Annotated in this window: 358 protein-coding genes, 25 tRNA genes, 3 rRNA genes, 2 other RNA genes and 13 pseudogenes (2 of these 401 running past the window's edge); 208 read left to right on the top strand and 193 right to left on the bottom strand. The window is 37.3% G+C overall.

What is annotated here, in order from left to right:
- The 14 genes and pseudogenes from ftsA to metG all read right to left on the bottom strand — a co-directional run.
- Nucleotides 1–1236, bottom strand: the 5' portion of a protein-coding gene (gene ftsA / locus HBA_RS02725; RefSeq protein WP_097032483.1) for a cell division protein FtsA. The gene continues 21 nt to the left of window position 1, outside the view; the window shows 1236 of its 1257 coding nt (coding positions 1–1236); it begins with the start codon at nucleotides 1234–1236; the stop codon falls past the left edge of the window.
- A gap of 29 nt (nucleotides 1237–1265) precedes the next feature.
- The gene (gene ftsQ / locus HBA_RS02720; protein ID WP_097032482.1) at nucleotides 1266–2072 is read right to left on the bottom strand and encodes a cell division protein FtsQ; all 807 of its coding nucleotides are present in this window, start codon (nucleotides 2070–2072) and stop codon (nucleotides 1266–1268) included.
- Nucleotides 2073–2128: 56 nt separating this feature from the next.
- Nucleotides 2129–3607, bottom strand: coding sequence for a UDP-N-acetylmuramate--L-alanine ligase (gene murC, locus HBA_RS02715; RefSeq protein WP_097032481.1), 1479 nt, complete (start codon nucleotides 3605–3607; stop codon nucleotides 2129–2131).
- Between the two features lie 58 nt (nucleotides 3608–3665).
- Nucleotides 3666–4748 (bottom strand): undecaprenyldiphospho-muramoylpentapeptide beta-N-acetylglucosaminyltransferase, encoded by a 1083-nt coding sequence (gene murG / locus HBA_RS02710; protein ID WP_097032480.1) that lies wholly within the window; start codon nucleotides 4746–4748, stop codon nucleotides 3666–3668.
- On the bottom strand, nucleotides 4724–5953 hold the full coding sequence (gene ftsW / locus HBA_RS02705) for a cell division protein FtsW (protein ID WP_097032479.1): 1230 nt from the start codon (nucleotides 5951–5953) through the stop codon (nucleotides 4724–4726). The genes murG and ftsW overlap by 25 nt, the downstream gene beginning before the upstream one ends.
- On the bottom strand, nucleotides 5953–7266 hold the full coding sequence (gene murD / locus HBA_RS02700; protein WP_097032478.1) for a UDP-N-acetylmuramoyl-L-alanine--D-glutamate ligase: 1314 nt from the start codon (nucleotides 7264–7266) through the stop codon (nucleotides 5953–5955). The genes ftsW and murD overlap by 1 nt, the downstream gene beginning before the upstream one ends.
- A gap of 2 nt (nucleotides 7267–7268) precedes the next feature.
- A complete protein-coding gene (gene mraY, locus HBA_RS02695) occupies nucleotides 7269–8351 on the bottom strand; it encodes a phospho-N-acetylmuramoyl-pentapeptide-transferase (protein WP_097032477.1) in 1083 nt (360 codons plus the stop codon).
- Entirely contained in the window at nucleotides 8345–9712 is a 1368-nt protein-coding gene (murF, locus tag HBA_RS02690) for a UDP-N-acetylmuramoyl-tripeptide--D-alanyl-D-alanine ligase (protein ID WP_097032476.1), read from the bottom strand. Before murF ends, mraY begins: the two co-directional genes overlap by 7 nt.
- Nucleotides 9709–11196: a UDP-N-acetylmuramoyl-L-alanyl-D-glutamate--2,6-diaminopimelate ligase gene (gene murE / locus HBA_RS02685; protein WP_097032475.1), complete on the bottom strand. Its 1488-nt coding sequence runs from the start codon at nucleotides 11194–11196 to the stop codon at nucleotides 9709–9711. Before murE ends, murF begins: the two co-directional genes overlap by 4 nt.
- Nucleotides 11183–12952, bottom strand: a complete 1770-nt coding sequence (gene ftsI, locus HBA_RS02680) for a peptidoglycan glycosyltransferase FtsI (RefSeq protein WP_097032474.1) — start codon at nucleotides 12950–12952, stop codon at nucleotides 11183–11185. The genes murE and ftsI overlap by 14 nt, the downstream gene beginning before the upstream one ends.
- A gap of 25 nt (nucleotides 12953–12977) precedes the next feature.
- Nucleotides 12978–13298: a cell division protein FtsL gene (gene ftsL / locus HBA_RS02675; RefSeq protein ID WP_097032473.1), complete on the bottom strand. Its 321-nt coding sequence runs from the start codon at nucleotides 13296–13298 to the stop codon at nucleotides 12978–12980.
- The gene (gene rsmH, locus HBA_RS02670; RefSeq protein WP_097032472.1) at nucleotides 13298–14242 is read right to left on the bottom strand and encodes a 16S rRNA (cytosine(1402)-N(4))-methyltransferase RsmH; all 945 of its coding nucleotides are present in this window, start codon (nucleotides 14240–14242) and stop codon (nucleotides 13298–13300) included. The genes ftsL and rsmH overlap by 1 nt, the downstream gene beginning before the upstream one ends.
- 4269 nt (nucleotides 14243–18511) lie before the next feature.
- On the bottom strand, nucleotides 18512–19174 hold the full coding sequence (folE, locus tag HBA_RS02665) for a GTP cyclohydrolase I FolE (RefSeq protein ID WP_097032471.1): 663 nt from the start codon (nucleotides 19172–19174) through the stop codon (nucleotides 18512–18514).
- Between the two features lie 2734 nt (nucleotides 19175–21908).
- Nucleotides 21909–23567 (bottom strand): annotated as a pseudogene (gene metG / locus HBA_RS02660) (methionine--tRNA ligase); the annotation flags it as partial.
- A gap of 2111 nt (nucleotides 23568–25678) precedes the next feature.
- Here metG and dcd point away from each other — a divergent pair.
- Entirely contained in the window at nucleotides 25679–26260 is a 582-nt protein-coding gene (dcd, locus tag HBA_RS02655; protein WP_097032470.1) for a dCTP deaminase, read from the top strand.
- Nucleotides 26261–31778: 5518 nt separating this feature from the next.
- A complete protein-coding gene (gndA, locus tag HBA_RS02650) occupies nucleotides 31779–33185 on the top strand; it encodes an NADP-dependent phosphogluconate dehydrogenase (RefSeq protein WP_097032469.1) in 1407 nt (468 codons plus the stop codon).
- A 1965-nt stretch (nucleotides 33186–35150) separates the two neighbouring features.
- On the opposite strand, the gene sbcB is transcribed toward gndA, so the two are convergent.
- Nucleotides 35151–36572 (bottom strand): exodeoxyribonuclease I, encoded by a 1422-nt coding sequence (gene sbcB, locus HBA_RS02645; protein WP_097032468.1) that lies wholly within the window; start codon nucleotides 36570–36572, stop codon nucleotides 35151–35153.
- A gap of 1599 nt (nucleotides 36573–38171) precedes the next feature.
- The gene (locus HBA_RS02640; protein ID WP_097032467.1) at nucleotides 38172–39467 is read right to left on the bottom strand and encodes an NCS2 family permease; all 1296 of its coding nucleotides are present in this window, start codon (nucleotides 39465–39467) and stop codon (nucleotides 38172–38174) included.
- Nucleotides 39468–45251: 5784 nt separating this feature from the next.
- Here HBA_RS02640 and HBA_RS02635 point away from each other — a divergent pair.
- On the top strand, nucleotides 45252–46556 hold the full coding sequence (locus HBA_RS02635) for an NAD(P)/FAD-dependent oxidoreductase (protein WP_097032466.1): 1305 nt from the start codon (nucleotides 45252–45254) through the stop codon (nucleotides 46554–46556).
- 791 nt (nucleotides 46557–47347) lie between these two features.
- On the opposite strand, the gene mfd is transcribed toward HBA_RS02635, so the two are convergent.
- Nucleotides 47348–50791, bottom strand: coding sequence for a transcription-repair coupling factor (gene mfd / locus HBA_RS02630; protein WP_097032465.1), 3444 nt, complete (start codon nucleotides 50789–50791; stop codon nucleotides 47348–47350).
- 208 nt (nucleotides 50792–50999) lie between these two features.
- Here mfd and lolC point away from each other — a divergent pair, with 208 nt between their 5' ends.
- Genes lolC through lolE form a run of 3 tightly spaced genes read left to right on the top strand, consistent with a single transcriptional unit; the run spans nucleotide 51000 to nucleotide 54125 of the window.
- Nucleotides 51000–52205 carry a lipoprotein-releasing ABC transporter permease subunit LolC gene (gene lolC / locus HBA_RS02625; protein ID WP_097032464.1) on the top strand — a complete coding sequence of 402 codons (1206 nt, stop codon included), beginning with the start codon at nucleotides 51000–51002 and terminating at the stop codon, nucleotides 52203–52205.
- Entirely contained in the window at nucleotides 52198–52887 is a 690-nt protein-coding gene (lolD, locus tag HBA_RS02620) for a lipoprotein-releasing ABC transporter ATP-binding protein LolD (RefSeq protein ID WP_097032463.1), read from the top strand. The genes lolC and lolD overlap by 8 nt, the downstream gene beginning before the upstream one ends.
- Nucleotides 52884–54125 carry a lipoprotein-releasing ABC transporter permease subunit LolE gene (gene lolE, locus HBA_RS02615; protein WP_097032462.1) on the top strand — a complete coding sequence of 414 codons (1242 nt, stop codon included), beginning with the start codon at nucleotides 52884–52886 and terminating at the stop codon, nucleotides 54123–54125. Before lolD ends, lolE begins: the two co-directional genes overlap by 4 nt.
- Nucleotides 54126–56251: 2126 nt before the next feature.
- Here the strand turns inward: lolE and HBA_RS02610 are convergent.
- The 5 genes from HBA_RS02610 to smpB form a co-directional block, all read right to left on the bottom strand.
- Nucleotides 56252–56509 carry a hypothetical protein gene (locus HBA_RS02610; RefSeq protein ID WP_097032461.1) on the bottom strand — a complete coding sequence of 86 codons (258 nt, stop codon included), beginning with the start codon at nucleotides 56507–56509 and terminating at the stop codon, nucleotides 56252–56254.
- Between the two features lie 505 nt (nucleotides 56510–57014).
- Entirely contained in the window at nucleotides 57015–58385 is a 1371-nt protein-coding gene (purB, locus tag HBA_RS02605) for an adenylosuccinate lyase (RefSeq protein WP_097032460.1), read from the bottom strand.
- A gap of 889 nt (nucleotides 58386–59274) precedes the next feature.
- A complete protein-coding gene (gene mnmA / locus HBA_RS02600; RefSeq protein WP_457920921.1) occupies nucleotides 59275–60399 on the bottom strand; it encodes a tRNA 2-thiouridine(34) synthase MnmA in 1125 nt (374 codons plus the stop codon).
- An 11497-nt stretch (nucleotides 60400–71896) separates the two neighbouring features.
- Nucleotides 71897–72277, bottom strand: a transfer-messenger RNA (tmRNA) gene (gene ssrA / locus HBA_RS02595).
- 39 nt (nucleotides 72278–72316) lie between these two features.
- Nucleotides 72317–72799 carry an SsrA-binding protein SmpB gene (gene smpB / locus HBA_RS02590; RefSeq protein WP_097032458.1) on the bottom strand — a complete coding sequence of 161 codons (483 nt, stop codon included), beginning with the start codon at nucleotides 72797–72799 and terminating at the stop codon, nucleotides 72317–72319.
- Nucleotides 72800–72948: 149 nt separating this feature from the next.
- On the opposite strand from smpB, the pseudogene HBA_RS02585 reads away from it, so the two are divergent.
- Nucleotides 72949–73382, top strand: a pseudogene (locus tag HBA_RS02585) (SRPBCC family protein).
- Between the two features lie 363 nt (nucleotides 73383–73745).
- Here HBA_RS02585 and bamE read toward each other — a convergent pair.
- On the bottom strand, nucleotides 73746–74102 hold the full coding sequence (gene bamE / locus HBA_RS02580; protein WP_097032457.1) for an outer membrane protein assembly factor BamE: 357 nt from the start codon (nucleotides 74100–74102) through the stop codon (nucleotides 73746–73748).
- A gap of 1145 nt (nucleotides 74103–75247) precedes the next feature.
- Nucleotides 75248–76174 (bottom strand): NAD(+) kinase, encoded by a 927-nt coding sequence (gene nadK / locus HBA_RS02575; RefSeq protein WP_097032456.1) that lies wholly within the window; start codon nucleotides 76172–76174, stop codon nucleotides 75248–75250.
- 74 nt (nucleotides 76175–76248) lie between these two features.
- Here nadK and grpE point away from each other — a divergent pair, with 74 nt between their 5' ends.
- Entirely contained in the window at nucleotides 76249–76839 is a 591-nt protein-coding gene (gene grpE / locus HBA_RS02570) for a nucleotide exchange factor GrpE (protein ID WP_457920941.1), read from the top strand.
- A gap of 347 nt (nucleotides 76840–77186) precedes the next feature.
- Here grpE and ung read toward each other — a convergent pair whose 3' ends face one another.
- Both ung and nadB read right to left on the bottom strand, forming a co-directional pair.
- Nucleotides 77187–77873, bottom strand: a complete 687-nt coding sequence (ung, locus tag HBA_RS02565; RefSeq protein ID WP_097032454.1) for a uracil-DNA glycosylase — start codon at nucleotides 77871–77873, stop codon at nucleotides 77187–77189.
- A gap of 1940 nt (nucleotides 77874–79813) precedes the next feature.
- Nucleotides 79814–81415 (bottom strand): L-aspartate oxidase, encoded by a 1602-nt coding sequence (gene nadB / locus HBA_RS02560; RefSeq protein WP_097032628.1) that lies wholly within the window; start codon nucleotides 81413–81415, stop codon nucleotides 79814–79816.
- 2161 nt (nucleotides 81416–83576) lie between these two features.
- Between nadB and lepA the strand changes: the two genes are divergently transcribed.
- From lepA to glyA, 10 genes are all read left to right on the top strand, one after another.
- Nucleotides 83577–85376, top strand: coding sequence for a translation elongation factor 4 (lepA, locus tag HBA_RS02555; RefSeq protein ID WP_097032453.1), 1800 nt, complete (start codon nucleotides 83577–83579; stop codon nucleotides 85374–85376).
- Nucleotides 85377–85391: 15 nt separating this feature from the next.
- Entirely contained in the window at nucleotides 85392–86390 is a 999-nt protein-coding gene (gene lepB, locus HBA_RS02550; RefSeq protein ID WP_097032452.1) for a signal peptidase I, read from the top strand.
- A gap of 185 nt (nucleotides 86391–86575) precedes the next feature.
- Nucleotides 86576–87256 (top strand): ribonuclease III, encoded by a 681-nt coding sequence (gene rnc / locus HBA_RS02545; RefSeq protein ID WP_097032451.1) that lies wholly within the window; start codon nucleotides 86576–86578, stop codon nucleotides 87254–87256.
- Nucleotides 87253–88158, top strand: coding sequence for a GTPase Era (era, locus tag HBA_RS02540; RefSeq protein WP_097032450.1), 906 nt, complete (start codon nucleotides 87253–87255; stop codon nucleotides 88156–88158). The genes rnc and era overlap by 4 nt, the downstream gene beginning before the upstream one ends.
- A gap of 534 nt (nucleotides 88159–88692) precedes the next feature.
- Nucleotides 88693–89424, top strand: coding sequence for a pyridoxine 5'-phosphate synthase (gene pdxJ / locus HBA_RS02535; RefSeq protein ID WP_097032449.1), 732 nt, complete (start codon nucleotides 88693–88695; stop codon nucleotides 89422–89424).
- Nucleotides 89424–89804, top strand: a complete 381-nt coding sequence (gene acpS, locus HBA_RS02530; protein WP_097032448.1) for a holo-ACP synthase — start codon at nucleotides 89424–89426, stop codon at nucleotides 89802–89804. Before pdxJ ends, acpS begins: the two co-directional genes overlap by 1 nt.
- Before the next feature lie 3427 nt (nucleotides 89805–93231).
- The gene (yfhb, locus tag HBA_RS02525) at nucleotides 93232–93870 is read left to right on the top strand and encodes a phosphatidylglycerophosphatase C (protein ID WP_097032447.1); all 639 of its coding nucleotides are present in this window, start codon (nucleotides 93232–93234) and stop codon (nucleotides 93868–93870) included.
- A gap of 67 nt (nucleotides 93871–93937) precedes the next feature.
- Nucleotides 93938–94432 (top strand): tRNA adenosine(34) deaminase TadA, encoded by a 495-nt coding sequence (tadA, locus tag HBA_RS02520; RefSeq protein ID WP_097032446.1) that lies wholly within the window; start codon nucleotides 93938–93940, stop codon nucleotides 94430–94432.
- Nucleotides 94433–95531: 1099 nt separating this feature from the next.
- Nucleotides 95532–99416 carry a phosphoribosylformylglycinamidine synthase gene (gene purL / locus HBA_RS02515; protein ID WP_457920920.1) on the top strand — a complete coding sequence of 1295 codons (3885 nt, stop codon included), beginning with the start codon at nucleotides 95532–95534 and terminating at the stop codon, nucleotides 99414–99416.
- Nucleotides 99417–103475: 4059 nt separating this feature from the next.
- The gene (glyA, locus tag HBA_RS02510) at nucleotides 103476–104729 is read left to right on the top strand and encodes a serine hydroxymethyltransferase (protein WP_097032444.1); all 1254 of its coding nucleotides are present in this window, start codon (nucleotides 103476–103478) and stop codon (nucleotides 104727–104729) included.
- A gap of 1591 nt (nucleotides 104730–106320) precedes the next feature.
- Here glyA and suhB read toward each other — a convergent pair.
- Nucleotides 106321–107121, bottom strand: a complete 801-nt coding sequence (gene suhB / locus HBA_RS02505) for an inositol-1-monophosphatase (RefSeq protein ID WP_097032627.1) — start codon at nucleotides 107119–107121, stop codon at nucleotides 106321–106323.
- Nucleotides 107122–108389: 1268 nt separating this feature from the next.
- On the opposite strand from suhB, the gene HBA_RS02500 reads away from it, so the two are divergent.
- The 7 genes from HBA_RS02500 to der all read left to right on the top strand — a co-directional run bounded on the left by HBA_RS02500 (nucleotide 108390) and on the right by der (nucleotide 119414).
- A complete protein-coding gene (locus tag HBA_RS02500; protein WP_097032443.1) occupies nucleotides 108390–109559 on the top strand; it encodes an IscS subfamily cysteine desulfurase in 1170 nt (389 codons plus the stop codon).
- A gap of 1730 nt (nucleotides 109560–111289) precedes the next feature.
- Nucleotides 111290–111724: a nucleoside-diphosphate kinase gene (gene ndk / locus HBA_RS02495; protein WP_097032442.1), complete on the top strand. Its 435-nt coding sequence runs from the start codon at nucleotides 111290–111292 to the stop codon at nucleotides 111722–111724.
- A gap of 183 nt (nucleotides 111725–111907) precedes the next feature.
- Complete coding sequence (locus tag HBA_RS02490) at nucleotides 111908–113059, top strand: bifunctional tRNA (adenosine(37)-C2)-methyltransferase TrmG/ribosomal RNA large subunit methyltransferase RlmN (protein WP_097032626.1); 1152 nt, start codon at nucleotides 111908–111910, stop codon at nucleotides 113057–113059.
- Nucleotides 113060–113582: 523 nt separating this feature from the next.
- Nucleotides 113583–114488 carry a cytoskeleton protein RodZ gene (rodZ, locus tag HBA_RS02485; RefSeq protein ID WP_097032441.1) on the top strand — a complete coding sequence of 302 codons (906 nt, stop codon included), beginning with the start codon at nucleotides 113583–113585 and terminating at the stop codon, nucleotides 114486–114488.
- 40 nt (nucleotides 114489–114528) lie between these two features.
- Complete coding sequence (gene ispG, locus HBA_RS02480) at nucleotides 114529–115650, top strand: flavodoxin-dependent (E)-4-hydroxy-3-methylbut-2-enyl-diphosphate synthase (RefSeq protein WP_097032440.1); 1122 nt, start codon at nucleotides 114529–114531, stop codon at nucleotides 115648–115650.
- 19 nt (nucleotides 115651–115669) lie between these two features.
- The gene (gene hisS / locus HBA_RS02475) at nucleotides 115670–116944 is read left to right on the top strand and encodes a histidine--tRNA ligase (RefSeq protein WP_097032439.1); all 1275 of its coding nucleotides are present in this window, start codon (nucleotides 115670–115672) and stop codon (nucleotides 116942–116944) included.
- Nucleotides 116945–117953: 1009 nt separating this feature from the next.
- Nucleotides 117954–119414 (top strand): ribosome biogenesis GTPase Der, encoded by a 1461-nt coding sequence (der, locus tag HBA_RS02470; RefSeq protein WP_097032438.1) that lies wholly within the window; start codon nucleotides 117954–117956, stop codon nucleotides 119412–119414.
- Between the two features lie 5676 nt (nucleotides 119415–125090).
- Here the strand turns inward: der and folK are convergent.
- From folK to sfsA, 4 genes are all read right to left on the bottom strand, one after another.
- Nucleotides 125091–125597, bottom strand: a complete 507-nt coding sequence (gene folK, locus HBA_RS02465) for a 2-amino-4-hydroxy-6-hydroxymethyldihydropteridine diphosphokinase (RefSeq protein WP_097032437.1) — start codon at nucleotides 125595–125597, stop codon at nucleotides 125091–125093.
- Nucleotides 125597–127000, bottom strand: coding sequence for a polynucleotide adenylyltransferase PcnB (pcnB, locus tag HBA_RS02460; RefSeq protein WP_097032625.1), 1404 nt, complete (start codon nucleotides 126998–127000; stop codon nucleotides 125597–125599). The genes folK and pcnB overlap by 1 nt, the downstream gene beginning before the upstream one ends.
- Before the next feature lie 781 nt (nucleotides 127001–127781).
- Nucleotides 127782–128237, bottom strand: a complete 456-nt coding sequence (dksA, locus tag HBA_RS02455; RefSeq protein ID WP_097032436.1) for an RNA polymerase-binding protein DksA — start codon at nucleotides 128235–128237, stop codon at nucleotides 127782–127784.
- 228 nt (nucleotides 128238–128465) lie between these two features.
- Complete coding sequence (sfsA, locus tag HBA_RS02450; RefSeq protein WP_097032435.1) at nucleotides 128466–129173, bottom strand: DNA/RNA nuclease SfsA; 708 nt, start codon at nucleotides 129171–129173, stop codon at nucleotides 128466–128468.
- A gap of 1058 nt (nucleotides 129174–130231) precedes the next feature.
- Here sfsA and mrcB point away from each other — a divergent pair.
- Together mrcB and asnS are read left to right on the top strand one after the other, a co-directional pair.
- Nucleotides 130232–132523, top strand: a pseudogene (mrcB, locus tag HBA_RS02445) (bifunctional glycosyl transferase/transpeptidase); the annotation flags it as partial.
- Nucleotides 132524–135134: 2611 nt separating this feature from the next.
- A complete protein-coding gene (gene asnS, locus HBA_RS02440) occupies nucleotides 135135–136535 on the top strand; it encodes an asparagine--tRNA ligase (protein ID WP_097032433.1) in 1401 nt (466 codons plus the stop codon).
- Nucleotides 136536–139059: 2524 nt separating this feature from the next.
- Here asnS and HBA_RS02435 read toward each other — a convergent pair.
- Nucleotides 139060–139701 carry an MBL fold metallo-hydrolase gene (locus tag HBA_RS02435; RefSeq protein ID WP_097032432.1) on the bottom strand — a complete coding sequence of 214 codons (642 nt, stop codon included), beginning with the start codon at nucleotides 139699–139701 and terminating at the stop codon, nucleotides 139060–139062.
- A gap of 7944 nt (nucleotides 139702–147645) precedes the next feature.
- Here HBA_RS02435 and aceE point away from each other — a divergent pair.
- From aceE to lpdA, 3 genes are all read left to right on the top strand, one after another.
- Nucleotides 147646–150312 (top strand): pyruvate dehydrogenase (acetyl-transferring), homodimeric type, encoded by a 2667-nt coding sequence (gene aceE / locus HBA_RS02425; RefSeq protein ID WP_097032430.1) that lies wholly within the window; start codon nucleotides 147646–147648, stop codon nucleotides 150310–150312.
- Nucleotides 150313–150328: 16 nt separating this feature from the next.
- Nucleotides 150329–151609, top strand: a complete 1281-nt coding sequence (gene aceF, locus HBA_RS02420; protein WP_097032429.1) for a dihydrolipoyllysine-residue acetyltransferase — start codon at nucleotides 150329–150331, stop codon at nucleotides 151607–151609.
- A gap of 183 nt (nucleotides 151610–151792) precedes the next feature.
- Nucleotides 151793–153226: a dihydrolipoyl dehydrogenase gene (lpdA, locus tag HBA_RS02415; protein WP_097032624.1), complete on the top strand. Its 1434-nt coding sequence runs from the start codon at nucleotides 151793–151795 to the stop codon at nucleotides 153224–153226.
- Between the two features lie 1837 nt (nucleotides 153227–155063).
- Here lpdA and HBA_RS02410 read toward each other — a convergent pair.
- The 4 genes from HBA_RS02410 to alaS all read right to left on the bottom strand — a co-directional run bounded on the left by HBA_RS02410 (nucleotide 155064) and on the right by alaS (nucleotide 158500).
- Nucleotides 155064–155140: transfer RNA gene (locus HBA_RS02410), tRNA-Arg, on the bottom strand.
- A gap of 19 nt (nucleotides 155141–155159) precedes the next feature.
- Nucleotides 155160–155251, bottom strand: a tRNA-Ser gene (locus tag HBA_RS02405).
- Nucleotides 155252–155498: 247 nt separating this feature from the next.
- On the bottom strand, nucleotides 155499–155669 hold the full coding sequence (csrA, locus tag HBA_RS02400; RefSeq protein ID WP_097032428.1) for a carbon storage regulator CsrA: 171 nt from the start codon (nucleotides 155667–155669) through the stop codon (nucleotides 155499–155501).
- A 203-nt stretch (nucleotides 155670–155872) separates the two neighbouring features.
- Complete coding sequence (gene alaS / locus HBA_RS02395; protein ID WP_097032427.1) at nucleotides 155873–158500, bottom strand: alanine--tRNA ligase; 2628 nt, start codon at nucleotides 158498–158500, stop codon at nucleotides 155873–155875.
- Between the two features lie 4248 nt (nucleotides 158501–162748).
- Between alaS and relA the strand changes: the two are divergent.
- From relA to nlpD, 9 genes and pseudogenes are all read left to right on the top strand, one after another.
- Nucleotides 162749–165002: pseudogene (relA, locus tag HBA_RS02390) on the top strand (GTP diphosphokinase).
- 432 nt (nucleotides 165003–165434) lie between these two features.
- Nucleotides 165435–167075 (top strand): CTP synthase, encoded by a 1641-nt coding sequence (locus HBA_RS02385; RefSeq protein ID WP_097032426.1) that lies wholly within the window; start codon nucleotides 165435–165437, stop codon nucleotides 167073–167075.
- An 80-nt stretch (nucleotides 167076–167155) separates the two neighbouring features.
- Nucleotides 167156–168457, top strand: a complete 1302-nt coding sequence (gene eno / locus HBA_RS02380) for a phosphopyruvate hydratase (RefSeq protein ID WP_097032425.1) — start codon at nucleotides 167156–167158, stop codon at nucleotides 168455–168457.
- Between the two features lie 1157 nt (nucleotides 168458–169614).
- A complete protein-coding gene (locus tag HBA_RS03520; RefSeq protein WP_157774258.1) occupies nucleotides 169615–169788 on the top strand; it encodes a hypothetical protein in 174 nt (57 codons plus the stop codon).
- A 1063-nt stretch (nucleotides 169789–170851) separates the two neighbouring features.
- Nucleotides 170852–171151 (top strand): cell division protein FtsB, encoded by a 300-nt coding sequence (gene ftsB, locus HBA_RS02375; RefSeq protein ID WP_097032424.1) that lies wholly within the window; start codon nucleotides 170852–170854, stop codon nucleotides 171149–171151.
- Between the two features lie 7 nt (nucleotides 171152–171158).
- The gene (gene ispD, locus HBA_RS02370) at nucleotides 171159–171878 is read left to right on the top strand and encodes a 2-C-methyl-D-erythritol 4-phosphate cytidylyltransferase (protein WP_097032423.1); all 720 of its coding nucleotides are present in this window, start codon (nucleotides 171159–171161) and stop codon (nucleotides 171876–171878) included.
- Nucleotides 171879–171880: 2 nt separating this feature from the next.
- Nucleotides 171881–172354, top strand: coding sequence for a 2-C-methyl-D-erythritol 2,4-cyclodiphosphate synthase (gene ispF, locus HBA_RS02365; protein ID WP_097032422.1), 474 nt, complete (start codon nucleotides 171881–171883; stop codon nucleotides 172352–172354).
- Between the two features lie 1189 nt (nucleotides 172355–173543).
- Complete coding sequence (gene surE, locus HBA_RS02360) at nucleotides 173544–174314, top strand: 5'/3'-nucleotidase SurE (RefSeq protein ID WP_097032421.1); 771 nt, start codon at nucleotides 173544–173546, stop codon at nucleotides 174312–174314.
- 846 nt (nucleotides 174315–175160) lie between these two features.
- A complete protein-coding gene (gene nlpD, locus HBA_RS02355; protein ID WP_097032420.1) occupies nucleotides 175161–176228 on the top strand; it encodes a murein hydrolase activator NlpD in 1068 nt (355 codons plus the stop codon).
- A 1182-nt stretch (nucleotides 176229–177410) separates the two neighbouring features.
- On the opposite strand, the gene bamD is transcribed toward nlpD, so the two are convergent.
- The gene (bamD, locus tag HBA_RS02350) at nucleotides 177411–178190 is read right to left on the bottom strand and encodes an outer membrane protein assembly factor BamD (RefSeq protein WP_097032623.1); all 780 of its coding nucleotides are present in this window, start codon (nucleotides 178188–178190) and stop codon (nucleotides 177411–177413) included.
- Nucleotides 178191–178323: 133 nt separating this feature from the next.
- Between bamD and rluD the strand changes: the two genes are divergently transcribed.
- The 4 genes from rluD (at nucleotide 178324) to HBA_RS02330 (ending at nucleotide 185457) form a co-directional block, all read left to right on the top strand.
- Nucleotides 178324–179289 carry a 23S rRNA pseudouridine(1911/1915/1917) synthase RluD gene (gene rluD / locus HBA_RS02345; protein ID WP_097032419.1) on the top strand — a complete coding sequence of 322 codons (966 nt, stop codon included), beginning with the start codon at nucleotides 178324–178326 and terminating at the stop codon, nucleotides 179287–179289.
- Between the two features lie 819 nt (nucleotides 179290–180108).
- A complete protein-coding gene (clpB, locus tag HBA_RS02340) occupies nucleotides 180109–182682 on the top strand; it encodes an ATP-dependent chaperone ClpB (protein ID WP_097032418.1) in 2574 nt (857 codons plus the stop codon).
- Between the two features lie 2617 nt (nucleotides 182683–185299).
- A tRNA-Asp gene (locus tag HBA_RS02335) sits at nucleotides 185300–185376 on the top strand.
- A gap of 8 nt (nucleotides 185377–185384) precedes the next feature.
- Nucleotides 185385–185457: transfer RNA gene (locus HBA_RS02330), tRNA-Trp, on the top strand.
- An 855-nt stretch (nucleotides 185458–186312) separates the two neighbouring features.
- On the opposite strand, the gene HBA_RS02325 is transcribed toward HBA_RS02330, so the two are convergent.
- From HBA_RS02325 to HBA_RS02310, 4 genes are all read right to left on the bottom strand, one after another.
- A tRNA-Pro gene (locus HBA_RS02325) sits at nucleotides 186313–186386 on the bottom strand.
- A 69-nt stretch (nucleotides 186387–186455) separates the two neighbouring features.
- Nucleotides 186456–186539: transfer RNA gene (locus HBA_RS02320), tRNA-Leu, on the bottom strand.
- Nucleotides 186540–186570: 31 nt separating this feature from the next.
- A tRNA-His gene (locus tag HBA_RS02315) sits at nucleotides 186571–186643 on the bottom strand.
- A 67-nt stretch (nucleotides 186644–186710) separates the two neighbouring features.
- Nucleotides 186711–186784, bottom strand: a tRNA-Arg gene (locus tag HBA_RS02310).
- Nucleotides 186785–187568: 784 nt separating this feature from the next.
- Between HBA_RS02310 and HBA_RS03510 the strand changes: the two genes are divergently transcribed.
- The 13 genes and pseudogenes from HBA_RS03510 to HBA_RS03500 all read left to right on the top strand — a co-directional run bounded on the left by HBA_RS03510 (nucleotide 187569) and on the right by HBA_RS03500 (nucleotide 208990).
- Complete coding sequence (locus tag HBA_RS03510) at nucleotides 187569–187715, top strand: hypothetical protein (protein ID WP_157774257.1); 147 nt, start codon at nucleotides 187569–187571, stop codon at nucleotides 187713–187715.
- Between the two features lie 169 nt (nucleotides 187716–187884).
- Nucleotides 187885–188367, top strand: coding sequence for a tRNA (adenosine(37)-N6)-threonylcarbamoyltransferase complex ATPase subunit type 1 TsaE (tsaE, locus tag HBA_RS02305; RefSeq protein ID WP_097032417.1), 483 nt, complete (start codon nucleotides 187885–187887; stop codon nucleotides 188365–188367).
- Nucleotides 188364–189692 (top strand): annotated as a pseudogene (gene amiB, locus HBA_RS02300) (N-acetylmuramoyl-L-alanine amidase AmiB); the annotation flags it as partial. The gene tsaE and the pseudogene amiB, both read left to right, overlap by 4 nt.
- A 199-nt stretch (nucleotides 189693–189891) precedes the next feature.
- The gene (gene mutL, locus HBA_RS02295) at nucleotides 189892–191622 is read left to right on the top strand and encodes a DNA mismatch repair endonuclease MutL (protein WP_097032415.1); all 1731 of its coding nucleotides are present in this window, start codon (nucleotides 189892–189894) and stop codon (nucleotides 191620–191622) included.
- Complete coding sequence (gene miaA / locus HBA_RS02290) at nucleotides 191615–192556, top strand: tRNA (adenosine(37)-N6)-dimethylallyltransferase MiaA (protein ID WP_097032414.1); 942 nt, start codon at nucleotides 191615–191617, stop codon at nucleotides 192554–192556. The genes mutL and miaA overlap by 8 nt, the downstream gene beginning before the upstream one ends.
- A 1178-nt stretch (nucleotides 192557–193734) precedes the next feature.
- Complete coding sequence (locus tag HBA_RS02285; protein WP_157774256.1) at nucleotides 193735–193998, top strand: hypothetical protein; 264 nt, start codon at nucleotides 193735–193737, stop codon at nucleotides 193996–193998.
- Between the two features lie 191 nt (nucleotides 193999–194189).
- Nucleotides 194190–195419: an FtsH protease activity modulator HflK gene (gene hflK / locus HBA_RS02280; protein ID WP_097032412.1), complete on the top strand. Its 1230-nt coding sequence runs from the start codon at nucleotides 194190–194192 to the stop codon at nucleotides 195417–195419.
- Between the two features lie 31 nt (nucleotides 195420–195450).
- Complete coding sequence (gene hflC, locus HBA_RS02275) at nucleotides 195451–196500, top strand: protease modulator HflC (protein WP_097032411.1); 1050 nt, start codon at nucleotides 195451–195453, stop codon at nucleotides 196498–196500.
- A gap of 2743 nt (nucleotides 196501–199243) precedes the next feature.
- Nucleotides 199244–200326, top strand: coding sequence for a 3-deoxy-7-phosphoheptulonate synthase (locus HBA_RS02270; protein WP_097032410.1), 1083 nt, complete (start codon nucleotides 199244–199246; stop codon nucleotides 200324–200326).
- On the top strand, nucleotides 200320–201438 hold the full coding sequence (gene tyrA / locus HBA_RS02265) for a bifunctional chorismate mutase/prephenate dehydrogenase (protein WP_097032409.1): 1119 nt from the start codon (nucleotides 200320–200322) through the stop codon (nucleotides 201436–201438). Before HBA_RS02270 ends, tyrA begins: the two co-directional genes overlap by 7 nt.
- A 907-nt stretch (nucleotides 201439–202345) precedes the next feature.
- A pseudogene (gene groEL, locus HBA_RS03505) lies at nucleotides 202346–203506 on the top strand (chaperonin GroEL); the annotation flags it as partial.
- A gap of 2774 nt (nucleotides 203507–206280) precedes the next feature.
- Entirely contained in the window at nucleotides 206281–207258 is a 978-nt protein-coding gene (gene epmA, locus HBA_RS02240) for an elongation factor P--(R)-beta-lysine ligase (RefSeq protein WP_097032405.1), read from the top strand.
- Nucleotides 207259–208813: 1555 nt separating this feature from the next.
- Nucleotides 208814–208990, top strand: a complete 177-nt coding sequence (locus tag HBA_RS03500) for a hypothetical protein (RefSeq protein ID WP_157774255.1) — start codon at nucleotides 208814–208816, stop codon at nucleotides 208988–208990.
- Nucleotides 208991–209366: 376 nt separating this feature from the next.
- Here HBA_RS03500 and asd read toward each other — a convergent pair whose 3' ends face one another.
- Nucleotides 209367–210254 carry an archaetidylserine decarboxylase gene (gene asd, locus HBA_RS02235; RefSeq protein WP_097032404.1) on the bottom strand — a complete coding sequence of 296 codons (888 nt, stop codon included), beginning with the start codon at nucleotides 210252–210254 and terminating at the stop codon, nucleotides 209367–209369.
- 1218 nt (nucleotides 210255–211472) lie between these two features.
- On the opposite strand from asd, the gene orn (HBA_RS02230) reads away from it, so the two are divergent.
- Nucleotides 211473–212018 carry an oligoribonuclease gene (gene orn, locus HBA_RS02230; protein WP_097032403.1) on the top strand — a complete coding sequence of 182 codons (546 nt, stop codon included), beginning with the start codon at nucleotides 211473–211475 and terminating at the stop codon, nucleotides 212016–212018.
- Between the two features lie 145 nt (nucleotides 212019–212163).
- Nucleotides 212164–212238 (top strand) — tRNA-Gly (locus HBA_RS02225).
- 1162 nt (nucleotides 212239–213400) lie between these two features.
- Here HBA_RS02225 and HBA_RS02220 read toward each other — a convergent pair.
- Nucleotides 213401–213475: transfer RNA gene (locus HBA_RS02220), tRNA-Gly, on the bottom strand.
- Between the two features lie 145 nt (nucleotides 213476–213620).
- Complete coding sequence (gene orn / locus HBA_RS02215) at nucleotides 213621–214166, bottom strand: oligoribonuclease (RefSeq protein WP_097032403.1); 546 nt, start codon at nucleotides 214164–214166, stop codon at nucleotides 213621–213623.
- 1326 nt (nucleotides 214167–215492) lie between these two features.
- Between orn (HBA_RS02215) and HBA_RS03495 the strand changes: the two genes are divergently transcribed.
- Together HBA_RS03495 and mscM are read left to right on the top strand one after the other, a co-directional pair.
- A complete protein-coding gene (locus HBA_RS03495; protein ID WP_157774254.1) occupies nucleotides 215493–215660 on the top strand; it encodes a hypothetical protein in 168 nt (55 codons plus the stop codon).
- A 600-nt stretch (nucleotides 215661–216260) separates the two neighbouring features.
- Nucleotides 216261–219584, top strand: coding sequence for a miniconductance mechanosensitive channel MscM (mscM, locus tag HBA_RS02210; protein WP_097032402.1), 3324 nt, complete (start codon nucleotides 216261–216263; stop codon nucleotides 219582–219584).
- 1891 nt (nucleotides 219585–221475) lie between these two features.
- On the opposite strand, the gene efp is transcribed toward mscM, so the two are convergent.
- On the bottom strand, nucleotides 221476–222045 hold the full coding sequence (gene efp, locus HBA_RS02205; RefSeq protein WP_097032401.1) for an elongation factor P: 570 nt from the start codon (nucleotides 222043–222045) through the stop codon (nucleotides 221476–221478).
- Between the two features lie 51 nt (nucleotides 222046–222096).
- Between efp and epmB the strand changes: the two genes are divergently transcribed.
- Nucleotides 222097–223101, top strand: coding sequence for an EF-P beta-lysylation protein EpmB (gene epmB, locus HBA_RS02200; RefSeq protein ID WP_097032400.1), 1005 nt, complete (start codon nucleotides 222097–222099; stop codon nucleotides 223099–223101).
- A 294-nt stretch (nucleotides 223102–223395) separates the two neighbouring features.
- Here epmB and groL (HBA_RS02195) read toward each other — a convergent pair whose 3' ends face one another.
- The 3 genes from groL (HBA_RS02195) to HBA_RS03490 all read right to left on the bottom strand — a co-directional run bounded on the left by groL (HBA_RS02195) (nucleotide 223396) and on the right by HBA_RS03490 (nucleotide 226172).
- Nucleotides 223396–225024 (bottom strand): chaperonin GroEL, encoded by a 1629-nt coding sequence (gene groL, locus HBA_RS02195; protein WP_097032399.1) that lies wholly within the window; start codon nucleotides 225022–225024, stop codon nucleotides 223396–223398.
- A gap of 47 nt (nucleotides 225025–225071) precedes the next feature.
- Nucleotides 225072–225362, bottom strand: coding sequence for a co-chaperone GroES (locus HBA_RS02190; RefSeq protein ID WP_097032398.1), 291 nt, complete (start codon nucleotides 225360–225362; stop codon nucleotides 225072–225074).
- Between the two features lie 672 nt (nucleotides 225363–226034).
- The gene (locus tag HBA_RS03490) at nucleotides 226035–226172 is read right to left on the bottom strand and encodes a hypothetical protein (RefSeq protein ID WP_157774253.1); all 138 of its coding nucleotides are present in this window, start codon (nucleotides 226170–226172) and stop codon (nucleotides 226035–226037) included.
- 51 nt (nucleotides 226173–226223) lie between these two features.
- Between HBA_RS03490 and HBA_RS02180 the strand changes: the two genes are divergently transcribed.
- Together HBA_RS02180 and groL (HBA_RS02175) are read left to right on the top strand one after the other, a co-directional pair.
- Entirely contained in the window at nucleotides 226224–226514 is a 291-nt protein-coding gene (locus tag HBA_RS02180) for a co-chaperone GroES (RefSeq protein ID WP_097032396.1), read from the top strand.
- Between the two features lie 47 nt (nucleotides 226515–226561).
- Nucleotides 226562–228193, top strand: a complete 1632-nt coding sequence (gene groL / locus HBA_RS02175) for a chaperonin GroEL (protein ID WP_097032395.1) — start codon at nucleotides 226562–226564, stop codon at nucleotides 228191–228193.
- Nucleotides 228194–229227: 1034 nt separating this feature from the next.
- Here the strand turns inward: groL (HBA_RS02175) and HBA_RS02170 are convergent.
- Nucleotides 229228–229839 carry an undecaprenyl-diphosphatase gene (locus HBA_RS02170; RefSeq protein WP_157774252.1) on the bottom strand — a complete coding sequence of 204 codons (612 nt, stop codon included), beginning with the start codon at nucleotides 229837–229839 and terminating at the stop codon, nucleotides 229228–229230.
- Nucleotides 229840–229973: 134 nt separating this feature from the next.
- Here HBA_RS02170 and HBA_RS03615 point away from each other — a divergent pair, with 134 nt between their 5' ends.
- From HBA_RS03615 to HBA_RS02120, 11 genes are all read left to right on the top strand, one after another.
- Nucleotides 229974–230099, top strand: coding sequence for a hypothetical protein (locus HBA_RS03615; protein WP_457920919.1), 126 nt, complete (start codon nucleotides 229974–229976; stop codon nucleotides 230097–230099).
- Nucleotides 230100–232339: 2240 nt separating this feature from the next.
- Entirely contained in the window at nucleotides 232340–233269 is a 930-nt protein-coding gene (gene prmB / locus HBA_RS02165; RefSeq protein ID WP_097032622.1) for a 50S ribosomal protein L3 N(5)-glutamine methyltransferase, read from the top strand.
- Between the two features lie 82 nt (nucleotides 233270–233351).
- Nucleotides 233352–234437 (top strand): chorismate synthase, encoded by a 1086-nt coding sequence (gene aroC / locus HBA_RS02160; RefSeq protein ID WP_097032393.1) that lies wholly within the window; start codon nucleotides 233352–233354, stop codon nucleotides 234435–234437.
- A 1475-nt stretch (nucleotides 234438–235912) separates the two neighbouring features.
- Entirely contained in the window at nucleotides 235913–237124 is a 1212-nt protein-coding gene (fabB, locus tag HBA_RS02155) for a beta-ketoacyl-ACP synthase I (protein ID WP_097032392.1), read from the top strand.
- A 1783-nt stretch (nucleotides 237125–238907) separates the two neighbouring features.
- Complete coding sequence (locus HBA_RS02150) at nucleotides 238908–240041, top strand: DUF3410 domain-containing protein (protein WP_097032391.1); 1134 nt, start codon at nucleotides 238908–238910, stop codon at nucleotides 240039–240041.
- Nucleotides 240042–241251: 1210 nt separating this feature from the next.
- On the top strand, nucleotides 241252–242070 hold the full coding sequence (gene truA / locus HBA_RS02145; RefSeq protein ID WP_097032390.1) for a tRNA pseudouridine(38-40) synthase TruA: 819 nt from the start codon (nucleotides 241252–241254) through the stop codon (nucleotides 242068–242070).
- Between the two features lie 752 nt (nucleotides 242071–242822).
- Complete coding sequence (gene accD, locus HBA_RS02140; RefSeq protein ID WP_097032389.1) at nucleotides 242823–243758, top strand: acetyl-CoA carboxylase, carboxyltransferase subunit beta; 936 nt, start codon at nucleotides 242823–242825, stop codon at nucleotides 243756–243758.
- 79 nt (nucleotides 243759–243837) lie between these two features.
- On the top strand, nucleotides 243838–245115 hold the full coding sequence (gene folC / locus HBA_RS02135; RefSeq protein WP_097032388.1) for a bifunctional tetrahydrofolate synthase/dihydrofolate synthase: 1278 nt from the start codon (nucleotides 243838–243840) through the stop codon (nucleotides 245113–245115).
- Entirely contained in the window at nucleotides 245105–245494 is a 390-nt protein-coding gene (locus HBA_RS02130) for an SPOR domain-containing protein (RefSeq protein ID WP_097032387.1), read from the top strand. The genes folC and HBA_RS02130 overlap by 11 nt, the downstream gene beginning before the upstream one ends.
- A 196-nt stretch (nucleotides 245495–245690) precedes the next feature.
- A complete protein-coding gene (locus HBA_RS02125; protein WP_097032386.1) occupies nucleotides 245691–246170 on the top strand; it encodes a CvpA family protein in 480 nt (159 codons plus the stop codon).
- 1635 nt (nucleotides 246171–247805) lie between these two features.
- Nucleotides 247806–248375 (top strand): UbiX family flavin prenyltransferase, encoded by a 570-nt coding sequence (locus HBA_RS02120; RefSeq protein WP_097032385.1) that lies wholly within the window; start codon nucleotides 247806–247808, stop codon nucleotides 248373–248375.
- A gap of 5844 nt (nucleotides 248376–254219) precedes the next feature.
- On the opposite strand, the gene pta is transcribed toward HBA_RS02120, so the two are convergent.
- The 6 genes from pta to ubiG form a co-directional block, all read right to left on the bottom strand.
- Nucleotides 254220–256355 (bottom strand): phosphate acetyltransferase, encoded by a 2136-nt coding sequence (pta, locus tag HBA_RS02110; protein ID WP_457920940.1) that lies wholly within the window; start codon nucleotides 256353–256355, stop codon nucleotides 254220–254222.
- Between the two features lie 94 nt (nucleotides 256356–256449).
- Nucleotides 256450–257652 (bottom strand): acetate kinase, encoded by a 1203-nt coding sequence (gene ackA / locus HBA_RS02105; protein ID WP_097032383.1) that lies wholly within the window; start codon nucleotides 257650–257652, stop codon nucleotides 256450–256452.
- Between the two features lie 3730 nt (nucleotides 257653–261382).
- A complete protein-coding gene (gene yfaE / locus HBA_RS02100; RefSeq protein WP_097032382.1) occupies nucleotides 261383–261649 on the bottom strand; it encodes a class I ribonucleotide reductase maintenance protein YfaE in 267 nt (88 codons plus the stop codon).
- 1 nt (nucleotide 261650) lies between these two features.
- The gene (nrdB, locus tag HBA_RS02095) at nucleotides 261651–262781 is read right to left on the bottom strand and encodes a class Ia ribonucleoside-diphosphate reductase subunit beta (protein ID WP_097032381.1); all 1131 of its coding nucleotides are present in this window, start codon (nucleotides 262779–262781) and stop codon (nucleotides 261651–261653) included.
- 58 nt (nucleotides 262782–262839) lie between these two features.
- Nucleotides 262840–265122 carry a class 1a ribonucleoside-diphosphate reductase subunit alpha gene (nrdA, locus tag HBA_RS02090; RefSeq protein ID WP_097032380.1) on the bottom strand — a complete coding sequence of 761 codons (2283 nt, stop codon included), beginning with the start codon at nucleotides 265120–265122 and terminating at the stop codon, nucleotides 262840–262842.
- Between the two features lie 430 nt (nucleotides 265123–265552).
- Complete coding sequence (ubiG, locus tag HBA_RS02085) at nucleotides 265553–266257, bottom strand: bifunctional 2-polyprenyl-6-hydroxyphenol methylase/3-demethylubiquinol 3-O-methyltransferase UbiG (RefSeq protein WP_097032620.1); 705 nt, start codon at nucleotides 266255–266257, stop codon at nucleotides 265553–265555.
- Nucleotides 266258–266544: 287 nt separating this feature from the next.
- Between ubiG and gyrA the strand changes: the two are divergent.
- Nucleotides 266545–269088, top strand: a pseudogene (gyrA, locus tag HBA_RS02080) (DNA topoisomerase (ATP-hydrolyzing) subunit A); the annotation flags it as partial.
- A gap of 1576 nt (nucleotides 269089–270664) precedes the next feature.
- On the opposite strand, the gene HBA_RS03610 reads toward gyrA, so the two are convergent.
- Nucleotides 270665–270910, bottom strand: coding sequence for a hypothetical protein (locus tag HBA_RS03610; RefSeq protein WP_457920918.1), 246 nt, complete (start codon nucleotides 270908–270910; stop codon nucleotides 270665–270667).
- A gap of 55 nt (nucleotides 270911–270965) precedes the next feature.
- Nucleotides 270966–271124 carry a hypothetical protein gene (locus HBA_RS03605; protein WP_457920917.1) on the bottom strand — a complete coding sequence of 53 codons (159 nt, stop codon included), beginning with the start codon at nucleotides 271122–271124 and terminating at the stop codon, nucleotides 270966–270968.
- 977 nt (nucleotides 271125–272101) lie between these two features.
- Between HBA_RS03605 and HBA_RS02070 the strand changes: the two genes are divergently transcribed.
- Together HBA_RS02070 and mltC are read left to right on the top strand one after the other, a co-directional pair.
- Nucleotides 272102–272353, top strand: a complete 252-nt coding sequence (locus HBA_RS02070) for an oxidative damage protection protein (RefSeq protein ID WP_097032378.1) — start codon at nucleotides 272102–272104, stop codon at nucleotides 272351–272353.
- 77 nt (nucleotides 272354–272430) lie between these two features.
- On the top strand, nucleotides 272431–273504 hold the full coding sequence (gene mltC / locus HBA_RS02065) for a membrane-bound lytic murein transglycosylase MltC (protein ID WP_097032377.1): 1074 nt from the start codon (nucleotides 272431–272433) through the stop codon (nucleotides 273502–273504).
- A 5813-nt stretch (nucleotides 273505–279317) separates the two neighbouring features.
- On the opposite strand, the gene HBA_RS02060 is transcribed toward mltC, so the two are convergent.
- Both HBA_RS02060 and hdfR read right to left on the bottom strand, forming a co-directional pair.
- Nucleotides 279318–279407 (bottom strand) — tRNA-Ser (locus HBA_RS02060).
- Nucleotides 279408–282752: 3345 nt separating this feature from the next.
- On the bottom strand, nucleotides 282753–283577 hold the full coding sequence (gene hdfR, locus HBA_RS02055; protein WP_097032376.1) for an HTH-type transcriptional regulator HdfR: 825 nt from the start codon (nucleotides 283575–283577) through the stop codon (nucleotides 282753–282755).
- Between the two features lie 120 nt (nucleotides 283578–283697).
- On the opposite strand from hdfR, the gene HBA_RS02050 reads away from it, so the two are divergent.
- Nucleotides 283698–284042 (top strand): MaoP family protein, encoded by a 345-nt coding sequence (locus HBA_RS02050; RefSeq protein WP_097032375.1) that lies wholly within the window; start codon nucleotides 283698–283700, stop codon nucleotides 284040–284042.
- Nucleotides 284043–286533: 2491 nt separating this feature from the next.
- Here the strand turns inward: HBA_RS02050 and HBA_RS02045 are convergent.
- Entirely contained in the window at nucleotides 286534–286713 is a 180-nt protein-coding gene (locus HBA_RS02045; RefSeq protein ID WP_097032374.1) for a hypothetical protein, read from the bottom strand.
- A 1487-nt stretch (nucleotides 286714–288200) separates the two neighbouring features.
- On the opposite strand from HBA_RS02045, the gene trxA reads away from it, so the two are divergent.
- The 4 genes from trxA (at nucleotide 288201) to mutS (ending at nucleotide 297737) form a co-directional block, all read left to right on the top strand.
- Nucleotides 288201–288527, top strand: coding sequence for a thioredoxin TrxA (gene trxA, locus HBA_RS02040; protein ID WP_097032373.1), 327 nt, complete (start codon nucleotides 288201–288203; stop codon nucleotides 288525–288527).
- A gap of 336 nt (nucleotides 288528–288863) precedes the next feature.
- On the top strand, nucleotides 288864–290123 hold the full coding sequence (gene rho / locus HBA_RS02035; protein WP_097032372.1) for a transcription termination factor Rho: 1260 nt from the start codon (nucleotides 288864–288866) through the stop codon (nucleotides 290121–290123).
- 1971 nt (nucleotides 290124–292094) lie between these two features.
- The gene (pitA, locus tag HBA_RS02030) at nucleotides 292095–293648 is read left to right on the top strand and encodes an inorganic phosphate transporter PitA (protein ID WP_097032371.1); all 1554 of its coding nucleotides are present in this window, start codon (nucleotides 292095–292097) and stop codon (nucleotides 293646–293648) included.
- Nucleotides 293649–295157: 1509 nt separating this feature from the next.
- Nucleotides 295158–297737: a DNA mismatch repair protein MutS gene (mutS, locus tag HBA_RS02025; RefSeq protein ID WP_097032619.1), complete on the top strand. Its 2580-nt coding sequence runs from the start codon at nucleotides 295158–295160 to the stop codon at nucleotides 297735–297737.
- Nucleotides 297738–299038: 1301 nt separating this feature from the next.
- On the opposite strand, the gene HBA_RS02020 is transcribed toward mutS, so the two are convergent.
- A complete protein-coding gene (locus tag HBA_RS02020; RefSeq protein WP_097032618.1) occupies nucleotides 299039–299647 on the bottom strand; it encodes a metal-dependent hydrolase in 609 nt (202 codons plus the stop codon).
- Nucleotides 299648–301640: 1993 nt separating this feature from the next.
- Nucleotides 301641–302306: a hexitol phosphatase HxpB gene (hxpB, locus tag HBA_RS02015; RefSeq protein WP_097032370.1), complete on the bottom strand. Its 666-nt coding sequence runs from the start codon at nucleotides 302304–302306 to the stop codon at nucleotides 301641–301643.
- Between the two features lie 2613 nt (nucleotides 302307–304919).
- Between hxpB and thrS the strand changes: the two genes are divergently transcribed.
- From thrS to ihfA, 7 genes are all read left to right on the top strand, one after another.
- Complete coding sequence (gene thrS, locus HBA_RS02010; protein WP_097032369.1) at nucleotides 304920–306848, top strand: threonine--tRNA ligase; 1929 nt, start codon at nucleotides 304920–304922, stop codon at nucleotides 306846–306848.
- Nucleotides 306849–306851: 3 nt separating this feature from the next.
- Complete coding sequence (gene infC / locus HBA_RS02005) at nucleotides 306852–307391, top strand: translation initiation factor IF-3 (protein WP_097032368.1); 540 nt, start codon at nucleotides 306852–306854, stop codon at nucleotides 307389–307391.
- 80 nt (nucleotides 307392–307471) lie between these two features.
- Nucleotides 307472–307669: a 50S ribosomal protein L35 gene (gene rpmI / locus HBA_RS02000; protein ID WP_097032367.1), complete on the top strand. Its 198-nt coding sequence runs from the start codon at nucleotides 307472–307474 to the stop codon at nucleotides 307667–307669.
- Nucleotides 307670–307714: 45 nt separating this feature from the next.
- Entirely contained in the window at nucleotides 307715–308071 is a 357-nt protein-coding gene (gene rplT / locus HBA_RS01995) for a 50S ribosomal protein L20 (RefSeq protein ID WP_097032366.1), read from the top strand.
- A 305-nt stretch (nucleotides 308072–308376) separates the two neighbouring features.
- Entirely contained in the window at nucleotides 308377–309360 is a 984-nt protein-coding gene (pheS, locus tag HBA_RS01990) for a phenylalanine--tRNA ligase subunit alpha (RefSeq protein WP_097032365.1), read from the top strand.
- Nucleotides 309361–309375: 15 nt separating this feature from the next.
- A complete protein-coding gene (gene pheT, locus HBA_RS01985) occupies nucleotides 309376–311766 on the top strand; it encodes a phenylalanine--tRNA ligase subunit beta (protein WP_097032364.1) in 2391 nt (796 codons plus the stop codon).
- A 4-nt stretch (nucleotides 311767–311770) separates the two neighbouring features.
- The gene (gene ihfA, locus HBA_RS01980) at nucleotides 311771–312067 is read left to right on the top strand and encodes an integration host factor subunit alpha (protein ID WP_097032363.1); all 297 of its coding nucleotides are present in this window, start codon (nucleotides 311771–311773) and stop codon (nucleotides 312065–312067) included.
- 5044 nt (nucleotides 312068–317111) lie between these two features.
- On the opposite strand, the gene HBA_RS03485 is transcribed toward ihfA, so the two are convergent.
- Nucleotides 317112–317360: a hypothetical protein gene (locus tag HBA_RS03485; protein ID WP_157774251.1), complete on the bottom strand. Its 249-nt coding sequence runs from the start codon at nucleotides 317358–317360 to the stop codon at nucleotides 317112–317114.
- Between the two features lie 1054 nt (nucleotides 317361–318414).
- Between HBA_RS03485 and sufA the strand changes: the two genes are divergently transcribed.
- From sufA to sufE, 6 genes are all read left to right on the top strand, one after another.
- Nucleotides 318415–318789, top strand: coding sequence for a Fe-S cluster assembly scaffold SufA (gene sufA, locus HBA_RS01975; RefSeq protein WP_097032362.1), 375 nt, complete (start codon nucleotides 318415–318417; stop codon nucleotides 318787–318789).
- Nucleotides 318790–318802: 13 nt separating this feature from the next.
- Nucleotides 318803–320308 (top strand): Fe-S cluster assembly protein SufB, encoded by a 1506-nt coding sequence (sufB, locus tag HBA_RS01970; protein ID WP_097032617.1) that lies wholly within the window; start codon nucleotides 318803–318805, stop codon nucleotides 320306–320308.
- Nucleotides 320309–320373: 65 nt separating this feature from the next.
- A complete protein-coding gene (gene sufC / locus HBA_RS01965) occupies nucleotides 320374–321120 on the top strand; it encodes a Fe-S cluster assembly ATPase SufC (protein ID WP_097032361.1) in 747 nt (248 codons plus the stop codon).
- A complete protein-coding gene (sufD, locus tag HBA_RS01960) occupies nucleotides 321095–322393 on the top strand; it encodes a Fe-S cluster assembly protein SufD (RefSeq protein ID WP_097032360.1) in 1299 nt (432 codons plus the stop codon). The genes sufC and sufD overlap by 26 nt, the downstream gene beginning before the upstream one ends.
- Nucleotides 322377–323600 (top strand): cysteine desulfurase SufS, encoded by a 1224-nt coding sequence (gene sufS / locus HBA_RS01955; RefSeq protein ID WP_097032359.1) that lies wholly within the window; start codon nucleotides 322377–322379, stop codon nucleotides 323598–323600. The genes sufD and sufS overlap by 17 nt, the downstream gene beginning before the upstream one ends.
- 25 nt (nucleotides 323601–323625) lie before the next feature.
- Nucleotides 323626–324042 (top strand): cysteine desulfuration protein SufE, encoded by a 417-nt coding sequence (sufE, locus tag HBA_RS01950; RefSeq protein WP_097032358.1) that lies wholly within the window; start codon nucleotides 323626–323628, stop codon nucleotides 324040–324042.
- A gap of 1865 nt (nucleotides 324043–325907) precedes the next feature.
- Here the strand turns inward: sufE and pykF are convergent.
- Entirely contained in the window at nucleotides 325908–327320 is a 1413-nt protein-coding gene (gene pykF, locus HBA_RS01945) for a pyruvate kinase PykF (protein ID WP_097032357.1), read from the bottom strand.
- Between the two features lie 522 nt (nucleotides 327321–327842).
- Nucleotides 327843–327919 (bottom strand) — tRNA-Val (locus tag HBA_RS01940).
- 2750 nt (nucleotides 327920–330669) lie between these two features.
- Between HBA_RS01940 and HBA_RS01935 the strand changes: the two genes are divergently transcribed.
- Nucleotides 330670–331305: a riboflavin synthase subunit alpha gene (locus tag HBA_RS01935; RefSeq protein ID WP_097032356.1), complete on the top strand. Its 636-nt coding sequence runs from the start codon at nucleotides 330670–330672 to the stop codon at nucleotides 331303–331305.
- A 4336-nt stretch (nucleotides 331306–335641) separates the two neighbouring features.
- A complete protein-coding gene (gene nadE / locus HBA_RS01930; protein WP_097032355.1) occupies nucleotides 335642–336460 on the top strand; it encodes an ammonia-dependent NAD(+) synthetase in 819 nt (272 codons plus the stop codon).
- A gap of 3584 nt (nucleotides 336461–340044) precedes the next feature.
- On the opposite strand, the gene kdsA is transcribed toward nadE, so the two are convergent.
- The 3 genes from kdsA to prfA all read right to left on the bottom strand — a co-directional run bounded on the left by kdsA (nucleotide 340045) and on the right by prfA (nucleotide 343563).
- Nucleotides 340045–340899, bottom strand: a complete 855-nt coding sequence (gene kdsA / locus HBA_RS01925) for a 3-deoxy-8-phosphooctulonate synthase (RefSeq protein ID WP_097032354.1) — start codon at nucleotides 340897–340899, stop codon at nucleotides 340045–340047.
- A 742-nt stretch (nucleotides 340900–341641) separates the two neighbouring features.
- Entirely contained in the window at nucleotides 341642–342481 is an 840-nt protein-coding gene (gene prmC, locus HBA_RS01920) for a peptide chain release factor N(5)-glutamine methyltransferase (protein ID WP_097032353.1), read from the bottom strand.
- Nucleotides 342481–343563 carry a peptide chain release factor 1 gene (prfA, locus tag HBA_RS01915; RefSeq protein ID WP_097032352.1) on the bottom strand — a complete coding sequence of 361 codons (1083 nt, stop codon included), beginning with the start codon at nucleotides 343561–343563 and terminating at the stop codon, nucleotides 342481–342483. Before prfA ends, prmC begins: the two co-directional genes overlap by 1 nt.
- A 1131-nt stretch (nucleotides 343564–344694) precedes the next feature.
- Here prfA and lolB point away from each other — a divergent pair.
- The 7 genes from lolB to dtpA all read left to right on the top strand — a co-directional run bounded on the left by lolB (nucleotide 344695) and on the right by dtpA (nucleotide 358799).
- Nucleotides 344695–345318 carry a lipoprotein insertase outer membrane protein LolB gene (gene lolB, locus HBA_RS01910; RefSeq protein WP_097032351.1) on the top strand — a complete coding sequence of 208 codons (624 nt, stop codon included), beginning with the start codon at nucleotides 344695–344697 and terminating at the stop codon, nucleotides 345316–345318.
- Between the two features lie 5 nt (nucleotides 345319–345323).
- Nucleotides 345324–346184: a 4-(cytidine 5'-diphospho)-2-C-methyl-D-erythritol kinase gene (gene ispE / locus HBA_RS01905; protein ID WP_097032616.1), complete on the top strand. Its 861-nt coding sequence runs from the start codon at nucleotides 345324–345326 to the stop codon at nucleotides 346182–346184.
- Nucleotides 346185–346290: 106 nt separating this feature from the next.
- Complete coding sequence (locus HBA_RS01900; protein WP_157774250.1) at nucleotides 346291–347241, top strand: ribose-phosphate pyrophosphokinase; 951 nt, start codon at nucleotides 346291–346293, stop codon at nucleotides 347239–347241.
- Between the two features lie 655 nt (nucleotides 347242–347896).
- Entirely contained in the window at nucleotides 347897–348472 is a 576-nt protein-coding gene (gene pth / locus HBA_RS01895; RefSeq protein ID WP_097032349.1) for an aminoacyl-tRNA hydrolase, read from the top strand.
- A 125-nt stretch (nucleotides 348473–348597) separates the two neighbouring features.
- Complete coding sequence (gene ychF, locus HBA_RS01890; RefSeq protein WP_097032348.1) at nucleotides 348598–349689, top strand: redox-regulated ATPase YchF; 1092 nt, start codon at nucleotides 348598–348600, stop codon at nucleotides 349687–349689.
- A 6419-nt stretch (nucleotides 349690–356108) separates the two neighbouring features.
- Nucleotides 356109–356747, top strand: a complete 639-nt coding sequence (gene nth / locus HBA_RS01880) for an endonuclease III (protein ID WP_097032346.1) — start codon at nucleotides 356109–356111, stop codon at nucleotides 356745–356747.
- Between the two features lie 570 nt (nucleotides 356748–357317).
- Nucleotides 357318–358799 (top strand): dipeptide/tripeptide permease DtpA, encoded by a 1482-nt coding sequence (dtpA, locus tag HBA_RS01875; RefSeq protein WP_457920916.1) that lies wholly within the window; start codon nucleotides 357318–357320, stop codon nucleotides 358797–358799.
- A gap of 786 nt (nucleotides 358800–359585) precedes the next feature.
- Here dtpA and tyrS read toward each other — a convergent pair.
- From tyrS to slyA, 3 genes are all read right to left on the bottom strand, one after another.
- On the bottom strand, nucleotides 359586–360872 hold the full coding sequence (gene tyrS, locus HBA_RS01870) for a tyrosine--tRNA ligase (protein WP_097032344.1): 1287 nt from the start codon (nucleotides 360870–360872) through the stop codon (nucleotides 359586–359588).
- 148 nt (nucleotides 360873–361020) lie between these two features.
- The gene (pdxH, locus tag HBA_RS01865; protein ID WP_097032343.1) at nucleotides 361021–361671 is read right to left on the bottom strand and encodes a pyridoxamine 5'-phosphate oxidase; all 651 of its coding nucleotides are present in this window, start codon (nucleotides 361669–361671) and stop codon (nucleotides 361021–361023) included.
- A gap of 1714 nt (nucleotides 361672–363385) precedes the next feature.
- On the bottom strand, nucleotides 363386–363820 hold the full coding sequence (gene slyA / locus HBA_RS01860; protein ID WP_097032342.1) for a transcriptional regulator SlyA: 435 nt from the start codon (nucleotides 363818–363820) through the stop codon (nucleotides 363386–363388).
- A gap of 968 nt (nucleotides 363821–364788) precedes the next feature.
- Here slyA and rnt point away from each other — a divergent pair.
- Complete coding sequence (gene rnt, locus HBA_RS01855; protein ID WP_097032341.1) at nucleotides 364789–365493, top strand: ribonuclease T; 705 nt, start codon at nucleotides 364789–364791, stop codon at nucleotides 365491–365493.
- 153 nt (nucleotides 365494–365646) lie between these two features.
- Here rnt and HBA_RS01850 read toward each other — a convergent pair whose 3' ends face one another.
- The 14 genes from HBA_RS01850 to HBA_RS01790 all read right to left on the bottom strand — a co-directional run bounded on the left by HBA_RS01850 (nucleotide 365647) and on the right by HBA_RS01790 (nucleotide 383434).
- Complete coding sequence (locus tag HBA_RS01850) at nucleotides 365647–365991, bottom strand: Grx4 family monothiol glutaredoxin (protein WP_097032340.1); 345 nt, start codon at nucleotides 365989–365991, stop codon at nucleotides 365647–365649.
- Nucleotides 365992–368782: 2791 nt separating this feature from the next.
- Complete coding sequence (locus tag HBA_RS03600; RefSeq protein ID WP_457920915.1) at nucleotides 368783–368917, bottom strand: hypothetical protein; 135 nt, start codon at nucleotides 368915–368917, stop codon at nucleotides 368783–368785.
- Between the two features lie 340 nt (nucleotides 368918–369257).
- Complete coding sequence (gene rpoC, locus HBA_RS01845; RefSeq protein WP_097032339.1) at nucleotides 369258–373478, bottom strand: DNA-directed RNA polymerase subunit beta'; 4221 nt, start codon at nucleotides 373476–373478, stop codon at nucleotides 369258–369260.
- A 93-nt stretch (nucleotides 373479–373571) separates the two neighbouring features.
- Nucleotides 373572–377600 carry a DNA-directed RNA polymerase subunit beta gene (gene rpoB, locus HBA_RS01840; RefSeq protein ID WP_097032338.1) on the bottom strand — a complete coding sequence of 1343 codons (4029 nt, stop codon included), beginning with the start codon at nucleotides 377598–377600 and terminating at the stop codon, nucleotides 373572–373574.
- 321 nt (nucleotides 377601–377921) lie between these two features.
- On the bottom strand, nucleotides 377922–378290 hold the full coding sequence (rplL, locus tag HBA_RS01835; protein WP_097032337.1) for a 50S ribosomal protein L7/L12: 369 nt from the start codon (nucleotides 378288–378290) through the stop codon (nucleotides 377922–377924).
- A 66-nt stretch (nucleotides 378291–378356) separates the two neighbouring features.
- Entirely contained in the window at nucleotides 378357–378854 is a 498-nt protein-coding gene (gene rplJ / locus HBA_RS01830; RefSeq protein ID WP_097032336.1) for a 50S ribosomal protein L10, read from the bottom strand.
- Between the two features lie 301 nt (nucleotides 378855–379155).
- Nucleotides 379156–379860, bottom strand: a complete 705-nt coding sequence (gene rplA, locus HBA_RS01825; protein ID WP_097032335.1) for a 50S ribosomal protein L1 — start codon at nucleotides 379858–379860, stop codon at nucleotides 379156–379158.
- A gap of 7 nt (nucleotides 379861–379867) precedes the next feature.
- Nucleotides 379868–380296 (bottom strand): 50S ribosomal protein L11, encoded by a 429-nt coding sequence (gene rplK / locus HBA_RS01820; RefSeq protein ID WP_097032334.1) that lies wholly within the window; start codon nucleotides 380294–380296, stop codon nucleotides 379868–379870.
- 150 nt (nucleotides 380297–380446) lie between these two features.
- On the bottom strand, nucleotides 380447–381001 hold the full coding sequence (gene nusG / locus HBA_RS01815) for a transcription termination/antitermination protein NusG (protein WP_097032333.1): 555 nt from the start codon (nucleotides 380999–381001) through the stop codon (nucleotides 380447–380449).
- A 1-nt stretch (nucleotide 381002) separates the two neighbouring features.
- The gene (secE, locus tag HBA_RS01810; protein WP_097032332.1) at nucleotides 381003–381386 is read right to left on the bottom strand and encodes a preprotein translocase subunit SecE; all 384 of its coding nucleotides are present in this window, start codon (nucleotides 381384–381386) and stop codon (nucleotides 381003–381005) included.
- Between the two features lie 1543 nt (nucleotides 381387–382929).
- Nucleotides 382930–383005, bottom strand: a tRNA-Thr gene (locus HBA_RS01805).
- A gap of 11 nt (nucleotides 383006–383016) precedes the next feature.
- Nucleotides 383017–383088 (bottom strand) — tRNA-Gly (locus HBA_RS01800).
- A gap of 176 nt (nucleotides 383089–383264) precedes the next feature.
- Nucleotides 383265–383349, bottom strand: a tRNA-Tyr gene (locus HBA_RS01795).
- Between the two features lie 12 nt (nucleotides 383350–383361).
- A tRNA-Thr gene (locus HBA_RS01790) sits at nucleotides 383362–383434 on the bottom strand.
- Between the two features lie 418 nt (nucleotides 383435–383852).
- Between HBA_RS01790 and coaA the strand changes: the two genes are divergently transcribed.
- The gene (coaA, locus tag HBA_RS01785) at nucleotides 383853–384803 is read left to right on the top strand and encodes a type I pantothenate kinase (protein ID WP_097032331.1); all 951 of its coding nucleotides are present in this window, start codon (nucleotides 383853–383855) and stop codon (nucleotides 384801–384803) included.
- A gap of 1108 nt (nucleotides 384804–385911) precedes the next feature.
- On the opposite strand, the gene birA is transcribed toward coaA, so the two are convergent.
- Together birA and murB are read right to left on the bottom strand one after the other, a co-directional pair.
- The gene (gene birA, locus HBA_RS01780) at nucleotides 385912–386877 is read right to left on the bottom strand and encodes a bifunctional biotin--[acetyl-CoA-carboxylase] ligase/biotin operon repressor BirA (protein ID WP_097032330.1); all 966 of its coding nucleotides are present in this window, start codon (nucleotides 386875–386877) and stop codon (nucleotides 385912–385914) included.
- A complete protein-coding gene (gene murB / locus HBA_RS01775; protein WP_097032329.1) occupies nucleotides 386874–387911 on the bottom strand; it encodes a UDP-N-acetylmuramate dehydrogenase in 1038 nt (345 codons plus the stop codon). The genes birA and murB overlap by 4 nt, the downstream gene beginning before the upstream one ends.
- Before the next feature lie 14811 nt (nucleotides 387912–402722).
- On the opposite strand from murB, the gene fabI reads away from it, so the two are divergent.
- The 3 genes from fabI (at nucleotide 402723) to ribA (ending at nucleotide 413311) form a co-directional block, all read left to right on the top strand.
- Nucleotides 402723–403496: an enoyl-ACP reductase FabI gene (gene fabI, locus HBA_RS01765; RefSeq protein ID WP_097032327.1), complete on the top strand. Its 774-nt coding sequence runs from the start codon at nucleotides 402723–402725 to the stop codon at nucleotides 403494–403496.
- Between the two features lie 3255 nt (nucleotides 403497–406751).
- Nucleotides 406752–408689, top strand: coding sequence for an exoribonuclease II (locus HBA_RS01760; protein WP_097032326.1), 1938 nt, complete (start codon nucleotides 406752–406754; stop codon nucleotides 408687–408689).
- A gap of 4022 nt (nucleotides 408690–412711) precedes the next feature.
- Nucleotides 412712–413311, top strand: a complete 600-nt coding sequence (ribA, locus tag HBA_RS01755) for a GTP cyclohydrolase II (protein WP_097032325.1) — start codon at nucleotides 412712–412714, stop codon at nucleotides 413309–413311.
- A 4998-nt stretch (nucleotides 413312–418309) separates the two neighbouring features.
- Here the strand turns inward: ribA and topA are convergent.
- A complete protein-coding gene (topA, locus tag HBA_RS01750; protein WP_097032324.1) occupies nucleotides 418310–420916 on the bottom strand; it encodes a type I DNA topoisomerase in 2607 nt (868 codons plus the stop codon).
- Nucleotides 420917–424288: 3372 nt separating this feature from the next.
- Between topA and HBA_RS01745 the strand changes: the two genes are divergently transcribed.
- The 3 genes from HBA_RS01745 to hns all read left to right on the top strand — a co-directional run bounded on the left by HBA_RS01745 (nucleotide 424289) and on the right by hns (nucleotide 433179).
- The gene (locus tag HBA_RS01745) at nucleotides 424289–425044 is read left to right on the top strand and encodes a YciC family protein (protein ID WP_097032323.1); all 756 of its coding nucleotides are present in this window, start codon (nucleotides 424289–424291) and stop codon (nucleotides 425042–425044) included.
- Between the two features lie 2759 nt (nucleotides 425045–427803).
- Nucleotides 427804–429264, top strand: a complete 1461-nt coding sequence (gene cls / locus HBA_RS01740; protein WP_097032322.1) for a cardiolipin synthase — start codon at nucleotides 427804–427806, stop codon at nucleotides 429262–429264.
- A 3507-nt stretch (nucleotides 429265–432771) separates the two neighbouring features.
- Nucleotides 432772–433179: a histone-like nucleoid-structuring protein H-NS gene (hns, locus tag HBA_RS01735; RefSeq protein WP_097032321.1), complete on the top strand. Its 408-nt coding sequence runs from the start codon at nucleotides 432772–432774 to the stop codon at nucleotides 433177–433179.
- A gap of 2025 nt (nucleotides 433180–435204) precedes the next feature.
- On the opposite strand, the gene HBA_RS01730 is transcribed toward hns, so the two are convergent.
- From HBA_RS01730 to galU, 3 genes are read right to left on the bottom strand one after another with little or no spacing between them, the layout of a single operon-like run.
- On the bottom strand, nucleotides 435205–436212 hold the full coding sequence (locus tag HBA_RS01730; protein WP_097032320.1) for an NAD-dependent epimerase: 1008 nt from the start codon (nucleotides 436210–436212) through the stop codon (nucleotides 435205–435207).
- Nucleotides 436213–436221: 9 nt separating this feature from the next.
- Nucleotides 436222–437565, bottom strand: a complete 1344-nt coding sequence (locus tag HBA_RS01725) for a UDP-glucose dehydrogenase family protein (RefSeq protein ID WP_097032319.1) — start codon at nucleotides 437563–437565, stop codon at nucleotides 436222–436224.
- A gap of 53 nt (nucleotides 437566–437618) precedes the next feature.
- On the bottom strand, nucleotides 437619–438524 hold the full coding sequence (gene galU, locus HBA_RS01720) for a UTP--glucose-1-phosphate uridylyltransferase GalU (protein WP_097032318.1): 906 nt from the start codon (nucleotides 438522–438524) through the stop codon (nucleotides 437619–437621).
- Nucleotides 438525–441447: 2923 nt separating this feature from the next.
- On the opposite strand from galU, the gene xthA reads away from it, so the two are divergent.
- The 5 genes from xthA to HBA_RS01695 all read left to right on the top strand — a co-directional run bounded on the left by xthA (nucleotide 441448) and on the right by HBA_RS01695 (nucleotide 458163).
- Complete coding sequence (gene xthA / locus HBA_RS01710) at nucleotides 441448–442254, top strand: exodeoxyribonuclease III (RefSeq protein ID WP_097032316.1); 807 nt, start codon at nucleotides 441448–441450, stop codon at nucleotides 442252–442254.
- 1801 nt (nucleotides 442255–444055) lie between these two features.
- Complete coding sequence (locus tag HBA_RS03480; RefSeq protein ID WP_157774249.1) at nucleotides 444056–444172, top strand: UBP-type zinc finger domain-containing protein; 117 nt, start codon at nucleotides 444056–444058, stop codon at nucleotides 444170–444172.
- Nucleotides 444173–445044: 872 nt separating this feature from the next.
- The gene (gene sppA, locus HBA_RS01705; protein ID WP_097032315.1) at nucleotides 445045–446898 is read left to right on the top strand and encodes a signal peptide peptidase SppA; all 1854 of its coding nucleotides are present in this window, start codon (nucleotides 445045–445047) and stop codon (nucleotides 446896–446898) included.
- Nucleotides 446899–449605: 2707 nt separating this feature from the next.
- Nucleotides 449606–450613 (top strand): type I glyceraldehyde-3-phosphate dehydrogenase, encoded by a 1008-nt coding sequence (gene gap / locus HBA_RS01700; protein ID WP_097032314.1) that lies wholly within the window; start codon nucleotides 449606–449608, stop codon nucleotides 450611–450613.
- A gap of 5819 nt (nucleotides 450614–456432) precedes the next feature.
- Complete coding sequence (locus HBA_RS01695) at nucleotides 456433–458163, top strand: potassium/proton antiporter (protein WP_097032313.1); 1731 nt, start codon at nucleotides 456433–456435, stop codon at nucleotides 458161–458163.
- 1744 nt (nucleotides 458164–459907) lie between these two features.
- Here HBA_RS01695 and alr read toward each other — a convergent pair.
- Nucleotides 459908–460978, bottom strand: coding sequence for an alanine racemase (alr, locus tag HBA_RS01690; protein ID WP_097032312.1), 1071 nt, complete (start codon nucleotides 460976–460978; stop codon nucleotides 459908–459910).
- A gap of 4077 nt (nucleotides 460979–465055) precedes the next feature.
- Between alr and dsbB the strand changes: the two genes are divergently transcribed.
- From dsbB to minE, 4 genes are all read left to right on the top strand, one after another.
- Nucleotides 465056–465613: a disulfide bond formation protein DsbB gene (gene dsbB / locus HBA_RS01685; RefSeq protein WP_097032311.1), complete on the top strand. Its 558-nt coding sequence runs from the start codon at nucleotides 465056–465058 to the stop codon at nucleotides 465611–465613.
- A 4393-nt stretch (nucleotides 465614–470006) separates the two neighbouring features.
- Entirely contained in the window at nucleotides 470007–470693 is a 687-nt protein-coding gene (gene minC, locus HBA_RS01680) for a septum site-determining protein MinC (RefSeq protein WP_097032310.1), read from the top strand.
- A 21-nt stretch (nucleotides 470694–470714) separates the two neighbouring features.
- Complete coding sequence (gene minD, locus HBA_RS01675) at nucleotides 470715–471527, top strand: septum site-determining protein MinD (RefSeq protein WP_097032309.1); 813 nt, start codon at nucleotides 470715–470717, stop codon at nucleotides 471525–471527.
- 3 nt (nucleotides 471528–471530) lie between these two features.
- On the top strand, nucleotides 471531–471800 hold the full coding sequence (gene minE / locus HBA_RS01670) for a cell division topological specificity factor MinE (protein WP_097032308.1): 270 nt from the start codon (nucleotides 471531–471533) through the stop codon (nucleotides 471798–471800).
- 1536 nt (nucleotides 471801–473336) lie between these two features.
- On the opposite strand, the gene tsaB is transcribed toward minE, so the two are convergent.
- Both tsaB and HBA_RS01660 read right to left on the bottom strand, forming a co-directional pair.
- Nucleotides 473337–474050, bottom strand: coding sequence for a tRNA (adenosine(37)-N6)-threonylcarbamoyltransferase complex dimerization subunit type 1 TsaB (tsaB, locus tag HBA_RS01665; protein WP_097032307.1), 714 nt, complete (start codon nucleotides 474048–474050; stop codon nucleotides 473337–473339).
- Between the two features lie 4693 nt (nucleotides 474051–478743).
- Nucleotides 478744–480285, bottom strand: a complete 1542-nt coding sequence (locus HBA_RS01660; RefSeq protein ID WP_097032306.1) for a TerC family protein — start codon at nucleotides 480283–480285, stop codon at nucleotides 478744–478746.
- 629 nt (nucleotides 480286–480914) lie between these two features.
- Here HBA_RS01660 and manX point away from each other — a divergent pair.
- The 3 genes from manX to HBA_RS01645 are packed head-to-tail and all read left to right on the top strand — an operon-like array spanning nucleotide 480915 to nucleotide 483640.
- Entirely contained in the window at nucleotides 480915–481916 is a 1002-nt protein-coding gene (gene manX / locus HBA_RS01655) for a PTS mannose transporter subunit IIAB (RefSeq protein WP_097032305.1), read from the top strand.
- A 56-nt stretch (nucleotides 481917–481972) separates the two neighbouring features.
- Complete coding sequence (locus HBA_RS01650) at nucleotides 481973–482773, top strand: PTS mannose/fructose/sorbose transporter subunit IIC (RefSeq protein ID WP_097032304.1); 801 nt, start codon at nucleotides 481973–481975, stop codon at nucleotides 482771–482773.
- 15 nt (nucleotides 482774–482788) lie between these two features.
- Nucleotides 482789–483640 (top strand): PTS mannose transporter subunit IID, encoded by an 852-nt coding sequence (locus HBA_RS01645; protein WP_097032303.1) that lies wholly within the window; start codon nucleotides 482789–482791, stop codon nucleotides 483638–483640.
- Between the two features lie 978 nt (nucleotides 483641–484618).
- Here the strand turns inward: HBA_RS01645 and cspE (HBA_RS01640) are convergent.
- From cspE (HBA_RS01640) to rplU, 18 genes are all read right to left on the bottom strand, one after another.
- The gene (gene cspE / locus HBA_RS01640; RefSeq protein ID WP_097032302.1) at nucleotides 484619–484828 is read right to left on the bottom strand and encodes a transcription antiterminator/RNA stability regulator CspE; all 210 of its coding nucleotides are present in this window, start codon (nucleotides 484826–484828) and stop codon (nucleotides 484619–484621) included.
- Nucleotides 484829–491180: 6352 nt separating this feature from the next.
- Nucleotides 491181–491315, bottom strand: a complete 135-nt coding sequence (locus HBA_RS03595) for a hypothetical protein (RefSeq protein WP_457920937.1) — start codon at nucleotides 491313–491315, stop codon at nucleotides 491181–491183.
- Nucleotides 491316–497426: 6111 nt separating this feature from the next.
- On the bottom strand, nucleotides 497427–499190 hold the full coding sequence (locus HBA_RS01635; RefSeq protein ID WP_097032301.1) for a DEAD/DEAH family ATP-dependent RNA helicase: 1764 nt from the start codon (nucleotides 499188–499190) through the stop codon (nucleotides 497427–497429).
- Between the two features lie 1031 nt (nucleotides 499191–500221).
- Complete coding sequence (pnp, locus tag HBA_RS01630) at nucleotides 500222–502339, bottom strand: polyribonucleotide nucleotidyltransferase (protein ID WP_097032300.1); 2118 nt, start codon at nucleotides 502337–502339, stop codon at nucleotides 500222–500224.
- 274 nt (nucleotides 502340–502613) lie between these two features.
- On the bottom strand, nucleotides 502614–502883 hold the full coding sequence (rpsO, locus tag HBA_RS01625) for a 30S ribosomal protein S15 (protein WP_097032299.1): 270 nt from the start codon (nucleotides 502881–502883) through the stop codon (nucleotides 502614–502616).
- Between the two features lie 831 nt (nucleotides 502884–503714).
- Entirely contained in the window at nucleotides 503715–504131 is a 417-nt protein-coding gene (gene rbfA, locus HBA_RS01620) for a 30S ribosome-binding factor RbfA (RefSeq protein WP_097032298.1), read from the bottom strand.
- Between the two features lie 63 nt (nucleotides 504132–504194).
- Nucleotides 504195–506882: a translation initiation factor IF-2 gene (infB, locus tag HBA_RS01615; RefSeq protein ID WP_097032297.1), complete on the bottom strand. Its 2688-nt coding sequence runs from the start codon at nucleotides 506880–506882 to the stop codon at nucleotides 504195–504197.
- A 25-nt stretch (nucleotides 506883–506907) separates the two neighbouring features.
- Nucleotides 506908–508395: a transcription termination factor NusA gene (nusA, locus tag HBA_RS01610; RefSeq protein ID WP_097032296.1), complete on the bottom strand. Its 1488-nt coding sequence runs from the start codon at nucleotides 508393–508395 to the stop codon at nucleotides 506908–506910.
- Between the two features lie 769 nt (nucleotides 508396–509164).
- A tRNA-Leu gene (locus HBA_RS01605) sits at nucleotides 509165–509248 on the bottom strand.
- Nucleotides 509249–509305: 57 nt separating this feature from the next.
- Nucleotides 509306–509641, bottom strand: a complete 336-nt coding sequence (gene secG, locus HBA_RS01600; RefSeq protein WP_097032295.1) for a preprotein translocase subunit SecG — start codon at nucleotides 509639–509641, stop codon at nucleotides 509306–509308.
- A 245-nt stretch (nucleotides 509642–509886) separates the two neighbouring features.
- Nucleotides 509887–511227 carry a phosphoglucosamine mutase gene (gene glmM, locus HBA_RS01595; RefSeq protein ID WP_097032294.1) on the bottom strand — a complete coding sequence of 447 codons (1341 nt, stop codon included), beginning with the start codon at nucleotides 511225–511227 and terminating at the stop codon, nucleotides 509887–509889.
- Nucleotides 511224–512069 carry a dihydropteroate synthase gene (folP, locus tag HBA_RS01590; protein ID WP_097032293.1) on the bottom strand — a complete coding sequence of 282 codons (846 nt, stop codon included), beginning with the start codon at nucleotides 512067–512069 and terminating at the stop codon, nucleotides 511224–511226. The genes glmM and folP overlap by 4 nt, the downstream gene beginning before the upstream one ends.
- A gap of 147 nt (nucleotides 512070–512216) precedes the next feature.
- Nucleotides 512217–514121, bottom strand: coding sequence for an ATP-dependent zinc metalloprotease FtsH (gene ftsH / locus HBA_RS01585; RefSeq protein WP_097032292.1), 1905 nt, complete (start codon nucleotides 514119–514121; stop codon nucleotides 512217–512219).
- Between the two features lie 55 nt (nucleotides 514122–514176).
- Nucleotides 514177–514806 carry a 23S rRNA (uridine(2552)-2'-O)-methyltransferase RlmE gene (rlmE, locus tag HBA_RS01580; protein WP_097032291.1) on the bottom strand — a complete coding sequence of 210 codons (630 nt, stop codon included), beginning with the start codon at nucleotides 514804–514806 and terminating at the stop codon, nucleotides 514177–514179.
- 531 nt (nucleotides 514807–515337) lie between these two features.
- Nucleotides 515338–515814 (bottom strand): transcription elongation factor GreA, encoded by a 477-nt coding sequence (gene greA, locus HBA_RS01575; RefSeq protein WP_097032290.1) that lies wholly within the window; start codon nucleotides 515812–515814, stop codon nucleotides 515338–515340.
- 3148 nt (nucleotides 515815–518962) lie between these two features.
- Nucleotides 518963–520003, bottom strand: coding sequence for an Obg family GTPase CgtA (gene cgtA / locus HBA_RS01570; RefSeq protein ID WP_097032289.1), 1041 nt, complete (start codon nucleotides 520001–520003; stop codon nucleotides 518963–518965).
- 720 nt (nucleotides 520004–520723) lie between these two features.
- On the bottom strand, nucleotides 520724–520981 hold the full coding sequence (rpmA, locus tag HBA_RS01565; protein ID WP_097032288.1) for a 50S ribosomal protein L27: 258 nt from the start codon (nucleotides 520979–520981) through the stop codon (nucleotides 520724–520726).
- Between the two features lie 15 nt (nucleotides 520982–520996).
- Complete coding sequence (gene rplU, locus HBA_RS01560; protein WP_097032287.1) at nucleotides 520997–521308, bottom strand: 50S ribosomal protein L21; 312 nt, start codon at nucleotides 521306–521308, stop codon at nucleotides 520997–520999.
- A 254-nt stretch (nucleotides 521309–521562) separates the two neighbouring features.
- Here rplU and ispB point away from each other — a divergent pair, with 254 nt between their 5' ends.
- Together ispB and ppa are read left to right on the top strand one after the other, a co-directional pair.
- Nucleotides 521563–522534 carry an octaprenyl diphosphate synthase gene (gene ispB / locus HBA_RS01555; RefSeq protein ID WP_097032286.1) on the top strand — a complete coding sequence of 324 codons (972 nt, stop codon included), beginning with the start codon at nucleotides 521563–521565 and terminating at the stop codon, nucleotides 522532–522534.
- A 2673-nt stretch (nucleotides 522535–525207) separates the two neighbouring features.
- Nucleotides 525208–525738, top strand: coding sequence for an inorganic diphosphatase (gene ppa / locus HBA_RS01550; RefSeq protein ID WP_097032285.1), 531 nt, complete (start codon nucleotides 525208–525210; stop codon nucleotides 525736–525738).
- Nucleotides 525739–526131: 393 nt separating this feature from the next.
- On the opposite strand, the gene tamB is transcribed toward ppa, so the two are convergent.
- The 13 genes from tamB to yajC form a co-directional block, all read right to left on the bottom strand.
- Entirely contained in the window at nucleotides 526132–529962 is a 3831-nt protein-coding gene (gene tamB / locus HBA_RS01545) for an autotransporter assembly complex protein TamB (protein WP_097032284.1), read from the bottom strand.
- Nucleotides 529959–531650 (bottom strand): autotransporter assembly complex protein TamA, encoded by a 1692-nt coding sequence (tamA, locus tag HBA_RS01540; RefSeq protein ID WP_457920939.1) that lies wholly within the window; start codon nucleotides 531648–531650, stop codon nucleotides 529959–529961. Before tamA ends, tamB begins: the two co-directional genes overlap by 4 nt.
- 5228 nt (nucleotides 531651–536878) lie before the next feature.
- Nucleotides 536879–537331: a 50S ribosomal protein L9 gene (gene rplI / locus HBA_RS01530; RefSeq protein WP_097032281.1), complete on the bottom strand. Its 453-nt coding sequence runs from the start codon at nucleotides 537329–537331 to the stop codon at nucleotides 536879–536881.
- Nucleotides 537332–537369: 38 nt separating this feature from the next.
- Complete coding sequence (gene rpsR / locus HBA_RS01525) at nucleotides 537370–537597, bottom strand: 30S ribosomal protein S18 (protein WP_097032280.1); 228 nt, start codon at nucleotides 537595–537597, stop codon at nucleotides 537370–537372.
- 4 nt (nucleotides 537598–537601) lie between these two features.
- On the bottom strand, nucleotides 537602–537919 hold the full coding sequence (priB, locus tag HBA_RS01520; protein WP_097032279.1) for a primosomal replication protein N: 318 nt from the start codon (nucleotides 537917–537919) through the stop codon (nucleotides 537602–537604).
- A gap of 15 nt (nucleotides 537920–537934) precedes the next feature.
- The gene (gene rpsF / locus HBA_RS01515) at nucleotides 537935–538324 is read right to left on the bottom strand and encodes a 30S ribosomal protein S6 (protein ID WP_097032278.1); all 390 of its coding nucleotides are present in this window, start codon (nucleotides 538322–538324) and stop codon (nucleotides 537935–537937) included.
- Nucleotides 538325–539049: 725 nt separating this feature from the next.
- Nucleotides 539050–539781 (bottom strand): 23S rRNA (guanosine(2251)-2'-O)-methyltransferase RlmB, encoded by a 732-nt coding sequence (gene rlmB / locus HBA_RS01510; protein ID WP_097032277.1) that lies wholly within the window; start codon nucleotides 539779–539781, stop codon nucleotides 539050–539052.
- Between the two features lie 84 nt (nucleotides 539782–539865).
- Complete coding sequence (gene rnr, locus HBA_RS01505) at nucleotides 539866–542172, bottom strand: ribonuclease R (RefSeq protein WP_097032276.1); 2307 nt, start codon at nucleotides 542170–542172, stop codon at nucleotides 539866–539868.
- A 408-nt stretch (nucleotides 542173–542580) separates the two neighbouring features.
- Nucleotides 542581–543879 (bottom strand): adenylosuccinate synthase, encoded by a 1299-nt coding sequence (locus HBA_RS01500; RefSeq protein WP_097032275.1) that lies wholly within the window; start codon nucleotides 543877–543879, stop codon nucleotides 542581–542583.
- Nucleotides 543880–543996: 117 nt separating this feature from the next.
- A complete protein-coding gene (locus HBA_RS01495; protein ID WP_097032274.1) occupies nucleotides 543997–544182 on the bottom strand; it encodes a DUF2065 domain-containing protein in 186 nt (61 codons plus the stop codon).
- Nucleotides 544183–552604: 8422 nt separating this feature from the next.
- On the bottom strand, nucleotides 552605–553492 hold the full coding sequence (secF, locus tag HBA_RS01490) for a protein translocase subunit SecF (protein ID WP_097032615.1): 888 nt from the start codon (nucleotides 553490–553492) through the stop codon (nucleotides 552605–552607).
- A 72-nt stretch (nucleotides 553493–553564) separates the two neighbouring features.
- On the bottom strand, nucleotides 553565–555412 hold the full coding sequence (gene secD / locus HBA_RS01485) for a protein translocase subunit SecD (RefSeq protein WP_097032273.1): 1848 nt from the start codon (nucleotides 555410–555412) through the stop codon (nucleotides 553565–553567).
- Between the two features lie 26 nt (nucleotides 555413–555438).
- The gene (yajC, locus tag HBA_RS01480) at nucleotides 555439–555771 is read right to left on the bottom strand and encodes a preprotein translocase subunit YajC (protein ID WP_097032272.1); all 333 of its coding nucleotides are present in this window, start codon (nucleotides 555769–555771) and stop codon (nucleotides 555439–555441) included.
- 7816 nt (nucleotides 555772–563587) lie between these two features.
- Here yajC and HBA_RS03475 point away from each other — a divergent pair.
- The 4 genes and pseudogenes from HBA_RS03475 (at nucleotide 563588) to gpsA (ending at nucleotide 565773) form a co-directional block, all read left to right on the top strand.
- A complete protein-coding gene (locus HBA_RS03475) occupies nucleotides 563588–563737 on the top strand; it encodes a rhodanese-like domain-containing protein (RefSeq protein WP_157774248.1) in 150 nt (49 codons plus the stop codon).
- Nucleotides 563738–563828: 91 nt separating this feature from the next.
- Nucleotides 563829–563913, top strand: a pseudogene (locus HBA_RS03590) (rhodanese-like domain-containing protein); the annotation flags it as partial.
- A gap of 393 nt (nucleotides 563914–564306) precedes the next feature.
- Nucleotides 564307–564663, top strand: coding sequence for a protein-export chaperone SecB (locus HBA_RS01475; protein ID WP_457920938.1), 357 nt, complete (start codon nucleotides 564307–564309; stop codon nucleotides 564661–564663).
- 93 nt (nucleotides 564664–564756) lie between these two features.
- Complete coding sequence (gene gpsA, locus HBA_RS01470; RefSeq protein ID WP_457920936.1) at nucleotides 564757–565773, top strand: NAD(P)H-dependent glycerol-3-phosphate dehydrogenase; 1017 nt, start codon at nucleotides 564757–564759, stop codon at nucleotides 565771–565773.
- A 2597-nt stretch (nucleotides 565774–568370) separates the two neighbouring features.
- Here the strand turns inward: gpsA and cpxR are convergent.
- From cpxR to rluC, 15 genes and pseudogenes are all read right to left on the bottom strand, one after another.
- Nucleotides 568371–569070, bottom strand: a pseudogene (cpxR, locus tag HBA_RS01465) (envelope stress response regulator transcription factor CpxR).
- A gap of 6745 nt (nucleotides 569071–575815) precedes the next feature.
- Nucleotides 575816–576511: a phosphotransferase gene (locus HBA_RS01460; protein WP_457920935.1), complete on the bottom strand. Its 696-nt coding sequence runs from the start codon at nucleotides 576509–576511 to the stop codon at nucleotides 575816–575818.
- A 3-nt stretch (nucleotides 576512–576514) separates the two neighbouring features.
- Nucleotides 576515–576685, bottom strand: coding sequence for a hypothetical protein (locus HBA_RS03585; protein WP_457920934.1), 171 nt, complete (start codon nucleotides 576683–576685; stop codon nucleotides 576515–576517).
- Nucleotides 576666–577223: a penicillin-binding protein activator LpoB gene (gene lpoB, locus HBA_RS01455; protein ID WP_097032270.1), complete on the bottom strand. Its 558-nt coding sequence runs from the start codon at nucleotides 577221–577223 to the stop codon at nucleotides 576666–576668. The genes HBA_RS03585 and lpoB overlap by 20 nt, the downstream gene beginning before the upstream one ends.
- Before the next feature lie 260 nt (nucleotides 577224–577483).
- The gene (locus HBA_RS01450) at nucleotides 577484–577831 is read right to left on the bottom strand and encodes an HIT domain-containing protein (RefSeq protein WP_097032269.1); all 348 of its coding nucleotides are present in this window, start codon (nucleotides 577829–577831) and stop codon (nucleotides 577484–577486) included.
- 1805 nt (nucleotides 577832–579636) lie between these two features.
- Nucleotides 579637–580434 (bottom strand): metal-dependent hydrolase, encoded by a 798-nt coding sequence (locus tag HBA_RS01445; RefSeq protein ID WP_097032268.1) that lies wholly within the window; start codon nucleotides 580432–580434, stop codon nucleotides 579637–579639.
- Nucleotides 580435–580456: 22 nt separating this feature from the next.
- The gene (locus tag HBA_RS01440; RefSeq protein WP_097032267.1) at nucleotides 580457–581452 is read right to left on the bottom strand and encodes a DNA polymerase III subunit delta' C-terminal domain-containing protein; all 996 of its coding nucleotides are present in this window, start codon (nucleotides 581450–581452) and stop codon (nucleotides 580457–580459) included.
- Nucleotides 581449–582090 (bottom strand): dTMP kinase, encoded by a 642-nt coding sequence (tmk, locus tag HBA_RS01435; RefSeq protein ID WP_097032266.1) that lies wholly within the window; start codon nucleotides 582088–582090, stop codon nucleotides 581449–581451. The genes HBA_RS01440 and tmk overlap by 4 nt, the downstream gene beginning before the upstream one ends.
- Nucleotides 582091–583716: 1626 nt before the next feature.
- Entirely contained in the window at nucleotides 583717–584958 is a 1242-nt protein-coding gene (gene fabF / locus HBA_RS01430) for a beta-ketoacyl-ACP synthase II (RefSeq protein WP_097032614.1), read from the bottom strand.
- Between the two features lie 79 nt (nucleotides 584959–585037).
- Nucleotides 585038–585274, bottom strand: a complete 237-nt coding sequence (gene acpP / locus HBA_RS01425; protein WP_011410921.1) for an acyl carrier protein — start codon at nucleotides 585272–585274, stop codon at nucleotides 585038–585040.
- 150 nt (nucleotides 585275–585424) lie between these two features.
- A complete protein-coding gene (fabG, locus tag HBA_RS01420) occupies nucleotides 585425–586159 on the bottom strand; it encodes a 3-oxoacyl-ACP reductase FabG (protein ID WP_097032265.1) in 735 nt (244 codons plus the stop codon).
- A 13-nt stretch (nucleotides 586160–586172) separates the two neighbouring features.
- Nucleotides 586173–587102, bottom strand: coding sequence for an ACP S-malonyltransferase (fabD, locus tag HBA_RS01415; RefSeq protein ID WP_097032264.1), 930 nt, complete (start codon nucleotides 587100–587102; stop codon nucleotides 586173–586175).
- Between the two features lie 18 nt (nucleotides 587103–587120).
- Nucleotides 587121–588074, bottom strand: coding sequence for a beta-ketoacyl-ACP synthase III (locus HBA_RS01410; protein WP_097032263.1), 954 nt, complete (start codon nucleotides 588072–588074; stop codon nucleotides 587121–587123).
- A 978-nt stretch (nucleotides 588075–589052) separates the two neighbouring features.
- On the bottom strand, nucleotides 589053–589232 hold the full coding sequence (gene rpmF, locus HBA_RS01405) for a 50S ribosomal protein L32 (protein WP_097032262.1): 180 nt from the start codon (nucleotides 589230–589232) through the stop codon (nucleotides 589053–589055).
- Nucleotides 589233–589942: 710 nt separating this feature from the next.
- On the bottom strand, nucleotides 589943–590911 hold the full coding sequence (gene rluC, locus HBA_RS01400; RefSeq protein ID WP_097032261.1) for a 23S rRNA pseudouridine(955/2504/2580) synthase RluC: 969 nt from the start codon (nucleotides 590909–590911) through the stop codon (nucleotides 589943–589945).
- Nucleotides 590912–591225: 314 nt separating this feature from the next.
- On the opposite strand from rluC, the gene HBA_RS03470 reads away from it, so the two are divergent.
- The 3 genes from HBA_RS03470 (at nucleotide 591226) to HBA_RS03465 (ending at nucleotide 597030) form a co-directional block, all read left to right on the top strand.
- Nucleotides 591226–591396 carry a hypothetical protein gene (locus tag HBA_RS03470; protein WP_157774247.1) on the top strand — a complete coding sequence of 57 codons (171 nt, stop codon included), beginning with the start codon at nucleotides 591226–591228 and terminating at the stop codon, nucleotides 591394–591396.
- A gap of 74 nt (nucleotides 591397–591470) precedes the next feature.
- The gene (rne, locus tag HBA_RS01395) at nucleotides 591471–594689 is read left to right on the top strand and encodes a ribonuclease E (RefSeq protein WP_097032260.1); all 3219 of its coding nucleotides are present in this window, start codon (nucleotides 591471–591473) and stop codon (nucleotides 594687–594689) included.
- A 2182-nt stretch (nucleotides 594690–596871) separates the two neighbouring features.
- On the top strand, nucleotides 596872–597030 hold the full coding sequence (locus HBA_RS03465) for a hypothetical protein (RefSeq protein ID WP_157774246.1): 159 nt from the start codon (nucleotides 596872–596874) through the stop codon (nucleotides 597028–597030).
- A gap of 616 nt (nucleotides 597031–597646) precedes the next feature.
- Here the strand turns inward: HBA_RS03465 and HBA_RS03460 are convergent.
- The 5 genes and pseudogenes from HBA_RS03460 to ftsY all read right to left on the bottom strand — a co-directional run.
- Complete coding sequence (locus tag HBA_RS03460; protein ID WP_157774245.1) at nucleotides 597647–597793, bottom strand: hypothetical protein; 147 nt, start codon at nucleotides 597791–597793, stop codon at nucleotides 597647–597649.
- A gap of 2990 nt (nucleotides 597794–600783) precedes the next feature.
- Nucleotides 600784–600857 (bottom strand) — tRNA-Pro (locus HBA_RS01390).
- Nucleotides 600858–606679: 5822 nt separating this feature from the next.
- Nucleotides 606680–607540, bottom strand: a complete 861-nt coding sequence (gene rpoH / locus HBA_RS01385) for an RNA polymerase sigma factor RpoH (protein ID WP_097032259.1) — start codon at nucleotides 607538–607540, stop codon at nucleotides 606680–606682.
- 601 nt (nucleotides 607541–608141) lie between these two features.
- Complete coding sequence (locus tag HBA_RS01380; protein ID WP_097032258.1) at nucleotides 608142–608399, bottom strand: hypothetical protein; 258 nt, start codon at nucleotides 608397–608399, stop codon at nucleotides 608142–608144.
- 338 nt (nucleotides 608400–608737) lie between these two features.
- Nucleotides 608738–609670 (bottom strand): annotated as a pseudogene (gene ftsY, locus HBA_RS01375) (signal recognition particle-docking protein FtsY); the annotation flags it as partial.
- Nucleotides 609671–610086: 416 nt separating this feature from the next.
- Here ftsY and rsmD point away from each other — a divergent pair.
- Nucleotides 610087–610701: a 16S rRNA (guanine(966)-N(2))-methyltransferase gene (gene rsmD, locus HBA_RS01370; RefSeq protein WP_097032613.1), complete on the top strand. Its 615-nt coding sequence runs from the start codon at nucleotides 610087–610089 to the stop codon at nucleotides 610699–610701.
- Between the two features lie 1512 nt (nucleotides 610702–612213).
- Here the strand turns inward: rsmD and tusA are convergent.
- The 3 genes from tusA to HBA_RS01355 form a co-directional block, all read right to left on the bottom strand.
- A complete protein-coding gene (gene tusA, locus HBA_RS01365) occupies nucleotides 612214–612468 on the bottom strand; it encodes a sulfurtransferase TusA (RefSeq protein WP_097032256.1) in 255 nt (84 codons plus the stop codon).
- Between the two features lie 7151 nt (nucleotides 612469–619619).
- Nucleotides 619620–620747, bottom strand: coding sequence for a D-alanine--D-alanine ligase (gene ddlA / locus HBA_RS01360; RefSeq protein WP_097032255.1), 1128 nt, complete (start codon nucleotides 620745–620747; stop codon nucleotides 619620–619622).
- A gap of 6286 nt (nucleotides 620748–627033) precedes the next feature.
- Complete coding sequence (locus HBA_RS01355; RefSeq protein ID WP_097032254.1) at nucleotides 627034–628140, bottom strand: porin; 1107 nt, start codon at nucleotides 628138–628140, stop codon at nucleotides 627034–627036.
- A gap of 9365 nt (nucleotides 628141–637505) precedes the next feature.
- On the opposite strand from HBA_RS01355, the pseudogene HBA_RS03580 reads away from it, so the two are divergent.
- Nucleotides 637506–637559: pseudogene (locus HBA_RS03580) on the top strand (sortase B protein-sorting domain-containing protein); the annotation flags it as partial.
- 1338 nt (nucleotides 637560–638897) lie between these two features.
- On the opposite strand, the gene lysS reads toward HBA_RS03580, so the two are convergent.
- Nucleotides 638898–640436: a lysine--tRNA ligase gene (gene lysS / locus HBA_RS01345; protein WP_097032253.1), complete on the bottom strand. Its 1539-nt coding sequence runs from the start codon at nucleotides 640434–640436 to the stop codon at nucleotides 638898–638900.
- 9 nt (nucleotides 640437–640445) lie between these two features.
- The gene (gene prfB / locus HBA_RS01340; protein ID WP_097032252.1) at nucleotides 640446–641543 is read right to left on the bottom strand and encodes a peptide chain release factor 2; all 1098 of its coding nucleotides are present in this window, start codon (nucleotides 641541–641543) and stop codon (nucleotides 640446–640448) included.
- A gap of 2908 nt (nucleotides 641544–644451) precedes the next feature.
- Here prfB and ygfZ point away from each other — a divergent pair.
- Nucleotides 644452–645435 (top strand): tRNA-modifying protein YgfZ, encoded by a 984-nt coding sequence (gene ygfZ, locus HBA_RS01335; protein ID WP_097032251.1) that lies wholly within the window; start codon nucleotides 644452–644454, stop codon nucleotides 645433–645435.
- A gap of 1316 nt (nucleotides 645436–646751) precedes the next feature.
- Complete coding sequence (locus tag HBA_RS01330) at nucleotides 646752–646937, top strand: hypothetical protein (protein ID WP_157774244.1); 186 nt, start codon at nucleotides 646752–646754, stop codon at nucleotides 646935–646937.
- Nucleotides 646938–647235: 298 nt separating this feature from the next.
- Here HBA_RS01330 and ubiI read toward each other — a convergent pair whose 3' ends face one another.
- The 8 genes from ubiI to HBA_RS01295 form a co-directional block, all read right to left on the bottom strand.
- The gene (gene ubiI / locus HBA_RS01325) at nucleotides 647236–648453 is read right to left on the bottom strand and encodes an FAD-dependent 2-octaprenylphenol hydroxylase (RefSeq protein WP_097032249.1); all 1218 of its coding nucleotides are present in this window, start codon (nucleotides 648451–648453) and stop codon (nucleotides 647236–647238) included.
- 33 nt (nucleotides 648454–648486) lie between these two features.
- Nucleotides 648487–649665 carry a 2-octaprenyl-6-methoxyphenyl hydroxylase gene (gene ubiH / locus HBA_RS01320; protein ID WP_097032248.1) on the bottom strand — a complete coding sequence of 393 codons (1179 nt, stop codon included), beginning with the start codon at nucleotides 649663–649665 and terminating at the stop codon, nucleotides 648487–648489.
- A 3-nt stretch (nucleotides 649666–649668) separates the two neighbouring features.
- A complete protein-coding gene (locus HBA_RS03455; RefSeq protein ID WP_157774243.1) occupies nucleotides 649669–649842 on the bottom strand; it encodes a hypothetical protein in 174 nt (57 codons plus the stop codon).
- Between the two features lie 259 nt (nucleotides 649843–650101).
- Nucleotides 650102–650329: a hypothetical protein gene (locus HBA_RS01315; RefSeq protein WP_157774242.1), complete on the bottom strand. Its 228-nt coding sequence runs from the start codon at nucleotides 650327–650329 to the stop codon at nucleotides 650102–650104.
- Nucleotides 650330–654073: 3744 nt separating this feature from the next.
- Entirely contained in the window at nucleotides 654074–654730 is a 657-nt protein-coding gene (rpiA, locus tag HBA_RS01310) for a ribose-5-phosphate isomerase RpiA (protein ID WP_097032246.1), read from the bottom strand.
- A 1365-nt stretch (nucleotides 654731–656095) separates the two neighbouring features.
- Nucleotides 656096–656947, bottom strand: coding sequence for a small-conductance mechanosensitive channel MscS (gene mscS / locus HBA_RS01305; protein ID WP_097032245.1), 852 nt, complete (start codon nucleotides 656945–656947; stop codon nucleotides 656096–656098).
- Nucleotides 656948–657296: 349 nt separating this feature from the next.
- A complete protein-coding gene (gene fbaA, locus HBA_RS01300) occupies nucleotides 657297–658373 on the bottom strand; it encodes a class II fructose-bisphosphate aldolase (RefSeq protein ID WP_097032244.1) in 1077 nt (358 codons plus the stop codon).
- 124 nt (nucleotides 658374–658497) lie between these two features.
- Nucleotides 658498–659661 (bottom strand): phosphoglycerate kinase, encoded by a 1164-nt coding sequence (locus HBA_RS01295; RefSeq protein WP_097032243.1) that lies wholly within the window; start codon nucleotides 659659–659661, stop codon nucleotides 658498–658500.
- A 3009-nt stretch (nucleotides 659662–662670) separates the two neighbouring features.
- Between HBA_RS01295 and metK the strand changes: the two genes are divergently transcribed.
- From metK to ruvX, 4 genes are all read left to right on the top strand, one after another.
- Complete coding sequence (metK, locus tag HBA_RS01290; protein WP_097032242.1) at nucleotides 662671–663825, top strand: methionine adenosyltransferase; 1155 nt, start codon at nucleotides 662671–662673, stop codon at nucleotides 663823–663825.
- A 716-nt stretch (nucleotides 663826–664541) separates the two neighbouring features.
- Complete coding sequence (locus HBA_RS01285) at nucleotides 664542–665939, top strand: sugar porter family MFS transporter (protein ID WP_097032241.1); 1398 nt, start codon at nucleotides 664542–664544, stop codon at nucleotides 665937–665939.
- Nucleotides 665940–666793: 854 nt separating this feature from the next.
- The gene (gene gshB, locus HBA_RS01280; RefSeq protein WP_097032240.1) at nucleotides 666794–667753 is read left to right on the top strand and encodes a glutathione synthase; all 960 of its coding nucleotides are present in this window, start codon (nucleotides 666794–666796) and stop codon (nucleotides 667751–667753) included.
- A 556-nt stretch (nucleotides 667754–668309) separates the two neighbouring features.
- Nucleotides 668310–668768: a Holliday junction resolvase RuvX gene (ruvX, locus tag HBA_RS01275; protein ID WP_097032239.1), complete on the top strand. Its 459-nt coding sequence runs from the start codon at nucleotides 668310–668312 to the stop codon at nucleotides 668766–668768.
- A gap of 960 nt (nucleotides 668769–669728) precedes the next feature.
- Here ruvX and tkt read toward each other — a convergent pair.
- The 3 genes from tkt to priA all read right to left on the bottom strand — a co-directional run bounded on the left by tkt (nucleotide 669729) and on the right by priA (nucleotide 677594).
- Nucleotides 669729–671723, bottom strand: coding sequence for a transketolase (gene tkt, locus HBA_RS01270; protein WP_097032238.1), 1995 nt, complete (start codon nucleotides 671721–671723; stop codon nucleotides 669729–669731).
- 1318 nt (nucleotides 671724–673041) lie between these two features.
- Nucleotides 673042–673290 (bottom strand): hypothetical protein, encoded by a 249-nt coding sequence (locus tag HBA_RS01265; protein WP_097032237.1) that lies wholly within the window; start codon nucleotides 673288–673290, stop codon nucleotides 673042–673044.
- 2099 nt (nucleotides 673291–675389) lie between these two features.
- Nucleotides 675390–677594, bottom strand: a complete 2205-nt coding sequence (gene priA / locus HBA_RS01260; RefSeq protein ID WP_097032236.1) for a primosomal protein N' — start codon at nucleotides 677592–677594, stop codon at nucleotides 675390–675392.
- 161 nt (nucleotides 677595–677755) lie between these two features.
- Between priA and rpmE the strand changes: the two genes are divergently transcribed.
- From rpmE to HBA_RS01210, 11 genes are all read left to right on the top strand, one after another.
- Nucleotides 677756–677971, top strand: coding sequence for a 50S ribosomal protein L31 (gene rpmE / locus HBA_RS01255; protein WP_097032235.1), 216 nt, complete (start codon nucleotides 677756–677758; stop codon nucleotides 677969–677971).
- A 2203-nt stretch (nucleotides 677972–680174) separates the two neighbouring features.
- Nucleotides 680175–680303: a hypothetical protein gene (locus HBA_RS03575; protein ID WP_457920933.1), complete on the top strand. Its 129-nt coding sequence runs from the start codon at nucleotides 680175–680177 to the stop codon at nucleotides 680301–680303.
- A 537-nt stretch (nucleotides 680304–680840) separates the two neighbouring features.
- The gene (locus HBA_RS01250; protein WP_097032234.1) at nucleotides 680841–681221 is read left to right on the top strand and encodes a hypothetical protein; all 381 of its coding nucleotides are present in this window, start codon (nucleotides 680841–680843) and stop codon (nucleotides 681219–681221) included.
- A 6944-nt stretch (nucleotides 681222–688165) separates the two neighbouring features.
- Nucleotides 688166–689017, top strand: a complete 852-nt coding sequence (gene murI / locus HBA_RS01245) for a glutamate racemase (RefSeq protein ID WP_097032233.1) — start codon at nucleotides 688166–688168, stop codon at nucleotides 689015–689017.
- A 514-nt stretch (nucleotides 689018–689531) separates the two neighbouring features.
- A 16S ribosomal RNA gene (locus HBA_RS01240) occupies nucleotides 689532–691080 on the top strand.
- Between the two features lie 70 nt (nucleotides 691081–691150).
- Nucleotides 691151–691227 (top strand) — tRNA-Ile (locus HBA_RS01235).
- A 170-nt stretch (nucleotides 691228–691397) separates the two neighbouring features.
- A tRNA-Ala gene (locus HBA_RS01230) sits at nucleotides 691398–691473 on the top strand.
- 343 nt (nucleotides 691474–691816) lie between these two features.
- Nucleotides 691817–694805, top strand: a 23S ribosomal RNA gene (locus tag HBA_RS01225).
- 46 nt (nucleotides 694806–694851) lie between these two features.
- Nucleotides 694852–694967 (top strand): 5S ribosomal RNA (rrf, locus tag HBA_RS01220).
- Together the 16S, 23S and 5S rRNA genes with 2 tRNA genes alongside form the textbook arrangement of a ribosomal RNA operon.
- A gap of 1502 nt (nucleotides 694968–696469) precedes the next feature.
- Nucleotides 696470–696682, top strand: a complete 213-nt coding sequence (gene cspE / locus HBA_RS01215; protein WP_097032232.1) for a transcription antiterminator/RNA stability regulator CspE — start codon at nucleotides 696470–696472, stop codon at nucleotides 696680–696682.
- Between the two features lie 2252 nt (nucleotides 696683–698934).
- Nucleotides 698935–699006, top strand: a tRNA-Arg gene (locus HBA_RS01210).
- Nucleotides 699007–707663: 8657 nt separating this feature from the next.
- On the opposite strand, the gene HBA_RS01205 is transcribed toward HBA_RS01210, so the two are convergent.
- From HBA_RS01205 to rpsU, 4 genes are all read right to left on the bottom strand, one after another.
- Nucleotides 707664–707736, bottom strand: a tRNA-Ile gene (locus HBA_RS01205).
- A gap of 682 nt (nucleotides 707737–708418) precedes the next feature.
- Nucleotides 708419–710257, bottom strand: a complete 1839-nt coding sequence (gene rpoD / locus HBA_RS01200; protein WP_097032612.1) for an RNA polymerase sigma factor RpoD — start codon at nucleotides 710255–710257, stop codon at nucleotides 708419–708421.
- Between the two features lie 140 nt (nucleotides 710258–710397).
- Nucleotides 710398–712161 (bottom strand): DNA primase, encoded by a 1764-nt coding sequence (dnaG, locus tag HBA_RS01195; RefSeq protein ID WP_097032231.1) that lies wholly within the window; start codon nucleotides 712159–712161, stop codon nucleotides 710398–710400.
- Nucleotides 712162–712294: 133 nt separating this feature from the next.
- Entirely contained in the window at nucleotides 712295–712510 is a 216-nt protein-coding gene (gene rpsU, locus HBA_RS01190) for a 30S ribosomal protein S21 (protein ID WP_097032230.1), read from the bottom strand.
- 447 nt (nucleotides 712511–712957) lie between these two features.
- On the opposite strand from rpsU, the gene tsaD reads away from it, so the two are divergent.
- Nucleotides 712958–713977 (top strand): tRNA (adenosine(37)-N6)-threonylcarbamoyltransferase complex transferase subunit TsaD, encoded by a 1020-nt coding sequence (gene tsaD, locus HBA_RS01185; protein WP_097032229.1) that lies wholly within the window; start codon nucleotides 712958–712960, stop codon nucleotides 713975–713977.
- A gap of 22 nt (nucleotides 713978–713999) precedes the next feature.
- Here the strand turns inward: tsaD and plsY are convergent, their stop codons facing one another.
- Entirely contained in the window at nucleotides 714000–714602 is a 603-nt protein-coding gene (plsY, locus tag HBA_RS01180; RefSeq protein ID WP_097032228.1) for a glycerol-3-phosphate 1-O-acyltransferase PlsY, read from the bottom strand.
- A gap of 102 nt (nucleotides 714603–714704) precedes the next feature.
- Between plsY and folB the strand changes: the two genes are divergently transcribed.
- Complete coding sequence (gene folB / locus HBA_RS01175) at nucleotides 714705–715064, top strand: dihydroneopterin aldolase (protein ID WP_097032227.1); 360 nt, start codon at nucleotides 714705–714707, stop codon at nucleotides 715062–715064.
- Between the two features lie 1846 nt (nucleotides 715065–716910).
- Here the strand turns inward: folB and HBA_RS01170 are convergent.
- Nucleotides 716911–718158, bottom strand: a complete 1248-nt coding sequence (locus tag HBA_RS01170) for a multifunctional CCA addition/repair protein (protein WP_097032226.1) — start codon at nucleotides 718156–718158, stop codon at nucleotides 716911–716913.
- A 3476-nt stretch (nucleotides 718159–721634) separates the two neighbouring features.
- On the opposite strand from HBA_RS01170, the gene hldE reads away from it, so the two are divergent.
- Nucleotides 721635–723068, top strand: a complete 1434-nt coding sequence (gene hldE / locus HBA_RS01165) for a bifunctional D-glycero-beta-D-manno-heptose-7-phosphate kinase/D-glycero-beta-D-manno-heptose 1-phosphate adenylyltransferase HldE (protein WP_097032611.1) — start codon at nucleotides 721635–721637, stop codon at nucleotides 723066–723068.
- A gap of 307 nt (nucleotides 723069–723375) precedes the next feature.
- Here hldE and HBA_RS01160 read toward each other — a convergent pair whose 3' ends face one another.
- Nucleotides 723376–723624 carry an accessory factor UbiK family protein gene (locus tag HBA_RS01160; protein WP_097032225.1) on the bottom strand — a complete coding sequence of 83 codons (249 nt, stop codon included), beginning with the start codon at nucleotides 723622–723624 and terminating at the stop codon, nucleotides 723376–723378.
- 408 nt (nucleotides 723625–724032) lie between these two features.
- On the opposite strand from HBA_RS01160, the gene ribB reads away from it, so the two are divergent.
- The 3 genes and pseudogenes from ribB (at nucleotide 724033) to parE (ending at nucleotide 733404) form a co-directional block, all read left to right on the top strand.
- The gene (ribB, locus tag HBA_RS01155; protein WP_097032224.1) at nucleotides 724033–724677 is read left to right on the top strand and encodes a 3,4-dihydroxy-2-butanone-4-phosphate synthase; all 645 of its coding nucleotides are present in this window, start codon (nucleotides 724033–724035) and stop codon (nucleotides 724675–724677) included.
- Nucleotides 724678–729071: 4394 nt separating this feature from the next.
- Nucleotides 729072–729704 (top strand): ADP-ribose diphosphatase, encoded by a 633-nt coding sequence (gene nudF, locus HBA_RS01150; RefSeq protein WP_097032223.1) that lies wholly within the window; start codon nucleotides 729072–729074, stop codon nucleotides 729702–729704.
- A 1839-nt stretch (nucleotides 729705–731543) separates the two neighbouring features.
- Nucleotides 731544–733404, top strand: a pseudogene (gene parE / locus HBA_RS01145) (DNA topoisomerase IV subunit B).
- A gap of 5759 nt (nucleotides 733405–739163) precedes the next feature.
- Here parE and HBA_RS01140 read toward each other — a convergent pair.
- A tRNA-Arg gene (locus HBA_RS01140) sits at nucleotides 739164–739240 on the bottom strand.
- A gap of 178 nt (nucleotides 739241–739418) precedes the next feature.
- Between HBA_RS01140 and folD the strand changes: the two genes are divergently transcribed.
- A complete protein-coding gene (gene folD / locus HBA_RS01135) occupies nucleotides 739419–740276 on the top strand; it encodes a bifunctional methylenetetrahydrofolate dehydrogenase/methenyltetrahydrofolate cyclohydrolase FolD (RefSeq protein WP_097032222.1) in 858 nt (285 codons plus the stop codon).
- Nucleotides 740277–740623: 347 nt separating this feature from the next.
- Here folD and cysS read toward each other — a convergent pair whose 3' ends face one another.
- Entirely contained in the window at nucleotides 740624–742009 is a 1386-nt protein-coding gene (cysS, locus tag HBA_RS01130) for a cysteine--tRNA ligase (RefSeq protein WP_097032221.1), read from the bottom strand.
- Between the two features lie 2081 nt (nucleotides 742010–744090).
- On the opposite strand from cysS, the gene HBA_RS01120 reads away from it, so the two are divergent.
- The gene (locus tag HBA_RS01120) at nucleotides 744091–744813 is read left to right on the top strand and encodes a UDP-2,3-diacylglucosamine diphosphatase (RefSeq protein ID WP_097032219.1); all 723 of its coding nucleotides are present in this window, start codon (nucleotides 744091–744093) and stop codon (nucleotides 744811–744813) included.
- A gap of 3988 nt (nucleotides 744814–748801) precedes the next feature.
- Here the strand turns inward: HBA_RS01120 and rsmC are convergent.
- On the bottom strand, nucleotides 748802–749818 hold the full coding sequence (gene rsmC / locus HBA_RS01115) for a 16S rRNA (guanine(1207)-N(2))-methyltransferase RsmC (protein ID WP_097032218.1): 1017 nt from the start codon (nucleotides 749816–749818) through the stop codon (nucleotides 748802–748804).
- 119 nt (nucleotides 749819–749937) lie between these two features.
- Here rsmC and HBA_RS01110 point away from each other — a divergent pair, with 119 nt between their 5' ends.
- From HBA_RS01110 to nhaA, 8 genes and pseudogenes are all read left to right on the top strand, one after another.
- Complete coding sequence (locus tag HBA_RS01110) at nucleotides 749938–750330, top strand: DNA polymerase III subunit psi (protein WP_097032217.1); 393 nt, start codon at nucleotides 749938–749940, stop codon at nucleotides 750328–750330.
- Between the two features lie 8025 nt (nucleotides 750331–758355).
- The gene (locus tag HBA_RS01100) at nucleotides 758356–759579 is read left to right on the top strand and encodes a phosphopentomutase (protein WP_097032215.1); all 1224 of its coding nucleotides are present in this window, start codon (nucleotides 758356–758358) and stop codon (nucleotides 759577–759579) included.
- 3193 nt (nucleotides 759580–762772) lie between these two features.
- On the top strand, nucleotides 762773–762895 hold the full coding sequence (locus HBA_RS03570) for a hypothetical protein (RefSeq protein ID WP_457920932.1): 123 nt from the start codon (nucleotides 762773–762775) through the stop codon (nucleotides 762893–762895).
- A gap of 4472 nt (nucleotides 762896–767367) precedes the next feature.
- A pseudogene (locus HBA_RS01095) lies at nucleotides 767368–768750 on the top strand (aspartate kinase); the annotation flags it as partial.
- 3865 nt (nucleotides 768751–772615) lie between these two features.
- Entirely contained in the window at nucleotides 772616–773569 is a 954-nt protein-coding gene (gene tal, locus HBA_RS01090) for a transaldolase (protein WP_097032214.1), read from the top strand.
- A 1973-nt stretch (nucleotides 773570–775542) separates the two neighbouring features.
- Nucleotides 775543–777453 carry a molecular chaperone DnaK gene (gene dnaK / locus HBA_RS01085; RefSeq protein ID WP_097032213.1) on the top strand — a complete coding sequence of 637 codons (1911 nt, stop codon included), beginning with the start codon at nucleotides 775543–775545 and terminating at the stop codon, nucleotides 777451–777453.
- 117 nt (nucleotides 777454–777570) lie between these two features.
- The gene (gene dnaJ, locus HBA_RS01080) at nucleotides 777571–778686 is read left to right on the top strand and encodes a molecular chaperone DnaJ (RefSeq protein ID WP_097032212.1); all 1116 of its coding nucleotides are present in this window, start codon (nucleotides 777571–777573) and stop codon (nucleotides 778684–778686) included.
- A gap of 124 nt (nucleotides 778687–778810) precedes the next feature.
- The gene (nhaA, locus tag HBA_RS01075) at nucleotides 778811–780010 is read left to right on the top strand and encodes a Na+/H+ antiporter NhaA (RefSeq protein ID WP_097032211.1); all 1200 of its coding nucleotides are present in this window, start codon (nucleotides 778811–778813) and stop codon (nucleotides 780008–780010) included.
- A 147-nt stretch (nucleotides 780011–780157) separates the two neighbouring features.
- Here the strand turns inward: nhaA and rpsT are convergent, their stop codons facing one another.
- Nucleotides 780158–780421 carry a 30S ribosomal protein S20 gene (rpsT, locus tag HBA_RS01070; protein WP_097032210.1) on the bottom strand — a complete coding sequence of 88 codons (264 nt, stop codon included), beginning with the start codon at nucleotides 780419–780421 and terminating at the stop codon, nucleotides 780158–780160.
- A 580-nt stretch (nucleotides 780422–781001) separates the two neighbouring features.
- On the opposite strand from rpsT, the gene ribF reads away from it, so the two are divergent.
- From ribF to rplS, 11 genes are all read left to right on the top strand, one after another.
- A complete protein-coding gene (gene ribF / locus HBA_RS01065; RefSeq protein WP_097032209.1) occupies nucleotides 781002–781943 on the top strand; it encodes a bifunctional riboflavin kinase/FAD synthetase in 942 nt (313 codons plus the stop codon).
- 34 nt (nucleotides 781944–781977) lie between these two features.
- Complete coding sequence (ileS, locus tag HBA_RS01060; RefSeq protein ID WP_097032610.1) at nucleotides 781978–784794, top strand: isoleucine--tRNA ligase; 2817 nt, start codon at nucleotides 781978–781980, stop codon at nucleotides 784792–784794.
- On the top strand, nucleotides 784794–785291 hold the full coding sequence (lspA, locus tag HBA_RS01055; protein ID WP_097032208.1) for a signal peptidase II: 498 nt from the start codon (nucleotides 784794–784796) through the stop codon (nucleotides 785289–785291). The genes ileS and lspA overlap by 1 nt, the downstream gene beginning before the upstream one ends.
- Before the next feature lie 464 nt (nucleotides 785292–785755).
- Nucleotides 785756–786706: a 4-hydroxy-3-methylbut-2-enyl diphosphate reductase gene (gene ispH, locus HBA_RS01045; protein ID WP_097032206.1), complete on the top strand. Its 951-nt coding sequence runs from the start codon at nucleotides 785756–785758 to the stop codon at nucleotides 786704–786706.
- A gap of 1102 nt (nucleotides 786707–787808) precedes the next feature.
- Nucleotides 787809–788630, top strand: a complete 822-nt coding sequence (dapB, locus tag HBA_RS01040) for a 4-hydroxy-tetrahydrodipicolinate reductase (protein ID WP_097032205.1) — start codon at nucleotides 787809–787811, stop codon at nucleotides 788628–788630.
- 2024 nt (nucleotides 788631–790654) lie between these two features.
- Nucleotides 790655–792223: a glutamate--cysteine ligase gene (gene gshA, locus HBA_RS01035; protein WP_097032204.1), complete on the top strand. Its 1569-nt coding sequence runs from the start codon at nucleotides 790655–790657 to the stop codon at nucleotides 792221–792223.
- Nucleotides 792224–795681: 3458 nt separating this feature from the next.
- Complete coding sequence (ffh, locus tag HBA_RS01030) at nucleotides 795682–797043, top strand: signal recognition particle protein (protein WP_097032203.1); 1362 nt, start codon at nucleotides 795682–795684, stop codon at nucleotides 797041–797043.
- 118 nt (nucleotides 797044–797161) lie between these two features.
- Nucleotides 797162–797404, top strand: coding sequence for a 30S ribosomal protein S16 (rpsP, locus tag HBA_RS01025; RefSeq protein ID WP_097032202.1), 243 nt, complete (start codon nucleotides 797162–797164; stop codon nucleotides 797402–797404).
- Nucleotides 797405–797427: 23 nt separating this feature from the next.
- On the top strand, nucleotides 797428–797985 hold the full coding sequence (gene rimM / locus HBA_RS01020) for a ribosome maturation factor RimM (RefSeq protein WP_097032201.1): 558 nt from the start codon (nucleotides 797428–797430) through the stop codon (nucleotides 797983–797985).
- 38 nt (nucleotides 797986–798023) lie between these two features.
- A complete protein-coding gene (trmD, locus tag HBA_RS01015; RefSeq protein ID WP_097032609.1) occupies nucleotides 798024–798779 on the top strand; it encodes a tRNA (guanosine(37)-N1)-methyltransferase TrmD in 756 nt (251 codons plus the stop codon).
- 68 nt (nucleotides 798780–798847) lie between these two features.
- The gene (rplS, locus tag HBA_RS01010; RefSeq protein WP_097032200.1) at nucleotides 798848–799195 is read left to right on the top strand and encodes a 50S ribosomal protein L19; all 348 of its coding nucleotides are present in this window, start codon (nucleotides 798848–798850) and stop codon (nucleotides 799193–799195) included.
- Nucleotides 799196–803114: 3919 nt separating this feature from the next.
- On the opposite strand, the gene HBA_RS03450 is transcribed toward rplS, so the two are convergent.
- The gene (locus HBA_RS03450; RefSeq protein WP_157774241.1) at nucleotides 803115–803264 is read right to left on the bottom strand and encodes a hypothetical protein; all 150 of its coding nucleotides are present in this window, start codon (nucleotides 803262–803264) and stop codon (nucleotides 803115–803117) included.
- 213 nt (nucleotides 803265–803477) lie between these two features.
- On the opposite strand from HBA_RS03450, the gene folA reads away from it, so the two are divergent.
- The gene (gene folA / locus HBA_RS00995) at nucleotides 803478–804017 is read left to right on the top strand and encodes a type 3 dihydrofolate reductase (RefSeq protein ID WP_097032197.1); all 540 of its coding nucleotides are present in this window, start codon (nucleotides 803478–803480) and stop codon (nucleotides 804015–804017) included.
- Here the strand turns inward: folA and apaH are convergent.
- The 6 genes from apaH to lptD form a co-directional block, all read right to left on the bottom strand.
- Nucleotides 804007–804855, bottom strand: coding sequence for a bis(5'-nucleosyl)-tetraphosphatase (symmetrical) ApaH (gene apaH, locus HBA_RS00990; RefSeq protein ID WP_097032196.1), 849 nt, complete (start codon nucleotides 804853–804855; stop codon nucleotides 804007–804009). The two genes, folA and apaH, sit on opposite strands and share 11 nt — an antisense overlap.
- 2 nt (nucleotides 804856–804857) lie before the next feature.
- Nucleotides 804858–805235 (bottom strand): Co2+/Mg2+ efflux protein ApaG, encoded by a 378-nt coding sequence (gene apaG, locus HBA_RS00985; RefSeq protein ID WP_097032195.1) that lies wholly within the window; start codon nucleotides 805233–805235, stop codon nucleotides 804858–804860.
- A gap of 13 nt (nucleotides 805236–805248) precedes the next feature.
- Entirely contained in the window at nucleotides 805249–806067 is an 819-nt protein-coding gene (rsmA, locus tag HBA_RS00980) for a 16S rRNA (adenine(1518)-N(6)/adenine(1519)-N(6))-dimethyltransferase RsmA (RefSeq protein ID WP_097032194.1), read from the bottom strand.
- A complete protein-coding gene (gene pdxA, locus HBA_RS00975; protein WP_097032193.1) occupies nucleotides 806060–807052 on the bottom strand; it encodes a 4-hydroxythreonine-4-phosphate dehydrogenase PdxA in 993 nt (330 codons plus the stop codon). Before pdxA ends, rsmA begins: the two co-directional genes overlap by 8 nt.
- On the bottom strand, nucleotides 807042–808337 hold the full coding sequence (surA, locus tag HBA_RS00970; RefSeq protein WP_097032192.1) for a peptidylprolyl isomerase SurA: 1296 nt from the start codon (nucleotides 808335–808337) through the stop codon (nucleotides 807042–807044). The genes pdxA and surA overlap by 11 nt, the downstream gene beginning before the upstream one ends.
- A gap of 65 nt (nucleotides 808338–808402) precedes the next feature.
- Entirely contained in the window at nucleotides 808403–810721 is a 2319-nt protein-coding gene (lptD, locus tag HBA_RS00965) for an LPS assembly protein LptD (protein WP_097032191.1), read from the bottom strand.
- Between the two features lie 220 nt (nucleotides 810722–810941).
- On the opposite strand from lptD, the gene djlA reads away from it, so the two are divergent.
- Entirely contained in the window at nucleotides 810942–811766 is an 825-nt protein-coding gene (gene djlA, locus HBA_RS00960) for a co-chaperone DjlA (protein ID WP_097032608.1), read from the top strand.
- Between the two features lie 2101 nt (nucleotides 811767–813867).
- Here the strand turns inward: djlA and HBA_RS00955 are convergent.
- Nucleotides 813868–813943 (bottom strand) — tRNA-Asn (locus HBA_RS00955).
- Between the two features lie 1036 nt (nucleotides 813944–814979).
- Here HBA_RS00955 and HBA_RS00950 point away from each other — a divergent pair.
- Nucleotides 814980–815068 (top strand) — tRNA-Ser (locus tag HBA_RS00950).
- Nucleotides 815069–818535: 3467 nt separating this feature from the next.
- Here HBA_RS00950 and coaE read toward each other — a convergent pair.
- A complete protein-coding gene (gene coaE / locus HBA_RS00945; RefSeq protein ID WP_097032190.1) occupies nucleotides 818536–819141 on the bottom strand; it encodes a dephospho-CoA kinase in 606 nt (201 codons plus the stop codon).
- A 188-nt stretch (nucleotides 819142–819329) separates the two neighbouring features.
- Between coaE and HBA_RS00940 the strand changes: the two genes are divergently transcribed.
- Complete coding sequence (locus HBA_RS00940; RefSeq protein ID WP_097032189.1) at nucleotides 819330–820373, top strand: GMP reductase; 1044 nt, start codon at nucleotides 819330–819332, stop codon at nucleotides 820371–820373.
- 1706 nt (nucleotides 820374–822079) lie between these two features.
- Complete coding sequence (locus tag HBA_RS00935) at nucleotides 822080–822316, top strand: hypothetical protein (protein WP_157774240.1); 237 nt, start codon at nucleotides 822080–822082, stop codon at nucleotides 822314–822316.
- Here HBA_RS00935 and nadC read toward each other — a convergent pair.
- Nucleotides 822313–823206: a carboxylating nicotinate-nucleotide diphosphorylase gene (gene nadC, locus HBA_RS00930; RefSeq protein ID WP_097032187.1), complete on the bottom strand. Its 894-nt coding sequence runs from the start codon at nucleotides 823204–823206 to the stop codon at nucleotides 822313–822315. The genes HBA_RS00935 and nadC overlap by 4 nt on opposite strands.
- A gap of 4578 nt (nucleotides 823207–827784) precedes the next feature.
- Here nadC and rfaC point away from each other — a divergent pair.
- The 5 genes from rfaC (at nucleotide 827785) to coaD (ending at nucleotide 839542) form a co-directional block, all read left to right on the top strand.
- Nucleotides 827785–828753: a lipopolysaccharide heptosyltransferase RfaC gene (rfaC, locus tag HBA_RS00925; RefSeq protein WP_097032186.1), complete on the top strand. Its 969-nt coding sequence runs from the start codon at nucleotides 827785–827787 to the stop codon at nucleotides 828751–828753.
- Nucleotides 828754–835685: 6932 nt separating this feature from the next.
- On the top strand, nucleotides 835686–836813 hold the full coding sequence (locus HBA_RS00915) for a glycosyltransferase family 4 protein (RefSeq protein ID WP_097032185.1): 1128 nt from the start codon (nucleotides 835686–835688) through the stop codon (nucleotides 836811–836813).
- A 191-nt stretch (nucleotides 836814–837004) separates the two neighbouring features.
- Nucleotides 837005–838270 carry a lipid IV(A) 3-deoxy-D-manno-octulosonic acid transferase gene (gene waaA, locus HBA_RS00910; protein WP_097032184.1) on the top strand — a complete coding sequence of 422 codons (1266 nt, stop codon included), beginning with the start codon at nucleotides 837005–837007 and terminating at the stop codon, nucleotides 838268–838270.
- 4 nt (nucleotides 838271–838274) lie between these two features.
- Nucleotides 838275–839054, top strand: a complete 780-nt coding sequence (locus HBA_RS00905) for a glycosyltransferase family 2 protein (protein ID WP_097032183.1) — start codon at nucleotides 838275–838277, stop codon at nucleotides 839052–839054.
- A complete protein-coding gene (gene coaD / locus HBA_RS00900) occupies nucleotides 839054–839542 on the top strand; it encodes a pantetheine-phosphate adenylyltransferase (protein ID WP_097032182.1) in 489 nt (162 codons plus the stop codon). The genes HBA_RS00905 and coaD overlap by 1 nt, the downstream gene beginning before the upstream one ends.
- A gap of 25 nt (nucleotides 839543–839567) precedes the next feature.
- On the opposite strand, the gene mutM is transcribed toward coaD, so the two are convergent.
- From mutM to rpmB, 3 genes are all read right to left on the bottom strand, one after another.
- The gene (gene mutM / locus HBA_RS00895) at nucleotides 839568–840377 is read right to left on the bottom strand and encodes a bifunctional DNA-formamidopyrimidine glycosylase/DNA-(apurinic or apyrimidinic site) lyase (RefSeq protein ID WP_097032181.1); all 810 of its coding nucleotides are present in this window, start codon (nucleotides 840375–840377) and stop codon (nucleotides 839568–839570) included.
- 102 nt (nucleotides 840378–840479) lie between these two features.
- On the bottom strand, nucleotides 840480–840647 hold the full coding sequence (gene rpmG, locus HBA_RS00890) for a 50S ribosomal protein L33 (protein WP_097032180.1): 168 nt from the start codon (nucleotides 840645–840647) through the stop codon (nucleotides 840480–840482).
- Nucleotides 840648–840663: 16 nt separating this feature from the next.
- Nucleotides 840664–840909, bottom strand: coding sequence for a 50S ribosomal protein L28 (gene rpmB / locus HBA_RS00885; protein ID WP_097032179.1), 246 nt, complete (start codon nucleotides 840907–840909; stop codon nucleotides 840664–840666).
- A gap of 2005 nt (nucleotides 840910–842914) precedes the next feature.
- Between rpmB and dut the strand changes: the two genes are divergently transcribed.
- Nucleotides 842915–843367: a dUTP diphosphatase gene (dut, locus tag HBA_RS00880; protein ID WP_097032178.1), complete on the top strand. Its 453-nt coding sequence runs from the start codon at nucleotides 842915–842917 to the stop codon at nucleotides 843365–843367.
- Nucleotides 843368–852035: 8668 nt separating this feature from the next.
- Here the strand turns inward: dut and mreD are convergent.
- The 3 genes from mreD to mreB all read right to left on the bottom strand — a co-directional run bounded on the left by mreD (nucleotide 852036) and on the right by mreB (nucleotide 854916).
- A complete protein-coding gene (gene mreD, locus HBA_RS00870; protein ID WP_097032176.1) occupies nucleotides 852036–852524 on the bottom strand; it encodes a rod shape-determining protein MreD in 489 nt (162 codons plus the stop codon).
- Nucleotides 852524–853774: a rod shape-determining protein MreC gene (gene mreC / locus HBA_RS00865; RefSeq protein ID WP_457920931.1), complete on the bottom strand. Its 1251-nt coding sequence runs from the start codon at nucleotides 853772–853774 to the stop codon at nucleotides 852524–852526. Before mreC ends, mreD begins: the two co-directional genes overlap by 1 nt.
- A 98-nt stretch (nucleotides 853775–853872) precedes the next feature.
- Nucleotides 853873–854916 carry a rod shape-determining protein MreB gene (mreB, locus tag HBA_RS00860; RefSeq protein ID WP_097032175.1) on the bottom strand — a complete coding sequence of 348 codons (1044 nt, stop codon included), beginning with the start codon at nucleotides 854914–854916 and terminating at the stop codon, nucleotides 853873–853875.
- Nucleotides 854917–856992: 2076 nt separating this feature from the next.
- Between mreB and aroQ the strand changes: the two genes are divergently transcribed.
- The 9 genes from aroQ (at nucleotide 856993) to thiL (ending at nucleotide 874815) form a co-directional block, all read left to right on the top strand.
- Complete coding sequence (gene aroQ, locus HBA_RS00855; protein ID WP_097032174.1) at nucleotides 856993–857448, top strand: type II 3-dehydroquinate dehydratase; 456 nt, start codon at nucleotides 856993–856995, stop codon at nucleotides 857446–857448.
- 17 nt (nucleotides 857449–857465) lie between these two features.
- Nucleotides 857466–857930 carry an acetyl-CoA carboxylase biotin carboxyl carrier protein gene (gene accB, locus HBA_RS00850; RefSeq protein WP_097032173.1) on the top strand — a complete coding sequence of 155 codons (465 nt, stop codon included), beginning with the start codon at nucleotides 857466–857468 and terminating at the stop codon, nucleotides 857928–857930.
- 12 nt (nucleotides 857931–857942) lie between these two features.
- Nucleotides 857943–859292 (top strand): acetyl-CoA carboxylase biotin carboxylase subunit, encoded by a 1350-nt coding sequence (accC, locus tag HBA_RS00845; RefSeq protein WP_097032172.1) that lies wholly within the window; start codon nucleotides 857943–857945, stop codon nucleotides 859290–859292.
- A 5801-nt stretch (nucleotides 859293–865093) separates the two neighbouring features.
- Nucleotides 865094–866830 (top strand): AAA family ATPase, encoded by a 1737-nt coding sequence (locus HBA_RS00840; protein WP_097032171.1) that lies wholly within the window; start codon nucleotides 865094–865096, stop codon nucleotides 866828–866830.
- 81 nt (nucleotides 866831–866911) lie between these two features.
- A complete protein-coding gene (gene fabA, locus HBA_RS00835) occupies nucleotides 866912–867430 on the top strand; it encodes a bifunctional 3-hydroxydecanoyl-ACP dehydratase/trans-2-decenoyl-ACP isomerase (RefSeq protein ID WP_097032170.1) in 519 nt (172 codons plus the stop codon).
- Between the two features lie 4199 nt (nucleotides 867431–871629).
- Nucleotides 871630–872766 (top strand): bifunctional diaminohydroxyphosphoribosylaminopyrimidine deaminase/5-amino-6-(5-phosphoribosylamino)uracil reductase RibD, encoded by a 1137-nt coding sequence (ribD, locus tag HBA_RS00830; protein ID WP_097032169.1) that lies wholly within the window; start codon nucleotides 871630–871632, stop codon nucleotides 872764–872766.
- A gap of 86 nt (nucleotides 872767–872852) precedes the next feature.
- Nucleotides 872853–873329, top strand: coding sequence for a 6,7-dimethyl-8-ribityllumazine synthase (gene ribH / locus HBA_RS00825; protein WP_097032168.1), 477 nt, complete (start codon nucleotides 872853–872855; stop codon nucleotides 873327–873329).
- A gap of 13 nt (nucleotides 873330–873342) precedes the next feature.
- Entirely contained in the window at nucleotides 873343–873762 is a 420-nt protein-coding gene (gene nusB, locus HBA_RS00820) for a transcription antitermination factor NusB (protein ID WP_097032167.1), read from the top strand.
- A gap of 84 nt (nucleotides 873763–873846) precedes the next feature.
- The gene (gene thiL, locus HBA_RS00815; protein ID WP_097032166.1) at nucleotides 873847–874815 is read left to right on the top strand and encodes a thiamine-phosphate kinase; all 969 of its coding nucleotides are present in this window, start codon (nucleotides 873847–873849) and stop codon (nucleotides 874813–874815) included.
- A gap of 874 nt (nucleotides 874816–875689) precedes the next feature.
- Here the strand turns inward: thiL and dxs are convergent.
- From dxs to HBA_RS03445, 4 genes are all read right to left on the bottom strand, one after another.
- Nucleotides 875690–877555, bottom strand: a complete 1866-nt coding sequence (dxs, locus tag HBA_RS00810) for a 1-deoxy-D-xylulose-5-phosphate synthase (protein WP_097032165.1) — start codon at nucleotides 877553–877555, stop codon at nucleotides 875690–875692.
- 38 nt (nucleotides 877556–877593) lie between these two features.
- The gene (gene ispA / locus HBA_RS00805; protein WP_097032164.1) at nucleotides 877594–878499 is read right to left on the bottom strand and encodes a (2E,6E)-farnesyl diphosphate synthase; all 906 of its coding nucleotides are present in this window, start codon (nucleotides 878497–878499) and stop codon (nucleotides 877594–877596) included.
- 3539 nt (nucleotides 878500–882038) lie between these two features.
- A complete protein-coding gene (locus HBA_RS00800; RefSeq protein ID WP_097032163.1) occupies nucleotides 882039–883406 on the bottom strand; it encodes an MFS transporter in 1368 nt (455 codons plus the stop codon).
- A gap of 1537 nt (nucleotides 883407–884943) precedes the next feature.
- The gene (locus HBA_RS03445) at nucleotides 884944–885129 is read right to left on the bottom strand and encodes a hypothetical protein (protein ID WP_157774239.1); all 186 of its coding nucleotides are present in this window, start codon (nucleotides 885127–885129) and stop codon (nucleotides 884944–884946) included.
- A gap of 4962 nt (nucleotides 885130–890091) precedes the next feature.
- Between HBA_RS03445 and clpP the strand changes: the two genes are divergently transcribed.
- The 7 genes from clpP to ffs all read left to right on the top strand — a co-directional run bounded on the left by clpP (nucleotide 890092) and on the right by ffs (nucleotide 904713).
- Nucleotides 890092–890715 (top strand): ATP-dependent Clp endopeptidase proteolytic subunit ClpP, encoded by a 624-nt coding sequence (clpP, locus tag HBA_RS00790; RefSeq protein ID WP_097032161.1) that lies wholly within the window; start codon nucleotides 890092–890094, stop codon nucleotides 890713–890715.
- Nucleotides 890716–890869: 154 nt separating this feature from the next.
- Complete coding sequence (gene clpX, locus HBA_RS00785; RefSeq protein ID WP_097032160.1) at nucleotides 890870–892141, top strand: ATP-dependent protease ATP-binding subunit ClpX; 1272 nt, start codon at nucleotides 890870–890872, stop codon at nucleotides 892139–892141.
- Nucleotides 892142–892347: 206 nt separating this feature from the next.
- Nucleotides 892348–894708 carry an endopeptidase La gene (gene lon / locus HBA_RS00780; RefSeq protein WP_457920930.1) on the top strand — a complete coding sequence of 787 codons (2361 nt, stop codon included), beginning with the start codon at nucleotides 892348–892350 and terminating at the stop codon, nucleotides 894706–894708.
- A gap of 94 nt (nucleotides 894709–894802) precedes the next feature.
- Complete coding sequence (locus HBA_RS03440) at nucleotides 894803–894994, top strand: HU family DNA-binding protein (protein ID WP_157774238.1); 192 nt, start codon at nucleotides 894803–894805, stop codon at nucleotides 894992–894994.
- Between the two features lie 3614 nt (nucleotides 894995–898608).
- The gene (locus tag HBA_RS00775; RefSeq protein WP_097032158.1) at nucleotides 898609–900366 is read left to right on the top strand and encodes a SmdA family multidrug ABC transporter permease/ATP-binding protein; all 1758 of its coding nucleotides are present in this window, start codon (nucleotides 898609–898611) and stop codon (nucleotides 900364–900366) included.
- 3 nt (nucleotides 900367–900369) lie between these two features.
- Complete coding sequence (locus tag HBA_RS00770) at nucleotides 900370–902148, top strand: SmdB family multidrug efflux ABC transporter permease/ATP-binding protein (RefSeq protein WP_097032157.1); 1779 nt, start codon at nucleotides 900370–900372, stop codon at nucleotides 902146–902148.
- A gap of 2481 nt (nucleotides 902149–904629) precedes the next feature.
- Nucleotides 904630–904713: signal recognition particle sRNA small type (ffs, locus tag HBA_RS00765), an RNA gene on the top strand.
- A 414-nt stretch (nucleotides 904714–905127) separates the two neighbouring features.
- On the opposite strand, the gene hha is transcribed toward ffs, so the two are convergent.
- Nucleotides 905128–905331 carry a hemolysin expression modulator Hha gene (gene hha / locus HBA_RS00760; protein WP_097032156.1) on the bottom strand — a complete coding sequence of 68 codons (204 nt, stop codon included), beginning with the start codon at nucleotides 905329–905331 and terminating at the stop codon, nucleotides 905128–905130.
- A 15885-nt stretch (nucleotides 905332–921216) separates the two neighbouring features.
- Between hha and mioC the strand changes: the two genes are divergently transcribed.
- Together mioC and mnmG are read left to right on the top strand one after the other, a co-directional pair.
- Complete coding sequence (gene mioC / locus HBA_RS00755; RefSeq protein ID WP_097032155.1) at nucleotides 921217–921666, top strand: FMN-binding protein MioC; 450 nt, start codon at nucleotides 921217–921219, stop codon at nucleotides 921664–921666.
- A 407-nt stretch (nucleotides 921667–922073) separates the two neighbouring features.
- On the top strand, nucleotides 922074–922746 hold the start of the coding sequence (gene mnmG, locus HBA_RS00750) for a tRNA uridine-5-carboxymethylaminomethyl(34) synthesis enzyme MnmG (RefSeq protein WP_097032154.1). Its footprint extends 1226 nt past the window's final position; 673 of the gene's 1899 nt are visible here — the first part of the coding sequence; it begins with the start codon at nucleotides 922074–922076; its stop codon lies beyond the right edge, outside the window.

The following is a 922746-nucleotide window of genomic DNA, read 5'->3' as shown; positions in this document are numbered from 1 at the left end:
GTCACTTAACTTTTTAAACCATGTGCTGACAGACGTTCGTTTTTTGACATCTACTTTGCCGTTTAAATGTGTTTTTTTACCGTAATGCAGTAACCCAACGGTGGTTGAATAATAAGGTTCTTGCGCATAATCGGTAAGACCGGTGATGTTTAACGGATAGCCGATGCGAACCTGAGTGTGAAATACGCGTTGAGCGCATGCCGCCAGACCGTCAATTTGTGCCGCACCGCCAGTCAGCACGATGCCTGCAGCTAAATAATGCTTTAACCCCTGTGCTCGCAGTTGTTCTTGTAACTGTAAAATTTCATTGTTGATCATATTGAGCAGTTCAATATAACGCGGCTCAATGACTTTGGCCAAGGCATGGCGTTGTAGTATACGAGACGGCATCTCTCCTACGCTAGGCATTTCAACACTATCGTCTTTGCTGACTACTTCTCCCAGTGTGCAGCCGTGATGAACCTTAATTGCTTCAGCATCAGTGGGTGGAGTACCAAATGCATAGGCTATATCGCTAGTTACCACGTTGCCAGCGTAGGGAATGACCTTAGTATGACGTAGCGATCCGGCAGTATAGATCGCCATGTCCATGGTGCCGCCGCCTATATCTACGACGCACACGCCTAGCTCACGTTCATCTTCTGTTAATACCGCATAACTTGATGCTAAACCTGCAAAAATTAATTGGTCAACTTTCAGTCCGCAATGCTCAACTGCTTTGATAATGTTTTTTGCCATATCATTATGGCATGTAATTAGGTGAACTTTAGCTTGCATTCGCACGCCGGATAAGCCAACCGGATTCTTTATTCCTTCCTGATAGTCAATTTCGTAATCTTGCGGAATAACATGCAGGATGCGGTGCTCGTCACGCACCCGCACCGATTTAGCAGTGTGCACTACGTTCTCTATGTCTTCCTGTGTGACTTCTTCTTTGGAAATTAGTGCCATACCGATTTCATTCTGACAGCTAATATGTTTACCAGATAAGGCTAGATATACTGACAAGATTTGGCAGTCTGCCATCAATTCCGCTTGATCGATAGCACTCTGTACGCATTTTACTACCGATTCTAAATCGTTAACTCCACCTTTATCCATGCCACGAGATGGGCAACTTCCGACACCGATGATATGCACCACGCCATCAGGCAACACCTCTCCTACTAGAGCGGCCACTTTAGCCGTGCCGATCTCCAGTCCTACTAACAGTTTTCTGTCCGTCGCTTTGATCATTGTTATTTTGCCTGTGCTTGAGTCTGTGGCTACTTACTGTTTTTTGGCTCTATATAGGTCCCCGTTATCCAACCGACGGCCATACCCGAGTCATAGCGTAGGTCTACGTAGTTTATACGCTTATTATCGTTAAAAGCCTGCTGGAAAAGAACCGGACGAATCCCGATAAAGCGCTGTAAGCGCTTAACTTGATCGTCCCGTCCTAGCTCTAACTGGGTATTATCCCTTAAAGTTAATTGCCACGCATGACGGGAGCTCATGTTTACCGCTTTGAGTTGAATTTTGGCGGATATCAAAATATCATTTATCTTACGGTAGCCAGCTAAGACATTTTGTTCACTGCCTTCAGGTCCATAAAGCATCGGCATGGTTTGATTGCCGAGGCGCGCTTCCGGCACATAGAACACTTTGCCGCTATTATCCAGTAGATGTAAATCATTCCAGCGCGCCACCGGCATATATTCTTCTACATGGATTTTTAATTCATTCGGCCACTGTTTACGCACGCTAACCTGTTTAATCCATGGCATGCACTCAATCTGATGTTGAATGATGCTGACGTCTTGCGTTCCAAATGTGTTTGGAATCCCTAACTCTATAATCGCCTGGCGAATATCATTATTGGTGGTATAGTGACGCACTCCGGTTACTACCAGTCGGGACAGCGGTAAACGATAGACGTTTTTTATCCAGACTACAGCTATGAAACCGCTGCATGCGATAATACTAAACATAATTAATAGGCAGATTAGACGCGAGAGCTGATGGCCGATGCTGCGGTACGCAGCATCTTTATCCGTTTTACGATTGCGTACGTTTATCTCCGCTTGTGACATGTCAGCCAGTCGCCTCCTCAAAGACCAGCTGATAATACTGGCAAAAATAGGGCCATTTAATAACCACCATTCCGTCCCTCGTTCGCCTGTGGTTGTAGGCGGCTATCAGCTAATTGACGGGCGATTTTACCTACCGTGCCAGCTCCTTGTATTAGCACTAAATCATTATCTTCTAAGGCCATAGCCAGCGGCGCCATCAGCGCATTAATATCCGGTACTAAAATAGGGACAACCTTGCTGCGCCCGCGTATTGCTCGACACAAAGAGCGACTATCGGCACCGGGTATCGGCGCTTCACCAGCGGGATACACGTCCAACATCAGCAAGACATCTACACTAGATAACACGTTGGCTAGATCTTCGTATAAATCTCGCGTACGCGTATAACGGTGCGGCTGAAATACCATCACCAGCCGCTTTTCCGGCCATCCAGCCCTTGCAGCTTTGATGGTGGCTTTCACCTCGGTAGGGTGATGGCCGTAATCGTCAACCAGCATAACTTCACCCTTTTTACCGTTGACATTGCTCAAATCATAGCGACCCAAATCATCAAATCTCCGTCCTGTCCCCTGGAATTGAAGCAGCGCTTGTAAAATACTCTCATCATTAATGCCTTCTTCTGTTGCCACCGCGATCGCTGCTACTGCATTCAACGCATTGTGTTGGCCTGGCGCGTTAAGTTTCACTCGCAAATTAGACTTATCTTGTCTGGTCAGGGTAAAATTGCCGCACGCACCATTTTGGCGGTAATTAGTAATATGCAAATCAGCATCTTCACTGAAGCCGTAGGTGCTGATTTTTCTCCCGACGCGTGGCAGTAGTTCACGAATTACCGGATCGTCGATACACATGACCGCTCGGCCGTAAAACGGTAAATTATGCAGAAAGTTTATGAATGATTGCTTTAAATTTTCAAAGTTTCCTTGATAAGTATCCATATGATCGGCTTCGATATTGGTTATGATCGCTACCATCGGTTGCAAGTGAAGGAAGGAGGCGTCACTTTCATCTGCCTCTGCAATTAGATAGCGGCTGCAGCCTAAACGGGCATGCACGCCGGCAGCTTTAACCAAACCGCCGTTAATAAAAGTTGGATCCAAACCGGCTTCGGCGTAAATGCTAGCCACCATGGCGGTCGTGGTAGTTTTGCCGTGGGTGCCTGCGATGGCTATACCATGACGAAAACGCATCAATTCCGCTAACATCTCCGCGCGCTGAATAACTGGAATACGCGCTGCTTTGGCCGCTACAACTTCCGGGTTATTTGGTGCAATAGCGCTTGATACCACCACCACACTGGCTGGGCTGATATTTTCTGGTCGGTGATTGAAATATATCTTTGCACCTAAATCAATCAGTTTATTAGTCACCGCGTTCTGCGCCATATCAGATCCGCTAATTTGATAGCCCTCGTTTGCTAGCACTTCCGCGATACCACCCATGCCAGCCCCTCCAATACCGACAAAATGAATTTGCCTGACACGACGCATTTCGGGTATAAAAGTTCGCAGTTTAGATAGTTGTTGTGTATTCACATTGTTATCGCTTAATTAAAAAAACGCTTTAGACGAGATAAATCAAGTTTGTTTGTTCTTATCGCTTTTCAAGCTTAGATGTACTGATTGTTGTCACTATTCTTGCCAACCGCTCCGTTGAATCGGGAATATCTATTGACCTTGCGCGTTGCGCCATGATCAGCAAAGTTGCTCGATTCCAACCGGCTAACACATCACTGACCAGCTCGACGGTAAGGTCTGGCTGTTCGATGATTTTCGCAGCGCCAGCTTGTTCCAGTCGGCGCGCGTTCCAATATTGATGACGATCTTTGTGCATAAAGGGAACAAAGAGTGCTGGTAAACCGACTGCTGAGATTTCACTCACTGTCAGTGCGCCTGAGCGGCATACCACAATATCTGCCCAGGCATATGCGGCGGCTATGTCATCGATAAATTCTACTACCTTGTGTTGCGTTTTATCGATTTCCGAGTATGTCATAGTGACCTCCTCTAACACACCTTTTCCCACCTGATGCCACAGGGACAAGTAGTTTGCCAAACGGCCGGCTACTGCCGGCATAATTTTATTTAGCACTCGTGCTCCTTGACTGCCGCCTATCACTAAAACCCTAAGTGGGCCGTTGCGTTTAAGAAAGCGTTCTTTTGGCGGCGGTAATGATCGTATCCTATCACGCACCGGATTGCCTACCACATCGGCATTGGGGAATGCGCCGGGAAACGCTTGCAGCACTTTATGGGCAATTTTTGCTAGACACCGATTGGTGAGACCGGCGATGCTATTCTGCTCATGAATCAGTACCGGAATACCGCAGCTCCAGGCTGCCAGACCTCCTGGTCCAGAAATATAGCCACCCATACCCAGTACTACATCTGGTCGCCAGGCACGCATAATACGCTGTGCCTGATACCATGCGTGCAATATGCATATTGGTGTTATTAGTTTCGCTTTCATGTCCTTCCTGCGCAGGCCATGAATGCGGATAAAGTCGATGTCAATACCGTGTTTTGGCACTAAACTGGCTTCTATGTGATCAGTGGTGCCGAGCCAGCGCACCTGCCAGCCCTGCGCTATTAAGTGATGGGCAACTGCCAGTCCTGGAAACACATGTCCGCCGGTACCGCCACCCATTACCATTAATCTTCTGTTTCTTCCCACCATCGCTGTTCCTTCGCAAACGCCTGCTCTGTGGCTATGCGCGTCTCAAAATCTACTCTTAACAGCATTACAATAGCTGTCGACATGATTAGAAGGCTTGAGCCGCCATAACTAATTAATGGCAGTGTCAGCCCTTTAGTGGGCAGTATGCCGGTTGCAGCGCCCACGTTGACCATCGCTTGTAAGCTGAACCATATTCCGATGCAAAAGGCCAAGAAACTTGAAAATCGTTGATCTATTTTTAGCGCTTTACGGCCAATCAACATCGCGCGAGCTGCGACTAAAAATACCATAGATAGCGCTATCACTACGCCGAAATAACCCAATTCTTCACCCAAAATAGCGAAAATAAAATCGGTATGAGCTTCCGGCAAATACTCCAATTTTTGTATCGAATTACCTAGTCCTTGTCCCCAAAACTGGCCGCGGCCAAATGCCATCAGTGATTGGGTAAGCTGATAGCCGCTGCCGAAGGGATCATCCCATGGGTTCCAAAACGAGGTAACACGCCGCATACGGTACGGTTCAATAATAATTAGGAGCACCATAGCGACAATTCCTGAACTGATAATCAATAAAAATTGCCACAGTTTAGCACCGGCCAGGAACAACATCGCCGTGGTGGTAATAAACAAAATTACCACGGCTCCGAGGTCTGGTTGGGCCAGTAGCAATACCGCTAGCAGCAGCATAACTCCCATAGGTTTGCAAAAACTCCAGAAGTTAGTTCGCACTTCATCTATCTTGCGGCTTAGATAGCTGGCTAAGTAGCAAAAAAACGTCAACTTCGATAATTCTGACGGCTGAATATGTAGAGGTCCTAGCGCAATCCATCGTGCCGCACCGTTGACAGAACTGCCAACCACTAGCAATATCAGGAGAATTACTAATGTGATAAGCAACATCCCCGAGCTATAGTGCTTCCAAACCGCCATAGGGATGCTAAGCGTTGCTAGCGATAGCAAAAATGCTAAACCGAGGTAAAAAGCATGGCGTTTAGCGAAATAAAACGTGTCGTCAGACATACGAGCCCCTATTGGCATCGATGTAGAAGTAACCATTACAAAACCGATACTGACAAGTCCCAAAGTCAACCATAGCAACGTGCGGTCGTATAACAAACAAGCTGGTTTTAGCGTATGCGATTCGTGCTCACCTAGCATCCACAAATTCAGGCGCGAAATTAGTCCTAAACCAAGGATGTGCATCAACCTACCTCCTGCGCTAATCGCGTAAATATCTCGCCGCGTACTTCAAAGTTTCTAAATTGGTCTAGACTGGCGCAAGCCGGCGACAGCAACACTGTGTCTCCAGCTTTTACCCGAGTACCGATGATACGCATCGCCTGCTCCAGCGTCTTGGTTAGCGTAGCGTCATCAGGACGCAGGGATGCTAATTGCGCGCCATCCTGACCCACACAATACAACCGCACTCGATCTCCCTGCACCAAAGACGCTAACGAAGTGAAATCGGCATATTTACCATCACCGCCAAGCAGTAGATGCAAATCACCTGTCACTTCTAGTCCATTCAGCGCAGCTTGCGTGCTGCCTACGTTGGTTGATTTCGAATCATTAATCCACTGCACGCCATTGCGTTCATGTACTAGCTCAAAGCGATGAGCTAAACCGCAAAATTGCCGCAGCGCTGACAGGCTGGCCGTGTGTGGGATACCTATGGCGTCAGCGAGTGCCAGTGCGGCTAAGGCATTAGTGTAATTATGTCGTCCGCCAACATTCATTTCTGCGCAATCTAACAGTGGTTGGCCACGTGCCATTAACCAATTTTTGCCTGCGATTTGGCTAATGTAATAGTGGCCTTGCTCTACGCCAAAGCTAACGTAGCTTGCGTCATGTCTGCTTGTAGGCAAAGTGAGCACATCGTCAGCGTTAACTACGCACAATGCTGCATTATGATAAATGTTCAGTTTGGCCATTCTGTACTGAGGTAAACCAAGCGGATAGCGATTCATATGATCTTCGCTGATATTTAGGATGGTTGCAGCTGATGCTTTTAGGCTAAAAGTTGTTTCTAGTTGAAAGCTTGATAGCTCCAGCACATACAATTGGTAAGATGCGTTCAGCATCTTTAGCGCCGGGTAGCCGATATTACCTCCAACGCCCACCTGCCAGCCAGCGGCTGCGGCCATATTACCCACCATTCTGGTGACGGTGCTTTTGCCATTTGACCCGGTTATTGCTACCACCGGTGTTGTTGCCTCGCGTGCGAACAGCTCAATATCGCTGACGATTGGTATTTTGCCCACTGCTGCTATCAACGCTGGGTGCGACAAGTGAATACCTGGACTAGCGACGATCAGCGTGGCTTCTAGCAGCCACGCTTCGTTCAGTGATCCTAAGTGGCGCGGTACATCTACGGGTAAATTTTTTAGTCCAGGCGGCGTAAATCTGGTATCCATCACCCGCGGTGTTACGCCGCGGCGACGAAAAAAATCAACACAAGATAAGCCTGTAAGCCCGAGTCCGATAATAACCACCTGTTCGTTATGATATTCTGTCATAATTATCGTACTTTTAACGTAGCCAGTCCGATCAGGACTAGCATTAGCGAAATTATCCAGAAGCGCACGATAATGCGCGGTTCCGGCCAGCCCTTTAATTCATAATGGTGATGAATTGGTGCCATATGGAAGATACGCTGACCACGCAATTTGAATGTTACTACTTGCAAAATTACGGACAGGGTTTCCACCACGAACACTCCGCCCATAATGAGCAGTAAAAATTCCTGGCGCAGCAGCACGGCGATGGTGCCAAGCGTGCCACCTAGTGACAGCGATCCAACGTCTCCCATAAATACCTGTGCTGGGTAGGTATTGAACCACAAAAACCCTAGGCCGGCCCCGACGACTGCAGTGCACACTACCACCAGCTCTCCGGCGAAACGTATGTGGAGAATATGTAAGTAGTTCGCAAAATTTATGTTGCTGGTCGCCCACGCTACTAATGCCAGTCCTGCGGCGATGAATACCGTCGGCATAATAGCCAGACCGTCTAAACCGTCAGTCAGATTGACTGCGTTGCTGGTACCGACTATAACAAGGTAAGCTAAAAACACATACCAGATACCCATTTGTGGCATAATTTCTTTAAAAAACGGCAGAATTAGTTGAGTATCTTGCGTATCTTTTCCCATAGCGAACATAGTAAACGCTACAGCAAGTGCTATAACAGACTGCCATAAGTACTTCCAATGAGCGATTAGCCCATGTGTGTCTTTGCGTACCACCTTGCGATAGTCGTCGATAAATCCCACGATGCCGTAACTAACTAGAACAAACAGCACGCACCAAACATAGGGATTGAACGGGTAGGCCCATATTACTACTGAAATAGTGATTGACGTAAGGATCATCAATCCACCCATTGTAGGTGTACCGTGCTTGTTTAAATGAGATTTCGGTCCGTCATGGCGTACCACTTGCCTAATTTGCAGTTTTCTCAGCCAGATGATCAGGCGAGGTCCCATCCATATTGATAGAAATAACGCGGTAATTAGGCTGATGATGGCGCGGAAAGTTAGATAATACAAGACGTGAAATCCTGAATAAAATTGGACTAAATATTCGGCCAGCCAGATTAACATAGTGCTTTCTCCTTTAATGCTCGCACTACTTGCTCCATTGCTGCACTACGTGAGCCTTTAATTAATATGGTCATGACAGATTGCTTAGATAACAAATGTGCCAGGCGGGCAGTCAGTTTAGCTTTGTCTTGAAAATGCTCGCCCTTGCGGCTGGCCTCACCAATAAGGTTGCTTAGATTGCCGACACTTAATACTTTGTCGATATCGGTTAGGGAGACAGCTTCGCCCACCTGCCAATGATATTCGGCTGCTTTATCCCCTAATTCTGCCATATCTCCCACTACAAGCACCCGGTAGCCCGGCATATCCACTAAAACCTGTATGGATTCGGTCATGGAGCCGACATTGGCGTTGTAGCTATCGTCCAACAGCAGTTGTCTGACGCCTATCGTGATAGGGAATAATCTTCCTGGCACGGCTTTGAACTGAGATAGGCCGGCGGCAACTGCCGGTAGTTCAGCCTTGACAGCTAATGCTAGTGCGCTCGCGGCCAAGGCATTAGCTATATTATTCCTTCCCGGCAGTTGTAGTTGTACTGGGCATGCTCCCTGTGGACTGTGCAGAGTGAAACTAACCCCTTTATGATCGCTCACGATGTCGCTGGCAAAAAAATCTACGTTATTGGTGGCTTGTACGGCAAAACGCCAGACGGCTTTATGCCGCAGCACCTGTTTCCATTGTAGCCAATTATGACTATCGGCGTTAAGGATACCGAGCCCGTTGGCAGGCAAGCCAGTGAATATTTCGCCCTTTGCTCTCGCGACGCCTGACAGAGAACCAAATCCGGCTAGGTGAGCTGTGGAAAGGTTGTTCACCAGCGCAGTTTCCGGCTGCACCAAGGCGGTCGTCCAGGCAATCTCGTCTGGATGATTAGCGCCGAGCTCGATAACCGCGAAATCATGCTCTGATGTCATACGCAGCAACGTTAGCGGTACACCAATATCGTTATTAAAATTACCGTAAGTTGCTAACACCTGCCCGGATTGTCGCAGGATTGTTGCGGTCATCTCCTTAACTGAAGTTTTTCCCGAGGATCCAGTCAGGGCAATGACTCGTGCTGGAACCTGCTGGCGTACCCAAGAGCCTAATTGCCCTAGAGCGTACCTGGTATCGGCTACAATCAGCTGTGACACGTCCAGGGGTATCCGGCGGTTGACTAGCAGTGCCATAGCGCCGGCTGAAACCGCTTGTTCGGTGAACTTATGGGCATCAAATTGTTTTCCTTGCAGAGCGACAAATAAACTATTTTTGGCAATGCTTGGCGCCCTCGAGTCAGTAACGACATCTAGAATAGTGCGATCATTGCCCACTCGTTCGGCGTTAAGTACCGGAGCGATAGTGCTAAGAGTAAATGGGATCATGATGCTCTTATTCCTAGAAGTCGCGCCACGGTGCTACGGTCAGAGTAGTCTAGTCGCTGTTGACCGATAATTTGGTAATCCTCATGGCCTTTACCGGCCACGAGCACCAGATCTGCTGCCGTGGCTTGAATAATAGCGCTAGTGATTGCATCATTGCGGTCAAATATCGCCTGAACACTGCTTACATCTTGTAAGCCGCTCTTAATGTCGTTAATAATGTCCTGCTCTAGTTCGCCGCGCGGGTTATCATTGGTAACAATTATTCGGTCGGCGTATTGTTCAGCGATAGCTCCCATCAGCGGCCGTTTGCCTTTATCACGATCGCCGCCGCAGCCAAATACACACCAAAGTTTACCGCTACAATGTAGCCTGGCCGCCGTCAGCGCTTTTTTCAGCGCGGTTGGGGTATGAGCATAATCTACTAAAACTGTGGGATGGCTTTTGGTGTGAAAGATTTCCATGCGGCCGCAAACTGATTGCAAACGACTAGCGCTATTAAGCAGTTTCGGCAGGGGATAGCCGAGCGCGAGCATAGTCGTCAGGGCCAACAACAGGTTGCTGACATTGAATTCACCGATTAATTTACTGTGTACTATTCCTTCTCCCCAGCTGGATCTAAAGAAAATATCCGCACCACGTGCATGATAGCGAACTTCACTTGCGCTCATCCAGTGTCTCTGGTGTTCAGGAAGTTTAGTGCTGTTGACCGCTACCGTTATCGCTTGTGGCAACTTTTGCATCCAGCGTCGGCCAGTGGCGTCATTGACGTTTAGAATATGTTGATTGACGTCTAGATCGCCGAACAGCCTCCATTTAGCTGCTTCGTACTGTACCATGTTGCCGTGATAATCCAAATGGTCGCGGCTCAAATTGGTAAATATGGCGGCGGAGAAATGCAGGTTTTTGACCCTGTGTTGTACTAGGCCGTGGGATGACACTTCTATTGCCACAAAAGTTGCGCCCTGGTGCTGCAATTGCGATAGCAATTTCTGAATTTCGATTGGTGAGCCGGTAGTAGTGTTGGCTGGATGGGTTTGGCCCATCACGCCATTACCTACGGTTCCCATTACCGCGCTAATCTCGCCCAATAATTGCGCCCATTGCGCTAAAAGATGCGTAGTAGTGGTTTTGCCGTTGGTGCCGGTGACACCAATTAGGTGCAAAGCGCGCGACGGTTGTTGATAAAAGCGCCCAGCTAGTGCAGATAACCGCTCTTGAAGCTTGTGAATGTATATAACCGGCACACCGTGCAGCTCACTGATTTGACCTTCTGTGGTTTCCTCAGCTTGTGCCAAGACGGCGGCAACGCCTTGCGCGATAGCCTGAGGGATATAGTGCCGACCATCCGTTTGATATCCGGTAACGGCCACAAAAAGATCACCAACAGTCGCAGTACGGCTGTCCATCGTCATTTCCCTAAGCATCCGTTCTGGTGCGTCAGACACCCAGGGTGCGAGTAGCTCTCGCAAATTACGATTTGTCACTTATAACCTCTTTTTTGACAATTGTATGTCCAATTCTGCAATTGGTTGTGGTAAGAGCATCGGGCTTTACATTCATAGTACGTAGTACGCCGCCCATGATGGCACCAAATACCGGAGCGGAGACTGTGCCGCCGTAGTATTTGCCACCCTGCGGATCGTTTATCACTACCACCAGCGCAAAGCGTGGATTACTAGCGGGTGCAACTCCGGTGGTATAGGCGATATATTTATTAATATAATTACCTTCTGGACCGACCTTTTTGGCAGTGCCAGTCTTAATAGCGATGCGATAGCCTTTGATCGCGGCTTTAGTACCGCCACCTCCCGGCAGAGCTACGCTTTCCATCATATTTACTACGGTACGCACCAAAGATTTGGGAAACACCTGCTCTCCAGCCACGGGCGGATCTACCCGGGTGATGGAAAGTGGGCGTAAAACGCCCATACTGCCGATTGTTGCGTAAACTCGTGCTAACTGTAACGGCGTTACCATTAGCCCGTATCCGTAAGAAAAAGCAGCTCTTTCCATGTCTGACCACCGTTTTTTATTAAGATAAAAGCCACTGTTTTCTCCTACTAACCCCAAGTTAGTTGCCTTACCCAATCCAAAACGTAAATAAGTTTCTACTAGTGCTGAGGACGGCATTGCTAACGCTAATTTAGATATACCGACGTTACTAGATTTCTGTAAAATGCCTTTTAAGGTCAATTCAGTATAGCGTGCCACATCCTTGATTTGGTGACCACTAATCATGTATGGTAGTGTATTTAGTATACTACTTTCTCTTACGACACCGCGATGCAGCGCGGTCATTACTACCATTGGTTTAACCGTCGAGCCCGGTTCAAAGATATCCGTTATGGCGCGGTTGCGCATCACGTCCATGGTAATTCCAGTCAAATTGTTCGGGTTGTAAGAGGGACTGTTAACCATTGCCAATACTTCACCTGTATTTACATCGACTAATACTGCTGTTCCTGATTCAGCTTTATTGAAAGCTACGGCGTTATTAAGTTCGCGATATGCTAGTGTCTGCAGCCGTTCGTCAATACTTAAAGCTAGATTGTGCGCTACCTGGCTGTCCACCGAAGATATGTCCTCGATAACCTGCCCGAATCGATCTTTGCGCACCGTTCGTTCACCAGGCTGACCTGTCAGCTGGCGATCGAAGCTTTTTTCAATACCCTCAATGCCCTGGTTATCGATATTGGTCACACCAATGAGATGCGCGGTTACCTGACCAGCTGGGTAATAGCGTCGGGATTCTTGGCGCAGGTTAATACCCGGAAGTTTAAGTTTCTCAATATAATCGCTGATAGCAGGATCAACCTGGCGTGCCAAATAAACAAAACGCCCTGTAGGCTTAGAGTTAATTCGTGAGGAAAGCTGATCAAGGGGGATAGCAAGTGCTTCAGACAGGGCTTTCCATCGGCAATTAGTGCTAATACCGCCATGGTCGTTAAGCTCTTTCGGATCTGCCCATATTGCATGGACCGGCACGCTTACTGCCAAGGGACGTCCTTTGCGGTCGCTTATTATGCCGCGGGCGGTGAGAACTTTATGAACTCGTAGCGATCGCATATCCCCTTCACGCACTAGTTTATCGTGGTTGATAACTTGCAAATAAGCCACCCGCAGCATTAGTCCCACAAGCGCTAGCAAGATGCAACCACACAATAAAGCAAAACGCCAGCTGACAAAGTTTATCTGATTTTTTTGGTGTTTTAATTTTATCGTGCGTTCTGTGGCTTTCATGTATAGTTAGCGATTCCTATGTAATTTACGGATGTACCATAAGATTCTCTTGCGACAGATCTACATGCTTTAGTTGCATATTTTCTATTGCTATACGCTCAATGCGGCTGTGATGGCCTAGTGCTTTTTCCTCTAGGATCAAGTTACGCCACTCGATATCTAGCGCATGATTCTCTATAACCATATGTTCACGTTTAGCAGTCAACCGTCTGGTTTGGTGTGTAGTCATTACTACCAAGATAGCCGAGACTAGAACTGTAACAAGCAATAGCAACGGAAGTTTGCCGTAGCGTAATAGATCGCTACCTATTATTCCGATCAGGCTGTGCCGTTTATTTCCTATCATTACGCTAGTTTCTCGGCTAAGCGCAGCACCGCACTACGCGAGCGCGGGTTATTGTTAACTTCACTAGTTGAAGGCTGTATTTTCCCTACTGCTTTCAACTGGCGTCGATCATGTTGCAACGCTGTGATTTGTGCCTCCGTGAGTGGCAAACCAACCTGTACCCGAGGCCCACGGCTGTACTGACGTATAAAATGTTTTACTAACCGATCCTCCAATGAATGGAAACTGATAACCGATAATCTCCCACCGGGAGCCAACACTGTTAGGGCGCTAAACAATGCTCTTTCAATTTCTTCTAACTCGCTATTGACATACATGCGGATCGCCTGGAAACTGCGCGTGGCTGGGTGTTTATGTTTATCATGGAATGGACTGACATCAGCAATTAATCTTGCTAGTTCGCAGGTGCGGGTCATCTTCTGTTGGCGATTTCGTACCACGATGGCTTGAGCGATGCACTTGGCAAATCGTTCTTCGCCAAAAGCCTTCAACACTCCAGCAATTTCTTTGACTGAGGCTTGCGCAAGCCACTGTGCTGCGGGCTGACCGCGCGTGGTATCCATGCGCATGTCCAGCGGTCCATCGCGCATAAACGAAAATCCGCGATTTGGATCGTCCAGCTGCGGTGAAGAGACGCCTAGATCTAGTAATATGCCATTAATCCGACCTAATAGGCCTCTGTCCTTCATGTAATCCGTCATGGCAGAAAATGACCCGTGAATAATAACAAAACGCGGATCATTAATAGTTAGCGCTACTTTAATGGCTTCTGGGTCGCAATCGATTGCAAATAATCGTCCCTGCGCATTTAGTTTTGATAAAATAAGGCGTGAATGCCCGCCGTATCCAAAGGTCCCATCCAAGTAGATACCATCTGGCCGTAGTTTTAGACTCTTCACCGCTTCATTCAGCAATACGGTGGTGTGTAAGTAATTCTCTGACATTTTATTGGAGATAAGTCTTTAACCGGTAGTAGATAATCCGTAGTTTTTCGACATTTTAGTGTCGCTGGCATTCCTAAAGTGTTAGTACAAGACTTTTGTGGGGTTTGAACTCATTAAATTTCTTAAATAATATCACGTTTTGATAGTCCAGCATGGCGCTCGCATGCTTCCCAGCAATAAAAGCCGGCATTGGCGTTATGCCTGATTTTACACCTAATGATAGTAATATCCATTTGCCCAATAATTTTCCAGTTCGCAGAGAGAGGAAAAGAAATAGATATAATTAACAGATAGATACTATACTACTCAAGTAGTACTCAGCAACTACCTGTTGATTCCTCGCGTAGCTTTTCCTAATTAAGGAAAATACGGCTTCAGACCGCACTTTACTGTAAAGGTTCACTAATGTTATGACACGCAACATAAGTCTGCTGACCTATTCTAATCCTGAATTACTATTTCCTTTACAAGCCTTAACAAAAAAAAGAGTGTACGAATGGTGTTAAAACATTGTCAAGCTACTAACATGACTTAAAAGAAATTATTTACAGTGATAATTATGATTTAGTAAAACAGTGCATAATGTATTACAAAAATAAAAAGTATCACTTTTAGCTAGTATTTTACTAGGTTTTCAGGAGCTAGCGTTTTCAAAACGCACGTTCATAAAAAAATCTTGTTGATGCGATGTAACGAGATATTTGCCTTTAATGTGTCAGGCATACCCATGGTATATACCTAATGTTGCCAATCGCTGCTGATACCAGCTGTTTAATTTCCGCAGTGAACTTTGTATCACTGCATTGGCAAATACAAACTATGCTTCCAACAGGAATGATTCTCGTAATTATAAGTGGAGGTGATGATCCCTATTAGTCGCTAGGGTATATCATCCATCCTACTGCTGGCTAATATATAGAATATTTTAGCTTCTGCTAAATATCTTCTGTTTTGTTAGTGGAAGCATTGTGTTTCTCCACCAGGCAATAAATCTTGATCATATAGCACTGCTACAAAGCATCGTAATTACTTAGCTAGCGGATTACTTAATCTGAACAGCAGAAAGAGCAGAATTGAGTGCATATAAACGGTGGTGATTAGATTATTCTTATTTGATATTGCCGTAATTTCTTATCGATAAAATACCAAATTTTTCTCATCAGTAGTTCGCTTGTAGTCATCGGCTAGGTATATTTAGCGTTGTTATTGACGTATCAGTACCTGATTGATTACACTAACTAAATTGCATGCAGTTTATCGTAAATATTTAGCTTTATATTATCCGAAATAACCGAATACGTGTTTTAGCTTTAAACATCAATGACTGGAAGATCATATCGTATTATGATCACATATGCATAGTGCGTTAAAGTTATATTCATTTTTGTGTATGAATATTCAAATAAATCAATGAATTCTACTGATTCAGTTAATGAACTATTTTAATAAAAAGCAATTAAAAGCTATTGAATTTTAACCTTGCAAGTATTAGCGTCACCAAATATTACGGGTAATTTATTGCATGAACTGATCCGTAATGATGTTAAATGAGGTGATAACTTCGACTATTTGCAGTTAACTTTAAGTTAGCACGTAATAACATGCTAACACTATTTTAGGAATAAGCGTAATTTAGTTGCCTGTAAAGATTATTTACCGCAGTGCATTCATAGAGAGAGAAGTATTAGCAATGTTTAGATTACAGTGCTTAAGATCAGTAATAGCAGCATAGAAATATATTCTACTAACTTTTTACCGCATTAGTAACCCTAGCAAAAAGATCAACGAGCTGCTAATATGGCGTATTAGCAGTGAGTACATATTAACCGTTAAATTTATAAATCTTTGTTAGGAACTGTAGCTAAAATAACTAATAAGTTCTATGCAAAAATTATAAATATGCTCAAGCAGCAATAGTTTAAATAGTGTAAATGATATTACTAGCATAACTATAATTAATGAGGAATTATTTTATTTATAACCTGATAATTTATATAAATTTTTAAATGAATTATTTGTTTACCTGTTTTTATTATCCATATTATTGAGAATACATGTAAGGAGCAGATTGCGGTCACAAGTGATTTTCAAAAGTTAAGAAATAACTTACGAGAATTTCTCAATTGTTCTGCGTTCACGTGGCTTAATTATTATTATTCAAGCTAGCCACGAATGAGATGGTGTAATCAACTTGTGTTGAAATGGTTAGCATCAGTTCACAATGTCATTTATTATTTGTAATAGCAATTTTAATTGCTTTAAGAGCAATAAAATTATAAAATGCTAATGCATTCTGTAAAATACCTGCATGCAGCTATGAGGTTTAGTTAATAGTTTATTCATGGTAATAAATGATATAGTCATAATCATGTATTGTTCTAGTATGAACAGAACCTACTCATAGTCAGTTTTTTAGTATAGATAATTTACATGTAAGTTAGTGTTAACATAGATGCTTATCCCCACTGATAAGTCGAAATATATATTTATTATGAATATTAAGTAGTTGTTTACAAAATCTTTGGGAAGTAATAATCTACTATTTTAAAATCAGATTGATTCATGTGCCAACAATGATGATGCTATTATTCGTTAAATACAGAACATTATTAATCTAGAGTAGTTTATAAGTTTCGCTAATGATGACGACGAAAGTAGTTCGAACGCAAAACAAGAATTTAATCAGTGCAAAATATTTAATAAGATACTTTCTTGAATCTAAATTCATACCATATAACCATCTCACTAATCGTAGTTCGTTTAATCAATATTAATGCTATTAGGTAATTGCTTTGATCTGTTAATTTTTAACATGGTTATCGTATTACCTTCTGTAAATCATAATAGGAATAATTATAATATAGTACTGAGACTTAGAAAGTATATTTTGTTGTAAATAATAAATGAATTTATAAATAATTTTCTTTAGTGCCTATTAAATCCTTAATACAATAATTAATCAATTCTTAATTATCTAAATTTATTAACCAAGATGTCAGTAACGAAAAGTTCATTCTTTATTTACTTCGTACGTATGGTATTTTGTTATATATTAAATCGCCGTCACAGATTCAGAGTAAGGCCACATTTATATAGATGCCATAGTAGCCATTGAGAGTGATCGTTGATGTTAATTGATCTTGTTTTCTAGTATTATTAATAAATTAGAAATAAAGTGAACAATAGGAGGTAACAACATTGTCTTTTTAAACAATCAGGAAAATAATTATTTAATCAAATGTTTAATAATTATCATTATAAGTAATTCTGGTATGAATAGTATTATTTGTAGCTAGTTATAAACTATAAGGAATATAAGTTAATTAAATAATAGCGCACAGAAAGATTTTGCACGAGAGTTGGTCAACGGTGTTTTACCGAACATTTCCGATGGAATAAATAACAGATGTTGTTGATCAAAAGTGGTTAAAATTCGCACAGTAAGGTGATATAGACTAGTGTCATTAGCAGACAACTAATTTTCTGAAGAGTTTTTAACCGGTATCTCTCTACCAGGTGAACTTCCAGTCTCGTGGGTACTTGCAACTACTTCTACTGATATATTTATAAATATATCCAGTAAAAATAAACTCAACGTAATTTATCAGTAATGCATCACTGCTTAGTGCATTATCAGAGCCCCGCATAAATTAACATTTTGCATTGACCATCTTGTCAGTTATTGACCTGACTGGCGTCAGTATGCTTTATGTTGTGAACGTTACCTCGTTTTACTAAGCTTTTGATCATCAATTTAAGCTCTTAGCATCAATTTCTAATAATGTTTATGAACGTAGTTGTCGTTATGTGGTAGCTAAAACTAGAAGGCTTCTTGCTCAGCAAGAAGTTTAAGGATAGTAGTATAACCCCTCATAACATATAATTATTATACGATAGTAAGCAAATGGCGCATACTTGTTGATGAGTTAATCAGTTAAATTGTAATGAAGTTATCAGTCCTTAATCCAGTATTATATAGTTTATCCTAGGATAAATAACATGAAAAATTAAATTTTTTACAATGAAAAAATTTCTCGTTGACAATTTTCCTAAACTTTTGACTCAAAATAAGAATACAAAAATATAAAAATTCATTGACGTTATTGAGGATAATTATTTCCAGCATTAAGTAGGATTAAGGTAATCGTTTTGCGAGAGACAAACGGCGTTTATGTTTATCAGCAAAAATGTGCAAGATAGCAATATGTTACGCTTACAATTCAACTACGACATAGGCGCGGTAGTTCAAGATTAATAATAGATTAATTCTTATGATGTGTGCATGATTGCACGTAAAAATTCTTGGCGAGTATTTTGGCTAGATTTAAATAATCCACCGAGCGATGTAGTAGTCGTAGTGCTGGTGGCATCGCGGATACCACGGGCTTTGACGCAATAATGCACGGCTCCGATAGAGACTGCCACATTATTTGTTCCTAGCAACATCTGTAGTGCTACGAGAATCTGCTGTGTCAGCCGTTCCTGCACCTGAGGCCTCTGGGAAAAAAACTGCACAATACGATTAATTTTTGACAATCCTATTACGTAATCTTTAGGGATATAAGATACCGTGGCTTTGCCGTCAATAATAACAAAATGATGTTCGCAAGTGCTGGTTAGTGTAATATTACGTACGGTAACCATTTCATTTACTTGCATCTTGTTTTCGAGGACCGTAATTTTAGGAAAATTAGCGTAATCCAAGCCAGCAAAAACTTCCTTTACGTACAATTTGGCAATACGGTGCGGTGTTTTCGCTAGGCTATCATCGGTTAAATCAAGGTTGAGCAGAGTCATGATTGCAGTCATGTGATCGGCGATCAGACTTTTACGAACTTCGTTATCCAGCACTTTGCCCTGCAGCTGTGTTTCGAGACCACAGGCTAGTAAGGCTTCTCGTACCTGTGAGGCCTCTTTTGTCATCGTAACCATATTTGTATTTCTCTAGCAGGAGATTCCTTCCTACGGGTTTAACCGTAGAATACGTAATATTTTAGTGGGGTGTACGAAGATAATTCAATAAATGTGGTTTATTATAATCGCATTAAGCTAACCTATCCAGGTATATCTAGCAACTATGTTAATGTGTCGGTTATAAGTTAGCGTCAGACCCCGGCTGAACAACGGTAGATAATAAGTGAGAATAGCGAGTAAAATTCTAGTGTTACTGACGGCACTAAATGTCGGCTATACCTATTTAGTTGAATGTGCGCGGGGCAGATAATGCTCGTTGCTGTCATCTGCGATAGGGAGGTCGCTAGCAAAATTACAGGCAATAATCACCAAGGAGTAAGATCTTCATAACCATTTTTAGTGACAACCTTAACGTATGCAAGTATTAAACGCTTACCCCAAAGGGTAGTGTCTATCCGCGTATCGTTTTCATTGCGGAGTAAATAATGACTGATGATAGCAATGAGTGTCACGATGAATATGATTTAGATAAATCCAAAAGGTGTCTGCGCTAACTTAGCAATAGAATTGCAAGCAAGACTTACTAGCAAGTATTTCTATAAAATTCTCACGCCGGGTTTGTTAAATACTGTTATGCTTGTATTTTACTTTTTTAGTAGCTGCACCATGCAAATGTTGAACTCTGCGCTGCTATTGCTTGGTCGAACTAGCCTTTATTTGTGTTACCAAAGTGAATTAATGCTACAGCAAAAAATGTCGCACTTTGGCACACATTATCGACCGCAGAGTCTGCTATGTCACGCTTTTTATATCCTTTTATTCTAGCAAAAAAATCTACAAGCGTGCCTCAGATAATTTTGAGTCATTTTGAATTAAATTAATAAAAATGACAATCTTTATTCCATTTATTAAATGATTACTAACGTATTTAACGTGGCTGAAAACAAAACAATCAAAATATTTTACAATAATTCAAGTAAATAAATGCAATGATATCTTGAACTAACATTTTGTTGCAGATATAATCTTGAATTAACTAATCAGTTAAAAAGCAAGAGCTTTATAATAACACAGCCTGATTGTAGTGATCGAACCACATTATATAGTAAATATTATTTTTACTCTGGTATTGTCAAATACCTATAACAAAAATTTACTTTAATATTAATTACACCCCGTAATAAATAGCGCGGCTAGTATTACTATACAAGAATAATAACTACTAACTTAGTAGTTATTAACAATAAGGTCAATTAAAATCCACAATATTCTAACTTTACATTGCTTAGTAATGTTTTTAGGCGTGCATACGAAATTCAATATGATTTAGTAAAATTTACTATATTGTAATAAGCATATGATTAAGTATAATGCCCACACAACAAAATATTTGCAAAATAATCTATTAAGTTAAATAAAAATAATATTACCATCTGTTAATTATTTCATGAGAGCTCATAGCGCGATATACTTTGCTAAAGTAATATTTCAACATAACGATTATAATCTAATTATTCGTGAAATCATCTTTACCGCTTTATATAAATTAAAGATTAAAAAACACCATGAGGTACTAGTAAATTTATATCGTAAATTATAATCCTAAGATTGCCACTAAGTTCGCCTAAGATGCAACATATAAGCCGTTTTACCCATGACTTAAAAATTTAGAATTTAGCGAAACCTCAACGTTTATTGCTTCCTGAGGGCTTCGGGTTGTCCATATTTACTGATTGACTCTCAACCCCTTTGCAGTTAGCTAAAACAATTTGGATTAGTTAGCTAATTGCTATTGCCCTTGATAATATTACTATGCATTTCAGGTTAACTAGCTAATAAGCAAGGCTTATCATCCTTATCAGGTAAATAAGTAAGTATGATCAGATCGTGAAACGCTCTACAGTAACATACTGCTTCACAAAGCATATCATCATAGTGCACAGAATAGCATCGTTGCGCTTGAAATGTTCTACCAAGATAGACACCGTAGAAAACACATACTATGATAAAATAATATGTACTCCCGTATCAAAAATTATTTTTTGTTTGGATGTTATCTCATGGTGACAAGAATAAAAGTAGCCCAAAACAGCATTGTATTTTAATTTTTTAACGGTTAAATTTAGCATAAGTGCTCTAAGCAATAAATTGTGCAAAACAAAGGATGGTGATTACTTCATAACACGCATCTCCATAATTATTTTGCATTTGCATGCAGAATAATAACGTTTTGGTAAAATAAATAGCAACAGGAAAATAAGGTTATAAAAATAGATTCTATATAGACATTTATAGAAAATGAAGATAGTTTATATGATGAGTAACAATACTAATGCTGACGAAAGTCGACTATTGCATATCCGAAAACGTTTGTGTTGGTTATTTACTAATATTTCGTAAGTTACACATAGGACCCAGATTATAGCAGAAAACATCATGACAGATAATGTGAGTTGCTATCAAATTGCTTTCCAAAAAGACAAAAGCGGCTTTGACACGGCACCAGATTAACCATAATTATCGTTATGGCATTTCTTAATACCGATAAATAGGTGTAGGGTGAGCATATGTAAGATAACATCTTACGGTTTAACTCGCTTAAATTTCAATACATTATCAGATTTTTCCTGCTTTTTAGAGGTGCTTTATAAGCGTAACCTTGTATTCTTACTTTGATTAAATAATTACATTTAATTTGTATCGGCGATAAGAAACTAGGTTTAGATATATTTGGGGTTCATTGTTGTTCTGTTGTCAGCGCCGTTTTCTGGCGCGATTCCTCAATAATTGCATCCACTTGTGATGGTACTATCCGGCTAAATAGTGTCTTAAACGGACTGATGCGATGCGTTACTATTGGCGTTGAAACCGCATCCCAGGTGAGTGTGGTAGCAAGAAAGGCTTCCGCTCGCATTGTCAACGAAGGGATTACCGGTTTCAAATAGGTCATCAGCACTCGAAACATTTGAATACCCATCGAGCAGATGGCTTGTAGATCCCTATCGCGGCCTTTCTCTTTCGCCACTATCCATGGTGCTTGTTCATCAACGTAACGATTGGCTAAATCCGCTAGGGTCATAATTTCGCGTATAGCACGGTTGGTTTCACGGTTACTAAACGCTTCACCAATCGACGTTGCAGCCTTGACGAAGGTTGCATATAACTCTGGGTCAGCTATCGTGGCTGCTAACTCACCGTCAAAGCGTTTATTGATAAGGCCAGCATTGCGTGAAGCCAGATTGACCACTTTATTAACAATATCGGTATTTACTCGTTGTACAAAATCTTCTAAATTTAAGTCGATATCATCTATTCGCGACGATAGTTTAGCAGCATAATAATAACGCAGACAATCCGCATCTAAGTGTGCTAGATAGGTACTTGCCTTGATGAACGTACCGCGAGACTTGGACATCTTAGTGCCATTGACGGTCACATAGCCGTGAACAAATAAATTGGTCGGTTTGCGAAATTGACTGCCTTCTAGAATTGCTGGCCAGAACAGGCTATGAAAATAGATAATATCCTTCCCAATGAAATGATAAATACTAGCTTTGGAATTTAGATCCCAGAACTCGTTAAAGTTAATATGACTATTTTTTTTGCAAAAATTTTTAAAAGAGCTCATATAACCAATAGGCGCATCAAGCCAAACATAGAAATATTTGCCAGGCTGATCCGGTACTTCAAAGCCAAAATAGGGTGCGTCGCGAGTAATGTCCCACTGTTGCAATCCTGACTTGAACCATTCTTGTATTTTATTGGCTACCTGATCTTGTAGTGCGCCGGATCGTGTCCAAGAATATAGCATATCGCTGAATGCGGGCAAATCAAAGAAAAAGTGTTCCGATTCCCGTATTACCGGCGAGGATTCTGACAACGTTGATTTTGGGTTGATAAGATCTGTTGGGTTATAGGTAGCGCAGCAGACTTCACAATTATCACCATATTGATCGTGAGAATGGCATTTTGGACAGGTTCCTTTCACAAAGCGATCAGGTAAAAACATGGCCTTGTCTGGATCAAAGAGTTGGGAAATAATCTTCTTTTTTATATAACCATGTTTTTTGAGGCGCTGATAAATCAGCATGGATAACTCGCGATTATCTTCGCTATGGGTAGAATGGTAATTATCATAGCTTATGCTAAAGCTTGCAAAATCTGACTGGTGCTCTAGATTGATGTTATGAATCATTTCTTGGGGAGTTATACCTAATTGCTGCGCTTTAAGCATAATTGGCGTGCCGTGAGCGTCATCAGCACAGATAAAATAAACCTGATGGCCGCGCATTCGTTGATAACGTACCCAAATATCTGCTTGTATATGCTCTAGCATATGACCAATATGAATAGAACCGTTAGCGTAAGGTAATGCACAGGTTACCAATATTTTTTTTGTTAATTGAGTCATAGTAGGAATTGGCTGTAGTTAATTATTATTAGGGTAGTTTATGGTAAATAATAGTAATACCTTACGTAAGCAAAATGACATGTCAATTAGTCGCCGGTAAGATTTTACAATGTTGTCGCTGGCCGTTTTATACGAATGTACATGATTACTTTTTTTTAAAATAGAACTTACAAAATATAAAATCACTTCTTTTGTTTAACAAAAGCTTGCTGAAGTGTAACTAGAACAAAGCTAATATACTCCCGTCAATCTTACGCTAGCTTTTGGTAGCGGAAGGCAAACGCCCATATTAAAAGTTCTTTAATACGGTTCATGCGGGTGTGATTAATTTAAAAGCGTCCAACATCCTCAGCTTAACATCATATGGTTCCGCTGAGGACCCACGTTCTAGTCACACTAACTTTATCGGCTATTATAGTAACCCAGGATAAAATGATATATGTTTTATCGAGATTTTATGTCAGTGAAGCTGCTATTGCAGCTATAAATTAATGAATTTTAATCGTAGCTAGATTAGCTAATAATATTAAGTAGGAATATATCTCTTGGCGCCACTCAGGAAGGATAGTCGGGAAAGCTTGCGGAACAGTACTAGTAAGTGTTACTGGGATTAGATACTATTGCATTTTAGTCCGTAACTATGAGCGGCAGTGCAATTTAGCTCATGATGAACTGATGTTAATCCGACGGAGATTACTAAAAATATAATCTATAAATTTCACTCTAATAACGGCAATACATATTGATCTGCTGTAAACAAATATGGTTTAGGCGGTCTACTCCACATCCGGAGTAAGACGTATAGCTAACAGGATCCAAGGTATAATTTGCCAGATATTAACCTACGATATATAAATATTAGCTAAATTTCATAAAGGAATAGGTGTGGCTTTAGATTTTATAACCCTCTAACTACAACCATCACTTTAAGGAGAAACGATTACTGCAGCGAAGTAGAACAATACTAAAGATAACTAACAAGCCTATTGGTTATCTACTTTCATTAGTAAAGTCATTACAATGAATTTATCAAAAGGTAATCACACAGTATATGGTAACCAAGAAAGTGAATTAATGCGCACTTATAAATTATCTCATTTAAGGTAGTAATAACCGTTGATTATTGCCAACTATGGACATACCGCTATTTGCATGACAAAGATAGCATCTTTAGTATGAAGGGGTATTAAACTAAGTGGGACAAACGATGACCATTTGAAACATTTCCGGTGGAAGCTTCACTTGGTTCAGAAATTACCATCGGCAGAGTCCTTTTACTCTATATTTGCTGCGTAATTGCTTTTGCACAGTTAAAATATTGCAATTAAGATCAGTGCCCTAACTAAGATAAGATCTTTGATTATAATTGACAGGTTCTGTCAGTGCGTTATTCCAGACTCTGGCGAGTGTTTCCTTACAAAAACGAGTTTATCCCCCAGATAATTTACCAATAGTGGTGTTTATATCCACAATAGCAGTAAACATCTTATCATCTTTCTTTAAGACATTTATAAAACAGATATGATGAAGATCATATTAATATAATTATTATACCAAGACAGGGGATCACAATCAATTGTAGCTATCTGAGCCCTCTAGAGGATATAATAACATGCTGTATATTTAGATGCTAGGGATGGGCTTGCTAATCGAACGGCTGACCTATAGTTAAATGAAGCAGACTCATTTTTTTAAATACTTTTATTTATGGCTTAACCAATTAATTATCTTTCAATTCCTTCTATTATTAACAGATTTAAGCCTGTGCCAGAAAATTCCTGTTTATGTTTTTTTTATTTGATATGCTGCTTAATATTTGCCTTATGCATTATTGTATTACAGGTAGCTGCATTGAACGTTAATGTTCAATAGATTCCGTTATAGAACAATCTCAGCGTACCGTTTATACGAGGTTTTTGCAGTTCATTAAATTATTAAAACAAGATGTTCTCATTATCTTCCAGAGAGGTCGTAAAATTAAATTGCTATCGATACGTGACAAGCAAATATTAGCTAGTTTTTAAATAATTCTCGTGTGGTTATTGACACATAACCGGCTGCTGCCAACGTAACTATACCTACCTGATTCATGCCTTGATGGAGAGAAAATAATGAGATTGTGCGACCGAGATATTGAGATCTTGTTAGATAAAGGACGACTAGATATTACGCCTCGCCCCCCACGAGAAAGGATTAACGGGGTAACGGTAGATGTAAGATTGAGCAATCAGTTTCGGGTATTTCTGGGTCATACCGCAGCGTATATTGATCTAAGTGGGCCAAAAAATGAAGTAGCCTCAGCGCTGGATCGAGTGATGAGCGATGAAATACAATTAACTGATAGCGAAGTTTTTTTTCTGCATCCGGGTGAGCTGGTATTGGCGGCAACCCTGGAATCAGTTACACTTCCTGATGATTTAGTTGGTTGGTTGGACGGACGTTCCTCACTAGCGCGCCTTGGTTTGATGGTACACGTTACCGCACAACGGATCGATCCGGGCTGGCATGGTAGAATAGTACTAGAGTTCTATAATTCAGGTAAGTTGCCATTGGCGTTGCGTCCCGAAATGCTTATAGGTGCTTTAAGCTTTGAACCTTTGAGCGGTCCCGCAGCCCGTCCTTATAACTATCGCGAAAATGCCAAATACCGCAATCAGCAAGGTGCTGTGGCCAGCCGGATCGACAAAGATTAAATTGTCAAGGACCGTTGCCATATCATCGGGCAATAATATAAAAGCACGACATAAGAAGATGATAGACGTTTTTATGCATTACTAATGGAGGGTTGTGGTTGGTTCGACGTTTATGGTGGCGATAATTAATATCAATAATTTCGCAGATACATGATTACTACGTGTGATGGTGTATCGATAAGCAAGCTTGCAAGGAAAAATTTTTGGTATCTCTGGTTGCGCAATTGAGAATTTTTTTGCGGGACATATAACACCTACCATTCACAGTAGGTGGCTTTCGTTTATTAATGCGGAAATATGCGCATGTACGTGGATCTGTATCTTTTGCTTATCAGTTATTGGTAAAATAAGGTTGTATTTAAAGGGACAATTATTAGATTCACGCCAGAGACAGTACAACTAGTTGGCCCGATCATGTACACTGATTGCGCAGTCAGGCAATCTAGAGCCGAAAAGAACCATTATGAGTCTTAGAATATAGATAGATTGCGGATAGCTTACTTATCTAGTAAAATCATGTCAATAAGTGACTTAATTTATGTAATGTACACTACAAATAAAACAGGATTCAGTATAAAAGAATGTATACAATGTGCCGAGCATCTCAGGCTTGAGTAACAAGATATGTCTATCGGACTCAATAGTAGACTAGATTTAATTCAATACCTGCGTGAAATCATAGTTAATATGCGTAATGTAGCTATTGACAGCGTATCTATGGCTTGCTGGAATAACGCATTGACGTAGATATTGTTTTAAGTTAATTATTCTTTTATCAATCAAAGCTTGACGCTTAGTGAATTATATTTGAGCTTTAATGACAGTACTTTGAGTGGACAAAATCAGCTCTCTGTTAAGCAACGAACCGGTGTATTAATTAGATTCCAGTAGTTAGGATAATAAATCCGTATACCTTAGAGGGCGTTAGTAGCGTGTTGCCAGCAATCACGCGCAAGCTCAGAGTCAAAGCGCAGTTACTACAGAACAACCTAATTATAGTTAATAGCTCTTTAATAGATAACGTGCTGCCCCTAACCCTAATAATTTAGCAACCAACTTATCTTAAGTTTTGCCCAGAGCCTAATTTATAATGTCATGGCAATTACCGGTTGCAATGTACAGACGAACAATTACCGTGAATATCTAATCATAAACACTTTTGCCTGCAATCTTTGTGATGAATAGTTTAAATTTGTCTGGTATAATGGATGACAACAGGAAATAACCTCTATTTTATATGTGTTCGCAATTTTTTAGCCCTTATTATCTCGATGCAGCAAAAGGTTGCTTGATCTCAAGCTTTGACTAATCAATTACCTGCGTCAAGGATAATTGAGATACGTAATTTTATGACTATATATTTTACCAGCTATTAATAAAATCAGTTATTATAATGTTAGACAACGCTAAATGAGAGAGCTGAATATTTAGTAGTTAATTTAAATAGAGTTAACGCGCATTAATTGTAATGCAGTATCCGAAGAAATAGCTAATAGCTCTTTAGATCATAATAGACTACGGCTTGACCGTTTAACTGGTAATTCTGAGTTACTTAAGCACCTGGTGATGGTACTCCAAATTTTGGAGCGCTCATTTAATGTGAATTTACAAATCAAAATATTATCGATGTAGAAAGGTATTACGTAGTTAATTAAGATTCTTAATCTTACCTTCATGCCATTGCGAGTTTATTGTGTTTGAGATAGTTTTATTATTAGTTCGATGTAGATCGATTCTTGCGTCAGTGCTTTGAGCATAAAATTAATAAAAGTACAAAAACTAAAAATGTGAAACCAGGGAAAGTAAGTCTTCAAAACATTGGTAACAGTAATGCGATTCAATAATTTAAAAAGTCAAAAAGAAAGCACTATGTTACTTAACGGTTGCTTTTAAGCAGATAAAAGATAACGTATTGCAAAGATTTAAATTATGAATTAATATTCATAGCTAAGTTCAATAGGGTAAAATAATCTTAATAATCTTACTTTGATAGATTAGTGGATATCTATCGGTATAAAGTTCACGATTGACCACGGTTATTTTCGTAAGAAAGATCAGCGTAAGGAATAGTTTTCCCCATATTCAGAATTTCTATGAAAGAAAATCTTGAGTGGGTAATAAAGATAAGCAAGATAACCTATTAAAAGACTATAGGAAATATTTAATATAATAAATGAAATGCTAACTTTTGTTAGTGTTGTAGTTTATAAGATTATATTAAGTTAATTATCATTGTTCGTATGTATTATTAAGTTAGTAACTATATTTGTTAATAGCAGTAATATAAATGAAGAAGATATATATTTATAATATATATTATAAAAGCAAGAACGAGAATCTGTCCGCTTTGCGGAGGTTAAAATGACGAGCAGCACAATGCTTTAAATAATATTTGAATAAAGTTTAAATACGTGTTTTGATGTTGACTTGCATCAGCAAGTCAAGGCAATTATGAATATTAAGGCGTTACGTATCGTTTATATCATTTCAAGTATTAGTACCATAACCTGCTTTGTGATATGCATCAGCTATAGAAAAATTCACCACCGTCTACAAAAGACGGTGATAATTAAATAATTTATTAGTAATAAATTACTATGATATAAATTAATTAGCTATAAGCAAGCTTTAAACCCAGCTTTGCTGATATTAACTTAAAATTGAAAGCAAAATTAAACCTTATCATTGTAGTTAAAATGTAAATAAATTTAATTAGTGTATTAATAATAAAATTATTGCTGTCAAATATAACCGCACAAAATATAAAATAATTGATATTAATATGATATGTAATCAGTTTGAAAAAACATTTCAATTAGTATAAGTAAAATTTTGTGTTTTATAAAACAAAATTGATATTGATATAATTTACTTAGAATTATAAATATGATTAATTAAAAGTAGGCAGGTTAATTCAAGAATTCATAAGAATGTTAAGTAATATGCTATTGACACGAAAGCATACTGTATTAACTAACGTTTGAATTACTTTAATCTAAAATATTTAGATGTTACTTATACATAAGTTATTAGTAATAAAGCAATTTGTTATTCATCTTTAATTTATTAACTATTGTTAATAATAAAATATAGTAGATGTTGGCAATAATTGTAATAGTATTGCCCGTAAGGACTTTCTCTGAAAGCATAAATTATCTACACGCGGTAAAGTTATTACCAAAAGGCTTATGTTTATTTATTGTATGCGATAAAAGCTAGCGCGCAATTGACTTAGTGATAATTTTCATTTTATACTTACTATTGTTGTAATAAATAGCTGTAAAATACAAACAAATTATAGGTATCGTATTATAATTTTGTGTTTATAGCAAACAAATTTAAGGCTATAACTTAAATAAATTGATTTTAAGGTCTTAATTAGTGGTTGCGCCTTAATTATGCCGCCGTGCGTAATAGATTTTAACTATAAGTTACATAAAACAAATATTTTATTATTTAGCAATGACTTGCGATTGTTCAAATGTTTATTAATTTATATGTATTTGTAATTAATCATGTTAATTTCAGTTAATATGTGATAGCAAGTGTTTTGTTTATAAATTATGACAATGACTAAATATATCATATTGCATTGAAAAAACAAAGTAATCGTTAATAAATAAAAAATGAATTTGATATTTTAATCGTAAATTACTGATAAAATGAGGTGCTAGCATAAGCTATAGCGCTGTTGATGCTAAAAAATCTTAAGCAGTATTTACCCCAAAGCAAATGCTGCATAGCATGTTTTTCTTACAAGCAACGTTAATTAAAACGCAATTAAGGAGAGGTTGTATATGCCGAAACTAAAATGTGGTAACATCTGCAGTAGTTTGAAGATGATAAATCGTGGTAAAGGCGAAAGCCGATCGCGTATTAATAAAACAATTCTTCGTTTTGTGCGCAATGCATGGTGACTCCATAGAGTGTCACTCCGGGAGAGGTCGTATGTGAAGTCAGATTCAAGCTGCCTAAAAGCGGTGGAGGCAGCTGTCAGTTGGGGTGTAAACGTACATTGTGGTGTGTAGGATAACAAAATACTAGATTCATATTATTAAGTAGGTTAAGCCCCAGGAACTAAAATGGGCAAGAAAATATGGCTAAAGAAGTCGTAGGAGGCCTTTCATTACGGTAATTAATAGATATAATAAGCTTCGACACTCATTGTTATTGTAACTATTTTATTAAAAGTTTAAATTACTATTTACTTGTTGGTAGTAATTCGGCAATATCTCGATATTTTATGATTATTTTATCTTTACTTATTTAGCTATTATTTAATGGAATTGTTCTGGTACTTACGTAAAGTCATGCTGTTAAGCATGCGGCAGCAGTGGTTTATTACTGCGTAAGACTTTTCGAAAAATGACGAGATATTTTAATGCTATGGTCAAAAAAGTTGATGTTTCTCTTTAATTGCAGTGCGTCTTTGTATTTTGTTTCTAGGAGATGCAGTGGTGCTGCCGATTATAACGTTATGGATCATTAGGTGTGATCCTAGATAAAATCTAATTTATGGTAATCATGGGGTTATGCAACAAATATGTACCGGTGTTGCATAGCGCTTTTATCAGATCGTTGTACAATCAGAGTTAACTATCTTATTTATGTTGCGTGATATTACTTACTGATTTTTAATGCTGCTGGCTAATTCATATTTTCTTTATATTGCGTGAGTTATATATCTGACCGGTATTTTAGTTAGTGACTTTGGTGTGTTCGATTACGTATTATAATCATAGGTAACAAATGGTGAGGTGTTAAATACCTCCCATGATCTGCGGAATAAAATGATTATGCGGTTGTTTGAGTGTGAAACCCTATATTATGAATACCCAATCTGTGCATGCAAAAATTTTCTTAGTGGCATTATGCGTATAATACAATTGTACCTTATTTCAAGGTTGAATATAAATGTAGTATAAAGCTTGAAACTTTATAAGTTAACTATTTCTAGTTTTATGGTACAATTTTAGTAGATTATTATTCAGTTGTGTAATAGTATTCAACTAAGTACGTTATAGCTTCTACGAAGCTATAAGCTACTAGTGCGCACTTAAAAAGCATAGTATTTACAGTTTTCAAATTGGCGGCCTGAAAAATTAGTCAGTTTATATCCTTTAGGAGAGTAATGCACATCAAACTACTTATTAGTTGTGCAATCGGTGTTTCACATACACCTATTATAAATAAGTATCCATCGGTAAACCTTTTTAGGTAGTGATGGTATAAATTAGCATCACATTTAATCGATGTGATGCGTTAATTTTGTTTTTTTATAATTAAAATATGGCGCTATAACAAACAGGTGCGCGAACGTTAAAAAGCATTATTAACGTCAACATGGATAGGTCATAATTATGCTGGTATTTATCTCAAGTTGACGGCCTACTATATAGGCTTGTCGTTACTATTGTAACTAGATTACCCGCAGGATATCTGCTTGGGTTAACATGTAACACATACTACATCTGTTGCCGACTGATGGCGACATGAGTTCATTCTTTGGAGTTGCTTAATGTTTAAACAAGAGATAGGCGTCATCGGAATGGCAGTAATGGGTCGAAACCTAGCGCTAAACATTGAAAGTCGCGGTTACAGTGTATCTATTTTTAACCGGTCTCGTCAGAGAACAGATGAAGTAATCTCTAAAAATCCGATGAAAAAGCTGATTCCCTACTATAGCATGGAAGGTTTCGTTCATTCGCTTAAAAAACCGCGGTTTATTCTTTTGATGGTTAAGGCTGGTGAAGGGACCGATAAAACCATTAAATTGCTAAAGCCCTTTTTGGAAAAGGGCGATATTATCATAGACGGTGGCAATACCTTTTATAAGGATACCATCCGCCGCAACCGCGAGCTATCAAAAGATGGTTTTAATTTTATCGGTGCAGGCTTCTCTGGCGGTGAAGAGGGTGCGCTGAAGGGTCCGTCTATTATGCCCGGCGGACAGAAACACGCCTATGAACTTGTAGCCCCAATCCTAAAAAAAATAGCTGCACGCGCCGACGGTGAAGCTTGTGTGACTTATATTGGTCCTGATGGCGCCGGTCATTATATTAAAATGGTGCATAATGGCATCGAGTACGGTGACATGCAGTTAATTGCCGAAGCTTATGCGCTACTAAAAAATGTGCTATATTTAAGCAATGAAGAGTTGGCCAGCATTTTCAAAAAATGGAATGAAGGCGAGCTAAACAGCTACTTAATTGACATCACAAAAAATATTTTTGTAAAAAAGGATGAGCATGGTCAGTTTCTTGTAGATGTAATTCTCGATGAGGCGACTAATAAAGGAACTGGTAAATGGACCAGTCAGAGCTCGCTGGATTTGGGAGAGCCGCTAAGTCTTATTACCGAATCAGTGTTTGCTCGTTACCTTTCATCTTTAAAACAGCATCGTGTACAGGCATCAAAAGTGCTGACTGGACCACAAACTGAAGAGTTCAGCGGTGATAAAGATAACTTTATTGAAAAAGTCCGCCAAGCACTTTATTTAGGCAAAATAGTTTCTTATGCTCAGGGATTTTCTCAATTAAAAGCAGCTTCAAGTGAAAATCATTGGGATTTAAATTACGGCGAAATCGCAAAAATCTTCCGAGCTGGCTGCATTATTCGGGCGCAATTTTTGCAAAAAATTGCCGATGCTTATGTCCAGGAACCAACTATCGCTAACCTTTTGTTATCACCGTATTTTAAAAAAATTACTGATAACTATCAGCAAGCGTTGCGCTATGTGGTGGCATATGCGGTTCAGCATGGCATCCCGACGCCGACATTCTCTGCTGCTGTCGCTTATTATGATAGTTATCGTTCTGCCGTTTTGCCAGCTAACTTGATTCAAGCTCAGCGTGATTATTTTGGCGCTCATACCTATAAGCGTATCGATAAGGAAGGTGTCTTTCACACGGAATGGACAGCGTAAAATTTACAATAGCTACTTGTAGACATAGTAAGTAATGTAACGGATAAATTCAGTTTAGGGGTTTATTTAGCGGAGTAATTACAAATTACATCAGCCGTTTTGTTCCCTATCTATAACTCATGTAAATGAAAGCTAATCAATTAATATGAAATCGTGATGTTTAAAGTAAGCATCCATGTATATATAGTTAATTTAACTTAAAAGATATTAAACAAAGACAAATTATGTGATAAAGCAACATGTTAAATTAATTTAAAATAAAGTTTTACATCATTAAATTCTAAATAATTAATTAAAACTTTTAATTTTTATAAAACCCCAAGAAAAATTCTTTTATCAACTTAGTTTATCATTATGATTACTGCTAAATTAGGCAGTAATGTCATAATGTTACATAACGATTTTAAATATTACCTTATTTGATATTTTATTAAATAATTTATTTATTAATATCTGATAAAATCATTAATAATGATGCATTATTACTTTATGCAGATAATATGGCTAAACCATAACTCTAAATATTTTAGAGAGGTAAATCAAGGAGTTATATGTAACTTATCTTACTTGTCAATGTAAGACTTTCTACTTAAGATGCTTTATGGCTAAGTTGATTAAGATCAATACAGATGATCTTGTGATACCACTTTTAGTTTTTAGAAAATTTCATACTATAATCGCATAACGTAATTAATAGATTTTATCTATTTTTTATTAAGTTAAGTCTGATAGAGACAATAAAATATGCAGTTATTTGTATATCTAATCAATATATATTAAATGTGTATTTTAATAACCTACAAATCAGCTGTCTGATGTTCAAAGCAAAATTGTAATAATGTATAAATTATTCAATTAGTTGTAGGTAAAGTCTCGCTAAAACATCGCTTGCTAATTATCGATACGCTAATTAGCATTTATTTAGTAAAGGATTTTACCTTATTAATATCTAAGTAAAATGATTAGCACTTTATTTTGATCATCACGATAAGTTAATAATTTTATAGATTTTATCTGTATGAATGTTTTCATCTCAATTAAAAACTTTATCACTAATAAATTAAAATAATAAGTTAATTTTAATTTTACTACTAATAAGTTATAGCGTTTGTAGATAAACCTAACCATGTTAGTTGTAAGTTAGCGTTAAAGCATTTAATAACAAATTATTTTTCTTAGAAGCAAAATGCATGCTATTGCATATCTTTCTATTGTGATAAATAATGATATTAATTATCGTTGCAGTAACTTATCTGTTAGTATTTTTTGTTAAATATCTTAATAAAACAACTATTGTGATATTACATTTCTTCTCATGCTAATGAATAGCATCCTGCTTGCGATTAGCAAGATAATGAAAGTAAAAAGCATTAATTTTTATTAAACATGCCGTTGTTTTGTCTAAAAATGCCATGTAATTTTCATATTTACAAATGCAAAGAGTATGTGTTCGCGTTCTTATGATTTCACTGTATAAGTTCATTGCTTAAATAAACGCAGCATACTAGATGCGGTGATAATTTCACTAATAATTTTATTGCGGGTACTTTTTATATCTGGTAATAGTGCCGCTTTCAATATTTATACGCATAACTTTTAGAAACTGTGGTTATGTAGCGCGGGAAAGCTTTTTAGACAGGTGGTTTTTGTTTTTTTTGCATCACGTGATGCACCTGGCATCTGGTGTTGGCATATAGTATCTATGTACTATAGCACTTTTGCAGTATTATTATGGCTCTTATCGGAAGTATTTTGTACAATTTTAATTTTCAATAAGTAAAGCTTACCATATAGTGATTTTGCTTTATTAACGATATTCTATCTTGCCTGATAGGTATGTGTTGAGAATGTATATCTATTTTATGTGTTTACCGCAATTGCGTTTACGAACTCTATTAGGCGTACAACACTTAGTTTCGTTTAACTATATGCTAGTAAATTAGTGTTTTCATCGCTACTTTGATGTTAAAATATTTGTAAATACTCAAATAGTGCGCGGAGCAGCAGTTTTTTTTGTTCATCCACTTTATATATTTTATACAGTGCCTCTAATTGATGTACATAAGCTTCTATCCGTATATGGGTAAAGTTGGTTTTACGGTGTTTTAACCAACGTAACTGCTCATCTGGATCTAACGTGTAAGGAAAATTACGTGCACGGTAGCGGAATAGTAGTGGCTTCAGGCGGGGATCAAAAAAGCTGATATTTAAAGCCGGCAGATTTTCTGGAAGAGTAGCATGAATAATATTCATTGCGGCGCGATCTTCTTTGCTAAAAAACCCGCTATACAACTGCGCATCTACGTCATTCGACGGCTTAAAAGGTGCGTTTTCAGCAAACAATACCACACATTTTTCCCTGACTTTCGGTCGGTTCCGCAGCCAATTAAGGTTATCTAGACAGCGCTGCCGGTAGATGCCAAGTCGTTCCGCATCTGTCGGTCTCAGGGTGTTTGCGGGTGCTAGTATCGGGCATTTATTCAGATGTATTAATTTCAGCGGTACCGCAGCATCATCGCCAAGTTTGCTGTGCTGTGTATATAGCCTGGTTCGCAGCTCGTCGCTATCCAAATTTTCAAGGACCTTCATATCGCCACTCAGATCGCAGGCGATTAGTGCATTTTTATTGTTGGGATGCCAGGCTAATGGTGCAATCCAGGCGGTATATCCTCGATCGGCATCGAACATACATGAAACATAGACTAGCGGTTTCATGGTCTCAATGTTAATTAGTGTTTTTAATTGATGCTTACCGCGGTGTCGGTAGAGATAATCAAACAGCATCGGTTGTGCCAGTCGCATCAATTTGGCCATTGCTAAAGTCGCGTATACATCGGCTAGGGCGTCATGAGAGTGATCATGTTCAATCCTGTTCGCATTAGTCAAATGTTTTAACCGAAAACTTGGTAACCCCTTATCATTTAATGGCCATGTAATTCCATCAGGTCGTAGAGCATAGCAGGCTCGCAAAACATCTAGCAGGTCCCACCGGGAATTACCTAGCTGCCAGCTCCAACTATAAGGATCGTAAAAGTTACGATAAAATAAGTTTCGACTAACTTCATCATCGAATCTCACATTATTATATCCTATTATACATGTATCTGGCACAGTGAATAATTGGTGAATGCGGCGGGCGAATTCAGCTTCAATAACGCCGTTACGTAACGCCTGTTGTGGTGTAATGCCGGTAATAAGCACCGCCTCCGGATCTGGTAAATAATCGTCTGCCGGGCGACAAAAAAAAACTTCTGGTTTGCTTAGTATTTCGAACTGGCTGTTAACGCGAATACCTGCAAACTGTGCCGGACGATCAAGTGCTGGATGTTTACCAAATGTTTCATAATCGTGAATTAGAAATGTGGGTTGCGCAAGCGGGTCATTCATGACTAGATTAACTCCTTATGGTAGTAATTTGCTACATAAATCATTTATAACTAATTGTTTTATGATAAAAAATCACTTATAGCTATATGCTGATCTTAATGATCAAACAACAAACATTGTTTATGTGCGCCAAGTTCAAGTATATATGATTTGTATCCTTTTACGAGGAGACAAAAGTGTTTATCACCTGATCTTCCACTAAGATAACTTATAATTTGTAATTACTGAAATATTTATAAGCATTTCCACGTCGCAGAAATAATTTCGTTGTATTGTTTTTATGCCTTACGGCATAGATGCCATACCGATCGGCACGATGGGCAATTCAAGTATCACGCCAGACCAATAACAATAGCTGCAGTATCTTCTCGTTTTGCTTTATGGTTTTGGTTAACTTTACAGTCGTAGATAGTGGCCATTGTTAATAACTAAGTATAATACTGTTAAAATAGTCCATAATTATTTCCGGCACAATCTTCCCAAAGATATTGACGATTATGTCTAGCTCCTTATTTAGACGATTCTAGTTTGAGTTCAGGCACTGTCGGTAGAATAGAGATCATAGGGACATCAACTACAGCGCGTATATTTGTACTGTAATTGATGACCCCCACCCCATTAGCTTGAGAGATATGAGCTAGTACGGAGACCAGAGCTCGCCGTTGACTATTCCTCCTATGCTTTTAAATATCTATCCAGTCAAGTCTTTGTTGATTTGCTTGTTTATAATAAAGCATGTGGTGGTTAACGCGCTAATAAATTACCCTTCGTTATTTCATAAAACGTCATATGGTAAAAATATAGGCAATAGCTAAGCTACTACTACATTTATTTCTGCTAAAGACAGGCTCTGCGCGCGGGTTAACATCCCATCTTTTAGCACGTTTGTCGATTCGATGCTTTACAAGAGTTGGAGACATATGGTCGGTTTAGTCTAGACTGCACGATTGTAGATGAAAAGCATTTTGGATATTAAATAAATTAGTTAGTGGCGCAATGAAGGTCAAACTAAATTTAAGTATTTATGTTTCAGGCAAAACATAAATTAAGTAATTGGACATTAATTCCATGTACCATACGTACATATCTTGTACAGCATAGATGAATGATTATTTTCTGGGCAGGCCGCCCATGTATTGTTAAATTGGAGATGTTTGCTCATACGCTGTAGTATTATGCAGCTTTACATGTTACCGTGTGAGCGATTCTTGTGATATCTCTGCTATTATGTGCGTACAACTACATTCTATTTTTAAGCGATGTATATGTCGGATTATGCATTAAGACTTTAAAGTTGCAATTTATAGAGATTTAACTTTCGTCGTCAGATGTATCGGTGCCAAATTGTCATGCCGGCACATAATTTTTACTATGATCAGGTTTTCTAATCCGGCCACGGCAATCGTAAGCCTTATGTAGTCATACAGGAACCTCGCTTATCAAGTGATCAGTCGTTACAAGCTTTGTAGGGCTTATCTTATCCCTAAGCAAAAATACGTTCTACTGAATTTATTAAGTCACCTGTAAAAGATAGAGAGTAATGTCATAACCGCAGTTAATTGATAATGGCTTTTGAGACAGCCCACCCACGACAGCGTTTCAGGTGTGCAGCCAACCTAGCTTGATTATAAACAACATTGATAGTATCATTAGTGTCGCGTTAAGATCACGATAGAGGCCAGTCAACAATTTTACCAACGTCCAGGTAATTATACCAAATGCTATTCCGTTCACAATCGAATAAGTTAATGGCATGGCCAGAGCTGTGATGGTGACTGGAGCTGATACGGTGATATCTTTCCAGTCAATTTCTGCTAGTTCAGAGATCATTAATACCGCTACAAACAACATTGCCGGTGCTGTAGCAAACGCTGGTACGCTTGATGCTAAGGGCGCAAAAAAAAGGCTTAACAAGAACAGTATTCCGACAATAATTGCTGTTAAACCTGTGCGTCCGCCCGCGCTAACGCCTGCTACGGATTCGATATAGCTGGTGGTAGTTGACGTACCTAACAATGAACCAAACAAAGCGGCAGTACTATCGGCTAATAGCGCTTTTCCCATTTTAGGAATTTTCCCTTGTTCATCCACAAGTCCTGCTCGTGTGAGCACACCTATAAGTGTACCGGAATTATCAAACACGTCCACAAACAAAAAAGCAACAATGACGCTTACCAAAGATATATCTAAAGCACTGCAGATATCTAGCTGCAGAAAAGTAGGAACAATAGACGGCGGCATGGAGATAAAACCGCTAAACGAGCTAATGCCGACTGTAATAGACAAAAAAGTAATCGCTAAAATACTAATTAATACCGCACCCGGTACGCGGCGTGCTTCTAACACCACGATGACAATGAAGCACAGTATGGCAAAAAGCGAGTTCGGCCGGGTGAGATCACCAAGGCCGATCAGCGTCGCCGAATTATCGACTACTATGCCGGCATTCTGCAATGCAGTAATAGCCAGAAACAACCCTATACCAGCGGAAATACCTGAACGTAGCGGCAAAGGGATGCTGGTGATCATCCATTCGCGAATTTTTAAAATCGATAGCGTAAATAAAATCATAGCTGATAGAAACACTGATCCTAATGCTATCTGCCAAGTGTACCCCATATGCAAAACCACGGTATAGGTGAAAAAGGTATTCAGCCCCATACCGGGAGCTAGAGCGATCGGATAATTAGCTATCACTCCCATCAATATTGAACCTATCGCCGCCGCGAGACAAGTTGCGACAAACACCGATCCTTTATCCATACCGGTGTATCCCAAAATATTTGGGTTGACAAACAAGATATATGCCATTGCCAAAAAAGTAGTTAAACCCGCGACTATCTCAGTACGTACCGTTGTACGGTGCTCTGTCAATTTAAATAGTTTTTCTAACATTTTTTAATCTCTAAGAAGATATCTGCTTAGTTTAAGCAATCATTATATTACTCTTAGGATATGGGGCAGGATAGAAAAAATCGAAATAATTAATCAGATTCTTTAATTGTCATTTTGGTTACACATATCTTAAAATTAAGATCTATTGTGATAATTTGGTACGGCGTTTTTATTTTTTTGGCGCCAAAGCTCCCTAATAGGTTTAATGATCATACCGAGAGGGTAGTTTGTGCGGCATGATTTAACTTATATGCCGGAGAAACCATATCATATTGCCATGATGCTTCAACGTCGAGCATATCTTGTATCCGAGGTGGAAACCACTGCTGCTTAACCACATGTAAATAAGTGGTTTGTGGTTAATTAGATTAGTGACTACTTGACGATAAATTCTAGCAATACATCGCTTAACCAAGCTTTTGATAAGCTTATTCACCTCTTCATCACCCATCCTATGCTCTGATTATAAGCGTAGAAGGATATTTTGCGCAACTATCTGGCGGTTCCCAGCTTATGTTGTAATTGTGTTTCTTTAGTTTTTATAGATATACAGTTTAGAGTTGCTTTGCATAAGCAAATTGGTAATAGTTGGTCATCTCATCGTAAAATTAAAAATAAATTTTAAATAATTAATAAACAAATAGTTATCGATGATTTTTTGTTTTGATAATTTAGTATACATCGTGTTAGTTTAACCAGTGTTTTGCTGATTAAAACATTCAACTTATTTTTAAGCTCTTGTGTTATTGCTATTAATATATTTTAGCGCAAAACATCTCCATGGTATGTCGTTAATAGACATACTCATAAATAAAAATGTCTACCTGTTATTTTATTGCGGTAACAATCGCGGCATTTGGTTAATTCTGCTTTAAAACTTCATGTTTAATGAAAGACTCATGTATTTATGTGATGCTGGTTTAGGTATCTATATCTCAATTATCGTGAAGTTAGTAGCCAGTAGCGCTATTTCGGCAACAACTCCGACCTTGTTGTAAACACATAATTAAGAAGTTGGTTTATAGAAAAAAATTTTTTTAAAGCGCTTGCAATGATCATTTTCAGTTTTAAATCGTAACTTAAGGTTTGAGATACTTGGAAAGTAAACTACCATAATTTTGAAGATAACAAGTAATAGTTGAAATGCAGGCTGCATCTAATAATATTGTACAGTTAGTCAACTGATTATTATCCTTGGCAAATAATCAAATTTTACGCTGAAGAAGCAAAACTGTATTCGATAGTATCTATAATTTTAATGATATCGCCGTAGATCTCCTGAATAGTAACGTAGAGATATTTTATATTGTCTAATAATTCAATGTATCACCTGGTGTCACAATCTGCTAAACCTCATGCTGAAATACTAATTTCATTGTAGAACTATAATCATCACAACTTGATAGTGTTGAATCCAACATAGAATAAAGTTCCTTCAGCACTACCTTTCAGTCTTTCATGAATTCGTTAGTTATGAGGTTTTCTTCTTATAATGTTTTTATATCTAGTCAATGAAGCTGATGTTTTTATTGCATGTTCCATGCTAAGTTATAAAACAAGTATCCTTAATAGATGCCTTGAGTTTTTTGTACTAGATTACATCAAAACTCTTGTGTTAGTATTTTTTGTATTGCAGGCATAAAAGTTGTTTTGCCTACCCGTTAGCTACTTTAAAATTTAGTTATTACATCGGCTAAAATTTTCAGTTTAGCAGTAACAAATTGTAAATGTTTTTAATTATTCTTTTGCGTTAGGCGGACAAAGTCTAGGTATAAGTATTATGGTGCATTGGGACTAATGATCGTTGTTAATAGTTTTTGAAGCTGCGTGACTTTTGCTTTGCCAGCCGAACAAACGTAGGTTGAACTATATTTACTCAGCTTGCTGTCAAGACTAAAATAGGTACGATACATTGAGCCATCAATTTTAATATTGCGACACGTTGTAATACTCATTTCGTGAGTATTTCTATTGGTAAGCCTTAAGTTTGGTAATAAGGGTTACCTTTATACCACCTTCATTGTCATTGCCATAACGACATTCGATCACACCGCGCAAGACCTATTAAGTAATATAAAACTATTTTCTCCTCATACTGAGCAGTAAATATTGAGTTATACATTATTGCAATAATAGTAGGCCGTGGAAGTGTTAGTGAATTTTATTCCACCGATAGTGTGAGTAGTATAAGGGCGAAAATATCGTATATTAATGGATGTTTTGCCATCTCATTAGTAGTCATGATGATAGTATCGCTAATGTCAATTACATTACTAGTTTTAAACTATTTCGATTTAAATGAAATTTTTTCTACTAATAAGGGAATGATGTTTACTGAAGTGGTTCCGCGGCTACCATGTTAAGTTTAATCTCAGCGTAACATCAATCATTACATTTTTTGCAACTATTTAAATAATTTTTTATTTTCATCCTGAAATCGCTTGTAGGTCAAAAAACTAATGATTTTAGTGGCAAATGACAAAATAATTATTTGTGAAAACCAATTCCGGCTAATTAGGCCGTGCACGTAACTGATAAGTAAATGATAAAGCCGCGTATAAAGTGATAAGTGCGAGGTTAAAATAAGTAAGTTAGGTTAAGATCGCTTAGATAGGTTATCACTTGCACATTTTTATATATTAGACGGCGAAGTAGTCAAGATTGCATATGAATTTAAGCTAGGAATATTATCTTTCCTATGTAAGGTAGGGGTAGAGATTCCAGCGTAAAATAAATGAGGTAAATATTGGGAAGAGACAATACTGCTTATTGCCCTGTGTGCAATAACAAATTATGCACTTTAGATCCTTGATTCAAATTTTCTTTGAATCAGTTAGCTATCTGTTTTATTACATAGTGCTATTTGTTGGTATCATAAAATCACTTTTGCTTCATGTGTGATAACATTTGACTCGGCTACATGGCGTCAAATCCTCTTCAATACTAGGGAGTTAGCAATAACATTTTGTTGATGCCATGCCGAAATTAATTACCTTTAGCATCTGTTGTTTATAGAAAATTAAATCTGTATTTAAAAGTAAAGATAAATTTGACTTTATTAAACGATAATATTTAATAGGATTATACTAACCAAACTTTACTGATTATCGCTCTTAATATTATAACGTCAGATAAGATAATATTGCTGTCATTGTCTCCATAAACACAAGGTTTGTAGCTGCATTCACAACCTGATAATTTCATTATCACTATGTTAATTTTAACAAAAGTCTTTTGGGGAGTCAACCTCGTCACAAATCCGTACAGCATTCGTCCTAAATATAAAATCTTTTGGCTAATTATTATTTTAATCATGTTCTCACTGAGGTTTTTGTAGCTAATGATCAATAATTGCCGGATTATTATAACGGTGAGCATGTCAGTGATGACGTAGGATAATAAATAAAAATATGGCTATATTTTACCGTACGGTAATTGAGCTAACGTCAATAAGTAACTAGAGTTTAGGCAGTTAAGCTCCGGCGCTATAAAAAATTAATGCCCTTTGTTTAGGGCTTAACTTTTATTTGCATATGATGAGGGGTTGATAAAAATGTTAACAGATGGCAAATGGGAAAAACACATGTAGTAAAGAAATCTGCATATCAGAAAGAGAAGCCCCTTCTACCGCCCTAGAGTTGCTTCCCGTGGTTGCCACATCCTATAATAACCATTAAAACATACAACACTATTTATTATATCATTTGTTATATCGTCAGTAATCTTACCGAATAAAGTATTAGTAGAATACTTCTTTCGAATTAATTATACATAAGGTTATCATTAATACTAAAAAAGAAAACATGATGATACAATATAGAAATTAAGTCTTCTTTGGTAATTTCATGATTTAAGTTGTAAGTAATTTACAGAGTATTTTATCACGCATTTTAAAAAGGAAAACTGTTATTAACCTTATGAATTCAAACGAGATAATAAAATAACACTTGCTTGATATAATTATATTAAGTACGACATAAGTCGTCGTCTGTATGTTGCTAGCATACATAAATAAGATATTTTTATATAAAATATAAAATACATCGCATTATGCAATTAAGCTGTCTTGTATAGCTAGTTTACTGTTGATACATTAGGATAAATAAATAACATAATACTTAATATAGGTTTCTGCCGATTTTATCGTACCTTAAATAAGGTAAAAAAATTTTGCCCTATATTAATGCAGCAAATACATTATTGTTGTATTTACGAGTTGTATTAAATATCATACTACCTAGTATATCAACGTAGTTGATATTTAATTGTTTAAGGCTATTCATAAAAATGTTTCACATTAGATATGAATCAAATATACAAACTGCCCGCGTCTTTTTATCTAACATGATCGAAGACGTCTTTTTACTTTTAATTTTACCGCAATAATATTACATGTCTTTAAGTTTGAAAGGGGTACTAACTGCGAGATGACATTCCTAGCAATATTAAAAGGTTCTAGGTGTTGACCTGGACGACTGTGGTAAACTAAAATCTATTATAAGAGCTATTACCGCATAGCGGCTATAAATTTGTCATTAGTTAGAATTGCTATAGTGTCAATGCATAATTATATCAACTAGATAGGGTATGAGGTTAAAAGTGATGGGTATTTAGTCTTCGGTTTTCCCGGTAAGTGGGACGTATAGAAAGCGCTACGGTATTTATTAGGGGTCAGGGATATTTTGGGGGTAAGGTTACCTCCGCTGACGATAAGCGGAATTTTTTCTGCGTGATACTCAGATGGCAAATAACGTTTATCATTAAGTAGAGCAATTGATTGCTATTGACACGTTATGTTAAGCAGTGGACAGATTGATGTTGTCACTGAAGAGGGGATAGTATTATGGGGACACCAAGCCATTGTTCCGCAAAGACAGCGGTATCAGTTTAACATCTTAGGTGCTTATCTTAATAAAAACTATAGCAAATTATTGCTTGATTAAAATTCAAAAAACATTTGCCTTTGTCGACAAGCCTTATAGATCAAAAAATCTTTTATCTAGCATCTGTTGCTAGGTAATTATTGTTATAATTTTAAAAATGCGAACATAGCCCCGTACCGCTTAACTTAACAAAAAAAGATGAGTGTTTATTGCACAGTTGTAATGCGAATGATTCTAATAATCACTCAAAGGTCCTATCTTGTAGTTCATGTATTACGAGTTTCGGCTTATTAGTTATAGCATTAACTATATTTGTGGTGATATACATCACCTTATAAAGAAAAGAAGGAAATTACAGCAATTAACCCAGGAAGATCAGTATGTTATCTTGCTGCTTTTGCTTTATTCAGTATCTGAACTGACCGACTTTGTATGTTATAGACGACTAATAAAATATCTTTTAACCAGAATCTTTTACTAAAAAAAGAAAAATCAGGTAAAATTAATTGATCTTAAGAGGAAAATATGTAGATGTTGCATTACATGCAACATCTGTAGATAATTTTGCGGAAAATACGCGATCGCTATTATCTCTATTATCGCTTCAGGATTATGTATTTAGATACTAAATACATAATCCTGTTATTTTCTTCGTTATATAAAACGATACTGCATCAGTAAACAGGCCATACATTTAAAATATTTCTATATATTGATAGTCAGGCAGTTTTTAAAGCACTCAAGTATAATACCAGTATCGGATAACGAGACTAATCATCATAATAGATTAAAATTTCATGTAAATGAAAAGGTTTTATTTTAACCTAAAAACTCAGGTATATATAATAAAGCGACGTTTTGTTGCAGTTAGTTAAAGATGCGCTACATTAAGGAGGTTGTTATGACCATGGCATTAAAAAAAATTGTCATTGTAGGGGGGGGGGCTGGCGGCCTGGAGCTTGCGACTAACCTGGGACATAAATTAGGACGACATCAGCGCGCTGATGTCACATTAGTAGACCGCGACCATAGCCATTTATGGAAACCACGGTTGCATGAAGTAGCCACAGGTTTGCTTGATGAAGGCTTGGATGCAATTAGTTACATGGGTCATGCCCATCTGCATGATTTCCACTTTCAATTAGGAAATATGATTAACATCGATCGCAAGCAGCAACAAGTCTTACTCGACGAAATTCGGGATGAGCAGGGGGAACTGCTTGTTACAACCCGCCAGCTAGACTATGATATTTTAGTGATAGCGATCGGTAGTACTGCGAACGACTTTGGCACCCCGGGAATAAAGGAACACTGCATACTTCTCGATAATCCGCGTCAAGCGCGGCGTTTCCATAATAAAATGCTTAATCTGTTTCTTAAGTTTTCCGCGAAGGGTGATTCAGAAGAAAAAGTCAATATAGTTATCGTCGGCGGCGGTGCAACCGGTGTGGAATTATCGGCTGAGCTTCATAATGCGGTTCATAAATTGAATAGCTATGGTCTTAAAGTATTAAACAGCCAGGCTTTGAATATCACTTTGGTGGAGGCAGGAGAACGTATTCTGCCGGCGCTATCACAGCGGATCTCTGCCGTTGCGCATCAAGAATTAACGAAGCTTGGAGTCAGGGTCTTAACTAAGACCATAGTCACCAGTGCGGATGATGGCGGTTTGCATACCAAAGATGGCGAGTATATTCAAGCTGAACTCATGGTCTGGGCAGCTGGCATTAAAGCGCCAGACTTCATGAAGGATTTGGCCGGTTTAGAGACTAATCTTATCAATCAATTGGTTGTTAAGTCCACACTGCAAACTACGCGTGATCCGAATATTTTTGCTATTGGTGACTGTGCTTCGTGCGTGATGCCGGATGGGGATTTAGTACCTCCAAGCGCGCAGGCAGCGCATCAAATGGCCGCTCATGCTCACGATAACATTTTAGCGTTACTGCGTGGGAATATGCTAAAGTCTTATACTTATAAAGATCATGGTACTTTGGTGTCATTATCGCGTTTTAACACCATTGGCAGCTTGATGGGAAACTTGATGCGTGGCTCGATGATGATAGAAGGATGCATTGCCCGCGCAGTTTACATTGCGCTATACCGCATGCACCAAATAGAGCTACATGGATATATCAAAACCGGTTTAATTATACTTGTTGGCATTATCAACCGTGTGATCCGTCCGCATCTCAAACTGTACTAACCTAAATAGGTGAAATACCTTTGCGGTTGGCTATGCAATCCGCCTTATTTCGGACGTATTTTAACTTCTTTTTGCAATCAAGATTAAGCTTGTGGTACCGTTAAATCCAGATAGCCACCAGCGAATCTTTGCCATTTACTTCGGAAATATGCTACTTTTTACTATCTTCCACGTTCAAAACATCTTGGCAATATGTCGCTTTTTATTCCCGGGTTTTTGGCGCGTTCTCTGCTTTTTGCGTATTTAAGGATCCGGTAACAACTCAAAGTGTTTAAAGTGCTAGTTGAGTAGATTTTTCTCTTATAATCTTAATTACCTATGAGAAATTTACTGTAAAAAACCTTGAGATTTATTATAGGGCATGCTTATCGTTTTTGGAAAATTTTCTAAAGCTATAGTTATGTTTGTAGTCAAAATTAATTTAGCATTATGCAGTTGTTGACTATAAGTGAATAGTGAATGTTTCTTAGGACGTTTTTCTGTGCATTAATCATTATTAACAAGATGTTGGTATCGCGGCTCGGACGCTCAGCTTTAACTGCGTTCTACTTTTATATTTAAATATACTAACTAAAGTCATTTATAGGACTCCCATCCACAAAACGATGTTTACTACACCGTGTCAGTAAGCGCAGTACTGTAAAACCTACACTATATTATCTTACCGATGCAAGACGAAACAAAATCATCGTGTTAATATTACGAGCAGTATCTTATGAGTGTTACTTAACAATCAATTCAGCAAAATGTATTAGGTTAATTTTTACCCCTTTACCTTAAGGGTTAGGCGCTCACGTATGTCTCTGTAATTTGCTTAGTAGCATGTCAATATAATTTAGCCTAGCCGTGTAATCCGCTGGGGCGCAGCCAAATTTTAAGCGGGTCGGGCCATCGAATCTATAAGTGTCAGCCTCGTGTGTGATAAGATTGATAAGATAAGCGGGATCAACTTGGTTCGTTGCACTGAATTCGATAAATCCCCCTTTATCACTGCCTTCGATGCGCCGGATGCCTAAACGTTGCGCTCGCTGTCTGAGGTGAGCTATCGTCAGTAAATATCTCGCCGATGCGGGCAGCAAACCGAAGCGCTCAATGAGTTCTACCTTCAGGTCTTCGACTTCACGATCAGTAACGGCACTAAAAATACGTTTATATAGTGATAGGCGCATGTTGACATTGGGAATATACTCTTCCGGTAGTAGGGCTGGTATACGCAGATCCACTTCTGTTACTTTATTAGTAAGATGTTCTAAAGATGGTTCATAACCTTCCTTAAGTGCATTTACCGCGCTTTCCAGGAGCTCCATATACAGAGAAAAACCGATGTTTTCTGTTTGACCACTTTGTTCTTCTCCTAGTAGTTCTCCAGCGCCACGGATTTCCAGATCTTGCGTCGCTAAAGCAAAACCGGATCCCAGATTCTCGAGCGAAGTGATGGCTTCTAATCGCTTATAAGCGTCTTTGCTTAACGCTTGTGTTTTCGAAGTTAGTAGATAGGCGTAAGCCAAGTGGTGTGAACGGCCGACACGGCCGCGTAGTTGATGCAGTTGCGCCAATCCAAAATGGTCCGCCCGCTCAATGATGATGGTGTTGGCATTAGCGATGTCTATGCCTGTTTCAATTATGGTAGTACATACTAGTACATTGAATCGTTGCTGGCGAAAATCGTTCATTACTCGTTCTAAATCTCGCTTACGTAGTTGGCCATGTCCGATTACAATGCTCGCTTCTGGCACCAACTTTTTGAGGCGTTCTGCTGTTTTTTCAATATGCTGCACTTCATTGTATAGGTAATATACCTGGCCGCCGCGCAACACTTCTCGCATGATAGCCTCACGAACTATCAACTCATCGTATTCGTGTACAAACGTTTTCACCGACATTCGTCGTGATGGTGGCGTGGCTATAATAGATAAATCTCTCATACCATTCATCGCCATATTCAACGTGCGTGGGATGGGTGTGGCGGTTAGGGTAAGAATATCTATATTTTCACGCATTGCTTTAATGCGTTCCTTGTGGTGCACCCCAAAACGGTACTCCTCGTCAATTACGAGTAGCCCTAAATCATGCCATTTGATATCACTTTTTAGCAGTTTATGGGTACCAATCAAAATATCCACCTTGCCTTCTGCGGTATGTTTGAGAATTTTGTTTTGATCCAGAACACCGCAAGCACGTGAAATCATCTCGATACGTACCGGCCATTTATTAAATCTTTTTCGAAAATTATCAAAGTGTTGCTGTACTAAAAGGGTGGTTGGCACTAGCACAGCTACTTGTTTACGATTTTCAATCGCTATGAAAGCAGCGCGCATCGCGACTTCGGTTTTGCCAAAGCCTACATCGCCACAGACCAGACGGTCCATAGACAATGGTTGACACATGTCACTTAGTACTGCGTTTATTGCTTTAGTCTGGTCTGTGGTAAGTTCAAACGGGAAGTCTTTGCAGAATAATTGATAATTTTCCCGGTTATATCTAAAGGAAAAGCCGTTTTTGGCAGCTCTATGAGCATAAATATCTAAAATCTCCGCCGCCACATCTCGCACCCGCTCAACTGCTTTTTGCCGCGCCCGTGCCCAAGCGTCCCCACCTAGTTTGTGCAATTGCACATTTTCATTAGTGCTGCTAAAATGTCGTCGGATAAGATGCAATGAGGAAACAGGCACGTATAGCTTATCGTTGTTGGCATAGTTGAGAATTAAATACTCGGCCTTGATGCCCCCCGCTTCTAACATTGTCGTTCCGGCGTAGCGACCGACTCCGTGTTCTAGGTGTATGATCGGCTGTCCTTCATGTAGTTCTTCTAATGTATTAATTATGGTATCGGCGTTAATTGTTATGCGACTATCTTGTTGCCGCCAACTAGCTCGTTTTCCTAGCAGATCGTTTTCACAAATTAGCGCCCGTGCGCGCGTTGCATCGATAAAACCGTGTTCGATAGTATCGATGATGAGATAAACACCTTTTTTATCTGCATCATCCAGCCGTCTAATCAGTTTTGGTAGAATATTTACTTGAGTCAGAAGTTGGCTTAAGGTTTTTCGATAATATTCGCTTTCCACTGAAAAAATCACGGAGCCGTCAAAAGTTTCGCAAAATTGGCGCAACTTACTTATAAACTTATTGTGCTGCGCCTTTGCTGCTAAATCAGGCAAAGGACGATAATCCATGTTGTACTGGCCAGCTTTTTCCGGCAGTTTTTGTTTACTAAGTTGCACCCATGGCCAGCGTTTGAGTTTGGCGAATAGATCCTCAACTCTGAGCCATAGTTTTTCTGGCGGTAATAGCGGGCGGCGCATAGGATCCATTTGTCCATTATAAAAGCGCTTAGAAGCATTATGCCACAAACGGTCGGCGCTGTACTTGAGCTCGCCCGTGTTAACCACCAGCGTTTTTATTGGCAGATAGCTAAATATTGTCACCAACGGCTTGCTGAAAAATAGAGGTTGCCAGTATTCGATACCTGCTGGTAGAATACCTTTAATTACTTGTTGGTAAATATGCTCGGTATCGTCGCATACATCAAACTGTTCTCTCCAACGTTTGCAGAAAAGATTTATCCCGGCTTTATCAGTAGGAAATTCATGTGCCGGCATCATATTGATAGAAGTAATTTCCTGCGAGTTGCGCTGAGTGTCTATATCGAAAATATACAAGCTATTGATATAATCACCTGAAAAATCGATGCGATAAGTCCCCGACCCATCCATGAGATAAATATCTAACAGAGCTCCATAAATGGCAAAATCCCCGTGCTCTGTCACCTGATCGACTCGACGGTAACCAATCTGTTCCAATTGGGCACGTACTTTTTCCCGCGGCAAGTATTGACCTTTGGTAATAAAAAGCGTATGGCGGTGCAAAAAAGCATGTGGGCAGACCCGTTGCATCAGCGTATTCACTGACAGTATGATGATCCCACGTGTTAATGTGGGCAGCTGGTATAAGGTTGCAATCCTATCGGAAATATTTTTTTGATCAGGCGAAAATATGTCATACGGGAAGATACCCCAATCAGGCAAAATGAGTACAGGGTGATCGGTGAACTTCTTGATCTCGTTATGTAGCCGTAAAGCGCTTTGCATATCCTTAGTTATTAATAATACTGGTCCTAAATGTCTGTTAACTATGGTGGCACATTCCACGGCGTTGGCTTCTTCGATAAGTTGCCCCAAGATAAGTTTTTGTCCGTATTGGGTTGGTAAAGTATAAGGATTGCATTTTAACATAGCTGATAATAAATCTCTTTCTCACATAACAGTCCGCTGTAACATGGCTTTGCTGTAAAATGCTACGGCGTTTAAGACTATGGCATAAAATATGCGCTTTTCATGAATCAAAGTGGGTTGTTTAAGCGCTTAATAGTTTAATTATGCCACACGACTCTTTACTATTCTTTATTATTTTGCTTTCGCAATCACATCCAGACGAAAATTAATGTATCATTCTGTTGTATTATATATTGGCCTGCGCTATATGCGTGGGCGGGCATCAGACTGCTTCAGATGCTTTATTTCTTGGTTATCAAGTATTGCCATCACTCTTGGCGTGATGGCAATACTGGTAATATTATCAGTTATGAATGGCTTCGAGCGTGAACTTGAGAGCAATATCCTCAGGTTCATGCCACAAGCGCTGTTGACCACCTTTGAGGGGCGGCTTGATCCTGAACGCATCCCATCCTCATTGCTAAAAGTGCTTGAGGGCGTAACGTACGTTGCGCCGCTAACTACTAGCGATGTCGTGCTGCAAAGCGCTCGCAGTGTAGCGGTTGGTGTGATGCTCGGTATCACACCTTGCAGCTATCATGAACCTCTATCACGTTATTTTCTGGATGCCAGAAAAGATGACCTGGTGGCCGGCCAATACCGGGTAATCTTGGGTGATAAACTAGCCGACGCTCTGGGCGTAAAGCACGGCGATGCATTGCGGCTAATAGTGCCCGGAGCTAGTCAATTGACACCGATAGGCCGTATTTCTAGCCAGCGATTGTTTACCCTGGCCGGTACCTTCGCCGCCAACAGCGAAGTCGATGGTTACCAATTGTTGGTTAACCAGCAGGATGCTTCGCGTCTAATGCGCTATCCCGCTGGATATGTTACCGGTTGGCGATTGTGGTTCCAGCAACCTCTAGCAGTAGCTAACTTCAGTGCTCAGATTTTGCCGGATAGTCTAGTGTGGCACGATTGGCGCGAACGCAAGGGAGAATTATTCCAGGCTGTGCGTATGGAAAAAAACATGATGGGCTTGCTATTAAGCCTAATTGTCGTGGTGGCAGCATTTAATATTCTTACTTCACTCGGATTGCTAGTAATGGAAAAACAAGCCGAAGTAGCAATTTTGCAAACTCAGGGACTGACTGGCCGGCAGGTCATGTTGGTGTTTGTTTCTCAAGGGGCTATTGCTGGCATTACTGGTACTTTGCTCGGAACCAGCCTCGGAATTTTATTAGCGATTCAACTAAATAGTCTTATGCCGGCTCTAGGAGTGTTGCTTGACGGAGCCGTCATACCAGTGGTTATCGAACCGTTACAAGTAACGTTTATAGCTCTCTTGGCAATTAACATAGCATTGTTATCCACTATTTATCCTTCCTATCTTGCCGCCGCTGTTAAGCCTGCTGAGGTTTTACGATATGAATGATAATCCTTTATTAAAATGCTCCCAACTCAGCAAATGTTACAAGGAAGGTACTATTTACACTAATATATTATGTAACGTTAGTTTCACGTTGCAGCGTGGTGAAATGATGGCGATTCTTGGAAATTCTGGTTCCGGCAAAAGCACGCTATTACACTTGTTAGGCGGACTAGATAAACCGACCAGTGGCGAGGTGATATTTAAAGGCCAATCGCTGAATAAACTTTCTTCCGCTGCGCGTGCTCAGTTACGAAACCACTGTCTAGGTTTTATTTATCAATTCCATCATTTGTTGTTAGATTTTACTGCGTTAGAAAATGTGGCGATGCCTCTTTTGATTGGCGGAGCTCGCCCAAGACAGGCGCAAGAAACGGCGTGGAAAATGATGGAAGCAGTAGGGATTGAGAAATGCGGCTACCAACGCCCGGCGGAATTATCAGGTGGCGAACGCCAACGGGTGGCTATCGCCCGTGCGTTAGTAAATCACCCTCAGCTAGTTTTGGCTGATGAGCCCACTGGTAATTTAGATCAGCAAAATGCCGACAATATTTTTAAACTATTATGTAAACTAAATATAAACCAGGGTACCGCTTTTGTAATAGTTACCCATGATCTTAAATTGGCAAAGCGGATGCCACGGCAGTTAAAAATGAGCGATGGCGAGTTACGGGAAGCCGTAGAATGAAAATTCCTCTGTCGTTACAAATCGCAATTCGTTTTAGCCGGGGTCGTCAAGGTAGTATAATATCTTTAATGTCAATCATCTCGATCATCGGAATATCGCTAGGGGTAGCGGTGCTAATTATCGGCTTGAGCGCTATGAATGGTTTCGAGCGTGAAGTAAAACACCGTATCTTAGCGGTAGTACCGCATATAGAAATCGAGTCGGTGCATCAGCCATTTACCGACTGGCCTACCATGTTGAAAAGCATTGAACAGGGTCCGGGTATTCTAGCGGTAGCTCCCTATCTGAAATTTACTGGCCTCATAGAGCGCGCTGACAAAGTTAAGGCAGTTCATGTAAAAGGCGTCGACCCAATGCTGGAAATGCGATTGAGTGCGCTGCCAAGCTATGTACAAGGTGACGCGTGGTCGCAGTTTCAAGCTGGTAAACAGCAAATTATCGTCGGTAAGGGCGTTGCCGATACGCTGCATGCCACGTTTGGCGATTGGTTGACGGTGATAATTCCCAACAAAGATTGGAAGATAAAACTGTCACAACCCAAACGTATTCGTTTGCAGATCAGTGGTATTTTGACTTTGAACAGTCAACTGGATCACAGTTTTGCAATGATGCCGCTGGCGGATGCTCAGATCTATTTGCAGCGGAAGGGAGACGTAAGTGGTCTAGCCATTAAGGTCAGCGACGTTTTCAAGGCTCATAAACTGGTGCTCAATACGGAAAAATTTACTAATATCCATGTAAAAATTCGAAGCTGGATAGATAGTTACGGCTATATGTATCGAGATATTCAAATGATACGCACCATTATTTATCTAGCGATGTTGTTGGTGATCGGTGTCGCCTGTTTTAATATCGTCTCCACGCTGTTGATGGCAGTTAAGGCTAAAAGCGCCGCTATAGGAATTTTACGTACTATGGGAGCTAAAAACGGGCTAATCCGTGTTATTTTTATTTTCTACGGGTTATTAGCTGGTTTGATTGGCAGCGTGATCGGTGCGATAGTTGGTGTATTAATGGCACTAAACCTTACTACGCTGGTGAAGAAGATGGAAACATGGTTGGGTTATCGGCTGATGTCCAAGGATATCTACTTTATCGATTTCCTACCGATTGAGCTATCATTGGTAGATATTAGCAGCGTGCTGGTAACGGTGTTGTTGCTCAGTTTACTGGCGAGCGGATATCCGGCGTGGCGCGCTAGTCACATCGATCCAGCCAGGGTATTAAACAGTCAATGAGGCCGCATAAGGAACAAGTGTGCCAGCGCATTTATAGTCGGCTCATCTGTCTGTTCTAGTAAACGTAAAAGATTAAGGTATAAACACCGCACTTTCTATCCCGTATTTTTACTGGAGCTTTGATAGCGTTGCTTAAGATAAAAATTTTTTATGTTCACTGGTGGGATGGTTGCACAAAGTCGAGCATTTGTACATTCCTAACTGAGCTTAAACTATGACATACTAACCGAGTAAAGAATATCGCTGTTCATGCGGATTTTTCCACAATTTTACGTCATTGTAATTGTTTTACAACGATTATTGGTAGTAGTTGTTACAATGTGTAATATAATTATAAAGATAATCGGAATTCTCGTCTATTTAGCGCTGTTTAAACTAGAGTGGATGTTGAGCGATATTTTTGCTGGTAAATCAGAATATCGATAATTTTATGAACGATCTGATAATTAAGGTAGCATTATTTATTATGCATACTCTGTTAGTTACTGAGGTGGCTTGCAGACATATTAGATATATTTTGAGACTTTATCATAGCGTCATCATTAAGAGTGTCCGTTGTAATTGTTGATGCTAGTGTTTCCTGAAAGCATAGCGTACTCATAAAATTTATTTAGCAAAATATCCTTTGATATAGACAAAGTTATCATTCCATAGTTCGCCGATTCTTTTGGATGTGAAGTGTTGCTTTTAGAAACACCTACTTAGTTTTCTGTCTTTTGTACAATGTATTTTGTTTCGTCGCCTGTAATATAGAATTAAATCTAAAATTGAGTCAGGTGTGTAGAACTTATTGTAGGAAAATATTATGATCTTGCCAGCAGTTGTGTATTGTAAGTAAACCACGCGTTTATCAACATCATCATCGATCAGTGTGGCTAAGCTATATATTTTGCTTTTTATACATACAACACTTAAAACAAAGCTTCTCAACGTATCACTATGGTAATAAATAGATCACGCGATTAGCGGGGCAAGGAAGTTAGCAAAAGACGATTTTTATATCGTGCAATACGGTACTCACATGGTGTCTATACCTGAATGAAAGTAGTGTACTTGGGATGCAATTTTGCATAAAAAAAGTTTAACTCTGGCTAAGTAACGGTGAAAATTGCCTACAATAATGTACAATCGAATACTGCCAATGGGGCGTCATCTCTCTGGTAACAACTTTATTATCAACACCTTTAGATTATTATCAAGATAATGCCCGTTACTAAAAGCGCGCAGGCGTTTGCTGGCTATGAAAGCTATCATAGACAAGAAAAAATACATTTATTGTAATAACTTTCGATTATTTGTAGTTTGCAGTGAGTAAGAAGCTAATGATCATTAGCGACGAGATTTTGAAAATAGTTTGTATCCAGGCTGTTATGAACCCTCTCTCAAGAATAGCATATTACAATATGCATCAATATATAAAATTACTCACATAATATAATGCGAGCTATGTAAAAGCTAATGAATTTCAGCTTTGAGCCGGTTATCAAGTTTTTCATGGTGACATCGATAGAGCCCAAATTTTCCTAACATAGTCTGTAATTTTTGATTCTGTTGAATAATTATTATAATTGTCGTGGAAGGGGCATAAGTTAGCTTTGCATACTGTGATAAAAAAGCCTAATGATAAAATATTGTATAGTTAATTTAATAAGTGCTTCTAACTAAAGGCATACACAAGATAATCCAGCGCCTATAGCGAACTAACGGGTTAATGTTGTTCTAGAATAACGCTATGTATGAATAACGCGTTGCGGCTGTTGCCGCAACGCGTGCCTCATATGCGATGAAAGGTGTATTAAAATAACTTCGGTCATCGGGAGAAATTGTGCTGAGATTAGCTTACTCTGTGCCTTCTATAGTGCCGGGTTGCATGGGTATTTGAAATGCCATAGATTTAAAAGCACCTGCTTGATTAAGTTTTTATAGGTCAAACTTACAAGTGAGCGATCAGGTGCAGTAGTGGCTACGTAGTACAAATAGAGCGTTAGAACTATACCGGTTGCACAGTCAATAAAAAGCCTGATGTGCATGGGATTAATTTGAAATAGAGACATAGAGCCTAATTAAAATCAAAACGATATCCCTTACGTTAACTTTGGTTGTTACTTCATCCCAGAGCAATTAGTCTATATTTTCAGACGACCCATGACCAATTTAGATAGTGTAACTATCGCGTTGTAATTCAGCGTTAGGATAAAGATACAACATGAGCGAATCCTTGTTGACGACTTTAATAGTATTAAACTCAAACGCGGCCGAGCATTGATATTAATTTTGTTAATCGTGAGTTCACTGCGCGAAAGACTAATAAGAATAGTTGGCAGTTTGATGATCCGCGATACGAGATCGATGTTACGGCGCATCAACGCCTGTACGCGTGCCATAATTTCTTCCAAATGAAATAGTTTAGTGATGAATAGCCATTGGCGTCTACTTATAGACTTTTAACTTTATTTCCGTCATCCATTACTAGTGAGTACAAATAAGGTAGATTACCTAATTTCGACGCAAGCAGTGAATCATATTAAGACCGTCCTTATCTAGCAAGCCTAGATCGATAATTGTGATATATAGTTGATGTTAATTTAGAAAGTAATAGTAATATATGCTTTAGCGTCCAGCGGTATCCACATTTATGCTATGTTTCACGCATCTGCATTGTTACATATTGATTAATAAAATAATTATCTTTTATTACTGTAATGGACATCGCAGCTCCTGAATAAAATAATTTTAGCAGATTTTGTGGCGCACTCCGTTTTGTCAAACTAGTATCTTTCCATCTAGAAAATAATGTCTTATTCAGACAATATTATTCTTCCAAAGAAGAGCTAAACTCCTCATGGATAAACATAAAATTATGTAGGACACAAGATCCCTATCCTTATTCTATTTTAATTCATCAACCAGCGTTGCTGCGCGTCCAATATAGTTAGCCGGTGTTAGCTTCTTTAATCGTACTTTTTCCTCATGCGGCAGCGGCAAGCTATCGATAAAAGATTTTATGTTTTTAGCAGTTACATGTTTACCTTTGGTGAGTTTTTGAAGCTTTTCGTACGATTTTTTAATACCGTGCCGGCGCATTACTATTTGTATAGGTTCTGCTAGAACTTTCCAATTGCTATTGAGTTCCGTCAATAAATGAACCTGATTAACCTCTAGTGTACTAATTCCTTTAAGTGTAGACTGATAAGCGACAAGTGCATAACCAATACCAATACCTAAGTTGCGCAATAATGTGGAATCAGTCAAATCCCGCTGCCAGCGTGAAACTAGTAGTTTTGCTGATAAATGGTTCATGACAGCATTTGCCATCCCTAGATTTCCTTCCGAATTTTCGAAGTCGATAGGGTTCACCTTGTGTGGCATGGTTGATGATCCTATTTCCCCGGCAAAAGTGCGTTGTTTAAAATAATTTATGGCAATATATCCCCAAATGTCACGGTCGAAATCAATTACAATAGTATTAAACCGTGCAATACAATGGAACATTTCAGCGATATAATCATGCGGCTCTATTTGAGTAGTATATGGATTCCAACAAATACCTAAACCAGTGACGAACTTCTCGCTGAAACTATGCCAGTTTACTTCAGGGTAAGCAACTATGTAGGCATTGTAATTGCCAACTGCACCGTTAATTTTTCCTAAAACTTCTACTTTCTCGAACTGGCAATATTGACGCTTCATGCGATAGACAAAATTAGCCATCTCCTTACCAAGAGTCGAGGGAGTTGCTGGCTGGCCGTGGGTGCGCGAAAGCAGGGGAATATCCCGATATCGTTCAGCAAGTACCATTATGTCGTCGATGATTTTGCGCCAAGCCGGCAGTATAATGGTCGTGCGCGCGGTGGACAACATTAGAGCGATAGAAAGGTTATTGATATCTTCGGAAGTGCAGGCAAAATGGATGAATTCGCTTATTGATTGCAGTATAGGTAGTTTTGCAATTTTTTCTTTTAAAAAATACTCAACTGCTTTTACGTCATGATTGGTGATGCTTTCAATACTTTTGATGCGCTTAGCGTCTTCCATGCTAAAGTTTGCAACGATCTTATCGAGGTAATTATTTGCGTGATCATCAAAGGCTGGCAATTCTTTGATCGCGTCACAGGCTGCTAACTGTTGCAGTAATCGTACTTCTACCTGTACGCGAAATTTCAGAAAACCGAATTCACTAAAAAGAGCTCGCAGCGGGCCAACTTTGTCGCTATAGCGTCCGTCCACTGGTGAAATGGCGGTCAGAGAGGATAATTCCATTGATTATAAAACTCCTAAAAATAAAAAAATTAGCAAGTGGCTGATTTGGATTGTTTGAAAAAATCTTTTAAGACCGAACTTTAGCTAAAGTTACTAACTGCCCTACTATTCTGTTATGGAATAATAAAGCGCCAGCTTGTTAACAGTAAAACGTACTATTTAGTCTGATCATGGGAATGATCAATGCTGATGTTACGTCGGTAACCTAGATGTGCAGTTATATCGTGATGATAATGTTTAAATGGATACTAGTCGCGATACTAATAAGTGTATCCAATAGGAAATTAAAATATCTGGGTTGTGCCGGTTTAGTCTGTTGGATGTAACAACTTAAAGCCCCCTTAAGCATCGAGATTATCGGTTAGGTTGCGTTTTAGCACTATTACCCCAATTTTATAGTACTTCAACTCGGCAAGCTTTTTTACACAACGCCGTATTTAGCACATAAGCAACGCTCCATGCACAAACATATCTAACTGCCTACGTTGTTGCCGCAAAGGCAGGAAGCAAATCAAAAGTCAGCAGACTCTCGAGCAAAAACTCGTAAGGATTATTCGTTGCGTTGACTTTAGTGAAAGAGAGGTATTTCATAAGTCTTGCATTTTAGAATATTTCTATTATCGCCAATTTAATGTTAAAAAAATTTTAGGTCAAGATGATTTCCGTATCTCTTGCCGGAAGTGCAGTTTACCATTTATAATGTTTAGTGAACCAAACTATAGGCGTACTACGTATGCGAAATACGCCATAAATCGCTGTAAAATACATAACATAGGTGTACGCTTTAGTGTTTCAGACCCCTTTTATAAGGATTCTGTGTCTACCGCGCCGATTTACCCCCGGACAGAGGGGCCACTTAGGGTAATAAAGGATCTAGACAATTAGAGATTTAATCAGGCAACGGTTGTCGTGTTTCAATAATCCCGCCGCCTAAGCAACATTCCGCGACATAAAATACTGCTGATTGGCCTGGCGTCACAGCAGCTAGTGGCTGATCGAAGGTAACCTGCAAGCGTTTTCCGTTCTCTTGTGGCGTGACTATACAATTAATATCCGGCTGACGGTAACGAGTTTTCACCGTACAGCGCAGATTATTTGTTAACGGTTCCCGAACGACCCAGTGCAGCTGGTCGGCAATAAAACCGGTAGACATCAGTCGCGGATGCTTGTGACCCTGAGCAACAATCAGTCGATTATTTTCAATATCCTTTTCCACCACATACCAGGGGTCTTTACTGCCGTCTCGGGTACCGCCAATGCCAAGTCCTTTACGCTGACCTAATGTATAGTACATCAAGCCCTGATGGTAGCCTACCTCGAGGCCATCAACTGACATAATGACACCAGGATGTACCGGTAGGTATTGGCCGAGGAAATTGCGGAATTTTCGTTTGCCAATAAAACAGATGCCTGTGGAATCTTTTTTGGTGGAGGTAATCAAACCAAGCTCGGCGGCAATTTGCCGTACTTTTGGTTTAGTTAGTTCCCCTATTGGAAACAGGCAGCGCGCAAGTTGCCCATAGCTCAACGTATAGAGAAAATAGCTCTGATCTTTATCATAATCTAGACCACGCAGCAACTTACTTTTACCGCCTAAGTCGATACGGCGTACATGGTGACCAGTGGAAATAAAGTGGGCACCCATATTCTCTGATGCAAACTCCAAGAAAGCTTTGAATTTAATTTCTTTATTGCACAAAATATCTGGATTATTCGTGCGGCCAGCCTTATATTCAGCAAGAAAGTGCACAAAAACATTATTCCAATATTCAGCGGCAAAATTAACTGTATGTAGGGTGATACCCAAGGTATCACACACCGCCTGTGCATCAGCTAGATCGCTTGCTGCATTGCAATATTCTTCGTTGTCGTCTTCTTCCCAGTTTTTCATGAATAATCCCTCCACTCGATATCCTTGCTGTTGTAGTAACCAGGCGGAAACGGAAGAGTCAACACCGCCGGACATGCCGACGATTACTTTTTTTTTATTTTTATCTGACATGATTTTTCTCAAAAAAATGACTGCGCATACATTGCGCGACGTAATTAATTAAACAACGCGATTTTATAGCAACTCTCTACACCGCACCTTTCATTTTGCTCCCCGGAGCAAATGCAGTTCGTCAGAGTTGTTATACAAACCTTAAGCACCAACCCGTGATTGGACAACAAATAAACCGCGTTTAAGATAGCGAATTATGGGCTATCATGTTATATACACTTGACGGTTTTCTCTTTGTTCAGCTTCATTTGCAAATAAAGTGTAAGATCAAGTATGTTAATATAACTATTCTAGTTTATTTATGTTTTCACAGCATTAAAAGAATATTATTCTTCCATGGAAGAATTTGCTCATTTACTCAATTAAGTAAGTATATTGGAATGCTTGTTGAGTGAATAATATAACACGTCCGATTTTTAATTTAATTTGTTTGTGTGGCTAAGTTTATTTGAGAATGCAATTATCTTTGTCGAAAGCTAGATAAGAAAAGTATATTAGATGATTACGTTACAGTAATAAACCAAGAGATAACTATTACATCTACAATGATAGAGGTATAAAGTTGTAAGTTGCATGTGGAACGTCAATCCTATTTAAGGAGCTTATTTTTGCACGATAAAAAATTAACAAAATCATGCTACTCTGTCTTTAATTCGTAAGTATCAGAGGTATGTTTGATTTTCCCCGGCATGCAACGGGAGTAGAGCTGCCGTATTTGAATAAGTCTGTAAGTGCTTTATGAGATTTTTAATTATTACGCTCGAGTAGATTATCAAAACAAAACGGGCAGTATGCTCACTAGCAAATTAATCAAACAAGTCAAGACATTGTTTTACAGTAAAAATGAATGCACTGAAAATATTGTGACTAAGAAGGTAAGTATTAGCTCGTAGAACAATCCAGGGGGGTCAGACAACACAGGTTATCTGGTATGTGGCTCTTATTAGTTATGTTGTTATGCATTATTGAAACCTACTTATTTACTTATCTATTACTTTTAATGACTATTGCTCACTTTCATTGAGCAGCATATTTGTAAGCATGGTAGGGTAGCAAAAACTGGTTATTGAGACTTTCTAGTTCTTGCATTAGGCATACAGTTCATGTTGATATATTTTAAATATCTACATGCTGAATTTTCTAGTGAAAATATGTATAATTGAAAAGTTAAAAGGAAATAATAGAATGATAAAATAAGTACAATCAAAATTGTTATGATCCCGTGATATTATCGCACACCATAAAATAACTAATCACGAGGTATATCTCGAAAACGATGGGTAACAAGAGAAACATCACTTTGTATCGCTAGCGCCTGGCTAGTCTAGATTTAATCTAAAATTAGTTATCAAGATAATGATGCTTAAATTAATATTGCCTGGAATGGGCAATAATAGTTATTCTTCCAAATCAGCACCTGTATCATATAGTTTATAATTCCATAACAGCCGAGTTGCGCTGTAGCACTTGACTAGTAAGTCAAGTAGTTTAACCCAACGTGGACGTAACACTTGTTAGTTGCATGAAAGCTTGTATCGCTAAGACCATGTAATAAATTGTGACATATATAGTTTTCCCAACTGTTAAAGCAGTTATATTTAATAAATATTAAACAACAACGTAATTAAAGGTGGAATGCTATTTTTACCTAAATCCATGTTTATTTGATTTATTTATATCTAGAAACGATAAAATTAATTCATTGATAACCAATAAGTAACTAAAGATAATCATGGTCATAGTGATAGTACATTAAAATATAACTTGTAATTAACTAAGAGCAACCATAAGGTTTTTAACATATTTATAAGGTTATTCATGTAAAAGTAAAATTAATACAGATAACTAAAATATCTTTCTTAAAGATATATTTTGCTATACGCACGAGTGCCTTTGATATTTTGAGCACTTTTATGGTGGTTAAAAGCCACATACGTTCATTAGCTATATTTTGCAAAATATTAATCAGCGTTGATTTATCAGATTTATAGCCTGTTCATGTATAAAAAGTAACGATGCTGTTGACAAGTTAATTTTGTGATGTGGTATAATAAGTCAACAATAACAGAAAATAAATATTTTGGTATGATAAATATATTCTAATAAATATAGCGATGGTTAGCAGTTAATTATGATTTATTGAGTTATTGATTTAGCTAATTTATTACGGTTATTTTACTACCACCTCGTAACTATGCACTTTGTTACAACAAAAAAAGAAACTAATAATATAATTATAAGTTATTTCTATAAGCAGCAGGTACGCAATAATGCGTGCCACAAATTTCTATATTTATTATAATGACAATAATTATAAACTTAATATATTAATTATATAGCTAAGGATTTTAGTAAATTACTAGTATTTATAAATAAAAATTTTAGTGTATATTACTTTAAGTTAAATCATCTTTAATTAACTTAAAACTATACTTATAGCATTAACATGATTTATTTAATAAATACATTGGACTTGTATCCCGTAAATTTTATTCGTATTGTTTTATGCTTTTAGCAGTTAATTTATTTTTGTTTATTTTAATCATCATAAAGTACAATTAAAGTAATTATTAATTGATCAATAAAGATATCAAAATAAACAATATATTACATATGAGTTAGGATTTTTACAATGTCAGCTAACCATCTATATGTTATAATCAGATAAATAAGATAAAAGTAAAATTTATGAACAAGTTTTAGAGTTGATGACCTATAGCGATATTATTTATAATATCGCTATGGTATTTTATATTACTAATGCAGTAGAAGCTAAAATTAAAATCTAGTTAATATATTTTCTAATTATAGTATGTTACTTAACTGTTGTAATGATAAGGAGGTACACTAGATAATACTACTATTTAACTAAATTTATTATACTTAAGTAATTACTATTAATGATAGTAAGATTGTTATTAAATAGTAAATGGTTTCATGAACCTTAGTTAATTTTAAACTGTATATCCTATGTAGAAGAATATTATGAAATGTGCATGAAATAATGCATTTGAACTAAACTATATATCTTTCTTTGCTAGGAGTTACTATAAAAACCTAATGCTTTAATAAGGTGCAACAATACACATAATATTAAATAATAAATGCAATTTACACCTAGAGATAAATACTTGATACAAAATTATTTTCTCATAAACATACAATATTTAACAATAAACATTGTATAAAGTCACAGCACAACTAAGTTTTTGTGAAATTGATTACTATAGCTTATGGCAATGCATTTCTCATAAATTGATAGAAAAACAAAATACGTTCATATTATATAAATCTCTCTGAGAATCATGGAATATCATGTTTATATTTTATTGCTATATGATTGATTGACATTTAATAATATTAATTTTATGGCTTAATAAGCCAACCTGCAATTCAGGAAATTCATATGCACTTTTAACGTTACGATTGAGATGTTAGTAAATAAACACTTATAAATCGTGAAATAGATATAATTGCACTTTAAGTGCAAACATGTATTCTATACCAAAATTCGGTCCTTAAGTGGTTTTGTATATTGTTGCTTTTACGATAAAATATTGAAAACATAACTACTTTTATCTTAATGAGATTATTAACGATTTTATTAAATATAAAAGCTCTCTGTATCATTTATCGCATTAAAGCCTTATAAATTGTATGGTACATATAAGCATATGTGTATGAATTAGTAAAGGATATGCATTATTTTAACTAAATTAGTATAAATAAGTGAAATAACTCGTAAACTTGTATTTATTAATTTGAATTGTAACATAATTACATTCATTACAATCTATTTTCTCATTGCAAAAATAAAGTTTTATTTATTCTGGCTATGGTCGTGCAATATATTGCAATGAAATACACAAGCATAATTATCTTTACCTTAAAGTACCTAAATAATACATCATTAGTTTTATTAAAATAATATTTATATTCTCCTTACGAACAAACTTTAAGTATACGATAATCTTATAATTTAAGAAGATAATCATATTCATTTACCTATTTAATTATAAATACTTATAGTAAATAACATATCTGGTAAATATCATAAATGGTTATGATTAACGCTATTACGGCAAGGTATATTTTAGTAAGAAACTAAGTATAATCTTGTAGATAGGCTTTCGCCGCAAGTAATCTTTTTTGGCGCTGATTCACTAGCCAATAACATTTAAAATAGCCGCCGATTTTAACTAGATCAAAATCGCAACTCTTGACATTTATAGTTATATTTCTTACTGCTATTGATGGTTATTATAAAGATGAGTACTGATTAAAACTTAATTTAATGAATAATATGCATGTCCATATATTCATGTCAACTAAATTGTACTGCATTGAGGCAGTACAGAAAAAGTTGATATATTGACATTGCTAGACTTGGCTGAAAGCTAATATTTTAAGATGATAACGATAAAATATCATATTTATATAAAAGCGCAAAGAACAACTAGCTAAAATTATTCTGATGGTTTATAGGGATACTCATCTTTACTGATTAACCATGTTGCTTGGCAGGCAACAGAAATTTTCCCTTAATCTTCGTTAAGAATGATTATCACTCTAAATGTCAATGATTTTATTTAGCCAACAACTCTAGATGGTGCATCTATTAAGTTGCATGTAAGCATGGCGTTTACTTAAGTTGGAAATAATAATGACTTTTATTAACCTAATGAGAATTTTCAGCTATGTGTATTTGCAGAGCAGGACGAGCGTCAGCAATCTACATGGTTTACACTCTTTAATTCATCAAAAATTACGTTATCAGAAGGTTAATCAACCGTACGTTTTCGCTCGCAACTTGCGCAAATATCGTCTTTGTTGAGCATCATTAGTACTAATAGGCTAATGATGATGGTGGTAACATATCTCAAACCGGAGATTAAGATTGCTAGTCTATACAATCAATAAGCAATCATAAGCCTCTTATCGATTAAAATATCGTATTTGAGCAGACAGTATTTTAACCCAAAGTTAGGCCAAACGTTTTCTAGTGAGAAAACGTTTGGCCATCATTTTGCCTAACATTCACAAGGATGTAGTCTAAGCCGTATGCCTGACTTAAGCATCGCTCGTCATTTTATTACAGCAAGAAGCAACACGAATGCAATCAGTTGACAACTGCGACCAACTTATCTGATTGCTGCCTGTTTATCATATTGTTAGGAATGATGATCAAGGAAACAATCGGTTAAAACGATTACAATCATTATTGTAGTTTGAAGGTAAATACAACATAACGATGTTTGCAAGTTAGTCAATATGATCACTCAAAGGTATACTGCGCTGCAGACAATGTTATGAGTCAGCAGATATCGCTACCGATAGCGATAATTTCATTAATCAATCTTTTTCACAGGAAAACTAAACACATAAGTTATATTGTGTATCAAAGCGTCTTATTTTAATCACAGTCTCCAGCGATAGGCACTACGCTACCGATCAAAAGAATCCCTGATATGTGTAAATAGCGTCAATAGCATGAGGTGGTAATGTTAGATTTTGTTATAGATTATCGTCAGCTTAAATCAACTCGGTTGTGATAATCATTAGTATTAGTACCTAAATCATAGACGTCATACATTTAAGATGATCACTGAAATCAGAAAATAATATAGAACTTCACGCTGAAAAAGAAGTTAATGGCTTATACACAAACTAATTGTGTATAAGACCTGTTATTGCGTTTTTATCTCTGCAGGTAAAATTATTCTGCGATCACCATCATTAAAAATTATAAAATAAATTAACAGTACTATGTAAATTACTAAGGGGCTAAAATGAACAAAGCCTTTATGAGAAGCGTGACTTGTCATACGTGTTATCTTATAAGGGGAAATTCTTAAAGGGAGTAAAAATGCTAATACCATTTTGCGCTGGGGTGGTGAACAGCGACGCGTCGATCGTCCTATAGAAGTAGGTGATATGCATGTGAAGGTGTTGATAAAAAATATATGGCGCTGACGTTTGTGCCAAATTGACTGATTTATTTTAAGTAACGCATTATTATGTAAATGACAAAGAGTAATTTTAGCATTTTTTATCAACCTGGACAAGGTGATGATTATGTAATTGATAAATACGCGAATCTCTTTGATCGTTCAGATGCGCTGATTAATCATACCGTTGTAAATCATCATAGTTTGTTTATGAACATCAATTATAAAGTAGAGAATAGATTTGTTTAATAGTGTTATACCAAGAATATTTTTATGTCTCGCGCGTAACTTAATTAATGAAAACATAGAGCGCGAGCAAAATCTGATCAATCTAACCAGATGCATAAAGATAACCTCAACCTTACCCCGTAGGGAGAATATATTATTTGCCTCCAATAACCCTGGGAAAGGACATAATCAAATCGCTAGCATTGGAACTTACGCCTTATTGCATTTTAGTGTGCATGCGGTAAGGATTAATGTGATCTATAGTTGCTAATGCAGTGTAGTTATGTTAACAAATACCAGCAATGGATTTATTATAATCCCATACTTATACTCTGTATCCCCCCCCACGTAGGATATACATGTACGCAAAATAACTAAGAGTATAGTTTGTGACATATTAAAGACACCGGAAGCTCATATCACACACCATCCGTCACATGGCCAGGAAACCCTCGTTATCTACGGCGTTTTTATACTAACTTATCCTCAATTGGAGGTATAAATAGCAACTATATAAAGCCACTCAACTCAGTAGGAACTTCGTATGATACCTTCTTTGCCCCGCTATCATGTGCTTACGTAATATTTTCTCTGATACTAATAAACATAAGGTAGAATCGCTATTCTAGGTGATAAAACTCGTGTTCGAGTGCACTTTCCTAGATCAAAAAGCAAGCTCTGATATTGCTGCGTGTGTCGCTTTACCGATTAAATATCCGTTATGCCGCCCCGTCACATATGTATGAAAGCTTTACCCGATTAGCCTTTTATAATATCTTGCATGTAATTCGATTAAGGCGCTAGAAAAGTAGAAAGAATGCTATTGACTACAACCTGCCTGATAGCTTTGGCTGCGCTAAAGTAACTTACTAGTTATGAACTTTATGATATAAGTGCGCTTACTAGCCGCCATCAGTTATTACTGATGTTGATTTTTGCCATGTCAGTTGCATGCAGTATAAGGTAATTGCTGACAAGGCAAACATGTAGAGAGCAAGTGCTGATCACGATGTTGGTGCGGAAAATTGAATTAGAGACAATAAATGATTTGATTAATACTTTATTAGTGCTGTTTTTTTTCGAAAATGCCCCTGCATCTGTTTTATTAATTTTAGCATAAGCTATGGAGTGCCTAGATACCTATCTGGCCTAATCTGGAAAAATATGAAATGAAGCACAAAATACATTAAGTAGAGCGGATGCGAGCTAATCGCAACTCTTATGCTGCCAATGAATCAAAGGGTTAACTGGTATGGCTACAGGAGTGGAGCAGAGAATATACCCTGTTGCTCAACAACTTCAGAGCAGATAATTTATTGACTGGCATCTAATGTTAACCCATATATGATTTGATGTCGTGCGCTGTTCTGTCATTAATGACTTATTAACTGGAAACCGACAGCTAGATAATCTTGTCTTGTGTTGTAAAATATTTTAAATAACCGCATAGCTTAATAGCTAGGTTTGAGGTGGAGATAGTAGATGCAGACAAAAATAAGAGAATGCACAACAGCGAATCATAACATGTATCATTAACGTTTGAAGTCTGTAACATGCTGATGTACTGAAGAAAGATATTGTACTTAAATTCATTAGTTATTTTAGTCTATACGGGTCTTTGATTCCCTGAAAGTATTCAAAATATATTGATATATATAATATATCTCTTATTTCTCCATAAATTTTTTATTAAAAGTAGTATCGCATGCCCGACGTGTTCATACAGTAGCAGGACTTACTGAGCTTTTTATAAAAAACTACTGCAGCACTCCGAATACAGTATTATATCGTTGTAGCTAATTTCGTTCTGACTGTTAAGAGGCAATTATCTGACACCACCGAATTTTGACTTGTTAGCTACATATTTTTCCAAAATGTCATGCATCTAGTCGTAACTAAGAATGGACTATGACGAAAGCTATGTTTAACGTTAAAACCGTCTTTCCTTTAGAGGAAAACATAAACGAGGAATAAACGCTTAACTGACTTCGTTCAAGTTTAGCAAAAGTCTACTCCTATTTTTCTTTGTATAAAAGAAGCTTTGCTAAGTTATATAACTTATAAAAACAGTATGCAGAATAGTAATCGCTCTGCGGCTTAATTGTAGCGTCAATGTTTTTATTATTGAGATTAGTTACCAAGCCGTTGGGTTGCGTAACGTAGCATGCACTCTTACGGGTCAAATTAGTCGACCTATAATATTAGCAGACGTGTTAACTGACGAATATTAGTGTAGTTTTGGTTAATAATATTTTTGTTATGAAGATCCAAACATCAAACATTAGCTGATATACAACCTGGTATTCTTAGTGTTTTATAAATACTGCGGCGTTGGATGGTTATAATGAGGTTTGCAACCTAAATCTATTATTCCTATACCATGAAAATCTTCGATCAAGTTAATGTATGCATCGCTACTTAACCTTCGAAGCGCTGGTCATTCGATTGACATAGACAATCTATGTTCGAAAGCGCATAGTAACTTATTTCTCTTAGGAATCACTTACGTTTGTATTTCAGAATTTGCCCTTATGATAGGTAAATTAATGATTTTCACGCTAGAGTTGCGGTACTCTCGTACCGTTTTTGACTAATGAATGATGTTAAGAGTTTTTTATTAGGTAAGGTAAATTTTCTCGTTCGAGGTTTTGTACATGAAACCGATGTAAGGCATAAACTGCAACATTTATTTCTTTAAGTTCGCTAAGCTTATTGATAAAGCTTGTATTTAGTCATGTGCTTTATGAATTTTCAGCACTGATTTAGTAAATAAACCGTAAATTCTAAGTAACGGGTCAGTGAGATATTTTTCTACTATATAAATTGTGGCAAGAAATTCTCTATGTTTGATTTAGTTAGAAATTGTAATATTGGTTGATGCTGCATATCACTGGTAATAATGTTGATTATAGTTTTTATTAAAATTTTATATGAGTTAACTCATGGCTATTTCTCAAAACCCCGAGGCCGTACCAACTGTTTGGCTTAACGATTGCCCCAGATCACGTTCTTTATTTTTACGGCTATCTAGCTGATAAAGGAGTGCTGTGCGCAAAATATCATCGATACTACACTATGAATAATCTTTGAGAAATATTTAGCGACTAGTTTCTCTTGTGATGAGCACAGAGAAAACCACCGGTAATTTGCTGCTTTAATGTTAAGTCGCAAACATAGTGTAGATCGCGTTGTTTTGAAAAGAAGGTAGTTAAGTATCGCTACTTTATAGAGTAAATAATTACTTATAGACGTAAGTAAAATATAAGACCAGAAATATTTAATTATTAGGATAACATAAAGAATTATTTTGTATTAAAAGGGAAATCAACTAAATATGTAGAAGAAATAAGCATAGCATTCATATTAATTATTATGTCTATAATTATATTAATAGTATTGTTTTGTTGTAAGATTAAATACCTACAATTATTATGTTACAATTCGTGACTTACATAAAAGCTAGGATACTACCTTAACATTAAGGTATATAATTATACCATATGAATATAAATTATTAGATAAATGTATAACAATTTTTTGACGCGTTTAGCCTTAAAAGCTCTATTATATTCGTGTAACACAATGATACTGTAATATTTTATGATATAGCAATTTTGTTTCGACAAAGGCTTTTGTTGCCTTAACTAGTTAACCTTCTGTTTTTATAAGTTTAAAAAAATTTATTTATTTATCTCCTTATTTAAGCAATTACCTTGCCAGCTCATGTGGTTTGTATTATTTCATGTTGTTACTACAACGCCTTTTAATATTTATGATTAATGTAGTAGTTTATTCTTTTGCTGTGTAACTTACAGCAGGAGGATAATAACTCGGTTCTTTGGTTTTATGTGTGCTTTAACAGTGAGCATTCGCCCTGAAAGGGCAACATTACCCAGACTATTGATTGATAAATAAACTCCGCGTTACTGACAAGTAATGCGATTGTTTCATATCTAGATGTCAATAATATCGCTGTCGTTTCAAATCTTAGTGCACTAAAACAATACAAATCAGTTATTAAGAAGCGGAGGTATTTAATATTCTTATTGTTTACGCGCTTGTATTTATGAATCAATATCTGTATATTGCCAGATATTTCATCAAATAACTAATTATCTAACTGATCATATTGATCTCAGGGAATATAGGTTAAAACAAAAGTGATGTTTCTATCATTGCTTTCGTGCCAATTTTAAATCACATTTATTCAGTAGCATAACATGCTATGGATTAAATTCATTAGTTCGAAAAGTATCAGTGAAGATATATATTTCGATATATACTAAAGACCTAACAAAATGCGATTGATTATTGCATTCTGCATATATCGATTGCTAATAAACGTTGAGTGAATTCAACAACAAGAGCATCATATTTTTAGAATATAATTCTTTAGTTTAAATATACTATCTCTTTCTACATCGTTATCAATTTAATTTATTTAATAGTTAATACCGCGCTGTGCACAGTTGCTCTGTTATTAATAATTTAAACTGCATTTTATGCGCGTAATGTTGATTAAGAACCGAGTTAAGAATGCTATCTTAAATAGCAAAAGCAATTATTTTTATTCAGGATAATTATAAATAATTTAAGCGAAATATCATACCCCCAACTTAGTTGGCCAACTTCAGCTTGCCACTACATTTCTGATAATTTTGTTAACTATATTTCATGTGAAAGATTGTGTCTTTGTAACTAAAATTTTACTCTTGCAGCGTTAAAGGCAGTTGATAGCATCTTTGCACAAGCTAGCTTAGTGCGAACTTGTGCGAGCGATCTAGGCGTGTAGTAGATTACTAAGATGTTACTCTAAATTGAGCTCGCTTTTATCGTTTTAATCTTTATCTGAAGGCAAGTTATATTGAAGTTTTTGATTACACCAGCGCAGGCTGGTAATAGTTTTTATCAGATATGATGAACGTTTGGCTGTAATATTTAGCTGTTTTGAATATAATTAGCATATCAAAGGAATTTGTGAGTTATAGTAGCATCTAATAAGATGCTGGCTGCCGGGCGTCAACTGAGTCTGCAAAGTAACTCCGGACATATTCCCCTTTGTGGGTATTTTATTACATCTCTCCGCCCGGCCTTCAGATGTTATTATGCCGCTTGATAGACATCAAAATTGCATAACTTTCTGAGTGCAGTTGGTTTTCTTCACATGTACACAAGATAATTATTCTACGATATATAATCGTGAGGTTATTTATAGTTCATTTAACACTTGATCAATATGTGACGTTTACCAAGATAAGTGGATTTTTGGTCATGAATCAGTAATGAAAACTAATGGCACTTTTGTGTACTTTTCGTTTCTTTTTATCTAAAGCTAGTGGAGCTGGCGGGATTTGAACCCGCGTCCGGAATTTCTACGCTTTTGGTACTACATGCTTAGTCTGATCTTTACATTTATCTGTCAGCTGCGGATAGACACGCGACTAATAGACTAGCCTGATGTGATTTAACGTTTTATCCCCAGGCAGGACATATACGCGATCTCTTCTGTGTTTAATCTCTCTTGATCCCCGTCCTAAGAGCGGAGGCTAGGGAGAGAGAGAATCTTCAGTTTATTAAGCTGATTAGGCTGCTAATGCAGCAGATTCGTATTGCGAGTCGTTTGCAATTATTTTTTTTAGGCTTTTTACGAGGCCAACCTCACCTCGGCATGCACCTTAAGTTTTGTAAGTCCCGTCTAATCCAGAATCAGCCCCAGAATTTCATCATAGCATATTTACAAAGTTTCAACAATGTTATCGTCTGGCGTGCTTCATAATACGCTCCTTATCACGCTGCCATTCACGTTCCTTAATACTTGTACGTTTATGATGTTCTTTTTTACCCTTGGCGCTGCCGATTTTTACTTTTACCCACGCGTTTTTCCAATATAGCGACAGCGCTACAACTGTGTAGTTTTTACGGTTCATATATTCTAATAACAAATAGAGTTCACGTTTCGTTAATAGTAACTTACGGGTTCTTATGGGGTCACAGACCACATGGGAAGACACCACCGGTAGTGGTGGAAATCTAGCGCCGAAAAGATAAGCTTCTCCATCCCTAAGTAACACATAGCTTTCGTTTATGTTTACCCTGCCTGCACGTAGCGATTTTACTTCCCATCCTTGCAGCGAAAGTCCTGCCTCAAACTCTTGTTCAATCAAATACTCGTGTCGGACGCGTTTGTTTTGCGCAATGGTAGTTGAGTTGACTTTGTATGCTTTTTTATTTGTCATAGTGAATAGTATTAGGCAATATAGTCCCTAAAAAAAGTTTCGTTTTTTGGATAAACTTTTGATCATAAACATGACATACGAACGTAACGGTCTTTTTGTCTGATTGGAAAATATTCATGTTATAATAAGTAGGTAAATTAGGAAAGGTGATGCTTCATATTATTCGTTCCGCGCTGGTGCCTTATAGCACAGAGAAAATGTTTACTTTAGTCAATAATATCAGCGCTTATCCGGAATTTCTTCCTGGATGTAACGCTATCCGAGTGCTTAAGCAGAATGGTAGTGCGTTGATCACTGAAATAAATGTATCTAAAGCTGGCATTAGTAAATCATTTACTACTCACAATATGTTTACTATAAACAAAAGCATTGTAATTTGCTTGGTTGAAGGTCCTTTCAGCTACTTTGCCGCCAATTGGTTTTTTATTCCACTTAGCAATGAGGTAAGTAAAGTCGATTTTCATCTCGATTTTGCATTTAAAAATCAATTTATCGAACTGGCTTTTGGAGATGTTTCAAAGAAATGATGAATAGCATAGTCATGGCTTTCACTAGCCGTGTCAAAGAGGTTTACAATACCTAACATATAGTTAAGGTAGTTTACTTTCTGTTAGTTCCTTAATGTTGCTAGTAACTAGCGCTAAAAAAGGAGGGGTAATCTGCAGTAGACAATACGCGCCTTTGGTCTGTTAGTACCGAATCATAACATCGATCTTGACGTTAACAAAATCTACATATTTATTATTAGTTAGTGTTCACTATGAGTTAATACTCTGTGACGATAATCATAGGAGCCAGTATTATCTGGCCGACGCTCAAGTTTTCGCTCAGTAGAAGTAACGTTAGCGCGTGAATTGCATGCAAAATAACTTATCTATCGCTATTTTCCTGCGCGTAGCCAACTGCGCCCCGACCTCTCCGAGATTTTGTCAACTAAGGTTAAAATTTATTTGCTGGCATGAGTATTTTCAAGTATCGACTTGTTGTGTATATTGATTAAAGTATCGCAATTATCAAAAGTCAGAGTCAGTGTTTGCTGTGTGACGGATTCATGACTTGGTTTACGGCGAAAAATGTAATACCAGGTATTTGAGCCGAACGGATCTTTCACCATTGATGTGCCAAGTATGTAGATTACCTGCTGTTTAGTCATACCAGTGTGAATTTTAGAGACGTCAGTAGGAGTTAGATAATTGCCCTGATTAATATCAGGGTGATAAACCGCTCTCTCAAATACAGAGCAGCCAGTAGTAAAAAGAATTAACATAATAACAATAGCAGTAGTTAAAGTCTGATAGTTCATAATACTTACCTTTATTTTGAAGTATATTATAATAAGCCTTGACAATTTTAAGAACTAAAGGAAAGATTATTTTTTTATCATAATGAGAGAAGTGATATTCTTTAGCTGACTGTAGCTGTTAGGTGTTTCCCTGCGCATTTTTAGCAAATCAACTGTAGTAATTTATTACCGCTAGCGCGTCGTTAAGCTCGTCAGGATAAAAGTGTATATTCATGGTTTTGGCTAAAACTGCGTAGTAGCAAAACCTACTCACATGTTGTGAGTAATATGCTCTACTAAATTTGTTAGCATTCTTAAGAAGTCGGTTCTGGCAGAGCCGCTTACTTGCTACAGGTAGCTAATAAATACTAGCGTACTTGCGTAACGCGATAGCACTATAAAAGACAGTTTCAATATTGACTAGTTTGCTCATGACATGTCTCGTAGTGTGCAGCTAGCTTTAAGTAAATTACCATTTTCTTAATTCGCTTAAAACTCTAGTTTTTGTTTGGGTGGCAGTAATTAACTGAGCTACTGCTTGCTAGTAGCTTATATGTTTGACTGATCTGCTTATATCTTATCCTTGATCAGCACTTAATAGTGCGTGCATATAAATACTGCAAAGCAGTTATCTCCTAAAGTTTAGTTCGAAGTCTGTTAGTGGGGCACAAGGTCTCTAGGCAGCTCTGCTTTGATTGTCTGAGTAGGCAGCAGTAGAACGCGAAGCTTATTAACTTGCTTATAATTGATAAAACCGCGCGAGCGGTCATTCTAGCTCACAAAATAATACATCAAACATTCATTTCTGTTAGCAAGGGAATCACCTGCTAGCTAGCAGGTAAAGGAGGAGGCAAACGGAGTGTCGTTAAATAAAGAAACGTACGCAGGTGTTCACTTTTTTTGACGTCTACTGCATTATGACTAGCTTAAGAATAACCGTCACGACTTATACTAGATTATATTTTATTGCAATGCATTCCCTTGCGTTGATCTTAACTGTAGTTATAATCATCCCCGAATTTAAATCAATATTAAACTAGCTCACATATAGCGCAATTAATAGTTGGTTAATTAACCTTACATAGTCGCCTTTTTATATATAAACATAATAATGTATTTAACTAAAGTGTAGCTGAATTTATACAGTAAAAGGTTCTGACCAAAAATCAAAATAATTTTTTTGACCAACCAAGTTTGGTGCTTAACGTATTAAAATATTTATAATGATTTGGATGAATTAAATTAAGATAGTAATTGCTACGACGGATAAAGACTTCCTCTCCCTCCAGAATAGGCAAAGCTATCTGACTATCGCAGCTAATTTTTAGATCTGGCGTCAGTTGGTAAAACTTCAACCGTATCGTGCTATTTCCGTTAATAACCAACGGACGTGAAGATAAAGTATGTGGAAACATAGGTACTATCGCTATAGCGTCCACTAAAGGCGTCAATATTGGTCCGCCGGCGGAAAGGGCATAAGCAGTAGATCCAGTCGGCGTGGCGATGATAAGGCCATCAGAACGTTGGGAAAAAGCGAAGGCATTATCAATGTAAACTTCAAACTCAATCATATATGCTACTTTACCAGGATGCAGAACCACTTCGTTAATAGCGCTACTCATTTGGTTGCATACATCGTCACGGTAAACTTTGGCTTCCAGTAAAAAGCGTTTTTCATTGCTATATTGTCCATCTAGTACTTCTGATAACTGTGCAAGTACCGAATCAGGATCAAGGTCGGTCAGAAAACCAAGATTACCGCGATTAATCCCAATTACCTTGATATCGTATCGTGCCAAAATGCGCGCCGCGCTTAACATGCTGCCATCACCACCAACCACAATTGCTAGATCGGCTTTCTGGCCAATATCAGCTACACTACCGGTTATGGCTTGGTCTAGCGCTAGATCTCTGGCAATCTGATTTTCAATCATAATGCTATATCCTTTCTTGTTCAGCCAATGGTATAACATTTCATGTGTAGCTAACGCATTAGAGTGACGCGGATGACCGACAATTCCGATTGTGTGAAAATTGATACCAATTTTATTGGTGATCCCTAGCTTATTTTTGCAAGTTTCATTATACGTCATCCCTTGAATCCTCTCTATTCATCCCCAATAATAGTTAGAATGAGAATAATACTGAACTGTGGAGAAAACTCATGATAAGTAGTAAAGAACATGACACTGCTGACGAACAAGTTTCACAAGAGAGTGAGATAGAGAAAAAGCAACAGGCGGAAGCAACGCTAGAGTCTGCTGATGTCGTGGATCCACGACATCAGCATATTGTTGAGCTGGAGGCATTGCTTGCTCAAGCCCAACAACGCGAGCGCGATAACTTGCTGCGTGCTAAGGCAGAAATAGAAAATATGCGTCGCCGTAGCGAACAGGATGTCGAAAAGGCACATAAATTTGCGCTAGAACGTTTTTTTGCTGAGCTATTGCCAGTTATTGATAACTTGGAGCGCGCATTGGAAATGTCCGGTAAAATTAACAGTGAACTGGCCTCCACTACTATAAAAGGAATCGAGCTGACGCTCAAATCTTTGCTAGATGCTGTATACAAATTCGGTCTTAATGTGATTGGTGATACGCATGTACCATTTAATCCCGAAATACATCAGGCAATGACAATGCTGGAGTCAGATGAACATGAGCCCAACCAAGTAATTATGGTCATGCAAAAAGGCTACACTCTTAATGGCCGTCTTATCCGTCCTGCGATGGTGACTGTATCACAAGCAAAGCGCTGATGTTTGCTCTTCCGCCGCTGTACGCGGCAGAAGATTGCTACATACAATACATCATTATTGCTCAACAGGCAATGTTAAGTTGTTCTTCAAATACGTTAAAGCCTGCAATTTTGCATCTAAATAACTGCGAGATCCTTGTTTAGGATAGTAACTGATGCGTGTGGGTGTATTAGCTTTTTGCGATGTTTTGATTATGTTAACTTAAATACTTTATACAGATTTCCATCATTTTTTTGTTCTCTTTATGTTGTGCATAATTTGGTAATTTTACTTGGCGAAGTTTTTATCGGGTAAAAATTACCTTTCTGAGCTATTTATCTTTACTTGATATTATTTAGCCTTAGCCGTTAAACCCCCGGCAACCGCGGCGGTATCCAGTCGATAGGCTTTTCGCCTTGCTGTGTCAGTAGGGCATTAGTCTGAGAGAAATGGTTGCAACTGAGAAAACCTCGATGTGCGGACAAGGGAGATGGGTGTGATGTTTTCAGCACATGGTGCCGTGTAGGGTTAATAACCATACCTTTTTTCTGAGCATGGGATCCCCACAATAAAAACACAATTCCTTCACGTTGAGTGTTAAGTACCTTCATAACCTTATCTGTAAAATTTTCCCAACCAAGATTAGCGTGAGAATGTGCTTTTCCTTCTTCTACTGTTAGCACAGTATTGAGTAGAAGAACGCCTTGTTGTGCCCAATTTTTTAAATATCCATGCTGAGGCATAACAAATCCGGAAATGTCGTTAGCTAGTGCTTTATAGATATTAACCAATGAAGGAGGGGGCGTAACGCCTGGTTTCACGGAAAAAGCAAGGCCATGGGCTTGATTGGGACCATGATATGGATCTTGACCGAGGATTACTACTTTCACCGCATGCAATTCCGTGAAACGAAAAGCATTGAATATATCGTTAGTTGATGGATAGATAGTAATTCCCATAGCTCGTTTCCTAGCGATACAGGCCAACATTTCCTGGAAGTAAGGTAAAGTTTTTTCCTGTGCAAGAGTATCACGCCAGGTAAGCATTTGCTTCATGATACACTCCATGAGAGTGACAATATGTACTAAGCTTAACGTTTATTTTTATGAATTAAACGTTACCGTAACTTGCAGTAAAAGCAAGATTTTATCTTGTTTCTTCTAGAATGACCAAAATAATAGCGTTTTATTGTGCCATCCTTACTTATGGTGATATCTAGGTGAAATGTGTTTGCTGGTTAGACAGCTCTTTAGTTAGGTCCTCGAACTGCTATATTAGTGAGTTCACAGCGAGGACAAAAATTGGTTCGCTGGATGTATAATGTTATTGCTTTTTTATCAATTTGATGGCGAGATAAATGGTAGGTAATTAGTTATTTCTATAATTCAACAAATCGCTTATATACATAGCTACTGATATGATTATATTACATAATAACGACGTTGCATATCGCAACTTCCTTGTTGAATAGTTTGGCAAGGACTGCGTGCAGATCAAATTTGTGGAGGATTAATTGATAGTAATTATTTGCTTACCTCTGGTTTCGACACAAATTATAGGCAAACCTAAGCAATATTTATTTATTTTTACACGCTTGTTAGCTTTAATTTTAAATAGACGCACATGCTATGTATGTCTTATAAATATGACAAATAATTAATATGTGATATTATGATTACCAATGGCTTCGCCCGCGCTGTTTGCCTTTATAGGTCTTACTGTTTATCGTTTTGATTAAAAATTTATTTAACATTTAATTCATGAACGATGAAAACACACAATATATAGCATTTGCACGTACCCAAATTTGTTTATAAAAATCCTGAGAATAATAGAATTCCTGCGATTATTTGTCTTGTAAACACATTTAAAAATTAAATCTTTAATTACTTGCATATAGATAGTAAATATTAATAATTAAATTGTAATAAATGATAGAAATTCTGCAGTAACTTCTTTATACAGCTTAGTAGCAAGCAACAATCTTATTAAAAGTAAAATTCTTAGTAGTAAATTATTTGTTATAATATTGTTATAAAATAATAAGTATGAAATAACATTTCACATATTTGTTAAGTAATTATAATTTAACGCACAAATAATTTTATTTATTTTAAGTAAAACATTAATGCATAACTAATACTAAGATAATAATAAATAAATGATGAGATGATTATTCATCGTACTTGTTATTTTGTAAACTACAAGTAGTGAAGTAACATACAGCCAGAAATGCTGTAAGGCTTATTTCTTACAAAATATTACCTAATATTTTCAAGAGATTAAATCATAATTTTGCCGCTTATAGTAAATCTTACTATCCCTGCTTAAAGTTGAGTGCTTTACTAGTAACTAACTTAATAATAAAATACTACCAGCGTGGTAATAATTAAACTTCATCAAATGAAATAAAATTAAAACCGTTAGGAGAAATAAAAGATACTTTATATAAGTATCTAATACTGTGCTGTAACACATTTTAGTACAAAAATTTTGACTGAAGAGGTAATTTTTCATAAACCTTTAGATAAGTAAATTTTTTAAAAAGTTATTGCACAGCACAAAAGTCACAGCAATAAACTGCCATAGTATTTTTATGGAGAACAGCCATAAAGTAAAACTTTATCAAGTTATAAGTGTTAATGTGTTACTAACAAAACGTCTTAGTATTTATGCTAATTAATATGCTATATAGTTTAATAGATACCGCATAAAGTTGACAACTAAATGATAGTAACAAAGTAAGAAACTCATCCCGCACATCTGGTTAAATATATCAGCAATCATGTAATAAAATATAAATAAAACCATTTATAAAAAATCTAGATAATATGCCATTATGGTCATACATTTAGTAAAATATATGTATTAAATATTTAGTTGAATTAATTCTTGCATAAGTCAATAAGTAAAATCATGTAATATTCAAGTATTAAATAACATGTGTTGTAATAATATAAATATTACTTAATTCTTTAATAGATGGGAAAGTATATTAAGGTTGCAGTATAGTTGGTTGTGGATTTGGTAGCATATCAGGGTAATCTAGCGTAAAGTGAAGGCCACGACTTTCCTTGCGCTGTTGTGCGCTTTTGATGATCAGGTAAGCAACTTGCACTAAATTGCGCATTTCTAGTAACTTCTTGGAAGTGCGGAAGTTAGAATAGTATTCGTTGATTTCACTCATTAGCAATTCACTACGATGCAATGCCCGCTCTAGCCGTTTTGTAGTTCGTATGATGCCAACGTAGTTCCACATAAAAAGTCGTAGCTCTTGCCAGTTATGTTGGAGTACGACCTCTTCATCGGAATTGCTAAATCGTCTGTCATTCCAAAGTGGAAGTTGACGAGCTTGGTTGATGTTTGGCAAGCGGCGCAGGATATCTTCCGCGGCAGACCAGCTATACACTAAGCACTCTAATAGCGAATTGGATGCCAGGCGGTTAGCTCCGTGCATACCGGTATAACTTACTTCGCCTATAGCGTATAGGTTTTCCAGATCGGTAAGTCCTTGTTGATCTACCATTACGCCACCGCAAGTATAATGAGCTGCCGGGACAATAGGGATCGGTTGATTAGTTAAATCGATATTCATCGTTAACAGCTTGTTATATATATTTGGAAAATGCTGACGGATAAATGCCTTTGGCTGATGACTTATATCTAGATACATGCAAGCGGCGCCCAGCCGTTTCATTTCATGGTCAATTGCCCGAGCGATGATATCCCGGGGTGCTAATTCCGCGCGTGCATCGAAATCAGGCATGAAACGGCTACCGTCTGACCGGCGCAAATAGGCGCCTTCGCCACGTAACGCTTCGGTTAGCAGAAAGTTGCGTGCCTGGAGGTGGAACAGGCTAGTAGGGTGAAACTGATTAAATTCCAAATTAGCGATACGGCAACCGGCACGCCAAGCCATGGCTATACCGTCGCCGGTAGCGATATCGGGGTTGGTGGTATATTGGTAAACTTTAGATGCGCCGCCTGTGGCAAGCACTACCACTCGCGCACGGCACATCTCTACCTGCTCTGTGAGGCAATTCCAGATGTAGGCTCCTATCACCCGTCTGCCGCCCGACAATCTGAGACTGGTGGATGTAATCAGATCTACGGCGTTGCAGTGTTCCAAAATTTGAATTCCCTGGTGCGATACTACTTTGCTCACTAGAGTTGTTGCTACTGCCCTGCCAGTAGCATCTTCGGCATGCAAAATGCGGCGGCGGCTGTGTCCTCCTTCGCGGTTTAGATGGTAACGATGACCGGACGGCGTCGCCGCTTCTATGTCGAACAGCACGCCTTGATTAATCAGCCACTGCACGCAGTGACGTGCGTTGCTTGTGATAAATTCCACCGCTTTGCGATCGCATAATCCAGCACCGGCTATCAGCGTATCGTCCACATGGAAATCTATACTGTCATTTTCATCAAACACTGCTGCAATTCCGCCCTGAGCATATAGCGTGGAACCCTCGTACAGTGGACCTTTACTCAGTACCATGACGCGGCAATGCTCAGCTAGTCGAAGCGCTAGTGATAAACCAGCTGCACCACTGCCGATAACTAAGACATCCATGATATATTCAGTTGATAATGGCATAGCCAGATTGTGTTTATCCCAATAAAAAATGTGTGATAATGGTAGCATTTAATGCTACCTGACAATACTGCTGATTGCATTTTAATGCGGCTGTATTTTTACGCATGTCTTATTGCCATAATGGTAAATTAATATTACCTTACGCTTTTCACTTTGTTTTTGCGAGAAGTTTACCATGCGATAAACTGGGTGCCGTTTACTTGTATTTATGTGGTGATCTATTGTTCAGTTTGGCCATGTGCTTAAAAATACTTGGTGTGATAAATTTGCAATTTTATTAACTAAAAAATTTAAGCTTGTTTGCTAAATTAATTTAGAAGTTGGCAATACTAATTTTCTGTCGCATTGAATAGATTTGAGGAAATATTGTCTTGCATGAGTGAACAATTGATCGAATCAGGTGATAGTTTAATGAGTTCAGCAAGGTTACTAGAAACTGCTCAATTTATTTAACATCACTTTATTAAAAGCATAAGTGTAAAATGGAGAATTACGCCTCAACAGTATTAGTGGTGTCGAATAGAGTGTAGAAAGCACGCAATAATATTGCAAATTGCCTACTTCATATTAATGTCAATCTGTCAACAATTATACTAAAATCAATACAACTGGCAATGCATTAAAAGAAATATTGAAACATGAAATTTCATATTGCCCAATAAGTTTAAAATAGGTTATGTTAAGCGCTAATGAGCGCGTTACTTAAAAATATGAGTATGGAGATTGCGTTTGCGTGAGAGCTAAATGCATAAGTCATGCAATATTATCTTAATTACCCAAGAGGAGCAGTAGGCTCAATTTTTTTTGGCGCACAGAAATAAAAGCTTAAATAAAATTTAACTCTTAATTTAACGTGAACAACGTTGGCAGAAAAGGTAGACTTCATTTATCAGAGCATGAGTTTTCATGAATAAGTAATTGTTTAACAACAAATGTTTAACCTATTGATCTGGCATGACGTTATGCAATTAGCTGCAGACTACACTTTTTCTATTTCGAGATTATCATCTAAGTAATCGACTCGATTGTTAAAGAGTCAATGCGTATTTATTTTGCTGACTGTGACGGAATCGTATCTAATGCTGAAATACTGGTTTTAACATCTGCAAATAATAAATCAGACTTCGTCAGTTAGTCTGACGAATCCGGCCAACAACGGTCTTTAGTGGATAATAGAAGCCAAAAGATACAAGTGCAGAAATAGTGCAGGCTAATCAATACAATTTTGCAAGAGCAAAATTAGTAACTACCTTAGAGACTGTGCATGCTGCAACTCTTCAATTGAATCAGCAAATAAGATAAGGAGCAGATTCCCGCGTAGGCAGCGGGTAGTAAATCATTATAAACTCAGGCTTAATAATGCATTATATTTGATATAATGTATTCTATTGATAGACAGTTTGCTTTACTATATGTATAAACTAGTACATCTATGTCATTGCTCTCGTAAATGAGTTAGGATAACTATATATTATAAACCGTGAATAATATATACGTATGTTAGTCAGCAAACGAGTAGGTAACTGGCTACGCTACCTACATTCGATATTATATATAAGCAATAATTGAACTAGCGTTTATTGGTAAAAAAAAGAGTATTTTAATCCCTGTCTGATGGTTTATTACTCTTCATAAGAGTTAATTTCTTTTATTTTTTCTTAATTTTTTTTGCATATGCAAATTGTTAGCGTGTATTAAACTTCTAAAAAATTTACATCAAATAGTTAGTATCCATATAGTTGTCCTCTTCTGTGTGAGAGGTTTTTGCGTATTGCCCCGCTCTCGTCCATTAATTCTTTTATATCGTCTAGATTAATCCCATGACAAATTACCGTTACTGGTCGTAATAGCAAAGTGCTTAAGCAGTGCTTCGTTATATCTTGTAACCGCCGATAGCTAGGTTAAATAAAGATGGCTTATTTGAAAAATATTACTCTACCAGATAGTTAGGGTACCTGCGTCAACGACTGCAGACTTAGTCTGGCAACATTATAACGCTTTTACCCTATAGCAAAGAGGTTATAAAAACCTCTCAACGCACGTTGGCTGGCATTAATGAATAGTTCAAAGCATTCTTATGTGTAGACCAGAGCGTGGTAAAATTTCTAGTAGGGGTGATTATCGAGCCGATATAAAGCTATAACTAAGGAAATTTATTAAAATGAATAAGATACGTAACTTCTCTATTATTGCCCACATAGACCACGGCAAATCGACGCTATCTGATCGTTTAATACAGACCTGCGGTAACATGAGCGAGCGTGAAATGACTTCTCAAGTGCTAGATTCGATGGATCTGGAGCGTGAACGTGGCATTACTATTAAAGCTCAAAGCGTCACTCTAAATTATAAAGCTTCTGACGGTCAAATGTATCAATTAAATTTTATCGATACCCCGGGACATGTAGACTTTTCTTATGAAGTTTCCCGTTCGCTAGCAGCGTGCGAAGGTGCTCTGTTAGTTATAGATGCCAAACAAGGGGTTGAGTCCCAAACATTGGCTAATTATCATACCGCTATCGAAATGAATTTGGAAGTAGTGCCAGTTTTGAATAAAATAGACTTGCCTGATGCTGATCCAGATCGTGTCGCACAGGAAATAGAAGATATAATGGGCATTAAAGCTGCCGACATGGTGCGTTGTTCGGCGAAAACTGGCGTAGGCATCTTTGATGTACTTGAAAAAGTAGTAAACAATATTTCGCCACCAAAAGGCGATCCAGCTGCACCGTTGCAGGCGCTGATTATCGACTCTTGGTTTGATAATTATCTTGGTGTGATATCACTCGTGCGCATCAAGAATGGCACCCTGCAAAAAGGTGATAAAATTAAGGTTATGAGTACCAATCAACTATATAATGTGGCCAGATTAGGTATTTTAACACCGAAACGTGTCGACCGAGAGGTGCTTAACTGTGGAGATGTTGGTTGGTTAGTCTGCACAATTAAAAATATTAACGGCGCACCGGTAGGTGATACCTTAACGCTCGCTTGCCAGCCGGCCGATCAAGTGCTACCAGGATTTAAATCAGTTAAGCCGCAAGTATATGCTGGTTTGTTTCCTGTAAACTCAAATGACTATGAGATGTTTCGCGACGCCCTAGGTAAGCTTAGCCTGAACGATGCATCTCTGTTTTATGAGTCCGAACGCTCCACCGTGCTAGGTTTGGGTTTTCGGTGTGGTTTTCTCGGCTTGCTGCATATGGAAATCATCCAAGAACGACTGGAACGTGAATATGATCTTGATCTTATCACTACTGCCCCAACTGTTATTTATGAGGTATTGACCACTGATAACAAAACAGTATACGTTGATAGCCCACCAAAATTGCCACCGCTAAAAAATATTGCTGAACTACGTGAACCTGTTTCCGAATGCCATATGATGTTGCCACTGGCTTATTTAGGTAATGTCATAACCTTATGTATCGAGAAGCGTGGTATGCAAACCAATATGGTTTATCATGGTAATCAAGTCGCACTGACCTATGATATCCCCATGGCCGAAGTAGTACTAGATTTCTTTGATCGTCTGCAATCTACCTCGCGCGGATATGCTTCACTAAATTATAGTTTTAAGCGCTTTCAAAAATCAGATATGGTGCGAATTGATGTGTTAATTAACGGGGCGCGTGTGGATGTGTTGTCATTAATTACTCATCGTGATAACGCACTATATCGCAGCCGCGAATTTGTCAATAAGCTTCAGGAGCTTATTTCTCGCCAGCAGTTTGATATCGTCATTCAGGCCGTAATCAATAACCATGTTATTGCCCGTTCCACGGTAAAGCAGTTACGAAAGAACGTTTTGGCGAAATGCTATGGCGGCGATGTCAGCCGTAAGAAAAAACTGCTACAAAAACAAAAAAAAGGCAAAAAGCGCCTGAAGCAGGTGGGTAATGTTGAGCTTTCACAGGAAGCATTCTTGGCAATTCTACACGTGGATAAAGATAGTAAATAAGTTTAAGGAGATTGCGTGGCTAATGTTTTTACTCTAATTTTGGCAATTGCAACATTTATTACCGGAATATTTTGGCTTGTGGAATGTTTTAAACTGGTGCTATTGCGTTATTGTTTAAGGCAAAAGCGCTGCCAGCAACAACACGCTGATGCCATTACAGTGCGGACTAGGGTAAATTATATCGCTATAGATGTTAGCAGCCATATGCCGACCTTTATAAAGTCTATCGCGTCTTTTTTTCCGATACTACTATTAGTGTTTGTGGTTCGTTCATTTATTTTTGAACCTTTTCAAATTCCTTCAGGATCAATGATCCCAACACTGTTGGTTGGTGATTTTATTTTGGTAAAGAAATTTTCTTATGGCATAAAAGACCCTATTACTCAGACGACATTAATTGAAATCGGTCATCCTAAACGCGGTGACATAGTTGTTTTCAAATATCCCCTCGATCCTAGCCTTTACTATATTAAAAGGGTCGTGGGGCTGCCCGGCGACCGGGTTAGTTACGATCTCGTGAACAAATGCGTAATGGTGCAGCCTAGTTGCGCAAAAGGACAGGAGTACTGCACGATGGCGTTACCCATCACTTATAGTAACTTTGGCCCGAGCGATTTTGTTCAGATCTTTAACTCAACTAGCACCGCCGACGCTAGCAGCGTTTTCCTACAGTTACCACCTAATACGCATGTAGATAACGGCGTTCGCTTGATGCAGCGTAAGGAGTCATTGGATGGAGTAGTGCACCATGTACTGACATTGCCTGGACAAAAAGATCAATTCAGTATTTATTATCAGCAGTTAAGCAGTTCATTAGCTGAGTGGGTGGTGCCACAGGAGGCGTATTTCATGATGGGCGATAACCGCGATAACAGCGCTGATAGTCGTTATTGGGGATTTGTTTCAGAAAGAAATTTAGTGGGTAAAGCGACGGCGATTTGGATGAGCGTTGATAAGCAGGAAAAACGGTGGTTTCCTAACGTACGCTTCAGTCGGATCGGAGGCATTCATTAATGCCTTGTTTAGGGAGGGATTATTTTGCTTACCAATCTTGAGAATACTTCTCAGAGTTTAGTAAAGGTTAGCGACCTTATATGGGCGATACTTAAAACAGAATAGTTGTTTTTAAACAAGCTTACCTCACCTAAAATCATTTTGTCAGCTATGGTATTTCCGCAAGATTTAGTTATTGGTAACGCATGAATTACATATTAGTAAATAAGATACAAAAGAAACTAGGCTACACTTTTCAGCAACACGATCTTTTGTTACAGGCGTTAACGCATCGTAGCGCTAGCAAAAAACACAATGAGCGCCTAGAATTTCTAGGTGATTCTATATTAAACTATGTTATCACTAATGCGCTTTATCAGCGTTTCTCTCACCTAGATGAGGGATACATGAGCCGTATGCGCGCTAAGCTGGTGCGAGGCAATATGCTTGCAAAAATGGCGCAAGAATTTGAGCTAGGTGAATGTTTACGTCTTGGTCCGGGGGAGCTGAAAAGCGGCGGTTTCCGCCGTGAATCCATTTTAGCTAACACAGTAGAAGCTTTGATCGGTGGTGTATTCTTAGACAGCGATATTCATACTGTCGAAAAGCTGATCCTTAGTTGGTACCGAATACGTTTAGATGACATTAATCTCAGCGATAAGCAAAAGGATCCAAAAACCCGGCTCCAGGAATATCTTCAAGAACGCCATTTGCCTCTTCCAATCTATCTAGTAGTGCAAGTGCGCGGAGAAGCTCACAATCAGACATTTACAATACACTGTCAGATCAGCAAACTCATGCATTCAATAGTCGGTAGTGGCTCAAGCCGGCGTAAAGCTGAGCAGGCAGCAGCGGAACAAGCACTTAAACTGTTGGAACTTGAATGAGCAAACATACAACCTATTGTGGGTTTGTGGCTCTTGTAGGCCAGCCAAACGTCGGTAAATCTACGTTACTAAATCAGTTATTAGGTCAAAAAATCTCTATTACTTCATGCAAACCGCAAACTACCCGTCATCTCATTATAGGAATTCATACCGAGGGACCTTACCAGGTTATCTATGTAGATACGCCTGGGTTGCATATTGAAGAGAAACGGGCGATCAATCGTTTTATGAATCGCACCGCCAAAAAGTGCCTTAGTGACATAGAAGTAGTAATTTTTGTGGTTGAAAGTACTCGCTGGACTCCTAACGATGAAATGATTATAAACAAATTGCGCCATGTTAGCTGCCCGGTAGTGCTAGCAATCAATAAAGTGGATAATCTCGCTGAAAAGGAACAGCTATTGCCTCATATTCAGTTTCTTAGCCAGCAAATGAAATTCCATCATATTATTCCTATTTGCGCCGAGAAACGCATAAATCTGGATACTTTGGCGAGTATTGTGAGGAAAAACTTGCCGGAAGCTAAGTATCATTTTCCTGTACATTATATTACCAATCGCTCGCAACGTTTCATGGCATCGGAAATCATCCGTGAAAAGCTTATGCGTTTTCTTGGTCAGGAAATTCCGTATTCCGTTACGGTTAAAATTGAACGATTCGCCATGAATGATCGCGGGTTTTACGATATTCAAGGTATAATTTTGGTGGAGCGCGCCGGCCAGAAAAAAATGATTATCGGAAATAAGGGTAGTAAAATAAAGACTATTAGTATCAAATCTCGACAGAATATCGAAACAATGCTTAAAACTCGGGTCTGCCTAAAACTTTGGGTAAAAGTAAAGGCTGGATGGGGTGATGATGAAAATGCCCTGCGCAGTTTAGGATATATCGACGATTTATAGGAAGAATTTGAAGATTTATTAACGTACTATCTTGTTACAAGATAGTATGCATGATTCTGGATTTTTCACCTAAAATTAATAAAAATATGTTTTAATGCGACCTCTAGCTTAAAGGTATAATATGGCTTGTAGTAGGAAAAGACTTTATCAACGTAGATTCTGTTCCTCACAGCTCTACTATCACAAATCTAATGCTTATAGCTATAGAACAGACATATGTTAACGATCTGCTTTCGTGTCTGGAAGATGACATTGGTTTGCAAATAGACATTCCATAACTTTAGTTACCGAGAGGGGCATGCGTGTTAGTGCACTATTGGTTCTTTATAGCTTCAGCTGACGTGAGTTTGCGTTGCATCCTAGCGTCGTAAGATTTTACCAACTAGTAACCAAAACTAGGGAGGGATTCTGGCTGGCACCGATGATGAAAATCCGCCAAGACAAAACGATAAAGAAAGTGAACAGTAAACTGGCTTAAGCAACAGTTTTGTTTTACAATGTAAGATATTGTAGACAATATGTTAAGGGAAGGTAATGTGTTCATTGCTGTTGGGAGTAAATATCGATCATATTGCAACATTACGCAATACGCGCGGGACGTCATGGCCAGATCCTGTTCAAGCTGCTTTTGTTGCTGAACAAGCCGGTGCAGACGTTATTACCGTGCATCTACGAGAAGACTGCCGACATATTACTAATCGTGATGTCCAGTTATTGCGCAAGACAATTCAAACCAAAATGAATCTAGAAATGGCGGTGACAGATGAGATGTTAAGCATTGCTTGCGCCTTGTTACCACACTGTTGTTGTCTTGTGCCGGAAAATCGACAAGAAGTCACTACTGAAGGTGGACTAAATGTGGTTGGCCAATTAGATACACTGCGCCAGGCAGTGACTCGTCTGAACGATGCCGGGATCCAGGTATCTCTGTTTATAGATGCCGATGAGCGTCAAATAGAGGCTGCATCAGACGTGGGTGCAGCCTACATTGAAATTCATACCGGAACTTATGCTGCTGCCACAGACGATAGATTGCGAGCAGCGGAGTTGGCTCGCATTAGCCAAGGTGCACAGTACGCCGGAACACTGGGCCTAAAGGTTAATGCTGGTCATGGTCTTGATTATCATAATGTGAAACCTGTAGCATCGCTGACACTTATACAGGAGCTGAATATCGGCCACGCTATTATCAGTCGCGCTGTGATGAGTGGCCTGTCAGAAGCAGTAAGAAACATGAAACTCCTGATGCGTGAAGCGCGCGGCTGATGGGAATCATCGGTATTGGTACCGATATCGTCGAGATTAGACGTATTGAATCTATTTTTTCCCGCAGCGGCAACCGCCTTGCGCGCCGGATTCTTAGTCCACATGAATGGCTACATTATAAGCTACACAATCAGCCAGTACGTTTCTTAGCTAAACGTTTCGCTGTCAAAGAGGCAGCATCTAAAGCACTTGGTACTAGCATTCGTAATGGACTGGCTTTTGCACAATTTGAAGTTTTTAATGATGAGCTAGGTAAGCCATTGTTGCGGTTATTTTCCCATGCTGCTGATTTGGCTAGCTTATTAGGTGTTACCGGAATGCACGTCACGTTGGCCGATGAGCGTCATTACGCCTACGCTACAGTAATTTTTGAACGATAATATCCAGCGAGGTACTTCTACACCCAGCCGATAGCACACACTGTCTGGGTGTCACCAAACAAACTTTTGTTACAAGCATATAAATATTTTATCCGATATAAACCGGTAATGATAGCTTCATTATATGAAGTATATCTGCTGGTGCGAGGAAGACTATTAGTAGTCATACCGACTATAATAACCAGATATCCTTTTATAGAGACCGGCATCTATCTAATAATACGCGATATAGTTATATTAATAACTTAATTCGGGCATTTTAGTTCACAATTATTTGCAAGTCATGCAACGTTTAGTAAAAATTCAAGCTATTTAAAATCATAATTAAATAATATAATATGAATATTGTTGTTTATTATCATTTCTCGTTGGCACAAATTGATCGTAACTCGTTAATACATTTCAACTTATTCTATTATATGCTAGTGATAGCAAAGACATGTAAGCTAGTTTTCGCTCCTTAACAGATAATTAAAAAGTTTAGTAGTAAGGAATTACTGCTCATTTAACATATATACTGTACTGACTTAATGACGACAATAAATGGTTCGCTTTCGTTACAATAAAATGCAAAATTACCTACTTTTTATCATCTTTAATGGGTATAAAGTAGATCTTTAATTTATCAGGGCACTAAATGAGTGGGAAAGCAATTTGATAATCCTAACGGCCATATAAACCTCGTCATTATACTGCCTTTATTAAAGGCAACAAGACAGATTGCTGTTTGTTAGCTAACAGAAGAAATTTCCCACCTTATGCTAGCATTTTTTTTGCGGTAATTGATTTCAACTAAGCTTTGTATTGCAAATTTATGAATATTCTTAGTACATTATCATCATCTAGTGAACTCATAATATTCAAAAAGAGAATATTTACACCAAGATCGAAATAACAGAATTTAATACCTATACTATGATTCATTAGTGGTTGCGTGTCCAATATACCGATTTTATCAAGGGGATTCCTGCGGAATCATATAGATATAACTGTGATATAGCGGCAGCATGCCGTCCTGGGATCGTACTCAGCTCCCATACAATGACGGGGACTCATAATACGCATGATGATTACCAATAGTCATTCGTTTACGGATTACAGGAAACAAAATATCTAGTAATGACTTGAAATTGCATGAGATAGTATTATAATTCCATCTAAATTCAGGCTTGATTTTAAATCAGTTACTTTATCGTTAAGTGTGCAGTTTAGTGTTTATTTGAGATTCTGGTGCAACAGCTCTAGAAATAATAAGTTGGTTAACGCTTCTTGCGCTAGAAATATTTGAGGAGATAGTTCAGCTATGTTTAATTTATACTTTGTATAATTACAGAGTGTTAAGTCAGCATGTTGTTTGTAGTTTTTTATTCGTAAAATTATTTATTGCTATTAACAATACCTGCATGCCGTTTTACTCAGCTATTAATACCGAATTTATCAGTTTTTAAGAGAAGTTGAGTACCACCAGTCTAGATGTACTAATTATGATTATATAATAACAATCTGCTTTGAGTTTTGAAGAATATAAATTCTTTATAGATGTTTATTTTTTCTGTTGATATCTCGCATTTCGCTCATGTGCTGCTGTTTTTTACGATTATCAACAAATTTCATTTATAGTTTTTGATGATAGAGTTATAATCATTATTAATAATAAAATACATGTTTTATTGATTAACTCATACGTTATCGAGGCTGGTATTTAGCTTGCAATGACTTTTATTAACATATTGCTTTGCAAGAAATTTCACTATGTTGACTGGCTAACGCTGATCATTTCGACACTTTTATATCCTAAGATGGTGCGATATAGATCGGTATAAAAAGGTGTATCCGTAATAAACTGATAATTGTTTATGCTTTGATGTCATGCGACAATATCAAGAAGACGGAAAAGAACTCTAAAATACAGCGATAACATTTCCTGTCTTGCATAAATCATTAATTATTACTAGTAGTTTTACACTAAACACTTAATGATGAGTATGTGAATTCATGTAGTATCAGTGTAGTAAATATGTTAATTAACCTAAAGGACATTAAATATTTAATATATGCCTAGAATGGTCATTCTGTTTAATTATCATGACAGTCAAGTGTTAAATAAATTAAAATCTCAGTTGACCTGATGCGTGTTGCCAGGTCTTTTATTTATCTAAATTCTAACGTTCCTAACCCGATACTAACGTATACGTGCGTCATCGTATCACATAAGTAACGAAATTAGAAGTATTCACAGACCAAGAGTTACATTAAATCCAGCGTCGCATGACGATTGTGTGCCAACATGATCAGCATTCGCATTATGGTAGAGTAAGACAAAATTTATTCAAATTATGATTATTGATGTGAAGGCCACAAAATGTGTATATTAGGTTTATACTGGTTTTACTGCCTCCTTGATTATCATACAACTAATAAATTTTCTTATACGATCGAAAGTCAGCAATTGATATAAAACTCTGTCCTAATTATGATAAGTTTTATGGCTCTGTTAAGCAGTTTAACCTGTGCTATCAGGAACATTATAGTAAATATAAATGTACCGTTAGTTTTTTAGTGGTTTACAGTTTATCAACGGGATTATAGCTGCTGATTCTGAACGATCATGGTCTTAGAAATATATTTTCTGATTAGCTGTTATATCTTGGCTATGACAAAGTTATAGCCAAGTTAGGGCATTATAGTACTTATGTTCCATGATTTTCCATATGGAAAAAAGCGTATCCCAGAAAAAGATTAGCGCCTCATTTACAGGATTTGATATAGCTGATAGTAAATTCACTGTTGCATAGTAAAATTACTGCCTATTGGGGGAGATAGTCGTACTACATCCTTCGATGGAGAGAAATCTGATGCTCTTATTCATCAAGTAAATCTAGTGAGTAATTAATCGTAGAGTATAGTGATCATCACATTACTATCTAAAAATTCTTTTTTGAAGTGTGGTTACTCGCGATTACCGTCCTGTATCACGGGATAGTTCCCACTTTATGTAGACTTCATTTAGAACTTATGCAATCCCATAGAGTCAATCTTTTGCTACTTTCTTTTGGCCATAAGAAAGGTAGGAAGTTAGGTGTTTCTTTTGCCTGACTGTTAAAATTCGCGATGTGTGGCTAAAAAATGATTAAAACCGTATGGTTCTAGTAGGGACCATCGATATTATTAGCTAGTCTTTAATTTTCGGCATTAAAATTACTTTTGCCCGTTTGTTTCGATGCCTATTCTGGTAAATAGGGGGTAAGGTTATAAATTATCTTAAGGTGGTTACGTTTTATCTTACCTTCAGTTTATCAAGATTATCTGTAGCGCGGACCATCGCCCTCCAAAATAGTATCGAAAATATGTCTAATTAGGTGACCACTATCTTGTTAGGACTTACATTTACATGACTTATATAATTTAACAATTTAGAGGAGTATTTTTGACAAATCTAACTACCCGAAGTGATGTTTTTTTTGATTTAGACGGCACGTTGCATCAACAGAATATGTTCGGTAGCTTTTTGCGCTATTTACTTGCTCACTTGCCGCTAAATATCATGCTAGTAATTCCTGTTTTGCCACTTGTGGCTTTTGGACTGCTGGTAAGGGGGTTCTCGGTACGCTGGCCGATCAGTTTGCTGCTTTGGTCAATTACTTTTGGTCATAAAGAAGCCAGGCTACAAGCATTACAGGTAGAATTTGTAGCGGCTTTCCGACAGCGAATACGGCGTTTTCCACAAGTATTGGCACGCCTAGAAGAATACCTTGCCAGGCAAGATATTCAAGTATGGCTTATTACCGGCTCGCCCGAATCGCTGGTGCAAAAAGTTTACCATGATGCGGCATTCCTGCCTAAAGTACGGCTTATCGGCAGCCGAATACTCAGGTGCTACGGTGGTTGGGTGCTGACCCTGCGCTGTGTAGGATATGCAAAAGTGTCACAGCTGGAGTACGAGCTAAGAATCCCGTTAAAGTTGTATAGCGGTTATAGCGATAGCGTTAACGACAATCCGTTGCTTTATTATTGCAAATACCGCTGGCGGGTAACTCGTAATGGTCAACTTAAGCTACTAGATTGATCTCGCCTATTAAATAATTTCCTATCCAAGTATAATCTGGTTTTGGTCGTCAATACTTGGGGGGCACATGAGAGATCATTGTAGCGATGAATTTTGGATGAGTCAGGCCTTAAAGATGGCTGCACGTGCCGAAGCCGAAGGAGAGGTACCGGTAGGTGCGGTATTAGTGTTGAACAACGAGATTATCGGTAAAGGCTGGAATTGTTCTATCAGTCATCATGATCCTACGGCCCATGCTGAAATCATGGCGCTGCGTCATGGAGGTAAGTGGGTAGGCAATTATCGGTTGCTCAATGCGGCTATTTATGTGACTCTAGAACCGTGTTTGATGTGCGCTGGTGCGATGATCCACGCCAGGATCTGCCATTTAGTGTTTGGTGCTCGTGACGAAAAAAACAGCGCGTCGGGATCGTTGCTAGATGTGCTCAACCATCATAGCAGGAATCATCGGGTTATGCTCACGGGCGGCGTGTTGTCTCAGGCGTGTTCGGCCCAACTAAGGGCCTTTTTTCGATTGCGCAGGGCAAGCGCATTGTCTGACGTTAAAAATGTTGCTATCTGATGCACTTTCTACGTCTTTAGCCAGGTGATTGGTGGATGAACCCCGTTTATAAGCCTCAATAGGTCCGTCTTATTAATGCGTATGATGATATTGCTTTCAGCAATAGGGTGAAACAAGGTAAAGTAAAACGCTTTTGCCTGCCGAGGATGCACTTGTGCATACCTCAAAACATTTTAACACGCAAAATAAAGATCCTTGTTAAGGATGTATCATTGGCAAATGATTTAGTTGATCATTAAGATATGAAAACTCTACGACGTTACCATCACACAAGTAAGAGTTAACATAATCGGCATCTAGGCTGTCAATTGCGTTTTCCTTTTCTTTTTTTATTCAGATAGCGCATAAATTTGATTTCATCGCATAAGATATTTTTAACATGCGTTATAATATTATTAACCCTAAGTAGGGACAATATGTGTCATACACTTACCCCTCGCAACATTTTTCGATAAAGATTAATTAATTAATCATATTGACACTCGCTATCCTAACTTAGGATACAGCTTATTTAACTATTGAAGTTGAGGAATATGCGCTTCACTCAAAAAAAATCTCTAGGGTTATACTAACGATTCTTTAATTTTTAAAGCATAACTGGCCTAGAAGGTAAATTAGTTTCTGTGATAACTACAAATCTAGTATTAAAGATTTATAGTGAATCTATTCAGTAACTCGGTGTAATTATCTAAGTAATCATGTAGCGTATTCAGGTTGTTGCGGACTCTAATCTTCAGTTCGACGTTGTGTTGAGTCGCAAAAGCATTGCGTCAGATCTTAATCTACGCTTGCTTGTTATTTATCAACGTGATAGTAACTTAGGGTGCATGTTAATAATGTTAAAGTAAAAAAATGTCAATAAAGATTTTAATAAATATTAAAACTAATTATGATGTTATGATCATACGCAAAGCAATTCTTACTGTCTTTAACAGTAACATTACTATGGTCCTTCTCTAAACATGAGAAGGTTTGCGTAATCAAGCGTTACCGCATAACAAAATTTACGCTCGTTTCTTCCTGTTGTTTGTTGCATCTTATGAATATTCGTCTTCCCCACCCTGCAATTGGTTAGTTTAAAGACGAGAAACTATTAATTATGGAAATATTTCATGGTTCACCGGCGCTGTCCGCATCTAGCATTAATAAGTTGCTAATTCGCTGTCATAAGGCCTGCTTGCTTGTAGATGATATTTATGTTGAATACATTTATTTCCTTGATTTTAGCGTTTCGTTAGACGAAGAAGCATTAATCCGGTTGCGGCAGATATTGAAATACGGCTCTTCTTTAGCCGAACACCAGTCGTTGAGGCGATTATTGTTGGTGACACCGCGCCCTGGCACGCGGTCTTCCTGGTCGTTAAAAGCTACTGATATTGCCCATAACTGCGGTTTGCACCAGATAAAATGCTTAGAGCGTGGTTTGGCTTATTATGTTAAGGCACCGCAATTAAGTGAGCCTCAGTGGCGACAGCTCACGACCCTATTACACAATAGTATGGTAGAAACCGTGTTCAATCATTTAGAAGAGGCGCAGGCATTATTCGCCCAGTCTACGGTAGTGCCAGTGACGCTGGTGGATGTGATGAGCAAAAAACGAGGTGCGCTGGAGGCAGCTAGTTTGGCTCTAAATCTGGCTTTAGTGCGTGATGAAATAGAATATAGCTTAGTAGCGTTCACCACCTTGGGGTTTAACCCCAGCGATGTTGAATTGTATATATCCTCGAAAGCAAAATTCAAGCATTTCCGACATACAATTTTCAATGCCGCCTGGACGATCGATAAACATTCGCAGGCAAAATCGTTATTTAATATGATTAAAAATACTTTTGATCAGACGCCAGTATTTGTGTTCTCTGCTTATAAAGAAAATGCGGCTGTTATGGAAGGATCGGCGGTAGGGCGTTTTTTTTCTGATGCGCAGACGAGATGTTATGACTACCATCAGGAAGAGGTGCATATTTTGATGAAAGTTGAAATTCACAACCATCTGACTGCTATATCTCCCTGGATCGGTGCGGCCATCGGCTCTGGTGGCGAAATCCGCGATGAAGGCTATACTGGCCGTGGCGCCAAGCAGAAAGCTGGGTTGGTTGGTTTTTCTGTTTCTAATTTATGCATTCCTGGCTTTGAACAGCCGTGGGAAGAAAAATTTGATATTCCAGAGAGAATCGTAAGTGCATTGGATATTATGGTCAACGGACCTCTTGGAAGTGCGTCATTCAATAATAAATTTGGCCGACCTGTGCTGGCTGGCTATTTTCGTACTTATGAAGAGTGCGTTAATAGTCATAACGGCACGGAAGTGCGTGGTTACCATCAACCTATCATGCTGGTCGGTGGCATCGGCAATATCTGCGCGTCGCACGTCCAAAAAGGTAAAGTGCGCATTGGAGCCAAGATTATTGTTTTAGGTAATAGGCGGATGAAGATCAGCCGGGAGGAAGAGGGCGATTCTTTGAAGGTTTCTGAACAGTCAAAATTTCACTTGAATTTTGCCTTGTTTCATCGCGAAAACCCGGAAATAGAACGCTGTTGCCAGGAGGTGATCGACTGTTGCTGGCAACGTGGTAAGGAAAATCCAATTATCTCTATTTATAAAGTGAGCTTTGGTAACGTATATAACGCGATGCTAGAACTAATCAGCGATAGTAGATGCGGCGACCGTTTACAGTCGCTCAAAATCCTCAATAACGACCTGGACATTAGCTCGCTGGAAGCGTGGTTCAATGAGTTCACGGAGAATTATGTGATGGTGGTAGCTCCGAATAAGCTGGTAGAATTTGACGCAATTTGCTGCCGTGAGCGCGCGCCTTATACTGTCATTGGGGAAGTAACACAAGTATTAGGGCTCAATTTAGACGACAATGATTTCAGCGATAGGTCGATTGATTTACCGCCGGACATCCGACTTAGCCAGAAGATAAAAATGCTGCGGGAAGTAGTTAGTTTTCAGTCGGTTGGCAACTTTTTAAACTGCTCCGACATTACACTAACTGAGGCCATAAACCGCGTACTGCATTTACCAGCTGTAGCGGAAAAAACATTTCTTATCACTATTTGTGATCGTAGCGTGACCTGCATGGTAGCGCGCGATCAAATGATTGGACCATGGCAAATACCAGTCGCGGATTGTGCCATCACGACAGCTAGTCTGGATAGTTACTACGGTGAGGTTATGTCCATTGGTGAACGTGCTCCAGTGGCATTATTGAATTTTGCAGCTTCTGCCCGTCTTGCAGTGGGCGAAGCGCTCACAAACCTGGCTGCAACTCACATTGGCGATATTCAGCGTATAAAACTCTCGGCCAACTGGATGGCAGCTTTAGGTCATCCCGGCGAAGATGCCGGTCTCTATCAGGCAGTCCAAGCTGTAAGAGAAGAGCTTTGCCCTGCGCTGGGAATAACTATTACTATGGGAAAAGATTTCATGCCGGAAACGCGCTGGCAGCAAGAGGTGTCTGAGGCAGCAATGATTGCACCTATGTCATTATTCATAACTGCTTTTGCCCGCATAGAAGATGTGCGTGCGACCGTAACGCCGCAATTGCAGCCCACATGCGATAATATGCTATTATTTATTGATTTGGGCAACGGGCGTCAAGCTCTTGGCGGTACCGCTTTGGCACAAGTCTACCGCCAGCTCGGAGATGACACCGCTGACGTGCACAATGTGGGACAGTTAGCCGGCTTTTTTCGCGCCATGCAACAATTAGTGGCGGAAAGAAAGCTTTTAGCTTACCACGACCGCTCTGACGGTGGTTTACTAGTTACATTGACTGAAATGGCGTTTGCCGGTCATTGCGGGATTAATGCTGATATTGGCGCGCTAGGAAATGACGCGTTATCCATACTGTTTAATGAAGAACTAGGCGCCGTTATACAAATTAAAAAATCCGACCTCGACGTGGTAACTCATTGTTTCCATCAAGAAGGACTTGAGGATGTTATCCATTATCTGGGTACGGCTGAGCCTGGAGATCGTTTTATTCTGCATAATGGCGCGCGCCTACTTTACAGCGAAAGTCGCACCACCCTAAGAACCTGTTGGGCAGAAACTAGCTGGCAGATGCAACGATTGCGTGACAATCCTGAATGCTCTGATCAAGAGCATGCGGCTCGTCAGGACGATAACGATCCAGGTCTTACGGTAGCCTTGCGGTTTGATCCTGCGGACGATATCGCCGCGCCTTTTATAGCCAAGGGAGCACGACCAAAAGTCGCAGTGTTGCGGGAACAGGGTGTTAATTCCCATGTGGAGATGGCTGCTGCCTTTCATCGTGCTGGCTTTGAGTCTATCGATGTGCATATGAGCGATCTTCTTGTCGGTATGTTAACGTTGAAGGATTTCCACATGATAGTGGCCTGCGGAGGTTTTTCTTATGGAGATGTGTTGGGCGCGGGTGAAGGTTGGGCAAAGTCGATTTTGTACAACCAGCTAGTGCGCGATGATTTCGAGGCGTTTTTTTATCGGCCGCAAACCCTGGCACTGGGGGTAAGCAATGGGTGTCAGATGATGTCAAATTTACGTGAATTAATTCCCGGAGCGGAATTGTGGCCAAACTTTGTTCGCAATAAATCTGAATGCTTTGAAGCGAGATTTAGCCTGGTAGAAGTTATAAAAAGTCCGTCGCTGTTGTTGCAGGACATGGTCGGTTCTCGTATCCCTATAACTGTTTCTCATGGAGAAGGTCGGGTAGAAATGCGTAACGCGGCGCATTTAGCGGAGATAGAGCATGCGGGTTTGGTATCGCTGCGCTATGTGAACAACTATGGCAAGGTAACGGAAAACTATCCCGCAAACCCTAATGGTTCACCAAATGGCATCACTGCTGTGACCAACGTCAGTGGACGCGTTACCCTGACCATGCCTCACCCTGAACGGGTGTTCCGTACCGTCAGTAATTCTTGGCATCCAGTAAACTGGGGGGAAGATGGGCCTTGGATGCGACTATTCCGTAACGCACGTAAACAACTAGGCTAACCTTGTTGGGGGGTTAGAACCCCCCCCCACCCCTCAACATGTGTCCTCTGCGCGTTTAGGCGCGCAGAGGACACATGTTGAGCATATTGTAATAGCACTCTTATCATGCTATTCCGCATGATAAAGATGATAGGCTGCTTACTTTTGCTTTTCTTGTCATTTATTCTCCAGAATTTAGTGGCGAGATGGTGTTCAATATTTTACTAAAGCGTCTATTTATGGCGCCAAAAGGGAATGTCTTAATTAGTTTTGTATGTATTTAGTAGATGTAACAAGACAATTAGATGAAATAACGTGTAATTAGCAAATTGCTAATAAAATGTGTTATCTAGTACTGTGTCTGATATATCCGACTTAGTCGTTAATTAAACTTGATACGATAGTGCCTTAATAATAGCATTATCTTGATCTATATCTTTTTCATGATTTACAATCAACGAGTACTGCAATTCAACTAATCATTATTTGCTTTTAATAATGATAGGGAGAAACATTGAGTTTTAGACATACTCTATTTATGCAAATAATACCTTACTTATAATAGAGTATATTTGTTCTTTCCAGCTAGGTAAAAGCTTGGAAGTCATAAAGGTCTTATCCGTTACTATGTCAAGACGATGACTGTATAACAAATAGCATCTTTTGTGTTTTTGGTTCGATGTGCTACTTGAGTAACCTGGTAGGGTTCTACTGGTGTGTAGTATACTGTAATTGCTGATGATTTGGCACAGAACAACCCCTGAGTATCAATATAATTTTTCGGGTCCGCACCATCGCTTATAATTGTAAGCGTTGTTGACTATTAGCAAAAACTTCATTATAAACACAGTGTTCTTGAGTAGAAATAAGTGCTGATTCTGCAGATGCTTAGAACGGAAAACCGTATGTAAAATTCAGGATATGTCCTAGCGGATTATTTGACTGAATTAGTAATTTAACTTGTTTAAGGCATGCTTGTGTCATTCATGTTTTAACCATATTTACCATGAATTGAAGACCTAACTAACATTATCTTAGGCAAGGGTTTTGAATGTTTCTTGTGTCAGACAAAGTTTGCTTTCTTTTTCCCGGCCTAGAAAAGAAATTTACGATGATATTGGGTATCATTGCCGCTCACAGGCTACCGGGTTTATAGCTGACTATAAGGTATTCAAAAATGATAATACCTTTTAGTGACTTATTGTATCACACGGTCTAGGATTGAAAAATCCTAGACCGTGTGATGCAATAATTTGCATTTCAGTGCGGGTTGCATTACGGCTAGGAATCTACTAGTTACATTTAAGTATTACATCGTGGCAACAAACCGCCCAATCCTGGCATAAAAACACGATGAAATACAAGCGAATCTAGATTTAGACATGATCAGGATCGTATCCGCTGCTGAATGAGCGGCAAGCTTGCTTTGGTGTGCATCTATTAAGCTGCGGTCTTGTTTTGGATTACTATTCCTATTCTCAAAGAGAATAAGTTAATACATGATTAAAGCAATACGTTAACTGCGATAGATTTACAAAGTTATTTTTGTTTGGTCGGTATCAAATTACGTGAAGCGCTTATGATGTTTGTTTGTGCTGATATATTCTATTCGGCTAGCGGTTAACTGCTAGTTACCTCTTTGCTTAATAAAACGGTAGGTATTACATACTTATTTAATACAGTTAACATTTAATTGCATGCGTAAGTTATGCGATGATATTTAGAAACCTGACTATGGGTTTGTGAATAAACCTGACTGTTATTAGCTAATATTTATGGGGCAAACGCTGGCTAATGGCGCCGTTTCAAGAACACGTAGAAAGATGTAAATATCAGGGTGTATTTGATAGAGTAATTTTTTCAAAAACTTTTCGTGATTTTGCGTCGATATTTACGTGAAACCAAAGGGCATTAAAGGTTTATCAGCGCTTGCTGCGTTTACCACGATGGCTTTCAGGAAAACATTATTCACATTTAACTCTGATAATAGCACTATAATGTAATGTAAATAAAATTAACTGATAAACTCACCCCCGTACCTACCGGTCAGCATCTGGTAAGCAACAAACAAGTTCGTGTTTTACCAAGCGCGCGATCAACTGTTTAAACAGGGCATGCGAAACTAATATCGGCAAGCAATAAATTTTGATTGATATTAGACGTATTATGAGGTCGAGGAAAATAACTAAATTAATACCCCTGCCAAACATGCTCATTTACTACTGGTGGATGCTGATAGCATAATGCTGCAGTTGTGTTATATGAAATTAACCCAAGATAGGTTCACGGCAAAAATCGTGTAAAATTAACTAGAAGTTTACAGCAACTTCGACACAATACAATTTACTAAATAATTAGTAAATTAGCATTATATGGATAAAATGGACTATATCGTGATGTTCAATGCCATATAACAATTGTTTATTTACTTTTACGGTACAGCATTATTATCACCAGATTAACGCGATTGCGAAAGTAGTGTCGGCGACTCAGTGAAAAGATGTGTAATTTCCTAATTAAATTGGTAGACTGTGACCCTCATTTTTTTATTGTTGCTACTAAGCATTTGTGCTGACTCAACTAGTTAGTTGATTCTTCATTTTTTGCGATGTTATTACTGGGTCATACTGCTATCTAGCATACGAAGGTGCGCAACCAAGTACGGCGAGGTATTTTTATAAACGAGGTCAGTTAGCGTGAAAGAGCAATTATAAGACCGCGGATGAGTGGGGGCGCTCTTTATCGACGATAATTAGTAAAATGTCACTATCGTTGCAAATTAACTTATAGTGGGTAATGCAAGATCTCAAGTACGCGCTTATTTGTCAGCCGATTGCGATCTTTTCATATCTCATTTTCGCTCTCATTATGATCTACCGAAAGGTATCGGTAGGAAAGGAGGCGAAGTTTTGCAATAATTTATTTTATTTTTTTGCTTTTGTTATCCGGATATTATCCGCGTTACACTAGCAAATTAATAATATCGCTATGGTATAATATCTTCCTTGCGTATTGTTTACAGATACTTTTGAAGTGGGCTAGTAACCGATGGTTGACTGGTAAATATATACTAACTAGTAAACGTGATAAAGTAACGTAGAGTGTTAACCTTAATACCGATCATTTAGTTATCGCGTTGTGGCTAATGATATCGGAGCAGTACTTGACGATCTACGAAGATATACGTTATTAGCATAAGCTCTAATTTTGCATAACTTATTAAAATAACTTGCAAAATATTACTCAAGATCCATCTATATAAATGTCGCATCCATATAGAATTTTATAACCTATTGTTTTGCTATGCTACTATTCATTGATTTTAAAGATTAATCGGTAATTTCGTACAGTTGGTTTTTCTAATGTGGTATAAAGTAAGTAATAAAAATAATGCAATCATTCAAGCAGTTAATTAATGCAGCCATTCAAACGTCTAAATGAGACTCTGTGCTCAAGGAAGTTACCGTAGTCATCAGCATTGCCGGGATAGTTATAACTATAGTAAAAGGATTTAATCGATAAAAAAGCCATAATCAATTGTAACATGGTAGAGAGTACATGAAGGGTCTTTTCTATCTTAAGCTAACATTACATTGATAATCCAGATGATATCCGTCAACAAATAACTTGACATAATTAGGCATAATAACCAGATCTGACAATACCGCGATGGCGTCAAGTTTTCATCTTTGAATGTCCACTAGGGTAGTATACTGCCATACGAACGAGGATGGATAGACAAGCAATCTGGCCCGATCTGCATGCCTGCCTACGCAAAGTAGGCCGATCGGGCTAGATTGTTATGCAACGCGGGTTTCCATAACTTTTGTATAGCCAATTTAGGCCTCCGCGTGGCTTTAACACAAATAAAATATATGATTTATGGGCGGATACTTAGCACTGAAAATATTTCGTAAAAGCAGTCCGTGGAGGACACGCAATCGATAAAACTGTTTTAAGTAAATTGCTTGCATAAAACTCAGCGATAGGACTTGTAAGAAATAAAACCAATTAAACTTATTATTAGTCATCTCCCATCTAAATTGCTGTAGCAAGTGAACGAATAGTCAGGAGAAACAGATGTTAAAGCGTGATATAAACATTGCAGATTATGATGCCGAATTGTGGCAGGCAATGAAGCAGGAAGTGATACGCCAAGAAGAGCACATTGAACTGATTGCTTCTGAAAACTACACCAGTACTCGTGTTATGGAGGCGCAGGGCTCACAGCTTACCAATAAGTACGCTGAAGGTTATCCCGGCAAGCGTTACTACGGCGGATGTGAATATGTCGACGTGATTGAACAGTTAGCCATCGATCGCGCAAAGGCATTGTTTGACGCTGATTATGCTAATGTACAGCCTCATTCTGGTTCACAGGCTAATTTCGCTGTTTATACAACTTTGTTGCAACCAGGTGATACCATGTTGGGTATGAATTTAGCACACGGCGGTCATTTAACCCATGGCTCTCCAGTCAACTTCTCTGGTAAATTATATAATATCGTGTCTTACGGCATCAATGAGAGCGGCCATATTGATTATGAGCAGTTATCCAAACTAGCAAAAAATCATCAGCCCAAAATGATTATTGGTGGTTTTTCCGCTTATTCTGGCTTTGTAGATTGGGCCAAAATGCGGCAAATTGCTAATAGCATCGGCGCTTATCTGTTTGTGGACATGGCCCACGTGGCGGGCCTTATCGCAGCTAGGGTGTATCCGAACCCTTTACATCACGCGCACGTAGTCACCACTACGACTCATAAAACGCTTGCCGGTCCTCGTGGTGGTTTAATCCTGGCCAAAGGTGGCAGCGAAAAGTTATACAAAAAATTAAACTCTGCCGTCTTTCCAGGTGCACAGGGAGGTCCGTTAATGCATGTAATTGCAGCCAAGGCAGTAGCGCTGAAGGAGGCTATGGAGCCCGCATTTAAAACTTATCAGTTGCAAGTAATCAAAAATGCTAAGGCTATGGTGGATGTCTTTTTGTCGCGAGGATTCAAAGTTGTCTCCGGCGCTACTAACAATCACCTATTCCTGCTAGATTTAGTAAATAAAAACCTAACTGGAATTGAAGCCGATACGGCCCTGGGACTTGCCAATATAACTGTTAATAAAAATAGCGTGCCAAATGATCCTAAAAGCCCGTTAGTTACCTCAGGGATGCGTATCGGTACGCCAGCGGTTACTCGCCGCGGCTTTACCGAACCTGATGTACGTGAATTAGCCGGCTGGATGTGCGATGTACTAGACAATATCAACGACTCTACGATCATTAAACGTACTAAAAATAAAGTGCTCGATATTTGTGCTAGGCACCCCGTGTATACTTGATATCCACATAAGGCATACAGATTAATTATAATTAGAAAAGGGGTAGAATAAAAGGAATTCATAGATTTTGCATAATCAAAAGATTATCTACTACTTGAGATTCAATCTGTTTTTATTTTACTCTGCTTATTGATCAGCTTAAAATTATTATCTACTTTTTCTGTAAATCTGTTTTTGCATTTGTTAATCGCTAAAATAACGCTATCACATCTTGTTATCTTTTGACTGGAACGAATAAGAGGCGTTTATTCTAACGTAATTATTGCTGCTCGGGTACGTTTAGCGGAATAAAATATTTTATTTAACCGCTCTTCGCGAATGACAGCGTTTCATCTTGGTACTTGAATAAAAAACATATTTATTTAACTAAATATTTTAGGAAAACTTTCCACTTAAAGTTACGCGAAACGTTGCCTGTACCTCCTACATCAGTTAGTTTACTTTTGATTCAGCCATAGTATTGCTGCTTACACTGATTTAACGTTGGCGTTTCATTAATCCATTTTATCTTGGAGCACGATTATTTTTTGCAGCATGAAGAATTTTAGCGCTGGACAGTTAATAAGATCTTAATTCCGTAAAGTACGTTACTATATCTAGTGTATCTTTCATGTTTATAACGTTCGCCGTAAGTGATCGGCTTTGTATGCTTAATTCCTTCTTGTAAGTGCTGATAACTACCGCAGTTACGGTGTGCTAGGGTGCCCCAGGATGCTTTATTTTAACTAGGTGCTAAATAGTGTGATATGCATCTGCAATGTTTTGTTCCTGATCACGTTACTGCTATCTACTATGTCGTGTCGACAAACATTAGATAACTATTAACGCAGTAATAAATCACAAAGAATAAGGATCCATGATTACCCTAAAACATCTCCGGTATCGGAGATAGCTGGAAATACTGCAATGTCTATTCATTCCTTTGGAATTTTACTTTTATAATATTATTCCAGTCAAATTTGGTAAATAACAGAAACGGATGTCAGCCCTGAATATCCGTATTAATTGATCTGTCTGTATATTGATTACCCCCTGCTGTTATTCAGTTGCTGAATTGCTTGACTGACTTTAATGCGATAGGGTAATGCAACAGCTTTCCTCTTGTGCGTTCCGTAACTAATATCGTGGAGATGTTCGTGACTAAAGCGTCGTGTTTTATGTAACCTTTCTGGGTTACTATAATACTAGTGCCATTGATGCATAGGAGACTAAACAACAAATACTAACCCTACTTTAGCCAAAATTTTTTTTCAAATTCAATACCAGTAAGATCCTAAAAAAGATGTCGGTCTCTCGATTTTTTATCGGCGACTTTTATCTAACAACTTGTCTGATACGGGAAATACTTAGCATTAACATGGAAAAATTAATTAGCAAAGCGGCTTTGATAATAGTTGAAAAACTAAATAATAAGGCGAAGAAAAAGGATTTATTTTAAGGTATGAAAATGGTAAAAGTGGGGATAAAATCGAAAACAAGAAAGAGTATAAAACAAGACAAAAATATTTTAGAACCTGCTATAAATGTTGAGTCTATGGGGATCAAGAACCGCAGTTGCCGATGTTGTCAGTTCTGGGAAAAGTTTAATTACTTAAACACCTCGCTTTATCTCGTCACGCATAGCAAACAGCATGGCTGCAACAATGCGGGGATTGCCAGCCACAATATTGTTGTAAAACAAGTCATTATGATTGCCTGTGAGATCAGTTACCAGGCCGCCGGCCTCACGCACTAGCAGTTCTCCACTAGCAAACTCCCAGGATTCCAGATCGATTTTCAAAAAACCGTCTACGCGGCCAGAGGCAACATAGGCTAGATCCAGTGCCGCCGAACCAGTGTGACGGAAATCAGTACACTGAACAAACAGTTCATTTATCAAGGCTATATATTTGTTGGCATATTTTTTTTGTTTAAATGGGAATCCGGTAGCTACAATGGTACCATCCAGATTGTTCAATGTACCGACGCGAATACGATATCCGTTTAACTGAGCGCCATTACCTCGAGATGAGGTAAACAGCTCATTGCGCATTGGATCGTAAACCACAGCAACCTCCGCACGACCCTTGATGTGCACAGCTATAGAAACGGCAAAATGTGGGAAACGCTTGATAAAATTAGTGGTCCCATCCAGTGGGATAATAATCCATTGTATGTCATTATCTCCATAATTTATTGCATTTATTCTTTCACCTATAACGATGTGCTTCGGGTAAAACTTGCGGATAATTTCAACAATTAAACGTTCTGCTTTGTGGTCAACGTTCGTTACAAATTTTTCATCGCTTTTCTGCTGTCTTATTTCAATGGTATCAGGGTTTTCATAATGTTTAGCAATTAAATTTCCTGCCATTCGCGCTGCGCGAATGGCGATGTTGAGCATCGGATGCATAGATGGCGCGTCCATTAATATATTAAATAACTATCATATTTTTTAGTATAACAGATCGCAACCAAAAAACTACAGACATGCTATAATTTTGCTTATATTTTCTATGATTGATTAGATGATACTTGGCGATATCCGTATGGTTCTGGTTGACGCTTCTTAATACTAAAAATATTGGCTATACCGCACAAGCCATAACAACCATAAGCTTAAATAATCTCTAATGATTTACAATCTGCTAAATATAACTGATTAACATGCTATCAATTTATCTACTAGCGTTAAAATTATATTATCCGCAAAATTCTACATATTCTTAAATAATTTTAATTATGCCTGGCTAGCCTTTAGACTATCAGCGAATATCAAAGCCTGTTTGCGGACTTTCCTTTTATCTTTGATACCGGAGATATTCAGGGTGAGCAGGGATCCTTAAAAGCGTACAAGATAGTCTTGCATAGGTTACAAGGTTCAGGTAACACCTTATTTTGTCTATGATTGCGTTAGCAGTAAAACCAGGAACTGTATATTTTATGTGAAGATTGTAATCTATATAAAGCATCTGTAAATTTTATAAATGCCCTTTAGAACGTCGGTAGCACTTGTCATAATTATTTATTCATCTTCAACGCCATTAGCTTTTAATAACTAAAACTATTAGGTTTAGGTGTTGGTAACTTCTTCAGCAAGAAATACATACTTGAGATAACCACTTAATTAAAAAGTTGAAGTCTCTCATAAATACTGATATGATTTTTATGAATTAATTTCACAGATATTCTAATTTTAAAACTAATTTTCAAAGTTCTTCATGCGGTTACTAACGTGCATGTTTGCGCCCAACATTTCGGATAGGGTTTAGTCTGTTACTGAAGTTTCAGTGTATTAAACTATTTTCTGGAAACTGCTCCTCTACGCAAGTATGAACTGGTGTCGTATCGGAAAGTGAGTTTGATGAAAGTTATTTACTCAGTCGAAACTATGAGTAAATTGCCAGAGTCGTTATTATTACTCTTTTTGTTTGACTAATATCATCTGTTACAGATATTAGCATGCAATCATAGATCTTCTAAACAACATTATTTTAGACTGGCTAGTCAGCTGGTAAGTTCAGCAATGAAGAAAATCTTAATATTCTTTGATCTTCAAGATAACGATATGTGGCATCCGTTTACTAAAACGGTCTACTGCCGGTAACCATGAATGGTATACCTGCATATTTAAGTATAATAACTGCATCTGTTGTTATTGACACCAGGAGTTTACGCTTTATGAAATTACCGATTTATCTTGATTACTCAGCTACCACGCCGGTTGACCCGCGGGTTGCGGAAAAGATGATGCGGCATCTTACTCTAGATGGGATTTTCGGTAATCCAGCTTCTCGCTCACACCGTTACGGTTGGCAAGCGGAAGAAGCAGTTGATATTGCCCGCAATCACGTCGCGGCACTTATCGGTGCCGATCCACGCGAAATCGTTTTTACTTCTGGTGCTACAGAGTCCGATAATTTAGCCTTAAAAGGGGCTGCTCACGCTAGTCGTACTAAAGGACGCCATATTATTACCGCCGTGACTGAGCATAAATCTGTTATGGATACCTGTAAGCAGTTGGAACAAGAAGGTTTCAGCGTTACCTGGTTAGTACCGTCGGCAACCGGTATCATTACCGCGCAGCAGCTCAACAATGCTCTGCGCGATGATACAATTCTAGTCTCATTGATGCACGTAAATAACGAAACTGGTGTGATTCAAGATATAGCTGCCTTTGGTGCACTGTGTCATGCCCACAGGGCGCTGTTCCATGTAGATGCCACCCAAAGCGTCGGAAAATTGCCCATCGACTTAGCTGCATTGCCGGTGGATCTTATGTCGTTTAGCGGCCATAAAGTTTATGGCCCTAAGGGCATAGGAGCCTTGTTTGTGCGTCGTAAACCCTGGGTGAAGATCGAAGCCCAAATTCACGGCGGCGGTCATGAGCGCGGTATGCGCTCCGGGACGCTGCCAGTGCATCAAATTGTTGGGATCGGGGAAGCTTGTCATATCGCAGCGCAGGAACTATCGAGTGAAATTCCGCGCTTTCGGGCGCTACGTGACCGGTTATGGCATGGACTACAACAAATAGGTGGTGTAACCGTTAATGGCGACCTGCAACAAAGAGTCGCGACGGTGCTGAATGTAAGTTTTCACGATATGGATGGTGAGTCCCTCATCATGGCGCTAAAAGATCTAGCGGTTTCGACGGGATCTGCATGTACTTCTGCTACTCTTGAGTCTTCTTATGTTTTGCGCGCTATGGGTCTTGATAATGAGCTTGCCTACAGCTCTATTCGTTTTTCTTTGGGAAGATTTACCACCCACGATGAAATCGATTACGCCATTAATCATGCCTGTAAAACTATTGTGCGTCTTCGTAATGTCGGCGGCACACGGCGCCGCTAACACGAACTGAATACTGCGTTTTAGTAACTTAACGTTAAGGGTACGTGTCGTATGGCCATTTGTTGCAACGCATACCACGTCTAAGTCACCTCTAGCTATAACTTTTCTTCACGCCAACGAATCCATTCCGTGTCTGAAGGGCGTTACTTGCTAATCTATGTTGAACTTTTGTTAGATGCTGCTAGTGGTTTTCACTATAGTAACCGGTACTACAATACCTATAAGTTAATAAATTGTAAAATTTTTTCTCTTATTTGTTTCAAAAAATTGCGATTGATTACCGCTTTTGCGTCAGGTGATTAAGCCTGTTTATGCTTAGACATGACAAGAGTTAATAGTTAATAACCGCTATCACAGTTAACTTCATGTATTGAAGCGTATTCATGCTAAGTAAATAAATATCGCTCACATTATTTATAGAGTGTGCTGATTTGTTTTAGAATAAAAAGCGTTATCAAGCTTGATAAGCATGACATGTCATATCATAACTGTTAATCTGATTATTAGCTGTTTTTCTTCTACTATTTTACGTACAACCACTAAGGCAATAATTATTATGCCTTTTGTGTAAATGTGATGATGGGCTAGTTGCAGTACTAAAAATTGTTAACAAAGGGGTAAAGTATCTTGACGTCTACAAATGTAAGAATTACAATTTCGCAATTGTTCGTCCGATTTTATCAACAAACCTGATAAGTAGCAACCAGTTCCTTAACGTGAACAGGTTGTGTTTTTAGATTGACCGCTTCAGCCTCTTTTTCTAAATCAAAAATGGGTTAAAGAAATGGTTAGATAGTGCTATAACGCTGTGGGCGTGCGTATGTTGATTAATTTGCTGTTGGTGGCCTTTAGGGCATGGGATATCTTCCTGTTTTAGCTTGTGTGTATCGATCAATAGTTTTAACTAATTGCTGTTCAGGTAGTACTGTAATTGCTTCGTATGACCAATTTATAAAATAATGTGCTGCAAAATAAGCGATAAAATACGTTCATAGCTGACGTATAACTTAGTTCTTAAATTATTAAGGTTGCTAATTATGTTATAGCGCATCGTATTAGCTCTACTTCATTCATAAGAGCTAATATTGCAAGCACCGACTATAAACTATGAAGTCTACAAATTACCCAGAGTTTGTAGCTAAGATAAACCGTAACAAGGCTTTTACCTCCTAGCGTATTTATGCTTTCCCAAGGACTTGGGGGTATATAATATTCCGTTGTTCTGTATTATAGCCCGCCAAGGGCAGATTTAAGTTGCTTAAGATATCAAAAACCGTAGAACAAGCAAGTGAGGTTAAATTCTGTCGCTTTGTTGCAAAACTCAGTGACAAGGTCGCGCTGGTACTAATTAAATTGGTGTTGACATAAACGCGTTAAAAATAGGCCTATGGGATTCTCTAAAAGGTACTGTAGCCATTGTGAGAACTAACGAATAACGAATAGCTCATAATAGGCACATTTTCTGCTGCGTAGAGCACTGTTACTGGCGTGGTCATCTTTGTTTGCCCACCAGATATAATCCGGCTTATGTTGCTGGCTGCAAGGAGCAGAAGGTGCGCTTTTTAGTCAAAAACCACGAAGCGAAGCTATTTGTAGAGTTATTTTAAATTACATGTTATGTTAAAAGGTAAATATAAGTGCTAAGTATGCTCCTTTAATTTGCACTCTTTGTGCCGTGTGGCGTAACAGCGCATTAACATATGACCATAAAAAACAACTTAGGGATGTGTATGGCTATAGAACGTACTTTTTCCATTATTAAGCCAAACGCTGTGGCCAAAAACGTCATCGGTGCCATTATTCATCGCTTTGAAAACAACGGACTGAGCGTGGCTGGTTTAAAAATGCTTCAATTAACCCGTGAGCAGGCAGAAAGATTCTACGAAGAGTATAAAGAAAAACCTTTCTTTAATAGTCTTATGGATTTTATGATTTCCGGTCCGATTGTAGTGCAAGTGCTAGAAGGAGAGGATGCCGTGCACCGAAATCGCGAAATCATGGGCATTACTAATCCTGCACTGGCGCTATCAGGCACCCTGCGCGCTGACTATGCTGACGGGTTAACTGAAAATGCAGTACATGGCTCGGATTCTGTTGAATCCGCCGCACAAGAAATCGCTTATTTCTTCGACGCCGTTGAAGTCTTCAACCGTATTCATTTATAGTTGTCGGATAGCAGAAAAAAGAGGGTTTATTCACATTTTAATCCAAGCCGTTTTGCGCTCAAATTAGTTTTTAATTTTCCCTATATAAAGCGGTTATACGCACTTAAATGGGGCATTTCTTTATTTCTTCTGGATTATAATGTGTAATAATGAGGCCTGAAACAAATGACATTAAAACAAATTATGTCTGAACAATTATCTGTATCAACCATATCTACTTCCTCCATATCAGCGGTACAGCAAAAACTAAATCTGCTTGATATGAATCGCCAGGAGCTGCGTGAGTTTTTCTCTTCGCTAGGAGAAAAACCTTTTCGTGCTGATCAGGTGATGAAGTGGATCTATCATTTTTGCTGCGATGATTTCGATAAGATGACAGACATTAACAAGAATTTGCGATTCAGGCTGAAGGAGCTAGCAGAAATCCGTGCGCCGGAAATATATAAAGAGCAAAGGTCTGCCGATGGAACCATCAAATGGTCCATCCAGGTCGGCCGACAGCAGGTAGAAACGGTCTACATCCCTGAAGCTAATCGCGCAACGTTGTGCGTTTCCTCTCAAGTTGGCTGCGCGCTGCAGTGTACTTTTTGCTATACCGCCCAGCAGGGCTTTAACCGAAATTTGCGGGTGTCGGAAATTGTCGGCCAAGTTTGGCGCGCTACTAAGGTCATCGGTCAGCGGCCGCCTATCACTAACGTAGTTATGATGGGGATGGGAGAGCCTTTGTTGAATATAACTAATGTAGTGCCGGCGATGGAGATCATGCTAGATGATTGCGGCTTCGGTTTATCCAAGCGGCACGTTACTCTATCGACGGCTGGCGTGGTACCGGCACTTGAGAAACTCGGTAATATGATAGACGTCGCGCTGGCAATTTCGCTCCATGCCCCAAACGACTCGATTAGAGACAAGATTATGCCAATTAATCGCAAATACAATATCGACACCTTTTTATCGGAAGTTCGCTGCTATCTGAAAAAGACCAACGCTAATCATGGGCGAGTTACGGTGGAGTACGTAATGCTCGACCACATCAATGATGGCATTGAACATGCACATCAACTAGCAGCATGTTTAAGAGATACTCCTTGCAAGATTAACCTGATTCCCTGGAATTCATTTCCTGGGGCTACTTATGTCTGCAGTTCAAAGAATCGGGTAAAGCGTTTCGCTAACCTACTTATGGGATATGGATTTACAACCATTGTACGTAAAACTCGTGGTGACGATATTACCGCCGCCTGTGGGCAGCTGAAGGGTGTAGTGATCGATCGTACCAAACGTAATTTGCGTGAAAATATGAACAGCAACCTGATAGATGTGCGCGTAGTCTGATGGTCGGCATTTTGTCATGAATGGTTGTGCTATCGGCAGCTAACTAATATGGAGTGGGGGAAAGGTAGCCATTGCCCACAGGGAGACTAAAAGGCTGCATGCGGTGATTATATCATCTAGTTAAGTACCAATCACCATAAGCGGTACCTAAAAGTAACGTGAATAATGTAGGTTTTGGCAGTATGTACCAGATTAATATGAAGTTGCTGTTATATGCTGGAGAACATTGATTATTTTCAAGTTCAGAGCGGGTATACTTTGCTTATACGTGCGCTGAAGTATAAGTCTTAAAATAGGGCATTAAAATCTAAAGCGAATCTCCAATTAATAGTAATTCGGCTTTACAGCGCATAACGGCTACTGGATTTTCACAAAAAACTATTTCCTGCTAGCCAGCGCTGAAAATTTATGGTTGCAAATTCGTTTGCTTGATTAGCCAGATGTTTTCATGACGAACAAAGTTATGATGCACAACCGCTTGATTTCTTTTGCAACACCTCAATAATACTAGCAATTTTAGCTAATGAATACTGAATCTCTTCAAGATCAAATACCAACCTCCACGGGAGGACGCCTGCGTCAAGCCCGTGAAAATATGGGATTAAGCCAACAAGCAATAGCCAAGCGGCTGTGCCTAAAGTTATCCACTGTGCGCGATATAGAAAATGATCATGCCAATCCCAATCTTAATTCGACGTTTCTACGCGGTTATATCCGCTCTTATGCACGACTGGTGCATATTGCTGAAGAAGAATTGATGCCGATGCTTGCTCAGCAAGCGTCGAGAGAAGTATCACAGGTCAGGTTAATGCAAAGTTTTTCGCTAGGAAAAAACCGCAAAAAACGCGATAGCTGGCTGATGGGGTTGACCTGGATTATATTGTTTGTATTGGTTAGCCTAACGGCCGCATGGTGGTGGCAAAACTATCAAGATCAGCAGCAAGATATCGCTAACATGGCTGATCAATCATCTTTTCAGCTATTCCAGGGGAATGATGTAACATTGGTACCGCTTGGTGACAACGATAATAATGTCGGCCAATCGTTTGATAATAATGCTAGTGTTATGCTCTCATCCGGCATTTTCGGTCAAACTGAATACGCTTCGCCGCCAGTGTCGATGGTCATCCCCTCCGCACCGCAGAGCGCTTTATTGCCAGAGGTTTGCGCGGCTGATGCTGATGGTAATATACTAGTGATAAATTTTACTGGCGAATGCTGGCTTGAGGTTTATGACGCCAGCGGTAAGAAATTATTTAGTGGTATTCAGTATAGCGGAGATAGGCTAAATCTTACCGGTTTGACGCCATACAAATTAACAATCGGCGCTCCTGATACAGTACAAGTTCAATATCAAGACAAATCTGTGGATCTGAGCCGATTCATCCGAGCGAATCAGGTTGCGAGATTGACTGTACCTGCTCAGTAATTAAAGAGTCAAGTTAGTTGTCTTGGTTGGAGAAAGATCAATGCATAATTCCGCACACATAAATCGTCGAAAATCTAAACTTATTTACGTCGGTAAAGTACCGGTAGGTAACGGTACACCTATTACAGTACAGTCAATGACTAATACACACACGACAGATATAGCAAAGACAGTAAAGCAAATCAAGGCGTTGGAGCGTGTCGGTGTTGATATTGTGCGAGTATCGGTGCCTACTATGGCCGCTGCTGAAGCCATTAAATTTATCAAACAGCAAGTTACTATTCCTTTGGTGGCGGATATTCATTTTGATTATCGCATTGCTTTGAAAGTAGCCGAATACGGTGTTGATTGCTTGCGAATCAATCCGGGCAATATTGGTAACGAGGGGCGCATCCGTTCAGTAGTAGATTGTGCTCGCGATAAAAATATTCCGATTCGCATCGGCGTCAACTCTGGTTCTCTTGAACGAGATCTGCAAGCCAAATATGGCGAACCTACGCCGGAGGCGCTCCTGGAGTCCGCTATGCGCCATGTTAACATCCTAGATAAACTCAACTTTGACACATTTAAGGTCAGCGTGAAAGCTTCTGATGTATTTCTAGCAGTGCAAGCCTACCGATTGCTGGCATCGCGCATCGATCAACCGCTTCATTTGGGCATCACGGAGGCCGGTAGCGCCCGCAGCGGAACGGTAAAATCAGCCATTGGCCTAGGATTGCTTCTTAGTGAAGGCATCGGAGATACGCTGCGCGTTTCGCTGGCAGCTGATCCGTTAGAGGAAGTAAGAGTAGGTTTCGATATTTTAAAATCGCTGCATATTCGGGCACGCGGTATCAATTTTATCGCCTGCCCAACGTGTTCTCGCCAGGAATTTGATGTTATTGGCACTGTAAACGCCTTGGAACAAAGGTTGGAAAATATAGTCACTCCTATGGATGTATCTATTATTGGCTGCGTGGTGAACGGTCCAGGCGAAGCACTAGCTTCCACGATTGGAGTGACAGGTAGCCATAAAAAAAGCGGTTTTTATGAAGATGGCGTGCGTCAGCGTGAGCGTTTTGATAATGCCCTTATGATCGACCAATTGGAGACCCGCATTCGCGCAAAGGCAGCGATATTGGAAGAGAAAAATCGCATTGCGGTCAATCTAATAAAAAAATAACACGGGTAAAGATTTTGATATGGCAAAAAACATCCAGGCCATTTGCGGTATGAACGACTATTTGCCGAATGAAACGGCATGTTGGCAACGTGTTGAGGAGACGATGAAAAGCGTGCTAGCCAGCTACGGCTATAGAGAGATTCGTTTACCCATCGTCGAGCAAACCCCGTTGTTCCAGCGGGCTATAGGTAAAGTTACAGATGTAATAGAAAAAGAGATGTATAGTTTTATTGATCGTAACGGTGATAGCTTAACCCTGCGGCCAGAAGGCACTGCAGGTTGTGTACGCGCAGGAATTGAACACGGTTTACTATACAACCAAAAACAACGGTTTTGGTATATGGGTCCCATGTTTCGCTATGAGCGTCCGCAAAAAGGACGTTACCGTCAATTCCACCAAATAGGCGCCGAGGTGTTTGGCCAACAGGGGCCGGACGTCGATGCCGAGCTTATTCTTCTTACCGCTCGCTGGTGGCGAGCGCTAGGCGTTAGCCAACACGTATCACTGGTACTCAATTCCATAGGTTCAGTTGCAGCTCGCGCTCGGTATCGTGATGCACTAGTGGCATTTTTAGGCCGATACGAAGACCTTCTGGACGAGGATTGTCGCCGCCGTATGTACACTAATCCCATGCGTCTGCTTGATACCAAAAAACCTGACATCCAGATGCTGCTCAATGATGCCCCGGTTATGATCGATTATCTTGACGAAGATTCCTGCACTCACTTTTCCGATCTATGTGCACTTTTAGATATGGTTGGCATTCCATATACGGTTAATCCGCGTCTAGTGCGCGGACTAGATTACTATAACCGAACTGTTTTTGAGTGGGTTACTACTCGTCTTGGTTCGCAAGGTACCGTTTGTGGTGGCGGTCGTTACGATAACCTGGTGGAACAGTTGGGGGGGCGAGCTACCCCTGCTGTTGGCGTCGCCATAGGGCTAGAGCGACTGGTGCTTCTGGTACAGGCGGTTAACCCACACTTTGCCGCATTACCACACGTTGATGTTTACCTAGTGGTGGCGAGAAATAACTTACAGCCAGCTGCTATGCAACTGGCTGAGCAGTTACGCGACGCGTTACCAGCCCTACGGTTGATGACTAATTACAACGGTGGTAGCTGCAAAAAGCAGTTTGGCCGCGCTAATAAGCATGGTGCTCGCGTTGCGTTGGTTTTAGGAGAAAGTGAGGCAGCACAGCATAAGGTTGTAGTAAAAGATTTGGTGACTGGTAACCAGGAAACGTTGGCACAGAGTGATGTTCCCGCACGGCTGGTATCGATTTTATGTTGATTATAGCATGTGTCTACAAAACTGATAACTAACAGTATGAAGAGCTGCGTTTTTTTCTTTATTGATAAGATAATAAAAAACGCTGACAAAAGATACTTACGGCGAGTGATATGCAGGTAATCATAAGAAACTTATAGTTATAAGAAATATTATCGGTTACGCCGCGCTGTCGAATTTACACCATGAATTTCATTCCATCAGTAATGGAATGAATAATGCTGCAATAGCAGTTAGAGAATTTGATCGATAAATCTTTTTAATCTACCCATTAGCATATTTTACACTCCCCCAGCCGTCATTTTGGCAACCGTCATAGTGGATAGTGATAATGACTATATTAAGCGAAATTATAATCAATTAAGGGATAACTAATTTGGCAACAACTAAATCACACTACCGTGTGATGCAACTAAAATTTCTTATATTAACGATGTGCAAACAACACCTACTGTAATGAATAGCGTTGTTATACTTCTTGAAGTATAACAACAGTCAAACGTTAAATTTGTGCCTACTGGCGCAGTAATATACAACTTGGTAAGTTGGCTCTGTTAGCAATCTTATTCTGGATGGTAGTAGATCACTTAATAGATCAAAACGATCACTATATGATAGCAGATAATTTAGTAGGCCGGGAACGTACCTAATGCCAGAAAAAAACGTTTTGTACTGTGATTTGACATAATTAGAATATTTTATAACAATGAACGTTATAAAATATTCTGACAACTACCTGTTTTCGCATAAATATAGATGACAACTAATCTTTAATTCTGCATAAAGTAGATATCTTTATATTTAATGTCAATCTTTATTTTTGAAGGCAATGAACTTTTTATTTAGAAAAAATGACAAGATATGCGTCATAACCCGCAAGGATGCTATTATCTAGTAACGGTAGTTAGATAAATGCTTTCCGCAACGGCTCCTGATGTTTTCAAGAGACGTATATTTTAAATAATTAAACCTCTTACTATATTATTTGTTCTTTATTTCAAGAGATTGAAAAATGACACCTGTCGTTGCGCTAATCGGTCGCCAGAATGTAGGAAAATCTACTTTATTTAATCGCCTGACGTGCATCCGTGATGCGCTTATGGCAGATATTCCGGGACTAACGCGTGACCGAAAATATGGCCGTGCTGAATGGGAAGGCCATAAATTTATCGTTATCGATACTGGCGGTATTAACGGTATGGAAGAAGGAGTTGAGGTCCATATAGCCAAACAATCCATGATGGCGATTGAAGAGGCTGACATCGTGCTGTTCATAGTGGACGGACGTGCAGGACTGATGGCAGCCGATAAAGATATCGCAATCTATCTGCGGAGACGCCAAAAAACCACAGTAATTGTCGTTAATAAAATCGATGGAATAGATGTAGATAGTGCAGTAGGAGATTTTTATGCTTTGGGTATGAGCGATATTGTACCTATAGCAGCTTTGCACGGGCACGGCATCAGCAATTTACTGAAAAATATTTTGCTACAATTTTTGAGCAATGGCTTGCTGATTAATCATGAAGACACATTAGAATCCTTGCCAGACGATAAAAAAGAGGTGTTAACGCAGGAAGAAAAGCATTTTGAACCTCACTCACTGCCGATAAAGCTAGCTATAGTCGGCCGCCCTAACGTGGGTAAATCCACGCTAATTAACCGCATTCTCGGCGAATATCGAGTAGTGGTGTATAACATGCCTGGCACCACTCGCGACAGCATTTACATTCCGATGGTGCGTGATGAGCGAGAATATATATTGATCGATACTGCCGGTGTACGTAAGTCTAGTATGACTGCAGAAAAAATAGAAAAGTTCTCTATCATAAAAACGCTTCAGGCCATTGAAAATGCCAATGTGGTACTGCTGGTCATTGATGCTCTCGAAGGTATTTCCGATCAGGATTTATCGCTGCTGAATTTTATCGTTAACAACGGACGAGCGTTGGTAATCGTGTTTAATAAATGGGATGGTTTGTCCAAGGATATGCAATCCGAAGTGAAAGAGGTATTGAACCATCGTCTTGATTTTATAAATTTTGCTAGAGTTAATTATATATCTGCAATGAACGGCTATGGTATTAACAGTCTGTTTGAATCAATAAATGAAGCTTACCAATGTGCCACAAAAAGGGTGAGCACGACATTGTTGACTCGAATTATGCGCATGGCAGTGGATGAACATCAACCGCCGCTAGTACGCGGCCGGCGCGTAAAACCTAAATATGCTCATGCTGGCGGTTACAATCCGCCGATTGTGATAATTCATGGTACACAGGTTAAAGCTTTACCGGATAGTTATAAACGCTATCTGATAAACTATTTCCGACGTTCGTTAAAAATTATGGGCACGCCTATCCGTATTCAGTTTCACGAGGCTATTAACCCATTTGTCGGTCGGTGTCGTTCTATAACGCACACTCAGCAACGTAAGTGTAACCACTTAATAAGCCATATTAAGAAAAAATAAATAAACGGGAAACATGGCGCACAAATTCGTGTTTATTTACAAATAATCTAATAGCACAGTGTAATACACTTATACTGTCTCTCTTATAGGTACAAGGATGTTGTGATCAAGCGCACTTTGACCCGTTTGCTTTGTAGCTACTTAAAATATTAACGTCCTATATTTGATAGAATATTTTGCCGTCATGGTCCCCTGACTTCATCGCTATGATCAAGTGATGCTGTCATTTTGACATAACAGTAATATGATTACATTATACAATAGTTCAGCGATATATAACTTATAAGTGGCGCCATACGACCTGTTTGTTCTAGCACAGCATTTCCGCCATAACAAAGCAAATTCAAAATTAGCAGTTCGATAACAATAGATAAGTAAATTCTTATTTTAGTGACATAGAAAATTATGCCACAGTCATCTAAAATAGATAATCAGCCCATGCTGTTTTTTTTCACGTAAGCATTTGCTGAGGTATCCTCCGCGTGGAGACTAACCCATTAGCAAAAACACTGACTCGCTGCAAATTTTTTCACTTTATTTACTGAGTTATTTTTTATTACTTTAAATAAATGATAAAATAGCTTACGAATAGTTTATAAATAGCTTAACTACATAATTAAAGCTGGCATTTAAATAGCAGGAGGAAGGTAGCTATATATCTGATAAACTAAACACTATTACGTTTAATTTATTTATTTTATAGTACCAGCACTCGTGAAATACCTTTAAATTACTAAAGCATAAGTTTTTAAGGTTATCTTGTGTCTTTGCGGTATGCTTCCTAGCACCTTAGGACAGCACTTCATTAATACTTATATTTATTAGTCTCACTGATAGTTGGTTGCCGCGCGATAGCAGCATAAAGAAATATTAGTGATATCAGTTGCTAACTGACTAGTAATAGTCCTGGCAGGATCGTGGTTTATGGCATGATATCGCTTCGCGAAATCAGCGAAGCTATTTGGCCTAAATGATTATCATCTCCTTTTAGGATTTTATAGACTGCTACATTGGGTGTGCTTGAAAATGACGATAGCTAGCATGATCTAGCTATCAGCTTATATAAGCGAGTTAAAACATTTTTTAGGCGATTACTAATAATAGATTTTGTATTTACAAATGTTATTTTCTATCATAAGCGGCGTTTAGTTTCATTTATTATTAATACATTATTATATAATGTATCAAAGATTTATTAAATTTATGCTGCTGGTTTAAACTTTTTTTTGAAATACGGTACAATCGTCTAGTGTAAGCGAATAGATTAATCTATGCTACAGCTAAGTATACTCTGGTAAGTGAGTATACTAGGAAATTAATAATTTATGAAGGTTTAGTTAGAACAGCATGAATGTGGATCCAATACAACTTGTTTTGTTTGATAAAATCTGACATTTATCAATAAACTTACGGGTTGTTTTAGTATATATTTTAAGCAAAATCATATTAAAACAAAAAGTATATTTTTATCAATAAGCAATTATTTACTATAAGTAAATTATATACATTAGTAGTGTATTAACACAAAATTATAATTCATGTATAGATTTTAGTTATTTAACTAAATATTTAAATGTTTATTTAAATTTATTTAAATATTGAATATTAATTCAAAGTATAGCTTACTATTGTAAAATTTACATGATAATTAATTACAATTGCGTTAATAACATTATTTAACTTATAATGATCAATAAAATTGTAATCTTCTCTGTTAAATATGCTTCTCTAATTAGTATTTGTATATGCTTAATTTATTATGTTTATCTTCTAGTAAGTAAGATAACAGTATTTTACTTTACTAATTAAATAGTATAATTATAGTGTACTTTATTATAATAAATTTATAGATGATGTTATTAAAAAGTTAGATATTAAGTTAATATTCATTATGTTAACTATTTATTAATAATAATAGTCACATTTAATAAAATTAATAACTTTAATAGACATTAATTAATAGAATTATAAGTTATATAAAGATTATATCAAAATAAGATGCATAAATGAAAATAGCGCAAACAACTACTGTTAGTAACACCTATATAACACTATGTTTAACAACACAAAAAATATAGACTGATGCTCTTATTTCATGATCTTTATACTAAAAGGCAACTATTATCTTGATAATGAATTTCTTATATCATAAAATATGATAGATATCGCAAATAAAATTCTTCAAGAAACATCGCCTATCCTGCTAATGTCGGCTTAGTTAATGGTTAGATACGCTTATCAGCGATAAGCGTTGTGCAGTTTAAAACTGTGTGTAGATCGTCTATATTACATATAGACATCTTAATATGGATTTAGATTACAAGTATCATGTAGTTACTGCCTGTAGTAACCACAATAAACTTTCAACTTATAGTAGAAATCATTTGAATAAGCATAATGCTTATGGATTTAAATTACCTTAATATAATTAATTATCGTAACGTTATAACTGTGTAACCATCGATGGATCATAATGCTGTCCATCGCACACAGCAAATAACGATGATTTTTATATTTCTGAACAGCTTGGCGTACAGATCATTTCATCAACCATGAAATAATATTTATTCATATTTTAGAAATAGACCATGATAGTCAAGTATCCAAGGTTGTATACTTGCTTAATCATAGTAATATTATTTACAGTATTAGCAATGTTATGGGATGAAGTGTACTCAATAGTAAGCTGTGCACGTACTATAAGTAACAAATATAATATATTATTTATTAATAAACCTCTTGCTCGTGATTGTCAATCATTTTTTATGTAACCGTTGCTGACGTAACTATTTAAAATAACAGCATGTTTAATGTAGCGATATTAATCGTACATTGCATAAATATTTAAATTATTATTGGGTTATTGATGATAATCATCAACATATTTTATTATGATTAATACTCTATCATTTTCTTAATGCGATTGGTTATTATAAGTGATAAATCAGTATCTAAATTAGTTCTGAACACAATTTAAATCAAATAAATTTATTATAAATTACATATGCATTAGAATTTTCAGCAGTTGATCAAGACCTACACAAGAAACCTAAGAACTTGAAGTACATCTATTTAAATTTCAAATACTAGCAATTTCTATACTATGCTTAGTCATAATAGTAGGAGGAAAGTAAATTACACCTGTATTATCAGTGTACTAGTTAATCAAAGAGACTTAAAGTGCAATTATTTTCTACGAAATTTATAAAAACATCTTTAATGTGAAGCATTATTTCAGGTTGGTGTCACAGGTGTTTAATTTTAATCCGCTTTAACCTATTAAAATGATTATGTATTAAGCCTTCCTACCAGGACTTAAAGTGCAAACAGGATACACAAATGCGGATAGAAAAGTATTTGCACCCCTAGCCAGATTTTTCTAGACTTTTTTTTGGAAAAAAAAGCGCACAGAGCGTTCCTTGATGCTTTCAGACAGCATGAAATGCTATTTCATGATAGTCCGCGTGTTTAATGCGCAGAGCCAAACCTATCGCACGGCCGCCATGTCGAACGGCATTACTATATGTTTGAGTTTTCTTTGAGAACTGAACAACCAAGCGGCAACAAGTTTATTTTAACCACCTCTTATCTCAAAGAAATAGCACAGTGCTACCATGTCGGCATATCAACATGCTGCTCATAAAAGCTCACGCTGGTCCTTACCCACGTGTTGTTCATAGCTAGAGCTATGATTGGCGGCTAAGTAATAGATATGATTTGCATCGGTATTTTGTTAATTTGTGGTATAAGTATTCCTTATGCCGTTTTAAGTACCTGCTTGGGTAATATAAATGATGGTGCTGTTGATATTAACGGCTATGCTGTATTCGTTAGCAGGTTTGCTAAATATATATATTTGCCAAAAGTATCAACGATACTAGCATTATCTATACAACAGTCATGATTATGTTGCTTATCTTATAAGATTAATAGGAGTATTTTATTTGACGCCTCTTTATTCTTGCGTGATGTATCGCAGCTCAACTCCGGTTGATTTATGTGACTATTGGTATTTGCTATAGATTTTTTTTGGGACATATTTCAAGTGACGCTGGCTAACTTATGCTTATGGTGTTTTGTGATGAGCAATCATTATGGCGTTTATATCTACCTGGTTGAACGTTTATCTAGCATAGATGGAGCAGATGCACTTAAACAGCCATGTTCGTGGGCAATATTAAAATACCTCCTTATTATCCGGCATTTACACATCTAATAAATGCATATAATCAGCGCTATATCTACGCAAGTGACACAGATGCAGCTCTGCCATTAATCGATATAATGCTATAATTACGTTAGACAAGATAGTGTCAGTATAGAAAAATTAACTGTTATCGACGTTACAAATATCAATTGATTTATACTCTAAGATCTCTAGGCGTTAAAAGAAGGTCCTAAGCAAAAAGGGAAAGAGTCTTTTGCATGGAGATCAAAATGGTTGTCATACTGTACCAGGTACAGCTTACTTTATAACATATTGCGTTACATGAATTCAATTTTCACCATTTATTAAATGAGATTTAATTGTGTATTATTGATGAACTTGGCTTTATATTTAAATAGTTAATAAATAATATGACCGCGGTGCTGGTTATTGACTAGTCAATAACTGTGGGTTTTTGTCATCGCTTGCCATTTACATATCCAGTTTGAGATCAGTTTGCAACCAAGATCCCCAGTATAACGCGCGCCAGCACGCAATGTTGAAATAGCCGTTGCATAAATTGCGGCTAGATCATTAACATCGTGTTCCACGATATTAATACGTCAATAAATTTGGTGTTGTAAGTTTATGTTACACACTAGTTAACGGATAGTCGCTAATTACTGAAAGTTTTTCACCAAAAGATCACATTAAGGTGCATAAGATTAAACAGTTTTTTACAAAAATAGAGTCATAGTGCAATGACTTGGTTGGTTTATATTTCTTATATATTGCTACTAGCTACCGCATATTCACGTCCGTATATAAAGTTTTTTGTTAAGGAGTATATGGCATTACTAGTAATCTTAATACCGATAATTTACATGGTAATGTATGGGTTACACCTTGTTTTATAGCGTTAGGACCTATATATGCTCTTAGCATCTTGGCGATATCTTGTCATCTCATCGGCAAGATTGCGATAAATAAATTAAAATTGAATTTATAACCGCCAAATATATTTAAAACGCTTTTGAGTTTATGACGAGATGTCTGCAAGTTGTGTGTCCGCTTGAAAACGGTTAAGACTGCTAACGGTGGCATATAAAAAGCTAACAAGCCGTCAGCAAGGTAAGAGAATACTTTGCCGGTATACTACACTCAGCTCCGAGTAATCTCAAACTTCGATTATTAATCGTTGTATAGTTACGACTAAGAAATATCACCAATAAAGAAACATTTTTTTGATTCCCTTGTTCAAGGGAACAGTAGAGCAAACGTGACGTGATAGGTGATAATATTAATTAGGAGTATAAACTTCTGTACTGCTGGGGTAGATCACTCTTGATAGCTTAGTAAGCTACTTTGTAAGTATTTACCAGGAACATAGCATTTATCGCACTTAATATGTAAGTATTTTACCAAATCTGTACTGTATGAATAGTATGTGAGATTGATCACAGGCAAAAAGTGGGCGCAGATACGGGGCCGCACGTCACCGCATCCGCTGTGGATAGATAAGTAAGCATTCACTTTTTGTAGTAGCGGTGTTCTTCATCCCAATAAACAAGGCCGTTTAGTGGCACTTGACGCAAATGTTTGGCCAGCGCGATGCCGTCTGGCAACACCAGGTTTGGTGCTAGCTCAGCAAGAGGATACAGTGTGAATTCTCGGTTGTGCATATCGTAATGCGGAACTGTTAAACGTGCCGTAGAAATAATTCGATCGGCGAAAAGCAAAATATCCAAATCTAGCGTACGGGCTCCAAAACGATGCTCCTTGCGGATACGCCCTTGACGCAATTCTATTTTTTGAATGTAATCTAGCAGCGTTTCCGGATCAAGGGTGGTATCCAGTGCAACCACGGCGTTCAGAAAATCTGGTTGATCTTTCGGACCTAGTGGGTAACTGCGGTAGTAGGATGAACAAGCGATAAATCTGGTATATGGTAGGCTCTTAAGAGCCTCAAGAGCTGTGTTTACCTGCTGCAGTGGTGCAGATAAATTGCTACCTAGAGCCATCCAAACGCGCTCCATCAAGCGTTTCCCCGATTATGTGCTCGTTGGCTCGAACGACGCACATGGGTGCTGTGGGCAGACACCTCATTGCAGAGCCTAGTAAGCATATGTTTTTGCTGCGGTGGCGCGGCAGCCTGAAACTCCTCCCACCAGAGGCTAAGCCTCTGCAGGTCGGCATTGTTTTCGACTGCAGCACGCAACGTAAGCAAATCATAGGCAGCGCGAAATTTAGGATGTTCCATCAACTTATGTGCTCGCTTGCCCTGACGACGTGATAGTCTAAGCTGAAGATGCCACATATCTCGCATCAGGGCGGTTAAACGTTTGGGAATTGCCAATGTACGGCAGTGTTCGTCGAGAACATCGTTTATCGCCAGAGAAAAAGCATCAAAATAAGGCAGCTCACTTTCATGGGCTATTTTTTGCGTATGTTCTAACAGAGGGTACCATAGCATTGCGGCGAAAAGGAAGGCCGGATTAATTCGCATATCTTTGCACAAACGCTGATCCGTGCTAGCAAGCACACGTATCACCATCTGTTCCATATGGCTGTCACCATGCTTGGTAAAGTTACGGCTTATCAACGGAAACAGTGGTTGAAATAGCTGGTTTTCGCACAACAGTCGGTAAGTAGTTTCACCATGTCCAGCCTGTAGCAGCTTCAGTGCTTCTTCAAATAACCGCGGCGGGGGAACATCGTTCAATAGCGCGGATAATCGGGGGATGGGTTCAGCAGTTTCGCGACTGATAGTCATGCCCAGTTTGGCAGCAAAGCGTACCGCGCGCAACATCCGTACCGGATCTTCCCGGTAACGGGTTTCCGGATCTCCAATCAGGCGAATGATGCCCGCGTGTAAATCTTTTAGTCCACCAGTATAATCGCGCAGAGTAAAGTCTGCCACGCTGTAATACAAGCTGTTCACTGAGAAATCGCGGCGATGAGCGTCTTCTTCTATGGAGCCAAAAATATTGTCGCGCAGCAACATTCCGTTGTGTCCGGTAAAGGCAGCGCTCATCGCGCCGTTATCTGACTTGAGCACCTCATGATAACCACGGAACGTCGCGACTTCTATAATTTCGGATCCAAACATGACATGAGCCAAACGAAAACGCCGGCCAACAAGTCGACAGTTGCGAAACAGTTTACGCATATTTTCTGGAGTGGCACTGGTCGTAATGTCAAAGTCCTTGGGCTTTTTACCTAGCAGCAAATCGCGAACACTGCCGCCGACTAAATAAGCTTCGTATCCCGCTCTGTTCAAGCGATGAAGCACTTTTAAAGCATTTTCACTAATTTCTTTATGAGAAATGGCGTGCTGGGTGCGCGGTATAATCGTCAAAGGACTTCTATCTTTTGATGTCGCTTCAACGCTTTCATGATTAAGCGCCTTGCGGCAGAAATTAACTACCCTGGTAAAAATAGTGCACCTCAATATTAATAAATAATAGTTACAACGTAAAGCCGCGGCTAATAATAGCTAATTAGACTAAGCTTGAGAATCAGGAGGGTAAAACAGTGCGATGTTAAGCAATCAGCATAATCTCATGCTCAGTTTAACATAAATTAAATGCGCATAGCACGCTATTGTAGCGTGAAGCGACCGACGAGAAATTTTGTTTTGATGTTGCATTCGTGCCGCAAACCACATCAACTAAATGATGAATATTGATATATTCAAGTTTTGAATAACCTAATTAGCGCTCTGTTGTCGCGATGGAATCAAAATTGTGCACTAAATACGGAAGATAAACTCTTCCCATCTATGCTTGTCGCCAGTACTATCTTAAATAGTAATACTTTAGTGTGGTTTTTGAGCTACACCCCGGCACAACAACAGCTGCTAGCACCTTCTAGATAGAAGACTGTAGTAACAACCATCCCATCTCACTTTCAGTCATAATGGTTAAGTAAGCGTAAAAGAATATTGATATCCCCCGGATAATACGCTAACGGGGGAGGCGATATACAACATAATGCGTACGCACAGTAACCACTACAAAAAAGTGCCTGCAAAATATCTACAGAGAGAGAATGATAGAGAACCTAAATAAAGCATTCCAGATGAATACGAGGTAAACTATCTCATATCATAGTGGCAAAATTGGCATTATAGTGAGAATGGTGGTAATTGTGTGGTTAACATGCGATATCATGATTTCCAGTAATAGATACAGCAATGATCCTCTGGTGTTTGTACGTAATTATCCCGTCATTTGCTTTTCGCGAATCTCAGCAAGGGTTTTGCAATCTATACACAAATCGGCAGTTGGACGCGCTTCCAAGCGCCGAATACCTATCTCTACCCCACATGATTCGCAGAATCCAAAAGTATTATCTTCTACTTTCTTGAGAGTTTTCTCAATTTTTTTTATGAGCTTACGTTCACGGTCACGGTTACGCAACTCAAGGCCAAACTCTTCTTCCTGTGCTGCCCGATCTACCAGATCAGGGAAGTTAGCGGCCTCGTCCTGCATATGTAATACGGTACGCCCAACTTCATCTCTGAGTTGATTACGCCATGTATCAAGTATGCGCTTGAAATGCAGAATCTGCGCTGCATTCATGTATTCTTCACTAGGCTTCTGCTGATATGGTTCAACTCCTGCTATAGCGAGAATACTCAATGAAGATGTCTTGCTATTTTTCCTTTCTTGCATGTTTTATTTTCCTTACTAATAAACTAGTAACACGCACTAGCCATCCCTAATCTAAGATAAACAGGAAGCAGCTATAATGTAAATACTAAAATAACAGATAACTTTAAGGTTTGCAATTATTCATAATATCTACTTGACGAGTAGTTTCAAGGAAAGCGTATTTAACGCAACGATAAGGTTTTTTTAACACTGGTACTTTTACGTCATTTAGTGTGTTTTTTGATCTTTTTATGAAATAATTATTGGCAGCGGGGCGTGGATATGCATGCCGTGCCGGGATAACTTACAACCATAGCATAAAACTTCCACACCTATCTGTTTAGCCTGTAATACCAAATCAGCATAGTGACAGTCAATGTGGCGGGCTGTCAATACACGGTCGATACTTGAATTTAGAACGGTGAAAAACAGAATTGCACGACACCCCATTTTTACCATCATCTGTAATTCTCGCAAATGTTTTTGACCTCGTATAGTTACTGCATCAGGAAAATATCCTGACCGATGCTTTAATAATGTCACTGATTTTACTTCAATATAACAATCCTCGCGATCTTTTGCTGATAATAACAAATCTATCCTACTGTTTTCTGCTCCATAGCACACTTCGCTGCGAAGATTCGTGTACCCTCTCAGTTCAGAAATCGTTCCATCACGCAATGCTTCTTTTACCAAGATATTGGCGCGCAGCGCATTAACTCCTATTAATTGACCGCTGGTTGTTTCAGTTATTTCCCAACTATGGGGATAACGACGTTTGCAATTGTTAGAAGTTGAATACCAAACGGTATCTCCCGTGGTAGCGCATCCAGTCATTGCACCTGTGTTAGCGCAATGAACCGTTAAAAATGTCCCATGAGGAGTCACTACATCGGCAAGAAACCGTTTATAACGCTGTATCAGCCTTGCTGGTTTGAGTTCTGGCTTGAATTGCATGAGATTTCCCTTAATGTAAGCCTTTATTTACACAGGTATTTTATTCTCGCATTTAACCTATAGCTAACGTCGCCACGGCGATAGTTATCAAATATTAGTAGCGCCAGAGTTTCCTCGGCTATTTATAGAGGTATTTATCCTAAAATGACCTCGATGGCAACACTACCATCTGTCTTTATCGTTTGTCGTTGCCGCGCAATATATGTATGGGCACTATAGAAAATTATTGTGTTAATCGTGCAAGGGCAACTTGGATTACTTCGTGATGTGTGCAACCTATATTTATTGTTCCAGAACACAACGATGGTATAATGGCTGCCCTAATATATTATTATTCTCCTCGCAGAGATCTTTTGGCATTATTACTTTTTTAGTGCCGTGGTTGATCTACCTAGCTTACTACTTTACAGAGCACTAAGCAGGTTTATACTACACGCTACGCTAGGCAGCGGCAAAACGACTCAAATACCTATAGAGATTTTTCCTGCGAGTTTACAAGCTGTGATTAGTCATGATGCTAAAGCCGCAGTGGTCAGCACGCCTTGGGGTTACCAAGGTAATTTTACCCCTTCCACTATGAAGATATAAGTCTATCGTTACCATATCTTTAAATAGTGTAATCCTAGATGAATTTTACGAGATTTTTTCTGAAGACAGATCTCTTGCTAATGCTAGGTGTGCATCTCGGCAGTAAATTAGTTTTGTTGCTAATATTTTATCCGGGGAGAGTGTCGAGAAGAACCAAGCGTAGGGTTTGCTTAGAACAAAGCACGCGCTACTGATCTATCGATAGGGCATAAAATGTTAATAAAAAATGCAGAGCTTTTCTTTTGTGTATTCGTTTAAAGGTTAAAAACCGTATGCTAGTTTAGCAGCCAGTAGTAAAAAAGTTATTAACGATGTCTGTAGATAGCAATAAATTTCTAAACTTTATGCACGAATGTAATTTCGCAAGACTTCGCGAAAGGTATCACTACGACTTCAGAGGTATGATGATAATGAAAAAGAAAAAGGAGTATTAGATGCCTCAACGTAAAAAATGGGGAGGTGTGGAGCTAAAGAAATACAGACTGTTGTTGGTATTGTTTATTCACATTGCGTTGCTGGTCGTTGTTATTGCCATGTATGGCATGTATTTAGATGTGCAGGTCCGTCAATGTATCGATGGAAAAGTTTGGCAACTGCCGGCAGCAGTATATGGCCGCGTGGCCAGTTTAGAACCTGGGATCTCTTACAGTTGCAGTGACATGGCTACACTGCTAGAAGGCATGCAATACCGACAGGTATGGCGCATTACTCGGCCCGGAGAATTCACCGTAAATGACAATAGCATTGAGCTATTGCGGCGTCCGTTTGATTTCCCGGACGGCAAAGAAGAACAAATCCCCGTCCGCATGACGTTCACTAAAAATCAGCTCGTTGAGATTAAAAACAAAAATACTCAGCGAAATTATGGCTTTTTCCGTCTCGATCCGCAGCTAATAACCATGCTGCAATCGCCTAAAGGCGAGCAACGGTTATTCGTACCGCGCGCTGGTTTCCCTGACCTACTGATTGATACGCTTATAACTACCGAAGATTTACATTTTTACAAGCATGACGGTATCAGTTTTTCCTCCATCGGTCGTGCTTTTCTTGCTAATATAAATGCCGGTCGTGCGGTGCAAGGAGGGAGTACGCTAACGCAGCAATTGGTGAAAAACCTCTTTTTGACCAACAAACGTTCTCTGTGGCGCAAAGCTAATGAAGCCTATATGGCATTAATTGTTGATTACCGTTACAGTAAGGATCGCATCCTGGAGTTATATCTAAACGAAGTGTATCTCGGACAAAACGGTAGCAATCAGATTCGTGGTTTCCCTCTGGCTAGCCTGTATTATTTCGGACGCCCGATAAATGAATTGAGCCTCGATCAGCAAGCAACGCTAGTAGGGATGGTAAAAGGAGCATCGCTCTACAACCCCTGGCGCAATCCAAAGTTAGCGCTGGAGCGCCGTAATCTGGTGCTAAAATTGCTAAATAATAATAAAATCATCGATAGAACACTCTATAACATGTTGAGCGCCCGCTCACTAGGAGTACAGCCATGCGGAGGGGTATTGACTCCGCAGCCGGCTTTCATGCAGATGGTGCGTGAAGAGTTGCAAAGCAAGTTAGGTGATGAAATTAATGAAATGTCTGGCGTCAAAATTTTTACTACTCTGGATCCGTTATCGCAGAATGCGGCAGAAAAAGCAGTGGAAGTAGGTGTAACCGCACTTCGCGTCGAGCGCGGTGTTAATAATCTAGAAGCTGCGATGGTAGTTGTTGATCGCTTTAGTGGCGAGGTGCGCGCTATGGTTGGTGGTGCAGATCCGCAATTCGACGGTTTTAACCGAGCGATGCAGGCGCGTCGCTCGGTTGGCTCGCTGTCAAAACCAGCTACCTACCTGACCGCGTTAAGCGAACCAGATAAATATAGACTTAACACTTGGATTGCCGATGAACCCATTACTATTAAGCAGTCAAACGGCATCATGTGGTCACCCAAAAACTATGATCGGCAATTTCGAGGTAAGGTAATGCTGGTTGAGGCGCTTATTAACTCACTCAACGTACCGACGGTAAACCTAGGCCTATCGGTAGGACTAGATCGTATTATTACCACTTTGGTGAAACTTGGCATACCATCCTCGGTGCTTAATCCGGTCCCCTCAATGTTGCTTGGCTCCATTAGCCTCACACCCATAGAAGTAGCGCAAGAGTTTCAAACCATCGCCAGCGGGGGGAATCATGCCACACTGTCAGCAGTGCGATCGGTAATAGGAGAAGACGGCACCGTGCTGTATCAAAGTTTCCCCCAGGCGGAGCGGGTTGTACCCGCCCAGGCAGCTTATTTAACTCTATATGCGATGCAACAAGTAGTGGCACGAGGGACATCACGTTCGTTATCAGTGAAATTTCCATTTTCACATCTAGCCGCAAAAACTGGGAGCACTAATGATCTGCGTGATAGTTGGTTCGTTGGTATTGATGGTAAAGAAGTGTTTATTGCATGGGTCGGCCGTGATAATAATGATCCGGCCAAGTTGACAGGCGCCAACGGTGCACTGACGCTATATAGCCGTTATCTAGAAAATCAGGCGCCGTTGGCGCTTAACTTAACACCACCTGTAGGTATCAGCCCGATGTACATCGATTATGCCGGTAATTTCGTCTGTAATGACGTTAGTGCAATGCGGACATTGCCGGTGTGGACCGATGATCCACAATTACTATGCCAGATGTCAGCCCAGGTGCAGACACAACTACAACCCGCTTCCTCTTTTCTCTGCGAAGAGTTTAAGCGTGTAAATAATATAGATAAATAACACACCTACAAATTGTGGTAAGCATTTTGCTTAGGCAAGCAAAAACTTCATATTCTACTCAAACACCGATGAACTGTTAATTAGATTGATTAGCTAAACATAAAAGCCTATTTTACTTTACGACTTAATCATTGCTTATCCGAAGAGCAGCTAGACAATCAAATTCTAGAGTATTGTTACCCTTTGTCATTAAGGTTTATATTTACTATATAGTAAATAAAGAATACATCACAAATTCGGAGATTTATTGTACTAGCTTAATAATCATATAAAGTTAAATATTACTGTAATTTTCTATATTTCGGCTTCATATTCTCTCACCTCAATATAAAAACGTTAGCTTGTTTACGATATTATCTAGCACTAATATATTCAAAAAATTAATGAGTCAAGTCTCTTGTACATCGAAATGCTAGTACCGCTGAAATCAACTCGTCGCTTGTTCATTACCAACTATTTAATACGGCGGTTAATTAGCAAGAAATTGCCGTTAGTTAACCATGCATTATTCTAACTCACTTAATATGGCGTTACAGAATAAATAGCCGGACAAAATTGCAACTAACTACCCATGTTTATTAACATAAATGCCAAAATGCTCGGTTTCCTTAATTTTTCAACATGATTTTAAATCATAACATGCACAATGCAATCCTCCTTTTAGCTGAGTATTTATGAAAATGATTTAACATAGTTACGGCATTATATCATTGATTTTCTTCTCTTGATTGATCACTACTTGGCAGTAGTTCCATATTTAGTTGAAAGCAATATGATCGTTCATAGTATATCTTTATAAATTTATTAAGCATCAAGTAGCATATAAATAAATACTAGTTATTAGTAAGTAATTTACAGATATCAGAATATTTTATAACGTATTTACACGTTATGATATTTTAATAATTAAATTTAGTATGTTATTATTTATGCTTACTAAACATAAATCTGCGAGGGGGCGATTCATATTTTGACAATTATAAATACGGTGCATGCATAACCATGCATACAATTAAGTAAGATGCAAATCTTAAGCATGAAGTGATAGCTCAAAACTAATTTTACGCAATACTCGAAAATGACTAATTACGGCTCTTCGCTTACAAACAAAATAGCGCGTAAGTCTAAAACATTTGCTATGTTTGCCAAATGTCGACGATTAAAATAGCTACTTGTTTTAAAAAATATTGTGAATTATAGGACAATATATGCTAGTTGATCGACTCTCATGCGCCATCATTAAAAATAAACATTATAGCACAAACTTAAAACCTAATCGTGTAGCGATGAGGCAGTTTTAAGGCGATCAACGTCTAGATTGCAAAACTATCTAGCATCCGTTAATGACTCTAGAAAGGACACTTAATAATTAATTGAAGATAGAGGGGAGATTCTATCCAGACTCAGCGTCTATTAGATAGTCAAAGAGGTATCCTAAAATTGTGTTTGTTATATATAACTGATCGACTACAATTCATTATGTAGCACGGTTTTTAGCAGTAAAAACTGTGTTTGCAGTTAATCTTTATTATATAAAGATTAGTTAGATATAATAAATGTTTTTACACGCTTTTCTCTATTGATTTTATTTCAGTACCTATACTTAACACTTATGCTTACATATTTTATGTATAGCAGGTTATTTGTTAATACTATTGTGATGTAACAGTTAGGTGAAATTTCGCTACCACTCCGGATGCGCTATTAAGCAGATACTCTGCTGACATCAGAGTGCAATCAGAGATAATTAGTAGTTTGAAATTAAGTGAAGATAAAGTTGTTTACTTTCGTAATATGCTGTTTTCTTAAATCTAAAATTTCAACTAGAGATTTTAGAGACGTTTTAAGTCAATAAAAAGTCACATTTGATGCGATCGCCAAACTAGAGTGAGATTTTTTATATTATAAAAACTAGCAATCGAAAAGTTAACGTATTTCCTCGCTAAAGGCACCTGGTTGGGACGAATACCCGTCAAATTAATTAGGAATCAAGTTGACAGCCTTCATTGCAATGAAGACATTTTCCGCAACTTAAGGTTAGCAGTCATCCACTCTTATTATTGTTTGCATTACTATAGATATTATAATATAATAAATATGGAGTTGAATTAAGTGTCATAAATGGCTAGTTAAATATCAAACTACTTGTTAAAATGATAATATTTTCCGCCAGCCTCTTTTTATGAAAGAGGCTGATTCTCTACAGCGGCGCCTGGCCACGCATTAATCTCTTTTTTGTATTTAGAACAGATTAGTAAAATACAAAAGTGATACTGGTAGCGTAATTTTAAAACATTCTTGAAAATATTTATCAATATAAAGCTTTTTCCACACTTTGCATACGTTTTCGATATTCTTATGGTGGTGAAAGCAAGTTAATATAACGCGCTCTAAGATACGGTTCGTGTTTTGCTTTCCTCATATTTTGCGAAAATATTGAGATAAGGCACTTCCGCTTTGATTTGTTCCCAATTTTCTTTATTGATCTGATCAAGCATAATTATCTCCAGAAGGAAATTGTTTCTTCTTGTGGTCTTGGCGCCACAAGTGACATATTATCGGTTATTGCCTAACCAATTTTTTTATATCTTAATTAACTAAGAGGGTATTTATGAGCGTAGTACCTGTAGTTGATGTACTGCAAGGGAAGATGCCAACTAACAGTGAAATCACTGTACAGGGTTGGGTGCGTACCCGTCGAGATTCTAAGTCCGGACTCTCTTTTCTTTCTGTTTATGACGGTTCTTGCTTGGCTCCCTTACAGGCCGTTATTAATAATTCTCTGCCAAATTATAAGAACGAGATTTTACGCTTAACTACTGGTTGCTCCGTATCGGTAACCGGCCAGGTAGTAGAATCTTTGGGAAGCGGTCAGCGTTACGAAATTCAAGCACAGGACGTTACAGTACTCGGTTGGGTGGACAATCCTAGTACCTACCCCATAGCTGCTAAGCGCCATAGCGTAGAATATCTGCGTGAAGTAGCCCATCTTCGCCCACGTACCAATCTTATTGGTGCTATGTCGCGAGTACGCCACACTCTCGCGCAAGCTATTCATCGTTTTATGGACGAACAGGGTTTTTTTTGGGTGTCCACACCTTTAATAACTGCCTCCAATACTGAAGGTTCTGGCGAAATGTTCCGCGTTTCCACCCTCGATCTGGAAAATATACCACGCGTGTCTGATGGTAAAGTAAATTACGATAAGGATTTCTTTGGTAAAGAGACTTTTTTAACGGTTTCCGGTCAGTTAACGGGTGAAAGTTATGCCTGCGCCTTGTCAAAAATCTATACTTTCGGTCCAACGTTCCGGGCAGAAAATTCTAATACTAACCGCCATCTGGCTGAATTTTGGATGGTCGAGCCAGAAGTGGCATTTGCCACTCTAGAGGATATTGTTAACTTAGCAGCAGCAATGCTAAAATATGTGTTTCAGGCAATATTGAGCGAGCGCATTGACGATATGCAGTTTTTTACTACACGAATCGATAGAGAGGCAATAAATCGTCTAAAACACTTTATTAGTGTCGATTTCGTGCAAGTTGATTACACAGAGGCTATAGACATTCTACAAAGCTGCAACCAAACTTTTGAAAATCCAATTTCTTGGGGAAGTAACTTATTTGCGGAACATGAACGTTATCTAGTAGAAAAATATTTCAAAGCACCTGTGGTTGTAAAAAACTACCCCAAAAATATCAAAGCTTTTTATATGCGAATGAATGATGATGATAAAACTGTCGCTGCTATGGATGTGCTAGCACCTGGCATCGGCGAAATTATCGGCGGTTCACAGCGTGAAGAGCGCTTGGATAAGTTGCATGTACGTTTGAAAGAAATGGGTCTTAACAAAGAAGATTATTGTTGGTATAGCGACTTGCGACGATACGGAACTGTACCGCATTCAGGTTTTGGATTGGGTTTTGAGAGACTCGTAGCTTATGTTACGGGAATACAAAATATTCGGGATGTCATCCCTTTCCCGCGAAGTCCGCGCAATGCCAATTTTTAAGATTATGTATTCGTCTGCTTGATAAAATCAAGCAGACATATTTTCAGCTAAAGCAACTATGCTTTACTTTTGAAGTTAAAGATATCTTTTAAGTTTTGTAAAATTACAGTTAAATATAAAGTTCTAAATAAAATATCATTAAAGCTGCTTATGTTAAACCTAGGTTGAATTAACGGCTTTTGCCGTAAAACATTACATGTAAATATAGTAAAACAAAGATCTCAACAATGTCTCTGAAAGACATTACCTACAACGGTAGTAACTGTAATACTCAGCACAATAATATTAGTAATGATAAATTGAAATTTTACAGAGTAATTATGGGTTAGTAGGTATTAATCTCTTGTGCTACTAAACGCGGTAGGTTCGTGTGTTATTAATAACAGCAATATTTAGATGGTTACGGTCAGAGTTATTTTACCTTACCTACTGATTCAACTGCAATAACGTTTATAGTGCTTAAAACACCAAACCTTACACTATAACAAACTTCAAAAGTTTAACCAAATTACCGATTAGATAACAGGTTTGGGTTAATGGCGATATAAATACCAGACAACAACTTATAAAACAACACCGATGTAAAATCAGGTAATAAATTAATTTGTCGGTATCAGTTCATTCTGCTGCGAACTTAACGATATCGTTGTGTATATCATTATTAGCTGGACTAATATGTCACTAGACACTGGTCGTCACTCTATTAGCGCTAGTGTTATTAGATACCGTAACACCAACTTCTTTATTTAATTGATGACGTTGCTTTCCATATAAATGGAAATATAATAATAATTCGACGATACTTGTTAAGTTAAAGACATATATTGATGATCACCTATTCGCCATCCTTAGTTAGTATTATTTTATCAGTATATAGATTTACTCCAAAAGAACTGATGCGCAAAATGTTTACTTTCACTAAAAGTATCGAAAATTTTAGCAAAGAGTACACAATTTAAAATATAATCTTAATAGATTTTAACTAATCGTTAGTTACTACGAAACTCGTAAGACTACTTGCTTAAGTAACTCAAATTAAAAGGTTTATACCCCTGACGTTGCCGTTGTTTGCTAACAAAATCCGAGTAATTTAATTAGTCAAATAATATTATACCGACTTTAATCTGCATTCTTCCGTCGATTCCAGTTAACAGTACGGTAAAGACATATCAGGTTCTAGCAATGTTAACCTGATCAAAGACTTTAAAGTAAGCGCAACTAAATTCTTTAACAAAAGATTGTTACTAACATTGTTGAATTAAATAAATTATTAACTAATTTTGATGACGAAAACAAGTAATATTTTCGTTTAATCTAACATTTATAATACCTTTTCGACTACCAACAGATAAAATTTTGAATCATGAAGGTAGAATTTGCTCATTACCTTCTTTTATGCCGTTAGAAAGTGAGGTAAATATTTGATAGAAGGATTTAGTAACAAGAGTAGCTGATAGTTTTTTGCATTCTTTAACATTTTGCATACATATCCACATGTTTGTATATGTCCTTAGTAGATTAGTAGTTTAATTTTATGCCAGTAAATATTTTTTAAACTAAATCGCTAAGGCTGCAAAATAAAATTATTAAACACTATTTGTGATCTATAGTGCGCGGTAAGGGCAGAATACACCTTATTTTGTCGCGTATAAAATATTGGTGCTGGCACAGTGTTTTGAGTAATCCATATCTCAGCTGGCCGAACTAGAAAATGTTGAGCTCAGCGTCGTTAGACGCATGCAATTATACTTAATTATAATAATCTTTACCCGTTCATAATATTTTATGTAGCAATATTAAAAAACTTGGCACTGGGACAGAACCAGCACCGTTATTTTATTTTATTATTTTGCCGTAAAAGACCAAAATCCATCATCTATAAGCAGTAAAAGTGGAAAGTGATAACTGTATTGGTATTTTAGAGCTAAATGCTGTTGTTGAATTTCTCTTCTCTTAGTTTACTCCCGCAGTCTAAAAAATTGCAGCATTTTTGTATTTTGTAAATATATCAGTAGGTTATCGTGAGCAGTACCTAATTTAGAGAATTGTGGCTTATATATGAATTAGTCAACGATTGAATGCTGTTATCGCTAGATAATCAGATTACTGATCAAGTCTTATTAGTATTAGCATTAACCATATTATAAGCTACTTACATAATCGGCATGATTTTAATTGACGACGTGCTGCACGTTTGTGAACACAGAATTTGATTCATATACTTTAAACGTTTCGTTCATACACCCTGCAATACAAGTGCTTGGAAAAATTACAGTTTTATTACGGGCAAAATGGTTTTTCCTCCTTGTCATGCTGACCTAGGAATGAGTTCTTAAACTATGTGACCAAATAAATTATTATTAAATAATAAATTCTAATCTAATTAACGTTCCAGAGATGATGAAGAATAACATAGCTGCTCTTTTACAAAGCGATCTTAGCAATGTATTCTGCCGCTAATTGCGACAGTGCCAAGAAATCTATATGCTTTCCTGTTATGTTGTGCATCGACGAACATAATTGTTTAAACGTTCAGTTGTTTTAAGAAAGGGTTAGTACGGCGCTCGTGACCTATAGTTGAAAGGGGGCCATGCCCAGGCAAAAAGGTAATATCATCCGCTAATAGTATAATTTTATTATAAATTGACTGCATAAGCGTTGATAAATCGCCACCTAGAAGGTCGGTACGACCAATGCTACCATTAAACAGCACATCTCCCATTAAAATAAATTTATTTGCTTTATTCAAAAACACTACATGTCCTGGAGAATGTCCGGGACAATGCAGTATGTTAAACAGCAACGTGCCAACGTTCACTGTGTCTCCATCTGTCAGCCATTGATCGGGAATGAATGGCGGGATGTGTTTTACGCCAAACATTTGACACTGCCGGGGCAAACCGGCTAACAACAGCTTATCTTTGCAATGTGGGCCAATAATGGGTACATGATATAATGTAGCTAGCTTTTTAGCGGCACCGACATGATCAAGGTGCCCATGAGTCAGCCATATTTGTCGAATAGTGACACCACGTAGTGCCACTTCTTGGCGCAACCTCAGCGAATCTCCCCCAGGATCTACCAGCACGGCTTCTCTAGTCTGCTCACACCAAACTAATGAACAATTCTGGCAGAATGCCGTTACTGGTATTATGTGATATTTCATACGCTACCCAGCCTGATTTTATACTTAATAATACATTAAAATGAGACTCTCATTAACAAATATTGAGCAACTTTACCAGATATATAGTAGCTTCATGTCAAATATAAAATAAATTACTGTGCCGGGAGGGATAGTAGTATATCCTATTTACACAATGCGGTGTTTGGATCCGCTTTACCTAGTCTTTGATAACTCGGTCTTACCAAGTTTTGCTTTTTTCTAGCAGTAAATTCTTTATTTATATCTACAGTAGCCAAAATAAATTTCACAGGTTTGCTAGTTTGTAACCTGTTAAATAGTTAAAGTTTAGAATAAATTACGCTTATCAGCGCGATAATTACAGAAGAAATAATGTTATAATCTCGGTTTGATTTGATCAGATCGTTCGCATGAAAATATATTTGCAGGATTTTATTAGTATGTGAATTATTAAGGATAAATATTTAAGAACGTGGATGTAACACAAATATAACAAAACGGTGCTAGTAAGTAGCTATAGACAGACGCCGTCCATTTCCGAGTAATATTAACGGAGATCGTAGATAATTAATATGATTTTGGGTGAGTAACATCTTTCAGATCTTTAATAAAATTATGTTGATAATTCAAACGGTAATATTTGCACAATCTCAAAAGTAGATCAGACTGTGGTAATCTGACGCTCCTCATAAATTCACCGCTTTGCGTAGACTAGTTTGCAGCAAACATTTATGCTTGCGGTAATCTCCTGTTTTTCCCACTCCCAATTATGAGTGAAAATAATATTTTTTAATTGTAAACATCTGCATAAAATTGCAGCTTACCGTTGTTCGTGTGATCCAGTACGGATCTAACAGTTAATTAATACATAGGTTATTATTATTTATTTAATAATTGCACTAACGGAAGCATAGCTACAAGTGATATCTAGGATCAATATGTTAGCTAACACTGCCACATTTTACCCGAAACACAACCCGCGCAATGGCCATTACTGCTCCGAACAAATTATGAATTAATTATTAAGTGTGTAATACAAATTAGGTCTCTCCTGAAACATATGTATTAAATTTATAATATCCTAATGCGTTTTTTACTTCTTACCGGCAGTAGCCGGTAAGAAAAATGGTTGGGCTTCACCATATTATAATCAATGCTAGTTAGGTTGACCATGCGGCATCGCTACTGTAATACCCTGGTAATATCGGGTGGTTTTTGTACGATAAATAAACTGATTACGCAGTAGGTTAAATAACTTATCATAACGTAATAGTAAACTAGATAAATGCCATGTCAGGTTGCTGGTTAGCATTATGCTGCTCGACGAGCAACGCATCAGCGGCATTTGCTGCTGTAAGTCAACTGCCGATCATCTGAGAGAATAATACCTTTATTACATGCTCATAATAAATAAGCGAATCATTAAAAGCATCAACTACAATGCCTATTGTAATTGCGGTTATTGAATTATTTTTTAAATAAAGTGCTGTATGTTTAATGCTAGAATAATTATTCTAGCGCACAGATAGGTATTACGTTAATTGAGCGCCGGCGCCGCAAAAATCTTCTGTTATATTCTGAAATTATTAACGCTACAAACTCCGGTGAATTCATTTGATTCTGCACATCTACCGCGGCGGTTAATTTGAAATTATCGTTGTCTAGCGTGAGTATGTACTTTACAATAATTAGTAGTCGCTCTGATAGATAGCAAAGCAATAAATATTATGAACGATGCATGATTCACTGTTCGTTGGTAGTGCTATTGTATATAACTTACTACTTTCCACAATTTATCTTTCGTTATTAATATCATAAAATATTTTATTCATCTATATACAATGAAGGCTAGCCTCCAGAAGGCATTATTTCCGCCAAACTGCTGCTAAGAAAGCAGTTTACGACCGCACGTGGCCTTTTCATGTCGTAGGGAAATTAAGCTATTTAATGAGTTAAATACCATTAAAGAAATGGGGTTGCATATGAGCAGGAAAAGTATATTCTGACGAGCTAACAATCTGGCTTTGTGCGTCCGATACCACAAAGGTAGAATTCTGATAGTGACAAGGTATTGGTCAGCAGCAAGCACATAATCATTTGCAAGATGCAAACCATGCTAATTTTATGATTTCAATCATTACTTGTTATAATAAATAGATTACTTATTATGTTGTACCTTACTTACAGTAATCACATAAAAAGAAATAAGAATTTCTATACAAAACCAAAACGAACTCTAACAGAAAAGTTAATTTTTAACCATTTTAGTTGCGCATTGTTAGTAACAATATAACAATAATATAATTAACCGGTTCTTGACCGAGCTATCCTATAGTTGTCACCTTTTCCTTAGTAGCATTAGCCCAGAGAGGCGGATAGTTACTTTAGTATATCTTTGCCCAGACTGGCGTGGATCATAAATCAAAGGCAAACCTCATCAAACATATTTAAAATATGGTTGAAAACCTGCAGTAATCTTAGAATCGCCTATTTAAATACACGAGATCATATTTATTATATTTATATCTATAATAAACGCGATGTCTGAGAAAAGATTAAATTTATTGCCGAATTCCGCGGCTTTGTCGGTGTGTGTTCGAAAACTAGTGAGACTAACAGCATGATCTTGCACCAATCTAGATGAACTAGTAGTACTACTGTACTGTAGTTTTACACTAAAATTGGTCACCTAAATTATAGAATATTATGCTTATTGCAATTTTAATTCTTAATAGGTGGCACAATAAGCAAAGCGTTAATTGCTAAATTTAAACTTTAATATAACCTCCACCTTACTTACTTGATTATAATCATACTGATGTAAAATACATATTCATTCATGAATGTTAGCCGTTTGACTGTAATTCGAACGTTAAACAAACTAAACACACAAGATCTAGCAATATGTTATATTCATATAACTAGATATTGATTGCAGTGGTTAAAAAAAAGACGATAGCCAGTTGCTCAGGTACAGGTCTACATAATTTAAACTTAGAAACAACTAATTTGCTAAGAAACCTAATTTTCTCGACCGTTAGTTTTCATTAACACAGTATAACTAGATTTGATGTGTCCACGTTAATGCCATCTAAAAGTTATGGGTTTATATGTAGGCAATGATATTGGATTTGTTCTCTCTAATACAATCTTAGTAGATTGCGTGATCTTAGACAACTATTAAAGAGTTATAATTACATCATATAGTTATATTTTAGGGTAGTTAGCAAATATTAGTTAACTACTATATCCTACCTAAATATCTGCGATAAACGCATCGCGCACAAAAGAACGGGTCAGCGCACTTCCATACTTGAAAGTTAACAAGGATCAATATGTTTTCCGAGCAGTTGTAAAGAAATCTTTTTCTAACCGTAGCTACCTTCCCTAAAAGTAACATGCTGACATTGATTATCTCTGGATAAATAACGTCACATTTTCCTGATCGATCTCATATCGATTTAATGGCTTAGTCATTGACTAATCTTTTAGTTAACTCCTAGCAAAACCACAGGAGTGGAAGACTGCTAAATAAATTCTTATGCTACGAGCGTGTTTTACACATCTAGCCGAGTCGCATGAGCTTCGGCACGCTTTTAATTTGGCCGCATTTAATCTTTTTGTACTTTTGAAATTAGCATTAGCCATACAAGTTCTTATCATAAATACCATATGTTGTTTTGCGTATAACACAGTGGCGACTTGTAAATTTATAACCAATGTCGCTAACGTGCAGTCTACCTAATCTTCCATTAGGATATATGTCTTAATTTTATCTGTTAAAGTAAATCCGACCTAGTCGTAGGTGATGATAATATACTAAATATATTCAGAAATATATCCGATATATAACTAGTATGTTCGTTTCTTGTTTACATACCGTCTCGTGACGAAATATGCGACGCACGTCAACGCTTTCCTTAAACAGCGCTCTGAATAGGGCACCAGTCAGGTATCATAGATACCTAAAATACTCGCAAGTTTCATAATAATTACGTTCTAGCTTGTGTAATTTTTGTATTAAACTATATTTGTGCCTCGCAAAATATCGGATCCTTTCAGTTAGTTACGACGATAAATGTTGGTTTAGAACCATATGTAATTTTAATTCCAGTACTCGTTAGCACGTGTTTTTGCGTTCACGTAAGTCGAACCCGACATTGTTTAGCGTCTGCATCGGTTCCTTGAACATATATTGTTCTTGACTTCGTAAGAACTTTATACTGATTAAAATATCGTAAGATAAACTTAGTGGATTTGGGATATAGTACAAGTAATCCCTCATAAGATCACTGGAAGTTTACAAGGTATCGGCAGAGCTAAATATGTCTGTTTATTTTACCCCTAATTCGTAAAGCCTGTTCAAAACAGTTTCTCGGTCGTTTCAAATTTTAGATATTGAAGGATTTCTATAACTAATACAACGTGTTATAGATAACAGCTAAAACTAACACAACTAATTAGCGTAATCTAGTATTTTGATGATAGTAGATAGTAAACGTTTGTTGCTTCACATAAAACGTCTACGATAATGCCAAGTGGCTTTTTAGCTCATTCACTTCTAGTTAAGTTAGGGCTTGCAGCCGTGTTCCCCCCCCCCAACTGTTGTGCTCGTCAGGTGCTACCACCATTTCATTTATTTCTTCGAGCCGGAAAAGTTGTTATACTTTCCTGGTAACGGCTGCTTGTTTCTTACTAGCGGATTGCGGTTGGCACCCGTTGTAACGTTTAACGCATACATATTTTCTGGTAGCATATATTTTGCAGTAACAGGGTTATCAAGTTATAACTCTATGCTAAATAGAAACTATTTAATCAAGCGGGCAGTATTTGCTATGAACAGCACTCTAGAACGATGTCATCATGACACTTTGCTAAAATATAACATTAACAAAAACAATAGATAATAGAGTAAAATGCTTGAACAAAACACCTTCTATCACTTTAATCCTCTTTTTAAAATTCCTATAACAGCAGCCTTTGATAATAACGAGAGTTGATGATTTTATCAGTACCAAATAAAAGACCCCATACAACTATAGCTTGCTATAGAACTCTTTATCGTACGATAACGCTCATAACCACCTGTTTTCGGTGGTGTTGCGATAATGCAACATGGCTTAATTCTGAATTAAGGCGGTAGTGCCGATATGGCAGTTGATTTATCTACATTATCAACTTCGAACATGTTATGAACAAACACATTCAGAAAAGTTCGTGAGGGATCCTTTCTGGTTTATCATCGTCAGTGAGCGGAATCTGCTGCATTTAATTATGGATAATTACTAATGCCGATATCGATAGGCTTAAATCGAGTTAAATAGTGTTTTCCTCAATCATCTGGGAGTTAATTTAGTGAAACCGTTGAGGGCAACATCCTGACACGCACCAAAACCGTTCATAGCGTTGTGGTAGTTACGATTACAGCTTCTCTTGAGTCTGTTAAGACTCCTAATTGAGGAAAACGTAACATAATAAATACCAATTGTCTTTCTCACATTTTGTCATCAAAACTCTAGCTGTTGAGCATATTGGTAGCCGACTGAATAAATTAGAAGAATTAATACTAGTAATATAGTGAGACCTCACTTCCTAGACCTAGAAGTTACCTAGCTTAGGTAAGCTATTAGGAATATTACTCATGATGTGTACCTGAGAGGTACGCATCATGCTGGTAACGCCTCATGCTTATAAAAAGCAACTAATTTCTGTCGAAGTTAGCATTATTTTTTTGCTAGAAGGACGGTAAGTGCCTCTACTTATAGTTGTGTACTTATGCTACAGATAATAATAAAATACACGCATGCCGATTTTGCATATTAATCGCCGTTTCACTTTTCTAATTAGCGATACATGTTGTTTGGATCCCAGGAAATGGTCTGGCATCAACGAACGTTCTACTTTTAGTATGCTAAGTGTAGCACCCAAAAGCTATATTGCCTAGAAGGTATGTTACACATCATTAGTATGTGTTTAATATAAAATTAATGGCAACTCGCTATCCCCGTCCAGACATTGCTTTAGTATTTGTAATAATGCTTATAAATGCGTAACTAACTTGTTTAATACCTCATGGTGGAATATTATATTAACTAGTTTTTCTAGATGCCTTGATGATAAATGCAACTGCATTTCATTGATATCAATAAATAGTACACGATAACTTTATTTCTCAATGCCGTCGGCAGCGTTCAATATAAACTAATTCATTTTAGGAGGCGAGAAAGTAATTGTTATAGCAGATTCTGTAAAGATTGTTTTAACCCCCATAACGTGGTAATATTAGCCTATAATTTTCACTATGCGCAGTTAGTAGTGTCAAAGACAACGTGTCCTTACCAGGAAAAGGTCACGTTGACCAACCTAATAAAATTAATCAGTAAGTAAAAACATAGTTAGTGAAATCTAGATTAACATATAAAGTATTTGATAATTTAAGCCGTAGTCAAAAGCAGCGAAATTGCGTCAGCACTTATAAATTAAGTAACTAAACGATCCGGTAACCGGCTATTATATTACTATCTTGCTATACTCTGATGCCAGATTATGTTAGATATTTGTATAGGTTGTGCAGTTTTTAAAAACAGAGAGTTATTATACTTGTTTGCCTCAAAACAATAAAATGTATATGGCGATTTTATTCCATTTTTATCGGCTAGCAGCGTACTGTTGAATTTACATTATAGAGTATTTTGTTATTATGGTATAAGAACGCTGGATTACGTCTAGCATTGCTTATGTCTACAATTAAAGTTATTGTACGTTGTAATTAACGCGGTTTCATGAGATGTTTCCTGCATAGACTGTTACGCAGGATAAATAATAACGACAAGCATTATATATAATTAATAATGCTCTAGTGTAAAATAGTTTGTCTGCAACCTGTGCTTGATAACAAAAAAAAGGTGGCATGAAAATAACCGAGGTCGACCAGGTCGTATGAGGATTAAATTACTAATATTTGCGTTAAGTTACTCCCAGTTATAAGAAATAAATAGTAATTGTTTCAACCTGGCACGGAACAAGTGTAAAGCTTTTGTAAGAGAAAAACCTAAACTGATGATTTAGATCAAAGCTACAATAGACAAAACATGAATAATTTGTTATTTTTAACATAGTTTAAATGTAATTAGTATTACCAATTGACTCCGTTAACATTTGCCGAGAAAATAAAATGATTTATAGTAAGATCCGTCAATATTAGGTGCATGTAATATAATGAACAAAATTTGGAATATTTAATTCTGTAAGATGCCGGCAGCGCCTAATGAAGATCTCTTCTCGTGTGTGAACTTACTAACCAAATTAACATATTTTGCTTTTATCGCTGCGGAAAAACTATCCTAGCTTGCAAGATCCAAAGCTTGCTGATACGAAAAAAGGAGAGGAAGTTGGCATTTGTTTAACGTAATTTATAGTAAAGCTTGAGTTATTCGCTGCTAGCACTATTTATTAAACATTCTGAATTTAAATATTACCTGTTATCATTCCCGCCATGCCCTTGAAAACATTTAGCACTTATTTTGTGTAGCCGCGGCGCGGTAACGAGTAAGATTTCGATTATTTCCGTAATGCTATAAGACAATTATAGCGCGCAATACAACTACAATCTAGACGCGGTATTCGCCCATGCCATCATGAATTATTAAATTAATGTCACCGATTCTACCCATGATGCATTTTGTGTTGCATCTGACTTACTGCATGAGGCTAATACTGAAAAACAAATATTCGTCAATATTTTCTTGAGTTTCTTTACTAGCGCCAGAAAATAGCTAGTGCTAACAATTGCTTCGATATTCTTAAGCAACGCTTTAGAAAAGTACTTTAGGAATAAAAATTAGGGGGTGTCCACGCGGCAACAGAGCTATGTGGTTTGCCTTCCTATGATCTGATTGTTAGAGTATTAGGAAGAATATGCGTCAACTAAACTAATTTTAAAGAAAGATAGATAAGGAATATCCCATGTCAGAATGTTTATACAATGACGTGGATCCGATCGAAACACGCGAATGGCTGCAAGCGATCGAATCGGTTATCCGTGAAGAAGGTATTGAGCGCGCGCAATTCCTGATTGAACAGGTGTTAAATGAAGTGCGCAAAAACGGGTTAGGCATAGCACAAAATGCTGTGGAGCGTAATTACATCAATACAATTCCAGTCGAGGAGGAACCAAAGTATCCGGGTAACTTGGAATTAGAACGCCGTATCCGTTCCGCTATTCGTTGGAACGCTGTCATAACTGTGCTGCATGCATCTAAGAAAAATTTAGAATTGGGCGGTCACATGGCGTCATTTCAATCTTCCGCCACAATTTATGAAGTATGCTTTAATCACTTTTTTAGAGCGCGCAATGATAAAGATGGTGGTGACATGGTCTATTTCCAGGGCCACATATCCCCTGGTATATATGCCAGAGCCTTCCTTGAAGGACGCCTCAGCGAAGATCAGATGAATAATTTTCGCCAAGAAGTGGACTGCAAAGGCCTCTCGTCTTATCCACATCCTAAACTGATGCCGGAATTCTGGCAGTTCCCAACAGTATCGATGGGTCTCGGACCTATTAACGCGATTTATCAGGCAAAATTTCTTAAATATCTGAATGATCGCACGTTAAAAGACACTAGCAATCAAACTGTGTACGCTTTTTTGGGCGACGGCGAAATGGACGAGCCAGAATCTAAGGGTGCTATAACTATAGCGGCGCGCGAGAAACTGGATAATTTGGTGTTTATCATAAACTGTAACCTACAACGTTTGGATGGTCCGGTAACCGGTAACGGTAAGATCATCAGCGAACTAGAAGGCGTGTTTAGCGGTGCCGGATGGGAAGTGATTAAAGTAGTCTGGGGTAGCCGCTGGGACGAGCTCTTACGCAAAGAAACTTCTGGCAAATTGGTTCAATTAATGAACGAAACTGTCGATGGTGACTACCAGACCTTAAAATCGAAAAATGGCGCCTACGTGCGCAAACACTTCTTCGGGAAATATCCGGAAACCGCTGATTTGGTAAAAGATATGAGCGACGATGAGATATGGTCGCTAAATCGAGGCGGCCACGATCCAAAGAAAATCTATGCTGCTCTACAAAAAGCAAAGAATACTATCGGCAAACCAGTGGTAATTCTTACCCACACGATTAAGGGCTATGGCATGGGTTTGACCGCGGAAGGTATGAATATTGCACATCAGGTAAAAAAAATTAACATTGAAGGGATACGTTACTTCCGCGATCGTTTCAACCTAAGCATTATTACCGACGATAAAATACAATTACTGCCCTATATCACCTTTGATGAAGGATCCGAAGAGCATACGTATTTGCACGAGCGTCGCAAAGCATTGCATGGGTATCTGCCGAGCCGTTTGAATGGCTTTACCAATCCGCTAGAGCTACCTACGCTTGAGGATTTTGCCCCCCTCTTAGGAGAGCAAAAGAAAGAAATATCTACTACTATCGCTTTTGTACGTGTGCTAAACGTAATGCTGAAGAATACATCGATCAAGGATCGATTGGTTCCGATTGTCGCCGACGAAGCTCGTACCTTTGGTATGGAAGGACTGTTCCGCCAAATAGGCATTTATAGCCCTCACGGCCAGCAGTATACTCCACAGGACCGCGAACAGTTATCTTATTACCGAGAAGACAAAAAGGGGCAGATCCTGCAGGAAGGAATCAATGAGCTGGGAGCAGCCTCCTCTTGGCTAGCGGCTGCCACCTCTTATAGCACTAATAATTTCCCGATGATCCCTTTTTACATTTTTTACTCTATGTTTGGGTTTCAGCGTATCGGCGATTTGTGCTGGGCGGCTGGCGATCAGCAAGCACGTGGTTTCCTAATCGGTGGAACCTCTGGGCGGACTACTCTTAACGGTGAAGGGTTGCAGCATGCAGATGGTCATAGCCATATTCATTCGCTAACTATACCGAATTGCATTTCTTACGATCCGGCCTATGCCTATGAAGTCGCAGTTATCATGCATGATTGTTTGATCCGAATGTACGGTGATAAGCCAGAAAATATCTACTGCTATCTGACCACGTTGAACGAAAACTACGCCATGCCGGCTATGCCAAAGGGAGCCGAAGAAGGTATTCGCAAAGGAATCTATAAGCTAGAAACAATAGAAGGAAAAAAAGGCAAAGTGCAGTTGATGGGTTCAGGCGCTATTTTACGCCACGTGCGCGAAGCGGCGAAAATACTGTTAGGAGAATATGAAGTAGGTTCCGATGTTTACAGCGTGACTTCGTTCACCGAACTAGCGCGCGATGGGCAAGATTGCGAGCGCTGGAATATGCTACATCCGACCGAAACGCCGCGTGTGCCGTATGTAGCTACAGTACTGAACGATGCGCCGGCCGTAGCGTCCACTGACTATATGAAACTGTTCGCTGAACAGATCCGCAATTTTATTCCTGCAAGTCAATTCCGCGTTTTGGGCACAGACGGTTTCGGCCGTTCCGATAGCCGTGAAAACTTGCGTTATCACTTTGAAGTAGACGCTAGCTATGTAGTAGTTGCAGCGCTAAGTGAATTAGCCAAACTTGGTGATATCAGCGTAGATTTGGTGGCGCAGGCTATTAAAAAATTCAACATAAATGCTGACAAAGTTAACCCGCGCCTGGCCTAAAGAGGTATAGTAAATCATGGCTATTGAAATCAACGTACCAGATATCGGTGCAGATGAAGTTGAAGTCACAGAAGTTCTAGTCAGCGTAGGCAATAAAGTTAAAACTGAGCAGTCGCTGATTACCCTAGAAGGCGACAAAGCGTCAATAGACGTGCCGGCTCCTTTTGCAGGTACTGTCAAAGAGATCAAAATTAATGTTGGTGACAAGGTCAGCACCGGATCGTTTATTATGGTGTTAGAAGTAGAAGATCATCAGCCTGATGTTGCAACTGGCAAAGACATCGGGGCAAAAACTTCCCCTGCGTTAGCAACCAATGTTAACAAAATAGTTACTTCTCCCGCCTTGTTGCCAGCCCAAAGTAAAGGCGAATTAGCTGATAATGACGCTTACGTGCATGCTACCCCAGTTATTCGACGACTAGCGCGAAAACTTGGCGTCAACTTGTCAAAAGTAAAAGGTACTGGGCGCAAAGGACGCATTTTACGCGAAGATATTCAGGAGTACGTCAAAAATATGGTCAAACGTACCGAAGATGCCGATACTCGTACGTTACCGATCTTGCTGTCGTGGCCGAAGGTAAACTTCAGCGAATTCGGTGATACTAAAGAGGTGGATTTAAGCCGAATACAAAAAATATCTGGCGCTAACTTGCATCGCAACTGGGTGTTGATCCCCCATGTAACCCAGTTCGACGAAGCTGATATAACCGAATTGGAAGTCTTCCGAACACAGCAGAATGCCGAATTCAAAAAGAAACAGCTAGATGTAAAAATCACTTTATTGGTGTTCATTATGAAGGCAGTCGGCAAGGCGTTGGAGGAGTTACCGCGTTTTAACAGCTCGCTGTCCGACAATGTCCAGAAGCTAATTCTAAAACAATACATTAATATTGGAGTAGCAGTAGAAACTCCGAATGGTCTGGTGGTGCCAGTTTTTCGTGATGTGAATAAAAAAGGCATCGTGGAACTATCGCGCGAGCTGACAGAGATCTCAAAAAAGGCACGTGCCGGCAATCTTCCGTTGTCGTATACGCAGGGCGGCTGTTTTACCATTTCTAGTTTGGGTGGCATCGGTGGTACGGCGTTCACTCCTATTATCAATGCCCCGGAAGTAGCAATACTCGGTATATCCAGATCATCAATGAAACAGATTTGGAGGGGTAAAGAGTTCGAGCCACGGCTGATGTTGCCGTTATCATTATCTTATGATCATCGGGTCATTGACGGCGGCGATGGTGCACGCTTTATCAGCTGTATCAATCAGATAACATCTGATATCCGATGCTTAGTAATGTAAGACCCAAGTATGCTCTATCTGCTGGCATGCTTGTTTTTTTTGCAGTGACTTAGACGGCACCAAATTGCCGTCGAAGTCACCTACTAAACGTACGCTATCGTCATATATTTTGTGGTTTATTTTACATTTCTGCAAACTATGCGCGGTGGATATGTCCAGTGGACAAATAATGAAGAGGTCATGATGAGTACTGAAATAAACACTCAGGTAGTAGTACTTGGGGCTGGTCCGGGCGGTTATTCCGCAGCATTTCATTGTGCTGATTTAGGGTTAAAGACCGTGCTGGTAGAACGTTATTCAAACTTAGGTGGCGTTTGTTTAAACGTAGGATGTATCCCCTCCAAGGCTTTGTTGCACGTAGTTAAAGTCATTAAAGAAGCTACAGCGCTCAGCAAAACAGGCATTGTCTTTAGTGCACCACAAATTGATATCAATAACGTACGCGCCTGGAAAGAAAAAGTTGTCAAGCAGTTAACCAGCGGTTTGAGCGATATGGCTAAAGCGCGTAAGGTGCAGGTAGTACACGGTTACGGTAAATTTACTGGTGCCAATACTATGCGAGTAGAAGGAAAAAACAGCACTACAATAGTCAACTTTGACAATGCCATCATTGCTGCAGGATCTTCTCCAATCCAATTACCGTTTATCCCCCATAAAGACTATCGAGTATGGGATTCCACAGATGCGCTTGCCTTGACCTCAGTGCCGCAGCACCTGCTAGTGATGGGTGGAGGGATTATTGGTCTCGAAATGGCCACCGTATATCATCGTCTCGGATCGACAATCGACGTAGTAGAAATGTTTGATCAGGTTATCCCGGTAGTTGATAAGGATGTGGTAAAAGTCTTTACTAAACACATTAGTTCCCATTTTAACCTAATTCTAGAAACTAAAGTTACCGCGGTGGAAGCCAAAGAAGACGGCGTATATGTTAGCATGGAAGGAAAAGAAAAGACGATAAAATCTCAGCGTTATGACGCAATTCTGGTTGCCATTGGTCGCGCGCCAAACGGTAAACTACTAGATGCCTGCCAGGCCGGAGTAAAAGTAGACAATCACGGTTTTATTCGTGTCGACACACAAATGCGCACTAATGTGCCTCACATTTACGCCATCGGCGATATAGTCGGCGAGCCAATGCTCGCGCATAAAAGCATTCATGAGGGCCACATAGCAGCAGAAGTTATCACCGGTAAGAAACACCATTTCGATCCAAAAGTTATTCCATCTATCGCGTATACTGAACCTGAAATAGCTTGGGTTGGTTTGACGGAAAAAAAAGCAAAAGAAGAAGGTATTAACTATGAAGTCGCCACTTTTCCATGGACGGCATCTGGCCGAGCTATTGCTTCCGACTGTCAGCATGGCATTACTAAACTTATTTTTGATAAAAAAAACCACCGGGTGATCGGTGGCGCGGTAGTCGGCGTAAATGGTGGTGAACTACTAGGCGAAATTGGGCTAGCAATTGAAATGGGCTGCGAGGCGGCAGATATTGCACTGACAATTCATGCGCACCCTACGCTCTATGAATCGGTAGGTTTAGCAGCCGAAATTTACGAAGGTACCATTACCGACCTACCTAACGCTAAAGCAAAGAAAAAAAGTAATTTCTAGTGTATTAGAATTAAATAACAATGCAGTAAATATGTTAAAATAAAAATTTTACTTCATTACTAATGTAACATTTATTTTTTGATCTAAAGATCCAGGTTTAAAGGATTTTAATGATCTTTATCTTTTTATGTATTTTATGGATGTGCTTGCACAATATATGCAAGGAAAATCTAATAATAAGATCTCCATCTTATTCACATGAAATAAGATAAACTGCAATCATCGGTGAACTTACGATGCCTATAAGTATGTGCTTGCGCTAAAATAATACTTGTCAAGATGACAGGGTGAACACAATAAATGTTAGTGTGGCTTGAATGCTCTCTGCCATGACGCAGATTACTAATCTCCGTGCTAGCGATAAGAATCTCATTCTTTTTTATTCCATCGCCATTATATAGTTTATAATATCCAGCTAGGTTCCTAAAACCATAGTTGTTCTATAGAGTTAACAAGATAAACAGGTAAGCAATTACTGTAAGAGGCTAGTCTCAGGAGAGAGATTATACTACTCATGTAGTTAAAGTCTTATGCTAACCTGACTTTTGATTATTCAACAAATAAAAAATTACAGCCAACATATAGCATCCTTAAACGGACAAATTGATCTTCAACCAGAATAAAGATCAGCTATTAGCTGATCAGTCCTCGGTAAGAAACCTCTATCTAGAAACGGTAGATAGACAAACCTTCTCAAGGTTGTCATCGATCCACAAATAAATCAAATTTAAGATTATATGTAAAAAAAGAAAATGCAGCATTGAAATGAAAAATAAAACCCTAAAAAAAACTACAGCGCTTTTGATGTTTTACTAATTCAGAAGTTATAGGTAATTAATAAACTTAGTGTATAATCACTAATTTAATTGCTGCGTCAGATTTATCATTTTATCTCAAATGAATCATAATCTATCATGCTTTATTAAAATATGCATGAGTTGGTCAAAAAGCTTGTAAAAAATAACGGTGTCACCACACTGAATTAGTACAGCTATTTTATACAAACACTGATTATAGTAAGGTTTTACTAATGCTAAATCATGAATATAAACAAGCAGGCTATGAATACCTTAAAATACCTGATTTCTCGACCGCCGCAGCAATATTAATAGAGCTTATTATGGTATTTATTGTAACCAAATATTGCTAATACTAAATAGAGAAATGCTAGTCTTACCTATTGGTATTAAATAATTTATTCTCCCATAAACTGATATGATTGAGGGGGATACTTATTTTTAGACTTAGAGTCCAAAATCGTTAAATTTACTTCAGACAAGCTGGGAACTTTATGGGTAGCTTTATAGTGCGTGTTTTTTACAGTCACTCAAGCAAGCTTATACTATATTGTTAAATAACACACGCAAAGGTTATCTAGGTAACTACTATAAAAACAGATAGATGATGCGGTAACCTAAATGCAGAATTAGTACTAGGAATGGGATTTTCTTATTATATTGCAGTAAAATTTGCTACTCCTACCGCGATGATATAAGCAGGTGGCGCATAATGACTTACTTAATCAGTATCAAGAAGGTTTAAGGTTAAGTTAATTAGCTTTAACTGCTCTTATAAAAATTTAAAAATGGGCGGTAACAATACTTGTAAACATTATAAAAGTGAGATGTGACTGACCATGTCGTTTTGGTGCCTTAACAGCAATTTTTTAAAAAAAAACTGACTTTACAATAGTAAAAGAAGAAAAGTAAAGACGATATCGATATATTAACAATAATTATAAAAACCTAACATAAATTAGTAACAACTGTGCAACAGTTGAATATAACCTGAGATTTTTTAAAAAAACAATAAACAAAAACTAATACAGAAAATAAAGTGGTGCATCCGGGAGGATTCGAACCCCCGACCGCTCGGTTCGTAGCCGAGTACTCTATCCAACTGAGCTACGGATGCAATGTAGATGTACAGTAAATGGCGATGAAGGAGGGATTCGAACCCTCGATACAGTTTTTACCATATACTCCCTTAGCAGGGGAGCGCCTTCAACCTCTCGGCCACTTCACCTACACAACGGTACTGTGGACTATCTGCAACTGCGTAACTTGCGTATTATTACTTTCTAGACTTGATAAGTCAAACTTTTTTGCCGATATAGAGAAAAGAGATATTACAATGCCCACGCAACTTATTTTTTATTAACAGAGATACATATCGTTAGAATAACTATTCTTTAATGTCTAGTAAAGAAGCTATTACGCGGAGCAGCGCCTCGTAAAAATAAGGCGCTAAAAGTAGATTAATAAAGAGTCTGTTACAATTTTTCAGCTTGGATACGTTGGTATATTTCTTCGCGGTGCACAGAAATTTCTTTAGGAGCATTAACACCAATACGAACTTGGTTGCCTTTAACGTCTAAAACAGTAACCGTAACCTCATCGCCAATCATGAGGGTTTCACCAATTCGACGAGTCAGAATAAGCATGCTTTGCTCCTTGAAAGATTAAAATAGTCAGATCTTTTAGTTTCCTATTGTTTTCTATCATATACCGCAAAAGATGTAATGCAGTATGCATGTAACTACCTGATAGCCGCACAAGAGCTTTTCATATCCGGTATGAGATTAGTTCGCGATATGGCCGGATGCCATAAAGTTATGTTGTTCGTTACAATAAATTCTTATCCCACCTAGAGCCTTGCGGCTAGCAGTGTATCTACACTTTTCAATGCGATCGGCAAGGACGCAGTATCACCGCCTCCCGCCGAGGCCAGATCGGGGTGTCCGCCTCCTTTCCCTCCAACCTGTTGCGATAGGTGATCAACAATGTCACTTGCTTTGACCCGATTAGTCAAATCTTTGGTTACCCCGGCAATTAGGCTAACTTTACCTCGCACTTCCGTGGCAAGCACGATAACTGCCGATCCCAATTGGTTTTTCAAATCTTTTACCATAATAGACAGCATCTTAGGATCTGCATTTTTCAGATGACATACCAGCACTTTGACACCGCTAATGTAGCGCACATTGCGACCTAGTGTTGCAATTTCCTGCGCAGCCTGTTGGCTTTTTAATTGCTGAAGACTTTTCTCCAATTGACGAGAATGCGCTTGCAGCGCACGCACTTTATCTACTACTGTTTGATTGTTGCCCTTCACCAACTTAGCAACTTGATGCATTTGATCTCTTTGTCGATGAAGCAAAGCCAGCGCCTCTTCGCCGGTAACTGCTTGAATACGACGGATACCAGAGGCAGTACCGGATTCAGAAGTGATACAAAACAAGCCGATATCACCTGTACGACTAGCATGAGTTCCACCGCACAGTTCAATGGAGAAATCACCCATTCTTAACACCCTGACCTGAGTCTCGTATTTTGCATCGAACAACGCCATGGCTCCTTTATTACGGGCGTCCTCTAGCGCCATAATATCTGTATGAATGGGAAGGTTGCGGCGGATCTGCTTATTGACAATATCTTCTACCAAGCGAACCTGTTCAGGTCTCATCGGGTCTTTATAGGAGAAATCAAAACGCAGGACTTTGTTATTGACTAACGATCCCTTTTGTCTAACATGTTCACCAAGCACCTGACGTAAGGCCGCATGTAGCAAATGGGTGGCCGAATGATTGAGGCTAACGCGCATGCGGTGTATTTTATCCACCTTTGCCGCAACTTGTGTGCCCAGTTTCAGTTCACCATATCTGAGTGTGCCAAGGTGGCCTAGCATCTTACCGTATTTCTGTGTATGAGTCACCTCGAATAACCCAGAAGATGATTTTAATACGCCTATATCGCCTACTTGTCCTCCTGATTCGCCATAAAACGGTGTTGCGTCAATTACCACCATTGCTTCGTTATCTTTATAAATAACATCAACAGGTTGGCCATAACGGCATATTGCGGTCACTTGCCCATGATGCTCAAGCTGTTCATAGCCTAAGAAACGGGTTGTTTCAGCTATTAACAACAAATTGTTGTAATCAGAACCAAAACCGCTCAATGCGCGAGCACGTTTGCGCTGTGCAGTCATGGCGTGTTCAAAACCTACTTGATCGATGCGTATGTTGCGTTCCCGGCAAACATCAACGGTTAAATCCAGTGGAAAACCGTAAGTATCGTACAGGCGAAAAGCGGTTTTACCGTCGAGGGTATCACCAGTCATTTTATACAATTCTTCTTCTAGTAAAGATAGGCCGCGCTCCAGCGTGTTAGCGAACTGATCCTCTTCGGCACGTAGTACTTGTTCTACCATATGTTGTTGCTGGTTTAATTGTCTAGCAACGCTACCCATAACCGCGATGAGTGGTGCAACCAACTTATAGAAAAAGGGGGCGTCGACACCCAACATTTTGCCGTGACGAATAGCGCGGCGGATGATGCGGCGTAGAACATAACCTCTGCCCTCATTGGACGGCATGACCCCGTCGCTGACCAAGAAAGAGCAAGAGCGAATATGATCGGCAATAACTTGCAAATACTTGCTGTCAGGATTTCTGGCGCTGGTTACCTGAGCCGTAGCGTCGATCAGTTGTTTAAACAAGTCTATATCATAGTTCGAGTTGACATGTTGCAATACCGATGCAATACGTTCCAACCCCATGCCAGTATCCACTGAGATTTTTGGCAACGGTAACATAGTTCCATCAGATTGACGATTGAATTGCATAAAAACCAAGTTCCAGATCTCGATGTAACGATCACCATCGTTTTCCGAGATGCCCGGAGGACTACCCAAAATATGTTCACCTTGATCGTAAAAAATTTCCGAGCAAGGTCCGCAAGGACCTGTATCGCCCATTTGCCAGAAATTATCTGAGGCATAGGCCCTACCTTTATTATCGCCAATATATATGATGCGCTCGGTTGATACCCCTATCTCTTTAGTCCAAATGTTATAGGTTTCATCATCGGTAGCGTAGACCGTCACCCACAGATTTTCTTTTGGCAGGTTGAACCATTGTTTACTTGTCAAACATTCCCAAGCAAAGCCAATAGCATCATATTTGCAATAGTCACCAAAACTAAAATTCCCCAGCATCTCAAAAAAGGTGTGATGACGCGCAGTATAACCTACTTTCTCCAAATCATTATGCTTGCCGCCAGCGCGTACACATCGCTGCGATGTGGTAGCACGACGATAAGAACGGCTATCTAATCCTAGGAAAACATCCTTGAACTGATTCATACCGGCATTAGTAAACAGCAATGTTGAATCGTTATCAGGCACCAATGAGCTACTTTCCACCACCTGATGTCCTTTGCTATGGAAAAAATCGAGAAACGCTTGACGGATTTCAGCAGTGCTGTTGCTCATGGTTGGTCCGAAATAATGCATAAAGATTAAGTCGTAAATAAAATAGCGCAAAATAATAAGGCACTATAGTAGTATTTAACTTCATAAAAATTATGAAGAAGATTAATTTTCTTTAGTGTAAAGCACAATCACCCATACTATATATTTACAAATTTATTGTATAAATAAATTATACTTTATAGCAAAAGCCAAGTAATAGAAAATAATGCTGTACTTTGATTTTGGTATGCATATTAACAGATAGCGGTTACTTAATTTTTTACTAATATGACGAAGGTCCTATTAAAGTCATTTTGGTGATAATTTTTGCATCAGTTTCATACGAATAATTTGTAGATCATAGTATGATTTACTCAAAAGATTCATATAGCAACAAGCCACACGCTGATCGTAAAACCTATTATAGGCCATAATAGGTAAGCAAATTGTTTATTTTATCTTGTTTTGGCGCGCAATGCAAGTTGGTATTGCGTATAAGCGTGTATTGCTCACGCAAGTAATAGCTCTTGCTATCAACAGCCCCCAGCTTAGATTAATGCAGCAGCTCCGTTGAACTTTTATCGTGGAATAAAAACAGCCTCCAAAGTATAGTTAGGGTATGCAGACCGACTGCGTCAGCAACCTAACGCTACGTAGTTGGGATCGTGCCTCATAGCCAATCTATTAAATCTCTACTTTCACTAGCAACTTCATTATTGATTATTACATTTCTATTAAGATTGTTACCATCGGTTTTGTAGCGCAATATGCGTGCGTATTTTTTATTACTACTAACGATTATAGTAGAATTCCACGAAAAAGCAGGGATTTTTCTTGTTTTGCTAAATTTTATCACAGTAGGCTATTAAGCACCCGTTTTATCTTTTAGTAGCAATTTTGCTTGACTCTCAGATCGACAAGTGCACTGTAACTTATTGATAATTTTCACAGTAAACAATCTAAATTTTGGCTTATTTGAACGGTGTCGTAATTTTATTCTACAATGTGACCCAAGTTTTATTACGCATCATTAAATGCCAGCTCTAACTAGTTTATTACAGCCGGTATTATAGAAAACGATGCGTAAAATTACGCATCAGTAATGCCTCTGTAGTGTTTTGCGGATTATCGAATATGACAACAATCGTTATGAAGATCTATAATTAACGTATTCGTATTTACCAAATTTCCCTGTGGTTTTAGCATCGTCCAGTTCATCATTAGCTATTCAGACAGATTTATATACGAATCGCTGATATTACCTTCAATTTCTGCTTCGACATCCGTATCGCTAATATAATCAACTATGATAACTTTTATCACCCTTGATAAAGTCAAAGCATCCCAGGTTTTCAAATGTTTTGGCCGTTGTTTATTTAGAAATGCAAATGATTATTGATGTCTACGCTGAAATTTTCAACGTAAAAGCATGAAATTGCATTCAGTATCGATAAAAACGCAGATTTTTTGTCCTGCGCATGTTTCTACTGAGATGCTCTGTTGAGCTAAAGTACCTTTACTAGATAATTCCCGACCATAAACCTGCAATGATACAGTACTATCTGCATCTCAGCTGCAGTCATTGCGATATTTAGAGAAAATAACTTATGGATATTTTTTCGATACTCATAGTTTGATCTTTACCTAAACGTAAGATAAAATATTTGCCGATTTTCACTTTGGCTCAGCGCTGTTGCTAATGATTTTGTTTTTTATTAAAAGTCAATGACATTCCTCTCAATCGTGGGGTGATGTTATTATCTTTTACTAACGATATGTAACTAGCTAGATTAAGTATACTGTATAAATATACAGAATCAGGCGTATTACATAAAAGTGCGCAAGAAATGTTGTGAAAGAGAAAGTACTACCTAATAACGCTATGTGCCTCTGTTTCTCTCAAAATGCATAAACCAGAAAATAACTCGTCATCTGAGGTAGCAAAACCGAGCCATAACGCGTGTCTTCCGGTTTTTTTAAACGTACTGCTGACGGGATTGCCCATAACTTATATTACCATCGCTTAGTAGGTAGTGAAGATGAGCATTGCTTCGCAGATCATTTTTGCATCACAGAAAATACTCAACATTTTATGTTGTTCTATAGACCAAAGCGGAAAGTCAAACAAGTCAGTTGTAACTGGTTGCTTTAGGTGATAAATATGAACTCAGGTAAGTGCTAAGCGAGTATGATTATCTGTCGCGTGTTATAATTTTATCTTTAACTTATATAGCTTCATAAGCTCGTATATACACAACTTAGTGTGTAGTAGCTATCAATTTATGCTTATAAGCACTGCATTCCAACTATATTCTATGAGGCTTATCTTGCGTTACGATCTATTCAGAAATAATCATGCCAAATAACTTTAGTATTGTGATTAAGTAACTTTACATTTACCACAACGTGGATGTAGGTTGCAGATAATGAAATTAAAATTTTCTTAACTTTATAACTTTTTATACTAATAAAAATTTATGATTTTATTCGTTTAACAACGAAAGCGATAAATAACGCGGATTTTGATGTGAATCTAAGCCTTATGGTAATTGAAAGCTATGTGTTTAAGGTCAAGTTTATCGAATAGATGTAAAATCGCCTTTGGTTTTATTAGATAGATCGCCGTTCAATAAATTATCCTCACATACTATGAGTGTGATTATGAAATCAGCTACGAAACCAAACGTAATAGATTTAGCCAGGTATTAAGCACACTATTTAATAAAGCGCACACTATAAAGATAATAGCACTATAAAAGATTAATCAGTCAGCGCACTAATTTGCAATTGTGAAATGTCATGCCGTGTTTGTTGAACAACTCCAGAAACTCTAATAAAATTAGCGGGATCGTTAATTAACTGATACTGATGCTTGTTATGGTTTTTAGCAAAGAACAAGCACTAATCATTAATTCCATGTGGAAAAGGGAAGCCTGATTGTGATCAATATCCTCCTTGATCTGCACGCAAATCATTCCTATTTAAGTCATGGATAGGCTATAGAAGAATGGTTTTAGGTTAATGTCGCAAAGATGTTTTTGAAATTTTATGGTGCTATTTTTATTTGCAAATCGGCGCTTGGAAACCAGTAGGGAGAGGATAATACTAATCCTGTTTGCGGCTAATCGGATGCATTTTAGCAAATTGTATTGTGGGTAAGTCTGCATAGGCAAGTCCATGTTCATACACGGGCTCTTGCTGGGTAAACAGTCTGAGATATGTATTACTGAGGATAAGCGCGGCAGTAAGTGAAGTAGTTTGCTGTGCACAATACTCCCAACTTCGGGTCACTTACCGTTGTTGCCCCATTATGGCTTGTGCAACATCTGTCAGTAGAATAAGACAAGGGCATTAATAATATAGTCAACGCATCAAAGCCAAGATAAAGCAGTTGTTTACGCACAAATAGCCGAAAAGTCGATGTTTTGGTGACGCAAATTAAATGCAGTATCTATGATTACCGTCAGCTTACGCGCTACGCTTAAGTAAGGGAATTACATCCTAAAACCTACGAACTTAGTATGAGTTACGATAGGCAAAGTTGTATGCTTTATACGATATTTAAAGCCTGCATGATTTTGCAGCCATCACTAGAGAGTGTCTCATCACACCATTTTGCTATGGTACGGAAAGTTTGGAGTATTCGGTATTTGCCATTATATAAAACTACGATAGCGAAAGGTAAGTAGATAGCGTTCCACTGATGGCGCTTGATAGTGCACGGATTAAATGCCTGTGCTTAGCGAGCTACTATTTATCAGTTCTAGATGCACTAACAATATTTTTTATTCCGCACAACTGCATTCAGATTAATTAAAAGATCAACTAGCATAATGAGTATTCAGTATCTGTATTAGCATCCGGCGCCAGCATTAAGATAGATGCCCCACTGTTAGCTCATGGACAAATAATGTCCATGAGCCATTTAGCAAACAACAAGCATTTTCAAAAAACTCTTGAACATGATGTCGTGCATCATGCAATGAGCCCGTATGTCGCGGGCTGATTTAATCACATATTGCTTGAAGCTGTAAATGAAAGCTTGATTAGCGTGATATTCCATTAGCGGCATATGATTCGCATAACATTGTCTACGTTTTCTAAAACTTGCGTTACTTGTGCCGCGGACAGAAAAAATTTTATTGGCGGCTGGCTATTACAACAATGGGATGCCAGGAGATGCTGGATATATTTCCGCATATCATTAATTTTGAATCGATGATGTTATTTACACAACGTTCCAGCATCTCTGTAAGAGAGGGAGTGTGTATGGTTACGGTAAGAAGTGCACATTTAAACCCGTCAGGCAAATTTGTCGTGGACGACTGGGTGGTCGGTTTTGGCCTTGCTAATCCGCAATCAAGTGAACAGCTGACTACCACTTTGCGCTACTGCGAGCAGCAATGCAAAGACCGTCAAGATGCTACCTTGCTGCTACGGCGCGGTATTGAAATGGTAGAAATTCTGTCCATGATCAGTATGGATAACGATAGTCTGAGTGCTGCACTATTGTTCCCGCTTGCGGATATTGGCGTAGTAGAAGAGACAATGCTAGAGGCATCATTCGGCAAAAGCATCGTTAAATTAGTACGTGGTGTGCGCGATATGAATGCTGGCCGCCGATTAAAAACAACCCATAATGATTCTATGGCTCAAGATCAGGTAGATAATTTACGACGCATGCTGCTAGCTATCGTCGAGGATTTTCGCTGTGTGGTTATAAAGCTCGCCGAACGTATCGCCTATTTACGAGAGATAAAAGATGCGCCAGAAAACGAGCGAGTGCTAGCGGCAACAGAAAGCGCTAATATTTATGCCCCGCTCGCTAATCGCATCGGTATTGGCCAGATTAAGTGGGAATTAGAAGATTTTTGTTTCCGCTACCTACATCCTAATGAATACAAGCGTATCGCTAAGCTGTTGCACGAGCGTCGTATCGACCGCGAACAATATATCGAGTATTTTGTCTCTTCCTTACGTAATACTCTGCAGAAAGAAGGAGTTAAGGCCGAGATCTACGGACGGCCTAAACATATTTATAGTATATGGAGAAAAATGCAGAATAAAGCATTAAAATTTTATGAGTTATTCGATGTACGAGCAGTTCGCGTGGTCGTAGAGAATTTGCAGGACTGCTATACCGCGCTCGGAATTGTGCATATGAAATTTTGCCATTTGCCAGATGAATTTGACGATTACGTCGCAAACCCTAAGTCAAACGGATATCAATCGATCCATACTGTGATATTTGGCCCAAGCGGCAAAACTATGGAAATACAAATTCGCACGCGCCAAATGCATGAATATGCCGAGCTGGGGGTTGCCGCACACTGGAAATATAAAGAGGGGGATACCACTCTAGCCGATATCCGATCTGTTTATAAACAGCGCATTGCCTGGCTGCGACGACTTATTGCTTAAAAGTAAGATATGTTGCATGTTGGCAAAATGATCGACGAAGTACCCCTACAGGTATTTGACCATCGCATATATGTTTCACTGCTAAAAGAGACGTTGTAGATCTAATCCCTAGCTTTACACTACTGAGGTTTGCCTACCATATTCATAAGAAAGTAAGCTACTGCTGCATATATATGCCAAAAATTAGCGGAATATCATTCCGCTTCACTTATCAATTCTGGATGGGAGATTAAGTTAAAATAATCACTAACAATAACCTTACACTAGCCCTGATTAGCTGACTACCAACTTGGTTTATGTCATAACCAACCACGTGCATTTTAAAATTTATCACTTATTTCGCAAGCAGTATAGGGATAAATACATAGCTACCGGGTACCAACTGCTAGAAGATGAGCTAAAATATTTGGCATTAATTTGTGCGAGACAAAAATAGTGCTATTACCGTGTTACAATGTTCAGGCAGTTAATGAATAACTGTTGGCGGCTATTAGTAGCGTCGACGTACGAATTAATCAGATTCGTCAATTACTTGCAGAGAAAGATACATAACCTTATGTTCGGAAGAGGAATGTAAGCTGGTGGTACATTGCCAGCTTCCTCAGAAAATACCGTTTTGCCCATGCAACCGAGGTAACTACCGGGTATTATGGATTTAAAGGTAGTCAACCTAATAAACCATATCGCTAGCTGCTGCTATCTGATACCAGAGAAGGGAGGATATGTCATCGGTTTTATCACCCAACGACGCCGCATTTCCATCCATCGCGATGATTGCGAACATTTAGCAGAGATCTACAGGATAAATGCGCCGTAACGTATTACGGGCATCGTGTGGGAAGATAGTTACTTGTGAGCGGATATTCTCTAGTAATCATAATGACTGAAACAAGCCGCTTAGTACTATTTCGCAAGTATATTGACCATTCTCGCTAAAGAGAAGCTCAATATGCTCGGTGTTGTCAGCCGACACAATGTAAAAAAACTGGCCTCGATTGATATAGAGATCGAAATATATAACCAGCAGGTGCTGAGGCAGGTGTTATTAAAACTAAATAAATTGCCGGAAATCATTGATGCGCGGCAACTACACATTAACTAACTTATCAAATGATACGTTAAGGTATGTTCTATAGATAGAAGAACATTCTTCTATAGTAGAGGTTGTTGTATTAGCTAGTTTATAATCACCTTTGTACACTGCACCCGGTGATTTGTTTTCGCCACTTTCAATAAGAAAACCACAACTTCTAACGCTACTTTTTTCATGTTAAAGCGATGACTAAAGAACAAAAGATTACACGGCTTACGCCACCAAACTAACCTGTAATTACGCAGCAAAAAAAGGATTAGCACCCGATGCTATGTTACGTTGAAATAAATAACAAATTTATTTGTTATAAAATTATTATTGAACAGTTTTCAACTGTCACATAGTAATAAGTGAGCGCATATTTGTGTCGCAATAAGGTTTAGTATATACTTTCTCCTTGTCTTGGTGATTCCGTCTTTACACCTAATTTTCAGGTTTAACATGACAACAAACTATATTTTTGTAACCGGTGGAGTTGTCTCTTCTTTAGGTAAAGGCATTGCCGCAGCTTCTCTGGCTGCTATTCTAGAAGCTAGAGGCCTTAACGTTACAATCATGAAGCTGGACCCTTACATCAATGTAGATCCGGGTACCATTAGTCCTATACAACACGGCGAGGTTTTTGTGACCGAAGACGGCGCTGAAACGGATCTAGACTTGGGGCATTATGAGCGTTTTATACGTACTAAAATGTCACATTATAACAACTTTACCGCCGGTAGCGTCTATGCAGACGTGCTACGCAAAGAGCGTCGAGGAGATTATTTAGGAGCTACTATTCAGGTAATTCCCCATATCACTAACTCCATTAAGGAGCGTATTATCGAATGCGGTGCAGGACATGATGTGGTGCTAGTGGAAATTGGCGGTACGGTTGGAGATATAGAATCATTACCGTTTCTGGAATCTATTCGCCAAATGGCGGTGGAAATAGGACGTAAGCACATCATCTACATGCACTTAACCCTATTACCATATATAGCGATGTCGGGTGAAGTAAAAACAAAACCGACCCAGCATTCGGTGAAAGAGCTGCTATCTATTGGTATCCAGCCTGATGTGTTGATATGCCGTTCTGATCGGACAGTACCCCAAAATGAGCGAGAGAAAATTGCTTTATTCTGCAACTTGCCGGGAAAAGCAGTTTTTTCGCTTAAAGACGTTGACTCAATTTATAAAATCCCGATGCTATTGAAATCTCAAGGGATGGACGATTATATTAGCACATTATTCAATTTCAACTGTCCCGAGGCAGATTTGTCAGAATGGGAACAAGTAATTTACCAACTGTCTAACCCGGTCGGTGAAGTAACCATTGGCATGATCGGCAAATATATCGAGTTACCTGATGCCTATAAGTCGGTTATAGAGGCTCTGAAACACGCTGGAATGCAAAATCGCCTAATGGTAAATATCCGTTTGATCGATTCTCAGGATGTAAAAACTAGGGGTGTGAAAATATTAAAAGATTTGAACGCTATCCTTATTCCAGGTGGCTTTGGTTATCGCGGAGTAGAAGGTAAGGTTTTAGCCGCGCAATACGCACGCGAGCAAAAGATACCATATCTAGGAATCTGCCTGGGCATGCAGGTAGCTTTAATTGAATTTGCTCGCCATGTGGTGGGGATGCAAGATGCCAACTCTACTGAATTTGTGCCAAAGTGTAAGTATCCGGTGGTAGCGCTTATTACCGAATGGTGTAGTAAGAGCGGCAATATTGAAATACGTAGCGAGCAAAGCAATCTAGGCGGCACCATGCGCCTCGGAAGTCAGTCCTGCTATCTAGAGGAAGGCAGCTTAGCGCGGACATTATACGGAGAGGCCATCGTTATAGAACGACACCGCCATCGTTATGAAGTAAATAAGATGATGTTAAAACATCTAGAGATCGCCGGTCTACGTGTCGCCGGTTGGTCAGTAGACAATAATAAGTTAGTGGAAATTATTGAATACCCGGATCATCCATGGTTTGTCGCTAGCCAGTTCCACCCGGAGTTCACTTCAACGCCTCGTGATGGTCATCCATTATTCACGGGATTTATCAAAGCTGCGAACGTTTATAAAAAACAAACTCAGAAGTAAACAAGCAATAGAGTCAAAATGCTATATGGGTTTGCGGGCCTACAGAAATTGTGTTTTAACTTGTACTAAGGAAATAAAAAATGTCTAAAATTGTAAAAATTATTGGCCGTGAAATCATCGATTCACGCGGCAATCCAACGGTAGAAGCAGAAATACACCTGGAAAGTGGTTTCGTTGGGATGGCTGCCGCGCCATCTGGCGCCTCTACTGGTTCACGTGAAGCGCTCGAGCTGCGCGACGGGGACAAATCTCGTTTCCTGGGTAAAGGCGTCACCAAAGCGGTGGGGGCTGTGAACTATCCTATCGCTCAAGCTATCACTGGTCAAGACGCCAAAGATCAAGCAGCGTTGGATAAAACCATGATTGATCTAGACGGTACCGAAAATAAATCCAAATTTGGTGCTAACGCCATTCTGGCTGTGTCTTTAGCTGCCGCCAAAGCTGCCGCCGCATACAAAGGCATGCCTTTGTATGCGCATATTGCTGAGTTGAATGGCACCTCCGGAAAATTTTCTATGCCCTTACCGATGATAAATATCATCAACGGCGGTAAACATGCTAATAACAACGTAGATATTCAGGAGTTCATGATTCAGCCGATCGGAGCGACAACCTTAAAAGAAGCGGTACGTATGGGTTCAGAAGTGTTCCACAACTTGGCAAAGGTTTTAAAAAGCAAAGGCATGAACACCGCTGTCGGTGACGAAGGCGGTTATGCACCAAATCTAGAATCCAACGCTGCTGCTTTTGCAATTATCAAAGAAGCGGTCGAACAATCTGATTACGTGCTTGGTCAGGACATCACTCTGGCTATAGACTGTGCGGCTTCTGAATTATTTGAAGAATCTACAGGCAATTACAACTTGAAAAGTGAAGGTATGATATTTACCTCACAGGAATTTACGCATTACCTAAAAGATCTGAGTCAACAGTATCCAATAGTTTCAATTGAAGATGGTCTGAACGAGTCAGACTGGGCTGGTTTTTCTTACCTAACAAAACTGCTGGGCAAAACAATCCAAGTGGTAGGCGACGATCTATTTGTCACCAATACCAAAATCTTAAAAAAAGGTATCGACCAGGGTATAGCTAACTCGATTCTGATTAAATTGAACCAGATTGGTTCGCTGACTGAAACGCTGGCGGCGATAAATATGGCTAAGGATGCCGGTTATACAACCATCATTTCCCACCGTTCCGGAGAAACTGAAGACGCAACGATTGCAGACCTAGCAGTAGGAACCTCTGCTGGTCAGATCAAAACCGGCTCTATGAGCCGCTCCGATCGCGTTGCAAAATACAACCAGCTTCTTCGTATCGAAGAAGCCCTAGGTGATCGCGCGCAATTTAACGGTCTAAGTGAAGTAAAAAACCAGGTGTAAAATCAGCATCGACTCTAATGCGCTGTTTAGCCTACCTTTTAGTAATCCTGAAAACGTTCTAGTCAGAACCGATAGTTTTTTATTCATAATGAAGATAAACTGCTAGCAATTTTGGGTGGACTGACAATATATAGCTTTATTCTATATAACTCGTTTAATAAACTTATTCCTAACTACCCAGGAATAAGGGGCTACTTATTTAATGAACAGTGATCTTTATTTATCTGTATGAGTGTCCTGCGAAATGCAAGATGAGGCAGATCAGGTAGTTTTTAAGTAGCTATACGGCTAAGGATCGCTGATATTAGCCCTTACCAGTATCACTTAGTGCCGCGATATCGGAATAATAATCGCAAAACAGTAGTGAACTGCCATGAAGGTTATGATAACCGACTTTTATATCTGTGATCTACGCTTTTGAATAACACAGCGTAGGCACTTTTGCATACTCAGCGATTAGCCGCTAAACGACACAGTAACGTACTGTACGCATAACATGCTAATATTATAATTGCATTAATAATTTATCTTAAATAAACTGCATTGCAGGGTAAAAATATCTGCAATTGCAACAGCATTAAATAAATTTAACTGTCTTTTGACTTACAGCAGTAGTTATGACAGCATAAGCATCTTCTTTAACGTTGACAACCTGTAGGTTCAGTGTGAACAGAGGAAATAATTATTAATGTCATATATCGTTCTGTCTCTACCGAGAGAGAACAAATTTATCGTTTGCCCGTAATTTGGTCACCAGTGCTTTTATTTGATACTAGGCATCCTGAGTATTAATGCAAGCAAAGGTGTGCTGGACTAGATCTAACGCTAAAGTTTTAACATCTTGTTGGGGTATAGATCATTTGGTCGTAGCGATTAACAAGATTAATCTAGTATCTTTTAACAACAGTTATTCGAGAGTATCCGCCAAGATTGTCTTTGCTTCATAAATTTACTTGCGTGATGTTATTGGCGCTGTAAGGCGATAAAAGTGGTCACTACAGCTTCTTCTGAACATACTTTCTAACAAATATATGCCGTGATCACGTTTTTTATGTGCTAAAATAACATAGCAGTAATTAACCTGAGTAAGAAACAACCGATGCGCTTACCAGCGCAATATTTAAACTAATCTAAAATTCTCGTAGCTAGTCGGTAACATGGCGACAGGATTAGAGAATAAAAATTCTGTTTTCCAGTCTGATTTTATCGCTATTAATTTAGGAAGTCGACTGATAAATACCAGCAAAAACGCTACTAACGGTATAAAACACTCAGATCAATCTAGTTTAGATTACCGGATACCAGCTAGTGATGAGGTCAGGCTTAATTAATAAAGACTACACGAGCACTCTAACACCAACGGCTTTGTGCGCTAACTGTTGCAAGACGTCTATCGTAAACTACGATGGCACATACGATGAATTTAATTTTGTACTGACATCTATTCAGCACGGTCACTGCCTCTATTGAGGAGCGAGCTATTTTCTGGATAGGTAAATAGTAATCGATAAACTAGGAAATTTGTTTGAGTTATCAAACAAAAACCACTGTGTACTACATTAATTTTTAAAATATCAAGATATAAAATAAACATCAAGGCGCGGTGCTGTGGTGTATCGGTCTTGTATGTTTCTACAAATTCATTCGTAAAAAATAGGAATAGCAAGTGCCACATTAGCTTGCATGAGCACCCATTATTAAACAGCAATAATAGGTCTAAAAAACAGTTTTGCCATGATCTGAAAATCAGCAATGGTAAAAGATGTGAAAATATCCGCTCGAATGGGCTAGGTAACACGGCTGGTATTGAATATTAATCTTATTCTGCTTACCACTTTAATTGCGTCAAAGCAGCAGCGGTGTACGATATGAAACCTACCTTTTGTTTACTTTATCATATCATGCCTCTATAACGCTGTTGGTTGCTTGCATTATACATAATTTAACGCTATTCATCAAAAGTCGGCGCTGAATCGAGTGGTAAATTTACTATCATCGTTAAAGTTAACTTTTATTGATTTGATTTTTAGTTGCACCTATCCTGCAATTTAGCGTTAAATTCCTTGTTTTCTTGTTTTCTTGTTTTCTTATTTCCTTGTTTTAGAGGTAGTTGTTTTATAATGCTATCTGTCTATGTGCATATTACTAGCAACATAGTATAGAATACGACGAGGTCGTGAATTATATTTAACGGCACTGATTTATCTATGGTTTTGCCTATTTTGGCTATAGCATCTATCAACTATCTTTTAGAAAGGCAAGATATTAGGCATTTTATCAGAAAAAATTATCTGCACTGCAAGCAAATGCAGATTTGCAGAGACATTTATCCGATATTATGAAGTTAAAACGCACAATTATGATATAATAGTGTGATAAAAATTAAATGTTAAAATGAATAAACTTACGTTATTATTAGTAATATTACTCAGTTGGCTACAGTATTCGCTATGGTTAGGTAAAAACGGTATGCAAGATTTAGTGCGCATCAAGAGCGATGTTGCGGCAAAAGAAATGAACAACTCGCAACTCAAAGCGAGGAACTCTCAACTTTTTACCGAAATTGATGATTTAATCTATGGGCAAGAAGCTATTGAGGAACGTTCACGCAATGAGCTTGGTATGATTAAGACGGGTGAAACATTTTATCGCCTAGTACCGGAACAGAGAAAACAAATACCAGCCACGCAATAAGTCAATAATGACATTATTCGTAGAACCTGTTTCTGACGTTATCGCCATATTACCGGCAGCTGGAATTGGCAGACGCATGCAAACTACTTTACCCAAACAATACCTCACTATCGGTGATAAAACTATTCTTGAGCACGCTATCGGCGTGCTACTGCGACAATTTTGCATCCGCGAGGCCATCGTGGCAATCAGTCCGACGGATCGTTGGTATCACCAATTACCGGTAGCAACCGATCCGCGAGTAAGCGTAGTCACCGGTGGATCAGAGCGCGTCGACTCAGTCATGGCTGCTATGCGTCACACACGCACAGCATCTTGGGTGTTAGTGCACGATGCCGTGCGTCCCTGTCTGCATCAAAATGATTTGCAACGCCTGCTAGCAATTAAGAATCATACAGATGTAGGTGGGTTACTGGCGTCGCCGGTGCGCGACACAATAAAACGCGCAATGACTAGTACGAGAATTATTGCAAGCACTGTCGAGCGCGAGGATTTATGGCATGCGTTTACGCCTCAGTTGTTTGCGCGAGAACTGCTTAGCAACTGTCTGAAACGGGCTATTGCAGAAGGTGCAGTAGTGACCGATGAAGCCTCGGCAATAGAATATTGTGGCTACGCACCGTTGTTGGTTCCGGGGCGAGCAGACAACATTAAAGTGACTTGCCCGGAAGATTTTGCGTTTGCTCGCTGCTTTTTGTCTCAATTTGCTAATATGGAGAATACATAAATATGCGTATCGGACACGGTTTTGACGTGCACAAGTTTGGCGGTGAAAACCCGCTGATTATTGGCGGTGTGCGCATCCCTTATCCGCAAGGCCTACTCGCACATTCTGATGGAGATATCGCTCTTCACGCGGCTACCGATGCTCTGCTAGGTGCAGCTGCGCTCGGTGATATCGGTAGTTTATTTCCTGATACCGATTCGGCCTATAAAGGTAAAAACAGCCGGCTACTATTGCGCGCAGCGTGGAAATTAATCACAGCTAAGGGTTATCGTCTGGGCAATCTAGATATCACACTTATATTTCAGGAGCCAAAGATAGCACTACATATTCCTCAAATGCGTATGCATATTGCTGAAGATCTTGGCTGCTGCTATATCGATGATATCAATATCAAGGCAACCACAACCGAACTGCTCGGCTTTATCGGCCGCGGCGAAGGTATCGCTTGTGAAGCGGTCGGGCTCCTGATCCGATAGAATATAATAAGATACACCGACTGTTCGGCAATAGTCTTAACTATTTTTTAAAAACCGCAACAACAAATATTTCGTGATACAAATAACTTCACTTCGAGTTCAATGGCTAAAAAGAGCATTTTGTCTAGAGATTTCCATAAAACCTAACGCAGAATACTGCACATTGGGTATGTACAAGCGAAGTTTTGCTGACATTTTCGCTTTTACAGTTAATAGTGGTTTTGTCTGTCTTACCGGCCTCACATGATTACCACTGCGAAGGAAGGGGCATGAGAACACTTAAACTAGCTGAGGCATGCTCTTCACAATGCCCCGACACGGGCTTAAGTTGAAAATTTAGCCTTCGTAAGGCGTAATCTATCTACCTATACTCTAGGTAAAATAAGCGTATTGTAAGTAAGTTAAGAATCGTCCGAATGGCTGCTGTAACTAGTGATACAGAAATATTTTTGCTAGTAGCAGAAAGCTTGATCATAAGGACAATAATCTAAAGATGGCTATGCTGCTCTCTGCAAATAATAAACTGCAATAAATAACAAACTGCAAAAGATCAGCAGCAAAACATACATTTGTACTTTCGCCACCAATTTAGTATTTATTAATTAATATGTTCGAATAGCATTTTGCGCAGTTACAAGGACGTAGTTTATACTGAAACTGCAATATTTTTCCTTAGCCTAAACTGAGGTGGCTAAATTTGTGGAAAATACGACGGAAGCTACTATTTGAGCCAATAGCGCTAATTTAGCTTTGTTGAAAGACAGGTTGCTGCTGAAAATTTTTGTAAGCCTTCTTACCGACAAATTATATCCTATACTAATTGGGGTAAGATTTTTATGCATTGATTTCTAGCCACTACCCTGTTTATATTGCTTATAAACACTTTCTGACAGAACAGTCATCATTATAATTTAACCTTAACGGTTAAGGGATTATCTTAACGTAGTCCACGCATTGACCAAGCAAGACGTACTTAATATGTAACTAAACTTAATTTACTTAACTCTATAAATTGCTGGTTTCACCACTATGATATTTCATGCCATTATTACTTGATATTTACGCTTTAACCTTTACTAATGCCACTGGCTAAAAGTATCGGGACAGGATAGTTTTACGTCTTTTACTCCTAGGGAGTTATGGTGCACATTATAATTTTGTTATTTATAAAATAAAGTCAACAAATACTATGCGCGTACTTTTAAGTAATGATGATGGCATTCATGCACCCGGCATTCAGCAACTTGCAGTCACGTTACGTCAGCTTGCCACCGTGCAAATCGTGGCGCCGGACCGTGACTGCAGCGGCTCGTCTAATTCTCTAACGCTGAATGCGCCGTTGCGCACACAAACTCAACTAAACGGCGATATAGCTATTCTATCCGGTACCCCTACTGATTGCGTCTATCTCGGCGTCAATGCTCTGATGAGTCCCAGACCAGATATTGTTGTATCGGGCATTAACGCCGGTCCAAATCTGGGCGATGACGTGATTTACTCCGGCACTGTTGCAGCCGCAATGGAAGGACGTCATTTGGGCTATCCAGCTCTAGCGGTGTCTCTAAATGGCAACCGTCACTTAGCCACCGCTGTCGACGTTACCTGGCGTCTTTTGTTGGCGATAATTAACACACCGCTGCGTACGGGAAAAATACTTAACATCAATGTTCCAGACCTACCACTATCGTCAATCAAAGGGTGCAAAGTGACCCGCTGTGGTAGCAGATATCCTGCCAGCAAAGTAATTCGCCAAAAAGATCCGCGCGGCCGGGAAATGCTGTGGATCGGACCTCCAGCTGGTTTCCTTGATGAAGGTCCTGGTACCGATTTTGAGGCAGTCAGTCAGGGATATGTCTCACTAACTCCTTTACAAGTAGATCTTACTGCTAACACGGCTATAACCGTGTTGAGCGACTGGCTTCGAAACACCAAGGGTCTCTCCACTACATATGGTAGCTAGCATACGCATGCAAACGATGCTAGCGCCGCTACATCGGCAACGTATTAGCTATATGGAGCGCTTGTTGCAGCAACATATGTAAGCGAGGCTGTACAAACTTTTTATCAACGCGGCATTAGAGCATATAGCCTGCGATAACTCCGCGCTGTTCATCTAACTAGATTTAACTATTTACACGAACCTATATCATGGCGCGTATGACTGAATTGCTAGCACTGCGTCCGGAATCTCGGGTGTTGAAATAGGTACTTGCTTTTGCTATCAGCCTGCTATTCTATCGCATTTGGTTAAGCACGTCTGTTCGTTAAATTGAATCAAAAAATTGTAGGGGTGGTAATATAAGTGCCGACTAAAATTGCTTGATCTACATAATATTCTTCTCCTACTAGCGACTGTGACTAGCTGGAAGTGTGATGGCCGTCGCGTGGGGCTGTGTTACGCGCTATTATCGTTAAAGCCATACTACCTTAATTCCCAACACACTGGTTAATATAGAGCTAAATTATAAGGGCGTGATTGTGTGTTACCTTTCGGCGAAAAGCAGCAACATGTAAACACGGGTAAACCGAAAGTACGGAGAACTTGTAGTTGATACCGTAGAAAAGTCTAATTTTATTACGCTTATGAAAGTATAACTAGCTTAATGCCTTAATATTTCTATAAAATGTATCTAATAAATTGATCTAGTGGTTGTTGCTAACATGAACGAAAATTCAACAATTATCACATAAATAGCTGAAAATATTTTATTACTGTAACCAATATCATTAAATGGATATATAACAACATAATGTTGAGCCTATGTAAAATGATAAATAACCTTGCTGCCATAGGAAAAAATTGAGCATGGTAAGCCAGAAGTGCACATGGTGTCGTATTGTAGTCTGTGCCATGGTGAGTATGGGGCTAGTGGGATGCTCTCAAAATAAAATTAGCGCACCGATAGGCAGTGTCATCGGAAGCCACAGTAGTCAAGATACCATATTTGGGAACGACAGGCGTCTTGACCAACCGCTTAGCGCGACCACTGTAAGTAAAAATGCTCAGGGTCAAATAAATATTTGGCCACAAGGAAATACCTTTTACAATCGGAAATATGACAATATTAAGAAAGGTTTTTATTTCGGCCCGACATATAAAGTAAAACGCGGTGATACATTGTTTTATATAGCCTGGATTACTGGAAATAACTATCAAGATTTAGCGCAAAAGAACAAGATTCCGAAACCTTACATCCTAAATGTAGGTCAAACTTTGCAGATTGAAAATAAAATGACGACGATCACCGTCAAGGATTCTTCGGGAACTAATCTAACATCTAACTCTAATCATGATAATAACAGCGTTGTGGTATTGCCCGCTCATACCTCTCATGCACAATTAATGAAATCGAACATTAATTCTAATAAAAACAATATTATTTCTCAAAAATCAAATAAAAATAATTTAAAAAAAAATTTACCATCGTCTAATGGCACAATGTTGTCAACCGAATGTAATGATGTTACTACAACCGATCGGATTGTAGTAACCAGCACGGCAATAACTAAATGGTATTGGCCTACGAATGGAAAAATTATTGATCACTTTTCTGGTGCAGAAGGCGGCAATAAAGGGGTTGATATCTCCGGTTTCCGAGGACAGCCAATTTGGGCAGCGGCTAACGGCAGAGTAGTTTATGCCGGCAATGCCTTACGCGGGTACGGTAATTTGATCATTATTAAACATGATGATGATTACTTGAGTGCTTACGCCCACAACGATACTTTGTTAGTCCGAGCACAACAAAAAGTTAAAGCAGGACAAAAAATTGCTACCATGGGTAACTCAGGAACCAACACAACCAGATTGCATTTTGAAATTCGTCATAAGGGGAAATCCGTAAACCCGTTGCATTATCTTCCGCAGCAATAAATTTGTAAAATACCTCAACGTTTTGTTTTAGGATCACAAATGCAAAACGATATAATCTAAAATATATTAAAAGTAACAAGTTATATAAAATAGTTAAATACTGAAAATAGGGGTAAACTTTTTGACAAAAAGAATATAATTACATTATAGATAAGTACTTGTTGTTCTTAAAAGACATTCAAGCATGTTATGGATTAACATGGCGCGTCTTACAATATATCTAAAACTCTTAAACTATTATTGCTGTGTTCGGCGAGAACGTCAGCCACCAATTTACGGATGAATAAATCCAGAATTAAATAAACCGAAGACTTCCTGTTTATACTTTAATGACATCGTAGATGATGTATTTCAATGGATACTTTGTCTCCACATTTTTTTATGAGACGGCAAAAATAGCAATTAACTATCTACCACTATACTGCTATTTTTATCTTACCAGTCAACGATCTATCTTGACCTACGTGAATATTAGTTATAATGAAAGAGTTGTTTATGGCACGGGAAGTGCCAGAAGTGCGTTATAAACTTATTAACGAAGATACATTTCATTTAATGAAGCATTCAGCATCATGTTTATTAATTTGGTAAATACAACTAGTTGATAGCTAAGATAGTAGCTATTGCGATAAATACTAAAATATGACACAGATATGCAACTAAGTATTGCGCAATGATTTTTCATTACTAAGATCGTTACATAAGTTTAGCATAACAATGCTGTATTATTTTAGGATTTTATATTCTATTTAAAAGTTGTGTTATCCTTTTCTTAGTTGTGATTTCAATCTGTTATGAGGTTAATTGCAATAATTATTTAGCGAGTTTTTTACGCAGATAGTGATGATAGCATCGGCTAAATTCAGCAATAAATATGAGTAGAAAATAACACTTCCAAATTATATGAATGTTTTAGTTTATAGATAAAATTAAGAGGCATATATTGACATGGGTTGTGCTTACCTCACTATTGGCCATGAGGTATACTCGTAGTTACATTTATTCACACAGAACATTATATAAGTTTTAAAATGCTAAATCTACTAGGGTGCTCTTGTTTAATTAAACGCTTAGCTCTTTTACGAATGAAGGTAGTTATGTCTATTTGCTTATTGGTAGTATAAATTACTGTTGATTTAGTATACAATTCACTATGTATTCTTAACATTGTGCATACTTTTGCTAAAAGCATTTTTGTGTATTTTTATCACTTTTTTGGTATGACAGTAGAAAAGACGGATTAGCTGCAATAATTTTTGTCACTTTCTCCGCTTGGTTAGTTAGTTGCAATTCCCTATAAGCTTTTTCCATATGAGGAAGCGCCATATATGTCGCTTGCGTATCGGGGAAGTCACGTAGCATTTGCTCCACACGATTGACTACTGCAACATAAGCGCCACGTTTGACATAGTGCTTCACCACCGAAAGTTCATATTTGGCTAGTCTATTTTTTAGATAAACCAATCGATTAATTGCATTAGTGGCATACTGGCTTTCCGGATACTGACGCATCAGTTGCATAAAAGAACGAAATGCCTTTCTGGCATATTCAGAATTGCGAGAGGCATGGTCTACGCCAAACAATCCCTGTAATGGACTTTCGTCAAGCGCCATATAATTTAAGCCACGCATGTAGAGTACATAGTCAACGTTAGGATGGGTGGAGTTAAAGCGTAAAAAACGATCAATGTAGACTTGCGACATCAGCAGGTCAGCATATTTGTAATAAGCATAAATTAAGTTAAGTTGAATTTGTTGCCCTCCTGAACCAAACGGATAGAGATTATTAAGCTCCTCTAGCTCCTTGATGGCATCTTTGTAATTGCCATCCTGTAGCTTTTGCTGCGCAGAAGCATATGTTTTGGAAAAGCAAGTATTAGAAATAGCATATTTGTTAATAAAACAAACCGCCAAACCTAAGATCAGTTTGGCGATCGTTACTAGATATTGTATACGCATAATGACATTGTGCCTATCTTCATAGCATTGTTCCAGTAACATGATTCGTTTAGTTTCTAAATCAAAACGGTTATGATGGCACACTTATTAAAATGGCATCGCCATAAAAACTCAACGTGAATAAATATTCATATATATGATACGGTACAAACAAATTAACGGAACGGTGAATGTATCACAACGCGGACAACGTTTAGATCAGACTTTAGCTAAAACGTTTCCTAATTATTCCCGATCGAGGATAAAAGCCTGGATACTTGCCGGTTTAGTAAGGGTGAACGGACATATTACCACAGTGCCTAAAAAAAAAATGCTTGGCGGAGAATTTATAGAAATGCAGATTTCTATAAAAGAGTCTTGCTGGGAAGCACAAGATATTCCGTTAAATATCATTTATGAAGATGACGATATTCTTATTATAAATAAACCCTGTAATCTGTTGGTACATCCTGGCGCCGGCCATGCTGATGGCACCTTATTGAATGCGCTGCTGCATTATTTCCCACCCATTTTGGATGTACCCCGTGCAGGTATCATCCATCGATTGGATAAAGACACTACTGGTCTGATGGTGTTGGCCAAAACTGTGCCGGCACAAATACGCCTGCTGGCTTTAATGCAGGCACGGAAAATTATACGAGAATATGAAGCTATCGCTATAGGCAAGATGACTTATGGTGGTACCGTAGAGCAGCCGATCGCTCGTCACCCCACCAAGCGAATGCGTATGGCAGTAAACCAGATGGGTAAGCCAGCAGTGACCTATTACCGCATTATAGAGCACTTTCGCGCGCATACGCACCTGCGCTTACGTTTGGAGACCGGTCGCACTCATCAGATTCGCGTGCATATGGCTCATATCAATCATGCGCTGGTGGGAGATCCACTTTATGGCACACGTTCGAGACCGACTAAAAACGCTTCAGAATCTTTTAACGAAGTGCTGTGCCGTTTTAATCGCCAGGCTCTGCATGCCACTTTATTACAATTTTACCATCCAATCACCTCGATTAAAATGGAATGGTACGCTCCCCTTCCGCAGGATATGTCTTTGCTGATAACACAGTTGAAAAAAGACAATGAATTATGCCAAAAAAACTAAACAAGTCGTGAAGCAGCTTATTGCCCCACATCTGGTAACCCCCCATTAGGGGCTTGCAGAACGACTTGCGGGGACAGCGTGAGCTACTCGTCCTAAAATTTTTTTTATTTTAGGGGCATGCCGGCAATGATTTTACCTTCAGTGCAGACAATTATCGATGTGTAAAGTAGCTGTTGCATCTTCCCGCAGCGCCGTATTACCTGATTCAGGTATACGGCATAGATGTGGTTTTAGTATGAAATGTCAAAGAGATAAACTCTACGTACGGTGATGCGGGTTACACTAGTACAATATAGGCACCAAGTTTTGTATTATTAATGACCAATGTTTGTTTTCCGGAGCTATTTTCCGATTAATACGAAACGATAAATAGGGTTGCTCATACATGCCGGTTGACGAGGTGATGCATGAATGTACAAAAGCATACGTAGGTAGCATTTCAGGTGCAGTTGGAAAGTATTTTAAATGTTTGCTCATATAAATACTTACTTATCATAGTGTTATGATCAATAGCGTGTTTTGTCTGCAGGGAAAATATAGATATCTCTACCAACTAGCGATTTTAAGTCTGATGATGGTAGAAATATACGACATATATGGCGGTAAGTATTGCACAGTGCAGGCAATAAATACTTTTCTATACCTTACCGAAGGGTGTATATACGCATTGCAACTTTAGTTGCAATAATTTTCTTGATTAAGACAAGAAAGAATGGGTAAGAATAATTCTTTTGCTTATTAGCAATATATAACTTGCATTATAAATAAACTACCTGATTTAATCTTAAAATAGTGATTTTATCAAAAGTGAGAGAAGTTATGCGTCTAGATCGTCTAACTAACCAATTACAGCTTGCTCTAGCCGATGCTCAATCTATGGCGATTCGGCATGATAACCCATGTGTTGAACCTTCACACGTAATGGCGGCCATGTTGAAACAAGAAAATGGCACCGTGCGTCAACTACTACAATCCGCTGGCGTTAATATTTTGCCGTTTATTAGTGCGGTCAATCAGGCTTGCGAACGGCTGCCGCAAGTGGAGTTTAACGGGGTAGATGTACATCCTTCGCAAGATCTGATGCGCGTGTTAAACCTGTGCGACAAGTTAGCACAAAAACGCGCCGATAGTTTTATATCTTCCGAACTCTTTGTTCTAGCATTGCTGGAATCGCGTGGGACGATGGCCGAGCTCATGAAGTCGGCAGGCGTTAATACGGAGTCAATTACTTTGGCAATTGAGAAAATGCGCGGCGGTAATCCTATAAACGATAAAGGAGCAGAAGATCAACGCCAAGCTCTGCAAAAATTCACCATCGATCTCACTGAGCGTGCAGAGCAGGGCAAACTTGACCCCGTGATTGGTCGCGACGAAGAAATTCGCCGTACTATTCAAGTGTTGCAGCGTCGTACCAAAAATAATCCGGTTCTTATCGGTGATCCCGGGGTGGGAAAAACAGCTATTGTCGAGGGGCTAGCTCAGCGTATCGTCAATGGTGAAGTGCCCGAAGGTTTGAAAAAAAACCGGGTGTTATCTCTAGACATGGGATCGCTAGTGGCCGGTGCGAAATACCGCGGTGAATTTGAAGAACGCCTAAAAAGCGTATTGAGCGATTTGTCGAAGCAGGGAGGAAATGTTATTTTGTTTATTGACGAATTGCATACAATGGTGAGCGCTGGCAAGGCGGACGGCGCGATGGATGCCAGCAATATGCTTAAACCTGCGCTAGCCCGCGGCGAACTGCATTGCGTAGGGGCAACGACACTTGATGAATATCGCAAATTTATTGAGAAGGATGCCGCGTTAGAACGGCGGTTTCAAAAAGTTTTGGTTACAGAACCTAACGTAGAGGATACTGTCGCTATTCTGCGCGGCTTGAAAGAACGTTATGAATTGCATCACCATGTGCAGATCACAGATCCGGCTATCGTTGCAGCTGCTGCGCTGTCAAATCGTTATATTGCCGACAGACAACTGCCAGACAAGGCGATTGACCTTATAGATGAAGCTGCAGCCAGCATTCGCATGCAAATAGACTCTAAACCGGAAGAGATAGATCGTCTAGAGCGCCGAATAATTCAATTAAAGCTGGAACAGCAGGCGCTAAAGAAAGAATCAGATGATGCTAGCATCAAACGGCTGGCTATGCTTAATGATGAGTTGACACAAAAAGAACTAGATTATGCTGAACTTGAAGAGGAATGGAAAGCAGAAAAATCTTCTTTATCAGGCACACAGCATTTGAAAGCAGAACTGGAACAAGCAAAGATTTCGATTGAGCAAGCACGGCGCATTGGTGATTTAACAAGGATGTCTGAATTGCAGTACGGTACAATCCCTGCTTTGGAAAAACAACTTGCGGCGGTATCGCAAACAGAAGGCAAAGGTATGCGCTTATTACGCAACCGAGTTACCGACATCGAGATTGCCGAAGTGCTAGCCCGCTGGACGGGCATCCCTGTATCAAGGATGCTAAAAAGCGAGCAGACTAAACTGCTACAAATGGAGCATGATTTGCATCAGTTGGTCATTGGACAGAATGAAGCAGTGGCAGCAGTGTCTAACGCCATACGCCGCAGCAGGGCTGGTCTGGCTGACCCTAATCGACCAATCGGTTCCTTTATGTTTTTAGGTCCAACAGGGGTAGGTAAAACGGAACTATGCAAAGCGCTATCGATGTTTTTGTTCGATAGCAAAAATTCTATGGTTCGTATCGACATGTCCGAATTTATGGAAAAACATTCGGTATCGCGATTGTTAGGCGCTCCTCCTGGCTATATCGGTTATGAAGAAGGGGGGTATTTGACTGAAGCAGTACGCCGCCGTCCTTATTCGGTGATTCTTCTGGATGAAATCGAAAAAGCACATCCGAATATATTTAATATTTTGCTGCAGATATTAGATGACGGTCGTCTGACCGATGGTCAGGGACGTACCGTGGATTTTCGTAATACAGTGATCATCATGACGTCCAACCTAGGGTCGGACGTTATTCAAGAGCGCTTTGGCAAGATGAATTATCAAGAAATGAAAGATATCGTGCTTGAAGTTGTAAGCCACCATTTTAGGCCAGAGTTCCTTAACCGAGTGGACGAAGTCGTTGTCTTTCATCCTTTGAGCCACGAGCATATTGTCAAAATTGCGCAAATTCAGTTGCAGCTGTTGTACCAGCGCTTAAAAGAACGGGGGTATACCGCCAACGCCAGCGCCGAGGTACTAGCGTTGTTGAGTAAATCGGGTTTTGATCCCGTTTATGGCGCACGACCGTTAAAACGCACTATTCAACAAAAGATAGAGAACATGCTTTCGCAGCAGATACTGACTGGTCAATTGGTGCCGGGAAAACCCATTAATCTAGAAGTATGGAAAGATCATATTATTGCTAGTCAGTGATCAACATTAAATTAGTGTTTCAACGGCTAACTACGCTATAACCCAGAGAGAGTTCTATCAAAGAGGTTAACAGTATCGTATATTAGCGATGTTGTTGTACACTGATTATTAATCAAATCGCATGTCGTTTGTATCTAAACTTATAAGTAAAGTGCGTTTGATTGGGAATCAGTCGCTTTCACTGGCTGACATAGCTAGTGAAAGCGACTGATTTTAGTTTAAATTAAGCTCTATTGAGTATAATGAATAGAGTGACAAAATCAAAATATAAGGATTAAATGCTACAGTAAATCACGGCGTTAAAACGATTAAAATAACAGTGTTACAAAATTGTAACGCCTTTACCTAATTATTAAATTGGTGTACCAAGAAAATTTGGTGTTGTAAAACTCTTTGAGTAAAACGTGTTTATTAAAATTAATTTAAAATTAGATAGTATCTGTGATTTGACTTTGATACGATAATATAAGAAATTATAAAAGCATAAGTATTGCTTAACATTACTAAAAATATAATTTTTGATGTGCAGTACAATACGTAAAATATAAATTTTTAGCGAAAGTAATTTTATAAATAGATATTAATGCTCGGACATTAATGTTGCAAAAGATAAAAAACTGTATTCATACGATTCACAGTTTTAAAAACACTGCTTGAGGATCCATGGAAATAAGTTATAAAATAATTAATTTAATATGTAGAAATGGTTTTCCCATTTGTATTAATAAGTAGAGTTAAATAATAACAAGATTACTGCAGAAAAGTCTATAATTAAATTATCTGCCACATCAAAAAAACTTTCTATGATCCCTTGTAGTCTAAATACTTAAAGTTCACATTTAATAAAATTTAAAAACAAAGTAAGTAGTTAAAATCTAATCAAGTGTACTAGCTTTTCTTAGATCTAATGATTAACACAAAACATTTTATCATAATGCAATCGTATCAAGCTTAATCTATGTACGACTAAACTACAACGTGACTTAAGTTGTAGTAATGCGTAATAGCAATGATAAATAAAAATACATGTGTAAAGAATATGTTTTACATAAAATGTGCCTACTTGTAAATAAATGTCAGCAATTTAAATCTTCACCATGTATAGTGTCACTAGCACTATACTAATACAGTAGTTTAGTCATTTAATAAATGACTTTTTTCTAAAAAGTTTATGTCTTTAAGACAATGCAATCCCACATGCGAGTTTTCTAAAACAATTTAAAGAAAATAGGCCAGTGTACTGTTATTCTGTAACAGAAATGATTTTTCAATGAAGTTTTTACGGTCAATCCTGATTTTAGGATGAGCAAACAGTGTGACACGACTAAAAAACTAACTAATAAATAAATACCTCAATGTTATTGAATCAAGTGTCAATACATATATAAGATATATGTATTGACAAGCAACTCCTGATGTAAGGCATTAACTGCAGCGTATCAACCCTAAATTTTAGTGATGTATAACAAATTAAATTTCTTCTGTAAGAAGTTGCATCAGCAAAGCAATGAGAAAATGTCTACATTTACTTGACAATGATTATGATAATTTTAATCATAAAATAAAATTAACAGATACTAAGCTTAGTAATAGCGTTTTTAACGCTATGAACGTTAAGTGGGACCATACCTTAAATCAATACATGTAGTAAAATGAAATAATATCATGAGCACTTAAAGTACTCAGATAAAGAAGCAAAACGATAAAGAAGTTAAACAAGGTATAGTTATAACTTCAGGAGAAGACATACAAATATGTAGACACAAGGTCTTATGTTTCTTAACTAAAAACCAGTCGCACAAACAACAGCTACAACTGTTTACTAAATATATAATACCGCGGACAAACACAAAAGCAAACATAATAAGCCATAGGCTATTCTTAGCCTATGTAATAGTGTATTTATGTATATAACTACAACAAAAGCAGCAAATTTCTTGCCGATTCAGTGTTACTTAACTCGAATGAAGTAATCATGGTTAGGAATTTTTAGAATCCAAGTGCATTAGAGTTTAATGCAACAATAATGTGTACTCGTAGTACATACAGAAAATACGTAAATCTTACTATGCTTGAGACCTACATATTGAGCATTAATGTGTAAAATACATGTACATTTTTGAAGTGTTGATGGCGCCAGTTAAGATGGAATAAAATTTGAAATTTAATTTAGTTAAATGCATTTTATGATGAAAAACGGTTATGTCTGGTTTGCCAATATTGATTGGCAAGTAATGTGCTTGAGGAATTCGATTCTTAACCAAATGTAATAAAGAAGTACAAAGGTTAGCTTACTTATCACTCAGTTTAAAATTTCAAGTGAGTGATAAGTAAGCTGAGTTTAAAGCATAGTAAAACAGCCTGGTGCTAATTTTACGTGAATTTGCTGCTAGTACGAATAAAATTAATGGTTAAAAGCTTGCCTATAGAGGCAAGCAGTATTATATTACTTATATGTATGAGAGTAGAAAACTTGCAAACATATAACATGTCGTATTATTTAATACCGAGACAATAAAAACCTAAACAAGCAAGTAAAACCTCAACTCATGTTAGAATAATTAACAGTAAGAGCTGAACTAGTTAATTTTAATTCTGAGTGTGTAACGATTTTGGGGGTGCGGTAGTTCAGTTGGTTAGAATACCGGCCTGTCACGCCGGGGGTCGCGGGTTCAAGTCCCGTCCGCACCGCCACCTTATTTAGGGGTGTAGTTCAATTGGTAGAGCGCCGGTCTCCAAAACCGGGTGTTGGGAGTTCAAGTCTCTCCACCCCTGCCCCACAAACCATTAATTTTTATTTGTCGATCCCTATTTGTTAACTCCCGATCTTAAACTATTAAATATATTACATAAAAGACTTATCAATAAAATCTAAAGGTCGAAGACGACATGAGTTAAAATTGTACTCACCAAGTGCAAAAACAGCGATCACCGTAATAGTATTGCAACCATACATAATCAGCTTAACTAGCACGCAGAAAATTAATCTTCAAAATAGCAAAACAAAATTCAATGATTTAATCGTAATATCGCCTGCAGAGATAAACTATGGTATAAGCTATCGCAATATTGATTTGATTAAAATTTAAAGGCACTTATCATGATAAGATAAGTGCAAATAAAACTTACATAAGAAAGACTTAGCTGCTTATACTAGCAGGCTGTGTACAATATATAATAAGGTGAGTTACCTTAGCCAAGTTTGAAAGCAAAAGTTGACTTACCAAAGAACTAAACCCCTTAACTAGTACTGGAAAATATGGTAGAGGTATTGTTTCTTACCAATTGCTATCAGTAACTGAATCTTTTCAGAAGTCTAAAATTAGACATGCCTGTCTAATCAAAAGTTTTATGACACAAAAACTACTTTTCCTAAAAGGAGCAGTAGTTTTTCCCGACATAACGAAGAAAAACAACTATAGCACATAACATTCGAGGGGCTCAGAGGTTGCAGAAGATCAATAGAGATTTACTAAAGTAGTGTAACTTACTATATAAGATAGACAAAAATGAAAGATTTACATGATTTTTGATACTCACTATTCTAAATAGTCATAGCCATGATATAGATCAAACAACACATTATTGTGATTTTACCTGAATATAGTTTTTAAGATCCTTGAGAATATTTCGGCGAGAGAGGATTCGAACCTCCGACCCACTGGTCCCAAACCAGTTGCGCTACCAAGCTGCGCTACTCGCCGAGATTACATAGTATAGACCAAGCAGACTTATTGAGGAATGTTAATGGACATGTGATTTTAAAGATATAGTGCGAAGAGAGGGACTTGAACCCTCACGTCTCTTGAGACACTAACACCTGAAGCTAGCGCGTCTACCAATTCCGCCACCTTCGCATGCTCACTAATAACATTAAAATAATTATTGGGTGACTGATGGGATTCGAACCCACGACAACTGGAATCACAATCCAGGGCTCTACCAACTGAGCTACAATCACCATTACTGAATTTTATAGTAAAACTAGGTTTATGGCGTACCATTGTTACGTGCATAAACGCTGCTAGCGTGCCTGTCAGGATTTGAACCTGAGGCCTTTGCCTTCGGAGGGCAACGCTCTATCCAACTGAGCTACAGGCACTGCGCACTATTGCATTCTAGTAATGTATAGATTTATGTAGCAAATGTCTAGCAGTTTTTAACATAAATGATGCGCTTTAATTACTCTGCTATTATTTAAGTTATCAACATACTTTTACCCCAAAAATATTGCCACACCTTGCATGTTTGATTGGCAGCGGGTAAATAACATTTTAGATGTATCCCACATGTTTATTATGGGGCTCTGTGAGACATGTTCGTAAATATGTCTGCATCAGTTATTCCTAACGATTAAAGGTTAAACAAAATGACTTGATCTGAAAATACCACTAAGGTAGCAATCCATTTTAAAACTGTTGCAGCCGGTATTACTCTTCGCGATGTCCCCCGCAAGCATAAAAGCAAATAATTAATACCTGTTGATTTATGAGCGCAAATCATGAGTTTGCCGTCGCAATTAACACTATGCGACGAGAGCCTCATGAAGCTCTAACTACTATATAGACCCTGGATTGACTTGTGAGTGTGCTAATGAATAATATTGCTAATTTAAATATTATACAGTATAGCTTAGAAATTAGCGGAAGTGATGGTAAAAAACCTAGCTTTAAATAAGCAGTTTTGGCAAAATTCGCGGCGCGCTTTAAAAAACTAAGATAAACGATGCATTAAGCCGCATATGCGCTTACCTGACTGGTATTTTATCCTAAAAAAGTCACAAAATTTATTATGTTTCATACTATGTGTAGTTGTTTGTTTGCTGATTAACAACGTCTGAGGCATGAAAATTACCGTTTACTTATGGACTACGTGTATAAAAACTGGTGAGGCACTACTACAGTGTAGTAGTGCTAAAAAATGCAAAAAGTTTGCTAGCCACTGAAGATGACACGGTTGTTATCGAGAATATTAGTAACGTGGACACGGCATTAGGAAAAATAGATTTATTATCCGATATCTTTGGCGGTTGACTTACGCAACAGTTATCGCCGTATGATGCAACTTATATTAGCTTTGCGTATTCAATGACTCACAGCCGACCGAATGACTGCGAGAAAGTAATCTTTAGTATTCCGGCCAATAATTTACTGCTAGCATTATATTTGTTTATTTATTTTAGATTCTTCATAGAAACTATGCATGCAAAAACTTATTATATCTCTTCCCGATGAAACGGCAACTGTAACAGTTGGTACAATATTGGCTTTTGCCTGCCAGAAAGCCCACGTAATTTATTTGTATGGCGATCTGGGTGCTGGTAAAACCACATTGTGCCGTGGTTTGCTTCGTGCTTTAGGCCACCTTGGCAAGGTTAAAAGCCCTACCTACACTTTGGTAGAGCCCTACATATTGCCAAACTGGACAATTTATCATTTTGACCTTTATCGTTTGGCGGATCCGGAGGAACTTGAATTTATGGGTCTTCGAGATTATTTTAATAAAACTTCCATGTGCTTAGTCGAATGGCCAGAGCGCGGGAGAGGTGTCTTGCCATCAGCGGATATTGCCTTGACGCTAACGTATAAAGGGAACGGTCGGCAGATCGAAGCAATAGCCATTAGTGACAACAGCAAGTGCATGCTAACGCAACTACTGATACCTCAGCAAGGAACTCCTTCATGAAGCTAAAGTTCAGGATAATGCTGGCGTTAGCGATGTGCTTGGTCAGAGGAGAAGCAGTGGCGTCGCCGCTCAGCGATATCAATGTTGCGAATAGCGCTTATCAAGCAATAGTTACCCTTAGGTTTAATCAGCAGCCTGGTTACGCTTTTTTCTCGCTACATAATCCAGAACGAGTAGTTATAGACATCTTCCAAAGCAGCCTGATACGGGGGTTGCCGATCTATTTCAGCGGCAAAAATTTGATTAAACGTATTAGAATTAGTACACCAATTAATAAGGATAGTATACGTCTAGTATGCGAATTAACCCGCAAATCTCGAGCGCAGGCTACGATACGGCAGTGGGGCGGACGCTATAATGTAGTGCTAAATGTGAAAAATCAACAGCCGACTACAGTTTCGTCTATTTCAAGCACGCAACCGTCATCAAGATCAATAAAAAAAAACTGTATCAAAAGAATCAAAGTGATGGAAAGCTTTGCCGCGGTTGTAACCCCAGCATCAATATCGACGATTAAGCCGTGCAGACAGTTGCCGGCTAATTCTGAGCCGGTGGTGGTTGCCATAGATGCCGGACATGGTGGTCAGGATGCGGGAGCTACCGGGCCTAACGGCCTGCATGAAAAAAATGTAACTATCGCCATCGCACGTAAGCTAAAAGCGCTGCTTGATAGAGACAGGCTTTTCAAGCCAGTATTGACTCGTGATGGAGATTATTTTATTTCCGTTATAGGCCGTTCTGATAGCGCGCGTAAAAGGGGCGCTAGCGTGTTGGTATCTATTCACGCTAACGCGGCACTTAATCGCAATGCCTGCGGCGCATCAGTTTGGGTGTTGTCTAATCGTCGCGCTAATAACGAAATGACGAACTGGCTTGAGCAGCATGAAAAACAGTCTGAGCTACTCGGAGGTGCAGGCAATTTGTTAGCCAACAATCAGAATGATCCCTACCTCATCCAAGCTGTGCTAGATCTACAGTTCGGGCATTCTCAGCGGGTAGGATACGACATCGCAGTAAAAGTGCTGGGCCAGCTACAAAGAGTATGCATGCTGCATAAACGTCAACCGGAACACGCTAGTCTCGGCATATTACGATCGCCGGATATTCCTTCGTTACTAGTAGAAACTGGTTTCATAAGTAATTCTCGAGAAGAACGTTTGCTCGGTCACAATGCTTACCAAGATAAGATTGCCAACGCCTTGTACCTGGGCCTGCGCGCTTATTTTCTGGCGCATCCGTTGCAAACTGGTTCAAAACTTAAAAATCTTCCGCATAACGTTGGTTCCGCAGCAAACACCGAGACCAACGTAACCCAAAGGCTAGGTCATCGTCTAACATCGATGAGCTGATCTCCAAAGCCTAAGGAGGCGGTCTCCTGAAATAGGGTGAAAGGCTTTCCTTTATAACCGTCAATATAGGTTGTTTCCAGCTTAATCAAGCTGCTAATAATATAGCGCTAAATAAAGAGTTATGCTGAAGAAATATTTATCATATAACCCATTAAAAGCTAGAGGCGTAATCATTATGAGGATTCAAGTGCTACCGCCACAAATTGCCAATCAAATAGCCGCAGGAGAAGTAGTGGAACGACCTGCTGCGGTGGTAAAAGAGCTTATTGAAAATAGTATTGACGCCGGGGCAACTCATATTGAGATCGATGTCGAGCGTGGCGGCACCAAAAGGATACAGGTCCGTGATAATGGCAGTGGTATCGCTAAACAAGAACTAGCCCTAGCGCTAGCTCGTCATGCCACCAGCAAAATTGCTAGCCTAAATGATCTTGAAAGCATCACCAGTATGGGATTTCGCGGGGAAGCGTTAGCCAGCATTAGCGCCGTATCACGTCTGATTTTGACCTCGCGTATCGACACGCAAAGCGAAGCATGGCAAGCATACACGGAGGGGAGTGAACTAGCAGTGATGCTTAAGCCCGCTGCTCATCCAGTCGGAACGACCGTAGAAGTATTTAATCTGTTTTATAATACGCCAGCTAGACGTAAGTTTATGCGCACCGAAAAAACCGAATTCAATCATATTTATGAGGTGCTACGTCGAATCGGGCTGGCCCGATTCGACGTAGCATTTATTTTGCGGCATAATGGCAAAATTGTGCGACAATACCGTACGGCTAGCAAGCAAAGCCAAAATTTGCATAGGCTGGAAAGTGTTTGCGGCTTAGCTTTTGTTAAACACGCCCGGAGCGTATTGTGGAAACATGGCGATCTGGCTATCCACGGATGGCTAGCAGATCCGATTAAGCAAAATCTGCCTGATATGCAATACAGTTATGTTAATCGGCGCGCGATTCGCGATAAACTAATTAATTGCGCTATCCGGCAGGCTTATCAGGAAGTGTTGGGGGTAAAGCAACATCCGGTTTTTGTGCTATTTCTCGAGGTGGAACTTCATCAGGTAGACGTCAATGTACATCCTACCAAACAAGAGGTGCGTTTTCATCAAGCGAGGCTGGTGCATGATTTTATTTATCAAGCAGCAGTAACCGTCCTTCAGCAAATAGTGGCGACGTGCCGGACGATCGGCTTAGATAATACGAAACCACGCATACTAGAGAATCGGCAGGCAGCCGGGCGCAATTGTTTTTCCCTACCTGCTACTAGCGACGAGATATCTACCTTATGTGTAGCGCAACAGATCGAAGGTAGTACCGTGTCTAAAAATTCTCCGGGACAGCCACTTCCCCCCCCTAGTTTTGGTAAAGTACTGACGCTTCTTGCTCCCTACTATGCGCTCATAGAGTCGTCTAGTAGTCTATCGATTCTCTCACTGCCAGTTGCCAAACGCTACCTAACCGAACACCAACTAACGCCTCGTACTGATCAGCTGCACTCACAGCCGCTTCTGATTCCGCTGCGCATGATACTAAGCAATGAAGAAATTGAGGCGCTGAAATACCATCAACTAATGCTGCAAAAAATAGGGATTTTATTACATGCGGATCTTAATCAGGCGATACTAAATGCAGTACCTTTACCATTACGCCAACAAAATTTAAGAAAATTAATTCCAGAGTTGCTAAGATATCTGTACGATAAAACATCAGTGATGCATAATCAAATAGCTTCCTGGTTTGCTAATCGACTTCAGTACGAAGTAGTCGGTTGGAGCCATGCCCGGGTGATACAATTGCTTGCTGAGGTAGAACGTATTTGTCCACAATGGGTAAAATCTCCTCCTGAAAAACTGTTGTTAGCATTGAATATTGAAGACGCTATTAAAACCCTAAACAATGAATAAGCTGCTATCCTCAATCTGTTCTAAGGCCATCTTCCTTATGGGGCCAACTGCATCCGGTAAGACTACGCTTGCAATGACGTTATGCCAACACCTGCCGGTTGAGATTATTAGCGTTGATTCCGCTATGATTTATCGCGGTATGGATATTGGTACGGCTAAGCCCAGCGCCGAAAAGTTAGCAATAGCACCCCATCGGCTAATAGATATTTTAGATCCTGTAGAGTCTTATTCAGCGGCACAGTTCCGCCGTGATGCGCTTAAGGAAATGGCAAAAATTACTAAGGCAGGTCGTATACCGTTGCTGGTAGGCGGGACCATGTTCTACTTTAAGGTGCTCCTAGAAGGATTATCTCACTTGCCCCCGGCAAGTGCTGAGGTGCGCACTCTTATTGAACGCAAAGCAAAAACAGTAGGGAAACAAGAATTATATCGACAATTACAAAAGCTTGATCCGATGACGGCAAATCGGATTCATCCCAATGACACGCAGAGATTGTCGCGGGCACTAGAAATTTTTTTTGTTTCTGGTCACACTAGAACGCAATTGACAAAAGTATTTAGTGAAAGACTGACTTATCAGGTACATCAATTCGCTATTGCGCCATTTGATCGTGCATTGCTACATCAGCGTATTGCGCAACGCTTTGATCAAATGTTGACCGACGGTTTTGAGCAAGAGATGATTACACTCTTTGCCCGAGACGATCTGAATCAGGAAATGTCATCCATGCGTTGCGTCGGTTACCGCCAGATGTGGTCATACCTTGCCGGAGAAACCAATTATGATGACATGGTTTTTCGTGTTGTTTGCGCGACTCGGCAGATTGCCAAGCGTCAACTAACCTGGCTGCGAAGATGGCGGGATATTCATTGGCTTAATAGTGATGATCCCACCATATCTTTCGAGAGAGTATTACAAGTTGTCAATACATAGGTTAAATGATTGTGTATAATCTATATTGCTCAACGCTAGTTTTATAATAATTATTTACTCATAGCCATGTGCTTCCTGTTACAAACAAAAAGCACATGAGAGAAAAAATGGCGAAATGGTAATCTTTGCAATATTTATTCTTGAACTTGTTGCGTCAAGAACGAGTTCCGGTTTTTATTTAGTTAATGGCATTAAAACTACAAGGACAGATTGGATTTTTGTATTAGTTTGTAACTTTGTTAAAAACAAGGTTAGCTAGATAGCTTACAAACAGAATGTTTCCACTGTCGTGCCTATGTGCTTAATTATATTGCATCATAATAACAATCTTAGCTGTTGTAATCACATTAATTATAATATAACAAGGAGTAACATACCTGCTTCGCAAAACTAGTGCAGTAAAAACGCGATAATGCTGAATAGGACGCTTGTCTGTCGACCACAGCTCTCTGTTTTAGCGTGCTGTTAACGTTAAGATTAAATTATAGCTTCGAGATATATCTACACATAAGAGATTGTACGGTTGTTGAACCTCTGTATGATGCTAATCAGCATACTTTTCTAATTTATATTGTTTAGCAATACCAAAGATATGATATATTTGTTGAAATTTTAAGCTTTGTCTTCTTTATCCTCGGAGGAGGAGGGGAGTGTTTGCTCCGAAACATTATTAAAAAGTTTAAATCAATAACGTGTCTATGTGAATGTTCGATCAGGTCTTAATCTTCCAGCCTAAGGGCATAATTTTGAACTTCCTGTAAGAATGTGGAATTATCGATCGTACGGGGGTCATCCTTAACATTTTCTCAGAATGAGCGCCAAAAAAAACGGTAAAATACATGGTAGAAATGATCCACACAATTGAGTCAACTTGCTAGGATTTCTAGTATATATACAAGCGGTTAGATGGTCTAAGACAAAATCTATTGACTGCTAAGCTATTTCACCTAACTTCCCTCTCCGAGGCTTCCGGATTAAAATTTGGTGACGTGTGAGTGGTGCCTATTTGGTAGATACAGTATAATTTATATGCTACCTGTTCCAGTACTTAGTGGCGTACTTTAAACGCCATTTTTAGAAACCGTGGTAAAATAACCTGCAACCATATACACCTATAGATACATATTAGAGAAGCTGCCGACACATTTATTAGTAATTATATTCATGATGTGGGTGAGGTGCTCGTTGAGATCGGAGATAATAATATTTTAAACCTGTTGGTCATAGATAAAAGCCTCAACTTGGCAATTTTAATCCCTCCCCTCTTCGATCTTGATAAAGAAAAATTATCCAGCCGGGGTGGCCTTTTTCCCACAACAACGATTGGGCATATTCTATTGATGAATACACCTTATCTAGCACCTGAAAGGAAAAATCATGCGCCCATGAGATCGCTTGGTTTGCTCTTGAGACCGGGGGCGGGTTACGCCGCCGTTTTTTAACGGCTGCAGAACATACAATAAAAAGCGTAAACTGAAGGAAATTGCTAAGCATGGCAATGTTATTAGCATTGTTGAGTATCGACAAACATCGTTTATGTAATCAGAAAAGGGTGTTGTTCGACGAACATGCCTGACCGTCCTTGAGGAATTCAAGCTTAAATAATAATAAGTTAAAGTAAAATGGAGCAAACATGACGTGTAATCAGTCAGGTAATAACGAAAATAGCCGCGACCCATGGGGAAGTAACAATAATAATGGCAATTATGGCAAGAATAACAATAAAGGCGAACATGAACAAGGACCGCCCAATCTAGATGATATGTTCCGAAACATCTATCGCAAATTCAGCGGGTTCAGCAATAAAGGTGGTGTTACCGGAATGTTTGCACCAGACAGAAGCAGCCGTTATATCTGCTTGGTTATTGCGGCTGTTATAATTATCTGGGCGAGCAGCGGCTTCTATACGATTAAAGAAGCAGAGCGAGGCGTAGTGCTGCGTTTTGGCGAATTTGATCATCTAGTTCAGCCTGGCCTGAACTGGAAGCCTACTTTCATTGATGTAGTGACTGCAGTTAACGTCGAGTCAGTACGGGAGCTTGCAGCTTCAGGAGTTATGTTAACCACCGATGAGAACGTAGTACGTGTCGAAATGAACGTGCAGTATCGCGTGACCGACCCAGAACGATATTTGTTTAGCGTTACGAACGCTAACGACAGCCTACGTCAAGCTACCGATAGCGCGCTGCGTGGCGTTATTGGTAAATACACTATGGATCGCATCCTGACCGAAGGACGCACTGTCGTGCGCAGCGATACTCAGCGTGTGCTGGAAGAAACTATTCAGCCTTATGATATGGGGATCACCCTGTTAGACGTCAACTTTCAGGCAGCTAGGCCTCCGGAAGAAGTGAAAGCAGCTTTTGATGATGCAATTGCTGCGCGCGAAAACGAACAACAATATATTCGCGAAGCCGAAGCATATTCTAATGAAGTGCAGCCTCGTGCTAACGGTCAAGCGCAACGCATTCTGGAAGAGGGACGTGCTTATAAAGCCCGTACCGTGCTAGAAGCGCAGGGGGAAGTGCAGCGTTTCGCCAAGGTATTGCCGGAATATAAAGCGGCCCCGCAAATTACCCGCGAACGTCTGTATATCGACGTAATGGAACGTATTTTAAGCAAAACTAGCAAAATTCTAGTCAACGATAAAGGCAATAATAATATTATTGTGTTACCTCTGGACAAGCTATTACACACCCCTACGGCCAGCACAAGCCAAAATCGCTCGGATATCGATGCACTAAACCTATTGCGGTTGCCTACCGGTGGATCGACCGAAGTTTCACCGACACCTATTGCAGCCGGTAATGACAACAGCAGAACACTCATGGATCAGCGACGCGCTAATGCACAGCGTAACTGACTCTAATACGCACAAAAGGAGAGAGTAATTGATGCGTAAGCTTTTAATGCTTATTATGGTAATATTGCTAATGGTACTGTCTACATCGCTGTTTGTAGTGCAGGAAGGTCAGCGCGGCATCGTCTTATGTTTTGGTAAGGTATTGCGCGATAGCGACAACAAACCGTTAGTTTATAATCCAGGTTTACATACAAAAATACCGTTTATGGAAACAGTTAAGAATCTTGATGCACGCATTCAGACCATGGAAAACCAAGCAGATCGCTTTGTGACCATGGAGAAAAAAGATCTGATCGTCGACTCGTATATTCAATGGCGCATCAGTGATTTCAGTCGTTATTATCTGGCGACCGGCGGCGGCGATGTATCGCAAGCGGAAGTATTGCTAAAACGAAAGTTTTCTGACCGTTTACGATCAGAACTTGGCCGGCTGGATGTTAAAGAGATAGTTACCGATTCTCGCAACCGTCTGATGACAGACGTGCGCGAGGCACTTAATAACGGGACATCTGGTGATGATGAAGAGATGCATCTTACCGCGGCAGATAATGCTATTGCTTCCGCGGCTGCACGGGTAGAGAGTGAAACAAACGGCACACAGCCGGCAGTGAATCCAAACAGTATGACGGCGCTCGGAATTGAAGTTGTGGATGTACGTATTAAGCAGATTAATCTTCCAACGGAAGTATCTGATGCTATTTATCAACGTATGCGCGCGGAGCGCGAAGCTGTCGCTCGTCGTCACCGCTCACAGGGACAGGAGGAGGCAGAAAAATTGCGTGCTACTGCAGATTACAAAGTAACCCGCACGCTGGCCGAAGCAAAAAAGCAGGCGCTAATTATCCGTGGTGAAGCAGATGCGTCAACCGCCAAACTGTATGCTGAGGCGTTCAGCGAAGATCCCGCATTTTACGCTTTTATACGTAGTCTGCGCGCGTATGAAAATAGTTTTAACAGCAAAAATGATGTAATGGTGCTGAGTCCGGAAAGCGATTTCTTCCGATTTATGAAATCGCCAAAAATATTGTGTGCCGACACCGACCCTAACGGGAGTCGCACACATTCAATAAGGGCTCGATAACTCGGGTCCTACAATTTAGATATTGTTATGTATTAATTATTTTAAATAACTTAATCTCTATACGAAGTTTCCTGACTTACTGCTATAACTCGTTAGTTGTGTTTAAGATGCAGTTATTTTTCCTCAGGTAATTTATATTTATCGCTATAAATATTAGATATATTAGTGCAAACTGTGCATTGATCATCGGTTGCTAAATAACTGCATTATAAATTGTATTTTATAAGTAATAAATCGTGAAATTATGAAAATAAATTATTTAGCGATGAGCTTTTTGTTACTTTTTTCTGCTTATTGTGCTCTACATAGCAAGGATATACCTGATCAGGTATATCAAATAAATCTAAAATGTATCTAGTAAGTTCTACTTGGAACAGTAATTAATATGTAATTAATTATTTACTCTGTATGTAAATAACGCATTGAAAATTATATCTATTTTATGAGAAAATCAGCAAAATTATTTGAACATTTTTTCGCTAAAATGGAAACAAAATATATAATTATTAATAACATCACTGATTTTTAGTACACGCATAATGCGTCATAAAAGCCATCGTAAAATGCGCTTAAACATTATGTTTTAACGTTTAATTTTAAAGTTTGCTAAAATACTTGTAGATATATCAAATATTTTTGTTTAACCAAACATAAATGATTACGGTCATTGCTAGCTTAATTAAGAAAATTACTAACAAACGTTATTTTTTTAGAATAGATCAAAGTTCATAAAAATTGTAAAATTTAGCAAATACTATTCCTGACATCTTGGTTGCGCAGTAAAATACTCACAATAGATTATAGTAAAATAAACAGAGTAAAAACAAAGTATTGATACAGCATTAATAAATAAAGCATTACCATTCTTAAAATTATCTATACCCTATTTCATGCTTGCCTCTATTACACGTCATATAACGTCAATAACATGGTAATAAATAATATTTCTTACCACGCGTCATGTTCTTATCACTGCTTAGTAATAAACTAAAAGCAAAAAATAAATACGGCATTACGCTAAGAAAATATTCTATGCATTTGCTTACCTACTAATTTGAATAGCGTCTTATCATGACAAAATGTTTTACATGATCTTGTAAATAAAAGATAGTAATTTTGATTATGAAATAGGTATCTGAACCTGACAGGTAGATTATTTAGATGAAAATCATATTAATTAATGAGCATTGTAAATGAATTAGTTGATAAAAATAATTTATAATATTTAAACAAGCCATTCTTGATAATTGCACTAGTAGTACAATAAATGATATTTAATAATAAATAAAATGTCATTTTAATATAAATAAATATAATAAATTTATTAAATATATTTATCTAAACAATGTAATCGATATTTCAAGCAGTAAAACTATTTTACTCTGCATTATATATTTTAAGACAAATGCACTTGGAGTTTACTAAAAGCAAACTCTTATAAATTAATGGTAGTTTCAAAAACTATAGTTTTAATTTTCTTTACAAGCGAATAATCATGAGTGATTTCATAAATAAATAGATAATGCATAATTAACAATTATCTCAATATCAGTAATTTTATTGAAATTTATAATATATTAACGAGTTTAATATAATACTTAAATTAATTAAATAAATAATATTGATGAATATTAAATAACTTAGTAAACCACGAGTATCATGATTGTAACACAAATTATTAATTTGTATGTTCTATAACTAGTATACTATGTAATTCTAGCATAAGAAGACGTTCTTATTATAAGATTACTTCTTATAAGTATAAGAAGTCTTAGTTGACTCTGCAAACGATACTATCAAGTCTAAGCACCTATAATATCGCATGATGAACTAAAATAGTTTGGATTGTGAAGCTAGTCTAGTGCTAAGTCATTGCACGTTAACAGCTAACACAATCCACTTCCATATTGTCATTATTATCGCAATTACTTGATGTAGGAACTGATATTATAACTAACCAAAAATTACAGCTTTTCCCAAACACGTAAACGTTGTAGATAGATAAAATGCGTTTTATCTGAAATATTCAGCATAACAAATAGTCTTCATGATCAGCCTATGAGGCGCCATGCCATGTAGGCCTACATTTTTTTATTTTGCATAATAAGTTACTTAACATAGCATCGTTATAATTAACCTGATACCATTTATCATTAAGCTATAGTGTAATGGTAACAAATTGTTTTCTCTGTAGTTATAGCCAGCACACCAGCAAATAATAAACGCTAGGAAATAAAACATTTTTCTTTATTAAGTTAATCAATAGTGAGTAACTCATTTAGTAATTACATAAATTAATCCCTACTAAGTAAGGATCTTGCGTCTAGATGAGCAAATCAAAGCCACTTAGGTGTTTTCTACATTTATTCGTAAAACCAGTAAGTTATAAAATGAAAGTTAAGTATCATTTATTCTATAACATAGATTGTAGTCGGTATTTTACACACCCCGGGCAACTAATTTAAATTTTGTAGATAATTGTGTAAAAACTTACTATATTGCGTGTTTTCAGATAATGCTTTGTCTCCTGACATAGCCTTTCTTTAAGTGGAATACTTGTCTAGTATGTCGACGAGATTTAAAATCCAATCATTAATAAATTGTTTATAATCTTGGATTGAAAATTTTGCAATTATTAGCTAAGGTATCTCTGCTATACTTAATAAAGATGATGATCTTAAGTAGTAAAAGTTTGATTTAATGTAAGGCCTTACTAGCACCTCCTAAAATTAGGATTAGTATTATGCAAAAATACGCGTTTAACAATATTGATACCAATCATACACAGGTAATAATTACACCTGAAGAATTAAAACGTAAATTTCCTTTAAGTGAGTCTGAACAGTGCGTGATACGTGACTCGCGGTGCACCATTGCAGACATCATCCACGGTCGCGATCCGCGACTGTTAGTAATCTGTGGGCCGTGTTCTATTCATGATGTCGAGGCTGCCCTTGACTATGCACATCGTCTGCAAGCCATATCTATTGAATTAAGCGATCAACTATATATAGTTATGCGTGTTTATTTTGAAAAACCTCGTACCACAGTTGGCTGGAAAGGACTGATTAATGATCCTTACATGAATAATTCTTTTGATGTGGGTGCTGGGTTACAAATTGCCCGTCGTTTGTTGCTGGAACTCGTAAACATAGGGCTCCCTTTAGCAATGGAAGCACTAGATCCTAATAGTCCGCAATACCTTGGCGATCTCTTCAGCTGGTCAGCTATTGGTGCACGCACGACTGAATCCCAGATCCACAGAGAAATAGCATCGGGCTTGTCCATGCCTGTAGGTTTTAAAAACAGTACCGACGGTAGTTTGGCGCCCGCTATTAATGCGATGCGCGCAGCTTCCGAAGCCCACCGTTTTATGGGTATCAATCAGGCAGGGCAGGTCTGCCTGATTCAGACAAACGGTAATCCTGACAGTCACGTGATCCTACGTGGTGGCAAACAACCTAATTATCACCCCAAAGATATTACTGACTGCGAGAAAAAAATGGCGGAGGCTGGACTTTGGGCGGCGTTGATGATCGATTGCAGCCATGGTAATTCCAACAAAAACTATCTACGTCAGCCAGAGGTGGCACAGTCGGTGCTGGCACAAATTAAAGCCGGTAATCGTTCTATTATTGGTTTAATGCTAGAAAGCTATATTCATGCTGGTAATCAATCTGCCGAATTATCGCGAGAAGAAATGCGCTACGGCGTATCAGTGACTGACGCCTGTATTAGCTGGGAAAGCACAGATAGCCTATTACGACAATTGCACAGCGAATTGCGATCGGTACTGCCAGCTGTAAGGGGGGTCGCGTTATGGTAGCAGAACTTAGCCTCCTACGAGGCAAGATCGATGATGTAGACAAAGCATTGCTAAACTTGCTGGCTAAGCGCTTGTCGTTAATTGCCAAGGTCGGAGAAGTAAAAAGCTGCTATGGCGTGCCCATTTATAACCCCGATCGTGAAGAGGAGATGCTAACTTCACGCCGTCGAGAAGCCTCTGCATTAGGAGTTCCACCAGATTTGATAGAAGATATTTTGCGACGACTGATGCGAGAGTCATACGCAAGCGAAAATAACAAAGGGTTTAAAACACTATGTCCGAAACTGCGCCCAGTGGTGATCATTGGCGGCCGGGGACAAATGGGGCGTCTGTTTAAAAAAATGCTGAGGCTGTCTGGATATCAGGTCCGCGTTCTGGAAAAGGAAGACTGGCCGCAAGCCACTGCATTGCTGGTTGATGCGGGAATGGTCATTATAAGCGTACCTATTTATTTAACCGTGTCAATCATAAAACAATTGCCAACATTGCCGAAAGATTGCATTCTGGTAGATTTGTCGTCCATAAAAAATGCGCCGTTAAAAGCAATGTTAGCGGAGCATAAAGGACCAGTTCTCGGTCTGCATCCTATATTTGGTCCCGATATCAGCAGTATGGCAAAACAAGTAGTCGTTTACTGTGACGGACGTCTTCCTGAGGCCTATAAATGGTTTTTAGAGCAGATAAAAATATGGGGCGCGCGATTGCACCAAAGTAGCGCTGTCGAGCACGATCAAAACATGTCCTTCATCCAGGCGATGCGCCATTTCGCAACTTTCTCTTACGGCATGCATTTGTCAAAGGAGAATATAAACTTAGAGCAATTATTGGCGCTGTCCTCACCGATTTATCGGCTAGAGCTAATAATAATTGGTCGCTTATTTGCACAAAATCCACAATTATGTGCTGATATTATTATGGCTTCCAGAGAAAATATAGCGTTGATTAAACGCTATCACCATCATTGCAGTTCAGTAATAGCGTTGCTAGAACAGGGAGATAAGCAAAAGTTTATCTCCCTGTTTAACCAAATCAGCCACTGGTTCGGCGATTATACTACCGATTGTCTTGCTAAAAGCCGCGTGTTATTGCATCAAGCTAACGATAATCGGTAAGTAAGATGTTATAATTACATATCACGGTAGGCGTGATATATGTCCATTTTAAATACCATCCTTGTTACAATCGTCAGGAGTTTGTAAAGTGATATTGGTCACTGTGCAGTATGTAATTATGTATATTTTTGTGTATCGATCTAGATTGCAGTTGTGTTATCATGGTAACTATAAGTGCGCAGCGCCAGCAACATATAGACCAGAGGTAAGAATGTTTTTAATCGGTTGCTTCTTATTTACTTCTATATGTTTGTTATTTGCTCAATAAAATAAATAATGTTTTTCCGCTAGTAGTTAAGTTATTTTGCAATATCTACAGGCTATATTTTAGCCTGTATTATTCGCTGACCTGAAAAACAACAGTATAGTGTTTAAGAGCTACTATTTTAGTATTATCTTAGTGTTTCACAATATTTAAATTCCTACTGGTGGCTGATTTTCATTGATTTTTTAAAATACTCTCGCCGCAACAATAAACAATACAAGAAAATTAGGTGCATTGGATCCCCATCATCAATCATTTTTTATGATCGTCTAAATTGGGATTTCCCTTGTCATTTTTAGTAGGCTGCTTATGCATTTGGAGTGACCACGAGCGTAATGTTGAAGCCAAAGAGAGCATAAGTTGTTCTCACCGATTTTAAGTTGGTCACACAAGTTACTTACGGTGAAGTAGGCTAAGTGAAAGCATTATATGTTAAAGTTGGCGACAATACGATTTTTAATCGTAGATATATGGCGTTAAATTTTAAATAATAGATAACAAGGAAGTTTTAATAATATCTGAAAGCGAGATTTCGATATTATTAAGAAGTAATTCGCGCATAATAATCTGAAATTAAATAAGTTAAGAAAAATAGAAATAAAAAATGAAGACATAAAATTCGGTGATAAAGTTCGAGTAAAAATGCTTTATGGTATCAATATTCTAGCAGACGCGTTAAAAGTGACCCTCTGTTTTAAAAGAAGTAACGTATTACTAGATAAATATCTCGTATCTCCGATCATCACCCAAAGATGGTGTTGCAGTTGCACGTAAAATCGAATTATAAAAGAAATGTTGAAAACATGGGCGCCCAGATATTAAAAGAAATTGCCTCCAAAACTAATGATGCTATAGGTGACAAGCACCCTACCGCGACTATGCTGGCACAATCTATCGTTAATGAAAATCTGAAAGCTGTTGTGGCTGCTGGCATGAACCTGATAGACCTCAAGCGCGATATCGATAAAGCAGTTATAGCCGCTGTAAAAGAGAACTAAAAACACTGGCCGCTTACCCCAGCTTCGATTCTAAAGCTCTCGTTCAGGTCGACAACATTTCTGCTAATTCCGATGAAACCGTCGGTACCCTGATGGCTAAAGCGATAATTAAAGTAAGCAAAACAAGAATGATTACCGTGGAAGAAGGTTCCAGTCTACAAGATAAACTAAATGTAGTAGAAAGTATGCAGTTCGACCGCGGTTATCTCCTCCTCTTATTTATTAACAAAACGAAAATAGCGCCATTGAACTATAAAGTTCGTTCATCTTGATAGAGAATAAGAAGATTCCTAATTTCCGTAAAACACTGCAAGGTGCTTGAAGCAATTACTAAAGAAGTGAAGCTCCCCCTGCTTATTATCGCAAAAGACGTTAAAGGCAAAACTCTGGCTACACATTGTAGCCAATACAATGTTCGGTATCGATCGTTAAAGTTGCTTCTGTAAAAAGCACCGGACTTTTGCGATCCGCTGGAGGGCCATGCTGATGGACATCGCTATCTTGACAACTAGTACCGTTATTTCCGAAAAATAGGGTTTGACTTAGAGAAGCTACTCTAAAAGATATGGGGCAGATTAAACGTATCGTAAGCACTAAAGTCACTACCACCGATAGTAGCGGCTAATAAAAGTCCTTATAGATAACCGTGTTGCGCAAATCAACTAAAAGCGCGACAAAGCCACTTTCAATTACGATCGTGAAAAACTGCAAGAACGCGTAGCCAAAACTTGCAGGTGGGTGTCGTTGTCAACGTAGCAGCTGCTGCAACGTAAGTCAAAATAAAAGAAAAGAGGTTCGCGTTGAAAGACGCAATGAAATACTACTAGAACTACAGTAGCAGAAGTGTTGTAACCGCCGCGGCGCCAATGGAAGCACCGCTGAGTTAGATCGTTTCCAAATGCCGGCGAAAAACCGCCCATTATAACTAATAGAGTGATAAGCAAGTGAGGTATCACTGGTTACAACAACGCGACTACTAAAAGTATAATGGTAACATATGCTCGATATAAATATAGTAAATCCTGCTAAGGCAAACCTCCGTGACACGCATACAATATGCAACTTTTATCGCTGCTGTGATGATCACTGCAAAATGTATGGTAACTAATCTTCAAAAAGGAAGACAAATTTGCTCTAAACGGTGCAGGCCGCATAAGTTGGTATGATGTAATTAACTACCGGCATTATCCCCTCACAGCTTGCCAGAGAAATAAAATTATCAACCAAGCAAATTTTTGGGGTGTAACCATAGAATGTTAGTAGAAAAAGAATATTTAAATAAATAGACCGGTTGAAATACCTTGTAGGTATAAACTATTATTTTTTTAATAATGCTTTGTTCTAACAATAACCTATTAAGTTGCGTAAATACACAACGACACAAGTAATATAATAGCGGCAAGGGCTTTTATCGGAGCATTGTTACTGTGATGTGAATAACTCAGCAATATAACAAAAATGGGTGGCTCTGTGGATGATGATTTAAAGCACAGTAAAACCCACAAAATGTGGGTATGATATTACTTACAAACTTAACCAGCCCAGTCAAGAAAAGATTCATCTTACGCTATTAAGCCTCTAGCCAGCAAGATTTATAGCTAAATTTATCCATTGCCCATCATATATGCTAGACTTGTTGATATAGCCGTATCGGCAAGAGTATACACAAATTGTTTGCTAGCTTCTGGGCGCATTCACCCCCCTCAATGCAGGCACTAACCGTTCATAGCTCTCTAATCACCAGTTCGTTTTGATGAAGTAATATTACTTTAGATTACGTAATGCGTATCGTTATGTAACATACAACATCATCAATTTCGCTAAGGAGGTGATTTGATATACGTTGTCCACCAGAACCATTTGTAGTCAGCAGCTGGTTAAGACACACGTATAATACGTGCCGACATGATAACTAGCAGTCTACTGTGAATGTGCAAGATAATCATCTTACGACTCCTTTTCCGGCAGATACATGCAGCAGAAAAACAAGAGAAACGCAAAACAGCTACAAAAGCTTTGTGGGACTTAGCTCTTTTCACGCAACAATGTGGTAGTGTTTATGTGAGCCTAAAAACTCTAAGAGTTGCACAAGATCGGTAATGATCTCAGTAAGTTGATTTACTCCCTTCTCTTAATAACATGTATTAATTTTGTTTTAAAAACCAATATGATGTTAAAACACTACAATGGCTGCTCCATAGTGCAAATGAAGTTGTTTCTATCTTTAAATCATGCTTGACGGCGAATTATGCGTGATCCTTGATAAGAAATTCATAGATATTAGCAAAATTTAGGCGTTTAATATGAATTTATAAACATAAGCCTATTTTCGGTAACATTATAAAAAACTTTTAAATTTAGTGACACAGTAGAAACTACTTATATGATTAATATCAAATTAACGCACTTGTAAAAAGACGGTTATTTTAGCGTTGTATGAATAATCAAAACCTTGAATAGCTAGCTTACGATGCCAAAACCGTTATCAAAAAACGCCAAATAGCTAGTATAGAAAGCTAAATGCGTGCTGCCGTTGTGAAAAAAACGGTCAGCAGTAGTCGATGTGTCGATGTCTAATTTCTTGTAGCCAGAAATACTACCGAAACTAAGGCAATAGCCTGAAGACTATAATCGCCTGGATGATGGTAAACCCACTTACGCAAACACCAGAGCGGTGGTGCAGTACCTCTTTTATTTAGAACGGTAAAACGATTAAAGTAAATATGCTCTACGGCATATATATCCAGTGTTAAATAACGTGGCATGCGAAACATAGTCTTATCGACATTGTTATTTGCCTTTTGGCATTCATGGATCCTAGGAAACTTTTTGGCAAAGATTACTAGAATGTTACCACTCGTTTTTCTGTTTTTTAAATACTTTATGAGAGTTATAATATTACTTGCGGCTTCGACTGGAATATGAACAGCTTAGTGAAGCAGCTTTTTGAATAAGAAGCTATTTCTCACACAAAACCTAAAATCAATATGCTAGCGGCACAAAATGTATAGTAACGCTATGTTGCCAGTAAGATTTCTTGTATGTTTATTACAACATATTTAATCATGTTAAATATGTCATTATATTTTTATTACAGGTTATAGCAGTGCCTTTACTAACCGTGTGTAAATTCTGCTCATAATGAAGGCGATCATATCTCTGCGGGTCATGAAGAAATTTGGTAGCAACTCAACCTTCACTTTGCGTGAATGCTCGTTAGGTAATAAATTGACTTAATAAAATTGATTTGCTTAGGAAAAGACACAGCTATAAGTAGATATCTTACCTTTAATTTGCCTATTCTTGACTTTCTTTTTACTTTCTTGCATTGTCGGTTCGTTAGCCGTATACCCATGGGTCGTAGTATAAATATTTAGTTCATCGCGGATATCGCAGTTTATCCCTGTAAGGGATAATTATCTAAACATGTTGTCACCAATTATATTTCTATTTTCTATATTTTAAATTTTATTATAGTTTTCTTATTTTCTTATTTTCTTTATTGCTTCAGTTAGGTGACATTTGTTTACACTCGAAGACACAGGTAAACTTCCTCCTGTTCTTAAAAGGAGTAAAGAGATGAGCAATTCGGCTAGTTGGCAACCAAGTGCAACTATTGCTAATTTATTAAAACGTGCTGCTATTTTGGACCAAATCCGGAAATTTTTTAATGAACGCGGATTACTTGAAGTAGAAACGCCATTTATGAGCCAGGCAACAGTGACAGATATTCATCTTATTCCATTCCAAACTCGATTTGTTAAACCTGGTGCGGCAGAGAGCATGTCGTTGTATTTGATAACTAGTCCAGAATATCACATGAAGCGCTTGCTAGCTGCTGGCAGCGGCCCAATATTTCAGCTTTGCAGAAGTTTTCGTAATGAGGAAGTAGGACGTTACCATAATCCGGAATTTACTATGCTTGAGTGGTATCGCCCAGATTATGACATGTACCTCATAATGAACGAGGTCAACGATTTATTGCAGCAAATTCTAGTTTGCGATAATGCAGAAAGACTTTCTTATCAGCAGGCATTGATTAGTCATGTAGGCATTGATCCTCTGTCGGCGGACAAAAAGCAATTATATGATACGGCGATCAAATGGGATCTAGGTGAGGCAGCCTTGGCAGAGGACGAGCGAGATACATTGTTGCAATTATTGTTTGCGATGGTCGTAGAACCTAACATAGGGCATGATAAGCCCGCTTTTGTATACCATTTTCCTGCTTCTCAGGCTGCGCTGGCTAAAATCAACACTGAGGATCATAGGGTAGCGAATAGGTTTGAAGTTTATTTTCAAGGCATTGAATTAGCTAATGGTTTTTGTGAATTGACCGATGAGCGCGAGCAGCGCCAACGCTTCGAGCAGGATAACCGCAAACGAGTAGCGATGAACCTTACAGAACACCCTATAGATGAAAATTTCCTGGCCGCTTTGGGGCATGGAATGCCGGAGTGTTCTGGGGTAGCATTAGGCGTAGACCGACTGGTAATGTTAGCGCTGAAAGCCGAATGCTTAAGCGATGTGCTAGCCTTTCCTATAGAATGTGCTTAAGAGCTACCATTAACGTCTTAAACTATGGGATTTTCAGATGAAGAGCCTATTGGATATTTTTCTAAATTTATATCGGCGGTATCAATGTTGTTATTTACTAACATGTTGAGACGATAAGCATTTGCTCGCAAAACAGCTGATATGTTTTGCCGGCTGCCCTTTATGTGCAGAAATACGGCGCACTCTTTGTCGGACATCAAAGTTAGCCGTTATTCAGCTTGATAGAGTTCTTGTTAGCGGTACTATTATCGACCTTGTCTAATCTGTATGCAGATAAAAAGATCAGAAAATAACCGTGCTATATGCACTATAACTTTTAAAGTTTAGTGTAGTTACTTGATAACGCAGCAGCAACAGGTTCCTCATTTGTGTAGGGGCGCATATGCATCTCAAATAGCGGTAAACCCAACTATAAAATTTACCAAAATCTTTCAGCACTAGCAAATCTATCATCAGCTGGCAACGGCTGATCTGCTTATAATATAATATGTGTAACTAACTTTCTCATATTAGCTCCCGTAGGTTGGAGAGCTCCGTAAAACTCGCGTTACAATATTAGATTGTAACCAACTGACTAACTATTTAATTATATTATATTAGTTAATCAATATGATTTCTTTTCGATCCTAGTCGGTAAATGGTAGGTGGGACGCGAGTATTTCATTACGAAGTCATAATATTCGTAAGAGTACGAATAATTACATCATTGCCAATCCAAATCAGTTTTTTAAGTAAAATCATCAGGCTCAAAATAAAATTTGCGAATATTTTAGGTCTAATTCCTAGAATAAAATTCTATCCCTAGCAACATTAAGCCGTATTTAATTAAAGCAGCAATGAAATAACCTTTTCTTGGAGTCGGGATAAATTCAAATGTTGCAGCACTGCTAGTTCTAGCAGTAAGGTAAGTTGCGTGCTATCTGGTTGTAATAATAAAAAAACAGAATGGTTATTTATGCTGCTCTGAGCGTAATTGGCTAAACTATATCTACTCCCTCTATAAGTAAATAGCATCCTATAAATAATATTTATAATAAAGACGAAGGTCGCGTGCAACTTCGATAAAAAGATAATCCTAACCGATAACAACGCACATAAGCGTTAGCATAAAACATATGCGCTCTAGCCACTGTACGCTAATGTTATCTTTAGCACTCTTAGTCGATTTAGTCGTCAACCATTATTTAGTAGCATGCTGTAGCCAGACATTATAACATAATGTTATGTATATCAAAATATAACAACATTCTCAGGCTTGTGATGTTCAGGTTATTAGTCACCACAAACCGAACAATCGAACAACATCAAACAACATAAATTCCCGATCACTTTAATTATCAGCTAATATCAGTGCCATAATCAGCAGTACAATCATGTTATGACCAACAGTATCTAGTTATGAAAATTTATTTTACGTCTTAAAAATATAAGCGCTTTATAAGAGTAGTCGTGAATCATATAGTTAGTTATCAGGCTGCTTAGAGATTAGATAAAATCTATGTGTTGCATCTAGTTAGCAATATAAGGAGTTCCACTATTAGTTTGCAACTCGGCGTTGATTGACTTGGTAGCTCGCCAATTCATTCCGAAAATTTTTTGTGTGCTTAATTTCCTGTTTTGCCTATTTATTGACACGAGCCAGACTATTAAGTTGTTTGCACAAAAGTTCCACATAGCCTTGATACGCATGGTTATGGCATTTTTGGCAGCGCTTATTGCACTGGCGCAATAACTTATGAACGTTATTACAACTTAAATAAATAAAAATATTTTTACTTTGAACTAGCTAGCAACTTCGTTCACCCCCCGAGTGCATTAAGCTATAAATTAATCTGTAACAGCCGTTAATTTAGTTGACTTCTGTTGAATTTTAGATTAGGAAAAACAAGTTCATTTATTTTGATTTTTTTATTTATCCCGCAGCTAACTGCAGGATAAATAAAAAATCCTAGGTAATTCTCTTAAAGATTACTATAGTTTAAAACTATATTTTAAAATTGTACCTCGTTTGTTAGGTTGACAGAAAAGATCCCTAGCAAGGGTAACAACCTACGGGAAGACTATGTTAATGATCAAAGCAATAGACTATCTTATTAACCGTATATAATTCAGGTTAGTCGTTTGTCGACCTGATCTAGTCCTTTGCCTAATCTCTGGCCTACTCTAGTCACATAGCTAGTATACAAATGTTCACCCAGCAGCACGTTTTTGCCGACGAACAGGTTAATGACTGTTGAACCCAGCTTAAATCGCCCCATTTCTTGTCCTTTTAAGAGGACCACAACCTCAGCTTCGTTTGATAACGGATAGCGCCAGCGTTTAATAATTCCCGCCCGCGGCGGCGTAATAGTGCCCGCCCATACAGTTTGGATACTACCGACAATATTTGCACCAACCAAAATTTGCGCCATAGGTCCAAAATCAGTGTCGAATAGACAAATCACCCTTTCATTGCGTGCAAATAAGTTTGGGATGTAATCTGCAGTCAGCATATTTACCGAAAATAAATCTCCAGGAACGTACAACATTTCGCGCAACACACCGTTACACGGCATATGAACGCGATGATAATCTCGGGGAGCTAGATATGTTGTGGCAAACTTGCCATTGCGAAAATAAGCGATCATCGACTCATTACCGGCTAACAGTGCTTCCAAGCTGTAATAATGTTTTTTTGCCTGAAAAATCTGCTCACCATCAATAGAACCGAACTGCGAAATAACCCCATCTGCCGGCAAGACCAGTGCTTCCGGATCGGCATCAATAGGTCGAACGTCATCGCGCAACGACCGGACAAAAAATGCGTTAAAGGTTGGATAGGCCGTCAGATCTGACTGCTGCGCTTCTTGCATATCGACATTATATAGGCGCACGAACAACATAATAACCCAGCGGGTAAGCAAGCCGCCACGGCGTTCTGCACACCAACCGACCAGCGACGTTAGCCAACGCTGAGGCAACAGGTGTAGTAGAGCTATCTTTATCTTGTCTAACATTAGAGCCACCTCTTTCCTACTTTATTAACTAGCCAAAATGTGGTGCATATTATATCGTCAGCAGTGATACATATCAGCAATCTCGCCACCAAAAGACAAACGTGCATTAACCTCAACCATTTTATATATAATACAATGGTAATAAACGAAACGTTGGCAAGAGTTAGCATCGCTTCCACCGCAGTTCAGATTGGTATTATGACTACAGTTATGTAACTTTACAGGCACCAAATTACCCCTGCATTTGACAAAATCATGGGCAAAAAATCTGGCGCCCGATGCCAAAGAACAAACTTTCTGTAATACAAAAGAAAGAAATTAAATGACCTAGGATCTAAAATATTTTGCTTAATAACAGTATGCCGCTCGCGTTCCATAATGATGGAAGACACGATTCATTAAAATCTTTTCGTAATCTAATAATAGCATATTGAATAACCCCAGATTAACTAGTGAAAATACTGGTATGACTGAACCAGCATTTCCTAGAAATAACTAATTTAATTTGCTGGTATGGCTCTATTATCAAGCAACTGATAGCTTATACATATAATAGATAGTAATATGCGGCTTTAATTCCAGCCAGACCGCAATGTTAGTAAACAATTTTATTGAGTACGATAAGCAGTCTTCATTTCTACTTTGCATGATTACAGATAACGATTTATCATTTCCAAAAATAACTCGTCGTAAAGACAAGCAAAGGCAATAACGATGTTATCCATATTTGCCGCAATCCATTTGATGATGTTATACACATCGGAGCAAGTGAACAATTAACATTGCAGATAGGGATAGCCTATACAATGCATAATGCAAATAATACCTAATCCAGAACAGTTGAGATTTACTAACGTGTTATATCATCTATATCACCCTATCACTAGGAACTTGATAGTATGAAGCATATTGTTGCTACGGTAAATTATGCACCGCTCGTGATTGATTCCCCAATCATTATGTATGCTATGCTAGCTAACTATAAAACCTTTAGGGTCCCACCTTAACTGATTAGTCCCATTGTGAACGTCTCTGCGCTCACGTTATTACCAGCGTCAATGATGAAGTTCGTTTTGTAACTAACACTCTTGCTCTTTAAGCAATTTATTTTGCTGATAGCGCCTGACTTAGTTATGATATAAATCATATAGGTAATAACAATAACTACCATATATATGGTATCAGATAAGCCGTAAAATCCTTTACTACGAGTAAACCATGATGGTAAATGATTATAACCTGATTTGGATCGATCTGGAAATGACCGGGCTAGATCCAGAACGCGATCGTATTATCGAAATAGCAACGCTGGTCACCGACGCCAATCTAGCTATTCTTGCAGAAGGTCCGTTGCTAGCAATACATCAATCTGACTCTCATCTGGCGATGATGAATGAATGGAATTTGCGTACTCATACTGCCAGTAGATTAGTTAACCGGGTTCGGTACAGTCAGCTGAATGAAGACGATGCAGTGGCGCAGATACTGCCATTTTGGGCTAAATGGGTACCTGCCGGCAAGTCGCCGATTTGCGGTAATAGTATAGGACAGGATCGGCGCTTCTTATTCCGCTATATGCCAGCGCTCGAAGCATATTTTCACTACCGTTACCTAGATGTCAGTACGATAAAAGAACTGGTTCGTCGTTGGAAGCCAGAAATTCTGGCCGGGTTGAAGAAAAAAAATAAACATCAGGCGCTAGACGATATCCGCGAATCTGTTGCAGAACTAGTCTATTATCGCAAACATTTTATCTGTTTGTAATCTCCTGCGGTAAAACTGGATTGACGTGGTTATGTTTGCGGCAATCGCATTAATAAAAAACTAATTTCGTCGCGGAAGATCTTGCAGCTAGCGATATTTGTCGTAAAATGCTTCTTTTAATACCAAGACTTCATGTTAGGTCCATGCGGGAATAGCTCAGTGGTAGAGCACAACCTTGCCAAGGTTGGGGTCGCGAGTTCGAGTCTCGTTTCCCGCTCCATTTTTCATTATTACCCTCTGCAATATGCTTATTTTTACATGAAAATTAAGGTAAGCTATTATAATACTCCCTTATCGTTAATATAACTTTGGTTTAGCGCAAAATAATACCTTGTCATTATTTATCAAGGCGCTTTGGTCATTAGATGCAAAGCGGTCGGTTGATACTTGTTTATTATTGAATGTTAGTTAGGAAACATTATTAATTTCATGAATAATATAGCGGTTTCTATATGTATGAATGTTAACCTGGCTTAACGATCGCACGATCAACTATGCTGCAGCAATAAATATAATAAGGAGGATATTGCAACCAGTTTTAGGTATGCATTTACATGCCTGGTGCGATTTGCGCGTACGTCACAGCCATCTTAAGTGCGATACCATATCGGCTGTGTTAAGTTCTTTTATAGCAGGCACAGGACATTAGTCCTAGTACAAGGAATCAGATATTTTATTGATCGCACCGCGGGTGAAAACGATCTTAATAACTGCACAATGAGATTGTTACTCAGAATGTAAAATTGGTTTTCCTTTAACTTCCTAAGTTTATTAGGCGGTTCGTTCTGATGTTGTAAGATTCGGCCGCTATACACTTTCATCGATGTTGTACCAGAATCTCGCTACTATTACGCACATAAACATCGTAACTTAAAACACTATGCTTTCCTAATATCTATTGTTATCCTGCTAACTAATAGTTGTGCGTAGCAACAAACCCAAATAAAAAACATAGGTTTTTTAGTTTATTATTTGATACAAAGAACGCCGTATCGATACGCATCGCACTTAAGCTGGCTGTGACGTACGCGCAAATCGCACCAGGCATGTAAATGCATACCTAAAACTGGTTGCAATATCCTCCTTATTATATTTATTGCTGCAGCATAGTTGATCGTGCGATCGTTAAGCCAGGTTAACATTCATACATATAGAAACCGCTATATTATTCATGAAATTAATAATGTTTCCTAACTAACATTCAATAATAAACAAGTATCAACCGACCGCTTTGCATCTAATGACCAAAGCGCCTTGATAAATAATGACAAGGTATTATTTTGCGCTAAACCAAAGTTATATTAACGATAAGGGAGTATTATAATAGCTTACCTTAATTTTCATGTAAAAATAAGCATATTGCAGAGGGTAATAATGAAAAATGGAGCGGGAAACGAGACTCGAACTCGCGACCCCAACCTTGGCAAGGTTGTGCTCTACCACTGAGCTATTCCCGCATGGACCTAACATGAAGTCTTGGTATTAAAAGAAGCATTTTACGACAAATATCGCTAGCTGCAAGATCTTCCGCGACGAAATTAGTTTTTTATTAATGCGATTGCCGCAAACATAACCACGTCAATCCAGTTTTACCGCAGGAGATTACAAACAGATAAAATGTTTGCGATAATAGACTAGTTCTGCAACAGATTCGCGGATATCGTCTAGCGCCTGATGTTTATTTTTTTTCTTCAACCCGGCCAGAATTTCTGGCTTCCAACGACGAACCAGTTCTTTTATCGTACTGACATCTAGGTAACGGTAGTGAAAATATGCTTCGAGCGCTGGCATATAGCGGAATAAGAAGCGCCGATCCTGTCCTATACTATTACCGCAAATCGGCGACTTGCCGGCAGGTACCCATTTAGCCCAAAATGGCAGTATCTGCGCCACTGCATCGTCTTCATTCAGCTGACTGTACCGAACCCGGTTAACTAATCTACTGGCAGTATGAGTACGCAAATTCCATTCATTCATCATCGCCAGATGAGAGTCAGATTGATGTATTGCTAGCAACGGACCTTCTGCAAGAATAGCTAGATTGGCGTCGGTGACCAGCGTTGCTATTTCGATAATACGATCGCGTTCTGGATCTAGCCCGGTCATTTCCAGATCGATCCAAATCAGGTTATAATCATTTACCATCATGGTTTACTCGTAGTAAAGGATTTTACGGCTTATCTGATACCATATATATGGTAGTTATTGTTATTACCTATATGATTTATATCATAACTAAGTCAGGCGCTATCAGCAAAATAAATTGCTTAAAGAGCAAGAGTGTTAGTTACAAAACGAACTTCATCATTGACGCTGGTAATAACGTGAGCGCAGAGACGTTCACAATGGGACTAATCAGTTAAGGTGGGACCCTAAAGGTTTTATAGTTAGCTAGCATAGCATACATAATGATTGGGGAATCAATCACGAGCGGTGCATAATTTACCGTAGCAACAATATGCTTCATACTATCAAGTTCCTAGTGATAGGGTGATATAGATGATATAACACGTTAGTAAATCTCAACTGTTCTGGATTAGGTATTATTTGCATTATGCATTGTATAGGCTATCCCTATCTGCAATGTTAATTGTTCACTTGCTCCGATGTGTATAACATCATCAAATGGATTGCGGCAAATATGGATAACATCGTTATTGCCTTTGCTTGTCTTTACGACGAGTTATTTTTGGAAATGATAAATCGTTATCTGTAATCATGCAAAGTAGAAATGAAGACTGCTTATCGTACTCAATAAAATTGTTTACTAACATTGCGGTCTGGCTGGAATTAAAGCCGCATATTACTATCTATTATATGTATAAGCTATCAGTTGCTTGATAATAGAGCCATACCAGCAAATTAAATTAGTTATTTCTAGGAAATGCTGGTTCAGTCATACCAGTATTTTCACTAGTTAATCTGGGGTTATTCAATATGCTATTATTAGATTACGAAAAGATTTTAATGAATCGTGTCTTCCATCATTATGGAACGCGAGCGGCATACTGTTATTAAGCAAAATATTTTAGATCCTAGGTCATTTAATTTCTTTCTTTTGTATTACAGAAAGTTTGTTCTTTGGCATCGGGCGCCAGATTTTTTGCCCATGATTTTGTCAAATGCAGGGGTAATTTGGTGCCTGTAAAGTTACATAACTGTAGTCATAATACCAATCTGAACTGCGGTGGAAGCGATGCTAACTCTTGCCAACGTTTCGTTTATTACCATTGTATTATATATAAAATGGTTGAGGTTAATGCACGTTTGTCTTTTGGTGGCGAGATTGCTGATATGTATCACTGCTGACGATATAATATGCACCACATTTTGGCTAGTTAATAAAGTAGGAAAGAGGTGGCTCTAATGTTAGACAAGATAAAGATAGCTCTACTACACCTGTTGCCTCAGCGTTGGCTAACGTCACTGGTCGGTTGATGTGCAGAACGCCGTAAGCGGCGGCTTGCTTACCCGTTGGTTATTATGTTGTTCGTGCGCCTATATAATGTCGATATGCAAGAAGCGCAGCAGTCAGATCTGACAGCCGATCCAACCTTTAACGCATTCTTCGTCCGATCGTTGCGCAATGATGCTCGACTTATTGAGGATGGGAAGTATTTTAGAAAAAAGATACTATTCTAGACTTGCAGCACTGTTAGCTGAAACACAAGTCATTAATAGCTTATTTTTCGCGGCAGCAAATTTGCTGCGACCTATCTAGTGCTTCGTGATTATCACCGCGTGCATATGTCTTACAACAATGTATCGCACGAAAAGTTGAAAGTCCCGGGCGATTTGTTTCAGTACATACACTAGCAGTAAGCTAATATCATTAACTTATTTGCCCGTAACTAAACGAATCATCTACTTTTCCTATAACGATTTTGTCTCTATGACGCAAATTTTAGCGATCGGATAACATTGTTGATAATAATCGATAATGTATAAACAGGCATCGTTAACTTAGCCACGGGCAGAAATTATCAAATGCTAGTCTTTTCGCTAGCGAGGACGCCTTGCGAAGGCGTCTGTACTCCTAAAAAGACAGGAATAAGGGTACTAACTTCAAGCTGGGTTAAACGGTTATTCATCTTTTGTCCAAAAAAATGTTGCTGAATGCAAATATGCCTACTCGATATTACTGCCCGCCAGGGAGGGCAATAGCTGGGGCCACGTCAACGGGACAAGCCGATAGCTGCCGGCTAACCTGAATCATCTGTGGTTAAAACGAGGGTCCTCACCTTGAGCTGGATTACACTTTTTTTCTTAGGATGGCTAATAACTTCCCCTGCCTTCTCCGCTAACTTACCAGACGAGAGCCAGCTCAAAAAAGATCTGCAGCAGGCACTAGATGATCAAACTTCACCGAACCAGGCAGCGATTATCGAAGCGCTTCAGTCATCGCTGAACGCCATTGCCGAATGTAAAGCATCCAGTTCTAAAATATCAAAATATCAGAAGGCTATTGACGACTTTCCGGTGCTCACTCGCCAGCTGCGAGATGAAAAAGATAGAGAACCAGATAACCCTAACCCCCTAAACCACAACCTAGCTAGCAGTGAACTAAATCAACGGCTGTTACAAATTAACAGTCAACTTATGGAGTTATCTGATCAATTGAAGCAAGAGCAAGACCAGGCGCACGCTATCAGCGACTCGCTAGGTTTGCTGCCGCAGCAGCAAACAGAAGCACGCAGAGCATTAACTTATGTGGAACAACAGTGTAATGCACTGCCTACGCCCAACACCCCGCTGGAACAGGCTCAAGCTACTGCGATGCAGTTTGAACAATACGCTCGACGGCTAAAAGTAGAAGAACTAGATCTTGCCCAGTTAAGTGCCAATAACCGACAGGAGTTATCACGTCTGCGCGCCGAGCTACTAAGAAAACGCCATAACCGCGTAGATCAAGAGTTGCAGCTATTGCGCAATCAACTTAATAGCTTACGTCAGGAGGAAACGAAACAAGCAATTGAGCATACAGAAATGCTGGCAGAACAGATGGGCGAACTGCCAAAATCGATCGGTACCCAGTTGCAAATTAATCGTGAACTTTCCATTGCGTTTAATCAACAAATGCAGCGCATGGAGATTATCGCTTCGCAGCAGCGACAGACCGCTTCACAAACCTTACAGGTGCGTCAGGCACTAACTACGCTACGTGAGCAATCACAATGGCTATATGAATCGCCCGCGCTAGGAGAAACCTTACGTGCTCAGGTATCCAGATTGCCGGAACTGCCTAAGTCTCAGCAGTTAGACAGCGATATGGCTCAGTTGCGTGTGCAGCGCCTGCATTTTGAAGACTTAATGAACAAGTTACCGCTGCACTCCCTAGGAGTGCAGGACGACGGCTCACCTTTAACATCAGCGCAGCGGCGTATTCTCGACGTGCAACTTGCAATTCAGCGTAACCTGCTCAATGCACTGCTCACTGGCTGCGATACCCAGATCCTGGAACTAACTAAACTAAAAGTAGCGAATAGCCAGCTTGAAGAGACTATGAATGAAATTCAAGAGGCAGCCCATCGATACCTGTTTTGGGTTGCTGATGTGAGCCCGATTGGTCTTTCCTACCCGTTAAATGTCGGTCAGGATTTGCGTCGGTTGGTAACCATCGATACTTTTAGTCAGTTAACCCACGCACTCGGCATGATGCTGACCAGACAAGAAACACTAATTCCACTGTTCGGGGCGTTGCTTTTGGTCGGTTTCAGCCTAAGTTCCCGACGACATTATTACGCTTTTCTTGAGCGGTCAAGCAGTCGGGTTGGAAAGGTTAATCAGGACCATCTTTCCCTGACTTTGTGCAATGTCTTTTGGTCGGTATTAGTCGCCTTGCCGCTGCCTGTACTGTGGGCGGCACTAGGATATGGATTACGTCATGCCTGGCCATATCCAGTGGCAATCGCTATCGGCGATGGCGTAAGCGCAACGGTGCCAGTACTGTGGGTATTTATGATATGCGCCCACTTTGCTCGTCCGCAGGGGCTATTTATCGTGCATTTTGGATGGCCACAGCAGCAGGTAAAGCGAGCACTGCGTTACTATACACTGTCTATAGGCATGATCGTACCTTTAATTATGGCACTGATATCGTTTGATAATTACAGCGAACGGGAGTTCGCCGGTACCTTAGGTAGATTATGCTTTTGTCTGTTATGTGCTTGTTTATCACAGGTAACTACTAGCCTGAAGCGTGCCGGTCTGCCGCTATATTTTGATAAACATGGCGCGAGCGATAATGTCGTCAACCGTTCGTTATGGAATATTATGATCTGCGCGCCCATAGCCGCGGCAACCGCTGCTTGCCTAGGACATCTAACGACCGCGCAAGCTTTACTAGCACGGCTGGAAACCTCGGTAGCGATCTGGTTTTTATTACTAATTATATATCACATTATTCGTCGCTGGATGTTCATTCAGCGACGTCGCATTGCTTTCGAGCGCACTAAGTTACGCCGGGCAGAGATGCTAGCCCAGCGGGCGCGCAATGAAGAAGATCTGTCATCATCCCAATTGAATGATGTAGCCGCAGAAATCGATGAAAAAGTGTTAGATCTCGATACCATTAGCGCACAGTCGCTACAGCTAGTACGTTCAATTTTAACACTCATTGCGCTGTTATCAGTAATTTTACTGTGGTCGGAGTTGCATTCAGCGTTTGGCTTTCTGGAAAACATTACCCTATGGGATGCAACCTCTACTATTCAGGGGGTCGATAGCATTCAGCCAATTACACTCGGTGCTTTGTTAATCGCCATTCTTGTCTTCATTATAACTACCCAGATGGTGCGCAACTTACCCTCACTGTTGGAACTGGCACTGTTACAGCATTTGGATTTAACCCCGGGAACAGGGTATGCCATTACTACTTTAACTAAATATGGACTGATGTTGCTAGGGGGACTTATCGGTTTCTCCATGATAGGTATCGAGTGGTCAAAACTACAGTGGCTGGTAGCAGCGTTAGGTGTAGGTCTAGGATTTGGCCTTCAGGAGATATTTGCCAACTTTATCTCCGGTCTAATAATTTTATTTGAAAAACCGATTCGGATTGGCGATACCGTAACCATTCGCACTCTTACTGGCACTATTACCCGAATTAATACCCGAGCTACCACTATTACTGACTGGGATCGAAAAGAAATCATCGTGCCCAACAAGGCTTTTATAACTGAACAGTTCGTTAATTGGTCACTGTCTGATACCGTCACGCGTGTCGTACTAAGAGTCCCCGCTCCAACTGACGCCAATATTGAACAAGTGACGCATATTCTAGTCCAAGCAGCCCGCAGTTGCCCACTAGTGTTGGAGTTACCGGCACCTGAGGCTTTTTTAGTAGATTTACAGCAGGGTTTGCCGTTATTTGAGCTGCGTATGCACGCTGCCGAAATGGGGCATCGGATGCCGCTACGCCATCAGGTACATGTGCTAATTTTAGAAGGTTATCGCAAAAACGGAATGGTATTGCCTTTCCCGCCTTTCCATCTGCGCATGGATCAGATCAAGTACGATAATAGCCGCCACAAGAATCAAATAAAGACAGAAAACGGCTCGCTCTGACTCCCGATTATAAGCCTGCCGTATTTATGCAAATAAAGCGCAGGCACAGAAAAATACATCAGACGTTTTGTGAGAGCAAATCCGGATAAAACAGAGAAAGTAATAATACCTAGAGGCGCAATCTGTTAAGTAAATAACAACGGTGGACGACCGACATAAATCTAGAAAATTCGATATAATATTTACCTGAAGAAACCAATGGCGTAACCGCATCAATAGTGCGGTACTTAAAGCATATTTTTTTAGAAAAGCGAGCACATCTATAAATAGGTTTATTTGTGCTTAGTTATGCTCATCGCTACTTGCTAGTAGTTACTCCTGTTTTGATTATTGACGCTGATAGCACACATTAATCAACTCACGAAACCTATTAACTAACTTAATACCTTTAAAATATACGTTAACCTCATGTGATAGCCTATGCATCTTCGATGCTAATTTTAACTAGTGCAATTTTAGGTATTTGTACACATCATAAGTAAGGCAATATAACTTAACACATGGTAAATTACGGAGTTTGATAACGATTAGCTTACTTAATTACGAAAACTTTGGCAAAGCTGGAATGAAACAAGGTTAATATCTGTCACCGCTTTTTGGCTAATAGCTAAAGTTTATACTTCAAGTAATTTGCGTTCATTGAAGAACTTCCGGATCTGGTATAAAATTAAGGGTTGTTGTAATAGATTGGCAATGATCGCACTAAATTTCTAGCTATCCGCATAACTCATATCTTTTTTGTTTAACAACAAAAGACAGTCTGCTGTATATTTAATACAAACACATATAATTACTGTTTTAATACAATGTGTTACTCAAAAAAAGAATGAGTTAATCATGGTCACGTTTTATACATCGAGATGTAGTACTTTACATCAAGTCTACTTTACCATTTTTATCGATTTAGCGATACACTCCGGGTAATTACTACCCTTAATATTATTTATCATGAATTAGTTATACGCTATCTCTGCATAGAAAACCTTCTCGTTTTTTATTTATACTGCTGTTTTTATTTTTTAGCGCATCGAAAATGCGCGCTTTCTCTTGACGAGAGTAAACTAGATTAAGGTCTCTTTTTTAGCCTTTTTACGGCACCTATTTATTAGTGCACTTAATAAAGATATTCGTTATGCGTTAGAGTTACACATAGATCTGCAATCGATATGTAAATTTTATTGCACACTCCACCAACATTAGAAATACGGATCAAGCAAGCGTCACTGGCAAACCTCCTGGAGCACTTAATTCCTTGTGGGTAGTCTGACAATATATGTCAATAAGAAAATATTACGGTTAGTGTAGCATAAGTGTTTTTTATGGAAATTAATGGAATTAAGGAATTATTGACCTATTGATGACTCTCAACAGGAAGTAACAGCGACTTCTTTATTACAGCAGCAAATAAAATCAAAGAAGTTATGATAAAATTATACAGGAAACAAACCGCGATTGTGTCGAGGAGCTCATTAATCAAACTATAGCTTGTGATGTATACAGTTCACTAACTGACAAAGAAAAAAGCAAGAAGAAGGTTAAAAAAATTCAGGGGGTAAGCACAAGACTGACTGTAGCTAAGTTCTTTCTTTACAGATATCAAATGAACTAAGTTAGTTTATTGACTATCAGTATGATAGAGTGAAGGTGAAAACTAAATCGCTAACAGATTGTTTCATTAACCTTAGCTATTTTTTCAAAAAAATACCCAGCCAAGATGTGCACCTTATATCCGAAGTCACAGGTAAATATTACCCCCCTGCATAAATTTGTTAATGTAATAATAAAGATTAGTCATAGTATTGATCATCTAGGCCAACCAGGCTCCCGAATTCCATCAATGCTGATAGGGGAGAATACTAATCACCGATAAGACTATATTTAGCATGATGCGTTATTTAACACGGGATACATACGTGCCGGAGCGAGTATCCACTTTAATCACCTCACCAATCTGAACGAATAGTGGTACCTTTACTACCGCGCCGGTGGCCAGTTTAGCCGGTTTACTACCAGTATTACCGGAAGTATCGCCTTTTAGGTTTGGTTCCGTTTCAATGATTTCCAATTCCACAAAATTAAGCGGCGTTACGGCGATCGGCTGGCCGTTCCACAACGTCAAAATGCATTCAGCCTTTTCCACCAACCACTTGGAGTTTTCGCCAACGGCTTTTGCATCGGCAGCCAGCTGCTCAAAGTTTTTTTTATTCATAAAATGCCAAAAATAACCATCGTTGTAAAGGTATGTCAGGTTAATATCAATTACATTGGTAGCTTTTACCGTGTCACCGGATTTAAATGTTTTTTCTAGCATTTTACCAGAAATTAGCTTGCGAAGCCGAACCCGGTTAAAGGATTGGCCTTTGCCTGGCTTTACGAATTCATTATCAATAATCGTGCACGGTTCACCATCAAGCATGATTTTAAGACCGGAACGAAATTCGTTAGTACTATAAGAGGTCATAATTATCCTTTTAATTTAAATTGGTTAAAAAATAAACGTACAATATGAAATATGCATGCTAGAGAAGAATGGTTACATCAACTTGCTGATGTCATAACTGATCCCGTGCAACTCCTAGAGCTTCTTAAGCTCCAGAAACACCCCATTCTGCGTGAGGGTGCCGAGGCACGGCGTTTATTTCCATTTCGCGTCCCCCGTGTTTTTGCGGCTCGCATGTTACCGGGTGACGCGAACGATCCGCTTTTGCGCCAAGTGATTACGACACGCGAAGAATTCGATCGAGTACCGGGATTCAGCACCGATCCCCTAGAAGAGCAGCACAGTGTGGTACCTGGCTTGCTGCATAAGTACCAAAATCGTGCGCTGCTGCTAGTGAAAGGCGGATGCGCAGTCAATTGCCGCTACTGTTTTAGACGTCATTTTCCCTATCAAGAAAATCAGGGCAATGAAAAGAATTGGTTGCGCGCCGTGGCTTATATTCAGCAGCACATTGAACTAAATGAGATTATTCTTTCCGGCGGCGATCCGTTAATGGCTAAAGATCATGAACTAGATAAACTTATTTCTCTTCTGGAAGAGATCCCTCATCTAACTACCCTGCGTATTCACAGCAGGTTGCCGGTCGTCATTCCAGCACGTATTACTGAGCATCTCTGCCAACGCCTGGCTAATTGTCGGCTGAAGGTAGTTATGGTAACGCACATCAACCACGAAAATGAAATTGATGCTAATGTGTGCGACAGTATGACACGATTGCGAAATGCGCAAATAATATTACTTAATCAAAGCGTACTGCTGCGCGGTATAAATGATAACGCAGATACACTAGCGATACTTAGTGAAACTCTTTTCTCCGCTGGCATTTTACCATATTACCTGCATGTTCTGGATAGGGTGCAAGGAGCAGCACATTTTATGGTGGACGATAACCGCGCACGAGAGATTATGCAGCAACTTTTGGAGAAAGTATCAGGATATCTGGTACCCCGGCTTGCACGGGAAATTAGCAACAACCGTAGCAAGACCATACTAGATTTAAGACTGCGGCAACGATAACGGCATGATCCTCTTACCTGCTATAATGAACAACACGACAGCACTTTATCATACTTAAACTATAGTACCAGTCTTAAGTTAATATTACTGCTCATTATGATTTTTACGCGATAACGTTATCGGATTGAACACTGGTTAAACACCTGCTAATAGAACATATTTTTCATGAGGTAAAGATGTCAACTTACGATACACAACACACGCGCCTTCGCTTGTTGTATTAATAAAACTCCACCCCCTCTCCTCGGGTAAGCGAGGAGAATAAACTATTAGAAATGTACAAAATAGGGGGTATTACATTATACCGTTCATACCACCTGCACCACTTAGGTCAGGTTTCTCTTCCTTCGGCAAATCAGTCACCATGCATTCAGTGGTGATCATCAAGCTGGCGATGGAAGCTGCATATTGCAGTGCAGAACGGGTTACTTTAGTGGGATCCAAAATACCCATATCGATCATGTTGCCGTACTCTTCGGTCGCCGCATTGTAGCCGGTGTTACCTTCACCAGCTTTCACCTGATTAGCGATAACGGACGGTTCTTCACCAGCATTGGCGACAATCTGACGCAGTGGCGCTTCCATCGCGCGGCGCGCGACTTTGATACCAACGTGCTGATCTTCGTTATCGCCTCGTAGCTCAGAAATACTGTTAGCTACACGAATCAGGGCGACACCGCCACCAGCGACCACACCTTCTTCCACTGCAGCACGGGTAGCGTTTAAGGCGTCTTCAACGCGAGCTTTCTTCTCTTTCATTTCGACTTCAGTGGCAGCACCTACTTTGATAACGGCAACGCCACCAGCTAGTTTAGCCACGCGTTCCTGCAGTTTTTCACGATCGTAATCAGAGGTAGCCTCATCACGTTGCTGATTGATTTGCGCAATCCTGCTGTTAATAAGAGCTTTGTCACCGACACCATCGATGATGGTAGTAGTATCTTTGGTGATAACGACACGTTTAGCCTGCCCCATATCTTCCAAAGTAGCTTTTCCTAGCTCAAGACCGATTTCTTCAGAAATTACGGTACCAGCAGTCAGGATAGCAATGTCTTGCAACATGGCCTTACGGCGATCGCCAAAGCCTGGTGCCTTTACAGCGGCTACTTTAACGATACCGCGCATGGTGTTAACCACCAGGGTAGCCAAAGCTTCGCCTTCAACGTCTTCAGCAATAATCAATAATGGCTTGCCTGCTTTGGCAACCGCTTCTAGCACTGGCAGCATTTCACGGATATTGGAAATTTTCTTGTCGGCTAGCAAAATGAATGGGTTTTCTAGCTCAACGACACCGGTTTCTGTTTTGTTAACAAAATAGGGCGAGAGATAACCACGGTCGAATTGCATTCCTTCCACTACATCTAGTTCATCCTGTAGCCCGGAACCTTCTTCCACGGTAATAACGCCTGTTTTGCCCACTTTAGCCATCGCTTCAGCAATCAGCTTACCGACGGTTTCATCGGAGTTAGCAGAAATAGTACCTACTTGAGCGATTGCTTTAGAATCGGAACAGGGTACGGACAGTTTTTTCAGTTCTTCTACAGCGGCGATAACTGCTTTATCGATACCACGCTTGAGGTCCATCGGGTTCATGCCGGCGGCCACAGCTTTCAAGCCTTCATTAACGATAGATTGTGCCAGTACGGTAGCGGTGGTGGTGCCGTCGCCTGCAGCATCATTAGCTTTGGAGGCAACTTCTTTCACCATCTGGGCGCCCATGTTCTCGAATTTATCTTCCAGTTCGATTTCACGTGCGACTGAAACTCCGTCCTTAGTTATGATCGGCGCGCCGAAAGATTTGCCCAGCACTACGTTACGTCCTTTAGGACCCAGGGTCACTTTTACCGCGTCGGCTAAAATATTTACACCGCGCAGCATTTTCACGCGAGCTTCATTACCGAATTTTATATCTTTAGTAGCCATTTTATTTCCCTTACGTTTATTCAGTGCAGATGATTACGTGTGGATTACTACTCAACGATAGCCAAAATATCACTTTCGGACATAATCAGCACTTCCTCGTTATCGATTTTCTCAACCTTAACGTTATATCCTTCATTGAAAATCACGTTGTCACCAACTTTTACGTCCAATGCTTTCACTTCGCCGTTTTCTAAAATACGTCCATGGCCCACGGCCATGACTTCACCGCGAGTGGACTTGCCTGCGGCAGAACCGGTCAGTACTATACCGCCCGCAGACTTGGCTTCAACTTCTTTACGTTTGACAATAACGCGATCATGTAATGGACGAATTTTCATTGATAGCTTCCTTTTAACAATTCGTTATCAGTTTTTTTTTTGGGGGGGGGGATGAATGTCGGGTATGAGATTGTACTCGACTTCATGAGAAATATATGGGGACATGCAGAGAAGTTTCAAGGGGAGGGAGAGAATTTTTTATCAAATATGTTAGCTATAACTAATCTAACATTATTACATCAGAAACGCATATATTATTATTTTCTCTTCAACACCCTACTTCTTATTATTTTGCCTGCACGGACTGCCTCCGTGAGCAAAAATTTACTTTGCATGTACCGCATAAGACTAAGCTAGGTTCATTCGCTACCAGCGATAAACTGTATAATAACGTCTCGATTACCGCAGTAACATTCTCAGCATGCCAAGCATATGGACGACCCGGATAACACAAGTGAAATATTCATGTAGACGATGATGAAAATGATTAATTCAGATCCATTGCAATGAATTTCCTGCATCATTGATTATCATCGCGAGATGATTAGTCCAAGCCATAAGATTCATCACCAAAATATGTTTATTACCGTTTTGTTTTTTAAGTGTACAGCTCCTCTCTGTAGACGTATTCAAGCGATACGCCAAGTCTTGCACTTTTCGTGTGCTTGGGCGCTAACCAGTTAAATTGATTAAATTAAAACTATTCACGCAAATTAATTCTGCGGTGAGCGCTTATCGTAAATGAATGACAAATGTTAGATTAATTACAGCTAACAACTTAGGGAGAAAAATCCCCCCCCCTTGAAACTTCTCTGCATGTCCCCATATATCGCCCATGAAGTCGAGTACAATCTCATACCCGACATTCATCCCCCCCCCCCAAAAAAAAACTGATAACGAATTGTTAAAAGGAAGCTATCAATGAAAATTCGTCCGATACACGATCACGTCATTGTCAAGCGCAAAGAAGTTGAAGCCAAGTCTGCGGGCGGTATAGTACTGACCGGTTCTGCCGCAGGCAAATCCACTCGTGGTGAAGTTCTAGCCGTAGGTAATGGGCGTATTTTGAAAAACGGCAAAGTGAAAGCATTGGACGTAAAAGTTGGTGACAACGTGATTTTTAATGACGGATATGACGTGAAAATTGAGAAAATCGATAACGAGGAAGTGCTAATTATGTCCGAAAGTGATATTTTGGCTATCGTTGAGTAGTAATCCACACGTAATCATCTGAACTGAATAAACGTAAGGGAAATAAAATGGCTACTAAAGATATAAAATTCGGTAATGAAGCTCGCGTGAAAATGCTGCGCGGTGTAAATATTTTAGCCGACGCGGTAAAAGTGACCCTGGGTCCTAAAGGACGTAACGTAGTGCTGGGCAAATCTTTCGGCGCGCCGATCATAACTAAGGACGGAGTTTCAGTCGCACGTGAAATCGAACTGGAAGATAAATTCGAGAACATGGGCGCCCAGATGGTGAAAGAAGTTGCCTCCAAAGCTAATGATGCTGCAGGCGACGGCACCACCACCGCTACCGTACTGGCACAATCTATCGTTAATGAAGGCTTGAAAGCTGTGGCCGCCGGCATGAACCCGATGGACCTCAAGCGTGGTATCGATAAAGCAGTTATCGCCGCTGTAGAAGAACTGAAAAAACTGTCCGTACCCTGTTCCGATTCTAAAGCAATCGCTCAAGTAGGTACTATTTCTGCTAACTCCGATGAAACCGTCGGTAAGCTGATTGCTGAAGCGATGGCTAAAGTGGGCAAAACAGGCGTTATTACCGTGGAAGAAGGTTCCGGGCTACAGGATGAACTAGATGTAGTGGAAGGAATGCAATTCGACCGTGGTTATCTCTCGCCCTATTTTGTTAACAAAACAGAAACCGGTGTCGTTGAGCTAGAAAACCCATTCATTTTGCTAGCCGACAAGAAAATTTCCAATATCCGTGAAATGCTGCCAGTGCTAGAAGCGGTTGCCAAAGCAGGCAAGCCATTATTGATTATTGCTGAAGACGTTGAAGGCGAAGCTTTGGCTACCCTGGTGGTTAACACCATGCGCGGTATCGTTAAAGTAGCCGCTGTAAAGGCACCAGGCTTTGGCGATCGCCGTAAGGCCATGTTGCAAGACATTGCTATCCTGACTGCTGGTACCGTAATTTCTGAAGAAATCGGTCTTGAGCTAGGAAAAGCTACTTTGGAAGATATGGGGCAGGCTAAACGTGTCGTTATCACCAAAGATACTACTACCATCATCGATGGTGTCGGTGACAAAGCTCTTATTAACAGCAGGATTGCGCAAATCAATCAGCAACGTGATGAGGCTACCTCTGATTACGATCGTGAAAAACTGCAGGAACGCGTGGCTAAACTAGCTGGTGGCGTTGCCGTTATCAAAGTAGGTGCTGCCACTGAAGTCGAAATGAAAGAGAAGAAAGCTCGCGTTGAAGACGCCTTAAACGCTACCCGTGCTGCAGTGGAAGAAGGTGTGGTCGCTGGTGGCGGTGTCGCCCTGATTCGTGTAGCTAACAGTATTTCTGAGCTACGAGGCGATAACGAAGATCAGCACGTCGGTATCAAAGTCGCGCGCCGCGCGATGGAAGCGCCACTGCGTCAGATTGTCGCCAATGCTGGTGAAGAACCGTCCGTTATCGCTAATCAGGTGAAAGCTGGTGAAGGTAACACCGGCTACAATGCGGCGACCGAAGAGTACGGCAACATGATCGATATGGGTATTTTGGATCCCACTAAAGTAACCCGTTCTGCACTGCAATATGCAGCTTCCATCGCCAGCTTGATGATCACCACTGAATGCATGGTGACTGATTTGCCGAAGGAAGAGAAACCTGACCTAAGCAGCGGCGCAGGCGGTATGGGCGGTATGATGTAATTCTTTCTGCGTATTATTAATAATACCCCTTCCCTCCCCATTCACGGGATTTTTTGAGGGAGGGTGTAAATACAAATGAATGCTAAATTATAAGTTTAAGACGCCCATTTTATGGGCGTCTGCTGATTAAGTTTTATATCAATAAAACAGTAAGAGATATTAAATCTTAGTGCTTGCTCATGAATATATAACTAACTAGAATCATTCATACGCGCTTAAGTGGTTTAATAAACAAAAAATGATATACGTTTCTAGGTGGATACTAGTATCACAAAAAATGGTACGTACCTAAACCGGCAGTTTAGAGTTTGTAAGGGTCCAGTAATTAGATAATATTGTATATTACCCTAAAACCTCTCACTAACGATATTTAATGCTGATGCCGACATATTTTAATATTGTTATTCGCTAATTTTTAGTAAGCACATTCAGCACGATGTCTAGAATGTATCATTTCATCATTGTTCCATACAGGTATCAGTAACTTTGCTACATAAAACCTTAGTCATGAAAAGCACTATAGTTTTTAAACTTAAGACAAAGTCTCCTTCTATGCACAGCCCTAATTTCAAATTTATTTAGAGGTTTATAATAAGCGCCTATCGAGATTTTCCACTCGTTTGAGATAGATATTTTTACCCAGAAAATGATGAATGAAAGACCGACATCTATATGTTTACCACAACATCAGTCTCATACTGGTTGAAAATCATTTCGGTTATTTAGTCTAATCCTAGATTGGGTAAGCGGTTATCAGGATACTCTTGTCGACTCAATATCACGCAACGATTACTATGAGAAAAAACGCATGGGTACTTGCATCACAGTATTGATGGGGACTAATAATTTTTAACGGTATCTAGCCGACCGTTTATCGTGATCTTGAGTCATTAAAGGGTTAGGATGAATAATATTCAAGCATAAGGAATGTATGATGCGCTTTGTTTTAGGTTTTGTACCATAAGATAATACTTAAAACCGCAGGTGATTTTGAGTTAAATATAAGCAACTACGCATATGTAGCAATTAAATCATCATTTAATAAACCTTTTTCTTATACCAGTTGCGAAAATAATATGATAGCGAAAATAAACATAAGCATAAATAGCGTTAACTGCTTTAGCGCACCGTAAACTTAATATCGCGCTCACTAGCGCAACACCTAATGATGCTGCTATATCAAGCGGAAAATGAACGCCCATATATACCCTAGCCCAGGCAACTAGCATACTAACCGCGAACAGAACTAGACCCTGCTGCCGTAGCGTGCCGCAAGCTATTAAGCTAAAACTTATGGCACAAGATAGTGACATATGATTGCTGGGAAAGGAATTATTAGCTGCATGATCAAGAAAATGTTGACCGATAGGGATCATAAATGGCCGCGGATGTTGACAAACTATACCGATAAAGATATTAATCTTCATCGCAAATATCATGCTAACCAACGCGTAGAGTACGGATTTTTTTTGTGACTCACCGCACCAAAACCAATTGAATAACAACACTAGTGGAAATAATGCCACCGCGGCACTGGCAAAAAATGTACCAATCCGCAACATTCCGACGCTGATACCAGCGGGCGCATTAATTAGTTTAAATAAATAAACGTTAAGCTGATCCACAGCTGGCATGAAAGTTTTCATGGCCCTAGATCCATAATAAAACATAGAGCAAAGAAATATCGCACATGATTGTACACCGTGTGGTAGGCATCTGACTAGCATACTGCTGTAGTAGCAGTGGTTATAATATATCTTTCTTATTTGAAAGATATATTATGGCTAAGGGCAGAATTGCTATGACGCTGCCACCTATCCTAATAGCAGTCACTATTAGCAGCATCGCCGGCTATTTTCGTATCTGTAGCTCTACCATACAACTTAATCCGTTGTTAGTAACGTAGATCTTGCTGTTTTTCCTTACGAATAAGCTAAGCACCAGCCAACTGCTTTAATTAATATTAAACGTCATAAAGATCGTGGTCTTGTAACACGATCATTAAATGCTAGAATTATATGAGAACCTGCTGCCACTAGCAAATAACTGAAGATGAGTAATAAATAAACTTATTCAGCGGCAACCAGCGCAACTCCCTAAATCAGCAACTCATTAAATATCAACATAAAATATTTAAATTGCTGCTTGCAGCGCAAGGACGCTACAAAACCTAGGATATAACTAGGTAGAGAAAGCGACCAGTTTTAGCAAATGCATCATCGCCCATTTCATCATCAACTGCGCTATTCTGATCAAAACCACATTAAACAATATTTAGTTATAACCTAAAAAAACTGCCGCCCATTAAGTATTGCTACCACCTTCATGATTTAATGACAAGGGGAACGAGACATAGTTATTAGCTAATAATAATTGTCACCAGCACAAATTGAGGCTGCACATAGGGATAATTTATATTTACTATTACTGTACGCCTTCAAAGAGATCGAGTCTGTTTGCACACAAAACCGATTTGTTTTACATAAAATCTTCTTGATGAGCAAATAATATGCAGTAATGAATACCATTTTAGTAGAATGGTTCAGTATGCTATTCACACAAAAATGCAACATAAAGTTTTTGTCCTTGGCAATTTTGTTTATTAACGAATTTTTAAAAGTTAGAAAATAGCTAAAGTTAGGTTACATGTCTTATGGTACCGATAGGTTGTTTCTTTGTGTTGTCCCGCTGATTTTGCTTGCATCGCGCGATTAGGAGGAGAACTAGTTATTTAAGTGCTGAAACGATGGTACTTATTTTATTAAGTTTGCGGTTATCAGGTTATATAGAGCGTCATCCGCGGGATGACGGTTCTTAATCTGATTATATTATAATAACTATTATTCTAACGCTATTAGAATTTGCATAAGTGCATAACTTATCAATGTGATTTCTAGCAAAACCTAATTACACTTATTTAACCTACCAATGTTAAAGTATAATACATTAGTCATTCAGGGGAAAGTGACTATTATAATCATCGTTTTTAGTAAGAATTAGAACCGGGAATACGATGTGCATCTGTGTGCTAATAACAGCGTAAATATAGGTGATATTAAGTTTATTTTCCGTTGATGGAAAATGCTGATCCGGCAGCGCGTTATGTATATAAGTAATAGCTATATTTACTGTCTGCTAAATTTGCTCTATAAGGTGAAAAGGGGTCGCCTAATGAAAAAGAAGGCTTACATATGGATCCGTAAACTACTATAATTTCACCCATGATTATAGTTTTTGCTGCTGTTGCTTACATGCGCAACAGCCTTTGATGACTAATCCATACCCCCAACTTGCTTACGTCACAAGCCATGATAAGGTATCCGTAACTCGTATTTACCCACAACCTAACTTTTTTTTATAAATCCCGAATAACACTTCAAATCAAGCGATGTTATATGGCAGTGATTCTTTATTGATAAATAAAGCTACCTAAGTGATCAACTTACTGTGTCTAACATCTAATTCTTCAACGTCACTGCTGCGCGTAGCGTCAAAATTGAAGATATAAATAACAAGATAGTTGATTAAATATATGGTTCTGTCTTAATACACTTACCATCCTTGCATTATGAATATGATCAACGGTAAAGACATATTTAAACTAGATCTCAAATTGTATGTCTTACCGAAAATTTTTTCTCATTAAGGGAGGTGGTAGATAGTAAATGAATAGCTGCGACTAAGACTATTAATATTTGCTCATTCAGAATTGATGTGCAAAGTAGCAATACTGCGAATTAATAAACAAATTGCTTTGTTCGAAAAACTAGAACACAATTATGATTGATTATCATGCGATTATTTCTGGTGATATGCTCTATAAAGTCAAAGTGTATAATATGATGCAGCAAGGCAATAACGAATAAGAAGTCGCGCTGGTAGAACCAGATACTAAGAGCTAAAATTTCGCAGCTGATTCCTGATTGAAAACGTCTTGCAACATATCTCATAGATAAAAGTGCAAAGTACCTTGATTTTTCATTACTTTATTTGCATCTAAGTATTTTGTGTCAGTTTAACCTTTATTTACTATTGAAGACGGAAAAAGCGTTGTTATGACTTAAGGCATACAGCCTCTACTGCTTTGTATGTTATTTCATAGCATACTAATATCTTATGATGCAAATAACGGCTGTGGAGAGCAAGTTGGAAAAAATTTTTGTAAATGAAGCAGTAGCGGAAATGCATACCATTCAAGATATATTGCGCTGGACGGTCAGTAGGTTTAGCTCAGCACAACTTTATTATGGCCACGGGACCGACAATCCATGGGATGAAGCCCTACAACTAGTGTTATCTGATCTATTTCTGCCACTAAATTTGCCACCGGAAATGTATGGCGCGCGCTTAACTTCTAGCGAGCGCAGCCACGTGGTCGATCTTGTAATTCGCCGAGTACATGAGCGCATTCCAGTGCCGTACCTGATTAATAAGGCTTGGTTTTGTGGATTAGAATTTTATGTTAACAATCGCGTGCTAATTCCGCGTTCTCCGATTAGCGAACTAATTACTGATCATTTTCGTGATCTTCTACCACATCCCCCTACACATATCCTCGATATGTGTACTGGTAGCGGCTGTATTGCCGTTGCTTGCGCTTATGCTTATCCTGAGGCAAAGGTAGACGCGGTGGATATTGACCCTGGCGCATTAGTGGTGGCAAAACGCAATATCCAAGAGCACGGCGTTGAGCATCAGGTTATCCCGATTTGTTCAGATTTATTCTGTGACTTGCCATCACTATCCTATGATGTAATCGTTACCAATCCTCCCTATGTGAATGAAGAAGATATGAACAATCTTCCGGCGGAATTCCATGCCGAACCAAGGCTAGGACTGGTTGCAGGAAGCGATGGCCTCAAGCTTGTACGACGTATTCTAGTCTGCGCGCCCGATTACCTTACTAAGGATGGCGTGCTGATTTGTGAGGTAGGTAATAGCATGGTGCATTTGATAGAACAATATCCACATATTCCGTTCCGCTGGATCGAACTTTACCATGGGGGCGTCGGCATTTTTATGTTGACGCGGCAGCAATTGACTGCTAGCAGAAAGCTTTTTAAACTTGAGCTATGATTAAAACGTCTAAACCGGTCACGGAATCAACATGCAGGTGAGGAGTTATTTTTTTATTTATCAAAATTGGTAAGGAGGCACAATGGCAGGAAACAGTATTGGACAAATTTTTTGTGTTACAACCTTTGGTGAATCTCACGGACCGGCGCTTGGAGCGATCGTCGACGGTATACCACCCGGTATCCCATTGAGAGAAGAAGATCTGCAATACGATCTTAACCGACGCCGTCCAGGCATGTCGCGCTATACCACTCAACGTCGCGAACCGGATCGCGTAAAGATCCTTTCAGGCGTATTTGAAGGCATTACTACTGGTACTAGTCTCGGTCTACTTATCGAAAATACTGATCAGCGCTCACAAGATTACATCTCTATCAAAGATCTCTATCGGCCAGGACACGCCGATTACAGCTATGAAAAAAAGTATGGCAAGCGAGATTATCGCGGGGGAGGCCGTTCATCGGCGAGAGAAACGGCAATGCGCGTCGCCGCAGGAGCTATTGCCAAAAAATATTTAACACAACAATGCGGAGTGCAAGTGCGCGGTTTTCTAGCACAAATGGGCGAGATTCGCTGCGAACTCAAAGATTGGGCTCAGGTAGAACAAAATCCGTTTTTCTGCCCAGATATTGACCGACTAAAGGAACTAGATGCGCTAATGCGTGATCTAAAAAAAGCTGGTGATTCTATTGGTGCCAAAATAACCGTTATTGTGGATAATTTGCCAGCCGGCCTAGGAGAGCCGGTATTCGACCGCCTTGATGCTGATTTGGCCCACGCGCTAATGAGCATTAACGCTGTGAAAGGAGTCGAGATAGGCGATGGCGTCGAAGTGATAAACAAACTAGGCAGCGAAAACCGTGACGAGATCACCCACGAAGGCTTTCAAAGCAATCACGCAGGCGGGATTTTAGGTGGTATTAGCAGTGGCCAGCCAGTGATAGCTCATCTTTCCCTGAAACCCACTTCTAGCATTATGGTGCCAGGTAGGACAGTAAACCGCAAAGGTGAGGATGTACAGATAGTTACCCGCGGTCGGCATGATCCCTGCGTCGGCATTCGCGCAGTGCCTATCGCAGAAGCCATGATAGCGATCGTACTAATGGATCACTTGTTGCGACAGCGAGCGCAATGCGCCGATGTAGTTGCACCAATATCAATATCGTAACTATGCTGCTTCTCACCATATTAATAAGGTAACTAACATTGACGGCATTTGACAAGGAGACCGCACTGACAATATGGCAAAACTTAAAAAGCTTATGAGTGGCACTGTCATATGTAATTACAATGTGCAGATTATGAAGTTGAATAAGAGCAGCTTACTTTAGCTACCTTGATCTGTTATGTTTTATGCAGCGAACAAAAATTACATGCAATATCTAGATCCGGTTGCAGTGTTAAATGATAACATAATGACATGCGGTCGAATGGGAGGCGTCGTAAGATTTTATGTTAGTTTACCGCCCTAGATTTTTATAATGCTACATGTATTTAACATAATGCAACCATTACACAAATGCAAGATACTAAATTTTAGTCTTTAATTTTAATAGCCTCATACGATTATTTCTAATCGTAGAAATAAGGTGAACGATCATTTTAGTGATGCCGTAATATTACACCATTCGCTGAATATACGAGTCTTTTATTACAGACACGTGAAGAACTCTTTATCAACTGACGACGATATGTTATTTAACGACATATTATTTCACTGATAGCTACTACATAGCTAGTGCCTGATATAAAATAGCTAATTAGTGCATTCCACCCCCTAGACGAAGACTATTGAGCAATTTCGCTTACTAGGAGTACCAACAAAAGACCCAATAGGTTAGTGTGGCTTGCATCATGCTTTTAAGCAATAGAAACACAGTATAGTCAAATAAGATGCATATAATCATAACGTTTAAAATGGGAATTATTGAAAAAATCTACAAAATGGTCGTGAATGTTAATCACGACGAACTATTTACCTACAAATGCCTAGTAAATATTTGAAGCTTGGAGCTTACAAAAATCACAGCAGAATAATAAACATATCTTGGAGGAGATGTTACATAACCAGATACTAAGGAAGGCCTAAACCCTAGTAACTTTAGTAAAAATGGCTATCTATGCCGCGAATACAATGTCAGTGAAAATGATGTGGTAAATATTTTATCAGTGCATCGCTAGCTCAACCGGATGGCTACGAACAAAACATTAGCAGTTCACACGTCAACCAATTATTAGTAGTTATCGGACATGCTAATAAAAGACATGTCTAACACCAGAAAATTAAATGCTAATACTAAGCTAGATTTCCGTTATTATGAAAACTAAATGTGGATAATGGATCAAGCATTCTGCTAAGTAGTTTTTATTTGAGAAAATATAGCAAATTTGTGCGAGTGCGTCTTGATTAAAAAAGTAAATGTCACCAATGTTAGAGACATAAATGTAACATGTACGTTCAAAAAAACTCCGGACAGTACAATGTGATACGAGGTTCCCCCAGTAGGTGATGACACGATTTAATCATACGGAGTTAACTTTACTCATTGTGTTAATGTAAGAAGTATACAGACTTGTCTAGCTTACATATGTAAGCTAGAGTGTGTTGATTAGACTTGAATGTTATTACGATAAGGTAGTATAATGAAACGCGCCGTGATTACTGGTCTGGGAATCTTATCAAGTATCGGTAAAGATCAAAAAGAAGTCTTAACATCATTGCAACAAGGACGTTCCGGAATTACCTTTTCCCAAGAATTGAAAGACTCCGGCATGCGTAGCCATGTCTGGGGCAATATTACACTAGATCATACGGGACTGATTGATCGCAAAATAGCTCGATTTATGAGCGATGCTTCTATTTACGCTTTTTTGTCCATGGAACAAGCAATTGCCGATTCCGGGTTAACACCAGACATGGTCTCCAACGTCCGTACCGGACTTATAGTGGGCTCAGGAGGGGGCTCACCCCGTAATCAGGTTGCCGGATCCGACGGCATGCGCGCACGAGGTTTGCGCGGCGTGGGACCATATATGGTTACTAAAGCCATGGCCTCTGGAGTGTCAGCATGCCTAGCAACGCCTTTTAAAATTCGAGGCGTCAGTTATTCCATTAGTTCAGCTTGTTCAACTTCCGCGCATTGTATCGGTAACGCTATGGAAATGATTCAGCTAGGCAAACAGGATGTAGTTTTTGCTGGCGGCGGTGAAGAACTATGTTGGGAAATGGCTTGTGAATTCGATGCTATGGGTGCATTATCAACTAGATATAACGAAATGCCAGAGAAAGCGTCTCGCACTTATGACGTAAATCGTGACGGCTTTGTTATCGCTGGCGGCGGCGGTATCGTAGTCGTGGAAGAACTAGAACATGCCTTAGCCAGAGGTGCTCATATTTATGCCGAAATTGTAGGTTATGGTGCGACCTCAGACGGAGAAGATATGGTGACACCGTCTGGCGAAGGCGCTATACGCTGTATGCGTATGGCACTAAAAAATGTCAAAACAACGATAGATTATCTTAACGTCCATGGCACCTCCACACCGATTGGTGACGTTAAAGAGCTATGGGCAATTCATAAAACTTTCGGCAGCAAACATCCTGCATTCTCCTCCACTAAAGCAATGACAGGTCACTCGCTAGGTGCGGCAGGTGTGCATGAAACAATTTTTGCATTACTAATGCTAGAACATGGTTTTATCGCCCCCAGTATCAATATTGAAGAGCTGGATCCGATAGCGGAAGGGATGAACATAATTACCGCATCGACTCAGCGCTCATTGACAACCGTCATGAGTAACAGCTTTGGTTTTGGAGGCACCAACGCAACACTTGTTATGCAAAAATACCGATAAGCTATGCTCAATACAAGCGAGTACGACGCGGCACTGTCTAGTTGTGCATTAGCATTTAAAATATTTTGCAATACGCAAGCATATAAACATATATGTATGTGACCTAACCACTCTACTTTAGTCGATCTAGGACGGGAAAGTGTATATTTTTATTTTCCTTGTTATTAATTTGTCAGGAATAGGCCATATTCGATACATATCGCACTAAAGTAATATTGTGCACTATTTCCTTGAATAAGACGCTGCGCCGCAGCTCGGCGCAGCGTCTTATTATTTTTTGATTATGACGTTGACCATTACACCGGATATCTTACTTCACGTTTATCCTTAAACTTGTCTGAAAAATAGAATAGCCAGTGTGGTGCAGGTAAGAGTAAATATTCAGTTCTTAACGGTAATAATTCGTAGTTAGGATGACATATTTACCTACTAGTTCAGCGTCAAACGATATGCTATGTGGTAAGATAGCGCGATATACTGAATGTCAGTCAATCGACTTCTATATGGTTTTTAGCGGTACTAGTCAGTGCTTGTTTTATCTAATCATACGGACTGCTATTTATAAGTAACGTAATGTCTAACTTTGTTGAGAGTTAGCTGCTGACTGGTATCTTGATCTAGAAGTTCGGTTTTCTGTAATGCCAATTAACCGGATAGACTAGACTGCTCACAAAGGACACCCATTTATATAGGAGTAAAAGCAAATAAGTCTCGTGCAGCTGTAGATAGAGAGAGGTCAGGCCTAATTGCGATTTAGCGCTACTGCAAGCAAGAATAAAGATGATAATGAAACGCGCTCACTGTAGCAGCTGCGTACTACGGCGCTAGTCGCGATATCGTGCTCAAAATAAGGCGTATGTGCTGAGACATAACTACTGCTAACTAAGTTAGGCGGATGCGGTCAGTTAAACTTCAATAATTTGGTGTTGCCATGATATGTGCTCTGGCATGATGTCACTTATGTTACGTTGCGATGAATAAAGTTGGGTTACTAGAGTTAGGGCACAGCCGAACATCAAAAGTTTCATGCTTATTCTGAATTAAGCAGTAAAATGCTACTACAATATTTTTCACTACCTTATAATGATCGGCCCTGGATAGAATATTTAAGCACCGTTATTTGGGTAATGAATTAGTTAATATCCCGGCTTTCTGCAGCAGCAAGGTGAAATCTTTGTTGGTAGCCTACTGCAAAGACTAGGAATATCTATTTAACCCACTGCACAATTATTTTAAATTAAATGCAGCACTTATTTTGCAGACATAATAAATGTAGCATTAATAATTAACCGTAGTCTGGAATATGGTGGCTCGTTGGAATAAATACAGCCTAAATTTCTGTTGATTTACTGTAAACCAAGGTCAAGACACGTATATTTTCATAACCACAGCATGGTGTGATCAATTATGCTAAAAAAACACTCTTGACCTCAGGCAACGGCAAAGCGTCTAACCCATACAGTGTATCTATACCACAATAACTAGTTTGTATATAGCATAAACGCTTAGAATAGCACAGGTGTTGAATTAGCTTAACTAAAGTGCAAAAATAAGCCGTGAGTGGCTAATATACTAGTAAAGTATCTGCGGTCAATTGAGAGGATTGAACATCATGGTATAGCATGTTACCGAACAAAGAACATACTGCAACATGCCACCTCTAACTTAGTCGTTTTACTTGGCCATAATGACAAAATCAAAAATGATAAATTAAGATTTTGCTGATTCTAGGCAGAGCCTTTTCTCTTTAAATTTTGATAATATTGTAATATCGGGGTCTTATGTGAATATCCTGGTGGATGAAAACATACCTTATGCTGAGGCACTATTTAGTCGCTTAGGCTACGTACAAAAGGCGGAGGGACGCACTATTTCTGCGTCGACAGTGTCTCAAGCCGACGCGCTAATAGTTCGTTCAGTGACCAAAGTAGACGAAATGCTCCTCAAAGGAAGTCGAGTAAAGTTCGTGGGCACAGTTACTACTGGGACCGATCATATAGATAAGGATTGGCTGGAACAAGCAGGGATTGGTTTTTCTGCAGCCCCAGGCTGCAATGCTATTGCGGTGGTAGAGTATGTTCTTTCTGCACTTTTATGGCTGGCACAGAGAGACGGCTTTGCTTTGGGTGACATTACTGTCGGTATTGTCGGCGCTGGTAATGTTGGTGGACTTCTGCAACGAAGGCTAAACGTACTTGGCGTACGTACCATGCTGTGCGATCCGCCACTAGAGGAAAAGGGGGCACCAGGCGACTGGAAGTCTCTGAAAAATTTAGTAGATCAAGCAGATGTCCTGACTTTTCATACGCCTTTAACCCGCCATGGCCGACATGCTACATGGCATCTAGTAGATGAGGCTCTACTGACGGCGCTACCAGCAGGCCGTATTATCATTAATACTTGTCGCGGCGCGGTTATTAATAATACTGCTTTGCTGCGAACCATAGAGAAAGGTCAACCACTCAGTGTAGTGCTGGACGTTTGGGAATCAGAGCCGGTATTGTCATTACCTTTACTGGCCCGCATTGATATTGGTACCGCACATATCGCCGGCTATTCTATGGAAGGCAAAGCCCGCTGCATAATGCGAGTCTTTGATGCCTACTGTGCTTTTATATGCAGCGAAGTGCGCGAGAGCCTGGCGTCGTTGCTGCCGCCACCTGCAGTGGAGCTTATTCGTCTGCGAGGTGTCATTAACGAAGATGTAATATGCTTGTTGGCACATCTGGTCTATGATGTGCGACGTGATGATATGCGGCTACGTCGTGTAGCCGGGTTGCCTGGTGAGTTTGATCGTTTGCGTAAAAATTATTATCAACGTCGAGAGTGGTCTTCACTCTGTGTAAAAACCGACGAAGCCAGCGGCGCGGATACCCTGAGGCAACTAGGATTTCAATCCCATTCGTTCCGTGACTAAAAACGTAGAACGGCATGTCAAGTTTCCTAACTGATGACTTAAAAGATAGAGTAATACCGATAGTAACCTCTTTATCGTTTGTTTGTAATGTTTCTAGCCGCGACTAGTTGCTGTTCTTCTGCACATGCGGTTGAAATATTGTCTCTCTAATGAGCAAATAAGAGCATTAAGTACAACATTTATAGACATTATCTAAGAACTCCATTCCCGCTCAGGAAATTTTTGTCTAATAAGAAAGCAAAAAGAGAAACAGTGCACGTCAAGAGTAAACACCTGCATAAGGTCAGGCAAGATGCGCAATATGACTAATCACAAGCAGAATTGACGTTCTTTTGCACTTTACGCAAAAGCCTAGGCTCTTGTACGCTCACTAACCACAGTCGCTCACCAACTTGGTTGTTTTTAGTTATCAGAGGTTAAAAGCCCCCTATTTGCTCCGGATACGGACGTACCACTTAGGGGTTACGGAGGTCAATAACGATATGCTAACTGATTACCGAGACCATAATATTTTGACAGTGAAATACGCGCTGACCAGTTAATTACTATTGACGGAAGAATGCTTAATGATTTAGTGGGTCTGAATTATCTGCATGTTAGACAACATTCTATCCGCATCCGTCTATGGTAAATCGCCTATTAACGATTTAGAGAGGGAGGTAAAAACAATCAATTGAATAGATTAGACGCTGAACCAAACTTATTGCGTGTGAGTTGTCATTCAGACTACTTATTGGTACTAACAGTAAATACAGTGCCTGTGAGCATCGTCTAGTAGAAAATTGCAAAATTCTTAGCAATGAAATTACCTACTTTAATTAGTAGTCTGCTATAATTAATATTATACTGGCACACATCAATATTGCTTCTAAAAACTTAGCACTGCTAGCCGCTAAGGAAGACCTCGAGGAGCGTTAGCCTCCAGACAAAAAGGTAACCTTCTTTTAGTTTAGTTAGACAAATACAAAACCGGTAGCTAATACTTTAAAAAAGTTACAATGAGTATTTAGTTTTCTGCGTAATAACTACGGCACGTTTTATTTACTTTTATTTTTATAAATGGTAAATATTATTAGCTTTAGCGGTGTACTTATGAAGATACTCACTTTAGAAACATTTATGAATAAGAAGATAACGACTGGTGATAGCGTAATTAGCGTTACTACTCCGGGTGAATAAGGCAATAATCCCTTCAGCATTCAGTGATTACATGATAAAATTAGCGCTAGGGATTGAATATGACGGCAGCGCGTATTACGGTTGGCAACGCCAAAAAGAAAAGTCTAGCGTACAGGAACACCTTGAACGAGCGTTGTCGACTGTCGCTAACGAACCTATCGCTGTACATTGTGCCGGTCGAACCGATGCCGGCGTGCATGCTACAGGACAGGTGGTCCATTTCGACACCCAGGCCCATCGTTCGGACGATGCTTGGACGTTAGGCGTTAACTCCAATTTACCTTCCGATATCGCAGTGCGCTGGGTGTCATCAGTTGCGAAAGATTTTCATGCGCGTTTCAGTGCTATAGCACGGAGCTACCGCTACATTATTTATAATAATAACCTACGTCCCGCGCTACTAGGTCGCGGACTAACACATTATTACCACTGGCTTGACGTGCCATCAATGGCGCGCGCAAGCCAGTATTTGCTAGGGACAAATGATTTTTCCTCTTTTCGAGCTCGACAATGTCAGTCGCGCAGTCCTTGGAGGAATGTGCACCATTTGCAAGTCATACGGCTTGGGCAATATGTGGTAATAGACATCAAAGCGAATGCTTTTCTTTATCATATGGTTCGCAATATTGTAGGAAGTTTATTAGAAGTAGGATGCGGAAACCGACCGGAAAGCTGGATTGCTGAATTGCTTGCGTACCGCAATAGAACGCAGGCTGGCGTTACTATTCAGGCAGCAGGGCTTTATCTAGTTGCGGTGGAGTATTCATCAAGGTTTGCCCTGCCAGTGCTGCCACTGGGACCGTTATTTCTATCAGAGTGCCGACTAATGTCCATGGCGTTACATAAATAAGATAACTAAATAAAGTTATATAACTATATCATCAACGTTATTCTAAATAGTGCTAAGCGTCTATCTTTGATAGGCTCTTAGCACTGCGCTTATATGCGGATTTTTTTGCTTTTATTCTACTTTGCATAATAAAAGTAGGGTGGTAACACCATTACTGTTTTTTAAGGAAAGATTAAATGCTGTTTGTGCAGGATAAAAAACGGTTTTTTGTAATGTTACTTTTATTTTAATAGTGTTAACACAAACCAGCTGACCCCATATATAACAGTAATAAATTAAAACTATACTATCCTTTTTGTGGCCTATATCGTGCCAACTTTTACACCGTTTGTGACTAGCTAACGGGAAATACATAACACGCATTATTACTGTTTCGTGCTATTTAATTTCGCAGGAGGTCTCTGTTATTGAGAATTACTGCTTAGTAATGCCAACTGGTGTAGTACAAAATATAAAGTAACTTTTAATCGTAGTAATTATAAGCTATAGGTGATGCTGCACTTACTGCAAGTTTTACGCCAAATGATAAATTTCATCACAATAATAAAAATGAGTAATTTACCGATGCGTCCTCGTCTAAAATGAACACAGTATAGAGTTTATGTGCAAAGTTGCTGCCTATTATGATTTAATAGGCAATCATTTGGCGTCCTAATGAAAAACATAAGCAATGCGCTCTCTTCACTAAAGTGAAAAAATCAAGTAAATATAGAGGACTTTGCGGATGTCGGGTTTAACCAGAAAGGTTCTCAATGAGCTGGATTGAACGAATTCTCAATAAGAACACCATTTCCCCAGAGCGCAGGGCTAATATTCCCGAGGGCGTATGGACTAAGTGTGATAGCTGTGGCCAAGTGCTATACCGAGTAGAGCTAGAGCGCAATCTGCATGTTTGCCCCAAATGTGATCACCACATGCGCATAACCGCGCGGGAGCGCCTGCAAACTTTCCTAGATAAAGGAAGTGAATCTGAACTCGGTAGCGAGCTCGAACCAAAAGATATCTTGAAATTTAGAGACTCTAAAAAGTATAAGGATCGCCTAGCAGCGGCCCAAAAAGCGACTAACGAAAAAGATGCACTAGTAGTAATGAAAGGTACACTGTACGGCATGCTAGTAGTGGCCACCTCTTTTGAATTTGCTTTTATAGGCGGGTCTATGTCATCAGTGGTCGGTGCGCGCTTTGTGCGCGCGGTCGAGCAGTCAATGACGGATAACTGTCCCTTGGTATGCTTTTCCGCTAGCGGCGGCGCCCGCATGCAGGAAGCGCTAATGTCTCTTATGCAGATGGCTAAAACTAGCGCAGCGCTGGCCCGACTGCGCGAACACCGCTTGCCTTATATTTCAGTACTCACCAATCCCACCATGGGTGGTGTGTCGGCCAGTCTAGCTATGCTGGGGGATTTGAATATCGCCGAGCCGAAAGCGCTGATTGGCTTTGCAGGCCCTCGCGTAATTGAACAAACGGTACGTGAAAAACTACCGTCCTGCTTTCAGCGCAGTGAATTTTTGCTGGAAAAGGGCGCGATCGATCTTATAATACGACGTCCGGAAATGCGTTTGCGTCTTGCTAAACTCCTAGCAAAACTGACCAACCAGCAGCCGCAAACGCTAGAGCAGGATCAATTGCTGCACGAACTGCGTCCTGATGCGGTTACGCATATTGATCAAGAGCACAAGCATAAATGAAGGACGTAAAACCTGCCAAACCGATACCTGCCTGGCGGTTTAGACTTATTGATAACTATAAACATAATATAATAAATAAATGTATAAAAATCTGCTTATCCCTAAAGCAACATCACCACTAGTCGAGTGGATGTATTATCTTGAACATCTGAATACTAACCCTATAAATTTAGGCCTAGAGCAAATACGACGCGTGGCTAATAGCTTAAATCTATTGCGTCCCGCTCCTTATATTATTATCGTTGGTGGCACTAACGGCAAAGGTACTACCTGCCGGTTGCTAGAAACCATCTTACTAGTCAGCGGGATCAGAGTAGGAGTCTATAGTTCGCCTCATTTTTTGCGCTATACCGAACGGGTGCGTATCCAGGGAGAAGAATTACCGGAAAAAGATCATAGCGAAGCTATGGCGGTTATTGAAGCCAATCGTGGCAAAACATCCCTTAGTTATTTTGAGTTCAGCACGCTCGCGGCACTGAAACTTTTCCGACAAGCGGAGCTAGATGTAGTGATCCTAGAGGTCGGACTGGGGGGGCGGTTGGACGCCACCAATATAGTTGACGCAGACGTCTCCGTGATTACCTCTATCGCCATAGATCACACTGATTATCTGGGACCAGATCGCGCCAGTATCGCGCGAGAAAAAGCCGGTATCTTTCGATTTGGTATGCCCGCGATTGTGGGTGAACCCGATCGTTCAGCAACGCTAGAAGAAGCAGCAGACAACATGGGGGCCGACTTGTATGCATGCAATCGCAATTGGTGGTGGCAGAACGAAGGACAGCACTGGCACTGGTGGGATAACTTGCATGAACTCACAGCACTGCCGTTACCTGCTATTCCTTTGGACAATGCCGGGACTGCTCTGGCAGTGATCAGCCGCCTGCCTTTCGCGATCCCAAACGCGTCGGTAATCCATGGGTTGCGCTTCGCCGAACTGCCGGGACGTTTTCAATGTATAAGCCAAGCGCCGATAACAATACTGGACGTGGCTCATAATCCCCACGCCGCAAGCTATCTCGCGCGTCGTATGGGTACGATACCTAACATCAGTAAGGTAAGGGCTGTAGTTGGAATGTTAGTGGATAAAGATATTGCTGGTACGCTAGCTTGTTTGCGAGAGCAAGTAGATGTCTGGTATTGCGCATCCCTCTACGGGCCACGAGCCGCTAGCTCCGCGCAGCTAGCCGAACATCTAGATAGTGACGACGTACACCAGTTTCAAGATGTACTAAGCGCCTGGAATCAGGCAATAGTGGATGCCAAACCCGAAGATTGCGTTCTGGTATTCGGATCATTCCAAACTGTGGCACCGATCATGGCTATCGCTAACAAAGAGAAGTATTATGGCAACTAAATGTAATAATCGCCTAGTGGGAACCACTGTTCTCATCACATTCAGCATTATTATTTTGCCCATTATGTTAAACGGTAAAAAGAAATATTATCAGGAAGAGGTTGCAGCTATTCCACTGGTATCAAAGACCGGTAATGCGCTTAAGGAGCAGATGTGGGTAGTGCAGTTAGGCGCGCTAAAAAATGCCGATAAGGTATCGAAAATTGTCTCTAAGCTTCGTCTGTTGGGATATCAGGTTTATACCTTGCCGACTGATCCGATACAAGGTCAAATCACGCGGATTTTTGTAGGGCCATATGCATCCAAGCAAAAACTGCAATCTGTCCTTAGCGAATTAAATCAGTTAAGCGCCCTTAACGGCCAATTGAGGCCCCTATAAGCACGCATACTTCTTAATTTTATTGTGTTAGTTTTTTAGTTGTAAAGAAGTACTACATAATGCGTTGTGAGGCGGTGTTACAATGCGATTTCGGCTTATTTTGTTACAGCGCGATTCATGCCCTGTATTTTATTAACGCCGTTACTTAAAATTAGTAAATCAATCTCCTGCGCAACTTTTTTATTTGTTACTAAAAATGATCTGGGTAGATTACGTTATAATCAGCATTATTGTTTTTTCGTCTATCATCAGCTTGATTCGCGGGTTTGTATGCGATGCACTATCTTTAGTAACTTGGGTTTGTGCATTTTTTGTGGCACGGCATTACTACAATAATATTGCAATATATTTTACTAATTTTGAAGAGCAGATAGTGCGTAACAGTATAGCAATTGCCATGTTGTTCGTTTCAATACTGATAGTTGGGGCAATTGTTAATTACGCAATTACTTCACTAGTAAAACTAACTGGCTTATCTAGCATCGACCGAGTGTTGGGCATCTGTTTCGGTGCTATGAAAGGTATTTTGATTGTGTCGGCTGTGCTGTTCACTCTCGACACCTTCACTGACTTCTCCCACTGCCAGGACTGGCAAGAATCTAGGATGATTCCACAATTTAGTGGTATTATTAAATTAATTTTTAATTATCTTCGAAACAAATCAAGTTTCTTATAAAAATAAGAATCACCCTAGTAATGTTAATTAATAAACAAAAAAACATGTGCGGTATCTACAAGAATTATAAGTATTATACCGGCAAATCAAGTTTAACTGATGATAAATTAACGGTCCTGACGGACACCAATAGAATTGGATGTGTTAGGTATCAATATCATTAATATGATTAGTTGCTTTTGCCTGCGTAAAACCAATAGATAAGCTAAATAATATTAGCAAGTCCTACATGTATAACAAAAGTTTTCTAAGAAAACATTCTGGCTAAAGACCAACTAAGTCAAGAAATATCCGAGTGTCCCACCCCCAGCATCTCAACGCGCCTAATAAGCCCGCGCCCTGCTTGTTCTCTACATAACCTCTATATTAGAAACATAATTCTCATGCATAACGGTAACCTGACTAACCACTACTACATATTACTAAAAAGGCTGGTTAAAAATAGGTAATAACATGTTAATACTATCTCCTAAAAGAAAATCCTGTTAAACTACTTTGCAATCGATATAGCTCAATTCCCGAGATTATCCGCGATAGGCATATAACATTATCAAGAAACTGGTAATGCAACTTATCAGTAAATTAGATGCTCCTAGAGACCTGCTGGGGTAGCCCATTATAATCGGCTGCGTTTTATTTGCTGTGCAAGATTTTAACGTGGATTTACCATTTGATTATTAATAAAGGTACTTATGCAAGGTATAGATAAAATAAACACTTAAGAAAACGCAATATCTAATATTCTTATGCTGGAATTAAATTTACTATGCGACCTCACGATGAGCAAGGAGATTTGCATAAATAGAAAAACGGCTGTCATCCAACTTGCACTAAACATTCTTGATATTATCAATATCTATTTGACTATATTTATTTTAGACTATATTTCTTGAGCCCCAATATACTTTTTCATCGATAAAATTTTAGTTTTTAACGCCCGCTAATGCATGGATTAGATACTAAGTAAAAAAATCACAGGACGGCAGGGCCTTAATCATCTATACAACTCCTGTGATAGCACTTTGGAACTAGTTCAAAAGAATGAACAAATATTATTCATAAATTTTATAAAAATTACTAGACTAGCTGTGGTTTTACTATATGCATCATGTCATTGCGGCAACTTGTTGAATTATTGAGCTAGGCAGGACCACATCATATTTACATGCTGTCTGTTATACTGACACAATCTGATTTTATCGTGAATTTAACGACATCTATATGATCCGCGCGACTGAGCTCATGACTAAGATGGGTTTTAATCTCCGCTCGCTTTTCAACACCGATGCGCTTCCGTTTTAGTATTTAGTCGATCAAAAACTGCAGGTATCAGAAGATAATTTCGAATTATAATCATTTTATATTTCGGGACTCAAAGTTATTTATGCCGAGTACGCTATTGATAATCGTTTGTCTATATTAGCTGTAATAGCTACGAAAAGACACGCTAAAAGCGCTATGCGCTGATATCAAAATCAACATTTAGTATAAAATACATAAAAAAGTTGATCTGTACTGCGCAAATGCAGTATATAATGCAATTGTGCTTGCGCTTTATGGCAACGTGATATCAGTAACGTACTGATCAGAGTATCGGTTTTTTAGTATCTTTACTTACTCACGTGGAGTGGATATATGAAACGCCTGATTATCGGTATCAGCGGCGCTAGCGGCGCCGTGTATGGCGTCCGTATGCTACAGGTATTGAGCACGTTACCAGGTATTGAGACTCATCTAGTGATGAGCTCGGCAGCAAAGCAAACCCTAGCGATAGAGACAACTTATAGCCAGCAAGAAGTGCAAGAACTAGCGGATGTGGTGCATAATCCCTGCGATATTACTGCCTGCATTAGCTCAGGTTCATTTCAAACCTTCGGGATGATTATATTGCCGTGTTCTATAAAAACCTTATCAGGTATAGTTAATAGCTATAATGAAGGGCTACTGACACGCGCAGCAGATGTGACACTAAAAGAACATCGTCGTTTGGTGCTCGGGGTGCGTGAAACGCCACTGCATCTAGGACATTTACGCTTAATGATTCTAGCGACAGATCTCGGTGCAGTTATTATGCCTCCAATACCTGCTTTCTATCACCGACCTACACAAATTAGCGATATTATTGATCAAACAGTCAATAGGGTGTTGGATCAATTCGACCTGATGCTACCGCAGGATCTATTTAAACGTTGGCAGGATGGCTAACGCTTGTAATTAGCAATACACTCTAATTAACAAGTATTCACGTAATAATGGTACGTGCATATTCACGCACTTAAATGCAATAAATATTATTAGTCAATATAGTAAAATACTATCTATGTATGTACTTTAAAGAAAGTTATTCGTCTAAACTACTACCGGTTTACGATAAAGTATCGTTGTCATTATAGTACACTTCTATAGCAATGAGCACTAACCGTGGTGATAGCCAATGCATTGCATGAAACTTGCAATCGTTTTAACAAACGGTCGTTTTATTTGCAGAAAAAATATTTCCCAGTTTTTATAAAAATTGTCAGAATTTATTTTTAATAAGGGTCTTTAATTGCACCGGACGGCATTTTTAGCGACAATATCCTAAAACATTGAGATTATCAATGACCGAAGTTATTTCGCTTTTAAAGCAAATAATAATAGTAGTAACCTATTATTTGATATCAATTTAGCAACATAGATGTGAAAAAGTACTAAGACTCAATGTACCATTCGTTGCAAGCAACATTGAACAGCTAATTCCTTCGCTGAAGCGAAAAATCGCCTAGATTAATTTATTTTATCGATGTCAGCATGCGGCAGGGTTAAACTAAGGCAATCTAAGCAGATACGATGTTGATCGTACAAAACATTAGATGTAATTACTTATTAAAACCATGTAGTTAATTACGTCTATTTGCAAATTAAACGTATTAAAGGGTAATGTTAAGTGAAACATGCGAAAGTTAAGATTTAAGCACAATATTACGTTAAAAACTATATTGTTAGCACAAGTAGTAAAAGACGATAAACAATCTTTTGATTTTGAACGTGTAGACAATTAAGTCTCTTATAAAGTATAACTTGTGGTGCTTTATAAGTTCTCCTGATATTTTCCTTGTCAAAATAGGCATATTATATACCTTTTAGTGATGCTCAATTTTATGAAAAGTACGCAAGTCATGTTTAAGCTAAACACTCATAGCTTGTTTACTGATCGTGGTCAGTAACCTTTTATCGATTTCGGTAAAAACGTATCGTGGCTACTGACTGCCGTTTTAAAATTTATATTACTCTTGATTCAAGAAATACTAAAGTTAGGTTTTAATGTTGCTCATTTTGCGATTTGCAAAACTTCCTGCATAAAAATTGCAAAAACCGTCAGTTTAATATTAGGTCGATATCTAACCTGACTTAGGTGGAGTTATCACGCTGTTGCTTTATCTACAGAGTATTTGCATGGAAATCGCACTAGAAGGCATTGTTAGACGGTGCAATGTGCATGCAAATCGAAAAAAGATCTACCGCATTCGGCTTCATAGGCGCGCACAGTTTCTTAAGTCGTATTCCTCTGTTGCGTGCCATGATAAACTTATCCTCCTGTTCAGTATCAGCAAAAATTAATTAGTTACTTTAAATTCCATAAAAGCTGTGATATTGCTGCTATAATTTTATAATGTAGCGATGTCTTTCACGCTCGCAGAAGAGAGAACTGATCAAACATATTTTGTTGCAACATAGTCAACGACATAGAATATTAATTATTATACCTACCATTGTTCAAATGGTGGAGAGATTGTGTTAGTGATAAGCCAAAGGTGCTATTGGTTTAATTGTGGCGAAATTATGACAAATATTCCGTATATAATACTAACATGTCTTGTTATCGAACAACCGACATCGTTTTGTCGTTCTCACGACCAATCCGGCAGAGACTGATTATTGCTATCGCACAAGGTCAGGTATGTAAACGATAGTAAGAGTAGTATTGACGCGGCATAGAATAAACTTATCAGCGAGCCTGGATTTCCACATATTATTTGTGGCACATAAGTGGTATATACAATTCTAGACATTCTTTTATTTCGTAGATGTACACAACCTAAACATCGTGCGTGGCACCTGATCTGTTAAACTAGTTTTCTCAAACTTTATTTAACTAGTACAATTCTAATATGCTTGCGTTTACACCAACAAAAATTCTTGGCAGTAATATTAGCATGTTGCTAGTGATAATCAGCATACCGATACTAGCTTATAGCGCAATTAAGTGAGTTTAATGCTGTAAGCAACTGTGATGGCGTTCACTGTCAATTCAATTCTAATATTTTAAAGATTATCCGCTATGCCAACTCGGCAATGTATCAGCTATTTTATACCTTGGAAATTGTAGGTATTTTCGATGTGATTTATCTAAAATATCTTGTATTTTATGAAGCTATTTAAACAGGTGAAAGAAAGCACTGTAAATAAATTATTATCATTGTGTCTTCCAATTAAAGTAAAAAGCGTATTTTACGCTTCGTTAATGTCATGGGGAGACCTGACAAAAAATAGATTATAATGAATAATAACAACCTTGATATAGAGCGCGATAAAATGTTGAAAAAAAAGAAGCAGTGAAATTATCACACCCAGATGAGAATAGTATTCTTTCATTTTAATTTATGTAGAGATATATTAACTATGCTGGCAAACATCATGAACACGTCAGTATAGATGCTGAGAATCGGTACAATACCGACAGCGCACGCCATAGTGTAGACAAAATATATAATCATCAGTTTATTTATCATATTCTCATAGCCATAATATCCAGTGACATGACCGGCAATAAACACTAATGATGGATTGTAACTGTAGCGTATCAAGAGAAGCTCAGTGGTCTGATAACATAACCCAGTGGGGTCTTGACATATTTTTATTTTTTCGCAACAGGTCAGAAACGATCTACTTATAGGCTCAATGGTAAGGTTGATCACCGCATCGGAACGCATAAAGATGCAATGATTTCGCCACCATGTGGTCTTCTCATGATGGCAATCTTTAGCCTCAGTGCCTGCTGAACGCATTGAACACCACGGATCAAAAGGTGTGATATGGCGCGACGACAAGGTATGCAGTTTTAAATAACCAGGTACCAATCAATATACCTGACGATCTCTTTAGTAACTGCAATTTGCATATTAATATTATATGGATGACATTAAGCAGTGCATATTTACCCACAGGCGAGTACGTGCAGCGATAAAAAAAATTTTCTAGTTAAACAGACATAGATCGCGGAGGCAAAACTCTTGTGGCGGATGCAGCACGCTTAGGTTTGACCATAATTATCGCGAGTCAGTAGATTTTACCAGTATCGCGTTTCCAAATAAGTTTTACTCATAGAAGGATTCAGATATCATTAAGTCAGCATCTAAATAGATGCAAAGTAATCCACGTTAATATTTTGTTTATAAGGTATTATAATATACTAAATGATATTATCAGCGATACTATAATAATTACCTGTAGATATAGTAATTGTCCTGCAATTGTTGTTTAACATACCATAGAACCGGCTGGTTAGGTACCGTAGCGATTAATGACATTAAGGACTTTTAGGGGCTCTAGCCAGAAATAACAATTTTGGCCAAACATAAGTATAAAGCTAGCTTTTGCCAGAAAAGCTATTGCATGTACTGCAATAATCACACAGTACATGCAACAAAAACTCGCCAATTTCTCCCCAAAAAAGCAAAATAGTTCCCGATTCACAAATAAGCTTAACAACGTGCCGTTAAGCTGTAAATTATTTACCGACTATCATCGGTATTTTGTTATTCGATTAAGCGTCTTAAAAAAATAACTTAAATTAAGCTCTGGAGCTTATATCCAAGCAGTCAAAATGATAAAACATGCTTATTTTTTGTAAAGGATATAATCTTTTCATAATTGTTAGGCGTAAGCACATAATAAACCTTTACTATAAGTCTTATGTCAGGATAACGCTAGTGGATTAACTGTAGCATCAAAATAGAAAATAAAAAATAGACGGCGGGATATAAGCAGACTGTAATGTCAATCGACCGAACACAACAATATGTGGCTTTAATGTTTGCTATAGGGATATAATTTATTTAATTTATCCTGCTACTCCTTATGTGCTATGGCTATGTTTTGCCTTCAGCAGTGCGCATTAAGGCTGTTAGAAAATTTTTAAATCAATCCTTGAGAAATCCTAATTACCAAAGATAGCTATAAAGCGGTGTAAGCCACCGGCGTGCTTACATGTTTACGCACCCTAGTCGTGTAATTATCGCTTCACAAGCATATAATTTTCAATAGCAGAATAGATAACACTTTATTTAATTTTGCCTTTTACTTACCATAGCTACGGATTTCGCTAAGAGATAAGCAGCTACTATTTTTAAAACCATAGGTATCTTTATTATTCAATACAGCCACGGCCAACACGGTCTTGTAAAACCAAACTATTTTCTTAAAGTAGCACGAGCAGTTAAGTTTATTTCATTAAATCTAAATAAAACAGCTCGCCTAAGGTGGCTTGTTTTAAGCCTAGTAAGCTTACTAAAGAATAGTTGATTACAGTTGCTCTCATTAGAGAATATTAGAAATATTAATTAAGTAACAATTAAATTTCAGGTTATAGCAAAATGCGTCAATTATTTTTCCTTTTATCATGACGCGAAGTATGATAATTTATATCATCTCTATATAAGAGATGTATATCACGGGCAAAGCAGGTCATGCATCCTGCTACTACATAGCGCCATGCTGTAAATGCAAAATATGCATAATTGCTAACATCATCCATCCAAAAACATATGAGAGTGTAAAATCTGAGATACCTTGGCAGCTTTATATGTTTATATTATGACTTAATAATGTTGCTTGGCAATGTATTCATGCATCGGCTGCATGGTACCTGCCTGGAGACTTGTTATACACAACCCTAAGGTGATATTGTACTCTATCTTATTCACTACGATAGGTAGCATAAAATATATGCATCTCAAATCCAATGGGCGCTGAATAAAAGTAATTCTATTTATAAAATGACACTTATTAATTAAGTGATAAAATTTGCTGTTTAGTTACTTAATCGGTGTTTTATTTATGCTGTAAGAAAGAAATTTATATAATCAATTATAAGTTGCTAGAAGTAATTGTCTGACGACTAATTTTAGTAAGAACCGTCCATCTCGTGCGGTAAGGAAAGATTAACTAGGTTTGTCATTTATCTATGAAAAGTTGAATCAAGTCTTATAATAAAGAAGCTAACACATCTTAAAAACAGATAAAATTTTTAAACACTTATAGTAACTCTTGATTAGAAGTTTACTAAACAAATTTTGTTACTCTACAAAATTAAAGCATGCATAAATAGCTCGTAATATCGCTGTGTTAAAATTTTCTATAGTTATAGACGATGGTTACCATCCATAATATGACATGTTTACACTTATAAGTATAACTTCTTATTATGTCCTTAAAAACAGCTTGGCAAAATTTTATAATACTAATTGCAAACTGCACTGTGGTCCAGAAGCATTGCTCCATTGCGATTCGCACCAATGAGTTCAAAATGTACTGATGTTTACCCGCCAACGGACAAAAGAGCTGGCGATAGCTATTTGCCAAATGAAGATTCATAAAAACAAAAAACGGAAGAAAAATAAGTTTTAATACTTCCTTTTTGTATGGTTTAGCACCGTTACTATCGCAAAAATAAAACATAAGCGAGTTAAGTCAAAGCTGGTATAATAGTATGACGTGGAGTTGTCTTCAGACACTGAAAACAGAATAAATGCCAAGAAACATAAACTACAAAAACATTATCAAAGAAGAATGAATTGCTATAATAATCTATCTTATAAGATATTACAGCGCTACGAATCATGGTTTTGTATGCTATAAACAGTGAGGTAAAATTACTAGTTTTAGTTGACACCAAACCACAAGACTGAGCAGTACCTGCGAAGGTAACCTCAATATTGACCCCCTCGCAGGATAAAAACATAAACTTAATATTTAGTATGTTAGACGCTAACATTGCATAAGCAACAATCATTCTTCAGCATGTTTTGATTGAATGGCTGTCAGCGCGACCGTATAAACAATATCTTCCACCAGCGCGCCTCGAGATAAGTCGTTAATGGGCTTGCGCATCCCCTGTAACATTGGGCCGATAGATATAAGATCTGCCGACCTCTGCACTGCTTTATAAGTTGTATTGCCAGTGTTTAAATCCGGAAAGATAAAGACCGTTGCTTTACCCGCTACCGGTGAATTCGGTGCTTTTGATAGTGCGACATCAGACATAATGGCAGCATCATACTGCAGAGGACCGTCAATGATCAGATCTGGGCGTTTTTTCTGTGCCAGGAGGGTAGCTTTACGAACCTTCTCAACATCGCTGCCGGCGCCAGAATTACCCGTCGAATAAGAGATCATTGCCACACGTGGTTCAATACCGAAGGCGACGGCAGAGTTAGCCGACTGAATGGCAATTTCTGCAAGTTGCTCCGAAGTCGGATCCGGGTTGATAGCACAATCACCGTAAACCAGAACTTGATCTGGCAACAGCATAAAAAATACGGATGAAACTAGCGAACTACCCGGCGCGGTTTTAATCAACTGTAGCGACGGGCGAATAGTGTTAGCGGTAGTATGCACTGCTCCTGATACCAAGCCATCCACTTCTCCTTTCTCCAACATAAGAGTACCTAGTGTCACGTTATCTTTTAGTTGGTCGCTGGCTAACAATTCGGTCATACCTTTGTTCTTACGTAGTTCGACCAGGCGGGCGATATATTTGTCGCGGACCAATTCCGGATCGATAATTTCAATGCCGCTACCAAGTTTCACTCCCTGTGTTGCGGCTGTACGCTCAATTTCATCAGGATTACCCAATAGCACGCAACGAGCGATGCCGCGCTCGGCGCAAATGGACGCTGCTTTTACAGTGCGCGGCTCGTCGCCTTCCGGCAGGACAATACGTTTGCAAGCCTGACGCGCAAGTTCGGTTAATTTATAGAGAAACGCCGGCGGAGATAAGTGACGCGGTCGGTTAGAACTATCGGCCAAGGATTTGATCCAAGCAGGATCGATATAACTAGCGATATAATTTTGTAGTTTTTCCACCCGGCTGTGGTCGTCGTCCGGCACTTCCAAGCTAAAATTTTGTAAGCTAAGCGACGTCTGCCAAGTGTTGGTTTGCACGGTAAACATCGGCAGGCCGGTTTTAAAGGCGTTCTCACACAACCCCTGAATACGTGGGTCGATGTCATAACCGCCGGTTAGTAGAACCGCGCCAATTTCCACGCCGTTCATTGCAACAAGACAGGCGGCGACAAGAACGTCGGGCCGGTCAGCGGAAGTCACCAGCAACGAATACGGGCGGAAATGATCTAGCATGTTCGGTAGGCTACACGCACAGAAAGTGACGTATTTCACTCTCCTGGTCTTAATTTCCCCTTCGTGAATGATCGTAGCGCCTAGATGACGTGCCATATCGATGGCACGAGTGGCTATTAAATCAACATTCCACGGGATGCAGCCTAATACCGGTAACGGGCTATTTTTAAACAACCGGCTAAAATCAACATTAGTAAATCTAACGCTAGCTTTGCTAGAATCGTCAAAAATTTCCGATAGATCCGGACGGGTACGACCTTGAGCATCTACTGGTGCGTTCAATTTATTAACTATGACGCCGGTAATGTTTTTATTTCTACTGCCGCCAAAACTTGAGCATATCAGATCGATGCGTTCTTTCAGTTGATTCGGTAAGTCATTACCCAGCGAAAGCACAAAAACGATTTCAGCGTTCAACGCACGAGCTATTTCATAATTCAGTCTCGTGGCGAACTGATGTTTGCGCGTAGGCACTAAACCTTCCACTAAGACTACTTCCGTTTTTTTTATATTTTTATGATATTGGAAGATAATTTTTTCCATCAAAATATTTTGCTGATTGGTTCCTAGCAAAAATTCTACGTAGCTCATAGCCAATGGCTCTGCATAAATAATTTTAGAATTCGCGCGGATAATACGGGTGGTAGCGTCTATGGTGTCCTCACTAAATCGGGGTTGTGCAATGGGTTTAAACACACTCAAACTTACGCCTTTTTGCTCGATAGCGCGGATCACACCTAAAGTGACACTGGTCAGACCGACGCCAGTGCTAGTAGGGATCAACATAATTGTACGGGACACAGCTAAACCTCTTTCAACGGTTGCTCGTTTAGTCAAAAATCTCCTGCTAGGTACTTACGGTGGCAGGAGGATAATAATTTTACGCAGTCAGACGAGCGGCGTCTTGGGCAATGACTAACTCCTCATTGGTAGGAATGACGATGGCCGGACGGCTGGATGCGGTTGTGATTACACCAGCACGGCCGAAACGTGCGGCAAAATTGCGTTCAGGATCCACCTCAAAGTTAAGCAGCGCGAGTTTTCTCAATGAGAGCTCGCGCACCATCGCAGCGTTTTCGCCAATACCGCCAGTGAAAATTACTGCATCTAGCCGTCCGTCCATTAAGGCGCTATAGGAACCAATGTATTTTGCTAAACGATGGCAATAAACATTCATGGCGCGGAGGGCGTCGGATTTATCACGGTAGTTGTCTTCAACATAACGGCAGTCGCTGGTTATGTTAGTCAAGCCTAACAGACCGGACTCTTTGGTCAACATGGTCTTGATTCTAGATACGGAAAATCCTAAATCATCATGTAAATGAAAGATAATAGCCGGGTCAATATCGCCGCTACGAGTTCCCATGACTAAACCTTCTAGTGGGGTTAGCCCCATAGACGTATCTACACACTGACCATTGCGGATGGCGGCAACAGAGCCACCATTGCCTAAATGGCAGGTGATGACATTAAGTTGATCAACCGGTTTGTGAAGCATCTTAGCCGCTTCGCGGCTAACATAAAAATGGCTGGTACCGTGGGCGCCGTAGCGGCGGATTGCATGTTCTTGATATAAAGAGTATGGCAAAGCATAAAGATATGATTCTTCGGGCATTGTTTGATGTAAGGCGGTATCAAAAACCGCTACGTTCTTTTGTGACAACTGAGGAAACTTTTTCAAAGCTTCTCGAATACCTATAAGGTGTGCCGGATTATGCAACGGCGCAAACGGAATAGAATCCTCGATGCCTTTTAATACGTCATCATTGATGATGGCAGACTGGGTAAAATGTTCACCGCCGTGCACAATGCGATGACCGATAGCGGTTAATTGTGTGGAGAGTTCCGGTTTTTGTGCTAAAATATTATGCACTATAAAGTGCAGTGCTTCACTGTGCGCGACATTAGCACCCAAAGACGATGCTTGCTTGGCACCGTCTATCTTCCATTTAATACACACTTCCGGTAGATTAAAACATTCAGCGAGACCGGAAAGATGTTCTTCACCATTAGTGGCATCGATAATAGCGAATTTCAAAGATGAACTGCCACAGTTAAGAACAAGTACTAGCTTACTCGACATGGAATTACCTATTTTGTATACGTGGTTAATAATTAGTCGAACAGACTTTAATCTGCATCTCATTCTTCTTTTAACATCCATAATGAACATTATAAATGCAGTGATTGTGTAGTTATGAATATTGACCATAACACTTACGTTACCCTAAACGTTAGCCTAAACTGGCTATTTTCACCACTTGTTGCGGTTGACCTAAAATACGCTTAGGTTGTTAAGTAACATAACGAAATATCACGGTTAAAAATCAAGTTGTTATAACGAAATATATAATATAGTGAGAGAATGAAACTTTTTTAATTGTTATTATTAGATCTGAGATCTACTATGTAAACAATTTATTATAGATAGATGAATTATTACAATATACTCTCCGACCTGGACAAAATTATATAAAACCCTAGCAACGCTAAATAGCCGCCTATCTTTCTTGGGTAGCATCTCGTACAACTACATGCTTCAGCGTATGACTATATTTTAGCAATCACAGTCCTTTTAGACTAAGATAAAAAATGCCCCTAGGGGGGATAGCGGTGGTCTCACGGTAAAGATTGCTATTCTTATCTTCATCCTGCTGCTGATGGATGGATTATTGGTGACTTGTGCAGTGTTGGGGGTAACAGCAACCTTATTGAACTTACTTGTTAACCTGGTTACATGACGCCGTACAGCAAAATATTTTGGTCGCATTATTAATGCTGTTAAAATCCTATGATTAACTTTAGTAAAGTGATGCTTTACGTCTAATAACGACATAACCATTTTATTAACGCGAGGTGAAGAGCACAAAATAGCCGATAGATGTGTAATGCACGTTGATAATGTTAAAAATCATATACTGGTGCTGTGTTGCTGATAGCCAATTTAGTGCCCATCGCACTAGCCTAAACCTGGTGATTGAAAATATCTAGGCAACCGCGATAAATTTTATCTGCATGGTGCTGACATGGCCACTATGGTAGCGTATCTAACTCCCCTTGCGTCAATTATCTGGCAGCGTTATCTCTTCGTATTGATCAAACGAATAACTACGTAATGCTAGCACTTATCGTGCTGATATTATAGTTATTATAGGTATAATGATCGTAAAAACTTGGGTTTAAACTATAGCTGATGCCCTTCCACCTCTGTGGAAGCTGGCTACCTATGTTAGGGTAGGTGTTATTTTAATTTTAATTAAAATTAATAAGCAAACATTTACTAATAAATTTAGGGTTGAAAACCAAAAATAGCTTTGAATTAACTCAACTATTATCCAGAAAGATAAAACCATTAAAGTGAACCGTGTTAGATTATTAGTATCTAGGTTAAATTCTTGTCTCGAATCAGGGGTTAAGCCTTGATAGGTTTGCAATTAATTCCGAAAAACATAAACTCATTGCCATGAAAGAAGATACCATGCTTTGAAATAGAAAATAAACTCTTAAAAAGTTACGTCAATTTTAATTTTAGATTCATGCACATTACTTAATAATTGCTATGCTAAATTTTAATACTTATAGCAATAACTATAATCCATGACATTGACGTACTGCTGCTCCTGATACTTAGCGCATTATTTAAAAACGCAACCTGGTAAAATCTAGCGGCAGTTAGTTGCAAAAAAACCAGATCACAAATATTAATTCGAAGACAACTAACGTATTAAAATTAATGATCTTATATTAAAAGCTCACAGTAACTCTACTAAGTGAGATTTAATGGGGCGATATTACGGGTATCTGGATAGAGCAGCATTGAAATGCTCTGTCAGCGGTATTGAATTTACTAGCCCATAAACTCAGGCGTAATTGGCGATAGAAACCTCATTTAGATAAATAGAACTAACTGTTACAACGCTTCAAATAATATATGAGCTGCGTGGTCGAATTTTAGTCGTGACCTCCACAGCGACTAAAGAAGTCATAAAATAATATTTTAAAACGTCAATACCAACAGGTGATGTACCGCTATCGAATAATGTAATCATAAACCTCGAGGTAACTACTAGAATAATAGACAAATACAGAGGATTTCAGGAGTTTGATACATAATAAGAAACCCAAGAACAAACGTATATCTAGCACCTTATTAAAGCGGAGTCACCTATACCTATTAAGTCATAAGATGGTACTAAAGGGTTAATCAAGATCCTTAGTAGGGTTTAAGGCCAAACAAATTAAAACTTCTGTTTTATAACAAGTCAGATAAAAGTGAGTTTTTGTTAACTACTACAGTAGTTTATTCTTTACTTAATATATTTAGCAACACTAGCAAATTATATTTGTTATCCCCGTTGCCTGTATCTTGAAGGTTCCGTTACGATCATTATCGTATAAATATACGATAAAACTTTAAATATCTATAACGTGTATTTCATACACTGATTAAGTTAATAATTAACGGCAAGATCTTCATAAGAGACCTTGTGTAACTACAGTAAATTTGTTTGCTGTTTTAATTATAATCATGCCACGCAAAATCAATGCAATGACGACAATAATTTGAACTAATTATTTCAAATATTAAACAAAGATAGTTAAACAATTAGCTAACACGATTCTAAGATAGTGCTTAAATGTGTATATTAATATCACTTTTAATAGAAAAGATAGGTTACTAGCTAACCGATTAATTATTATTAAGGATAATATTATTTTAATACGGTTATTAACAAAATTATCTGTCCTATCATTAAGTAAGATGGTAATTATCAGTTAATATGCAGATACGTTAATTATATTCTTAATTAGTACGGTACTAAGGCAGGATATAATCCTGAAATAAGATATAATTATTATAATCTAAGTGTATTAATCACTATTTATATGATTACATATAAAGTTTGATTTAAACTTTTTTCTTCTCCTTACGAGAAATCTTATGAGCATTTATATCAAATTTAAATATAAGTACTTGACATAATTGCACTCAATTTATTGGGTGCCATGGTTTTACCCAATGCTTATTTTAGTTGAAGTCACAAGTGCGTATAACTAAGAATATAAATGATATTTATCTTTACCTTTCCATAGAAGGTAAAGATTTTGATAAAGGCTTTTGAGCAGGATATTATCAATATAAGTATTTTGATTGATATCAAATAGCACTTTATTATCTACTTCTAAATATAACACTTACTATTAAATTTAATTATTAATGTAAGCTAAATCAAGCTATATTCTGCGATAGATAAAGTGTAGCTTACATGATGATGGTAAATAATAAAGTGGCGATTATATCGCAGCACTGATTTATATAAAAGTGATTATAGCTTTATTTATAAAGCTATAATCTTTAGCATTGTATCTTTAATTTTTCGCTATACATGAATGTCATCGACACTAAATATTTATAAAGGCTGTATTACTAATGGCTTAAAATTTAAATATTTATTATTAAGTAGCATAAACGTTGCTATTAATCGCAACTTATTTTAATATGTAATAAATTATTGATAAAAATAATTTATATGTTTGACATCGTTAAGAACAGTCTGCTAAATATTGATATGAGTATGCCACCATTACAAGTATGTATATAAATCGGCTAAACAGTTAATATATTTGCAGTAATCATCATCGCTTTTCTTAGGCATAAGCAAATCGTGTACAGCCTAATTCGTCAAATAGGCTCTTTACCGTAGGTCGAGAGGCAAATGATATTTGCAGCATTGGTTTAGAGTGATTGCACATAAAATCATTGCTAGGTGAGCATAAGTTCTGTGATTAAAGATAATCACAACGTAAATGTATCACACTTCTAGCTCGATATCATCGAGCGGCAGGCAGCAACAGGGAAGAATTTCTCGGTTAGCGATAAAAGCCAACGGTTCTTGATGGTATTTTACTTGCCCTGAAAGCAAGAGTAGTCGGCAGGCACCACAATAGCCGGAACGGCACTGAAATGCCACCGGCACCTTGTGCGCCTCCAGCGAATCCAGCAGTGTGCGATGCACACTGCTGCAGGAAAAAAGCGTCGAGCCATTTTGACGAATATGAATAAGGTATTGCTTCTTCATATTATAACTGGAAGTCGCTGAGGTCTTCGCTGCTAATTTCAGCATCAATCTGACCAACTAGATAAGAGCTTACCTCGACCTCTTGCGGTGCAACCTGCACATTATCAGATGCAAGCCAGGAGTTAATCCAGGGAATTGGATTAGAATATGTGGTAAATGGCAAATCAAGCCCGACCGCCTGCATGCGGATATTAGTAATATATTCTACATACTGGCAAAGTATATCTTGGTTCAAACCAATCATCGATCCGTCGCGGAACAGATAGCTCGCCCAATCTTTTTCCTGTTCAGCGGCTAACAAGAATAGATTATAGCTTTCCTGCTGACATTCTAGCGCAATCTTGACCATCTTAGGATCGTCTTCACCGTAACGCATCAGGTTTAGCATATGCTGAGTACCTGTAAGATGCAGCGCCTCATCACGGGCGATGAGGCGAATAATTTTAGCGTTGCCCTCCATCATTTTACGCTCGGCGAAAGCAAAAGAGCAAGCGAAACTGACATAGAAACGGATTGCTTCTAACGCGTTAACACTCATTAAGCAAAGATAGAGCTTTTTCTTTAATTCATGCAAATTTACTACCAATGCTTTATCATTCACCCGGTGAATGCCTTCCCCAAGCAAATGATAATAACTGGTCAGTTTAATAAGATCGTCGTAATAGCAGGAAATATCCTTGGCACGTTTCAGGATTTCCTCGTTAGTGACTATATCGTCGAAAACCAGCGACGGATCGTTGACGATATTGCGAATAATATGGGTATAAGAACGTGAATGTATGGTTTCAAAAAACGCCCAAGTTTCTACCCAAGTTTCTAGTTCTGGTATTGAAATTAGTGGCAACAGCGCGACATTAGGGCTACGACCCTGGATAGAATCTAACAACGTTTGATATTTTATATTGCTTATAAAAATATGTTTTTCATGTTCCGGCAACGATTGATAATCAATGCGATCGCGCGATACATCCACTTCTTCCGGACGCCAAAAAAACGACAATTGCTTTTCAATCAACTTCTCAAAAATATCGTATTTCTGTTGATCAAAACGGGCAACGTTCACCGACTGACCAAAAAACATCGGCTCTAACAACTGATTATTTTTAACTTGTGAAAACGTAGTATAAACCATAGGGCACTCTCGTTACACACGAGCGGTATCGTTATCCCCACACACTCGCGTCCTATTTTTAAATCTTACAGGCGCCGCTTTCACAAACGTCCTGCTGCGTATATTTCATGTCTTCCTGAATATCTTCTGCTCCGTCGCGGGTATTCTGGTAATACAGGGTTTTTACTCCAAACTTGTACGCAGTTAACAAATCCTTTAATAACTGCTTCATCGGAAATTTCCCGGCCGGAAAGCGGGATGGATCGTAATTCGTATTAGCAGAAATAGCTTGATCGACGAATTTCTGCATCACACCCACTAAATGCAGGTAACCGTCGTTACTCGGCATCTCCCATAGTAGCTCATACGCTTCTTGTAAACGGATAGACTCCGGCACCACTTGACGCAAGATACCGTCTTTGGAAGCTTTTATGCTAACTAAGCCGCGCGGTGGCTCTATACCGTTGGTGGCATTAGAAATCTGTGATGAGGTTTCAGATGGCATCAGTGCTGATAGTGTCGAATTACGCAAACCGTGCTGTTTGATATCTAAGCGCAACGCTTCCCAGTCATAATGCAGCGGTTCGTTAACGATACTATCGAGATCTTTTTTATAAGTATCAATAGGTAAAATACCCTGCGCGTAAGTAGTCTCATGAAACCACGGGCATGCGCCTCGCTCACAGGCCAGATCATTTGATGATTTTAACAAGTAGTATTGAATGGCTTCAAATGTACGGTGAGTCAAGTTATTCGCACTACCGTCGGAGTAGCGTACACTATGTTTAGCAAGATAATAGGCAAAGTTTATTACTCCCACACCGAGAGGGCGGCGTCCCATAGCGCCGCGCTTTGCGGCCGGGATCGAATAGTCTTGATAGTCGAGTAATGCATCAAGAGAACGCACTACAAGTTGTGCCAGTTCGCCCAAATCATCAAGACTATCTATTACACCAAGATTAAAAGCCGACAGGGTGCAAAGAGCTATTTCACCGTTATCGTCATTAACATCTTCCAGCGGCTTGGTCGGCAAAGCGATTTCTAGGCATAGATTAGACTGTCGAATCGGCGCTACTGAGGCATCAAATGGGCTGTGAGTATTGCAATGATCCACGTTTTGTATATAAATACGGCCGGTGGAAGAGCGCTCTTGCATCATAAGAGAAAACAGTTCTACTGCCTTGATACGACGTTGGCGAATACTGCTGTCCTGTTCATACAAAGTGTACAACGACTCGAACTTATCCTGATCGGCAAAAAATGCATCATACAGCCCGGGTACGTCTGAGGGGCTAAAAAGCGTGATATCCTTGTCCTTGACCAGACGCTGATACATTAATTTATTGAGTTGTACGCCATAATCCATATGGCGTACTCGATTGGTTTCTACGCCGCGGTTATTTTTTAACACTAATAAGCTTTCCACTTCCAGATGCCAAATAGGATAAAACAAAGTAGCTGCCCCACCGCGCACACCTCCCTGCGAGCAAGATTTGACGGCGGTCTGGAAATGTTTATAAAACGGAATACAACCAGTATGAAAAGCCTCGCCTGCGCGTATAGGACTACCCAACGCGCGTAAGCGACCGGCATTAATGCCTATCCCCGCCCGCTGAGAAACGTATTTTATAATTGCGCTGGAAGTAGCATTAATTGAATCAAGACTATCATCGCATTCAATTAGTACACAGGAGCTAAACTGACGTGTCGGAGTGCGTACGCCGGACATAATTGGTGTCGGAAGCGAAATTTTAAACATTGAAACGGCATCATAAAACTTTTTGATGTAATCTAAACGAGTCATGCGAGGATAGCCAGAAAATAGGCAAGCAGCTATCAACATATAGAGAAACTGGGCGCTCTCATAAATATCGCCGGTTACTCGGTTTTGCACCAAATATTTTCCTTCAAGTTGTTTGACAGCAGCATAAGAAAAGTTCATATCTCTCCAATGATCGATAAATCCATCCATTTGCTCAAATTCTGCATGGCTATAATCTCTCAGTAAATGTTTATCATATTTACCCATTGCAACTAGCCGCGATACATGATCGTAAAGTTTCGGCGGATTAAACTGGCCGTAAGCTTTTTTGCGCAAATGGAACACAGCCAATCGAGCGGCAAGATATTGATAGTCTGGTGCATCGCGCGAAATTAAATCCGCAGCTGTTTTGATAATGGTTTCGTGGATATCAGTAGTTTTGATGCCATCATAGAACTGAATATTAGAACGTAACTCTACCTGGGACACAGATATGTTTTTCAGCCCTTTTGCCGCCCAATCGATGACTCGGTGGATTTTATCCAGATTAATAATTTCTTGACGTCCGTCGCGTTTGGTAACTAGAAGACTATAATTCATTCGGTTTTTTTATACCTATCTAAGTAGACTAGCAAACGCCTCCTTGCCGGCATGTAAGAAAATAGTACCTTGCCAGAAAGGGAGGGAGATGCCCATATATAGGGTTTTGTTATTCTAGTAAAATATAATGACTAAACCTCAGCAATGCAAGTGAGTAACTTGCCTACTTTTATGGATCACGTTAGGGAGGAGTAGTAAAAAACGGATAAACTACTATCGTTACAGAGATTAACAGTTGTCAACTGCAGCAGATTTAATTTTTATTAAAAATACATACTTGTTTTTTTAATTTAATGTCTCTTATTTTAACAGCAGCGTGCGATAGTCCAGAAAAAATTCGCGACAAACAATTCCCCCAATGATAGATAATAGCCTGACGGTTAGGAGACTAACCTTATAATAGAGGGCTAGATAGTAAAAAACCTTAAGCCTACCGCCGCGTATGCAGCATATAATTCACATCCACATTACTGCTTAAATAGAAACGATCTAGAAGCGGATTGTAATGCAAACCAACAATATGTTGCGCACACAGCCAGGTTTTATCCACCCACCCTAAAAGCTCGGCGGGTTTGATAAACTTATTGATGTTATGCGTGCCACGCGGCAAAATTCCCAACACATATTCGGCACCAACGATAGCCATTAGCCAGGACTTTAGATTGCGATTCAGTGTTGAAAAAAACACCTCACCGCGCAACTTTACTAACCGCGAGCAAGCACGGACAATGGATGCTGGATCTGGTACATGCTCTAACATTTCCATACATGTAACTACATCATAGATATCTGAATGTATTTCAGCATGTTCCTCGACCGTTTCCTGACGATAATCGAGGACCATTCCACATTCAAGTGCGTGCAAGCGGGCAACGGCCAGTAGTTCTGCGCTCATATCTAGCCCGGTTACTTTTGCACCTTCTCGCTCCATACTTTCCGTCAGAATGCCACCACCACAGCCAACGTCTAGTACGTTTTTACCAAACAATCCTCCAGATCTTTCAAGAATATAATCTAGGCGAAGAGGATTAATACGGTGAAGCAGTTTAAATTCGCCATCGAGATCCCACCATCGGGTAGCCACGGAATTGAATTTGGTAATTTCTCCCGGATCGATATTTTTTTGATGGGGCATCACTCTATAGCTAGCATTATTACTCAATTCAGGGGGCATTAAAAACTCCTTATAAATTCTTATCAACTAAGTATTAAATATACGCCCCACAACAGGCAGTTTAAAAGCCTCCTCTTGAGCCTACAAAGCGTACGTTATACCTGACATAAAGGGGCGCTTCTGTTAGAATACAAAATGATTCTAGTACATTTTCCGCTATGACTATGACTTTTTAATAAAAAGGATGATATACTTTAAAATATTTGAATTCGGGTAACAGCTTAATTTAGTAGAGGAATAGTGCCTCCATGAGTGACCTTGCCAGAGACATCAAACCGGTCAATATCGAAGAAGAGCTGAAACGTTCTTATCTTGATTACGCCATGTCCGTCATTGTCGGACGTGCATTGCCGGATGTGCGGGACGGACTTAAGCCCGTACATCGTCGCGTGCTTTTCGCAATGAACGTGCTAGGTAATGACTGGAATAAACCCTATAAAAAATCAGCTCGCGTTGTCGGAGACGTCATCGGTAAATATCACCCACACGGGGATACTGCTGTCTACGACACCATCGTGCGTATGGCACAACCGTTCTCGCTACGCTACATGCTGATAGATGGACAGGGCAATTTCGGTTCTGTTGATGGTGACTCCGCGGCAGCAATGCGTTATACTGAAGTAAGAATGGCGAAAATTGCCCACGAATTGCTAACGGATCTGGACAAAGAAACTGTTGATTACGTGCCTAATTATGACGGCACCGAACAAATTCCGGATGTAATGCCCACCAGGATCCCTAACCTACTAATCAACGGCTCTTCAGGTATCGCGGTGGGAATGGCCACCAACATCCCGCCCCACAATCTTGCAGAAGTCATAGATGGCTGCCTAGCCTATATTGATAATGAAAACATAAGCATCGAAGGCCTCATGGAACATATACCCGGCCCTGATTTTCCGACTGCCGCTATTATCAATGGCCGGCACGGCATTGAAGATGCTTACCGTACTGGGCGCGGAAAAATCTACCTTCGTGCACGAGCCGAGATAAAAACAGACGGTAAAACTGGGCGCGAAATCATTGTCGTGCACGAAATTCCATATCAAGTAAATAAAGCACGCTTGATTGAAAAAATAGCCGAACTCGTAAAGGAAAAGCGCGTCGAAGGTATCAGCGGCCTACGCGATGAATCCGACAGGGACGGTATGTGCATCGTCATTGAAATAAAGCGTGACGCGGTAGGGGAAGTTGTGCTTAACAAGTTGTATTCCTTGATCCAGTTGCAGGTGTCTTTCGGCATCAACATGGTGGCACTGCATCAAGGGCAGCCTAAAATCTTACCGCTAAAAAATATTTTAGCAGCATTTGTGTGTCACCGCCGCGAAGTAGTGACTCGCCGCACCATCTTTGAATTACGCAAAGCCCGCGAGCACGCTCATATTTTGGAAGCGCTAGCGCTAGCGCTCGCGAACATTGACACGATTATGGATCTCATTCTAAAAAAACCAACACCGTCAGAAGCGAGGGCAGCACTGGTATCTCATTCCTGGGAGATTGGTACTGTTTCCGATATGATGGAACGCGCAGGCAACAATACTGCACGACCAGAGTGTCTGGAGATGCATTACGGTATTTGCAACGGTCAATATCATCTAACCGAACAGCAAGCTCAGGCGATTCTAGATTTGCGCCTGCAAAAACTTACTAGCCTTGAGCACGAAAAGCTGATCGGTGAATATACCAAACTCTTAATCCAAATAACCGAACTCATCCAAATTCTAAATAATTCAGACCGCCTCATGGCGGTAATTCGTGAAGAACTTATCTCTATCAAAGAGCAGTATAGAGATCCGCGGCGCACCGAAATTACCCCCAATACCTTAGATATTAATATCGAGAATTTAATTAATCGAAAAGATGTGGTAGTAACCTTGTCCCATAAGGGCTATGTTAAGTATCAGCCCCTTACGGATTACGAAGCACAGCGCCGCGGCGGAAAAGGCAAGTCGGCGGCCAGCATCAAGGAAGAAGATTTTATCAACTGCCTGCTAGTGGCGAACACCCACGATACGATCTTGCTATTCTCTAGCCGGGGACGGATGTACTGGATGAAGGTATATCAGTTACCAGAAGCTAAACGCGGCGCACGGGGAAGGCCAATAGTCAATTTGTTACCTCTAGGTTTCAACGAACGTATCACTGCCATTTTGCCAGTGCGTGAATATGAAGAAGGACGCTACGTCTTTATGGCAACTGCCAGCGGCATGGTTAAGAAAACCTCTCTCATAGAGTTCAGCCGCCCTCGCAGCGCTGGTATTATAGCCGTTCACCTTAATGATGGTGATGAACTAATAGGCGTAGATTTGACCGACGGCAGCAATGAAGTTATGTTGTTTTCCGTCTATGGCAAAGTAGTGCGTTTCCCGGAAAATCAAGTGCGTAACATGGGACGGAACGCGACTGGAGTACGAGGTATTAGTTTAACGAAAGGCGATCGTGTAGTATCCCTCATTGTACCTCGTGGCGAGGGTTCAATATTGACTGTCACGCAGCACGGCTATGGTAAGCGTACCGCCCAGGCCGGGTATCCTACTAAGTCCCGCGCGACCCAAGGTGTTATTTCTATAAAAGTTAGTGAACGCAACGGTGAAGTAATAGGGGCAGTGCAGGTAAATGACTGTGATCAGATTATGATGATAACGGACGCTGGAACGCTAGTGCGCACACGAGTTTCTGAGGTGAGCATAGTCGGACGTAACGCTCAAGGCGTGACGCTTATTCGCACTGCACAAGATGAGTATGTAGTGGGGTTGCAGCGCGTTGCCGACCCGATGGATGATGAAGATCTGAATTTGATGGCAAGCTAATGCAATTTCTGAAGATAACCTTATGAATGCAGACAAAGCGAACGCTGGTGATCTGGCTTTTGAATTTTATCTGAACGATACGAGCTTAAAATGTTTAAATTCGTTTTGGACCACAGTAAAATACTATACTCCTTGCTAAGGAGTTTATCACTATTGCCTAAATAGGCAATGAATACTGGTTACGCTAACTAATTATTTATAGTATAATTACTATAATTTGTATGGCGTTAAACCTTAACGATACTATTGAAATATGATAAAGCTGCACTGCCCTACGATATGTAAGGTTATATAACGCATTCTGCTTTAGTAAGGAGTTAATAACCAAGGTTTGAGCATCTATTATTTTGTCTTTAGGCGCTTTAAAAGCGTTCTACATTTATATACTATACTAGTGGTAGTGTCGCCTGCTTTATTACTTGTGTAATTTTATCGATCCCAAAGCAAGCTTGATATTTTTACGGATGATATAAAAGCTTTCTTAGGTACTTATGGCACATCACATAAGAAAACACCGACCAAGTACTATCCTAAGCTCAGATGTTTGCTACCCTGCATTCTATGCTTGTGTTGTATAAGCTGCAGTAGCTAAACTTTATTCGCTAGCTCTTTTTATCAAACTGCCTATATAAATAAAGCACTGAGCAACTAGCTCATAAAGCTAGCAATGTCATAAGCAGTATGGTTCTTGCAATAAATATCAAAATCTAGCACAGCTAAAACTACTAAGTACCTTACTCTAAGTATATAAGTTGCTTAAATTATCAAGTGAAGTTGAACATCAAGATAGCAGTAGCTTTTTCTAAAAAGCTCATGTTCACTTTTAAAGTCTATTTTAAACATTGCGTCTCCTTCTTCATAATCTGATCCTTCACTTATTTAGGTGTACCATTTAGTAATCCTGGAGAAATCTTTACCTGGAATGAAAAACAAAGGCGCTACTTATCCAGAGAAGAATCAAACGGATAATATGAATGGCCTGATCAGCATTTTTTATGATCGACTGCTAGTCGAGGACTAGTTTTGCTGTTTGAACATAAATTTAGCAGTACATACTTTGCTTATAGCTTTACTAATAAATAATTGAAGGTTAGTATAACATCTTAACATGTGCAGTTTATACCTGCACTATGCTAGCAAGCAATCTTGCTAGATTGGAAATAAAAATATTGTTTTTATTCTATTACCGTCACCATAAGTGACGGTAAACAGAAACATTTTAAGGTTTAATACCGCGATCAATGATATAATCTTGCCCTGTTGTCAACGGTATAAGCAGTAATCTGAGTATTACTGAACAATATACTTGCTCTTAAAATTTCTTGAATAAAGAAAACTAAAATTACTGCTGACTGTGCATTAAACTTTTTCAAACATTAAATCCCAAATATCGGGACTTAATGTTTGACTGCGTTGTTAAAGCTTAGTCTAAGGGCGACTTATAGTTTTTGGCGTATCTTTCTCCTCATGAAGAAAGATTACGGAAAATTTGGTATTGGACATCACCGCTAGCATATCTTCTGTAGTAAGATTGCCAATCTGTCTCCATATGAAAAAACTACCATAAATTATGGCCTGCGTTCAACCAGCTTAACAATGGTTCCTGTATAATTCGATGCTTATCTTGCCGAATTATATGCCAAGTGTCAAGAAAAAATAACTGCACTAATGCCAAAGATGTATCCGGAATAATTTTCTTTAATACCTCCACTGCATCATGACATATCAAGTGTAGATTGTTCAGGTAAGCTTTCTTTGCACTGAAGAGACAGGCGCCAATACCCCAACAAGAGTAAACTTTCATACCGAAAAATTTTGCTCGGGATGCGCCGCAGATGTGCTAACTAAAGAAAAGTCCCTCATGCAACAAAACCAATTTCTAGCGTTACCGGCGCCACGCTGTCGAACTGCGCGTTGAGATCAAGTTCATGTGCCTGATAATAAATACCTAGTACAAGCCAAAACTTATCAATCGCATGTTGCTGCCTCTTCGTCAGCCGTCCCTCTAGACTGGACAAAGCTGCGGATTAGCCAGTATCGCTCGTCTCTGCTCGTTAATTTCGGGAGAAATGACACTTTTATCATATATTTTCATATGTAATGTACAAGTAATTAGCAACCGTACATAATGCGAGGATTATGCTGTTTAAACAAACAAATAATCATAACAGAGAAAATTTTTTTAAAATTTGTGAAGACTATAATGCAATAACGCATTAAGATGATTAATATGGATCTTCCCACCAAGTTACGGCTATCCAGTGACGCAAAAATCTCTGCTCGTGAAATTTGTATTGTACTAGCACTAAATGTTCGGCCGAATAACTCTCGTGATAACGGTTATCACATACTTCGAATGCTTCATAAACAAATTTCCACCAATAAAATATTATCTTTAGCAATATCAAATTCAAATGAGGTATTGTGCCTATAAACTAAGCTTAGGTGATTGCACCAGCTAGCGCAATTTATAATAAACAGCTGGTTTATTTCATGCACGATAAGGCAGCAAGTTTACTCATAATTTTGATGCAATCAGAGCCATTACTTTGGAATGAATTAATACACTACAGCAGGTTAATATCTGTTTCTAACTATAAACAAATACTTATAATAGTATGAATAGTAATTCAAAACGGATTCTTTCTTTTATGGAAGCTAAGTGAACAAGTCAAGCCACTAACGAGTGAGCAGTGCTACAATTTAACTAGGTTATAATGGGTTTGGCACGATGGCATATATACGGTTTAGCAGCCGTATGCGAAAAACTGACGATGCTTTGTCATACGTTGAATGATTCTATGTAAATATCGTATTAATGTAGAAGCAAGTTTATAATAACCAAAGATGCAATGAAGGCAGAGTACTTTGATATAACTTATCATATCAGCCTTAGCGATCGTAATCAGAGAAGGTAAAACGCATTGCTATCGCAATTGAACGGCCATTGATAAATATGGCACAATTACCAGCATATAATTACAATGAGTAAAAAATGAGCAAAGAAATTTTCTGTAATTTTCTTCAAAGTAAAGCTGAAGGTCAAGATTATCAAATATACCCGGGTAAACTAGGTAAAATTATTTATGATACTATTTCTAAAGAAGCATGGTCTCAGTGGCAGACAAAGCAAACAATGCTGATTAACGAAAAGAAACTTAGCATGATAAACGTCGCTGACCGTAAATTATTGGAGCAGGAGATGATTACCTTTTTGTTTCAAGGTAAGAATATAACATATCTATAACTAGACCACACTGCGCGAATAACGCTTTTGTGGCACTTTATAATACGGAAATTTACAATTCTGACACTGTCAGCAACATGAAGAAAATATTATTTTTATTTATCATTATCCCGTTATTAATTTCCTGCTCTAGCAGTAAAAACAATGTCAACAAGGAAGCCTTTATAAAAGAAACGAATAGTTTTAATATTTTAATGTCCCAGTTTGCTCATAACATCGAAAATCTCTGGGGATTGAATGAAATTTTGATTGCTGGGCCAAAAGACTATGTTAAATATACCAATCATTACGAAACTCGCAGTCATATCAATTTCTGTGCTGGTACTATTACCGTTGAAACCATCTCGAGAAACAATACTAGCACGTATCTGCGCCAAGAAATTATCAGCACCATCTTGATGGATAACGATCCTGAAGACATCGATCTTTATTCAGACGTAGATACTATTACAATCAGCAAAAAGCCTTTTTTCTACGGTCAAGTATTAGATAATAAAGGCGAGCCAATTCGCTGGAAGTGGTCTGCTACTCATTTCGCCAATAATCTGCTAAAAACTCATTTAAAAACTCGCATTGCCGGTCTACGACAAATTTGGTATATTACTATTAAACTAGTGCCGAACCATGTGGATACACGCGCTAATAAATACCTAGGTATGGTGCGTAAAGCTTCGCAACAATATGGCGCGGAGCAATCGCTGATCCTGGCAATTATGCAAACGGAATCGAGCTTCAACCCCTATGCGGTAAGCCATGCCGACGCGTTAGGTCTCATGCAGGTAGTGCAGCATAGCGCTGGCCGTGATGTGTTTAAAATGAAAGGTAAATGGGGCCAGCCGAGCCGTAGATATCTTTTTGATCCAAAAAATAACATCGATACTGGTACCGCTTATTTATCAATTTTACACAACAGCTATTTGGGCGGTATTGTCAATCCAACGTCGCGTCGTTATGCGGTTATTGCCGCCTACAACAGTGGGGCTGGCAGTGTGCTACGAGTTTTTTCTAGTAATCAAAACCAGGCATTCCAAATAATAAACAACATGCGGCCAGACGAAGTTTATCAAATGCTGCTAACGCAACATCCGTCTCTAGAATCGCGCCGCTATCTATATAAAGTTAATAAATTACAAAAAAAATACTGGCGCTGATTACGTACACCATCAGCAACTCTAAAGACCATGTATTCCGTCGGGGATAACTACAGCCATCGGGCTGCTTACGTGCAGCTTTTTGTATATGGAGACCACAGCCAGTGTAAATTATTGCTAAAAACTGATAATAGTTTTATACTCTTCTCCTCACAGGGTTAAAAATAACACTATGTTGACCTCAAGCTGCAGAAGACGCTATCCCCCCCTTTTTTTCCCACAGGGAAAAGGCAACATAATTTTAGTTAAGAAACTTACCTTTGCCTTTAAACAGAGAGTGTTCTTAATCTCTTCTTTTCGTTGTGTAAAAGGCCATATTAGCTCCTTGTGCAGATTTATAGCCATATGCAACGCAAAAAGAAGATTAAGAAAATAATATCAAGCAGTAATTACTTGTTTAAAAATATAAATCGCATGTTTCATTATATTTCCGTGTGTAAACAAAATGTCGCCAAAATTGCAGCCTTAATACCGAGTGCATTATATCCTCCCCGTTTACAACCTTCATTTTCAGCGTGACAGTAGCAATTTATCGGAGCAGACAAAGCACTTTTCGCAAACATAATCATAAAAACAATTTCCATCTTTTACCGCGTAAGAAAACAGAGAAGTTTTGGTCATTTTCTTGATAACGTATGCCTACGCAGCATACTGGGTTCCTATCAACACAATTTGTTTATTGTCACATACCGCATGTTTTTATAGAGTTGTCGCTTCATTCTATTAAATAACACAACTTTCTTCACAAGAAATAACAACTTTTAGTTGGATTTAGTCTTTTCCAGATAAAATTAATGTTTTAGGTGGTATATTGAAACTAATCACTTAATTTAAGGTATTGTGTTTACCTAAAATTATTATAACTTACTTATAAGTAAAGTATTAATGCTAAATTAATAATGGAAACAGCTAAACAAATACCTAAATAAAATTTTTACATTAAATATGCGGCTAAGCATATAAATATTAACCGTTAGGTCTTTATCTAAGTAAGCAACTATCTTTTATGACAGAAAAACTTAGCCAGGCTTGTTATGGACACCTAAAATAGGTAAACCACAGATATAGAAAATATATAACATATAAATAGATCTTCTACTAAAACATCACATCTTAGAAAAAGACTACGGTGCCCTTGATGTCAGACTCATATAACGGTGTTAAGCAATTAATACAATTAGAGTAAGGGACATATTTGTCTTGATATGCCAGATTTTGATATTTATCACAAGAACCACACTACCTATGACGTTGCCAACGCTTGATAAGCCTACTGCTCAGTTCATGATTATAGTCAGTATGATAGAAGAACTGATTAATAGGTTACTTGCCAATTCACAAGTATAAACGAGTAGGAAATTAACATATGGCTTGGGTGTTACGTGGTTGGCTTTCTAGTGTTATGTAATACAAACTATTAAGAAAACTTATAATATGAGCCGTAAATACTGATAGGTGCTAAACGCAATCGGAATAACGCAAAGTAATAAGCTAGCAAAGCTATTGATTAAGTCATAAATAACTTTTAACAAGCTAAATACTAAAGGAATCTCAAGGATTCACTATTACTATGCGCTTACCTAAGCAGAGTGTACGATACCCTATATATCGTAGAGTAATGTAGCGCTATTAAGTTTAATTAGTGTAATACATATTTAATGTTACACATTATGACAAACTCTCTTATATAAGAGAGTTAGGTAACGTGGCTAATAATAATTAAATACTATTCTGTAATGTATCTATCTACCATTAAAACAATAGTAAAACTGAACAAATATAAAGATCTGTTATACTATTCTCTAGCTGGTTAGAGGTCTTGTGTTGCTTTTTGTTAAAACATAAATAATTTATTATATTTATACTACTTAAGAAAAAGTGGAGATAATAATGTTATCTTTAATGGACTTAATTTAGATACAAGAGCAGACAAATAGCAATAAACCTGATTTTTATACATCGTTGTTACTCTTTTTATTAAAACTTTATTATAAAGAAATAATATTATTCTTATCGCAATCTAATTAAATTAATGATACTATAGAACAATACCATTTTGTTCTCTCTAACTTAATTTACTGTAAAATATAATAACCTACTATTATAATCATCTAATTTATTAGTTCATGAGCTAAACGTAGCTCATAGAGAAAATATGAATTTCATGTTTTCATGCAGAAAAACAAGCCTAAAGGACCCATAATACAATATAAGCGCTGTAGGAAGCCTCTTGTTTTAGAGAACATGGTAAAACTGTTTACACAAAAGATAGTTATCAACTTAAATTTATTTACTAAATTATTTTATTTCCTCACTAAAATTAAACTTTTGTTATGCGGAACAACTAGATAATCCTACCGTTACTTATTATCTACCCAATTACAAACTTAACTTATTATTTTGTTATACTAAACTAAAAACTATATGATCACAAAATTCAGCTAATTTTGCTAGTAATTAGCTTAATTTATTATTAATAATTTTCTAAATTTATAATTTATTCTTAATAAATAAAAGTATAAAATTACAGTAAGTTTAAAAAATGATGCTTGCATGAATATTACTATTTTGCAAAAATATAAGCGCTAGTTATATATTGATATATAAATATATAACACCATGCAACAACTTTTATAAAATAAGACGTATAAATAATTAAAGTAAACTTGCGGTGTAGTTTATCTCATACATGTTTAATAAAATTAACTAGTCTTTCATGGCTAAAAATAATTATAACTATTGACTTGCGTTAAAGTTAATTATTTATTTGATAAAACTATCATGCACATAATGTTTAGTTAAAAATAAAATGATTTGTACTAACTACATAGTAGTTAGTACTTTAATTAAAAGTACTAATAATATTTAAAAGCAAACTTGAATTATAAATAAAATAAAGCTAGTCATAGACCTATAGAGTTAGTTCGCTGAACAATATGAAATTTATCACACATTAACAACGCAGAATAGCGGCCGTGTAAAAGCATTACCTCGCGATATATGAATATATCTGCTTTAATTTACCCCGCGCGGCATGGCGAATTACAATAATGTATCTTTTAGATTTGTATGTTACAACATTAATTTATTTAAGATCAATTTATACTATTTATTTAAATAAATTTAAAATATTATTGATATTTTATCTCGTTAAAAAGAAAACCGCGATCATAAATTAATTAAAAAAATTTACTGTAAGATGACTTATAAACCATTTATTAATAATTTTTACTTTTAATATACCTCTGATGTTCTTTGCTGTGAGGTTAAAACATCACCACACTAAGCACAATCTGCTCTAGTAGCTAAAATAATAATTTTGCTAATTAGATATGTTTCTCGCAATGTATCTCGAGTACAGTGCAAAATGGTCTGTACATTTAACGTTAACGACGGCAAAAGTTATATACTTATATGTAAGCAAACTACTACTTATAACAAGTAATTTTTGCTAAGTAAGTTATTTTTATAACTTGCATCATCGTATTTATAATTAGTTTGTCATTAATAGTTAAATAAAATTTGGTTGCTCACCATAATCGGGGTACCGATTATCTGATTGTCTGGCTAGTGTTACTATTATAAATAGCTCTAATCTGGTTTTAGTTAAATAAGCTATCGCGCTGATCTTTACCACTAATACATTTAATGTAATCGTTACATGAAACAAGGTCACTCTTTTGTAAGTTGTATCATATTTTGATTATGATTATCGTCCTTGATATTCTGCCATTATTATTTTAGGCGCGAAGAAAGCTGATTTTGTCAAGCGTGTATCTAATTTAAAATGCTAGCAGCGACTATATTGACACAAATTTGTTGTATTAGCATTTACAGCGACGCTTAGTAGCGCATATTTATCGTTTAAGTTACTAACTGCGTATCACACAGTTTTCCCGTAACATCTATTAGTATTTCTAAGACAGCACAGACCATGATGTTCGCTATTCTTCTTTAGTTCAAAACTATATCAACAACGTGCAAATTTTGCAGCGAACCAAAAGTAAACAAGGTAGACATGCGGGTAAAAAAATGCATTATGTCCCAGACATGAAGATTAGAGGGCGTTTCCTACAAATAAGAATTCCATTTCTAGCATATGCCAATCAGGGTTTACGATCTGGTAAATACTTGCACTGACCACAGTTAGGTCACAATAGATATCTATGTGATTTCCTAAAATAAAAAATTATAACCAAATACAAACACCAGGAGTGGATATCTATCTAGCAGATAAAGGCGTTTTACTGTTACAAAACACTAATGATGACAGCAAAAATGCTGAGAGCTTATTATAAAGCTGACTCAATGCATGAATGTAGTCCTAAACGATCACACGAGAGATCGTTACAAGAATTTCGACGATCATATTTACATATAGTTGAAGCAATATTCAAGCAAAATGTATCAGCAGGACACCATCTATTACTTCAACATCGAGTGATTAATGATCGATTAATTTTTTGAGGCTGAATTTAACTACAGTAGCGCGATTTTTTGCACTCCCTGTCGCCGGCTCGCATTCAATTTACTGAATAAGAAGCTAATCTTAACCTTAGGATGTCGGTAGGGATCTGCGAAACCTAAAACCGGTTTTTAAAAATTAAAGTGACCACGAAATTCTTACATAACTGGGGAATTTTCAAAGCCCGTTTTCAGACGTACTTCATATATCTGTCAACTAATAAGAGACAATGCGCAATAATTTTTTGGGTCATATGTACGGACATTTGACCACAAAGACGGCATAGCCATCTCCCCCGGGAGATGAATTAAAACTGTCATATTCTTCTAGAACTTTTAGAATATTGAGTCGAAATTGTAGAATTTCGACAACCGATATAACGCTAATTAATAATTAAGTGTTACTAACTAAATCGTGGGGATGCAACATTAGTATAATATACCCCCCGATGCTGCTATTTTCGTGATCAATTACAAGGCTAACAACCTCATGTTGCGTCGATTGAGGAAAAATAGGTACTGAAAAAAAGTAACGATAATGGTGATCATACATTGATTACTAAATACAGTTTTTATTCGTGGATATACTATAGATAATGTAACCGTCTGTTCCAAAATACAGTATGTAAAGCACGATGCCGATTAATTAAATGTGATGTACGGCGGTCAGCACTATAAATACCTATTTCAAAAGAAAAATTTTGAAGCAACTTTAATTAAAAGACATCATGTTTTATTAAAATTTCTGCTAGTGTTGTTGATTAGCATATTTATTTGATCAACTGCTATAAAGCATAAATTATAATAAGGAATATTAATAAAATGCTCTTTTATGATTAATATGGCAAAGTGTAAGCGACTAAATAAAAAGATCTTTTAACTATATATAACTTATTAAATTAAGTCACTGATAAGTAAGAATTTATTGCCATAGAATGGCAAGCTTGTTAAGCTTGCATACTTATAGTACCGTGTTAAACTAACAGTATTATGAATACTAGCAGCCACATACCTTGATGACTCAAGCTAAATCAATATTTATAGGAGCTATCCGCTATAGTAATTAATTTTTATGCGTTATCCCCAAAATTAATTAACGCGATAGTATGTCAAGCATATTTTGTAGGCCAGTAACAGGTGATGTTACTAGCATCTCCTGCTAACGTCAAGCATATAATATCGTCCTCACAATAAATTTGCTCCGCTAATCCCCACGAAAATACGCAACTATGATGGTTTTGGTTTCATCCGTAAAAAACGTAACGCGGCAAGTACCGATAGCTTACAAGCTCATAGCTTGTAAGCTTATATAATTAAGACAAAAAATCTCGAGCTTTTTGTTTATATTCTGGCGGTGAGAGAGGGATTCGAACCCTCGATATACTTTTGCATATACACACTTTCCAGGCGTGCTCCTTCAGCCACTCGGACACCTCACCCCATCTTTAACGTTAAGTTAAAGAATTCAAATTATAAGTATTCTCTTCTTGACGGTCAAGTAGATTTTTGCAATACATACGGATTGCTCAAGAATAAGAGCTTTATTCAATTTATCTTTGATGAAAGTTAAGCGATGATATCAATCATGATTAATACGTGGTAATAACATACTGCAAAATTACACAATATAGGAATATTTAATAATTGATAAAGAGCAATAACTATGCGTGGGGATAAAATAGGTGCAATGATCTGCGGCTAACTTTAAGGTCGCAATTTCGTTATTATAATAAGTAAGGTATATGACATACTATAAAAAGCTTTTTATATGTATGGTTGCAAGAATCTTTCAATACATTATTAGCAAATGTAATGTATGGAGGTCAGGTAATGTCAGTTATAATATTTCGTAATTTTACACTTGAATTTTTAATTAGTAATTATGCCATTTTTTAGTGCATAAGAATTCTGATAAAGTTACGCATCCCACGATAATATAATTTATAAACGATTTCAAAAAACATAGAAATGATACTTCATAAAAAATTTACCCTACAGGTATTATAACAGCCATAATCCGATATTATCGGTGGTCTATTGCACAAACACTTATTTTTAATGTCGCGGGGCAACTGATAGCTTTCTCTGTTGAGAATAAGCGCGAAATCATGTCATCAGTAGTATGTGATGACAATGCCGCTTTAGTTATAACTATCATGCTGTTATCTGTAAAGATCACTTACCAAAAGCGCACTCATACAGATAGGTATTTAACGAATGTTAAAGCACTAAATGCTTAAAGTTAAAAATTGTAGTGGTATCAAAATATGCTTTAACTTTGGTAGTCATATCAAATAATTTAAGGTGAGATTAACTTCCGAATAAGTATGACTAGTATAAATTTAGCATTATGAGCGCAATAGCTAAAAATGATGCTGATGATCATAAGTTCTTGTATTTTGTAAAATTATATACACACTCACAGATAATCAAGAAAATTGATCTGTCTATCACCCAACGATGATATCCGCCTAAAGCACCTGCTATTAACTTAAGGCGGGCAACCTTGCCGCAATTAATCTACGTAAATAAAAAATAAGAAGAATTCTATGATGATCAAACGCATGACAATAGCATTTTGCAATAAACATTACCATAAATTAGGTGGCGTTGGTATTCGGTTCCTTGCATATTAGTTCTTAATCTGGATAGCACACGTAACTTAAACCAAAAATCGCACTACTCAACGCAAAAACGGTTAATACATGAAATAGAAAACCAGATCAAAACGTAATTCTCTTCATATTTCGCAGAGGGGCAAACCTTATCAAACAAGGTTTAAATATCGATTAGTTACTCATCTCGCAAAAGTAAATCAAAGAGATAATGCTCAATTTTTACTGGATCGCATGATGGTAGTCAATGACTATTAATTAAGTAATATAGCAGTAACATTAAGATTGCAAACATTAAAGTCAAAATAGCCTGTAACCCGGTAAAACTGTAAAGGCATAAGTAAATCCGACATAGTTATTAACCGTACAAATGATTTTGTACCAAGCATCAGTAGGCATTTAAATATTAAAGTCAATCATTCATAATCTAGTCATTTCATCGCAGTAAAGGTAGAATAATAAAATATTCATAAAAAAGAACATAACTACAAGTAATATATGATATTAAAAAGTGTGAACAATAGCGACTAACGCATCAGTAACAGGGAGATAAGCATGACATCCGCACTATTGTGGAGCTTAATAAGAGTAAGCGTGACTTTTACTGCAGTAAAAATCCTAGAAGCAGTCATCGATAGCAAAGAAATGGTAATAATGTTAGAAGCACAGTAAGCGCTAACAAAAAAGCGTCGTTGCTAAAACGTGCATCAGCATATATTATTGATTTACTGGCAAGATCTTTTTTGCTGGACAGACAGTAGATCTTAAAAAGTATCTCTATCGCACAAGCGATAAATATCAAGACCGTTTATCACGCAAGGTTAACTTACTTGCAAAATAAGTTAGTAGCGGCGAACTTATTTATTCACCACGAACTTCTTTTTTCTGGTTTCACATCGAAAAATAAATGATACTTCTAATAAGTTTGACTCAATATAGTCTGGCTGTCTTCATTAGTTAGTTCTTAATTAGATACTTCATGACTATACAAAAGTAGCTATAACCTGAAAGGTTAATCTTTTGTTTAAATATTGATTTGAGGTATACCACCGCTTTTTTAAACAAACATAAAGTAGTAATGCTATTTGTAAATTATTTAATTACCCAGCAGCTAAGCATCAAGAAGATTATTACTACACATGTTTCTAATTAAGATTTAAAATTAGTAGTCGTATCACCTTGCTGTTTAATAGATAATTGTTCGGTACTCAAAGATACCTCAACGGAGCCGCTTTTTGAGTTGTAAAATCTTTAATGAAGCACATTTAAATAGTTCTATTAACCAGTCAGCTTCAGCAGACTAGCTGGTGGTTTTCTGTGAGTACAGAGTTGCAGCTTGCACATAGAAATATCTTAGATTTATATATTCTATTTGGTAAGATCAAGCAAATGAAAGATGAAACTGCTAGAATCTAGCCGTATTACAACCGTGCAACTGTTATACGACATTAAAAGCTTTTATATTTGTATATCAAACCACGCTAAGTCGCTAATTTTGCTTTAGGTTATTTCCCCCGTAACATCATAAAATTAGAGGTATAAATGCCGCTATTCGGGGCACTGATGCCGTTTTACTGATATTATCGGCAGCTGCACGCTTTAAGGAACGGCATTTTTATTTGCTACTACCTACGATCTATGGGAGTAGTTACTTATTTTTAAGATATAAACATTAGTATATTTCTTTTCGGTAACCGTTTTAATACTACTTAGTAGTAAAATTACTATAGTGTTACTGGTTTTGATGATGCAGTAGTTGCGACTGTGACTTTGATGTTGCAGCGGTGATACTAATGCTGACACGCAACTTACCGTTATAGTTGATCATCTTATTTTCATCGCAAGTGACTTCTAATGCTCAAGCACATACATAGTTTTACTTTCTACGTTGATCATCAGCAGGACATTTACTAGCCAACAGCGTTGATGCTTTATTGAGTACTTTTCTTGTGAGTTATAATTAGAGTACTAATTCAAGCTTATATCATTTGTAATTAAAATACGTCTCTTGCAATAAAGTAAGATAGTCGTAGAGACTACAATTCTTGATTTTATAAGCTTACAAAAAGGTTACATAGCTTATTTCTTGTTAATGAATATTTACTGTAGCGGCAATCTATTACTTAATGTTATACTTAGATAGATGAGTGATAAAGGTGTAGTTAGTTTTCATAGCACAATAGTCCTTAGCAGTTGCCTAATTATTGAACACTGATCGCTGTTCTGCTGCCATACCGCATACAACGAGCGAATAATTGATGGAACATCTCTGACAGGCCGCAAATCTGAAAACTGATGCGCCCAATGACTGGGTAAAAAAGCACAAGCAGTAGTAGCCTGCAACAACTGACGCGTTAATTGCGCTGAGGTAGTAGTAACGAGCGGCGACCGCTTATGCAACTGTAGTCTGTGTTCATGCGTATGAAAATCAGCTCCCCATTCAAGCTGAATATAGGGGCGCTTATCTTTTACCGGTTCGTCGCCGTTGTCATGACAAAACAGCGTCAGAGAGAAGCAACCAAGTTGCTGGCTGGTCAATTCCTCCATTTTTGGAGCTTCGGTTGTAATTAATAAATCCAGCTGGTGTTCGTGCAACTTTTTTATAAGACTTTGACGCAAAGCAATGTGCACCTCTAACTGAAGATCTGACCATTTTTGATAAATATTTTGTAACCAATTCCCTAGCCATGCTTCCCATAGAGATGCACTGGCGCCAATCGACAGCGGATTATGTTGCAAGGAGCGTGTCACTTCCTGCCTGGCGATCTGCCAGGTAATCATTAAATTTTCTGCATAGGGCAATAGGCACTTTCCCGCAGCTGTCAGTCGAATATTATTTCTATGACGAGTAAACAGGATCACACCCAGCTGATCTTCCAACTGTCGGATCCGAAAACTAACCGCTGATTGTGTCAGATAAAGAGCTTCCGCTGCGCGCCCAAAATGTTGGGTGCGGCGTACTTCTAAAAATGTTTTTAGTAATTCCATATCCACAGCACGCTCCAAAAAAAATTTGTCGTACTGATTAAAATATTTTGTTTTACAGAAAGTCAACCATAGCTAATACTCCGCGCCATAAATAGCATGGTTATTTAAAATATAAGAGCGCGTAATATGGCGGACAGTTTTTTTACTTCTAATCGTTATTTCGATAATAAAAATTATCCTCGCGGTTTCTCCCGGCATGGTCATTTTACTATTAGGGAAGCGCAACTCTTGGAGCGGTGCGGCCATGCTTACAATGACCTAAACAGCGGTAAACGCCAACCTGTAACCGATGATGAACGACAATTTGTTGCGGTGTGCAATGGTGAACTTAACCCCCTTAATGAGCATGAAAGGGTATGGTTCAAGTACATAGAACATACTCGACGCCCTAAACGCTTCCATACTCTTTCCGGCGGTAAATCACAGATAGATCTAGTGATAGAAGATTACAACGACACAGAAGATGGATAACAAAAATGCGGATCCGTTTTCTAACAGTTACTCCTGTTGCTGCCACAGTTTATGCAGCAGCCATTAAATACAGCTAAAAGCTAACTGATGGTTTGGCGCAAAGTTAATTAAGATAATTTGATCTTGACGCGCTAAATACACCAACGTAAATGATACTTATACTTAATGTAAGATTTACTTTAAATAAAGCATGCCAAACGCGTATCAAAAATCTCAGAGCGGTTAATGCATTTTCAAAAATGACCAACGGCTTCTGCTAAAGATCTGCCATTGCGCAAATAGAAGCTACTTATATTAAGTTATCTATCATAACATTAAAACTTAATGTACTTCTAACAACGTTTTAGCTGAAGAGCGCTGGTCACCATGAAACTATTAATATATGGATGTGTTATCTTAAATAAGCGGCGTAACGTTCTCAGCAGCATCGGAACTCATACTAACAAATTATAAATAAAAATTTATATAGAAATAATCTTGACATATAATACAACCATATGATTTCAGCTGGTCTAATACGCGCATGCACACCAATATAATCGCTGAAAAGCTAGAATCATTAACCGGAATAACAAAGTGAAAATACTACGGTGCAGTAAATGTTTGGTTAAATTAGTGCGATACAAATTTCACCCAGTTTCAGCAGATCACATGGAATACATTAATTATTCACCGTTTAAATTTCGGCAGTTTATCAAAAAAACACGCATAGTTATATGTTAGTGAAATTTATTTCGGGAAGCTAGAAAAGATACTACTTTATCTTATGGTATGATGATTCTGAAGATAACCAGATGAGTGATAACGGTAATTTCCATCTCCTAGTTTATCAAGTAAATATAGTAGCAATAGCTGGTAATAGTCAGGCACAAATAAATTATGAGTTATATCATGTTCTCACGCTATCAGCAATAAATTTATAGCTAACACCAGTAATAGCAATTTACAGCTAATAGCAAATCTGCTGTTAGTCGATCAACTTCACTCAATTATTATCATCTGAAAGTGGTTGTAAGAGACTTTCCATTGTGTGTCTTTACATTTTTTTAACATGCTATACCCATACGGCTTATTGTCTGGCAGATGCGTGATTGCTTTAATATTAGTATCTGTATACAAGCTCCAAAATATAATTTTGTGCCATCTTTAGCAACTTAATAAACGGTAGGAATAATATTATATACTCACACACCTGTCGTAATCAACTACAGCTTGTTAAGTAATGCATAAGGACTTTAGCCACACACTACAAAAATTTATTGAGTCGCCGCGATAATTACCAGCAAAATCATTATGTTGGTAGACATGTCGGCACCAAACTCAGACTTACAAACCAAACTAAGAATATGAATACTAATGGAAGAACTATTAATATATCGTTGCGCATTCAATACCTTGATGCACGCGCAGTAGTTTGCTTTTCAGCATATACTGTCAGCATAAGATGAGGATCTTACTTACATAAATGAAGATGTTATCTTCATAGATAGATGATCAGATAAAGATTAAACCTACCGATAAATTATCGCTAATACCATGAAATCTTATTTTTAACTATTCTATTCACACCTTACATTGCTACAGCGGGAAGCAATAATGATAAATATATACGCCATACATTTATAAACAATAACATTGTTGAACTATACTTATACATATATATAACTTATATTATAATGAAATATTTATCAGAAAAGATTTTTAAGTTGTGGTAATTAATGTATATTGCACACTGTTATCGAACGCTCATGGCGTATTGTAAATGCATTACCATCAATTACAAAATAACGCATTAGTAATAACTAATTATGTAACTACGTGTAATAATTTGTCCCACATATGCTAAATCCGTCTTCGTTTTTATGTCTATTTATTTTAGCATCGCTGTAATGCCTTGAGATACATAATACGTGCATCATCCTTGTCTCGCTGATCACACCGTTAGGCGATACTAACATTCACCCCCGACGCCATCTTCTCGTCCGCTATACGGGGATACCGCTCTGTTTGCTTTGTCTCCTGGTTTCTTCCGTATTTTTTGCTCATCGACCACGATCTCTTATCAAACAAGCTATTATATGTCCAAAACTGGACCTATCTTCTTATCTAAGAAGAGCCAATTGAAAATTATTAGCCAATAATCTGATATTATTTCATGAAATATAAGGTGTAATCCGCTACAGTTACGATAAATAACATAACGCAAATAGCTGCATCACTACATTATTTATAACAACTTATGTATCATAACACAATATAAACTTATCGATATTATATTAAAGTAATCTATCTGATAGTAATCACTACATATTCATGATCATTACCCCACTAAGCAGAGTCGCACTTTAAACAACGAAAGATTAATTTAAAAATTTAAAGCGTTAAACTAGCCTCTACTAGTTAAGAAGTTAAAGAGTCAATAAAGCGAACAGATAGTGCTAAATGAAAAATTAGAATATTGTTATGTCGTCTGCGGCATACAGCAGAGTTATTAATTGTTAACAGAGCTCTCAATTAAGTTATAAAGGCTCTGAGGATTAGGATTAAGTTTTTTGGACATACCCCTCTCGCCGTCGCGAGGTGGAATATCTTTTATCTTGTCATGAATAGGACGTAAGGCTATTTTTACCATGCAATCGGTAATGTATTCTTTTATCTCTAAGACAATCATAATTTCTTGCAGTATCTTAATTATACAGGCGGTGCCGACGCACAGCTTCTAGTACATAATGAGCATGCTAAAAGACAAAAGTTAAACTGTTTTGCATGTTATCTGTTTTACCATCTTGAAGTTTTCAGCGTATTAGTCATGTTACTCTAGGCAAAAGTAATGCAGATTACTTCCAGATTAAACAATTACAGCACCGCACACCGTTTTGCACTTACAAGTTAAGTGTTGCGGCTGCTAATATTCGCTACCAGATGCTCATCTTGGCTTCCGAACGTTGGAGATATTTTAAGCAGTAAACTATAATTCTTCTTCGTATGTAATAACCTAAACTGGGTAGCGTAATAATATCTTTGGCTAAATTAAAAATTTTTATCTTCATTCATTAAGAAATAACTTGTAGTGGAGAAAGGTAAGATATATACATAACTACAGGCAGCTATAACCGTTAACACTAGAACATACAGCACGTTATTGATTAAATTTTCTAATGAGCAAACCGTCGCAGCTACTAAACATAGTCGGTGAAAAGCTAAATTAGTTAGCCATTAGAAACCAGTTAAACTTAGATATTATCGAAGGAGATTGGTATTTACAAACATGATGCCTTGATTGAATTAATCTTACTCGAGCAGTATTTACAATAGCAATGTTTTTTTATTAGAGGGGTAAATAGCTCTTTTGTATGCATTGATTCGTTTTATGTGTCGACTCGATTTTGATATGATGGGATCATTTGCATACACGAATGCTAGCGTGCTAACTCCTAACGGGACAGGGTATGGAGAAAGGTTATTATATGACTGCTGAAGCTGGCATAATAAAGGGAACATGGGCGATATCGTTGATGGACGCTGAAGTCAAAGATTATATCATCCTCGTTTTCAGCACTGCATTTACGACGTTTTATTGGCGTGATTTTTGAAATAACTTAGTAAGTGTGCTGAGATGGTTCCCAATAGGATATTTAACCACCACTTTAAGAATTTCAAATTCTTATCATAAGCTATCGATGAGGTTATACTAGCCTTATTTGTAAGTTAGTTGTCTGAAAGCCAATAGTTTTGCTATCGCAATGAATTTAGCGCCGTTGCCGTATCGAGGAGGCTATGTGTTGCTTTGCAAGCATTGATGATATGTTTAACCCCCTTAACTTGTATAGGGGGGATTTAATGGTTAGGTCAATCTATTGCTGTTACCAGAATTTATTCCTGAACCGCGGCGGTTTTACCTGCCAATGTTTTATAGGTAAAGTCAGCGATAAAATAAACGTATAATTTTACAAACTTTTAAACTAATTATTTCAACGACTAACTAACGAGGAGAGAACTTAAAAAAAACTTCTTTTTATATTAAGTGTGTTTTAATTATAGCATGATATACTAATAGTTAGACATTGCATTACGCAATGCATACAACTACAATAAAATCAGCTAATTTTTTTTTGATTATTTTGCAACGTAAATTAACGATCGTCTTAGGAGTAAAACATGACTGATAAAGTTATTAATTTAAGTGATGACAACTTCGACAAAAACGTCTTACAAGCCAACGGCCTGTTTCTAGTTGATTTTTGGGCTAAATGGTGTGGTCCATGTCAAATGATTGCACCTATTTTGATAGAAATCGCTGATGAATTCGACGGTAAACTGACCATCGCTAAATTAAATATTGACGAGAATCCAGCTACTGCACCTAAGTATAATGTCCGCGGAATTCCTACCTTATTGTTATTTTGTGATGGTAAAGTAGTAGCTACCAAAGTGGGCGCTCTATCCAAAGAACAGTTAAAAGAGTTCCTTAACAAAAATTTGTAAAATAGTATTTTTGCTCGTCCTTTTTGGACAATAGCGTTTATAAGTATTTATTATATTGTCTTCTAGACACCTATTAAGCGCCATGCTAAACTTATGCCTGCTACATTATGATCTTACCTGTAGTTTGAATCTAAGCTTTACTCCTTATCCGCACTATCAGGTACTCTTAATATTAGTCTTCCTATTATTCGTAATAAATAAATTGCTATTCAGCATCTTAAACAGAATTTACCGAAATTAAATCCCGTAAACAAGCATGGTTTTATGCTGTAATACCACCCATCAAATCAATTAAAGTTAAAGAAAGATATACCCCTAGTTTAAGAACCCACCATTATGAACCTTACTGAATTAAAAAACACGCCAGTGTCAAAGTTAGTGATCCTAGGCGAGAATATGGGGCTAGAAAATCTAGCTCGTATGCGTAAACAAGATATCATCTTCGCTATCCTCAAGCAGCATGCCAAGAGCGGCGAGGATATATTTGGCGATGGAGTGCTAGAAATTCTGCAAGATGGATTTGGATTTCTCCGTTCCAGCGATAGTTCTTACCTTGCTGGACCAGATGATATTTACGTTTCACCTAGCCAGATCCGTCGCTTTAACCTGCGTACTGGGGATACTATTTCTGGCAAAATTCGGCCGCCGAAAGAGGGCGAACGATATTTCGCGCTGCTTAAGGTTAACGAAGTTAACTATGATAAGCCGGAAAATGCTCGCAACAAAATTCTATTTGAAAACCTGACGCCACTGCACGCTAATGCCCGTTTGCGGATGGAACGCGGCAATGGTTCTACCGAAGATTTGACTACACGCGTTCTAGATCTAGCCTCGCCTATTGGCCGCGGCCAGAGAGGCTTGATTGTGGCTCCGCCAAAAGCCGGTAAAACTATGTTGTTGCAAAACATAGCTCAAAGTATTGCCTATAATCATCCTGACTGCGTACTCATGGTACTACTGATTGACGAACGTCCAGAAGAAGTAACTGAGATGCAGCGACTAGTAAAGGGTGAAGTTATCGCTTCTACCTTTGACGAGCCGGCGTCTCGCCACGTGCAAGTCGCCGAAATGGTAATAGAAAAAGCCAAACGCTTAGTTGAACATAAAAAAGACGTTATTATCCTGCTGGATTCAATTACTCGTCTAGCACGCGCTTACAACACGGTAATACCCGCCTCCGGCAAGGTACTGACCGGAGGTGTCGACGCTAATGCCTTGCATCGTCCGAAGCGTTTTTTTGGTGCCGCACGTAATATGGAAGCAGGCGGTAGCCTGACCATAATTGCTACCGCGCTTATCGATACCGGCTCTAAAATGGACGAAGTAATTTACGAAGAGTTCAAGGGTACGGGCAACATGGAATTGCAACTATCGCGTAAAATAGCAGAAAAACGTGTTTTTCCAGCAATTGATTACAACCGCTCGGGTACCCGTAAAGAAGAATTCCTAACAACTCAGGAAGAACTGCAAAAAATGTGGATCCTGCGGAAAATTATTCATCCTATGGGTGAAATAGATGCGATGGATTTTTTAATCAATAAATTAGCGATGACTAAAACTAACGATGAATTTTTTGACATGATGAAACGCTCGTGAGTAAAAAACCTTTATAGTTATATAGTTAGCGTGATAGTTTATAGACGTACGTGTTTATATAATTGATTGTGATTTAATATTACATCTAACGACAATAAATAATCAAAATAAAGAAATAATAGAATTTTATTTCATCATCGAAAAACTTAGTGACAAGAAAAATATCAGAACGGACGCGTAAATCATATTGACGTATTAAACAAACTAATAAATGCAGAAAGATTTCTTATTATAAACATACTTAACATGGCAACTAACTTCATTATTATTTCTCTATATTTATTTTTATATTTGATGCTCAAATCACCTAAAATAGGTGTTCTTGATAAACAACACATCTCTAACAATTATAACCCTATCAAAAATATCTCACTTATCGAAGAAGGGTATTATTATATATATATTAACACCTACTTCTCCTTTTTATAAGGATTATTATATTACCTCTCGAAGACTTTATTTGATGTGCGCTGATATTCTAGTTCGTAACTAGTATGTTCAACGAACAATGCAATATCAGCGTAGTTTAAGACGCACTATAATTTCAGCGTGACGTGGCAATAATTGTTTTTAGTGCATGATATGTTAGTAAACGTGGTTACATTGTCGTCGGCAATAAATAGTACTAGGGCCTTGCAACTATTTAGCCGATACTGCCAAACTTCTAAGGGGGGCTAGCAAAAAAAACACACTATTGTATAATTCATGATACCGTTTGGGCCTTAGCAAAATACATCTTATTCTAGAGAAAATATATTATCATAGACAACTACTTAGTGGCGTTGCTTATACATCGTAGAAGATGTAGCGCGGTAGATTACTATAAATGACAAAGAGCACTCCCTTTGCACACTTAGTCATATTTACTGTTTCAATTTCAACGAAACTAAAAATTGTAACGTCAGTAACTAGGGTGCGTGACGTAAATCAATGCGTTAGCGTTAGTTAACCAAGTAAAATTAGGTTATAAAGTAGCATTAATCTTAACTATTTGTATACAGAATAATAATTAACCTCAAAATTATGATTGCAAAGATCTTATGGTGAATTTACAAGTTGTCTATCTGTTAGATAGAAATTAAGGCAGCAAAGTAGTTAATACGCATGTGTCTATAGGTAAAGGATAGTTACGTGTCTTGTGCCAGGCACCGCTGGACATGATTATAAACAACGCTTGACTTAACGCAAAATAAGAGTCTGGCACGTCCGCAGTTGTTTTCAATCTGAGTTGCGATAATTAGCAACTCATTATTGACGCGATACATAAAGCTACTTTAGTAATCATGTATCTGGCGTATGAATATGTTTAAATCACGCTATAGATGACTTAAGAAAAATGGTGGCTGCCTACTATAAGTAAAAGTAATAACAGTGCAATTTAATTTTAATTATGCGAGGAAGACAGAGCAGTTTCTTCGGTTAATTACAGTGTGGGACTCTGTCTGGTGCTAGTATTTTTAACAAAATGACTAAACTAGCTAGTGGTATATCATCAGCATTAACTAGAGAGGCAAAGTAAATTGCTAAGAACCGTCTAGGAGATCCGCTTAGTTTGTTGCTACTAGCACAATTCGCCGTTACGGTACTTCTGATTAAGTAGACTAATTAAGCTTATTTTAAGCAACAAAAGTATACTGGTACGGACGGGATAACGATGACGACCATAGCACAATATCTTCTGCTATATATCTCACTATAAATTATACTTCTCATTCATGAGAAGGCCTGATTATCTGTCGTCGCTAAAAGCTGCGGGTTGATTTTTATGCGCCTAACGGTATATTCTATTCATGATAAGAAAATACCATTTTAAATAAAATAACGTATATTGTTAAGTTTTATACTTTATAGGAAGTAGTACCCGCTTGTGGAAAGCAAATTTATTAAAAAAGATTATATTTTTCTTTTCTACCCACCCTATTGTCGCAGATAATGCGGTTCGTGCATACCCAACCAATGGCGTAACTCTCTATGCTAGATCTACTTACCGTCCTGGAATTTCCTACTAGTATAATGTTGGTGCTCGCATTAATTTTTGTTCTTATTTATGAAGCAACCAACGGCTTTCATGATACAGCAAATGCGGTTGGCACCGTTATTTATACTCGAGCAATGCGTTCTCAGTTAGCGGTCGCCATGTCCGGGATATTTAATTTTCTAGGCGTATTAATGGGTGGGTTAAGCGTGGCTTATGCCATTGTTCATCTCTTGCCAACCGACCTTTTGCTCAACATTAGTTCTGCACACGGGCTAGCAATGATGTTTTCCATGCTACTGGCAGCTCTTCTGTGGAATCTTGGCACCTGGCATTTTGGCTTGCCGGCCTCAAGCTCACACACCCTTATTGGAGCAATCATTGGCATTGGTTTGACTAATGCCTTAGTAAGCGATAGCTCTGTTGTACAAGCGCTTAATATCCCTAAACTTATTGAAATTCTACTGTCGCTTATTATTTCACCAGCAGTAGGATTGTTGCTGGCTGGAACAATGGTGTTCGTTCTACGTCAATGCTGGAGCAGCACCCCTAAACGCCGCCGAATTCATTTGACCCCAGCAGAGAGAGAGAGAGAAGATGGCAAGCATAAGCCACCGTTATGTACCCGTATAGCCTTGATCTTCTCTGCGGCAGGCGTCAGTTTTTCTCACGGCGCCAATGACGGTCAAAAAGGCATTGGTCTTATCATGCTAGTGTTGATAGGTGTTGCACCAACAGGCTTTGTAGTAAATATAAATGCTAGTAGCTACGATATTAGCCGTACTAGAGATGCAGTTAATTATTTACAGCAGTATTATACACAACATCTAAACAAGTTCACCCATATTGACAGCCCAAACGATGTATTAGTGCCTTCACGGAACGTAAAAAATCCTGGATCTGGCGTGCTTATGACTAATAAGCAAATTTTAAAGCAAGTGAAAAGACCTCAGATGCAAGTTTTTCACTGTGATCTGTCGCGGGCATTATTTATTGTTAATAACACCTCGCTACTGCTTAAAAATTTAGATACTTATGAATCGCTCAATGCGGAGCAGCGCTCTTACGTAAGACGTCTACTGATTTGCGCCGCTGATATAGCCGATAAAATCGCTAAACTGCCAGATACTTCTGCCGCGGATAAACGCTTTTTGTCAAGCTTGCGTAAAGATTTGCTGTATACGGTAGAATACGCGCCGATGTGGATCATTGTTATCGTGGCGATAGCGTTATCATTAGGCACTATGGTTGGCTGGCGACGAGTGGCCACAACAATTGGCGAGAAAATTGGTAAAAAAGGTATGACATATGCTCAAGGGCTATCAGCACAACTAACCGCGGCAGTATCTATAGGCGTCGCCAGTTATACCGGCATGCCGGTATCGACAACGCACGTGTTGTCGTCAGCGGTCACAGGCACCATGGTGATGGATGGCAGGGGTGTGCAAAGTAAAACTGTAAAAAACATCCTGTTAGCCTGGATGTTGACGCTACCGATAGCGATCATTTTAGCTAGTAATTTGTACTGGTTGGCACTAAAACTAATTTAACGGGCACAGTTGTGCAGAGAAATAATCAATAGGCTATCTTTTCCTGAATGCATTGCTAGATAAACAATAAGTCAAAGTTAATACCAGTAATTAATAATATTTGCTTATTCTACTAACTAGTTATGAAATAGACGTTTTAATTCGTTTATAGTTAAATCTTAATGTTATATCAGTGGAGCTTGATGGTATTTGTGATGCTGTGTGTACTATAAAGAGTGATATCTAATTCCGTCTCGAACAGAGCTTAGATAAACTGTCATTAGACATATATTCTGTATGTAACTTACTGAAGAGCGGCTTTATCTAACTATTATCCTCCCTACACAGTAATGTAGACGGTTAATTCTTTGTAAACTTTGATGGTGTGACAGCACCTAACAATCTTTTACCACTAAAGTATAATGGAGTATTTCCTTGGTCGATAGGAAACATCGCACCGGAAAAGGCAACCACGCAGATCCCAAACTATATGTTAGTTCCTCCGCGTTTATGTTTGAAGCTAACACTTGACAACTATTTATCGTTTACTTTTTATTTTTTAGCCAGCTTAGACCCAGATTTATCTTATGACTTCTATATGAGCATCCTTATAAGTATAAGGTTACGATGAAAGTAAGGTCTATGGCACCGACAAATAACCAGATATTATCGTTATATGCTTTTATCAAACTTATATTTTTAATGACACGTTGTAACCATAAAGTTTATTGGTCTAGCAATGTTATTGACATTAGTTGCTACGATAAGCACGAAAAAATTCGCGCAGCTATGTAACTAACTAAATTTCTCAATTACCATCTAGAATCGTTAAGTGAACTTCAGATCAAGAATCTTGCAAGATTTGGGTTTGCCTGCTCTCTGTTAAGATAAAGTATTACCTTCTTCATATAAAACTCTGAATGCGCTGTGTGCAAAAATTAATAACAAGCTTGTCAATATTTTTCTGTCGTTTAAAACGGAGGTTTCTTAAGAGATTGATAACCGAGCAGATAGCTTTCATAAAGTTATACAACTATTTATTATAATGATATGAAGTCCAAAAACAGTGTGGTCTTTTCAGTCTAAATGCAACAGCACGTGCTTTATTTAATTAATTTATTTACAAAAATTCAAAGTGATAATAACATTTTTATTTTGATGGCCAATTTTAATGTACTACTCATTAACTACAAAGAGCACGTCTTATTACTGCACCTTAAGATAAAAATACTGGCAGTGGACCTTTGCATCTGTCAGGCACACAATAGTGACAGCAAAAGGAAATTACTAAGCAATTGGTCACATTACCAACCTTATCTTACTTAAAGTTCTTGCGTTAAAACGCATTTGCAGATCAGCCGAAAGAAATACATTATTTATGGTAACACGCCAATTTATTCTGGTCAATATTTTGACATCGCCTATTCCACATTAAATGCGTTAAGTAATACTTAAACAGTTATTGTAATACCAATAATAATACCGATAATTATTATAACTTATCATTATATGGATTAATTTAACATGTCTATTAATGACACCAAAAATCTGAATGCACACACCCCCATGATGCAGCAATACTTAAAACTTAAGGCACAACACCCGGAAATATTGCTATTCTATAGAATGGGGGATTTTTATGAGTTATTTTACGATGATGCCAAGCGTGCGGCGCATCTCATGGATATATCTCTTACCAAACGGGGTGTATCCGCTGGTCAACCTATACCTATGGCAGGCATTCCCTATCATGCGGTTGAAAATTATCTAGCTAAGCTGGTGGCACTGGGGGAATCGGTTGCTATCTGTGAACAGATAGGAGATCCTACCTCAACTAAAGGTCCTGTAGAGCGGCGGGTAGTCCGGATCGTTACACCAGGCACTATTAGCGACGAAGCGTTACTCAACGAACGCCAGGATAACCTGCTGGCCGCCATATGGCTGTCGCCTCACGGCTTTGGTTATGCTACTCTTGATATCACCTCGGGCCGTTTTCTGGTTTCGGAGCCTGCAGACCGATCAGCCATGGCTGAGGAATTAAGGCGTACCAATCCAGCCGAACTACTTTATCCCGAAATACTGGAGGATATAGCGCTTATTGAGCATTGCCGCAGCCGTCGACGACGACCTATATGGGAGTTTGATCTTGACACCGCACGTCAGCAGCTAACCCTGCAGTTTGGCACCCGGGATTTAACCGGTTTTGGTATTGAAAAAGCACCGCTAGCACTGCGCGCTGCAGGTTGTCTACTGCAATACACCAAAGATACCCAGCGCACTTCCTTACCACACATTCATACCGTATCCCTAGAACATCAGCAGGATAATATTATCCTAGATGCCACGACACAGCGCAATTTAGAGTTAACGCAAAACATAAGCGGCGGCGGCGAAAAAACGCTAGCAAACATTCTTGATCGCACGGTTACGCCCATGGGCAGCCGAATGTTGAAACGCTGGCTACACATGCCTACCCGCAATATTATTACTCTAACTTACCGACAAGAAATTATTCGCACGCTACAAGACCAAGTAAAGGATCTACAACCGCTGCTGCGCAAAGTTGGAGATCTGGAGCGGGTACTAGCTCGTCTGGCGCTTCGTTCTGCTCGGCCACGCGATTTGTGGCGCATGCGTCACTCCTTGGCACAGTTGCCGGCTATTCAAACCCTGCTAAATAATAAGTCAAATACCTATTTGCTTCCATTACTGAAACAAGTCGGCGAGTTTGAGGCGGTGCACGATTTGCTAGCGCGAGCTATTATTGAGTCGCCACCGTTGCTTATACGCGACGGTGGCGTCATAGCACCAGGATACCATACCACACTAGACGAATGGCGTGACCTAACGGCGGGTGCAACTGATTATCTTGACCGTCTTGAACTGCGTGAGCGAGAAAAAACAGGGCTAGAGACATTAAAAATAGGCTTCAATACCGTACAAGGCTATTTTATTCAGCTAAACCGTAATCAGAGCCATTTAGCGCCAATACATTACGTGCGTCGTCAAACGTTGAAACATGTCGAACGCTATATCTTTCCTGAGCTAAAAGAATACGAAAATAACGTACTGACCTCGAAGAGCAAAGCGCTATCCTTAGAAAAAACGCTGTACGATGAGCTATTGAATATGCTGTTGCCTCATTTAGTAGCATTGCAACAAAGCGCTACGGCACTGGCTGAACTAGATGTTTTGTGCAATCTGGCTGAGCGCGCTGAAACACTAAACTATATATGTCCTACTATAGATTCCCAGCCTGGCATCCATATTATCGGCGGGCGCCATCCTGTCGTAGAGCAAGTACTGCACGAACCATTTATCGCTAACCCACTAATATTATCTGAAGAACGGCGTATGTTAATCATTACAGGACCCAATATGGGTGGAAAAAGTACTTATATGCGTCAAATAGCATTGATTGTGCTGTTGGCGTATATCGGCAGTTTTGTACCGGCCAAAAAAGCAGTCATAGGACCAATTGATCGCATTTTTACCCGCATCGGCGCGGCGGACGATCTAGCCTCCGGTCACTCTACTTTCATGGTTGAAATGACAGAAACTGCTAATATTCTGCGTAATGCTACGCGTCAGAGCTTAGTTTTAATGGATGAAATAGGCCGTGGCACTTCGACATATGATGGGCTAGCACTTGCTTGGGCCTGCGCGGAAAATCTAGCTAGCCGTATCAAAGCTATGACATTATTCGCCACGCATTATATTGAGCTCACTACACTGCCGAAAAAAATAAAAGGGGTATTCAATATACATCTGGATGCATTAGAGCATAGAGGCACTATTGCCTTTATGCACAGCGTACAAGAAGGTGCCGCCAGCAAGAGTTACGGATTATCGGTGGCAGAGTTGGCGGGAGTACCAACAGAGGTTATCAACCGTGCACGTCAAAAACTCAGAGAATTGGAATCTTTTTCTACCAAAGCAACGCAAGGTGGCGTTGATGACTCGCAGCTCTCATTGCTGCATCCGGAAGAGCAAACTGCATCACTAGTCAAAGATGCGTCGCATAATCTTGATCCCGACAGTCGTTGGCAACGCAAGGTGCTGAAATGGCTATACAGCCTGAAAAAATGCTTTGATACGAAGCTTCGATAACAAAAATCTACTTACCTCTACAGACAGACTTGATTTATTAGCACTATGCAAAATTACAAAAGGATTCTTACGACAATAGCGTCTCACGATTATTTACGAAATAACGCTTTGCGTCTTAAACATTTGCATTTGCAGGATATCCCGTAAATACCGCAAAACCTAACACCTGCATTTGACGTTTTTACGCAGGCATTAACGGATAAAACTAATGCTTACAGTTTTATATGTTTAAGGTAGGCGGATTAATAATCCAATGGAGCCGAAATATTCGGCTAAAATACTTCACGCTTTTAAAGCGTTTATAGAGAGTCGCTACTCTACAATACTCCATTTTTATATCATATTTCTGTGCAGAATTTTGCAATCTGATATCTCCATAACACATTATGTAACGCTTTCTGCTGCAGCTAGATACCTTCCCAGAAGCAGCCATGAACAGTCGTCTCACACTAAGGTGTTTGGTTATGAGATTTAGACTTCATAGTCTAAATACAATTAGGATATTGTATGGATACATTGTATAAAAACACCGTTGTGTTGTTATTGACTAGATCGAAGTTGATAATATCATTGTTACATAAAACTTATAGCAAAACTATAAAGATTGCACACCGTATCAACAAAGCCACATTGCATGTTCAATACTTTATGTATGCTTTTATAATTAAAAGGGGGAATCTTTTCAAACATAAGAAAATTTTCTAGCAAAGTGCTACTTTAGATTTCTAATACGCAATTAATTTTGAATACTTAAAAATTTGGCAACCTTAATTGGGGGGTATCAGAGGGCCTGTCTTACAATTTTTGTGGCTTAACGTTACTAATAAGTAACGTTTGGCATTAGTAGTTTTGAAGAACTTAGAGAACTTCAACTAAACTGTATAGTAGCTAATCGGTGTGCAAAATAAAGCTAAACCTGTACCATATCGATTCAGTAATTGGGGCACAAGAAGAAAGACGAAGAAGGATGCCAGACAATACAGTTTTTGGGATGTGTTGAACAGACATTATTGGACATTAGAAGTCCTTGTGTATTTGACATAAATACGTTGTATAATTTAATAAATATAAATGGTTAGGTAATGATCTATTCATAACTTTTAGGATCGACTCAATAAACTACAAAATAGATTTTTTCTTAACGTTGTCATGGCAATAAAATAATTTATTGACAGTGTGTTATGCTATCCTTTATAGGAATATTTTAAATAAAGATAGGTTATTGTAACATAAAGAGTATCACATGAAATAACATGTGTTACGTACTAATTCGTAGTGTAAATGATACGTAGTAATAGGGCTTACCCATTTTGGGGCCGATTATATTCAAATAGATAACAACAGAGACTAACGTACATTCGCTGCAACAGTGCTTGAACATACTCAGTCATCGTCAAATACCGCGCTATCGGCTCGGTTGTCGGATATTGCAAGGCAAAAATAAGTGCTGCAATACATACCAAACGTTCAATTTTATTGTTTTTTGTAAATATTAATATCGGCAAACGAAACCTACAGCGACAAGGCCACAATAGCGGCACGCCAGCTGGCGTTAGCATATCCGCCACGATATGGCTAAAATAGCCAATTATCATGGCATGAAAAGCATCGAAAGGGATTATGCTTTCCGGCGGTTGACAATGATTAAACAAAAGAATGCCAGTAATTATAGCTAACAAACTATGGGTAAAGCCGCGATGACCAAAAATATGGTAAACTAACGCGGATAGCCAGGTCAATTTCTGTCCCAAAATTGATTTTGGATGGTCTATATCCGGTAGTAAGCAGGTAATTAATCCACCTGGAATTATATGCCACCAATCTCCATAGGCCAGGTCAGGCGTTAAAGCCATTTTTTTGGCTAAAATAGTTATACCAAAAGCAAAAATGATATGTCCTTCGGAAGTCATGGGAAAACGCAACATTTTTATCATTATGCAATATAATGCAATCCCTTGCCGCTGAAATGGATTACTTTAAAATTTTCTACCCGTTAACGCGTAATCCCAGTCGCCAATTAAGGGAGCAAGGTGTAACCGTTAGCATAATATGACAACATACGACTTTCTAGATACTATTATCATAGTACAAACAAGTAGACTAATAATCTCCAAAATCAATGAAACTTCGTTCAAGGATTTTCTGGCTTTAGCTTCATTTTACGCAATTGTTAAGCATTTATTAATGAGCTATATAATCTGTCGTATGAAACATTAATGCCTTCTAGAGAGATTTGAGCTACTTTGATGATTTTTCTCAATAAAACAAGCATTCTTGTAGAAAAAAACACTTGAATCACTCATTCTAACCTCAATAAAAAACGTAATATCAATGTCTTAGCATATCATATACGTGACTAACACTCTATAATCGCTACAGATTAGCCGTAATGGAGAAAGGGCCACCATATGCCCATCTTCAAGCATATCGTATGACCTAATTAGTAATTCACCATATTAACGATTTAGATAATATCACTAATTGATAACGACTAATACTTTCCCTACAATGCAAAACTTTTCAAAGTTATCATCTAACCTTATTTAAATCAACAACCGAACCAGCCGTTGATTTAAAGTAGCAGCGTCAGGATCTATAACAAGAACATTAACGATTAGCTGAACTTAAGGATAATACTTATTATCAAAATCTATTTTTGAAGGCTATTGCCCATAATAAGGACAATTTTAATACAGATACCGATATGTATCTATAAACTAAGGGAAGATTATCTCTTATTAATTGCGCACTAGACTAAATAATAAGTTGTTTGTAGCTATATAATCAGGTGAAAGATCACCATCTTATAGCTTATAATAACATAAAACAAATTCTCTATTGCTCATAGTGCGTAGTAAAATACTATGATATTAATTATATTCTGCCAGTTTAATTAAACCATATCGTAATATGGCATGTCAAAAGCGAATTTTATAAATAAAATTAATAATTATGATGTCACCACTGATAGTTTTACCCATGACTTTGCATCGTAGCGTACGCAAAGATAATTTTAGTTAAAATAAATGATATGCTTCAGTAAGCTACTGTGAATAATAAAGTGTTAATTGCTTAGCATTTTTGCTCTTAAAATGAATATTCCGCACACTTAAATCTCAAACATTTCTTCTTTATGTTCTATCCCTAGAGGGTCGTAGACTGTTAATTTTAATAAAGCGTAATCCCCTATATAATCCGGAAATAATAGTTTACCTACTACTTGCCGACGTCATGACCAATACTTAACCGGGGTCCGTAATAAACTAAAATATTGCCAAAATAATGCGATCAATGTAATTATAAAGTCATACTATACTAATGAACGATAATATCTGCTTGATTTTGATAAGTAATACTCACGATGCGCAGATGAAGTTTTAATACCAGCTACATCTTTACCCTGCAACACTCAAGAACTATCAAATAAGATTATTAAAATGTTATTGCTTAAATAATAAAACTTCTTGGGACTTTGGTGTTTAGCAACACAGTTAAACCGAATATTACGTTTTAAAATAATAACTGAATGATAGTTTGCGTGAATTTCACCACAAACACGATGGAGGTACTGCACAAGCATGCAAGTCACAATCAGAACTATGATATGATGAGTAGGTCAAGTTTGTAATAACTATCGACAGCTATAAACTTAAATGTTCGCTGCCAGTAGCGCCTATCACACCATGTAAGAATAGCTACATGTAGTAGCTATTAGTTGCATCAGACGATGATAACGTACTAATTAATACTTTGTAGATCTAAATAAAAGTAGTGAAATTACATTTTCAAATCATCAAATTTTTCGTTGACAGGTCAAACGTATGCCTTAAATTTTTTCTGGTAGTTGATAATGAATTGCTATGTTTAGCCCTAACTGCAACTATTTTGTATGTTATCATAGAATTATAAGATGTGTGTCGCTTCAAGGGCCAGCAACGTTGGTAGCTGCACTTGAGCTAGACACCAGCACGGGTCATCGCGCATACCAGCATCCGGCACAACTATCGAGCGCATGCGAGCCGCCCTGGTAGCAATCATTCCATTAATAGAATCCTCTAAAGCAGAACAACGCATTGGCTTGACGTCCAGGTCATCTGCAGCACGAAGATATACTTCCGGGTGTGGCTTGCTGTAAGTTAATTGTTCCGCCGAAGCAATAACATGGAAATAACGCCGCAGTGAAAACATTTCCAATACTCGCTCCAGTATAAATAACGGCGAGGCCGACGCTAAACCAATTTTTAACCTACACTCCGACGCCAGGATTAGAGCCTGCATCACCCCAGGTAGCAATGGCTTTTTTTGTTCGATTATCTCTAATGCGCGTTCAATAATACGATTGCTTATCTCGAGCCGTGATGGTCCTTGCCAGGGAGATTCCTGATACCAGAGATCTACTACTTCATTTATCCGTAATCCCAGAGTATCTTGGGGTGTGGCAGCTAAAACGTCTATTTTTCCTAATTCAGCAAATACTTCCAGCTTTGCTTGATGCCACAATGGTTCGGAGTCAATAATCAACCCATCCATATCAAAGATAATTGCTTGTTGCTTTAGTAATATTGCCATTAATGAAAGTTTTCCTATAGTTAACTGGTAGTGTACAATGCTAGTGTTAGCAGTTTAAGTAACTGCAGCAGCATAAAACCATTGCAAGAAAAATACAATAAATCAATTAGAAATAGACTTAAGCAAATTAAATTTACGACATTTAATTAAATAGTGCATATGAAATATAATTAAGTCGATCGCTGGGTGCTTGTTAAGTACCTTGCCAATAAGTTATTTTTACGCCCAAAGTTATTGCAACCTTTATTTTAGGATTAAGGCTTATAAAGAAACACAACAGTTGCAATTAAAGCATTAACATGGTGTAAGTGATTTTGCTTATCATGCACTTACATTATGCATTCTAACAATTAATTTTGCATTCTTTTGTTATTATTTGCTACTGCTAAATTTCAGTCGTACCTTTGCCAACCTGAATATATTTTTGAAACGTATATATATTTTGTTTAATAAACGGTCGATGTAAGCGATAGGCGCGTAGATGTATCGTCAGGTAAAGCACAACTCATGAAAGCAAGTATAAAAAATCTAATAGTATTAGCTCTGGTGCGTAGCTATATCGATACTATCTACGATCAACTTAAATAACGTATTATCATTTTCTATAAAACCGCAAAATATAATGTGCATACTGTGCATTCTACAAATAATTATTACTGTTAGATCTTATTTACCTTCAAATTACTGGGGGTATGCTTTAATTGCCGGTGAACAACACCTACAAACTGTAATAGAACACTACAAATATATAATTTCCACTAAATAAAATAGCGTCTTATTTACATGTAATAAAGTTGATAAACTGCTTAGTTTCTCACACACTCTTTCGTTCAGCAGCAATACTATCTTTATAGTAATAATCGTAAATTTACGGTGACATAGCGGTATCGAATGAAGAATCGCCTTGATCGCTGTTAGCAGCATTATCCCGATAAAAATAAACATAGAGTAGGGAAATTAGAGTATGATAATAGTGTAGTAAATTGTTTTATCTGGCCAAGAAGAGCACATTAACCTTAAATTAATCTCTTTTACGTCGCTAGATGCCATTAATAACAGCAGTAGATAAGCTGCTCGATAAATTAAAATACACATGATCAATAACGTATTTAGGTATTACGTGGCATTTAAGCAGAAAAATATTTGTTGATATTTAATTAAAATTAATCTATTTACGCTATTAGCGTAAACCAGTTAAATTTTGCTTAAGGTACCAGAGGGATGGGTAAGCACCACAAATGGCAGGCGCGACAGACAATATAGCAGCAAGCAATTCTGCTTTTGAGTGCTGCAGACAAAGTTAACCAGTTTGCTTTGTCAGCAAACTAGTGACAAATTATGACAGTCACTTTAGATGACACCTATAGTTGTGTCACGATCGCAGAAAAATTCATTTTAAAAGAAAAGCCAGAATTTTGATAAACTTTAGGGACTAATCTAAGCAAGAAGCAATCTAAACATTAATACGCATAAATAATAGATTTATAGCATCCATATAATAGCCACTTCGGTATTTTATACTACAAGCTTTTTACGTTTAACTAGGGTGACATATTGATAATTATCGGAATATATCAGCGCCTTTATTTTATATAGGCGCTAGGCACATTGACATGGAATGTGCGAACTTTATGATATTAAAGATATTCATATAAAATTACTGCCTTAAGGATATACGAGTCTAACTCGTAACACTGTCTTGACAGATATAGCGGGATACAATGTATGTAAGTATTTGTTACAGACGCCACCAAATGAAAGTTGACTCGGTAGTTGTGATAAAATTAATTTGCGCAGGGTTATCATAAGAAAGTAAGACTAGTAACGCGCCAATGTGATAAAACGGCAATAAAGCGCGGTTATGATACATCCAATTTTAGTTAACTAATTGTTCTCACCTATCCTGTTGCTGAAACTGGTTTTAACTAAGCAAAAATAACGCTCATAGAATAACGCTACTAGCGATTAAACCTGAATGGTTTCTTAACACGCAAGGTTGGTGCAAAAACATACGTGCATGCATGTATGCTAGGCTGAGGCGGCCTTGGTGTATTGTAACAGCAAACACGATTATGGTTTTATTTTATTAGGATTTCTATTACTTGCAAAAAGTATACTTTGTCATCGACGTGAAGGACAGAGTTACTGGTTTGTCATGTATTTGTATCCACGGGTATTAGAAGCAAGTTAATAACGCATCTACTTATAAATCTTACGTAGATGAAGATGTTGTTTGCAAGAACGCTACTTCAACATAATTGTAGAATAATCCTTAGCCCTAAACTTACATTCTTACATGCTTAATGTTCAACTCTATATATTCAATAGGTTAGTGACACACTACATTTTGGTTGGCTCTCTTGGCCTATACCGACGATACGAGGGGGTAGGTAAATTACTTAAAACACCATAACACAAAGATGTTGTTTTGCAAGACAAGTGATATTATCCACTAAGTGAATAGCGTATTACCGTATGCTCTATTGAATGGCACGTGCACATGATTGAGTTCCAAATTAGAAATGATTAATGAGATGGTAACGCAACAAGAATGAAAAAACATAAGTTACCCAGCGTATTATTGTAGCCATATTACAAATGTAAGGAAACCGCATGCCCGTTATAACTCTCCCTGATGGCAATCGACGTTATTTTTCACATTCTGTATCATCCCTTGATGTAGCCAGTGATATTAGTCTCGATTTAGCCAAAGCCTGCGTCGCCGGTCGTGTTAACGGAGAATTGGTGGATGCTGTCGATATAATTGAGCACGATGCCCAGCTTGCCATAATTACCGCTAAAGATGAGGTAGGTCTGGAAATAATACGCCACTCATGCGCCCATTTATTGGGACACGCTATAAAACAATTATGGCCAAATACGAAAATGGCAATCGGTCCGGCCATCGATAAAGGCTTTTATTATGATATCGATCTCAATTATGACTTAATGCAAAATGATATCGACTTGCTGGAAAAACGGATGCACGAATTAGCCGAAAAAAACTATGACGTTATCAAGGAAAAAGTCAGCTGGCAGCAGGCCCGAGATACATTTGTCTCGCGAGGCGAAGACTATAAAGTAGCTATATTAGATGAAAATATCAACAGAGATGATCGTCTTGGGCTATATCATCATGAAGAGTATGTGGATATGTGCCGAGGGCCGCACGTTCCTAATATACGTTTTTGCCACCACTTTGCTTTGCAAAAAAAATCTGGGGCTTACTGGCGTGGTGACAGCAAAAATAAAATGCTACAGAGAATTTACGGGACCGCCTGGGGCGATAAAAAACAGCTCCATGCTTATTTACAGCATCTAGAAGAAGCAGAGAGGCGAGATCATCGTAAGATAGGCGAACAACTTGATCTCTATCATATACAGGAAGAAGCGCCTGGTATGGTGTTTTGGCATAACGATGGCTGGACGATTTTCCGCGAGCTAGAAGCTTTCGTACGTATGAAACTTACAGCCTATCAGTATCAAGAAGTAAAAGGGCCGTTCATGATGGACCGCGTGCTGTGGGAAAAGACTGGTCATTGGGGCAATTACGCCGAAAATATGTTCACTACATCGTCAGAAAACCGGGAATATTGCATAAAACCGATGAACTGCCCGGGGCACCTGCAGATTTTTAATCAAGGGATAAAGTCTTACCGAGATCTGCCGCTTCGCATAGCTGAGTTTGGCAGTTGCCACCGCAATGAGCCTTCCGGTGCGCTACACGGCCTAATGCGTGTGCGTAGCTTTACCCAAGATGACGCTCATATTTTCTGTACCGAAGATCAAATACGCGATGAAGTAAACAATTGCATAAAAATGATGTACGATGTATACGCTACATTTGGTTTCGAGAAAATTTTAATTCAATTATCTACCCGGCCGCAAAAACGCAGCGGTAGTGATGATATTTGGGACCGAGCGGAGCAAGATTTAACTGCCGTACTCACGGCAAATGATATTACCTTTGAATACCAACCGGGCGAAGGAGCGTTTTATGGTCCAAAAATTGATTTTACGCTGCTTGATTGTATGGACCGCGCCTGGCAATGTGGTACAGTACAGCTAGATTTTTCGTTGCCTAATAGTTTAAATGCCTCCTATGTTAGTAAAAATAACGAACGGGTGGTACCAGTCATGATTCACCGTGCTATTTTGGGGTCAATAGAACGATTTATTGGCATTTTGACAGAAGAATATGCGGGTTTTTACCCAACTTGGCTAGCGCCGACCCAAGTCATTGTAATGAACATTACGGAGAATCAATCAAAATATGTCGCAAAACTAACGCAAAAACTATTGGAAGCAGATATTCGGGTGAAAGCAGACTTGAGAAATGAAAAATTAGGCTTTAAAATCCGAGAACATACTTTACGACGCGTGCCTTACATGTTTATTTGCGGAGACAAAGAGATGAAAACAGGAAAAGTTGCCGTACGTACACGTCGTGGTAAAAACCTTGGTAACATTGCTGTTAACGAGATTATTGCAAAGCTGCAACACGAAATCCGTAGCCGTAATTTTCATCAACTGGAGGAATAAGGTATTAAAAGCGGAAAACGAGTTCAACCGGTGCGTCCTAATCGTATTAACCTAGAAATCCGCGCCACAGAGGTTCGTCTAGCGAATATTGACGGCGAGCAAATTGGTATTGTTACTCTACATGAAGCGCTTGAAAAAGCTAAAGAAGCTGGCGTTGATTTAGTCGAAATCAGTTCCAATGCCACGCCTCCGGTTTGCCGGGTCATGGATTACGGCAAGTTCCTTTATGAAAAAAGCAAATCTACCAAAGAAAATAAGAAAAAACAAAAAATTATTCAGGTTAAGGAAATTAAATTTCGGCCTGGCACAGATGAAAGTGACTATCAAGTAAAATTGCGCAACCTGGTTCGTTTTCTTAAAAATGGTGATAAAACCAAAATCACACTACGGTTTCGCGGACGTGAAATGGCACACCAGCAAATTGGCATCGAAGTGCTTAACCGCGTGCGCGACGATCTAAGTGAACTCGCAATAGTGGAATCTTTCCCATCTAAAATTGAAGGCCGCCAGATTGTCATGGTGCTTGCCCCAAAAAAACAGTAAAACCTGATAATAAGTAAGGCATAGCAGCGCCTGCGTTTCGCTGATTCATATTATTAACAATGTGGAGTAGAAGTACACTTATGCCAAAACTAAAGACAGTACAAGGGGTTGCAAAGCGCTTTAAGAAAACAGCTTCGGGTGGTTTTAAGCGCAAGCATGCTAACATGCGTCATATTCTGACAAAAAAAACCACTAAACGTAAGCGTCACCTACGCTCTAAGTCCATGGTTTCTAAAGAGGATATGGGTTGGATTGTGCGTTGCCTGCCATACGCATAAGCATCATTATCACTGCTTAGAATAAGACTTTAGGAGAGAGAATATATGGCTCACGTAAAACGTGGTGTGGTAGCACGTGCACGTCACAAAAAAATATTGAAACAAGCAAAAGGTTATTACGGTGCTCGCTCACGAGTTTACCGTGTTGCCTGCCAAGCAATCACCAAAGCAGGTCAGTACGCTTACCGTGACCGTCGTCAGAAAAAGCGTCAGTTTCGTCAACTCTGGATCGTACGTATCAACGCAACAGCCCGTCAGAACGGCATTTCTTACAATAAGTTTATAAATGGCTTAAAAAAATCGTCTATTGAAATTGACCGTAAAATCCTAGCAGATATTGCCGTATTTGATAAAGCGGTTTTTGCCGTCCTGGCTAATACAGCGAAAAGCACACTTGCGTAGGTCAGTTAAACAAAAAAGAAGACGCTTTTTGTACATCTAAATGTACAGATGATTTTAAAATAGATATCAAAAGCTTAACAATGTATTGTTGTAACACATTTTACTATTTTGTTTCTTTTTTATCTTAGCATCTATTTTGTCGGGGTCTTGCGCTTAAGTTAAGAAATAAAATAACGCTAAAGCCTCCCGATATGGAGGTTTTTTATTCATAATTAACGGCGTGTACTAGTGCCTTGTAAGAACCAGGTGTTAACCTGACTCATTAATACGATTAAGCCATATACTATAAAATTAAGAAAAAAGAAATGTCACATCTTGCAGAGTTAATTATTCAGGCCAAAATAGCAATTGCGCAGTGCCAGGACATTCAAGCATTAGAATCGGTTCGGGTTAAATATTTAGGCAAAAAAGGGTATTTTACCAAGCAAATGCTAGCGCTGCGAGATCTAGCGCCGGATGTAAGGCCGGCAAAGGGTGCGGTGATAAACCAGGCTAAGCGAGACTTGCAAAAGTTATTGGCAGAACGGGAAATAAAGTTGAAACGGGCAGATATAGAAACTCGTCTGGCTGAAGAAATGTTAGACGTTTCGCTGCCGGGGCGGCGCATGGGAAACGGCGGACTACATCCAGTATCGCGAACAATCGAGCGCATTGAACATTTTTTTTGTAATATAGGATTTTCGGTGATCACTGGTCCTGAAATCGAAGATGAGTACCATAATTTTGACGCCTTAAACATTCCTGTGCATCATCCAGCGCGAGACGCTCACGATACATTCTGGTTCGACGCTACTCGGCTATTGCGTACCCATACCTCTGGTGTGCAGATACGCGCCATGAAGAAGCAGAGGCCGCCGATCCGTATTCTCTCGACGGGCCGGGTATACCGGCACGATTATGACAAGTTTCATACACCAATGTTTCATCAAATGGAGGGCCTGATTATCGACATTGATATCAATTTTGCTAACCTGAAAAGCACATTGCATGATTTTTTGTGTAATTTCTTTGAAGAAGATCTGCAAGTTCGTTTTCGCCCATCTTATTTTCCGTTTACTGAACCATCCGCAGAAATAGACGTTATGGGAAAAAACGGCCACTGGCTGGAAGTGCTGGGATGCGGCATGGTACATCCAAACGTTTTGCGTAACGGTAAAATTAACCCGGAAATTTATTCAGGCTTTGCCTTTGGCATGGGCATGGAAAGACTAACTATGCAACGCTACGATATCACTGATTTGCGGGCATTTTTTGAAAACGATCTACGTTTTCTTAAACAATTCAAATGAAGACGAGATAAACACATGAAGTTCAGTGAACTTTGGCTACGTGAATGGGTAAATCCGGCTATTGACATCATCGCGTTAGCGGAACAGATGACAATGATAGGGCTAGAAGTGAATCAGATAGAGCCGGTTGCTAGCCAGTTTAACGGCGTGGTAATTGGTCATATAGTAACATGCCAGCCGCATCCTAATGCCGATAAGTTATGGATTACTAAAGTAGACATCGGCGGCAAATACTGGCTGGATATTACCTGCGACGCACCCAACTGTCGCGCAAACATGCGAGTAGCAGTGGCCACAAACCGGGCTCTTCTTTTGGAAGAATTCAAAATCAAGGACGCAAAATTACACGGCAAGTTGTCGGATTGCATGTTGTGCTCCTTTTCAGAATTAGGCATTGCTGGAAACTATGATAATGGTATCATAGAGCTGCCCGACGAGGCGCCTATTGGCCAAGATATTCGCGACTATATGCAGCTTGCCGATAATACTATACATATTAATGTCACACCGAACAGGGCTGATTGCCTTAGTTTGCTGGGTATTGCTCGCGATGTCGCAGTGCGTAACCGTATGCCGCTTGTGCAGCCGCCTATCGAGCCAGTTATGCCTACTATCGGCGATACACTGCCTATTCACGTTGATACGTCCGACGATTGTCCGCAATATTTGGGCCGGGTAGTAAAAAATATCGATATAAGGGCCCTTACTCCTCTATGGATGAAAGAAAAACTACGCCGATGCGGTTTAAATTCTATTAACGCGGTTATAGATATCACTAACTACGTGCTATTGGAACTTGGACAACCAATGCATGCCTTAGATCGCGACCGTATTGAGGGAGGTATTGTGGTGCGTTATGCCGTTCAGGATGAGGAGATCATCTTGCTTAACGGCAACAAAATAATGCTCTCTTCCAATACACTGGTAATGGCTGACTATAGAAAAGTGCTCACGCTGGCAGGAATTATTGGTGGAGTAGCTGCCGATATCAACCATACCACCCGCAACGTGATGCTTGAATGTGCTTTTTTTCAACCGTCAGCCATTATCGGACGAGCCCATTCTTACGGACTGCACACCGATGCTTCTCACCGCTACGAACATGGCGTGGATCCGGCACTGCAACCGATAGCTATGGAGCGAGCCACAGCATTATTAATATCAATCTGCGGCGGCCAGCCTGGGCCAGTTATCAATATAACTTCTGAAGCAAAAATGCCACAGAGGTTTAGTATTCACTTACGTCGAAAAATGTTAGACCGGCTGATTGGCCATATTATTCAAGACGAGGACGTGAGCGACATACTTAGACGACTCAGCTGCAAGGTCAGTAGCACCGAAACAGGCTGGAAAGTTCAGGCGCCAAGCTGGCGTTTCGATATAACTATCGAAGAAGATTTAATTGAAGAAATTGTACGCGTATACGGTTACGACACAATTCCGAATATCCCGGTGCGAACTGAACTAGTGATGACGCATCATCGTGAAGCGACCTTGCCACTGTCCCGCGTAAAAACACTGCTGGTAGATCTTGGTTATCAAGAAGCAATAACTTATAGCTTTGTAAATCCTAAATACCAGGCGCTGCTTCATCCGAAGCAGACGCCGCTGATGCTACCGACTCCGGTTTCCCAGGATATGTCTGCTATGCGTTTGTCAATATGGACTGGCCTTCTTGAAACAGTGGTATATAATCAAAATCGCCAGCAGAAACGGATCCGCCTGTTTGAAAGCGGATTCTGTTTTGTTCCTGATAACTCAGCTGAATTAGGTGTTCGACAGGATCTTATGCTGGCTGCAGTTATTTCAGGGGATCAATTTGATAAGCATTGGGATCTAGAGCGACAATCGGTAGATTTTTACGATATAAAGGGCGATATTGAGGCAATATTTGAGCTTACCGGTAAATTAAAAGATATTGAGTTCAGGGCACAACGTCATCCCGCGCTACATCCGGGGCAAAGCGCCGCAATTTATCTTAAGAATGAAAATGTTGGATTTATTGGCGTTATTCATCCTGATCTTGAAATAAAAATGAATTTAAATGACCGTACATTGGTATTTGAACTTTTGTGGGAAAAACTTGCCGAACGTAAAGTGCCTAAAGCGAATAAGATTTCCCGCTTCCCCGCTAACCGTCGCGACATTAATGTGTTAGTAACTGATGACATTGCTGCAGCAGATATTATCGCAGAATGCAATAAAGTTAGCTTAAATCAGTTAGTTGAAGTAAACTTGTTTGACGTGTACCGAGGCAAGGGCATAGCGGATGGTTTTAAAAGTCTGACTATCAGTCTTGTCTTACAAGACACCTCTCGTACACTAAAAGAAGAGGAGATTGCCGCGACTGTTTCTAGATGTGTGGCAGCATTAAAAAAGCGATTCCAAGCATCCTTGAGGAAATAAATTTATGGCGCTCACTAAAGCTGAAATGTCAGAATACTTGTTTGAAAAACTCGCACTGAGCAAACGGGATGCCAAAGAAATAGTGGAGCTATTTTTTGAAGAAGTGCGCCTAGCGCTAGAAAATGGCGAGCAGGTGAAATTATCAGGCTTCGGTAATTTTGACTTGCGCGACAAAAATCAGCGACCAGGACGTAATCCAAAAACGGGCGAAGGTATCCCCATTACCGCCCGTCGGGTGGTAACCTTTCGCCCAGGACAGAAATTGAAAAGCCGTGTTGAAAACACTAAGCCGAAAGAGTGAAACAAATGTCACTCGGTCTTTATTCGCCCGAATATCCACAACTCTTTGTCTTACAGCCGCTGACAACAGTCCTAGCCTTAGCGGCCCAGGACTGTAATTTTTAAGTGAACTTATAAGTTATAATTGCGAGTTACCCGTTAGGTAATATCATAATTCACTTACTGCGCAAAATAATGATAGCCTCCTGAATTTTTGTTTTCTGATAGCGCTATTCTTTACTAAGAAGTTTTCCAACTCGACTTATAAAGTTCATGTCAAAGTTATCATAAGCGTTCATTAATATATCAATAAATTGTCTTTTCTCATATTTAATCAAATAGCCTACAGTAGAGTGCAGTTTTTGTTTGTTCTACCCGTATTGAGTGACAAAATATCAACTGCAAATTAAAAAATATCTAGCTGATATGAGTTTTCCACCATAGATTAATAAGTACCTATTCAAAGGTAAGCGTTACGGATGCATCGTCATCCTTAGGTGGCACATGCGATATAAGTATGTGAAGATACTAATGCTTATTTGCTAGACTGACCTAATTTCACCAGTGCTAAAACATGCTAAGTAGGACAAATTGCCGTTATGCTAGATAAAAGAATAGCACGAAACATGCTGTTAACTTAAATGCATCATAGTACTCTTGCCTGATTTTAAATCAGGCGAGTATATTAATCTGGTAAGATTGTGAAGTCTATAAATAGCGATGATGAGAACGCAATGCTAAAAGCCATAGTTTAAACTCTATTTTTTCCAAAACTTCTACTTCTGTGGGTGCAATGTAGTACGGAGACAGTCAAGAAAGTACACCACCATAAGATGGGTGGTGACTAATATTAAGAATGTAATCCCATTCATCTGCAATTAATATGCAGGATCTCAAATCCTGGTCAAAAAAAACTAAAAAACAAGGCTTGCAGCTACGGGATCTAAAAGTAACCATGATTTACTGGCTTATATCCAACATGCTATGTTTACCTACCAATTTCTTATCTCCACTACTATGACATCCCCTCACGGTATCTGACTATAATTACACAGCTGATATTAACAGGAAGAGTTTAAGTTAACTAATTGATTGGTATCAATACTTATTTAATGCGTTAGGATACATCGTGCTTGATACTGCATTTTTTGCCATCCTTTTCTGCCCACAATAGGCAGTATATTGATTTCTACTGACAGAGATAGCCTCATTCAGAAATATTCTTTGCCTACTTAACTGAAAAACAGTAATAGACTTTCTATAGCTCATATCGGAACAGTTATCAACATCTGGCTGATCCTTAAAAATTAGTAGGTACATAGAAAAGTAATTATCTCGTACTTATAGATAAATTGAAATAAATAATCAGTATTGATACAGTACTACTATTATTTTATATAATATGATTTTTATATATACAGTGATATTTTCATGTCAGGAGCATTTAAATCATCTCTAAATTTAAAATTCAAGAATAATGCTATTCATAACACATATGTAGCTTATTACTAAATTCATCCTACATAAGCTTCACTTAGCGACCCATGTTCGACATAGGGAAATAACGATAGAAAATAATTATCAACATAATTAGAGTCTTACTATTCCAGTAAACACTAAGTCAAGTAAAATTAATTTAATTTTTAAGCTATTGCTAGCTTATTAAATTCTGAGGGGCAGTGTTTCCTGCATTTAGATAAAAATCTAATGCTAGAATACCGATAGTACTATATATAATAAATAGGTAAATAAAATATTAAAAGGCTAATAAACCAAATACCACACGCGGTACAGTACCAGCAGATATCAATAAATATCTTTCATCCGTAATAAATAAAACTACCTAATATTATCCATGGTTGTTAAGACTCTTCTCCATAACCAGAAAGTATGGTTTATAAGCCAGATAGCATGTCTGGGATGAGCAATTTCAAAGAACTAATTAAGCGGTTCATGACATGAATATCGTCATGATTAGATCAAGCTTGACAAAGAAATGCCGGTAATAGCCATAGCATTATACCCGTTACATAATCTGAAAGGCGGCGTCCTATAAACAAATAAATTTTATTATTTCAAATGACCGTCTAGGTCAGCAAAACTGAGTTATTACCGCATATTCTTTCTAAACATATACAAAATACTGAACTGATATTCATGAAATATTCTCCGTATAAATACAACAACATAACAAGCAAATTATTTTAAACAAAACTATCAAGACAAAATACAACAAACACCTGTAAAAGTTAACTACCTAGCCCAGCATTTAATTTAGCCACGCCATTATCGATATATAATAGCGAGTATTGGTAAAATCCACCTACTAAAGACAATTACATGAAAAATCAGCGATTTCAGTTACTATAGGATTTGAGTTCCACCATTAAAAGATCCTTAAATCAAAAGAAAATAAATAAGATCAATGGGTTGCATATTGTTGCTCAAGCTACTAAAAGTACATTGTTACTGACTATTTTTATTACAAAAATCAAGTGGTTTAAAGTAAACACAACAGCAAAGAGGAATGATAAGTAGTAAAATAATACGCCGCACCCAGCAAGCCAATAATCTATTTTGTACGTTCATGATGTGCATTTTGCATCTTTTTTTTGATAAGCGATGGGCAGAACATCTTCGACCATTAACCGATATCCATCGCGCGCAAAAGAATAAAGAACTTCACCATCTTACATCAACTGATAGCCATCAAAACTATAAATAATGATAAATTATATTCATGGGAAATAACATACAAGGTGCGATAAATTCATGAAGCATTTTCTCAACTGATAAACAGATTGCCTGCCGTCTTAATAGGGCAGGATACTAGTATAAAAGAATACTAATAATATATATTACTCGTTTTTTTTTGGTAATAGCAAAAAAATTAATCTGTGACTTCACTGAATAATAAATGAGCACGCAATCTTATGCTAAAAAGCATAAATAAAAGATAAAATCTTTGTATAGTCTATAATTTAAGTCAATAGCTACATCATCATACTTGTGCAGTTATAAGTACAATAGTTTATCGTTTACTGCCAAAGTTTTTTTCAAGCCTGAGATATTTATACAATAGTAAGGACATTCATCAATTAATTGACTTGGTAGGCATTTACTGGCGATAGCGCTTATGTATGCCGAACTCCGGTATGGCTATTAATAAAAACCGTTTATTATCTGTTATCTGATGAGGTGATATTTTACTTCTTAACATCATTATGTGGAGCTGATAAGTTGATTGGTAATCTATTATTTCTGCGGAGCAGTTATATAGTGCAATACTATACGAGACTAATAAGTCAATCTCTGAATAAAGAAATAATTAATCTAGCCATATAAATCTACAACGCATATTAATTATTAATTTTAGGTAAATGGTGCAATCAAATCAGAACTAAGTGCAATAATAATATAAGTAACGAGGAATTAAAGATCAGTTAAATAATTATTCCAAGCCGTGTAAATATTTTTCTCCCTCTGACTACCCACCAGTAATTGAGTTATACGCAGGGAAAATGATCAACACATACGCCTCAAAATAGAGATTGCGAGTATATAAGAAAATTTCTAATCATATTTTATGGTTCATGCGATATTTGATCGTTGCCAGCAAAAAGTACACCTAAGATCGGAAAGGTTTGATGTCAACCTCTTTTGTGCGGTTATGATTTGAAATATAACTTAAAAAATTCGTGAGACTTTAATATAAGTGCATTTTACTGAAGATGAAAGCACCACGTCGGTATAATTATCACCAAAGAAAAGATAGATCTCTTTCATTTTGTTAGAGATGCACCAAAATTACGTCAAAACTTATTTTGTGATTCTGCAAGCGTTTAACGTCTTGTTTATTATAACCGCACATGTGTTTGTCGATAACAACTATTAATTTTAAAAGATTAATTTGACTCGGTCCGATATTATCTGGAATTATATGCGGAGAGTTTATAATGACTAAATATAGAGAAAAGTACATCGTTGATGATAGATCTGCCACAATTGACGGTCAAAGTGCGCCATTATTTTATGTCCTCGATGTATTTGATAGACTGATGTCAGTAATTATACTAAATCACTATTCTTAATAGTCGTCTAGTAAAGTTCAATAGTATCTATTCAATCACATTCCTATAAAAAGGTTAATTACTTGGCAATAAAAAGTTTCCGAAAATATATTTTTTCCGAAATATTTGCGTGCTAATACGGTGTTTGGTTAATTATATTAAAGCATGACAAACTATTATTAAATAGCTAGATCCTGGTCACGATACGCGACTCCCTGACCTTGATCAGGTATAGATGCAATGGGCAACTATAATATTTATTTTATAGTTGCAAATATAAAATCGTAATAACTTAAATTCCATATATTCTGCCATAAAATTATCACAAAGGGTATTAATTCACAAAAGAGGCAGGAGACACCTGATGCGTGAGAAAGACTGCGGCTACTAGCGGAGCTAGTACAACTTTTATAAAAGGTAAAACTGCAATGTCAGGCTGTTTTGCTTCAGGTTATTAGTACTATAACCAAAATTAATAGTATCGTAGATGAAAATATTCTGATATTCACTGCGGGAGTTTTTAGCGATTATCGTATAATTTGTATACTATTTTTTACTGAAAAGACTTACTCAGGTATTGCACAGATGAATGATATGATATCTAGGCATTCGCTAAACGCTAGTAGCCGTAACATAATGGGCATGCTAATGAATCAATATACTCACTAGCTGTGAGTGTGTATGATGCGGCGGTGATTCGGGTAGCGCTAGTAAAATCCAGACAATCTGTCAGCAGTTATTTTGCACCCAGGGTGTTTAGCGGATCGTGGGACTTAAATAAAACACTAATCACCGGCATGATGTTTACAATGAATGAGTGTGTGCAGTATGCCATTTGCTTCTTATTTTAGATATACGCGTCAAATTTAAGATACGCATATCTATAACGATATGGTGCGCATAACCTTTAACTGTGTTCTCTGCCCCCAGCGCAACAGGCCCATCTGTTGCTTTAAAAGAAAGCGGATAATGTTTTCTTATTCTGAGGTAACGATCTCAACACGTCTGTGCCGTCACAGAGCGCGTAGCTGCAGTGTCAATAATACTGCCAAAACCACTAGCTGCTAGGAAGCAAGATAGAGCCATAACATATTTTAATGTGGCATTACTTGACTGGTGTTTCCATAATGAAAGATAAAAAGTACAACGAGGTAACCTGTTGAAACGGCTAGTAACGTTGCTAAACCGCAGCCATACGTCGACGAAGAAGCAGGCCACAAAACCATCATATAAATCTTGGGGCAAAGAATAACACAGGGAAGTTAAGATTTACGTAGTAAGGAGTGATAAAGATGAAGATGATATCGTGTAGAATTACACTATTACAAGTGATTATCACAGGTAAATATGCAGCGGTTTTACCGCACTCTTCCTCTCCTAGCACACTATAGATAAATCTTAGAAGTACTTTATCTCACGCACTAACATCAGGTTTATGAGAATGATTTCTACTCTAGCCAGGCCAGAGGGTAAGGCAGCGTACCAACACGCTGCAACATTGAACGATAATGAAGATTTAAGCAAAAAGTTATTAAATAATAAACTTGGACAAACTAACTAGTGCTGTATCGATAATAGAATAGCAATTATGAAAATAATGGAAATTATACTCTTATTACATTTTAGTGTCATTAAGAAAGTAAATAATAGTATTCACAAATAATTATAATAAGATTCAATAAGAAGAGAACTTTGATATCTTGCATGATGTTTTTTATTGCATGCATTAGGTAAAAACAAAAATATGACCGCCATTTGCTGTTATAATCGTGAAAGTTCAATGTTGCATTTTCGTGACCTAACCACCATTAATGCTTTTGTGATTTGATCATTATAAATGTTAAGATAATTATAAGTGGTTTGACACATGATAAAACCATATAAATCACGTCAATGACGACTAAAAGCTAATGATAATCATTTGTTAAAAGAGAATGACGTTATCCTAGAGCTTATTCTTACCTCATTTAAGGTTATTTCCTCATTGGCTGCTTGCTTAGTAACATTACAAGTTGTTTCCTACTATAACTAGTTAATTTATATGAATATTTATTTAGTGATAGGGGAGAGGAAAGTTTTAATATAATATATTTATCACGCATACTTAAAACACAATATTAACGATTTAATAGTTATATAAAATTAAGGTGTTAACGGATAAAACGGCATTTACCAAGTACATTTTTATTTACCGAAAATACTTATTTCACAATACAGTCGAGATTTAAATATAATATAACTCTTTCACATCAATAGGTTTTACAAATACCCCAATTGGTAATGTCATGAGGTAAATCTGATGAAGGTAAACAATAAGGTTGAGACGTTCTTCCTTAAGAAGAATATTTGGCACGGACTGACAATAACCCATTCCGCCGCTCATCAAATAAAACAACTGGTAAAAAATAGTCCTGCCATGCTAGGACTGAGACTTAGCATAAAAGAGTCTGGCTGCGCTGGTTTTAGCTATGTGATTAAAGAGGCAAAGTGGGTTGAAAACAGCGACCTAATTTACGAACATGATGGTGCTAGATTGTATGTGCCGCTGAAAGCAATGCCTTTAATTGATGGCACAGAACTAGATTACGTTCAGCAAGGATTGAACCACATATTTCAATTTAATAACCCCAAAGCAAAACACTCCTGTGGGTGTGGCGAAAGTTTTGGCTTTTGAGCAATCGATTATTATGACACAAAAAAATACTGAAAACAATAAAGCGATTGACGTGACACAACTATGGGTAAAAAACAAGCGATATAAAGAAGGATTTTTTACCAAGTTAGCAACTAAAGAATTGGCACAAGGCATTAGCGAAGACGTAGTACGCGCCATTTCGGCAAAACGCCATGAACCTAATTGGATGCTAGAATTTCGTCTTAATGCCTATCGTACTTGGATAGAAATGGACGAACCGCACTGGCTAAAAGCTAATTATCAACCTCTTAATTATAACAATTACAGCTACTATTCTGCACCGGCAGAACGATCCCATGACAATACCTGCGGATCACAGTCCGGGGATAAACAGCAGTATGAGGAAAAAGAGCCGAAAAACTATTTGACCGACGAAGTAGAACAGACGTTTAACCAACTAGGAGTGCCTGTTCGCGAAGGCAACGATGTCGCGGTAGATGCGATTTTTGATTCAGTCTCAGTTTCTACCACTTATCGCTATAAACTAGCAGCTATAGGTATAATTTTTTGTTCATTTAGCGAAGCTATTCATGCGCACCCGGAACTGGTATGCAAATATCTGGGCAGCGTGGTGCCTACTAACGACAACTTCTTTGCTGCACTCAACTCGGCAGTAGCTTCAGATGGCACATTCGTTTATGTACCAAAAGGCGTACGCTGTCCAATGGAGCTGTCGACCTATTTCCGCATCAACGCTGCTAAAACTGGTCAATTTGAACGTACGATGATTATCGCTGATGACGGCAGTTATATTAGTTATGTAGAGGGATGCTCGGCACCGGTTCGCGACAGCTATCAGTTGCATGCAGCCGTAGTAGAAGTCATCGTACTAAAAGATGCGCAAGTGAAATATTCCACGGTGCAAAACTGGTTTGCCGGCAACGAAGACGAGAGCGGAATTCTTAATTTTGTTACCAAGCGCGCGTTATGCGAGGGCGAAAATGCCAAAATGTCCTGGACGCAGTCTGAAACTGGCTCAGCTATTACCTGGAAGTACCCGAGCGTAATTTTACGCGGCGACAATTCTGTTGGGGAATTCTTCTCGGTCGCATTAACTAATGGAAATCAACAGGCGGATACCGGTACCAAGATGATCCATATAGGCAAGAATACTCGCTCTACAATTATCTCTAAGGGAATTGCGGCAGGTCAAAGTGAAAACACTTATCGCGGGCTGGTAAAAATCATGCAAACCGCTACTAACGCGCGTAACTTTACCCAGTGCGACTCTATGCTTATCGGTAGCAAATGTGGCGCACACACTTTCCCTTATGTGGAAGTGCGCAATAATACCACCCAACTTGAACATGAAGCTACCACTTCGCGTATCAACGAAGATCAGCTATTCTACTGTCGTCAGCGTGGCATTAGAAATGTTGACGCTATTTCGATGATCATTAATGGATTTTGCAAAGAAGTTTTCTCCGAGTTACCGCTGGAATTTGCCGTAGAAGCACAAAAATTACTTGCTATCAGTCTTGAACATAGTGTGGGATAAAGCCACACGCTACCGAGATTACTGCTTATACGTAATTACAAGCTAGAGAAATCAAAAACTAAAACATGCTATCAATTAAACAGTTAAACGTCAGTGTGGAAGACAATATAATTCTTAAGGATCTTAATCTAGAGGTAAAACCAGGTGAGGTACATGCCATCATGGGACCAAATGGTTCCGGGAAAAGTACTCTATCCGCGACGTTAGCCGGCCGGAAAAACTATGAAGTTACTAAAGGAGAGGTACTGTTCAAAGGTCGAAATTTATTGGAGTTAGAACCGGAAGAACGCGCAGGAGAAGGTGTATTTATGGCATTTCAATACCCTGTAGAAATCCCGGGTGTTAGCAACCAATTTTTCCTGCAAACGGCCGTTAATGCAGTACGTAAATACCGCCAACAGTCGCTGTTATCCCGATTTGATTTCGCTGACTTCATTGAATCTAAGATTAAACTGTTGCAAATGCCAGCTGATCTGCTAACTAGGTCAGTCAACGTGGGATTTTCAGGTGGTGAGAAAAAACGTAATGATATTTTGCAAATGGCAGCGTTAGAGCCAGATTTGTGCATTCTAGACGAAACTGACTCCGGTCTAGATATTGATGCGTTAAAAATTGTCTCTAACGGCATCAATACCCTTCGCAATGACAAACGTTCTTTTATTATCATTACGCACTATCAGCGCATTCTTGACTATATTCAACCAGATTACGTGCATGTGCTGTATCAAGGATGCATTGTAAAATCTGGTGATTTTTTCCTAGTGAAGCAGCTTGAGGAGCAAGGATATGGATGGCTTACAAAACAACAGTAATGCCCGCGTAATAACACAGTGGCACCAATTGTTTGTCAACCAAGGAGCGGATTGTACAGCAGATGCCTATGCTCACTGGCAAAATGTTGAACGCTTGGGATTACCAACCCGACAACACAAGGATTGGAAATATACTCCACTTGACGGGCTTTTAATGCATAATTTTGTCTCAGCCACTGCTAGCACAGTATCTGCCTCTGATCTTGAGGCGCTCAGCTTAACTATGGACGCCTACCGTCTGGTGTTTATTAATGGCCGCCTTGCACCGACGCTAAGCGACAGCAATACCGGTGTATGGCAAGTCAAACTAGAGGAGGGCGCCGCTAGGCGCCCTCTGCCCGCTCCTATATTGCCGGATGTATTCTTACATTTAACCGAAAGTTTGAGCCAGGAAACTACTCGTATTCACCTGCCAACTAACAAGGTAGCGCAACAACCGTTATATTTGCTGCACATCAGTCAGGGCTGCAAAGAAAAAGACAAATTGAACATGCTACATTATCGTCACCATTTAGATATAGGGGCTAACGCTCAGGGCCAAGTGATTGAACATTTCATCAGCGTAAATAACAAAGGTCATTTCAGTGGCGCGTTTACATCAATAGCAGTGGGCAACAACTCGCATTTTGACCATGTCAAACTAGCTGTTGAAAATAGCGCCAGCTATCATTTCGGACATAACGATATAAGTGTGGGCCGCAATGCAATAGTTCGCAGCAATACATTTATTCTTAGCACGGGCTTGACTAGGCATCAAACTAACGTGCAGTTGAACGATGAAGGAGCAGAATTGGAAATAAACAGTTTATTGCTGCCATCAGGGCAGAGTATCAGCGATAATCGCACCTATCTAGAACACAACAAAGGCTATTGCTTAAGTCGCCAATTGCACAAAATAATTGCCCTAGACCGCAGCAAAGGGGTATTTAACGGTCTGATCAAAGTGGCCAAACATGCCCTTAAAACTGACGGTAAGATGATGAACCATAACCTGCTGCTTGACCTTTTAGCGGAAGTTGATACCAAACCACAGCTAGAAATTTACGCTGATGATGTAAAATGTAGCCACGGCGCGACCGTCGGTCCGATCGATCTGGAACAGATGTTTTATCTACGTTCGCGCGGTATAACACGCCAGGACGCCCAGCAGATGATGATTTATGCTTTCGCTGCAGAAATAACAAAAAAAAATTGCCATGATGCAGTATGCAACACGGTGTTGAAGTATATTGCCGATCTTTATAGGGGTTGGCGATATGACCTATCCTATTAAGAAGATTCGCTCTGATTTTCCTATGCTTGCACGACAAATAAATAACCAGCCACTGACTTATCTTGACAGCGCAGCGAGCGCACAAAAGCCTAACGCCGTTATAGATTGTGAAACCGACTATTATCGTCGGGGATATGCCGCGGTACATCGCGGCATTCATACTTTAAGTAGTGAAGCAACTAACCGTATGGAAAATGTGCGTGAACAAGTAAAGCGCTTTATTCACGCCGCGTCGGCAGACGAAATTGTTTTCGTTAAAGGCTCTACCGAAGGCATCAATCTAGTGGCTAATAGCTGGGGTCGGTACAACCTACGGCCAGGTGATAATATTATTATCACCGAAATGGAACATCACGCAAATATTGTACCATGGCAAATGCTAGCGAAGGAAAAGCAGCTGGCACTGCGCTATATTCCTTTGCTGCCCAACGGGGAGCTCGACATCGACCAACTGCACACACTAATTGATGAACGCACCCGTCTATTTGCCGTTACCCAAATATCCAATGTGCTCGGAACGTGCAATCCGCTGCCAGAACTTATCACACAAGTGCGCGAGTCGAGCAATGCGGTAGTGCTGGTCGACGGAGCACAGGGCGTTATGCATCAGAAAGTGGACATGCAGGAGCTAGACTACGATTTCTATGTGTTCTCTGGACACAAAATATACGGCCCATCGGGCATTGGTATTCTCTACGCTAAAAAAGAGTTGCTAGACCTTATGCCTCCCTGGGAAGGCGGAGGCTCTATGATTCGCACTGTCAGCCTGACGACTGGAACCAACTTTAACGATGCACCCTGGCGCTTTGAAGCTGGCTCGCCTAATACCGCTGGTATTATAGGACTAGGAGCTGCCATAGACTATGTTGAGCAGGTTGGACTTGATAGAATTCAGGCCTATGAGCATGAATTAATGCTCTATACGCTCGAAGCATTACAAAATGTACCAGACCTGATACTATACGGGCCAGATGATCGTATCGGCATGATAGCTTTTAATTTAGGGGCACATCATGCTTATGATGTTGGTAGTTTTCTCGACAAATACGGCATTGCTATCCGCACTGGTCACCATTGTGCCATGCCGCTAATGACTTATTTTCAGGTGACCAGCATGTGCCGTGCGTCTCTTGCTATGTACACTGATCGGTGCGATATAGGCCGACTAGTAACCGGTTTATTGCGAGTTCAGCGTTTGCTAAGATGATAAGCTTAATAGGAAAAATCACAAGATGGTGAATTTACCTAATCGAGAAAAATTGCTGCGCAATTTTTCTCGCTGCGTTAACTGGGAAGAGAAGTACCTGTATATAATCGAACTGGGCAGCTATTTAACACCATTGTTAGCGAATATGCGCATTCAAGATTATCTTATTGCCGGCTGCCAAAGCCAAGTATGGATTGCAATAAAAGCACATAAAAATGGCATTGTTCAACTGTATGGAGATAGCGATGTCGCCATCGTCAAAGGGCTTATCGCTATGGTATTTATTCTTTATCACAACTTGACGCTAGTGGAAATTGTTACGTACGACGTCCGGCCATTTTTCGTCTCATTAGCACTCGCACAACATTTGACGCCGTCCCGGTCTCAGGGAATAGAAGCCATGGTACTGGGTATTCGCGCTCAAGCAACCGCGCTATTGTAACCGCAATGAGATAACCTAAATTTTTTCATTCATTACCATAAGCTTGACGATTTTAAAAAAGTTCTCTAAAAATATAAAAAGTGTTTATTGTCATGATCTAATGATCATGATTGTGGTCTGATCAAGTCACATGACTTAGCGAATCATAACAACAACGTTTACAATAAAGTAAGAAGGTGGGTACCACGTGCTTTCTGTTTTTAATTAGCAATTATTTTCTGCCGAATAAGCAGATTAATATGAATTAAATAATTCATATGACATTGTAATAGCCAACTAATACCATAATTGTTTATACTTTAAGTAAAGACTCTAATAACTATCTATTCTTGGCACCTATTTTCAAGATCCTCAAGATCCGTTTCTTCGGAAGTGTCATCATGGTTTGCTTAATTGCAGTATAAGACTTGATACTAATATTATCACTACGCAGATCCCAGATATTCATTTAAAGCACTTTCATAGTTATACCATGAATACGGTAAAGGTCGACACATCTCTTATTTCGCTAGGTTAACGGGAGAATAAATACAAACCACCATTAGATAATATTATCAGCTACATGTATAGACGTCAATAACGTAACAGCACTAGGTCTAAATCAAGATGTATCACGGCACATTAATAATTGAGAAAATCTAGTGTTTTAATCTAATTATTGCTTCTGCGTTTCTATTTTTAAGTCAGCACCTGACAACTAGTTATAACCAGTTAGTTCATCACTAACCACCTAATCTCTTATCTTTAACCATGATAGTAGTACGTGTTATATAACATAAGTAATACTTTTATGTTGATGAAGATGCTGTAAGCAGCTATAGGCTTCCTTTTATTATAATTGTACTTAATCATAAATTAAGTACAATAATCAACTAGTAAGTAATATCTAAGACGGTAGCTAATGCGATAAGTATCAAGCACACAGAACACAATAAATACAATTGAGTATTGCGCTCTGAATTTGTCTTTTATCAAAAATATTAAGTGAGTCCAACACCAAAAGTGCCATGGTTTTTACAATTTTATTCTTTATTTTAATACGTTGTATATTCTTCTCTATAGCTCTATATTGGCTATATTAAGGGGGTTCACATCATTTTTAGCGAGGTTATACTGCCATTCAAAATATAGGTTTATCCCGTAACGCTAGATAGCTAAAAAGCTGATGTTTATAGCTGTAGCAATATCCCTTATCAAGGCAATTTTGTTCAAGGACCAGTTTATTTGCTTTAATCTAACTTATTCAGCAGTTAATTAAAGATCAAGATTTTTACTTACGACGGTAAAAGATAAACGGTAAGAGATCACTTGGTTATCTAACCTTTGGTAAGCAAAGACATCTTTATTTGCGACACAAACTATTTTTTTAAAATAAACATTTAAATAAAACTAATAAAGTCAATTAACTGCTCAAATAAACATCTTATTTTACAGAGTAGCTCAAATAGGCCATAATCCTTGTCGCTGTAAGATTTATACGATAAGAAATCATGAACAAAACGTACTATAACTGATTAACTGCATTAAATATTTTATTTTATAGACGTACTTCTGTTATTTTTTTGTTTAATTATTAACGATAATAATAAAAAATAAATCGTGCAATAAAATTAGAAGTAAACTTTTTTACCTCTTAGTTGTATCAAAGCGAGTATTGCACATGTATACAATTACTTAATAAGTAATTATATTTCTTTAAAATACTTGAACTAAACAACAAAATAGGCTCCCACATTAACAGTAATATGTAATTTGCACCAATACTGATCTGTACACCCTTGGGGTGATCATGTTATTAACGGCATATTAGCACGATTGCTACCACGAGAGTACAACTTATAAACATAATCACCAGTAGTCAGTGTTTAAAGAATATGTACCGAGACGGTATTAGTGGTGCCGCTTAGTACCAGCGCGCCGGAAACTATAACGATAATATCGCCTTTGGCCGCTAAGCCGGTCTTTAAGGCCATGGCCTTACTAATACGGTAAAAATCATCGGTGGATGCTATTTCTTTCACTAGTTGACAAAAAATCCCTTTGCTTAATAGCAACTGATGAGCTGTCCGCATATTAGTTGTCAAAGCAAGAACTTTTGCTTTAGGGAAATATTTACGTACCAACTTGGCCGATTTACCGCCTTCGGTGGCAACCACGATTAACGGCGATTCCAACTTTTCCGAGGTTTCAACAGCACCGCGGCAAGCAGCTTCGGTAATGCCTAACTTACAGTTTTCGTTAAAACTATCGATACGGCTCGGCAACATACGATCAGTGCGTTGGCAAATAGTAGCCATAATAGTAACGGCTTCCAGTGGATATTTTCCTTTAGCGCTCTCTCCTGACAACATCACCGCATCCGTACCATCTAAAATAGCATTAGCCACATCACCGGCTTCAGCACGGGTGGGACGAGGGTTTTTGATCATAGAATCAAGCATCTGGGTAGCGGTAATAACGACTTTGCATGCTCGATTACATTTCTCGATCATCATTTTTTGGGCAAAGATAACTTCTTCTACAGGAATTTCAACGCCCAGATCACCCCGGGCTACCATAATGCCGTCGGATGCCTCAAGAATTTCGTCGAAATTATTCAACCCTTCTTGATTTTCAATTTTTGAAATAATCTGAATATGCTTACCACCATGTTGCTTAAGATATTCACGAATTTCTAGTACGTCGGAACGCTTGCGAATAAACGAGGCAGCTATAAAATCAACACCTTGTTTACAGCCAAAAATAAGATCACTTTTATCTTGTTCTGAGAGAGCTGGAAGAGCTATAGACACTCCGGGTAGGTTAACGCCTTTATTTTCACCGAGATCACCATTATTTAGCACTTTGCATACTACTTCATTCTTAGTAATGCTGGTAACAACCATACCTAACAGTCCGTCATCGACCAGCACGGTGTTGCCCACAGCTAGATCCTGGGTGAAACCGGGATAGGTAATAGCAACGCGCTCGATGTTACCAATAACTCTCTGTTCCGTGGTAAAGACAAAATTTTGACCAGCGCGCAACGAAACGTCAGCACCGTTTTCTAATTTCATAGTGCGGATTTCTGGGCCTTTAGTATCAAGCAAAATAGCGGTTTGTTTACCCGTTATTTTAAGAACTGCCCGCAAATTTTTTATTCTCTGCTCATGCTCTTCATGGTTGCCATGAGAGAAATTTAGACGCATGACGTTCATTCCGGCGTCAAGCAGGCGAGTTAATATTTCTTTAGATTCAGTTTTGGGACCAATGGTACAAACAATTTTAGTCTTTTTCATAACGTTAATTTCTATAAATTATAATAAATGATCAATATGGCACATGCCGACCCTTGTCCATGGTAAAAAACCGCACGCTACTACTGTGGTTTGTATTTAAGTATAAATGTTTACAATCAGAACGTAAGAAAAAAATATGAACGATGCAACGAGGGAGGGTGAGTCAGCACTAAGTGATGATGCTGAATTTAAACCTTAAAGATAAATCAATTATGCCTACCCTTTAATACCTTGAATTTAAATAAATTTTAAAGTTATTGATCGGCTAAAAATAAAGTAAAAAAATGATTAATACATTAATATAAAAGTACTCTTATATCATTTTTATAATAGATCGATACAACAGCCAAAGGCCGTTGTATCGCCGTTCATTCACTTTATTATTTAAACTAACATTATTAAAACCTAGCGTAATCGTATTTCGGTAAATACGATTCCTACGCATAACATGCGACACTAAAATAGTTTTGCAGAAAATTCTGGTAATATAAAGATTTTATTGGGACAGGATACAAAAATATTTGGTGCGTCCGAGTGGACTCGAACCACCGATCCCCACCATGTCAAAGTGGTGCTCTAACCAACTGAGCTACGGACGCACGTGCATAACGTTAAGTTATGAACTCGAACAATTAATCTATTAATATATAAAAATAGTGCTCCAATTAAACAAATTCAGAACATATTTACTAACATCTGTCTGCGTGAATATTTAGTTAGATGATAAACACATATTAACAAATATCTATTACATGTTGCAAAATAAAACGCTTTTCTCCACAAAAAGCTAATTGATTTTAGGTGATTAAACTAATCAGCCGTCTTTTTTAACGTTTTGACGTGTTAGTGACCCTTAGTACAAAGCTCAATGCAAAATATGCGAGAGAAGCTGAGGTTGTAACTATTGCACGTGATAATATCAAAATAGCAAAAAGGTGAGACTAAATAACCTAACTTATAACATGCTGTAATCATGACGAGATAGTAAATTCGTCAATCCCGCAACATAGCCGCAGTATAAGATGTGAAGTAACCAAGTAGAAAAGTATAATAAAAAATCAAACAGATATTTTATAGCCATACAATACACTGCGTTAACAACATGAATAAATTTAGGAAATTAATTAATAAACACTAAAACTTATTGTACTAAGTGATGAAAATTTAGACACTACCTCCAACATTTTATTATGTAATGAAACAATTTATTTAAGCAACAAGCTAGTAAAAAAACTATGCAGCAGGAAAATACGAAACCTATTATCAATTTGAACCTGGAAATAATATACATCTTCCACCTAAAAGGTGGGAGCCAGACAATGTAAATATTCTACTCTACATTAATAGGCTGTGTGGTAGTAGGATACACATTAGTAAACTAAAATTTAGAGCAAAGTTATTGGAACTTACCGCAACGATGCCTAGTGGTGTTAATGAATAGAGTCGCTCGTATAACATAAATTATTTTTAATAACAGCGCGACAAGACCACACAAACCAACACCTTACCTTAACAACCCAATTGCCTAGTTTTTTAACGAGCCCCCAGACCAATTTTTAAATCTCAGCAAAGGTAGCAGGTAAAATACGTAACTGTGTACCTATCACAGGCACTTACTAGCTGCGAAGTAAGTGCTATATAAATAAAATAAGCGACTACAACGATAAGATAGCTACTATGTTAGTATAATGCTCAACTCATACAACCATAGGGGCTTCCTTACCTATTTAAGGAACCTGTTTTTAATTTGTTTAAATGTTAAATTTCTATTCCTATAATTAGTGTCTGATCGAGTTTAGTACGCCGCTTACTCACGAAGAGTTATGATATAATAAGTAGGATATTACATAATATTTTAATAAATATTGGTAGCTTACCTCAAAATTTTTTATTTCAAGCTCCTAAACGCCTCTTCATTAGTTTATTGATCATAAAATAAATTTTTAAATTCCCAGTTCTGATTTACGTGGCTTATAATGTCATAGCATTGGCTGGTATTTACGGGGTGTAAACGAAGAAGTATATTTTCGTTGTGACATAGCAAGCAAAAACCATAGGAATACCAAAACCAAATCCAGAAATACTATAAACATCTTAACGTTTAGCAACAATAGTTAAAAAAATCAACCAACATTACCTATCTTCGTCAGTTTTCTGGCGAACAAATACAGCAACACCGACAGGTAAGGCTAGCATTTCTTCTTCTGAAATATCAATTATGATGCAACATCAAACCTAGTTGATCTATGTTGTTGCTAAATTTACCGTCAAGAAGATAAGGTACTTCAACTTATTCGTTACTTCCACTTTATATTTATGTGTATCACCTAGTTATCGCGAACTTTTTCATTTATTAATTTGCTAGCAAATGACCTATTCATGACCCATGACGATCAGAAATAGTATTTTTGGCACTGCTAATCTATGAATAATATTCAAGCTTGTTTACCAAACCGTACTTAATAACGCTCTTACGCATAAAGTTCAGTAGCTCTCGCTAATAATATTAAAATAGTTGCTACTGCAATACACATTAAAAATCTAGCATAACAATGCGGTTAAGGACTTATACTTTAATCTTTGCCGGTTGCTGAGAGCCGTTGATTATAACAGAGAGCAAGAGTACCTTAGCTTTTTGGCGATGGTATGTGCTCTTTATGAGGACGTTGCATCCTCATTGACTTCTAATAAAGAGGGGTGTATGAACTCCTTAATAAGCCCACCCCCTGTTATTAGATATTGGTATTCCTTATTTAATACCTAATAAATAAACGACTAACATTTATGATTAAATTGTTTCCTTATCGGTATAACTGTAGTTAATAACTATTTAGTTATTGTAAGTACTACAAGTCAATGCGTTGCATTTTAGGTCATTGATAAAAATTTAAGATATCATAACTTAACTTGGGTGATCGATTTTAGTATATTACTACACAGTAAATACCATAACTAATTAACGTCATGCCTAACCTAATAAGGTCAATATTGATGAAGTAAACTGCGCGCTACATAAAGTAATATTTACTTGCGTATCATCTTTTGTAACAATTCAGCAAATAAGCCTGAATGAATAAAACTAAAGCTGCTTCCTTAGTATTATTGTGCACGCAATTACCTTTAATTTGCGTAACAAATTTATACTTATTGCGTAATTCGTAAATTTACGTAATAAGTATAACTAAATTATTTATCGATATATTTTAAATGCTTATCGACTATATAAAGGAAAACTGATATAATATCAAATCTAGTTTTTATTGCATCATATCAAAATTTGATTTTTATATTGTGCAGTAAATTCAACATTATATATTGATATATAGGTATTAGCAAATAAGGAAACCGCATGTTTACGGGAATTGTACAAGCCACTGCACCTATTACTGCGATTGAAGAAAAAGACCATTTTCGTACTCATCATGTCTGCTTACCAGATTATCTAATGTTAGATTTAACCATCAGCGCTTCGATGGCTCACAACGGCTGTTGTCTGACAGTTACCGGGATAAATGACAACGTAGTTAGTTTCGATCTAATGAAAGAAACACTAAGATTAACTAATTTGGGAGAACTTAAGGTCGGCGATGAGGTCAACCTGGAGCGTGCTGCGAGCATGAAGACAGAAATTGGCGGTCATTTAATGTCTGGACATATTATTTGTACCGCTACACTAATCAAAATCGTTAAATCAGAGAACAACCGGCAGATTTGGTTTTTTATTCCAGAAAAGACACTAATGAAATATATTTTGTATAAAGGTTACATTGGTGTTGACGGTATTAGTCTAACTGTAGGAGAGGTAGCAGACAACTGTTTTTGTGTATATTTAATACCTGAAACATTGTTGCGTACCACACTTGGTAAAAAACGCCTTAGAGATAGCGTTAATATCGAAATCGACGCACAAACGCAGGCCATTGTTAACACCGTAGAACGTGTATTAACGAGTGGTGTCTGCAGCTTAACACAGCTAAGCTGCTAAAACATTACCGGAAAGTATGCATGTACTCAGCCTACACTGGCATAATATACCCCATCTAGGAATTAAACAACTTATCAGACAGGAGGGAAACATGCGTTATAAACATTCATTTATCATATCTTCCCACAGTTTTATTCAAACACACAGTCAAGTACGCTTGCTATCTCATTAACTTGCGATCATGATCCGCATCCATTATGTGAATTTTTCATATCTAGTAGTTATTCGAAATAATATCTTTGTTAATTAAACGAATACTTAATATATCAGTTTTATTTGTACGGTATCGTGTGCAGCAAAAACAAAACATCATATTACATGCTATATACTACCTATCAAATAAGTAAAGTAATTTTCGCCACACGTGCTAGAATATTCTTATCTAAACAACCGGTTGAAGATTATACATTTAAATAGCTATAACCTTACGGCAGTATCGTGATACTCCCTATTGTCATCAGAGTTTTTGCACAAGCTTTGTTTTACAGTCGACATAGTGAAAACGTAAAATGTGATGTCATAACCAAGCCTTATTTGAAATTTAATAACGACATAAAGGGCTACAATTTAATTTCTGGCACATTATTTATAGTTTATTTAAGTCTTTTCTGTTTATCTTTATAATGCTAATAATTGCAAAGGATTAATTATCACCAAAGCATGATAATTGCCTAAACTGTATTTTTTATTGATGATTAGGTTATTTTGTGCTATTAGCAATTAGTTAAACTTTACACCATATATTCTTTATATATGAAAAAGACTTACTTTTAAGTGCGCAACTTAAAATACGTTAAAACATATTTAATTATTAATATTTCTACTAACCATTTATATACTATTTACCTCAGTAAAGCTAAATGCTTTTAAGCACGCTCTTCAAAAGAATTTGGTTATTTATGTTAATATCTAGTAAACATAATTAATTTAGTGTAATATCGTCTTAGTAGATAGGTAGCAACCTATGCGATACTAAGTGTTATCTTAAAAGATCAGGAATTCAAATTCCAGCAGAATATATAACTTTTTATAAAGTTTAAATAAAATAATTTTTAATAAAACTACAATATTCTTTCAATATTTATATACATTCAAGCTAGTTATATGAACTCTCATACGATAAATTAATAGAGGAAATAGATATTGAAAATAAATATTAGACTAGATACTTTCACAATATATGAATTTATAAATACTTTCTCAAAGTTAAGTAAATACACAACTCGTTAACTTATTAATATTATTTATAATAATGCTGAAACTAGCTTTAATCTAAAACTAAAATAATATTAATGGTTATGAATAATCTAAAATTAATATATAGACGTTAACCATACTTTATTATAATGTGTTAAACGCTTGTTCTCCATCTTTAAGATGGATGTTGTTTATTCATAATAATCACAAGTCATACCACCTTAATTTGCTTCAGCTTTTTGAACAAAATAGTAAAAGATCAAACATTATTGATAAATATTTTATCAAGAGACAGTTATTTACGAGTAGGTTACAGAAAATTTTTCTGCAATAAAGAACAATTTTTTGTATGAATCGTTCTTAATTAACTCGGAGTAATATGAAAATATTAGTAAAATATCTAAAATTATTATAGATCTTTCCTTATTATTTTTCTTGCTACAGAATAATTTACTAAACTTTGTTATAAACATTAAAAGTTATATTAGCAGCTGCGATACTCTATTACAGCAACATCACTAACAGCATAACCTTGATTTTTGATTGCATGTTTTGAGTAATGAAGCTAATATATAAGACGTTTATGTATATAATGCCATTGCATATCAAGTAATATTTAACTATTGTTTTGTAAAAAACAAAGCAGACTGCCTGCAGGTGACAAGCCTGAAGAACAAATAATTAAGCAAACTTGACTGAAACAATTAATTAGTTGACTCTCATTCTTTTTTTATTCTTAGCTAAAAATCCTCATTGTAATGCAATTCTTACGTGCATAATGAGTAACTTTGATAAAGTGTCTATAGTAAACATATACTATGTATAATCTTGTCACAGAAATAAATGTAGTACATATTAGTGTACGTAATATACAGATATAATTACCGTATACTTTTCACATCACTAAAGTATAAAACTACGGTAAAGACTAAAACTGGTTACTTAAGTTAAGTTATGATATAATTCCAAATTATTTATCAATAATTCAAAATGCAACGCATTGACTTTAGGACTTACAATAACTCAATGGTTATTAACTACAGTTATACCGATAAGGAAACAATTTAATCATAAATGTTAGTCGTTTATTTATTAGGTATTTAATAAGGAATACCAATATCTAATAACAGGGGGTGGGCTTATTAAGGAGTTCATACACCCCTCTTTATTAGAATTCAATGAGGATGCAACGTCCTCATAAAGAGCACATACCATCGCCAAAAAGCTAAGGTACTCTTGTTCTCTGTCATAATCAACGGCTATCAGCAACCGGCAAAGATTAAAGTATAAGTCCTTAACCGCATTGTTATGCTAGATTTTTAATGTGTATTGCAGTAGCAACTATTTTAATATTATTAGCGAGAGCTACTGAGCTTTATGCGTAAGAGCGTTATTAAGTCCGGTTTGGTAAAAAAGCTTGAATATTATTCATAGATTAGCAGTGTTAAAAATACTATTTCTGATCGTCATGGGTCATGAATAGGTCATTTGCTAGCAAATTAATAAATGAAAAAGTTCGCGACAACTAGGTGATAACACATAAATATAAAAGTGGAAGTAACTAATAAGTTGAAGTATTGTATCTTCTTGACGGTAAATTTACCAAAACATAGACTAACTAGGTTTAGTGTTGCATCATAACTGATATTTCAGAAGGAAAAGTGCTAGTTTTACCTATCGGTGGTACCGTGTTTGTTCGCAAAAAAAATAACTAAGCTGGGCTCAGAGACGGAAAAAGTTAATTGTCATGATAAAATAATTCGATGAAGCAGCTTGCAGGAATCTAAAAAGGTAGCTACCAAAGCTTAACAAAACAGTAACTGTTATTAATTAATATACGACAAATACCAGGCTTTGTTACAGCTACATCAAGCTTTAACTGATAACAATGTAAGTTTTACGCTTCACTAAACTGAAAGATTGTTTTATACATAATCATATAAAATAGCCAATGTTACTTGGCTACCACAGTAGAGTTATGACCATCATCTATGCCAGCAACGTCAACCCCCCCCCAAACCGTAAAATTAAATTATTAGTCAATCGTGATGTGCAAGTCGTTCTTAATGCCCGTCGCTAACAACATGTTAATTAAGGTTAATGACGCAGTCATTTAAATGAACAGTAAAGCAGTTTACAAGGCAACCTATTTATGCCGGTGTGGTAATTTAAATGCTTTAGTCATACCTATAGCTACCAAGTAGCGCAAGCTGATTCAGTATTGAGTAAAAAAATGTAAGGATAGGATCTGCACTTATATTAGATGCTCAGCACGTCAAAAGTTGGGATTAAATAAAAGATAGCCACTTGCGCTAAACGTTTTATGGAATGCTTGTTATACTTTCTATGTTTTAAAACAACGATCCGAATATCGGATTTTATCTAATCCGTAGAATTAAAAGTTTGGTCCTAAATTTGTATCTATTTCGTGACAAAAAATGTAGTGCTTACTTAACTCGAAGTACTACGTAATAAATTACGGCAGTATATACGCATGGTTAATAACGTTTCCGGAAAGAAATTACCAACCACTAACAGAAACCTATGAAATATATCAGCGTTAAAGGAGATAATATTAATATGTCAAATAGTTACGCATACAATCAGCATACATCTAGTATGCCATAGATATAATAAACATAACACACAGCATTGCCTATGTGTTAAACAAAACAGATGATCTTGATGTCGGCAAAGGATTGTAATATAATCAACGGCACGAGATTGCCGGCAGGGTATGGAGGAGTAAATATTATGATCAAGTCTAAAATCCAACTCCCACCGATGCTACATAACCAGTAGGTATAATATTTCGCATAAAATTTAGAAAGTTAAAATGCTGCTACTAAGTACTACAATTGTAGTAAAAACTACATAGTGTTCATCTGTGTACGCGAAAGATGCGATAGCGAAAATGCTGCTATTTTATACTCGGAAGCTATAACATTTAGTTTTAATAGTAATACGTTATACTTTTATTAAACATTTACCTCTGATAAAATCAATTTGCCTGCACTACATATTAATAAGGATTGTTCTTCTAAAATTAGATTTTTTACTTCTTACTTACTATCAACCATTACTATCCTCATAGTTAGGTAGTGATGGTTGTATCTTTACATTTCATGAGAGAAGGTTAATGACTCTACAGCAAGAGATCATAGCAGCGCTGGGAGTAAAATCCACAATTGACCCAGCAACTGAATTTCGGTTCAGCGTAGATTTTATCAAAACCTACTTAAAAAAACATTCATTCTTGCGCACCCTAGTGCTCGGCATAAGCGGCGGCCAGGATTCTACGCTAACGGGCAAGATTTGCCAGCAGACTATTAGTGATATTCGTCAGGAAACCGGAATGCTTGATTATCGATTTATCGCTGTCCGATTACCCTACGGTCAGCAAAGAGATGAAGCCGACTGCTGGGATGCGATTGCATTTATACAACCTGATCAGGCGATTACTATCAATATCAAAAGCACTATTCAGGCCAGCGAAAAGACCTTGCGCGAGGCGGGTATCGTGTTAAGCGACTACATCAAAGGCAATGATAAAGCTAGAGAACGAATGAAAGTGCAGTACAGTATCGCTAACATGAACGCGGGATTAGTGGTAGGCACTTATCACGCGGCAGAAGCAGTAACCGGTTTCTTTACCAAATATGGAGACGGCGGTACTGATATAAATCCCCTCTTCCGACTAAATAAACGACAAGGAAAAGCAATATTACAATACCTAGGATGCCCGGAGCATCTTTATTTGAAAGTACCGACCGCTGATCTGGAAGAAAACCATCCTGCTTTGCCTGACGAAACCGCGCTCGGAGTTACCTACGAAATGATAGATAATTACTTAGAAGGACAAACTATTGATCTTAACATCGCACGTATGATTGAAACCCGGTATAAACTGACTAAGCACAAGCGTTATCCGCCAGTGACAGTTTTTGACGACTATTGAGAATTAATAATACCCATCACCGACAAATAAATCAGCCACAAGCCGTTACGGCCACATTAAATTTTAAACAAGCAACGGAAGACCACTCATAAATTTTAGCCGCCGTTCTAGCGGCATGAGACGCGGTCATTACAGTTGCTTTTAAAATTACAATGTTAATTAAAAGTTATGGAAGACAACTAATTAGCATACCGTCGTCCAGAAGTGACGGTGTTAATAATCCTCACGCCATTTAAGACAAACATTATATCTATAGTAACGAAATCAGTCTTGATTTATAGTATATCGCAAAAGTTTAGACCATAACATAATAGAGCATTTAGTGTAATCTACAATGGTATATCCGATCTAGTAGCAATACTATAAGCAAATTAATATAGCGTAAACTAGATTAAATTTAACGGAAATGTACGTCATAAACAATAATTAAACAAACGCCATTATTAACCGCAGTGCTAAAACGTTTGACTAAACGTAAACGTTTTACATCTAAAACTGTTATTTAACAGGTCTAGGCAAAAGTATAGACAAACCGGACACCAACTTTAAATTAGCAGCAGAGGCTGAAGTATATCTTCAGTAGTACAAGAAAACACCTAAACCATAAAATATTGACTAATCGCAGACACGGAGATAGTTTGTAACTGCTGCGATACACAAAAACATGAGCAAGTTGTTATAGGTGCTTTAATACATGAAAGAACATTTAACTAATCGACTTTTGTCATCAGATACTATGTTTATAGTAGCAATAAACCCGATAAGACCGGCGATTAAATAAAGTAAATTACAACTACTGTTAGGTATGAAGTCAACACACTACTGATGTTAAGTTACGAAACATGACGCTGTAGCACCATAATATTGATACCGCCAACCGTAAGCCATGATATCGTAGATGATTTAGTGATATAACGTAAATATATAGTGTACACTCTGCGCTAAAAACTAGCTAGTCTAGTTAATGATAGTAATATAGCTCGTAGAAAATTTGCAACAGTGAACCTTAAACCCTGGTTAAGGTAATAATATTAAGAAAATTAGTTAGTTCTTTATTTAACTATATCATTCTAAAGCGATTTTAATTTATTACTAAATTCCCGTCTCCACATCGATTTAAAATGTTATTTATTTTGTTATGTATTACAGATGAGCAAGCATTATTTCATGTCACGCCTATGACATATTTAGTTATTAACCTTTATGCTTTGTTGATATCAAAATTATTGACATCAATGAAATATCATTAATTCGTTTATGTTTATTGACTGACAACTTTTTCATATCTGTCATCAGATTGCTCACATCATACAGCTTCTATGCATGATTACAATGTTATTACATTTATAATTTTACACTGCTTTATGATCGGTTTATTTTAGAATAATAATATAGTTTGCACTTTCAAAAGGGGCCGACGCCGCGGTAGTATTGATGGCAGAAACAATCTTGCCTATTGCTAACATCAACTTTACAACCCAAAAGCAATTAAAATATTAAGTCACGCATAATATTTATTAGCACTTTTGCTACTATGTATCTATACGTATTTAAAATCGTAGAATTATATACAATAATCACTTGGCATAAGTTAACTTCAAGTAGTGCTAGTTTGAACAATATGTTCAAATTTGAAAATTAATACCTATACAACCAATAAACAAAAAAGAGAATAAGAAATATAAGATAGTAAAATTTATCCAGTGCTTCACACGGTGGTGTAAGCTAACAATTGCGCAGCAATTGCTTATTAGCATAGCTAATAATATTCAAGCTGCTGCCGTTTCGGCTTATAATATTTTCCACAAAATAAAATTTCTTATAGACCACTATAGAACCTTCTAGGTATTTTCTATTAGATACTTTAAGAACTAAAAACACATTGACATCGCTCGCAGCCAAAGCATTAGCTTTATAAATTATTTCATAACAACAAGATCATTGACTATCTTTTTGGCTCAACTACTATCGTACAGGGGCAACAGACTTTTAACTCTGAGTATAACACTTATAGCTATTTGCGCATTTAACTTGGTCAGGGATAACATTATGACAATTGCAAACTAAGCGTTAGCTAACTTTCTAGCGAAAACTGCTAGATCAAATCAGCCAGAAATATCAAAATATTTTCTGCTATTTTTAAATGTCATTTTAGCATACTTAGACTCACACAACATAAGTTAAACAACTTATATGAAAGATCTCTGTATCACAATGGCGATGATTATTCACCTTATTGCTGAAGTAGATACTAAAATTAATGCTGAATTGCTCAATTAACTGCTGATCACCATAGATAGGACAAACACAAATTATTAATTACGGATAGCGCTACTGATCCTCGGCTTTGTGAGTAGCGTCTGCAGCATACTGAATAATCGTATTAATAGTCGTAAAAGTCTTTTAAAAGAGAATTATGAGAATCGACACGATTCCAAAACTAATTATTGTATTCAATGCCCCATGTTCAACGTTAATCAGTTGATGTTATAGTCTGTCTTGGCTATGAATCTTATTCAAGTTAATTGAGCTGGTAGTGTGACTAGGGCAACCTTCATAACAACCCCGAACGCATTAATATATTGAATGGCATATAAACCATATGATGATGGTTATCTCATATTTGAGAACCACGTAATGCTGTAACAGTTTCGCTATCCATCATTTCACTTGAAGGACAAAAGCATAGTGGTGATTTATTATTCCCGCTGACTTTCGTTGGCACTAAATTTTCTGCAGTTAAATATACCATAGAGGTACTTTTTGACAGTATAAATGGCTATTTTACTCGTTAGGTTTACTATATGTTAGATAACACTATAGGAAAATAAAAATAAATTTTGTCTAGCATATATAACCTCCCTGTACTCTTATTGAAAATACATTAAGGACAAATGACAACTTCCAACACCTGCTCAAAAATATACCATCAACGGGATGTTGCCGGAATCATCGCGATTTTTCTAACTATGACTCTTATCAATTTTGGCATGGATGCTACAAAATACGGCTGATATAAATCTGTATGCACGGAGTTTGCAATCGCGTTGTGCGGCAAACTACCGCCGCATTGTATTTAAACCGTTGACCATTATTAATAATAAGTACCTATTCTGATTTTCCAAAAATTCAGCTAGCAACCAGATAACATCTACTTTGATATAGGAAATATTACTAATTATCATGATCATTAATACGATTTTACAAAATAATTCGATTTATTTTTCTACTAATCAAAATAATCTTTACTGGTAGTAACGCCATCAAATAAGCACTTATTAAAATAAAATATTTATACCAGTTTGCGCTAAAATGCTATATGAGCACAGATTGTGAGGACTCTATTTCCTTTCTTGTTGGCCTTAATCATACTAGAATACTTTAATAGAAATTTAAAAGCTTAGCATGCTAATTTGCGCGCCACAGATAAGTACCTGTCAAAAATTTAATCAACACTGACTGGCACTCTGTTTTTGCTTGTTAATATCATTATTTTAATGTATCTCGATTAAGAGTGCAGAATGATGACAGTCATAATTCCATCTCATAGAGATGGCTACTCTGAGTGTGTTGCTCACAGAGCATTAGTGGCTGGTATCAAGTTCTGGGAAAGATTTTACTAATTCATCAATCGCCTTCATCTGGCGCAAAAATGGCTCTAGCTTAACCAGTGGCAAAGCCGAAGAGCCGTCACATTTGGCATGCTCCGGGTTTGGATGCGCCTCAATAAATAGACCAGCAATACCGACCGCCATACCAGCGCGGGCCAGCTCGCTAACCTGTGCGCGGCGGCCACCAGTAGTCGCTTTAAACGGATCACGGGTTTGCAACGCGTGGGTAACATCAAAGATAACTGGGCAACCCTTAGAGACCTGTTTCATTACATTAAAGCCTAGCATGTCCACTACAAGATTATCATAGCCGAAATTACTGCCACGATCGCATAAAATTACCTGGTTATTACCTGCTGCACGAAACTTATCGACGATATTAACCACTTGTCCGGGACTAATAAATTGCGGTTTTTTCACGTTAATCACCGCTCCGGTAAGGGCCATAGCCTCCACCAGGTTTGTTTGGCGAGCCAAAAATGCTGGTAACTGGATAACATCCACAACTTCCGCTACGCTTTGTGATTGATTAGCCTCATGCACATCAGTTATTACTTTTACACCAAATTGCGCCTTTAGTTCGGCAAAAATTTTCATGCCTTCTTCTAATCCCGGTCCACGATAAGAATGAATTAATGATCGATTGGCTTTATCAAACGAAGCCTTGAAAACGTAAGGAATGGCTAATTTTTCCGTCACGGAAACATAGTGTTCGCAGATACGCATCGCCAAATCCCGCGACTCCAGCACGTTCATTCCACCAAACAGCACGAAAGGCAGATCATTCGCTACCTTAATGTCGCCAATATTAACTACTACATGTTTCATGCTTCACCTTTTGATTAAAGTTTACTATTAAACAGCAGCACATATCGTCATCAGTGAATTTATTGTAACCGATTATTGCTTAATAAATTAAATTTGAATTTAGATAATTATACTGAATGAATTGTCTCAATACTGCTTAACGAAGAGATTTAAACAGTTTTGTGCAACGTAATCACAATTTAGCTTTACATGAAACAAGCCGATCGCGCGAATTTCTTATGAATCCGCCAAATTAAACTTAAGAATTGTTTCACTGAAACATAATGCCAATTTTATTTATGTTGCATTTTGCCGCCATATTTTACTGTCTAAATAATCGGCAATCTAAATCTTCTAGATAAGAAACACTATTAATATTTAAGAGAATATTTATAGTTAGCGACATGCAGCAAGATAATTCTTAGAAAAACAGTCAACTCCTGTTGACTGACTTAGGATGTGATCTAAGGTAAAAGGCCGAAAAAACTAGGTAACTAGCAGCCTATCTACCTGATTAGGTAGATGTAGGTTCTTATATTTAAAATAGGCAATCGTATTCATTATCAGCCTTGATTAACAAGGCGATCCTAATCAGGATCGATCAGACATCACGTATGAGTATCATAAAAAAACCAAGAAAAAGCAGAGGTAAAAACACCAAAAGGCGGAGGAAACTTATGGTAACCATAGTTAAACCTCCTGGTTACTAGTTATATTGTTGCTTATTTAACAAAATTTTTATTTCCTTTTTTAAAGGCATTAGTTATAACAGCCACTGTCCTTGGCTAACGCGCTCATTATTACTATAATCACGAAGAGTAGCTATATTGGTAAAACCTACAACAGCAAGCAGAGCGCGCACAGCAGCTCCCTGACTACAACCATGTTCTAATATTAACCAGCCGTTGGATAACAAATGCCTACCCGCTCCGCGACAAATTGCTGATAAATCCTCTAGACCATCCTTCCCCGACACCAGAGCGCTGCGAGGCTCAAAACGTACATCACCCTGTGTAAGATGCGGATCGTTAGCCTTTATGTAAGGTGGGTTACTCACAATAAGACTATAGCGCTGCGTCTGCAATACTTTAAACCAATCACTTTTGTAAAACTGAACATTGTTCAGCCCCAGGCTGTTAGCATTGTCACGTGCAAGAACAACTGCGCCTAACACGCGATCAACACCGGTTATCTGCCATGCTGGCCGCTCCGAAGCTAGAGCTAACGCGATAGCGCCGCTGCCGGTACCCAAATCCAGCACCTCAACGCGAGATGGCGGCAACAGGTCAAGCGCACATTGCACTAAACATTCCGTATCAGGACGTGGAATCATGGTATCAGGCGATACCCGCAACCGCAAGGACCAGAACTCGCGTTCGCCAATCAGATACGCTAGGGGTTCGCCTCGTTCGCGGCGGACTAACAGCGCTTCAAGCCTAACGTGCAGCTCGTTAATCAACTGGCTTTCGCCGAAAGCTAGCAATTTAGTTCGCGTTGCGCCAGTAACTAAAGCCAGTAATATTTCAGCATCCAGCTTAGCGCTAAGACTAAAAGACGCTCGCAATCGTGTCACTGCCTGAGTTAACCATTGCTGCCAAGTCATTAGACCATCTCAGACAAAGCAGCAAGCTGATCAGTAGCATACTCTTGCATGATAGGCTGAATCAGCATATCAAGCTTGCCTTCGAACACTTCCTCAAGCCTGTACAGCGTCAGGCCAATACGGTGATCAGTTACCCGCCCCTGCGGAAAATTATAGGTACGGATGCGATCAGAGCGCTCGCCGCTACTCAACAGATTACGGCGCGTAGTAGACTCCTCTTGATGTCGACGCTGAACCGTCAAGGCGCGCAAACGTGCTCCTAGCACAGCTAGGGCCTTAGCTTTATTTTTGTGTTGAGAGCGTTCATCTTGACATGCCACCACTAGCCCAGTAGGTAGATGGGTAATGCGAATAGCTGAATCAGTAGTGTTGACATGCTGACCACCCGCTCCGGAGGAGCGAAAAGTATCGATGTGCAAATCAGCAACGTTTATTTCCGGCAGTTCAACCTCTGGGATCTCAGGCATCACGACTACAGTGCAAGTCGATGTGTGGATGCGCCCCTGGGATTCTGTTTCCGGTACTCTTTGCACGCGATGACCGCCAGATTCAAATTTCAGCACACCGTAAGCACCTTCATGACACACATTGGCAATAATCTCTTTGAATCCGCCATGCTCTCCAGCACTTGCGCTGACGATCTCCATTTTCCAGCAGCGGATTTCGGCGAAACGACTATACATTCGAAACAAATCACCCGCAAATAACGCTGCCTCATCGCCACCGATGCCGGCACGCACTTCCAGGAAACACCCACGTTGGTCATCAAGATCTTTCGGTAACAGCAAGACCTCAAGTTGCTGTTCTAGTCGTTCTTGACAAAAGCGAGAAGCTTCCATCTCTTGTTGTGCTATATCGCGTAATTCAGGATCCAGAAGCAGGTCCTCTGCATTTTGGATATCTTCTTGCACTTGGTGCCAACGATGAAAGTAGCTTGCCACATCAGATAGTTGCGCGTACTCTTTTGATAAAGCACGAAAACGCGCTTGATCAGAAATTACACTTGGATCGCCAAGCAAAAGTTCCACTTCTTTTCGGCGCTCTTGTAACGCCTCTAATTTAGCGACCATTGAAGGATTCATTCTTAATGTATTTACCCCTAATTATGTTTTAGTATGTATCGAGTTTAAAACATAAAACAAAATTTTTCCTATGGATCGCCTTTATTTACAAGCCTGTTACAAAGATTTATTCGTCGCATAGATAAGGACAAAACGGTTTATTAGCTTGTATACCATATCTTTTAAAATTTATTCCTAGTTAGTGGCAAAGTGCCACTGCTAATTCATAAAGTATAAGACTTTCCTTAGCGACGACAGTGTTTTTATCAGTGCAGCATTATTTGCATGCTGCACAAAATTTTTCAATGATGACACTGTAGATAGTCTACAGTGTAAAGATAAGTGGCTCTGACATCTTAAGTCCCGTTCGGTTCAATATATCACGGTACAGCGATATTTAGCAGTAACTATGAGCTTACCAACGGTATTGGTTGAGAGGTTATTCCGCTATTCATTCCTTCAATATAATTCGTTTGCATCTACTGAAAATAGAAGTAATAACAATGTTAGCTTTTCTCAATTAGCAATCAATTCATGTTAAGTTCATGACGTAATCGCTGACTTCTTCCGCTACACGCTAAATTTATTCACTAATTTAGTTGGCGATGACCTACTGCTTCAATGTGTAATTTCACTCAAATAACGATACCAGTTCAGCCGTTTCGGCTAACCTTAGCTTACTAGAAAAACCGTCACTGAAATTTAAATTCAAAAAATCTGCAACACCACAATACATGACAAACACGATCGCATGAAAATTGATCTAAATTTCGTTGCGTATCCCTTTTTTTGCGTCAGAGACCAATATATAAATTTTTTAAAATTTAGTGGAATACCTTCCCAATTAACGTAGTATTCGATGATTCTCTCAATTAATTTGTCATAAATTTGCGTCGAACCAAAACCATCTTTTGTGTTATCAATGCCATGGGAGATGCATGGTATACAGAATAGTATAATTATTAGTATATTTATATCTTGTACTAATTCTACTTAGTACACAAGTGCAAAAAAAAAGCCACAACTCGATTTCTTTATTTTATTTAACGTAACTTATAATTTATAAAATATTAAAGCTATTGACAATAATGATAACTGCAGCTATTTTAGCGTGAGTATTACTAACCTAGTATATTTAAGGAAGTCGCAGTAATGCCAGAGCGTGGTTACGCTATTTTACGGCTGCTGCTGATCGCTGTTATGCCGTTGACCGCTTGTAGTATTCATACTCCTTATGATATAAGTAAAAGTCAACATGCGCCTGAATCGCGTAACCATCACCAGCAATTGCTTTCCAGGCTTACACGTTACCAGACTCGCGGCTCTTTCGCCTATCGTTCCCAGGAACTGAAAATTTTCGCAAATTTTAACTGGCAGCAGACTAGCGTCAATCACTACCGATTAATTTTGACTAATCCTTTCGGCAGTATAGAGATGGTTCTTAATGTTACGTCTAATGTAGTACAAATCGTCAATAAACGGGGTTTCCTCTACATAAGCGACGATCCTGAAGTTATAATACAAAAACTAATTGGCATATATATCCCACTCAATAGTTTGCGTCATTGGATGATTGGTTTACCCGGCGATGCCACCGATTTCACCTTAGATTCCCGCGGTTACCTTCACCAGTTACGTTATAGTCACAACGGGCAACACTGGACTGTGACCTACCAGAGTTATCACGAAGATAGTGTGCCGGCGCTACCATCTACTATGGAATTAATCCAAGGTGATAAACTCATTAAATTAAACATGCATAGCTGGAATCTGTAATGCTCATGACACATCAGTGGCCAGCCCCCGCTAAGATTAACCTGTTTTTGTACATTACTGGAAAACGCTCCGACGGTTACCATCTGCTGCAAACACTATTTCAATTTTTGGATTATGGCGACACACTGTATATAACAAAGACAGTCGGCGGCCGTGTTCGTCTGCTGAATCCTGTAGCTGGCGTGACAGAAAAGAACAATCTTATAGTTCAAGCAGCGCTTATGTTGCAGCGCTACTGCTGGAAAACTAATGACCCAACCACTCCTGGGGCAGATATATGGCTTGAAAAAGTGCTACCTATGGGCGGGGGGCTCGGTGGCGGGTCTTCCGACGCGGCAACCGTGCTTGTGGCACTCAATGCCCAGTGGGGCTGCGGTTTAACTATTACGACCCTTACGAGGCTGGGACTAATTATTGGCGCTGATGTGCCGGTATTCGTGCGAGGTACGGCGGCATTCGCCGAAGGCATTGGTGAACAACTTACACCAGTTGTCTTAGTAGAAAAATGGTATCTTATCGCCGTACCGCCGGTCAATATTGCTACTTCAAGCATTTTTAGCGACCCTAATCTGCAAAGAAACGCACAGTACTGCTCACTTGATCAGCTGATGTCCGTCACTTTTCAAAATGTTTGTGAACAAGTCGCAAAAAAACATTTTCCCTCAGTTGAGCAACATCTTTTATGGTTATTAAAATATGCACCGTCAAGAATGACTGGCACAGGCGCTTGTGTTTTTGCCGAATTCGACACCGAGGATGCCGCTCGTCAGGTTTTCTTGCAGACTCCGGTATGGATGCGAAGTTTTGTTGCGAAAGGTATGAACGTTTCCCCGCTACATCGGGCGTTATCATTGATGCAAAAATAATCTGACCAACGACGATGGTCTAATGACATTACCCGCAGGCGCAGACGTCTTTTCAACGTTAGGCTAGCGAAATGTTTTATCTCGATCCAATCCTGAGGTTATTCTCGTGCCTGATATGAAGCTTTTTGCTGGAAATGCAACCCCGGAACTAGCACAACGTATTGCCAACCGTTTATATACTAATCTTGGTAATGCTGCTGTTAGCCGTTTTAGCGACGGAGAAGTAAGTGTACAAATCAATGAAAATGTTCGCGGAGGAGATATTTTTATCATTCAGTCTACCTGCGCACCGACCAATGACAACTTAATGGAACTAATAGTTATGGTAGATGCGCTGCGCCGAGCATCAGCAGGACGTATCACCGCCGTCATCCCTTACTTCGGTTATGCGCGTCAAGATCGCCGTGTTCGTTCTGCACGCGTCCCCATTACCGCCAAAGTAGTAGCCGATTTTCTGTCAAGCGTCGGCGTTGACCGCGTATTAACAGTCGATTTGCACGCAGAGCAAATTCAGGGATTTTTTGACGTACCAGTAGATAACGTGTTTAGCAGCCCGATCTTACTGGAGGATATGTTGCAGCAAGATTTGAAAAATCCGATCATCGTATCGCCTGATATAGGTGGTGTAGTGCGCGCCCGCGCAATAGCTAAGCTACTTAAAGACACTGATATGGCGATTATCGACAAGCGCCGACCGCACGCCAACGTTTCTCAGGTCATGCATATTATCGGTGATGTCGCTGGTCGCGACTGCGTGCTAGTAGATGATATGATCGATACTGGAGGTACTTTATGCAAAGCTGCCGAAGCACTAAAGGAAAGCGGAGCCAAGCGGGTGTTTGCCTATGCAACTCACCCGATCTTTTCTGGCAGCGCTCATGCAAACATCAAGAATTCAATGATCGATAAAGTAATTGTCTGTGACACTATTCCTCTTAATTTAGCGATCAAGGCGCTACCTAATGTATACACACGGACATTGTCAGGGATGTTAGCAGAAGCGATTCGATGTATCAGCAACGAAGAATCCATATCGGCGATGTTTGAATATCGATAATTTTGCGCCGATCATGGCAAGGTCGTTCGTCTGGTTACTCAAGAAAGTTAAAAGGTAAGCGCCACAATCGCTTTGCCGTTGTTTTAGATTATCTTGCACACTATCAAAGCACAAAGGTTAATGATAGCGACGTTATGATTTTTATCATGTGCGAATAAAAGCTTTTAAGTACCGTCAGCAGCGATCCATTATTGCCTTATAATTACAACTCATGCGCACACTCCGTGTATTAATACAATAATAATCCACCGACTAAAAAGTGCATATTATAAAGCCAGACGATAATTATAAGATTTAATATCTAGATTGAGAGCAGCAGATTTAAGCACAAAATAAAGTTCTACTATTCATCAGTATCATCTTAACCCCCATTAAGCTATTGCTGACTCGCATTGCTAATTTGCGTCTCATATTATAACACTCTCTGATTGTCCTGGCAGGAGCCATTTCAACGTAATTCATTACGCTCATTATTCCCATACATTGATTCATGTATGGCAATAATTAAGTCATTAATTTATGATTAACTATCACAAATTTTGAGTAGATCATACAAATCGGCACTATCATCACTACCAATACCCTGCCGTCAATTAGAAATTGCATTGCCCTAGCTAAGTAAACTAACAAGAAATCTAGTCAGATAAGAGAAAATATGAGGATTAAATTAATTGTAGGATTAGCTAATCCAGGCGCACAATACGCCGCAACTCGCCACAATGCCGGTGCTTGGTATGTGGAATCACTGGCAAAGCGTTACCAGCAAACGTTAAAAGATCAAAGCAAATTTTACGGCTACACCTGCAGCCTGATCCTAGGAGGCAGAGATATTCACCTTCTGGTTCCGACTACCTTCATGAATCTCAGCGGTAAAGCAGTAACTACGATGGCCACTTTTTATCGCATCGCACCAGAAGAAATTATGGTGGCGCACGACGAGCTAGCTCTGCTACCTGGCAAAACTCGACTGAAGCTGGGCGGTAGTCATGGCTGCCACAATGGCCTCAAAGATATTATTAACCGACTTGGCAGCAATCACAATTTCCACCGCCTACGTATCGGTATCGGCCACCCTGGCAACAAAGACAAAGTAGTAAGCTTTGTGCTCGGTAAACCACCTTTAGCGGAATTACAGCTTATTAATAATGCTATAGATAAGGCGGTCCGTTGTACGGAAATTCTTGTTACCCAAGATGCTACGAAGGATATGAAGAACCTAAATGCTTACTAGCCAGGTTAAACACACATGCTAAACGTTTATTTTTACCATATTTTGCGTATAATAAACACTTAAAGATATGATATAAATCATAAAATTAACTAAATAATAATATAAATATTGGAAGTAAGACCACTATGGGTTTTAAATGCAGTATTGTCGGGTTACCAAACGTGGGTAAATCTACCTTGTTTAATGCTCTGACCAAAGCGAACGCCAACGCAATGAACTTTCCATTTTGTACTATCATTCCCAATACTGGCGTGGTGCCGGTGCCCGATACGCGCATAAATAAGTTAGCAAAAATTATTAAACCACGTCGTATCGTACAAGCTACGACAGAATTTGTAGATATAGCTGGTTTAGTAAAAAACGCATCAAAAGGAGAAGGATTAGGTAACCAATTTTTGACTAATATTCGTTCAACAGAAGCTATCGGTCACGTCGTACGTTGCTTTGAAAGCGATAACATTATTCATGTATCGGGAAAAATCGATCCGATAAACGATATTAATGTTATTAATACCGAATTAGCTATGTCCGATTTGGAACTGTGCGAGCTCGCTATTCATCGGGTGCAAAAAAATGCTAAAACTGGAAACAAGGATGCCAAATTGCAGCTGACAGTGCTAGAAAAATGCCTATCCCATCTGAGCAATGACGGCATTCTACGAATGTTAGATCTCTCGAGTGATGAAAAAAATATTATACGCTATCTTAGTTTTCTAACGCTCAAACCGACTATGTACATCGCTAATGTTAATGAAGCCGGTTTTGAAAATAATCATCACCTGGATAAAGTTTACGCTATTGCTGAGAACGAGGGGGCGGTTGTAATACCGGTATGCGCGATAATTGAATCCGATATGGCAAATATCGATGAAGAAGAACGAAATAAATTCATAGAGGAACTCGGTTTTAGCGAGCCGAGCTTAAACCGCGTAATTCGTACCGGTTATGAACTGTTGAATCTGCAAACTTATTTTACTGTCGGGGTGAAAGAATTACGCGCCTGGACTATCCAGGTAGGCGCTACAGCGCCGCAAGCAGCCAGCAAAATTCATACTGATTTCGAAAAAGGGTTTATTAGAGCCCAAACAATTTCCTTTGCTGATTTTATTTCTTATCAAGGAGAGCAAGGTGCTAAAAAAGCCGGGAAAATGCGATTCGAAGGGAAAGATTATATAGTTCAGGATGGCGATATCATTAATTTCTTATTTAACGTATGATGTTTTTTAAAATTTAAAGAACCTGTGGTTATGTCAAATACTCTAAAGCTGACTCTACAGCACAAAACTGTAACAATATCTCTTCTGCACGCAGAAGAGCAAAATGTACTACTCATACTAGCAAAATGTTGGTCACCGTTCATAACAAATTATTTTTACTAAAATGCAGTAACTAATTATATTAGTTGGATTATTTGCAACTTATCTAGTTTAAAATCTGATACGCTTGACTATATCCATCATACTTATTTATATAAAATTGCAGACAATATGCAATAACCATTAATAAGATAAAGCCACTAGTCCGAGTATATGCGTTTTTTTCTCATAAATAGTTACTGCATTTACCATTGATGACTCGATATTCCTCATGAAATAGAGACCTAGTTAACACTACTTTCTGGATTGATTTGTAGTGATATAACTGCACCTCTAGCCACTACAATCATTAGATGACTAGATTTTATAAGCTGCCGTTTGGTTTAGCTCCGCTACCATGCTGCTAGCAGTCATTTGCTTATTACATACGAATCCCGTTCGGTTCACAGCCGTACTACACCATTTAACATCTAATACAAATGCGGTTAGGTATTTAGATAAACTCAAATTATGAATATTTTATTGCGTTTTCAACGAAAGCAAAGTCTACTGCAGCTGGGGAGCTGCAGTAACTCAATATATAATCCTCACACGAAATACTTTCAAGAAGCTAAATAATTAGAGTCTATCTACTTAAATAGTGAGGAATAGAATGACAATGTCTTTATATCAAAATACCGCACGGCGGGCACGTATAATAAAATTCATAAACGAACTTGACAGCTGTAATCCAGCTTAACATTATTCTTTATATAGAAAAACCTGTGAAGAGGAGATGATAGTTAATACACTCAATTATAATTTTTAATTAATTATAAATATCTATCTACCATTAAGGTACTAATGCAAGTGCAATAGCGAAGTGCATGTCAAGCGCTAATTCTCTATTTATATGGAGGTAGTATAAGCAGAAAATAATATTAACGTTTAAATTAACTTTAATATTACTCAATAAGATCTAATAAAAGTAAAACTCATTGACTTATAATGCAAACAGCTAATCGTTGTGGTATGAAAACCACTTTACTATCTGGAATAATTAAGTAATTCAACCACATGCAGGATAAATTTTGCCGAATGTGAAATGGTAGTATTTTACTGGTAACGAAATTACTTTAATAAGTATCACCTAAGTGGAAAGTTTAGTAAAGTTATATGAGCATCGTTATGCTCATAATGCTCAGTTAAAGCTTGGAGTTACAGATAAGTCGCAATTTGTTACAATATGTCGCAGTTATAAATCATTACAGGTATTGGAACGTTCCATATACCATGTCTGTCATTAGATCATCATAGCTTGTGCTTTATCTTTTATCGACATGTAACGTCATTTTATCTTTAATATCATTATATTACCAAAAAATAGGCCGAACAATAATCAAATATATTTATACTTTTACTGACTACTATCGCTAAAGACAACAACAGTAATAAAGTTCATATTAACGTTGGCTGTGTGGGTCAAAGCTACGCGGTACATTGCAATAAAACCCTATTCTGCCACATGTTAAAATAACTGGAGATAATATAACCAGCCCACGCGAGCCCTTGATAGGGCTTATGGTTTAATGCATGATTTGATGTTCGTTGCTGACGACGCCAGCAGAAAACTTTATCATAACGTATTTACTAATTACACTTACTTGACACTCGCGAGCGACAAAATCATTAGAGCAATACATCTTATAGTATTGTATCTAAAAAGCACTAATAGTGATTTACTATAAACACATCGCCTCCCCTTTTCCTTATTTGTAGTACTTATCTACAACGACTAGTAAAATAGCACTGCTACGGTTCATCGAGTTCATTTGATAATTTTATGTGACCCTTTATGGCGATGACGCCGAGGGCGCGAACATATCGAGGCAAGTTTGCTATAAGCAATAAATAATAATCTCGGTATCAATAAATTATTACCATCTAGAAGAGCACGTATTAATTGAAGCTACTCGTTCATCGCCACTGCGAGCGCGATAAAATTTGATTAATACGTTGTAATTAATTGATCATCATATATGAAATGTCTCTAATAACACTTCATCTAAATAATAAAGGGTGTTAAAAGTTGTCATGATCAATGAAATTGCGGCTTTGGTATAACATTTATTGTTAAAGCCACATACGATTACAGTATTCTGACCACGTAAGAAATCACTGACGTGAAATGGGACAAAACTAGGATATTGATTATCCTGCTTATTGATTGCGCAACAAAATGCGACAAGATTGCCAACCAGAGGAAATGCTGCGTAACATGTGGCTAATCAGCCCATATAAAATATGGTAACCACAAATCAAAAGTTACTAAAGAGGACATTATTGTAACTAATTACCCTGCATAGATAAGCAGGTTGTGAAAGGGGTAACACCAATTCATGCATTGCACGACACCATCGTGGCGTTAAAGAGCAGGGATCCACCAATTTCTAATATACACATACCTATCCTAAAGAAACAACAGTTCCAGTCTTGTAGGTACAGGTTAAAATAAAGGAAAAACCGTGCAATATTGTAAGACAAAATGTCACGAAAGTACAATCGTGAGCCTTGAGGTTAAGTGCGTCCAACTGCACGCCCACATTAATTATTCTTCAAGAATATTTATGTAATAAAGAGCACTAAAAATAAACATCTCCACCTTATTAAGATATTTATATTGCTCTAAATTCTATTAAATTGTACAATGAGTACGCATGTACTGCTGAATTTAGCGCGAAATAGTTAAATTGGTTTTTTCCCACAATTACAATAATGAAAATAAGGCTAAGCCCATAAAGATCAGCCGTTCAGCTATCAATCGCTGGGTAAATAAAACCACGTATTAAAAATAGCAAAAAAAACCTTAGCGCAATTATCATTAATACTTGTATAGGGTAATTTAGTACCATGAAAAAATCGATTTAATGCCCTAAAACAAAACTTTATAAAATAACACCTTGATTTTAATATGTTTATTACTGAATTGCTATTCATTAATTGATAAACCAAGATAGCAAATACTCAGACACATCGCTATGCAATTTTTTTTAATATTTATTGCAGTAACTGCCACTAATAGCATGGTTGGATAGATTAACTTTATGCCTAAAGCGTCATTAAAAAACGCAATCTGGTTAAAAAATCTTGGAAACTCTTTACCACGTAATAAATTAGTGATTTTCTAACTATTAAATGCATAACCTGTTAATAGGTAATTAAAAACTTTAAAGTACTAACGAGTAGATACCGAATACATTAAAATATTTCGTTTTCTCAATATGCAAATTTCAATAATACAGAGCAGTTAAGCCTAATAACGGCGATAATGCCGTCATTTAAACTAAAATTACTGAACTAATCAGGCAGCGTAGTTAAATTAATTTGCACTTAAGTCATTGAGATTATAGATGTTGACCTGACTTACAAACACTTAAAACTAACCGTTAAAGTACTTTAACTAGCCTATAAATTGCGTTAGTCAACCTTTAAAGTATCATGTTTCGCTTTAACTCAAATAACCCTTTTACTATAAATACCGGCAGATGCTCTGATTTTATCAGATAAAGCAAAATATAAATGGCAAGGTAAATACTGAAAGAACAACTTAATTTTAATAAAAAAACGCTACAGAGCGTCTCCCTCCGATAAAAAGGTGCCGGAAATAGGCTAATATTACTTACTATCAGGCTCGACTGATGTTAATATAACTAAAATGTAACGTTAAATACATCAAAGCGGCTGTCTCATAATTCATTATGTCTGGGCAGCCAGTATTGATTGATCAGTACAATTCGCATTCTGCCTACTAATCGTTATTAACATTATTGAGTATTAATGTAAAGAGTGGTTTGCGGCCGAAACAAAAGCAGTTATACAAAAGACATACATAAGTGAACTAAAGTGAACATTTAATAGTTTTGTGCATTTAATTTGCCCGTATAACTTAGCTTAAAATGAGAAACGAACTGGATTAGTGTCTAAAATGCAATGGCAAATATATTTCAGAATAAACAGCAGCAATGATGTTAGGTACATAAACGACCAATATACTGGTTTTAGTTTCAAAAAACATAAAACTAAAAATTCAGGTAGCGATGCATAAAATTTGGCTAGTGTAAAGGCACAATGCCGCTGATAACGCATTGAATATTTTGTAAATAATGTTTGCAAAAAATTATGCAGCGATAAAAAATCCGAGAAAGAATATATAGAAGAAATTTTGTATTTTACGACTTTCCATTAAAGCACTAGGATTCAATACAAACGATAAAGCAAAAAAATCGAATTTTCCGACATTGAGTTAGCGAAACCCTCTCGTACATGACTATGATGCGTAAGAAATCATTTTATTAAATAATATTAATATGTTTCAGTAAGCACAGAAGAACATTGAAGTACAGAAAGGATTTGACTTGTTTACCCTGGTAATAAACAACGCTTAATTAATAATAAATTAGATTAAATAAAACATGAGTAAATAACGTATCCTGACTTCCGCATATTATATTTGTAAATTCACTAAAAGTTAGTAAGTTTTTACCCATATCATACTTGCCATAGCTAATGGCAGTACGGTACAACGTCACTAAAGTCATTCCTATTCATTAGACGGATTTAAAACATACTGCGTACTTGTCTCTTCTTAATAATGTGCAAATTACCATTAAAATTAACAAAATGCGTAGAATACGTCTGTGGCAATATTAACTTATTACTAGGTTAGCTATATTTTATTAATCTGTTAGCGGATAAGTAGATAGCGTATTTTACTTAGCGTGCTTTTTGTCATGCTAATCTCCGCTGATACCAAAAACATTAGATAGCACCAACAATAAGCCCGCTGCTTTTACTACATTTATTTAGGATATACGATACTTAGTAGTTTGACATTAATTTCTTTTTACCAGTTTTATGGTACTACCTCATCAGTAGATGACTACTCTTTAAAATTTTGACTGGATTTAGTATGACTTCTATTTACTTGAGGGTACTCTTAGCTTGACCAATTTCGTACTGCTAGCCAATATATGCGTGTTTTTGTGCGTGCCCCTAATTGATCACTATATTAAGCCACACATATATAACAATTTCTTAAGGTAGAAATAATATTACAATAATTAAAAACATCACTCTACCATTACGGTGGTATTCACCTATCGCATAACCAGGATGACGGTGCTGATAAGATAGCCAGACCACACGTGACATTATATTATGCAAATATAATTCATCAATTAAGCAATGATACCAATCCTGTATTATCTGTAGTAGTACATTACTAAAAAAGTATTATTTGTTTTATACCTAGGCACTTAAGCTCCTAGAGCCAAAAGACTCTTCAGGTGCCATAAAATTTTACTAGTTTAAGCAAGGTTTTCAATAAAGTAGAAGCCACCGACAATGTATATTATATACCAGAACGACTAATTATAATAAGATAATGGTACTAGATAATAAAATAGAGTTGTGCATCTCGTACTCAATTACTTACTTTAGCGATAAATCCGACGTGTAGATAACAATAATATTTGAAAGATAAAAAACGAAATATATTTAATCAATGCACCAGTAGCATTATCATTTCGCAGGAAACACAGTATGGAAATACATTCCCAGTTTTAAAAACCTTAACTTGCTAAAAAAGATGCCGCATTTTATTACGGAGAAAACTATACATTAAATGAAGAGAAACACATGTCCTCCTTTGAGGACATGTAGCACAATAAACACGACGAAGGTGCAGTTACTACTAATACTAATATCAGTTGCTAGCAAAATCAAACATTTACCACCAATGAGCTTACAAAATTGGTACCATCTTGCCACGTTGCCGATTATGATCTTCATCAATACATCAATACGGCATTGCCTATTGAGCGATGCTAGATTTTCGTGGAAATTAACATTTCCACTTATATGATAATTATCATCTCTGTAGCGCGGGTGATATAAAGAATTATTAATTCCTATATATAATAGGCTTACGCGTTTAATTTTTAGCAATTTATGGGCATTTTCCTTATCGTCACCGATTGCATAACCAGGGGGAGGAAACATATGCCTCGCAGCAAAAACTATTACTGTACTAAGGTTTCACTATTTAAATTAGTGCAAACCACACAGTAACGGCTCGCTTTTCGATGGCGTCGATCAACCGCTAACGTTACTGATCAATTAAGAATGGCGCAGAGCATATCGGTATCTCATACCTATATGTCGTTTTTTTAGGAAAAGCTATATATATATTGAAGAGAAAATACTAATAGATTAATGAATAAAATTCTGGCAGTAAACAGCCTCTATTTCAATTGCCACAACAGGACCAGCCATTTTACCCGATGAATAAAATAAAGCGTTATAATATTCTTTGTCGCTTGCGAGACAATAATGCTCATCCCACTACCGAACTAGTATACTATTCGCATTTTGAACTATTGATTGCGGTACTGCTCTCTGCGCAGGCTACTGATGTCAGTGTCAATAAAGCAACTAGCCAGTTATTTCCGATAGCTAATACACCGCAGACCATGATAGCGCTTGGGGTTGAGGGAGTTAAAAGCTACATAAAAGCTATAGGACTATTTAATCGTAAAGCAGAAAATATCATTAAAACCTGTCAACTACTGTTAGAACGATACCAAGGCGAGGTACCGGAAGACCGCGCGGCACTAGAATCGCTGCCGGGTGTCGGGCGCAAAACCTCAAATGTAGTGCTAAATATTGCTTTCGGCTGGCCGACAATCGCTGTGGATACACATGTTTTTCGCGTTGCTAACCGCACCCGATTTGCGGTTGGTAAAGACGCAAAAGCAATCGAGCAAAAGTTGTTAGCTAACGTACCAAAATCATTTCAGATAGATTGCCACAACTTGTTTATTCTACACGGCCGTTATACCTGCATAGCTCACAAACCTCGTTGCAGCTATTGCCTAATTGAAGATCTGTGTGAGTACAATCAGAAATATTATCTTAAATAACGTGCCCAATGCATCGATAACGATATCTCGACATAGATCGAGTATTTACGCCGTAAGCTTAATGACGATTTATTACTGTTAATTTACGTTATATGAAATAAATAGACATACCATAACATCATTTAGGGCAAATATCTAAGAAGAACACGTTTAAGGCTATGATTAAAAATCATATGCTACGTGCAAACTTTTGGATGTTATCTACCCAAATAAAAGTTACAAAAGTGCATGGTTACGCGCTATTAGTCTTTATCGTGTTTGGTTAAAAGTCTATCTCTTAACATTTTTACTGTTTGTTTATTATACATATTGAATAATTTAAGTTATAAATTAGTTTAATTAATAACCACTTACCGTTTAGCATAAACACATTGTATTAATACAATATTATATTTATTCTGCGACAGAACCGTATGATGTAACAACATTCAAATCTTCTGAACAACAAAAAACAGATATTTAGCTGTTTACTACCTTGTTTTAAATACGATACGTGTAAAATATGACGCTACCATCATTACCGACAACAATTTAAATACGCTTTAAAGTAAAATAAAAAACGAGGTTCTTGTGTCAACTACAAAGCAACAACCCGCTAAACAGCGGATGATCATTACCGCATTTAAACAACCTAAATCGTTTTATTTGATTTTTTCTATCGAACTGTGGGAGCGTTTCGGTTATTATTGCCTGCAAACTATATTAGTCATTTACCTAGTAAAAATACTAGGTCTGTCAGAATCTGCTTCTATCACCTTGTTTTCGTCATTTAGCGCCATGGTCTATGGCTTTGTCGCCATTGGCGGCTGGCTAGGAGATAAAGTACTAGGCACTAAACGTGTAATAATTCTCGGAACTTTGGTACTAACTGCTGGTTACAGCATGATGGCATGGTCTGGCCACGAAGTTTTTTGGGTTTATCTAGGCATGGCTACAATAGCCGTTGGGTGTGGCCTATTCAAAGCTAACCCTTCCGCCTTACTGTCTACCTGCTATAAAAGAGGCGATCCTCGTCTGGATGGAGCCTTTACCATGTATTACATGGCCATCAATATCGGCTCTTTTCTATCGATGCTCGCTGCCCCATGGTTAGTAGTGCATTATGGCTGGAGCGTAGCATTTTCCTTAAGCGTCCTCGGAATGCTTATCACATTACTAAACTTCTTATTATGCCGCAGTTACGTTAATCATTACGGTTCGGCACCAGATTTTAAGGAGCTAAACGTATCTAGTTTGATAGCAGTTATTGCTGGCATTCTAGTGCTAATTCCAATAGCTACCTGGTTGTTACATTATCAAAATATCGCACGTATAGCGTTAGGGGGGGTAATACTTGGCATTGTACTAATATTCGCATATGAAACTTTGCGTCTGAAAGGTCCGGCTCGCCGTCGCATGCTAGTCGCGTTCATCATGATGCTTGAAGCTATAGTTTTCTTTGTACTTTATAGCCAGATGCCTACCTCTCTCAATTTTTTTGCCATCCATAACGTCCAAACCTCGCTACTGGGCATAACTTTTGAACCTGAACAGCTCCAGGCGCTAAATCCTTTTTGTATAATGCTTGCAAGTCCATTGCTAGCTGTAGGATATCATCGCCTGGGTGATCGTCTGCCGATGACATTCAAATTTGCCATCGGCATGGCATTTTGTTCACTAGCCTTTTTAGTGCTCCCTCTAGGAGCATATTTTTCCAGCAATACCGGATTAGTATCGATTTATTGGCTTATATTGAGCTATGCTCTCCAAAGTATTGGAGAGTTGATGATCTCCGGACTAGGTCTAGCGATGGTAGCGCAGCTGGTTCCACAGCGTTTAATGGGATTTATCATGGGCACCTGGTTTCTAACTACCTCCGCAGCAGCAATTATAGCTGGTTTCATCGCTAACTTATCTACAGTATCGTCCGATATAAGCGATCCTCATCATTCTCTCCATATATATAGCAATGTGTTTATGCAGATAGGGATCTTTACCGGAATCATCGCCCTGATTATGTTGGTGTTCGCGCCAAAGCTAGACCTTCTATCACGAACGGAGGAGTCGGAATAACTAACGAAAAAATAAAATGTCGCAGAATGAGCCGAAGCGGGGGCTAAGAATTTGATTACTGAGTTCACCGCACCGCACATGCCACTCATCATTCTCTTATAAAATGATATTAGTTTAATAAAAATCAGCAATGAGATGGCTAGACTAAGCAGGCAAACGATACACATGATATTGTGGATATTATAAAAACATTTATACTCTTAACGTCAATAAGAAATAATGTTGTAGCAGCGTTTTTAATATATTTTATCATCTGATACACCAGACCTTGTTCACTAACATACACTATGCTTGCCTTAATAAGTTAAAATAGCTTAAGTTTTGATGCGCGATGTCTCGGTAGCTAGTCGCCTGAGAGGCGTAGTAACACTTTTGCCTATTCCAAAATAAAGAGATACATAACAAAATCTAATAAATAAAGTGAGGCGTAGTTCTCTTGTATAGCTGTTTAGTAACCACGCTAATGTGGTTGACAAACCATTAACTGTAGCTATCCTTTTCACAAGTCTAGCCAAACTAGTCGCGTGAACATCATATGCCAACAAGACACAAATAATCATAAATTATATTGCAAAATTGCATGGACACAGCATTTTCTGTATCTCAAGTTAAAGATCATCTAGTGCATAGAAATCAATAGTGAAGCTTATTTATCAACATCTAAGTAAACTCCGTAAAATTAAATAGAAAATATTTTCCATAAAAGCAGCTAATAGTATGCCTGTAATTTGGCATATGCATACAGAAGAAAGCAAAATGTAGATATTTTAAAAATTAATTTTGCTTTTATTGCCAGTACAGTAGACAGTAGTGCTTTTTACCACGCTGCAATAGAGTGTAATGATTATACAACTTATCGGCTTCGTGAAAAATATACTCTGGCTCTGCTTTTTTTTTGCCGTTCACTGCTACCGCGTTGGAACGTATCATGACACGAGCCTGCCTACGCGATGACACTAACTTAGCGGCAACGAGTGCTTGCTGCAAATTATTAACGTCGCACCCAAGAACGACCATCGGCATACCGTCCTGAGCCAATTGGGCAAAATCATCTTCGTCCAAAGACGTTAGCACATTGGTAAATAAACTGGCAGTAATACGCTTCGCCGCCGATAATCCTTGTACGCCATGTACCATACGAGTCATTTCTTCAGCCAAAATATATTGGGCGCGCGGAGGTTTACCGCTCACACGAGTCTGATCCTCTTGTTCTAGTGCCTCGATAGTAGAAAGTGATAAAAAAGTGAATAATTTTAAGAAACGATATACGTCGCTGTCTGCAGTATTGACCCAAAATTGATAAAAATTATATGGGCTAGTCTTGCGAGAATCTAACCAAACCGTGTTACCTTCAGTCTTACCAAATTTGGTGCCATCCGCTTTAGTTATAATAGGCACTGTTAAACCATACACAGTATGATGATGCAGCCGGCGCGTCAACTCAACGCCTGAGATAATATTTCCCCATTGATCAGATCCGCCAATTTGCAGTTCCACACCATACTGCTTATTCAGAAAAGCAAAATCGTAGCTTTGCAAAAGATTATAAGAAAACTCGGTAAAAGAAACACCATTATCAGCACGATTTAATCGCTGTTTTATCAACTCTTTATGAATAAGCTGATTGATAGAGAAATGCTTACCAATATCACGTAAAAACGTGAGCATATTCATAGCGCTAAACCAGTCATGGTTGTTAACAACAAGGAGGCTATTATCTCTGCAGTCAAAATCAATTAACAGCGATATCTGGTGCTTAATTTTCTCCACCCATACCCTAACAGTTTCCGGGGCATGTAACTTACGCTCGGTTGCTTTAAAGCTTGGATCGCCAATAAGTCCAGTAGCCCCACCTATTAGCGCTACCGGAAGGTGGCCGGCTAGCTGGAAACGTTTGAGGCACATCAAAGGCACTAGATGCCCTAAATGTAAGCTGTCGGCAGTAGGATCAAAGCCGCAATATAAAGAGATCGGCCCAGACGCTAATCGTTTTGATAGTCCTCTCTCATCCGTTACTTGAAGAATCAGGCCACGTTCCTGCAATTCTTGCATTAATTTACAACTATCTGCCATTACAAACTCAATTTTCAAATAAAGAAAAAATATCATGAATCAGACGTTAGTGTTTAACCATCGTCTTACTTTAATGATAGGTCTGTTTTTAACAGGGTAATGTTTTACACTACTGCCACGGATTCATCAGGTACACCGTTGCATTTAGCTATGGTGCCAACCGCTCAATTTTCCAACCACCATTTATTCGTTGATATAGAAACCGATCGTGCAAACGGTGTTCTCTACCCTGCCAGAACTCCATCGCATCTATAATGACTCGATAACCGCCCCAAAAACTGGGTAGTGGTACTTTCCCATGAGCAAATTTATTTTTTAGTTCCATAAACTTACCTTCTAGAAAACCGCGAGAATAAATCCTGCTGGACTGGTGCGAAACCCAAGCACTAATTTGACTATCTCGTGGCCGACTATAAAAGTACTTCTTCACGTCCATGACTGAGAGTTTTTCCGCGAGGCCTAGTACTAACACCTGACGCTCCAGTGCATGCCAGGGAAAGTGTAAGCTAATACGTGGTCTATGCGCTAAGTGGGAAGATTTTCGGCTACTAAGATTAGTGTAAAAAATCATGCACTGACGATCAAAATGTTTCAGCAATACTAACCTCTGATACGGCTGGTTGTTATCGTCCACGGTACCTACACTCATGGCAGTGGCCTCTGGAAGATGGGCAGTGCAAACTTGTTTAAACCATTGCCCGAACAAATCCATAGGCTCCGCCGTTAAATCAGCTCGGCGTAAACCACCTCGAATATACTCCCTTCGTAGGTCGGCAATATTAATTGAGTGTTCAATCATGATTTACTTATCAAAAGATGGCAATTATTATACATTGTATGCGTAAAATATTACGCATTTATTTACTGCATCCTAAAATTATTATTATTGATAATAATTCTGTCTTGGCACTAGACCGACCTTTAATCAAAAAAAACTATATATTAACCATAGCGATTCCAGTCCTAGAGTCGGTGATGCTACCAGGGTAAATTTACCGGATGTATGTTGAGGATATTGTTCAACTACTGGGCAAGAACACTACCTAACATTACTGTCCACACAGTATTACGTATTGATAAGGATCATTATAGTATTTTCATCTCTTGATATCTTTGTATCATATAATTATTATTTTAGAGGCTCGGAAGATACCTTGTTGCACTACCTTCTGTCTAATATTATTTCTACATCACAGGGCTATGACTAGCTAAATTTCCCTTAAAGATTTTTCATACCTCGCCTTGTCAGGCGAGGTATGAAATGAGTTGCACGCATTCACTGCAAACAACGCAAGTATTTAAAATTAAATAATATTACAAACCATATCTGATTTGTGATGATTATCGCAGTCAGTTTTTGCTAGTGTTGTTTATTTGCAATATCTTATATGAAAAGACAACGCTTACACACCAGGTATAGCTTGCATCAACCACAATTTAAATAAATCTTAACGATACTTTCTATATTAGAAATACTCAGTTTTTAATAAAAGATTATACAACAACTCTTAGTGTACTAATCTCTCACCTCATCTCTAGCGGACATTTAGTCATAAAGTGCTTTCTGGTACTGCCGGTGGTACCAGCGACTAACAACAACATTAAATAACTAAATATAATTTTAGCTTTACTGCAGCCCTAATTAACAATAGTACCAGATTGTTACCAGAGTATATTTTATTCAAAGAAACATGCATCACTCCTACATCATTCCTAATGATACGCTGCAGAGCGCGTAATAAAATATCCAAATCTCAGCCAGCGTTCACTACCTAGGACATCAAACGCCATATCGTGACTAATGAAATCACGGTACAATAATTACGATACCAGTTTTTGCGAAGCTGCTGTTTTGAACATTCATGCCAGGATATAAACACGACACCTTTTGGCTAGTGTATAATCATTTGAAAGTGATATGCAATATAGTTATTATATTGGTCAGTTTTTATTTCATTTTATCTGCTTTGTTCAAAATATGTCATAGTAGAAGATAACTTTCCCCGCCGTACGGCAGTACGGCGGGGAAAGTTATCAAACGCAACTTTATTACAGGTATAGAAAGTAAACTATCTTTATTATAGTGTAATAAAGAATTAAATCCGCGTTAATATCTTAACACTTTTATTCGCAGTATTAATTTCAACTTAATATACTTATTTATAAAATCAACACATTAATGAGCATTTAGATTTGCTAAAATTAAGCATAAAAATTTAACTTTTATCCAAGATTGATCGCGTAAAACCAGCGTGTTAGCTTATTGGTAAATGCTATTTTAAATGGCCGTAACTTTCAGCCACAGTGCACTATGTTAGACAACATAGTTAGTGTAAACGACAAATAAAAAACTTGAAGTGCGATAAACCAAACCAACGAAATGGTGTTTAAGATGCAAAACCACAGCGACACTATGACTGTTTAATAGCATTAACTTACTCTTTGCACTTAATAATAACAAATCGACCCTAAAGCAATTTTTTCTCTCACGTTAATTTCGTGGCTGTAACGCATTAAGACTTAATATAAAGCTCTATAATATTCTTTTCTAGTTTGGTAATCATATTACTCAACCACTGTATCTCTTCCTGACTAATGCCGTTCATAATTTTATCTCGAGTGCTTTCGATAATATCGTTTACTTCTTTAATAATAGGTTTAGCATATTCGGTAAGTTTGATTCTCTTTGCCCGGCGGTCGTTAGCGCAAGTATGTCGAGTTATGAGACCTTTTTCTTCAAGCTGATCAAGAGTCCGCACCAAGGATGGCTGTTCGATGCCAATAGCCTTTGCTAGTTGAATCTGAGATTGTTCAGGCGGTAACTGACAAATATTATGTAAAGTGATCCAATGAGTCTGTGTAAGATCTAAAGGCTTCAAACGGTGATCAATCAAAGAGCGCCACACTCTAACAAGTCGCGCTAAATCTGATCCTAATGATGATTTCAATTTTTTCTCCTTATAATTAAGCCAATTAAGCTCGCTACTTGGATTGTTCATCATTCTAATAGAATGATGAATAAATTACAAATATATATGCTTTTAACTAAATCATTGTTTATAGATCTATGTAAACACCATGCTATTCCTTAGCAAAAAACACTAGACGTCACTCACATACGATATGAGTTCCATTTTGCAGTGTAGTTTTCTTATGATACTCTGTTGAGAGTAGTTACTTGCTTGAAAAATAACTGCTATTCATTATGTTATATTTGATAAATACGTTTAGCTTAACCGCTATTTCAAAATCTTTTCTCAAAAAAAATAGCTAATTAATAGTCAATTAGGCACCATAATGGCATGTCAAATACGTATTTTGCACAATTAAACAGTCAAAACAATAAAGATTATTTTGGCTAATTCGGCAGTAATTATTTCCTGTCGAACGCAGCGCTACCGCAGATCGTGCTGATCAAAGCTTCAAGGCATCTAGCATTTGCATATTACTAATCAGTCGACTATGAATACATTCTTCTCGGCAAAATTACATTCGCGACAATAGCTATAACCTAACCCCCTTACCCTAGGTAAGGGGCACTAAACAAGCAAAATTCGAGTGAATCTCAGCTAGATGGACTGCTTTTCACTATACAACCATAAAGAGTAGGTAACACGGACGACACCTACGAACACATTTACCAGGCTAGTGATAAATTACCTGTAAAGCCAAGTCGATAAAATATACTACTAGTATTACTACTTTCATCTAAAAACCGGATGGCTACAAAATTATAGCTGCTTGGGCACAAGCACACTTCTATCAACAAGGCATCGATAATTTAACAAAACCATAGTTGCCTGAACCAGCAAGTTCACGGTACTTTACCTTCCGCCCGTATATATAACTAGTTATGCAAAATAAGCCAAAATTTGCCATAATAACTTTTAAAATTCTCTTAACATAAGAAACTAGCATGGCTAAACTAGACGATTTGAACACCTTACGCGCCCGCTTTCGCGGCCTTTATCCCGTTGTCATTGATGTGGAAACTGCAGGCTTTAACTCCGAGACTGATGCCCTGCTAGAAATAGCTACCGTGACCCTCAAAATGGATAACAAAGGATGGCTAACCACTGACAATATACTACATTTCCATGTGGATCCCTTTCCTGGTGCAAGGCTACAACCAGAAGCGCTAGCCTTTAACGGTATTGATCCACGCAATCCTCTTCGTGGAGCGGTGACCGAATATGATGCTTTGCATAAAATATTTAAAATGGTACGGCAAGGAATGAAAGAGCAAGACTGCAACCGTGCGATTATCGTAGCCCAAAATGCCGCTTTTGATCATAGTTTTCTGATGGCTGCCGCAGGACGAACCAGTATAAAACGCAATCCTTTTCATCCTTTCGCGACTTTTGATACTGCAGCGCTTAGCGGACTAGTGCTCGGTCAAACCGTTTTGGCAAAAGCCTGTAGCGCCGCAGGTATATCTTTTGATAGCAATGAAGCACACTCTGCACTGTACGATACTAAACATACCGCAGCACTATTTTGTGAATTAGTTAATCGTTGGAAACGCCTAGGTGGATGGCCGGTATTAATGGCCTCAACGAGCGATATCGAAAACAAGGTCATATCGGTACTGGGTAAGATTAACTCCACTATGGATTTGTAGTCGCTATCAAAAATAGCCTCGATCACTTACCTAACTAATACGTACGATAAATTTAATGCATTAATATTATTTATTAACATACAAACCACTCTCAATGCATGGGTGGTTATTTAAGTATTACTGTATAATGACAGTATCGGTAAAATGCTTTTACTAAGCGTTACTAGACTGCGAATCGTATTTAACTAATATTTCTTGAATGAGAGGCTGCAATTCACCTCGCTGGTACATTTCGACGACAATATCACATCCGCCGATAAGCTCACCATCCACCCACAGTTGCGGAAAAGTTGGCCAGCTAGCAAATTTTGGCAGTTCCGCGCGAATATCAGGATTAATCAGTACATCAACATAAAAAAAATCTTCGGTACAGGCGGATAGGGTTTGTACCACGTAAGCAGAAAAACCACAGCTTGGTAATTTGGGAGAACCTTTCATGTACAAAATAATCGGATTATCCGCGATCTGTTGCTTTATTTTTTCTATAGTTGTAGTCATTATCTTATTTCCTTCTTCTAGTAACTATCTTGTATTTATCAGGCATCAAATATAACGTAAATTACTTTATTAATTACGATAGAAATATTTAAATGCTTTTCGTATGGATCACATTTGCAATATTCAATCAGACTGAATACAAGAAAAGAATCGACATTCACATGTCAACTCTCTTGCCTTCCCTCTCTTTTAAACTTAAAGAGATAAAATAGTTGCAATAGTATATGTTTTAAGGATAATTATGAACAAAAGCTCTGCTGCCTACATTAAATTCACGTTTATTCATGTTTTGTACGAAATACAGATAAATTAAAACTACGAATAGTCTAAATTCAGTGAATTCGTTATTTTATCCATACTTTGAGTCACAGTAGATAGAGTTTTTATCATGTTTTTACGCTGTAAAATTTTAAGATACTGTGTTTGCACAGTTTTTCTCAATTTTGCGCATATTATTATGAATGCGGAAAGACATGCAGCTCAACTACGTAAATTGTAAGCCAATAAGTGAAAGCGGTAAATATAGCTGCCTATAAAACCAAAACTGTTTTCATATTAAATTAGAAAAATAACATTTTTTTATGATTGTTATCAGTCGTGCAAAGCATCATACCTTAATTTTAAAAAGGTAAGAAAAACCTATACCAGTAATCGAGACCGTAAGCTACTCTAGCTACTAACTCGTAAAATTAATGGCAATAACAAAAATTAATATTGTGAATGAGTCTTTTTTCTATCACGCAGCGGTAAATAACCAACCATTAGTTTCGATTGCAGCAAATTGAGTTAATGTGCTTATAACGATTTGATTTGCACGCCGCTGCAGAGCACACAGATAGTGAATTCTACAGTCTGTATTACGCGCTACGCGCGGTAAAATTGAATAAACCAAAAACTGGCACATTAGTATTTTCTACATTTGCAGCACAAAAAATCATGCCGTTTTCTCTTTCAGTAATATCCTTTTCTTTAAATTACCCCCTTATCGAACATTATATCCGTATTAGCTATCTAATTGAAGTTCATTAGCAATGATTATTTTATTGACTACAGTCCACCGCGTGATGACCTATATTATCCTTCGCATACAAGGATATGGATTAAAAATTATGATATGTTATTTGTAAGCCATAACTACAATAAATTAAAGATAGGGATAAGGCTAAAAAATGATAATATCCAATAGTGAAAAAAATAATAGTCATCAAAAAATATGAAAGATCTCGTTTTATGAGAACATCTCATCTATTTGATTTGCAGTAAGATCAAGTAATTTAGTATTTATCTATTAAATAGTTACATTTCTAGCTAAAAACTATCTATATGGCTAACAGCCAACATATAAAACTGTTACTTTACTGTATTGTACGATCCAAATATCTCTACTTAGAGAAATCACTCTTCTCATAGAAGTTAGGTCTTATTCATAGTAAATGAGGGAATAGTATAATATATAAAAAATATAAATGATGTAACCAAACACGTGTGTGTATCACACAATTATAATACCTCATGCATATGGTATTAATAATAACTCGCTGCTGGTAAGAAATAACAGACGCACTATATAGAATTCTATAAAATAGCCAAACCATCCTTCTAACCATGAAGGAACAAACTTAGATCAAATGAGCACTAAAATATCTATCCGTCAGCTTAGTCATCACTAACGAAGTTACCCTCAAACCGCAATAATCGACTTCATAACGCACCACAATTTTGCTAAAGGACACCTGCTATATAACTCTAAGCAGCTTCCATAACAAAACATCAAAATTAAGTCAATCTGTACGTGCTAACATGCTGGTATAAAAAATGATTAATAAAAGTTACTAACAATGTGAGCAAAATATTTTGAGGACCAGTTGAAAGTATTAGAATAATATAACCATGATTACCCATGGTAATCATGGATTAAGGTACAGAGACTTAACCTATTATAATCTTAGATTATGCTTGCGGTGAGCATAAATCTACTAGCCATTTATTACTGAATCTCTATTACTATAATATCAACTCAATATCCGGATAGTATGATGCGCAATATTGAAGATAACCGTCATACTTTAATTATCTCCAGATGTTTAAAAGCCTCATAATTATTACCATAATAGACTATAAATCGGATTCATAGTAATTACAGGTATAATTTTAAGTTATCACACCATGCAATATGTCTAGTCTCCCACGATTAACAGATCAGATATCATCTGTGGTGGCGTCAGAGATGACAATTAAAGCCTGAGACAACATTAACAATCATCGGCAGTAAACTACTCAGGATTAAGATATCCTTTAAAAAATTTATGATTCTCAAGAGCATGTATGAACATTAACATAAAAGTTAACGAGAACAATAAACGCCAAATAGCAATATTTTGGATAATATGACAATTTTTATCAATGACATAATTTATGGTATTTTACTGCTGGATTGTATTTGTTCTGGTTATATGTTAAGCATACCGATCATCCCAAGAAGATAGAATCATGAAAGTTGCTGTATACAGAACACAAAATTAAGATCACAATATTTGTTCCAGGCAAATATATCGTTTGGTTTCGATATAGAATGTTTTTATTTTTGCTGACAATACATACTACCCAAACAGTGGCCCGGATATAATACCGTTTGTCTTTTATTTAAAAACGACGATAAAAGACGAAAGGTGCTAGAGCAATTAGCACGGCGTTAGTCATCACAATATTAGTACTATAATACTCCGGATTTAATAATATTGACCTTGCTGCTGCGCAAAACATTAAGAATTTAAATCGTACGGAGATTAACTTATTCGCCAAAAATAATGTGGCATAATAGGCGGTTAGCATAATGTAGTGTGCCTGAAATCAGGCGCGTATTCATAGGAATAACTTGAGCACCAGAAACGACGCTTTTAATTGACGATATGATTAGTTTCAACATATGTCAACGTACCTTCGTTTATTATTAACACCTGGGAAATAGGCATCGCTGCAATGCAGCATTTTGCACAGAAATGACTTTATGCGCTTTCTGAGTCACAGAAACAAGATTAACAAAAAAATCAAGAAAATACCTACACAAGTTTCGCGCCAAAATATCGAGAATGTGCTGTTATAGTCACTAGTGACCATAACAAGTAAAGTAAAACACTCTCCCAAATACCAAAACTTAATAAACTCAAACAATAAATTTATACAGGCGTTAGTTTATCAAATAACTAACGTCTGTATAGCTTGAGAGAAGTGCTCTATTAGATAGCAGCGAAAGCAAGTACCGATAATCAATCGTTATTAGCACCCAAACCTGCGTTCAGCAGATCAGCCAAATTTGCGGAAGCTTCATCGGCGGTAATCTGTGGTGTGGCTAGTTCCCCATCATGCTGACGATGACGTAAGCGTTTTTGATGATAAGCATAACCAGTACCAGCGGGAATTAATCGTCCAACAATCACGTTTTCTTTCAAGCCGCGTAGTTCATCTCGTTTACCGGCAACGGCGGCTTCGGTAAGCACGCGCGTGGTTTCCTGGAACGATGCCGCAGAAATAAAAGATTCCGTAGCTAACGAGGCTTTAGTTATACCTAGCAGATCGCGCATGTAGGTTATTTCTACTTTGCCGTTGTTTTTTAATTGACGGTTGGCTATCTTGATACGAGAGTATTCTACCTGTTCACCTTTTAAAAACTCTGAGCTACCGCTATTAATAATTGTTGCTTTACGCAACATCTGACGAACGATCACTTCGATGTGTTTGTCGTTGATTTTCACTCCTTGCAGACGATAGACATCCTGGACTTCGTTGACAATATAGCGAGTCATCGCATGCACGCCACGCAAACGCAAAATATCGTGCGGTGATTCCGGACCATCAGAAATTACATCACCGCATTCTACGCGTTCGCCTTCAAGCACGTTTAGCTGACGCCATTTTGGAATCATCTCTTCGTAAGAATCGCTACCGTCAACAGGCGAAATAACTAAGCGGCGCTTACCTTTAGTTTCTTTACCAAAGGTAACTATACCACTAATTTCGGCCAAAATCGCTGGCTCTTTTGGGCGGCGAGCTTCAAACAAATCAGCAACGCGCGGCAGACCACCGGTAATATCTTTCGTTACACTAGTTTCCTGTGGCAAACGTGCTAACGTATCCCCGCTGGTGATTTTGGCACCGTCTTCCAACTGGACAATAGTTTTACCTGGTAGGAAGTACTGTGCGGGCATATCGGTCATAGGCATCAGCACATCATTGCCATTGGCATCCACAATTCGCAGTGCTGGACGCAAATCTTTACCGCTACCAGTACGTTCGGCGGTATCCAGAATCACGATAGAGGACAAACCAGTTAATTCGTCAGTCTGGCGCGTAATGGTTTGCCCATCTATCATATCGATAAAGCGAACAAAACCGTCTACTTCAGTGATAATTGGCATAGTATGCGGATCCCAATTAGCAACAATTTCGCCCCCTAGTATTTCCGCGCCATCGCCTCTTGCCATAACGGATCCATAAGGCACTTTATAGCTTTCTTTGGTACGGCCGAATTCGTCAATAAGCTTTAGCTCAGTGTTACGCGAGGTAATCACTAGCTTACCGCTTCCATTCACCACAAACTTAGCATTGTTAAGATAGATAGTCCCTTTATTCTGCACCTGAATGCTGGATTCCGCAGCTGCACGGGACGCTGCTCCACCAATATGGAATGTACGCATAGTTAACTGTGTACCAGGCTCGCCAATAGACTGCGCGGCAATAACACCGATGGCTTCTCCCTTGTTTACTAAATGCCCACGAGCTAAATCACGACCATAGCAGTTAGCACACACACCAAAATCAGTGTCACAGGTTACAACCGAACGTACTTTCACACTGTCTACGGAGTGTTCTTCAAGAACGTCACACCATTGCTCGTTCAACAAGGTGTTACGCTTAACTAAAATATCCGAGGTTCCATGCTTTAGGACATCTTCCGCAGTGACGCGGCCTAGCACGCACTCACGCAGGGGCTCTTTTACATCACCACCCTCTATAACAGGAGTCATTAAGATACCGGAGAATGTATCGCAATCGTCTTCAGTAACCACAAGATCTTGCGCCACGTCGACCAAGCGCCGGGTTAGATAACCGGAATTCGCGGTTTTCAAAGCGGTATCTGCCAATCCTTTACGAGCACCGTGAGTGGAGATAAAGTACTGAAGTACATTAAGACCTTCACGGAAGTTTGCAGTAATAGGTGTTTCAATGATCGAGCCATCAGGTTTAGCCATCAAACCTCGCATACCGGCTAGTTGACGAATTTGCGCCGCCGAACCACGAGCGCCAGAATCAGCCATCATAAAGATGTTATTAAACGATACTTGACGCTCTTCCTCTCCATCGCGGTTAATGACCGCTTCGGTGGAAAGATTATCCATCATTGCCTTAGAGACTCGTTCGTTCGCTGCAGCCCAGATATCAATAACCTTGTTATATCGTTCGCCGGCAGTAACTAGCCCTGATTGGAACTGCTCTTGTATTTCGGCTACTTCAACTGCGGCTTCATCGATAATTTCGGCTTTTTTATCCGGAATTACCATATCATCGATACAAACAGACGAACCAGAACGAGCAGCATAAGCGAAACCCGTGTACATAATGTGATCGGCAAAAATGACTGTAGATTTCAGACCTAGCACACGATAACAGGTATTAAGCATTTTAGAGATGGCTTTTTTACCCAACGTCTGGTTCACCAGCGAGAACGGCAAACCCTTCGGCACAATCATCCACAGTATGGCACGACCAACAGTGGTGTCCGCCAGATAGGTATTGCTCATCCACTCGCCATTGTCACATTTCTCATGCTCGGTGATTCGCACTTTAACGCGCGTATGCAACTCGGCCAAACCGGTGCAGTAAATGCGTTCCGCTTCTTTCGGTCCGGTCAGCACCATACCTTCGCCTTTACCGTTGACACGATCGCGGGTCATATAGTATAGACCCAATACTACATCCTGCGATGGAACTATAATAGGTTCCCCGTTAGCCGGGGACAAGATGTTATTGGTCGACATCATCAAAGCCCTTGCTTCCAATTGGGCTTCTAGCGTAAGCGGAACATGTACTGCCATTTGATCGCCATCGAAGTCAGCGTTATATGCAGCACACACCAGCGGGTGCAGCTGAATGGCTTTACCTTCAATGAGCACCGGCTCAAAAGCTTGGATACCAAGACGGTGCAGAGTCGGAGCACGATTTAGCATGACCGGATGTTCACGGATAACCTCGTCCAGAATATCCCAAACTATTCCTTCTTCTCGTTCCACCATTTTTTTAGCGGCTTTGATCGTTGTGGCAAGACAGCGTAGCTCAAGCTTGCCGTAAATAAACGGTTTGAATAGCTCTAACGCCATTTTTTTAGGTAAACCACACTGATGCAAACGTAGATACGGACCGACAGTAATAACCGAACGACCAGAATAATCGACGCGTTTACCCAGCAAATTCTGACGAAACCGTCCTTGCTTGCCTTTTATCATGTCGGCCAGCGATTTAAGCGGGCGCTTATTAGAACCAGTAATAGTGCGACCGCGGCGGCCATTATCTAGCAACGCGTCAACTGCTTCTTGTAGCATACGCTTTTCGTTACGTACGATGATATCTGGAGCAGCCAGATCCAGCAGACGCTTCAAACGGTTATTACGGTTGATTACGCGGCGATACAGATCGTTCAGATCTGACGTTGCAAAACGGCCACCGTCCAGTGGAACCAGTGGACGCAGATCTGGCGGTAATACCGGTAATACTGTCAAGATCATCCACTCTGGTTTATTGCCACTTTGCACAAAAGCTTCCAGTAACTTGATGCGTTTAGTCAGCTTTTTACGCTTGGTTTCAGAACTGGTTCCTTGTAATTCGTTGCGTAGTTGCTTACATTCCTGCTCCAAGTCCATGTTTTTTAAAAGGGCTTGGATCCCTTCGGCTCCTATATTAGCCTCAAATTCGTCACCAAACTCTTCCAGAGCATCCAAATATTGCTCTTCAGTCAGGATCTGACTGCGCTCAAGTGTAGTCATACCGCATTCAACTACTACATAGGATTCAAAATATAATACGCGTTCGATATCACGCAACGGTATATCTAGCAGCAATCCGATACGAGATGGCAACGATTTTAAAAACCAAATGTGGGCAGTAGGTGAAGCCAATTCGATATGGCCCATACGCTCACGACGCACCTTAGTCTGAGTCACTTCAACACCGCACTTCTCACAGATTACGCCACGGTGTTTTAAACGCTTGTACTTACCGCATAAGCATTCATAATCTTTTACCGGTCCAAAAATACGGGCGCAAAACAAACCGTCACGCTCCGGTTTAAAGGTACGGTAGTTAATGGTTTCCGGCTTTTTTACTTCACCGAAAGACCAAGAACGAATAATGTCTGGAGAAGCTAGTGCTATCTTGATCGCATCAAACTCTTCGGTTTTAGTTTGCGCTTTTAAAAACTTAAGTGAATTTTTCACGGGTTGGTTCCTGTTGGAGTTGAACCTATTAGGCGTTTTGAAAACGCTTATGCGCACTTATTACCGTCTGTTAATCCGCACTCAGGCGAAAAATCAGACTTCTTCCAACTCGATATTGATACCTAGCGAGCGAATTTCCTTCAAAAGAACGTTGAAGGATTCTGGCATGCCTGGTTCCATAATCTGATTGCCATCCACAATATTTTTATACATCTTGGTACGACCGTTAACGTCATCAGACTTGACAGTAAGCATTTCCTGCAGGGTGTAAGCCGCGCCGTAGGCTTTCAGTGCCCACACTTCCATTTCTCCAAAGCGTTGTCCGCCGAACTGCGCCTTTCCTCCCAACGGCTGTTGCGTAACTAGGCTATAAGAGCCGGTAGAACGCGCATGCATCTTGTCATCAACCAGATGATTGAGTTTTAACATGTACATGTATCCTACGGTCACCTGGCGTTCAAATTGCTCGCCAGTCCGGCCGTCAAACAAAGTTATTTGACCTGAGGTAGGCAAGCCGCCAAGTTGCAATAGATCCTTAATCTCTTTTTCTTTTGCACCGTCGAATACCGGTGTAGCGATAGGCATTCCTTTTTTAAGGTTTTCAGCCAGGCGTAGCACTTCTTCATCGGAAAATGTGTCAAGATCTACTTTTTGACGTACATTATCACCAATATTGTACGCCTTCTGGATGAATTGGCGCAGCTTTAAAACTTCTTCGTGCTGCTTGAGCATAGCGTTGATCTTGTCACCAATGCCTTTTGCCGCCATACCTAAGTGAGTTTCCAGAATTTGTCCGATGTTCATTCGCGAGGGTACGCCTAATGGATTAAGAACGATATCTACTGGCACGCCGTTTTTATCATAAGGCATATCTTCGATCGGATTAATTTTTGAGATAACTCCCTTGTTGCCGTGACGACCAGCCATCTTGTCTCCCGGCTGTATTTGACGTTTCATCGCCAAATACACTTTAACGATTTTTAATATACCAGGGGCCAGGTCATCGCCCTGAGTAATCTTGCTACGTTTAGCTTCTAGTTTCTTTTCAAAGTCGTGCCTAAGATCGTAATACTGTTCAGACAGCTGTTTGAGTTGATTCCGCTTCTCTTCGTCTACTAAGACTAGTTTGAGCCATCGTGATCGGGTCATTTTGTCTAGATTATCCGCCTCGATACCACTAGAAATTAGCAAATTACGGATACGAGAAAATAAGCCAGCTTCAAAGATTTGCAGTTCTTCGGTCAAATCCTTTTTGACCTGCTGAAGTTGCATTTCTTCGATTTCCAACGCACGCTTATCTTTTTCTACGCCATCGCGGGTAAATACTTGGACATCAATAACGGTACCAGAAACGCCGTTTGGCACACGCAGCGACGAATCCTTTACATCAGAGGCTTTTTCACCAAAAATAGCGCGCAGCAATTTTTCTTCCGGTGTTAGCTGGGTTTCCCCTTTAGGCGTCACCTTACCTACAAGGATATCGCTGCCGGTTACTTCCGCACCAATATACACGATACCAGATTCATCGAGTTTGGAGAGCGCTGCTTCACCTACGTTTGGGATGTCTGCGGTAATCTCCTCTGGTCCCAGTTTTGTATCGCGGGACACGCAAGCGAGTTCTTGAATATGAATGGTAGTAAAACGATCTTCTTGTACCACGCGATCGGAGACTAACATGGAGTCTTCAAAGTTGAAGCCATGCCACGGCATGAATGCAATACGCATATTTTGACCGAGTGCCATCTCACCCAGATCAGTGGACGGACCATCGGCCAGCACGTCACCGCGCTCAACTGGCTCACCCAGTGAAACGCAAGGAGTTTGGCTGATACAGGTATTTTGGTTAGAACGGATATATTTTGTCAAGTTGTAAATATCGATCCCAGCTTCACCCGGATACATTTCATCCAAATTAACGTTAATTACGATACGGGAAGCATCTACATACTGTACAGTTCCGCCGCGTTTCGCCACGGCAGTCACGCCAGAGTCAACGGCAACCGCACGCTCCATACCGGTGCCGACTAGAGGCTTGTCAGTAAGCAAAGTAGGTACAGCCTGACGTTGCATATTCGCGCCCATTAAGGCCCGGTTAGCGTCGTCATGCTCTAGGAACGGAATTAGCGAAGCACCTACCGATACTACCTGTTGGGTGGAAACATCCATATAGTCAACTTGTTCGCGCCGGAATAAGCTAGATTCTCCCTTGCTGCGGCAGGTTACCAAATCATCAACAAAACGACCTTCTTCACTAAGGTTAGTGCTAGCCTGCGCAATAACAAAGTTACATTCCTCAATTGCCGATAGATATCTTATTTCTTCGGTAACTACACCATCTTGCACGCGGCGATATGGAGTTTCTAGGAACCCATATTCATTGGTCTGTGCATATACAGCAAGTGAATTTATAAGACCGATGTTCGGACCTTCCGGGGTTTCAATGGGACAAACGCGTCCGTAATGGGTCGGGTGCACATCGCGCACTTCAAAGCCAGCGCGCTCGCGTGTTAGGCCACCTGGGCCTAATGCGGAAATACGACGTTTGTGAGTAATTTCAGACAGCGGATTATTCTGATCCATGAACTGTGATAGCTGGCTAGAACCGAAAAATTCTTTTACGGCAGCAGAAATTGGTTTAGCGTTGATCATATCCTGAGGCATTAGGGTATCAAGATCGCCTAAAGAAAGACGCTCTTTCACCGCGCGCTCTACACGTACCAGACCAACCCGGAACTGATTTTCCGCCATTTCGCCCACCGAACGTATGCGACGGTTGCCTAAATGGTCAATATCATCAACTTCGCCTTTACCGTTACGGATCTCGATAAGTTTTTTCATCACATCAATGATGTCATCTTTGTTTAGAACACCTGAACCATCTATCTCTTTCCGTTGCAGCGAACGGTTAAACTTCATCCTACCTACCGCGGACAAATCGTAACGTTCTTCCGAGAAGAACAAATTTTCAAACAGATTTTCTGCTGCTTCGCGGGTGGGCGGTTCACCTGGGCGCATCATACGATATATTTCTACCATTGCGCTTATGTGATCGCTAGTCGGATCAATGCGCAGAGTTTCAGAAATATAAGATCCATGATCAAGATCATTAGTGAATAACGTCTTAATACACGTATGCCCTGCTTGTATTAGCTTATCCAACAGGTCCTGCGTCAACTCCATATTAGCAGGCACGATGATTTCACCGGTGGTTTCATCGATATAATCTTGTACTACAACCTTGCCGATAATATATTCTACGGGGACTGCAATCCGCGCTACGCTATCTTTTTTTAACTGACTAATATGGTTAGAGGTTATGCGGCGACCTTTTTCGACATAAACTCTGCCATTGGCCTCTATATCAAATGAGGCAGTTTCGCCACGCAATCGTTCAGGAAGAAGCTCCATATGAAGCTTTTTGTCATGAATTTCATAAATGACTTTGTCGAAGAATGTCTCCAAGATCTGGCCGGTGCTGTAGTGCAAAGCGCGCAGAATTATGGTAGCCGGCAATTTGCGTCGACGATCGATACGGACAAACAAATTATCTTTGGGGTCAAATTCAAAATCTAACCAGGAGCCCCGATAAGGAATGATGCGTGCATTGTATAACACTTTGCCTGAAGAATGCGTCTTCCCCTTATCACTGTCAAAAAATACGCCTGGGCTACGGTGCAGCTGGGAAACGATAACACGTTCAGTTCCGTTAATAATAAAAGTACCGTTATCAGTCATAAGCGGTATTTCGCCCATGTAGACTTCTTGTTCCTTAATGTTTTTTACCGTACCTTCTGGAGCTTCGCGCTCATAAACGATAAGAAGCAGCGTAACACGCAATGGTGCAGAAAACGTTACACCACGTATTAGGCACTCTTTGACATCAAAAACAGGTTCGCCCAGACGGAAACTAACATATTTTAGTTCAGCGTTTCCGCTATAGCTACGTATAGGAAAGACCGAACGGAAAGCTGCTTCCAGTCCGTACTGGCCTTCCGGATCTTGTTCTATGAACTTCTGAAACGAATCAAGCTGGATGGATAAAAGATAGGGAACATCTAAAACTTGTGGACGTTTTCCGAAGTCCTTACGAATACGTTTTTTTTCGGTATAGGAGTAAACCATAGGGTTCCTTCAGCTAGCTGACAAGTAAAGCCGCTCTACCGTCCTACTAGAACGGTAAATATAATGCTATTTTCTCGTGTTCGGAAAATTACTATTCTCTACGCAATATATATTTTATTATTAATAATATTACGTTGCTACACTTTACGAAATCAAAAACTCTAATAGATAATGAATAATATGTTCAGTGGTCTATAAAAGATTTAGGTCTAATCAGTAGACACATGATATACAATGATACTGATTTGTTACAGCAGAAAAGGGTTATTAAACTAAAAATCACCAGCCTAATTAAGGCTACAAACCTGCAAGGTGCAGCACTTATTTAACTTCAATAGAAGCCCCCGCTTCTTCCAAAACTTTCTTAAGTACATCAGCATCATCTTTGCTCATGCCTTCTTTCAGAGTGACAGGTGCGGATTCAACTAGGTCTTTAGCTTCTTTCAGACCAAGACCTGTAGCGGCTCTTACGGCCTTAATGACAGCAATTTTGTTCGCGCCGATAGAGCTTAACACAACATTAAACTCGGTCTTTTCTTCTACGGCTTCAACTTGGTTACCTGCGGTAACGGTTACAGCAGCAGCGGCAGAAACTCCGAATTTTTTTTCCATCATAGATATCAATTCTACCACGTCCATTATGGACATTTCAGCAACCGCATTCAGAATTTGTTCTTTTGTGATAAACATAACAAGTATTCCTAGAATTCAGAAAGTGTGTATACATTTGTAATTACTGCAGAATTAAACAGGAGATTATGCAACCTCTTTCTGATCGCGCAATGCGGCTAGCGTGCGAACCAGTTTGCCTGCAGATGTTTCTTTCATAATTAACATCAGGCGAGCAATTGCTTCTTTGTAAGTTGGCAGAGTGGCTAGGCGGTCAAACTGCGATGCAGGGATGATTTCTCCTTCAAAGGCTGAGGCTTTAATCTTAAAATTAGCATTATCTGTAGCAAAAGCCTTGAACAAACGAGCGGCAGAACCAGGGTGTTCGTTAGAAAAAGCAATGAGAGTCGGCCCAATAAACGTATTTTTTAGGCACTCAAAAGGGGTGCCTTTAACAATACGGCGCATTAGCGTGTTACGAACAACGCGCATGTCAACACCGGCTGAACGACCTACTTTACGTAGTTCAGTCATTTTATCTACCGTAACGCCACGGTAATCCGCAATAACAGCAGAAAGTGCACCTTGAATGATTGAACTGATGTCAGCAACAATCTCTTTTTTCTTTTGAAGATTTAATGCCATTAAATTGTGTTCCTGTATTTGAGATAAATAAGACCGAAACTTACTTCACATACCGTCATACTGACCGTATATGTTGATATACGGTCAGTAAAATTCAGCAAAAGAATATATTATTCAAACCATTTTGACCGTTTATGCAGAAAAACTATTATGACACACCTCCGAGATTTTTAAAGAGGATTTAAATTAATAAAACCATAACCAAAAACTTGGTGTTGCGGTTACGTTAAAAACATAACGTCTTTGGCGAAACATTGGGTGTTAGATTTTAGACATATATAAACCAACATTAAAGAAATAATTAAATGATCGTTGTAGAGAGGCTGCTTTGATCTATTGTTATACCTACACCCATGGTCGTAGACAGGCTAATTTTTTTGATATAAATACCTTTTATCTGAGTCGGCTTAGCTTTTTTGAGCGCAATCAGCAGAGCTTCTAGATTTTCTTTCAACTGATCAGATTCAAAATTCACTTTACCGATAGTAGTATGGATAATACCATTTTTATCGTTGCGATAGCGCACTTGGCCAGCTTTAACGTTTTTAACTGCTTCAGCAACGTTCGAAGTAACGGTGCCAACTTTGGGATTTGGCATAAGTCCACGCGGACCAAGAATCTGTCCCAGTTGGCTGACGATATGCATCGCGTCCAGAGACGCTATAACCACATCGAATTTGAAATCGCCTTTTTTGATCTGATCAGCAAGATCATCCATACCTACCTGATCCGCGCCGGCGGCTTCCGCCGCTTCAGCACTAGCACCCTGAGCAAACACAGCAACGCGAATGATGCGGCCGATACCATACGGCAATACAGTAGCTCCCCGTACATTATGATCGGATTTACGTGCATCAATGCTTAAATTGACAGCGACATCGATACTTTCAACGAACTTAGCAGTAGCTAGTTCCTTCAAAAGCGCTATGGCTTCACTTATATTATACTGCTTAGTAAAATCGACTTTGTTGCGTATGACGCACATACGCTTGACCAGCTTAGCCATTTTTTATTCAATCCTCAACCACCAAACCCATGGAACGAGCAGTACCCTCAATAGAGCGTGACATAGCTTCCATATTGGCTCCGGTCATATCATCCGCTTTAATTTTTGCAATTTCACGGACTTGCGCGATGGTTACTTTACCAATATTATCTTTATTAGGCTTTCCGGAACCGCACTGTATGTTTGCGGCTTTCTTCAACAACACAGCCGCCGGTGGCGTTTTCGTAACGAAAGTAAAAGAACGATCGGAATACACGGTGATAACAACCGGAATCGGCAATCCCTTTTCAAGGTTTTCTGTTTTGGCATTGAAGGTTTTACAAAATTCCATTATATTGACGCCCTTCTGACCCAAGGCTGGACCTACCGGCGGACTCGGATTTGCCATGCCTGCAGCAACCTGCAGTTTGACATAAGCTTGTATTTTCTTGGCCATGTTGTGATTATCCTCTTGGGTAATAACGCCGGTTAAGGCCCACCTCTCTCGTGAATAAAAATTCACGCGTTCTAAAGAAGCATAAAAATTAATAAAGTAAATAATAAATTAATTGTTCATCTTGAGCAAGCAACAATAATGTTAGGATACTTATCCTTTCTCAACCTGACTAAAATTTAGCTCTACAGGCGTGGCACGACCAAATATCAATACCGATACCTTCAAGCGGCTTTTATCATAATCTACCTCTTCAACCATGCCGTTGAAGTCAATAAAGGGACCATCGTTGATGCGCACTAATTCGCCCGGCTCGAAAATAGTTTTCGGTCGTGGCTTATCACCAATTTGCTGAAGGCGGTTCATAATTTCGTCAACTTCTTTATCGCTGATAGGCGCTGGACGATCTGAGGTGCCACCAATAAAACCCATGACACGCGGTACGCTGCGCACTAGATGCCAGCTGGCGTCATTCATGACCATCTGTACGAGGACATAGCCCGGAAAGAATTTCCGTTCGCTTTTACGTCGCTGTCCGCTGCGGATTTCAACTACCTCTTCCGTTGGCACCATTACTTTGCCAAATAACTCTGTATTACTATGCAGATTATAAAGTTTAATATGTTCGCGGAGAGACTGTGCTACGCGTGCCTCAAAACCTGCAAACGCCTGAACAACATACCAACGTTTTTTGGGAGCTTCAGACATCTTAGAACCTCAGGCTAGTAATAAATGATATTACACGGACCAGAACGCCATCTAGACCCCACAGAAGCAGTGACATCACGGCAGTTACTGTGACAACAACTAAAGTGGTATTTAATGTTTCCTCGCGGGTTGGCCAAATAACTTTACGTATTTCGGTACTAGCTTCACGCGCAAAAGTAACGATAGACTTACCTTTGATTGTCATCATGGCTACAACACCTGCAATAACAATCACAAGCACAACCACCGACGCTCGCATAGGTAAATTATAATCACGATAAAAATAGTTACCAACGATTGCCAGGACTAACAAAATTGCGACAACTAACCACTTAACCACTTCCAAGCCGCGCCTGCTTCCTTGAGCTTCGGTATTAGCACTCATAAAAACCTGTCACATAGAATTCAGACAAAAAAACTTATTTTTAGTTCTGCAAATATTGCGACTATAAACCGAATTTTGCTATGAATCAGCAACTACTCGATGTTTATGCCGAAAAAAACATTAGTTAATTACAATAATAATTGTAGCTTAAATTATTTAAGAGATAAGTTCTTTATCTTAGCAAAGCTACTCACATGAGTCTAATTTAACCACATCTCTCTTTAAAAGATTATTAGACAAATATCAGTATTCACTAGTTTAAGCGATAAATTAAACAATAAGACTAGCATTAATAGTACAATAGCCTGCACGAACTGAGAAATTCAGATTCTCATCCATGTTGATCAACGCAATAAAAGTTAACAATCATTTTTTATGTTGTCTCTTGGTATTACCCTTTCAACGCCTTCCGGCAGTTAAATGATACAAATCACATTAGTAATACGAAAGTAGAATTGTGTACAGCATCCTTTGAAAGGAGTGTGTGACACAACTGCGTTCATTTTTTGAGCATATCAATCTCTAATTAAAACTAAGTGCGTAACTTGGTCGAACCGGTTATGACCAAGACCTTACCAAAATCTATTGTGTCAGCTTGGTGACATGCAACAACAAACCCAAATTATTGCCTGTACGAAGAGATTACGAAACATTTCAATACCGGTGCAGGCAATTTTCGTAGTGTTTTAATGTTAATAATTTTAGCTTCTAGCCTACTTTTAAAATACATAACTCCATAAGAACCAGTCACCACGATGACGAAGCCATAAATAAAGAATACGTCCTTGATTTAAAAGAGTATTGGTTGTTAATAACGCGTTCTGGTTCCTAATGTAACTATTAAGCGCTTCCGTCGGTTCAATAATTTTATTATACAGATTAACCCCTTACAGCACCTTAAGTACAGAATACACAGATAAATTTGTGTGTCCATTGCCCAGATAATTATCTTATGATAGCGGTTAGCGCGCTCCCATTACCAAAAATTATAACAGCCCTTCGTCATAAACAATGACATATTTGTTCATAAATAATGATATATTATAATGAGGCGGTTACCTAATAACTTAACGGCATATACTCTCGTATATGCAAAATCAAACTATAGGTGACAGCAGCAATTAGAATAGTTTCGGTCTATTTGGACCACGCCCGCTGGTTATATTTTACAAGCCAGCGTATTACGGGCAATTTACGTATGCGTAATGTTAGTTCGGGGCATCATGTTATACTAAACATGCATGGTATTAATAATGATGCCATGAGTTTTTCTTCCGGCGCGTTGCCATATATATGATCAAAGTCTCTCGTCTTATCGTCGTAAGACTTGGTTAGCGCACGGAGGTAATTGAGTTTTCATAGTCGTTTTATTATAAACAACGTAATCAATACTACTGATGTTAATGTTTGGTTTTGTACATTAAACTTTTTCTTGAAGCGTCAATTATTGTTACTTTTTTAAAACAAAATATATGGGTGTAATCAATACATTAGCTAAGAAATAATGTCTACTAATTTTTTCTCCATACAAGGTAGTCAAACATGGTGCTGATAGGCAGATTCGAACTGCCGACCTCACCCTTACCAAGGGTGTGCTCTACCAACTAAGCTATATCAGCAACCCATTGGGAGCGGGCAATGGGAATCGAACCCACATCATCAGCTTGGAAGGCTGAGATAATAACCATTATACGATGCCCGCATTTTAAAACTTGGATACTTCATGATTTCTACAGATTATAATAATGATGCTTTACTTAAAAATGGCTTTTATTGATCTTTGTACTAATGCGCTTGACCTGAATTTTTATCTATTTTTATTTTTTACTGCATCATAAGGTCTTAATAACAAGATTGTATTATTCGTGATACTAATTATGGTGGTGGGGGAAGGATTCGAACCTTCGAAGTCTGTGACGGCAGATTTACAGTCTGCTCCCTTTAGCCGCTCGGGAACCCCACCAAACTTTTTTGATGCCGACAGAAGGTTTCGAACCCTCGACCTACTGATTACAAATCAATTGCTCTACCTACTGAGCTATGCCGGCATTTAGTGCTGCACATTCTAGATAGAATTCACGACCTATGCAATATAAAAATTACATAAATCACGTTTACGTCCAAAAATTACCTAACTTAACAACACGACACGTAAAATTGATTTTTATTCAAGCTCGCATCTAAGCAGTAAAATATCACGCCTTAATAAGTATAATAGCACTGGTAGCATTATGCATGCAAGTAGCACAGTCTATACATAATTATAGTATTGCTATAATCAATGATCGCACATAGTAATGAGAAAGCTAATGCAGCGACTGCTGATTTCTAACCAAAATACTAGTCCTCGACAGCGGCAAAAAAACACTCTACGGTAGGTACGCAACTATTTATACTATGCAGTTTATTTTATTCTAGGAAAAGCTCTGTGACATAAATAAACTATGAAGCAGGCTGACTTAAGTTATGATGACATCATTGCAATTTTCCCCCACAGAATACCTCCAATTTAGCCGCCAACAATGGGCCACGTTGCGTCATTCCGTGCCTATGACGCTCACCGAAGAGGAAATTGTTAAGCTAAAGGGGATTAATGAAGATCTTTCTCTCGAAGAAGTAGCAGAGATTTATCTGCCACTAGCGCGTCTACTAAATTTTTATTTTAGCGCTAATTTAAGGCGCAGGACGGTTCTAGAGCAGTTTCTCGGTACTAATAGTCGGCGGATCCCCTATATCATCGGTATAGCTGGTAGTGTGGCGGTCGGCAAAAGCACTACAGCGCGCGTCTTGCAGGCACTGCTTAGCCGCTGGCCTGAACATCGTACGGTAGAGTTAGTAACAACTGATGGTTTTTTGCACCCTAACCAAGTACTCAAGCAGCGGGATCTTATGAAGAAAAAAGGATTCCCAGAATCTTATGATATTCGCAGCTTGGTCAATTTCCTATCACAGGTGAAATCAGGAATTCCACGGGTGAACGCTCCCGTCTATTCACATTTAATATACGACATCGTTCCCGATGAGAGAAAAATTATTTATCAACCGGATATTTTAATCTTGGAAGGATTAAATGTTTTGCAAAATAGCAGCGATTATAATCGTAATCCGTACCATGTGTTTGTCTCTGACTTTGTCGATTTTTCTATTTACGTCGATGCGCCTGAAGCATTGCTTCAGAACTGGTATATCAATCGCTTTCTTAAATTGCGCCAAGGTGCATTTTCCGAACCTAACTCTTATTTTCACCATTATTCTCAGCTTTCCAAAGAAAAATCGGTGTCTATAGCCAGCCAACTATGGACTGCAATTAACGGGCGCAATCTGAAGCAAAACATTCTTCCTACGCGCGATCGCGCTAGTCTTATCCTGGAGAAAAGCACCAATCATGCGGTAGAAATAATCCGGTTGCGTAAATAATTTTGCGAGGCTGACGACTCATTTTAGCAAACGCCTACGCTGCGGCACCCAGCGGCTCTTTCCTAACTGCGTGCACTCTATCACAAAAATAATTGTTACCGTGGCTAGCCCGGAGCTTAATATTTTTCTTTATCTAACATTTACTGTTTATTAGCATAAAATATTTTCTCAAGACAAGTATCATGCATTCACAGTCACATCTACTAGATATAATTGACTTATTATATAGACTTACAAGTCGGACTTCGTTAGACGACTGACCAACCAAAAGCGGAGTACAACTATTTTATAGGTATAACGGCAATTTTTACGGAAACCTTTTCCTGGTAAGCCCAGGAAATGAACAATCGATCAGATAACAATATTATGTATCTGATTTGAAAGAAGTCTATTTTAAAACTAAAAGTAAATTAAATTATTGTTAACTCCATAATAGCCTAATTAAAGCTATTATTTGCAGCACAACTTCTCGTCGTGCTGTTCGATGCACTGCTGCAAGACAAGCTACTGGAGCTATTTATGTAGCTTGACGGAAATTATCATTGGCATAGAACTCTACTATAAATACTGATAGAGTTAAGCTATCACTATAACTTACTAACATATAGAAATAATGGTAATATAGCAAAATTGCTAAAGAGGCAACTTATTAAAACCCCGGCGTACTATTGCGTGCTAAGCAAGATCTACCGGCTGGTACATAAAGAAACCGCCTATCTTATATCTGCAATATAAGATAGAATAAAAAACGAAATAAAATTTCGCTTAACCTGTAATATGCAACACTAATAATAAATCCCCGATCACTTAATTAAGAAATTTCGATACTCTTAAACTTATAACTGTTCAAAACAATACCCACTAGTTAATAACTGCTTCGCAGCGAAAAAGCATCAAAAAGAAAATATTTAACAGCAGCTGAATGAACTCTTGTAAGTCCGGCAAGATATGAAAGTATAATCGTTGTTAAGAGATAGATAATAATTTTTATTAATATCATGTAAGGCAAAAAGCTAAGATCGCCGTAAACCGCTACTTTCTTATATGACTCAACGCGTTAATGCGTTGCAATGGAAGCGCGTTTAAATAGAGAATTACGAGTCGACATTTATAACGACAGTCCGCGCAGCGATATCTCTCCACCTAAATACGCGTGGCATTCTCCATCTTGTTCTAATAATAAGGCTCCACGCACATCAATACCGCGCGCGATGCCCCTAATCTCCCGCTCGCCAATGAGCAATTTTACCGGTTGGTCACAAAAAACATCCAAAGCTTGCCAGCGTGCAACAAAGGGCGAAAACCCGTCACGCTCGAACTGCAGCAATGCCCGACGTAAATTATCGATCAATTCGGCAACTAAAACATTGCGATCGATTGCGATACCTGCTTCTTGCAGATTGATCCAATCCTGATCTATTAATTTGGCCTCTGATGCACTCATAGTCAGGTTAATACCAACACCGATTACAACATTGGCGTTACGTCCAGTATTACCAATGATGTCCATAAGTATCCCTGCCATTTTGCAATTGTTCAGATAAAGATCGTTCGGCCATTTGATGCGCACCCCTTCAGCGCCCAGGTGGCGTAGCATCTCCGCTATAACAATACCAACCATTAAACTAAGGACGCATGCAGAAGACAGACCCTGTTCAAGGCGCCAATATAGAGAAAAATAAAGGTTATTACCGAATGGCGATATCCACTGGCGACCGCGACGGCCGCGTCCATGTTTCTGATATTCCGCCACGCAAGCGTCACCCGGTTTTAGTGTGAGCATACGTTCAATTAAATATTGATTGGTGGAGTCAACAACCGACAAAACGGTAAGCCGACCTGACGGTAGGCGAGCTCTGATTGCAGTTTCATTCAATAACTGCAGTTGCGCATGTAAACAGTAGCCTTTACCTGGCACCGTAAAGACATGTATACCCCAGTTGCGTATGATTTGAATGTATGTGTTGATAGCTGCAAAACTTATCCCTAATGTTCTGCTAATTTTTTTTCCAGAATAAAACTCACCATCCGCGAGTAAATTTATCATCTTAAGTGGGATGCTTATGTCTTTCATGCTATCACTCTCACTGCGTCCACTTCACCATAAGAGCTGATGAATCGCACTTCAGGTTCCAGCCAGACGGCAAAGCGTTCCGCAACTTGCATTCTCACATAGCGCGCAAGCGCCGCGATATCCTCACCAGTGGCTTGATCGAAGTTAACTAATACTAGAGCCTGTTTATCATGTACAGCTGCCCCGCCGATACGATATCCTTTCAAGCCACAGCGATCAATAAGCCAACCGGCCGCTAATTTTACTTCACCTCCAGGTTGAGGGTAATATGGCGCGTCGGGGTAATGATTTAGCAACTTTTCTGCTGCCGATGCATCGATAATCGGATTTTTGAAGAAGCTACCGGCATTTCCTTGATGCGTCGGGTCAGGAAATTTAGCGCGGCGCATCGCACAAACTATATCATATATCTGCCGCGGAGTAGCCTGCTGGGCGTCGAGATGAACCAAATCGCCGTAATGTAAAATTGGACTCCAAGCTTTGATGAGTCGGAATCCGACTGCAACAATAACGTAATGCTCGCGTAAATTGTGCTTAAAGATACTATCGCGGTAGCCGAATTGACATTCCGCTACGCTCATGCGGTGTTTTGTCCCAGTTTCCATCTGCAGTACGTCGACATATTCACAAAATTGTTGAAATTCAACACCATACGCTCCAATATCTTGAATAGGAGCAGAACCAACATAGCCCGGAATTAAAGCCAAATTCTCCAGGCCAGGCATATTCTTTTCAAGACAGGCATTCACAAGATCATGCCATACTTCTCCTGCGCCCACATGAAGATACCAGTAGTCTGTGTCTTCCTCGATTGTCATGCCCGCAATCCGGTTTAGCAAAACCGTACCAGAATAGTTTTCCAGAAACAATACATTGCTACCGCCACCCAGCACGATTCGTGGCGAAGAGTTCGTCGACGCGTGTCGCCAGATAGCAAACAACTCAGCCTCCGTATCCACTACATATAAACGCCGGGCCGACACATCAATAGCAAAACTGTGCAGTGACTTTAGGGACACATTGTTCGTAATCATTAATTAACCTACTATAAATTTAGTTGTTGCTAGTCTATTTGATAATATAATAATATAGATAATAATATTGTATTATGTAGATAGATTCATTGTGTTTAACACACAATTAACGTTTTACAATATTCTAGCCGCTATTAACTTTTAGCATCCTTAGTAACCGAGCAAATCTTTACAAGATTGCTGGAGGAGCACAGATTTCCTTCTTAACAAAAGTAGGTTTTTAAAATATCTAGCTTGGTTAGCTTATTAAAGCTAGCATCAATCTCTTCATAAGTTTTGCCTATAATTGTTACTTATGAAAGTACATTTTGATTAAGAGGGTTTATTTTAAAATATTATATGATTCGTGCATTCAGTATCATTTGGAATATATTTCTTCAAGTTAATTAATTCGCTTAAATGTCTTATTTTATCAGCAGTGACTTTACTTATACACAGTATCTCATAATTATGAAAATTAACTAAATAAAATTTATTTTAATTTATAAAATTAACTAATAATTTATTATATTTTAGCTTGAACAAATCGATGTTAGTAACAATTAATAAATTGTTGTCACTATTATATAATAATAAAATGCAAACATTAAAGTAATATTATTAACAGGTTTGATAAAGTAACTATTTATTATCGACAGAAATAAAATTATATGCTAACATCATTGAGTTCAACCAACAGTTGACCAATTAAGTATTATTTGAGCATTATTTATTTACATTAAATAATGATATATCAAGACGTTAATTAGTTTTAATTTATTCTACATTAAGAATAGCTGTGGCTTCATAGATTTAATGAATTAATAAACTGCATTAAATATTTAATCAAATATGTATTAATTATTATATAATAAATTCTTAATAATCTTGAAGATAAAATATAAACTTTCATGCCTACAATATGTAACTAAATATGATATTCGCATTCCACCATCTATCTACAAGACAAGAAACGAAAATAATTATGAACTTATGCCCATTAACCCTTTATATCATAGTAACTTTTGCCTTTAAATAAAAACTATAAAACAGAAGGTAATACAAAATAAAAACCTACTAACCAGTAGTATCAGATTGATTGTTAATGCCAGAATTATGCTGCAGCAATAACCAGTCAGTTATTCAGATTACTAATGGATCTTAATCAACACATTTTACGCTTAATATTATCAGATAAAAGCTAAAGATTGTTAAATAACATGGCAATAATTGCTGATACACCGCAACAAGATGATTGCAAGTATCGCATTTAATATTATAGTGTAAGCATCATTATTTATACTTATGACAATATCAAATATTGTCGTTTTAACAACCTCGTTCCTAAGAACATACAATTGTGAAAAGAGGAATTTATGCAGTATAGTCATCGAAAATAAAGTAGTTAGCAACTATTTCAAAAGAAAACTCAAGAATTCAGATAATGAAAATAACGAAAGAATAATAATGCTAGCAGAAGTTACGACTATAGTAATTTAAAAGTTAAAAAGTCAAAAAGTAAAAAAGTCAAAAAGTCAAAAAGCAATTTATACCAAAAAAGAGAAATACAATTTACTGATGATAAACTGTTATTAATAATTCATGACCCCAGCAGCTGTAAGCTGTGTCAACAGAAGTATAGCATAGCAGGAGAGCGGCAAAATTGAAAACAAGCGCACTAATGAACTCACTAACGAGATAAAATACCCACAAATATTGAAAAACAAATACGGTCTTAAATAGACAGCTGTAAGTACATAACCATCTGTTATGAATCTTAGTTAGATAAACGTCCCGAGACATAGAATAGTATCACACTAGCAAATACACGCATCAACTTGATCATTAACAAGTTAACTTTTTATTGCGTGTTGTACGATATAGCTTAACTCTTCCTACAACGAAAACAGTAGAATAAACGACCGCTATCTACCCGGAAAAACAATCCCAATCAGCTTTGGGCGAGGGCAATAATCTTGAACTAAAGTAGTATATGATGTCAGATAACTGTATTACTTATATCTAATAAGTATATGCAACCAAAGTAAATAAAATATGGCATAAGTGCTGACGAGAGTACCGTGTTAATAAGCTATCTTGGTAATTATCACTAGCGTTACATACTAATAAAGTTTCACCAAATAACATTTATACTAATGAAACCCTAAGCATAAACAAGTAAAATGTGAGAAGTTGAGATTATTACAATAGCTCAGTTACCTTCAAGAAAAAATAAAACACGTATGTTAAATCTTTTTAGTAAAGATAAAGTACAACACTAGTATAGACGAAAAGGCTTACATACGTTGGACGACGCTCCATCATATAGAAAAAACTCTATTGACTGGCATAACGACGATCACTATTACATCCGCTTTAAGTATGTTGTGCAAAATCCTAGGCATTAAAACAAAAGAACGCGAATTTTTTTCTAAAGCAACCTAAATCACGCATACTACAATAATACAAGTAGTGTGTGTTATACAACAGCAAAACCTAATCTATATTATTAGTTAGGTCAAAGATGTGGGTCACTAAAATATGAATAAACCAGAAAAGGTAGATTTCGTGATATGCATGAACAAAAGTCACGATTCTCTAAATATTCACTAGATTTGTTGGCAATCAAAACCTTAGTTGATTAAGCAAAAAGACAGCCTAATTATATTGTTAACATCAAACTATCCTCAGTCAACCCTTATAAATAAGCATAATCTTGTATGGGTTTAAAACCAACCAAGTGCAACAGTTCGATTATGCACCGATTGCATCACAGCAAATTACTTCCATTATTGCACCTTATAATTAACAAGCCTAGCTGAATACAGCCTAAATTATCTACTATTCGAGGCCTTCGAACGGTTCAAAACAAAATTGTGACCCCGGAAATATTATTAATAAATTTATGGCTAATTATCTTCACTAGTTCTTTACATTGCACACTCGAAGGTAATATTTTAAATATGAGATAATTGCATTAATGCAACATATATAAAACTATGGCGTACGCACGTTCTTATCAACGTATTAACGATCGCTGCGCTTAGCGTGTTGGTATAGACCAACGGCATAGATCTTTAGGACATAACATACATTAGTTCCCATTTCGTTTATCATCGCGCCTGATTTTTAACAACGATACCTAGCGAAAAATCTGAATGATCGTTATAAATAAAATGCATGTTAACTTTTAAACCAACTGACTAGCGATGCTGAATAAACATAGCATTAAAATATGCGGCATTGACGCACGATTAGACAATATCATAACAATATGATATTGTCTTAATTCACTATACAAAATAAGTATGTATAAACAAAATATCGATCACCATACTATTAAGCCTATGCCATTCACCACCAGAACCGAGTTGAAGGTAAGACTGGTACTAAGCTAGTAGTCAGCTAAATACATCGTGGCTCACGTTATTAAAGCCAAGTAAAATCTTTTCCGGAGCGTGAACACGACATAGAAAGCACTTTATAGTCCTATACTTGATGATCAAGTATAAAGAGAAATGTTTTTTCAAAAAGGCATAACAAAATTAATCAAACGAAATCGTAGAGATTAAAAATCGACATGGCGTTATGGTCAAAATGCATGATATTTGCATCAACGTATTTAGCGAGCTTTGCTTAACAAAGCTACTATTTAAGATCATAATTATTATTAATATCAAGGCATATATACTACTTGTAAGTTTACATTTTGTGCTTGATTTGTCATAACATTTTGTTTAAAACAATTATTTAATTTACTTATATTTATCGTACCTTCGTACTTTATATAAAAGACATTTATGTAAACTTACTTGCACTATTACGTACATAACTGTGGCAATGCTGTTAATTAACAACAAAATTTAGAAAAGATTGAAAATTGTTATAATGCAATCGAGATTGTATTTTATTGCAAAGAAAATTATACATACTTCACTAACGTAGCAGTTTTATTTACCGCAAATAGTTAAGGTTAAAAACCTATTATTTTCACACAATAAATTATGTCGTTAAACACATTTATCCACAAGAAAATATAAACAACCATTGTTTGTACGTGCATACATAAATTACGACTATCTCTGAGATGGTGCTTTGAAAAGCAGTAAACCTACTAAATTAAAGCCACAAAATATTTTGATAAAAAGAGGCATGTAATTACAAAATAAAACTGATTGTTATCATAACTAAGATATGCGATGCAAAAAAAAATAATCTTTATAGTCACGTGAGGTTGGTGCATTATTTAATGATAACATGCTATCTGTAGCACGGAGATGCACAGATTAAAATATAATTGTTTAATTAAAAACTAAAATATGGGTAATATATAACTATAAATACTAAAACAAACTATGAGTATACACTTACTGATATTGTCTCTTGGCTGCATACAATAAGCACACTTATCATTAAGTATAATTATATACTTCCTTGCCTTAATTATAAGGTCTTCAAATACAAGAAACGCGGTGTGGAAAATCCTATATTTTCTAAACATATTTATGCAAATAGCAGCACACTATAATCACCTTATTACGAATAAGTATTGTTAAACGCCTTTCGGAGCACGGTAAAGAATCACATTTTGAAAATGATTAGGATGGCATTATGAGAAATGATATCAATTATTATAGTTAACATGGCTAATGTAGATGTCAACATTATGAGTTTAAAGTATAAATGACACTCTTAATTAGTTAATTGCTTAGTTATTATTATAATACATTAATTTCGTATTCGTGTTTTAGTAAGTGTGACGTGTACTCATATTTAAATACTGCCGATAATTAATTTAAATAAGGATGCTGACAATTTATATATACGTTAGGCTATATCAAACACTACGAAATTTTCGTAAATTGCCACGTGTCTTACACCTTAAATTATTTTATAATTAATTTATATTCGTAACTTATATACATACGATTAACTTATAAGATATATTATATTATACACATTACATGTATTAAAACTACATCTATTACATCAACCTTTTGGAAAGCTGAAATTTATTTCAATGCATTACCTCTATTTAAGATAATTTGTATTAATTAAATCCAGTGTTATAAACAGAATAATCATTTCATCTTAGTGATATTTACCATCTTTAAATAATCATTGCTATTGTAGTTTACAGATTGATTCATAACTATTTAATTTAATAAGTACGTTTCGTGTGAAACACACTTGAAGATCACAGTTGGTAATCAAGAAACGTATTTATCCTCTGAAAATATAAAGTTAATTTGGGGCATTATATGCGTAATTCATATTACGCTAGCGAAGTTATTTCGGTTCAGTGTTTCTTTTGTTATTAAATGGGTAAGCGTAGAACTTCAAGGTGTGTAGTACAAAAACTAGCATTAACACCCTTCTAGGGCATATCAGCTATTGATAACGATCACGTATTAAATAACAGTATACTTTATAAGTAAACATTTAATACGGTAACGTGCGTTAACGTGCAATAAAATATTCCAGACATCTTTGACGTCTATCTCAAATGGGATAAACTAGTTTAATTACCTAAGAGATATAAGATCATTAATTTAATCTTTTGAAAAACACAGAGATATTTATTGCTAATAAAATCGGCAAAGGCATAGCAGGCATGGTTAAATATGCTCGCAAACTGTGTGATATGTAAATGCCTTATAGTCAAACAATTGAATAAGAATTGTAGTAGCGTACTAAAATTGGTTTAATAAAAAAGTTGAAGCGTTATATTAAACTCAAATTATTTAAGTACATTAATTACTGAAGTATTGACAACTGAATGTAGACTCGTAATCTACTCACCAGTACCACACTAAAATTACATAAAAAATTCAGAGCTTCAGACCCTTTCGTATCGTTACACTAAATTTTGATGCGTATCTAGATTGCTACCGCTCATAACATTACCTGACAACCAAACTTGATATTTAACGTGTTAATAAACATACTGCAACCACATGCAGTATAATAAAAAAGTTCTATGCTAAACGATTAGCTCTACCAAAGTTAGCAGCATCACTTCTGTACGTAATCTATACACACACGGATCAAAATAGGCTATTGAATTTTGCCCTCTCCGAACAACGGATAAAAGTGGTTATAGTGAGTTGCTAAATAACGGTTTATACCTATAAACAAGAAAAACTAATAATATATTAAAATACTCTATCTTCTTTCCTAATGGTTCCCAGTGACAAAACCCATATCTATTTTAGTCAGGTACTGTCAAGTACAGATTGCACGGGAAAAGTGCTAGTCTTATATAATAAATTATTGTTAGATTTGTTTGTCCCTAATTAGGAAACTAAACTGAGTAGCACACTCGTGTTGAACTCGATAAGCCTAAAAGCACTTCAGATAACCCAGAAACTACGTAGTTAGTCTTATTAGGATTAATATTACTATACAAAAGCGACCAAGATAGAGCTACTATGTTTGCAGTAAATATCGGCTGGCGCCGAGGCAACGCTATTAGATAAATTAAAGTAGGAAACAACTAGAGATGACTTAGGGTAAACCTTTACTGCAAAAATAGAGGAATTCAGGTGCTTAAAAGAAAGAATCATGCTATAAACTGTCATATAATCACTGGTTTGTTAAAACAATAACAAACACCCTATTGCTATAAAATATATAAGGTTAGAGTCAAATACATCATATTAGTTATTTTATTCAACAGTCATACTGAATAAATTATTACTAGATTAATGCTATAACTACTTATCTATTATGCTTTCTGTGGTTTATAATTTTGCAACCAGTCATAGCATATGACTTTTAAAAATTATATTTGTATAATTAAGTTTCTTGCAAATCAATGTAATTATGAGACCTCATACAACCATAAATAACTGGATCAAATTTATGAGGCTACATCATACATAAAAATATAAACAAAATAATTGTGTAAAATTAATCAAATCAATTTCTACTTGAAAGTAGAAAAACTTCAATATACATTTCAAACAAATTTAGAACACTATACTTTTACTATTTAGTACTAGAACTTAATTCATAATATGTGATCAACATTATTTCAATCTAGTTGGTGTAGAAAAGCTATGGTCTATCGCATGTAGGAAGCTTCTTGCAGATAATCTACACTTCATCATCACCGGTAAATCCTTTATAACTCGAGTTGCATGTAGTATATAACTGATATCAGAAAACTACAAACAGTTAAACTATTAATCAACACACCAAGGTTATTTTTTCTTATAGTACGTAACTTGAATGAAGCGGCCAATGTATTTACTTAAACTGATTGCGCCGAGATAAAATAATATATCACTGCTGTTCGTAACAAATGTGGTGCTAGTTTCAAGAGCAGCATAAAGATCAGATATAAAGCCTGTTATTAAAAGCCCTATATGCATTTGACCACAATATGTAAATTTAGTTAATAAAGCAGTAGACTATTATATTAGCAGTAGGTTTAATTACTGCATATATCGTCAAATATTTAATTTACGTACTTACCTATTGAGTTGCTTATTTTCTATATGGCATAATGGTTAATTTATATATTTATTAATGATTATTAATAATCATTAATAACGATCGTTAAATAACGTAATTGTTAATTTCATAACTATCTTTGATGTAGGTAACTATTTCTTTGTACTTGCGTTACTTGTAATTTATTACATGATAGTTATAAACTATAGCATACACATGCAAATTGCATATTTAGGTAAAATTAAAATGCGACCTAAACATTATCATAAATAAATTTTACTCATATGTTTTCTAATTTTAAATTACATAGCATTTATGCAGTTATTAAGATTTTACCATAAATAAAGTTTTATACGCTAAGCTATAAAATTAGTCTTTAAAATTCAATAAGCAAGTTGCTATATAGATACCTATCCTTAATGTCTTATTAAGGATAATAATGTGCTTTGCAGTCTTGTCTGCTAAACTTAAATAAAACAGTGATACTGTTGTGTTTTTACCACGTTTTGTTTATCAACACAGATATTGCTATAGCTTTGGGTTCAATTTAATATCCCTGCAAATACATAACATTAAGCTTTAATTGTATACTTATTCAGCTCCGTAATGTTTTATTAAAAACTACACTTATTATCTTTTACGATGTAATTAATTATTACAAACGATAATTGCTGCAATACCCCCAAAATAGTATAATGATGTGGTAGCTAGTGTTGATATAGAGCATACGTCACCACGCTATTTCATTTAGACACTATCGCTATCATAGATCAAATTGCAGGCAGAAATTACAATCATTGATATATAAGCTATGTATTAACTAACTAAACCATTGATTTATCTAAAAAAGTTTATACGTTTTATGACTTACATAAATTGGAAATAAAGTTTATTAATTCATTATAAATGAAATCAAAGATAATTCAATTTTAATACCTCTAGAATACTGTAAAGTATTTAAATAAATAATTAAATATTTATTAATATAATGTTAACTAACATTTTGTTTATTTTTATCGTAATAATGAATAAATACTATTATGGTAGCATTAGATATCTGGTGTAACCAGGATGTGGTTAACATAAACAGAAACACAAATAAAAACCTCTTCAACAAATAAAACATTAAATGAATTTAAGTATCTAAACAATAAAAATCAAAAGATAAAATTAATAATTACATATAATTTTCGTTAATTGTATCTTTATGCGCAGTATAATTAAAGATACGGAATCAGTAATTTATCACTAGATCGACGGAAAGTTATTTAACTGTCTTCAGAGTTATTCTAACTGATGACATAAAACTAACCTTCTACTATTATTTTAATATGTATTTTATAACAATTATTGTGCCATTTGATATTACAGGTTCTATGTTATTACAAACCGCAAGTAAACATACTATAACTTAACTATCAAGTAAGGATCCCATACGCTACAAAGTCGCTTTTAAAAATATCTGAAATGATATGATTTCATTTATGAATTAAATCATCACAGCAAGCAAATTTGCTATCTTTCAGAGAAGAAACTTTCACCTTTTGACCTAAAATGTTTTAATATCACGAGTATCAACTGTTTTCTACTCGATGTTTAGTAAAAATCTCTTAATTTGGATAATAAATAGTTGGGGGAAGCCTTTTACCAAAAAGAGCTATTTAACACTACAATTGAAAGCTGTACAGAGTGCTGAGAGATAAAATAAACCCTTAGTTTTTGTATTTTTAACTATTGATTTACCTGCTGAGAAGCACCTACTTTTTTATCGAAAATCATAATAACTACTAGATTTAATAAACAAAATAAATTAATAAATTGTTATAAAACAAAAGATACATAAGTTTACTGAACGCCTAAAACGGAGGTTTGCGGGCAAAATTAAAATTAACTAAAAATTATCTTGCTGTGATCGCGGAGAGGAAAGAAGCAAATTATGCAGTGAATTCAATAAGGTTGAACTAAACTTCAAAACCTATCTTTTGACTTGATGTATAAGGTAAGCAATTTAGTACCCATTAATCTGAGTTCTATATGATTCTAAGAGAATCTAAGCTATCTAGTAAATAATACTATTTTCACAACAGATGATGTCCATCCTTATAGTAGGCAGTAAAATGTACCCCACGTAAAATTGCATAAAATTGCACAGCATTTAGTTATTGTGACATAGCTCGCATAGCTATGTTATCTAATAATTCCTATATAAATTATTATTGCTATACAAAACATAACTATATATAAAATATGCGATTGCATGCATTAACTGTCACCTGAATTCAATATTTAATTGAATTATTGTAGGAGTACGTCAGGTTAATAACACAAAATTCTTAGTGCCGCTGATTCAGTCATAATTCTATGTTTTGATAATATTATCTGTAAAAAGAGAAGTAGCTTTTATTAAAATTAATACTACTGTATATTTTGTCATGCGATGGAGTTAATACAAACTTATATCTTGGGAAGAGATAAGAGTCGCTAGTATAGATATATTGTAGGTATAGTAAAATATTGCGAAAATATTAATATGTAACAAAATAATACATCAACTATATAAGCGCAAGAAAATATAATGTTAGTATGACAATACTAGCAAATGAAAGGATATATATCAATACCATATTAATCTAGTAAAAGAATATTAAAATATTAATTAAATAAGCAAAAATGTTACTAATATTCACTATGCTGATCTTTGCACTTATAACTAATCTCAGGAATATAAATCAACTGCACTTGAATTAAAAGTAGTATGTTAAAGTGGTAAACACTCTTTTAATAATTTACTAAATAAGATGTTCCCATAACTCTAACAAAGATGACTCTTGTAATTATTTATAAAATTCAAATATTAATATATGCATTACTAACACTAAGAAAACTAAAAAATGAGTGTCCTCAAAGATGCGTATGTACCTTACATAAATGATAAAATGCACAACTTACGTGTCATCAAATAAAGATTATGTTATGTCAATAAAGTATTGTGTAAATAAATTAGGGCAAAGTAGTAAATAAAATAATAAGGTATCCGCAAAATCAAAATATCACAACTTAAATAATAAGCCTACTTATTTAAGGAGGCATCTATGCGAAACTAAATAGTCAAATCTTAAATAAAATAATACAAAATACGATAAAAGTTAGTTTAACATGTAAGTGTATTACTTACAATATAAATAAATCTAGTTAAGAAAACTGTCTAAGTCCTTCTCAAGGACGTACTTGGTAAAACTGCAAAATATATCTTGTCAAGAAATTTATAAATTCATATATGGCAAAAGAATATAGACAAAAAGGAAAGCTAACTATTTATATGTTTGTATTAAACATATTCTATTGCGATAAATAATAAATTATTAACTTCAAAAACATTTATATAAATAAATAGCATTACATTAGATAAATAAAGTAACAAACTACCTAAAATCATTAAATTTAAGCTTATCCCAAAAGACATTAATTAGTACTGTTAAAAGTAAGTTTATATTAATCTCTGGAGAGTAGAAAATAACACAAAATATTTTAAGATTGAAGTAGTAGGAAAGTTATTTTGTGTATTAACTATATCGATCAAATGCTCTGACTGTATAACTAATTATATTAAAACATACCCTATTAGTTTTACTTGCATAGAATTTACTGATACTTGCCAATATATTTAATTTAATTATTAAATATTAAATTTAATCAGCACAATAAGAATTGATATAACGATTTAGTTAAGCAATTTCATCTGTAATTTATTACTTTAAATGTTTACTAGCCACTGTTATTTATATAAATTGCATTATTTTTAATGATCGATAATATGCTAATTAATCATCCTTCTTGATTTTCTTAATTTATTATAGTATACCTTAAGAAAATGATAGCTTATCTGTCAACCACAATTGAGCAGTCAATGCTAAGTAGCATATAAATAATTTGAAAATCAACTAAGGAAATTATTTAAATGAATTTAATTTACAAGCAAATTTGTTTATCGTATCTAAACGTTAATGCTAATAAAACTATCGCTCTGGTTTATTTAACATTAACCTCCTCTATTATATTAATAAAACTTTATGGCACTTTAACACCAAGATGATATCATGGCTTATTATAGTAGATCGATTTCGGTAATGCTCTAGCAAACTGTTATATACATCCATTCTATCTTTAAACGCTTGAAGTTCGTTTCCCCATTAAGGAAATACTTACCCCGCAGAGTAAACTCGCTGTCTTCTGCTTTGTGTTATCCGCTAACATCACAAAATTGACCGGTATTTACCGTCTGATTACAGTAGAGGTCATTTTGGTGCTATAGAAAGCCACACTAGAAGTCTTGACCATATATCTCTCCCTATACGCTATCTGCGGCGCCTTAAGCAATTCATGCGAAGTCCGGAGAAATCGACATGTTTAAGAGCCTATCGATTTATAAATAAAAAATTTAACCCATGCCACACCATATAAGCTAAAACCTCTACAGTCTAACTAAATAGCCATATCACCTCATAAGAACTTTCCTAGAGAGTGTTGCTGTGAGCATTTTAGTAAAAAAGATTAAGCATTCAATGTATTATTAATTGCATCTAAGATTTATGTTTGTAAATCGATATTTGGCGATTGCCAGATTTTTATACAAAAGTAGCAAGATAATCAATTGATTATCTTAAACCATAGGCATTAGTTGTGATAAAAATTAGGCTGTTAATCCTAATGGATCTATCACTATAGTAAGACTTATTTCATTATATCGCATTTATTTAATACGCTCTAAACATCAAGCTTTCGCGGTCAGGCAATAACATAGAGCGGTAGTTTTAAAGTTGTATACCAAAATCTGGCACAACCATATCCTAAAATATGTGTTTATTAGTTATTAAAAACCTTGCAGTGCATTTAATACTAAGAGCAATAAGAACAGTAACACCTTAAGGATTGCACTATATTTATAAGTGCGTTGCCTTCTGTTCTTCAGAACTATAATTTAAATCTGTTTAGGTGCCGATAGCAATCCTAGCTAGTTTTGTGCTCTGACCTGTTATGAAACGAAGGATATTGCCCCAGAAATTGATGTTAAAATATCTAACATTGATGACCATAGCTCTGTCTTTAGCAGAGTGTAGTATTGGTTGCAGATTAGTAGAGTCTACTATGAGTTTATATTCAATAGCAAATTCTTTGCACATTAGCTATCCCTGAAGAATTTGAGGTAACACAATCACTTCACTGAAGTGATTGTGTTAGTATTCTATTACTTGATACAAGGTGTGGTGCTTTATAGTTTTTTAATAATCAGCAGCAAAATACTAAAATTTATGTGCATGACATGATGCTTATCACCTAAATATTAATAGGTTAAATTCAGAAGCATAATGCAACTAATTGCATAATTTAGCTTGAGAATAGTTATAAATGTGAAGAATATTAGATATTACTATTAATTACTAGTAAATAATTTTTCTTCTATATTACGCTTTTGAACTAATAAAACTTACTAAACTAGAATAATAAAACATAAATTAAGTGCAATCAAATACATTATCAATGCAAATATATAAATATTAATAACGTGAAAGCATTAAAGTCTAATTATTATTAATGCACTTATTTTTAAATTTTGATAAGGATATGCACATAATTAAGTAAACCGTACTTTATAATTAATTAATTTAATTTATAAAGTCATTACATATTACTATATATCAATACGTTACCTAAATTATCTACGATATTGTATTTGTAATTTCTCATTAATAATTACATGTAATATAACATGTGTTATTATGTTAGCGAACCTCTTTATAATTACGGTAATTATTTGATACATTCCTGATCATGCCTAGAAGGCGTGAGTGATAAAATATCAAAATCAATTCCTTACCCAAAAATAATTTGCCATAATTATCTACTACATACTACCAGATACTGGTAGTATCATTAATTTTATATTACATATAAAAGTCTAATTTATCGCTTGTGTTACTTTATATCATGAAAAGGTTTATGCTACAAATTTAACCATAATTTTATCAATTTAGTACTTCGTTTGATATAATTAACTATTTTAAGCTAGATTTTGCGGTTTTATAATATATTTATGCATCATTAATAGCATACGTCTTCGTTTTCTTGCCGCTGACCTTGAACTACATACCACATGCTACTATTATAAGTAATAATTCCTTATTATACTATGCTAAATAAAGAAGCTTTCTCCAAGGGAAACCAGAGTTCCTCCCATAGAGAAGCATTTTCACAGCTATACCGGTGCATATTTCAGAGTGATACAAAACTATTCAAAATATACGTAGTCGTCGCTCACCCAAAAGTAATTACTGCATGATGTCATCATCTTGCATTATGCAAAGATTGCTTTAAACATTTTGCTTTTCGCCGGTAGACGCTTATGTGCATAAGTATGCGTGTGCAACACTGGCAGTATCCGGCTAGCCACAACGCTAATCAATAGTATTCGCTGAAGAAGCGAAACTATATTTTAATAATGTAAATTACATAAATAACGATTTTTACTAAAAACAATATCTATCAGATATAAGAAAATAATAGTTTTGCGTTACCTGCTTCAACTATGGGAGATTTCATGCTCATAGCTTATTAAAAATAAAGATTTCTCCGTTGATGGCAATTTGCTTTTAGGCTTTCATTGTAGGGCCTCCGTAAAATAATTTCGCTAGTACGTCGCGACACACAATAATATGTTAATTTGCTTGGTGATATTTTATTAGCGCTTATCAGTCAAACGCGATACTTACTAAGCGCTGGATGGGGCTAGTAAACCGTATTTCATGACTAATGACCAGAAACTACCGTTGCTCTTCAAAACTACATTTGTTTTTTCGGCAATTACCTGGCATTGTGGCTAGTCAGCCATTAATCACTTGTTTCAAAACTGGGTTATGTTCAATTAATCCTACAGCACGATAAATTTTGTACATTCTAGGTTAGAAGCTACGACTTCTTGCTTTATCGATATGAACCTTAGCATATCTAACAATACGTGTTATTTGTCCTCTTTACCTGGAATGCAGCTTTCAATTTTTCAGATTCAACATAGCTACCGTTGTTACAAACATTTTATGCTGTAGAGCACTGCAGAATTTAAACAGTTGACTTATGATGCCGAATTAATTTAAAGGAAACCATGACTGCAGACATTCGGCGATGTATTATAACGCCAACTGATATTCTATGTCTCGCGCTGTCGTTGCGTTCTCATTATACTCTGACGCACGAGGTGTATAACTAGACTTAAATAAAAATTATGCTACAGTTAGTAGGCTTATCAACGCCAAACGTTGCTGGCAGGTATTTTGCTGGAGCACACAATTGCATGCAATATTGATCACAAGGATTAATACTATGAGTTTTCTTACTGGTAAGTGTATTTTAGTGACTGGAATTGCCAGTAACCGTTCAATTGCATACGGTATTGCTCAGGCGCTGCACCGTGAGGGTGCAGAACTGGCTTTAACTTATCAAAATGATAAATTGAAACCACGTGTAGAAAAGTTTGCCAACGAATTCAATTCCAGTATCGTACTACCGTGCGACGTGAAGGAAGATACTAGCATTGAAGCAATGTTTAATATACTGGCCGATATTTGGCCAAAGTTTGACGGTTTCGTGCATGCAATAGCTTATGCCCCTCGAGAACAATTAAATGGAGATTATGTGAACACTGTGACCCGCGAAGGTTTCGCTATCGCACACGATATCAGCGCTTACAGTTTTGTCGCCATGGCTAAGGTTTGCCGGCCAATGCTTAATTCTAATTCCTCACTGGTGACGCTGACATACCTGGGTGCGGAACGTGCTATCCCCAACTATAACGTAATGGGATTGGCCAAAGCTTGTCTTGAGGCTAACACCCGTTACATGGCTAACGCCATGGGCCCACAAAATGTTCGGGTGAACGCTATTTCTGCGGGACCTATTCGCACACTTGCTGCGTCGGGCATCGCAAACTTCAAAAATATGTTATCCAGCTGCGAGTCGGTGTCACCCATCCGGCGAGCAGTAACCATTGAAGATGTAGGCAATACCGCCGCCTTTCTTTGCTCTAATTTATCGGCAGGTATTACTGGCGAGGTAATACACGTAGATGGGGGCTTTAATATCGTCGCCATAAACTAATCTCTAACTTGGATGACTTAACCGGGGGCGAAATATACCCTAACTCCACAAGAGAATTTTAGCAAAATATATTTATCTATTTTGCCATGTTACTGTAACACAGTTACAATTTTCACTTATACTATCTTAGTTTTGGGCATTCGTGTGCCTTTTTTCTTAGTAAACTGCACCTTGTTTAAGTTAAGGAGCTATCCCTGTAAAATCACTCTTGCACTGACTAGTATGCATACTAAATTAAATATGGTACCGATAGCCATCAGTCTATTCTGTTTAATTACTATAATGTTGACGATCGGGATATTTTAATTAATGACGGCGTAATAACCGGCAAATCGCTATAATAAACGACTGAGCCGCGTTATATAACCGCATAGACTGGTAAAATTTTCTTACAGTAGTAAAAATCTAGGAACTTTTCAGAATAATACAATGTGGGTAACATTGAAGACATTTGCATTTATATAACGATAAAAATCAGAGAAAAACATTAGGTAAAAACCAACTTTAATCCATAACTTAAAAATGTGTCTCTATGAAACTTCAGCTTTTTAGCAATGTTAGTTGAAAACCAATCTTCATAATAGATATTACGATTAATAAATTACTTTATTAATCGTAATCGCTTAGCATATCTATCGGTCACGGAAATACAGATAACATCTACGTTTAATGCAGCAACTGCGGCTACAATATGCACTATTTTAGTTACGATATTGTGTGGTATAACGCACTATTTAGTGCAGGATGCTTATGACTTATTTGAGGACATTAAATGCAGTTAAGTCTTTTAATAAATCAAATAATTTGATGCGCCTAGGCTATCATTTACCTAATTTAGAGTAAGGCCTAAAAACTGTTGCCTCGGTAGATAATTTTATATCCTATCCTTGTATTCAAAGCATAAACATTAGCTAGGTGACAGCATCGTCGACAAAAATAATACTGCTAATATAGCGCTTAATAAACAGTATGTTATACTAACCTGAGAAGGATTATCCACTGTATCCGTGATACAAACATATGCTATGCGCGACAATCGCTTCACTACCTAACCAAATCTTAATAGGTACTGAACTATAAAATCTCCTCTAGCTATCAAGCAGATAGCTCTTATGTTGTAATTAAGAGCTAATCTAGAACCGCGGTTACACACGCACTTACATAGCGGCGCGAAAGTAAACGGGGATATAAACCTGATCACTATTTCACTCGACTCAACTATATTAGCTTATAGACCGTTTAACGTTGTGAGAAATTTCTTAAGCATAAGAACTATAAATAACTAATACAGCTTAGTAGCTAGACACAGTTGTACCTGGTGTAAATCAACATTCAATTAACCAACTATTGCATATAACGCACTAGCACGCGCAAACAGGTAACACAATATTTTATAAGCGATATTTTGCTGCTATCAAAGTTTATTTAAATGAGTTACAAACGCTTATCGAACGTTTTACTTTTCTTGTGACGGCTACGGCTACTCTCCCCACTGCCTGACCAAAGAGTTTCCATATCTTAATAAGGGGAAATAACCAAGCTGATCACCCCATAATAAATGGGGCATAACATACCGCCAAAAGCATTAAATATCACTAACGTTTAGAAAGTAGTCCTAAAATTGCTTATCATCATAAGTAACATAATTCCTCAACATGAACGCGCAGCCGTTTATTACTTCGCAGAAAATATTACAGTACTAGCGAAAAAATAAAATAGAACTCTAGCCGGCATGTTGATACTGTGCCCCTAACCAAGCCCCCTGCAAACTCAAAATAATGGGATAAATGTTATCCTTAGTAAGACAAGCACAGGGAATGACGAATCCACTTTGACCTCTTAAAAGATCAAAATAAATTAGTCATGTATGAAATACAATCAAACGATACGTCTAATTTATGTATTGTCTAATGTGACCATACTGATGATGGAAGTAAAATGCCCCTTTTATTGAAAAATATAGTGCGGGTTATGTTTTGGATCAGTTGCCGTTTAAAAAACTAGACATCTCTATTAGAGAGAGAGCTGCTTTTGCCAATCATTTTATCCCATAATAGACAATTGTTGTGTTAGGAGCGAGCCAAATGAATAAAAATCCGGGCTTCAACAATACTACTACAACAGTAAGATATGTTAAAAAAGCGGCAGCCGCTAAAAAATTCATGACAGTAAACAGCACCACGGTATAGAAGAGATTATGCAGAACTACCACACTCTATCCGGTCGACGACCACCTCATCGACTATATAATATAATGAAGATAAAAAATGTTAATTGCATAAGTGCACTTAGTGTGTGAGTACATCACCGTTTCAGTTTACGATATTCCGTGCTCAATTAAAACACTAACGGTAGTAATAATCGTCATAATAAAAAATTGTGCAACCCTAGAAGTAGTAACCTCTACATGCGAAATGTAATAATAGTACTGGTTACCGCAAAAACAATAACAGATGACAAACAACTAGTTTGCCATTTGTTAAATCAAGCCATTAATTAAGTACTGATATTGTACCTGAGAAATCATCACTAATAATAACGAGGATCAGCATCACCGCCGCAAATCCTAGCAAAATCCCGACAGCGACGAATACCTAAATTCATTTAATCAATGCTATGCTAAATTCATAAGTTTTGCAGCATATTGCTTCAACGCGCTGGTAACTCCTCGTTGAACAACTCAGACAGTATGTTAAAACCTCTTTGATCAACATTCTTAGCATTAGTCTATTCGTTCACAATCAGCATTGTACTATGATTTATGTAATTGATGGTATTTATAGCAGCATTTACGATCAGCGATCAACAATGTGTATTTACCTTCAAGATCTTATGGTAATCACACTTCAAAAAAGGCGATCTAATCAATATAAAATTCTGTGGAAGGACATCTGTCACGTAAAACTATGAGCATTAAGATAGTCAACTACAACATAAAGGCGCGGAAAATTGACTATCTATTATTCTTAGGTAAACCTGCTGATAACATTCTTAATCTTTAAAGTTAGCACCTTTACATCGCACCCCAATGCAATAACGATCAAATTAATACCAAGAGCAACTTTGGTTATTTAGCACATAATTTGGTAGGGTAGGAGAGGCACTCGCTTATAACAACTACGGATAAAAGTCGTTTAACGTTTATATATAGTATTTTTTATCTTCATATGACCTGACAGACTTCCCGACGAAAACTAAATCGCGTATAATTAGTTGCTTAGATTAGACCTAATCTAATTCAATTTCCCGGACATTATGTTTCAAGATAATCCGCTGCTTGCGCAGCTAAAACAGCAATTGCATTCTCAGTCCTCGCGTGTTGAAGGCGTAGTAAAAAGCACAGAGAAAAAGTTTGGCTTCCTTGAAGTGAACGCCCAAAAAAGTTATTTCATTCCACCACCTTTTATAAAAATGGTTATGCATGGCGATAAAATCACTGCTGTAATACGTAAGGAAAAAGATCGTGAGATTGCGGAACCAGAAAAACTGATCAAACCGTTTTTAACGCGTTTTGTAGGGAAGGTTCAGGTTAAAGCCAATAGTATTACCGTCGTGCCAGACCATCCTTTTATTAAAGAAGTTATCGCAATACTGCCACCTCGCATCGATAGTTATACCTTTCAAACCGGCGACTGGGCAGTTGCAGAAATGCGCGGCCATCCGTTGAATGGTGATCGTTATTTTTATGCAGAAATAATCGCGCTCGTCACTACCGCCGATGACCACTTTGCACCTTGGTTGATTACTCTTGCCCGCCATAATCTTGAGAGGACGGCGCCAACAATGCCGAAAGGAATCGTACTGCAGGAAAAAGACGGACCAGCGCGCAAAGATCTAACCGCGCTAGATTTTATAACTATCGATAGCGCTAGCACTGAAGATATGGATGATGCAATTCATCTGGTTAGCAAAACAGACGGTTCCTGGATTATGACCATTGCGATAGCTGATCCGACCGCATGGGTGTTGGCCGGCAGCCAGTTAGATCGTATTGCCCGTAAGCGCGCCTTTACTAATTACTTACCAGGTTTTAATATTCCCATGCTACCACGTATGCTGTCCGATGATCTATGCGCGCTACGTGCTCACGAACGACGCCCAGCATTAGTCTGCCGCATTACGGTAAGGAAGAATGGTACTCTGGCCAACGACGTACATTTATTTACCGCCTGGGTAGAATCCAAGGCAAAACTAGTCTATGGGAATGTTTCCGACTGGTTAGAAAATATCGGTAGATGGCGACCAGAAAACGATGCGATAGAAAATCAGATTCGCTTGCTGCACGATGTTTGTAAGGCACGAAATGCTTGGCGTCAACATCACGCTCTAGTATTCAGGGATCGCCCTGATTATCGCTTTGTACTAGATGATAAAGGCAACGTAAATGATATTATCGTCGAACCGCGCCGTATCGCCAATCGTATGATAGAGGAAGCGATGATAACTGCTAACATCTGTGCAGCGCGCTTATTACGCGATCACTTAGGATATGGCCTGTACAATGTGCATCATGGCTTTGATCCACTACTGGTAGATCAAGCAGTGACCGTCTTATGTAACCACGACATTAATGTAAATTCGACCGAACTTTTGACATTAGAAGGGTTTTGCGCTTTACGCCGGCGGCTAGCTGCTCTGCCCAACACCTATTTGGACAGTCTCCTCCGCCGTTTTCAAACATTCGCTAAAATTAGCATAGCACCTGGCCCACACTTTGGTCTGGGGCTGGATGCTTATGCGACCTGGACCTCGCCGATCCGTAAATACAGCGATATGCTCAATCACCGGCTGCTCAAGTCATTGATTGGCATTGGTCAAGCAGAGCGTCCTAGTGAAGATATAACGCTCCTCCTTGCCGAACGACGCAGGAAAAATCGCATGGCTGAACGAGATGTGACAGATTGGCTATACGCTCGTTTTCTACAGTCACAAGCTGGCAGCCGCCGCTGTTTTACAGCGGAAATCTTTGATATTTCAAGGGGCGGTATGCGAGTACGCTTACTGGATAATGGTGCGGTGGCATTCATCCCGTCTACTTTTGTTCACAGCGTGCGTGACGAGCTAGTCTGTAATCAGGATACTGGCACCGTGCAAGTAAAGGGTGAGGAAATCTACCGCCAAGGAGATATCCTTGAAGTCACGATAGCCGAAGTAAAGGTGGAAAACCGCACAGTGATTGCCCGCCCAATTTAAACTAGCTTAGCGTAACGCAACGGCATCTTACTGCAGCTGCTCTCCTTCACTTACCCATACTATTTATATGATTGAAATGTAACGATAGTTCTTGTTCTAAATTTTACCATATCTCTATTGCTACGCAAGTTTTGCGTTTGACCTGACCAAAGATGCAAATTCTGCATTTATGTTGTCTCATACACTGAGTTCACTTGCTTTAACAGCCACAAATCTTAACTTTTATGTACTGCTAATATGGCAATACATACCTAATACTGCTATGGAGATGCTCTTTATTGCTCCATAAGACCATGACCACTCACAATATTTATAGTGGGATTAACCAAAGTTAATCGCACTTATATCAGTGAGGCCTGATGGCATTATCCTATGTCTAGTGACTACAAACCCTATGGGTTATAATAAGCTTGTAATGTAGTAGCGATAATAAATTAGGCTTAGGTAAGCTTAATCTATTTTCGGTACTCATTTTATAATAAACATCCTGAAAATGATTATCTACCATTTACTTATTTCTGGAGTGATTTTAATTTATGATTCTCTACTTTATTAAATCGCGATCATATCGCACGTCGGTATTAAAGCGGATATAATAACTTCCTTAGTTGCTTGTGATCGTCACGCTAGAAAGCTGACTATGTAGCTAAACGCTATCTGAATTACTTTAAAAATTAAGCGTTAGTCTAAGCGCGAAGCTCGATATCTTCTAGTCATCGAGATTAACCGGCAGAGAAAACCGGTATTAAACACTATAATAGCTATACACATCCTTGTCTGGATGTGTATGATGCTGTATCATAAAGAAATTTATAAGAAAAATTCTTTAACATGTTTATGTTATCTAAGTTTATGTTAACAGGATAACACCTGATAACGGTACATCGCACCCATTATTATACGCTATAGGTCAATAAATAACCTTTTAAAAAATCTGGGATATGTCTTACGATGGAAGCGATTCTTCTATAACACTCTCAATAATCCTCATTAGCTTTTTAGGTTTTTATTAGATATAGTTTAATGATACAACTGAGTATCAAGCGTATCAATCAATACTATGAGTAGTATCTTCTGAGCTAAACACTAAAAATCTAAAATAGCAACACGACTATATTGTACACTCTAACTTTTTCAAATATTAAAACTTTTAAATAAAGCAAATATCAAGAGTGCCCTAGTTTTTTGGGGAGGATATTTCTATTTCAAGGAGTTGTATCCTTTTATTCATAGCAAAACGTTATATGCTTAGGGATTAATGATAAAGTTAGTATGCTTCTTTATTGCTGTAATTAAGCTAAGTTGCACCCCCGAAGAGACCAACAATAAAACGGCAACATTCATGAATGTTAACCAATTCCTCATCGAAGGAATCTTAGTAGAGATTTTATTTGGTTATTTTAGTATAAATTAGCAATTAATACCTTCCCCATTTAATAAATTATAAAAATTAAAGTAAGCATAATATTTAGTTAAGTAGCTAGTTTGCTAGACTATCACACATCATGATACATCTCTAATTTACGTCAAGTAGGTTGCAATCCTGTAATAATTACGTAATTTCACCTGCTAATATCGCAAAATATTAGCAGCCGGGAACATTTGATAAATTCTCTATACGGCTCCGTACGAAGAAGATAGCTTAAACAGAAGATGTGGTACAAACAGTTACATGTGTCAGTGATAATGTTAATCGAACGTATAGCACAATATACCTATGTTGTGAAAGTTCTATGAACTACCCCGATATTTAGGAGTAAGACACAACAAAATAAAAGTTATTGAAAAAGTTAATAGTCGTAAAGAGCTATTGTATGCTTAACTAATGCCCAGTATTTACACAAAAGATAATGTTAATACGGATTGTGGGCAGTGAAACCGAATTTTTGAAAGTGATAATGAATGAAGTTTAGATCTTTATTAAACTATGTTAAACAACATTTAAAGACTTGTTTTAGTGCGTTTGCTTTACTACCTACGTTAAGATTAAAAATCAATCAGACAATAAAAATATAACATTATCTGATGTTGACGCAACTGCTGATTAACATAACCATGTGCTAATTTCTCTCCCTCCTAATCAAAGCTTAATAATATTCATCAAGATCAATCCGCTAAACGCGCTATTCTTCTCTATCTACACAGTGTTTGGAAAAATCCTACTCAAAACCACAAGGTTGGCATACAAACCTTAATAACAAGCTTGCGGCAATAGGTAGCATTATCTTGCTGCATGATATAAATTCTGCCGCGCATTAAAGATACTCGCATCTGCTATCATCAGATATTGTCCCTTTTTTATAGAACTATCAGCGGTTCATATCGTAATTGCCTATCGACTAAAAAGCCGATTCGTAGTAAAATTAGTTATTTCTAACTCATATTGCTCTTTGCCAAACTTTAACAAGTTATCCGCAACTGCTATTGCCTTCGACTACTTACTGGTCGCCTGGTGAATGCCGAGCTCGCAGCTGACTTTACCACAAGAACGAAACAGGGTTTCCAAACGCCCGCTGGTTATTCCCAGCAACACTATGTTTTTTCAGTATATAAAAACAAAGTATAACACTTTATCATGTTGATTAACAACAATAAAATTTACTTCGACTACGTACTAACTAAAAAACGGATCGACTCATGCTATTTCTCTTGCTACCTGTGACTACATTACATATGTAAACCATAAACATTAACTATGGGTAGTAAGAGAAATATCAACTTTAACATATATGCGTTATTCCTTAAGCAAACATTTGCATTCATCCAAGATGTCTACGTCCACGCAAGCAACTAAGTAACCATAATAAACCATGTATAATAAATCAGATGATAAATCCAGCGAAGAATAGTAAAGCAACAAAAGTTAACACCTAAAATCAACTATAAGCCAATAAGGTAATTAAAGGTTACTACCTGATCGTTATACGGCGCCAAAGGCGCCGTAAATAATACAAATCACTAATGTTAGTAAATATTACTTGGACAGATTTTACATGGTGTTATAAAACCGTGTTAATCTTATGTACAACCGATTAACTAATCTGACATGATTAAATTACTATTTGTTGGGTAATAAAGAGGAATTTCATACATCGGCATCGATGCTTCTTTTAACTTAAGAATGAAGCGCTGATTCAGCTAGGTCCCAGCGCACTGAAATAGTGATTTACATGATCACATTCCGCAGCAATTAATGCGCATGCCAAACGCTACTTGATTTATAATTACACTAATAGCACACATCATCAGTATCAGTAGCGGTCAACATGTGTTGACAAGGTCATACTAATTACCTCTGCATACCGATCAATGATAATAACCGTATGATTAGAGAGGTAATAAAAGCCTACTGCAGTACATTAACACATTGCAACCATATTGGAATCACTTTATGTAATAAATTATAAAGACACAGCTATAATGCGCGCCTATACATAAGCATAGAGTAAATGTTAAATCATTAATGACATAAAGCTTATTAAGCTGGATTATGTAAAGTTAGAATGATGCACAGGATTTTAATAATAAACAAACTTATAACGTATAACGTTTGTCTTATTTTATAACCTAGGCACAAAAAATTTAGCGACCTTAGTTAAAGAAGGAACTCCTTAAAGCTAGGATGGTTTGCATCAGCAAATACCACTCTTTCAATTATTAATAGTCACGTTGCAATTTCTGTCGCCAGCCACTGAACTAAAGTATAAACGTTAAGATCAGCTTGGTGACTGCGTCCAGGTATTTTCTAATATTAGCTATTAAATTTACCTTTTGTTTATCGTTAGACCCCCAGTCACGAAAGATGCAAAAAAACTTAACAGCAAGTTGTGCTAAACAATAACTAATGACATATAGGCAGCGCAATTGATGACAACTCACTACAACAAAACCCATCATAAGGTAATTTATGGCAAAATACTCTACAAAAATTACGATCAAACGCTCATCCCTAAACGAGCATACTGATCACACAACTTTAAAAGAAGTTGGATGCACGTAATTATGTGGTTTTGGAGAGAAAAATGCAGCTTAAACTTGTAGCAAAGGCCAAACTACCAACAATTTGGGGTGATTTTCTGATGGTTGGCTTCGAAGAAAGTGCTACGAGGCAAGACCATCTGGCGCTTGTGTATGGGAATATTACTAATTCAGTATCGGTGCTAGCAAGGGTTCATTCTGAATGCCTGACCGGAGATGCGCTATTTAGCCTGCGCTGCGATTGTGGCTTCCAACTGGAAGCAGCGCTGAATCATATTGCTGAAGAAGGACGCGGAATTTTACTTTATCACCGCCAGGAAGGACGCAATATCGGCCTGTTAAATAAAATTCGAGCCTACGCTCTGCAAGAATTAGGCGCCGATACGGTTGAAGCTAACCATCAGCTCGGCTTTGCTGCCGACGAACGAGATTTCACAATGTGCGCTGATATGTTTAAATTGCTAGGTGTGGAAAAAGTGCGTCTATTGACTAATAACCCCAAAAAAGTAGAAATACTCACTGAGGCAGGTATTAATATTAGTGAAAGAGTGCCACTGATCGTTGGCCGCAACCCAAAAAATGCTCGATATTTAGATACTAAAGCCGCTAAAATGGGCCATTTGCTGAATAGCTTAGCTAAATAAATGCTAATCTTGATAAAAATGAATGTAAAAGCGTTTAATGTTGTATTAGCACTTGCTACCCTGTGTAATAAGTACATTCACCACAGTCGGGTAAGTAAAAACTATATGTATCTTGCACGATAACGCAGCGCATTCAGTAACTAACAATAATAGCAAGGTACAAAGCAATGATTAATCTTGGCAAGATTAATCCGACTCTGAACAGATCTAAATAAATAATTAACATACTGAGCATAAATTACCTTTATCGATAATTAGTTTTTAACATATCAAATCACCTAAGGTGTTTACTACCAGTTAAACAAATCATTGTGTAAAATAGATTATAAACACATCGATTTTACCATTTAAGTTATGTTTTTCCGTGATATAAAAGATCAGTCATAGTAGATACAAGAACTATTGCCTGGACTGAATTTACCTATCTTTTTTTATGTAAAAACAGCAAACATATTTAAAAAAATTAAAGCTGCATAAAAATTAACATAGCTGACTATCACGAGAAACTTTTATAATAAGTAATGGCGCGATCTTATCCTATTTTAAGAAGTACAAAATCAGCACCGAAAATATAAGCAGACGCCTTTGTTCATGCATTTATAAAATGATATGGCAAAAATATTCGTTCCCAACATATCTATACTGCAATTTTTATGCAAACCACAAGTAATCAATTGATAGGAGGATATCTCTATTTGATTAATTTTGACGCACTGGTCATCTAGCGCATGGATTTGTAATGCAACTATTGTGATACACAATAAATCCTAGCACTAGGATATAACAAAGTATTTCGTTATGCAATTGTGTTATAGAAAACCGTTGAATAAGTTACAAAATCAGCAAGATAGTAAGTTTTTTAGAATTATCTTCTCTAATTCTAAATGCGTTGTATTCTGTTTTTATAGCTATAATATTAATCTATTAAATAATTAATCATGAATATCTCAATTTTTATCTTGCTACTTAAGATGAATTTTATCTCTTAGCGAATAGAGGTAATCTAATAGATTACGTTTATGGGTCTTTAGCAATTTTTCATTGAATGTAATTTCAATAAAAACCAGTCTAGATGCTTAGCAGTCTACATTCAATTTAAGCATTAATGTTTTGTTATTTAGTCAAAAGAAATAATTAAAGTTGATAACAACATTTCAACTTGAATAGAATGTAGTAGTACTCTACTACAGAATTTTCTTTATAAGATATAATCTGTACTCCGGAAACACATATTAAACCTCAACTTATGCCAATTGACTAGCATGTGCATTTTCTCTTCAAGACAATTAAATACATTTTAGTACTTGCCAGATGTTGTAATTTGTATATTATGAAGTAGTGGTTTTAATGTTATCGCGCTTGCTCATTCATCTTTTCTCTAGACTGCAACTAGCTTTGTATATCCTGGTGCTGATATGCTACAGTTTATGTTACAACATATTCATCAATCGTAACTTGTACGCAGTACGTGTCATTCGTTATAGCTTTACTGGTATCATACCTTTAAAAATTTTATATTAATAGTTAAATCACTTCTTACAATGTTTTAGCCTAGCAAACTATTTTACGATTACATTTTATTTTTACTGTTTTTTAATGATTGTTTTACATTATAGTAAATAACTTATAACTTAACTTACTATTTTAGTATTATATATGATCAATATAAAAGTCTTTATGGCGACAACATTAGGCGGTATCAACTAGTAATATAAACAACTAATTTAGTGATGCACTCATATTATTCCAGCGAATATAATTGTTTTAAACTCTAGTATAATAGAATTTTTCTTATACTGTTTATTATACCACAAATTTTAATAAAACAATAAAACTAAACTAACATAAGGAATGTGCAACATACTCACCCCTCACTAAACTAGTAGTTTATTACTCATATTATGGATCAAACCGTGTAGAATATTATTCTAATGATATTCTGTCCAGTTTTTTATTTAGTATTGATATTGTGATTATAAAAATTATTGATACAACTAAGGTTTAAACTATCTAGTAGGGAGTACAATCACCGAAAGCTCGCAGTAAGCTTTCAGCAAAGCAAAATAAGAAATATCGATTTTTATCGTTACTGAATCCCATCTTCTTGTGGATTTCGCCGTACGGAAAAGTAAGAGTAAAATCTCTATTTTACATAAAATGTAAATATAAATCCCGCTAAAATATATCTGTGATGACTATCCTCAATCGCTATAGCATTACCTGTTTATAGACGTAAAAACATGACGGCATCGTAAATTACTAGTACATCCCATATAAAATGGTTTAAGTATATCCTACCCCTTAATGCGCTAATATTTCGTTACAAACTTAAATATGAGTAAACGTGCCGCGCGCTATAACATTACAATTGACTACAAAGCAAGTTGTAGAAGTTAAAATCTTCCGTTCTTTACGCTATGTTGCTGCAAATCGCGCAAGCCTTTATTTATCTACTTTGATATTGTCTGCAGAACAAAATATAATTTGTAACTAATCACTTTGATTCCTGGTTAAAAATGCGCTAGGCATTAATATTTTTAGTTATTTAATATAACACAGTTGCATATTTGCAAAAAAGCGATTCTTATACAAAGTAAGTTTAATACGATTGTAACTTATTAATAATAAGTAGAGAGCGCAATGTGCTAACACTTTTTTCTATTGCAGTTGCAAATAAAAAATTTTATAAAACATAGTGTTATCAACTAATACGACTTTTTAGCTATGTTTCTGAGCTGAAATAAATAGCGTGTACATAAACAGGTTTGTCGCTTTATCACAACACAGCGAATATTTGCGTATATTAATCACAGTATCACGCTATAAATTAAGTGATCTTACTTAAAGTAAGATTCGTCACTAAGTTTTAGCGGATTAAAGTTGCCAAAACAGGTTGGAATAATCCATAACTAACAAAAATTAAAGCTAGGCTGATTAATCAGCCTAACACTAACTAAGAGTTTGGTGTCAACGACATTATTACCTAAAGTTTGCTTTATAACACGCGATCACCGCATTATACGTTAATAGCCTAGAAATTATCAAAATTTAACGTTAGAGGTGTTAATACAAAAACTCGATCCTGGCGTATTTTGGGATTTTCAGGATCGCCACAACGCGTACCATATAGAGATTAGGGTATTGGTAAAGACTAACTCGTTACTTATCCAGCGCAACAAGTCCAGATATTAGTAATAAGTTCCTCTACTATCTCAATGTGTTATTAGCGGCATGCCGCCATAGGGAATACCTACAGCAGCAATATATCGAGGCCAGGTACAATAGCAGAATGCCATGAATTTGCTAAGCGAACAATGCTAACACAGCATTAACCTCATGTTTAATATTAAATCGGTCTAAGTAAGAAACTTACTTTAGCTTACACTTTAATTAAAATTTGCCACGTCTAGTATAAAAATCGAAATTAGCTGTCCTAGCATAGCCACGTCTACCTTACATCTCGCCGACGGATCCGAACTCCCCATTCTTTATCTCACCCCATCTCGTTAAAATAATAGAAGTAACTTCGGAACTATCCAAAGTATTTGAACAATAGATCTTGTGCTAATTTAATTAGGCGTTCTTGGCAAGATATTTCAAATTAACTTTATAACAAAATTAACAGATGTCATTTCCTGGTGTTTTTAAAAGTAAGCAAGCTAAATGTGCTTACCCGATAAGCAAGAAAGATGTAACGTTTCAGATTAAGCGATATTTCTAAGTACTTATTTTTATAATACGCGTACCCAAGGACCGTAGGTGTTCACAATAAAAGAATGATCGATAACTAAATACACAGATAAAAAATGAACTTTATCAAATATTACCCCTAGCCGTTTTACCAACTCACGTATGATCACTAAATTAAACGGTACGGCCGATATGCTAGTAAAATCCGGCATCAATACTTAAATGAAATAATCAGTAATTTAAACTTCGGCATAAAAATATTTTCAGTTACTTTATAGCTTTGCATAAATGCGCCGCGATTGAGGATAAAGTTATCCTAGTGATTCACTAGTGTTTGTAACCGTAATTTAATAATTTAGCAGATTATAGATCAGTACAAAAGGTTTTGCTACGTACAAATAAAACAGTGGATATTATGTGATGTGAACCGAACTAATATTTGCTTACATATTTAATTAATATTAAAAAACTCCTCAAAACAAAATTATTACTTTATAACAAATATAAATTCACACAATGATTTTTATCATTACAAAAGTAAACTGTAACTTTTTTATGTCATTGAAGAATGATTATGGTAATAAATTAAATTTAGAAAGTATTTATACAACTAAGTCTGGTGCTTAGTTCAACGAACTAAGACACAACGCTACCGCCCTATCAAATACAAACTAAGTTAAATAGGGTACACAAATAAAAATCATATATCTCACTTAAATAATTAAGAAAAATGTACTTCGGCAAAAGTTAATTTCGGTAGTGTTCTAATTAAGTTTAAACAAAACATTGATAGCATCAATTGTAACACCTGGATATTCATTGCAATGTGCAATGAAATGCAAATGACATCCGTATCAGTAGCAATAAATTCGATCCATGGTGTGTCAAGTCAGCATGATGGAATCCATTACCTTAGTTCATCACACTCAGTAAACTTAAAGATATTAAGTTAAAGTTAAAAATTAACAGGATACTATCGTCATCTCTTAATCGTCAACAACTTTATTTATATCAGTATGTGCCCACTATCATATTGGTGACATAGATCTTAAATAGCACTTTAAGCGCACAATGTTAATTATTGTAACATGTTATTAATATCTATCCTAACTTAAATCTCTTTTATGATGCTATCGAGAAGTTGCACGCTGCGTTTATCTTCTAATATCTTTCACATGTCAATATGTTGATGGCAAGAAATTTTCCAGATTGCATGAGGGTCTAAAAAAGTTTGCAACTAACAATAGTGTTAGTTTAACTCACTAAATATAAATTAATTATTAAGTTAAAAATAACCAAATTATTGGTTTAGGAATAGTTATCGCATGATTTTTTAAACACTTGCCATTCTCCATCAACATAAAAAGCGGTCCATCCGGTGGCCTTACAGGCCTTTTTCGAGCAAATATATTGCTGCTTAGTTGTACGACTAAAACGCACTAAAGTGCTATTTCCCTCATCATCTTCTATGGGCGCATCTGCCAGATATCGAAGCTTTTCCGGCAGACAATCGCGAAAACGAACTAGCTCCGCTACTAGCGGAGCACGCGTCTCACGGGACTTGGGGAAAGTATTAGCAGCCAAAAAAACGCCGGCGGCGCCTTCACGCAATACAAAATAGGCATCCGATTTTTCGCAAAGCAGCTCGGGAAGGGGCACTGGATCCGATTTCGGCGGGGCTACATTGCCGTTACTTAAGATCTTTCGGGTATTCTTGCAGTCCTCATTAACACAGGCCATATATTTACCAAAACGTCCCAATTTTAGATGCATCTCAGCTCTGCATTTTTCACACTCGATCACTGGTTTGTTATAGCCTTTAATCCGGAATTCTCCTTGTGCGATGGCGTAACCATCGCACAGGGGATTATTACCGCATACGTAAAGCTTACGTTGACAATCAATGATATAGCTGTCCATGGCTATACCACATTTTTCACAGCGGCGGCGTGCACGCAGAGCATTAGTTTCAGCATAATCTCCCTCAATCATGTTCAAACTTTCCGTTTCAGGTATTAAATTTATGGTATGTTTACAGCGTTCTTTCGAAGGTAACACATAACCGGAACATCCCAGGAACACGCCAGTGCTAGCGGTTCGGATCCCCATTTTTCGACCGCAGAACGGACAATCAATACTGATCATGACCATATAATTAGGCCGCATGCCTCCGTCTTCCGGATCTTTCTCGGCGTTTTTTAGTTGTTTACTGAACTTGTCAAAAAATACATTTAGTACGCTCTTCCACTCTTGCTGATTAGCAGCTACTTGATCGAGGGTATCTTCCATTTTGGCGGTGAAATTATAATCCATTAGCTCGCTAAAATTTTTTTCTAAACGATCAGTAACAATTTCCCCCATTTTATTCGCGTAAAAACGGCGATTTTCCATGTGGACGTAGCCGCGATCTTGAATCGTAGAAATAATAGAAACATAAGTCGATGGCCGGCCGATACCGCGTTTTTCTAACTCCCTCACCAGGGAGGCTTCACTATACCTGGCAGGCGGATTTGTGAAAAGCTGCCTGGGCAGCACTTTGCTAAGTATAAGTGTTTCACCTATTTCCACAGCTGTCAGGGATTGACTTTCGGATAACTTATGCCAATCCGGCATAACTTTCGTCCAACCATCAAAACGTAGCGTGCGGCATCGAGCGCGAAGTTGAAACTCATTAGCGGTCACAGTTATAACTGTAGATTCGTATTGAGCTGGAGTCATTTGACAGGCAATAAATTGACGCCATATCAGCTGATATAGTTTTTGCGCATCCGCTTCCATGTCTTTCAATTGCTCTGCTAAAACATTAACATCAGAGGGACGAATAGCCTCATGTGCTTCCTGGGAGTTATTTTTGCTTTCATACCTGTTGGGATTCTTCGGTAGATAGGGGCTGCCGAAAGACACCCAGATATAGCATCGCGCCATTTTCAGCGCATCTTGACTCAAATTAGTGGAGTCAGTTCGCATATAAGTAATATATCCGGCTTCATACAGACGCTGTGCCAACATCATAGTTTTTTTCACACCATAACCCAGGCGAGTACTAGCCGCTTGCTGTAGCGTGGAGGTGATAAATGGCGCCCCCAGTTTGCTGCTAATAAGTTGATCTTCACGGGAGCTGACCACAAAAACAGAATTTTCTAGCCGGTCTACTGCTGCCTGAATTTGTCGCTGATTAATCGGTTTAAAGATTTTTTCCTGCTGATGAGTGACCTGCATCGCTAGGGTCAACGATTGTGCGGTTTGCAAATTGGCGTGAAGTTCCCAATATTCTTTCGGTACAAACGATTTTATTTCCCGCTCACGTTCTACTACTAGCCTGACCGCTACCGACTGAACGCGTCCAGCTGAAAGACCACGTGCGATTTTTTTCCAGAGCAGAGGTGAAACCATGTAGCCTACAACACGGTCCATGAACCGCCGTGCCTGTTGGGCATTGACTCGGTCAATATTAAGCTCTCCAGGATGTTTAAAGGCCTGAGTAATCGCATTGAGGGTTATTTCATTGAATATTACCCGGCTAAAACGATTATAATCACCACCAATAACTTCGCGCACATGCCAGGCAATCGCCTCTCCTTCACGGTCAAGGTCAGTTGCGAGATATATATGATTAGCTTTTTCTGCAAGCGCTTTTAGTTCAATTACAACTTTTTCTTTACCTGGCAAGATTTCATATCGCGCTTTCCATCCATGGTAAGGATCGATGCCCATTCGGTTTACCAATGCGTGATGAGGATCAAGTTTATCCTTTTTCTTTTTACCATCGTGGATGCTCTTTGGGGTTACTGCACCGCTGGCTGGCAAATCGCGAATATGACCGACGCTGGACTTAACTAAATAATCTTTTCCTAAATATTTATTAATCGTTTTGGCTTTAGCTGGCGATTCAACGATAACGAGAGATTTACCCATTTTATCTTTACCTAAGTAATGTCTTCTGCGATAACAAAGTTTTTGTACCGAGACCTCACTGGGCATACCTCTTTTTTTATATTGTGGTAGAGCTGCCAAAATCAACTTATTACGTCGCTCTAACTTGATAGAAAACAAACAATAAGTCAACTTATATTGTTGATCTATTGTTTTTATAAAACACTGATAAATTTTGCTTATATCTCCCGTTCATCGGCAACAAAATAACAAACCTACGCATGTAGGGATACCAAGCACATAATAAAAAGCTGGTGCAATCAATAATCAAGGAAAATTATTTTCTGGTTGCGCAATTTGTAACATCATAAACCAAACAAATAATCCTATTAGGATTGCCAAATCACACAAAAAGATATCGTAATAATACGCAAGTAAATATAAAAATGACAAACATGTAAAACTTTATGATCTGAATAAAATATTGTTATCTATTTTAAAATTTGAACCAAATAATTCTAATCAAAAGTAACTATATATATCATATGCCAATTCATCTAGTTGAAATAAAAGGGATATTCAATTTTGCAGTGATTTTTTAAACTCGATAAGATCCATGCAAACCACCACAATCTTTAATATATTTTAGCATCTTACCTATATCTTATCGAAAAACTTCATATAGCAAATAGATCTATTAAATAAGCAACGTAGTTAAAGACATAATAAACATAACGGTTTTGAAACTTAGATCAGCCATGATCATTCAATCTGAGCTAAATATATCGTCAGAATTACAGTTAATCTAACAATAACTGCTTTTTCACTACCAACAGACAGCTTAAGCATAATAACGGTTGCTATCATGTTATCGCGATGTTTTTTTGGGGGCTGCATGCCAATATTTTGGCTATTTTTTCTAACTGAGGATTTGCAACGTTAATATAGCGGCTAATGTCATTTGACATTTTTGGCTAATCAACAACATGAGTTATGTGCCAAAAGCTCCACAGAATTGTGGTTACAATAACTATTTTACGAATACTATCAACTTAAATAGTGTACAAAGCACCGAACGTCTTTTATATGTGCTCATGTGAAACACTTGGTTCATTCTGGTACACAGAAGGCTACTATAAACTTATAAAAAACGCTTATAACGCACCTCTAATAAGGCAGTTGTTTTTATACACTAAATATATTGCGCAGCACTGCGGCTGATACGTATCTGTTTCTTCTCATTGTGCGTAATTTTAACGAATGACAGGAGAAGAGATGCGCGGCACGGCAAGAACAAAAGTAGCTTACTCTACTAAATGATATTAGTGCCTGTGTCGTCAGCAATTACAATGCCATAAGTATATACACGAATTACATCAATGGCCTTAACATAATATAGCCCCCTACAATAAAAATATTTTCATCACATATGATATTTTAGCATGAACCGCAATCAAAATTAGAACATTATCAAACACTATTCAAGAAGCTAGCAACTCTTAACTAAAAAGAGTGCATATCATTTTATGGCGATTAGCGATCTCAACAATGCTCTTTTACTGCAAGTTATCGATAAAAGCATCGACACTAATACCACAATGCGTTGCAACTAAGGCAATATCCATCCCCGACACTATTGCGATTTGCACACCGTTTAAAATAATAATTTATACGTGTTTGACTTTGATGCAATAAAGGATCTATACATTCGTAATAAAATAAGCAGTTAGATCTAAATATATCACGATACCTCTTGACCTATTGTTGTCTGCTTATTTGATGTGCAATGCTAGCATTTAATGCTTTTTACGTTAAAGTCGATGATATCAGTGTCAATGCAATGATGGTAGCACGAACCTATTATTACTTACAAAAGAACATGTCATTTCGTTAGGCTTCATAACCTCCATTTTATCTATTTTCTTCTATTGCCCAAAATATGCACGTTTCGCAAAATAATCTTGCAAAGCTGCGCATATGCCTATTGACGTTCACGCGCAGGAATAATTGGCAAAGTACAGCAAGTCAATGCAATTATCAACCGCTAAGGCAAAGGCGGAATTTGTGCGCGATGAACAACCTAAGAGCACAAAAAATCAATGTTAAAATCCTTAAGACAGCTTGTAGTGAAGCAGTTTTGTGAGTTCTTACCTCGCTAAAAAGTTTCGTGTTATAGTCTATGTGCAAAAATAGGAAAAGTGAAGTCTATATAAAGCAATATGCAAGTTAACTAACTTATGTTAGTTTCAATAAACTTATTCGAAAGAATAAGTACGCTATTTCTTATTTAATCAAAAAAAACGCCAGACAAACTAGCCAGCGGAAACATAAACACCTTAAGATTAATGTTAATGTAAATAGATTACTGCTGACCAACGTTTTTAAAGTAATCATAGGTATTAATAACAATATACCAGACAGAATTATACGTTAGTTACTTATTGTGAATATTATAATTTACTTTCACTTGCCAGAACAGTCACATTCCCAATAAATACTTCATGCTGAAATAGCTTAAAATGAGATTCTCTCACTTTTGATTGAAGTAAGTATTATAAATACTAACATGATTTATGCAAATACTTATATAAGACTGTAGCTTAACTACGTATTATCAAATAATATTGCGTTATCAGGATTATCGTCAATTACTCTATTTAAAGGTATTATTAGTAAATAGTTAAATGATGAACATGCTTATAACTCATATCAATATTATAGGTAATCATGCAACTTAAGATAAGTCTCCTTATACGTGTTATCGCTAATACTAAACTTAGTTATCATGAGTATATTATAATGACTATTCCTTAGCAAACAATAATAATGAATAGTGACTACCAATAAAACTAAAACAGTTATGATATACCTTAGTTTATTCTTGGATATTAGGTGTTAATTTGATTTTATCATCTTGAACATATTGATAACATTAGAGTAAATAAAATATAAGCTATAATAAGCAATGTCAATTTTACTAATATTTATAAGTTAATATCTATTAACTAGACATTAATAATAGCAAAAGGCCATAATCAATCATTTTATTACTTGCAATAAGTAGATTAGTATTGTTCGAGTGTATTGTTCAAATTCTCTATTTAGACGTTATGGAGTCGGTGACTAATATGATGCACATGGATAACAACTATCACATATACTGGATCTTTGATATGAAACATTACGACATATTTTTTACTATGATAAAAAAACGAAACGCCAGCAAGATACATCTGATATTCAAAGAACCACTTTATTCCTGTTTGAGGATATCTGTTAATACGCTATTTAACAAATAGAAACGATCTTATGCCCCCGAATAGCACATGAAAGAAAGTGTTAAATCTTGTATTAACAAGATAGAATCGTCGAACTAATTTAGTTATTAACTATTTTCTTAAAGGAACTACTTTTATGCCAATTATTATAGCAAATACAGTATACCGAGACATGCTATATTTTTTCCGTAATCAATTTACCAGTATTGTGATGTTGGCGATATTGACGGCATTAATAAGCGTCATTCTGAAACATATGCTATCCCCAGACAGCCAGCAGTTAATAGCGCTGAACAATAGTACTTATATAAGCGATATTACCGATATAAACCTGCAACAGTTAGTACGACATATATCGGCAGAGCAGCAGTGTATATTGCTGCAAGCCTCCGCTGCTAAGACCTTAGCTATCTTAGTCGGCAATGTAATTCTAGTAGCCGGTCTTCTAACTATGATTAACTTGATATCTAACAATCAATCCGTAAGCGTATTACGCGCTATCAGCCTATCGATACCTCTTTTGCCACGACTGCTAGTACTTATTTTTCTTATTACTCTACTCGTGCAGCTGGGTTTATTGCTTATTATCGTACCTGGTGTACTATTAGCTATCGCTTTCAGCCTAGCGCCAATCATTGCTACTAGAGATAATTTAAGCACTATTAAATCCATGCATATAAGCACCAAGATGGCATTTACTAATGTGCGACTACTAGCGCCAGCAGTATTATTCTGGCTTCTAGCTAAAGCCGTAGTGTTACTGCTGATGACTCAGTGCACTTTTATGTCTTTGCTAATCGCGGAAATATTATTGAATGGGTTAAGCAATCTTATTTCAGCACTTTTGCTAATATACCTTTATCGACTGTATATGTTATTACCGCAAAATTGATAACAAACGTTTGCAGTATTTACTAGTCGACTGTGTTATGAGTAGGTTTCTTGACTTCATGCCCTGTAGTGTATTTTATCACATATGAGTTGTAGGATATTTACTACGCTACCAGCCTATTGATAATATTTGTCTTCAGCGAATGTATTCGTTTTCACGCGGATGCATTTTCAAAAGTAAAAGATCGTCTTATCACCTTCATATTGTTAGCAATGCCTAGCTTGCTAGCACTTTACCACCATAATTCGGGACTCTATCAAGAGTGAAGGTGATTGTGATTTATACTCTGTTTGTTAAGATACTTTTAATTATCCAATCCTTAATAAATAGGAAGATCATTTAACGCATTTTAGACCAAACTACTCCGTTTCACGGAGTAGTTTAGAAATAATTTAAATATTGCCTGAGCAGTATTTTTCATTGCCTGCGGCGCGTTAAACATTTTATACCTTATTTTGATTGCCGCAGAACGTATGAGCAAATTTTAAGGTTTTTGAATTTTACGACCCGGTGCTCTGATATTTAAGCTGTCTATCGACATTTATATATACTGCATTATAGTGGAATATGAAAGCAATAATAACATCTATTAATCCTGCGTGCATTTGACGTATGTGTCATATAACTAACATCATGATGAGCAAGGTAATTAATACTGCTTAGTGGTAAAATGGTGCTAGATACGATAACAATGTTCGGCTATCGCTTAATTCAACGACAGCCATATTTGAGGTCATACAGATGGATATTGGCAGAACGATCCTGGCAAATCGCTAACTCTAGGTTTCTAATGAACTGTTATAATACATAACATAATATTTCTAAACCCATTAGCTGTGGTCGATGTTTATTAGTTGCTATGTCTAATATTTGACAACAGGGAATAATTTTGACAATTAATATCTAAGTCAAAACACGGGTAAAAGCAATATTATAGTTCATTAAATAGCGCTAAAAGAAAATCTAAACTAGATTTTATTACCTCGGTATCCAGTTGGAGAATAGAAACAAACATCAACTGCTGTGACTTTTATACTAGCTTTTTTATTTATCTCACAGGAATCTTCTCACGTGGTTGTTCTCTATTGTACGGCGACCTTGCCTTGCAGACAGCACCTCTAATATTTAACCGACATCTATCTCTACAACAGAACAAAAAGTGCATTCTTCCACATTATTAATCCCGCTTACTACTGTTATTTACTTTCGCTGAAAACCTTTAGATAGAACTTAAAATTAACTGTATCGATCGCCCCAGCTCACCGAGCTTATCATGCAACCAACGCATATGCCGAAACGGCATATTTTGCTCGAACATGTTGCTCTGCTAGGACAAAACTATGTGTGCATAGTATGCAATTTCACTTATAATTAACATTAACATTAAAAACCTGCTAACAAGCTTTTCTATATTCAGCTCAATAGAGTTCCTTCAAAAGTTAAATAAAATGGTCTATAGTATCCTGATGGGGCGGCGGCGCGTTATTAAAAGCTTTCCTGGTACCTGTTAGTCTGTACGTCATGAGACGATCGTCATGCTGACGTTTAAGCAACAGAAAGCATTAAACATATGGGATATTGTAAAGTGAAAGGTAACTTCATTGAATAGAAGCAAAATACATAACAGAATTAATTCTGTAACCAAAATAAACGTCTAATTAAGTAGACGTAATAAATAACCATATAAAGCTATAAGTCTAATTTAAAATAGTTAACGTAACATTAATGGCATTTATGTTGTAAAAACAACATTTAAATGCATATAGTAAGCATGTTTGCTAACTTATTTATAATCTATTTGTCGTTTAGCATGTTTACCGTGCATAAACAAGCTACTTTAAAAACTGCCGAATATTGTATAATGCTTTATTAAGCATGTTTTAACCTTGTTTTAAACCACATTAACGCTATGGTTAATTACCCGTTATTTTTACTTATTAACTGACACTGTTTTATTCCCTTTACAGGACTCTTTTTTAACTATATATCTTTGACCGTTTATGCAGATAGTCAAACTTTTTGTGGCAATACAAATACAATTTTGTAACGTGAATTAAATTTATTTATACTTACCGAAAAGACGTGGCCGATTCGTTAAAGTAACATCTATTTTCCTATTCATTAATAGTACCTACAACTAATGTTAATCAGAGTTACCTACTTACTCAATAACCTCACACCCTGGTTATTGACTCAGTAAGGATTACTTTTAGAAGTATTTCAGTTATGCAACCGGCGTTGCCAAATTAACTGATCCCTAGAAAATCTACCCTACCGTCTCTCGCACACATGGAAGAGATAGAGTAAGATACGTGTATCTTACGTGCAATACTATAGCTAATGCGACAGCATACTAACACAAAATTTAGCAGTATTGCATATTTCAACAGCAATACGATAAAAATGCAACATACCTAGATGAGTATATGGCCATAAAGAAAAATAAAGGATAGCCTAAAGTGCTTAAGCTTAAAATGAATCAAGCATTAGGCGGCAATTAATGAGATATTACACATTAACTTACTGATTGTTCTATAGATTATATCTGACATTTCATGCAATAGCGGTAACTACATTATAATTTATTTATGCAAACCTTCAGAGTAGGTTTAGACTAACGAATACCATTATAACTACCTTTAACCATGCTAAGCCGCGCATTGGTTACTAAGAATAATGCTCCAGGAAAACAATTTCCTCTTTACGTCCCGTATGCGTAAACTCATACCAACGCTCTGCAAACAGGATTTTACGCTTTTATGACAACGTTTTATACCGTCATCAGCTCGCTATTACTTTTCGGCTATTGGTTGTTGATCGCAAGCATTACTCTGCGGGTAATGATAAAACGTCGCACGGTGCCTTCAGCCATGTCTTGGTTGCTTATTATCTATATTTTGCCTCTGGTCGGAATTATCACTTATTTATTATTTGGTGAACCCAACCTGGGTAAACGCCGCGCAAAACGTAGCAAAGCACTTTGGCCTTACACTGTTAAATGTATTACAAACCTAAAAGAACGTCGTCACCCTTTATCTATTAAAAACAGTGAATTGGCTCGTCCTTTATTCCAGCTCTGCGAACACAGACAAGGTGTAGTCGGTTTGACTGGTAATCAAATTAAACTATTCACCAGCACGGATGATACATTGCGGGCACTAATTCACGATATTAATCTAGCACAAAACAATATTGAGATGGTGTTTTATATTTGGAAAACCGGAGGCCTGGTGGACAAAGTAGCGGAAGCATTAATGACCGCGGCCAGGCGCGGCGTACGCTGCCGAGTAATGCTCGATTCTGCCGGTAGCGTAGAGTTTTTCCGAGGTCTCTACCCTGCGCGAATGCGCGAATCTGGCGTGCATGTAGTAGAAGCGTTACACGTAAGCATTCTGCGCATGTTTTTACGTCGCATGGACTTGCGCCAACATCGCAAAATGGTACTAATTGACAACTATATTGCCTACACCGGCAGTATGAATATGGTGGATCCGCGCTTTTTTAAACAAAACGCTGGCGTCGGTCAATGGATAGATATTATGGTGCGTATAAAAGGGCCAGTAGCTACCGTCATGGGCGTAATTTTTTCTTGCGATTGGGAAATAGAAACCGGCGAACGTATCCGGACCCCACATCCTGACGTCAATATCATGCAATTTAAACAGACCGTTGGACATACGATCCAAGTGATTGCCTCTGGTCCTGGTTTTCCGGAAGGAGTCATCCATCAAGCCTTGCTCACCTCTATTTACGCAGCACGCGAGCAATTGGTCATGACCACTCCCTATTTGGTTCCTAGTGATGATTTGCTTCACGCTATTTGTACCGCAGCCCAACGCGGAGTAAAAGTGCATGTTATTGTACCTCGCTATAATGATTCAATACTAGTTAATTGGGCCAGTAGAGCTTTTTTTGCCGAGTTGCTGGAAGCTGGTGTTTTCATACACCAGTTCGAGGGAGGTTTGTTGCATACCAAAAGTGTTTTGGTTGACGGCCAGTTGAGTTTAGTGGGAACAGTAAATCTAGACATGCGCAGCTTATGGCTAAACTTTGAGATAACGTTGGTTATAGATGATAACAATTTCGGCAACGAACTAGCAAAAGTGCAAAAGGATTATCTTGCCCGGTCACGACTTATCGAAGCATCATTTTGGTCGAATCGTCCATACTGGCAGCGTATCGTAGAGAGACTCTTTTACTTTTTTAGTCCATTATTGTAAATAATACAAGCAAATGTGCTGTAGTAGCATATCCTTCGGTTAACGAAGGAGTTACAATAACTGTAAATAATCATCTAACGAATAACAAATTATTATAAGTAAAACTATTAAAGTTTCCTCTAGTTAGAGAGAATGATTGCGCATTGACGACATTTATATTTAATGTGCAATTTTAACATCGTAGAATAGCATAACTTTTAAACCTGTCAGAATCGTGGAATAAGCAGGTAAATTTTATTTAAATACCAATTAATTCGTAACAATAGTAATTGTTTTCAAGGAACAAAAGTTCCGTATGAATTTTGTTTACAAAATCTTAATTATTTATAACAACATTGAGAAACCTTTCCAAATCTTCTGGAAAAGTTCGCGGTGGCAAGAGCCTACGATAAATACCTGCAAGTCCTACGTCATCTCTTAAACAATGCTGAATCGTGGGGGCAAAATTCCGGTAACGACTTAAGCTCGTACAACACATCATATCCGTTATTAAGTACTAAATACATATTTAGATAAAAATTAATCGGTTACTGCTTCCTTTAATAACCAATTCTCCTTGATTATTGCGGTATTTATTTTGGTCTAAATTTAAACCTTCAAAATTAAAGCTTGCGTAATTAGAAGTATTGTCGTTTGTGGTGAGTATAGTCATAAATATTAATTAACCACAAAATCGGCGACATTACTTTGCAAAAAGTTATTGCCATGTAGTAAATTAAAGATATTAGTGTTAAGTTAACTAGCTTTAGATCGATTTTTCTAATCAATTAATAAATTACCTAAACATTAACCTCTATGTATCGTCGCTAATAAATTACATCTGGTAAAGCTTATTATAGTTCTGGCAAACCTTTTATCCGCATCGGCAATATTAATATCATAATGGATAATACCGGGAATATCAAAGAGCATGATTTTCTAATCTTAATGTTAAATCTTCGATAATGACGTTATCTGCAATAATAAACAATCGGTAATCGTTAATAAATTTATAACATTAATCTAAATATCGTGGCAACGCGTACTTTGGCAACACCAAAGTTTTGATTAGTTAAATTAATAAGGTAGGAGAGTATGAATCCTTTGCTCATAAAACACTGTTGTTTCAACCTTACCATATATCAAACAAGAGGATTTTAAGGACACATTAAAACTCACTCAATTAATAGCTATGGAAGTAGTATCACACATGATTATTACCTCTAATATAGCCCATGGGAACCAGAGCGAAATCATAAAATACTTATAAACAAAAATAAAATCGCGTGTATTTTAATCAAAATATAGCATTACAGGATGTCATAAAATGCGCATTACAACTTTCAATTGGCGTCAGAATCGACTCTAAGGCAAGGATCTGAAAGAGATGACTATTTTTTTGAATATCACACTGAAATGTTATTAACAACATCATATTAAGTCTAATTTGAGCATGATGTGAATCAACTACTTAAATTTATTTTATTACTGCTTACTATACACTGCCAATTTTCCTAAAGGAAAGGGCTAATCACAGCGCCGCGCGCATCTAAATTGCACTCGCGGTTTTATTTAGGCTAAATACATTGCACTTTTAAATGTTACACTTAAAGCGATACAGGTAAGTCATCTTTAAGTCAAACTTATTTACTTTAGGTAAAAGTTAAAATAGATGTTGCAATTATTGGTGATATTAAGTTTGTTAACACTTTTCCCTAGAAAAGTCAGTCATTAACCTAAAAATTAAGCTCAAAATTTCACATTCCTTATAACCTTACGCAGCTTAACTTTAAGCAAAATTATTCTAACAATATCTACTGCTATTTTAGTCAAGTAAAACCTTTCTGTCAAGAAGGATTTGACCACAGACACGCCGTCAATATGCACAAATCATTAATTATCTGGAGACTTAGTGTGCTGGGTAAAAATAAAAAACTAATGCAGTAACTTAATAAAATCAGCTTAAACTCAATATTCCAATCTTGATTCGCTAAATCCATGTACAAAAAGCAGACTACTTGTTAAAGTATGGATAACTTTTTAAAAAACAAATGCGATAATCAGTATACTGGCTGTAACCTTCGTTACAAACGTATTGCCGAATTAAAGCAATTCTTGCTAACTACCTAACAAAACGCAATTTTATAAAGAAATTTAATGTCGTGATAATCATCAACTCCCTTCTTAAAAAAAGATACTTAAGTTACTGTGCTAATATCCAAAAGAAAAAAGAAAGTAAACAACCATTCATTGTCTAATCTACTGCAGACAATTACGTTAATAGCAATAACTGATGCCCGGAAGTACGACGTTGATACCTATATGTTTTGACGTTTTAGCCAGAGCAAAATCTATAAGATATATACACCGACGATAACCCACAAACACCAAGATAAGCGCTTATCCCAACTGATAAGCGCGAATAAAATAATTAGGACCTCGCGCCCGAGCTATTCATATTAAGGACAGTTGCATAAGCAGGTACGCGGCAGAATATTAATGGTCAACAACTTTATGCAAATTAAAGTTATTTTCGTAGCTAAACCAGGAATATTTTAAGTTTTACCGCTGCAAATAATATAGCAATTTTGCTGGTCAAAAGTGACATGCATTTATTCATCAACACGCAGTGAACGTCCTGATATCAATCATGAGTCGCCAAGATCACAAAAAATTGCGGTATTGAACTTTTCCGGAACGAAAAGGCATTTGTATAATGCTGAACTAACTTGCCATAGGTGTAGACACATTCTATTTTTCTCCATGAATACCAGAGTACAATGACGAGTTTTTAATAATTACAAGAAGACTGCAGAAAGTACGTTACGATAGATTTGCTGGAATTTAGTGCATCTTGCAATATTACAACATATTATAAAATAAATATTAACCATCCGTATTGCACTTCGACTTAATAGATAGAATCACATGAGTGAGAACAATATACTTCCGTAATATTCTACAGAATGAACTTAACCAGTATTCTAATTTTTTTGTAACGGCAACAACTGAAAAGATAGCTAACATAATGTTTTATTTCCTAAAAACAATAAAAATTGTGTGTAGCCGCTACCGTGGTATAGCGGTAATTTACCCTAGTTTCAACTTGCTGCTCTCTGTAGTCTATAGCGCCATAATAAATTTCCTCTTTAGAATTAATTGCGATAGCGAGACGATTTACGGGAGTAAATCGCTTCGATCAACATAATATAAAAAACGCAGAAATCTGTTATGAAATTTTTATTTCAACTTTTAGTTGTGGTTGTGCCTTAGCTCACAGCGATATAAACCTTTTACCTTTGCGATAAAATTAGCAGCGTTTTATGTAAATCATAAAGCTTCCTGAAAGAGAAATGCAATTTGATAAATAAATTCTCCTGGATCAGGCAACACAATATCCATACAACTGCAGAGTAATGGGCATTATAAAAAATATTATTAATTAATTACAATCTAGGTATTGCAGAAAAGAAACTAGCGCTCTAATATTGCTCAGAGGCCCTCTTTATAAGATTCGAGATTATATCAATGAGCGAAGCACTAAAGATTCTTAACAACATCCGTACCCTGCGCACACAAGCCAAAGAATGCACTCTGGAAACTCTTGAAGAAATGCTAGAGAAATTAGAGGTAGTTGTCAATGAGCGACGTGAAGAAGATAGCCAAGCTCAAGCTGAAATTGAAAGGCGTACAAATAAGTTACAACAATACCGCGAAATGTTGATTGCCGATGGCATTGACCCAAACGAATTGTTACAATCAATTAGTTCATCTAAATTCGCTGGTAAAAGCAAACGCGCAACTCGTCCAGCGAAATATCAATATTCTGACCAAAATGGCAACGTTAAAACTTGGACCGGTCAAGGTCGTACCCCAGCGATCATCAAGCAAGCAATTGATAAAGAAGGCAAGGTGCTAGAAGATTTTCTTCTGTAAGTTAATGACAAACTCACACATAAGCAACCAGCTATAGGCAAGATGTTGCTTATGTGTCACTGGCATAGCACGAGACATACAAAACTAAAGTAATATGAACCCATCATATTCGAGAATAAATCTATTTCATAAAAAACTGCGCTATACAAATGATTAGTAATCAACAAACGAACTTTGTGTTTATTACATAATAAACAGAGTAATTAACTAGTGAAATATATTCTTAGTAAGAATCACAATCAGCATTTTACTATGGCACGGTCAATTATACTCATTAAGATACAAAATATTTGAATTATCAATAGTCATGAGCGATGTATGTATTACTCTATTTTCTGAACTCATTTGCAATAAATTAAATAACTGTACCGCGAATACGCCGCGATTAGAAATCATTTGCTATTCAAAATATTTGAACTACAATAATTTTAATCATATACTGAACATTATTATTAATTTTCTGCATTATATTTAAATAGGTAACGCCTGATAAAAAAGAAAACTATCATAATTTAATAAATATTATTTCCTAAATTACCTTATGTCACATTAATAATGATTTATCTGGTTATAAATATTTGCTAATTCTCGCATATAGTATATATGCGCAAGCAAATCTTTTTGTTTCATCTCTAACCACATATCTAAATATTACGCCTACTGCTGTGCAAATAAGCGACGTCAAAAATACCTATATTATACCTATACCTTACTCACTACTGATTAGTAAATCATAAATAATATCAACTCGGATTTATATTACTTAAATCCTGATTAATAATTTCAAGATTGTTAATCTTTTATTGTTTCTGTAACAAACAAGAGATATATTAAAATTAATACTAATGTAAATGATTTTGCAACCGTACAAAAGGTTAAATTTGAATAGCAACAACCTTAATATTTCCTAAGAAATAAAATATTTCTGCTTTATTTATCTTCATCAAGATAAAGTTCATTCTCGATCAACCTTGCATGCATAAAGATGCGTCTAAACCCATATTAATGTCAATCTTTGAGTAATCCCTAGAAAAGGGTTGATACTGCCAGCTTAGTTATTTATCTTTAACAGATTAAAATGCAGAAACCTAAAACTATGAAGCACTTTAAATATAAAAATAAAATTCTTAGGACTTACTACCATCTTGGTATTAAATTACTTTATTTAGTAATAAACAAATTAATAGGATAATACTCAGTAATATTATATTTTAGATCTTTGATGTTTATCTTAGTAACCACCGCTAATGTGAGCAGACCTATGAGTCTTATGTTTAGCATACTTTATTAAACGTAATTTAGTAAAAACAACTAACACTAGCCGTACTTCTCGCCGTTGTCAGAAGCAGAGATTACTTTATAATCCATATAACCATAGGATATAAAATAATTAATTGACAAGCCAAAAGATAAAATCTTCGGCATAAAATGATAGTCAATTCATTATAAGGCACATTATCATAAATAGACCTGTTAAAAAAAACTAAAATTTGAAATTACTAACCTTATCCTATTAATATCTGGTAGTGACACAAATGCAGCCATTTTTGGTGCGGCGCATTACTAATATCTGAATAAGTAGGTAATAAACCTATCTAGCAATAGTGCAAAATTTGTATCTACCGTAAACCAGAGTGAGTTGAACAATATTAACCTCTTTAGACTAAGTGCAAATCGTTAAAGTTTTTTGAATAATCTTAAACGTTGCCTATTCAACTTGTGAGATGGTCCACAATGACAGAGAAATATTCTATGTTAGCCGAAATAATAACAGGCTCTTTGTCGCTATAAATTTGCAACAATATGAATCTACAAGGTAATTATTAAGCTAATAAATAACTAGATGAAACTAATCTTCAGGTGCTTAAAAAAGAAGAGGTATAAAAACTATTAGTTTAATACAAAAGTAGAATTAGCTATAGAATAGAATTCTATAGAACCTATCAGGACTTATAAATATACTAAAAGTTGAATGCTAAACAAATTAAGACCGTTATTATCTAAGCATAATAACGGAACAACATATTAACACTGGTAATACTCGCGATACCATTTTACAAATTGTTTGACTCCTTCCGTTACTGGCGTTTGTGGTTTAAAATTAATAGCACGATCCAAAGCCTGCGTATCAGCGCTTGATTTCAGTACATCTCCAGGCTGCATCGGTAATAAATTCTTCTCTGCCTGCATGCCAATCGCGTCTTCCAGTGCCTGTATATAGTCTATCAATTTTACTGGCTGACTATTGCCAATATTGTAAATACGATAAGGAGCAGAACTTGTAGATAACGAACCGGTTTCTATGGTCCAGTCGGTATCTAGTACTGGGATGACATCCTGAATACGCACTATCGCTTCGACTATGTCATTAATATAGGTAAAGTCTCGCACCATGTCTCCGCCGTTATAAACATCGATACAATCACCGTTAAGTATTGCTCGGGTGAATTTGAACAACGCCATATCAGGGCGGCCCCATGGGCCATAAACGGTAAAAAAACGCAGACCTGTAGTTGATAAATTATAAAGGTGCGCATATGCGTGCGCCATCAGCTCATTAGCTTTTTTAGTAGCTGCGTATAAAGATACAGGATGATCCACCGGATCGTTTGTAGAAAAAGGTAATTTGCAGTTAAGACCATAGACCGAACTGGAAGACGCGTACAACAAATGCACAACTTGAGTATGCCGACACCCCTCAAGAATATTAAGATGACCAATCAAGTTAGAGTCACCGTAAGCAAGGGGATTGTTTAGCGAATTGCGTACCCCAACTTGTGCGCCAAGATGAATAACCCGCTCAAACTCTTCATCGACAAATAGGCGGGCTATACCCTGCTGGTCAGCTAAATCAAGCTTGTGAAAACGGAACATGTCATACTGTATCAAGACGTCAAGACGAGCGTGCTTCAACGACACATCATAATAATTACTGAGATTATCAATGCCTATTATCTGATGACCGTCAACAAGCAAACGCTTACTAACATGATAGCCGATAAAACCGGCTGCGCCGGTAACTAAAATTTTCATTATATTTTCTTATAAATGGGAAGCCAGCGACTCGCCGCGGCCAATGCCATAATAAACAAAGCCGCGATTAGAGAGGCGTTTTGGATCATATAAATTACGGCCATCAAAGATAACTGGCTGTTTTAACTCTGCTTTAATGACATCAAAATCCGGATCGCGGAAATTGTGCCACTCGGTACAAATGACCAACGCATCAGTGCCGCGCAGAGCGGCTTCTTTTGTATCCATTAACTGAAGATTATCTCGGTGGCCGTAGATACGTTTGGTTTCATTCATTGCTTTAGGATCGAAAGCATGAATAGTAGCCCCAGCCCGCCATAGCGCTTCCATCAATACCCGACTTGAAGCTTCGCGCATATCTTCAGTGTTGGGTTTGAAAGATAACCCCCATAGCGCAAAGGTTTTGCCGCTTAAATCGGTGCCGAAATGGCGGAGAATAAAAATCAATAATTTATCTTTTTGTTTATAGTTAATATCTTCAACAGCTTGCAGCAAATTGGATTGGTAACCTATTTTTTCGGCGGTGCGAATAAGCGCCTTAACGTCTTTCGGGAAGCAAGAACCGCCATACCCACAGCCAGGGTAAATAAAACTATAACCGATGCGTGAATCAGCTCCGATGCCCTGGCGTACTTTCTCTACATCTGCGCCTAATAATTCCGCCAGATTAGACATTTCATTCATAAAACTAATTTTGGTGGCTAACATACAGTTAGCTGCATATTTTGTAAGCTCGGCGCTACGTATATCCATCCAGATCATCCGATTAAAATTGCGGTTGAACGGCTCGTAGAGCTCATGCAGCAATTCCACGACACCTTCATTGTTGGTTCCTACAACAATTCGCTCAGGACACATGCAATCAGCCACAGCAGATCCTTCTTTTAAGAACTCAGGGTTGGATACCACATCGAACATCAACTTGCTATTACGGTTTTGTAAAGTCTCCCGGATCACAGCAAGAACTTTATCCGCCGTCCCCACCGGAACGGTAGATTTATTTAGAACTACCTTGTAATCCTTCATATACTGGGCTATAGTGCGCACTACAGAAATTACATACTTCAAGTCCGCAGAACCGTCTTCGGCGGGAGGCGTGCCTACCGCGATAAATTGCATGACACCATGATTGACGCCAGCTTGCACATCCATGGTAAAATTCAAACGTCCAGCTTCATAATTCTGCTGTACCAATGGCGTTAGCCCTGGTTCAAAAATAGGAATCACGCCTTTTTTAATATTTTCAACTTTGTGTTTATCCACGTCGACACATAACACGTCGTGCCCCACTTCAGCAAAAACTGCTGCCTGCACCAAACCGACATAGCCAATACCAAAAATAGTCACATTCATGCTATACGCTCCTATATATATTAATCAATATATAGCCCTAAAACTTTTAAATTTCATTCTTTGCAGACGTTTTTTAACCATGTGTTGAATTGTTTTCCAATACTTTCATGACGTAAGCCATATTCAACAAATGCTTGTATATAACCTAGTTTATCACCACAGTTGTAACTTAGTCCCTGCAGGGAATAGGCCTCTACGATCTCGTCGCCTATCAGCATCGAAATCGCATCCGTCAACTGAATTTCATTGCAGGCTCCTGGCGGGATTTTCTCCAATAACGCCCAAATATGGGCGGATAATACATAGCGGCCAGCTACAGACAAATTAGACGGCGCGTCTTCCTCCGTTGGTTTTTCAACTATGCTAATTATTTCTGCGCTATCACCCGGTTTCAGAGTCTTGCCTTGACAATCTACTACGCCGTAGTTAGTAATATCGTCCACTGGCTCTACTAAAATTTGACTACGACCAGTATTTTCAAAGCGTTTTAACATTGCTGCTAGATTATCTATCTGAAGATTAGATTTATATTTATCAACAATCACATCAGGTAGAATCACTGCAAGTGGCTCATGACCTACCAGTGGATGCGCACACAAGACCGCATGACCCAATCCTCTAGCTAGACCCCCCTGTCGGACCTGCATAATAGTTACATCGGGAGGACAAATCGACTGAATTTCTGCCAAAAGCTGGCGTTTGACGAGTTTTTCTAGCATAGCTTCTAGCTCAAAACTAGTGTGAAAATGATTTTCAATAGAGTTTTTGGAAGAATCAGTTACAAGTATGATTTCATTAATGCCTGCAACTATACATTCATGCACCACATACTGAATAAGTGGTTTATCTACCAGAGGTAGCATTTCCTTTGGAATTGCTTTGGTTGCCGGCAACATTCGTGTTCCTAATCCCGCTACCGGTATTACTGCTTTTTTTACTTTTGTCGTAACAGCAGACATAAACTACCTCTTTTCATTAAAATAAATTTTTCTATTCAAAAACAGAACGTTTTGATTATATCAGTTTTGATATAGAAAACTTGGTGAAATAATATATATTAGGTCTAAAAAGATAATTACTCAATTGTGAGAATTTAAAAGTATTAGATTGATTATTTTCCATACAAAATAAACCCAATAGCCTGTTAGTTAGTACTGAATATGAGACACAAACGGGCCATTTGGCCTAAATTAAATATTGTTAAATAATATATTGTTAGCTTCACTAATGCAGGTAAGCAATTATGTATTGAATCCAGGTGTAAGTTATACTATTTGACAAATCTATTAGTTATAAGCATCAGTATAACTTTCAGAATAGCATCTAATAAAATCAAGTTATTTATTACAAGTTAATAATTTCTTACTAATAACTAAGAGAAATATTCTCTTAACATTAACATACGTAAATTTGATTATATTGTCATTAAGACAAGTAATACTAGCAGTTAGTCGGAACGCACGATAAGCCACGTTTAGTTAAACTAAATAGTTTAACTATGTCGTAAGAACAAATATAACTAAATATTTTTTAATTTACTCACATAACGTGAGATAATATATTAAAATTAATAAATAATTAATCATAATTGTAAACTATACGATATCCAGCATAAGATCCGGAGACGCATTTTATAGTTTACTACTAATAATTTACCAGGCATTGTGCGATATGCTATTGCACGCTAGGCTAAAACTACTTAAATAGTTTGATTGTTGGAACAGCAGAACTTTATATTTAAATAGTTACATTTATTAATCTTACTTAACTTTGGAAATAAACATATGGAAATAAATAATGGCCTAATAAAATTAGGCGCAAAAGGAGGAAATTTTTACAACTATTTAAGCAGCATATTCTATATTTTAGTCGACCAACTATGGTTATATAGATTATTTAATTGGCACCAAAATAATTTGGATAATCTTGATACTATTAGTCACACAAAATATAAATTAACAAAGATTAAACCATTTATTATAAATAATATCAGAAAAATCTGATGCAATATGCAAAATGAGCATCAACTTATAAATTAAAAACGATTCTTGATTTTCCTCGAAAATATTAATCCCTAACGTCAGAAGAATAATTACCTAAGCAAAGATCAAAAAACAGTTTTCTTCTTAAATGAAGAAAATAAAAATTATTCACTAAAATTTTTATTTTATATTTTCTATATATCTATAATAGTAGTTGCAATACACCAATTTACTTATAAATAATGACAGTAAGCTTTTGTCCTGATAATGAACTGTTACTTACATTATAATTGAAAATTAGCTGTTGGTTCTTACAGGGGTTTCATAGAGCCGATCTTTAAAGATCTATAAAATATCAGCTGATACGTTAAATTTTGCACGCTTAATGGGATAATTACTATTAAGTAATATTAAATTTTATTACAACATAATATATTTCAGGACAAATTAATAATAACCAACTGACGATATAAAGATCAAATACCAGATTGCAAACACGAGATAGAAATTTTATTAATTAAAATTTAGTTTTAAATCAGTAACAAGAACGTCGCTATTTAGGTAAATAGTTTTGTTCATATATTGCTGATCGTACAGATCTTTAAGTTTTTATTAAAATAGTAAAATCGCTTATCGCTACATCCTTTCAGCAGCGATAAGTGATATACCAATTTTGCCATCCTTGCTATATATAAACACAAGTTTCATGATACTTAAATTATAGGTGCCAACTAATAAGTTAATATAGGTCACTTTACTTTACTGCTTATGAAACATCTGTTCTGATGCATTTAGAGTTAACCCTTAATAATATTAGTGAGTTTAATGAACGCTGTAATATCTAATATTATTAGATCAATACAGTCATTCTCATCTATTTAGATATTAGTTATGTCACTGCACCAAACCTAGTTGCGTATGTGTTACTGGGAGTTGTTAGTTAAGATTAACTTAGTGATTGCAAAGTATTAGTTTACTCAACATATGTATTTATAAGACATAAACTGATAACTGGCTATTGCCCGTTTTTCATAGGATAACCTGATTATTAACTCATCATTTTAACCCACATGTTTTAATATTAATTGCATAAAAACTCTGATTCTGACACAAGTGAGACCGTGACTAAATGCTACAAGCGCGTTTACTATATTATGTCTAATAACACATTCTAACATCATATTCATAAGTCTGACACTACAATCCCAAATATGGAACGGCTACTGCAATAAATATCACAAATCTTATAAAAAATACTACCGAGTATTATGCTATTAATTTGTTGATTACAAAGCATAGATTAAGTCAATCTAATATTAAGAGTGCGATAGCATTTTTAATATTTTATTTTCTTTCAAGGAATTGAATTTACTTCAAGATCTTGGATTGTGATTTATTCAAGAATTAATAGCAAGTCAGTAAGGCTTCACCGGTAATTAGAAACGGTTTTTGCAGCGTTGCTGGTCGCATGGATGATATGACATTCGTAGCTTTGGCCGCATCTTTACATGCGTATAAAATTGATCGAAAATCATCTCGGTTTTGCGATACTAGAAGTAAATATATATTAGTTAATTAAGTAACTAATACCTATCTATAATATTTTCCCAAAGTGTGGCAGTTTCATTATTAATTACATACACCTAGGTTTCCCTGATCTTAATGGAGGTAAAGTGAGTACCTTTAATCAAGATTAGTATCGAGTAACTCGAGACTAAAATGCACAACACCAATCCGCAGTGTGTAAGGTACAAAAAAAGAATTACCACGGCAATCTTATAAAAACTTCCTACTAAAAATAAAACACGCATGTTTCTTGACTGATACAGTAGGCAAGTCGTATTTTTTTGCAACTTAGATTTTATATCATTTGATGATATACTTTAATGTGGTTTAAACAATGAAAGTCGTCTCATTTAATATAAACGGGCTACGTGCTCACCCCCATCAACTTGCGGCTATTATCACCACAATAAAACCGGACGTAATCGGTCTGCAGGAAACCAAAGTCCACGATGATATGTTTCCTATAGATGAAGTCTCTCGACACGGTTATTATGCTTACTATCATGGTCAAAAAGGCCACTACGGTGTAGCATTACTCAGCCGCAAAAAGCCATTAGCTATACGCCGCGGCTTTAATACCGATGGTTACAACGCCCAACGTCGGATTATCATGGCCGATTTTATAACTACTAAGGGCTTGTTAACAGTGGTTAACGGCTACTTTCCTAGGGGCGAAAACCGTGATCATAAAGTCAAATTCCTAGCGAAAGAGCGCTTTTACCGCGATCTACAAGACTATGTTAAAAAAAATCACTACGACGAATCTTTGTTGCTTGTCATGGGAGACATGAATATTAGCCCTACCGATCTTGATATCGGTATAGGCGAAAAGAGCCGTAAGCGTTGGCTTCGTACTGGGAAATGTTCTTTCCTCCCAGAGGAGTTGGTTTGGATGGAACATCTTTTAGCGTGTGGCCTAGTCGATATTTACCGACAAAATAATCCTTCAGGCAATAATCGCTACTCCTGGTTTGACTATCGCTCACGTAGCTTTGCTGAAAACCGCGGACTGCGTATTGACCTCTTGTTGGCCTCGTTATCGTTGGCGGCGGTCGTTAGGGCGACTGATATAGATTACAGCATCCGCGCAATGGACAAGCCTTCAGATCACGCTCCGGTGTGGGCAGATTTTGATCTGTAAATCTATTGCAAGCCGCATGTAACCGTGATTAACTAAGTTTATGAAACATTTTCTTTGGAGATAAAGTTTAGCCAAAAAGCAAAGCCTTAAGCGCTTAGTAGATTCTTTGTTTGCCTCCTATATGTTTTTATCCAAAAGAGGAGAAGTAAATTTAGCTATATAAATTTATCTTATTGTATTCTTAGCGGCACAGCTGCTATTAAATTTTTATAAAACTTTACTCAGTTTCTTTCTAACTCGTTCTGCTGCTGGTGCTATAATGGTGAAGTTATACATGCTTTATTACAGGACTACACCACTCAAGATGCCACCAAAAAGATGACATCATTCTAAACAGAAGAGATATATCTAATGTCGTGCCCTAACCCTCCATGAGCCAGTGCAGGCTAGTCATGACACAGCAAGTTTGGCTACCCTGGCTGTGAATAGAAGTGCTCTAACATTTTTTTTCTTAATACGTTCAATACGTTATCGATGTCGTGTGTGTCCTATAAATGAAGATTAAACTTTTAGTGTCAAGATATCTACATTGAAACATTGATCTCATAGTTCGGGGGATATTAAAAACTAGGCGCTATTTGCGCCACTGAGGTGGTCAAACGCTATTACCTTTTAGCCCCCGACCACGAACATAAGTTATTAAAAGGCCACGAGTCGACTAAAGAAGGTTATAAGTTTTATGCTTATTATTGACCACAAATTTGCGGGGCACACAGTGATGAAAGACGCTGGTTGCTAAACAATCTAATGCATCCTTTGAGTCAAAGGATAAATATTACAATAACAAGTTTGTTCACTTATGTAAGTGAACGACGACTTACTCACTATAAGTGGTATATTCGAATAATAAATACATAGATAAAACTGCATTAGTTATTACTAGAGTGATGTTTTTTAAAAAAACCGCATCTAAACTAAATGCAATAATAAAAAATCGTTGTTCCAGTGACCAATAATAGGAGTATTGGCGAGCAGACTTCTTCTTCAGAAGAATCTAATTCTATACAAAACCGGCAACAGTAAACAGCAGCTACGGCAATATTTTGTGCGCTACACCACTTGGTTTCATTTAAAATTCACTCAGCGCCTAAGCAAGACCATCGGCCATAGTATAAACATCATCATATTCTTACCCCCTCTTTTGCACACCTAACAGCGCGCCTAATTCACTTTTAGCAATAAAACTGATTCGAATGATAAACTGCTTTTACCGCATTAAAAACTAAAACCGCATTTAATACTAACCCTACACCAAACCTTAGATCTTAGTACTAGTGGTATAATTTAGCCTCGCATCATAAGTCTGGTGAACGGCAGGTGTTAATACCTAACACCACCTTACATTTAGATCAAATACTATTACAAAAATAGCGGCAATGAAAACAGAGATACGTGATGAATTCATTGAGTTAATACCCCAAAAAAGATAGGTATCTAACACCTTCTACGTACTTAAGCTAAAATGTTTGTCAACCTACAAATTGGCAATGACGATAACGCAAACGAAAGTAAGACCGTTTCCAACTCCTGTTTATCTTGATACAATATAATCTGTGGTGGCTGACCCGTAAAATACGATCCAATCAAATCCCCCTCCTATTAGGCTAGGTACTAAAGCACTATTCTGAGTCCTGCTAGTTTTGACATCCCGTCTCGTAGCACCCACAGCGCGATAAATTCATTCTTACCACAGAATGACAATATATGCTTTATCTAAAAATAAACTTTTGGCATAAATATTTTGTCATTTTGTTTATTCTTACTACAATTAAACTAAGTGCTAGCGTTTACAACACCTAGTATGATAGATGCATGTCTAACAAGCCAGCATTTTGTTCGAATAAGGTATAAGCAACATCATGCTAATACACACCGTACAGCCAGTCGGTACATGCTCGCAATTAACACCAACACGTAATAATATGCAATCAATATCGTCCGCAGCCGGCTCATAAATTTGCTTATCGTTTGAGGATTAAAATCATTTACTAGGCAACTTTTTCTATGTAACGTTTATCTTAGTTACGTGATCTCCGTATAGTACTAGGTAGTTTTGCACCTTATTTACTAATACCAGATCTTTATTATCAGCGTAGGCAAAAATCTATTTTACTTACACGCAAGACGCTTGAATCACATTCAACTGTTTTAAACGGAAGGTCACTTCTATAGCCGCTACTTGACCAGAATGATTAGTAAATCCGCCAGTACCCATATAATATAGCGTTATCATATATGTAAGTATTTTATTTCATAAAATTATGAAGATAGTAGATCAGGATGCATTTTAAATGATAAACAATTGCATGTATTATGTGTCTTAATTATCGGCTGTGATATAAACTGCAACTTATGCGGTTCAAATATTTGTCGATACACTAAATTAGAAGATACACGAAGGCATCAGTAACGAGCAGGTAATAAACCTCGTGTTAGTTTTCAACTACAGCATCCCGAGATAGAAAAAACGACAAAAAATTTTGCTATAGCAGATAAACGAAGCGCATATATTCGGCAGCTTAGTCCATACTCCAATATGTTAAATACAATTAACTATCTGAGAAAAAACCGTAAGTTATATGAATCGTACCGCGCAGACGGCGACGAAATGTTACTACACTGTGTAAGTACAGTAACGTTGCTCTAAGTATAAACAGTAGTCCGAAACAGAGCTATCAGTAAAACGGTAAGCAATGTGACATGAGAATTTTTCTCAAGCGCTTTTGTATAGCGCAGTAAAATAAATTTTTATATTATAATTTCAAACTGAAATGTTTTATTGGAGAGCTCATGAACACATCGTGGCAAATTATTTTCGCTCCTTTTAAATGGGGTTGGAGATTACTACATTTTATACGCGAATGTATACTTAATGTATTTTTAGTACTTCTTATAATCATGGTAATCGGAATTTATTTACAATTACGGCATTCACAGACAGCGCCAGCAAAAGGCGCTTTGGTAATAGATCTGATCGGCACAGTTGTTGACAAACCAGCAATAAATAATAGATTTCGTTATCTTGGCCGCGAATTAATGGGTGTTTCCAATAACCGGATGCAAGAAAATTCTCTGTTTGATATAGTAAATAAACTACGGCAGGCCAAAAACGATGCTAATATTACCGGGCTAGTTCTATCACTTAAAAATTTTACCGGAACAGATCAGGCATCACTGCAATACATCGGCAAGGCTTTACGCGAATTCCGAGACAATAATAAACCCATTTATGCAATAGGTGACAGTTATAGCCAAGCCCAATATTTTCTTGCCAGCTATGCGAATAAAATTTATCTTACACCTCAAGGCGTAGTGGATCTACGCGGTATTGCGACAAATAATTTCTATTACAAGTCTCTATTAGATAAACTAAAAGTTAATAGCCATATCTTCTACGTAGGCACCTATAAATCCGCGGTAGAACCTTTTCTACGCGATAATATGTCCGATAACGCACGCGAGGCAGATAGCCGCTGGGTAAATCAGCTTTGGCAGCATTATCTGGCGACAGTTGCAGCTAACCGGCAAATTACGCCCAAACAGTTGTTTCCTGGAGCCCCCGCAATGATTGATAGTTTGCGTGCAGTCAAAGGTAACACAGCTCAATTTGCACTTAATAACAAATGGGTTGATGAGGTAGCTTCCCGTTCGGCAATTAACGACGCGTTGACTAAAGAGTTTGGTTGGAGCAAGCGTAAGAAGTCGTTTACTAGTATCAGTATTTATGATTATCAAACTGTAACACCACCGAAAACTGGCGGAAAAATCGCTGTTATTTTTGCCAATGGCGTCATTATCGATGGCTTAGAAACACCGGGGTCGATCGGCGGCGATACCACCGCCGACCAAATACGCAATGTTAGATTAGATCCCAATATTAAAGCTATTGTATTCCGGATTAACAGCCCTGGCGGGAGTGTCACCGCATCTGATGTCATTCGCTCTGAGCTTGCCGCCACACGCGCATCGGGCAAACCCGTAGTGGTTTCTATGGGTAGTGTGGCAGCTTCAGGTGGTTATTGGATGTCCATCCCCGCTAACTACATTATTGCTAGCACAAGTACCTTGACCGGATCCATTGGAATTTTCGGGGTAATCAACACAGTTGAAGGATCTCTTGACAGCATCGGTGTGCATACCAGTGGTGTCGCAACATCACCATTAGCGGATGTATCGATGACCAAAAAACTGCCTCCTGAATTCTCACAAATCATGCATCTTACTGTAGAACATGGATATAATCATTTCATTGATCTAGTTGCGAAGTACCGCCACAAGACCTCTGAGGAGGTTGATAAAATAGGTCAAGGTCATGTCTGGATTGGAAGCGATGCCAAACAAAACGGTTTGGTAGATTGCCTAGGGGATTTTGACGACGCGGTAAATAAAGCTGCCGAACTAGCACAACTGAAAGAATATAAACTCCACTGGCACCTGGATGAACCGGGACTACTAAATTTAGTACTTACGAAGACCAAAACGTCTGTATATACTTTGATGTCTGGTTTGATTCAGTTGTGGTTACCATCACCAGTTACCCAGGTGATAGATAAGCTGAAAAAGGATGCTGTACTTGACCGTAACTGGAACGATCCACAAAATTGTTATGCTTTCTGTCTTTCTTGCAAACAAATAGCACTATAAATGGCTTTACGGAAAGCGCTCCAAAACAAACGCTCGATTTGAAGCCAAGCGTTTGTTTTTTCCCAGCGCTTAACAACGCAGCATATTACTTGCTTTATTAAACAACTAATTAATGATTATCTAAAAGTGCAACTATCTACAACGTACCTTAATCCCATACAGGAAATACATTTATGTCGATTATATAAATAGCATCATTAATATGCAACATTCGAATAATAGTTAAATATCAATTTTTAAACAACTAGATTTTCATCTGACGCTAATGTCAAAAATTTATACCGATAAGCTAATTATCGCTGATCGCGACATGAAGGTTTTTCATACTTACACAAGACGAATTTCATGTAGTTCAACGCCTTTGCACTGTTTTTTTACACTAAAATATTTCTAAGCTGATTATTTTAATCATACGAAAAATTACACTAAGAAAACTACATCTCTAGGAGAAAATTACCCTATCTAATATCAAATGTATTGCTACCCCTTAATTAATAAAATAGTCAACCAGTTTTAAAAACACTATTTAACTCTAATTGAACTATTAAAACCCATAACGATAGGTTCAATAGAGGTAAATTATCAATTTTGCCGAACTTGCTGGAGAAAACTATCTATAATTTATAATTAATTGCCTTTACGGCCGGCAAGCTTAAAAAAGCTAACCTTATCGTGCATTTTATTATATCCCTTCCTGCAAGTAAGCAAGCTAGCAATCGTGGCAACGTAATCTAATTTTTAATTAATGTCTTTTCGGCCAAATGAAATATAAGCAACTATACTACCAGTAACAACCTGGATAAAGCAGGTATTTTAGATGGTTTATATAACAATGAACGTCACCCTAAATAAATTACGTTTTTTTTTGCTTAGTTAACGGCTATTCTGCAAAAATATCTGTCATTTCCTGAAAAGAAATTTGCACAGCACATTAAGCAGCAATGATGCATATAAAAGTCATAGATAAAATGTCATTATTAATTAATATACAGAATTATTTCTGTACGAGCATCATGCTGATGATACTAAATAAAAAATAGATGAAACCCGCAATTAATGCGACGCTAATGTTTTTGTTTGCCCCCAGTGGCTGAACATTAACTACATTTAGCTGGTCAGAATTCGTATCTCTAGGATCACGTTAGCTTCATTGGTAGTTCTATGTAGTCAATTGATACGATCTAAGCGTTCAGGAGTGTAGTGCAAATCTAATACTCTATAAATTGCGTGCAAAATACTTCCGAGGCGAACTTCTATCCTCCCCAGCTAAATCACGATGATTTAGTTAAAATATTCCCAAAAATAATAACGGTATATAAAATGACGCGGCGCAAAACTTCAGAATTATTTAAACTAAACGCGTGTATCACATAGATAAACAACTATCTGTCTTACACCTGAACTTAAATAGCCCAATCTATAAGAGATATATAACCAGGCCCCCATAGATAGCTCCTCCTATCCCATCAGCATATTATTGAACGCATGATCATGCACTCGAGAACAATAAACAGCGCTTAAAATGCCTTAGAGTCAACATTGTATTCAACACTTAATAATAATTTTTAACAAAAGCGCGATATATGACAATTGCGGAATAAGTTAATCAATTAAACCTGCGCTAGTTCCTCACTAATAAAATCTAAATACGTCGAAAAACTATTATATTAGTACTTTTAGTAAAGTACGCCTGCTAATCATAGTTATTTAATCATCAGTATTAATGCACATATTTTAATGGGCAGTTATTATATACTTAATAAATTAGTCCATATAAAAGAGAAGCGGCTTATTGCTCTAGTGTCAAAACCTATAGTCGAGTAATTTTCAAAATTCACACTATCATCAACATTAATAAATTTATGACATCACTAGGTAAGCAAAAAATGCTTTACATTTATTACCGCACTTATTCTTGTGAAATAATCATAAAATAAATAAAAAAGAAAGTAATATAACATTTTCTTCATCATTTATATTATTAAAATTTAGGTAAGTACTGTTGATGCAAACATGTGTACAAAGGTAGATAATAGAACAGTCCATTTTGTAAAACCTATGGTATAATAAGTATTATAAACACAGCAATGGATCTTTTACCCTTTGAATACAGCAGATGTTATCTTAAAGATAACGGATATCATCATTAAATCATTTATTAATAGATACTAAGTCAGCTAAAGTATGACTCGTATTGCCTTTTTAAATAAAATTTCTTCACAAAGCAAATTAGTTAATGTTATTGTTTAGTTAACTTATTTCTAAACAGGTTACCGTTACATGGCGGTTCAATGCCCTACTTGTTAGTTCATATAGAACTGCCTCTCATTTATATCTTGCTTCATAAGATGATCCTGAAAAGATTCGTTATCTATAGTTATGTTGAATGATAAATGGAAACTTTTCTTAAAAAAGTTATTTAACTAAATACGTTATTAACGCGGTAATCAATTTTGACTTTAGCTGTCATTAAAGAAAATGATGTTTAAACTATGGGAAATTATACTAATCAAAAATTTGAGCCTACCAAAATTTATATTGGATTCAGATGACCTAAAGATGGGCAGGTACGTTGAAGTCATGTGTTTACGTGCGTGAGCTTAGCAAAGCTTGATTAATTTATCATAACCTTTGACACAATTATGCTTGACGTCACGCGAAGTTTTTGTAAATTTAAGAGTAACTTGTATTCATTATTAAATAGCTGGTGGAATATATGACTATTAAAGTAGGTATCAACGGTTTTGGCCGTATCGGCCGTATTATTTTCCGTTCTGCCCAGGAACGTAACGATATTAAAATTGTTGCTATTAACGACTTGTTGTGTGTTGATTATGTGGCTTACATGTTGAAGTACGACTCGACGCATGGTCGTTTCAATGGCACTATTGACGTAAAAAACGGTCATCTAGTAGTAAATGGTAAAACTATTCGCTGCAGCTCTGAAAAAGATCCAACTAATGTAAACTGGGGCGAAGTCGACGTTGATGTTGTCGCCGAAGCTACAGGTGTCTTCCTTACTGACGAAACCGCGCGAAAACACATTAACGCCGGCGCCAAAAAAGTGGTGTTGACCGGACCTTCGAAAGATAATACGCCGATGTTTGTCATGGGTGTAAACCATAAATCCTATAGTGGTCAGGATATTGTGTCTAACGCTTCCTGTACCACAAACTGTTTAGCGCCACTCGCTAAAGTTATTAATGATAATTTTGGTATTGTAGAAGCCTTAATGACCACTGTGCATGCCACTACGGCAACTCAAAAAACTGTTGATAGCCCGTCTAATAAAGATTGGCGTGGCGGCCGCGGCGCGTTCCAAAACATCATCCCATCTTCTACTGGAGCCGCGAAAGCGGTAGGTAAAGTCATCCCCGAGCTAAACGGTAAACTGACTGGCATGTGTTTTCGCGTTCCGACACCAAATGTTTCAGTCGTTGATTTGACTGCGCGCCTAGAAAAACCAGCATCATATAAAGAAATTTGTGCCACTATCAAGAAAGTTGCTGAAGGAGAAATGAAAAACGTGATAGGGTACACTGATGAAGAAGTAGTCTCCACTGATTTTAATGGCGAAACATTGACTTCCATATTCGATGCAACAGCCGGCATGTCGCTGAACGATAAATTCGTCAAATTGATAGCCTGGTACGATAACGAAACAGGATATTCTAATAAAGTATTAGATTTAATCTATCATATAGCTAAAAAATAATTTTTAACTAAACGGCGAAAGGCGGCAATCATGTCGCCTTTTACTCATAAATTAAAATGATTTCTGCATATCTTGTTATATTTGCTCGTTAAAGAAACTCTATCACTATCTTTAACTTTGCTCCATCATGAGCAATAGCCATTGGCTATTGGCTAAAAAATTACTAGGTACTTGCAACAGTAACTCAGCGAGGGGCACGCATCTTGTTGCATATTACAGTCAACCGAAAATATTCTAGCACTATTAGTTATTTGCCAGCATATTCTAAGGTTGTACACTGATTTGCTAACCCTTGTTTGACTAGAAAAGTCGTTATTACTAATCAAAACTTATTTCATATTGTTTTCTCGTTGCTAAACAACCACAGCAAAGATAATAAAACGTTTTAACTGACTTTACCTCTAATTAATAGTATCCTAACTGAACTACTTTTCCATTCGTTCACATTTAGAGCTACTTCATCCTGGACAAACCTTGCCTTTATCAAATTATTTATCGAAAGTAAAAGTATATTAGAAACAGCAAAGTGACTTTGCCTTATCAGGCGAAGTAAATCGAGTTTATACCGCAAAAGTACAGACAAATATTTATTCATGAATCGATGCTAGGTCGACTAATCTGCGTTTACTATCATCACCATAGCTATATATTCTAACTGCGGAAAATATTTATAATAATCGATCAGCAATTATGTTAACGACACAGTTACTGTGCTATGTGAACATAGATAATAACGAACACGGGTAACAATTTTCACTGGTGAGCACGGTAAATACACAGCATCGTCGCGTTTACCGTAGACAAGATTTTACCTGCTTTAATCCTGAAGCTTCACTATAGTGAAGTGTCCTGCGCTACAACTGGCAGATTAAAACTGAACGAGGTACCGAAAAAGACTAAGATAGTCTCATATGGTTTTTAGTTAGCAGAGAATTTAATTGTTAAAGCGCAAGTATCTTCTTTTATATGCACTAAGATTAATGCTTGCTGGAAACTGATAAAACTACTTATATCGCGGATAGACCTAAGCTAAGTAAACCTCTGTGTTGCGTTCGCCCATAATTCAAAAGCGATGCCCTAGAAATATGCAGTAACATAAAAATCTGTTGCATAATTTCCTGGTTACCCCATCTGCAAGCAATAGGCAATCATAAGTAAACATCGTGCGGGTAATAACAGTCTTTTAACCATTGGAATGTTGCGGATAAATTATTTACACCAAAACACCTCGTTATAAGATCTAAAGATCGCCTGCCACAATCTAACCACAGTGTGATAATACTAAAACTGTATATTTCGGCGGTAGTTAAAATTTTTTAAGCCTACAAACCAGATAGACGCCCTACGCACGAAACCTATCTACCTGCGCTTACTTACATCGCTACTGTACGCGCTTATAATAAATTTATACAAGCTTAATTGCCAGGAAACGGAGCCCTGTCTCGTGCAATCAAATGTTTTCAGCGCTCATAGTCCCTACTGAAACAATCTTCTTTTAACTACTTACAAAAAATTTGTGCAAATGGGGTGACCCACGCTTGATTATTGTGCTCCACACACTTAGCCACTTTAAGTGGTAAAAAGCCTTCCATAATTGATAAATCACCATATCGATCACGTGGCTATTTTTGTTAAATTATTTATATTCAAGTCATGTGATCATACCAACATATCACGATGTGCTAACTCTTAATAATAACATGTTCATGGTCAGTTCTACATGCAGAGAATATCATTTGTAGGTATCACTGCTCATCCAAACATTGACTACGCACATTTTTGTGGATCACATCTATTAATATAATAGTAGTCTTAATCTTTGGTCTTCCCTATCACACGTAATCCACAGTATTACCGTTAACGCAGGTACTTCATGAACATGAAGTACTACTCGTCCAGGTTTTATGTTACATATAAGTACTTTTACTTAATTAAAGTACTAAAGCGCGTATACACCGTTACAAATAATAATTAGTTTTGCTAAATTTTCTACATAATAAGTCGTAGCAAGCACTTTACTATTTTAAATAAATGTGCTATTTATCATCATCTATCTATAGAGATAGATAAGATTAAAAGTAAGAAATAGTCGAACATAGCCGTAATCAAAAATAAACATAACATAGTTAAAATGAGTCTACAAAACTGCAGATAATACTTTTCATGTATGCATATTTTCTATTAATAGAATACCTAAACATATCTATGCTGGGTATAAAATAAACAATCCTGCACGTAACGTAAATATATTGCATATTCATTGCATATATAAATAGAATAATTGCTAAACTAACTGCTAGTCAAAGCACACGTATTATAGAATATAAAATGAACTACATCATATATTAAAAAAAAGAAAAAGTAGTTGACTAATAGTACAATAATAAATGCTAAATAAAATTTATGCGTAAAAATTTTATTTAATCATGCTAATATAAAGTTCAAACAAATTGTTATAGTAATTTCTTTGCGCAGCAAACATATTTTTGGTACAGTGCTATTATTATTTTAACTGCTTTTGAATTTACGCTAAAAGTAAGTGCGAACATTTTTATAAATGTTTAACTATTATAGTTAAGCCACGCATTTGTAAAAGAAGAAAAGTTTTCCTTACAGAAATGCATCATAATATGTTACCGTAATTAACGTACTTACGCTGACCTCGACTAGTTGAAATGTAATACTCACTTCACATTTCTTAATAAGTAACTCAACACACAAAGCATTTATTACTAAATATAAACTAGCACCGGCTAAACCAGCCCCAAGATGTACTTTTCATACATAAGGATGCAGCAAAAGTTATTAATATCGGTAGTTTAACCCACAGTTTTGGGGGTAAGGAAACTACGTCTCTAACGGAAAGGGAACCGCCAAATAATTGCTATTAATAACTTATAAAGGTTAAATAAGTGGATATGAATATAAGGAGATATAACACTTTCAATAAGTAATAAAATACTAAAAATACTGCAACGCTTTTAATATTATACTCACTCCAACATTTTGTTAACCGACGAACTTAGAGATTAATAATCAATTATATGGCTGCGATAAATTCTAATATTTATCGCAGTAACTATCGCCCATAGCATTATTATACTAATGAGTATACACTATACGCATAATTAAATACATCTTAATAAAATAATCCTAAATTACTAACGTCTGCTACGCGAATATCGAAATATATTTTCTATCGTCATTTATATTTACAGGTTAAAATAAGTTGTTTTAACATACAAAATCAAGAACTAAGCTATGGTCACGTACTAATTCATTAGTACAAGCACTTAGGTAATTAAAACGTTAAAATAACAAACCTTTACACTAATTATTTGCAATAATACAATTACCATGGGTATAATAAAGCAACGTCACTAACATCTGGATAAAGCATAGAGAGAAAGCTAAATGTAGCTGACGGTTTACTTAATAACGTTTACCCATAACCTAGTGAAACAAAAGATATCTCTATTATAAAGAAATTAGGCACTAACTATTAAAGCAGTTCTTATAGCCTGGATACGGCAGCAGAGTTAATTTTATCATGTGATCCTGTCACAGCCAATCACAGCAGACACTATCAAAGCCTTTAATACTAACAAATGCGCAATGGACTAATAAAATGACGCATAGTATAAGTTATAGAAGTGATAACTACTAGTATCACAGTAAAAAGTTGTTATAAAATATAAAGTGTTAGGCACCACCTCCGGTAAGAGGTAATAGTTAATTTTATTGTCTGAAAACCCTAACTGTAAAATAAAAGCATGGTTACTCGCTAACGTTTCTTATTTCTGCTATGAGTCTCAACTCAAACAGTCGATTAATGAGCTTATCAATAAGTGATCCGTGATTAATATGAAAATAAAATTTTATTTATTATTCAGCATACCGATATCAATAAACGCATTTTAATAGGTAAAATATTCGTAATCCGGTGAATTTTAGAAACTACTATATGAGTATAAAGCAATCGTATTAAGTGGCCGTTTGTCTGTGTAGTCAACGATGACAGGCAGAGTTACCCTTCAGCCACAATCGCGAGGTGAAATAAATTTATTTTCTAAATTTTTTAAGAATCAATCTTTAAATTTATTACTTAACAATCTGGTACTGCCTGACATTCAAAAATTAACATAAACAACTTAACAAATACAAAACATATCACTTTAGCCATACCATATAACACGGCGCGCCAGAGCACATTAGCATAACTTACTTGCCGCGATGTAGGATCTCTGATCCTACGATAACAAAAGCGCACTAGTGTAGTCTACTTTAACAAAAAATCTAGCGCAACATTGTGTAACTGCGTCAGAAAATCAACCTAGTACTACTTATAAATAACTTTATTTAACGCTATAAAAACTTGAGCGTCATTTAGACCCTTCTAAAGCTAGTAAGTCATCTTCTGTCTGTGACACTTATCAGGCTTGATAAATTAAATCACCAAAATATTGCAAACATTTTTATATTTTCTATATCTATTCCTGGCCGCACCTACAAACATTGATGGTATATTTTATATACTATACTACTTACAAAAGTAAGAATAAGGTACTTATAATTTTATTTTTTAGAAAACTAATAGTTTTAATCACCATAAAGCTCATATAAGAAGTAATAAAAACGTGCTTACAACCCACGTGAGCACCAATAAAATATAAACGACGCGCTGAAGTCAAGCGGCGAAAACTTGTAAAACAATTTTTTACATACATCATGGACCTGTTAGCTAATCACCTGTTGCTGATGATGCATTATTAACACTATATCAAACTCACCTAACGAGAGCATAAAGATAAACAATGTGGTGTGAATGCGAAGAGCCATAGACAATAATTTACAAAATTTATTTGTGTGTCGTGCCTTTATGATCAGAAGAGTATTGGTTGTCTATTCTGTGAAATGTTTCAAAAAAACTCAACGAAAACTGCTACTCATTGCGTAAATATTTATTCTGAACTAAATTGTTTGTTTATTTTCGTTGTTTTTACCTACTTCCTAAAACGTTCATGTTGAGACAAAGCAAGACCAGCGACATAACCTTAATAAATTATTATTTAAGATTGTATTGCTTACCGCCCTGATAGTGACGGTTAATATTTTAAGTTAATACGAACACCATAACTGAAAATTACGATTGGATAGTTCATTAAAACTTACTGTTATTTAATATCATTAAATAAAATGTATGAGTATCTGGCTACTTATACAATATAGCGTGTCTGCGAGGCCGTTATTACGTTATCAAACGGTATTAACATGCTAATCCTTTCCCCCTCGAGCCGCATGAGAGTAACGGAGATGCCGTTGTTATTTAGTTATTCGCAAGATGGCAAATGTCAGGCTTAAAATGCCGGGATGACGGCATCATTAAAATCGTCTAAGACCAATTGATAATCTAGCGATTGAAGCGGTTTTTGTAATAACATTGCCCCACCGGTAGGTGATGCTTCGTTAGATGGCAAACACCGTGCGCGTGAGTAAAAGAATTGTTTTACCCATTGTGATTAAGAAAACACTTAAACACCTTAAAAATAAATGATAAAACAACTTTTTTGTTGGGAGTAAAAAGGGTAGTTTAATTTATATAAGCAACGGGGTTGCCGGACAAGGATTCCTCATCTCCTTTATATCCGGCGCGGACTCTGACGAACGACACGCTGGGTAATATAGTAAACTTTTCTCTCCCCCTTTTTAGGTCATGGCATCAATGCTTTAAACTAGACATCATGGTAGTAATCTGGGGGATCACTCTGCCTTTGCGGGATAGGCAAAGTATGAAATAAGAAATCAAAAGGAGAGCGCGTTTGGACAGCAGCACCATTTTCAGTTTGTTTATTATTGGTTCGATATTGGTGGGGGGGAGTATCATGCTTAGCTCTTTTTCCTCACGTCTTGGCATCCCTATTTTAGTGATTTTTCTATCTATTGGTATGTTAGCAGGGGTAGATGGCCTGGGAGGCATCGCGTTTGATAACTATCCTGCGGCATACTTTATTAGTAATCTAGCGTTAGCAGTGATTTTACTAGATGGTGGTATGCGCACCCGTGCTACCGCTTTTCGTGTTGCTCTCTGGCCATCGCTGTCTCTAGCCACTGTAGGAGTCATCATCACTGCCGGTTTAACCGGTATGGCAGCTACCTGGTTATTTGGACTAAATATAATTGAAGGCATGCTCATCGGCGCAATCGTCGGTTCTACTGACGCCGCGTCGGTATTCTCGTTATTAGGCGATAAAGGGTTAAACGAACGTGTCACTTCTACGCTCGAGATTGAATCAGGTTGTAATGATCCTATGGCGGTATTTTTAACTATAACGCTTATTTCTATGATTAAAAACGGACAAACCAACATTGACTGGCTATTTTTATTGCACCTCATCCGCGAATTTGGCTTAGGTATGGTCATGGGTCTTGGTGGAGGCTGGTTGTTGCAACAAATGATTAACCGCATCTCGCTGGCAAATGGCCTATATCCCCTGCTAGCGGTCAGCGGCGGCATTATGATTTTTGCTTTAACCACCGTACTAAACGGTAGCGGAATTTTAGGGGTATATCTGTGCGGATTTGTGCTGGGCAATAGGCCGATACGCAACCGGTATGGTATTTTGCAAACTTTTGATGGTATGGCTTGGCTCAGTCAAATCTGCATGTTTTTAGTGCTGGGACTATTAGTAACGCCTAGCGATTTATGGATTATCGCCATTCCGGCTCTCGTCTTGTCGCTGTGGTTGATGCTGATAGCGAGGCCGCTGTCGATGTTTGTTGGTTTGCTGCCGTTTCGCAACTACACTACCCGCGAAAGATTTTTTCTATCTTGGGTCGGTCTACGCGGTGCAGTATCGATTATCCTGGCGGTATTCCCGATGATGGCGGGCCTAGATAATGCTCGCTTGTATTTCAATGTTGCATTCTTTATAGTCCTCATTTCCCTGTTGCTTCAGGGAACCTCACTCGGTATCGCGGCTCATTTAGCGAAAGTGGTGGTTCCGCCAACTGCATCCCCGATCTCCCGCGTTGGGATGGATATCCATCCGGATAACCCTTGGGAACAGTTTATTTACCAGTTGAAAAATGAAAATTGGTGCGTAGGCGCAGCGCTACGTGATCTAAAAATGCCCCGCCATACGCGTATTGCCGCTTTATTTCGTGACAATATGTTGCTTCACCCTACCGCCAATACTCAGCTGCGCGAAGGAGATATTCTTTGTGTAATCGGTAGAGAACGTGATTTGCCCTCGTTAGGCAAGATCTTTAGTCAATCGCCGCCCGTCGCGCTAAATCAACGCTTCTTTGGCGATTTTATCCTAAAAGCCGATGCGCGCTTGCGCGATGTTTCATCTATTTACGGTTTAGAATTCCCCGGCCAAGTAGATAGCGAGCTAACGCTTGGCCAGTTTGTCATGGTTTTACTAGGAGGAAATGAACCGGTAGTCGGTGACCATGTAGTCGCGGAAGGCATCATTTGGACTATCGCGGAAAAAGATGAGCACAAAATTAGTAAAATTGGCATAAAGATCGCAGACAATATAACTTGAATTCAAGGCACGCATCCTAAAAGTAGACGGATAATGCGTGGAATTTAGCTCAAAATGATGTTAGTGTAGCTGCGATAAAACACGGAAGATTATAAACTCAATTGATAAGTACGCTGCCATTTCTATCTGCCACGAACACCGATTACAGTAAATACGACCTCCTGCGCTTCTCTTCTTTTAGAGAAGCAAGGCAGCGTTTCCATTGTGCTGTAGACATTCTTATGAACACGCATAGCAAATTTCGCATATCGGGAATAATCGACATTTAAAAGGATTTTTTCAAGCATTATCAATAATCATCAACAATTTTAGACGATCGCCTTTAAGCGATATGCAGCATTAGACCAATTTTGATCAAACTATCAACTATCATAATAACCGTTACGCTACACTAGTTTACTTTGCCATAGCTATAGCTATTAACTCAGCACGTTTGAATATTAATAAGATATTTAAGTGTTTTTTATTGCAATAAACAGTAAATAAGAGATTATATGTGACATTTCTAAAATTTTAGATTTAATATCTATTAGCTATATTCAATAAATATGCACTAAATCAAAACTAATTACACATTAATCATAAAATAAATGATAGGCAGCTTGCCGAACAAAAATTTTTATACTAATTATAATTATGATGTGCATCGCTATCAGCGATGATAAATTATGTTCATAACATTAACTGCTTTATTTATTTAAAATAATAATGTTTACTTTTTTAAAAAGTTGCATATAAATGCAAAACCTTATTTTATTACTGTTTTTGCTTGGTCGTTGATATGAATATTTGTCTGCTGAGTATTTAATAAGTTTCCACATCTAAAAAAATAAAGAAATTACTCATATAGTTTACTGTTTTACTATATATTAGTGTGATCATTTTAGTAGCTTACACCAGAATAGTAATAGAATGTTTTAAATTCATAAGTTCACATTGCTTAAGTTAATACTACATGACCCAAAAAAAATATTCTTGGCAGATACAATGATTTCTTTTATGAACTTTCGTTTTGATGCACGTGGCTAGTCTGGGGAAGTAAATGTAGTATGCTGCCTAGCATTTGTTCAGTTGCGTTTGAGATAAATAATTAAACAGCGACAAAATGAGCAGTACCTATTCGTTTTATTAGGAAGCCCCTAAATAATTATGTTCATGCTGATCCTCATAAAGAGCTAATATGCTGGCAGCGTATTTCTAATAAAACTTATACCTCGGGGTTTTACGTAGTATTGCACTTTTGATAGTGAACCAAAGTTCATTATATTTGCTTCTAGCAATCATGATCTAACGTCGCTTACTATTTATTCCCTTGTAAAATTTGTAAGCCATGGCAATATCATTTACGTACTTATATTTTGTCATCTTGTAAATCAAAATTAGCAAAATAAGACTTATACTGCTTATTTTGCTAATATTTAGAATAAATGGCTTTTGGATCATGATGGTAAGCCTTACGAAGGCACCGTCAAATTGACAAAAGCATATTTATTAAGAGTGATGTATTATTAAGCAATAGTAACTCCGTTAGAATTAAGTATGTTAATGATGTTTGCTACCACAAGCAATGCTCTAGTCACACACTAAAGGTATTTACGTGAGTAATCGTATTGTGGGTAATATCTGTGACTTCGCAATTAAGTTAATTATACACCAAAATTAACCACGATATGATCTGGTTGCCATATTATAATATTAAGTTAAGTCTTATTAAAGTCAACATTCCTTTAAACAGCGGAGCTTATTAGCAGATTTGAATTGTTACCCGCGATGCTAAAGAGCTCATTAATTTATAGCTTAAGGTGCTGGCAAATGTAGCAACCTCATCTATTTTGATGTGGTTCCCCCAAAGCTCAACCTTTGATCCAATGCACGCTAACGGACAAGGTTTCAAGTCGACCATGAGCATATCCATGGATACCGCTCCCAAAGTGCGCGTTCTTACGCCATCGACCAAAACGGGCGTCCCGGTAGGTGCATGGTATGGATAGCCATCAGCGTAACCGCAGGCAACGACACCGACCCGCTGCGACTCATTTAGCCGACAACGAGTACCGTAACCAATGTGTCCACCAGAAAATACTTTCTGTATAGAAATTAGTTCACTTGTTAGTGTCATTACCGGCAATAAACCACAGGTGGCTATGTCTTGCCAATCTCCGCTAGGAGAAGCGCCATAAAGTATAATGCCGGGGCGTATCCATTGTTTATGAGTCTCCGGATACCACAAAGTAGCGGCAGAATTTGCTAGACAGCGCGGGCCAATCAGCCCATCCCCAGCGCGCAATACTACCGCCATTTGAGCCGCAAGCCCCGCGGTCTGATCGTGATGAGCAAAATGGGTCATCAAAGTCAACGTAGCTACTTGCTTTAGCTCACTGAGCGCGTGCCAAGCACCAGGAAACTCTCGATCAATAAAACCTAGCCTATTCATTCCGCTGTTTAATTTAACGTAAATATCTAGCGGCGCCAGCGGAACTATTCTCCTTAGTGCATTTATTTGCCAGTTACTATGTACGACAGTAGTTAATCGATAGCGATCTATTTCCTTTAAATCCGCTGGATGAAAAAATCCTTCTAACAGAAGAATTGGGCCGCGCCAACCATTTTCCCTTAACACGACCGCATCATTAAGATCCAGCAATGCAAAACCGTCTGTCTGATTCAATCCCTGCCAAACAGCATTCAATCCATGGCCATACCCATTGGCTTTCACTACAGACCATATACGTGCATGCGGTGCATACCGGCGGACAACAGTTAAATTAGAAGCTAACGCAGTGGAATCTACTATAGCGACAATCGGACGTGGCATAAAAACAAGCTCCTTGCCTCTATAGAAACGGATGCGCGTGCGCGCACTATTAACTTACTGTCACGGTAACAGTGACGAAATTAACACCAAGAGTATAAACGCGCTGAATAGTTCGTAATAAAAATATTAATTAACTGCTAACTGATCATCTACATCAGAAGAATCTACTAAGTAGATTACACTATCTAGACTAGAATAAACTATAAACAGTATTAAATCAAAAAAATTGAGATCCTCACCATTAAATCCTACTATTGATGATACTATACAGTATCATAGATTTGAGCCAATTTAAAAGTCATATATTAAATGGAATGCTACTGGTACAAAATATATCGCACATCATAAAGCAATATTTCAGCAGAAACTCAGTAATGAACCTGCTTCTATTGTCTTATTTCTGCTAAAGATAAGGGCAATAGAAGCAGGTAATTGCGCCTTTGTAGATTTTATACAGTACATGCAATACAGCGTGCCCTGATAATCTAACAGTGAGATCATAAACGCATGCCTCTTTATGACTTTAGGCTATAAACAAAACTAGGTAATACACCCTTTAGAATTGGGTAGGATACGATCCTCAGCTAATATTAAATAGGCAGCACTGCATACTATTTCGCAAACGTATTTTCGTCGTCAGTAGAATACTTTAATATAGAAATACACAGATTTGATAATTATAAACACATGCTACGTTTTTCTAGCTATTAATATAACAGAGCACACAGCAAGCAAATAATTCACAATCTTTGATTTAATTATTCGGCAAGTATAAACAAGAAAACTTATTAGTTACGCTTGCTAGCGAGCTATATAATAAACTTTAATTAATTAGTTAGTTTACAATAATAAAAATAATTATTTCTACACGGGCAAGCACGAAATACCTCTTGGGTCTTTAATAGATTATTCATTAGTAAAATACTTACAATATTAAAAGACGATCTTTATGGCAAATACTAATTAAGTTACGCGTGCTTTCAAGCAATTAAACTATATTAGACTAAACAAACTACGCGGATTTTATTAAAATTATCATGTTTATCATTGACATAATTGCGCAAAGCTATGCCAAATCTAGCATAGTTATTTCATATCATCATGCCCTATGATAAATTACTATCGCGGGTAATACAAATATTCATGTCATAGCTTTGAGCTTAAATATCCTAAGAATAAAACGGCATCTTGCCTCTCTTTATATTATGCATTGATAAATGCTAGTTATTTTGATAAGCTTTTAATATATTCAAAGCATCAAATAAACAGATGTTAATTAATAATTATTCGATAATGATGTCTTTATAATTAAACTGTAATTAATTACATCATAACCAATAGTATTAAGTAAATCAGCCGGATATTTAGTGCAACACCAAAAGATCAATAACATATTAAATATTTATTACAATTTTATTGTGCACCAAGACTTAATTAATAAGTCGGACAGTTTAATTTTGTTATGCTTGTAGAGATAACTTATAATCTCTCATGACGATTATCTATGAATAAACAATCACAGATTTCTACATATAATATGCGATTAACTAAAGAAAAATTTTATCTATTTATATCTCCATGAACTATTATTAGGTCTATTAACCATAATAGACTAGATATTAATATTCCTTAAGATGAACGTGAATATGTTTGTCAATTATATTAACTAATCAATTAATAAAACGTTTATGGAAACAAAGTAAGTCATAATAACAGCCAATAGGTCTTGGCCTAATTGTGATTTACTCCAATTTTATTGCATTGCTTATCCCATTAAAATAAGCACTATAATTATGCAGACGCTATGCATAGCTCATACGTGTTAAGTTCATAATTAATTTTTGAAACAATTATTTTTTATAGTTAGGCTGCATGCGCACACAATCGTTGACTCTCTGACTGCTGCTTGTCAAATTATATTACTAAATTCAAAAAACGTTATAAAACAAGCTAGTAAAATACTAATTTCGTTACTGCTATGTTCTAATGAGTCGCAGAATATACTAATACACGCCCACATAAGATCTCGTTGTAAGAAGAAATTACCGTCAGAAAATTAAAGGATAATATTTGTAAAATATATTAACTATCTGTGACAAACGCTGCCGCATAAAAGAAAAAAGAAAGTGCCAAAATATTTTTACGATCTATCCTACAGGTTAGCAAGGTAAACTTGCTATATTTTATGGAAAAGAGCTATTTTTAGCTTTAGTCACAAAAAAAATATTACATGTTACTTGCAAAACATTAGCTAATCTTTTTATCGGCAAAGATATTCTCGTCATGAACGACGATTAAAATACATTATTATCTCATATAACTTGTATGATACGGGTTATATAAGGAGTTAGTTTGTTCTTGAATTTCTGCAAAGCCAGCAAAAACCAGCTTCTGGCTAACTATACAACAATTTATATTAAAAACGTGATCATCTAGTTATGACTAGACTTTGCTTTATTTCATGTGATTAAATTTATTTGATAATCGCCTACGGCGAAAAAATGCTGCTGTTTCCTTGATATGCTGGTAGCGATTTGCTAAAAACTGAGAAGTTTGCTACGTACAATGAACGCTAAAGAAGAAAATTGTATTAGTTAATTTTATCACCAAATGTGATGCATGATTTTGCCTTTTAATAATAGCAATAAATAAAGATTACAAAGATTATCATGAAATAATAACTATTGATAATAAAAAGATATTAAACAGATACCCAGCAATTCTACTTCCGGTAGAACGTACGTTCTGTAAACTAAATATTGAGATCTAAAATGTTAATCTGCACACCTATATAGGTTGGATGACATTGCGTGACGCAACTACAACTGTACACTGAGAGCAAAATCCGGGAGGTAGTAAAATAAACATATTTATCAGTTAGTAAAGTTTTGATGCCTATCATGTAGCAATTAAGTAAATCACAGCCGCTAACAATATTAAAACTATCAAAAATTGTCTGACATACCAGTTGATACTTTGATTTCCTACCCCAACGATTATTATCCTATTCATGGCGGCACCTTAACAAATGGTAATAAATGCAGGAGGTCAAATCCTCACACAATATTTTAGGGCATAAGTAGGTTGTATAACGCGCCAGATATTAAGATTGTCTTTACAGTAGAAGCGTATCCATAACTACATGACCTTCGTCATACTATCCCCACCTTGTTGGATAATACTATTTGTTGACTATAAAGTAAAAGATTGCAAAACAGCTTGCTAGCACGCAAATTATTAGTTTTCTGGCTATTAAAAAATAAATTTGTAAATGAGATTACTTGAGGCAAACTCCTCAAAATATGAAAATATAGTAATTCATGCGGTAAAAAGCATTAGACTTATCCGCATTCGTTTTATCTGCGACCACTCCAGCCTGACTAAAGTAATAACTGGATTGTATCAACATATGGCAATACCGCTAGAATAATCAACATCCCGACAATATTTGTACACATCTAGAGCACAAATTATCTATGAGCTGACTCGCACAATCGAAGCAATCTTCGCGTATTTAAGAAGAATTTTTTAAATGATTATTACTCTTATTAGTTTACCACCATTAGGTGGTAAACCAGTCAACTCAGATTAGTTATTTTTAAATTTTCCGCATCGTTGGTGAGAGTGACATTGATTAAAATCAAAGAATTATCGTGCCGCAATAAGAACATCATTGATTTAAAAACAATGCTTCTAAGATAACCATCTTCATTTATCCCGTATTGCTCTGTTAATCAAAAACTCTTACGCCATACCAGCATAACACTATGCATCTTAACTATAAATATTTACATATTCATCAAGAAATCTTAATAGGGATGCAGTTTTATAATTATGGAAAAACAGGATAAGTTAGCTTATTCATAGCTGACGAGCCGTAACTAATATACCGTTTGTCATTATCTACAAACAAACACTAATCTTTTTCTAATCGTGGAGTTAATAACCTTGCAATTAATAATAGTAAACTTGTGCGAGTAGCGGGAATTCAGCGGGCAAAAAAGTTGCTGATATCTGTGTTTTTAATTTAGAATGTTTTCTTATATGTTGCTAACAACTATTCTGGATAATTCTAGTATGATGCAATCGTTAAATCGCTTCTCCCAAAGTCGTGCGGCTTGGTTACTATTGTCACTAACCGCCTTCATCCTGGAACTAATAGCGCTTTACTTTCAGCACGTTTTAATGCTTAATCCTTGCGTTTTGTGTATTTATCAACGTTGTGCTTTATATGGTGTCATTTCTGCCGGTTTGGTAGGCGCTATCATGCCTGGAACGTGGCTGCGTTTCGCTGGTTTGACAATTTGGTTGTATAGCTCTTGGCAAGGACTATTGCTGGCTATGAAACATACTGATATTCAACTTCATCCTTCTCCCTTCGTTACTTGTGACTTTTGCGTAAATTTCCCCACATGGCTACCGCTGGACAAGTGGCTACCGTCGATGTTTAGCCCTACTGGTGATTGCGCCTTGCGCCAATGGCATCTTCTTTCATTGGAAATGCCACAATGGATGATTATTATTTTCTCTGCTTATTTGCTGGTAGCGGCTATAATATTGCTTGCGCAATATTTCCCATCGCGCAAACGTAACCTCTTTCCCGCTAAAAGGTATAAGAGCATAGCACCTCACTAAAGTTAGCGTTAACGCTAACATAACTATTTATCACTACATGCACGAACAGCCTCATATGTTATTTATTTGATTAAATAAAATTATGTGCTAATTAAACTTTAGTTATTAAAATAACTATTTAGTATTAATTATGATCGATTAGTGCAAGTTATCTTTATTACTAATAATTCACAAAATTGCATGGTTTTATAAAAACATATTGATTATTAATCATCTTGTTTTATTTGCATTTTGTTTTATTCATCAAAGGCATAATGCTTTAATAATAAATGTTAACTATCAACGGTGAGGTATAAAAATTTTAGAAAATTATGCTGTTAGACATAAATACTTATAATGAAAATAGATGCCTAACTTTAATAAGTATGTGTTTAGCTATTACAACCATAACTAGCTTAAATTTTAAGTAATTAATGTAAAACATTACTTATAACCTGCATAAGAATATGTTAAAATATTTAACAAATTATTAATTTCTGAGAATAGCTGCTTATATTCTTCTTATTCAGATAAAATCTATCTGGCATCTATTAGAAATAAATTACTGACTCTTTACAATAATTTTGTTGGTTTTTAATAGAAGAAAATTTGAAAAGTATTATGCTTGCTAATTAATTTCTTGTAAAATCATACAGATCATGCAGATGACACTCTATAAAATACTATCTACAGGTATCGCGGTAACTATAAAAACGGTTGTGACCTATGTTATAATGCATGTAGCAAAATTTTATCTCCTAATTTATTCATACTTATCTTACGACTTAATTTTATGCTTTTAACCTAAAAAATGATGCATACCCACATTGTGGCTATCTCATCTACTGATTTCGCACTGCACCAACATCCTGGTAATCTTCGCCTCTGTGAGGCTTGAATTTAATTAAGTGTTAACTAATACTAAACACTCATACCTAACTGTTTATAGCATGGTTATCTTTCTTTAATTTTTATAGCATTAAAACTATATTATACTAATAAGCTCGATAAAGCCGTAAGTTATAACCAAATTTATTTTGGCTAAGACTCTTATTAGCATATCTCTTTGGCATTTATCTGTGTTGTGGTCGTATAACTGCTTCATTCAGCTTTTATTCAAGCAATTATTTCATCAAAAACGTATTATGGTTTTGTGTTATCTGACAGGCTCCTAGCATTTAAGTATATGTGCAGCTGATAAAATAGCGTTCTCAGTTTCTATAAAACATTATCACGAATTACTAGACTACATAAAGCACTTTAATGATTAGCGCCTAGTACATCAAAGCTAATATTAATGCAATCATCGGTTTTTGAGCGAACATATTTAATACCACCACCAGATAAGGCTAGTACTTTCTTGTCTAAATATTACAGTAATGTACTCGTAACAAACTTACCTTAACTTTATTACTACAAACTTAAAGTTTAAATAACTGCACATTTTAAATTATTAATTTACTGCTCATTTGTATTTATGAGCAGGTACCTGGTAACAAGCTATCGCCCACTATTTCATATGTTGGTATGTCCATAAACTGATTATCTTAATACTTGGGCATAAGTTAAGTAAAATCAACTCTTGTAATACCAACTGCCGAAGCACAAACTTAAAACTTAAGTAACTAAATTATGTTTTTATTTTTACTTACCAAACACTATTAAATAAACATAATATTAATAGCGTGTCGAGATATTTAGTGTCGTGCTTTCCTCAAAGCACGACCTTTTATTCTTTATAATTATATAATTTATATGTATTTATAATAATAACAAATATGAAGATATTTTAAATTCATTTTGAGATAGGAATTTATTAAGTGACCGCTAACTCTAGGGCTATTACACATAACTTATTATATGTAATATTGATAAATACCCGGGATGGATATTATTAATGATAACTTTATTAATAAATACGTTGATCATTTTATCACCTACAAAGATTCTTCAGTTAGCTAATACCTCAAAAAAAGAGGGAAACACTTTTGATATGCCACTACAAACATACACGTATGTAATAATAGTACAAATTACAACATAATAGATGCTATTATACGCGTATTTTACAAAACCTGAAAATAATTGCACATTTATTTTTACTCCGCACTTAAACTAGAATAATAAAAATGGCATTATTATGTTACGCTTTCAGATTCCCTTACATAAATATAGAGTAGATCACTAAAACTAGATGGCATAAACTACCGTAATGCTTTTACGCACGCGTAACGACATATTTTATTATATCGGACGTTAAGTGCTAGAATACAATCAGTCTTTATAAAAGAGCAGATGAAACACACATTCTCTCAGATAATATATAACGCTTACAAACAGTAAGAAATAATAACAACCACTTATAAAATAAGTCTCATGAATAAAAATTTCATAAACATTGTCACACATAGGCTATGTATCACACGAACTAAAATAGATTGTATATCAAATTCTTAATTATAAATATTAAGTACATTTTAAATATGATCTTTCTAGTAAATAACTAGATCTTTCTTAAACTTAAGATATAATATATTGTAATCTAAATACGATATGTATCGTAAACCTTAACGATGATTAACTCATAGTATTTATTAAGGTAATTAATAAAAAGTAAATAGATTTCTTAAGTTAAATAAAGACATTTAGGTTCATAACCAAAACGATAAACGTAACATTTAAACTAATTTATTTTTATATTTAGTTAATTATAGACGTCATTAATATAGTATATTTCATCATGATTAATTCATTTATTCAGAAATAATCATAATACCCATTACACAAATATCTTCATTTATCATCAAGTAGTGCAATAAAAATCAATATGCCAAAAGTGGATGCAAGTATCATACTATACGTAACATGAATTAAAAGTATTACGTAACTTATATTTCTGTATGCATTTTGCAACTTAGGGTGCAATGCCTACGATAAGCAATAGCATAAGTTAAAAAATGAATTATCACTTAAATAACATTAGTCATCACCTGATACTGATTTATACTTAATGTAAACTCATTGCCAAGTTAAACGCTGATAAGCTATCTACTTATTTTCAGCATAATGTCTACAGAACGATAAATAAAATTTTGACTAATAAATTCAATAAATAGCAAGATGAGATTAATTATATAGCAGATATTACTTGTTATAACACTCGTCCCGCTTACTATTAGCGGAAAATCTTCCTGCTAAAAATATCCTCGGTCTGCTGCTAAAAACAAAATCTGATATTAAATATCAACTACAGATTCTTGTTCTTCCCAAGAACGCACTGTTTTAAATACCTCCTGAAAACTCGACAGCGTTCAATTCAGCGTTAATCTAGAAAATATTATCTATACGCTATCTATTTGTTCGATAGCCCGCTTTAACGGAGTCTTAATCATAATTAATAATTCCGATTCATATAGTGCGTGCACAAAATCAATAGTAATAATTATTGCATGATTAACACATCACAGAACGAAACTAAGTTAGATAAACAGCACTAAGTTAGTGGAAGCCATGCATATTAGATTAATATGATTACGATAATTACTGCTTACGCAGACCACATTGCTAGCTCACAATACAATCTAGTAATTAAAACTGCTAATTTCTATATTAATATATTGTGTTATATTTTGCAATCACTTATACCCTGCTCATCTGATTAACACCGTCATTATAACCTAAGGTAATGAAAAATATATGCGTACGGCACACAAACAGAAACATACTGCCGCCCACTATGGCGATCCGTTAACTATAGCTATAGATAAAGTAAACGTGGTAAAGTAAAACACGTAGGCCTAAGCGATCTTTCATTCAAATAAAGCATAAGCGGAAATCCATTTTTATTAAAAATTACTTGTTTTGCATCTATTAACTAATATAACAATTACAAGAGAATATCAAAAGATACAGCGGCCACTATTAATAAAAACGTATAAATCGTAATAATATAATTAACTTATTCATTTGAGTACAACGAAGAATTATTACTTCACGGAAAGTATAGATTAATGATTAGTATATTAATTAAATTCATGTTAGATCATTATGTTAACAGTATTAATACTTGCAGATGAATGTTTTACTTCTATTAAGTAATCACTTAACTTTTATGTCCACAAAAGTGAATTGTATTCTTACTAGCTAAGAACAAAATTATTAGGAATTATGATTTATTAAAAAATATTACCAAGTCTTCGAAGATAAGGAAAAATCTTCTCTCCTTGTCGATAAAGGATAAGTCTGATCCTGTTTTAAACTTCGAAATGTCATATAAAACATATTGTTACTTTATTTATGTAGCCTAGTATCTTGCCTGTACATGATCGTAACTATAACATATACATAGTACTACTGAATATAGGCTACCGTGACGAATTAGTTAATTTCACATGATAAAACTTAGTCAGGATAAATTTTGCAAACGCTAATCGAACTGAAAGGCAGTAATTTTATTTTATCAGTAATTCATCTGTATAAGGCACAGCCAAAAGAAATCCAGTGGGCGATAGAGGAAAAAATCAAACAAGCACCTGGATTCTTAAAAAATGCACCAGTCGTTATTGACGTTTCATGCCTTATTCGCGACATACCCTGGGAGGCATTATCGCAAGCAATTCTAGCGACTGGTCTTCATGTGGTCGGCGTAAGCGGTTGCCGCGATAGTGCACTGAAAAAAGCAATTATTCATAGTGGACTACCGCTAATGACGGAAGGTAAAGCAGTACCAACGTACAACGTTACAGAGATGATCCCTAAAACACTAACAGTAGTCAAAACGAGAATTATCAACACGCCAGTACGATCCGGACAGCAAATTTATGCCCGCAACAGTGATCTCATTGTCACTAATAACGTTAGTGCCGGTGCCGAACTTATTGCTGATGGCAATATACACATTTATGGCATGATGAGAGGACGAGCGTTAGCAGGTGCGTCAGGTGACAGTGAGTGCCAGATTTTTTGTACCCATTTCTACCCAGAACTCGTATCTATTGCCGGCCAATATTGGCTAAGCGATCAAATTAAGGCCGATTTTTTCGGAAAAACTGCGCGCATATGCCTGCAAGACGGTACTCTCAACATTTATCCTTTAATTTAGCCATTAACAAGGAATATATTTATGGCACGCATTATAGTTGTTACCTCGGGTAAAGGAGGCGTTGGCAAAACCACATCGAGTGCCGCCATAGCTACCGGTTTAGCCCGAAAAGAGAAAAAAACTGTGGTGATCGATTTTGATATCGGATTGCGAAATCTTGACTTGATCATGGGATGTGAGCGACGTGTAGTCTATGACCTTGTGAATGTAATACAGGGCGATGCCACTCTAAACCAAGCGCTTATAAAAGATAAGCGTACCGCAAATTTATACATACTTCCTGCGTCTCAAACAAGAGAGAAAGATGCCCTGACTCAGGAGGGTGTAGAACAGGTATTAAATAATCTCAGCGCCATGGCATTTGATTTTATTGTTTGCGATTCACCAGCTGGTATTGAAACCGGTGCTATGATGGCACTATATTTTGCTGATGAAGCCATTATCACTACAAACCCGGAAGTGTCATCGGTGCGTGACTCAGACCGTATTCTAGGCATTCTATCATCAAAATCGCAGCGAGCTGAAAGCTGTCAAGAGCCTATTAAAGAGCACCTATTGCTCACCCGCTATAATCCGGACCGTGTCAGTCACGGCGATATGCTTAGTATGGAAGATGTGATTGAAATTCTGCGTATTCCTTTGATAGGTGTCATCCCAGAAGATCAATCGGTATTGCGGGCATCCAACCAGGGCGAGCCAGTAATTCTAAATGAAAAATCTGACGCTGGTCAGTCATATTCAGATACGGTTGATCGCCTATTAGGAGAAGAACGTCCCTTTCGCTTCATAGAAGAAGAGAAAAAGGGATTCCTGAAACGTCTGTTTGGGGGATAAACTATGGCATTACTTGATTTTTTTCTCTCCCATAAAAAAACAACAGCCCATATAGCTAAGGAACGGCTGCAGATTATTGTTGCCGAACAACGCAGGGGCGATAATGAACCACATTATCTACCAAAACTAAAAAAAGACCTTCTTGAAGTTATTAGTAAATATGTGCAAATAGATCCCAAAATGCTCTCAGTTCAATTAGAAAAAAAAAATGGAGATATCTCTATTTTGGAACTAAACGTGACTCTGCCGGAAAACGAAGAAAACAATAAATGAACGTCAGCACCCGCCTCCTAGGCGCTAGCATTTCGCTGCTAAAACCCAATTTATTTTGCCGTCAATTATGAGTGCTATTTCATAGCTGTACACTTGTGGTAATAAACGGGACGACAGTGATTCTATCTTCTTTATCCATAGCTAAGTTGCTTTAAATAATTAAAGGATCTTATTATCTAGGGACCATGGTACGTATAACACAGTTACAACAAATTTTATACAGGCAACACAATAGATCACAATCTAGCTAATATAGGCTTTTCGGAAATCAACTAATCTATGAGCAAACAACCAGGAATTAGCAATTTTAATACGACGAGATCCAAAATTAGTTACTTCCTGGCGACTTTAATTTTTTTCATTCTTTGCAACGTTAATAAATAACCTCATACTTTCTAACTTACCTGAGCCCAGCACCTAACAGATAACACCTGAGCTGCCTTACTCAGATGTTATCGGCAAAATCTAATAAATATCAATGTTTGTATCATCGCCATGTTGTTCATGAAGCACGTACTAAGTACGTCGGTAAAGAATTCCATTTATATAAGATGTAGTGTTTATGATACCAGTATGTTAAATCCCTAGAAAAAAGAGCATATGATAAACTACACTATATCCTAGTTATCGAATAGCCATCTTAACATCTTACTAAGAATATTACCAAAATAATTTCAAGTCTTTTTTTTCGATAAATCTTGCAATACCTTTGTGGTTTATTGATTTGCTAGGATCGCAAGGCTTACTACTAATAATAGTAAGTAGATAAAGAAAAGTGAAAATATTGCTATTTAATAACTTCATCAAGAACAAACGTGAATAGTAGATGAGAACATAAACAAGATTCGGTATATATCGCCACTCGAGTAGTTAACTTACCTGCTACTATTTATCGTGTAACGACTTATTTAGTCTAATTAAAAAGGTATTTAGATTGCTTAATCCATCAAAGGCGGAGATAAATACATAGTGCATCCGCGACGGATATAAAGCGGCAAAATAACAGGAGTGCCTTTTTACACCTAACTTATGGAGAAACATAAACGGTTTATAACCGTTCACAATCATAACCATACATGTAATCATCTGCTTGATCGATATATCTTTTACGTGCTAGTCATCGACACTGCCTGACAAACGTGATCTATTGCAATGTTAGATAACATTGTTAGACATTGCTGACTATGCGCAATGATGCAGCCAACAAATAACTAGTGCATTAAAGTCACTTCCTCATCATCAAGAGGTTAATGGTAATTTCTAGCAAGCGGCTGTCAAGTTTTGTTAATTCAGTTAACTACTTTACCACAAAAATTCTCTTCTTCACCGCGATATATAACTGCAGTGCATTAATGACTCACACCAAATCGTTCAGCGGCGTAGAAGACATTACTAAAATCGCATCCGGTATCGTACCGTACATAATAAGCTTTAACATTGTGATCAAAAGGATGATCAAAAACACCAGCCAGCATAACAATTATAAATTATGGTTATGCTGACTACGCCTAGTACTTTATATCGTTCATAACCTGACTAAACGGACCTGACATTGCTGGATAATTTTTCCCATGCAATTTTATTACGCAAATAAGTCGGTTCTGCCATCACAACTGACTGAGCGCCACCATGATGATATTGATGCAGCGCTAATGGCAACATATCCTTAGCGCTTGGCAGTAGCGTTTTACCCGCAACGAGATGCAATCCGTCGTGATAGAGTAGGGTCGGATAGGCTTGCCAGCCGGTGCCTGCAGTTGCCCAACATCCGGTCAGATTTGCACTCAATGCAGACAGATCTTCGGGCGTCACCACCACATCGCATGTCTCGCCAAACCAGACGCCTGCTGCCTGACGTCTATACGCTGCCCAATAAACTTCCCCCATGCGAGCGTCTATAGCGGTCAAGACCTGACAAGCACCAGTTTTACGCCAAGCACCTTGGGCCAGAACTTTTAGCGTAGACACGCCGATAACCGGTAGATTAACCCCTAGTGCTAAACCCTGCGCGATGCCGATACCGATACGCACGCCGGTAAAGCTGCCCGGACCGCGGCTGAACGCTAACGCATCGAGGCTATCAAGCGTAATACCGGCCTCCTTCAACAAGCTATCTACCATAGGTAGAATAAGCTTCGCGTGTTCGCGAGGTGCAACAGCAAAACGCTCTAACAATAAATTATCTTCAAACATCAAAGCGGCAGAACAGGCTTCGGTAGCGGTATCAAGGGCTAAAATACGAGTAGGCATACACAAACCTCAGATGAGAATTAAAAGATCTATCATAAGCCTGTATAATATAGCATACCCTCTTCAACACGAAGGTGCGAAGGGTTTGCTGCATGAAATAAAGGCAATCATGTAATCCAAACACAGGGTTGCGGCGAAATTGAGGTATGCGTTGTAGGAAAACATTATCCGTAAGGTCAGATTATCTGCCATTTATAGAAGATAAATAAATGATGAGCCTGTCCGCTCAACCTTCTCCCGTATGAAAAGGCTGACGCCATATTTCAGAATAATAACTATTTTTAGAATCTGCACGCCGGCAAACTAATTACCGACGTGCAGGTATCGTAATCCTCAATGCTTGGCTTTCAGAGAATCGTCTTGTACGATACACATACAGTTTCTAGATAAAATTTTAAAAACAGCACATTTTCATTAGCGTCGACAAAATGACGCAAGTTTGTGCGTCTGCTGATTATTCTGCCTACGGCAAAATAAACCGCGTCAATACAGCATAAAATTCCACTATTAGATGACATCTCGTCTGATGCTAGGTGTCAGAAGCAACTATGGTTGTAGTTATAAACAATTATTCAAATAAAGATCCTTGAAAACTTTTGTTTATTGCAAAAATTTTTTCATGGTTCCAATAAAAATATCTGCGAGCTTAGAAAGTATTGAGCAATATAACCAAACCCACCTAGGCAAGCAAAGTGAAATCGAATTTCATCAGACTCATACGTTGGGTAACGTAATTTATCTTATCATTTATCTAGAGTACATAAAGCGGTTAGAAATAGGGAGCCATTCATGTACTATAGCTAGCTGTTTACGACATGACGTCATGCAAACGATTAAAGACTAGCATTGGCTTTAGTTCTCACATAAATGATGTGTGTTATATATATATTGATTATAATCATTAGTATTAGCAACTAATTGCAGATCACTGGTATTCCAAAGTATTTGGCTAGAAGAGCCTATAAGGATTTATTATAGTCATACATTTAAACGCGCCCTATTAAGTAAAGCTTCGCTGCATTATAAAATAATTTTAGTTCGTAATCATAGCAGTATCGTTCGCTTTGCAAACAGGGGATTAACACAGCCTTCTAAAACCTTAAAAAAGATTAAGGGGTACTATCCCACCCTAAGCTAGAAAAACCTTTGTCGCAGATAAACAGCTAGCTAACTCTCTTTTTCAAAAACGTTATGTCTAAAGCATTAGTAAGGTAAACCACCGTCATATCGCGCGCTAAATTTAGGATGTAGCAGGCTAGTGCACTGCTGACCAAAAAATACTAAACTGCGCGATATCTAGCAGTTAATGCACTTTATCGAAAGCTATCGTATAATAGCTGTAAATTAATTCATCCAAACCGCTTTTGCTACTACTATCTGTCAGGCAAAGATAGTAGTTAGTCACTAATAACATTAGTATCCATGATAGTTACCGCTATATATTTATATTTAATATCATTGATGTAAAACAATTATATTAAGCGCTGGTTACCAGAGAATAAGTAGTATTTATGCGACGATACCGTAGAAAAGTCTGATATCTCCCCTAATTCCCTTTTACCTGATGTTACGGATTGCGTTAAGATAAATATTGTTTAAAATAACTAGATCTAAGCAGATCGTTATACATGGTGATGTACAGGTTAGGGGAATCCAATAAATGTAACACTATAAAATTGAAACCAAGATCATCGATGCATTATAAAAGTTAGTTATTATAAAAATGCGTTACTATATAATTGAAATTTATATAGTAAAAATTCTACTCTAAGAACAATATTAAAGTTTTTTGAGCTTTAATTTCCTATGCATTTATAAACATAAATGACTATTTCGCTGATGTGGTTAACTTCTAGTTAACAGACCACTAGTTAAATCATTTAGTCGATACTGCTGAATAAAAATAAGGTCACGACGAATAATCCGGCCTTTGTTTACAATATTTTAATATACGTGCACATAGTCACTCTGATATATGTGACGGCATGATCGATATCAACCGAAAGAATAAAATTACTCAATCCGAATTGAGCCCCCTATTTGCGCTAGCCAGAAGAAATTGACGCAGTGACAGGTAATAACAGTCAAGATTAATATGTAATTAGTTTTTTAAGGTATTGCATTTAGCTATTTTAGCTCTGATTGCGATCATGGAATTAAAACCTTACCAATGCAATTGCAACACAATCTGTCATAACTGTAAATGTCTAACTACCATTTATAGTTGTGCATTCATTATTACACAATTACTATTGTGAGTTATGACGATCCCGCACTTTTTCTTACTTGATGACCAGCGAGCCGACGAAACTATTTAATCTGTCCGGTATTATTTGGCGCGACCCATATAACCTGCGCCTAGTATAGCAAATCAATCTTCACCAAAGATTGAGTAAAATTTAATAATTATAGTAAATCTGTTGAGTAACGATTTCAGCAACCTGGTAAAATTAGGCAACGTGCGTGTACCTTTGCTATTTTGTTATGTATCGTAGGTCGTTACGATCATGTATGGCATTATTAACACTTTTATTTACTGCTACTTTGGCAAAGTAGCGCACTCGCGGCAACCTGTAAACGCCTTGCGTCTCATAGAACTCCTTTACCTACGTGACTAAAGTGCAAGTAATATAAATAATCGACAGCCTCAAGCAATTATGTCGCAGCATCTTCCGCTTGCACATGAATATTAACATTACTATCCGTACCCCACCTAATGGAGGTTAGTTATTATATTCATCTCATCTTTGGCAACGATTTTATCTTCAACAACGTTAAATATGCAAAATATTCGTAATATCTAGAGAAGGATTAAAAGATCTACTAGTTACTACCGTTTCTCGATTAAAAGTTTATTATTTATTTTAAAACTGTGGCTGGAAACGAGCAACGTCAACTGACATCATTGCTAATAGCGGTGTTAATTCCAATTATTTGCAATACCACCCCGTCGTCGCTGCTTACTCGAAGCAGCGCGTTTTTAGTGTAAGCATGCAGACTAAGGTTTTTCCTAATTATAAAACAGATAAACCTCTCTCCCGATTATTACACGATTAGCCCGCGCTACATGAAGCTTAAACATAGGTAGCTAGCAAAGCAGAAATGACGAACAACTTAAGATGCCTTTGACAGAGATTTTATCACAGGCAATTAGTATTAAGTCGAATACAACATTAATAAATTAGTTTTAACAAGCAGTTAACTTTTAATAATATTAAAACTGAAGCGTAATGGCCTATGCAGGCATGGGTAATTACAAAATTGATTACTACTAATTATTTTGACAGTGATTTCATCAATACAAAATTTTTAACGCATTTAATTATTATAATAAAATTAATGTCACATATTCGTTGCCTTATAAAGGTTTTTGAAATATCAAATTTGATTAGCTTTTAATACACTCAAAAGTGATATTAATATATTAAGTCTCATAGATTAAATTCGATGATAGTGGGTCACTGATTTGCGAACGATTTGATCGAAAAATTTTGCTAACGTTATGTCGAACGTATCGTAGGCGAGGTTGATAGCTCTCTGAACCTAACTAGAAATATGAAAGACTATATTGATTAGGCAATCATCCTTGTCATAGACAGCAAAAGCCCCTTCCCCCCCCGATACAGTAAAAAAGCTACTAATGCAGTGTTTTTACGTAACGACACCCAACGATAGCGGATAATATTGACCAATATTTCCTATAAAATAAACTTTCCAAGAAAAAAACAACATAGCGATTCACTATATCTACCTATGGTAGTACTAAAATAGGATGAATATTTAAATATTCGTAAAAGATTATTGCTCTTATAATTATAAAGTTATGCTTTTATCAACAAGGGATTGCTCGTGGAGTAATCACACATTAGTGAGGACGTAGTGCACAAAGTTCAACACGTTCCTTGCATTTTTCCAGCTCTTAGCAATTGCTAGAATACTACCAAATAACTATTCCGTGAAAAATAACCTGACCTCTCATTTTGCAACGCATTTTTACTAACAAACCTGCAGAACTAGCCGGCTAATTTGCCGCCCTTTTTTTGGACAAACCCAGTCGCGCCTGTCTTTATCGTGGCTTAAATATAACGGAAACGTGCTATTAGAAAAGCAGCGGATGTTTGTTTTATTACACTCAGGTAATACGAAGCATTTAATAACCTATCTTCCTTGATGCATTTAGAGTAAACTTAATTAATAGGTTTTGTCTTAGCGGAGGATATGCCGGTCAATGCAGCGAAGACCGATATGCAAGCAAAGTTCAGATACTGTTCATGGGACAGCATCGCTTTAGCTGCGATGAAAGCGCAATCAATTGCCTTGTGCTAAATGGATTTGTGTTAATAGCAAAGCACTGCGTATATAAACTCGATAAAGTTATTTAACTAATATAAAACCTATAAGAGCATTAATGCAACACACCGAAAAAATCACGAATTATATTTATTAGCAAGATGCCATTCAGTCGTTTAGTACGATAACTAGGGCAACTTTTAAAACTTTAAGGTGAATAAAAAAGTAATGCTGCCTAGCTTAATAGGTGGGTCTAACAAGTCATACCTTGGTTTATAATATTAACTTTTAATCAGAAAAAAATAAATAAAAACAATGCTGAGGAAGGAATTAACACATTACATATGCCAGAATCGGCAAAATAAAGTACAGCACACCATTTAGTAGCTTATTGTCTTTATTATCAATTCTCGCGGTGCCACGGTGCCAGACGCTCAATCCACACAAGTTCTATGCGATACTCAACCATCTGACGAATGGTAAAATGCCACTCGTCGAATGTCAGTACTTGTCCCTCTATTGGCATTTGATCGCACTGAGACAATAATAACCCAGACAACGAGGCAACACTACCCCGCCCGCGCGTCAGCACACGGGTGTTAAGCGCCTGTTGTAACGCATGCAAGTTAGTGCCGCCTTTTGCCAGCCAGCCATTCGCGTGAATTTTGATTTCAGGCGTCTTATCCTCGTCGGAAGGCTCTCCAGCAATTGCTTTTAGCACGTCCAGCGGCGTTACCAACCCTTGAACAATACCGAACTCGTTGGACACTAGCACTATACTGTCTTTAGCCCCGCGTAATTCCTCTAGCAACCCCAAAATATTTAAAGTTTCCGAAACTACGATCGCCGGGTTAGACGCGGCGTAAGATTTTACTTGCTCCCCATTATTCACAGCCATTATTAAATCCTTAGCCCGCACGACACCAATAATCTGGTCTAATTCTCCTTTACAGACTGGAAACATATTATGTGGCTTTTCCATCAATGTTAACCGCAATTCCTCAATTGAACGCTGGCAGTCCAGCCAAGCAATCTCATTGCGCGGCGTCATAACGCTGCTCAATGACAGTGATAACACACGGGTAATCATATTGAGTTCTTCGGCAGAGAAATGAGCTTGTTTAAAATCTTGAGCCAAATTATCCTCGTTGATTTCATGCTGTACCTTTTTACCTATCAGACGCATAATTGATTCTGCTGTAAGCTCGCGAATCGGCTTGACCGACTGATTTTTAATAAAATTACGGCGCGCTATTTGGTTAAACATTTCTATAAGAATTGAAAAACCAATAGCTGCATACAAGTAGCTTTTCGGAATATGAAAACCAAATCCTTCGACAATAAGACTGAAACCTATCATAAGTAAGAAACTGAGACACAGCACCACCACAGTTTGATGACAGTTTACAAAACTGGTCAATGAACGAGACGCTAGCAGCATAATCGCAGTGGCAATCACCACAGCGGTCATCATGACGGGCAAATTGTTAACCATTCCTACCGCCGTGATGACTGCATCAAGAGAAAATACCGCGTCTAGTATAACTATTTGCACTACTACTGCCCAAAATCTAGTATATTTATTGCGGCAAACGCTGTTGTTGTGCTCTTTATTTTCCAGACGTTCATGCAGTTCTGTGGTTGCTTTGAATAAAAGGAAAATCCCGCCGAAAAGTAGGATTATGTCACGGCCAGAAAATGACAAGTCGCCCAAAGTAAGTAATGGATACGTCAGCGTTACAATCCAAGAAATCAGCGATAACAAACAAAGGCGCATTATCAAAGCTAACGACAGACCTACCACCCTCGCGCGATCGCGCTTTTGGGGCGGGAGTTTATCCGTAAGGATAGCGATGAAGACTACGTTATCGATTCCTAGAATAATCTCTAATACGATTAGAGCTAATAACCCCACCCCAATTGAGGGGTTAATTAAGACTTCCATCACAGGATCCACCTAAAGTATCAGGCTCGTAAGGTATCAGGCTGTAATGATTACAGGGTTAAACCACATCTTTAGCCGGCAAAAGCACAGGGGCAGTCCTTATTAATAGACAAATCTTCCTGAAAAAACAGAATCAGGAATTAAGAAAAACAGAACTAGCACGAAACACCAGTAGAAAGGATAATAATAACCGCGGTGGCGGAAAAATAATTAAACGGCTGCGTTGATAATCCATCTGATGGTTGCTTGCTCCCTTTTATCACTGAAATTTTGTAGTATATCAGGGATGCGTCGTCTGGAACAAAACTTTTTAGTTCAAGCCGTTTAGTCATATTTAGTTACTCTCTTTTGCCTACTTGTATCTATTTTAGTAGGCAAATAACTGAGCATTGTCACAATTTTATTTTTCACACACTAAAATAAATTGTGATTTACTTAATGTATGCTAATTATAAGCGTATGCTTATAAAAGTTAATAGCTGAATAAGATTAATCTGTAACACAGATGTCTGTTAGTTTTATCTAATTCCGGATTTTGTAAGTATTATACCACCAAATATTTTAGGCATCTAGACACGGTTGTTGAGATGCCAACATAATTTGTTTTATCAAATTTAGAGGAGATATTAGTGAGTATTGCTATTGTTATTGGCACTCACGGGTCAGCAGCCGAGCAATTACTAAAAACAGCGGAAATGATTTTAGGCGTACAAAAAAATGTCGCCTGGATCGGTTGCATCCCTGGAGACAATACTGAAACATTGATTGAAAAATATACTGCTAGTTTAGAGGATCTTGATACCGTAGCAGGTGTGTTATTTCTGGTCGATACGTGGGGAGGCAGTCCATTTAATGCCGCTAACAGAGTTGTCACAGATAAGAAAAATCATGACATCGTTACCGGTGTAAATGTTCCTATGCTACTTGAAACTTTTATGGCCCGAGATGATAATCCTTTATTCCAGGAATTAGTTGGCATTGCGATGGATACAGGACGTATGGGCATAAAAGCCCTCAAAAATCAAGAAGATAGACAGGATGCTCCATCCTCTGAAGCGCTAGCCCCCACAACAGGTGCAACAGACGTTCAAAGTCGCCGTATGATCATCAGTTTGGCACGTATTGACGACCGCTTGATCCATGGTCAGGTAGTCACTGGCTGGACAAAAGAAACTAACGTTAAACGTATCATCGTAGTCAGCGATGATGTAGCCGCGGATAAGGTGCGCAAAACATTGCTTACCCAGGTGGCACCTCCGGGAGTTACAGCTCATGTGGTTGACGTAGCAAAAGCTATCCGCGTTTACAACAACCCCAAATATGCTAATGATCGCGTTATGTTGTTATTTACTAATCCGACAGACGTCTTGCGTATAGTTAATGGTGGTGTTTTAATTACTACTGTCAACATTGGAGGCATGGCTTTTCGCCAAGGCAAGACCCAGGTGAATAATGCTGTTTCGGTAGATAAAAAAGATATTGAGGTGTTCAAAACACTTAACGAACGCGGGATTGAACTGGAAGTACGTAAAGTGTATAGCGATACTCCGCTAAAAATGATGGATTTAATTAAAAAACTAGAAACTCGGCAATTAAGTTTTAAGTCACATAATAACCATATAAAAGCGTAAGATTGCGTAGAAATGTTATTAATTACTCATATGTATAAAAGTAAGAGGCATATACAGTGGAGATCACCACGCTTCAAATTGTACTGATATTCTTCGTTGCCTGTATTGCAGGCATGGGATCTATTCTCGACGAATTTCAGTTTCACCGTCCGTTGGTGGCTTGTACCTTAATTGGTTTAGTTTTAGGTGACATAAAAACCGGTATTATCATCGGCGCAACCTTAGAAATGATCGCTCTGGGATGGATGAATATTGGCGCTGCGGTAGCGCCAGATGCTGCGCTTGCGTCTATTATTTCTACCATTCTAGTCATTGCAGGTAACCAAAGCATTGGTGCCGGTATTGCGCTGGCTATTCCACTGGCAGCTGCTGGCCAAGTACTCACCATAATTGTGCGCACCATTACCGTTGCCTTTCAACATGCAGCCGATAGCGCAGCAAATCGCGGCAATCTGACAGCGCTAAGCTGGATTCATGTTTCAGCGCTGATTTTGCAGGCCATGCGTATTGCTATTCCTGCGGTAATCGTGGGTGTGTCAGTTGGTACCGACACCGTACATAACATGCTTAGTTCTATTCCAGAAATTGTCACCAACGGCCTAAATGTCGCCAGCGGCATGATTGTGGTGGTAGGTTACGCTATGGTTATTAACATGATGCGTGCAGGTTATTTGATGCCATTTTTTTATCTGGGCTTTGTAACTGCAGCATTCACCAATTTTAACCTAGTAGCGATGGGAATCATCGGCGTGATCATGGCAATTATCTACATCCAGCTTAACCCGCGTTACAAACAGGTCACCGACCAAAATGCATCGACGCAGAATGCTAACAATATCGATAATGAACTAGATTAAATTTAGGTAAAATAGATGGTAGATACTACAACTATTATAAGTACCAAAAAACTAACAACTAGTGATCTGTGCAAAGTATCTATGCGCTCAAACCTTTTTCAGGGATCCTGGAACTTTGAACGCATGCAGGCTCTTGGTTTTTGTTTCTCTATGGTGCCAGTAATTCGTCGCCTGTATCCTGAAAATAACGATGAGCGTAAACAGGCAATCAAACGACATTTAGAGTTTTTTAATACTCATCCCTATGTAGCTGCTCCGGTATTGGGCGTAACAATAGCTATGGAAGAACAACGCGCTAACGGTGTTTCAATTGATGAGGCCACTATTAACGGGCTGAAAGTGGGCTTGATGGGACCGCTGGCAGGGATCGGAGATCCAATATTCTGGGGCACTGTAAGGCCAATATTAGCTGCTCTTGGTGCTAGCATCGCATTAAGCGGTAGTTGGTTCGGTCCGTTTTTATTTTTCTTTTTGTTTAATTTAGTGCGGTTAGCAACCCGCTATTACGGCGTAACCTACGGCTACCGTAAAGGCATCCATATCGTTAACGATATGGATGGTGGCTTCCTGCAAAAAATGACAGAAGGAGCATCAATCCTAGGGTTGTTTGTCATGGGGGCGTTAGTAAATAAATGGACTCATGTAAATATACCCGTAGTCGTATCAAGTCTTACTAATTCCGAAGGGCATACTACAGTCACGACCATTCAGTCGATTCTAGATCAAGTAATGCCGGGTCTTGTGCCACTGTTACTTACCTTAAGTTGTATGTGGCTGCTACGCAACAAAGTGAATTCTCTATGGATTATTATGGGTTTTTTCATCATCGGAATTTTTGGTTACTGGATGGGATTACTAGGCCTGTAAGCCCACAAGCAAAAAAAAATTGAAAAAATTTTATTTCGGTTTTTTACTGTTTATGATAGTTTTTTGCGGTCTTCCATAAAAACGTGTTTTTGTATTGAAGACCGCTAATCAAGAACTATTTAATCTTACTATTATTTTACAACTTACAATAAGTTATCTCATCAATGACTCATGCTATTCGTTATTCGCTATAGCAAAACAATAGAGCTATACCGATTGCAAGTACTCAAGCTATCAAATGACTTAATTAGTCATTACCTAATATTGCACAATTAACAGCATCTTGCTCTGCCAAGTGTATGCGAGCGAATAAAAATCTAGCACCACAGCTGGCGAAATATTTACGAACTTCTGTAACCAAGCGCCGTTTATTTAATAACACCTAATAAACATTAGAAATATCGCGCAGCAATACAACTATGTATTGCGTTTTACATTTATCGATTACCCATAACCACTTTAGGTAAATGCGATATCAACATCAAAAACGTCATCGTTTTAAAATTTAATGGTTTATTTTAAGAAAAAACATATCGTTGCTCATAAATTTAATCTGCTTATAAGTTGATGACACCAGAAAGAAGTTTTACTCTTGCGTTTAATTTAACTGTTTTAAGTCTAGATTCAATCACACATACTTTGTTAAGTAAGTAATTTATAAATAAATTAAGGTGTTATACTTACTTTAACTTCAATGAGAAGATTTAGTATTGCACTTTAAGCAGTAAAAAAATACTAGTGCATAGTAAAATAGTATCGACAAAGAATTAAGATATCGGATCATCAAAAAATTGAGATGGGGCAGGAAAAGTCAAAAGAAAGTACGGTAAATGAAGTTTTACTAATAAGTATTATCTATAAATAACTTATGCGGCCCTAGAGTGTTAACCCACCCAGCTTAGGGGTCTGAAAACATGCTGGGTAGGTTATAGCTTATCTATAAATAAAATAACCCAATATTGCAACAGCAACTTGGACTTACAGGGCAGTTACGTTTACTGCTGAAGGGCCTTTTTGACCATCCTGGATTTCGAATTCCACACCCTGGCCTTCGGCCAGGGTTTTAAAACCGTTACCTTGAATAGCAGAAAAGTGAACAAACACATCTTTACTTCCATCGGACGGAGTAATGAAACCAAAACCTTTAGATTCATTGAACCACTTCACTTGACCTTTTATTTTTGCCATCTTGCATATTTCCTTTGGAGTATTGAAATCGCTCTTTAGCGACACAGAGATCAACTGGAATCGTTACTGCTTGAGGCACTATAAGATAAGGATTGGCAGAGAGAAGTGGTATGCAACGAAATCTTCAACACGCAAAACTCCTTTACTGAAAATGCAACTCATATACAGCACTATACCTTGTTTTACTCAGTTGGGGTTATCACATACTCTGTAAATAATGGCAAGAAATTTTTAATCAAGGCCGGATATGTCGCACATAATCAAAACACTGATCGTATGCTTTTAACATGAATAATGAATAACAGTTTTCGCGACTAGGTATGTAACCTGGTTACTATTTATAAATAAAGCACTTTACATGTCTAAAAAAGTGCTAAAGATCCTTATGTTATACTTGGTTATACACACGATGTATGTCATTACATGACAAACATCACATTAGCATCAGACCTTATCTATATTTAATGCATTATTTATACAAAATATTTTGTAGTATAAACTTAATTAATAAAATTTAATTGAAGCTTTATAACCGTGTGTAATATAGTGCAATACTATGTTAAAATATTACGATCAAATAGATTACAAGTTAAATTGGCTAAAACCTTTTCCTTTAGTTAGTGTCAAACCTACTTATAAGTATTGTATTTAGGAAACGTAAAAGATGTAGCAGCATCTGCGCTAATTAACAAATCAAAAGTAAATCATATATTCTTAATGCATCAAAATAAATAAAAAATATCAAATGTGCATATGTATTACTTACTGAGGGGATACGTCTGACTATCTTGTTATTAACCTAATATTTAAAGTAAAATTAAAACGATATAACAGAAAAATGAAGTAAGTTATTACTAATGCCATGGAGCTCATATCCTCACACTAATTTATTTAATTATCCACCACAGCACGCACACCAGCCAAATTAGCAGTTAAGTTTTTATACACAAAATGCCCTTAGCAACGTTAGCACCACTACTAGCATACCGACTTATCATGGTAGTCTTAGTTTATTCAAGGATGCATCTGCAAGATTAAACAATCTCAATTGTGCCGTTATAAATCAATCTTCATGCCAACAAACATTTAAATTGATAGCTATAGCAAGAAAATTTCTTATAAATTTACCGCATCATGCAAAAGCACTAACGATTATAATAATCTATTATTATACATTACAAATTAAATAGCCAACTATTTGACGCTGAGTCTCGTCAGCGATGTTTTGCGTAACAAACTAGCAAACAGTATTGAATGAAGAACATCTATTAATACTAGCATATAAAGGCGCGCTTAGTATATACCATATAGTTTGCCCTCATGTATGGTGATTTACCCCATAAAGCAATATCTTTGTACAAACCTTAAACTCTGCCTTGTTAGAACGTTAAGCACCAAAGCGCTAGCAAGAACATATCCGGATTAGTAAATCTTCATAAGATTATCGTGACACTTAGCATAATCATACCAGCAATTTGTCTAGATCATGATCGTGTACTCTTTTTGTCAAGAGTGAAAACGAACAGTGATAACAAATTATTCACAAACCTACAAAACAGGTTAAAGTAATAAAATATTTCAATGTAAAATATTAAGTATAAGAACGTATATATTATAACCCGGTTTAAGAATTACATGCTCTAAAACAGTTTTGCTAAAATTACCGGTATGATCGTTTTTTATTTGATAAACTCAGTTAGCAAGATTATACCATTGTTATCTTTGATACTGACGCAATTCAGAAAGAACCATTTAACCTAGTATACAAAGAGAAATACAGAAAAATGCTTCTGCCCGAAGCTAAAAAGCGTCGGAGATATAAAAATATTAACTTCCAGTTAATTCATTTCACTTCTAATTAGAATATTGTTAAAAAACTATCTGTAAACCACTATTGCTGATGCATTTACTTATTCACCAAAACACATGCTCCCACAAATCATCTCACTGATTATACAAATTATTTATAACTAACAACTAAAAGCAAGACAAAGCAGCATAATTTTAATTAATTTACTTTTGCATATCTATTTAAAAGTTTTTTTTAAAAAATCCTGATAAGATTTCTTATATATTAGAAAGATATACTATGTATAAAGATATTATCTAATATTATATATGTACATATTTAAAATTAATATGAAACTTCTTTCACTAAAGAACTAAGCGTGATTATAAACTTAAATTTAATAGGGATTTAATTACTCTAACTTGATATCGGTCATGGCCATAACTTAATCTCACAGCCTCGAGATTTAGTCATGGCAACATGATGAGCGCCTAACTGTTAATGTTTTCATCTTTGCTGATATACCATTACGCATTTTTCCGTGAAAGTAATTATATAAATAAAAACTAGCATCTGTTTTATTGTTAGCTACAAACAACTAGATCAAACTTTAGTTACTAATTTTTAATAAAGTAAGTATGTCATTTCTATTTCAAAGTAAATAATTACATTAAAATCAGATCAATTAGTTAAGTGAATAAGGCATTAAAGCTAATAGTTATTATTAACTAACATTTTATGATACGATACACAGGACACTAAGCAATATTTAACATAATTATTTTAATGTATTCCAAGAAACAAATAAAAATCGTGAAAAACTATGTAATCTGATCGTATTTTGATATCACAGCAGTGATCAAACATGTGGTACCAAAATTACAAACAAGTATTATTTTCTTATTTACGTCTTATACGCACACAGGCTACTACATAATTTCAACATAAGCTAATCGGAGACGGGGATAGAGGTATTAGAACCATATTTAGGGTAAAAACTACATTAACTAGAATTACAGACGAATCAGACACGTCATGTTTACAATTACAAAACTAGTTCAGATTTAATCTGGTTAAACCAGCGAATACGTGTGTAAATTTTAAATAGATTCAATTTTATTGAATACATAGATGATACTATCTTCATCTAGTATACTCAAGTGCATAGTTTCTCTCGTTAAGCTGGTCAACACACGATTTGAATTTTACTAATACGCATTAAATAAATTTTTATAGCTTTTGTAACTAATATAAAAAGCTTAAGTATCAATGAATCTTTTCTATTTTTCTCTATGCAATGTAGCAAACGTATTTGATTATTTGCAGGAAACTATGGTATATAGTGTCTTTACACTATTAATTTTCCAAAAATATAGAAGTGCGATTGTTAAGTTTTACCATAGCGTTTAAAAGATGTCGAACACCTTTAATATCAGTAATACTTAATAAAATTGTTTATATACTTTACTATTATCATATTAATAGCTAATCTATAAAAGATTTGCGTTTAAAAACATAAAATGTTTATAAAAACAATAGCAAGGTCGCTTAACCTTAAAATGGCAATTTTGCAACATAATTCACTAATTAATGTTAATAACATTTCTTACACAAACAGTTTTTATATGGTTAAAACATTAATAATAAAAATGTTACAAACATACAACTCTTAATTTTTATTATATTACAATATTAATGTATCTAGACCAACAATAAGCTTTAATAGCTTCGTCTTAATAATTATATTAAATGTCTTCATTGCGTTTTAAAAAAAATACATTGCTATCAGGCACTTTAACTAACAATGTCAGTGCACTACAAGCTAATTTATCCACCCATCAATTTAGGTGGCTAAATATCACATGCAAGTAAGTATTGATTATTATTTTATTGCTCTTCTTTGCCATCCTTGCAATATTTACGAATATAAACATATCCATCAAATATAAATTGGCGGGTATTCAGTAGTTTATTGGTTAAGCGTCCTTTATTTGCCGTGCGCATTGTCTGGCAGTTTATGACTGCTGATTAATACCTATCTCCTATAGATATTTGACTGCGCAGTGCTAATTAATATTAATAGCATGTTATTACGGATCATATCCGTAACGCGTATTCTTAACAGCTAGTACGGCAACAATCAATATGCTGATGATAGCATAGAGTGTGTTTACTGCTTTAAGTTTTAAACAGTACGGTAGGAGCTTTATCGGTGGTATTATCACTACGTATTCTCCTCATGTTTACCTTCTATTTCTATGCTTATCTGCTTTTATCTATAATGTTAATAGTGGTATTGCTGCAAAATTTATTACTAACATAAATATATTAAAATATATATAGATCGCGACATATGTATTTTCCTAGTTTTAACGCACGCTAACCACTAGCGAAATCATTTGGGCGTCTGATTATGCGCAAAAGCCTTGGCTTCGGATTTATATAGCACATACGACTATCATCGTATCGGCAGTACTATAAACCAAGCCTTATCTTTGGCAAACTGCTCCCTCATAGTTAGGATAAATTATATTGGCGTAAAGCTGGTAAGCACGCTATAAATAACTAAAGATCATATTAGAAGAAATAAGCTTAGACATCAGGTACCATTGTGATAATCATATTAAAATATTTAATGGTTTGCCCCATGAGTCTGTATATTATTTAAGCAGCTACTTTGGCCGCTGCGATTTATTTTATATAATCTTAGAGCACTCATTGCTGTAGTTAGTTTACCAAACAGGGAATAAGGCATGAATAGTTAGCTGAAAGTTTTATTGGGGCCATATATACAAAAAGTTATCAAACTACTATCTTTTTTTGCTCATAACTTCTCTTTAGCCATTGCAGCGCGATAATCATTTTCTCTTATTTATTATTTATAATAACCGACATCACTATTTAGTTTAACTGACATCAGACTGAAACTCGCGATAACTACAATGTAATAATACTTTGCAAGTATGCCGAACATCAATTCCAACACCATGAAAGCGGTGCGATAGACTATATAAATTTTTATTACAATTTCAGCTTATTTCATGGTTTAATAGACATAAAACTCTTAACTCAAGTTAAGCAACGATAAGTAATATTAAAATTATAAAAAAGTTCACGACACCCTGGATCAGGAATATAGTCAACATATCACCATTAACGATATAACAAGTTAAGTGGGCTATTCCCTCCTAGAGGGATCCCATATATCGTACGGTTCACTTTTTTAGCACACTAGTGCTGCTAATGCCTATTTAAAAGGCATAATATCTAGTACCCGTGGGGATTGTAAAAGCACACGTATTCATATTAGTCGCGTGATCAACCACCACATAAGGTATGATAATATTTGTCTGCTACATTTACTCTATCAAACGATATGCAGCAACTAGCTTGCAGTTTCATTACGCGGCTGTTCAATCACTTTACAGTTAATCTAAATGAAGCACCATGCATTTTAATATGAAAAATGAAATAAAGGTGCTGCTCAAACCGAAAATACGATTATTATAATTAATCTAGCGACACTGAAAATTGGAATTCAGTAAAGATACGTATATAATACTACGAATATCATCTCACTACCAAGTTAGTGGGCAGGGAAAAGAGAGATACGTATCCATAAAATATCAAATTCTTTGGAAGAAGAACATTTATTACATAAATAAATCGAAGGTTGCGACTAAAATTTTAAAATATTACGTGCCGCCAAATAGCTTAAAAAATATACTTTTACATGAATTGAAATTTCATTTATTTTCCCTACATGTAGCGAAAGACCACGGTTAGATACACCTTTAAAACCGTCTTAAGAATAAAACGTCATGCCAATAAAATATCATATGTAATGGCCTTAGAACATAAACGAAATCCCAAGCGATGCACATCATTGCATCTGGATACAATCCAACGCTTTATAAGCCTTGGAATAGATTAAGGATGATTTTGACCAGCTTTTTTGACATAAGATCTAATCTGCTTATTCGTGCGCTGTAAACGTATGTTGTTTGAGTTATTCTACTCATCATGCTTGGACGATATTGAGAAAATCCCAATTTAGTTTATTATTTATAATGTGGAAACGTGCAATATCTTGTTAAATATACCGGATTTAGGGTTTTCAGAGATACGCTTTTGATGCATTTCAGCAAATCAGCCGAAAACAACTTTAAATATTTTATCTTAGTATAAATGATAGCGTTGATACTGTCCTTGACAGTACCTTATCTTGATAATTTTACCGATTTTGATAATTATGGTATTAGTGGTTAAGATGATGTCCAATAGCACGCATGTACGATGATTGCTGCTGTTAACTTGATCAAATTTATAAAACTATATATTAAAAATAGACCGTAAACTAGTTATTCCCTCTGCAACAGCTGATCACAATATAACTTAAGAAGTAACATTTTATACCGATTTTTACCGAAAGTTAGTTAGCTAACCACAAACTCTTGACTAATAATCCCGCATCTCCGCAGCAGATATCTCTAACGTGGATGTTCCGGAAACTATCCAACAACATTAACAATCCTTTATAATATAAAATATTATCAGTATTGCTTACCTCGCGCGGACGTTATTTGTAATATCGTACACCTGTATTATGGACTTATCGGAAATAAATAGCTCACAAAGCGATACTGCTTCAATGAAAACATCTCTACCGTTAGAGCGCAAATCGATAATAATGCTCATAACGTTCTTTTTTTAGCTTTTGTGCTTAACCCATGACATCATAATTAAGCGTACACAACAACTAGAAATGAATATAACGCCAAATTTTTTTGATGTTAACAAAAATTTTGCCGATTGATCTTAAAGACGTATACGCTCATAGTAATGCTAATTACACAGTTTTTGTTCCTCTACAAGTAGGCAACGCTGCCTGTCAGTCTTTTGATTATTAATACCACGTCTTAATCGCTAACTGATAACATCCACCATAGGCTTGACTATTTATCCTAAAATCACCACTCGATCGTTTATAGTAATGACTTAGCTTGTCTCTGACAGACAGCTCGGTATTAATGAGCTTATTACAGTGTAATCATTACATATATGCAATACCGCACCTATATATTTTAATGATAGACTTATATAAGCATTAAAATGATTAGTGTTACGCGACGTAAAATAATGAGTGTGTAGATCGATCTCATGCACGAAAGTCGTTTAGGATTAGTTAAAAAATGATTCTGCTATTAATTTTTTATATACGACAAATCGCAAACTGATAGTGCTTGTTCAAAATCGCGCTTAAATATCTTTCTCGTTTTACTGGTGAACTTTAGATTTAACGCGTTATACTTAACTAGGGCATACCATAGCACGTCAAGAGTAGCGTTATTCTTTGACCTGAGGCTGTTGCAATTTATTTCAATAGCTCATTGGACACCGGCATTAAATTAATTTAGTCAAAATTTACGTAAAAGCATGCTTATAATGCTCGTAACGGCGCTGTTCCGTCAAGTTATAACATAGCCACGTTACCATAAATATAGTTTGCCGATATTAAGATTATCTTTTCTAGCTTCTGATGTTTAGTGATGAATTGCGCAACATCCAAAAATCAGAAACATATACTGCTTGTAGTCTAGAATGTTGAATATGATAATTAAATGATAAACGCTGCGTATAAAAATGCTAACCTAACCCACGCAGGCTCACTGTATGCTATTGTCTTTCTATTTTCAAAATAGGTATATAATGATGACTAATTATGTCATTCTGCCATCACTCTACCAGCTAACAACATTCTTCTAATTAGAAGTTATTCTAATAAATGTATTCATGCTTTAATTAACCTCGGTATCAAAATTATATTTGTTATGATCGTACTACCATCCTGGCGGTTTCAGACAAAAATAAACTCGTATTCTTTATACAGCAATTTACATTAAGATTACGTTTATAATATTTTAATTATCTCTGTCTCAAATGCAATGAAGTCAAATGCGGACTTTGATTTCTTATTTTAGGTGCATACACAAACATGCTGTATTTATAGTTAACTATAGGAATTGCCGTCGAGAATAAAGCGCTGCAAGTTGCTCTTTATTAATGTTACCACGAAATATCTGAGTACCATGTAAAACGTAAATATGTTTTTAAACTAACCGCCTTAGTACGCCATAAGGCATTATATAATGCATACAAAACTCGATGAAGTCTGCAACTTATGCAGAAAATATATGAAAAACATTATATTGTATTACCTGGTACTTTAGGTAATAGAAATTGTCTGCCTGTCACTTTGTGATTATATATCGATTATACTTTAGTGATTACTAGTGATTAAACAACACATATTACACCAGTAGCAAATGACCACGATTTACTGCAACCGCAAATATACCTTTTTATTACTATAATCCGGCATAGACAAAAAATTGGCGGAATTTTTAATAGTTAATCAGTCATACATGACCGTAAGCGTACCGATATATTAATCGCCATCAAGTTGATGATACGATATTTATCACGCATAAACCAGATACTAACGATAAACTTAAACTTTAACACGATTAAAAACCATTAAGAAATATTCATTGCTATGATTATTAATGGGTAATTAGCAAAATTTAAGATTAAGAAGTATAGGACAATACCAGCCTATGCATTTATAATCATAGGCATTGCAATAATTATTTTATTGTATTGAAATATTTGTTTCAATAAATAATCAAAATAGCTAATATTCATACGGCTGGAGTTAAATAATTTTAGAAGAAAATAATAGAATGTCCTTCTAAGGCTCTTATACTTAATTATCTTTACGTCTGTTAGATACAGACCTCAATAACATTGATTATTTACCAATTAACCTATAAATTATTCACGAGAAAATTATAATATCATTAATATTTAATTTGGCAACCGTGCTTGTTCATAGCAACACTTATCGTGCGTGCAGCAATTGTTATTAATACCAGTTAACACAATCTTGTGCTTACGTTAAACCGAGCAACACAAGAAGGCGCGTTTAGGTTTAAGCTGCGTGGATTTGACTACTGCATTAGTTATCGAACTATATATGCGATTTGAAGGTCGTAGAAAATAAACGACTATGTTTTGTTCAATTCTCAGAGGATCGTTCTAGCATTTTAAACTTTCTATGCTATGAGCTAGTTGTTGACTAAAGATGCAGAAAAGAAGCATTAATAATAAACGCAGCTATATGGCGCTAAACGATGAGGTCAGTACACAATTGATATAAAATTAATCAGTTAGTATGTCAAACATTACATTGCAGTTTCAGTATTAGATCTTATCTGTACTAACATAAGATATAAATAATTATATAAAATACTCATGATAGTATATTTGCTAAAGTCAGCATAGATGGTAATTTCTATAAATGTACAAATATTATACGATCTACTACATAGTACATAAATATGTAGATAAATATTAACAAGATAATTAACGCATACAGATGTTTATCTTTGCAAGAGTATACTTCAATTTAGCACTTATATTTTTTATTATATTTATAATCAATTATAAAACTATGTGCCAAAATTCTGTAATCGGTTTTAATATCACTTTAATTATTTTATTGCCGCAGTCAGCATGCTAAAATATTAGCGTAAATAAAAATTTTTACATCAAAAGAACAGTATGTATACTACAACTAGTCAACTATTTTGTTTGCACGTAACGCATTGCCTTTATGTGGTATGCGAAACATAGATACCTCTACCTAATAGGTAAGACATCTAAAATAAATAGCGACATAAATAAAATTATGGTTTATCAACATCAAACTCTTAACATTGTAAGACAACCTGCAGCTTTAGATTTCATGATAGTTTTATATTATTTAGTGATCACCTGCAACATTATAAAATCCTTATTTAATTATTTTAATGCTTATATTTTACTTCTTTAAGAAGTTATTGTCTTATAAAGTATAATGTTAAGAAAAATATAAAAATCAATTAACTTTAAATGTATTAAATCAAGATCAAAACTATAAGTGGTGCCTCAGTTACTGCAAAACAACGGTGAAATAGTTAACACATAATATAATAAATAAACCGGCAATATTAGTGTTAACTTCACTGTTATTCATTTAAAAAATTCAGCATGCAGCACTGATGAAAATCTATTTGATATTATTAGCCTGATTGGTACACCGACATTTAAATGCTACATTTTTACTAACTATTAATTAATACACTAACTTGCAACCACAGCTGGTTACTCCGTGATGGCTAGTCATATTACTACATCATTAAAGAACACAAATAACAATTAGCTGATTGCTAATATCAAACTATTCAATTTAGTTTGAAAAAAAATAAAAAATCAGGAAAGCAATATTATAAATATAATCAGCTATAGTATATTGCTATAGCAAGACTTTATTGAACACATGTAAAAGTATTTTGGTTTATTAACCGTTTATGAGATAATTATATTTAATAACTTATAATTATTTATAATCGTTACACTCTCAATTTTTGATACGTTTTTTAGTTTGTTACTTAATTGCCGCAACTATGTAGCTTCTTAACTACATATAGAGTATTTTACTTTTCGCCAATAATAATAAAACGCGTAAAACAAAAACGGGAGAAAAAGTAAAAGCGCCAGAATCTTATCTTTTCGTTAAGATAAAATATGTTTAATTACTATGTTGAACAGTGGATTCAACCGAGCGTATAGATACATTATACTATCACATAGTGTATCTCGCTGAAAGCAAAAACCAAATACAAAAGACAGAATAATTGCTACTACGTAAAATAATATTAAACCGCAGAGCAGTTTAATACCAACATAGCACTAAGCAGAAAATGCAATAAGAATCTTAAAGAGTGGCGCTATGGGATTAATTAATACCCATACGGAATAAAATACATAAAATGAGCTAAATAACAGAAAATGCTAAACAGCGAAATCTTAATGACCATAGTAGAATGATAAATAAATCACATAATAACATCGTGTAGTATCTCGATAAAATATCAACATCAATTTCCAAAAAAGAAAGTTGATATAAAATTATCTGATCATTTTGATAAGCAGCGGGAACATTAATTTCATGCCAAGTAAACACATCAGAGGAAAATTGCTACTATTTTCCATCAAGGGAGATCTATCATTTTTACTAGATACTTTTCGATTTGCAGCAATACCTTATGATATAACCTCGCAAAAACTTCCCAAACCAGAAATAACCGATAATTATAGTTACTTCTCAACAGTCATCAACTGTATCATAAATTGCATAATCTGATCTTAAATTCACACTATAAACAGAGTTTAGTAAGATCTAATCTTTTATCCTAATGTATAACAGCGATTTAAAAATGATTTAGTAAAAGCATTAAGATATACGAAATACTCTTTTGTCCTCTTTTTGTATCGATACATTTAACATGCTGTAAGCCTAATTATCATATTTATGGGCAGTTATATACCTATTCAAAAAATTATACTGTTAAGATGTCATGAATGTAAAAAACATTGCGAATTTATTTTTAGTTATTTCTTAAATAATAAATAAGCTGTGCCACGAATATTAATAAACTTTATTTATAAACATTCACAATGCTAAGCTTCTAAATAAAATATATATTTATGCAAACAAAAGCATCGAAAAATTGTTACCATGTCTATAAGACGTATTACGACAAAGCAGCTTCTGACTGAAGTATCATATTACATTAAATTATTTATAACTAATTCAATTAGTAAAATTTTTAATCCATACTATAAACAGTTGAAATGATTTCCTAACTAATATTTAATTTAATGAATGAAATAGTAATTGCCATACAAATATTTGACATAACACCTTGAATAAATTATAGTCTAAGACTATAAGTCTATGTTTATACTTTAAAATAAAGAATCACGCTTAAAAGCGTAGGTACTTTTTATGTCATACTTACCTAATAGGTCTAGGTAATTCACAGACTAAAAAATAAACCTGGTTAAATTGCTATAACAGATTTTTAATCTGTATTGTATTAATAATACCTCAGAAAATGGTCACTTCGCTGAATTTGGATACTAATTATTTATAAAAAACGCAGTTTGCTGATAGACACCTAGAAAATTTACTACAAATAAGCAGATATCAAAAATCCACATAAGCTAAAGTTATGAAATCTTCAGCTTGATAAATTAACGGATGTAAAGATCTAACGATAGTGAGATCTTAGGTTCTAGGTTCTAATTTACAAACAATGCTTAGGCAAATAATATTTTAAAGTGACTCTTTTCTTGATCTCCCATTTATCAATGATAAAACCAAACAAATTTGCAGTAATTATATACTAGACGGCTACAAAAATGCTGCTTGTGTCTAGCAGAGATGCTGAATTTATTGCTAGTACAACCCCCATGACAAAACATTTCTACGAACTCCACGATAATTATTAAATTACTTAAATAATCTAAAAGCTATTAGTTAATTTTTCTTTTTTGTTTTATAAAGCAACTAAACGCAGCAACTATAACAGTATTAAACATCAGCAGGCGCAGTAGCCCTATAGAATACACTAAAGACATGAGGCGACAAATTAGCTGTAAAATAACATCTAGATAAAGCCGATATTTAGGATCCTTAAAACATAATAAGTATCGATACTATATTAGTAGAAACTTATTGAACAAATCCTTATAGCAATATAAATGCCCCACTGGTATAATGTTTATTTAGTATTAATTAACTATGAAAATAACAGCCCTCGCTAAGAAACAAAAGTAGAAATGGATAAATATTTTATCATTCAGAATAACAGTCTTCTACTCGAGACTTTTGCCATAATGCCTTTGACTACACGCAGGCAATTATACATAACTGCTAAAACGACGCCGGCTGACCGGTACGGTGTCATCGTTTCGACGCGGCGTCAACTGACCGTCACGACTGAGTCGACGTTCGCTGCCACGTGAATGTGCCTCACCTACAAACTGCATATTCATCGGCTTATTTAGAATACGTGTGCGATTAAAGTTAGATAGCATTTCTCTTGGCATGCCTTTAGGCAGTTCAATAGTCGAATGTGAGGCAAATAATTTAATATTACCGATATAACAACTGCTTATATCTCCCGTTTTAGCGATCGCGCCGACTATATGGCGTACTTCGACACCATCATTACGGCCAATTTCTATACGGTATAAATCTACCTTTTCATCATCGCGTCGTGAACGCCTAGATAATCTTTTACTACTATCCAGATGCGCAGTACGATCGCGGCATTCTGGTCGTGGGCGTCTTTCAATAACTGGATCAGGTGGAAGAATCAGTGGGCGGTCTCCTTGAGCTATTTTTAACAGAGCTGCTCCGAGCTTTTCCATATCAAATTCTCCCGCCGGCTGCAGTTTAGTTAACAGTGTACGGTACATATCTAGATCGCTACTCTCCATCTGATTCTGCACTTTCACAGCAAACTTGGCCAAACGGCGGGTGCTTAGCACCTCAGCAGTAGGTAGTTTTACTTCTGGTATAGTCCGCTTCATGATACGTTCGATATTGCGCAATAGACGGCGTTCGCGGTTTTCTACAAATAATAACGCCTTGCCCGCACGGCCAGCACGACCAGTACGGCCAATGCGGTGTACATAGGATGCAGAATCTATAGGAATATCGTAGTTAACGACTAAGCTGATACGATCAACGTCTAGTCCGCGAGCAGCTACGTCAGTTGCGCTTAGAATATCAAGGCGACCATCTTTTAAACGATCTAGAGTTTGCTCACGCAGTGTCTGATTCATATCGCCGTTAAGAGCAGCGCTGTTGTAACCGCTATGCTCAAGCGCTTCAGCTACTGCCAGTGTAGCATTTTTAGTGCGCACAAAGATAATAGCAGCATCAAAATCTTCTACCTCCAGAAAACGAACTAGCGCTTCATGCTTGCGCAAGCCGTTAACCGTCCAGTAACTCTGGCTAATATCTGGAATAGTGGTCATGTTAGATTGAATATGAACTTCCTGCGGTTCTTTCATAAATCGGCGGGTAATGCAACGAATCTCTTCCGGCATGGTAGCGGAGAAAAGAGCAGTTTGGTGCTGTGCAGGCACTTGGGCTAAGATGTTTTCAACATCTTCGATAAAGCCCATACGCAGCATCTCATCGGCTTCATCAAGTACTAGTCCCTTTAAATTAGATAGATCTAACGTGCCACGTCTTAAGTGGTCTAGCAACCTGCCTGGGGTGCCAACCACAACCTGCGGTCCCTGACGCAATGCGCGCAACTGCATTGCATAATTCTGACCGCCGTACAGGGCAACTATGTTGATGCCTTTTATATGCTTAGAGAAATCGGCACATGCTTGACCAACTTGTATAGCTAGTTCGCGGGTTGGAGCTAGAAACAGTACCTGGGGCGCAGTCAGTTCAGAATTTATATTCTGCAAAAGAGGCAGAGAGAAAGCCGCCGTTTTACCGCTGCCAGTCTGGGCCATACCCAGTATGTCTCTGCCAGCCAATAGATGAGGAATACAAGCTACCTGTATGGGTGATGGTTTTTCATAACCGAGCTCGATCAGCGCGTTCAGGATAGGAACTTTTATACCTAGATCAGCAAAAGATATTTCTAATTTAGACATGTAAACGTGCCTCATTTATTAATAGTGACCAGTCTACATACCTCGTCGCGAAAACTTTTATTTATTTTCATTAAAGTATTAACCGGCCAAATTTATTTTAAAACGAAAAAGCAAGATAGTTACCTCAGAGATGAAAAAGAGTAGTAACACAAACCTGGTAAGATCTATTCGCTAACTATTGCTAGTTCGATTTTAATCGTTATTATTGCTATGAGTCTAAAAGCGCAAATGCATTAAAGTTATGTAAGTCTTGATAAGAGCTAATAGGCATTTTACCTTCTAGGTATTAAGCTAGCATGATACACAATAAAAATCCGTTTTATTAGTATGCGCAGTAAAAATAGTGTTATCCGTAATGTTATCTAACGAGGGCATTTTAAAATTTTCCTTGATCGACCTTTACTTTCTTTAAATAAATACTTTTAACGCATTAGGTTTTTGACTATCGTTAATTTTCTCAATAAGCAGTTAGGAATGTTTCAGTTTTCACAAGAAACGTTTAAATATAATTAGATACTAATATGATAAAAAACCACATACAAGAAAAATGCTAAGACTTAAATACAATTAGTTGCATATTAAATGTAGTTATGGTACAAAACCAAATGATTGATAAGTATCATTATCATATACCTTCTTGCGTTAAGCATGTTCCAAGATAATTAAAATATTTATAATATTAAATTAGATCGATAACCCTATAGGAAATCACTACGAGTTAATTGCTTTTAATGCAAGATCATCTTTATAGTATTTAATGCTTATACAATAGCTATTGCTTGTTAATTATCAGTAAGCACTTTACTCGTTTGTGTCTTTTGTTATATGCACCAGGAGAAAATTCTTTATTTAAAGTGAATGTTATTACAAAAAGTCATTGATGCAAAGCAATGCTTCATTCTCCACTCCTGAAAAAAATATTAAATGCATATTTCTTCCTCATCATCTTAATACAAGATAGATTTCTTGTTTATGGGACAAACAAGGTTAACACCAAAGCAAGCAACTCTATTAAATTTTATAGTTAAAGGCTATTCTACTTCTGGAACCACTACGTCACCGCTATGAACACTAGCTTCCTTTATGCTTAGGCGAACGCGACCATGGCGATCAACTTCCAACACCTTAACTGACACTTTCTGACCAAGTTCTATATAATTGGTGAGTTTTTCTACACGCTTATCAGCAATCTGAGAAATATGCACCAACCCTTCTTTGCCACCACCGATAGAAACAAAAGCGCCAAAGGTCGTAATTTTAGTTACTTTACCATTATAAATACGGCCAACTTCAATTTCTGCAGTAATCTCTTTAATACGTCGAATCACTTGACGAATTTTATCACCGTTAGTCGCTGATACTTTTACTATACCGTGATCTTCAATTTCAATTATAGTGCCGGTTTCTTCGGTTAATGCGCGAATTACCGATCCTCCCTTACCAATTACGTCCTTGATCTTATTAGGATTAATTTGAATTGTATGAATGCGCGGCGCAAATTCAGAAATATCGCAACGGGGCGAGCTAATTGCTTTCTCCATCACGCTTAGAATGTGCATGCGCGCACCCTTGGCCTGGTTTAGGACCATATGCATTATCTCGCGGGTAATACCTTTAATTTTAATGTCCATCTGCAGTGCAGTAATGCCTTCACGGCTGCCAGCGACTTTAAAATCCATATCTCCCATATGATCTTCATCATCTATGATGTCAGATAATACAACAAAGTTGTCGCCTTCTTTTACTAGCCCCATAGCGATGCCTGCAACGGCCGCTTTGATAGGCACACCCGCATCCATCAGTGCTAGTGAAGCACCACACACAGAAGCCATCGAGGAAGAACCGTTTGATTCGGTGATTTCAGATACCACACGTACAGTGTACGGAAATTCGCTAGCATTCGGCATCACTGCCATAATACTGCGTTTCGCTAGACGACCGTGGCCAATTTCACGGCGCTTAGGTGGACCCACCAAGCCGATTTCACCAACGCAATAAGGAGGAAAATTATAATGAAGCAAAAAACGATCTGTTCGTTCGCCCTGTAACTTATCAATACTCTGCGCATCTCGTTCGGTGCCAAGAGTGGCAGTAACCAACGCCTGGGTATCACCTCGCGTGAATAGCGCCGATCCATGGGTACGCGGCAATACGCCGGTGCGTACATCCAAGCCGCGAATCATATCTTTTTCACGGCCATCGATACGAAGTTCACCACGCAGTACATTGGCTCGTATAATCTTTTTTTCTAGAATGCTTAGGATATGCTTAATTTCCCTTTCATTCAATGTCTCATCCTGATCTCTCAGCGCATCAACGACACTAGTCCTGATGGTATCCACCGCGACATAGCGCTCTTGTTTTACTTTGATACGGTAGGCGTTACGCAAACTAGATTCTGAAAGCTCAGCAACCCGTGCTTGGAGAGCAATGTTAACAGGCTTTACTTTCCATTGCCATTTCGGCTTGCCGCATTCAGCCACTAATTGATTAATGTTGTCTATCAACACTTGCTGTTGTTCGTGACCATACACCACAGCACCTAGCATTTGATCTTCGTTTAAAAACTGCGCTTCAGATTCGACCATCAGCACTGCATTTTGAGTTCCGGCTACTACCAAATCCAAGCGGCTTTCAGCTAATTCATCTTGAGTCGGATTCAGCACGTACTGATCATTAATGTAACCAACGCGCGCGCTGCCAATAGGACCGCTGAACGGAATACCAGACAGGCTAAGCGCTGTGGAAGCGCCAATCATTGCCACGATATCTGGGCTGACCTGTGGATTAACCGATACCACGGTGGCAATAACCTGAACTTCGTTCATGAAACCTTCCGCGAACAACGGACGGATTGGCCGGTCGATCAGACGAGAAATAAGAGTTTCGCATTCACTTGGACGGCCTTCACGGCGAAAAAAACCGCCGGGGAACCGACCAGACGCGTAAGTTCGCTCCTGATAATTGACAACCAGCGGAAAAAAGCTTTGTCCTATTTTTTCTTGTTGGGCACTCACAACAGCAACAAATACCGCCGTATCATCCATACTTACCATAACGGCGGCAGTAGCCTGCCGTGCCATCATACCAGTTTCTAGCGTTACGGTATGTTGACCATATTGAAACTTGCGAACAATCGGATTTAACAAAATAATTTCCTTTTCAAGGTGCGAGGCGCTTTCAATATAAAAACCTATCGTTGAATAATAACTGTTTCATAACATCCTCACGACTAATGAGCATCTTTTTCTTGAGGAATCAAGAATCTCATTAGTAGCGCAAAAAGTTCATATTAGAAGAATATACTCAAAGTATAGCAAACGTGCAGCCTGCAGTATCCCGTTAATCATCTCCCCCATGATTAACACTGCTTAGAAAAAAAAGGGGCCTCAAAAGTGACCCCTATCACTACAACAAAATAGCTTAGTGCCGCAAACACAAGCGTTCGATAAGCCTGGTATAACATACCACATTTTTACCTTTCAGGTAATCAAGCAACTTACGACGTTTTGACACCATACGCCTCAGACCACGTCGGCTGTGGTAATCTTTTTTGTGTTCCGTAAAATGCCTTTGTAGGTGGTTAATCTGAGCAGTTAAAAGAGCAATTTGAACTTCAGTAGATCCGCTATTTTTAGCATCACGGCCTAAATTTAAAATAATTTTTTCTTTTTCTTCAACACTTAGAGGCATTATAACACTCCAAAATGATTGTGAAATAGCTGAGAGTTAATCTCTAACTCAGCTCTCAGCTTTATAATAAAGCTATATCAGCTTACTCTCAGCCCATATAGATCGCAAGGAGATTATATAATTAGTCCATTGTTTTACTATCAGACAACATGACATCAGCTTATTTAACACGATTATTTCGCGTTTCAGCGTCACAAATAATCAGTCGTTCCTACATTGTTCAAAACTCGTATCATACCGGTTGCCGCAGCATTGTAATCGTTACAATTTGTCTGCAAATCTGCATCTGCTCGGCCATATTGGATAGTAGGTTAACCGATGAAATAACCGCCTACTAGGCATCAACAATAACTAAAAACAAGTTGCAAAACTACACTCCTCCCAATTTCTGGAAATCCCCATAAAGCAAGCACCGTGATATGTGCAACATCAACACTTTTAAAGTATACCCGTCGTATAATAAATAATTTTTAATACTTCAGTAATAAAAACATAAATGACATCTGGTTCAGCGACACAAAACTTAAATAGATCTTGTCTGGCACTTGACATCAGGGATATCGTTATCTTCAACGATCCTGATGGTACTTAATATATTTCACCATCCCCCAGCAAATGCAAAAAATTTGTCATCTCAGCAGAGACACGCTGGCCACATGCATATCACCAGCGAATTGAATGCCCTGCTAAATCCTGAAACTTACCTTGTAAGTAGCCATAAATATATATATTTCATCTTTCTTTCAACAGAACATTGAAAGAACGTCTAAGCAACATATCTAGCAAATACAATACTGCAAATATCACGGTTACGGTCAGTTAAACAAACGATTAATCCTCATTATTATCGATGACTTTATCAAAAATATGACTTGCGCCGCACTGAAAGCGGTCTTTTTGAACCACCTGACTAACAAGCGTGAACATACGCATGCCTTCTAACAGAGAATTATCGTAAACAAATGTCAACTTAGGAACCACACGCAGGCGGATAGTTTTACCCAACAGTCTACGGATAAAACCCGCTGCATCCTGCAGAACCTGAACGTCAGTTTTCACTTGCTTAGTGGTATTATAATTCAAAAAAGTGACGAATACTTTGGCATAAACTAGATCTCGCGAAACTTCAACGCCGGACACCGTCACCATACTGACGCGAGGATCTTTAATTTCACGTTGTAGGATTATGGCGATTTCCTTTTTTATTGCCTGGGAGACACGCTGAGCGCGGCTATATTCTTTTACCATTATTAATTTTTCCGCATAGGAGCTTTTAGCTACCTAATGATATTTTCTACTGAGAAAGCGTTATTAGGTAATAGTACGTTGGATTTTGATGGTTTCAAAAACTTCGATCACGTCGCCCGAGTGAACGTCGTTATAGTTCTTTACACCGATACCACATTCCATGCCGTTACGCACTTCGTTCACATCATCTTTAAAACGACGCAGAGACTCTAGATTACCTTCGTAGATCACTACGTTTTCACGTAATACACGGATCTTATTGTGAAGTTTTACCACCCCCTCTGTCACCATACAGCCGGCAATAGCACCAAATTTCCGTGAACGGAACACATCGCGTACTTCAGCTAAACCAATGATTTTTTGTTTGTACTCCGGAGATAGCATACCGCTCATTGCTTGTTTGACTTCATTAATCAAATCGTAAATGACTGAGTAATAACGCAGATCCAAATTTTCTGCTTCTATGATGCGACGAGCAGATGCGTTGGCACGCACGTTAAAGCCTAACAAAATGGCGTTAGAAGCCGCAGTCAGTGTTGCGTCAGTTTCAGTAATACCGCCCACGCCGGAACCGACAATTTTTACTTTCACCTCGTCAGTAGACAAATTCTCCAACGCAGCGCTAATAGCTTCGACAGAACCCTGTACGTCAGATTTCAACACTATATTCAGTTCGGATATCTCACCTTCAGTCATGTTGACGAACATGTTTTCCAATTTAGATTTTTGCTGGCGCGCCAGTTTAACTTCGCGGAACTTACCTTGACGATACAAAGCGACTTCACGCGCTTTCTTTTCGTCGCGCACGACCGTTGCTTCATCACCGGCAGCAGGCATACCAGATAAACCTAAAATCTCAACTGGAATCGACGGTCCTGCAGAAGACACATCACGACCTACTTCATCACGCATAGCGCGCACACGCCCGTACTCGAAACCACACAGAACAATGTCGCCCCGATTTAGGGTACCTGCTCTTACGAGAACCGTTGCGACAGGGCCTCGACCCTTGTCCAAGAAGGATTCGATAACTACACCACTAGCCATACCGTTCCGAATTGCTTTCAGCTCCAATACATCCGCCTGCAATAAAATGGCATCTAGTAATCTATCAATCCCCTCGCCAGATTTAGCGGAAACATTTACGAACTGGCTTTCACCTCCCCATTCTTCCGGAATAACACCGTATTGAATCAATTCATTCTTTATTCGATCCGGATCCGCTTCTGGTTTATCGATCTTGTTAATCGCAACTACAACTGGTACTTTTGCCGCTTGAGCGTGTTGAATAGCTTCAATAGTTTGTGGCATCACACCATCATCAGCAGCCACAACAAGCACTACGATATCTGTTGCTTGAGCACCCCGGGCGCGCATTGCGGTAAAGGCAGCATGCCCAGGGGTATCGAGGAAAGTGATCATGCCATTATCGGTTTCCACATGATAAGCGCCGATATGTTGTGTAATGCCCCCGGCTTCACATGTTGCCACCTTAGTGGCGCTAATATAATCCAAGAGCGAGGTTTTACCATGATCCACATGGCCCATAATGGTAACCACTGGCGCGCGCGATTCAGCAACCGCGGAGCTACCGATGTCACGGTCAGACATCACAAACTGTTCTAGTTCATTTTCACTGCGCAAAATCACCTTATGACCCATTTCTTCTGCTACTACTTGTGCAGTATCCTGATCAATAACCTGGTTTATAGTAGCCATAGCACCTAGCTTCATCATCGTCTTAATTACCTGAGATCCTTTCACTGCCATTTTGTTAGCTAATTCTGCTACAGTTATGGCTTCTCCGATTATCACATCACGACTTAACGTCTTCGCTGGCTTATTAAAGCCCTGCATCAAGGTGCTTGGTTTACGCTTACTCTTTCCGCTGCGCCCTACAGATCGTTCTTCTTCACGATCGGCCTTGGATTCGGATAAGCGATTAGTCTTTTTCTGCTTAGAAGCTTTACCGCCACGAATTCGGCGGCGCCGATCTTTTTCGACTTTAAGATCATTTTCGTCTTCAGCTTCTTGAGCATCATGGAAAGTCGTCAAGTGATAATCGTTGGCATCTTCCTCTATTTGCTTAGGCATGTTATCCCAAGTGTCGATAAATTCCTCAGCCATACTACTTACATATTCCGAGATCTGTTGAGACTTATCTTCGACCTTGTGACGTGTTTCCTTTTCTGCTTTGCAGATTATCTCTGTAAATGGGGCTTCACGGCGAGCCTTTTCAGTTGCAACAAGCAACTTGGTCATATTATTAGTCTGCTGGTTAATTAATTTATCACTTTCCGATACCACACACTTAACTTGTGTTACGGCTTCACACTTGGTCTTATCCTCGAAAGTCCGTTTTGCTTTTTCGGTAACACCAATTTGGGCCTGCGGTTGAGCCAACTCTTCTACTTTCTTACGAGTATTGCTTTCTTTCGCTTTAGATTGATCTTGCTCCAGCAGATCGAGTTGCAAATAGATGCGCTTTTTGCGCACTTCAACTTTGACCGACTTACTTTTACCGCCGGTGACAGGAATATTCAAAGTGCTGCGCATTTTGCGCTGTAAAGTTAATTTATTGGATGACACACCGCGATCGCGGTTCAAGTGCGCTAGTAAAGTTTTTTTTTCTTGCTGAGTCACAGAATCCACTGCAGTTTTATTAATGCCCGCATCAGCAAATTGCTGTACGAGGCGATCAACCGGAGTCTGTATTTCTGCGGCTAGCGATTTTATGGTGACATCTGTCATGCTGTTCCTTTTCTGCTACAGTTTATTACGCGTTGTCGCTAAACCAGCAAATATTGCGTGCGGCCATAATCAGCTCCCCGGCTTTTTCACTACTCAGCCCTACAATATCTGACAGATCCTCAACACCCTGTTCGGCAAGATCTTCTAGCGTACAAACACCACGCGACACAAGCTGGAACGCCATATCACGCTCGAGTTGAGGCAGACTTAACAAATCTTTAGTTTTTAAGTCCGCATCGCGATTCTCTTCTTGCGCCAAAGCAAGCGTGGTCAGCGCATTTTTTGCCCGTTCGCGCAATGATTCTACCGTATCTTTATCAACACCTTTAATTTTCAGCAATTCATTTATCGGTACATAGGCTATCTCCTCAAGAGATGAGAAACCTTCCTCTACTAAAACCATAGCGAACTTTTCATCTATATCCAAATTACGAGTAAAAATAGCGATGGCAACATGGGATTCAGCTTCATGTTTCGACTGCATATCCTCTATCGTCATTACGTTCAGATCCCAGCCGCTAAGCTGGGAAGCAAGTCGAACGTTTTGTCCATTACGTCCGATAGCCTGGGCAAGATTGCATGCTTCTACAGCTATATCCATGCTGTGCTTGTCCTCATCCACCACAATGGAAACAACATCGGCAGGAGATATGGCGTTAATAACGAACTGAACCTGGTCATCATTCCATAACACGATATCAATGCGTTCACCACACAATTCGCTAGACACAGCCTGAACACGTGAACCACGCATGCCGACACAAGCGCCGACTGGATCAATACGTTTATCGTTGGTCTTCACAGCTATTTTAGCTCGTGAGCCAGGATCGCGGGCAGCTACCTTAATTTCAATAACTTCCTCGCCTATTTCCGGCACTTCAATGCGGAATAGCTCTACTAGCATCTCCGTTCGTGACCGGCTAACAAACAACTGCACGCCACGAGCTTCTGGACGTACAGAATATAACACACCGCGGATACGGTCACCTGGGCGAAAATTTTCCCGCGGCAGCATGTCTTCACGACCGATTATCGCTTCGGCATTGCTGCCTAGATCCAGAGTAATGCTATCTCGATTAACTTTTTTTACCACGCCAGTAACGATTGCACCTTCGTGACTGCGAAATTGATCTACCACCATCGCTCGCTCTGCTTCACGCACTTTCTGAACAATCACTTGCTTGGCGATCTGAGTAGTAATGCGATCGAACACTACCGATTCGATTTTATCTTCGATGTAACTACCAAGCTGAGCCTGCTGATTGTCAAATTGCGCAGCAGCCAAAGTAATTTCAAGAGTGGGGTGAGTTACTTCGTTCACAATCAACCAACGGCGAAAAGTATTAAAATCTCCTGACTTGCGGTCGATGCTGACACGAACGTCTATTTCTTGTTCATGTTTTTTCTTTGTTGCCGTGGCTAGTGCTATCTCTAAAGCTTCGAAAATCTTTTCCCGAGAGACGGCTTTTTCATTGGATACCGCCTCCACAACAGCCAGAATTTCTTTGTTCATCCTAGTTGCCTCAGTAAAACGTTAAAAATATGGTATTAGGCTATCCTACTGGATATGATCTATAGCAAACATTTTATCTTTCCTTTCACTGTTACGGTTATCATGTTGATGTCAACAGCTTTAATGATCTTCTTTAATTTACGGCTATTTTTTGCATTGTTATACACAGCACTACGCTTCTATTACTAACGATAAATTAGCTAAAATGCTCACTTGTAAACAACCAGCGATCAAGAGCAAGTGATAAAAAATTCAGGCTATAGGAACAAAAAATAAGATTTTGAACGTACGGTATCTAGATACCATGGTGTCTTAGATCAGTATAATCGTCAACGACGATGCCCTTGTCACCATCGATATTAATGCGCAGCGTCAACTGACGGCCAAAAATAAATTAAATATTAATTAGTTTGACACCATCAGGTCCTTTATAGGTGATGTTATTATATTTATAAATTTTCATCTAATGTAAGCAATCCCCCACAAAACATAAAAGGGCTTATTAGCCCAGTCTCACTACAGTGACATAATAAAAAACCCCGAAGATTCGGGGTGTTACGTGTTTATAACTTTATTTATAGGCATTCTAAATATATGCTAGAAACATAATTTCAAAAATAATTATAGAGATGATCTTATTGCAAAGATCTTGTTAAAACATAAACTTTCAGTTTATAGACCAACTAGCTACCATGATATTTACTCCGCGTTTTAAAACTTTAAAAAATTTTAGTAACTATCCATTACAGCAAGTTCTTTATAAGTTTGATACCGAGGACGGGACTTGAACCCGTAAACCCAATCGGGCACCACCACCTCAAGGTGACGTGTCTACCAATTCCACCACCTCGGCACTTTTATCGGTTCTAAACCTGTTGGATAATTATTATTGCGTCACCACAAACACACTTTAATGCGGGATATCATCAGACAGTTTAGCCAGCCCCTCGTCTCTTGCATTAGAAGAGGGCTGAGTCTGAGTTAAATTATCCCATTGATTGGACTTGTGAACATAATTACTGCTCAGGTTACCCAACAGTAGGCTGAGAACAAAGAATAACGGTGCCAGCACGGCTCCCGTCATACGGGTCATAAAATTATTGGATCCACCTGAACCAAACAAGGTGTTAGAAGCGCTTGCGCCTAACCCCCCACCTATGTCAGAACCTTTACCTTGTTGTAGCATAATGATCGACACTAAGCCAACAGCTACCAACAGAAATATAATTAACAATATTTGATACATAATTTTAGTAACTTTTATGCATTATTACACATTCAACTAGTAAAGTAAAATCGACAGCACATAACTTCACGTTATAAACTCAACTTGTTATTAACTCTACCCAAAGCACCTTTTGTATGCAAGAATATTTTACGGTTATTTGACCATTTGCAAACACAAAATGACAGTGCTAAATGCTCTTGCGCTTGGCAGCCCACGCCGATCAAATGCGACTTTCCCCGCATAAAACTTAATAATCCGGCATTTCAGACCGCAGCTTTCACAGCATTAGCTATGTAATGAGCAAGCCAGCTAACCTTTATGGTATCCTCCCCTTCTACCATAATCCTAATCAAAGGCTCAGTACCCGATTTGCGTAACAGCACTCGTCCGCGCCCGGATAACTGCTGCTCTACATTAGAGCAGGCCTGTTTTACAGTTACTGCTTCAAGAGGATCGTGAAGTCCGGTAGAATGCACATTAACAATAATCTGCGGCAACAGGCGCATGCCATTGCACAATTCATGTAAATTCATGTCATTGCTGACCATCGCTGATAAAACCTGTAAACCGGCGATAATACCATCACCAGTGGTGGTTTTGTCCAATAAAATAACATGGCCGGAGTTTTCTGCACCGATACGCCAGTCTTTTTCCTGCATTTTTTCTAACACATAACGGTCCCCAACGAGAGCGCGCACAAAAGGAACTCCCAGTTGCTGCAGCGCCAGCTCTAAACCCATATTGCTCATCAGAGTGCCCACCACGCCGCCGAACAGCTGGCCCCGGCGTAATTTTTCCCGCACAATGACATATAAAATCTGATCTCCATCCACTTTGTGCCCCAAGTGATCTACCATGATTACCCGATCGCCGTCGCCATCATAGGCGATACCTATATCGGCTTTTTCTACTAGTACCCGGCTTTGCAAAAGCCGCACATCAGTAGCACCACATTCCTGATTGATATTCATGCCATCTGGCTGGCAACCAAGGGTTACTACCGGAGCACCAAGTTCTCGTAGCACACTAGGGGCGATGTGGTAAGTCGCGCCATTGGCGCAATCAACGATAATCTTTAAGCCTTTAAGACTCAGATCTCCCGGAAAAGTTCTTTTGCAAAACTCAATATAACGCCCAGCTGCATCGACAATCCGGCTGGCTTTGCCAAGCTTTATAGATTCAACACAAGTTAACGGTTTAGCCAATTCAACTTCAATGGCCTCTTCCACTTCGTCAGGCAATTTCGTTCCGTCAATAGAAAAAAACTTAATACCATTATCATAAAATGGATTATGAGAGGCAGAAATAACAATACCAGCCTCAGCGCGAAAGGTACGAGTCAAATAAGCAATAGCAGGCGTCGGCATGGGACCGGTTAAGGCAGCAGACAAACCAGCAGCAGCCAGCCCTGCTTCCAGCGCCGACTCAAGCATATATCCGGATATACGAGTATCTTTGCCTATAATGATTTTACGAGAACCATGGCGACGAGCCAACACCTTACCGGCGGCCCAGCCCAGCTTAAGGATAAAATCAGGCGTAATGGGAAAATCCCCAACCTTGCCGCGAATGCCATCAGTGCCAAAGTATTTATGGTTACTCATTTAAAATAATTTTTTTTAGCTGAAAGCGTAGCTTCAACTACTAGCATTGTTTCAACAGTTTGCCTAACATCATGAACCCGTATAATGTGCGCTCCCTGAAGAGCAGCGATAACTGCACAAGCAACGCTACCCTCAACACCCGAATCTGGTAAAAAATTCATTAGTTGACTTATCATGGATTTGCGTGAAAGTCCGACCAGTAGCGGTAGGCCGATCCGGTGCAAATCACTCAGCTTAGCCAACAAGCAATAATTATGCTTCAAAGTTTTGCCGAAGCCGAAACCTGGATCGACTAACAGTCGGTGTCTGGCGATGCCTGCTGCTTCACAGCGGGCAATTTGTTGCAGAAAGTAGGCTTCTACTTCCTCCAAAATATTCGCATAGTGAGGTGCTTTCTGCATAGTTCTTGGCTTGCCCTGCATATGCATTAGACAAACAGGTAATTGACTAGCAGCAGCCGCCGCCAAGGCTCCCGGCTCATTAAGCGAACGGATATCATTGATCAAATGCGCACCAGCCGCGACGCTTTCTCGCATGACCGACGCCTTGGAGGTATCCACCGAAATAAAAATATCAAACCGCTGCGCAAGAGCCGCCACTACAGGCACAACCCGTGCTACTTCCTCCTCTGCACTGATCTCCTTAGACCCTGGGCGAGAGGATTCTCCACCGATATCGATAAGATCCGCGCCGGCCTCCAGCATCGCTGCAGCATGATCAATAGCGGCAGCTAAATGCTGGTATTTGCCGCCGTCAAAGAATGAATCCGGGGTCACGTTGAGGATTCCCATGACGCGCGGAACAGAAAGGTTAAGGGTGCGCTCTCTCGCTACAAGCTGCATAATGCCGGTTCCTAGTGCTGTGCAAAATATCAAGCGATTATCTTATAATCTTTCACGAAAATACCCCAAATATATCCTATAACTCACAACTAGCGGTTGTAAACCGTTTTTTGTCAAGGACACGCTAAAAGAATGCAAAGGAAACTATTATCGATTAACGTATTGTTCAGATATGGTATTGCTAGCATTCGGCGCGCACGGCATATCACCATTTCCGCTATTGCCGGAAAGAGTATCGTCCCAACCTGCGGGTGGGCGAACCGCCTTGCGTTCCATCAAATCATTTATCTGTGGCACATCAATAGTTTCATATTTCATCAACGCATCTTTCATGGCATGCAGAATATCCATATTTTCTGTCAATAACGTGCGAGCACGAATATAATTTCGCTCAATCAAGGATTTTACTTCCAGATCAATGATCCTCGCTGTTTCATCAGACATATGCTTAGCTTTAGCAACAGAACGACCGAGGAATACCGCACCTTCTTCCTCTGCATACAACAGTGGGCCTAGCTTCTCTGAGAAGCCCCATTGGGTCACCATGTTGCGAGCAATCGAGGTAGCCACTTTGATATCGTTAGACGCCCCAGTAGAAACTTTTGCTGGGCCGTAAATAATCTCCTCAGCCAACCGTCCACCGTACAAGGTCGAGATTTGACTTTCTAGCTTCTGGCGACTGGCGCTGATGGCATCCCCTTCTGGCAAAAAGAAAGTTACTCCCAACGCACTGCCGCGCGGGATAATTGTTACTTTATGAACCGGATCATGTTCTGGCACCAGACGACCTATGATCGCATGGCCGGCTTCGTGGTAGGCAGTAGACTCTTTTTGCGCTTCGGTCATGACCATAGAACGACGTTCGGCACCCATCATTATTTTATCTTTAGCCTTCTCGAATTCAACCATCGATACTACGCGCTTGCCACCGCGGGCGGCAAACAACGCTGCTTCGTTTACCAGGTTGGCCAAATCGGCTCCTGAAAATCCGGGCGTGCCACGCGCAATAACTAACACATCCATATCTGGCGCCAACGGTACCCGACGCATATGGACTTTTAGAATCTGTTCGCGACCACGGACATCCGGCAGACCGACCACCACCTGGCGGTCAAAACGTCCTGGGCGTAGCAGCGCTGGATCTAGCACGTCTGGTCGGTTAGTTGCGGCAATTACGATAATGCCCGCATTACCTTCAAAGCCATCCATTTCTACTAACATTTGATTCAAAGTCTGTTCGCGTTCGTCATGACCGCCACCAAGACCAGCTCCACGTTGACGTCCAACGGCGTCAATTTCATCTATAAAAATTATACAAGGCGACGATTTTTTTGCTTGTTCAAACATATCACGCACGCGGGAAGCGCCAACACCAACAAACATTTCCACAAAATCAGAACCGGAAATGGTAAAAAACGGAACCTTGGCTTCCCCTGCAATAGCTTTAGCCAACAACGTCTTACCAGTCCCTGGTGGACCCACCATCAATACACCTTTAGGAATCTTACCGCCCAACTTTTGAAAACGGCTAGGTTCGCGGAGGTAATCTACTAGCTCACTAACCTCTTCTTTTGCTTCATCGCAACCAGCTACATCAGCAAATGTCGTTTTAATCTGATCTTCCGATAGCATCCGCGCCTTGCTTTTGCCAAACGACATGGCGCCCTTACCTCCGCCTCCCTGCATTTGGCGCATAAAGAAAATCCATACTCCAATTAATAATAGCATTGGGAACCAGGAGATAAAAATAGATGCCAGCAAGCTAGGTTCTTCTGGCGGTGCGCCCAAGACTTTGACGTTTTTAGTTAAAAGAATATCGAGAAGCTTAGGGTCGCTAACCGGAATATAGGTAGTGTAATTATTACTATCTTTTTTAGTCACGGTGATTTCACGACCCTTAATACGCGCTTCCCTAACCTGATCCTGATTTAGTTCAGACATAAAAGTGGAATAATCCACTTTACGTCCCTTAGACTCGCTGGGCCCGAAACTCTGGAATACCGACATCAGCACAATTGCGATAACTAGCCAGAGAGTTAGGTTCTTCGCCATGTCACTCAAGGGATTAACCTCATATTACAACAGTATTAACAATTAGCATAAAATACTATTTTTTGCTCCCTATCGCTACAATGAATACTTCTCGGGAGCAGACGCGGGAAGCGTCTGGTTTACGGATTTTCACCTTCATAAAAAGGGAGCGTATTTTCCTCAAGTATTCATCAAAACCTTCTCCCTGAAAAACCTTAACAAGAAAACTTCCACCATATGCCACCACATGTTGACATATGTCCAGCGCCAGTTCCACGAGATACATAGATTTAGGAATGTCTACCGCCGGCATGCCACTCATATTAGGCGCCATGTCGGATAGCACCACATGAACATCTTGCTTGTTTACAAGTTCAAGTAAAGCCTGTATCACTAAAGGGTCACTCAAATCTCCTTGAAGAAAATCAACACCTACAATAGGCTTCATCGGTAGGATATCACAGGCAATGACTCGCCCTTTGTCGCCTATTTGTCTAGCAACATATTGCGACCAACTGCCAGGGGACGCACCCAAGTCCACAACAGTCATCCCCGAGCGAAATATATTGTCACTTTGCTGTATTTCATAAAGTTTAAACCAAGCACGAGAACGCAGTCCTTTTTTTTGTGCCTTCTGAACATATTCATCGCTAAAATGTGCCTGCAGCCAGCGGTGAGAGCTTGCAGAACGTTTTTTGGTCGTCATTGTATTATTTAATATCTTTTAAAGATATCTAGCATTATAAATACTTACAGCATATTTGGCGATATGTATATATAATATAGTATCACCATGTAACTGGTTTATTCTCAATACAAGTAATTAAATAGATTTTAATTTAGTTAATCCAGTCACTCAAAACCTGTAGTCAGTTTAGGCAATAACGATTATACAAAAGGTATATTTGCCAAAGTTAAATAGGAATTAGAACAATATGAGTTTATAATAAGTAATAATTACAGCAAAACAAAGCAACAGTAAAATAATGATCGCCAATATTATTCTTCGTAAGAAGAGCTAGAAAATAATACATAGGCAATATTCCAATGATCTAACTAAAAATGCGAAAGGGCAAAATGAAACTTCCTCATTAACACATCATTGATGTCATATTTTTGATAAGAAAATGCTATTTTTATCACCCAGAAAAAGCTACAAATGATATTTTGCTTTTCTTTACAAAGCTAGCGACGGAGAGAATGCGCACGTAGGCCAATTTCTGAACCTACAATACGCCTAAAGATACTCTACCTTAAGGATCTTGTACTCCACATAACCGCCAGGGGTTTTGATTATGATAATATCCTCTTCTTTTTTTCCCACCAGCCCTCGGGCGATGGGAGAATTAATAGAAATTAAATTCTGCTTGAAATCGGCTTCATCGTCGCCGACTATACGGTATGTTTGTTTTTCTTTACTACCTAGGTTTTCAACACTAACCGTAGCACCAAAAATAACTCGTCCGGTTGGAACCTGTTTGAGCACATCAATTACATGAGCATGAGACAGTTTAGCTTCGATTTCCTGGATGCGGCCTTCACAGAAGCCCTGTTGCTCTCTGGCGGAATGATACTCGGCATTTTCTTTTAAGTCACCTTGTTCGCGAGCTTCTGCGATAGACCGGATAATTTCAGGGCGACGGACACTTTTGAGATATTCTAGTTCTTCCCGCAATTTATTAGCACCATGCATAGTCATGGGGACCTGATTCATAATTGTACCTATATGTAAATTCTTTTTGCGAAAAGTATCGCGGCCCTACCGTTACAATCTTTGATGCGATATGCACTAAACTTTAATCCTAACCAGGAAAAATAAAGAGTACATCCTATAAGTTTTTTCTAGAAAAATGTATTTGTAATAAGTAGTTACCTCAAAGTTCAACATTCGTCATCATTGACTTTTATTTACCTCTATTTGTGGATAGCGTGACAACGAAGTACTTATTTTGATGTCTACATTTAGACATATTATGACTTTAATAAAATTAAATAACATTTTTATTTAATCAACACAAATAACAACAGTTAAAATCCATAAAACATACCTAGCCGAAGGCACTAACCTAGCCCTTTATAGTAAGATACAGGATCTTATAGTTTGTTATTGCTTAATATAGTGTCAATAAACCTTTCAAGTAAGTACAATGAAATTGCTCACTGCGATGGCGGTAGTCTGCTTTTGTAGTTGGTAGAGCATGGACTAACCGCCATGCAACACCGGAAGATATTGCATATGGTAACCTAAACACACGTGTCGGCACCTATCCTACTTTTATGTGACATAGTTTGCACAACTTGATTAATAACAATGCAATAGCAATACGTAATACTGCAAACTAGAAGCTGGTCCAGAAAAGTTAATCGCTTAAACCTTATAAGCTAACTGTAACCTTACCGGCAATTTAACCAATAGCGTCAAACTGATACAGTTAGTATTTTGCTAACATAGCAGTAGTTATACAGGCGCTTATCATTAAAAGATGTAAATTACATTAGGTAGAATATCACGCTGAACGGGCATATGCCGTCCTTGTACATTATGCTTTATCGTGAAACATATGGCAATATGATTTACGGCACAGTCTTACTGTAAGTAAGACAAGAACAATACAAGTAGTTAAGAATTACGCACACGGGCTAAGATGTAGCATAAATAGGACATGTGTCAATAAAAAGAATTCAGTGTGTGAATAAAGAATTCAATTAAACAAGTCTAGACTGGCGTGCTACAGATCATTCGGTTAACAACACATCATAATGCAAGTGTTGCACTTTATCATAGTCAACACATTCAAATACATAATGAACTTTCTATTCTGTGATAGTTAATAAGCATATGAACATATGCTTATATGCCAAAACAAGGTTGCATAAGAAAGAAATCTATAGTGATTTTTTAAAATCACACACTATATGTGAACTCTAATCTAGCAGGTCCCAATTACTATCGCCAAGATAACTACATAACGTTTATGTAATATTTATGTGTATCAATGCCATTGATATTTTACGAAAGCCAATTGCAAAAAGATTTTATTAAAAAATCCTAATTATTATACCTGATAAATATTCTTGGTGGATGAGCGTTAACCTTTTCTGCGCAATAAAAAATTGCTAATGATATTTTAAAATCTTTTACAGTTCACGAAAACTGTAGGTAGCAATGAGGTACTCTACCTGCAGCACAGTACTCTTGTAATTATCAGCGTAGCTGCATCTATAGCCGATATGAGAGATACATTATTTGATATAATCAGCATGATAGATAATAATATTTGTCTGCAAACATTCACTGTAATTTAAAACAATCCTCACAGTCTTTAACAAAAGTTTTCTGAAATGGAGATTATTTACTTATGTCAAGATGGTTATCTCCTCAAATTAAAATTTATAAGTAGTATACGACGCGACTAAAAATTTACTCACAAATACGTAACATAGCTGTGATTATTAAAATGATACCACCATATAACAAGCCAATTGCTTAGAGTGATCATTATAAAAACAATTTAATGCAGTTGCATTAATAAAAGCGATTATCAAAATTGCATAATAAATTCAAAATATTAAACGTTTAAAAAACGTAAAGATAACACATTAAAAAATCTCTATGCTCTTTATTTTGAGAAAAACTAAAGCATCTTTTTATAATAAAAAAGTAATGAAACTTGTACTGCTTACAAAATACAGTTAATGATGGTGCTACAGACTACCGTAGATAATTTGTATCAAAATGTGCAAAGTGAACCGCTCTATGCCGATAAGCATAACATACGGTATAATTACTGATGTGTACAGTAATGCTAAAAGTTAGCGTTAGAGCTGACAGCAGCCTCTAGTATACTTCACAGCCATGCAGAGCCATGTGATGAAAGTAAAACCAGTAAAGCTGAAATAGTGCTATTAAACAATTGTTATCAATTTAGCAAAACAAATGTATGTTTTTGACCGATTTCCGGCATGCTACACTACACAATCTGTATAACAATTGTGAAAAATCTTATTATAATGACAGCGCAGCTTAATCCTGGATGATGAAGCGGTAGGGGGTATAGTGCAACGAATAGCACTATTAAATAACAACATTGAATATTTAACTACCGTCCAGTGGTAGAATTGAAGCCATCTGACAAAGTATCTCTAAATAAATCAATGTATAGGACAGCAAAATGCAAGGATTTATATCCTTGCTCAGATCAAAACTAAAACTAGACTTGATAAAAAGCTTGGTTAAATGCGTGACGAGAACTTTTTATTACATGAATGAATAAAAAGTGGTAACCAACTTATTACTTACTTTTATTAATTACGGCACAATAATACATTTAGGATGATCATGATATTCACTACCTAATTTTTGGTAAAACAGAAAATTCTAACATCTTTATCATATATAAGAAATTACATGTAATATAATGATATACATCGAATAATATTTTTAACTTATTCTTAATTCACCATAAGAATAACCCTATTTCACATTATTAATGTATGATCACGATCAAATCAATAAATAAATTATATTTGCAAAATATGTCTGGTATTCTCTACTATGCGAAAGCATATTAGTTTCACTTTGCATACAGTAGTTATGAAAATTGATAAGATCAAAATCTTAAACTAGAGACAAGGTAATCTTGATTAAGATCACGTTATCATTAGTCTGCTATACTCCTACCGCTTAAATAATATACAATAGCATTGTCATTACTAGAAATTTTTAGAAATCCCTATAAATATATCCTTTATAGCGTTTTAAATAAGTTTCTTGAGCGAGGTTATCCTGGTATATTAAAATGCAGTGCTAATAGATTGTTTCCATAAACGTATTAATAGTATTATATGAGTACCAACCACTTTTACGGTTGCATCGAGGTTACGGCTTGCTTTTTAGCATGGGAATTAATAAACATCATCAAGTCCCAACACAATGCTTTAACACCGTAACCATTGATAGCAGAAATTATATAATATTGAGTTTTCAAATTCAACGCCTGGGCAATGGCTTTTGCGCGTGTTGACGCGTCCTTAGCGTCAAGCAGATCCGCTTTGTTGAATACTAGCCAGCACGGTTTATTAGATAGTTTTTTACTGTATCGTTTTAGCTCAGTTACTATAATACAGGCATTTTTGACCGGATCGGACTCATCTACTGGAGCTAAATCAATTAAATGCAACAACACGCTACAGCGCTCTAGATGTTTAAGGAAACTGATACCTAAACCAGAGCCGTCAGCAGCGCCTTCAATTAAGCCAGGAATATCTGCTAATACAAAGCTATGTTTGTTATTCATGCGTACTACGCTCAAGCTTGGCACCAGTGTAGTAAACGGATAATCCGCCACTTTTGGCTTGGCCGCTGATACCGCGCGAATAAACGTAGATTTACCAGAATTAGGTATGCCAAGCATACCTACATCCGCCAGAAGCATGAGTTCTAGTTGGATCTCACGAATCTCGCCTTTGGTACCGTAGGTTTTCTGGCGTGGAGACTGTTTAACCGAAGATTTAAAATGCGTATTGCCCAGGCCGTGCACCCCCCCCTTCGCTACCATCAATCGTTGTTTGTGGTAGGTCATTTCGCCCATAACTTGATTGGTGCCTAAATCCAGCACCCGCGTACACACCGGAACTTTGATAACTATGTCTTTGCCGCGTTTGCCTGTACAATTACCAATCTGACCGTTTTGTCCGTTTTCGGCATGAAATTTTTTCTCAAAACAGTAATCGATGAGAGTGTTTAGGTTTTTATCAGCTATCAACCAAACGTCGCCGCCATCGCCGCCATCCCCCCCGTTTGGGCCGCCGCGGGGAATATTTTTTTCTCGACGAAAACTGATGCAACCATTACCACCATCGCCCGCTGACACAAGAATAGCAGCTTCATCAACAAATTTCATGATGATTCTCCATAACTTATTTGCCGGGCAACTTCGTCTTAATAACAACGGTCATAAATCATATGTGCCGGTCGGACTAGTCGTAACCGACAACAAAAACATTATACTCGCTACACACCACGAGCACATCGCTATAATTAAAAAAGTTCAACGGTAGCAACGTAAAAGAAGTGGGATAAAACAGCGTTAGTAAATCATGACAAATAAGGGATAGTACTATATTAATAATCTAAAGTTTGATTAGAAATCTAGCGTACTGCTTGACATTATTTGCCAAGCACGAAATAGCTTCTGCTAAACGCCTTACTTGCAGAATCACGACGTTCGCTAAAATTATGCCCTAAAGATAAATGGCTAACGACCTATAAAAGCGTTAAACTTTATATAATTGAATTATATAATAAAATATTAATAAAATCAAAGACAGTTACTAACTGAGCACAATTAGTAGAATACTTGACAACAATCTGTGAACATTAATAAACTTTTTATTTAATGAATGTACCAAGCCATGATTAAAACTTTATTTTTAAAGTACTGCGTAAATAGAAGAGTACCTATCAAAAAAGATATTCAAAGCAAGCATAATTATGCTGAACCTAAACTTGTCTTGTATGCTGTATTTTTCTTAGGATACATAATGAATATTAACCAGTTTAATAAGGTAAAATCCTTGAAATAAAGTACGGTCCCTGTTTCAGCTGTGAAACAATCCTCGATTTATTCAACAATGATGCTAACAAATTTACGGTTTTTTTGTCCTTTCACTTGAAACTTGACTTTACCTGTTTTCAACGCGAATAACGTATGATCCTTTCCACAGCCTACATTAGTACCTGGGTGAAATTTGGTTCCACGCTGACGAACGATTATGTTGCCGGCCTTTACAGCTTCGCCGCCAAAGCATTTAATACCCAGGCGTTTACTTTCTGAGTCTCGACCGTTACGTGTGGAACCTCCCGCTTTTTTGTGTGCCATAAATCTGCTCTTTTTTTAAATGCCAATATCAGTGATTTTAACATTAGTAAACCACTGACGATGCCCCTGATGCTTACGGTAGTGCTTACGGCGACGAAATTTTACAATCATTACTTTATCTCCACGACCGTGAGCAACAACTTCCGCCGTGATCTTACTGCTGTTGATGAACGGATAGCCTATCTCTACATGATCACCGTTAATAATCATCATAACTTGTTTAAATTCAATAAATTCACCAGTGGCGATGTCTAACTTTTCAAGACAAACAGTTTGACCTTTGCGTACCCGGTATTGTTTGCCACCACTTTGGAAAACCGCATACATACAAAACCCCATTTTCTGCACGCTCAATCTATAAAGATCATGGAGAGAGCCATAAATATTTTTTTCCTGAGTTTACTTTACGCAAAATTTTAATAAATACAAGTGTAAAATAAAAAGAAAAAGCACAAAATTGCAATCTCTTCTATCACTATTTATCTTTTACATTTTCAAGTACAATTATTAATATTTTTTTAGCCATCTAATCGCGTGTGCTTGATTACACCAACGGCATACTATTAAATTAATAGAAAATAATGAATCTTAAACAAATTACTGAACTGACTGCTAAGGATATGGTGGAGGTCAACACAGCAATTCGCGAACAGCTAAATTCAAAGGTTGCTTTAATAAATCAGCTTGGCCAATACATTATCAACGGCGGCGGTAAACGCATTCGACCAATGTTAGCAGTGCTAACAGCACGGGCACTGCATCATCAAGGCAAAAAGCATGTCACCGTCGCAGCGCTGATTGAATTTATACACACTGCTACGTTGCTACATGACGATGTGGTCGATGAGTCTAACATGCGACGCGGACAATCGACAGCCAATGTCGCTTTCGGCAACGCAGCTAGCGTTTTAGTGGGCGATTTCATCTATACTCGCGCCTTTCAAATGATGACCGCGCTGGAATCTCTGCGAGTGCTTAAGCTGATATCAGAAGCAGTTAACATTATCGCTGAAGGGGAAGTACTGCAACTAATGCACCGTAATGATCCTGACATCACTATAGTTAGCTATATGCGTATCATTTATAGTAAAACTGCACGTTTATTCGAGGTAGCATCACAATCTTCTGCTATCATGGCCGGCGCCAATACTCACCAAGAAGCCGAGCTACGCAATTACGGTCGTTATCTGGGCACCGCCTTTCAATTGATAGACGATCTGCTAGATTATAGTGCAAACGGAAAAGTATTGGGCAAAAATACCGGTCATGACCTAAAAGAAGGGAAACTAACGCTTCCGTTATTGCACGCCATGAGTGCCGGCACGCCGGAACAGGCAGCAATAATACGAATGGCGATTAAACAAGGTAACGGACGCCACTTGCTAGCAACGGTACTCGACACAATGCGTCAATGCGATTCCTTGGGTTACACGCGCCGGTGCGCGGAAGAGGAAGCAGAAAAAGCTATAGCTTGTTTAACTTGCTTGGCACCATCCCCGTACCGCGATGCGCTAAAGAGCCTAGCCCATGTAGCGGTACAGCGCGACTTCTAATTCTACTTATGGGAGAAAGGAATGCTTTAGCATGGCAGCTGTATTTTAACAGCAAACCGAAAAGTAACAAAGCAGTCGTGCTAACCTAATTTACCTTGTACAGCCAAAATAGCACGATAAACGTAATAAAGCCAGTGAAAGTTATAAATAAACAGTAAAGTAAATTACTATACCTAGCTAATATACAAGCGAGTGCACAATAAATTGTATTTTATATCTGGAAAAAGCAGGCGCGCTCTGACTTGAATGTCTTAAACGAGTTATTACGGAGGATCAAGACTACACTTCCTGTGTATCATAATTTACTATAAATCCACACTGGTCAGCTATTGCATGCTAGCGGACATCTGTTTGTCCTACAAACCTTTTTGCGATGTTTATTACATTTTTAAGCTCGATAAAATAATATATATTCAAACAGGTAAAATAAGCAAAATTCAAAACAAGCAATGATTCTTATATAATGCTAACTAGCCTTGCATTAAAAGTTTTATTTGTATTTTTACATATAACAACAAAGGTTTTTAAAGAAAATTAAGATGTTATCGCTACGTATGATTTAAATAAATGCAATTAATATTGCCATCTATTGAATAGTGCTTGAATTACAGCACAAGAAAATACAGGATAAAAACTGTAGATTAATATTTAGTAAATATCATGTTACATAAAATACAAGTGTAACCTCCCATCTTAGCTTATTGAAAACATAGTAGTTAAGTTTATCTATACTAACCTAGGAAACCATGTAAAAGTGAGTGGCTTATTGCTAACATGCTCGAAGTTTATTCTTTGTTATACAATTAAATGCAATATTTACTTATAAAGAAATTATTTCTCTGTAAAAATAAAAACCATTGAAAGTTAGATCTTCCTTTTATTATCGAGGTAAAATGTCATCTATTTTCTAATTGCATTATTTTATTTCTTCATGACGTCGTTAATAGGTTTATCTGGGCAGTCTAGCCGCGTGTGTAACAAGTTAAACAAACTTATACATATGATAAATAAAGCTGTGAAATCGTATTTCACATTATAAATGTTATTCATTAACTTTATTCTGAATTACTAATTGTCCTAACCATAATTTAAGGAATTATACTGGAGATGAGTAGTTTAACTGTTAGTGCCACCCACGACAAGCAACATAGCGGTTGCCGGCATATAATCGTACAGCTACTGAAGACCTAATACATATATAAATAAAAGTTACCAAATTTATCGCCCCAACTTTCAATCAAGGGATGATCAACGATACTGCATTGTAGATAATTACCAAAAACAACGCAAAATAAAAGTTACATCATATAGTAAAATTGAGTACGATCAATAATCAGCTCCTGCAATAGCGTATTCATGTCAGATAAAAATCACCATTTGAATCAATAATGTTATGTCCCATAAAATGGGACAGCATTACAAAACCGCCCATACATAAAGATATTGCAGATAAATTGATAAACACTTTATTTAAAAAGTGAATAGGTTACTTTTTAAAAGTAAACTAGATTTAACGTACTATTAATTATGTTTTTATCATTCGTAAATTCAAAGTATGTTTTAAGATTCATAAGAAATTATCATGAAAAGTTTAGTCAATTTGCTATTGAGTAGCAATATGCATATTTCATACTCTAGAAAGCTAATTACATTATTTATATATTAACCGCATGATTGCAATCGTTCACTGTTACGTCAATAAAACAGAATTAATAGATATTTTGTTAACTTATAAAATAAAAACGTACAGAAAAATTCTGTAAAACTATATCTGTTAGCAAACAAAATTAGAAATGAACAATAAATCTATGGACAAGTCATGAATTATTTATTCTTTAAAGAAAATTGAAATTTTCTTTAAAGAAGTGAAATAGCAAATACCTGGCACTTATAGATTTATTGAACGATTCTTTTAATCTAGACGTCAAAGTCTCGGTTAAAACTATTTTCTACCTATCCGCACATAATGTTGTTAGATTTGTTGAAAAATGAAAAATCAGCATTCACGAACTATGATCCTGATGCTAATATACCCACTTAGTACCGGCGCACATACATTTATTTAAGATACGTTACTGATAAATATTTTACCTATTGCATATAAAAACGTGCATCTTACCTCGTCTTAGCAGATGTATTCCATCAACAAAGGTTGAATATATCAATATTACCAAGAAATGTATAAAACGCATACCGACTCTATACATAGAGTCATAGCGATTAGCTAATTGTATATTTTATTTTTTAAAACATTTATCTCTACATCTGTCACCACGATTCTCATGCTATAACGACAAGCGCTGATTAGCCTGTAATTGCAATCAAATAATATTTCTCTGTAGACAAGCTTAAAAACAATACCAGTAACGGTAAAACTAAATTTTTTGGTTAAGACAAACGAACTGCACCAACATTATGCCGCATGTTTCACCGAAAGCGAGTACATAATTAACAATATAGAAGAATACTTAATCAGCGATTGCCAGAACAAGTTTTAAGATTGGGATCGCGCCCACTTACTATCGAGAAATAGTGACACCATTATACTATTAGGCTAACTTATACAAGTAAGGGCTGGTACTGCGATCCCCCACCTTCGTATCGCGCGCGGGGTAAAAGAAATTATACTAACCCTCTCACTACTATAATATTAAAATATTTAAGGGCAACGATATGAGTTTGAATCAGGTACCGATAGGAAAAAGTTTTCCAGAAGATATTTATGTAATCATTGAAATTTCTGCTAATGCTTACCCTATTAAATACGAAATTGATAAGAAAAGCAGCGCTCTGTTTGTTGATCGTTTTATGCCTACTGCGATGTTATATCCTTGTAATTATGGATACATTAACCACACCCTTTCCATGGATGGAGACCCAGTAGATGTGTTGGTACCGACTCCGTATCCCCTGCAGCCTAACTCTGTGATACGCTGCCGTCCAATTGGTGTATTAAAAATGACAGATGAAGTCGGAACAGACGCTAAAATAGTGGCAGTGCCACACACGAAACTATCAAAAGAATATGACAATATTAAAGATATCGACGATTTTCCGACGATATTGAGAGCGAGAATTACTCATTTCTTCGAACATTACAAAGATCTAGAAGTTGGCAAATGGGTAAAGGTTGACGGCTGGGGTAACACCAAAGCCGCAAGAGCCGAGATCCTTGCCTCTTTTGAGCGCGCCCAAAAGAAATAAAACTATCAGAAAAAGATTCATAAAAGGTTTTAAAATAGCTCAACTCCCTCATCGGATGGAGAAATTATATCAATTTACCCCCTAACCGGGGGTAACGACCCAAGACATCAGTAACCGGGCGATGATGAAGACATATCTAGACAACACTACAGTTAAGGTAGTGTCAATTAAAGTATGCTTGAATTCGCTGCTTTTGGTGCGCAATTCATCTAAATATGCCAGATTTGTAAAATAAATACGATACGCCTTACCATAAACTGGGCTTGTTGCCTAACAATATGATCTTAAAGCTCATAGCTTTGCTATCTTATCATTTCCCAATCATTGGTAATTATTTAATTAGTGGATATTTCCCTTGCGCATCTTAAATTACAGTGAAAATAATTCGCATGATTAAAATTCAAAACGATAAAGTAAGTTTATCGCTTGGTGAAGACCAGATACGGCTTCGAGATAAAGTTTCGGACTTAAACGATAACGTATCGTTAAAGTTGCTAGTGAGTCAAAAATACCAACACCGTATTTGACTTGCAGATTAGGAGCGATGTAACCACTTACCACTACCTGGGAGCTATCGCCAACCCCTTGAGTGTCTAGCGCTAAGTCGCTAACTCCGAATGCTTGTCCGATTTTACCCATAACTTGTCCGCTTTGTGCAATTCCTAATCCAAGTAACATGGATGTCATCATATTGCTATCAGCGTTAGAAGCATTTAAACTTTGTCCACGAAGCAAATAAGAAAGCGCTTCCTGTTGAGATTTAACAGGATTAGAAAAAACCTCTAACTTCGGTTGATCAGCTAAACCGGTTACGCGTATCCCAGCCGTGACTTCATCCTCAGTAGAATCCGGATTACGGATAGCTTCAATATTCAAATAAGGCTGATCAACCGGTCCGGAAAACAGCAGCTGTCCTTTGTTTACAATTAAATCCTGTCCGTAGGCGTGAAAACGCCCGGAGGGAATATCTATTTGTCCGTTCAGCCCCAGTACTTGTTTATCTTGTACTACTTTTAAATCCCCTTTTAACTTAGCTTTTAGGCCAAAAGCGTTAAAGCGCACTCCATCGCCAACATGAACCAGTAGATTCAAGCTAATCGGGATGAAAGTGCTGTTGATACGATCATCAACCGGTTGCAAATTATCGTTTAGAAACAATTCATCACTGGATATGTTTACTGCACTTTTCGGCATATCATTTACCTCAATGCGTGCCCAGGGAATATCTACTTTGCCAGTAAGAGCAAAAAGTGTAGGCGTTGCCTCAAACATTATATCCGGCGACAAATCCAACCGCACTATTGGCGGCACGGTGATTCGTACCCTATTTCCCTGCGCGTTAATGCGAGCACGCCAGGTTACCATCTGACTCCAGTCTGCTTCACCAGTAAGGTTGACCTGACCATGGGTAGTATTGATAGTTCCATGCAGAGTGGAACAGGCCCCAGCAAACAAGAGAGCCAATTGACTCTCAGTCATGGTAATAGGCATGAAGTTGCCTTTGATCACTATACGCTCTATTCCTAGCTGACCGTAAAACTCCGGGCGCCAAACACTACCGTCAAGACGCAACGCTGCATTGACCAGCCCATCAACGCTTCCGTTCCGCGAAATTAACGGATTTAATAGTGCTAATGAGAGATGATTGATGTTGACGTTGCCGGACAACTCCCGTCTATTTTTGAGATCTGTCACTTGTACTTGACCGCTCAACTGACCGTTGCCGGCAATGTTAATCAACCAATCTAGGCATATTAACCCCTTATCCAATGCCGCACTAAACGTTAACATTTCAAAATTCACTGATATAGTTTTGCCCTGAACAGTTTGATCGACCTTCACTCCTTTACCAACTAACACCATTTTTCCTTGCGGTAAACCGTTGACTGAAGTCCAGCATATATCAACTCGGCCATTAAAGACGCCACTGGTTTGCGTCTGCTTAGGTAATATAAGTTTTAACATAGCTAAATCGAAGTGATTTAAAACCAAACTCGCCTGTCCAGATGCCCCCACCTCAATATTTTGTGGCGCGCAGATTTGCGCATTAGAATTTAGCCAAAAATGTGGACCAATAATAAGGTGTTGCGATGCAGTTTGATAATCCAAAGTCATCGCGCGAGCTAGTTGCCATTCGCCCAGTGGCGTATCAAAATGAGTTTGATTTAGGGTACCCTGCCAACGTTGCTGTTGTCGATCAAAACCACCGTTTAAATGCAGCTGACCAGAAATCGGATCACCATGCATCTCTATTTTTAGTTGATGCTGATTCTCATTGCCAGTTGAGTTCATAGTGAGTTCTGCAATGGATAATGATCCCTGTATAAACCGGTATAAACGCAGTTGTATATTGCCGCGAACGATATCGCCGTAACAGACAATGCCCTGCAGCGCAATGCGACCGATAGTCACAGCCCTCCAGCGCAGCGCATGCACGTCAAGATCTATTAGTAATTGCGGTGAGCGCATATTGCCACGCAGTTTTATATTTCCCAACACTCGCCCATCTAATTCCGGTAGGGTTCCGCTCAGCGTCGGCGCGTTGATTATGGCATCAAGAGATAACGCATCATTTAATTCACCTTTCACCGTTATCTGGTTACGCCCAAGGACCAAAAACAGTTCTGGCACCTGCCATTCACCAACAGAGTTACCGCTAAGTGATCCCTTAGCTGTTAACGAGTTTTTAAGAATATGACCATGGAGATCTAGCTGAGACACCTTTAGTTGCCAGTATTCACCATACAGACAGCCACAGCTAGTGATCTTCCCATCTAGCCTCGCGGGCCAAGCCGGCCATTGGCTGGCAGTATTGATACCGCTTAACGATAATTCGCTACTCCAGCAAATAGCATGCTGCCAGTCTACTACCGCACTCAAATCGGTATTACCATGTAGCGTAGCTAAACGTAACCGCGAAAGTATAAATCTATCGGTATTACCCTGAGCGTCTAAGATAACATCCGCCGGAGGTAATCCCATGCCGCTTAGTCCCGCCTTCAACGTCAATCGATAATCTTGCACTTCACCGTTTAGTTTTAGGGCCAGGCCGCGTACCTGATATTGCGGCGTGCCGGTTAACGGCCACTGCGCAGACTCGCTATTAAGCATCATCGTTAGCGGTAAGCCCGCTTCCGACAAGCGCATTTTCAACATTAACTGTGCTGTGAGCGGACCGGAAAGATTAAGCGCGGCGTGCAACTCATCAAGCAGATAGCCACCCACCGCGAGTTTAATTTTTTCACCTTTTAGCGGTGCGCTATTAACGATCGTGTTAATTGTTATAATTACTGGCCAGCGACCGCTTAGCTCAGCATTACCAGAAGCATTCAGCCAACCTTGAGGTGAATCGATATCCAATAAAGTCAATTCAGCACGCTGATCACGAGTTGCTGCCTGCAAACGTAACCGGGTAATCAGCAAACTGACATCGCTAATCAGAAGCAAATTCTCCACCTCTATATTTTCAACCGTTAAATTCAACGGAAGAGTAAACGAAGTTACTCGCGGTAACAGTGGCTTGGCAAATAGTTCGCGCAATTTTTTGGTTAGCATCGGTAATGCACTAATTACCGACTGTTTTGTCTCTATTTCGATAATTTTTTTCTTAGGTAGATATATTTTAGGTTTAATTGTTCGCGAAGTAGCAGCAACTTTATCTACTACTACTTGTGTCGACGATGGCAGCGCCACCAACAAACCAGTGATGCGCATCGGCGTTATTATCAGGTTATTGCCCTGAAACTGAAAACCAGTGCTTAATGCATCAAGATCGATGAGGATATTATCTAATTTGACTTGCACTTTATTTAGTGTTATACAGCGTAGGTTGATCGGATAAGGAGTAGACAGAGGACCGGCACCTAATTTAACCTGCGTTATAGGAATCGGAGGCCCGCATTCAGCAGTATTAACTCCGATATTCACATCGCGCATGGAAAGATCGTTTAAGCACAGCTGACGCCTACACAGGGAACTTAGTTCCAGTGCTAAATGAAATTCACCAATACTTACCGTAATGCCGGGTATTTGGTACCGTAAATGCTTAATAGTCAAATCGCGCCAGCCGCCGCTGACGTAAGCAATTTCTAGTCCAGGTATCAAGCGGGCCGCACCGTTCAGCAAAAAATGCAATCCACTAGTAGTGCCAACTAAAAATGCAAGCGCGGTAACCAGCAATACCAGCAGCACGACACTCAGGCGAATTTTCTTAACTAAGCTCATAATTCCGGCCCCAATCCAATATATAATTGCACATCATGCTCATGCTTATCCGCAATCGTAGCAGCAATATCTAGCTTGATGGGACCAACGGGCGATTGCCAGCGCACGCCGCCGCCGGCACCGATTTTAAGGTTACTTTGTTTGATATGATTAACTGCTTCTCCGCTATCCACAAACACCGCGCCCCACCATTTACCAGTAACATTATATTGATACTCCACTGATCCGGTGGCTAATTTCGAGGCGCGGGTCAGCTTGCCTTCATCGTCTCGAGGCGAGAGAGATTTATATTTATAACCTCGAATACTACGATCACCACCAGCAAAAAAACGCAGCGAAGGTGGAATTCGATCAAAATCTTTGGTTTTAATCCAACCCAAGTTACCGCGGACCACAAAGCGGTGCTTTTCCGCCAAAGTGCGAATCCAAACATTCTGCGCTTGTACAATGACAAAATCTATATCCGATCCCCAGACAATATTAGAGACATCTACCGAATAACTCTGGCTATCGCCCCAAGTTGGCATGAGACCTCCACTCTGGCGTGTACGGTTAAGATTGATGCAGGGATAAATAAGTATTGTAGTATCTGTCACGTTTGCCTGAGTGAAGTGATCTATACTCCAGCGCAAATTGATAGACCGTTGCCAACCGCTAGAAAGATCCCAATAGCGCGCAATATTTAAAGTGGTGAAATCGGATTGAGTATCTTTAAGATCCTCACATTTAAATCCGCTCTGCAGCAAATAATATTGCTCCAAAGGATCCTTAAGCAGTGGAATTTTATAACTGACATCTGCCGACTGCTCCGGCGCAGATAAGTTGAGGATAGTCTGCAAACTGTGACCGCGCGAGTTAAGCTGGGGTTTATTCCAAATTATTTTGACTCTCGGCCCCACATCAGTTGCATAGCCAACACCGGTTTCAAGACTGTTGCGACTTCGCGGCGTCACTACTGCGTTGAGTAGCAACATTTTGCTCTGTTTAACAGTAGGAAATTCAGTAGAGATCACCACCGAATTAAACCAGTTGGTTGCCGCTAACCGCCAGTTTAACTCCGCTAGCGATTCGGAGCTGTAAGGTTCGTCCTCTCGTACCTTGGAGAGGTTTTGCAGATAATCGTCGCGAATTTGAGCTCCATGGTAACGCACCTTACCAAAACGATAACGTTGGCCGCTATCAAAGTCGATATCCCAATATGCCTCATAGCGTGATGGCGCTACACTCAAATAGCTTTTGCGAAATTCAGCGTCAAAATATCCCTTGCGCAGCGCCAGGCTAAAAAAACCATTTTTGAATCTGTCGTAAGAACCGTGATTCAATATGGTGCCAAGTGCTGGTTTACTGTCTGAGATCCACTGCTGATAATCGCTATCCTGCTGGGCTTCCCCGCGCACAATGACATTGATGCCGGCAATTTTTATCGGCTTACCCGGAATGATACGGGTAATCAGTACATCACAACCCCCATTCACTACCGGCTTTAAGGCAAAATTGATAGTTGGTGAATAATATCCAAGTGCCCGAAGACCTTCACGTACCGTGTTATCAACGCGGTTTTGAAACCGCTCATCAACGGTAACCTCATTGTTGCTAATAGTAGATAAACCAGAGCATATATTACGTTGCAGATCGCCGCTAAGCCCCTCCACTTGCAACCGGGTGCAGGCACTATAGGCTTGCGGCATCAACAAGAGCGCATAAAAAAATAAGGATTTTGGGCTGTATTGTACTTTCACACTTATAACTTTTAATTGTTTTTTTCTGGCAACGTCTCTTAATCCATAATAAATCATAGTTAATGTGATGATTAGCACAGACTCAATACTCTGTTAAGAAAGCCGAGCTGAGCGAAAGCATTAAGCAACTTACTATTTATCCCTAACACGACTAATAAATATAGTGCCTTGAATATTGCTTACTACACATGGTGCTCAAATATATAAACTTCAATAGTTAGTGTTCAGGTATTTTCGCAGTAAAATAACTTATTATTCATATAATGATGTAATCGTGCATTTTGTTAGTAGTAAGGCATGCAAGTTAAACAACCCTTAAAAGAATATTGGCCGGCACTTGTTAAAGTAAAACATCCCTAGTAATGCACGTCTCGACAAAATACACATATTATGCAAAGTTAAGTATTGATGAATGAGCGCACAACGCTAATACTTAACGTGCGACGTAATGCATACGGCGCTGTATGATTATATGATCAGCTTTCATAAAAGAGCGGCGGTAACTAATGTTTACTATAGGTTATCTGTGATGAGTAAAACATCTACTCTAGCCATAACCTCTTTATCTAAAGTACTATCAATAAGTTTATAATGACATCTATATGTCAGCCCCTCCTCATGATCGCGCAAAATATACATATACAATGAATAGACAATCTTTGCTATGACGTGTAGGTGTGGCCGTAGTAGGATCATAGATCCCCCCCCTCTACATAAACATTGTTAGGGGTTGTTTTTGAAAAACATAATCTATAAAAGGGTATTGCACCAGGGGCAAGATCGGCAGTCAAATATCGCTCATTAAATGTTCTTTAACTAAAACGATGAAATTTTATAAGCTGTAAAAACTAACCAGTACGATAATGTAACTGCTTTTAACCCAAAAGGAGGATGGCCGACGCCTACGATATGCAGCTTACTTTGAAAATTATTAAACCCTCAGCACTTTTTTATTACGCAAAAATATGAGTGTACTAATAATACGTTAATAAACATCTTAATGGCTATTGTTCCTCTTAAAGAGGAACAATAGCGTGTGCCTACTTTGCCGGCAGGTTTAGCAGTTTTGCTAAACTGGCAACAAAGACGTTGGCGATAAGTAATTATTCATGCAACACCCAATGTCAGGGAAGAGGGGCAGATATATTAACACAAATCACCCCCTCACAAAGAACCTAATATTTTAAGTAGCCCTAACACATATTTATTAATGCCAAATATTTCATTTATTTTGCAGCTAATTGCAGCAAACGTTTTTATCTATTAGAAATATGACTAGTACCTCGTATAAAATGTAATAAACTTTTTCACCACAATGAAAAGAAAATATAAACATGTAGAACATTCTAAAATTATGCACTATTTCTCTACTCTCTGACTTCGTGCAACGATATCATTGATTGTGATTAACTCAAAATACAGAACAATATTAAAAAGAAAAATTACTTATCCTTCTTCTAAAATTTTAATTTGTGATGCCATAGATCGATCAAATCATTTACTATACCAACTCAAAAACCTGCTTGATAGCAAACTAGACAATCAAAACTTATAGCTAAATAGCAAAAGCACAGATTACGCGCCGCACTGATTTTTTGTGCTTACTACACCACTTTTTTTTCAAAAAAAAATATAAAAGTTTAAAACTGCCGGAGAAAATTTTGCGATCAGATTAAAGCAATATGCACTATCAATCACAATAATCTCTTAGAACCATTTATAATGACTATTATTAGAGAATTTAATAAGCTATGGAACTTCAGAAACAAATAATTGCCAGCAACGAGAACTTTTAGTCAATTGAGGCGACACCCAATTATTCATTATCATCAGGACGTTGCCTATAAATAAGTTGCCGCAAGATGGCACCTGCTAAACCGTCAGTGTTGTTATGATATTTTAGCTGTTAAAACTCCCAAACGCACAAGTTTTATGATACGTCGGCCATAAATTATGGACATCGACAAATATAAATTAATTCATTGTCAGTAACATGAATAAGAAAACACTAGCATTGCTTCTAGCACTGCACTAGTGTCCGACAAAATGCTTATTTAATTTTAAATAGCGATAGCAAAATGAAAAATATACTCCCTGCGCGCACGTCGCAGAAGTAAGATTAATATAGCTCATGCTGCTGTAAAATGAATATTTTAGCCATATCCAGTTGGAGTTGCATTACTAATTAACTTCAGATATGAAGTAAAGATACTATTTATCTAGCACTTTAAGCAACAATACTTTAATTTATTAAATTCAAAATTATCAACATCTTTATTGTAAAGTATGCAGTTAAATAGTTTTCTATTAGAAATATATTCTTTATGTAATGACGTTACAATGTTAAAATATTTCTTATTTTAGTACTTTACTTAAAGTAAATCATTTCTACCTATAGAAATAATAACAAAGATTAACAGTTCCATAACTGAACCATAATCACATTTTATATATAAGTAGTACGTTGCGAGTTAGATAAAGATCTAGAAGATGTATTGCTTGCTTTACATAATTTAGCAGTAGGATGTAAAAACAAGTACATATAACTATAGTACTTTCTTGAAAGTATTATTTCTCACTCTTATACATACTAGTCAACCACTATACACACTAGTTAGCTATTAATAGCCATGTAAGTTTTTAAAATGAGGATCTTTCTATCCACAACATCATTACCCTGACGATATATCATATCTCGTGTTTTCTTTTATCCCATAGCATGCGCACTTACTGCACAACGGTAACTCAATGACATCAATAAATTTATGAATCAGAGTAAAATGTTCTATGAGCATCATATGGTTAGTCAAAAAAAAAGTAGATGGGCATCTTCAAAAAAAAATATTTTGTTTATTATATAGCCCTTAATATTAACATACCAAATAAATAGTGCCTTGCTAAACAAACCTACACAAAGCAAAATCACCGCAAGATTATTACTAAAACAACTAAAATAGTCAATAACGTTTACTTTTTAGATAACGGATAATTTATCCTCCATAAATCGCGGCACGTCACTAACTTCACTGCTATTTTTAGGGCATCAAAAATACAAACAGCTTGATACGATATACCTGACAACTTAAAAATTTGAATATTATACTAATTAACTTCCACATAGAAGTGTGATTAACTAAGAGAAATTGAATTAAACTGCAAGAAGAACGTCGTAATTTTATCAGCTAAAATTCAACGAATTCTGCACTAAGAGAAATGACAATGCGCACCGCGCGCGCAAACTACAGAAAAATAATAATACAGCCTAAGCAGTAAAGAAAGAATAGTAGTCCTCACAAGCAGCATGACCAGTACGGGCGTGATCTAAGAATAGCGACATTAAAAAGCTGGTGCTCAGGGAACATTTATGCGGAATATATAACAAATACGACCGTATTTGCCAATCAAGACTATTAATTTCTGACACCATAGTAGTTTGTGATCTACCGCGTAAATGTTATTCAATTAGTGTTCAAGGGCAATCAGGTAGATAAAATTACGGATAAAGTCGCATCACGACTTGTAATAATAGAAGAGACATAATTGCGGCGATCAATCAATAATTACCGTTTGAGAAACGCCTAAATAATAGAATAAACACTTCAAGCAACTTCCAGTCAAGCAACTTCCAGATCATTGCATAATAATGTCGCACCTGAGACCAGTAACCGAGGCATTTCTTTCACCTAAATAATCCCGGTTGCTTTCCGTTTTAGTCAAAATACTCAGCTGTATTTTGTATGCAGCGACACAAATTTTATTAGTGTTCTAGGAGGTACGATCATACATAGACAACAACAATCATACACGGTACTACCGTTTTTCTTAGTACGATATTAGTTATAAATTCACTTTTGTGTCGCAAAAACTCTTTAGTTTCATTCAATGTAGCAACAAAGAAGAAACTAATATTTTACAACTAAAACTAATGGCTATAACTAAATACGCGGCCATATTTGCAGCGGTAATTAGCGAACCACTCTTCTTTTGATTCAGCTTGAACGGTTTTCAGCATGAAAGAACTGTATAATATCACGCGTTGACAACGCGTGAACGGGTAAAATACGAAGAATGGTAAGATACTACGAAGATAATTCGTAACGAAATGATCTTATCGTCCGATAAGATTAATCTTTAACACCCATCCAGCGAAGAGCGCAGTTTTATAGCGCGCCACATCCATTTAGTAGGCTAGTATTAATTCCCTTAAGATAACAATATGTTGGTAATTTAACTGAAAAATCAACGCGCAAGCTGTAAAGAAAAGTAATAAATGCATATGAGCCGCGTTTGCTGTAGTCAAGTTTATGGAAAATGCACGATTTTCGTCTCTAGCCAATCAGTATCAAAGTTCGCACTTTATCTAACAAAATAATCACATCGATGTCCGAAAGCTCCGTATAGCTGGACTCAGCTTAACCGAGTTATCAAACACGGTACAAACCAGCATAAGCATCAGGGTGATTACAATCATGAACTCGCACCAGCTCTTTGCGAAAAGCTATCGGATTGACTGATCCTCTATATCAGTCAGTTAAAATCTAAACCATATTTAATTAGTTAAAATCCTTCTTCCGTAAGTTTTGTTTACAGAGCAACAAACCCGCCGGCTAGAATTTCACACAGCTATACTGATTCTACCCTACATAGGATTTAATCCGTAACTATACTTGTGTTTCTCTACGCAATTTAATGACAAATTGGTGGTCAAGACCGTGTCTTGACTATTTAAAAAATAAGAATGAAGTTAATAATAAGCATTACAGTTCAAGCAGGCACAACTCATAATTTTCAACCAGATAAAAATATTGTTTCATACACCATCGCTAGCTGCTAATTTTTGCGTAAAATAGTAATCATCTTATTTTACTTTGGCGATATTATAAGTTAGCTAACATTGTAGCACTATAAAAACAAGTAAATAATGCAAATTCAGCTGTTCCACCCCAATTCCGTGCAGGAGCATCTATTTATTCGTAGATAACCGCGACGCTACCGGCAAAAAAAGGTTTAATAACATGTACACACTTACCGAATAGACGATATCCAGAAGCAAAAAAACCTTGTGGTCGGGGGGCTTAAAATAAGCATACGTATAAAATACGTATAGTGTTGTGTCATTAATGGAAATTAAATAGTCCGGCTTTGTTCTGGACCTTTAACGCCATATAACCTTACTATTATCCTTTGGCAACAATCACTACTTTCAAAGTAACGAAAACTTCGCTGTGTACCTGTATTTTAACATTATGGTCACCAGTTGTCCGCAAAACTCCGTTCGGTAAACGCACTTCGTTTTTAACGACATTAACGCCGGCGGCTGTGATCGCGTCAGCAATATCGCGAGTACCAATAGAGCCAAAAAGCTTACCTTCGTATCCTGCTTTAGACGTAATAGTAACGCTACCAAGTTCATTTATTTTTGAAGCTCGTGCTTCAGCGATAGCATGAATATTCGCTAATTTAGCTTCCAATTCAGCACGTAGCGTTTCAAAATGTTTTACATTTTTATGGGTAGCTGGTACGGCTTTACCCTGTGGAAAAAGATAGTTACGAGCGTAACCCGCCTTAACATCAACTTGATCACCCAAATCACCTAGGTTATTAAATTTATTCAGCAAAATAACTTGCATTACTTTATCCTCTCAAAGGCTTAGTGAATAATGACTAATTACTGCTGACGATCAGTATACGGTAAAAGTGAAAGATAACGCGCTCGCTTGATTGCGCAAGCTAGCTGACGTTGATATTTAGCACGAGTACCTGTAATTCGGCTTGGGACGATTTTACCGCTATCGGTGATATAATTTTTAAGTGTAGCAATGTCTTTGTAGTCGATCTCAACAACGCCTTCTGCAGTAAAACGACAAAACTTGCGGCGACGGAAATAATGCGTCATATAGTTAGTCTCCGGACTCTATCAAATCAATTTGCTCGGCATGTAAAACTATTTTACTGAGGCCATTGCGTCCTTGATGGCAACTAATGAACCCCCGCACATTAATATACGCTCCGATCATTATATTTCTAGTCATATATAAAATTTGTTTTCCACTTGCTACTACGATCAGTCGACACCATGCCTGGCGTGAAAAACCTGCTTCCTGCTGTATAGAACGATGTTCAAGTATGAACTGGCAATGCGAAATACCTGAAGGGCTGACCTTATTGACATATGTCTTGCATACGGTTCCCGATAGCATTAGGCAGTTAGTTGCCATAATTAATTATTCATCCTACTTGCTAATAGCATTATAGTCTTTGTTTACTTCGGTAACGAAATCTTCAAGGCGCTCGCGACGTTCATCTTTCGAGTCTTTCATCGGAGATGCTTCAGTCACCGCATGCTTAACACGCGTGATAATACTGCGAATAACGGCATCATTAAAGCGAAAAGCTGTTTCCAGATCGTTTATCACTGTTTGGGGCACTTCTACATTCAACAGAACATAGTGAGCTTTGTGCAATTTGTTGATCGAGTAAGCAAGTTGACGACGACCCCAGTCTTCCAGGCGATGGATCTGGCCTCCAGCACTAATAATAATGGCGCTATAACGTTCGATCATGCCAGCAATCTGTTCGCTTTGGTCAGGATGAACCATAAAAACGATTTCATAATGACGCATAAAATGGCTCCTTACAGATTATTTAACTTTCTGTCAAGATTAATAGTGAGCAAGAAAGTAAGGAACGAAAATAAATGTAAAGTTAAAAATAATGTATAATTTTACTTATACGGTTGACGAAACACAAGAACCCAAGAAAATTCTTTCTAAGTTTGCGGTCGGTATTAGTGTGCAGCATTTGACATAGGAGGTTTAAGTATTAAGCGTGAAGCATCAAATATCTAGTATCTTAGTTTTTAAGAGTAAAGCGGTAGCTAAGTGTCTTGAATAATTTAAAGCATTCTACATAAAAACAGCAAAAAGTGCGACTACACCACATAAAATCACTGAAATATATCAGTAGCACTTAAGACGACACCTAATTATAATTCGCGCTAAGCGCCCTTTACAACAGCGCTATTATTTTCTAGCAACGGGCAACTTATTAAGCATGTTCTACTAACGATATTGCGCAAAAAATACCGGAAAACACATGCTAGCCATACGAGAGAGCATGTTGATATTGTTACGTATAATGTAATAAATGGTACAGATAAAAGCAATAGTCGTCAAAGTTGAGAGCATACCACCCCCCTCGCCTGTAAACACTTAATGCTGATAAGCGAGTCGAATATCAGAGTCAAGATACATAATTAGTAAAAGACACCCGTATCATGAGATAAATTTAATCAAAAAGTAGTATTAGCCCGAATGTATAGCTTTTGCCGAAAGTTGCTAAATGACATTTAACTTCTCTGCCGAACGGCCTCAAATAGACATAACCCAGCAGCCACTGACACATTAAGGGACGAAACCGTACCGGCCATGGGAATACTGACAAGTTCATTGCAATGTTTACGCGTTAAGCGACGCATACCTTGGCCTTCCGCACCTACTACTAACGCTAGCGACCCTGTTAATTTACTTTGATATAGGTGATGAGGCGCCTCGCCAGCAGTACCTATAATCCACACATTATGCTCTTGAAGCAGTCGTAATGTGCGTGCTAGGTTAGTAACGCGGATTAAAGGTACGGTCTCCGCGGCACCGCTGGCGACCTTTTTGGCGGTAGCATTCAACGGCGCGGCGCGATCACGTGAAACAATTACTGCATGAACACCGGCAGCATCAGCACAGCGCATACAAGCGCCAAGGTTATGAGGATCGGTAATGCCATCCAAAATCAGTAGCAGCGGCGAATCTTGTTCGGCTAGCAGTTTTAGCAGTTCGTTACGTTGAAAACGCCACTCTACCTGCACACGGGCGACAATGCCCTGGTGTACTGCGCCCTCAGTTTTCTCGTCTAACCACTGACGACTAACCATCCGAATAACTATTCCGGCCTGCTTTAATTGATGAACCAAAGACTGCAAACGACGGTCATTACGCCCTTTTAACAAATACACATCCAAAAAATGCTTAGGGTCGCGAATTAGTAAGGCTTGTACGGAATGAATACCGTAAATAATTTCATTCATATTATAATCATTTTTATCAGTAATAAGCTATCCCCATCTGGCTTATTTGAGATTATAGATAATAAATATAGCCGCGTAGGTCACTCAGTTTTGTGAGTGACCGGAAGCCAAAGCACGTTTTCTGCGGCGACCCTGCAGTTTGCAGGCATGTGCCGTTTGCTGTTGACGCTTAAAATCATTTTTGCCACCGACGCGTGGCTGCCGGTGGCTAGAAATTAATGAAAAATCTATTTTACGGTCATCAACATGCACCGCTTCAACACGGATTTTTACCGCATCTCCTATCCGGTAAACCTTACCGCCGGATTCTCCTATAAGCCGCTGACCTATATTATCATAGCGGTAATAATTATTACCCAGAGAAGAAATATGTACTAAACCGTCAATAAACAGCTCATGGAGCCGTACAAAAAAGCCGAAACTAGTGACACTTGTAATAATACCACTGAATACCTGTCCAACGTGATCTTGAATGAAATCACATTTCAACCAGTCTGTAACGTCACGAATCGCTTCATCAGCTCGGCGTTCGCTGAGCGAACATTGCTGGCCAAGCTGAAACATTTCTTTTAACTCAAAATGCCAGCCACCGGTAGATGTGGAGCATCCGTCGATATCGCCAGTTTGGCAGCCAACAATATATTTGATTGCCCGATGCAACGTAAGATCAGAGTAGCGGCGAATAGGTGAAGTGAAATGAGCATATGCCTGAAGCGCTAGCCCAAAGTGGCCTCGATTCTCAGGATCATAAATCGCCTGCTTCATTGATCTTAGCAGCAGAGTTTGCAGCATTTCTTGATCTGATCTTTTGGAGACTAAATTCATCATATCAGCATAATCTTTAGGCTGAGGTTTATCACCGCCGCCTAAAGTTAGGCCCAGTTCTCCCAATATTGTGCGCAATAAGGCGATATGTTCATGGCTTGGCCGGTCATGAACTCGATAAAGTGCAGGCTCTTTATGTTTTTCAACAAAACGCGCGGCAGCAATATTCGCCAAAATCATGCATTCTTCGATAAGTTTATGGGCATTATTACGCTTTACTGTCTCAATACGATCGATGCGACGATCTGCATTGAAAATAAACTTAGCCTCTTCTACTTCAAAAGAGATGCCGCCGCGCTGCAACCTAGCCTGTTCTAGCATCTGGTACATATTATGCAGCTGCGTTAGCGGATTGATAAGCGGCGCGTAATCGGCACACAATTTTTGCTGGCCTTGCAGGACCTGCCATACTTTATTGTAAGTCAGGCGCGCATGAGAATTCATGATTGCTTCATAAAACTTATAAGAAGACAGACGACCATGGGCAGAGATGGTCATCTCGCAAACCATACACAACCTATCTACTTGCGGATTAAGCGAGCAAAGATCATTAGAAAGAACTTCAGGTAGCATTGGGATTACCTGGGAAGGAAAATAGACCGAGGTAGAGCGCCGGCGTGCTTCCTGATCCAGTGGCGTATCTGGCCGAACATAGTAACTTACGTCAGCAATCGCTACCCACAAACGCCATCCTCCGCTGCGTTTTTTTTCACAGTATACTGCATCATCAAAATCGCTTGAATCCTCGTCATCGATAGTTACTAAAGGTAGATTTCGTAAATCTACACGTCCTCTCTTAGCAGCTTCCGGTACTTCTTTTTGTAAATTAGTTAACTGTTGATCGACTTCGTACGGCCAGTCGTAGTGAATGTCATGAGTACGCAACGCAATATCGACTGCCATGTTGGTACCCATATTATCGCCGAGTACTTCAATAACTTTACCAATCGCTTTAGTGTTCCTGGTTGGGCGTTGAGTCAATTCCACCACCACAACAAACCTTACGCGAGCGCCCTGGGTCTCTTCGGGCGGAATAAAAATATCAAAACTAAAGCGCCTATCGTCCGGTACAACAAAAGCACTGCCGACATCAATAAAAAAACGACCTACAATTTGGTTGGTTTTCGGAACTAGCACACGCAAAATGCGTGCTTCACGACGACCTTTGCGGTCCGCGCTATGTAGCTGCGCCATGACGATATCACCGTGAATTGCCATTTTCATTTGTTCAGCGGACAAATAATAATCGTCTTTGTTACCCTTCACTCGCAAAAAACCAAAACCATCGCGATGGCCAATGACCGTACCACGTAACACATCCAAGCGCTCTGGTAACGCATAACACTGCTGACGGGTAAAAATCAGTTGGCCATCACGCTCCATAGCACGTAGGCGGCGGCGAAATCCCTCTAGTTGATCCTTACCACTGATATCTAGTTCTTGTGCTAAATCCTTACGGCTGACGGGATTTTCCCGCTTGGCTAAGTGAGAGAGAATAAATTCTCGGCTAGGCACCGGAAATGCGTATTTCTCTCCCTCCCTTTCCAGAAAGGGATCTCGTGACATTCTGCTATCTCCATAATGTCAAACTAGGTTGCCGTTTTACTAGCGATCGTGCGGAATCATGTAACAAACTGCATGGGCACCTGCGGTAACGCCTGTTTTATACTGAAGGCAAAATGTTAATTTATGCTTCCGCATTACAACCCTTTAGCGCGCATAGCGACAGCCTTAACTCCGCCTTATCAAGTGATACTTTAACTAAAACCTAGCACGACATGTGTGTCGGTAAAAAGGGAACATATTAATAATAAAAGTAACCTTTGATAACCAAACCGGCTATGAAATTTATCGGTTGGCAATAAGAAGATTCACAATTATAGTAGAGTAACCTAGTTACTTATTTATATCTAAAAGATATACTCGTGTAATTTAATTTGCTATAGTATTTTACTAAATGACTCTTAATAATCGTTAGGCATCAAACGGATCGCGGATAATCATCGTTTGGCTACGATCAGGACCGGTTGAAATGATGTCCACAGGCACGCCAGTTATTTCTTCTATACGCTTGATATAAAGATGAACCTCATCAGGCAGTTTGTCGAACTGCTTCACCTCTAAGGTATTTGCTCTCCATCCAGATTGCGTTTCATAAATTGGTTTTATGCCTTCCCAGCTTTGAGCTGTCAACGGGGTACTGTCAACCATTCGACCATCAGGCAGCCGATAGGCAGTACAAATTTTCACCTCTTGCAGACCATCAAGCACATCGAGCTTAGTTAAGCAGATACCGGAAAGAGAGTTGATCTGTACCGCGCGTCGTAACACTACCGCATCTAGCCAGCCAGTGCGGCGGCGGCGGCCTGTGGTGACACCAAATTCATTGCCTCTAATGCACAGACGCTTGCCCGTATCATCCAACAGCTCGGTCGGGAACGGACCGGCTCCGACTCGGGTAGAATACGCCTTGACGATACCTAAGACATAATCCACATAACGCGGACCCAAGCCAGAACCTGTAGCAACGCAGCCAGCCGTGGTGTTTGACGAGGTGACATAGGGATAGGTTCCGTGATCGATATCCAACAAAGTTCCCTGGGCACCTTCAAATATCATTAGATCGCCACGGTGCCGCGCAGCATTTAGGAGCTCAGAAACATCTACCACCATCTTTGTCAGAACATCAGAAACTGCCAAAATATCGTTCAGCACCGTTTGATAATCCACTTTTTTAACTTTATAATACTGCACTAGCTGGAAATTATAGTAATCTACTACTTCTTCTAGTTTGGTGGCGAAAGTTTTCTTATTAAATAGATCGCCCACACGCAAAGCGCGACGGGCGGCTTTGTCTTCATAAGCGGGACCGATACCGCAGCGGGTGGTACCAATAGCTTTTATACCACCAGCATTTTCACGCGCGTTATCCATAGCAACGTGATAAGCAAGCAGGAGAGGGCAAGCTTCGGAAATTAGCATACGTTCGCGTACTGGAATACCCTGAGCCTCCAACGCCCCAATTTCCTTCATCAGCGCTAATGGAGATAATACAACACCGTTGGCGATAATATTAATGACATTTTCACGCAAAATACCTGCAGGAATCAAATGAAGGATGGTTTTTTTATCATTGATAACTAAAGTATGACCGGCATTGTGTCCACCCTGATAACGAACAACATACTTAACCCGCTCGGTCAGCCAGTCCACTACCTTGCCTTTACCTTCGTCACCCCATTGGGTGCCTAGTACGACGACGTTTTTACCCATTTTTTAAACTTTACCAGATTACTTTAAAATATATTATAACATCTAACTAGACAACTTTAAGTAATTTTAGTATCTGTTCACATTGTTGTTTGCACTATATTTTAATCAACGATTTTACTATGCAGTATAGTAGTATATGATACTACCGGCGACCACTAAACCACCGCCGAAACGGCGCAGCAGTGTATCCGGTAAATTCACCAAAGAACCTATAACCTTGCGCCAGAATGTGGGAAACAACATGGGTCCTAACCCTTCGAGCACAAGCAACAAACCAAGGGTCATCCAAATAGTTGGATTCATGACATAACCTCAAAGCAAAAACCCTGAATCATCAGTTTCATGTATATAAATTACATATTAAATAAAAGGATTAATTATGATTAAAAATAATTTAAGTCGAATAACGCAAACTTCGGTTTTCGAGTGTTTTTTAGACATAAAACAATAACAAATCTATTGACCAGAAAATGATAGAGCGCAGATCTTTTCTTAAATAACCAAGTAACCAGGACGAACACCATACTTAGGTTAAGTTACTGTATAAATTTGTAAAGCATCATAGTAAAAAACTTTATTTTTAATATAAATTCACTAAATAAATTGGAAATTATTTAGTACAATACCAGTCTTTTGATGTAGACTACCACTAGTGCTTTTAAACAAATTTTTTCAGCATAGTGTCTTCCTTGATAGCTATATGATAGCTATCAGAAGGTAATAGCGCATCTTACTGGTCATCTAAAGTACTTTCGAGATTATTTCTTAGCTTGCAGCAAAATTTATATTACTAAACTTCCAATTAACTAGCTAATAAATCTAAAGTATCCGCCTGATTATCTTAACGCTTTCTTCTATAAAATCATTTATACCGCAACTTTATAAACTTGGTTATGCTGCTAGCATGATAAAATAGACATAGAAGCGTATTCATTGTCTTAATATTTGTATGTGCAAAACAACACTTATCAGGTATTTTAAACTAGAATTTTAGGTTTCTTCAACGAATTGCGCTTTTTATAACATATTTAAGTATTAAGTTCATTATTCCCAATACTACCATGAACAGCAGCTGCTTGGTTAAGCATCTACAAATAGATAATATAGCGCATTGATATGATTGGGTATAGTACTATTCTGAGTTTTTATACAACGAAAATCACTGACTGCCTTCTATCTTAAAGGTGGTAGAAGGTTTTGAGAAACTTTATTTTTCTATTTTTAAGGTTAGTATCCCTTTTTAATATCTAGGTATACAACCCATATTTATAAGTTAATAAAATTAATAATGACGTTTTATTTATTATCAATACGATAGTTCCTTATCCTAGTAAGGAATAGCAACAATTCTAATGTTTTTAGCAGCATATTTAATAAATGTAAGATTGCTCCAGAACTAGCTTGTCTGTGTGACCTCCAAAATTTAGCAGCAAATGCCTTGCTAATTGGGTAACCTATAAAAATTGCAGCAAAATACATATAATAACTATAGCGTGAGTAGCTCATTTTGGTTTGTCTCATATACTAAATGTTCCAGAATAAACATCGTACTCCTTTATAAAATGAGGGTGCTTTCAGTTTAGTCTATCAATACATGCGACCACTATGAACTTAAAACTAGATACGCATCAACTTCAGTTGCATAATTTTACTACAAACATTAGAATGAATAAGAATAATTTCTTCCATACATTTCATCAAAATGATTTACTAGCAGCCTCCTTATTTAGGCCATAGTTAACATCTTTTAGTTTAAAGATAAACTTTAACGTTTGAGCTATTTTCAACCTAAATCTTATTTAGCTCAATAATCACCTAGCACAATCTCAAGTAATCTTTACAGAACAAAATTAGAGGCACAATCAACTATTATTACGACACACCAGTTTTATGTCCCTTATAAATTCACGACTCTTCTTTAGACAACATGCGATTACAACAGGTGTTAGTTACCTGTTGTATTTGTGGTTCTTTTCATTTTTTTAGAATATATTATAATTATTAACGTGAAATAAGATTTTCACAATCAAAATAAACAAAATAGTCTCCATATCGTAGATAAATAAGAGAACATAGTAGGTTTAAATAATGCTGCTAATTTTTTTCTTTAAGAAAATAGTTAGCTAGTTGTTGGTATTAATATTTAAATAGTTAGTTCATCTGGCAACAAAACCTACGGTTATCAGCCCATCCTACATCTACACAAGCAATCTCTAGAAGAAGATACAATCTAACTCTTAGCATGCAGTTTTCTCTGCACACTCATCTCATAAATGTATATTACGCTACAAGTTATGTTGCTTCAGCATATTTATCAGCGAGCTTATTCCTGCCAAATTTTTCTTATCTTTTATATATACTAATAAATTCCGTAATAAGTTTTATTATTTACGATGGTGCTTCTAATTTTCTACAATGAAATCAAATACGCTTACCAGCGACGTTCTATGCTGTATTTTCCACTGTAGTTAGGTAAATTTATGATATGTTAATTAAAATAAATAAACCATGATTTAGGAGCGCAACTTGTAGTTTTCAATATGCAACTTGGTGTTATCTAGCAGCCACGCATCGCTGAATGATAACTAGGAGTTGATATAATTGATTAATTATAACAATTAATTGTTAATAACATATACTTGTATGTATGAATTATCAACCCGCAGTAATGAATGTGGTAGTTGCAGGCGAAGTCTAAATAACCGGTAAAATCAGTAATCGACTACAACCATCGGGTTTAGCTCAATGACATCTACATTATACATATATACATCATAAACCTGTATCAACCGGTGATAATACCCTTACCAAAGGACATTGCTGCACACATTGTTTATATAATTAAGATGGTTTTTAGAGTCAAATACACCGAATATGGTGTTAAGCACGCGGTTAATACCAGAAACCGCACTGCCAGTACTAGTTTAATTTAGAACACAGTTCAAATCTTGGACGCTTCTGATTTCCACTAAATATAATACGCGCGATGACGTGATCGATAAAGAAATTGTATTCAGGTAAATCAACGTTATACTGATAGTAGTAATCAAGCCTGCTGCGCGCCCCCATTTTTGAAACTACCTGCCCATTTTGCAGGTAGTTTGTGAAACAACGGCGATTTTACCTATCACCTGATTAAGCTCGTTTAGGTGCGAGTAGACAATAAGCAATGTTCATGAGCGCAGTCTAGTAAAGCTGTTTTTTATTTTAAAACTACGTGTGGGCGCGCTACATCAATATGCCTAGCATGGCGGCAACGTTATGAGTAATGACAGAAATAGAACTTATCTTTTAATAATTAGGCCAAAATTAAATACTTGTGTAAGTTGATAAGTTACTGTGAACTTTCCAGTCGTTCACTTTAAGTGCACAACCAGCCAAAATTAACTCTTCTTTAATCAGCAACTTGCCAGGCCACACAGAGAACCACGATAGATGGTCTGCGGCAACATTTTAAACAGTAGATTAACTCACGGCGCGTAAATATAAACCTGTTAGGTTTGCGCATTTCTCACTGTTTAAATCAAGCAGCAAAATCAGCCTGATCAAAGTACGGATAGGGGGATACAGATATCAGGCTGAAAATGAAATATTTCATTTTGTATTAGGCAGTTTAACCTGCATATAGCGTAACATATGTGCGATTGCAATATGCATAGCAGTAACGTAAGCGGACATGGAAGCTATGATAATTTACCGATTTGCTCCGTTTCCATATCTTAATAGAACAGCAAATATCGCGTGTATTGTAAATCATCTCATTGCGGCGCCTGTAACAACCTTTAACGCACGATTGTATCACAACGCTAAATATATTTAGCGATAAACCAATATCATATAAAATTCAGGCAAGCAAAAGCTGAAGAGTTATTTGGCAACACATCCAACTTAACCTTCCTTAATTCACAATCAAACACAAATCATGAATACACAAATATACACATGAAAACGCATTGAGAATTAATATTCTAAGCAATAAAGAAAGTATTAATTAGTTTAATAACATGAACTATAACAAGACTGTATTTAGTACAAAAACTAATGTCAATTACCTCTAGTGAAGCCCTTAATTTAGTCATGGCGTACATGTGAAGTATACAGTTATATAAAACGCATCACTTGCATAACTAACACTTTATTAATCTTAAATAAATATTAAAAATAAATTTGAATTAACGTAGCGACGCAGCCATTTTCTTGATTACGATAAGATTGTAGATGCTGCTAACCATAATAGTGAATGATTCACATTCAGATTATTATTGCTTATTTCGCGTTTTTACGCAAATGCGAGAACACAATCTCATTCTAGTCATCGCCTGCTAAGGCTTATAAAACACAGGTGTTCTTCGCCAAGAAGCTTTTTGCACCTTATTGAGGGTAATCACTCAACGTGAAGATGTCCTAAGCTGCTTAATAGCAGTACGCGATTAATATAGGATACGTGATATTTTACTATTTCAGAGAAAACATAAACTGCGTTTATCCGATAGAAAATTAAGTGTGATAGATAAATACCGTTCAGCAGAACGGTACAGAAAAATAAAACTATTTGAGTTAATTTATTTCACTACCTGTCTTTATTACAGGCAGTACTTACAGCACATCCACATTAAACCCTACTAATATTATGAAGATTTTATCTTAAACAAATTAAATACTATTCCGTAACTGGTTAGGGAAGATGCTAGTATTAGTTAATTAATAAACTGCTACGACCCATGCCAGAGACGTCTTTTAATCTTTATCACTAATAAAAATCGATGATGTGGTTTCGCTCACGATAAACAACATCGTTTCGATGTTGTTTATCTCCCCCTCTGTGGGAATAGAAGGAGAAGTAGTAATATAGGTGCTAAATAAAAAATTCATTGGTTGCGAGCTAGATAAAATCATAAGCATTACTCTCTAATTAGTAGAGAGTAAAAGAAATAGTCCTAAACTAGTGTAACTGAAGTGAAGTTAATAGATAATTATCTAATTACTCAACGAGTTCTTACACTGTGAGTGGTTGTAAAGAAAATCAAAATAGTAAGGTTTCGCAAAAGTAAGTATGAATTTACTGATAATAAATAAAGTGCAAGTATAACTAAATATACCAAAAACAAACATTATAATACGCAATATTTCAATCGTTTTACCTAGTTAACTACTGCTAGTACAGCAATTGATACGGAAGGAGTGCAATGATACAAAGAACTACCGCCAGAAAGGACTAGCTTTGAAGCGACGATGCAACCACATGTATTGATCCGGGGATTTGTGGTATAATCTGTTATACAACTTTATTTATATATTTCGCAAAGGCTATAATACTTTAATCTAGCGGTAAGTAGCGATCTCAGGCAAAATTAGCAGTTTGTAACCACGCACGCGCGACAGAAACGGCTCAGTATGAAGGAAATCACAATTCGTTTGACTCTTTTGGGCCGAAATATAGGTTTCGCACCGGTTATCGCGGTCTCGGTTACTGCTAATAAAGGTACAAATACGCTGCTTTACGAAGCATAATCGTAATTTAGCACATATCAGATGATCTATTCTTTTTCAATACGCTAAGTATTCTCTTAATATCCGATCGCTCTAGCATGGATTTATTATATCGTAAACAACACCCAGGTCTACAACCAATCAAGGAATAGGTTATCGTTGAAGCAATAACCTTTTTATACCCGGATATTATACATTTCAAAATTCGCGCACTCAGTTTTAAGATAAGAAAATCTATACTAACAAGTAACATACCTTTGTTTTTTGCTTAATCACTTGCGATACAATCTAAGACGCTAATAGTAACCTAGCGTTTTAATACGCTAATCTAGCCAAAACCACAATCAATTCCGGTTTAAATAACCATCACGTCGACCGACTCAAAAAATTCCGTAATAACACTACACGCTCCGATTTTGGCATGTCCGTAAAACATAAATTGTAAATTTTGGTATTAAATCACCTTTCTATAGAGGCGTATAAAACGCATTGCAACTCGCTCTAAGTGAAGTACGTGCAATGTAAAGTACAGGATATAAAATATATATAACACCAGAAAGCCGAGTATGGCCAGAATACTCAGCAAAGTCAGTCAATTGCGCAGATAAAGCAATAAAACGATTAAAATAGGATGCATAGTTATAACATCTTAAATATGGATATTATAAGTCTACTCCTAATGTCATACATATCATTATATTCCTTAAATTATTCAGGCATGTTATTATCGTAGTCGAATAAAATAACACTCGCTATGCATAATCGATAAACTCAGTTTAGGCAAAAACCTGGAACAATAGTAGCGGCTCTACCAGAGCTAAAATCATTGCTTTAATAAAAATACCATACCAACAAGGTAAAGATATAATCTTTATTAATTAGTAAATAAAACATGTTATAATAGCTCTAGTTTCAAGTATCTACCAATAAATACAAAAACAAATAACGAGTTAAATAACTTACCTTATAAACCAAAACAATCATTTCAGTGATACATTGCAACCTGATTTATGCAGCATAATAACTAATATATGTATAGGAAAGTTTTGAGCTGTTCTAGAAATGGATGTTAAAAGTGCTCACTTTCCACCCTTAGTAAACTGCATAATGTTTACCTCAAAGAGCTATTGGTAATCGTTAAAATACTTGAGATAAACAAGGAGCTTGGTCGTTAAACTTTTTGTATAATATTTCGCAACGGTCAAGAACCTATTATAGAGGTCAATACTAGACGGACACTGTCGCACAATTAAAGATTACACAAAGCATCAACCACAATAAAGGTGGTAACTGCTGTGGTAATAACTCGATTGAAAAGTTATTCATGAGTCAAAAGGAGGCATCAATGTACCAAAAACAGGCTTATCAAAGTTTTTGAAGGAAGATCCACACTATATAACAGGGGTATTATTAACATCATTCTTCTCTGATATAATTACTAAGCTTTAACGCTAAATGAATTAAAGCAATTGTCCCATAAAGTTAGACATATAACTTCACAGATTAATTAATTACTACAAAATTAAAATTATTTAAACGAAACATTCTTAGAAGTAATTTTGAAAGAAATCATAAATTCATGAGAAACAATGAAACAAATAAACGATACCAAAATAAGCCTAATTAAAGCATCACATAATGATGGCATAGTACGCAGGAGTTTCTGTAAAAACATGTAAGAATAAGGTATAATATAATTATTTAAATTATAAATATTTTAATTGAGTAACGACACAGCTAATTCCTATAATTCACCATTTTCCCAGCCTTGTTTGACGTTATGACACACTATGCAGCAACTTGATTTAATCAGAAGTCATTCTGATATACATCACAGTATCTAAATATAAAATATGGCAGTAATACCTTTTACATTGCTTAAAAAACTTACATGAACATCTCTATATGTGCTTACTAGAGCAATTAAACAACACATGAAGGATACAATATCTGATTAATAACACATTGAGTAACGTATTAAAACAATATCTTGTGCTAATTATCACCTTACGCTTAGGAGATACTCTCTAGTATAAATATATCATACTAAACAAATCATCAGATCTACATTTTAAGCAATAATCACAACCATACAATAGCAGATATTTTACTATTTTGTCATTCACTAACGATAAAAAGAGCATAAACTTATCAAACATAAGCGTCAGAATTCTTATATCTATTATCATAGTACAATACACTAACTAATATAATAATTGAATACTCATTCAACCATCGCTTATTGACTACATTCATATTGAATAGCTAAAATTATTAGCTAATAGGCATCACATTATCTGGATATCTTGATAGATATCATATCTTAAAAAGAATGAGCAAAATAATAACTACCTAAAATAAATACAACTAATTTAGTAATCTCTATTATTAAAAATGTAGAGATCAAAGATATAAATATATTTAAATATAGAAGGTAAAATAACAAAATTAATCATGTTATGGCATTACTATTTACCATGTTTCGTGTAGCCATGGATGAATAAGTAATCAAAAGTTATTCAATTAAACGTAAATTTATTTTCTAGATAATTAAAGTTGCATAACTATGCATTAACAAAAATATAATTCTCTAAGAAAATAACCTCTGATCACATTATTACCTTGTTTTGATCCAAATCAAAACCTATCTTTTGTAAGCGGACAACATTTAGGAGAGATGTAAGTTTTACCAAAAATTGTAAAAACGACCATATCTACATCCAAGCAAGAAAAACAGACATGCAGCTAACACTATAATTTGATTAACAAATATCTACGCTAATAATAAGCAGATGATTATGCACAAAAGAAATTGCTATAGCATAAGTTATTTGAGTTTATAGATAAACATTAAGATAAGAAAAATATTTAAATAAGCTTAAAAATTTTAATAAATTATTCTAAATTAAATTATTTTAACTTATTTATTTAATTATTAAAAGCTTCAATATCATATTTTATATTCAGCTGCATGATATTTAGTCGAACACGGCGTAAAATACGCTGGCGATGGATTTTACCAAGCCTATAATCAGGAGACTACACACCTAAACATGTTTAGGTGGCAAATCAACTTTGCGCGCCGATGCAATAAAAAGTCATACGGTTAGCAATGGCTATCCGCGCAAGCCCCAAGTTGGTAGGTCACGATCTATAACAAATGCACACAACAAAAATCGTATACGCGTTTAGAATTCCTTATAGGCGTTAAGCAATTTTAACGATGCAACAATGATTAATTAGCACCCTCTTTTTCTACGATCTGAAGCATCAGATGTTCGCGTTGCATGCCAAGCTTAAGCGCTAATGCTGAAGCAACATAGATAGAACTGACAGTACCGATAAAAACACCGATAAAAAGTGTTATCGAGAAGCTACGCAGCATTACGCCGCCAAAAATTAACAGCATTAGTACTACCATTAAGGTGGTGGCAGACGTTATTATGGTTCTACTCAAAGTTTGCGTTAGAGATACGTTTAAAATATCGTATGTACTTCCGCGATGGATTTTACGGAAATTCTCACGAATACGATCTGAAACTACGATACTGTCGTTTAGCGAATAGCCGATCACCGACATCAACGAGGGGATGATCGTAAGATCAATTTCTATACGGAACAGCGAAATAATCCCCATAGTAATTACCACATCATGCGCAAGCGCCAAAACCACTCCTGTAGCCAGCCGCCATTCAAAACGAATGCCAACATAGATTAAGATACAAATCAACGCTACCAACAGCGCCAAAACGCCGTCTTGCGCCAGTTCACTACCGATACTTGGTCCAAAAAACTCAATCCGCTTTAAGACGGCGTTTTGACCAATTGCATTATTAATAACCATGAGAACTTTATTACCCAAATCCTGGGCTTCTTGTACCGGAGGCATGCGAACTACCAGATCGCGACTGCTGCCGAAATACTGCACCAGTAGATCCGTGAAACCTGCATGTTCAAGTACATTACGAATCTGGTGAAGATCTACGGTATTTTCTAGATTAAGTTCAATTACCGTACCGCCCGAAAAATCCAACCCACAGTTAAAACCGCACATCACCATAATTGTAATGGAAGATATAAACAAAATAGCTGATAGGCTAAAAGCCACATAATCCCAACGCATAAAATCATAAACGATCCGTCCGTGATTTAATTCTCTAACATTTATTTTTTGCTTATACACAAACTACTCCTACTATATAGACAGCTTATTAATACGTTTACTGCCGTAAAGTAGATTAACGATAGCGCGAGTACCAATGATCGACGTAAACATTGAGGTAGCGATCCCGATAGCCGTGGTAATGGCAAATCCCTTCAGTGATCCTGTGCCTATTGCATACAGAATAGCAGCGGTAATCAGCGTTGTAACATTAGCATCAACAATACTGGAGAACGCGCCTCGATATCCCTCATGAATGGCCTGCTGCACTGTACGCCCGTTGCGTAGCTCTTCTTTTATCCGCTCATTTATTAACACATTAGCATCCACCGCTACCGTTAACGTCAACACAATACCGGCAATACCAGACATGGTTAGTGTCACACCAGGCAACAGGGACATAATACCGATAATAAGCACCAAATTGGCTATGATTGCCGTAGTGGCAATAAGACCAAACAGGCGATACCATACCACCATAAACAAAATTGATGCCATCAACCCCCAAAGACAAGCTTGCAGTCCCTGGGTAATATTCTTCAGTCCTAATGTCGGACCGATGATGTGCTCTTCTAAAATTTGTATCGGCGCAATCAACGCGCCCGAACGCAGCAGCAGTGACAACTGGTGCGCTTCGTTATAATTTTTGATGCCAGTAATGCGAAAACTCTTACCTAGTTGCGATTGAATCATAGCAATATTAATAATTTTTTCTTGTCTCTCTAAAATGACGCGACCGTTAACATCTTTCTTACCGCTATCCTTATATGCCACAAGCAAGGTGGCCATCAGCTTGCCGACATTATTCTTGGTGAAGTTGGACATTATATTACCGCCACTACTATCCAAGGAAATCGTAACCTGTGGACGGTTATATTCATCAGCACTGCAAGTAGAGTGAATGATATGATCGCCGGTTAAAATGACCTGTTTATACAACACGACCGGCTGACCGTCACTGGTAGTTTTCACCTCTAAATTTTCCGGCAAGTTGCCGTTAACAACAGAAGTTTGATTCGGCAAGATATTAATCAAACGGAACTCGAGCGTTTCGGTTGCCCCCAAAATTTTTTTAGCGAGCTTTATATCCTGTATACCAGGCAACTCAACCACAATACGGTTAGCACGTTGACGACGGACTAAAGACTCGGTAATGCCTAGCTGATTAATGCGATTACGCAGTATGGTTATGTTCTGTTGCACCGCGTACTCACGATCTTTACATAGGCGATCATCTGACAACTTAGCGCTCAGCGCGTTATTTCCAACACTGTTGATAACAAGGTCGCGGTGATTCGAAGCCAGCCATGATATTGCCTGATTGCGGGTATTAGCATCGCGAAAGCGTATTTCATTACCGTAACCCTCGATTTTACGCACCATCACATATGAAATATCTTTTTCACGTAAATCACTGAGTAGTGTATCCCTTATTTTTTCTTGCTGCTTGTTGAACGCGGTGTCCATATCTACCTCTATAAGAAAGTGAACGCCGCCACGCAAATCTAGTCCTAGCTTCATCGGCGTTGCACCTAACATAGCTAACCAATTAGGTATGGCTGGTGCTAGATTAAGCGCCACAACATAATTCTCACCAAGTGATTTTACTAAGTTGTCTCGGGCGAGCAACTGTAAGTCCGGGTTGGAGAAACGAGCTAAAACAATACCATTCATCAGAGTAATTGATTTACTAGCAATATGTTTTTGTTCTAAAATGGTTCGGACTTGAACCGACGTCAATTCATTGACCTCCTCATCCTGCGCACTCGTAATCTGTAAGGAAGGATCTTCCCCATACAAATTGGGAAGAGCATACATAAATCCAACTAACAGCGTTAGCACTAACATGCTATACTTCCATAAAGAATAATGATTTAACATGATATTCCTTGCAGGATAATAAATTATTACAGCGCCTTTATCGTGCCTTTCGGTAAAATAGCAACTACAAAATCACGCTTGATGATAACTTCATTAGTATTATTTATCGCAATGGAAATATAGTCGATATCCGTAATTTTAACCACGCGCCCCACTAAACCGCCGGTTGTCAGAACTTCATCGCCTTTGGATATGGAATTTATTAGTTTTTTATGCGTATTAGCACGCTTCTGTTGTGGACGAAAAATCATGAAATAGAAGATTATGCCAAAAATAACTAGCATAACGACTAGAGAGTAAGGGCTAGATTGGGGCATAGTGCTAGTGGCAGCAATTGCTTCAGAAACTGAAAAACTCATTTAAATTTCCTCATTATTTAATTAGAAAACTTAAGGTAATATCGGCTTAATTTAATCCGATGATGGAACTAAGGTGCAAAATATTTTGGTCTACTACCATCGAGGTCTTGGCGTAAACATGCAATCAAAAATTGCTATCTATCATCTGTAGATGATAGATAGCGTTAAACATATTCGCTTAGCATTAGGTTGTTACGGTCAAGATGATAAAAAACGCGCGACTGTAAATATAACAATCACATGCCACATACATCGGCACAATAATAGTTTTTAATATTTAGATTGCGAATTTTATCAAGCTTTCAGTAACAAGTAGATCACCATTGTAAATGGTACCCTTCTACCAGATAAGGGTAAGTATATGATGTAGTAAAACATATTGCTACTCAAATAATACAACATGCTATCTCTTTTTATAATTGAGAAAAATTTGGCGATGTTAATCATATTATAAGAATGTACTATTTTTGATTAATCTTGCTAATCTTGAACAAGCATCATATCTAAAAGCACTAAAATAAATTAGTATTTAATTTTGCCGCTATATAAATTCGTGCAAAATAAACACGACGTTTTATTATCTCCTGCCTGTGGCGTTCCGTGAATAAGTAATAAATAAAATACTACAAAATTATACCTGGTTTCTTTATGTTCATTAATTTTAATGAGTGTTTATTAGTGGTTATTTAGGTGTTATACGTTTTATAACGTCATAAATAATTAACGAAATAAATGCTGTCGTTTTCACGACCATTTGATTTAATAACAGTTGCACGCGGCAGCAAAGGCAATCATAAACATCAGTTTTTACTCATTGATATTTCACATATAATTCAACACTAAAAAACAAGCTTGTGCTTGTTGCACAAGCGCATTTTTTAACAACTACATCAATTACTATACAAAGTAAATCCACGAAATGTGTTTAGTCTGCGCTATCAATACAGATTTTTACCGACAGCAATCTGCACAAAATAAGCATCTAACGTCTACCTGTCTAGATTATGTCTATAATAAGCTTCAAGCCAATTGATAAAAGTAATGACACGTTACCACACTAAAATAACCCCATAAATATTTATTAAAAATAATGATATGCAACACAATCAAGTTTGTAGATATGAAGCAATAAAATTATATAACATAGCTAATATCATTTAACGATATCAGCATAATGTCGGGTAAACTATAAAATAGTTAAAAATTAATAGTAGAGTTTACCATCATTGTGACAATTGATGTGCTGTCATCGCCTTAAATAGCAGCATGACGCTAGCTTTCAGTGCATTAAAAGAGCACTACGGCGCAGGTTTTTGATTATCATAGAAAATATTTTGCTAGGTTTTTAACTTTAATGCTGCTAATTTTGTTGAATAACTAAGAATGGAAGCAGCTAGCTATCGTTAAATACTAATAAATAACTAGGTAATATATCTAAAGAAGCCGCAACTACTTGAATGCCATGGTGCAAATCAGACTCGACCATAAGGCAGATACTATCTTTTTACCTATAAATAGTAGTTAATCAGATTATAAGATCTTTCGAATAAACAATTAGCAAGCGCGCATAACAAATCACTGCAGCTTAAGCACAAAATACCTAGGCTATAACTAGGTGTTCTAGCCTACAAAATTAAAAAAATGCTAATTTTCTGTTTCATATCATAACATTCATTTTCTATTTATTTTATACGCATATTATATGCGCTAGCATATAATTTCCTATTAGGCAACTTGCCGGCAGTAATCAAGTAAATATTACGAATAACGATACGCAACATTTTCATAAAATCTTTACATTGTACTTTATAAAACCTAAATTACTATGTATTAAAAGTTGACATTAGGTTAATGACCTTAACAAAAAATATACTTTCTGTAGTATGTATTGTGTTTTTCTCAATTGTGCCAAATAAGTCAACACAACGAGCATACAAGTATACTTTAGTATAAAATTTATCTGGTTCCCTACCTAAACGATTAAAGCTATATCAACTCCTAGTTAGACGATGCAGTAAGTGCCAAAGTAAGTTATTGTCTCTGTGCCAATAGCTTAGTATCACATATCGAACGACAATATGAAAAATTATCACTATTCGTTGTACAAAAGGATGAAACACAAAGATAACATTACGTTACTAGTATAGTAAAGTATTTTACTGACCATATTACTTTACACTGAAGCATTGTTAAAAGAAATTTAACATAAGCATTGTCGTTATTAGCCTAAAACAATAAAAGCGACGACACGTAATTATCTTCAGTTCCTCAAGCGTACTTGTAATACCTGGTATTCTATCGAATTACCGTTATCTGCATGCTGATAAACTCTCTATAGGAATCCCCTCAACGTGTTTACGCAGAATTATACAAATCACAGTAATTATGAGATAGGTATATCCACTTTAATAAAGTGCACTTGATCATTAAATATTTTACTAAACACATACTCTATAATAGACAAGTAAAATTAATATACTAACATCAAAACTTCAGCAAAAAAAAAATATTTCAAGCTAATGAAATTTAATTAGTTGAGAATTAGCAATTTTAGATCAACATTCCTTCCCTCCTCAACTTGTGTCTGTTGGACACGGCAAAATATTAATAAATCAAAATTATCTGCAAACAAAGATAGAAAAATCGAATAGCTAGCGCTATAATAGCTATCATCTAGCAGGTATGATAATATCTGTATCTGTAATAAACTAGCGAACAGTTTCTGATGATAGATCATCAGAACCAGTAACTCCTCTCAAATCTAATTTCTTTTTCAGTACCAGTTTGAGCGGTTGTAGCCAGTTAGTCATCAGTCATGCTTCCTAAATATTTTGCGTAGCGAAATATTGACACTAATAACTCAAATTTAGGTGTTATGTTTACTCTATAGTCTTTATCACTAATCTAAATTAGTGATAAATGTATTGCTGAACTTATACACAAAATCTCCTTAATGAGAATCGAATAATATTACATTGAACACTGATGAAGATACGGATAAAATTACGAAAATTAGTCGTTTTACCATCAATTTATCATATAAGGTAAGGCCTTAAAATAACACCTTTATAAGCCTACGGAACTCTTGATGTCTAACTTACTAAACGATTTTCAGTAATCAACACACAAAAAGTGATATCTAATCATAGCATGACGCATCATGTCATATCTTGATATTTATCTCAGTAACTACTATATATAAAGCATTGCCAAGACGATAAACCTAATGTTTATCGCGTCATTAAGAGCAATATGGTAAGAGAAGCTTGTCAGCAGGCAACGTCTAAGACGAAGCTACAAGCATAACTTATACTTAACCACCATGCTCATAGCATAAATATAAGTTATTAGTTTTCCGGCCAGAATATGAACTAGCTAGTGATAGTCAATTGTCATCTTACAAATACAAACGCAGAGGCAACTAATACGTCAAAATAACAAGTTTATCGTTTACCAGTTCATCATGATACAACTTAAGAAATCTCACAAGAAAGAGATAAGTTAATTATTACTAGATGAAAAACACTAAACTGATCTAACGGTGATGCAAGATTTTACCTGTTACCTAGTCAAAGAGGTAATATTGCTATCAAATTCGGTACGAACCGTTAAAGCGTTTTAAGTATTCTAAGAATTCTGCATGATTGATCTTCGGTCTTTTAGAAGTGTCTCTGTATAGAAAAATAAATAACTATACAAGCTAAAAATACTGTTAAGTGCTATGACTATAGAGGATGAATAAAAAGCATGCAAAAGCGGGGGGATTTCTATGAGAATAATAACTTAATGCGTAAGTACTCAGAAGACTAAAAAAGAATAAATGCCCAAAAAGACCAATAAGATACTTACGAAGTAAAAGTTGCTATAATTTTCTATGTTACAAAACATTTTTACAGCACAATCAAGTTTTACTAGTGTTATGAGTATTTAAAATAAGCGGATCAGAAGTATTATTTCATAAGCAATTTAGGAAATTAAATTAATATTAATACTAATTACTAAAATGAAAGACGTCAGACTCGGCTCATGAAATACAGTGGTAAATATATTTTCAAATAAAAGATATCAAACAATATTATGTATACAAAACGGCTAACTTACTAAGATTATTCTTTTATAAGGAATACAAACTAAAAGTTAAAAACACGCTGCAAAAATGTGATTAACAGCAGATCATGATGCTATTAACACAGACATTGATATTATTTTACAAGCAAAGATATCAGAGTAGTATTTTGCAATTATGAAACTAAAAATAAAAATGGTATTATATAATAACTTATCAATAAGTTTGTCGTTAATAAAAGACAAGTATTATTTCTTTATCTTGTGCAACAGTAAGATCGTAAAGAGAATGCGTGTATCACTGTGGTTTTATAAAAACCTCTACTACTAATATTTTAGTTGCTTTAATTTAATGAAATTGAATATAATTGAAAACATTTAACTTATTACTTAATAATCAATATCATATTATTTAAAAATCACAAACGACTTCTAAGGTAGAAGAATTTTACCTATCATAACTGTATATACCAGATATGATTAATAATCATATACATTAGTTAATTGCTTTACAAGCAATAATTAATCTAATCACCACCATAAACTTATTGACATTCTTATTTGCAATAATTATAGTATATTATCGATAACAATATTTGTGTGTTGAATAGTATTAACTTTTCATATCAATCTATATTTACTAAGTAAATCTACATTTATTGCACATTACTTTTTTAAATACCTCACATTTTATTAAGTAGTTAAACCAAAATTTAATAAATAGCACACTGCATAAATTTATGCAGAGTTGCATTTCTTCAATATAATATATATTAACGCGTTAAAGGCTTACTATAGACGAAACTAATAACTCTTTATAAATTGAGTCTTAAGGCAGATAATAACACACGCAGATACAACTACTTCATGCATTCAACACAAGTGATAAAATCATACAACTCAATAACAAATGTCTATCTGCAAGTACGGCCTCAACACCGACAATATATCTTCAAATATTAGATTATCTCTGCACCACCAACACCTATTGCATCACAAAATAGCAATCTTGTGTTTAATTAACACAACAATTGAAACATACCGGTAACTACTAAACATATAACAAAATTGTCTGAAGAACAATGATCGCAATCCTATTCGTAATATTGTGCTGCAGCAAGAAACAAGGATATTTGTGCTAAATAATCAATTAGTTATCGCATTTAGTTGCAATTAATTACAAATAACACGATTGTCTGAGCTGGTAAATAGCTCAGCATGGATGTTTGTGAGTAAATTAGCGTTTAACAATAATAGATTGAGCAGTATTTACTTAGTTCAAATTCGTTTTAACGACTGATATCAACGCACAATAACACGCGATGAAATACTAATAGCGTTCAGGAGATAGCTGCTGATTTATTAAATAGTGGCGCTAATAATGCATGTCAAGACCGATAACGATGTAGATACACTCAAAACGGTCGCGATAAATATTTAAAGATTTCTAATAAAATATTTACGATACTTACTCTATTCATTACTATTATTTTAACATAGTAGAATTCTCAACAGATCTTATAGCATTATCATAATTTAACTAAGTAATTTACATTTAATTAAAGCACATGGTAATAATGTAGATACCCTGTTCGTATTTTATCGCGGCTAAGAAACGAATACTAGGTGCCAATTGTTGACGTATAAGTAAAATAGGATGAGAGAATCAAAACGTGTGATATCGCAGCCGACGATCTAAATAAAGTGAATGCTTGCCAGTTACTTTTCTTTGTACGACTTGCATGAGTCAGAGCGATGGAACAGAAAACTACCTTCACCTCTAAGATAGAGATCTTCCCTTTTAATATACAGCTATTTTAACTGCACATAGTTTACCGATATCAGCTACATAAATATAATTTTATATATTATAGATATCAGGAAACGCAGCGGTAACAAATTCGAGCTGTTCGTTGAGTAACATACGTGAAACATACCAGCACAACATCTTCTAGCAGGGATAAAAGCATCTGGTGCAATACTAGATTACAGTGACGAAATAAAAAGATAGCCTATAGCGATATAAAAAGCCCATTGCGGTGTGCCAACAACATCGCACGGCTAAACTAGCACGCTTATTCCGGCCTTGCTAGAAGTGTCATTCTGAAATATCTCGGTTTGAGGAACCATCTAAACCGCAGTTGCCGGCTGCAACAGGCACCTAATGGCTGACAAATGCATAGTTTATGCTATCGAGGAAAGAATAACAATAAACATCTTAATGCCTGCCCATGCATCCATCAGTTGTACATTCCACTAAAACTAAAGGTCATCACGAAGATCATATAAGGTTATTTATCTCTCTCACCGTATAAGGGGCATTTATCTAGATGAATAAATGCTAATGATAATATGTTAGTATGTTGGCTCTAGTACAACTCATCGTCTATGTTATCGCATTGCACACTCCAGGGTTGCTTGCTTAATAGCGCCATCGGTAGATGTATAAGATAGCGCTACTTTCTGCTAGTGAGCATTTTTTAACCATCGCATGGGCATAAGATGCATATAGTAGTGTTGTTATCGAAATATTAACGGCATGATCAGCACCTAATATTCGTTAATTTAGTTTGTAACCCAAATCGTTAATGACAATATTAAATTTCACAGTTAGTATCGATTAATTTGTTAGTATGAGGAGCATAACAATAGCAGCACTGAAAGTTTCATTGATAAATTAACTACCTAAAGTTAGGGTGTAGTATTAAACTAAATGTTAGGACCTAGCGACGAATTTTAAAAGAAAATAATTACATACTCATAGAAGTGTCCATGCTATGTTCGATGATGATTATAAATAATAACCTATTGCAAACAGTCTGCCAATTATGACCAGCCGACGGTAGTCGATTTATTTGCTGTTATTATTTTACTGCAATACTTACTATTGCTCGCTTTTTCTCACCATTAAAACAGTACTTGTATGGCATATAGGTTTTTATGATTATCGTGTATGATTAGTTAAATTAATTACAATAAGATAACAGACGTTAATTGCCTATATTTTACTTGTTGTTTAGGATCAAAGTGCATAATATTGGCACTCAATAAAGCAAAATTCAACCGCAAAACGTATTGACCACTTTGCAACCATTAAAAATGGTCATTCCAACCAATATTGAGATTCAGCTTTTAACATCCTAGCTCTGCGTAGCCAGCAGAGAGATAGATAAGCAACCGATAGATTTTGTTAGTGCTGATTCTCAGTTGACTTAGTACAGCTGGTTACCATTTTAGCATTGAATTTTTGGTAAAATATTTAATGCAAAATTTAAATTTGCTACTTGTTATCTGCGACTTTACCAGCTACAGCTGGTAAAAGCGCACTAGCAAAAATGCAACACCAGAAGTTCTGAATCTTTTGCAAGCAATGAATCACTAACTTACCTTGGTATATAAAATGTTTTAACAATGTTTTGCCCTGATGGTAATAATCACTGTACATTAAATACATAATTAATTAAAATATCATGTAAAATTTGACATCCATATCATGCGATATTTTTTCAGCGTGACGCAATACTAATGTCAGTACATTAGTGAATGTCTATCTAAATTAGATTAACTAAATTTTACCGGCGGGAAGAGAAAATATACTTAAGTATTTAAACCTGTCGTTATTTATTAACAAGAGTTAAATCCCATGCAAACAATCATGCAAATTGTTAGTAATTATCTCACACCATAGTTTATGGTGACTAATTCTTTTTGATGTCGTAATTTTAACCACTGTCCGCAAAGGGTTTTCTAAGTGATCAACCTCACCCAAAGTGAAAACATTTACCTGATCAACAATGAAAGCGCGGTGATTATTGATCTGCGCAAACGAGATGAGTCCCGTAAAGGGCATATTGCTAATATGCCTGAATATAACACAGCGGTAGATATTAAATACAGCTAACCGATCAAGCTATAGAACGCAAAAGTGAAACTAATCGTTGTCATTCGCACCAGGGGTACCACTTCGCGCAATGCGACTAAAATAGCTTATCAAAACTGGATTTGAACAGGTTTATATCCTGCAAGAAGGATATATCCGGATGGATCGGAGAAAATTTACCGCTGGTGCGGAGGTAAATGACCATACTATACAATGAGAAAAAAAGAACTATAACTAATATTGAAATGTATACAAAAACTATTTAACATTATCCAATTGAATTTAAAGTCCATCTATTCCTAAAGGATCTTATTCAGCAATAATTATTAATAGAGTAATGTATATTCGGAAAGAAATAATTTAACGCTGCAGCCGTACTAAGATGCTGCAGACTTTTATTAAAAACAAAAAGATAAGCGACTGAGATGCATCTGCATGAGCTAGATTTACGTAACGGCTGAGATTATTTTCTTAAATAAACATAACTAAGGAGGCGCGCACCTTGACAACTGCATCTAGACCTTAACTAAAATTTTTTAATATCAGAATCAGAACAAAATAATACTGAGATAATATTTCAACTTTAGTGCATTTATACTAAACAGTGCATTGACACGAAAAACTTTTCGTTTAAAGTGCTAAACACGCTTAGTGCATTCCAGCGGGAATGGCCGTCTGCTATCAAACTGGAATTTGATAACTTGTTTAACCAGATGTTAGGAGACATCTGTTATGTTTTGTTGCGATTCAATATGACGACGCCACTTGACAATAATACCGCGTTTTTATGCGAAGGCCAGCAGGCAGATATCTTTACCATCTTTGGTATTAAAGGCACCCAGACAACGCACTACCTCAACACATATGTCTTGAATATTTTGTTGACCGATGACCACCAATGCATAACAGTCAGGTGTCTTGATATACCTTCTAGACACTTAATTTAGCCCCGGTTAACTTTGATAGGCTGGCTGTTCATGAAAACCACCTGCAGCTAGCTGAGAAAACAAAGTTAGCCAACTAGTTTAGGACATCTAATTATGCCTAGCGATGCTGCAATGATTGTTATAGGTGCTGGCTCTTATGGTACAGCTATGGCTATCACTCTGGCACGTAATAATCATGAAGTGTTACTCTGGGGGCATGATCCAGTTCATATCCAAGCGTTGAAGACGGCACGCCGCAATCAGACTTTTTTACCTAATGTGCCGTTTCCACCAACGCTGCGCCTGGAGGCATTACTGCCGACAGCACTGGCTGCCAGCCGTAATGTTCTAATCGTAGTCCCGAGCCACGTATTCGGCAACGTAATTATGCAACTTAAACCACACTTACGGAAGGATGCACGCATTGTCTGGGCTACTAAGGGACTGGAAACAAATACCGGAAGACTGCTGCAGGAGGTCGCGCGAGAGATATTGGGAAACCAAATACCACTAGCAGTGGTATCAGGACCGACGTTCGCACGCGAATTAGCGGCTGGATTGCCCACTGCTATAGCAGTAGCGGCCACCGATGCCACATTCAGCGCTGATTTACAGCGGTTATTACACTGCAGCAAAAATTTCCGCGTTTACATTAATCCCGATCTTATCGGCGTCCAATTAGGTGGCGCCGTGAAAAATGTTATAGCTATCGGTGCTGGCATATCTGATGGTCTCGGTTTTGGCGCCAATGCTCGCACAGCATTGATCACTCGCGGTCTGGCGGAAATGTCACGACTCGGCGCAGCAATGGGAGCAGAACCTAGCACTTTCATGGGCATGGCAGGTCTAGGCGACCTGGTGCTTACTTGTACTGATAATCAGTCGCGCAATCGCCGTTTTGGCATGCTATTGGGACAGGGTGCCGCCGTTAAAGACGCACAAAAAAAGATTGGGCAGGTGGTTGAAGGTTACCGCAATACCAAGGAGGTATTAACGTTGACAGGTAAATACGGAGTAGAAATGCCCATTACCGAACAAATTTATCAAGTGCTGTATAAAAACAAAAATGCGTATCAGGCAGCAATGCATCTTCTCGGACGAGCTCAAAAAGGCGAAAAATACAACGGATAAAACTTGTAACCTAGCACCAAAAGAACAATCGAGCGGTATATCGATAAAATCGTGAACTTACATGGTAAAATATACAAAATAAATCAAGATTTCATGGAAAGTTATGAACCCAGGCTAGCCGCTTTTTGTACAATTATGCTTTAAGCACAAAAAGTTAGATAATATATTAAAGTTATATTCTGACGAACAAACTTAACAATTCCATGCATAATTTTACTCATCTGCAATGTGGTAGTAAAGGCTTATAATACCGATCTAAACACGATTCTATGACGCGTGCAACGTCGTCGCTCACTGCCGCAAATCTGTCAATAAATAAATATGCTAAAGCCCTAGCTTATACCTATAAGCCGGACCCATACTTTGTAGACACATATTATTAATTGTGATAGTCATCAATACTAAACCCGCTAGCATATAGCTATTTATTTTAGAATCAAATTTCTAGCTTTCGTGGAATAAACATATATCACGTTGCACGATGCTACAACAACATATGTAAAATCAAAACCTAGAGATCGTTATTCAAAACTCAGAAGGGAGGAAAAGGATGTTTCTATTTATAATTCTTTCCGCTTAACGGCATCGGTGAGATCAGTAATAATCTTGAATGCAGATCTTAAATATTGTAGTGATCACAACAATATTTTCATTTAACTAGCGCTAATTTTAATATCCTAAAGACCGATATCGTGTTAGATAGATGCATGCTATGAATGTTAAACAACTTCATCTAAATAAGCATCTCATATGCTATGGTAGGCAGTGTGCCAACATTTGAAGGCGAAAGCGCGAGAATCTTACGTTCCACACAGAATATTTTATCCGATATCTTATCTGATATATAGTAGTTTCCCTCCTCTTGATCGTATGACGTAAAAATGCTTAGTTGTTTTTCTCAGGAGGCAGCATATAATCATCGGAGATGATAAATCATAAATACATTATGATAATACAGCGCATGCTCTTATCGTTTTAGGTAAATTGCAGTGCCTTACTTTAGTAGTAAGTGAGGGTAAAACTAGTAATGATGTACATACAGATTATGTTGTTTGTATTATAAAAAGTTATTTGATTCAGATAAAATGCAATGTTTAGCATGCATACTATATTATGGCACAATCAAAATGCACATTAGTAATATACTATCTCTTATAGCCATTTATTTTCGCGTCTGGAAAAGTATCTTGTCAACTACAATGCATCAATGTTGATTACATCAAAAATGCCATCTGAGTTCTGTAGCAAAAATAAAGCGATATAAAAATTGCCTTAGTCCGTCGAATGAGATATCCTAGGTTTATTACATAGCCTCGTAATAACATGACCACAATTTCAACAATTACTAACCCCAGGATACGGTTGCTACCAAACTAGCAGTTATCGCGTTTGACTAGTACGATAAAACGGTTGGAAAATATACTCGCGATCATCGTCATTAACGCCATGCCCATCATCGTCTACGATAATAATCGTAACCTGCTAATTAACGTTAAATCTGGATAAAATTCACTCGTACGAATAATATAAGGAGTTGCGCAGAATATTCCTTTTATAAGTAAACTTCTAACAAAGTTCAGAAAGATTACCTAACAGATTTATGATTGCCTGGGGCGATATAAAAACTTCAAGCTTTAACCATTTGCTCCGATTCAAACTGGGTATCGTTAAGTACATTAGACTACAAAATGTTGGTTATTAACACTATACGATAACTCGTTTATATATGCTGAATGAGAGATAAGACAAGCAGATCGTTAATTATTAAATCTAGAAGATGTACCTCAGTTTTAATGCGTGCAAGTTCATGCTCCGCCATGGCATCTACGCTGTTAGTACGGTAACCAATTATAACCGAGTTAATAGCATGTGCGTAGCTAGTGAAAAACATCGTAAAATAAACGCTACTAGACAGTCATCATCTGCTCCAGAGCACTGATTATATCATTAAAACTTAAAGCTAGTGACTAAAAAATTTTGCAGCTGCGCTTCCAGATTAGAATCTTGCCGTAAGCTCTCACGAGCTACTTTATCGGCGGCATGCTTCAGTGTACACATCAGCATGATTAGACTCCACAGACAAGCCATAACACAAATTAAATATTAATAGTATAACGGACAATTAAAAATATCAATGAGCAATCAAATAAACACTCATGAAATTCGATTGAAAATACCTACCAGATGAATATAGTTAAACTGATAATGGTCCTAACCATCGCAAATGGTGAGAGCTTCATTAGTTACGAACGACTATGTTTTTATATTGGGGTATTAGCTAATTAGTCTATAAAATCGTGGGTAATTCTCATCTCGTTGCGTTAAGCGCCGATAAACCTCCCTTTGCTAATCACCATAATAAAACGCTGGTCTGGCGGACCTTAGATATATAATTCAAAACAAACAACTACACTACATCAAATCGTTAGCTATATCCACAGCTCATTCTGCCTCCACATTCTCTTGCTGCATCAAGAATTAATGCTGCTCGCCATCAAGCAATTGCATCATTTAAGGAAAGCTTAGTCTGGGCAACATAAAAACTAATGCCTGAGTTAACCAAAACATAGCAAATATACGCACAGTCACACTAGTGATCATGCAAAAGATACCATTAAATAGCCCCGTCCACGCAAAGTTTTAAACCAAGGATAATTATCTTTCCTCTCAGGTAGCTTGCGACGTAAATTAGAAATATGCATATCAATTGACCGGTCAAATGGCGTCAATCGTTTACCCAAAACATCCTGACTAAGATGTTCGCGCGACACAACTTGCCCTAAATGCTGTGCCAGCAAATAAAGTAAAGTAAACTCGGTACCTGTCAAATTTAGTGGCGTACCGTCGAAGGTTGCTTCCTGCCGACCCGGATTAAGGCGCAGAGAATCTACTTCAAGGGAAGCAAGCATGCTAACCTCTTCAATTTGTTGTTGCTCCGTCCAATAAGAACGGCGTAATATTGCGCGAATGCGCGCCATCAATTCGCGATCGTTAAACGGCTTAGATAAATAATCATCCGCTCCCAACTCCAGGCCCAAAACATGATCAAGTTCTCTACCTCTAGCTGTTAACATGATAACCGGCGTTTGGTGTTGTTGGCGTAGTTCTTTCAAAGTATCAATGCCATTTTGCGCGGCTTCTTGACATCAAGAAGCAATAAATCAAATGAACTATCCATTTGGCTTAACGCCTGTTCGCCATCATACGCTACTTGGACGTTAAACCCTTCTGTTTCTAATAGTTTTTTTAAAAAAGTGTCAATTCGCGATCATCATCAACTAAAAGAATTTTATTCATTGTATTGAACTCAGAATTATTAATAAATTTGGTGTGTAAAATTCAGGCTATATTTAATTCTTATACTTCGTGAGCATTCTCTCTATCTTGAAAGAAAACATTGTTCAATACCTGTGGTCAGTTCAATCTCCTGGGTTGATTCTAGCTTTCCTAATTATATTAAAACTGTTTAAATACTATTAACAAAGTTGTGTTTTCGAACTGCAGTTCTTAATGTAGCAACTTGGTCGTCTGATTATCGTACAAGCTTCTATTAAATAAGATTTATCGTTCCTATTAAGTCCAAGGTTCTAACTAATAGTCGTATAATTACAAAAGTGTTTTTCGATCTTTCTGCAGTTTTTTTTCATCATCACTGTAAATTTTTACTAAATAGTTTTATTAGTGATAGTAAAAAATTTAGCTGGAAGTAAATCTTTCGAGATCGACTTTAACTTTCGATTTGCATTTTTATTAAAATCACAGATAACACCTTCGTTAGGGTAGCTGTTTAATATTATTCGTTATGCGTTTAGAAAATATTTACCATCTCATTTTCATAAACTATTGTGCTGTCTCCTATAGTAGAAGTCAATTAATGTTAATTACTCTACTTAAATGTCTATGGAATAATTGTCCAATTTATTTATTGTTAACCCCTTGTAATATACACGGCGCTTGATGATAATATCATATCCTATGATATAAAAAAGATTATAGCAGATTACGCTTTAATAAGCTTCTAGAGTAACCTATCTTCGGCATATCTTCAGCTTCTTACAGAAAGACGATATTTTAAAGTTTTTTTGTCCATAAATTTATTCACCCAGATTTAGTAACTGACTATCGCTATGTATTTAATATAGCTAAACTCATAGTAGCCACATAGGTATGTGGTTTAACTAGAAAGTTCTACTTTTATCTCCGATAGTCAAGGCGATGTGATCGTTATAACCTCTTGTTCACCAAAAACTAATTTAATTACAAGCTAAACATAAAAATGATTGAATCACAATGATATAGGCAATAACTACTGGAATTTTTATCAAAAATCGAGAAAAGGATGTGATTTAGTATCATGTTTTGAGTTGATCGATTACTAAGAAAAGTTAAGTAAAATCAGATATCAAAAGCACCGTAGCGTTTTTAGGATATAATTATTTGTTTCAAAATTTAGTTTTTCTTTTTTACAACACAGCATTCAATGCTCATTATAGGTTAATGATAAGTCCTTGATGATTTTTCTGTTGTTCAACACTCAGTTTTCTTATTTAACGATAAAAGAACTGACAGCTAATCTTCATGGTTTAATATTATATTTAGATATTGAATATTATTCAAAAACTAGTATAGCTATTTTGAGTATAAATTAAGCAGTAAATACTTAGCTTATTAGAACACTGAAAGATAATTTGAGATAAGTTTTTAACTTGAATGGCTATTTAATGCTTCACTACACACTGAAATCTAATATTCACTGCTACGAATAAGCCTAATAAAACAAATTAATTGCTTGTTGTTAAGATGCTAGGCAAAAATATAAGATAAACAATCTGATGTCAGTCACCTAGACTGACCAACATTTTACTACAGTGCTGTGATCGTTATTGCCAGTTTCAAGAACGTTGCAAAATAATTTTTTTGATCAGCCAGATAAATTGATTTTGGCGTTGGTAGGAAAATCAAATCCCGTTTCTGGAAAGCTAGAATAGCAGCATGTGATAAGTGATAATATACTAAAATTTATATTGTAAATAAGATCCGCGATCTCACTACAATTAATATTGTTTGCCGCAAGCGTAATCTGTTAATAATTGCACTACAAACACCTAAAAATTAAGACAACAAAAACATTTGTTGGAATAGTCATATAAATAACGCACAATTTCGCTACATTTTGGCGCACAGCCACACACAATCGACGTAACTATAGAGTTACCATTCCTGATTACATTGTCTAGTATAATATTGTTAGAATAGATTACGTCTAATAGCGTGTACATCTGCAGGCTACTATCGGCAAAAAACCTACCTATAGCATGATATTTACGCACAAAACGTGCTTCTAGGTACACGACCAGAAATTCTTTAGAACGCAGATACACTATAGCTTTGCGGCTAAACCAGTATTTCAAACTATCGAAAACATAGAAATACACAATAACCACCATAGAACATATGTATACCATAAACCTTTTGAGATAAAGCTCGTTATAGTTATCACCCACAAAGCGGGAAAGAGTGACATCCCAGCACTAAGGTAGCTGTACGTTTTAGTAAAGCCTGAATATTTCTGCTTGCGCGATCTTATCGGATCCGGATTTTGCATGAAGCTTCATAAGAATTATCTACTGCGATTTTTTATTTTTGATATTATTAATCTTCACGAAAGATTCATTTTAAAATTTATCAAAATAACTCTCTTTTATTAAAAGGTATCTAATAATTATCGCCTATGTGCTATATAATAAAATTTGTACCGTATCACTTACATCAAGGTGCTACACACCTTGACATTAACCTAAGAGATATTCAAAAAATGCCGTTCTATTGCTTCTGAGTGAACTAATAACATCGTTGATAAAAGCAAGGCAAAAAACAGAAACGGCGATGGGGTAAAGGCTATTTCGCTAAAGGTAAGAAGCATGATAATTATCTTTTCCGGAAGGAATGAAAACAAATAAAGCATATATCATGTACTAACTTATCTGCGCTCGAATAAGCAACATTAAAGTCAATATGCACATCTAGTTAATTTATCAATGCCGGAAGTTTTAGTTTTTATTCATAAATCTTATCGTTATATAAACACGAGTTTTATCATAACTCATCATAAAGATGTTTACTAGTTTTTTACTACAATAGTAAAGCTCTTTTACTAAAAAACTTACTTAACTAAATAAACAAAAGTTGTTTCGCGTGTTTATTATCTGCGAATACAAGTCCCTACAACCTAAAATTAATTATTTACTAGAACGTTATCGTTTGTTTGTAGCCGTGCAGAAGATCAGCTAGAAACCTTCTTTGAAGGTTCCCTGCTATTAGCACTAAAATAAAATTGAAACCTTTGCAAAGGTTAATTGACACTTACTAACTCAATCAGTAAATCATCTTATGGCATGAACCTCAGAGAGGTGAAAGATTTTTTAATTGCCGCTGACATAAGTATTTAAGGCACAAATACTACGTAGTATTAATTTCAATAAAACAAGACACCATGATTATTCCAACTCCGGTATAATATAAAACAAGATAAGTAACTTACATATACCATAAATGATCATAAGAATAAGACAAGTATTATCTTGTTTATCGATGATAACCGGCACGCCTTTAATTAAAGTGCTCATGATCTTCTAAACGAAGAAGATAAGGTAGAATGTATTTACTAAACAAAATGCCCCATTTTTAAGAAGGAATCTCTTATAACCATTATTGCTTACAGGTTTTCTGTCTGGTCTTTTGATTAAAGATATATAAATAAAGATATCTAATTTTTACTTAAGTAGCTCCATACAATACAGAATTCAAATAAACAAATCAGATAACATTATAAGTTATCAAAATATTACTTAATCTTAATAGTATTAAGATAGCATGATTAAACACTCTTATATGTAATATATTTTAAATAATTACCGAAAACCTACGAATTGCTCTAAAAAGTAAAATAGTTTGTCAGTACTTTCCATTTTCTTTGCCTGGTTAAACTCTATCTCTACTGAAGAACAGCATAATCTAAATACGGAATACCCCGCCTAACTTGTCGCTGATAACTAGCTTTTCTAGTTAGCACCCTTGCAATAACCCCCTACACAATCAGTCGGCGCTACAATCAGCATATTAGCTATGGAAGCTTAACATTTGGTAACTTTTCATCCTATTTATACTAATTGATCGTATCGACGTCATAACTTCTTATTAGAAGTACACAAACTTTTTTAAGAATATACATAGTTTGTGTTCTTCATGAAAGAAGGTGATAGTAGAGAGATAAGAATTAACGATAGAAGACAAAGTTCTACAAACTTCTGTAGAACTAAAACGTTAGGAATTGTATAGATCTTTTAACTTAAGTGTTCCGTAGTTGCATATCGGATAATGCCCCTAAAGAAATGACCACTGTATAGCAGCACTTTTTCATCAAGAATTTTGATATCAAGTAAATTTGACTTGATTTTAAAATTATGTCAATCCTTACGCAGCATTGTATTTTACATTAAATTTAATAAAATTAAAAAGGTAATGTTGTAAAATATGCCTACTTAAGCATTTTAATTCTTAAATTACTTTTTTGATCTTCTCTTGCTAATAAGCTATATCGTTCATTCACAATGATATTACTAAGTCAAAAAAAAGGAGTTAAATAACATTTACATTAATATTAAGTTTTAAATAATAAATCTCTCTTATAACATTTAATTTCTGCCGCAAAAGCATAACAGCTTATATCATTTTGTTTCCAGAAACTTATAATAAAACCACAAAAAATCGATTAGCCTAAAATAATCATGTAAAACTAACGACTTCAAATATATTTTAGTAAGTTAAATATTTTAATAATGCCAAATAAAAACTTATTCATGTATATCAATACGATATCAAGAAAACAAGGTCATTAAGCTACTTATAAAGTATTTTTGAGTATTGTTTAACACTGATAGCACAAATTAATTTTCTTAACCTCCATAGCTCATTATGAAGTCTTTTACAAATTTAATTAAAAGAAATATTTCACCTATCTTTAAGAGAGCACGTAAACTATAATATTAATATTCATGACAACAAATATGTTGTCATGAATATCATTTCTTTATCAAGGTTTTCAATACTTTTAATTTAATTAACTTTGATACATCTATAAATTTCTTACCTCTTTATAATACTTAATCTGATTAAGTAACTATATTCAAACATAACATTAAGCTATAGTAACAAATACTACTATTGAAATTAACAATTGTTTACTTTCAAAACAACTCTAATATACACAAAACTAAATAAACTGCGTAATTCACTATTATTTAATTAGTTATCTTTTAGACACTTGCTTTATTACATTATTAATTTATTATTTCTAAATAATAAGTCAAGTTTTACATATAGTTTAGATGTCAAGAGAATGATGACAAAAACCTAGTTATCGTCAATGGGCAAAATTAGGGGCTAATAAGAGAAAGTTTAAACTGCCTTGAAACAGAATGAAATACGACTGCCTAGTCGTCTCTCCTAAGCAAAATTAGCATGTCAATGTATCAGCGTAAATCGCACGGATAAATCAAATTACACATAAAACTTATATTAATCAAATATTATTGGATGGTATTAATTTTACTTATTCGTGTAAAATTAATAAAAATTTATTAGCACATGTACTTTGCAGCTCATGCTTACTGGTTTATAATTACAAACATGACAATAGCACGAAGCGTTCTACTAAACGTAAAAAATACCATAGATACGGTTTTATAGACTTAATAAAATTCATGCGATTTTAGCACACACCGATCTATAGTTTAGTGGTTAGTAACTAACTATGTAATGCTACTTGACCACAACCTCGGAGAAAACGATTCGAATTACTCAATTAGACTGAGTGGGAACAAAAGAAAAATATGTGATGCTTGAAATAACTGATCACATTTGCCTCATGCTAAATAGTTATTTGCATATCGCATTAATTTTACATGTGAGAAACGCAAATTTATATCAACAGTTCGGCTAATGGATATTAATTATCAGTATATGTTTAATTTGTTATGTATACCTATCTATGCTTGTAATGATACGATCACTATGTTAATATATAACTTATTAGGTTTTTGATATTTGACTCTCAGGGTATCTTAGTGCTATCACGCGCTAATTACCTTAAAAGGTAACATACTGCAACTTTAGGTCATTCGTAAAAACATTAGACCCTACAATAAGTAATGTAGAAATACGTTAAAATATTTATATATACATATAATTCTTTTAGGCAAGTAAATTACATGTACAAGATCATAATATAATTTTTATATTTGTTTATTTTATCGGTGGTAACACCGAGCTTGTCTTAAAATTAAGGCTAGAATTATGCGATATTAATTTTGTGACTAATATACATTTATAAACACTTGTTACTGCTGATCATTAGTGATCATTCTATTCCCTATTTCACATTACCCCTTTACGGAAGAAGCTGTTTAATCTGTGTGCGGTCATTTTATTTCGCGATTCTATTTTCATAAAAAGTTTCCAGTAAACCAACCATAAGCGCGTATCAATCATTTTAATAAACATGCTTATTACTACTATTACCAATTTGCTGTTCCTGTTAAAGGCAAAATCCATAGGCAGAAAAAGGTGAGATTACTACTAGCGAATACAGCACAGTTGATGCTTGGCAGTAACTGCAAAATGACAACGGATAGTTTAATGTATAGATAGTCGCATGGTATGATTTGAGTGAGCTACGATAAGAGTAAATTCTTTATTAAATGCAATAAATAAATCTTTTTATTTTTTACTATGTTGTGTCGAAATAAAATTCTTTTACACGTCCATGGCTTTATTTTTTCTGGTAATCGAGCTGCTGAACAATAATAGCGGAATACTTTTTTACTGATGTGGCTTCTAAAAACCCTCAGGATCTGTTGAACGAGATCAGTATAAAATCATCTAGAGATTAAAATCGTGAGAGTACGCCTAATCGTAGCCAGGAGCGTTTCTTTTGGGAAAACTATTAACTGGTTGAAGCTTTTTGCTAGTCTTTGGAAAATAACTAGCTTGACAGATCAAAATATCGGCGCAGCGGTGCAGCTAAATCAATAAAGTGTTGATTACTAGTCTGGAACCAGCGCGTCTCATACCATAACAACATCAAATAGTTAACCCAGGGAATCCAACTTTTAATTTGGCGGCATAAATGATTGCACGTAAGGCCTGGCATGAGCTGTAAATAATCTGCCAACAAACGCTCGCGATCCGCAGAAGGCAGGGAGTTGCCACAAAACAACGCTGCTAGTTCCAGAGCAATATCCCCATCGCCTGCGTATTCCCAGTCTATCAGCATCAGAGAACCTCCCTTCTGATGAAGTACATTGCCTTGATGTACGTCCATATGCAAGAGGGCTTGGCGCATAATCGACGGCTGAGATCGATGCAAAAACCTTCTGTGTAACCTCAGCCAGGTTGGGGAACGTCGCGAAGGGTCACTAGCCTGCCAGTAACGTGCATAGCGCGTCTGCAGGTTGAGCGGATAACCGCTACAACGATGTTGATGCAACCTGGCAAGTATTGCCGCTATCGTTCCCATCGTTAGCGCCTGTTGCCATCCCTGAGCATTGATCGGTTCTCCTGGTAGCCACTCCATAATCAACCATTCGGAGGTGATACTTCGAGGACGAGGCGCTAAGCCGCTACCCTTAAGCACTCGCAGCAAGCGAAACTCTCGACGTCGATTAACACCTAGTTGCATTTTCTACCTACTTGCTTCGCGAACTAGTAAATCGAAACCAGCTCCATGCAATCGCCAGCTTTCACCGGTAAGTCCGCTGGCTGGCAGGAGTACGATTTTTTCTTCCTGCGCGGATGATGATAGATAATTCGCTAGTACCGAATGCAAGCTGCTGTTATTCCTGGGCAACGCCATTACCATACCAAATGATTTCTCCGGTCTTCGCCAAAATTAGTTGGAGCTTCAGCATGGGCTTCGTTACATCGCCAATAGCGGTACTATAGAGCACGTACTGGGCGTTTAGATGGCGGGCCAGCCCCACCGCTTTACTAAGCGACTCCAAACTATCGTCCGCAAACAGCCCTAAATTTTGGCGCGCAGCATTTAATTTATCATCATCCACTATCTGGAATTTTTCAGAGCCATTCGCAATGAGGAAAGTAAGCATCTCGGTGGCTTTACTTGTTTGCAAGTTACCGTTAGTAGCGTTTTTTAGTTTATTTACTAACAAAACGCTGCCATCGCTCATTGCTTGCACCGCCAACATTTCCTGCACCATAGGTGAGAAACTGGCCCGCCAGTCAATAGTTTTTATTTTTGGCGGTATAGGGACTAGCTCGTTATTCACCAGCGGTAACGTGGGTTTTATAGTGATTGGGAGCAATTCTGGAGATCGGGTAGTACAGCTAGATAACACCATCGTTGCAAAAACGATTAAAGCAATCTTTTCCATTGTATACTTGATATTGACTCTTTATTGCAAAATAAATTGAGACGAACGTGTTTTTCGCCTTTAGATTAATATCTCTGTATTCACTAGAGAATATTAATTAAGGGAAATAACGGTAATACAAGCCAATAAGTACCAGCACATTAATCAACCGTAATTGATGATTAGTCATATCAAACAAGTAATTAGACTATCACTCTCGTTAAGATAGGTTAACAGTAACCATTAAATACTGCGGTGCGAACTATATGTTTTTCAAAGCATTACGGTACTATCGGACCAAGTTGCTGTCCGCCCAAAAGATGCATATGTAAATGATAAATTTCCTGGCAGCCATGCCGGTTGCAATTCACTATTAGCCGGTATCCGTTCTTATCAATGCCCTCTTGTTGAGCGATTTTTACAGCTACGGTAAACAGCCGTCCCAGCACAGCCTCATGGTCAGCTGTGATATCATTGACGGTAGGGATGATCTGATTCGTCACGATCAGCATATGACTGGGCATTTTGGGTCTTATGTCGCGAAATGCGGTCACTAAATTATCTTGATATAGAATATCAGCCGGAATTTCCCGGCGAATAATTTTACTAAAAATAGTTTCTTCGGCCATAGCAATATTCCTCTGGTTTCTTAATTAATTCGTCAAGGACGTATTAGTAGTAAGTTACTTAAGATACTTCACCAGTCGTGTCATGAAAACAATTGCTTATCGCATAATAGTAAAGATGTGAACGTATTAACTATAGCAAATAGATGATGCTTTTCGCCTTATCTCAAGTGAACAAAGACTTACCGTTCGCATACGTGCGAACGGTACGAATATACAATATTAGATAACACGCAGATATTGACACTGAAGAATACCGCTCATATGAATTAAGACAAAAGACACTTAATGAGTCACGGAAGTTACAATAATATTGGTTGATACAGATAATTATCCATTGCGGTTTCCAAATGATTTATCTGGGTATCAAAATTGTCTTCATACTAGCAGTTGCCATAATCACACTTAGGATGCCTGGAGTTTTTATACCTTTTATTTTACCACATCCGTTCGATGAATGCATAGCCTAATGATATACACTCGTCAAAATTAATGTGATGTTTGTTTCGTGACTAAACGCTGTGCCCAAAGCACCTTTGCTCGTTTACTCTAGTCCGTTGATATAACCTCGACAATCCGGATTAAACATCACATAACCCGACGTATTAAAATGTAACTTCACGATAAGTAAAAGCGACAAATTATAATATACTAAACATAGGTAATTACCACTAATAAGAATAACAAAATTTAATTGCTAACGTACCTTGATACGTATAAAATCAATTGGATCGCATACAACATAAGACCATCCACATGCTTAAAATAAATACACCGCAAAACATTAGTCAACTAATACGATAAACATGAATGCATATAGTAGCTGCACCACTAAAATAAAATAATATTTTCTCAGTAAGACCGTTTAGAGAAACAATCAATGCGATGTAATTCATAAGTACTAAATAGTAATAGCGATAGCGCACAAGGTCTTACAGTTTAAATAAGAAGCTACTCATAGTTGGCCGGCACTAAGGTAGTTATATATAAATGTAAAATATCGCCATGAAATAATTAATTAGCATCAGTTAGCTAATGCCAAAATTTGCATGTAAAAATATTATAGATATAATTATGCTAAAGATCTCCGATGCAAGATTTACCACTCCTTGAATTTGAATTATTATGGACTGATGCAATTAGTTTTTAACTAACTTATTTTTAGTTATTGTATTAAATAAATCAATTAATAGAAACATATTAAATAACGATACCAATCGGTCGTTTAATAACCGATATCATTACGCCAAACAAGATCATTATATTGCCGGGAATAATAAACATAAATAGTTTAATCGTAAAATCCTGAATATTTCAGTAGATTGCTACAATAAAAAGGTTAAAAATCAACGCCGAGATATCGACGGTAATAATCACAACTAACACCTTGTATAAGACGAATGTTTGTCGGCAATCTCGTCGGCGAAAAAATAAGTCATGATCAACATCAATAACATTAAAAAAAACTGATGTAAATAAACCTAACTCTGGAAAACTACTATTTAGTAATATATTAAAGATAAGTAAATAATAATAGCAGCAATAATGAATTACCGATTGTTAGCAGACAGTCAATACATCTTTCAAAGATTTTATTTTTACTTCTGAATTTAAATCTTGATTCATCATAATTCTCTATTAAAAAACGGCGGTTTTTATTAATTAACATCTACGCCTTAATAAAAATGCAATCTCGTAACATATCGTAAAATCAGTAATTATTATATTTAACCAATGTAAAAGGAATTGCACGCAAGGGTAAAACTACTTAACTTTACTTCATAAAGTTACTATAATCATTATTTTTATTAGTTGGTGTTGAGGTAGGTATGCGTCTCCACGTGAAATAGCCGACCGAAATTAGCAGTGGTAAGGGCCGCTAACTGCGTCAACGAAACCCCCTTAAGCATCGCTATAAAATCCGCCACATCACGCACATAAGCAGGCTGATTTTCTTTACCGCGATAAGGTACCGGCGCCAGATAAGGGGAATCGGTTTCCAACAAAAGTCGGTCAAGAGGGACATAACGCACTACCTGACGCAGTACCTCTGAATTTCGAAAGGTGACAATACCAGAAAAAGAAATATAGAATCCCATTTCCAGCAATACCTTGGCAGTCGAACAGTCTTCGGTGAAACAATGAATTACACCACCGCAGTCGCTGGCTTTCTCCTCACGTAAGATAGCTAATGTATCTTCACGTGCATTGCGCGTATGCACGATGAGGGGCTTATTTAGTATTTTTGCTACGTGAATATGCTCGCGAAAAACTACATGTTGCTGCGACTTTTTTTCCTGGTGGTAATAGTAATCCAGACCAGTTTCACCTAGCGCTACCACGCCCTCTTCGGTTGACAGACGCCGAAGCTCAGCAAAATCGTAAGGCTCATTAAGATGTAAGGGATGAATACCACAAGTAAATAGCACATTGTTGTGACGGCCAATAATGGCTTTCATGGTATGAAAGCCAGTCAATGTAGTACACACTGCCAGCATTAATTTCACGTCTCGAGAGCGAGCTTTAGCCGCAACATCTTCCACATCTTGATGCAGAGTTTGGTAATTCAGGTAATCAAGATGACAATGGGAATCAACTAAAAACATAGTTTAAATTTGTAATCCTCTATTATAAGAAAGCATAGGCATTCGCGACGCCATATTCACAATTCAGCAAATGGTAAGTCAAAAATAATTCTCTATTAACACCGCTTATCTCTTGACATTGGAGCAAACAATGCAGCAACTGCTGCCAATGAATCATAAGCACGCGAGCTGGCCAGCGCGCCGCCAACTCAGCCACTAAAGGAGTCTTATCAGCGTTGATTATAAATTCTTGAGCATTTTGCTGCCATTTCAGTGCATCAGTCAACAAGCTCAGCAACCAATGCAGCGGTTTGATATCTTTATCTCGATTTAGCGTCGGCAGCAGCGCTAATAAATCTCCGTGGGTAAGAACTTCTCGCAATACTACGCACAATTCCTCCCGAACCTGCCAGCGAATCGGATTCAGCAAAATCTTTGCTGCTAAGGGTGCACCGTCGCACAGACGCAGTGCAGTGACTGCTGACAGCGGATTATCATAACCCATCTCCCGTAACCAACGCAGGCCTAGCTCTTCATGCGGGGTCCGCAGCAACCAATAAAAACATCGGCTTCTCAGCGTTGCCAACAAACGCGCTGGCGTCTGGCAAACTAGCAAAAAATAAGTATTTTCAGGTGGTTCTTCTAAAGTTTTTAATAGTACATTAACTGCGAGCTCCGTAAGTTGCTCAACGTAAAGCAGCGAAACAACTTTCATTCCGCCTTGATAAGCGCGCTCATATAAGCCATCTATAATAGTACGGATACTGTCTCCTCCCAAACTCTGCTGGTTTTTTTCCAGCTCTGGTTGATAAAAGTCGGGATGATTGCCGGCCAGCATAAGACGGCAACTATGACAACGACCACAGCTTTTAATACCGTTTGGCTGTCGGCATATTAACCAACGGCTGATAGCATAGCACAACGACAGCTCTCCAGTGCCGGGCTTACTATGCAGTAGTAGGGCATGATGCCCGCGCGCTAACTGATATCGAGACAGAATATCCCGATAAGGAACAGTGAGCCAGGGATACCATTTCATAACGTAAGCTCCTGAGAAAGTAACCATTTTGTCAGCCGACCGCGAATTGCGGCGCTAACTGCAGTAAGAGACTGACTTGCATCAATAGTAATAATACGGTCGTTAGCGGCTACCAGCTCCTGATAACGCACACGTGTGCGTTCAAAAAATGCTAATGATTCCAATTCGATACGATCTAGCGTGGCACGGGATCGAGCACGTATGAGACCCACCAATGGTGGAATATCTAAATACAAGGTTAAGTCAGGGGAAAAATTCCCAAGTATCGCATCGCGCAAAGTTTGCAGCAGGTGCCTATCTATGCCTCGTCCCCCTCCTTGATAGGCTTGAGATGAGAGATCGTGGCGATCACCAACCACCCAGGCCCCCCGAGTCAGTGCAGGCTTGATAACCCCTTCAACTAACTGGACCCGCGCAGCGTAAATCATCAGTAATTCTGCGTAATCATTGACAAGTTCGTTTCCTACGCCGTCTTTAATAAGCGTGCGCAGCACCTCCCCGAGCGGCGTACCACCAGGTTCGCGGGTAAAAACCACATCACGAATGCCCTGATTAAGTAAAACATCAACCACTTCGGTAATCGCGCTAGATTTTCCAGCACCTTCAAGTCCCTCGATCACGATAAATTTACTATTCATGATTTTCCTTTGCATTTTGCCGTTGGCAAATAGTATTACACCATCTGATTAGAGATCCCCTAACTCGTGATTAAACACATGCCACTGCATCCAGTCGGCAACGGATAAAGCAAGTGTCTTTCTACGAATACGCGGCCGCCTAAAAAAGTCGCGGGGTAACTAAAAGTAGGAGGCAACGCAATCACGACGTTAGTGTTAATTTTGTAATGATATAGGTATCATCATACGGCATATATATCATTAGATCCTAATAGCATCATACTGCTGTAATAATTTTCTTTAGCACCTTAACTAACTGTGGGATATATAGTAATTTTATTTCGATACGCAACTGGTTAATAACCACATCGATACAACAAGCGACTCTTCTCTTTTACCTAGTTTTCTTTCTAAACGATAAACATATACTCAACAGCGACGACAACATTTTGTACGGCATATGCGCGACTAATTATTGCCATATTTAATCTATAGTAATGATCATATGAGTTGGCGAACGTGTTTGAGGATCGTACTCTAGGGAAATTAGCAGTATAAAAAATAAGTTCAGGATAAAATTCTTTCCCAAACAAACAACTATCTTGCCGTAGCCACAAGTGTTGCTCTCAGCGCCTGCGGCGTGCCACCCGCTATCGTAGATCGTGTTTATATACGATACCTAACCCAGAATGATCAGAAACTCCTGTGGTATTTTTACTTCGATAAAAAAGATAAAAAAATGCACTTCTTTGCTGCTAATCAGCAGTTGCAGCTAATCATGCACTGTTATTTTCTACTATCACCTGATAGATACTGACCATTATCACTTATAGTCTCAGTCTTCAACTCAATCAAACACGGCAACTAGACTCTATGTCACAATAAATGCTGTTGACATAGCAATATTTACAGACAACCACGACCGCTTCTCCTGCTGGAGAAGCAATAGAACGGAGACAAAGTATTTAATCTATAGCAGACAGTTGCTGACCAACATAATCAGCACCAATGAAAAATGATGAAAAGCGTTTTTTATTGATAACTTTTAAAATCTCTTACAAGCTAATAAGCTGGGTGCACTCCGGCACACACATAAATATAACAATTTCCCTATTTATGATCAGTTAATAAAGTAGCTGAAGCTACAAATATAGCATATATAGTTGTACTAATAATACATTCATAGTTTTTATTACCACACCATTGATATCTCCAATACTAGCGTTTCATTTGTGTCGTTACGGTTCAAAATAACGCGGATGAGCTACCAATTTCAACTGGTTATTGTGTTAAATATGCTAGCTAGCAGCGGACTGTGCGCTAAGAAACGTACTTTAGTTTATTAAACTACTCTGCTGACACCAGCAGAAATAATATGATAGCACAATAATGTTAAAACTCAGGATGTCTGTCACAGCATGATGTGATCAATAATCGCGACGTTGCTAGATTGCAACTATTATAGATAAAACTCTACAGAAGAAATTTCTCTGGCAAGACACCGAACTGGGGTTAAAAAACTTTTGCCGAAATCTACGGCATACTTGATAAGTAGCAATTGTGTCTAAAGATTAATATATTTTTCTTGTAAGCCTCTAAATAAAGCCTAAAATAGCTTAATAAAAACTATTAAACAATGTGCTTAAATCAAATTGCACGAAATACCAGAGAACCATTAGTTCCGCCGAAACCAAACGAATTACACAAGGTGTAATCCATTACCTTAACCTGGCGTGCTTCTTTTGGCACATAGTCCAAATCGCATCCTGTATCAGGATGATCTAAGTTAATGGTTGGTGGAATCACTTGATCGCGCAATGCCAATACGCTGAAGATAGCTTCGATAGCGCCGGCAGCTCCTAGTAAATGACCCGTCATTGACTTCGTGGAGCTTAACATAACTTTGCTGGCAGACTCAGCGAATACTGCTTTTACCGCTTTAGTTTCAGCATTATCGCCGGCAGATGTCGAAGTACCGTGTGCATTGATGTAGGCCACCTGCTCCGGTGTTATACGCGCATCGCGTAGTGCATTAATCATTGATCGAGCAGCTCCGGCACCGTCATCAGACGGCAAAGTTATATGATAAGCATCGCTGCTCATTCCAAATCCTACTACTTCAGCGTATATTTTTGCACCGCGCAGTTTAGCATGCTCATACTCCTCGAGAACCATTACGCCCGCACCATCGCCGAGAACAAAACCGTCACGATCTCGATCCCAAGGACGGCTTGCCGCTTGGGGATTATCATTGCGGGTCGACAGCGCACGCGCCGCGCCAAAACCTCCGATGCCTAATGGCGTACTGCCTTTTTCGGCGCCCCCCGCTAGCATAACGTCCGCGTCGTCATAAGCGATAATACGAGCTGCATGACCAATATTATGCAATCCTGTGGTACAAGCAGTGGCAATAGAAATATTTGGACCGCGCAATCCGCAAATTATAGATAAATAACCTGCCACCATATTGATAATAGTAGCAGGCACGAAGAATGGACTAATTTTACGAGGTCCACTGTTCACGAGTGCGCTATGGTTCTCTTCAATTAACCATAAGCCTCCGATACCAGAACCTATAGCCGCTCCAATACGATCAGTATTTTTTTCGGTTACCTCTAAGCCGGAGTCCTGCATGGCCTGTAGTCCAGCGGCTACGCCATACTGTATGAACGCATCCATCTTGCGGGCGTCTTTACGCGGCAGATAATCTTCAAAATTAAAATTCTTAACCAAGCCTGCAAAACGTGTTGCATAGGCAGTCGTATCAAAATGGTCGATCAATCCGATGCCACTCTGTCCGGCAAGGAGCGCACTCCAAGTAGATTCTACGGTGTTACCGACAGGAGACAACATGCCAAGTCCGGTCACAACTACTCGACGCTTAAACACACGTTTTTCCTCCAGGGGGTAGCAGTTTACCATGATACTAAAAATTAGGCGGTCACTAAGACCGCCTAGAAAAGTTCACTTACTGCTGACTTGCCTGTATGAAATCAATTGCTGCCTGCACAGTAGTGATTTTCTCAGCTTCTTCGTCTGGAATTTCGGTATCGAACTCTTCTTCCAGCGCCATTACTAACTCAACGGTGTCAAGAGAGTCTGCTCCGAGGTCGTCAACGAAAGAAGCATTATTCACAACTTCTTCTTTCTTAACGCCTAGTTGCTCAGCGATGATTGCCTTAACGCTTTCTTCGATAGTGCTCATACTCTAAATTTCCTGTCAAAACTCGCTTACGCGATGGTTTCTTAGTGTATAAAATATTAAAAAGATGCAACTTGATCCAGGTTAGTCGAACAATGATTTTATGCTATTTTGCAGTTTTTACCACAAATAACGCAAATGATTTTCGTACTTTTATGGCATATACATGCCACCATTGACATGTAGAGTTTCTCCAGTAATGTACGCTGCCTCCTCAGAGGCGAAAAAAACTACAGCGCTAGCAATTTCTTTTGGATAGCCGAGGCGGTTTGCCGGAATCTGGGATAAAATGCCTGCACGGTATTCATCTGTCAACGCTTCAGTCATATCTGTAGCTATAAACCCTGGCGCCACCACGTTGACTGTAATGCCGCGCGAGGCGACTTCACGCGCTAGGGATTTACTAAAGCCGATTAAACCTGCCTTGGCAGCAGCATAATTCGCTTGTCCAACATTGCCCATAGAGCCAACTATAGAACCGATTGTAATAATTCTGCCATAACGCTTTTTCATCATAGCCCATATTACCGCTTTCGACATACGAAATACTGACGTCAGATTAGTATCCAAAATAGACTGCCATTCATCTTCTTTCATACGCAATAGCAGATTATCCCGTGTAATACCCGCATTGTTTACAACAATATCCGATTCGCCAAATTCCTCGCGTACTTTTTCTAAAAAAACCTCGATAGAAACATCACTAAAAAAATCCAGCTTCATTCCTTTACCACTATCACCCAGATAAGTGCTTATAGCGGCAGCACCTGCTTCGCTGGTAGCGGTACCAATAACCATTGCACCACGAGACGCCAATGTTTCTGCTATCGCACGGCCAATACCTCGACTAGCACCGGTTACTAGCGCAATTTTACCTTTAAAGCTCATTTATAACCTCAAGTTAGTATTTAATCGCGGATGTCAGCGAGGTTGGATTGTTCACCGCAACACCCGACAAAGTGCAAGCCATGTGTTTAATCAGTCCAGTAAGTACTTTCCCAGGGCCTATTTCTAACAATACATTTGCGCCTTGTGACGCAAGGTATTCCATAGTTTCAGTCCAGCGAACCGGGCTATAAAGTTGGCGCACGAGTGCTTGGCGGATGGTAGCCGGATCCTGCTCTGCGCGTACATCAACATTATTGATTACCGGAATTCGCGGTGTAATAAATGTTATTGCTTCCAGCGCCAACGCCAATTTTTCTGCGGCAGGCTTCATCAGGGAGCAATGAGACGGTACGCTAACTTGCAATTGTAACACGCACTTAGCTCCATTTTCTTTACATAAAATGCCAGCACGCTCCACCGCTTCTTTATGTCCAGCTATAACTGCCTGATTAGGCGAATTAAAATTTACTAGCGAAACAACCTTCCCTTGAGACGCTTTTTCACAGGCAGCGGTGATAGTATCGTTATTCAACCCTATAATAGCAGACATCGCGCCGCTTCCAGCAGGCGCCAATTTTTGCATGAGTTTGCCGCGCAGCGCCACTACCTGTATGGCCGAAGTAAAATCCAGACTGCCAGCGCAAACCAGCGCAGAATACTCACCTAAACTATGGCCGGCCAGCAGAGCCGGCATTCGTCCGCCTTGCTGCTGCCAAACACGCCATATTGCAACCGATGACGCTAATAATGCCGGCTGGGCCTGACAGCTTTTATTTAGTTCTTCAGCTGGTCCTTGCTGCACTAGCTGCCATAAATCATAACCCAGCACGCCGGATGCTTCGACAAATGTCGCCTCGACTACAGAGTAGTTTGCTGCTAACTCTGCCAACATGCCTACAGTTTGGGAGCCCTGTCCTGGAAATACCATGGCAAAAATAGTCATTGTTTAAATTCCTATAGATTAAAATCGTAACAGAGCTGATCCCCAAGTAAAACCCCCACCAAACGCTTCAAGCAGCACTAGTTGTCCTGATTGGATACGACCATCACGCACCGCTTTATCCAAAGCAAGCGGCACCGATGCAGCAGAGGTATTACCGTGCCTATCAAGAGTAACCACTACTTTTTCCATGCCCATGCCCAGTCGTTTTGCAGTAGCAGTAATGATACGCAAGTTAGCCTGGTGGGGTACTAGCCAGTCTAATTCAGTAAGATCGAGAGCGTTAGCACTGAGAGTTTCATCGACAATATGTGCTAGTTCAGTAACTGCTACCTTAAAAACTTCGTTGCCAGACATAGTCAAGTAAGCTGAAGTAGCTGGATCCATGCGATTATGATATGGAAGAGTCAGCAGGTCACCATAACGACCATCGGCGTGCAAATGCGTGGAGATAATGCCTGGTGTCGTCGAGCTTCTTAGTACTACGGCTCCTGCGCCGTCCCCAAAAAGGATCAATGTACCACGATCGTTAGGGTTAAGAGTATGACTTAACGTATCAGAACCTACCACCAGTGCGTAGTCTAGAACACCATTTTTGATATAAGTATCCGCCACGCCCAGTGCATAAGAAAAACCGGCGCAGGCTGCCGCTAAATCGAAAGCAATGCAGTCATGAATGCCCAGAGCACGCTGAATCTGACAAGCTGAACTGGGAAAAGCGTGGCTTGGAGAGGTCGTAGCAACAATAACCATGCCAATCTTCTCCGCGTTGATGCCAGCCATATTCAAAGCTTGCGCAGCAGCATGACGCCCCATGCTAGAGACGGTTTCATCAGCACTAGCAATACGCCGTTCGCGAATGCCGGTTCGGGTAACAATCCACTCATCTGAAGTATCAACCATTTTTTCCAGGTCAGCGTTGGACCGGATGTTTGCCGGAAGATAGCTCCCGGTGCCGAGAATCTTAGTAAACATGTACGCTTAATCACTCTTGGGTAGTACGCCATCCCAACAGGCTGGTAATAATTAGTGCCTGTATATGCAGTTTCATCGCTTGCATTGCCTGTTCAATAGAGGCGGTAAAAGCGTGATGGTTTACCGCCCCTGTGGATTTTAATTACAGTCCTTCGCAAAAATATAAGGCAAGCACCATTATATTAGTCCGTATTTAGTTGACCTAATTTACGAATTAAGAGACGTTTCATCCAGCCTTGACACATTGCATAAATCATTCAGTCCGGCATGCCGCTTTCCCCAGAGAATTTTAGCAAATTACAAAAACTCTGTTCTTTAATTTCACGTTATCTGAAAGTTATCACAGACTAGGAAATCGTTTTTTACTTACAATTATTGACTTTTAAAATAGCCAAACTTGTTTGGTAAACATACCGTAACAACGCCAATACATGATAAATAGGCTAGAGGAGGTTTTTGGTTTCTTTATCCTGATATTTATAAGCACTACGTGCGAATTCCTTACCCCACGATATATGCAGACATTACCGTATCCATTACGGTAACTTTTATCAGCATAAAGTCATTAACCTTGAAGATGTTGATGAATAAATTCATCACACTTCTTGCCCTACTTGATAGCACAAAATCACCATGAACTCCGGATGTTTATATGCGATTAAAGACTTTTTAACCACCTCAGTTTAGTCCACTCGCGTTAACACAAATGAAATGTCTCGCGGTAGTACCGTATGGTTTTGTAGCGGCTCGGCATTCAGTAAATAATAATCGCTACCAGCGAACAATGAACTTAACTCGCTCAAGCAAAACGAAATCCATTTCACATAAAGAATTAATTACCGCAGGTTTGCCAAGAAACATAGTTCAAGTCGCGTATATAATTTTACGCCATGCAATGCTGATGGCGCTATCAGGTCAGAATCGCTGTATACAAAAAATTAAATCTAACGCAATGTTTAGACATTTTAATATATCGCCTTAGAAATTTGACTTAACGATAACTTTACGACCGCGGTAAAAACCTTCAGCGGTGATGTGATGACGCAAGTGAGTTTCACCGGAAACTTGATCTACTGATATAGTAGAACTGATCACCGTATCGTGAGAACGACGCATACCCCTTTTAGAACGGGTAGATTTGTTTTGTTGTACGGCCATAACCCTTACTCCTCGATGACTTATTTTAAAACTAGCTAATACAAAATAGATTAAGTTTTTTCACCTTAGCAGATGGTTTACTAGATTTATGTTTCTATTAAATAAACTTTATAATGCTCAGAATCATGTAACGACGACATGGTAGAATAGACAATAGCTTTATGAGCTAAATTTGGTTACCTAAATGAATATACGTAAACCACTGCGTACACTTCCGAAACAACTTTAATCTGGTAGTCAACAACGACCAGATTAAAACTGAATACCATATGAATCTCATGCAAGAAAAGTTAACTGCAAAGTCGGTAACAACAATTTACTTATAGGTAACAATCACTGCTAACAGCTAATTATTTCTACAGAAAATCATAACTTTTTTGAATAGGTTGCGCATATTTACTTTGTAATACACTCTATTCAGAGACAATGATGCATTGTACCGTTTCTGAAATTATCATTTTTGACTCCGGGTCGCTTAAAATACGAAAGTTATTTTAATACTATGGATAACAGTCTAATAATAAAATCTTTAACCCTACATTTTACTTATTAAGTATCATGCCTTCACGATGGCCATCGTAAAAGCACTATCTTTGCGCCGATCGCTATTCCAATCAACCGATAATTAATTATGATAAGTTTTGTGTTTAAACGGCTACATTAATGAGTAAAAACTAAGTAGACGCAATCTAACTATCATGATTATAGAATCATTGCTGCTGCTTGTGATAGACGCGCAGATGCAGCAAACATTGGTGCAACGTAGCATCTAATGGCGCTGTTATTCTAAAAGTTTTACCACTGTCAGGATGCTCAAAACGAAGCGCGACTGCGTGTAAGAACAAGCGATTTAGACCACACTCTTTTAGTTTCTGCTTAAACCTACCACTGTCTCCGTATCGATCATCAAACGCAATAGGATGCCCAGCATATTGGGCATGAACACGAATTTGATGGGTACGCCCAGTGACAAGACTCGCTCGGACTAGCGTAGCTAACGTAAACCGCTCCTCAACTTTAAAACGGGTTTCCGACGGTTTACCATCGTTACTGACCCGCACGATTCGTTCACCTCTGTTGCATATATTCTTTAGTAGGGGAGCTGTAACCGTTTTGACATGGGACTGCCACTGACCGCGCACTAGCGCAAGATAATCCTTTTGCATGCTCTTGGCGCGCAATTGCTCATGCAGGGCGAACAGCGCCGATCGTTTTTTAGCCACTAATAACACCCCTGACGTATCCCGATCCAGGCGGTGAACTAGCTCCAAAAAGCATGTATCGGGATTTAAGGCACGTAATCCCTCAATAACGCCAAAAGTCAAACCGCTACCGCCATGTACAGCCGTTCCAGATGGTTTGTTCAGAATAAGTAGATAATCATCTTCATAAAGTACGGCGTCATTTAACGAATGTACTTTAGCCATCTCGGTAGACGTAAACATTTGCTTTTCATTTAACCCCAGCACTGGCGGGACACGTACTTTATCATTATTTTGCAGCTTGTATATCGGCCTTACCCTCTTTTTATTAACTCGCACTTCACCTTTACGCACGATGCGATAAATTATACTCTTAGGCAATCCTTTTAGGTACCTAAGCAAAAAATTATCGATCCGCTGACCAGCGTCGTCTAAAGAGATATTGATAAAATGTACACCAAGCTTATTTCTATTCATAAGTCAAAATTCTAAATATATTGACACCATAGCAAGACTTCTTTTTATGTGCTTAACTGTATGGTTTCATCGGCAAAAGATTTTCTAGACCAATAGCCTAGTTACATGATTGTGTGAGAACCTATCCGTTGATGGGTAGTTTAAAACTTGTTATCAATAGATATTAGGCGTATTGCTATATTCGCATCAGCAGTGAAATAATACACTCACTTTCCATGCTTCGCGTCTAGCTTGCTAATTACGAAATACTTAATTTTCTGGTTTAACATAACGCGGAGATAAATAAAATAATTAATAGTAAACAGATTATCTAAATGAACAATTGCAGCTTGGTCGGCAAAAGGAATCTGTTCTGGCAACAACCATCAGACGTCATTCCCCTTATCAAAGTGCTGTTTCTCGTTATAGGTAAACAGGCTACCGAAGTAATGCTCTCTTTAGCAAGCTACAAACATGAGGTTAACAGTTTTCGCCAAGTCACGTAGTTGATGGTGATAGAATACTCGACCACACGTTTGCCACCATTCTGCTTTTAATGTATAAAAATGAGTAAGTCACGATGAAAAGAATGTTAATTAATGCAAGTCAACAGGAAGAGTTGCGCGTTGCTCTAGTAGATGGCCAACGGCTGTATGATCTTAATATTGAAAGCCCCGGGCATCAGCAGAAAAAAGCCAACATTTACAAGGGTAAAATAACTCGTATTGAACCAAGTCTGGAAGCAGTATTTGTAGATTATGGCGCCCAGCGCCACGGTTTTCTTCCCCTTAAGGAAATTTCCCACGAATATTTTCCTCTTGAATATTATATTCACGGCAAAACCAACATCAAAGATATGCTGCGAGAAGGCCAGGAAATCATCGTACAAGTGGATAAAGAAGAACGGGGTAATAAAGGCGCGGCACTGACAACCTTTATTAGCCTAGCTGGCAGTTATCTAGTGCTTATGCCAAACAATCCACGAGCAGGCGGGATTTCGCGTCGCATCGAAGGCGACGACCGTATAGAATTAAAAGAAATACTTTCCTCCCTTGAACTACCTGACGGTATGGGGCTCATAGTCCGCACTGCGGGTGTTGGTAAATCAGCTGATGAGCTGCAATGGGATCTTGCTTTTCGTCTCAAACATTGGCAGGCAATTAAAAAAGTCGCCGAAGGCCGCCCAGCACCGTTTTTAATTCATCAAGAAAGTAATGTTATTGTTCGCGCTTTCCGCGATTATTTACGGTCTGATATTGGAGAAATCCTAATTGATAATCCTAAGATTCTTGACCTAGCAAAAGAGCATATTGCGTCGCTTGGCCGCCCTGATTTTATAGGCAAAATTAAACTTTACAGCGGTGAAATTCCTCTCTTTAGTCATTACCAGATAGAATCCCAGATTGAATCAGCATTTCAGCGTGAAGTGCGGTTACCATCCGGAGGCTCTATTGTTATTGACACCACCGAGGCCTTAACCGCCATTGATATTAACTCTGCGCGTTCAACCCGCGGCGGCGATATCGAAGAAACCGCTTTTAATACCAACCTTGAAGCAGCCGATGAAATCGCACGTCAGCTGCGCCTGCGAGACCTGGGAGGTTTAATTGTAATCGACTTTATAGATATGACGCCAGTACGTCACCAGCGTGAAGTGGAAAACTGCCTGCGCGAGTCAGTACGCCAGGACCGTGCTCGCATACAAATTGGCCGCATCTCCCGCTTTGGCCTGCTAGAACTCTCCCGTCAGCGTTTAAGCCCATCACTAGGTGAATCTAGCCATCATGTTTGCCCACGCTGCGGTGGCACCGGTACTATCCGTGATAATGGATCTCTTTCCCTTTCTATATTAAGGCTTATCAAAGAAGAAGCTCTAAAAGAGAATACCCACGAAGTGCATGCCATAGTACCAGTTCCCATCGCTTCTTATTTATTGAATGAAAAACGCGAAGCCATAAATGCAATCGAGAAACACCAAGGTGGTGTAAGAGCAATTATAGTACCGAATGATCAAATGCAAACTCCGCATTACGCAGTTCTACGTGTTCGCAAGGGCGAAGAGGCCCCTACCCTAAGCTATTTATTGCCGCAATTACATGAGGCAGAAATAATCCATCCGCCTGAGGCACTATCAACAGGGCGTAAACGCCCCCAGCAACCTGCCCTGGCAACTTTTGTAATGTCTAATCCGCCGCTTATCAGCGAAAAACGGACTGCTGATGAAACTGCAGTATACACGACTTCAGCCAACGCTAAGGAAATCACGAGCAATTCCCTTGGCTTGCTTGCCCGCTTGATCACTAGCTTCAAATCATTAATCAGTGCACCAATGCAACAACCGGAAACCAATTCCGCTGAAACAGTCATTCAAGAGTCGACTACCGAAATTGACACACCGCGACTCCAAACGCGTAAGAATCGCCGCAGTCAACGCCGACAAAATTACCGGAGCGAGAACAATAATGAACCGACTTGCGTTGGTACGGAAAATTGCCAGACGAAAAAGAGCCGTGCTGATAGTCGTGACGATAAGCCAATTAAGCGGCTCCATGACGTCACAGAGACACAAACTATGCGTAATATGATTGGCGAAATACGGCAAGAAGAGAAAGTACAACAACCGTGCTATGAACTACGTCAATATTGTCAACAGCCACCCCAGCAGAAACTAAAAATACAACAAAATGCTGATCAAAAGATAAAAACAACGTTACAGCCCGTTCGGTTAATACCTGCTAATAATAACGAGACAAAAAGTTCCGTTACCTCACATAATGAGGTGATGGAAATACACGATGGCTATACTGTTATCGGTACGAAAGGCAAGAAAAACGTCAAAGACAAACGACATGGCAATGAGGATAATATACCGAAACGCTTCCGTCGTATCATTAATCACTTGCACAACACCGCACAACGCCGGCGGTGTTATCGTGATGAACTTTATTCACATCCATCGCAGCAGGTGCTGATTACTAGCACAACGATGGAACCAAAAATGAACTCAGGTAAATCCTGTATGAGCTATCTCGCCAGCCACATTAAACATCCTAAACAAAATACGGATACCGATGCAGCCCTGCATCATGCACAGAAGGATTTTACCGTTATAACTTCAGGCGAAGTTGAGGTAGCAATAGTCAGCAATACGTTAATAAACCAACAACTACCGCAGTCAATGATAGTTCCGCTGGTGCCATCACATAAGCAAGATACTAGCACTAATGCAGTAAAGCCGGTGAACACCCCCGATAAACAGCAATTAGCACAATGTAAGATTCAGCCATCCACATTCCCCGACAGCTGTGATATATCGTCAACCGCTAAAAAAAATATTGTGCCGGTAGACCCACGCGACGAAGCCTATAACAATGCAATCCACAGTAACAAAACAGAACCGCTATCGGTTAACCCGCGCAATGTAAAACGTGTCGCTTATTCCATCTCGTCAACAGTCACGGTTGCACCCAACGAGAATTACGGTATCTCGCAGGTAATACCATCTTTAGTAACTCAAGACACCACCTTTTATACGTCACCGCCTGTTGGCCTACCGCTGACGCAGGAAAAATACCCATCGCTAACAATGAAACAAACAACCATATCACGCTTTAAGCACCATGCCAGTGCACCTATGACTAAAGCATCAGCGCCAATTTATACTCCTTCGTCGCTGCCTAATAGCGATTGGCAGCGACCAAATTACTGTTTCAACGGTCGTGGCGCCGCAGGCGGGCACGCTGCAGATAAACAGGCAGCTGCTCCGGCTATCCGACCAACCGCTCTAGATCCACTGTAAAGAATCACAACCAAAAACCCCATATTTACGGGTTTTTGGTTGTTCACACTGCATTTTATTGATAAGCCAAAAATAATGCAACAAGAGAGCCTTACGCTTACTCTTAATCAGAGTTACACATTTTTGACTAAATTAACCAGAAGTATTAAAATGCAAAAACTGGTCAATTACCTATTTTATTTAACAAATTCTATGGTAAATATGAATAATAATTCATAGGCACCGTCAGGCGTAGGAGGTATTGAAGTCTACGTCTAATTCGAGCAATGTTACTACCCAATTATTAGCTCTACATCATCTTAATGTTACTGGTATTTATCTCCTCCTCCAATTCGAGATTATACAGACGATCGGCATGCTATTACTAATATATTATCAATTGAAGGAAAGAATATTAATACCTTTGAACGCGAAAAGCGTTTTTTGCACAAAATGACGAGCATTTAATGCTATTGTCTAGCGTTTAAAAATCATTTCCACCCACAAAGGTCGTTAACTGTGTGCTAGCCAACTATGATTATTATGAAGCTATCATTTATTTTTAAATAATAAACATATTCTGAAGGAAGTAGCATTGAAAATTTACTACATACTAACTCTTAAACATAACGTCACCTGAGCTAAAAGGTAGCTGGTATTGTGATCTGCGGTAACTAGAGGTTATAAAATTTTTATCTGTACCGATACCGCAACGCATACAAAATGACGTAAAATTAGGCAAGGCTTATTGCCGGTATAGTTTCAACCGTCCCCCTGACGTTCTGTAAGCTTATCGATGGGGGCTAGAGAACGCATTATCAACTCACATGACATATTATGGAATAACTGCTATGATTTTTAGTGTTAAATATCCGTTATGCTAGTAGCACCTGATGGCACTACGCTTTTTTATGGTATGCTTCTTCGAAGCAGGTTTCTTATATCCTGTTCTCAGCACGAATTATAACCGACCCTAAAAAGGTAATATCTTAATTTGTGCTTTAAATCCGCATTTATATTTGCGAATTGGCACTCAGCAACTAGCTATAACTTAATCTTTAATGCACAGACCGATGAACAACTCACGTTACATCGTGACCTAATGTATTATGTGAGGTTACTATGGAAATAATGTTACTATCTTTGATAGATAAGCAGCTAAAATCACAGTCTTATTTTACTACAGATTGTATTTTTAATAATACAATTGAGCATTAGGCTCATTGTGCTGGCAATGCCATGGGCAGAAAACTACTTTGGATAAGTATAAAATATAAAAAATATATGCAATTTGGTATTACGATCTAAGCGTGTAAAAGACTAATCATTGTGCATAAATTTTAGCTTAAAACTCCGTAACCTTTTAAGGTTTAATGTTTTATTTTAAAGTGTGGTATCACTCTTCATAGTCATCAAGTTAAGCTGTACAAGCGCATTAGATTTTTTATGCGGTTTTCAATTTATATTTGAAGTAAATGTTGCACACAGGTAAAGATTGATGACTAAAAAACTAAAATAATAAATTCAGCCATACTCCATCAGTCTTTACGGTATAGCATATGCTAGACTAGAGTAATATTAATTAAAAACTACTAGGATGATTTCGCGTCTATATTAAGTATTAATAGCTTGAATAATCATATTACCAATAAAGAATTGAAGGTCAGCATCCCCTACTACTTGGTAGACCTCGTTTTAAAATACTTAAACCACACGTTAAGTCTCCGTACTATCGCGCACAATTCAAAAAACCTAAAAAGAGTAATGCGAATAATTTTACGATATGGCTGATACTTGTTATAAATATAGATAAAACTTGCTTTTCCGTTTGGCTAAAATTCTATAAGGCTATTATAAACAAATAGATATATCATGATAACATCACATAATATAGTTTATATATAAGAATGACAGGCGCGGATGTTGGCCGACAACAAACCGCGTACGACCATTTATTTTTAAAGTCATTTTACTTTAAGCAACCAGCAAAAGTTACGTTACAATTTTTATCAAGCGCTTACGGAAATGCAAGTATTCGATCGCATCTATTATTGCTACAGAAGTAATTAACGCACAAATTAGTATGCAACGAAAATGTTTTAGAATCTTGCAAAAGATGCTGTACTACGCGTGTTAAAAGTGAAATAGACAACGATGGGACGGGGCGTTGAGCGACGATAGCAAATCTTTTGGAGCACTACGCATGAAGTTCGACTACGCCTCGTTGCTGACGGCACTCAAAGATCCTATATTTAATCTGGCCAATATCGGACATTATCTGAAAACTGAAAACGCTAATGTAATGGCGGATAATGCAAATGCACTTTTGTTGATTTATAAAACTACCATGAATGTTAGGTAGGTTATTTTGACCAGACTATTTAAATTCCATTCAGTACGTTCTGTAAATAATTACCGATGGTGGTGAATATTTTACGGTACTATAAAATAAAAAATATTTTTTATTGCACCGGCGGAATCCGCTGCGAAAAAGGTAGAGCCCGTTATACTACTACATAATGGTTTTTAAATGTATATCAAGTAGAAGGCGTGGTATTCAATAAAATTTATCGGCAAAATTTTTGTATTTAATTAACGTCTGGGCAAAACTATAACGCCAGATATAATTGCCAATACCACCAATGAGTTGCCCCTCTGATAGCTATACCAATTGCAGTAATCAAGGTTACATTGTTTTGTTTATCCAGTGCCCTATTTGTAACAAAAATATAATGGCTGCTGTAGCATATAACTACCAGAAGAAGCTATATCTTCCAAGAAGCGGCAAAATGCCAATAAAACAAAATTACTGCCTCACCTTAGGAAAAGTGAGCATTATCTCAAACCCAAACGCTGATAAATTAAAAGCCATGGCTAATTTGATCGGATATCATCAATATATTTTTATGACCAAGACGCGTATCAGGAATAAGATTCCAAGCAATAGATAAATCATAAGTGCATGACTAATTTCCAAGTTACGTTTCACCAGGAAACATGCGCAAAATCAAAATATTTTCACACAATCCTTGATCTAAGACACCAAAAATTTTGCGATAATAAAGCAAGATAATGCGATGACCATCATCAATTTTACCCTCCTTAAATATATTCTCTAAAACCATTAAGTTATCAACAGTAATGCTGTTTTAACGTTTAACGTAACGATAACGTTAAAAAATATTTTGGTTAAATCGCTTGCTTGTTTCTTGACAAGCAAGCATTTTATATTATGATTAGGATAACATTAATCGCTTGAATCAACACTCTAATAACAAACAATAGTTTTTATTTTGATATGAACTATCTTCATACTTCGTTTTTCTAGTAATAAGTGTAAACGAGGTATTAATTATAAGTACATTTAATTTGTTTTCAATGGCATAAAAAGTTGAACACCACCCCATTAGTCGTATGGCTAATGACAATGAAATCGTACTTATTAATATAATACCCCTTGATCGTATTTTAACGACTACCACGCCAGAAAGAAATAAATATATTTATGGCCTATAAATACGTAATTTACTTTCTATATACAATAAAACTAACGAAAAATCAATTCATATAAGTAAGATTATAGTTAATACGAAAATAACAGAACTAATGTTTGCAATAACCCAGATGTTCCATTGCTTATATTTTGACAATGCTGAACTTCGCAAATACCGTGTTCGAATATAAAATAATGCTTCTTAACGATATTAATTATTAGATATAACGTAGGTTAATTTAAAATAACAGTAACTTACATCAGTAATATCTTTATCAACTAACCGATGAATATAAATAATTTTCTTTTCTATATACTTTTTACTTCTTGTAATTAGTATGATTATAAGATTTCTTCTTCTCTGGATCCAGGAATATTTTTATTATACCCACTTTTATTTTTCAATGAAACACTGGCGTCTAATGAGTGATATCGTTAAGGACGACACTGTCAGTACATTGTATGTATAGTCGCGTACTGCGCACTATCGCAGCGATTAATTTTGCAATAACGAGGGAAGGCTGGCATCACTGGCATTAGGCAACAAAACACACTTTTTGTTAATTTTAAAATATTTTATATCAATGCGATACTGTTTTAGATCTGTTATATAACACAAGGTTATATTTTAACAAACAGTTGATCTATTTTTATTCAAGCTAAAAGAAATAGATCTTTAAAATAACCACCTAGTATGCTATTCGCTTATGCATTAATAACTAACTTAAGAACATTTCTGATAATAACTTTTCGTTATCATAATATTATTCAGAAAGTTATAGTATTTTTTGGGATAAATACAGGTAATATGATAAAGTAAATAATAACTTCTTTCTCTTCATACATTTTAGTGGAAAGTTTCATTATCTTAGTAAAAACACAAGAAAAGCTCATATAGCAAGGGTACACATAATAAAAAATTTTATGAGTTACACATCTAACTAAATTCTTTAATTAGAAGACGATTCCTAATCAGTTCGAAGATATGATTTATTGTTTAATAACTTCCTAGGAAGGATAACAGAAAATTAGCATATTTAGCGAAATATAACTTTTATGCGTTTTTTATTAAAACTTTTTTCATAAGACCCCTTCTGCAAAAGGGCAACTAATATTCATGCTTTACTATTAATAGCTATAGGGGCAAAGTAAGTCGGTAAAACAATTTAGATGAAATGAAAATACAGCGCCATAAAAGTCAGCAATCTAGCGATCTATGCGATGCGGTATTTCTAATGTAGCAACGATATAAAAACTGGCCACTAAATTTCAGTTATTGCGTTTATTATATTACTTATAAGTGCATGATAAGTAAGTACTTCATTACTAACTGTAGAATAAAAATATTCGAAATAATTTTCGACTAACTTTACACTCACTAAAGCTAGGCGTTAACTACAAACGGTAAACTTTCAACTATTAATAACTTAATAAAAACTATGCCTCGCAAAGAAAAGAACAAAAAGTCGCACAATTAACATAACCCCCAAAACAAGTTTGGCTTTATGTCTATGAAATAGGGATACAGCATTAATAAACACAAAATAAAACCTGTAAAATACTAAGGTGTTCTCGATATCAAATTTATGCAACGATTTTCGATAATCTACAAGTTTAAAAACTAATATCTAGTTAGATTTCTACGCTATATTTTTGATGCTTAGCTCGTCATGCAAAACACAGAGCTTCTGGCAGAAAGAAGCCTTTGACACAACTTAGCAGTAGCTTATTGATGCCAGAAGCAAAGCTTTGTATTATACGCCTTGTTATACTTATAGAGGGAAATTCAGATGAATTATTGTTTGGCAGACAGCAAATGCAAAAGCTCTAGCTATAGCCAGTCCTGAGTGCTGGCTCACAAATATCAATACGAAGGCAAAGCACACAATAAAATATTACCTCTTTTAAATCGTAAAGTTGCGGTAACACAATCTGTTTAGATCTAGTGTAGTGACTTATTAATATTTAGATAAAAGAATGATGAATTTATCTGCTGAGCAATAATGCTGAATTTATTTTCCTCCTTTCCAATAGGTAGCTAAGCGATATCGACCTATACATATTTTGTGTAGTTTTGGCGTTTAACCGTTAAAGCGCTTCAAATAGCCATATAGATATATAGCTAAATATATTTAAAGTATATTATATTAATTGTAATCTACAGCGACTAAGAAAAAGTTACAATGTCAGCGCCGTAAATACTCTAGCAGCGGCTGGAACTGTGGCCTTATTAGATAACGTAAGCATATGATCTGAAAAAGTAACTACTAGTATAGTAGATTAATTACATCTCTTTTATATAAAAACCTAAAGATAGAATCTAAGTACCGAAGACAAGCACCGAAAGTAAAACCTTATTAAAGTGGTATATACTACTATATTAAAAAGTATTACAAATACCATTAGGTTTTACTGCGAATTAAATCAGCTATTTCCATACACAGTATCGAAATATAGTCATATTAATTCACCATGGCAGTTGAGTAGAATATTGCGGTAGTTGAAGTAATGAATAAGTAAAGTATGACAGAAGTGATAAGTAAAAAAACCACTTCGCCATAAAAATAACCCTTCGTGAATAGCAGTATAATCAATCACGTTTAATTATTGTAGATGAATCAATCGGCATGAGAGGATTCGAACCTCCGACCCCCGACACCCCATGACGGTGCGCTACCAGGCTGCGCTACATGCCGAACACATTGGTAATCATATTAAAACTTTCACGTTATTAACGCAAGAATCGACCCAAACGATTGCTTGAATTTTACTAATTAAGTTAGCAATAAAGAATTTTTATTCTTTAGCACTTACAATAACAGCAGTAGTTTTCTAGTGCTGTTCATGTCGTTAAGGTTAACAGTATAATAACTTTTATTGTTACTCAACAAAATATTTCTCTTGGCACGTGGTCATGACTAACTAATGTTTATCTGTAATCAGTGCCCAATCCTTACTAAGGTGAGTAGCAAAAGATCTTTTTACTTTTTTCATAGTGATCAACGTGGTTTGTTATTATACATCTGACGCTGTATAAGCATTACAGGTGATATCGTTATAATTATTGATTTATTATATAATTTGCTCCTACCCTAGATCAATGCACTATTAGAGACATCTGTAACTATGAGCGATTAAAACAGGTAACACTATCGTGTGCAATACGCTCCGTTGTTATTATATTTAAAATCAATGATGGCGATGATAATAACTACGGTGTTGTTTAGATCGTAGCAATTTTGCAGATGATATAGCATTTTGAGCTCAAGTGTTATATATGCAAATACTAAACTCTTTATTGGTAACTCTTGAGTTTAGCAACGTGCTTGAATATGTAATATATAACGTAAGCCTTTGGCAGTAACCGTTTTAGGTTAACAATCCTGTTTGTTTAAGTTATGTTAAAGTACCAAAATTTAGATATTGCAAAATCCCGTTTAAATAAAAGACAGCAATTACATAAATATATCCCGCATAAAACAGTGCTGACCTGATTTACTAGGGATGCTAGCCTAAGAAGGTCTAAGAAATCAAAATTACGGTCTAACTTGTTATCACGTAATACATTAATAGTAATAATGAATATTTAACTTGTTGCTAACAATCATCGTTAACAATTACTAACCTTGAAAGATAATACACTAACGTCAAAACTAACTGGTCCCAAAGCAAAATTAACCACCTCTAAAGGCAGCGATGAGCGTCTGGCACAGTCCATGGCATTTTATAAACGAAGTTGCTTATTATTAGGATAAAACAACAGTAAATGGACTTGCTGTAGTAATAAAACGATCATATTCGTAGCAACTCAAATATAAGTTAACTGAGCTACAAAAATACTTACTAAGAAGTAAGTCAATTACTTACCGATATGATCGCGATTGAAACTAGATATTATTTATCAGATTTGGGCGACAAATAACATTTTCAATAAAAGTATTAGCAATATGCTAATAAAAATTAATTACTAGTCACGAGACCATCTTGGTCTGATTCCATTTTATTACTTAATTCCCACCCATGGTGTTAATTTTTTATAAAATGAAGAATAAAAACTAACAATTACGGAAACACCGCTACGAAAATGATAGTCAACACCATCAGAGATGGTATTACGTAAAGCTAAGAAAGCTAAAATAGCCAAGCGAGATAGCAGTGCATATGATTGGCAATCAGCAAGCCAGAGGAACATTACGAGACAAATAAATTTTAACTATTCTAGTACTAAAATAAATAAGATACTAAAAAATAAGCACGTTACTTAAGCTAATAATTTGGTATACATGACCACTGGTGCAATAAAAACTTGTTACCATAAGTATTTCTGCTTTAGCTTGTATTTAATTAGTGTCTTTAAAATAACTAAAAGCGTGCTACTGACATTAATTTTATGGCTTTTGATCATACGGTTTCAATTACATTCATAAAATTATCAGTGCTAAAACTAGCAATGAACAATATTTTCTAGTAATCTCGCGCATATCAGGCAAAACAAGAGCTTTAGCTGTTTATCATCTGTATTGTGATACCTGTATAATATTTATTATCTATATTATATGTTATAGTCAAACATAGTAAAGGTTAGACTACCTTTTCCGTTATTGTATTTTTTAACCATTGCAATATTTTATGGTCAACCCGCAAGCGCAAACTATTCTGTATGTGGTAGTCAATTAGTAATATCTTTTATTTGATTCTTTATGGAATAATCACTCTGATACATTTTATACTCAATCCCCATCAAAACAATAGGGCAGATAGCACTATAATACTTTGTGATATAGTACATACTGCTTTAGTAAGGTTTTGCTTTCGATGCCTGTCTTAAGCACTTATTATATCTTTAGGTTTTCTATAAAAAGAAATAACATTAAGCTGTTATTCTAGTAGTTACTAGGCAAGCTTATATACTTGCGTTATCTGATAACACCACAGTCTCAACTAATGCTGGTATTTATGGCTGACATTGTGGCTGTCTTTTTTGGTAGCTGTAGAGAGAACAAAATAAAACTTCAAACATACCTACCACGCAACTCTCTGGACATTTAAAGCACTTTAACGGTTAAACACCTGAAGCTATACAAAAATATGTGAGGTCGATATCGCTTAACTACCTATTTCATGGGGGAGAGAATCCAGCAGCATAATTGTTAAGCAGATAAACCCATCACTTTCCTATCTAAATATTAATAATATTGCTACACTAGATCTAAATAAGTTGTGTTACTATCATCTTACGATCCAAAAGAAGCGGTACTTTACTGTGTGCTTTGCCTCAGCATTGATATTTATTAATCAGCACTCAGAGAGACTGGTGATAGCCAGAGTTTTTTATCTGCTTGTCGGGCGAACTAACTGCTAATCTTGCCTCCTAAGTATCATATATATAACCTTAAGATAAAGAAGATCTATATCTTGCGATGACAAAACTGTTGCTAGTATACCAAATATTTTCTAGGCTAAGAACTGCGTTTACATGACAAGCTAAGCATCAAATGCATGAAGCTAGATATGCCATGCTCAAATATTTACTGGGATAAATATCAAAATACAGCGCAAAAATGTGACTCAATATTTTGTTTTACAACAACAAAATCGTTAAGTAATTGTAATATTACGAATATCCAGCAATTGATGGCAAAATCACTAACATTTATGGCTTTAAAATATCTTCATCAAGAATAATGTTAGAATAAAACCAATTTGGTCGTTTCTAGTTGAGATTAAATTGTCATTATTTTCTTATTTGATTACTTATAAATTATTTAAAATTAGCATCATGTGCTAAAATTAATTAGCCATTTTAGGATAAAACTAGCCGCCAAACGGCATGCATATGCATAATAAAACCTAAAATAACTGATAAATATCCAGTGATGTGCAATAATAATCACTATTTATAATATAAATACATAATCACCAAAACACATCATAAACAATAAGCAAAGAGTCAACATATCAAACAGGCTTAGCTGTTTTATCATAGCTAAGAGTCATTGTTTAGTCATTGAGAGCTCACTATCGACTCGATAAAATAATATTTTTACTAAATTATCAATAATTAAGAATATTATTTAATGCGCTACAAATATCACCAATTTATCCCGGTGCAACAATAGCAATAAATTAACGTGATTATGACCTAAACTCGACTAATACATTAAATATGTAAATAGATAGCAATGTATGTTAAAAGATACAAACTATATAATTTATAATTATTGACAAAAAGCTAATAAACAATGAGATGCAACCTCAATTGAAAAAAACGATAAACCTAGCTGTTACCGTTAATGGCTCGAGCCTCTATCAACTAACAGAATATATATAAATATCAGTTTTGCCAGAAAAAAATAAAAAGTTGTAGCTGATTTTCTTCAACTTTATGATTACAAACATTAACCACCAACAACGTTTGTTTAGTGTTGTTGATATGATTGCATTGATTGCCAAGACTGTTAAGTCAATAGCTAACAATCCCGAATCTGGAACTAAACAAAAATAGCTGCATTACCACGCCACATAGACGGCGGCGTCACGGCATAGAAAAAGCAAATAGATGCGTATGGTAAAACCATACGGGGACACTCAATCATTGTCGCAAATAAGAAGCCAACTACAACCTCACAGTAGATTTACTATACATTAAATAAAATAGTAGTATGAATCGATAAACAAGCAGCATAAATGCACCGGTATAGACAAAAATTAAAATAGACTAAATTCTTTGACTATTTTCAAAGAAAACCATAACCCCTTTTCAGAACTTCAGCAAAAATATCATAGTCACCCGCCAGCTTGCTAGATACCCTTGATTATATATACAGGTAGTGATAAAATACAGAGTCATTCAAGGACAAGATAGTGCACGCTAATCATGATTATGCTCTCCTTCGCTTGAAGTTGCTGCGCACGTAAAAAACAATGCGGACAACAATATTTTGTATATTTATTTTAAAAACAGTGCAATTCTTGTTCACCGCTTATTACTAATTTGCGTAATTTTGCCACAGCACATTACCTTTTATGAAAGGTAAGTAATAGTTTATCCAGCATGTTGCTGATGGCGGTGATATCAGCGACCATAATTGTAGTCGTAATAGCACTTGATATATTCATGATATCAACAACGGTGGGTACGGCAGATAACCGATCTGATCACACCATTCATAGAATATTTTCAGTTTGATCAAAGAAATATAGAAACTACGCTACAATCTGATCGGTTTTTAGGCTTTTATTAATTAATATCTAAATAGGCTGGCATCGCTAATTATTGAGTTTGTGATACGACCTAAACAATCGCGACATTGTAATGTATCATGACAATGTCGTAACTTCATTTAGCTTATTATCTGCTCGATCGGTGGCGAGCCTGAATAGGCAACGATTATAATATATTCGAAGCCAAAAAATCTATCTTTGTTATATAGATGCGTGTAATTGTGAGCTAAATAATTACCAATGACATTTTTAATGGCATATTTGATAGAAAATAGATGTATTTAATCTCTAGCGAGTATCCAAAAATCAAATAAACAGCCGTATAAGTAAAACGCCGCACTAGCACGTCACAAGTAATAATAATTGCTAAGAGATTAAATTTTCAATAAAGATTTAGTCTTTATATATCAAGGGGGAATCTAGGGTCTTGTATTGCAACTTGACTGTGCGTCTGTCTGAAATCAGTTGCTGCTAAGAATTCGTGATGGTTGCTCCGAGTGTAAGCGCGTTCTTGTAAAGGCGTCGTTCTTGTGGCAAGTTATCAACTTGAAGAATATTTTGATCAGCTAAAGAATTAGATAAGCGGATTTACTATTGCTAATTTTGCCGTAATGTAATACGATCTTAATCGTAGCACAAAAGAAAACTTATCATTACCAGTGCTCAGCAGAGCAATAATTAATTGATTAACTATTACTTCATGAACTTGCAAAATAGCCAGTTAGACTTCAGCTTACCCCTAAGCATATAATCAAAACCAAATATTGTGGCCAATACAATATGCAATAATTTATGGGCACTGTCTTGAAACTAGAGAGTTTCAGCTAGCAACTATTTTCCCAGTTTATATTCCTCATGGCATAATAAAAAGAATTTTTCTATCGCTTATACGGTTTTAATTGACAATTAACATTAAGCAAGTCACATAGCAGCACGGAGCAAAAAAAGGAAGGTTGCTCTATTCAATTTCAAAAAAACTAAAGTCGTTAACAACCTATAACTATATTAACGGTAAGAGTTTAGGCAATCTTCGCCGATGTATGTAGATTGAGATTACGTAATATCCGTAAAAAACCTGTGAAACTAACGCGTTAACTTCTCTTGTAAGGCAAGAGAAATCTTTTTTATTTGTTAAATAACATTATTGCTAAATGACCGATATCGCATATCATTCTGTCATAGAGCTTAAAACAAAATAGATAATGACTTATCTATAGTTATTGATAAGAAACATATGGTTATAGACTACACGAATGTTGTAATACGCATGTAAATAGAAATCACAGTACTGTCATTAAGCCTCAATTGCAAAACGCATTTTCTTCATGGCATTCTTTTCAAGTTGTCGCACGCGCTCAGCGGAAACTCCATATCGATCTGCTAACTCCTGCAAAGTGCTTTTTTTGTCTGCATCTAGCCAGCGCGCACGAATAATTTCTTGGCTGCGTTTATCGAGACCTTCCAGTGCAGGAATGAGCTTCTCGGTGGCATTATCGTCCCAGTTATCGTCTTCTATGACGTCGGCAAAATCGAACGTTTTATCCTGCAAGTAAAGCATGGGTGCCATCAACTGCCCTTCGCGAGTCTCATCATCTTCCGGAGTTGGATCAAGCGTCATATCCTGCGCGGACATGCGGGATTCCATCTCACGTACATCCTTATTAGTTACCCCCAACTCTTTTGCAACCATTTCTACTTCGTCCTGGTTAAACCAGCCCAGACGCTGCTTGGTTTTACGCAAATTAAAAAACAGTTTGCGTTGCGCTTTAGTAGTAGCCACTTTCACAATCCGCCAATTACGCAGCACGTATTCATGAATTTCTGCCTTAATCCAGTGGATTGCAAACGATACAAGCCGCACGCCCATTTCCGGATTAAAACGGCGCACGGCTTTCATTAGGCCAATATTCCCTTCCTGAATCAGGTCAGCCTGAGGAAGACCATATCCGGAATAATTGTGCGCAATATGAACAACAAAGCGCAGGTGAGGAAGAATAAGCAGCTTGGCCGCCTCCAAATCACCCTGGTAATGTAGCTGTTTAGCCAGTGTTTTCTCTTCTTCAGCCGTCAGCATTTTATAAGTATTTACAGCACTGACATAAGCTTCTAAACTTCCTTGGGGCACATAGGCTACAATTTGCATATCTTTTATCATTTATGACCTCTTACTAGAAACTAAGGACGCCATTCTTATAATAATTACACAAGACGTGACTTGCCGTACTTGAATGATATACATATAATAAGACTGCGATATCGTCTAGTAGTTCAACAACTATAAGATTTTATCTTAATCTTACTAAAGATATTCGTAACGTATGAATAGTCGTAAACATTTTACTAGTAGCCAAACAGGTAGAAAACCTACCAATGCTGACTGAAATCAATAACAAAAAGATGGTTTCATTCCAACTTAAGCTATTGCGGTACGCATGCCTTACTTAAACACCCACAATAGATTTTTAATCAATGATTATAGCTGCGAAGTCTAGCGTGCCAGACAAAATTAAAACAGCACTGCATTCTCCCGTTTAAAACTGTTTGTAGGATACACTCATTAATGGCAACGATCAACTTCATGACGTTGATGGTCGTCGCGCCAAATGACAATATTTAACAGAATGTTTTTACCGATAATTCATAACTACCCTGATTACCATCAGGATGGTTATCCTAGATAATAGATTATACCTAACAGATCACAATAAGCGCTGATAATACGGGCAGGCAAACTATCATCTATATTGCAATTTTGTCTACCCCAAAAGAACTTTATCGATGATAAAGTTTGAGCGCCACAGTCGAAATACGTCCTCAGCGCGGAGTTCTTCTAAAAAAGAACCTTTGGTTAAATTAATCACAACTAACAACAGTGGATTTTTGCCCGTAATGTCTATCGCAGTGGCAAAAATAAAAATAGTTGAGTAGCGCAACAAGCGTCTTAGATTTTGCCATATTTGCCTTTCCCTCCCTTTGAGGGCATTGCGTTTAACCAGCTTATTTAACCCTCGCATCTTGGCAAGATCTATTCGTAAATATTTTAAGCTTGATTATTACACTATAAAATTACGCGCGTTATCTAACTAAAACAAAATTCACAACAACGCATATCTTTTAGGCTACTAATAACACACTAGTAGTGCACTTAATTATCATAGATGGTATGCTTTATAAGCATACCATAATTTTAAAAGATCATGATTATCTTACGGCATATGAAATACACTTAACTGTTTTGATCTTATTGTAATATCAGGAATAGCAAAACAAAATACGCTTTCTATGCTATAAGCTCTCAATATAACATATCAGTTTTAATGTAGCGCGAGGTGACGCTACGAGATGGTATTTACTAACCTCGTTCACAAAAATTATTTTTTTTAATTATCTCGGGCAAGAATGCCTGAATAAAATCGGCAGCTTTAAAATGTTGCAAATCCTTAATACCGTCCCCCAAGCCAATATAGCGAATAGGAATACCGAAACGTTCTGCTACGGCAAAAATGATACCGCCTTTGGCGGTGCCATCTAATTTAGTGAGAACAATGCCGGTCAATCCCACCGCGTCATTAAATAAGCTAACCTGGCCCAAAGCATTCTGCCCAATACTCGCATCTAGGGTCAGCATAACCTCGTGGGGAGCTTCAATGTCCAATTTTTTGCTTACTCGCACTATTTTTTTTAACTCTCCCATTAAATGGGCTTTATTATGCAGCCGACCCGCGGTGTCTACTATTAGAATATCAATGCAGCGGGCTTTAGCCGCCTGGATTGCATTAAATACAACCGATGCTGAATCAGCTCCAGTCTGTTGCGCAACTACCGGGATACGGTTGCGATCTCCCCATACCTGCAGTTGTTCCACAGCTGCCGCACGAAATGTATCTCCCGCTGCTAGCAAAACACTTTTGCCTTCGGCCTTATACTGCCAAGCAAGTTTGCCAATAGTGGTAGTTTTTCCCACTCCATTAACGCCAACCATCATAATAATGAACGGAGTCTTACCCGTTACCTCTAGTGGTCTCTCGACATTAGATAGAATGGCCTCCATTTCTAAACGTAATTGACTTTCTAAAGCCGCAGCGTCCTCAAGACGGCAAAGCTTAGCGTGAGCAATTAAACCATTAATTATTTTATGTGTGGTCTCGACGCCCACATCGGCCATGAGCAATTGCTTTTCTAAAATCTCGAAAAAACTATTATCGATTTTCTTGCCGCTGAACAAACCGATAAATCCAGATCGCAAATTTTCTCGCGTTTTCACTAAACTATTTTTTAGTTGGGCCAACAATCTTGCGCGACTAGACGCTAATAGTAAACCATCTTTTGCCTGCGGAGCTAAAGTTTGCTTTGAAATAAGAGCAACTTGAGTATCAGTTTCTATCTCCAGCCCGGTTGCTTTGGTTTTTAGTTTAATTAGATCATCGCCATTGGCATCATACTGGCATTTAAACCTTAACCAGGAAAATAGATCACGTTTTTTTTCTATTGTCATCGCAACTATAATCCTCTACCCTAAATAGATAAATAACCGTCCGTAGTAACATCTTACCAATTTAATGTGACGGGCAACATGCGTTGTGACGAGTTTTAATGCCACATGATAAATAAATATGAATTATTCATTTCATCATGCTTTTCCACCACGCTAAAATAGACTATTTTATGGTATTTAAGTTATTGGCGCGTAACAATTTATCTATGGTCAATCATAATAGCAACCGCACTTCCGGTAAAATTCGTATCACTGGCGGGCGCTGGTGTGGTCGTAAACTACCTGTGCTCAACAGCCCGGGCTTAAGGCCGACTCTCGGCCGTGTGCGGGAAACACTATTCAATTGGCTGGCTCCTGTTATCCAGGAGGCGCACTGCTTGGACTGCTTTGCTGGCAGCGGCGCGTTAGGCCTAGAGGCCTTGTCACGGGGGGCAGCTAGCGTCACATTGCTAGAAAAAAATCGTACAGTCAGCAAACAGCTAGCCAAGAACTTACAAGTATTGCAGGCACATAAGGCTAAAATAATCACCGCCAATAGCCTGCTTTGGCTCGAGCAGCAAAGCGATGTGTTCAATGTTGTCTTTATCGACCCTCCCTTCCGAAATGGTCTGATAACTAAGACGGTGATTGCATTGGAACAAAATCGGTGTTTAGCCTATGATGCCTGGATTTACATTGAAACCTCCGCGGAAAACCTCGCTTTTAAAGTGCCTGCCCACTGGCAGTTACATCGAAAAAAAGTTGCTAGACAAGTAACATACCGACTCTATATCTGTCACGAAACGCCTCAAAAACATTATAATACAGATTATACAGATTAATCTAGGTCGTTTGTTTACACTAAAAATATAATGATTTTGTTGCTTAACTCTATTGAGTTATCGCCTAATATGTTTAAATATTTAAAATTATTTTTTTTTAGTAATGATCAATAAGGTTAAGTCTAGCTATAGTTATCAAGCAAAATCCTTACTTTTTGATGTGTTTGAAATAGTCTGCTTGACAGAAACAGCAATGCTATTAGCACAATTGTGCTTTATTTGGTATCAGTCATTAACGCCCATTAAAATTAAGTAACAATACTAAGCGATTCGTTCATAACGCACTTATGTCTGCCATCGTTGTAACATATTATTATAACTAATTTACCGGGATAATAAGAAAACATCGTTATGTGTCTCCTAGCTAGGAAACACAGGCACTACCCTTTTGAATCACAAAATCGATGATAATGATCGCCCTGCAACTGCAGGTCACTGCGGTTAACGACAAAACTAAGCTACATTTTTAATTTTCTGCTGAAGGCAGCCGACTACCAGTTAGTTGTAGCTGCTACAACTACTGAACAAAATTGCTAATTTCAAGAAAAATAATCAAAAAATTTTGACTAAAATAACGTACTGATAGCTGCTAATTAATGTTCTTTTTTAATAAATTAAGTACGATAAATAAACAGCTGGCTTATCATATAATACTACTGTCTTACACAATATAGGCACATAAATTACACAGAAATAGATAGCATAATAATCAGGGACAACCTTCCTATATTAGTAGGCAGGTTTATCAATACAAGTCCCGAGCACAACGCCATTACGAGATAAACTAGTTACGTTACCTTAATAGTCTAAACTTTTTAAAAAGCATAACCTAAACACGAACTAAAAAGAATATTAATAATTTAGCCTTTTATCGAAAAGTCTTCCCTAGCTTACTGTAAATAAATAACTCTCACCGTGGACTAATCTAAAAGCATTTTCTATTTTAAGCACATAATGCTATTACTAATTCTTGAGCTAACCTGGAGGGCTTCCAACTTCACTTTTACCAAGATAATTGATTATAAATTAACCTGTTGACCGTGCTGTTAGGTAGCACGTTACTGATATTATCAAGTGAATAGGTACTTTTATACAAGCAGCGCATGTTTTATCTGCTATAAACTTTACACCATCAGTTTAGTTAGCCATTATCATGCTAATGATATTCTTGCCATTTTATTGATAATTGCAATTCTCGGCACGGCGTTAATTACGTTGTTGTAGTCACTTGACTTAATAAGTGAAATTAATATGTATGCGCTTATATTAACATCATGTTTTGATGGTATGGATAGCGGATCAACAATAATTCCAGTTAGGCAAAAACTTATACTGACCAGCTAGTAGCAGTAGCTAGCTTACTGCTGTTTGAGGCGAGAGTATGGTTAATCAGTAATTAACGATATCAACTAAAGTCCATTCATGCTCTAATCGCCGAATGCTACTTTTCCTCGTCGGCTATTTTATAATAATATTGTAATTATGTCATTTACTGACCTTAACCAAAAGCTCTTAGTACACACGTAATCCCTTACGCACCAGGTAGTGATAGAGAAGATTTTCCTTAGACTGCACAAGCAGGGTGTGATCCATAAACTGACAAAAACTTGGAATATCGTGAGTGGTAGTCGGATCGTCTGCGAAAATAAGCAAAGTTTGCCCATTAGCCATATGGCGTATGGTTTTGCGCACAACCATTATCGGCTCTGGGCAGCGTAGGCCGCGAGCATCTAGGACTTGATCCGCACTAAAAAAGATATTAGACATACATAAATTCCAAAACAAGCGTATTGTTAGCTAATTGCAGATGTAACTTGCAAAGTCATTAAAAGATTTTTCTGTTGAATTGAAGGTACAAACAGTATTTTAGCCTCTCTTGCTAAAAAACGTGCTGGAAATGCTGATTGTGATCCTCACTTTATAATGTAAATAACTTAAATTATATTCAGGAGTTTTACAAAAAAGTAGCGATACATATTAAATATAGTGAAATCTATTTTATTTTTAAATTATTCTATCAATCACTCATCTCATTCAAATGCCGATATCAATTTTAACCTTCACCACTAATTTTTAGGACGTGTTTAGCTTTATTTTTTGATAGTGAAACTTTCAGAGTCAAGTATGGCGCGCAGGAGGAGCATCTTCACGATCTGATTATTCTTGAGTTCCTGACATCTTACTACGCTTCGTAGATGTTTTATTAATTAGAATTACAGAGACATTGCCGTGCTGGGAATATTCAATTGTTCGTGGAATAGTATCACGCACACTAGTTTGTAACCTCAAGACCTTCGCTTGTTTTGGATGTATACGTTTTAAAGATCTACCTCAGGTACCTGAAACAGGGTGTAACTAGCGTATCGTATACTACCCCTTCTTGACTTCTTAGTAAAATCTACCTAATACCGGGCGGTGGTTATCGCCTTCTATTAAATCCTAAATCAGTTTATAGTCGCGCATGGAATCAAAATGATAACTAGAATTATAGTTAACAGGATTTTCCACAGATATATGGTGTAAGAATCTATCTTTTGCTTAAATATTTTTAACGATAAACTAATATAAAATAACTAGGGATAAATTAATGCAGCATTAGTACTAAAATCTATAGCTGATGAATTACCATCAGCGCTAGTAGACAATACTAATCCTAAATGCTGACTTGCCCTACGTATTGGTTCATCGTTTATCCGCTTGCAAAAAAACGCAGCTGCTCACAGATAAAGCATTAGTGCTTATCCTACTAATGATGTTAGCACTAAAAGTGGTATAATAAAGACGTTAGCTAATAACATGTTTGTATATGCGAATACGATAGACCGTAAACCGTAATTATCATTACGAGTGATGATAAACACTGCAGGCAATAGATGTGCTAAAAAGCAACTGGAAACTTAGTTACGTGTTAGCAGTTACACTTTTACAAGTATAAAATAATAAAGAAGATCACCGTTGACGATAAACCAGCTTCATAAGCTGGACAGCATTATCGCTAACTGCGCAACCTAACCTATTCAGCAATTGTGTTTGGTAAGGTGAACAATTATAGGTTAATTATACTCGGCTGATGATACAGATATGCCGTACGGATAATCAAAAGACAACACACACCAACCATCACAGCATCATTGTCCTAACTGAACGATGATGTAAAGCAACGAGAAAGTCAAGAAAAAACCAGCTTGTAATCAGAAGCGCGCCTAGTTAGTTAATGAACAACTATAAAACCAACTAGACCAGTAACGGATTTATCATCTTCATTATATTTCATTTATGTTAGTCTACATACTAACAAAAGAAGCACTGCATAACGTCAGACTATACAACATACCTAGCTTAACGGCTGGTAGAAAACAACACTAATCATCACGCATAAAACAGCACTAATCAGCGGGCAAGGAGGTTATGCAACTGCTCATCTTGAGTGACAAACCGACGGTCAATGCGCTATTAACTAACCATCCGTTACACGAGATGACTAGGCTAATAACGGTAAATATATATCGCACAGACACTAAAACACTTTAAACGACTTTAATAATCAACGGCCTTGAAACACATAGTAGTCTAATGATATTTTGATAAAAACTAGGTTTGTAATGACAAAAATAATACATATCGCTTAGATAACACACATGCTGCTAGAGCACCACAATGCGGCTTTAGAGCCGTGCGACCGTGTCGGCACAATAACTTAGAATAAAACCATGTCAGCAAAATAAAAAGATAGTCGAACTTATCTCCTATCGCAGGTTGCAAGTAGAAGAAGATAAATGAATAAAATTTTGGTGATAACATCGAACATTAACAGCAAAAAATATTAACGGCTGGTATATATCACAATCAAAATGAATTTAGTATATACAACAAAAACATAGTCTTAATAATCGTAAGTATAACAAAATATGGGCACTGTACATCTCACTTATCATGAAGGAAAGAAACATTAAAGCCAGCTTATAATCTGTTAGGTTATTGCCCTTGCAGCGCGATCATGCTGATCTTTACAGAGTTCTCGGAAAGAGCATTAAGCCGATAGAGGCTATTGGAAGAAAGTGTAATATCTTTCACAACAACATGCAGGTTTGTTAACCAGATTAAATTAATTCTTAAAAACTGTACGGCACAGCCTGCAAAACAGAACTTGACAATACTAAAAACCTACGCAAATAGGAGTGAGCAAATCATAATCACATCATGCATATAAACCCGTCGATATAAAAACTTACACGTATAGTGGCAACGCTATCTTTTATTAGAAGATATTTTAGTATGTACGAGGGCGTAAATTTTATAAAAGTAGTAGTTACAGCAACTTTGTGAAGCATTAAAACTTAAAAGTCGCAGTACATTGCTCATAAATATAAGAAAACCGTAATACCTGAATGTGGCGGCAACAACTAAAGATTTCATTAAATATCAATGAAGTAAAGAAATAACTTTTATTTACCATGAGCACATTTGTGTATTTTAATCTTAAATAGCATTTAAGGTGCTTATAAATATCTATAAATAAAATACTGCAATATTATAAGCAATTATAGTAATTTCTTAAAGTGCTTATATGAATCATATATAAAATATTGTTACAGTTAATAAGTTCTAACTGAACAGACTGAACATGATCTTGTATCATCATGCTGTATATGATTAATTGCATGGTATGCGCACACGATTATTTACTAATATGATCGTATCATATATAATATTGTGTGATATAAAATACATATTTAATTCTTATAAAAGAATTGATCATCTTGCACTAAGGTATATAAATAATAAACGTGGCAAATAGAGTTAAACTACATTAAGCCGTTAGCAGAAGTATCAATATAAATCCCAAAGTAGTAGAGTACATTACTAATATAAGTTACTTATCTACTTTACTAATATTGAAGCTATTAATTTTATTTATTTACAAAATATCACTCGCCTGTGATAATATTGTAAACTACGCATACGAAATACACATAACGACAGGGTAATTTTACTGAACCAAACAATTTTATTATGTAATATTATAAAATAAATTAGATACTAACTAACGATTGTTCAAGGCAATGCATTTAATATGCTTAACAAAAACTACTAATCGTGTACTGTAGATAACACCTTACCAAAACCCCAAATATTGGTTTTATCATCAATAAAATTTATTACTACAATATACCCTATATCTAAATTTAATTATAAAATATAGATGCCATGCCTATAAAGGCATAGCAAATGCATAAATAATCATTGTGACAAACAATAAGTGATAAAATTAAGGTGAGATTATTAAAAAAAAAGCAAAACAGATAGATACTCTCATCTTGCTGTAACAGATTGAACCTACGCTGTTATATATATTTATTTAAATAACGTACGATAAAAATAATATTATAGTTACATAGCAAGTCATGCTAGTGTTCAATCTGCCTTTTAAAGCATAACTTTAATAAAACAACCACGATTTGCAGTAAAAGATTATCCTGCTCACGCTTAAAAATTTATGTTAAATAATATTTATTTATATAAAACAAATATTAAATTTTTAATCTTAATTGATTTTACTTTAAGAGAGAGAAAATTACATTTCTAGTTACTAATGGTATTGTCAATCAGATTATCTCTTCATTATTTAACCAGATAGTAAAACAATATGTTTCCTAATAAAGAGTTTTAACATAAGGATTACGCATAGATAATTATTTTAATAACTAGGCATAACTACTAAACGTCGCATGATAAATTACTAGGTAATTAAAATATAAAACATGCTAGAACTTATAATTTTTATTACCGAGAGGTAATTTATAACTGAATTAATTCATACCGTAGCAAAATAACATTACTGAATTAACAAAAGCAAAATATTAAATAAATAAACTTTGTATTACTACATTGTTATAATATTTATTAATTAAAAAGAATGATCAGTGATATAGTATTCAATACTAAAGGTTGTTATTACTAATGTAATTACTAAGAAGTATTGTGAGCTTACTTTAAATGTACTTTTAGAAGATAGTTATCTTACTATGAACTTACCATGTAATATAAATAAGATGTTAAGTACATATTCTCGTATGAGAAGATAACAGACTAAGCACTAATCTTTATGTACATATAAATTTAAGACAATAAGCTATTATTCTTTAATATAAAACACTTATTATAAGGTAGCAAGTCATTTTAAAATTGATAGCAAAACTATTATACCCTGCTGTAAATTAAAACTATATTACAAAAGTAAACTAACATATGTCGCCTCAAATGACAAAAAGTTCTTTGTTATTACAAGGTAATTATTAAATTAATTAATATTGTTTTCAAACATATTGTGCATACTTGAGAAGTATTATTTTAATAATACGCCATAAATATATAGTGTGCTTGTCATATTTTAAATTATGCTTCTTGGTAATAACTACTAGAACTTCCTCAGTATTTTACATACTATCATGAATACTATATATTCATATAAACAAGATCTATAAGATATATTTAATTAATACCTTTTGCTAAATTAATATATTTACACTTGTATATTATAGTTTTAGATGTTTTAAAATAAAAATATAAGTAATTTAGTAAAATTACTAGTATGGATTTATCTATAAACAGCAAATTTTATTTGCTCATATTATTACTTACTGTATTACAGTATTACTATAATACAGTATTGCGTCATTGCTGTGGCAGTACTTAAGAAATCATACGTATTTATTATAAGCATTAATAAAATATTGTGTTAAGATTGTTTCACGTGTTTTCTAAAATTCTTACATTTATTCGATATAAAAATAAGTTTTTTTTTTGCTTCCGTTCGGTTATTTTTAATAAATATTTATTTTATTACTCCTATGCACTACATAGATTAATTTTCTGAAATAGTTGTGTCTATAATATAACAATTAACCCTACTAACATCAGCCAACACTGAATGTTTATTACTACTAACTTGGTAATTCATTAACAAGCAAATGATTTATACATTGTATTTTACAACACGATATCAATCGCACTTAAGACTTCAGAAAAAATCTTTTAGACTACATAAAACGCACAGATCTTGTTCCCATCAAGACTTTGATGGCAAATAAGTTGAAATTATCATGATAAGATTTTAAAAAATTATGATTAAAATCTTCATAGCTTATTGCTAATATCTAGTAATATAATACATTATTACTCTCAAGATATTTATCGGTAATAAACTTACTGCTAAATTATATTTCTCTATTTTACTTTACATCTAATATTAATAAATCCAGTAACGGTAAGATAAAATTAAACTAACCTCTATTTTATATATGCAAATTTATTAATTAGTTTGCTTGACAAATCCTTAAAAAACTACATTTTTATTAAAATAAATCATAAAACCTTACAACAAAACAGTAATTAAAATGCTGAATCAAAATCATCATAAAACTTGAAGCAAGAAAAGAGTAAGTAAAATAATTTAAATTATAAAATCAGCAATTATTGTTGATATGGTTTATTACATATAATATATTTATATAAGCTAACATATTAAAAATAACTCTTATCTAAATATAAATACTTATAAATAGTTTAGTTTAACCACAGATTATCATGATCAGATAAATAATACTAGTGATTAGTCGATAATCGTAGACGTTCCGTGATTCCCCTGTAAACAAACTTCTATTTTATGTTAGCTAAAAAAGATTTAACAGATCCCTCCTCTATTCCTATAACTCACGCACTTTGGCATAGTTTAAATGTAATAATTAAATAATGTTAACCACCGGATAAACCTGGCATATCAGATAGTGACAGCTGATAAATAGCGCATTACTAAACAATATTGTTATAAGCTACAATATCTAGTGTGGGACTAATATAATAAAATAGCAATATTGTACATATACTCAACTATTTCTTGTTTACAACTAAATTTATATATCCTAAATATTCTTGTAAACACCACAGTAAGAGACAAGTTTTGTGTAAATATGTAAGAACTTCTAAAATATCTGATTGCATTTAATTAACTCTAGCATACCATGCTGTGAAATAGGCAATATATATAGCTCTACAATATATTATAAGCAAGACGGATATTATTATTAAATTAACACGCTATAGATCGGTACCAACCACAAAGGAAGTTGTTTACTTAAACAGAAAAACTTACTACCTGATAAAGCAAACTGAGCCTATGGTATTCAGCGTAACAAGAGCTAGACAATGGTGTTTAGATCTATTACTCTTCCTTAAATATTAATACATTTACGCTATGGTAGAGGCCTTGCCTAGAAATAACATACTGTATCTATGGTCTTGACATATGCTATTCATAATTTTGTGCCAGCAACCTTTAAGCAAAGGATTGATGCTGATCATGTAGTTAAGCCATCTATAATCAGAGATATAGCTAAGATACCGATTACCAGCAGTCGCGGTACTATTTAAGTTATCACAGGTTTTTCTTAACTGCGACTCTAGTTTATCACCGCTGATATAAAGATGTTAGCACGAACTCTATCTGCTTTATCTCACACATAAAATTTTTAATGGCTACTAAGGTGTATCGATGATAGCGATCGACTGCCGATATCAGCTGGGATCTATATTTTGCTCGGGTCTATTGATCAATCTTGCCTAATCTAAAGAGAACATTGTTCTTTATAATGCTATTTTCGAGGTTTGTGCAACCGCAGTCAAGATAGTGGTGATTCTATAAATTTTACAGATAGTTAAAAGGTGCTTAATGCCATTATATTAGTTGTGAGCGAGACCATAATCTTATACTTCTAACTATATAGATCGGCCACTAGCATATGCATTTTAGATCTTTAATATTATTCCTCATCATTAATTTACAATAATGCTGCTTAAAATTATTGCTTAAAAGTTAACAGTATCTACTAAGAAAATTAGCGATCAAATATAAAGAAACTTTAGCATAGTGCCTCCAGACCTTTCATAGGTAACAAGCCGGCAAGCATGGATGCGATCCTGACGGTAGAGCGCGCCAACGCTAGTTCGATCAGGCGTGTGATGAGGTTAGTACAACTCAGGCCGCTAGCCTGCCACAATTTTGGATACATACTAATGTTAGAAAAACCTGGCAATGTATTTACCTCATTGATTACTACCCTACCATCTGAGATCAAAAAAACATCCACGCGCGCCATGCCAGTGCAGTTAAGTATAATAAACGCTTGCAATGCAGTCCGGCGAATTTCATCGCTAATCTTCTGACTAATGTCTGCTGGTATCATCACCTGTACTCTGGCTGAATTACAGTATTTTGTATGATAAGAATAAAAACCACCACTTAACACAACTTCGCCACATATACTTGTTTCTGGCTCATCGTTGCCCAACACGGCGCATTCCAGCTCGCGGCCAACGATAGCGGTTTCCACTAACACTTTATGATCAAAACTGAATGCCAGCGACAGCGCTTGTTCGAAGCTTTCCCGGTCGGTAACCTTAGATACGCCAATCGATGATCCCTGATTTGCCGGTTTGATAAACAGCGGCAACCCGAGAGTAGCGGTAATCTCTTCAAACTGAATATGTGCATGCTTAGTACGGTTAAAGGTCAAAAAAGGGGCCACCTTCAAACCTGCGTCGCGTAACAATCGTTTGGCGATATCTTTATCCATGCTGATGGCGGAACTTAAAACGTCCGAACCAACATAAGGTATATTGGTCATCCGCAGAAGCCCTTGTAGTGAACCATCTTCACCCGGCGTGCCATGCACAATAGGAAAGATGACGTCGAGTTGAATCAAATCGTAAGGGCGTTCAGTATGCATAAACTGATACTGCCGGCAGCCAGGCCATAAAGCAATTTTTCGGGCATTGATATTAAGCGCGATACGAACAGGGTTATTATCATGTAGAAGATAATCTTTGGCATCATGAAGATGCCAGATCCCATACTTATCGATGCCCAGCAATATCACGTCAAATTGTTGCCGATCGATAGCATCGACGATATTTTTAGCAGACTGAAGGGAAACTTCATGCTCCAATGAGCAACCACCAAAAATTACTCCAACACGTATTTTAGCCATAACATGCTCCTAGATAACGCTCTTATCACTGATAAGTTAAACCCCGGCTTGACCTATACAGACTACAGGCAGAGGTTAGTCAAGCACACTTTGTCAGAGGTAAATCACGTACAGCAACATCGTAAATTATATACAAAACTGCCGAACGAGAATAGTCCCTTCTCTCTCAAAATATTAAGAGAGAACTAGCAAAAATTATTGCAGCAGCTATAATGTACCAGGCAAAGAATATATTACCATCGTTATAGATTTCGATAATATGAATTATCTAGAATAGAATCGCTTATAATAAGATAAAATCAGTGATATGATATTTTATATAAAGATGTGTGTTTAGTTTTCCACATTCGTTACCACGACGGTAAAATAGGAGCTTAATTGAGATATTTTATGATAATCTAGCAAAATATTTTTTTTGAAAACATAACCGCGTAATAACTATTACTTAATTAAACAAACCGTAAACGCAATTAATAAGTACAGAGCATGTTAAGAGTATTAAAACTAGTTTAATGTGTCTCGTCCTAGCGCTAGATGTACATACCAGTACACAAAATATATTTATTATACCAACTAATATGTTCGTAAGTATAAATAAAATGTTTATTAGATAATAACTCACGTGTAGAGATCTTAATAAAACATAGTTACAACTGATTGTATCGAAATGATGAACAAAATGCTGCTTTAAATAGTTGATAAAGCCGTCTTGCTGATATTCACAGAGAACGCAGAGAAAAATCACATGAACTGATTAATACAATAACACATTAATCAAGTTACTGCCTATTTATTCTTTAGCGACTTTTAATGTATCGGCTTTTCAAGCTAGTTAAGGCTCGTTATACAAACAGTAAATTATAATGTTAATTATAATTAAAACGGCATATAAACCGCTCGGCACGATGATTTGTTGTTTTTTCAAATCTAGTTACATAATAAACTTACCTGAACTTCATCTTTAAGTACCGTAGTCTAAAAAGACTATTCACTAAAAATATTTAGAAGCGCACAGCACATAGAAGTTTACAATAGACTGAGTAATACATAAGAATATATAATATTATAGCCTCAGTTGGATACGCACGGTAACTCAAGTCATAAAGGCGGGATAAAAAACGACGTTGTTAACTTACACTTCGCAGCCTTAGTACAAGGAATATGGTGAATGTAAAATAACTTTATCTACGTAGTTGTCGGTTGATAACGTATGTATATTCCAAATTAGAATATAACAAGTTGTTATAGCAGTATTACCCTTAAACTAGCCAACTAAGTTTAAGGATGTCATTATGCGCATCGAAATTCTTTATGGGTAAACACTCATGAACAAAGGATTTGCTATTGCATTTAAACTCTAAACAACCAAAGTAGTCGTTAATTGATATTAATTAACTGAAGATGCGGCTAGCATCATAAATGTTAGTATTTCAGCAATTAATAGAACCGTTCGAAACTACCATTTCGAACTGACTTAATAATTATCTGTAATAAACAAGGTAAGAGTGCAATACTTAGTAGTATTTCTATGCTAGATTTTTAATACTAATCTAAGTAGCTATCGCTCATAATATTGCCGGACGGATCCTGATGTTTATTAAATAATTAAAGGCGGTCTGGTAAAAAGCCTTAAGAGTTAACGGCGGCTCTACTGGTACCATAAGCATCGTTTTTTATCGTACCCCACTATACCCCAAAGGTTAAAATAAGCCGTTGGCCGATTCAGCTAAGGAGCGAGAATTATTAGTTGCCAGAAATAGAAGCTCATAAATACAAATGCGCGGGTAAATAACACGTTGCAATAATAGACTTTTTTATTATTAGCTGACAGTAATACAGCCGTAAACAAGTTTTGTGTAGCTAACTCACTTAATATATCAAGAAATATTTTCGTCTTACATGACAGTGCTAGGTTTGTTGACACGTAAATTAGAAAGCTGAAAAGATGTCGACATGGTTTAAACTTAACACTAACTGTTAAACGCTTCAGATGACCCGGTAACTGCATGGTCAATTTTTTGTGGACTATTTTGCAGAGCTACTAAGAAAGTCATCATGCAATGGTAAATACTGATAGATACTATGAATATTATCAAATAAATTAAAATGTTAGGTGGTGCGTTGACTACTGAGATAATAAATTGATGGAATAGAGCTGTTGTCATTAACTAAAAGACAAAAATGAATATGAGAACAAGATGCCAGAGCATCATGAATGCAAAATGCATTATATACCTTGTTGGGCACATATATCATAAAATATTACGGCACTAATAGTACGTTAATAACAAAAAAAAACGAGGTTGAATATCAAAAAGTTATTAACATTACTGTTTAATTAACCTGCCTGTATAGTAACCTGTCTTAATTAACTACTACACTTTTGTAAATTTAAAAAAACAATATTCGAAACTTTAATAGAAATCATAAGCCTATTCGGACTTCTCTCGCTGGATGGTCGATCAATATAGATGAGGAAAAATGATAGTTTCTTTCTAGAATTATACCCACTAATAATTTTGCTTTTAAAATTGAATAATGATAATTATCATCGTATGTATAGAGAATTATGCATATTTAATAGCAAACAGTGTTACCTAACGTAAAAGATAAGTGTACAGACGACCAGTTTGCTATCTCCTTTTGCGAGAAAATGATTTAACAATGCATTTTCTACTCGAAACAGCTGAATCTTGTGTGACATATTGTAATTATACTTTTTGCTTATCTCTGGCACTTATGGTTAGCTGTTAGCTATTGACCACTATCAGTGTAAGTGACAATGATAAAGCTAGTCTAATTTAATTGATAATGATAACTATCACTATCCCATTGATTTCTAATTGCTGACTTTACAATTATCTTCCTGTAAATTGTTGCTACCTAAGCGTTATATGATGCTTGAGCTCAACGTCAAACAATGTAAGGGGAATGCAACTTATTCTAGTGCAGTCACAGTTGGCAGTTGCACAGTTAAATGAATTACCAAACGCATATTTATGCAACAACTAGTTTCGTATTACCTTACCTTTTAATTTAATCTAACACTAAGTTTTAATGGCATATTCATGATTAGCATTTATAAATACTGCGAAATTAAGTTTTACCGCATAAAAACATATTGATTATAGATCGCTGCCCTTCTAGCATTGTACAGATAAGTAATGAGCAAATAACAATTCAGAATTTCTGAGCATAACTGACGCACAGAAGTCAACTGATAATTATCTGTAACTAGCTGTCGCGTGGTGATAGTTATCGTACACAAATTCTGCTAACTGCTCCTTAGTCATTAATAGTTTGCTAACTATATTTAGCACTGCATTGCAACATCGCGACGATTTTTTATGGGTGATTTTATCAGTAAAATATAGACTCTTTACAGTCAGCATTAATTGCTGGCAATTTTACTCATTCAGTATTGATAATAATGAATCTGGAGTACCATTTATAGTAATAATAGCAGCGACTATGAAAATCATCTGAATATCGCCTGGCATTACATGCCAGTATTTTTAGTAAAATCGACAATAGCTGGACGTTAATTCAGGTATCATTATACATTCTAATAGGCTTTTATATGCTAACTACACACACTATTTCAGATTGCTTTAGGTACAAAATACTTTAGTAATTATTTAGTTACTATTGATTAATAAAATCACCATTATTATTTCTCTTATGAGAAATTCATTATAGTAATAATAAATCACATTAACTATGTCAAGAAAAAGACATGTTCCATGTTAATCATTACGGTAGTGTTTATATTTAGATTAATATATTCATACAATAAAAATACTTACTGATCCCCAGTATTTAAAGTGTCTTTAACATATAGACTCTTGTTTATGTCTGTGCAAAAATAATTTTGTTAAGTATCAAGACGATACACCTTAATGCGTAAGTAATTGAAATAAATATGTTTTACAACTAATTTATCATAAGAAAATTTCTGATCAAAATTAGTCAGAGGGGAATGATTTTCCATAAAAATATTTTCAGCAGATTTTTGCCGCTCTCATTACAATAACATCACTTTCTGTTCATTTTTTTGCTAAAATGGTAATGTTGTAACGACCTATATCCTGGGTAAATATAACACCAGAAGAAAAAATTGATGCATACCTGCAAAATACAAAAATGTTTATCAAAAAAATAAAAAGTAAACTTAAGAGTTTAATAATGAAATAAACTATAAGAATAAGATATTAATAGAAGTCGTAATTTTATTAATGCTAAAAAGTTAAAGTGTATACATTACGCTAAAAGGATAAAAACCAATGATACGTAACTAATCATGAACTACTAGTTCATGTCTATACCTTAAGTAGTCATAGAGGTTATCGCTAGGATGTAAAAACCTTGGCGTAAATGCAAGAATCAAAAATTAAAACATGGCAACGTTACAAATATGCGTTTGGTAAATTACCATTACAACTACTCAACTATTGTCGATAAATATAATCAATCTTTAATAGAATCGATAGATTCGCGCTGTTTGCAATGAAAACTATTAATTAACCGACTTTTACCTTGATGTATATAGTGCAGCGCCTAAAATGTTTGAGTAGACGTATTATTATAAAATTAATGTTATATCACGTGATTTAATTATATAACGAAAGGGTTCCCTTAGACAGCAATAAAAATCAAGTGTAAAATTGTCTTTATCAACGCATCGTGCTGACTATAACTCCCAAATAACAGTTGGGTTACAATATCCGCCTTATTAAAAGTAGCTTAAGCTAGAATACTATTTCTAGTTTATCTGATAGAATATGTTAAGCAACATAATTATTCACTTTTAAATGTATGCTTTAAAATAAAAATATGGCGTATTTACTGATGCGCACAGTTCTTAGTAAGAAACATTTACAGTATTTTACACTAATGCATGCAGATAACAGCGCAAAGATAAAGTTATCTAATGCTCAGGTAAAGAGTTTTTTAAATAAAAAAAGCTACATTGCGCAAACAATCAAGAATAAGCAACGACGCGCATGTTAAATAATTTTATAACAATACAACATCGGCGTGGCCTTAAAAACTCGTTTTGCTTTCAACCAGATTAATCTAAAAAGGGGAATACGCTGAGTCTTGTCTAGTATAACAAAAGTACCTACATAGCGCACAGACCATGTGATATGTCAATCTCAAAGGTATACGCCGCACTAGAAGAAAAAATCACCGCCAGTTTTCAATGCGGATGTAATCTCGGTGCATGAAACATCAAAATACAGGATTGCATTAGTAGTTAGATTAAACGTATAATTGTAGTTGGCAAGATAAAGTATGGCTAAATCTGAAATGATAGGTCTATCTTTACATGCATTAAACAGAGGCAACACTTCACTTGCACTAACTATTGAAGCCTGTACTTAGTCAAAGTACATTTGCGGTAGCTAAACTAGGGCAAAGGCATTTGCCCACATTCAAAGTTTTACCAACCAAAAGTGTAATATATTTCACATGTAATCAAGTACAGCGTTATTCTCTCTTGCTAACGCACGTTTCACCCTATGAAATTTTCTCTCGCAGAAAATAGAGATCTTCCTTATAGAACCCATCACGTGTCATCTATAAAATCATTTCAGCACCTATTAATTCGGTAACATATCTCAAGAGTAATCGACTTAAAGCAGATGGGTATCAAGCAACTTTTAGCTTGATTATCAAAAAAATTAATGTCATCTGCTAATCAAGCAGAGTGTTCTCCTCTAGCCCCTACTTGGTTATAATAAGTTGATCAAAAGACATATCTTGCCACCAAAGTAACTTTGCAATTAATATAATTATATAAGATATAAAATGTAATATTATGAAAATTCTGGCGGTTAGTAGAAGAAACCAAAGTAACTTAATAAAGATTAATCAAAATTAATTACATTCGCTATGTAGAGAAAACCTTTATCACTTTACACCTTGCAGTTAAATCTGGAAGGGTGTAACGTTAAGTAACAGCAAAATACAAAAGCATGAAGTTGTCATACAAACACGTTGATAGGCCAGCATACGACGCATTCATAAAAAAATTATCTTATGACCACCTAACGCTGTCACCAATAAAATCTTAGTAAAATACTGAAATAAGTTAAATCAATGCGTCAAACCGGATATGATGAGATAAGTGCTATATTTTGTACGCATCCTTTCTTCATCATCATCTCGTAAGAGATGAAAGAAAGAGATAAGACCATATTTTCTAAAATAAAGTAATAATGGGCAATACAGCATATATACCACCATTTTAACGAACAATATTATTTATATTAGCAAGATTTAGCTAGAACATATAATTTATACCCAATGCAACAATGTTATTAGCAGGTTTCTGCGCGATACAACTCAGTTTGTTACTCGACAGAAGATTAATGCGATAGTCAACAAAAGTTGACATATTCTTATTAAATTTATAGCTAGCGCCTAATTCTATGTATCTTTTGATATCATATCTTTTGCCCTTCTGGTCGCCGTGAATGCACGACTGTATGTAGCCAAGAGAAGGCCTTAAACCAGAGTTAAACTGATATTGTGCGACTAGTTCAAGATTATGTGCTTTTTCAGCAAAGCCGTAATTTTTACTTGAAAAACAAGCAAATGGAGTCATGTTTTGGGTATCATGATAAAGCGCGGCCAAGTAAACATTATAAGTATCATATTTCAAGCCTAAAGAGTAGGCTTTAGTTTTTTTACCTTGATTATGAACTAAATCTAAAGATTGCTGAAATAGCGTACGGTTGCTACTGCTAACGGCTGCACCAGCTGACACGCTGTTACTCAAATCATAAGTAACAGACAGACCATAACCATTACCATTTCCTTTCTGAAGACTGCAACCTTTTTTATCGTTTGTTTTGCTGTTATTTTTACCCTGATATTGCAACGCAAAATTCAAGCCATCCACCATCCCAAAAAAATTAGTATTACGATACGTAAGCATACTATTGGCCCGACCAGCAAAGAAATTATCAGTAACAGTAGTATTGCCGCCGAATTCTGGCATCACATCAGTCCAGGCATTGACGTCGTGCAGTACGCCGTAGTTCCGGCCATAGTCAATGCTACCTGCATCACCAAACTTAATACCGACAAACCCAAGGCAAGTAAAGGTTCTGTTATCCCCCTCGCTTTCGGCGTAACTTAGACCGGCTCCCTGCTCCCAAGTACCTAAACCAATAAGCTCGTTGCTAAGCATGGCTTCACCACGGAAGCCATAACGGATGAAAGAACGATCGCCGTTTTTATCATCATCACTAAATATATAACGCATGCCATTGAACGTACCGTATAAATCCAATGTGTTGCCATCTTTATGATAAACTTCGGCAGCCTCGGCACTACCGACAATAACCATAGCAAAAATGAGTACAGATAAATACTGCATTTTCATGTTAAAACCTCTACATTTATTATATTTCTATTAGTAATTTCATAGCAGCATGGCTTTAATAAAAACAAGTAGTTAACATCTATTAATTAATAAATCTCATAGTTGAACTAAACGCAAAGCGTCATACTCGAGATATTTTAACCATTTAAACTACTAGACGACAAAAACAACCTATTTATAAAATAACAATGTAAATGAAAAACATTAAGATCAACTTACTAAAGTAGTATACGTTATGAGTAAAAATAAAAGTAGTCAAAGTTATATGAAACTACACCCCCTATGAAACTGCACTTTTGTCTGCTCTGTGCACAGTTCAGAAAAAGTCTATCTTATTTAAGATAAACAACCGATTTATCATAACGGAATTTGTCATTTTGTTAGCAACATTGTAAATAAGATTGACGAGATAATAAATATTGATCACCGTATGTAATAAAACAAGTGATGGAAAACTATATATGTATATAATAACTTCAGACTAAATAAATATGGGTACACTTCCTTATGTTTAACGTCATCCAATCTAGCTGTTCTAAGTGCTGGTCAGGAATAAAAATTTAACCCAATAAAAATGTAATAAAATCAGGAAAACTATATAAATACTATTGAGTATAGCGTACAATACTAAACAACATTAAACGATAATTAAACATATTGCTAACCGCAATTAGTCATTTTATATACTATATCATCGACGGCTACAAGCAACAGCAAGTGACGAAACTATTATAGGTATAACCGACAATGTACTACGATAGCTACTTACTTCTCTGAATATTCATAAGATTCAACTAACTAGTATTTTATAAATCAATCTGCATCAGATTGATTGCATATGATAGGTTACTGCTTTTAAACCAAATTGCTGTTTTTATTTCATCCTTACCTGCTCACAGTTCGACCGGTATTAACTATATTATATATGCAAGACGAGAATATAGATGACGAGCGAAAGCTCAAGCAGTTATCAAAGTTATAGTTTATCATCTCTCTTATTATGATATAATACGCTTTATTAAAGCACATTGCAGGTAAAAACTATAGTGCAAGAGACACGATAACCATAGCAAACCACTTCCTCTAGTAGTTTATCAACGAGCCGTAGCAAGTTCTATGTCAGAATTGGTCAAGAATAATCTGGGTTATGCGATTAGCTCTGTCGCCTCATATTGGTAGGCAGGCCATCACGATAACAGGATAATACTTGCTAACTCAAAAATATTCTCTTTAGCTTAAGTTTTATAAATAAGAAGTATGCCTTATAGTTTAAGTAATATTAAAACAATTAGGCGCGGCATGCGCTTACATCAATGCACATGATCTTGATCAAGACTATAATGTGCTAATAACGAAAGATTCGTCGCGTATGAGCACACTATTTGCTGCTACTGATAATAAACATTCAGGTCGTAATGATGCTGACACCAAGAAGATAAAAGACACGTGTCAATTTTAACGCACTTAATGCCTAAAATTATTTAAGCAATTAATTGAGTAAGCGGCTGATAAATTTAGAAAACAAGCAGGAGGTCAAGAACTAAAAAGTTCATAAGAAGCTATCGGTCACCACAACCAGTAAAAAGCAGATAATGTTACTATGATTTATTTGTTGAAACACTAGCTGACAACGTCAGCTATATACTTAATAGGTAAAGATAAAAATATAAACGATTAATATAAATAATTTATAACTTTAAAATGTTGCTTATATTTTAGAAAAATAAGATTTATTAAATATGGTTTATTAGTTTGTTTACTTAATATTTATCACTAAAACAATCTAGCACAGTGAAATACTGTGACCTACAACTTATAATTATCAAAAACTATAATGTAATTATAGCTAATGATCACCTGATTATTTTATTAATAATTAGTATATTCTTGTGGTAAATAAAAACTGGTCAATATTGTTGAATTCAAGGGGTTAATATCCTAGTTAATAACCTTCTTGGCAAATTTGCCGTCATGTCTTTATTATGAATGTATCTATCCAAAAATAGTAAGATGCTAACGTTATTCCAATTAAAATATATTAATCGTCATTATGCGAATCTAGTAACTATCGTTTTCCTATGAATAATATGTAAAAATTGTTCCGTAACACTTGAGTTGTTAATAGCTCTAAAAATCTAGCTTAATAATAATGCAATGCTGCAATATCCAAAGATCTTGGTTTATTATCAGACAGAAGCATCGATTTAATCTGGCTGACCTGCTTCCGGTCACCACTACCATAAACTATTTTAACTGTTTTATCCGTACTCGAGTGATAACGTTTATCAGCATAATGATTACGAGACTTGGATTATTATAGCATGAATGTAATAAACTATTTCGTAAGTTTTTGTTGTTGATAATCAACATCAATAAAATTGATATGCTACTATAAATAGTATAGGTAATTTACTAGTAATTTTCATAAACACATGTTGTTAAATAACAATCCTAGTTCATTACTAAATGTACAGAACAAAAAGCAGATAGTTCAAAGTGAACGATTTATGAGTAAGTTATATTAGTTTTCTTACAACTGGTAAAGGTTGTTTAATGCTGGTACGAATACCCTCAGCTCACTACTCAAATAGCCAGGTTAGACTCACTATCGCGAATACAAAAAAATATTTTAGATACCATAATGTAAACACAGCAATGTATTGAGATAATCGATGGCTATGAGGCGCAGCATAGAAACCCCGTACTCAGGCGCGGGTGCGATAGCAGTTTTTCGTCGTAAGTTTAGCTAACACTATGATTATAGCTAAAAAGTCTGACTGCGTCGTAAAAATGCTAAACGACGCAGTATTTTATTCATCAATAGTTTGTTTATGGCATGAGAGGCATAAAAGGCTCATAGGTCGATTACTGATGTTAGTAAATACCTTGGTCGTATATTGTGCTAGTTCTCGATCAGCGCTTCAAGATTATTGCAACTTTCGTATCGGTTTGATAAAAGCGATCCAAGGTTGCGTTTCCTGTCGGTTAGTCAGGAAACTCATTGTAAAATTTACGGATATGACGCACTAAATTTTTTGTCACTTCAACGGCGACAAATTCCAAATTCCCTTGCTTAAATAAGCTCGGTATAGACTTTCGCCCACCGATATAAAATACCTCAAATACTCGGTTAAGATTGTAAGCGTAGGAAATATATCTTCAAATAACTAAAAAAAACAAGTAGTGTTCTGACTAACATGGCACAAAACAAAACTTTTTTAACGCGCTCTCTATTGTAAATCAGCGTAACGTAGCAAGGATAGATTAGTTTACCGCCGGCGACGTCCCACATATCTAACCTAACCTTATTTATATATCAGTAAGTTTTTATATATTTTAGCTGCGCGTGATATTTAACAAATTGCTAGATATAATTATAGCAGTTGCTCTTTAGCAGCTATTATCGTATTTTTGCTAAAATACACATGTTTACTAATCCGTGGGTTAAAAACGTAAAGTGTATTTATACACTAAAGTTGACCACCTATATTAGCATATTATGTTTACCTCAACTTTTCTTTAAAAGAAAAACCAATAAGCAAAACATTTACTGTTACTTTTAGATTAAAAAAGCGTTAAACTAATTCTTTACTAACATTGCACTATTAGAAAGATCTAGATCAAGCCATCCAGATTAGTAGTTTGATTATTAACCTCTGGGTAACACGTTCTTCTCGAACGGAAAAAGGAAATCTTGTTATGCATTTATTACTTACTAAACTATTTAAATGCAGTGTCATGAATAAAGAAACACAACACTTTAAAATAAAGAAAAAATAAAAAACAAAGTGTCTTTGATCTCAAATTTACTTAATAGTGCTATATAATAAATAAATTCATAGCTTGGTGCTAACTAGCTATAACTTAGCTATATTTTATATTTATCACAAAATATACTGTCAGTAACATAAATTAATTTAAATTTAATGAAAATGCCTCAACAGTTAACGACGCAGCCTTCGGTTGTGGCAATCATAGTATCCATCGATACCAATATATGAGATGACAAGATTGGTTATTAACTGAAAATGAATAAAACTACTGGCTAATAAACCAAATGGTAGGTACTAGCACGCTAGTATAAATTAAGGAAAATAATACGTTGCAATAATATAATTTTTCAATATCAATTAGTCATGATACAACTTAGCTAGATATAGTGCGTTATCAACACTGACCTTTAATCGATGGGGAATTATTTAGTGTTTGTACTAGGTTTTTGCTTGTAAATCAGTAATTTTATTTAATGTAGTCCTTATAGGGACACTAACTTTTCCAAAGTTTAAATGGTTTTTTGAATCAGAGTGGAAAAACTCCTAATTGAAGTGTCCAGTGCAAAAAAAAGAAGTAACTATAGCAGCCAGCGTTCGTACTCTTAAGATCATGGAAAACATGTGTCATCTATGTAACTTCTGGCCTAATAGTCCAATGGGAGCCACCTTCAGGAACTTGAAGGCAAGATATCGTTTATAGGATGACATGGATTACATATTTTTTACTAGAATAGTATACATTACATAATCACATAAACTACTTAACTCTCTATATAACAGAACTCGCGATAGGTTGGGCAGTGAACATAGCAAAAAATAACCTAGCTAATACAGCAAAATTAACTATCGGGATCATTATAAGGTAATAATATAAACAGCTCCTCGCTGTTAGTTTATATCATTGCATAGCGGAACAACGCATTCGATGTATCTCTTGCCCTTTAGGGCTTAAGGTTACCAGTACGAACAGACGCTTGTAGCGCATTACACATGTGCACAATCTCACACCGGTTTATTTAATAACATATAAATCACTAAAAGTAAGAGAATTACCAAAAAAAAATCTACAGCACGTTCATAAATAAATATGCACAGTGGCCCAAGATTACGGACGCGATCTTGCGCAGATTACCTTGGTCACTGTCAGTAAAACCAAACCTGTGATAGCGATCAAAACCACGATTAAAGCTGGTCAGCATGTATTTGAAAAATGCATCACATACAAAATGTTGTAAAAAATAAATTGATTAGCCAGCACACAAAAAGTGAATGAACTGATCTGGTATTTTAGTTGTCCGCTATAGACTCACAAAAGCTGCCCTGGTAGTAGAAAGTATTGATAGGTGCTACACCCCCTAGGCCGTCCGCATCTAACCAAAGAAGCTAAACCATCAGAGACTAGCAAAACGCACTACATGCTCAATATGCTAATCTAAATCAATACTAATTGCGCATTTATCAAAGCCGTCATCAAACCTGAAAAAATATTAACGTTTGCTGCGTTCATCACGGAGTGTAAGCGCACTTACAATTGCGAAGTTTCATGGCTATTTTAACGTCTGAGAAAAATTTCAAGCAGCAATAATCGGTATTCAAGTGAATAAATAATTTTTATGAAGACTTAAAACACGTACACCATGACATTGATAAACTATCGCTTGGTATGAAGCGATACACCGGAGATACTACCGCGCTGCCGGCAGTAAACTAGTCTGCTTATCGGTATCACTATTTTAAATGCTAGAAATTAAGGTTGCACATACAACTGCCTAAACATATTAAAGAAATAACATGCAAAAACCTAATATTATTTTATTAATGCTATCAATATAACTTTTGGGTCGTTATATCTATTTTATTGGTCGATAAAACAATTATCTTACACATTTAATTATGTGTCTCCTTCTACAACGTGAGCGCGTTAGGTTTTTGACTTTAGCTATAAAATCAAAACTTCTAGTTTAAATCTACAAACCAGTACTGAGAAAGCATATAGATTTTCATCAAACTCATGCCCTCCATCGTCGCAAAGTCTTGCCGTCAAACTGTTAGATCTAATGCCAGGAGAAAACATCGATATTTTACGGGTGATAATAAACACTTTATCTTTTGAGAAAAAAGAAATAAGCATATTATATATACACTACCACTACTTAGCGAACAAGGGATGGCATGTAGCGTATAATTTAATAAGAGCAGTGAGTACCACTCACATCTTAAACACAAAACAATATTAACTTTATTATCCAACTGCTAATAACACAATAACTGCAAAAATAAAAATTATTCTGATGAATATCAATAATAATGCATTTGTTAATATGACTAATAATAGTTATCTCTTATGCTTTAATACTAATTTTGGTTAAAAAGCTAATTAATCTTTATATTATGATGCCACTGCTGCACGTTTAAATGCAGTCTGTTCGTTGCAATTTTATAATTAGTTTTTACAATTTGTAATCAAATTACACAGCCAATTATATTTACGCTACGATAGTTTATATCCGATAGCAGGCAGATAAATAAAGCAGAGCTGTTGCCTATCTTTTATTTTGACAATAATCAAATGCCTCGTTTGTTGACACTGATTGAAATGCGTGTTTTGATTCTCAATTTTATATATTTTCTAATATGCTTGCTAGTTATGATGAAACCGCTGGTAGCTAGCATTTGGGGTAATAATTATGCGTTCTTTATTTAGTTAAATTAGTAAGGGATGCTGTAGTTTGCATAGTTTTGATCTTTTACCAATTAAAAGAATTTATAATGTACTTTATTCTCCGCATTTTACCAGCGATTAGTCGCATTGATTTTTAGTCGATGGCACTCCTTTTGACCCTATACGGCTTAAATTATTTTGGCATGTATATGTTCCTGGAAATTTAATATCGCTTATAATCAATATTTAGTGCCATAGTGATTATTTATTGCATTTTACTATATATTATTACACTCAGCCTAAGTCTGATAAAAATCACAGCGCCAACGCACTAACGTAATGTCACATCAAAATCATTATCATAAAAAACTGATAGAAGGCGATAAGAATAACTATTAGATTTGTTTTCTATCCAAGAATTTAACGTGGTTAAATACCGCTTAATCCTAAAAAAGGAAATGTAGAATAATAAAATAAACTATTTATTTATATAGTTATCTAAGTGTACGTCTACTAGACTATATATAAACTTTTGATAAATCACCACGGTATGTTGCTTGTTATATAATAATTACGGATAAATTATGCAAAAATATAATTAACCACTAGCAACTTCGTTAAAATTACGTTATGGTATTTTTAGAATGCTACGTATTGATCTTGCTCGCATTATGCGGGCAAGAAACTAACAACTATCTCAGCATCTAAACAACTTACTAAAGCAAATATCATCTTTGTTTAGTTATCATTAGTACAATACGAAATTTTACTGCATACTTTGGTTAGTTGTGTACTATATGTCGGATATGACGACAATTTGATCTAGTTGATGTGTCATGGTGGCTTAGCCGGCATTTATAGTTTCAGTTAGAATCTCTCGTCTTTATGTTACTGAGCAAGGCAGCACAACCTTCGGCCTTAGAGCTGAAGAAAATACTATCTCAGTCGCTATTTTTTACCGCAGTAGGATACTGCTAACATGCCTACTGGACTACTTTGAACTATGTATAATATTTATCTCGCCCCGCTTAGCCTGTATACCTTCATATTTCCTCGTTCAGTCAAAATACCCTTATGCGATTTTAATTATCATGAGCTGAAAAGATAATTACCACATAAAGAATATGTAACACATTTATTAGCGGATTTAAACCAAAAACTCCCGCTGATAGCAAGACGAACTATTAATACTCTATTTATCGTCGGGGTACTTCTAGCCTACTTTTGTCCAGCTACATACATTCGCTGCTTGACGTTTTGCGTCAGCGACTACCAATGACGCAAAAAGCCGAAATTACTCTAGAAGCGAATTCGGGCACTGTAGTGGAGAATTATTTTGCGGCTTATCAGCAAACTAGTATCAATAGCATATCTATCTGGTGTACAAAGGCTTTGAGCGGTAAAATAACTAAGCTTGGCCCCGTGTAAATACACAGAGCAGAAGAAGCGCGCAGCACGGTGCGTGTAGTAAGCCTCTCCTAGGCGCCTGCGAAACTTTAATCTTGATTTGATGCACAGCCTGCCTAAACAGACTGTTACAGAAACACTTAATGATTTAACCCAAGTGATTGCTCTAGCGCCAGAGCATTTATCTTAGTATGCATTAATTATCGTACCGAATACATTGCTTGGCTCACGGCCGCCCTCGCTGCCGGGTGATAATATGTTGTGGGGTATTTACTAGCATGGCAATAAAATGCTTTTCGCGGCGGTTTCCCGTATAAAACCCTGAGGTTTTGTTCTATAAGGGGCTTACAGTGCGCCATAATCTTAATTATTAGCGTTTTGGCGAATTAACTTAGTATCCGGCTTCGTTTCACCTACGGTAAGCTGACAACGCAAGCCGGCATAGGTTAGTACGCATGGTGAAAACCCGCCAACTACATGTTTATATGTGTAGTTATTATCTGGATAAATATTATAAGGTTGCCACGGCTAATTTACCATTTGAATACTTCATGAATAATTTCCGGTTACTGAAATCTGTGCCACATGTAGAATTAGCCATCTTTACATGGCTATCATAAAACTCAGTATGTCCAGCATTGGATCAGGGCATTAGCTGGTGGCTATATAACCGAAATTAATAGCTATTGGTATGTAATAAACAAAGGGATATTATTCCTTGATTTACTTCTAAAGTTGTTTATTTAAAACTCCGCCGCGGCGATGAATATCCCGTACCTCTTTCCGTAGCGGCGCAGGAGTGCGTTAGACACGCAACTCCGATATTTACATATTACTATGCTTTGTGGATTAAACGGCATAGATTATAATGGTAGATAATTGACCTTAGTGTTTATTACTATTGCTTAAGGGCGATTACCTGCTTGGTCGATTTATTAATTAACTTATTGATAATACTGTTTATAAACATTTTTGGCCTGTAAAGTCATTATCGATAGCCTAAGCCATCTATAACCGACTAGAAGTCAATTCTTTTCGTTGATCTCCTGAAGCATACCTAATTCATTAAAACTAGCCATACCAAGTTGTCCATCATATTAAGTTAAGCTACTAAATCCCAGATAAATGAGATGTGATTATAAGAAATTACGTATTTTTACTGTTGCAGCTGCAATATTGATCAATAATTTTATTAAGCGGCTGGCATTACTTTTCAGATAAACGAGCACTTTCTCGTTAAGTTAAGTTACCCCGCATTCTTGTAGAGCGGGCTATGATAAGACTTAAACTAATGCAGATTTTATCGTACTAAAACTCATACTGATAATATGTCATGTAGTGCATCCTACTAACATATATAGTAAATTCACTAATATTAAGTATCCCCACCTGTGACTGTTGATACAATAGTCACTCTTATTTGTTCTGCATTACATCACAATATACTTGTGGGGACAAAATAAAGTTGTTATATCAAGATTATTAATCTTGTAGTTACTTCAAAAAACTCATATTTTCAGTAAAATGACAGTGCTAGAATCTGCTGGTATATGAGCTTACTTGTTCATATGCTGTAACAATAAAACTAAAGGACCATATTAAGACCAGTTTTCAAGCCATCAAAATGGTATTTAAAAAATTAGTGCTTTTATATTAATCAGTATTTATATAATTTTACTAATTTATAGACAAAATAATCACGTTAACAAATACACCGAACCCCCGAACCGACTAACAGTCATTGCTAAAGACGAACTATATCTAGCTGGTTGTATTATGGCTAATTAATATTGAGAAAGCATCTTTTGCAACATATTTTACTGAAAGTTTGTAGTTGCGTGCTAGTACTTAGCATTTTGCTTATTCGCTAGCAATTGTATTTTCTTTTAGACAATGGTCAATCTTAACTCAGTATATATGGAAATCGATCGACACTATGCTTATAGTTATGATATAATTGCCGTTAGTCGTTTAAGACTTGCATTAGATTAAAATTAATTTGTGCTTATCAGTGGTAGTTTTATAAAAACATCAAAAAATCCGAGCGAAGTTATGATGATTTAGCATGATACTCTAAGTTTGTTAAGTATCTATGGTCGTTGAGTGAATTTGATATTCATCGTACCTTAGTCCTTTAAATTTTTTCTCTATTTATTTAGAAGTTGTTGTATCCCTTAATGCACATATTATTGCATTCAAGCGATTTAGGCTGCAATGCAAGCATGACAAGATTTTCTTTTGCCGTTCGAGAAAAAAGTTTCTAACGCCTAGAGATTGATGATAAAATCGCTAATGTTGATGACTTAATCCACAATTTTAAAATTAAAATATTCATCAAGGGCTGCTTATAATTGTTTTGAGCATAAAGACAATAAAAATGCTTTACGTATTAGTTTCTTTACAAAAATTACAGCAAGCATAACACCTCCAACATAGGTGGCTAATTATACTGTGCCGCCAGCAAGTACAAGGGTACGGAGTTAATAGCAGAACGCTAGAGTATCCACATATATATCAAATCTGCAACGTGCGTCAAAAGAAAAAGTTTGGACAAACTGAAAAGAAAGCAAGATATGCTCCTGACAGAGCGAATGATCACGTACAAAGATTATTTGTTATGTGTTGTTAACAACACAGTGAAAAAGCCTTTCAGGCATCTCACTGTAGAGATACAACGCATAAATACATAAGTAGCATAGATCGACAAAGATGCTATCACAATAGCAGATGAACAGGCATAGCACACAATGTCATCAAATGAGTCATTTTTATAATAGGGCATTAAACACGCGCAAGGATATGCCTATGAACCCGCATCGCTATCTGAAAAACGAGATTAACGCAAACCCAGCCTAGTCATACAAAGTATTATAAACGACAATAGTCAGTGAGCTCGCTAGAATGGTAAGCAGTATTCATCTTCCTGATTTACAGGAACTATTTTGCGGACGCAGCGCCGGAAATAGGATTACATCGCGAATGGTTTGACTATTAGTCAAAAGCATCATCAGGCGATCAATACCAATTCCTAAGCCAGCAGTCGGTGGCAGGCCATGTTCTAGGGCGGTGACATAGTCTGCATCATAAAACATGGCTTCATCATCGCCGGAATCTTTAGCCTGAGCCTGCGCTGCAAAACTCGCCGCTTGATCTTCGGCATCATTAAGCTCTGAAAAACCATTACCAATTTCACGTCCACCAATAAAAATTTCAAAACGATCGGTGAAGAACGGATTTTTATCATTGCGGCGCGCTAGCGGAGAAACCTCCGCTGGGTAGGCGATAATAAACGTTGGTTGAATTAAATAGCTTTCCGCTGTTTTTTTAAAAATTTCGGTTTGAACCCGACCAAGGCCCCAGCTCTTTTTTACCTTAATGTCTAAAGAATTGGCGATAGCGGTTGCGAAAGTCATATCTTCAAGCGCCTCTGGCCGAATTTGCGGGCAATAATAGCAAATAGCTTCTTTCATGGTCATCTGGATAAATGGCTTGTTGAAGTCAAATATTTGATCGCCGTAATGCACGACACTACTGCCCAGTACTTTCCTGGTCAAAGTGCGAAACAAATCCTCAACGAACACAATCATATCGCGATAATCCGCATAAGCCATATATAGTTCCATCATAGTGAACTCCGGATTATGACGCGACGATAATCCTTCATTGCGGAAATTACGATTAATTTCAAATACCCGTTCAAAACCACCAACCACAAGCCGCTTAAGATAAAGTTCAGGTGCGATGCGAAGATACATATCAATATCCAGTGCGTTATGGTGGGTAATAAACGGGCGTGCCATAGCGCCACCGGGAATATTTTGCATCATCGGCGTTTCTACTTCCATAAAGTAATTATCTTTCATAAAACAGCGAATTTCCGCCATAATCCGCGAACGAACTTTAAAAGTTCGGCGCGATGAGCCGTTAACGATCAGATCAAGATAACGCTGACGATAACGAGTTTCCTGATCATTTAAACCGTGAAATTTATCCGGTAGCGGACGCAGAGCTTTAGTTAGTAGACGAATTTCGCTACATTGTATAGAAAGCTCGCCAGTGCGAGTTTTGAATAATTTTCCACGAGCGCCTAAAATATCTCCAAGATCCCATGTTTTAAACTGCTCGTTGTATTGTCCTAAAGGTATATCGTCAAGGGTAACGTACAACTGGATTTGCCCGCCCACATCCTGCAATGTGACAAAAGAAGCTTTGCCCATGATGCGGCGGGTCATCATGCGGCCAGCAATACTGACTTCGATATTTAATGCTTTAAGCTCCTCATTTCTTTTTTTGCCATAGCGAGCATGCAGCTGGTCGGAAAATGCATCCCGACGGAAATCATTGGGAAAAGCAATACCCTGCTGGCGCAACTTAGTAAGTTTTTCATGCCGTGAACGCATCTCATTATTTAAATCCAAGTGGGGCACTGCGTCTTGTGATAGTGATTTAGACATATGGATTCCTCATAGTCCTGCTTTAAGACTCGCCTCAATAAATTTATTTAAATTGCCATCCAGTACAGACTGAGTATTACGGGTTTCCACGCCAGTACGCAGATCTTTAATGCGGGAATCATCTAGTACATATGAACGGATCTGACTTCCCCAGCCAATAGCGGACTTAGTATCTTCTAGAGCCTGCTTTTCAGCTTTCTTTTTTTGAAATTCAAATTCATACAGTTTAGCTTTCAGCTGTTTCATTGCCTGCTCTTTGTTTTTATGCTGCGAGCGATCATTCTGGCACTGGGTAACAATATTAGTCGGCAAGTAGGTAATACGCACAGCGGATTCGGTCCTATTAACGTGCTGGCCGCCGGCGCCAGAGGCGCGGTAAACATCTATACGCAGATCTGACGGGTTAATTTCGATATCGATATCATCATTAACTTCTGGATAAACAAAAGCAGAGCTGAACGAGGTGTGACGTCGACCGCCCGAGTCAAAAGGGCTTTTTCGTACTAGACGATGCACGCCAGTTTCGGTACGTAACCAGCCATAAGCGTAATCACCAATGACCTTGATGGTCACAGATTTGATGCCAATTACCTCTCCTTCTGATTCTTCGATAATTTCAGTTTTAAAACCACGAGATTCTGCCCAACGCAAATACATTCTGAGCATTATGCTGGCCCAATCTTGCGCTTCGGTACCTCCGGAGCCAGCCTGAATATCCAAATAGCAATCGGCGCTGTCGTACTCGCCGGAAAACATGCGCCGGAATTCCAGCTGGCACAATTTGCCTTCCAGGCTGTCTAGTTCGCTTTGAGTTTCTAGGAAAATATCTTCATCGTCTTCTTCTACGGATAACGAGAACAAGCTGGAGACGTCTTGAGCACCCTGGGTAAGTTTGTCAATGGTTTCAACGAACGCCTCAAGTACTGCGCGCTCTTTTCCCAGTTCTTGAGCACGTTCGGGATCCTTCCATACATTAGGCTGTTCTAACTCAAAGTTTACTGCTTCTAAGCGTTCTTTCTTGAGGTTGTAGTCAAATACATCTCTCAAAACGACTATCCTTTCCGCCAGATCTTGAATACGGTATTTTACTAAATTTATTTCAAACATGGAGTTAATTGCCCATTAACAAGAAAAAAATGCATGTTAAGTTAAATTTTTAATGAATTAGCTCCCTGAGAAGTGGTAGTAACTATCGGCCGTGGCTACCCCGAGTTTGCAGGTCTCTCAAGCAGCCAAATATGATGTATTCATGTTGTAAACGGCAATTGCTACGAAACTTTTATTAACCTCAACTGCTTTGTAAATTATTTCAACGATAAACACGCTATTGTTAAGACTCAGTCGCTGATCGATATTAAAATCTGCTCCATTTAACCTAGAGCAAATAGCCAAGGATTTAAGTGGGATTTGTAGGTGCTTACTCTCCTACCACGCCGCTAATTTAACATGCGCAACCGCCAGTCAAACAATAACTAATCTTAGAAATGCCTACTACAAAAGTCGTCGTCGCACAGTAGCTCATCGGTAATCAGGAATAGTAATTTCTGGCAGGTTAAACTTCTTTACTAGCCACACAAATCATACCTTCTAGCGTGACAATAAAATGAAGCCACATTAAACTCACTAATTAAGAAAAAACCTATAAATTCGTAACATCGTGTATACTCCAGTTTTAGATCGCAATCGGGTCAGATACGATAGCTACATCTTAGTATCAGTCCAGGATGCAATTTGTGCAGCCACTTCAGAAAATTGTGCATATGTACGCAGTCCAGTGATCACTGAAAACCATTTGGCACGTTCAACCAAATGAACACACAGAGAAAATATCACTAGTTGATAAAAGATCTTTAATTTAAAACGCGTAAATTACGCCTACTAAATACTAATACTTCTCCCCCTTATGTGAATAAATAAAAACCAGGACACAAGGCCATTGCTTGCTCATCGTGCGCTACTTATATTTTGGCACACTAGCGCCAAAACGCCTAGAATCACATTCTCTGTTCTATTGCCGACGAGTCTGGTTTATATAGCATATAACTCTTCACTATTATTGCGAATATATCTAAATAGCACAATGGCCGGCCAGTGTTCATATGCGACTTAAAACCTTTTTGCATCAAAATACAGATAATTAGTATTTAACGGTAATACTTTCGACACAGCATTCAATGAAATTTAATTCAGCATCTAGTCTAGATTAAAAGTAGGAATACCATGTTGCGTAAACTAGCCGCAATTATTAAACCGAGCTCGTCATAATTCAGCTTTACTCAGCGTGTTAATGACGCAAGCGCACGTACAAAAAATTTAAGCAATAGCGTAATACCACCCCCAACAAAGTCATTCAGATTTTACGAATCTGAAATGAAAGTGCTATTTTGATTGATTCAACAACAACGGCGCGGGCTGGCGCTAAAAGCCGTACTTCATGTAGTACATATAATGTAGTAACAGGTCGAGGTTTAAAAATTACCTCTTCTCCCGATTTATTTTACCCAAACTATAACGCAGATTAACATCTGAATGATGTTAAACCCATCAGTTAGGTACGAGACGACAATTTGGGCGTCGATACATCGGTCAGGCTTTTACGCTGCTTACGACCCCATCATCAGGATGAAATGACTTACCGGTGAGATATAAGATACCAGTATCTTTTCCTTAAATTGTGTTTAAAGCACAAGGTATGAAGAATTTAATCAAAGATGACGTTATTTATTAGTTTCATATCTGATTTCTATAAAGCAGCATATAACAACATGCCTGGACTCGAATCTAAATTCGAGTCATATTATGCAATGAATTGTTTGCTAGAGCGATATGTATAGAAATATGAATAGATAAAAACATTTTATCATATAATTTCAGCACTAACTAACATAAATAACTGTCTATAAAATTTACGCTATGCTCACAGCCAATTTTATAAACCAACATAAATTGCAAGACTTTTTATCGCAAACATGGCGGAGTGCAATATGCTGCATCCCCCGTCTAAAACTTCGGCGAAATTTAGAAAAACTGGAAAGCAATTTGGCAGCAAACGCATAACATAAACTTAATTAATGCAATCAGTGCACGACACAGTGCATGATAATGGTTCGAGAGATGAGTTTAAGTACTGAGATTTTTGGATGGTAAAGCTATTTTTTAATATTCTTAGACCGACAAGCACCAAATTCATAGGCTAACCCCACCGATATATAATTATAAGTTCACGAAATAAAAGACGCACCCCCCGCACCTGGGTTTACGTTAAGGTTAATACAATGCCAACTTTAAGCATCTAAACTTTATAAGTCAACATTCACTCCTTGCCATGTAATAAATATTTTGGTTACTAATTAATATAAACTTCACGGATGCAAGGAACATAATATTGCGATGACTGACATTACATTGCAATATCACAAACCTTGCCCCCAGCGGGCGCGTAAACCATGTCATCAACTCATAATTCTACGGCTAGGAAGAACATAGAATCAATACTTCGTAACACCTTAACGCAAAAAATAAATGTATTTACAAAGCTGAATGTAACTTAGAAAAACCATAGATGTTGTTATCTCATTTAAATCATTAAGATAACCTAATGCTAATTAGCATCGGCTAGTTAGTTGTGTTTTCCTAACCAGGAGAACAAATCATTATCAAAATCCAGAGTAGCCGGACGCCGCAGTGTTTACCCATATAGTCATAAATAAAATCTAAATACTTTCTGTATAAGCAGAAAGGCTATACACATCTAACGATATAAGCAAATCAGTAAGTACGTGCTGTATTAAATATATCTATACGTTATATTATGTTATAAACGCTACTTACTACTAACTTATCTAATTATGTTCTGCTAATCAAGATGAAATAAAACATTTTACAAGTTTTCACGTTATTTATGCTGCATCCACAATTAGCGCGCATCGAAAAAACCGCAAACAAAATCTGCTTGCAAAACTCGTACAGTTTTTTACCATAATTATATTGTAAAATTACTAATAAAGTATAATTCATGTTCTCTGCAATTTCCTTTCCTTCACATTTGCCATCGCCTTCTAATCATTTGAAATTGACGCTAATTTCGCTGGAAGATTGGGCGTTAATCACACTTAATGGCCCAGACAGCGTTAAATATTTGCATAGTCAGCTGACATGCGATGTAGCATTATTGGATATTGATCGTTTCAGATTTGCTGCCCATTGCAATGCCGAAGGGAAAATGCTTAGCTACCTGTGCATCTTTCACCACCGAGAAGGAATAGCATTTATCGAACGGCGTAGCGTACGCGATAGTCAGTTGGCTGAATTAAAAAAGTATGCCGTTTTTTCTAGAACAACTATCATCGCCGATGATGAGGCGGTGTTGTTAGGTCTGGCCGGTTTTCAGGCAAAAGCAACGCTAGAAAGATTTTTTGCTAAAGTTCCTGATGCAGATCATCCAGTGATGCATTATCAGAAAACAACGCTTCTGTATTTTAATTCACCCACGCCGCGCTTTGTGCTTGTCACCACACAGGCGGTGCGCAATGCTGTGCAACACAAGCTTCAAGGTCAAGCTCAGCTTAACGATAGTCGGCAATGGTTAGCGCTAGATATTGAAGCATGCTATCCAATTATCGATAGTGCCAACAGCAAACAATTTATCCCGCAAGCAGCTAATATCCAAGCTTTAAGCGGCATTGACTTTAACAAAGGCTGTTATACTGGTCAGGAAATAATAGCACGAGCTAAATATCGTGGCGCTAATAAACGTGCCATGTACTGGTTAGTAGGCAAAGCCGGACATCTTCCGAATACCGGCGACTATTTAGAACTAAAAATGGGCAACCTTTGGCGTCCTACAGGTACAGTACTTGCTGCCTGTCAGTTAGCAGATGGCAGCGTTTGGATACAGGCAGTGATAAGTAAAGATCTTGCATCTAACAGTATGCTACGCGTGTGCGATGACGATGCTGGAGAGTTAACCATTCATCCGCTACCGTACATTATCAACTAGTAATTTACCTCACGCTAGATCAATGCATGTCGTTGCAGGCCAAATGGCTGATAATGCGAAACGCATCGGAAAAACAAGTAGATCACAAAAAAATTATACGCGTATTTTTAATACTAAGCCCCTTGCTATATTTAATAGTTGAATCGTATCGTCTCCTAGACGGGAAATACCACTCAGAGTTGGATTACCTCCCGGACACCATCATTACCCAGAAATACACTTATGCCGCTGGATAAACGCTAAATTAACTGATAAATGTACTAAATGCCATAACTAGTTTATGGTGACATCTGTAATAATAGATTATGAGAATACTCATCCAGCTGATGGGTAAAATAGATGAATTATAAAAGGATCTAATACTGATAACTCTCTTACAAGTTAAAATGATACCTTTTAGTTCCACTACTGAATAAACCAAAGACGATTTACGTGGTTTATTATTTCATAAATAACCCAAGCAAATATAAAAGGGGATGGATAACTACAAACCATAGGTCAAGAAAATGAAGTATTCTACAATATTTTATCCTCGTGTTTGTATTTATGAATTAACATCTAATCAACTTGGTTACAGCCAACCACTTCATTTATATCGTTGAGTTAGCTAACGACTGATATTGCTCCTCGTGAATATTAGGACAATAAATATGGTTTCTCTCACACTAGTTTTGTTGATGTTAGCGCTCATACTAATTTCACCAGACTAATTTCAATGACGCATAAAGCATTAGCCTCATCAGTAAGACAACACCATTTGGTGGGATAGTTACTGCGATAACCACTAAAATCTAGTTTAATGATGAAACTGAGTATTGCGTTATAAATATATTAATTACAGAACACAGTTTAATAATTATCGAGATCAAGCACGTCGGCATTACTTCTTTGAGTGGTTTTATTATTTCTTTTAAAGCTTGATACCTTTTCATAGCCATGTATTCAATTTGTTTAGGTGTTAATAACAATTTAATTGACTGTTCCATTATCGTGCACGACGGTGTTTTCTCATCCTAGCGACTTATGGTTGAGCAGCTGAAGTTAATAGCTTTATTAACATATGCATGGTTTATAATATTGACCTCAACAGATAAATGCTTTATTTATCTTCTAGCCGTACAAAATCTATCCTCATATCTTAATCACAATATCACGTCCCGATTACCCTAACATGTTAAAGGGTTAGCGTTACAAGTATCTACTAAACGGCTTAGTCACAAGTGGTAAAATTAACTACTAAGTGGAATTTAATTCGAAAAGAAAATAAATGCCCCTGATCTTTTATGATTTTACCTCAAATATTGAGAATGTTAGTATTGATCGTTTTGTTAAATATCGCGAGTTTAAATAAGATCATTGGTCTAGTAAATGAAGCAAAAACAGCAGAGGCAGCCATCCGTGATATCAATAACAGTTATACGGAGGATGGACGCGAACATGTCAGTATCGTACCCAATAACATTAATCTACTGATAAATAATGAGGTTAATGTTATTATTTAGACTTGAAAATATAACAACATATTGGTGTCGCACGCCAAGTGCTTTTATATAACTAGATCCGCTAAGACATTTTAGCGTTATAAATTCATTACCTGTGAGAATAAAATAGCTCATAAAAGCTACGCAACGTAAAAAAAATATAACTATTATAGTATACTACATAAAATAAAATTTTTCGTACACAAAAGGAATTCCAATAAAAGATTTATATCTCAAGACAACATTTATGCTTTTTAAGCACTGTGGTATGGCACCTGCATTAAACAATGCAATATAAAATAGTAAAATAAAAAATAATTTAATCAAGTGGCTCAGATACTAGCCAGGACGGCAAATCGTTCAATCCCATTGCTTGTTTAATAAAGCATAGTTTTAAGCCAGGTAACGAGTCTACCAATTGTAGACCAGCGGCACGAACCCATTTCTTTAGCGGCTGTTGACCAGCGAAAAGCTCACAAAATCCTTGCATACCTGCCAGAGTTAATGCAGCACTATATTTACGGCGGCGCTCATAAAACTGCAAGTAGGGGTAATGACCAATATCCTTGCCGGATTTTCGTAAACGCCGAACTTCCCCCAATAATTCCGCTACGTCCATAAAGCCCAGATTGACGCCCTGCCCCGCCAAAGGATGAACAGTATGAGCAGCATCACCCACTAACACTAGGCGGTGAGAAGCGAAATTACGCGCATAAAGACCAGTAAGCGGAAAAGTTTGTCGCTCACCATGTAGTTCGCATACTCCCAGAGCTAAACTGAAGTACATAGCCAGATTAGCGTTGAATACTTCAGCGGACACCATCAAAAGCTCTTGTGCCATCGGCGGAGGTAAAGACCAGACGACAGAACTTAAATGAGGATCGCTTAACGGTAAAAACGCTAGAATACCATCGCCGTGAAATACCTGACGAGCAATATTGCCATGAGGCATCGCGGTATGAACGGTTGCTACTAGCGCATGATGTTGGTAGCCCCAAAAAATTATAGGGATATCGGCATGGGTTCGCAACGAAGAGCGTGCACCATCTGCCGCTACAACTAATCTAGTGATAAGCATACGATTATCATTAAGTGTAATTAACACTTCATTTTTACCCCAGGTCACCTGTCGTAGTGTATCAGGTGCAATTAATGTCACCTCAGACAACTGTTCGGCGCGGCGCCATAATGCTTGCTGCATAACTGTATTTTCAATAATATAGCCCAGTTCAGGATATCCAAGCCCAATGCCATCAAAGAAAATTCGCCCAAAACTATCCCGCTCCCATACTTCCACGCCTAGATAAGGATTAGCGTGCATCTCAGTGATAAACTCCCAAACCTGTAAATGATGCAATAAACGCCGGCTAGCAGCATTTATAGCTGAAACCTGCAGAGACGACTGCACAGTAGAGAGAATCGCCTCCGGCGCATGTTTCTCTATAACCGCCACGCGCAGTCCAGTTCCTTGCAAGCCGCAGGCCAACGCTAGACCTACTAGACCGCCACCGTGAATCACAATATCAAATGACTGCATAGCTTATTGAATCCTTGTTTACTTGGCTTTCGGTTATCTGACCACCCAGCCCAGCGTTTTACGCGCCAGAACATTTCGCAACGATGGAATATGAGCCATAGCCATTAATCCAAGATTACGGCACGCCACTAACGATGCGTGCCGATTAGTGAACAGATTAATAAGCCCATCGGTAATACCAACGGTCATTGCTTGATCTAACTGCCTACGACGCTGGTAGCGCGATAGCACGGCGTAATCGCCGATATCTTCCCCCTGCGCCTTAGCATGTATTATGGTTTCCGCTAAAGTCATCACATCGCGCAACCCCAGATTAAAACCCTGCCCGGCAATGGGATGCAGTGTTTGTGCAGCATTTCCCACCAGGGCTAAACGGTGAGAAATATGCCGTTGTGCTGTGCACAACCACAACGGGTAATACTGTCGCTCACTAACGGTCGTAATACGACCGAGCCGCCAGCCAAATAAATGCTGTAATGTTTGGCAAAACTGCCCTTCGTCCCAATCAATAATATCACGCTGATACGTAGCCGGTAGGCACCAAACTAACGAACTGCCTGCACCGAACATAGGTAACAACCCAAGCGATCCATGCGGAGTAAAATGCTCGAAAGCACCTCCTTTATGGGATAAGGAGGTGCTGATATTGGCGATCACCGCAATTTGCTGATAATCCCGGCATCTCCAGGAGATGCCACATTGTGCAGCTAGCGGCGAATGCGAGCCGTCCGCTGCCACCACTAGTAACGCGTTTAGTTCTACACCATTATCTAGGGTAATAAAGTTACCCACTCGCTCTCTCCTGATGTCTTTAAGCATTGCTGGACAATGCAGGTGCACACCTGGAGCCTCGCGTAGCAGGTCAAATAACCGTTTACCGGCCGCATGTAGTTCTACGACATAACCCAATGCCGGCAACCGATAGTCGCTGGCCGTAATCTGAACCTTACTCAAGTGATTTGTGTCACTAACCTCTACCCGGGTAATCGATGTAGCAGAAGATTCCAATGACGGCCATACACCGATCACAATTAGATCGGAACAGGTTCCCTGCGCCAGCGCGATAGCACGGGCATCGAAGACAGAATGTTCGCGGTCTTCCGGCATCCGTGCCTCAACTAAATCGATTTGCATCGTGCCTCGGCTCAGATGCGAAAGAGCTAGTGCCAGTGTTGCACCAGCCATACCACCACCGATAATGGTGACACTCATTTTTTATCCCGATAACATAATAACTTTAATTGCATCGGATTCTTTAACCATAGAAGCAGCAAGACTTTCACTAACCGAAAGGGTAACTATTCTGTCTTTAATGCGGAAACTTATACCGCGGTAGGCAGGAAGAAAACCGGCATCTTTATAGATATCAATATCTAGCTCTACGATCATCACAATGCAAGGCTCCAGTGCCCGAATAAATAATTAACCATACCCATTGATGTCGTAAACATCAAGACTTAAGCCAATGACTCAGGACATTCATAAAAAATTTTGGTGCACATGTTTCTCAATAAGCGTCTTTACCTCCTTCATAGAACATAACATTATAAATCTAGTAACCTACTACATACTACCTCTTCACTCATCTCCTGAATATCAAGATCAGGTTTATAGAGCGCAAAAGCAGGGTTAAACCCTGTTAGAATAACTATTCTAAATCGTACGTTGCGTCAAAGACAATCGGCCATTTTACAGAAAAAATACGGGTTATATTCCCAGCGCATCCATGATATTCACAGTTAACATCGATTAATACCAAATAGTCACTGTTCATCTTAGACACATTTTTTAGTTTGGTGAAAAGTATGACCATTTTCACTGACACCAACAATGGTGTTATAAGACAGATGATGGGAATCATTCCGGTAAAATTCATGCTAAATTTCGCATTACAATTGATACTTATACATACAAAAACGTCATTGCCACATGGCTCGAGCATGCGCCAACGCGTTGATTTGGAAAACAAGTCGCATCACCTCTAAACTCGTTTTCAGATTTTATCAGCCAAATTTCGTGCACTAAAAGACCGTAATTAACTTAGCTATCATTGGCACTTGAAATTGCTGACACGTGTCATCACACAATATATACAGACCGCTAAACAAAAACATATAGGCAAAGTCGTATTTACTATAAGTGTGGTACACTACGTCCAGAACGTCGAGCAACAAATGCAATGAACTGCGGGAAACTAATCCCTCACGATGGGCAGCTACCAAGAAACTCCTTAGGCGCTGTTCCGGCTACCCTCACCGGCCCAGGGGCGACTTCCGGTCTAGATTTCGGTAGTTTGATCGCATGCTTAATTATATAATATGCTGTAGTGATGGTTTTGGCAGTTATTTAATAAAATTAATAGTGACTACGGCTAACTAAAGTCAGTGAATACCAGAAATACTTGTCTTAACGATAAGGATACTGAATAATAGGTACTTCGGCTAGCTTACCGAGACAGCAAAGATCAACGAAGCACTTGCAGCGCCTATTTTGCTAGTAATAGTTGACAACGGCGAGTACATTCTTATAGTGTCATTACCTTAACAAAGTCTAGGTGATGCTTACAACTTTACGCTATAGCCAAGATCCCAAAGTAAAGCTAACGTTAGTGTTAACATAATACTAGATCAAACGATGGCTCACCAAACCAGATAGGCATTAATTAGCTTAACCCGGCCGGGGTTTGCTTTCATAACAACCACACATTAACTTCGCCATTCACTGTTATCAACAATAAATATTAAAGTGGTGCATCTATTTAGCTCATTGCAGTTAGGCCGTATGCACAGCAGCTTATCAAACCGTTTAGATAAACACCAAAAAATCGTCATTAGTCCAATTCATGTATCAATACCTCCTTTTGCGTTACCGTTACACAATATTCCAATTTGTGGCTCATACATCACTACTGCGGTTAATACTAACGTCTATGCTGTGCTAAAAGTCAATTTAAGTTTTTTGTAATCGGTAATATAGATTATGTTTGAATGTGCGTTTCCATCAATTTTGGCAAGATAAGTGTATGTTCTGTTATAAATAACGTTCGTTGCTAACCCCAAAAGGTCTTTATTTTCTATTCAAATAGATTATGGCAATGTTAATTCGCGCTTTGTCGACAATTATGCGTCATTAGCAATGGTTAGCGTGGTAATAAAAACAGGAGGCTCATATGTAAGAACAGACTTTATTAGCATGCAAATACTTGATTGTAAATTAAAGGTCCATGTTGCCAAGAACAACAAAACAGCAAGCAATATACTAAAAAGGCAAAAGATTTTAATAAGCAATTGCAAGATATTAAAATTCAAAATAAAGTTAACAAATATCTACTGGCTTATTTTAATATCCTACCTACACATCAGCAATTAATTAGAGTAGGAAAGTTGAAAGCTTTATGTTGATGCAACAAATAGAAAACAGCACATTAGTTTATTGCAGTAAAATATTGAGCAAGCGTTGATATAACCAGGTTGCATAATGCATAAAGAACGTCCGGATAGTTAAAAGTTTATAAAACAACATATAACACACCATGAGTTGTTTGGTTTAATCCCTCCATAGGCTGGAAACCAAATTATCATGCATTGTGTACCAGAAAATAAATATTTAGGCTAATATTTAATACCACAATAATGTAGATCTTCTTAACGAGTGCGCATACTAAGTTCATTAAAAATGATGTAAGACCTACAATATTGTATTATTGTGTATTAAAAATGTTATGGGGACATTCCATAATAAAATTTATTAGAATGCCTAATTAAACAAAATTTGCCTCATGGCTATCGTTAACAGGAAAATATTATTGTGAAATATTCGAATAACTATATGTGATAACTCTGGCTAACGTAGTTAACTCAGGAAGAAATAGCAACCGCACTTCACGTTATTAGGTATGCCATGAAAGATGCATGTATATAGGGACTACCCGAAAACCCTAGGCGTATTAATTGTATTTGATAGCGAAAGATAAATACTTATCATTTTATTGATACCTATGGGCCGAGAAACAAACTTTGTTATTTAGCGGTGCTTAATCCTTTTAATTTCCCTCCTCCTAAAGATATTACTGTTTATGCATAATATATACAGATAGTACATCTATGTGTAAAACTAGGCAAGGCCATACCGAGAAACTAGGTGAAATCTTATCCTACCATTACCACTGGTGGGCTTGCTAAATATTCAGCTTACGACGTTTATTATATTTGATTAACAGTAATTGATAGTAGTGTTACGGCATTGGCTGTTATGAACATATTTAACATGTGTTAGCGAGAAAAACCTTTTATACCTGAGATATATTCAACCACAAAAGCCAGCAGTTAAGCGCCTCTCTCCACGCTAGTTAGGAACTCTGACATGTTTCACCAAAAATTATTAATTTCCCTAGATCCAGGATCACTAGCATGAATGATGGATGCATAAATATGCAGTATATCAAAAGAACCAAAATCATTCTCATGGAAAATACAGCAAGTTGTACAACATTATTTGTGATACTCAGGCAATAACAACTCAATAAAATTAACCACCGATAAAATGATACTACATTGTCGGAATTCTTTCCTGGTTGGTCGGTTTAATGCTATGTTGATATTTTCTTGGGATTACTGAATTACGTCACTGATATACAGCCTAAAAATAACATTGTTAAACCTAAGCAACGGCGAAGTTAAAAGATTTATTATTAAATACTAGTTCTTCTAAAAAAATCAATAACAAATAGAATCGGTCACATAATTGTAGTCAGTATCCTAACACAAAGTCTAAACTTTACACGATAATACCGCGGAAAGAGTTAATAAAAACTTACTGTATTCAATTTGCACAAACTCAATTCCCCTATTCATCATCATAGTGCGAGCAAAACGGCATCTAGGATATACAGACTTACCATATTACTTATTGTAATTCATCTAGGATCAATAGATCGTAATCTGTTAGAAATTATCTAGCGTGCATCTTGCTTTTTGATATTGTAAAAGCTAACCTTGTATCCCTTATAGATACTAATAAGTATACTAAATTACGTTTTGATATGGTCTCATATAGCTAATAAGCCGCGTTTTTTGACTAGTTACTGTATTATAGGGCTTTACTTCTTTACGTCCGTTTGTAAGCTTGGGCCCAAACAGGATGTTAGTATCAGAAATAATTCATTCACGTTTTTACGACTAAATTCTTATCAGAAGAAAATGCATTAAACACCTAGACGCAAATTATTCATCTTGGTCGACAAAATTGCTTTGGATAAAAGCATTCTTCACTATCACTATTTTCTCCTATGCGGATAAAGCACTCATTCTGTTAAATGAGTGCGAGAATGATTACTGACAAAGTGTACGGTGCCGATCGCGTTTTTATTATTTTGGTCTCAAAATATGCTTTTGATATATACAATTGCTTTAACCAAATAATTTTAAATTCTTAATCACTTATAGATGCAATTATATTAAACTATCAAAACTTTAATCTTATGTAGTGTTAATATTTTTGACCCTTTACGTCTCCTGACAAGATAGAGGCAATAAATGGCGTTATGCTAAATAACCTATTTATTATAGTGGGAGTAATTAGTATAGATTACTGTCAGGTAAGCCACTTATCGACTATCAGTTTATCTGATGATTTTAATGCCCTGTTTACTACTAATAAGCGCTAAATCAGCACCGCGGCGCGCAAACAGGCCGACAGTTACGACCCCTGAAATATTATTAATTTGCTCTTCAAGAGTCACTGCATCTAGGATTAACATATTATGAACATCTAAAATAATATTATTGTTATCAGTTACTACTCCGCGGCGATAAACTGGCTGTCCGCCTAGGCGAACCAGTTCACGGGCAACCCAAGAACGAGCCATGGGAATCACTTCTACTGGAAGTGGAAACGTGCCAAGCACGTCAACCAACTTACTAGAATCAGCGATACAAATAAACTTGCAAGCGACGGCAGCAATGATTTTTTCGCGAGTAAGCGCGGCACCGCCACCTTTTATCATCTGCATGCTACCGTTTATCTCATCAGCGCCATCGACATAGAGATCTAAAACATCGACATCATTAAGGTCAAATAGAGGAATCCCTAGACTCTTCAGTTTGGTGGAAGATGACTCTGAGCTAGAAACAACTCCCTCGATTTGATGCTTTATCGATTTCAGTGCGTCAATGAAATGCGCTGCTGTAGAACCGGTTCCCACACCTACAATTGTACCTGGATGGACATATTTCAACGCAGCCCACCCCACCGCCTTTTTAAGTTCATCCTGAGTCATGGTCTATATTTCTACCTATGTGCACCCCTATGTCAGTTACCAATACAAATTAATTTTGGCCGCGATAACCTGAATATTTTAAAAAAACTAGATCTAAAACAAACCTATATCAGGATTAATATCCTGCGCACGCAATAATATAAATTGTACGTCATAGTGCAGAGTTCACTGGTTAACATAGGATAAAATAAATAAAACTACCAAATTATCAAAGGCTAAAAAGAAGATTTAAAGCTATAATACAAGAGTTCGTTTTTAAACGCAACTTACAGAAACTATGTACTACTCAGTAGACCGTGTGGCATAAAATAAAACAATATAAAAATATGTTTAGCAAGCTACTGCTAGTACGAACTATCTTGCATCCGCCACAAGAGATTAAAGTATTGGCATGTTATGTTATGCATTAAGTAAATTAGCTCAGATAAGAATAGCTCGACTATTATATGACAAAGATACCACGTAGCCACCATTATCTTTATATCAGTTAATATTAACAGCCTCACGACCTGGCAACGGAAGACGCAAAAGTCAGTGCTGAGAGATGACCCGATCCGATTAAATATGCGGGTAGAACACACATTATTACACAAGAGCTCAGCGAGCCTTTAGCAAATTGATAGAAATGGTCAATATTATCCTGAACTACGTTTTCTGTAGACTGCTGCCTGTACACATTCGATTATTTGATCGTAATAGAAAGATTGAGCTAGGTGATACAACGAGCAATAGCCAGCACAAACAGGTGACGATTTCCTCTGCGATAATGAATTTATCCTCCGCAGGTAGGTGATAATCAAAACTATCCTGATAAATTTTAAGTAAAAACGTCACATATGGCCTGCTAGTGGTTTAATAACCGTGGCTTCTCAGCCAGCCTTACATAATAAATATATCGTAATACAAAATGATATTTAAAAAATAACGCCAATGAATTTACTACCACGTCGCGGTAAGAATACCTACAAAAACGTACGTTTAAGAATATATGCACAAAGAGGATTTAAAATGTCTAGATGTAGCAAGGCACGGCACTAAAGGGAACTAATAAACAAGGCAAAGTATATCTTTTAGCCACGCTGCCCAAAAAATAGGCAACTCTGATTTTAACCCTAGCGAATCGCGCTATGAGCAATATACGCGGTACAAGTAAACGTGAAGCAATTGCTATTGGTAGCAAAGCTACTTTCTCTAGCTAATGATTCTAATCATTCAGCTGATAGTATCAAATTGCTAAATCTTTTGAAGATAGCTTAAAACCGGGCATAAGAGGTTAGCCACTATTACACTTGTTAGTTTTTTTAAAACCGCACGAAAAATAATCGACAATATCGCGTTGTTGTCGGTCTGCTGATTTTGATTTGGTTACTGCTTTGACATACGGTATAAATGTACATTAATCTGTGGATATGGAATGTTAATCTGATGCTTATTTAAAGCTATCTTAGTTTTTTCCAGCAAATCGAACATAGCGTTTTGATGATCGCGATGAGGTACCCAAGCTCGCACTATGAAATCCATTGAGGACGGGCTGAATGCATTTAACCGAACAGTTAGTCCCATGTCATGGATCACCCGGCTATCAGCAACCAAGATATCAGTGATAATCTTTTTTACGACCTCGATATCAGCATTATAGCTAACGCTGATGATAGTATCGATTAATCGATTAGGCTCCTGGGAAAAGTTAGTAATATTGCCGGAGATAATTTTGCTGTTGGGCACCACCACAATCTTTCCATCGTAGGTTTTTAGTGTAGTAGAAAAAATATGCACTACCAAAACTTTGCCCGAAGTGCCGGCAAAATCAACATAATCTCCAGTGTGAAAATGGCGGAAAGTAACTAACAGTACTCCTGCCGCAAAGTTAGACAAGGATCCTTGCAAAGCCAGTCCAATTGCTAAACCAGCTGCACCGATAACAGCGATTACTGAGTCTGTTTGTACGCCTATTCGGTTCAGGGCGGCAATGAGAGTAAATATTACAATACCGTAGCGCAAAATTGCCGAGACAAAATTAACTACCGTGGCGTCAATGTGCCGCCTTTTCATCATCCTGGTTAGAGTACGGGAAATAACCCCCGCGACAAGCAGACCAATAAATAGGATAATAATTACAGCAATGATATTCACCGCATAATTAATCAGTAATTCTTGATTATTCACTAGCCAGTTACTGGCATGATTTATTTGATTTACAACGTCTATATCTTCCATTTAAGTTTCCCGCTCTGGCTTATGACATAGGTCCTTCGGACCGGTCCCGGGGGCAGGACATATGTATCCTTACAATGCAACAACTTAATCAAACCGGAGCAATTAAAAATCTGCAAAATAAAATGATTTATCAGGTTAATACCGACTTAAACATTCCTAATCCTCCTACTATGAATCTTGACCACAAAACGCTAGATGTGATCTAGATAAGGACCTACCATAATTACCATAATGTATCATGCAGCAGAACATGTACTACCTTCCAGTGCATTACTCAGTTAATATTACTTCGTACCTCACCTAACTACACGGCGAGAAGTCAGGCACAGTAACAACCTCACTGTACTATTTAGAGTACGTCGATAGCATTTAGTTCCTTGAAAGCCAGTTCCAAACGAGTTATCATGGATAACTGACTAGCGCGAATCCATACACGCGGATCATAAAACTTTTTATTGGGTTTATCGACGCCTTCGGGATTGCCCAGCTGAGCCTGCAAATAACCTTTGTTCTTTTGATAATATTTTAAAATACCTTCCCAAGACGCCCACTGGGTATCGGTATCGATGTTCATCTTTACCACACCATAACTGATAGCTTCCTTAATATCTTCCGGAGAGGATCCCGAGCCGCCATGGAAAACTAAGTTTAAGGATTTAGCGGGTAAACCAAATTTTTCTGAAACATATTGTTGATAATTATTAAGAGCTTTTGGTGTAAGTTGAACGTTGCCAGGCTTGTACACGCCGTGGACATTACCAAAAGCAGCCGCAACAGTAAAACGCGGTGAGATGGCATTTAATTTCTCATAAGCATAAGCGACATCTTGCGGTTGAGTATACAACGCGGAGTTATCTAAATGACTATTATCCACGCCATCTTCTTCGCCGCCGGTACAACCCAGCTCTATTTCCAGAGTAATATCAAGATTCGCCATACGCGCTAGATATTTGGAACTGATTTCAATGTTTTCTTTTAGCGACTCTTCAGATAAGTCAATCATATGGGAGGAGAAGAGCGGCTTGCCAGTAGTTGCATAATACTTCTCGCCAGCGGCAAGCAACCCATCGAGCCACGGCAGTAGATTTTTGGAGCAATGGTCAGTATGCAGGATCACCGGAATCCCATAATACTCAGCTATATGATGCACGTGCATTGCTCCAGACACCGCACCAAGAACAGCAGCGGTATGTCCTTCGGACTGCAAACCTTTGCCAGCGATAAAAGAAGCGCCTCCATTAGAGAACTGTATAATAATTGGCGCACGCACTTTAGAAGCCGCTTCTAATGAAGCGTTAATGGAATCAGTGCCCACACAGTTTACGGCTGGTAAAGCAAAATTTTTTTCTTTCGCGACAGCAAACACGTGTTGAACACCATCACCGGTAACGACACCTGGTTTAACATAATCGAAAATTTTAGACATATTGCTTTATCCTATTTTATAGGTCATTAAGAAAAGGAAAAAATGCCTCATCGCCACAGTTAGAGTTTATATACAACTAGCCAAGAAAACGACGAATACTTAAAACATCTAAAATTCTTAATACTCAATGTTTGGCACGTGCTTCTAGCATGTCTACCACGGGTAATTTGTTACCTTCGATAAATTCAAGAAAAGCGCCACCTCCAGTAGAAATATAAGAGATTTGATCGGCAACGCCAAACAGATCGATCGCCGCTAAAGTATCACCACCGCCTGCGATAGAGAATGCCTTACTAGCGCCTATAGCGCGCGCCAACACTTCGGTTCCTTTCCTAAAATTGATAAACTCAAACACGCCTACAGGGCCATTCCACAAAATTGTTTTGGCATTTTTCAAAATTTTAGCTAAACTGGCAACGGATGCGTCGCCCAGATCAAGGATCTGTTCATTATCCTGAATATCACTGGTAGATTTCAGTATTGCAGTGGTAGTTTCAGAGAATTCGGTGGCAACACGAACATCATTAGGTACGAGAATATTGCAGCGTTTCAGCAAACGTTTAGCTTCCGGAATTAAATCGGCTTCGTAGAGCGATTTGCCAACATTGTGCCCCATGGCAGCAACGAAAGTATTGGCAATGCCGCCACCAACTATGAGTTTATCAGCAATTTTGGATAGAGAGTCCAATATAGTCAGTTTAGTAGAAACTTTTGAGCCACCAACGATGGCCACCATCGGCCTATCCGGATTATCTAGCGCTTTACTCAACGACTCAATTTCATTAAACAAAAGTGTGCCAGCGCAGGCGATGGGGGAAAATTTGACTACGCCATGAGTGGAAGCTTGGGCACGATGTGCAGTACCGAAGGCATCCATTACACACACATCGCAAAGCGCGGCATATTTTTTTGCAAGAGTTTCTTCATTTGTTTTTTCACCTTTATTAAAGCGCACATTTTCTAACACCACCAGTTCTTTTTCAGTGGTCTCAACGCCATCGAGGTAATCTTTGACTAAACGAACTGGTAAAGATAGTTTATCTTTCAAATAATCTACTACTGGTTGCAAAGAATACTCGTCGTTGTATTTTCCTTCTGTAGGACGGCCAAGATGAGAGGTAACCATGACGCGCGCACCTTGTTTTAGCGCTGCTTTAATAGTAGGTAGAGAAGCGCGGATGCGCGCATCGGAAGTGACTTTTCTGTTCATAACCGGTACATTCATATCGGAACGGATAAAAACACGTTTACCAGCCAAATCCAGATCGGTCATTTTCATTACAGTCATTGTAAACCCTTTTATTTGATTGCCAAACTTCCTTAGTAACGGAACAAAATTTCCTTACATTAAGTAAGAAATGCACTCAGTATTACCGCAATTTATCAGAAAATCATGCACAATGCTAAAAATACATAAATCAAATCGAAACAAGCTACAATTTTTAGGCGCTTACGCACGGCAAAATGCCAAAAGAAAGCCACACATTCCCCAGAGCCAAAGTTAGAAGAAACCTAACGAACTTCGGGCCGTGTCGTCTACATACACGTAAGGGGTAATCGCTATGTCAAACGTGAAATCGATGATACCCCGGCGGCATCCGTGTAATACGCGAATTACACGCTAACTACAGACACAAGCAACTGCAAGCGTTAGACACCAGTTAATTATCATGATAATAACTCATTATACTAATCATCATCCCTTATCCTTAACGTTATTCATTTTAGGTAACAAGTAAAACTTGTAATAAAACGAGTAAACTACATATAGATCTGCCTTTGAATTCCTTTAGGAATTCATTTTACAATCCGACATCCAAATTATTTTTAACTAATTAATAAAACGAGTCAGTAGCATATATGAATCAAACTGAAAATAACACAGCATTATGGAAGCCAGTATCTTCTTTGTCCTATGAATTCACTTTCATGACACCATCTTAATTGCATAAACATATACAGTGGTAGTATAGACAAACAAGTTATGCACATTGACAAAATTTCCCGATAGAGGCTCAACAACGAAAAATTTATAACTAACGCATTATATAACATATCATAAGAAAATTACGTCCCCCCGCGTAGCAATAACTGGCTACATCAATATAATAAATAAACGTTACTATCAGATTCGTAAGTGATGCAAAGTAAGAAAGAACATAAAGCACAGCACGCCTATCAGGGGGACTTATTTTGCTCTCTCAGAGAGAAAAAACAGACGATAGTTAGTTGATCGCCCATGCTTTCGGCATCGATTATAAAAGCTAAAAGCTAACATACAGAACTGAATCGTCATAAACTATACCGCTAGTCGGTTAATATACTCCCATTACTCAGATCGAAATACGTTTAAATTAAGCGGCAAACATTAAAATAAAACTACTAGAACCAAGCACGTTATGTCAAATTCAACATACCGTGCATATATTACGTATAAACATTATAAAAATTACTTTAACTGCTCCGTAACTATTCATGTAATGCGCAATGGTTACGTGACTATCTGCATTGCATTAAAGAAATTTACTACAGGCTTCTAATAAATACGCGCGATAGAGCATCAGCCTCAGGCGATGTATAGCGCACTGAATACAGTTGCGCTATACATCGCGCAATGACATTAAAATCAGCACCGTGTGTTGCGCCTATTCCGCACGACCTGACTCAGTCATCTAAATCTAGTGCGAGAAATCGTGTTTATTACAAATATAGCTTATGTCCCCAAATCACATTGTTTGCATATTAATTCAAACCATAATTGTCTGCGCCATAGTACTATGGAACGCACCCATTCATAATAATCTTATAGAACACCTCCGACGTTAAAACACTTATCTAAAAATCAACTTTAAAATGCAATATTAACATAAAAGCGCGTTGATTCATGCCCGCCAAAGCGATATCGCGTATATTTTCGACAAGTGAGAACTTTGAGAAGTTAAGTAAAATACAGTAGTTGCAAATTGTCCAGCGGGTACTTTGCGCGCAAGATATTGACCAGAATGCAGTACCTGCGCCGACGCCAAACTAAAGAAGATTTCGCACCTACTCTGGATTACTTATTTACTAGAGAAGCTATGTAAGCGTAATCACTCCTATGCTCCGAAGCGCGGCACTACATTTAGTCACTTATCCCACTTTAGCGCAATCTGATTTTGGATAGTTTTTCTGTCATGGGATAAACTTTATGATTTATTTTTTTCACCAATAAACACAAAGAAAATATATTACCTGTCTTTGTAGTTTGCTGCAAACGAGTACTGCGCTAATCATGCCGACATGAGCCAATACCGCGCTATTAGTTCTGTCTTATAACAAGACTACAAGACGAAAATGATAATTACAATTGCTTAAAGATTCGATAATGTGAGCAAGTACGAGTTAACTTTGATATCGTAAAACAAACAATAGCAGCCCTGATAACAAAAGAATTCCGCTTCTGACAAAAGCACAGCATTAATAGAATATAATTGGTTATAACAATACACTCCTCAAAAATCTAAATCAGAGGAAACGTTAATAACATAATCCTAATCTATTGCAACATATTCATTTTCCTGAAATATAACATTATAAGGTTACAGCATTGCACTGATATAACTGTCGTTTATGTTTATCTCCTATTTTGAACACAAGATGTCTTGTCTAGCCGCGTTGATTATTAGTTTTGTGGCAAAATTAACTGATAGCAGTGAGCCTTCCTACGGCTATTCTAAGCCTGACGAGTGTTATCCTCCCGTATTAATTTTATTCCCGTTGACTATGTGGTACTCTTTAATAATAATGCCTAATGAATATTATTAGTTGCCTGACGTGCTACGCAATAAAAACGAGATAAAATCATATATTGTACGCATTATAAATCCTTTCTCCTGATCAAATCAGGTGCCTAAGACAGACAATAAAAGATAAGTATAAAATTTTAGAGCCTATTCGGTTAACTCTACTGATGCCAGAGATTATAAAAGCGCGCGTTTTTATACATGTGAGTGGAAAAATAAAGACTAACTGATATTAGTTGATCGACATATGAATTTTCAATTCAAACTCGCTAATACGCTGATATATTTGAGCCAAAAATTACTAGTATTTAACCCAGTTCTCACCCTAAAATAAACATCTAGAAGTAAATCTATTTATCATAATCAACTATTTTCTGCTGAACGATCAATTCAAGGATTAAGGGGGTAGAATCACATTTACTATCATTATCCGGGTCTCGTGCATTGCAATGATGCCCCCGTTCCTAACGGCTACATAGTCATTTATAACTTATACCCAAAGGTAATAAAGACCAATGGCTAAACAACTATTTACCTCTGAATCTGTTTCAGAGGGACATCCCGACAAAATCGCGGACCAAATCTCAGACGCTGTATTGGATGCTATTTTGGCACAGGATCCTAAGGCGCGAGTCGCCTGCGAAACCTATGTTAAAACTGGTATGGTTTTGGTCGGCGGCGAAATTACCACCAACGCCTGGATAGATATTGAGAAATTAACGCGCAAAACTATACGCGAGATCGGTTATATTCATTCTGATATGGGGTTTGATGCTAACTCTTGCGTCGTGCTGAGTGCTATTAATAAGCAATCTCCGGATATAAACCAGGGAATAGATCGTACTAATCCTATGGAACAGGGTGCGGGCGACCAAGGACTCATGTTCGGTTATGCTACAAATGAAACCGATGTACTGATGCCAGCACCGATCGTCTACGCGCATCGTTTGGTAATCCGCCAGTCCGAGGTCCGTAAAAATGGTACCCTGCCCTGGCTTCGTCCAGACGCTAAAAGTCAAGTGACTTTTGCTTACGACAACGGTAAAGTAGTAGGTATAGACGCCGTGGTGTTGTCTACGCAACATGCAGAAGAAATAGCCATGTCGCAGTTGAAAGAAGCGGTGATGGAAGAGATCATAAAACAGGTTCTGCCCTCGGAATGGCTTTCTCCCAAAACCAAATATTTTATAAATCCAACCGGACGTTTTGTTATAGGAGGACCGATGAGCGACTGCGGCCTAACCGGCCGTAAAATCATCGTTGACACCTATGGTGGTATGGCCCGTCACGGCGGTGGCGCTTTCTCTGGCAAGGATCCGTCCAAAGTTGACCGCTCAGCGGCGTATGCAGCGCGCTATGTGGCAAAAAATATCGTCGCCGTAGGTCTAGCTGAGCGTTGCGAAATTCAAGTATCTTACGCTATTGGCGTGGCTGAACCTACTTCCATCATGATTGAAACTTTTGGCACTGAAAAAATCCCGGTAGAGAACCTGACAGCACTTGTACGCAAATTATTTGATTTGCGTCCTTATGGACTAATTACCATGCTAAATCTATTGCAGCCAATCTACCAAGAAACAGCTACTTACGGCCATTTTGGCCGCGAACATTTTCCATGGGAAAAGACAGACAAAACCGAAATACTGCGCGATGCTGCCGGACTGAAATAACGCACTAGTATCCGTGAAGTACTAAACCTTAAAAAAACGCACCGCCGAAACGTAGATCGAGGCAATCACTGCTTTACCCTACGGAAAAGCATCTCGTCAATCAAGACTGACGTTATACAGAAATGCTATTCAACTCAGTTCTTGCTTGTATAAATCTACCAACTATTGGAGTTTGATTTGTAGTTATCCCACTCCATACACGTCATATTATGGGGCGATAAACGTTATAATTACCAGACTGCCAATGAATTATTGGATAGATAAATTTCTTATTGTACCGCAGGGTTGCGATGTCTTTTAATGACCTTTATACTGCTTGTATATCTTGATGTTAGCTTAAAACTTATTAAATAATACTTTGTTTCAAATAAACTAAAACACATGATCATAGCAAAAAAGGATTAGATATTTGAAATAGATGACATAGAATGCACTAAATTTTATGCGATTATTACAAATACAGCATCAAATAAATTTCTTCTTTCGTATTTGTTACAAAATGGGTAATACATCAAAATATTTTAGATGATACCCATTTTGGGGCCTCTAATTAGTAGCAATTAGCTAGACAACGCTTTTAGGTACGAATCAATATGTCGGCAAGCATAGATTAATGAATGTAATTGGTTACATACTTGTGATTAATATCACACTTTATCAGTGTGCATTTACAATAACATTTATAATTATTAACTTACGTAGTAAATGGAGGTGTTATGAGTACTGCCATACATAAATTAGGCAGAACCCATGCTCGTTTTACTTTTTTTGTTTGTTTTATGGCGGCGTTGGCCGGCCTGTTATTTGGTCTTGATATTGGAGTTATCGCAGGCGCGCTGCCTTTCTTGTCTACAGATTTGCACATTAATAATCAACAACAAGAATGGGTAGTCAGCTCCATGATGCTTGGTGCTGCATTAGGAGCGCTGGCCTCCTGCTGGATGTCAGCTCAGCTGGGGCGAAAATTTAGCTTACTAACCGGTGCCGTTTTGTTTATTGTTGGTTCGCTATGGTCAGCACTATCGCCGAATGTGGAATCGCTAATCATCGCACGTATTTTACTAGGACTTGCAGTCGGGATCGCTTCCTACACAGCTCCAATTTACTTATCAGAAATCGCACCAGAAAAGATACGCGGGTCGATGATTTCCATGTATCAATTAATGATCACTATAGGTATTTTGGCTGCCTATCTCTCTGATACCGCTTTTAGCTATAGCGGCTCCTGGCGCTGGATGCTAGGTATCATCACTATTCCTGCAATTTTACTGTTTATCGGTGTGCTGTTTTTACCAGGCAGCCCTCGCTGGCTGGCAGCTCATGGCCGTTACTATGAAGCGCAAAAAGTGCTAAGTATGCTTCGCAGTTCCAACGAACAAGTACATAAAGAATTAGAAGAAATTCGTGAAAGTTTAAAAATCAAACAAAGTGGTTGGGCGCTGTTCAAAGATAATAGTAATTTTCGACGCGCAGTATTTCTCGGCGTTCTACTACAAGTAATGCAGCAATTTACCGGTATGAACGTTATTATGTATTATGCTCCTAAAATTTTTGGAATTGCCGGTTTTACCAGTACGGCTAACCAAATGTGGGGGACAGTAATTGTCGGATTTGTCAACGTACTAGCAACATTTATCGCTATTGGTCTGGTAGACCGTTGGGGGCGTAAACCGACTCTAAAATTAGGTTTACTAGTCATGGCGGGTGGTATGGGTGTGTTGGGTACGTTATTGCATCTAGGTGTCGATACTGAATTTCAAAGATACTTTACCATAATTATGTTAATGCTGTTTATAGTCGGCTTTGCTATGAGCGCCGGACCATTAATTTGGGTACTATGTTCTGAAATTCAGCCGCTTAAGGGACGTGACTTCGGTATTACCGTATCAACTGCCACTAACTGGATCGCTAACATGATAGTCGGAGCGACTTTCCTAACCATGCTAGAGACGCTTGGAAATGCTAACACCTTCTGGGTGTATAGCGCGCTGAATGTTATTTTTATTATATTGACGATTTCTCTTATTCCGGAAACTAAAAATGTTTCCCTTGAGCATATCGAACGTAATTTAATGACGGGCAAGCCCCTTCGAGAAATTGGTGCGCAAGACTAACACCTTTCTTTTCTGTTCACCGACGAATAAATAAAAAAGAAAGGTAGAATTTACGGCTAACGCCTCGCTTATAGCGTTAAAATAGCATAAAACGTAGTACAATTGCTGTTAGAAAATCTAGAACACCATCAAAGATAAACTGATAACGCATGAGCGCACGCATATACTGAAGTTTTAATAATCATCTTGTCTAGTAAAACAACCTAACAGGCAACATAGGTCTACTATTTTAACCCCACTAGGATTGCCTGTGACATCATGAAATTTTTATGCTTTTATATATGTTTAGTGCAAGTCTTAACGGTATATTAACATAATAACATACTGAGCGGTAAAAAACTGTAATGCGGCTGCATTAGTAGTTGCAAACTATTACAGATCGAGAAAAAACTAACTACTTAATGCTTTATTATTTTACTAACTTGTTATTTGTCGCAGACACGATTGCATTTTATATCATAAAGGTAAGTACTATCGTTTTAAATAGTTAAAAGAGTGTTAAAGTGTTGGCAGCATACTCTCAAAACCAAGAATAATAGCTGCATTACCTAAAATAGGTATATTTTAACAGGTAAAAATGAATTGCAATATTTTACATTCATCAAGGTGGTACGTGATATTACCACGACATTGTTTTAGACGCTAGATGAAATCATGCTATAAGACTAGAGGAGAAATAAAACTTATGAAGGCATAATATAACTATTACGCATTTAATCAAAACGACCTATAGTCGTAAAATTTGTATCTAATTATGCCACAAGTGTTAAGCACTAAGACCACATAGCGCGCTCATTGCCATCATACATCCCTACAAGGGAGTTTTAACAATTTAGGGAATAAAGAATAAAACAATGATTAAACTTGGCATCGTGATGGATCCAATTTCATCCATTTCTATCAAAAAAGATAGTAGCTTCGCCATGCTGCTGGAAGCACAACACCGCGGCTATGAAATTCACTATATGGAAATAAGCTCATTGTATCTGCACGGCAACGAAGCGCGGGCCTCCACCATACTGCTATCAGTAAAACAAGATGATAACACTTGGTATAACTTTAATAGCGAGCAGGATATCAACCTGGGAAAACTAGATGTGATCCTGATGCGCAAAGATCCCCCCCTTGATAATGAATTTATTTACGCCACCTTAATTCTAGAATACGCGGAAAAAGCGGGAGCGTTTATCGTCAACAAACCTCAGAGCCTGCGGGACTGTAACGAAAAATTGTTCACTTCCTGGTTTGTTCGCCATACGCCAGATACGCTGGTAAGCTGTCGTGACGACCATATTCGCGACTTTTTGCAACGACACGGTGACATTATCCTGAAACCTCTTAATGGCATGGGAGGTATGTCAATTTTTCGCGTGAAACCAGACGATCCTAACCTCACGGTAATTATCGAAACCATAACCAAATACGGAAATAATTTCTGCATGGCGCAAAATTATCTACCGGCGATTAAAGACGGCGATAAGCGGGTGCTGGTTGTAGATGGAAATACGGTTCCCTATTGCCTAGCACGTATTCCCAAAAACGGTGAAACTCGCGGTAATCTAGCTGCTAGTGGTCGCGGAGAAGTCCGTCCGCTCTGCCATAGCGATTGGAAAATCGCACGCGACGTAGCGCCAGTACTAAAGAAAAAAGGACTAATGTTTGTGGGACTAGATATCATCGGCGATCGCTTGACCGAAATTAACGTTACAAGTCCTACCTGCATAAGAGAAATCGAGACAGCTTTCCCCATTTCTATCACCAGTATGTTGATGGACGCAATTGAAAAACGCCTAGATAGCGCAAACACCGATTGATGTCTATCTATAATAATTTAGCCGCAACCTGATTGCGCTTGCAGCCAGTGACTTATCTACCTTTTAGCACATATTAAACGTTATCTATTTTTAATTTTTTTGATATCTCATACTTAAATCACTATCTTATAGCATCATTTTCTTATACCCAATACCTATCGGAAAAATCTGTTGTTTAAGTCTTAAATATAGAATATCTGCGAGCATAATAATGATAGCTACGAGGCATTTTTATCAAAAAATCATTTGAGCCGTTCGATGTCAAAAAGTGCCATAGTAAGATCAAAATATACTCTCCATACTTGGGATATGTACCATATGCTAAGTGCCCAAAGATTTTGTAATACAGCATCTAAGGATGAGATAAATATGCTCGTCGTTGCCGTTCAAAACCTAGGGTATGCTGAAGTGCTGTCGGAAAATACCTAAATTAACAAAACCGGCAATAGTGAAATGCTATTTAACACTCTTATAGATGCCTATTGGCGAAATGCAGTCACACTCCCTAAGTATCACAATATTGACAATTATAGTTCAAATACGTTGGTTGTAACTGATGGTCATCACCAGTCATTTTATGGCATTTGATTTTGGTACCTGGAGCATTGGCGTAGCAATTGGGCAACAAGTAACCTGCACCGCTAACCCATTGACAACGTTGAAGGTCCATGATGGCCTTTCTCACTGGAAAAAAATAGAAAAATTACTTAACGAGTGGCAGCCGGACATGGTAGTAGTAGGGTTACCATTGAATATGGACGGTAGCGAACAACCACTAACCGCCCGAGCGCGCAAATTTGCCAATCGACTCCATGGTCGATTTAACATTAAGGTTGTGATGCACGATGAACGCCTCAGCACCATTGAAACTCGCGCCAAACTATTTGCGCTCGGCGGTTACCGAGCACTAGATAAAGGTCAGGTAGATGCGGGATCAGCAGTCATTATTTTGGAATGTTGGCTTAAAAACACTTTCAAGAATAACTCTAATATACAATTACCAAGCAGCCTATAAGCTTCGTCGTTGTTATATGTCCTACACAATATGCTCTATATTTTGTCGCATTAGCCAGTTATCAGAATGTTTTGATCCGAATAATATATATCAATATCATACATGGTTCATATAATGTTTATTATTGCGTCTTAATTTCACTATCCTATCTAAGATCAATATTTGCTTTATGTAGTGACAATCCATGTCAACTCTTATAAAGTAATAAATATAGTATTGCTTTGTAGCTGAACCCTGCTTAAAAACTAAAAGCAGTAAAATTTTATGTAAGATCTACTCCACAATACCCAAAATATCGACATCAATCTTACCGATATTTATTTGTAGTATGCTACTGGTAATAGTGTCAGAATAAATAACATTCCTCTGCTGAAAAATATCTTACATCGCTGTATATAGCGATCAAACCTGAAGCGATAAGTTTTTATATATATCTGAAAACATCATATTCGCATTAACAAATGCGTATGCAGAAGACGTCAATACTACTTGTCATCTATCAGGGATACTAGAATCAAGTTAATAGCTAACAATTATTAAAGACAAACAATATCAACGTCATGATTAAAAATCATGTAATTATTTTATATTGTTCATTGCCCTAATAATGATCAGTATGGCAATACGGCATATTGATTTATACGTATATGTATTAGCATGATTGAAACTAAAGCAACGAGGATATATTTTGGATCTCTGCAGGATAACTTTGATCGAGTTCATACAGCCCATCAACGATAAAATCATACTATACGCACTAACGAACAATACAAATTAATCAATGATATGTGCTACAAAACAAAAAAATACTATCTGTTACTTCACGACCGCACTGAAGATCTTGGGTCGTATAGCAGAGGCAAGCAGCACTTTACGTCAGATTAAACAAGGTCAAAATCCGACGGGGTAGCAAAATACTGTAGAACCGGTAGGTAGCCCCGGCACTAGGCAAAAAGAAAATTATTTCAGCAGCAAACGTGCTTTGTTTAGCACATTATCAACGGTAAAGCCGAACACTTTAAACAATTCTTCAGCCGGAGCTGATAAACCAAAACTGGTCATACCAATAATTTGCCCATTTAAGCCAACATACTTATACCAATAATCGCTGATGCCAGCCTCAATGGCCATACGGGCAGTAACCTCTTTCGGTAAAACAGACTCGCGATAATCCGCATTTTGCAAATCAAATACATCAGTGGAGGGAAGCGATACAACGCGCACTTTTCGGCCTTCATCTTTTAAATTATTATAAACGGCTACCCCCAACTCCACTTCAGAACCAGTAGCAATAATGATCAATTCTGGTTGTCCCTCACAATCTTTGAGCACATAGCCCCCTCGAGCTATGTCTGTTAATTGCTTTTTCGTGCGATCTTGCTGCGCAAGATTTTGGCGTGACAAAATAAGTGCAGTAGGACCATCAAACCGCTCAATGGCTTTCTTCCAAGCAACTGCGGTTTCTACCTGATCACAAGGACGCCAAATGCTCATATTTGGTGTCATGCGCAAGCTGGCCAATTGCTCAACAGGCTGATGAGTTGGACCGTCTTCACCAAGGCCAATAGAGTCATGGGTATATACCATGATATGGCGCGTCTTCATGAGCGCTGCCATACGCACCGCGTTACGGGCATATTCAACAAATATTAAGAAAGTGGCAGTATAAGGCACGAAACCGCCATGATGGGCAATACCATTACCAATGGCCGTCATGCCGAATTCACGCACGCCGTAATGAGCATAATTACCGGAAGGATCATCTTTAATATAGGTGGATTTTGACCATATAGTCAAATTACTGGGTGCCAAATCCGCTGACCCGCCCAAAAATTCCGGAAGCAAGGGACCAAAAGCTTCCAGTGCGTTCTGCGAGGCTTTACGGCTGGCAATTTTCGCTGGCTTCGCCTGGAATTGCGCGATGATTTTCTGGCTTTTTGCATGCCAGTTTGCCGGTAATTCTCTGTTCATACGGCGTTTGAACTCATACGCAAGCTCAGGAAAGGCTTTTTTATAGGCGGAAAATTTATTATTCCAAGCCGCTTCTTTCTTTTTACCTACCTCTTTCGCATCCCAATCCTGGTAGATTTCAGCCGGTATTACGAACGGCTGGTAGTTCCAGTTTAACGCTTTACGAGTAGCAGCGACTTCTTCTTCTCCCAGGGGAGCACCATGAGAGAAATGGGTACCAGCTTTGGTTGGCGCACCGAATGCAATAACTGTTTTACACATCAACAGAGATGGCTTATCAGTGATAATGCGGGCATTGTCGATAGCCGCCTTAACAGAATCGCTGTCGTGACCATTTACGCCCCGCACGACGTGCCAGCCATAAGCCTCAAAACGAGTAGCGGTATCATCGCGAAACCAGCCATCAACGGCACCATCGATAGAGATACCGTTATCATCATAAAACGCCAATAGCTTTCCCAACTTCATAGTGCCAGCTAACGAGCAAACTTCGTGGGATATACCTTCCATCATACAACCATCACCGAGGAAAACATAGGTATAGTGATTAATAATCTCATGGTCAATGCGATTAAACTGCGCAGCCAGCGTGCGTTCTCCAATGGCTAAACCGACAGCGTTAGCAATGCCCTGACCAAGTGGTCCGGTCGTGGTTTCTACCCCATCAGTATAGCCGTATTCAGGATGACCTGGCGTTTGAGAGTGCAATTGCCGGAAATTTTTCAACTCTTCTATAGGAAGATTGTAGCCGGTAAGGTGTAAAAGGCTGTAAAGCAACATTGAACCGTGACCGTTGGAAAGTACAAAACGGTCACGATCAACCCATTTTGGATTAGACGGATTATGATTAATATAATCACGCCATAGAACTTCGGCGATATCCGCCATGCCCATCGGTGCTCCGGGATGTCCGGAATTGGCTTTTTGCACAGCGTCCATGCTTAATGCACGGATAGCGTTAGCAAGCTCTTTTCTTGATGTCATTAGATGCTCCATAGGTTAAAGTTTATCGCTAAAAGATATTTTTCTTTGTTAATTAACCAATAACTGGTAAATATCTTCGGCTAGTTTGTTTAAAGTCATGCATCCTGGTTATGTTTACTAAGAAATTTAGATTCAAGCAGCAACTACTGATAAGAATATTTGGTATAAAAAGATAGTTCAAACACAACGAACTCATTCCCTTGTTCTTGTTACTTTTAGCAGAGCTCAAATAAAAAAACTACAATCGGACAGCTTCATAATTCGTTTCATTTTGTAAAATAAAAACATTAAGGCAATAATAAATTTATTAAAAACAAATAGTAAGCATGTATTTGTTACACTACACGAGACAAAACTTAATCTTCGCATATCACGTATGGATTGAATGATTTGTGGTGGTTGTATCAGTTATAAAAACAGTTAGTAAATAATGATATCAAAATATATGTTCTTCAACAAGGGAATGACTATGTAAAAAAAGCATGACGTCAAATTATAATTAATCTTTTACTCATTTATTTTACGGATTACTGTCCTATCTAGGGCAAAAAAAAACTTAATAAAATACGATTTTCATCATTGATAAGTGCCTTATTTCTAAAATTATAGCTGCTAGTTTTATGGTCTTGAGCCATAAACCCGAGCAATTATAATCAAGGTATGTTTTTATTTTGTGTGGAAAACAGGTCCGAGTACACTTCTCGTAATTTTACGCCAATATTAAAAGCTAATTTATCGCTGACGTTAATACTCTTTTAGTTTTGCAAAACACTGCCTTATTTGTGCACATTAACCAACATATCTATCAAATGATAATGTAACGTACAGATATACGGTTGCATATTAATGATCTGTTTAAGGTGACGTTTGCGGTGCGTTATGTCGAATGGACGTAATGTCTTAGATGTCAGTCACATCAGTAGCAAGTTATTTTACACCTTTAATTGATTAAATTTTACTCGATAAGTTAAATGCTATCAATCTCATAAATAAATTATACTTTTATTATAAAAACTAATCAAAATATTTGTAAAATTTTTTTTATTATATTAACTATAATTGAACTATGCAGCTAGCGCATAAAGCTAGCATATTAATACATAGTAGCAATTTCATGTTTATCTTATCATAAACATTTATAGAATATTCCATATATTTATATGCTGATGATTAGCGTTACGTTTAACACGCATCTAGTAATTAATCCAACTGACACAAAAAAAATTCTAATTTTCCAAATACACAAGCGTCAGTAAACCACTTATCTTTCACCCAAACACCTATTTATGCTACACAGTTACCCATAAAATCTAAAAAGTCAATTTGTGGCACATTTTAATTTAATGATAAAGGTCGCTGATAAAATCAAGGTGTCAGCGTTAACTTCAATAACAATTATGCCACTAGTGGAATTATCAACGATAATAATCAGATAGCACGCGTCGATGTGGTTAATAATTTTATTGTCCACCACATCAAAACTAATAGCAATGCACGGATAAAATCTGATGACGATAGCCCCGACAATAATTTGTTGGCCACTACAGAGCACCCTGTATTTTTTCATGTTAAATAGCAATATGAAACAAAATATCTTTCATTAAACGACAAAAAAATCGTCATTCACCTAAATTTAATAGTCTTAATCCCGCATTAAGTCACGAAACGGCAAAATGCTTAACATAAGCATGGCTTTAAAACAATCAAATGATTGTTCGTAACGATATTTTTAATAAAACAGCAGCGGCATATACATCAAAATAGATTCGAAGCAACCGTTTGATTACAGATCAAAAAACATATAGAACCATCTTACACCAGATTAAATTCGACATATCAGCTACATCAATAGAGCTAAAAGTATTGCTTGCGCTCGCCCCAAAAGCATATGACTTTTGCCAGTTTAACCATGGGAAAAATGAATATTTAAATAGTCCTAGTATACAACGTAGAAAGGGTGAAGATCTGATTGAAATTAATGATAGTTCAATAATCTAAAAAAATAGAAAATCCTTCGCACGGTAATGCAAAACCTGAGAAAATAATTATCGCACTAATGCTTGCAGCAAGGAGCAATAGGTACTGCACGGATGACAAATAATATGCTTAAGCTTATTTTTGTACAGATTAACAAAATAATAAATCATATTTTTGTATAGGCCGTAAATTGAATGTAAGTCAAAAATACCACCAAATCACCTTATTAGTGCCGCATTCAATTTACCGGCTACAAAAAGAACATATTAATGTGGATAGTGAGTACGTATAAGTTTTCCTAAAATACAATCAGAGGTAAGTATATAATATTATAGGATCGACCAACTAATTTACGCGCATGTAAGTCAGTGTCGTATACCGGAATAACATGCACTCTTACTAGAAAAAGATTTATACAGATATTCTCGAAGATTCAATCTTGATGCATAGTACCTATATTCATCTGCGACTCTTACAAAACGCTGCCACAAGTTTCCGCAGAAACTAGCACAATCGGCACGCAGCAGTCAAACGATTAAAATCGTTTCTTGCAATGCAAAAACTATAAAGATTGAGTCTAAGATAAATTATGAACCCCTGATTTTCTAAGGAAGAAAATAGCTAGAGGGGTATTGGTGGCGGAAATATACGTCAATACGAACCATCGTAGCACTGTTTATTGATCCTAGGAGTGTGATCCTCACCCAAAATTATCACCAAAGTGCTTATAATACGTATGTAAATAAATTTCTTATTGTTGTTCTAAAATTAATCAAATAGTCCGCAAGGTAAGGACGACACAGTATATTTCCATATAAGATACGCAGCACTAGAATACGAAATGCAAGACAGCATCAATCGAACAAACGGCTGATTTAGAAGTGAGATATTAAGGATGATAATATAGCTGGTAATCTTTCTGCCAAGTCAGTTCAAAGTGCGTATACTGTTTTTTCAGTTAGCAGTTATCATGCATTCACCGTCGACCCTTGAAGGAATTTATAAAAACATACTGATAACAATAATGAGATCATCAAAAGAAAAAATAGACTTTATGCTAATTACTCATGTAATGTGTGGTGTACGAATGTAAACTAATGTTAGTGTGACACTACAATTAGTAGTTTTATGGTTTAACTAACGGTTAATATTCTTATCTTGTGTTTGCTTATGAGCCAACACGAATAGTTTACTCCTGTTAAATAGGAGTAGGGAACAAATCTTTTACGACAAGGATAATATTCTCTTGTTTGCAAAGGAAATAGTTATTTATCTGAGGAACAAAATAGCCGATTGGGCAGTCAGAATATTTTGCTAAGCTAAGGAAATCAGTAACAATACAGTGAGTTTATTAAACTGAACTTTTCATGTTCATATAGTCTTTCTGACTCAGTCCTGTCTAAGACAAAATATTGTTAAATTAATGATATAATCATATATGATTAAGCATGGTATGTCATTTATGAACAAAAACAGATCATAAATAATTTTGTACAAAAGCGACATATTGCGTCGCATTCCCTCAGCGCAGGTACCGACGTTTTCATAATTCTACATATTCCGACTGGTGGGAACTCACAGCACTTTATTCATGCATAAAACAACTCACCACTTATAATCAATATCCCAACCTTCAGCTAGCAGAGGCAAATTGCGTTATGAGGCTAACAAGATCACAAAACTGCGACGTTAGACGTCGAGAGGATCCACATCTAGCCACCATTTTACCTTACTTGCATGAGATAGGTTGTTTATCAGCGGTAAACTAACTACAATTAGGCGTTGTAAATGCGAACGCGATGGATGAGATAAAAGTAACTGCCAGCGAAAACGTCCACCGCGCTTATGATCTAATGTAGGAATTGGTCCCATTAGCCATAAATTGTTGTCACGTAGCGGACTGGAGTCTAGAAGTTGGCATAATTGATCAAGAAACAGCAGCGCCTGTCGGTTATCACGATCGTCTGCACGAAATAGGATATGGTTGGTAAAAGGAGGAAGATCTGCCTGACGACGTTCGTCTAGCATTTGATTAGCAAAATCCATATAATTATTATGTAGTAACTTTTGCAGAAAAGGATGCTCAGGATGGTGAGTTTGTAATAAAACTTCGCCCTTTTTGCCCTCGCGGCCAGCATAACCGGCAACCTGGGTATAAAGCTGGGCAAAACGTTCAGTAGCACGAAAATTGCTAGAAAACAATGCACCATCCACGTCCAGAAGGGTAACTAGCGTAACATCTGGGAAATCATGACCTTTAACCAACATTTCGGTGCCAATTAAAATGCGAGCGCCACCACGTTGCACTTGAGCCAGGTAATTTTCAAAAGCTCCGAAGTGCGCTGTGGTATCCCGGTCGATACGTGTAACCGGGATATCTGGGAACAAAGGTGTCAACACCGCTTCCAGTTGTTCGGTGCCCAATCCAATCGCTACCAACTGGGTAGTACCGCATTGAAAACATTGATACGGCAACAGACGCTGGTTGTTGCAATGATGGCAGCGCAATTTGCGATACTGTTGATGTAACGTATAATAATGATTGCAGAATTGGCATTCTGCAATCCAACCACACTCATGGCACAGCAATACCGGTGCAAAACCACGGCGGTTTAGAAACAGCATGACTTGATTGCCAGCTTGCAAATGCTTACTCATTTTATCTATTAACGGCACCAAAAATCCATTTTTAGTCATCGGCAATGTCTTCATGTCCAACAATTGCCGTGTAACACACTCGGTGTGGCCAGGACGATTGCTCAAGGTAAGCTGGCGGTACTTTTTTTGCTGCACATTATAGATAGTTTCTAGTGACGGTGTAGCAGAACCAAGAATGATTGGTATATTGTTTTCTCGAGCAAGAATAACGGCCAGATCACGGGCGTGATACAGCCAGCCTTCGTGCTGCTTATAAGAACTATCGTGCTCTTCGTCGATGACAATGATCCCCAATTGAGCAAATGGGGTAAATAACGCCGAACGGGTTCCTATAACAATAGCGCATTCGCCTCGCCGCGCTTTTAGCCATACTGCTAGCCGTTGTCTATCGTTAAGCCTTGAATGCAAGACTTCTACGGGTGCATTAAAGCGCTCGCGAAAACGAGCGGTGATCTGCGGCGTCAAACCGATTTCCGGCACTAACACTAACGCCTGTTTTCCTTGAAACAAAATATCTTCCAGCACTGTCAAATAAACCTCAGTTTTCCCAGAGCCGGTAACCCCAGCCAATAACCAAGTAACGAAACAATCATTTGTGCTACGAATAGCTTCCACAGCCTTAGCTTGTTCGGTACTCAGTCTCATCCGTTTTAAGTTAATGCCGAACCCTGGCCGCCAGTCTCTTACATCTATTTTCTTAGGCCGCAAATCGCATAATCCTTTAACACGCAACGCTTGCAGCGCCGGGGCGGAAAGCAGTAGTTCACCCACTTGATGACGATAAACTGGCCTACGCATCAGCAATGTAAGTGCATAGTGCTGTTTGGGTGCCCTCTTCAACAGGCTATCAAGCTGCGTATGAAGTCCTTGTTCTGTAGCAAACCACTGCCATAACGGTGCAATTTCTGCGGGTTTACCCTGACGAAGCATAACTGGCAAAGCGTGAAACAACACTTCTCCTACGGGGTAATGGTAATAACCTATAGCCCAGTTCAGTATGCGCCATAAGCTATTCGAAAATAGTGACACGCTGTCTAGTACCTTGATAATAGGTTTTAATTTATTTAGGGCTACATCACTGTGATAACATATAGCGGTGACGATGCCAATGGCCTGACGTTGACCAAATGTAACTAAAACCCGACCACCAATAGCAGGTATGATGGTATTGGCAGGGAGGAAATAATCAAAAGTCCGAGCTAACGGCACCGGTAACGCGACGTTTACAACGTTCATACACATTCATCCTAGTATCAAGTAAAGAGATGATAGCGTACAGTATGTTACTTTTTGTTGTCATCTGGCATCATTTGACATTAAAATTATACGTTGCATTTGCGTATTATCTCTAGCTAAAGTAACCTAGAAGGTAACGTGATCTGACAAAGAGATTTGTTATGCAAAAAAAGATTCATCCCGAATACGTAACAATTACTGCAACTTGTTCTTGCGGTAATATCATCAAAATAAACTCTACCGTTGGTCATGACCTTAACCTGGATGTATGCAGCATTTGCCATCCATTTTATACAGGTAAACAACGGATAATTGATACGGGTGGGCGTGTTGATCGCTTTAATAAACGTTTTAGTATTCCAATAAGAAAAAAATGAGCGCTGTTTCCATAAGCAAAAACGCCGTGGCCTTCTTTTTAAGAAGCTTATTAAAGAGATAGGCTAATTCGATTTGTCTTTAGTTACACCCCCGAGATGATCAAGAATCATTGGTAGATCGAGTGTAATACTTAGTAAATCTTTTCATCTTTCTTAAATTAGTTTTGTTTAACTCCGCGGTCAAACGATAAAATTTACTTAACTAGCTTTAGTGTTTAGAAACAAGGCTGAAATAACATAAACAAGAGTAATTTCTCGAATTACAGTTTTTACCCTGCAGTATTTACCGCTTTTACTATCGCAAAAGCCTATTCGATTAGATTCGTTGTTCTTTTTGGCTCCCAGCACTGTAGGGATAGCATAATTAGCAGCCTCGTAACTTATTACTAATTAGTAAATATGCTTAAGCTATCAATTACACATAACTTGAGGAAATAAAAGCTAGTATGTTTTAGTCTATTTGTTTTAAAAAAAATATAAATACTATATATATCAGGGAATATCGTCTGCCACATTCTAGCATCTTCAAGTTTTGCCTACGGTGGAAAACCCAGCTAATGCACTTAAGATACGTACAAGTAAGTAATTAAAAAGTTTAATCCGGCTTTACTCTGATTATAAATAGCTATCTTAAATTCCAACCAGCTCCTTAAAGCTATGTACCTTCATACTGAAATAGCTATCAAAATTGGGTTTATCATGCTTATTTCACATGCATTATAATTAATCTAATGATCACAACAAATGTATTGCTAAAAAAGTGCAGGCAACCAGTTTGTGATAGTCGGTATTCGCTACCAAAATAGCGAATAGATATTCATAGACTTAAACAAACCGATATCATCAAACATCATCAGCTTATAAAATAAATAAAAATAATTTACTTTTACATAAGTGTCACTCACTAAATAATAGCCATATAAGGTTTTTACATCGCTCTAAAAGAGCGATGTAAAAATGAAAAAATTAAATATACCACACAATATAAAGATAATTTATACACAAAATAATTATATTTTAAAATGCATCATAAACTGCGAGATAATAATCTCGCTTAGCAAATAATCACATTGCAATATCATTGAAATTTATCAGTAAAATGTTACGATATAGCATATGAGAATATGCTTGACAGCAAATTTTTATAGCATTTTATTTTGTAGTAACATATTATAAATAACTATCATATAGGTTATCACGTGCTTAAATACCATACCTGTGCAAGGTATGTTTAGGGGTGCAATAAACGCGCAAAAAACATCTTGCAAAGTTAATTAAACTCGAGATAGCAATCTTATGTTTATAAGCAGCATCGTTGTTTTGTTGAGTTTAACACTCTATAATACCTAAATAAATCTCTCCCTAACCTTACGAATAATTTTTGCTATTTCTGGGATTTCATACTTTTGCTTTTTACGTAGATCGCGGTAGTCCAGAAGAAGCAGTTAGCTGGTGAAAACGTGTAAAAACGCCTCAATCAATAGTTCGCATGCGTAACATAGTACAATTTATTGATCAAGCGATGAGTTATTTCGTCAGTTAAAAATCTCAAGAACCATAAGAGAAATAAATACTGTTATATTTTAACTTTTCGTTTTTTACCATAAGTAAGCATAAGCGATGACATATTCACTTTTCTATTCCGCCATAAGACACTTGAATTTTTAACGAATAAATATAAATTATTTAAACTTTACTAAATACCTAGTATGCGGAGAAGCCTCTACTTAATATTGGTTAAATTTACCATTTATCACTATTGTATTAAATATGATTTGCATCATATATTATCTTTATGCGCAATACATGCATTAAGAATGTTTAGATATCTAAATCTACCAGTGTTTATATTCTCGCTGATTATTCTTTTGTTTTACATCTCGTTAACATTTAATAGAATATAATTCTATTATGCGCAAACTAACTATATCTTGCGGTTAGAATTAACGTCAAATAACCATTAGCAATTATAGTGCAATCATTACGCCGGTTACTCTCTTAAGTACTTATATGCTTTTACTGATCGCAACCAGCCATATGGCACCTTACTGATACTAAGGGAACCCATGCATGCAAGATATTTTGCAGCTGGTGGCAGTAAATTTAGTGCGAATTTGGTAACAAATAATATGTTAGCCATTAATTTTGTGTGTATTTTTTCTAAAAGCAAGCAGCGATATCATCGTGGCAACTTATGATTAACATGAAGATAACAACCATGGCTGCTTTAGAGTCAAAAAAGCGAAGCACGATGGTTAATACTGATCGAAAATTACCCGCAATTCTCTCTTTAGAATTGCGGGTGGTGCATGTCGCCGCTATGTGTTCTTGACGTACACCAGACTAGCACGTTATACGTCATAAACAAAATATAAATCAGCCCAAAGTTGCATAAGCCGCTTGCACTATAGATTTTAAACTAGTTGTATCTATTCATACTAAAATATCACAACAGGCATTTTGATATGATGGCAAGAGCATTTATTACCAACGATAAGCATGCAAATACTGAATTGCCCAGTGGGGCATCTATATCGTCTCGTAACTAACAACATACTTAACACAGATGTTTTTGCTACTGCCTGCATGCGTAAATTTTATTAAACAGCAAATACTGAAATAGCCGGGTAATACCCAAGATATCGACGCTTATTTATCAGCAAAATTACCGCAGATACAAAAAGGTAGAATGTCAGCTACGATATTGCCTGTTCTTCATAAAACGGTTTTGCCCTAAATTAAATTTAAGGATAAACGACTATAAAATATCCTATGTTAATTACTTACTAAGATTAAGATATTCACTCTAACCGCATCGATGGGAGTGTAGAAAACCTCATATCCAAAATATACCGCAATCATGATACATATGCGTGCAGATGCTGGTATTGACGAATACGCTTTTGCGTGGTTAGCCGCAATTAAAGATAGCAAAGATTTCATGACCGAACTAGAACCAAGCAATACAGGAAATAATGCAGCGATAAACATGAATCTGTTAGTTACAATAAAAACAAACAACTCGATTAGCCGTGAATTTCATAATTTTGACAACAGTGGTTTAATCGATATAAAATGCTACCATGCTGCTGGGGGCTATTATGTGTTAAGTAAAGGTAGGCCAGGTAATCTGATGGTAGTTCTCCACAAAAAAAAGATACATTACCAAAAGCTAAATAGGCTGATTAATGCTAGGATACAGCAATCATCAGTCTATTCATTAGATGCAGAAGAATTTTTAATATCATAAAAGCAAGCTAATTAACCTACTTAATATTTTATAGTACGGAAGCTAAGTATTGCTTATCACGTTTATGCGCGCCTTAGATAGTTGACAATAATAATATTGCTTAACAGATCTTCATAACTCACGTGGTTTACATCCAAATAGACTAAAGCACGATGAAATATGATCAGAACTAATTAGCTTATTTAATATGAAAGCATCATATGCTAGGCATGCGCCTTACAGGCGACCATCAGCACCAGTGCTAAGAAAATATTGACAGTTAAATTAATCAGTACTTAATTCAAAAGTAAACAACTTGAAAATAATCTGCATATCAGGTGGGATAGTAACAACCAAGCGTCGACCGATCTTCGAATATGGCTAAAACAGCTAACAAAGTAATAGAGCGGCTTGGTACGATACAAAAATCGCAGCAAAATAGTGATACTTAAATAATCTCGTACAATCAAGATGTTGTGATGATCAACCACACTAACTTGCAGCGTGCACAACCAGTTATTTTTGCTCATTAATGTCCGGTTTACGGCGAAATGCTATCCTATAATGATAAACTTCTTGCAGAATAACATTAATATGGATATATACAAACCAACGTGACGCTAGTGTATTAGCTAGCATCGCTAATACTATTAATCGTTATCATATTTTAACATTACTACCATACGAAGCAATGAACCTCATAGATCTTTCCTTTTTATTTTAACTATCTGATCTTGATCAATACTGAACGAAAGGCACTTTAATCTAGTTATCAGACAGCGTCACCTCTAGCTTATTGCTGATGCTACGAAAAATGTGTAGATTATCTGTGCTACAAATGCAGATAAATGCGGGGGCATGATAAACCGTCATCATGATAACGTTAAAAGGTGGTTGTGCATATCCTATAAAAGGTTACGCAGAAAGATAAAAATTACGCAAAGTTAGACGCATTAAACACCTAGACTGACCGCATATAAAACGATAATATTTTATGGCGCCCAGTTTAAATGCTGCTAAGCGGCCATGAAGTAATACAGAGAGGACTATGTAAATGTAATTAAACTGAAGAATTACCCCTGGTAGCGCAAGAGTTAAACTCTTTGCAAAATGCGCGTCATATCATCAATATGCGTTATTTTATAACTATTAGCCAAAAACTAACTTCCTATGAAGGCATTGGCATAAACCTCGAGTATTCTGTGTTTGGCATAAAAACTAACACGTCACCGACGCTGACATCTAGTCCAATAGACAACATCGTATAGTCTTATGCATCAGACACTTCAAAAAAAAATCAATAGCAGTATTTATCTAATTTAACAAAATGTGTTTTCTACTCTTTAGTTATGCAATAGCGCGAAGTAAACATTATGCATGTTAGACTAAAGCCTAACAACGATTGCTTTATCTACATGGCATATCATGCATGAATTCGCCATGGTCTTAGACAATATATCTAACTTAATCCGTATGATAATCTGCTTGCCATATATTCATAATCAAAGTATCGTGAACGAATAGACATAAAATATTATCTACGACTTGCTATGCAACTATATCTGCCAACTTAGTTATCAGGGCGGATATGAATAGAAGAGCTAAACGGCGTAAACGGCAAAACAATTAACATTGTTAACAACAAAAATAGATTAAACATAGCAGCATGCTTCTATTAAAGGGAATTATTCTTGGTCTGTAAACATTGATGGAGTTAACCGTTGATTAATATCATATTTATCGATAATCGCTTTGACTCCACCAAAGAATGTAATAAACATTAGCGATCTTGAGTATTTAATATCCTTAAATAGGCATCGTCATTTTCGACATACCATTAATTCCTGCAATATGAGTCATCCTACTTTCAGAGGAAAGTGACATAAGTTAGAAAACAAAGTTAGACATGATGTTATTATAACTAATTAGTCGTAAAGTATTACGTATCTAAGCTGCTTGTTGCGAGTAGATTAGGCACATAAGTGCTACGGGAAATGAAAGTTACGCACGAAAATGGCCTAGTTAGCAAAAATAATATATGTGAAAAACTCTGCATATTGACCTTCCCCCAAAGGGGTCTTTACCTTTTGTTGCCGCATATTTTCCGATGTTGCACCAAACCTTTTATAATCTAAACATGTAGTAGAACGAGTCCTCCAGCTAACCAACTGTTGAAACAAACTTGATAATGATAAATTAAATTATACTATTTTGACAATACTAAAATAGTAGAGAGCGTTTATTGAGATGCCGCTATTCAATCAACAGATGCAGTGAATAATTTATGCAAGTCTCTCCTGGGGAGTAGAGCTATATCGGATACTAATAATAGATTTTGTAGTGGAGATATATTAATACTGGAAAATAATTATTGTCTACGCGATCAGGCATAGAGTTTATGTTTTTAAAACGGCACTTTTCACGAAAATACGCACTTACTGGGCTACTAGTTAGGTAACCATGCGTAATATTGTGGCAAGTAGAATCACTTTACTTTCCGCGCTAGTGGGACGGCAAGAGCGTAAGAAGAACAGCATTTGCTACCTTAGCTTTTGCTCTATAGACAAAAGTCCCAAAACGCACTACCACCCTGGTATATTCGGCCTGATTCACCGCCACGTAATTGTTATCAACATTTAGCGAACTCATATCCGCAGATATTATATACAAAGCCCACATGAACAATGTGTCATCTTAGAAAGATGTACCTCTCCTTTAAGGGACCGTAAATAAATTATTAAAATATCGCAACACAAAATATGTTTTTAAAACAAAATAATACCTTTAGGTTTCTAACATGCATGACAATACATTACGTCTAAGACAGATGTTGAATAACACCGAGCCGACTTTTATAAAGAATATTCATAACGGTAAGTTCTTATTCAAATTTGCTAACATTGCTGATTGTTGTTATAACATAAATTATTGGTGATAATTTGCAATTAAATACACATGGTTTATTCTGTGATGATTGTTTATGCGAAAATATAACTTCAATCGTAAGTTGCTGAAGTTACCAAGACTAGTTTGTTAATTACATCACTGATGGCATAAATATAACGTGCTAAGATTTAATATATGCTGTTTATTTTTAAAATAAAATGGCTATCAGAATTTATTATGGATATTATCTACTTTACTTTCTAGTTTAAATATATTAATCTTACCTGTACAGTAGCTAGTCTAAAAGCTCATTCGGCTTTTATGTAATTGCCAGAACGGCAACCTATTTAATGCCATCATTAAAAACTTTAATTTATTTGTATTTTCTGTTGTGGCCAATTGATACATTATTTTCTAAAAAATAAAAAGGAACATCAGACATATTGTGATAAAAGATCGCTATTAATTGATCGCAAGTATCAGTTAAATTGATCTTAAAGTTTGTGATAAAAATTAATAAATAATCTTAGACGATAACGCCATAGCCATAAAAATAACATGGTAGTAATCGTTACTTCAATATATAATTCACTTACTTATCTTAAATAAGTATATATTATACACTTATATCTTGAGAATAATAGAGCATAAAATCACAAGCGATAAAACATTATGACGCTAATTATCTAAGATGGTGTTATATCCATAATTGATGTAGTACAATTGTTGTTTAGAAACAACACTGGCCTCGTTGGCACATATATGATAGTATTTTGTTCGAAAACCTACCGATACATATTGTAATATTGTTGTTTTATACATTAATCAATAGGTCGAAGAATATCGACGAAACTGGTATGGAGAAATAGTATTACCATGCAAAGAAAACCTTGATAAAATCTTTAATAGTCATGCAAATCGCCTAACTCAGTACTTTGGCGGAAATAATCCCGTTGTGATTACACCTTCCAAAACAGTTATTTTAGTGTTTAATTACCGCGCCTCACATGCCAAGATTGACCAATTATAATAGCTAACTGCACAACTGTCACAAAAAATAAACAAAATTTAATAGCCTGATTATAACATCAATAACCGCATATCCTAATTTTTAACTTATCAGAATAATAATTCTGACACAGATCATTTTCAAGTAGCTTTGTTTAGTCATAAACTGGGATAAAAACAAAGTATATTGAATATATAATTGAGATTAATCAATGGCATCATAATGAATTTCATGTAATTATTTTGTAGTTATGAAACTAAATGGTTTATAAAGGCGTAATATTACAACAAAAGAACGGATAAAGCGTTTACTCATTTAGGCAGCGTTCAGCAAGTTAAGCGCCAAACGTAGTTTCGTTAGCCTGATTTTGCGTTAAGTTACCCACAGTATTGGCATTTTCCCATCTGATTTTACCGACATTTCCGCGAAATGAATAAGCTAAGCCCTTTACTATGATAGATAAAAGAAGTTTAATTGTGCATCAATTAATAAATCAAGCGCGTCAACGCATCGTTAAGGGGCAATGTAATAAGCACTTAGGTAGGTATCTTTATGTAATTTATCTGTAACAATTTAATACTTTTCGCCTATTGCTGCATGAAATTTCCGGCACTTCTAGTAACTTTTGTGCCGCAATTGCGCAGGAAACTCAGCTCTGTTATCTCAGAGCTCACTGTTTATTTGGACATTTAAAATAAAATACCACGCAATTTTACCGAAGCACAGGCAAAAGCAGTAATTATTATCGTCTTAAATGCTGATGTAGAAGTACTAGATGTGACTTTGGAACAGCACAACTTGCTAGAAATACGCAGCTAGTTCTGTAACTGCGTATAATTTCCTACAGAGCTTTTATAATACAGTGCTGATTTGTACCCAAAATAATAGCAAGTAACAAGTGACGCACCCCTAGCATAACATCATACTTTTATTAACAATAATTGCATAGCATCCCTTAATAAAATTAAGTATTGCTTAGTAATTTATTTCTTTTCATTTTTTTCACATGTTGCCAAATACGCTATATGTAATACCCCTACATAAGCTCTATTAATAGAATAACGATTCTAACGGTTGATTTATTGTTAGTAGCTACAAAATTTACGCTGAAATTACTGCTGTACAGCAAAAGTGCGCCCAACTCATATCTTTTTTGCTATAGGATATAATTTCGTGCCATCAATGCTGGCAATAATTCTGGCATCATAGATTAGCTAGCATCTAAAATGCTGTTATTATCCGCAAATAAATGTATATAAAAATCACAGACACCTTTATCGTCCCGGACGAATAATCTCTTACCTAGAACTATCACATGAATCTAACACTAACGCTTACCACTCACAAAATGATGCCTGATAGCTCAGATAGATATTTGTATAAAAATTTAGATCACAAAACGTTAGCCGTTAAATATTGCACAATAGCTGCGCGCCTAAAGTGAAGTGGTTATGCAACAAGGAGGAAAAGTGGGAATTGCAGAAGATATACAATATGCATGCATCAGTCCTTTATACTCATCATTTTGTAATATTTTACTGTTTCATGCTCAGTAGCATACATTGTAAATAACCAATTATTAGCAACTCTTGTCACGCAAGTCAATATTCTTCACATGAGTACACAACCGTGCCTTTCGCATCGCTTTGGATGCATTTATATTGACTATAAAATTAGTTATTACATAATTTATATATTCAATATCATTGATATAACTGACGGTTATATTGTATCATATTAACCGCACAATATTTTAGAGACTTCAGTGGCTAATACCCTATCGGGGGTTACATGATAACTCTAAAAAATATCGCTGGCTCATTATTGCTCTGGCACATCAATTTACATGCCCTAAGTTCGGTAAAATCCCACGCCATTGCAGCATATAATATTTATATCAACATTGCACTGTATATAACTGTCATCTTCCCATCGCTCGATAAACATGAAATCGTCTATAGGTTAGGCTCTAGATGACATAATGGCCATTCAAGTAGTTTTGTTTTGATAAGCCAAATAAACTAAATTCTGCACACACGGACGTGCAATTATCCGTCACGTAGTCGCCTGCATCAATCACGTTAAGTGCAATACATAACACAACCATCGGCTATACGTGAATGTATTAACCGATTTGTCAATTTACGCAGTAAAATAATCTGTTTGAACCTGTTTAGAAAAAAAAACACTAAATCTGAGCATATCAACATCATAATCTTTGTTATGAGCTAATTGATACAAAAAATGCTAACCATAAATGGTTGATGCATATTCGCTCTTTGACTTTCAGATCAAGCATGATATGCTAAAGTTTTGTACTAATTATGCATTGATAATCCGGAATTAAGCTTCTCATGCGATCATGAGTTAGTTATGCATAAAATCCATAGCTATAAAGCTATAGTGCCAGCATCATCTATGCAAATAGTTCTATTATGTTGTCAACTGTTTTACATACTAAATGATAAATGCAGGTACTAGTTGTCTGAAAATAGTAATGGTATCTTCTTTTGCTGTACTATGCAGTACTGCAGATCAGTAACCTAATCTCGGCTAACTCTAAAGCTAGCTTTTATATGCTAGTTTATAAAAACTATATGAAGCTTATTAAAGTTAATAAGCAATTTGATATCGAGCAAAACAAGAAAGTTCGTTGCCCCACGTTAAATTAACATTTAACAACCTGACGAGAAAATAATTACGATATCGGATTGGCAAATGAGAACATCAAAGGAATAAGCTCATTTGCAATAAATGCACTGTTCTACCAAGTAATGTTGTAATACCTTTAAGATCTGATCAAATCTAAGATTAACTAAATATTGGATGACTGCATCATAACAAAGTAGTTTAGATATCCATTAATTTAATCGTAAAACATTAATTACACTGTATAATACAGTTAGTTAGGTAATGAAGTATTCATTACAACACTAATCAACTCGCAAGCTGAACTACATCGGTATTTGGAATATTGAAGCGTAATATCCATACATAACCTAATTAACAATTTGTGTTATACTTGTCAATATGTTACTTATTGTCAGCATGTTACTTGCTAAGCAGCAAGATGCGTATACTGTATTTAACGAGACTTATGTGTTTTGACGGCATCATCAAAAAAAAACCTACTATTCTTATCTTCGACTCTGGTGTAGGAGGTTTGTCAATTTATGATGAGGTCAGGAAAATATTGCCATATGCCCATTATCTATATGTGTTTGACAATGAAGCTTTCCCTTATGGGGAAAAACCACAGCAATTTATTATTGATAGAGTAGTCGCCATCATCGATGCAATCTGGCTATTACATCAAATCGATTTGATCATCGTTGCCTGTAATACTGCTAGTACAATTTCATTGCCAGCGTTGCGAAAGCGTTTTCCTTGCGAAATTATAGGCGTAGTGCCAGCAATCAAACCAGCTACTAGCCTAACCCGCAATGGGATAGTCGGACTACTGGCAACTCACGCTACCATACATCACAGCTATACTTACAATCTTATCAATCAATTCGCAAGCGATTGTCAAATTTTGCAATTGAGTATGTCTAAATTAGTAGAGATAGCTGAAGCTAAATTGCAAGGAGAAATGGTACAGCAGCCAATGCTTTGTAAGCTTTTACGTCCCTGGTTAAAAGCAGAACAACCTCCTGATACGATTATACTTGGATGTACTCACTTTCCCTTGCTAAGTCAAGAATTAAAAGCGGTACTTCCCGCAGGAACTCACCTAGTCAATTCTGGATCAGCCATTGCACGTCGCGCTGCCTGGCTAGTAACGAATAATATGGATATTAATGACCTCAGAGAGGGGATGGAAAACGTAACCTACCGACTCGCCAATACTCCGCAATCTATGATGCTGAAACCAGTATTGATGCGTTATGGTTTGGGAACATTAAAAAATCTTACGCTGTAACTAGCAGAATATGCTTTGCTATCATTTTTCTCTGTGCTTATTATACAGCTATAAACTCACGATCTAATTGGGGATAGTAGATTTCATCTACGAGCAAATAAAAATTTGCAACGCATTGGTGTTTAAATTAATTACAGATCTTAAACAATAAACAAATGTTTAAAATTATTTTATGTATCAACAGGTTACGCAAAATTATAATTAATGCTTGTTATATGTTATGAAAGTGCTATAATTAATCTTAGTAAAAGACCACCTTTTGCTAAGGGGTTTCATCAAAAATAAACTAGTTGCTACAAGCAAATAAAACTTGACTTTACAGCAAAAAGGCTGTAAGGTGCAAAGCCTAGTTTTTATGAATTAAGGTTGTACACTGCTCTTTAAAAATTTATCAGACAATCTGTGTGGGCACTCACAAGATGATATCAACACATGCAATATCAACTCCTAAAGAGAGTAAGGATAAGTATTCATTTGAATACCAATGTTACTCTTTTAGAGTTAAGCAATTAGTTAATTGAAGAGTTTGATCATGGCTCAGATTGAACGCTGGCGGCAGGCCTAACACATGCAAGTCGAGCGGCAACGAAAAGAAACTTAGTTTCTTTGTCGGCGAGCGGCGAACGGGTGAGTAATATCTGGGAATCTGCCCGATGGAGGGGGATAACTACTGGAAACGGTAGCTAATACCGCGTAACGTCGCGAGACCAAAGTGGGGGACCATCTATGGCCTCACACCATCGGATGAGCCCAGATGGGATTAGCTAGTAGGTGAGGTAATAGCTCACCTAGGCAACGATCCCTAGCTGGTCTGAGAGGATAACCAGCCACACTGGAACTGAGACACGGTCCAGACTCCTACGGGAGGCAGCAGTGGGGAATATTGCACAATGGGGGAAACCCTGATGCAGCCATGCCGCGTGTGTGAAGAAGGCCTTAGGGTTGTAAAGCACTTTCGGCGGAGAAGAAGACAATGGTTGTTAATAGCACCATTGGTTGACGTTAACCGCAGAAGAAGCACCGGCTAACTCCGTGCCAGCAGCCGCGGTAATACGGAGGGTGCGAGCGTTAATCGGAATTACTGGGCGTAAAGAGTACGCAGGCGGCCAATTAAGTCAGATGTGAAATCCCTGGGCTTAACCTAGGAACTGCATTTGAAACTGATAGGCTAGAGTCTCGTAGAGGGGGGTAGAATTCCAGGTGTAGCGGTGAAATGCGTAGAGATCTGGAGGAACACCCGTGGCGAAGGCGACCCCCTGGACAAAGACTGACGCTCAGGTACGAAAGCGTGGGGAGCAAACAGGATTAGATACCCTGGTAGTCCACGCCGTAAACGATGTCGATTTGAAGGTTAGGGCCTTGATTCCTGACTTTCGAAGCTAACGCGTTAAATCGACCGCCTGGGGAATACGACCGCAAGGTTAAAACTCAAATGAATTGACGGGGGCCCGCACAAGCGGTGGAGCATGTGGTTTAATTCGATGCAACGCGAAAAACCTTACCTACTCTTGACATCCAGAGAACTAGGCAGAAATGCCTGGGTACCCTTAAAGGGTACTCTGAGACAGGTGCTGCATGGCTGTCGTCAGCTCGTGTTGTGAAATGTTGGGTTAAGTCCCGCAACGAGCGCAACCCTCATCCTTTGTTGCCAGCGATTTAGTCGGGAACTCAAAGGAGACTGCCAGTGATAAACCGGAGGAAGGTGGGGATGACGTCAAGTCATCATGGCCCTTACGAGTAGGGCTACACACGTGCTACAATAGCGCGCACAAAGAGAAGCAATCTCGCGAGAGTCAGCAAACCTCATAAAATGCGTTTTAGTCCGGATTGGAGTCTGCAACTCGACTCCATGAAGTCGGAATCGCTAGTAATCGTGGATCAGAATGCCACGGTGAATACGTTCCCGGGCCTTGTACACACCGCCCGTCACACCATGGGAGTGGGTTGTAAAAGAAGTAGGTAGCTTAACCTTCGGGAGGGCGCTTACCACTTTATGATTCATGACTGGGGTGAAGTCGTAACAAGGTAACCGTAGGGGAACCTGCGGTTGGATCACCTCCTTACCTAAACGATACCGTTAAGTGATGTGTCCACACAGATTGTCTGATACTTGCAGTAAGCGAAACCTTCTTTAGGCTTGTAGCTCAGTTGGTTAGAGCACACCCCTGATAAGGGTGAGGTCGGTGGTTCAAGTCCACTCAGGCCTACCAGGCATGCTTATTTCAATAAGCAAGACAACAGGTTGTAAACAAACAACCTCATCAAGCAAGTCTAGCATGCAACAAAAAGCACTGGGTTGCCATTCTGTTTACTGCATATTATAAATAGTGGTTACCTATCAATACAGATAGCTAATGGTATGTGCAAATTCAAGCAATTTGGGGCTATAGCTCAACTGGGAGAGCGCCTGCTTTGCACGCAGGAGGTCAGCGGTTCGATCCCGCTTAGCTCCACCATTAGGTGGTATAGGTTTATACTGTAATTTGTTTAGAATACAATTCTAATCCATACCAAGAAAATCTCGCTCTTTAATAATCTGGAACAAGCTAAACTTAAAATAACAAACAAACCTAAAACAGCACAGTAATGCTATTTTAGCGCTACAACCAATACTGCTATTTAGCAAAAGCGCATAAACAACGTAGATAAGTGCACGTAAATTATTATGGCAGAACTTAAATGCATGTCATACAGGCATCTTAGTAAGGTATATGTGTATTAATAAATATTATACATAAGGCTGCCAAAAGCTTGATTGCACATAGCCTGGTAAAACAGGCAAACAGCTCAGGGTTGTAAGGTTAAGTAAATAAAGCGTACACGGTGGATGCCTAGGCAGTCAGAGGCGATGAAGGACGTGCTAATCTGCGAAAAGCGTCGGTAAGCTGATGAGAAGCACTATTAGCCGGCGATATCCGAATGGGAAAACCCGATGCAACAAATTGCATCATTGTTAAGTAAATAAATAGCTTGGCAAAGCAAACCAGGGGAACTGAAACATCTCAGTACCCTGAGGAAAAGAAATCAATTGAGATTCCCTCAGTAGTGGCGAGCGAACAGGGAACAGCCTAGAGCCATCATCAACTTACGCATCAAAAGAACGGTCTGGAAAGTCCGGCTACAAAGGGTGATAGCCCCGTACTCAAAGGTGCGCTTGTTGTGAGCTCAACAAGTAGGGCGGGACACGTGATATCCTGTCTGAAGATGGGGGGACCATCCTCCAAGGCTAAATACTCCTGACTGACCGATAGTGAACTAGTACCGTAAGGGAAAGGTGAAAAGAACCCCGGTGAGGGGAGTGAAATAGAACCTGAAACCGTGTACGTACAAGCAGTAGGAGCATCTTTTCTTAAGGTGTGACTGCGTACCTTTTGTATAATGGGTCAGCGACTTATATTCTGTAGCGAGGTTAACCGTATAGGGGAGCCACAGGGAAACCGAGTCTTAACTGGGCGTCTTTAGTTGCAGGATATAGACCCGAAACCCGGTGATCTAGCCATGAGCAGGTTGAAGGTTAGGTAACACTAACTGAAGGACCGAACCGACTAATGTTGAAAAATTAACGGATGACTTGTGGCTAGGGGTGAAAGGCCAATCAAACCGGGAGATAGCTGGTTCTCCCCGAAAGCTATTTAGGTAGCGCCTCGTGAATTTATCTACGGGGGTAGAGCACTGTTTCGGTTAGGGGTCCATCCCGGATTACCAATCCGATGCAAACTGCAAATACCGTAGAATATTATCACGGGAGACACACGGCGGGTGATAACGTCCGTCGTGAAGAGGGAAACAACCCAGACCGCCAGCTAAGGTCCCAAAGTCATGGTTAAGTGGGAAACGATGTGAGCAGGCCCAGACAGCCAGGATGTTGGCTTAGAAGCAGCCATCATTTAAAGAAAGCGTAATAGCTCACTGGTCGAGTCAACTTGCGCGGAAAATGTAACGGGGCTAAAACCATGCACCGAAGCTGCGGCAACGGACGTATCACTTAAAGTACCTAAACATAAATACATAATTACATATCACACAACAAAGGCACTTTAAGTGATACGTCCGTTGGGTAGGGGAGCGTTCTGTAACGCCTGCGAAGGCAACCCGTGAGGGTTGCTGGAGGTATCAGAAGTGCGAATGCTGACATAAGTAACGATAAAGCGGGTGAAAAACCCGCTCGCCGAAAGACTAAGGGTTCCTGTTCAACGCTAATCGAAGCAGGGTAAGTCGATCCCTAAGGCGAGGCCGAAAGGCGTAGTCGATGGTAAACAGGTTAATATTCCTGTACTAGGTGTGACTGCGAAGGGGGGACGAAGAAAGCTAGGTTCGCCGGGCGACGGTTGTCCCGGTTTAAGCGTGAAGGTGGAATAAGCAGGCAAATCCGCTTATTCATTAACACTGAGGCGTAATGACGAGCCACCAAAAGGTGGTAAAGGCAACTGATGCTACGCTTCCAGGAAAAGCCTCTAAGCACCAAAATCACACCAAATCGTACCCCAAACCGACACAGGTAGTCAGGTAGAGAATACTAAGGCGCTTGAGAGAACTCGGGTGAAGGAACTAGGCAAAATAGTGCCGTAACTTCGGGAAAAGGCACGCTAGCATGTAAGTAAAAGGTCTTGCACCTCTAGCTGAGAGCTAGCCACAGATACCAGCTGGCTGCAACTGTTTATTAAAAACACAGCACTGTGCAAACACGAAAGTGGACGTATACGGTGTGAAGCCTGCCCGGTGCCGGAAGGTTAATTGATAGAGTTATCACTTATGAGAAGCCCTTGATCGAAGCCCCGGTAAACGGCGGCCGTAACTATAACGGTCCTAAGGTAGCGAAATTCCTTGTCGGGTAAGTTCCGACCTGCACGAATGGCGTAATGATGGCCAGGCTGTCTCCACCCGAGACTCAGTGAAATTGAACTCGCCGTGAAGATGCGGCGTACCCGCGGCAAGACGGAAAGACCCCGTGAACCTTTACTATAGCTTGACACTGAACATTGACTCTTGATGTGTAGGATAGGTGGGAGGCTTTGAAGTGCAGACGCCAGTCCGCATAGAGCCAACCTTGAAATACCACCCTTTAAATGTTTAATGTTCTCACTCAGACCCGTAATCCGGGTCGAAGACAATGTCTGGTGGGTAGTTTGACTGGGGCGGTCTCCTCCCAAAATGTAACGGAGGAGCACAAAGGTTAGCTAATCACGGTCGGAAATCGTGAGATTAGTGCAAAGGCATAAGCTAGCTTAACTGCGAGAGCGACAACTCAAGCAGATGCGAAAGCAGGTCTTAGTGATCCGGTGGTTCTGTATGGAAGGGCCATCGCTCAACGGATAAAAGGTACTCCGGGGATAACAGGCTAATACCGCCCAAGAGTTCATATCGACGGCGGTGTTTGGCACCTCGATGTCGGCTCATCACATCCTGGGGCTGAAGCAGGTCCCAAGGGTATGGCTGTTCGCCATTTAAAGTGGTACGTGAGCTGGGTTTAGAACGTCGTAAGACAGTTCGGTCCCTATCTGCCGTGGGCGCTGGAAGATTGAGAGGGGCTACTCCTAGTACGAGAGGACCGGAGTGGACGCACCGCTGGTGTTCGGGTTGTCATGCCAATGGCATTGCCCGGTAGCTACGTGCGGAAGAGATAACTGCTGAAAGCATCTAAGCAGGAAGCTTGCCTCAAGATAAGTCTTCCCTGAGGCCTAAAACCTCCTGAAGGGACGTTAAAGACGATGACGTTGATAGGTCGGGTGTGTAAGCGTTGCGAAGCGTTGAGCTAACCGATACTAATGACCCGTGAGAACTTAACCTTACAACACCTGAGCTGTTTGAAAAACATATAATATAAAAAGAATTTGCTTGGCGGCACTAGCGCGGTGGACCCACCTGAACCCATGCCGAACTCAGAAGTGAAACGCCGTAGCGCCGATGATAGTGTGGGGCCTCCCCATGCGAAAGTAGGGAACTGCCAGGCATCCATTAAAACCCTTTGCTTAACGCAAAGGGTTTTTTTTAAACTCAATTTACTTGTACGATGGTAAGCACCATGCCGCCACCGAAATATTAAATAGGTATATAAAGCCAATGTACTTTGGTAGCTTACATCAACAGAATAAAAACTCTCCATAACAACTTTGTTATTCAAAACAACAAAGTAAGCTTATAATGAAACTTATTTCCAGCAACGAATTATTTTATGACACTATATATCTAGTCTTTATGTAAGAGATATTTCTGTTGAGTTATCAATTTTAGCATTTTGCAAATTACTTTCAATTTTAATATCATGCATTACATGACACACAGAAATAATTTAATATAATAAATTAACTTACATTTAATAATAAAAACTATATGTTAGTCAGTAACACCTAGTTATAAAGTTAATTTAAACTAATTAATAGTGTTAATAATACTGTTAATTAGTTATTAAAATATTACAAAGGCTTAACTTCAATATCTTAATACTTCTGTCAATACGGTCTAAAATAACCTGATTGTACCGCATTTTACTAACACAGCAAACAATCCGTTTTATTGTCTAGATTATTAATGATAATTAAGTTGACTTATTAGGTAGTTAAACACTTATACTGATATTGAGGTTGTGAACAACAAAATTAAGAATAAATCGTATCTACTTCACTTAACTACAATACGATAAAGGGTTTCTAATTAGTCATCTGGCTATATTTAACTTTGTGATATAACTAAAATAACTGTAGAATATGCTCAAAAACTATTTACATTCACACAAGTCAACTTTACATTTATATTAATATAAAAATCTGAAGGAACTATCGCCTGCTACTGCATTAAATAAAATATTTTCTTAACCTTATCTAAAAGGGCTACAGCATAAATATAATTCACTACCATAACACGTCAATATTGAAATTAGTGTGTTACTAACATCATATCTGCAAATAACTCATTAGGCGTAATAAAGCAACCAAATTTTGGTGTATTGAAAACCTGTTAACTTCTTAAAATAGCATGAAGAATGTAATCTCAAAACAAAGTGATGATAAAATGGCAAATAGGATTAAATAGTTTTTTAACAAATAATTTTATGCCTTAACATCATAAAACAGACTTGTGGTATAGTTGATTTCTTAGCAGTAAATGGCACAAAAACAATCTTAAAGTAAGGTAAATCCCGTATAATAACAAAGAGAATAATAATACTACCATTTTAGAAGTAACAAAAATACGTTGCGCCAAACATCTCCTCTAGCGAGATATTATTTTTTTTCGTAAAAACTCTTGCTCCTGTGATGCTAGTATGCGTTAATATAAGAACGAGTCTGTAATATAGACAAATTTATGTAAGTCATTTAGTAAAGCCACTCAATAAAAGAAATAGGTTAATGTCAATTATAAACGAATATCTTTCTTAAATACTTATTCATAAATACATGCTACAAACAGGCTCTTTATCCCCATGAATGTTTTTTCTTAAGTAAGGAATAATAAATGTCTAACAAAATCACTGGCTTAGTAAAATGGTTTGATTCAAGTAAAGGCTTTGGTTTCATTACTCCAAGCGATGGAAGCAAAGATGTGTTTGTTCATTTTTCTGCCATTCAAAGCAACAACTTCAAAACTCTTGATGAAGGCCAACGCGTAGAATTCACCATTGAGCAGGGTCAGAAAGGTCCATCTGCTGCTAACGTAGTTAGCCTGTAAATACCATAATAGATCCCAATGAAATGTCGGCGAAACACTAAGCAAGTCGCCGTCGTTTTGTATAGATTGAGACTAACATAACGCAAATTAATAAGCGCATCGAACGCGACAATATAGTGATTAATTCAAAAACGTTTTATTTTAATGAGGAAATTAGTAAAACAAGCTTATTTGTTGTAACAATAAACTATTGATGACGTACGGCACATCGGGAGTGCATTTTGTTTTATAAACTTTTTGGCTTACCGATGTGTTTTTTTTCAATATAAACAAAAGAAAGATACGCGCATTAATACTCTTTACATATCGAAACTACGCATATACGTCGTAGTTTTCTTATAACCATCATGGAGTGCTATAAATTATTTTCAACAATACGGGCGCCCGCCCTAGAATTATCCTCCTTTCTTTCCTAACCATCAACATCTTTATACTCAAATATAAAAGCTAATATATCATTAACTATATACTTATAACCATATATAATTAATAATAAGCAAAATGAATAAGATTTAAAATAAATGATAATCATGTTTTAATTTAAATATTCATCCTATCAAGATATTCTAACTCCTAAAGGTGGAGAATATTAAAATCAAACAATTATTGCTGTAATTGATATTTAGTCCATAAATGACTGGCAAAGTTATCTCTCCGTCACAGTCATGTCAGCCGACTAGGCTACTATTTATGTTAATTATATCGAAGCCTGGATTTACTAAAGAATCGTAACAATAGTTTGCTTCCCTTTTATTATAAAATTGTTATTAGTACTATCCCCGTTACAATTGCAATGCGTTACATATCATGCTTTGTGCCTACCGTTAAGGTTTCAAGTTAGAAACCATATTAGTATCATCAGATACCCGTTTAGAAATTAACAATAAAACATTATCTTATTTTAATACAAACAATAACTTAACTCTGCAATAATAAAAGTTTACACGGTAGTTCACCATTCATATTTATTATTTTGTTACAAGATGAAACATGAACCCTGTTCAGGCTTGATTATAGTACTTTCACATTAAGCTAAAATATTAAATAGACCTCTATTGTTACACCGGCCACATTGTTCATAAAACATTATCCTGTATGTAGGTTAATACAAAGAATGTTTACACATCACTTCATCTAAATAGATGAAAATAAACTAACCCTACATCCGAAACTACCAAATTACTCATCAATCTAAGTAACTTTTTTCTTACTGGTTAGAACTTTACTTCTGCGCTGCGAAATGATAAAATTTAAAGGCATATTTGCAGAAAATCCAGAATAAATAATACTATTCTTGTTATCAGGTTATGATTTATAACGACGTTGAAGTAAGTTGTAGCCTTATTAGACTTTAGATAAAACTAACACCATGATATGTAAAAGTATACTGCAATGTGAGAATAAAAAAACAAATACTATAATGCTGTAAAAACACCTGATGACCAATGATTTACAATGTCCCGACTAATACCAAAAATAAAATTAACTTAAAGTAAATAAACCACAGGCTTGAGCAACCTATAATGAAACGATTTGTTAAATAACTTGCCTCTAAACATGTAATAACATATCTGGGTAAGTGATAAACCGCCATGTTATCAACTCGTTAACTATTTAAGCGTTTCTGCAGCGACAAAGCTAACAAAATGGCACTCTGTGCGTCTAGTAAACGAAAGAAAGTAATTAAAAATTATCACGATCGACCTAGATGGTGATAACCTATCATAACTTAGGAGTTTTGGAGAAGGGAAGATCTATTAACTAAGAGTCACTCATGTCAGATCATTATTTTAATTTTCTACATGATACAAGGTATATTTAGCAAATACTTCGTCGATCACAAATTATATGACATTAAATAAGTAAAACATTAAGTAATCTGTAACTCTGCTGGTGTTAATTAAATACGACTGGCATTAATTGCTATCTTAACACTAACTACCATTATTAATAGACATTTTAAAAGAATAAAAATAAAATACTTTCCTAAACGCAACTATCTCTCTCCATGGAGATGTTAAGTAAAAAGAGATTAGTGTGCCTCTCCTATTAAATTTTAAAAATCAACTGTGATACGCTCGCTATGTGCTCTCAGAAAGCTTATACATAAAACAATATAGGCCGCGCGTATTACACATTTGGCAATTATTGTGATAGAAAATAGATAGTTAACTATACATAGATAAATAGAATAAGGCAGGATGCTAATATCTTAGTATATGAAATATGCTTTGCTAACCATTTATTAATGTGTCTCCGTAGTTAAATGGATATAACAAGCCCCTCCTAAGGGCTAGTTACAGGTTCGATTCCTGCCGGAGACATTATTTTATACAGCATTTAAAATTATTTAATAAAATATATCGTTTATTTAATAAACTATATATAAATAGCGTTAATTAACGATTTTAGATTAAATTTAATATAGCTTATGCATACTTTATAAGTTTTACGTAATTAATTTTGGTATTCAGAATAATTTACAATTAAATAGATAATTATATAACTATATATAAACTAACTACTTAATTCCTAGAGTTAAGTCGCTTTGATGAAAGCAAAATAATAAACTTGTAAAGTATATACTAAATATTAAATAATTTAAAATTACTATTTATCTTAAATAGTACAACCAATAACAAAAAAATGAACAACTAATAAAACATTAGTAATGTATACTACTATAATAAGTACTTTATTAAATATTTTATTCACCATGACAATAAACTTTATCAAACATAACATCACACTATCTACTAATATAGTACTAATCACTAACAAAATAAAATTTATTTTAGTTAATTAATAGCATGATTTAACTTAACATAAATAAAACACATAAGTAATACCATCTTAAAATAACAACACATTTGCTACAAGGTTAGCAAATCTATGCGCAATCAAAATAAAACATAAAAATGATTGTAAACTAATTTAGTTTAAGTATATTAATAACTACAAATAAATTATGAAATATACTATTTCATAAGACTATTATCATATTAAGCAATAAACTTTCCAAAACAACCAAAACTATAAATAAAATCACGAATATTTTAGAACATATGAAATAATAAATAATAAACCGAATATTACATTAGATATCATCTATATCATCAAATAATTTAGTATCAAATAAATTTAATTTTATATATAACATAAATATGTTGTGTTATATGTATATTTTTATTTTAATTTAATTAGCTAACATCTAGCGCTTGTTAATAAAAACAAAAACATGAATGTATGCATAATATTTATAAAGATAGAAGAATGCTATAGCACATATATTATGTGATAATATTAATAGTAAAAGCGAAGTGCTATACTTTTGTTAAAATGAATACAACAATTTATCTTGATATTATTTTAAAATTTTCTTAGTAATATTTAGAATAAATAATTATAGAATATAATAGCTTTATTGTTTGTATAAACGTTAACATTTTACTACTTTAGCCATAAAACTAAGTAATTTAATTAAATATGACATGAACTGTTAATGTTCTATTAACTACATATGTTTTTTAAATAAAAATTATGAAACACTGCCAACTACGTTTAGTATATAATAAATTATAATAGCAACAAACACGTTAAAAGATTAATTTTTCATTACTAGTTATCAACTATACAGAACAATATGATACTTTGAAGTAACTTACATATAAACGGTTGAAGTTTTAGTGTATATAGCGTTCGTATTAAGTTACTTCTCTCATAAACAAATAAAATAGCTAAGTTAACTTAGTTAAATAAAGCAATCACTGATAAAACATTTTAGATTACCAGGGAGTTGCGTGTTAGATTTTTAAATGTAATGTTTTACAAACAAACTAAAGAAGATACGTTACAAGTAGTAACTCTCTAAAAAGGAGCGCTGCGCACGTTATAAAATAACGCAAAACATAAACAGATAAGAGGATTTAACGAAATAGGATAAACCTAATAGAGTCAATTCACAGGAGCTACAAAACATAATAATGATAAGGATATATACAAATCAAGATGTTACCGAAAAGTATTTTGTGATTATACCACATCATAAAGTGACTATAGAGACATTAAATCTCAAATTTGAACACCGAATTTTAATGTCAAATGCATTAGAGAGATTTTCATAATCAACCAGCTAAAAGTCAGCACATGATGTGCTTACTATAATTTTCATTTATCTTTAAGCTTAAGCACATTGTACACAACATCAAACCATACTTATCTGTTTTACTAAGTTTTTAAAAATATGACAATCGATTTCCCGCCGCTACACACATCAACTAATTCTATTCGTATTCTTTTAATATATGCATCAAGCTCAATTATCAGCTAAAATAGTTATCAACTAATAATAACTCTATCAGGTCCGCATAACAAATAAGATGGTTAAAAATTAATTGCTATATCCTCTATTAGGAATTAGTTATGGGTTGAGCAACGTTATAATTAACAACAATTTAACCATAAACCACACCACGCTCATAGCGACCTATCTTAATGCAGCATGGCCAACTCTAGCCAAAAATTACAGCTCGAAGTTAATCACCACAGTATTACTAAAAGGGAAATAAATACGAATAAAAAACCCGACACAGCAACGTTCCCGTTAGCTTCTTAAGCTGCTAATTATAATGATGGCATAATGGATCTATCAGGTTTATTTCGTGATAAAGATCATAATTAAAGTCAAAAACCTTACAAAAGTAATAACTTTGTCAGCGCAGCCGGTGACAGTAAGCACTTTTACAATACGGTAAATTTAATAATCAAAGTAAACATGACTAAAATATCTAAAGTTTTGTAACATTAAAGACCCTAGTAAGATAGACATCTTAAAATAAATCTGATATTAATCATATATAATAAAATACATTTATCAATGTTTCATTATAAATAAATATTGACAATAGCAAATAAATTAAACCGCATTTATCAAACTTAGCTTTTATACGCTAATATAATCTTATAGGCTATCACAGCAAATTTGCCGGAAACACAAATAAACTTAGCATCAAAGTGCAGAACACATAAATCAGTTATTTATTTAAAGTATTATTAAATACCATATTAAAAACATAATTATTATCAATGAGATAGCTTTTCTATGTTTATAATATTTTGATCAGCAAAATAAAATTTTTGCATTAGTTACACGATTATGTTACGGATTAAAGTTAATGCTCATATATAGAGAAAAGAACGGAAGAGTATTGCGGATAAAACTTATAACTTCACAAAAATGAAGGTTGCTAGAACTATAGCAGGAAAACAGTAATTATATTATTATCAAAAATAAAACTTTATATTAATACAATTTGATACAAATCATCTATAATAACAAGACAGGTAATAGTGAATCATGTTCTGAAACAGATAATTGTTGCCACATACCGACACAATTAATTTGCAAATATATATGGCCAGTTAGTATTTATTTAGTAAAACCAATCAAAATATTTAGCCATAATTATTAATTACTGTAAGTATACAGAAGTGTATTTCTTATACTAATAACTAAAAAAACGAAAATTTCTCAGTTTTATTCGTATTTTATCCCGATGGCAATCATCTACCTCTAATCTCAAAATTAATATCAAAAGTTTACGATAGTATTCTTAGGGTTAAACTAATTTATAATATAATTATACGTAACGTGGTTATAAGACAATACTGCTAATTTTTGCTCTACAACTTACAGAAAGTAACTAACTGCAGTTATAGATGTGGTAACACAAAAAATAAAAGGATTAGCACAGATACTATTATCTGCTAACTCATTATTAATGAGTTAATCGTAGACGTAAATGCGGATCTTTTATCAAACCTATTAGCTGCTGCACGAAAATAATAGTATAATAAAGAAACTATTAAACTAACTGGAATAATCCTATCTGGTAAATTTAGTTTTGATAAAATCAAGCATAAGGTGCGTGTAAAAGTATGCAAGAAAAACAAAATACAAACTAAGAGATCCTGATTGAATTAAAATATTTAAAAATCTGCAAAACTAACGATAAATCACCTTTATAACTCAATAATACAAATCAATTTGATGGTAGCAGTAGCCACGTCATAACAGAGTTAATTTATATTATTCTAAAAAATTACAGCCAGTAAAATATACAAAATATTTAGTTTCTATGCCCATGCTATTGTTTTAAACAATATTATCACCGGAGCTTCTTTATTGAACAGCATGTGTCTAGCAGAATATTTTAGATATTCTAAACCATAAACACCTATGGAAGATAAATATCTTCATTACAAAATTACTGGTAAATATTAAAAACATTATAAAGCTCTCGTAAAGAGATCCGGCTGGTTCTTGATCAACCTTCTTACGAGATCATCGTGTTAATTATTATAATAATTTTCTCTTGCAGCAACGACAACGTTACATGACACATTAGTAGCAACTATAGATAAACGCTATCGGTGATGTGGTATAATATCAATATCGTGACACTATTGATTGCCGCACGTCTTGTAGACCCACATAAGGATTTTTATGTATTTACCCAAACGTATACAGTGCCACGTACTCCCGTATAATTAAGCAAACAATAAGACAAAATATTAAGCACAGAAATAAAATACTTCCTTGCAAGTATCTTTGCAACCAATTAAAGCAGTTATATATTTGCTAAAATGAAAGTTATTAAAATGCTTGTATTATAAAACACATTTTATAACGTGAAATTAGATTTTCTGATAAAATAAGCGCACTGTATTGCATAGTACATCACATTAATACATACTAAGATATCATGTTGTATTAATCTTCTCACTAATTTTAATTAAGGATTGTTTACCAACTATGGTTAACAAGTTAAATTCCCTGAATCGATTTAAATTTTTCTAATCATAAATTATAATAGCTATAGCTAATAGCTATAGGTTTGATTTTTTTCAAAGAAGAATCTTACTCGTTGTGAGGCTTCATAGCTTCAGTATGCAAAATCAATAAATAAAAATTTATGAGTTAATATTAGTGGCTTTAATAAAATTTACTGAAATTTAAAAGTTCTTATTTAGATTTTCTCAAATCGCTTCATCACCGCAAGATAATTTATTTAAATATTGCCAACAAAATATCAAAAGCTTAATTAGCAGCTTAATTAATACAAAACAAATATTTTCTCAAATCTATTTTAACGGTATATTTATGCTTTTAAGGAGTGTGCCAGTGAGAATAAATATATTAATTATTTTGTATAGAAAACACCATTAGTACCGCATATCAAACAATATATTTGCCACTACATTCCAAAAGTCAAGTTCGTCATCTTCCGTGTAAGTTTAATGAATACGGTTTAGTTATGTATACGTATCTCCCTTGAGAAAGGGATTATATATATTTTGTTTAACTCTAGTTAAGTGAGTCATTACAGAAATACTGTAAAACTTTACGCGCGTAAATGCGTAAAAATAATACAATCTGATTAAATATATGCTATCCTTATTAAGGATCTTTACATTAAACAATTTCATTTCGATATCTCTGATTACTATCTATATAGTTAGCTATGGCACAGAGTCATGAATCATCATTTAATAATATAATGCTAATCGTAGCAATAACGTTTAGCGTATCGTGCATTATGACTTTATGTTCAGCTTTAACAGTAGAAGCAACTAGTTATTTAACACTATTGCAGATAATTTCATATAAATGGTTACCTGTTATATCTAGTTTTGCGAAATATTTGTCCCGAAAGATTCTTTATGGTTATAACAGTTATGTTGTGAAAGCAACTACCATATTAATAAACTAGATACGTTATCTTATCTATAATTTTGATAAATTATAAATACACTATTTACCTACATTTATAACTAACATTGTCTGTTCTAAATAAATTTACTATGAGTAATGCAATATAATAAGCAAAGTTGAACTTTTAAATTAATTACATGCTCTAACAGTTAGTTTTGTTAATAAAATACCGGGGGAATAGGGTATGCAACTTGCTATCAAACGCCAGCAATATTATCTAGTAAAATACAGTGTGTTCATTGATGACAAAATGATAGTAGCAATAGTTAACATTAGTTAAAATTAATAAGAAGATGTATGTTTAACTTAGAATAACGACAATAAGCATCTCTATTAATCAATAAAAGTATTCGTATCTCAACTTAATGAAGTAAATGATAAATTAATTACATTTCATTTTAGATACTGTTTATCAAACATTAGACAAGTAGTTTACTTTAACTTAATTTATTAAGATGTTTAATAATCATTATGTTAACCATACTAATAAATAGTAGTTAAACAAAAATTTGCCGATCAACGCACATATTCACGAATATGTGCGTTGACGATATGCTTATTAAAGCACCAGGATTTATCTTCCTTACGTAATTTGACTAAAAGATAATTACATTTTCATTTTTATTTAAATTATGTATAAAATATGCTGCCGAAGTAGCACATGGTATGAAAATAATAAGTTATACTTTTAAACTCAAAATATTACTTCTTACTTCTCTACAGTAAATTCTACTCTTAAATCATATATTTACCATAAAGTTCATGATAGAACATATCACGCTTATTAGTATTGGTGCCAAATTATATACATATTATTTATAATTATCTAATAACCGATTATTGTTTAATATATTTTGATATGCGTACAGATTTATCTAGGATGAAGAATACTTAATTTTAGTATTATTATCCTTATAACATGCGAAAAATAATTTTGCTTTGAATATGATTATTATAAATATGTTGCAATTCATTATTTAGAATTTATTATGATTTATAGCAAAAGATAAAGACAAAATCCTATTTATTATCTATATTTTAACAAAGAGTAAATTGCTGAGATATTGTGATTAAATCACGTAAAGATTACGCTCCTTACAAAGATTTTATTTTACTTAAGGTATGCAGTGAAAGTCACACATAATTTTATTATGTGTGTTTTATGAAGATGTAAAAAATACTTCTTGTTTTGGATTATATGTTGACATATGTATTACCTGATAATTTAGATAATCTTAAGTGTTTTATGACAGTAATCCCTACAAATTTATTTAAATTAATTACAACCATTTATTCTTAAGAAGCTAAACAATCAATTAATTACTTCAAAGTGTGTTTAACAAAATTAATTATATTATTATACGTGCAATAATAAACAATACCTTATATATGTTAATATTATCATTTACTTTTACTATCAACTTTAAATGTATAAATATACAATAATAAATGCAATAAATATTGCAACTAAGATATAAATAATTAAATAAATAATCACTAAAATTAATTATTTGTGCTTACTGTTGTTGACAACAATTAATATTGAATTAATTGCTTAATAAAAGAAAATTAAGATAATGCCGGTAACTAACTTTGATGATTAAGTAAAATACAGTCACATACCATCACAAGTTAATAGTATTCTGCATTAACGTCAAATACCAAATACTTTTATTATATAGTACGTATAAATAACGCAAGCACCTTTTGCAAGGTATTCCTTTAATAAACTTTATAGCTATTTCAATAAACTACAGCATGAATTATAAAATAAATTATAACAATGATTAATAATATTGCTTTACAATATATTCTTATAAATAAGTAATGAATTTTACTTAATTCATTACTATATTCACCACATAAATAATATCAATTTGAATTTAAATAAATATATTATATATGCTAGTGTGTAATATACATAAATGAATAGCGATTTATATAATTTTATTAAAACACTTCAAATACATAATTATCTTGCGCAATAGTTAACAAAATAAAATACATATTTATTATTCATTTTAAATATCATTTAACATTATTAAATAAATACATCATTACTTTGCCATTATATTGATTCTTACCTTATGTTTGATAATTCTTAACTATTATATTAAACAAAACAAATCATAAGTTGAAATTATTTCAATGCAAATTTATTTTGCAGTGTATTCTAAATTTAAGTAACTTATAATTAACGTTTAGTGTTAGCAATTAAGTGATTACAATTACTTGACTCGCTAATACATATTAATCATAACAGATTACTATTAATGTTATACTTAAAGAATAATTAATATCTCATTACTAATGTTATGCATATTACGTACTAAACTCAAAATGCAAAATTATAAACATCATGAAGTATTTTACTTCAACCACAATTAAAATTACATACAAATTATTGTATATAATTTAATGTGTTTAATGTATTATTAATTGATATTAGGAATTATATTCTATCACACTTATGCTATTATTAGTTATATATATTATCTTGATTTTAATATTATTAAACATAGTAATAATATTACTCCTCAACACTAACATATTATGATTTAATGTATGCTAGTAAGCATTTATTATCTAAATAGATTATGTAGATAACAATAATATTCCGAGAGTTTAATTTTGTAAAATACATACATCTTATAAAATAAGTAATCCGACTAAATGAAATTAATAACAAAACAAGTAAAGAATAATGTACTATGACTACATTTAATCACCTCTTATAAAAGAGGTGATTATTATTCGAATAACTTACATGTTATTATAGTATTACTAATTATTTATTTTAAAAAAAACTTACTGAGCATATAGTTAAATATAATTTACATAAGAAATCACAGACATTAAATATAGAAATTTACTATAAAGACTTATATTATAGACATATGATTGTAATGTTTAATATACACAACATGATTGACGTGAGGTTAATATTACTAATAATGTCAAAGACAACTCAACTCATTTAAGTTAAATGAGATTGTTAGTTTATTAAAACTATCTTTGTTAAATAAAAAGATAATGTGATGTCTATTTATTAACTATAAAATACTTAATCACAAGTTTATAATCTATAAACTACATAAATGAAATTAAGATCTTTTATAAAACATTAATTATTGTATAAACAGAGTTTATTTGGGAAACATTAAGTAAATTAATTGCTCAATATAAGCCATATCATGCCAATTATAGTGGCCCCTGCTGGACTTGAACCAGCGGCCAAACGATTATGAGTCGCTTGCTCTAACCTCTGAGCTAAGGGGCCTAACAGGAACTTATTCTAAATGATAACGTAAGCCACGTCTATAGACGCTGCGCTAAATAAATAATTTATTGCTGTTGAGTCTACAAATTAAACTATTAGACGCTGAAGGAAAATATAAGCTAGAGAAACTAATAATAAAAAAGATCTTTCAGGCAACAACAATAAGTTAGTTAGTCTATAATACTACTCAGTAGTTATCCAGCGCACATACAGGAATGTTTTCGCAAATCTCAATAATCATTTTGGGCAATTTATTTATCTAGTTGTATGTCTTGCAAGCAACAACAGGGTAATAACTAATAAAACAAGCTGCTGCATAATGGTAGCATCTTGATAACTAAGAGAAAATCTTATCATTACTAAATACTAGCATTGTTAGTAAGCAACTTAATATTACCAGGATTTTAGGTAAGTAATGCATTAAAAAATAAAAGTAATGCGCATTAACGCCAACGTCTCTGTAGGTTTTGCCTAATCCGGGTTAAATTAAAACGCATATGAGTGATGACGGCAAGCTAGGTACCTAGCTTGCCATAACTTATATTATTCCCTAAGCACTAGCAAATAACTTACGAATAAACAATCATGGTTATTTAAACAACAGTTAATAAATCTCTAGTTTGCTCTGCAAACAAGCTTATTTCTTGGCTTGTTGACGCAAAATGGTTAGCTTAAATAAAACTTAATCATCCAGGAAACTGCGTAAGACCTCAGATCGGCTAGGGTGACGCAGTTTACGCAGCGCTTTCGCTTCAATTTGACGAATACGTTCGCGAGTGACATCAAACTGTTTACCCACTTCTTCCAGTGTATGATCAGTATTCATATCGATACCAAAGCGCATGCGTAAAACCTTAGCTTCACGAACAGTAAGTCCAGATAATACATCATTAGTCGCTGATCGCAAGCTTTCTGAGGTGGCAGAATCAAGTGGTTGTTCGAGGGTGGTATCCTCAATAAAGTCTCCTAGATGCGAATCTTCATCGTCGCCGATAGGCGTTTCCATGGAGATAGGCTCTTTAGCGATCTTCAAAACCTTACGAATTTTATCTTCCGTCATTAGCATACGTTCAGCAAGCTCTTCGGGCGTCGGTTCGCGTCCTATTTCTTGCAGCATCTGCCTAGAGATACGGTTAAGCTTGTTGATGGTTTCAATCATATGCACCGGGATACGGATTGTGCGTGCTTGATCAGCTATAGATCGAGTAATAGCCTGGCGGATCCACCAGGTCGCATAAGTAGAAAACTTGTAGCCACGGCGATATTCAAATTTATCTACCGCTTTCATTAAACCAATGTTACCCTCCTGGATCAGGTCTAAAAACTGTAAGCCACGATTAGTATATTTTTTAGCTATGGAGATAACTAAACGTAAATTCGCCTCAACCATTTCTTTCTTAGCGCGCTGCGCCTTAGCTTCTCCGATTGACATGCGGCGGTTGATATCCTTAACTTGCTCGATAGTCAAACCAGTCTCTACTTCAATCTGTCGCAACTTTTGCAAGCTACGATGTACATCATCATTAACTTCATATAGTTTTTCTGACCAAGGTTTGTTCATCGCCAATGCAGCTTGGAACCAACTTTCGCTGGTTTCATTACCTGTAAAGAGCATGATAAAGCTTTTTTTCGGCATTTTGTTAATTTCGACGCAAAGCTTCATAATCAAGCGTTCTTGAGTACGCACGCGATGCATCATAGAGCGCATGTTATTGACCAAATAATCGAATAGTTTCGGCACCAGACGAAACTGTTTAAACACGTCGGAAAGATTAAGAATCTCTGCAGCCGATTTAGCATGGCTGTGGCCGTTATTTTTTATGACATTACGGGTAATTTCATACTGTTCACGCAGCTCGATAAATTTTTGGCGCGCTAGTTCAGGATCAATGACATGATCATCGTTAGTACTATCGCCATCTCGATCTTCTTCATCTTCTTCAATAAGTTCGGCAGCAGAAATTTCAGAACAAATATGAGTTGCCGTGGGCATCATATCTTCTTCTTCGTTGGTATAGACAAAACCGGTTATAAGATCGGACAAACGAATCTTACCTGCCTCTACGCGTTCATACTGTTCCAATAGGTAGGTTATAGACTCAGGATACTCGGCTATGGAACACTGAACCTCATTAATACCATCCTCAATACGTTTGGCTATATCGATCTCTCCTTCACGGGTCAACAATTCTACAGTACCCATTTCGCGCATATACATACGCACCGGGTCGGTCGTGCGTCCAATTTCAGACTCGACGCTAGATAAAACTTGTGCAGCAGCCTCTACCGCATCTTCGTCGGTATCGGAAGTAGTTTCAGCTAACAATAGGTCATCGGCGTCCGGTGCTTTTTCCATTACTTGGATGCCCATGTCATTTATCATCTGAATTATGTCTTCAATCTGATCAGAGTCAACAATATCCTCCGGCAGATGGTCATTGACCTCAGCAAAGGTCAAATAGCCTTGCTCCTTACCACGTGTGACAAGCAGTTTAAGCTGTGACTGCGAGTTTTGCTCCATAAGACGGTATCCACACTGCAGAATAATAATCGGTGTTTGTTGTTGCAAATGCATCTCTCATTAAGAGATCTAAGCTTTTTCTCTTCAGCCAATACATCATTTCACATGATCTAACAGTGCCAGATCATAGTCAATTCAGTCTAGTTATTCAGTTTTTTTGCCAATGCTTGATTAAGAGACCAAAGTTCTTGGCGTTCTTTTGGTGTCAGCCCGCTTACCCGATCACGGGCAATAAGCGCTTCCTGACGATGTTCAAGTATTGAATCATAAAGATTCATCAGAGTATCAATAAATGTCGCCTCGATCATCTCATCTATGATCATATGGTTCCAGGTGGCTAGAGTTTCAAGTTGGGAGTAAGATTTCTTTTCACGATAATGTTCCAGCAACTGGCCGCTAGTTAACGCTGGCCGAGCCTGCTGGCAGAACCGCACTAACTCAATAAACAACGGCATACCTGGATAACTTGAACTTGCCTGCGCCAGTCCCTGAATTGCGGGTACTAGAGCGGAAAGCTGCGGATGCTGCACAAGCAACCCTATCAGTATACGCATAGTTGTGCGTTTTATGAGTGGCTGGGGTAAAATATTTGCCTTTAACGCCGCTTTAGGCAATAATTTTTCCAGCTGACTATCGTCAAGGATACCCAATTTATTACCTAGCTGTTGACGTAAATAGAGCCGCAATGTATCACCGGGCACCTGATTTATCAACGGCAGAGCTAATGTGCTAAGCTTAGCGCGGCCGTCGGGACTGCTCAAATCCACCTGCCGCATCAGAGTTTCAAATAAAAACGTCGACATCGGCTGCGCCTGTTCAATGCCTTTTTCAAAGGCATTTTTACCAATTTTTCTCACCAGCGTATCAGGGTCTTCACCTTCCGGTAAAAACATAAAATGAAGCTGACGACCATCGCTTAAGTAAGGCAACGCGTTTTTAAGCGTGCGCCAAGCTGCTCTACGCCCCGCGCTATCTCCATCATAGCAGCATATTACTCGATCGGTAGCACGATATAGCAGTTGAATATGATCAGCAGTGGTTGAAGTACCCAGAGATGACACTGCATAATTGATGCCAAATTGAGCCATCGCTAAAACGTCTATATACCCTTCGACTAAGAGTAACCGAGATAATTCCGAATGCTGTCGTTGAGCTTCATACAGACCGTACAAGTGGTAGCTTTTACGAAAAATATCAGTTTCCGGCGAATTTAGGTATTTTGGCTGCCCATCGCTTAATATTCGTCCTCCGAAAGCAACAACACGACCACGTTTATCACGGATGGGAAACATTATACGATCACGAAATCGGTCGTAAGTTTGACCGCTATCATTGATAGCTAACATGCCAGCATAGTTTAGTAAAGCCAGATCTTTAGCTAAACGACCGAAACGCTTAATAACATTATCCCAGCCTGGCGGTGCGAAACCTATAGCAAAATATTTGATGATATCTTCGCTTAGTCCACGCTGTTGTAAATAGTGATTAACACCCGCTGCAGGCGGTGCCTTTAACGCCTGCTGGTAAAATTTGCTAAGCTTATCCATCAACTGATAAAGAATTTGTCGCTGACAATACTCCTGATAATTTTGGCCTGAGCCGACTTCATAAGGAACTTTCAGTCCGTGCTGAGTGGCAAGTTCCTCTATTGATTGAACAAACTTTAACCGGTCATACTTCATTAAAAAGTCGATTACATTACCATGGGCGCCGCAACCAAAACAATGAAAAAATTGCTTTTCGACGTTCACGGTAAACGATGGAGTTTTATCATGATGAAATGGACAGCAGGCAAGAAAATTCTTGCCCTGCTTCTTTAGCTTTATCCGCGCATCAATTAGATCGACAATGTCGGTACGCGCCAACAAGTCATGGATAAAAACACGTGGAATTTGTCTAGCCATAAGCCCTGTTAGATAAGCACTTAAATGACAATAACACTCACAATATATTGTTGCTACATAGCTATCGCCTTACAAGCTAATAGCTATAGCTACGGATTAATTCCGCGGTCAGGATAAATAAAAACTATAAACATCAATACATACGAATACGGCGTGCGTTTTCGCGAGATAATTTCTTGGCATGACGTTTAATCGCAGACGCTTTAGCGCGCTTACGTTCGGTCGTTGGTTTTTCATAAAACTCGCGACGACGAACTTCGGCTAGAATTCCCGCTTTTTCGCAGGAACGCTTGAAACGACGCAGTGCTACGTCAAAAGGCTCATTTTCACGTACTTTAATTACAGGCATATGCCTATTCACCTCAATATAATTTAGATTTTGTTTCTGACTAACACTTATCTTATGAGCAAAACTGCGGAATGTTACTTCAAGCCTAACATCTTTGTAAAGCTTTGCGATGCATAATCTTTTATTCTGATCGCCGCATACGATACATTTGCTAAAATTTTAGGAAAAACATCAATAAAAATACACAAGAGAGAAATCAATTAATTTAATTGATCGATTAATAAAATAATTAGCAACTAACATTGCATCTCAATTTAGTATCTATAAATAATATCGGAAAAGTCACAGTCGATTAAAAGCGGTATCCTGATATTATCCGGCTATTAAATAGGTCAGAGTTTGATCATAACAATAGACGAAAGAAACTAGTTTAGTTAAAACTACAGCCTGCACTTCTTGTCGTTTAGCAAAATATGCTAGACTATGCAAAGTAAAAAGGTAATAATTATGCGCGTATTAGGTATTGAAACATCATGCGACGAAACTGGTGTAGCAATTTACGATCAAGATCAAGGCTTAATCGCTAATCAGCTATATAGCCAGGTAAAAATACACGCTAATTATGGTGGGATAGTACCAGAGTTGGCCTCCCGCAATCATGTCCATAAAATTGTGCCGCTGATTCAATCCGCGATGTCGCAGGCCGGTCTGAATGCATCAGAGATCCACGGGGTGTCCTATACTGCCGGACCGGGACTGGTAGGTGCGTTGATGGTTGGTGCTACTGTCGGACGCGCGTTAGCCTATGCCTGGAGGGTAGCAGCTGTAGCTGTGCATCACATGGAGGGACATTTGCTAGCGCCAATGCTGGAGGAAAATCCGCCGACATTCCCGTTTGTGGCACTACTAATTTCAGGTGGCCACACCCAGCTTATTGCGGTAACAGACATAGGAAAATATCAGCTATTAGGAGAATCTCTTGATGATGCCGCCGGTGAGGCGTTCGATAAAACTGCTAAGCTTTTAGGACTAGATTATCCTGGTGGACCAATGTTAGCACGTCTAGCTCAACAAGGAGTACCGGGCCGGTATACTTTTCCACGCCCTATGACTGCAAGCTCAGGACTAGAATTCAGCTTTTCTGGTTTAAAAACTTTTGCGGCCAATATTGTTCGCGCCGAAGCCGATGATCATCAAACGCGCGCTGACGTAGCGCGAGCATTTGAAGATGCCATTGTGGAAACACTAATAATAAAATGTAGGCGGGCGCTTGATCTCACCGGTTTTAAGAGATTAGTTATAGCCGGCGGCGTGAGTGCCAATCAATCTGTCCGCGAAAATTTAAGAGAAATGATGCGCCAACGGGGCGAGGAAGTGTTCTATGCACGTCCTGAATTTTGTACGGATAATGGCGCGATGATCGCTTATGCTGGCATGGTGCGTCTGCGGAGCGGAACGTTTGCAAATTTAGCAGTATCAGTGCTTCCCCGATGGTCTCTAGAAGAATTGTCAGAGCTTGGTGCTTAAGTTATTTTGCTGTGTTATCTACTTATCTCTTGTTTTTTTGACGAAGCCAGATTCGGCTTTCCTGCCCTCGCAACAGCCGCTGAATATTGTTTTGATGATGCAGGATAACCAAACAGGATAGCATAGCGATAGGGAAAGTGAACTCCGACTTAAACCACGATACATAAAATAGAGCCATAAAAGCGCTAACGATCGCCCCCAGCGAAGAATAGCCAGAAAGCAAAACTGTAAAAAACCATGTCCCCACCATTACACCAGATAAATGATGGTCAAGAGGCAAAATGGCCCCAAGAGCAGTAGCAACCCCTTTACCGCCCCGAAAATTAAAAAATACTGGATAAATATGGCCAAAATAAGTGGCAATTGCCACAAGACTTAACCAGAAAGGCGGCAGTCCGAGACAACAACTTAAACACACCGGGATCATTCCTTTAAGGATGTCAAATATCATCACAATCGTGGCTACCAGTTTGCCACCAAGTCGCAATATATTTGTAGCTCCGGGATTGCCGGAGCCACTAGTGCGTGGATCAGGTAGGCATAAAAGCTTACAGATCAAAATTGCGCTGGAGACTGAGCTAAACATGTAAGCAAAAAATATTATTTCAATCCAGGTAGTATGCATAACTACATTTTATTCATAAATATTCTTTTTATTTTTCTACAAAATAATACGCATATTCCCGAAAAATAATAATGAATAATCTAAAAAGACTGAATATATCACATGGATATTGTATTTATTGAACAATTAACAGTAATGGCGATGATTGGCGTTTATGAATGGGAAAAACAATGCCTACAAAAATTAATTTTCGACCTAGAAATGGGCTGGGAAAACCGGCAGGCTGCGCGTAGCGATGATCTTGCGGATTGCCTGAACTATACAGCTGTTACCGAAACTGTGCTGACGCTCGTAAGAGGCCAGCATTTTTCACTAGTTGAGCGGGTCGCCGAGGAAACTGCTGCACAACTCATCACCCAGTTTAAATTATCCTGGATACGCATCAAAGTCAGTAAACCAGGCGCGGTATCTATGGCTGAAAATGTTGGCGTTATTATTGAGCGCGGGCGTCAAAAAATCTGAAATTATCGTAGCCGTAATCATTTTAATATGCGTTTTTAACCAACTTATCGTATTTATTATCGGAGGAATAAAAAGTTAAAAAATTTCTGCTTATTTCTTTGATAAAAAATAATTTTGCGCGAGTAGCCTGCTGGCTTTTAAGTATGTTAAAATTAATACCTTAAATTTTATCATATATTTAGTATTAATCTTGTGCATGCAGCATGTCATACATGCAATTATTATCAGTTCTTTGCTTCTACTTAACGGGTAATCTTTAAAACAGAAACAACCGCGTTGTAATCTCGGATAATTAATTATTTAACATACTACAAGACTTTTAAATTTACTATTTTCAGTATCTTGCACTATTGTAAGCATTTTGCAGTAACAGCCTCATCATCATGAGGAAACTATTATTAAACCGCATTACAGTTTTCTTATATATCTCTATATGGTTATATAGGCGACATAGATGATTTCAAACGCTACAATGTGAGATCTGTATCTCAGACACTAATTATTGTAAATATGGTCGAATATTCATTCGCACCCGCTTTTGTCAATGTATTGACCACCTCATGCTACCAGCTGTTTTATAAAATTATGGAACCAATGATTCGCTTGGCATTAAAGTTATATTTTAATTATTAGACTTAATGGATCTAATCTCCAATCTTATCTAGAAAAGAATCGCGTGAATTTTATTTTGTATAATGATGATAACTTGCAACACAGTACCAATACTGTGAATGTAGGATCTTGACAAAACAGCTTTATGATACTGTTGTTATAGAGTATTCAAAATGCTTACTAGCATTGATACGACTAGTTATAATTGCTTTTCTCTGAACACTTCTAATGCAGCACACTAGAAAATCGTTAACCATTAGTGCTTAATCTAGTTAAGTCTGCCACCCATATACCGAACGATGCACAGAATAACCAATCTAACACTATCTGCTAGATAAGTTCAGTCTTTACTAATACCTGTTAGGTATTAATGACTATACTGCGATAAATCTTATTTAACTGAATAATAGCTACTAGTAATTGAAATTAAATATTTTAACGTATTTATTCCCGTTACGTTTGTATTAATTAGCTAGAATCTAAAATTAATTATAACTAACTCTTTCATTCTTTAATAGATTAATTGACTGACTATCTTCACTCCGTGAATATAAGTTGTAATAGAAAATAAAATTTTAAGACCGACAAAGCTATATTTAGAATAGCAGCGTTATAGTATTAACCCGCATCTCAATTACGCATTATGCATTAGGTATATTGATCAAGCAATACCTTTAGTAGGTAGCGACTGCGATAAAATTAAAATTTAGCAAAGAGATACGACGAGATATTGCGTTCTTGACTTTGTCAGTTATTTATAACTCTGTGAAGTGCATTTCAAATATAAAACTACATAGCTTTTGAAAATTTATTTTATTTTAAAATTGTTATATTTTACGTTATAGTCTTGAATTCAAGCTAGTTATGGATTAATGACAATTAAGATGAATTATCTCTATATCTATCATATTAAAAACAAGAGATTTAATATTTAGCGATTAATAGACAAATATCTGACGATCATAGGTCTTAACCCCTATCTTTCAATCAGTGTAAGATAGATTGATAAGCTATTCAGCTGTTTTGAATCTCAATGCAACAATATATCTTTTGCTAATTAAGCTCACTTATTAAATAAATTTAAGTGAGTATAGATTCTAACTTAAGGTGATTATTTTCAGTGTGTAACTACACTGCCTTTATGATAGTAATGTTCACTCATGGAATTATTGCCACAAATCATCAAGTGGATATAATTATTTCTATTTGCCATCGATCTCTTTTTATCGGCAGTTTAGTTTTTTATCATTTTGTTATCGCTACGTGCTCGCTGTCTCTTCCAATTCGCCAGCGCCTGCTGTCGATGCCGGATGAGCTCCTTGCCTATCTGATCGCTGCTGACTCTCCCCGTGATAACGTCGCAGGCGGTAACCGAAGCAGCCACGCGGAACGCAGCACGCAAAAAAGCCGCTTGCGGATATATCTGGTGTTCAAAACCAACACGCCCGCGCGCGTCAGCCTCGCTGACTAGAATCATTTGCTCAAGACGTTCCGGGCGGCGCCAGACATCCATGGCGTTAAACAGTTTTACCAGCTCCTTTGGTGTTAAACTCTCAGCGCGGTGTAACGAATCATGGTATTGAGACACACTTTTTGCTAAATCACGCAACGTATTAGGCACTGTCAGGCGCTGACAAAACTCTTCCACTACTTTCACTCCCGCCGGACCATGGTTGTGATGACTGGGCCACAATTCTGGGGGAGTCAGCGCTTTGCCTAGATCATGACAAAGGGTGGCAAAGCGTACTGCAATATCATCTGATAAACGGGCCACAATCGACATTGCCATCATAATATGAACACCGGTATCTATTTCTGGATGCCATTTGGACGGTGCCGGTATGCCAAACAAAGAATTTAATTCAGGAAATAATACCTTTAACGCACCGCAATCGCGCAAGACTTGAAAATAGACTTGAGGATTGCGGGTTGTCAGCGCCCGCTTAGTCTCTTTCCAAATTCTCTCGGGTGCCAGTAGTGACAGCTCATCGAGCATATACTTCATGAGCTCCAGAGTTTCCGGAGCTATGCAAAAATTGAGGTGAGCAAAACGCGCGGCAAAACGGGCGACCCGCAGTACTCGCAGCGGATCTTCGCCGAAGGCGTCGGATACATGGCGCAACAAACGCTGATTGATATCACGCCGCCCCTGATAAGGATCGATCAAATTGCCTTGGTCGTCACGTGCAATAGCATTGATGGTGAGATCGCGGCGTCGTAAATCTTCTTCTAGCGTGATTTCCGGAGAGTAATTGCAGATAAAACCGGTATAACCCTGACCGGACTTCCTTTCCATGCGAGCAAGTGCATACTCTTCATGGCTCTCTGGATGCAAAAAAACTGGAAAATCTTTGCCGACCTGCTGATAACCTTTTGCCAGCATATCTTGCGGTGTAGCGCCCACTACTACCCAGTCCCGCTCCGTGACGGGGAGCTGCAATATATCATCACGCACAGCGCCACCTACCAGATATTTTTTCACAACGTTCTCCTGACAAAGACGGTTTTACCTTTTTACTTATAATTTATAGTTATTAACTAATACTAGTCTTATAATTATATATGTAACTGTTACTTTGATTTGTTTAGAATTAAATTTTTTAGTTCACATTAGTGATGAGCTAGACGGTATTATAATACTTATAATGTAGCCAACCATAGCACATTTAGCTTCAATAAAGCTCCAGTTATCCTGTTAATTGGGGTGCTTATTGTATCTATAAATGCTTGAAGATCTGCTCTAGCGGATCTGTATCATACTAAAAGTTACTCACTAGTTTATGCTGTTTCAATTATCTGATATAGCTAACAGCACCTACTAATATTTAGATATAATAAATATAAAGACGTCCTTGGTATCTTTTTTTGGGGACAAACATTAGAAATCTGACCACGAACTATAATAAAAGCGATCTAAAGAAATTTAACTAGTTAGCCTAAATCTTAGGCTAATTTAAACTTTATAAGTTCATAGATATTGACTAACTGCCCTAATACTAATGCAAGATAAGCTTAACACTTAACTATTAGATATAAAAGAAGATACTGCTATAAACCTGGTTGTGCTGCATAACAGCTACTAGCAATCGAGAAGATCTAATTCTTTCAAAATGTTTTTTGTCATACCTTTTGTATTGATGAGCCAGCACTTCAAACTGGCTATTAACAACTATTTCATCTGTTATCCGGTTAATCAACAAGACTATTTTACCACGTGAATATAAGTTACGATGTAAAAGAGACTTTTGCACCAATGAAACTACCGGTAGTAGTATAAATTTTGTTATTGAACTGCATTTTTAATAATGCATTATGCATCAAGTTTATGAGTCAATGAATATCATGGGCGGGTAGCTACTATTATTAACATCAAAATAGTAGTAGTTTTTTATGATCTCATTCTTTATTTCAAGATAAAATATCTCTAGTTTTATAGCCTTAAATTCAAGTTATTCAGGGTGTAATAAATGCCTGTTTATCCAACTACTCTCTTTTGCTGTTGAAAAGAGGTTTAGTACTTCGTGGCTGATAGCCAAACAGCTTACGAATAAACTTAAACCCTTTATTTTAAATTAGTCTAATATTAATTAATACCTAATTTAGCTTTTTGGATCCTCAATCCAGCATTAAATGATTTGTTCATGGGATTACCTATTAAAAATTTAGATAATCATAACACCCTAACTTGAGTAACTAATTGTAGTGTATCAATGCATCGCAGCTAGCGGCAGGATCTAAAAAGATGAAATAGCTACATGAGTTACAAAAGATGAAATGTATAAATCATTTTATAACAGACATTACAATGTGATTTCTTTATCTAATTCATTTAATATATAATCATTGAATTAATGTTAGTTATTTTAATAAATTTATTTTATTCAATCGTGGCATAAGCTTTAATTAACCATTATGAATGGTTCTATCTCATACTACGAATAAAAAGTTGAATTAAAATATGTCGTTCAACTAAAGACGTTATCAGCACTACGATGCTAATTATTAATATATTCTAGCAACTTAATAATCTAATGCATATCTGTGCGTCACAGATTCTTAGATCTATGTGATATCTACGAACCCCTAAATAATCTTAGCCAGCTAACGAAAACTTTCCTTAATCTCTCGACACGATTGGCTATGGCATGTGTGTAACTGAGAATGGGGCACGCACTGCAATGTTGACGGCAACCCATAACCACTACTAATTTTGGCCCGGATACGCTGGACAGCCGCAAGCAATATATCTCCTCAGATATTGATCTAATTTTAGCTTATTCAGAAAACAATTTAATCATCAACCGCTAGCTGGTCAAACGCACAGTTTTTCACTCATTTCGGTAAACAATGTTTGAAGGTAAGCACTCAAATAACCTAACTTAGAAAGTTCTATTAATCATATGGAGATGAGTTACCGTCATTTTGCAATGATAACTACTACAAATAATAAAATACAGCATGTTGTTTTTTATCTAACTTAAGTTGGCATTGAACTTCGTAGTTATTCCATATAATCCCTACAAGAATGAACAAGAGGCTTACGAAAAATGCGCTACCGCAACTGGATTCTAAGATAATATAAAATAAGGTGTGAGAGTTATTTGTAAGTTAATATATAGTTTATTGTCCACAGATATTTCAATTAATTATAAACGATAGGCGTATTTAAGTGCACCTAGTATGGTGCAAGCCATGTTATTTATTTATGGTGATTAACTTTAAATACAGTTAACATCGATGCTAATCAGCATTGTTATTTTGTAAACCACTTATATAGAACATTGCTACTAGCATAAATCAGGTTTATTAAGACATTTGATTCTCTTGTTACCCATGTCGTCGCTGATTTACCGGTTAGTTCGAGCAACATTCTCACTATTACTTGACGCATTATGCGAGTACGATGCTCTATTTACTATCCACTGATATCGGTGGCAAATTATTGGAAGAACTGTCTTAATATTTACTTTTTACTTCTAAAGATAAATTAGAAACAAAATTGAAAGCACTGCAGTAATTCACAATGTTAAAGTATGCTTTATACATGACCACAGACAATATAGGCAGGATGTACGAATAATGATATATATTAAAGATAACTATGTCGTATCATAGATGATAGTTATGATTTATATCATCATCTACAGATATAAAATAAAGTATTTCTGCATGTCATGCGCATCTTTTACATCCGGGATATGCTTAGTATGCTAAATTTATATAATTAACTATAGTAACCTGGACAATTGGGAAAAGATCTACAACTCCTATTTATACCTAGTATTGTTGCATCAACATCAAATTATTGCCATGTTCGATAGACTAAGTAGAATTGATGACCGACGAGTTTATTTGTGACGAGTTTGGTTATAAAAAATCGTGCATTTATTTAATAACCGGCAAAGAGAAGCTAATTAACTAAATAAATACTAGACCTTAATGGGTACTCTTGCACTACAAGAGTAGATTCAAATCCTATTAGACGCGGCGCCGAAAAGTAAGTAAAATGTCTGATACAGTACGGTAACCATTAGTATATTAAGAAACCTATCGTTTTAATATCAAAATACATGAGTATGATATCATCAATATCTAATTTTAGCACAGCATTTAATTGCTTCGACACTCGGTCACACATCCTAAATTGAAGCGATTATCAGATAATATGCGTATTTTGAGCTGATTGTAAATGCGAGATCATTCATTTGGTATGATTAAATAAACACACGATGCTGCAAAATACTTATCATATCAAACTATAGACATTAATTAGTTTAATGTCAGTAAGTACAAGTTTGCCATAGATATACTACTGTACGGGCAGGAATGACCTACGCAAGTGGTGGGTGGGCAAACAAAATTACGCTCAAAACTGCCCCCCGCATAAGGGTTTCCGATCCCCTACCGCCTTATGATATTATTTTGACCTTTAAACTGAATTTCGTTGGAGCAAAACAAATGAAAGTAGCCTTGCCTGATTTCCGCCGGGCAAGCGTTCTGGTCGTGGGTGATGTTATGTTAGACCGATACTGGTACGGTTCCACCAGTAGGATCTCACCTGAAGCTCCGGTATCTATAGTAAAAGTTGATGCCATTAAGGAGCGTCCCGGAGGTGCCGCCAACGTAGTGATGAATATTGCCGCGCTGGGATGCTATTCCAGGATCATCGGCCTAACCGGCATAGACGACGCAGCCAGAGTTCTAAGAGAGCTGCTTAGCGATATGGATGTGACCTACGATTTTGTCGCTGTTTCTACTCATCCAACGATAACCAAGTTGCGAGTATTATCACGTAATCAGCAGCTTATACGACTAGATTTTGAACAAGGATTCGACGATGTCGATGCCTCTCCCATGCTAGAATGTATTCAGCGCGCGCTACCAAAAACAGGCGTATTGGTGCTGTCTGACTATGCGAAAGGCGCGTTAGCACAGGTGCAAGAAATAATTACGCTAGCGCAGGTGGCCGGCGTACCGGTGCTTGTCGATCCAAAAGGTACTGACTTCAGTCGTTATCAAGGGGCGACACTGCTAACGCCAAATATATCTGAGTTTGAGGCAGTGGCAGGAGCATGTAAAAATGAGGAAACGCTAGTAAGCAGAGGCATGAAAATAATCGCAGATTACCGGCTTTCAGCGTTGCTGATTACCAGGGCAGAGCAAGGCATGACCTTGATCTGCCCTGGTAAATATCCGTTGAATATACCTACACAGGCACAAGAAGTCTACGACGTTACCGGCGCAGGGGACACGGTCATTGGCGTGCTAGCTGCCGCATTAGCTGCTGGTAATAGCCTTGAAGAATCTTGTTTTCTAGCCAATGCTGCAGCTGGAGTGGTAGTCGGAAAATTGGGTACGTCGACAATAAGTCCCATCGAATTAGAAACAGCCATACACGGGCGCGTTACAACGGGCTTTGGCGTCATTACAGAGAGTGAGCTTAAGAAAGCGCTAGTGTTGGCACGCATACGCGGCGAAAGGGTGGTTATGACTAACGGTATTTTTGATATATTGCATGCAGGTCACGTCAGTTATCTCACTAATGCACGGCGATTGGGAGACAGGCTTATCGTTGCGGTGAATAGTGATGATTCTACCAAGCGTTTAAAAGGGGAAAGCCGTCCAGTAAATTCTCTGAAGCAGCGCATGAATGTTCTGGCAGCGCTCGAGTCGGTAGATTGGGTACTACCTTTTAGCGAGGACACTCCTCAGAAGCTAATTGCGAATATACTACCAGATATACTGGTCAAAGGCGGTGATTACCATCCGCACCAAATCGCCGGCAACCAGGAAGTCTATAATAACGGAGGTGACGTGAGAGTACTAAATTTTGAAGAAGGTTGTTCTACTACCAATATCATTAATACCATCAAAAACGACAAAAGAGGTTAAACTGCAAGTTAAAGCTAGTATAGCGGTACTTTAATATAGAATACCTCGGATAATAGAAAAAATTCAACATTATTCCAGGCACCATTGCACCACACCTGTGGTCCATATCAACCTTATCAGAAGTTAATATTTTGGTAAAAGAGCTTACCTCTATACAATATATCCTTTAATATATGTGTCTTTAGCCTTTTTTGTAAATTCGTAAGTAACGTCGTCTTCAGTCCTTACCCTTAAATGTAGTAAACGCGATTATGGTTTAGTTTTAAAACTTTGCTCACACTTTCGTGGCTTCTCTACCGCGCATGCATCATTTTTCTAAATCTTTTTGCAGAGCGTTAAGTCGTAATTCTAATTGATGCAGTTTCTCACAAGTGCGCCGCAGTAGCTGGGTCTGTACATCAAATTCCTCGCGGCCTACCAGGTCTATACGGCTGAAATAATTTTTCAGCATTTGATAGAGTATTTTTTCCAAATCGTCACCCCAATCGCGGATGCCTTGGGGTAGCGATTCCTGTACCTGACAAACAAACTCTTTAAGTTTCTTTGGATCAATCATCAAAGATTCCCTCATTTAGTCAGAATAAATAATGATAAGTTTAATGCTTGTAACTTCTAAGTAAAAACAAAAGCATGCATTGAAATTATGCGTTTGCTAATTGCTTTAGTTCCAGATTTAAGCTAAAATATTATTTATTAGTTCTCAGGGCGGAATGCAATCCCCCACCACCAGGGAGATACACCACTGGCTAGAGTATTGCACAAAAAGCCCATGAGCAATAAGAATGCGTTCGATCTAAGATTCGCAGATCAGACATAACTCAAGGGCCGAGGTAATAATCTCGATGGGAAAATAATGATATCTAACTATAAAAGGATTGATATCGTTATTCTGGCCGGTTATCGGCCAATCCTAGATCTGCCCTGATTATGGTAATCCACATTAATTATAAGGATTTTATTTACCATGAATCAGACAGTTCTTTCCGAATTCGGTTCTCCACTTCAACGCGTGGAGAATGCATTGGAGGCGCTGCGCAACGGCCGCGGAGTACTCGTACTAGACGATGCAGATCGTGAAAATGAAGGAGATATGATATTTGCCGCAGAAAACATGACTTTTGAGCAAATGGCGCTGACTATTCGCCACGGCAGCGGTATTGTGTGTTTATCACTAACTGAAGAACGCCGCCAACAACTAAAGCTACCGATGATGGTTGAACATAACAGCAGTCATTATCAAACGCCTTTTACCGTGACTATTGAAGCTGCTCAAGGCATTAGCACAGGGGTATCTGCCGCTGATCGACTCACGACAATTCGGACCGCAATAAAAGATAACGCTAAACCAAATGATCTTAACCGTCCCGGGCATGTATTTCCGCTGTTAGCGCAGCGAGGTGGTGTTCTGGTGCGCGGTGGACATACCGAAGCAGCCGTTGATTTGACCACGCTCGCCGGACTGAAGCCAGCTGGCGTGCTATGTGAAGTTACCAATGACGATGGCACAATGGCACAAGTTCCAGAAATTATAGTTTTTTCTCAACATCATAATATGCCAGTGCTTACCATTAAAGATCTAGTCACTTATCGTCGTCTTCTGGAAGTGTGAAGTAAATTAAGTATCTGGGCAATCACTTTAATTGGAGTTAATTGGCAACTGACTTTAACTTTTACATCTATTGCTAAGAGCAAATCCTCAATTACTCCGTGAATAACTGATCAATAAATAAACGTATAATACTAAAGACTACAACACATATAAAAAACTCCAATAGTGTATCCACCTGATAAATAAACTACTTTATATACTTGCAGATCAGTCACGTATGCTAACACCGAATAATTATCTTATATGAAGTGATAATCTCGTAGAATTAATTTTGTTGGCGTTATGTATCATCGATATGCACTGCGAACTGGTATGACTAAGAGATAATTTCGCAGTACTACTGTCATGATTGAGCAGTATAAGCTATGATCTAAATCAGGTGGGCACTAAGTTAGAATATAATAATACACTGACTAAAATTATATTTAATCTTAATTTATTAATTTGAAATTCTATAATTTCTTGATTGATTTAATTATTTTATCTCATTTATGCGATAAGACGTTAAAATCTTACCATAAATCACAGTAACAAAAGACAACAAATTAAGGATAAATGTTGAGTAAAATGCTAATATCTATCTATTAATAAATCATTAATAGTTCGATACAAGACCTGAAAGATACCACGTTATATCTCGTTTCTGATAACAGCTGTATCAAACATTTTTGTAATTAAGGGGAAATATTATCCCCATGTGAAATAAAAGTAAATAGCCAGTAACAAATACGGTCATTTGATTATAAAAACTTGCGCACAAGTTACACCCATGTAGGGAAAAACTATCCCTATTAATATGCATAATCATTTAATCAGTGAACGCAGGGGAGGAAGATAAAAACGCAAAAACCCCTTGCTTAATAGATTATTAGCAATATTAAATACCGAACTGTTCAATTCCCAAAGGGAATACTTTGTTGTTAGAAAGCAAGATCGACAATTAATCGATTACAAGACTGAGAGTCATGACTCATAACACAATAAGGTATATAGCAACATACTTTATCCCCGTTTAGGTAAATTTAAACATTAACAGGAAAAACAAGATTAATCAAAGATAATATGCGGATCAAAACAGGAAAGATACTATGTAATTATATATCTACATTCACGAAAAACAATGACAAAGGTTTCATAGTTGACCAGCCAATTACTGATAAACTATAATAGCTATACCCCAGAAGCGTTACAGAAAATATCTGTATAATAAAATATTCCTAGCTGTACCACACCACTTAGATATTTTCTCATTTTACTAGAATATTTGAACGTTCACACCTATTGAAAGAGAATATTAATTCTACCATACATCATTGTTTATCAGCAGGAAATTTTCTTCTAAAATAGATTATTAATAAATTAAGATAGTAAAAAACTCTTATCAGAAGAGTACTGATAAAAGTTTTTTTGTTATACAAGACGCATTTCTAATACGATAGCTAACCAAAGACTCCCATTTATCAAGCTTAATAGATAACATCTTGCGGGGAATAAATTCCCAAAGGTAAAGCTTGAACAGATTGTTGCTAACTTGATTATACATATTTAGAAATTTCCCTTTCTCTCAGATACTGGGAGCAGCAATATAAAGAAACGTATTTTAAGTAACGTTGTCTCCATGACAAAACTCTGCAAATGAGAGATTATCACACGATCTTTTATCAAAGCTTTTGGTACTTAATCGCCTATAAAGTATAGATAAATCGTGATGCGATTAAAGTTACAGCAAAAGAAGATTAAATCTTCTTGTAGACTATTGTAATAACCAGGTGTTGGCAAACAATATTACTTAGCATGAATCCAGATATTCTAGATAAATCTATTGAAATAACACTGCTTCATACAGCACAATAAGTGTATTGTTATTGATTTCTAACAATTTTGGCGGATAATAGATTTTGTTTGTCCAGTCAAAACAAAATTAACATAACAGCTGAAGTTACTTGCTAGACGTGTGGTATATAAACAATCATATATGCAAAGGTACACAAAAGCAAGTTATCAGTCTATGGTTAAACAACATCTTGTCAACTACCTGTAAACATATTTTTGATAGCCCTTAGCGTTATCCGCCTCCAACGTTTTTATTTACACCCCAAGGTGCAATGAACTAATAGCGATCGTATAGCACTTTTGCGGCCACTGACAATGATGTAAAATGAAAATCAGACTTGATAGCTTTCTCGCGCGTCGGTATAGTTTTTATCGATTACGATGTATTTTATGTTCTGTTAGTTATTTATAAGACGGTGATTAAGAAAACTGTATTACAGTACATGGATATTTGTTTGCTAAGATAGTGATTGATACTAGTACGATAGTATCACTGTGTGTGTACAACATAATATTTCATCGCTTTTTATAACTGGTTAATAGAAAATAGTATCTATTCATAGTATTATAATCGCTATTTGATAAAGGGACCAAGTAGTTGCCGAGAGGTAACGTTATTAATCTATTTAGTATATTTTGTATTATTCCAATCCTGTTTTATTAAAAGGTAAATTGAATTAATAGAGGAGACATGATGACAAATAAAGCATAGACCGTTTGCAATCGATATCTTTACGTAATTATACATTTCTTTATGATCTTTTTCTTTAACAGCAGGTAAAAACAAAAGATATCGCCAGCGGCCAAGATCAGAAAACAGATATAGCTATATCTCTAGAATAGAACTTCATGCCGGCAGTAATTGCATATAATAAGCTCATTAGACGTCGGTGAAGTAGCTGCTATAATTAGGATAAATTGGTTGTATACGATAGTTGAGGAACCACAAGTAATACTTGCTACTGAACGATATTTTGAGGGTCGCTTTTGCAACATACCAAAACCATCGGCATGGGCTATCTTAAGGAGCATTTTCGGTGAAACGATCTGCGGATCCATGAGTATCGTTTTTTAAACGTATTCGTATTATTCAGAGTTATTAACTTTGATTTATTCAAAGTATAAAGGGCAGATGACAGGTTTAACTTATTAATCTAATCGCTTTATCTAACCTGGAATAGATTTAGTTTTCCACGATATAACGTGTTAGTAACGCAGGCAGCTCGTGCAGCTATTATCGTAAAAATGTCTACCTAATAGTGAGGTTTAAACACCCCATAGAATTTTGCTCAAAAAAATCTTTTTCGTAGGCAATAACAATGCAAAAATGAAATTAAAATATTGTTAAACGACGAACGCAAAATCCTGACCATGGTGCCATGAGCTTTTTTAAACTGTTAACTTACGCTAACGAAATTATAATACACGTTGTAACTACTAACAGTTAAAAAACCGTAACTATAACACAACATATTAAAACAATATTTGAGGTTTAGTCCGATATCTTTAGCTGCTTATAAGCATTAATAAAGAAATTATTATAAGAACTAAAATAGTTCTCTTTAGTATAGCCGAAATCAACAACACATTTATGTCCAGAGTCGGCAAATAACCGCTTAGTAGCAAAAGATTTGTTCATAGATTAAATCTTGCGAAAACGTGTTAATACCTTAGGTTAAGATCCTATTATGAGTCTCTTTTAAGATGTTAATAATCGCATTCTACGCTAAGTTTTTAAACTAACGATAATTCATAATAACTAATTACGGATAATTAATACTAATAATATACTGTAGCGCTTATAGCACATTGTTAAGATCATGATTAATGATCATTGTCGAAAACAAAACAATATTATATTACGTATTCTCATGTTAAATATAAGTAATCTCTCCAAAACCAACGTTAAAAAACACGATTATTTGCTTTATTGACAATAAACATCTGTTTTGCGTATGTTATATTACAATATTTAATATATTACATTAGTATTAAATACATTAAGCATTAATAATTATAGATCAATATGACATATCTTAAAATAGCCATTGCTAAGAGTTGAAATACAGTATTTCGATATATCGAAATAGTATAAGTCAATTCTAGCGCCTCATTGAACCCGTTGCAATTGACACCATGGTTATCGTAAAATACTAAGTGCACGTATAATTTATTTCAATCATCATGAAAAACCCTAGGGGGGACTATTCTTTCATTAAGTCTTGGAAAAGACATATTGAGAGTGGGGTAGCGAAAATCGCAGGTTGAAAAAAAACTCATCTACTAATACACTTGGTTGTAGTCTGTGGTGGATTTTACACCTAATTATTTTACTAAAAGTTCACGAGACTCAATTTTATAAGTAAGTAAAATAATTTATTTAGTTAAATTGTTTTAAATAACATAATTATCAGAACAGAATCAGGAGGCTGTACGCGCCATGCCGGCATTATTTACAATAGTGAGGCACTACTCTTTGTGATTCATAATAAATATTAGTTTCTAGCAGTCTGATTGAACTAACCTGTCTATGGAGTTATTTCATAATAGGAGCGCTTATAATGACTTCTTCTTTTGTTACGCCGGTTACATTTTGTCGTGATGATGTTGAAATGCTTTCCCGTAACACATTGTATAATGGCTTTTTCAAGATGAAACTTTATCACTTCCGTCACAAACTATTTAATGGAAACATGAGCCAGCCCGTGACCAGGGAGATTTTTGAGCGCGGACATGCGGTTGTACTATTACCATATGACGCACAGCGTGATCAAGTTATATTATTAGAGCAAATTCGTATTGCCGCTTATGATAGCAGCCTGACCCCTTGGCTATTAGAACTAGTAGCTGGTATGATTAAGCCTGGAGAAACATTCGAACAGGTTGCCCGACGAGAAGCGGTTGAGGAAACAGGCCTATCGGTAGGTCGCTGCAAACATATGCTAAGCTATTTAGCTAGTCCTGGAAGCACAAGTGAACGCCTGATGGTGATGGTAGGAGAAGTAAATGCACAAAAAGCTGAGGGTATCCATGGATTAATAGATGAAAATGAAGATATCCGTCTCCATGCAGTAAGCCGCACACAAGCATACTGTTGGGTGGAAGAAGGAGTTATTGATAATGCCGCCTCTGTGATTGCTCTGCAATGGCTAGCATTGCACCATGAATCTTTAAGAAAAGGGTGGGGTTATTAATTATGTAGATAAAATATCTTCTATTACTTTTATGACACCACCTACCGAAATAAACTTTCTTTTTATGATTATTACGCTACAATATGAAGCTATAATTAAAAAATGAATTTTAGGCAACTGATTATTAGCTACACATCGCATTTAACTTATTTAAAGAAATACATTCTTTCAACATTTATGTATTAACATAAATTAAAAATCTTCGCGAACAAATTACGCTATTCTTTTAGAGGCATATTGCCATAACAATTCCTATTTGTTAAGTTATATAGTTAGATATCCAAAGAATAATATTAAGATAACATGTTGACTATCTTTTGTAGCTAGAGAACGATAATGTCGGTATTTTAAAAATCGTCAATACCAACTTGTTTACGAGTGAGTATGAGATATTATTCTCGCGGTGGGTCAAATACCTTGCGCAGGCATAGCCAGATACTGAAAACACAGTACAATATTACAGCTATAACAGCTGCTCTTTCATTTAATAATCATTACTAGCTACCTAAACGCGAGGTTACTAAATCTTAGGTCTATCGTTATTCTACTACCGAGATTATGCGCATGACCCGCTCTCTGCTGTTGTCTATCCCTGTTAACTATGATTTTTCTGAAAACGATACATAGTAATTAATATGTACTTAATAAGTAGATAATCTCCAGTGCTAAATAGTTACTAATCGGCAAAAAGTAGCAGTTAATACTGCTAAAAAACACAGCTTGCTAACCAGCAAATTAAACAACTATTAGCTTTAGAGCTTGTAAGGTTTGGTGGGCTGGTTACAACCAGCCCACCAAACCTTAGAAAATATATATTGCTATTACATATTAATATCATACTTCTTTTAGGCTATATTTAGATTGATTGTTACAACCTGAAACACCACTTACGAACGTGATACAACCACCTGTATTAATTAATATTATGTACTGAAAAATATTCATCAAGCACTAAAAAGTTAAATTGACTAGGACAGTACATGTAGCAACGCCTTTCACCTACGTGTATTTCAAACCGCATTGTACCAATGTCAATATAGGCACCCGCAAATCAATTTGACCGGCGTCATTTCTAGCTTATTGCTTGGGTGCACCGAACAGACTACAGCGCGGCAACTAAAAATAAAACATATACGCGTGCACTGATTAATCTACACGCACTGATTTATAAGAGATACTTATGTAAACACGTTTATATCCACATAACTTCAATAATTCCTACTTGTTAACCTAGCTATCTAGCTAGATATTTACTAAATGTACCACCGTACAGATATCTATCAGCTAATGCCTTATTAAAAATAAATAATAAAACTATTATGAAATAGCTAACTAAAACTGCCAAAATTGATGAATACATTTTGAATAATGAGGTTACACTTAATTATCGCAATTTATTCTAATGCTGACGATTAATCCCTTGAATTTACTTATGTAATATTTTAGAGGGCAAGAAATATTCACCTCATATCAAAAATATTTTTGCAACGCTGACATCTATTAAATTAAAGATGATGCGGGTAAATGTACTAAAGTTGCAGAATATTACTTGATTTCTGAAGCAAAGAAGCAGCTAATATCCCAGATTACCTCCTTGCTAAGGTTTAAATAGACCTATTATAACTAAACCGTATAATTAAATGACACACCGCACTTTCGTAGGTTTTAATAATTACTTTACATCATGGAATTTTAAGGCTTACCTCCTGGTTAAACTATAATTGACGCTACAAAGTATATCTAATTCCAAATTAATAACCTTTGAGGTAAACTACCTAAACGGTATATTATAATATAGGAGTCAATTTATAAATCATATAAAACTATAACTCTAATACGATAGAAGTACTAAGCGTATTAGAACCAATTCGATGACATCTAGGAATATATACCGATACTTCTCGGCCTAATCATCTTAGACAAGAAGTGATAGATAATAGCTTTGACCAGGCTATTGCAGGCTATGCTAAGAGCATTAATGTAATTTTGCACGCCGATCAGTCGCTAAAAATTAATGACAACGGGCGCGGTATTCCGGTCGATATCCACCCTAAAGAGGGTGTGCCCGCGGTGGAATTGATACTTTCCGATTGCACGCCGGCGGCAAGTTTTCTAATAAAATTATTAATTCTCCGGCGGACTACATGGGGTAGGTATATCGGTAGTTAACGCCCTGTCCACAAAAGTTGATGTAACAATGCGGCGCAACGGTAATATTTACCGCATCGTGTTTGAGAATAGTAATAAAGTAGAAGATCTAAGAGTAATTGGCACTTGTTCCAAGTTTAATAGCGGCACTAGTGTCCATTTCTGGCCGGACAAGCGATTCTTCGATAATCCCTGCTTCTCAATATCACGTCCAAAACATTTGCTAAAAGCGAAGGAGATTCTTTGTCCCGGCGTAAAAATTGTCTTTCAGGATCAGGTGAATAATATTCAACAAAGTTGGTGCTACCAGGCAGGCTTGACTGATTACTTCAATGAAAAAATAAATGGACTTACTACGCTACCAAAATCTCCTTTTTTTAGCACGATAAAAGGCGGATAGTGCAATAGTAAATTTGGCATTGCTCTGGCTGCCGGAAAATGGAGAATTGATGACCGAGAGCTATGTGAATTTACTCCCCACCCCACAGGGGTGGAACTCACGTTAACGGGTTGCGCCAGGGTCTGTTAGATGCGATACGAGAGCTTTGCGAATATCGCAATCTTTTGCCGCGTGGCATTAAATTGTCGGTGGACGATATCTGGGAGCGCTGCTCTTATGTACTATCGGTACAAATGCTTAATCCACAGTTCACCAGCCAAACCAAAGAAAGGCTGTCATCGCGACAAAGCACCACATTTATTTCTAGCTGTGTGAAAAATGCTTTTAGCCTTTGGCTAAATCAAAATATATTAGAAGCAGAGCAGCTTGCAGAAATAGCTGTCATCCACGCCCACCGTCGTTTGCGTGCGGCTAAGAAAGTAGTGCATCAAAATTTACTAACGTTCCATCGCTGCCAGAAAAGTTGGCTGACTGTACCGCTCAGGATTTGGAACGTACGGAAATATTCCTGGTTGAAGGGGATTCGGCTGACGGGATCTGCCAAAACAGGCAAGAAATCGGCAATATCAAGCTATTATGCCGCTTAAAGGGAAAATACTTAACACCTGAGAGGTGTCATCAGACGATGACATTGGCATCGCAGGAAGTACATAATATATCAGTAGCACTTGGGTATCGATCCTGATAGCAACGATCTAAGTCAGCTACGGTACGGCAAAATTTGCATCCTGGCAGATGCAGACTCAGATGGCCTGCATATTGCAACGTTGCTATGTGCTTTTGTTCATGCAGCATTTCCGTAAACTGGTAAAGGAGGGTAATATTTATTTGGCTATGCCACCACTCTATTGCATCGATTTCAATAAAACAGTTTATTAAACACTAAATGAAGAAGAAAATAAGCGTACTAAAACAATTAAAACGCAAAAAAGGCAAACCTACAGTGCAGCGTTTTAAAGGGCTAGGGGAAATGAACCCGCTGCAGTTACGCGAAACAACACTTGACCCCAATACTCGCCAATTGGTACAGTTAACGGTAAAAGAAGACGATATGCAATAGTCGCTGGCAATAATGGATATGCTTTTAGCAAAAAAAAACGTACCAAAGACCGCCGCGATTGGTTGCAAAAAAAGCAACGCAGCAAAAATTGAAATGTAAGCGATGGTGGTCAAAACACATAATTCAAAATACTTGTTTTCTGCTACTAAAAAATCACATAAAATATATCAAACACGGCATTACAAGCAGTGTAAAGAACGTAGCGCATAACTTCCCAGGCCTAATATTTAAGATGCTTTTGCGTTGATATCTCATCCTCATAAATCACGCATCACTCTGGCATTACAGCTATTATAATTTAATAAAATTATTAATATGTTAAAGTATTATTCTTGACATAGCTAATTATCAAGAAGACTATCAAGATAAGCGCAATCTGTAAAATAATGGTAATATCACACATGTGTATCGTAAGACTGAAGCTTACGTTAATGTCAACTTGTTGACATTACATAATCTGAACTTACCAAATATTCTTTGGTAAATTGACTAAATAAACATACTATTTATTACTAACTAATGAGTTGATAGTGAAATATTAAATGAATAAAATAACCCAATCCTTATTCTTTACTTTACTTACAAAGTAAGTACCACACTAAGTGGTGTAGCTTGCTTAATGCTATTAGTTTAACAATTTAAACTTATTTTAAGTTTAACATGGATCTTGTATTCAGTAATATCTTTTATTTAAACTAATTTAAATTATTACAAGGATCTTTATTAAAGATACCGCTCTTATGTTGTTACAAGTAACTTTATAAAAGTTTATTTTACTAATAAAAGTAGTACTAAGTGTTATAATAAACATATTCTTATGAATTAATTAATACTTAGTAAATAATTATATATCGTTAAAGTTTGCATAAATCAAGCATAGTTCAGTATTAACATTCAGATCATGAACTAATAGCAAAACTTATTAAGATAATTAGACTAATGCATGTTATTTTATTTGTAAAATATTATTTTAAAATTAATAAATTCTTTAATTTTATTAATGTACAAATTAAAATGAAATATAAAATATTTTATTAATTACATAAATCAATATTACAAATATATAACTAATTGACAAATTATGAATAATTTGTTTTTTAAGTTTATAATAATATTTAATTCATAAATATTTACTATTATAACTTATAACTAACTCATAATATAATATTTTATTATGCAACTTTAAAGTGCTCAAACGCACTTTTGATAAAAGTGATGGACATTTTCTTATTAATTTAATATACATTAGCGAATAGCTAACTTTAAATTACTTATTGGAGTGGTAAAAATAAAAACCAAATACAAAATTTTACTTACATTTATGCAATACAGTTATATTACCGCATTATTTATTACTACTACTTATATATAATGCGTAAAAATTACATCACCAACCGTCATTCCTTTATAATAATTTTATTACGTGCAAATAATATAAAAGAATGGCTTTATTTGTTAGAATATTTAACACTAAATAATTACTTCTTAATAAATGATTCATTAAAACAAGTAAATTACGTTGAGTCAACATACTCGTTCTACACCTGATATTAAAAGACCATTTAATAAATATTATTAATAATTTATGGTTTTAAATCTTCTTACAAGAAAGCGCTAGGTAGAACTTTAATTCTTTACCTATGAAGATAAGTTAATGCTATGCTGATGGGCATTTGTGTATAAATGTAACACCGTATATCAAAAAAAATTTCAATTAATATGCATGCACTCATGCACTAATACTATTAATCCTAAATTTAATAACTAACAGCTTTAATTAAAACGATATTAGTAGTTAATTAAAACCATTTAAATAAATGTAAGCAATTATTCTTGATAATAGGCCAGCCACCTCGTAAAAAATTTGCGTGGTTAACGAGTTTCCCGCACATTGCTTTAAATGTGAAATTAATTTTGGTTGCAGCTGACCAGTAGATTTTTCTCGCGCACTATAAAACTGTAGAGGATAGCATACCAAATAATAGAGCGCAATAAGCAACTAACGCCATTCACAGTTACCGATATACTATTTCCATCACTATAAATCAAATAACTTTAACTATACTAAAATGCAGTTTTACTACAAACGATCATTTCAAAGAAGAATAAAAGCATGTATGATTAGTGCATAATCAAAGAAACCAAACCATAGAGATTATTAATTTATATTAATAATAGCAATTGAATACAACCCGGTATTAAAATACGTCACACTTAGCTATAATTACTAAGTGTGATATTATTTCATTGTAACTACTCTGTTATATTACTACTCAAAACCAAATCACCTTGATCTTACTAGAATAATATTCTTTATTTTAAAGAAAGGAATAACGCATTCATAACCAAAGTTATGAATGCAAGTAAAATAAATACTTCATACATCTATTATCCTAATATGCGATCATAATTGCAAGCACAAGCAATAAAGTCATGAGAAAATGCTCACAGCTATTCTTACAATAGCTGATTTGTCATAAAATGACTAAGTATATTAAGACATATCTCTTAAGCATCAAGAGATTACAGCAGTAATAATAAAATGATTGCGTTAATGCTTTACTATTGTGTGTGATAATACATCAGTCAACTCCAAATCTTTATTAATTAAAATGAACGCAGTAAATTATAATCACACCTAAATATGTATACAAACTTTTATATTTTCTTTTGCACATTTAGTTGCACAAGATTTATTAACCTACTACAACTTTCTGGTTTAATTTGGCATCATTAAAGCGCTATCCGCTCATCGCCAAACACTGTCGCATACAGACATAACGTTAAGCCAAAAGCTTATCAAAAATATTGATAAGTTTATTTTAATTTATACAATATTAATTTTGTTTATTATAGCGAATAATATTTTATTAAACCTCATATCATGCAACTAAAATAATATTTATACCGATGTCTACTACATAAATAAAAATTTCTAACAAAATATAAAACCGTAATTAATTCTTTATTAAGTGACTATATTATAACCATAGTAATAATGTTATCACTGACAGATTGAAAGATAACTTTCATATATAAGAAAGTATTATCACCTTCACAACTAAAACAATTACCTAACGTTATTTAAGTTAATATTTCGCAGTACGATAAAAGCAGTGTATTAAAAGTTAATCCAGATCATATTTGTATGATGAGAGTTAATAAGAGACCGTCATATATTGCTCAATTATCAATAAAATACTTACCGTTTTATTTTATGAGATTGAAAAGTTTTGCACGTGTTATTATAGTAAATAATATAAATTAATTATCTTAATAATTATTATTCAGGAACCAAACATAATTAAATAATGTTGCACCTGCATTTTAATTTAGTTAATGCTTTTGTCAACTTAAGTCAATAGAATTTAATTACTACTCATACAAACGTTAAATAAATTTAATCAAAACACGAATGACTAGATAGATAAAGGATAGTAAAGATGATGTCAAATTTATATAAATTTTAATTACCAAAATCAATATGAACAAAATAATAATTAATTATATATACTAAATAAAGGTAACTCAATCATAAAAAATAAAAAAGAAAATTCCTAGTAATAAATAACTAATAACAATCCACCACAAATAATAAATTATTAACTGATATTATAACCTGAGAAGAAATCATGACATTAATATCGCTATTATCAAGTATAAAGTATAAGATAATTTCTGCGCTAATTACAGCAATGCGGTATCGTTGTTAATCTAACTTATAATTAAATTATCATACATTATTACTTTAACCGCAATAAATTAATAAGAAAACGTGAGCATAGATATACATTAAACTTGATGAGCGCTTACACCAATTCCGCATGCTACCAAAGCAACAAAGCAATAAATTTTAACATCAGAGAAAACTTATATCTTCCTTAAGCTAATCACATGGCAAAATTTACTGGGCATATCCATGTAAGCTTCTCAGCCATTTACTTCTATTTTAGAAATAGTAATATTTTAATTACTATTACACACTCCAGAAACGTTATAATCTAAAACAATATTAGGTAAAATTATGAGTGCATAAATATTATGTATAATATAAGGTACTGCACTAATATTGATTAAGTCGATATCATCTGAAGATGATGTTATATTAATAAAATTGTTATTAAACAATAAATAGATCTTCTAACTGTTATTTAACAGTAATAGTTAAACTGAGACTGTAAATAACTTAAAGTTAATAACTATATATTAAAATAAATCAAACTATTACCCATGATTATAATATTTATTATCATAACTTCTTGCATTGAAAAACAAAAGATTAATATTAAAATAATTAAGAAAGATTTAATCTTTCCTTGATGTTAATCAGTAACACAAAAACACTTACTAAATAACTTACTTATAATAAAATGGTTGCCTTGCGGGTATTTAATATAACTAATGATTATTAATATTTATATTAACAAGTAATTTTACGTAAATACTACACTACAATATTTATTTAAAACTGCATTAGCAAGTGCAAAGTAAGTTGCTTACTTAATATAAAAGATGTTTAATTTTAAAACAATAAAGTCATCACACTATGCTACATATTGTGTTATTAGTAACATTTTGTTTATAACATAGATAGAAGATTAAATAAGTAATCAATAAATTAATATTAAACTGTATTAAAATACAGCATACGAGATAACATAAATCACTAAATATGGCTCATAATATTAAAGATCATTTATTAAAAATATAATAGTACTATATTTATATATACACAACGTGTTACGAGAATAAATTACTTATAGATAAATGTAACACTTGTTGTTATAACATTTAATTACGTATGCTGATATATAATATGCCTAAAAGATATCTACTAGTATGCGCTTATTGCATAAATTGACGGTAGATAAGAACACGATCTTAAAATGTGGCGTTAATTATTATAGACGATATAGTGTATCCTTGACGCTAGTCATAAACACTACGTATATTATTCTTTTAGTAAATAAAGTTTACTAAATAAGTGACAGTAACAAAGTGCATTACATTTTTATAATGAAGCAAATTAATTAACAGTATGAATATATACTTAAGATTTTTATTAATAAACCTAGTATATAAAGTTAGTTCATTTTTCTAAAAACAAGAAACTATTAATAGTATTTACAGATTGTTTATCAAATTACAGCCATTCTAATGGTGTTTATAACTTCATTAGTGCAAATAAATTTAATTAAATAAATTACTCTTATAGATCTTTATAATCTCTAAGAGAAAGGCCTAGAATATTAAAATATTATTTACCCTCTCAAATTATTAATCCTTAAAAATACTTTGCTAAAGTTATCATTAATAAAATTAACGGCGTAAATATAATCCCTTAATCAAATTACTCGCAGTTAAGTCTTTACCCTCGATTGTCTTTAAGCAGCAAAATTAATGCATAAACTTTATATACTCAACGCCATTTATGTTAAGTATATAATATTCTTAGAATTATATTCTAACTATAACAAATAACATCTTGTAGTTATTAACTACAGTCACAATAAAGAAGGAACTAAAATATTAATAATCAGGACGCCTTATATAAATAACAATCTGGTTTAGAAACTCTATTACTTTAAAGAGTTAGGAAATAAAATTAGATTTTTTAATCTTTATTATACGCGACAAGCTACTTCTTATAAGAAAAGTGCTAATTCTTAGATACCCAATAAATTAACAAATAAAATTTAGCGAAAACGTAGTTTTTTTGCTACGCATATATTTCGCATAATCATCTCGCCCAACGCACCAGAAAAACTAAAGATGCGTTTAATAAAAATATCAATGATCAGAAACTTTAAATATGACTATAAAATAAAACTGCGCAAGATATTAATTAAAGTGGTACGCCCTACTGGATTCGAACCAGTGACCTACGGCTTAGAAGGCCGTAGCTCTATCCAACTGAGCTAAGGGCGTATAACGTATGACAATTTAGGGTTATATGCGAGTCGGATTATACGGAAGCAAAAGTTTGAGTCAATAGCTTACTTCCCTTTTTTAACAACAAAAGTTTATATATTCTATGCCTGACAGCTAGATTAATTTCTGTCAAAATAACGCGCAATCTACTTACATTGATAGATTTCAGATTTAAATGGTAGCAAAAATAATTGACGGTAAGGCCGTTGCCCAGCAAGTCAAAAATGAAGTGGCGACCCGGGTTCATGAACGCATCAAAGCGGGAAAACGCGTGCCGGGGCTAGCAGTTGTGCTAGTTGGCAGCGATCCCGTATCAAAAATTTATGTTTCAAACAAACGACAAGCCTGTAAAGACGTTGGTTTCATCTCCCTGTCCTATAATCTACCCAGTAATGTGACGGAAGAAGAATTACTGGAACTAATTGATCAGCTAAACGCTGATCACCGCGTGGATGGAATTTTAGTTCAACTACCGCTGCCCAATAGGATTGATAATGTTAGCGTACTAGAGCGCATCGCTCCGGATAAAGATGTAGATGGTTTTCATCCCTATAACATCGGCCGCTTATGTCAACGCGTCCCACTGCTGCGGCCCTGCACTCCGCGAGGTATTGTGACATTACTCGAACACTATAACATCAATATTTGTGGCCTAAATGCCGTCATGGTCGGCGCGTCTAATATAGTCGGCCGGCCCATGAGTCTCGAACTATTATTGGCTGGCTGTACCGTGACCGTCACCCACCGTTTTACACTCGATTTACGGCGACATATCGAAAATGCAGATCTGTTAGTAGTGGCAGTGGGAAAAGTAGGTTTTATTCCAGGCGAATGGATCAAACCTGGTGCAGTAGTCATGGATGTAGGGATTAATCGTCTAAATAACGGCAAAGTGGTTGGCGACGTGGATTATGCTAGCGCCGTCGAACGCGCTGCTTATATTACACCAGTTCCTGGTGGCGTAGGTCCAATGACGGTAGCCACGCTCATTCAGAATACTTTGCGGGCTTGCGAGGATTATCTCGATCTGTAAGAAATGAGATACAAACAATAACAATATGTTATCTTAAAAGTGTCGTTATAGATAATTATCTAATCTTTTAAATATTGCTAGTTGGTCAAATCACGACGCGGATACCTTCAATCATCATTGATCATCACGGTCTTTTGTGGGTAAACTGCGAAATAAAAATATAAGTTAGCGTTATTAAATCCCGCTTAAATAGCATGTCACGTTTTATAGATCATCAAATGAGTTAACAGCATAAGCAACTAAAAAAATGTGGGAGATATAAACCGACCATAACCGGTTCCTTGTTTGTGCTACACCCATATAACTCTTGCTGCAAGATAGAAAAGCTGGTAATGAATTTATATATATCAAACACGGCGCCAGGTCGTACCTTGAGGACCATCTTCCAGCATAATGCCCAACTTCTTGAGTTTATCCCGAGTTTCATCTGCCAGTGCCCAATGTCTAGCTTTTCGTGCATCGCAGCGCTTCTGAATAAGCACTGCAACCTCGGTATTTTTATTTACGTCGTCGTTGCTTATTTGCTGTAGGAAAGCAACCGGGTCCTGCTTAAGCAACCCCAGAACGCTGGCCAGCCGGCGCAAAGTAGCAGCCATACCCTGTACCGCAGATGGCTGAACAATTTTTTTACGGTTTACCTCACGAGCAATATCTGATAAAATAGAATATGCTCGTGGGGTATTGAAATCGTCATCCATTGCCGCATTAAACTGCCTAACAAAATGTTCACCGCCATCAGGAACAGCTACTAAATCAGTACCACGTAAGGCGGTATAAAGACGTTCGAGCGCAGCCCGCGACTGCTTGAGATTTTCTTCGCTGTAATAAATCTGGCTTCGGTAATGACTGGACATCAGGAAGTAGCGAACCGTTTCAGCATCATAACACCTCAAGAAATCACGCAACGTAAAAAAATTACCTAAAGATTTGGACATCTTCTTACGATCGAGCATCACCATTCCAGTATGCATCCAAACATTTACATAGGGACCGTCATGAGCACAAGTGAATTGTGCAATTTCATTTTCATGATGCGGGAAAATCAGATCCGAACCGCCGCCGTGAATGTCAAAATGATAGCCAAGCTGTCTAATGTTCATGGCCGAACACTCAATGTGCCAACCTGGTCGGCCATCACCCCATGGAGATGGCCAACTAGGCTCGTCAGGTTTTGACATTTTCCACAAAACAAAATCCATGGAATTACGTTTTACTTCGGTCACTTTGACGTGAGTGCCAACTTGAAGTTTCGCCAAATCCTGGCGGGATAATAAACCATAATCTTTGTCACTGTCTACGGCGAACATAACATCACCGTTAATAGCCACATAAGCATGTTTTCTTTCAATAAGCTGAGCCACCAATGCAATAATATCGTCTATATAGTGCGTAGCACGCGGTTCATGATCAGGGCGCATGATGTTTAGTTTATCGAAATCAATATGCATTTCCCGGATCATGCGTTCAGTAAGTACATAAAATGGTTCACTGTTTTTAGCAGCTCGACGAATAATTTTATCTTCAATATCGGTAATGTTGCGAACATAATTGACATCAAAACCGCGATAACGCAGATAGCGGGTAACTACGTCAAAAGCAACGAAAGTGCGCCCGTGACCAATATGGCATAGGTCATACGCTGTTATGCCGCACACATATATACTAACTTTACCAGAGTATATAGGTTTAAATTCCTCTTTTTGGCGAGTCAGGGTATTAAAAATCTTTAGCATCGAGAAATTATTCCATATGCATCTATATGCAAATTACGGGTTTAAATCACCTAGAGGTAATAGTCACTAAAACTATTAGATTATTGAACCCTTAAGACAGATATATTGCAAGAATATTCTTCTCCCAGAATTATCCACGATCAACTAAATGCTGTTATCTCGACGTAGTTATTAAAGCTAACTACTCAAAGCAAAATATTAACTTTTAGAGAGTGTGATCTTTAATCAAGCGCATTTTTATAAGTTACCTAACTAATAAAGCATTTTTACTACTAAATATAACACTAGAAATAGCTCAACTAGTACCCCACTAGTATTACATTGATAAAAGGCAGTTAAAACTCATAAATATCAGTTGCACGGTCATTACACAGTAGTTAGAGTAAAATTCGTCTATCTAAGACGAATGAAAAATGTTATTAAGATTAATTAGTTACCCCTTAAATAAATTACATTTAAGACTATTAAATAAAATGCAGCACCTTAACACAAGGAATTAAATCTTAAAAACTACATGAAGTTATTAATGTTAGAGTCATTAAATATTTTCGGTAATCAACACGCTCAGAGCGTCATACCAAAACGTATCACTATACTATAATTTAATGTTTTTGCAGTAGCTACCAGCTACCACATTATTAACCAGATGAGACTAATACGAGCTAAAGTGATTAAACGTAGTTTGATCAAAAAGTATTGAAACACTAGCGAAGTCGTCAAACTTACTCTACTGCTAATAAAATTATTTCTATCTTCATCTATACTAAATAGTATGAATGTGTCTTAGATAAACCCAGACAGCAGCTGAAAGATTGCTTGATAACATGTGTTTTATAACACAGCCTAATAAATACAAAAGCTTGGTATCTAAGATATTTAGATGTCTTATTTTATAAATTAACAACGCGCAGTGATAAAGCTTAGTTAAGTCTGATTCGACGACAGTTCAGACAGTGAAATGAAATAGTGCTGCATTTATCACCACAAATGGGACTATATTTATCTACACATAAACCTGGGGGGCTAAGTGATGCAGAATTCACCATCAGAAAACAACAGACCTCACCGTGACATTGCTGCATATGGCTTGGAAGTTACGTGTCCGACAGGACCATAGAAGTACTCTCATAAGAGTAAATATACTAAGCAATAAATACCATCAGAAGCTTATAGTAACGCTAAAGGATCAAGCGAAGCTTGAACTAACCCCCGCGAGCATAACTGCTAGGATCGGTAATCAGTCAGCTGAAGCAGCGCTACAGGTGCCTCAGTATAGAATAAAAACACCAATAATAAAGATAGGCAACAGATAGGCAGGACTTCTAGAATAGAAATTTATTATCCCTAGCTTATATCATAGGAGGCTATAAGCCATCATATCCCATTGATATAAATGTTAATGATAAACGAATCAAAGTGTTTGTTACATGAACTTTACGATAAAGTAAAAGCTAGCATTAACTAGTCATTTAATAAAATTCATGGGGTAAAATTGGATCGATATTGAATCTTATTCAATAGTTACGCTGGGATATTTTGTCTATGCGTTTTGCATTAATTTAACGTATCACACTTTTGTACATTAAATTTAATTTTTTCATATACCAATCATCGTGATATCGTTATCAACTTTATTTGCGTATAAAGCACAGTGAACTGTTGGTAATATTTTAATTATTGATATCAAGATTTTCATAATAATACCACTTTTATTCGAATAATAATGCTTTATTTAGGGCGGTTTGTCCCGGCTACTAAACAAAAGGTTTTATATATAATGGTAAATAAAGAAGTCAATAATAGTCTAAAAAACAATCGCAGTAAGCTGACGATCGCTAGTGCCAGCCATCCATATTACGCCATTTATACGAAAAATTTTATCTATGTAGTAAATAATGACTTCCTGACTTTTTACTCAAGGCATCTAAATAAATGGGAATATTGTTACTTCATCGAAGCAATCGATAATCTGTAAGTAATAAAAAATAAAAAGCACAGCTATCATCGAGGCTATGTAAGCCAAAACGTATCAAAAAATGTCATTCTTAATAATATAACTGTTGCGGAGTAACCTAACCCGCATGTCAATTTTGTTCGTTGCAGATATTCATCTTTGCACTCAAGAGCCGGCAATTACCGCTGGTTTTCTATATTTTTTACGTACCCGTGCGATTGCTGCTCAAGCGCTGTATATTCTTGGTGATTTATTTGAGGTGTGGATAGGCGATGACGATCCTAACCCCCTACATCATGAGATCGCTGTTGCGCTACAAGAACTTAGTCAGCACGGGATTCCCTGCTATTTTATTCACGGCAATCGTGATTTTCTGCTCGGCAAGGACTATGCTAAAGCCTGTGGTATGACTCTGTTACCCACACAACAAATCATGCAGTTTGACCAGCTTAAGATTGTAATATTGCATGGCGATACGCTGTGTACCGACGATTTCGACTACCAACGTTTTCGTCGTTGGGCACAGCATCGCTGGCTGCAGCAGCTGTTTTTATCTATGCCGCTGTCTATGCGGCTACGTATTGCCGACAGAATACGCATTAATAGTCTACGTGCCAATGCAAAAAAAACCGTTAACATAAAAGATGTTAACACACAAACAGTCATGACGGTGATGGAGCACACTGGCTCGACGATGATGATCCATGGCCATACTCATCGACCGGCGATTCATCTCCTTCTCGGAGAGCAAAGGCGGGCGGTACTTGGCGCCTGGAACCTACAACAAGGGTCAGTAATTGAAGTTGCAAGAAACGTCATCAAGCTACATGCATTTAATTTTATCAACTGATATCTGCCATATCAGCCCGTTATTATTTGTATTATTGAGTAACTGGACGTTACTCATTCCCGAGGAACATTCATATCCTCACCTTATCTACCGTTAGTTATTTCTCTTAACCAAAGAATGCTGCATGTTTGTCAATAAAACATGCTTCCGTATTTCTATAGAAATTCAACTAACATAACTTTTTGTACTACGAACAAAACTATCATCGTGTTACAATAAAGACCATACGCCGTAGACGAATAAAATATACAGTAGTAATAGCAAAAATCCTAAGAGATCAGCACAGCCTCGAAATGCCAGATTAGCAAGTACGCTAAATAGCGTAATAGAAAGATAGGGGTTAACTCATTAGTCGATAACCAGTTAACTTTAACAACATAAAACGACAAACAATATCATGAAAGCTTCACAAAATATATTCAGGACGCCATTAGATGTATCTTTACTACACCGAATCTTTTTTGGTTTTTGCCTATAGTATAAATGGCGTTAGATCGGTTCCAGTTTGCATCCAAAATAGAAAGCTATGGGCGAGCACGTAGGGCCAACACTGCCATAAACCACACTAGTTTAAAAGATAATTATCTGATCGCAGTTTGAGACTTTAACCTTCCACTCTTCAGCGGTACCGTCAGTAATAGATTTCCCAATACCACAAGGTTTAGTATCATAATAAAAAATAAAAAACACAAAATAGATATGCAAAGCTTACCGCGCCATGCGGTGGTCGAAATGCATTAAAACAACGTCAAGGTCGTATCCCCAGCAAATATACCACACAAGCTATTGTCACCATCGTCGAGAGCGGCAAAGATCCCTACGTAGAATAAATTTTCTAATCTCGACTCACGAATAAACGAAATGGCCTACGTAAGCACGACAATCATCTTAACCCTGCTAACGTTAAAGATAAAATTTGGTATTAATATTAATTAATATGTGTACTAACATGACGTACTTAAAGAACATTGGCTTCTAGTATTGTACTTTTATTATTTTGTTGACATTAGTAGCATGTAACAATACTAGCTGCGAAAACATTACCGCCATTGGGGGAAATGGCTCTTTGCTATGTGTAGCTATCGTATTCCGGCCACATGCACCGGAATTGTGCTATTAGATGCACGTTGATACAGATAGCAAGAGTATTTACAATAATCTGGGTGATTAACGCCTGCAGCAACCATGCTAAATAATAATCTAGCTGTGGGGATGATAATCTATGCAGTTTTTAGGTAGTACACGTCTAACAAAAATTAATAAAAATAATTTTCTTAAACTAAGAAGCTTGCATTCAGCCGCTGATATTGCAAATCTTCTTACTATCAAATTTACGTTAAATTTTTATAAAAAACCTTCAGCATTATTTATCTAACGCTAACGAATCGATATACCGTTTTTGTACTGACGTTCTTCTCTTGTTATTAATAGAGTATGTTTATATAAGACGGAATTAAGGCAATATGCCAACATACCATATAAATCCGAAACGCATAGTCTTTAATCACGCAATATATAGCAAAAACCACCAAATGCTTTTATTAAAAAGCAATGAGCAAGAAACCTAAAATTGAATCAAGTTATTTTATTATGCAAAAGTTGTGTTAATAAACAATTGCTTGCGCGGTATCCTATTGGCAACAATCATTTTTATATATTGCAGGCCGACTACCTGTGGTAACTAAAAACACTGGTTACCCTCAAAAAGGCACATGGGGCACCTGACAACGGATAGATTTGAGACCCTGATATTTAAAAGATAAAGTTAGGTAAACCCCAAAGAATTAATGCTACCACCGATAAGGCCTATCTCTAGTCTGATAGGTAGACAGTGCTATAAAGTTTTTTAAATACAGGGTCACGATATCTGTATGCAACTTAAACACCTAAGCTGTATTAAACTGTAGCAAAAATCTTTACTAATACATTTATTATTCATTAATTATCTTGATAGCTGCTTACTATATCAACTTATGGTTAAGTCAAATTATTTAGCACCGTTAATTCATTTGACTATTTTTATCTACAAAAATTATGCTTATGTTGCTGATAAGTTTTCCCTGAAAATGTGGTAGAAGAAACTACGCAGTTGGCCACACGGCTACAGTATGCGAATTAACTTGTTTAAGATAGTTTAATTCGTCACGTTATTTAGAACTACTCTGATTTAACACACAATGGATAAAACATTGTATTAGTCGCAAGCTATCATTGAAGGGATTTACTTGGATGCTGGTGACCGCTTTGTTGGTGGTAATTAATTCATATAATAATACTCTACCTTACTTTTTATTAAACAGCTTATAAGACATATATCTTAATCCGTTTGATATTAAAAACTACCTAATATAATAAAGAATCTGATTGCTATGTAGTGCATGATGATATTAAAGTGAGAATAATAAATTTCTATTCGAGAAGGTTATAAAAGATTTTCCTAATCCTTAGTACCGATTTTCGGTTGAGGCGACTACAGAGTTGCTTTAGCAGGCTGTGTTTATAACAGCAATGAACCTCTCTATCTCTAGCTCACATGCTTTGCGTGATCCTTTATAGCCACATAAGGTCGCCTGACGGTATTTGCTGCTTAGTTATAGCGACTCTGTTTTAGTAAACTTAACACTTCTATAACCCACCCGGCCGGACACGCAGCAAATTTAAGAGACTATATGTAATAAGTTCACAGTGAACACTAAGTTTCTATAGGGGACTATATCGCTTAAGACCCCTCATTTTATATGCAAACAAATCTAGTGCAATGGCTGAATAATTTTAGTACTTTTTCATTTAGATGAGGGGGCCAGAGCCGCATCAGACTTAACTGGTCTGTATCATTTATGTGCTATAAGTGCATTAAGATAAGCTATGTACGTGTCATAAATATGCCACGATTTTGTATTTATTAGACTGAATTTGACACGAGTTATCGAGCGATCTTTCATCCGCTAGACGGGGGCAAAGAAACATTCATGCTCTTAGTTAGTATAGATAGATAACGATGGAAATTATGTTACGGGTAGCTTGGTAGCTTGGTAGCTTGGTAGCTTGGTAGCTTAATAAGCTAAACTAGCAGCAGAGTTATTCAACTATAATATATTTAATAATGTGCTAAGGGTCAGACCTAGCGAGGTTGGTAATATCGTGAGAGATAGCTATTGCCACAAACATCAAAAAATCTAGCATGACAATACGTTTAGTTATGGCGCTCTGCATGCGTCAATAACCGGGATCTGTGGAGTGAATTTGCCATGAAGAACTTAGTAAAGTTTTCAATATGCCACTCTTAACATAAAATTGTTGCATCATTTTTATAGACTAGAAATGCAATTTATTCGGGAGTAAATATCAATTTTTACAACTGTTCCCTCTGCCGCTCCAGGCAGAGTTTTATAATTAAGCTGCTATGACAGCCGCACAACTAACATTCATTATTTTCTTACTAATCACTAAAGTATTAAGTAGGGGGCGAATTTAACTTTTTCTAGTCCTAATGAAATAGTAAAAATACTTTGCTCGTTGGATAACTTTAAGTCATCGAAGTTAATATTAATGACCGAATACGTTGTGATACGCCAACGTATGGCGATAGATAAAACACACGCAAACAAAAAACAGCAAGTAGGACACAGATTAGCTTGCTTGACCTAAAACAAGATGATTGCAAAAGTTAAGCAACGTATTGACAATAAATATAAAAAATAACATAAGTTTCAAGACTTATTATACTAAGATTTGTAGTAAAATAACACCACTAATAATAAATGATAATGTTATATTAGCTATTCTTTACATAAAGATCCGATTAAAACCCCATCACGGCAATGGGGTTTAGGTATTTTAGACGCACAAGTCAGTGCTTTTATGTTACCTCTGGTAGTTGCTAAAAAAATACTATTTTTCTTGTAATCTAGTTACAGCTTCAAAGCTGACATTAACACAAATCTGTATTAGTCGCGCATTATTCCCTTTTATCATAGATACCTTTCACTTAATAGAAAGCCTGATAGACCTTAAAACGACCGTTTTTAGCTAACACTTGATGATTACCGAACACCTCATCCAGCAAATTCGGATAAGGTAGAAAAGAGTTGGCTACAATACGCAATTCGCCACCCAACCGCAGATGATCTCGTGCCCCTCTAATCAGCGTCACCGCTGATTTTAGATTAATTTGCACATCATTATGGAACGGCGAATTCGATATAATCATATCGAAGTAACCGCTGATGGCGGAATAGACATCACTAGCCAATACATCACCTTGTAAACCATTAGATCTCAGGGTAGCTATACTGGCAGCAAGCGACGGTGCATGTACATCACTTAGTGTTAACCGCACCCCAGCTATGCCTTTTTTCGCCAAGACCGCTGACAGGACACCAGACCCGCAGCCAATATCAGCTACATTACCCTGAATCGGTTGTTTAAACGTTGATAGTAGCAGTTGACTACCCTTATCAAGCCCGTTGCGGCCGAAGACGCCTGGCAAAGTTTTTATCACCACATCATCAAGCAGATAAGATTGCCAATAATCCCCCAAATCAAAACGGGTTTGTTGGACTAGTTTGCCGTAATATAGCCCGCATCGGCGGGCGCCATCGATCTTACTCAGCGGACACCACAACTCCAGCATTGACTCGGCTCTGCGCACACCACATCGGTTGTCCCCTACCACAAACACATCACAACCCAAAGGCAATAACGACAAGAGATTAGTCAACTGAAACAGTGCTTCCGATTTATTTTTAGGCCAAAAGTAAATTAGAGTCTCACACTTGCTGACTAGTGTAGTGTCCGCTACCAACCCGAATTGCACCTCTGGTTCGCTCATAACGCGAACCAGAGTCTGCTGGTAATGAAACCAGGCGGTATGAACCCGCACACTCCTCGCGTTAAGCCAAGCTGGCAGCAAATCCTGCACATTTCCGGCAATTAAAACTTGTTTATTTAAGAACATATCCTGATGCCGAAGTATGACTTTACTGGCAGGTTTTAATGCGTACATGCAACAAACTCTCCTCAATAATCAACACTAGAAGTATAGTGCTTCTGTTACTGTACTCGATAAGTTATAGGAATGCGATATCATAAAAATTCAGAATAAAACCACCGACAGGATAGACCATGGAGACAAAATACGATTACTTCTTAAAACAACTCGGCATTACTCAATGGACGCTCCGTCGGCCAGAGGTACTTCATGGAGCATTCGCAGTAAAATTGCCAAAGCATATTCGTTTATTACTAGTCGGCAATCCGGCACCGGCGGTAGATCATCGTCTGGTGGCAGATGTAGCGCACAGCATGAAATTAAAGACGACGCAGCTTTACGGAATGACACCCGAGCAGGTAATGTCATTGTCAGACAGCGTTCGTTGCCATTGCTGGTGGTTCGGTTTGTCCGCTCTGCGTGATTTTCATAAAATATCTTTACATACTCCACCACTGGCAGCGCTTTTAGGGGATGCTAATGCCAAGCGAGAGCTATGGCTCCGTATCAGTAATATTGTTTTCTAACAATATTTAAGTTCACAGAACATAGCAAATTAAATAAGACGACCCCAACCCCCGTGGGGTACTAAAAATTTTGATAATCACAAACTAATATTCTTTTAATCTTAAGCTAAGCGTATGCAATTGCATTACATCATGGTTTGCACTATCAAATGTACAGTGCTAGCTGGGCATCCCTATTTTATCGGGGTCGTGCTCGCTTTTAGAAACAAAAAGCAGTTGAGAACATTATAGAATAACTTCATGAAATCAACTAATAAGTTATTCATATTACTGGCTCTGTAAGAAACATTAATAACCTGCTTTACTCTTAGTATTTTTAATACTGCTATTTTGACTAAAATTTAAATAGATTATAAATTATGATCGAATAGCCTCTGGCAACATATTATTTTAATTTAGTTTAAAGGCAGTATTACTTATACCTATTTATTGTCGAATCTTGTACCTATAAAAAGCTTTTATTATGGATAAATACAGCAAAAGGAAACCAATTTATGCAGCTGGCAAAGAGAGAATAATAAGTAATCGTTAGAAAATATGAAATATAATTCAATCAATTCACTATTAAATATTTCGTAAAGATAGGCGGTCAGCAGAAGCTGCTATGTTATTGCACTCGGAATGTTGAAAGTATTTTCACACAAAACGCAATAAAGCTGCATTACTAAAAGACTATAACTGCAACCACTAATATTAAAAATATTTTTTCTTGTATCTGATAAAAATTGTGAATTATGATAGTTACTTATTATGTAGTATATACCGTTGAAAGCAAAAATGTGGCAAGATTACTGATGAGTACAATAAATACCCAGATGCTACATAGGTCAGGCTTGCTTAAATGAAACAAATACCGTTACTAGGTAACTGTAAAATAACTAACACGACCACTAATATGTTAAAATTATCTAAATTATTTTTTAAAACGCTAAAATAATTAATTGCATGGCTGTAGAAGGTTTTGGTTATGCTGGAAGGAAATCTTTATTAACTGATAAAACAAAAAGCATCGCCATGGCAGCACCCGTGGTATGTTACCACACCAAGTCACAAGCACAGAGTAAAAGTTACTTTCGGTGACTAAATGTATACTTAAATCTATATATTATTTAGCGCAAAATTACGAAATTAGAATCGTTTATCCGATTTAAAATGCGGCACTAAAATTAGAAAAATAAAATAACTAAACCTGCTGCATGGATCTCTCGCCACACATAATTAAAACAGTCTGTAACTATATTGACACTAATTAGATAAATCTTCATTGCTCAATATCGCGGTTTATTCTTAATTTTAGCAGCAGACATTGTCTCTATAGTAGAGAGATACCAAACAATGGTGACAGCAATCACGTTGAATAATATACAAGGATTTAATAAAGTCTAACACTAGAGTCTTATTACTACTATTCGTTGCCAATACGGTGTAGCCCCTTCCGTAATTATGGCATTTATTCAGTAGCTACTCTTAGGTACAGAGGCATCAATGCCTACCGACATGATCTATAGAATTTATGACCAGAAATGATATATAGACTAGACTTACCATATTAAAATCATAACTTAAAAAGTTACCATGAAGAATAAGTTCCAAGCTGACCAAATGGAAGCACTGTTCATTTAAATTATGATAACAACTATGACGCTGGCAAAAAGATACTAGTTGAAAAATACTACTGTGTATACAAAAATGTAAATCATTAATGCTGTTAAGGTCAGTAGTATAAACCAATACGCGAAATTCAAAACGAGATAGCAATAGAAAACAGCACAGTATATACTATGACCACATACGTAATACAATTCTATTATAACTAGAGAATAGTAAATTTCCTTTATATTTTAGGTTATTAAGATTTTCCCAATGATACCTATAGCACCTATTGATTGCAGTAGACTGCTGCTTAATGATAATTAATACAGCCAACACATTGAAGATCAAATACGCAAGATGATATGGCAGTCACCCTCTACGCGCAACGCCGATTCTGATCTTTATGAATAAAATAGTTCTCCATATATGCAATTCAATAAAATCACTTGATAAAGCAGAAAGAAAATGGCGTATTGCCTACTTAACCAAGTACTTATTCTATTGAATGCGGTAAGTTACTAACTAGTATTATCATCTGGCTAAAGATAAAACCTATCTTCATCACAGAGTAACCGCCAGGACCATAACTTTCATGTTGTTAGGGTATTAAATGGGGTTTAATACTCCAAAATAGTGCACAAACTACGCATTTTCCATGCATTTTATAACTAGTCTTCCTAAAAGATGGCCAGCTGTCGCCATTATTTTTATTGCCCTTTTAGACAACTTTGGCATCAATTAGATACTGAATGGTTTGGTAGTTGGTGAGCCACCACTCATATAGCGTCAGACTAATATTTGGGTAGAGAGCACCGCAGAAAAGTGCGCCGGCTTTTTGTTCAAGATCCAGGATAAATATATACGCTGCACCAAAACCCGAGTATCGTTTTCCGCGTCGTATCGGGTCGATACAAAAACAATATTAAAATACATTAGTTACATTTTAAAAAGAATACGTTAGCAGAACAAATACTCTGAACTTTACGGCGGGTGTTCACTATGCTTTGCTATAAGTACGGAACAACTTAGATCGGCGATAACTTCTTTAAGCTAAGTAGTTTAAATTTACCCGAATTATAAATTTCGCGCTAGCATTATTCTACCGTATCAACCTATACAATTAACTCAAGCAAAAGCAATCAGTTAATAATTAATGCAACTCTCGGAAAGAGGATCGTGCAAATTTTTGCCAGCTAACCTATAAAAATATTATTTTCGAAGTAGTCGGTATGCTGAAGTTTGATGTGGTCGGGGCACAACTAAAGAGCTAATACAAAGTTTAATAATTATATAAGCCGGTAAATTTTTTTCACTGCTCGGCAAAGCCGGATGCAATGAAGGTAAAAAAAAGATGAAAATTAAGAGCAATCTTAACACTATCAAGTGTTAATAACCTATTGTATATAGCACAAACTTAAACTTGACTAGGAAGCTATGTACAAATTTTCAGTTTCATAAAAAAACGCGAACATTAATTCTGTTTGTCACTACGTGACCGAGCAAGAGGAAAAGTTCCATGTTTGCATATTTTGTTAAAATAACTAACCTGTAAGAGCCGTCATTGTTTTATTGACGACAGGGCTCTCATATAGAGACGCATATTGCGACTGTGACAGTTTCCAGATAACACCAAAAATCTAGTCATAATCTGAATTATCACATCCTATCCTTGATGCAGTAATATCTGATTCATGCATGCGATTCGCATTCAATCCTTTTACATATATTTGTGGAATGAGTAACCAAAAACTGAGTTTCAATTTGGGAAATAAAATACATATTAACTTTTTATAACTTACCTAATGTAAGTAAGCATTACTTGCTGAATTTAAACGCAAACCTAAAGCTAGTACATCGAAGTAATGTACATTGATGAAGATGCGTAAGGGGGTAAAGACACGAATGTCAGCATTCATAGCATCAGTCGTTGAGTAAAGCAACTACTGTCTTAGGTAATACTGAAAACGTCACCAATATTACTATTACCCCTTAAAATATAATTTAAGATTATTAAAGGAAGCGCAATTTCTTAATATTAAATTAAATATTTAAAACTATATACAGTAATTAATGTAAAATACACTCAACAGTTCTCAGCAATTAAAAGAATTAGAGAGAAATAATAAATTGCATCTCTATACTAGATTTTGATGTTTTTCGCAGCCGCTGCAACCAAAAAATTACCAGATTAATTTATTTAATACTAGCACATTATTAACCTTAGTCTGATAAAAAATCTTCTGAGTTGATAGCGGCGGGCTCATAAATACAAACATATAGCTCTTATGACATTTAATATCTCATCTGATATATCCATATGTTCATGGTAATACCAGCCACAACTAAATTTGATACGACGAAGATACTGACTTCTAAATAAAATGCTCAGCTTCATTTAACAATGAAGCTGTATTTATTTTCCCGCTTATCAAGAGACTAAGCGATGCAGATTTTACTAAGGAGATCTCAGCACTAATCGTTAACAGAGTTTATATAACTTGGTAGTCTCGTGGTCGGCCTTAATAGTATGGTGGGGGAACTTGTATACATAAAGTTAATAAGTAATCCGCTATATTAGCGGTAAATATTTTCTAACACTATAAATTTCAAGTAGAAACTTAGAGTTGATTGTTATCAATACAGAGATGCATAAGGATTACAAACTCACATAGGTAAAATAAATATCAATACAATTACTGCAAATATTATTTATCTTATTGGTAAGTTTAAAGAAGGAATAAAATAAACGGATTAACTACAGCAACCGTGAATATCACTCTTCACTTTTTATTAAGTTATTACAACAATTATAATGCACAGAAATTAATTAATTGTTAAATACTAGATTAATTTATCTGATTTGTGATACACAACAACTACTGTACTTGTAAAGTACAGTTAAGATATTGTTAATAACAATAAACAAAATATCAATAGCAATGTTGCACGATCTTTGATCAGATATCTGAATAAATTAAGTGATGTGGCAAACGTAACCACAATAAAAGATACCACCATTACACAGTGCACTAAATTAGCAATAAATACTACGAGACAGAAAATCAATAAATTAATTAAATCAACTTTAGGTATATGTTAAGCAACAACTCTATGATCGCACAAACAACAGCATACTCGTCGAATATGCTTCCATTAATAACAACTATATTTTGTAAAATACTTAATGTATCGTTACAATAAGTAGTTTATCACAAAATATAACCATAAAAACTGCCTCTCCTGATAGTAATGCAAAAACGTGAATTATTTAGCTAAAAGTCATAAATCAAAATAATCATAACACGTTAGTTAAAAGCTATATGCTAGCGCATTATGCGATAATAAGTGATGTGAAGCACAATTATTGGCGAATAAAATATACCGCAACTGATGGTTAATCGTGTAATTATTAATCGCATATTACAATTGAGCGATAACGTTAGCAATAGCTCAAATAATCCATGTAAAAACATTAAAAAAACGATGGAGAGAGTGAAGAATATTAAAATGCTCTGACGTCCTACGGACAGTAATTCCGATTAAAAGATAATTGCATTTATTCAGCGATTAAAGAGTAAATAATTAATGTAGTTACAAGAAGGAAATAACTTCTCTTCCTTAAATAAATATTTAGTTTTTTACTCAAGGGATGAAAACCACGTCATAAATTAATACAGATTTTGTGTATTATCTTGATTGCGGCTGTATTTGAGCATAGTAACTGAACAGATACGACTGCTCGTTAGCTAAATATTATTTGGTATCTGCATCAATTTCTTTATTGGTTAGCATGCTTATCTACCGTCGTAATAGGTTCGTTCTAGTCGATGTTTAAACTTTAAATAGTCACCGTTATATCTGGAAAAGCATGCTAAAAGGTAATTTCTAGGGGTCCTTCTGAAAAAGTACATCGTAATTGGTAGATTGTAAAAAAAAACTACAAAGATAGTGCTTGTAGGCAAAGAAGGATTGGCAGCAACTTGTTTGCTTAGATTGCAAAATCTATGATTACTAATCCGGCTTTTATCAAAATGATAGCAAGGAAGTTAAAGCATAATCTATGCTAGCCAACTAACTTAGACTATGATGCATTAACAAAGTTGCCTATTTAACCCTACCGGTATACCATGGTAGCATCAATTTTCTTTGTTCTGAACGGCAATTAACCGTAGTTATTAAACTTCTCTTACCCCAAGCAATCATACTTCTTGCCGTAGTGTATTATTATAATCATGCGTAAACTAGAGTTAGAAAAACCTTATAGTTTTTTTAACCATACCAAATTCTTGTCATACATACAAAAACTTAACAAACTATTGCGGACTATCACCATTTCGCGTGCAAAATAGTGCATGCTTAGGCCGTAGCCATAAGCAGGAAAAGTTATTTTAATAATTTAGATCTTATCTCATTGACGACATTGCTATTAATTACTTCTGCACCAGTCAGAACCGTGAATGATTTAACTGTCTACAACATTATTATTCGATTTATATCGAAAGCTGACACCGGAGATTGTTGAGGAACTTAATCACTACACTTATCAAAATAAGTTGTATTTATGCAGGCTGTGCCAAGCCAAATAATTTCCTAATCATTTAATTTACTAGATGCCGTAGGCGCAGTAGCAGGGGATATACATGAACACTGAGGAAAAGGTAATATCTAATGCACCAGAAGAAGAAAACTAATTAGTCCCATAAAGAAAATAAACAAGCTCACTGGTGGCTAGGCTACACGCTGGTAGCATTATTTATGCATAAACACGCGGTAATACAGCATCTTATTTTGATCAACCATGAGAAATAGTGAAAAGTATAATACGGGGAAAGCAGGATACTCTTCTAAAACAGGATAATAACGGGTCAAAAGAACTTTAATGTCTACAGTTTCCATGGTTGAGAGATTGTTAGTGATTTATGTAAACAAGCCCATGAGCCTACTTTTGTTACAAGTGCACAGTCTCGTCTGTTACTGTTATCTATTTACTAATGTTGACCCACAGAGCGAATAGATAAATTAAAGAACTTAATCCATTAATTAACACTATAATACTTAGTGCACACTGCTCCTCATAGATCTGGCTACCTCGAATAATTACTATACTGATTACCAGATGAAAGATTTTGATGAGGCCAAGCCCAAAATGTTGTGTAACATACAGCAACGATTTGTTTTATAACACAATTTGTATGATAACCGTGACTAATATTTCTTTAAAAGAAAAACTTTGTGTTAAATTCTGCGCTAGCAGAAAGCTACTTAATATCGTGTATAGCCCAAATAGGCTATATATTATTGTCTGCTATCGTACACAAAGTTATCACAAGCAACGAGCAAATGAGTCTATACATAATGAACAGACACATTTCCTGTGCTACATTTTACTAGCCATACTAAAGTAATCATTCTGCCAGTTGATACTAATCAACGTCCTCCCAGCTAAGAATGCCCCGACATTGTGTTAAAAATTCTAGCTGACGCTAGAACTATCAATTAAGCAAGATTAAAAAACTAAAATGATGTGTCCGTGTCAAACCACCTATTTTACTGAACAGGGTAAATGGTTTATCTCATCCTTAAAAAGGATAGCATCATGCGAGATGGTTCAGACAGAGCCTATCATTTATATTTTGGCTATTTAAGTCTATTAGACCATAGATGGATCATGTTAGGATCCAGAATTACAAAACTGCCGTAAAAAGTTCCTCAAACTTTGCAGTCTACCACCACTATAACAATAAAGCTATATATTTTGGACTTAGAACTTAGTTTTACCTTACGAGGGAAGATACAGTATTTAGAAAAAAGAAACATCCTTAAACAGAAGGTTAGATAGCCGAAAGCGTAACGTAAATTTAATTTCCGTTAGTGGGGTACGAAAAAATACTAGCTCAAAAGACAAATTTTATACGCTAGCACCGATCATTTTTTTACAATATAAACCTGCATAAGCACACGGGGAACTAATACTTGCGATGCAAGATTTAGGTCATAAGCATTACTAGCGTCGAGAAAAGTTAAGCCGTAGGCAGTAGTATATAATACTAGCACTACTGGTGTGTTAACCCGATTATTAGTCAAACTAATGAAGCTGCTCCCCGCAAATAAATGCATCTACGCTACTCCTTAATATTAGAAATAGTGAATTAGATTTAGCTAATAAACAACTTTTACTGAGGCGAAACAACTTACGAACGAAGCTATATTTATTAGTTGATCAACGCGTCAAGGTAAGCGATAGCACTGGTGAACAAGATATTTTTGGAGGTTTTCCCCAGGGGCCAGGTTTATCCGCCGCCATGGCCGTTATATCTACCAGGAACATTATTAGACGTAAGCTCGCTGTGTCGTAACGTAACCACCCCATTCAAAAAACACGGCGGAAGCTTAGAGGCTAAAAAAGCATTTAGTCGTAAAAGGAGAACCATTATGCAACGCGCATTTATCATAGTCTTGGATTCATTGGGTATCGGTGGCGCTGAGGATGCCGACAAATTCGGCGATCGCGGGTCTGATACCCTGGGGCATATTGCTACATACTGTGAACGTGGTGCAGCAAATCACAAGCGAAGCGGACCATTGAAGATTCCTCATCTAACAAGTCTAGGATTAGCTAAAGCTGCTGAACAATCTACTGGCCGTTCCCCCCCAGGATTAAATAAACAAGCTGAAATCATTGGCGCATACGCCTATGCCAGCGAGATTAGTTCCGGTAAAGATACGCAATCGGGACATTGGGAAATAGCGGGCGTGCCAGTGTTGTTCAATTGGGGCTATTTTCCGAAAAAAGAAAACAGCTTTCCGCAAGTGTTGCTTAAAGAACTGGTCACCCGTGCGGACTTAACGGGCTTTCTTGGTAACTGCCACGCTTCAGGAACGATTATTATCGATCAATTTGGAGAAGAACATATGCACACCGGAAAGCCAATTTTTTACACATCGACAGATTCGGTATTTCAAGTAGCCTGCCATGAAGAAACTTTCGGACTGAAACGTTTATATTATTTATGCAATATAGCCCGTGAGATTCTTATTGACGGTGGTTACAACATAGGCCGCGTTATCGCCCGGCCCTTCATCGGCGCGAAAGCCGGACGATTTGAGCGAACCGGAAATCGATACGATTTGTCGATGCTGCCGACCTCCGACACCGTCTTGCAAAAACTGGTAGAAGAAAAGCAAGGGACAGTAGTATCGGTAGGAAAAATTGCCGATATTTATGCCCAGGTAGGCATAAGTAAAAAGGTGAGGGCTACCGGCTTTGATGCTTTATTCGAAGCAACGGTGCAGGAAATGAACGCGGCAAGAGATAATACTCTGGTGTTCACCAATTTTGTTGACTTTGATTCTAATTACGGTCACAGGCGAGATGTTATCGGTTACGCGACGGCGCTAGAGCTATTTGACTACCGTCTGCCAGAGCTAATGTCGCAAGTAAAAAATAATGATGTATTGATTATTACTGCTGATCACGGATGTGATCCGACTTGGCACGGAACCGATCATACACGGGAACATGTGCCGGTGCTGATCTACGGACCTAAAGTAAATCCAGGTTTTTACGGTCATCGAACAACTTTCGCCGATATTAGTCAAACAGTGGCGCGTTATTTTGGCTTATCGGCAATGAATTATGGCGAAGCCATAATGTAGATCGTGCTAGGCAAACAATCAGGAATGTAACATGTTGCAAACACTTTTTTTTGATGCAAGGCATTTTAACCAGGTAAGTGGTATACTAGGCTATAGTAGCAATTATACTATAAAATAAAAAACACATAAAATAGGCATCCTGTACCTGATCAATGTATGATAAAAACTAATTACCGATTTTGACGTGAAATAAATTATTCGCGTAAGATGTTTTAGTGCGATCAGAAACGACATGAATATAAGGGATATTGTTTATCAGCATGAGCTCCAATAATAAGTTAACAATAAACCGCATACGCTTTAATGATCACAATTTTGCTGTCATCACCAATTTTCGTATAACGCACAGTGCGAAATATACAGCTCAAACCACCAGAATCCTGGCATAACTAAACAATATTTTCTCCACTGATCTTGTTCTTATACCATCAATCAGCAGATTTTTGACATACTTAGAAAATTAAGTATGGAGGTAGAAATACAACAATCGAGTTATATAATGTGGCTGGGAGAATTTAACACAAGCGCTGACAAATTGCACTGTTTGCAATTATGTTGTAAACGGAAAAGCCTTAAGTGCAGCAGATCACTAAACAATGTCCAACAAACATAAGTGCAGTCATGATATGGTCTGTATTATTGAGCGACGTGCGCTCAATCCGCGCCTACGACCATCCCCTGAGATAATGCCTTTCCATTATGGAACCACTACCAGGATATGTAAGTTACAAGACAATGCATGTGTATAACCTATTGATACAAATAGCGAAAGATAGCAGAATTGAACGCAATAAGTTAGTCATATAATTTATTCATTGAGGTTTCTTCTCTAACACGTAGTTAGAAAGCATCACATGTATTAAATTGACCTGATTCTTATATGTGATTATTCACAACTTTAATAATTAAAGAAGCTATACGCCCACTGTATTGACTTACGCCATACAGTATAATGTAAACGGCTGATATTTTAGTTCGATTGGACCATACAACTACCGTACATATTATATGTTATAAATATCGGCATAACACTCCGGCTATTACCCTTTAGACGATTCAGAAAAGATTGTATAACCGCATTATTATAGGCATGTTTGGTCATTATTGCTGATCCCAATTGATTATTAGTAATAATCCGTATACACATTAGCGTATCTGATACGTATTTCAATCGCACCGCGCAGTCACCTTATACTCAAGATAAGGTAAGCCACGTCCCAGAATACAATAACTAAAATAAAGAAGCCGATCAACACTATAAATGTGTGGTATATATAAAATATAAATGTAAGGAAAGATACAAATCTCTTTCTTTTTTAAACCCTAATCTTGCAAAAATAGGCGGTCATAAAATCAATTATTACGCGTTGCTAACAACAACTAGTTATTAATTCACAGAAATAAAAATTTTAATAATATGATTTACTGTAAGATGCCCAAGGAAACTACAGTATAACCCTGATTGTCTTTTTAATGAAGAATCGATAAGATCGATTCCATGCAATTATTAAACAAGTTATACCGTTTCCTTATGTACTAAATTTTTTTTGGATCAACAAAGCTTGTTTTAATATTAGTGCGCACAATGAGGCTAATTTATACAAATTAGCCTTAAATATCGTCCCTGCAGTCACACCCCAGTGTTGTACACATTGGCACTGCTTGATTATAAGGAGGCCATGTTCTCTACATTGATGCATATGAGCACATGGATTCAATCGCTAAATTGACGAGTGTTAAAGCACAGATAGCAAACGTCCACAATTAACAGCCATGGCACAGACAAATAGATTGCGCCATCATTCCTCTCACGATGTCGTTAACATCAAAAATCTAATTCCGATATTCTTCGGAGGGTGCAAGAGGATTCATAACTTATGTTTAACCTAACCCAATTGACAAAATTACAAAACCTTAATGAGTATGTCGCAATGATCTCTAATAACTTATATTTTCACCTAATTTAGGGGTGACAAACTGTATTTGAGTTTTATAACCGCTAAAAGCACTGAAGATTTGCAATAATTCCTAGGGTTTTATGTATCAAGCTTGGACAAACCATTCAGAGAATAATGCGCATGTTTACAATCATATAGCTTCTAGCGCTAACAAAACAAAAGGGTGTAGCAACCTCAACGCCGGTGGTATAAAAATCTACGTCACGTGGCCAGCGCTAACCCGCCAAAAAAAAATATTTTAATGTGTTGGTACAAAGAAAACACCAAACAAATTTCCTGATCGCTTAGCAAAAGAACTACGCTCGACGAGCATCAACTTAATTCAGATAAGTATACATGGTAGTTGCGCAGCGAAAGCTGCGCATACGGTGCTATAGTGCGTGCGGTAAATTCGCCACCTATCTTTACTCTCTTGCTAACAACTAAAACATAATGATGATTATATTCAGTTAAATGCCACCCAAACTGCTTATTGGCTAGGGGAAGGATAAAAAGTGCTTGAGTATTGTATAGATTCTTCATTATATTAAACGTCAATTATCATTTACTGTATGCCCATCAAGTAATAAGAACAGGTTTGACGTATGACATGAACTTAGCACGTTCGCGGCTGTATAACTCATCTACGTAAATTTCTTAATCAATGTCTTTGACATTGAATAACTAACATAATACAGTAATTTTAACTTATTGATAAATATCAATATTAAATTGATCGATAAAACTATCTTTACAGGGTTGTATTTTTATTTATATTGCTAAGAAACTGATTTACCGATATCTACTGTACGTTGTTTAACGTAAAGTAATACTGCAGTTATCACGATAACAATCGTAACCAACTAAATTGATCAGCACGTTAGAAACTAAAGTGCTGACATTCTTTTTTGGTAAAATAAAACAATTAAATAAGGAAAATAGCTCCATGGAGATTTCAAATCGTGAAAATCTAGATGATAACTTTGTCTGTGCTGGCTGAGAAAAATATTTTATAGGTTTGATAAGGTAAACTCGCCATCAACAAAATTGATGTTAGCTATCAAGAAATTTTAATCAAATGGATATTCATGACGTACTTGCTCTCACCTAGAGTTACTATTCGTTATAGCTTTCTATAGCTAAACAACTATATTTACAGATCTCTTAGAAAATTCAAGATCAAGTCAATTACTTTATTTAGGTTAATCAGACATGGACCCCAACATGTTAACGAACCGATAATATCCAGGATTGATATGTCTATAACTTTCAGGGCACTGTCACTATTTGAGCTCAGCCATTTTCACGTTTTTTACGTGAAATATGACACCAGCAACGAAGAAGAGGACAGTGGCAGAGATATCTGGTTAAACAAATAAGGTAAACAATAAAATATTAATATGAGCCTGAGTAATAATTCTATCGCAGTTACTGGACAGAATTTTCCACTTAATAGAAATGCATCAACAATTTTACAGAATCACCCTAAGTATTGATATATTTCTCACTCACAGCATGAACTCAACCAATTTTACTAGTCAGGTGATAGAAACAAATGTAACATATAAACTTTCCCACGCAACATCGTTACCAATGTTGCACACTACAATTTCCTGGGTATAATACAGGTACGCAATACCGAGTTAGGTTGTAGTAAATGATAATCATTTACCCAAAGAAATACAACATGATGTATTAAAACATAAAATAATTAATGTATCAAGTACATCACACGGGTAACCAGTCGCAATCGGATATAATAGGAACAGCTATCGCTATTTTAAGTTTTGCAACAATAATTGCACTTAATATTACAGATTATGAGCACCGACAATTTGTGTGTTATCTTAAAAGCTTAATTTATATTGCCCGGCTCTCAAAAGTTTCGTAAAAAGATCAACTATGAAAACTTAGCCAGAGTTACATCTTGGTTATTATATGGTTTCAGTTAAGAGAACACTTGAAATAATATGCGTTAATCGATGCCACGTTATCCTGATCTGATTACTGCCAAGCACCACACAGATGCGTCATCTGTATGTTAAACCGCAACCAGTTAAGCAATATGTCACATTCAGAAATAAATATAGCTTAATACACGTTTATTCTAATAACTTATCTGTTACACCTTAGATTTTTATTCTTAAAATATTCTAATTAACATCGTTAACAATATGAGCCCCGACATAGCCAATAGTTTATCGCTTGAAAACAATAGCTGACATCGCATATCCTCATTATTAATGCCTAGCATGGTTAAAAATATTAGCTTTAAACTTAGTATCGCAACTATTACCCGAAGATTTAATGGGTCTGTAATCCGCTCCTGCCGAATTTAAAACAGCATACTACAATGCAATATTTTATAAATACGTCTGTTTAGTTCCACGGATTATGAACACGGTGTGATTCCTTAAGTATCTAGTTATAAAAAAATGACAAGAGTAAATAACTTTGTGTTGTGCAAACTGATGTACGTTAGGCAACCTTCCATTAACACCACTAATGATGATATTAATGGGACGAATCTCCGTAATACCGTTTTATTATGCTATTATAAGACTATTTATCTTGTCATTTTATTATTATATTCAAATGTTATCAAGTAACATTAAATTGTTAGGGCACAATTTAACTCGTAGGTTTGTATTATCTTTAACGTCATCCTCTATACCGACCTACAAGTCTTTCTTAGGTTAACCTGAAGGGGGACTGCCAAAAACTAGATTACGGGAGTCCCCTGCTAGCATGATGATCGCTTAACAGTTAGGGTAAAAACAAATGCCAACATCAAAGTTCGCATTCAGCAATTATCCGAACCAGACGGTTCACAACAAGCATTCTAAATAATCTTGATCATGTACGGTTGTAGGCAACAGTAATTATATTTAATGTAGTGTTTGTTACCTCTCGTTTTTCACTTTTTTTAATAAAAAGTCTGTTGCGGATTTATATTGTTACTTATGGGAATAAGTAAATGAAGTACGTTATATTGCAAACATTATTATTTCTAATTGCGGCGGCGCAATGACGATAATGTAAAATATTGTCTAGTCATCTTTATTCCCTAGATAATAACGTGTATGATCTATACTATCAAGGGTCATGGGTATCTATTTGTTATTCTTGAAATATTATTTTCTTAGAGATTTCATAGCTGGAAATTAATTTTCAAAATTAGCACAAAAGTTGCTAAACCGCTCCACATAAGAAGCTAGGTATAATCTAGCTTGAGTTCCCCTAGTTTGGAACCAGATCTTTGTATTTTCCTGGGAAACGCGCTCTATTTCAGACAAAGTCAGCAAAATATGCCATTGGCATTCTATTTTTTGTGTCTATACAGAGAGCGTGTTTAGATAAATAATTTCTTACAAACGCGGATAACTATTTATTGAGACTAAAAATAGTCTCAACAAGTCAATATTTAGTAAATACCAGCCATATAGAAATATTTAGGCTAACAAATTTGCAAAATTTATAATTTTATTATTGCCAGTTAATATTAATTGGGCTACAATAAATCACATCGAGATATTGAATAAAAATTCATTCTAATGCGCTCAGCTTTCTACATAGGTATAGCCTCTTAGACAACAAGATTAGTGCTATCGATGCTGGATTAAATTTATTCGTCTCTCATCATAAATCATGATGAAAGTATTTAACAATACCTCAGTGCCCATGATTTGACCTGTTATTCCCCATCTCCTCTATACCGTTAATATCAAAGATGACTAGACTGAATGAAAACAACTTTTAATACAGCAATTTTGTAAAAGCATATTTTACTATGGGCAAAAATTAAAATAACTATCAGTACAGCTGCTGTAGCAGCTTCATATTTCAAATATATACACTATAGCTGATTTTAAAGCGCTTAAAGACAATAATAATTGTCTGATTTTAATCACAAAAAATTTAAATATATTTCCTATTTATAGCAGCTATTGAATAGTGAAAGGTAGAAATAAAAAAATTGTTAAAATATAAGTACATAGTACTTATTGTTTTAAAGCAAATCACATCTATAATTGTCTTATTCAACAAAGTATGTGAGACTAAGACGTCACTATCTCGGATAGGACTATAATCTACAAAATATTCGCTCATAACGGGAATCACTTGAGTGATTAATAGAAGATTTTCTAACTATGCGCGTTAAACATTGGGTACGCTACAGCGTTTATCATCTCGATAATATTTTTATGCTTCTAAATAACTGCAGAAACGATACTATAACCGTGAACGGTAGCTATGATATTAAAGCACAGATCCGGAGTCGATTTTAAAATATTTACGAATGAAACAGATGTTGATAACATCTAAGTTATAGTCGTAAACCAAAATCTGGAGTTTAATCATTGTACTAATAACTCAGTGCAAGATTTCATCCCGTTGATGTTTTCACAAAGATCAGCACAAACAGCATTTTTATACATTGACGCTCATAACCTTTCTGAAGGAGAAAGGTAAGTACAACTAACAGCGATTAATATTAAGCCTGTATACGTTAATCTTGTATATTTATTAATTTCAACTACGTTAAAGCACTGCTTAGATTTGTTATACAAGATAACAAATTACACGCATATAATGCATAACCCGGAGTTAACAACTTAATAAATATAACTATCTACGATAGTTGTATTACAAGTTTGTGAATTTAGTAATGAGTTTAGTAAAACTAAACGATATTAGTATACTTAACTATGTTTGTTAACATTAACTATTATAAAATAAGTATCATACTACTAACCAGTATTACACATAAGTGTAATTAACATCTATATTAATTATATAGGCATCAACTTAAAAATAATTTTGACATATTGCAGGTAATTGACTTTTATTTAGATATAACAATGTTTAGTATCTACATTTTGTTACAAATCATTAATTTTAAATTAAAATAGTTAATTATGCTTTTTGCGTCCTTGACGTGACGCAAAAAAATAAAGTTTAAGTTTTTAACTATTTAACGCAATATATCATGATAAATAAGGTTACTGGCGATGCATGTTTTGCACACCAAACATTATCTCTCATACTAAACACAATAACAACAATATAATTTATCACTCAAGAAAACATTATTTCACTAACATTTATCAAAATAAATTACAGTATTAATGCTACTTAGATAGACAACACAACAACTTAGATAACCAATAATTCACGTACTGTATATATCATTGACTTATGTATTTTAATCTGATAGTGCACTTTAATTGAAATATTATAAACAGCCTCTCAGGTGCTAATTAAGTGAATTGCTATAAAAGCACTAAGCTTGTAAAAGTAATAGTGATAATTGTTCGTACACTACCAGTAATTTTCATGCGCCACAACATCTTAAAAAAAACGAAATTACTAAGTAAGCTAATCATGGCTTAACGAATTGACTGCGTACGGTGTACTCAAACCTGAGTTACAATATACGTTCCTCACAGTGAGGATATAGTTAAAAACTAACGGCAAAAATCTGCCGTAACTTCTACCATAATTGTGATAACAATTAGTATGTAAGTTAAATGCTTGTCGATTATTAATCATTAACAGACGCACAGCCATAAAGTGCGGAAAGATATTAGCCGATTAAGCTTAGGATGTTCCGTTGGCAAGCAAAAGCAGATATTCATTGACTTTACTATCTGATTATTTAACCAATAGGCTATTAATAAAACAAAATTAATAATATCAAACATCATGCATAGCTATTTTAACTATGCCACAATTTTACCAACACTAATACACCAGAGATAACAAAATGCATGACACAAACAGAAATACAGAAAAGATAATACCTTGATAATACTATCTTTCTAAGTTTAAATTAAGGAGATAAGATAAAATGCGAGTACTAAAATTTGGCGGCACCTCCATAGCCAATGCAAAATGCTTTATTCGTGTCGCCGATATACTTGAGAGTAATAGCCGAGCAGGACAGGTGGCGGCAGTATTATCCGCACCAGCCAAAATCACCAATCACATGGCCATGATGATAGAAAGAACGTTAAAAGGCATTGACATCCAATCAAATGTTCTTGATGCCGAACGAATATTTGCCCATTTGTTAGACGAATTGGTTGCCGAGCAGCCAGGGTTTGAGCACTCTATACTGAGTATTAAAGTGGAGCAGGAGTTTGCTCAGCTCAAACAGTTACTGCACGGAATTTCGTTACTAAAATATTGTCCGGATAGCGTTTATGCTGTAATCATCAGTCGCGGCGAGAAACTCTCCATAGCTCTTATGGATGTGCTATTGCGCGCGCGAGGTTTTAACGTAACGGTTATCGACCCGGTAAAAAAACTATTGGCGCAAAGTGGAGGGTATCTGGAATCGACGGTTGATATCGCCGAGTCAACTCGGCGCATTAACGATACTCTGATCCCCGAGGATCATATTATTCTGATGGCTGGCTTTATCGCCGGTAACGAGCGCGGTGAACTGGTGGTACTAGGCCGCAATGGATCTGATTACTCCGCAGCAGTTCTGGCTGCCTGTCTACGCGCAGATTCTTGCGAAATATGGACAGATGTAGATGGTGTTTATACCTGCGATCCCCATCAAGTGCCTGATGCGCGTTTACTAAGTCAGCTTTCCTATCAGGAAGCAATGGAGCTTTCCTACTTTGGTGCAAAAGTTCTCCATCCTCGTACTATCGTACCTATAGCGCAGTTTCAAATTCCATGCCTTATCAAAAATACTACAAATCCTAATGCTCCCGGCACATTAATTGGACCCGTAAGCGGAGAGAAAGGTCATCCAGTAAAAGGCATCACGCATCTGAATAACATGGCGATGATCAACGTTTCTGGCCCGGGAATGAAAGGCATGATCGGCATGGCAGCTAGGGTTTTTGCGGCTATGTCACGTGCCGGTAGTTCCGTGGTGTTAATTACGCAATCCTCGTCGGAGTACAGCATCAGTTTTTGCGTCCCGCAACATGAGTTGGCAGGCGCTAGCCGGGCGCTGGAGGAAGAGTTCCACTTGGAACTAAAAAACGGCCTGTTAGAGCCACTAGATGTAATTTCTCGTCTAGCGATCATTTCAGTGGTCGGCGACGGGATGCGCACGCAGCGTGGTTTGTCTGCCAAACTGTTTACGGCGCTAGCACGAGCTAATATCAACATCATAGCTATTGCCCAAGGATCTTCCGAGCGCTCCATCTCGGTGGTGGTAGACAATCACAGCACCACCACTGGTGTAAGGGTTGCACATCAGATGCTGTTCAAATATTAAACAAAGACATTGATTTTTGTCATCGGCTTCCGCCATGTCATATTGATCGAATCAACTAGCAACATCACACGTAACTAAAGAATAAATATACTGAATTGCAAATATTTAAAATGGTCTATTAGCGCGATCTGCTAACACAATGTTACACGATGTAGATCTAACTAACTAGCAGTGAGGGGGCCATAATCGAGTTACGCGAGCTGTTTAATCTCTGCAGAGCATTAATTCAGCAAGCGCAAAAATAAAGCAATCGACAAATTAGTATATATGCATTTCCTAGTAGAGAGCTTTGATAAGTGACGCCGTATAAACAAATTAATACCGCACGTCCTAATGAATTATTATTCGTAACTGCCTGTTGCATAAGCCTAAAGCCATAAATTTCTTTATGCCAAAAATATTTTTGTTAGCTGTTACGGTTAATCAACCATTTATAAAAGTAATAATAGTTGCAACAAGTTAATCAGGTTTCCTGTAGCCTTTCCAAACTCATTGTGATTTATTTATGATGCACTTTTGATGCAGAGATATACGCGGTGGGTTAACATGCCTTTGACGTAAATCAAAGGATACATTTAACCCGACTAGCGCAACATTTTTCAGATATAAAGGGTGCAAATAAGCTGCCAATTCTATTCCTATCGTGCGAGAAGGGAATCAAGGAGAAAGGAACAGAGGAAAAATATACGCTTAAGTAAACTTACATGGATGTCCAAGCCAGTGCTGTTAGAAAGATTTAAAGCCAATGGCAAAGTATAAATTTTTCTTACAAGTTAACCATATCTTAGTGATAACTTCGACTAAGGCTTTATACATCAGTCATAGCTACTACCTGAAGATCTTTGTGTAAACCTATTATATTTAGCAGCTATCACTAACAACTAAACTAATGCAAGATGTTATTTCCTGACTTTATTGTATCTCTAAAAGTTTACTGTCTTCATCACCTCTAACTGACCTAGTGGTATCTCTGACGTGTAAAGCTAATACTTTTAAGATATAAGCTCATCAGCTTACCGCTGTGCAAGTTGTTGACTAAATTATCTAGCATAGGCTCAGTAATACATGCAGAACAAAAAAGATAAAGATTTTATATTTATATTTCAGCCCGAATACGGCTGATAACATTTATAATGACTGATTAAATTATAAAATATGCAAATCAAAGTAATACAACGAAGGGGCAAAATTCACCCAAACAATTTTACACAAGGCCATGGCAATGACTTTAGTTAGAAGCTCATTTCACATAGATTAACTCGCATCTCACCAGAACTGATATAAACTAGTTGCTACATATAAATATTTTGAGCTAAAGCTCACGTATTTCATAGGACTATATCATAGATAAATTATCGTAGAAGTTGTGTCATAGTGGCCACCTTGAATTTAAAGCTCTGAGTTTAGGATAGGGGATAACCGCGGCGACGAAAGTTTTTTAAAGAAAAAAGAATACATAGGTAGTGATGTTTTTCTCCTATAGTAAAAAGTTTACTTTTTTTTAGAACATTTTGGGCGCACAAGGCATGCAATAGTAACACTAGTGCGTTAAGCAAGGGGTTCTATCCTTAACGGGGGCGGCCCATAATTAGTTTTTGACTCAAAATAGTTAAAACGGCTGCCCGGGGATAACTATTTGCGCAGTTTATCAAAAACTAATCGCTTGCTAGCGCAACCAGCTACTATTTTAATTGATCTCGTAGATATATACTGCGGATAATAAACCATTTTGTTATTGCAGCGCCGACCAGCGGTAAATGGCTGCTAAACTATAACGCAACCGTGCTATCGCATACGATAGAAAGCAACCCTCTTAATCATTGACTACGGGCAAAAGAATTTTTCTTAGCAGAAAAATAAATAACTGTAGACGTTCAGCGACAATTGAACGATATCTTATGGCCAAAACTAAACAGTTTGATTTTTCCTCAGCCCCCGCACACCTAATCAAGTTCAAAGAAATCTGGTATACTATGATTTCGATCGAAGTCTACATTAACTCATCGGCAAATAAAAAAGCAACAGCTTCCAGTATCCGCATACTGCCAAACCAATCAACCTGCTGCGTTAGTTTGAAGAATATTCACGCAGTTAACTTGACGATAAAAAATTTAAAAACAGATAAATACTAACATGGAACACGTGCAAGCACGCAAATTGCATCGATATGTTGATGTTAACAAATTAGTCATCTTGCCGCAAGATTGCGGGGCATTACACTAATCACTTTTTACTAACCGTTTAATAAAAGAATAATGACTGGACAACCAGCCAGTCAATGCTTATCGCATTGTTTCATATGGAAATACTTGTTGTTGAGTTAGCTTGATCAGCATATCACTCGCCTTGTTCTGCAAGCATATAATTAAATTTATCAGGCAACGCGATGCTCAATTAGAGATACAAATAACACCCGGTTAGATGTTTGCTAGGTGATTAACCATTTCCTACCCGCTGGGTTGCATCAAATCTAGGTGGCACAATGAGGCCCTGACTTGTCTTAACAAAATTTAAAGGTAGCACTGTGTAAAATCAAAGCATGCTTAGCTGAAAACTAACAGGCGGATATAGATAAATTTTTGATGTTTAATATCAAACATCGCGTATTAGTTCAGAGTCAACAGCGTTTAATAGGTTTGTAAGCAGGCGGCGTCAAAATTAGCTAATCTATCGATGACAACTATAAATATGTCTAAACGAACTCAAGACAGATATCAGCGCAAGTCTATAAGCCCCCTCCTGCTGGACTAGGCAATAATTTAAGATGTGTATCATGACGAATAATCCGTAAATTATAAGAACACAACCAATACAGCGGTATTGTCAAAAAACAAACATTATAGTATTATGTATCATAATAACTGACGATGGGTTTTAATTATGTAGCTTCAGTAGATTTTTGCAAACTCGGGAGGATGCTGTCGTTAGTTGTTTTCATCGCGGGGAGTCCCGAAGCTGAATTAAAATTCATTCGTAATAACATTTCTGATAATATATAATGGTCGGCAGAATATCTGCCTATGGTACGATCACGATCGTAATTATTAGCTAAATATGGTGAGCAAAACTAGAGTACATTAATCTTGAGAATATATACATCAATGTAATCTCTAAAAATCTTCGATGCAAAAGATAAGTGAGGGTATGCCGAAGATTGCTACACATACAACATGATCGCATTAGTCTACCACGGCACTGAAAAGTAATCATAGTCCGCCAATCAAAAAGGATAATAGTTTCATAATTCAGACCAAGGTAGCCTTGCATTTGCGGCACTATGCGCTGTCCATGCCACATAGTGTTACTTTTCAGACGTTGCGCATTGTGTAAAAGCTTATCCGGAGGGTCTATTACGCAAAGGCGACATAGCTATGCCAATCACCGCCGCTAGTCGTATCTAAAAGATAGAATCGGTTCACGCGGAATAAATGTGCTATAACACACAGCCCATAAAATCATCACAATTGATACAGGAAATAAAAGAGATAATATAACTTATATAATGCCGAAATTACGATGCCACGCATCGCTGAATACCTTAAAGATGGTGATGATATATTGGCGCGCAATATGCGAACTACAATGTAGTATAGTCTACAACAGACAAAGTAATAATTAAATTTATAAAAGGTTTTATACCAATATCATAGCAGTTTTTTATTTTTCTCTTTATTTAACATACCACTGAGTGTTTTAAGGTTGCTTTGCTTATTTTACCTATAATTTAATCGACAGGTAAAACAGATAAAACCTGCAGCCAGCTATTTTACTCTCGAACACTCATGCTATTATACCGGTCCTGTACTGCCATTACCATCCAGTTTAGTTATGTATCTGACAATATGAGACTATTATTATGACGGACAAACTTAGTTCATTGCGTAAAATAACTACCATAGTAGCTGACACGAGCGATATAGCAGCTATAAAACGTTATCATCCGCAAGATGCAACTACCAACCCCTCACTTATCCTTTATGCTGCCCAAATCCCGGAATACCGTATTTATATCGATGACGCCCTATACTGGGCACGCGGCCAAAGCAAAGATAGGGCCGCACAACTAACATACGCCGCCGATCGCCTGGCAGTCAACATCGGCATAGAAATACTGAAACTAATACCTGGCCGTGTATCCACCGAAATTGATGCACGACTTTCCTACGACACTGAGGCCAGCATCGCCAAAGCCAAAATATTGGTTCAACTTTTCAACGATGCCGGTATCAAAAATGAACGTATTTTAATAAAAATGGCCTCGACATGGCAGAGCATTCGCGCCGCCGATCAACTTGAAAAAATAGGGATTAATTGTAACTTGACGTTACTATTTTCGTTTGCCCAAGCGCGAGCATGCGCCGAAGCAGGTGTGTATCTTATATCGCCATTCGTCGGCCGCATTCTCGACTGGCATAAGGCTAACAGAGAACAACAAACATTCATACCTGAGGAAGATCCGGGCGTAGCATCAGTTACTGCTATTTATCGCTATTATAAAGAATACGGTTATAACACCGTTATTATGGGCGCCAGTTTTCGTAACACCGGCCAAATTTTGGCGCTAGCCGGTTGCGATCGGCTCACCATCGCGCCGGCATTGCTGAAAGAACTAGAAAACAGCGAAGGTGATATAGAGCGCAAGCTTTCTTATACAGGTAAGGTCAAATCGCGTCCGGAAAAGTTAACGGAATCAGCATTTCTTTGGCAACATCATCAAGACCCTATGGCAGTAGATAAACTAGCGCAAGGCATCCGAGATTTCGCTGCTGACCAGGAAAAACTAGAAAAAATACTGGACGAATTGCTATAACGCACACTTGCTGACTTGCTCGCTATCAAAGCAAATTAAATAAAAGCTACGTTCTCTGATATGATATTTTTATGGCTACATTAATGTACTTCCGCAAACCTAGTTCTAGGAAGCACATTAATAAAATATGTCAAATCAGTCTGGTATCCATTTCAGGACGTGATTGAAGCAGCGTTATGTTAACTATATGGCCCAGCAATCAATACGTAACTAAAACAGACCCCCTGTAATTAACTTATTCACGCTTTAGATCTCTTGGCACTAAATGAGCGAAACTCGGGGTCTCACTGTTTAATGGCGCCAGATAAATGCAGCGCGAAAAATATCTGCGACATACGAAGTGCAGCATGTATTCGCTAATAATACCTTACTATACAATTTTACAACTGGATGACAACCATCTGGAAACCAAAGCCACCAAAATATAGTAAGTAGTCGACGACTGAACTACTCAACTACAAATTCGTCTAAAGACACAGGATAAATATGACTTATTGTTTAATAGGCACACATTTTATCGCGGCAGAATTAAAGTTAACAAGACATGATATATTTTGACATACTTCCTTACGAGGTATGTAAGTTACATATAACGGCTATCTAAAACATCATAATCGCAAGAAATTATATTCATCATCTTAATTTGATTTATGGTTTGATCATTTATGGTTGCCCTGGCGCAAAAGGTAATTGCTTTTACGATAAATATTTCTGAGTAGTTAAAATTCATTATCGTCACTAACTAAGGCGAGACTCACTTAAGTAAATAAAAGTAGACTTACTTATCTTGTTTTATTAAAATGGCACTGCGAGTAGCAATACGGTTATTATCGATTATAATCACCCTAACCACTAAAATAGCCACCAAGATTCTACCTAGATAATTAGTAGCTATTCTTATATACTTAATTCCCTCTAACCTACTAGCTATTACAACTCTACTTTTCTCGTATGAAACGTTATACGGAATGGTTTTGTATTCATATAAATAAACTGGCTGCTTTCTGTAAGAATTTTACAGTAGTTATCTTGATGGCCAACTATAGCCTCAATAATAAAAGGTAACATGCTAGGAAAGAGCCGTATGCTATTTGCTACACAATTATCACGGTTACGTTTGGTCATCTAGTTTACTACATCGTGTTGATTTATAGGTTAGTTAGATAACCCTACTAAATTCTTTGGCAAACACATAGGCATTGTGTCGTTTGTTATTTTTCCAAAACTACCGATACCGGTCTGCAGCATTTTCTTTTCCCAACAATAGCGCATACGATATATTGCAGTAGCGTAATATAAATAATGATTATATTTACAATGCACAAAACAATATCACGCCGATCTAGTTATCTTGATCCCTGTACTGCGTGTTAACATTGATGAATATCGATCTAAGATTCGCGATAACTAGGAACACGAAGAGCATGTAGCAAAATACAGCATAATTATCAAGTCAGTGATATAAAGTTAGGTTGCAATTATATTTAACTACGGGAAGACAAGTTGCTTGATTTAATTAAATCAAGCAGAAGTAGCCAACAACTATAGCTGCGACGAATAATAATGCCTAACATTAAGAATTCACCGTTGGCGGAGGGGCAAAACTATAATGTGGATAGCCGTGCTTAAAAACCTATTGCGGCAAAGTTTAGCGCTATGACACAACATACATGCGTCAAAAATTTACATTCTGCTGTCATCAGCATGACAGTTATCCTTATCAATTTAATATTATATAGTATATTACAAATAATATTATGCGTAAATGTATCAAAAAATTAAACACGCAAAGTATATATCGCAGATTTTTTTTTATTACCCCCTTGATGCAGGGCAGTGTGACCCCATCTTATTTGCATCTGATGTTGTTGAAACTGGGAATAATTAGGCGGCGCAAACTTAAAAAGTTTTTTTTCGGCCGCATATCAGGGTCACAACCACAACAAAATTAAACTTTTAGTGGAGATGTTTAGATGGGAAAAATCATTGGTATCGACTTGGGTACGACCAATTCCTGCATTGCAATTATTGAAAACAGCAAAGTTCGTGTAATTGAAAACAGTGAAGGCGATCGTACGACTCCTTCCATTATTGCTTATACGCAGGATGGTGAAATTCTGGTTGGCCAACCGGCTAAACGTCAGTCTATTACTAACCCGCAAAATACATTATTCGCTATCAAGCGGCTAATCGGTCGGCGGTTCCAGGATAAAGAAGTACAGCGTGATGTCAGCATCATGCCGTACAAAATCATCTCAGCAAACAACGGTGACGCCTGGCTAGAAATCAAAGGTCAGAAAATGGCACCGCCGCAGATTTCCGCTGAAATCTTGAAGAAAATGAAAAAAACTGCAGAAGATTATCTCAGTCAACCGGTAACTGAAGCGGTTATTACCGTGCCAGCTTATTTTAATGATATGCAGCGCCAAGCGACCAAAGACGCGGGACGAATTGCCGGTCTTGATGTTAAACGTATCATCAACGAACCGACCGCAGCCGCTCTGGCGTATGGTTTAGATAAAGAAACCGGAAATCGAACCATAGCGGTTTACGATCTGGGAGGTGGTACGTTCGATATCTCGATTATCGAAATAGACGATGTAGATGGCGAAAAAACTTTTGAAGTGCTAGCGACCAACGGAGATACCCATCTGGGTGGTGAGGATTTTGACAGTCGCCTGATCAACTATCTTGTAGATGAATTCAAGAAAGATCAAGGTATCGATTTGCGTAACGATCCACTAGCGATGCAGCGCCTGAAAGAAGCCGCTGAAAAAGCTAAGATCGAATTATCCTCTGCGCAACAGACCGACGTCAATCTGCCGTACATCACGGCCGACAGCTCTGGTCCGAAACATATGAACCTAAAAGTGACCCGTGCTAAACTGGAATCATTAGTAGAAGAGTTAGTAAATCGCACTCTTGACCCGCTAAAAGTAGCACTCAAGGATGCGGGATTGTCTATTTCGGACATAAAAGATGTTATCCTGGTAGGTGGGCAGAGTCGTATGCCGCTTGTGCAAAAGAAAGTAACCGAATTCTTTGGCAAAGAACCGCGCAAAGACGTTAACCCAGACGAAGCGGTTGCCATAGGTGCCGCAGTTCAGGCTGGAGTACTGGCTGGTGACGTGAAAGACGTACTACTACTGGACGTAACCCCACTATCGTTGGGTATTGAAACCATGGGTGGAGTGATGACGCCGTTGATTGCTAAAAACACTACTATCCCGACCAAGCACAGTCAGATCTTCTCAACTGCAGAAGACAACCAGTCAGCCGTTACTATTCATGTTCTGCAAGGTGAACGTAAACGTGCCAGCGATAACAAATCACTGGGTCAATTCAACTTGGACGGCATTGCTCCAGCCATGCGCGGCACACCACAAATTGAAGTGACGTTCGATATCGACGCCGACGGTATTCTACATGTCTCCGCCAAGGACAAGCACAGTGGCCACGAACAAAAAATTACTATCAAAGCTTCTTCTGGTCTGAAAGAAGAAGAAATTCAGAAGATGGTACAGGAAGCTGAAGCCAATGCCGAATCCGACCGCAAGTTTGAAGAATTAGTGCAAACTCGTAACCATGCCGATCATATGCTACATAGTACTCGAAAACAACTAGAAGAGGCGGGCGAAAACTTGCCGATGGACGACAAAAGTGTTATCGAAGAAGCAATAAAAAATCTGGACAACGCGCTAAAAGGCGAAGATAAAACTGATATAGAAGCGAAAATGAAGACGCTGATTCAGGTTTCAGAAAAACTTATAGACGTAATTCAGAAAAAGTCTCAAGCAGCAAGCGAAAATAGTACGAATGGCAGCACTAAAACAGAAGACAATGTTGTTGATGCCGAGTTTGAAGAAGTAAAAGAAAAAAAATAATCGCCCCCTGCGTAAAGCACAGCAACAGTGGACATAGTTCACTGCCTGGCAAAAAGCACGGACGTCAATTTCTATACTCTACGTCCGTGCAAGCATATTGAGGGAGGAAAAACGACGATGGCGAAATCAGACTACTACGAGATTTTAGGTGTTTCCCGAAACGCGGAAGAGCTTGAAATCAAAAAAGCCTATAAACGCCTGGCAATGAAATTCCACCCGGATCGCAACCCAGGTAATACCGAAGCTGAAGCAAAATTTAAAGAGATTAAAGAAGCCTATGAAGTGCTGACCGACCCGCAAAAGCGCGCCGCCTACGAACAATATGGTCATGCAGCTTTTGAACAAGGAGCCGGAGCAAGCGGGGCAGATTTTAGTGATATTTTTGGTGATGTTTTTGGCGATATCTTTGGTGGTGGCCGGCGGCATAGCTCCCAAAAAGGCGCGGATTTACGCTATACCATGGAACTTTCCCTGGAGGAGGCCGTAAGGGGTGTAACTCGCGAAATCCGTATCCCGATACGGGAAGAATGCGTTGTTTGCCACGGCAGTGGCGCAAAACCTGGCACATCAGCAATGAACTGTCCTACTTGCCACGGACAAGGCCAAGTACAAATGCGACAGGGTTTCTTCACCGTACAGCAAACATGTCCTAATTGTCAAGGACAAGGCAAAATAATAAAAGATTCTTGCGCTAAGTGTCATGGCCACGGCCGGGTAAATAAATCTAAGACGCTGTCGGTAAAGATTCCGGCCGGAGTGAATATAGGCGATCGCATCCGTTTAACGGGAGAGGGAGACACTGGCTCTCATGGAGCTCCTGCGGGGGATCTTTACGTACAAGTCCAAGTGCGTAAACATCCTATTTTTGAACGTGAAGAAAACAATCTTTACTGTGAAGTGCCAATCAACTTTGCCATGGCGGCTCTAGGTGGCGAGATCGAAGTGCCAACTCTTAATGGCCGTGTCAAATTGAAAGTACCAGCTGAAACACAAACCGGTAAATTATTCCGTATGCGCGGCAAAGGAGTGAAATCCGTGCGCGGTGGATCACAAGGCGATTTGCTGTGCCGGGTAGTAGTGGAAACGCCCGTTAAACTAAATGAGCGTCAGAAACAACTGCTGCGAGATCTGGAGACAAGCTTGGGTGGACCGAGCGGTGCTCAGAACAGTCCGCGTTCGAAAAGCTTTATCGACGGCGTGAAAAATTTTTTTGACGATTTAACCCGAGGATAAAACCTAGAATTCCACGGCAAAATGCCTATAGTTTTTGTGACCACAAGTGTAAGGGTAGTTATGTATCTGCCCCGTGCCACCACCTATAGAATAAACTCGCTTTCTGCCAAAATTTAGGAACATTATGTTCACTTCGTCTTTTCGCTGCATGGTTACCAACCCGACTTTCGGCTGCCTATTGCTTTTCGGTGCCGCACTTGCCGCTCTCATTATGGCTAATACCGGTACCAGTGCGCTATATGAAAGTATCATTAATTTTCCTATACACACCGGTAGCCTCCAATCTTCGCATATGACAGTCCAATCAATCGTTAACGATGGCTTGATGGCGTTATTTTTTTTGTCTGTTGGTTTAGAAGTAAAATATGAACTGCTAAAGGGTGCACTCAATAGCCGATCCCGGGCATCCTTTCCTACAATTGCCGCACTTGGGGGTATGGTAGCGCCTGCAATTATTTATAGTCTAATTACGGGCAGCACGCCTTTATTGCGTGCTGGATGGGCAATTCCAACCGCCACCGATATCGCCTTTGCCGGCGGTGTATTGAAATTGCTGGGCAAAAGAGTGTCAACTAGCCTAAAAGCTTTTCTGCTAGCACTAGCGATCATTGATGATTTAATAGCAACATTAATTATCGCACTATGCTATAACAGCACGCTTAATCTTCGGGTACTAGCTGCTGCTGGCGTAATCATCGGAATGATGACGCTGATGAATAGAGCTAACGTCAGATCTATCGCACTTTACCTGCTACTTGGAACAGCACTTTGGGGTTGTATCCTACTTTCTGGCATACATGCGACACTCTCCGGCGTAATAGTGGGAGGGCTTATACCTCTCACACTACCAGTAACCGACGTATCGCCAGCGCGTACTCTGAATCGCCGGCTACAATCATGGGTAGCGTATTTAATTTTGCCTCTATTTGCTTTCACCAATGCTGGCATCTCGCTGCAAAGCGTGGGTCAGGAGCATTGGTTCTCACTTTTACCATGGGGGATCATCACTAGTTTGGTAATCGGAAAACCGATGGGGATAATACTGTTTACCGCTGTAGCGATAAAACTCAAACTAGCCAAACTGCCTGATGACACTGCGTTTCGCCACATTGCAGCAGTTGCGATGCTGTGTGGTATCGGTTTCACGATGTCGATCTTTATCGCAAACCTGACATTCGGAAAATCCGAAACTATCGCCTGCGTGTTAGCAAAGGCGGGAATTTTACTAGGGTCAGTGACTGCGGCGCTTTTGGGTTATATAACACTGCGACTTACACTGCCTCCTCTAAGGGTATCTAACGCAACAGGCAATACACGAACCTAACTCCTTTACTTTCTGATGAGGAACAGATTAATCAATTACTAAGTCAATGCGTAGCAACATAGAAAAGCAATCGTGCTTTTGTTACGTTTATTAGTTAGTAACTATAACAATGTATAATATTTAATACATATCTATATGTTACTATAATTAGTGCATGCCATGAATTTGTGCGATCAAATTTGATTTATAACGCGCTGCTTTATTTTTGTGGATTAACCCTTTGCTGGCTTGACGGTCAACAATCGGTTGCATGGCATAAAAAGCATGCTGCGCAGCTGCTTTATCACCAGCGGCTATAGACACCAAAACCTTCTTCACAAAAGTGCGCATCATGGAACGACGACTTGCATTATGCTGCCGCTTTTTTTCAGCCTGAACAGCGCGTTTTTTAGCTGATTTTATATTAGCCACGGTCAAACCCCAAACATATTTTATAAGATAAATTGCCAACCAGATCAATATGCTTGTTTAGTTCTTTTTTGTCAAAAGATTTATGCAAAGGCTCTAAACTCTGTTTAGATTACGACGTATATCGTAATTGCAATAATGAGTTAGCAATAAATCTATCAGTGTAAATTTTCTTGGTAATTGCAGATTAAATACAGTATTGCATGCAATGCGCCATGCAAACAATAGGTTAAAGCAGCGGGCGTAACCTCAATAGTCAACCCGCGCATAAAGAAAGCACTGAAACAGCTTGCTAACGGAAACATTATGTTACGTTGTTCGAGTATCGTTAGGGATAAATACATATCACCAAGGCATTTTATTAATTAAATAATCGTGAGATGCTTCTGATCAAAACAAACAACGCGAGGGGCGTTAGCCGGCGCTTTGTGGCAGAAACACCTAAAATAATAATAAAGCAAGGAGTTAAATACACACAAGACCTTCTCTCTATAATAACGTTAAAGATCAGAATTGCGGTTAACCTTATCCGTGATACACGTTATTATTTACTAATTTCTACTACAGGTATTTTGACCCTACTATGGAGCTTATTCGCGGTATACACAATTTACGGCCACGTCACCATGGGTGCGTACTGACTATCGGCAATTTCGACGGCTTTCACCGCGGACACCAGGCGCTTATAGCAAAATTAAAAACCGAGGGCAGCCTTCGATGTCTGCCAGTTATGGTGATGATATTTGAACCTCAACCACAGGAATATTTTGCCAGCGATAGCGCGCCGGCGCGGTTAACCCCTCTACGAGATAAAATAAAATATTTTAAGGCTGCCGGCGTGAACACGATAATATGTATCACATTCAACAAACGGTTTGCGGCGATCAGTGCTTGCGATTTCATAACAGATCTGTTGGTACAAAAACTAGGTGTACGTCTCATCAGCATCGGAGACGACTTTCGTTTTGGTGCTCAACGACTGGGAAGTTACGCCCTACTCCAGCAAGCAGGAAAAGCCGCTGGATTTGAGGTGATTAGCACTGTAACTTATACAGAGAAGGGGCGGCGTATCAGCAGCACTGCCGTGCGTGAGGCGCTGAAGCATGATCGTTTAATGGAGGCAGAAATGCTAATGGGACATACTTATCGCCTTTCAGGTCGCGTAGTACATGGCGATGCTATGGGTAGGTCTATTGGTTTCCCAACTGCCAACGTGTCATTAAAGAGTCGAGCTGCGCCAATACACGGCGTGTATGCCGTAGAAGTTTATTCTATCTGTTTAGCTAGCCAGCCGCTTCCTGGTGTGGCAAATATCGGCACTCGTCCCACAGTTGACGGTTTGCGTCAGAGACTGGAAGTGCATTTGATGGATGTGGTCATAAATTTATACGGTAGCCATATCGAGGTAGTAATACGCGAGAAATTGCGCAATGAAAAACGGTTTAAATCGCTAGACGACTTAAAGCGACAAATAGCAAATGATGTGATGCATGCTCGCGACTATTTTGGGCTCGCGATATTTTAATTATGCTCCAAATAACAACGGAATTGATCATCAAATGACTGATTACAAAAACACTCTGAATTTGCCAAATACAAAATTTCCCATGCGTGGCGATTTAGCTAAACGTGAACCGAGCATCCTCAAGCGCTGGATTGAACAGGATCTGTACGGGATAATTCGTCAAGCTAGAAAAGGAAAAAAAAAGTTTTTTTTGCATGATGGTCCTCCGTATGCAAACGGCAGCATTCACATAGGTCACGCAATCAATAAAATACTTAAAGATATTATTATAAAATACAAAGGATTAATGGGGTATGATTCACCTTATATCCCTGGTTGGGATTGCCATGGCCTGCCGATTGAGTTAAAAGTAGAGGAACTTATGGGCAAGCCGGGCAAGAAAGTCAGCTCCGCAGAATTCCGCCGCGCCTGTCGTCGTTATGCCGCCGAACAGGTAGAAGAACAAAAAAAAGATTTCATGCGGTTAGGAGTGATCGGCGACTGGGAACATCCGTACCTAACGATGAACTTCACGACCGAAGCTAATATTATTCGAGCCCTCGGCAAGATTATCAGCAATGGCCACCTGTATAAAGGAGCTAAGCCGGTACATTGGTGCATAGACTGCTGTTCCACAATAGCAGAGAACGAAGTTGAATACTACGACAGAACTTCACCAAACATCGATGTAACTTTCTCGGCAACAGATACCAGTGCAGTCGCTGACAAGTTTGGCGTCACTAATTTTACCGGTAAAATTTCACTTGTAATCTGGACTACCACACCTTGGACCTTGCCAGCTAATCGCGCCATCGCCGTCCACCCCAACTTCGACTATCAGTTAGTTGAAGTCAACAAGCAAGGGTACATTTTAGTAGCTGACCTCGTAGACAGCGTGATGGAGCGCTCCTGCATCACGCACTGGACGGTAATCGGTAACGCAAAAGGAAGTGCGCTAGAGCTACTTCTGTTCCGTCATTCCTTAATGGGGTTCGATGTTCCCGCTGTTTTGGACAAGCATGTGACGCTTAACGCGGGTACCGGCGCAGTACATATTGCACCTGGACACGGACCAAACGATTATTTTATCGGTCAAAAATATAGCTTAGAGGTTACCAACTTAGTCGGTCCAGACGGTTGCTATCTACCTGGCATACTGCCGATGCTTAACGGTCTGCAGGTATTTAAGGCGAATGACGTAATCATTGACCTTTTGCGCGAAAGCGGTTCACTTCTGCACGTAGACAAAATACAGCATAGCTATCCACACTGCTGGCGGCATAAAACACCGACTATCTTTCGTACAACTCCGCAGTGGTTTGTCAGTATGACACAGCGCAATCTGCGTAAACAGTCACTAGCAGAAATCAAAAAAGTAAATTGGATTCCCAGTTGGGGGAAATGTCGAATAGAAAGCATGGTAGATAACCGACCCGACTGGTGCATTTCACGTCAGCGTATTTGGGGTGTACCGATGGCACTGTTCGTTCATAAAGAAACTGATGCGCTACATCCACGCACCATTGAACTGATGGAAACTGTGGCACGACGAGTTGAGCAAAACGGCATCCAGGCTTGGTGGGATTTAGATCCGAATGATATTCTGGGTGACGATGTTGCCTATTATTACAAGGTATTAGATACCCTAGACGTCTGGTTTGATTCTGGCTCTACCCACTCTTCTGTGGTATCAGTGCGTCCGGAATTTGAAGGCCACGCACCAGATATGTATCTGGAAGGATCAGACCAGCATCGCGGCTGGTTTATGTCATCGCTGATGATATCTACTGCCATACAAAGCAAGGCTCCCTATAGGGAAGTGCTCACCCACGGTTTTACCGTCGACGGTCAGGGTCGTAAAATGTCTAAATCAATGGGCAACGTAGTCAGTCCACAACAGGTTGTAGATAACTTGGGGGCGGATATTTTGCGTTTGTGGGTTGCCTCGACCGATTATACTGGGGATATGACAGTATCTGATGAGATCCTCTCGCAATCAGCTGACGCATATCGGCGTATACGTAATACTGCACGTTTCCTGCTAGCTAATTTAAATGGTTTTAATCCGGCGTGCCACATCGTAAGTCCGGAAAACATGGTCGTATTAGATCGTTGGGCCGTAGGAAGAGCGCAATCAACGCAAACAAAAATCATCGCCGCATACGATACCTATGATTTTCATAATGTTGTACAGTGCATGATGCAGTTCTGTACTGTCGAGATGAGTTCTTTTTACCTAAATATTATCAAAGATTGTCAATATACCGCCAAAAAAGATAGTATTGCACGCCGCAGCTGTCAAACAGCATTATATCACATTATTGAGGCCCTAGTGCGCTGGATGGCACCTATTTTATCATTTACAGCCGATGAAATTTGGGGCTTCATTCCCGGTGAGCGAGCACAATATATTTTTACCGAAGAGTGGTATAACGGCCTTTTTGGGCTAGATCCAGACCAACCGTTAAATGATGCTTATTGGCAAATCCTACTGCAACTGCGCAGCGAAACTAACAAAATTATCGAGCGTGAGCGAGCTAAAAAAGGTATTGGTAGTTCTCTTGAAGTACATATAACGCTTTACGCTGAGCCGACACTTGCCACTTTGCTGCGCGAATTGGGCGATGAACTTTACTTTGCGCTATTAACTTCAAGTGCGGTAGTAGCTGATTATGCCGACGCTAGCGATGACGCAATTCAGTGTGAAGGACTTCAAGGATTAAAGATTTCCTTGGCAAAAGCTAAGGGAAAAAAATGCCCACGCTGCTGGCATTATGAGATGGATATCGGTAATCATGCTCACTATCCAGAAATCTGTGGTCGTTGTGTCATAAATGTAGCCGGGCAAGGCAAAAAGCGTAAGTTTGTTTGATGAATAAAAAAATAATGTCTACGGGACTATTCTGGCTTTGGCTTACACTGGTAGTTCTAGCACTAGATATCGGCAGCAAACAGTTGGTTATAAAATTTTTCTGGCTTGGCGAGTCAGTGCCGGTTATTCCCTTCATGAATTTTACATATGTGCATAATGCAGGTGGCATCTTTAGTTTATTAGCAAATGAGGGAGGATGGCAACGCTGGGCGTTCTCTGCCAGCACGGTAATTATCGTGCTGGTATTACTAGCCATAATGTATCATTCGGACAAACAAAAAAACCTGCCTAACACAACCTACGCGACGATTATCGGAGGGGCGTTGGGCAATCTATTCGACCGAATAGTGCACGGTGTAGTAATAGATTTTATTGATTTACATATTGGAGATTGGCACTGGCCCACATTTAATATTGCGGATGCCGGTATTTGTATTAGCACCATACTGATTATGCTAGATGAATTTTGCGGTCTAACTGCTAAGCAGAAAAGGTAACATACTGCTCAATCACGTTTCATTGCTAGACAAACGCGATGTGATTATAATTGTGAGTTTAACCCCTCTGAAAACCAGTTGATCGATGAAATCGAGAGAAAGAAAAAATGATGCTTTTTGGCTCGGCGCAGTCGATTATTTACCAAGTTGCAGCATAAGTGATAAAACTTGGCAATACAGAGCAGACAAATGCTAGCTTCTAGCTATCATTAAATAGTCAATACTTGTCTTATTAGACATCATACATTTTATTTGCCCAGAAATTTTATTAAGCTTAACGTGCAATACTTGATTACCACAATATGGTTTGATGGTATCAACGACAGCGTAACTGCCAGATATTATTAGGTTATTGGCTAAAACCTCAACTATATCAACATAAATTTCTAGCATATTATCTCTGATAAAGTAGTGTCGTTCGACATTTAAGAACTAGCAACTTGACCAAAATTGGAGACCGACCAATGCACATACTACTAGCTAATCCACGCGGCTTTTGCGCCGGAGTTGACCGGGCAATTAGTATGGTTGAGAGCGCGCTAGAAATATATGGAGCACCAATCTATGTACGTCATGAAATTGTACATAATTACTACGTAGTCGATACATTGCGCCATCGAGGGGTAATTTTTGTTGAGCAAATCGATGAAGTACCTGATAAATCAATTCTCATTTTCTCTGCCCACGGAATTTCCCAGGCAGGGCGGGAAAAGGCACGTCACCGTGATTTAATTGTGTTTGACGCTACCTGCCCGCTGGTAACTAAAGTTCATATGGAAGTCGCGCGAGCTAGCAGAAGAGGGGCTGAAGCAATTCTCATTGGCCATATCGGTCATCCTGAAGTGGAAAGCACCATGGGGCAATACAACAACCCTAACGGGGGTATATATCTGGTGGAATCTCCGAAGGATGTTTGGCGTCTTAAAGTAAAAAATGCTGATAATCTATGTTTTATGACCCAAACCACATTGTCAGTGGATGACACTGCTGATGTGATTAACGCACTACGCGAGCGATTTGCCACAATTGTTGGACCGCGAAAAAACGATATTTGTTACGCTACTACGAATCGTCAAGAAGCTGTACAAAGTCTAGCATCTCATGCTAATATGGTACTCGTAGTAGGCTCAAAAAACTCTTCAAACTCTAATCGATTAGCTGAACTGGCACAGAAGGTAGGTAAACCAGCTTACCTCATTGATAAAGCTAGCGATATTAAGGAAAAATGGCTGCTAGGAATGCGAATTATCGGCGTAACTGCCGGAGCCTCAGCACCAGATATACTAGTACAACAGGTCATCAAACGCCTATATTTTTTCGGTGCTAAAGGAGTTGAAGAACTTATTGGCCGAGATGAAAACATAGTCTTTGAGGTACCGAAAGAACTGCGAATCATAGTAAAAACGGTAAAATAATTTCATTGTTGCATTTTGCCCCTACGGGTTATAGCAACACCTTGAACTAAATCATAAGTCGATTTAATCGAAGGTTAACCTAACGCAAATAATGATATGAATGCAAGTGCAGCAAAACAAACGAACGGACTCAACGATTACTTATACGTATAAAGATAATATTTTTGTATCTGAAAATGTCAAAAACACAAAACTGCGTCTACAAAAATAAAAGCAACATATGTTCAGTTTAAGTTAGCGTAGTTAAGCGTAATTGTGCCTTGATATATGCACAACGGTAGCCGTTGCTAGACAAACATTAGCTACAGCAGGGAGTTCATTACATTTTCTTTGTAACTAACCATTAACCTAGAGGTCGTAACACTTTCGATAAAGTAGCTGTCAATCCACTGCAAATAACTTAATTATTGGCTAAACTGCTAGGCTTTATCAGCAATCCAGACGAAATCTCATGCTAAACAAGCGCATTAAAATGGTTACTGCAGTTATTATGTTGGTTAGCCGTCAGTTTACCGAGGCGAGATAATGATTGCTTACAAATGGATTTAACTTTGCTAGTACTAATGATAATTGATCTATATAAGTCTTATTAAGACAAATCACGGTTTAATTAGGAATAGTGCAGAAACCTTACAGTTGGATAGGAATAGAGGCACAGCAACGCTGTAACGACACCTTAAGATCATCTTATTGATCGCTCATCAACTAAACTGCCGTACCGTTTACTTATTACAAATTAGATGGCCATGTAACATTTTGATCCACAAAAAAAGACGTTTCCGGCTTTAATAGACCTTAGTCTGATTACAACCCAGTTTAATGCAAAATATCTTATCGGACACACTAGAACAATAAAACGCCTTGATTCTAACTCTATCATATAAATTATCATACTCACTCAATGTAGTGACACTATACGCGATAGGCAAAGATTAAAAACGCACCTTACAAAGCCACGGTGCAAAAAAATCTGTTTGTTAGATAACATTACTTATTTTCTACTTATACTAAGTATAAAATTATTATGAAAGGATTTGCGATAGCAATAGCATACTGTCATAGCTAACACAAAATAACTTATAAAACAAAATTAGGAAGATATATGAAGAACACACAAATACGCATAGCGGTGACTGGCGCAGGAGGCCGAATGGGACGTCAAATTATCCAGGCGGTAACACAATCAAAACAAACAGTTTTGGGCGCAGCGTTAAGCCGAGATGATTCGGGATTGTGCGGGATAGACGCGGGTGATCTATCCGGCAACGGCTCACTAGGTGTAATAGTAAAAAGTGATCTAGCAGCAGTAAAAGATGATTTTGATATTCTCATCGATTTTACCCGTCCTGCAACCTGCCTAGAGTACCTAAAATTTTGCCAACAAAATAACAAAGGCATCGTTATCGGTACCACTGGGTTCAGCAATAAACAAAAAAATGCCATTAAAATAGCAGCACAAGAGACGGGCATTGTTTTAGCAGCTAACTTTAGCGTTGGTGTCAATCTCATGCTTAAAGTGTTGGAAAAAGTAGCGATGGTGATAGGAAAAGAGGCCGACATTGAAATTATAGAAGCTCATCACCGCCACAAAGTTGATGCCCCGTCAGGCACTGCGATTGCCATGGGGGAAATGATCGCTGGCATTCTTGGACGCAATCTTAATGATTGCGCAGTTTATAGCCGTAAGGAGCATATAAATGAGCGTAAAGAACAAAGCATTGGCTTTTCCACGGTGCGCGCAGGAGATATAGTGGGCGAACATACCGCAATGTTTGTCGAGATTGGTGAACGCCTCGAGATCACCCACAAGGCGACGAGCAGAATGACCTTCGCCCGCGGGGCGGTTAGGGCAGCTACTTGGCTTTCAAACCAGGGCAAAGGACTGTTTGATATGATCAACGTCTTAGACCTTAACAAATTATAAAGTATTTTTTTTTGATATTAGGTTTAATTTATTAAACCTAATAGTAAATTATTACGAATTAATTATAAAGTGATTTCTTTTTAATTCATATATATGGTTTTTAAATCTTAACGACCATGTGTGATCTTACATGTGAACTAGCGCTATACGGCACAAGCAACTTGATCCCTCTAAAGCATGACTAATAACATTCATTGCAATCTAGACGCCATTAAGATTGCGTGTAACTATTAAACCTGGTTTTTGTACTATTTTAATCTATTTATGCTATTTTCTTCTCCAAAGAGAAGATTAAAGCATAAAAAATCCTGTGTAGACGTATCTACACAGATTATTTTATAAATGTACATAATTTACCCAAAATATTTAAAAAACTATGAGAATATAATAGTTGAATATTCCTTTAAATTCTTTAATAAGAAGGCATAGTTAATTCTGAAAACTAAAAATTAATTTCACAATTAGACATTAAAATAGAGAAAAGACAGTCAGAGATGTAGGTTGAAATACGGAAGAAAAATTATTATTTAAAGTGAACTCTTTGATCGCTATAAATAATAATACTCGAAGAGCAAACACGAACTGTCAGATTATAAAAAGTGATTGAACGATTATCATTTAATCATATCAAAGGGAAACATTGCTCATCTTATCGATGTATGGGATTATAAATATAATCCTAATATATAATAAGATCAGCAATTTATATTCGGATATCAATGAAATCATCGTATAAAACCTGGCTAAGATGAGTCACTACGAACCAACGATCAAGAAAATGAAAATTCTTTAAGAGTCTTGTTGTTTATGCATATACATTAGTACATTAACATTTTACGACAACTATTTCCCCTTTTTATACGCTAGTTACTAACTAATATTTTATTTTAACTCTGTTGTATAACTTTAGTAAGTATAAAATAGCCTATTGCAATGCAAATCAAAAAAATATGACACAGCTATAACAAGAAATATTGCGTTCTGCATTTATTGATCATCAACAAACGTTGAGGTTGTCATGCATCAAGCACACGGGAGTTTTCTGAAGATTCTATTATAAATTTTAAGTCATAATCCCAACTTATTATAGCGAATAGATGCGATCTATTGAATGATTCATGACAATGCTGACGATTTTTCCTTGTCGTTCAAAATATAGGTTTCTTTTTATCCAGCGACTAATAACAGAATAATTGGTATCCATAGCTACAACATCATCTTTTATCCCCTTCGTCTGTCTCACCTAAGCAACTGTATAAGCAGCGTGTCACTATAAATCGCTAGATACATTTAATTCGAACAGAATCTGCAACAATGTTAAGGTATTGCGCTAAAGTTAACGCTGAATTTATAGATTTAGCTGAAAATCATGTACGAACATCATCAAGGATTAATCCTTGATATAGATCACCATATATGTGATACAGAACGGATGCACCGCAAAATCTAAAAACAAGCATTAACACTTGACTTGATGCAGTTCGATGAGAAAGAGGCTATTTAGTTACACGGATCGTCCTCATAGCATATAGCAAAAATAATCCTTAAGGATTATTCTTCGTGAATAAATCCTAATCAATTAGCGCGTAATACAATCGAAGTGTTGCATAACAATTTTGACAATAGCATTGTTAATCTGCCTCTTATTGACGTAATAAAGCGTAACCATGGTAAACGGCTGATATCTGTGAGCGCGAATAATAAAAAATAAGATGACATAGGTCATATTTTGCAATATCAAACTGCTACAATATTTTAATACCGTTATCAACGCTGATAATGTTAACTCACCCTAAACCTGATCAGCAAACTTTCTTACGCAAAGCAAAACTGGTCATGAAACTACATTCATCCTGTGTGGTTTTTCAAGGTCAATAACTTTGATATAATGTCCGCACAAATTGTTAATATAAAGTTCGTAAAGATTAGGACCTGCAGCGCAGGACATTAAACATCTCCAAATAGCATTAAAGAGCATAAACTATTAGGTTAGTACCCAACACTGTAAACTGCGTGAGGTTACTTTGATCCCAAATATATCACATGCACTTTCCTGGCTGGAAGACAACCCTCACGTACTAAAGGGAATTTGCCGCGGCGTCGAATATGAAGGGCTGCGCATCAATACCAATGGCAATTTGGCGCAGACCCCCCATCCTAAGTCGCTCGGTGCTGCGTTGACTCATAAGTGGATCACGACCGATTTTGCTGAGGCGTTAATGGAGTTTATTACTCCAGCAGACAATGATATGGACCATATGTTAACATTGTTGCGCGATATTTATCGTTATGTTGCCCGTCATCTGGTAAATGAACGTCTATGGCCGATGAGCATGCCGTGTTTTATTAATCACACCCAACACATCGAATTAGCGCAATACGGCAGTTCTAACATCGGGTTAATGAAAACATTGTATCGAGAGGGATTAAAAAATCGCTACAGCGCTATGATGCAAATCATAGCTGGCGTACATTACAATTTTTCCTTGCCGCTGCCATTCTGGCAAGCTTATACTGGCATTAAAGACGAAGTAAGTGGCAAAGAAGCTATTTCCGCTGGTTACCTGCAACTTATACGTAACTATCATCGATTCGGCTGGATTATTCCTTATTTATTTGGGGCTTCTCCAGGCATTTGCCCATCTTTTTTGAATGGTCGCAAGACCAAGCTACCGTTTAAATACACCCAATCGGGGCTTATGTACTTACCTTATGCGACCTCGTTGCGTTTGAGCGATTTAGGATACATTAATAAGTCACAAAATCAGTTGAGTATTACGTTTAATCGTTTAGATGAATATGTTAAAAATTTAAAACAGGCGAGCAAAACGCCATCCGTCGACTATAAACGTATGGGATTACAGAGAGATGGTCGTTATCTGCAACTGAATACTAACGTACTGCAAATCGAAAATGAATTATATACGCTTATAAGGCCTAAGCAGATGACACTAAATAATGAATCCCCGTCTGATGCATTAATACGCCGCGGCATTAAATATGTAGAAGTACGTTCTTTAGATATCAATCCTTTCTCGCCAGTTGGCATTGAAGAGGAACAGGCGCGTTTTTTGGATCTGTTCCTGATTTGGTGTACGCTAGCTGAAGCGCCAGCGATGAGCGCAGAGGAGCTCCTATATACTCGTAGCAATTGGAATCAAGTTATACTCGAAGGACGTAAACCCGGCTTGATGCTTGGTATTGGAATTAACTGTAGCTGTACTAAACAGCCTCTTAATATGCTCGGAAAATTATTGTTTCAGGATCTGCGTCGCGTAGCTAAAACGCTCGACCGCAATAATAATAACACTCACTATCAAAAAGTTTGCAATAAATTAGTAATATGCTTAGATTCTCCTGATCTTACGCTTTCATCCCGTTTTCTAGATCAATTAATAGAGCACGGTATTAGCCGACTAGGGCTAATGTTAAGCAACAATTATTACCAAAAGCTGCGTGATGAACCACTACAAGTGCTAAGTGAGGCACAACTTGATGCTGAGAAAATACGTTCCTGGCAAAGACAGCGTGCACTAGAAGCAGCAGATGAACTTAGTTTCAATGAATTTTTAGCGAGTCAAAACTGGCGTTAAAAAGTAATGGAATCTCTAGTTAAGATCCGTAACTGTGGTTAAACTCATATGTGTGTTGATAGGGATGTCGATAACAGATGCGCATCTTTTATTAATGATTACCCTTCGCGGTAGAAAAGGTTCTTTTACCTTAAAAAGAAAATATTTTCAAATAGAAGTAGCGTGTAATTTTTAGATCGCTTTATAGTATAAACTATACTATAGCGTCTGGGATTCATGTTGAGCAAATACATAATAACATATTACCTCATGATAGTGATACTATCACTGATTTTGTTCTGCTTTTCTGACGGCCTAATCTGGAAGTAATGCTATCATCAAGCATTTATACGTTGAGGTATGTATTAACGACTTTTATACACAATTATTTTAATGAATGATGCGTTAACATCTTATATAATCTCTGATTATCTGCCGGACATATATGTAAATAACCCTTATCAAACGCACTAAATAGAAGACTTGTTATTAATGCTGATAAGCTTGACAGCTAAGATGATATATGTGCGTAAAGTCAAGGACTAAAAGCATAGCGCGGAAATGATTACTATCATAAGGCACACATCAAACACTTTCATCGTCAACGGCATAAGAACATCGAGTAATATACTACACGGATGTTATATGTTTAATTAGGCTAGTAATATCTAATTTAGTTAGAAGTCAGCGAAATAGTTATCCGTTTTAAGTGCGGATATTATCCTGATAAACTATATAGTTAATCCAGACAGAATGACATAAGATTATCTTATGATATATTTTAACTAAATTAATAATAAATCATTACACGCCTCTACTTCTAGGGTCAGCACGAATTTGCATTGCGCAACCACTCGGTCAAACGACCAGTTTGAGTGGCGTGATTCTCTTCCGTATATGTCTTTCTTCAACGACTTGATTGGTATCATGTTTACTTCTTACTTTATCCTAGTTTTCTTACACATCTAGTATATAGATATAAATAATATTTTATCGATTAAAATAGCAAGACGATATGTGTAAAAATATTAACGACAGAAGAACTGCCAAATGCTTTTCTAATGATATACATCGTCTTGTTATGTGATGATTAATAAAACGACTTGTCTAACTCACGAATACTGTCCGCCTTAATTGTCTATTTATGTAGCAAATTTCTTTGATTTTTTTGATGTTAACCTTATGAGAAACAAGCTGATACTGATCGATCTGTAGTATTTTATGAAATATTTTGTTCGGTAAGGGTGCTGATAACCTATTTGCGTCACTCATTCTATTTTTTAACTCCTAAAAGCCGCTTTATCCATCAAGCTATAATTTCACCAGCTACTTTGTTATTTTTATGCTTTAAATAATCTACTATAACGACAGCGACTAGTTGGTATTCACTGCTAGTAAAAAACTTCTTTAGTTGCTATGTAGCGTCATGACGACGCACACTGCCAGAATATCTGAAGCGCTTGCGAGTAGCATGAAATCAGGACAAAGTCTAAAATACTTAGCTGCCGATGCTTGAATGTAAAAGAAATACAGCACTAACCGCCGGATAAACTTAGTACTATCTTATCCAGATACCCGTAAAACCGCCAGCCATATAAGAACAGGTTGCTAGGTAAATGCAAATTAGTTGGCATTAAAATAATGATTGAGAATTTTAGTTATAGACCGCTTTTATCCACTAAAAGACTAATTAATGGTGATTTTGACTCCGTGATTATAGGTTGCTATGAAAGCGATGATGCTGCCACTCATAAATACAATAATAGCTTTAATAGGTAAAAGTTTATCACTAAAACTGCATTTTTTAACGAGGCCAGCGCATTACGTTGATTTCCTCGATCATAACTAGGAAATAACTATCGAAATAAACATTAGAAGTTTAGAACAGCAATGTTTCAAAGATATAGCACTCTTTATTTATCTATCATCGAGTGATATTAAGTAAGGACAACATGAAAATCACAGTAATTTTTAAATTTTCTTTTCCATTTTAGAGTGAATTACCCCTTATTCATTAATATAAATTTAATTTATTTGAGGATTCATGAAAATTTTGTTACCGTCTCTTCCTTCCCATGAGAAATAAAATATGCTTAAAAAGCAACTAATATCCGAATGGCTGACGTTTATTGATTTTTGTACATCTTTATCAGTTTAATCTTAGTTGAAGATTCAGTGACACTATTTTGAATCTAAATATAGCCAAAAATTTTTAAGGTCATCTAGTAAAATGTGAAGTATAGGTATAATACCTAAGCTTTGATAACTCATTTTGTATACTATCTCTACCAATAATCAAGGTAAAATAGAGATGTGAAGATCCTGTTAAGATATATTATACACAACGCTTACCAGTACAAACGCAAACATATTGATTACATTAGTTCTAGCACCCAAAATATACATATTAAAGACTATGTATACTAGACATAGTAATAAATTACTAAACATGCTATAAATGCTTATTTTCTTTATCAGTGTTGAATGATAAAAATTTTTTTAGATTCTATTACTGATAGAAGTTAAACTAGAGTCCTGGCAATAAGATAATCAGCATTATGCACAAAACAACTGGTAGTTACGTGTTAGAACTATTATCATAACGCTATAGTTTTACTGTCAAACAACACCAGACGATAAAAGATGGTGCTGTTTTCTTTTTGGTAAAGAACATATGACGCATGAACATGAAAATACTAGTGGCGAGTGTAGGTGCCCAGTCGCCGGTATCAGCATCAATAGCACCATGCAGAAGATCTGCGTGATATAAAGTATTGTGTGTGTCAATACTTACAAATGACTTTACATAAGATAATAATTCAGATTATTAGTTTTAAATAGGCAATCAGACCAACTTAGTTAAAACGCATAGGGAGTATTAAGAACGATAATAAGCAATACATGGGGGAAATATCTCCTGGCTAATATTGACTATCAAATAGAGAATGCCTTCCGGTTGGTTTAATGCATATGTTTACGGGTATTAGACTAATAAATGCTCTGCTGGTGGATAGCTAAGCATACAAAATTGAGTAGCAAAACTAACCTAAATTGCGCGATATGAGCACCGTAATGAGGTGCATTTAATTAACAAGATGATAAATAGTCAAGTTCAAACAGCTCAATTAATAATCCTCATTATCACGTCATACTGGTTGCAGCCAGAAATAAGAACTTTTTATGCTCCTAGCATCGACAATGGCGTCTTGACGATATGACTAGCGAGCGCTTCTGCTGCGAAGCATAATCTTAGGCAACATCAGGTAACTTATTCATAAATAAAACAATAAAATCAAAACATTCAAAATACATTAATGTAATCGTATGGCGTAAATAAAAAGTAATCACACGCGTATTCAGTGCGCTAGGATTTAACTCCTTACAGTAAAAGAACCATTGATATTCCGGCATATGTTATACTATACTTGTAATAGGTATATTATTACAAGAAGAAAATACCATTTAGGTTAAATAACATAATGTTTGATAATTTATCTAAACGATTATCGCGCACGTTGTATGATATTAGCGGCAAAGGTCGCCTAACTGAAATGAATATCAATGATACCCTGCGCGAAGTACGCACTGCGCTGATGGAAGCAGATGTGGCGCTCCCTGCAGTGCAAGATTTCCTCAGCCGAGTCAAAGAACGCGCTCTGGGGAAGGAAATTAATAAAAATCTGAAGCCTGGGCAAGCACTCGTCAAAATCGTGCATACCGAACTAGTGAATGCCCTAGGTGAAAAAAATGACGATCTAAATCTGTCAGCACTGCCGCCGGTGGTTATTATGGTGGCTGGTCTGCAAGGAGCTGGGAAAACCACAAGTGTCGGCAAGCTAGGGAAATATCTGCACGATAAAAAAAAGAAAAAAGTACTAATGGTGTCTGCCGACGTTCATCGCCCAGCGGCCATCAAGCAACTTGAAACGTTAGCAAAAATGATAGGTATCGATTTTTTTCCGTCGTTTGATACGCAAAAACCGATCGATATCGTCAATCAAGCATTACATCAAGCTAAACTTAAATTTTATGATACCCTCCTAGTAGATACAGCTGGCCGCATGCATGTAGATGCAATAATGATGGCAGAACTTATCACTATTCATACTGCTATCCACCCCGTGGAAACACTACTTGTAGTAGACGCCATGACTGGGCAAGACGCCACTAATACCGTTAAAAAATTTAATGAAGCGATAACGCTAACTGGGTTTATCTTAACCAAGGTAGACGGAGATGCACGCGGTGGTGTGGCTCTTTCCATACGGCACATTACTGGAAAACCTATTAAATTCATGGGCTTAGGAGAAAGAATTGACACATTAGAGCCATTTTATCCCGATCGCATAGCTGGACGTATACTCGGCATGGGCGATATTTTATCTTTGATTGATGAAATAGAAAGCAAAGTCGAGTTTGCACAATCGGAAAAACTTGCCAGCAAACTGAAAAAAAACGACGGTTTTAATTTAAACGACTACTTGGATCAAATTAAGCTGATGCGCAATATGGGCGGCATAGCCAGTATGATGAATAAATTACCTGGAATAGTACAATTGCCAGATAACGTCAAATCGCAAATAAACGATAAAGTTCTGGTGCGCATAGAAGCTATCATTAATTCCATGACAGCTAAAGAACGCGTAACCCCGGATATTATTAAAGGATCGCGTAAACGCCGTATCGCCATTGGCTCAGGTATGCAGGTTCAGGATGTGAATCACGTACTAAAACAATTTGACAATATGCAGCGCATAATGAAGAAAATGAAAAAGAGCGGCATGGAAAACATAATGCGAAATATAAAGAGTATTATATCACCGGACTTCAACGGTTATTAATTAACTATTTAATTGCTTTTATCTTCAAACTAGTAAAAACCTTTGGTTTTTCATACGGCAACCGAAGAATCTACCCCCCTGATAGGGTCCAGTTGTTTTATTAACTAAAGAGGATGTGATGGTAACAATTCGTTTAGCACGTAGAGGAGCTAAAAAATGCCCTTTCTATCAAATTATAGTGACTGACAGCCGCAATCCTCGTGACGGTCGTTTTATCGAACGTATTGGCTTTTTCAACCCAGTTCCAAAGGGTCAGGCAGAAGATTTGCGTTTAAATATAGAGCGTGTTAAACATTGGGTTAACCAAGGCGCAACAATTTCTGATCGCGTATCAACGCTAATCAAAAATACACAAAAGTAGTCATACTGCTAAAAGGCGGTAAAATGAACAAACAATTCCGTATTGCAGCACAATCAAAACCGGCAGAATCAGTCATAGTTGGGAAGATGGGCGCAGTGTATGGCATTCGTGGATGGATCAGAGTGTATTCTTTTACCGAAAAATCCGAAAGTATTTTTAATTACCGACCTTGGTTTATCACAAAAGAAGATAAGTTACATTTAATCGAGCTTGAAAGTTGGAAGCGCCACAATCGGGACTGGATCATCAAAATAAGAAATATTAAGAATAGGAAAGAAGCAATACTTTTGACGAATTTCGAAATAATTATTGATGCATCGCAATTGCCACACCTCGACAACGGCGAATACTACTGGAAAGATCTCCTAGGATGCCAAATCGTTACAGTTAATGGTGATAAACTGGGTGAAGTTGTTGGTTTTATGGAAACTGGTTCTAACGATGCTATGGTAGTAAAAACTAACCAGAAAGATGCTTTTGGCATAAAAGAACTCTTGATTCCGTTCATCGATGGTCAAGTTATTAAAAATGTAGATCTCACAAACCACATAATTAACATTGACTGGAATCCGGGATTTTGATTCTGGATTTTAAAGGTAACAATATTGGAAATAACGAGATGTGGATTGGTGTTATCAGTATTTTTCCAAAGATGTTCCGCTCCATTTCCGATTACGGAGTAACCGGAAAGGCAGTAAAAAATGGTCTGCTTAATCTACAGTACTGGAATCCGCGGGCATTTACTCATGACCATCATTTTACCGTAGACGATCGGCCTTACGGAGGTGGTCCGGGTATGTTAATGATGGTACAACCCTTGCGGGATTCAATTTACGAAGCAAAGAATAAGATGGGCAAAGAGTCAAAGGTAATTTATCTTTCTCCTCAGGGTCGCAAGTTAGATCAGCAAGGAGTAAGCGAGCTGGTAGCTAATCCGAAGATGATTCTGGTATGTGGCCGTTATGAAGGTGTTGATGAGCGTTTAATAGAGACAGTGATTGATGAAGAATGGTCAATGGGCGATTATGTACTCAGCTGTGGTGAATTAGCAGCGATGGCGCTGATTGACTCAGTTTCCCGATTGATCCCGGGTGTGCTAGGACATGAACAGTCTGCTATGGAAGACTCCTTCGTCAAAAGGCTATTAGATCACCCACATTATACTAGACCTAAGGTTTTAGATGGTATGAAAGTGCCCCCAGTTCTTCTATCGGGTAATCATGCTAAAATTCGAAGATGGCGTTTAAAACAATCTTTAGGCAATACTTGGTTAAAAAGACCTGAACTTCTGGCAAGTTTAACACTTACTAACGAACAAGCAAAATTACTGACTGAATTTCAGCAAGAATATAAGACAACAAAACAAAATTATTAAGCAATCAGCTAGGTAGCTAATAAATTAATTCTATTAGTTTATAATGTAGTTTATAATGGCAAAATATCATGAGAAATATTATTCAGCAACTTGAACAAATACAAATGAAGCAGGAACCCCCTTTTTTTCGTCCAGGTGACTCAGTGGAAATTAAAGTGTGGGTTGTTGAAGGTAGTAAAAAACGTCTGCAAGCATTTGAGGGTGTAGTTATCGCCATTCGTAACCGCGGTTTGAACTCTGCATTCACTGTTCGTAAAATTTCCAGTGGCGAAGGTGTTGAACGAGTCTTCCAAACATATTCTCCAAATATTGATCACATTGTTATTAAACGTCGTGGCGCAGTACGTCAAGCGAAACTTTATTACCTGCGTAAACGTACGGGTAGGGCAGCGCGTATCAAAGAACGTCTTAACTAAGATACTGTTTATTCCTCATATAGACATCAATAGAAATAAAATAGTTACTAAATAACTAACCCTTGTATTTAAACCCTAACTTAAGCAAGTTTTGTCACATATACTTAACGTCACCTCCGCCTCATATTTTAGGAAGGTGTGCTATTATTGTGACACGTAGTGAGAACAAGCACGCTTTTTAAATAGCAAATTGCACTTACTTTAGCATTTTAAAATATAACAAATAGTTACGTTGCGATAAATTAGTTAATTACATTTTATATTATAATGAAAACTAAAATATATTCATCAAATATGAGTTCGTTACTTATATTTAGTACAGGGAAATCCACTACATACTAGCTACTTCACCTCACTATTTATATTAAAGTTCCTATTTTATATGATAGCAAATTTGATTTATGTGGCGTTAAAATCTCTAGCAAATCAGAGTAACCTGATGAGATCGTAGTCTCCTCCTGCAAACAAGTTGTTATTAATGAATGTCCATTTGATAAGATTTTATTATTAATACTATCCTCAAATACCAATTTTGTATTGAAGATATTATAAAACAGGAGTTTATTGTAGATAATATATCAATAATGACCTCATGTGCTATGTTACCCAACATTTACTGATATAAGGCAATCGTGTTATTACCTCAATATGTTATGAAAACAATATACAATATCAAAGATAGCCATAGCAATTTGGAGGTTATATAAAACACTTTAGCGGTTAACGCCAAGTGTAATAAGATCTATATTGCCTAGAATATAGATTTACGAGCTACTAAACATGGTACCACATCTAGATTAATCTCAAAAATTTTAGGTGTCAATAAGGTTGACACATACCAAACTTTACTGGATTGCGTAACCGTTAATTCAAGATGAATTAGATACGGTATTACAACAATATTTTTGCCTTCACATTTGCATAAGTCAGCTAACATCTGATAAATAACGATCGCTTTCTCTTGCATCGGTTAGCTAGCAAACCAAAACCTTTTTGCCATCGCAAATATGAATTTTAAGTTTGTTAATTTTGATAAATCTTAAGTGTATTATTTTATAGCCTAAAATTCAAACCATACCGAGATTAAAAACTATATTAACGACATTGTTCCTTGTTGTTATAAACAGAGATATCTCATACAAACGCCGTATAACAAAAATAAATAAACAATAAAACTCATTACTTAACATATAAGTAATATAAAATGAACATACCAATTCCTTTAGTTAGGTATGGTAGTTTTATTATAAAAATATAGTAGTTGGTATCTGCAGCTTAAAGAGCCGATTCACGCCCACTATTACCATACTATTGCTTAGCTATCTAACTACCATAGGTTATCTGCTAGCATTCTTCTTCCTTATCATCTTGGAACATAAAAGCAATATAGATATTGTACTACATACGGATATTAGTATATTTAGTTACTAACAAAACGCGATTAACATGTTCAATGATGCACCGGTGCTGCTTAATTAATTTTACCGATTCGATACAAAATAAATGTCAATGCAGTTTGCAATATCGCAAATATGCTAATAAGCGGTATGGTCACATTTCATCAATGACATAAAGCAGATCTAAATTTATTTCAGTAACTTACAGTTGTAAGTGCTATAAACAAATACACTGAATAGTAAAATTCAAAGCATCAACCAGTAGATACAAAGCTAACGTTTACACTGCGGATCAGAAAAAATAAATATTCATTTAGTAGTAAACCTAAGTTAGATATATTTTACTGAGATTTACTCATGTATAAAGTACCGGTGCTGTTTGTTTTTTAAAAAACACCCTGGTATGGTTTGTTGGTTAATAGTAGTCACTGAGGGTCTTTATCACCAAAAAAACTAGCTCTGTTAAGACACGCTATTATGTGCTAAGTTATTCTGATTTACTATGAAGTATAGTATGAGATGTTGTACTGCCAGTTAACAAATTTTAAAAGTGGCTACCGATCTTGATGTTAAAAATACGTGCTACCAAAGAATTCTTGGACCTAGAAAGGGAGATGTATACCGAAAGAAAAACATAAAGAAAAATGGCTATGCTCTTTTGTAGATAAGTAAAAGCGACAAATATCGTGTGGTACATGTGTAAACTACACTACTAAAATAAAACTTATAACTGAATATCACTTTATGGCATAGCTATGTTCATGAACAATACCCGTATTAATCAATATCAAGGTGATTGGTCCTCTATCAATGCATGTAGTAATAATTCGCAACACCAGAATTCACTGATTTTTGCTAATTGGCATTCCATGCCAGCCCCATTTAATGACGCAGATCCCATATTTTCGTTATTTCATACACTACTTGCTAAAGGCGCGGTCTTCGCCATGATGCACTGGTGCCCTTGATTATGGGATCATATATTAATAAATATCGTTATAAAGTTGCTTTTTACTTATACCAAAGCGCGAAAGAAACGAATCTTTTGCTTCAGGATTAAAAGCACTTTCAGTTTTCAACGCCTGTCCCTAGTGACACCGAAGCATAGTCTTTTAGCGTTATAAAAATGCTTAAAATATTTATCAATGTTGCTAACTTGTAATCCGCGGTACGACGATAGTATCGTCGTATAAGTAAGCTTTACCTGCAACACCTATGATTTTATCGGCTCATCATTTTAAGAGAATCCAGCACAAACAAATATCACTGAGTAGTGTACACTCAGGCAACATACGTATCAGTAAATTCAGCTATATATTACATACTGTCAATAACATATAGTTCACAACTAAAAATTATTCTGCTGTCATTTATCTTCTATAAGATACGTCAAACAAATGACTTAATGTTAGCAAATTCAATTAGGATCTATCTTATTATCGCGGCTAGTTATAGCAGTTGCCTTCCAGATAGTTATAGCGATTTGTTCCACAGCTTGTGTTGCTAGTTCAGGAAGAGCATTTTGCCAACTAGTAACAGCATGAAAAATAAGTTTCTTCGCTAATGATATAGCGCTCTAAATCTAACAAGGAAGGTATATCCTCGTGCTCGACGAGGATAAAAACTACAGCATGCTGCGGCTTAATAGCAGATATACATAACCTGTGGTGTTATTAAAATTCAAAAATAGATCTAGTTTTTAGCAGGCTTAGAATCTAATAACACCATTCGATCATAATATGCTTATTACAATATAACAATATTTGGTTTCTCATATTATACAACAACTATGGCAGTCTTTTATATTAAAGCAGTAGCATCTCTGATGGATATCTGCAATATCGTCTGCCACCGTAACTTATAATAGTACTTAACATTTTTCTTTGGGACACTTAAAAATACGTCATCAAACTCTCTTCTAGAATCTCACAAAAAAATTGCTACCAACGCTTTATTATTTTACTTGGTATTTTACAATTAATCTATTAATTTAAATTTTATTTTTATTATCGCGTTTCTACGCGGTGGGCTTAAGCTACATAAGTTGTTCTTTTAACGTCTGTATCTACCCAAGCACAAGATCCCTATACAGTGATAATATCCGGCAATAACCTAGGTAAAAAATAATGCCGTTTAAACAAAAATGGCACTACGCACTTTCTTTAATAATTCTCACAACAATTCCTCACCCGCTTTTACGTTCTAGTCAAAATTATAGCATAAGAAAGTTAGATATAAATTGTATTAATTGAGCACCCTGACGAAAGGTTAATTCGAACAACTAACTAGTTATACAGTAATATTTTATGTTAATCACAACTATACTGTACAATCAGTTAGTAAAGTTTTTATTCGTGTCATCTCTTGTTTTTAATGATTTTCAGTTACAGATTACCACTCCTTGACATAAAAATATTAATTAGCGTCTGATAAATAAAATGTACAGTACAATATCGCATATTCAAGACAAAATCAAAAAAAACGATAAATATAGTTAGATAGTTCATAATAGAGCCAGGATTCTAGCAATTGCGAATACTAACATTATCCAGCGCGATGCCTTGCGATATAGAACATATTGTATTTATAATATGGCGCTCAATCAGGAGGGCAAATGCATTATTGCGATGTTTTTTAATGGCGATGCTGCCACCAAAGTTATTTGAGCGCATTACATGCGCTAGCATTTTCTCTATTGCATCAATATCTAAATATGATAAAAATCATAAAATAACTTTATAACTGTTTCGTTTTAATTAATTAACGCTTATTACCGTAGCACTGTTACATGCTTTTAAAAGCATCACTTATTAAAAAAGAAGCTATCGACGCACAAATTTTCTTTTCGTATAATATCAGCAACTTTGTTGCCTGTGAGATTTTTTATGATCATTAGCTTAATTGCCGCTCTGGCAGTAGAGCGTGTAATTGGTATGAAAAACACCATTCCTTGGCATCTTTCCGCCGATCTAGCCTGGTTCAGGCGTAACACTCTTGATAAACCAATCATAATGGGTAGACGCACGTTTGAGTCTATTGGAAAGCCCCTGCCGGGAAGACACAATATTGTGCTAAGCAGCAATTTAGGCGATCAAGACGGCATAACCTGGGTGACAACGGCAACGCAGGCACTAATCGCGGCAGGTCCAGTGGCTGAAGTGATGGTGATCGGCGGATGTAAAGTTTACGAAACTTTTTTACCACAGTCCAGGCGGCTTTATCTTACCCATATTAATACAAAAGTAGATGGCGATACCTGGTTTCCCGACTATGAGCCGAATAATTGGAAATCTATATTAAGTGAATTCCATGAAGCTGATACGCGAAATATCCACAGCTACCATTTTGAAATATTAGAACGTCAAGGATTGACGTCAAACCTTAAAAGCAGCTTGCTACTAGCAAGCGTTGACTTCAAGCCATAATACATTTTTTAATGCTCACTTTGTTTTGATAGTTAGAAGGCACGTAGGTAAACACTCTATCTTGCCAGCGCAACAGAGTTAGTTTCCCACCCCAGCAACATCCAGTGTCGAGCCCATAAATATTTGATGGTGTTCCCTGCCCCATAAGCGAAGCCCAGTGGCCGAAGACGATACTGTAACACTCAGACACTAGACTAGGCAACATAAACCAGGGACGCAGCGGCGGTGGAGCTTTGTTCGGTATGTCCTTGCAAGACATGTCCAACTGTCCATTAGGTAAACAGTAGCGCATGCGGGTAAATACATTTGTACTAAATCGCAGACGTGCCAAATAGCTCAACTCCGAACTAAAGTAGTTCGGCATATCACCATACATTGCGTCAAGAAACAGTGGATAACTGTCACTCCTGAGTTCTGTTTCAACCTCCAACGCACATTGGCACGCCGTCGCGAGATCCCACTGCGGCGTGATACCAGCATGGACCATTAACAATTTTTTTTCCTCATCCACTTGTAGTACTGGCTGGCAGCGTAGCCAATTGATTAGTTCCTCAATATCCGGCGCTTTTAGAAGTGCCGTCATGCGATCTTTTGGCTCATTACGACTTATACCGGCATAGATTGACAATAAGCGTAGATCGTGATTGCCCAAAACCATACGTACGCTATCGCCCAAGCTACGTACTAGGCGTAAAACTTCTAGCGAATTAGGACCGCGAGCGACTAGATCTCCAGTCAGCCATAAAGTGTCCGCGACCGGATTAAACTGAACTTGACCCAATATTATTTTAAGCTCGTCAAAACAGCCGTGAATATCACCAATTAAATAAATTGACATAGTTAATTTATAAGAGAAGGAATCGCTAAGCGGAAAACCGGGATCGCAACTTGAAACCCTTGTCCCTGATAATTGACCATATTATAATAACCCTGCATGGTACCAAGTGGAGTTTCTAACACCGCACCACTGGTGTATTGAAACTCGCCTCTGGGAAGAATGCATGGCTTCTCGCCCAACACACCTTCACCTTGAACTTCGATTTCCTGGCCGTTGGCATTGGTTATACGCCAGTAACGCCCTAGTAACTGCACGGAATACCGTCCTAAATTACGCAACCTAATGGTATAAGCAAAAACGTAACGTTTCTTTTCTGGTTGAGATTGTGTCTCTATGTACATGCTCTGAACCTGAACGCAGATACGAGGCGAGTTAATCATTAAAGCACTCCTATTAATCCTGTGAAACGGGGCGCTCCGCTAGGAGGTTGGCTAAACGGCAATAATGCTCAACACTCAAATTTTCCGCGCGTAGCGTCGCATCAATATTTTGTTCCGCCATCTGTTGCGCACTAAAAAGATTGCTTAGGCTATTGCGCAGCGTCTTGCGTCGCTGGTTGAACGCCAGGCGAGTCAAAGCAGCTAATTTACTAAAATCATTGACCGGGAATGGTAATTTAGAATAGGGTACTAACCGCACCAACGCTGACTCAACTTTTGGTACCGGTCGAAACGCAGTCCGCGGCACTTCCAGCACCGGAATTATGTGGCAGTAGTACTGAGTCATCACGCTCAAACGGCCGTAATTTTTGCTATTCGGACCAGACACCAACCTGTTGACCACCTCTTTTTGCAACATAAAATGCATGTCATGAATGACATGAATATAGCGGAAAAGATTAAACATGAGTGGCGTGGAAATATTATAAGGAAGATTGCCAAATATGCGCAGCGGCTGACCTCGTGCAGCAGACAACGCTGCAAAATTTACCATCATTGCATTCTGCTGTATAATGTTTAGTCTGGATTTAAAAAAAGGATGGCTAGATAGCCGGGTGACCAAATCACGGTCAAGCTCAATAACTGTCATGCTATCAATACGCTTCAATACCGGTTCGGTCAATACGCCCATGCCTGCACCGATTTCTACTATTGCCTGTCCCTGCTCTGGATGAATCGCTCTAACAATAGCATCAATAATTGTACTTTCGTGCAAAAAATGTTGACCAAAACGCTTACGCGCAACATGTCCTTTATAAATGCAATTATTCATTTTGATGTTTGAGCATCTCTATTGTTAGATTAAGTGCCGCTTTAATGCTGCCCGCCTCTGCTTGTCCCGACCCGGCAAGCTCCAGAGCAGTACCGTGATCGACAGAGGTACGAATGAAGGGGAGCCCTAGCGTGATATTGACAGCCCTGCCGAACCCTTGATATTTTAATACTGGCAGACCCTGATCGTGATACATCGCCAGCACCGCATCCGCACGACGCAAATATTGCGATTGAAATAAGGTATCGGCAGGCAACGGACCAACGAGATTATATCCTTTCTCACGCAAAATATCCAGGGCTGGAATGATCACCTCTATTTCTTCTCGGCCTAGATGGCCTCCTTCACCTGCGTGGGGATTAAGCCCACAGACATAAATACACGGATGCAAGATATCAAATTTACGTTTGAGATCCTGAACCAAAATTGTAATAACTTCATCAAGGGAATTGCGGGTAATAGCACCAGGCACTGCCAACAACGGCAAGTGTGTCGTCGCGAGAGCTACGCGTAGCGACTCGGTAGTCAACATCATGACCACACGATCTCGGCCGCTAAGTTTGGCTAAATATTCGGTATGGCCGATGAATAACAAACCATAATCGTTAATTACGCCCTTATGTACCGGGCCAGTAAGCAACGCCGCGAACTCGCCGCTAAGGCAGCCTTCACAAGCACGAGCCAGGGTCTTTATCACATAATTGCTATTAGCAACATTGAGTTTGCCAGGGGTAATCGGTGACAACGCTTCAATAGCCAGAACTGTCAGTTCACCAGCTGGCCGTGGTGTGGCAGGATCTTCGGGATTATAGGGGTGTAGCCGCAGTGGCAAGTTAAGTTGCCGTGCTCGAGCCGTCAATAGCGCAGGAGAGGCACATATTACAAGCTCAACCGGCCACGCCTGTTGAGCTAGCACGGCAACGAGATCAGGTCCAATTCCGGCTGGTTCTCCGGGAGTAATAACAATGCGTTGATTATTGTTCATTGTCTTGAAAGATTTTTACATAGGCTGCCGCCAGTTGTTCTTGCATCCAAAATTGCTCTTCTTCAGCAAATTTACGGTTTAAAAGCAGTTGATAAGCGCGATCTTTCTGGACGAAATCGGTAGAGTCTATCTGACGGGTATCGATAAGCTCAATTAGATGCCAGCCGAAGGCTGAATGTACCGGAGAACTGAGTTCTCCTTTGTGCAGATGCATCAACGTATCTTGAAAAGATAGATCGAACGCATCAAGGCGATTCCAGCCCAAATCGCCGCCCTGATTTGCGGAATTATAGTCTTCAGACAGCTGTTTAGCTACAGCATCGAAACTGATAAGACCGCTATTAATTTGCGCCGCTATATCCTCGAGTTTGGCTTGAGCCTGCTGATCAGTCATCACTACCGAGGGACACAAAAGAATATGGCGCGCATGTACTTCGGTGACGACTTCTCTCTGATCATCACCGCAAATATCGTTAACTTTCAGAATATGTAAACCTACTCCGGAACGAATCGGGCCGATAATGCTATCTTTCTGAACGCCTCGCAATTGTGAAACGAAAATTGACGGTATTTCCTCAAATTTTCTCCAGCCCATCTGATCTACTTTCAGCTCCTGTAATACCCCCGAGGAATTTATAGCTAACTTGCAAAAGTCTGTGCCGTTCTTGCTTCGTTCTACTAAGGAATTAGCCAGTACTGTCGCTTTATCTAACTGCTCCTGCGTTGGGTTTTCCGGCAACGGGATCAGTATATGATTAAGATTGAATTTTACGTCATTACCGATTTGGACAGCGATTTTCTTCGCCAGCGAATCTACTTCCTGCGGAAGAATAGTAACGCGTCGAAATACTTCACTGTCACGCACTTTAGAAATAAGCATATCTTTGCCAATTTTTGCACGAAAGGTATCGTAATCCATTCCCTCACGAGCAAGTCTCAAACGCAGATGATCGATGGTCATATGATTTTTGATAGCGATATTGTCAATAGCCTGATCCAGCTGCTCGTCGCTGATAACAATATTCGCGCGCTGAGCCAACTGCAGAATAATGTTATCCATAATCAACTGATCAAGAATCTGGCGGCTAAGCATTGTGTCGTCCGGCAGCTGTTTATTGGATTTATGCACACCGAGTTTTACTGTGGTTAACATACTGTTCACATCACTTTCCAGAACAACGTTATTATTAACCACTGCAACAACTTTATCCACTACTTGGGTCGAAGCGATGGCGCTATGAGCGCATAAGACAAGAACAACACAAAATCTTTTCCAATTTTTCATTTTGTTTCATTTATATCAGTTTTATATCAAGTATTAATTGCATTTTTTTCATCAAAACCACAATATTACCACTCCCGCTGACAGGGTATCATGCTAGATCTTAAAATCTTGTCAGTGCTCAGGCCATAATTGTTGCTCAAACCGCGCAGTTCAAGATTAAATAATATTTTATTTTCGTATCGGCTAGAACTATCGATATTATTCCAGCCAATGATCTTTTTCTCATAACCAATATTGATAGCCCAACAGCTAGTATTGTATTGCAGGCCGAACAGTTGATCTGAAGGCTGGTTGGCTTTGGTATCGTAATAATACGAACCAACTAGTAACCATCGGTCAGCTAACGACCAACGGCCAGTTACCCCCAATTGCGAAATACCATTTTTATAGCCGGGATGACTAATATCTGACATCATATGATCAATATATTGAGGGCTAACGTAACGATAGTTTAGCTTTAGGATACGATTTTTGTCGCGCCAATATTCTAGAACCGCATCGCCTAGCGCAACGTTGTTTAAGTGTGAATTATACTGCAGGCTGCCACTAACACCCCACTGATTATTGATACACCAGTAGCAATCTCCTGCCCAAACCACACTGCTGCTATTATTATGATGATTCCATGTACTGGTCATATCACCGGACCTTAGTCGTGAAAAATAATAGATTTGACCCACGGATGAGTTCAATCGTTCTACTAGTTGATCGCCATAAATTCTGGTGGTCACGCCGCTTGCCAATTGGTTAGCGAAAGAGAAACGGTCAAGACCGCTATAAATAAAATCATGGAACAAGCTAGAGTAGTTTGTGTGATGAATAATCGTAGAGTCGTAAACACCGATATTATTTTGGTTACGATAGGGAACATACAGGTATTGCAACCGCGACTCAAACGTTTGCTTATGATCGAGTGTGTCATGCATATTGCGTTCTAACGCAATATTGATATCAGTTTTAAACTGTGGCAAAACCCGATTGACCGATGACTTAAGATGAAGATCGGTGGTAGTGTTTTTATTGTGATAATCGATATTTTCTTGCTTATAATGAGTCGCCATAAGTTTAGCTTCGGTATTAATACTGCCCCAACGATTAGACAGCGGTAGGTTGAGAGTAGGCGCTATATGTAATCTAGTAGCTTTAGGATAATCCTTATTAACGTTAGTAAATTTGGCTACCTGGCTAAATACCTTAAGGTCAAACAAACCCATATCGTTTTTATAGTAAATCATATCAAATTGAGGAACAACGCGATAGGCTGCGATGTTTCTAGTGTTAAAAACCTGAAATTGCTTGTACGATAGGACAGTATCCCAATGTTTATCTGCATAGCCAAAGCTGAAGTTTTGCGTAGCGTATTCCTTGGTGATGTTACTGTACTTAGAGTCCAGATCGTCAAAATAGTTAGAGTCGCTAACTTTAGTATAATCGACATTAAAACGATATCTCTGATTTAAAACGCCGTTATGATGCCAATAAAATAACCAGCGATCACTATAATAGTTGCTGTAAACTCGCGAGTTAGGTAGCCAATCAAAATCCATAATTCCCTCACCAGGAATAGTCAGATAACGGAACTCAGTTTGAATCCGTATGTCACGTTTATTCATATAGCTAAGCGTGACAGTAGCATCGTAGTTAGGTGCCAAGTTAAGATAGTAGGGAGCTCTGAGCTCGAAGCCGTTGCTGCTTCGGTATTTAGCATTGGTAATCAGAAAGCCGGAACGGCGTTTGTCACCTACCGGTATTTGCAAATACGGGCTGTAGAAGACTAGCATTTTACCGATTTTGAAGCGAGCGTTCCAAATCTCGGCAAATTGCTCCTCACGGTCATAGATTAATTTTGAACAAAACACTCTCCAACTGTTATCTGCTGGCAGACAAGAGGTAAAACTGCCGTTTTCTAAAATTGTGTAACGGTTATGGGCGCGTTGCTTCATAACATCAGCGGATCCGTGGCCTTGCCGACCCACCATCTGGTAATTACCTTGATAAACGTCGGTATCTTTGTTATTGAGATTAGACCAGGCTCTGGATCCCTGCAATTTTATTTCATTGTTGACATAATTTACATTGCCAGTAGCGATAATGGTAAAAAGTGGGGCTTGGTTTTGCTCCTGGCATTGAATGATTTGCACTTCATCGGCGGTGAGAGTGTTGTTGCATTGCTCAATTTCCACGTTGCCACCAAATAGTGCATGTTCAGGATAATTCGCGGCGGCTTTATCGGCTTTTATATGCGCCGAAAATGTATCTTGGTGGTCATTAACCAAGAGTTTAGTTTGAGTACAGGGCAAAACACCCAATAAACATTTATCTGCTAGTTTTGCCAGAGCTAGTTGACTATGAAGAACAAACCAAATAAAAATAACTGCCCCCATAAAACTGAATATCAGTATAAGTAAGTATTTTTTTATAAGCATGTTAGGTATTGCATCATGTAGGGTTATTCGCGAAAACGGTCAAAGACTATATCATTCACCGGCATTGCGCCAAATATAAATCCCGCTATTGCGCTACCCGCGGTTAAGCTTAACGTTAAATAGCAAGGTAGGTAGCTAAAGCAATTTAGTACCGACGGCATAAGGAATTATGGAGCATATGCGTTATTGGGGTAAGCTGTTGGGAGCTATTATGATGATTTTGTTGGGCGGTGGTTTTTGGCCCATCGTACTAGGCCTAATAATTGGCCATATTGTGGATAAAATGCAACGAGACCAAATTCTAGGTTCCGGTTATTTTTTTGATCAACAAACCAGACAAAATGTTTTTTTACGCACTACTTTTCAGGTAATGGGATATGTCACCAAATCCAAAGGGCGAGTCACCGAGGCTGATATTATGAACGCCAATCGTTTGATGACGTGGATGCAACTAAATCATGTGCTAAAAAGCGCAGCACAAGAGGCATTTCGGGAAGGGAAAAAGAAAGATTTTCCGCTGCGTAGCCGATTGCGCGAATTTCGCCAGATATGCTTAGGCCATTTCGATCTTATTCGTATGTTTTTAGAAATCCAAATTCAGGCAGCCTTAGCAGATGGTTGGCTACACGATAACGAGCGGCAGGTGTTGTACACCATAGCCAAAGAACTAGGCGTTACACATGAACAGTTTGATCAGTTTCTCGACATGATGAAGGTTGATGCGCAATTTAGCGCTCAAAATAATTATTTTGAGGACTGCTATCGCCAGCCGTCAAGAACGAAAGTACCTACCGTGGAGGATGCCTGCAACGTGCTCGGAGTCAATCCCCAGGACGATAGTCAAACGATTAAACGAGCTTATCGCAAGCTAATGAGAAAACATCATCCCGACAAGCTTGTAGCGAAAGATCTACCATCGGAAATGATGGAAATAGCCAAAAGGAAAACGCAAGCAATACAGCAAGCCTATGATTTTTTAAAGCGGGAAAAGGGCTTCCGTTAAATAAAAATTTAACCAAACCATTGGGGCATCAAATCTGTGCCCGCTAGTTTGGTAAAAAACAACCAAAAAGATGATCTTTCCCCAAACATTGTATCTGACGCTTCAGCAAGAAAAATAAAGGATTTAAAAATTCACGCCTCGCGATAAAATCGATATGCTAATTTACTATAAATATATAAGAAATGCATCTTACATTAAAATAAAGCTCTTTACTTATATTAAGTATTTTACTAAATTGCATTTATTTAAAAGAACACAAATTAACATGAAACTAACTGCTTGCGTTAATTTAGGCTTAATATAATTAAGGTACTATAATAAAAACTAAAATAGATTATTGTTAATACATGCTACATACTGCATGGAATAATCATGGCAAAGTAAGAAAAGCACAATACACTATAATTTTTATACAAAATAAAATCATTATTAAGAGAAAAGTTATACGAACAATTGCAGCGTATAATACACGTAGATAAATAATAAATTTATAGTTGTTAGTAGGTAACCTACCAATTAGAAGCTTTCTAAAAAATAGATATTTATCTTGTCTGTAAATTAACAATTAATAGTAGTTACTATTTCAAAAATCACTAAGTCAATATTATCAAAATCTTTAATATCATGTTTTAAAAATTTTTAATTCATAACTTGTTATTTATAGCATACAACAAGTATGCTATATTATACGTCTATATTAATACTTTAGGTCAGATAACTATTTATTATATGTTAAAGATGCTAACTATATAATTCTTAATACCCTCTTAAATAATAGAGGGATGAACTGAAAAATAATTCTCACTACTAGCACTATTAAAAAAACTAAGATTAATAAATGTTATTAACACTTAGGTAAATTAGTGGTTAATAATAGTTTATTTATATAGAACACGGCTTACTCTTAACAAGAGAGTAACTTAATTTACTTGAAATACAGTTAAGGGTAAGATATAAAAGTTAGTAAAAACTTCTAGTGATAGTTATTGCAATCAGTTGTAGATTTTCTCATAATATCTGCAGCAAAACTAGATATTTATCTAACGAATAGGGAGAATTAAAACTCTAGAATTATAGGCAAAGTAACGTTTTAAGCGTTAGGTCGAGATTATAAAATAAAATTTCAGCTAATTTATATTAACAACATAATAGGCATAAATTTTATTGATACATGCATTATCAACCAGATGCTTTATTTATAAGAGATCACGGTCCGTGTGTACAGAATAAACAATACAATTGGTATTACTAGACAGTAAAATCACATTATTTTAAAATACTATGAAGAATTTTGCTCTGTCAGTCAAATCCGGTACTCTACTAGCCGTAGTTTCCACGCTTCAAACAAAGTGTTGGTTGATGAGTTATGCACTAGTTGCCATATGCTGCTCTTTATCGACCAGAGTTTTTTACGATCCTTGATAAAAATAAATAAGTCTGCTAACTATCTCACATTTTGCTCTTTACTCCTACTTTATTGATATTAATTAACAAAATATATGCAATAAAGCGAACTAAAATGGTCGGACGCCTTATTAAAGGCTTGCATAGAAGAGGTTGTGGGCCTTCTCTAGCTAAGTACTAAGGTCGCAAATTGATCTCACACAGCCGGTCGTATTACCAGCCATCACCGCGATGGGCTAAATAATAAAGAAAATATTTACTCTAGTAGCTTACCGAAAAAGAACAGGAAATAACAAAACTGTAGGTAAACAAGCCATTTGCTTAGACAAATGGCTTCACCAAAACGTTTCGTTGTTAGTTTTACTATTACGTTGAGCTAAGCATTGATTACAAAATATTTGCATTTATAGATTGTCACCTGAAATAAATGATGCCTAATTAAGTAATTATACCTTAACAAAAAGCTATAAACACAAATTTATTTATTATCAATCCTTAGTTCTTTTTACTTAGCTAAGGAATTTTATTCTTACGTATACCTTATATTGTTAGTATGTATCATATGTAAAATATGACAGAATGAGCGATAGTGGAGGTATTATTAAATAAACGCAAATAAAATATCGCATTATATATGCGGTTATAAATATATCTTAAAATTTATTTAAGTTTTTTTAAGGTGGTATATCTAGAATTTTGGCTCCTCTGACTGGACTCGAACCAGTGACATACGGATTAACAGTCCGCCGTTCTACCTACTGAACTACAGAGGAATAACCTTGCACCCCGTTGAGTATAGGGAAACACTTAAATAGTGTCAACTAATAATTGTATAAAACTAAACAACTCCTTAATGCTTAGTTTAATTGGTGATGCTTAGCGCTAAATGAACGCGAAAAACACTATTTACCCTAAATTAACGCTTAATTAATAAACTTACTATGATGGTAGGTTATGCCGCATCTATCTTGTGAACTGTCGATATTTAGGATAGTGAGCCTTTGAGCACAATTCCCAACAAGAATATTGAAACTAATAGTAAATATTAGTTAATAGCGCCGTCGATAACTCTTGAAAAGCTAAAAATATTCTGCTAATACGACCTAAAATCTACGCAGTCGCTTTTGAAATAGTATCTATACTGCCTGTACTCCCCAATTTAACCTCATAATGCAAATTCAACATGACACCTTAGAGTCGTTACTTACAAAAAGCAATTTCTCATAACGGGTTAAACAGAACAAAGTTGATGCAAGTTGCTTGCCATGAATCGAAATTAAGTATGTAAGCGATTTTATGAATAACAAAATTCAAACTTAAACACAATACAAACATTATGAATTTAAAATAAGCTCAAGTCCATAGTTTTAACCTCAACATTACCTTGAATGACCAGCCTTACCCGAAGAATACCAAATTAAAATTATTTAGCCGATCTTTATTATCTACTACAAAGGATTGAAGTAAATTAGCAATTAATAAAATTTATATAACTATATTGTTTCTACTCAATCACGGATAAAAAGGCACGGGATCATCAAACAAACATACCGCGCATTATATTAAAGTATTTGTAAGAAAAATATTATTTTCAGATCTTTTATTAGCCTTGCTAGTTTTCTTTGCTTATAAATTTACTTAGGAGATGAATAACAAAATTGATGCCACCTAGCCTTAACTTTCATGTAAATTAGTAAAATAAATAATTTATGATGATTTTATCATTACTTACCAGACCGGTTATTACTTTACTGATAAGAAGCAAATTAATACTAGTAAAATACAAAAAAGGATAATAATATTTTAAAAGGAGAGATGCCGGAGTGGTTGAACGGGACGGTCTCGAAAACCGTTAAGGGAGCATAATCCCTTCCAGGGTTCAAATCCCTGTCTCTCCATGATTTTAATCAATTACAAAGAAAACAATAAGTATGAATAATCATTCATAATATACTAAAATGTCTTTGTGCTGCTAAATAGCAATCCTCAGTAAAATTCTTATAAATTCACACTATTAACGTGACCTTATAACCGTTACTAACGTACTAATTTTCTGAATTCGTTCTCAGTTTTCATAAAATGCTTTTGCAGTTATGCATGCTATAAATTTATTGCCAACAACTTGCCTTAAATTGATATGTCACGATTTTACTTTAGTTGTTAGTAAACATAAGTCTTTGAAGATTTGATCTTCTTTTGCCTTTTGTGTTTGCATATATAAATTAAGTAAAATACAATTAATTTTAATACAGTGTTAATAACTATACTGAGAAACAATATCAATTTTTATTTCAAATAAAGAATATATAATTTATTACTAAGTTATAAACCATATCATACATCTATGATAAAATAATTAACCGTAATGCATTTAAACTTAACTATTTAGTTTAATTATTATTCTTTAGTATATCATCCTGTAAACAAACAGGTAATACATATTAATACCTTATAAGGTATGTGTATCTTTCTTTATAATTCTCATTTGTTAATTAACTAATACATTCGCATATGGCTTGTTTTAATATTATTTTCTTTAAAATACAAATAGATTATTTTGGCACTATATGTACTTGTTACCAGATAAGTGATTTAATGTCAATAAATCATGAGTTGTAATAAACTTTAATCAAATTTAATTTACTTCTATAAGTTTATATTAAAACAAAACATAGTTTTTCTTAAAATACAATTATCTTAATATGCCTTAACACTATTAATGTATTTAATTGTAATTTTACGATAGGGTGTTATATACTGACTTAATTCCTAAAATACTTTAGTATATAAATTAATCAATTGTTAATTATCTACAGCATTTGTACTATATTAGTATATTTTGTTTTGATAAAGTTTCAACATTGAAATGTATAATATGTATTATATAAAATATTTATCGTCTTATAAAATAAGATGCTTTACTTAAAGTATTTGCATTTTGCACTATGTACGATATTGTGTTTGATAAACATACTGTATACTCACAGATGAATTTTTTTATATAATCGCTTTTAATAAATTGACTTGAATTTATTTTAAGTCCTAACGCTTTATGACTACTTAATCGAAGGTATAAATAACAAAACGTGGTAAATGACAACTAAAGGTTGTTACACTTTCTGGTACATAACGAGAAAAGATAGTTATTTAATAACCTATTGATCTGAAAGGTTCACTTATTATAGTCACTATAAGTTAAATAATAGCAGTATCGGTCCTTATTCTGGAGTTATGTAGTAGTTTATAACTCCACACTCATCACCTTATTTAACTTTACGTGTGATAACCCTTCTCATTCGTTTAGCGTTAAACATTAACTGTGTGCTACACAATATTTAGTATAAGAATTAGTACAAGAGTTAGTCTAACTGCTTATATTTTTGACAAAACTACTATGACTAATTACTTGCTGTGCAGAAAAACTATTATAACCCTGCATGTACTGCAGTGCTTATAACATTAAGAAAATACTGAAAGTAACAGTATACCGACATCACATAGTCACTGCAACCGATAAACCATTTGTTAGTAAACGTTTCAATTAACCTTAGTTTTACCAAGTGTGCCCTATTGAAATAAGGTGGCATCAAAGTGTATAAAGAGAATTATAGTTATTGTGCTTATTGATTTAAAGCACATTAAAAACTACAATATAGTTTTTATGCTGTAGTGATTATTACAAACAAAGAGCAAATGAGCTTATACCGAACAGTAAAAAGCGTTGCTCAACAACGTAGGATTTGTCCATTTAACACTTTGATAACACTTCTCTAGTCAGACCATATGTTCATAAATAAAACCAAAATAAAGCTAAGTAGCTTATAGTACATACACCAGTAAAAAATTGAGTGAGCCAGGAAACGATATAAACACCTACTCTGGTGATACGAAGGGACTACAGCTATATAGAGAGTCGAATTCTAGAACAATAAAGTATGATACAAAGTAAATAATCGTACTTTATCATACTTCTATATTATGCCCTACAATTTGTGTCTAAACCTATTTAGATGCATACAAATACTAAAACTAGTGTAACGCGCGCTTACTACATCTGGATGCTATTTGTCTGTCGTGCTAAAAAACTTGGAGGAATAAAAACAAGAAACACTTAGTGCAACTTGGAAGTAAAAGCAAGTGCCGACATATAGTTGCCAGATATAAAACGGCAGGACAGTATCCTTTGTTTTATTAAATTTTATTTAAACAACCTTTGAAAGCCTATTTTCTATGGTGCTTTATATAAAACATGCTCTTCATGCGCATATCATAATATTATAATATCCTTAGCGACCAGTCTTATTATTTGATTCCTTAAATTTCTATGAAAACTCCTTAATACTAATATCTTCAGGACATATAATTACATAAAAATGTAAACTGTTACATATATCCTGATGCTTAAGCATCCAAAGCTAGCATTAAACCAGAGTAGTTTAGTATGTGTTGTGCTTTATACACTATTGATTATTTGCTTTCCTTCAGGGAAGAAAGCAAAATTTTTAAAATAAAGTCACACGTAGCAACACAACTTGTGTTTATTATTAACATGAATCTTTGGGTTAAATGTTATCTTTGTTGTGTTATTGTATTTTTTATTTACACATCTCTGGAGGGGTAATTTCCTGTTATATTAATTTACCAAGATCTATGAAATAGGAGTGTTTGATAAAACGTCCTAAATTAGTTTTCTGATTTCAGACTACTATACCTTATCGCTGTTAATTAGAGTGGCCTATAACAATAATAACTGCTTATAATTAATTATTGTCCTAATAATGAGTTGTTTTAAGCGGTAGGTGGTCAGGAAAGCCCCAAGATATTATTCTTTATACAGGGATGCAACTCATAACAAAAATATTTGATGGTCAGAAACTTTTAGATGAGTTTTACTGTTTGATATAAAATGTGTAACCGAAGCAAATACCCTGCCTCCCCCAATAACAGTTGTTTTGAAAGAATCCGTTTAAACTAATTTTGATACTTGAACAGGCCCAAATAGCGCACTATAATTAAGGGATATTAGTTAGCACCTTATTGCGTAGAGGATCCAGTATTTACTAGCTATTATCCTTTGCGTCGCACTATGCCTTGAACATATGTAGCAATTATTATGTGATAATTGCGCTATAGCAATTTTGTAGCTGCGATCTATCTCTTGAATTATTTTGCTACGTCAGTTTGTACGCTAGAGAAAATCTAGTAAGCTTATGTAGTACAGAAAGCTTTAGGCTCTGGTCTTTACCAACTGCAAATAAAAACCACAACAAAAACAACTCCCAACTGCAGCCAATCCAGCATTTTCATTGCGCGCTATTTAAAAATAGCACTGTTATAATATAATTATTAATGGTTATTTATCTTATTAGCTTCCTGCTGCTGAAAACGCAAGATAGCGTTGATGTAAAATAGCAATGCGCTCCGTGAGCTTCTCAGGACACCCGCTGTTATCAATAACATCGTCTGCGCAGGCTAGACGTCGCTGACGGGACACTTGCGTTGTCAAAATATTTTCTACTAGCTCACGGCTGACTCCGTCTCGACGGAGAGTACGCACGATTTGAACCTCGCGGTCAACATCCACCACTAGCACTCGATTAGCGTGCTGCTGCAAATTATTTTCAATAAGTAGCGGCGCCATCCACAATACGTACGGCCCTCTAGCAGATCGCAATTCTTGTTCGGTTTTGCGTTGAATAAACGGATGGAGTAGGCCGTTCAACCAAGATTTTTCTTCCGGACAACTGAAAATACGCGCTCTGAGCGCAGCGCGATCCAACAATCCAGACGCAGTCAATACTGCTGAACCAAAACGTTGCTTAATGGCATGCAAAACTGGGCTGTCTGGCTCAACTATCTCTCGTGCAATCACGTCGGCATCAACTAAAGGTATGCCGAAAGCGGCGAAAGCATTGGCTACGGTGTTTTTACCACTGCCGATACCACCTGTAAGAGCAACAATGTATTGCATTATATTAACTTACTTCACTTTGAAAAAGTATAAATTGACCTCAAATAAATTAGTACGATTGTAACTTACTATTAGTAAGTTGCACAGTCTTGCCCTAACGTTAATCCCGCGTATGATACCGTTACTGGGATAAGTAAAATGTACTTGATATTGACTATAAGACTTGTAGCCTTTACAAGGGTAACACTATGCGTATAGAAGAAGATGTGAAGTTAGGTTTTAAAGATGTGCTTATTCGGCCGAAATGCTCTACGCTGAAAAGCCGCTCCGATGTTGAACTGCAGCGCGACTTCACCTTCAAATATCCGGGCATTCGCTGGTCCGGCGTACCAGTTATAGCAGCCAATATGGATACCGTCGGTACTTTTCACATGGCGAAAGCATTGGCGACTTTTGATGTACTGACAGCAGTGCATAAACATTATAATGTAAGGCAATGGCATAAGTTTGTGGAGTGTGCGCCTGTATCGGTACTACATCATGTAATGGTTTCCACCGGAACCTCTACAACTGACTTCGATAAGATAAAACAGATCCTAGCGTTATCGCCGCAGTTGAACTTTATCTGCATTGATGTCGCTAATGGATACTCAGAACATTTTGTGACCTTTGTCGAAAAAGCTCGCATCGCCTATCCGGATAAGGTGATCTGCGCTGGCAATGTAGTCACAGGAGAAATGGTAGAAGAACTCATTCTCTCTGGTGCTGATATTGTCAAAGTTGGCATTGGTCCAGGATCGGTATGTACCACACGGGTCAAAACCGGCGTCGGTTATCCCCAACTATCGGCGGTGATCGAGTGTGCTGACGCCGCTCATGGTTTGGGAGGTCAAATTATCAGCGATGGCGGCTGTGTGGTTCCTGGTGATGTAGCCAAGGCGTTCGGCGGTGGTGCAGATTTCGTGATGCTGGGTGGCATGCTGGCAGGGCATGATGAATGCGAAGGTACTATTGTAGAAAAAAACGGTGAACGATTTATGTTATTCTATGGCATGAGTTCAGAAGCAGCAATGATACGGCATGTCGGTGGGGTAGCGGATTACCGTGCAACCGAGGGCAAAACCGTCAAGCTACCGCTACGTGGTCCGGTAGAATACACTATACGCGATATCCTTGGCGGTCTACGCTCTGCCTGCACCTATGTTGGGGCGACATGCTTGAATGAGTTAACTAAACACACTACTTTTATCCGTGTTGCCGAGCAGGAAAACCAGATCTTTACCCAGTTGTAATATAAAATGTAAACGCTATTGTATCGCCGTTCGCCTCTGATTTTATGCACAGGACTGATAGGCATATAAGCATTAGTACATGTTAATTATGGTGATTAAATAGTTCGAGCAGATTAAAGTTTTTCTGCATAGCGGGTAAAGTTAGAGTCATAATGAGTTCCTGTAACTTACATTAATAGCAGCAACGGTAAACAGCCATGCAATTACAGAAAAAGAGATTGTTAGCAATAGAGTAAATAAACGTAAATCACAGTCGGTAGTAACACTTAAACGGACCTACTAATATTATTAGTATAATATGCTCGCCTCAAATTCATTTAATAATAAATGACTGAATTAGTAAGTAGTTAGTAATGCGTTTGGTTTCTAAATGACCACACTAATCCTTGACCAATATTACACGTATTTAAGATGAACCTAACCCCCATAAATCTACAATGTTCACTCATTAATCGTACGAAAAGAAATTTCCGTCTCGTGCCGCAGTGGAAAATATTGTTGAAATTGGCATTAATCTCTTAATAGCTTACATGTAAGCTACAAAAGAAGATGTCATACTTTGAAATCTAGAATGTGATTCTAAAAAACGATGGTGCTCTTTATTTTTGGACTCACCAAATGGTTCTTAATTATAAACACAGTCAGACCGGTATACCCGCAAGATTAGAAGTGCCGTTAATTAATCAACCAACAAATAAAAATTGATTCACTAGTTGTAGACTCAAAAAACATAAATGAGGAGGCAAACAAATATACTGCAATATCTCATTTTCTCCGCCGAGAGTTAACGGTAACACGATCTATAGTCCAGTGAAAGTTATATATCTCACTGAGATATAAACAAGCAAATGATAAAATGAGCTAGTAGTAGCGATTAATTTATATTTGACCAAAAATCGCAAAACCGGGGAAAGGGTATCTCGATCCCGCTCGGACTCGGCACTAATCATCAACGCATTTAAGATAGTTTACGAGATGCATAGTCGACCTTTTAATATGTGTTACAAATTCTCCAAAGAGATTACATACTCTGTAATCACGACTAGGAATTGTGATTTTATCTAATAACACAAAAAATAAGAGACAGAGGCATAAGTGCTGAAATTACTACTTGATATCCCTGAACTTCTATAACTAATCTATAGGCTAAATAAAAACAAGCCAGCAGAAAGTTTTACCTAAAGGTACTACTAATAAATCACTTTACCACATCATACTGTATTGATATTAAGATTTCAATGGCTAACTCAGTAAATATCTGATATCAAATAAATTACAGCAACTAATATACATAGTCAAGTAAGTGTCAATATTAGGTTTGCCTTTACATCATGGATGCGTACTCACGTCCATACTTTAATATAGTAGCTTATTGTCTACAAGCTTTTTAAGCAAGCTGTGCCGTGAGGCGCACCTAACACTTATTTATTCCCGGCTAATTGGCAACGTAAAGAAATCATCAATCCCGCAGATATTAAATAAAAACAGAAAACTATTATTTAATATGATTTATAAAATAATGATGTTATCGTGATAGATGAGGTTATAATATTAATATCAGTCCGGTATGGTGGTGCAGTCATAAAAAACTATACTTTCCATGAAAATTCTCGGCAGGCTCAGTGCTCTGTGAGCGTCGGACGCTCTGATAAACAAAAAAGCAACAAAGGGAGAGAAAGCAAGACCCACCATACCTAGTATTTGTGGTGGCCCGTAAATGCGCTGCTGCAACCGATAGTTTGGCCGGAAATAAATGCATTGATATGGAAATATTTACGCTTAGTTGCCAAGCGCAGAATGCCAAAAAAGATCTAGAATGTCCGTTACTGCCTAATCTGCATAGGATTACATCCTATGTTGGTTATTATTCTGTCCACCGAGATAAAATTATGATAGGCAAATTGCAATATTTATTGCACAGTCGCTCACATTTTTGTCGTTAAAGAATCTGCATAGAGAGATCTAGTACCCGTAGATGTTTCGTTAACGCTCCGATGGAAATAAAATCTACTCCAGTCCGAGCACAATCACGTAAATTGTCAAATGTAATATTGCCGGAAACCTCTATCTTTGCCCGATTTCTAGTCATGGCTACGGCCTTGATCATATCTTCACGGTTGAAGTTATCTAGCATAATGATATCGGCACCGGCTTCTAAAGCCTCGTCTAGCTCATGCAATGTTTCTATTTCTACCTCTATCGGGATTTCGGCACGCAACGCAACAGCTTTGGCGACGGCAGCAGCGATGGAGCCGACGGCCTTGATATGATTTTCTTTAATTAAGAATGCATCAGCCAAACCTAACCTGTGATTGCCGCCACCACCGCACAAAACCGCGTACTTTAGTGCGGTTCTAAATCCAGGTAAGGTCTTGCGTGTATCAAGTAAAGCAGTGTTGGTATGCAATAGCGCATTAACATAACGTTTTACCTCGCTAGCTACGCCACATAGAGTTTGAACGAAATTGAGTGCGGTCCGCTCACCAGTGAGCAGTATGCGTGCAGATCCACTTAACCTGCACAGGGTTTGATGGGGTTCAATATTATCACCATCATCGACCTCCCACTCGATAGCGACACCACCTCCCAACTGGCTGAATACCTCATCAAGCCAACGGCGCCCGCAAAATACGCCTTGTTCTCTGGTAACAATGACGGCAGTGGCTTGACTACCCGCTGGCAACAGCAATGCTGTAATATCGGCCTGTGCGTCGATGTTGCTGCCGCCCAGGTCTTCTTTTAGAGCTGCGCTAACTAACATTGGAATATCTTGTTTTACTCGTTCGAGTAAGTCCGCTTGGCGTTGTTTAACGTCATAACATCGCGTCAACATAAAATCTCCGTAACTACAAAAGGAATGTTGTGTTTTTATATATTACCATGAAGCTAGACGAGAAATTATATTTCTAGCTAAAGTAAATTACCTATGTGAGTGAGCAATTGTTAAAGTGTAAATATAAATTCGCGTTACCCCATTGCGACGAACGGACAGAAACACGTAACTTCTACTATGTTTCGGTATTATAAAGTATAAGCTTGCTGCTGAATCTTATTTAAAGGTCTCTAGATAGAGGGCATTTACTAGCACAATAACATATTGTGCTAGTTGTACTGTGCTACGGAAGTAGCTGGAAGAATTGGGGGTATTCACACGCATTATATAGGTTAGCGTGACGAATAAGTTGTACAAACTACTTTATTTCATCGGCACTTCTGGTATGTGCAGGAATATCTTGCGATAAGACGTGCAAATATCGCAAGAAGTTGCCAGTAAATATTTACTCAAGAAATATGTACATTGCTGCACTGAACTGTTTATGTACAATACTATACACTTATTAAGGAAGCAACCCTGTGAATAGGGTTATTTCCTTAATTTACAGCGACAAACTACTACACGAGTGCAAGTTCGATTCACAACTATTTATCAAATGACACTATTGCGGCAACCACTGTCAATGACAAGCTATCTAAATCTAATAGGGAAACACAAGTTATATAATTAGTTTATGTACTAGTTTTATGTTGTTATTAAATTATCTCTGTGAGCTGAATAAATGTTTTAACGCCAAGCAAAAATTAGCTAATACATTATTGGCTGAAACTAGTTGGTTAGTCGCCAACTAGAGATACAACTATCGTAGACGCTAACATTAAAGCAGTGCTTAATGTTATTAGTCACAATTTATACGTAATTTACCTCTTAAATAGTTTTGCTCTATTTCATTAATTAATTTTATAGATCGTTGAAAAAGGTCTTTTATAAAAGCTCGGGCAGCAATGCGCCGTCGCTACCGCAATTATCTAATTGTCAATTCAAAATGGCAGTAAGGCGGTGAATGAAAAATTAGTGAGTATTAATACTAAGATTAATACTGGAGGAGTACTCTGGTCAAGCATTAGAGTAAACTATAATAAGCTACCAATTTAAATATAGATGACTTAATTTATCTAAGGTTATCATTCTAACTAATAATAAAAAAACCGCAAAACACACCTGGCATCATTATTTAATATCTGATCCTAGGCTTTATTAGAGCATGAGCATAGATAACTCTCAACCACTTAGTGTGATGGTGGTACGATATGTGAATTTATATTATTGATAATTAATATAAATATAATGCAACAAGGTAAATAATTACCTTAACGATTCACGCTTATAATTAAATACATTTAATTTATTCTTGTTTTATAAACAAGTAGTTTGTTACCAAGTTATACATGCTCTTATGACATATTTAATTAAATATTAATACAAGATAAATCATATTAATTATCTTAAGGTTTGTAATAACCTTATTTATGTTAGCATAATCGATACGTTTAGTCAAGCATCATTAATTAAATATAAGTATTAAAGAAAAGTTATATAGTACAGGCAGTTAAGAATGCTTATTGATTATTTTAATCACACAATTAAATTGTATAAGGTAATTTTGATTTATTATCATGACATTAATTCCCGTAAGTTTTTATTTATTTTAATAGAGATTAATGGTAATTAAATTAACATAAAGGTATTAACCTTAATGCCATAATAATACTACAAACAACTATGTTTGACATTTAATTTATAAAACTTTAGTTAATTATACAATAATTGATTAATTAAAATCATAAAATAATGCTCAATGTAGCATTTTACATAAATACACCACAGGTAATACCATAATCAAAATATAATTTACATTGATAATAATCAATTAAGTTAAGTGTATTACTAGTAACTAACGTAGTTGATTGTTAAAGTAATTATTTCTTATCGTAAGCTGGTATGAGTAATTATTGCACGATTAATAATTACATATATTTTGCGATTTTTGGTAATAAATTATATAATATTAATTATATACATCATGCATTATCTTTTTATTTATTTTACTTATACAAGATAAGAAGCGTTGCTTCTGTAATTAAGATGAAATAAGTATCTTGTTACTTATTTGCGTGAAACATAAACCAACAAATATTTATTCTATAAATAATGTTTTACATTTTAATAATCTCGTGTTTACGGGATAAAAAGAAACTCACTTAAATATAATCTTACACAATTAAACGCAAATATTTCAGTAGTGTATAACTTCATTATAATACAAATTATATCGTAAGATTATTTTGATAGTTAAATAACACTATCTTGTTTATATTAAATAGGAGCTAAAAGATATTTTTACGTAAATTAATTAATTTCACTAATCTATCGTCACAGTATAATACTAGTTTATCTTTACTAAATAAAATCCTTAACCGCAAATTAACTTGTTGCATTAATCTTAGCAACAAACCTAGGTTTTTTAATTTGTTAAGTTAACTTAGATAAACATTAATTATCTTTTTTAAGATATACTTAAATTAAACACTATACTCTTGTATATTGTATTGTATGCAAAATTTGTTATCTGCAATTTGCTAATTAACTCATCTTCTACTATTAACTATCAATTACCTTATTATGTTATATGTGTTCAATGAACACATTCATTGAATTAATAAATTATTTCATATTATAAAAGAGTTAGAATAACATATGATGTATAAAAGTTTTATCATGTGACGTATCCTGTTGCTTGACCTCGTAACTATTTAATAACAGAAATGACAGAAGATGAAAATATGCACTCTATAAGTTAGCATAGATAGATGTTTTCAGTCACTTCTTACATAGACTAATTCGTAATAACACCAAACAATCTGGATATTTCAATATTACGATTGAACTCAACGTTATGTTGTACAATTACAAATGTAATTCTCTTTTGACAACAAATATCAATACTGTCGTATCATAATAGTAATTTGTCATAACACATCATGCAGACAAATGTTGGTGATATTAAGATACAAGTATGGTAGTACACTGAAATTGACGCACAAGTCAGGATATTATCCTGACCTCAAGTTTTTACAGGTGACCAAATGAGAAATCATTTATTGCTAACTTTAGCACCCGAAATAGTCACCTAACTATATTAACTAAAATTCTACTAATGAAGATGCAACTAGATCATAAATGTTAAATAACTAGCTCTCAATAACCGGATAAAACCTTCAACTTAAACGTCAGGTCAGGGACAATCTTACTAATATTGTTATCAATCCCTTGAACAGATTACATGAATGAGTACTGTGCTCATAGCACAGTACAATACTATTGTATACATGATTTAAAAAATCTAAAAGTAATTTTGATATCTAACTCACAATATGCTGATAAACAATCAAAAATTTGATAATTCATATTAACAAAGTTAGATAAATTATTGGTAAGTTGGGTAAAGGATAAGTAAGTGATAATCAATAGCTAAAAACGCTATCCCGCAAAATACGGAGGCAATGAATATGTTGCAAATACATGATCCTCTCGACGAATAGTATCACAGTGATACAACCTACAAAAGGTCCAGTACAACGATGGCGATGATTTCTAAACGGAAAAGTTTTGAGTTTGTTTAGCAAACAATATTAATTTTCCTATAAACAGACAAATCAAGCAGTATAGCTTTTATCAGCTTGTTTCTATAATTGTTAAATTACTTTAGGTAGCCTAAAAGCTACGTAGTAGCTTGCTAGCAATTAGAATAATTTTAGCTACCGGGATACTCGTAGGGGAAAATTTTATGTTCGGCATAAATAACCGCAAACTTTTTGATGTTGTCAGATAACGTAAAGCAGTAGGTGGCGAGATAACTAATTAAATAATACTAGGGTTTAGCGACTGTTACACATAGAATGTGTGCCAAGAATAAATCTATAGCCGCCTGACCGATGACGGCATCTGATATAAAACCTGCCCGTGATATTCACAGGGATGCTATATTAGCATCAGGTTTCACTAGTAAAATAGAAATTTAATGCCAACTAATCCAAGAAGTTATTCTGCGTATATTTAGATAAAGTAGTCCGTATTTTGGTTACCTAACTAAAAGTAATAATAATTTAAAAGAAATTTAATATTCATAGAATATGAGATGTTACTCATAAAGCCATGAATATTTTATTACAACGGTGTTAAGAAAAAGAACCATAAATTAATTAAATACCTTAAAATCGAGAAATTTGACCACTTACCGTTATCATCAAAATCCTGGCAAGCGTCAGTAAAAACTGACGGATATTATATTAAATCAATTTTTGTGACAAAATACGTTATTAAAATGTACGTGCAACATTATGATGCGAAAGAAATAACTATAATATTGCCATTTAAGTTGTTGTCGGTTACTCAAACAAGACGAAAAAAATTATCAAGAGATATTTAGTTAACTGACCTTGGAAGTAAATCACTAATTTGTATATAAAGAACACATCCAATCAAAATTATAATTAATGGTGGTTTTACCAATTGCACTTTGACATGGTTGCCAAACAAAAACATTTTGATTAATCTACTCTAAAAGGAATATTGATGCAAGTTCTAATCGTTAAAACTTCTTCAATGGGTGATATATTACACACTTTGCCTGCGCTGACAGATGCAATGCAAGCATTGCCGGAGATTTGTTTTGACTGGGTGGTAGAGGAGGATTTTCTACAAATCCCCACTTGGCACCCGGCAGTCCGGCAAGTTATTCCAGTAGCGCTTCGACGATGGCGCAAAAACTGGTTCGGCATGGCTGCGCGTCAGGAGCGTGATAACTTTAAACGTCATCTCCAGCAAGAACTCTACGATGTGGTTATAGATACGCAGGGACTGATGAAAAGCGCCGCATTCGTCACTCGCTTGGCACGTGGAGAAAAACACGGTTTGGACTTCACAAGCGCGCGCGAACCCTTCGCCAGTTGGTTTTACCATCAGCGGCACAAAATAGGCAAGCAACAGCACGCCATAGAGCGCATCCGCCAGCTGCTCTCTGCTAGTCTTTGTTATCCTATTTCTACAGCGCCCGTTGATTATGCTATTGCTGACTACTTTACACCAAAGCCGGACAACGAAGCCTATTTAGTTTTTCTGCACGCTACTACCCGTCCTGACAAAGAATGGCCGGAATCCCACTGGCGGAAATTAATCCAACATGCCTCTGCTGCTGGTTATCACATTAAGTTACTCTGGGGTACAGAGTATGAGCAATTACGCGCACGGCGTATGATAAACGGGTGCTGCACTGCGCAGGTACTTCCGTTGTTAACATTAAGAGAAGTAGCTTTGCAGTTGGTAGGCGCGAAAGCGATCGTTTCGGTAGATACCGGACTCAGCCATTTAGCTGCGGCTCTTAACTGTCCGAACTTAACGTTATACGGTAAGACCAACCCGAAGCGTATCGGCGTTTATGGTCGTAATCAGCAAGTACTGCGTTCAAATGCCAGTAATAACAATATAGAATACTTAACGGCGAAGCACGTCTGGCGACTATTGCAACCCTTACTTACTACCTAAAAAGTAAAGGTTATTTATGATAAAATACTGGTCAGTCTTTTTTGTTTTTTCACTACCAGAAAAAGCTGCTGTTAATGCCAATTCAGCATCTTGCTCCAGATGGGGCAAGATAGTAATAAAGCATAGAAAAGCGGATCCTGCATTAAAGCACTTTATTAATGAGCTTTTTTAACTGTTAAATACTTTTCCCAAATATACAATTCATCTATCAATGGTAGAGAGTAACAATAACCAAGCAACACATATAAGTTGCCTGGTAAAACAAAAAGATGTTTACGGCTGATAAACTATTCAACACCTACACAAAGCATTAATAACAAGATCGTAATATCTCACAACTAGCGACGTTGTCAAGTATCAGAGATGCTGCTTTGATACAAAAAATCATCTACGCGATGAACCTTTCGTTCACTTGGAATTAACTAATGTAATACACCCTAGTGCCGCTATGGCGACACTAGGGAAGCACCAGGTCCTGACCAAATAATCATGTTTACTGCTATTTAACATTGATATTATAATTTTTCTCCGAAAATCAGGACAAAACCTCATCATACTGATAAATGTGCAACTACTTGAGAACGTATTTTATACTATAACTACATATGCCCATGATATCAGCTACTAAGTTCTTGCCATATCTGTTTTTTAGTTCCAGTGATGTATAAACATCACTGCTGTTAAAAGCAGCATTAATAATAAATTAAATACACTTCATTTTACCCCCCGATTTTGTATACAAGCACTATATACTATCTTCTTCGCTCATTTAGATAGGGGGCACTTGTTACGCCATAAACCCGAATATTTCCAGTTAAAATCATTAACTTTATAGGAGGTTAGCCAGTCACAGCAGTAAGATAAACTATTTTCTGCATGCCACGATTGCAGCCTTAAATCACTTAGACGCAATAGTCTAATAATCGAGAAATAAACATATATTTTAAGTAAATACGCCATTATACTGACTTTAACTAGGTGTTTACCAGCACAAACAAATTTGTGACTTTTCGCTACGCAAATTAATAGAAACAAGTACGCATCAGTTTTATAAAAGAGACTGCCAATGCTTATACTACTGGATAAATGATATCATCGTTTTATCGGTAATGCATTTATCACCACGATTGATCTCTAAATTGACGAAATTAATTTGATGGCTGTTGCCAATAATGATCTTGATATCTATCAAAGTTATTTATGCATATATCTTAAATATCAACTTGATTTTAAATCGTGCATAATATTCTAGTATTAGCTTGATTGACCGCCGCATCAACGTTCTTTAGCATACTATTATCGTGGGGGAGGGGGCTAATATTAATTCATACTACCTTGCACAGTATATACGAATTATAAACCGTGTCACACCAGCAACTAGGTGTGCTGCTGACTTGGTGCTGATTAAAATGCTTACTTTAACAATAGCGGAGGCCGTAGTATCAATCAGAATCTCAACTTCCTGGTTTGCTATTGCTTTTATCGAGCTGGGTATAACAAACCTACACAACCGCGATTTTATTAAACTCGGACAAACAAGCTATCGTTATTTTACGGAAAATTAAAAACTATCATGGTCCAGCATTTACGCTGAGCAACGAGGTGCTGCAGAAGAATAGAATGAGTTAAATATCTTTATTGAATAGCGTTTGTGAAAGCGAAATGTTCAAAAATTTTAGTTTTTCTTATACTTTTAAGGTTGGTTTTCATGCAAAAAGTCTATGATCGTAGTAAATTATTTATTTTACTTAGCGTTATTTTGCTGGTATATACACAAGTATAAGTAAGATTACTAATCTCTTTTTTTACCTGCGAACTCTATGCATTTTAGGAACATGCTAATTAGCGATCGCAATCTACACAAGTAACTTATTAACGACTGGATATTTAATTTCTAACTGTAGTTGACTATCTTTGAAGTTAGCTACTTTAAGCAAGCTATGGTTTGCTTAGTTAAAGCAATAAATTTCTGCATTTATCACCACCAATATTTCTGCGATTTATTATTATGCATGAATTTAATAACCTTTCAAAGTTGTTAAGTATTAACTATATGTATCGGGGGCCGGTATGCTAGTATTAACTATGATACATTTTAATATCAACATCAAAAATTCCGCGTAATATTAGAGCGGTAGTTTTTTTGCAAGCTACCTAACGTTGTTACCCTGACAGGGTAATTTTACTGTAGATATTTTATGTGTCTTATTATTTATATAATTTATTATTCAAGTAGCAGAACGCTTGCGAACTCTATCAACCGATCATCTGGCTATTCATATAGTATTTCTACTTAACCCTACCACTCAAGCGCCCTCTTTTTGCTCTATCGCTGATTTTGCCTGCTAGCAGTTAGGATTCTCTTTAGGTTAAGTTTTTTTTGATGTGGATGATCGCTGCGCAATTTCTTGGCGGTCTCTGATAAGAAAATCGGTGTTAGCCCTTTTAAATGCCCTATTTTGTGATAGTAACAACTACACCTAATTTCTTTTTGTTAGCAACTGTCTTTAAAGCAGTTGTATTTAAAATATGTTGGCGACACTAACGATAATCATGTGGTTTAATACATAATCCAATGTTAGTACAATAGTCATAAGTAGTTACATGAGGTATTTTTGTTCATCGTCAAGTTTTAATTTTCCCTAGAAAATTTATCATAATTCATTATTAAACACTCCATCTTTAGCTAAAGACATCTTCTGGTTCCCACTGAAGATAGTACTGAAACTAAAGGCGGACTCATATCCTCCCTTAATCGATATTCACAATTAATCCGGACGCTGCTAATAATACTTAACTCCTGCTCTAAAGGGTATATTGATTATTCGTTTTTATAGTTAAAGGTAATAAACCTAGCAAAATCGTGATACAGTTGCTCTATGTCTGGTGGCATAACTCTTTACACTTAAGTTAATTTACTTGACATAACTTTATATTAATAAAGCATAAATTTTACATATAACTAATACCCTACTCCTCCCAAATACAGTCTTACCACCTGGTATATTTGCGTAACACATTGACGCCTGGAGAACTAAATCAGTTCAATCAAAATTTGACTAAGAAAATACACCGATAGTACACACCGTCTAAAGGAGCATTAGAACATAGGACTAATTCAACCGATGCACATTAAGCGCGATGACTCAAAATGTTGACATCTAGAAAATATTTTCAGCAGTTAAGTCATAAACGAAATTGTTCTTACATTTATTCACCGTAGAATAGTTAAACAACTAGGACTTATAGATCCTCCTTATTCCAGTAAGATCACAAGCAAGCAAAGCCATGTGCAGAGAAATGCTAATGCATATTAATTACCGCAAAATACAAGAAGGATTATAGCCTAATTAGCATAATTTTAAATTATTTCATACATCATAATTAATGTAATAGACTAACTCGAAACGATACCTTTCTTATTCATATCCGAACACGTGATAGCATAGCATCTTCTTACTAAGAATATGTAATTAACTTTTTATATCTTATTTTTCTAGAGAAATAATAAAAGCAAACATAGCAAATGTTAAATTTAGCTTTTAATCCTAAAAACTATTCCACGCAACCGCTGTTAAGATCATCAACTAAATTATCCGCAATAATATATGCTCGACAGATAATCCACCTGAAATATCTCGTACAAAATTATGATTATAACTACATTAGATTTTTATCGAACCCTAACGTTTTGGTACGTGGAACAATAGATCATATACGATGGAAATCAACATGCGTATATTGATAATTATTGATGGTTTACAAGGCGTAGGTGTAGAGAAAATGTTGTTAACGCTCGCACAGGAAATAATGACAAGGGGCCCATAAAGTATCGATATTTTCTCTTAGGGAAGTGTGCGACTACCCGCTACCGTACGGGTATTCAATACCAGACTATAGCCGACCACATTGCTCATAGACTTTGGAGAAAACTAACGAAGTTGTCGCACCGTACGCGGGCACTAGATAAAGTTATTCTTGAAGTAAAAAAGCGCAAAGACAAATTCGATCTAATAATCTCTCATCTACATAAAACAAACCGCATTGTCGCTCGTAGCCGCGTATTGCTATAGAAACGCATTTGGTTTTACCTGCATACTATATTTTCCTTAGGATATTTGGGTCATCGCAAAGGGCTATCTCTCTGGTTAAAACGTTAAAACATTCATTCACTTTACTAAAATCGCAATATCATTGCCGTCTCGCGCGGCGTCTTGGACGATATGCTCATGGTTTTAAGGTAAAGCCCTCCCAAGCCAAGGTTTAATGTACAACCCTTTTGATTTAACCACTATTCGGAGACTTGCCGTAGCCCCATGAATTAGCTAGTCAAGCTTACCTAATTCACGTTAACCATCTGCATAAAATAAATGCCAAGAACGGCTACTAAAATCCTACGCCGCAAGCGATATTCTCAGGCACTATTAGTTATTATTCTAGGCAAAGGCAGCGACGCTCTGATAAGACGGCTTAACTTACTAGCGCAATATTTAAACATTACCGATCGGGTGATATTTACAGCATTTAACACAAATCCTTATTCCTATATTTGCTATGCTAGCATGCTGAATACTGAGCTCTGATAGTAAGGGATTTGGCAACGTACTAGTTGAAGATCTTATATGTGATACACCGGTAGTGAGTACCCGATGTACAGGCGGACCTGTTGAGATTTTAGACGAGGAACCTTTAGCGTGGCTGACGGATTTAAGTAGTATTTCGTTAGCAAAAACTGTGGGCAATTTATGACCGACCGCCAGTTATTTCATATAATCATCTACAGGCCTACGCAATAATAACTATTTGTAGGCAATATATAGCCTTAGCACACATTGCATTTTAATACAGCTGAAAACACTAAGAGCATTTTTATTTAAAGAAATACTTTTGATCATTTACTCAAACAGAATCCGCAGCAATTCAGCTTAGTGTTCGTTTTGTATAAAAAAGTCATTATATTTAACTTGTTTAAACCTTTTTTTATACGTAAGTATAAAATAATTCGAAACTGTAAACCAACATAATCGTGATGCAACACAACTTATCCTAAATACTTCAGATAAATAATTATTCATAAAGCTACAGTACATCCGTCATACGGAGCTGCGCGAACTAAATTCAGCATTTAACCAACTGATAATTAATAATATACTCAATGATAAAACCTATAACTTTATAAATTTATATAAGTATTTTATACTTATTTGTTATCAATACAAAATCATTGCTCAATCACTTCTTTACGTATTGCTCCGCCGTATGTCCTGCATTTTTTCTTTTTATAAAATTTTATTTCAAATCGATTTATTTAACATTTCTTGAGATCTTCAGATATCCTGCCGCTAAGATTTCCGTTTAACGTAGGTAAATCTTTATTTACTTTATTCACCCAATCATTTCTCTACCCTGCACAAAATAACTTATAATATTATAGCCAAGCACAACTTAGCTATCTCTATCTCTGCGTTTTATAGGTGCCTTAGTCGAGAAGCCAGGGCACTACTATTAATCAGCTTACAATAAATCCATAGCATCCTTCTTCCTTGTAATTATAAGTTATTATCACAGATTTGATAAATTTTATTTTAAAATAGTATGTCTGTCGGCATTATCTGGCATGTAATGGATAAAGTTATTGTTCATCCTTCATAATTTTTATTTAATGGATAACTTTACTCAGTAAAGTACTATTTAAAATAGCCCATGCCTATATTCTCACTCATTAATTTGATATAACAAACCGTGTCTCAAAAAGAAAGATATCTTTGTTCACGGATTACTTGCGGATTAAATCAAGTCGCAATAACGATATGATGTTGATATAATTTATAAATCTAGTAATTAATGATACGCTATAAAATTGTTAGTCAACAGCAATTGACGTGCCGTTGTATTAAAGCAAAATCACCTATTCTAGCGAATTGCTCATCTACATCCCAGAGATTAAAATCAGTAATAGTCAATGTGAAATTATAGTTAATATACGGCAGTTAGCATAAAATCAGTATTAACGTAATCTTTACGCATAGACCATTTAAGCTAGTTATCAATATGATTGATCAGGTGCGCAACACGATTAGTACTCTACTTAATAGTTCAGTGTTGTAAATTAGTTTTAAGATGCTAAAAGCAGCTTTCTTGTCTATCGACACTTAACTACAACTATTTGGTAACAATTGCCAATAATGCTCTTACTACTTAACTATGTAGTAAAACATCAATATACTAAAACTAGTTTAATTTCTTGCCATGACCCACTACAGTCACAGGGCGCATTTGTACATACTAAACAATAAATAAAATACGAAAAAACGTTACTGTGCAAACACCGGACAACTATATCATCCGTTCAGTTTATATCCAGTTGATTATATAAATGCTGAAACTACCACAAAATAAGACAGCTGATTGCAAAACTTGCAATCAGTTGGTTATTAAGGTGCTTACAGCCATGTAAGATCAAAAAAGAATAAAGAAAGCTAGGTATATTATTTTACGTTGTTAAGAAGTTGCCACCCATTTATATGATCGGGGCACATCTATAATCTCTCTCCTCAACTTGTAACAATCAATGCAATACATATAGCATTGCGGCGCTGAACACCCTTACTCGTAGCACAAACCTTACATATTCTAACTCATTACACTCTAGTATTGGCATCCATAGGGCAAAATATTACCATAATGCTGAGAAAGCAATTATGCCACACAGTCTGATAAAAATACGATTGACACTTAAAACAAGCAGCCATAACTCAGTAAAATTCTGCTTAAACTGCTGCTAATGGCAGCAAGATGATATGTTATTAAAACTTGACCCGATGATAGTAAAAAGTCTGGATCATCGATCCAGAGCACGCGATTGATAACGGCATATGCATTATAGAAAACATCGGCCCGTCCGTATATAGCAGCTGTAAGGAAAATCTGACATGAAAACTATCCGCCTGGCAATAGTACGGCAAACATACCGTCCCGACGGCGGCGCGGAACGCTTTATCTCTCGCGCTCTACAAGCGCTTGATAATAGTGAGCTAGAACTTAACATTATAACCCGCCAGTGGGCAGGTGAACTGCACCCCAACTGGCGGGTGCATATCTGTAACCCGCGAGGCAATAGCCGCGTTGCACGCGCGCGCGGTTTTACTGAGGCCGCTCGGCAGTACTGGCAACAGAACGATTTTGATTTAGTGCAAAGCCATGAGCGCATCGCCGGATGTGATATATTCCGCGCTGGCGATGGCGTTCATATGGCATGGTTAGAGCAGAGAAAAAGAATTATTGCCCCTCATCAGCGGTGGCTGATACCATTCAATAAATATCACCGTTATATGCTGTCTATGGAGCGCGACATATTTTATTCACCACGACTCAAAAAAATTATATGCAATTCAGCGATGGTACGAGATGATATAATCCATTATTATGGAGTAGCCCAAAATAAATTTGCCCTAATTTATAACGCTATAGATTCACAACGATTTACAACAGCCTCATCCGTGCAACGCCGAACAGCCCGAGATGCGCTATCGATTCCTGCACAAGCCTGCACGCTGATCTTTGTTGGTTCCGGTTTTGCACGCAAAGGGTTGCAACAAACCCTTCATGCAGTATCTACCACTAACCACTATCTAATTATCGTTGGAAAAGATAAACACCAGCGACGCTATAAAAATCTGGCGAAAAGCCTAGGCTGCCTGTCTCGCGTACGTTTTGCGGGCGTTCGACAAGACGTTCTGCCCTACTACCACGCTGCCGACGCGCTCATATTGCCAACGCTGTATGACCCGTTTCCAAACGTGATTCTTGAAGCCATGTCTTGTGGCCTACCAGTTATCACAAGCCACCGGTGCGGTGGCGCAGAATTTATCAATCAAGGCTGCGAGGGATTTATTTGCGATGCACTGGATATCGCCAGTCTGAGAGCTTTTGCCCACGCAATACCTTCACGTGAGCGGGATCCCACAATGGGCATCGCAGCACGGCAAAAGGTAAGCACCTGTACACCGGCAAATTTGTCACGTCAACTTATAGGTCTTTATCAACAACTTTTGTCATAGCATGTGATGCTATGATGTACTATGACGATAGCACCACGGTCAGATTGTAGCAATAATTGGATAAATGCACCCATATCATGGGATATAATCACTTATCTTACAGCGTATTCGCGATTGTAAGATATTAACGTTACCTGGTTAACAACTCATTCAAACACATGGGTTGACATAACTTGTAGTGGTCAATAACTATGATTTATAATATTGTTGTATATTTAATACAGCCTTTAGTTTGGATAAGATTATTATGGCGCAGTAGACAAGCTCCCGCCTACAGGCGCAGCTGGCCAGAACGGTATGGTTTTTGCCGGGACAAAGTAAAACCAGGATGCATCATGTTGCACTCCGTATCGGTTGGCGAAACGCTAGCAGCAGTACCACTCGTGCGTGCCCTACGAAACCGCTACCCACTTTTGCCTATCACCGTTACTACTATGACTCCTACCGGCTTAGAACGGGTACAGTCGGCGTTCGGCAACGATATTCACCATGTCTACTTGCCATATGATTTACCTGGAGCTATGAGCCGTTTCCTTGATCGGGTTACTCCTAAGCTAGTTATCATCATGGAAACTGAGCTATGGCCAAATCTAATCAAAGCGCTGCACCGCCGGAACATCCCTCTGGTAGTCGCAAATGCTCGCCTTTCAGCCCGTTCTTCTGCTGGTTACAAAATATTCAGACGATTTGTAGCTGACATGATGCGCCGCATTACGCTAATCGCGGCACAAAACGAAGAAGATGGCGCCCGTTTCTTAGCTATTGGGCTGAAAAAAAACCAATTGGCAGTCATTGGTAACTTAAAATTCGATATTTCTGTTACGCCTGATCTGGCAGCAAAAGCGCTAACCATGCGCCATCAGTGGGCGGCACGGCGCCCGGTATGGATAGCCACAAGCACTCATGAAGGTGAAGAGAAGATTCTATTGCAAGCGCACCGCCAGCTAATAAAAAACTATCCAGCCCTGTTATTTATTTTAGTTCCTCGACACCCGGAACGTTTTCCGGCGGCGGAAGCAATGACCATAAAGGCTGGTTTTAATTACATAATGCGCAGCAGCGGAGAAATACCTACTACCAGCACGCAGGTAGTGGTAGGTGATACCATGGGTGAGTTGATGCTATTGTATGGTATCGCCGACCTAGCGTTTGTCGGCGGCAGCCTCGTAGCGCACGGCGGACATAATCCCTTGGAAGCGGCAGCGCATGCTATACCGGTACTGATGGGTCCGCACACTTTAAATTTCCAAGATATTTGCAGCAAACTTAATAAAGCTGGCGGGTTGATTACAGTCACCGACGTACCATCGCTAGTCAACGCGATATCGACCATGTTAACCGATGAGAATAACCGCCTATATTACGGCTATCATGCAGTCGAGTTCCTAAACAAAAACCAAGGCGCGTTGCATCGTCTGCTCAGTCTGCTTGAACCTTATCTGCCACAACGGAGTTAGTAAAATGTCGCAAAGAAAGCGTCTATCAGTAGTACTTATCACTCTTAACGAGGCTAAATTACTTCGGGCTTGTCTGGAGTCGGTAAGTTGGGCTTATGAAATTATAGTGCTGGATGCCGGCAGCAGTGACGAAACGTGCCATATAGCCGCGCAAGCTGGCGCGCGCGTCTTTCAGTCCACAGACTGGCAGGGCTTCGGTATCCAACGCCTGCGAGCACAAGCCTATGCTAACGGCGATTATATTTTGATGCTTGACGCCGACGAACGCGTAACACCGCCACTAAAACGGGCAATTCAGGCAGTCCTACGGCAACCAGACGCAAAAGCAGTCTATAGCTTTGCGCGTCGAAATTTATTTCTCGGACGCTTCATGCGTCACAGCGGCTGGTATCCTGACAGAGTAGTACGGCTGTATGCACGCAAACATCATCGCTACAACGCTCAGCCTGTTCATGAATCCCTGGAGAAAGGCGAATGCGGGATCATTCCCCTGACGGGTAATTTAGAGCACTTAACGTGCTACCATTTACCAACATTTCAGCGTAAACAACTAGAATACGCCGAATCCTGGGCGCAGGAAAAACATCGTAAGGGATACAAATGCAGCATGTGCACCATCATAAGTCACACCTATTGTGCTTTCATCAAAACTTGGCTACTGCGCGCTGGTTTTTTAGACGGAAAACATGGCTGGTTACTTGCAGTCGTGAACGCGCAATATACTTTTAATAAGTACGCGACGTTGTGGGCTTTACACCATGTTGTGAAAGGAAATTACCACTGATGACTACTAAAGCGCTATATCCCGGCACTTTCGACCCACTGACCAATGGTCATTTAGATTTAGTGACACGCGCCACACAAATATTTGATGGGGTAGTTTTGGCAATCGCCGCTAACCCTAGTAAACGACCTATGTTTAATTTGCATGAAAGAGTAATGCTTGCAACACAAGTTACTGCACATCTACCGAAAGTAAAAGTAACCGGTTTTAGCGATTTACTAGTTGATTTTGCTCGCCAGCAGCAGGCTCGTATCCTCATACGAGGCGTGCGAGCAATAACAGATCTCGAGCATGAAATGCAGCTAGCAAAAATGAATCGGCATCTTATGCCGACGTTGGATACCGTTTTTATGATACCTACAGAAACTTGGTCTTATACTTCTTCCTCTCTAGTTAAAGAGGTAGCGATGCATGGTGGCAATATAAATCATTTTTTACCCGCAACTATAGCTAAAGCGGTAAAAACCAGGTTGTATGGATCCATCTGACAACGAGAAAAGCCAGTTTCGCTCCTTAGCGCTGACATTTGGGGCACAAAAATGTGCTCCTTTGGCTGTGCTTAATGACCTGTATCAGGGTTTCGCACGTCCGGCAAGGTTTGCCAGCCCTGCCGTAAACCTGCAACTCTTGCACAAAATAGCCCGGTTTACCATTAGACTGTAAAAAATTTCTGAAAGTAGTACCACCATGCTCAATTGAGCGCAGCAATACCACCTTAATACTGTGCGCTAATAGAACGGAATCTTCTTCGGTCAATGAATAGGCAGCACGTCCAGGAAAAATTCCTGCAATAAAAAGCAATTCGTTAGCGTAAATATTGCCGATACCGACTACCAACTTATTATTCATAAGCCACGGTTTGATTGGAGTGCGTTTATTCCGCGATTTCTCGTATAACCAGCGACCATCAAACGCATCACTGAGCGGCTCTGGCCCCAGAGTAGCTAGTAGCTGGCTATAGCGCACATCATCACTCCATAACCAAAAACCGAAACGCCGCGGATCAGTGTAACGAATTACACATCCATTACTGATGACCAAATCGATATGATCATGCTTTTGTGGTGACTGCATCTGAGGCAAAACCCGTAAACATCCTGACATGCCAAGATGAATAATTATCCAGCCTTGATCTAACTCCAACAACAAATATTTTGCTCGACGCTGTACACTTAAAACCGGTCTGTAACGCATTGTAATAATTTTTTCATCTACTGGCCAGCGTAGTCGCGCATTACGGACTGTAGCCCGCAAAATAGTATGACCCACTAACCAAGGTTCAATCCCTCTCCTAATTGTTTCTACTTCCGGTAATTCTGGCATATTATATCCCTTTTAACGGAATATCCAGCGGACTACGGTAGCACACACCCGATAACTATATAAAACACATCTAAAGTTATAGTTTTTAACTAGTCACCAAAATTATTTTATTTTGGCTTCTTTGTAAAGAAGATGTTTACGTACAAACGGATCAAATTTTTTTAATTCTATCTTGTCAGGTTTTGTACGCTTGTTTTTCGTAGTCGTATAGAAGTGACCAGTACCAGCAGAAGAAATTAGTTTGATCTTTTCGCGAATACCCTTAGCCATAATTTAGTGCCTAATCTTAATACTTTTGATATTTCTTAAAGTGGACCCGGCAATCAGCCAACACCGCTTCAATGCCCAACTTATCGATTATACGCATACCTTTAGCAGATACACGCAACGTAATAAAACGTTTGTCTCTATCAACCCAAAAACGGTGATAGTGCAGATTAGGCAAAAAACGTCGTTTAGTCGCATTCATTGCGTGGGAGCGGTTATTACCGCTTACCGGGCGCTTTCCAGTAACTTGGCAAATTTTTGACATTTTATTCTCCAAAACTCAAATAAACTTAAGCTCTAAGGACCAGCAGTAGCTTCCTTGTCAAGCTTTAGAGTTTTAAGTATTTTTGAGCAGATACTTCTAACAGAGAAATTGTGTTGCAATAAGACTCTTAACGCTACATCTAAGGTTCTCAAAGAACATGTAGTATTCTACTGTAGTATATCACTGTTCAACTCCTTAAGGATAAAAGATTTAACTGCAGAAAAAGACTTACAGTGAGCTTTGTTCGGCAAAAAAACATGCCACCTCTAGTTAATACCCAGAGGTTTTCGCACTAAAATATTAAAGAAACAGGCAGGTATTAAACCACCCGATCCATCACCGTGCAGTTAACAAATCCCAGCCTGCTACTGACTATTGATACAATAGCATATTAAAAATCGCGTCTATGATCTCGATCGGTGGTCGAAAATAATTCTCTTATAGATAAATGTTTATGCTATTCATCGCATTCTCACATAACTACTAAAGATTCATGAACTGATTGTGGCGGTTAAAAATACAAACAAAACAACTAACTTTCATTGCACATTAACACTTGATAGATGTAACGCTAAGTTAATATACAAACTAGTCACTAAATCCTCACGCATAAGATGCGACATGAAAGATGCACGAAATATTTTAACAAACTACCCGTAACTACCTCTATTACTAGCTCCTCAAAACATACGTGGTCACAAAAAATACAATAATTGGTGTGTATCTATTGTTAGAAACACACTAAATTAAACTAGCTGCTATCCGCAAACAGCCGCACATATGCGTTTAGCATGATGATTAATCTAAATTGCGCTAGTAACTTTTGTTATATTCATTATTAAGGTAAGACACATCGCAATTATTATTTCACGTGGCTAAAAATTCAATACCTACTGTCTTATTTATTATTTTTATCGAGCTATTCTGCTAGGAATTATTCTTATCTGATATTATCAAATCTGCGATAACCTAGTAAATTGTATCGCTTGGTATGGTAAAAAAAAGCTTAAGGTGTCTTCAAACTCACCACAAAAGACAAATAAACGAAACCACGAAAGTTTATGACAAAGCATTCTGAAGTATACTTTCATCAAAACATGCAACATCATGGGACTAACCAGTAAACATATTGTATTAGGGCATAAGCGAAGGTGAGCATTGTCACCTATACCACATAACCTTAGTGCATAGTTTTTCCTAGTAGAGTACAAAAATCAACATGGTAATAACGGAGCTGAAAGATACGTTTATTACACCACTAAGCTTTCAGAAGTCTCCATGCATTCATTAACGGACAGATTTGTTTAATTGGGGCCACACCCTTGTTTATTGCGACGCTAGCTAAGAAACTAGCAACATATTACCATCACCAGGCCACGCTAAGAGGCCACGCGGATAAACTTGCAACGTGTTTTAAGCGGCAAGACGCGCAGTTTATGGATGGTAGAAAGTCACTCCTTACCAATCCCCCGGCAAACGATACAATATAGCTTCCCGTTAAGAAGAGAGGAGCTATATGTGTCGCAGAATCCCACCCTTCCTAATTGCTCACTATGCCATTTTAATATAAAAATAATTATATAGCCGAGCGAACTAGAATATGCGTTGAATTTTATATATTTTAGTTATTAAAGTGCTAATTAGCTAATTTGTTCAAGCACACAAACTACCTTTAAACACAAATAACAAACTGATGATCCGACGATCACTTGAATTAAAAATACTCTTATTGTGGTAATTTTGCACGCATTAATAAAATATTTTATTGGCATCGTCGGATTTTCCATCTCTCTCTATTTAGAGGAATTTGCCGGCACCTGCGCATATATAAACAAATAAATTTGATGTAAGCTCATAACATTATCCCAAGAAATATAATGGCTTAACAATTATAACAAAGACATTACATCTGTTTTAGATAAGTGGGCAAACCTTATAACTACTGAGTAATAAACCACTGTCACCTCACGAATTAAACAACTAGTTAATGAGATAGTCAGCTATTATGATAAAAAAAATCGACGTAAAGATCTTAGATCGCCGCATTGGCGATATATTCCCGTTACCTTCTTATGCAACCATGGGATCTGCAGGTTTGGATTTATGCGCTTGTATTGATAAGCCAATAGTGCTAGCTCCAGGTAACATTACACTCATACAGACCGGGATGGCAATTCACATTAAAGATGTAAATCTAGCGGCTATTATCCTGCCACGTTCCGGGTTGGGTCATAAGCACGGTATCGTTTTAGGCAATCTAGTAGGCCTGATTGATTCGGACTACCAAGGGCCACTGAAGGTCTCGATATGGAACAGAGGACAAAATATTTTTATCGTTAAACCCGGGGTGCGTATGGCACAAATAGTTTTTGTACCAGTCATGCGAGTAGCATTTAATTTGGTTACGTCCTTTGACGCCAGCCAACGCGGCGAGGCAGGCTTTGGCCATTCTGGTTAATAATGAGCCATAAAGACTAAGCCTATTACACACTATTAAATAATAAACCGTAGTATGAAAGTTAACACAGTTTATACATTTATGTCTATTATTAGGTAGATATTAATACGATTAATATTTCTTAATTACCTGGAAAAATTAAGTTTTATTGTGGCTTACTGTTTAAATTTATATTTATTTAAAACGATAGTATCATCATAGAATCGATACCTCATCAACCGTTGTTACTGGTTACCTACTGTAATGTGCATGGCATCCTGTTTGTTCAGCAATGGGATTGCTTAAGCGGGTTACAGGTGATGTAACATAAAACCTTGCATTACATTAATAGGTAATTAAGTTCAAAAAATTTTCCTATATATAGTTTAATAAAACTACTTGTACAATACGCTAAGTATTTTATCTTTAACAAAATAAAATTAAATAGGCTTAAAATTGCATTCTTTTGCTTATTTTGTTAAGAAGATTCTTCGCCACCACCCTTTCAGGCTATGTTATTTATGGCAAAGACTTAACGCTATAACTCATTACATTATTTGTACTTCTTTTGCTGTTATCGTGGTTGATATCAAATAATAGTATACAAAAGTCAAGATACTTTGCGTTTTTAGGCGTAGAAAATCCGTTTTAAGTCCTTAAATTAATTTCTTACCTTCAAACTAAGCAAAGTACCCCCATTTGGAATTGTCTTAATTTTTCTGAGCAAGCTAAAGCAACTGAAATATTTTAACAAAATTGTTTCTCTAAAATTAGAGTTCTTATCGCGGCAGCGATATATTTTAACTATTGCAATATCTGATTTAATCAGATTAATGGTTATTATTAACGACTAAAATATTTTAATATAACGTTATAAAAATTAAACGTTTTCTCATTTTATATAGTATCTTTATTAATTAGAGTTATTCACTTAAAAACCTTGCTGATAAAATATCAAGGGCTTTATTAAAGGCATTGCGACTAGTTACTAACTAGATCTATAGTATTTTTATTTACTCCTTATAAATTACTAGAAGGGATAAATAAATACTGGTCACCCTCAACTGAATGATTATAAAACAACATAAGCTGATGCGTTTTCAATTAAAATTTATTATAAATAAGGGTCTTCGTCGCGCTGTAGTAACCATCCTCCATAATATAAATATTAGTTATGGAGGTTATGCTTACGTTAAGGCACTGTAAACTTATGCCCTACCGGGGGCACACCCCTAGGCGTTTTTCGCTTCTATAATACTCAATACTGCTTTATAGCGTTATTATACTAACATTTATATAGACGGATTATACTAAAATATCACCTCCTAATGCCATCAGGACTGTCAGTATTTACTGATGGTATCATAGCTTTCTAGATCTTTACTAGCAAACGAGCTACAAAGCTACCTAGACACATAAATCACTTTAATAGTTAATAATAAATTTGGAGATCGATATTAAGTCACTTACCTATTTTGGAAAAATTTCACACTACCAACATAAAACTGCCTAGCATTTATCAGCCTAAATATTATTAATATTACCACACCGTATCCTGGTAAAATCGTTTTACCACTAATCACTAGTAATAGAAAAGGATGTAATCTTTTAATATATTAGTTGTCTCTGCATTTATATTTGTGAGATAATAAACCTTATTAACGAGCATCGCCTTTTATTTCATCTTCTAGGTAGCTAATTTTATTTGAACCAGTTAGTATAAATAACGATAAAACAATACGTTAGCACCAATGTAGTCACCGCGTTTATCGGTATGAAAATGAGACTGCATGTGTAAGGGATAAGAGTGAAACTTTATGTCATAAAACATTTAGGAGATCGATATGAGTGCTCAACCGAAAGCATATTTTAAGTGTAAATGCGACGCTTGCAAATTTACCGCTTCAAATTTAATACGTTATCTGAAGGTATGTATGGGATCTTACCTGTATTCACAGAGGGATTTGCGAGGATGTTGGTTAACAATGCCCATCAACTTCATAATCTTCGATTATACTCTACATGTTTTAAGTTTAAACTAACACAAATACCAATATACGCGAACAATTAAACAAAAACTTTTCTATGTATTGCTTAGAGATATTAAAGATTTTACAAGACTAGTAGAATCAAAAAAGACAATAAATACATTGTCTAATAGTAGACATCTTAAAGAATGTACGAATGTTAAAATATAGAAGTTGATTAATAACGCCAGAGTGACAAAGAGAGACAACGATCCATAACAAAACACCGCATCTATGCTGCAAGATTACTTATCAGCACCAGAATATGCCTATAGCAAAGCAATACACAGTGCCAAGCAAAACTTGGGACTGAGACAGAAAGCCTCACAACCCATGTAATACAGCAAGCCGATCAATAAAATGTCATTGACATATAGATCACATAATCTTTTACTACCATCAGCGACTTAAACTATAGCATTATTCTCAATACTCTCATAAAGAAGTACTGTTGGAACTTCCAGTCGATTCATAACTAGAATCGGCAGAAAAGCTTATAGAGATTTCGGTGCACAACCCTAGTTTATCCTTGCATGTTTTAATTCGTAAGAAGGTGAGGTTACTTAATGAGTAAGTGGTCAGAATCTACGCCTCTAGACACAGATTATTAGTGTGTTAATTTTAATCTTTTTATAAAACCATGGCGCATAATAACTAGCTAACCAGTCATTATAGAGCAATAGTGTATTGTAACTTAAAGTTACGGAAAGCACGTGAAGTATCATATTTATCAAGAAATGCATCTCACTTACTGTATCAATAGATGAACTCAACAGCAGTTGCAAAAATCATTAAAGGTAATTATTTACACACCCTATTGATTGCTGAGAACTGCTATTTTCCGATTTTATCATTAACTTGATACACATTTTTAAATAGTTAGTTAGTAGCTTTTCATCAGCTGCCATAGGTATTCTTTATCTCCTATTTCTAAACATTATTGATTAATAAAGCGGTAGTGATTGCTCATAATTGATCAATAAATTAGCAAGCGCGTTATCGCTATAACACTTAATGTGGAGCGGTGAGAAAATATATCAACTAGTATCTACAACAATTTAAATGAATACTTCGGCGTCATTTGTTAAGAAGCGGCTAAATGCTGACAATAATAATTAGTATTATGTTACTCACCAAACTGAGTCGTATAAATTTCATACCTTTACTAAATAATAAATTTAAATGTAAAAATGCGGCTTAAAGGTAACTTAACGTAAGCATAATTAACGACGCACGAATTGTTCCGCTAACCATAAACAGCTCGACAATAAGCCTATAGGAGTACCAATGGATGGTTATTATATTCTCTCGGCGATAATTCACGATCGTGAATAGCTTTTGGCGATGTCAGAAAAAGCTAGGGTATACAGCTTAGACACCCGGTAATTGAGATAGTTAAATGGTAACACCCCTGGTAGTAGGAATACCTTTTCATCTTATCTTCCAGCATAATTTTTACTGGTATACGCTTTTGTCGTAGGCTTCTTACCACAGAATCCCAAATTGGAGTCAATGCTGGTAAGAGCCTTTCTGTTGACCGTACAACTACTATGTTATACATGCTGACAGCGATGTATTGCTGAAAGAAATACTGATGTGAATATAGTTACAGACCAAACCTAATTTGACACGATAATCCAATCTTACGCTCCATGTTTTTAACTTGGTTTCTTAAAAAAAACTAGCAGATAAAAGTTATCTTCTTCACCAGCGCTACCGTTATAAAACCATGGGTAACGAACTAACCAGCGTAAATAATTAAAAAAATAAGTACCTTGCCAATTGTTAGCAATAGCAATTGTCAAAAACGCAGTTTGTCGATGACAAAATAGATTACTGGTCTGTACTCCTTGAGTATTAAATTTGGGTATTTTAATATACATCTCTGCAAGCAAACTAACGATATTTAGCAAACGGGCTACAAACGCAAATATGCTTATCTAAATTGTCAGATTTAAAGGTGGATCAATATACAATAATTATACTCAAAAATCAATGGTGACTATCTGCATCAGTCGCAAAGTGCTAGCAATGCATACGATTTTATTAGCAATGGATGTCATAAAATCTTAAACGAGATATGATCATACACAGTAATATATAGTCGCATTGACTAATATTAGAGATTAAATAAATCATACTTACTTCTCGTAAGTAAGATTTTATAATGCGCAAAAGCAGCGCTCGAAAACATTTTGCATATAATTCTTTAGTTATAAAGAAATCCAAGTTTTAGACGCAACTAAAATAAATTATACTTTTATTATACTGTAATCGATTTTATTTTGTGCTAAAAGCCTCAAGATTGACATAAATTTACAACTAAAGATCGTTATTACTGTAGCGTTTAGAATAAGTGTATAAACCATAAAGAATAATAAATATGTTTGCCTAAAATGAGAAATATTAGTTAACCTACTATAGCGAATTAGAAGTGTTCTTTGCATATAACAAACTGTTTTTTAACATAATTCATGTTGTGAGTAAATAAAACAAAAAACACTTCTTCATATATTAATACATTTATGAGTTCTAATTTGAGTAATACATGCTAGACATTACTTGTCGTAAAAGTAAAATATAAAAAACTCAAACACATATTAATATTATCTAATATCCAAGGGATACTCATTATTTTTACTGGTGCCACGCGCCTGATAAAATTAATGTCTATTTTGTCAGTCAAACATGTAAAAAATCGGCACGCTATAATATAGAGCCTATTACCTCAACATAGTGAGTGCAACAAAAAGGAACGCAGCCCTTGTAGTAGCGTTCATGACGAGCTTAAAATCTCCTCAGTAACCCACAACCTATTGAAACAGTAGGGTGTTACCCTAAACGTACTGTTAACATTGTGCAATTACTTTTCACAATATTCTCATTGTACCCGATCGATCTATCATTACCCTAGTGATAACGATATCCCTTTGCTAAACCGTGCGGTCGTGACAGATTGCATTATCTAGTGCAGCTTTACAACCGGGCAATGAATTAAGCATCCTGGCCGATTTTAAACCTCTATTGACATAAAACCAGAATAACATCATCAAGATAATGTAATGTATAGATCTTTGTCGACCCACGCGTTACTTATCAAGAGATGAATTAAATAAGACAAATTAAGCATATAATTAATTGTTATTATTTATGCAAATTTATGCAAAGAACCTATAACTCTTCCGGGTTGTTATTCCCGAATGTTTATTCACGACAACTTAATTGTTAAAATTATATTTTAGCATCACGTTGCGATAGACGTAACTAATTAATTATCAAGGGATATATTAACATAAACGCTAGCAAAATAGATGTGAAAGCAGATTATCTTGTACTTGAACATCGATTACACATAAAGTTAGCGTTTATTATGATATATATAAATTATAACCTACTAGGGTTATATGCACAAACACTAGAATATCAACACCATCCACTTCTGGCCCCGTTTAAGTGGACTCACTAAAATAGGCAAACATGCGCACCCATATCAGGAGTATAAAAACAATACTAGTTATCGATGATGTCAGTTAGACGCAACCCCAGCAAGAATATCTAGACAAAACTTACTTAGACCATAACCAAATTATAGAAATAATAATAGCTATTAGCTTATATTCACTGCCCCTGCGAAAAGCAGAACATACACTGATCGAACAAACATGCAGTTTGTTAAACACACATTATAGCACCCTAGCAACCAGCTAACCATCTTTTCCTCGCCATTGTCCCCCTTGTAATATAGCATACAAAATATGCTCAAAGGGCACCATACAAGTTTACATAGCTTGTGCTATGTGTGACTATCTGGAAAGACTAATACCCGAGTTACGCATAGCAACGCGTCTTTAGCGCAAAAAAAAACTAAGTAAAGGGGGTAAATGCACTGCGCGCCCCCCCAGCTTGCTTAAGCTCATAAGTTTTTCTTTAACTTATTGCATAGAGAAAATACCGCTTTACTAGAACAGCTACTAGAAAATTGCCTTCGCACAAAAACGCTCATTTTGGCGTTAATAACGATATTCATCAGCGCTGTTAGATCAATCTTTCAGACATCCTGCTGTTCGCAGCGATAAAATGCGACAACAGCTTATTGACGTCAAGTTAGTGCACCTCTCTTGGTGCTCTTTATTTAAAATACACCCGGAAAGAATAAGCAGCCAATACGCATTAATAATCTCGTCATTATCGAATGTAAGCCAGGCTGTTTGACTCAAAAAGCGTTTTATAGTAGTTAACTAAACAATGACATAAGATCGATATTCCTGGTCTGCGGATAAATATTTCCGTTATCCACGAGTGGCTTTTTGCTGTTAGCAACCCTTGCTGATTGTGCAGAAATTTATATACAAATCTATTGCGCTATTCTAAACTTTAGTGCTATCCAAACTGGATGGAGAAATAACTTAAAGCTCTTGTCTCACCAGCACGGTATTAAAATCTAGTTGCAGATAATGATCAAAATGATCGCGGCCTGTAAAGACTCCTTCCCAAACATATATGGGAAGGATTACTACAACGTTTAGCATTGCTACTTAGTGCGATGAGACTGCATATGCAGTCGCACAAGTGGTGATTTTATGACAGCAATCCCAAACCGATATCTAGAGCGACGACCCATAAGATAAGCCAGCCACTGTGCAACTAACTTATATGATAATCAGCATTAAAGGTATTAAGTTACATTGAAACCCATGCAAGTTACAACCAATAAAGTATGCTAAACAACCAAACACAACAGGTTAACACCCTCAACGATCTTGAACACTTATGTAAGCAACAATTGTCATAAATCATTCCTGAGTAAGTAGTTAAGTCGTTTTATACCTAAACCACCTTTTGCTTTCTGTTGTACAGCTAACGCGTTCAACTTAACATCTATACTGAATTACATGTCAAACTAACAACAATATCTTATATATATAAAATATCTAACTTGCTCCTGTCTGTCAAGCTACTCAATCTGACTGTTCGCCTAGATTGCCGATAAACAAATTTTCACTCTCCCCTCGCAAAAAAGCAAGTCATATAGATCTCTTTTCAATATCGCTCCCATAATGACCAACACGTATAGTCTTAGAAAAATAAGAGTTATATAAAATAGTGCATACGCATAATTTTATGCAAAATATCATAGCTCACTGGTTGATAGTTTACCAACCAAATTCGTCCTTGGATGGAGTAGAATAGGCACTGCAAAGAAGACGTTAAATACTTTTTAACTAGAGTGTGTTGTTTTATTCCTACTAGTCATAATTGCGAAAATCCTTTGATGCCGTTTTTAACTCAACTTTTTTTTTCGACAACTCAAAGTCAATTTAAATACTAGGAATGGTGATCCGTATTGTGCATATTGATAGTAGTCATCGCCTGATTTGATTAAAGTTCAGAAAAAAACTAGATTTAAACTAAATCTTGCGCTTTAAATTTAGAATTACTGCTTTTCATTTTATGAACCATAAAAATAAAAGATCTGTTACTTACCATTGTAGCATTTTATCTGTGAGCTTATTTCTAAAATATATTCAGCAATAAAATATAGCATTAATTTATGCGCTAACCGTGACTAGATTACAATCTAGTTCATCTTATCAATGATGACAATTCGCACAATTTACGTTAGACCATAACTAAAAACCAAATACAGAATATAACTAATTTAATTGCAGCGCTTGTCTTAATACTTTTCACCTACAGCCGCTTAAGAAAGACGATATCCTTAAAAATCTTTTCTCTATTAATATCATCTGGCGCTTGGTGATACGGGCAATTTTTCAAACGTTGAACTTTCCGTATCTAAGTCGATATACTGTCATATATCGACCTAGATGCGGCTTTAGATATAAATACTAAATTATACTGAGATAGAGTAATAATATAAGTGAACGGTGCTGACCATTGTGATCCCCTGGGTCATTTACAACTTTATATCATAACATTTATCCCCTATCGTCGCAACTAGCCTGGGGATATACAACACTTAAAAATTCTTGATTCTTTAACAGCCCTCTTAAAGAAAACACTCTAGCCGAGACATTACAGGAAAGTAAGACTTTATCCATCCTATTTTAAAAATATAACCGCATGACCGACAGCATGCGGCTAATTTATCCTTTATAAGTATAATACCCTCAATACTACAATCGGCTTACTACTCTAATAGATTTCCTGTAAATACCCTGTTATTATGTACATAACAATAATTCTTAATAGCATTAGATTAAACAGGAATTAAGCTATAATATATAATCATTTTTGTTTCTTAAAATGATCCTTAAATGCACTGAACAGTTATGAACTGTTCATCTGTAACAAGATAAACGGCATAATCACATCGATTATTGCTGTGAATTTATAAAACTAAAACGATCGACTTATACAACGATTCGCCACTATTCATGTCGCGATCCATATTATCAGAGGTTAGTATACGAAATATCAGAGAGAAGTCCTAGAAAAGAGGGTTGATTAATAAAAACAATTAAAGGTTGCACGAACCTTATCACGTCCTAACAGCTACATATACATATAATTTACCACTACTGCATCCTCCACAGTAGGTGAGTACATTCGTCGTAACGAATTATTCTGTAACAGACATACCCTACTTGGGACGGAACCAAGTATCAAATAAATCACTTAAAGATAACTGGCATTATCTTTCATTGCACAGCAAATCGCCGGCGAATTTTGCGCATAAACAAGAAAAGCCAGGGCCACAATACGCCATCCACGACACTGCTACAAATTATTGCGGGGCGGAATGATATATTTATAATTACAAACTCCGCCCAGAATATGATCATTTGGTTTATGAATGATAACAGCATTACAATCAACGCCTGTTGCCAAAGACACATATTACGAAATAACTGAAATTTCATTACCGTTAAATAAGCTAGAATACTAAGCGCCAAAGCACGAACTCCGAGCGTTGAACCGAGAATTAGATCCATAATTAATCCTAAAATAAAACCAACACCTACATTCACCCGGTTAGGTAACGCCATTACCCAATAAATGAGTAGCAAATTGAGCCAAGAAGGACGGAAAAGATACAACTGTAGCGGCCAGGGCATGATTTGAAAAATCATCGCGATAAGGAAAGATAGCCACAAGATCCAACTTCCGTGGTGGTGATAACTCTTTATTATTGCTCTCCCATACAGCCAAATAATGGCTGGCGCGGGCGTATAGCGTTTGAAACAGAGTCGCCAGAGACCGTCTCCTGGATACGGCCATGACTACCGCCGGTTTTGTTAGAAAAGCGGTTAGTCAAGTTGACCGCCGTACGCCTTCTTTGAAGTAAGTTTTCACCAAGGTGCGAATTTGTATAAGTGCCTGGTCGGATATTGACCATATGTTGAAGGGGTATAGCACGGCAGCTCTGAGTTTTGTCACCACTCTTATTAATCAGGACACCAGGATTAACCGAATAGGCGTCCGTTATACCGGCCACTCCTGCCGGTGTCAGCAATACTATAGTGTCAGAATGCGGAAGCTCCTGTGGAATCATTTGCATCAAACGTTCATTAGCTACCCTATGCACCTCGTCAGGTGTCCGTGAAACTTTGCCGCACGAATCGGCGCCCCCCAGCAACAGCAAGTAGCGCAAACTCTGCAAACCAGCCGTGAGACGTGCCTGGATGATGGTATAACCGCGCTGGTTATCAACTTTTACCGAGGATACAACCGCCACCGGATACCCTTCAGGAAAGTGACCACCAAGACCAGAAGTCACTAACACATCACCGACACAAATATCAGCATTCCTAGGTAAATGCTTTAGCTGTAAATACTCGGTGCAACCATTACCGGCCACGATCATACGAATATCATTGCGCAGGACTTGTACCGGTAACGCATGAGCCACATCGCATATCAGAAGTACCCGGCTAGTGAGTTTGTTAGTGGCAATAACTTGCCCTACCACTCCTGTATTGTTGATGACCGGCTGGCCAATATAAACGCCATCATCTATACCTTTATCTATAACTACTTGATTGCTATAAGGATCGTTACTAATAGAGATCACTTGGGTAACCATTTTCTGTTCGTTTTGGCGCAACGGAGACCCCAGCAATTTTCGTAACCTGATATTTTCCTGCTTGTACTGACCCAGCAGAAGTTGCTCGCTATTTTTTAACAGCAACTCCTTGCGCAACACTCGGTTTTCCATCACTAGTTTATCACGTGCCGCTAGTGTCTGCGACACATTATCTAGCATTTGGCAAGGACCATTGGCTAAAAAATAGAAAGGACTAATGGCTGTATCCATATAAGTCCGGATTTTAACGAAGGTTTCCAGACAACTGTCGACTATGATAATGGATATAGCCATGATGATCGCTAGAAAAAGTCGTAGTTTTAGAGCAGGACCTCTGCTAAAAATCGGCTTCATAAAAAACTATGTGGTTTTCTCAACAAAGATAAAGTTTCCGTCCGAGAAAACCCATGTCGATTATTATAATCGAACATCTCCTCTATTTAAGAGATAAGTTATTCTTCGCTAAACAAAGCACCACCGTGCATATCAATCATCTCCAACGCCTTGCCTCCGCCACGAGCGACGCAAGTCAGTGGATCTTCCGCTACTACCACGGGGATGCCAGTTTCCTCCATTAGTAGACGATCGAAATTTCGCAGCAGCGCACCACCGCCGGTAAGCACCATGCCGCGCTCGGAGATGTCGGAAGCCAACTCCGGCGGACATTGTTCTAGCGCTACCATCACCGCGCTTACGATGCCTGTTAATGGTTTTTGGAGTGCTTCCAAAATTTCGTTGGAGTTTAGAGTGAAACCACGCGGTACTCCCTCAGCCAGATTACGGCCGCGTACTTCAATCTCGCGCATCTCATCATCTGGATAAGCGGAACCGACACCATGTTTAATCCTTTCTGCCGTGGCTTCGCCAATCAGAGAACCGTAATTGCGCCGCACATAATTAATAATCGCTTCATCAAAGCGATCGCCGCCAATACGCACAGATGAAGAGTAAACCACGCCATTCAGAGAGATAACCGCAACCTCGGTAGTGCCGCCACCGATATCTAACACCATCGATCCGGTGGCTTCAGATACCGGTAGGCCGGCACCTATCGCAGCCGCCATCGGTTCCTCTATCAAAAAAACTTCACGTGCGCCGGCCCCTTGAGCGGATTCACGAATCGCTCGGCGCTCTACCTGGGTTGCCCCTACAGGCACGCACACCAGAACGCGCGGGCTAGGCCGCATAAAGCTATTGCTGTGAACCTGTTTGATAAAGTGCTGCAACATTTTCTCGGTGATGAAGAAATCAGCAATTACACCATCCTTCATAGGCCGGATGGCAGCGATATTGCCGGGTGTACGCCCCAGCATTTGTTTCGCTTCATGGCCGACGGCCGCAACGCTTTTCGGACAACCAGTACGATCCTGTCGGATGGCTACGACGGAAGGTTCATTCAGGACAATACCCTGCCCTTTCGCATAAATTAGAGTATTAGCAGTACCTAGATCTATGGATAAATCATTGGAAAAAATGCCACGAAATTTTTTAAGCATAACTTATAAAATCATAAAGCAAACTAGGAAGAAAAAATTATATAGGTTTATTCTACCAATCACGTGAAAAAGCAACAAGACATAAAAATGCACATCTTTATTAAAATATCTTAATTAAGATTCTTACTTACTGACAAAATTTATATGTGAATGTTAGCTAAGCAAATACACGCTACGGCAACAAATAAGTTAGCTTACTTTTAAACACAGTAATCTCTAGCTGGGTAATACCAGGATATAGAAAGCAAATAACCATCTTGCAAATGGAGCTGGTCATACTAAGATATCCTTTCTTTCACGCAGCATAAAACTATAAAACTTTAGAATACAACGACAATTAACTGCTTATTAAAGCCTTGCTAGTGCAGTTTTAAAAAATAGCTCCTTAATAGGTTGGCCCCGCCAACATCAGCATGGTTCCTTGTGAACAAAACAAACCATAATATATAATGACAATCAAACGTTGAGTTGCATCTATAAAAAATATAAAAAATAGAATTGTGCCAGTCTACTTTAAACAGTTAATCTGATGTTGTGTACAGCAGAAATAAAATGGTGACCTTTCCTTTCTCGCCTGGCAAACCATTGTCGTTTGCCACACCGCGCGACCTGACACACAAAAGTCGTTCGCACAGGTAAAACAGTAACTTACTATAATAACTTACTGTTTTATAGTAAATAAATCTAATCATACTAAACCACTCTAGCGATTTAAAACTAAAGGGTAATAGATACACGTATCGACAGCTAAAATCATGTATCCGATGAATATAGAAATGACCCATTTATTCAAAAAGTTAATAATGGAAGAACTTATTTACCGACGGTATTTAGTCGATGCTGATTTTACTACACAAGCTTTTTTTAATCTTCAATAAATTGCTAAAGCTAGTAGCTGACTCATAATCAAGTGAATTTATCGACTTTTAAAACTTCGAGGATCCAGTAAATACAATAATAAAAAAGTCCTATCGGCGGGGTTTTGCTTTATCTTTGTATAAAGCACTTACAGCTAGCAACAAAATAGCTTACTGACAAAGCTAATTACAACCTAGAAATAAGATTCTAAAGAAATAAAATTCATATTATTCAAAACTAGTTGACCTAAAATAGCCACAATCCCACTAGAATTTAACTGGGCTATAAATATGGTTTTACGTTAATGCGAATCCCGATGAAGATAAACTTTAATAGTTGCTAGTTACGGAAAAGATTATAAATCTATAGCTTCATGTTAGACGTTAAGAAGCAATTGACTTAAGAGAATATTTCTAACTACATTTGGGTCTTAAGAAGATATTCTTACAAACATTACTTATTTATACGCCCGTTATAACTAATATGCTCTCTCAGGCAGAGACAGGATAGTGAAGATTCCACAAAATATGTAGCACCTTATTAGCACATAGCATTAACGCTGTATCTAGCCTCGCTGCTGATACCCCCTACCATAGGGGTAACCACTGCTTACTCACTACCAGTGATTACTTTGATTGTAGTGTTTCTCTTAGGTCATGTTGCATTTAGTTATATTATAGCTTTACTATGACTCAATTAGTGTTCAGGATCCATTTCCCCTCATAGTACCTATTTGGTACTTTTCATGATCAGCTGGATTATTTTTTGCTGTTACCCCATGCGTATCCAAATTATGGATACAGCATGAATTTCAATAGCTCTAACTAATAGAGCACAATTTGTATTTTTTTTATCTTGATGTTACTTCATTATCTATGGTTAATCCCAACCATCTTTAGCGTTAACGCAGATGGTGTATATCGTAGCAGAGTTAGCAACCGTATGGTCTTACGATATAAAAATTTCGAAGATAGCGATGAAAAACTCAATTTTCACTTTCGTTATAGCAAGCAATTGCGTTATCTTGCTCCTGCAGAATGCAAACTGGGAAAATTTATCTTCGTGGATAGCTACAGTAATTTGCTTTTTAAATCTAACGTATCATTATAATTCCTGACTAGAGGAAAATCCTCAATCAAATATCAGCTAAAATAGCAAATCGTTTACCGTTGGCTACTTTCTACAAAGTAACATAAATTAAAGGGAGATCGCCGCATAATGACAGATAAGTTATACATTTTGCTTCTCAATGGCCCGAACCTGAATTTACTCGGCACACGTGAACCAGAAAAATATGGTTATACCACACTTACCGATATTATAGATAATATGAAAGAACTGGCAGGCAGCCTGGGAGCAGAACTCAGCCATTTTCAATCCAATTCTGAGCATGCGCTGATCGATCGTATTCATCAGGCCCGTGGCAATACTGATTTTATACTTATCAACCCCGCAGCGTTTACTCATACGAGCATAGCCTTACGCGATGCGCTGTTAGCAGTAAACATCCCGTTTATTGAGATTCATCTCTCTAATGTGCATGCGAGGGAACCTTTTCGTCGTCACTCCTATCTGTCCGATATTGCGGTTGGCGTGATATGCGGCTTTGGCACCGACGGATATCACGTAGCTTTACAGACGGCGGTCAAACGCCTGCCACATCTAATTCATTAGAGCATGGAACCCCACTCATGGATATTCGTAAGATCAAGAAACTAATTGAACTTATTGAAGAACACGGCATTTCCGAGCTGGAAATTGCTGAAGATGAAGAATTGGTTCGTATTAGTCGTGCTACGGCGCAAATGACATATCCGATGATGCAACAGGCTTCTATCCCTTCGGTGCAGCAACCTTCCACAGCGCCGGTTTCTACCGTACCTGTCGCAGAAGAAGGCTCTACCGTGCCAGTGACTATGAACGGTCATCTTGTGCGCTCGCCGATGGTAGGGACCTTCTACCGTACCCCTAGCCCAGATGCTAAACCTTTCATTGAGGTGGGGCTAAAGGTTAACGTTGGCGACACTCTTTGTATCGTTGAAGCCATGAAAATGATGAACCAAATTGAATCAGACAAAGCCGGCGTAGTAAAAGCTATCCTGCTAGATAATGGTCAACCGGTTGAATTCGACGAGCCACTGGTCATCATCGAATAAAGAGGTACCAAAATGCTAGATAAAATTGTCATCGCAAACCGCGGTGAAATTGCATTGCGTATTTTGCGCGCGTGCAAAGAACTTGGTATCAAAACCGTGGCGGTACACTCGACCGCCGATCGTGACTTAAAACATGTTCTGTTAGCTGATGAAACTATCTGTATCGGTCCGCCGCATGCAGTGAAAAGTTATTTCAATATTCCTGCCATTATATCCGCGGCAGAAATCACCGGTGCGGTGGCCATCCATCCTGGCTACGGTTTTCTTTCTGAGAATGCTGATTTCGCCGAACAGGTTGAGCGTTCAGGCTTCATCTTTATCGGCCCAAGAGCTGAAACCATTAGACTAATGGGCGATAAAGTTTCCGCAATCGACGCGATGAAAAAAGCTGGAGTCCCCTGCGTTTTAGGTTCCGACGGTCCAATTGGTGAGGATATGGATAAAAACCGCATCATTGCTAACCGTATAGGATATCCGTTGATTATCAAAGCCTCAGGCGGCGGAGGGGGGCGCGGAATGCGGGTGGTAAATAGAGATGAAGAGCTAGATGTCTCTATACGCATGACCCGTGCAGAAGCAAAAGCCGCGTTTAACAACGATATGATCTACATGGAAAAATACCTGGAGAATCCGCGTCATATAGAAATTCAGGTATTGGCTGATAATCAAGGCAGCGCTCTTTATCTAGCGGAACGAGACTGCTCCATGCAACGTCGTCACCAAAAGGTAGTAGAAGAAGCACCGGCTCCAGGTATCACCGAAGAATTGCGCCGCTTTATAGGTGAACTATGCGCAAAAGCATGCGTGAAAATTGGCTATCGAAGTGCTGGCACTTTTGAATTTCTCTACGAGAATGGTGAATTTTTCTTTATCGAGATGAATACACGCATACAGGTAGAACACCCAGTTACCGAAATGATAACCGGCGTAGATCTCATTAAAGCACAGCTAAGAATTGCTGCCGGACATCCATTGCACTTGAAGCAAGAAGATATAAAAATATCTGGACACGCGGTAGAATGCCGAATCAACGCAGAAGATCCGACAAGCTTCTTGCCAAGTCCGGGCAAAATTACCCGGTTCCACGCGCCAGGCGGCTTGAGTGTACGCTGGGAATCGCATATTTATGCCGGTTATTCAGTACCACCCTATTATGACTCTATGATAGGCAAGCTTATTTGTTTCGGTGAAACTCGTGACATAGCCATTTCTCGCATGAGAAATGCACTTTCAGAACTAATTATTGACGGCATCAAAACCAATATTGATTTGCAATTGAAGATCATGCATGACAAGCATTTCCAGCAGGGTGGTGCTAACATCCATTATTTAGAAAAAAAACTTGGATCACTACCAACCTAAATGACAGGAGACTCTTTATGTTTGAGTGTTAAAATTAAGTAATCTCTAAATATTCCGTAATTTTTTGAGATATATCATCTATTTTAACAAATATTTTATTGACGAAACTTCCGCAAATTTACTGCGAAGTACAGCATGTTCTCCGATGCTCATCCTGGCTAATCGTTTCATTTAGCTGTTAGTGATGTTTACTTAGCTATAATAATATATAAAACCTGGTGTTAAAAAACAATCAATTTAGCTTAAAATAACTTTTCTGTGGTATTAAATGCCCTTCATCCATCTATTACGATTAAAGTGACAGATAACGTATCGAAATATTTTGTATGAGTGTAGCATGATACGCAGTAATATGATAATACAGTTGGCAATTTCTACTGTTCCCTGGAATTTTCTGCTATCACTGTATGTTTTTTTATCTTTTGTTAAGTGCTAGGCTATCTTACAAAAAATTACCTTAGTAATCGTCCATTCACCTAATGTTTCTTGCCAATTAATATATATCAGTGTCTGCTATTTCATTAACGTATTTGGGCGAGGCGTATTACAATGATCTATTCTAGATACCTATAATTTAGTTTCTAGCGCAAGAGTATCCTGCGAAATCCTGAAAAAATTTGTTATTCTTGTACTCAATCAATCATAGTCATTTTGACTGATAAGTGCCTAGCAGGCTTTTGTAGCCTGCTATTTATGGCTATTAATGCATCAAAATTGCTGTAAAATACGGTTATCATCCTCTTAAAATACTAGCCTGATAATTTCTGCATCAGTATTGTGCTCTATTTATATCTATTTAAGGCGGATGAGCGCGCAATTCTGTTCAATGACGCCTATTTATTATGCTTATAAGCACCCATCATCCTGTTTGTAACGGTGATCCAGGTTTTAAACCAAAGGGGCGTGGCGATCGCAAAATGCAAACATCTAGATCTTGTGTGTTAATTTTATTATACAAAGAGTATGACATTATCTTATAGCAATTTATGAAATCTTGTTGGATCCTAGTGGTATTTTAATGCCGTAACGTTATACGAATAATGCGGCATGCTAAATTTTATCCCTACAGAAAAGTGGTTAACGACCGCGTTATCATTAACCTTATTATCATAAGTAGTGTGATGTATTCCATGCACCTATCGTACGCTAAAAATTATGATCTGGCATTTAACTTGTAGACAAGCAGTGGGCACCAAACTTTATTGGTGTTAACGCCATATACCTATTGGTATTTTTGAAAGATTACGACTGCTCTACCCAGTGCTTATGACAAGAACCTATTTGCCTTGGGTAAAAACTAAAAAATTATCTTCACTAGTCTATTAAGAAAAGCATTTACGATAACCGACACGTGCGTAAGTTATATTTTAAGATACTCACGATACTCCTTAGTGACAAGCCAGTTTCCGAAAAAGCACTTACAAGGAAATTACCGATACATTTATCCATTGACCTGTTATTAGCTTGTATGTATAGGACAAGATTGATATGGCCATTGTGGTGGAATGCTCTCTACATAGCAATTCATTGCTAGCTGCCTGTTTAGTTTACAAAATAAAATATTGGAGGACAAAATTGGGAAAGAGAATAGATAAACAATTTTCATTTTATTCGCTTAGACGAAAGACTATGGATATGTCTAGCTAGTCGGCACAGCATACCAAATCTGTAAGTGGTAAATGTGTGCGATGCTCAATTCTTGTCTCGTATTTTGTAGCGGGACACATATCCGAAAATTAATTTTTGTCTGCAAACCTAAAAGCCTTGAATAATATGACAAGAAAATGATTAATTTTGACTGTGGATCTGTTCATGAGGGTAATTTTACTCTAAACGATAGGAGCGGTTTACACGTGTCGTGATTGACACGCATACGATCTATATACAAGGTTGAGAGATTAGCGATAAAGTTCATCGCAACAGAATGACGGAACATTTGGGTATTATATCTACTAACAAACGTAGCTGCATGGAGAGTTACTACCATATCTTATAGTAAAATACCTTATTCAAACAACTGCGTGAACTAGAGTTTTTTATTTTGTTGTTATTCTTTTGCCGCGATTAGAAGATTTTCTTGAGTTATTTAGTTACTTAGTAAGGCAGAACGTAATCATAGCACATAGCTAATAAGTATTAATATAAGTTATTATCACAAGAAAATTAATAATAAACTACACTCACTATGTATTTATTGTTATATCAACATCGTATTCAGTAAATCTTTATAGCAGCATGACATGACACCATCGCCGTGCTATTTTAACGATACCGTGCAGTGCAAATAATCTTGAGTTATTTAATAGTATATTTCCTTGCAGTTATTATAAGTAATAATATTTCTAAATATTCTATAAAAAGATGATGTACTGTAATAGGTAGTAGTGCTCATGTAAACCCAAGGATTTTAGACAAAATATTGTTATCTACATAATGATAAAATTTTATTGCCGGTTTCGTTAGACAAAGGTTAAATATGCATTAATGAAATATCTTAATATAATACTTATAGCCCAAGAAGAAAATTCTTCATCGGTCATAAGTACATGCAATACCATTGAGAAAATAGTAGAAAACAGCTGAACCGAAGGCTTTATAGGCAACTATTGCACGTTTTAATAAAAACAAACAAAATTATATTTCAACAACGCATAAATTCTTACGTATTAACAGTAAAATTTGTTAATACGTAAACATAAGAGTGCGCAAAATCTATGTAACTAGGTACAACAAGCATTAAAATTATTTTCCTCAACTGCAAGGTCTAAGATGTTAACAACTTCTATCATTTGATGTTGACTGAAGTAAAACTATACCTCAGTTAAGTATGATCATAAAATAAGCACGCGATAATTACACTCTAGCCGTACAGTTTTTATGGGCATTAACTGTACGAGCACCTTGCGTAAGTAGTTAGAAATATTGCATAACATAATAAAAAATAATTTTTATTATATAAATTACTAGTTAATCTTATAAAGATTAAGCATAGAATTATTCTATTAAATAACTAAAAGTAAATTCAAGCATTTAAAATATATAAAGTTTTATTATATAAAATGCATAAATGCATAATACCTATGGAATTAAAAAATAAAATTAAGAACATGTAGCAGGCAGGGGTCTGTGCTCTACTTGCATTCTTTATGCAATATAAAACTAACATCCCTAATAATAAATTAAAGTAATTATCAAGAACACACTTACTAACAACACAAAATATTTTAAGTTAATACGCTATGCCTACTATTTATAGGCACAACGAATGACCTATAAATATTATAAATATTTATAAGAAGTCTTCTAATTAGATATACGTAACCGAGACAATCATTTCAACTGTAGCCTATAGCTGAATTCATAGTGGTTATTTTATTTAATATCGTATAGGTTAACACTCACCCCTGCTTTATCTCATTTTGATTAACTAATAGTTAGGCAACTAATTTAATGTTTAATTTAAACTTGCAGTGACCAATATAGTAATAAAAATATTAAACGTTAATGAAATATTGCTAAATCATGAAAGTCAGCTATTAGGTTATTAAATAGTAAGACAAAAACCTTTATCACACTTAGAGGAGATTTCGTTAAAATTACACTTCTACCTAACAAATTGAATTACCTACCATAAAGATAACATCTTGAAGCAAGGCATTGAATCTAAAAAAACTACGGCTTTTTATATCAAACTCAGCTAATAACTATAGATCATTAATAACATCAGAGCGTAAATTTTAATCACATTTTGTGCTAGATATTTATCGCGTTCACTTCCGCCCACGGCATTGCCGTACCTATCAGGTTGATACTCAAGTGCATCATTAAAATACAAGCGCTAAGTCAATTAACATGTAAAAATACAGCCTCTTCTCGATCGCCCGTTCGCAGTTAAACTAATAGTCAGGTTTAGTACAGCTATCTCACTGAGATCTGGGAAGGAACGTGCTAAATTCACACATAGATGGTAATGCATTTTCTTCTCCAACCCACAGGTGAAGCGATAAAATCTAAATGAACATGGTTGGTAAATAACCATGCAAGCTATGCAACTCATTTGGGAACTGCGCAAACTTGTTAGGTTTGCCTAATTGTTTGATTCAGAAAAAAATATTACACTCAACAGTAACTATCCGCATATTTTGTAAAGTTATTGAATGAAAGCTTAATCTCAATCGGAGCAATGACTACTGAGATAACAGTTAGCTGGAGCTGGTTGTCAACTATCTAAAAATAGAAAAATGTTTAAAACAGCGAACTATTAGAAACTTACTTATGCCGTGTCTGATATAATACACTTTCATTGTATCATAATGTGATACTATAGAATGTTATTAGGATCTAGGTCTTAATGAGAAGTATGGGTTTAACGACAAACGAACTAAAATGCGAGGGTACTACCTAAATATTCACAGATAAAATATTGGTTATTTATTGATTACTGAAGTACAACAACTCACGCTGCTATAATAACATACTGTACGCGATAACTATCTAATTAGTGATAAAAAAGCGTTTTTTAGACTACGGCGGACGGCAGAAACAATCGATATACGATACTGCGAAATGCAGTATCCTCATCGTTAGTAAGATTAAATACATTTTATAATTGGCAAAAAGTAGTATGAAACATCACGAGGAACAAGAGATTTCTTGCTGTACTAAGAAGGGGTTTGCCTATAAATTAATAAAGGCAAACACTAATGCTTTGACATTCACCTAATGTCCTTCTCTATCGCTACGATCCCTGATATAAGCATCTTCATTTAAATATTGCTAAATGTCTATTTGTATTATGTGCGGTGGTAAATAACACGTTATATAAAAACTTATATGTAATAAGGCATGAAGACCGTGTGGTTAAAATAAGATTGAGCGCAGTGTTGTAGCATGTTTAGCGCTTACTCCTTAACAAAATTGCAAGCTGCTATTTTGGCGCACTTACAACTAATTGTATGCAAAGAATTTTATAGTTAAAATCTAGTTTAATGATATTTACTTAAAGTAAATGTTTTAAACGGATTTATTATATTTCTACTATTAGTAATAGTCTACGACTATTCATCATACAATACCCTAATTCATCTTGATTTTATATATTTGTCGTAAGTATCTATTTATACGCAAAGCATAATATTTTGCTTTGGTCAGCTGTGTTTTGTTAAGGATATTCTTTAAGGCACGGCGCAAAGAAGATAAAATATTGTATTTTTCCTTTAGTTACGTATAGTTAAGCACATTTATAGTAGTTTCTGACAAGGTGTTTCTACGTTGCTGGTTCAACATAGCAAGCTGTTGCTAAACCAGGTATTTGAGATTAATGAATTTTTACAGGATGTTGATGCGCAGTGTTATAAGACTGCTTAGCTACGCACGAATGATTTGTGTAATGTAGCTTTTCAGCCCGTAAATCTCATATGTGCAAATGTAGGTTATATATATTCCATTAATGAATAGTAACAACAAGAAAATAGTGGTAAATTTCATTTTTACGTTATTCTTATAATAACAGAAATTGCCCTTTAACGGTATGTTTTTATTAGAATTGACACTTTTAGTTGATTTCTAGATTTTTGATCTACTGATATTTTAGAGAGACACAACTGTAATCTTGTAACTTGTGCCTAATAATATAATTGTTAGTTTTTTAATTTAAATAACTATCTATCTGTACTAATTATTTTGTATATGCGCATGAGGATATATGTGGATTAATGCAAGTAGGAAGCAAAAAAACTAAAACTAAGCAGTGTTTCTGCTTATATAATTAAAGATTTCTTAAAAGAATATTATTTAGCATCTTGATAAAAAAAAAATTAACATGGAAACATTTACTGCCCGATCTGACCTGTTTCGCATCGGTATTTGATCAATCTTGCCCGCCTCTCTTTAATCCTATGGCAAATCTTCAGACTCGCCTCAAAGAGGGATTAATACAATTTTGCCATTCGTGCTCTCCTAGCCGTTTCATGCTGTTAAAGGCGCCAGAAGAAGATGAATATCTTTATCTCATTGCTGAAACAATTAAACAAATGTTACCGGCATTGGATCAACCTATCGGTAGCCGATATGTTATGACCGCAATGGGCATTAGTGAACAGCCAGCGACTACGATTGAAGATAACTTTGCCGCGCGTGAAACATGCGTGTGGCAGTCTTGGGCTGAGCATGAGCAGATATTTGGCGCGATGCGCTGCTATAAAGATGTAATCGATCTGCAGCCTGGCCTCGTGCATCGCGCTAACGGCGGTATTCTCATCATCGGCGTTCACTCGTTAGTGAACAACCCTATACTCTGGCGACGACTCAAACGAATGATCTTGCATCAGCGCTTTGATTGGCTACCGCCATATGCAAGCTGTTCATTACCAATTTCCGTACCGTCGATGCCGCTAGATTTACGGCTGATTGTGGTCGGGTCTCGTGAAGGATTAGCTAGCCTTAGCGATTTAGAACCTAATCTTAACTGTCTAGCACAGTATGGCGAATTTGATTCTGAATTGCACATTGCGGGAAAAAAGGAAATGAAGCAATGGTGCGTTTGGGTTAGCACCCTAGCGCGGCGCTATGAATTACCGCTACTAAGCAATGATGCTTGGTATACACTGGTGCGACAAGCAGTCCGTTATAGCGGCGATCAATGCAAACTTCCATTATGTCCGCAATGGCTTATACGACGTATGAAAGAAGCGATGCTTTATAGCTCAAAGCAAACACTGACCGCTTCGGCATTTACCGAAAGTGATCGCATCAAAATATGGTGCGAAAGTTATTTCCGCGAATGTATGCAAAGCGAAATTGCAGAAGGTCAAATCATGGTAAAAAGCGAGGGATATGTTGTCGGACAGGTGAATGCCCTTTCGGTACTAGATGTACCAGGCTACCCGCTGTCGTTCGGCCAGCCGTCTCGCATTAGCTGCGTAGTACATTTAGGTAACGGTGAAATAAATGACATCGAACGCAAAGCAGAACTAGGCGGTAATCTTCATGCTAAAGGCATGATGATAATGCAGGCATTTTTAATGTCAGTACTCAAGTTAGAACAACCACTACCCTTCTCCGCTTCGCTGGTTTTCGAACAATCTTATGATGAGGTAGACGGAGATAGCGCTTCGTTGGCTGAAGTGGGAGCGCTTATTAGCGCGCTGGCGGATAAGCCTATTAATCAACAAATTGCTGTCACTGGTTCAATAGATCAATTCGGCCACGTACAACCGATCGGTGGCGTTAATGAAAAGATAGAAGGTTTTTTTGCTCTATGTCAAGCGCGTGGGCTAACCGGAGCCCACGGGGTGATTATTCCTACCAAAAATGTGCGACACCTTTGCCTGCATGACGATGTCATCAAGGCAGTTCGCGCAAATCAATTTTCCCTTTGGGCAGTGGATACTATTGATGAAGCTCTGGCAATTCTGACCTCGATGCCATTTAACAACGAAAAACTTCCAAGTCTAATAGCATCAATACGCGAGCGTATAGCCAATGTTAATTTGCACGAAAGGAAACGTTTTCCTTGGGGCTTACGCTGGTTAAATTAGTTTACCTAAAGCGAAGGAAATTGTTAGCGTCCTTACACGTCGAATGGTATGCGTAACTCAATAATTAAGGTTTAAATAAACATGGTAGATAAACGCGAATTTTATACCAAGGAAGAACTGCTGGCGTCTAGCTGCGGCGATCTGTTCGGCAAAGAGGGCCCACAATTACCGGCTCCGAATATGCTTATGATAGACCGGGTAGTAAAAATGACCGAAACTGGTGGCAATTATAATAAAGGTTTCGTAGAGGCAGAACTGGATATTAACCCGAATATGTGGTTTTTCAGTTGCCATTTTATAGGCGACCCGGTAATGCCAGGCTGTTTGGGGCTAGATGCCATGTGGCAGCTAGTAGGTTTCTATTTAGGATGGTTAGGTAGAGAAGGAAAAGGACGAGCGCTGGGTGTAGGCGAAGTAAAATTTACTGGGCAAATTTTGCCGAGCGCAAAACAAGTAATTTATCGGATCCATTTTCGTCGAGTGATAAACCGCAAATTAGTGATGGGTTTGGCTGATGGTGAAGTATTGTGCGACGGAAATATTATTTATGTAGCGAACAATCTAAAAGTTGGCTTGTTCAAAGATACAACAACCTTCTAATGCTAGTTGTGTATGTAATTACAAACGTGTATAATGCACTAATTATGTGCGCTATGACATAAATAATTACTTATACATTATGGTTTGTTATTTAAAATTTTCTTAGGATATATCGTTCTCATTAAGAACATTTTAGAAATAAACATTTTTATCTCGTTACTGAACGCATGGTGAATTCAGTACCGTGGCAATGCCAGTAATAATTTAATAGCGAGCACGATCTTAAAAAGAAGTATTTAAATCTAATAAAAGCAATAAAAATTAAGTTAGTCATGATAGATAAGTCAAATACTACATTAAAGCATCAATGGGCAATCATAAAAATGATAACATTTTCATAGCCTGTCGACGAGCGTTATAACGGCTTCAAGATACAGGAAGTATCTTGAGTAGGGATAACTCTCTGCCCCTAATTAGCAGAGTTATCCGTCTCCTATTTCTAACCACGGAAAACATGATACTCTCCATAGAGTATACAATACTGTAATTTCTTACTAGCTTATGCCATGACATAATAAATTTATAGTAAACTATGATTACTAATTTATTCGTAGCCATACTTGATAAGTAGATGCTTTGTCATTGTTATTTATTGTTTAATATAACACATGTAGAAATATATTATTAAGCGAGACAATATGTTGTATGAAGCCAATTCCTATATAATGTGAAATCGATAGACATACTAACAATTAGAAAACAGCGTGACTCTTACCGAGAAACTTAAGCTAACAGCATTCAATATGTAATTTTAAATCGGACGTCAAGCAGGGTATCTATCCTGATTGTCTTGCAGGCTGTCAGGAAGAAAGCAAGGCACTAAAGAATCACCTCTCTTAATATTGCACAAGATATGTGCGATAGTATCCTACCTTAGAAGCTTGTTATTAAGCATTTCTATCCGCATATGTGTTAAATACTTCAAACTCATAAATGGTTTATACAACAAATTCTTACGGGTTTTGTTTATGAGCAAAAATAAACGAGTTATATTTCATTACTACTTTGTTTCTTAACATACTGTAATTATTGTAATTAATACTTCCATACGCATAAATCATGCTGATATATTAACATATATCAGCATAAGCAATAAATTTGTGACGTATAGAGCTCATGAAACCTCTACTACTTATCTCTTTGTGATAACCAAAAGTAAACCTAAAGGTAATATGAAAAACATCTTATGCATAAAGATATGATGATTTTTGATGTTACATTAAAGTATAATCATAATTTATCTAACATTTCTTACATTAAAATGAATATTATTTAATATAATAAATTAATTATTACTTATTTTGTGCACAGGACCTAGTGTATTATAATACATGCATAATAACTTGATTAAATTTTAATCTATCAATATAAATCAAGCACATCATAAGATGATCAGAGAATCTTCATTTAATATAAACTAAAATAAAATGATTACTTTAATATAATCAAGAAACATTGCTATTGTTGCAAAGTTACAAATGATTGCTGAGATTGAGCTAAATACACACTTATATTACTGACTATACGGTAGTTAACATAAAATAAAATATTTTAATGATTAAGTCATAGATTAATTAGTAAAATTAAATAATTTATTCACCTCCTGATTCCTGGTTAATTATTTAATAAACATTAGGTTGTTATTAAGAACAATATTTATGAATCTTACTATTACACAAATAGATAAAACCAAAATGGTTAGATAAGTAATTATACTAATATCAGAAAATGAAGTTGCTAAATAAGCTTAAGTAGTAATAGTAAAATCTTTAACGCCTGAGATCATAATATTCATTGAGTTATTTATTTTAAAGCAGCATGTATTATAATTATTGCTGTTTTGAATTTTTAAAATAATGTTATATTCATAAAATAAAGAGGAAGGTATAAACTATATAATAAATTATTAATTATTACTTTAATTAAAAATGTGTGGTCAGTTAATAAAAACTACAATCATACATAAATATACTGTTATAACTTTTATAAAAACAAATCGTCTAAGCCAGTTAATTACTCAAACATAAAATAAAAAATACAAATATATTTGTAGCTGAATTATCGGTAGATAAACTCAGCACTACACTGCCAGATATCAGTGCCATAACTATATCAAATTTGACTAAGTAGTTTCAACGCAAATTGGCAATCAAGAAGAGATAGTATCATCCCGTATTTCACCTTGCCTTTGTATTTATGCATTGATACTTAAACATTATTTATTCGCTCGCTTATCTATATATAGACTAGTAAAATACCGATCTTTAACCCCTAGTGGTAGTAGGTTAAAATAAAATTAAAGCTTTTGGTACCCAATGGGTAACTGTTGTTGCCATCGTTACAAGATTTTACCAAACTGCGTTTAATCATGCACTTCAGAATCAAGATAATTGATGCGATAATATTGCGATATGTAGTAACTAAGATACAGAATAAAAATCTGACACAACAAAGCGATTAAGCTTCACGCTCTGCGTTTGTTAATTACAACAACTTCTTGAGTAAATTACGCATTAATAGCCTTGAGGCCATTTTGATATTTATTCTTCATTTTTATTTTTAATGTTATCTTTCCATAACTATGAATTTAATTTGTTTTGCGGTTGATAAAATATTAGCGACATTTTCCATCAACTTCCGAGTTGGAAATTTTTATCCGACTACTGATCAATCAATAACTCGTGTGCATAGCTTTAATAACACTCTTTATCAGAAGAATGTTAATCAATGACCAGTTTATTCATTTTGAGTTTTAGTTCAGTAGTACATGCTTAATTTTTATTACCTATAAAAATTTTAAATAAAACGCCTCAATTTAATTAGTTAATTTTAGAATGCAGTTATAGTTATGGTATTGCTAGGAATGGCCGTAAGGAGTTGTTCGAAGTTCAAGATAGGTTTTAAGAGACACACTTAATGTAACGTAAATGTTTCGATAGACTAAGTGCATATTATTTAATTTATATTTCTTATGCTTAATATAGCACACAACGCTCTTGGCGTTTAGCATATAATATCTAAAGATATTATCTTTTTACTCTTTACAAAAGCGTGGGGTAAATATAACGGCTAATGTATTAGTTTATGATCTACAAAAATGCAACCTAGATTGTAAAAGTGGAACCGCACGATGATTATGAATAACAGAGAAGCGCTAGATAGCTAATAAAGCTCTTGAGATGTAGTGTTAGCAACAATGTCCACAAAGTATCATGTATGGTTATAGCGTATTGAGAAATAAAGAAAATAATTTTGATAACCTAAGATTTTCTGTTAGATATTTAGAGTAAAAAACAATAAATAAGATTGCATCGAATTGCCGGATACAGTGTAAGCATAGACTGCCGACGCGCAAATAAGGCTTGCAAGAAAAAATACTTGCCGATATAGTATTTATTCTACTGAAGTTTGCCGCTTAAGACAGCCATAGCCGAATGAGAAGGACTTGACATTCTTTACTTTTAGAATAGAGAATTATAGATTAAAGAACAAAAAAAATAGAAAAGAAATTCTAATCTAAGTAGAGTGTTACTCTAAAATTAAGTTAAATTTAAAGCTGAAGCAGTATTAAAAAGTCGCTTCTAATTCTTCCATAAATATAAGTCGTTTTGTAGAACTAACGCTGCTACAAGGACTGCTGCTTTTTAGTTTAGTGGGAGTATATTAGCACTACTCCTATACAGGATGATCTGACCAGAAAATATTAGATATAGCCCGTTTTGTTCTGCAGTCGATACTTAAGTGATTGATTCCCAGCTAATGAAGGAAAGGAATCCATGTTCGGCGCCGCCGGCAATGTGCTATTTCTAATGAAAGATTGGCAACGTAATGAAAGATTACACAACCTTTGAAGTAGTGTAAATCATGCTGCGTAGAAGCATTAAAAGCAATGACAGGTGCGAAACTTTTAACGAAGAAAAGTTCTGTGTAACGCTTTTAAAAAATTACTGGAAAACAGCCGATACAGGCTGCCGATACCAAAATGGTAATCAACTACATAAAATAATAACTTAGCGCTACAGATGAGCGCTAAGTGTCGAGCAAAATAATCTGTGATTATGTGATGGAATAGCTAAAAAGATAGGTAAAGTCACATATATTAGTTTTCCTTTGTTTATCAAGTAGTTGTGGATATATGCAAGTTCAGCGAAGGGGTAACCCGACTACAGGACTAAACGTCAACTCTTAAGGACCATCCCATGGAGCATGATGAATTTTTTCTCTCGCGGGCATTGGAACTAGCGTGGCGTGGCCGCTTCACTACATCGCCTAATCCTAACGTAGGTTGCGTTATCGTTCGCGATGAACGAATTGTGGGCGAAGGTTACCATCAACGCCCCGGAGATCCGCACGCCGAAATCTATGCTCTACGCTGGGCGGGAAAAGCAGCGCGCGGCGCCACTGCCTATGTTACTCTTGAGCCCTGTAGTCATTACGGCCGCACATCGCCCTGCACCGATGCACTTATAAATGCCGGAATTGTGCGGGTGGTGGCTGCGATGATTGATCCTAACCCGCAGGTGGCAGGTCGAGGTTTCTGCAAGTTAGAACAAGCAGGCATAGCATTACGCCATGGTCTAATGCTGCCGGAAGCGGAAGCGGTAAACCCTGGCTTTCTAAAACGCATGCGCACCGGTTTCCCGTGGGTCAGACTCAAGCTAGCGGCATCGCTTGATGGTCGCACTGCTATGGCATCAGGGGAAAGTAAATGGATTACATCGTCCGAGGCACGATGCGATGTCCAGCGATGGCGGGCCGAAAGCGATGCTATTCTTTCCACCGCCGCCACAGTGATGGCAGACGATCCTGCTCTGACAGTGCGCTGGCAGTCACTGCCGGAAGATGTCCAGAATCTCTACCCAGAAGAGCAGTTACGTCAACCTGTGCGGATCATCATCGATACCGCTAACCGCGTAACGCCCTCGCATGTAGTCGCACAACAAAAAGAAGGGCAAACCTGGCTGGCGCGCCTTGATCCGGATGATCTGCCGTGGCCTGCGTCCGTATCGCAGCTTAAAATACCTGCGAACGAAAAGACAGGTGCTACCCATATTGATTTAATGGTGCTAATGATGCAACTTGGCCGCCGTCAGATTAATAGTCTTTGGGTGGAAGCAGGCGCTAGTATGGCGGGCGCGTTACTAAGCTCTAGATTAGTAGATGAATTGATATTGTACCAAGCACCGAAACTGCTTGGGTCCAACGCGCGCCCGTTATGTCTTTTGCCTGGGCTACAAAAACTTAGCGCTGCGCCAGAATTTACGTTGCTTGATATTCGGCAGATAGGACCAGATATCCGCTTACGTTTGAAGCCCGGCAATAGCGCGCTTAATTAACCCGCGCAGCGGTAAAAGCGTTATGTTACAATTTGCTCCTCCAGACAATTCAAACTATTTATTATTGTAACTTTGTAAGGATAATCATGAACCTTCTTGAAGGTGTTGTTGCAGCGCCTAATGCGCGCATAGCAATTGCTATTGCACGTTTTAACCACTTTATCAATGATAGTTTACTTAATGGTGCCATTGGTGCCCTTAAACGCATCGGACAGGTAAAAGATGAAAACATCACCGTGGCCTGGGTCCCTGGCGCCTACGAATTAGCGTTAGCGGTCAATGTGCTAGCCGACAGCAAAAAATATGATGCTGTAGTAGCGCTGGGCACTATTATCCGTGGTAGTACCGCACATTTTGAATTCGTCGCTGGTGAATGTAGCGCGGGTCTATCCGCTGTCGCCAGTCGCACAGCAATGCCTGTATCATTTGGGGTGCTGACTACTGAAAATATCGAACAAGCTATTGAACGCGCTGGTACCAAAGCCGGTAACAAGGGCGCGGAGGCCGCACTTACCGCACTCGAAATGATCAATTTATTGCAAAGCATAAAAGCGGCAAAATAAAGGAGATTTTTTTGTGAAACCAACCGCTCGTCACCGTGCTCGTGAATGTGCCGTCCAAGCGCTTTATTCGTGGCAATTATCACATAACGACATAGCTGATATTAAAGTTCAGTTTTTAGCTGAGCAAGATACGTCAGATGTTGACGTCGATTATTTTCGCAAGTTATATGCCGGCGTGACAACTAATGCTACAGAACTGGATAAGTTGATGTCGCCCTATCTTTCACGTCAATTAATAGAACTTGGTCAAGTCGAATTAGCTGTGTTGCGCATTGCGCTGTTTGAATTGAGCAAGCGCAAGAATATACCTTATAAGGTAGCTATCAACGAAGCGATCGAGCTGGCCAAAACCTTTGGTGCTGAAGAGAGTCATAAGTTTATAAATGGTGTGCTAGACAAAGTTGCTTTAAATCTTTGCTCCGATAAGAAATAATAATAAATGGTGAGGTAAGGATTGTGCCGTATCCCCGATCCCACCGTTACGCTATACCTACACAAATGTAACATTTAACAAAATATGGCATGTAGTGAATTTGATATTATTGACCGTTATTTTAACCGTATTCGTAGCACGCGTCAGGATGTGATGATGGGCATCGGTGATGACTGTGCACTACTATCGGTAGATGAGAAAAAATGGATTGCAGTCAGTACGGATACTTTGGTAGCAGGTACACATTTTCTGCCTAACATTAGTCCATCCCATTTAGGATATAAATCGCTCGCAGTTAATCTCAGCGACCTGGCTGCAGTGGGAGCCGAGCCTGCCTGGCTGTCGCTAGCACTAACCTTACCCTCAGTGGATGAAAGTTGGCTCGTCGCTTTCAGCAACAGTTTGTTCCAGCAACTAGATTACTACCATATACAGCTGATTGGCGGAGACACCACCCGCGGTCCACTCAGTCTTACGCTTAATATCCAGGGTTTAGTCCCAGCTGGTTGCGGGATAACCCGATACGGTGCCAAAATCGGAGACTGGATCTATGTCACCGGCACTCTGGGAGATAGTGCTGCAGGCCTGGCAATCCTAAAAAATCGCCTGCAAGTAAATAATGTTAAGGATCGTCAATATTTATTGACTCGCCATTTGCGCCCACAACCGCGCATTACAGAAGGCCAAGCGATACGTAACCTAGTGAGCGCTGCCATTGATATATCCGATGGCATCATCACGGATTTACGCCACATACTTTCTTGTAGCGACTGCGGAGCTCGTATCAATATTGACGATATTCCTACTTCTATGGCGCTACTGAGTCACGTCACACGCAATCAAGCTATGCGTTGGGCACTCGGCGGCGGCGAAGATTACGAACTGTGCTTTACGGTACCAGAAATTAATCGCGATGCGCTAGATGTCGCGTTAAGCCATACAAATACGCAACTTACCTGCATTGGTCAGATTATACCACGTAGCGAAGGTATTCAATTAATTCAACATAACCAGAGAGTTGAATATGACTGGGATGGGTATAATCATTTCTAACTGAAAAAATAGTAAGCGAAAAGGATGAATATACCGTGCCCAGGCATTTATTAGCGATATATTTCGGAAAAAGCATGCACTTATATTCATCCTTGTCTTAGATGTCTACTTTTATCACTAAACTGCGAAGTTTTACAACCGGCTAAGATCATAGCTGCATTATTTTGGGATAAATTTGTCAATACGTATATTATCTTCATATTCTTACAGGTAAAAATGGCGGTGTGGGTTAGCAATATTTTACTATTTCAGTGCCAAATATCTAGAAATAATATATTTGCTGGTTCGATAGCTGGATACAGCGCTCATAAAACGCACCTTATCAAATTTGGAATGACTCCATACAAATATGCCTTCTCTAGTTTATTTCTCCGGCTAGGTGTCATAGTTACAACTATGCATTTGCAATAACTTTACGTAATACATGTAATAAGCTCGTCAGGATATATCGCGATTAGTAAAAGACTTTTGCTGCTATCTCAGCACATTAGTTATTTATATAGCAACAATTAATGTTACTATCTACTTCTAGTTCATGCTAAAAAAATGTCAAAGCACTTTCTTTCAGTTGTGCGCTAAGATTTTTACCAAATAACATATAGCTAAAACATAAAGGAAATACATGCACAGATTAGCATGACATAATAGAAGTATGCCGTATGATACGGGAATGCCGACAACCGATTAATATCGTATGTAACTAAAAGCATAAATAGCGAATAAACAGGAGACAATAACAAAATCAATAATAATTAGAAAACACGTAGTCAAACAGGTGCAGACAATCTAAAGTTGATAAACTGCCAAAAAAAACTGACATGAATACCAACACAAGACGAAAAATATCCGCTAAAAATTAATACCCCGCGCCAGCTTAGCCCAGCCAATCCTCAATTTTTTGGCGAATCCCCGTATAGTCGAGACCCAGATCAGAGCGGATCTCTTCTTGGCTACCTTGGGGTATAAAATAATCTGGCAACCCGATGTTTAATACCGGTATACGCAGCCGTTGATTCATGACGAATTCGTTGACGCCGCTGCCAGCACCACCCATAACAGCATTTTCCTCAACTGTCACCAGTGCTATATGGCTAGCAGCCAGTTCTTTTATTAGATCGCCGTCAAGCGGTTTGACAAATCGCATATCTACGAGAGTAGCATTTAACACTTGTGCTGCCTCCTTAGCCTGCGGAAATAAGGTGCCAAAATTGAGAATAGCCACTATGGCACCCTTGCGATGCACTAATCCTTTACCTAACGGCAATTCATGCAGCTCACTGAGAATAATGTTAGTACCTTTGCCTCGCGGGTAACGAACCGCGCTTGGACCTGCTTGATAGTTATAACCAGTGTGCAACATAAGCCGACATTCGTTTTCATCGCTAGGCGTCATAATAACCATATTGGGTATACAACGCAGGTAAGATAGATCGAACGCACCTTGATGGGTCTGGCCGTCGGCGCCTACCACGCCACCGCGATCGATAGCAAACAGCACCGGTAGATTTTGAATTGCTACGTCATGAATTACCTGATCGTAGGCGCGTTGCAAAAAAGTAGAATAAATGGCGACTACTGGGTGATAACCACCAATCGCAAGACCAGCGGCGAAGGTGACCGCATGCTGCTCAGCAATTGCAACATCAAAATATTGATGCGGATATTCACGTGAAAAAGCAACCATGCCAGAACCTTCGCGCATAGCGGGTGTGATAGCCATTAATTTATCATCTTCAGCAGCAGTAGCGCACAACCAATCGCCAAAAATGCCCGAGTAGGAAACAACACATCCATCGCTGACTTTTGGTAGGGTACCAATTTGTGGATCAAATTTCGGCACTGCATGCCAAGTAATAGGATCTAGCTCTGCTGGTGCATACCCGCGGCCTTTTTGGGTTATGATATGCAGCAACTGCGGTCCTTTCTTAACACGCATATTTTTTAAAGTTTGCACCAGACCATGTACATCATGTCCGTCTATCGGACCAATATAGTTAAATCCTAGCTCCTCAAACAGTGTACTAGGCACTACCATGCCTTTAATATGCTCTTCAGTACGCTTCACTAACTCTTTGATAGGCGGAATGCCGGACAGCACCTTTTTACCACCCTCTCGCAGGGTAGTAAAAAGTTTGCCCGACAAGATCTGCGCCAGATGCTTATTAAGCGCTCCAACATTTTCTGAAATAGACATCTCATTGTCGTTAAGCACTACCAATAAATCTGATTTTATATCACCGGCATGATTCATAGCCTCAAAGGCCATACCAGCGGTAATAGCACCATCGCCGATTACACAAACTGTTCGACGACCCAAACTCTCATGCTCCGCCGCTACCGCCATGCCAAGCCCGGCGCTAATGGAGGTTGCGGAATGACCTACCGATAGCTGATCGTATTCGCTTTCGCCACGCCACGGAAACGGGTGCAAACCGTTGCGATGGCGGATAGTCCCAATACGATCTCGACGTCCGGTTAGAATCTTGTGTGGATAGGCCTGATGACCGACATCCCAAATTAATTGATCGAACGGTGTATTGTACACGTAGTGTAGAGCCACCGTCAATTCTACTGCACCCAACCCCGAAGCAAAATGACCACTTGAGCGACTCACGCTATCAAGCAAAAATTGCCTTAGCTCGTCGCACAGTTTTACCAAACTTTCTTTAGGCAACTTGCGTAACTCTATAGGATTATCGGCCAGTATCAACGTTGGGTATTTCTTTGCATCAAGGCTCATTGGAATACTCATTCTTGGGGAATAAAACTACATAGCATTTATTTTTTACGTTCAATAACATAGCGAGCTAGCGCTACCAAAGTGGTAGTGTTATAACCAAGTTCAGCGACACATTCTAAAGATGTTAGGGCTTCCTTATATAAATCATGAGCCTTGGTACATGCCATGTCCAGCCCCAGTAAAGAAGGATAAGTGCTTTTGCTTAATTTATAGTCTTTCCCTTGCCATTTGCCGGTGATTTGACTATCACCCACGACATCAAGAATATCATCTTGTACTTGGAAAGCCAGACCGATAGTCGTGGCGAAGTGATCAAGATAGCATAGAGCTGAATTACTACGCTCACCAGCGGCTAAAGCTCCTATCCGCACAGCCGCGCGGATCAGAGAACCAGTCTTGTGCTGATGAATTATCTCTAAATGCGTAGATGACATCTGTTGTTCCTCCATTGCTAAATCCATAGCCTGCCCAAGACACATGCCGTCAGCGCCGCTAGCAGCAGCTAAAGTCGATATCATCTTCAGCCTATCCCGTGGTAAGATCTCTGGCAGATCAGCATCAGCCAGGATGCTGAATGCTAAGGTGTGCAACGCATCACCAGCCAGGATAGCGATAGTCTCACCAAATTTAACATGGCAGGTCGGCAAACCGCGGCGAAGCGTATCATTATCCATCGCTGGTAAATCGTCATGAATAAGCGAATATGCATGTATACACTCAATTGCGCTCGCCGGCACGTCAAGACTGGCGAGTGTGATTCCGAACAACTTACCGGTTTGATAAACCAAAAAAGGACGTAATCTTTTGCCACCTAGCAAAGCACTGTAACGCATTGCCTGGACAAGTTGCGCTTGCTCCCCGGCAACAAGAGAGTGAAAATAACGTTCTAATGACGCGTTGACCCGCTGTCGGCTATCTTCTAATGCGCACATGAAATCAATCATCACGCATATTTTCCCAAAACAAAGGCAATAAAATTAACCATGTATCTTTAGTGTCCTTTAACAGGATTATCTAATAATCGTTTCGTTTCTTTCGATATTTTATAACCTTGGCGAGTCAGCTGCACAAAATGATCAAATGCGTTAAGTCACTTCTCTAGTAGGAATTTATTATATTAGAAGTAAATAAATATTTACTTTAGTACTCTCAAAGAGGTTTCAAAACTGGTGGTTGTTTAGATTTTGAGAACATTATTTTATATTCCATAGTGCAATAGAAAGGCAAAAAGAGCAGCACACTTCTGTAGCCCAGAATGCTAAGAAGATAAGCAAATGTTTAAATTTTAATTCAGAGGCGCAAAGTTATATGTGCAACGGTGCAAGTGTGATGCCAAAGGCTTAACGTAAGCCAAGCTCCTTATTATATGAGATGTTACGACGCGTGATTCTTTAAAAATAAAATTACGACCATCGCCATAATAGTTTAGTTTCAACCTATTGCTGAAAATCATAAAAATTTTTCCTATAGAGAACATTCCTTACAAAAATTCACCAGCAATCTTCTCAAAAATTTTAAGATTTAGTGCGGTGATGTTTAATTGAGATTATATCAAAGTGTCTAACTGTGATACACAACTTTACCCTTAAAGGTATGTTGACTTGATCTGCATTACCTTGCATTCACTTCCATTCTGGAAGTGAATGCAAGTACTTAATATAGTACATACATGAATATTTATATGCAAGATATGGGGAAATATCGATTCCTACTTGATAGGAACATCTTGTGCGTAAAGGTCAAGTACTTTAGTAAGTAAGATTGTACTTACTCTAAGCCTAGATTGATGCTACGTCGGCGACAATTGTACTAGAATGAAGATAACATTCGTACTAAATTGTCACATTAATACCAAAAGACTACTGCCGGAAATCCATAAAATCAGTGGCTGATGAGAAAAAAAGCACCTGCATGTCTAGGACATATCAATATCCGTGGTACCAAAAGGGGATGTGTGCTGCAGCTGATTTACGGCGTCTTCTATTTTAGCATTTTAAATGCTGATAAGTCTCAAAGTACGGAATGCATTAATGCAAGATTTTTAATCTTGGCGACTGAATGTATGAAATAAGAATCCCGTCAGGTAGTGTATAATTTAAGGCATCGTTATAATTTGTAAGATACAGTTAGCTTTGTATCCATAGATTTTGCTACGGTGATTAATGTATCATAACAAAAGTGGCCTATAACCTAATAGGAATTATTCTATAATATATTATGGTGCAAATGGCGTAGGACATCGCACAGAAATACGTAATTTACGGTATGGTTGCGAACATAACTGGATCGGCAAATTACTAGCCAGAAACTAACCAGTTAATTTGCGTTTAATTAAAAATATCTCAGATACGCGTATATCTATGTTCTATCATTTTTAATAAATGAGCATGTTATAAAGCGGGCGCGCAAGATAGATACAAAAAAGATCTCAATCACATAGTCGAATACTACTATGTGATAACTAAATATCCCTTAGCTATTAACTATTAAATATTAGCTATTAGTTGTTAGTTGTTAGTTGTTAGTTGTTAGTGGTAACAATTGATTTTACCTATTTTTTAGTTACTTACTAATATATCATGTTTATTGATTAGACAACCTCATGATCTTGCTGCTAATGCAGAATATATCAAACAGTATAACGCAGCAAATCCGTTTTGTGGTATTATTGTGTTTATTTGTATGCCTAAAAGCCTTTGAAGGACGTCCGATATTAAGAATACTTTAGATTTTTTTTTCAGAAAAATATATCTCTATTTAAAGAGATAACACTTTATTTATAGCTATAAATCATTTACTCAAGGATGCATTACAAGTCTGGCGACATTTTATTACTTTTCTAGACAAAAGATTGCTTATACAGCAATGATGGTTTAACGGCTCTGATTCAAAGCTCTAGCCGTGTTTTTAATTGTAATAATGTTAAATTAAGCAATAATTTGTTTAAATATAAATTTATTATAAATAATATGCTTATTAAATATACAAAATTAGAGAGTAAATGCACATAATATCTCCTACTTGGGATATTATGTTTCACTGTACTACTAAAGTGGATGACAAACTTTACTTATCGCATAGTAGCACTATTACTATACCAAACATCTCTTCCAAGGAGACATAATACAGGACCTTCGTAAAGGTATTTGCCTATTACGCCTTATTATTATCACACTACATACTAATCGTATTAACATAGATATATTCTCCTTAAACCTCTTCGCAATGATAACTACCTAAGTAGGGTCAGCCATAATCAGAGGCCATAGACACCACAACATAATAAGTAATTCTTCACGAGTGCCAAGGACGTTACGTCAACGGTTGGCTTACGCAAAAGCAGTGTCCCTAGCGGGAGTTAAATCGCGGCCTACATTTTGATACCCCTAACAAACTTTTAATGTTACCATCAGTCGATCGCTAGCGGCAACATGAACTAAGGCGCAACTAACCCAGCCGGGTAGTTGCAAACAATTTTATAACCCTTGCGTTTATTAATAACATCTGCGTTACAAAATGATTGCAGTACTACTTTCGTAATCTATGAAAGTGTGATGTATACCTGAAGTCTGATTAGCCAAGCGAACTTACTAGCCTATATTGCCCCCCCCCCTAAATAGTCACAGACCACAGGCTATTAATACTAATTAATCTTTTACAAGGTAAGGAAATAAAATAACTTTGCTTAACCTATTATGTGATAGTTATAAAATGTATAAATTTTCTGATATAGTACAAAACTTCTGGCACGCCAGTGCATAACTTATCACGGGGATATCATTTTTTCATCTCTTTAATCTTACAGGCAATGATACAAGAAAACTTATCCTTGCCAGACTAAAATGTGCTCTGATTATGAGATCGTATCATAAATTAACATGCAAAATTCATAACTTATTAGAAAACGTAAAATTATGAACTGAGCACCTCATGAAACTTTCGTAATACCTTGGTCAAGCGTGTTCAAACGTGAAGTGAAAATTAGCTTCGCCAGAAGCATTTACGAACGCTAATTTCAAGTAAACAACTAATCAAAACCCTACGAAAAAATTAATCAAACGCGGTAGTAACATTTTAGGCGGCGGCTATGAAATGGCAGTACGAATGAGAGCACAGCAGAAAAACTAACAGCCTCAATGCGTAGTTTAAGAAGATGATTATATTTATAAATCGTTAAACTTATAAAATTAGCAAAATTAAATATGCAGGCAAAATACAGATACGCGATAATGATTTACAGAAAATGTTCGCTTTGATAAAAGACAATTCACCAAATCAGCCATTGTAAGTTTTCTAACTATCGTGATTAACGACCAACTGCACAAATCACAGTTCAATTTTAGCATCATAACCACAAGTTTGCCGATTTTTACTAAGGCAACTAAAAAGAATGTGTAATCTTTACGAAGAACGCAGATAGTTTGATAGTAACTAATATATTGAGCTACTTTATATATAGTAATTGAATTGGTAGTGCTAGGGATCAAACCGCTACTGCCTTTTCCAGTTCAGTGCGGTTGGTTTGTGTAATATCCACCTTAACGTAAACGCTATGCTCCTGAGGCACTACCACCACTTCGGTTACTCCAGGATGTGCTTGTAGACGCTGTGCTAATTGATCATAATCGACCGATGCGCAACTTATTGGCAAAGTGATACGCAAACTGCTGACATATGGAGGTTCACGTAACGTTGCGCTAATTACCCACCAAGCAAGCGCTACTACCGCCCCCGCCAGAAACACAAGACAAGACCCTTGAGTCTGCAACATAAAACCGCCCAGAGTGCCACCGAAAGCCACACCGATAAACTGACTTGTGGAGTAAACTCCCATTGCAGTACCTTTATAGCTAGCTGGCGCCTCTTTACTAATTAATGAAGGTAATAAAGCTTCTATAACATAGAATGCTAGAAAAAATAATTGAATACCAACAAACATCATTAAGAGATAGCCGTTAGCAAAAATTAATAACAACTCCGTAAACAACAACAAAGTTACGCAACCGAGGAGTAGGAGCTTCATACGGCGCTTGACTTCGGCGTAAATAATAGCCGGCACTACAGCTGCAAATGAAACTAGCATAGTAATTAAATATACTTTCCATTGTTTGTTAGGCAAAAAATCAGCTGCGGCCATCATGGCCGGTAAGGCAATAAAATTTGACATCAAAATGGTGTGTAAGCAAAAAATACTCATATTAAGCTTCAGTAATTGTGAATTAGTCAAAATTTTACCTATGCTGCTACGCACGATATTTGCCTCGCGGTTAATAGTATGTTTAATGGCGTTGGGCACTACAAACTGGGTCAAAAAGACACTGACCAGAGCCAGTGCAGTGATTCCCCCAAACAAGCCACGAAGTCCGATATTGTGGGTTATGATCGGACTTACTACCATGGCGATAGCAAAAGTCACACCAAAACTGACACCAATAAACGCCATAGCCTTAGTACGGTTTTGTTCGCGGGTTAGATCAGAAAGTAGTGCCATTATCGCGGCAGAAACAGTGCCTGATCCCTGCAATGCACGGCCAAGAATCACACCCCAAATGTTTTCAGTCATCGCAGCTATAAAGCTGCCTAAGGAGAAGACCAGCAAGCCGCCAATGATAAACTGTTTGCGACCTACGCGGTCAGCAAATAGGCCGCATGGGATCTGGCAAATCGCCTGCATCAACCCGTAAATGCCGATAGAGAGGCCAATGAGAAATTCGCTGGCCCCCTGTAAGGTCATGCCGTACGTGGTCAATACCGGCAATACCATGAACATCCCAAGCATGCGCAATGATAATACCGTACACAAGCTCCAAGTTGCCCTCAACTCCATGCCCGTCATCTTTGTATCGTTCATATCATTACCTCACAATATTTTACTAGGCCATTGTGTCATGATTTACCGCATGACAAAAATCGGCAAACTTGGCAACCTCTGCATTAACGCTGTACCGACAGCCATAAATAAAAAACTATGAAAAAATAAAAGAACTGGACACACAACCCCATTGCTAGCAAAAGGTGTGGAGAAGCACGTTACCATGCGTGCGTTACCATACGTTATGGTATGCTGGTAGTGCGGACGGGGCACCATAAAGTACAATGATGTCATTAAGCTTAGCGGGGGCAATGGGGGTGATCACGAAAATCGAAAAAATGAACAACTTGCGGGCCCATTTTTTATAATCGTTGGTAAATTTATAATTTAGCAGTGTCATAATCAACCACCCAACGCTGACTGAAGATGCGACAATAAGGTATTTATAGCTAGCATAACAACTAATCGTCAACATTATCATTGCTAACATGAATCCAATAACATACAAGATAATATAGTATTTAGTCACCATAATACGTGTGTTACAAGGCAACACCGGAATCGACGCCGCCTGACAATCCTTAAAAAGGAAGATAGCTATGGTATAAAAACGTAGCATTTGCCGCAGACTAAAGATCAGCAGAAAAACTAGCGCACTAGTGTCAACCGGGTCGCTAACAGCGCAGTAGTTTATAACAGACGGTAAGGTGTTAGACAAGCTGCAACAAAAACGCACCATAAACTAATGTGCGCTTCATATAACAGTCCGTACACACAGACATAGATTATACAGCTGATAACTAAATGACGAGAAGATTAACGATCATATACAGCAGCTCGCGACTAACGATACCTAATACCGTAACATAAATTAATCTGATTTTAGATAAATTAATTTTTTCAACATGATTATGTTTCAGTCTTTTTCATTTTTTTTAGAAGAAATGATGCCGCCAGACGCAAAACGATAACAGATTAATTTTGAGAATCGTACAAACTAACGAAGTTTAACAGAAAAGTAGTTTTTAGAAAAATAGTTGTTAACTACTAAAAGTTACCAAAATCAGCAGTACTAGAATGTGCACTTCGGTGGCAACTTCAAGCCTAAAAAAAAAGATTCACGTACATTACGTATTGCCGTCTTCTATATCATTAGCGAAACACTGTGGCCTAGATAGCGCCCAAAGTCAAGAGTACTATGGTCACAGTTAACATGGGGGATATCTGGATGATAAGCACGTTGGCGCATAATGCAACCCAGGTAAAGACCGGCATTTTCATAATTATCCTGCCTGAACGCGAATACCAAATATGATAGCTAAGAAGTTAACACTGGTTAGTGTGGTTCTGATACTTACTACCTGAATACTTAGATATAATAATCAACCCGACACTAAAACCGTATTCCTTGCCCGTCAGCTGCAGATAAACACCCAAACAGTTTGGGAAAATTCACCTACGACAAGGGATATATTTGTTACATATCACGCCGACAATAACTAGTTAGAAACTAACGGGGTTTTGGAAAAAAGGCAATGTCACGCTCAAAGATTTATAGCAGCACCGCCAAGGTTCATTAACCCAATAAAAACGGCATCAAAATAAAAATGATTATGATGACGCCGTGAATGGTTACTACCTGATTATAATGATGCAGAGAGAAAAATATGCTTCGACGGCCGCGAATAGTACCGGCTGCGAACGCAGCATATTTGGTATTGACAACGCCACGAATACGTAATATCACGAACGTTAACTTCATGTAATAATGATGATTTTTTTGTGATTGATTGATGTAAACTAATCATGCCAAAGATATTGCCATTGATCGAAATAGGTCATGACGGCTAATAGCCTTAGATCAATCATAATTATTGCGATGATGGTTATCATAATAATTGGTGTGTATTATAAAATGCATCAAGCATTAATTTTCTAAACATAATTATTATTCATAGAAATAATAAGTAAGATTGTTTACCCATTTACATATCCATCTCTGTTGTCTTTGTAATAGTTATTCTATTCTCTTTGCTTATAAATTTACCGATCACATCTTGATTCAGATTGGGGTTTACACTGGAAAGTAATCTACTAGATGATATGCCTTTATAGCTACCTGGCTTGTTAACTATAAGATTTAGGTAAGCATTCATTCCAGTTATTGTATAAATTTCGCTACGAAACTGTAGAATAAAAATGAGTTCATTACTACATTAGATGTAATCTAATCTTCACAGGAACTTTAGTCGGAAAAGCTATTTGATTGACCTTAGTAATAATTTACTCTGGATGGTGTTATTACGAGTCTATTATAACAACTTGAATATTAACGTATTTGACGAAATAATCAATGGATTTGCTAGAATACAGACCCCTAGGTAAAATTCTAGGTAAGAGTCAATAGAAAGATGATAATGGAGATGAATGCCTATATACGTCACTAGTTTTATCTTGGTGGAATTATGGCTATAATTGGGGGGCTGTACGCGCGCCTTTATATTTTGACAGCGGGTATTATAGCAAAGACGAATACTATTAAGATAGCTGGTATAACAACGATCAACATAAGCCTGAGGGAATTAGTATTCATGAAGGTTGCTTTAATTTAATCCGTATCTTAGACGTTTATTAACAATATATGGCAACGGCCATAGGATTTTATTATATTTATAAGTTTCATCTAAAAACATTAATAATGTGATCTATTATTAATTCTGGGGTTTTTATAGTAAAAGCACAGTACTGAAAACATACTTAATTTTATCTATAAATAATATTTATGAGTTTTGCTAGAACGTATTACACCAGTGAGGTAAGATATGAAAAAAAGATTAATAAAAGTTATAAACATATCATTAATATATTTATTTCTTAAATAAAGCTAATAATAGCTAATGACTTGTATTATTTAGTCAATAAATTAATGTTACTTTAACAAAACCATGAATATATAAATGCGTGTTTCTAGAATATTAAAATAATAAATTTTCATGATCTACACATAAAGTAAACACATAATCTCTGCAAAAGATAATAAGATAAATATATGTTGTTAACGTCGGCAAATTTATCACCCATCGCTACATACTTTGAACTTAATATAGTTAGGATGAACAGTAATGCGGTCGACATGCCTGTATTCTCTCTCGAGAATCGAAAATACATTTCATATGTGTACTTATGAGCCACAAATCAAAAGAGAACCTCTTTCCCAACATAAATCTATTATTGCCGATTTTACTTAAGCTATAATTATATCTTAGCAGATTACCACCTACCTGGTATAGATACAGGTAGTAATTAGCCGTTTCATGGCCACGCCGCAGAAGGCAAATAACCTGCTTGCTAAATTGACAATATATTTAATATGAGAAGGCCTGCAATAATTCGCAACTACGCGGCTGCAGGCTGTAACTATCTATTACAGGCAACTAAAGGCGTTTTTTTTGAAAACGTACGCCTGATTAATAGAGCTACTTAATAATTTTAAGTTATAAAAGACTATCGGCATAAAGAACTGACGCGTATATCTTAGGTAAATATTAATAACAACTTGGATAAAAGCTGAATCACAGCAATAAGAAGAAACATTGCTAAGTTAGTGTGACTAAACAAATGGGTGTCATATTTATAGATAGATTTATAGTGATAGATAAAATCTTAGTAAACCCAACTGATATCAAGGGTAGGCACGAATAAATGAAATAAAATGCATTAGCTGTTTTTTTTAAACAAGTGAATAATGTTTCTGCCGTAGGCTATCTAGTTGATCATATTAACCAGCAAGCTATCTAAAGATCTAGTAAACTTACCATTGGTAGCTCGTAAGGAGCGTTTTACATTATATGCTAACTGATAGAAATGCACTTGCTGTTACTAATACATCTAATCAATCATGGAGAAATTCGTCCGAATGATAATGTTATAAGCCCAGCTGTCCCTTTAGAGACAGCAATGTAAAATTTTTAATCACGATCTGCAAAATAATGACACTATGATCTTATTAATCATGTAGCCGAGATCGGCCATCTTTTTCTCTAGTGCCGTCTTCAAGTAAAAAGCGCAGATCGTGCGCTGAGAAAATAGGTTACTAAATGTGATCAGGAAGTGTCCTTAGTTAGGCACCTCATTCGGCCGCTGAATGGGTTCCTTTACTCTGACGGTAATGCCCATCAACGCGCTGGATTCTGTTGTGGCCGCTGAATTACCTAGCGCCTTGGTGTGCTGATGGAGCAGACAAATAAAAAATCAAACCACCAGTAGTGGTAGTGAGTTTTAGCAAAAAAGATTTTTCTGTATTAGAACAAATAAAAGGGGTAGTTGCTTTAGTCTAAGGTATAATTTCAAAAGTAACGGTGAAAGCCTTAATGTTTAAATAGCTCTTAATTTGTCAATATATAATATTTTCTCGATACCCAAAATCTGATATAAACCCTATACAGGTAAAGACATGAGACGGTAAAATTAGTCGATTTAAACGCTAGACATCAAAGAACATTTAAACAAACTGATTTATTAACAAAGCAAATAGTTAAGATTACAGCCAAAGAAAACATAATCTACACAAGCAAATAAAAGTAAAACTCAATGTAAGTTTTACTGCGACATATAAAATTAATAAACGAAAGTTATCACAATAATGTTTCGGCGGACTCTAAGAGTAATTCAAAATTGATATTAATCAGCGACCAGTTCAACGATAAGCGTATACTGAGCCTCATCGGCAAATGGTAAATAATCTAAAAGAGTAAGAGAACGATACGCCAGTCGGTTTTTAACCCTACTTCTACCTATCAGATCATACAAAACACAATTTCGTATGATTATCTAATACTAGTTTATGCAGCTTATAACACAATTTTCATTTTATATTTATAATAAGTATTTCTTATACGCCTATCTAAGATAGGCAACAAGTTTTTTTATTTAAATCACTACCGGATCTGTTTATACGTTCGTAGGTATAGATGACTATTTTAAAAACACTATAATTAATTGCGCACTGTTATTTTTAAAAGGTTACTAAATATAATTTTTGTTAAAACAACTACAGGGCTAAGGCAAGCATCCGTATTAACAGCGCCGACAATAAAATTGAGCAGGAAGTAAAAATGAATTACGATAGTGATCGTATACTACAGAGTACGCCACGATAGAGGTTCGTAATTGGTGCCATCTAGTGCGATGTTTCCTTCGTTTAATCAGGATGTATCGCGGCGATCAGATGCAATATAAATTTGTGTTGACGCTATTATTTAATAAAAAATCAATTTGGCGGTAGTGCGTGATTATGTGATAACTAAATATAAAGCTGGTAAAAACTTCATGAATTCAATAAAACCTAGAATTACTCCAATATAAAATAATAGAACTAAACACCATTGAGGTTGATAAGAGGTTAACAAATCACAGGTAAGTGAAGAAAGCGTATATAAATATTGTTTTTAAAATGCTGCGTACACATCAGAACAACTTCACAACAAACGTAAATGCCACTAGCGCAGAAACTCACGTCATCTTCTGAAATTAAACTAAGATTATGGAAAACACTTCAGGTTACCAGCAAGAAAGCCATCAATTGTTTTTTAATCATGGTAAGACAGAGACGTATGATCTTAGGATATCTTGATCTTCGTCTCTGACAAATACATCATTAGTCGTAAAACAAGAAAAACTTTGACATGAACATGACCTTCCCCTAAAAATTACTTAATTGGAAAATCCAAAAATCAAAGTTGCACATGCGCTATTAAGCTAACATGCTGAATAGAGTCAACTATCTGCGCTGCATGAAGATTTATTAAAATTTTTATAGTTGTCGCAGGATAGCCAAAATCAGCGGTAAGGATAACAGAAGTTCGTAACAAAATGAAACGCGAACTAAAATAAGAGCACAACTAATTGAAAATTAAAATAACTAAGTCCTACCAAAAGCGAACGAAATTTACGTTACCGCAACGCTAATTGACAGTATAAACGACGTACTAAAACGCTAAGTGACACAACTGTTAGGTGACAACAAGAAGCAGATACTAAAATTTTCGCGCGAGCTATTTGAAAATCAGGTCTAGCCACACCTCAAACCTGATTTATGACTAAGCGAAATCATTCAAAATATGAACTAAAAGCAAACAAATCCTGTATAAACTCGCTCATTAAAAAATGAGCGAGTTGCCTAAAAAGATTTGAAAAGTAGCAACGACATTCTACGACAAAATAAAAGCCAATAAACAAGATGCGAAAACGTAGCGCTCAAAGAACAGGCAATTGAAGCATTGTTGGCCAAATATTCTAATTACAAAAAACTAACTTACAGCGTTGATGCATGAGCTGAGCACACCGGACCATATTAAGTTGGCCCGAAAAGGTAACAAAGATTATCTATCACATTAATAATAGCCTACTACTATCTATGCGATGGTAGGATACTTATTGAAATAAGAAGCTTATGATAAACTTGACGCTGACAACCAGCGATATATTTAATTAATAATTAGTATTAAATAGTGTATGCAGTGGGAATACTCGGCAATAACTAGCGATAAAATAATACCGCAGCCGACTTGAAAAGGGCAAAACGCTCCCCACAATAAATGGAGGGAAAATAAAATATCGCGTTATTAATCTTTACAAAAAGTTACGTCTATGGGACATGACAATGCGTTCACATCTCACATAAAATAGGTGATTTAAATGTCAAAAAAATTGATAGGCCACTGTGATGTCATACAGTAGTAAACAAAATAATCTTTTATTTCATATGTCCCTAGTGCCAATGGTAGTAGAACAAACTTCACGCGGAGAACGTTCATATGATATCTTTTCGCGACTTCTGAAAGAAAGACTTATCTTCATGACAGGTCAAGTCGAAGACCATATGGCGAATTTAATCACGGCGCAGATGCTATTTTTAGAAGCAGAAAATCCAGAAAAAGATATCTATCTATACATTAATTCACCAGGGGGGGTCATTACTGCTGGTATGTCTATATATGACACTATGCAGTTCATTAAACCAGATGTCAGCACATTTTGTATGGGACAAGCCGCCTCCATGGGGGCTTTCCTCTTAGCAGCTGGTGCAAAGAGTAAGCGTTTCTGTCTACCTAACTCACGGATCATGATCCATCAGCCGCTCGGCGGATTTCAGGGACAAGCAACCGATATTGCAATTCACGCACGAGAAATACTGAAAGTTAAAGCGCGAATGAATGAATTAATGACGCTACATACAGGGCAACCTCTTGAAATAATAGAAAGGGATACAGAACGTGATCTTTTTCTCTCAGCACCTGAAGCAGTAAACTATGGATTAGTAGATTTCGTATTAAGCCAGCGCGCGTAATTGCTTAATAATGGGAAGATATAAACTTCTAGTTAATGTAGTGTGTCGTATAGAATCATCAGCGCTTCCGGCTTACAGCTTAAAGTTTAGTTGGAGCGTTACCTACCCCCTAATGGCTGAGGTATAAAGACGAAAAAAAAGGAGTTTATACTGAATGACGGATAAGCAAAAAAACGGTTCAGCAAAGCTGCTATATTGCTCTTTTTGTGGTAAAAGCCAACATGAAGTGCGAAAACTAATCGCCGGGCCGTCAGTGTATATCTGCGATGAGTGTGTCGACTTGTGCAACGATATTATCCGCGAAGAAATAAAAGAAATATCGCTGGGCCGTGAATCTAATTCAATGCCGACGCCACATGAGATCCGTCACCACTTGGACGATTATGTCATCGATCAGGAAAAAGCCAAAAAAGTACTAGCAGTTGCTGTTTATAATCACTATAAGAGATTACGCAATAGCGACACTAATAACGGCATCGAACTCGGTAAAAGCAATATTTTGCTAGTTGGACCTACCGGGAGCGGCAAGACCTTACTAGCGGAAACGCTGGCACGTTTCCTAGATGTGCCTTTTACTATAGCCGACGCCACAACCCTTACCGAGGCTGGATACGTCGGTGACGATGTGGAAAACATAATTCAAAAACTATTGCAAAAATGCAATTACGACGTGCAAAAAGCCCAGAGTGGCATTATCTACATTGATGAGATAGACAAAATCTCTCGTAAATCAGATAACCCCTCCATTACTCGTGACGTCTCCGGTGAAGGAGTGCAACAAGCGCTGCTAAAATTGATAGAAGGCACTGTGGCAGCGGTACCGCCTCAAGGCGGGCGAAAACATCCGCAACAGGAATTCCTTCAAGTAGATACTTCTAAAATCCTGTTTATTTGCGGCGGCGCTTTTTCAGGCTTAGATAAAGTGATTGAGCAACGCACCAAAATTAACTGCGGCATCGGCTTTAGCGCTACCCTTAAGGGCAGCACGGAAAAAATTACTGAAAGTGCATTGTTAGCGCAAGTAGAGCCGGAAGATTTTATTAAGTTCGGCCTTATCCCGGAATTCATCGGCCGGTTACCCGTCGTTGCTACGCTAAATGAATTGAGCGAAGAAGCGCTGATTAAGATCCTGAAAGTACCGAAAAATGCGCTAACTAAACAATATCAGGTCCTGTTCAACCAGGAAGGCGTAGAGCTAGAATTCCGCAACGAAGCGCTGATCGCTATCGCCCAAAAAGCCATGGAGTGCAAAACTGGCGCACGCGGCCTCCGTTCCATAGTGGAAAGCGCGCTTCTAGAAACTATGTACGAATTGCCTTCCCAGAATAACGTAGAAAAAGTAGTAATTGACGAAGCAGTTATCACTGACCAATCAAAGCCCTTGCTTATATACAGTAAGCGTGAAGCTCAGCAGGCAATCAAGTAATTAAAAACGGTTCTTATAGTACGCACGTGCACCGATTGAGAACACCCAGATAAGAAGATTTCACCCCACGATTTTCATTGCTGGCGGCCGTTGAATCTACACCATTCGACCCCATATACTCAAAAGTAACTGATTATTGAAACTAACACCAACTGATTTTTGTACATCCTACAAACTTGACGGAAACCAAAACAAGAGAGAGCTCTATGAATGCTGAGCATTCCGAACACATAGAAATTCCTGTATTGCCTCTGCGCGATGTGGTGGTCTATCCACATATGGTTATTCCACTATTTGTAGGCCGAGAAAAATCTATTCGGTGTCTTGAAGCAGCCATGGATAGTGATAAAAAAATCATTTTGGTAGCTCAAAAAGAAGCATCAACCGACGAGCCAGGTGTTAATGATCTATTTTCAGTTGGGACAGTATCTTGCATTCTTCAGATGCTTAAACTGCCTGACGGCACAGTCAAAGTGCTTGTGGAAGGTCTGACTCGTGCCCGTATCAAAAAACTGACAGACAGTGGCGATCATTTCACCGCAGAAACAAACTATTTTGACGCACCCGAACTAGATGAGAAGGAACAAGAAGTGCTCGTGCGTGCCGCTATCAATCAATTTGAAGGCTATATAAAATTAAACAAAAAAATACCTCCTGAAGTGCTGACCTCGTTAAACAGCATCGATGATGCCGCCCGTCTAGCTGATACTATTGCTGCCCATATGCCACTAAAATTAATTGACAAACAGTCAGTACTAGAAATGTCGGCTGTCACCGAGCGTCTTGAATACTTAATGGCAATGATGGAATCAGAAATCGACCTACTGCAAGTTGAGAAACGTATCCGCAATCGCGTCAAAAAGCAGATGGAAAAAAGCCAGCGAGAGTATTATCTTAATGAGCAAATGAAAGCAATTCAGAAAGAACTGGGCGAAATGGACGACGCTCCTGATGAGAACGAAGCTCTTAAGCGCAAGATAGAGGCAGCCAAAATGCCACGGGAAGCCCGGGAAAAGATCGAGGCGGAAATGCAAAAATTAAAAATGATGTCGCCGATGTCCGCTGAGGCCACCGTGGTGCGCGGGTACATCGATTGGATGCTATCAGTGCCTTGGCATGCGCGCAGTAAAGTTAAAAAAGATCTAGTCAAGGCGCAGGAAACGCTTGATAATGATCATTATGGACTTGAAAGAGTCAAAGACCGCATTCTAGAATATTTAGCAGTACAAAGCCGGATAAGTAAAATTAAGGGCCCGATCCTGTGCCTCTTGGGCCCGCCAGGAGTTGGGAAAACTTCACTCGGCCAGTCCATTGCCAAGGCTACCGGTCGTCATTACGTACGCATGGCGCTGGGTGGGGTGCGTGATGAAGCGGAAATACGTGGGCACCGCCGTACTTATATAGGCTCCATGCCAGGAAAAATTATTCAAAAAATGTCTAGGGCCGGTGTAAAAAACCCACTATTTTTGCTCGACGAAATTGATAAAATGTCTTCTGATATGCGTGGTGATCCGGCGTCGGCACTGCTAGAAGTCCTAGATCCAGAGCAGAACGTGGCGTTTAACGACCACTACCTAGAAGTAGACTATGATCTTTCTGACGTAATGTTTGTTGCCACCTCAAACTCGATGAATATCCAGGCACCGTTACTTGATCGTATGGAAGTAATCCGCGTATCAGGATATACAGAAGACGAGAAGCTTAACATTGCTCGTCAGCATCTATTGCCAAAGCAACTTGAACGCAACGCTTTAAAAAAAGGCGAATTAACAGTTGAAGACAGTGCCTTGGTAGGGATTATCCGCTATTACACCCGCGAAGCAGGTGTACGCAATTTGGAGAGGGAAATCTCTAAATTATGTCGAAAGGCTGTGAAAACTCTACTAATGAACAAAAGTACTAAAAATATAAACATCTGTGTCAATAATCTGAAGGACTTTCTTGGCGTCCAGCGTTTTGATTACGGACGAGCGGAAGGTGAAAATCGTATCGGCCAAGTAACCGGTCTAGCTTGGACAGAAGTAGGTGGCGATCTGCTGACTATCGAGACCGCATGCGTGCCAGGCAAAGGCAAACTTACTTATACCGGTTCACTAGGCGAGGTAATGCAGGAATCTATTCAAGCAGCGCTTACTGTGGTGCGCGCACGGGCAGACAAGTTAGGGATCAACTCTGATTTCTATGAAAAACGCGATATTCATGTGCATGTGCCAGAAGGAGCAACACCAAAGGATGGCCCGAGTGCCGGTATCGCGATGTGTACCGCGCTGGTATCTTGCTTAACTGGCAATCCGGTCAAGGCCAACGTAGCGATGACCGGTGAAATTACTTTGCGCGGGCAGGTGCTGACTATCGGGGGCCTTAAGGAAAAACTGCTGGCAGCGCATCGCGGCGGTATTAAAACCGTGCTTATTCCCCTTGAGAATAAACGAGACCTAGAAGATATGCCGGCTAATGTGATACGTGACCTAGATATATATCCAGTTCAGCGCATTGATGATGTGTTAAATTTGGCGCTTCAAAATGCCCCTTTCGGTATTAAAGGGGCGGTTGAAGTGGTAAAATAAGGGGTTGATTTAACAGATGATTATCTTGTTTTAAAAATTACCGCGATATTAAAATTCAAAGGAAAGGCAATGAAAGTGAATGTATGACAACTAATTGATCAAATTGCCACAACAGGTAACTAACATATCCCAAACAGTCGCTTGGATACTACTAAATGCTATTATTGGTTTTATTGACAAGTTTACCCAGAAATGCAATGACATTACACTGGTCAGATTTGGCACTGTTAACGTGTATAAGCACTCTGCCTGTACCGGGCATAATTCGCAAACTAATAAAAAATAATTATCATCTCTTGGGTAAGATCTAGATTTTTTTTAGCAAATAGTCTTTAATCGTAGCAATTGTGGGGATGGATTTACTCCAAGCAAGCAGTGCGTTTACAGATATAGAGGTTTTAATAATTTATAGCGGAGAGTATCACCTCATGATGAACAATTTACGCGCAGCCACAAATCAAATCTTGCTAAAAGTTATCATTGGGTTTATTGTAGTTTCATTGGTGCTGACAGGGGTGGCAACTATCTGATTAATATAAATGATGCCTACTTCACACAAGGGTCATAAGATAGGTAAGCGAATGAGTTTTGCGAAATTAGAGTAGAATGTGACCATCACACAGGAATTTATGAATACACAGTTTTCCTATGAACGACAAAAAAATGTTAAGTGTTTTAGTAGATACTTTTACAATTACTTAATAACACCCTTGTTGGGTCAATCTGCGGATTAACTTAGTTAATTATCAGCAATCTTTCAACAAAGCCAGCGACCTTTGACACACTGTCTGTATGTACTAAAGAGGTATTTTATTACACTAAATCACGCTCTCTGATAAACACAATATAGATCTGTAATCAACTCAATACCATGCACTGATAAGATTCAATCAAGATATAACGTGCAGGTAAACCAGTTTCTGTGCCAGGAAACTATAAAAGATGAGCTATATCTTGAAGAAAACGAAATCCAATGCATAAATGAAAACTATCGTCGACGAACAAGAACTCTAGACCTTGTCTAATTAGATATTATGATCAATTTATTATTTTTGTGAGTAAAATGCGACAGCTTTATTTAAAGCACAACCTACAATGCTTTGATTACTAATCTGAACTAATTTTAGCAAAACATCGAGTTCTCTATCTTAGCGAAACGCTTATTTTATCTACCTTGTCTCGGAACAAACGTATACTATATAGACCTGATAAGCGACCGCGATACGAGCCATGAGATGCAGCAAGATAATTCAAACAAGAAAAGCCAATTGTTAGGAGTCTTTAAATCATCAGTGAGTTTTTTACTCCTCGACCCCTTGTTTAGATGATGTGTAGCCGACTTAGCTCAGCACCGCTGAGGCAATGTATGACAAGGTCGCATCTAGAGAGTTGATAGGTACTATATAATTTGAATAGGGGAAATCAGCAGCAATAATAAAGCAAAAGCAATAATTCTAATGTCGTCACAGTGGCTAGTCATAGCTCATTAGTTATTCCTATTACCGATAAATATTCTGAATGCGTACCACCTCTACTAGAGGTGGTACGCATAAATACGGCAAAAAATCAATAGATAAAAGCTGTAAAAAGTTTACTTAGATACTGAAAAGCTCTTAACCTGACTTAAACAGGATAATAATTAAGACAAACTAAGGAGTTTAATGCGCAGACCTTACTTTTCAGCACAGCCTCATTGCTGCATTTTAACTCTACTAATTAAATAACGCTACTGTCGCTGCTTGTCTAGGCGGTATGCACAATGTGATGCTAACCGCCATAAAGCAAAATTGTGCTACGATCCCACCAACTAATACACCGGGATATATCGTCTTAATTGCACTGAGCAACATTATTACTTCACGATCATTTGAGAAACTACAAAACAAAAAAGTGTTTGTGGAATAATTGAACTAAGAGATTATTAACGCAGCCTTTTATGAGTTACTTTAAACAACCCATTCCGGTAGTAAAACTCAACTAAAGATGTGATTTTTTAGAATCATGCGGTGCCTGTATATTTATTAATACATCATACACCACCGATCAATTTTTTTGGTGGTAATGCGCCAGCGCACAGCTTTCAAATTTTTCTAGCCACACAACAATCCTGATACAATGCAGTTCGCTCGTCATACTGAAATTCGATACGGCCTTTACCACATTAGTTGAAGAATTCAATAAAACTAGCGCGGCAAACAGCATTCATCAAACGCTATCTTTTTGCACATTTTGTGATAGTTACGTTTACCGTAACCTGATAAGTATGAATGGTAATAAGCATTAAAAACAATATGTTGCAATTGTGCAAAAGTGTTTGGTATGTTATATGAAGTGTTATCGAGGCAAGGTATAAAAATGATATCGTAGGTAAGATTGCTGTTAGTCAGAGCATTTAACAGGACCGCATTAATGATCTACTGACGCGGCCGCTAACTTAACAAAAACGTCAGCGACCAGCTGACGATAATATCCATTTAATTAACACTAGTTATGTCAAACATATAACGCAAAATATAATTCATTGTGCTGACTTTACGCTTGAATAAGGCAAGTAATTGACTTCTTGTCCAATAACATAAATATCACCACCGATTGTTTCACGTATTGCATTCATCTTTCATAAAACAGGTATAGATTTATTTCCCACAGATTTATAATAACTTAGAGCGAAGAATTCGATAATTGATTTCCGTTACAAGTTTTCTTGTTTAAACTGCTATGTATTAATATTGCCCATATGTTTTTTCACCCACGCCGATTAGTACTGCATGTCAGTATACACGCATATGTTTAGTCAACTGCAAATGCCCTCCTACCTAGGGTGCTGCGCATACAAGCCGAGCAGCGGAGCTGCTTTTCCATAGCTACTACTGGCACAACGCTATAATGGTACTGCTTAGGGACAGTTATTATGATTTTGAGATCATTAAGGAATAAATGACAATTATACCCGTAATCCAGTCTATTCCTTCAATGCGGCTAAGACGATTATTGGTCAATACAGAAGAGCACGGATAAAAAACATATAATACGTAACCGTCTTGAGAGATCACCATCAGGAAAGTAGAGAGGGAATGATGACAGAAAATATTCTGCTCAACGCAGCCGTCATTGGCGCAGTTTATTATAACGATTACAACCGCAGAAAGAAGTTTGCACAATAGTTATTTTTTATGGCATAAACCAATTAGCAAGGAGTTAAAAACGATAGTGACCCAGCATAGTGATTTACAATTTATGTTTAGTTGTGCGATATATGTAAGAACGAAGGCAATAAAAGCAGACTAGCTCTGGAATAAAAAGTATGTTTCGGATACAACTCTACGGTAAAATAAAGCTTGCTTAATTAATATATACTAACGTATATAACAATTGCTACGATGCCGGTAGAAAGACTTTAAACAATATATCTGATGCTGTACAGTTTTAAAAATAAGTTTTTTCATCTTGCAGGTAGGAGATCATACTAGGAATATCCGGCAACATAAATTAGATTAAACAGGGATCCGTTATGCATTAAAACTTAGGATATTGTGTTACGGCCTCTACCGTACGTAACCACACGGTAGTTTTATTTATTATAAATATTAGCATATATTTAACATAATAATAGATAAGTAGTTTACTGTTGCTCACATTATTAGCGTATCTGGACGAAGTGTTATCTTATTCATAACAAGAAAGAACTAATAGCCTTAATATTGTCATTAACGTCATGTTTCTCATTATTACGTTACAGCCACATCCATGTGAATGGATCTCCGGCAAAAGCTAAATGCAGCATAAATTTCTTAATCACGTCTTAATCACGTCTTAATCACGGTATAATGTAGCAACAATCAATGGTGCCTAGCGCTCGAGACGCGGCTGCCAGGATATTTATTTTTGGAATAACACCTCGTGAAATTATTTGCACAATTAGGATGGTTCTTTCGCCGCGAGTGGCGACATTACCTGGGTTCTGTGTTTCTACTAATTATTATTGCGCTATTGCAATTAGTACCGCCTCGTCTTGTGGGGATAATTATCGATAGCGGGGTCACCGGAAACACATCCAGGCGACTTTTAGCGCTTTGTTTAGGAATAATGGCCTTCACTGCAGTTTTAGTATATGGGTTGCGCTATTTCTGGCGGATGTTATTGTTTGGTGCTGCATACCGTCTGGCAGTGGAACTGCGCAATCGGCTATATAATCTGTTCAGCCAACAATTGCCAGGATTTTATTTACGTCACCGTACCGGGGATTTGATGGCGCGTGCCACTAATGATGTAGACCGCGTAGTTTTTGCCGCGGGAGAAGGTGTGTTGATGCTGGTAGATTCTCTGGTAGTAGGCAGCTCGGTACTGCTGGTTATGAGCTTGCAAATTAGTTGGCAACTAACCCTGTTAGCTTTGTTACCTATGCCGTTAATGGCTGTACTTATTAAGAGAGACGGACAGCGTTTGCATCAGCGTTTTCGAGGAGCTCAGGCAGCATTCTCTTCTCTTAATAATCAAGCACAAGAAAATTTAACCAGTATACGAATGATAAAAGCGTTTGGTCTGGAACAATACCAGTCCGTGCGTTTCGCCGCCGTAGCCACGAAGGCTGGCGATCAAAATATGCATCTAGCCCGTGTGGACGCCCGTTTTGATCCTACTATTTACCTGGCGGTGGGGCTATCTAATTTGCTGGCAGTCAGTGGCGGCAGCTGGCTGGTAATAAGCGGCTCCATGACGCTTGGTCAGCTAACCACCTTTATTATGTATCTCGGCTTGATGATCTGGCCGATGCTTGCCCTTGCCTGGATGTTCAATATTGTCGAGCGCGGAAGTGCGGCTTATAAACGCATTAACCAGACTCTGGAGGAGAGGCTGGAGATTGAGGATGGTGATTTATCTCTTCCCACGGGGCAAGGAACGTTGAAAGTAGCAATTAACTCATTTTATTATCCCCACGCAAAGAATCCTGCACTAAAAGATATTAATCTAACATTAACTCCTGGGCAAATGCTGGGCGTGTGCGGTCCTACCGGCTCTGGTAAAAGCACGCTGCTGGCGCTACTGCTGCGGCAATTTGATGTAATAGATGGAGAAATATGCTTTCACGATCTGCCATTGACCGCGCTAGCGCTCGATCAATGGCGCAGCAGACTCGCAGTAGTGAGTCAAATGCCTTTTTTGTTTTCCGATAGCATCGCTAGCAATATTGCTTTTGGCCGACCAGAATCACCGGCAGATAAAATCGAAGAGGTAGCACGATTAGCTTGCATACATGAAGACATACTAAATCTTCCTCAGGGGTACAAAACAGAGGTTGGAGAACGCGGGGTCATGCTATCCGGCGGGCAAAAACAGAGACTAGCTATTGCTCGAGCTCTATTGCTGGAGGCAGAAATTCTAGTCTTAGATGATGCTTTATCGGCAGTTGACGGACTAACCGAACACAACATATTGCGTAACTTACGCTGCTGGGTCAATCACCGTACGGTGATCATTACCGCGCACCGGTTATCTTCACTGCAAGATGCGAGCCAGATCGTGGTATTGAAACGGGGACGGATTAGCCAACAAGGCAATCACTTTTCTCTACTGCAACAACAGGGCTGGTACCGTAATATGTATCGTTGCCAGCAATTGGAAACCGCCCTAGAACAAGCATACAACCCCAGGAGATAAGCAATGTGCTATACTTGGACTAGCCTATATTTTACCCTCAAGCGTCTGCTTTCCTATAGCCGTCCCTACCGCAGGTCGCTAATGATGGCTGCTATGATATTATGGCTTGTAGCAGCAACGGAAGTCGCTGGACCAATAGTGATAAGCTATTTTATTGATTATATTTTACCTGAAAATATTTTATCACTCTGGAGAGTGACCGAACTAATAGTAATTTACCTTGCACTGCAGGTACTATCGGCTATGCTACGCTATTATCAAGCATTGCTATTTAACCGTACCGCGTTAAACATCGTGCAACAAATGCGAACGGAAGTAATGGATGCCGCTTTGCGTCAGCCGTTAAACGTATTCGATACTCAGCCAATAGGACAACTTATATCCAGGGTTACTAACGATACCGAAGTAGTGAAAGATTTATACGTCACGGTAGTAGCTTCCATGATACGAAGCATAACGTTAATCAGTGCCATGCTAGTGGCGATGTTTTTGCTGAACTGGCGGTTAGCTTGTGTTTCGCTTGTACTGTTTCCGTTTATCACAGTAGTAATGTGGCTCTATCAGCATTACAGTACGCCGATTGTTCGGCGTATGCGTGCATATGTCGCTGACATAAATAATGGTTTTAACGAAGCTATCAATGGAATGGGGGTAATTCAGCAATTCCGCCAACAACTGCGTTTTGGAGTCAAGCTACAGAGAGCTAGTTATGCTCACTTTCAAACCCGTATGGAAACGTTGCGGCTGGAAGGGTATCTGCTGCGCCCACTGCTTAGCTTGTTGTTTGCGCTGATATTATGCAGCATGTTGTTGTTATTTGGATTGAATCTTGGCGGTACAATCGGCGTAGGAGTACTGTACGCCTTCATCAATTACCTTGGTAGGCTAAACGAGCCCCTTATCGAACTAACCTCCCAGCAGTCCATCATGCAGCAGGCGGCAGTAGCGGGTGAACGTATTTTTGAACTAATAGATAGCCCAGCTCAGAAGTACGGTATGGATGATCTTCCCCTTAGCGGTGGTGCCATCGAATTGCGTAATCTCTACTTTGCCTATCGTCACGGCTCGCCAGTACTCCGGCATATTTCTTTAACAGCACCGGAAAGAAGTTTTATAGCTTTGGTTGGTCAGACCGGTAGCGGAAAAAGCACATTAGCCAACCTGATAATGGGCTATTACCCTGTCAGCGAGGGAACTCTGTTGCTAGACGGCAGACCCATCGAAACGCTTAGCCACCGCGTCTTGCGCCAAGGGGTTGCAATGGTGCAGCAAGATCCGGTAGTGATGGCTGACACGATCTATGGCAACGTTACCCTAGGAAGAAATATAAACGAGCATCAAGTCTGGCGAGCGCTTGAAGAAGTGCAGCTAGCGTCGCTAGTACGCTCGCTACCAGCTGGTATATTTACTCAACTAGGTGAACAAGGAAACACCTTGTCGATTGGGCAAAAGCAATTGTTAGCACTAGCGCGAGTGCTAGTGTCTGCGCCTGCGATATTGCTTCTTGATGAAGCAACAGCAAACATTGATTCTGGTACCGAACAAGCGATTGCTCGAGCACTGCAAACAGTGCGGCAAAATACAACGCTAGTAGTCATTGCCCACCGGCTATCGACAGTGATAGAGGCGGATCAAATCCTGGTGTTAAATCAGGGTGAAGCAGTTGAGCGAGGCACGCATGCAACTCTCTTACAAGCGCGAGGTCGCTATTATCAGATGTATCAGTTACAGCAAGCGGGTAAAGCGCTGTACACTGATGTACCTCAAGCGTTATCTGGTTAAACTTTAATTTCTAGAACGGTAGTATTCCTCTGTCCAGCCGTCGTATTTACGGCCATTTTGTATTTTCTCTAGTTATCTACACCATTGTTCCCATTTATCATCCTACCAGCGTGGTGCGTTAACATTCCCGATGCTTACCCTCTTCCGATAAGATCGTTTGATTTTATATTCTTGTGTAATTTTTGTATCACTGGTTAACAGCTGTGAAGATTACTGATACTACATCGTACACTACGCTTTGCCTAAATCTTGCTTACTGCTATTAATGAACAAATACTAATTCATCGCGATAAGCACGATAAATAAGCATTTATGTTTCATATTGATAATAAGATGCAATATTATTTAAAATGAGATACTCATTTGGTGCATATAGAGTTGAGTGATCTTCTGTTTTGATTTTTAATCAATCTGCCGAAAGTTATTTATTAACAGCAAATCCTACTAACAAGTCAATCTTTATATCAAAATATTGATGATAAATACTTTACCGTGACCTAATTGATGATAGTAGCTCAACTCAATTTTTGAAAGAAATGTATGAAGTTAATAACCTGGATAATAATTAAATTTTTAATTAAAAGATTTAAGTAAAGTACTAGTATTTTACAGTCATTCAAGAGATCACTATCACTAACGTAAAATAATTAAGTAATAAGGGTATATAGATCTTTATCGCCTATCCGGCTTTATAACATGTAAGTTTTTTGCCCACAATGAAGTGAATATCTGCTATTTAAGAGGCTCAGTTTGACTAAATAATGAGATTTCATTAGCATAATTGCCTAATGCTAACTACAGCAGCGACGAAAAGATTTTGTTGCTAAAATGTTAGCTGGTTATTTGCATTAGCACCGGAGAAATAAATAAAGTAATCTTTTAAAGATATGCGCTATTTATACATGACATGTATAAAATTAAGAAATAATTTTGCCAACTGCTTGAACAATGCGTTTTTTGTTATTCTGAACCATAAATGCGTCACTCTAAGTTAACTGAGGCACAAAGATAATACCTTTATAGAAATAAGAACTGCGATGCTGCTAATGCAAACCGAGATCACTTACCTCCCCCCAATCTGCGCGGGTTGTAGATGACTTACAACTACTCTCTGACATATGGTATTGTGATCGGTATCGCCGGCAATCTAAGAGTGATTATGCTTAAATGCATCCATGTCATCGCTATGCCTGTTTGTTTCTATTAATGGATTCATGTGACGTTATAGTACTCGTCATCACTACCTATATTTAATAGACGATTTATGATCAACAGTGATATAGTATGAAAAGAGCCACTACTTAATACCCCGGGTTATTGATTAAAGTTGTGCGCTTTGTCAGCGCAAACTAAAGCCCACAACTATGAGTTAGTGAAGCTCTCAGGCATAAGTACTTTCAAAATAACTTGCACAAGGATGTATTATCACTGATGAGCCGATAACGGCGATCGTGCCTTAATGTTTGATTGTGCTATTTGGGGGTGTCTACCTTGCAAAACTGCTCTACCTGTTTTTAATGGGCTAAAAATACCGATTTTACTTTAACGATGGACAAATAAAACCAATCATATTATGATGCTAAAGCATCTGAAACTGATCCTATACCTATAAATTATGAATAAGTAGCTTATATTATGGTACTGCATGCAATATTAGAAATAGTACAATACATAAAACATAATAGGTGTAAAAGTGTTAGGTTGAACATTTAATCTTACCCGAATATGTATTCGGGTAGCAGGGATGATCTAATGATTCTATACAATAATCATCAACGTAAAAGCGCATACCTAATATCACACCTATACGTCTCATAGGTGAATATTTTTTTATCCTAGTAACTTACCAGATCTCTGTTGGTAACAAAAACGCCATTATAGTCCTCACGCTATATGAGTTGTCCTACGCAATATTTCCTGTTACACGTAGTGTTGTGTATTTACTATAACGGCAGTGCTTCATGTTAGTCGTTTCCAACGACTTGTTGGCAAGTAAGTTAAACAAGCACATTATCTTACTGAAATAGACTACAAGCTTGAAATACCATAAGCTTGTGATTCTATTTCAGTTTTAGCAAAAATAACATGAAAATAAATCGTTATATGTAAGGTAAATTGTGACATTATTCAGCAACGGATTAATATTGTACGAACTTGCTACACAGCGTGTAATATGATAGTAAAAAGTGTTTTATCACTTAAGGTGTTAAATAGTTTATAGGAGATAGCATCCATAACTTGATATAACTGCGCCAAAATTCTCATGAGAAAGATCCGGCATATTTTACTTTTGCTGTAAAATTTCTTCTTATAAATTATTTTACTACATTTAGTTAGCAACTAATTACCACCCACAGTAGTTGTGTGTTATTTTAAATAAATTAAATAAAATATTTCACGAAATTTAACTTGTTATTATCTGAATTTTAATGAATAATAACACATTGCTTTTCTAGACAATCAGGTCTATGGAGACCCTGGTTACTTCAGTAACACTATCTTGCAAACTCGGTCAGGTTCGGAAGAAAGCAGCCGTAGCAAGTAATGTGTGTACCGAGATATCGTGGCCAGGGGTTTCCACCTATTTTACTCTTATTATTTTGTCACTTCATAAAAAGACCCGCCGTCGCACTAACGTTATGCTTCTTTTCAATAAAGAAAAAGCACGGTGTTTTTGCATATTCCTTAATTGATAATACTCTAAACACGCATATTACGTGCATGCATATACTGTCCCGGACATTTTAAAACTTAAATAGCACACGCTATGTATCAAAATTAGCCACTAGGCTGGGAAAAATTGCAAAATGACAACTTGAATATTACTACCTAATAACATGAAATTAACCTAACGTTAATAACATTAACAAGAGCAATCGCTTAACAGCGAGCAAACAATAGTACCTTGACACTGGCAGTAAAGGTAACGTATTAAATTTAGACTCATTAAACACCAATATTATGTTTATAGCAATTAATTTATCGTACATGTTTCCAGACAGAAACCGGCACTTTATCGTACAGCTTGTTCATGGTAAGTTCTGCCAGGCGATGATCGGCCGCAGAATTGAATATCTCAAGTTCATCATCAGACAGCTCATATTTATTTTTTTCAATTACACGCTCAAGGGTTTTTAGTGTCAAACACTTCCTTAAACGCATTAAATAGTCAATCTTTTTCATTTTTTACCTCTTGCACAGTAAATTTGCTGGTAGTGAGTTTATTTTATTAAGTTACCCAAAACTTTGGTTTTCAACATCATGACTAGTAAAAGCATAAAAATGCAACACCAGCACTAGATTTCATAATTATTAAGGTTACTGCTTTATTAAACAGAATTTAAGTACTCTATAAAAAGTTAAAGCTAAATTAGTAAATTCACTTTACTTATAAACATGAAGAAGACAATATTTATCGTCATATGCTTAATTAATTTATTACGCAATGAATTAACAACGCAATAAAGATCATTAAATAATCATAATGACTATTACTTAAATTTGATATCATCCAATAATGAATAATTGTTACATGGGTATTTTACATGCGCAATATCATTAAGCATGGTGAATATTCATTCATACTAACTATAGTCATACATGATAATTATAGTGTTCCTCAAACTTACTTAACTACATAAAGAAATGTAAAATTCTCTCTTGCATCTTCTAAATTAGAGATGGAGTATTTATAGATTCTTAAATGATACTTTCTGTATGTTAATCTATAATCCTTAACTACAGCTATCCGTAACGTTGTACCTCAGGTAACAACGTTAAATAAAAAAGGAAACCTCAGATTGTTCTCTCATTGCATCGCATGCTGATTCAGCAAAAAATGAAACGATTAGACTAATGAGGAGCAAGTACTACTACGTTACTTGTTCCTTAACAATAACAGATATAACAAACAAATAAAATAATAATTTTTAATTAGTTAATCATAATTTGCACTTATTAATATGCGCAACTCACTGTATTTATTTTACCTTTAGTATATTACCTTTGATACCTTAACAATATAAATACAAAATAGAGAAATATTTTCCACGAAGTAGATTTTTACTTTATATTTCTACTCTTAACGCAATCACTATTAAATTGCTAATGACATTTTTGCTCTTATATTACTTTAAAACTAAGATTACATATGATCATGAGAATAACGAGATGAGCGATTTAAAAAATTTATAATATCTGCTTTATTATTAGTCAATGTTAAGGTGGTGATCAGCTCTGTTCATGCATTTAGCTAATTAACTTGATCTAAATTTATTCATGTTTTTTTTTCAAAAATGTAAGCCCCAGCAAAATTACTTTATCAAGTATACAAGTTTGCATGTTAAACATCTTAATTTTTAATTATAAATCGATTTGCAAGGCTCTTGCATTCAAAACTCTTCAACTATGTGCCACCGATGTGAGATTATGCATACAGCATGCCACGTTCGTGGTGCTTTGCGTTATTGCTATAGCATTTTTCCTTGTGGTAGCAACTAGCAAGTTAATCACATACATCTCAAGAAAACCTTGCAGATCTTTAACGGCTAAAATCTAGAATTAGCGTCAGTGATATCTATATCGATTAGTATTTCTACGAGCATATAAATTTAAAAATCTCGTTAGATAGGCTTAACGCTTTAAGTCTTAATCTAAGTGATGCTGCAATATTAGATTCATCTAAGCAGTTTTACTAATCACTAACAGTTAATAGTATGATGCATTCAAGTATACCTCATACTTATGTTTTGCCTTTATAAGGCATATCTTTGCTACTGAATACAAATGGCTTTTTATGCTTTGGCATGCCATTCAAACAATCTATTTGACTACGTTAAATTAATTTACGATAAATGCAATTTTTATATTGTTAGGAAATACGATAATAAAATATGCTATATTGTCTACAAAATAACTTTTAATGATGCGCTAGATATCAAACTTAGAAACAAGGTAATAGATGAGTCTAATAAATACTGCGATAAATATCAAAACATGGCACATTCATACGAATAGGTATTAAGCTCTAAATTCATTGCATCAATAAGAAGTACTAATTGAAGTTCACATCAAGATCTTTGTAATATTTAGTATTTAATTTTATATTTTAAATTGTTAAACTTGTATTTTAGTAATCATAAATACAATACTTTCGAATAAAATGACATTTTGTAACGTTTTACTTATCGTTTAAGAAAATTTATCTAGCAAATTATGACTGAATAGCTAACTCTTATAACTTTAATTACAAATAATTAATTTCAATGTAAATAAAAACAACTAACCTACTATAAATCTAAATTAGTCAGTAAATTACTACTACATTAACTAAGGTGCACAATAATACCTTAATTTGGTTGTTAGTTTAATGTAAACTCACATACTTAAGTGTATCATAGCAAATATATTTACTCAGTTTTTTAAAAGTAAATGATAAAATACTTACATAAGATCTACATTAACATTGTTATAGGTACAAAATATTTGTGTCCCTAATTGCACTCTCGATTAATATGAAACCACAACTGATGATAAATTACATGAATATACATAGCAAAAAATATTAATGCTATAAATAATATCTTTGATCTTTTATAATAAGCGTTAAAATAATTTATATCTAATGACAAAAAATGAATAAACATTCAGAAAACTTTAATATTTATAACAACTACCTGAATGCTAGATATTAATAAATAATATAGTAAGTAAATATACTGTTAAGTAAGTAAGAATTTTAGGATGATACACTAAGAGTAATTCTGATTTTAAATCAATAATCTTACTTATGGTCTTTGGTTGCTAAAGTAAATATATTTAAAGCAGCTTGAATTAAATGATTGTATTTAGTTTTCTTACTTAATAGCAAATAATGTTTATTTAAAATAAAATAATAAATACACGAATGATTAAAGAAAAAAGTTTCTTGACGTTAATGCATTAAAGTGAATAATAACTATAAAAGAGATAAAGATTATCTTTGCAGTAAATAAATACATCGCGAAAAAACGAGCATAAATTATGCCATTTTACTTATCAAAAATTTGGTTTTATGTTTAAAGTTATATGTTGCTTTCACCTCTTATCTTTTATAAGAGGTAACTTTACATATTAAAGCACGTGTAATAATAAATAATAAGGTAATACCTTAATTGCAATAACCTATTACATATAATAATATAAATATCTATGTAATAGATGCTCGTCCGGATAAAATGTTTGTTCACTAACATATTTGCTTAACCCAATGTTACCTCATTATTAATCAGATAGTATTAAATACTATACATCACAGTATTTTCATACGGGTGGTAGCGGAAATAAAGTTTTTATATGCGTTAAGATAACAATGTATCTTAAAATCAAGAAGTTATACGATGATTAATATTGTGGTAGTACTGAACACCCCAAAAATTGACTTTGTTAGGTAATGAAATTACACTATGCTTTTATAATTATTATGTCTCTTACACAATAAGAGAATACATGTAAAATATTTGTCGTACTTCGCTATTTGCATTTAGCACTAAAGATCGCAGAGTATATCTTTAGTATTAATATCAAGGAAAATGTAACAAATAGATAAAGAGAAGAGTATTGTATATCAAATACAAAATTGTTTTAAAACATCTGTTAAAATTAGTAAAAATGCGTAGATCTGTAAAATAGGTAGATAAGGGCATTGTGGCATCCAAATTATGCACGTTGAGATTATTAGAATAATCCGCAAATAATGAATCGTATTTAATACCGCATAAGCTAAGCTAAGTGGTACGCATATAAGCATTGTAATATTGCTAGCTGATATAATTTAAGTGCCAAGAAAATCTATGAGATAAAACTAGATATAAAATGACCATAAATCACACAAAATATAGCTCATGAATAACTAACATTTTATAAAACGATGGCCTGGTATTTATAGACGTAATATTAAAATCATGGCAGCAAACCCAGACAAAGTTATAGATATAATATCACTGTGCAGCAGCTACAAATGATAAATCGGAGCAACTAGGATAAAACAAGCGCATATTTTACTCAGGTATTTTACGCGACGAATAAAAATTTAATAACTTGATTATTTATTGATCAATTAACCTATACTAACATTGTGATGATAGATGAAATATGCTACCAATAATTTTTACGGAAGTCCCTATTGAGAACAGCAACCTTACCACAATTTTCTTAGCCTGCTGGAAGAACCAAATATTGCCTGGGGTAATAGTTATGATCTTGCCAGAGCAAAACTTATTTTTACATGTCATTTATTTCTTTCAGATATTAAGCATTTAATCACAATTAAATATCAGCCAGATCAAAAATTATTCAGCAACCATAAAAGCGAAAAGATGATACGATTTATATTTATCTGATTGCTGTCTTTCATTCATTTAATTATGTCATAAAATAATATATATGTGCATATTTGTAGTAGTGATAAACACATGTGGCAAAGAACTGCCTAGCACAGCCGCGGCTGCTGCATTATTATTTTCGGCAAATAAATATATTTGATTTTCTGTCCCGAATGACAGATTGCTTTCCACTGTCATTACCTAAAATTTCCGTATGCTCCTCTAAAATGTAATCATTGCATAATGCTTTATTGTCTCAAATGCGCTGACATCACGATTTTTATTCTCCTAGTTTTATGTACTATTACTCCCAGACATACTTATGATTTCATCATAATAGTTTACAGTAGCCTGATTTTACTCCTCGTCGCGTTTTTAGCAGAACCGGTATCCGTATCAAGAACTTAGTATAAAATAAAAAGTTATCTCTAGCTCGTTTATTGACCCTGAAATAACCTATGAATATTGCGTAATGCAGATGTTATTTAAGGAAAAATAAATAGAAATTTCTTTGCGGCCGTGAGATCGACACAAAATCAGACACGCGTATTATATTTTTTTTATTTTATATGCACGCACCATTGAATTTAATAGATAAACTTAGACAGAGAAAGCACTCTAGCAATAACCAGACCAGCTAGCATGTTTTGAGCATTTTTATTGATGATTCAACAGTTAAGTTTAAAGATAATGAACGATATCGTAATCTTTATTTTCTTTAAAAAGTAAAATAGCATTCTTCTTAATGTAACGCAGAATAAGTCTATGTTAAATTAACTCTAATAACATAAGTGAACAGACTAATCAACGTACTAGCAAAGTGTATATAAAGCGCGGGAACATCCTTAACAAAGGAATTGCTAGTTCTCGCTTATGGTGTGAAAAAAAATTTAACAGCTGAGGGGTAACGTTAGTGCAAGCAACTATGGGTTGTTGATACTTACTTTAAGTATTCGTTTTCATTTACAGCATTGTAAATACACACAACGCAATGCTAGCGTAAACATTTAAGTTCTTAAAAATCAAGTATTAATCGTGATATTAATATCTGCCGGTAGTGTTACTAACATGTAAAATATCGATGTAAAGATCTTGGGGGGTACACAGCAAATGTCAACATTTGTAGTCTTGCCAAACTAAATTTGGCATTATCTGCCTTCATCATGGCTATCGCATATTGCATAATTGATGTTATCCCCACAACCACAGGTAGGTGTCTGACAGAAAATGGTTAGTGCTGGTATTAACAGCCTAGCTGCTGTGCACGTATATATTGCGCTCTCATAGGTAGCACAAATAGTGCACATCATGTTACCAGGCAACCTGTTGTCTAGCAGACAACGTATTTCATACGACCACAATTAATAATTCTTATTATATATTATTAAAATGATCAATCATCAAATACATTAAACTTGTTTTTATTTATTAAGTTATTATTATTTAGACTCAATTAAACAACTTTGTTAAAATAAATGCAGTTATTTTTGATTTTTACAAAAAAATAAACATGGAAGTTATGGCGTCATACGTTATCCGTTGCCGTTAGAGTATAATTGTTAAGATTAATTAACGGATATTATCTTTTTTTGAGTTGTTTAACTTAATAAAGTTTATTAATTATATTATATATACGCTAGTACAGCGAGCATACCACTGATAGTCCTAAGAGGAGGATTTAGAATCTTAATTCTAAGTGATAATTAATAATTATAACTTCATTTAAAATGATATGTTATTTGCATCTATTTGCAAAACATATTCTGCTTATTTGATAGAGATATAACTAATTAACTAGCTTGCTTGTACTGTATATACTTTCTAGATTACAGTGAACAATATATTATCAATAGTGATTATTGCTCGCTTTTGGTTTTATATACGCATTTTAGTTCTACTTATATCGCAGACAGTCGTCTTTCGCTAGATTAGCGTATTGCTAATAACGCAGATCTTGACGATCTTAAAAAAGTATTTTACTAATCACCTTCACTAAGATTTCTATGTTAATGTGTTATCATATGTATCCTATGTTTACTATTCGTGCTGTGTGCTACAATGATGTCCATCATTGCGAAACTATGGTGCTTAGAATATAAAAACTACGCCATAGTGACGTTGCTAGTTTGTTTCATAAGTTATTATTTCCGGATTGGCTTAGCAGCTCCGGGCGCTGAAATAGTTAAATCAGCTAATAAATATTAGCATCAGTACTGTATTTCAATCATTATGTTCTTGACGCCTAGGAGACAATTACAACCGCTAAGTAGCAGAGGTAACCCCCACAACACAGTCAACCAAACAATAAAAATACTACACCGTTTAACAAAAACTGTACTTTTACGCGTTAAATAAGTTATGAACTTTAGAATAACATTCTCAGTTTTTTGCAATACCTCAGCTATTGCACCAATATTTACGATACGATTTTTATCCTGCAACGATATAAAGTATTTAGATAATTTTTATCTAAATAAATTTAGCACCGAGCATTAACCACTGTTTATTTTATTACTCATAAGCAACAGATGAATAACACACGGTGTTATCTGCAAAGGTTGAGTTAGCCAGAAATAATAAATATCAATATAGATAAACAAGGCGGCATGAACAGATTGATACGTTAGTTTTCCTGCTTTTGTTTACTTATGATACGGAAAATGCTGATATTTACGCGTTGCAAATGCAAACATTCATAATATTCAACGGAAGCCGCATACTTATACGCTAGTAGCGATAGCTATTAACGTCTTAATGAAAAGGAACAAAATCTACTGAATGTAGTGATAACGTATTAAAAATTCGTCATTCTTTCTTTGACTTAACATAAATAATGACGTGATAGCCTTGCTTAGTTTATTACTAAGATTTTGTTTGTTACATCGTGTATTGTTAGTGCAGCTAATTAAACAAATAACCTGCACAACATTTATATATTGTTAAAAAATAACATTCGCGATAAGGAATTAGATCTACAAAGGAAGAAAGATATGACTACAACGTGTTTAATTGCTAACAACATGTAGCATAGCCGTTAAATAAATTAAAATTATTTATTTTTGTGTAATCTACAAAGATTTGATTTATGAGTGATAGCAATAAAAAACTAATTATGTCATTTGCATTCCATAGCTAGGAATAGAATAAAATGTACTACTAGTGCACAAGATTTACAAAATAAAATAGATAAATTTATCCTTCTACCAGGCAGTCTGGTCGACTAGCTCAAAAGACTAAACATTGTTGCTAACTCATTCTATCGACGGTCTTTTATCTCCTTAAATTGTGTATCAAACTAGATAAGCGGATATAAAGTCCGCTAGAAAGTAGCTATGATTAACAATTTTCATTTATTATTTATAAGCTAAATTCAGCCAATCTTACCTAGATAAGATCTGCCGTAATATAAAAAGTGAAGGGGAAGCATAGTTGTGATAAGGATCTTTTAATCACAACATATTTCGTTTATTCCTTTGGCGGACAATAACAAGTTTCAAGTCGAGAAGATGATGCTGCGCCTCATTAAAGTTTGATCAAAATTCATTTAGGTGAGCGTAATTTTAACTAACTCAAGGAGGTAATGCTTTTCGAGCAATTTGTATTAGTTATGCTCGGCAAGAGATCCTTTGTCATTATACTTAACGGCAACGTGCTATTGACGATTAAGTCTATCAACGAAAGCCGCAAACTAAGGATATCAGCGGCAGCAGGAGATATTTTCCAAAAATAAATAGATAGAATAATACAATATAGTGTGTATAGAACAAAATACAGCTTAAAATAATTATATACACGCATCCAGACTTAAGTAACTTAACTATTTGTTCTCAAATAACTTAATCTTATTAGTAGCGGCTGATAAATAATTTAATCCTATGGACATTAACTCTACGTAAAGTTAACATGTTAACAACTCACTAGCCTATTTGATACTCTGAATTCGGACGTTTTATAATGGCAATATATAATCTCGTAAGAATAAACCATGCGCAAAAAAGTGACGACGTGCAATCAGAAAAAAGGTGACAATATTCATATATTGAATAATCTTTAAAGCTTTCTAACATTATCAGAAATGGCGTAACATCGCTTTAATATATCATAATGCCAGCGGTGGAGTAGGCCCTGACGGCCGAAGACGGAGTTGTGCCACACAATACCTAGGCGTTGTCTATTAAGCTAAAGAATGGTGCTATCAATATACTGATTAGCTTGTGCTGATTAACTTAACGTCTAATAACAATATATAACAAGTTAGTATTGTATTGTTTGTGCCGTGATTTTATTACAATCGCTGCTCATTTTAGATGAGTTTACGAATAACCTGGGTATTAACATTAATCATAACGTGATTGCACTGCAGTGCTCAATGCATCAATAGAGCACCACGGTTATTAAGATTATTAATTTTAATGGGGAAACAATCTATTCCACACCATTAAATCATCATGATGTAAGACAATTATATCGACTGCATGACCAAAATGAGATTATCATGAAAGGCATTATACTACTTAAAAGTATGCTCTAAGCATTATTGAGCACCAAGTTACCCAGTTGGTATAAACCCTCTATCGAGACTTGAAGTATACATACTGGCCGACTACTGATAGTGTTGCTACTTCCGTAACAGAAAAGAACTCGTTAATAACGCGAGCAATATAACAAACAGTTTATAGGCTGCGATTAAGAAGTTTTAGTGTCAAAAGACGTCTAGACGATTAATTGATAATCTTTATACCTATTTCTATTTTAAGTCACAAAACCGTATCAAGACATATCTTTTACCATACTACTCGGAGGTATTGTAACGAATCCTAACGCAGTAATATATGTATTGATTTAAATGTGCGTTGCGCGCTGGCCAAGTAGAACTTGCTAAAGCCATATTTTTAAAAGTTTATTTGATTGCAGGATCACAGCTTAACAACACGAAATATGTGATCCACCAAGTCAATTTAGTAAAAAAATGCCCCCTTCATGCAATATTTAAAGCCATGAGATCAAAAATTAACGTCACATCAGCTAAGACATTTTTTATAAATTAACGATGAATATCGTCTTGACAAATACGGCCGTAGCATATTTGTGCTCGTGGCAAGAATCATAAATGCGCGAGTATAGAATAGTGACAAAAATTGCTAAAATGCGTGAGTGCTAATTAAAGACCATAAATCGTATTGAAAAGGTAATATACACACAATAAAACCACACATACCTATTAGCATGGTTTATTTTGTCTCTGGCAAAGCTAATGAGACCTTGCGGACTATCTGTGGGTATTAAATTATTTTTTAGCGACGTTATCAATCTAGTCGTTATTGGCCGATATTAGTTGCAAAATAGCCATGCATGCAATAGCCCTTAAGGGGGATAAAAGCAAGATATAACATTGTGGGTTGGTTGTATGCCAATATGCAGACAATATTAGCGATTGCAGAAGCACATCATACTTAAGGAGAAAATCATGGCTTAAATTTGATGCACAGACAGATAATATAACCTTTAAAATATGTTAGTTGGCGATACAAGTGACGGGGGCACAAAGGGGATTAATTGTGACACCTTGGTTTATAGCGTAATAACTGTCAGTATTTTGTGTGCTTTATTGATCATCTCGCCAGCCGAGACTAAAAAATGTTGTTATCCTCTGGGGATAAAAGTTACGTATTTTAGACCTCATACAATTTGCTCACAGGGATTATCAATACAGGTCATCGGACTTATGCGGTAACGCATTTCTCTTAGTCGACAAATGACATAAGAGCAGACGCGGATATTAAATATGCTAGTGAGCGTAATATTAGTATGAGCGTTAATTATTTCATCGAGGATTGAACACCATAATCTGGCGAATTAACCACATGTCCATATCGTGGGTTGCCGATAAAATTGCTATGTGTCAAACGATGGTTTGCGCCGAAAACATATTAGGGGCGAAACATTATAATATATTAGTTACAATAAAGTGATTGTTTTATAAAAAAATTTTAAGCAACCATAGAAATGGATAGCCGTCATGCCTTTGTTCCTGTCGCAAAGAGATGCGCATTAACAACATTATTAACAATTGTTCGCGCGAAAAATTATAGTATCTCGCAATAACCTCGGTCTTCATGCAAAGTAAATTAGCGCTAAAGTCGATTAACTTTAGCAGAATATCATGCAAGATATTACCGCTTCAGGAGGGGGTTATCTGAATCCGAAGGATTGACAAACAAGTTTGCGTGTCATTACTACTATTTTAGTAAAGCCTTTATGGCTATAGCTTAAACAGCGAAGTTTAAATACATTTTATCGCATGTGAAAATTTATAACGTACATTAACGACAGTCATTAGAAGAATTAAAAGAAGAAAAGCTCCCATTTCACGGAAATGCATATCTAGTTCGAACACTAAAATACGTAACAAGCTCTTTTTTCTTTTTAATTCAGAACATTTAATCCGATTAATAATAATTATTATGTCACTCTTACCAAGACAATTTCATTAAACTTATCTGGTATTATATAGTTCACAGTAAATCTTTTTTGGTCGGAAGATAACCTAGAATAGCTTTGCCGACAAACAGAAATTAATGTTTAAAATGATTAATTTTTTGGACTTGTAATCTGCTTTTACCAGAAAGATCGTTCGTTAAGCAAAATAAGATGTTTTGATATAGTGTACACTGCATAAATATAAAGAATAAATTATTAACAACTCACTACGCACCATGCGATTGGTATGGTCATTTCCTGAAAATTAGCAATTCTTCGAATATGAGGACGTTTTTATACATGCAACATACAGCTTCATGCAGCTAGAGTGACAATGAGCATTTCTTCTATTTTTTGCAATGGGCGTATCCTTATCATCGGAATTTACGACTAAACGTAACAGGTTGTAGACAAGCAATTTAATCGTAATGATTAGTACGTTATCTACAAAAGACACATATGCATATTTGCATATGTGTAACATTACCAGCAGCACTATGCACTAAAGTAAAGCTTTTGTCTTTTTAAGCTATGTATCAAAGAAAAGTAACCAAGATCACAAATAAAACATGCGGCATAAACACTAAGGTTCTTGTATCCTGCAACGGTAGCAATTTTTATAATTATATAATAATCTCTATCTAGATAATTATCGTGATCAATAGATCTAATCTTGAAATAACAAAAAATCGCTTTTGATGTTATTTTCAATAAATATTGTGAATCACAAACAGCAGCATAAACAGCTAACTAATGTGGGGCGCATAACCGCAAACATGAACACACGGGAAAAGAATAATAACAAAGCAATAGCACAGATACTTGCAACAGGTTTTCATGCCAGTTAGTTGGGGAAAAGCTCGAGGTAGAATGGCTAGTCATCTTTCATGATGTCTAGTGATTAAGACAACGTCTGATAATGTAAGATTACTATAGTTCTGAAAATGACAATCATTTGCATCCTGCTGATAAATAGCAGGATGAGGGATAAATGAGTGTTAACTTAACTTTAATTTAAAGTCGGACGTATAAATATACTTGCATTGTCAGAAAATGTTTTGACTATCCGTATGATGAGTTAGTAAAAACACGTTAGAAATAACTCACATGAAGTACTCATAATAACAAAAATCTAAAATAATCAAAAAACTTGCTTTTTAGCACAAAATAACCTCTATGGTAAAGAGGTCATCATTACCATAATTAAAAAATGATTTTTCGGCAAAGCACATCTTATTTATGCTGAATATCAGGCAGCACAGAAGCATTATTTATGCTTACATAAATACTTAAAAGTATAAATTATTTGCAACGCTCGTGTGATGAGTTATACTGATATAATTAATATATAAAGTATTTTCCAATGTTAGAGATACTTTGATGTTTAATAAAACATAACATTAATTGCTATAACATGAAAAGCAGAAGAACACATTATTTTAATGATCAAACTACGATTAGTAATTTTACTAACGATATAACCAAGGAATTAACTGAATAGTTATCTTACATAAATGTACTGTTGATTAAATAAACAACTATTAACATCATCGCTAAATTAGCGGTGTATTTTCTTGAGAGTAATTAATTGGTAAAACACGAAATTTTAGTTGTGGTGTATAATAAAGAGCAACATTATAATCAAATAATTTATTGTGTGTAATTTAATTACATATAATAAAATAAATAAACACGCGTTTAATGCTATAATTATATTAGTTAATTGTATCCTCTGTGTGGTGGTTGCACATGTTTATTAAAATAAACATCCCTGTACTTTTGATACTAAAGTTGATCGTTTTATTGCAAAGTCATTAACTAACTATTTATATTTATGATATTTATTTAGCGTTATTTATATAATAAATATTATTTATACCTTTATTTGTAGAAATAATTATAATACATGGAATAGTATTTAATCTGTAAGAATTTTATCTACTTAGAATATATAAAATGCTATCTTGTTTGTTAGCAATAAGTTTTGGTAAAGCATATTTGCTTTGAGGAAGATGCTTAATATCCTTTAATCATCATCACGGTTCGCTGTCTAAAGCAAGAGTTTAACTATTATATATATCTCTTTAAATAATTTAAAGAGCTATTTTATAGGACGATGTTTAGCCAGCTAACTTATACTGACTAAAGATCAAGGTTAATAAATGCATTTTACATTATAACGCAAGAATATTGCGTAAACGCATATATTATTATTCTTAATAAAAACCAAAAAAATAAATATAGAAACTTGCAACAACAGTTTTAAACACCTGTTTTACTGTTATGAATGCATAACAAAAGTTATTTGCCGGTCGCAGGAATAAGCTATATTTTGCAATTAATTACCACAGCACATATAATAAATTCCCTTAGTATAACAGCAGGATGGAAACCCAGCATGACAAGATCTTAATAAGTATATGGCTAAAGAATAATCGGTTAGAAATAAAGTTATTTGCATTGTATTGCTGATCAAATGACACCTAAACCGGCATCCGCAACAATCTTATTTCTACATAACTGTAGGTAAATGATTAGTAATCATTACATTAAAACATTAATTTTAGTTAGAGCATTATATACACTGACCAGCTATTATAGCTACCATTTCTAATTTATTTATTATGCTATCAACGGTTAGATTTAATACCTAATTATCTTATTATTTACTACTACCGCTGTAAAAAGTGGTAGTTTTGCTGAAAGGTTTTTACGTTTTAGCGATCTATACAGAATCATATAGGCAGTAACATCCATGCTATATGAATGACCATAAAACAAAGGCTAATAGGTTGCCAGTTCATTAACTGAGTGATGTTAAATACTAATAGTAAATTACTATTACTAATGTTCGTATCTTCAACAAATAGTTTTAATCTTTAATTATTAAAAGGATATAAACATTTTTCAAACTCAGGCTAAGTAATTGCTTAATTGTGTGCTGACAAAAACTCTTATGAGCATCTAAACTTCATTTCTTTCTCCCGATATTTTTAATAAAGTCATTTTGACTATCATACTGCAAAATATGTCTGACAAGACACTCTATACACGTTAATTGTATAAACCTTAGTCATACAACATTGTAATACTAGTTGCATATAAATACATATTTTAGGCCGCCGTACTGCAAAGTGCTATCGGTTAGCAGAGGGATTTGATATGCTAAACGCACTAATGTTCATTATTAGTTTAAGATAGTATATATCAGCCTTAGCTTTCATGGTAGACACTTGCAGAAAACGTTATCGGCACAGGTGATTTTGTATCAATTAGTACTCATAGAACTTTGCTTTATAAAGCCATAATGCTCTACAATCAACGCGCTATTAGTTTCATAAACAAGAAAAATAGCATCATTCGGAGCGAGTGATTCGGTTGTAAGGATTTAAGTGAATGTATTAGATCACCTTTAATTATTTCATGTAAGAAGATTTAAGCAACTTTATTTACTATAATTACGATAACTTTGCTATTTTGATTAAAAAAGATAACGCTTTTATGAATATCATTTAACCTTTCTTGACAGACCGTGAATTTTCTTAAATAAAAATATTTTGATACTGAAATTATTAATTAATAAAATACGTACCCTTGATACAAAGATTGCTAAATCACACGCTATGGCATGTGATAAACATGCTTCTGCATGTGGTGATAAACTCTATCGCCTTATCGTAGCAGAATGCTTAGCGGCAAATCTATCAGTATTTTCTCTTTTATGTTCCGATTATCCTGACGCAAAACTCGATATTTTCTTATTGCTTTATTACCAAAAATTCAAATACTCGATCAGGTAAGCATCAGTAAAAATGAATAGCCGATAAAACTTGTTAAATCTTATTTTTTCTTGTTTGTACAACGTTAGTGCATCATGTTTCTGCTATGTCTCGCCTTGCGCTGTAGTAGAAACGATTAGAAAAATAACGGATGTTTTTCTATGCCCGCCTTAGTAGCACAATTTATTATAAGCTAATTGCATTTGGCACTGTTTTGTTAATAAGAAATCCACATATTACTGGTTAGATAATAAGATGAGAATGATTGTTCAAATCACTGGGATATAGCTGTTAAGCGTATTTCTTAGTTACACAATAATTACTTCAGCTCAATGTGATGAAGTAAGTATTCTCACTAGTGGAAGTGGTGGTATAACCTAAAAAACTTTTCATTAGTCAGTTGTTACTTGTTGTGGCAACTGACAGTATAGTTGTCCGTTCTTGGCATCCCAACACACTAAAAAATGAATTTTATTGTTATCTGCTTGGAGTACTACCACATACACAATGTGTTTTTGCATGAAATAGTTTGTTTAAAATTGTAATGTGTACTATAACTATACCGTTTTGGTTGCTTTTATGATGAGAATGCCCTAAAAGCTAACAAAACCTTTGCGTTAGGGGCATATGTCGATAATTTATTTAGTTATAATCTATCTAAAAGTTTTAGATAAGCACAGCAAATGATAGTTGTACTATCCTTAAGTAACGCCTCCATCCTGGCACGTTATCGTATTATAAAAATGACATTAGTAAAAATTACAACAACATCTTTCTGCTTTGATACCTCTTTAAAAGAGTAGCTCGTTTGTATAGTACGCAGCCTGATCCCGTGGTCAGGCAATAAATCTTCTTTACAAGATCGTCATGTGACGAAATCATTATAACAAAACTTATCAAATTGTCGCTATTTAGCGTTTTATTTTGTGGTATTAATTTTGAATATACGTATGGCCTACTCCAAACTTGTCAAAACTTTAAACATTAATTTCGGCAATGTACGGATATAAATCTAGAAACATGTAACATGACTAATACTATCACCAGTGGCTTGCGTGAATATTATATCCCAAAATAGTTTAGCTATGATGTAAGCTATTTTATTATTGTCAAATAACACTAAAAGTTAACTGTTAATGTTCAAAAAACTTCACTCATTGCATGAAACTGAGGACATCTTTTACAACAACGGATATGAAAACATATTGATTATATGTATTGCTCTATCGATGAAATGCAATAGTTATTTATTAATAAAATGCAAACGATAGCTTAGCGTTGATTTATAAAGACGATAATCTTACCTTGTAATAATTCATAATTCGTATTATCTTATGATTGTATTGTTTTAGCAAGCTAAGTTCATATACACCATTATCCTCAGGTATATTTTGGTCAGTAAGCATTACGTGTAATACCTTCTTAATTTTATCTAACGAGAGACTATTATGGCTGACATAACCATCATTAGCGGCAGTACCTTAGGTAGTGCTGAATATATTGCTGAGCACGTTGCTGTAGTTCTTGAACAACAGGGGTTTGCTATTCAGATTTTGCACGGTGCTAAATTAACTGAATTGAGTGCAAAAGGCTTATGGCTCCTGGTTACTTCTACCCATGGTTCCGGTCAACTACCAGAAAATCTTCATCCGCTTCTGTATGCACTTACGGCTGAAGAGCCTTCATTATCTGAGGTTACCTTTGGTGCAATCGGTATTGGCAGCAGCGAATATGATACATTCTGCAATGCAATTGACATCTTAAATCAAAAACTTATAGCTCTCGGAGCAAAACGTATCGGTGAAGTGCTGAAGATAGACATTGCTCAACAGAAAATTCCTGAAGATCTGGCAGAAATTTGGATAACAGAATGGATCGCACAGATAAAAACACGTTGATTTTAATTTATGTATAATCACAGCTAAGATACAATGACAATTGATTATTGTTGAATTGATTCACCTATTTTAGTATCGACGTTTTAGTAACAATAACGAAAGATCCCAAATTATATCGGCGAAAATCACCGATTATTCACAGGATATATAAATCTATAATGCTTTGTATCAATTGTTCAAAAATGGCTTATCTACAGATGAGCACGATCTTAATAATAAAAACAATAGATCTTTAATAAACTATTTAGTAGATCTTTAATAATCTAACAATAGATCTTTAAGTAAAAGATCTATCTTTTAATTATTTGCTTATCTTCCTGACTTGTATTGTGCCTAAATTTGAGTAGAATTACCTGTCTCATGGACCACCTTGGACGATCCTTTACTTTGACGTGAGGTGTGATGCAATGTTTTATTCTGATCATTTTGACGTCATCATCATTGGAGGCGGGCATGCCGGTACGGAAGCGGCAATGGCTGCCGCACGGATGGGATGTCAAACCCTATTGCTTACACATAATATTGATACTATTGGACAAATGTCTTGTAATCCGGCAATAGGTGGTATTGGCAAGGGGCATTTAGTTAAGGAAATTGATGCTATGGGTGGGTTGATGGCGCAGGCCATAGATAAGGCTGGTATTCAGTTCAGAATACTAAACGCTAGTAAGGGGCCTGCAGTTAGAGCTACTCGGGCGCAGGCGGATCGCATGCTTTATCGGAAGGTAGTGCGCGATGCGCTGGAGACCCAGTCTAATTTAATGATCTTTGAGCAGATGGTGGAAGATCTTCTCGTGGACGCAGATCGGGTTATCGGCGTAGTTACACAAATTGGGCTTAAATTCCGAGCTAGCGCAGTAGTATTAACTGTCGGTACTTTTCTGGATGGCAAAATTAATATCGGCATGGATCACTATAGCGGCGGTCGGGTGGGGGATCCATCATCTATTTCTCTGTCGCGTTGTCTACGTAAGCTGCCGTTCCGGGTGAATCGCTTAAAAACTGGCACGCCGCCGCGGATTGATGTACGTAGCATTGATTTTTCACAGTTGACTATTCAGCAAGGGGACAATCCTTTGC

Origin of the sequence: Sodalis endosymbiont of Henestaris halophilus, assembly GCF_900161835.1 — a bacterium.
Lineage (GTDB): Bacteria > Pseudomonadota > Gammaproteobacteria > Enterobacterales > Enterobacteriaceae.
This window is presented reverse-complemented; position numbering and strand designations above follow the sequence as displayed.

Excerpts from the sequence above, each read along its gene's own strand:
- orn (WP_097032403.1), bottom strand. The coding sequence starts at position 214,166 with ATGATGGTAAATGATTATAACCTGATTTGGATCGATCTGGAAATGACC.
- mfd (WP_097032465.1), bottom strand. The coding sequence starts at position 50,791 with ATGTTAAAATGCAATCCTTATACTTTACCAACCCAATACGGACAAAAA.
- epmA (WP_097032405.1), top strand. The coding sequence starts at position 206,281 with ATGAGCAATTCGGCTAGTTGGCAACCAAGTGCAACTATTGCTAATTTA.
- coaE (WP_097032190.1), bottom strand. The coding sequence starts at position 819,141 with ATGCAATACATTGTTGCTCTTACAGGTGGTATCGGCAGTGGTAAAAAC.
- tyrS (WP_097032344.1), bottom strand. The coding sequence starts at position 360,872 with ATGGCAGATAGTTGTAAATTAATGCAAGAATTGCAGGAACGTGGCCTG.
- pheS (WP_097032365.1), top strand. The coding sequence starts at position 308,377 with ATGTCACATCTTGCAGAGTTAATTATTCAGGCCAAAATAGCAATTGCG.
- murG (WP_097032480.1), bottom strand. The coding sequence starts at position 4,748 with ATGGTGGGAAGAAACAGAAGATTAATGGTAATGGGTGGCGGTACCGGC.
- HBA_RS01295 (WP_097032243.1), bottom strand. The coding sequence starts at position 659,661 with ATGACTGTAATGAAAATGACCGATCTGGATTTGGCTGGTAAACGTGTT.
- ruvX (WP_097032239.1), top strand. The coding sequence starts at position 668,310 with ATGGTCATCACCAGTCATTTTATGGCATTTGATTTTGGTACCTGGAGC.
- folA (WP_097032197.1), top strand. The coding sequence starts at position 803,478 with ATGATCATTAGCTTAATTGCCGCTCTGGCAGTAGAGCGTGTAATTGGT.
- ihfA (WP_097032363.1), top strand. The coding sequence starts at position 311,771 with ATGGCGCTCACTAAAGCTGAAATGTCAGAATACTTGTTTGAAAAACTC.
- lpdA (WP_097032624.1), top strand. The coding sequence starts at position 151,793 with ATGAGTACTGAAATAAACACTCAGGTAGTAGTACTTGGGGCTGGTCCG.
- eno (WP_097032425.1), top strand. The coding sequence starts at position 167,156 with ATGTCTAAAATTGTAAAAATTATTGGCCGTGAAATCATCGATTCACGC.
- HBA_RS01850 (WP_097032340.1), bottom strand. The coding sequence starts at position 365,991 with ATGACTACAACTATAGAAAAAATAAAGCAACAGATCGCGGATAATCCG.
- clpX (WP_097032160.1), top strand. The coding sequence starts at position 890,870 with ATGACGGATAAGCAAAAAAACGGTTCAGCAAAGCTGCTATATTGCTCT.
- gndA (WP_097032469.1), top strand. The coding sequence starts at position 31,779 with ATGTTTAAACAAGAGATAGGCGTCATCGGAATGGCAGTAATGGGTCGA.
- rpsR (WP_097032280.1), bottom strand. The coding sequence starts at position 537,597 with ATGACGCATTATTTCCGTCGCCGCAAGTTTTGTCGTTTTACTGCAGAA.
- HBA_RS03450 (WP_157774241.1), bottom strand. The coding sequence starts at position 803,264 with ATGCGCTCAAATAACTTTGGTGGCAGCATCGCCATTAAAAAACATCGC.
- ftsI (WP_097032474.1), bottom strand. The coding sequence starts at position 12,952 with ATGAAAGCCACAGAACGCACGATAAAATTAAAACACCAAAAAAATCAG.
- accD (WP_097032389.1), top strand. The coding sequence starts at position 242,823 with ATGAGCTGGATTGAACGAATTCTCAATAAGAACACCATTTCCCCAGAG.
- lpoB (WP_097032270.1), bottom strand. The coding sequence starts at position 577,223 with ATGGAAAAGATTGCTTTAATCGTTTTTGCAACGATGGTGTTATCTAGC.
- rne (WP_097032260.1), top strand. The coding sequence starts at position 591,471 with ATGAAAAGAATGTTAATTAATGCAAGTCAACAGGAAGAGTTGCGCGTT.
- priB (WP_097032279.1), bottom strand. The coding sequence starts at position 537,919 with ATGGCAACTAACTGCCTAATGCTATCGGGAACCGTATGCAAGACATAT.
- ung (WP_097032454.1), bottom strand. The coding sequence starts at position 77,873 with ATGAAGCAAATGCTTACCTGGCGTGATACTCTTGCACAGGAAAAAACT.
- ygfZ (WP_097032251.1), top strand. The coding sequence starts at position 644,452 with ATGTTCTCTGCAATTTCCTTTCCTTCACATTTGCCATCGCCTTCTAAT.
- rnr (WP_097032276.1), bottom strand. The coding sequence starts at position 542,172 with ATGTCACGAGATCCCTTTCTGGAAAGGGAGGGAGAGAAATACGCATTT.
- HBA_RS01440 (WP_097032267.1), bottom strand. The coding sequence starts at position 581,452 with ATGAAATGGTATCCCTGGCTCACTGTTCCTTATCGGGATATTCTGTCT.
- pta (WP_457920940.1), bottom strand. The coding sequence starts at position 256,355 with ATGTTGATCCCTACTAGCACTGGCGTCGGTCTGACCAGTGTCACTTTA.
- rodZ (WP_097032441.1), top strand. The coding sequence starts at position 113,583 with ATGAATACTGAATCTCTTCAAGATCAAATACCAACCTCCACGGGAGGA.
- HBA_RS02270 (WP_097032410.1), top strand. The coding sequence starts at position 199,244 with ATGCAAAAATACGCGTTTAACAATATTGATACCAATCATACACAGGTA.
- rplU (WP_097032287.1), bottom strand. The coding sequence starts at position 521,308 with ATGTATGCGGTTTTCCAAAGTGGTGGCAAACAATACCGGGTACGCAAA.
- hxpB (WP_097032370.1), bottom strand. The coding sequence starts at position 302,306 with ATGGCAATATTACTAAAGCAACAAGCAATTATCTTTGATATGGATGGG.
- rplI (WP_097032281.1), bottom strand. The coding sequence starts at position 537,331 with ATGCAAGTTATTTTGCTGAATAAATTTAATAACCTAGGTGATTTGGGT.
- ribD (WP_097032169.1), top strand. The coding sequence starts at position 871,630 with ATGGAGCATGATGAATTTTTTCTCTCGCGGGCATTGGAACTAGCGTGG.
- tadA (WP_097032446.1), top strand. The coding sequence starts at position 93,938 with ATGAGAGATCATTGTAGCGATGAATTTTGGATGAGTCAGGCCTTAAAG.
- pitA (WP_097032371.1), top strand. The coding sequence starts at position 292,095 with ATGCTAGATCTACTTACCGTCCTGGAATTTCCTACTAGTATAATGTTG.
- tusA (WP_097032256.1), bottom strand. The coding sequence starts at position 612,468 with ATGTCTAATATCTTTTTTAGTGCGGATCAAGTCCTAGATGCTCGCGGC.
- ispB (WP_097032286.1), top strand. The coding sequence starts at position 521,563 with ATGAATCTTAAACAAATTACTGAACTGACTGCTAAGGATATGGTGGAG.
- hflK (WP_097032412.1), top strand. The coding sequence starts at position 194,190 with ATGACGTGTAATCAGTCAGGTAATAACGAAAATAGCCGCGACCCATGG.
- rpmA (WP_097032288.1), bottom strand. The coding sequence starts at position 520,981 with ATGGCACACAAAAAAGCGGGAGGTTCCACACGTAACGGTCGAGACTCA.
- HBA_RS01380 (WP_097032258.1), bottom strand. The coding sequence starts at position 608,399 with ATGCGAGGGTTAAATAAGCTGGTTAAACGCAATGCCCTCAAAGGGAGG.
- prmC (WP_097032353.1), bottom strand. The coding sequence starts at position 342,481 with ATGACTTGGCAGCAATGGTTAACTCAGGCAGTGACACGATTGCGAGCG.
- hns (WP_097032321.1), top strand. The coding sequence starts at position 432,772 with ATGAGCGAAGCACTAAAGATTCTTAACAACATCCGTACCCTGCGCACA.
- ackA (WP_097032383.1), bottom strand. The coding sequence starts at position 257,652 with ATGTCGAGTAAGCTAGTACTTGTTCTTAACTGTGGCAGTTCATCTTTG.
- HBA_RS03595 (WP_457920937.1), bottom strand. The coding sequence starts at position 491,315 with ATGAGCATTATTATCGATTTGCGCTCTAACGGTAGAGATGTTTTCATT.
- rplA (WP_097032335.1), bottom strand. The coding sequence starts at position 379,860 with ATGGCTAAGCTGGTCAAGCGTATGTGCGTCATACGCAACAAAGTCGAT.
- efp (WP_097032401.1), bottom strand. The coding sequence starts at position 222,045 with ATGACCTCTTATAGTACTAACGAATTTCGTTCCGGTCTTAAAATCATG.
- cspE (WP_097032302.1), bottom strand. The coding sequence starts at position 484,828 with ATGGCAAAAATAAAAGGTCAAGTGAAGTGGTTCAATGAATCTAAAGGT.
- acpP (WP_011410921.1), bottom strand. The coding sequence starts at position 585,274 with ATGAGCACTATCGAAGAAAGCGTTAAGGCAATCATCGCTGAGCAACTA.
- waaA (WP_097032184.1), top strand. The coding sequence starts at position 837,005 with ATGATTTATAATATTGTTGTATATTTAATACAGCCTTTAGTTTGGATA.
- rimM (WP_097032201.1), top strand. The coding sequence starts at position 797,428 with ATGAACAAACAATTCCGTATTGCAGCACAATCAAAACCGGCAGAATCA.
- pdxH (WP_097032343.1), bottom strand. The coding sequence starts at position 361,671 with ATGATTGAACACTCAATTAATATTGCCGACCTACGAAGGGAGTATATT.
- lolD (WP_097032463.1), top strand. The coding sequence starts at position 52,198 with ATGAATGATAATCCTTTATTAAAATGCTCCCAACTCAGCAAATGTTAC.
- rpmB (WP_097032179.1), bottom strand. The coding sequence starts at position 840,909 with ATGTCAAAAATTTGCCAAGTTACTGGAAAGCGCCCGGTAAGCGGTAAT.
- xthA (WP_097032316.1), top strand. The coding sequence starts at position 441,448 with ATGAAAGTCGTCTCATTTAATATAAACGGGCTACGTGCTCACCCCCAT.
- HBA_RS01160 (WP_097032225.1), bottom strand. The coding sequence starts at position 723,624 with ATGATTGATCCAAAGAAACTTAAAGAGTTTGTTTGTCAGGTACAGGAA.
- topA (WP_097032324.1), bottom strand. The coding sequence starts at position 420,916 with ATGGGTAAATCTCTCGTTATCGTTGAATCGCCAGCTAAAGCCAAAACG.
- HBA_RS01935 (WP_097032356.1), top strand. The coding sequence starts at position 330,670 with ATGTTTACGGGAATTGTACAAGCCACTGCACCTATTACTGCGATTGAA.
- lolB (WP_097032351.1), top strand. The coding sequence starts at position 344,695 with ATGCCAGAGCGTGGTTACGCTATTTTACGGCTGCTGCTGATCGCTGTT.
- HBA_RS01410 (WP_097032263.1), bottom strand. The coding sequence starts at position 588,074 with ATGTTTACTAAGATTCTCGGCACCGGGAGCTATCTTCCGGCAAACATC.
- HBA_RS02130 (WP_097032387.1), top strand. The coding sequence starts at position 245,105 with ATGGCAACTAAATGTAATAATCGCCTAGTGGGAACCACTGTTCTCATC.
- yfaE (WP_097032382.1), bottom strand. The coding sequence starts at position 261,649 with ATGAAGAAGCAATACCTTATTCATATTCGTCAAAATGGCTCGACGCTT.
- HBA_RS02070 (WP_097032378.1), top strand. The coding sequence starts at position 272,102 with ATGAGCAAAGAAATTTTCTGTAATTTTCTTCAAAGTAAAGCTGAAGGT.
- rpsP (WP_097032202.1), top strand. The coding sequence starts at position 797,162 with ATGGTAACAATTCGTTTAGCACGTAGAGGAGCTAAAAAATGCCCTTTC.
- asnS (WP_097032433.1), top strand. The coding sequence starts at position 135,135 with ATGAGCGTAGTACCTGTAGTTGATGTACTGCAAGGGAAGATGCCAACT.
- sufA (WP_097032362.1), top strand. The coding sequence starts at position 318,415 with ATGAAGGTAAACAATAAGGTTGAGACGTTCTTCCTTAAGAAGAATATT.
- nth (WP_097032346.1), top strand. The coding sequence starts at position 356,109 with ATGAATAAAATAAAGCGTTATAATATTCTTTGTCGCTTGCGAGACAAT.
- fabG (WP_097032265.1), bottom strand. The coding sequence starts at position 586,159 with ATGAGCTTTAAAGGTAAAATTGCGCTAGTAACCGGTGCTAGTCGAGGT.
- HBA_RS02635 (WP_097032466.1), top strand. The coding sequence starts at position 45,252 with ATGACCATGGCATTAAAAAAAATTGTCATTGTAGGGGGGGGGGCTGGC.
- rpoD (WP_097032612.1), bottom strand. The coding sequence starts at position 710,257 with ATGGAGCAAAACTCGCAGTCACAGCTTAAACTGCTTGTCACACGTGGT.
- metK (WP_097032242.1), top strand. The coding sequence starts at position 662,671 with ATGGCTAAACAACTATTTACCTCTGAATCTGTTTCAGAGGGACATCCC.
- fabB (WP_097032392.1), top strand. The coding sequence starts at position 235,913 with ATGAAACGCGCCGTGATTACTGGTCTGGGAATCTTATCAAGTATCGGT.
- HBA_RS02435 (WP_097032432.1), bottom strand. The coding sequence starts at position 139,701 with ATGAAATATCACATAATACCAGTAACGGCATTCTGCCAGAATTGTTCA.
- prfB (WP_097032252.1), bottom strand. The coding sequence starts at position 641,543 with ATGTTTGAAATAAATTTAGTAAAATACCGTATTCAAGATCTGGCGGAA.
- HBA_RS01645 (WP_097032303.1), top strand. The coding sequence starts at position 482,789 with ATGGTAGATACTACAACTATTATAAGTACCAAAAAACTAACAACTAGT.
- clpB (WP_097032418.1), top strand. The coding sequence starts at position 180,109 with ATGCGTCTAGATCGTCTAACTAACCAATTACAGCTTGCTCTAGCCGAT.
- HBA_RS03470 (WP_157774247.1), top strand. The coding sequence starts at position 591,226 with ATGAACAATTGCAGCTTGGTCGGCAAAAGGAATCTGTTCTGGCAACAA.
- lptD (WP_097032191.1), bottom strand. The coding sequence starts at position 810,721 with ATGGGGGCAGTTATTTTTATTTGGTTTGTTCTTCATAGTCAACTAGCT.
- HBA_RS01500 (WP_097032275.1), bottom strand. The coding sequence starts at position 543,879 with ATGGGTAAAAACGTCGTCGTACTAGGCACCCAATGGGGTGACGAAGGT.
- HBA_RS02490 (WP_097032626.1), top strand. The coding sequence starts at position 111,908 with ATGTCTGAACAATTATCTGTATCAACCATATCTACTTCCTCCATATCA.
- dxs (WP_097032165.1), bottom strand. The coding sequence starts at position 877,555 with ATGAGCCTTGATGCAAAGAAATACCCAACGTTGATACTGGCCGATAAT.
- fbaA (WP_097032244.1), bottom strand. The coding sequence starts at position 658,373 with ATGTCTAAAATTTTCGATTATGTTAAACCAGGTGTCGTTACCGGTGAT.
- HBA_RS02020 (WP_097032618.1), bottom strand. The coding sequence starts at position 299,647 with ATGACTTCCGAAGGACATATCATTTTTGCTTTTGGTATAACTATTTTA.
- HBA_RS02050 (WP_097032375.1), top strand. The coding sequence starts at position 283,698 with ATGGCGGACAGTTTTTTTACTTCTAATCGTTATTTCGATAATAAAAAT.
- HBA_RS03575 (WP_457920933.1), top strand. The coding sequence starts at position 680,175 with ATGAAGATAACAACCATGGCTGCTTTAGAGTCAAAAAAGCGAAGCACG.
- tkt (WP_097032238.1), bottom strand. The coding sequence starts at position 671,723 with ATGACATCAAGAAAAGAGCTTGCTAACGCTATCCGTGCATTAAGCATG.
- hha (WP_097032156.1), bottom strand. The coding sequence starts at position 905,331 with ATGAAAAAGATTGACTATTTAATGCGTTTAAGGAAGTGTTTGACACTA.
- nadB (WP_097032628.1), bottom strand. The coding sequence starts at position 81,415 with ATGCCATTATCAACTGAATATATCATGGATGTCTTAGTTATCGGCAGT.
- apaG (WP_097032195.1), bottom strand. The coding sequence starts at position 805,235 with ATGATTAACTCGCCTCGTATCTGCGTTCAGGTTCAGAGCATGTACATA.
- bamE (WP_097032457.1), bottom strand. The coding sequence starts at position 74,102 with ATGAACTATCAGACTTTAACTACTGCTATTGTTATTATGTTAATTCTT.
- pdxA (WP_097032193.1), bottom strand. The coding sequence starts at position 807,052 with ATGAACAATAATCAACGCATTGTTATTACTCCCGGAGAACCAGCCGGA.
- rpmE (WP_097032235.1), top strand. The coding sequence starts at position 677,756 with ATGCAAAAAAAGATTCATCCCGAATACGTAACAATTACTGCAACTTGT.
- HBA_RS01745 (WP_097032323.1), top strand. The coding sequence starts at position 424,289 with ATGCCAATTATTATAGCAAATACAGTATACCGAGACATGCTATATTTT.
- hflC (WP_097032411.1), top strand. The coding sequence starts at position 195,451 with ATGCGTAAGCTTTTAATGCTTATTATGGTAATATTGCTAATGGTACTG.
- HBA_RS03480 (WP_157774249.1), top strand. The coding sequence starts at position 444,056 with ATGATAGATGCATGTCTAACAAGCCAGCATTTTGTTCGAATAAGGTAT.
- rsmH (WP_097032472.1), bottom strand. The coding sequence starts at position 14,242 with ATGTCAGAGAATTACTTACACACCACCGTATTGCTGAATGAAGCGGTG.
- epmB (WP_097032400.1), top strand. The coding sequence starts at position 222,097 with ATGCATGCTAGAGAAGAATGGTTACATCAACTTGCTGATGTCATAACT.
- ispD (WP_097032423.1), top strand. The coding sequence starts at position 171,159 with ATGACATTATTCGTAGAACCTGTTTCTGACGTTATCGCCATATTACCG.
- secE (WP_097032332.1), bottom strand. The coding sequence starts at position 381,386 with ATGAGTGCTAATACCGAAGCTCAAGGAAGCAGGCGCGGCTTGGAAGTG.
- rpsU (WP_097032230.1), bottom strand. The coding sequence starts at position 712,510 with ATGCCTGTAATTAAAGTACGTGAAAATGAGCCTTTTGACGTAGCACTG.
- nadC (WP_097032187.1), bottom strand. The coding sequence starts at position 823,206 with ATGTTGACGCGATGTTATGACGTTAAACAACGCCAAGCGGACTTACTC.
- nlpD (WP_097032420.1), top strand. The coding sequence starts at position 175,161 with ATGGTAAGCCAGAAGTGCACATGGTGTCGTATTGTAGTCTGTGCCATG.
- ddlA (WP_097032255.1), bottom strand. The coding sequence starts at position 620,747 with ATGGCTAAAATACGTGTTGGAGTAATTTTTGGTGGTTGCTCATTGGAG.
- tsaD (WP_097032229.1), top strand. The coding sequence starts at position 712,958 with ATGCGCGTATTAGGTATTGAAACATCATGCGACGAAACTGGTGTAGCA.
- HBA_RS01265 (WP_097032237.1), bottom strand. The coding sequence starts at position 673,290 with ATGAAAAAATACAGGGTGCTCTGTAGTGGCCAACAAATTATTGTCGGG.
- ychF (WP_097032348.1), top strand. The coding sequence starts at position 348,598 with ATGGGTTTTAAATGCAGTATTGTCGGGTTACCAAACGTGGGTAAATCT.
- nhaA (WP_097032211.1), top strand. The coding sequence starts at position 778,811 with ATGTTCACTTCGTCTTTTCGCTGCATGGTTACCAACCCGACTTTCGGC.
- ispF (WP_097032422.1), top strand. The coding sequence starts at position 171,881 with ATGCGTATCGGACACGGTTTTGACGTGCACAAGTTTGGCGGTGAAAAC.
- HBA_RS03465 (WP_157774246.1), top strand. The coding sequence starts at position 596,872 with ATGAAGTTCGACTACGCCTCGTTGCTGACGGCACTCAAAGATCCTATA.
- HBA_RS01100 (WP_097032215.1), top strand. The coding sequence starts at position 758,356 with ATGCAACGCGCATTTATCATAGTCTTGGATTCATTGGGTATCGGTGGC.
- tsaB (WP_097032307.1), bottom strand. The coding sequence starts at position 474,050 with ATGCCTACTCGTATTTTAGCCCTTGATACCGCTACCGAAGCCTGTTCT.
- ftsQ (WP_097032482.1), bottom strand. The coding sequence starts at position 2,072 with ATGTCACAAGCGGAGATAAACGTACGCAATCGTAAAACGGATAAAGAT.
- rsmC (WP_097032218.1), bottom strand. The coding sequence starts at position 749,818 with ATGTACGCATTAAAACCTGCCAGTAAAGTCATACTTCGGCATCAGGAT.
- cgtA (WP_097032289.1), bottom strand. The coding sequence starts at position 520,003 with ATGAAATTTGTTGATGAAGCTGCTATTCTTGTGTCAGCGGGCGATGGT.
- tamA (WP_457920939.1), bottom strand. The coding sequence starts at position 531,650 with ATGCCGCAAGCCTATAGTGCCTGCACCCGGTTGCAAGTGGAGGGGCTT.
- HBA_RS00940 (WP_097032189.1), top strand. The coding sequence starts at position 819,330 with ATGCGTATAGAAGAAGATGTGAAGTTAGGTTTTAAAGATGTGCTTATT.
- HBA_RS02170 (WP_157774252.1), bottom strand. The coding sequence starts at position 229,839 with ATGAAAACTTTCATGCCAGCTGTGGATCAGCTTAACGTTTATTTATTT.
- trxA (WP_097032373.1), top strand. The coding sequence starts at position 288,201 with ATGACTGATAAAGTTATTAATTTAAGTGATGACAACTTCGACAAAAAC.
- ispA (WP_097032164.1), bottom strand. The coding sequence starts at position 878,499 with ATGATTGATTTCATGTGCGCATTAGAAGATAGCCGACAGCGGGTCAAC.
- priA (WP_097032236.1), bottom strand. The coding sequence starts at position 677,594 with ATGAACGTTGTAAACGTCGCGTTACCGGTGCCGTTAGCTCGGACTTTT.
- HBA_RS02045 (WP_097032374.1), bottom strand. The coding sequence starts at position 286,713 with ATGATTGTCTTAGAGATAAAAGAATACATTACCGATTGCATGGTAAAA.
- tmk (WP_097032266.1), bottom strand. The coding sequence starts at position 582,090 with ATGAATAGTAAATTTATCGTGATCGAGGGACTTGAAGGTGCTGGAAAA.
- aroC (WP_097032393.1), top strand. The coding sequence starts at position 233,352 with ATGGCAGGAAACAGTATTGGACAAATTTTTTGTGTTACAACCTTTGGT.
- HBA_RS01635 (WP_097032301.1), bottom strand. The coding sequence starts at position 499,190 with ATGTCTAAATTAGAAATATCTTTTGCTGATCTAGGTATAAAAGTTCCT.
- cspE (WP_097032232.1), top strand. The coding sequence starts at position 696,470 with ATGTCTAACAAAATCACTGGCTTAGTAAAATGGTTTGATTCAAGTAAA.
- HBA_RS01285 (WP_097032241.1), top strand. The coding sequence starts at position 664,542 with ATGAGTACTGCCATACATAAATTAGGCAGAACCCATGCTCGTTTTACT.
- dut (WP_097032178.1), top strand. The coding sequence starts at position 842,915 with ATGATAAAAAAAATCGACGTAAAGATCTTAGATCGCCGCATTGGCGAT.
- murI (WP_097032233.1), top strand. The coding sequence starts at position 688,166 with ATGCGTATACTGTATTTAACGAGACTTATGTGTTTTGACGGCATCATC.
- smpB (WP_097032458.1), bottom strand. The coding sequence starts at position 72,799 with ATGACAAATAAAAAAGCATACAAAGTCAACTCAACTACCATTGCGCAA.
- HBA_RS01725 (WP_097032319.1), bottom strand. The coding sequence starts at position 437,565 with ATGAATGTGACTATTTTTGGTATTGGCTATGTCGGTTTGGTGCAGGCA.
- HBA_RS03610 (WP_457920918.1), bottom strand. The coding sequence starts at position 270,910 with ATGAAAGTTTACTCTTGTTGGGGTATTGGCGCCTGTCTCTTCAGTGCA.
- lysS (WP_097032253.1), bottom strand. The coding sequence starts at position 640,436 with ATGTCTAAATCACTATCACAAGACGCAGTGCCCCACTTGGATTTAAAT.
- HBA_RS01495 (WP_097032274.1), bottom strand. The coding sequence starts at position 544,182 with ATGAATCCAACTATTTGGATGACCCTTGGTTTGTTGCTTGTGCTCGAA.
- tsaE (WP_097032417.1), top strand. The coding sequence starts at position 187,885 with ATGCAAAAACTTATTATATCTCTTCCCGATGAAACGGCAACTGTAACA.
- secD (WP_097032273.1), bottom strand. The coding sequence starts at position 555,412 with ATGTTAAATCATTATTCTTTATGGAAGTATAGCATGTTAGTGCTAACG.
- folK (WP_097032437.1), bottom strand. The coding sequence starts at position 125,597 with ATGGAGCGCGTTTGGATGGCTCTAGGTAGCAATTTATCTGCACCACTG.
- djlA (WP_097032608.1), top strand. The coding sequence starts at position 810,942 with ATGCGTTATTGGGGTAAGCTGTTGGGAGCTATTATGATGATTTTGTTG.
- glmM (WP_097032294.1), bottom strand. The coding sequence starts at position 511,227 with ATGAGTAACCATAAATACTTTGGCACTGATGGCATTCGCGGCAAGGTT.
- infB (WP_097032297.1), bottom strand. The coding sequence starts at position 506,882 with ATGACAGATGTCACCATAAAATCGCTAGCCGCAGAAATACAGACTCCG.
- sbcB (WP_097032468.1), bottom strand. The coding sequence starts at position 36,572 with ATGAATGACCCGCTTGCGCAACCCACATTTCTAATTCACGATTATGAA.
- HBA_RS03585 (WP_457920934.1), bottom strand. The coding sequence starts at position 576,685 with ATGGCGTTGCCCAGGAATAACAGCAGCTTGCATTCGGTACTAGCGAAT.
- sufD (WP_097032360.1), top strand. The coding sequence starts at position 321,095 with ATGGATGGCTTACAAAACAACAGTAATGCCCGCGTAATAACACAGTGG.
- mscS (WP_097032245.1), bottom strand. The coding sequence starts at position 656,947 with ATGGAAGATATAGACGTTGTAAATCAAATAAATCATGCCAGTAACTGG.
- lepA (WP_097032453.1), top strand. The coding sequence starts at position 83,577 with ATGAATAAGATACGTAACTTCTCTATTATTGCCCACATAGACCACGGC.
- nusG (WP_097032333.1), bottom strand. The coding sequence starts at position 381,001 with ATGTCTGAAGCTCCCAAAAAACGTTGGTATGTTGTTCAGGCGTTTGCA.
- purL (WP_457920920.1), top strand. The coding sequence starts at position 95,532 with ATGGAAATATTTCATGGTTCACCGGCGCTGTCCGCATCTAGCATTAAT.
- dnaJ (WP_097032212.1), top strand. The coding sequence starts at position 777,571 with ATGGCGAAATCAGACTACTACGAGATTTTAGGTGTTTCCCGAAACGCG.
- csrA (WP_097032428.1), bottom strand. The coding sequence starts at position 155,669 with ATGCTTATTCTGACTCGTCGAATTGGTGAAACCCTCATGATTGGCGAT.
- nadK (WP_097032456.1), bottom strand. The coding sequence starts at position 76,174 with ATGACGTATAATGAAACTTGCAAAAATAAGCTAGGGATCACCAATAAA.
- pth (WP_097032349.1), top strand. The coding sequence starts at position 347,897 with ATGAGGATTAAATTAATTGTAGGATTAGCTAATCCAGGCGCACAATAC.
- ftsB (WP_097032424.1), top strand. The coding sequence starts at position 170,852 with ATGAATAAACTTACGTTATTATTAGTAATATTACTCAGTTGGCTACAG.
- lon (WP_457920930.1), top strand. The coding sequence starts at position 892,348 with ATGAATGCTGAGCATTCCGAACACATAGAAATTCCTGTATTGCCTCTG.
- rbfA (WP_097032298.1), bottom strand. The coding sequence starts at position 504,131 with ATGGTAAAAGAATATAGCCGCGCTCAGCGTGTCTCCCAGGCAATAAAA.
- tamB (WP_097032284.1), bottom strand. The coding sequence starts at position 529,962 with ATGAGCTTAGTTAAGAAAATTCGCCTGAGTGTCGTGCTGCTGGTATTG.
- pdxJ (WP_097032449.1), top strand. The coding sequence starts at position 88,693 with ATGTGTTCATTGCTGTTGGGAGTAAATATCGATCATATTGCAACATTA.
- lspA (WP_097032208.1), top strand. The coding sequence starts at position 784,794 with ATGAATAAAAAAATAATGTCTACGGGACTATTCTGGCTTTGGCTTACA.
- HBA_RS00915 (WP_097032185.1), top strand. The coding sequence starts at position 835,686 with ATGAAAACTATCCGCCTGGCAATAGTACGGCAAACATACCGTCCCGAC.
- hisS (WP_097032439.1), top strand. The coding sequence starts at position 115,670 with ATGGCAAAAAACATCCAGGCCATTTGCGGTATGAACGACTATTTGCCG.
- groL (WP_097032395.1), top strand. The coding sequence starts at position 226,562 with ATGGCTACTAAAGATATAAAATTCGGTAATGAAGCTCGCGTGAAAATG.
- HBA_RS02385 (WP_097032426.1), top strand. The coding sequence starts at position 165,435 with ATGACAACAAACTATATTTTTGTAACCGGTGGAGTTGTCTCTTCTTTA.
- ispG (WP_097032440.1), top strand. The coding sequence starts at position 114,529 with ATGCATAATTCCGCACACATAAATCGTCGAAAATCTAAACTTATTTAC.
- alaS (WP_097032427.1), bottom strand. The coding sequence starts at position 158,500 with ATGAGCAACAGCACTGCTGAAATCCGTCAAGCGTTTCTCGATTTTTTC.
- era (WP_097032450.1), top strand. The coding sequence starts at position 87,253 with ATGAGCAAACATACAACCTATTGTGGGTTTGTGGCTCTTGTAGGCCAG.
- ribA (WP_097032325.1), top strand. The coding sequence starts at position 412,712 with ATGCAGCTTAAACTTGTAGCAAAGGCCAAACTACCAACAATTTGGGGT.
- tyrA (WP_097032409.1), top strand. The coding sequence starts at position 200,320 with ATGGTAGCAGAACTTAGCCTCCTACGAGGCAAGATCGATGATGTAGAC.
- nrdB (WP_097032381.1), bottom strand. The coding sequence starts at position 262,781 with ATGGTTTATACTACGTTTTCACAAGTTAAAAATAATCAGTTGTTAGAG.
- ftsH (WP_097032292.1), bottom strand. The coding sequence starts at position 514,121 with ATGGCGAAGAACCTAACTCTCTGGCTAGTTATCGCAATTGTGCTGATG.
- hldE (WP_097032611.1), top strand. The coding sequence starts at position 721,635 with ATGAAAGTAGCCTTGCCTGATTTCCGCCGGGCAAGCGTTCTGGTCGTG.
- yajC (WP_097032272.1), bottom strand. The coding sequence starts at position 555,771 with ATGAGTTTTTCAGTTTCTGAAGCAATTGCTGCCACTAGCACTATGCCC.
- folB (WP_097032227.1), top strand. The coding sequence starts at position 714,705 with ATGGATATTGTATTTATTGAACAATTAACAGTAATGGCGATGATTGGC.
- thrS (WP_097032369.1), top strand. The coding sequence starts at position 304,920 with ATGCCCGTTATAACTCTCCCTGATGGCAATCGACGTTATTTTTCACAT.
- rplL (WP_097032337.1), bottom strand. The coding sequence starts at position 378,290 with ATGTTTATCACAAAAGAACAAATTCTGAATGCGGTTGCTGAAATGTCC.
- minD (WP_097032309.1), top strand. The coding sequence starts at position 470,715 with ATGGCACGCATTATAGTTGTTACCTCGGGTAAAGGAGGCGTTGGCAAA.
- fabI (WP_097032327.1), top strand. The coding sequence starts at position 402,723 with ATGAGTTTTCTTACTGGTAAGTGTATTTTAGTGACTGGAATTGCCAGT.
- fabD (WP_097032264.1), bottom strand. The coding sequence starts at position 587,102 with ATGACTATTTTTGCCATGGTATTTCCAGGACAGGGCTCCCAAACTGTA.
- HBA_RS01355 (WP_097032254.1), bottom strand. The coding sequence starts at position 628,140 with ATGAAAATGCAGTATTTATCTGTACTCATTTTTGCTATGGTTATTGTC.
- HBA_RS02125 (WP_097032386.1), top strand. The coding sequence starts at position 245,691 with ATGATCTGGGTAGATTACGTTATAATCAGCATTATTGTTTTTTCGTCT.
- aceF (WP_097032429.1), top strand. The coding sequence starts at position 150,329 with ATGGCTATTGAAATCAACGTACCAGATATCGGTGCAGATGAAGTTGAA.
- clpP (WP_097032161.1), top strand. The coding sequence starts at position 890,092 with ATGTCATACAGTAGTAAACAAAATAATCTTTTATTTCATATGTCCCTA.
- rpmF (WP_097032262.1), bottom strand. The coding sequence starts at position 589,232 with ATGGCCGTACAACAAAACAAATCTACCCGTTCTAAAAGGGGTATGCGT.
- rluC (WP_097032261.1), bottom strand. The coding sequence starts at position 590,911 with ATGAATAGAAATAAGCTTGGTGTACATTTTATCAATATCTCTTTAGAC.
- HBA_RS03445 (WP_157774239.1), bottom strand. The coding sequence starts at position 885,129 with ATGAAGTTAACGTTCGTGATATTACGTATTCGTGGCGTTGTCAATACC.
- mreB (WP_097032175.1), bottom strand. The coding sequence starts at position 854,916 with ATGCTTAAAAAATTTCGTGGCATTTTTTCCAATGATTTATCCATAGAT.
- aroQ (WP_097032174.1), top strand. The coding sequence starts at position 856,993 with ATGACAGATAAGTTATACATTTTGCTTCTCAATGGCCCGAACCTGAAT.
- HBA_RS01315 (WP_157774242.1), bottom strand. The coding sequence starts at position 650,329 with ATGAATTTTACCGGAATGATTCCCATCATCTGTCTTATAACACCATTG.
- sufB (WP_097032617.1), top strand. The coding sequence starts at position 318,803 with ATGACACAAAAAAATACTGAAAACAATAAAGCGATTGACGTGACACAA.
- pheT (WP_097032364.1), top strand. The coding sequence starts at position 309,376 with ATGAAGTTCAGTGAACTTTGGCTACGTGAATGGGTAAATCCGGCTATT.
- rlmB (WP_097032277.1), bottom strand. The coding sequence starts at position 539,781 with ATGAATGAAATTATTTACGGTATTCATTCCGTACAAGCCTTACTAATT.
- mreC (WP_457920931.1), bottom strand. The coding sequence starts at position 853,774 with ATGAAGCCGATTTTTAGCAGAGGTCCTGCTCTAAAACTACGACTTTTT.
- HBA_RS03570 (WP_457920932.1), top strand. The coding sequence starts at position 762,773 with ATGTCTATAACTTTCAGGGCACTGTCACTATTTGAGCTCAGCCATTTT.
- nadE (WP_097032355.1), top strand. The coding sequence starts at position 335,642 with ATGACTCTACAGCAAGAGATCATAGCAGCGCTGGGAGTAAAATCCACA.
- murD (WP_097032478.1), bottom strand. The coding sequence starts at position 7,266 with ATGACAGAATATCATAACGAACAGGTGGTTATTATCGGACTCGGGCTT.
- rpsO (WP_097032299.1), bottom strand. The coding sequence starts at position 502,883 with ATGCCTCTAAGTGTTGAAGAAAAAGAAAAAATTATTTTAAATTTAGGC.
- ubiH (WP_097032248.1), bottom strand. The coding sequence starts at position 649,665 with ATGAGTGTCACCATTATCGGTGGTGGTATGGCTGGTGCAACACTGGCA.
- lolE (WP_097032462.1), top strand. The coding sequence starts at position 52,884 with ATGAAAATTCCTCTGTCGTTACAAATCGCAATTCGTTTTAGCCGGGGT.
- rlmE (WP_097032291.1), bottom strand. The coding sequence starts at position 514,806 with ATGACGACCAAAAAACGTTCTGCAAGCTCTCACCGCTGGCTGCAGGCA.
- HBA_RS03490 (WP_157774253.1), bottom strand. The coding sequence starts at position 226,172 with ATGAATGTCGGGTATGAGATTGTACTCGACTTCATGGGCGATATATGG.
- surA (WP_097032192.1), bottom strand. The coding sequence starts at position 808,337 with ATGAAAAATTGGAAAAGATTTTGTGTTGTTCTTGTCTTATGCGCTCAT.
- ftsL (WP_097032473.1), bottom strand. The coding sequence starts at position 13,298 with ATGATAGGAAATAAACGGCACAGCCTGATCGGAATAATAGGTAGCGAT.
- orn (WP_097032403.1), top strand. The coding sequence starts at position 211,473 with ATGATGGTAAATGATTATAACCTGATTTGGATCGATCTGGAAATGACC.
- cysS (WP_097032221.1), bottom strand. The coding sequence starts at position 742,009 with ATGCTAAAGATTTTTAATACCCTGACTCGCCAAAAAGAGGAATTTAAA.
- purB (WP_097032460.1), bottom strand. The coding sequence starts at position 58,385 with ATGGAATTATCCTCTCTGACCGCCATTTCACCAGTGGACGGACGCTAT.
- gpsA (WP_457920936.1), top strand. The coding sequence starts at position 564,757 with ATGCCTAGCGATGCTGCAATGATTGTTATAGGTGCTGGCTCTTATGGT.
- HBA_RS00905 (WP_097032183.1), top strand. The coding sequence starts at position 838,275 with ATGTCGCAAAGAAAGCGTCTATCAGTAGTACTTATCACTCTTAACGAG.
- folC (WP_097032388.1), top strand. The coding sequence starts at position 243,838 with ATGTATAAAAATCTGCTTATCCCTAAAGCAACATCACCACTAGTCGAG.
- dnaK (WP_097032213.1), top strand. The coding sequence starts at position 775,543 with ATGGGAAAAATCATTGGTATCGACTTGGGTACGACCAATTCCTGCATT.
- dksA (WP_097032436.1), bottom strand. The coding sequence starts at position 128,237 with ATGCAAGAAAGGAAAAATAGCAAGACATCTTCATTGAGTATTCTCGCT.
- rplT (WP_097032366.1), top strand. The coding sequence starts at position 307,715 with ATGGCTCACGTAAAACGTGGTGTGGTAGCACGTGCACGTCACAAAAAA.
- rplS (WP_097032200.1), top strand. The coding sequence starts at position 798,848 with ATGAGAAATATTATTCAGCAACTTGAACAAATACAAATGAAGCAGGAA.
- HBA_RS03600 (WP_457920915.1), bottom strand. The coding sequence starts at position 368,917 with ATGTTGAAACTAATCATATCGTCAATTAAAAGCGTCGTTTCTGGTGCT.
- HBA_RS02610 (WP_097032461.1), bottom strand. The coding sequence starts at position 56,509 with ATGGCACGCGTACAGGCGTTGATGCGCCGTAACATCGATCTCGTATCG.
- aceE (WP_097032430.1), top strand. The coding sequence starts at position 147,646 with ATGTCAGAATGTTTATACAATGACGTGGATCCGATCGAAACACGCGAA.
- ftsW (WP_097032479.1), bottom strand. The coding sequence starts at position 5,953 with ATGCACATCCTTGGTTTAGGACTAATTTCGCGCCTGAATTTGTGGATG.
- rnc (WP_097032451.1), top strand. The coding sequence starts at position 86,576 with ATGAATTACATATTAGTAAATAAGATACAAAAGAAACTAGGCTACACT.
- rpmG (WP_097032180.1), bottom strand. The coding sequence starts at position 840,647 with ATGGCTAAGGGTATTCGCGAAAAGATCAAACTAATTTCTTCTGCTGGT.
- rluD (WP_097032419.1), top strand. The coding sequence starts at position 178,324 with ATGATACGGTACAAACAAATTAACGGAACGGTGAATGTATCACAACGC.
- galU (WP_097032318.1), bottom strand. The coding sequence starts at position 438,524 with ATGTCTGCTGTTACGACAAAAGTAAAAAAAGCAGTAATACCGGTAGCG.
- ubiI (WP_097032249.1), bottom strand. The coding sequence starts at position 648,453 with ATGCAGTCATTTGATATTGTGATTCACGGTGGCGGTCTAGTAGGTCTA.
- mraY (WP_097032477.1), bottom strand. The coding sequence starts at position 8,351 with ATGTTAATCTGGCTGGCCGAATATTTAGTCCAATTTTATTCAGGATTT.
- sufE (WP_097032358.1), top strand. The coding sequence starts at position 323,626 with ATGGTGAATTTACCTAATCGAGAAAAATTGCTGCGCAATTTTTCTCGC.
- der (WP_097032438.1), top strand. The coding sequence starts at position 117,954 with ATGACACCTGTCGTTGCGCTAATCGGTCGCCAGAATGTAGGAAAATCT.
- HBA_RS01460 (WP_457920935.1), bottom strand. The coding sequence starts at position 576,511 with ATGCAACTAGGTGTTAATCGACGTCGAGAGTTTCGCTTGCTGCGAGTG.
- ubiG (WP_097032620.1), bottom strand. The coding sequence starts at position 266,257 with ATGCCCCATCAAAAAAATATCGATCCGGGAGAAATTACCAAATTCAAT.
- HBA_RS00770 (WP_097032157.1), top strand. The coding sequence starts at position 900,370 with ATGTGCTATACTTGGACTAGCCTATATTTTACCCTCAAGCGTCTGCTT.
- dsbB (WP_097032311.1), top strand. The coding sequence starts at position 465,056 with ATGATGCAATCGTTAAATCGCTTCTCCCAAAGTCGTGCGGCTTGGTTA.
- rsmD (WP_097032613.1), top strand. The coding sequence starts at position 610,087 with ATGGTCAATCATAATAGCAACCGCACTTCCGGTAAAATTCGTATCACT.
- sfsA (WP_097032435.1), bottom strand. The coding sequence starts at position 129,173 with ATGCAATTCAAGCCAGAACTCAAACCAGCAAGGCTGATACAGCGTTAT.
- coaA (WP_097032331.1), top strand. The coding sequence starts at position 383,853 with ATGATGACATCATTGCAATTTTCCCCCACAGAATACCTCCAATTTAGC.
- mutM (WP_097032181.1), bottom strand. The coding sequence starts at position 840,377 with ATGCCAGAATTACCGGAAGTAGAAACAATTAGGAGAGGGATTGAACCT.
- HBA_RS01445 (WP_097032268.1), bottom strand. The coding sequence starts at position 580,434 with ATGTTTTTAGTTGATTCCCATTGTCATCTTGATTACCTGAATTACCAA.
- ispH (WP_097032206.1), top strand. The coding sequence starts at position 785,756 with ATGCACATACTACTAGCTAATCCACGCGGCTTTTGCGCCGGAGTTGAC.
- miaA (WP_097032414.1), top strand. The coding sequence starts at position 191,615 with ATGAATAAGCTGCTATCCTCAATCTGTTCTAAGGCCATCTTCCTTATG.
- HBA_RS02180 (WP_097032396.1), top strand. The coding sequence starts at position 226,224 with ATGAAAATTCGTCCGATACACGATCACGTCATTGTCAAGCGCAAAGAA.
- rpsF (WP_097032278.1), bottom strand. The coding sequence starts at position 538,324 with ATGCGTCATTATGAAATCGTTTTTATGGTTCATCCTGACCAAAGCGAA.
- dcd (WP_097032470.1), top strand. The coding sequence starts at position 25,679 with ATGAGATTGTGCGACCGAGATATTGAGATCTTGTTAGATAAAGGACGA.
- nrdA (WP_097032380.1), bottom strand. The coding sequence starts at position 265,122 with ATGAATTATAGTCTTCTAGTTACCAAACGCGACGGACGTCAAGAAATT.
- HBA_RS01250 (WP_097032234.1), top strand. The coding sequence starts at position 680,841 with ATGCGTGCAGATGCTGGTATTGACGAATACGCTTTTGCGTGGTTAGCC.
- greA (WP_097032290.1), bottom strand. The coding sequence starts at position 515,814 with ATGAATCAGGTCCCCATGACTATGCATGGTGCTAATAAATTGCGGGAA.
- HBA_RS03615 (WP_457920919.1), top strand. The coding sequence starts at position 229,974 with ATGGCTAAGGGCAGAATTGCTATGACGCTGCCACCTATCCTAATAGCA.
- tal (WP_097032214.1), top strand. The coding sequence starts at position 772,616 with ATGACGGACAAACTTAGTTCATTGCGTAAAATAACTACCATAGTAGCT.
- alr (WP_097032312.1), bottom strand. The coding sequence starts at position 460,978 with ATGCCACGTCCGATTGTCGCTATAGTAGATTCCACTGCGTTAGCTTCT.
- HBA_RS02190 (WP_097032398.1), bottom strand. The coding sequence starts at position 225,362 with ATGAAAATTCGTCCATTACATGATCGCGTTATTGTCAAACGTAAAGAA.
- murF (WP_097032476.1), bottom strand. The coding sequence starts at position 9,712 with ATGATCCCATTTACTCTTAGCACTATCGCTCCGGTACTTAACGCCGAA.
- rpoH (WP_097032259.1), bottom strand. The coding sequence starts at position 607,540 with ATGATAAAAGATATGCAAATTGTAGCCTATGTGCCCCAAGGAAGTTTA.
- secF (WP_097032615.1), bottom strand. The coding sequence starts at position 553,492 with ATGCGTTGGGATTATGTGGCTTTTAGCCTATCAGCTATTTTGTTTATA.
- HBA_RS01730 (WP_097032320.1), bottom strand. The coding sequence starts at position 436,212 with ATGAAAATTTTAGTTACCGGCGCAGCCGGTTTTATCGGCTATCATGTT.
- rpmI (WP_097032367.1), top strand. The coding sequence starts at position 307,472 with ATGCCAAAACTAAAGACAGTACAAGGGGTTGCAAAGCGCTTTAAGAAA.
- minE (WP_097032308.1), top strand. The coding sequence starts at position 471,531 with ATGGCATTACTTGATTTTTTTCTCTCCCATAAAAAAACAACAGCCCAT.
- HBA_RS02640 (WP_097032467.1), bottom strand. The coding sequence starts at position 39,467 with ATGTTAGAAAAACTATTTAAATTGACAGAGCACCGTACAACGGTACGT.
- HBA_RS01450 (WP_097032269.1), bottom strand. The coding sequence starts at position 577,831 with ATGGCCGAAGAAACTATTTTTAGTAAAATTATTCGCCGGGAAATTCCG.
- accB (WP_097032173.1), top strand. The coding sequence starts at position 857,466 with ATGGATATTCGTAAGATCAAGAAACTAATTGAACTTATTGAAGAACAC.
- HBA_RS02120 (WP_097032385.1), top strand. The coding sequence starts at position 247,806 with ATGAAACGCCTGATTATCGGTATCAGCGGCGCTAGCGGCGCCGTGTAT.
- ppa (WP_097032285.1), top strand. The coding sequence starts at position 525,208 with ATGAGTTTGAATCAGGTACCGATAGGAAAAAGTTTTCCAGAAGATATT.
- folP (WP_097032293.1), bottom strand. The coding sequence starts at position 512,069 with ATGCAGCTTGTAGCGAGAGAGCGCACCCTTAACCTTTCTGTTCCGCGC.
- accC (WP_097032172.1), top strand. The coding sequence starts at position 857,943 with ATGCTAGATAAAATTGTCATCGCAAACCGCGGTGAAATTGCATTGCGT.
- nusA (WP_097032296.1), bottom strand. The coding sequence starts at position 508,395 with ATGAACAAAGAAATTCTGGCTGTTGTGGAGGCGGTATCCAATGAAAAA.
- dapB (WP_097032205.1), top strand. The coding sequence starts at position 787,809 with ATGAAGAACACACAAATACGCATAGCGGTGACTGGCGCAGGAGGCCGA.
- HBA_RS03455 (WP_157774243.1), bottom strand. The coding sequence starts at position 649,842 with ATGATCGTAGAGCTAGATATTGATATCTATAAAGATGCCGGTTTTCTT.
- sufC (WP_097032361.1), top strand. The coding sequence starts at position 320,374 with ATGCTATCAATTAAACAGTTAAACGTCAGTGTGGAAGACAATATAATT.
- dnaG (WP_097032231.1), bottom strand. The coding sequence starts at position 712,161 with ATGGCTAGACAAATTCCACGTGTTTTTATCCATGACTTGTTGGCGCGT.
- rho (WP_097032372.1), top strand. The coding sequence starts at position 288,864 with ATGAACCTTACTGAATTAAAAAACACGCCAGTGTCAAAGTTAGTGATC.
- rfaC (WP_097032186.1), top strand. The coding sequence starts at position 827,785 with ATGCAAGTTCTAATCGTTAAAACTTCTTCAATGGGTGATATATTACAC.
- acpS (WP_097032448.1), top strand. The coding sequence starts at position 89,424 with ATGGGAATCATCGGTATTGGTACCGATATCGTCGAGATTAGACGTATT.
- mioC (WP_097032155.1), top strand. The coding sequence starts at position 921,217 with ATGGCTGACATAACCATCATTAGCGGCAGTACCTTAGGTAGTGCTGAA.
- rpiA (WP_097032246.1), bottom strand. The coding sequence starts at position 654,730 with ATGACTCAGGATGAACTTAAAAAGGCGGTGGGGTGGGCTGCGTTGAAA.
- kdsA (WP_097032354.1), bottom strand. The coding sequence starts at position 340,899 with ATGAAACATGTAGTAGTTAATATTGGCGACATTAAGGTAGCGAATGAT.
- rplK (WP_097032334.1), bottom strand. The coding sequence starts at position 380,296 with ATGGCCAAGAAAATACAAGCTTATGTCAAACTGCAGGTTGCTGCAGGC.
- secG (WP_097032295.1), bottom strand. The coding sequence starts at position 509,641 with ATGTATCAAATATTGTTAATTATATTTCTGTTGGTAGCTGTTGGCTTA.
- cls (WP_097032322.1), top strand. The coding sequence starts at position 427,804 with ATGACAACGTTTTATACCGTCATCAGCTCGCTATTACTTTTCGGCTAT.
- HBA_RS01660 (WP_097032306.1), bottom strand. The coding sequence starts at position 480,285 with ATGGAAGTCTTAATTAACCCCTCAATTGGGGTGGGGTTATTAGCTCTA.
- rnt (WP_097032341.1), top strand. The coding sequence starts at position 364,789 with ATGGCTAAACTAGACGATTTGAACACCTTACGCGCCCGCTTTCGCGGC.
- ribF (WP_097032209.1), top strand. The coding sequence starts at position 781,002 with ATGGAGCTTATTCGCGGTATACACAATTTACGGCCACGTCACCATGGG.
- groL (WP_097032399.1), bottom strand. The coding sequence starts at position 225,024 with ATGGCTACTAAAGATATAAAATTCGGTAATGAAGCTCGCGTGAAAATG.
- glyA (WP_097032444.1), top strand. The coding sequence starts at position 103,476 with ATGTTAAAGCGTGATATAAACATTGCAGATTATGATGCCGAATTGTGG.
- mltC (WP_097032377.1), top strand. The coding sequence starts at position 272,431 with ATGAAGAAAATATTATTTTTATTTATCATTATCCCGTTATTAATTTCC.
- sppA (WP_097032315.1), top strand. The coding sequence starts at position 445,045 with ATGAACACATCGTGGCAAATTATTTTCGCTCCTTTTAAATGGGGTTGG.
- coaD (WP_097032182.1), top strand. The coding sequence starts at position 839,054 with ATGACTACTAAAGCGCTATATCCCGGCACTTTCGACCCACTGACCAAT.
- ribB (WP_097032224.1), top strand. The coding sequence starts at position 724,033 with ATGAATCAGACAGTTCTTTCCGAATTCGGTTCTCCACTTCAACGCGTG.
- HBA_RS01110 (WP_097032217.1), top strand. The coding sequence starts at position 749,938 with ATGGAGACAAAATACGATTACTTCTTAAAACAACTCGGCATTACTCAA.
- ndk (WP_097032442.1), top strand. The coding sequence starts at position 111,290 with ATGGCTATAGAACGTACTTTTTCCATTATTAAGCCAAACGCTGTGGCC.
- rpoB (WP_097032338.1), bottom strand. The coding sequence starts at position 377,600 with ATGGTTTACTCCTATACCGAAAAAAAACGTATTCGTAAGGACTTCGGA.
- birA (WP_097032330.1), bottom strand. The coding sequence starts at position 386,877 with ATGAAAGACATAAGCATCCCACTTAAGATGATAAATTTACTCGCGGAT.
- gshB (WP_097032240.1), top strand. The coding sequence starts at position 666,794 with ATGATTAAACTTGGCATCGTGATGGATCCAATTTCATCCATTTCTATC.
- lolC (WP_097032464.1), top strand. The coding sequence starts at position 51,000 with ATGTATCATTCTGTTGTATTATATATTGGCCTGCGCTATATGCGTGGG.
- nudF (WP_097032223.1), top strand. The coding sequence starts at position 729,072 with ATGACTTCTTCTTTTGTTACGCCGGTTACATTTTGTCGTGATGATGTT.
- suhB (WP_097032627.1), bottom strand. The coding sequence starts at position 107,121 with ATGCATCCGATGCTCAACATCGCCATTCGCGCAGCGCGAATGGCAGGA.
- rsmA (WP_097032194.1), bottom strand. The coding sequence starts at position 806,067 with ATGAATAATTGCATTTATAAAGGACATGTTGCGCGTAAGCGTTTTGGT.
- truA (WP_097032390.1), top strand. The coding sequence starts at position 241,252 with ATGATAAAATTAGCGCTAGGGATTGAATATGACGGCAGCGCGTATTAC.
- trmD (WP_097032609.1), top strand. The coding sequence starts at position 798,024 with ATGTGGATTGGTGTTATCAGTATTTTTCCAAAGATGTTCCGCTCCATT.
- thiL (WP_097032166.1), top strand. The coding sequence starts at position 873,847 with ATGGCATGTAGTGAATTTGATATTATTGACCGTTATTTTAACCGTATT.
- HBA_RS01120 (WP_097032219.1), top strand. The coding sequence starts at position 744,091 with ATGTCAATTTTGTTCGTTGCAGATATTCATCTTTGCACTCAAGAGCCG.
- pykF (WP_097032357.1), bottom strand. The coding sequence starts at position 327,320 with ATGAAAAAGACTAAAATTGTTTGTACCATTGGTCCCAAAACTGAATCT.
- HBA_RS00800 (WP_097032163.1), bottom strand. The coding sequence starts at position 883,406 with ATGAACGATACAAAGATGACGGGCATGGAGTTGAGGGCAACTTGGAGC.
- apaH (WP_097032196.1), bottom strand. The coding sequence starts at position 804,855 with ATGTCAATTTATTTAATTGGTGATATTCACGGCTGTTTTGACGAGCTT.
- ribH (WP_097032168.1), top strand. The coding sequence starts at position 872,853 with ATGAACCTTCTTGAAGGTGTTGTTGCAGCGCCTAATGCGCGCATAGCA.
- HBA_RS01760 (WP_097032326.1), top strand. The coding sequence starts at position 406,752 with ATGTTTCAAGATAATCCGCTGCTTGCGCAGCTAAAACAGCAATTGCAT.
- fabA (WP_097032170.1), top strand. The coding sequence starts at position 866,912 with ATGGTAGATAAACGCGAATTTTATACCAAGGAAGAACTGCTGGCGTCT.
- sufS (WP_097032359.1), top strand. The coding sequence starts at position 322,377 with ATGACCTATCCTATTAAGAAGATTCGCTCTGATTTTCCTATGCTTGCA.
- prfA (WP_097032352.1), bottom strand. The coding sequence starts at position 343,563 with ATGAATCCTTCAATGGTCGCTAAATTAGAGGCGTTACAAGAGCGCCGA.
- HBA_RS03460 (WP_157774245.1), bottom strand. The coding sequence starts at position 597,793 with ATGGTTTTAGAGAATATATTTAAGGAGGGTAAAATTGATGATGGTCAT.
- HBA_RS03520 (WP_157774258.1), top strand. The coding sequence starts at position 169,615 with ATGGCGACAGGATTAGAGAATAAAAATTCTGTTTTCCAGTCTGATTTT.
- plsY (WP_097032228.1), bottom strand. The coding sequence starts at position 714,602 with ATGCATACTACCTGGATTGAAATAATATTTTTTGCTTACATGTTTAGC.
- ispE (WP_097032616.1), top strand. The coding sequence starts at position 345,324 with ATGACACATCAGTGGCCAGCCCCCGCTAAGATTAACCTGTTTTTGTAC.
- ileS (WP_097032610.1), top strand. The coding sequence starts at position 781,978 with ATGACTGATTACAAAAACACTCTGAATTTGCCAAATACAAAATTTCCC.
- HBA_RS02500 (WP_097032443.1), top strand. The coding sequence starts at position 108,390 with ATGAAATTACCGATTTATCTTGATTACTCAGCTACCACGCCGGTTGAC.
- rplJ (WP_097032336.1), bottom strand. The coding sequence starts at position 378,854 with ATGGCATTAAATCTTCAAAAGAAAAAAGAGATTGTTGCTGACATCAGT.
- folD (WP_097032222.1), top strand. The coding sequence starts at position 739,419 with ATGGTAGCAAAAATAATTGACGGTAAGGCCGTTGCCCAGCAAGTCAAA.
- mutL (WP_097032415.1), top strand. The coding sequence starts at position 189,892 with ATGAGGATTCAAGTGCTACCGCCACAAATTGCCAATCAAATAGCCGCA.
- ffh (WP_097032203.1), top strand. The coding sequence starts at position 795,682 with ATGTTTGATAATTTATCTAAACGATTATCGCGCACGTTGTATGATATT.
- folE (WP_097032471.1), bottom strand. The coding sequence starts at position 19,174 with ATGGTTACGATGACAAAAGAGGCCTCACAGGTACGAGAAGCCTTACTA.
- surE (WP_097032421.1), top strand. The coding sequence starts at position 173,544 with ATGCGCGTACTTTTAAGTAATGATGATGGCATTCATGCACCCGGCATT.
- asd (WP_097032404.1), bottom strand. The coding sequence starts at position 210,254 with ATGTTAGACAAGATAAAGATAGCTCTACTACACCTGTTGCCTCAGCGT.
- murB (WP_097032329.1), bottom strand. The coding sequence starts at position 387,911 with ATGATTACGAACAATGTGTCCCTAAAGTCACTGCACAGTTTTGCTATT.